The sequence below is a fragment of the Salinivibrio kushneri genome, from assembly GCF_027286325.1.
GTDB classification, from domain to species: Bacteria; Pseudomonadota; Gammaproteobacteria; order Enterobacterales; family Vibrionaceae; genus Salinivibrio; species Salinivibrio kushneri_A.
This window is the reverse complement of the sequence record NZ_CP114588.1, coordinates 1,555,618-2,478,363: the sequence shown is the minus strand read 5'-3', so window position 1 is coordinate 2,478,363 and position 922,746 is coordinate 1,555,618. Positions and strand designations below refer to the sequence as shown.

Below are 922,746 nucleotides of genomic sequence, written 5' to 3'. Positions count from 1 at the left end.
CATCGATCTCACGAGGGAACTTTTGGTTTTTCATCACCTCTAATAGTGTGTTAGTCACCTTGGCAAGGTGGCACTTTGCTTGCTTAGCTTTATACGCGGAGAGGGTTATATAATCTTCAGCTCTCCATGGTGGTAGCTCATATTTGCTGTGAAGTGAATGAATCGGGTTACCGTTTCGGTCTGTTAATCAGACTTTGTTGAGAAAAAGAAAGGGATCCTTATGCTTCGCATCTTTCGTCAATATCGACCAACCCAGATTGCGCGGTATGTGAAACGATTTTTTAAGGGCCGACTCTATATCGAAGGTGTAGGCGCGTTTGAGTTTGACGGTGGCCGTTTGCTGCCGCCGGGACACAGTGACAAACGAGCGTTATCGGTAATGACTGAGGTGAATAAAGAAATTAAAGCCATGGCCATTACTGCCTAAGCGTCGCCACACTGAAAAAAAAACACGTCTCTTAGGACGTGTTTTTTTATGCCTCACTATTCAGCGATGGTTGGTTGCGAAAGGCTTATTGTGGTGGGAAACACACACCTGTGCCCCCTAAGCCGCAATAACCTTGCGGATTTTTGTGCAGGTATTGCTGGTGGTCAGTTTCTGCGAAGTAGTACGCGCCAGCCGGTGCGATCTCAGTGGTGACTGCATCTGGCTTACCGGCCTCTCTCAATGCTGCTTGATAGGTCGCCAGGCTCGCCTCGACGCTGGCTTTGTCCGCCGGATCGCAATAGTAAATCGCGGAGCGGTACTGCGGACCGACATCATTGCCTTGACGCATGCCTTGGGTTGGATCGTGGTTTTCCCAGAATACCGCCAGTAGGGTGTCTAAGCTCACCACGGACGGGTCGAAAATCACATTGACGACTTCGGCATGGCCGGTTTGTCCTGTGCACACGTCTTGATAACGCGGGTGTTGGGTGACGCCGCCACTGTATCCGACCGATGTCATCACCACACCTGGCTGTTGCCACCACTTTCTCTCGGCACCCCAAAAACAGCCCATGCCAAAAATAACCTGTTTTTGACCTGCTGCCGGTGTGGCCGTGATAGGCTGATTATATACCGCGTGCGGTTCGGCTGGAATAATCGGGTCGGTGCGATCGGCTATCGCATTCTCGGGTTGGATAAAGGAAGATTGCATCGACATAGGCATCCTTTGACTGCTGTGGTGTAAAAGTACAAAGCGTACTGCTGTGTACGTAATGGGTTGGCATACAGGCATGGACTCCGCATCTTATTATCAACATGATGCTGGCATCCAGCCCCGCTCAACACGTAATATGGCAAGATATCATCAATTTAGCCGGGCGACACCCGGGTAATGGATCTCACTGCATGAATATACGGCTATTCCCCCTATTCGCGATCGCTGTCAGCTTTATGTCTAGCATTGCCCGTGCGGATGTCGACATTGATATTGAAGGGCTAGACGGCATTGCACAAGATAACGTCGAGACCTATCTCGCGGCGATTGCCCCAGAAGAGCGGGATGGCTCCTACCGGTTTATTGCTCGCGTCGAAAAAGACGTGCGCAAAGCGCTGCAAGCGGTGGGGTTTTATCAACCCATAATTACCACTCAGATGGACGGTGATGACACGCTTAACGTCAAGGTTGACCGCGGTGAGCCAGTGCGCTTGGCGCAAGTGGATGTAGTGTTCAGTGGCGAAGCCAATATGGATGATGATTTTCATGCTCTCATCGCGAAAGGGCCTCAGCCGGGTGCCAGGCTCAATCACAGTGATTACGAGACGCTAAAAAGCCAGATTCAAAGTTTGGCAGTGAAAAAAGGGTATTTTGATGGTCGTTTTACGCAAACGCGATTAGAGGTCGCCCCTGATCGTCAGCAGGCCTTTATTCGGCTTCACTTTGCCAGTGGTAAGCGCTATCACTTTGGTGCGATTCGCTACCAAGGTGCGCAAATTCAGTTGCAGCGCCTCGACACCTTACGTGATTTTTCCCCGGGCGAGCCGTATCGCGTGTCGGTGTTGGGCGAGTTTAACCAGGCTCTCGCGAATACCGGTTGGTTCTCCAGTGCCTTGGTGCAAGCGGACATGGAAGAAGCCGATGACAACGAAGTGCCGATCCAGGTGACGCTGACCCCCGAAGCACGCAACAAGTTTGAAACGGGGATTGGGTACTCCACCGACACTGGTCCGCGGTTCAAGTTTAACTGGCGAAAACCCTGGTATAACTCACGCGGCCACAGTATCACCACATCACTGGCCATTTCTGAGCCTGAACAGACGCTAACCTCGACCTACAAGGTCCCCTTGGAGGATGTTTCCCGCGAGTATTATCAAGTGCAGTTAGGGTTACAAAATACCGATCAACGCGATACCTCCAGCCTCGAGGTGTCCACCTCTGTCTCTCGCCATTGGCTGTATGATACCGGCTGGCAACGCAGTGTCTCGTTACGCTGGCTTTATGAGGACTACACCCAAGGGCAAGATGAAGATAGCGTCAGCGTGGTGCTGCCTGGGATCAATTTTACCCGCACCCGCGCTCGCGGTGGATTGATGCCGCATTGGGGAGACAAACAATCCATTACATTGGAAGCGGCCGATCCGGTTTGGCTGTCCGATATTAGTTTGGTGCGCTTGCAAGGGCGGAGTGCGTGGATTCGCAGTCTCAATAAAAACCATCGCGGCTTATTACGTGTTGATGGTGGTGCTCTGATTTCTGAAGAGTTTAGTGAAGCGCCGCCGTCGTTACGTTTTTTCGCCGGCGGCGATAACAGTATTCGCGGTTATGGCTATGAGACCGTTTCACCTGTTGATGACAGTGGTCAGTTAAGTGGCGCACGCTATATGTTAACCGGTACGTTAGAGTATCAATATCGCCTCGGCGGCAACTGGTGGTGGGCGTTATTTACCGATGGCGGTGATGCGTGGACCAGTCATTTATCGTGGAAGCGTGCGGCCGGTACCGGTATTCGCTGGTCATCGCCGGTAGGCCCTATTCGTCTTGATGTCGCACATGGCTTTGATAATGACGATGATGATTTTCGTGTACACCTTACCTTGGGGCCTGAGTTATGAGTCGCTGGTTGGTCAGGCTAACGTTTATTGCGTTAATTGGTATTTTTTCTTTGGTGGGGCTGGTGGCGGCCGCACTTTTTACCCCGGTGGGTTTGCAAGTGGGCCTGTGGGGCGCGCAGAAAGCTTTACCTGCGTTATCGGTTGATAATGCCGAAGGCAGCCTGCTGACCGGGTTTGTGCTGCAAGGGGTGCGCTATGATGATGCGCAGCTGCAACTGAATGCTAAACAGCTGAATCTTGTTATCCAAGGTAAGTGCTTACTGACGCCTGCGCTTTGTATTGACCAATTGGCCGCGGAGGGCGTCACGCTCGATATGAGTTTGCCCGCGAGTGAGGAGGATACACCGTCGGAAGACGCGTCCACGCCGGCTATCCAAGCGCCGTTGCCTATTCATGTCAATGCCTTTGCCTTTAACGAGGTGGCGATTCAGGTCGCTGGACAGTCGGTGAGTTGGCACCAACTGCAAGGGGGCGTGCATTTTGTTGGCGACACCTTAACCTTATCGCCGACCGATTGGCAGCAGTTGGTGGTGAGCCTGCCGAGCAACACTGAACCTCAAGAAAATACCGACCAAGCGGTCGGTAAACCGGATAGCGCGGAGGCAAGCCCGCCATGGCATTATCCAGGGCTGGAATTACCCACGGTGGCGCTGCCGCTGGCTATCGAGGTGGAGCAGCTCCATTTGCAAGATGCACGCATTGAGACGGGCACAGTGCAAACACTTTCATCGTTATCACTGGCGGGCAGCGTTCGAGGCAGTGCGGTAACCATTGATAGCTTCTCAGTGACGGCGCCCCAAGGCACGGCGAGCCTTGCGGGTGATATTACACTTGAGGGTGAGTACCCACTGACCTTACAAACCCAGCTGACCAACAACCTTGCCCCCCTACAAGACCAAGCTTTATCACTGTCGGCCTCGGGAAGCCTAGCCGCGCTTAAGCTAAATGCGAGCGCGCGCGGCCCGGTGACGGCGACGCTTGAGGGAGAGGCGAACCTGCTGGCGGCGAACTTACCTTTTGCGGTGCAATTGGATAGCGAGTCATTGGCGTGGCCGCTGACGGGGGACACGATCGCGGCATTACGCGACCTACAATTTCACGCCGATGGTGACTTGTCCGACTACCAGCTCGGTTTACAAACCGGTGTCGAGGGCCCTGAGGTGCCGACCACCCAACTGAATCTTGCCGGAAAAGGCAGTCTCTCGGCGCTGACCCTCTCGCAGTTGGAGGCCAGCACATTGGGTGGCAAGGTGGCCGGTCGTGCCAGCGTCGATTGGTCGAGTACGCCCTTTTGGCAAGCCGAGTTAGGGTTTGCCAACATTCAACCTCAGCAGCAATGGCCAGAGATAACGGGGGATTTAACCGGTGCAATCAGCCACCGTGGTCGCTTAACGGCCCAAGGCGGATGGGAGGTGTCTGTGCCCACGTTGGTGGTGCATGGCGAACTGCAAAAACTGCCGCTTGCGATTGCGGGTACCCTCAACGCACATGATCGTGATGGCGATGGTCAACCGAGCGTGTCGACACCAGGATTGACCCTGTCGCACGGCCCCAACCAAGTGACTGCGCAAGGGCAAGTGCGTGATGAGTGGCAAATGGGACTGTCGGTCGATATTGCCGATTTGTCGCAATCCTTGCCCATGCTCACTGGCGTGATCCGCGGTGATGCAAAACTGAGCGGACCGTTTGCGCAGCCAACGGCAAAACTGGCGCTTCATGCTAAGCAGTTGCGTTGGCAAGATGTGCGCATTAATCAGCTGACGGTAGACGGCAATCTTGCCGTGAAAGACCGCTTGGGTGGTGATTTGACGGTATCGGTATTGGGCGGGCGCTATCAAACCGCGCGCTTGGATAACCTCGATGTAACTGTGCGCGGTGATGAAGCGGCCCATCAGCTGGATTTGCGCTGGCAAGGGGCACCGGCTTCTGGCGCGTTACGTATTGAAGGCGCGCTAGCGAGAGAGACAGGCTGGAAAGGACGATTACTTGATACATCGGTGAACGTGGACGATCTTGGCGACATTGTGCAACAAAGTGTGGCACCGATTGCGCTCAGCTTCGCCGATATGCAAACCGAGATTGGCGAGCATTGTTGGCAGTGGCAAGCGACGTCTTTGTGCTTATCGCAACCGGCAACAGTCGGCGCGCAAGGGGACGTGGCTGCCAAGATTGAAGGCTTTGAAGCCGCTCAAATCGCTGCGTTCTTACCGCCGGAATGGCAGCTCAATACACGTGCCAATGCCGCGGTTCACGCACGCTGGCAGCCTGACGCCTCGCCGGATGTGCAAGCCTCGATTGATATCGCGGATGGCGATGTACGCGAGCAGGCCGATACGCCACTGGTGATTGGTTGGCAGCATGCCAATCTCAATGCGCGTTGGTATCAGGATAAATTGCAAGGCGCGCTGGCGCTGACCTTGTCCGAAGGGGGGACCCTCGCCTCGGCCTTTACCTTGAGCGATTTGTTGGCGCCAAGTCGCTCCTTGACGGGGGAGGTGACGATCAATGACGTTCAGCTGGCTAAACTCGAACCATTGCTGGGCAGCGACCAACAAGCGGATATCAATGGTGAAGTGAATGCTAACTTACGCGTAGAAGGTCCGCTGACGCTGCCTGATGTGTATGGCGGGCTGACGATTGATGCATTGCGAGTCAAAGGCTTGGCGTCACCTGTTGATGTGAATGATGGGCAGTTAGCGCTCACGTTGGATGGCAAGCAAGGCAAGGTAGAAGGCGAGTTGGTGACGCCGGATGGTGTGCTGGCACTAAACGGCGATGGGCAATGGCCTAGTATTGACGATTGGCGCTTTGGCTTAAATGTGGCGGGTGACACCTTGCGCGTCAATGTACCGCCGATGGTACGCCTCGACGTGGCACCTGACCTCACGGTATCGGCAACGCCGCATGATATGACTATTCGGGGCGACATTCGTGTGCCATGGGGGCGGATTGAAGTCGAAAATCTGCCCGAGTCTGCGATCACGGTGTCGGACGATACGGTACTGTTGAAAGAGAACTATGTGCCAGAGAACATTGAGCAAAGTGAGTCAGTGCCCTTTAACTTACAGACTGATGTGAAACTCGTACTGGGGGAAGATGTACAGTTAGCGGCGTTTGGACTGAAGTCTCGTTTGGCAGGCGAGCTTAATATTAAAAACAATCAGCAAGGCGCCTTGATTGTGGGGAATGTGAGCTTGCTTGATGGTACTTACCGCTCGTTTGGCCAAGACTTGCTGATTAAAAAGGGCGAGATATTATTTAATGGCCCCGCTGATCAGCCGTACTTGCAAGTGGAAGCGATTCGAAACCCTGAACGCATCGAAGGGGATGTAACAGCAGGGATCCGTTTAACCGGGCCCGCTGATGATCCGGTGGCGACTGTGTTTATGGATCCGGCTGGCTCGCAGGCCAATGCCCTGTCCTATTTGTTACGTGGCCGCGCGCTTGATGCCGGTGCTGGTGATGCCAATATGACCTCGATGCTGATTGGCTTGGGGTTAGCACAAAGTGGCAAGTTAGTAGGGGAGATTGGTCAGGCGTTTGGGGTCGAGGATCTGACACTCGATACCTCAGGCGCTGGCGATGAGCAAAAAGTAGAAGTATCGGGTTATATCCTGCCCGATCTAGAGGTGAAATACGGGGTAGGGATCTTTGATGCGATAGGGGTGTTTACGGTGCGCTACCGATTGATGCAAGACCTTTATCTCGAAGCGGTATCCGGGGTCGATCAAGCGGTGGATCTGCTCTATCAGTTTGAGATCAAATAAAGCCAAAAAAGCCCGCGTTCTCACGCGGGCTGTGTTTCATTGAAGCGGCTGATTACTGTTTTGCGCGCTCAAATGAAGACAGGATTTCGTCTTTCGCCGCTTGGGCATCTTCCCAACCGTCAACTTTCACCCACTTGCCGGCTTCTAGCTCTTTATAGCGCTCGAAGAAGTGCGTGATTTGGGCTTTCAGCAGCTCAGGCAGGTCGTTCACGTCTTTCACGTGATCGTACTCTTTGGTCAGCTTGCTGTGCGGTACGGCGATCACTTTGGCATCTTCACCTGACTCGTCGGTCATTTTCAGCACGCCAACAGGGCGGCAGCGGATCACCGAGCCAGGCACCAATGGGAATGGGGTTGGAACCAGCACGTCAACAGGGTCACCATCCAAAGACAAGGTGTGGTTCACATAACCATAGTTACATGGGTAGAACATAGGCGTTGCCATGAAACGGTCAACGAAAACGGCGCCGCTGTCTTTATCGACTTCATACTTGATAGGATCAGCGTTGGCTGGGATCTCAATCACCACATAAATATCTTCAGGCAGCTCTTTGCCCGCAGGGACCTGGTTCAGGCTCATGGGATGTCCTTTTGTTTAATGAAAAAGTGTGTGCCAATTATAACCGCCAAGCGTGAAAATAACAGAGGCGACCGTGTTGGCCGCCTCTTTATCATGGAAGACTGTCGCTAGGCGTCTATTTTTCGCTTATTCGTCGTCATGATCCGGATAAGCGTCGAGGTATTCTTCGACTTTATCGACCATATTGCTTGAGCCAACAAAGAAAGGCACGCGTTGATGAAGTTCATTCGGAGCAATGTCCATGATGCGCTGGGTGCCATCGGTTGCTTTGCCGCCGGCTTGCTCAATAATAAAGGCCATCGGGTTGCACTCATACAGCAAGCGCAGTTTGCCATTGGGGTAGGCGAGCGTGCTGGGGTAAAGGTAAATACCGCCTTTAAGCAGGTTGCGGTGAAAGTCAGCGACCAAAGAGCCAATATAACGCGACGTGTAAGGGCGTTTTTCGTTAGGGACGTTTTCTTGACAGTACTTGATGTATTTTTTGACGCCCTGCGGGAACTTAATATAGTTACCCTCGTTAATGGAATAAATGCTGCCTTCTTTGGGGATAGTCATGTTTTCGTGAGACAGGCAAAACAGGCCGAGGGACGGGTCATACGTGAAGCCATGCACACCATCACCCGTGGTGTAAACCAACATGGTCGATGAGCCGTAAATGATATAGCCGGCGGCGACTTGGCGGTGGCCAGGCTGGAGAAAATCTTCTTCGGTGGGTGGAGTCCCTACCGGTGATACGCGGTGATAGATAGAGAAAATAGTGCCAACAGACACATTAACATCAATGTTAGAGGAGCCATCAAGTGGGTCAATCAATACCACATATTTGGCATTACGGTTGAGCTGTTTATTAAAAATAACCGCGTCATCTTCTTCTTCACTGGCGACGCCACACACTTGGTCGCGCGCTTCCATCGCGGCTTTAAATTTTTCGTTGGCATAGACGTCGAGTTTTTGCTGCTCTTCACCTTGCGCGTTTTCCGTGCCAATCGCGCCAGCAATGTCGACCAAGCCGGCTTTGTTGATTTCACGGTTAACAATTTTGGCGGCCAGACGGATGGAGGCGAGAAGAGAAGATAAATCACCGCTGGCGTGCGGAAATGCGTGTTGCTTCTCAACAATGTACTCGCCGAGGGTCTTAATGTCGGGCATTCTCAATCCTTAATGATGATGAACTGTCTTTCTTGTGCAATCGGATACATGGGCAGTGAGCTGCCTCTTGAAATCGCCGCTATTCTAGCCTTCGTGACTTTTTAATCGTACTGAAGAAATGAATCAGGCCAGGGAAGTGTGATCGCGACATAAAAACCATGTCAGATGCGCGCAAGCGATAAGACCCAAGCGTTAATCCGAGGCATAATAACCGCCTGCGCCAAACGGCAGGGCAATCAACAATACAGTGAAGGCTATGCATATTCATATTTTAGGCATCTGCGGGACTTTTATGGGTGGCGCAGCCATGCTGGCAAAACAACTTGGGCACAGGGTGACGGGCTCTGACAGCCATGTTTACCCACCGATGAGCACGCTACTCGAATCTCAGGGCATTGATATTATCGAAGGTTATGATCCGGCTCAGCTTTCTCCCGCCCCAGATTTAGTGGTGATTGGCAATGCCATGAGCCGTGGCAACCCTTGTGTCGAGGCGGTCCTCAATCAAGGTTTGCCGTATACGTCAGGTCCACAATGGCTGCATGATTTTCTCCTGCAAGACCGCTGGGTACTCGCGGTCTCTGGCACCCATGGAAAGACCACCACCGCGAGTATGCTGGCGTGGATTTTAGAAGACTGTGGCTACGCACCCGGTTTTTTGATTGGCGGGGTGGCGAGTAACTTTAATGCGTCGGCGCGATTAGGCGATAGCCCGTTTTTCGTGGTGGAAGCCGATGAATATGACAGTGCGTTTTTCGATAAGCGCTCTAAGTTTATTCATTACCAACCGAAAACTTTGGTGATCAACAATCTTGAGTTCGATCATGCTGATATTTTTGATGATCTGGCGGCGATCCAGAAGCAATTCCACCATGTCGTACGTACCGTGCCGGGGATTGGGCAAATCATTGCGCCCTCGGACGATGCCAATGTCGCAGAGATGCTTGCCATGGGGTGCTGGAGTGAATGCGTCTATGCGGGGCCGGATGGTCAGTGGCAGAGCGTGAAAAAAGACCCGGCTGGCAGCCAATTTGACGTGTACTTTGCCGGTGAGCTCGTGGGGACAGTGAGCTGGGATTTGGTCGGTGATCACAACGTGCGTAATGCCTTGATGGCGATAGCAGCGGCGCGCCATGTGGGGGTGACACCTGATTTGGCCTGCCAGTCGCTCGAGAAATTTATCAATACCAAGCGTCGGCTTGAGTGGCGCGGCGAGCAAGCCGGTGTCACTGTGTATGACGATTTTGCCCACCACCCGACGGCGATTCGACTGACCCTTGAGGGCTTGCGCGCGAAAGTAGGCAGTGGCCGTATTCTGGCGGTGTTAGAGCCACGCTCCAATACCATGAAGCAAGGGGTGCACAAAGACACCTTGGCAGCATCATTAGCGCATGCTGACGCGGTGTTCTTATATCAACCGCAAGGGCTAGATTGGTCGCTAGAAGCGGTGGTGGACAGCTGCGCACAGCCTGCCCATATCCATGCCGATATTGATGATCTGGTGACTGCCCTGAGTGAGCAAGCCCAAGCAGGCGATACCGTGCTGGTGATGAGTAATGGCGGCTTTGGTGGCATTCACGACAAGCTGCTAACAGCATTGGCGAGTAAGGAGGCGGTTTATGGCGGATAAACGTATCACACTGGCGTGGACAGGCGCATCCGGTGCGCCCTACGGCCTACGTTTGCTCGAGTGCCTGCTTGCGCAAGAATATCAGGTCTTTTTACTGATCTCGTCGGCTGCACGTGTGGTGTTGGCGACCGAGCATGGTCTGAAGTTACCTGCTGGGCCTGACGCGGCGAAAAAGGTGTTAGTGGAACATTTACAGTGCCACACCGATAAGTTGGTGGTGTGTGGCAAAGAGGATTGGTTTTCACCGGTTGCTTCAGGGTCCGCGGCGCCGAAGCAAATGGTGGTGTGTCCCTGCTCGGCAGGCTCGCTATCGTCCATTGCGCATGGGTTGTCTGATAACCTTATTGAGCGCGCGGCGGATGTGGTGCTTAAAGAGCGCGGACAGTTGCTCTTGGTGGTGCGCGAGACACCGTTTTCGACCTTGCACTTAGAAAATATGCACAAGCTGTCGCAGATGGGGGTGACGATTATGCCCGCCGCGCCCGGTTTTTATCATCAGCCTCAGTCGATTGACGACCTCGTAGACTTTATGGTGGCGCGCATTTTGGACCACTTGGGGGCTGAACAAACCTTGGTGCCGCGTTGGGGATATGATCAACGTGAGCGGTGAACAATGCTCAGGCACGTATTGGCGTGCCTGAACCGTATGGCTAAGGTTTTAGCACCATCACATGGACACTCGCGCCCTCGAGCACTTTGGCGGCAACTGAGCCCAGCATCATTTTATTGACGCGTGAACGCTTATGGCTTGGCATCACAATCAGATCGCAGCCGATGCGCTCAGCCGTTTTAATGATCCCCTTGTAAGGCTTCCCTTCTTCAACCGATACCTGACAGGCCACGCCTTTGGGGACATATTTATCCGCAAATCCTTGTAAGTTGCGTTTCATATCGCGTTTCATTTTATTGGCGGCTTCTTCAGGGAAGTAAGAGGCGACCATCGAATTGTGAATGCCGGGAAGTACAGTGAGCAGGTGTATTTTGGCACCTGACTGGCTGGCGAGCCATACAGCGTGATCAACGGCCTTGTCTGCAAAGCTTTCGTCGTTCAAATCAACCGGAACCAAGATATGTTTATACATAGCGATATCCTTTGTACTTATAAAAGAAAGGGGCACGTGTTACACACGTCCCCCTGTTATTAGGCTTGGCGAATACGACGGCGCTGATTCCACCCCAACAATGCCAAGAGCAAGAGGGTAGGAACAAACACCCACTCTTTCCACGGGCGGACATTATCTATGGTCACTGTTTTGATTTGCCAATCAAAATCAATACCTGCTTTGTCAGCGTCACTACCAAATTGGATCATGTCTACCAACAACTTGTCATCTTCCTCGCGAAGCATTAAGCCCGTGTCGTTAATGCGGGCTTCACCGCTTTCAAGGCTATGATCCACAGGCAATACCACGTGTTTGGAGACTTGCTCACCAAAGAAGTTTTCCCCTTCCACTTCAAGCTGCAACGGTTTTCCTTCTGGTAGCTGCTCTGCCACACGGGTGATCTCTGTGCCTGGGAAGCTGGTGGTCGGTGGATACACTTCGTCCCACCAAAAACCTGGACGGAAAAGGGAGAAGGTAATCAATAACAATAAGGCGGTCTCCCACCATTTGTTTTTAGTCATCCACCAGCCCTGTGTCGCGGCAGAGAACGCCAGCATCGCGATGGTCGCCGACACAATGGTTAAAATCAGGTGGAAGGGGCCATCGAGATCGAGCAACAACAACTGGGTGTTGAAGATAAACATAAACGGCAAGATCGCAGTACGGATGTCGTAGGTAAAACCTTGTACACCTGTTCGTATCGGATCCGACTTAGCAATGGCCGCCGCCGCAAAGGCAGCCAAACCCACAGGGGGCGTGTCATCGGCAAGAATGCCGAAGTAGAACACGAACAAATGAACCGCGATCAGTGGAATAATCAGCCCTTGCTGTGCACCCAGGGTGACAATGACTGGCGCCATCAGGGTAGAGACCACGATATAGTTGGCGGTGGTCGGTAGCCCCATCCCCAACAATAAGCTGATCACCGCGGTAAACAGCAACATCAGGAAGATGTTGCCGCCGGAGATAAACTCGACGAAGTCTGTCATCACCAACCCGATGCCAGTGAGGGTGACCGTACCCACCACAATCCCCGCTGCTGCGGTGGCGACACCGATACCAATCATGTTGCGTGCACCGGTGACAAAGGCTTCCGCTAAATCCGTCACCCCGTCGCGAATTTCTTCTTTAAAGTTAGAGCGCTGGTTGAAGTAGGCAATGAGTGGACGCTGGGTGAGAATGATAAAAATCATAAACACAGTCGCCCAAAACGCAGAGAGCCCTGGCGAGAAGCGCTCAACCGTCAAACACCAAACCAATACGCCAATAGGCAACAAATAGTACAAGCCAGAACGTACGGTGGGGCCTGGCTCCGGCACTTCGGACAAATCGGCGGCGGCAGGGTCTTCTGCCGCTTCGGATTTGTACTGAGCGGAATAGCGCACCAACAGTACATAAGCGATTAGTGTCAGCAGGCCAATGATAACGGTTGCCATGGCACCGAACACATCTTTGGTCCAACCGATACCGTAATAGACCGCAGCGCTGAGGACCAGTAAGCCCACAAACACGGTCATACATGAGAACAGTTTTTGTAGCAAGGTGCTGGTGTGGCGGCGCGGTAGGCCCTGCATCCCAGCCTTACACGCTTCTAAGTGCACGATGTAAATTAGCGCAATGTAAGAGATCAGTGCTGGAAGTAGCGCGGCTTTAATTACTTCTACGTAGGAAATCCCCACGTATTCGACCATCAAGAATGCCGCGGCCCCCATAATCGGAGGGGTGAGCTGACCATTGGTTGAGGCGGCAACTTCCACCGCCCCTGCTTTATGACTTGGAAAGCCTACACGCTTCATCAACGGAATGGTGAAAGTCCCGGTGGTGACGACGTTAGCAATCGACGAGCCTGAGACAAGGCCGGATAAACCAGAGGCAACCACTGCCGCTTTGGCGGGGCCGCCACGCATATGACCGAGTAGTGAAAAAGCGACTTTAATAAAATAGCCACCGGCACCGGCGCGGTCGAGCAAGGCACCGAACAGAACAAACAGGAACACAAATGAGGTAGACACCCCCAGTGCCACCCCGAATACCCCTTCGGTCGTCAGCCACAAATGTGACATGGCTTTATTTAAACTCGCGCCTTTATGGGCGATGACGTCCGGCATGTAGGGGCCGGCAAAGGTATACAGTAAGAACACACCGGCTACCACCATGAGCGGTGGGCCAAGGGCTCGGCGTGTTGCCTCTAGCATCAGAACCATACCAATGGCGGCAACGGTGATATCAAACGAGGTATAAGCGCCGGCACGGTCTGCGAGCTGATTATAAAAAAGGAAGAGATAACCGGCGGCTAAACTGCCCGCTAGGGCAAATACCCAATCGAGTAATGGCACCCGATCACGTGGTGAGGTCTTTCGCGCGGGGTAGGCGGTGTAAGCCAAAAACATCGCGAATGCTAAATGGAGCGAGCGTGCTTCTGTGTTGTTGAGAACGCCAAAGTCGAGCGCAAAAGGTAGCGGCGACGCATACCAAAGCTGAAATAGGGACCAGCAAAGTGGTACCAGCCAAAGAATACGTCCTGATAGTCCATCCGGTGAGCGTGCGCCTGTATCTGCTTGCGCCACCATGTCTTGCACATCAGGAGACGATTGATGTGTCTTCGTCATGCAGTTTGTCCTTATTATCATATGCACCGCTGATGCGGCTACAGTGTCCCGAGAAATGCATACCCGGCTGCGTCACTATCCATGAGCGACTTGCCTGTCTGCAGCCCACTGCTACGTTCGCAGTATAATTGACGTTTAACGAAAGCGTGAACAGTGTGTGGCAGCTAAAAGCAGATAGTAACAGAGGGGTATCAAAAAATTAAAACGATGTTATCGCTTTTGTGTGAGCCTGAGTGGCTTAAAGGTGAGACAACGCAGGTAGGCAGCGGCGTCGCGCTGCCTGATAGGGTAATCAATAATGATATTCAAACAGATCGCACACGGCCTCAAATAAGGCTTCCGTGCTGGTACCGCGGGTGGGCGTGATAAAGATGGTGTCGTCTCCGGCTACGGCGCCCAGGATGCCTTCGGCCTTGCCCAGAGAGTCAAGTAGGCGAGCGATCAGTTGCGCCGCCCCTGGCCCTGTATGGATCACTACCACAGCCTCGTTATAGTCGATTTCCATCACCAACTCACGCAAGGCGCTGCCGGTAGTGGGAACGCCGAGTTCGATCGGTAAGCAGTAGACCATTTCCATTTTGGCGTTGCGTGTTCGCACCGCGCCGAATTTGGTCAACATGCGTGATACTTTCGACTGGTTGATGCCCTCAAATCCTTGAGCACGTAGGGCTTCGACAATCTCACCCTGAGAACTGAATTTTTCTTCTTTGAGGATCGCTTTAAACGCTCGAACCAATTGATCTTGTTTTTCTGAGTTACGCATGACGGCAGACTCGCAATGACAAACGAGTGGCTATTTTGCATATACATGCAGCAAGGGGCAATCACCGAGGGTGTAAAATGGCGACAATATCACTGTTGCGAAGAAGAGACGCAAAACCAAGTAAACGCGGCGCGCAAGGGAGAGCGAAAAAATGAGAGCTTAGGCTGATCATCACCGCCTGAGGCTTGAGTGGGGGTAGGGGCAGGCATATGATGAAGCAACAGTTCGCACCATTGATGGGCGATTTGTGCCCGAACAGAAGCCGGACCGGATCCGGACTATAAGAAATATCGAAAGGAGAACGACATGAAAGTTGCTGTGATTGGCGCCGCGGGAGGCATTGGCCAGGCTCTAGCCCTACTGCTAAAAAACAACTTACCAGCCGGTTCCGACTTGGCTTTGTACGATATTGCACCTGTCACCCCAGGGGTGGCGGTTGACTTGAGTCACATCCCTACGCCGGTCACCATTAAAGGCTATAGCGGCGAAGACCCAACGCCAGCGCTGGAAGGGGCTGACGTGGTACTGATCTCTGCGGGTGTGGCCCGTAAGCCGGGTATGGATCGCTCTGATTTGTTCAATGTGAACGCGGGCATTGTTAAATCATTGGCGGAAAAAATTGCTGATGTGTGTCCAAAAGCGTGTGTGGGTATCATTACAAACCCGGTCAATACCACGGTGGCGATTGCCGCTGACGTGCTGAAAGCAAAAGGCGTGTATGACAAAAACAAATTGTTTGGCGTCACGACATTGGATGTGATCCGCTCTGAAGCCTTTATCGGTGAGCTGAAAGGGATGGATCCACGTGAGGTGTCGATCCCTGTTATCGGAGGCCACTCAGGCGTGACGATTCTGCCGTTATTGTCGCAAGTAAAAGGCGTGACATTCAGCCAAGAAGAAGTGGAAGCCTTGACACCACGCATTCAAAACGCCGGCACCGAAGTGGTAGAAGCTAAAGCCGGTGGCGGTTCCGCAACCTTGTCAATGGGTCAGGCAGCATGTCGCTTTGGCCTATCGCTGGTGCGTGCCCTGCAAGGTGAATCAAACGTGGTGGAATGTGCTTACGTGGAAGGCGACGGTCAGCACGCCCGCTTCTTCGCTCAACCCGTGCGTCTGGGCAAAAACGGTGTGGAAGAAATCTTGAGCATCGGTGAGCTGAGCGCGTTTGAGCAACAAGCGATGGACAAGATGCTAGAAACGCTGCGTAAAGATATCAAAATGGGTGAAGAGTTCGCGGCCAAATAGTAGGTATTCGACTCTCGTGAGGAAAGCGGCGCAACAGCGCCGCTTTTTAGTTTGGCGGAAGTGCTTCTGCTTCGATTGATTTAGGTGTTGCGGTCAACCGCTAAAAGCGCCAATGCCACTAAGGCTTGTTTATAAGGGGTCTCTGGCAGTATATCGAGCGCACGGATAGCTTTTTCTGATTCTTGCTCGGCACGCGTTCGCGTATAAGCCAGTGAGCCGCAAGCGTCCATACAAGCTAGAATCGCCTCGAGTTTATCGCGGCCATTGCCTTTTTCAATGGCGGTACGAATCATTGCTGATTCTGCTTCTGAGCCGTGTTGCATCGCGTGCAGCAAAGGTAACGTCGGTTTGCCTTCTGCCAGATCATCACCCGTTTGCTTGCCCATTTCATCGTCAGCACTGGTGTAGTCAATCACGTCATCAATTAACTGGAACGCCGTCCCGAGGTAACGCCCATAGTCTTGGAGGGCTTTCTCCATGTCTGCGTCTGCTTCGTTGAGAATCGCGCCAATCTGGGTGGCAGATTCAAACAAGCGCGCGGTTTTGGAGTAGATAACCTGCATGTAACTGGTCTCAGTGGTGTCAGGGTCGTTACAGTTCATAAGCTGTAATACTTCCCCTTCGGCAATCACATTGGTGGCCTCACTCATTAAATCCAGAATGCGTAACGAGCGCAGGCTGGTCATCATTTGAAAAGAGCGGGTGTAAATGTAATCACCGACCAAGACACTAGCCGCATTACCAAACAAGGCATTGGCGGTTGCATTGCCACGGCGCAAGTCCGATTCATCGACCACGTCATCATGGAGCAAGGTAGCGGTGTGAATGAACTCAATAAACGCGGCGGCTGTGGTGTGTTTGTCACCGTCATAGCCGAGGGCACGAGCGGCTAATACTGCCAGCATCGGGCGCAGTCGCTTGCCACCGCTGTTAACGATGTAAAAGCCGAGCTGATTGATTAGCGCGACATCAGAGTTTAGCTGGGCGAGGATCTTTTGGTCGACCTGCGCCATGTCATCACTAATTAAGGCTTGGATTGATTTGAAATCCATGAATATATCCGGGCGTTGTCCTAGTTACTTGCCTGCCGAGCTCACGAAATAAATCACAACTTACTAGTAGCAAGAGGCGAAATATTGCACGTTAATACGTTCAGAATAGCGTGAAACCTTCGTCAGTATCGGCACCAGAGCGGGTATTTAGCTTCGCATAGTACACCAGATGACAGGCGACGAGATAGCGCTCGCACAGGGAAAATGTGCGGGAATTAATGCTGAGCACCTTTTCACCAATTTTCTTGCTTTCCCCTCTTGCCTCAAATCAATTTCTGCCGTAGAATTCGCGCCCTATTGATGAATTATATGCGCACCCCTTGTTGCTCAATAATGCAGCAGGCCGTGCGGAAATGCGGAGTAAAACATGTACGCAGTTTTCCAAAGTGGTGGTAAGCAACACCGAGTAAGCGAAGGCCAGACTATTCGCTTGGAAAAGCTAGACGTTGAAACTGGCGCAAGTGTAGAACTTGACAAAGTATTGCTAGTGGCAAACGGCGAAGACGTTAAAGTTGGCGCGCCTTTTGTTAGCGGTGCAAAAGTGACAGCAGAAGTTGTTACTCACGGTCGCGGCGATAAAGTGAATATCGTTAAGTTCCGTCGTCGTAAACATTCTCGCAAGCACATGGGCCACCGTCAGTGGTTCACTGAAGTCAAAATCACTGGCATCAGCGCTTAAGAGTAGGAGAGAGAAGAGATGGCACACAAAAAAGCTGGCGGTTCTACTAAAAACGGCCGCGATTCAGAAAGTAAACGCCTAGGTGTTAAACGCTTCGGTGGTGAGTCTGTACTAGCAGGTAACATCATCGTTCGTCAACGTGGTACTAAATTCCACGCAGGCAATAACGTAGGTTGCGGTAAAGACCACACTCTATTCGCTCTGTCTGATGGCAAAGTGAAATTTGAGACCAAAGGTCGTCATAACCGTAAATTCGTTACTATCGAAGCTGAATAAGCTTCAACGCCAAGCGAATTTCTGAAGCCCTGCCTTTTGGCGGGGCTTTTTATTGTGTCTGGTGATCACCGGTCAGTGAGCGTTTGATAGAGCAGCGCAGAAAGTCGGTCAAAGCAGAAAAATGATCCTAAGATCGATAAGATCGCCATTCACTAATCTGGGATATGGCTAGTTGCAATAAACGTACGTTTTAGCAATTGGTGCGGAGAAGTTAGCATGAAGTTTGTAGATGAAGCGATTATTCGCGTCGATGCCGGGGATGGAGGCAATGGTACCGTCAGCTTCCGGCGGGAAAAATATGTCCCTAAAGGGGGCCCAGATGGCGGTGATGGCGGTGATGGTGGTGATGTCTATCTGCTCGCCGATGAAAACCTTAATACCCTGATCGATTATCAGTTTGAGCGCTTTCACTCTGCAGCGCGTGGTGAAAACGGTCGCGGGGGTAACTGTACCGGTAAACGCGGTGAAGACTTGGTACTGAATGTGCCTGTTGGTACAAGGGCTGTTGATGAAGACACGGGCGAGGTGATTGCCGACTTAACCCAACATGGCATGAAAGTGATGGTGGCCAAAGGTGGGTTCCATGGCCTTGGCAATACGCGTTTCAAATCATCCGTTAACCGTGCCCCACGTCAAAAAACCATGGGAACCAAAGGCGAAGTTCGTCAGTTGCGTTTGGAGCTGTTGTTGTTGGCCGATGTGGGAATGTTAGGCTTGCCGAATGCGGGTAAATCCACCTTTATTCGTGCGGTGTCAGCGGCAAAACCGAAAGTGGCCGATTACCCCTTCACCACGTTAGTGCCTAGCCTTGGGGTGGTCCGTGTAGCGGCTGACAAGAGCTTTGTGGTGGCCGATATTCCTGGTCTAATTGAAGGTGCGGCTGATGGCGCGGGACTGGGTATTCGCTTCTTGAAACACCTGGAGCGCTGTCGTGTCTTGTTGCACATGATTGATTTGCTGCCCGTTGATGGTACCGATCCGGTTGATAACGCGTTCACCATTATTGATGAGCTGAACCAATACAGCGAAAAGCTGGCGGATAAACCGCGCTGGTTGGTATTTAACAAAGTGGATTTGATGCCAGAAGACGAGGCACAGGCGCAAATTGATCGTGTGTTGGAAGCACTGGCGTGGGATGACAAATACTACGCGATATCCGCGATTAACAAAGCGAATGTTCAACCGCTTATTTACGATCTGATGGCATCGATTGAGGCACTACCTGCGCCGAAACCTGAGATTGAGCCGGAAGATGAGACGGTGGCGTTCAAGTGGGATGATCACCACGAACAACAGCTCAATCAAAGCGATGACGACGATGATTGGGATGATTGGAACGAAGACGACTACGACGTCGAGATCATCTACAAGCCTTAATCCTAATAAGCCGTTACGCCTGTAGCGGCTTTTTTTATGCCCGTGTCCCGTCCTGAAATACGTTGACATAAAGAGGACTTCTTTATGACAACATCAAGTAACTCAAGCCGTAAGCGTACGCAACGTGATTACACCTTAGCCTTTAAATTAGGCGTTGTTGAGCGTGTTGAAAAAGGTGAAATGACCTACAAACAAGCGCAAGCCCGTTTTGGTATTCAGGGCCGCTCAACGGTGCTCGTCTGGCTCAGAAAACATGGTAGACTCGATTGGTCGAAACCATTTCAGCATCCCCTTATGCCACATTCAAAAGAAACCCCAGCCGAAACTATCAAGCGCCTTGAGCGTGAGTTAGCCGAAGAGAAACTGCGTAACCAAATCCTCAACGGTATGGTCGATATCATGGACAATGAGTACGGAGCCGGCCTCAGAAAAAAGTACTTATCCGGTACATCTGGCAAGCCAAAGCCAAAAGCAAAATCAAGTTAGCGTCGGCATGTCGTGCCGCAGGCGTTTCTCGACAAGGTGTCTACCAAGCCGTTGCTCGAATGGAAAGCCGAAGAGCTGAACTATCAATCATCAAAGACTGGGTCCAATACTGGCGTAAATATATGCCGAGGTTAGGGGCGCGTAAGCTCTACGCGTTGGTAAAGCCCAAGCTAGTTGAACATGGCATTAAACTAGGGCGAGACGGGTTTTTTAGCTATCTGAAAAGTGAAGGTTTACTGGTTAGACCCAAGAAAAGCTACACAAAAACAACGTGTAGTAAGCACTGGATGAAGAAACATCCTAACCTGCTAAAAGAAGACGGACTACATGATGCTGCGCATGTACTGGTTAGCGACATAACTTATGTTGAATCAGACCAAGGTGTGCATTACCTGTCACTGGTGACCGATGCCAGTTCACGCAAGATAGTGGGTTATCACGTGAGCGAAGATATGAAAGTAGACAATGTAGTGAAAGCGCTGAAAATGGCCGTCAAAGATAAGCGCTATATCGGCAATGCGGTACATCACTCAGACCGAGGTTCGCAATACTGCTCAGCCGTTTATCAGAATGCGTTACAGGAGAGTCAAATCCAGTCGTCGATGACGGATGGTTATGATTGCTACCAAAACGCGTTAGCGGAAAGAATCAATGGCATACTGAAGCAGGAGTTTTTACTGTACCGGTGTAAGACACTGGCAGAGCTGAAAGTACTGGTAAAAGAATCGATAGCGATATACAACGAAATGAGACCGCACCTGAGTTTAAGTATGACAACCCCCAATCAGGTGCATAATAGAAAAGGCCAGCTACTGGAGCTGGCCTAAAAACTGTCAACCTATTTTAGGACGAGACACCGATTTGGCGATAATCTGATCGCAACTTTATTTGCATCAAAGACCGTGACGAGTCGGTGGTGAATACTGCGAGCAGAGAAGCACAATTGAAGAGGGATTTTTAAGGTGGGAAAGCGGTTAACCGAGCCAGAGCAACGGGCCATATCGCGTTTAGTGATTGAAGTGGGGCAGCGACTGTTACAGCATGGCGCGGAAAGTAAGCTCGTCAGCGATGTAAGCATTCGCTTAGGGCGAGCGCTAGGACTCGATAGCGTTGAGCTGGCGTTATCGGCGAGCTCCTTAGTGGTCACCACGCTCAGCCAAGGGCATTGCATTACCACCGCCAGACGTTGTCCCGATCGCGGGATCAACATGAAAGTGGTGACCGATATCCAACGCACGGTCATTTTGGCCGAAAAAGGGATCCTCGATGCCTTAGCGGTGCGCAAGCGCTTAAGCCGTATCGAGCCCTTTCGTTACCCACCTTGGCTGGTGGTGGGGATGATAGGCTTGTCATGTGCAGCTTTCAGTCGATTAGCTGGCGGCGATGCGGTGGTGTTTGCACTCACGTTTATGGCGTCTGCTACCGGCATGCGAGTGCGCCAGTTGATTGCCCATCGTCACTTCAATCCGCTTCTCACCTTTGCCGTCACAGCGATGGTCACAACCTTGATGTCCAGTGTGGGCACCATTATGCATTGGGGGAATGAACCCTTCCTCATCATGGCGTCGTCGGTGTTGATGTTGGTACCTGGATACCCATTGATCAATGCGGTATCAGACATGGTTAAAGGCTTTGTTGATATGGGGATCGCTCGCTGGACGATGGCATCCTTGCTCACTTTGGCGACGGCACTGGGTATTGTCGGCGCAATGAATTTGGTGGGAGCATGGGGGTGGTTATGAGTTTATTGCTCGCCTTACTAGAAGACATGTTCTTTGCCATGATCCCCGCGGTGGGATTTGCATTAGTGTTCAATGTGCCGGTTAAAGCGCTTAAGTATTGTGCTTATGGTGGCGCGGTTGGCCATGGCTTACGCTTTTTATTGATGGAGTCTGGTGTCGCCATTGAGTGGGCCACGCTGGCAGGCGCGACGACGATTGGCTTTTTAGGTGTTTACTGGTCACAACGCTTTTTGGCGCATCCCAAGGTGTTTACGGTGGCAGCAATTATCCCGATGATCCCAGGCGTTTACGCGTTTAAAGCGATGATTGCGTTGGTAACCATCAACAATCAAGGTTATAGCCCGGTGCTTTGGGCGAGCCTGATTGAAAACCTGACCACCGCGGGCTTCATTCTCTCGGCACTGGCCATTGGCCTTGCGATGCCGGGGTTATTGTTTTATCGTCGCCGTCCAGTGATTTAAGGAAAAGGGCACCTGTAATGCGCGTCAGTTTAGTGGCTGCAATGGCACACGACCGAGTGATTGGCAAGAACAACCAAATGCCGTGGCATTTACCGGCGGATTTAGCGTGGTTTAAACGTACGACCTTAGGGCATCCTGTGGTGATGGGGCGTAAAACCTTTGAGTCAATTGGTCGCCCACTGCCCAAACGACCGAATATTGTGATCAGTCGCGATCCTGACTTTCAGCCAGAGGGTGTCACAGTGGTGAGCTCGCCAGAGCAAGCGCTTGAAACCGTGGCCGAGTATGAGGAGGTCATGGTGATTGGTGGCGGTACCATTTATCAGGCGTTTTTGCCCCGCGCTGACCGCTTGTATCTTACCTTTATTGATCTTGACGTCGACGGCGATACCCGCTTCCCGCAATGGGGGGAAGGGTGGAAGAAAACAGAGGTAGGCTCACACCCTGCGGATGACAAAAACGCCCACCCTGTTACCTTTACTGTTTGGGATCGCGCCTAGGTCACGCTTTTTCTGCCGGGAGGGTAAAGCAAGCTTTGTCTTCCCAACGCAGTAGCGTGAGGGTACCGCCCCAGACACACCCGGTATCTAACCCATAAAGCTTGGGCTGGATGGTGCCATTTAACGCCGCCCAATGGCCAAAAACTACCGCCTGATCAAGTGGTTGACGCTCAGGTACTTCAAACCAAGGTAATAAGCCGCTGTCAGCCGCTTGGCTGGGCGGCAGCTTGCATTGCATGTCCAGGCGACCATCTGGGAAACAAAAACGCATGCGGGTAAAGCTATTGATGATATAGCGATAACGGTCAAGGCCGCTCAGCGATGGATCCCACTGATCGGGGCTGTCTGCATACATGTTTTCCAGCAACCAGCGCTGCTCGTCACTGCGCAGTATCGCTTCTACCTCATTGGCACAGGCGATGGCGGTCTTTTTGTCCCACTGCGGGCTAATGCCTGCATGGGTCAGCAAAAAGCCACCGTCTGGCGCGGCGACATCCATCAGAAGCGGCTGCTGAGACAACCAGCCAAGCAACGCCTTTTTATCTGGCGCATCGAGAATAGATTGGGTGTTGTCTTTGGCTTTAACGGGCTTAATACCGTGAGCAACCGCCAGCAAGTGCAAGTCGTGGTTACCCAAGACGACGCGCGCTGCGTCCCCGAGTTGATAAAAGAAACGTAACACGCTGAGGGAATCGGGTCCGCGTGCGACCAAATCCCCAACCGAGTACAAGATGTCTTTATCTGGGGAAAAATCGACCTGAGTGAGAAGCGCACGTAATGTGCGCTCACAACCATGGATATCCCCGACAAGATAGGTCGCCATATGCCTCCCTGTTGGGATTAGTGGAGAATGTTTGGCAGCGCGAGACGAAACGGTGCAATATCGACCTTAAACGACTGATCGTCTTGATCTTGCATGGTATAAAAGCCTTGCATCACACCCACAGGCGTCTCAATGATGGTGCCACTGGTATAGGTATATTTTTCCCCGGCGGCAATCTTAGGTTGTTCGCCGACCACACCCTCGCCTTCGATTTCTAGCTCTTTGCCGTTGGCATCCGTGATTAACCATTTTCTTCGCATCAGCTGTGCGGGGGTGTCACCGCGGTTTTCAATGGTGACCGTGTATGAGAAGACAAAGCGTTCATTGTCAGGCTCAGATTGGTCTTCCACATATTGTGTCGCGACGTGAATCTCGAATTGCGATTGTTCAGTGGCTTGCAAATCAAGGCTCCTGTTTATGATGAGTGATTGGCATCCAACCAGTTGGCCAAGCTGGAGAACTGCGCCAAGGTCATGTGCTCAGGACGTAAGCTGGGGTCGATACCAAGCTCAGTCAATGTATCGACACTAACCAATGACTTAAAACAGTTACGTATGGTTTTACGGCGTTGATTAAAGCCTTCACGACACACACGCTCTAACCATGACAAATTAGTGACCGGATGTGGCAAGGTTTTGTGTGGCACTAAGCGCACAACCGCGGAGTCCACTTTCGGTGCGGGTTTAAAGGCACTCGGTGGCACTTCCAATACCGGGATCACTTGGCAGTAGTATTGTGCCATGACGGTAAGACGTCCGTACGCTTTGGTACCAGGGCCGGCTGCTAGACGATTCACTACTTCTTTTTGCAACATAAAGTGCATATCTTGCACCTGCTCGGCAAAAGAAAACAAATGGAACATTAGCGGCGTAGAGACGTTGTATGGCAGGTTGCCAAAAATCCGCAGTGGGCCTTGCTTGGCAAGCTCGGCAAAATCAAATGCCATTGCATCGGCTTCATGCACCGTGAGTTTACGGCCCATGAACGGGTGACTGCGCAAACGCGCGGCAAGGTCTCGGTCAAGCTCAACCACGCTTAAGTGATCGACTTGCTCGGTGACCGGCTCAGTGAGCGCGCCGAGGCCTGGACCAATCTCGACCAAGTTCTCGCCGGATTGGGGATTAATGGCTGACACAATACCGTCAATGACATAAGGGTCATTAAGGAAGTTTTGCCCGAAACGTTTTCTGGCACGGTGGCCTTGATGGACTTTATCGCTCATGCTTGCTATCTACTAATTCAATGGCGTGGGAGATGGCCGTCCGCAGGCTTCCTGTATCCGCCGTACCGGTACCCGCTAAATCCAGTGCGGTACCATGATCTACTGATGTTCTGACAAAAGGCAAGCCCAAGGTAATATTTACTGAGCGCCCAAATCCTTTGAATTTTAACACAGGTAGGCCCTGGTCGTGATACATCGCCAGTACAGCATCGGCATCTTGCAGATACTTTTCTTGGAAAAGCGTATCAGCGGGCAGGGGACCGACTAAATCCATCCCTTGTTGGCGTAGATCATCCAGCGCCGGCTCAATGGTGTCGATTTCTTCTGTTCCTAAACAGCCCCCTTCACCAGCATGCGGATTCAGGCCGCAGACATAAATACGAGGGTGTGCAATCGCAAACTTTTCGCGTAAGTCTTGATGCAAAATGCCGATCACATCGTGCAAGCGCTCACGGGTGATGGCCTTGGAGACATAGGCTAATGGAATGTGGGTGGTGACCAAGGCGACGCGTAACCCTTCAGTGGCTAGCATCATTACCACTTGATTGACATTGGCGTGCTGGGCAAAAAACTCAGTATGGCCGCTAAAAGATACCCCAGCACGGTTGATGATGCCTTTATGAACAGGGCCGGTGACAATCGCGGCAAACTCACCGCTCATGTTTCCTTCCGCGGCGCGGGTAAGGGTATCAAGTACATAGCGGCCGTTGGCTTCATCTAGTTGGCCTGGGGTCACTGGGGCGCCAATCGGCGTCTCTGCGACAATGAGCTCGCCCGCCTTGTGTGCTTGCGGTTTAGTGCTGGGATCGTAGTCGCGTAAGCTGATGGCCAGCCCTAACTGCTTGGCGCGCTCAGCCAGCATTTGCTTGTTCGCGACAGCGACAAGCTGATGAGGCCAGGCGTGAAGCGCCATGGCCAAGACAAGATCAGGCCCGATGCCCGCAGGCTCTCCGGGCGTAATCGCGATACGCTCAGCTGTCATCGGTGATCACCTCGACGTAAGCCCCTGCGCGTAGCTCTTGTAGCCAGGCCTGTGCTTCTTCGTTGAATTTTCTATTGAATAGCATGCGGTAAGCGCGATTTTTCACTGCCGCATCGGTTTTATCCACTTCACGGCGATCAGTGACTTCGACGATATGCCAGCCATGTACGGTTTTAAACGGTTCGCTGACTTGCCCTTCTGGCAGGGCATCGACTTTGGCTTTGAAGGCGGGTACATAGGCATCGGTGGTTGACCAACCTAGGTCGCCGCCATTGACCGCTGAGCCTGGATCGTCGCTGTACTGCTTGGCAAGATCAGCAAAACTTTGCTCACCACGTCGGATTTGATTCGTCAGTTGGTTGAGCTCTTGCTCGGCGCCTTTATCACTCAACACGATCGATGGCTTAATCAGGATGTGACGTGCTTTCACTTCGGTGACGGCGACAGTTTCTAGCCCTTGCACATCGTCAATTTTGAGAATGTGGAAGCCAACGCCGCTTCTAAACGGCCCAATGATCGCCCCTTTACCTTGGTTGGTGATTTGGTCGGCGAAAATGGTGGGCATTTCCTCTAGTCGCAACCAACCCCAATCGCCGCCATCAAGGGCTTTGGGGCCTTTGGAATACTCCATCGCCAGCTCGGCGATATTGCCGTCGTGACGCAGGGTATCGACTAAACGGTGTGCTTGCTGTTTCACGCTTTCACGCTCAGCTTTGCTGGCATCGTCGTCTAATTTGAGTTGAATATGTGAAAGCTTGTATTTCACTTTTTGCATTTTTTGCTCATTCAACTGGTTGGCCAGCGTCTCGACTTCTTGCGGTAAAATGCTAATACGGCGACGTACTTGTGCATTGCGTGCCTCAGAAATGGTGAGTTCACGACGCACTTGTTCACGGTATTGCGCCCACGCGACACCTTGCTCAGCCATTTTTTCTCGCAGGGCTTGCACACTGACTGATTGCTCCTTAGCAATGTTTTCAATTGCTTGTTGCAATTGGCTGTCGTCTATCTGGATCCCTAAGCGTTTGGCCTCTTGCAGCTGAAGCTCCTCGATAATCAGCCGCTCACGCATCTGCTCTTCAAGCACATCTTGTGGCGGTAGTTCTCGATCGCTGTTGGCGGCATTAAGGGTAACGGTACGACGCATCGCCGTCATATCACTTTGTAACACCACGCCGTCATTGACGACCGCAATCACGCGATCGAGTGCTTTCGGCGCCGCTTGCGTTAAGGGGGTCAGCAACACTAAAACGCCAGTGATGAGGGCGTGACTCCATTTGTTCATGCTTTTTCCACTTCTTTTCATAGGTTCAACAGTCCAGACCACAATATGGCGGGTTAGTTCTTCAGAGCAAAAGGATTACGATAACCCAACGCATTACCTGAGTCTGTGCTGAAGTTAAAGCCGCTGTCAGCCCCTAGCCCCAGGAGGCTAAACGAGAGGGTGACGTTGTTGTCGTATTCTGGGTCTGTACTAATATCAGAGCGCGAGAGTAAGTACTCGTTGTAGCTTAAGCCAACCACCCAACAGTCTGAGCGATAGGTCAGGCTAAACTGGTTTTCCAGCATCACATCTTGGGTCAGATCGCGCCAGTATTGGCCTTTAAAGCTCAGCCCTCCCCACAGCGGGAAGCCTGTGACCACACCGGCTTGGGATAGACCGTCATCGGTGAGTGCGCTGATATCGCGGTTAGGCAATGTAGACTCAATGTATTCTTGTGCCACATAGCGATAACTGGTTTGCGCGTAGAATTGTTGGTGGCGATACTCGGCAATGGCGTTACCAAACTGCATTTCACTGAGGTTACTGTCATATTGCATGGATGCCCGTAAAAACAGGTAGTCATCAATATTGGCTTCCCCTTCGAGCGCCCAAGACGAATAATCAAAGGTTTCTGCATCTTGGTTTGATGGTTGATCAAAGTAATAAATTTGCCCGAACGACAGGTTGAGTCGCTCTTTATAGCCGCCGTCGTAAAAACGGGTGGTCGCCCCGTAGGTCAGCTGGTTAGCTGGGTTAATGTAATCAATGCTGCTAAATTGATTGCTGCGGAATAACCCATAGTAGTCGGTTTGTAAGCGCGCGGTATCGTAGCCACCACCACTGAAGTTGACTGGGTTGTAAATATCCCCTTGCTCTACATCTTTAATGTACAAATATTGCACTTGTGGCTCGATGGTTTGGCTAAAGTGCCCCCCCATCGCCCAGAAGTTACGTTCTAGTACCAAGCCGGAATGCAAGCGCACGGTTGGGATTTTACGCTCCACCGATTTACTCAAGGTCGCCGTGGACTCGGCATCTGGCATGGCATTGTCAAAACGTTGATCGTAGTGGGTGTAGAGCATGCTGGCTTCCGCGGTGGCATTAAACCAAGGACGCGTGAAGGGCATGGTCAAGGTCGGAGCGAGGTGCGTGCGCGTCGCTTCGGGTTTATTGGGATCGTCGTTGGCAAACACACTAAACTGTGCAGGGACGCTTACATCTAACCATGGCAATACTTGCGGCGCATAGTAGTTAAAGTCCACTTGCGGCATCAAGCGATACACACTGGTGTTTTCGGTGAGTGGTTGGAAATCCCGCACGCGCACAGTGCTGTTCCAGTCTAAGCCTCGGTAGCTGATTTCACCGGTTTGCAGCAAGGTATTGTCTTCTCGTTTACCGACGTCCGAGTCAATGTTTTGGAAATAACTGATATCACTGACTTTGCTGTAATCGGCCTCATAGCGCCAATGGCCCTGTACACCGCTGTGTGTCCAGTTAAATCCCCAGCGTGCGTCAAGTTCTGGGTTACGCTGATCATCAGGTAGATATTCTGAGTAGAGCGAGCCTGAGCCGAGTGGGGTAAGATAACGAACATCGGTATTGAGCTGCACGCCCCGTTCCGACATGTATTTGGGCGTGATCGTGGCGTCAAGTTGCGGATGGATATTCCAATAAAATGGCGTTTCCATCTCGATACCATCACGGTCGCTCCAAGAGATCGAGGGGTATAAAAAGCCCGTTAGCCGGCCGTCTTCAACCGGCACACGCAGGTAAGGCAGGTAGAAAATCGGCACATTCATCACCTCAAACCGAGGGTGATAAAGGTCGGCAAATAGGCTGCTATCTTCTTTTTCGATCTTAGAGGCAGAAAACCGCCAGCTTTTATCTTCGTCCGGACAGGTGGTGTAGGTACCATCTTCCAGCTCATAAAAAGTGGTACCGTTTTTAAACACTCGCTTGGCTTCACCACGTCCAGGGGTACACAGCATCTTGTACTGCGCATTATTGAGTGTGGTGTCTTCATTTTCCAAGTTGGCTTGCAGATAGTCGGACGTGACCATCATCTGGCCGTCATTAAACACCACGTCCCCTTGTGCGGTGACGATCCGTTCTGGATCGCGCAAAGTCGCCGTATCCGCGGTCATTTTACGATGACCTTGTGTCACCTCAACATTGCCGTTGTAGATGGCTTTTTCATTGGTTTGCGCTTCAGCGCGGTCTGCCACCACGCGAATAGGTGCATTGTTCACATCTTGGGTTTGCTCACTCGCTGGAATACAGCGCGCCTCGCTATCAGGACAAGGTTCGCTGGATGATTCCGCATTCGCAAAAACAAGGGCTGGGCCATAAAGCGCCAGGCTGATCATGGTGGCTAAAAAGCTGCGTGCAGTCGGTGACATTGAAGAAGACATTCCTGTTTTATCTGATTGCGTGGTGTACACGAAGGCAACGCATCAGTATGCTTTGGCTGCAAAATGCGATTATCATAAATCAATTTACGCCCGGCATCACCTGTAAATGTTCAGGGTGTGAAACTAGCAATGAGACCATGGCATGCGACTAAATGGCAAGGTAATTGGTGCAATTCTCGGCACATTGTTGGGAGGCCCAATCGGTTTTCTTCTTGGCCTTTTCTTAGGTCATCAGTTTGATAAAGCGAAACAGCGCGCGCGTTTTGGCGGTTTTGGTGCCCAAGGCCCGCAAGCGCAACGTGTTTTTTTCCACGGTACTTTTGCCGTGATGGGACATATCGCCAAAGCCAAAGGGCAGGTGACGCAGCAGGAAATTCAATTGGCAAGCTTGCTCATGGATCGTATGCAGATTCATGGTGAAGCCAGACAATTGGCTCAGCAGGCGTTCCGGGAAGGCAAAGACAGCGACTTTCCGCTCGATGAAACCCTCAGTAGTATTCGCACCTTAAGTCAGGGACGCCGCGATCTGCTGAGCTTTTTTTTGGAAGTGCAAGTGCAAGCCGCTTTTGCTGATGGCGACTTACACCCGAAAGAGCGAGAATTGCTTTACATTATTGCCGAAGGGCTTGGTTTTTCTGCCCAGCAACTCGAGCAACGTCTGCGGATGCAAGAAGCCTCGTTTCGCTTTAGCCAAGGCTATCAAGGCGGCTGGCAGCATCAAACCGATGGCCCGGGGGCGCCACCACGACAAAGCGAGATTGATGACGCCTATGATGTGCTGGGGGTCGATGCCAATGCATCCTCTCAAGAGGTGAAAAAAGCGTATCGCAAGCTGATGAATGAGCACCATCCCGACAAATTGATGGCAAAAGGCTTACCGCCAGAAATGATGGAGCTTGCCAAAGAAAAGGCGCAAGAGATTCAAAAAGCCTACGACGTGGTGAAAAAAGCCCGCGATATGTAGCGGGCTTGTGCGCTAGTCAATCAGTGTGTGTTGCGGAGAGCCGCTCAAAAAGCCATCAATGTTATCCATCAGTTGCTTGGCGAGACGGTTGACCGCTTCATCTGCGCCCCATGCGACATGGGGCGTTACCAATAGATTAGGCAGTGATGCGGTGATCAGTGGGTGAGTATTCGGTGCTGGCTCCTCACTCAGCACATCGATCCCGGCACCACCAATTTGTCCGGTTTCCAGTGCTTGTAGCAGCGCTTTCTCGTTGACTAAGCCACCACGTCCGGTGTTGATCAATATGGCATGCTCCGGCATCAACGCCAGCGTGTCTTGGTCGATAAGGTGACGGGTGTCATCGGTGAGTGGGCAATGTAAGGAGAGCACATCGGCTTGGCGTAGCACGTGTTCAAAAGGCAGATAGCCAGGACGGCATGCTTGTGCGCCACGGTGCTCGGCAAAAACCACCTTCATTCCTACTGCGCGCGCAAGTTGTGCGACTGCCTCCCCCAATGTGCCTTTTCCAATGATCCCCAATGTACTGCCGGCCACACTGCCAATAGGGTGAGTGAAAAAACAGAACTGTCCTTGTTTTTGCCATTCACCGTTTTGTACGTCCTGATGGTATCCGAGCAGTTGTCGCTTAAGGGCAAAAGTCATGGCGATGACATGCTCAGGCACTGACTGCGTCGCGTAACCCTGTACGTTACACACTTGCACTCCACGCGCTTGGCACGCGGCTAAGTCGACATTGTTCACCCCAGTGGCGGCCACCGCAATCAGTTTGAGGTTAGGACAGGCGGCAAGCACCGTCTCATCGATCACCACCTTATTGGTGATAACGATATCGGCCTTTTGTAACCGTGCAACGACATCTTTGGGGGCGGTTTTACCGTACGCCTGCCAGTGATGTGGAGAGCGGGGCGAGGGCAGAGCAATATGTGACGGAATGGTATCACGGTCGAGAAAGACGATGTGAGCGGGGTCGTGCTGAGCCATGTTGATCTCCGTGTCTTAATCCATGGCTCTAGGGTGCGAGATATCGCGATATTGTGCAATGGTTTCAGCTAGCTGGCTTGTGAGTCCGTCGCTGTGGTCGTAAGTGGTGCGGCCAACTGATAGTCACTCGCCAAGCGGTTATCAGGCATCGTGGGGTAAAAATCACAGGGTGCCTGAAAATGCATGGTGTCTCCGGTCGCTGGGTGCAGCAGACTGAGCTCGGCGGCATGCAGGTGAAGCCGTGGTGCATAAGCGAGGGCGTCTGGACACGCATAAAACTCATCGCCGACAATGCTATGCCCCAAAGACTGCATGTGGACACGAAGTTGGTGAGAGCGCCCAGTCAGCGGGTACAACGCCATCAAACTGGTCTGGGAAAGGGCATGCAAGCAGCGATAGTGCGTTTGTGAGGGTTTACCATGCTCAAAACACACTTTTTGGCGAGGGCGGTTGGGCCAGTCGCAAATCAACGGCAAGTCGATAATGCCTTCATGGCTTTCTAGTTGGCCCCACACTTCCGCATAATACAACTTGGTGGGGATGCGGTCGCGAAACTGCGCTTTAAGGTTGCGCTCTGCTTCTTTGTGGGCGGCAAAGGCCATCACGCCTGAGGTGGACATGTCTAAGCGGTGAACCAACTCAGCGGAGGGAAGCTCAGCTTTTACGCGCGACCATGCGCTGTCGTAATGCTCGGGATTGCGACCAGGGTTGGCCAGTAAGCCACTCGGTTTATTGATCACCACCAGATCCGCATCTTGATAGAGGATGTCTAACCAAGGGTCTGTCGGTGGATGGTATTCAGTCATTGCCATAGGGTTTATCGGGGCCATCAGGCCCCGTCTCACGTTGGTTTATTGGTGGCTAACCACAACAAGGCGCAGCGCGTCGAGTTCAATTTGTGCGTGTTGAATATGGTGCGACAAGGTGCTGATCTGCTCGCGTAATGCGTCTAGCTCATCATCACGAATATTCGGATTGACCGTTTTCAGTGCCTCTAAACGCGCTAGGGCTTGTTGGAGCTCCGCTTCCATCTCTTGGTGGGCACGGGCTTGAATGTCTGCCAAGGCTTTTTCTGCCAGTGGCTCGCTTTTTTCAATCAGATTGTGGATCTGGCTTTGTACCGAGTTAACCATTTTACTGCCAAGGTGGCGGTTTACCGGACTTAGCTGGCGATGAAAGCTTTCAAACTCGACATTGTCGGACAGATCATTGCCGTTGGCATCAAGCAGTAATCGCACAGGTGTTTGCGGTAAAAAGCGGTGGATACCGCTCGATTTCGGAGCCTGGGCGTCAATGGTGTAGATAAGCTCGACAAACAGGGTGCCGACCGGCAGTGACTTGTTTTTAAGCAGTGATACCGCGGTGGTGCCGATGTTTTCGCTCAGCAGCAAATCAACGCCGCCTCGAACAATCGGATGCTCCCAAGACACAAACTGAACATCTTCGCGACTCAATGCGGTATCGCGGTCAAAGGTAATGGTGCAGCCATCGGAAGGCAGTCCTGGGTAGCTGGGTACCATCATGTGTTCAGACGGTTTGACCACTAAGGCATTCTCGCCTTTGTCATCTTGATTGACACCGATGGTATCAAACAGCCCCAAGGTAAAGGTGACCAAGTTAGTGTCGCCATCCTGCTCGGCAATGGTGCGTGCCAGTTGGTTAGCGGCTTCTCCACCATGGGAATGCATTTCGAGTAGCTTATCTCGGCCTTCTTCCATTTCTGCTTTTAAGCGCCGATTCATCTCCGCACTGTCACTGATCAGCGTCGACAGCGTATCATCCTGTTGGTTGGCCGCGAGCAACGCTAATAAGGTCTCGCCATATTGTTCAAACACCGCACGGCCAGTTGGGCAGGTATCTTCAAATGCATCGAGACCTTCGTGATACCAGCGCGCCAAAATCGTCTGAGCGGTGCCTTCAAGATACGGGACATGAATGGCGATATCTTGTGTCTGGCCAATACGGTCAAGACGGCCGATACGCTGCTCAAGTAAGTCGGGGTTCATCGGTAAATCGAACATCACTAGCTGATGGGCGAACTGGAAGTTGCGCCCCTCAGAGCCAATTTCCGAGCAGATCAAGACCTGCGCGCCCCCTTCTTCTTGGGCAAAGTAAGCAGCGGCTTTGTCACGTTCAACAATCGACATCCCTTCATGGAATACAGTCCCGCGAATGCCTTCGCGCTCACGCAGCGCTTGCTCCAGGGTCAGAGCGGTTTGTGCACGCGAGCAAATAATTAGCACCTTCTCGCTGCGGTGGGCTTTTAAGTAATCCAGTAGCCAATCAATACGTGGATCAAAGCCCCACCAGCTCGCGCTGTCCCCTTCAAACTGTTGATAGATATCTTCTGGGTATAGGTTTTGCACGGCCTTTTGTTCGCTTGAGCCGGTGCTGCCCATCATGCCAGCGACCCGCATGGCGGTTTGGTATTGGCTCGGCAGAGCGAGCGGGTGCATATGCAGGTGGCGGCTGGGGAAGCCGCTAATGGCTGCTCGGGTATTGCGGAACAATACGCGTCCAGTGCCGTGGCGGTCCATCAGATCATCAATCAGTTGTTGGCGTGCTTGAGCTTTTTCTTCTGCGTCGTCACTGTGCACTTGGGCTAAGCGCGCTGACAGGTCTTCATGTTGGAGTAGCTGACGTATCCCAGCTTGTGCCGCGTCGGTCAGTGGCGTATCGCTCAGCAACGCTTCCACCGCCTCAGCCACGGGCGCGTATTGTTGTGCTTCTTCAACAAAGGCATCGTAATCATAGAAGCGATCAGGGTCGAGCAGACGCAAGCGGGCAAAATGGCTTTGCTGGCCCAATTGCTCAGGTGTCGCGGTGAGCAGCAATACCCCAGGGGTGTGCTCAGCGATGCTCTCAATAATTTGATATTCGCGGCTTGGCGCATCCGGCGCCCACGTCAGGTGGTGGGCTTCGTCGACCACCAATAGATCCCAGTGGGTATCGCATACTTGTTCGACCCGGCGGCGGTTTTTGCGCAGAAACTCGAGTGAGCACAACACCAACTGTTGGGTATCAAACGGGTTGGGGGAATCGGCGAAAGCCTCCACACAGCGCTCTTCATCGAAAATCGAGAAATGCAGATTAAAGCGGCGCATCATCTCCACTAGCCACTGATGCTGCAAGGTTTCGGGCACCACAATCAGCACACGCTCCGCACGGCCAGCGAGCACTTGCTGGTGGATGATCATCCCTGCCTCAATGGTTTTCCCCAGCCCCACCTCATCGGCGAGCAGCACGCGCGGTGCATGGCGGCGACCGACTTCATGGGCAATGTAAAGCTGATGGGGGATCAAGCCGGCACGCATGCCGGTTAAACCGCGTAATGGGCTGCGCAGTTGCTGGTGCTGATTGGTCAGCGCGCGATAACGCAGGGCAAAACGGTCCATACGATCGAGCTGGCCAGCAAACAGTTTGTCTTGCGGCTTGTTAAAGCGAATTTGGTGGCTGAGTAAGATCTCACGCAGTGCGATCTCATCTTCCCCTGTGTCAGAACGCTTGCCGTAATAGGTCAAGACACCGTCGTTTTCCTCAACGCGTGAGACGGTCATGGTCCAGCCTTCGTGACTTTCTACCTCGTCGCCAGGGTTGAACATCACCCGAGTCACGGGCGCATCATGGCTAGCGTAGAGCCGTGTTTCATCACTAGCAGGAAACATTAGGGTCACGGTACGGCCATCAACGGACACCACGGTGCCGAGTCCAAGATCATGTTCCGTATCACTGATCCAACGTTGTCCAAGCGCAAATGACATAGGGGAAAACCTCTGAATTAACTCGATTGTCGAAAGACGCGACGCCATTCAATACAGCGTCGTTTAAATACTCTGCTATTCAGTGTGGCACTGAAAAAATTGGCCGCCAATAGTACTCGAACTTGTGAGGAGGGTCACGATGAAACTCAACGAATCTCATCAAAGGTCACGCTGACATACAAACGTCATCAATGGGCGGCAAAGATAAAAGCGTGAGCTGGCGCAGTAAAACAAGTTGGGCGCATCCCAACGGCCAGGTCTACGCTTATTTTAAGCGCTGTCACCGACAGTGAACTGCCGACACAGGAGGTGCCTATGGGCGACGCCGACCGGAAGCTGTTTGTATTAGATACCAACATTCTCCTCCACGAGCCTTTCTCGATTTACTCTTTCCAAGAACACGATGTCGTGATCCCCATGACTGTCCTCGAAGAACTTGACCGCATCAAAGACAGCAAACGCGATGTCTCACGCGATGCGCGTGTGGCGATCCGTGCTTTGGAAGATATTTTTAAAGAAGCCACTCCTGATGAAATTGGCGAGGGTATTGCCGTTGGCAAGGGCGATGCGACAGGGACGGTATCGATCCTCGCGGACTTTGAGATCAAAGAAACCGTCCATGCCTTTGCCGATAAAGCGGGTGATAACCGGATATTAAATGCGGTGTTGTACCTGCAAACCAAGCGCTCACCCCGCAAAGTGGTATTGGTGACCAAAGACATCAATATGCGCCTGCGCGCCAAAGGGGCGGGAGTGATGCATGTGGAGGATTATCGCACCGACCAGCTGATTGATGATGTGCGATTGTTGACCAAGGGTTTCCACCAATTTGCAGGTAGCTTTTGGGACAAAGTGGGGGAGTGCAATAGTCAAGCTTATGGCACAGAGACCCTACATACGTTGCCGTCAGAGCTTCTCGACACGCCGTTTGTTAATCAATACCTGTTGGATGAAAGCGATGATTTTGCCGCGCGAGTGCAGGCCATTGATGGCGATAAAGCGGTGATTAAAGATCTGAGCAGAGAGCGGCTGATGCATCGTACCGCGTGGGATGTGAAACCGAAAAATATCTACCAAGGCATGGCAATGGATGCGTTGCTGGATCCGAGTATTGACTTGGCGATCCTCACCGGTCCCGCGGGCTGTGGTAAAACCATTCTGGCGATGGCCGCTGCCCTGGAGCAGGTGGTGGAGAAAGGGATGTATGACAAAATCATTGTGACCCGCAACACTCCAGATATTGGCGAGTCGATCGGCTTTTTGCCAGGCACCGAAGAGGAGAAAATGTTGCCTTGGCTGGGGGCCGTCACCGACACGCTGGAAGCGTTGCACATGCATGATGAGTGCACCGATGGCTCGATGCGGTACATCATGGAGAAAGCCAACCTGCAGTTTAAATCGATTAACTTTATGCGTGGCCGCTCGATTCAAAACGCATTCGTGATTTTGGATGAGTGCCAAAACCTGACCGCCTCTCAGCTTAAAACCATTATCACCCGTTGTGGGGAAGGTACCAAGCTGGTGTGCTCGGGGAACTTAGCACAAATTGATTCATCGTATTTGACCCCAGTGACATCTGGGCTGACTTATATTGTTGAGCGGTTTAAAAACTTTGAAGGCAGTGCGTGTGTGTACCTCAATGGCGTGGTGCGCAGTCGCTTGGCGGAGTTTGCCGAAGAGAATTTGTAGTGGATATCAGGTGGCGGTCATCAGGCCGCCACCTTTATCCAGAACCTAAAACAACTCAACATCGTCTTCGGCGACAAAGGTTTTGATCACCCCAGATTGCAGAAGATCGTCGTAAAAGGCGACGTGATTACGGCCGTTTTGTTTAGCGTGATAAAGCGCCTGATCGGCATTGCCTAAGATGGTGCTGGTACTCAGTTGCCCACGCTCAATCCGCGTTGCCCCCATGGAAATCGTCACGGTCTGAGCGGCACCAAAATCACGAGCGTTGACATTAGCAATAAAGGTATTGGCTTTTTGCTCCGCCATGGCGCGGGTACATGGCTGAAACAGCACCACAAATTCATCGCCACCATACCGGAACAAAGTATCTTGTGAGGAAAAAGTCTGACGCATCAGCGAGGCCAGTAACAAGATGACTTCGTCACCAAAAACATGGCCAAAGTTATCATTGATTTGCTTAAAGTGATCAACATCGAAAATACACACCCAAGGTGAGAGCGAGCTGTCGGTGTCACTGTCTGGCGTCACCTCGCTTTGCGCTAAGCGATCACAAATAAGATCCAGCTTTTTAGAGAGGACTTTACGATTAAATAAGCTGGTGAAACTATCACGCTCGCTGGCCATGATAATCTGCTGATAGTTCTCGTAAATACGCGTTAGCCCGGCGACTAATGCGCGTTGGTCTTTGCTCAGGCTTTTAGCGCGACCGCATAAAATACCACTGACCCCATCTTCCTTCTCGTAATAAATGGGAACGGCAACCAATACATGATCATCCGTATGGTGGTGGGTGACCGCTTGTGTCGCCAGGCACTCATCAAGCAGGGCATCAATTTGATGAATGTTTTCTTGCTGAAACGCACTGTTGTCATTGGTGCCGAGGACAGTAAAGGCAGGCTGCATATCACCGCAGTAATCAAGCAGTACCACTTCGCTAACTGGGGTAAGCTCGGTAATTGAGGTCAGCAAGCTTTTGGTGATCGCGTCGACTTCCGTTTTAGCGGTGAAATCGACAATGGAGTCGAGGATTTGAATGCTGCTGGCGGCCACAAGGCGCCTCCTTGGAATCTTCCGTGTTTTCCTTAGTATAGAAGGCAATCAAAGTGGTGCCACCCATTACTCATCATCCATCTTGCCCATATAACCTTGCATTATCGTGGGTGGGGTCTTGAGCGCTTCGACAGGACAATGCAGACGGACTTGTCCGTTATCCAAATAAAGAAATTCAGAGGCAATGGCTTGAGCATCTTCGGGATGATGAGTCACCATTACCACCGTTGTGCCTTGCTCTTGAGCGGTACGTTTGACCAGTGCCAGCATGTCCTTTTTTAGCGCAGGGTCGAGCGCTGAAAAGGGCTCATCGAGCAGTAATAAAGGCTGGTTACGTGCGATGCTTCTACCCAGCGCGATGCGTTGGCGTTGGCCGCCCGACAGTTGACCAGGCAGCCGTGACAGATAGTCAGTTAAACCGACAGCGTGGGCTGCACGGTGAATGCTGTCACGTTGGGAGGCGGTAAGCTTCAGTGATGGCGATAAACCTATCGCCATATTGTCGAATACTGACAAATGGGTAAAGACATTGTGCTCTTGAAACAAGATAGACAGGGGCCGTTGATGCGCGGGGGTTGTTGTTACTGGCTTGCCATTAATAGCAATCTCGCCACTGTCTGGGGCAATCAATCCGGCAATCAAGGATAACAAGGTGCTCTTGCCCACTCCGCTGGGGCCGAGCACAGCAACAATCTCCCCCGGCGCTATTTTGGCATCAAAGGTCATCCAATCTTGCTGGTAACGATAGTGGACATTAGAAAGTGTCAGCATGCTTGTCTCCATTGGATAAGACGTGTAAGCAGGGCATAACACCCTAAACTTGTGAGCAGCAATAGCATCGCCGCGGCAGCGCCGGCTTCCATTTGGTAACTGCCCATTAAGCGGAATAAATACAAGGGCAGAGTTTGAAAGTTTTGGCTGCCAAACAGAGCTATCGCACTGAGATCACCCATCGATAACACAAAACTCACCGCGACACCGCGCGCAATAGGTGCACGCAAACAGTCCCACTCAATCAGACGTAGACGCGTGATGCCTCTTACGCCTAAGGTGGCGCACAGATTATGGTAAGACTGGGCAACTTGAAACGCGGGAGCACTTAATACTTTTATGAGATAAGGCAGCGCCATCAGGGCATTCACGGCCATTACCAGCCACAGCGCCAAGCTGAATACGTCGCTAAACTGGCGAAACAGCAAAAAAAGCCCGGTACTGAGGACAATGCTCGGCACCACCAAAATAATCGCCCCGAGGGTTTCTATGCCGTCCGCCTGTTTTTTGCGGCCGTGTAAGCGCCAGTGGCGGCTAGCGAGGATCACCGCGGCTGCGAGCACGAAGGCAAAGCTGGTTGCCCCAAAGGCAATGGCGAGCGAGTGCAATGTTGCCTGCCACAGTGCGCTATCGCCGAGCACAGCTAATGCGCTGGGGTTTAGCCCCCTTGCAATCACCACACCCAGTGGCGGTAACACCAGTAGCAAAACGAGGCCAATCCAAAGGCCATCCCAACACTTGGCCGCGCGGCTATCCAAAGACGCAGGCAGCGGCAGCACTTCGCTGGGCGTACTCGGCAGCGGGCGCGTTAACGTTTGCACGGTAAATGCGATGGCGCCACACAACAGCATTTGCCACAGCGCGAGGACAGCGCCCGTTTGCAAATCGAAATCAAAATGAATGGCTTGGTAAATGGCCAGCTCGATGGTGGTGGCTTTGGGCCCGCCACCCAGTGCCATGACAGTCGCGAAGCTGGTAAAGCACAACATAAACACCAGCCCGATGATGTGAGGCAAGCTTTGGCGTAAATACGGCCATTCTAGGTGCTTAAAGCGCTGCCAGCCTTTCAGCCCTAGCTGGGTAGCAAGACGACGCTGATCAGCGGGGATCCCTTCTAAAGCTTGCACCATGAGTTGGGCAGAAAAAGGCAGATTAAAAAACACATGAGCGAGCAAAATGCCACTTAAACCATAAATAGAAAACGGCATAGCCGCATCGAATTGCGCGAAGGCTTGCGCTATCCAGCCGCTGCGGCCATAGATGGCAACCAAGCCAAATACCCCCACCAACACCGGTAGCACCAAGGTCATGGCGAACAGCTTAAGTAGCCACGCTTTGGCTGGAAACTGTCGGCGAGACAGTGCATGGGCGACGGGTATCGCAAGCCCAACGCTGAGCACCACAGATAAGGTCGCCTGCTTAAAGCTAAAGTAGGTGACATGGCGCAGGTAGGTATCTTGCCACAACGCGGTAAGCGCTAGGTCGTGGCTGTGAGAGAACAGCGCCCAGAGTGCGCTGCCAATCAAAACCACGACTAAGCTGGCCGCAATACTGCCCGGCCAGGTTCGAGAGGGATTGAGCATGGAGGCTATTCAACCAGCGCGGTTTGCCAGTCACGCACCCATTGCTGGCGATTGCCCATCACTTCATCAGGCTGATACAGCAAGCTCTCTTGCGGTTTGTCCAAGGTGTAAAAGGCATCAGGCAGGTTGACATCGGTGACCGGATACATCCACTGAGTGGTTGGGATCACAGACTGTGCCGCATCACTGAGCATAAATTGTAAAAACGCGTCTGCACGTTCCGGTTGATCGGTATAGGCTGATTTAGCGGCCACTTCGATTTGCATGTAGTGGCCTTCTTCAAACATGGCGGCGGCAAAGCGATCGTCATCATCGGCAACCAGGTGATAGGCTGGCGAGGTGGTATAAGAGAGCACCATGTCGGCTTCTTTGTTCAGGAACATGTTGTACGCTTCGGTCCAGCCTTTGGTCACAGTGATGGTGTTGTCAGCCAGTTCGCGCCATGCTTGTTGATTATTATCGCCGTATACTTTTTGGATCCAAAGCATTAGCCCTTGGCCGACCGTTGATACGCGCGGATCTTGGTAAATCACACTGATGTCGTCACGCTCCTCAATCAAGGCTTTGAGGCTTTTAGGCGGATCGAGTAAACGCGTGGTGTCATACACAAAGGCAAAGTAGCCGTAATCGTAAGGGATAAAGTAGTTGTTATCCCAACCGCCAGGCACTTGCAGGCGCTCAGTATTGACCGCGTGCTCAGCGACAATGCCGCTACGCTCGGCTTCTTTCATTAAATTGGTATCCATACCCAGCACGATATCGGCTTTGGTGGTTTCCCCTTCAATGCGCAGGCGATTGAGCAAAGCGGCGCCATCGTCGAGAGACACGAATTCAAGTTGGCAATCGCATTGCTGTTCAAACTTCGCTTTAATTTTGGGTCCTGCCCCCCATTCGGCGATAAAGGAGTCATAGGTATACACAGTCAGTGGGTCCGCGGCACGGGCACCCAGTGATAGCAAGGATAAAGAAACCAGAGTGAGAACCGAGGTAAAAACTTTCACAGCACGCTCCTAAGTTGGGCGTGGGTGTTGAGGCAAGTTGATGGCAACATCAAGTCTCAATCCCTACGCCAGTGTTAGCTGGATCAGGTTCGATGGGTCTAGCGCATTGCGCAATCTCAGCCGTGAGGCTCCCCAATGAGTACGAGGCCATTGTACTGATTGGCTTAGGGTTAACCAAGCCTTTTAGTTGCCGAGTTGGTTAAGATCCCAGTTGTAGTCGTATTCCAATATTGCCTCTTGTGGCAATGGAATATCGCGATACTGGTTTATGTGAGCGATCACGCCTTGCTTATCGCCACCAAAGTCAGCTTCAAACCATTCATAAATTGAGGAGAGTTGCCATTTTTTTCCTTGCTGACTCACGCCTTTATCACTGTTAATGAAGGTATAGGCGGCTTGCTCGAGCTGTGCCTCAAGCGCGTTTGCTTGGAAGGCCTTGGGTTGCAGGTTTGGGCAACCTAAACTGGCACAGTTGACCGCATAGTGGGTACGCGGGTCTTGCCAGAGCGGGCGCAAAATACGGTGCTCAATATCATTCAAGGTAAGGGGCTCACCTGCCACCGTGACCACTTCATCATCCCAAGGGCCAAAGCTAAATAACCCACCGAGTTTGGTGATCGAACTGACCGGATAGGCCTCCAAAATCAGCGTCACGGTGACCGCATTGTAAAGGTTGACCCAATACGCGTATTGCTCGTCTTTGGTCAGCGTGCGAGGGTCGCGCGCGGTGAGCATGCGGATATAATGATCGAGAGCCTTCTTGTCAGCCTCGGTGACCGCCGCATAGTTAAATAAGGTGTGTTGCCCCTGAGGTTGCAAATACTTATCCAGTAATACTTGCCAGCTGTGATGAGTGAAGGTCGCCTGGCTGTCAGGGTTATGCGCATCCCACATCGCCCAATACTCTGCTTTGGGAGCCGCTTGGCTAAACAGCGGAAAAACCAAACAGAATAGAAGTATCAAACGTTTTTGCATTGCCCGTCCTTATTTTCAGCAAGCCTTCTTTTCAGACTAGACCAAGCGAATGCGTTGTTTGTTTCATGCTGAATGGAAAAAAGTGGGGTGTGACCAATAAGCGCGAAGAAGATCGCGCTTATCGGTGGCATGGGCGTAAAGGGGGTGACTTATGACAAAAAGTCCGGGATGCGTTGCTCAAAGCGTGAGATGTCAGCGTCGTGCTGAAGCGTGAGGCCAATGCTATCTAACCCCTCCAACAAGCAATGACGGCGAAAATCATCCATCTGGAAGCTAAAGCAGTGTTCACCGGCACGGATGGTTTGGGCGGGCAAGTCGAGGGTTACCGTCGCGCCTTCATTTTCGGCCACATACGCAAATAAAGCATCGATTTGGCCTTCTTCAAGGGTCACCGGCACCATTTGGTTATTGATGCAGTTGCCATAGAAAATATCGGCAAAACTGGGGGCGATAATCACTTTAAAGCCGTAATCATCCAGTGCCCAAGGAGCATGTTCGCGTGACGAGCCACAGCCAAAGTTTTCGCGGGTGAGTAACACGCTCGCCCCTTGGTAGCGCGCTTGATTGAGCACAAACTCAGGGTTCGGTTGCTTGCCCGCATCGTCTAAAAAGCGCCAATCGTGAAACAGGTGCTGACCAAAGCCAGTACGGGTGACTTTTTGCAAAAACTGTTTAGGGATGATCGCATCGGTATCGACGTTTGCCGCATCCAATGGGGCAACAATGCCGGTGTGAGTGTGTATGCCTGACATAAGGCCTCCTTATAATTGGTTAACGTCGACAAAGTGACCGGCGATAGCAGCGGCGGCGGCCATCGCAGGGCTGACCAAGTGGGTGCGGCCTTCACGGCCTTGGCGGCCTTCAAAGTTACGGTTGCTGGTGGACGCACAGCGCTCTTTGGGGCCTAAGCGATCGTTGTTCATCGCCAAACACATTGAGCAGCCGGGCAAGCGCCACTCAAAGCCCGCTTCGCGAAAAATCACATCCAGCCCTTCTTGCTCTGCTTGTGCGCGCACTTGCTCGGAGCCAGGTACCACCATGGCATGCACACCCTCTGCCACACGCCGCCCTTTAGCGACCGCGGCGGCTGCGCGCATGTCTTCAATCCGTGAGTTGGTGCAAGAGCCAATAAAGACCTTATCAATGCTGATTTGGTTAATGGCTTGCCCAGGTGTCAGTCCCATGTACTTTAAGGCTCGCTCAGCCGAGTGGCGCTCTATCGGGTCGGTCATGCTCTCTGGAGCAGGCACGCTATCATGCACACTGACCACTTGGCCGGGGTTGGTGCCCCATGTGACTTGATGATGGATTTGACTGCCATCGAGGGTGACCACGCGATCAAAGTGCGCATCGGCATCTGAGTGCAAGGTTTGCCAATACGCAACGGCTTGCTGCCATTGCTCGCCTTTAGGGGCAAATTTTTTGTCTTTTAGGTAGGCAAAGGTGGTGTCATCCGGCGCGATCAGGCCAGCTTTGGCACCTAATTCGATGGCCATGTTGCACACCGTCATTCGCCCTTCCATCGACAAGGCAGTGATGGCGTCCCCGCAAAACTCCACCACATGCCCGGTGCCGCCGGCATGACCGACCTTGCCAATAATCGCAAGGACAATATCTTTGGCAGTGATCCCGGGGGCCGTTTTGCCCGTGACTTCAATTTTCATCGTGCGGGCGCGGGATTGCTTGAGTGTTTGGGTGGCCAGTACGTGTTCGACTTCTGAGGTGCCAATACCAAAGGCGAGGGAGCCGAAGGCACCGTGGGTTGCGGTGTGCGAATCACCACAGACGATGGTGGTGCCGGGCAGGGTAATGCCAAGCTCGGGGCCCATTACATGCACAATGCCTTGGTAAGGGTGATTTAAGTCGTACAGGGTGACACCGAACTCTTCACAGTTTTTGGCTAAGGTTTCCATTTGGATACGCGCCATTTCCCCTGACGCGTTAATGTCTTTGGTTTCGGTGGAGACATTGTGATCCATGGTGGCGAAGGTTTTGCTCACTTGGCGTACCGGACGCCCTTTTTCACGCAGGCCATCAAAGGCTTGTGGTGAGGTCACTTCGTGCACCAAATGACGGTCGATATACAGCAGCGGCGCTTCACCTGGCTGCTCGGTGACCACATGGGCTTGATAGATTTTTTCATACAAGGTCTTGGCGCCTTGCTGGGTGTTTGCATTCGACATAGCTCGTATCCTTACGGGTAATTATTCTGCGCCTTGGCGGATATAGGCGGCGATACGATCGCCCATTTGTTCGGTACTCAATGCGGGGCTGTTACCCGCTAGATCGGCGGTCAACTCACCGGCCGCCAGCGCTTGGCTGACTGCATGCTCAATCGCGCAGGCTGCGTCTTCCTCGCCTAACGAGTAGCGCAACATGAGCGCGGCGGAGAGAATTTGTGCCACTGGGTTGGCGATATTTTTACCCGCGATATCGGGGGCAGAGCCGCCGGCGGGTTCATACAAACCAAATTTACTCGCGTTCAAGCTCGCGGATGGCAGCATGCCCATTGAGCCGGTGATCATGGCGCACTCATCGGAGATGATGTCGCCGAAAATATTCGAGCACAGCATCACATCAAATTGCGACGGGTCTTTAATCAGCTGCATGGTGGCGTTGTCGATATACATATGGCTTAAGCGGACATCCGGATAGTCCTTTGCCACCTCTTCTACCACCTCACGCCACAGCATCGAGCTTTGCAGCACATTGGCTTTATCGATTGAGCACACGTGTTTGTTGCGAAGCTGGGCCGATTGGAAGGCAATGCGGGCGATACGCTCAATTTCATAGCGATGATAGACTTCCGTATCAAACGCTTTTTCCTCGCGGCCTTCGCCTTCACGCCCTTTGGGCTCACCAAAGTAAATCCCACCGGTTAGCTCTCGCACCACTACGATATTAAAGCCTTGGTCGGCAATGTCGGCGCGCAGCGGGCAAAAGCCTTCGAGGCCGGTATGGATTTGAGCCGGGCGCAAGTTACAAAACAGACCAAAATGTTTGCGCAATGGCAGCAAGGCCCCGCGCTCCGGTTGCTCGGTTGGCGGTAAATGCTCCCACTTGGGGCCGCCGACTGAGCCAAATAAAATTGCATCCGCTTTTTCACAGCCAGCCAAGGTGTGTGCGGGCAGCGGTGAGCCATGGGCATCAATCGCGGCACCACCCACAGGATAATGCTGACGCTCCAAGGTGAGTGAGAATCGCTCACTCACCGCATCAAGCACTTTCTCGGCTTGAGTCATCACTTCGGGGCCGATACCGTCACCGGGCAAAATAGCAATCTGATGTGCGCTGGCCATGGTTATACTGTCTCCTGTTTTAAGTGGGATTGTTCCTTAATCTGGGCGATTTTGTCGGCGCGATAAATGGCATTGATCACGTGCAATAGCGCTTCACCTGAGGCCTCGATGATGTCGGTCGACACCCCGGTGCCGTGATATTTACGGCCTTTGTAGTTGGCAATGATGTCGGCTTGGCCGAGACCATCTTCCCCTTCCCCTTTGGCGGTTAGATCGAATTTATCCAGTTCAATGTCGTAGCCAGTAATGCGGTAGATGCACTGATAAAGGGCATCGACGGGGCCGTTACCAATCGCCGCTTCGCGTTTTTCTTCGTCGCCACATTGCAACTTGATGCTGGTGGTCGCCATTAGGCTGCCCGATTGCACGCCCAAATAGTTGAGCTTGTAGAAGTCGTCCTCTTCTTTGAGGTTGTTGAAGAACATCAAGGCTTCTAAATCGTAATCGAACACCTGGCCTTTGCGATCCGCCAGTTGCAAGAAAGATTGATACAAGGTGTCTAAATCGTAGTCTTGTTCGTCGTAGCCAAGGTTATCCATGTGGCTTTTCACCGCGGCACGGCCGGAACGGCTGGTCAAATTCAGCGCCTTTTTGCCCAAACCAATCGACTCTGGGGTCATGATCTCGTAGGTATTTTTGTTTTTCAGCATGCCGTCTTGGTGAATGCCGGAGGAGTGGCTAAAGGCATTGGCACCGACCACGGCTTTATTGGGTTGGATAGGCATGTTGCAAAGCTGACTAACCAGTTTGCTGGTGCGGGCAATTTCGGTGTGGTTCAATCCTGTCTCCACGCCTAACAAGTCAGCGCGCGTTTTCAAGATCATCGCAATCTCTTCCAGCGCGCAGTTACCGGCACGCTCACCGATGCCATTAATCGTGCCTTCCACTTGGCGGGCGCCAGCTTGCACCGCGGCAATAGAGTTGGCGACCGACATCCCCAAGTCATCATGACAATGGACAGAGATCACGGCTTTATCGATATTCGGCACGCGGTTAAACAAGGTCGCAATGATATTGCCGAATTCACTCGGCACTGTGTAACCCACCGTATCGGGAATATTGACGGTGGTCGCACCGGCATCAATCGCCGCTTCGACCATACGGCACAAGTTATCTATTGGGGTGCGCCCGGCATCTTCGCAGGAAAACTCCACATCGTCCGTGTATTGGCGCGCATGCTTGACGGCGCGTACTCCCATCTCGACCACGTCATCGTAGCTGCGGCGAAGCTTATCTTTTACATGAATGGTTGAGGTGGACAAAAAGGTGTGGATACGAAAGGCGTCAGCGGCTTTGAGGGATTCGGCGGCCACATCGATATCTTTGGGCACGGCGCGAGACAAGGCACAGACGCGAGCATGTTGCATGTGCTCAGCAATGGTGCGCACGGATTCAAAATCGCCCGGTGAGGAGACCGGAAAACCAGCTTCAATAATGTCTATTTTCAAGCGGTCCAAGGCTTGGGCGATCTGCAATTTCTCTTTGACGGTTAAACTTGCTGACAGCGCCTGCTCGCCGTCGCGTAAGGTGGTATCAAACAGAATGACTTGGCTGTTCTCGCTCATGGGTGACTCCCTGTTGTGTTTGCTTGGCCGCTTTGAAGGGCTCTTTAATTGGTGCTTGATGTTATTTTGGCGACGTTAGATACAAAAAAACCCGCGTCTGGCGCGGGTTTTTGAGATTTGGCATTCACTGTTTTCTGCCCAAAACCTACCCGCGCGACTGGGTCACGATAAGGAGGAGGATGAGGCGTAGGTGAAACAGTGTCATGCTGATGTCCGTCAGTAAATATTCTGTTACCAGAAATAACAGAGCGATGGGGAAAGCGTCAATCTGAAAAAAACAAAACCCGTTTTCTGCGCAATACAAAGGTAAAAAACTGGTTAATTAAACTGGTTTTAAAACTAAAAGTTAGATTTTTGTGCTGTGCTCTGGCGCGGCTTTGTCCAGTCTTCATTATTTTTATATGTCCCAACGTACCTGACCTCAAGCGGCGACGGGGCGAAGTAAATTCATCGAGATGACCCAATAACGTCACCGACCTGTCATACCCGCTGGCTAGAGTTTAACCATCAGCTCGCCGCATTGGGAGGCAGGATGAGAAGCTTTACCGCGATTCAACGCTTCGACCACACGGTATCGACACTGTGTTTATCTCACCGCTTTAGCGCTGACACAGCGAAAATAGCCCGTGCTGTTTCCCGTTCAGGTGACGGACCTCTCTATCTGGTGATTGGCTTCACGGCTTGGTGGCTTCATGAGGCGGTCGGGCTCTGGTTTTTGCTCACAGGACTGACGGCTTTTGCCATCGAACTCCCGATTTATTGGGTACTTAAACGTAGTTTTCGGCGCGCACGTCCTTCGCAGTTGCCGGCCTTTATCACGCCTTCCGATCTTTACAGTATGCCATCAGGCCACACCGCCGCCGCTTTTCTCATGGCCTCATTGCTGAGCACCTTCTTTCCTTCGTTAACCTTTTTGGTGTTCATCTGGGCCAGCCTAATCGGTATTTCGCGCGTGTTACTGGGCGTGCACTTTGTAAGCGATATCGTGGTTGGCGCTGGGTTAGGGCTGATGTGCGCGACGTTGGCACACAGTATCACTTTCGATCTATACGGAATAACAGGTATTTAATGAAGCTTTTATACGGTGTTCAGGGAACCGGTAACGGGCATATATCACGAGCCCGCGCCATGGCTCGTGCCTTGGCAGGGTACAATGTCGAGGTCGATTTTATTTTTTCTGGGCGGCCAGCCGAGCGTTATTTCGATATGGCGGCATTTGGTGACTATCGCACGTTTACCGGGATGAGCTTTGTCAGCCGTGATGGCAAAATTGATATGCTCGCCACCGCGCGACACAATCGTTTCACACAGCTACGACGTGATATTCGCCAGCTTGATGTATCAGGCTACGATAAGGTGATTTCTGATTTTGAGCCCATCAGTGCGTGGGCGGCGCGCCGGCAAGGCGTGCCATCGGTGGCCATCAGCCACCAAGCGGCGTTTTCTCATGCGGTGCCCAAACATGGGGAAACGCTGATCAATCGCATTATCATGCGTTATTTTGCGCCAACCGACTATGCCATTGGCTTGCATTGGTATCACTTTAATCAACCGATTTTACCCCCGATTATTGATGCGCCTGCAGCGGCTAACGCGGTGGCATCGCCCGATTCGGAGAGGGCAGTGCTGGTGTATCTCCCCTTTGAATCTTTATCTGCAGTCAGTGAGCTACTGTTGCGCTTTAGCCAACCTTTTATCTGCTTTCACCCCGAGGTTAATGCGCCTTACCAGCGTGAAAACCTCATGCTCATGCCCTTAGGCAAAGAAAGCTTTCACACGGCGCTGCATCAGTGCCAGGGCGTGATCGCCAATGGGGGATTTGAACTCCCATCGGAAGCGTTAAGTTTAGGGAAAAAGCTCCTTTTAAAACCATTGTCTGGTCAGTTTGAACAGTTGAGTAATGTCGCAACACTTTCTCAGCTTGGGCTAGCACACAGTATGGATAGCTTGAATGCGAGCGCGGTACGTGAATGGTTGCAGGCACCGGCCGTGGGCGCGATTGGGTACCCAGATGTTGCCCAAGCATTGGCGGAATGGCTGGTAAAAGGGGAGCTAAGCCAAACACGTAGCCTGTTTCACCATCTATGGGCTCAGGTTGACTATCCAGAAACCGTTGAGGAGTCGATTTTGGACTTTAATCGCTCATCAATGCGCATGAACCCGCACCCACTTAGGTTGCAGCGCTTGATTCGGTAGCGCGATATGCGGCGCACGCGTCGATTAGCCACTTTCACAAGGCTGAATCACGTTTTTACATTTTCGCTAGAGCATTCACTCAATTTCTCTTGAGTTTGATGGTGCGCTCGGTAAACTCGCTGTCATTATTGAGCGTACATGTGTTCGCCAAACGGCGAGCCAAGAGAGACTCCGTGAACACCCAAAACCATATCGTCACGCGCATCCGCGAGCAGATTGCCGGCCAGAATGAACGCGAAGCTATCCGCTTCCAACAAGACACGCAATGGATAAGCATTAGTTGGCGCCAGCTAGGCGAACGCATCGATCAGCTATCACGCTGCTTACTCAAAGCCGGCTGTCAGGTGCAGCAAACCGTCGCCATTTTTGCGCCGAACAGCGAAAAATGGGCAATGTTGGACTACGCCGCGTTGCAAATTCGCGCCGTGCCGGTGCCGATTTACGCAACTAGCACCGCCCAGCAAGCCGCACTCATTATCAATGATGCGGACGTGCAATGGATTTTTGCCGGTGACGAGCAACTAGAGAGCGCGGTTGCTGCCCTTGAACACTGTCCCAATGTCAAAGGGGTGGTTGCCCTCAACCAAGAAACGGCGGTTCCCGCGCATCCCAAGGTGTGGGATTGGGCTAGTTGGCTATTGCAAGATGATCGCAGCTATCAAGCCGAGTTAGATGCGCGCATTGATGCACGATGCATGGACGATTTGACCACTTTGATTTATACCTCCGGCACCACCGGCGATCCTAAAGGGGTGATGCTGGATTATGCCAACATCGCGGCGCAGTTGGAGGTGCACGATCAAGTATTGGCATTGAGAGCGGATGATGTGTCCTTGGCCTTTTTGCCGCTTTCTCATGTGTTTGAGCGCGCATGGAGTTATTACGTCCTTCATCGTGGGGCGGTCAATTGCTATCTCTCCAACCCGCTTCAGGTGCGTGATGCATTGGCCGAGGTCAAACCGACGGTAATGTGTGCGGTACCGCGTTTTTATGAAAAAATCCATGGCGCTATCCACGACAAACTCAGTCGGGCCACCGGCATTAAACCGCATTTGTTCCGTTGGGCGCTGCGCCAAGGCGAGCGTCATGCTGCTCAGTTACGCGCTGGCCAATCACCGTCGCGACGGCAACAATGGCAAGTAGCGTTGGCCGACAAGCTGGTACTGAGTAAGTTGCGTGCGCTATTGGGTGGCAAGATGCGCTTGATGCCATGCGGTGGGGCGCGTCTTGACCCTGACATTGGTGCGTTTTTCCATGCCATAGGCATTAACGTCAAGCTCGGCTATGGTATGACCGAAACTACCGCCACGGTTTCTTGTTGGGACGATACGCGCTTTGATCCTCACTCGATTGGTTACCCGATGCCAGGGGCGGAGGTGCGCATTGGGGCGGAGGATGAAATTCAAGTTCGCGGGCCAATGGTGATGCGGGGTTACTTTAATCAGCCTGATGCGACTGCCGCCACCTTTACCGAGGATGGTTTTTTGAAAACCGGTGATGCGGGGTATCTCGATGCCAAGGGCAACGTGTTTATTACCGACCGAATCAAAGAGTTGATGAAAACCTCTGGTGGTAAGTACATCGCGCCACAGCGGGTAGAAGGCGCTTTGGTGCGCGATCATTTTATTGATCAGATTGCGGTGGTGGCCGAGGCGCGTCATTTTGTATCGGCCTTGATTGTGCCTTGTTTCGATGCCTTAGAAGACTGGGCGCGGGCGGCCAATATCGAATATCAAAATCGCAAAGAGCTGCTAAAACACGCCGATGTGGTGGCCTTGTTTGAAAAGCGTTTGCAGAGTTTGCAACATGAATTGGCCAAATTTGAGCAAGTCAAACGCTTCACCTTGTTGCCACAGGGCTTTTGCATGCACAGTGGCGAGCTCACGCCGACCATGAAACTGCGCCGCAAAGTGATCCTTTCACGTTACCAACACCACATTGACACCATGTATCAGCCTTAGTCGTGGTGCGTTAAAGCGGGGGAAGATTTCTCATGGCTGAGAATCTTCCTTTGTTTCCGTTATTTTTATGCCTTTTCCTCCTTTTCCCTTCCCACGCCTGGATAGCAAATCTGGCAAAGTGGCGATTTTATAGTGGATATTTCCAATTTTCTGCCCCGTGATCAGCGTAAACCAGCAACATTCACTCAACATTTAGATTAAAAATGTAAATACTGGTTAGCTAATAGACAGTTTTGCAAATAAAACGTTACATTGATTGCAGCTTCATCCGAAGCAAGCCAAGTGACAATCTAACGCCGCCTTACCGCCAGTATTTGGTATAGATGCCCGCGTGGTGAGTGACCACCAGTACATCCAAGAGTAAGGGGCAAGATTAGGCTAAAAGTAAGTCCTAACTATGCGAACAGGGAGGCGTAGAGTGGAAATGTTATCCGGTGCCGAGATGATCGTGCGATCCATGATCGATCAAGGCGTAAAACATATTTTTGGCTATCCAGGCGGGTCGGTGCTGGATATTTACGACGCATTACACGAAAAAAGTGATATCGACCATGTGTTGGTGCGCCACGAACAAGCCGCCGTGCACATGGCTGATGGTTACGCACGTGCCACGGGTGAAGTGGGGGTGGTGCTAGTCACTTCAGGCCCAGGGGCAACCAATGCGATTACCGGTATTGCCACCGCGTACATGGACTCGATCCCCATGGTGGTTTTTTCTGGCCAAGTCATGAGCGGCCTGATTGGCAATGATGCCTTCCAAGAATGCGACATGGTGGGGATCTCCCGCCCAGTGGTCAAACACAGCTTTTTAGTCCAGCGTGCCGAAGATATTCCCAATATTGTAAAAAAAGCTTTTTATCTTGCTGCGACAGGACGTCCCGGTCCTGTGGTGGTGGACATCCCCAAAGACATGCTGAACCCGGCGCAAAAGCATCCTTATCAGTACCCAGACAGTGTGCGTATGCGCTCTTATAACCCGACGACTTCGGGACACAAAGGGCAGATCAAACGTGGCTTAAAAGCGCTACTGGCAGCGAAAAAGCCAGTGCTGTATGTCGGTGGCGGTGCCATCATGGCCGACTGCGGCGAGCAAATCCGCCAATTATCAGAAAGCCTAAACATTCCGGTAGTCAGCACCTTGATGGGGCTGGGCGCGTTTCCCGGCACCCATGAACACTCACTAGGGATGCTGGGCATGCACGGCACCTACGAAGCGAACATGGCGATGCACCAAGCCGATCTCATTTTTGGTATTGGTGTCCGTTTTGACGATCGCACCACCAACAACTTAGAAAAATACTGCCCCGATGCCACCATCATGCACATTGATGTGGATCCTTCCAGCATCTCTAAAACCGTGGCCGCAGATATTCCCATCGTCGGCTCGGCGGATGCGGTATTAAATAGCATGCTCAAATTGCTAGTGGAGCAAGGTGGCAATAACGACAGCGATGCGATCAGCACCTGGTGGCACAATATTCAGATTTGGCGTGAGCGCCAATGCTTGCAATATGTCGCCGATCCTGAGCGGATTAAACCCCAGCAAGTGATTGAAACCTTGTATCGCCTCACCCATGGCGAGGCGTATGTGACCTCAGATGTCGGCCAGCACCAAATGTTTGCCGCACTCTATTATCCGTTTGATAAACCACGTCGTTGGATTAACTCCGGCGGCTTGGGCACCATGGGCTTTGGGCTACCTGCCGCCATGGGAGTCAAGTTCGCGCTGCCGGACGCACAGGTGGTATGTGTCACCGGTGATGGCAGTATTCAAATGAATATTCAGGAGCTCTCCACCGCACTGCAATATGATATCCCGGTGGTGATCGTTAACCTCAACAACCGTTTCCTCGGGATGGTGAAACAATGGCAGGATATGATTTATCAAGGCCGCCATTCGCACTCGTATATGGACTCGGTGCCGGACTTTGCTGCGATCACGGAGGCCTATGGTCATGTGGGGATGCGCATCAATCATCCTTCCGAGCTAGAAGCGGGCTTAGAAAAGGCGCTGGCGATGAAAGATCGCTTAGTGTTTGTCGATATCAATGTTGATGAGACCGAGCACGTGTATCCGATGCAGGTACGCGGTGGGGCGATGAATGAAATGTGGTTGAGCAAAACGGAGAGAACCTAATGCGCAGTATTGTATCGGTTTTAATGGAAAACGAGCCCGGTGCCTTGTCGCGCGTGGTGGGCTTATTCTCTCAGCGTGGCTACAACATTGAATCACTGACGGTGTCACCCACCGATGATGCGACCTTGTCGCGCTTAAATATCACCACGTCAGTGGTCAGCGACGCTGACCGCGAGCAAATCGAAAAGCACCTGCACAAGCTGATTGATGTGCTGAAAGTGAGCAATGTGACCGAGAGTGATCACATTGAGCGTGAACTGGCGTTGGTGAAAGTGAAAGCCAGTGGCTTTGCCCGCGCGGAGGTAAAACGCACCGCTGATATTTTCCGAGGGCAGATAGTAGATGTCACGAACTCGCTCTACACCGTGCAGTTAACGGGCGACAGTGACAAGTTGGATGCCTTTATTCGCGCGGTGGGTGAAATTACCGAGATCATTGAAGTTGCACGCAGTGGCGTGGTGGGCATTGCACGCGGCGAGCGAGCGTTGCGTCAGTAGCCAAAGCAACTCTTTGTGTTAGCAAAAATGGCACGCCAAGGCGTGCCATTTTTTGTGGATTACGCAGGGTTAATCAAGTACACCAAGGCTTCATAGGGTGCCAATTGCATTTCTGGCATCAACGGCTTGGCTTCTGGGTAATTATGGCTCACCACGTCTGCGTTCGGGGCAGGCGCGATAGGTAGGGTCGCTGTGACCGATTCGCCATAAAAGTTACATACTACCACCAGTTGGCTGTCGCCATTATCGCGGCGATACGCGAGCAGCTGCGGGTGGTCAGGCAGCAAGTCCTGATAATCGCCTTCACGGATCACGGGTAAGGTTTTACGCAGGGAAATCAGCTTTTTGTAGTGATAGAACACCGAGTTTTTATCCGCCAGTGCGGTGTCGACATTGACGTCAACATAATTAGGCGCAGGCTTGAGCCACGGTGTGCCTTTGGTAAAACCGGCGTTTGCTGAACTGTCCCACTGCATAGGCGTGCGTGAATTATCGCGCGAGCGTGCCGCCAGAATGGCCAGCACTTCCCCTTCTGGCATGCCTTGGTCGCACAACAGACGGTGCATGTTGCGACTCTCAACGTCTTGATAGTCATCGATACGCTGATAGCCAGGGTTGGTCATGCCAATTTCTTCCCCTTGATACACGTAAGGCGTGCCTTGCTGCATATGAATCGCGGTGGCAAGCATTTTGGCGGAGACAACCCGATAGTGGCGGTCATCACCAAAGCGGCTGACTACACGCGGCTGGTCGTGGTTACACCAAAACAGTGCGCCCCAACCTTGATTATGCAGGCCGTGTTGCCAAGTGCGGAAAAGCTGTTTTAGGGCCAAGAAGTCAAACGGCGCCAGTCGCCACTTCTCGCCGCCCGGATAATCGACTTTTAAGTGGTGGAAGTTAAACACCATGGAGAGCTCTTTGCCATCCGGCGCGGAGTATTGCTGACAGTGCTCTAAGGTAGTCGAAGACATCTCGCCCACGGTGACGCTGCCGTAATGCTGAAAAATATCCCGGCTGATCTCTTGCAAGTATTCGTGGACGCGGGGGCCATCGGTATAAAAACGGCGACCATCGCCTTGATGATCGTTGGGAAAGGACTGATCTTTCGAGATCAAATTGATCACATCGAGTCGAAAGCCATCCACGCCTTTCTCGGCCCAAAAGGCCATTACGTCTTTGACGGCTGCCCGCACCTCAGGGTTTTCCCAGTTAAGATCGGCCTGTTCGGTGGCAAATAAGTGGAGGTAATACTGGCCGGTCGGTTCATGCCATTGCCAAGCGCTACCGCCAAATTTTGATTGCCAGTTGTTTGGGGCACCACCGTTAACCGGATCTTTCCAGATGTAGTAATCGCGATAGGGGCTGTCTTTGCTGGCAAGCGCCGATTGAAACCAAGGATGCTCGGTTGAGGTATGGTTAATCACAATATCCATGATGATACGGATATCACGTTTGTGCGCCTCGGCGAGCAGGGTGTCGAAGTCGTCCATGGTGCCTAGGCTAGGGTCAATCGCGTAATAGTCGGCAATGTCGTAGCCATTATCGACTTGTGGCGATACATAAATGGGGGTTAGCCATAACGCGTCGATGCCCAAGGCCGAAAAGTAGTCCAGCTTTTCGATAATGCCTGGCAGATCACCTGTCCCTGTTCGTGTGGTATCACGGAAGCTTTTTGGATAAATCTGATAAATGGTGGCCGTTTTCCACCAGGGATGTGCGTGCATAATGTCTCTCTTAACGCTAAAAAAAGCGGGGAGCACACTCCCCGCAGACAGAATGGGAATTAGACGACCGCCAATTTGCCTTTGCTGGCCTGGCGGCGATACATAAAGGCGGTGAGTGCGATTGGCACTAAGATGGCAATTAACATCGCGACCGCGTAAACACCCCAGAATTGTGGCTGAATAGATAAGATACCTGGTAGACCCCCGACACCAATGCCGTTGGCCATCACGCCGGAAAGACCACACACAATGGCGGCCAGCGCTGAGCCAACCATCGCGCACAGCATGGGGAATTTGTAACGTAGGTTAATCCCGTACATAGCCGGCTCTGTCACGCCAAGGTAGGCGGAAATCGCCGCGGGCACAGAGATTTCACGTTCGTTTTCTTTCTTGCTGACCCAAATAATGCCAACCACCGCCGAGGCTTGTGCAATGTTGGACAGAGCAATCAGCGGCCAAATAGGCGTACCGCCCATTTCCTGCATCAGCTGCAAGTCCACGGCGTTGGTGGTGTGGTGAACACCGGTAATCACCAAAGGTGCATAGAGGAAGCCAAATAGCGCTGCACCGATAAAGGCGAAATCACCGGTCATCGCTGTGCGAGCCAAGAAGGCGACGCCATTACCGATCTCGCGGCCAAAGGGGCCGATAAGGGTGTGTGCCAGTACCACTGAGGTGAGCAGCGCGACAAACGGCACCACCACAAGATAAAGGTAATCTGGAATAATGCGTTTTAACTGGGTTTCAATAAATGCCAACGCCATACCGGCGAACATCGCTGGGATCACCTGCGCTTGGTAGCCGACTTTTTCAATTGAGAACCAGCCAAAGTCCCACACTTCAGGCATTTCTTTACCGATAAGGTAAGCGTTCATCAACTGGGGCGATACCAGGGTAATACCGAGCACGATACCCAAAATGGGGGTGCCACCCATTTTTCTCACCGTCGCCCAACATACACCGACAGGCAGGAAGTGGAAGATGGCTTCGCCAAGCAGCCATAAAAAGCCGTGAGCGGTGGCCCAAAACTCACTGATTTCGGTCAGGGTTTTGCCATCGAACATGCGGATATCGCCGATCACATTACGGAAGCCGAGGATTAGACCACCGGTGATAATCGCGGGGAGAAGGGGAACAAAAATTTCCGCGAGGTGTGAGATGGCACGCTCAGTCAGGCTCATGTTTTGGCGCGCGGCTTGTTTGGCCTCATCTTTTGACTGGCCTTCCACCCCGGTTTGTTCTTCTAGTAGGGCATACACCTGGTCGACATTGGTGCCAATCACCACCTGAAATTGACCGGCGCTGGTAAAGCAGCCTTTGACCATGGGGAGCGCTTCAATCGCGGCCACGTCCGCTTTTTCCGGATCGTTTAGCACGAATCGTAAACGGGTGAGGCAGTGGCTAACGGTTGCAATGTTGTCTTTGCCGCCAATATGAGTGACCAATTGGTCAATGGCTTTTTTATCTATCTGGCTCATAAGCAATCCTGTATTGCTGTAGGGTATTCATTGGTAACGTTCCCACTGATTATGGATCGTACTAATCCAATTATCAGTGGAATCGTTCCCATTGTTTGAAAACCATCACACAGAAATTTGTAACTGCCTGATTTTTGGTGTTGGTTGCAGGTTAGGGTGTCACCAGGTGGCAAGGTTGTGTCCAGTGGCTAACCACGGGATCGTCGTCATCCAGCTGCTTAAGTAGCAAGTCGGCCGCATGTTGCCCTGCTTGATGGTAACCTAGCTCCACACTTACGGCGCGTGGAAACATAAAGCGTAGCATGTCGTGATTGCCTATGCCGCCAATGGCGATATCTTCTCGACCAAGTGTTTGTAGGCGTTTTGCGACCCCCAGAGCGAGGGTGTCGGAGGCGCAGACAATGGCATCAGTATGCGGGTTAATGAGGACATCGGTGGCGTCATAGGCGGCATGTAAGCTCATCTCACAGCGGTATAATTGTGGTGAAAGTTGGTGGGTTTGGCAGAAACGTTGATAAGCACCAGAACGGGCGAGGCCGGTGGTTTCATCGCGCTCATCAATCCCCAAGAAGGCAATATGACGGCATCCTTGATGATAAAAGTGGTCCATCACCTGTGCGACCGCGCCCTGGTTGTCGTAGCTGACACTAATATATTGATCACTATCGACGGCGAGCACGACACAGTTGGGGGCGAAGGGGGCTAGCGCGTTGAGATCACAGCCAGAAAAACCAAAAAAGATAATCCCATCCACATTACGGCGCTTTAACACATCCAGGTGGGCTTGTGCTTTTTGTTGTGAGAATTGGCTTTCCATGATGGCCGCGTCATAGCCTTTAGCATATAAGGTATTGAGCAGACCCGTCAGTGCGGTGTTCTCTGAGTTGGAACTGAGCTTGGCCACGATCACACCCACAACGCCACTGCGCTGGGCGCGCATCGCACGTGCGGACTTAGAGGGCATAAAGCCGTGCTGGTCAATCACCGCTTGTATCTTTTCGCGCGTACTATCTTTGACCCGTGGATCATCGTTTAACACACGCGATACGGTCGATTTCCCCACCCCGGCTAAGCGGGCGATATCCAAAATGGTCAATGCTTTTGTCATCTTGCTCTCTGCAGTCACACTAAATCAGCAGCTTAGTCGCCGCCTGTTCGTGTGGGATAATAACAGGCGTGATTGGCGCTTGCGATTTATTGATTAATTTGTAAACTATTGCCTGATTTTTGAACAGACTTCTCGCTTTAGACTGAAATATGATGAATCACCCTTTACTACAAACAATCAATAAGTGCTTAGTACGAGTGACCACCCTGACGTTGGCGGTAATGGCCGTCAAGTTTAGTGCCATCTATTTGGTACCCTTAGCGGTATTGATAAAAACCCACTTCAAAGAAATTGTCCACTGGTAAGGGCGTTGAGCCTTTGCGATATCAAGGTGTTTATCTCCTGCCAATAGCGTTGATAGCTCTGGCTATGGGCTTGCGGGCGTGCGGAGACAAGCCCGCGTAATACTGGTATTAAGCGCTGCCAACTGGATGCGAATTCAAAGCCGATATCGGGATGAGTGAGGTAGCGTAAATGCTGGGCGACAAGCGGCTGTATCGCGTCTGCGAGATACGGGTTGATCCCGGCAAAGAGCGTATAATGAAGCTGCTGATGCCAATGCGCCACGGCCGCGACGTCACGATAATCCTTGGCTGGCAGATGCTGTAGGCTGTGCAGTAAACCCAGCATGGCCAATGAGGTCGGCTCATCTAACCGAGGCGGCAGCCTATCCATGAAAGCGCCAACCATTGCTTGTATGCCTGTTGCGAGAGGTTGCCAGTCTGTCTGGCTTAAGGGCATTAACTGGTACCCAAGGTGGGGTTGGTAGCTGATGCGTCCCGCCATGGCGAGTAAATGTAAGCCATCACGCGCCGTTGCTGTGGTTAAATCAAGTTGCGCGCATAAGTTGGCGACGGTGAGTGAATAATTGCCGTGCGCATTGGTTGTCAGTATGAGTTGTCGGGTGAGTATTGCGCCCCAAATCTGCGCCATGGCTTCTTGTGCTTTGGTTGGTTTCATTGCGCTTCCTGCCGTGCCTCTTTCTATCATGCCACTGAATGGGCGATAAAAAAACGCCCCGAACGAGTCGGGGCGTGATGGTTTGTAAAAACCGCTTAGGTCTGCAGTAAACGTCTTATTACAGAACGTGCACAGAAGTGGTGTTGGTGGTACCAGAAGGCACAAGCGCGCCTGAAACCATGACCACGATATCGCCTTTGTTCGCTAAGCCTGACTCTAGCGCGATGGTTTTACCACGACGGTAGAACTCATCGGTGCTATCGATGCTTTCGATCATCACAGGTGTCACCCCTTTGGTCAGACACAGGTGAGCGGCTGTTTTCGGGTTAGTGGTGACCGCAACAATGTTCGCGGTTGGGAAGTACTTACGCACTGAGCGCGCAGACTTACCTGCTTCAGTCGCAACCACAATTAACGGGGCGCTGAGCTTTTGAGAGGTATCGACTGCGCCTTTACAGACTGCTTCGGTGATACGCAGGCGATCGCTATCGAGACGTGAGCCTAGGGCTGGAGACATTTGACGGTCTGTGCGCTCACAGATTTGTGCCATGATGCTTACCGCTTCTAGTGGGTATTTCCCTTTCGCCGATTCGCCAGACAGCATCACCGCATCGGTGCCGTCCATGATGGCGTTGGCCACGTCACCGGCTTCTGCGCGGGTTGGGCGTGGGTTTTTGATCATTGAGTCGAGCATTTGTGTCGCAGTGATAACCATCTTGCGTGCACGGTTACACTTTTCGATCATCATCTTCTGCGCGAAGATCACTTCTTCAACCGGGATCTCTACCCCTAGGTCACCACGAGCAACCATGATGCCGTCAGACGCTTCCAAGATAGCGTCAAAGTTATCGACACCTTCTTGGTTCTCAATTTTAGAGATGATCTTGATATCGCTACCGCCGTTTTGCGCCAATAGCTCGCGGATTTCTTCTACGTCTTCTTTCTTACGGATAAAAGAAGCAGCAACGAAGTCAACGCCTTGCTCACAACCAAATTTCAGATCTGATTTATCTTTTTCAGCCAGCGCTGGCAGGCTGACAGAAACGCCTGGCAGGTTAACACCTTTGTTTTCGCCAAGCTCACCGTTGTTGAGTACTTTACAAACCACCTCTTTTTCAGTCGTTTCTAGTACTTCCATCTCAAGCAGGCCATCATCAACCAGTACCGTATCACCCGCTTTTAAATCTTGCGGCAGACCGGCATAGGTCACGGCAACGCGTTCTTTATTGCCTACAACAGAGGTATCTGTGGTGAATGTAAAGGTTTGACCGGCTTCTAGTAGCACGTCGTCGCCACCTTCCAGTTTTACCGTACGGATCTCAGGACCTTTGGTATCCAGCAGGATAGCGGCTTGTTTGCCGGTTTGCTTCATCACATTACGCAAGTTGGCGATACGCGCGCCATGCTCTTGGTAATCACCGTGTGAGAAGTTAAGACGCATGACATTCATGCCAGCTTCAACAAGCTGAGTAAGCATCTCTTCAGATTCGGTTTTTGGGCCAATCGTACATACGATTTTGGTCTTTTTCATCGACACATTTCTCCGGTCAAAAATTGAAACATAAGCCTGATGCTTTCTCACAACACACCGAAAAGTGTAATTTTACCACGCACTTTTACTACTTAAGTGGCTGTGAAAGCGAATTTTTTGCATTTTGCAATGACGTTACCGCAGCCATGGTTGCTGTGGTGACGTCACTGTTTATCGATCGTGAGTATAGATTGTCTGCGGTGATCTGTGTTGATCACGGGCAATAAAGGCTTCATTGACAATAAAGCACTCAATAGTGCACTTGTCGCATGCATCTTCCCTTCCTTTGGGGCGCGTAAATTTACCACAGCTGATGATTTAAATCATTACAACCAGATGACAGCGCGCTGGCGAATCAAGATATTTTTATCATGATTACGCTTTCTGTTGATGTTGCCACCTTTACCATACGACGTATGCCTTTTTGCTGCTTTTATCAGCCATCAGTGGCCATTTGCATGCTTTCTGATGTGATCTAGCTTCCAATTTGAACTGGATCATGCTTTTTTATTAAGTCTTTTGCGTTCCCTTAGAATTTATCTACCATCAAGACTCTTTGAATGGACTGTCTAATAATGTTTGCGCGCACTTTTCGATTTTTGACAGGGATGCTGCTCCTAGCCTGCACGTATGTGAGTACGTTTGCATGGGCTGACGACGCCTATCTGTCAGAAGAAAAAGACATTTTAGTCGCCACTCACTCTTCGGTCTGGAAGCCTTACAGTTACTTGTCTGATAGTGGCCAACCCAAAGGCTTGTTGGTCGATTTCTGGCAAGCCTACGGCCAATATAATCATGAGCCGGTTCAATTTGTGTTACTCGATTGGGCGGACACGCTCGCTTATATGAAAGAAGGCGGTAACCGTGTTCATGCGGGGTTATTGAAGTCCACCGAACGCGAGGACTACCTCGATTTTGTTGCGCCTATTTTTAATATTGATGGGTCGTTATACATCCGCAATGAAGCGCGCGGAACGAAAACAGACACGCTTGTTGGCGGTAAGACAGTTGGTGTCGTCGCAGGCAGTTATGAGTCAAACTACCTAACTAAGCATTACCCGGACGTAGCACAACAGACTTACGCCAATAATGAGCGGTTATTTGATGCCGCTTTCAGTGGTGAGGTTGATGCGCTGGTGGCGGATAGCCAAGTTGCTAATTTTTATATGCTTACGTTTGATGATCCATTGACGTTTGTCGCAGAGCAAATCCTGTACACACGCCCGATTTATGCAGCGGTGCCCAAAGGCAATCAAGCCTTGCTCGCGCAAGTTCGCGAAGGAATGAATAACATACCGGCAGAAGAGCTGTTACGCATCAAGCAAAAATGGGTCAATACCGAGCGTGTAGAGGCTTACCCAGCTTGGCTTATTCCCAGTATTGTGTTGGCGGTGCTGTTAGGCGCGGTGACCTATATCTTTATTCTGAAGCGCATGGTGTATAAACGCACGGTCGCATTGCGCCGAGCCAACGCACGTTTGCGAGAGTTTGCCAATACTGACCCTTTGACGCAGCTGTTAAATCGCCGTGGGCTTGAAACCTATTTTACCCGCTTAAAGCCCAAGCTGAGCCGCCAACAGGAAATGGGGTTGATTTTAATTGACCTTGACCATTTCAAGCAGGTCAACGATACCTACGGGCATATGCAAGGCGATAAGGTGCTGGTACATCTGGCGAGTTACCTAAAGCGTTGTGTTAAAAAGGGGGCCGCGGCGCGTTTAGGCGGGGAAGAGTTTTGTATCTTATGTCCTACCCAAGATTTAGATGCCTTAATTGAAATTGCCAATCACATTCGTTGTGATATTGCGGAGACGGTGTTTGAATTTGGCGGTGCAGATATTCGTGTCACCGTGAGTATCGGCGCGATTGTTTCGAGCGATGTGGTGGATGATATGAAGCAGCTAGAGTTAGATGCGTTGATCCATGCCGCTGATCTTCTCATGTATCGCGCGAAAGACCGTGGCCGCAACCAAGTGATGCTTGCCTCTTCGCAATCCGTTAATACCCCCATCGCCGAAGTATAATACCGTTTACTGTTGGGTAAAGTGGGTCATGCTTTACTTTGGGGAGAGCGCCTACTTATTCTCTAGCCGCAATGGCTAATGATTGCGCGTCACCCGTCCTGAAGCATATTGCTGTGTCACGCATGTTTTTTTCTCTTTGATACCCCAGCCTCCTCTTTTCTGCTTTTTTCGTTTTCTTTCCTTGCAGCGTTTTCATCATTAAATATACTGTATGCATATACAGGTATTTTGATAATGAAAACACTCGACCAATTAGCCCAGCAACACGGCCTATGGCGCGCTAGTCAGCGGCCGTTAATGGCGGAATTACCCGATAAACAAGCGACCGGTTACAGCGCCTTTGATCAGCGTCTAGGGGGGCTCCCGTCTCCAGGTGTGACAGATATCATCAGTGACTATGGTGTCGGTGAGTTGCGGCTGGTGTTACCGGCGTTGTATCACGCTAGCGGTCAGCAGGTAGCGTGGATTCGTCCACCGGTTGGACTCAACGCAGCGATGCTACATCAGCAAGGCTATTTAACCGACAACACCTTGTTGGTGTCTCCCAAAAGCGATCAGGATGCGCTGTGGGCAGCCGAGCAAGCGGCGCGCAGTGGCGCGTGTCAGGCGGTCGTGTTATGGCCATCTTCGCTCACGGTGGGACAAGTGAAGCGCCTAAAACTGGCGGCCGAACATGGCCAATGTGCGGTGGTACTGTTGCGCCGCCAGCAGACGTATTCATTGACCTTGCCGGTCGATTTAAGTGTGGCGCTGGCCCCTTCTGCATGTGGCGTGACGGTCACGGTGCGCTATTGTCGCGGCCAATGGCCACCGGCCCCGTTTACCCTCGATTGGCGCACGCAATGGCCCGCGTTGGTGACCTGGCCGAGCAATGCAGAGAATTTGCTTGCCTTTCCTTCACGGCAACAGCGGGAGCAAGCGTGATGTCATTGTGGCTGTATCTGCATTGCCCAAACTTGCTGTTAGATAGCCTTTATGCGCCGTCATCGGTGCAAGCGGTGGGGCTGGTTAGCGAGCAAGAAGGCCGTTTAGTGCAGCTCTCTGTGGCGGCTAACACGCACGGTCTGAATACCGGTATGGGATTAGGGGCAGCGGCGCTTATTTGTCATCAGCTCGCGGTCTACCCTTATTGCGCGGTGAAAGAGCAGTCCGCGCTTGAGCAGCTCGCCACACAGCTTTATCCGCTGGTCGCGGAAATCAGCCTTAATCCCCCTAAAGGTTTATGGCTACACGTTTCACCGATGTTGGCGCTATATCAAGGGTTTACTCCGCTATGGCAGGCGGTGACTCAAACGCTGGTGGAAAGTGGTATCCGTTATCAGGCTGGGGTGGGCCAAACGCCGCGTGCCGCCGAGCTTATGGCGTATGGCCACGCGGGCAAGGTCAGTACCGACCCCGAGCATTTGCAGGCAGCGTTGCAGCAATTGCCGTTAGCTGCTGCCCCTTTACCGGAGACGGTGAAAACTCAGTTTACGCGTCTGGGCCTCTCTCGGTTAGGTGAGCTTATCGCCTTGCCCACCGCGTCGCTGACGCGACGTTTTCCGCGCACTGTGGTGGATTACCTTGCTGAGGTGCGTGGTGCTCAGCCGACGCCACTGCGTTATTTTCAGCCACCGCTGCAATTTTTTCAGCAGCGGGTCTTGTTGTTTGAGCTCAGTGAGCAAGCCCATTTATTGCCCATTATCGAGCATCTCGTCTCGGCACTGTGCCGTTTTCTTGAGCAGCGTAGTGCCTGTACGCCTGCGCTGACGTTGGGTTTTAGCTTACGTGATGGATGTGAAGAAACCCTGCCGGTAATGGCCGCGCATGGCGAGAAAGACGTCGAGCGCTGGATGGCGTTGGTGCGTTTACGGCTGGCGTCATGGCAAGTGAGCCAGCCGGTAACTGCGGTCAGTGTGACGGCTTCGCAAATCGATTGTCACCAGCCCGGACAAACCGATCTTTTTAGCGCCCAGCAAGGTGAGCAAAATCGTGATGAGTTGGTCGCGACACTGGCTGCCCGACTCGGGGAGGAGGCGGTTATGCGGTTAGCGTATGTAGATCATCACCGTCCCGAGACGGCCAGCCAACATGTCCCCCATCATCATAGTGCGACACCGACGGCCTCGGCACCCACGCGTCCACGCCCAAGTTTATTGCTGCCGCAACCCACACCACTGGTGGGTAAGGTCACCTTACGTGAAGGGCCGGAGCGAATTGTCACGGGCTGGTGGGAAGGTGCGCCTATCCAGCGCGATTACTTTATTGCCCAAAATGCCCAGCAACAATGGCTGTGGGTGTTTCGCACGCCAGAGCAAACTTGGTTTTTACACGGTTGGTTTAGTTAGACGGTGAAGCGATGAGTACGTATGCTGAGCTGGTATGTTGCAGTAACTTTTCCTTTCTTGAGGGCGCCTCACACCCGGAAGAGCTGGTGGCGCAAGCGGCAACATTGGGCTATCGAGCGCTCGCGATCACCGATGAATGCTCGGTCGCAGGCGTGGTGCGTGCGTATCAAGCTCAGCGTGATTATCCGCAGCTTTCGCTGATCATTGGCAGTCGCTTTCGCCTGCAGGCGTTAGATGTTGTTCTACTGTGTCCCACTCAAGCGGCTTACCAAGAGCTGTGTCGGATTATCACCAATGCGCGGCGACGCAGTCACAAAGGTGACTACCAGCTGAGCGAGTGGGATCTGATGTCGGTGCGTCATGGCATAGTGCTATGGCTACCCAGTGGCGCGGAGAGCGATCATCATTGGGCGACGTGGCTGCTGCGTTATCATGCTGAGCGCTTGTATCTGGCCGTGCGGCGCGATCTAGCGGATAACGACCATCCGTATTTGGCGCACTGTCGCATGCTGGCAAGCCAGTATGCGCTTCGTGTGACAGCGTGTGGTGATGTGCTGATGCATCACCCTGAGCGGCTGGCGTTACATCATACCTTAACGGCGATTCGGCATCGTCAGCCGGTGGCGACGTTGGGGCGGACATTATTGCCCAATGCAGAGCGCGCCTTACGCCCGTTGCCTAAATTACACGCTTTATTTCCCCCCGAGTGGCTGGCGGAAAGTGCCAAGATTGCCGCCCAGTGTCAGTTTTCCTTGGCGAGCCTGAAATACAGCTACCCCAAAGAAGTGGTGCCGACTGGCGAGTCTGCGATGGCGTATCTGCGTGAGGCGGTCAAGCAAGGCGCACAGCAGCGTTTCCCCAAGGGGGTGCCCAATGATGTGGGAGCCATCATTGAAAAAGAGCTCGCGCTTATCGAGGCGCTGGATTACCCGTATTACTTTTTGACCATTTACGATCTGGTGCGCTTTGCCCAGTCACGTGGGATCTTATACCAAGGGCGCGGCTCGGCGGCGAACTCGGTGGTGTGTTATTGCTTAGGGATCACCGCGGTGGATCCGTGCAAAGTCGATGTGCTGTTTGAGCGCTTTATTAGCAAAGAGCGCGACGAGCCGCCGGATATTGATGTGGACTTTGAGCACCAGCGCCGTGAAGAAGTGATCCAGTATTTGTATCAAAAATATGGTCGTGAGCGGACCGCCTTAGCGGCAACTGTGATCCGTTACCGGCTGAAAAGTGCATTGCGCGATGTGGGCAAAGCGTTGGCGATCCCCACTAGCCAGATTGATTTTTTTATTCAAAACCTCAATCGGCGCGATAAAACCCAGCCTTGGACGCAGCAACTTCAGCAGTTGGGCCTGGATCCTAAAAGCGCGAAAAGCCAACAATGGCTGTCGCTGACCCAGACATTGATCGGCTTTCCGCGCCACCTTTCTCAGCATGTGGGTGGCTTTGTGATTGCAGATGGGCCTTTGTATGAGTTGGTGCCGGTGGAAAATACGGCGATGGCAGAGCGGACGGTGATCCAGTGGGATAAAGACGATCTGGAAACACTGCATCTGATGAAAGTCGACGTACTGGCACTGGGTATGCTCACCGCGATTCGACGTACCTTTGATTTGATTGCCCAAACCGGTGGCCCTCGCTTGAGTTTGGCGGCGATCACCCAACAAGGCGACGATCCGGCGGTGTTTGCACGCATTCAGCACGCCGATACCGTCGGAGTGTTTCAAATTGAGTCGCGAGCACAAATGAGTATGCTGCCGCGGCTCAAACCGGCTTGTTATTATGATTTGGTAATCCAAATTGCCATTGTCCGCCCCGGTCCGATTCAAGGTGACATGGTGCATCCGTATCTAAAGCGCCGTGATGGGGAAGAAGTGGTGAGCTACCCGTCCAAAGCGGTTGAGCAAGTGCTGGCGCGTACTCTCGGGGTGCCCATTTTTCAAGAGCAGGTGATCAAACTGGCGATGGTGGCGGCCGGCTTTTCCGGAGGAGAAGCGGATCAGCTGCGCCGCGCGATGGCGGCCTGGAAGAAAAAGGGCGGACTGGCGCCGTTTCGCGACAAATTGATCGCAGGGATGACTGCGCGAGGCTATCGCGCCGACTTTGCCGAGCAGCTTTACCGGCAAATCTGTGGGTTTGGTGATTATGGCTTTCCGGAGAGCCACTCGGCTTCGTTTGCGGTTTTGGCCTATGTATCAGCGTGGCTAAAGCATTATTATCCCGCCGCGTTTTACACCGGCTTGCTTAATAGCCAGCCGATGGGGTTTTACTCACCGTCACAATTGATGCAAGACGCCACGCGCCATCAGGTGCCTGTGTTGCCGGTTTGCGTGGAACACTCGGGAGCGGATCATTGCTTAGAAAATGTCGGTGAACAGTGGGGCGTGCGGCTGGGGTTGCGGTTAGTCAAAGGATTAAGCATGGCGGCAATAGACCGATTGCTGGCCCATCGTCCAGAGACGGGATTTGCGTCTTTGTCGGCACTGCAAGGGATAAATCTTGACCGCGATGCCTATCAAGCCCTAGCCAGTAGTGGCGCATTGGCAGCGCTGGCTGGTAACCGCTTTCAGGCGCGCTGGGCGCTGATGGATCAGCAGCGGCAGTTGCCGTTACTCGCCGCCAGTGACGATGAGGTGGCGTTGCCTCATTCACCTTCCCAGTGGCAGAACGTGATTGAAGATTACGCGGCCTTGGGGCTGTCGCTCACTGACCATCCCATTCGTTTGATGGCGCAAGCCGGCACGCTGGGGCGTTTTACCCGTGGTGTTGAGTTATCACAGTGTGCGTCGCAAAGCTGGGTGGCGGTAGCGGGGGTGGTGACGGGCAAGCAATCCCCCGGTACGGCCAATGGTGTAACCTTTGTCACCTTGGAAGACGATACGGGCAATATCAATGTGGTGGTTTGGGCGGGGACGGCACGGGCGCAATCCCGTGCTTTTATGCAAGCCAAGGTGTTGAAAGTGCATGGCATTGTCGAGCGACAGGGCGAGGTGGTGCACGTGATTGCCGGTAAGTTGATTGACCTGACCCCGACGCTCACCACCTTGTCGGTGGCCGCGCGTGAATTCCGTTAACGCGACGCGCTAACCGCGTCGGGACAGGTGGGCGCCGGACACGCGGCTACCGCTTGAATACGCTGGCGATGTAGCTCATCACGAATCGCCGCCCCTTTAAAACCTGCGTCGACAATTGGCTTAACCTCTACCTGTTGCGCGCAAGCAAAGCGCTCGCGTAAGGCGTCGGCTTGTGGGTAGTGATAGTTCTCACGTCCCTTGCGGCCACGTACATCGGCCAAACACGCCAAGGCCAGTTGCTCGACCCGCTCGGGTTTGCGCCACGCGTCGATCTGATTAAACAGCGCTACCCAATGCTCAGGGCTGAGTTGATCGCACTTATGAATTTTAGAGTGGTGAGCACTGACCACCAAGGCCAAATCCCGATAAGCGTTGGGGATACGTAGTCGCTCGCACAGATCTTTAATCACGGGCAGCCCGCGATCGCCGTGGCCGCGATGGCCGGGCAAAATAGAGGCTGGGGTGAGGGCCTTACCGAGATCATGGACTTGTGCGGCAAAGCGGATGGCTTTGTCGTCGGTCAATGAGGCGGCATAACGGCTGACCATTTCCGTGTGGATGCCGGTGTCGATTTCAGGGTGCCAGTTGGCTGGATTCGGCACGCCGTACAGGGCGTCGATTTCAGGAAGCACTACCGCTAGGGCACCGCAATCGCGCAGCACAGCAAGAAACACATCGGGACAATCACTGCCAAGCGCTTTCTCCCACTCTCGCCAAACCCGCTCAGGGGTGAGGTGGGCGAGTTCGCCCTTGGCGACCATCGTTTTCATCAGCGCTAAGGTGTCGTCGGCAAGGGTAAAGCCGAGCGGCGCAAAACGGGCGGCAAACCGTGCCACCCTGAGTACCCGCAATGGGTCTTCGCTAAAGGCAGGCGAGACATGGCGCAAAATTCGGTTGTGTAAATCTTGCTGACCGCCATACGGGTCAATCAAGCTGCCATCTTCGTCTTGGGCAATGGCGTTGATGGTGAGATCGCGGCGCTGAAGGTCCGCTTCCAGTGAAATATCTGGCGAGAAGTCGCAAATAAACCCAGTGTAGCCCTGGCCTGATTTTCGCTCGGTGCGGGCGAGGGCATGCTCTTCGTGTGTAGTCGGGTGTAAAAAAACGGGGAAGTCTTGGCCGACTTGCTGGTAGCCGGCCGCTTGCATTTGTTTGACGGTGGCACCGACCACTACCCAATCTTTATCTGTGACCGGCAAGCCTAATAGCGCATCACGTACTGCTCCGCCGACAAGATAATGTTCCACACCAAACTCCTTAATGACACAGAGAAGACACAATCACGTTTGTGTCGCGAATGGGTTTAAGTATACATAGAGCCTAGCAGCACGCCCACCGTGTGCTTAAAAGGCCGCTATCAGGATCGCAATAAAAAAGGCTGCCAATGCAGCCTTTCATTCACGATTATGCCCAGCCGTCGCGGCGACGTTTTTTACGTGGGATAAGATGTGGCAGCACCAAGCCAAACAGTAAGCCACCGCCGGCCACCATACCGCCGTAGGTAAACCAGCGCATCAGCAGGTCGTCTTTTTGGGTATCAATCTTGGCGCGCAGTGCACGGATTTCGCTTTGCGCATCAATCAGTTTTTTATTGAGTTCGCTGCTGTGTGCTTCTAGCTTCTCGATCTGCGCGTTGCGCTGTTTAAGCGACTCAGCTAAGCCTTTTTGTTGTGCTTTGGCATCATCTTTTGCGCTGGCCAGTGCGGACTTCACCTTTTTCAGCTCTGATTCTAGCGCCGGCACGCGTTCTTTTAAGCCCGGTTGTGTGGTGACGTAGTCACTTTTTACCCAGCCTTTACGGCCACGGCTGTCAACCACTTGGGTATAGCCCTCATCACGATTACGTTTTAGCACAGTGACTTTATCACCCGCATCGACACTGCCGATAATGCGATATTGCGTGCCCGGGCCAGAGTGCATATAAGTGAACAAATCATCAGAAATATAGTTTTCTGCCATCGCTCGAGGCGCGGCAACGAGAACGAACAGCAATACGAGAGCAGAATACAGGTGTTTCACGTCTGGGGTCCTTTGCATAATTTCAGTGTGGGACACATCGGCTTTGCTGGGCATAGTGCCATAGGCGTAAAAGAAAGGGGAGCCATGCCCCCCTTTTTTTGACTGTGATTTGACATCACTGGCGCTTGTTACGCAAATAGCGAGGTCATCACTTGGTAAAAGATCACAGCCAACAAGGCCCCCGCCGGTAAGGTGATCAGCCACGAGGCAACAATATTACGCACCACACCCAAGTTGAGTGCCGCAATACCGCGGGCAAAGCCCACGCCTAAAACGCCGCCGACTAAGGTTTGTGTGGTTGAAATAGGGAGGCCAGTGCCTGAGGCGAGCACGACCGTACTTGCGGTTGCCAGTTGCGCAGCAAAGCCACGGCTAGGGGTAAGCTCAGTAATCCCGGAGCCTACAGTGGCCATGACTCTGTGTCCCATGGTGGCAAGGCCGAGTACAATCCCCGCGCCACCCATTGGTAAAATCCACCAGGCGATTTGTGCTTTTTCCGCCACAGCACCGAGGTTTTGTACCGTGGCCACAATGGCCGATAGCGGACCAATGGCATTGGCCACGTCATTCGAGCCGTGTGCGAAGGCCATCGCACAGGCGGTGACCACCATCAGTAGGCTAAATATCCGCTCAACCCCCTGAAACCCTTGATTTTCATCGCCGCGATATTTTTTAGAAATATAGAACACACCAAAAAACATTACCAAGGCAGAGAGCACGATGGAGGCGCTTACGGACTCTAGGGTTGTCAGGTGCAAGCCAACGTGTTTGAGGCCTTTTTTGATGGTGACCATCGCGATAATAAACGCGGTGAGAAACATATAAAGCGGCACGAAACGTTTGGCATTAAGGACAGGGCGGTCGGTATCAAAAATCAGTCGTTGTGCACTTAAGAATATAAAGTAAGCGAACAAGCCAGAGATAAAAGGGGTGATAATCCAACTGCCAACGATGCCTTGCACTGTTTGCCAATCGACTGCATCTGCGCCAACCGATAGGCAGGCAAAGCCAATAATCGCACCAATGATAGAGTGGGTGGTGGAGACGGGCCAACCCATGAATGAGGCAAGTAATAGCCAAGAGCCTGCCGCCAGTAGCGCGGACATCATGCCAAAGACTAACTCCAACGGTTGGTCAGCATAAAAACTGGTGTCAATCACGCCTTTGCGAATGGTATCTGTGACCTCGCCACCGGCTAAATACGCGCCGGCGAATTCAAAGATCATTGCTACAATAATGGCTTGTTTGACGGTGAGCGCTTTCGAGCCCACGGAGGTGCCCATCGCATTGGCGACGTCATTGGCACCAATACCAATCGCCATTAAAAAACCAAAAGCCGCGGCGACCATGATCAGTATGGTCCCGTGATTCATCAGGATTTCCATTGTAATACCTTGTTGTTACATCACTCGGTTAGGAACGGGAAAGCATGACCTCTAAGCGCGCACCCACACGTTGCGCCTGGTCAGCAATTTCACCGACCCACTCGAGGATTTTGTACAAGAACATGACGTCGACAGGGTTGTACTCCTGCTCAACGGCCATTAATGCTTGGCGAAGTTGGATTTGCATAGAATCGGTATCGTCTTCAATCACATCCAACTGATGAATCATTTCGGCGACTAAGGTGACTTCGCGCCCTTTAAAGCCAGTCTCAAGTAGCTCTTCAAGCTCGTTGATCACGCGGCGTGCTTGCGCGGCAGCATCTAAGCACCGCTGCACATAGGCGATAAAGGCATCATTCATTGAGGGGGGCATACGAAGCTGGCGGCCTATCACGCGGCCGGCAATATCTTTGGCTAAATTTGCCAGCTTGTCTTGCTGGGTGAGGAGCTCGAGCATGTCCGTGCGATCGACGGGCATAAAGAGACCTCGTGGTAACTTAAGCCGGATATTGCGCTTTAGGGTATCAGCATCTTTCTCAATATCTGAGATTTGCTGACGGAGTTGGTTTGCCTTATCCCAATCTTGTTGCTCGCAAGCATGAAAGAAGGGGATCAGTAACTCACAACAATCGTTTACACGATTTACGTGACGCTGCAGTGGTTTAATAGGGCTCTTTGCAAATAGCCCAACAATTGTATTGACTGGCATAGCCGTAATCTACCTGGTTGCCTCATGCCCAGCGGGCAAAAAAGAGAGGCGAAAAGTTCAACGATGGTATATCGGAGCGGCGATGGTAGCGCAGAACATAGGCTAAAGAAATAGCTTTTGTGATCTCTGCCTCAGTGCGCGTGATCAAGCCTGGTAGTGATAGCGCTTGCCGACAGGATCAATTGTTCATATCCTTGTCAGGCAATTGGCTATAGGTACCCGTATGGACACTGAGATAGAGCTCAAATTTTTTGTCTCTTCTGACTTTTCTCATCGTATTCGCGATAAAATTGTCAGTGTAAAACAGCTACAGCAAAGCCAGCGTGAGCTGGGAAACATCTACTTCGATACGCCAGATTTTACCCTACGTAAACACGATATCGGTTTGCGGGTACGTCGTTTTGATGGTGTGTACATTCAAACCCTCAAAACCGCGGGTCGGGTCGTGGCTGGGCTGCATCAGCGCCCAGAATACAACGCCGAGCTTAACGGACCTGAACCTGATCTTTCTTTGATCCCAGTCGACGCATGGCCCGATGACCTTGATGTTGATGCATTGAGTCAGGCTCTTCAGCCGTTGTTTTCCACCGATTTTGTCCGCCAGCAATGGCTGTTGGCGACCGATGATGGCAGTCAGATTGAATTGGCGAGCGATCAGGGCGAAGTGTCCACCGAAACCGGTGACAAGGATGTGATTTCTGAGGTTGAGCTGGAGCTGATTTCTGGTCAAACCGATGCCTTGTTCTCGCTGGCACGTAGTTTGGCGGATGATGGCGGTCTACGCCTCGGTAATTTGAGCAAGGCGGCGCGTGGCTACCGCTTGGCAACAGGCTATCAGGGCGATCCGGTTAAAGCCTTATCCATCGTTAAACTCGGCGCTAATGATAGCCAAGAAAAAGCCCTAATTCGGATCCTCGAGCACGCACTGAACCACTGGCATTATCACGAGCAGATTTACATTGAGCGCGAGTCACTCGAGGCGTTGCAAGAAATTCGCTATGCCGTTTTGTTGATCCGACAGGCGTTTGTGTTATTCGGCGGTGTAGTGCCGCGCAGAGCAAGCAGTTTACTCCGCCAAGAGCTGCAATGGTTCGAAGGTGAGCTGGCGTGGCTCGATGATGCGTGGGCCAATGCCCGCTTATGTGAAGACAAAGGGCAGTACCTGCGCAAATTAAACGCGCGTAAAACCTTGGTGAAAAACTTGAAGGCCGAACAAGCACGGTTACCTGAACGTGAGGACATTGTCGCGCTGCTGCATACATCGCGGTATTGCAACTTGCTGCTCGATTTGAGTCGCTGGATCCTCTCGAAAGGTTGGCAACCGTTTTTAGATGATAAAGCGGCAGATAAGCTTGCTCAACCGATTCAACATTTGGCCGATAAAGCACTGCCAGAGTCTTGGCACGAATTACTTGACGCATTTGATGAAACGAAGACACTGACACGGCACGATTACTTTGACCAATACCCTCGCTTGCAACGCAATTTGTTGCTAGGCACCTGCTTGGCCTCTTTGTATGACAAAAGTCAGCGTAAAGCCTTCCGCTTGCCTTGGCTCGATATGTTGCAAGGTATTGAAGAGCTGCGCTTGCTCGAACCGGTGCGTGAGCGAGTGGTTGAAATTGACGATGAAGAGGATAAAAAACAGGCAGAGAAATGGTTGGCACGTAAAGAAGAGTCACTGTTTCATGCGATGACGCAAAGCCGTCAAACGGGATTGCGTCTTACTCCTTATTGGCAAGAGTAAGCGAACGAGAGTCATAAAAAGCAACCAGGAGGTTGCTTTTTTTATGTGTGCCTTTATGCGGTTACGTTGCTTGAGTACCCAGTCGCACTGTTTGAGGCGATCCGGTAAAACCGCCTTTGGGATCAATATTTCTGGCACTTTTTTACGTTATAAACAGACAAGGTACGTGATGATAATTTGATTAACTTATCATTATGGGCATTGTTTATGGGCAAATTTCACAAATACGGTAAACAAGGATTCAGTGAGGGTGAGGTTTGCCGATATAACATCACTCAGTATTAATAATCGCCCGTTTTGCAGTCAGTTGGCTTAATAACGGACATGGAGCTTTCAGGATTATGGCTAAACACACCTTTTATGCGTGGGAGAAACCCGTTACCAATCTGCGCTTGATCCCAAAACTCGTGATTCTCATGGTCTTTAGTACCATTATTCTGGTCGGCAAGCAGATGTGGGACGCGAACACCTTTCGCCAGTCCGTGATTGACTTCACTTTGCATCAAACCCAAGAGCTTGCACAGTCTAGTGCGGCCATGACTGGCGCCCTCATCGATCAGCCTGATGGGGAACGCTTGATGCGAGAGGCGGTAGATACCATGAACGCCGAATTCAGCGAAGGGGCGTATTTATATTTGGTCAATGGCACCACTCGCCAGATCTGGTCCCACCCCTCAATGCGCCAGTTTGACGCGTTACGCGTGACGGATGACAGCACCGGAACCGATGTCGCTGACTTGTTTCTCAATCAGTCAAGCGCGTTTAGCTATACCGTTTATGACGGTGGCCGTCATGGCTATGCCGTGCCCGTAGGCGGCAGTAATTGGTGGCTCGTGGCATCACAACCGACGTCCGAGGCGCAGGCATATTATCAAGATTATATGATACAGGTAGCGTGGCAAACCGCGTTGATGATCGTCTCTTTCATGGTCATTTTGCTGGGCGGCTCCAATATTATGCTGCGCCAAATTAATTATCTCACCGATAGAATCCGGGCACTCGCCAACCGTGACTTAAGTGAGCCGATTGAGATGAATAGCCGAGATGAGTTCGGTGATTTAGCGCGTGAGCTGGAAAGGTCGCGTCAGCAATTGGTGGATGTGATTAACGCGCAGCGCCAAGCGTCGGATGATCTTTCTTCTCTGGCTGAGATTATGACGATCAGCATGTCGGAAACCAAAGAGTCATCGCAAGAGCAATTCTCTGAGATGGATCAGCTCGCCTCGGCGATGAGTGAGATGAGTGCGACCGTGCAAACCGTCGCTGAGCACACGCGAGAGGCGGCCAAAGCGACCGAAACCTCTAGCCAGCAGGCGAACAGCGGCCAAGAGCACGTGAGCAGTACCATCAAAACCATCAATGAGCTGTCCAATGACATCAGCGAGTCATCCCAGGTCGTGGGACAGGTCGATGCCCAGGTGGAGAAAATCGGTACTGTCGTGGTCACCATTCAAGGAATTTCAGAGCAAACCAATCTACTGGCACTCAATGCCGCGATAGAAGCGGCGCGAGCGGGCGACACGGGGCGCGGCTTTGCGGTGGTGGCTGATGAAGTACGCAAGCTGGCGCAACACACCCAAGAAGCCACGGTAGAAATTCAAGACATGATCACCCAGTTGCAGCAAAGTGCGCAAAAAGCGGTGGGCTTGATGGATCGCAGTGTTTCCGAGGCCAAGACAGGGGTCGAGTCAGTGAGCCAGGCTGGCGGAGAGCTTGAGCAAATCGTCACGCAAATCCAATCGCTTAATGACATGAACTTCCAAATCGCCTCATCGGCGGAGCAACAAGCGTCAGTGGCCGGTGAGATGAACCAAAACCTCACCAATGTTAAAGATTTGGTTCAGGCATCGGTGACGGTAGCGTCTGAGCTACATGAAACGGCAGAGATGGTTGAACAAAGTGCGCAATCACTCAAAGATAAAATTGAGGCCTTTAAGGTTTAACCACGTTTGAGGTTTTATCCCGTAATCAACAACGGCTCGCTGCATCAGTGAGCCGTTTTTGTTAGTGTCGATACAGGACGATATCAAAAGGACTGCCCATGGTACTCTCTGACTCTCTTGCCGCTTGCTTGCATCAGCACTGGACACGATTAAATGAATTTGCCCCTGACGCCGTGCCGCAGTGGCAAGGCACGGCGCGTGAGCAACTCGAGCAGGCCTTAGCGTGTAGCGAGTTTGTCGCCAAGGCATTAACCCAAACCCCTGGGCTTCTCGACTGGCTGTATCAGCATCGTCAGCAAGCCTCGCGTGAGCAAACATACCAAGCTGAGCTGAGTCAGATGTTGGAAGCGGTCACAGATGAGAGTGAGTTTCACCGTCAACTCCGTCGGCATCGCCAGCGTGAGCTCGTATGGATAGCGTGGCAAGAGATCCACAACCAATGGCCGGTTGAGCAAGGTTTACAGCACCTGTCAGCCCTTGCGGAAGCGCAAATCTTATCTGCCTATCAATGGCTCTATCAGCGCGGCTGTCACGACTGGGGCACGCCTATGAGCCCAGAGGGGGAGCCGCAGCCAATGCTCGTTTTGGGCATGGGTAAACTCGGGGGCGGTGAGCTCAACTTTTCCTCCGACATTGATTTAATTTTCACCTACCCGGAGTCTGGGGAGACGCAAGGGGCGAGAAAAAGCATCGCCAATGCGCAATTCTTTACCCGGCTAGGGCAGCGTCTGATCAAAGCGCTCGACCAACCCACGATGGACGGTTTTTGTTATCGGGTTGATATGCGCTTACGCCCCTTTGGGGATAGTGGCCCCTTAGTGATGAGCTTTTCCGCACTCGAAGATTACTACCAAGAGCAAGGGCGTGATTGGGAGCGCTATGCGATGGTGAAGGCGCGAGTCATGGGTAAAGAGCAGTATGATTGTTATCAAACGCTACGTCAGATGTTACGCCCGTTTGTCTTCCGTCGTTACATCGATTTTAGTGCCATTCAAGCGCTGCGGCGGATGAAACAGTTAATCCAACGAGAGGTACGTCGGCGTGGCTTAACCGACAATATTAAGCTTGGCGCGGGGGGAATTCGGGAGATTGAATTTATTGCTCAGTCGTTTCAGCTTATTCGCGGCGGCCGAGAGCCCAGTTTGCGCCAGCGTGGCTTGCTCGACACCTTAGATGCGATTGCGGAACTGGAATTATTGCCCACCGCTGAGGTAAGCCAATTAAAGGCCGCGTATTGCTATTTGCGTCGAGTTGAAAACCTCCTGCAAGCCATTGATGACAACCAAACGCAGACCCTGCCCGATAACGACCTTGATCGTGAGCGGCTTTGTCACGCCATGGGGGTCAATGACTGGGCGCGCTTACAGGCCGACATCACTCAGCATATGCAAGCGGTTAATCAGGTCTTTTCTGGCTTGATTGGCGAAGATGAGCAAGAAACAGACACGGATGTCGATACTGAGTATCACGATCTATGGGCGATGGCGCGAGATGTAGAAAACGCCCACTTGATCTTAGCAGGCTTAGATCTACCGGACACCAATATTGCTGAGCAGTTATTGGCGTTTAAACAAGAGCTCGCCAAACGCACTGTTGGGCCGCGTGGCCGAGAAGTACTTAATCGATTGATGCCGGTGATGTTAAGTAAGCTACTGACGTTACCGCAACCGCAGCAGGTGTTGCCACATATCACCCACCTGTTACTCAATATCTCGACTCGCACCACCTACTTAGAACTATTGGATGAGCACCCCGGCGCGATCGATCAGCTGTTACGACTTTGTACGGCCAGCCCGATGGTGGCAGAGAAGTTGGCGCGCTACCCTTTGCTACTGGATGAGCTGCTCGATTTAACCCATTTGTACCAACCTTTAGCGCCCGATGCCTATCGCAGCGAATTACGCGATTATCTTGCCCGTATTCCTGTTGAGGATATGGAGCAACAAATGGAAGCGGTCCGTCAGTTTAAGCAAGTACAGTTATTAAAAATTGCCGCGGCGGATATCGCCGGTGTGCTACCTGTGATGCGCGTCAGTGATCATTTGACTTACTTGGCCGAAGCGATTGTGGAGGCGGTGGTCAATCAGGCCTGGCACCAAATGGTGGAAAAATATGGCCAACCGACACACTTGGGCGAGCGCGAGGGGCGTGGCTTTGCGGTGATTGGTTACGGAAAATTAGGCGGATGGGAGCTAGGTTATAATTCCGACCTCGATGTGGTTTTTCTGCATGACTGCCCCGCGAATGTTGAGACTGACGGACGCAAAGTCATTGATGGCCGCCAATTCTATCTGCGTCTTGCCCAGCGTATCGTGCACCTTTTCTCTACGCGCACGCCCTCTGGGGTGCTCTATGACATTGACACACGCCTTCGCCCTTCCGGCACCTCCGGAATGCTGGTCAGTACACTGGACGCTTACGCGGATTACCAACAAAACGAAGCCTGGACATGGGAGCATCAGGCGCTGGTGCGTGCGCGCATGATATACGGTGACCCTCAGCTTGAGTCCGCGTTTACCGAGGTGCGTCATCATATTCTTGCTGCCCCACGAGAAAGGGAGACTTTGAGAGAGCAAGTCAGTGGCATGCGTGAAAAAATGCGTCAGCATAAAGCGACAGGACAAAAAGATACCTTCTCCATCAAACAAGACGCAGGTGGGATCACTGACATCGAGTTCTTGGCGCAATATTTAGTGCTCGGCAATAGTGCAACGCAACCTGCGCTGACCCGTTACAGCGACAACGCGCGCATTTTTGAGCAAGCCGGAGAGCTGGGAGTGATGCCACTGGCGCAGGCGGCAGGGTTAAAGTCGGCCTATACGCGGATGCGCAATGCACTCCACCGCAGCCACCTCGCGGGTGAGAGTGGTAAGGTGGAGGCTGATGCCTTTATCGATGAGCGCGACGTGGTGCAACAAGCCTGGCAACAGTGGTTTGATGGGCAAGTGAAATAGTGTGGCTTAGCACCAACATCAGGCCGCGATAGCGGCCTGGGTAGCGTTATACTTTTTTATATAAAGAAGGCTCACCCTCTGGGCGAGTTTTAAAACGGCGATGCAACCACATATATTGCTCAGGGGCGCGCAGGATCAAACGCTCAACCGCTTGGTTAGTGACCACCGCGGCGGCATGCGCTTCTTTAGGGAAATCCGTTATGGGTGGGTCAATTTTAACGCGGTATTGGCCTAGCCGCCGTTCTCTCACCACAGAAAAAGGTACCACGGTGGCGTGACCGGCATGAGTCAGCAAACTAGTGCCCGTGGTGGTGCAAGCTTGTTTGACCGCAAACAGCGGAGCAAAGGTTGAGCGGCGGCGACCATAGTCGTGATCGGGCGCATACCACATTCGATGGCCTTCTTTGAGGTAGTGGATCATCGATTTGACGTCTTTGCGATCAACCCCAATATTACGCTTCATGCGGCCACGGAATTGAAACCAGTCATACACAGGGTTGGTGTTGGGGCGGTATACACCCACGCCAGGCGTTTGTTCGCTTAAGCCGCGCGCGCCAATCTCTAAGTTCAGTGAGTGCACAGCAATCAACAGCACGCCTTTGCCTTGTTGTTCAAGCTCAAGCAGGGTGTCTAGTCCCTCAATGGTGACATGCTTGTTGATTCGCCATTTGGGCCAAAACCACGCCATACCAGTCTCGAACAAGGCAAGGCCGGCGTTGGCAAAATTTTCTTTCACCATCGCAGCGCGGTTAGCGGGCGTCATCTCTGGAAAGCACAGCGCTAGGTTACGATCGGCAATTTTAACGCGGCGTTTCATTAGTGTATGCATCAAGTGACCTAAACCGCGGCCTAAATAGAATTGGACGCGATAAGGCAGCCAGCTAGCCAGATACATTAACCCGACACCAAGCCAGGTATGAAGATAGCGAGGGTGAAGAAACCCAATGCGAAAAGTGGGGGCTGAAAAATCGCTCATAGCGTTAATGACTCATGAAAACCAAACCAGAAAGAGCCGTAAGGCCCGCGCTATTGTAGAGTAAATTCTTGGCGCTGTCCTGCGCGAGTATGCGCGGTGAGTGTTGAGATTGTGCGCAGCACACGCCTGTGAGCCCCCCATTTATCCTATGGCTATGCTACTATCGCTCGGTAACGACAGTATTCGGAGATCCAGATGAAACTCAGCCTTCCTGACTACAGCCAAGCCAATGTTCTGGTCGTCGGTGATGTGATGCTCGATCGCTACTGGTATGGGCCGACCGGACGTATTTCCCCGGAAGCGCCCGTGCCTGTAGTGAAAATCAATCAAACGGAAGAACGCCCAGGTGGCGCTGCGAACGTGGCGATGAATATCGCAGCCTTGGGTGGACATACTCAGCTGATTGGCCTGACGGGCAAGGATGAGCAGGCTGACGCGCTCACGCAAACCCTCGACTCGTTAAATGTTAGCTGTGATTTTGTGGCGTTAGATTCGCATCCCACCATTACCAAGCTTCGGGTAATGAGCCGTAACCAGCAGTTGATTCGTCTGGATTTTGAAGAGGGTTTTGCGGGGGTGGATGTGGCGCCCATGCTGGCCAAAGTCGAAGCGGCACTGCCTAAGGCGCAGGCGATGATCTTATCGGATTATGCCAAGGGCGCGCTGGCCGAGGTACAAACATTGATTCAGGCCGCCAAACAAGCGGGTGTGACCACCTTGGTTGACCCCAAAGGCACGGATTTTGAGCGTTACCGAGGCGCGAGCTTACTGACGCCGAACATGGCGGAGTTTGAAGCGGTGGCAGGCTCAGTGACGGACGATCAAAGCTTGGAAGAAAAAGGTTTAGCGCTGATCAAGCAATACGAGCTTGGTGCGCTGCTGGTCACCCGTAGTGAACATGGAATGACATTGCTACGCCCGGATGCCGCGCCGCTGAACTTGCCAACGCTTGCCAAAGAAGTGTACGACGTCACAGGGGCGGGAGATACGGTGATCTCGGTACTGGCGGCATCATTGGCCGCCGGCAAACCGATAGAGCAAGCCTGTGCGCTAGCCAATGCTGCTGCCGGCGTGGTGGTGGGCAAGTTGGGTACTTCAACCCTCTCCACTATCGAGCTGACCGAAGCGGTACACGGCTCGCACGAGTCTGGTTTTGGCGTTACCACCGAAGCGCAGCTGATTGATGCGGTGCACGTCGCCCAAGGGCGAGGAGAGAAAGTGGTGATGACCAATGGCTGCTTTGATATTTTGCACGCAGGCCATGTGGCGTACCTCAATGAGGCCGCCAAGCTAGGCGATCGCCTGATTGTTGCCGTTAACACCGACGCATCGGTACAGGCTTTGAAAGGGCCTGGCCGCCCTGTTAATCCAACTGATCGACGGATGGCGGTGCTAGCAGGACTGGGCGCAGTCGATTGGGTGGTTCCTTTTGGCGAAGAAACGCCTGCGCGCCTGATTGGCGAAGTCTTGCCCGACTTGCTCGTTAAAGGCGGTGATTATCAGGTCAACGAGATTGCTGGTGCCGAGGCGGTGCTTGCCAACGGGGGAGAGGTCAAAGTGCTTAATTTTGAAGATGGCTGCTCTACCACAGAAATCATTGAGTCGATTCGGCGTGGTCAATAGCGCCTTGCCCTTTCAAATAATGACAATAAAAAAGGTGCCCGTTGGCACCTTTTTGCATACTAGAGCCTCAAGCGTGAATCACTCTTGTTTCACCAGCCCTTGGTTAATATCGAGCAAGTCTTGCTCAGACAAGGTGCCCATGGCTTGGTGTAAACGTAAACGGCTTAGAATATAGTCGTAGCGCGCATTGGAGAGGTTGCGATTGGCATCGTAAAGGCGACGCGTAGCATCCAAAACATCGACAATGGTACGAGTACCCACTTCAAAACCTGCTTCAGTGGCTTCTAGCGCTGAGCGTGCAGAGACCACGGTTTGCTCATAAGCACGTAGTGCGCCAATCGAGGCATTGATGTCGTTATAGAAAGCGCGCACATCTTTCACTGTGCTGCGGTATTTGGCTTCCAGACTTTGTGATGCAGCCACATACTCATGCTGCGCCTTTTCCACATTGGCCGAGGTGCTGCCGCCGGTGAACAGTGGCAGGCTAAAGTCGAGGCTGGCAGAGCCTTCGTTGTAATCAACGGAGCCGGGCGTATGCTGATTGTCGGTATCGACCATGCCATATTTAGCGCTAAAGGTCAGTGTGGGCAGATGGCCGGTTTTGGCCAGCTTAATCTGCTCTTTGGCGGTATCACGGGCAATGCGATTGGCAAGCAACTCGAGGTTTTTCTCTTCGGCGACGTTGACCAGTGCTGCCGGCTGTTGCTGCGGGTTACTGGCACTAAAGCGCTCGGTGTCGAGTACGCGTAAGTCATGCGGGGCTTGGCCGGTGATCTCACGCAAGCCTTCATAGCTGTTGGTGAGCGCGTTTTCGGCCAAAATTTCATCGGCCAGCACGGCGTCGTATTGCGCTTGGGCGTCATGCACGTCAGTAATCGCTGAAAGGCCCACTTCAAAACGTTGCTTGGTTTGCTCAAGCTGACGGCCCACGGCCGCTTTTTCTGCCTGAATAAACTCAAGCTTGTCCATGGCACGCAACACGTCAAAATAGGCTTGTGCCACGCGTAGCATTAATCCTTGCTGCTGAGCGGCATAGGTCGCATCTAGCTGGCGCGCCTGCATTTCACTGATATCCAGGTTGACCCAGCTATCACGTTTGAAAAGCTGTTGGCTTAAGCTGATATCGGCACTGGTGATATCGTTATCGCTGTCATCTTTGGTGTCATTACGGGTAATGGCGTATCCCGCATTTAATGCAATCTGTGGCAGCAAGGTGCCGCGGGTCGCATCGACGGCAGAAAACGCTGCATCGCGCTTGGCCGCTGCTTGATTAAGAGTGGGATCGCTTTGCTTCGCTTGTTGATAAATTTGGGCGAGATCATCGGCAAGGGCTGCACTGCTTACGCTGCCGAGAGCCAAGCTTAACGCCAAAGGGAGCAATTTTTTCATAGATGGAATCCCTGAATCTGTGCGATTGGATAAATAGACGTCCACTAGCTTACCGCAATTATGCTTGCGTGAAACTGACAATTTGTTAGGACATTGAGTGTAAACTATCCAATTTGCAAATGGGACTGAAAAATAGTTGTAACTTTTATCAAAAAAGTTAAGTTTATGGTTTGCTAGAATGACGCGCGTTGCCGCTCGGCACAGGCCAGCTGGTCTAGGCGTGACTCAGTATTTCACTTCGTCAGCTCGTTTCATCGAGGATAAGGAGCCCGCATGTCAGACTATCCGCCCGGACAATTCGATCGCGACGATATTGTGATCGAGGATATTTCTCCGCTTTATCAAGGTTTCTTTTCCATTCAGCGCTATCAATTTCGTCATCGCTTGTTTGAAGGCGGCTGGAGTGGCGCCGTGGTGCGGGAGTTGTTTGAACGTGGCCACGCGGTGGCTGTTTTGCCCTATGATCCCGTACGTGATGAAGTGGTAATGCTTGAGCAAATCCGCGTGGGGGCGATGGCAGCCGGCGCGACACCATGGCAACTAGAAATTGTGGCTGGGATGATAGACAAAGGCCAATCTCCCGAGCAGGTAGCCCACCGTGAGGCGCGAGAAGAAGCTGGGCTATTACTGCATCAAATGGAGCGTGTTACCCGTTATTTATCCAGTTCTGGTGGCTGCTCTGAACAGTTGGATGTGTTTGTCGCGATTGTTGATGCCTCGGAAGCTGAAGGCGTGCACGGCCTCGACAGTGAAAATGAAGACATTTTGGTGCATCGATTATCTCGCCAACACGCCTATCAAAAGGTGGTTGATGGAGAGATAGAGAATGCAGCCTCAATCATTGCGTTGCAATGGTTGGAACTCAATGCCAGTCGGTTACGTCAAAGCTATAATGAACAAAACAGTCAATAGACAGTAGGTGTGTGTGAAAACAGAATATCGTGTCGACTTACCAGCGATGATGCGCTTGTATGAAACCAACTATGCCAAACTTGTCCGTTTGATGCCTAAGCGTGACGAGGTGGGACAGGTGTGTCGATACGATATCCAAGGTCAGGAATATGCCTTGGTCGTGCGTGAGTCAACCCGTTATACCACCTTACTGGATATTGCTCAGTTGAGCCAAGGTGAAGCGCCAGATTACTTACGTGCTAACCTGACAGTGCGCTTGTATCACGATGCACGGGTCGCGGAAGTGTGTACCACGCAGCAGATTTCACGCTTAAAACCACGTTATGATTACCCGAATCCGCGCATGCATCAGCGCGACGAAAAGCATCAGGTTAATGCATTTTTATCGGATTGGCTTGGCCACTGCCTACGCCGTGGCGTGGTGGCGTCTGATCCTATGTATAAATCATCGTTAAACTAAACCAGCAAAGGTATTTTCAACGTTGCAGTCTTGCCAGATAGATAACGCCGACGGCGATTGTATTCGTCTTTTGCAAATCACCGACACACACCTGTTCGCGAGTGAGCAGGGTAGCTTGCTGGGTATTAATACGCTTCGCAGCTACCATGCGGTGCTGGATGCCATCAGCGCCACCAATCCGACTTTCGACGCCATTATTGCGACGGGGGATCTGTCCCAAGATCACTCCGCTTTATCGTATCGCCGTTTTGTCGACGGTATCGCCCGGTGGTCACAGCCTTGCTTTTGGCTACCGGGTAATCATGATTATCAGCCAGAAATGAGCGCGGTATTACAGTCAAATACCCTTCGCTCTTGCTCGCAAGTCCTGTTGGGGGAGCATTGGCAAATGGTGCTGCTCGACAGTCAGGTGGCTGGTGTACCGCACGGCGAATTATCACAAGCGCAACTGAACCTTTTGGATACCCACTTAAGCGCGCATCCTGAGCGCCATGCGTTGGTGTTGCTGCACCACCATCCGTTGGATGCAGGAAGCACTTGGTTGGATCAGCATAAATTGGCTAACCGAGAGGCATTCTGGCAAGTGATGGCGCGTCATCCTCAAGCGAAAATTGTGGTGTGTGGGCATATTCATCAGGCCTTGGATGTGCGTTATCAAGGTGCGCGTGTGATGGCGGCGCCTTCCACCTGTATCCAGTTTATGCCGGACTCACACGACTTTGCGCTCGATAACCAAAATCCAGGTTGGCGCTGGCTTGATCTGTATGCCGACGGACGCGTAGAAACGCAAGTGGCGCGGGTAACCGGTCAGCACTTTCGGCCAGACTTCGACTCCAGCGGATATTAATCATGCCATCAGCGTTGCTTTATCTTCATGGCTTCAACAGCTCGCCGCAATCGTTAAAGGCGAGACAGGTACAAGACTATTGCGCCCAGCATCGTCCTGATATTGAGGTGTTGGTGCCACAACTGCCCAGTCACCCTGAGCCCACCGTGCAGTTACTGGATGAACTGATCATGCGCTTTAACGAAACCCATCATTTGGGTTTGGTGGGAAGTTCGTTAGGGGGGTTTTTGGCCACCTGGCTGAGTGAGCGGTATCAACTACCCGCTGTACTGGTTAACCCCGCGGTTCGCCCTTACGAACTCTTGCAAGACTATGTTGGGGAGCAGGTTAATCCTTACACCCAAGAACGCTACATCCTCGAGGCCACCGATATCAACGCCCTGCGTGAGATTGATGTGCCGGTCTTATCTCATCCTGAGCGATTTTGGTTATTGCAACAGGAAGGTGATGAAGTGCTGGACTATCGCCAAGCAGTGGAAAAATTCAGTGCCAGTCAACAAACTGTTGAGCCGGGAGGCGACCATAGCTTTGTGGGCTTTGAACGTTATTGTGGGGATATCCTCCAATTTCTTGGTCTCTAGCGCCATCACGCCAGAGGCATTGAAACAAAGACACACAGACGCAGGCTCGTGCTATCTTGGCCTTTACGCCACAGCAGACGGATAGCAGCTCACAGAAACTTGTGGCAATCTGGCGCCGCGCTTGACAAGCGGATCCCCCTTGCTGACCATGTCATCACATTTATTAAGCCAATCGATTATGACAGAACAAAACTATAACGCAGGATCGATAGAAGTCCTCAATGGGCTCGAGCCCGTGCGCCGACGCCCCGGTATGTACACAGATACCAGTCGCCCTAACCATCTTGGGCAGGAAGTCATCGATAACAGTGTCGATGAAGCGCTAGCCGGCCATGCCAGCAAGATTGATGTGATCCTCCATGCCGACCAATCACTGGAAGTAATTGATGATGGTCGTGGTATGCCGGTTGATATTCACCCCGAAGAGGGCGTCTCTGGGGTTGAGCTAATTTTATGTAAACTGCATGCCGGCGGTAAATTCTCCAACAAAAGCTACCAATTTAGCGGTGGTTTACACGGGGTAGGTATCTCCGTGGTGAATGCGCTGTCTCATCGGGTAGAGATTACCGTTAAGCGCGATGGTCAAGTGTATGATATTGCGTTTGAAAATGGCGACAAAGTACAAGATTTAACTGTGACGGGCACCTGTGGCCGTCGCAACCGTGGCACGCGTGTACACTTTTGGCCAGACAGCCAATTTTTTGATTCTGACAAGTTTTCGCTCTCTCGCCTTAAAACCATCTTAAAAGCCAAGGCAGTGCTGTGCCCGGGACTGACGGTCAATCTCACTGATAAAAATACCAATGAGACCACGTCTTGGTGTTATCAGGATGGGTTGAAAGACTACTTGGCTGACAGTGTCAAAGGCTATGAAGTGCTGCCGGAAACACCTTTTATCGGCGAATTCAGTGGCCAGACCGAAGCGGCGGATTGGGCCGTCATTTGGTTGCCAGAAGGGGGGGAGCTAACGACAGAAAGCTATGTCAACCTGATCCCAACAGCACAAGGTGGCACGCATGTGAATGGCTTGCGCCAAGGGATGCTGGAGGCGATGCGCGAGTTCTGTGAGTTCCGTAACCTTCTTCCTCGCGGGGTCAAGCTGACCGCCGATGATATTTGGGAGCGCTGTGCGTACGTGCTGTCGGTCAAGATTCAAGACCCACAGTTTGCGGGGCAAACCAAAGAACGCTTGTCCTCTCGTCAGTGTGCAGCGTTTGTGTCTGGGGTGGTGAAAGATGCCTTTAGTTTGTGGCTTAACGAGCGCCCACATCTTGCTGAGCGTTTGGCGGAAGTGTGTATTGCCAGTGCCCATCGCCGCATGCGTGCCGCGAAAAAGGTGGTGCGTAAGAAAGTGGCATCAGGCCCAGCGTTACCCGGAAAGCTCACAGATTGTGCGATGCAAGACTCGAGTCGCACCGAGCTCTTTTTGGTCGAGGGGGACTCGGCAGGTGGGTCAGCTAAACAGGCACGAGATCGTGAATTTCAAGCGGTAATGCCGCTTCGAGGCAAGATCCTCAATACGTGGGAAGTCTCTGCAGACCAAGTGCTGGCCTCCCAAGAAGTACACGATATCTCAGTGGCGTTGGGCATTGACCCTGATTCTGGGGATTTGGGCAACCTTCGCTACGATAAAATCTGCATCCTCGCCGATGCGGACTCCGATGGTCTACATATTGCGACCTTGTTGTGTGCGCTCTTCATGCAACACTTTAGAGCCTTGGTTCAGGCTGGGCATGTGTATGTGGCGATGCCGCCGCTTTACCGCATTGATTGTGGCAAAGAGGTTTTTTATGCCTTGGATGAAGATGAAAAAGCAGGGATCCTTGAGCGTTTGAGTAATAAACGCGGCAAAATCAATGTGCAACGCTTCAAAGGTTTGGGGGAAATGAACCCGTTACAGCTGCGTGAAACGACCATGGATCCTAATACCCGTCGCCTTGTTCAGCTCACCATTGATGATGATGAGCAGACGCAGCAATTGATGGATATGCTGCTGGGTAAAAAACGGGCAGAGGACCGCCGTCATTGGCTGCAGCAAAAAGGCGATATGGCCGAGCTTATCGATATCTAAATCACTATAACGGGATCTTATTCGCATGACAGAGGTGACTTATGATGGGGTAGAGCAGCTTGCTCTGCGCCAGTTCACTGAGGACGCATACCTCAATTACTCGATGTACGTCATCATGGATCGCGCACTGCCGTTTATCGGCGATGGCTTAAAGCCAGTGCAGCGCCGGATCATTTACGCGATGTCAGAGCTGGGGCTATCCGCCACGGCAAAATATAAAAAATCGGCGCGTACTGTTGGGGATGTACTGGGTAAGTACCACCCTCATGGGGACTCGGCATGTTACGAGGCCATGGTATTGATGGCTCAGCCGTTTTCCTATCGTTATCCGCTGGTGGATGGTCAGGGCAACTGGGGCGCGCCTGACGACCCTAAATCGTTTGCAGCGATGCGTTACACCGAATCACGCTTATCACGCTTCTCTGAAGTGTTGCTGCAAGAGTTGGGACTAGGGACCGTCGATTGGGGGCCAAATTTTGATGGCACCATGAAAGAGCCGAAAACCCTACCAGCACGCTTGCCTCATATTCTTCTCAATGGGATCACTGGTATTGCGGTGGGGATGGCAACGGATATTCCGCCACATAATGCGCGTGAGCTTGCCAATGCCTTGGCCGCAATGATCGACAAGCCGAGCCTAGACTTAGACGGTGTACTGGAGCATGTGCAGGGACCTGATTACCCCACCGAAGCGGAAGTGATCACGCCGAAGTCAGATTTGAAAAAGCTCTATGCGAGCGGCCGTGGCTCTATCAAAATGCGCGCGCTGTGGCATAAAGAAAGCAATGAAATTGTGATTACGGCGCTGCCTCACCAAGTGTCGGGCGCTAAGCTGCTAGAGCAAATCGCCAATCAAATGCGGGCGAAAAAGCTGCCGATGGTGGACGATCTACGTGATGAGTCGGATCATGAAAACCCTACCCGGATTGTGATTGTGCCGCGCTCTAATCGTGTCGATTGTGATCAACTGATGGATCACTTGTTTGCCTCGACCGATCTAGAGAAGAATTATCGCGTTAACCTCAATATGATTGGCCTTGATGGACGCCCGCAAGTTAAGGGGTTACATGGGATTTTATCTGAGTGGTTAACGTTCCGCCGCCAGACGGTGAGACGTCGCCTTGAACACCGGTTGGAAAAAGTCCTCGCTCGCCTGCATATTCTAGAGGGCTTACTCGCCGCGTACCTGAACATTGACGAGGTGATTGAAATCATCCGCAGTGAGGATGAACCTAAAGCAGAGCTGATTGCGCGCTTTGGTTTGAGCGAGAAACAGGCTGAAGCGATCCTTGAGATCAAACTACGCCAGTTAGCCAAGCTCGAAGAAATCAAGATCCGTGGTGAGCAAGATGAGTTGAGCAAAGAGCGCGATAAGCTAGAGAAATTGCTCGGCTCAGATCGGCGCTTGAACACCTTAATCAAAAAAGAAATCCTCGCGGATGCGGAAAAATACGGGGACGACCGCCGTTCACCGCTTGTTGAGCGAGCGGAGGCCAAAGCGTTAACCGAGCGTGACTTGGTACCCAGCGAACCCATCACTGTGGTGCTCTCAGACAAAGGGTGGATCCGCCATGCCAAAGGGCATGATGTGGATGCCACTGGCCTTAACTATAAAGCAGGCGACAAGTTCCTCGACGCAGCGCCGGGCAAAAGTAACCAACCCGCGGTTTTCCTGGGGTCTGATGGTCGCAGCTATGCAATAGAGTCGCACACCTTACCATCAGCGCGCAGCCAAGGTGAGCCGATTACCGGGCGAATTAACATCACTCCAGGCTCGTCGATTCGTCACGTGTTAATGGCTGATGAGGGGCAGCTCACCTTGGTGGCCTCGGACGCTGGTTATGGTTTTGTGTGCAAGCAAGCGGATATGTTATCCAAAAACCGCAGCGGTAAGGCCTTGCTGACGGTGCCTGATCAGGCGGAAGTGATGCCACCGCGCCAAGTGGGTAATTTGGAAAGCGATTTGATTGTCGCGATTTCCAATGAAGGCCGCATGTTGGTATTCCCGGTCCATGAGCTTCCGCAACTGAGTAAAGGGAAAGGGAATAAGATCATTAATATTCCTGGCGCACGCGCCAAGTCACGTGAAGAGGTGTTAAGCCAACTTTATGTGGTGCCGGCCAATGCTGGGGTGACCTTGCACGCTGGGAAGCGCAAACTGACCTTAAAACCGGAAGATCTCACTCATTATCGTGGTGAGCGAGGTCGACGAGGCAGTATGCTTCCGCGTGGCCTTCAGCGCGTCGATCAAATCGAAATCCTGCCCGAACACTAAGTCGCTGCCGCCCCTGAAACCAGGGGCGGAGTGGGTGCATTTTTGCGCTGAATCGGTATACTGACTCGCCTTTCACGCCTGCTCTTTGGAGAGAGAAATGATTTTTGTCGTGCGACTGCTGGCTTTATTGATTGTCGCTGTTTTGCTGTTTGTTTTTGGTGGTTTGTATTGCTTGTTAAGCCCTCGCAATCCTCGTAATTGCTACCATATCAGTAAGTGGTTTGGACGCCTCTCTGGTTTATTCGGGATTAGCCTTGAACTGCGCTTTGCGGAAGGGGCACCTCGTGAGCCTGGTGCTAGCGTGTGTATCGCTAACCACCAAAGTAATTGGGATATGGTGACCTTATCGAATGCGTTGATGCCTGGCGCGGTCACCGTGGGGAAAAAAAGCCTGCTATGGATCCCCATTTTTGGTCAGCTTTATTGGCTCACGGGCAATGTATTGATTGATCGTGCCAATCGCAGCAAAGCCATGGGAACCATTGCGCAGGTTACAGACAAAATCCGAGCCAAACAATTGAGCGTATGGTTATTTCCTGAAGGAACACGTTCACGCGGGCGCGGGTTGTTGCCCTTTAAAACCGGCGCATTTCATGCGGCGATCGGTGCGAACGTCCCCTTGATTCCAATTGTATGTAGCTCGACGCATCACCTAAAAGCGAACCGTTGGAACAACGGCCATGTGATCGTTGAGGTGATGGCGCCGATTTCCCCCGAGGGCTACGATAAAGATAATGTCCGTGACTTGGCTAAGCATTGCCATCAGGTAATGAAAAGCAAGCTCGAGCAGCTTGATGCAGAAGTCGCGGAACGCAACCAAGGCGTTCGCTAATTGAGGATAGGCTTATGACTTCAACCCAGCGCCATCATGTGGTTTTGGTCTCACCGAGCGGTGAACCTCAAGGGATCGCTGAAAAGTTGGAGGCTCATCAGCAAGGATGGCTGCACATGGCCTTCTCAGTCATGTTGTTTCGTTGTAATGAGCAGGGTGAGCGTGAGTACTTGCTACAGCGTCGCGCGTTCGATAAGTATCATAGTGGTGGATTGTGGACCAATACGTGCTGCTCGCATCCCAAACAAGACGAGCCGGTTGCGGCGGCGGCAAAACGGCGCCTGTATGAAGAGTTAGGAATAGCGCGCCCACTTGATTTTACTATGGGACCTTGGTTTGAATACCGTGCCGAGTTGGATAACGGGTTGATAGAGCATGAATTGGATCAAGTCATCGCCTGTGAAGTCAACCATGTCGACATGATCCCTAATCCAGATGAGGTAGCAGACTGCCGCTGGTGGTCTGAAGATGAAGTCAAGCAGGCGATGGTGGACGCCCCCGAGCGCTTCACCGCTTGGTTTGCTGACGTTTTATCACGTATCGATGTGATGGCGCGCTGTTGATAAGCGTGCGCTATGCCATCACGACATAAAAAAGCGGCGCCTGGAGGCGCCGCTTTTGCATTAGCTTTTCGCTGGAAATAGTTTTTCGCTGGAAATAGCTTTTCGTTGCCGTCGCTTACCAATTAGGCTTGGCGCACCGCAATCGCTTCAATTTCGATATCAACGTCTTTGGGCAAGCGTGCGACCTCAACGCATGAACGAGCAGGGTAGCTTTCCACACCGTGCTCATCAAAGAACGCACCATACACTTTGTTGACATCCGCAAAGTCTTCCATTTTTTTGACAAACACGGTGAGCTTAACAATATCATTCACTTTAAGCCCAGCAGCTTCTACCACCGCTTTGACGTTGTCGAGAGACTGACGTGTTTGTGCGGTGATTTCAGGAGAGATCTGGCCAGTCACTGGGTTGACGGGAATTTGGCCTGAGGTCAGCACCATGTTGCCAAGGTCAACGCCTTGCGAATACGGACCGATAGCTTCTGGCGCCTGCTCGGTTTGCAGTACTTGGGTCATTGTCTGTTCCTTTGTTATAAAAGCGACACCTATAGTCTGCAACGGTTAGCGTGTCACGTAAAGTCGTTTACTCAGGGGCGAGGCGGTCTCGGACCACTTGCTCGCAGGCGGCAAGTTCATTGAGCTGGCGTGGTGCGACCAGGACAGTGTCGTTCCCGCCTACTGTTCCTAAAATTAAAGGATGTCGGTGCAAGTCTAGTAAACGAGCGATCAACTGTGCGCCGCCTGGGTGGGTTTTCACGACTACCATGGCTTGGCTACAGGTGATGTCATCGATTTGTGAACCGACAGAAGACACTGCGTAGACAGGCTCCATGTCTCCGCTGAGTGCGTAGACTTTTTGCCCGTGCGCATTGGGTACTTTGGCGACCCCGAGCTTGGATAATAGGCGTGAAACGGTCGACTGACTGACATCAAGATAGCCGAGTTGAACCAATTGCTGGCGAACTGCATCTTGGGTGGTAAAGCTTTGTGTTTGCAGCAGGTGCCGACACGCAGAGAGGATATCGTCCTCCGGTGTAGCAGTTTGTACCGATAGAATTGCATCTTTAACCACGGGCAACCCCTTATAATAAACGGTATTTCACGTATATATCAGTGTATAAAGCTGATAATGCGTGATTCAATCGCATATGCTATCAGTTGCTTTTAAAGGAAACTTTGATGGGTGTCACTGGGTGGTGTCAATTTTGATAAACAGGGCGCCCTTCGGCGCCCAGGCTCAGGTGACGCTAATCGCCAAGGGTGGCGACCATGACCGCTTTGATGGTGTGGAGGCGGTTTTCTGCCTCATCAAACACAATCGAGCAGTCTGACTCAAACACATCTTCTGTGACTTCTAGGCCTTTTAAACCATACTTTTCTTCGATTTCTGCACCGACTGTCGTTTCGTTGTTGTGGAAGGCAGGGAGACAGTGCATGAATTTCACGTGCGGGTTACCTGTGGCTTTCACCACCTCCATGTTGACTTGATAGGGCTTCATTAGCGCAACGCGTTCATCCCACGCTTCTTTGGATTCCCCCATCGAGACCCAGACATCGGTGTACAAGAAGTCACAATCTTTCACACCTTCTTGTACGTCTTCAGTCAGGGTAATGCGTGCGCCGGTTTTTTCAGCGATAGCGCGGCATTGTGCGACGAGATCTTCTTCCGGCCAGAATGCTTTGGGAGCCACTAAGCGGATGTCCATCCCCATTTTAGCGGCACCCACCATCAGAGAGTTGCCCATGTTGTTGCGGGCATCACCGAGGTATGCAAAGCGCATTTCGTGCAACTGCTTGCCACGTCCGTGCTCGAGCATGGTCATTAAGTCAGCCAAAATTTGGGTGGGGTGGAATTCAGTGGTTAAGCCATTCCACACTGGCACGCCTGCGAACTCACCTAGCTCTTCGACGATATCCTGGCCAAAGCCACGGTATTCAATGCCATCATACATCCGACCCAATACGCGTGCGGTGTCTTTCATCGACTCTTTATGGCCAATTTGTGACCCTGTTGGGCCGATGTAGCTGACCTGGCCGCCCTGATCAAACACGGCCGTTTCGAACGCACAGCGAGTACGTGTTGAGGCCTTTTCGAAGATAAGGGCAATGTTTTTGCCTTTTAGGCGAGGCGTTTCGTAGCCATTGTATTTGGCTTTTTTCAGCTCAATCGCCATATCGATAAAGTGTTGGATCTCACGTGGAGTGAAGTCGAGCAGCTTCAGAAAATTACGGTTACGTAGGTTAAAAGCCATAGTGGGCAATCCTCTTCGTTATTGGTCTCAGGCTTGCGCAGGCGCAGGTTGGCCTTGAGAAATGTTGTTGTTATTCACTGATTGTGGACGGATACGTGTGCCGGCTTGGCCTGCCAAGATAGCAAGGCCATCTTCAAGGGCGCCAATACCAACAAGCTTTCCGCCTTGGCGAATAAACTCGCAGGAGGCATCGATTTTTGGCCCCATAGAGCCAGCATCGAAGGTATATTGGCTGAGATCATCGGGCGTTGTGTCGGCAAGTGCACGTTGGCTCGGCTGACCATAATCGAGGTAAACGGCATCGGCATCAGTCAAAATAAGCAGCGCATCGGCATTGATCTGACGGGCGAGAAAAGCCGCTGACATGTCTTTATCAATCACAGCTTCAATACCTTTCAGCTGGGTGCCTTCTTGAATCACAGGAATGCCGCCCCCTCCGGTACAAATCACTAGGTGTCCTTGGTCAATGAGGCTTGCAATCGCATCGTCTTCGACAATCCCAGTAGGCTGTGGGCTAGGCACCACTCGGCGGTAGTATTGGCCATCAGGTTTAATATCCCAGCCATACTTTTCGGCCAGCTGGTCGGCCTCTTGCTGGTCATACACCGGGCCTATTGGCTTGGTGGGGTTAGCAAATGCAGGATCGTGAGGATCGACTGTCATCTGGGTCAGCATACACGAGACGTGTTGCTCTGGTGCTAAGTTGTGTAGCTCCTGCATCAGCATATAGCCAATCATGCCTTGGGTTTCAGAGCCAAGCACATCCAAAGGATAAGGGGTGACGGATTTGTATTCGAGCCCTTGCAGGGCCAATAAGCCAACTTGGGGACCATTACCGTGGACAAGCACTACGTTATATTGCTCGCCGATAGCGGCAATGGTTTTGGCCGCTTTGGCGATATTGGCACGTTGAATGTCGGCTTCTAAGGGTTCGCCTCGACGGAGCAGGGCGTTGCCCCCGAGTGCCACGACGACAGTGGGTTTTTTCATAGTTTTACTCTCTACAGTCGGTGGGGGCTGAGCCAGATGCTCAGCCCATGCGAGGATTAAATACCATCACGATGAATTGGGCAGCTCATGCAGCGTGCGCCGCCGCGTCCGCGGCCCAGCTCATCACCCGGAATGGACAAAACAGTGATCCCGGCTTTGTCGTACTTCTCGTTGGTATAGGTGTTACGCTCGTAGCCGACGACCACACCTGGGCGCACGGTCAAGACGTTGTTGGCGTCATTCCACTGTTCACGTTCTGCTTCAAAGCTATCGCCGCCTGTGGTGATAAGGTTCAGTGGGCCGACGTCGAGGGCTTTTTCGATGGCGGTGAGGAAGTAGTCTTCTTCACGCACGTTTAAGTGGCCGCTGCGGTCGCCGGTCAGGCTCCAACATTTGATGTCTTTGCGAATCACTTCGGGGTACACCGAGAAGGTATCTTCCCGCATATGGGTCATCACGGTATCGAGGTGCATGCAGGAGCGATGCTTTGGCAGCTCCATGGCAATCACTTGCTTGGCTTGGCCGTGTTTGAACAGGCTGGACGCGAGGTTTTCCACCCCTTGTGGCGTGGTGCGTTCAGACATGCCAATCAATACAACACCTTTACCTAAAACAGTGACGTCACCGCCTTCAATCGTGGCATTGTCGTAGTCGATGTTTTGCGCACCGAAGTAGGTAATAAAGTCGCCGTTCGCGAAGCGAGGGTGCCATTTATAGATGGCACGCAAGTGGTTGGTTTCCCGTTTGCGCGCGGGTTTGGCCATTGGGTTTATTGACACACCACCATATAACCAGCACGAGGTATCGCGTGTGAATAAATGATTAGGCAAGGGGTCAATGATAAAGTCCGAGGGCGCATGCATCGCTTGCAACATCGAGGTCGTGGCAATAGGTAGCTCAGAGTAGGCTAGCCCACCTAAGAACATCGATGCGAGCTCCTGGTGTGGAAGATCATTGAGGTAGCAGCGAATATCGTTCGCAAACGAAGGGCCAAAGGTATAGTCCGAGATCTTAAGGTTCATTAACCAAGCTTTGGCTTCGGGGACATCCAGGGTTTCGGCGAGCAAGTTTTGCAGTAATAGCACCTCAACGCCCTGATCACGTAGGGTTTGAGCGAATTTGTCATGCTCTTCACCCGCACGTTCCACTGACAGAACATCGTCGAAAAGTAAGTCATGACAGTTTGAAGGGGTCAGGTGGGTTAAAGCACGCTCGGGGCGGTGCAACATCACGGTGCGTAATTGACCAATTTCAGAGCCGACATAGAAGTTGTTCATCTTTCTTTCTCCGTATATCTCTGCTTGGCTTTTTATCGGAAGGGAAATAAAAAGTGCAGGTTTATTATTGGGTACAGATTTATTCTAACGCGGTTAGCCGGTTGAACTTGAAGTTAGATCACATTGAAACCATTGCCTCCGTTTCGTGGTTTTTACCCTGTGTTAATGGTATTTATGGCAGCATTAAAAAATAGTTTTTAATACTTAGTCACTTTTATTGCGTGCTTAACGATATTATTTTTAAAGTGCTAGGTTTTAAGCGGGGGTTTTATTCTTTTTATGCCTGTTATTTTTTGTTTCTATTTTACCTTATGCGCATTAAATGAATGATTATCTTTAGTGGTTTTAATATTTAACAAATACCGTATGTTTTTTGTTTTTATTTGTGATGATGATCGGCATTAAATCGCTTTGTGTTAATAATGTAACATAGGTGTGAACTGACTGGGGGGGGAGGTACCGTTATTGCAGGGAACGTGATAGACATAAAAAAGCGCACTGCTATCAAGCAGTGCGCTCTACATTTCGTTGACTACGATATTATAACATTACACCCAGGCTCAGCATGACCATGATCATAACGGTAAGGATACCAAGCAACGGGGCGACCCATTTTATCCATTTGGCATAAGGCACGCGGGCAATGGCCAAACCACCCATTACGACGCCGGAGGTAGGTGTTACGAGATTAACGAGCCCCGAAGCCGATTGATAAGCCGTGACGACTAATTCACGCCCAACGTTCGCGAAGTCGGCCAATGGCGCCATAATTGGCATGGTGAGCACTGCCAAGCCAGATGAGGAAGGCACTAAGAATGAAAGCAGCACTTCCAGCCAATACATCACGTTAATAAAGACGAAAGAAGATAAACCGCTTACTAAGCTCTCGGCACTATTAAGGATGGTGTCGGTAATCATGCCTTTATCCATAATCACCACGATCCCGCGAGCAATACCGATAATCAGCGCCACACCGAGTAGGTCTCTTGCCCCATCTATAAAGCTGGTAGTGATTTCCTCTTCGCTCATGCGTGCAATCAGGCCAATGATGATGGCAGCCCCTAGGAAGACGGCGGAGATCTCAGCCATCCACCATCCCAATGAGGATACACCATAGATCATCACGGCAAAGGCACCGGCAAAGATAGTGAGTATCACTTTGCGTGTGGCTGTAAAATCGAGGCTTTGGTTGTCATCGTGCTCACCAAGAAAGTGTTTTTTATTGCTTTCATACTGGTCATAAACAATCGATTGACTCTGATCGGCGCGCACTTTCCGTGCATAACGCATCACATAAGTGACGCAGATAAACCAGCCAATTACGAGGATGGCAAGGCGAAGCAGAATGCCATCAGTAAAAGGGATCCCTGCTGCATTGGCGGCAATGACGGTCGCAAAGGGATTAATGGTTGAACCTAACGTACCTATCCCTGCCCCAAGCAGTACCGTTGCCGCTGCGACCACAGGGTCAAAACGCGCAGCCATCATCACAGGAACGAGCAGGGTATAAAAGGGTAAGGACTCTTCGGCCATCCCGTAAATCGTACCGCCCGCGGCAAAGAGGCCCATTAGGATAGGGATCATCCACTCTTCGCGTCCTTCTAGGCGCTGGGTGACTCGCTCAATCCCCGCATCAATGGCACCGGTTTTAGTGACCAGCCCTAAAAAGCCACCAATGATCAGAATGAACAGTGAGACATCAATGGCTGCGGCTTCATAAGTTTGGTGATTATAAAAACCGTCAATGGGGGCAAGCAGGACATCGACGATGCCTTGAGGGTTACTGTCAACCTGTTCGTAAGTTCCTGAGATAGGAACGTCTCGACCGAGTTCTTCATTATACTCTCGTTCATACTGGCCGGCGGGCACCACCCAGCTAAGGGCGGCGACGACGGCGATAAGAATGAATAGAATGGTATAGGCGGACGGGAACTTTAAGTTCGAGAACCAGCCTTTTTTTTCGGGAACACTGTGAGTACTCATACTTTCTCCTCATACCTCTTATTAGCATCTAAAGTGCGCTACACGTGTTGAGGTAATTCCGTTAATTTCACGTTATTTATTATTTTTATGCCGTGGTACATGGCTTTGCATTCATTGTAAAAGTGGTTCCCTTTTTACTTCTTAGTGATATCTCACAAAAGACGAGGTGGTTAATAGATAACCAAATAGACTTTTTTAATAAAAATGAATGCAGTGTTGTTATTTATGCGTAGTTATCACCTTCTCTTTTTTATTTGCTTGGGTTTTTATTGATTAAATTACGTTGAGTTCGCTTCTCTTACGGTGCTGAAGGGTGAGGTAATGATGAGTTTATGTGCAAGCTTTGACTATTTAGTCAATCAGTCACTTTACGTACGATGAATAAAAACGAGAAAATAGCAGATAGATGAATAGGCAGAAATCAACTCATTTATTGTCTTATATCAATTTATGACGGGGAGGCGGGCGGTAGGTGAGCAGGGCACGCAGCAGGTGCCCAGTCTAGAGAGGTAATTAGTCTTTTTTGTTCTTAACCGGCTTGGGGAGAACAATCATGTCACATTCGGCGAAGTGGTCTTGAAAGGCACGGTTATTGATATCAAAGATGACAACCAGATTGCCGAGACCAAAACAGGCAGTCGCCATACGGATCACCGCTTGGGTAGGGCGGATATTGCTGCCATCGGTGTTCTGTAATTTGAGTCGCCACGCGCGCATGCCCAGCGTCTGCCCGGCTTTACACCAAAAGTAGCCATAAAAACCACCGATGACACAGGCCAGATACGCGGTATAAAGTGGATTGACTACTGGGTGATGGGTTAAGAAGTCACTAATGTCTTGGTAAGGCGCAATCGACATGCCTAGCACCTGTGCCAGTGCGAGTACTGCCATCATTCCCCCTCCCGCGAGCATGAGCAAAGCTGCCACGACGAGGAGATCATAAAGCCAAGCGGCTAAACGCCGAAAAAAGCCTGCGGTTGGGCAAGCGATAGAAGAAGTTTGCATTTGATTGTTCACATCCCAGTCCTCAATTCGCAGCTAGCCTAGCATAGACTGGCTGACAGTGAGTAAGCTTCTACCTCGGTTTTGCGATGTCTTTTGGGGACAAATTCAGCATCAATGTGGCTGAATGACTTGAATTGGTTAAAAATAGTGCGAACGAACGGATTTTTATTTTTATTGCTTGCACTCCAAAGGCCGGTACGTATAATTGCCCCCACTTGCCGAGATGGCGGAATTGGTAGACGCAGCGGATTCAAAATCCGCCGCCTTAACGGGTGTGAGGGTTCAAGTCCCTCTCTCGGCACCAAATCCCAAGAAAGCCCCAGTCGAAAGACTGGGGCTTTTTTCGTTGTGAGTAAGGATTAGCGCTGATCAGGTCACACTCCGCTACATTCCACCCCGTTAATTGTTACTTGCCAAGGTATGATCGCCGTCTGGGCAATAACAGGGAGTAGCAGTGTGCAAATGCGTTATCGAGACATTGCCAGCTGGATAGAAACACAAATTCAGCAGCGTGTTTGGCAAGTCGGTGATCGGATCCCTTCGGTTAGGGAGATGAGTCGGCTTCAACACGTCAGCCCAATGACGGTAATGAGAGCTTATGAGCAATTAGAAGCCGATGGATGGGTTGAGGCGCGCCCGCGCTCTGGCTTTTTTGTGCGTCCTCATTATAACAAGCTCGCGGTTGACGCATTGGCGCGGCCACAAGCGCAATCTCAATGGCTTGACACCCATCAAGATGTGTTTGATGTGATCAGTGCTAGTCATAAAGGTGCGTATTATCCATTTGGCTCCGCTTTTCCTGATCCTCAGCTATTTCCTATGCAAGCCCTGGGTCGTGCGATGGCACGCGTGCTACGTCAGTCCTCTCATCCCGACCACTTTACAATTTTACCGCCGGGCGATAGTGGTTTACGTCGACTGATTGCGCAGCGTTACCTCCGTCAGGGAATTAAAGTCGGTATTGATGAAATCATTATCACTAATGGCGCGATAGAAGCGTTGAGCTTATCTTTAGCGGCAGTGACCGAGCCAGGCGATAAGGTAATTATTGAAGCCCCCGCCTTCTACGGGGTGCTGCAGACACTCGAACGTTTACAGCTTGAAGCGGTTCCCGTTACGGTTGATCCTGAAACAGGGGTTGATATCCAAGCACTGGAACATGCGCTTGCGTCTCACTCGATCAGTGCGTGTTGGTTGATGAGCAACTTCCACAATCCCACTGGGGCATCGATACCCGCCCAATGTAGGCCTGATGTGGTCAACTTATTGGCAACGTATCAAGTGCCGTTAATAGAAGATGACGTCTATGGGGAGCTTTTCTTCGCCGAAACCAGGCCGATGCCACTGAAAGCGTATGATACACAGGGCGGCGTACTGCACTGTGGCTCGTTTTCGAAACAGCTGGCACCAGGGTTCCGAGTTGGTTGGATAGCGGCAGGGTGTTATGCGATGCAAATAGAGAAGCGTCAGTCTGTCTCGAGTTTGGCTGTTGGCGCGCCCAACCAATTGGCGATTGCTGATTATTTAAAGCAAGGTGGTTATGATTCGCATCTGCGGCGATTACGCGAAACCTTGTTTGCCCGTCAAGCGTTGATTCGATCAGAACTTAAGGCACTACTACCGGCCTCTACACGGATTAGTCAGCCTAAAGGTGGTTACTTTTTATGGGTTGAGCTCGATAAGCGCATCGATACGCATATACTTTTTCAAGCTTTGAGGCCATATGGCGTGACTATCGCACCGGGTGCGCTGTTTGCCAGTGACGGACGTTTCAATCATTGTTTTCGACTTAATGTGTCTGTCGTGGGTAGGCAAAACACAGAGGCGCTAGATAATCGTCAAAGCTTGGAGGGGCTCAAACAGATTGCGACTTCGCTCTCAGCTTTATCTGTGCACTCAACTGTCACAACCGAATATTGAGCTATCTGTGCTAATCCCCACCCTCTCCCTCTCGATAAACTCAGTACGCACACAATATATAGGGGGAAAGGATGAAATCAGAACTCAGTATGATGGTCGTTGCTATAATTTGCGCGGCTTTATTGATCCTTGGCCATGTCATCATCATAGAAACACTCGCCTATTATACTTGGGCACAATGGACAGCTGGAGCGATCCCTTTTGTTCTCTTGCTGATGGCGTGGGGCTCAGTACGCTACTGCCGAGCGAAAGAGCGCGCGGAAGAAAAACGGCAATCACACTCGCACTAACGATTGAGAACACGAGGGGGCGTAAGGACCAGCCATCTTATGCGCTCTCCACCAAGAAAAGCGCCTTTTGTCTACTTTTGCTTGTTTTGTGAGCAAATAGGTAGCGAGGCGCATTTTTTTTATATTTTGGGGTTGCGGTAAAAACTGAGATCTCTATACTGCGCTTCCTGTTGACGGGGCAACGAGACGCAAGTCACGAAATGCCGACCACGAAGTCAACACGCTCTTTAACAATTTGACCTATGCAATCTGTGTGGGCACTCGTTGAGAATAGACAAAAAGATTTATTCGATGAACTGAGTGACCAATTCATGTTGGTACAGCTTTGAGCTGTTTTGATTTCACTTTTTTAAAAGTGGATGCCAACAGGAGCACAGTCAATTCGTTTGTCTCTTAGGAGATAAACAGTAATCAGTATTCATTGAGCAGTTTCTACGGAAACACCAAACTTAAATTGAAGAGTTTGATCATGGCTCAGATTGAACGCTGGCGGCAGGCCTAACACATGCAAGTCGAGCGGAAACGGCAGCATTGAAGCTTCGGTGGATTTGCTGGACGTCGAGCGGCGGACGGGTGAGTAACGGCTGGGAACCTGCCCTGACGAGGGGGATAACCGTTGGAAACGACGGCTAATACCGCATAATGTCTTAGTTCATTACGAGCTGGGACCAAAGGTGGCCTCTACATGTAAGCTATCGCGTTGGGATGGGCCCAGTTAGGATTAGCTAGTTGGTAAGGTAATGGCTTACCAAGGCAACGATCCTTAGCTGGTTTGAGAGGATGATCAGCCACACTGGGACTGAGACACGGCCCAGACTCCTACGGGAGGCAGCAGTGGGGAATATTGCACAATGGGGGAGACCCTGATGCAGCCATGCCGCGTGTGTGAAGAAGGCCTTCGGGTTGTAAAGCACTTTCAGCAGTGAGGAAGGTAATGTACTTAATACGTGCATTGCTTGACGTTAGCTGCAGAAGAAGCACCGGCTAACTCCGTGCCAGCAGCCGCGGTAATACGGAGGGTGCGAGCGTTAATCGGAATTACTGGGCGTAAAGCGCATGCAGGCGGTTTGTTAAGTCAGATGTGAAAGCCCGGGGCTCAACCTCGGAACCGCATTTGAAACTGGCAGGCTAGAGTCTTGTAGAGGGGGGTAGAATTTCAGGTGTAGCGGTGAAATGCGTAGAGATCTGAAGGAATACCAGTGGCGAAGGCGGCCCCCTGGACAAAGACTGACGCTCAGATGCGAAAGCGTGGGTAGCAAACAGGATTAGATACCCTGGTAGTCCACGCCGTAAACGCTGTCTACTTGGAGGTTGAGGTTTAAGACTTTGGCTTTCGGCGCTAACGCATTAAGTAGACCGCCTGGGGAGTACGGCCGCAAGGTTAAAACTCAAATGAATTGACGGGGGCCCGCACAAGCGGTGGAGCATGTGGTTTAATTCGATGCAACGCGAAGAACCTTACCTACTCTTGACATCCAGAGAACTTTCCAGAGATGGATTGGTGCCTTCGGGAGCTCTGAGACAGGTGCTGCATGGCTGTCGTCAGCTCGTGTTGTGAAATGTTGGGTTAAGTCCCGCAACGAGCGCAACCCTTATCCTTGTTTGCCAGCACATAATGGTGGGAACTCCAGGGAGACTGCCGGTGATAAACCGGAGGAAGGTGGGGACGACGTCAAGTCATCATGGCCCTTACGAGTAGGGCTACACACGTGCTACAATGGCAGATACAGAGGGCAGCGAAGCTGCGAAGTGGAGCGAATCCCTTAAAGTCTGTCGTAGTCCGGATTGGAGTCTGCAACTCGACTCCATGAAGTCGGAATCGCTAGTAATCGTGGATCAGAATGCCACGGTGAATACGTTCCCGGGCCTTGTACACACCGCCCGTCACACCATGGGAGTGGGCTGCACCAGAAGTAGATAGCTTAACCTTCGGGAGGGCGTTTACCACGGTGTGGTTCATGACTGGGGTGAAGTCGTAACAAGGTAGCCCTAGGGGAACCTGGGGCTGGATCACCTCCTTACTGACGCTATTTTTGCGAGTGTTCACACAGATTGTATAGGTTGAAGTATTAAAGAGGATATGTTCCCAAACATATCAGTGTGTCCCATTCGTCTAGAGGCCTAGGACACCGCCCTTTCACGGCGGTAACAGGGGTTCGACTCCCCTATGGGACGCCATTGGGTTGTTAGCTCAGTTGGTAGAGCAGTTGACTTTTAATCAATTGGTCACAGGTTCGAATCCTGTACAACCCACCATTTTCTCAGACGCGGGGCTATAGCTCAGCTGGGAGAGCGCTTGCATGGCATGCAAGAGGTCGGCGGTTCGATCCCGCCTAGCTCCACCAAGTCTGAAGGATGGGCGATTAGCTCAGTTGGGAGAGCACCTCCCTTACAAGGAGGGGGTCACTGGTTCGAGCCCGGTATCGCCCACCACGCTTTAAAGGTTTTTACTTAAGAATCTTTAGAACGTGGTTTATTTAGCAATAAACGACATGCTCTTTAACAATCTGGAAAGCTGACAAGTCATTCTTAAAGAATGACAGTAAAGTTCTCAATCAGTGACATGTAATGTCACTCACACAATCAAGTGTGCTTGGGCTTTGTCTTAGTGATAAGCAAAGTCTCTATTTTGAGTCCGGCAAAAACAAAACCTTAGTTGTTTTACATGCAAGACCTTTTGGGGTTGTATGGTTAAGTGACTAAGCGTAGACGGTGGATGCCTTGGCAGTCAGAGGCGATGAAGGACGTACTAACCTGCGAAAAGCGATGGTGAGCTGGTAAGAAGCATTTGAGCCATCGATGTCCGAATGGGGAAACCCACCTGCATAAGCAGGTATCTTAGCGTGAATACATAGCGCTAAGAGGCGAACTCGGGGAACTGAAACATCTAAGTACCCGAAGGAAAAGAAATCAATTGAGATTCCGGCAGTAGCGGCGAGCGAACCCGGAGCAGCCCTTAAGCGGCTTAGGCGTTAGGTGAACAGGTTGGAAAACCTGGCAATAAAGGGTGATAGCCCCGTAGCCGACGGCGCCTTAGTCGTGAAAACGAGTAGGACGGGACACGTGATATCTTGTCTGAACATGGGGGGACCATCCTCCAAGGCTAAATACTCCTGACTGACCGATAGTGAACCAGTACCGTGAGGGAAAGGCGAAAAGAACCCCTGTGAGGGGAGTGAAATAGAACCTGAAACCGTCTACGTACAAGCAGTGGGAGCCTCCTAGTGGGGTGACCGCGTACCTTTTGTATAATGGGTCAGCGACTTAATGTAAGTAGCAAGGTTAACCGCATAGGGGAGCCGTAGGGAAACCGAGTCTTAACTGGGCGTCGAGTTGCTTGCATTAGACCCGAAACCGAGTGATCTAGCCATGGGCAGGTTGAAGGTTGAGTAACATCAACTGGAGGACCGAACTCACTAACGTTGAAAAGTTAGGAGATGACCTGTGGCTAGGGGTGAAAGGCCAATCAAACTCGGAGATAGCTGGTTCTCCCCGAAAGCTATTTAGGTAGCGCCTCGGACGAATACTACTGGGGGTAGAGCACTGTTAAGGCTAGGGGGTCATCCCGACTTACCAACCCTTTGCAAACTCCGAATACCAGTAAGTACTATCCGGGAGACACACGGCGGGTGCTAACGTCCGTCGTGGAGAGGGAAACAACCCAGACCGCCAGCTAAGGTCCCAAAGTTATCGCTAAGTGGGAAACGATGTGGGAAGGCTCAGACAGCCAGGATGTTGGCTTAGAAGCAGCCATCATTTAAAGAAAGCGTAATAGCTCACTGGTCGAGTCGGCCTGCGCGGAAGATGTAACGGGGCTAAGCGATACACCGAAGCTGCGGCAATGTCCTTATGGATATTGGGTAGGGGAGCGTTGTGTAAGCTGTTGAAGGTGTGCTGAGAGGCATGCTGGAGGTATCACAAGTGCGAATGCTGACATGAGTAACGATAAAGGGGGTGAAAAACCTCCTCGCCGGAAGACCAAGGGTTCCTGTCCAACGTTAATCGGGGCAGGGTAAGTCGGCCCCTAAGGCGAGGCCGAAAGGCGTAGTCGATGGGAAACGGGTTAATATTCCCGTACTGCTGCTTACTGCGATGGGGGGACGGAGAAGGCTAGGTGGGCCTGGCGATGGTTGTCCAGGTTCAAGTGCGTAGGCTGATTTCTTAGGCAAATCCGGGAAATCAAGGCCGAGACACGATGTCGAGCCACCAAGGTGGTGAAGTCATTGATGCCATGCTTCCGGGAAAAGCCTCTAAGCTTCAGGTAAGTAGGAACCGTACTCCAAACCGACACAGGTGGTCGGGTAGAGAATACCAAGGCGCTTGAGAGAACTCGGGTGAAGGAACTAGGCAAAATGGTACCGTAACTTCGGGAGAAGGTACGCTGCCCGCGGTGAAGTCCCTTGCGGATGGAGCTATGGGCAGTCGCAGATACCAGGTGGCTGCAACTGTTTATTAAAAACACAGCACTGTGCAAAATCGAAAGATGACGTATACGGTGTGACGCCTGCCCGGTGCCGGAAGGTTAATTGATGTGGTTATCGCAAGAGAAGCCATTGATTGAAGCCCCGGTAAACGGCGGCCGTAACTATAACGGTCCTAAGGTAGCGAAATTCCTTGTCGGGTAAGTTCCGACCTGCACGAATGGCGTAATGATGGCCACGCTGTCTCCACCCGAGACTCAGTGAAATTGAAATCGCAGTGAAGATGCTGTGTACCCGCGGCTAGACGGAAAGACCCCGTGAACCTTTACTACAGCTTGGCACTGAACATTGAGCCTACATGTGTAGGATAGGTGGGAGGCTTTGAAGCGGCGACGCCAGTTGCTGTGGAGCCATCCTTGAAATACCACCCTTGTATGTTTGATGTTCTAACTTAGCCCCATTATCTGGGGTGAGGACAGTGCCTGGTGGGTAGTTTGACTGGGGCGGTCTCCTCCCAAAGCGTAACGGAGGAGCACGAAGGTGGGCTAATCACGGTCGGACATCGTGAGGTTAGTGCAATGGCATAAGCCCGCTTAACTGCGAGAGTGACGGCTCGAGCAGGTACGAAAGTAGGTCATAGTGATCCGGTGGTTCTGAATGGAAGGGCCATCGCTCAACGGATAAAAGGTACTCCGGGGATAACAGGCTGATACCGCCCAAGAGTTCATATCGACGGCGGTGTTTGGCACCTCGATGTCGGCTCATCACATCCTGGGGCTGAAGTCGGTCCCAAGGGTATGGCTGTTCGCCATTTAAAGTGGTACGCGAGCTGGGTTTAGAACGTCGTGAGACAGTTCGGTCCCTATCTGCCGTGGGCGTTGGATGATTGAGGGGAGCTGCTCCTAGTACGAGAGGACCGGAGTGGACGAACCGCTGGTGTTCGGGTTGTGTCGCCAGACGCATTGCCCGGTAGCTAAGTTCGGCACAGATAAGCGCTGAAAGCATCTAAGCGCGAAGCTGGCCCCGAGATGAGTCATCCCTAGAGCTTCGAGCTCTCTAAAGGGTTGTCGTAGACGACGACGTTGATAGGCAGGGTGTGTAAGCGCTGTGAGGCGTTGAGCTAACCTGTACTAATTGCCCGTGAGGCTTAACCATACAACACCCAAGAGGTTTTGGGTTGGACTTAAAATAAAGCCAGTTGATTGTGGCGAGAACGAACAGCTTTCTAGATTTAGGAACGAATTTATCAAATACATCCTTGTATTTGACCCTGACGGGCCGCACTGAAGTGCGTTAAATTTTGTTCCAGACAAAATTTTGCTTGGCGACCATAGCGCTTTGGACCCACCTGACTCCATGCCGAACTCAGTAGTGAAACGAAGCAGCGCCGATGGTAGTGTGGGGTCTCCCCATGTGAGAGTAGGACATCGCCAGGCTTTGATTATAAATTGCGCCTATTGCTTGCGATTTTTGATAGCTGCGATGCTCATGTATTGGCATACACTGCGCGTCTCGCTTCAAAACTCTCTGCGCATAGAACGCAATTTAATCATCAAAGCAGATAGATGTAAGACTTTGATGAGAAAATACAGAGCCCTGACCTGACGGTCAGGGCTTTTTTGTCTCTGTCGCGTGGTGATTGCTGGTTAAGTAGAAGAATGGGATTGAGGTTGCCAGTGTAAGCAGAAATCCCAGAAGCGGGTGAGTAGACCTGACTGGTATTTATCTTTGTGGCGCACAAGCCAATAGCGCCGGGATAATAGCAGAGGGAGTTCGAGGGCAACGACTCGACCGTCGGCAATGGCGTGCTGGGCGGAGAGCTTAGACAGGTACGCCAAGCCTAACCCGGCACTCGCGGCGTTTAAAATCGCTTCCGTGGTATTGAGCTCGAATGAAAGATGCCAGCGCTCGAAGCGAGGAGCAAGGCGTGAGAGAAAGTGCTCACGTGTGCCCGAGCCAGATTCGCGGATCAGCCAAGTTTGATTGTCGAGATCTCCAACACTTAACGGCGCTTGACTGACAAGTGGGTGATGAGGGTGACACACCACCGCCATCTGATCACTTAACCAAGGCGTTTGCAGTAAATCGGGATGTTGGATTTCCCCTTCTATTAAGCCGATATCCAGCTCGAAATGCTGCAGGCGAGCGATGATTTCTTGGCTGTTTGCAATCACTAATGTTTGCTGTTGATGCGCGGTTGCATGACGAAAATCGCTGATCAGTGCCGGCAAAAGCTGGTTACCCACCGTATCGCTTCCCCCTAATCGTAGGCAGCCAATCAACTGGCTGTCGTCTTTCAGTGCCGCGCTAATCTCATCGCTGCGGGTCAGCAATTCATCGGCTTTAGGGATCAGCGCAGCGCCTTGGTCATTAAGGTGGAGTCGGTTTCCGCGTCGATCAAACAAGGGGTAACCGAGCTGACTTTCTAACTCGGCAAGCGCCATGCTGACGGCGGGCTTACTGAGAAACAGTTTCTTTGCAGCGGCGGTGATCGTGCCCTCTTGCACGATGGTTAGAAACACCCGCAACTGAGGAAGTGAAAGCGCCATTAAGACCTAGCGATTAAGGGTTTGAGCCACTATAAGGCTGCTTGCCCTCAATGACAATGTTAACGACCGCTCTTGTCTTGGCTCACCCAGTTCTGAATATCTAACTGTGCTTGTTTTAATGACTGATAATGTGGTGACTGCTCACTCGTATGCGCGAGTACAAAGTCGAGAGTGCGCACTACATTCCGCCAACGTGGTGTTTTAGGAACGGTTTCAACGTGAAGGTACTTATCCAGGGTTCTTGTTTGGAAACTACCTTTGTCCTGATAAACACGCCATAAGCCACTTTCTTCTGCTAGCCCGACTTTATCCCCATCCCAGGCAGCTAGCGCCAAGTTCATCGCATCAACTAAGCGACGATGAATACTCTCCGGCTGTTGAGCTTGTGTCTCTTTGTGTCTAATTGTGCTTGATGGGGAAAAATACGTCGCTCTCAAGCTGTGTTTCAAGTGGGAGAGAGCGGTTGCAAGACGACCAATTTCATCGCTTCGCTGGCGATGGGTGACCGGATAGTCCAGTTCACCGGCGGCAAACTGCTCGGCGCACCAAGTCAGTTGTAAGATAGGCAGTGTCAGGCGGTGAGACAGCCAGTGTCCAACACAGACTAATAAAACAATAACGGCGATCACGAGTGTCGCGCTGATCGCATACAAGTGGCGCAGAGGCTGATAGGCACGTTTTTGAGGTGTACAAGTGATCAACGCCCAAGACGCCCCCGCCACATTGACGGGCCGATACGCCGTGAGTTGAGGCATGAGCGTATATTGGCTCGGCGACATAACCCCTTGTTGGCCATGGAAAGCGGCATCGATTGCGTGCTTTGATGGCAAGATCGAGGGCTTAGCTTGATTAGAGTGAGGCACCCAATTGTTGAGTAACGATTGCTGATTTTGATTAATCAGCCACAGGCCTGACTTTGGGGGCTGCCGTTGACGTAGTGTTGCAGACAAGTTATCGGTAGTGGTGCTAATAGCAAGGATGCTTTGCATATGGCCGCTTTTAAGTACGGGAACCACATACCAAGCTTGCATGGTGCGTGAGCCATGTGGCTCAAAGGCGGTGCGCACCCATTTAGGGCGTTGGTGGGCAGGCATATTTATCAATTGCTTTATCGCATTTTTCAATGATGGGTTGCCCTGTGTCATGGGGTGGGCTTTGACCGTGTACACGAGGTTTTGGTTTAAATCAAACATCGCGAGATTGTTGAACGCGTATCTTGCTAACCACGATTGAAATTGGTGATGAAAGCGGCGATATAAACGGTGGTACTTTTGTGCGGTCACGCCTGCATGTTGACTCGGAGACTGTTGAAGGATCGCTATGAGTCGACGCTGCGCTTGGCGTGTATTGTCACCGAGTTGCTGGAATGCATGAGGAAAACCATAAAATCGTCCACCGCTGCTGGCCGCGAGATCAGAGGCTGCAAGATTGGTAACTGCCCGGACTTGGTCATCAAAATATGATGTGATGGTGAGATAGTAACGATCGCGCTCGTTCTCAAGCTGTTGATGGGCTTGATTGATCAGCAGTTGTGACTGACTCCACGTAAAGTACGCTGTCAAAATCACCACAGGGATAATACTAAGACTAAAAAACCACCACATAAAGCGGCGTTGAAGACGTGTCGAGTAACCCATATTGATTTGCACGCTGTGAGTACCTCTCCCTGATCACGCGGGCTTGAATCGCAAACGGCTGCCAAAAAGGCAGCCGCGAGAGAGCAAACGCTAACACGTCCGATGAGCTAAAACTGTGACCTGCTGTCAGGTATCAAGTCTTAAAACTGTGTTAGGACGTTGATTGATGGTGTTGTCAGCAACTAGCGTGCTTTTTGCGCATGATAAACCGTGAATCGGCGTGTTTTCGCGAGGGTATCGCACTGACCGAACCCTTTTTCAATAATCGGTGGATAACGTAAGAAGCTGTTGGCGACGATCGCTAATTGGCCGTGACGGCGCAGATAGCGAGGGGCGTTTTTCAGTAACGATTCAGTGGCATGGTAATGTGTTTCCAAGCCTTCATGGAAAGGTGGATTGCTAATGATGGCATCAAACTGCTGTCCACTGACGGCACTTAACATGTCTGAGGCAAAAACAGAGCCGTTGAGCCCATTGGCCGCGAGTGTCGCTTGGGTTGATGCGACCGCTAGATAGCTCACATCAACACAGGTGACCGTACAGCTTGGGTTGGTAGCCAATATGACCGAGCCGATGACGCCCGCGCCACAGCCGACATCAATCACATCGCCGTGCATATTGGGTAGATGCTTCAGTAATAAGGCTGTGCCATCATCAAGACTTTTGTGGCTAAACACACCGGGTAGAGCACGAACAGTGAGTGATAGACTCCCTACTTCGAGTGGGTAGTCGTGAAACCAATCCGCCAGGCTAAATGACGTCGCCGGTGACGTGCACTGGCCATGATACAGGCTGCATCGGCGTGCCGAATCTTGTTTGATGACCTGGCCATACGGGGCAAAACGTTTTTCGATGCTTTTAACGCCACTGCGGTTTTCCCCCACCACGACCCAGTCGACGTTGGCACCGAGACGGTGCGTGAGCATTGCGAGAAGAAAATCAGCTTCTGCTTTTGACTTAGGCCAGTAGAAAAGTACTAAGTCAACAGCGCTATCATCCGTATATTCTGCGCCTGCATGTACATGGATGTCGGTATTTGCCATTCGAGTGGCATAGCCATGATGGGTTGTAAATACCGACACGCGTGCGGCATGAGACAGTAACTGCTGCGCAAAGTCATCTTCGAGTTCACCGGCCAATAGAATATGTTTATTGTCGAACAAGCTGAGGTGACGCTGAGCAATCTCGCTGGGTGCCGTGAGGGTCATGAGGGTTCTCTTTCCGGTTATAAGTACTTATCGGCCGCGTTGATGCAGGGGGTAGCGCGCCAAGACGAGGATTTTCCCACAAAGCGCGCACCAGGCCAATATCAAACCACCTACGCGTTATCTTGTCGGTCAAGAAAGCGTTCAAATTCGATCTCGTACATCCTAAAGAGTACTAAGGTAATCGAAAAGATAATCGGACCATAGATAAGCCCCATCAAGCCGAACAGATGAAGCCCACCTAACAGTGAGAAGAAGATAAGCAAGGTATTCATGCCCGAGTTACCTTGCATGAGAAAAGGGCGGAGTAAGTTATCGATGGAGCCGACCACCACAACACTCCATATCAGTAAGGCGATAGCCCACTGCCAATCTCCCGTGGCCACCAAATACAGCACGGTTGGCAGCCAGATGAGCGCAGTACCGACCACAGGGATAAATGAAGCAAAGGCCATCATGGTGCCCCAAAATAGCGCCGGCAGCCCGACGGCCCACATCGCCAAGCCACCTGCGGCCCCTTGCGCGAGTGCGGTAAGAAAGGAGCCCAGTACGGCAGACTTAGCCACCTTTTCCACCTCATCCAATAACTGATCTTCTTGGCTGCGTGATAGCGGGATCACGTGGCGGAGCGTATGGATAATGCTGTCGTGATCGCGGAGCAAGAAAAACAGAACAAACAACATCAGCATGAAGGTGATGAAAAAGTCGGTCACATCACCTAATACCTTGGAGCTAAACTCGAGCATTTGGCCACTGAATGAAGACATCCAAGCGGCTAGCTTTTTCACGGTTTCTTGTGGGTCAATTAAATCAAATGGCAGCCACTGGTTGAGAAAGTGTAGCGCCGACTGTATTTGCGGGTTGTTGAGTAATTGCTTCGCGCCACCGTTATTGAGCCATTCGTAACTGCGTGTAAAAAAGCTCACACCTTGCTCGATAATGGCCCCTGCCACCACGGTAAGGGGGATGATGATGATAAAGGTGATTAAGACACAGGATATGACCGACGCAGTATTCGGGCGTTGTCCAATGCGATCTTCAATACGTTTATGAACAGGGAAAAAAAGCAAAGAGACAATAAACGCGAGTACAATGGCGCCAATATAGGGCTCGATAAGTAAATAGCACGCATAGGCTGCGATAATCAGCGCGGCGATTAAAGTCCAATGTTTCGGCTCGACACGAAATGACGAAGTCACAGGGTATCCCTCTTAGGCTGGTTGAATGAATCGCGCTTGCTTTACTTGCCATCAAAAGACCAATCCGCCGCTGGGCAGGTAAAGGCGCCTAAACAATAGGCACCTTAACATACCGTTTGTTGCACTAGTCAGTTAAAAAAATGGCCAAAAGATCGTTGAGGAAGAGCTTACCTTTAGCGGTCACTTGCCAATGTGTCTCGGACTCAACGAGTAGACCTTGGTCATATGCTTGAGCTAGTGGCTGGCTAAGGTGGTCGAGAGGTAACCCCGTGCGGGCAACAAACTCGGCTTTCGGACAAGGTTCCAGTAGGCGAAACCGGTTCATGAAGAACTCAAACGCGAGATCAGTCTGTTTTACCCACTGGCTATCGGTGAGATAGGCCTTTTGTGGATCAAGGTAGCCGCGCGGATGCTTCACTTTAACTGTTCGAAGCAGGCGAGACTGATCGCCGTTCGGTAAAGTGAGCTTACCATGGGCGCCACAACCAATCCCCAAATAGTCGCCAAAGCGCCAATAGTTTAGGTTATGGGCGCATTGATGACCGGGTAAGCTGTATGCGGATGTCTCGTATTGCACGTAGCCGGCGTCTGTAAGCAGCTGATGGCCGCGATCAAAAATGTCCCACAAGGTATCGTCTTCTGGCAGGGTCGGTGGTTTGGAGTAAAACTGGGTGTTGGGCTCTATGGTCAACTGATACCAAGACAGATGCGGCGGCTTAAGCGCTATGGCTTTTTCCAAGTCACTCAGTGCCTCTTGCTCCGATTGCTCAGGCAAACCATGCATTAAATCGAGGTTAAAGCTGTTTAATCCTGCTTGATGAGCAAGGTGGGCCGCACGTTCTGCCTCGCCAGGACCATGAATACGCCCTAGGCGTTCGAGCTTATCAGCAGAAAAGCTCTGCACCCCGATAGAAATCCGGTTAACACCTGCTTGTCTGTAACCGATAAATTTATCGGCTTCCACGGTGCCAGGGTTGGCTTCCATGGTCACTTCCATGCTGTCACTGACGGAAAGGCGTGCTTTGATGCCATCCAATAGGCGTGCTATCTGAGAAGGCGACATCAAGCTTGGTGTACCACCTCCAATAAAGATCGAGTGCAGTGTGCGCGTGATGACTGAAGGGTAGGCGGCAAGATCGGTATCAAGATCGTCAAGCAGCGCATCGATATAATCCTCTTCTGGGATCGCGCCCTTTTGGGTATGCGAATTAAAATCGCAATAGGGGCATTTTTGTACACACCAAGGGATGTGCACATATAAACTCAATGGGATCATGGCTTATTGCGACGCTTTTAAGGCTTGGAACAGGGCGTTGAGTGCTTGTCCGCGGTGAGAGCGTTGCTTTTTCTCGGAAGCGGGCATTTCTGCTGCGGTACACTGCTGATCGGCAGGTAAAAAGACCGGATCGTAACCAAAGCCGTTTTCCCCTTGCGGTGCGTGAGCGATTTGCCCTTCCCACACCCCGTGACAGACCATCGGTGTTGGGTCATTAGCATGACGCATATAAACTAATACGCAATGGAAGCGAGCCTGGCGTCCATCATTGTCTGTATCATGCAGCGCTTCTAACAGTTTAGCGACATTATCCCTATCACTGGCCGTTTCACCCGCATAGCGCGCAGAATACACGCCCGGCGCACCGTTTAAGGCATCGACTTCTAAACCTGAATCATCGGCAATGGCGGGCAACCCGGTCACTTTCGCCGCATGACGTGCCTTAATGATGGCATTTTCGATAAAGGTGGTGCCTGTTTCATCGGCTTCTTCAACGGCAAAGTCACTTTGCGGCAGGACGTCGAAACCAAATTCGCCGAGTAGTCCCGCCATTTCTTTCACTTTGCCTGCGTTCCCCGTTGCCAACACAACTTTATTCATCACAGTTACCTATTGGGTTATGGCCCGACTATGGGGCATCGACGTAAAACGTATAATTATAGTCAAAGGACGCATTGCGGTTTCCTTCGGCGTTGAGGTCGATATGGAAGCGATACGTCTCTTCATCATCGGCTGCGAAGGTGGCGATGTAGTAGATCGCGTCACCTTCTCTTACCTCGGTAAAGTCCAGTTCACGACTGTTTCCGACCAAGTTTTTCACTTGCCCGGTGATCTCGGCGGCTACCGCCGGTTTTCCCAGTTGCATGGTATCGAGAACGGCAATGTTGACCAAGCCTCGATAGCCACTACGGGTAATGTCGTACTGCTGAGCGATTTCGGGGGTCAAGAAAGTGGTTGAGAGTGTGTTGTAATGCACTTCCAACTCACCGACCTCTTTAAACTGTCCCGCCCAAGCCGGTGTGATAAGCAAACTCAATACCATGCTGAGCGCTGCTATTATCTGACGCATAATCATTCCTTGTGATAAAGCGAAGTGAGGTTCGCTATCAATACGTACGGGTGCCTAAGTACGATCCGCCGTACATCGTTGGCACCCGTGAGGTTCCGTAAGCGGTGCGACCCGTGGCGATAAGTCGAGGGTGACTTAGCGCGTGGCGATTCGCTTACAGGGCATACCAAATCGGACCGATAAAATCGCCGATAAGCATATTGATAAATTGAAGCGCGATAAAGATCACCAGAATACTAAGATCGAGCCCACCGATGGGTGGAATAATACGGCGTACTGGCGCACACACCGGCTCAGTAAGTTGATGAAAAACATACTCGACAGGGTTGTTGCCTTGGCTGACCCAACTCAAAATGGCGCGCAGGATCAGCACCCAGAACAGTAACTTACCCGCAGCTTTCAGTAATGCGATCGCTGAGAAGAGGAACATGCCTGAGCTCATCGCAAAGGGGTTGCCGGCGACTAAATCCAATACCACAAACTTGGCCACCATGAGCAGGTAAGCAAACAGTACCGTTGCCAGATCCAAACCACCGAGTGCCGGGATCATTCGACGCAACGGGCCAACCACAGGCTGGGTCGCTTTGACGATAAATTGAGAGAAGGGGTTGTAAAAGTCTGCGCGCGCCCATTGTAGCCAAACGCGTAGCAGCACCACCATGATGTAAAGATCAAACGCGGTGTTGATCAGAAAGGTCATTGCATTCATATCGTTGCCTTAGTGATTAAAATTCTTGTTCCATTTGTTTGGCGCGGCTGACTGCCGCCTGCATGGCCTGTGCCACTATATCGCCAATGTGGTGCTGGTCGAAAACACGTAACGCTTCAGCGGTTGTGCCGCCTTTCGAGGTTACCTGCTCACGCAATTGGCCAATGGTTGTGTCTGTATTGCTTACAACCATTTCTGCCGCCCCTTTTGCGGCTTGCTGAACCAGCTGTCTGGCTTGCTCGTCGCTAAAGCCTTGGCGGATAGCTTCTTGCTGCATCGCTTCCATAAAGCGAAAGAAGTATGCCGGTGCGCTGCCTGCAGCAGCAATCACACCATTAATTTTTGCTTCCTCATCGACACAGCAGACCTCGCCGACGGCTTTCATCAATGCGGTGGCGTAGTGTTTATCCGCCTCCGTGACCTGGCTAGACGCATAGAGCCCGCTCATTCCTTGGCCGACAAGAGACGGTGTATTCGGCATCACACGGATGAGGTTGAGTGTGGTACCTGCCATCTCACACAGACGATGAGTACTGATGCCGGCTGCAATTGAGATCACCAGTTTTGATGACCAATCGACAGCCGATAAATCGCTTAAAACCTGCGCCATTAACTGTGGCTTGACCGCCAAGACAATGACGTCTGCCGCTTGGCAGGCATGCAAGTTATCACGGGTGGTTTGGATGCCATAATCCGTACTCAGCACATCGCCAGGGTGGGCGCTGGGTGATGAGGCCGTTATCGCAGAGGTGGGATAACCTGCACCCACAAGGCCAGCAATGATGGATCGCGCCATATTACCGGCGCCAATAAAGGTAAGGGAGCGATGTTCCATGAAAAGCGTTCCTGTTGTTCTCGTCATTATATTGGTGTTTATCACTACCGCTTCGTTAGCGGTTGTCTCGCGCGCCAAAAATCGCGGTGCCGACACGTACCATGGTGCTACCACACGCAATCGCCGCTTCCATGTCACCACTCATACCCATCGACAAGGTATCGATACTCTCTGTCCGCTCACGGAGGGCATGAAACGCATTGGATAAAGGTTCAAACGCGGCGCATTGGCGCTGATAGTCCGTCTCAGGCTGTGGAATAGACATCAATCCTCTGACATTCAGACCGGGTAGGGCTTGGATGTCTTCAATGAGGGCGATGGCGTTATCCACGGTTAATCCCGACTTTGATGCCTCGCCACTGGTGTTTACTTGTACCAAGACATTGAGCGGAGGTAAATGTGCCGGACGCTGATCGCTCAGGCGTTTAGCAATCTTCAACCGATCGACAGAATGCACCCAGTCAAAGTGCTCTGCAATTAACCGTGTTTTGTTGGACTGAATAGGGCCAATAAAGTGCCATTCAATGCGTGCCTCGGGGTGATGTTCGGCAAAATAATTGACCTTTTCCACCCCTTCTTGCACGTAGTTTTCCCCAAACGCCCGTTGTCCCGCGGTGATCGCATCTGCGATCGCCTCGATAGGCTTGGTTTTGCTGACTGCAATTAATTGCACTGAGTCCGCGAGTCGGCCGCATTTTTGGCTTGCGTGGTCTATCTGTTCCCTGACCTGTTGAATATTGTTCTTAATATGACACATACCTGATTCTGCAAGGAAAATGAATGGATATTAATGAGCTACTTGCGTTTAGTGTAAAGCATCGCGCGTCAGATCTACATCTTTCTGCGGGGGTGTCGCCTATGGTGCGGGTAGATGGCGATATGCGCAAGCTCAGTCTGCCGCCGCTTAGCCACCAAGCCGTGCGCGAATTGGTAATGGCGGTGATGAGCCCTGAACAGCAGCATATTTTTGACAATGCATGGGAAATCGACTTTTCCTTTGAGCTGGACTCGGTGGCACGCTTTCGTGTTAATGCCTTCCATCAGCAACATGGCTGTGCGGCGGTTTTTCGCGTGGTGCCCACCACTGTACCAAGGTTAGAGGATTTATCCGCGCCGCCACTTTTCAGTGAGCTGGCTTCGTTACACCAAGGGCTGGTGTTGGTGACTGGGCCGACAGGCTCGGGGAAATCGACCACACTAGCGGCCATGATTGCCCAGATTAATCACCACCAACAAAAGCATATTCTGACTATTGAAGATCCGATTGAGTTTATCCATCCGTCTCTGCAAAGCTTGGTGAACCAGCGAGAGGTCAAGCGTGATACTCAGTCTTTTCAGCAGGCATTGCGCTCAGCGCTGCGTGAAGACCCAGATGTGATATTGGTGGGTGAGTTACGTGATTTAGAAACCATCAGTTTGGCATTAACGGCGGCAGAAACCGGGCATTTGGTGTTTGCGACTTTACATACCGTCAGCGCCGCTAAAAGTGTTGACCGTATTATTGATGTTTTTCCCGGTAGTGATAAACCCTTGGTACGTTCAATGCTCTCTGCCTCATTGCGGGCGGTGATCTCTCAGCAGCTTGTCAAAAGCATCCAAGGTCAGCGTGTTGCCGCTTATGAAATTATGACGGTGACGTCAGCGATTTGTAACTTGATCCGAGAGGATAGAGTGGCGCAAATCACCTCCATGATGCAAACGGGTGCCGCGCATGGCATGCAGACCATGGCACAAGCGATGGCACAGCTAGAGAACCAAGGCGTGATTGCGCCGCAGGCGGCGATCTCGCCCACTCAATCTGTGTATTGACGCTCGAACCAGCTTTCGATAATCACCACCGCAGATTGGGCATCGACAGCGCCTTTACCCAGGGCCTTATATCCGCCACGGGAAAACAGATCCGCGCGCGCTTCACGCGTAGACAAGCGTTCATCGTGCAGCTCAACCGGGTAGCCGAAACGTCCGTGCAGGCGGTTGGCAAACTTCTTTGCCCTTGGTGTGATGGTCTCTAACGGTTGGCCGTGTAAGTCAAGCGGCAAGCCTACCACCAGATAATCGGGTTGCCAGTCTTTGAGTATGGCTTCAATGTCATCCCAATTTGGGATCCCGTCTCGGGCTTTTAAGGCACATAAAGGGCGAGCGGTGCCTGTTAGCGATTGGCCGATGGCAACGCCAATGCTTTTGACGCCGTAATCAAATCCAATAATGGTTTGTGCGTTCATGCATGTCCTACTTGTGAAGAAAGGTTTGCGGCCTCAATGCCGAGCTGATCGAGCGCTTTTTGCCAACGTTGGTGAACGGGAGTATCAAAAATGACCTTGGGATCGGCTTCCAGTGTTAGCCAGCTATTGTCGGCCAGTTCCTGCTCGAGCTGTCCCGGCTCCCAGCCAGCATAGCCCAGCGCGACCAGAAATTGCTCTGGCTGTTGCTCGGTGCCGAGAATCGAGAGAATATCTTTGGAGGTAGTGACCGATAGCTGATCGGATAGAGGAATGCTGGTGCCATATTCACAGGTTGCAGGATGCAGCACAAACCCTCTGTCCTCAGAGACGGGCCCACCAAACAACACAGGTTGAGACAAGCTCTCTGTGGTGCTTGAAAGGGGGAGCTGGCGCTCGACTTCAATTTGATCCAGCATTTTGCCGACAGACAAATTAATGGGGTGGTTAATCATCAGTCCCATTGCCCCATCATGGCTGTGCTCACAGACATAAATAACACCATGCTGAAAACGGCTATCAGCCATACTGGGCATCGCGATTAAAAAATGATTTTTCAGATCCATATCGCCGTCTCCTGTTGGTACGCGTACATTGAGTATGCGCGAAGATTGATGTTTTAGATAATGAAGGAGGCGCTTTGCCTCCTTTACTTAGGTGCAGCGTCTGGCGATCGCCTCCATCAAGATGTCACCAATTGAAATGTCATACGCGGCGTCAATCTCGCGAATACAGGTCGGACTGGTGACGTTGATTTCTGTTAGCTTGTCGCCAATCACGTCGAGCCCTACGAATATCAGCCCTTTCTCTTTTAATGTCGGTGCGATCGCGCGTGCGATGGCCCAATCCGTCTCTGATAAAGGACGCGCTTCACCACGGCCGCCAGCAGCCAAGTTACCGCGCGTTTCGCCTTCAGCGGGGATCCGCGCCAAGCAATAAGGCACGGGCTCTCCATCAACAACCAAAATTCGCTTATCGCCGTTGCTAATATCCGGCACAAAGGTTTGTGCCATGCAAAAACGTTGACCATGTTCAGTGAGGGTTTCGATGATTACCCCCAAGTTGGGGTCACCTTGTTTCACTCGGAAAATCGAGGCACCGCCCATGCCATCAAGCGGCTTTAAAATCACGTCACCATGTTGTGCTTGGAACGCCCGGATTTCATCAGCGCGGCGAGTGACCAAGGTGGTGGGAGTGTGCTCTGGGAACCAAGCCGTGTACAGCTTTTCATTGCAGTCGCGTAGGCTCTGTGGCTTATTCACAATCAACACACCGGCCTGCTCCGCGCGTTCGAGCATGTAAGTTGCGTAAATATACTCGGTATCAAACGGCGGATCTTTGCGCATCAAAATCGCATCAAATTCCCGCAGTGCGAGGGTTTGCGTTTGCTTGATTTGATACCACTGCTCTGGGTTATCCATCACGGTGACGCTATGAGTGCGGGCGTAAGGGTCACCTTGATGCATCGACATGTCATCCATCTGAATGTAATGCACGTCCCAACCGCGTTTTTGCGCTGCCAGCATCATGGCAAACGTGGAGTCTTTTTTTACACTGATGGCCTCGATGGGATCCATCACTACACCTATTTTCATCATGTTTCTCCTGTTTGCCAGTTAACCCAGATCGCCAAAACGGACCTGCAAGGCCGTGATGGCAGTCAGTGCCGCGGTTTCTGTTCGCAGCACGCGTGGGCCCAATAGGATCTCTTCAAAGTTGTGTTCGCGTGTCATCGCAATTTCGTCATCAGACAACCCGCCCTCCGGACCAATCAGTAAACGTAGCTTTTTCGGAGCGTCAGGAAGCGTGTTGATAGAGTAGGGAGCTCGTGGATGCAAGTTCAGCTTTAAGCCATCAAACGCCTGCTGACACCATGTATCGAGATTGATCACCGGATTAATGGTGGGCACCACATTACGGCCGCTTTGTTCGCAGGCGCCAATCGCGATTTTTTGCCATTGTTGGCGTTTTTTCTCGAGCCGCTCAGTATTGAGCTTGACACCACAGCGAGCCGACAAAAGCGGAGTGATGGTATTCACGCCTAACTCAACAGACTTTTGAATGGTAAATTCCATCTTTTCGCCGCGCGAAATCACTTGGCCCAGTTCAAAGTCAAGCGGAGACTCGACACTGTGTGATTCGCGAGCGGTAATGGTGGCAGACACCTGTTTTTTACTCACTTGTGTCAGTATGGCAGGAAACTGCGCACCACTGCCATCAAAGAGCAGAATGGGCTGCTCTGCCTGCATGCGTAAGACGCGACCGAGATGGTTGGCCGCTTCATCGCTTAAGATCACCGTGCCTTGAGCGGGTAGCGGTGCTGGGTGATAAATTCGAGGAATTCGCATTGTGCTCGTGTTCCATGTTCAAGTCGCCCTCAGTGTAACATGACCAAAGGGACGATAGGCTCTGTCACTACTATGGGGACGAGGGATGAAAAAACAAACTGCTCTGATGCTCAATCGATGCGTGCCAGTTGCTGTTGGCAGCGGTTGCAACGATAGGTGGCTTGGCCGCGCTGTATTTTATTGTGGCGACGAATGGATAAGGCGACAGGCCCGCAGTCACAGTGGTAAGCAAAGGTTTTGCCTTGTACGGCGCTGATATCAAGCTGGTGGGTGGTATTGGCAGGGGCGTTAAATACCTGAGCCATTAGGTGACGCCACTCTGCGCCATGAGGCTTCACTCGGCCATGCAGCGCGAAGGCGACTAAGTGACAGATCTCGTGAGGGATCACTTCGTCAAAAAAGATCTCTGGTGCTTGCTGTAAAAGGACAGGGTTAAACCGGACGCGCCATTGCGTGGGATGCGCAGTACCAGCGGATTTCCCCCGCAGTGTAAAGCCAACCACGGGGTAGGTCAGCTGAGTGCCTAATTGTTGGTTAGCCACATCAATACATTGATGCGCGCGTGTGAGCGCCGCCTGCTGTAATGCATAAGATGATTTTTCTAGGCTGCCGTAAGCACAAGACATAAGTGGTCGTCCTTGCTGCCATCAAAAAAGGGAAGCCGAGGCTTCCCTTAAAAGCACTGAGTTACCCAAGGTTACCCGAGCTTGGCAAAGTCGCGCAACAGCTCCGCTTTGTCGGTTTTCTCCCACGGGAAGATATCGCGTCCAAAGTGGCCATACGCTGCGGTCTGCTTATAGATAGGTTGTAATAAATCCAGCATCTCTTGCAGGCCATACGGACGTAAGTCGAAGTGCTCACGCACCGCTTTGATGATCACCTCTGGCGCGACTTTTTCAGTACCGAAGGTCTCAACCATGATGGAAGTCGGCTCGGCCACGCCAATCGCGTAAGACAGTTGAATTTCACAACGGTCGGCAAGGCCTGCGGCAACAATGTTTTTGGCTACATAGCGCGCGGCGTAAGCGGCTGAGCGATCAACTTTTGAGGGATCTTTCCCCGAGAACGCCCCGCCACCGTGACGGGCTGCACCGCCATAGGTGTCAACAATGATCTTACGGCCTGTCAAACCACAATCGCCCATCGGGCCGCCAATCACAAACCGGCCCGTTGGGTTGATGAAATACTTGGTATCCTTGGTCAGCCATTCTGCGGGCAACACAGGCTTGATGATTTCTTCCATCACCGCCTCGCGTAGATCGTCGGTTGAAATGCTGTCGCAATGCTGTGTTGAGAGCACGACGGCATCAATACCGGCAATTTTGCCGTTGTCGTAGGCGAAAGTGACTTGGCTTTTCGCATCTGGGCGTAACCAGTCTAAGGTGCCATCTTTGCGCACTTGCGCTTGGCGCTCCACCAATCGGTGTGAATAGGTGATAGGGGCCGGCATCAGCACATTGGTCTCATTGGTGGCAAAGCCAAACATGATCCCTTGGTCGCCAGCGCCCTGATCTTTCGGGTCGGCGCGATCAACCCCTTGGTTGATGTCTGGGGATTGTTTACCAATGGTATTCAATACCGCACAAGAGTTGGCATCAAAGCCCATATCAGAATGGACATAACCAATATCTTGGACGGTTTGACGAGTAAGCTCTTCAATGTCGACCCATGCCGAGGTCGTCACTTCCCCGCCTACCATTACCATGCCAGTTTTAACATAGGTTTCGCAGGCAACGCGTGCTTTGGGGTCTTGCTCAAGGATGGCATCCAAAACAGCATCAGAAATCTGATCTGCGATTTTATCAGGATGGCCTTCAGAGACGGACTCTGAGGTAAACAGGTGCTTAGCCATGTGACACTCTCATTGATTATCAGGGAAACTGACGATACGTACTCAGGCGTATCATCGATCATCTCAGATGTTTTAACTTCTAGACGTCTATTTTATTCGCAATTGTGATAAACGCAAGTCGGTTGATGCATATGGGTGTGTCTTAAGGTATAGCAAAACTGGCTGAGGCACGCTTACACCTCATGGCATGCTTGCTGTGGCTGCACTGAACACCATGGTGAGGGAACCGCTTCTTGCAGCCAGTGGACCAGAGATTCAACACGCAGAGGAAGGCGGCCAGTGCTGCAGTAAATACGCAACGGAATAGGTGCTGAGGCCCAGTTAGGCAAGCAGCGGGTAATTCTATCAGGATGATGGTGTTGATAGCCAGTGGCGCTCCAAGTTGGTAGCAATCCAACGCCTTGCCCATCAGCGATGGCATCTAACTGAATCGCTATCATGTCGCAATTAAAGCGGCTAGGCATGGCGCTTAAGTGGTAGGTATTGTCGTGATCATAGAGTGTTAATCCTTGACGGCGTAGGGCAAATACATCTAGCCAAGGGTGTTCATCGAGCATGCTAGGATGCGTAAATGGGCCATATTGGCTGATATAGTCTGGTGCAGCGTAAATGCCATATTGCCAATGGCCGAGTTGATATGAGCGGCAATTGACCGGCAGCATGATGTCTCCTGCCCAGATAATAAGATCGGCCGACTGAATGCGTTGTGCGCTGACTTCGCTCGTTAATGTAATGGATACTTTGGGGTGCTCAGCGAGAAAGCGACTGATCAATGGAGCCGCCCAGCCGCGCATCATGCCGGGATGGCAAATCACCTCTATCGATCCTTGAAGGTAATTATTTAAATTCTGTATTGCCTCTTCGCTTTTTTCCGCTAGCTCAAGTATTTGATGACAGTACTGCGCAAAAACAGTGCCCGCTTTTGTCAAGACCAGTCTATTGCCTTGTCTCTGTGTTAAAGGTTGTCCTAGGTCGGCTTCAAGCTGAGCTAAGCGACGACTCACCGTTGACTTAGGTTGTCCTAATGCCCTGGCGGCGGCCGTGAGGCTTTGATGATGGCATAAAGCCGCAAACGAACGGATCGAAGAAAAATCCTGCATAACTGTCCTTTTAACGCCAGTAAGACGTCACATCAGCTGTCCGGAAGGAGATAAACCATCTCGTTCTATAGATGGAACGAGATGTTCCTTTTATGGGGCTAGGCGTCTGCGCATCTATGTGAATAATTCTCAATGAACAAATGATAATTATTATCACAAAATGGAGTTGATTATGTCCAGTTGTCTTCGTCCCGTTGTTATCGGGATGGTATTAGCCGGTATACCTGTGAGTGCCATTCATGCGGCAGAAGCAGGCGATCAAAATACGGAAACCATGGTGATCACTGCCTCGGGGTTTGAACAAGCCACGGCAAAGGCGCCAGCGAGTATCAGCGTGATTAGTCGCGATCAGCTCGAAGATCGTTATTATCGTGACGTTACAGACGCACTAAAGCGTATTCCAGGCGTAGTGGTCACAGGGGGCGGTGATACCCAGGATATCAGTATTCGTGGAATGGGCTCCAAGTATACCCTGATGCTGGTGGACGGAAAGCGTATGACGAGCCGGGAGACACGTCCGAATAGCGATGGTCCTGGCATTGAACAAGGCTGGTTACCTCCCCTTCAAGCGATTGAACGTATCGAGGTGATTCGGGGGCCGATGTCGACTCTTTATGGCTCTGACGCCATCGGTGGGGTGATTAATATTATTACCCGTCGAGAACAACACGAATGGCATGGCAACGTGCAATTAAGCACCTTACTCCAAGAGAAACGTGCATCAGGTGATGAACAAAGCGCTAATTTTTACCTTTCTGGCGCCTTGAGCGATAAGCTTGGGATGACGGTATCGGGTCAAAGCGTTCAACGCCAAGAAGACGATATTCTCTCTGGTTACGAGGACAAATCTTTACGTAGTCTTTCTACCTCGTTGACCTATGACGCTAGCGATTATCAACAGTGGACCTTGGACTTAGGCGCGAGCTCGCAAGAGCGAAATGGCCACATAGGTAAAACCGTTCCCACGGATGATAGCCAGTGTCGACGCAAAAAATGTGAAAACAGCAACAATGAATATCGACGGCAATCAATCGCCCTTGGGCATGAAGGGCATTGGACGTGGGGCTGGTCAGATTCACATTTACAGTACGAGCAAAGCCGTAATAAAAGTCGTGAAATGACAATTAAGAACACCGAATTTAAAACCCGTCTGATACGTGATTTTGAAACACACACTTTGACGGTCGGTGGCTCAGTAAACAAGGCGAAGTTGGAGGACTTTACCTCGAATAAAGCGTCGAGCCAAACTGAGATTGACAATACACAAGCGGCTTTGTTTGTCGAAGATGAGTGGCGTGTGGTTGAGCCATTTAGCCTGACCCTCGGCTTGCGTGTCGATCATGATGAAAACTACGACTACCACGCCAGTCCACGGGTGTATGGCGTGTATCAACTTAATAGCAACTGGGTCGTGAAAGGCGGCGTGGCGACTGGCTTCCGTTCACCGCAACTGCGAGAAATTGCCCCAAATTGGGCGCAAGTGAGTCGCGGGGGGAATATCTATGGCAACCCGGATCTGGAGCCTGAAACCTCTGTAAACTCAGAAGTCAGTATCAACTACCAAGGCGATACGGGAGTCAGTGGATCGTTAACCGCATTCCATAATGACTTTGAAGATAAGATCACCCGAGTGACCTGTCCAACCTCGGTGTGCACGGATGGCTCCAACCAGTTTGGCGCAGATCCAACCTATCGGATTAACGTCGACGAAGCGGTCACTCAAGGGATTGAAGCGAGCCTATTCGTGCCAGTCACGGAGACGGTTGATGTGAGTGCCAGCTATACCTATACCGATTCAGAGCAAAAAACCGGTGATTATAAGGGGCAGCCGTTAACGCAAATACCCCAGCAGCTCGCATATGGTGAGGTTAATTGGCAAGCCACTGAGAGGCTGAGCCCTTGGGTGAGTGCGACCTACCGTGGCGAAGAAATGGATCCTGTGACAGGCCCATCATCTCGCAGCAATATAGAGCCAAGTTACACCTTGGTTGATGCCGGGATGAACTACCAGCTCAGCGATGCCATCGAGCTTCAAGGCGCGGTCTATAACCTATTGGATAAAACGCGTGAGTATGAAGACTACGGTTATATCAGTGATGAACGCCGCTATTGGTTAGGACTGAATATCAGCTTCTAACGCATGAGAAAAGGTGCGCTTTTACGCTATAGAATGGCGCAATCCTAACACTGCCACGCCCGTCTCGGACTCTACCGGACGGGCGTTTTTTTGCTGCATTTTATTCCTAGGTAGCGTGAGAAGAGTCACACAACACGTGCGTCTTTTACGTGCTTGAGATACACTGTGCATCATCGTTAAACGAGCACCGATGGACATGGCATTAAGAGTCGCAATTAATGGATTTGGTCGTATAGGGCGCAGTGTATTGCGAGCCCTGTATGAAAGTGGCAAGCACGATCGCATTCAAGTGGTCGCGATTAATGAGCTCGCAGAGCCCGAGGCGATGGCGCATCTGCTGCAGTATGACTCAAGCCATGGTCGATTCGGCTGGCCAGTGTCCTATAACCAAGAACACCTTTTTGTCGCCACCGACAGCATTCGCTTGCTTCATTTGCCGGAGCTGCAGCTTTTACCTTGGCGCGATCTGGATGTGGATATTGTGCTCGATTGCACGGGCAAGTTTGGTACACGCGAAGACGGTGAGGCCCATATTGCTGCGGGCGCTAAAAAAGTCCTTTTCTCTCACCCCGCCAGCCAAGACGTGGACAGAACCGTTATTTACGGGGTCAATCATGACGCATTGACCGCCGATGATCGTATTGTTTCTAATGGTTCTTGTACCACCAATTGTATCGTCCCGGTGATTAAAGCCTTGGATGAGCATTTTGGTATTGAGTCGGGGACAATTACGACCATTCACTCGTCGATGAATGATCAACAAGTCATCGACGCGTATCACTCCGATCTTCGTCGCACACGTACTGCCAGCCAGTCTATTATTCCTGTGGATACCAAACTGCATGTTGGAATTGGTAGGATTTTTCCGAAATTTTCTGACAAATTTGAAGCGATTTCTGTCCGCGTGCCGACGATAAACGTGACAGCAATGGATTTAAGTGTCACTGTACGTACTAAAGTGAAAGTTAATGACGTAAATCAAGCTCTGCAGACGGCATCTCGATGTACATTAGACGGTATACTGGATTATACCGAAGCACCCTTGGTATCGATCGACTTTAACCACGACTCACACAGCGCCATTGTCGATGGGTCGCAAACACGGGTCAGTGATCACCAGCTGATTAAAACGCTGGTTTGGTGCGATAACGAGTGGGGCTTTGCCAACCGAATGTTAGATACCACACTTGCGATGGCGTGATAGACGTAAGCGTGGGTGGGGTGTTGCCCTGATTAAGTCAGTTTCAATTTGCAACCTTATAGCGAGGACCATATGTCTGTAATTAAGATGACCGACTTAGATCTTGCCGGAAAGCGTGTGTTTATCCGTGCTGATCTGAACGTGCCAGTCAAAGACGGTAAAGTTACCTCTGATGCACGTATTTTGGCATCACTGCCTACGATTAAGCACTGCCTAGAAGCAGGCGCGAAAGTCATGGTGACGTCTCACCTAGGCCGCCCTGAGGAAGGTCAGCCTGAAGACCAGTACTCACTACAACCTGTTGTGAACTACCTGGATGACGCACTCGATTGTAAGGTCAGCCTCGCGAAAGACTACCTAGACGGTCTTGAGCTTAACGCCGGTGAACTGGTGGTGCTTGAGAACGTTCGCTTTAATAAAGGCGAGAAGAAGAACGACGAAGCGCTGTCTAAAAAGTATGCGGCACTGTGCGATATTTTTGTGATGGACGCATTTGGTACTGCGCACCGCGCGCAAGCATCAACCCATGGTGTGGGCACGCATGCGCCTGTGGCTTGTGCTGGTCCATTGCTGGCCAACGAGCTTGACGCGTTAGGCAAAGCGATGGATAACCCTGCACGTCCAATGGTCGCCATTGTGGGTGGGTCAAAAGTATCTACTAAACTGACAGTGCTGAAATCACTGTCAACCGTTGCTGACCAGCTGGTTGTAGGCGGTGGTATTGCTAACACCTTTATCGCAGCTGACGGCCACAATGTCGGCAAATCGCTGTATGAGGCAGACTTGGTCGATACGGCGAAATCCTTAATGGAAGAGTGCCACATTCCTGTCGCAACCGACGTAGCATGTGCGAAAGCGTTTGATGAAAACGCGGAAGCAGAGATCAAGCGCGTTGAAGATGTGCAAGACGACGACATGATTTTCGACCTCGGTCCTGAGTCTACCCAAGCGTTGGCGGACATTTTGAAAAATGCCAAAACCATTCTGTGGAATGGCCCTGTTGGCGTGTTTGAGTTTAAAAACTTTGAAGCGGGCACAGCAGGCATTTCAAAAGCGATCGCAGAGTCTGAAGGCTTCTCTGTTGCGGGTGGCGGCGATACCCTTGCAGCCATTGACAAGTTTGGCATCCAAGCTGACGTGTCTTACATCTCAACCGGCGGCGGTGCGTTCCTAGAGTTTGTTGAAGGCAAACCTCTACCTGCGGTAGAAATGCTGGAAGCACGCGCCAAAGACGCATAAATCAGATAATAAAACGGGAGTGACGTCTCCCGTTTTTGCTTTCGTTTGACTACAATAGGCCGAGTCGTAAACGATTGCACCAGATTGATAAAGGTGCACTGCATCTTTACTCAGTTCAGCAAAGACAACCCGAGTTAATAGGACAAGAGCCATGTCTAAAGTTTTTGATTTTGTAAAACCTGGCGTTATCTTTGGCGATGACGTTCAGAAAGTATTTGAAGTTGCCAAAGAGAACAAGTTTGCATTGCCTGCAGTCAACGTGGTTAACACTGACTCAATCAACGCAGTGATGGAAGCCGCGGCGAAAGTAAAAGCGCCAGTGGTTATCCAGTTCTCTAACGGTGGTGCGGGTTTCTTCCCGGGCAAAGGTCTGAAACTAGAAGGCCAAGAAGCGCAAATTAAAGGCGCTGTTGCCGGTGCGAAGTACGTTCATGCCATGGCTGAAGTCTACGGTGTGCCTGTGATCATGCACACTGACCACGCTGCGAAAAAACTGCTACCTTGGATTGATGGTCTGCTCGACGCTGGTGAAGCCTTCTTCAAAGAGCACGGCAAACCACTTTTCTCTTCTCACATGATTGACCTTTCTGAAGAGTCTCTAGAAGAGAACATGGAAATCTGTGCCGAGTACCTAGCGCGCATGGACAAAATGGGCATGACGCTAGAAATTGAACTGGGTATCACCGGTGGTGAAGAAGACGGCGTTGATAACAGCGATGTTGATACTGCTGACCTGTACACCAAGCCAGAAGAAGTGGCTTACGCGTACGAAAAACTGTCTGCTGTAAGCCCTCGATTTACCATTGCCGCTTCATTCGGTAACGTTCACGGTGTTTATAAGCCAGGTAACGTGGTACTTAAGCCAGAAATTCTACGTGAATCACAGGCTTACTGCTCAGAGAAATTTGGTCTGCCGACCAATGGTCTGAACTTCGTCTTCCATGGCGGCTCGGGTTCTTCAGAAGAGCAAATTCAAGAATCCATTGGTTACGGTGTGATTAAAATGAACATCGATACCGATACCCAGTGGGCGACATGGGATGGTATTCGTCAGTACTACCAAGACAACGAAGGTTACCTGCAAAGCCAAATCGGTAACCCGAAAGGTGACGACCAACCAAACAAAAAATTCTATGACCCACGCGTTTGGCTACGTAAAGGTCAAGAGTCTATGGTTGCGCGCTTGGAGCAAGCTTTCAAAGACCTCAACGCGATTGACGTCCTGTAAACGTCTCAACAGTGTTGAATTAAAGCCCGCCATTTGGCGGGTTTTTTTATATCTGCGTGATACCGACTCGTCTCATTGGGTAGAGATTTTGCGTGATTGAGATAGACAGCGACCAGTAAAAGGCTGTTAACATAGGGTTACCGTTTATCCCAACTTGAAGAGGGAAAAGTGAATGAGTGAGGAAAACACAGTGGTAGAGGGTGCTAAGTGGGCACAGACCTGGCTGATGGATAATCAAGATCTGTTGACGCAGTACGGAGTGAACATTATTTCCGCGCTATTGATCTTGGTGATTGGTAACCTTGTCGTTAAAGGTTTAGCTAACTCCATGGCGGGTGTCATGCGTAAGCGCAACATGGATAACGCGGTGGTGGAGTTTATCCATGGTTTGGTGCGTTACTTACTGTTTGTCATCGTTTTAATTGCAGCATTAAGCCGCGTGGGTGTGCAAACCGCGTCTGTGATTGCCATCTTAGGTGCCGCAGGTTTAGCCGTGGGTCTTGCTTTACAAGGCTCGTTGGCAAACTTTGCCGCTGGGGTCTTGATTGTGATGTTCCGTCCGTTCAAATCGGGCGATTACGTCGAATTGGCCGGAGTGGCTGGCTCTGTCGAGTCCATTCAAGTGTTCTCTACAGTGCTCACCACCCCTGACAACAAAATGGTGGTGGTGCCAAATGGCTCGGTGATTAGCAGCCCTATCACGAACTATTCCAAGCACGCGACACGCCGCATTGACTTGACGATTGGCGTGGCGTACAGCGCGGATTTGAAGAAGACCAAAGCGGTGCTAACCAATATCGTCACTCAACACCCCTTGATTCTGAAAGATCCTGAGCCCAATGTGGCGGTGATGACGTTAGCCGATTCATCGGTCAATTTTGTGGTGCGCCCTTGGGTGAAAACAGAAGACTACTGGAGTGTTTACTTTGAGCTGCTGCCAACCATCAAAGAAGCACTGGACGAAAATGGTATTGAAATTCCATTCCCGCAAATGAGTGTTCACTTCGAGCGCGGCGAGAGCCAAGCGTAACCTCACGGCAGGCGACCGTCATTATGGATGCGGCAGCGTGGCCGCATCCCTGTTTTTTAACCGGCCAGTAAACGTGCGTACAGGCCGAGGGCGAGCTTACCGGCCACGAATAGCATCATACTTGCCATGAGTAGGTCGAGCAGCCGTCGAATAGAGGGGGTGGATAGCCACGGTGACAAGCGTGCTGCCCCTGCCGATAAGCCGTAAAACCAAAGGCATGATCCCATTAATGCGCCGATGGTAAAGGCGACCCGCTCATCGAATGCGAACTGACCACCGATCGCGCCTAACACCACCACGGTATCCAGATAAACGTGCGGATTAAGCAAGGTCACCGCTAATGCGCCAATGATCACTGCACGGCGGCCTCGACTCATGGTGGGGGCTTCCATTGACGCCTCTTGGTTGTGCTGACGTGCGCTTTGGATAAACTGCCACGCGTAGACACTCAAAAAGCCGATCCCCGCGAGCGTGATGGTATTGAGCAGTATGGGGTAACTTGCTAATAAGGCCCCTCCGCCAAAAATCCCACTTGAGATCAAGATGATATCGCAGACAAAGCAAATCGATGCCGTGGTCATATGGTGCTCACGACTAATCCCTTGGTTGATCACATATGCGTTTTGCGCGCCAATCGGAATAATCATGGTCAGGCTCAAACCTAACCCCTGAAGTGCGACTAAAAAACTGCTCACCCTGTATTCCTTTTATCTCCGAGTATGGCTCTCACTTTAAGCAGGAATGCCTATTAAGTGAACTTAAATATATTTATGGTTAATTAGCTAAACTAATAAGGAGAGCGAGATGGATTATCGAGGCGTGGAAGCCTTAGATGCGGTGATTTCCTGGGGAAGTTTTGAACGTGCAGCCGCGGCATTGTTTATCACCCAGTCAGCGGTGTCACAACGCATCAAGCAGTTGGAGCGACAAATCGCCCAGCCTGTGATGGTACGCGAGCAACCGCCAAAACCCACAGCGATAGGCCAGCGCCTGTTAGGGCTTTATCGACGCGTGCAACTGCTGGAGCAAGAAACCTTGCCCGAGTTGGCGCCGAGTATTGATGGATCAGCCTTGTCAGTGTCGATTGCCACCAATGCAGATAGTTTAGCCACTTGGCTGCTTTTGGCACTTGCCCCGCTGACCACCCATCAAGCGATTGACTTTAATCTATTGGTAGAAGACGAGAGCCGTACACTCAATAAAATGCGCAGTGGTGAAGCGGTTGCGGCGATCAGTACCGATTCCACGCCGATGCATGGTTGTGACTGTCGCTATTTAGGTACCATGGACTACAGTTGTGTGGCCACGCCGTCATTTGCTCAGCGTTACTTTGCCGATGGGATTGATAGAGAAGCGTTAATGGCAGCGCCAGCGGTGATCTTTGATGCGCATGATGATATGCACGCGGACTTTTTGGCGGCCCACTATGCGATGCCTGCTGCGGGCTGGCGCCGGCATATTGTTCGCTCGTCGGAGGCGTTTGTCGCCATGGCGTTGCAGAGCATGGCCTATTGCCTGATCCCAAGGGTAATGGTTTCGGAGCAGTTAGCCGACGGGCGATTAGTGGACGTGATGCCGGGAAAAGTCGAATCACGCCATTTATACTGGCACTTTTGGGCAATGGAAAGTGGCGTATTGGCCGAGATCACCCATGCCTGTCAGCTCGCCGCGCAGGAAGCACTCGCCCAATATTGACACAACGTTGACGTTGGCTCGGGAGCGTTTTTCGTTTTTAGGCGTCTGACAGGTGTGACTTACTATTATCGGGTTCCAAAGGAGAGACTATGCACAAATTTAAAGCAATGCTTTGCCTAACTAGCGCCTTGGTGACAGCACCGGCGGCGATGGCCAATATTGATTTTCCGCATTTGGACATTACCGGTGTCGGTGAAGTGACGGCTGCACCTGATATGGCCACGATTGACGTGGGGGTGGTGACCGAGCGAAAAACCGCAAAAGCGGCAAAAGCGGCATCGGATAAAGCGGTGACTGCCTTTATCGACAGGCTGGCCGCACAAGGAGTGACGCGCGAACAGATTGAGAGCGCGCACATTCAACTATCACCGCGCTACCAACATAGCAAAGACAAAGCGCCTGAATTGGTAGGCTATCGCGCAGAGCGCCAAGTTACCGTGACCCTCAACCAGCTCGACAAGTTGAATGCCGTTTTAGATGGGGCGCTGGGCGAGGGGATTAACCGAATCCGGCAAGTACAGCTAACCAGCAGTGACCAGTCGGCATTGAAAGATAAAGCGCGTGAGGCGGCGGTCAATGATGCAAAAGAAAAAGCGGAATCGCTCGCGAAAAGTTTGGATATGCGTGTTGATGGTGTCTGGCAAATTCGCTATCGGTCCAGCAATCCGCGCCCTGTGATGATGAATGCCGAGATGCGCAGCGGCAGCGCCGATGTCGCCGCAAGCTACCAAGATGCAACCATGCAGGTGCGTGACCAGGTTGATATTATTTTCCGCCTTGATGACTAATAGCGTCGTCGGTCACCACGATCAAAAAAGGGCGCTGATGCGCCCTTTTTTACCATTGATTCGGTGTTTGAATCCTATGCCGTTGGGTTAATTGGTTTCCCATCCGCATCGGTGGTTTCACTTTCTTGCTTGCCATTACGGCGCGCCAGACGTTGTTCCCAGTAATCGGCATTCTTGATGCCAAGCTTAACGGGATCAAAGGTGTAGGTTTCTACCCCTCTGGCCTGTTGCTCTTCATAATCTTTCAGCGCCTTAAGGGCTGGCTTAGACATAAAGAAGATGATGATGATGCCAACAATGTTTAACCATGCCATCAAACCCACACCGGCATCACCAAACGCCCATGCCAAGTTCGCACTCCGCACACAGCCATAGAACACGGCGGACATCAGCACCACTTTCAGCGCAAACATCATACCTGGCACCTTGATAGTGCGACGCAGGTAAGCAATGTTGGTTTCGGCAATGTAGTAGTAGGCCAAAATGGTGGTAAAGGCGAAGAAGAAGAGTGCAAAGGCGATAAAGGGTTTACCTAAGCCAGGCATTGCCGCTTCAATTGCCAGCTGGGTAAACTCAGGGCTGTTTGCCGCGACCGAAGACGCCAAGTTTTGCACGATATAGGCTTCACCTGGACCATGGACGTTGTAAGCACCGGTGATGATGATCATAAACGCGGTTGCCGAGCAAACCAGCAAAGTATCGATGTAAACCGAGAAGGATTGAACCAGGCCTTGCTGAGCCGGGTGATCCACGTTGGCAGCCGCCGCCGCGTGTGGCCCTGTCCCTTGACCCGCTTCGTTGGAGTAAACACCACGTTTAACCCCCCAACCAATGGCTGCACCCGCACCTGCCATCGGTGTGAAGGCATCGCCGATGATCATAGAAACCACGGCTGGAATTTCACTAATGTTCAGTAGGATGATGACAAACGCAATAATGATGTACGCCAGCGCCATGAAAGGCACGACGATTTGCGTAAAGTGGGCAATACGTTTAACACCACCGAAAATGATGAAGCCGAGCACGATAGAGATAAAGGCACCGGTAATCACTTTCGAAACTTCGAGCGCGCCGAACATCGCGGTATCAACCATGGCACCAGAGCCAAACGCAGTTTCAACGGCATTACCGATGGCGTTAGATTGCACCCCAGGCAGCATGACACCACAGGCGAGTAAGGTCGCGAGAGCGAAGAGGATGGCATACCATTTTTGTCCCATCGCTTTTTCGATGTAGTAAGCGGGGCCACCACGGAACTCACCATTGTCTTCTTCTTTATAGATCTGGGCCAACGTTGACTCGGTATAGGCGGTTGCTGCGCCTAGAAAGGCAACGACCCACATCCAGAATACCGCGCCTGGGCCACCAAAGCCGATGGCGGCAGCGACGCCAGCGATATTACCTGTACCGACACGGCCAGAGAGTGATACCGCCAAGGCTTGGAACGAGGAAATCCCTTTGGTTGAGCTTTTCCCTGAAAAGAGGAGTCGCCACATTTCGGTGAAGTGACGGATTTGAACAAAGCGCGTCAGTATGGAGTAAAACAGTCCCGCACCCAAACAGGTGTAAATCAGAACCGGACTCCATATGATGCTATTTAAGAAATCGACAAACGATTGCATAGTGAGTTCCTTCTACTGTGTTTGCATCATGATTTTGTTGTTAGTGCGAATAGCATCTTAAACTGATTTGCTGCTCAATTGTTAATATTTTGTGTCATTACATTGCGCGATGTGTGAATCTGATCGTTTTGTGCTCAACAAAATGGGCGTCGATAGCGAAAAAAAGGAGGCCTTTTCGGGCCTCCTTGAGTAATGTCTTATATATCAACCAGTCAGTGAAGCTGATAGGTGTCTAGTTCTATTTGCGTTTTTTGGGCTTTTTGACTTTGCTCGAGTTTTTAACGCTTTGCTTCTTTTTTTTCTTCTTATGCTCTGCTTTTTTATGTTTTGGTTTCAAGCCATCAATGGTTCGCTCTTTAATCTCTTCATCCATGTAACGCATGATCCTATCCATCATCGGCTGGTCATGGGCTTCGACCAGTGAAATCGCAGAGCCTTTCTTACCGGCACGTGCTGTGCGGCCTATGCGATGTAAATACACATCGGCGGTTCGCGGAAGATCATAATTGATCACATGGGTGATATCTGGGACATCAATACCGCGTGCCGCGACATCCGTGGCCAGCAGTACCTTCACCTTTCCTTCACTAAACCGGTTAATCGCATTGTTACGTTTCGCTTGTTGCATTTCACCTTGGATCCAGGCGCAATCCAGTTGTTGTGACTGCATATAGTCACGAAGCTCCGCCAAGCGTTCACGTGTTTTAATAAATACAATCGCGCGTTCTGCCTGTTCGGTAACAATGGATTTAAGCAAGGCGCGTTTATGCTCCAAATCATCACAGCGGTGATACCACTGGGTGATTTTTTTACGCTCGCGGCGTGGAGGTGTCACATCCACCAATTCAGGGTTATCTAGCAGATTATCGGTAAAGCCTGCTACACCGCGGCCTTCTAGTGTGGCGGAGAACAACATGGTTTGACGACGGCGCTGGCACTCATCAGACAGTCGGTTGACCGCATTCGCAAACCCCATATCTAGCATCCGGTCTGCTTCATCTAAGATCAGGCATTCAACGGCGCGGCAATCGAACCGCTCGGCTTCAATGTACTCCATCAAACGGCCAGGCGTTGCCACCACAATATCCTGTGTTTTACCCAGTTGCTCCGCGTGCTCTTGGTATGAAATCCCGCCGGTAATGGTGAAGATTTTTAGGCTAGTGTTTTGCGCCAAGGCTCGAGCTTCATCAGCAACCTGAATGGCTAACTCACGCGTGGGGGTGAGAACCAGTACGCGACCTGGTCCTGGCTTTTGCCGTGGGAAGTCGAGTAGGTGCTGCAACATGGGCAGCAGAAAAGCAGCCGTTTTGCCGGTGCCTGTCGGGGCTGAAGCGAGAATATCGCGCCCATCCATACCGTGGGGGATAACCTCTGATTGGATCAGCGTAGGGCGCTGATAGCCCATATCGTCAAGTGCACTGAGCAGTTCAGGATCCAGCTCGAGTTCGGCAAAGCTTCGCACAGGTAATTCTCCAAGGATAGTTAAGCGCGGTATTATAGACGCAAATAGTGTAAATGGGCAGCGCGCCCAAGGCCAATGATAGCGAGACGCTGCTCGATTCGGCTTACGAGAGTTTAAGGTAAAATGCTCGCGTCAGATCGGCAAAAGCCTGCGTGTAGGTGCCATCTTGCTCGCGCATGGCGATCGTATCAGATCTGACTGCGCCCGTCGTCGGGCTAAGCGTGAATAATACGCGAGAGGGCGCTTTTTCTGGTGTGGCACTGACCAACACGTGGCGGTGTAAAAAAAGCCCGTATGCTTGTGCATTCTCAATGAATGCATTTGCTTCTTTGGTGGGCAAAATCAGATCCGCACACCCTGTGGGGGCGAGTAACCGCTTTAGACAGGCAATAAGCGCGGGGTGGCTTAAGGTGCTGGTATGTCTGGCAACGGCCCGTTGTTGGTTGCTTGAAGGCGCACCACTGGTGAAATAGGGAGGATTGCAGACAATATGTTGCCACTGTTCGCGACAGGCAAAATCGTTGATATCACCGTGGTGCAATTGGATTTGCGCGGCAAACCGTGACGCTCTCACATTTAACGTGGCGCAGTGAAAGGCGGACGGGTCGTACTCGACCGCGGTCAGCGACAAGGATGGAAAACGTTGTGCCAACATCAATGCCAATAAACCGGTTCCCGTTCCGATATCCAAGCTATTGCTCGCCGTCCCAGGCTGAGACCACGCGCCCAGTAGTACACCGTCCGTACTGACTTTCATGCCACAGTCACCGTGGTCGATAACAAATTGTTTAAAGCGAAATTGGCTCATTTGTCCTGCACTCTGGCGACTTAGCGGCATCAAGGGGTAGCATTTTTTGCTTTTGTGTAACCACAATGTTATCGATCTTGATCGTTAAAAAATGCCATGGATAACATGATAGCTAGTTTATTGAGCTGATTGTTATTGCTAAAGCAGAAGATCACAAGGTTTTTTGTCAATGCCTTTACTGTGGCTGTGAACTTCTTCATTATTCTGCGTTCTGCCCATCGTCTGAAACAAAATATTATAAATGAGCGTTTCAGCTGGGTGAAACATTATTCATTGCAAACACCATCTCAAGCTGTAGGTATACATCGTGACTAAGCGTTTAAAATTAGTAGATATTTTAGCGTTAGGTTTTATGACCTTTGCCTTTTTCTTAGGCGCTGGAAATATAATCTTTCCTCCACAAGCTGGCATGTTAGCCGGTGATCATTACACCGCCGCGATGATCGGATTTTTGATCACAGCGGTCGGTCTTCCTTTAATCGGTATTATTGCGGTTGCAGTCGCAGGCGGTGGCTGGAAAGGCCTCACCCGTGATTTGCCAACGGGTGTCGCGACACTGATGGCCGTGCTGATTTTTATCATTATTGGGCCTGCTTTTGCCGCACCTCGTGCCGGACTCGTTGCCTATGAAATTGGTTTTAAACCGTTTTTATCTGCACCAGGACAACTAGAACTAGGCGCTTTCTCTGTCGTTTTCTTTGCTGTCGCGATGTTTTTCTCTCTTTCTCAAGGCAAACTGATTGATACCATCGGTAAGTTCTTGACGCCTCTGCTCTTCGCGGCGCTCGCGATTTTGGCTATCGCAGTCATTATCAATCCTCAAGGCGAAGTGGTTGCCGCGCAGGGTAGCTATGTTGAGAACGCGCTGACAACCGGCTTTTTGGAAGGTTATAACACCATGGATACCTTTGCGGCCTTGATGTTCGGCATGTTAATTGTCGATGTGATCCGCAAAAAAGGTATCGAGGACAACAAAGCAACCTGCATGTACCTGATTTATGCCGGTATTATTGCTGCAGCTGGACTGGCGTTTGTGTACGTGTCGCTGTTCTACTTGGGCTCAACGGCCAGTGCAGTGGCGCAGGGGACGCAAAACGGTGGCGAAATCATGGCCGCTTACGTGGATGCACTGTTTGGGCCGGTGGGACAAATGATCCTCGCGGCGATCATTGGCCTTGCGTGTTTGACCACTGTGATTGGGTTGGTCAGCGCGTGTGCTGATTACTTTAGCTCGCTCACATCATGGACCTACCGTCGCTGGGTGGTGGTCGTGGCTACTGTCTGTGCGGTGGTGGCTAATGTGGGCCTAAAGCAGCTTATCGCCATTTCTATTCCGGTCTTGTTCGCATTATACCCAGTTGCGATTGCACTGATTGGCTTGACCTTCATTCGCCGTTGGTTGCCAAATCCAGCGCTAGGCTATCGCCTCGTGTTGGGCGTGGCATTGCTGTTTAGCTTGCTTGATGCGGCGAAAGTCATGGGCGCCGATATGAGTGCCTTTAACTTCCTGCCGCTGTTTGATGTCGGCATGGCATGGCTGCTGCCCACATTGGTGGCAATGGGGGTGGCAAAGTTTGTTGGCTCACGTGATGATGCCCTAGCAGAAGCCTAATGATATTAACCGCTACATGGTAGCCAAGAAAAACCGCGCTGGTTGAGCGCGGTTTTTTTATGTCTGTTTGTTAAACAGGCGGATCATCAGAGTAACGCTTGATATTCGACGAGCACTTGTTCGCACCAGTTTTGGATACGCTCGTCGCTGAGCTCGTATTCAGAGTCTTCATCGAGTGCAAGACCGACAAAGTGTTTGCCATCCTCAGTCACGGCCTTTGACGCGTCGAAACGGTAACCTTCGGTGGACCAATAACCAATAAACTGAGCGCCACAGCCTTGTAGCTGCTGGTGGAGCATACCCATGGCATCGAGGAACCACTCGGCATAGCCTTCCTGATCACCCAAACCAAAGAGGGCAATGACTTTGCCTTGTAACTGAAGGCTATCAATATCTTGCCAAACCGCTTCCCAATCTTCTTGTAACTCGCCAAAGTCCCAAGTCGAGATCCCAAGTAACAGCAGGTCATAATCTGCCATTTTGGCGAGCGGTGTTTCTTTGACATTGTGTAGATCGACCAAGTCATCACCGATAAAGTCACGGATTTTCTCCGCTGCCATTTCGGTGTAGCACGTGGTAGAACCATAAAAAAGACCGATTTTCATAGCGCGACTCGTTTGTGTGTAATGGGCGCAGTTTACCTGCTCAACGGTAATTTGATCCAGCAAGTGCAGGCGACATTTTGTATAATAGCCGCCGGCCATTACGCCGAGAATGGGCGTGCTTTTTCTGATGGATAACCAAGTGAGCTGAACGTGACGAACAACATTGAACTCATCGAACAGTTTTTGGATGCAATGTGGATGGAGCGCGGGCTCTCCGAAAACACCTTGACCTCCTATCGCACCGATTTACTCAAGCTGTGTCATTGGCTCGATAGCCGTGCATTGGTGGCCGTCAGCAAGCAAGATTTGCAAGACTACCAATATTGGTTGCATGAACAGGGCTACCAATCGAGCTCACGTAGCCGCATGGTGTCGGCGTTGCGTCGGCTTTTTCAATATGTATACCGACAGAAATTGCGCCCCGACGATCCCAGCGCCACGTTAATCAGTCCGAAACAGCCCAAGCGGCTGCCGAAAAATCTGACAGAAGAGCAAATCGATGCCTTATTAACCGCCCCCAATGCGGACGATCCGCTTGAGCTCAGAGACAAAGCCATGTTAGAGCTTTTGTATGCCACAGGTTTGCGTGTCACGGAGCTTATCGGACTGACCATGGAAAATGTAAGCTTGCGTCAAGGTGTGGTGCGAGTGTCTGGTAAAGGAGATAAGGAGCGCTTGGTACCCATGGGAGAGTCTGCGGTGGATTGGCTGGAGCACTATTTGGCGTATAGTCGCCCAGTATTGCTGGGAGAGACCAGTACCGATGTTTTTTTTCCAAGTAAACGTGCCCGTCAGATGACCCGTCAAACCTTTTGGCACCGCATCAAGTATTACGCGCAGTTGGCGGGGATCGAGACGGAGGATCTCTCTCCCCATGTTTTACGTCATGCGTTTGCGACCCACTTGCTCAATCATGGGGCCGATTTACGCGTGGTGCAGATGTTGCTTGGACACAGCGATTTGTCAACGACGCAAATATACACCCATGTGGCCACCGAGCGTTTGAAGCAGCTTCATCAAACACACCACCCACGCGGCTAACCGATAACTGGTGACAACTTCATGATAGAAATAAAAAGACGTATGCCGTCGGTGACGCCGGCATTTAGCGATGCCATTCCGCCATTATTGCAACGTTTATACGCTAACCGTGGCTTAAAGGAAGACAGCGAGCTCAACCGCAGCGTGGCTGGGCTGCATCAGTATCAAGCGTTAACCGGGATTGATGCTGCGGTTAACTTGCTCGCTGAGGCGTTAAAGGCGCACCAGTCTATTTTGATTGTGGGTGACTTTGATGCCGATGGCGCGACATCGTCAGCGCTATCCGTCAAAGCCTTACGCATGATGGGCGCGACTCGGGTCGATTATCTGGTACCCAACCGCTTTGACGATGGCTACGGGCTAAGCCCAGAGGTGGTCGACCAGGCCGCAGAGCGGGGAGCAGAGCTTATCATGACCGTGGACAACGGGGTGTCCTCATTGGCAGGGGTGGCGCACGCCAAAGCGCTCGGTATGCAGGTGCTGGTGACCGATCACCATCTACCGGGTGAGACACTGCCTGAGGCGGATGCCATGGTGAACCCTAATCTGGATGACTGTGGTTTTCCTTCGAAGGCGCTTGCCGGTGTCGGGGTCGCCTTTTATTTGATGCTGGCGCTGCGCGCGCATTTGCGTGACCAAGGGTGGTTGGAACAGCAAGGCATACCCGTGCCCAATTTGGCCGAGTTGCTCGATTTAGTCGCGTTGGGCACGGTCGCCGACGTGGTAGCCTTGGATAGTAACAACCGTATCCTGGTTCATCAGGGGTTGCAGCGGATCCGCGCTGGACGTTGCCGCCCGGGGATCCAGGCGCTTATCGAGGTGGCTAATCGCAATATGGCCACGCTCGTCGCCAGTGATTTTGGCTTTGCATTGGGGCCAAGGATCAATGCCGCGGGGCGTTTAGATGATATGGCGTTTGGGGTTGAGTTGTTGCTGTGCGACAACATTCATGCTGCCAGACGAATGGCCTCAGAGTTGGATGCGCTCAATCAAACTCGCAAAGACATAGAGCAAGGAATGAAGCAAGAAGCCGTGGCTTGGTGTGAGCGCTTGATTGCCGAGCAGTCTGAGCGAGAGTTGCCGGTAGGGCTGGCGCTGTTTCAGCGCGACTGGCATCAAGGCGTGATTGGGATCTTAGCCTCACGATTAAAAGATCAATTTCACCGCCCTGTGATTGCGTTTGCCGATGGTGGTGATGGGCTGATTAAAGGCTCAGCGCGTTCGATTCCTGGTTTGCATATGCGCGACACCCTCGATCGGATTGATACATTAAACCCTGGATTAATCAAAAAGTTTGGTGGCCACGCCATGGCAGCAGGGCTCACGATAGAGGAAACCCAGTTCGAGGCCTTCGCCAAGCAGTTTGATACGCAGGTGCGTGAGCAGGTCAGTGATGATGACTTAAAAGGTGTCTTGTTAAGTGATGGTCCCTTACAAAGTCACGAGCTGGGGTTGGAAACGGCAGAAACCATTCAAGCAGGCGGCCCTTGGGGGCAAGGATTTCCGGAGCCGCAGTTCGATGGCATTTTTAAGGTGCTGCAGCAAAAACTGGTGGGCGGCAAACACTTAAAATTGATGGTCGAGCCGGAAGGCGGCGGCACCATGATTGACGCCATTGCCTTTAACGTTGATTTGCGTCGCTGGCCCGATCCCAGCACCAAGACGCTACGACTCGTTTACCGCCTGGATATCAATGAGTTTCGCGGTAATCGCAGCGCCCAGTTGATCATTTCGCATCTTGAACCCGCTTAAATGTGCGGCTTTTTCCATCACGCCCTGTTTATTGGCGCGACAATTCGCTAAAATTCGGCGGTTAAATTTCCGCTAATAATGAAGATGCTTGACCATGTTTGAGATTAATCCAATCAAAAATCGCCTCGCCGATATCGCCGAACGTACCGATGTCCTCCGGGGGTATCTTTGACTATGATGCCAAGAAAGAGCGTCTAGAAGAAGTTAATGCTGAATTAGAACAACCGGACGTGTGGAACGAGCCACAACGTGCACAAGCGCTGGGTAAAGAGCGTGCTTCCCTTGAAGCGGTGGTGGAAACCATCGATCAATTGACCCAAGGCGGCGAAGACGTCAACGAATTGCTGATGTTGGCGGTCGAAGAAGATGATCAAGAAACCTTCGACGAAGTGGAGCCGGAGCTGGTGGAACTTGAAGCCAAGCTAACCAAGCTTGAATTCCGCCGCATGTTTTCTGGTGAGCACGATGCGTCTGATTGCTATATTGACCTGCAAGCGGGGTCCGGCGGTACCGAAGCGCAAGATTGGACCAATATGATGCTCCGCATGTACTTGCGCTGGGCGGACGCTAAAGGCTTCAAAGCTGAAGTCATTGAAGTGTCTGAGGGTGATGTGGCTGGATTAAAGTCTGCCACGGTTCGGATTACTGGCGAGTACGCTTACGGCTGGCTACGTACGGAAACGGGCGTGCACCGTCTGGTGCGCAAATCGCCATTTGATTCCGGAGGACGTCGCCATACGTCGTTCGCCTCAGCCTTTGTGTATCCGGAAGTCGATGACAACATTGATATTGATATCAACCCGTCAGATTTACGGATTGATGTCTATCGCGCCTCAGGCGCAGGTGGTCAGCACGTTAACACCACCGAGTCAGCGGTTCGGATCACCCACGTGCCGACCAACACCGTGGTGCAGTGCCAGAACGATCGCTCACAGCATAAAAACAAAGATCAGGCGATGAAGCAGCTGCGTGCGAAATTGTTTGAGCTTGAGCTACAAAAGCAAAACGCGGAAAAACAAGCCAACGAAGACGCCAAATCAGATATCGGCTGGGGCAGCCAGATCCGCTCCTACGTATTAGATGACTCGCGCATCAAAGACTTGCGTACCGGTATTGAAAACCGCAACACGCAGGCCGTTCTCGACGGCGACTTGGACAAATTTATTGAAGCCAGCCTCAAATCTGGCCTGTAATGACGAATTAATGTAAAGGGTTTTCTATGACTGACCAGTTACCAGATGAAAATAAGCTGATTGCCGAGCGTCGCGCCAAGCTCACTCACATTCGTGAAAACTGTAAGGCAAACGGCCATCCTAATGATTTCCGTCGTGAGCACTTAGCGGCTGACTTGCAAGCTGAATTTGGCGAGAAGGAAAAAACGGAACTCGAAACACTGGATCATAAAGTGACCATTGCGGGCCGTATCATGGCTAAACGTGGCCCATTTATGGTGGTACAAGATGTCTCGGGCCGTATTCAAGCCTACGCGTCAAAAGACGTGCAAAAGGCGCTGAAAGCCGAGTACCAGGGCTTAGATATTGGTGACATCATTGGTGTGCACGGTGCGCTACATAAATCTGGCAAAGGCGACCTGTACGTCAACATGGAGCGCTACCAACTGCTGACGAAAGCCTTGCGTCCGCTACCGGAAAAATTCCATGGCTTGGCTGACCAAGAGCTGCGCTATCGCCAGCGCTACGTGGATCTGATTGTCAACGAAGAATCGCGTCACGCCTTCCAGGTACGTTCGAATGTGGTCACCGCCATCCGTAATTACATGGTGGAAAAACACTTTATGGAAGTGGAAACGCCGATGATGCACGTCATCCCAGGCGGTGCGACCGCGCGTCCCTTTACCACCCACCATAATGCACTTGATATCGACATGTACTTACGTGTGGCGCCAGAGCTTTATCTTAAGCGCTTGGTCGTCGGCGGTTTTGAGCGTGTGTTTGAAGTGAACCGTAACTTCCGTAATGAAGGGCTTTCACCGCGTCATAATCCTGAATTCACCATGATGGAATTCTATATGGCGTATGCCGATTACAATGATCTGATGGATCTCACGGAAGACATGCTTTCTCGCGTGGCGCTGGAAGTGATGGGACAGTCTGTGCTGCCTTATGGTGAGCATGAAATTAACTTCGCAGGGCCTTATCCGCGAATGACCATGCTCGATGCTATCAAGCAATATAACCCTGATCATGCGGAGATCCAGGCGCTGACGTATGAGACGGTACAAGATCGTGATCACCTCGCCTCGATTGCAAAATCACTCAAGATCAGTGTTGAGTCATTCTGGACGACTGGGCAGTTGCTGGAAGAGATCTTTGGTGAGACGGCTGAACCGCAGTTAATTCAGCCTACCTTTATCACCGAATACCCGGCAGATATTTCACCGCTGGCACGTCGCAATGATGATAACCCGTTTGTGACCGACCGTTTTGAATTCTTCGTCGGTGGGCGTGAAGTGGCAAATGGCTTCTCGGAGCTTAACGACGCAGAAGACCAAGATGAGCGTTTCAAAGCCCAGGTAGACGCCAAAGATGCCGGTGATGATGAGGCTATGTACTACGATGCGGATTATATCAACGCACTCGAGCATGGTTTGCCACCGACGGCGGGACAAGGGATTGGTATTGACCGATTGGTGATGTTGTTCACCAACACGCATACGATTCGCGATGTGATTTTGTTCCCAGCGATGCGCCCACAGCAAGGTAGCTAATACTGGACAGACCACAGCACAAGCGGCTCATTGAGCCGCTTTTTTTTCGCCTTGCGTCATTGTCTTCTCACAAACCTGCAATATTTTATCTGGCTTTTTCAGATATTTGGCTACAATTATCCGTATTACAACCCATCGCGTGTCTCTTTATTGAGACAGATTAGGACGTGCCCTTCTTTATAATAGGGGCTTGATTCGCTGGCAAAAAAGACAGAATGGATGTAAGGCAGGTGTTATGGGATTCGATTCGGGGAATGACAAAACCTTGAGCTCACTCGTCGTTGTCGGCGGGACTTATGAGCCTTGGTTAGCGACCCTTGAGCAAGCTGGTTGGCATTGTCATCGCTGTTATGATTTGCGAGCAGCGCAGTCACTGCTACAAGATATCGGCCCTTGTATAGGTATTGTCGATTTAAGTCATGATGATTTCAGTCTTAACGGTGTGGCGTCACTTGTTAATCGTAACAAACAGGTGCGCTGGTTAGCCTTAGTGCGAGAAAACCAACTCAATAACGAAGCTATCTGCCAGTTTATTGTCAGCTTTTGTATTGATTACTTCACCTCGCCAGTCCCGAATTCGCAGTTGATGAGCACCATTGGCCACCAATTGGGTATGTTGCGCCTTGAGCGACAAGTATGGCCGCAACTCGGCGATCATAGCGATATGGGGTTGGAAGGCGCCAGTCCCGCGATGAAAAAGTTGCGGGACCAGGTCAGGCGTGTCGCGCCCACCGATGTATCTGTGTTGATAGCCGGCGAGAGTGGGACAGGCAAGGAGTTGGTGGCGCAAGCGGTTCATCATGCCTCAACCCGTGCGAAAGCGCGATTTGAATCGATTAAATGCTCAGCGCTTGCTGATGAACAAATGCAGCAGGCGTTATTGGGAGACGAGCATTCGCGTGGCAAAATTCGTCAATGCCACAAAGGCACCCTCTTTTTTGATGAGATTGGTGATCTGCCGCTGCATCTACAAGGGCACTTATTGCACTTATTGCAAGAGGGCACTTTGGACATCAGTCATGATAAATACGAACACGACCTGGATGTGCGGGTGATTGCCTCGACCCATATGGATTTGGAAAAACGCGTGGCTGAGGGGCTTTTTCGTGAAGATCTGTATTACCGGTTAAACGTGCTGCGCATTAATATGCCTTCATTAAAAGACCGTCAGCCTGATGTGCCTGATTTGGCAGAATACTTTTTGCTTAAGTTTGCACGTCAATACAACACGCAAGCGAGAACCTTTTCCGATGAGGCCAAGCGTGTGTTGAGCAGTTACTCGTGGCCGGGTAATGTGCGCGAGCTCATTAATCAGGTGAAACGTGCAGTATTGTTGGCCGATCATCTGGTGATTGAAGCGGAACACTTAGATCTTCCGCGCCAAGGCGATTACAAACAAAGTTTACGTAAAATCCGTGAAGAGTCTGAGCGAGACGCCCTGATCGCCGTCCTTGAAGAAAACAAGGGACAAGTATCGGCCGCGGCCAAAGAGCTCGGAGTGTCACGTGCGACCATGTATCGGCTATTGAACAAACACAACTTGATCCCCTCGCCACGTACCTTCCGTCAGTAAACCGTTATACTCGTGATATTAAGGGCTGAAAACTCAGCCCTGCTGGGATTGCGCATTTGGGATCGGAAACAGATAGTCGTACAGCCAGTTATAAACAAACGCATATACCAGATAAAATACCACGAGCCCGATATCCATACTGAGTGCTTGCCAAAAGCTCATCGACAGCCACCACATGATAAAGGGGATGGTTGCGACCAGCAGACCGGCTTCAAAGATCACCGCATGCAGCAGACGCAGCGGTAAGGTTTTGAGCACTGAGCCCCGCCAAGCCAACATCGCTTTATCAAAGCCAATGTTGTAGACATAATTCCAAAGGGTGGCGAGCACAGAAAAAATCGCGCCCATGATCCCAAGATGACCGATCCCCGCTCCAAGGATCCAGTTGAGCCCTAACACCACCAAGATCAAGCCCGTTAATTCAAAACCGATAGCATGGCGCCATCTATCTGCTTTTGTTCGCATCAGATATCCCGTCGAAGTAAGGTAACCCGGTCAGACTACACCTCATACTCAACAACGCAACCGAGACGTCTCGAGGAAACAGATCATTGTGGTGACTGGCGGTGAGCGATGAATTCAAAGCTGTACTGGTATAAGCGAAAGTAGTTCACTGTATATTCAAACGGTGTCCCGTCTATAAGCTCACTGACTGATTCGACCCGCAATATGGGCGAATTTTCACTGGTGTTGAGGAGCGCGGCGAGTGAGGTTGATGTGCTATCCGGCCAGACACACTGGCGACTTTTCGCGATCTGCATTCCCTTATGTCGCTCGATATAATCGTATTTTGATGTTTGCATCACTTCGATACTGAGATCGGTGAACATGGCCACCGGCAGGTAGGTGCACTCAAGGATTTCTGGCTCGCCATCAATCAAACGAAGACGTTGGACTTCATAAATCAACGTCCCTTCCTCCACGTTTAACTTGCTGGCAATGGTGTGGCTGCAAGGTGACGTTTCAAATGCGATCACTTTTGAGCTGGGCGTTTTGCCTTGCGCTGAGACTTCTTCGATAAATCCCATCAGTTGAAAAGCATTGTGTTGTGCTTTAGGGGCTTTTACATAACTGCCACTACCTCTGACGCGGTAGAGCAAATCGTTATCAACCAACACCTTCATCGCCTTACGTATGGTGACTCGGCTGACGTCATAGGTGGCCTGTAACGCGGCCTCAGTCGGCATCATCGCGCCTGGTGTCAAGGTGCCATCTTTAATCTGCTCAGTGAGTAAATCGGCTATTTGCATGTAGCGAGGTTTCAACATGTCGGCTCCTTTTGGCTGCATGTCCCATCATAACAAACTGTGATCGATAATACATTTAAAGTACATAAATAGACTTTCACTGTGCCTTCGATCAATAAACACCCTTTTGTGTATTCTTAAAGTGCTATATGTGTAATACATTTAAGATACATATTGAGAGGAGACACGATGATGAAACCACAAAAGCTTACTATCGTCGGAGGTGGAAGCACCTATACACTGGGGATGATCAATAGCTTGATTGCTGAAAAAGAAGCTTTTCCGCTCAGCAAGATCACCTTCTATGATATTGATGAACAAAGACAAGCCTCAAACGCCAAAGCGACGGAGATCTTGCTGCGCGAGGCTTATCCTGAGGTCGAAGAGTTCGTTTATACCACGGATAAAGAAACGGCATTCTCAGATGCCGATTTCTTCTTTATTCAGATCCGCACGGGTGGCCTTGCCATGCGGGAGCGTGATGAGCAGGTACCACTGTTTCACGGTTGTGTGGGGCAAGAAACGTGCGGCGCGGGCGGTATGGCGTATGGACTACGCTCGATAGGTGACATGATTACTCTCGTGAATGACATCCGTCACTTTGCCCCAGATGCCTGGATTTTAAACTATACCAACCCAGCAGCCATTGTGGCTGAAGCCTTACAGCGCGAATTTCCTCATGACAACCGCATTCTAAACATCTGCGATATGCCTGCCGCCATTATGGTGAGTTATGCCCAATTACTCGGTTGCGAGATCTGGGATTTGGTGCCGGAATACTTTGGACTGAACCACTTTGGGTGGTTTACCAAGGTACGAAACCGAGAAGGGGTCGACCTGACCGATGAGATTAAACGCATCATTTTGGAAGAGGGGATCAGTGCTGTTGATCCAGAAATTGCCGATGACCCTTCATGGCAGGCAACGTTCAAAAACATGCAAACCATGCTAAAAGACAATCCGCAGTACTTGCCCAATACATACCTGCAATACTACTTATATCCGGAAAAAATGGTGGAAAAGGAAGATATTGCCAACACGCGTGCGCGCCAAGTAATTAATGGGCGAGAAAAGCGGGTGTTTAGCTTGAATGATCGCATCATTGCTGCGGGCACCACCGCTAATGAGCACCTTCACGCTGACATCCATGGGCGCTATATGGTGCGTGTAGCAGCCTCCTTGGCCTATAACCGTGGCGAGACGTATCTGGTTATCGTACCGAATGATGGCGCGATCCCAAATATTCAGAATGATGCCATGGTGGAAGTTCCGGCAGCGTTAACCAATGACGGCCCGAAACGCTTTGCGGTTGGAACCATCCCTACGTTCCAAAAAGCGCTGATCGAAGGCCAACTCGGCTACGAAAAACTGGTCGTTGATGCATGGTTTAGCGGGGATCGACAAACACTGGTCAACGCGCTCACGCTCAATCGAACCGTCGTGGATGTGCCAAAAGCGCAACAAATCGTTGATGAGCTTTTACGCGTTAATGCGGACTATCTACCTCAATTTCATTAATAATACGATGCCCCAGACACTATCTGGGGCCAACATCTGGGAGCGATCATCATGAAAGATATGATCCAGCGCTTTGGCGCAGCAATGTTTGTCCCTGTACTCCTCTTTCCTGCAGCCGGTATGTTATTAGGCTTATCGGTGATGCTGCTTAACCAAGATCTCTTTCCTTGGGCAGTGGAAGGCAGTGCATGGGTAAAAGTGTCAACGATCCTTCTCCAAGCGTCGTTGGCGGTGTTTAAAAATATGGCCTTAGTGTTTGCAGTAGGGTTACCGATAGCACTGGCAAAATCTGCATCCGGGCGCGCAGTGCTTGCCACACTGGTGTCATACATCACCTTTAATTATGTGATTGGTGGCATTTTACAGTTTTGGGGGCCTGAGCTTGGGGTGAACTATGTGGAGGGTGAGCGTGGGCTTACTGATGTGGGCGGTATACTTACTTTGGATACTAACCTATTGGGCGCCATCGTAATTGCTAGCCTCTCCGTTTGGGTTCATAACCGTTTCTTCGACAAAAAACTGCCAAACTGGGCGGCAGTGTTTGGTGGCACACCCTTGGTGGTCATTGTGAGCTTCCCAATCATGGTACTCATGGCGATCATCACCTGTTTTACTTGGCCAAGTATTCAGCACGGCATTAATAATCTACAAACCTTTTTAGTCGGTGCGGGGTCATTCGGGGTGTGGATGTTCACCTTCCTTGAGCGGATTATGATCCCAACGGGCCTGCATCACTTTGTCTATGGCCCCGTATTCTATGGACCTGTAGCGGTGGATGGCGGCACAGTGGCCCATTGGATTCAAAATATTCAAAACTTTGCCAGCAATCCTGCGCCTTTAACCGAGCAATTCCCACAAGGTGGCTTAATGTTGACTGGGATGGGGAAAGTCTTTGGTTGTACGGGTATTGCCATGGCACTTTACGCAACCGCGAAGCCAGAAAACAAGAAAATGGTGCTCGGCTTGGTGCTTGGTGCGGCATTGACGGCCATTCTTACTGGGATCACCGAGCCGATTGAATTTACCTTCCTGTTTATCGCGCCGGCGTTGTTTGCACTCCACGCGGTACTGGCGGCCACCATGGCAACCATCGCCTATTGGTTTGGTGTCTCAGGTAACTTTCAAACTGGACTTATCGACTTTATTTTTCAAAATTGGCTACCGCTAGGCAGCTTGCATGGCACCACATATATTGCACAAGTGCTTATTGGTCTGAGTTTTACCGCCATCTACTTTGTAGTATTCCGCGCGTTGATTTTGAAGTTTGATATTCCCACCCCTGGTCGGGGTAGCGCTGAGGCGAAGCTCTATACCAAAGCCGACTATAAGGGCGCGCAACAGAGTGATTCATCAAGCGGTGTGATTGACGGCGGACAAGCGAGCGCATTTATTGAAGGGTTAGGTGGCAAAGATAACATAGCCCTGCTCACCAATTGCGCCACACGGTTACGTATCAAGGTACATGAGCCAGAAAAAGTAGCGGAAACGCAATATTTTCAAGAGCATGGTGCAGTAAACATGGTACGTAATGGTGATAGCTTTCAAATTATTGTTGGCTTAACCGTACCGCAGGTTCGCGAAGAAATGACGCAACTAACGAGAGCCTAGAGTGTGCTCCTCACTGGAAGCAATAAAGAGCGGTACTTAGTACCGCTCTTATGCATTGAGGCTAATATTAATCGTACTTAGGTACTATTGATTAAAGTGTTACTAGTGGTAATGTTCGTTGGTTACGAAAAGTCGTGTGAGTCTGAGTAAGTTGTTGCCCAATTTGAGGCGATACTCAGTTTGGCCATCGAATAATCACTGAGAGTGTGTAATGTCTGAAATTGAAGAAGAGCTGTTACTAGCCTTTAAGTTGAGTAGGGTTATTACTTACGATGTTTTAGATCGTTGCGCTTTCCCTTATAGGGATACTGTCAAAAAGAAATTATCTAATGAAAAGGAGAATATTAGAGAAAATGGACATGAGTATTGTTATTTAGGGAGAGAGCTCTCGGGTCTTGACTGGCAAACAATTCTATCGATCATCGATAATGATGATAGAGTCTTCAGGTTTGTAAGTGTGTTACCTAAAGAAGGAGTAAATCGATTATATGAAAACTTGCTGAAGCATGAGAGTAATGTGAATCATTACGTGAGTGTGATCTTACAGGTCATGATTGATCTTAATTTAAGTGAAACGCCACTGTTCTTAGTGAACAAGCTGATGCGGCAAGGGTTCAATCTAGAAAGGAGAGTGCTCGTCAAAGCGATTAAAATATATCTTGTGTTTGGGAAGTTTGAACAAGCTAAACTATGTTATAACGTTTTTTTTGGTAATGACAGCCCAGACTCCAGTAGCTATGGTGAAATAGTCTTGTATCATATCGTGCGTCGGCTAGAGCACGGTGAAACACTCAGTGTTGATTTGTTTTTTGAAAAGTATCAGCTTGGTAAAATTGACATTGATGACGAAGAAGCCGTTGACTTACTTACATCAACTGCTCAAGAACTATTTCTTCTGAGCCGATTTGATGATTGCCAACATCTGCTTAAAAACCTCCTTCCCTTATGCCAAAGGCGAAAGCGTTGGATTAGCCTGTATTATGGTTATTTCCTCAATATTCTTTGCGCGGCAATGAGTGATAGTCACGAGACCGCATTGGGCCGGTATGAATTATACACCCTACTACCTTACCGAACACATAAAATGGAGTACATGACAACGGTAGCTATTATCATTTCATCACTGTGGGCAGGGAAAGGTTTACACACCATAGATAAATATATAACTCGCTTTAAGCGTGATTATTTATCATCTGCTGATAACTGTTTCTATCAGATATACTCTTTGTACTGTAATATGCTAATCGAGGTATCAAGAGAGCGGTTCTCCTTTAAGAGCTTTGTTGCGTTTGAGAGAAAACTCATCTCGGTCTACGAGTATAACCAGGTATCAGAAGCTTGGAATACCCCCGATTTCTACTCGCTGTATGAGTTAGCTCGATGTCGAGACGAACGTGTCAGGCTACCGTGCATTGTAAAAGCGTCTTTTGTTGAGCATTTTTATCAAGAGCAAATTAGAAATTACTTGAGAAATAGACCTTGTGACTTCAAGCCGCCCATTCTTTTTGTCTGTTTGAAGCGAAGTATGCAAGCCATAGATTTACAAAAAGAGGGTACAAGCTGTCATGCTTTATCTAAAAAGGAGAGAGAAATCGTGGAGCTGCTTAAGCTGGGTTACTCTTACAAAGATCTTGCTAGTGCACTAAATATATCCATCAACACGGTTAAGTCCCATGCGAATAATATATATAAAAAACTTGGTGTTAAGGGGCGTTATGACTTGTTATGATTTTTTGTTAATAAATTGGCCTGGTTTTATTATTCTTTAAATTTCCTTTCATTTCGTACCAGAGTACCATTTATCCATATAGTGCCGAGCGGTAGTCTCTGAGTAAGTTCTATTTACTTGGTTTTTTTTATGATGAATGCTCCTGCTGTTTACTTGCTATTACTGCTGGCCTCGTGTGCTTCATTTTCTGCTTACTCTAACACACATAATGCAATATCAATTGAGTATAGACACTCTCTCTATGACAGTGGAGAAATAGTCGACGGACGTGCGAACGGCGCTCAGTTTACTTATTACTATCAACTGTTAGAGGGTACCTCAATCTATGCTGGGTGGAGCTATGACGCGATAGAGCATAAAAGCCATCTATCATTAGAGGGTATCGATAAAACAGGCTATTCCCTTGGTTTGACCTTAACGCGTGATTATGCCTGTATCCAAGCAGGGTTATACGGGGGACTCACCTATAAGCATTATGAGTTCGATGTCGATGAGAGTGATGAGCCAAAAGACTTTGGGCATGAGTGGGGGTATGAGCTTGGCGGTATCGTGACGCGACCCTTAAGCGAAAACATTCATGTTATGTCTCGTCTCGGCTATGAGTCCTCGCAAGATGATGTATATATAACAGACTCTAGACAGGAAGTTGATGATAACTATCTGTTTTCTCTTGGTGTCTTGTATAAATTTTAATGCCTAGATAGCAGTTTGATGGGAGAGGGGAATGAAGAAGTTAGGGTTTAGACAATCGCTCCTTATGGGAGTGTTGATATTGGTATCCTTATCATTGGGTGTGGTCAGTCTTTTGACATATCTTAATGTCTATGACGCATTTAAGCAGGATAAAGAGAAAACGGTTAGGGAATATGTAGAAGCGAATGCCGGAACCATTTCCTCCTACTTTGATGAAAAAGAAAGTGTCCTATCAAATCTATCCGAATACTACAAAAGCAACCCTTTACCAGATGATAAAATAGCGCTGGTCAAGCATATCGCGGCCTCGACGAACACGGATAGTGTGGTGTTCACTTCTAAAAATGGTCAGGCTTATTGGAATCAACAGGGTGCCGACTGGCCAGGACACATATATAAAGGCGATGCACGAAATAGAGAGTGGTATAAAGCCGCCGTATCGACAAATGGCGTTGCGACAACACGCGCTTACAAAGGCGCCGAAAAAGTGTGGATGTCGATGGCCACTCAAGTCGGAAACGATGTCCTCTCTTTTGATTTTGACTTGTCAAAAATGAATAAGACGGTTGAGTCTTTCCAAGAAATGGATGGGGCAGTCGCGGTGATTATGGATGGACACTCGACCATTCTCGCCTCATCAAGTCCAAATATTTCTAATGGTGAGAAAGCCGTATCATTGGCGGGCTTTTCCAATGTTGCGAGGGTTGTTATCAATAGTACTCAACCCAAGTATCAAGAGTATACCTATGGGGGAGTTGAAAAAGTATTTTTCTCGGTACCGCTAGAGATTGCTGATACAACGTGGTTTTTGGGCGTCGCTCTAGAGGACGAAAAAACATTTGCGCCGATTTATAAAACTCGCACCACCACAATACTCATGGTGTTCGCGGGCATCCTGGCAGCCATCGCTGCTTTCTATCTGTTGATCAATAAACTGTACCGCCCTATCACCTCTCTTCGTGTCTTGGCAGAGGATCTTTCCAGTGGTGAAGCCGATCTCACTAAACGTCTTAACCTTGAGCGCAATGATGACTTGGGTGACATTGGTCGAGGTATTGATGCATTTATTGATAAAGTCCATCGCGCCGTTGCTGATATCGTCGAGGTCTCCTTAGGGCTAGCCGATAATGTCGAGCGTTTGCAATCACTTACCGAAGAAAACGCTAAGAGTATGGGTCAGCACTCGGTTGAAACTGAGCAAGTTGCAACAGCCATTGAAGAAATGAACAGTACCGCCCATTCTGTCGCACAAAGCGCGGTCAAAGCGTCCCAGATCACTGTAGATGCAGCAGAGTTAGGTGCGCAATCAGAAGAAGTGGTGAGAAAAGCGCAGTCGCTCAACGAGCGCTTGCTAGAAGATATGGAAGCCTCTGTTGCCTTGGTAAGCGACATGAACGCCAGCAGTGACAACATTAATGACGCATTGAAAGTAATTGGAGAAATTGCAGAGCAAACCAATTTGTTGGCGCTTAATGCGGCAATAGAAGCGGCGCGTGCCGGTGAGCAGGGACGAGGCTTCGCGGTCGTCGCGGATGAAGTCAGGACGTTAGCGAGTCGGACAATGGACAGTACCAAGGAAATCGATAAGGTGCTTTCTGCGCTACTAGATAGCAGCGAACAAATGTCTGCAGCGATTAATCGTACAAAAGAAATGTGTGTTGATACGGCTTCCGGTCAAGAGCAGGTGGCTACAAGCTTGAGAACGATGGCGGAGTACGCAAAAGAGACCGACGATGCCAGTACGCAAATCTCAACAGCGGCTGAAGAGCAATCAGCGGTGTCTGCGGATATCAGCGAAAACATGAATAGGATTAAGACCATTGTAGCGTCAATTAGCAAAGGGAGTGATGTGGTCACAGAAGAAGCCGAGAAAATTGGTCGTCTGAACTCACGCCTGCATGAAACGGTTAAGCGGTTCAGAGTTTAAAACGAGGTCGGTGTTGATGGATGGCAACCGTTATATGTCAGACGCCATAAATGACACAAAAGAGCGGCTTTTTTTTGAACTTGTTGTGAATAGCTTAATAAGACTTTACTCCTACATTGACAGTGTAGACAAGTATGTTTCTTTACAGGAGCGGAAGCGTTTGTTGCTTGTTTACTATAAACGCATGTTAGATAACCCAAAATATAAGCCGATACGTCAAGATATGCGAGGCTTTATTCATGGGTGCCGAAGTAAAAGCTTTGATATGGAAGCGGCCTTGTTGAAGCTCTACTTTAGCTCTCATCCATGTGCATACTAGGCTATTGTTGCGGGTTATTTTTTCGAAAACTGGTAGCGAGATTATTACTCTAGCTATTTATAATGTTTTTTTAGGGGAGAAATATGCTGGAGGCTTATAGTGGTATTTCCAAGGAGGCCTATAAGCCTCAATGCATCGCTTGTTGTCGACAAGTTGGGCTAAAAGTGAAAAAGGCGAGTTATGAACAGTCTTTAAAAAATATGATTGGTTTTGATATGACCATTGATAAACGGTTATGTAGCGGAGAGCAACGGAATTTTGAGATCACAGACTCGCTCATAAACGCAATTAAAGAATGCGGTATCCATATAGCTTTACAGCCGATCGTTGAGGTAAAAAGCGGAGAAATATTTAGTTTTGAAGCCCTCGCCAGGTGGACGCATCCTATCATGGGGCCAATATCTCCTGATGAGTTTATCCCTATTGCTGAACATTTGGGTCATATCCATGCACTCGGTCTAGAGGTGCTCAGTCAAGCCTGCCAATTCCTCACTGATTACGATAAGTTGTTTGAGACTCGACCAATGATTAACATTAATATCTCAGTTCAACAACTCACTTATCCTAATGTCGTCGAAGATATTCTCAATATTGTCAAAATGTACCACTTATCCCCTGAACGCATCGTATTGGAGGTCACTGAGTCTTATCCATTGGACGGAGGGATGAAAGTTAACGCAGTGCTCGAAAAGCTTAATCAATTTGGATTTAAGCTTTCGATTGATGATTTTGGTGCAGGAATGAGTGCAATCACCAGTTTGTTCAACCTTCCTCTTTATCAAGTCAAACTAGACAAAAAGCTAGTGAGTGAATCCTCTGTCTCACAACCCTGTCTGGACTTTTTAACCTACCTATGTGGCTATGGAAGAAAAGAAGGGGTACAGATCGTGGCAGAAGGGGTAGAAGATGAGATGACAGTGAGTAAATTAAAAGAAATAACGATCCCCTATGTGCAAGGGTATTATATGTATCGACCACAACCCCCACATTGGTGGTTAACGGAAGAAAATGTGTAAATGTATTTTGTATTAGTAATCACAGTGTAGAAATTAGCCCCTAAGTACTATGTTTTTTGTCATGTGTTTATGACACTTTGTATAGATATAAGGTAATAGAGAAAGCACATGACTAGCCCACTCAACGTTTGTAAATATCATAGTGATGCTTTTAATGAAGTGGAACGCTTTTTTGATTCGTTGTTTAAAAAGAGGACGGTAGATGCTTGCTGGCACCCGAGCCGGTTTGAATATGCGCGATATTTGGTTAAACCATTGTTCGAGAAGAGAGGGATTACTGACTGGGAAGACCATGTGTCGTTGTGGCGAGATAGTGATGGCAAGCTAGTGGGCATCGCTCTGTCTGAGGCTGCCGATTTCAACAGCTTTTTCTTTGCAGCTTCAGAGCATCGATATGCTTCACTTAAGCAAATGCTGGGCTGGGCAATGGAGACGAATTATTGCCTAGAAGGTGGACGAAAAAGGATGACATGTTGGGCGGATCAAGATGATAACCTACTAATAACGTTACTTAAAGAGCATGGTTTCGATCAGGATATCGGGCAGGAGTATTTGCTTGTCTGTGACTTAAATCAACATACGCAGTCTTCGGCAACCAGTCATTATCTACTTAGCACTCTCGTCGATCCCTGCTTGTATGAAAGCCGGATGGAATGTGTCGCTTGGGCGTTTCAGGATCGCTCGCATTATGATTTATTGTCAAGTTATAAAACGACGGAAAACGCACCTAATTATCGTCAGGATTTAGATTTTTGTTTAGTCGATCCACTCTATCCAAACACAGTGATTGCCGCGTGTACTGGATGGCAAAATCATGCCGATAATAGTGTGTATCTGGAACCGTTTGCTGTCGCACCTCAATATCAAGGAAAAGGCATAGGAACGATTCTGCTGCGTTTTGTCATGACCTCGCTGAAGCATCAAGGCTTCAGGCATGTATATGTGGGAGCTTATGGCGATGGGCTCAAGTATTTCTATTGCCAAGCTGGTTTTTCGCATTATAGGACGTTAAATCATTACTCGTTCAACAAGCTTGATTAACTGTGGTTTCATATACGCCGACAGCGGCGGGACAAATGTCTACGAATTATCAAATTGAGAGATAATTAATCGCATAATCCCCCATGTCTTTATAGCTAGACAGAGCGTTGCGCTTTATTTGAACAACATTAATATAACTTATTGATATTAGTTATAAGTTATTGAATACTATTAACTCCATTCACGCAGATTCACATGCCTAGGAGGTAAATGCCATGACTTATTTTCCGATGAAAAAACTCGATGTCATTTTTGCCTCTGCGCGTCACTGTGCCAACCACTTGGCTCAGGATACCCGCTCACGCATCTGACTCTGCGTCCAACTGTAATTGGCCGCAGGTATAACGCGGCTAATTTGCAGTACCACCTCGCTTTATGCCTGTGGCCTCCTATAACCCAAAAGGAGAGCCATCATGACTCAACTATCTTTACTACCTTTAGCTCAAGCGCTGGTTCGTTTGGATTTGATTCGTCAACGTCGTGTGAGTACACACCGTTACCGCTACACAGATGTGGCGTTAAATCGTCACCTACAGCGTGATATTGGTATTGCACCTGACAAGCAAGATGCCTTGCCCGTTAGCACACAGTTTGCGGCAAAACGTTATCTTGTGACATGGCGACGACGATGGCGGTGGCTATAATGGGCCCCAGAAAGCGGCGTATCGGTTGATACGCCGCCCTATCATCGAATAAAACACTGCGCGGCAGCCAACTTGGCTGCCGTTTGCGATCTAAGGGCAGGGGTTGGGATAGCGGTTAGCAATCTCATCAATACCGGCAAGCACATCGTCACTCAGCGTCAGATCCAAGCTATCGAGATTCGTCTCCAGCTGTTTTAGCGTTGTGGCGCCAATGATGTTAGAGGCGACAAAGGGACGACTATTGACAAACGCGAGTGCCATCTGTGCCGGATCGAGGCCATGGCGTTGGGCAAGATCGACGTATTCTTGCGTGGCCTTTTGCCCTGATTCGGTAAAGTAGCGCGCGAAGCGTTGGTGCAGTGTACAACGGGCCCCTTTCGGGCGTGCGCCTTGCAAATATTTTCCGCTCAGCGCGCCAAACGCCAGCGGCGAGTACGCAAGCAACTCGACCCCTTCATGATGACTGATTTCCGACAGGCCTACTTCGAAGGTGCGGTTAAGTAAATTATAAGGGTTTTGGATGGAGACGATACGTGTGAGGCTATGCTTCTCTGCTAGATGCAAATAACGCATCACCCCCCAAGGGGTTTCGTTTGAGACACCGATATAGCGAATTTTTCCTGCTTGGACGAGTTCATTCAGTGCATCCAGTGTATCGAGGATGGTGACTCCAGAGTGTTCATCTTGATACGGATAATTAAGCTTACCAAAACAGTTATTATGCCGCTGTGGCCAGTGCACTTGATACAAGTCGATATAGTCGGTTTTTAGTCGTGTCAGGCTATCTTCAACGGCTTGATGGATATGGCGTCGGTTGAGTGACATATTGTCACGAATATAGGGCACATTGCGTGGCCCCGCCACTTTGGTCGCGAGGATAACACGATCGCGTTTCCCGGATTTTTCTAACCAGCTACCGATGTATTGCTCGGTTAACCCTTGCGTGGGTTCGCTGGGGGGAACGGGATACATTTCAGCAGTATCAATAAAATTAACGCCCCGTTCAAAGGCAAGATCGAGCTGTGCATGGGCGTCAGCTTCACTATTTTGCTCACCAAATGTCATGGTGCCTAAGCACACTTTACTCACGTCTAGCGAGGAATGGGGCAAACGGTGGTATTGCATCCTTTCTCCTTGTCTGCAATCGACCTATGGCAGTCCATAGTAGAGAATTTTAAAAATGATCGAAAGCGGTTTAGCGGTGGCTTGACAGCTGGTTAAATATTGACCATTACTAAATGGGTTGTCCGATCGTATTGGTCTGAGCGCGGTGTTATTGCTAGGCATGATGGACACGAGAAAGCGTAACCTAGAGGAAGGTAAGATGAACTACTCACAACTCAAAGCATGGATGCGCGCGGATCCTCGCTCATGCCCTCAGTGTTATATAATGGCCCATGCAGGCGGCGCAAAATACTCGGTCGAAGTTGAAGTGAAGCATGAACTAGAACCTTTACGCTCGGACCAAACCGGTGAGGTGATGCAGTTTGATCATGTCGGGCAAGTGGGAGAGAAACTTAAAGCGTTAGGGATTGAAGAGGGCGTATTACGCTTGATGGATCCTTACGATGAGTTTGCCACGGGCGGAGAGCCAGGCTGTCGAGAAGATATGCCAATTCGTTTTTGATGTTTTACCTAAACGCACAGGATGTGGTGATCATGCGTGTGGATTGACACTTACTTCGGATCCACAAAGTAACGACGCAAGATCTGGTGCGTGAACTGGGTGCGTAAATAGAAGCCGCGGGGCAAGGTACGGATCGGCTCACCATTGGGGCCGAAAGCATCGGTCAGCGCTTTGCCGTTGGCCGCTTTGGGGCGCAATTGGAGAGACTCACCTTGGCGGGCTGTAATCTCCGTTACGCGGCCTAGAGCCACCCAATCCATTAACTCCTCCCAATCGGCACGCAGTTGCGCTTCTTCTTCCTGGCTGGGGGACCATAATAGTGGTGTGCCGATTCGGCGCTGTGATACAGGTATATCGCGTTCGCCTTCAACAGGGATCCACAAGACTCGTGACAGCTTTTGCCTCACATGACTATTTTCCCAGCGCACCCCGGCTATCCCTGTTAGTGGCGCCACACACACAAAGGTGGTTTCCAGCGGCTTACCATCGCCAGTGACCGGAATCGTTTTTAGCTCAATGCCTAAGTGTGCGAAGTCCTGTTCGGGTTTGCTGCCCGCGTTAGCTCCCAAACTGGTCTCGAGCAACATGCCAATCCAACCTTTCTCCCGCGCAAGCGTCTCTGGACAGCGGATTGACTGGGCATCACTCACTTCGCCGAGTGTAAGACCTGCCAAGGCGAGCGCACGTTCCATCAATATTTGTTCTGATGCTGGGGCTGGTGTCACTGTATTGGATCCTGCAGAGTCGGTTACGGGTGCGCATTATCAAGAGCTGCCATTATCAAGAACTGCGATGTGGGCTGCAAGCGGATCCGGTAAGAGGGGAGCAACCTGTCTCGTCTGAGGTTATCCACAGCGGAGTAACTTTTTAAGTAGCGAATTCGAGTCATGATCAAATATACAGTAGCTTAGCAGCGATAAAAAGCGACTCACCACCTTAACTGACGTTTTTTTGCGCTATCGATGTGGATAATTTACTGACTGGTGGATCTTTGAGCGATCTGTGTTTATATGATGATCGCTCGATCTTGTGAAAGATCCTTCTGGTGTCATTTGTTTTTATCTACCTGATTATAATGAATTAGTTTGTTTTTTTTGTTCATTTTTTTTAGATGAGAAGATCCTTAAGTGCTCGACATCTGAACTTTTTCTAGGCTTCTTCACAAATCTATCCACAGAAAGCGTGAATAAATGTGCGCAAACTCTCATTGCTATGTTTATAACTTCCTGTTAGACCCTAAGTTATCCTCAGATGACGACGAGTGCGCAAAAACAAAGGTCAATCCACAATGTTTGTTTACCCCTTACCGCTTTTTGTGAAAAAATCAGGTTCAGTAGAGATTTATCATTGAGGTCGTCCAGTGATTGATGGCGATGGCTATCGTCCCAATGTGGGGATAGTAATTTGTAACGGCCACGGTCAAGTTCTCTGGGCTCGTCGATATGGTCAGCATTCGTGGCAGTTTCCACAAGGAGGCATCGATGAAGGGGAAAGCCCTGAACAAGCGATGTACCGGGAGCTGTATGAAGAGGTAGGCCTGACCAAGAAAGATGTACGCATCTTAGGGACCAGTCGACATTGGCTGCGCTATAAGTTACCCAAACGCTTGGTGCGCTGGGATTCCAAGCCCGTGTGCATTGGGCAAAAGCAGAAGTGGTTTCTGCTAAAACTTGAGTGTGAAGAATCACGTGTCAACGTCACACGTGGTGGTACACCTGAGTTTGATGGTTGGCGCTGGGTGAGTTATTGGTATCCAGTGCGACAAGTGGTGGCATTTAAGCGTGAGGTTTATCGGCGCGCGATGAAAGAATTTGCGCCACTTGCGATGCCGTTTAAAGAACGCAAACCTCGGCGTCGACACAAGCGAGGATAAGTGTAAGGAGAGAGTGGGTGCTCACGCAGTTAAGGAATATTGTGCAAAGTGTGGCCGCGTCTTCAGATCTTGATCAGGCGCTACACACTTTAGTGCAACAAACCTGCGTGGCCATGCGCACGGAGTGTTGCTCCGTGTATCTTGCCAATGCCGAAGACCAACGATTTGAACTCATGGCGACGCAAGGCTTGGATCCGTCCGCGCAAGTGTCGATGGCATTTGGTGAAGGCTTGGTCGGCGTGGTTGGCAAGCGCGCTGAACCGCTAAACCTTGCCTATGCGCGCAAACACCCCGCGTTTAAACCCTTCCCCTCCACTGGTGAGGATGCGTTTCAATCCTTTCTTGGCACCCCGATCATTTATCGCAAAAAGGTACTTGGGGTGCTGGTGGTGCAGCAACATCAACCTCGCCAATTTGATGAGAGTGAAGAGTCCTTTCTCGTGACCTTGGCTGCGCAGCTGGCGGTGGTGTTTGCCCATGCCCATGCGCAAGGTGGCTGGCAAGGGGCCTCATCTCCGGTCTTGTTGGAAGGGATGCCGGCCTCGCCAGGGATAGGGATAGCACAAGCCTGGTGTGATGACTCGCAACCGCGGCTTGAAGAGGTGGCGCCCGCTTCCCATTTGGATACCCAGCGAGAGCTCGACAGGCTGGATGCTGCGATTGATGATGCCAGTACCGAGTTTCGTCGCTTGCGTAAGCGTTTCGACAAGGAGCTACAAAAAGACGCGTTGGCGATTTTTGATCTCTTTGTGCACCTGCTAAACGATCCCATGTTGCGTGAGGACATGACGGTGCGGATCCAGCAGGGAGATGCGGCAACGTGGGCGGTGAGACAAACGGTAGAAGCCTTTTCCGCGCGTTTTGCCGCAATGGATGATCCTTACCTAAAAGCGCGTGCCGGCGATGTCAAAGAGCTAGGACAGCGGCTGCTTTACTTTTTAATCGCCCCGGCGGGCAGTCCTCCTCCTATTTCGACGCCTATCGTGCTGCTTGCTCGGGAGTTAACCGCGGGTATGCTGGCGTCAATCCCGCGCGCATTGCTCTCAGGGGTTGTCGCTGAAGAAGGGGCAGCGAACTCGCATGCGGCGATTCTGGCGCGTGCGTTAGGGATCCCGGCGGTAATGGGCGTCAGCTTTTCGCCTGCTAAGCTTCATCAAAAAACCGTGATCCTCGATGGCCATAAAGGGGTGCTCATGATCGAGCCTGCCGAGGCATTGATCAATGAGTATCAGCACCTGGTTCAAGAAGAAGCGAGCCTGCAATCTACCTTTGAGACCGCACTGGCGGCCCCGGGACAAACTCAGGATGGCACACGTGTTGAAGTGCATTTGAATGCTGGCCTGAGCGCCGATAGTCAGATTGCAATCAATCAGGGCGTTGATGGGGTTGGGTTGTTCCGCACGGAAGTCCCATTTTTGATGCAGCGCCGTTTTCCGTCTGAAGACGAGCAGGTCAAACAATACCGAGCCATTCTTGCCAGTTATCCCGATAAACCTGTGGTAATGCGCACCTTGGATATTGGTGGCGATAAACCATTGCCATATTTAAGTGTTGAAGAGGACAATCCATTTTTAGGCTGGCGGGGGATACGTTTTACCCTCGATCATCCAGATATCTTTTTAATTCAGGTACGTGCGATGTTACGTGCCAGTATAGGCCTCAATAATTTAAAGCTATTGTTACCCATGATCTCGGGACGTAACGAGCTACTGGAGGCAAAAGCGCTCATCAGCCGAGCTTATCAAGAGGTCAGCCAAGATGCCCACCAAGCAGGGCAAAGTATCAATATCCCTTTATTGGGGATCATGGTTGAAGTTCCCTCTATTCTCTATCAGCTCGACAGCATTGCGCGCGATGTAGATTTTCTCTCAGTCGGCACCAACGATCTCACTCAATATCTATTAGCCGTTGATCGCAACAATGCGCGCGTGGCTGATATTTTTGATGCGCTGCACCCCTCGGTATTACACGCATTAGCGTCGATTGCCGCGGTGGGGACGCGTCATCAGCTTCCGGTTAGTGTGTGTGGAGAGCTAGCCGGCGATCCGGTGGGGGCGTCTTTGCTGGTGGGGTTGGGGTATCACCAACTGAGTATGAATACCCGCAACGTGGCCAAAATTAAGTATTTGCTAAGCCGCTTACCCCATGAGCGCTTGGTCATGCAGGCCAATCAGATGTTGGCGCTGGATCACCCCAGCGAGATCCGCGCTGCCACTGAAGCTTTTCTGGCCGGGCAAGGATTAGAGGCGTTGGTCAAAATCGGACAGCTGCGATGATCACCAGCCTCACCGTGCTGCTGTTTGTGGTGTGTATGCTGCTAGGGGCCTGTGTAGGGACCTTATCTGGCCTGCTGGGTATTGGTGGGGGCTTAGTCGTGGTGCCCGCCCTTACCTTTTTGCTTCCCGTGTTCGGTATTGCCCCTACTGTGGTGATGCCTATTGCGCTCGCCACCTCACTTGCCACTATTGTACTGACGTCGAGTGCCTCTGCTTGGCGCCATTTTCGTCTGGGGAATGTTCACCTTGAGGCGGTCAAAGCGCTCGTCCCTGGCATGATGCTTGGCGGCATCTTGGGGGCTGGGCTTGCTGATCGCCTGCCACACGACTGGTTGCCTCGCCTGTTTGGCGTGATAGTGCTTGCCATGGCGCTTCAAATGTTGCTCAATCGGCGTCCCTATCGCGCGCGCCCTTTACCGCATTGGCTGAGACTGTCCTGTGCGGGCACGCTGATCGGTACGCTCTCCAGCTTAGCGGGGATTGGGGGAGGCTCTTTTACCGTCCCATACCTGCACTGGCGCGGAGTAAGTATGCACCAAGCCATTGGCAGTGCCTCGGCGGGGGGCGCGGTGTTAGCGCTGGGTGGCATGGTGAGTTTTGTGTGGTTGGGCTGGCGTCAAACGGAACCCTTGCCCGCGCTCAGTGTCGGATATTTGTATTTGCCTGCCTTGCTCGGCGTCGTGTCAACGTCGGTGTTGATGACACGGGTTGGTGCTCAACTGGCGGTGAGGCTACCCACTGCGCAAATAAAACGTATTTTTGCCGTCTTTCTTGTTATTGTCGGCGCCAGCATGTTGTTGAAATAAAGGATCCCATCCATGGCCGAAGGCTACATCACCTTTCCGTCAATCGACCCCATCTTATTTGAACTTGGTCCGGTAGCCGTGCGCTGGTACGGCTTAATGTATTTGCTTGGCTTTGTGTTCGCCTTGTGGCTCGCGAATCATCGTGCGGCCAAACCGAATAGCGGTTGGAGCAAAGAAGAGGTCAGTGATCTGCTTTTTGCCGGCTTCCTGGGCGTGGTTCTCGGGGGACGTATTGGCTATGTCTTGTTTTATCAGTTTGACGCCTTTGTTGCTGACCCGTTGTTTTTATTCAAAGTGTGGACAGGTGGCATGTCCTTCCACGGCGGCCTGTTGGGTGTGATTACTGCGATGGCGTGGTATGCGCGCAAGACCCAGCGCCATTTTTTTACCGTCGCCGACTTTATCGCTCCTTTGGTGCCGTTTGGCCTTGGGGCGGGGCGCTTAGGGAATTTTATTAATGGTGAGCTCTGGGGACGGGTTACCGATGTGCCTTGGGCGATGGTATTTCCAACGGGAGGCCCTTGGCCGCGTCACCCTTCACAGCTCTATGAGTTTGCGTTAGAGGGGGTGGTGCTATTTATCATCCTCAACCTCTACATCCAAAAGCCCCGACCTATGGGGGCCGTCTCGGGGCTTTTCTTGGCTGGCTACGGGACTTTCCGCTTTATTGTCGAGTATTTCCGTGAACCCGATGCTCACCTAGGCTTGTTCGCCGGCATTTTCAGTATGGGGCAGCTGTTATCATTACCGATGATCATTGCGGGGGCTGTGATGGTGGGATGGGCGTACCGTCGTCAACCCGCCAAGTGACCGAATAGCGTGAATCGGTTATAGTAAGTAATACACCAAGGCACCTCAGCGGTGCCTTTTGTTCGTTTGGCCAATGATAGGAAACACTATGAAGCAGTATCAGGCTTTGATGCAGGATATTCTCGATAATGGGACGGATAGAGGGGATCGCACTGGCGTGGGAACACGGTCTGTGTTTGGTCGGCAACTGCGGTTTGATCTCGCCGCTGGCTTTCCGCTACTGACCACCAAGAAACTCTACACGCGCGCCATTATCCATGAGCTTTTGTGGTTCCTTAACGGCGATACTAACGTGCAGTATTTGCAAGATAACAAGGTGCGTATCTGGGATGAGTGGGCAACCGAAAGCGGCGATCTTGGCCCCGTTTATGGCGCGCAGTGGCGCTCTTGGGCGTGTCCAGATGGCTCGACCGTGGATCAAATCGAGCAACTGATCGAGCAAATTAAAACGAAACCTAATTCACGTCGTCATATCATCACCGCCTGGAATCCTGCTGATTTGCCAGATGAGTCGATAAGCCCAACTGAGAACGCCGAACAAGGCAAGATGGCCTTAGCCCCTTGTCATTGCTTGTTCCAGTTCTACGTGGCTGATGGCAAGCTCTCATGCCAGCTTTATCAACGCAGTGCTGACTACTTCTTGGGCGTACCATTCAATATTGCCAGCTATGCATTGTTTACGCATATGGTTGCGCAGCAGTGTGGCTTAGAGGTGGGTGACTTTGTGCACACCTTTGGGGATGTACACCTTTATCATAACCACCTGACCGACGAGATTGTTTACGAGCAACTTAAACGTGAACCACGTGCGCTACCTCGATTGGTGATCAAGCGTAAACCTGCCTCTATTTTTGACTATTGTATTGATGACTTTGAGATTGAGGGATACGACCCACATCCGACTATCAAAGCACCGATCGCCATTTAATGGTGTCGTACCGGACTAACGCGGTATATCGCGATACTCTATCTAGTTCCAGTGCCGCAGAGCCAATAAAAAAACCACCGCTTAAGCGGTGGTTTTTTGAATCTAAGGCTTCGTCAGGCAATCACTGTGACAACAGCACAATGCTTCCTGGAACAATCACAAAGACGAGGCTGATGTAAGCCAGTACCGCTGCTTTTGATTTGGCCGCCAACTGGCCTAACCACTCGGCACCTTTGAGCGGTAACTCACGCAAGAACGGAATACCGAAGATAAGTGTCGTAGCCAAGATATTGAAGCTTAAGTGCACCAACGCAATTTGTAGGGCAAAGACCGCGAATTCACCAGTAACCGCTGTGGCAGCGAGTAGGGCCGTAATACAAGTACCAATGTTGGCGCCTAAGGTGAACGGATAGATGTCACGGACTTTCAGCACCCCTGAGCCGACTAGTGGCACCATTAAGCTGGTGGTTGTCGATGAAGACTGTACCAAAACAGTGACCACTGAGCCTGAGAAAATACCATGTAGTGGGCCACGACCAATCGCGTTTTTCAGCATGTCTTTGGCGCGACCAACCATCAGCTTTTTCATCACTTTGCCCATGATGGTAATCGCAATCACAATGGCAGCAATCCCCATGACAATCATGATAACACCACCAATGTTACCTGGCAGGGCGGCTTCAAGCGGTGATTGCACTGCGTTAACCACAGGTTTTGTCAGTGGCTTAACAAAGTTCAAACCTTTGATGCTCATGTCACTGGCTTGCGTCAGCGGCGAAACTAACCACTCGGAAATCTTATTCAGCAAACCGAACGCCATCTCTAATGGCAGGAAGATAGCAACGGCGAACAGGTTGAAGAAATCATGAACGGTGGCGCAGCTAAATGCGCGACTGAACTCCACCTTACAGCGGGCATGACCAAGGCTGACGATGGTGTTAGTCACCGAGGTGCCTACGTTTGCCCCCATTACCATTGGAATCGCGGCTTCAACGGGGAGGCCACCCGCGACTAAGCCAACTATAATAGAGGTGACTGTACTTGACGACTGGATCAATGCGGTAGCAACAATACCAATCATTAAGCCAGCTACGGGATGAGAAGCGAACGCGAAGAGCGTCTTAGCTTCGTCGCCGACGGCCCATTTAAAGCCGCTTCCTACCATGGCAACGGCCACCAGTAGGAGGTAAAGCATGACGGCAAGCTTGGTCCAACGGAACCAATTTGAGGAGCTCTGGGTTGCCTCTACCGCTGTAGCATGGGGAGTCATAAGATATCTCCGTGACAGTTCAGTGTCAGTTTAGTGTCAAAGCAAAAATCTGCCGCGATAGTAAGAAGGTAATATTTCAGAAATATGACACAAATACTGCAGTGGTTTGAAAATCCGATCTGGGCGAGGTTATCAGCGGAATTAGCGTCAGTTAGCTTGCTGATTTTAAGTGCTATTTGTGCCCGTTCGGTGCAGTAAAAAAATCCGTGTAAAAAATGTAACAGGGAGGTGCACGTTGACACTATGCTAGACACAGGGCGGTCAGCAAGGTTAAAAAAGATTAGACTGCGAATAAATCAATGGTAAGTTAGTTTTGATATCGGTTTTTCCGATGTTTACTATCAGAACAAACGATTTTTCTAAAAGTGGTCTGGCTGACTAGACTACGGAAATCCACTTTTTTTGTATGGAGTGCTTAAATGACTGATGTCATTCGTCAGTTTCTGAAAATGGAATCCGCAGGAGGTATTGTGCTGATTGTTGCGGCGGTATTGGCGATGTTCGTAGCGAACTCGGATCTACAGCCTTTATATGACAGCACCCTTCATACCTACATAGCCGGTTTATCAGTTGGTCACTGGATCAATGATGGCTTGATGGTGATTTTTTTCCTGCTGATTGGTTTGGAAGTGAAGCGTGAGTTGGTGCAAGGCGCCTTAAACTCAAAAGACAAAGCGACGTTCCCTGCAGTGGCTGCTGTTGGAGGCATGCTTGCACCTGCATTGGTTTATCTCGCGTTTAACTGGGGCGATCCACTCGCCGTATCGGGATGGGCTATTCCTGCAGCAACGGATATTGCGTTTGCTTTGGGGGTGCTAGCGCTATTGGGTAACCGCGTTCCATTGGCGTTGAAAGTGTTCTTGTTGGCACTTGCGATTATCGATGACCTTGGCGTGATAGTGATCATCGCACTGTTCTACAGCAGTGATTTGTCAGTGGTTGCGTTAGCCAGTGCGTTTGCTGCCACCTTAGTCTTGGTGGCGATGAATATGCGCAAAGTCACCAGTATCACTGCCTATGTGGTAGTCGGCTTGGTGCTGTGGTTCAGTGTTTTACAGTCAGGTGTTCACGCTACCCTTGCCGGTGTCGTGCTTGGCTTTGCCATCCCACTTAAGGGGAAAACGGATGATGATCCTTCACCGTTGAAAAAAATGGAGCACGCCCTTCACCCTTATGTGTCGTACTTGATACTGCCCATCTTTGCCTTTGCCAATGCTGGGGTGTCGTTAGATGGCGTATCGCTGGCTAACTTAACCGAAATGTTGCCGCTAGGTATTGCATTGGGTCTGCTGATTGGTAAGCCTTTGGGTATATTTAGCTTTAGCTGGGCAGCGGTGAAACTGGGCATTGCCAAATTACCAGCACGTGTGAATTTTACCCACATCTTCGCCGTGTCAGTGCTTTGTGGTATTGGCTTTACTATGTCTATTTTTATCTCGTCACTGGCATTCGTCGGTGTGAATGGCGAGTTCGTCACACTCTCTCGTCTAGGGATCTTGATAGGATCAACCCTAGCAGCGGTAATAGGCTACGTGGTTTTGCATTTTGCACTGCCGCCAGCCAGCGCGCTTGCTGATGAACAAGGAGACGAGTATGAAGAAGGCGACACTAGCATTGATTACTAGCCTGGTTGCCGTCTCTGGCTCTGCCATGGCGGCGAACCAAGAGATGTACTGCCACGGAGAAAAGGATAACAGCGACGTGTGCCAAGCCTACTTAGCGGGCGTGGCAGATGGAAAAGCAATGACGGCTTCATTAAACGGTAAAGACAAAGCCGAAAATGGGTCGAGCTTTTCAGAGCGTGCATTAGAGCATCGTGCCGGAGAGCGGGTGAGAAAGCCGCTTGATAAAGATGATGTGAAAGACTAAAACGCGTATGGAACTTGAAGGCGCCAGAGGGGCAGCGTAAGCTGCTCGTCTGGCGTTTTTTTATCAATCAGCATGGCGCATCTTAATTACAACCACCTCTACTATTTTTGGATGGTCTGCAAGCAAGGTTCGATCACCCAAGGGGCGGACAAACTTTGTTTAACACCACAAACAGTAACGGGGCAAATCCGAGCGTTGGAACAGCGCTTAAATGGCAAGCTCACCAAACGCAATGGCCGTTATGTTGAGCCCACGGAGCTGGGTCAGCTCGTTTTTCAGTATGCGGATCGGATGTTTGGCTTAAGTTATGAGATGCTGGATATCGTTAACTATAGCCAACAAGAAAACATCTTATTTGATGTTGGCGTGGCCGATGCTTTATCTAAGCGACTGATTAGCCAGATTTTACTTCACGCTATTCCGAACGATAATGCCATCCATTTACGCTGTTTTGAATCGACGCACGAGATGCTACTCGAACAGCTTTCTCAGCATAAGTTGGACATGATCCTGTCCGATTGTCCGGTCGATTCCACACAACAGGCAGGGCTTTTTAGCGTCAAGCTTGGTGAGAGCAGCATGAGTTTGTATTCCTCTAATCCCGCAGAGCCACCCGATGTCCCGCTACCGATCCGTTTGGCGACGCAAAAGGTACTGATGCCGAGCAAAGCAACGGCCATGGGACGCAAACTCAGCCAATGGTTTGATCAGCAGGGGATTGTCCCAAACATATTGGGTGAGTTTGATGACTCTGCACTAATGAAAGCTTTTGGCATTAGCCATCAGGCGTTATTTATTGCTCCCACCACTTATGCTGAAGAAGTGACCCGCTTGGGGCAGGCTGTACAAATTGTCGAGCTGAGCGCAGTTAAAGAAGAGTATTATGTAATATTCGCTGAACGGATGATCCAGCACCCAGCGGTCAAGCGGATTTGTGAGGCAGATTACAATCGCTTATTTGTTTAGTTACAGACAGACATAAAGATCGTGCTAGACTCACGGCAATGAGTATTAATCAATGATGGAAGTTGAATGGATTTAGCCCGTATGCAGCAGAATGGGCCGAAGGCGGTAAACTTGCTCAAGGCCATGGCCAACGAAAAGCGCCTGTTCATTCTGTGTTATTTATTGCAAGGAGAGTTGTCAGTAGGGCAGCTGGTGGAGCGCGTGCCTTTGAGTCAGTCCGCGTTGTCTCAACACCTTGCTTGGCTTCGTAAAGACGGCCTAGTCGTCACGCGTAAAGAAGCGCAAACCGTGTATTACTCGCTAAAAAGCCATGAAGTTGAGGCGGTTATCCAGTTATTACATGACCTGTATTGTAAGGAAACCGTGGATTGACCCCATCCTTAAGCAATAAAAAAACCGGCCGAGGCCGGTTTTTTTTATCGCTTTGCAAAGAGCAAAATTACAGCGCTTTAATTTGTGCTGCGAATGCTGCTTTGTAACGAGCTGCTTTGTTCTTGTGGATCAGGCCTTTGGTGGCTGAACGATCAAGAATAGGCTGAACTTGTGCAAAAGCAGCAGTTGCCGCTTCTTTGTCGCCTGCAGCGATAGCTGAAGCAGTTTTCTTCATATAAGTGCGCATCATAGAGCGACGGCTTGCGTTGTGCTGGCGACGCTTCTCAGACTGGATCGCACGCTTCTTAGCAGATTTGATATTCGCCAAGGGTCTAACTCCCAAATCTTTTTGTTCGGTGACATTTCAAGGCGGAGGACTATGCCTCTTTTTACCTCTATTGTCAATTCATTTGTGCAAAGATCCGCCGCTCCAACGATGTGTTGGCGCTGCGGGGTTATCACAGTTAATATGGCGGCTGATTCTATCAGCATTTCAGCCCCGACGTCACCTATATTTCCATTTCTTCTCTCTGTCTGCGGTTGTTCGGCGTGACGAAGAAAAAAGAAAGCGCGACAGTGACGCGTATTGGGCACGTGTTTTCAAGAGGTAACCGTGAGTAAGCGACTTTTACGCTCTGGGCTCATCGTGAGCACCATGACATTGGTGTCCCGAGTTTTAGGACTGGTGCGCGATGTGGTCATTGCGAACTTGATGGGGGCTGGGGCGGCCGCCGATGTGTTCTTTTTTGCCAATAAAATTCCGAACTTTCTGCGCCGTTTGTTCGCGGAAGGGGCTTTCTCACAAGCGTTTGTCCCTGTATTGACGGAATACCAAGCGCTAGATAAAGATGACGACACTCGCTCGCAATCGCGTGAGCTGGTGGCCAATGTGGTCGGAACCTTAGGAGGGCTGGTCACCCTTGTCACCTTGCTCGGGGTGATCGGCTCGCCAGTGTTAGCGGCGCTGTTTGGTACCGGGTGGTTTGTTGATTGGTTAGAAGGGCGACCTGATGGGGCTAAATTCGAGCTTGCCAGCTTGATGCTCAAAATTACGTTCCCTTATTTGTGGTTTATTACTTTTGTGGCGCTATCAGGGGCGATCCTAAATACCTTTAATAAGTTTGCGGTTTCAAGCTTCACCCCCGTTTTTTTGAATATCGCCATCATTGCAGCGGCGATTGGGCTTTCTCCACACCTTGCTCAACCAGAAATCGGCCTGGCGATTGGTGTGTTTGTTGGGGGCGCGGTGCAGCTTTTGTTTCAACTGCCTTTTTTATCGCAAGAGGGGATGTTGGTAAAACCTAAATGGGGATGGCGCCATCCTGGGGTTGTGAAAATACGCCAGCTTATGATCCCTGCATTGTTTGGCGTCTCAGTAAGCCAAATTAACCTATTATTCGATACCTTTATCGCCAGTTTCTTGATGACTGGCTCAATCAGTTGGCTGTACTACTCTGACCGCTTGCTTGAGTTTCCGCTCGGTTTGTTTGGTATTGCCATTGCCACCGTTATCTTGCCAGCGTTATCGAAAAAGCATGTTGATCAATCGCCTAAGCAATTTGCCGCCACGATGGATTGGGGCGTACGCATGGTGTTGTTGCTTGGGATCCCGGCGATGGCTGGGCTCATCGTGCTGGCAAAACCGATGCTGATGGTACTCTTTATGCGGGGCGAGTTTGGTGTGCCCGATGTTCAGGCGGCAAGTCTATCACTGATGGCGTATGCCTGTGGTCTGGTTAACTTTATGGTGATCAAGGTGCTTGCGCCTGGTTACTATGCCCGTCAAGACACCAAAACGCCTGTTAAATACGGGGTCATTGCCATGGTGAGTAACATGGTTTTTAACGCCATTTTTGCTTACTTATTTAGTTATGTCGGGCTTGCGATAGCTACCGCATTATCGGCAGTTATCAACGCAGGGCTCCTCTATCAAGGGCTACACCGTCAGGGTATTTACCGGTTATCACGTGCAACCATTGGCTTTATTGTTAAGCTGCTCTTGGCGGTAAGTGTGATGATCATTGGGTTGTACCTTGTGATGCCAGCGCTGTCTCAGTGGGTGTCGATGTCTTTGCTATCGCGCAGCGTCACGCTCGCAGGACTGATTGTAGGTGGTGGGGCACTGTATCTTGTCACGGCGTTGTTGACAGGAGTGAGATTGAGTGACATTCGCCACCATGGGTAATAGAAAACGCGGATTATCAATCCAGGGCTGATTGCCAGCGCCGACTAGTATATAATCCGCCAGTTTTAATAGTTCAAATAGTCAGCAGGCAATGGAATTAATTCGCGGTATCCACAACATCCGGACGCAACACCGAGGCTGTGTACTGACCATCGGTAATTTCGATGGTGTCCACTTGGGCCACCAAGCGGTTTTGCGTCAAGTGGTGGAAAAAGCGAGAGCGCTCGGGCTGCCTGCGACTGTGATGCTGTTTGAGCCACAACCGCTTGAGCTATTTTTGGGTGAACATGCCCCCGCTCGTCTATCGCGATTACGCGATAAATATACTCAGCTTGCTAAGCTGGGGGTCGATAGGCTGTTGTGCGTGAGTTTTACCCCGGCATTCGCTGCGATGAGCCCCGATGCCTTTGTTGACCGCTTGTTGGTCAATCAATTGGGTGTTAAGTTTCTGGTGGTGGGTGATGACTTTCGTTTTGGTCTCAAGCGAGCGGGCGACTTTTCCCGTTTAGTGCAAGCCGGACAAGAGCATGACTTTGCAGTTGTCAGCACCGAAAGTTTTTGTGTCAGTGATCGTCGCGTGAGTAGCACCGCGATTCGTGATGCGCTTTCCGCCGGTGAGATGAAAGCCGCGGCCGATATGCTGGGGCGCCCATACAGTATCTGTGGTCGAGTTGCCCATGGGCGCAAACTAGGACGAACCATTGGTTTTCCTACGGCGAATGTGTTGCTTAAGCGCCGGGTCTCGCCCGTTTCTGGCGTCTATGCGGTAACGGTGGCCATCAATGGGCAATCATTGCCTGGGGTGGCGAATGTAGGAAACCGCCCTACGGTCAACGGCACGCGCCAGCAACTCGAAGTGCACCTTTTTGATCACACGCTCGACTTATACGGCAAACAGCTTGAAGTGAGTTTGTTACATAAGTTGCGTGATGAAACCAAATTTGCGTCAGTTGACGCTTTGAAAATGCAAATTCAACGAGATGCATCAGCCGCGCGTGCGTGGCTGGCTGATGCCAATAATGTCTAGAGTGTAACCTCCATACGGAATCAATAATCAATGAGTGACTACAAAGATACCTTAAACCTGCCGGAAACCGCGTTTCCGATGCGAGGTAATCTTGCTAAGCGTGAGCCTGATATGCTCAAGCGTTGGTACGATGAAGATCTTTACGGTGCAATCCGTCAAGCGAAGAAAGGCAAAAAAACATTTATTTTGCACGACGGTCCTCCGTACGCGAACGGCAACATTCATATTGGTCACTCTGTTAATAAAATTCTCAAAGACATTATTATTAAATCGAAAACGCTGGCGGACTATGACGCACCGTACGTCCCTGGCTGGGACTGCCACGGTCTGCCTATCGAGTTGATGGTAGAGAAAAAAGTCGGCAAGCCAGGTCAGAAAATTTCTACCGCCGAGTTCCGTGAAAAGTGCCGCGAATATGCCGCCAAACAAGTGGAAGGCCAAAAAGCGGACTTTAAACGCCTTGGCGTGTTAGGTGAGTGGGATAAGCCTTACCTGACCATGGATTTTAATACCGAAGCCAATATTATCCGTGCATTGGGTAAAATTGCTGGTAATGGCCACCTACACAAAGGCTTCAAGCCTGTGCATTGGTGTACAGACTGTGGCTCGGCACTCGCTGAAGCCGAAGTTGAATACCAAGATAAGACATCACCGTCTATTGATGTGACTTTCCGAGCGGTTGATGAGCAAGCATTGGTCAACGTATTTACATTGGCGGGCGATCACCAAGGCGAAGGCCCAGTATCAGCGGTGATCTGGACCACGACCCCTTGGACTTTGCCTGCAAACCGAGCGGTTGCCGTTGCGGCGGACTTGGAATATGTATTGGTGCAGGTTGAAGGTGACCAGCCACAGCGCTTGATCCTTGCCGCAGAGCTGGCAAAAGATGTGATGGATCGCGCTGGCATTGAGCACTATCACAACCTTGGTTTCTGTAAAGGTGAAGCGCTAGAGCTTCAACGCGTGCAGCATCCTTTTTACGATTTTGATGTGCCAGTGATCCTGGGTGATCATGTCACCACCGAATCCGGTACGGGTGTGGTTCACACAGCGCCGGGCCATGGTCAAGAAGACTTTGTGGTGGGACAAAAATACGATCTCGAAGTGGCTAACCCAGTTGGCAGCAATGGTGTTTATCTGCCGGACACGCCACTGTTTGCCGGTCAACACGTGTTCAAAGCCAACGACAATGTGATTGAAGCGCTGAAAACACACGGAGCGTTGCTGCATCATCACGCTTATGAGCACAGCTACCCGCATTGCTGGCGCCACAAAACACCGATCATTTTCCGCGCGACGCCACAATGGTTTATTGCCATGGACAAAGCGGGTCTGCGTGACAAAGCGTTGCAAGAGATTAAGAACGTTGAGTGGATCCCGGACTGGGGACAAAGCCGCATTGAGTCGATGGTGGAAGGGCGTCCAGACTGGTGTATTTCTCGTCAGCGTACTTGGGGCGTACCCATCGCACTGTTCGTGCATAAAGAAACCTCCGAGCTACACCCGGATACGCTCAACCTGATTGAGCAGGTGGCTCAGCGTGTAGAAAAAGCCGGTATTCAAGCGTGGTGGGATCTCGATCTTAACGAACTGTTAGGCGATGACGCTGACCAGTACGAGAAAGTTTTGGACACCCTGGATGTGTGGTTTGATTCTGGTGCGACGCATTATGCCGTTGTGAATCAGCGTGATGAGTTTAACGGTCAAGAAGCCGATATGTACTTGGAAGGCTCGGATCAACACCGCGGCTGGTTCCAATCATCGCTGATGACGTCAGTGGCAATTAAAGGCCAAGCGCCTTACCGCCGCGTACTGACGCATGGCTTCACCGTTGATGGCAACGGTCGCAAAATGTCGAAGTCGCTGGGTAACACCATCATGCCGCAAGATGTGATGAACAAGCTTGGGGCTGACATTCTTCGCTTGTGGGTGGCATCAACTGATTACACTGGCGAAATTAGCGTGTCGGATGAAATTCTAAAACGCAGTGCCGATGCTTATCGTCGTATCCGCAATACCTCGCGTTTCTTGCTTGCTAACCTACACGGTTTTGATCCTAAAACTGACTTGGTTGCACCAGAAGACTTGGTGGCGGTTGATCGCTGGGCAGTGAGCCGCGCACTTGAGGCGCAACAAGAGATCACTGCTGCGTATGATGCGTGTAACTTCCACCAAGTGACGCAGCGTTTGATGCAGTTCTGCTCGATTGAAATGGGCTCGTTCTACCTCGATATCATCAAGGATCGCCAGTACACGGCCAAAGCAGGCAGCCATGCGCACCGCAGCTGTCAAACGGCGCTGTTCCACATCGTGGAAGCACTGGTACGCTGGATGGCACCGATTATGTCATTTACCGCCGATGAGATCTGGAATGAAATGCCGGGTGAGCGCAACCAGTTTGTCTTCACCGAAGTCTGGTACGACGGCTTATTTGACCTTGATCAGCAGGCTGTGCTCAACCAAGCGTTCTGGGCGAAACTGCTTAATGTGCGTGATGCGGTGAACAAGACCTTGGAGCAAGCACGTAACGAAAAAGTCATTGGCGGCTCGTTAGAAGCGGAAGTCACGCTCTATGCACCTGCTGATTTTGCCGAGAAGCTGCGCTTGATGGGTGATGAGCTTCGCTTTGTATTGCTGACCTCGAAAGCGACCGTGGTTGCCGGTGACGCGCCAGCGTCTGCCACGCAGACGGAGCTTGACGGTTTAGCCGTGGAAGTGGCGGCATCGAGTGCGGCTAAATGTGAGCGCTGTTGGCACCATGTTGCTGACGTCGGCACCATTGCAGGTCATGAAGAGATCTGTGGCCGCTGTGTGACCAATATTGCAGGAGAAGGCGAAAGCCGCCAATTTGCGTGATGCAGACTCTTTCCCTCTCGCAATCAGGTTGGCGCTGGCTTTGGCTGGCGCCGCTGGTCTTTGCACTTGATATCGGCAGTAAATGGCTAGTGATGCAAACCATGGAATATGGGTTTGCTCACCGCATCGAAGTATTGCCTTTCTTTAACCTAACGTATGTGCACAACCATGGCGCGGCGTTTAGTTTTTTAAGTGATGCGGGTGGCTGGCAACGCTGGCTGTTCAGTGTCATTGCGCTGGGTGTCAGCGGGCTATTGGCGTATTGGATGCGGCATACCCCGGCCAATAAACGCATGATCAATATCGCTTATGCCATGATCATTGGCGGGGCGCTAGGCAACCTGTTCGATCGCCTTGTTCATGGCTATGTGATTGACTTTCTTGATTTTTACCTCGGTAATTCGCACTGGCCAGCGTTTAACCTCGCCGACTCGGCGATTTGCGTGGGAGCGGCATTAATCATCTTGGATAGTTTTCGTCAAGGCCAGTCATCGACTAAACAAGGATGATGCGTATCTATCCCCATTACCGCGACGTTCTAAAAGGATGAATCATGACAGCAATCACAGCATCTAGTGAAGTCATTATGCACTTTACCATCAAACTAGAAGATGGTTCGGTCGCCGACACCACCCATAATGCCGGCAAACCGGCGAAGCTGGTCATGGGCGATGGCAGCTTGACGGAAAACTTTGAAACGTGCCTTCTTGGTTTAAAAGAAGGGGAGTCGAGCAGCTTCACCTTAGCGCCAGAGGACGCATTCGGCCAACCTAACCCGGATAACATCCATCACATGGATCGCCGCCACTTTGGCGGAGAAACGCCGGCAGAGGAAGGGGCGATCATCGCCTTTAGTGGGCCTCAAGGACAGGAGATCCCAGGGATCATTACCGCAGTCACTGGGGATTCTGTTACGGTTGATTTTAATCACCCACTGGCTGGGAAAACCGTCATTTTTGACGTTGAAATTATAAGTGTGCAATAAAGGCGGACACATGAAGATCTTACTTGCCAATCCCCGTGGCTTTTGCGCAGGGGTTGACCGTGCCATCAGTATTGTTGAGCGAGCGCTGGAAATCTACCAACCTCCCATTTATGTCCGTCATGAAGTGGTACACAACCGCTTTGTGGTGGAAGGCTTAAAACAGCGCGGGGCGATTTTTGTTGAGCAGATCAGCGAAGTCCCCGATGACAATATTGTGATTTTCTCCGCCCACGGCGTGTCTCAGGCCGTGCGCAATGAGGCCAAGTCGCGTCAGTTAACCGTGTTTGACGCTACGTGTCCGCTGGTAACTAAAGTGCATATGGAAGTGGCCCGCGCCAGCCGTAAGAACATGGAAGTGGTACTGATTGGTCACGCTGGTCACCCAGAAGTGGAAGGCACCATGGGACAATACGCCAGTGAAACCGGTGGGATGTATTTGGTCGAAACCCCAGAGGATGTGTATACCTTGGAGGTGAACGACCCCGATAACCTGCATTATGTCAGTCAAACCACCCTGTCGGTCGACGAAACGGCGGATGTGATTGATACTCTGCGTAAGGTGTTTCCTAACATCCAAGGACCACGCAAAGACGACATTTGTTATGCCACCCAGAACCGCCAAGACGCAGTGCGCGATTTAGCGCAAAGCTGTGATGTGATGGTGGTGGTTGGCTCAAAAAACAGCTCCAACTCAAACCGTCTGCGCGAGCTGTCCGAAAAACTGGGGACGCCAGGTTATTTAACTGACACGGCAGAAGATATTGATCCGGCCTGGTTTGAAGGCAAGCAGACGGTTGGGATCACGGCCGGCGCCTCGGCGCCAGAAGAGCTAGTGGATCAAATTATCGAGCGGATCAAGCAGCTGGGTGCGACACATGTTGATAACCTTGCTGGGCGTGAAGAAAACATGTTTTTTGAAGTACCTAAAGAGCTACAAATTCGTGAAGTCACCTAGAGTAATGGTCAATAAAGATAGGGGAGCGAACGCTTCCCTTTTTTTCGCCAATATACAAGTGTCAAGGAACGCGCTAGAGTGATTGGCTACCAAGAAGGAGCCAGTATACTGGCAGAGTGACAAAGGGGAAAATCATGGTACGTATTGCCATAGCCGGTGCGGCCGGACGCATGGGGCGCAACCTCATTCAAGCGGTTTCACAGTATCCAGACGCCGTGTTAGGAGCGGCGAGCGAAAGGCCTGAATCTAGCTTAGTTGGTACCGATGCAGGCGAGTTGGCAGGGATCGGCCGTTTGGGAGTGAATGTGGTGGACGATTTGCGTAAAGTCAGTGACGACTTTGATGTGGTGATTGATTTTACTGCTCCCGCTGCAACCTTGGCTAATTTAACGCTGTGCCAAGAAGCCGGTAAGCAACTGGTCATCGGCACCACAGGCTTTGATGAGGCGCAAAAACAAACCATTGAAAAGGCTGCAGTCTCAACAGCCATGGTGATGGCACCCAACTACAGTGTTGGTGTGAATCTTGTCTTCAAGTTACTTGAGCAGGCGGCGAAAGTGATGGGAGACGAGTGCGACATTGAAATTGTTGAAGCGCACCATCGCCATAAAGTGGACGCACCATCAGGTACTGCATTAGGTATGGGTGAAGCGATCGCCGGTGCGATGGGGAACCAGCTTAGTGATGTGGCGGTTTATGCCCGTGAGGGGATCACTGGCGAGCGGAGTAAAGACGAGATTGGCTTTGCGACCATTCGAGCTGGGGACATTGTCGGCGAACACACAGCGATGTTTGCCGATATTGGCGAGCGTGTAGAAATCACCCACAAGGCCTCTAACCGTAATACCTTTGCTAAAGGGGCGGTACGTGCCGCGGTATGGCTCAATCAGCATCAACGCGGTTTATACACGATGCAAGATGTCCTCAATCTTAAATAATTATTCATCGCGCTTCGGCGCGATGTTTTTTTATCCTCTCTTGTTTGCTTTTCCACATGTGCTTTTCATTCCCTTATTTCTTGTTCTTTACACGCCTCTCGTGAGCTTTAAGCGACAAAGTTGCTTTCATCAGTATTTAGTCATGCAAGGTAAACGTTTGCGAGATTGATTTTATTTTAAAGAGAGAAAAAACGAGCAATAAAAAAATCCTAATGCGTCACTTGGATGCTTTTTGCCCGCAAATCGTGGTTTAAGTTTGTTTTTATGGTGCTTTGATGGTGCTTTGTTAGTGAGTGACTAATAAAATAAAGAAAAATGTTGTGCTTCGATTGACAGGTAGCCGATGCATCCATAGAATGCGCGCAATTTGTCAAAATTCAGCTTGACGCGGGTTTTGATCTTAGATGGAATACGTGAATGCAACGTTAGTCGTAAAAAGTGCATTTCTATATAACTGGAGGTTGTCTTGAGCAAGTCTGCGCTCTTAGTCCTAGAAGATGGGACAGTGTTCCACGGTACCCCGATCGGCGCTGATGGCACCGCGGTGGGAGAAGTGGTTTTCAATACCTCGATGACGGGGTATCAAGAAATACTAACCGACCCCTCTTATTCCCGTCAGATCGTGACACTCACCTATCCCCACATTGGCAACACCGGCACCAACACCGAAGACGAAGAATCTAGCCAAGTCCACGCCCAAGGCCTCGTCATTCGTGATCTCCCCCTGTTAGCCAGCAACTTCCGCAATCAACAATCCCTTTCTGATTACCTCAAACATCACAACATTCTCGGCATTGCCGATATTGATACGCGCAAACTTACGCGATTATTGCGTGAAAAGGGTGCTCAGAATGGCTGTATTGTGGCTGGTGATAGTGTGGATGAGGCATTGGCTCTGGCGAAAGCGCAGGACTTTCCTGGCTTGAAGGGAATGGATCTCGCCAAAGAAGTGACCACCAAAGAAAGCTACAGCTGGACACAAGGCTCTTGGCAGCTTCATCAAGGCTTGCCTGACGCTACACCAGAGAGCGAGTTGCCCTATCACGTGGTGGCCTATGACTTTGGTGCTAAACGCAATATTTTGCGCATGTTAGTTGACCGTGGCTGTCGCTTGACCGTGGTGCCGGCGACGACACCGGCTGATGAGGTGTTGGCGATGAACCCGGATGGTGTTTTCTTATCTAATGGCCCCGGCGACCCAGCACCATGTGATTATGCCATTGAGGCAACACAAGCGTTTTTAGAAGAAGGCGTGCCTGTCTTTGGTATTTGCCTGGGTCATCAGATATTGGCACTGGCGAGCGGCGCGAAGACAGTAAAAATGAAGTTTGGCCACCATGGCGCTAACCATCCAGTGAAAGACATAGACCGTGGCGTGGTGATGATCACCAGCCAGAACCATGGCTTTGCCGCCGATAAAGACAGCCTGCCAGAAACGCTGCGCGCGACCCATGTGTCTTTATTTGATGGAAGTTTGCAAGGTATTCATCGCACCGACAAGCCCGCATTTAGCTTCCAAGGGCACCCCGAGGCAAGCCCAGGGCCGCATGATGCTGCCCCTCTTTTTGATCACTTTATCGATCTTATCAAACAACATCGCGCCTAATCGGAGTCGTTGAGCATGCCAAAACGCACAGACATAAAAAGCATTCTTATCTTGGGTGCAGGCCCTATCATCATTGGCCAAGCCTGCGAATTTGACTACTCAGGGGCGCAAGCGTGTAAAGCCCTGCGCGAAGAGGGTTATCGTGTCATTCTAGTGAACTCCAATCCAGCCACTATCATGACCGATCCAGAGATGGCCGATGCCACTTACATTGAACCTATTCAGTGGCAAGTGGTGAAACACATTATCGAGAAAGAGCGTCCGGATGCTGTGCTGCCGACCATGGGTGGCCAGACAGGTTTGAACTGCGCTCTGGATCTTGAGCGTCATGGCGTGTTAGCCGAGTTTGGCGTGGAAATGATTGGCGCCACGGCTGATGCGATTGATAAAGCCGAGGACCGTCATCGCTTTGATGAGGCGATGCAAAGCATCGGTTTGGATTGTCCGCGTGCGGGCATCGCCCACAGCATGGATGAAGCGCACAAGGTGCTCGACGAAGTGGGCTTTCCTTGTATTATCCGCCCCTCCTTTACCATGGGCGGCACTGGCGGGGGCATTGCCTACAACCAAGAAGAGTTTAAAGAGATTTGCGAGCGAGGGCTCGATTTATCTCCCACCAATGAGTTGCTCATCGATGAGTCACTCATTGGCTGGAAAGAGTACGAAATGGAAGTGGTGCGGGATAAAAATGATAACTGCATCATTGTCTGCTCGATTGAAAACTTCGACGCCATGGGGGTTCACACGGGTGACTCTATCACGGTCGCACCGGCACAGACCCTGACCGACAAAGAATACCAATTGATGCGTAATGCATCACTGGCGGTGCTGCGCGAAATTGGCGTTGAAACCGGCGGTTCGAACGTACAATTTGGTATTAACCCCAAAAATGGCCGTATGGTGATCATCGAGATGAACCCACGCGTGTCACGCTCTTCTGCGCTCGCGTCAAAAGCAACCGGCTTCCCGATTGCCAAAGTGGCGGCCAAACTGGCGGTGGGTTTTACCCTTGATGAGCTGATGAACGATATTACCGGTGGTGCCACGCCAGCGTCATTCGAGCCGACCATTGATTATGTCGTGACTAAAATCCCACGCTTTAACTTTGAAAAATTTGCCGGTGCCAACGACCGCTTAACCACCCAGATGAAGTCAGTGGGTGAGGTGATGGCGATTGGACGTAACCAGCAAGAATCATTGCAAAAAGCACTGCGCGGCCTAGAAGTCGGGGCGGCGGGCTTTGACGAAATGGTGAACCTGGATGACGATACGGCATTGACCAAAATCCGTCATGAACTCAAAGAGCCAGGCGCAGAGCGGATTTGGTACATTGCCGATGCTTTCCGCGCAGGGATGTCGGTTGATGGGGTGTTTAACCTGACCAATATCGATCGTTGGTTCTTGGTGCAAATCGAAGACATCGTCAAGCATGAGCAGCAAGTGCGTGAGCAGGGCTTCGCAGGGCTTAATAAAGCCGCATTGCGTCAGTTAAAGCGCAAAGGCTTTTCCGATGCGCGTTTGGCCGCCTTGTTGGGCGTATCAGAAATTGAAGTGCGCAAGCTGCGTGACAAATTTCAGATTCATCCTGTCTATAAGCGTGTCGATACCTGTGCTGCTGAGTTCTCGTCTGATACGGCCTATATGTATTCCACCTATGATGAAGAGTGTGAGTCACAGCCGACAGATAAGAAGAAAATCATGGTTATTGGCGGTGGCCCAAACCGAATTGGGCAAGGGATCGAGTTCGATTACTGCTGTGTCCACGCGTCATTGGCCCTGCGTGAGGACGGTTTCGAAACCATCATGGTTAACTGTAACCCAGAAACCGTTTCTACCGACTATGACACCTCAGACCGCCTCTATTTTGAGCCGATCACCTTGGAAGACGTACTCGCCATTGTGAACGTTGAAAAACCAGAAGGCGTGATTGTTCAGTACGGCGGACAAACACCACTTAAGCTGGCACGTGACTTAGAGGCCGCTGGCGTGCCGATTATCGGAACCAGCCCTGACGCGATTGACCGCGCCGAAGATCGTGAGCGCTTCCAAGATGCAGTGCAGCGCCTTGGCCTTAAGCAGCCTGCTAACGCGACAGTCACCGCACTGGAGCAAGCGGTGGAGAAAGCCAAAGAAATTGGTTATCCGTTGGTGGTGCGTCCGTCTTACGTACTGGGCGGACGGGCGATGGAAATTGTCTATGATGAAACCGACCTGCGCCGCTACTTCAACGAGGCGGTGAGTGTGTCGCATGAGTCGCCAGTCCTGCTGGACCACTTCTTGGATGATGCGACGGAAGTGGATATCGATGCGGTGTGCGATGGTGAAACGGCCGTGATTGGCGGCATTATGGAGCATATCGAGCAAGCTGGCGTGCACTCCGGTGACTCTGCCTGCTCGTTGCCCGCGTATACGTTAAGTGACGATATCCAAGATCGCATGCGTGAACAGGTGCGCAAGCTGGCGTTGGAGTTAGGCGTGAACGGGTTGGTCAACACCCAGTTTGCGGTGAAGGATGATGAAATCTACCTGATTGAGGTTAACCCTCGCGCCGCTCGAACGGTGCCATTTGTCTCTAAAGCGACGGGTGTCCCGCTGGCGAAAATCGCCGCGCGCGTCATGGCTGGCCGCTCCTTGGCTGAGCAAGGGTTTGTTAAAGAGGTGATTCCGCCTTATTACTCGGTGAAAGAGGTCGTGCTACCGTTCAACAAATTCCCAGGGGTTGACCCGCTGCTGGGCCCTGAAATGCGCTCGACCGGTGAGGTGATGGGCGTGGGCGACACCTTTGCCGAAGCCTTTGCAAAAGCAGACCTCGCTTGCGGTAAAGCCTACAGTGAGGGCGGACGGGCCTTGTTATCGGTGCGCAATAATGACAAACAGCGCGTGGTGGATTTGGCAGCGAAGTTACTCAAGCTTGGTTTTGAGCTAGACGCTACCCACGGCACCGCGGTGATCCTTGGCGAAGCGGGCATCAATCCGCGTCTGGTCAATAAGGTGCACGAAGGGCGGCCACACATTCTTGATCGCATCAAAAATGGTGAGTACAGCTATATTGTCAACACCACGGAAGGACGCCAAGCGATTGAAGATTCGAAAGTCTTGCGCCGTGGCGCGCTCGCAGCCAAGGTGAATTATACCACTACGCTGAACGCCGCCTTCGCCACGTGCATGGCGTTAACGGCCGCCGACATGAGCAAGGTCAACCCTGTGCAATCTTTGCATGCACGGGTGCTGACTACGTCGTAGTGCTGTGACTTTAATAGCGTGATAGCAACGTATGATTAGCCCGCCATTTAGGCGGGCTTTTTTTATTCAGTGAGACTGTGCCAGTGTAGGCCGTAACTGACCGCGGATCAGCGCCATATAAAACTCACGCTCAAACTGAGTAATCGGCGAGGGAACATTTTCCGGCTGCGCGTCTTCCTCAGGATGATAATGACTGACAAGTTGCACCACGATATGCTGTTTTCCTGAATCATCTTCCAGAATCCCAGCTAGATTAAAGCTGCCATACAGCGAGCCACTTTTGGCCTTTAATCGCCCTTTTATGGGAGCATGACGAATGCTCTGGCGATACTTGAGGGTCCCATCTATGCCGGCAGTAGGGAGCATTTGAGCCATGCCGAGTGCTGGGTGAGTGGTGATGTAATGCATCACTTCCGCCAGTTGGCGGGCGCTGAGACGATTATTACGAGACAGCCCTGACCCATCGACCAGTACGGCCTGTGATAGGTCAATCCCAGCCTCCTGCAATATCGCTTTCACCGCCGCGACGCCATTGCGATAAGAGCCAGGCTGCTGAAAGTAGCGGCGCCCTAAGGCTTTGAGAAGATTGTCGGCAATGAGGTTGTCAGAGTCGCGCAGCATCGTGGTTAGCAGGGAGGTAAGGGGCGCTGACTGGTGACGAGCCAACTCGCGTGACTGGCTGGGTGCTCGCGCCACTCGGATATCGCCTTTCACGCGCACATTTAGGCGCGCGAGCTCATCGGCCACAATGGCTTTGACGTAAGTCGAAGGGGTCTGTACGGCAAAGTTGAGTGGCAGCGGACGCTCCCGGTGCGGGAGGCAACCGGAAAAATAATACGTATTTTGCGGTGTCGCGGTGAGATCGAGACCGCAATGGCGGGTAGCTTGTTCGTCCTCGCTTACCGCTCGCGCTTGGTTCTCTACTGAAACGGGCTGGTGGTCAGGAACATGCACGCGTGTCAACGTGCTATCAGGCTGGCTATAAATCGCCCCTTGCACACAGTTGTGATTGAGGGTGATTGCCGTGGAAGGTGCACTGTAGCAGACCGCTAAAATGTCCCATGGCCAGCCTGGCGCACGGGTGCGACCCGCAAACGCATGACCATCCAGATAGAGGTTGTTAATGGTATCGAGGCCACGACGCGGTAATTGACTCAGCAGTTGACGAATATCTTTTCGAGTCAGTAAGGGGTCACCGTTAAAAATAAGGGCGATGTCATCACCGGTTTGCACCAATCGGGTGGAAAACCGGAAAGTGCTTGGTAAATAAAGTCGAGCGGCGAGTCCAGTGAGGAGTTTTTGTGTACTGGCCGGGGGCAGCAGCGCATCGGCTTGCTCACTGATCTGGGGCTGATTTTGCTGCGCATCACTCACCCATAGCGCGACTTGGCTGCCTTGAGGGAGTAACGGTGTCAGTTGTTCCAGTGTTAACGACGGCGCGGAGGCCGATGCAAACGGCACGAGGAAAATCGCCATGGGGGCGAGGCGGCGGAAAAGAGCGGACAGCATGGTAAAAGCCTTTTTGTTTGCGCATGCATGCCATCCTACCCTGTCTAGCCTTGAAGACAAGCCGTTCGGGGGTGACCAATGCATCAGTTGGGCTGGAGATGAAGCGGATAGTGGATGGGCGGCTTATGCTATCACCGGATCAGAGATGATTTTGCGCGAATTCTTGTTTACAATCTAAAAAAAGCGTTGAATTCCGCCGCGCCCAGATACTCTGTTTGGGCGTGGCTTTGTTTTGCCAAAATCCCTTTGCTGTGGATTGAAAGAGGTAATGTCATTTATGGATAAAGTGCCAATGACCGTACGCGGTGAGCAGCTGCTACGAGAAGAGCTGGACAAGTTGATCAAGCGTCGCCCTGAGATCTCCAACGCCATTGCAGAGGCGCGTGAACTCGGTGACTTAAAAGAAAACGCAGAATATCATGCGGCTCGTGAAGAGCAGGGCATTTGTGAGGCGCAAATCCGTGATATCGAATACAAGCTGTCGGTGGCACAGGTGATTGATGTCACTAAGATGCCGAATAATGGCAAAGTGATTTTTGGCGCGACGGTCACCTTGATTGATGTGAGCACTGACGAAGAAGTGACCTATCGAATCGTGGGTGATGACGAAGCCGACATCAAAGCGAATTTAATTTCGGTGAATTCTCCCATCGCGCGCGGTCTGATTGGTAAAGAAGAAGGCGAAGAAGTGAGCATCACCACCCCAGGTGGCGTCAAAGAGTTTGAAATTGATAGTGTCGATTACGTATAGGAAAGTGTTACTGAATGTAACTTTTCTCCGATGCTGACACAGTAAAAAGGCCGCAATGCGGCCTTTTTGTTATGCTACAGCACGTCGTTGATCACACACGTGATTATTTGCGTGGTAATTCAATTTTGCGCTCTTCGCTTTGGCGATAAATCACTAAGGTTTTACCGATTACCTGCACTTTTTCAGCGCCTGTTTCCCGAAGGATCGCGTCGACAATCAGGTTTTTGGTCTCACGGTCTTCCGAAGCGACTTTCACTTTAATCAGCTCGTGGTGATCAAGCGCAAGCTCAATTTCAGCGACCACGGCTTCAGTTAAACCGTTGGCGCCCATTAAGACGACAGGCTTAAGCGGGTGAGCCAGTCCTTTGAGATGCTGTTTTTGTTTGGTGCTGAGTTTCATGTTGGCTCGATTTCTATTTGCTAGGGGTTGAAAACATGCCATTCTAACGCCATCTCACCACAAACTGAAACAGTAGAAAGTGGGCGGATGGCAAGCACGTCGTCTGCTTGGTGAGAGCGAGTCTGTCTTTGAGAATAAGCTAACGCACGCAATTGTTTGAATTTTATATGAATGTAGTGCGATTGGTGGGCGTAGTAGGAACAACATGGCGAATAAAAAACACTCTGCCAGCTCAGGACGCTGGCTGAAAGAACACTTCGACGATAAATACGTTCATGAAGCGCAGAAAAAAGGGTATCGGTCTCGGGCCATTTTTAAGCTAGAAGAGATTCAGCAAAAAGATCGCATCTTAAAGCCGGGAATGACCGTGGTCGATCTGGGCGCTGCTCCTGGAGGTTGGTCGCAGTATGCAGCGACACAAGTCGGTGACGACGGGCAAGTGATTGCTTGCGATATCTTACCCATGGATCCCATGCCAGGTGTTAGCTTTCTTCAAGGGGATTTTCGCGAACAAGCGGTGCTCGACACCTTGCTCGAGCGCATTCAACCCAACCAAGTTGATGTGGTGATGTCTGACATGGCGCCAAATATGAGCGGCAATCAGGCGGCCGATCAACCCAAAGCGATGTATTTGGTCGAACTGGCATTAGAGATGTGCCGTGAAGTGCTGGGGCCGAAAGGCAGCTTCGTGGTAAAAGTTTTTCAGGGCGAAGGCTTTGATCAGTATTTGGCCGAGGTGCGTAAAATGTTTACAGCGGTCAAAATTCGAAAACCCGACTCATCCCGTGCAAGGTCGCGAGAAGTCTACATTGTGGCTACAGGTTATAAACTGTAGTACCCTTACATTTATCTATCTCAGTTATGCGAGGCTAACACCTTGAGTGACATGGCAAAAAACTTGATTCTGTGGCTGGTTATCGCCGTTGTCTTAATGTCTGTGTTCCAAAGCTTTGGACCAGGGGACAGCGCCGGTCGTCAAGTCGACTATACCTCTTTCGTACGCGAAATCGGCAACGATCAAATACAGGAAGTAAAATTTGACGATCGTGAGCTGAGTGTCACCCGACGTGACGGCTCACGCTATGTCACCTTTATGCCTGTGATGAATGATCCAAAGCTTTTGGATGATTTGCTTAACAAAAACGTGCGCGTGAAAGGGACGCCACCTGAAGAGCCAAGTATGTTGGCATCGATCTTCATTTCTTGGTTCCCAATGCTACTGCTTATCGGGGTGTGGATTTTCTTCATGCGCCAGATGCAAGGCGGTGGCGGCAAAGGCGCCATGTCGTTTGGTAAATCGAAAGCCAAAATGATGAGTGAGGAGCAGGTAAAAACTACTTTCACTGACGTAGCTGGCTGTGATGAAGCCAAAGAGGACGTGAAGGAGCTGGTGGATTACCTGCGTGATCCAAGCCGTTTCCAGAAGCTAGGGGGTAAAATCCCAACCGGCGTATTGATGGTCGGTCCTCCAGGTACAGGTAAAACCTTGCTGGCCAAAGCGATTGCCGGTGAAGCCAAAGTGCCATTCTTTACCATTTCCGGCTCTGATTTCGTGGAAATGTTCGTGGGTGTGGGTGCATCACGCGTCCGCGATATGTTCGAGCAAGCTAAAAAAGCCTCGCCGTGCATTATCTTTATTGATGAAATCGATGCTGTTGGTCGTCAACGTGGCGCTGGGCTTGGCGGAGGTCACGACGAGCGTGAGCAAACCTTGAACCAGATGTTGGTCGAAATGGATGGCTTTGAGGGCAACGAAGGCGTGATCGTCATTGCGGCGACTAACCGTCCAGACGTATTGGACCCTGCGCTATTGCGTCCTGGTCGCTTTGACCGTCAAGTGGTGGTGAGCTTGCCAGATGTGCGTGGCCGTGAGCATATTCTCAAAGTACACATGCGCAAAGTGCCGCTTGGTAATGATGTCGATGCGTCACTGATTGCGCGCGGTACACCAGGTTTCTCAGGGGCTGACTTGGCTAACCTTGTTAACGAAGCAGCATTGTTCTCTGCGCGTGGTAATAAACGTGTGGTGTCGATGGTCGAGTTTGAGCTTGCCAAAGACAAAATCATGATGGGCGCCGAGCGCCGTTCAATGGTGATGTCGGAAGAAACCAAAGAGTCAACCGCGTATCACGAAGCGGGTCACGCAATTGTTGGTCGCTTGGTGCCTGAGCATGATCCTGTGTACAAGGTCTCCATTATCCCGCGTGGACGTGCATTGGGTGTGACCATGTACTTGCCTGAGCAAGACAGGATCAGCATGTCGCGTCAGCACCTCGATTCGATGATTTCGAGCCTGTACGGTGGCCGCTTAGCGGAAGAGCTGATCTACGGCAAAGAGAAAGTCTCGACAGGGGCATCAAACGACATCGAGCGCGCGACCGATATTGCCCGCAAAATGGTGACGCAATGGGGCTTCTCAGAGAAACTCGGTCCACTGCTGTATGCGGAAGAAGAAGGCGAAGTCTTCCTTGGTCGCTCTGTGGCACAGACCAAGCACATCTCCGATGAGACTGCCCGACTCATTGACGCGGAAATCCGTGGCATCATTGACCGCAATTACGATCGCGCCAAGCAAATCTTGGAAGAAAACCTCGATATTATGCACGCGATGAAAGATGCGTTGATGAAGTACGAAACCATTGATGCGGCACAAATCGATGATTTAATGGCTCGCCGAGACGTGCGAGAGCCTGCAGGCTGGGAAGGTGGCGATGGTGGTTCATCTTCAGATGATACGCCGAGCAAACCGGATGCATCAAAAGCGAGCGAGTCTGACGAGCAATCTGACGACAAAAAACAAAAGCCGCTTGATTCAGAAAACCAATCTGAAGCATAAATGCCCATGAAAACAAACCCCGACACGTCGGGGTTTTTTTGATCGTGCTTGGAAAAACGCATGCAAATAACACACAATAACCTCACGCTTTCTCTGACCCGCCCTGTCATCATGGGGATCTTAAACGTCACGCCGGATTCCTTTTCCGATGGTGGCCAATTTCAGCACTGCGACAAAGCGGTCGAACGAGCGATGCAAATGCTCGCAGATGGCGCCACCATTCTCGATATTGGTGGCGAGTCGACGCGTCCAGGTGCGGCCGATGTCGATGAGCAAGACGAAATTAATCGTGTTGTTCCAGTCATTGAAGCGATTCGTGAGCAATCTGATTGTTGGATTTCAATTGATACCAGTAAAGCAGCCGTTATGCGTGCCGCAGTAAATGCGGGTGCCAACCTCATTAATGATGTGCGTGCATTACAAGAGCCTGGGGCGTTGGAAGCGGCAGCGGATCTGCAAGTGCCAGTGTGCATCATGCACATGCAAGGACAACCACGAACAATGCAATCAGCCCCTGACTACCAAGATGTCGTTGGAGAGGTGAAAGCGTTTTTAGCGGCACGTATCGATGCCTGCACTGACGCGGGGGTCCGTCGACAGAATATCATTCTGGATCCTGGCTTTGGGTTTGGTAAGACGTTAGCGCATAACTATCAGCTTCTTGCTGACCTCGATGCTTTTCATGACTTCGGATTACCTGTATTAGCAGGGATGTCACGTAAGTCAATGATTTATAAAATGTTAGATAAAACGCCGCAGGATATTCTGGGCGGTAGCGTTGCCTGTGCTACCTTAGCCGCGGCTAAAGGGGCACAGATTATTCGCGTCCACGATGTGAAAGAAACCGCTGATGCACTCAAAGTGGTTGCCATGACAGCGCGTGTAAAAAATGGATTAGGAGAAGAAAAATAATGACAGAGCGTAAGTATTTTGGCACCGATGGTGTGCGCGGCAAGGTGGGCGAATTCCCCATCACGCCTGAATTTATGCTGAAGCTTGGTTGGGCGGCTGGACGTGTGTTATCACAACAAGGCACACGTAAGGTACTGATTGGTAAAGATACGCGTATTTCTGGGTACATGTTAGAGTCAGCGCTTGAGTCGGGTCTGTCAGCGGCGGGACTGGAAGCGGCCTTTACTGGTCCCATGCCTACACCTGCGATTGCGTACTTAACCCAAACGTTCCGCGCGGAAGCCGGGATTGTCATTTCGGCGTCGCATAACCCGCATTACGATAACGGAATTAAATTCTTTTCCTCAGAAGGCACCAAACTGGCGGATGAGGTTGAATTAGCGATTGAAGCTGAGTTGGAAAAAACACTGACTTGTGTCGAGTCTGCTGAGTTAGGTAAAGCTAGCCGGATTAATGACGCGGCAGGGCGTTATATAGAGTTTTGTAAAGGTACCTTCCCGAGCGCCTTGAGCCTGAGTGGCTTAAAAATGGTGCTCGATTGTGCCCACGGTGCCACTTATCACATTGCACCTTCTGTGTTTCGTGAGCTGGGTGCGGAGGTGACCACCATTGGCTGTGCGCCCAACGGCACCAATATCAACGATGAGGTGGGAGCCACTGACGTTCGTGCGTTACAACAACAAGTCCTCGAGCAAAAAGCCGATTTAGGGGTAGCGTTTGATGGTGATGGCGACCGCGTCATCATGGTTGACCACCTTGGTAACAAAGTCGACGGTGACCAAATTGCGTATATTATTGCGCGAGAAAGCCTTCGTCGTGGTGAATTAAAGGGTGGCGTCGTGGGCACCTTGATGACCAACATGGGGATGGAGCTCGCACTTCAGTCTCTCGGCATTCCGTTTGCCCGCGCCAAAGTGGGCGACCGCTATGTGATGGAAATGCTGCAAGAGAAAGGGTGGCGGATCGGTGCAGAAAACTCGGGCCACGTGATCGTGCTAGATAAAGTCACGACTGGGGATGGCATTGTTGCCGCGTTACAAGTATTAGCCAGCATGGCAGCGACTGGCATGGATCTCAAAGCCTTGAGTGACGGGATGACCTTGTTGCCTCAGGTATTAGAGAACGTCCGTTTCAGTGGCTCAGTTGACCCGTTACAAAGCGAACCTGTGCTGGCAGCGAAAGCCAGTGTAGAGGAAAAGCTGAGCGAGCAAGGGCGTGTACTGTTACGTAAATCGGGCACGGAACCTTTAATCCGAGTGATGGTGGAAGGGCCTGAGGCCGATAATGTTCAGGCGTATGCGCTTGAAATCGCAGAAGCCGTGAAGGCGAATTGTTGATAAACCTCGAGCGGGTGGTTATAGATTGCGCAAACAGCGTCGAAATCAAGGTTTTTTGTAATTTTCTCTTGTTTCGTCACCGCGCTTTCGCTAGTATTCACCCGCTCCCAACGAAGGGGGCTGCGCTGGCTGAAAAGTAACACTGCCGGCTCAACAACCTGGAGCATAGGTGGAACCATGTACGAAATTCTACTTGTGATTTATCTGTTGGCCGCAATCGGTGTAATTGGCCTGGTTCTGGTTCAGCAAGGTAAAGGCGCAGATATGGGAGCCTCGTTCGGGGCTGGAGCATCAAATACAGTATTTGGCTCTGGCGGCTCTGGAAACTTTTTAACCCGAATGACAACCGGTTTTGCAATTGCATTCTTTGCGTTAAGTTTGGTGCTTGGTAACCTCACCGCGCACAAGCCTGAGGCAAAAGGCGGTTTTGAAGATTTAAGCGAGCCTGCTACACAACAGCAAGCGACGCAAAAAGAGGACGAAATCCCTGTTGATAACAGCGAGATCCCTCAGTAAAAATTGAGCCGAGGTGGTGGAATTGGTAGACACGCTATCTTGAGGGGGTAGTGCCTTTATAGGCGTGCGGGTTCAAGTCCCGCTCTCGGCACCAAGTTCACAAAGGTCATCAGCTTGCACCTTTGTTGCAAAAAGCGATATAATAATCGCAATCGGACGCGGGATGGAGCAGTTTGGTAGCTCGTCGGGCTCATAACCCGAAGGTCGGCGGTTCAAATCCGTCTCCCGCAACCAATTTTAGGTTGATGAAGCGCTATATCAGGTTGAATTTAATCAACACGACCTCCGGTCGGCGCCGTTACGCGGCGCGATAAAATCCGCTTCTCACAACCAATTTCAAGTTTGTTGTTAACATAACGGCTAAACTGAATAACGCGTTAGCGTTTCTTATTAAAGCCACGCTAACCGGGCTAGCCATGTGCTAGCCTTTTTGCCCTCGGGGGCAGCACAAAGCGGACCAATAAGCCTTTGTGCAGAGAGTTACTCTCTCGTTATTGCTGAGATGATTCCGACACCAGCGATAACGGCTACGTCATTGGCGTAGCATCAGGGTCCAGTTACATTAAACCCCGATCTTCGGGGTTTTTTGTTATCTGAAGAAGACCATTCGGATAGTAACTGGGCTTTTAAGCCCTTTTTTTATTTCTGGGGTTTGGAATGACAGGATTAGAGAAACAACTGACTGAACTTTTGGCCGCGCCGGTTGAGGCGTTGGACTACGAGTTGGTTGGGCTTGAATTTGTTCGAGCTGGCCAACATTCAACATTGCGTATTTTTATTGACCACGACAATGGTATCACGGTGGATGATTGTGCCGATGTGAGCCGTCAGGTAAGTGCAGTGTTGGATGTAGAAGACCCAATCACAGTGGCTTATAACCTTGAGGTATCATCACCTGGGGTTGACCGTCCACTGTTCACCGCTGATCATTATCAGCAATTCATCGGGCATGAAGTGAACATCGTGCTGAAAATGGCTATGCAAAACCGCCGTAAGTGGAAAGGAGAAATCCTTTCTGTCGATGGCGATACCATCACGGTTCGCGTTGACGGCCAAGATGAGGCGTTTGCCTTGAGTAATATCGCCAAAGCAAACCTGGTTCCTTCATTTTAAGAGTAAATGAGGCATTAGTAGATGAATAAAGAAATCTTGGCTGTTGTCGAAGCGGTCTCAAACGAAAAAGCCGTTCCGCGTGAGCGTATTTTTGAGGCACTAGAAACCGCACTGGCAACGGCAACCAAAAAGAAGTACGAAGCCGACATTGATGTACGTATCGCCATTGATCGCAAATCCGGTGAATTCGATACATTCCGTCGTTGGCTCGTGGTTGACGAAGTGACACAGCCTACGCGTGAAATCACGTTAGAAGCCGCACAGTACGAAGACGAGACCCTAGAGTTGGGTGGTTACGTTGAAGATCAGATTGAATCTGTTGCCTTTGACCGTATTACCACTCAAACGGCTAAGCAAGTGATCGTACAAAAAGTACGTGAAGCTGAGCGTGCACAAGTGGTTGAGCAGTTCATGGACAATGAAGGTGAACTGGTAACCGGTGTGGTTAAGAAGGTTAACCGCGATGTGATTATCGTTGATTTGGGTAACAACGCGGAAGCGGTTATCCAGCGCGAAGATCAGCTGCCTCGTGAAAACTTCCGTCCAGGCGACCGTGTACGTGGCTTGCTATATGCCGTTCGTCCAGAGGCACGCGGTTTCCAACTGTTTATGACCCGCTCAAAGCCGGAAATGCTGAGTGAGCTTTTCCGCATTGAAGTGCCAGAAATTGGCGAGGAAATGATCGAGCTAATGGGCGCGGCGCGTGACCCAGCGTCACGAGCGAAAATTGCGGTGAAAACGAACGACAAGCGTATTGACCCTGTCGGCGCCTGTGTGGGTATGCGTGGTGCACGTGTGCAAGCCGTATCGACCGAACTAGGTGGCGAGCGCATTGACATCGTTTTGTGGGACGACAACCCTGCACAATTTGTGATCAATGCCATGGCACCGGCCGACGTAGCCTCTATCATCGTCGATGAAGACACGCACTCCATGGATATCGCTGTCGCGGCGGATAACTTGGCGCAAGCCATTGGCCGTAACGGTCAAAACGTTCGTTTGGCGTCTCAACTGACCGGTTGGGAGCTGAACGTGATGACGGTAGAAGATCTACAGAAAAAACACCAAGAAGAAGCGCAAGCCTCCGTCGAGTTGTTTGTAAAATACCTCGATATTGACGAAGACTTTGCCGAAACCTTGGTAGAAGAAGGGTTTACCACCCTTGAAGAAGTGGCCTATGTGCCAACCAGCGAAATGCTCGAAATCGATGGCCTAGACGAAGACACCGTCGAAATTTTGCGCGCACGTGCCAAAGAAGCGTTGACCACCATTGCGTTGGCACAAGAAGAGTCGCTGGGAGACGTTGAACCTGCCGAAGATTTACTGGCTCTCGACGGTCTTTCTCGCGAAATGGCTTTCAAGCTGGCCGCGAAGGGCGTGAAGACGCTGGAAGATCTGGCTGATCAAGGCACTGATGATCTGTTAGATATCGACGGATTAGACGAAACCAGTGCGGGCGAGCTGATTATGGCCGCGCGTAATATCTGCTGGTTCAGCGACGAAGCGTAAAGACGGCAAAGGAGGAGCAGAATGTCAGAGGTTACAGTACATACGCTGGCGAAGGAAATTGATACGCCAGTCGATCGTCTGCTGAAGCAGTTTAAAGAAGCTGGTATGCAAAAGTCGGCTGACGATCAGGTAAGCCAAGATGAGAAACAAGCTTTGCTCGCGCATTTAAAGCGTGAGCACGGTGATAACGGCAATGCTCCGACGCGTCTGACGCTTCAGCGCAAGAAACGTAGCACACTGAGCGTGTCAGGGGCTGGCGGAAAGAACAAAGATGTCCAAGTTGAGGTGCGTAAGAAGCGTACCTATGTGAAGCGTAGCGAGCTTGAAGAGCAAAAGTCAGCGCAAGAAGCGGAAGAGCAAGCGAAACGCGAAGCCGAAGAAAAAGCGCGTCTAGAAGCCGAAGAGCAAGCGAAACGCGAAGCAGAAGAGAAAGCTAAGCGTGAGGCGGAAGAAAAAGCCAAACGTGAAGCAGAAGAGAAAGCCAAACGCGAAGCCGAAGAAAAAGCTAAGCGTGAAGCCAAGCCGCAAGCGCAACCGAAAACTGAGCAGTCTAAAGAAAACGCAGCGGATACTGCTGCAGCTCAAGCTGCTGATGCGCAAGCGAAGAAAGAAGCTGATGAACTTAAGCGTCGCCAGGAAGAGGAAGCCAAGCGTAAAGCTGAAGAAGAAAGTCAGCGGCAGTTAGAAGAGGCACGCAAAATGGCAGAAGCAAACCAAGAACGCTGGTCAGATCAAGACAAAGCACTCAATACCATGGAGGCGGCTGATCACCATACAGTCACTTCCGAGTACGCCCGTGAGGCAGAAGACGAGGCGGATCGTCGTGAAGAGAGTGCCGCCCCGCGTCGTAAGAAGAAGAAAAAAGCTAACGCAGCTGAGGATAAAACCACTCGCGGCCGTCGTGGCAAAGGTGGGAAAGGCAAAGGCCGTATGGCTAAGCCATCATCCATGCAGCATGGCTTTAAAAAGCCAGCGCAGAAAGTAAACCGTGAAGTTGAAATCGGCGAAACCATCACCGTGGCAGAGCTGGCCAACAAGATGGCTGTTAAAGGCGCCGAAGTCATCAAAACCATGATGAAAATGGGTGCGATGGCGACGATTAACCAAGTGATCGACCAAGAAACCGCGCAACTGGTCGCGGAAGAAATGGGTCACAAGGTTATCCTACGTAAAGAAAACGAGCTGGAAGAAGCAGTCCTCTCGGATCGTGATAGCGATGCGCCGGTAGCGCCACGTGCGCCGGTCGTGACTATCATGGGTCACGTTGACCACGGTAAAACCTCGCTGCTTGACTACATCCGTAAAGCGCACGTTGCGACGGGTGAAGCGGGCGGTATTACCCAGCACATCGGTGCGTATCACGTACAAACCGACAATGGCATGATCACCTTCTTAGATACCCCTGGACACGCAGCGTTCACCGCTATGCGTGCACGTGGTGCGGGAGCAACGGATATCGTTGTCTTGGTGGTTGCCGCTGATGATGGCGTGATGCCACAAACCAAAGAAGCTATCCAACACGCGAAAGCGGCAGGTGTGCCTTTGATTGTTGCCGTCAACAAGATGGATAAAGAAGGCGCTAACCCTGACAGCGTGAAAAACGAGCTAGCGCAGTATGACGTTATCCCTGAAGAGTGGGGTGGTGAAAACATCTTCGTGCATGTTTCGGCAAAACAAGGTCAGAACATTGACGGCCTGCTTGAGTCTATCTTGCTGCAATCAGAAGTGCTTGAACTGAAAGCGGTCGAGCAAGGCATGGCGCGCGGTGTAGTGGTTGAATCACGTCTTGATAAAGGCCGTGGTCCTGTCGCGACAGTACTGGTTCAAGAAGGTACCTTGAACAAAGGTGATATCGTTCTGTGTGGCTTGGAATATGGCCGTGTTCGTGCGATGCGTGATGAGAATGGCCAAGATGTAGAGCATGCTGGTCCGTCGATTCCGGTTGAGATCCTCGGTCTGTCTGGTGTGCCAGCTGCAGGTGACGAAGCCACGGTCGTGCGTGACGAGAAGAAAGCCCGTGAAGTGGCGCTGTATCGTCAAGGCAAGTTCCGTGACGTGAAACTGGCGCGTCAGCAAAAAGCGAAACTGGAGAACATGTTCTCGAACATGGCTGAAGGTGAAGTGGCTGAGCTGAATATCGTTCTCAAGGCGGACGTACAAGGCTCTGTCGAAGCGATTGCAGATTCACTGGTGAAACTGTCAACAGACGAAGTGAAGGTGAAGATTGTCGGCTCAGGTGTCGGTGGTATCACTGAAACTGACGCTGTCTTGGCTGCCGCATCCAATGCGATCATTTGTGGCTTTAACGTGCGTGCCGATGCCGCAGCACGCAAGACCATTGAAAATGAAAGCTTGGATCTGCGCTACTACTCTGTCATCTACACCATGATTGATGAAGTGAAACAAGCGATGAGCGGTATGCTTGCGCCTGAGTTCAAACAAGAAATCATTGGTTTGGCAGAAGTACGTGACGTCTTCAAATCACCAAAACTGGGCGCCATTGCCGGTTGTCAGGTCTCTGAAGGTGTGATTAAGCGTAACAACCCAATCCGTGTACTACGTGAAAACGTGGTTATCTACGAGGGTGAGCTAGAATCACTGCGTCGCTTCAAAGATGATGTCAACGAAGTGAAGAAAGGCTACGAATGTGGTATCGGCGTGAAGAACTACAATGACGTTCGCGTTGGTGACCAGATCGAAGTCTATGAAACGGTTGAAATTCAGCGCTCAATCGACTGATTAAGCGTATAAATCAACCAGGTTGTTTGGATACACCGTGGGGGGAGGCGCATGCGCTTACCCCCATTTTATTGAGAGAAAAGAAAATGGGTAAAGATTTTAGCCGCACAGATCGCGTCGCCCATCAGCTGCAAAAAGAAATTGCACTGATACTGCAGCGCGAAATCAAAGATCCGCGCATTGGCATGGTCACTGTCTCTGACGTTCAGATTTCACGTGATCTGGCGTACGCGAAGGTTTTCGTCACGTTTTTAACCGTTGACGAGCAAGCGCCGACAGAAAGCCTCAAAGCCCTCAATGAAGCGAGTGGTTATATCCGCTCTTTGGTCGGAAAGGCTATTCGTTTGCGTGTGACCCCAGAGCTGACTTTTGTTTTTGATGAGTCACTCACTGAGGGAATTCGTATTTCCAACTTGGTAAGCAAAGCGGTGCGCAGCGATGATGAGCGCCGTGGTGAAGATGACAAAGGTGAGGAGTAACAGATGGCGCGTCGTCAACGTCGTCGAGGTCGCCCCGTTGATGGGATTATCCTGCTTGATAAGCCCACGGGCATGACCTCTAATGATGCCTTACAAAAAGTAAAACGTATCTTTTTTGCCGAAAAAGCAGGCCACACAGGGGCGCTTGATCCGCTCGCAACCGGTATGTTGCCAATTTGCCTTGGCGAAGCGACCAAGTTTTCCCAGTTCTTGCTTGATTCCGACAAACGTTATCGCGTCGTGGCAAAGCTGGGTGAGCGTACTAACACTTCTGACGCCGATGGCGAAGTGGTAGAAACCCGTGATGTCAAAGTCAACTTGGGACTACTTGAGCGTTGCATCGCTAAATTTCGCGGTGAAACCCAACAAATCCCTTCTATGTTCTCGGCGCTGAAATACCAAGGAAAACCTTTGTATGAATACGCGCGCCAAGGCATCGAAGTGCCGCGCGAAGCGCGTACCATTAAGGTGTATCAGATTGAGCTGTTGCGCTTTGAAGGTGATGAGATTGAAATGGAAGTGCATTGCTCTAAAGGCACTTATATTCGCACTATCGTCGACGATCTGGGCGAAATGCTGGGCTGTGGCGCGCACGTAACAGCCTTGCGTCGTACCGGTGTATCGGCGTATCCAACACGCCATATGGTGACGCTTGAGCAACTGGAAAGCTTGCTCAATCAAGCGAGAGAGCAAGAGATCCAGCCTAAGCAGTTGCTCGATCCTTTGCTACTGCCCCTTGATACCGCGGTCCAAGACTTACGTGAAATTAACTTGTTGCCGGTGATGGCGAGCTATGCGCTGCAAGGGCAAGCGGTTCAAGTACCCAATGCACCTACAAGTGGTTTTGTTCGCCTCACCGCGGGCGATGAGCGCCACTTCATTGGTGTGGGAGAAATCGACGCCGATGGTTTAGTCGCCCCACGTCGCTTGGTGGCGAGCCGTCAGCCTGAAGCACGCTAAAAAGCCCGACGCTTCGGCGCGTGTTTTTACAGGAAAAAAGAGGCGTGGATAGATTGCTACCTTAGACGAAAGTCAGTAGAATACGCGCCTTCGGGCACCGGCTGAATCAGAGATTGGCTGGTGCATGATAATCACACACTCTTATTAGGAGAGCATTATGTCTCTGACTGCAGAAGCAAAAGCACAAATCGTTGCTGATTTTGGTAAAACTGAGAACGACACTGGTTCACCAGAAGTTCAAATCGCCCTTTTGACCGCATCAATCAACGATCTGCAATCGCACTTCGCTGAGCACAAAGGTGACCACCACAGCCGTCGTGGCCTGCTACGCATGGTTTCACGTCGTCGTAAGCTGCTTGATTACCTGAAAAAGAACAACGTTGACCGTTACTTGGACGTTATCAAGCGTCTAGGCATCCGTCGCTAAGATTCTGGAGAAAAGGGAGCTCAGGCTCCCTTTTCTTTTGCGATAAAAAAACGCGCCACAGGACAAGTCCGTGGCGCGTTTTTGTTTGACGGTATACCGATTACCCGCTTTGATAACGCAGTGTCACTGACGCAGTGTCACTGACGCAGTGTCACTGACGCAGTGTCACTGGCGAAGCGCTTTTGCCGCTGCGACCATATTTTCTAATGCTGGGATCACCTCGTCCCATTGGCGGGTTTTTAGGCCGCAATCGGGGTTCACCCACAACCTTTCTTCAGGAATACGGGCGGCGGCTTTGTTCATCAACCCAATAATTTGTGCTTGAGTAGGCGTATTGGGAGAATGAATATCGTAAACGCCTGGGCCAATATCATTGGGATAGTCAAAGTGATCAAACGCATCCAGTAGCTCCATGTCCGAGCGCGAGGTTTCTATGGTGATCACGTCGGCGTCCATATCAGCAATGGAAGCGATGATATCGTTAAACTCGGAATAACACATATGGGTGTGGATTTGCGTCTCGTCATTGACACCGTTGGCGGCAATTTTAAATGCGTTAATTGCCCAATCCAGATAGCTTTGCCACTCACTGCGACGCAGAGGTAAACCTTCACGTAGTGCGGCTTCATCAATTTGAATGATCTTGGTACCAGCTTTCTCGAGATCTTGTACCTCTTGTCGGATCGCCAGCGCCAGTTGGTTACAGGTTTGCGATCGTGGCTGATCATCGCGCACAAATGACCAATTAAGAATGGTGACCGGTCCGGTGAGCATGCCTTTTAGTGGCTTATCAGTCAGAGACTGAGCGTACTGGGTCCACTCGACGGTCATCGCTTTAGGGCGCTCAATATCACCAAATAAAATCGGTGGCTTCACACAGCGAGAGCCATACGATTGCACCCAACCGAATTGGCTAAATACATAGCCATCTAGTTGTTCGCCAAAGTACTCCACCATATCGTTACGCTCAGCTTCACCGTGAACCAAGACATCAAGCCCCAGTGTTTCTTGCTTTTCTACTGCGTGAGCGATCTCTTTGCGCATAATGTCCTGATAGGTCACCGCATCAATCTCGCCTTTTTTGTATTGCAAACGCGTTTGGCGAATGGTGCGCGTTTGTGGGAAAGAGCCTATGGTGGTGGTGGGGAAGCGCGGTAGTTTGAGCTGCTCGTGTTGCAAGCGAACACGCTCTGCAAACGGACGCTGCCGTGTCCCTAAGTGCGGAGTAATCGCTGCTAATGCGGCTTGCACCTTAGGGTTGTGTACACGTGGTGATTTCTGACGGCTTTCGATTACCTCACGGTTATTGTCCAGCGCTGGCTGGACGGTTTGACGGCCATGATTAAGGGCGCGAGCGAGTACATCTAGCTCCTCGAGTTTTTGATGGGCAAAGGCAAGCCAGTTTTTTACCTCTGGGTCGAGCTTTTGTTCGCTCGCCAAATCGACCGGCACATGGAGCAAAGAGCAAGAGGGCGCGAGCCAGAGGCGATCGCCCAGCGATTGATGAATCGGTTCGAGCCATTCCAACGTGGCATCAAGGTTAGTTTTCCATACATTACGACCATTAATCACACCAAGAGACAGGACGTGTTGTTCGCCAAGTGTTTCACGATATGAATCTACATCTCCTCGGCCACGAATAGCATCCAAATGCCAGCCGTCAACGGGCAACGATTGCGCCAATTGACGATTTTCAGCTTGTTCACCGAAGTAGCTCGCCAGCAATAATTTCACCTGGATTTGGCTTAGCGCCTGATACGCAGTGTGTAATGCCGTTTGCCACTCAGGCGTAAGCTCAGTCACCAAAATAGGCTCATCGATTTGGACCCACTCAACGCCTTTTTCTGCCAGTTTGCTCAGTAGCGCTTGATACACGGGCAAGAGCTTATCGAGCAGATCCAGTTTGTTAGAGGCATCTTTTTCTTTACCTAGCCACAGATACGTGACAGGACCGACCAAAACAGGCTTGGCCTGAACACCCGCTTTTTTGGTTTCTTCTATTTGCGTTAATAGATTTTCAGCGTGCAAGCTAAAGGTGGTTTTCGCGGTAAATTCTGGCACGATGTAGTGATAATTGGTGTCAAACCATTTGGTCATTTCACCAGCGTGGACACACTGGCATCCGGTATCATTTGCCGAGCGGCCACGGGCGACTCGGAAGTAGTTATCGAGGGTGTTATCTTGATGCTCAGCCACACGATCAGGGACATTGCCGACTAAAAAGCTGGTATCAAGCACATGGTCGTAAAAGGAAAAATCGCCGGCAGGCACCGTGTCGAGCTTACCTTGTTGTTGCCAATGGGTTCGGCGTAGTTCTGCCGCAACATGGGTTAAATCTTGCTGTGATGATTCGCCACGCCAGTAACGCTCGAGTGCAAATTTGAGTTCACGCTGTGCTCCGATACGTGGAAAGCCGAGATTATGAGTTTTAGCCATCTATACGTCCTCCTTTAAGTTGAGTTCAGCATAGGGCTTTCTCGTTATGAACTAAAATGGCATTATTTCATCAATCAATGAAATTTGGTCATGGAAAAGGCATGTTAGAACGTCACCACCTTCATATTTTGCGCGCAATAAAAGAGCAAGGATCGCTTACCGCAGCAGCAGAGACGCTTTATCTCACTCAGTCTGCGATTAGCCACGCGATGAAAAAATTAGAAAGCCAGATAGGAGTTAGCCTGTGGAAAAAGTCAGGCAGGCAATTACACTTCACACAGGCTGGTGAGTACTTGCTTACCCTTTCTGAACGCATGCTTCCTCAGTTTGAACATGCTGAACAACAACTCAAACAGTTTGCACAAGGTCAGCGCGGTACATTGCGCATCGGCATGGAGTGTCATCCCTGCTACCAGTGGTTGCTGAAAGTGGTTGAGCCTTTTTTGCACCAATGGCCAGATGTGGATGTCGACGTGAAACAAAAGTTTCAATTCGGTGGCCTAGGGGCATTATTTGGTCACGACATTGATGTGCTTGTCACACCGGATCCCTTGTTTAAACCAGGTATTGACTATGTCTCCGTGTTTGATTACGAACTGGTGCTTGTGACTCACCCACAAAGCCCGTTGGCATCGCAGTCTCATGTCGAGCCTCATCAGGTGACGCAAGAAGTACTTATTACCTACCCTGTTGACCAAGCACGTTTAGATGTGTTCACCCAGTTTCTAGCTCCGGCACATTGTGCGCCACGCAAACATAAAACCATTGAAACGACAGACATTATGCTACAAATGGTTGCGGCAGGACGAGGCATCGCGGCCTTACCGAAGTGGCTGGCAAAAGAGTACCAGCAACAACTTAACCTACATGTTTTGCGTATGGGAAAAAGCGGCATCAATAAAGCCATTCATTTAGGAATACGTGCTGGAGAGAGAGAAGATTATATCGAGGATTTTATTCGGCAAGCGAGTGTGACCAGTATCCATCGCAAGTTGTGATTCACTTGGCACAAGAAAATGGAATAACCTCTTCTTTGCAAATAACTTTCGTATTATCGCACTGCCATAGTTTCAGCCTCGCTGTTGTCTCATTTTTGAGCCGTATAAAGCGCACATTTCCTAGTAAAATCACTTTCGGATAAGTCTAATTAGACCGATAATGTATCAAGGTTCGCTTTTCCTGAAAGCAGATCACACTTTGTTTAGCTAAAGAGTCCGGCTATGAAATCAATCTCGCTATCTCGCAACGTAATCGTCGAAAGCATTCAAGGGAGTGCTGTTGTTCTCGTTAATGGCGCGCCCATGACGGTCTCGGAGGGAATGTCTTTCCCGGCAGGGACGGAGCTCGTATTGCCCGATAACAGTGATGCCGTTATTGCATTGAGCAATGGCGTATTGCTCACGCTAGAATCGCAAGGCGGCGAGCCCGGCGCCTTGATTGATAGCTTGCCGCAAGACGTGCAAGACGAAATAGCCGACATTCAACAACAAATCTTGGAAGGTGAAGGCGAGATCACCATTCAAGAAGACCAAGCGACCGCTGCAGGTGGTGAAGCAACGGGTAGTGGCTCATGGAGCTATGTTAACTTGGAGCGAGATGGAAGCGAGACCATTGCAAGCTCTGGCTTTGACTCAGACTCGATTGCTAACAATGCAGGTGCGATTGGCACAAACGAAGAAGATGGCTTTGGTCGCTTGGTGGATGTGACTGCCCCCAACGCCCCTGGGGTGACTATCCTCAACGATGCAAACAATGATGGTGTGATTAGCAGCCAAGAAATTGGCGACGGTATTCGTGTGTCTATCGACTTGACGGGCACCAACGCCAATCCAGGCGATGTGTTAACGGTGAATGGGCAGACTTTCACCGTGACGGAAGATAATATTACTGACGGATCTGTCATTGTAACCCTCCCTGATACCCCCGCAGACGGTGAAACGCTTACCGTAGAAGCCACCATTACCGATACCTCCGGCAACACCTCCGCGCCTGGGACTGATCAAGCAGACATTGATACCAGCGCGGATGCGGGCACGGTCAGCGTGAGCAACATCACCAGCGATGACGTGATCAATGCGCAAGAAGCGGGCGAGACCATTACGGTCAGCGGCAGCGCGAGCGGCGGCGACATCGCCGAAGGCGATACCGTTTCGATGACCATTAACGGCGAAGACTACACCACCACCGTGGATGGCGATGGTAACTGGAGCGTGGACGTGGCCGGCAGCGACCTGGCGGCGGACACCGAGTTCGAGGTGGTCGTGAGCTCGTCGGATGACGCGGGTAATACGGTAGAGAGCATTGGTTCATCAGAGCATACTGTTGACACCCAGGCTGGTAGCATCATCATTGCCGATATCACCGGGGACAACCAGATTAATGCAAATGAAGCTGATGATGTAACCATCAGTGGTAGCACCAATGGTATCGAGGATAACCAAATCGTGACCATTACCGTAGATGGCACTGAAGTGGGGACTGCGATAGTTACCGACGGTGAGTGGAGCTTGGAAGGTGTTGACCTAAGCGCAGCCGGTCTGGTTGATGGCAACATCACCGTGGTTGCATCCGTGACGGACAGCGCGGGCAACCCAGCGAGCGACACAGAAACCGCGACGTTGGATGCGGACAATGCGGATCTACCGACTATCGACTTGAATGCGGTAGGCGATGGCAACCTCAGCGCGAGCGAAGCGGATGCGGTGACGTTGGACGGTACAACTGACAACGTCGAAGCCGGTCAGACAGTGACCTTGACCGTGACCGACAGCGCGGACCCAGCCAACACCGCCGAGTTCGAGGCGACCGTTCAAGCGGACGGTACGTTCAGCACCACGGAAGACCTAAGCGCAGCCGGTCTGGTTGATGGCAACATCACCGTGGTTGCATCCGTGACGGACAGCGCGGGCAACCCAGCGAGCGACACAGAAACCGCGACGTTGGATGCGGACAATGCGGATCTACCGACTATCGACTTGAATGCGGTAGGCGATGGCAACCTCAGCGCGAGCGAAGCGGATGCGGTGACGTTGGACGGTACAACTGACAACGTCGAAGCCGGTCAGACAGTGACCTTGACCGTGACCGACAGCGCGGACCCAGCCAACACCGCCGAGTTCGAGGCGACCGTTCAAGCGGACGGTACGTTCAGCACCACGGAAGACCTAAGCGCAGCCGGTCTGGTTGATGGCAACATCACCGTGGTTGCATCCGTGACGGACAGCGCGGGCAACCCAGCGAGCGACACAGAAACCGCGACGTTGGATGCGGACAATGCGGATCTACCGACTATCGACTTGAATGCGGTAGGCGATGGCAACCTCAGCGCGAGCGAAGCGGATGCGGTGACGTTGGACGGTACAACTGACAACGTCGAAGCCGGTCAGACAGTGACCTTGACCGTGACCGACAGCGCGGACCCAGCCAACACCGCCGAGTTCGAGGCGACCGTTCAAGCGGACGGTACGTTCAGCACCACGGAAGACCTAAGCGCAGCCGGTCTGGTTGATGGCAACATCACCGTGGTTGCATCCGTGACGGACAGCGCGGGCAACCCAGCGAGCGACACAGAAACCGCGACGTTGGATGCGGACAATGCGGATCTACCGACTATCGACTTGAATGCGGTAGGCGATGGCAACCTCAGCGCGAGCGAAGCGGATGCGGTGACGTTGGACGGTACAACTGACAACGTCGAAGCCGGTCAGACAGTGACCTTGACCGTGACCGACAGCGCGGACCCAGCCAACACCGCCGAGTTCGAGGCGACCGTTCAAGCGGACGGTACGTTCAGCACCACGGAAGACCTAAGCGCAGCCGGTCTGGTTGATGGCAACATCACCGTGGTTGCATCCGTGACGGACAGCGCGGGCAACCCAGCGAGCGACACAGAAACCGCGACGTTGGATGCGGACAATGCGGATCTACCGACTATCGACTTGAATGCGGTAGGCGATGGCAACCTCAGCGCGAGCGAAGCGGATGCGGTGACGTTGGACGGTACAACTGACAACGTCGAAGCCGGTCAGACAGTGACCTTGACCGTGACCGACAGCGCGGACCCAGCCAACACCGCCGAGTTCGAGGCGACCGTTCAAGCGGACGGTACGTTCAGCACCACGGAAGACCTAAGCGCAGCCGGTCTGGTTGATGGCAACATCACCGTGGTTGCATCCGTGACGGACAGCGCGGGCAACCCAGCGAGCGACACAGAAACCGCGACGTTGGATGCGGACAATGCGGATCTACCGACTATCGACTTGAATGCGGTAGGCGATGGCAACCTCAGCGCGAGCGAAGCGGATGCGGTGACGTTGGACGGTACAACTGACAACGTCGAAGCCGGTCAGACAGTGACCTTGACCGTGACCGACAGCGCGGACCCAGCCAACACCGCCGAGTTCGAGGCGACCGTTCAAGCGGACGGTACGTTCAGCACCACGGAAGACCTAAGCGCAGCCGGTCTGGTTGATGGCAACATCACCGTGGTTGCATCCGTGACGGACAGCGCGGGCAACCCAGCGAGCGACACAGAAACCGCGACGTTGGATGCGGACAATGCGGATCTACCGACTATCGACTTGAATGCGGTAGGCGATGGCAACCTCAGCGCGAGCGAAGCGGATGCGGTGACGTTGGACGGTACAACTGACAACGTCGAAGCCGGTCAGACAGTGACCTTGACCGTGACCGACAGCGCGGACCCAGCCAACACCGCCGAGTTCGAGGCGACCGTTCAAGCGGACGGTACGTTCAGCACCACGGAAGACCTAAGCGCAGCCGGTCTGGTTGATGGCAACATCACCGTGGTTGCATCCGTGACGGACAGCGCGGGCAACCCAGCGAGCGACACAGAAACCGCGACGTTGGATGCGGACAATGCGGATCTACCGACTATCGACTTGAATGCGGTAGGCGATGGCAACCTCAGCGCGAGCGAAGCGGATGCGGTGACGTTGGACGGTACAACTGACAACGTCGAAGCCGGTCAGACAGTGACCTTGACCGTGACCGACAGCGCGGACCCAGCCAACACCGCCGAGTTCGAGGCGACCGTTCAAGCGGACGGTACGTTCAGCACCACGGAAGACCTAAGCGCAGCCGGTCTGGTTGATGGCAACATCACCGTGGTTGCATCCGTGACGGACAGCGCGGGCAACCCAGCGAGCGACACAGAAACCGCGACGTTGGATGCGGACAATGCGGATCTACCGACTATCGACTTGAATGCGGTAGGCGATGGCAACCTCAGCGCGAGCGAAGCGGATGCGGTGACGTTGGACGGTACAACTGACAACGTCGAAGCCGGTCAGACAGTGACCTTGACCGTGACCGACAGCGCGGACCCAGCCAACACCGCCGAGTTCGAGGCGACCGTTCAAGCGGACGGTACGTTCAGCACCACGGAAGACCTAAGCGCAGCCGGTCTGGTTGATGGCAACATCACCGTGGTTGCATCCGTGACGGACAGCGCGGGCAACCCAGCGAGCGACACAGAAACCGCGACGTTGGATGCGGACAATGCGGATCTACCGACTATCGACTTGAATGCGGTAGGCGATGGCAACCTCAGCGCGAGCGAAGCGGATGCGGTGACGTTGGACGGTACAACTGACAACGTCGAAGCCGGTCAGACAGTGACCTTGACCGTGACCGACAGCGCGGACCCAGCCAACACCGCCGAGTTCGAGGCGACCGTTCAAGCGGACGGTACGTTCAGCACCACGGAAGACCTAAGCGCAGCCGGTCTGGTTGATGGCAACATCACCGTGGTTGCATCCGTGACGGACAGCGCGGGCAACCCAGCGAGCGACACAGAAACCGCGACGTTGGATGCGGACAATGCGGATCTACCGACTATCGACTTGAATGCGGTAGGCGATGGCAACCTCAGCGCGAGCGAAGCGGATGCGGTGACGTTGGACGGTACAACTGACAACGTCGAAGCCGGTCAGACAGTGACCTTGACCGTGACCGACAGCGCGGACCCAGCCAACACCGCCGAGTTCGAGGCGACCGTTCAAGCGGACGGTACGTTCAGCACCACGGAAGACCTAAGCGCAGCCGGTCTGGTTGATGGCAACATCACCGTGGTTGCATCCGTGACGGACAGCGCGGGCAACCCAGCGAGCGACACAGAAACCGCGACGTTGGATGCGGACAATGCGGATCTACCGACTATCGACTTGAATGCGGTAGGCGATGGCAACCTCAGCGCGAGCGAAGCGGATGCGGTGACGTTGGACGGTACAACTGACAACGTCGAAGCCGGTCAGACAGTGACCTTGACCGTGACCGACAGCGCGGACCCAGCCAACACCGCCGAGTTCGAGGCGACCGTTCAAGCGGACGGTACGTTCAGCACCACGGAAGACCTAAGCGCAGCCGGTCTGGTTGATGGCAACATCACCGTGGTTGCATCCGTGACGGACAGCGCGGGCAACCCAGCGAGCGACACAGAAACCGCGACGTTGGATGCGGACAATGCGGATCTACCGACTATCGACTTGAATGCGGTAGGCGATGGCAACCTCAGCGCGAGCGAAGCGGATGCGGTGACGTTGGACGGTACAACTGACAACGTCGAAGCCGGTCAGACAGTGACCTTGACCGTGACCGACAGCGCGGACCCAGCCAACACCGCCGAGTTCGAGGCGACCGTTCAAGCGGACGGTACGTTCAGCACCACGGAAGACCTAAGCGCAGCCGGTCTGGTTGATGGCAACATCACCGTGGTTGCATCCGTGACGGACAGCGCGGGCAACCCAGCGAGCGACACAGAAACCGCGACGTTGGATGCGGACAATGCGGATCTACCGACTATCGACTTGAATGCGGTAGGCGATGGCAACCTCAGCGCGAGCGAAGCGGATGCGGTGACGTTGGACGGTACAACTGACAACGTCGAAGCCGGTCAGACAGTGACCTTGACCGTGACCGACAGCGCGGACCCAGCCAACACCGCCGAGTTCGAGGCGACCGTTCAAGCGGACGGTACGTTCAGCACCACGGAAGACCTAAGCGCAGCCGGTCTGGTTGATGGCAACATCACCGTGGTTGCATCCGTGACGGACAGCGCGGGCAACCCAGCGAGCGACACAGAAACCGCGACGTTGGATGCGGACAATGCGGATCTACCGACTATCGACTTGAATGCGGTAGGCGATGGCAACCTCAGCGCGAGCGAAGCGGATGCGGTGACGTTGGACGGTACAACTGACAACGTCGAAGCCGGTCAGACAGTGACCTTGACCGTGACCGACAGCGCGGACCCAGCCAACACCGCCGAGTTCGAGGCGACCGTTCAAGCGGACGGTACGTTCAGCACCACGGAAGACCTAAGCGCAGCCGGTCTGGTTGATGGCAACATCACCGTGGTTGCATCCGTGACGGACAGCGCGGGCAACCCAGCGAGCGACACAGAAACCGCGACGTTGGATGCGGACAATGCGGATCTACCGACTATCGACTTGAATGCGGTAGGCGATGGCAACCTCAGCGCGAGCGAAGCGGATGCGGTGACGTTGGACGGTACAACTGACAACGTCGAAGCCGGTCAGACAGTGACCTTGACCGTGACCGACAGCGCGGACCCAGCCAACACCGCCGAGTTCGAGGCGACCGTTCAAGCGGACGGTACGTTCAGCACCACGGAAGACCTAAGCGCAGCCGGTCTGGTTGATGGCAACATCACCGTGGTTGCATCCGTGACGGACAGCGCGGGCAACCCAGCGAGCGACACAGAAACCGCGACGTTGGATGCGGACAATGCGGATCTACCGACTATCGACTTGAATGCGGTAGGCGATGGCAACCTCAGCGCGAGCGAAGCGGATGCGGTGACGTTGGACGGTACAACTGACAACGTCGAAGCCGGTCAGACAGTGACCTTGACCGTGACCGACAGCGCGGACCCAGCCAACACCGCCGAGTTCGAGGCGACCGTTCAAGCGGACGGTACGTTCAGCACCACGGAAGACCTAAGCGCAGCCGGTCTGGTTGATGGCAACATCACCGTGGTTGCATCCGTGACGGACAGCGCGGGCAACCCAGCGAGCGACACAGAAACCGCGACGTTGGATGCGGACAATGCGGATCTACCGACTATCGACTTGAATGCGGTAGGCGATGGCAACCTCAGCGCGAGCGAAGCGGATGCGGTGACGTTGGACGGTACAACTGACAACGTCGAAGCCGGTCAGACAGTGACCTTGACCGTGACCGACAGCGCGGACCCAGCCAACACCGCCGAGTTCGAGGCGACCGTTCAAGCGGACGGTACGTTCAGCACCACGGAAGACCTAAGCGCAGCCGGTCTGGTTGATGGCAACATCACCGTGGTTGCATCCGTGACGGACAGCGCGGGCAACCCAGCGAGCGACACAGAAACCGCGACGTTGGATGCGGACAATGCGGATCTACCGACTATCGACTTGAATGCGGTAGGCGATGGCAACCTCAGCGCGAGCGAAGCGGATGCGGTGACGTTGGACGGTACAACTGACAACGTCGAAGCCGGTCAGACAGTGACCTTGACCGTGACCGACAGCGCGGACCCAGCCAACACCGCCGAGTTCGAGGCGACCGTTCAAGCGGACGGTACGTTCAGCACCACGGAAGACCTAAGCGCAGCCGGTCTGGTTGATGGCAACATCACCGTGGTTGCATCCGTGACGGACAGCGCGGGCAACCCAGCGAGCGACACAGAAACCGCGACGTTGGATGCGGACAATGCGGATCTACCGACTATCGACTTGAATGCGGTAGGCGATGGCAACCTCAGCGCGAGCGAAGCGGATGCGGTGACGTTGGACGGTACAACTGACAACGTCGAAGCCGGTCAGACAGTGACCTTGACCGTGACCGACAGCGCGGACCCAGCCAACACCGCCGAGTTCGAGGCGACCGTTCAAGCGGACGGTACGTTCAGCACCACGGAAGACCTAAGCGCAGCCGGTCTGGTTGATGGCAACATCACCGTGGTTGCATCCGTGACGGACAGCGCGGGCAACCCAGCGAGCGACACAGAAACCGCGACGTTGGATGCGGACAATGCGGATCTACCGACTATCGACTTGAATGCGGTAGGCGATGGCAACCTCAGCGCGAGCGAAGCGGATGCGGTGACGTTGGACGGTACAACTGACAACGTCGAAGCCGGTCAGACAGTGACCTTGACCGTGACCGACAGCGCGGACCCAGCCAACACCGCCGAGTTCGAGGCGACCGTTCAAGCGGACGGTACGTTCAGCACCACGGAAGACCTAAGCGCAGCCGGTCTGGTTGATGGCAACATCACCGTGGTTGCATCCGTGACGGACAGCGCGGGCAACCCAGCGAGCGACACAGAAACCGCGACGTTGGATGCGGACAATGCGGATCTACCGACTATCGACTTGAATGCGGTAGGCGATGGCAACCTCAGCGCGAGCGAAGCGGATGCGGTGACGTTGGACGGTACAACTGACAACGTCGAAGCCGGTCAGACAGTGACCTTGACCGTGACCGACAGCGCGGACCCAGCCAACACCGCCGAGTTCGAGGCGACCGTTCAAGCGGACGGTACGTTCAGCACCACGGAAGACCTAAGCGCAGCCGGTCTGGTTGATGGCAACATCACCGTGGTTGCATCCGTGACGGACAGCGCGGGCAACCCAGCGAGCGACACAGAAACCGCGACGTTGGATGCGGACAATGCGGATCTACCGACTATCGACTTGAATGCGGTAGGCGATGGCAACCTCAGCGCGAGCGAAGCGGATGCGGTGACGTTGGACGGTACAACTGACAACGTCGAAGCCGGTCAGACAGTGACCTTGACCGTGACCGACAGCGCGGACCCAGCCAACACCGCCGAGTTCGAGGCGACCGTTCAAGCGGACGGTACGTTCAGCACCACGGAAGACCTAAGCGCAGCCGGTCTGGTTGATGGCAACATCACCGTGGTTGCATCCGTGACGGACAGCGCGGGCAACCCAGCGAGCGACACAGAAACCGCGACGTTGGATGCGGACAATGCGGATCTACCGACTATCGACTTGAATGCGGTAGGCGATGGCAACCTCAGCGCGAGCGAAGCGGATGCGGTGACGTTGGACGGTACAACTGACAACGTCGAAGCCGGTCAGACAGTGACCTTGACCGTGACCGACAGCGCGGACCCAGCCAACACCGCCGAGTTCGAGGCGACCGTTCAAGCGGACGGTACGTTCAGCACCACGGAAGACCTAAGCGCAGCCGGTCTGGTTGATGGCAACATCACCGTGGTTGCATCCGTGACGGACAGCGCGGGCAACCCAGCGAGCGACACAGAAACCGCGACGTTGGATGCGGACAATGCGGATCTACCGACTATCGACTTGAATGCGGTAGGCGATGGCAACCTCAGCGCGAGCGAAGCGGATGCGGTGACGTTGGACGGTACAACTGACAACGTCGAAGCCGGTCAGACAGTGACCTTGACCGTGACCGACAGCGCGGACCCAGCCAACACCGCCGAGTTCGAGGCGACCGTTCAAGCGGACGGTACGTTCAGCACCACGGAAGACCTAAGCGCAGCCGGTCTGGTTGATGGCAACATCACCGTGGTTGCATCCGTGACGGACAGCGCGGGCAACCCAGCGAGCGACACAGAAACCGCGACGTTGGATGCGGACAATGCGGATCTACCGACTATCGACTTGAATGCGGTAGGCGATGGCAACCTCAGCGCGAGCGAAGCGGATGCGGTGACGTTGGACGGTACAACTGACAACGTCGAAGCCGGTCAGACAGTGACCTTGACCGTGACCGACAGCGCGGACCCAGCCAACACCGCCGAGTTCGAGGCGACCGTTCAAGCGGACGGTACGTTCAGCACCACGGAAGACCTAAGCGCAGCCGGTCTGGTTGATGGCAACATCACCGTGGTTGCATCCGTGACGGACAGCGCGGGCAACCCAGCGAGCGACACAGAAACCGCGACGTTGGATGCGGACAATGCGGATCTACCGACTATCGACTTGAATGCGGTAGGCGATGGCAACCTCAGCGCGAGCGAAGCGGATGCGGTGACGTTGGACGGTACAACTGACAACGTCGAAGCCGGTCAGACAGTGACCTTGACCGTGACCGACAGCGCGGACCCAGCCAACACCGCCGAGTTCGAGGCGACCGTTCAAGCGGACGGTACGTTCAGCACCACGGAAGACCTAAGCGCAGCCGGTCTGGTTGATGGCAACATCACCGTGGTTGCATCCGTGACGGACAGCGCGGGCAACCCAGCGAGCGACACAGAAACCGCGACGTTGGATGCGGACAATGCGGATCTACCGACTATCGACTTGAATGCGGTAGGCGATGGCAACCTCAGCGCGAGCGAAGCGGATGCGGTGACGTTGGACGGTACAACTGACAACGTCGAAGCCGGTCAGACAGTGACCTTGACCGTGACCGACAGCGCGGACCCAGCCAACACCGCCGAGTTCGAGGCGACCGTTCAAGCGGACGGTACGTTCAGCACCACGGAAGACCTAAGCGCAGCCGGTCTGGTTGATGGCAACATCACCGTGGTTGCATCCGTGACGGACAGCGCGGGCAACCCAGCGAGCGACACAGAAACCGCGACGTTGGATGCGGACAATGCGGATCTACCGACTATCGACTTGAATGCGGTAGGCGATGGCAACCTCAGCGCGAGCGAAGCGGATGCGGTGACGTTGGACGGTACAACTGACAACGTCGAAGCCGGTCAGACAGTGACCTTGACCGTGACCGACAGCGCGGACCCAGCCAACACCGCCGAGTTCGAGGCGACCGTTCAAGCGGACGGTACGTTCAGCACCACGGAAGACCTAAGCGCAGCCGGTCTGGTTGATGGCAACATCACCGTGGTTGCATCCGTGACGGACAGCGCGGGCAACCCAGCGAGCGACACAGAAACCGCGACGTTGGATGCGGACAATGCGGATCTACCGACTATCGACTTGAATGCGGTAGGCGATGGCAACCTCAGCGCGAGCGAAGCGGATGCGGTGACGTTGGACGGTACAACTGACAACGTCGAAGCCGGTCAGACAGTGACCTTGACCGTGACCGACAGCGCGGACCCAGCCAACACCGCCGAGTTCGAGGCGACCGTTCAAGCGGACGGTACGTTCAGCACCACGGAAGACCTAAGCGCAGCCGGTCTGGTTGATGGCAACATCACCGTGGTTGCATCCGTGACGGACAGCGCGGGCAACCCAGCGAGCGACACAGAAACCGCGACGTTGGATGCGGACAATGCGGATCTACCGACTATCGACTTGAATGCGGTAGGCGATGGCAACCTCAGCGCGAGCGAAGCGGATGCGGTGACGTTGGACGGTACAACTGACAACGTCGAAGCCGGTCAGACAGTGACCTTGACCGTGACCGACAGCGCGGACCCAGCCAACACCGCCGAGTTCGAGGCGACCGTTCAAGCGGACGGTACGTTCAGCACCACGGAAGACCTAAGCGCAGCCGGTCTGGTTGATGGCAACATCACCGTGGTTGCATCCGTGACGGACAGCGCGGGCAACCCAGCGAGCGACACAGAAACCGCGACGTTGGATGCGGACAATGCGGATCTACCGACTATCGACTTGAATGCGGTAGGCGATGGCAACCTCAGCGCGAGCGAAGCGGATGCGGTGACGTTGGACGGTACAACTGACAACGTCGAAGCCGGTCAGACAGTGACCTTGACCGTGACCGACAGCGCGGACCCAGCCAACACCGCCGAGTTCGAGGCGACCGTTCAAGCGGACGGTACGTTCAGCACCACGGAAGACCTAAGCGCAGCCGGTCTGGTTGATGGCAACATCACCGTGGTTGCATCCGTGACGGACAGCGCGGGCAACCCAGCGAGCGACACAGAAACCGCGACGTTGGATGCGGACAATGCGGATCTACCGACTATCGACTTGAATGCGGTAGGCGATGGCAACCTCAGCGCGAGCGAAGCGGATGCGGTGACGTTGGACGGTACAACTGACAACGTCGAAGCCGGTCAGACAGTGACCTTGACCGTGACCGACAGCGCGGACCCAGCCAACACCGCCGAGTTCGAGGCGACCGTTCAAGCGGACGGTACGTTCAGCACCACGGAAGACCTAAGCGCAGCCGGTCTGGTTGATGGCAACATCACCGTGGTTGCATCCGTGACGGACAGCGCGGGCAACCCAGCGAGCGACACAGAAACCGCGACGTTGGATGCGGACAATGCGGATCTACCGACTATCGACTTGAATGCGGTAGGCGATGGCAACCTCAGCGCGAGCGAAGCGGATGCGGTGACGTTGGACGGTACAACTGACAACGTCGAAGCCGGTCAGACAGTGACCTTGACCGTGACCGACAGCGCGGACCCAGCCAACACCGCCGAGTTCGAGGCGACCGTTCAAGCGGACGGTACGTTCAGCACCACGGAAGACCTAAGCGCAGCCGGTCTGGTTGATGGCAACATCACCGTGGTTGCATCCGTGACGGACAGCGCGGGCAACCCAGCGAGCGACACAGAAACCGCGACGTTGGATGCGGACAATGCGGATCTACCGACTATCGACTTGAATGCGGTAGGCGATGGCAACCTCAGCGCGAGCGAAGCGGATGCGGTGACGTTGGACGGTACAACTGACAACGTCGAAGCCGGTCAGACAGTGACCTTGACCGTGACCGACAGCGCGGACCCAGCCAACACCGCCGAGTTCGAGGCGACCGTTCAAGCGGACGGTACGTTCAGCACCACGGAAGACCTAAGCGCAGCCGGTCTGGTTGATGGCAACATCACCGTGGTTGCATCCGTGACGGACAGCGCGGGCAACCCAGCGAGCGACACAGAAACCGCGACGTTGGATGCGGACAATGCGGATCTACCGACTATCGACTTGAATGCGGTAGGCGATGGCAACCTCAGCGCGAGCGAAGCGGATGCGGTGACGTTGGACGGTACAACTGACAACGTCGAAGCCGGTCAGACAGTGACCTTGACCGTGACCGACAGCGCGGACCCAGCCAACACCGCCGAGTTCGAGGCGACCGTTCAAGCGGACGGTACGTTCAGCACCACGGAAGACCTAAGCGCAGCCGGTCTGGTTGATGGCAACATCACCGTGGTTGCATCCGTGACGGACAGCGCGGGCAACCCAGCGAGCGACACAGAAACCGCGACGTTGGATGCGGACAATGCGGATCTACCGACTATCGACTTGAATGCGGTAGGCGATGGCAACCTCAGCGCGAGCGAAGCGGATGCGGTGACGTTGGACGGTACAACTGACAACGTCGAAGCCGGTCAGACAGTGACCTTGACCGTGACCGACAGCGCGGACCCAGCCAACACCGCCGAGTTCGAGGCGACCGTTCAAGCGGACGGTACGTTCAGCACCACGGAAGACCTAAGCGCAGCCGGTCTGGTTGATGGCAACATCACCGTGGTTGCATCCGTGACGGACAGCGCGGGCAACCCAGCGAGCGACACAGAAACCGCGACGTTGGATGCGGACAATGCGGATCTACCGACTATCGACTTGAATGCGGTAGGCGATGGCAACCTCAGCGCGAGCGAAGCGGATGCGGTGACGTTGGACGGTACAACTGACAACGTCGAAGCCGGTCAGACAGTGACCTTGACCGTGACCGACAGCGCGGACCCAGCCAACACCGCCGAGTTCGAGGCGACCGTTCAAGCGGACGGTACGTTCAGCACCACGGAAGACCTAAGCGCAGCCGGTCTGGTTGATGGCAACATCACCGTGGTTGCATCCGTGACGGACAGCGCGGGCAACCCAGCGAGCGACACAGAAACCGCGACGTTGGATGCGGACAATGCGGATCTACCGACTATCGACTTGAATGCGGTAGGCGATGGCAACCTCAGCGCGAGCGAAGCGGATGCGGTGACGTTGGACGGTACAACTGACAACGTCGAAGCCGGTCAGACAGTGACCTTGACCGTGACCGACAGCGCGGACCCAGCCAACACCGCCGAGTTCGAGGCGACCGTTCAAGCGGACGGTACGTTCAGCACCACGGAAGACCTAAGCGCAGCCGGTCTGGTTGATGGCAACATCACCGTGGTTGCATCCGTGACGGACAGCGCGGGCAACCCAGCGAGCGACACAGAAACCGCGACGTTGGATGCGGACAATGCGGATCTACCGACTATCGACTTGAATGCGGTAGGCGATGGCAACCTCAGCGCGAGCGAAGCGGATGCGGTGACGTTGGACGGTACAACTGACAACGTCGAAGCCGGTCAGACAGTGACCTTGACCGTGACCGACAGCGCGGACCCAGCCAACACCGCCGAGTTCGAGGCGACCGTTCAAGCGGACGGTACGTTCAGCACCACGGAAGACCTAAGCGCAGCCGGTCTGGTTGATGGCAACATCACCGTGGTTGCATCCGTGACGGACAGCGCGGGCAACCCAGCGAGCGACACAGAAACCGCGACGTTGGATGCGGACAATGCGGATCTACCGACTATCGACTTGAATGCGGTAGGCGATGGCAACCTCAGCGCGAGCGAAGCGGATGCGGTGACGTTGGACGGTACAACTGACAACGTCGAAGCCGGTCAGACAGTGACCTTGACCGTGACCGACAGCGCGGACCCAGCCAACACCGCCGAGTTCGAGGCGACCGTTCAAGCGGACGGTACGTTCAGCACCACGGAAGACCTAAGCGCAGCCGGTCTGGTTGATGGCAACATCACCGTGGTTGCATCCGTGACGGACAGCGCGGGCAACCCAGCGAGCGACACAGAAACCGCGACGTTGGATGCGGACAATGCGGATCTACCGACTATCGACTTGAATGCGGTAGGCGATGGCAACCTCAGCGCGAGCGAAGCGGATGCGGTGACGTTGGACGGTACAACTGACAACGTCGAAGCCGGTCAGACAGTGACCTTGACCGTGACCGACAGCGCGGACCCAGCCAACACCGCCGAGTTCGAGGCGACCGTTCAAGCGGACGGTACGTTCAGCACCACGGAAGACCTAAGCGCAGCCGGTCTGGTTGATGGCAACATCACCGTGGTTGCATCCGTGACGGACAGCGCGGGCAACCCAGCGAGCGACACAGAAACCGCGACGTTGGATGCGGACAATGCGGATCTACCGACTATCGACTTGAATGCGGTAGGCGATGGCAACCTCAGCGCGAGCGAAGCGGATGCGGTGACGTTGGACGGTACAACTGACAACGTCGAAGCCGGTCAGACAGTGACCTTGACCGTGACCGACAGCGCGGACCCAGCCAACACCGCCGAGTTCGAGGCGACCGTTCAAGCGGACGGTACGTTCAGCACCACGGAAGACCTAAGCGCAGCCGGTCTGGTTGATGGCAACATCACCGTGGTTGCATCCGTGACGGACAGCGCGGGCAACCCAGCGAGCGACACAGAAACCGCGACGTTGGATGCGGACAATGCGGATCTACCGACTATCGACTTGAATGCGGTAGGCGATGGCAACCTCAGCGCGAGCGAAGCGGATGCGGTGACGTTGGACGGTACAACTGACAACGTCGAAGCCGGTCAGACAGTGACCTTGACCGTGACCGACAGCGCGGACCCAGCCAACACCGCCGAGTTCGAGGCGACCGTTCAAGCGGACGGTACGTTCAGCACCACGGAAGACCTAAGCGCAGCCGGTCTGGTTGATGGCAACATCACCGTGGTTGCATCCGTGACGGACAGCGCGGGCAACCCAGCGAGCGACACAGAAACCGCGACGTTGGATGCGGACAATGCGGATCTACCGACTATCGACTTGAATGCGGTAGGCGATGGCAACCTCAGCGCGAGCGAAGCGGATGCGGTGACGTTGGACGGTACAACTGACAACGTCGAAGCCGGTCAGACAGTGACCTTGACCGTGACCGACAGCGCGGACCCAGCCAACACCGCCGAGTTCGAGGCGACCGTTCAAGCGGACGGTACGTTCAGCACCACGGAAGACCTAAGCGCAGCCGGTCTGGTTGATGGCAACATCACCGTGGTTGCATCCGTGACGGACAGCGCGGGCAACCCAGCGAGCGACACAGAAACCGCGACGTTGGATGCGGACAATGCGGATCTACCGACTATCGACTTGAATGCGGTAGGCGATGGCAACCTCAGCGCGAGCGAAGCGGATGCGGTGACGTTGGACGGTACAACTGACAACGTCGAAGCCGGTCAGACAGTGACCTTGACCGTGACCGACAGCGCGGACCCAGCCAACACCGCCGAGTTCGAGGCGACCGTTCAAGCGGACGGTACGTTCAGCACCACGGAAGACCTAAGCGCAGCCGGTCTGGTTGATGGCAACATCACCGTGGTTGCATCCGTGACGGACAGCGCGGGCAACCCAGCGAGCGACACAGAAACCGCGACGTTGGATGCGGACAATGCGGATCTACCGACTATCGACTTGAATGCGGTAGGCGATGGCAACCTCAGCGCGAGCGAAGCGGATGCGGTGACGTTGGACGGTACAACTGACAACGTCGAAGCCGGTCAGACAGTGACCTTGACCGTGACCGACAGCGCGGACCCAGCCAACACCGCCGAGTTCGAGGCGACCGTTCAAGCGGACGGTACGTTCAGCACCACGGAAGACCTAAGCGCAGCCGGTCTGGTTGATGGCAACATCACCGTGGTTGCATCCGTGACGGACAGCGCGGGCAACCCAGCGAGCGACACAGAAACCGCGACGTTGGATGCGGACAATGCGGATCTACCGACTATCGACTTGAATGCGGTAGGCGATGGCAACCTCAGCGCGAGCGAAGCGGATGCGGTGACGTTGGACGGTACAACTGACAACGTCGAAGCCGGTCAGACAGTGACCTTGACCGTGACCGACAGCGCGGACCCAGCCAACACCGCCGAGTTCGAGGCGACCGTTCAAGCGGACGGTACGTTCAGCACCACGGAAGACCTAAGCGCAGCCGGTCTGGTTGATGGCAACATCACCGTGGTTGCATCCGTGACGGACAGCGCGGGCAACCCAGCGAGCGACACAGAAACCGCGACGTTGGATGCGGACAATGCGGATCTACCGACTATCGACTTGAATGCGGTAGGCGATGGCAACCTCAGCGCGAGCGAAGCGGATGCGGTGACGTTGGACGGTACAACTGACAACGTCGAAGCCGGTCAGACAGTGACCTTGACCGTGACCGACAGCGCGGACCCAGCCAACACCGCCGAGTTCGAGGCGACCGTTCAAGCGGACGGTACGTTCAGCACCACGGAAGACCTAAGCGCAGCCGGTCTGGTTGATGGCAACATCACCGTGGTTGCATCCGTGACGGACAGCGCGGGCAACCCAGCGAGCGACACAGAAACCGCGACGTTGGATGCGGACAATGCGGATCTACCGACTATCGACTTGAATGCGGTAGGCGATGGCAACCTCAGCGCGAGCGAAGCGGATGCGGTGACGTTGGACGGTACAACTGACAACGTCGAAGCCGGTCAGACAGTGACCTTGACCGTGACCGACAGCGCGGACCCAGCCAACACCGCCGAGTTCGAGGCGACCGTTCAAGCGGACGGTACGTTCAGCACCACGGAAGACCTAAGCGCAGCCGGTCTGGTTGATGGCAACATCACCGTGGTTGCATCCGTGACGGACAGCGCGGGCAACCCAGCGAGCGACACAGAAACCGCGACGTTGGATGCGGACAATGCGGATCTACCGACTATCGACTTGAATGCGGTAGGCGATGGCAACCTCAGCGCGAGCGAAGCGGATGCGGTGACGTTGGACGGTACAACTGACAACGTCGAAGCCGGTCAGACAGTGACCTTGACCGTGACCGACAGCGCGGACCCAGCCAACACCGCCGAGTTCGAGGCGACCGTTCAAGCGGACGGTACGTTCAGCACCACGGAAGACCTAAGCGCAGCCGGTCTGGTTGATGGCAACATCACCGTGGTTGCATCCGTGACGGACAGCGCGGGCAACCCAGCGAGCGACACAGAAACCGCGACGTTGGATGCGGACAATGCGGATCTACCGACTATCGACTTGAATGCGGTAGGCGATGGCAACCTCAGCGCGAGCGAAGCGGATGCGGTGACGTTGGACGGTACAACTGACAACGTCGAAGCCGGTCAGACAGTGACCTTGACCGTGACCGACAGCGCGGACCCAGCCAACACCGCCGAGTTCGAGGCGACCGTTCAAGCGGACGGTACGTTCAGCACCACGGAAGACCTAAGCGCAGCCGGTCTGGTTGATGGCAACATCACCGTGGTTGCATCCGTGACGGACAGCGCGGGCAACCCAGCGAGCGACACAGAAACCGCGACGTTGGATGCGGACAATGCGGATCTACCGACTATCGACTTGAATGCGGTAGGCGATGGCAACCTCAGCGCGAGCGAAGCGGATGCGGTGACGTTGGACGGTACAACTGACAACGTCGAAGCCGGTCAGACAGTGACCTTGACCGTGACCGACAGCGCGGACCCAGCCAACACCGCCGAGTTCGAGGCGACCGTTCAAGCGGACGGTACGTTCAGCACCACGGAAGACCTAAGCGCAGCCGGTCTGGTTGATGGCAACATCACCGTGGTTGCATCCGTGACGGACAGCGCGGGCAACCCAGCGAGCGACACAGAAACCGCGACGTTGGATGCGGACAATGCGGATCTACCGACTATCGACTTGAATGCGGTAGGCGATGGCAACCTCAGCGCGAGCGAAGCGGATGCGGTGACGTTGGACGGTACAACTGACAACGTCGAAGCCGGTCAGACAGTGACCTTGACCGTGACCGACAGCGCGGACCCAGCCAACACCGCCGAGTTCGAGGCGACCGTTCAAGCGGACGGTACGTTCAGCACCACGGAAGACCTAAGCGCAGCCGGTCTGGTTGATGGCAACATCACCGTGGTTGCATCCGTGACGGACAGCGCGGGCAACCCAGCGAGCGACACAGAAACCGCGACGTTGGATGCGGACAATGCGGATCTACCGACTATCGACTTGAATGCGGTAGGCGATGGCAACCTCAGCGCGAGCGAAGCGGATGCGGTGACGTTGGACGGTACAACTGACAACGTCGAAGCCGGTCAGACAGTGACCTTGACCGTGACCGACAGCGCGGACCCAGCCAACACCGCCGAGTTCGAGGCGACCGTTCAAGCGGACGGTACGTTCAGCACCACGGAAGACCTAAGCGCAGCCGGTCTGGTTGATGGCAACATCACCGTGGTTGCATCCGTGACGGACAGCGCGGGCAACCCAGCGAGCGACACAGAAACCGCGACGTTGGATGCGGACAATGCGGATCTACCGACTATCGACTTGAATGCGGTAGGCGATGGCAACCTCAGCGCGAGCGAAGCGGATGCGGTGACGTTGGACGGTACAACTGACAACGTCGAAGCCGGTCAGACAGTGACCTTGACCGTGACCGACAGCGCGGACCCAGCCAACACCGCCGAGTTCGAGGCGACCGTTCAAGCGGACGGTACGTTCAGCACCACGGAAGACCTAAGCGCAGCCGGTCTGGTTGATGGCAACATCACCGTGGTTGCATCCGTGACGGACAGCGCGGGCAACCCAGCGAGCGACACAGAAACCGCGACGTTGGATGCGGACAATGCGGATCTACCGACTATCGACTTGAATGCGGTAGGCGATGGCAACCTCAGCGCGAGCGAAGCGGATGCGGTGACGTTGGACGGTACAACTGACAACGTCGAAGCCGGTCAGACAGTGACCTTGACCGTGACCGACAGCGCGGACCCAGCCAACACCGCCGAGTTCGAGGCGACCGTTCAAGCGGACGGTACGTTCAGCACCACGGAAGACCTAAGCGCAGCCGGTCTGGTTGATGGCAACATCACCGTGGTTGCATCCGTGACGGACAGCGCGGGCAACCCAGCGAGCGACACAGAAACCGCGACGTTGGATGCGGACAATGCGGATCTACCGACTATCGACTTGAATGCGGTAGGCGATGGCAACCTCAGCGCGAGCGAAGCGGATGCGGTGACGTTGGACGGTACAACTGACAACGTCGAAGCCGGTCAGACAGTGACCTTGACCGTGACCGACAGCGCGGACCCAGCCAACACCGCCGAGTTCGAGGCGACCGTTCAAGCGGACGGTACGTTCAGCACCACGGAAGACCTAAGCGCAGCCGGTCTGGTTGATGGCAACATCACCGTGGTTGCATCCGTGACGGACAGCGCGGGCAACCCAGCGAGCGACACAGAAACCGCGACGTTGGATGCGGACAATGCGGATCTACCGACTATCGACTTGAATGCGGTAGGCGATGGCAACCTCAGCGCGAGCGAAGCGGATGCGGTGACGTTGGACGGTACAACTGACAACGTCGAAGCCGGTCAGACAGTGACCTTGACCGTGACCGACAGCGCGGACCCAGCCAACACCGCCGAGTTCGAGGCGACCGTTCAAGCGGACGGTACGTTCAGCACCACGGAAGACCTAAGCGCAGCCGGTCTGGTTGATGGCAACATCACCGTGGTTGCATCCGTGACGGACAGCGCGGGCAACCCAGCGAGCGACACAGAAACCGCGACGTTGGATGCGGACAATGCGGATCTACCGACTATCGACTTGAATGCGGTAGGCGATGGCAACCTCAGCGCGAGCGAAGCGGATGCGGTGACGTTGGACGGTACAACTGACAACGTCGAAGCCGGTCAGACAGTGACCTTGACCGTGACCGACAGCGCGGACCCAGCCAACACCGCCGAGTTCGAGGCGACCGTTCAAGCGGACGGTACGTTCAGCACCACGGAAGACCTAAGCGCAGCCGGTCTGGTTGATGGCAACATCACCGTGGTTGCATCCGTGACGGACAGCGCGGGCAACCCAGCGAGCGACACAGAAACCGCGACGTTGGATGCGGACAATGCGGATCTACCGACTATCGACTTGAATGCGGTAGGCGATGGCAACCTCAGCGCGAGCGAAGCGGATGCGGTGACGTTGGACGGTACAACTGACAACGTCGAAGCCGGTCAGACAGTGACCTTGACCGTGACCGACAGCGCGGACCCAGCCAACACCGCCGAGTTCGAGGCGACCGTTCAAGCGGACGGTACGTTCAGCACCACGGAAGACCTAAGCGCAGCCGGTCTGGTTGATGGCAACATCACCGTGGTTGCATCCGTGACGGACAGCGCGGGCAACCCAGCGAGCGACACAGAAACCGCGACGTTGGATGCGGACAATGCGGATCTACCGACTATCGACTTGAATGCGGTAGGCGATGGCAACCTCAGCGCGAGCGAAGCGGATGCGGTGACGTTGGACGGTACAACTGACAACGTCGAAGCCGGTCAGACAGTGACCTTGACCGTGACCGACAGCGCGGACCCAGCCAACACCGCCGAGTTCGAGGCGACCGTTCAAGCGGACGGTACGTTCAGCACCACGGAAGACCTAAGCGCAGCCGGTCTGGTTGATGGCAACATCACCGTGGTTGCATCCGTGACGGACAGCGCGGGCAACCCAGCGAGCGACACAGAAACCGCGACGTTGGATGCGGACAATGCGGATCTACCGACTATCGACTTGAATGCGGTAGGCGATGGCAACCTCAGCGCGAGCGAAGCGGATGCGGTGACGTTGGACGGTACAACTGACAACGTCGAAGCCGGTCAGACAGTGACCTTGACCGTGACCGACAGCGCGGACCCAGCCAACACCGCCGAGTTCGAGGCGACCGTTCAAGCGGACGGTACGTTCAGCACCACGGAAGACCTAAGCGCAGCCGGTCTGGTTGATGGCAACATCACCGTGGTTGCATCCGTGACGGACAGCGCGGGCAACCCAGCGAGCGACACAGAAACCGCGACGTTGGATGCGGACAATGCGGATCTACCGACTATCGACTTGAATGCGGTAGGCGATGGCAACCTCAGCGCGAGCGAAGCGGATGCGGTGACGTTGGACGGTACAACTGACAACGTCGAAGCCGGTCAGACAGTGACCTTGACCGTGACCGACAGCGCGGACCCAGCCAACACCGCCGAGTTCGAGGCGACCGTTCAAGCGGACGGTACGTTCAGCACCACGGAAGACCTAAGCGCAGCCGGTCTGGTTGATGGCAACATCACCGTGGTTGCATCCGTGACGGACAGCGCGGGCAACCCAGCGAGCGACACAGAAACCGCGACGTTGGATGCGGACAATGCGGATCTACCGACTATCGACTTGAATGCGGTAGGCGATGGCAACCTCAGCGCGAGCGAAGCGGATGCGGTGACGTTGGACGGTACAACTGACAACGTCGAAGCCGGTCAGACAGTGACCTTGACCGTGACCGACAGCGCGGACCCAGCCAACACCGCCGAGTTCGAGGCGACCGTTCAAGCGGACGGTACGTTCAGCACCACGGAAGACCTAAGCGCAGCCGGTCTGGTTGATGGCAACATCACCGTGGTTGCATCCGTGACGGACAGCGCGGGCAACCCAGCGAGCGACACAGAAACCGCGACGTTGGATGCGGACAATGCGGATCTACCGACTATCGACTTGAATGCGGTAGGCGATGGCAACCTCAGCGCGAGCGAAGCGGATGCGGTGACGTTGGACGGTACAACTGACAACGTCGAAGCCGGTCAGACAGTGACCTTGACCGTGACCGACAGCGCGGACCCAGCCAACACCGCCGAGTTCGAGGCGACCGTTCAAGCGGACGGTACGTTCAGCACCACGGAAGACCTAAGCGCAGCCGGTCTGGTTGATGGCAACATCACCGTGGTTGCATCCGTGACGGACAGCGCGGGCAACCCAGCGAGCGACACAGAAACCGCGACGTTGGATGCGGACAATGCGGATCTACCGACTATCGACTTGAATGCGGTAGGCGATGGCAACCTCAGCGCGAGCGAAGCGGATGCGGTGACGTTGGACGGTACAACTGACAACGTCGAAGCCGGTCAGACAGTGACCTTGACCGTGACCGACAGCGCGGACCCAGCCAACACCGCCGAGTTCGAGGCGACCGTTCAAGCGGACGGTACGTTCAGCACCACGGAAGACCTAAGCGCAGCCGGTCTGGTTGATGGCAACATCACCGTGGTTGCATCCGTGACGGACAGCGCGGGCAACCCAGCGAGCGACACAGAAACCGCGACGTTGGATGCGGACAATGCGGATCTACCGACTATCGACTTGAATGCGGTAGGCGATGGCAACCTCAGCGCGAGCGAAGCGGATGCGGTGACGTTGGACGGTACAACTGACAACGTCGAAGCCGGTCAGACAGTGACCTTGACCGTGACCGACAGCGCGGACCCAGCCAACACCGCCGAGTTCGAGGCGACCGTTCAAGCGGACGGTACGTTCAGCACCACGGAAGACCTAAGCGCAGCCGGTCTGGTTGATGGCAACATCACCGTGGTTGCATCCGTGACGGACAGCGCGGGCAACCCAGCGAGCGACACAGAAACCGCGACGTTGGATGCGGACAATGCGGATCTACCGACTATCGACTTGAATGCGGTAGGCGATGGCAACCTCAGCGCGAGCGAAGCGGATGCGGTGACGTTGGACGGTACAACTGACAACGTCGAAGCCGGTCAGACAGTGACCTTGACCGTGACCGACAGCGCGGACCCAGCCAACACCGCCGAGTTCGAGGCGACCGTTCAAGCGGACGGTACGTTCAGCACCACGGAAGACCTAAGCGCAGCCGGTCTGGTTGATGGCAACATCACCGTGGTTGCATCCGTGACGGACAGCGCGGGCAACCCAGCGAGCGACACAGAAACCGCGACGTTGGATGCGGACAATGCGGATCTACCGACTATCGACTTGAATGCGGTAGGCGATGGCAACCTCAGCGCGAGCGAAGCGGATGCGGTGACGTTGGACGGTACAACTGACAACGTCGAAGCCGGTCAGACAGTGACCTTGACCGTGACCGACAGCGCGGACCCAGCCAACACCGCCGAGTTCGAGGCGACCGTTCAAGCGGACGGTACGTTCAGCACCACGGAAGACCTAAGCGCAGCCGGTCTGGTTGATGGCAACATCACCGTGGTTGCATCCGTGACGGACAGCGCGGGCAACCCAGCGAGCGACACAGAAACCGCGACGTTGGATGCGGACAATGCGGATCTACCGACTATCGACTTGAATGCGGTAGGCGATGGCAACCTCAGCGCGAGCGAAGCGGATGCGGTGACGTTGGACGGTACAACTGACAACGTCGAAGCCGGTCAGACAGTGACCTTGACCGTGACCGACAGCGCGGACCCAGCCAACACCGCCGAGTTCGAGGCGACCGTTCAAGCGGACGGTACGTTCAGCACCACGGAAGACCTAAGCGCAGCCGGTCTGGTTGATGGCAACATCACCGTGGTTGCATCCGTGACGGACAGCGCGGGCAACCCAGCGAGCGACACAGAAACCGCGACGTTGGATGCGGACAATGCGGATCTACCGACTATCGACTTGAATGCGGTAGGCGATGGCAACCTCAGCGCGAGCGAAGCGGATGCGGTGACGTTGGACGGTACAACTGACAACGTCGAAGCCGGTCAGACAGTGACCTTGACCGTGACCGACAGCGCGGACCCAGCCAACACCGCCGAGTTCGAGGCGACCGTTCAAGCGGACGGTACGTTCAGCACCACGGAAGACCTAAGCGCAGCCGGTCTGGTTGATGGCAACATCACCGTGGTTGCATCCGTGACGGACAGCGCGGGCAACCCAGCGAGCGACACAGAAACCGCGACGTTGGATGCGGACAATGCGGATCTACCGACTATCGACTTGAATGCGGTAGGCGATGGCAACCTCAGCGCGAGCGAAGCGGATGCGGTGACGTTGGACGGTACAACTGACAACGTCGAAGCCGGTCAGACAGTGACCTTGACCGTGACCGACAGCGCGGACCCAGCCAACACCGCCGAGTTCGAGGCGACCGTTCAAGCGGACGGTACGTTCAGCACCACGGAAGACCTAAGCGCAGCCGGTCTGGTTGATGGCAACATCACCGTGGTTGCATCCGTGACGGACAGCGCGGGCAACCCAGCGAGCGACACAGAAACCGCGACGTTGGATGCGGACAATGCGGATCTACCGACTATCGACTTGAATGCGGTAGGCGATGGCAACCTCAGCGCGAGCGAAGCGGATGCGGTGACGTTGGACGGTACAACTGACAACGTCGAAGCCGGTCAGACAGTGACCTTGACCGTGACCGACAGCGCGGACCCAGCCAACACCGCCGAGTTCGAGGCGACCGTTCAAGCGGACGGTACGTTCAGCACCACGGAAGACCTAAGCGCAGCCGGTCTGGTTGATGGCAACATCACCGTGGTTGCATCCGTGACGGACAGCGCGGGCAACCCAGCGAGCGACACAGAAACCGCGACGTTGGATGCGGACAATGCGGATCTACCGACTATCGACTTGAATGCGGTAGGCGATGGCAACCTCAGCGCGAGCGAAGCGGATGCGGTGACGTTGGACGGTACAACTGACAACGTCGAAGCCGGTCAGACAGTGACCTTGACCGTGACCGACAGCGCGGACCCAGCCAACACCGCCGAGTTCGAGGCGACCGTTCAAGCGGACGGTACGTTCAGCACCACGGAAGACCTAAGCGCAGCCGGTCTGGTTGATGGCAACATCACCGTGGTTGCATCCGTGACGGACAGCGCGGGCAACCCAGCGAGCGACACAGAAACCGCGACGTTGGATGCGGACAATGCGGATCTACCGACTATCGACTTGAATGCGGTAGGCGATGGCAACCTCAGCGCGAGCGAAGCGGATGCGGTGACGTTGGACGGTACAACTGACAACGTCGAAGCCGGTCAGACAGTGACCTTGACCGTGACCGACAGCGCGGACCCAGCCAACACCGCCGAGTTCGAGGCGACCGTTCAAGCGGACGGTACGTTCAGCACCACGGAAGACCTAAGCGCAGCCGGTCTGGTTGATGGCAACATCACCGTGGTTGCATCCGTGACGGACAGCGCGGGCAACCCAGCGAGCGACACAGAAACCGCGACGTTGGATGCGGACAATGCGGATCTACCGACTATCGACTTGAATGCGGTAGGCGATGGCAACCTCAGCGCGAGCGAAGCGGATGCGGTGACGTTGGACGGTACAACTGACAACGTCGAAGCCGGTCAGACAGTGACCTTGACCGTGACCGACAGCGCGGACCCAGCCAACACCGCCGAGTTCGAGGCGACCGTTCAAGCGGACGGTACGTTCAGCACCACGGAAGACCTAAGCGCAGCCGGTCTGGTTGATGGCAACATCACCGTGGTTGCATCCGTGACGGACAGCGCGGGCAACCCAGCGAGCGACACAGAAACCGCGACGTTGGATGCGGACAATGCGGATCTACCGACTATCGACTTGAATGCGGTAGGCGATGGCAACCTCAGCGCGAGCGAAGCGGATGCGGTGACGTTGGACGGTACAACTGACAACGTCGAAGCCGGTCAGACAGTGACCTTGACCGTGACCGACAGCGCGGACCCAGCCAACACCGCCGAGTTCGAGGCGACCGTTCAAGCGGACGGTACGTTCAGCACCACGGAAGACCTAAGCGCAGCCGGTCTGGTTGATGGCAACATCACCGTGGTTGCATCCGTGACGGACAGCGCGGGCAACCCAGCGAGCGACACAGAAACCGCGACGTTGGATGCGGACAATGCGGATCTACCGACTATCGACTTGAATGCGGTAGGCGATGGCAACCTCAGCGCGAGCGAAGCGGATGCGGTGACGTTGGACGGTACAACTGACAACGTCGAAGCCGGTCAGACAGTGACCTTGACCGTGACCGACAGCGCGGACCCAGCCAACACCGCCGAGTTCGAGGCGACCGTTCAAGCGGACGGTACGTTCAGCACCACGGAAGACCTAAGCGCAGCCGGTCTGGTTGATGGCAACATCACCGTGGTTGCATCCGTGACGGACAGCGCGGGCAACCCAGCGAGCGACACAGAAACCGCGACGTTGGATGCGGACAATGCGGATCTACCGACTATCGACTTGAATGCGGTAGGCGATGGCAACCTCAGCGCGAGCGAAGCGGATGCGGTGACGTTGGACGGTACAACTGACAACGTCGAAGCCGGTCAGACAGTGACCTTGACCGTGACCGACAGCGCGGACCCAGCCAACACCGCCGAGTTCGAGGCGACCGTTCAAGCGGACGGTACGTTCAGCACCACGGAAGACCTAAGCGCAGCCGGTCTGGTTGATGGCAACATCACCGTGGTTGCATCCGTGACGGACAGCGCGGGCAACCCAGCGAGCGACACAGAAACCGCGACGTTGGATGCGGACAATGCGGATCTACCGACTATCGACTTGAATGCGGTAGGCGATGGCAACCTCAGCGCGAGCGAAGCGGATGCGGTGACGTTGGACGGTACAACTGACAACGTCGAAGCCGGTCAGACAGTGACCTTGACCGTGACCGACAGCGCGGACCCAGCCAACACCGCCGAGTTCGAGGCGACCGTTCAAGCGGACGGTACGTTCAGCACCACGGAAGACCTAAGCGCAGCCGGTCTGGTTGATGGCAACATCACCGTGGTTGCATCCGTGACGGACAGCGCGGGCAACCCAGCGAGCGACACAGAAACCGCGACGTTGGATGCGGACAATGCGGATCTACCGACTATCGACTTGAATGCGGTAGGCGATGGCAACCTCAGCGCGAGCGAAGCGGATGCGGTGACGTTGGACGGTACAACTGACAACGTCGAAGCCGGTCAGACAGTGACCTTGACCGTGACCGACAGCGCGGACCCAGCCAACACCGCCGAGTTCGAGGCGACCGTTCAAGCGGACGGTACGTTCAGCACCACGGAAGACCTAAGCGCAGCCGGTCTGGTTGATGGCAACATCACCGTGGTTGCATCCGTGACGGACAGCGCGGGCAACCCAGCGAGCGACACAGAAACCGCGACGTTGGATGCGGACAATGCGGATCTACCGACTATCGACTTGAATGCGGTAGGCGATGGCAACCTCAGCGCGAGCGAAGCGGATGCGGTGACGTTGGACGGTACAACTGACAACGTCGAAGCCGGTCAGACAGTGACCTTGACCGTGACCGACAGCGCGGACCCAGCCAACACCGCCGAGTTCGAGGCGACCGTTCAAGCGGACGGTACGTTCAGCACCACGGAAGACCTAAGCGCAGCCGGTCTGGTTGATGGCAACATCACCGTGGTTGCATCCGTGACGGACAGCGCGGGCAACCCAGCGAGCGACACAGAAACCGCGACGTTGGATGCGGACAATGCGGATCTACCGACTATCGACTTGAATGCGGTAGGCGATGGCAACCTCAGCGCGAGCGAAGCGGATGCGGTGACGTTGGACGGTACAACTGACAACGTCGAAGCCGGTCAGACAGTGACCTTGACCGTGACCGACAGCGCGGACCCAGCCAACACCGCCGAGTTCGAGGCGACCGTTCAAGCGGACGGTACGTTCAGCACCACGGAAGACCTAAGCGCAGCCGGTCTGGTTGATGGCAACATCACCGTGGTTGCATCCGTGACGGACAGCGCGGGCAACCCAGCGAGCGACACAGAAACCGCGACGTTGGATGCGGACAATGCGGATCTACCGACTATCGACTTGAATGCGGTAGGCGATGGCAACCTCAGCGCGAGCGAAGCGGATGCGGTGACGTTGGACGGTACAACTGACAACGTCGAAGCCGGTCAGACAGTGACCTTGACCGTGACCGACAGCGCGGACCCAGCCAACACCGCCGAGTTCGAGGCGACCGTTCAAGCGGACGGTACGTTCAGCACCACGGAAGACCTAAGCGCAGCCGGTCTGGTTGATGGCAACATCACCGTGGTTGCATCCGTGACGGACAGCGCGGGCAACCCAGCGAGCGACACAGAAACCGCGACGTTGGATGCGGACAATGCGGATCTACCGACTATCGACTTGAATGCGGTAGGCGATGGCAACCTCAGCGCGAGCGAAGCGGATGCGGTGACGTTGGACGGTACAACTGACAACGTCGAAGCCGGTCAGACAGTGACCTTGACCGTGACCGACAGCGCGGACCCAGCCAACACCGCCGAGTTCGAGGCGACCGTTCAAGCGGACGGTACGTTCAGCACCACGGAAGACCTAAGCGCAGCCGGTCTGGTTGATGGCAACATCACCGTGGTTGCATCCGTGACGGACAGCGCGGGCAACCCAGCGAGCGACACAGAAACCGCGACGTTGGATGCGGACAATGCGGATCTACCGACTATCGACTTGAATGCGGTAGGCGATGGCAACCTCAGCGCGAGCGAAGCGGATGCGGTGACGTTGGACGGTACAACTGACAACGTCGAAGCCGGTCAGACAGTGACCTTGACCGTGACCGACAGCGCGGACCCAGCCAACACCGCCGAGTTCGAGGCGACCGTTCAAGCGGACGGTACGTTCAGCACCACGGAAGACCTAAGCGCAGCCGGTCTGGTTGATGGCAACATCACCGTGGTTGCATCCGTGACGGACAGCGCGGGCAACCCAGCGAGCGACACAGAAACCGCGACGTTGGATGCGGACAATGCGGATCTACCGACTATCGACTTGAATGCGGTAGGCGATGGCAACCTCAGCGCGAGCGAAGCGGATGCGGTGACGTTGGACGGTACAACTGACAACGTCGAAGCCGGTCAGACAGTGACCTTGACCGTGACCGACAGCGCGGACCCAGCCAACACCGCCGAGTTCGAGGCGACCGTTCAAGCGGACGGTACGTTCAGCACCACGGAAGACCTAAGCGCAGCCGGTCTGGTTGATGGCAACATCACCGTGGTTGCATCCGTGACGGACAGCGCGGGCAACCCAGCGAGCGACACAGAAACCGCGACGTTGGATGCGGACAATGCGGATCTACCGACTATCGACTTGAATGCGGTAGGCGATGGCAACCTCAGCGCGAGCGAAGCGGATGCGGTGACGTTGGACGGTACAACTGACAACGTCGAAGCCGGTCAGACAGTGACCTTGACCGTGACCGACAGCGCGGACCCAGCCAACACCGCCGAGTTCGAGGCGACCGTTCAAGCGGACGGTACGTTCAGCACCACGGAAGACCTAAGCGCAGCCGGTCTGGTTGATGGCAACATCACCGTGGTTGCATCCGTGACGGACAGCGCGGGCAACCCAGCGAGCGACACAGAAACCGCGACGTTGGATGCGGACAATGCGGATCTACCGACTATCGACTTGAATGCGGTAGGCGATGGCAACCTCAGCGCGAGCGAAGCGGATGCGGTGACGTTGGACGGTACAACTGACAACGTCGAAGCCGGTCAGACAGTGACCTTGACCGTGACCGACAGCGCGGACCCAGCCAACACCGCCGAGTTCGAGGCGACCGTTCAAGCGGACGGTACGTTCAGCACCACGGAAGACCTAAGCGCAGCCGGTCTGGTTGATGGCAACATCACCGTGGTTGCATCCGTGACGGACAGCGCGGGCAACCCAGCGAGCGACACAGAAACCGCGACGTTGGATGCGGACAATGCGGATCTACCGACTATCGACTTGAATGCGGTAGGCGATGGCAACCTCAGCGCGAGCGAAGCGGATGCGGTGACGTTGGACGGTACAACTGACAACGTCGAAGCCGGTCAGACAGTGACCTTGACCGTGACCGACAGCGCGGACCCAGCCAACACCGCCGAGTTCGAGGCGACCGTTCAAGCGGACGGTACGTTCAGCACCACGGAAGACCTAAGCGCAGCCGGTCTGGTTGATGGCAACATCACCGTGGTTGCATCCGTGACGGACAGCGCGGGCAACCCAGCGAGCGACACAGAAACCGCGACGTTGGATGCGGACAATGCGGATCTACCGACTATCGACTTGAATGCGGTAGGCGATGGCAACCTCAGCGCGAGCGAAGCGGATGCGGTGACGTTGGACGGTACAACTGACAACGTCGAAGCCGGTCAGACAGTGACCTTGACCGTGACCGACAGCGCGGACCCAGCCAACACCGCCGAGTTCGAGGCGACCGTTCAAGCGGACGGTACGTTCAGCACCACGGAAGACCTAAGCGCAGCCGGTCTGGTTGATGGCAACATCACCGTGGTTGCATCCGTGACGGACAGCGCGGGCAACCCAGCGAGCGACACAGAAACCGCGACGTTGGATGCGGACAATGCGGATCTACCGACTATCGACTTGAATGCGGTAGGCGATGGCAACCTCAGCGCGAGCGAAGCGGATGCGGTGACGTTGGACGGTACAACTGACAACGTCGAAGCCGGTCAGACAGTGACCTTGACCGTGACCGACAGCGCGGACCCAGCCAACACCGCCGAGTTCGAGGCGACCGTTCAAGCGGACGGTACGTTCAGCACCACGGAAGACCTAAGCGCAGCCGGTCTGGTTGATGGCAACATCACCGTGGTTGCATCCGTGACGGACAGCGCGGGCAACCCAGCGAGCGACACAGAAACCGCGACGTTGGATGCGGACAATGCGGATCTACCGACTATCGACTTGAATGCGGTAGGCGATGGCAACCTCAGCGCGAGCGAAGCGGATGCGGTGACGTTGGACGGTACAACTGACAACGTCGAAGCCGGTCAGACAGTGACCTTGACCGTGACCGACAGCGCGGACCCAGCCAACACCGCCGAGTTCGAGGCGACCGTTCAAGCGGACGGTACGTTCAGCACCACGGAAGACCTAAGCGCAGCCGGTCTGGTTGATGGCAACATCACCGTGGTTGCATCCGTGACGGACAGCGCGGGCAACCCAGCGAGCGACACAGAAACCGCGACGTTGGATGCGGACAATGCGGATCTACCGACTATCGACTTGAATGCGGTAGGCGATGGCAACCTCAGCGCGAGCGAAGCGGATGCGGTGACGTTGGACGGTACAACTGACAACGTCGAAGCCGGTCAGACAGTGACCTTGACCGTGACCGACAGCGCGGACCCAGCCAACACCGCCGAGTTCGAGGCGACCGTTCAAGCGGACGGTACGTTCAGCACCACGGAAGACCTAAGCGCAGCCGGTCTGGTTGATGGCAACATCACCGTGGTTGCATCCGTGACGGACAGCGCGGGCAACCCAGCGAGCGACACAGAAACCGCGACGTTGGATGCGGACAATGCGGATCTACCGACTATCGACTTGAATGCGGTAGGCGATGGCAACCTCAGCGCGAGCGAAGCGGATGCGGTGACGTTGGACGGTACAACTGACAACGTCGAAGCCGGTCAGACAGTGACCTTGACCGTGACCGACAGCGCGGACCCAGCCAACACCGCCGAGTTCGAGGCGACCGTTCAAGCGGACGGTACGTTCAGCACCACGGAAGACCTAAGCGCAGCCGGTCTGGTTGATGGCAACATCACCGTGGTTGCATCCGTGACGGACAGCGCGGGCAACCCAGCGAGCGACACAGAAACCGCGACGTTGGATGCGGACAATGCGGATCTACCGACTATCGACTTGAATGCGGTAGGCGATGGCAACCTCAGCGCGAGCGAAGCGGATGCGGTGACGTTGGACGGTACAACTGACAACGTCGAAGCCGGTCAGACAGTGACCTTGACCGTGACCGACAGCGCGGACCCAGCCAACACCGCCGAGTTCGAGGCGACCGTTCAAGCGGACGGTACGTTCAGCACCACGGAAGACCTAAGCGCAGCCGGTCTGGTTGATGGCAACATCACCGTGGTTGCATCCGTGACGGACAGCGCGGGCAACCCAGCGAGCGACACAGAAACCGCGACGTTGGATGGTATTCTTCCCAATCCCCCAGTCATCACCAATATCACCGATGACTCAGCGGGTAGTGATTACAGTGACGTCACTATGCACGGAACGGGTGAGCCTGGTGAGACGATTTCGATTTATTTCGAAGGTGAGACTGGGACCCCACTCGCTCAGGCAACCGTGCAGGCAGACGGTTCGTGGGCTGTTGATCTAGAAAGTATTGCCAGTATTGGGATTAACGAAAATGTTCGTCTAGAGGCGGTACAAAGTGATGATGCAGGAAATCAAAGCGAACCGTCGGAGGCGGTGCATTACTGGCACGGCAACTGGGCCAATGCCAATACCGAAACAGGTGATGATTACGTACTGACCGGCGGAGACAATGATACGGTTAATATCATTACTGATGATGCTAACGATCAACTCGTCATTGACGGCGGCGCAGGGAATGACAAGGCGGTATTTAATGCGAGTGTCGACAACCTATCGTTCAGCAAAGATAGTAATGGTTACGTCATTGTTGAAAACAGTGACACCGGAGATCGTGTTGAGCTGCGTGATTTTGAATCGATCAATATAGATGGCGATGACAAGGATATCGATGAACTCTTCACGCCGACTGTCGATATTGTCGAAGATGCCGACGATGATGGCGTGATCAGCAGCGCCGAGCTCGATGGCCAGGTCGACGTTAACGTCGTGTTGCCAGCCGGTGCCGTGGTCGGTGACACCATCCGCGTCAGCGATGGCACCACCACCAACGAGATCGTGTTGGCCGAGGGCGACATCAACAACGGCAGCGTAGCGACCTCGTTCGATGCGCCAGCGGAAGGTGAAACCCTCACCGTGACCGCAGAGCTGGAAGATCAGTACGGCAATACATCAGAACCAGGCAGTGATAGCGCTGTGCTTGACACCCAGTATGGCGGTGAAGATGGCGAAGATCCTAGTGATATACGTTTACCTAATGTTGTCATCACGGACAGCACGGAGAACGATGGCGATGATGTGATCACCAATTCAGAGACGGCTGAAATAATAGTCGATTTTGGTGAAGGAGTTACGGCTGGAACGAGTACGATTGTCTTGCGAGATAGTTCAGGCAATGATCCAGATGTTGAACTGCAACTGGTCTGGGATAATAACGGTCCACGTATTAATGTCATCAGTGGAGAGCTTGACGCAAATGCGCTTACTCTTTCTGGACAGGATGGCCTGTTTACAATCAGTGGTATTGATGTCAGTAATTTACAAGATGGCGGCATTGACGCGTTTGCATCATTTATCGACCAAGATGGTAACGTCGCTACGAATGTAAACGGTAGTCAATGGTTTGATGACTCAGTTGTGAAAAGTTTCGCGCCTGTGATCACCATTGGTTCGGGTGTTAATGTGTCCGAAGAGGGGCTGGATGGTGGGAACGCCGATAGCGCTCCAACGGGCACAGATACGACCAATAGCCCATCGGTATCGGGCGAGTTCGCTGTGACGGGAGGCGTGGGTAATGTGACCGTCGCACTTGCCGGCGGTAGCGGTTTGACCTCTAATGGTGAAGCGGTAGCCTGGACATGGGATGCATCTACAAATCGCTTAATCGGGTATGCGAGCACCACAAACCCTGTTGTTTCCATTGCACTCAATGAGCCTACTCACGGAAACGAAGTATGGACTTATGACGTCGAGTTGCATGGATCGCTCGATCATTCAGACTCACAGACAGAAGATACACTCGCGCTTCCTATCAATGTTGTTGTGAGTGATGACAACCACACGGGCTTGAGTAAGCCGTTGAGTGTTACTGTTGAGGATGATAGCCCTGAAACGACAGCGGTAGAGGCTATTCCTGTCGAGTTGCAAGACATCCCTGATGTACTTACTGGCAAAGTCTCGTTTACAGGGCAAGGTTCGAGAGATAGTGTCACTTTTGATGATGTTACGGTGACCGCGCTTGGGTTTGCGAATGATTACAACACACAACTTGAATACGATAAGGTGAATTTATCGTCTGATGGTATCGGGGTTGATAGTGGTTATAGCCGTTATTGGGGCCGGTATGATCAAGATGAACACGGTCATCCGTTGTCCAATGAGATCGAATATCGCATCACGGACTCGGGCCAAGGTATGTCTGAGCAGCTCATTTTCTCATTAAATGGCAAAGTGGCTTACGGCGCGCAAATTGAGTTCTCAAAAATGTATGGTGGAGAGCTCGAGTCAGGCATTGTGCGCTTCTATCGTGATGGGCAGCTTATTGCTGAAAAGGCATTCACCTCCGATGAAGCCAGTGGTGACTATGCGAAGAACTTTGATATTCAGGAAGGTGGCTTTGATCAAATTACTATTGAGGCCACTGACAATGGAAACCGAAATGGCCCAGATAATAGTGACCTAACCGTCAAGTCGATAACTTTCACAGGCGCATCGGATCAACAAGCGATTGCTGTGGCTGATGGTACATTGCAATACCACGCTGGCGCCGATGGATTAGGCTCTCTCAAGATCACAGGCGTTGAGGATGGATTGCGCACCGCTGAAGGGTTAGCCATTACAACCCGTTTTGATGGTAATAATCGCCTCATTGCTACTGATGAACACGGTGCATTGGTCTTTGAAGTTCAGTTGACTCCAGCGACAGGAAAATGGGAGTTCTATCAATATCAAGTCGTTCAAACGCCAGAAGGTGATGCTGATATCGACTTTTCATACCAAGTCGTGGATGGTGATGGTGATTCAGCAACCGGTGAGTTTTCTGTTCAGCCAGCAAACGTGCCTGAGCCACAAAATCATTCGATAGAAACCGGTGATGGTGTCGATCAAATTGATATGTTGCAGAGTACAGACAGTGGCTGGTTGGCATTGAATGTCGGTTTAAGTGGGTCTGAAAAAGTCGTCATTAACGACGAAAGCTTTACTATTGACGGGCCTGAGACGCACCGGATGTCAGAGTTTGTCTCTGACTGGCGAGTGACGGATAATCATGTCATTGATGCCGGAGGTGGCGATGATAATGTCCGTGGTGGTGAAGGTGACGATGTTCTAATCGGTGGTCGAGGCAACGATATGCTGACCGGCTCTGATGGTGCGGATACTTTCTCTTGGTCGATGGCCGATGTGAACTCACAAAATGGTCATGAATATACCGATACGATCAGTGACTTCTCGGCAGAAGATACCTTAAACCTGAATGACTTGTTCAAAGGTGATTCTGTTAACGGCGAGTTCAGTCGTTTTAGTGTTACGGTCAGTGATGATAGCGACAATGACGGTACTGTCGATGTGACGTTGAAGTTCGATTATCACAACAGGGCAGATGCTGATCAGACCATTGAGCTGAGCAATGTCAAAATGGAAGGAGGAACGGTCGTGATCAACACGCTGATTGATGGCGAAAGAGGGGCATTAGCGATCGACAAGCATAGTGATGGTTCAATCTCAGTAACGTCAAATCATGATGCACTGGATGATATTCATATCGATACCGACTGGTAATCGCCATCAGGCAGCGGCTATGATGTCGCTGCCTGCTATTTTTCGGTCAAAAGAGAGACGTAAGTGACTGACCAATCAAGTAATAATCAATCCGTGCAATGGAAGATAGCCGCGGGTGAGCAGCCTACCGACGATCCCTTGCTGGATTGCTTGGTATTGCTTACCGAACACTATGGCACACCCTGCTCGGGCGATGCGTTAGTCGCGGGCTTGCCGATGACCAATGCGTTACTCACGCCGGATATGTTTCCGCAAGCAGCGGGTCGAGCGGGTCTTGCCGCCCGTTTGTCACGCCGTAATTTGGATAATTTAGGGCCACTGCTCTTACCCTGCGTGCTTTTGCTCGCTGATCAAAAAGCCTGTGTATTACGAGAGATCGATAATGAAGCGGGTACCGCGTTGATTCAGTTACCAGAAAATGGTGGCGAACAAACCATGCGGCTTGAGGCGCTCGAGTCAATGTACGTTGGCTACTGCTTTTTGATCAAACGGCAATACCGTGGCGATCAATCGGTCGACTTGCATCTTCACGACAACAAAATCCATTGGTTCTGGCAAACGGTCAAAGACGCAGCACCTATTTATCGTGATGCGTTACTGGCGTCCGTGCTGGTAAATTTATTCGCGCTGGTCTCGCCGTTGTTCGTGATGAACGTCTACGACAAAATCGTCCCTAATTTGGCGTTTGAGTCCTTGTGGGTGTTAGCCAGTGGCGCGACGCTTGCATATTGTTTTGACTTTTTAATGCGCAAGCTTCGTTCGTATATGATTGATATGGCGGGTAAGAAAGTCGATATTATCGTCTCCTCTCGCCTGTTCGCACGGCTGATGGGGACACCGCTGGTCAATCGAGGAAGCAGTGTCGGCGCAACCGCAAAGCAATTGGGTGAATTCGACTCAGTGCGCGATATGCTGACGTCAGCTACCATCACCACCTTGGTGGACCTCCCGTTTGCCGTCTTCTTTGTTGCCATTATCTATTTGGTGGCCGGGGATCTTGCGATCGTCCCTGTCGTGGCGGGTTTATTGATCTTAGGGTATACCGTCTCGGTGCAGCCTAAACTACGTGCGGCAATTGAAGAGAGTAACAAGTACGCGTCCGAGCGCCATGGCCATTTGATCGAAAGCCTCTCGGCATTAGAGGGCGTTAAAGCCAGTGGTGCGGAAGGGATTGTTCAGCGTAGTTGGCAACAAATGACCGCGCATACAGCTAATTGGAACTTTAAAGTCAAACAAATCACCAATAATGTCTCTTACATTGCCACCTTTATCACCCAAATGATGGCAATCGCGGTGGTGATCCTGGGGGTATACCGGGTGGCGGATGGTGACATTTCCATGGGCGGGATTATCGCTGCAGTGATGCTTTCCAGCCGGGCGGTGTCACCGATGGCACAAATGGCCAGCCTGCTCAATCGTTGGAACCAAACCAGCACGTCACTGCGGCAGCTAAATGCGATGATGGAACAAGAGGACGAATTTGCCGACAAAGGGCACTTGGTCAGTCGCAAGCGCTTAAAAGGCGAGCTCAGTGCGGATAATCTGGCTTTTAACTATCCAGAGACGGAAAAGCCAGCCCTTTATCCGCTTAACTTCCGCATTCAACCGGGAGAGGTGATTGCCATCTTGGGGAAGAATGGCTCAGGAAAAACGACCTTACTGAAACTGTTGGCGGGTCTTTTTCAACCCAACCAAGGCAGCTTGCGGTTTGATGGCGTTGATAGTCGCCAGATACACCCTTCAGACTTGCGTCGTAACGTGGGCTATTTGGCGCAGGATGTGACGCTGTTCCATGGCACTATTCGCGAAAATATCATGTTTGGGACTCGCCAAGTGACTGAACACCAACTAATGCGTGCGGTTCAGTTGTCAGGCGTGAGCTTGTTTACCGCGCAAGATCATGAAGGCTTAGACAAACAAGTCGGGGAGCGCGGTGAAAAACTATCTCGTGGTCAACGGCAAGCGGTTTCCTTGGCGCGAGCATTACTTAACGAACCCCCCATGCTCGTCATGGATGAGCCGACTGCCAGCCTAGATGCACACGCCGAAAACCAGTTTATTAAAGCGATGGAAGTCGCAGCTAAATCGCGCACTTTGGTCATGGTGACACACAATATGGCCCTACTTAATATGGCACAGCGTGTGATTGTGATGGATAAGGGTCGAATTGTTATGGATGGTCCGCGCGATAAGGTGTTGAGTAAGCTCAATAAGGGAAGTGTGTAATGGGCAAAATGGTTAAAAAAACGAGTCAACCCGCTGATCTCGATATGGTTGATGACGTTTATGGCGCCATGATGACAGACACGCCGCTCAAATACAGAGCTGTCGTTTGGGTGGCCCTGCTCCTTATCGTCAGTTTTATTGTTTGGGCCGCTTTTGCTGAGCTAGATCGTGTTACCCGAGGTAACGGCAAGGTTATTCCCCCATCTCATGTTCAGCTTATTCAGAGCCTAGATGGTGGCATCTTACAAGCCATGTATGTGGATGAAGGTCAACTGGTTGAAAAAGGGATGCCTTTAGCGCGTATTGATGATACGCGCTTTCGCTCTGACCTTGCTCAGCAAGAGCAAGAGGTCGATAGCCTGCGCGCGTCGGTGACGCGAATGTACCATGAGCTTGATAGTGTGACGCTACAACCGGCTAGTAAGCCGTGGCAACAACAAATCGACGTTACCATGCGTCCGATGACGTTTCCCAACGAATTAACCAGCAGAAAACCAAATTTGGTCGCGCGGCAAAAATCGGAATACCGCAGTCGGCTTGAGAGCCTCAGTAACCAATTAGAAATTCAGGCTCGTCAAATCGTACAAAAAAAACAAGAGCTGGAAGAGGTCGCCTCTAAGATAAAAACCTTGACCAACTCGATGTCAATTATGCAGCGTGAGATCAATATCACACGTCCTTTAGTGGAAAAGAAGATTGTCTCAGAAGTGGAACTTCTCAAACTGGAAAGACAGATCAATGATATGGACGGTGAGCTAACCAACTTAAAGCTTTCGCGGCCAAAGATAAAAGCCTCATTGGATGAAGCGATATTAAAACGTCGAGAAGCCGCTTTGCAATTTATCAGTGAAACACGGGCTAAGTTGAGTGAAACAGAGGCACGTTTGTCACGATTAACAGAAGCGAAAGTAGGCGCTCAAGACAAGGTGAATAAAGCGGTTATCACCTCTCCGGTTGATGGCACGGTGAAAACAATACACATCAATACCCTCGGTGGGGTCGTTGATCCGGGCGAAGATGTGATTGAAATTGTGCCAACAGAAGATCAGCTGCTCGTTGAAGTGAAAATTTTGCCAAAAGACATTGCCTTTCTTCATCCCGGTTTACCAGCGGTGGTGAAAGTAACAGCCTATGACTTTACCCGTTATGGGGGCCTGGACGGCACCGTCGAGCACATCAGTGCGGATACGACGCAGGATGAAGAAGGCAATAGCTTTTATTTAGTACGGATAAGAACGGAATCATCACACTTAACCAGGGAAGATGGTACGCCTATGCCGATTATACCCGGCATGTTGACGTCGGTGGATATTATAACCGGGAAGCGTACTGTGCTTGAGTACATACTCAATCCTATCTTACGAGCAAAAGAAAACGCATTACGTGAGCGCTGAGAAATATACTAGTAGGAGTAACAACGTGCTGAATTTCTCGCATGTGGTCAATAAAAAGCGTATCGCGACGCTTACCCTGGCAATGAGCTTAAGCTCGCCAGCCGTGATGTCGCAAACTTTAGAGCAAGCGGTGGCGAGCTCTTTAGAGTCTCATCCGCAAATTCGCCAAGCGTTTGCAAGATATAAAGCCAGTGAACAGGCTATCGAGCAGGCCGAAGCCGGCTATTATCCCACACTTGATGCGACGGCAGGCATTGGTTGGGAGCGAACTGACTCGCCGGCAACACGCCGTGATACGACCACCGACGATGAGGTTGACTTGACGCGTCGTGAGCTAGGAGTGTCGTTGCGTCAGGTGCTGTTTGATGGTTTTCGCACACAAAATGAGGTCTCTCGAACCGAGAATGAAGCCACTGCTGAACAATGGGCACTGGTCGCCACCGCCGAAGACAAAGCGCTGGAAGTAGCAAGAGTATACTTAGATGTGCTTGTGGCCGATGAGGTGGTGACACTGGCGGAGAAAAACTTGGATAACCACCAAGAGATTTACGATGCCATTAAAGAGAGCAACGAAGGTGGATTTGCCAAAGCCAGTGACTTATCTCAGGTAACAGGCCGACTAGCCCGTGCTAATGCTAACTTGATGTCTGCACGTAATAATTTAGCGGACGCGCGCAGTGCGTTCACCAAAATAGTGGGTGCGGCTCCGGAAGATCTTCATTTGCCAAGACCTGATGAGGCGATGCTGCCTTCATCTCTGGATACATTGATGGCCCGAGCCTTAGAAAAGCATCCAAGGTTGCGCTCTGCGCAAGCGGATATTGCAGCTGCCAATGCTGCCCGTGACGGCTCTCGGGCTGCCTACCTGCCAGAGTTTAATATCGAAGTTGACGCCAATTGGAACGATAATGTCAGCGGTGAAGATGGTGCGGGTCCCCCTGATGTGGGTGGGGAAAACAACAATATTCAGGCGATGGTGCGTATGCGTTACAACTTGTTCAACGGTGGTGCTGATCGAGCGCGTGAACGACAAACGGCCTACCAAACCATTGAAGCGCGTGAAATTAATGAAATGGCGCATCGTGATGTGATTGAGGGCGCAAAGCTGGCTTGGAATGCCCGTACCTACCTAGAAGAGCAACGCGATTTTATGCGTCAACATGTTGAAGCGGCGACGGATACCCGCAATGCTTACCGAGAAGAGTTTCGTCTGAATGCACGCACCTTGTTGGATGTGCTGGACTCGCAAAATGAGCTGTTTGAAACACGGCGCGAGTACCTGAGCAAAGAAGCGGATGAACGTTATGCGCAGTATCGTATATTGAACGCAACAGGGCAGCTTTTAGCCTCGCTACGGGTCGATATGCCTGCAAGTTGGGATATAAAGTCTTTGACGGGCCAGGAGCGTGAACAATGAAACAGCTAGGTATCGTTTTAATCACTGGACTATTGCTTGGCGGTTGTGCCCCTCAAAGTGTTCAACCCATGGAAGATTCCCTGACGCAAAGTCGTGATTTAACGGATAGCGATAAAGACGGTGTAATTACCGCTCGCGATCAATGCGGTGATAGCGTTGAACAAGCCAAGGTGAACAATGAGGGTTGCCCAAGTCAGCGTATCGAGAAAGAGTCGTTTGAACTCAACGTGCAGTTTGAGACTGCGTCTGCCCGAGTTCGCGAAGATCAGTACGCGGATATTCGCCGCCTTGCGGACTTTATGCGTCGCTATCCTCAAGCAACTGTGACGATAGAGGGTCACGCAAGCAAAGTGGGCAATGCGTCTTACAATATGCAGCTGTCTCAACGTCGAGCGGAAGCCATTGCCAATGTGCTAGTGAAAGAGTTTTATATTGATAGAAACCGCGTGGATGCGCAGGGATTTGGGGAAACCCAACCGCTGATTGATGACGAGAGTGACCGAGCGAATGAACAGAATCGCCGTGTGATAGCGTCTGTGTCAGGCGAACATGGGGTAATGGAGAAACGATGGACTATATACTCGTCAGAAGAGCAATAGTTCAGCGCGATAACCTAGACATGAAAAGAGGCGTGGAATGACGCTCCATCAACGTGTGCTCTCGTTTGTAATAACCGCTGCCGTGGTCATCCTTTTAGTGACCACGGCAGTGGTCTTTCATTTTGGCGTACAACAGATAGACCGAGAGCAGCAACAATACTCACGTTTATTAAGCCAGTCACTCGCAGAGGCATTACCTGTGGTGCTTGAACAGGGCGACACGCAAAGGCTAAATAAACTGGTTTCTCACTTTATTACCATGCCTCAGGTGGAGAGGATCGTTGTCAAGCCTATGCTCTCCGGAGATCGTCAAGTGTGGGAGTCAGACTCACCGGGTCTGGACGCACCGGGGTGGTTTACACAACTGACGGGACTCAAAACCCGTACCCGCTCTGTCTCGGTGACCAATGGTTGGACTCAGTTGGCACAATTGACCATCGCCATCGCGCCTCAGCGAAAAATTGAGGCCCTGTGGAGTCGGCTTTTACAGCTGGTCCTCGGGTTAACGGCAGTGAGTGTACTGATAAGCTTGGGAGCGTCGGTCATGTTCCTTAGCGTGACAGCACCGCTGGGGGAGCTACGAAAGCGGTTGAAAGCATTAGGTCATGGTGATTTCCACCCCGCGCGAGCCAAGACGCGAGTTAATGATTTGGTGGCCTTACAAAGTGCGTTTAACCTTGCAGGTCAGCAAGTGGCCAAAGTGCAGCAATCGCAGCAAGAAGAATTGGTACGCTTGCGCGATAAATTGATGGTTGACCCTGTCTCAAAGTTACCCAACCGAGGCTACTTCCAGCATCAGTTACAAAGTTACATAAAAGACGGTGTGGGTTGTACGCTCGTGCTGATCGAAGTCTCTTGGTTATCGCGACTGCGTGCACGTTATGGTTACCAATATCGTGATCAGTGCTGGCGTTTGTTGGGAGAAGCGTTAACACAAGGGGAACTCGCACAAAGCCATCAATTAGTGGCGCGTCTAAGTCATAACGAGGTCGCAATACTGCTGACGATTGATGAAGAGAGCTTAGTGCGTCGCTACTTGAGGCAACTGTTACGCGCGATAAACCAAGAGCTGGAGCATATTGCTTTGCCCGTTAACCAAGGGTTCCATCTTGGTTTAGCGCAAACCCGTACAGATGATACGGCCAGCTTGATGGCCAAAGCGGATAATGCTTTACAACAGGCAAAGCGCCAAGATGATGTATATTTCTGGCCTTCTGACGAGCAAGCTGACGGTCGTACTCGAGAGCAATGGCGGCAGATATTGCTTGATGCGCTGAATAAAAACCCACTCGCGCTTTATGCCCAGCCGGTTCGCCATCGCGATAATCAACATAATTGGCACCAAGAGGTGTATGCGCACCTTTGGGTAGATGAGAGTTGGTTGGCCGCGGGGCAATTGTTGAATCGTATTTCAATGTACGCGCTGGGTGAAGAGTTTGATAAGCATGTGCTGACCAGGGTCGATGAATACGTAAAGGCTAACTCAGTTACTGATAAGTTAGCCGTCAACTTGACGTTAGAAAGTGTTAAAAGCCAAGCCTTCCATGATTGGCTACAAAACTATCTGTTGAAAACCTACTTGGCCAATAAATTGACGTTTGAGGTGGCTGAAGCCGCGGTGCATCAAGACCCAGAGGCTTGCCAAGCGCTGTTTCAGCTCGTTCGTAAGCAAGGCTTTGAGGTCGGTGTGGATCATTTTGGGCGTGATATGGATAACGTTGATTATATTAAAAATGTCGATCCAGACTACGTGAAGCTCGATATTGGCTTTGGCCAGCCCTCGAGTGATGTTGACGATGTGTTCATTCGCATGCTGGTGAATATTGCCGCTTCTCGGGAAATTAAGGTGATTGCTACGGGAATCGAGCAGTCAGAGCAGCATCAGTATTTTCATCAGTTGGGCTGCCAAGGATATCAGGGATATATTCTTCCCCCCATTCGCCTTGATAGTGAGCACGAGCATCGCGACTAAGTCAGTCGCTTTTCCATTATCCACGCATCTTCACGGTGACCGTCGGCACAGCGGTAATACTCTTGCCGGCGGTGAACTACTTGGAAACCATGCTTGTGATAAAGTGCTTTGGCAGGCAGGTTACTCTCTCTTACTTCTAACCAAATACTGTCCGCCCCAGCATGACGCAGTGTCGTTATCATCCCGTTTAAAAGTATCCATCCCCATCCTTGCCCCTGATAATCAGGATCGATAGTGATATTCAACAGCTCGCCCTCTCCCGCGATACAGCGCGCATAAAAATAACCGATGATGCTTGAGGGCGTAGTGGGCAAGCGCAGCACGTAGTGATAGTCAAACCGGTGAGGCGAAACCGCCAGTTGTGGCGCTGACCATGGAAAGTGGTGGGCGCGCTGTTCGATAGCGGTGATCCTCTCAATATCGTCATGATCAAGCGGGGTAATCTGGTAATCACTCATACTGACAGATTTGACGCCAAAGATCGCGCTTAGCCATCGGGTTATCGTGCATCTGCGCTAAGGGCTGTGAGTACAAGCTTTTCACTCCATCGACAATCACCTCGACAGGACCAATATACCAACACCAGTTAAGGTGATGTTCGCCAAGGGCTGGCAACGCAGCGTGGGGAAGTTGAAGAGCCTGTTCAGCACCTAATTTCATGCTTTTTAGGATGTTGCCAAATAGCCACGCGTCTTGATCACTGAGTACGTGATCGCAGACCAGCAATAATTGGCAATGGTCGGGCAATTGGATCACCTCTTGTTCACGGCCGTATATTTCTGGGTGTCGCAACTGCCACACATCGAGATCCATGGCTTGTAAACGCTGGATATCTGTTAACATGGTTTGCTGACTCTCACGTTGAAGTCGCGGCAGCGAGTTGTTTATACCACCAAGTATCGTCCGGATCTAAGGGAGCAAATTCCGCCTGTTCGGCGGCGTCACTAGGCGCTATTTTTAACAGGCTATAGCCCAGCTCAAACAAGGTAGACTCAGCCTCGTCTAACAGCGGCATCACCAAGTCTGCATCTGGGCTGTGCCACAACGTAATTTCTTGGGTGTTATTGGCAGTTTGAGCATCGGTGACGGCAATGTGCCCCAATATCTCTCCCATATCATCGGTCGCAAGGAGAGAGAGCGAGATCTGACCCGTTTCGCGCAGCTGTTGGAGCTGGTCGGCTTGCATGGGGCGCATTAGCGTCTCTCGCCACCAACCGTCTAGACGAACTAGGTCGGCGGGCGCTTCTGTACGAATCATCATCACAGAGGTAGTGGTTATTAAATGGTGTAGCCAGAATAACGGATTCCCGATCCCGTGCAAGAGGTGACTGCCATTTGTGTTTGATGCTTACGCAGCCAAATGCATAAATAGTCAGCAAATTGTGCAATATGGCGACACAGTCTCCCTTGTTTACTGATTTTGAGTCCTTTATCTATTTTTACAGTAAAATATGCGGTATATAGTGAGAAAAGCTTGAACCCATGACGCGTGCCTCATAAAGTGCTACTGACAACAAAGTTAAAAGTGTCTAATATGTGAGACGCTTGTCTCGCCAATGAGATGGTCGAGAGTGATTCCCAGATGTGAGCTTTTCATGCCAATATCGTCGTTAAATGATTGGTTCTACTGCTTAACCGATAATAGTCCGTTTCTTTTTGCCATTCTCGACAGCAATGATTGCTACCTTTACGCCAACCAACGCTACCGCGAGCTGTCTGGCTTGGCCTTGCCGTCATTAAAGGGGTTATCTGATATCGATACCCTAGGCGAGGCTTTTTATCAGTCGGTCAAACCGCATTATGACAAAGCCAGACGTGGTGAATGCGCGGAAGGAGAGGTGTTTCTTACTGACAGCTACCATAGTGCTAGCTTTCACTTCAGTGTCGCACCATTGGCAAATATCGCAGATGAAAGCGGTAAGCCCTGTGTGATTTTTCATGCCGCGGATACATCTGAACGCCAAGTATTAGCCAGTGCGCTCGAAGAGGTGGAGGAAAAATACCACCGTCTTAGTCAACTTATCGATGACGGCTGCTGTGTGGTTGAAGATGGTTGTATATTATCAGCGAATCCTGCGGCGGCAGGGTTACTTGGCGTCGGTAGTATCGACGCGTTGATCGGTGAACCCTTATCAGACTATCTCGTGTCGCCAGAGAAGGAGGCGACCACCATTGACAGCCTATTGCATGCACCGCATGAGCAAGGTGTGTCGGTGGTGAGTGCAAAAAACAATGCGTCGCTGATGGTAAGCCAATCACCGATCCATCTTTTGGGCAAAAAAGCGCATATGTTACGCCTACAACCGACAATGATTGACTCGTCGGTTAAGCGCTTAAAACCCACCGACAAAGAGGATGCCAGCAAAGTCGGTGAGCAACAATCCGCTTATACGGATGCATTAACAGGTCTTTATAACCGCTACGGGTTTAGTCGAGAGCTGGATAGGCTGATAAAGGCTCAAACACCATTGGCTATGCTGTACCTTGATGTTGATAATTTTAAAAATATCAATGACTCTCTCGGACACCATGTTGGTGACCGTGTGCTTCAGGATATCGCTCAGCGCTTACGTGCCTTGCTCTCTGCGGATACCATTATTGGCCACTTAGGCGGTGACGAATTTGCGGTATTGCTTCCTAAGCCAGCAACGGAAGACGCGCCTGATCAGCTGGCTGAGAAAGTCGTCGGGGCGATTAGTCAGCCTTTCGAATTGCACTATTTTAGTAAGTATTTGGCGTGTTCAGTGGGGATGGTGCGTTATCCCGATGATGGTAAAGACGCGCGTCAGCTGCTGCAAAATGCGGATACCGCAATGTATGAGGCCAAAGAGCAAGGCCGAAACCGTGTGGTCGCCTATCATGACAGCATGAGTAAAGAGGCACGGATGCGGCTTTGGTTGGAGATCGAGCTGCAAAAAGCTTTACAAAATAATGGGCTGGAAGTGTGGTATCAACCTAAGGTCAGTGCCAGTGATTACCGTATCAACGGTGCTGAAGCCTTGGTGCGTTGGAAACATCCTATCGAAGGTTATATCAGTCCTGGACGTTTTATTCCGGTTGCAGAGCGCTGTGGCCTGATTGAAGCGCTCGGGCGTCATGTGATGCGCGAGGTTTTTCAAAACGTGCGTCGCTGGCGTCAACAAGGCATGCTGCCGGGGCGAGTGGCGATTAACTTATCGCCAGAGCAATTTAGCAGCCCCAAGCTGACCGAGCACATGGAAAAGCTGATTAAAGCCACGGGAGCGAAACCAGAGGATATTACTTTTGAATTGACGGAAAGCGCGGTGATGAAAAACGATGAGCATGCGCTGAATATGCTCAATGCGATTAAATCATTGGGCTTTGCGCTCTCGATTGATGACTTTGGCACCGGCTACTCATCCTTGTCATACCTTGCCCGTTTTCCGCTTGATGAGCTTAAAATTGACCGTGCGTTTATTCACGATATGGACGCCTTGAGTAAACAGGTGACACTGGTGGAAAGCATCATTCACCTCGGACGGGCAATGGAAATGACCGTGGTGGCAGAGGGAGTTGAAACCCGTCAGCAGGCGTCGGTACTCACTAACCTGCACTGTGACACCATTCAAGGTTATTATTTTCACTCGCCCATGCCCAAGCATGAATTTGAAAAGCTATTGCTGAAAAGTAAGCCTAACAGGCAACCACCACAGGCACTGGCGCCCAGTGCGCAGACAAGTTGACCGATGCCTATTGGTATCAACCATGATCAAAAATAGAGCAGCGAGCCTGCTCTATTTTTGTTTTGAGGCGCTATCGAATGAAAGACTATGGTCGACGGTAGGCGATCCGGTTGAGCTCAAGTAACGCATAGCGGTGCTCGACAAACTCATACACGTTGCCCGACATGGCAAGCTTATACAATGCCACGGCGCGATCGTTGTCCCCTTGGAATTGATAGCGTTTAGCAAGGTAAAAGTAAGCTTCGCATAAGCGTTCTGCGAGCAGTTCATTATCTTCACCTTGCGAGGCAAGTTGCTCAAGCAGTTCACGCTCGCTGAGCTCACCGAGGTACATATCGACAAGCTGCCAGCCCCAACCCGCGGCCTCCGCATTTGCTTTTCGGGTAGCCAGCGCTTGCTGTGCCTTGGTTTCCCCCTTCCAGTCGCGCTCCACCAAATAAAGCCAAATGAGACGATAAGGATCGTCGCGGTCTTCTTGGTAGTGATGGAGTAAGTCTTGATGGGCTAGGCGATAGCGACCGCCGTAGTACAAGGCGATCCCACGATTACGCGCGGCATAGCTGTGACTGTTATCCAGCTCTAACGTGGAGTCAAAGGCCTCGTAGGCAGCATCATAGTGACCATTTTGGGTAAAATAGACCCCAAGAATATTGAATACATCAGGTTGGTCGGGCTTTAGCGAGAGAGATTGGTTAAAATCCAGCCTTGCCAAATCGCGCATCCCCAGGCTGTCGTGCATCAGTCCACGCTCATAATGCAATTGAGCGCGTGCGTCGTCACTCAAATCATTGCGAGCAAGCAGTTGATCAATACGTGCCAAGTGCACTTCCTGCTGCAGGGTGGGCTGTAAAGGGACGGCCATAGGAGGAAAGGTCCACTGGCTGGTACAGCCTGTTAAAAATAACAGCGCCAGTATCGCCATAGGCTTGAAAAATATTGCCCGTGGCTGAATAAAAAAGGTCATGAAGGCGCATCTCCGTGTAAAAAAAAGGGGGCCTCAGCCCCCTTTATACCATGAATGACGATATGACTTTAAGCGTCAGTGCTTGGTGCTTCTTCTGCTGGCGCAGCATCAGCAGCGGGAGCTTTTTCAGCCGCTGCTTCTTTCATGCTCAGACGAATACGACCTTGACGGTCAACTTCCAGCACTTTCACGTCTACTTCTTGGCCGATTTCGAGGTAATCAGACACCTTCTCAACGCGCTGATCAGCGATTTGAGAAATGTGAACCAGACCATCTTTGCCGCCAATCACTGAGACGAAGGCACCGAAGTCAACGATACGCTGAACCTTACCGGTATAGATACGGCCCACTTCGACTTCTGCAGTGAGTGCTTCGATGCGTGAAATGGCATCTTTGGCAGCTTCACCGTCGGTGGCCGCAATTTTCACGGTACCGTTGTCGTCGATTTCAATGGTGGTGCCAGTTTCTTCGGTAAGCTGACGGATCACGGCGCCACCTTTACCAATGACATCGCGGATCTTGTCTGGGTTGATGCTCATGGTGTGGATACGAGGCGCGAACTCAGAGATATCGTCGCGTGCCGAGCCAATGGCTTGGTCCATCACATCCAGGATGTGTAAACGTGCGCCTTTGGCTTGGTTCAATGCAATTTGCATGATCTCTTTAGTGATCCCTTCGATTTTGATGTCCATCTGCAAAGCAGTGACACCGTCATCCGTACCGGCCACTTTAAAGTCCATATCACCGAGGTGATCTTCATCACCCAAGATGTCGGAAAGCACAACGAAATCGTTGTCTTCTTTCACCAGACCCATGGCGATACCGGCCACTGATTTTTTCACCGGTACACCGGCATCCATCAGTGCTAGAGAGGTACCACATACTGACGCCATTGAAGACGAGCCGTTTGACTCAGTGATCTCAGAGACCACACGCAGTGTGTATGGGAATTCATCTTGGCTTGGTAGAACCGCTGCAATACCGCGCTTCGCTAGGCGACCATGGCCGATTTCGCGGCGCTTTGGTGAGCCAACAAAACCGGTTTCACCCACGCAATAAGGAGGGAAGTTGTAGTGCAGCATGAAGCCTTCTTGGCGCTCACCCATGATAGAATCAATGGTTTGCGCGTCACGCTGAGTACCGAGTGTGGCGGTGACCAAAGCCTGTGTTTCACCACGGGTAAACAAGGCGCTGCCGTGAGTACGTGGTAATACGCCAGTACGCACGTCGAGGGCACGAACCATGTCTTTCTCACGGCCATCAATACGTGGTTCACCCGCAATGATGCGGCTACGTACGACTTTCTTTTCTAGGTCGCCAAGCATGCCTAGGATTTCACGCTCATCCAAGGTCTCGTCTTCGCCGAGTAGTGCAGACACCACTTCCTGCTTCACCTGACCAATTTGCTCGTAACGGGCCATTTTTTCAGTGATTTGGTATGCCTGAGCCAGTGGGCCTTGTGCCATTTCAGCCACACGGGTTTGTAGCGCAGCGTTAACTTCCGGCGCTTGCCAATCCCAAGTAGGCGTTCCCACTTCGGCGGCAAATTCTTTGATTGCGTTGATCGCGGTTTGCTGTTGCTCATGACCAAACATCACCGCTTGCAGCATTTGCTCTTCGCTTAGGCGATCCGCTTCTGATTCAACCATCAGCACGGCGCCTTCAGTACCCGCGACCACAAGGTCAAGCTTGCTGTCGTCTAGCTCAGCAGGGCTTGGGTTAAGCACGAGTTCATCATTGATGTAGCCGACACGTGCTGAGCCGATAGGGCCGTTGAATGGGATCCCTGAGATGGCCAGTGCGGCCGAGGTACCTAGCATGGCAACGATATCAGGGCTAACCGCTGGGTTAACAGATACCACGGTTGCGATAACCTGCACTTCGTTTTTGAACGAGTCCGGGAATAGCGGGCGGATAGGGCGGTCAATCAGACGTGCGGTCAGGGTTTCTGACTCAGAAGGGCGGCCTTCGCGCTTGAAAAAACCACCTGGGATTTTACCCGCGGCGTAGGTACGCTCTTGGTAGTTGACGGTCAATGGGAAGAAGCTTTGGCCTTCAGCCGCTTCTTTTTTACCGACCACAGAAACGAATACCGAGGTATCGTCCATGCTGACCATGACAGCACCATTGGCTTGACGTGCCATCACGCCAGTTTCCAATGTGACTGTATGATTGCCGTATTGGAATGTTTTTACGATTGGATTCACAGATTATTTCCTTGTTGCTAAGGGATAAACCCGTTGGTTTATCTCACTAAGTGTCGGCTTTCAGCTGCTCACCATCGCGACTAATGACACCACGCTGCGCGGGTGTTTGGCCTTCGTGGGCAGTATGCTGTCAATAGTCGCGACCTTATGGTCGACGTTGTTGACTGTGTTACAGCTGAAAGTGGCGCTAATTATACACGTGCTTGGCCGATAACGACACCACGAGGCAGTCGATTGGCAACATTTGTGATGTGCTTGGCAAGCAAAATTGACCCTAACGGATACAGATAACAGTGCCAAGTCAGATTTGTGAATTGAAGCTGACTACAAGATCAGCGAAAATACGCCACTTTTGTGAATGACCCTCTCAGCTGGCGCCTGATTGCCGCCTGAAGTCAATAAGAAGATAACCTTTATGTCAAATACACTGCTGCAACAGGAAGTTGATAAACGCCGCACCTTTGCGATTATCTCGCACCCAGATGCGGGTAAAACCACCATCACGGAAAAGGTGCTGTTATTCGGACGTGCCATTCAAACGGCAGGAACCGTGAAAGGGCGTGGCTCTAACCAACATGCCAAGTCTGATTGGATGGATATGGAAAAAGAGCGTGGTATCTCTGTGACCACTTCTGTGATGCAATTTCCTTACAATGACTGCTTGGTGAACCTGCTTGATACGCCAGGGCACGAGGATTTCTCAGAGGATACATACCGGACACTGACTGCCGTCGATTCGTGTTTAATGGTGATTGATGCGGCGAAAGGTGTCGAAGATCGTACTCGCAAGCTGATGGAAGTCACGCGCTTACGCGATACCCCGATTATCACCTTTATGAACAAACTTGACCGTGATATTCGCGATCCGATGGAGCTGCTCGATGAAGTAGAGAGTGAACTCAACATCGCCTGTGCACCGGTATCGTGGCCGATTGGTTGCGGGAAAGGTTTCCAAGGTGTCTATCACATTCATCGGGACGAAAGCATCCTCTATCAATCAGGGCAAGGCCATACCATCCAAGATGCGCGTATCATCAAAGGCTTGGACAACCCTGAGCTCGATGAGGCGATTGGTGCCGACATTGCGCAAGATTTGCGCGATGAGTTGGAGCTGGTGATGGGGGCGTCACATGAGTTTGACCATGAGCTGTTTTTAAGCGGTGAACTCACGCCCGTTTTCTTCGGGACCGCATTGGGTAACTTCGGCGTGGATCATATGCTGGATGGCTTGACTGAGTGGGCACCAAAGCCCATGGCGCGCCCAACCCATGACCGCGAGGTCAGTGCCGACGAGGAGAAATTCTCAGGGTTTGTATTTAAAATCCAAGCCAATATGGATCCACGTCACCGTGATCGGATCGCCTTTATGCGTATTGTCTCTGGTAAATACCAGCAAGGCATGAAGCTGCGCCATGTACGTTTAGGTAAACAAATCAATATTTCCGATGCGGTGACCTTTATGGCAGGGGATCGGTCACGGGCTGAAGATGCGTTTGCGGGTGACATTATTGGCCTACACAATCATGGCACCATTCAAATTGGCGATACCTTTACCCAAGGGGAAGATCTGAAATTCGCAGGGATCCCCAACTTTGCCCCAGAGCTGTTCCGCCGGATCCGTCTCAAAGATCCACTACGTCAAAAGCAGCTGCTTAAAGGTTTGATTCAGCTGTCTGAAGAAGGTGCGGTACAGGTGTTCCGTCCGCTACAATCGAACGACTTAATTGTCGGTGCGGTCGGTGTGCTCCAGTTCGATATGGTGGTGGCACGCTTGAAAGCCGAATACAACGTGGATGCGTTGTATGAGCCGATTAATGTGGCCACTGCGCGTTGGGTGGAGTGTAAGGATGAGAAGAAGCTGGACGAGTTTCAGCGTAAAAACCAGGCGAACTTAGCCTTGGATGGTGGTGATAACTTGACGTACATTGCGCCGACCATGGTTAATCTGAACCTCACGCAAGAGCGCTTCCCGGATATTGAGCTCAGAGCGACCCGCGAACACTAAGCGGCAGGGGTGAGGGCCGGATCGCCTAGTGTGATTAAAAACTCGTACCGGATAGAGGTGACACTCTCCTCGTTCGCGCCATGCTATACTGCCGTCTGTAACCAGACGGCTTTTTTAATGGCACAAGGTTTACAAAACAAGGATGCCAATAATGATGATCGCGCGTATTAAACGTTGGGTGGCACGGTACGATGCTTGGTGTCAGCAAATGGGACTTGGCGAGGATAACCGTCGTAGCTGTGTGCCTATCAAGCGTTCAGAAAAAACACCATCTACACCAACGTCTCAGCATGATTGATACCCATTGCCATTTTGATTTTTCTCCGTTTCGTGAGGCGCCAGAGTCATATTGGCGGGCGGCACGCGAAAGCGGTGTGACTCGGATGGTGATCCCCAGTGTTAGTGAGGATAACTGGTCGGCGGTGCTGTCGTTGACTGAACGCCTACACGGTGTGTATGCCGGATTGGGGTTACACCCGTGTTTTCTCGATGCTCACACTGACGACAGCCTGGGTAAACTTGAGCGGGCATTGGCCTTGCGTCCTGCGCGCTGTATCGCCGTCGGGGAAGCGGGGCTCGACTTTTTTGTCGCGAACCAAGATACCGCACAGCAGCGCCAGCACGCGCTATTGGAAGGGCAGCTTTGGCTCGCTCGCCACTATGATCTCCCCATTATTCTGCATAGCCGTAAAGCGCATAATCAATTATTACGCATGGTCAAAGCCTACCCAGGTGTACGAGGCGTATTGCATGCGTTCAGTGGTAGTGAACAGCAGGGTAAACAGTTTATTGATGCGGGCTTGATGCTCGGGGTTGGCGGCACCGTCACCTATCCGAGAGCCCAAAAGACCCGTCGCGCCATCGCGCAGTTACCGCTCTCCAATTTAGTGCTTGAAACCGATGCCCCCGACATGCCTTTAGCTGGATTTCAAGGAAAACCGAACACCCCCTCTCAGGTGTCAAGGGTCGCTGATGTGGTTGCAGAGTTAAAAAGCTGTGATAAAGATCATCTGGTGGCTGAAACATCAGACAACGCTGAAAGATTGTTTGGCTTTGATTGAGCGGGAACGGGCAAAAGACAAACGTTTGCGGTTGCATAAGCTCACAAAACTAGATCAAAGTCATACTTATTGATGCATTACAAAATAGTTTTACAGCGAACTGTGATTGGAATATTACTTTAATGTGACTGCGATGCGTATAATCTCTCCCGGAAACCAAATTCCACTTTGTCGAGACGCCAACTTTTTACTTTGAGGATGCCAATACTATGAGCCTGCTGATGAGCGTGATCGGGATGGTTGTACTGCTAGGGATAGCTGTTCTTCTTTCCGATAACCGCAAAGCCATTAACCTCCGTACCGTGGGTGGCGCATTTGCTATCCAACTCTTTTTCGGTGCTTTCGTACTGTATGTCGATGTCGGACGTGACATTCTGTACGGCGCATCACAATACGTTGCTAACGTCATCGCATACGGTGACGAAGGGATCAGCTTCATCTTTGGTGGACTGGTTTCTGACAAAATGTTTGAACTGTTCGGCGGTGGCGGTTTCGTCTTCGCCCTGAAAGTTCTCCCTGTTATTGTCTTTTTCTCATCACTGATCAGCGTGCTTTACTACCTGGGTATTATGCAGGTTGTGATCAACGTGCTCGGTGGTGGCCTACAAAAAGCACTGGGTACATCACGTGCCGAGTCTATGTCAGCAACCGCTAACATCTTCGTTGGACAAACTGAAGCGCCTTTGGTGATTCGCCCGTTCGTGCCTCGCATGACGCAATCAGAGCTGTTCGCGGTAATGTGTGGTGGCTTGGCCTCAGTCGCAGGTGGCGTACTGGCGGGTTATGCCTCTATGGGTGTACCGCTAGAGTACTTGATTGCGGCATCATTCATGGCCGCACCAGGTGGTCTACTGTTTGCGAAAATCATCAAACCTGAAACTGATGAGCCGGTCGAGCAAATGGCTGACGCGACTGCTGAGGGTGCAGAGAAACCAGCGAACGTGATTGACGCAGCTGCAGGCGGCGCATCATCAGGTATGCAACTGGCGCTTAACGTCGGTGCTATGCTACTTGCGTTCATTGGTTTGATTGCCCTGATCAACGGCATGTTAGGTGGTATCGGTGGCTGGTTCGGTTACCCAGACATTACGCTGGAGCTGATCTTGGGTTACCTGTTCGCCCCGTTTGCGTTCCTTATCGGTGTACCATGGGAAGAAGCGGTGGTCGCAGGCTCTTTCATCGGTCAGAAGATCGTGGTCAACGAATTTGTGGCTTACCTGAACTTCACTCAATACCTTGGTGACGGTGCGCAAGTTGTTGCAGCAACCGGCATGGAAATGACAGAGAAAACCAAAGCGATTATCTCGTTTGCTCTGTGTGGTTTCGCTAACTTGTCATCTGTGGCTATCTTGCTGGGTGGCTTGGGTGGCCTCGCGCCAAACCGTCGCCCAGAAATTGCGCGCTTCGGTGTGAAAGCGGTGATCGCCGGTACCTTGTCTAACTTGATGGCGGCGACCATTGCGGGTCTATTTGTGACCTTAACCCTGGCGGGCTAATCGTCTTATTGCGGTAGCACACAGTGTTAAGCAAAACGCCACACAGGCTGCCTGTGTGGCGTTTTTTATTGGGCTTACGTAGTGAATGTGCTTCACCCCCCGTCCTTGCTGAGGGGTGTATACTCATCAATAGAGGCTTGTTACAACATAAGGTAAAACCATGCAGGAAATTCTTCTCGCCCTCGTGGCCGGCTTTTTAGTGGGCGTATTGTTTAGCGCGATAAAACTCCCCATCCCCGCACCACCGGTTTTATCCGGTGTGATGGGTATTGTCGGAGTGTATTTAGGTGGCGTCGGCTATCAGTGGATTGTGGCGCGTTTTTTCAGTTAGAAAGATTGGTTCTACCGCGCAACAGTGTATTTTTCAACATAAACGGTAAAATCTAGTTTTGCTGAAACGGCGTTGGTAAAATAAGTGAACGCCGTCAAAGTTTGCTGGCGCCACAATCCTTATTTTCCTCTCATGGTTAGCAACAAGGTGTGGCTAGCCCCAATCGGAAACGTCCAACGGCGAACCCGCAAATACCCAGGTATTTGCACGCGGCAACAAGGATGGTTGGTTGAAGGCGGCGCGATGTCCAGCCTCAAACTTCATGGAGCCAAGTCCGCTGAGCAATGACCGGCGAACAAAGCTGGTTGTTAATACAGTGGCCAACCCTACTACCTGTTTGGCAAAAGAATGAGGACTGGAGATATCCAATGAACGAATTACAAACCGCGGCCCTACGCGCACTAAAACTGATGGATCTGACCACACTGAACGATGATGATACCGATGAAAAGGTGATCAGCCTGTGTCAGAACGCGAAAACCGCCGTTGGCAACACCGCAGCCGTTTGCATCTATCCGCGCTTTATCCCTATCGCCAAGAAAACATTGCGCGAGCAAGGCACCCCAGAGGTGCGTATCGCGACCGTGACCAACTTCCCTCACGGTAATGATGATATTGATATTGCGGTGGCAGAAACGAAAGCAGCCGTCGCTTACGGTGCCGATGAGGTTGATGTGGTTTTCCCATATCGCGCGCTGATTGCAGGTGACGAACAAGTAGGTGCTGAGCTGGTCAAACAATGTAAAGCCGCGTGTGGCAGCGATGTATTGCTTAAAGTGATCATTGAAACCGGTGAACTGAAAAGCGAGACACTGATCAAACGCGCCTCTGAGATGGCCATTGATGCAGGCGCAGACTTTATCAAAACCTCTACGGGGAAAGTGGCGGTCAATGCCACCCCAGAAGCAGCGGAGATCATGCTCAACGTGATTAACGATAAAGGCGTGGCTGAGACTGTTGGCTTTAAACCTGCTGGTGGCGTACGCACGGCGGAAGACGCGCAACAATACCTCGCGATGGCAGATCGCATTCTCGGCGAGCAATGGGCTGACAGCCGCCACTACCGCTTTGGTGCATCGAGCCTGTTGGCAAACCTGTTGCACACCTTAGGCGAAGGTGAAAAAGCAGCAGAAGGCGGTTATTAACCGTTGATTGTCACTCGGCACCACGGGCAAGCCGAGCCTTGCCCACTGGACGGTAAGGAGGATGCATGATCTTACCTCAAGAGATTATTCGTAAGAAACGCGACAACATCGCGTTGAGCAAAGAAGAAATTTACGCGTTTATTCAAGGTGTCGCCGATGAGTCGGTCTCTGAAGGGCAAATTGCTGCGTTTGCGATGGCGATTTACTTTAATGACATGACCATGGATGAGCGTGTGGCATTGACGTGTGCGATGCGCGATTCTGGCATGACCTTAGATTGGTCACACATGCAGTTTGATGGCCCTGTGGTCGATAAACATTCAACCGGTGGGGTCGGCGATGTGACGTCGTTGATGTTAGGTCCCATGGTTGCAGCCTGTGGTGGCTATGTGCCGATGATCTCAGGTCGCGGCTTGGGCCACACCGGGGGCACGCTGGACAAACTGGAGTCTATTCCTGGCTATAACATCATGCCAAGCAACCAAGTGTTTGGGGATGTGACCCGCGATGCCGGTGTAGCAATCATTGGGCAAACCGGCTCGTTAGCGCCTGCGGATAAACGTGTGTATGCCACCCGCGATGTCACTGCCACGGTGGATAACATCTCTTTGATTACTGCGTCGATTCTGTCGAAAAAACTGGCTGCAGGTCTAGATGCTTTGGTCATGGACGTCAAGGTTGGATCGGGGGCGTTCATGCCGACGTATGAAGATTCAGAGGCGTTGGCCAAATCGATTGTCGGTGTGGCCAACGGTGCCGGAACCAAAACCAGTGCCTTGCTAACGGACATGAACCAAGTGTTAGCATCGTCTGCCGGCAATGCCTTAGAAGTCAAAGAAGCCGTCGACTTTTTGACCGGTCGTTACCGTAATCCACGTTTGTACAATGTGACCATGGCGCTGTGCGCTGACATGTTGGTGGTCAGTGGACTGGCGGCCGATGTGAATCAAGCAAAACAAAAATTGGATCAGGCACTGGACAGCGGTCGCGCTGCCGAGTGTTTTGCCAAAATGATTGCAGGGCTTGGCGGGCCGGCTGACTTTGTTGAGTCGCCGGAGCAATACCTCGCCACTGCGTCAGTGATTAAGCCTGTCTATGCCGAGCAATCAGGTATTGCCAATGCCATGGATACACGGGCATTGGGCATGGCTATTATAGAAATAGGTGGCGGCCGTCGGGTTGCCAGCGATAAAATTGATTATGCCGTTGGGTTGAACGAAATGATTCGTCTGGGGCAACAAGTGGATGAGCACACCCCGCTCGCCATGCTCCACGCTCAGACTGAAGAGCAATGGCAACAAGCGGCGAATGCGGTGCGAGCCGCAGTGAAAGTCGCTGATGAGGCGCCGAGTGCAACGCCAGACGTATATCGTCGCATCAGCTTACAAGACGTCTAATGGAGGCGATCATGAAACGCGCAATTGTATTAGTTTTAGACTCATTTGGTATTGGCGCCACTGAAGATGCCGTCAAATTTGGTGACCAAGGTGCAAACACCTTGGGCCACATTGCACAAGCGTGTGCGAAAGGCGAAGCGGATAATGCGGATCGTCAAGGCCCATTATCTTTGCCTAACATGACCAAATTGGGCTTGGGTAAAGCGTGTGAAGAGTCGTCAGGTTACTTCCCAGAAGGCTTAGACTCACATGCAGAGATTATCGGTGCTTACGCCCACGCTAAAGAGCTGTCTTCGGGTAAAGACACACCGTCTGGTCACTGGGAAATTGCTGGTGTGCCTGTCTTATTTGAGTGGGGCTACTTCTCAGACTTAACCAACAGCTTCCCGAAAGCGCTGCTAGATCGCATTGTTGAGCGAGCGGGCGTACCTGGCTATCTCGGTAACTGCCATGCGTCGGGCACCCAAGTGCTAGACGACTTGGGCGAAGAGCATATGAAAACTGGGAAGCCGATTTTTTACACTTCAGCGGACTCAGTGTTCCAAATCGCGTGCCATGAGGAAACTTACGGGCTAGATAACCTGTATGAGCTGTGTCAGATCGTGCGCGAAGAGCTGGAAGACTATAACATTGGTCGCGTGATCGCCCGTCCTTTCATTGGGCCAGCGAAAGGCCAGTTTGAGCGTACCGGTAACCGCCGTGACTTGTCTGTCGAGCCTCCTTCTCCTACCGTGCTACAAAAGCTGGTGGAAGAAAAAGGCGGTGATGTGATCTCGATTGGTAAGATTGCAGACATTTACGCGCACTGTGGTATCACCAAGAAAATCAAGGCGACAGGCCTAGAAGCCTTGTTTGATGCAACCAAAGACGCGATCAAAGAAGCGGGCAACAACAGCTTGGTCTTCACTAACTTTGTTGACTTTGACTCGGCGTACGGCCACCGTCGTAATGTAGCTGGCTATGCGGCGGCGTTGGAATACTTTGATCGTCGCTTACCCGAAATCATGGAAATGCTAGAAGAAGACGATGTGTTGTTGCTAACAGCTGACCATGGTTGCGATCCAACCTGGCCTGGCACCGATCACACCCGTGAGCATATCCCTGCACTGGTCTATGGCAAAAAAGTGCCAGCGGGTTCACTCGGTCGTCGCGAAACGTTCGCGGATATTGGCCAGTCATTAGCGGAATACTTTGATTTGTCACCAATGGATTACGGGAAGTCGTTCCTGTAACACGTTGACTACACCCTCCCAGATAAAAAGAGATGGCGAATGGCCATCTCTTTTTTTATCTCGGTTTCTCGCTCTGGTCGCTGTGTCTTTGCCGTTTTACCAAGATAAACGTGCAGAACGACGAGTGAGCATTGTCATCAATAGCGCCCCCAGTAATAGTGCAAGGCCGATGAGGAGACGAAACTCGGTTATGTTCGATTGCAGCTGCTGTTTGGCTTCATTGATAACCGAATGGTGCTCTACCGTGAGGCGAAGAAACCCGACGATGTCGCCATCACGGCTTATCGGCGTCATTAGCTGCTGTCGTCCTTGGCTTTCGAGTCCTAGAGGGGTGGTTAATCCAACGGCGGTTTCCAGTGGCAAGGCATTCGTCGAGCGTACTACAGGACTGCCGTTGAGCTGGTAGAAACTGGCATCACGGATCAGTGGCTCGGTTGCCAGTTCATTGGCCATGGTTTGTAAAGGCTGATAATTCTTATCAACCAAGGCATCATAGGCTTGCACACCAACCTGGCGGGTCATTAGCTGGGCTAATTGATCGGTTTGCTGATACAGCGCTTGGTACTGGCGCTGGCTGAGTGTGGTGCTGTAAAGCATTAAGGCGGCAATAGCACTGATAGTGGTGAGCAGCATTCCCCACCAAGTCATCCGCCGTAGCGTTTTGCGCGAAATTGAAAACATACCTTCCTCAAGCCAGATAAACAGAGTCAATTAGCACTGGAGCTTACTACGGTTTTTATGGTATCACAGCCTCATTGTGATTGATTCATTGACCAAGCTTGCTTGGAAACCGAAAGGAAAATATTGACCATGGATAAGGCCACCCCCTTGGCAATTCACCGTTCACCGCAACTTTACCGCCGCTTCCCGACAATGACGACGTCTGCGTTCTCTCGCCGTCGGCAAGGGGGATGGATTGTGTTTGGTGAGGTCATCGATCCGCGTCAGCTCGACGATATCCGCTTTTTTACCGGTGATGACGTTGAGGTTGCCGATGGTTGGCGTGTCGGGCCGTATGAGGTGTTATTGATCCGCGGTGAACTGACGGCTGAACATCGCACCGTGATTGAGGCGCTCGAGCTTGACTGCGCTGACTTACAGGCCCTTCCTGATTTAAGCAGGCCTGGATTGGCGGTGTTTGACATGGATTCCACCGCGATAGAGATAGAGTGTATTGATGAGATTGCGGCACGCGCTGGGGTTGGAGACGCGGTGTCTGCGGTCACCGAGCGCGCCATGTTGGGCGAGCTTGATTTTGAAGCGAGTTTGCGCCAGCGCGTAGCGGCCTTGAAAGGGGCGGATGGGTCGATACTTGAGGCGGTGAAAGCCCAGTTGCCGTTGATGCCAGAAATGGCGCACCTCGTGGCCAGCTTAAAAGCCCACGGCTGGTATGTAGCGATTGCTTCGGGCGGTTTTACCTATTTCTCGGATCATCTCCAACAGCAATTAGACTTGGACTATGCGGAGTCGAACCAGCTTGGGCTCAACAATGGCCAGCTCACCGGCGAGGTGGAAGGAGCTGTTGTGGACGCGCAACGAAAAGCGGATGTGCTAACCATGCTGGCGCAAAAATACGACATTGCGCCAGAAAACACTTTAGCCGTCGGGGATGGCGCGAATGATTTGCTAATGATGGAGGCAGCGGGTCTCGGCATTGCATATCATGCGAAACCCAAGGTGAATGAGAAGGCGCAGGCGGCAGTCAAACACGCGTGGTTGGGCGGTGTGCTGTGTGTACTCTCTGCCAGTATTCGCGATCGGATTAGCTGGCAGCCGCGCTAAAGGAGGGCTGCCTACAATGCTGAGGGGCTATGTGACAAGCTACCATGGCTTGGCCCCTCTTAGCGCCCTAAACGCATCAGCACTTCGTCGGTGACATCAACCAGCTCACCGTAGGCACACAGTGCGACAAATTCATCTTCCAGTTGGCGCGCTTTATGGGTGTCGCGTTTAAGTAAGGTTGATAATTGGTTGGCATCGATATCTTGCTCGGCATGGGCCAGTGGTGTCATCCGGTTGCGTAGCACGGCAAACGCCCCACCTTTTTGCGCCAGCTGAATAAATTTTCGCCGCGCATCGTCAGATTCAAACTCACTATCGGCAAAAGTGTGCACGGCACGTACCTTGTCTTCTTGCATGTCTACCCAGACGAAGTACTCGCGCACCAGCTCTTTCAGAGGCTGGGAAGGGCGGGTAACTTCATGGGTGCGGGTGAGAATCTTGTCCCCGAAGACAGGATAGAATGATAGCTGACGGCCCCCACCAGCGCGTTCGAGAAAGCGGTGCAAGCGGCTGGGTGGTAGGTTGATACCCACCGCAGGCACCGAGAGTACACCGTTGTCACGCCGAATAAAGTAGGGCTGTACGGTTAAGCGCGTGAGCAGTAATTGGTGCATGGCCCAAACTAAGGGCGGATCGGGCAAACGTTCATCAAGCACTGTCAGTTTGTCGAGGTTATGTTCAATCAAGCGGCGAAGGTACTGGCGACGACGGGTGTTGGGCGCTTCAGTGGTGAGCTTGAGTTGAATATTGTCTCGTTTGGGGCTCACTCGAATCACCTGATACGGCATATCGACGAGAGGCGCACGAGGGTCAATACTGACTAATGCATCGAGTGAAACAGACACCAAGTCATCTTTCGCCCCTTGAAAAGGCTGTGCCAGTTTCAGGTTCAATCCACCCGAGGAGAAATCGACCAGTTTTCCCTTCAGGGCCCCTTGCTCTGGATGTACCAGTGATACCTCAGAGCGGTAGGCATAACGTGGTTCACGGCGTTGGGGCTGCCTGTCGGATGAGATTAACTGTGCCCCACAAACCGGATTACGTTGGTGTAAAAAGCGTCGCAAGGCTTGGCTGGATAACGACGGTTTGGGGTGGGTTAAATAACTCTTCTTGCTTTCGGCGTGGGTCACATCTTGCACCAACGCGACATGAGTCAGGGTTTTGAGCGTATTCAGCCAATCAGGCGACACGTCTTGTAGCCGTTCAATGTCACCCGCGTTAATGGCTGACATGGTCACCTTAAACACCCGCCATGAATGGCGCTTGGCACCTAGTTGCCAGAACAGGTGGCGCTCTTCTTCGCTCATTTCATTGGGCGAGGCGGAATAGAAAAAACGCTGCTTGTCTTTCTCTACAGAAAAGCAATATAACAATAGCTGGCTGGTTGACGCTCCTTCTACTTGAAGCAGTGACAAGCGCTGTGCATCGAAAATATGATTAATGACAGGTTGATTGCGGCTGTCGTGCCAGTAATCCCAAAGCTCCCGGTTTTGCCGCGTTTGTAATACGTACTCTAACTTGTCTTGTGCAAAGTAAAGCGGCAGGACGCTGGTATGGTGCAAGAAAGATTGCTCATAGCTTTGCAGCTTGAGAGTGAGTAACTTGTCTTCACCATCTTGCTTGCCACGAAAGTCGGGCGAGGCCATTTCTGTGTCTAGCGCCTGCTTAATCGCATCACTGCTGGTGTCAAGCCGTAAGCGTAACCAGGTGCTGCTGGTGGAGTCTTTGTTTTGATCGACGCCAATAATACGGTAACTCAGCCCTTGCTCAAGATCGGGGTCTTGATACTTTTGCGCTAATGCTGTGAACCGAACTAATACTTCAGAGCTAGGCGGGTAATCGAATGCTGCAGGGACACGCACTCGGCAGCCTGAGTTAGACAAGTCACTGGTGACCCCATGTACCTCATAGCCGGTATTCAGTGTTATTAATACTTGGGTAGCAAAATGGATGCGGCTTTCACTACGCGCTAAATAACGGCCAAAGGTGAGCTTCTCGGGTAACAATGCCTCTTGGGCCGTATCACTGACTGGGCCTTTTCCTTGTTGCTGAGTGTGTTTTTCTTGTTCGTGTTTGACGCGAAAGTTATTAGGGGTATTGTGCAAATCTTCCCACAACCCTTGCGTCATTTGCCCATTGTATAAAGGCAAGCGCTCGTAATAGTGGTTAATCGCCACATCATCCAACCAATGCTTTTTGCCGTTTAGCTCGTATTGATGACATTCACCATCGACTTTGCCACGGAGATCGATGGTACGGTTGCATGGCGTCATCAAACGTCTGATCTCCATTTTGATCAGAAGTTTGGCAGAGCTTGGCTCGTTGGCGGTGAGCTTATCGAGCAGCACCTCAAATTTGGGGGTTTGGGACATAGGAAGCAGTTGCTCAATCAGTCCCTGGTAATCATCCTGCTTCATGGCAAAGTCTGGTAAAGTGTTGTCCTTATATAATAACGGCACCGGTTCGAAAAAGTGTCGGAATAATTAATAAGATAGCAATCATTTTGTGAATTAGCTGACATCATACGTCTTGGAGAGCGAATGGCAAAAACAAAACGAGCCTACGTATGTAACGACTGTGGCGCGGATTTTCCCCGTTGGCAAGGGCAGTGCTCAGCCTGTGGCGCGTGGAACACCATTACAGAAGTGAGACTGGCAGCATCGCCCCAGGTCGTGCGCAATGAAAAGTATGCTGGGTATGCAGGCAGCGCAGAAGGACAAGTACAAACCCTACAGGATATCGATTTACAAGAGGTGCCACGCCTAAGTAGTGGTTTTAAAGAGCTGGATCGTGTGCTTGGCGGGGGGATCGTTCCTGGTGCCGCGATCTTGATTGGGGGCAACCCGGGCGCAGGGAAAAGCACCTTGCTCTTGCAAACCATGGTGGGGCTCGCACACCATCTGCCGACCTTGTACATCACAGGGGAAGAGTCATTACAGCAGGTGGCGATGCGCGCTGATCGGCTGGGGCTTGCCAAAGATCGCTTGAAGCTGTTGTCAGAAACGGGCGTGGAAACCATCTGCCAGGTGGCTAAAAAAGAGCAACCGAAAATCATGGTCATCGACTCGATACAAGTGATGCATGTCGCGGATGTGCAATCTGCGCCGGGGAGCGTGTCACAAGTGCGGGAGTCTGCCGCGGCCTTGACCCGTTATGCCAAGCAACACAATGTGGCGATTTTCATGGTGGGGCATGTGACGAAAGATGGCACGCTGGCCGGCCCCAAGGTGTTGGAGCACTGCATTGATTGTTCTATTTTGCTCGATGGCTCTAGCGATAGCCGTTTTCGCACACTACGCAGCCATAAAAACCGCTTTGGTGCGGTCAACGAACTTGGCGTGTTTGCGATGACTGGGCAGGGGTTAAAAGAGGTCAGTAACCCGTCCGCCATTTTCCTTTCACGTGGTGAGGAGCAAACCTCCGGTAGCTCGGTAATGGTGGTATGGGAAGGCACCCGACCTTTGCTGGTAGAGTTACAAGCCTTAGTCGACTATTCACAACTGGCCAATCCACGCCGGGTGGCGGTGGGGTTAGAGCAAAACCGTCTTGCTTTACTTCTGGCCGTTTTACACAAACACGGTGGGCTGCAAATGTCTGACCAAGATGTGTTTGTTAATGTGGTTGGTGGGGTCAAAGTTACAGAAACCAGTGCCGATCTTGCCCTGCTGTTAGCGCTGATTTCGAGCTTTAGGGATCGCCCGCTGCCAAGAGAGCTGGTGGTCTTTGGCGAAGTCGGCTTGGCGGGAGAAATTCGCCCTGTTCCAAGTGGGCAAGAACGCTTGATGGAAGCGGCGAAGCATGGCTTCAAAAAAGCCGTGGTCCCCAAGGCTAACTTACCGAAACAATCGATTGACGGCATGACGGTCTACGGCGTCAGTAAGCTGTCTGACGCCCTCGATGTACTAGAAGATTTATAGCCGATAGTGTTGGGGCGAAGCACATGAGCCCCAGTTTTATCGATATGGAGAGGTAGACGGGCAAACATGGCTTATACAGGAAAAGGTAAGTCATGCTACCGGATTTCCCCAAGCTTATTTACCCCGAGCTTATTTACATTGACGCCTTCGTCGGTGCCGATTTTATATCAGCTTCGCGCTGCTGTGCGGTACTCAGTGGCGGCTCAGCGTCTGGCATATTGGCGACTTGTACCTGAGTTTCGACCAAGTTTTCGACTACCGCCACTAAATGGCCCCAACTGACACGCTTCTCGTTTTCGAGCAAGGTATCGAACTGCTCTGCACTCCACTTAATAAACCGGCGCGGATTAAGCGCTCGCCCTAAAAAGCGGACTTCGTAGTGCAAATGAGGGCCGGTGGATAACCCCGTGTTACCTGACCAGGCAATTAGGTCACCTTTTTTCACGAACTGCCCACTGCGTACGTTGAACTTATCGAGGTGGGCGTAGAGGGTCATAAAGCCAAAGGCATGGTCTATTTTTACAAAGTTGCCATAGCCTTTGCGACGGCTGGGTCTGACATACTCCACCACGCCATCTGCTGGGGCGTACACGGGCGTACCAATGTCAGCAGTTAAGTCTAACCCCATGTGGAATTTTTCTTTGCCCGTCACCGGGTGTGTGCGTGAACCATACCCAGATGAGCGACGATAGCTTTGAATCGGTTTGCCATTAGGAATGAGTTGAAGCATGGTGTAACGCACAGCGGAGTTTATGGCTGCCACATCCAGTCGGTGGGTCAGTGAGGCATCTTTCGCCACCGACTGCAGCCCCAGCATATCTTCCACCGTCACCACGCGCTGAGTCAGTGCAGTCAGCTCGACATCTTTGTTCTCGATGGTTTGTGACAGCTCATCGCGCTTTTGTTGCAGCATGGCCACTTCGTTATTCAATACGGCACGCTCTTCACGTAAACGGTTAACGGCAGCTTCGGCTTCAGTGGAACGCTCGGAGAGCAAATAAAGGCTGGCGAAGGTCACGGTGAGAACGGCCAGCAATACCAACGCCAATGTTTGCACTACCTTTTTGCGGGTAGGGCAAAGCGTATAATGCTTCACACCGTTTGGGTGTGAGATGGCGATATGGATGTGATCTGTCATGACTGGTTACTGCTGGCCTGCGTTCGGTACCGCCCATGACGACACGGAGCTAAGACTCGGGCTCCTTCATAGGGTCGGTCAACTGCGCTAGCTCGCGATGAAGCAGTTCATCGTTGCCAACGTTAAGTTCAACGAGCCTTTTTAAATGACTGGCACTATCAATGTCAATGTGATCAATATAAAGATGGAGGTAATTCTCGCAGTTATTAACAAGAATGCAGTCCATGTCTAATTCTACGTCAGAGTCATGCAGGTAAAAGACCAACGAGAATGCGGTGTGTTGCGGGTCTGCTTGCCAATTGTCTGGACGAGACAAAAGCACCCCTTTCAAAGAAAGGTCGAGTACATGTGCGTGCCACGACTGTTCATTTTGCTTGAGTATCGCGGGGGCACGATACATCACGCGGGAAAATTTTCTACGCTCTGGCATGATCGCATCTCCTCATTCCTTTGCCTAAAGTGTAGGCGATGCATGGCAGGCGACCTAATAATCTGTGTAGGCGTATCGATTCTGAAACATTTTTTGATGTCTTGGCGTGATTAAGCGGATGGAATGCGGTTTGTGGGTGGGGGAGTAGGGCAGCCTTGGCTGCCCTCATTAGTGCGGTGTTACTTGGCAACGCGCTTGTATTTGATGCGGTGTGGCTCCGCCGCTTGTGCGCCCAGCGTTTTCTTCAACCAATCGGTGTATTCGGCAAAGTTACCTTCGAAGAAATTCACTTGGCCTTCATCACGGTAGTCAAGAATGTGGGTGGCGATACGGTCAAGGAACCAGCGGTCGTGCGAAATCACCATCGCACAGCCTGGGAACTCGAGCAGAGCTTCTTCCAAGGCTCGTAGGGTTTCAACGTCCAGATCGTTAGTTGGCTCATCGAGCAGCAGTACGTTACCGCCCGCTTTCAATAGCTTCGCCAGGTGGACGCGGTTGCGTTCACCGCCGGACAAATCGCCGATACGTTTTTGTTGATCGCTTCCTTTGAAGTTAAAGCGAGAGACATAAGCACGCGCAGGTAACTCAAAGTTATTGATGCGAATAATATCGGCACCTTCTGAGATCTCATCGTAAACGGTTTTGTTGTCGTCCATACTGTCACGGAACTGATCCACCGAGGCCAGTTGCACGGTGTCACCGACCTCTACTGTGCCCGCATCCGGTGTTTCGGTACCACTGAGCATTTTGAACAGTGTTGATTTACCCGCACCGTTAGGACCGACGATACCGACGATAGCGCCTTTCGGGACGCTAAAAGACAGATCGTCAATCAATACGCGATCACCAAATGACTTGGTTAGGTTGTTGACTTCAATGACTTTATCACCAAGGCGTGGGCCGGGTGGGATAAACAGCTCATTGGTCTCGTTACGGCGTTGGTAATCGGAGGTGTTAAGCTCTTCAAAGCGTGCCATACGCGCTTTTGATTTGGCTTGACGGCCTTTCGGGTTTTGACGTACCCATTCAAGCTCTTTCTCAATGGTTTTCTGGCGGGCTTTTTCTTGTGAGGCCTCTTGCTTTAAGCGGACGTCTTTTTGCTCAAGCCATGATGAATAGTTGCCTTCCCAAGGGATGCCTTCACCACGGTCAAGCTCAAGGATCCAGCCGGCAGCGTTATCGAGGAAGTAGCGATCGTGCGTAATCGCCACAACAGTGCCGGTATAGTCGACCAAGAAGCGCTCTAGCCATGCCACTGATTCGGCGTCCAAGTGGTTGGTTGGCTCATCGAGTAGCAGCATATCTGGCTTTTCAAGCAGTAAGCGGCAAATCGCCACACGGCGACGTTCGCCCCCAGAAAGGTTTTTGATTTGTGCGTCCCACTCGGGTAAACGCAGAGCATCGGCCGCACGCTCTAACGCATTATCCAGATTATGGCCATCTTTGGCTTGGATCAGTGCTTCAAGCTCACCTTGCTCTTGCGCCAAGGCATCGAAGTCGGCGTCAGGATCGGCATAGGCCGCATAGACCGCGTCGAGACGGGTCAATGCATCTTTGACATCCGAGACCGCCTCTTCAACGGTTTCACGCACGGTTTTGTCTTCATCCAGCGCAGGTTCTTGGGGGAGGTAGCCAATTTTAATGCCTGGTTGCACACGGGCTTCACCCTCAATTTCGGTATCGATACCGGCCATGATGCGCAATAGGCTCGATTTACCGGCCCCGTTGAGACCTAGCACCCCAATTTTGGCGCCTGGGAAGAAACACAAAGAAATATCTTTAAGAATTTGGCGCTTAGGTGGCACGATCTTGCTCACCCGCGACATGGTATATACGTACTCAGCCATTTCTGCTCACGCTAATCGTTGTGGAGTAAAAGACGCTATTCTAACGTTAACTTTGCCAAGTTTAACAGTGATTGTCATATTCGGTGGGTAATATAGCCCATGGGCGGCAAACCATTTGCCAAAGCGCGAGGGAATTTGCTGATGAGATTGTTGTCTATTCGTTGTCACACATTTTGGATGTGACACATTCGTCACGGTGTTAATTGATTAGGAGCGACCTTTAACATGGAACGATTCATCGCTTTGTCCGGGCCTTTGCGCAATGCCTCTCATGCGGCGCGCCGTGGTGTCCGTGCCTTCTCCCGTTCACTGCTACCAGGACTTATTTTAGGGGCCGCTTTTTCTCCTTCTCTCGCGTTGGCGTCGGCCAGTCCAGACAGTGGGCAAATGACGCCTGCGCAGCGTCAATATGAGGCTGCCATCGATGCGATTGAGCGTGGTGAATTGCGCCAATTTCGCCGCCTCAAAGCTAAGTTACGTGATTATCCACTTTATCCGTATTTAGATTATCGTGATTTTACTCGCAACCTTGCAGAAAAGTCGCATGCCTCGGTGACCAACTTTATTCAGCGTTACACCACCATGCCGTTTGCTAATAGTCTGCGTGCTGACTACCTCACGTTATTAGCGGATAGAAAAGATTGGGCAACATTGGTCGCTTTCCAGCCTGATGTGCCACGAGGGGAGCGCTATCAATGTCAGTATTATTACGCTCATAGTCAAGCAGGCAACCGTGCGTTGGCACGCAGTGGTGCCAAGTCGCTGTATTTATCCGGCCAATCGGTCGACAGTGCCTGTGACCCCTTGTTTGATTACCTCTCCGAGCAAAAGCAACTCACTGGTGACTTAATCTTGCAGCGGATGTTGCTGACCTTTGAAGGGCGCAATCGCAGTTTGATGCGTTACCTACAAGGTCAACTCCCCAATACCGACCAAGCGACGGGAAAGCAAATCATTGATCTTTATGATAACCCTGATCAAGTTGCTGACTTTTCTAAGCGCAGTAAAGTGACCCCCTTCAATCAAACGCTTACTCGCCTCGCGTTTGAGCGACTGGCGCGTAAAGACGAAGCCGAAGCCATTCGTCATTTTCGTCGCACTGTTGAGGGGCAGCACTACGATAAGGATCAACGACAAGCCATTGCCGATTATCTTATTGGCCAGCTGATGAATGATGATGAGCCTGCATTGGCTGCGTGGCGTGATCGTATGCTGAGACAAAGCGACGATGATGGCCTGCTCGAGCGACGATTCCGTTTGGCGCTGGTGGAGGGTGATTGGCACGTATTGAATCAATGGCTTTCACTGCTCAGTGATGAGGCGAAACAGTCATTAAAATGGCGATATTGGCAGGCGCGAATTCAATTAGAGCTTGGCGACAGTCACGCAGCGAACCAGGCGTTTGAAACCATGTTGGGTGAGCGTAATTTTTACAGTGTGGCTGCCGCTCAACATCTGGAAAAACCGATCCATATTCCTTCGCGTACCGCGGTGTTGAAAGAGGCGGGATTGATGCCTGTCAATGATGTGCTGGCGCGAGTCGATGAGCTGATTGCGCTTGATAAAATCTACGCGGCTAAGCGTGAGTGGTATTATGTGTTGCAGCGCGCCAGTGATGAGCAAATTGCGCTATTGGCCGCTTATGCCAATAAACAGCACTGGTATCATCTTGCGGTACAAGCCACCATCGCCGGCAAAATGTGGGACCACTTATCGTTGCGTTTTCCGTTGGCTCATCAGTGGTGGTTTGAGTTTTTCAGTCGCGAACGCGGGGTAGATAAAACCACATTGATGGCACTGTCGCGCCAAGAAAGTGCCTTTTTTACCCGAGCTGTGTCTCATGTGGGGGCGAGAGGATTGATGCAATTGATGCCGCGTACGGCACGTGAAACCTCGCGTCGCTTAGGGTTTGATTATCAAGGGCCGGCCAGTCTTAGCGATCCGGGTGTGAACATTCGTTTAGGCAGTGGTTATTTGAAAATGATGCTTGATCGCTTCGATAGCAACCGCGTTCTCGCTTTTGCGGCATACAATGCCGGACCACATCGAGTAAGCCGCTGGCTGGCCCGTTCGAAAGGGCACATGGATGCGATTGCCTTTATCGAGTCGATCCCGTTTTATGAAACGCGCCATTATGTGCAGAACGTGCTGATGTTCGATATTTACTATCGCCAACTGTTAGGTGAGCCCGTGCAGTTTTTAAGAGCACACGAGTTGGCACAGCGTTATTAATGTTACAATCGCGACCATCACGTAAAGAGCTAGAGGAATCCATGTCGCAATCGCCTGCATTTTCTGGTTGGCAAGATGTTATCGCGCTAGTGCGCCGTGCTGGACAAGATGATAATGATGATGCCTTGTTGACGGCCTTACTGACCCCCGACGAGCGAGACACCTTAGTGGCTCGGATTAATATTTTGCATGAGTTGTTAGAAGGGAGAATGAGTCAGCGCCAGTTGAGTCAATTATTGGGCGTGGGGATCGCGACCGTCACACGCGGCTCTAATGAGTTAAAGCGGATGGATGACGAGACCAAAAATTGGCTAGCTGATTTACTTAAACGTGAAGCTGAACAGTCCACTTCATCGACCCAATCAACAAAGCCTTAAATAGACCAACAACGGCGCCACAGGGCGCCGTTGTTTGATAATGAGACGCATGTACTTGTAATTCATGAGTGAGTTTGAATAATTGGGCATCCAACTAACACATGGAGAGTCAGATGAAAAAAACACTCGTTGTTGCTGGTATGTGCGCAGCACTTGCTGGTTGTGGTGGCGTAAATAACGCTTTACTTGAGAAAAATAAGTCAGTCGAGTATTACCGAATCTTCGATATCAAAACAGATTCTGATCGTTATACTGTCGCTGAAGCCGCAAGCGATGGGCTGGGTAAAAATGTCAATAGTGCAACTGAAGCAACCCCTATTCCTAATTTTTCAGAGCCGCCAGAGAAACCTGGACGTTTCACTCTAACCAATCCTTTTCAGGGGTCTCAACTTGCTGCTTTGGCAGGGGCTACAGGCTCTGTGGGTATGAAAGTTGCCACTTGCGATGGTGCTGTTTGGACCGCTAAAGCTGTTCGAGATATTTCAGGGCAGTCGAATCTGAATCTTACAGCTTGCTTGTGGCAATATCAGGATGGGTATCACTTAGACACATACGCCACATTCAATAAGAAAGAAGGTGGTTTGATGCAAATTAGCCGTGATATGGCAAGTGCTATGGTCGGAACGCCCGAAGAGTGGACAGAAAAAACAATTCTCGATATTGCTAAGCAAATAAAAGAAGAGACAGGTGCGAAAATAACCTATTTGGAAGGTTATCCTAAAATGGCAGATACGCCTTGGGTCGACAAGCTAGATTAATGTTCTGAAGCGGAGCCATAAGGCTCCGTTTTTTGGCGTTAACGATACAAGTGCGGGTGCATAAAAGGAATCAGCGCCATGATTAGCGCTTGATGGTAAACACTCGAGCGCGTTAATCGATGCCCGGTGAGCATGCCAATGGCGCCACCTTTTTGTTTTACATTTTCAGTGGCAAACATCCTGTCCATCACATCGCCAAGCTCTTCCCCTTGATGCAGGGCTTTTAACGCCTCTTGCGGCAGTGGCAGTGAGGCAGAGCGTGCTTCGCCTTGCGTTGTCCCATCATCTATCACCATCCAAGCAAAGGTATGTTGGCCGTCTAAGCCGGCTTCTACCCCGACATAAAAATCTCCTTTGTACTCCGCTTTGGCATGATGAACGCGGTTGCACGCGCCGGCATAGGTCTCTTTCTCGGTCATTGGTTGTGCGGGGACATCGCTCGGCACAGAGACGCCGGTAAAAGTGAAAAGGGTGTCGGGAAAAGCGTCACAAAACGCGGCTTCAACCGCGGCGATTTTAGCGGGGTTTTTGGACGTGACGATCACCTGCTTCATGCGCCCAGCTCTCCTTTTTGTGTTGATAGGCGTGTTGCAGTATACGCCACCGGAGGGGTAAACGCAGCATTCCAAAAATATTACTGGCATCAGTAGGTTGGCTGACTTCGCTTAAGCCAATTCGCATTTTACGGTGTCCTTTGCGTGGCTGTGGCACATAGGTATTAAACCAGCGATCCCAGCATGAAAGGTTGAATCCGTAATTGGCGTTGCATTCATGAAAACGGGTGGAGTGATGCACCCGGTGCATATCTGGTGTGACGATAAAGCGACGTAACCAAGCATCTACGCGCTTGGGGAGACAAACATTACTGTGATTAAACATCGCCATCCCGCTGAGTAGCGTTTCAAACACGATCACGGCGACAACAGGTGCGCCAAGTAGCGCGACTAACACGCACTTAATGGCCATCGACAGCCAGATTTCCACCGTGTGAAAGCGTGCGCCTGTGGTGACGTCAATATCCATATCAGCATGATGTACCAGGTGCAGCCGCCACAGCCATGGCACCTGGTGGAAGAGTTTGTGTTGGTACCAAATCGCCATATCCATCACAACTAATGTGACGAGAACCGCGACCCATTCAGGGAGCGAAAATTGATTAAAAACGCCAAAACCAGAGGCGGCGGCAAAACTGGCCGCACCCACTGCAGAAATCGGTGCGAGTACACGCAACGTGAGGGTATTAAATACCGTCAGTAAGATATTCCCTGACCAACGCTCTCGCCTCGTGCGAGTGAGCTGGCGCTTCGGCCACCGCCATTCGGCAAACAGCATCACCAACAGTACCAAGGCAAACAGGCTGAGCCTAAACCCTGCTTCGTGCGCTTCAATCCAATTCATAACCACTCCTCGTTTATAGCTAGTTTACGCGATAAGCCCTGCCAACGTTTAGTGCCAGTGGTGAAAATAGAAGGTTGGATCCTGAGTGTCAGGCAACTAGTCTGTTTACTAACAGTGATGTATTTCTCCGTGCTGACTGACCAAGCAATGCGAACGAGGAGGGAGTGTGTCACCGAGCCTGTATGATATATACCTTGCCCGCCAAGCGATAAAGCCAGTGGCGGCGCGCACACCGCTTGTTTATTCACCGGCGCTCTCTAAGCGTTACCAAGCACAAATTTGGTTGAAGCTAGAAACGAGCCAGCCGACAGGCGCGTTTAAATTACGCGGCGCCACCTACGCATTGAGTCGGTTGCCTCAGGCGCTGCGTGAGCGTGGTGTGATCACCTGCTCGACAGGCAACCATGGGCGTGCGCTTGCCTACGCCGCGAAGCAGCTAGGGATCCCGGCGACCGTGTGTCTCTCTTCGTTGGTGCCCGACAATAAAGTGGACGCTGTCAAAGCAATGGGGGCGCGAGTGTGGGTTGTGGGACGCTCGCAAGATGAGGCCGAGCAAGCCGCGCTCGAGGCTGTTTCGCGTGATGGTTTGTGCTATATCCCTCCCTTTGATCATCCCGATATTATTGCCGGACAAGGGACCATTGGGCTTGAGATCCTTGAAGATGCGCCAGATGTTGATGTGATTGTCGCCGGCTTATCGGGGGGCGGCTTGGTAGGAGGAATTGGTTTAGCGGCGCGTACCATCGCCCCACATATCGACCTGATTGGCGTCTCTATTCGTGATGGGGCTGCTATGCATGAAAGCATAATAGCGGGGAAGCCAGTCGCGGTGCCGGAGTCTGAATCGTTGGCTGATAGTCTTGGGGGTGGCATTGGCCTGACTAACCAATACACCTTTGCCCTAGTGCCCCAAGTGATGACGCAACATTATCAAGTGGATGAAGCGTATATCGCCCGTGCGATGATCGATATGTGGCAGTGCGAAAATAGGTGGGTAGAAGGTGCCGCCGTAGTGGGGTTAGCCGCTGCACGTCAACACCAGTTAGATTGGCAGGACAAGAAAGTGGTGATCGTGGTTAGTGGAAACAATGTGTCAACTGACACCCTGAGTGCGGTCATGGCATTAAGTGAGCAGGTTCGTCCTTAGCTCATGGTTAAATCTTGGTAAGTGCCAAAGGAGCCCGTATGCAGCTATATCATCGTCAGCAAATTGAATCTGTCGCGACGTTTAATCGGCACAGTCTCAGTGTGATTGAAAGTGCCTTCAGTGCGTTGGGACGTGGGGAGGTAACCATGCCACCAGTGTTAAGCATGGCCATTCACGAGCACAACGGTGAAGTCGATGTGAAAACCGCTCACATCAAAGGCGCTGAGCGGTTTGCGATTAAAGTCAGTCCCGGTTTTTTCGATAACCCGTCGATAGGTTTGCCGAGCCTTAATGGTTTGATGGTCGTGTTCTCGGCATCAACCGGTGTGGTGGAAGCCGTGCTGTTTGATGAAGGATACCTCACGGATGTGCGTACGGCTCTAGCCGGAGCGTTAAGTGCTAAGTACTGCGCGCGTAATAATGCTAAAACCGTCGCTGTGTTGGGGGCGGGCACGCAAGCAAGGTTGCAAGTGGCCGCGCTCAAACTGGTTAGAGAAATAGATACGGTTCATGTTTGGGCACGAGACAGTGCACAAGCAAAGCGGTATAAAGCGGACGTTGAGGCCGAACTGGGGGTGCGAGTGATCCCCCATCAGGATGTGGCGCAGGCTTGTCAACAGGCCGATATTATTGTCACCACGACGCCGGCTAAACAGCCGATTTTGCATTGGCAAGACATTCCCAAGGGCGCCCATGTTACGGCAATGGGCTCGGATAGCGCAGAGAAGCGCGAGCTTGACCCTCATATATTGCACAACGCTGATTGGGTGCTGGTGGATAGACGTGCTCAGTCAGAGGTGTTGGGTGAGCTAAAAGGACTGGCACTGTCACGATGTGTGGAAGAGTTAGGGAAAACGGTGGCGTCGGGGCGCCCCATTGCGCGAGGTGATGCGGCGATCACCGTGTGTGATTTGACTGGAACCGGGGTGCAGGATACGGCAATTGCCAATTATGTAGTCAGTGAATTGTGTAAGACGGAGGGGGGACCCAGTGATTGATGCTGTCGCATAAAACAAAAAGGTATATCTTATTACACAATAAGTGTTTTCCACTTCACATTCCTTGCATGCCTATGTAACAAAGCGGTTAATTTTTGCAGGTTTTGTTCAACTAATTAGATCTTATGCTTTGATAATTAGGCATAAGATCACGTTTCTTTTAATAGCTTGTTTCTATTGAAGTTATTTCTTTTTACTAATGATGGGTCTCTCATAATTGAGACATGTCTAGTTAGTGTAAAAAGGAATGATAAATGCACAAACACAGCTCTCTTGCGCTGATCATCGGCGCACTTTTTCATACCTCCGGGGTGTGGGCGATGGCTCAAGTGCCCGATCCTGTTGATCCTCCCACCGATCCAGAGCCACAAGCGTGTGTATCACTGGTTGGAGCTAACGGTATTGATGGTAGCCGCACCAGTGATGAGCGTTGCTTGCCCGGTGACGATCCCTTTACGGCCGAACAATGGCATTTGCTTAACCGTGGTCAAAATGCTTTTGCGCGTGAAGGAGGCCAACCGGGTAATGACCTCAACGTATGGTTAGCCCATCGTCAAGATGTGCTCGGACAAAACGTTAACGTCGCCGTTGTCGATGATGGCTTAGAAATTGCCCATCCCGATCTGGCCGCTAACGTCCGAGCCGGAAAGTCTTACGATTTCGTTAATCGTGATGATGACCCGACCCCGGAAGGCTGGAGCAGTCGTAATACCGCCCATGGTACCTCGGTCGCGGGGATCATCGCTGCGGTGCGGGACAACGGTATTGGTGGTATGGGGGTTGCGCCGCTTGCCAACCTGCAAGGCTATAACTATCTCGAATATCAAAGCCAGAATGCGTGGGAAATTAGCCATGGCCGCGAAGGTTACTCGGATGATGTACGCGTGTTTAACCAAAGCTATGGCGGCTCTGGTATCCGCAGTTATCCTTACAGTGATGATCCGATGAGCTATGATGGTCGTCAAAACGCCCAGTACAAAAAAATGAGCACGGAAGCCTTTGGCGGACTTGGCGCAGTTTTCATTAAATCGGCGGGGAACGGTTACAAGCGCACATCTTTTAATCGTCAGCGCTTCGGGCCTGTGGATGATAATCATGGTCTTCCATGGCAAAACAGCAACCAATCATCCAGTAATGCCAACTATTGGAACGTGACGGTGAGCGCGTTGAATGCGGATGGTGAACGCTCATCCTACTCGTCGGTCGGCAGCAGTGTATTCCTGACAGCACCGGGTGGCGAGTATGGCACCAATAAACCGGCACATATCACGACAGATTTGACTGGCTGTACCATGGGCTATAACCGCGATGATCGTATTCCCTACGACTCGCATGACCTTCATGGTGGTACGGACATCGACAATACCTGTGATTTCAACAGCGTGATGAACGGGACGTCTTCCGCCGCGCCAAATACCTCGGGGGCATTTGCGTTGATGATGTCAGCCTACCCGAACCTATCGCAGCGCGATATTCGCCACCTATTAGCAACAACCGCGACACGTGTGGATGCGGGTCGTTCAGCGGTACGCTTAACCTATCGCACCGCACAAGGAGGCGATCGCACGGTAACCGGCCTTGAAGGTTGGCAGCAAAATGCTGCAGGGCGCTGGTATAGCCCAACGTATGGTTTCGGCCTGATTGATGTTAATGCGGCACTCGAAGCAGCGAAGACATATCAGCCATTGCCTGCACAAGTGTTCACTGATTGGGCGTGGTCTTATCACAATCAACAGGGTGAAACTGGGTTAGCGATTGCCGATGCTGGGGCGGTGGCCACCACAGACAGTGTACAGGTGGCCGATAACCTCACTATCGAGGCGGTACAGGTGCGCACCTCGATTGAGCATAGCCGTATGTCGGATTTGCTGGTTGAACTCGAGTCCCCTTCTGGTACCCGTAGCGTGCTGATGTCGCCACGCAATAGCATGCTATCGAATACCCTAGATAGCACCTACCCTGAAGGCTTTACTGACCACCTGATGCTCAGCCATAAGTTCAATGGTGAAGCATCGCAAGGTCAATGGACACTCTACGTCACAGATACAGACGGCAAGACGCGTCAATACAGCCTCGGGGGTGAGGTGAAATCGATGGCGAATAACAGCGTCGATGGTAAATTGACGCAATGGTCACTGCGTGTCATTGGTCACCGCGGTTAATAGGAGACGAAGTATGAAAAAATTAATGATAGCCCTGGCAGTCATGGGTATCAGCCTTGGTGTCAGCGCAGGCACGGTGCAGCTAAATGGCAAAGAGTATGTGGTTGTCGAAACCGACAGCAATGCGCGTAATATGAGTGGCGAGCAAATGGGCGTCATGGTCGGCGATAAAGTCGCTGTATCGGCACAAAGCGCGCCATTAACGGTCACTGGCTCGATTTTGGTCAAAGCCAGTGAGGCGAACGCCAACCAGCTAGCACAGAAATATGGCCTTGACCTAGTCAGCTATCTCGATGGGGTGGCGTTGCTGGAAGCGACGCCCGGTACCAATGTAGCGGAGCTAGAAAAGGCGTTAAATCAAGAGTTGGACACGCCTGTCAATCTGGAGCTGAATCCGCAAAATCAGCGTCCCCAATAAACAAAAATAGTGCTTATCAACAAGCCCGTCTTTTTAGGCGGGCTTTTTATCATGGCCTTTCCTTATTTTGTAGAGAAAAGTGCGGCACAATTTACCCACCAACTATTTTGTTACTAGTTATTCCAGATTGTTCATAACTTTTACATGAGCCCCGCCTAACAGCTTGGTATGCTTTATCGCTTCTTAGCGCCAAAAAAATAGACAAATCATCATTATGCAGCTTTGACGCTGTGATTAGGGAAAAGACAATGTGGAAAACCCTTAGACATTCTTTGCCATTGCAAATTGCAGTGGCGGCCGCACTAGCTTGGCTGGTAGGCACGGTATTCGGCCCCATTGAGAACGCAGAGCAGACCACGTGGTATCCATTGCTTATGCTCGCCAAGGTCAGTTATATCGGTCTACTCAAAGCCGTGGTCGGTGTGATGGTATTGCTCTCGCTACTGGAAGGGATCAGTAATATTGGCAATGTGGTCCGCCTTAAGCGCTTAGGTGGTGCAACACTTTTGTTTTACGGTTTTACCACTACCATTGCGATCACCCTTGGTCTTGGGGCAGCGCTGATGATGCCCGAATGGCAACCGCTCACCAATGCACCGCCTGTGGATGAGAGCATTAGCTTTATCAATCAAGAGGCTGCGGGTGCTGGAGCCATTGCCACCAAACTTATTAATATGGCGTTGGTGAATCCGTTTGCCGCAGTGACTCAGGGGAACCTGTTGGCGATTGTGGTGTTCACCATTTTGTTTGGCATTTCGCTGATTGTCGCACTGCCAGAGTCGCACCCATTATTCGAGACCATTCGCGGGTTGAATAAAGGCATTAACACCATGGTGGCAGGGATTATTAAGCTGGCACCATTTGCGGTGTTCGCGATTGTTTTCCAGTTCTCCCATCAAGGGGATAACGATCTATTTGGCCAGCTATTTAGCTTTGCCGCCTTGGTGTTTGGACTGACGATGGTCCATGCGCTGATCGTGTTGCCGCTTATTGCACGTGTTGCTGGCGGCATTGGCTTTGTGAGCCTGTTTCGCGCAATCTCTGCACCGCTGGCGATGGCGTTTGCCACTTCATCCAGTGCTGCGACACTGCCCGTATCGATGCAGGCTGCCAAAGACGAGCTCAAGGTCACCCCGTCGACCGCGAGCATGGTCTTGCCGTTGGGCGCGGTGATGAATATGGATGGCACCGCATTATTTGAAGGCATTGCTGCGGTGTTCCTCGCACAGCTGTTCGGCATTGACCTGTCGACGACCGGCATTGTGATGATCTTCATTATGGCGATGGTTTCGTCGGTAGGCGCACCGGGCATGCCGTCGGGCTCGATGTCAGGTATGCAGTTGGTGTTGCTGGCTGCGGGTATTCCACTGGAAGCCATTGCTATTTTGCTGATCATTGAGCGCCCACTCGACACCTTCCGTACCGCGGTCAATGTGCAAGGCGATTTGATTGGTGCCACGGTGATTGATAAGTGGCAAAAGCGCTTTGGCTAATAGCCTCATCGCAAAAAACCGCTCCCGACCACGGAGCGGTTTTTTTAGCCCTCTTCAATCACATGAAAGGCGCGGTATTCGTCGAATGCGTATTGGTCCGTCATACCGCTGATATAGTCAATCAACAGGCGAGTACGAAAATAGAACTCACGCGCAGTGGCAGAAGGGATTTGCTTCTCCAGGGCCTGTTTTTGTACCGCATCGCGATAGGCTTTTTTATGTTTTTCAGGCAGCTTTTTAAATAGCCGCTGGGTGTATATCGACGCCTGTGGCTTGACCGGCTCGCCATTGACTAAAGCCGTAAAGACCTCACTGGGTAAGGTGAGGAGTGGACGATAGATGCTCATCAAACCATGGATGACGCGGTAGCCTTGTAGCTCGCGGCGTTCCACTTCTGGGTGACAAAAGGCATGCGCTTTGGCGACGTTTTTAAAGGTTTGTACAATTAAATGATTGACGCTGTTATCTTCAATTAGCGCGTGATTAAAGGTGCCATCGATGACAGCGGGTAAATGGTCGACAAAGCGTTGGGCGGCATGGCGAGGCAAGCGTTTATTGACCTCCACACGCAAGAAGACAAAAAACTGACTGTCACTGCCGTGGCTGCGCTTTTCCGCATTCTCTAACATGGTCGCCATGGTGTTGGCGTCATGCTCCTCACTGGCTTGAGTAAGCTGTACAAAGGTTGCCTTTAAGGCCGCTTTCAAATCCGCGAGAGTCAGTACGCCTTTTTCAACGGCGTCTTCTAAATCGGCAATGCCATAAGAAATATCATCGGCCGCTTCCATGATGTAACTGACTGGGGCACGACAGCCGGGCGAGATGGCGAGCGTTTTTTGCAAATCGCCAATATACGCTTGTTCACTGAGAAAATAGCCGACCTTCTTTTTAAGGTACGCGCGCGCGTCGTCATCTGCAGGTTTCGGCTCGCTACCACACCGAGTGTATTTAAGAATGCCGGAGACTTGCGAATAGGTGAGGTTCAGCTGTTGTAAGGTATGGATCAGCCGAATGCCTTGTGCGTTGCCTTCAAAATGACAGAGATCGCGCTGTACCGCCTCAGGCAGTTCGTCGTTAAAATGTTGGCGATAGATATAAGGGACGTGTTCACTGAGCCAATCACTGAGCGCTTGCTCGCCAAAGTGCCCGAACGGTGGGTTACCTATGTCGTGCATGAGGCAAGCCATCTCAACCAAGGTTTCCAAGCAGCGGTCGAGCGGGGGAGCGAGTTGCGAGGCAGACAGCTTGTCGGCAATCAGTTGACTGATATAGCGCCCGACTTGCTGGACCTCTAAAGAGTGGGTGAGACGGCTGCGCACCGCGGCATTGCGTTCAAGAGGGAAAACTTGGGTTTTTTGTTGCAAACGGCGCACGGCGGCAGAGTTAATGATCCGCCCACGATCGCTTTCAAATTGCTTCATCAAATCGCCGTTCGTTTGCGTTCTAAAAGGCCGATCTGGACGGATTTTTTGCTCAAAATTCGCAGTCATCATGACACTCAGCTTGTCCACTTTTTAAGATAGAGTGCGGCGGATTTCACTGACTGTCAATCCGACACCTAGCCTAGCATGACGGCAGCGACATAGATTAATGCATAGCGTATTATTTTCATTATAGGCACTATGTTATTGGGTGTGTTTATAATTAATTGACTGTTTTTTTTTTGGGGCGCGATAAAAACGTCGAGTCTAGAAGAAAATTTACAATTAGTAAGGGGTGAAAAGTCGATAGTTTGATTGACTTATCAAAGCAGTGTCATTAAAGGAAATAGCACTGCAGGCAAAAGGCAGTGAATTTGCCTGCAGTGTATCGATTTTACTTTATAGTGAAGCCTAAGTAGGCTTGGAACTCATTATTATCGAAGATATCTTTGTCATCTTTATTTCCTTTAGCATCTTTGAATTCCCAGTTAAATGCTTCATAGGAAACACCTGCATGCCAAGAGAAATGTTCATTTACCGCTTTTTTAAATTCTAATTCAGGTTGGATATGCGCATAGGCCAATGTTGTATCTGAGTCTGGCGTATGATAGGCCTCAACATAGTTCTCGATATTAAACATGAAGCCAGCAGGAAGTGGTAGCGAGTAAGTTAGATAGTTTTCGGTACCAATCTGATAGTCGTACTCTTCCTCCTCTGTGTCGTAGTAATCGAAGTTATACCAAGCGAGTTCGAGGTTCCAGTGTTCAGACAGATCGCCGGATAGGTAGAAGTTGGTTTCGACGCCACTTTTGTTTTTCAAGCTATCATCATTATCATTACCAAGCTGTGCCCATAATTCGATACCGAATGAAAAGTCTTTTCCACCCAGAGTGATATCTTTACTGAAGTAAGGCGCAATAATATATTGTTTAGTATCTGAAGAGTCGGACTCATCACTGGCTTTCCATGATGCATCGTAGCGGAATAAATAATACATGGTCGCATCAAAATCTCCGATGCTACCTGCACCTTGTGCTAAGCCAAATTGGGTATCCCAACCTTCTTTTCTCGCTTCACCTTCATTTTTAATGAAGTCTTTGTCCACATCAAAGAGAAAGCTGTAATCATCACTGAGTTTATAAGACCCTTTACCGATGGTGGCTTCGGTTTTAGTGAGGCCATTTTCATAATCATTGATTTTGACTTCACTGGTCAGTGAACCCAATTCACCGGCAAAGCCATTGGTGCTAGCAAGAGTGATTGCAGCGGCAATCGCTGTTTTTTGGATAGTATTACTCACTTTAAAGTATCCCTTCTTTAATAAAACATCTGAGTACTGTCGCGTTTTAATTATTCCTCGTGCACGCATTGCGTCATTGAACGTGGCGATACACGTATCGGCTTTTTATCCGATAAACAACACTTAGCGACAGTCTATTCCTTGACGTTCGCTTATGTATGAGCGATGTAAGAGTCATCCACTTGTGTCGAGTGAATGTGGATTTATGCTAGCAATGCGTCAGTAACATGACAACGGTGTTAATAATGAGTTAAGTGTCAATTAGTATTTTTGCTCTATTTTTTCTGTTGGAAATCGCACCAATCACCATTCAGTTTCTGTTCAGCTCGAATAAAAAACCATTAAATGAGTAAAAAAAAGTACTAATCCCTACATGAATAAAACTTTAGTAATCGATTACTCGATAAGCGCCTTTTTTCGTAGTGATAAGCATTGTTTGTGAATTTGTATTCATTTATAGCGGTAAGGAAGGTAGGGGTGTTTCTTTATAGTCAGGGGTTATATAAAAATGGAAAGCATAATTATCCAGGAGTGCTCAGGTCATAGTGGAAACAGGTTGCGGAGTAAGAGTGGTGATATTGTGTAGTCCTCACTTCACTCGGGTGAGGAGGGGAGCCAAGAATTTGCTGCCTATGGTATCCATGGCACCTGCCCCGTCGCTCGCACCGGTAACAAGTATCGTCCCGTCTGTCGGTTGGGTATGGGCGTTGAGTAAGGCTTGGACACATAGCATGGCGGTTAAGCCAGTGGTACCTACCATCATGACTTGCTTGAGAGTAACGACGTGCTACTTTCCCAGTTTGTATCACAGGTATGTAGACCACTGGCACACAATGAGCCCAATCCTCAAACTATAAAAATAAAAAAGCCGTTAAATCAATGATTTACCGGCTTTCCCAAACGTTTGGTGGGCTGGCGTAACTTGAATCAGGTCAATAACGTCATGTATTTATTGATTTTTTATGGTTTGACTTTGGTTCGGTGTACCATCGGGTGTATCTAAAGTACTGATTGTATCAAGAGTCCACAATGAGACACTCAATCAATGTATGTCTAGTCTGATAACAGATTACTGTCGAGGAGTGACCTCTACTTGTCTGCGCTGTTTAGTGGGTACAACTTCTTGTCGTTAACCCTCTCCAAGGGATCTCAGTATTGCAGCGTTCGCATGGATCGCTGTGGTATCAAACAGTGGCACATTAGTATGCTTTTGCTGAACAAGTAGAGCAATTTCCGTGCAGCCTAGGATCACAGCCTCCGCCCCTTCATGCTTCAGCTTATCAATTACCTTCAGGTAAGCATCACGAGATTGCTCAGTAATGATACCTTGACACAGCTCTTCGTAGATAATGTTGTGGATCGTGTTTTTATCTTCGCTACTTGGAACGACAACGCTTATCCCATATTTATCTGTAATTCGTTTTTTATAAAAATCTTGGTCCATCGTGAATCGTGTCCCGAGGAGACCAACTTTTCTGATGCCATGCAGGATGAGCGTTTCAGCTGTTGCATCAGCAATGTGCAGAATGGGAATACTGATGTGCGACTCAATCTGAGGTGCCACTTTATGCATGGTGTTGGTGCATATCAGGAGAAAGTCAGCACCGCCGGCTTCAATCGATACTGCCGCATCTGATAGTATCTGAGCGGTTTTATCCCACAGCCCCTTGTGTTGGAGCTCCTCTATTTCAGCGAAATTAACGCTATACATACAAATCTTGGCCGAGTTTAAGCCACCCAAGCGTTCTTTGATGCCATGATTTATCGCTGTATAGTAGCTTACAGTCGACTCCCAGCTCATCCCGCCAAGCAATCCTATCGTTTTCATTTGAGGTCCTCACGTTGTCTCTATGATGATCAAAACTACAAGCGCTAGGTGGTAAGAGATAGTACGTTTTTGACTATCTGAGAAAGTGCCTTGCGTATTGACTCGGGGTTACACCAATGGCTCGTTTAAAGTGCTTAGTAAAATGGCTTTGGTCGTGAAACCCGCAGAGGTTTGAGACTTCCGCCAGTTGGTATCCTTGTCGTATCAACTTCTCGGCATACCGGATACGTGCTTGTAGTTGATATGCATGTGGTGGAAGACCAAATTCCTTATTGAACGCACGCACTAGATAATAAGGATTAAGGGAAACCATTTGGGCAAGGTCACTCAGAGAGATGTTGGTACTAGGAGAGTCGTCTAGAAAGTGCTTTACCATGCTTACTTTCTTAGTTGCCTTTTTCTCAACAGGGAGTTCGACTTTCCTTTTACCATGACTTCTCATCAAGCGAGTGAGTAGCGCGTAGAGGAGCGACTCTCTTAACAACTTGTTTTCCGATCTCTCTAAGACGGAGAAGACGTACCGGAACTGTTTAGCTAGTGCTTCATCATGCACTACAGCATCAGGAAAGTAGGGCGTATAGGTGTCGGTTCCGACGAGCTCATGGCTTAACCGTTCAAAGTGCTCTGGTAAAGGATATAGTGCCTTGTAGGCCCAACCATCGTCGGTGTTGGCTTGGCCGTTATGAATATCATCCGCGTTGATTAAAATGATACTCCCAGCAGGTGCAAGGTTGTTACAGCCAGTTCTAAGAAACTTTTGGGTACCTCGTTCGATAACGCCAAAGGTGTAGCCCTCATGGCTGTGTCGAGAAAAACATTGTCTATGGTAACTCGCGTCCAGAATACCTATACCGCCAAGTTCCTGATGGTAAAGGTAGTTTGCTGATTCTTTACAAGCACCAAGCTTTTTCATTTCGCCGCCTAAACCTTCATGTGTAGATCATTATAAGCAAACCCTATACGTTCCCCTCGAGTCTGTATTGTACAAAATTGACTTAGACTCAAAGCGCTAAAAGTAAGACATTAAATTTAATAAGAAATTTAAAGTGGAAGAGTCATCTACTCACCTCGTTTAAGGTAATGCTTGTAAGACATAGTGCCAGGTAGTGATACCAGCTTTGTGTACTCAAAGACACGGCCGTCTTTTAGCAAACCGATAGATAGCACTTGAAGCAAGGGCGTTGATGGATCGATATCGAGGATCCTACACATTGACTCGCTCGGAAGGATGGCTTCGAAATCTTGGGACGCACCGTCGATATCAAGGCCTAGCTCCTCTTCGAGGTAGCGATATTTTGAGCCTTCTAAAGACATCACATTCATTCGAGGATAGAGTGATGCAGGCATGTAAGACTCTTCGTATACGGATGGCTTTCCATTTAGTAGCTTGAATCTTCGAATAAAATAGACTTTTTCTGTTTTCTCGACCTTTAGAAGCCGCACCAGCTCTTCGTCTGGATCAATGAGAGAGAACTCATCAATCTTGTATTCAAGCGTCGTGTTTGTACTTGAGAAGTACTCATTGGTGCTTTTCAGTGTCAGCAACGAGCCAACGACCGTCTTACCGATGATGGTGGTGCCAGCCCCTTGACGCTTTGCGACTAATCCTAGCTTAACCAACTCATCGATAGCATTACGTATAGTCACTCGGCTAACGCCATAATGTTCACTGAGTGCTTTTTCTGTGGGAAGGGTATCACCAACCTCGAGCTCGTCTGAATTGATGCGTGAGCGCAAATCTTGCATCACTTTTTTATACAGCATCTTTCACCTCTCTAATACACCTTTCAGATAATACAAAAAAAAGACAAGTTAAGCGACCCTCCGCCCTAAAACACTGGTTTGTCTATTTATCAAGCATAAAGATCAATTTTTCGTACGTTTTTTGCCCTGCTTTTGCCTTTTTTGTATTTATTTGTATCTTATCACGATCTGCATATTCTTTATTTGTATTGTTGTTGGGGCGGGTATAGGTTGTAGTTGTCAGAAGACAACGAAGCCTAAAAAAATTACCAAGGAAGCTGCTTATGTTAAGTGCAATACAACGATTAGGCGGAGCGATGTTTACCCCAGTACTGCTATTCCCGTTTGTTGGGATACTGATTGGGTTGAGTATTGTTCTGAAAAACCCAGTGTTTGTCGGCGATCTTGCAGATAAAGAGGGCCTTTATTACCAAGTACTAAAAATCATCGAAGAAGGAGGATGGACCATCTTCCGCAACATGGCTCTTCTTTTTGCTATCGGCTTACCGATAGGCCTTGCCAAAACAGCACATGCTCGAGCAGTGATGGTTGTGCTCGTGTCCTACCTCACGTTTAACTACTTCGTTAATGCAATGGGAGGCTTTTGGGGCGAGTTTTTTGGTGTGGATTTTTCACAGGCTATCGGCGGCACATCAGGACTCACAGAAGTGGCCGGGATCAAAACGCTCGATACTGGGATTTTTGGTGCCATCATAATCTCGTCTCTGATCACCTGGATCCACAATCGTACGTTTGAAAAAACGTTACCGGCCTATTTAGGTATTTTTCAGGGTGCATCTTTTGTCGCCATGTTGTCGTTCTTCGCGATGATCCCAGCAGCTTGGCTCACTCTTTATATTTGGCCTTCCATTCAACAGGGCATCCTCAGTCTACAAACATTCATGTTGGAGTCAGGGTCTTTTGGCGTATGGCTATATACCTTTCTCGAACGCATTTTAATCCCAACCGGCCTGCATCACTTCATCTATACCCCGTTTGTCTTCGGTAACATCGCGACCCCGAATGGCATCACGGCTGATTGGTTTATGAATCTCGAGAGTTTCACTCAATCGTCAACGGCGATAAAAGATCTCTTTCCTGCGGGCGGTTTTGCCTTACACGGTAACTCGAAAGTCTTTGGTTGTGTCGGGATTGCGATGGCCATGTATGCCACAGCTAAGACCGAGAATCGTAAAAAGGTCGCTGCGCTTCTCATTCCCGCGACGCTCACGGCGATGCTGGTGGGTATTACTGAACCACTCGAATTTACGTTCCTTTTCATTGCGCCTTGGCTGTTCGCTATTCATGCGCTCCTTGCTGGCACCATGGCGATGATGATGTATAGCTTCGGCGTCGTTGGAAACATGGGGGGAGGGTTAATCGAATTTGTCACAGGGAATTGGATACCGTTACTTGGCAATCACACCAGTATGGTCGTGACCCAAATTCTAATTGGTCTAGCATTCACGCTTATCTACTTTGTCACCTTTAAGTTCTTAATTGAAAAGTTTGATGTGCAAATTGCAGGTCGAGGCGATGCCGATCTCAAACTTCACACTAAAGATGACTTCAATAAAAAACACGGAATTACCGGCAAAGGTGGTCATGCAGTCAACCCACTGCAAGTACAAGCGGCTGAAACCTTGGATGGCCTAGGTGGAACAGAAAACATTGTTGAGTTGAGTAACTGTGCAACACGTTTACGTGTGACGGTTGCCGACCCAAGTAAGGTTGCATCTCGTGAGTTCTTTATGAATACCGGGGCGGTCAATGTGGTGACGAATGGCCAAGCTGTACAGGTCATTATTGGTCTAAACGTTCCCCAACTTCGGGAGGAATGCGAAAAAATCGTCGCTGTGCACCGAGGTGAAAAACAAGCAAAAAGGGAAGAGGATGCAGACATTGCGCCAAATCCAGCCATTTAAAAATATATCTATCAAATACTTATAAACAAGCTATTCATTGGCAAGTGATTTAAGCCAAATAAGAGAGGAAATGATGAAAAAAGAATTCTCAGTTGTTATCGCAGGCGGCGGCTCAACCTTCACCCCGGGTATTGTCATGATGCTACTGGAAAACCAAGATCGTTTTCCGATCCGTAAACTGAAATTCTACGACAACTTTGCATCTCGGCAGGAAACCGTGGCTGAAGCATGCAAGATCTTACTACAAGAGCGGGCGCCTCAAATCGAGTATTCTTATACCACCGATCCAGAAGAAGCCTTTACGGATGTTGATTTTTGCATGGCGCATATTCGCGCTGGTCTTTACGCCATGCGAGAGCAAGATGAAAAAATCCCGCTTCGTCATGGCTGTGTGGGCCAAGAAACGTGTGGCCCAGGTGGTATGGCTTACGGTTTACGCTCCATTCCTGCCGTGATTGAGCTTATCGACTACATGGAAAAGTATTCACCAAATGCATGGATGCTTAATTACTCCAACCCGGCAGCAATTGTTGCTGAGGCTTGTCGAGTGCTACGGCCTAATTCGAAAGTGCTTAATATCTGTGACATGCCGATTGGGATAGAGACCCGTATCGCTGAAATCTTGGGCTATGAAGACCGTAAACAGTTTGATGTGATGTACTACGGCCTGAACCACTTTGGATGGTGGAAAGAGTTTAAAGATGCCAAAACCGGCGAAGATCTCATGCCTCGGATTAAAGCGTATGTGAAAGAACATGGTTACTTGCCACCTAGCGCGATGAACGGTGCTCAGCATACCGACGAATCATGGAAAGATACGTTTATCAAAGTGCGTGATGTGTATGCGCTGGACCCAGAAACGATTCCAAACACATATCTTAAGTATTATCTGTATCCTGATTATGTTGTGGAGCACTCCGACAAGGTATACACGCGGGCTAATGAGGTGATGGATGGACGCGAGAAAGAAGTCTTCACCGAATGCTATCGCATTATCGCAGCAGGGACAGCAAAGGACACCACCATTGAGGTTGAGGAACACGCATCGTATATCGTTGACTTAGCGACCGCGATTGCCTTTAACACCAAGGAAAGAATGCTACTTATCGTCCCTAACAACGGGGCTATTAGTAACTTTGATCCAACAGCGATGGTTGAAATCCCTTGTATTGTCGACAATACAGGTGCAAAACCAATGCAAATCGGTGAAATCCCTGAATTCCAAAAAGGCATGATGAACCAACAGGTATCAGTTGAAAAGCTTGTTGTTCAAGCTCACGTTGAGGGCTCTTACCAGCGACTATGGCAAGCATTTACTTTGTCAGCCACAATTCCAAGCGCTTCAAAAGCCAAAGAAATTTTGGATGAAATGCTGGAGGTCAACAAAGAGTATTGGACAGAGTTGAATTAACCGGATCAGGGCTGTAGACAGTCTAGAGCTAAAAGGGAGCCCTAAAGAGGCTCCCTATTCTCACCGAGATATACCAGGTAATTGCAAGCAGCCAGTTTTGTGAGTTGTTGTTACTAACCAAGCAAACTAGCTATCAAAAAATCGACAGGAGATGAACAAACTGCCCAACAACAAACCCGATAGTGAATGCCAAGTAAGGGATGCGTGTTCGTTTTGCTCTGGAATTAACAGGAACCCATATTTTGGTGTTGACGGTTCGATGCTGTGCGCTTGGGCGGTAAAGTGTATAGTCTAGCGGTATCATTGTTACTGCTCCCGTGTTGATGCCGTCTCGAAAGATTATTGGCCAATCAACGAAAGCAAAGAATGATGGATGCAAAGTTAGGTGTTCATCCTTTTTGTTTTTGTCCGCGATCTGTGAGCCGATTTACCATGTCCCTTCAGAGGGTGCTAATCCTCCAACCACATTTTCACTAAGGACATAACCCCCATATTGCTTGTTTCAGTACCATAAAGGTTATCTGCACGACTGACAGAAAAATGATTACGCCATAATGGGCAGTAGTAGTAGTTTTGTATCAACCAGTCCTCGGCTCGATAGAGCTTGTATAGGAAGTCTTGACTATCATCGCTCTCTTGCATGAGCATATTGATGAACGTAAGTAGGCTTTGTTTAGACTTTTCGGGTAAGCAGAGAGTAAATATTTCCCCTGATAACAACCACTCATAATACTGGAAGGCCAAGTCATCGCTAAAAACATAGCAGTCGTACGATAAATCCGGGATAACATCCGTCTGTTCTTTATCGAGCAGTTGCCATGCTACTCCTTTGGCGGCGAGGGCATCGAGTAGGGGAGACACTTCCATTTCATGGCAGTCTTTGACTGCTATTTTAATCGGTCTGTGAGGTGCTGACATTTCTTGGTTAAATAGATGAAAGCCTTTTTTCTGGTGAGTTGGCATGATGCTGTTTGCCGCGTCCATGTTGTTTTCACCGATAAACTTACGACAGTGATGAACAATCCAAGCACGCTCCTTTAGGGATAGCCCCTTCGAATGGTGATGAAACTGCAGCACGGTACAACCACTATGGTCAATGTCTTCAACTTTTCCTAGCTGGTCCTCAAAGTACGGGTGTTCAGCTACATGCACCGTAGCGTCTGGCGTCGAGTCACTTGACCAAAACATAGCCCGCTCAATATGTCCACCTAAACCAAAATAGCGGCGATTTCGGATCAAACTCCACCTTTTCGTCTCAACTCTCTCTATTTGATAAGGGCCGCTACCTATGGGAGCAGAGGCATTGAAATCAAAAATAGCGGTGTGTGAGTCAGCTAATAAGTGGATGAATATTGGGTCGAATTGGCACATATGAAAGATAACCCATTGACCGCGGGTTTCAATGCTCTTCAAGTGACGAAATAGAAGTTGGTAGGGGTGAGGGGTATCACGTCGCATCTCCAGGTTAGTCTTTACAAGCTCGGCCGTCAGCGGCTCACCGTTGTGCATGGTGACATCGTTACGGAGGCGAACGACTACCTTGTTATCTTCATAATAAAACTGGTGTGCTACATGAGGAATGATTTTCTGTTGCTCGGGGTCAAACTTCACTAAGGTGTCAAACAAACTCTCGATGAGAATAATGGAGCGTGAGGATTGTGCGAGGTGCGGTCGCCACTCTGGCAGATTATACGGGACAAGATACATTAAGGTGTTCTGTTTTCTGAGCTCATTCTTTGCCGAGTCTGACCAATATGGAAGCCACTCTTGAAACAGGTTTTGTTGCTCAAACTGCGTTGCTAACTGAAAAGCGCGATTGATATTGCCTCGACGGGCGATGATCTCTAGTTGGGATAAGAGGGTTACTTTGAAGGTCTTCAACACGGTAAGCTGAGAGCGTCGCCCTCGTCCGCTTCCAGGTCGCCAGTTTATAACTCCTCTACTGTCCAGCGATGCCATTAGCTTGCTCACATTTCTCTCTGAGCAATGCAAAATATCCGCGAGAAAAGAGATATCGACATCATAGGCTTTATCATGGCCAAAATGTTGCTCAAGCTGTTTTAATCGCTGTAAGTGAGTGGAAGACAGAACTCTTTCGTTTACCATTTTTATCTCTTTTCCTCTGCCAAGCATGCCTTTGACATTGTTGCTGTATTCCAATGAGAGGTCTAGGAGTCGTCAACCTCATCTGTCCTAAGAGCCCTCGTATTAGCAAATGTAGATGTTGAGTATCAGAAAATCATTAAAGTTTAAGAATGCACTCCAGTGATATAAATGATCATGTTTTTTCGCTCACCCCTCCAATATGTCCAAAATCTCGTCCCAATCCATAGAGTTAATGAGCTTTTTTATGACGCCCTGGGGTGTGCTTCCCGTCTCCCCAGCCAATTTATCGATCTTGTGAAGAACTTCACTTTCTATCGGTAGTATTTTTTCTGTTTTTTTAATTCTATACTTTTTTGTGTTCCAGGCGCGCCTGAATTTAATTATAAAATCTTTTTTTTCTTTTTCAGGAATGAGGTCATAAAACGCTACAACTACTGACCTGATATCTTCATTGCTTGACGGTGTCCAAGTGTACCTTATTTCTTCTCTTTTTTTTATGTAATCATAAGCCCACATGAGCTGATTGCTGTGACAGTCATCTAACCACTTTATCATTTCATTTCTATTAGTGTTTTTTCTCCACTCATCTTTAAAATGGTTCGATAATTGTTCCTCCCCATTTTCTGAGTAGGGGGAATAAATGAAGCAGTTCTCTATTTGTCTCCTTTTTTCTTCTGTCGTGTCCCGTCCTGAAATACGTTGACATAAAGAGGACTTCTTTATGACAACATCAAGTAACTCAAGCCGTAAGCGTACGCAACGTGATTACACCTTAGCCTTTAAATTAGGCGTTGTTGAGCGTGTTGAAAAAGGTGAAATGACCTACAAACAAGCGCAAGCCCGTTTTGGTATTCAGGGCCGCTCAACGGTGCTCGTCTGGCTCAGAAAACATGGTAGACTCGATTGGTCGAAACCATTTCAGCATCCCCTTATGCCACATTCAAAAGAAACCCCAGCCGAAACTATCAAGCGCCTTGAGCGTGAGTTAGCCGAAGAGAAACTGCGTAACCAAATCCTCAACGGTATGGTCGATATCATGGACAATGAGTACGGAGCCGGCCTCAGAAAAAAGTACTTATCCGGTACATCTGGCAAGCCAAAGCCAAAAGCAAAATCAAGTTAGCGTCGGCATGTCGTGCCGCAGGCGTTTCTCGACAAGGTGTCTACCAAGCCGTTGCTCGAATGGAAAGCCGAAGAGCTGAACTATCAATCATCAAAGACTGGGTCCAATACTGGCGTAAATATATGCCGAGGTTAGGGGCGCGTAAGCTCTACGCGTTGGTAAAGCCCAAGCTAGTTGAACATGGCATTAAACTAGGGCGAGACGGGTTTTTTAGCTATCTGAAAAGTGAAGGTTTACTGGTTAGACCCAAGAAAAGCTACACAAAAACAACGTGTAGTAAGCACTGGATGAAGAAACATCCTAACCTGCTAAAAGAAGACGGACTACATGATGCTGCGCATGTACTGGTTAGCGACATAACTTATGTTGAATCAGACCAAGGTGTGCATTACCTGTCACTGGTGACCGATGCCAGTTCACGCAAGATAGTGGGTTATCACGTGAGCGAAGATATGAAAGTAGACAATGTAGTGAAAGCGCTGAAAATGGCCGTCAAAGATAAGCGCTATATCGGCAATGCGGTACATCACTCAGACCGAGGTTCGCAATACTGCTCAGCCGTTTATCAGAATGCGTTACAGGAGAGTCAAATCCAGTCGTCGATGACGGATGGTTATGATTGCTACCAAAACGCGTTAGCGGAAAGAATCAATGGCATACTGAAGCAGGAGTTTTTACTGTACCGGTGTAAGACACTGGCAGAGCTGAAAGTACTGGTAAAAGAATCGATAGCGATATACAACGAAATGAGACCGCACCTGAGTTTAAGTATGACAACCCCCAATCAGGTGCATAATAGAAAAGGCCAGCTACTGGAGCTGGCCTAAAAACTGTCAACCTATTTTAGGACGAGACATCGTGTTTGGGAGTGTTTCTTGCAGATAAAGATGGTTCAGTTCAAGGTCTTTAAAAATAACTTCCTTGGTTGGGTTGCCTTTTATGTTTTCCTTGTATATCAAATGTCCCAACTTTTTGTTCGTATTCTTTCTTATATAGCACCACAGCCAGTTTGTTTTTCTATCTTCATTGCAAAGGTCTTTGAAGTCATATTTTTTTAACTTTTCACGATATAGTTTTTCTTTTGTTCTTACTAAGAATCTTGAGGTTTCATTTTTGCTATATTGGCTTTTTTTATAAATAACATCAGATAGAACCCTGATTGTTTTGTTGGATATAGGCTGATCTTCAATATATCCATTTATATTATCTCTCTCTTCATTTGTTAGATCTAGAAGAGACTCGCTGAGTATTTCATTCCAAAAGAAAAACAAATCTCTTTTCGTCGTTACAGCTGTTAGAAGATGAATATTTATGACTTTTACTGACATTTTTATATCAACTGGCTTGTTATTTTTAACCTGTTTTATCACCTTTTTAAAGTGATAAACAGTTAGCTGTTCGCTCTTTTGTTTGTGTGTGATACTTGTCACAAATAATGCTTTTTTTTGCTGGTAAGTGTCAATAGTGTATATTCAATGCGATTGTAGTAATGATCGTTTTTGGTTCGATAACATAACTTCCACATACTCAGTTCGTCGATGGAGGAGGGAGAATCCAGGTTAGCTGGAAGGGGACATGGTCACAGGAGGAGGGGGAGTTGTCGGTATAGTAATATACATATTAGCTCTTCTCTTCATATACCCATTACCAGTAAAGAAGGTAAGGTAAAAAATAATCTAACTAGTGTTCCTTTGTAGAACTAATAGAGGAACATAAAATGAATCAACATACCTATGAGGGGTTTCCCATTCTCCTACCTGTTAATGAATGTAAGGGAAGGTGTTTAGATAAAATAAGAGAGGTGCTAGCTGATGGATGTCATGACTATAAAAACCTCACTATTGCTCGTCTTGACTTAAGGTTTCCAGCTATTGATGAGTCTGATGACTTTCTGATGCGTGATGAGGTGTTTTCGTTAAGACGGAGGAGAAAAGATACCGTTAAAGTTTTTATTCGAGCTATTGAATTAGAAATGGCAAAGCAAGAGTGTGAGAAGCGAGCGAAGGGTAAGCGGATGCATCGTTGTAAGGTGCGGTATGTATGGGCAAGAGAGCGCGATGGTTCACACAACGACCACTATCATTTCGCGTTGGTTTTAAATAAGGATAGGTTTTACCGTTGGGGAAAGTTTGAGAATGTTGAGTGCGGTGATGGTTTATATAATATCATTGCCCGTGCCTGGGCGAAGGCAATCGGCCTGTGTAACAATCAAGCGATGGGGTTAGTGCATATCCCTGATAATAGTATTTACTACCTTCACGGACGTCCTGAGAGCTCTGAACGCGCTGAGCAGGAGTATAAAGATATATTCTATCGATTAAGCTATTTGGCCAAAAAAAGAACCAAGCGTCGCAACGAGGGGTTTCGTTGCTTTGGTTCTAGCACCAAGTAAATCGTGCAAAATCGTTTTTTATTGATGATATATATTTAAAATCCCGTCGGCCGTACTGTCATGGTGCGGCCTTATTTCATATCTCTAAGGCAATAAAATCATTGTCGACATCCTCCTGTGTAATACCAATATAACGAAGCGTGATGCCTTCTGAGGTATGACGCAGCATTTTCATCACCCGACCAATATCTTTTGTGGCTTGATACAGCATATAACCGCGTGTTTTTCGCATTGAGTGCGTCCCTAACGAGAGGTTGAGCTCTTGCCCAACCTGTTGAAAGGCCAGAGTAACAGCACGCCGAGAGAGCGGTTTAGGCGGCAACTGCTTAATCTGCTGACAGCGGTGAGATTGAAACAGGTAGACGTGGTCAGGATGGTCTGCCCGTATCTTTTCAATGCGCGCCAGTGTTTTGGAGTTGAGCTGGATATCAGCAATCTTACCTGTCTTACGCTCTTTGATTCGCAACCGGTCACCGTGGATGTCGTCGAACCGAATGGCAAGCAGATCGGAGATACGTAACGCCAGGTTTAACCCGATATACCAGACGTCGGCCATTTGGCGATGATAACGAATACTCAATAGGTGGCCGATAAGCTGAACAGTCTCAGCATCTTTGATGGCTTGAACTTCTGACATGGCTTACTTCCTTTTTTCTTCACAGATGGAGGTTTTGAGAAGCACAGCACGACAGCGACAGCCGGACCCTTGTTGCGCCTGGGTTGGCTGCTTCCCGTTTTAACATAATGAGAAGCAGGGAAAGGTATCGCTGCCTGTGTGCATGTATGGCGTGTAAAAATGGCCTTTGAAGCCGCTACACGACTGGGATCCAGCCTCGCTCGGCGAAAGACACACAGTCTTCACCGACAACCACATGATCTAAAACGCGAACATCAATAAGGCCCAACGCTTTGATCAGCTTGTCAGTGATATGACGGTCTGCTTGTGACGGCTCGGCAATCCCGGATGGGTGGTTGTGGGCAAAGATAACGGCGGCTGCATTGTGACTCAGTGCCGCTTTTGCCACTTCGCGTGGATAGATAGACGCGGCATCAATGGTGCCAAAGAACAGGATATCGAACTGGATCAGCCGATGTTGGTTATCCAGCAGCATCAACGCAAACACTTCACGATCGTACGCGCCGAGTTTGAGCTTTAAGTACTCCATCACGTTTTTAGGGCTCGTGAAGGTGCCTTCGCGTTTGTACTTTTGTGCCAGTGCTTCTGCCGCGAGCTCTAAGAGCTGATTCAAATCAGATGGCTGATGGGCAGGGTAGTTGTCTGCAGGGGTGAACAGGGGAGTGTGTGACGTACGCATAGGGAGTCTCCTTTAAGTGATTGATGTGGCTATGCGTATCGATGACATATATCTGAAATCAGGTTGGTTAGGGGAGTGGATACAAGAGGGAGTGAAACCGGTAAATCTTTACGTGCGCGGAAATCTCATGAGTCCAATAACGGAGTAACATCATGAGATTAATTAAATTGAGCGAAGTAAAGCACATGACAGGCCTTGGCCGTTCAACCATCTACAACCTGATGAAAGACGGCACCTTCCCCAAAAGCGTTCCCCTGGGAGGCCGAGCGGTTGCGTGGGTAGAAAGTGAAGTCGAAGAGTGGGTGATGGCAAGGATAGCGGAGAGGGATAGTGAGGTGGACTTCTGACTAGGGCATTTTAGAGTCAAAGAGTAAACTGGGTACCTCACCTTGCGCTAAATATTGCCAGCTTTGACGCCCCTTGTGACGCCTAGTCTATAGAAGAAAAAGGGGTTTCAATGTATCATTATACTGTAATCACTTTTCACTATTGCGAATAACCTATGGCTAGCTCCAACCATATCAAAGCTTTGCTGCAATCACATATTGACAGAGATGACGACCGGTTTGTTTCTGTTGCGCTCCAGGTAGCTGCTCATGAAGCTAGGAATGGTCATGGCAAGCTTGCGCAAGAGCTGAAAGGACTAGTTGAAAAAGCGAAGAAGAGAAGCGCGAGCAATTTACCGGTTTCCATTGCAGCTGGTGTTAAAGATGCTTCTGGCTTACTGGTTACAACTCATCCTCAATTGCGCTTCTCAGACTTAATTGTATCTAGCGCCGTTAAAGGGCGATTAGAGCGGTTGGTCAAGGAACAAAAGCATCTAACAACGCTCAAGAACCACGGCCTCTCTCCCAGGAGAAAGCTCCTGCTGGCAGGGAAGCCTGGTACAGGGAAAACGTTTACTGCGTCAGTTTTAGCTGGAGAACTAGACTTTCCTCTTTTCGAGGTTCGTTTAGATGCTGTGATTACAAAATATCTCGGTGAGTCGTCTGCTAAGCTTCGGCAAATATTTGATACGATAAAAGAAGTTCGTGGTGTTTACTTTTTTGATGAGTTTGATGCCCTAGGATCGCATCGTGGTTCGAACAATGATGTTGGTGAAGCCAGACGTATTCTGAATAGCTTTTTGCAGATGATTGAGCAAGATGACTCCAATAGCGTCATAGTCTGCGCAACAAACCATATTGAAGCGCTAGATCATGCGTTATTTCGTCGTTTTGATGATGTGGTTCGATATGAATTGCCGTCGGAAGACGAAATAACAAAGCTGTTTCGTTCTCGTTTAGAGCCATACGTAGCGAAGAATTTTTCTTGGAAGCGGCTTACCACGATTGCTCAAGGGTTGAGCAATGCAGAGATAACTTTAGCTGCAAATGATGCAATCAAAGAAATGTTGATTCATGGTTACAGCTCAATTAGCACTAAAATGCTGATGCAGGCCATTGAGGATAGGAAAAGTATTAGCCAGCACTTTATGGAGTAAAAGGATTTTGAATGGCCAAAAAAAACGAATTTGATAAACCCCACTTCTTTTTCAGCTCCTCCGGCAGTCCTCATGAGTTTACGTCTCGCTCCCCAGGAGGCTCAAACAAGGTAGTGATTCCTGCTCAGGACAGGGCTTCTCACAGCGAAAAGCTACGCCAAGATATCCAAAATGTTGCTACTGACTTAACGGACCTTAAACGGAGCATTCCTGCATCGGAGCTCTCAATGGGCGTTGGTATTCAGGTTGAGTTTGAAAGCTTTCCAGACGTTGGCATGGCCGTTCAGAGTCTTGCTAATGATCCCCAAGGTATTGTGCTACACAATGTCAAAACAGTGGAGCAAGATGGACAGAATACGACTCTTGCGACGGCGTATGTGCCAGAGGGTAAGTTAAGCTTCTATCAAAAAAAGCTGAATGATTACGAAAAATACAAAAAAAATTCGAACGGTGTCGCGGCTGACCATCAAAAACTGATTGATTCAATAAAATCTATCAAGCGTGCTGCTTTCTCTGCTATCTGGGCTGACGATATCAGTCTTCTGCCCGAAGACAAAGAAGCGGATGTTTGGTGGGAAGTATGGTTAGCAACACCGAGGAAGAGTCACCAAACCCATAACCACTACCTTGAAATAGTCTCTGATTTTTCTCGATTAGCGGATCTTGCTGAGATTGAGGTCTCTGAAGTTCAGCTTCGTTTTCCTGAACACACTGTTGTTCAAGTAAAAGCTAGTCAAAGAAAGCTTGAAGAAAATGCAACACTCCTCTTCAGGGTATCAGAGATACGTTACCCGAAGGTCACGGCGGAATTTTTTGATTCGATGGAGCCTACAGAGCAGCGAATGTGGTCTGATGAGCTTCTCCACCGTTTAAACCATACCTATACAGCCGACTCTCCTTATATTTGCATAATCGACTCCGGCGTGAACGTACAGCATCCATTATTGTCTTGCTTTGCCGATTTGCCAGATCAGAGAACAATAACCGATGATGGTGATCCTACTGATGCGATAGGTCATGGCACAAGTATGGCTGGTTTAGCGATGTGGGGAGATCTCACTGATAGGTTAAGTTCGACAAATACTGAAACGATTACCCATCGGCTAGAGTCAGTGAAAACCATTAGATTTAATGGTGATAATGCTGGGAAGTCTCTAGGGAGAGTAACCGAAGATGCGGTATCAGAAATAGAGATCTATGAACCCGAACGTTCACGAATTTATTCCATGTCACTGTCATCAGGAAAAGGAACGGATAGAGGGCGGGCGTCATCGTGGTCGAGTGCAATGGATATGCTTGCGGTAGATTTTCTGGGCGAAGGGGCCCTTCCTAGGCTCTTCACTGTTTGTGCAGGGAATACGGCCCCTATCGGAAGTTTTGAGTATCCACAACATAATTATCTAAGCGATGTACATGACCCTGCTCAAGCTTGGAATGTGTTAACTGTCGGCGCATATACCGAGAAAGATATCATAACAGAACCAGGCGACTATCAACCATTGGCACCTAGAGGGGGGCTTTCTCCCTATTCAACTACATCTCTTGAATGGGAAAGGAAGAATTCGCCGATTAAGCCAGAGGTTGTGTTTGAGGGAGGTAATATTGGTCGAGACGATATCGGTTGTGCTGGTATGCCAGATTTAGAGCTACTCACAACCAATCATGACTTCTCTAGACGACATTTTCGATGTGCAAATGCAACCAGTGCTGCTACTGCATTAGCTGCAAGGTTTGCTGCTCAGATCCTATCGAAGTATCCAAAGCTTTGGCCTGAAACAGTAAGGGCTCTAACGGTACACTCCGCCGATTGGACGGATGAAATGTACTCACTGATTTCTGCGGAGCGAGGTAATGGCAACATTAGAAAAGCTGATATGGCCAAATTGGTACGCAAAGTTGGCTTTGGTGTACCCAATTTGGATAAAGCACTAAGCAGCGCAAGCAATTCGTTATATATGGTGGTTCAGGATGAACTGCAGCCATACATAAGACCAAAACCGGGAAAAGCTAAGACTAAAGATATGCATCTACATGACCTGCCATGGCCCGTTGATGAACTACAAAAAATTGGTGAAGCGGATGTAGAGCTCACGATTACTTTGTCATACTTTATCGAGCCAAATCCATCTAGTCGCAATGCATTAGACAAATACAGTTATGCCAGCCATCAGTTAAGATTCGACGTTAAGCACCAGGGTGAATCTGACCATCAGTTCATGCTAAGGATTAATGCTAAGGCCGAGGGTGAAAAACCGGAATCCTTAGCCGACGGAAATTGGTTACTAGGAAAGCAGCAACGTCATAGAGGATCAATTCACAAAGATGTTTGGCGAGGTAGTGCTGCAGATCTTGCTGCACGAGGAAAGATAGCCGTTTATCCTGCTAATGGCTGGTGGAAGACCCGACATGCTCATGAAAAGTACCATTCAAAAGCTCGCTACGCGTTAGTAGTGTCACTATCCGTTCCAGAGGTTGATGTGGATTTGTATAGCGAAGTGCGGACGAAGATTGATGCTGAAGTGATGACTAAAGCAGTCGCTGAAATTTGAGCCTCGATGATTCTTCACTTAGAAGATCCTTACCATAAGATCTTTTTTCTTAGATGTTAGTTATCAATAGCACGCCCGAGGGCGTGCTTTTTATGCCGAGTGTTGGGAGTAAATCATGAATGACAGTTTACCGATAATAGATAAAAAATCCTTTTAGGGCTGGGGGCAGTAAAAAGCTAATTCACAGTTTGAAGATCACACCGGGTTTTCAGAAGATGTACGTCTTTAGAGTTAGTGTTTCTGTCTAGTTTTTTTAACACATTTTGTTGCGTCTCCGGTGTCCAGAATATTTTTAAGTACTTTCTAGCCCTAGTTACAGCTGTATAGAAAATGCTATGAGAAACATCATCCTCGTTGGCATCTGTGATGACAATTTTCACGGACTCATACTCTAAGCCTTGTGCTTTGTGGATTGAAACAGCATAGGCTACTTGGAATGGCACTGTTGTGTTGTGTGAGTCGTCATCCTCATCGCTGCTACTATGAAGGTCAAAAACAGTAAACCTCACTATAGAATCAGCTATCCATTCTAGATCTTCAAGATGAAGTACATCAAATTCACTTACAGGGCGGTCTAACCATACATCAAATTGAATCCACCCCGGTTCTTTAACTATAGATTCTATTCGCCCTTTTAGGTTGTTGTAAATTACTGGTCGAAACCGATCTGTGTCAGAGAATAGAATAGGGTCCCCAACTTTAAAAGTTGCCTCGCGCCATGCAAATGCTTGGTTTGGGTTACTACTTTGCATAAAACGATTTATGTTATTTATACCGTAAAGGCCATCATAATTCAGACAAAGTATTATTTCATCTGAAGCACTCATCTCAAATAGTTCACTACTTAACAGGCTTGAATAGCCATTCTGAGCCATGCATTCAGCTATATCGTCCTCAATATTTCTCACTTTGTTCCAAAAGCCCAACAAAGATTCGCTACTTGTACGATAAGGAGTCTTCAGTTCAAATATTGAGTCGCTAGGGATAAAAGAATTTATTGCCCAAAACCAATTACCGAATTGAATTGATTCAATCTGGTAACTATCGCCGACAAGAACGAGTAACTCAAACGAGGTATTCTCAAATATTGTAAGTAAATCAGCGTTGCTAACCGTGCTACACTCATCAATTATAAGAATATCGTACGCAATGTCATCCTGACGATAAGTGTGACTTCTAATAGTTTTAAACGTAGATTTCTGTGCACTGACCTTTCGTTTCAGGTTGTCAATTGCCGGGTTTGTGTGCGCGAGAAATAGTTTTTCTTTGTCATTAAAGTAGTTAGCAATATGGTTGACCATAGTCGACTTACCTGTTCCAGCTGCACCATAAATTAAAGCTACACATGATCTACTAAACAACTGTACTAGAGCATCTTTTTTCAGTGGGTCGTCAATGTTTCGAGTTTTTTCTAACAACCAACGTTCTACGGCTTGAGTGTAACCTTGTACACCAGATGACGACTTATCTTGTAACTTCTTTACAATGTCAGCAGTGTCAGTTTCATATCCTCTTACGAACACATGCCCCTTGTCCATTATCAACTTTCGGTGGGTATGTTTGTAATAAAGCTTGTGGTTAAAGGTAGTAATTAAACTGCTGGTATCGCCATACTGCACTAGATCTGCTTTCGGAGTATAGAGAATGCCATGACGCTCTACGTTGTTTTTGACTTGCCTTACCATCAATTCATGTTCTCTATCAGTCGTATCTAGACTATCTACCAAATCCCAGTACCTCGGGTTATGGCCCGGTAAGGAAGTGCAAAAAGGCATTTGATCAAACGGTATACAACCATACTTAAGACTTAGCCCTGATAAGTGTTTACATGGGTTACGATCTAACTGAGACTTTAGTGTTTTATTGTACATTCTTAGCATTAAATAGCGAACTACGTTGTATCCTGCGGCTCGGGATCTCGCTATATTTCTTGCTATATCTATCATTGGAAATATTCTTAGAGATGTAGCACCTTGCGTACCAATTGCTTTAAGAGAGTTATACGATTGATCCGACATATCAATTAAGTCTAATAAGTTCACTGCCTCATTAGTAAGCATGTTCATGAGAAAACGATATTCAGGTGAGTTTGTGCGCACACCTAATGGTGCATTTGGTACATTGAGCAGTTTTGCTAAGTTATCAAACTCGCAAGGTCGAATAGAGACTTCCCACTGTCTTATGATTATGATCGGCATTGTATAGCCAATAACTGATATGCTGTCCTGCTGAAGTGTCAGCATTGCTGCATAGTTGTCGGAAATGTCTATTTGTGTGAATGCTATAACACGATCTGCTTTAGTAGCTTTATTCACTGCTCGGTAAAAAGTCACTTCATAGAATATTTTCCCGAAACAGAAAAACGGTCTTGTCTTATGTATATAGTATCTCTCAGGTGCTAGTAATAGATGACTGTAAGAGCTTGGATGTTGGTGAATTCTTTCTGCTATACGCTCATGGTACTCTCTAAGAGAGGGGTCAAGGTCAATAGGAAAGCTCTCTAGGTTCTCGAGAATAGAGACGCGATACTGCTCACTAAGGAGGATTTTACTTCTAAGTAGATACTCGTAATATTTTAGCATCAAACGTTCAGAAGTATCACCATCAAAGGTGTAATGAGAGGTGCTTTTTTGAGTAAGTTTATGGAATTTAGATAAAAAGTTTAGTCTTCCATTGCGCTTTACATATTCAAGTGCTGGACCAACTTTATTATAGTGAAAATCACTTTGCAGCGTTCCTGCGTGCGTGAACACTAAAATACCTTCGATGAGATTTCTGAGTTGCGAAAGAATGTTTTTTGATAACAAAGATCTGTGATCACTTAAAGATGTAATGTTAGAGCAAATCGCTTGATTAGCACTTAGTATCTGGTTTTCGATTGATGCCATTGTGTAGCAGTTCCTTTACAAGGTCAGTTATAGCTTCCGAAAGAAACCGACAGCGTTGTTGAAGATAAAATTAGTTCACTAAGATTCACCAAATTTGATAACAGTTACCAGTTTTCTCTTACTTGTATCCACTACTTTAACCAAAATCACACGCTTGTCGATTTAATCAGCATAACCGTATACTCAACGTAACACTGTGCTCAAAGTCGCACAAAATACTATAATGGAACAATGAGTAGTCAAAGCACTTTCAAGTCATTGATAAAATTGAAATAAAGGTAGATAAAGGGGCGCGCCATACATTCAGCCCAAAGTGAGTTGTGACATCACCATTTGAAGGTGCCTCACTGTATGAATTGGTTGTGTCTAGTTAGCAAATCTGGCAGATCGAATGTGAGAAACTACAACTTAAAATAGGGAATAGTGCCTAGATACTTTTGTTAAAGCTTCCTTACTTCCCTCTAAATAATCATATCTATAATAAATTACTTCTATGTCTTTGAGTTTAAGATTTAAATACCGCTCAGCTACTTTGGTCGGGTATGTCAGCAGAGGCCAACAGTGCGGCGTAGGTCATGGACCATGAAATACTCTATTCCCCCCATTTTATTGAGTGGCGGTATTGTACGTCCGAGCTCTTATCGCATTACATTGTTTGAAGGTGCTACACAATCGGATCAGTATTAAAGATAGCCGTTTTTTAGTAATAAGCTCAAGTGATAGCCTTTTTCTTCATATTTATCTAAAACCTGCGCGGTGTGCTTTGAGATTATATTGCTTGGCAGTTTTATTCAATACCACAACAAGTAGTTCGCTGAAGTTAATACGGTCAAATTAACATCAGATAATGAGTCAATATGCCGCTGAGTTTAGACTGGACGACAAAAGACATGATGTTGGTTTTAAGTGCTCTCATACCCCATGCCGTACCCAGAGCGATTTTTAGTTTATTAAAATGAGCGTAAAACCCTTATTCGACGCGCTCTAACCACACCCCGGCTTCGGTATGGTGGGTAGATTGCTTGGCCTCCCACGCAGGGAGAGCAGAGTATTCAGGTAGCGAGTTTTTATCGGCTTCTATGGTTAGATCACTTTCAGTTGCTTAGTCCCAGTCACTGATAGGCTGCCTTTAGCCGCTTGCTCGATGTGTCCACTCCACCAGCACATCATTGGGCGTCGGCGTTCAATGTAATCTGTCCGGTTATATGCACTCCGTACCTGGTTGTCATCAACGTGGGCAAGTGCGGACTCGATAAGGTCTGCATCAAAGCCCTGCTCGTTCAGTGTTGTACTTGCCAGGGAGCGTAGCCCATGACTCACGAGCCGGTCGGCAAACCCCATTCGTTTTAGTGCCATATTGGCCGTTTGGCTATTACAAGGCTTTTGCGGATCACGATCTGAAGGAAAAATAAAATCACGATGGCCACTTATCGGCTTGATCACTTCTAATATCGCCAGCATCTGCTCTGTGAGTGGGATGCGGTGTTCTCTTCTTTTTTTTGTCCTCTCCGCCGGGATAATCCATAGTTCGTTATCCCAGTCTATTTCATCCCACCGTGTAGCTGCCGCTTCTGCTGGCCGCGTCATGGTATGTAGTTGCCATTCGATTAGGCACCGGGTAACTCGTTTGATATTCGCGTAAGCAAGCTTCTGTATTAACTCTGGTAGTTCATCGGGCGTTAACGCTGCCATATGGTTCTTTTTGGGCTTTTTAAATGCAGCGCCAATGCCCGATAGCGGATTAGCGTGGATAAGGCCACAGTTAACCGCGTAGTTCATCATTTCGTTTAGTCGTTGGACCAAGCGCTTTAATGTCTCTAGGCTGCCCGATGCTTCAATGGGCTTTAAGGCATCTATCACCATAGGGGCAGTGATTTTGGAAAGGGGAGTAGCGCCAAGCTTTGGAAAAATGTGACGTTCCAGAGAGCGCCATATGTCGGTCGCGTATCCCTCAGTCACTTGCTCTTTTTTAAGCTCAAACCACTGGTAGGCGACTTTCTCTACCGTATGTTCGGTGAGCGCAATCTCTTGCCTTTGTTGCTCTTCACGGTGTTCCTTAGGATCGATGTTTTGAGCGAGGAGGGCTCTTGCATCCATGGTCGCTTTACGCGCTTGAGAGAGGGTAACAGTGGGATAGGCACCGAGGCTGAGGTTGGTGCGCTTTTTGGTGAATGGACGTAGGTAATTAAAAAGCCAAAGCTTAGAGCCGGTTGGTTTAACTCTTAGTCTGAGCCCGTCGCCATCATAGAGTAGGTACTCTTTATCTTCTGGCGTTGCTGCTTTTATCTTCTTATCCGTAAGCTTAGCTATGATTTTAGCCATAATGGGTACACCTCTCAGCCTCCATTTTTATCAGTGTACACCTCGGTGTACCTAAAAATCAAAGCGGTTGGTGGACCTCTATGGACCTTGATGAACGCTAAGTTATTGATTTTAAGTTATTCAAGGCAATAAAAAAGACGTCCGTGGACGTCTTTGAATATAAAATTGGTGGAGCTGGCGGGAGTTGAACCCGCGTCCAGAATCAGTCTAGCCAATGGCGCTACATGCTTAGTTTGTCTTTAATCTCGTCAGTGTGCTGCGGACAAACACGCCACACAAAGACATACCCAACTTAGTTTTAACGCTTCAGCTCTTGGGTCAAAGCATCCACGCGATCCTGTTTGGTTTTGACTATCCTGAATCCCCGTCCTACAGGCGGAGGCTAGGGAGGATAGGCACTCAACAGGTTATTAAGCTGCTAGTGCGTAGTTTTCGTCGTTTGCGACTATTTGTTTGCGGCTTTTTACGAGGCCAACCGCCCCTCGGCATGCTCCACGGGCCTTCTCAATCCTGTCGAATCCTGAATCAGCCCCAGAGTGTGAGCGGCAGAGTCTAACACATTGATCTACCGCGTCAACGATTAACGCGCTGCGTTTTTCATGATCCTGGACTTTTGTCGCTGCCAGTCTCTGTCTTTCGCCGTGTCGCGTTTGTCGTGTAATTTTTTACCTTTCGCTAAGCCTATTTTGAGTTTAGCAAAAGATTTTTTCCAGTATAAAGACAGCGCCACCACTGTGAAACCGTCTCGATTTACCTTACCGAGCAAGGTATCAAGCTCACGCCGTTTAAGCAATAGCTTACGGGTGCGCTGCGGATCGGCCACCACGTGTGTGGAGGCGACATTAAGCGGGGTAATGGTTGCCCCGAACAAAAAGGCTTCCCCGTCTTTTAGCAACACATAGCTTTCGCTGATATTGGCCTTTCCTGCTCGGAGTGCTTTGATCTCCCAGCCTTGCAGCTCTAGCCCCGCCTCAAAGTCATCTTCAATGAAGTACTCAAAGCGTGCCTTTTTATTCAGCGCGATAGTGTTACTACTTGCTTTGTTCTTTGCGTTTTTCTTAGCCATAGTGGCCGCATTATAAAGGTGATATATCGAAGAATGAAAGGATTATCGCACTCAGTGGCAGAAAGAGTCTGACTTTATCTGCGATGTGGGTTGCGAGCATTGGTCTAAATCAGTCTCGATGGTATTATTTCGCGGTTAACTTGCAAGGAGTCCCTATGCCGCAAATCATCCGCTCGGCTTTAGTGCCGTACAGTGCTGAGCAAATGTTTGCCTTGGTGAACGATGTTGAATCCTATCCTGCTTTCTTGCCTGGGTGTGTGAGCACCCGTCTTATTGAGCATACAGAGACCACCATGGTCGCGTCGTTAGATGTCGCGAAAGCAGGGATTAAGAAAACATTTACCACCAAAAATTATTTGGTGGATAACAGCCGTATTGATATGACACTGGTTGACGGGCCATTTAAACGCTTAAGTGGTGGCTGGAAATTCACGCCACTATCGAGTGACGCGTGCAAGATAGAGCTCGACCTAGAGTTTGAGTTTACTAACCGCTTGGTCGAAGCTGCCTTTGGCCGCATCTTCAGCGAGTTAACCAGCAGTATGGTGAAGGCGTTTACAGAGCGAGCGAAAGAGATTTATGAGTGAAGAGACATTGCTGCATGTTGAAGTGGTTTACCCGTTGCCTAATGAGCAGCGCATTTTCAACTGCGTGGTGAAGCCAGACTCGACGGTGGAAGATATTATTCGTCAATCAGGTGTCTTAAGCGCCTACCCGGAGATTGACCTTGAGACCAACAAGGTTGGGGTGTTTAGTCGGCCTGTGAAGCTAGATGCGCAAGTGCGCGATGGCGATCGTATTGAGATTTATCGACCGCTGCAAGCCGACCCGAAAGAGATCCGCCGCCGCCGCGCCGAGCGCGCGAAACAAGAGGGGAAAGCGGATCCTGTTACTGGTGGGCGTGTGGATACCCAGCGCAAACGCTCATAGCGGGTCAAAAAGAAAGGCGCCGTGCGGCGCCTTTACTAAAGGATGAATATGTAGCGGCATCAGAGTGCCGGATGCATCACCGCTACTGAACGGCTTCGAAAAATTGCTCGCCCGGCTCGAAATCACCATCCATGTTGACGAGTTGGTTATTGTCATCGAATGAGAGAACAAGATCTTTTTGTGTTGGTGCCTCATGGCCAGGTTGTTGCCATTGCACAAAATACCAAGTGTTAGGGTAACCTGATTCCACCAACATTGGGGGGCCGAGAAGGAATTTTACCTGCTCTTTGGTCATGCCAAATTTCAAGGCGTCGACGGCCTTTTCTTCAATGTAATTACCTTGGTTTATATCTACGCGATAAACCAGCTTTTCGGCATAAGAGCAGCCCATCATGGCAACTGCCATCAGAGAGGCAACGGCGGCTTTAGTCCAACCCATAGTTAATATCTTCACTGTCTTGTTTGATGGCAAATCATGTCTGTCGGTGACCGTGTAGTCTGCGACTGATGCGTCCCGAGTATAATGAAGCAGGGAATATATGTAAAAAACCTGCTGACGACTAGCGTTTCGACGATGATAACGTGAAAAAGTTCGACAGGTGTAAGGAAATAAGCGAGAAAAGTGGCCTCAGTGCACGTTTCTCGCTTTAGATTTCGTCATGAGGGAGAAGACTAGGCGGCGACAAGAAGGTCTTCAGCGTTGGCAAGGGTGCGCTCAGTGATCTCACTGCCACCCAGTAACCGCGCAAGCTCACTAATACGTGCCTTGTGATCGAGCGGATACATACGGGTCGTGGTGCTGCCTTTATCGGTATCTTTGGCAACAAACATCTGCTGATGCCCACAGCCTGCGACTTGTGGCAAGTGGGTCACACACATCACTTGCGTGGAGTCGCCAAGTTGACGTAAGAGTTTACCCACAATCGCGGCGGTTGGCCCACTGATCCCCACATCGACTTCATCGAAGATAAGGCTTGGTGTTTCAACCTTCTGGGCGGTGATCACTTGAATGGCCAGCGAGATCCGAGACAGCTCGCCGCCGGAAGCAACTTTAGACAGCGGCTGTAAAGGCTGACCGGGGTTCGTCGACACAAGAAATGCCACCGCATCTCCGCCTAGTGGACTGAGGTGGGTCTCCGCTTTATTCTCGACTTGGATCTCGAAGCTACCATGTTCCATGCTCAGCTGGTGCATGCTTTGCGTGATCAGTTTGTTCAACTCTTTGGCATAGCGACGACGGCTTTTGCTCAGCTTTTCAGCGGTGTCGAGGCAATCTGCAAATTGTTGATCCACTTGTGCTTGAAGCTGCTCAATGGCTTCATCGTTATGTGCCAGTTTCTCCAACTCTCTAATCAACTGCTGGTGGGTGTCATACAATGCTTCAGGTTGGACATGATGCTTGCGAGACAAACTCATGATGGTACTCATACGTTGATCTAGATACTGAAGGCGTTGAGGATCCATATCGAGCTGGTCAAGATAGCTACTTACTTCTTGGCTCGTCTCTTGGGTTTGGATCCGCGCCTCTTCGAGCATTTCAGCGAGTGGTGAAAAGTGACTGTCTAGTGCTGCCAGTTCACTTAAGCGCTGTTGGGCCGCCGTCAGTAAACTCAATGTGTTGGTCTCTTCGCCATCACTGAGTAAGTCCACCACCGCTTGACTGGTCATGGCGATATCGCCACTGTTTGACAAGCGCTTATGCTCTTCTTCAATGTGCTGGTATTCCTCTTCACCCAATGCGAGTTCATTGAGCTCACCCACTTGATATTCCAAAAGCTGTTGCTGAGCGTCAATGTCGTCTTTTTTCTTGATCAGTGCTTTCAGCTCATTTTTAGTGCGGCGCCAGCGCTGGTAGCGTGTTGCCATTTTATCCAGCAAGCTTTGGTGACCAGCGTATTGGTCTAATAACGTAATTTGGTGTTCAGGGCGTAACAGTTGTTGATGCGCGTGTTGGCCGTGGATATTTATCAATAGTTGCCCCAACGCTTTTTGCTGTGAGGCAGGTACGGGGTTACCGTTGATATAAGCGCGTGAGCGGCCTTCTTTGGTGATCACTCGCCTTAATATGCAATCATCACCGTCTTCCAGTTCGTTATCTTGCAGCCAGCGACGCGCGGCACTGTTTTGCTCGAGGGTGAAACTGGCAGAAATTTCTGCGCGTTTCTCCCCGGGGCGCACCATGTTGGCATCGGCACGATCACCAAGGCACAACCCTAGCGCGTCGATAGAAATAGATTTACCCGCCCCGGTTTCACCGGTGATCGCCGTCATGCCTTTACTAAACTCCAGCTCCAAGGATTTAACGATGGCAAAGTTTTGAATGGTTATATCGGCTAACATAGAGAGACACCTGTATCTATCAACAACTGTGTATAGATACAGTATATACTGTTTTTTCATCCAGTGAACACTGTGTGGCGAGAATTCTTGTTAATGGGATGAGCCGCACAAAAATTGCGCATTAAAAAAGCAGGAAAACCTGCTTTTTATTGGATACATGCAAGAGGCAAGAAACTGCTGACTTAAAACAACTTGGACGACCAACCCAGCTTTTTTCGTAACGTGTTGTAATAATTGTAATCTTGAGGGTGAATGAGTTTGAGGGTGGCGGGGCTTTTGTAAATATGCACCTCATCCCCCGGATTAACCGGCAGAGAGACTTGGCCATCACAGCTCACTTCGAGTGTCCCACGGTTGTCAGGAGAAACCAGTAATTTTATACGGCGGTTGCCATCGACAACCAATGGGCGGCTCGACAATGTATGTGGGAACATAGGCACAAGCGAAATCGCATCGAGGCTGGGAGATAAAATAGGGCCACCGCCGGATAGGCTATATGCGGTTGAGCCGGTGGGGGTTGAAATAATGATCCCGTCCGATCGCTGTGAGAAGGCAAACTGCTCGTTAATGTACACCTCAAACTCAATCATGTGTGCAACTTGTCCGGGATGAAGTACCGCTTCATTCAATGAGGCGTTATGGCTTTTTACCTGATCGTGGCGATGAATTTCGGTTTCGAGCAAAAAACGGTCTTCGTCCACGTAATCGCCATTTAATACCGCTTCTAGCGCATGTTCAAAGGCTTCGGGATCTAAGTCGGTGAGAAAGCCAAGGTTACCGCGGTTAACACCAATAACTTTAATGTCGCAGCGAGACAGTACACGCGCGGCGCCGAGCATATTGCCGTCCCCACCTATCACAATGGCCAAGTCGGCGTGTTGGCCTATGGTCACGAGATCCAAATAATGGGCATCTGGCAAGCCAAGATTGGCGCTCAAGCGTGTATCAATGCACACCTCATAACCGCGTTCAGTTAGCCAGTGATAAAGGCCGATGTGTGTGTTAACCGCTTCCGGGTTACGAGGTTTGCCAATCAGGGCAATGCGCTGGAATGGTGTCGACATAATCAGGATCTCATCGTTATTTGTGCCCAGTATAACGCGGTAAAAAAGCGATTGTCGTGATTTGCGTTATGCGGGCGGTTGAATCATAAAGATTCATCCCCATAATACTTTCGTCAATCAAGTTGAATAGTCCCAGTGGCGTGCTGGGCAATGCCATTTGTGTCGGAGTGATCATGAGCGAAGAACAGAAAGTGAAGCAAGAGCAGGAAGCGAAGAAAGATGCGCAAGCTGCTGAAGCCAAAGGTAAAGAGCAGGCCGCTGAGCAACAAGCAAGTGGTGGTGCAGACATTGAACATGAAGAAACCGCAGCCATGATTGCGCGCATCACCGAGCTAGAAGCAGCGCTTGAGGCAAGCGAAGCCAAGGTGCAAGAGCAGCAAGATAGTGTGCTACGTGCTCGCGCTGATGTTGACAACATGCGTCGTCGCACCGAGCAAGAAGTGGATAAAGCGCGCAAGTTTGCCCTAGAGAAATTTGCCGGTGAGCTTTTACCTGTGATTGATAACCTTGAGCGTGCGGTCGAAATGGCCGACAAGGAAGACGAATCAATCAAGCCAATGGTTGAAGGGGTTGAGCTGACGCTGAAAACCATGATGGACACCATTGATAAGTTTGGGTTGAAAGCGATCGACCCTCAAGGTCAACCGTTTGACCCAGAATTGCATCAGGCGATGACCATTCAAGAAAGCGCCGAGCATGAGCCAAACACCGTGATGATGGTGATGCAAAAAGGCTATGAACTAAACGGTCGAGTTGTGCGTCCAGCCATGGTCATGGTGTCTAAAGCGCCGCAAGGTAACGTAGACGAAAAAGCCTAATCAGGCTCGGGAGAAGGGCCTTACCAAACTCGATTCGGTGTTTTTTTTGCCTTCTCCCCTTGAAAAGCATTTGGCTGCCCTTATTTAAACGGCAGCACTAAATAAAAATTGCGGTGAGGGGTTGAACCTCTCACAGTTACCCCCACATAAGGGGTAACGCATTAAAGCCACAGAACGAATTTCGGAGAGCACCAGATGGGTAAAATCATTGGTATTGACTTGGGTACAACCAACTCATGTGTCGCCGTACTTGACGGTGAAAAAACGCGCGTCATTGAGAACGCAGAGGGTGATCGTACAACACCATCGGTTATCGCTTACACACAAGATGGTGAAACACTTGTCGGCCAGCCTGCGAAGCGTCAGGCAGTGACAAACCCAGAAAACACCCTGTTTGCTATCAAGCGTCTGATCGGCCGCCGCTTCGAAGATGAAGAAGTGCAGCGTGATATCAGCATCATGCCTTACAAAATTGTTAAGGCAGATAACGGTGACGCTTGGGTTGAGGCGAAAGGCCAAAAAATGGCTGCGCCACAGGTGTCTGCTGAAGTCCTGAAGAAAATGAAGAAAACCGCTGAAGATTTCCTCGGTGAGGAAGTCACCGGCGCGGTAATTACTGTCCCTGCTTACTTTAACGACTCACAGCGTCAAGCAACCAAAGATGCTGGTCGTATCGCAGGTCTAGAAGTTAAACGTATCATCAACGAGCCAACAGCAGCGGCACTGGCTTACGGCCTAGACAAAAAAGGCGGCGATCGCACAATCGCTGTGTATGACCTAGGTGGTGGTACCTTCGATATCTCTATCATCGAAATCGATGAAGTAGATGGCGAGCAAACGTTCGAAGTATTGGCCACAAACGGTGATACTCACCTTGGTGGTGAAGACTTCGATAACCGCTTGATCACCTACTTGGTTGACGAGTTCAAAAAAGAGCAAGGCATCGACCTACGTCAAGACCCGCTAGCGATGCAGCGTGTTAAAGAGGCAGCTGAGAAAGCGAAGATTGAACTGTCTTCTGCGCAGCAAACAGACGTGAACTTGCCTTATGTGACGGCGGACGCAACCGGTCCTAAGCACATGAACATCAAAGTGACTCGTGCCAAGCTTGAGTCTCTGGTTGAAGAGCTGGTTCAGCGCTCACTGGAACCAATGAAAGTAGCACTGGCCGATGCCGAGCTATCGGTTGACGAAATCACTGACGTTATCTTGGTTGGCGGTCAAACCCGTATGCCAATGGTACAGGCCAAAGTGGCAGAGTACTTCGGTAAGGATGCACGTAAAGACGTGAACCCAGACGAAGCTGTTGCCATGGGTGCTGCGGCACAAGGTGGCGTATTGTCTGGTGATGTAAAAGACGTACTGCTGCTTGACGTGACTCCGCTTTCACTGGGTATCGAAACCATGGGCGGTGTGATGACCAAGCTGATTGAGAAAAACACCACGATCCCAACCAAGGCGAACCAGGTGTTCTCAACAGCAGAAGACAACCAAAGCGCGGTAACGATCCACGTGATTCAGGGTGAGCGTAAGCAAGCCATGCACAACAAATCACTGGGTCAGTTCAACCTTGAAGGCATCCAGCCTGCGCCACGTGGTGTGCCACAAATTGAAGTAACCTTCGATTTGAACGCCGACGGTATCTTGAACGTGTCTGCCGCTGATAAGCAAACCGGTCAAGAGCAGAAGATCACTATCCAAGCGTCTGGCGGTCTGAGCGACGAAGACGTTGAGAAGATGGTGCAAGAAGCAGAAGCTAACAAAGAAGCGGACAAAAAGTTCGAAGAGCTAGTGACTGCGCGCAACCAAGCTGACCAACTGGTTCACGGCACGCGTAAGCAAATGGAAGAAGCAGGTGACAAACTGCCTGCAGAAGACAAAGAGAAGATCGAAACCGCCATTTCTGAGCTGGAAACCGCACGTAACGGTGAAGACAAAGAAGACATCGATGCGAAGGTTCAAGCACTGGTTGCCGCTTCATCAAAACTGATGGAAATCGCGCAGCAGCAAGCTCAAGATGAGCAGGCGCAGCAAGACGCCGGTGCTGATTCAGCAAAACAAGACGACGATGTTGTCGATGCTGAGTTCGAAGAAGTTAAAGACGACGACAAGAAATAAGCGAAAGCACTGTCGTTAATAAGCACGGGCGTAGGGGAGCAATCTCCTTCGCCCGTCGTTTTATCAAACAGTGAATTGAACGTCTTTGTTTTGTTGACGTAAACAGGTGCAGTCAGACCATGTCTAAAAGAGATTTGTATGAAGTGCTCGGCTTAAGCCGCGATGCAAGCGAGCGCGATATTAAAAAGGCCTATAAGCGGCTGGCGATGAAATATCACCCAGACCGCAACAAAGGCGAAGATGCGGCCGACCAGTTTAAAGAAATTAAGTTGGCCTATGAAGTGCTGACCGACCCGCAAAAACGCGCAGCCTATGACCAATACGGTCACGCAGCCTTTGAACAAGGTGGCATGGGAGGCGGCGGCTTCGGCGGCGGTGGCTTCGGTGGAGGCGCTGACTTTAGCGATATTTTTGGTGACGTATTCGGCGATATATTCGGCGGAGGTCGTCGTGGTGGTCAGCAACGCGCGCAACGTGGAGCCGATTTACGCTACAACATGGAGCTTACGCTTGAAGAGGCGGTCCGTGGCGTCAGCAAAGAGATCGAAGTGCCTACTTATGTCGGGTGTAAAACCTGTGATGGCAGTGGGGCGAAACCGGGTTCGAAAAAACAAACCTGTGGAACCTGTAACGGTATTGGCCAAGTGCAAATGCGCCAAGGTTTCTTTGCGGTTCAACAAGCGTGTCCAACCTGTCATGGCAGCGGGACCATTATCAAAGACCCTTGTAACAGTTGTCATGGCCAAGGTCGCGTAAAAGAAACCAAGCACCTAAATGTGAAAATTCCTGCAGGTGTCGATACTGGCGATCGCATTCGCTTATCTGGTGAGGGTGAAGCCGGTGAGAACGGTGCACCGGCGGGTGACTTGTATGTTCAGGTACACGTCCGTGAACACCATATCTTCACCCGTGATGGCAACAACCTCTACTGCGAAGTACCGGTCAGCTTCACCATGGCAGCGCTCGGTGGCGAGGTCGAAGTCCCTACCTTAGATGGCCGTGTTAGCCTTAAAGTCCCAGCGGAAACGCAAACGGGGCGCATGTTCCGCATGCGCGGTAAAGGGGTGCAGTCTGTTCGTGGTGGCGGTGTTGGCGATCTCATCTGCAAAATGGTGGTCGAGACCCCAGTTAACTTGAGTAGCCGACAAAAAGAGCTGCTTCAAGAACTGGAAGAGTCGTTTAGTGGCACTGAAGCGAAAAAGCACAAGCCAAAATCAGAAGGTTTCTTTGACGGAGTTAAGAAATTCTTTGATGACCTTACCGGTTAATGGATGCCACTTGTCTAAAAAACATTAAAATGATGAATAGCCAGCCTCGCGCTGGCTATTTTTTTGCCACAAGAACCTATTTCAAAGAGAAGCCGGGCGTTTTCTGCTGGGAGGGAAGCGAGCACGATGTTTCTGCTGATATGCTAGTAATTACCCCATTAGGATATAAAACCAACCTATTGCATGGGTCGTCATGCTGATGGCTATCTGCTTGAGGGTGCGCGATAATCCTATACCCTGTATCACTGCCTTCTATTGAAAACTGATAGTCAGATGATACTTGGCAATCTGAACAAACAAGCCCTTTTTCTAGCAGTGTAGAGTGAGAGATGCTTGGATAATATCCCTTGGTGATGACTTGCATTTCTACCCAAGCTTGGAGGTGCACTAACCGCTCAATTGCCGCTTTGCGTGCTTGTGTTTGCTGATACTGGTGAAAGTTGGGCACGACAACGGCTGTCAACGTGGCAATAATAGCGAGCGCGGTCAGGATCTCGATCAACGTCACTCCATGTTGAAAACGGCGGCTTTGACGCTGACGCATTCTTTTTAACCTCTCGAAGAGTTGATAATGAAAACCCTACTGAGCCTATGCGGGTGTTAGCCTGCAGGCAATGGCGACACCCAAACCTTGGGAGGCAGTATGCGTTTTCAAACTGTGCACGTAAGTCAGTGCTTTCGGCTCTGCCTCAAAAAGAGGAGTGGCATCACCCTTATAGAGTCCCTGCTGGTACTGAGTGTGTTAGCGGCTATATGCACCATCGCGATTCCTCATTTTTCGTCTGCTCAGCAAGCAACCATGATGGCGAGTCGTAGTGAATCGCTAACAAGCTTGTTTTATCTTGCTCAAGCTCGTGCGATGAAAGAAAACCGGGTCTATCATCTTCGCCTGCGTAAAACAGAAAACACCCAGTGTATCGTTGCGCAACCAAGTACTGGGAGCGGGCTCGTTAGCAATATAACTGATTGGCTCTCAGCCATATCTTGCCAACAGACGAAGTTGCCGATGGTGACGATCCCGAGTGACATTTCTCTGTTGTTTAAAGAAAAAAAGAGTTGGACGCCGTTACCGGAAGGTGAGCTATTCTCGATTGATTTTCGCACCCAGAGACCGAGCTTGAATCTGACTGTTGGTTTGGGCGGCGATCGCGGGCAAGCGCCTGACTACGTGGTCACTGTCCGTCAATATCTCGGTTTTGAATCCTGTCAGTGGAGTGGTATCGACAGTGCGTGTAGCTAAGTCCACAGGTTACTCATTAGTTGAGCTTTTAGTCGGCTTGTCGGTGAGTGTTTTGGTTTCAATCACAGCACTCTCTGTGATGACTTCGGCGACCACGATGCAAGCCCGAATAGATGCCAAGACGCGCTTATCGCTCGAAGTCAGCCGCTTATTAACGATGATGGAAACTGAGATACGCCGAGCCGGATTGTGCTACCAGTGTGGTGGCGCGTCGCCCTACCTCTTTGACAATGGTCATGATCTTCACCTTTTACTGATTGATGAAACCCCCTCGCAGCGTCAAGGGCAGTGCCTTCGCTTTGCTTATCAACAAGACAGCACCCATCCAACGAATACCGTGGGTAAAGATGACGCCAAAGGCTTTCGACTAGACACAGAAGACCATGCCATAGAGGTCTATGAAAATCACCGAGACACGGCGAACTGGTCGTGTGAGTCAGGTTATTGGCGAGATATTTCTTCTCGTGCATTGAAGATCTCGCATTTATCTTTTACCCGTAATGAGGTGCGCACGGAAAATGGGCGACGCATTACCTCACTGACTATCAAGGTTTCCGCCTCGCTAACACGCCAACCTGGCCTGCGTAAAGACGTGTCGCGAACATTGGTTTTAGCTAATACGGTGGCCTCATCATGAATTACGTCGCAAAATGCACGCGTGACCAAGGTATAGCGACCCTCGCGGTGGTCGCCAGCATCGCGCTGATTGCACTTCTTATTGTATTAGGTGTCGGTCGACGGACAGTCAATGATATCCAACAAACACAGGCAAAAATCACGACTGAACAATCCCTTTCCAGAGCGTGGGCGGCTCTAGATTGCGCGGTGGCTAAGATTGAACATGATGGAATTCACTTATCGAAAGGCGATGCAGCAGCGGGGATAGAGCAACTCTCATCTTGTCAACATATTGCAGGGAGTCAATTATGGTTGGAACCTTGGCAAGATAGTGAAGGCGCACTCTGGCACCTTTATGCCACTCATGCACAACAGCAAGTGGGGGTGACACTTGCGGGTGCTTCAGGGGGACGAGCAAGCTCGTTTGTCACCTCAGGATCTGCCGCGTTTTACGGTGGCAATATATGGCGACCGGCAAAGGGAAAAAAGCGAAAGGATGGCCTCTATGAGTGTCATTCAATTATAGCCGGGGGTGATGTCATGATTCGTCCGCGAATGCCGGATGAGAGTCCGCCAGAGAGTGAAGAGCCGGATAGCCCAAACGGATTTACCGTTAGCTTAGGTGGGGGCGATGAATGCGCCCCCGAATATAAAACGAAGGTTAGCGACTACACAGTCGCAGATAGTCGCGATGAAACTGGCGCGCGACTAAAAAAAGATGTGCAGACCAATGTTGAGAATATGGACTTATTCAAAGATTACTTTGGTGTCCCTCGCGCGCAGTGGAAAACAGTCAGAGATCAATTTGAGCGACAAGGCGGTATTGTTGTTAATACCCATCATGATCCGTCGTTATGTTATGAGACCTTATTGAATGCCATGAATGTTACTGAGCAAGCACACGCTAAAATCTGGATAGATGGGCCGTGCGATTTGAGCCGAGTATATTCAGATGACAGTGAAAACGCAGCGATAGAGACGCAGGCCAGGTTCAACAACCAAAAGCCAATTTTGCTGGTAGTGCAAGACGGAATCCTCGCACTTCGCGGAGCCCTATCTCAATTTAATGGCGTGGTGTTTCAGTTTAATCCGACGCTCTCTGCCGATGACTTTGCGCATCAATGGGGAATGGAAGCCACTCAGCAAGGAGAATTAAGTTGCGTTCATAGTAATATCAACCTTAACGAGCTATGTACGTTAATTGTGAAACACTCAGAAAATCCAACGCAAGCGAGGAGAACGCCCTTTTGGTTCCACGGTAGCTTTCAAACCCATGGGGGATTTATTGTCGATATACCGGGTGGACATATAGTGGTTAATGGTTCATTTAAGCCAAACTACAACGGTAATCATGTACGAGATAGCTTTGAAGGCCTAGGGCTGCTCAGGCCGCTTTACAATAGCTACCATGACATCAAACCGCCTCATGGAGAGGGGTAGTATGTTACAAGCGCGAGGCTTCTCATTCATCGAGATCTTACTGGCTCTTGTGCTGGTTTCTATTACTGGCGCTGGTGTGTCTCGGCTGGCAACGGATATTCAGACTCAGCAGCGTGATGCGCGTCTCGCTAAAGGGGCCATGTATTTAGCTAACGACCAACTCTCTCACTGGCGACTGATGAATACTGATACGCCATGTTCAACAAGTAACAGCGAGCCCATCAGGTTAGATAACCTCTCTGAGTGTTTAATTACCACCGAGGATTCGAACTATGAGCTGGTGGTTGCTAATGAGCAAAACATATTGATGGCCGATAGCGAGGTCTATGCCAAAACGCTAACACTTTCTGTACGCTGGCGAACCACACATGGGCAGCAACAAACGTTGGCTTTTTATTTTACTGGGGTGCGGCGACAAAACGGGCTTAATTAAAGCACTTTCCCACGGACGGTAAACGTGCAGTGGTGGCTTTTTGTTCGCTTGAAGCGTTTTTCTTAAAAACCCCTTGCGTCCCAAAATTACCTCTCTATAATGCGCTCTCGTTGGCACGGCAAGCCGCGCCAACAACGGAAAAACAGCCAAGCAAACAAAACGCTTGACTCGATGCCAAAGTGGCGTAAAATGCCACTCCCGCTCAAGATTGGGCGGCGCTCTTTAACAATTTGACCTATGCAATCTGTGTGGGCACTCGTTGAGAATAGACAAAAAGATTTATTCGATGAACTGAGTGACCAATTCATGTTGGTGCAGCCTTGAGCTGTTTTGATTTCACTTTTTTAAAAGTGGATGCCAACAAGAGAACAGTCAATTCGTTTGTCTCGTAAGAGACGAACAAAACAGTATTTATCGAGCCGTTTGTCTTTCCTTTATAGGAAAGCAAACACCAAAACTTAAATTGAAGAGTTTGATCATGGCTCAGATTGAACGCTGGCGGCAGGCCTAACACATGCAAGTCGAGCGGAAACGGCAGCATTGAAGCTTCGGTGGATTTGCTGGACGTCGAGCGGCGGACGGGTGAGTAACGGCTGGGAACCTGCCCTGACGAGGGGGATAACCGTTGGAAACGACGGCTAATACCGCATAATGTCTTCGGACCAAAGGTGGCCTCTACATGTAAGCTATCGCGTTGGGATGGGCCCAGTTAGGATTAGCTAGTTGGTAAGGTAATGGCTTACCAAGGCAACGATCCTTAGCTGGTTTGAGAGGATGATCAGCCACACTGGGACTGAGACACGGCCCAGACTCCTACGGGAGGCAGCAGTGGGGAATATTGCACAATGGGGGAGACCCTGATGCAGCCATGCCGCGTGTGTGAAGAAGGCCTTCGGGTTGTAAAGCACTTTCAGCAGTGAGGAAGGTGGTGTACTTAATACGTGCATTGCTTGACGTTAGCTGCAGAAGAAGCACCGGCTAACTCCGTGCCAGCAGCCGCGGTAATACGGAGGGTGCGAGCGTTAATCGGAATTACTGGGCGTAAAGCGCATGCAGGCGGTTTGTTAAGTCAGATGTGAAAGCCCGGGGCTCAACCTCGGAACCGCATTTGAAACTGGCAGGCTAGAGTCTTGTAGAGGGGGGTAGAATTTCAGGTGTAGCGGTGAAATGCGTAGAGATCTGAAGGAATACCAGTGGCGAAGGCGGCCCCCTGGACAAAGACTGACGCTCAGATGCGAAAGCGTGGGTAGCAAACAGGATTAGATACCCTGGTAGTCCACGCCGTAAACGCTGTCTACTTGGAGGTTGAGGTTTAAGACTTTGGCTTTCGGCGCTAACGCATTAAGTAGACCGCCTGGGGAGTACGGCCGCAAGGTTAAAACTCAAATGAATTGACGGGGGCCCGCACAAGCGGTGGAGCATGTGGTTTAATTCGATGCAACGCGAAGAACCTTACCTACTCTTGACATCCAGAGAACTTTCCAGAGATGGATTGGTGCCTTCGGGAGCTCTGAGACAGGTGCTGCATGGCTGTCGTCAGCTCGTGTTGTGAAATGTTGGGTTAAGTCCCGCAACGAGCGCAACCCTTATCCTTGTTTGCCAGCACATAATGGTGGGAACTCCAGGGAGACTGCCGGTGATAAACCGGAGGAAGGTGGGGACGACGTCAAGTCATCATGGCCCTTACGAGTAGGGCTACACACGTGCTACAATGGCAGATACAGAGGGCAGCGAAGCTGCGAAGTGGAGCGAATCCCTTAAAGTCTGTCGTAGTCCGGATTGGAGTCTGCAACTCGACTCCATGAAGTCGGAATCGCTAGTAATCGTGGATCAGAATGCCACGGTGAATACGTTCCCGGGCCTTGTACACACCGCCCGTCACACCATGGGAGTGGGCTGCACCAGAAGTAGATAGCTTAACCTTCGGGAGGGCGTTTACCACGGTGTGGTTCATGACTGGGGTGAAGTCGTAACAAGGTAGCCCTAGGGGAACCTGGGGCTGGATCACCTCCTTACTGACGCTATTTTTGCGAGTGTTCACACAGATTGTATAGGTTGAAAGTCAAAGAGATACGAATGCCTTAGTAAAAGGCTCGTACCTTAGATGGGTCTGTAGCTCAGGTGGTTAGAGCGCACCCCTGATAAGGGTGAGGTCGGTGGTTCAAGTCCACTCAGACCCACCACTTCTACTTATCCTGCGTCATCTTTGATAGCTGCGATGCTCATGTGCTAGCGCACACTGCGCGTCTCACTTCAAATCTGACTTGGTTAAGCGAAGTGGCTTCTTCGAAGAAGTCTGTCTAAGGAATTATGATGGGGCTATAGCTCAGCTGGGAGAGCGCCTGCCTTGCACGCAGGAGGTCAGCAGTTCGATCCTGCTTAGCTCCACCACTTTTTAAGCGCATTTATGATGATAAGTGTCTTTAAAAAGTGGTTTATCGTATTGATAGATTTACATGCTCTTTAACAATCTGGAAAGCTGACAAGTCATTCTTAAAGAATGACAGTAAAGTTCTCAATCAGTGACATGTAATGTCACTCACACAATCAAGTGTGCTTGGGCTTTGTCTTATTTGATAAGCAAAGTCTCTATTTTGAGTCCGGCAAAAACAAAACCTTAATTGGTTGATGATTCAACACTCAGTGGTTTTGCGACGCAGATTTCTTTTTTAGACAATCTCGCGCAAAAAAAAAACCTCTTGGGGTTGTATGGTTAAGTGATTAAGCGTAGACGGTGGATGCCTTGGCAGTCAGAGGCGATGAAGGACGTACTAACCTGCGAAAAGCGATGGTGAGCTGGTAAGAAGCATTTGAGCCATCGATGTCCGAATGGGGAAACCCACCTGCATAAGCAGGTATCTTAGCGTAAATACATAGCGCTAAGAGGCGAACTCGGGGAACTGAAACATCTAAGTACCCGAAGGAAAAGAAATCAATTGAGATTCCGGCAGTAGCGGCGAGCGAACCCGGAGCAGCCCTTAAGCGGCTTAGGCGTTAGGTGAACAGGTTGGAAAACCTGGCAATAAAGGGTGATAGCCCCGTAACCGACGGCGCCTTAGGCGTGAAAACGAGTAAGACGGGACACGTGATATCTTGTCTGAACATGGGGGGACCATCCTCCAAGGCTAAATACTCCTGACTGACCGATAGTGAACCAGTACCGTGAGGGAAAGGCGAAAAGAACCCCTGTGAGGGGAGTGAAATAGAACCTGAAACCGTCTACGTACAAGCAGTGGGAGCCTCCTTTGTGGGGTGACCGCGTACCTTTTGTATAATGGGTCAGCGACTTAATGTAAGTAGCAAGGTTAACCGCATAGGGGAGCCGTAGGGAAACCGAGTCTTAACTGGGCGACAGTTGCTTGCATTAGACCCGAAACCGAGTGATCTAGCCATGGGCAGGTTGAAGGTTGAGTAACATCAACTGGAGGACCGAACTCACTAACGTTGAAAAGTTAGGAGATGACCTGTGGCTAGGGGTGAAAGGCCAATCAAACTCGGAGATAGCTGGTTCTCCCCGAAAGCTATTTAGGTAGCGCCTCGGACGAATACTACTGGGGGTAGAGCACTGTTAAGGCTAGGGGGTCATCCCGACTTACCAACCCTTTGCAAACTCCGAATACCAGTAAGTACTATCCGGGAGACACACGGCGGGTGCTAACGTCCGTCGTGGAGAGGGAAACAACCCAGACCGCCAGCTAAGGTCCCAAAGTTATCGCTAAGTGGGAAACGATGTGGGAAGGCTCAGACAGCCAGGATGTTGGCTTAGAAGCAGCCATCATTTAAAGAAAGCGTAATAGCTCACTGGTCGAGTCGGCCTGCGCGGAAGATGTAACGGGGCTAAGCGATACACCGAAGCTGCGGCAATGTCCTTATGGATATTGGGTAGGGGAGCGTTGTGTAAGCTGTTGAAGGTGTGCTGAGAGGCATGCTGGAGGTATCACAAGTGCGAATGCTGACATGAGTAACGATAAAGGGGGTGAAAAACCTCCTCGCCGGAAGACCAAGGGTTCCTGTCCAACGTTAATCGGGGCAGGGTAAGTCGGCCCCTAAGGCGAGGCCGAAAGGCGTAGTCGATGGGAAACGGGTTAATATTCCCGTACTGCTACTTACTGCGATGGGGGGACGGAGAAGGCTAGGTGGGCCTGGCGATGGTAGTCCAGGTTCAAGTGCGTAGGCTGATTTCTTAGGCAAATCCGGGAAATCAAGGCCGAGACACGATGTCGAGCCACCAAGGTGGTGAAGTCATTGATGCCATGCTTCCGGGAAAAGCCTCTAAGCTTCAGGTAAGTAGCAACCGTACTCCAAACCGACACAGGTGGTCGGGTAGAGAATACCAAGGCGCTTGAGAGAACTCGGGTGAAGGAACTAGGCAAAATGGTACCGTAACTTCGGGAGAAGGTACGCTGCCCGCGGTGAAGTCCCTTGCGGATGGAGCTATGGGCAGTCGCAGATACCAGGTGGCTGCAACTGTTTATTAAAAACACAGCACTGTGCAAAATCGAAAGATGACGTATACGGTGTGACGCCTGCCCGGTGCCGGAAGGTTAATTGATGTGGTTATCGCAAGAGAAGCCATTGATTGAAGCCCCGGTAAACGGCGGCCGTAACTATAACGGTCCTAAGGTAGCGAAATTCCTTGTCGGGTAAGTTCCGACCTGCACGAATGGCGTAATGATGGCCACGCTGTCTCCACCCGAGACTCAGTGAAATTGAAATCGCAGTGAAGATGCTGTGTACCCGCGGCTAGACGGAAAGACCCCGTGAACCTTTACTACAGCTTGGCACTGAACATTGAGCCTACATGTGTAGGATAGGTGGGAGGCTTTGAAGCGGCGACGCCAGTTGCTGTGGAGCCATCCTTGAAATACCACCCTTGTATGTTTGATGTTCTAACTTAGCCCCGTTATCCGGGGTGAGGACAGTGCCTGGTGGGTAGTTTGACTGGGGCGGTCTCCTCCCAAAGCGTAACGGAGGAGCACGAAGGTGGGCTAATCACGGTCGGACATCGTGAGGTTAGTGCAATGGCATAAGCCCGCTTAACTGCGAGAGTGACGGCTCGAGCAGGTACGAAAGTAGGTCATAGTGATCCGGTGGTTCTGAATGGAAGGGCCATCGCTCAACGGATAAAAGGTACTCCGGGGATAACAGGCTGATACCGCCCAAGAGTTCATATCGACGGCGGTGTTTGGCACCTCGATGTCGGCTCATCACATCCTGGGGCTGAAGTCGGTCCCAAGGGTATGGCTGTTCGCCATTTAAAGTGGTACGCGAGCTGGGTTTAGAACGTCGTGAGACAGTTCGGTCCCTATCTGCCGTGGGCGTTGGATGATTGAGGGGAGCTGCTCCTAGTACGAGAGGACCGGAGTGGACGAACCGCTGGTGTTCGGGTTGTGTCGCCAGACGCATTGCCCGGTAGCTAAGTTCGGCACAGATAAGCGCTGAAAGCATCTAAGCGCGAAGCTGGCCCCGAGATGAGTCATCCCTAGAGCTTCGAGCTCTCTAAAGGGTTGTCGTAGACGACGACGTTGATAGGCAGGGTGTGTAAGCGCTGTGAGGCGTTGAGCTAACCTGTACTAATTGCCCGTGAGGCTTAACCATACAACACCCAAGAGGTTTTGGGTTGGACTTAAAATAAGCCAGTTGATTGTGGCGAGAACAAACAGCTTTCTAGATTTAGGAACGAATTTATCAAATACATCCTTGTATTTGACCCTGACGGGCCGCACTGAAGCGCGTTAAATTTTGTTCCAGACAAAATTTTGCTTGGCGACCATAGCGCTTTGGACCCACCTGACTCCATGCCGAACTCAGTAGTGAAACGAAGCAGCGCCGATGGTAGTGTGGGGTCTCCCCATGTGAGAGTAGGACATCGCCAGGCTTTGATTATAAATTGCGCCTATTGCTTGCGATTTTTGATAGCTGCGATGCTCATGTATTGGCATACACTGCGCGTATCGCTTCAAAACTCTCTGCGCATAGAACGCAATTTAATCATCAAAGCAGATAGATGTAAGACTTTGATGAGACAGAATTGGTGCGGAGTGGTAGTTCAGTTGGTTAGAATACCGGCCTGTCACGCCGGGGGTCGCGGGTTCGAGTCCCGTCCACTCCGCCACTACTTAAAAACCCTAGCTGAAAAGCTGGGGTTTTTTGCGTTTAAGTTCCCCTAAGCCTGACGTCTTGGCCGCGGCTAGATGGCCAGCCCTGCCTTACAGTGCGCGTTGAGTCCCGCAGGGTGGCCTGCCCATTGTCCGCAACCCCGGCCCTCCGCCACTACTTAAAAACCCTAGCTGAAAAGCTGGGGTTTTTTGCATTTAAAGCGCCCTTAATTCAAGAGCTTATTCATGTTTGAGAATTGCACGGCGTGGAGTGCTTCGCTCTCTTTCCTCACTATACGTTTTTACTAACGCATGCCTAGACATAGCTTTATGAATGCATAAACTGCCATATGTGTCAGTCTGGGAGTCTAAACGCAAGTTTTCACTCTGCACTCTCATGCCTGACCATTAAACGTTTAGTGTTAGGGTTATTGCTGGAGAATAAAAAGACATAAAAAAAGCGCCTTGCGGCGCTTTTAATGGCTTAGGCCATCCCTTGAATGATCACAAACTTTTCTAAGAGTTGATCCTCGGTCTCCACATTATCAGGGTCGGTGATAATGCACTTGGAGATCGGGCAGACCGACTGGCACGTTGGTTTGTCGTAATGGCCTTTACACTCGGTGCATAAATCTGGCTCGATCTCAAAGATCTCGGACCCCATCGAGATGGCCCCGTTGGGACACTCGGGCTCACACATATCGCAGTTTATGCATTTATCGGTGATGAGTAGTGCCATATCACTTACCCGATGGGTTACGTGTATCTTGTCCTGATTGCAGGTTACGCATCAGTAGCGCGTACTCCAGATCCATATCTTCTGGCACAGGAATAAACACGAAATGACCGCTGCCTTTGGCATCTGTGATGGTTTCTGACTTGCGGTTTTCCATCGCTTCTAATGTGAAATGCACATTGCCGCGTGGCGTCATCAGCTCAAGGCTGTCACCGAGCATGAATTTGTTTTTCACTTCTACTTCAGCCAGATCGCCACGGCGCTTGCCAGTGAATTCGCCGACAAATTGCTGCTGGTCAGAGACCGAATAACCATAGTCATAGTTCTGGTAGCTATCGTGGGTATGACGACGCAAAAAGCCTTCGGTGTAGCCTCGGTGTGCAAGGTTCTCGAGGGTGTTCATCAGGCTTTCATCGAACGGTTTACCGGCCACGGCATCATCAATCGCTTGGCGATACACCTGTGCGGTGCGTGCGCAGTAATAGAAAGACTTAGTGCGACCTTCGATTTTTAGCGAGTGCACGCCCATTTGGGTCAAGCGCTCAACGTGCTGAATGGCGCGTAAGTCTTTTGAGTTCATGATGTAGGTACCGTGCTCATCTTCATACGCGGCCATCAACTCACCCGGACGTCCGCCTTCTTCGAGCAATACCACATCATCAACCGGCTCGCCTTTACCCAGAGTTGGCGTCACCTCTTGAACTTGTACGACTTGACCTGCATCGTCTTCTTTGCCTTTATGGACTTTATAGTCCCAACGGCAGGCATTGGTGCAGGTACCTTGGTTTGGATCGCGCTTATTGATATAGCCTGACAGCAAACAACGACCAGAATACGCCATGCATAGCGCGCCATGAACAAACACCTCAAGCTCCATTTCAGGGCAGTGTTGGCGGATGTCTTCGATCTCTTCCAGCGATAGTTCACGCGATAAAATCACACGCTCAACTCCTTGCTGTTGCCAAAATTTGACGGTCGCCCAGTTAATCGCGTTGGCTTGCACGGAAAGATGAATAGCCATATCAGGGAAGTGCTCACGCACCATCATAATCAGCCCAGGGTCCGACATGATCAGCGCATCAGGGCCCATATCAATAATCGGTTTGAGATCGCGTATAAACGTTTTGAGCTTGGCGTTGTGCGGCTGAATGTTACAAACCACGTAGAACTTCTTACCCTGTGCATGGGCTTCATCGATGCCAATTTTCAGGTTTTCGTGGTTGAATTCGTTGTTGCGCACACGCAGGCTGTAGCGTGGCTGACCGGCATACACGGCGTCGGCCCCGTAGGCGAACGCGTAGCGCATATTCTTTAGGCTACCGGCGGGAGAGAGTAATTCTGGCGTAAACATAATTCCAAGCTTGAGTCTGAGTATAAGTCAGGCACCTTCGTTGTGAAGGTGAGTGTGGGCGCCATTTTACTGTGACATTGCCCACACTACCAGCCGAATTTACCTAATCTTTGTAGGGATTAGTTAGTCGGTTTTTAAACCACCTAAGGCCGTGAATAAGCCTTCTAATAACGTGTCGAGCTCACCGCACATCAGCGATAAATCGGCATCAAGGCGGGCGGCAACATCTTCTCGGTCGATGTCCGCGTTTTGATCGCGGATCTCTTCAGAAAACTTCAGTCGCTTCAGGCTCAAATCATCGCCTAATACAAAGTCAATTTGCTCTTGCCAGTCCATAGATAACTTGGTGACTTGTTTGTCTGCCTCCAGATGCGCCTGAATTTCGTCACTGGTAAGATCTTGCTGTTTGCATTTTATCACCCCACCTTCTTCCAGCAGCGCTTTAAGTTCTGCCTCATCACCGAGGTGGAAGCCTTGCGGCGCTTGGCCTTGCTTCACCCATTCGGTCATCGCGTGCTCTGCGGGGGTCTCGGTTTCTACAGGGACAACAGGTAAGCTGCCGATGGATTTTCGTAATAGCGCGAGCAACTCTTCGCCTTTTTTGATGCTGGCTGCATCCACTAATACCAGGCCTTTATCGGCCATGATCAAGGCACACATTTGGCTTTGGCGGGTAAAAGCACGCGGCAAGAGCTCCATGACTACATCGTCTTTTAGGCTATCTTTCTCGCGCTTTTTCAGGCGTTGCCCTTGGGCTTGCTCCATGGCGTCGACTTTCTCTTCCAGGGCGTCTTTGATCACCGAGGCGGGGAGCAGCTTTTCTTCTTTGCGAGCGCGGATCAGGATATTGTTGCCGCTGACATGCGTGAGCATATCACCGTGCTTACCCAGTGCATTGTCCCAACCAAATTTTTGCATGTCCTGGCTGCCACAAGGGGTAAAGTCGAACTCCTTGAGCTGGCTTTCCAATTGGGTTGGATCGAGAGGAATATCACGGGTAAGACGATAGACGAGTAAATTCTTAAACCAAATCATGGTGAGGCTTTATCCATCCTGTTGTGAGAAAGGCAACATGGTATTGCATTCACTCTCGAATGTCGCTGCAATTAGCGTAGAATTTAATCCTGCTCGCGACTTCAGCGAGACGAACTTGCCCAATTTCCTCAACGAATGGATTGCCTCAGTCGTGTTAAAAATCATTCATACCTCCGATTGGCACCTTGGTCATCAGCTGCATGGTTATGACCGCCAATATGAACATCAAGTCTTTCTCGATTGGCTCAAACAATGCCTCATCGATGAGCAAGCCGATGCCTTATTGGTGGCGGGAGATGTGTTTGACAGCGCCAATCCGCCCGCCAGCGCTTGGCGAATGCTGTATCGTTTTTTGGCTGATATTGCCAAAGCACTGCCACACTTAAATGTGGTGATCACCGGCGGGAACCATGACTCACCTAGCAAACTCGACGCCCCACACGAGCTACTGAAAGCCTTTGATTTACACTTAATTGGCGCCATCGCGAGAGATGGAGATGGCGATTTAGATACAGAACGTATGCGCGTGCCAATTACCGATAAGTCAGGCGAGGTCGCGGCTTGGGTATTGGCTGTGCCTTTTTTGCGAAGTGGTGATCTACGTACAGAAGGGCTCGATGAAAATGACGATCGGCTTATTGAGGGAGTGCGAGCTATTTATCAGCAAACCGAGACAGCTGGGCGAGAGAATGCGCGCGCTGATCAGGCCTTGATAGCAATGGGCCATGTGTATATGGCCAGTGGTGAGTTGTCAGAGATGTCAGAGCGACGCATTTTGGGAGGCAATCAGCATGCGCTGCCGGCGGATATTTTCAGTGAGGATATTGCTTATGTCGCGCTTGGGCATTTGCACTTAGCCCAGCAAGTGGCGAAACAAACCCGGATCCGTTACTGCGGCTCGCCTATTCCGCTATCGCTATCAGAGCGTCACTATCGGCACCAAGTACTCGCTGTGACGTTTGAAGACAATCAGCTACAAAGCGTGATCCCACATTATGTGCCGCGTGCCGTTGATTTATGGCGGGTTCCGGAACAGCCCTCACCGTTGGAGACGGTACTCGACGCACTGGCGGGACTAACGCTTGAGCCTTTACCGCTGTCGCAGCAGCCTTTGCTTGATGTCCCTGTTTTGCTAGATAAACCTCAGCCGATGCTCAGGGAAAAAATTCTAGCGGCCTTAGATGATAAGCCTGTGCGGCTTGCCAAAATCACACCGCATTATCGAGAGCAACCACAAACAAGTGGCTTTCGACAGCAACGTCTCTCGGAGGTCGAACCCTATCAGGTGCTTCGCCATGGTTGGCAGCAAAAGTATCAAGGTGAACCTGATACGGCGTTATCAGCAACGTTTTCTCAGTTATTGGAGCAACTGGAACAGGACGAGGATCAATAAACGATGAAAATCCTGGCATTACGTGGCGAAAATTTGGCCAGCATTCAACATCCGTTTGCATTGGACTTTTCACAAGGACCACTGGGTGACAGTGGCTTGTTTGCGATCACAGGCAAAACGGGCGCGGGAAAGTCGACGCTTTTGGATGCGATTTGCTTGGCGCTTTACGACAAGATCCCGCGCTTTCAGTCCAATAAAAAGCATGATGCGGATATTGGCTTGGGCGACCCGGCCACTCGGGTTAAAGCCAATGATGTGCGTAGTATCTTATCGCGTGGTAAAGGCGAGGGATACGCAGAGGTTGATTTTGTCGCCTATGACGGCAGCCGTTGGCGCGCACATTGGTCAGTACGCCGGGCGCGGGGCAAGGCGGATGGCCGCATACAAGCGAGTGAACATTGGCTGGAAAACCTCGCAACAGGTCAGCGTATCGCTGGGAAAAAGCAAGAAGTCCTTAGCGAAATAGAGCGTCTCGTTGGGCTTAGTTATGAACAGTTCCGCCGTGCGGTGATGCTGCCGCAAGGGGATTTTGCCGCGTTCTTAAAAGCGTCTGCTGATGATAGAGCCGCCTTGCTTGAACGGATGACAGGCACTGAGATATACAGCCGGCTGTCGCAAATGGCACACGAGCGGGCCCGCGATGAAAAGCACGCACTGGATCAATTGACCCAACAGTTGGGCGATATTCAATTACTCACGGATGACGAAGAACAGCAATTGCATCAAGAGCAGGCGCAATGCCAGCAGCATATTCACGCGTTGCAAACTCAGCTGAGAAAACTCAATGACTATCGCCAACAGCATACGCACTTTGCCCAAGCGCAGCAGGGTGTCGAGACGGCCCAGCAGGCACTCGATGAAGCGAGTGCAGCAAAAGAGGGCATTGCAGCGCGGCGAGAGGCGCTGGATGAAATAGAGCGAGTACAAGCGGCGCGTGACGACTGGCAAGCGGTGCAAACCAGTCAGTGGCAACGCCAAGCACTCACATTGGAACGTCATCAACTCGCACGCGAAGAGCGCGAGATTGCGCACGCGTATGAACAAGAAGCCGAACGCTGGCGCGCCGCCAACCGAGCACTGGCTGAGGCCGAGCAACATTGGGCGGATATTGAGCCGAAAGTGCGTGACGCGCAGCAAATCGATACGCAGTTATCTGGCATTGAGCGGCAAATGCACGAGCAAAACGTGGCGTTGAATGAGCAGCAGCAAAAGTATCGTCATGCTCATCAGTCACTCGTCCATGCGCGCGAACAAGCCGAGCAGCAGCAACGTCGCGAGGCGGCGTTAGAACAAGAAATCGCGCGATATGGTGACTTCTCGCATGTCGCAGAGCACTATCAGCCGGTGTTCGATAACCTACGCCAGTACCTCGATTGCCAAGACACCCTATCGGCGCTGCAAGAAGAGTATCAAGCACGTTATCGTCAGCAGCAACATTGGCAGCCGCAACGTGACAAGTTAGACAAAGACATTGCCCAAGTGGATGACAGTAGTGCGCAGCTGAAAGCCAAGCGACAAGCGCTGGAGCCCGAGGCGTTGCAGGCAAATCAAGACGCGGACCAGGCGCGCTACAGCAAACTGCACACGCAAAAGCAGCAGCAAGAAGCGGTGCTCAATGAGGGAAAAAACTGGCAGTATTGGCAAGAGCGCTGTCAGCATAACCAAGCGGAGCTGGAAAAACATCAAGCACTGTTTGCAGAAAGCCAAACCCATTTAGCCCATTTGAAAGACACGCTGACCCGTGAGCAGGCTCAGGTCGAAGAAGCACAAAATAGCCTCCAACAGGCGATGGCGGTGGTCGAGCTTGATGATCTTCGCCAAACCTTACACGAGGGAGATCCTTGTCCGCTCTGCGGGGCCACCGAACATCCTTATCTGCACCATGCTCCGGCGATTGAAGGCATGATCGCCCAGCAGCAGGCGCGTGTAGACGCCCTGCAAGCCTCGTATAACCAGCACAATGCCGAATACTATTATTGGCAGAAACAGCATCAGCAAAGCCAGCACGCTTGCGCGGAGTTAAAAGAACAAGGGGCTGTTTGGCAGGCTGAGCGACAGCAATGCGAACGAGAGGTAAATGCCGCGATCGCTGAACTGGATGACACTATCGATGTTACTCGCCCACTGGGTGATTGCTTGGGTGAGATTGAGTCGCAAGCTCAAAAAACTTATGCCGACTATACCGCGTGTTATCAAGCGATGACGGAGCGCCAACAACAGCTTGCGCACGTGCAACAAATGGATACGGCCATCGCGGAACTCCAGCATGCACGTGAGCAGCTAGTGGCACGACGTCATCAACTTGATCAGTCACTGACGGAGTGTGAGACACGACTCAAAGCGATTGATGAGCAATGGCAACAACAACACGCGCAACTCACGCGCGTCAGCCAATCGTTGGATCAGCAGTTAGGTGCTGGGCAATGGCTAGCGAGCCTACAACAGGTTGGTGCGGCGCATTATATCCGCCAGATGGAGCAAAAAATTCAGGCTTATCAGGCGCTGCAGGATGAAAAAGCGGCGCTTGCTGAGCACAAGCAACAAAGAGAGACCGAACTGGCCACGCTCTCGCAGCAGTGTCAGAGCTTGTCGGAAGATATTCAAGCACGGCAAGCGCAATTGGTCGTGTTGGCGCAAGAGCATCAACAACAAAGTGTCGCGCGCCAAGCACTGATCCCGCAATCAGATTTAGAGGCGTTAGAGCGAGAATACAAAGCCGCCATTGACGGACAACGGGCGCAACGCGACCACGCAGAGCAGGCGTATACACAGGCCAGTGAAAAGCGTGCGGGCGTACAGGCGCGTCAACAAACCCTCGACACTCAGCAGCGCGAGGCTGATCAGCGCTACCGAGCAAGTGTCAGGCGCTGGATCCAATGGCAACCAGAGCTTGGTGTTCATCAATATGATTTGATTAACGCGCTCTCTTACAGTGAGGCGTGGCGAGCCAATGAGCGGCAGGCTATCAGCGATGTTGAGGCGCGTTATCAAGAAGCCAAAACGCGCATTGATGAGCGTCAGCAACAACTTAGTCATTGTCAGCAAACCATGGCAGACACCAAAGCTTGGATAGTGGCACAGCAGCTCGCGGAGGATGAGGCATCACTTAGCGCGCAGCAAGCGAGCTGGCAACAAGCACTTGAAGAAAACGAGCAGCGGCTATTCACCCTCCGCCATCAATTGACGGAGTCGGAAAAAGCCAAACAGCAAGCCGGTTCCCTGACTGAAAAAATCGAGGCGCAGCGGCATCAAACCGAGCAATGGCTAAAACTGGCGGATCTGATAGGCTCCGCGAGCGGGGCGAAATTCCGTAATCTTGCGCAGTCGTTAACCTTGTCTCAGTTAGTGGACATCGCCAATGAGCACTTGGCGTCATTGTCACCACGTTATGCATTGCAAACGGTACCGGATAGCTTGCTGGCGCTACAAGTGGTTGACCATGATATGGGTGACGAAGTGCGCAGTGTTGAATCACTGTCTGGCGGAGAGAGCTTTTTAGTCTCGCTTTCGCTGGCGCTGGCACTGGCCTCTTTGGCGGCAGATACCCGCCAGCTTGGCTCATTGTTTATTGATGAGGGCTTCGGCACCTTAGACCCTGACAGCTTAGAAATGGCGCTCGCCTGTCTGGATACTCTGCAAGCCGATGGCCGACAAATAGGCGTGATCTCGCATGTGAATACGCTGGTTGAACGGATCGGTGCGCAAGTGCGCGTAGATAGCCAAGGTGGGGGCGCAAGCCGTGTATTAGTGACACAGCAAGGTGTTGGCTAGGTCACAGCCTGTTGACACAAGGGGAAAATAGCTCGCGCTGGGTCACAAAAATGTCATAATAAATCCACATAATGGCGCCAGTTCAATGATAACACTAGGTAATTATCATGGTTAGACGGATTCTCGTTGTTGAAGACGAAGCCCCCATTCGCGAGATGCTTTGTTTTGTACTCGAACAAAAAGGCTATCAAACGGTTGAGGCAGAAGACTACGACTCGGCACTGGCGCAAATTTGCGAGCCTTACCCAGAAATGATCCTGATGGATTGGATGTTACCTGGCGGATCGGGGCTCAATCTGATTAAGCACTTAAAGCGGGAAGAGTTAACCCGACAAATCCCGGTGGTAATGCTGACCGCACGGGGCGAAGAAGAAGACAAAGTGCGCGGCTTAGAGGTGGGCGCCGATGACTACATCACCAAACCTTTCTCGCCGAAAGAGCTGGTGGCGCGATTAAAAGCGGTGATGCGCCGCGTATCGCCCACAACCTTGGATGATGTCATTGAAGTACAAGGGTTGAAACTTGACCCTGTCTCGCATCGAGTAACCGCCAATGATGAGCCGCTAGACATGGGGCCGACCGAGTTCAAGCTGCTGCACTTTTTCATGACTCATCAAGAGCGGGTATATAGCCGCGAGCAGCTACTCAATAACGTGTGGGGCACCAATGTCTATGTGGAAGATAGAACGGTAGATGTGCATATTCGTCGCTTGCGCAAAGTGCTAGAAGCAGGTGGGCACGCTAAATTGGTACAAACCGTGCGCGGCGCTGGATACCGCTTTTCAACACGTAGTTAAATCCCGCCTACATCAGGTGTAGGCTGCATGGAGACGCAATGGTCGAACGACTGTCTTGGAAGAAGCTAGCCTGGGAGCTGGCTTTTTTTTATTTACCTTGGTTTATTATAGGTTGGCTATTTGGCGGCCTACCTTGGCTATTGCTTGGCGCCACCGTTGCCATGCTGTTTTGGCACCTGCATCAGCAGGTCAAACTGTCCGATTGGCTTTGGAAAGACAAAAGCCTGATGCCACCCTCTGGCACCGGCTCCTGGGAGCCTTTGTTTAATGGGATTTATCGCTTACAAAAGCGTAACCGTCGTCGCCGTAAGGAGCTGGCGAATCTGATTCGTCGCTTCCGCAACGGGGCAGAGTCTTTACCTGATGCGGTGGTGGTGTTTGAGCGCGACGGGGCCATTGTCTGGTGCAACAAATTGGCTCAAGAGCTGCTCGGCTTGCGTATGCCTGATGATAATGGCCAGCATATCAGTAATCTTATCCGTGCTCCCGAATTCGTTAGTTATATCGCGGATGCCAACTACGATGTGCCGCTCGAAATGCGTTCTCACCTTAATAGTGCCCGCACACTCGAATTCCGGACCATGCCTTATGCTGAAGGCGAATATTTGATGGTGGTGCGTGATATTACCCAGTTGAAGCAACTGGAAGGGATGCGCCGCAACTTTTTCGCCAATGTGTCGCATGAGCTACGCACGCCGATGACGGTATTACGTGGCTACTTAGAGATGACCGAAGATCCCGACATGGTCGTTGGCCCCATGTGGCCGAAAGCACATGGGGTCATGACTGAGCAGTTATCTCGGATGGAGTCACTGGTGGAGCAGCTTTTGACCCTGTCTAAAATTGAAGCGGCCGCCAAGCCTGAGCTTGATCACCACGTCGATGTGCCAGCCATGCTCGATGTGCTACAAAAAGAAGCTCAAGCCTTAAGCGGTGATAGTGAGCATGTACTCACGTTTGAAGTCGATGCCAGCCTTAAAGTCAAAGGCAATGACGACCAATTACGCAGTGCAATTTCCAACCTGGTTTATAATGCGGTAAAACACACGCCACCCAACGCAGGGATCACCGTGCGTTGGTATCGCTCTTGCAAAGGGCCTCGATTGGAGGTGCAAGATAGTGGTGAGGGGATCGCGCCACAGCATCTGGACAGGTTAACCGAGCGTTTTTATCGAGTGGATAAAGCCCGCTCCCGTGAAACGGGTGGCAGTGGCTTAGGATTGGCGATCGTAAAACATGCGTTAAGTCATCACGATGCGGAGCTAGATATTCAAAGTGAACTTGGGGTGGGGAGCACATTCTCCTTTACCTTACCGGAGCGGTTAGCATGTTAAAGCGGTTTGTTGCCACAGCCTGCCTGCTAGTGAGCGTGGCGGGCCTTAGTCATGCTGATACGCTCCCTGATTATCAACGTAGCAGTGGTATATCCGGTAACTTGAGCTCTGTGGGTTCAGACACCTTAGCCAATATGATGGCCGCTTGGACTGAAGGTTTTAAACGGCTACATCCTGGGGTGAATATACAGTTACAAACGCCAGGCTCGGCCTCTGCGGCTCCCGCGCTGGTGGAAGGGACAGCACAACTCGGCCCCATGAGTCGTCCGATGCGGGTCAGTGAAGAAAATGCCTTTCAAGCACGTTTTGGCTACCCTCCTACTGCGGTACCCGTTGCCGTGGATGCGATGGCCGTCTATGTCCACCAAGATAACCCTTTACGCACCATCAGCTTTCAACAGTTGGATGCGGTTTTTTCTCGCACACTCTGGTGTGGGGCGAGTAAACCGGTGGTAACGTGGGGGCAATTGGGCTTATCAGGCCGTTGGGCCCACCGAGATTTACAATTGTTTGGACGAAACTCGGTATCAGGTACCTATGGTTACTTTAAGCAAGCAGCGTTGTGCCGTGGGGACTTTCGTGCTGATGTGAATGAGCAGCCCGGCTCGGCGTCTGTTGTGCAGTCGGTGGCCTCTTCGCTAAATGCTATCGGGTATGCAGGGATTGGGCACCAAGCGTCAGGGGCACGCATGCTAGCGATTTCACATCAGGGAGAAGAGGCGATAACGCCCACCCCTTCAACGATTCGAAGGGGGGAGTACCCCCTTACTCGTTACTTATATTTATACATTAATAAAGCGCCAAATCAGCCACTGGCGCCACTTGAATCGGCATTTATGCGTTATATTTTGTCGGCACAAGGGCAGAAGGCGGTGAGTCAGCAAGGCTATATTCCCTTGCCAGCTCAATCGGTGCGCGCGCAAAGACAGGCATTACAACTGGATGCGTCGCTAAATTAGATTTTCAGGGGGGCAGTGTTGCGGAGGCGACAGCCTCCACCGAACGCTTACCGTGCTCTCAATCGCTAAAGGTCAGCCCCCAGTTTACTGACTGCCAGTATGCCTGCTCTGCTTCCAAGTCAGCCGCGAGCAAGCGGTTCTCTTGCAGCCAACCGGAAGGGAAGGTGAGTTGCCATGCCCCTTTCTTGTCGATATTGAGAACAATCTCTGGCAATGCCTCATCATTGCGCTGTGAGTGCAACACACAAGCTAAGCGTAGCGCGCAAATCAGCGTCTCGATAAGTTTAGGTTTAAACAAGGTAAACTTAGGCATCTCATTGAGCTTTAGCGCCTTACGATGGAAGCGCGCGAGGGTGGCAAGCACGGTTTGCTGCTCTTGGTTAAACCCAGGCAAATTGGTGTTGCGCAGAATATACGCAGAATGCTTGTGGTAGCCAGGATAACCAATGCTTAAACCCACTTCGTGCAGCAGCGCAGCCCAATTCAAAAGCCCTGCGAGCTCAGCCTTTTTGCTGCCCTTATCCGGTTCGGCTTGCGCATAAAAATACGCCGCTGTATGTTGCACGCGACGGGCGTGATTCAGGTCGATATTGTAGCGTGCTGCCATATCATCGGTCGTGCGACCACGAATATCGGTACGCTGAAAGCGGTCTTCCATTTCATAGAGCAACCCTTCACGTAACGCACCATCAGAGAAGCGCATCGATTCGATGGCAAGCGCATCAAAGATCCCAGAAAGAATCGCTACGCCTGCGGCGAAAACCGGTTGGCGGTCTGCCGACAAGCCGGGTAAGTCGATACTGTCGCTGTTTTTAAATTTCAGTAGCTTTTCGATCAGGTTATCTAGCCGTTTACGGGTGATAATCCCATCTTCATCGCCGAGGCCAATAATCACTTCACGGATCGCTTTGATGGTGCCTGACGCACCGAGCGCCACTTGCCAACTGGCTTGACGGTATTGAGAGGCTAAGCTTTCTAGCTTTTGTTGGGTGGCCAGCTGCGCGGCAGAAAATTGCTTAGGTGTGATGTTGCCTTTGGGGAAAAAACGCTCGTTATAACTGACACAGCCAACCCGTTTACTGTTAACCAGTGCGGGCTCAAAGTTATCCCCGATCACTAATTCTGTGCTGCCGCCTCCAATATCAATCACTAATTTTCGGCCAACGTTTTGCTGCGTGTGGGAGACGCCCATGTAAATAAGACGCGCCTCTTCCTCCCCAGAAATGATTTCAATGGGGTAGGGCAAAACCTGTCTTGCCTGCTTGATGAAGGTGTCCACATTGCGGGCTTGGCGCAAGGTGTGGGTCGCGGCGATACGGACATTCTCCATGTCTAAGCCGTTCAACCGCTCAGCAAACATGGCTAAGCACTCGACACCACGGCTGATTGCCTCATCACTGAGGCGATGTTGATCATCCAGCCCTGAGGCTAGTCGCACACGTTGTTTATGGCGACTCACTATCTGTAACCCATCGCCAACGACGCGCGCGACGACCATATGAAAACTGTTAGAGCCGAGATCAACCGCCGCGATTTCGCGAGGTTTATCCTTTGACTGGGGGTGTGTCATGTTGCAACTTTTCCGCGTTTTTGAGTTCTTGGCGCTCTGCGTGCTTAAGGTAATCATAGATCTCGGTTTGCGAGCGGATCTTCTTCTTGTTACCCCGTTTAACGTAGGCGTTGGACATGGCTTTATCGATGACGCGGGCTTTCGCGCGATCAGAAAATTGAATCTCTAAGATCTCCATGATGCGATCTTTCAGTCTAGGATCGCGTATCGGTGCCCCAACTTCAATTCGGTTGTCGATGTTGCGAGTCATCCAATCGGCAGACGAAATATACATATCACGTTCACCGCCATTTTCAAAGGCGAACACGCGTGGGTGTTCTAAGAAGCGGTCGACGATACTGATCGCTTTGATATTCTGACTGACCCCTTTGACACCGGGCACCAGCGAGCACATGCCGCGCACGATAATGCGGATCTTTACCCCCTCGTTGCTGGCCTTATAAAGCAAATTCACCAAGCCTTTATCGACTAAGTTATTGACCTTTAATGTGATGCCTGCTTTACGTTTGGCCTGCGCATGTTCAATTTCACGCTCAATCAATTTATACATACGTCGCCGCGAGTTACGTGGCGAGACAATTAAGTGATTGAACTTAACCGGTCGATAAGGATTTTCAATAAAGTCAAAGACTTTACGTATTTCTGATGTCAGCTGTTGATCGGCGGTAAATAAGGCAAAATCGGTGTAAATACGCGCTGTCTTTTCATGAAAGTTACCTGTGCCAATGTGACCGTAATCGCGTAGCACGCCGTCTTCACGGCGAGAGATCAAACACAGCTTTGAGTGGATTTTGAGGCCAGGCGTCCCGAATACCACTTTTACGCCAGCATCGGTGAGCACGCGTGACCACTCGATGTTTGCCTCTTCGTCAAAGCGCGCCTGAAGCTCAACGACCACGGTGACACGCTTACCATTATTGGCGGCATCGATCATTGAGTTAATAATGCGGGAGTTTTTCGCCACGCGGTACACATTGATTCGAATGCTGCGCACCTTAGGATCAAAGGAAGCCTGGCGCACCAGTTCAGTCATATGGCGGAACGTATGATAGGGATAATAAAGTAGAATATCGCGTTCGCGAATAGCATCGAAGGCATTGTTTTGTAGTTGAAAATCAGCCGATTCGAACGGGGGAAGCGGAGGGTTTTCTAAGTACTTGCGTCCAACGTTCGGAAAGCCGATAAAATCACGAAAGTTGTGATAGCGAGCACCGGGTAAGACACTGTCGTAGTCGGAGATTTTTAATACCTGAATCAACTTGCTGACCATTTCTGGTGGCATATCGCGTTGATAAACAAACCGAACCGGCAGGGCGGTTAAACGCTGATCCAAGCTTTCTGACATGTTCTCAAGCAGGCTGTGCTCCACTTCATTGGTCAGATCGTATTCCGCATCGCGGGTCATTTTCATCGCGTAAGCTTCGACGGTATCGTAGTCGAAAAAACCACTAAAAATTTGGTCTAAACACAATCGAATAATGTTATCGAGTAAAATGATAGTTTTGCGCTGCCGTTTTCCTTTTGGCTCAGGGACTTTAACAAAGCGTTCTAGTTCATCTGTTGGGATCTCTATCAGCGCGTACTTAGGCTCTTCCCCTTCTTTTTTCAGCTGTACGGCGAGGTAAGAGTAGGCGTCTTTCAAAAAGCTTAAAACATCGACATCCTTGTTAAGCATGATTGGCGTGATGTAAGGCAAAATATTGCTTCTAAAATAACGCTTTAGCCACTGCGCTTGATGATCAGAGAGTTGACGTTCATTGACTAAAAAAATGTGACGGCGTGCCATTTCCAGCAAGATATCATTGTAAAGATGATCAAAATCTTGATTCAGTTTGACGACTTTCGCTTGAATCTTGCTCAACAACTCTTTGGCATGACTTTCTACTCCTCGCTCTTCATCGATAATGATGCGCCGTTTCACGTCGGCAAACCGCACTTGATAAAATTCGTCAAGGTTGGATGAAAAAATGCCTAAAAACCGAACTCGCTCAATAATAGGCACGCTTTTGTCCGCGGCCTCTTGCAGGACACGTTCGTTAAAAGAAAGCCAGCTAAGTTCTTTGTCGACATGATAAGAGTCTAAAGTCATAACGGGTAAGAAAATCCTGTTCTACTGAATAAAATTGCTGTCAAAATCGACAATCAAGTCGTCTGACAGCGTTTCAAGGGCTTCATGCAATACGTTAATGTCCGCCGTCGGTGGGACCGTTAAATAAAAATCTGCGGTGAAAATTTGCCCGCCCGTATTGGCGGCGCTTTGTGTTTGCGTGTTGAGTTTGTTGATGGTGACGCCATGAGCGGCGAGCAGCTGGCTGAGCGCTTGCACAATGCCGCGCCTGTCGTTGCCTGTTACCGACAACGTATGGGTTATCGGAGACGGTGAGACGGGCGTTGCATCGGTGATCAGCAGCTGTAAACCATCGAGATCGCGTAACGCATGGACCAACGCATCAGCGTACGTGTCTGACACTGAAATGTGAATGATGCCGGCAAACTGCCCCGCTAGCTGACTGAGTCGGCTGGCTTGCCAGCTGCCGTGATGGTTGAAAACTGTGTGTGATATTTGATCAACCAGGCCAGCGCGATCTGGGCCCACTAATGTGATAACAAAGTGCTTCATGCGTGATCCTTACGGCGATTCTTTAGACAATTATTGAGGCCAGTCAAGGTGTTGTCTATGCTGCTGGAGGCTAAACTCACGAAAGTGTGCCCAATATCAACTTGAGCAAGCCTAAAGCCCGTTTGTTGCATATTTATTGCGTGGCGGCAGCGTGACTAGGCGTCGATGACCACTCACGATACACTGGATGACAGTGATGCGATGCTGTGTCTATGAAAGGCGGAGTAGCGCGCTTCGCTGTCACAAAATTGTCATTGTAATGACATACAATGCAGGGCTTGCTCAATAAAAAGAGGCACGAATGACCCACTCTTCACCATCATTAACGGACACCAGACCGGCGCGGCGGTTTAAAGATAAACTGACTCGCCAAACGGTACGTCTTGGTGGCGTGATGGTATTAGTGACCCTGCTGCTTCTTTTCTTCTATTTACTCACGGTGGTGGTACCGCTTTTTCACCAAGCGAGTGTCAGCTTGAGTGAGCGTTTTACCCTAGATACTACCGGGGTACCTCAATACATTGGTGCCGATACGCGTAATCAGCTGGTATATGGCTTGGATGATCGAGGTGTGTTAACGGTTGCCAAGCGCCCGCAACGGTCTGAGACTCCCACAACCAGCACGGTGCAACGTGCACAAACGGTATTACAGCAGCGGTTATCCAGCATGGATAAGCCTGCGATAAGCCGCGTCGCAGCATCCACGCCGTTTTTGGCGGTGGAAAAGACGCCTGGGTACGTTGCTGTTTGGCAATTACGCTTTCGCACACAATATCAAGCTGACGCTTCAGTGGTCCCCCAGTTATCTACGATGGCAGCGTTTGGTCGTGAGTTGGTAGTGGACGCCAAAGCGCAGCCGCTTAACCAGCTTACTGTTGCGGTGCCGGATAGTTTACATGGTCAAACCATCCCGCCAGTACTGGCAGCCGTCACTCAGGATAACCGTCTGGTGGTTTATCGTGGTACGCAAAAAACCACGGTGCCCCTTTCGCAAACTGTTGACCATATCGCGTTATCAGGAGACGGGCAGCGCTTGTTTGTGCATCAACAAAATCGTTTAGCGATTTGGCGCATAAACGGGAACGACTTAGCGTTGCGTGAAACGGTCAATCTCGACAATGTGGTCGCCAGTCCAGTCACAAAAATGTCGATGCTAGCCGGGGGACGCTCTTTGCTCCTTCAGCACCAAGATGGCACCGTCACACAATGGTTCGATGTGGTGAAAAATGGTGAGCCATCGTTAACAGAGGTGCGCGCGTTTTCACCGGGAGAGGGCGTGGCACGTCTCGCACCTGAGCGTCACCGTAAAAGTCTGGCGACGGTAGATGAAACGGGGCGACTTAGCCTAGTGCACGTCACCAGTGAGAAACAGCGGCATTTCGATGCTCAATTTACCGCGTTGCCTGACGCTTTGGCTTTTACGCCTCGTGCAAACGGGCTGATTGCTGTGGTTGATAATCAATGGCAATGGTTGACCGTCGACAACCCTCACCCAGAAGTGAGTATTCACTCGCTATGGCAGAAAGTGTGGTATGAAGGGTATCCATCTCCGCAGTATGTGTGGCAATCGACCTCTGCGGATGACAGCTTTGAAGCCAAGCTCAGTGTGGTGCCCGTGATTTTTGGTACCTTAAAGGTCGCCTTGGTTTCTCTAATTTTTGCGGTGCCGATGGCGATTGGTGCAGCCATATACACTGCTTACTTTATGTCATCCGGGCTCCGGCGTTGGGTGAAGCCGACGGTGGAAACGATTGAAGCGTTACCAACCGTGATTATCGGCTTTTTGGCCGGTTTGTGGCTAGCACCTTGGGTTGAGTCTCACATTGCTAGCGTCTTTTTATTACTCTTGCTCATCCCTATTATTTTACTTGGGCTAAGCGGCGTGTGGCGCATGATCCCAAGGTATGTTCGACGCCGCTTACCTGATAACGCACAAATTGTGGTCATCATTCCGGCCTTATTGATTGTCGGGGCATTAGCCACTTATCTTGGGCCATGGGTAGAGCAGGCCTGGTTAGGGGGCGATGCGCGCCAGTTTATTACGCATGAACTGGGTATCGGCTATGATCAGCGCAACGCGCTGGTGGTGGGAATTGCAATGGGGTTTGCGGTCGTTCCAACCATTTTCTCTATTGCCGAAGATGCGATTTTTTCTGTGCCTCCCCACCTTAAAAACGGCGCCCTGGCCTTAGGGGCGACACACTGGCAAACCTTGATTCGGGTGGTCTTGCTTACCGCAAGCCCAGGTATTTTTTCTGCCGTGATGATGGGCCTTGGGCGCGCGGTCGGTGAAACGATGATCGTACTCATGGCAACCGGCAACACCCCTATCATGGATTGGAATTTGCTCGAAGGGCTACGTACCTTATCGGCCAATATTGCGGTGGAAATGCCTGAGTCTGAAGTCGGTAGTTCCCATTATCGGGTGCTGTTTTTAACCGCATTTATTCTTTTTGTCTTCACGTTTGTCTTTAATACATTGGCAGAGCTGATCCGTCAGCGCTTGCGTGACAAATACAGCAACCTTTAACCGAGATGAGAATGCGCATGCGTCCATGGATAAAATCTGGCACTCCCTGGGTTTGGATGACGGCCGGAATGGTCAGCGTCAGTTTGATTGCGATTCTTGGGGTGCTGTTATTGCTCGGGTATCGAGGCTTAGGCTATTTCTGGCCCACACCGGTCACCAGCTTTGAAGTGAAGAGTGAGCAGGGCGTAGAAACCGTGGTCGGACAAATATACCGAACCGATCAGATTGATGCGACGCAGCTTGAAGATGCAGGTGTTGCATTGCCCGCCTATCGCCAGCCCAGCTACCAACGCTTGGTGGTAAAAACCGGTAACCGTGAGCAAGAAGGGATCGATTTTCGTCAATTGCTGGCGTTTCAGATAAAAAGCCAGCACACACCAGTTGAAATGGCGATGATCGAGCGAAATGAAAATGGCATGTTCTACGGCAAGCCTCAAGCATACGTCGACGCCGGCGGCCACCGACATGCATTAGTGCTGTCTGAACTTTATCAACGATTGGAAGATTTAGCGGCGCGTCGAGAGGTGATCAATGACATCGAGCAAGTACACCTGGCGAGCGTTAACTATCAACTGGAGCAATTGCGGCTAGAAGAGAAATCCCTCTCGCTAGAAAACGCCTTAGATGCCAGTGCGCAAAACCGAATTGATAAGCGTCGTTCACAACTGCTATCGCAATACCAGCAGTTAGAGAAAAAGCTCAAACAGCTGCGAGAAAAACAACAAACGGGCGCGCTTGTTGTTGAAGATAGCCACGGTGACGCCGTGGCGTTGCCTCTGCAAAATGTGATTAATGTTTGGTACCCCAACGCCATGAGTGCCGTTGATAAGCTTAAATTTTGGGGCTACCAGGTGGCGACCTTTTTATCCGAATCTCCGCGAGACAGTAATGCGGCGGGGGGCGTTTTCCCCGCGATTTTTGGCACCGTTTTCTTGGTGTTGCTGATGTCAGTGATTGTCACCCCGTTAGGGGTGCTTGCCGCAGTGTATCTTCACGAATACGCGCCGAAAACGGCATTCACACGTATTATTCGCATTGCTGTGGTTAACCTCGCCGGGGTACCGTCCATTGTGTACGGTGTGTTCGGGTTGGGCTTTTTTGTCTATTTTATCGGTGGCACCATTGACGATGTGTTTTATCAAGCGGCGCAGCCGGCACCGGTTTTTGGGACACCAGGTATTCTTTGGTCGGCGTTAACCTTGGCGATCCTCACACTGCCTGTGGTGATTGTATCCACAGAAGAGGGGCTGGCTCGGATCCCGACGAGTGTCCGTCATGGGGCCTTTGCCCTTGGGGCGACACAATCAGAAATGCTCTGGCGGGTAGTATTACCGATGGCCAGTCCTGCAATGATGACCGGGTTGATTTTAGCGGTTGCGCGCGCAGCCGGAGAAGTAGCGCCCTTAATGTTGGTGGGGGTGGTTAAGGTCGCCCCCTCTTTGCCAGTGGATGGTAACTTCCCGTTTTTGCACTTAGAGCGGAAGTTCATGCACCTGGGCTACCATATTTATGATGTGGGCTTTCAAAGCGCGCACATCGAAACGGCGCGTCCTTTGGTATACGCCACGTCGTTTTTGCTTGTGTCTGTGATCGTGGCGCTCAATTTGTCCGCGATTGGTATTCGTCATTACTTGCGTGAAAAGTATCGCGCATTGGAATTATAACGATAAGGATCCCGCTCGATGTTTTCGATAACGCCACCCATAGGCGTCACGCCTAGCTTAGACTTGGGGAATTTGCCTGACGAGCAAACTGCGTTAGCTATTCGGGATCTCAACCTGTACTACGGGTCGAGCCAAGCGCTGTTTGATATCAGCATGCGGATCCCGAAAGGGAAAGTCACCGCATTTATCGGGCCGTCTGGATGTGGTAAATCAACGCTACTGCGCTGTATTAACCGGATGAATGATTTAGTAGATGGCTGCCGTGTTCGAGGCGGGATCACCCTACACGGGCAGAATATCTATCACCGTGATGTGGATGTGCCAGCGTTACGTCGCCAAGTGGGGATGGTGTTTCAACGTCCAAACCCTTTCCCCAAGTCTGTGTATGAAAACGTGATCTTTGGATTACGCTTGCAGGGGATTAATGACCCCAGAACACTGGATGATGCGGTAGAACGCTCGCTACGTGGCGCAGCGTTGTGGGACGAGGTGAAGGATCGGTTAAATGACAATGCGTTTGGGTTATCAAGTGGGCAGCAGCAACGGTTAGTGATTGCACGGGCGATCGCTATTGAGCCTGAGGTGCTATTGCTTGATGAGCCATCGTCGGCGCTAGATCCAATATCCACGTTAACCATTGAAGAACTGATTAATGACTTAAAAAATCAGTATACGGTGGTGATTGTCACCCATAATATGCAGCAAGCGGCACGGGTCTCGGATCAAACGGCGTTTATTAATATGGGGCGTTTGGTGGAATACGCGGATACCGATACTCTGTTTACAACCCCACAAAACAAACAAACCGAAGATTACATAACCGGTCGCTACGGATAAGGAGCAGGCCTTGGATAACCACAATATTAGCCGTCATATTTCTGGTCAGTTTAACGCAGAGCTTGAAGCCATTCGCACGCACGTGCTGGCAATGGGCGGCTTGGTTGAGCGTCAGCTAACCGATGCGCTACGTGCCATGCACAATCAAGATGTGGAGCTCGCGCGCCATGTCATTCGTGAAGATCACAAAGTGAATGGCATGGAAGTGGCGATCGACGAGGCATGTACACGTATCATTGCTAAACGCCAGCCCACCGCGAGCGATCTGCGACTGGTGATGGCTATCATTAAAACCATCACTGATCTTGAACGTATTGGCGATGTTGCCGACAGTATCGCTAAAATGGCACTGGATAACTCAAGCTACTCTCAGCAGCCGTTTTTGGTATCACTCGAAGCCTTGGGTCAGCGCGCAGCTAAAATGCTGCATGATGTGTTAGATGCCTTTGCGCGCATGGATATTGATGCGGCCATGAGAGTCTATCGCAAAGACGACTCGTTGGATCGTGAATACGAGGGGATTTTGCGTCAGCTGATGACTTACATGATGGAAGATCCACGCTCGATTCCCAATGTGCTGAAAGTCATGTGGTCGGCCCGAGCCATTGAGCGAGTGGGTGATCGCTGTCAGAACATTTGTGAATACATCATCTACTTTGTCAAAGGTAAAGACGTTCGCCACATTCAAAAAGAGGAGCTGGAAAAGCTCCTCAAATAATGGTTACTTATCCTTTAACCAGTCACTGACGGCATCTGGGACAAAGCTTTGGTCATGCAGAGGCATGCGCACATAACCTTCCTTGTTGATTTCCGGGAGGGTGACCGCGGGGTAGTCTATCTCTTGGTAGGGAATTTGTGAGAGTAAATGGGCGATACAATTGAGTCGAGCGTGCTTTTTGTTATCGGCCTCCACCACCCACCAAGGGCTTTCTTTGGTGTCGGTATAGGCAAACATCCGGTCTTTGGCTTCACTGTATTGCACCCAGCGACTCCGAGACTCAAGATCCATTGGGCTGAACTTCCAACGCTTTATTGGGGTGTTAATCCGCTCCGCGAAGCGCTTTTCTTGCTCTTCGTCTGATACAGAGAACCAGTATTTAATCAAGATGATCCCTGAACGGATCAACATGCGCTCGAGCTCGGGGCAGGTGCGAAGAAACTCTTCATATTCTTCATCGCTGCAAAAGCCCATGACTCGCTCGACGCCGGCGCGGTTATACCAACTACGGTCAAACAAGACAATTTCACCACCGGCGGGCAGATGCTCAATATAACGCTGAAAATACCACTGCGTGCGTTCACGCTCTGTGGGCTTGTCTAGCGCGACGACTCGGCAAACTCGTGGGTTGAGTTTTTCGGTGATCCGTTTAATCACGCCGCCTTTACCGGCGGCATCGCGCCCTTCAAAAATGACCACCACTTTCAACTGCTCTTGCTTGACCCACTCTTGAAGCTTGACCAATTCAGTCTGCAGTTCGGTTAGCTTTTTCTCGTAATGTTTTTTGCTGATTTTTTGTGATTTTTTATCCGACAAGACAGCTCTCCTTTTACCACAGCGATGGGGTTACGGTAGAAAACTCACTTTTCGGATGCAATGGATTCAAGCAGCGAAAGTGTATATCACCTCAAAAGACTAGGGTGGGTCACACTGCTATGTTGTTTAGTCACGGCATTACACCGTGGTTTAAAACCGATTGGCAATGGCTTTGACGAGACGAACGCGTTCTGAGTCGGTAATCGGATAACGGGCGTCGTCCCCATCGCCCATTGATGCGTGTAAGTTTGATTGCATGGGGCTGACTTGCTCGGTGCGGGCAGACAAATGAATTTCACGTGCGCCGGTGTAAGCGAGCAGCTCTTGTGCGTTATCGGGTGACACGCCCGCGCCAGGCATAATAGTCAGCGATGAGTGGCGTGTGGCGTCCACCCATTGTTTGAGAGCCTCTTTTCCTTGTAAAGCATTCGTCGCTTGCCCTGAGGTGAGAATCCGTTCAATCGCTGGGCGGGCTAGTATCGCCTCGAGCGCCGCGTGAGGGTCTTGGCAATGATCGAATGCGCGGTGGAACGTCACGCCCATTCCGTGTGCTTGGGCAAGCATGGCATCAATAGCCGGCACGTCGAGCTGACCGTTTGGCGAGAGTGCGCCGATCACCACGCCTGCACACCCGGCTTGGCGGGCGTTGGCAATATCCTGCAGCATCACTTCAATTTCGTCACTGGAATAGACGAAGTCGCCTTCTCGCGGCCGGATAATCGCATAAATGGGGATGCGTGCTTTCTGAGCGGCTTGTTGCATATAGCCATCACTCGGGGTTAAGCCACCGAGGCGCAGTGCGCTACACAGTTCAATCCGATCTGCGCCAGCATGCTCGGCCAGCGATAATGAACGAATACTATCAATACACACTTCAACGAAGACAGACATATCACCCCTTTGACGAAACGTACCGTGTCAGCGTAACCAGGGGTATTGTGACAGGGTGAAGGGCAATTACCTAGTGTTAGATGAAAATAGCTTGAGGGGAGAGAGGCGTCGTGTAAGGCGAGGCGAGCAGATACAAAAAGGGCCCGGTTTGCCGGGCCTCATTATTATCTCACATTGTCCAGTGCTGGGCACCTGACCTAATTACAGGTCGTCAGTGTGCTCAGAAAGGTATGCGGCAACACCTTCAGGAGATTCTGCCATGCCGGCTTTACCTTCTTCCCACTGTGCAGGGCAAACTTCACCGTTTTTCTCGTGGAAGTTCAGTGCGTCAACCATGCGTAGCATTTCGTCGATGTTACGGCCTAGTGGTAGGTCGTTAACAACTTGGTGACGAACAACGCCTTCCTCGTCGATAAGGAAAGAGCCACGGAAAGCAACACCCGCTTCTGGGTGCTCAACGTCGTATGCTTTGCAGATTTCATGCTTAACGTCAGCAACCAGTGGGTATTTCACTGCGCCGATACCGCCGTCTGCGATAGCAGTCTTACGCCATGCGTTGTGTGAGAACTGAGAGTCGATAGACACACCGATAACCTCAACGCCTTTAGCTTGGAAGTCGCTCAGGCGCTTATCGAATGCGATCAGCTCTGATGGGCACACGAAAGTGAAGTCGAGTGGGTAGAAAAAGACAACAGCTTTTTTGCCTTTGGTGAACTCTTTCAGGTTGAAGTTATCAACGATTTCGCCATTACCTAGTACGGCAGCGGCAGTAAAATCTGGTGCTTGACGACCTACGAGTACCATATCTCAGCTCCTAATTTAAATGTTTTCCTGATAATCAGGTTCCTATATAAGCGAGACAAACTATAGCTAACTTGTTAGATTGAAAAAAGTGGAATTAATAGATTGTAATAATCGAAAAATACGATTGTTTAAAATATGACTGTATGAACAAATATCCGTCTTTAAAGCAGCTACACTATTTGGTTACCTTGTCTGAAACCCGCCATTTTGGCGAAGCGGCCAAACTGTGCTTTGTGAGTCAATCCACCTTGAGTGCTGGGATCCAAAACTTGGAGGAGTTGATCGGCGCTCAGTTGATTGAGCGTGATAACAAAACCCTGGTACTCACAAGCATGGGTGAAGAGGTCGTGCGTCGCAGCCGAGAAATCTTGGCTCGCAGCCAGGATCTGATGGAGCTAACCCAAGTTAAATCAGATCCCATGCACGGCAAAGTCCGGTTAGGGTGTATTCCTACTATTGCGCCTTTCTTATTGTGTGATGTGGTGCAGCAAGTCAACCGGCATTACCCCAACTTAGATTTGTTGTTGCGCGAGGACACCACGGCGAACTTACTCACCGCGTTAAAACACGGCGAAATGGATATCCTGATCCTCGCGCTGCCAATGGACATTGGCACCATGACTCGCCGCGTGGTGGGACGTGATCCGTTTAAAATGGTAATGAGCCAAAAGCAAGCCGCGCAGCTTGAATTACCCATCGATTATGACGCGCTGCCCGATGAATCTGTTTTCTTGCTTGAGCGAGAACACTGCCTCACTGACCATGCAGTTTCTGCCTGCCAAATGACGGCCTCACAGAAGATTAACCCTTTTATGGCAACCAGCTTACACACCTTGGTGCAAATGGTGGCCAACGGCAATGGTGTGACCTTTATACCGCAAATGGCGATTGATCATGGCCTGATTGACAACCTTGACGTGCACTTAGAAACGCCTCCTGGTGAAGCGGCCTATCGTGATATCGGAGTGGTTTGGCGGCCTTCATCGAGCCGGGTTAACACCTTTAATAAGCTTGCTGACCTAGTGGCAGGGCTACTTTCCCCAACAGCAAAGGACTGAATACGCAAAAATTAGTTACTTTCACTGCAATGTGGTAGCTATTTTAGTGTAATGCTCTGTTTGACTACGACGGATGGCGTTCTAGAGCCGTTGGATTATTATCACGAAAAAAAGCAGCATCTACAGGTGCTGCTTTTTTTATTGTTTTTAAGATGTTGATAATAAAGGTTTTTATTGTTTTTCCTGAGGTTTGAATTGAGTGTGTTTTGTAATTTATTTACGTAACTGGTTACAAAGTGATGACAAAAACATGATCCCAGTAGCAGTGTTATATCATTCTGACAATTGAGATAAAAAAGCATATTCGAGCTTATGCTCTAATTGTTTTATGTTTTTGTTTTTAAATGTTTTTGGTTGATTTGTTTAAGTGGTTGTCATTTTTCTTTGGTTGATTTTTACGCGAATGTGAGCCAACGTTAAGGCACAGCGCTGCACAGAAGCCCAAGACAGTGCAGCGGAAAGAGTGTTGTGATTGGATTACAAATGATAAGCCAGGGAGGCAATATGACAGAAGCGTGCTCAACCTTACGCGAGTCGTTGGTGATTAATGAGACCGTCACCGCAGAGCAGGCAGAAATCCTAACCGAGGATGCATTGTGCTTTGTAGCCAGCCTCGCTGAGCGCTTTGCTGAGCGCGTACCTGCACTGCTAGCGGCGCGTGAAGCGCGTCAGCAACGCATTGATGCGGGAGAGTTGCCCGATTTTCTTTCGGAAACCCAGTCGATTCGCCAAAGTGACTGGACTATCCGCGGTATTCCCGAGGATTTACAAGATCGGCGGCTAGAAATCACCGGGCCGGTAGAGCGGAAGATGGTGATCAACGCACTTAACGCCAACGTCAAAGTTTTCATGGCGGACTTTGAAGATTCCTTTGCACCGGCTTGGCCACAAGTGGTTGAAGGTCAGCGTAATTTGCGCGATGCCGTCAATGGCACTATCAGTTATCAGCACCCAGAAACAGGCAAGCGCTATCAACTGAATGATAATCCAGCACGTCTTATCTGCCGTGTACGCGGCCTACACCTGACCGAAAAACACGTAGTATGGCAAGGTAAGCCGATTCCTGGGGCGTTGTTCGACTTCGCGCTGTACTTTTTCCATAACTATCGGCGCTTGCTTGAAACCGGGTCAGGGCCTTATTTCTATCTTCCTAAGCTGCAGGCTTATCAAGAGGCGGCATGGTGGAGCGAGGTATTCTCATTTGCCGAGGACGAATTTGGCTTGAGCCGAGGCACCATCAAAGCGACGGTGCTGATTGAAACCTTGCCCGCGGTGTTCGAGATGGATGAGATCCTGTATCACCTCCGCGACCATATCGTCGCCCTTAACTGCGGCCGCTGGGACTATATTTTCAGTTATATCAAAACGCTGCGCAATCACCCCGATCGTGTCTTGCCAGACCGCCAAGTGGTGACCATGGATAAGCCTTTCCTTAACGCTTACTCACGCCTATTGGTCAAAACGTGCCACAAGCGTGGCGCGTTGGCGATGGGCGGCATGGCTGCCTTTATTCCCAGCAAAGACCCAGCTGAAAACCAGCAGGTGCTGGAGAAAATTGAAAAGGATAAAACCTTAGAAGCGAACAACGGCCATGATGGCACCTGGATTGCGCACCCAGGCCTGGCTGACACGGCTAAAGCGATTTTCGACCGCGCCCTTGGCGATAAGCCAAACCAGCTAGCGGTTACCCGCGAGCAAGATGCTGAGATTACCGCGGCTGACTTGCTAGCACCTTGCGAGGGTGAACGCACAGAGGCCGGTATGCGGCACAATATTCGTGTCGCGGTGCAGTACATTGAAGCGTGGATTTCGGGTAACGGCTGTGTACCTATCTATGGCCTGATGGAAGATGCGGCCACGGCTGAAATCTCACGTGCGTCAATTTGGCAATGGATTAAACATCAAAAACCGCTTAGCAATGGCAAAGTGGTGACCAAAGCGCTATTCACACAATACCTTAGCGAGGAAATGACGGTGCTGGAAAGCGAGCTGGGAGCAGAGCGCTTCGCACAAGGCCAATACCAGCAGGCCGCAACCTTGATGGCTGAGCTCACGACCAGTGATGAGCTCGTTAACTTCTTAACCTTGCCAGGTTATGAATACCTGCCGTAATGGGCATGGAAGCACAATAACAAACATGGAATGAAAGTAAGGGGCTGGTAAAGCCCTACTAACAAAGAGGAATGGAACATGACTTTGACTCGCCAACAACAAATCGCTGAACTGGAAAAGGATTGGGCCGAAAACCCGCGCTGGAAACAGGTTAAGCGCCCCTATACGGCTGAAGAAGTGGTTAACATGCGTGGCTCTTTTGTGCCTGAGAACACGATCGCCAAGCGCGGTGCCGCCAAGCTATGGGATTTGGTCAACGGCAGTGCGAAAAAAGGCTACGTCAATTGCTTGGGTGCACTCACTGGCGGTCAAGCGGTACAGCAAGCAAAAGCGGGTATCGAAGCGATTTACCTATCAGGCTGGCAAGTGGCGGCTGACAACAACACAGCCTCAAGTATGTATCCAGACCAATCCCTGTATCCGGTTGACTCTGTGCCCGCTGTCGTCAAGCGTATTAATAATGCGTTTCGCCGAGCGGACCAAATTCAGTGGTCTAAAGGAAGTTCACCGGAAGAGGGCACGGATTACTTTTTGCCGATTGTAGCGGATGCCGAAGCAGGCTTTGGTGGCGTGCTTAACGCCTACGAGCTGATGCGCAACATGATTGAGGCTGGCGCTGCAGGCGTGCATTTTGAAGACCAGCTCGCGTCAGTGAAAAAATGCGGCCACATGGGCGGGAAAGTGTTGGTGCCGACCCAAGAGGCGGTACAAAAGTTGGTAGCGGCACGCCTCGCTGCGGATGTGGCGGGCACAGATACTTTGGTGATTGCGCGTACTGATGCCAACGCGGCGGATCTATTAACCTCAGATTGCGACCCATACGACAAAGACTTTATCGTTGGCGAGCGCACAGCCGAAGGTTTCTATCGCGTGCGTCCAGGGATTGAGCAGGCCATTTCTCGTGGTTTGGCGTATGCGCCTTATGCCGACCTGATTTGGTGTGAAACCGCGAAGCCGGACTTGGAAGAAGCACGCCAGTTTGCTGAAGCCATTCATGCCCAATACCCAGACCAGCTTCTGGCGTATAACTGTTCACCGTCTTTCAACTGGGAGAAAAACCTGGATGCCGAGACCATCGCGCGCTTCCAGCAAGAGCTGTCAGACATGGGCTACAAATATCAGTTCATTACCTTAGCGGGTATTCATAACATGTGGTACAACATGTTCGACCTGGCCCACGCTTATGCGCAAGGTGAAGGCATGCGTCACTATGTTGAAAAGGTTCAGCGTCCAGAGTTCGCTGCCGCAGAGCGTGGCTACACCTTTGTCGCGCACCAGCAAGAAGTAGGCACTGGGTATTTTGACCAAATGACCAATATTATCCAAGGTGGCCAATCCTCGGTGACGGCATTAACGGGCTCGACAGAAGAAGACCAGTTCTGATAGCGAGATAAAGGTTATCTATCAACAAAAAGGGAGTGCTTGACTCCCTTTTTTATTTATTCGCCCTCTTCAACGGGCTCACTTTCTTCTTGGATCTCGAGCAGTGTCGAAGCGATGGCGACAAAATCACTGTCGGTGATGATCCCAACTAAACGCTGGTGTTTCACTACCGGCAAACAGCCTATTTTACGCTCCAACATGGTTAGCGCTGCCGCTCGTAAGGATGCGCCTGGGTCGACCGTGAATAATTGCTTATCAATAAAGTGTGACAGGGGGGTATGAATCTGGTGATCGCCATTGGTGGTTTTGCCCAGTGACGAGGCTTGCGCTGACAGCACATCTCTTTGGGTGACCAGTCCTAATAAACGCTCATCATCATCCACAATAGGTAGGTGACGGAAGCGTTCGGCGCGCATTAAACGGTGTGCATCGTCAAGTGTGTGGTTAGGGCTAAGCGTATGTGGATGCCGGGTCATCATATCATCAACAATAAACATGGCACCTCCTTGTCGTTAGAACACAGGGTTACTTTTACTGTAGTGCAGTTGTGCTGGGTTAGACGTGATATGCATCAAGATAACTACGCGCATCGGGGCAAATGTTGTGTCCAAGGGGACCTGTGCAAACAATGCCTGAATCAAGCATGCAGCTTGCTTGATCTTCACGGTGGGCTACCTATACTAGCGGCCTGCTTTTTATCTAGGCAAAGGTCATGCAATTATCCGATTTTCACTTTGAACTCCCCGATGAGTTAATTGCGCGCTATCCGCAACCGGATCGTAGCGCGAGCCGCTTGCTCTCGCTCGATGGCACCAGCGGTGACGTGGTACATCGTCAGTTTAAAGACATCCTCGAGCTGGTTGAGCCGGGTGATCTGATGGTGTTCAACAACACGCGCGTGATCCCGGCGCGTGTGTATGGGCGCAAAGCCTCGGGGGGTAAAATAGAGGTGCTGGTGGAGCGTGTGCTTGATGAGCAGCGCTTCCTCGCCCATGTGCGTGCCTCTAAAGCCCCCAAACCCGGTGCTGAGCTTTTTCTCGGTGATGAGGGACAAGTCGCGGCTCAGATGGTGGCGCGCCACGATGCACTATTTGAAATTAAGCTCAATCACGATCAAGGTGTGGTGGACACGCTCAATCAAATTGGTCATATGCCACTGCCGCCCTATATTGATCGCCCTGATGAAGAGAGCGATAAAGAGCGCTATCAAACGGTGTACGGTGAGAAGCCAGGGGCAGTCGCTGCGCCCACTGCAGGCCTACACTTTGATGATCAGGTGATGGCTGCCCTCAAACAAAAAGGCGTCAACATCGCCTTTGTTACCTTGCATGTCGGTGCGGGCACATTCCAGCCAGTGCGGGTGGATAATATCGAAGAGCATGTGATGCATGCCGAGTATGCCGAAGTGCCACAAGAGGTCGTTGATGCGGTGAACCATACCCGTGCGCAAGGCAAGCGGGTGATTGCGGTGGGGACCACCTCGGTGCGTTCACTGGAAAGTGCGGCACAGGCGGCCAAGCAAAAAGGTGAGCCACTGTCCCCGTTTTTTAATGACACCCAGATTTTTATCTATCCGGGGTATCAATGGCAGTTAGTGGATGCATTGGTGACCAATTTCCACCTGCCGGAATCAACCTTGATTATGTTGGTAAGTGCCTTTGCCGGTTACCAACACACCATGACGGCTTATCGTGCCGCGGTTGAAGAGCGCTATCGCTTTTTCAGCTATGGCGATGCCATGTTTATTACCCGTCAGCACAACTGACGACATGATGAGGACACAGGCTCTCATGCCTGTGTGCGCTATGCTTGCGACAGAGTCAATCTGTTAGCATAAGACACACGCCAGACTGTTTCTCTGGCACTGAGGAGGATTCGTGGAATACGAACTGAAAAAAACCGACGGACGCGCCCGCCGTGGCCGCTTAATTTTTGAACGCGGCACCGTGGAAACGCCCGCTTTTATGCCGGTGGGCACCTATGGCACCGTCAAAGGGATGACCCCTGAAGAAGTGAAAGGCACGGGAGCGGAGATCCTGTTAGGGAACACGTTCCACCTGTGGCTACGCCCAGGTCAGGAAATTATGCGACTGCACGGGGATTTGCATGACTTTATGCAGTGGCATGGCCCTATTTTGACCGATTCAGGCGGTTTCCAAGTGTTCAGTTTGGGCGATATCCGCAAAATCACCGAAGAAGGGGTGCACTTTCGCAATCCGGTTAACGGCGATCGCATCTTCATGGACGCAGAAAAATCGATGGAAATCCAATATGACCTGGGTTCAGACATCGTGATGATTTTTGATGAGTGTACGCCGTATCCTGCCACACACGAAGAAGCGAAAAAGTCGATGGAAATGTCATTGCGCTGGGCGAAGCGTAGCCGCAATCATTTCGACAAATTAGGTAACAAAAATGCCTTGTTTGGTATTGTACAAGGCGGTGTTTACGAAGACTTGCGTGATGTGTCAGTAGAAGGCCTTACCGAGATTGGTTTTGATGGTTACGCGGTTGGCGGCCTAGCGGTCGGGGAGCCAAAAGAGGATATGCACCGGATCTTGGAGCACACTTGCCCGCAGCTTCCAGAAGATAAGCCCCGCTATCTAATGGGCGTGGGTAAGCCTGAAGATTTGGTGGAAGGTGTGCGCCGTGGCGTAGATATGTTCGACTGTGTAATGCCTACCCGAAATGCCCGCAACGGCCACCTGTTTATTACTGGCGGTGTGATCAAGATCCGTAATGCGAAACATAAAAGTGATACCTCGCCTTTGGATCCTGAGTGTGACTGTTACACTTGCCGCCATTATAGCCGTGCTTACCTCTACCATTTAGACCGCTGTAATGAGATCCTAGGCGCGCGACTCAATACTATCCACAATTTGCGCTACTATCAGCGAGTGATGGAAGGTTTGCGTAACGCGATTGACGAAGGTAGATTAGATGCCTTTGTAGCGGATTTCTACGCGCGTCGTGGCAAGGAAGTGCCGCCGCTCGATTAATTTCGAATTCAACAACTAGAACGAGGACGTGATTGAATGTTTATCTCACAAGCTCACGCAGCCGCTGAAGCCGGACCACAAGGTGGCGGAATGCAGCTTTTTATCATGCTTGGTCTCTTTGCGGTGATTTTTTACTTTATGATCTACCGCCCGCAATCTAAGCGTGTCAAAGAGCACAAAAACCTGATGGCATCTATGAGCAAAGGGGACGAAGTGCTAACTGGGGGTGGTTTAGTGGGTAAGATCACTCAAATCGCTGAAGACAATGACTTTATTGTGATTGCCCTCAACGATAACAACGAAGTGACCATCAAAAAAGACTTCGTGACGGCAGTACTGCCTAAAGGTACTATCCAGTCTCTCTAATTCTCGCAACCATAAAGGATGCATGCTGTGCTAAACCGTTATCCTTTGTGGAAGTACATCATGGTGCTAGTAACCTTGGTTATTGGCATCGTGTATGCGCTTCCCAATTTATACGGTGAAGATCCAGCAGTACAAATTTCCGGGGCGCGTGGCGCCTCGGTAGATATGACTGCCTTGGACTCCATCAAACAGACCCTCGAATCGAACGACCTTTCCTACCAATCCATTGCGCTCGAAGACGGTACCGTCTTAGCCCGCTTTAAAGACACGGAAGCACAAATCAGTGCCCGTGATGCCTTGATGTCGCGTTTCGACAGTGATGACTATGTGGTCGCCTTAAACTTAGCGCCTGCAACGCCATCGTGGCTGGATGCGCTGGGTGCCACTCCGATGAAGCTTGGCCTAGACCTACGCGGTGGGGTGCACTTCCTGATGGAAGTGGACATGGATGCAGCATTAGAAAAGCTGATCACCCAGCAAGAAGACAGCTTCCGCACCGACTTACGTGAAGCGCGTATCCGTTATCGTGGCTTGCGTGTAGAAGATAATACCCGTGTGGTGGTGAACCTGCGTAATGCGGAAGATGCTAACAAAGCGCTAGATCTGCTCTCGAACAACTACCTCGACATGAATTTTTCTGTCGATGAAGACGAAGGTCGCCTGACAGCCGTTTACAAAGAAGAGCGGCTAAAAGAAATTCGTAATTACGCGGTTGCGCAAAATATTACCATTCTGCGCAACCGTGTGAATGAACTTGGTGTGGCCGAGCCTTTGGTTCAACGCCAAGGTGCAAGCCGTATTGTGGTTGAACTCCCTGGCGTGCAAGACACGGCACGTGCGAAAGAAATTCTCGGTGCCACCGCGACCTTGGAATTCCGCGAAGTGGATCAAGACGCCGACTTATCTGCCGCCATGGCTGGCCGTGTACCACCAGGCAGTGAGCTGATGCGTACCCGTGATGGCCGTCCCGCCGTGCTGAAAAAGCGGGTCATTTTGACGGGCTCACACATTACTGACGCCAGCTCGTCACGCGACGAATACAGCCGCCCTCAAGTCAATATCTCTCTCGACAGCGAGGGGGGAGACAAGATGGCTGACTTCAGTAAGCGCAATATTGGTGAGCTGATGGCGACGGTATTCGCAGAATACAAAGACAGCGGCGAGCGTGACGAAAACGGCAAAGTGATCTTGGAAAAACACGAAGAAGTGATTAACCAAGCCACGATACAGTCTGCTTTGGGACGCAATTTCCGCATCACAGGCATCGACTCTGCTGCTGAAGCACACAATTTGGCGCTACTGTTGCGAGCGGGTGCCTTGATTGCACCAATCTCGATTGTTGAAGAGCGCACTATTGGTCCATCAATGGGGCAGCAAAATATCAACATGGGTGTGCAAGCCTGTATCTGGGGCTTGGTGGCGGTGATGCTCTTCACCTTGGTTTACTATCGTCGCTTTGGTCTTTTTGCCAACTGCGCCTTGTTCGCCAATATCGTCCTGATCATCGGTATTATGTCTTTGATCCCTGGGGCAACCATGACGCTGCCTGGTATTGCCGGTATTGTCCTGACGGTGGGGATGGCGGTCGACGCCAACGTGCTTATTTTTGAGCGCATCCGCGAAGAAATCCACGAAGGCCGTAACCCTCAACACGCAATCGACCGTGGTTATTCTAATGCGTTTAGTACCATCGCTGATGCCAATATCACCACCTTGATCACTGCCATCATCTTGTTTGCAGTGGGAACGGGCGCGATAAAAGGCTTCGCGGTGACACTGTCGATCGGTATTTTGACCTCGATGTTTACAGCCATCATTGGTACGCGTGCACTGGTTAACCTGGTGTACGGTGGTAAGCGCGTCAAGAAACTGTCGATTTAAGGGAGTCCAAGCATGTTTCAAATATTTAAGCCGGACATGTCGATCAACTTTATGCGTTGGTCTAAATTGGCCTTCGTTTTGTCCATCGCCATGATTGCCGCGTCTGTCGTCACCCTATCTACCAAGTGGTTAAACTGGGGGCTCGACTTTACTGGCGGTACCTTGATTGAAGTGGGCTTTGAACAGCCTGCTGACTTACCGCAAATTCGTGAGTCGCTCGCCGCTGACGGCTTCGGTGATGCCGTGGTCCAAAACTTTGGCAGTGCCACGGATGTGATGGTGCGCCTGCGTCCGCGCGATGACATGGAAGGCGAGAACCTAGGTAATGAAGTGCTTAATGCCATCAAAGCAGGCACGGGTGATCAGGTAGAAATGCGCCGCATCGAGTTTGTTGGCCCGAATGTGGGTGACGAGCTGACCGAAGCGGGTGGGTTGGCGATCATCATCGCACTGGTTTGTATCCTGATCTACGTGTCGTTCCGTTTCGAGTGGCGTTTGGCCGCGGGCGCGGTGATGGCACTGGCGCATGATGTGATCATTACCTTGGGTATTTTCTCCTTGTTCCAAGTCGAAGTGGACTTGACCATTGTCGCTGCGTTGCTGACAGTGGTGGGGTACTCGTTGAACGATACCATTGTAGTATTCGACCGTATTCGTGAGAACTTCCGCAAGCTGCGTAAAGGTGAGTCAGATGAAATCATTAATGCCTCTGTCTCTCAGACGCTAAGCCGAACGACTATCACCTCGGGCACTACATTATTTGTGGTGATTGCGCTGTTCACCTTGGGTGGGTCGATGATCCACGGCTTTGCGATGGCCTTGCTGATTGGTATCACCGTCGGTACCTACTCTTCAATCTACGTAGCGTCTGCACTGGCATTGAAGTTGGGGATTGCGCGTGAGCACCTCTTGGTGCCAGAAGTGGAAAAAGAAGGACAAGAATTCGACGCTATGCCTTAATACGCTCGCCCTGCCTGCATGATGGTGGGGCGACGTTTTGATTATTGGGGGTAAGCACTTAGCATGGTGCGCATCTCAAAGAGGCAATTGGTGATTGAACGACACAAAAAAAGCGACGCTCATCGAGCGTCGCTTTTTTATTCCCTGAGGGGAGTATTATTTTTTCATCGACTCAGGCGCGTTTTCGCGTACTTTGGCCAGCATGCCTTTTACCACACGTGGCGCGCCGCTTACGACATTACCGCTACGCATGTAGTCGGTACCGCCGTTAAAGTCGGTACAAATCGCTCCAGCTTCGCGGGCAATCAATTCGCCTGCAGCGATATCCCAAGGCTTAAGGCCAAGTTCAAAAAAGCCATCAACACGGCCTGCGGCTACATAGCAAAGATCGAGTGCGGCCGAACCGGTGCGACGGAAGTCAGCACAATCGACAAACAACGCGCTCACAACTGCCATAAAGCCTTCAGCATGTTGCTTCGCTTTGAAAGGGAAGCCCGTTGCTAGGATGGTGCCGTCCAGCTCTTTTGCACTACCGGTACGAATACGTTTGTTGTTGAGTTGCGCGCCAGCACCACGTTGTGCGGTGAACAGCTCATTACGGATAGGATCGTAAACGCAGCCGATCTCAGTGCGGCCTTTAATGCGCACCGCGATAGACACGCTGAAATGCGGAAAGTCGTTAACGAAGTTGGTGGTGCCATCCAGTGGGTCGATGATCCATTGATAGTCGCTATCTTTCCCTTCAGCCACGCCTGACTCTTCGCCAACAATGGTGTGGTCCGGGTAGGACTTTTTGATGATGTCGATGATGATTTGTTCTGCCGCTTTATCGACGTTAGTGACAAAGTCATTACTGCCTTTTTGTGCGGTTTCGATGTTGTCTCTGTTTTCTGCAGATTTAGCGATAAAATCGCCAGCCTTCCGTGCAGCACGGACGGCGATGTTTAGCATCGGATGCATACGGTTTTCCCAACGGATGTTAAAGAACGAAAGCGGAGCGGAGTATAACAGAGCCAGAGCAAAAGGAAAGTGGGTATTTTTTGACCTAAGCGATATCACCGAGCTGGCGCGACACGCTTAGCTGAGAAGTATTATCGATTGCACTGTGATAAACTGCGCAGATCTGACAGACCCCTGCTCACCCCACCGAGGGTGCACAGCGTAAGAGACGAAAACAACATCATGCTAGATCAAATCCGCGTTGTATTGGTGGGGACCTCCCACTCCGGTAATATTGGCTCGGCAGCCAGAGCGATGAAAGTCATGGGGCTTAGCAATATGACCCTCGTAGCGCCTGACTGTGACGTGGATGGTCAAGCCATTGCGTTGGCAGCCGGTGCCAGTGATATTGCCAATAATGCGCGGGTGGTCGGGACCTTAGAAGAGGCAGTGGCAGACTGTGGCCTTGTCGTCGGTACCAGTGCGAGAAGCCGGACGCTCGAGTGGCCGATGCTAGATGCGCGCGAATGCGGTAAAAAGGCGGTTGAAGAGGCCAGTGCTCATCCGGTGGCGATTGTTTTTGGCCGCGAACGCACTGGCTTGACCAATGAAGAGCTGCAAACATGCCATTATCATGTCTCGATTCCGTCAAACCCTGACTACAGCTCGTTAAACCTCGCGATGGCGGTGCAAACCCTGTGCTATGAAATGCGCGTCGCTTGGTTAGACAGTCAAGCATACCAAGGGTCTAGCGTTGAAGAGACTTACCCTTTAAATGAGGAGCTCGCTCGGTTTTATCAGCACCTTGAAACCGTACTGACTAAAACGGGATTTATTCGCACCCAGCATCCTGGGATGGTGATGACCAAGTTGCGTCGGCTGTTTAACCGAGCGCGACTGGAGAGCCAAGAATTAAATATCTTGCGCGGCGTGCTGTCCTCTATCGAAAAAGTGACCAAACAAGCGGCATCGAGCGAGCAAAATACCGATAATCATCGCGCTCAGTGATCCTTTCAAGCGAACACGCGTAAACCTGGAGTGAAAGCCTGACAAAAATACTCAGGTAAATACTTGACCAAATTACTCGGGTATGTAACTATCTGAGCATCTATTCACCACAGGTAGCGTGTTATGAGATTGACTTCGAAAGGCCGTTATGCGGTTACCGCCATGCTCGATGTGGCGCTTCATGCCGAGCAGGGCCCAGTGCCACTGGCGGACATCTCTGAGCGTCAAGGCATTTCCTTGTCTTATCTTGAGCAACTTTTTTCACGGCTCCGTAAATCGGGGTTGGTGACAAGTGTACGTGGTCCCGGCGGCGGGTATCGTCTCGGTGTTGCGGCAAGTGACATTGCCGTAGGTGCCGTGATTGCTGCCGTTGACGAATCTGTCGACGCGACCAAGTGCCAAGGTAAAGCGGATTGCCAAGGCGGCACCCGTTGTTTAACACATACTCTGTGGCACGACTTAAGTGCCCGAATTAGCGGCTTTTTAAACGACATCACGCTCGGTGAGCTGATGCATGATAATGAAGTGAAGCAAGTAGCAGATCGTCAGGACGCTAAACTGGATGCCTCATTGGCGCCCAGAAATACATTTAGCTCGAAGGTCAAACAAGATAGCGCCACCATAGGCGTGAACGTTCGCTCCTGATGACCAATGTCGGTGTAATTGGAGAAAAACATGAAATTGCCCATTTATTTTGATTATTCAGCCACGTGTCCGGTGGATCCGCGCGTTGCTGAAAAAATGAGTCAGTACCTGACCATGGACGGGTTTTTTGGTAACCCGGCCTCTCGATCACACCGCTTTGGCTGGCAAGCAGAAGAAGCGGTTGATACAGCGCGTGAGAACATTGCCAATTACTGCAATGCCGACCCACGTGAGATCGTATTTACCTCTGGGGCGACTGAGTCAGACAACTTGGCTATCAAAGGTATTGCCAATTTCTACTCCAAGAAAGGCAAGCACATTATTACCTGCAAAACAGAGCATAAAGCCGTGCTTGACCCTTGCCGTCAATTGGAGCGTGAAGGCTTTGAGGTGACCTATCTTGAGCCGGAAGAAAACGGCTTGGTCGATCTGAAGAAACTCGAAGCAGCGATGCGTGACGACACGATTTTGGTGTCAATCATGCACGTGAACAACGAAATCGGTGTGATTCAAGACATTTCTGCCATCGGTGAGCTTTGCCGTGAGCGCAAAATTATGTTCCATGTTGACGCGGCTCAGTCAGTCGGGAAAGTGCCACTGGATGTCAAAGAGATGAAGATCGATTTGATCTCGTTCAGCGCACACAAAGCGTACGGCCCGAAAGGCATTGGTGCCTTGTACGTTCGCCGTAAGCCACGCGTCCGCATTGAAGCGCAAATGCATGGTGGTGGTCACGAGCGTGGCATGCGTTCAGGCACATTGCCAACCCACCAAATCGTGGGCATGGGCGAAGCGTTCCGTATCGCGAAAGAAGAGCGCGAAAAAGACTTTGAGCATGCACTGGCGCTGCGCAACCGCTTTTATGAAGGCGTGAAAGATTTAGAAGAAGTTTACGTCAATGGAGACTTGGAACAGCGTGTTCCACATAACCTAAACGTGAGCTTTGCATTTGTTGAAGGCGAGTCTTTGTTGATGGCATTGAAAGATCTGGCGGTATCGTCAGGGTCTGCGTGTACCTCAGCAAGCCTTGAACCTTCCTATGTGCTTCGAGCGCTTGGACGCGACGATGAGCTTGCACATAGCTCGCTGCGCTTCTCATTTGGTCGCTTTACGACTGAAGAGGAAGTGGATTATGCGATTGAGAAAGTGCGTGAAGCAGTCAACAAGCTGCGTGAAATGTCACCACTTTGGGACATGTACAAAGACGGTATCGATCTAAGTACCGTTGAATGGGCGCACCACTAACTCGAATAACGCGCCAGCTGGCAACAGTGAGCAATCATATTGAGGAAACGATTATGGCTTACAGCGATAAAGTAATTGACCACTACGAAAACCCACGTAACGTTGGCTCGTTTGAGAAAGGCGACCCATCGGTTGGTAACGGCATGGTTGGTGCCCCTGCGTGTGGCGACGTCATGAAGCTACAAATCAAGGTGAATGACGAAGGCATCATCGAAGACGCCAAGTTTAAAACATACGGCTGCGGCTCGGCGATTGCCTCGAGCTCGTTGGTCACCGAGTGGGTGAAAGGCCGCTCAATTGACGACGCTGCTGCGATCAAAAACTCTGAGATCGCTGAAGAACTAGAGCTACCACCGGTGAAGGTGCACTGTTCTATCTTGGCGGAAGACGCCATTAAAGCAGCGGTCAGTGATTACAAGAAAAAACACCAGCAGTAAAACGAAGGGGTTGTTGATATATGGCTATTACCATGACTCAGGCGGCAGCAGATCGCGTCAGAGCGTTTCTCAATAACCGTGGCAAAGGCATTGGCTTGCGCCTGGGCGTGAGAACGTCAGGGTGTTCAGGCATGGCCTATGTACTCGAATTTGCGGATGAGCTGCAAGAAGGCGATCAGGTTTTTGAGTACGATGATGTCAAGGTAATCGTCGATGGTAAGAGCTTGCTCTATCTCGAAGGGACAGAGCTGGATTTTGTCAAAGAAGGCCTGAATGAAGGTTTTCAATTCAACAACCCTAACGTGAGTAGTGAATGTGGTTGTGGCGAAAGCTTCAACGTGTAATCCGTGAGAGCACATGAATCATTTTGAACTTTTCGAGCTACCGTATCAGTTTGAGCTGGACGGTAGCTCGCTTTCTTCAACATTTCGGGAATTGCAGCGCCAGTACCATCCCGATAATGTTGCCAGCCAAGACGAGAAAACACGTCTGCAGGCGGTACAGAAAGCATCGCAAGTGAATGACGCGTTTCAGACGTTAAAAGATCCGGTTCGACGCGCTGAGTATATGCTGACGTTGCAAGGCATTGAGTTAAAAGACGAACAGCAAACCATGCAGGATCCTGAGTTCCTGATGCAGCAAATGACGTTGCGTGAGGAACTCGAGTCGATTACCGATAGCCAGGATGAAGCGGCGCTGTTTGATTTTGGTGAAAAAGCCCAGTCGCTCTACGACGCATTGATTCTAGAGGTTAAACAGGCATTGGCTGCCTCACAGTGGCAAGAGGCTGCCGTGATTGTGCGCAAACTCAAATTCGCAGAAAAGCTTCGCCATGAAGTGGAGCGTGTCGAAGATCAGCTGATGAGTTGATCGCCCTTTCGCCTGTCAACGCAGTAAAGTTTAAGGATTAGACATGGCACTGTTACAAATTTCAGAGCCCGGTCAAAGTGCCGCGCCGCATGAGCACAAGCACGCGGTCGGCATCGATTTGGGTACCACCAACACCTTGGTAGCCACGGTACGAAGCGGTACCGCTACCACCTTGAACGACGAGCAAGATCGGCCACTGATCCCTTCTGTGGTCCATTATGGTGATGATGCCATTTCCGTGGGCTATGACGCCCTCCCACACGTGCAAACGGATAGTGCCAATACCTTGGTGTCTGTCAAACGCATGATGGGACGTTCATTGGACGATGTGCAAGCGCGTTATCCGCAACTTCCTTATCAGTTTTCACAAACCGAAAATGGCTTGCCACAAGTGGAAACCCGCCGTGGCGCGATAAATCCAGTGCAAGGGTCGTCCGACATCTTACGCACCGTTCGCGAACGTGCGGAAACAAGTTTGGGCGACGCGCTTGAAGGTGTAGTGATCACCGTACCCGCCTACTTTGATGACGCACAGCGTGCGGGGACCAAAGATGCGGCGAAGCTGGCTGGCCTCAACGTGCTGCGTTTGCTTAACGAGCCTACCGCCGCAGCGATTGCGTATGGCCTTGATTCGGGCCAAGAAGGGGTCATCGCGGTCTATGACCTGGGTGGCGGCACCTTTGATATCTCGATTCTACGCCTGTCTCAGGGCGTGTTTGAGGTCATGGCGACCGGTGGCGATTCCGCATTGGGCGGCGATGATTTTGATCACCTTCTCGAGCAATGGATCTGTGAGCAAGCTGGGTTTGACACTCTCAGTGGCGATCAGCGCCGCACCGTGTTGCACGCCGCCACGCAGGCGAAAATTGCCCTTTCTTCTGCTGACAGCGCGTCCATCGATGTGCTCGGCTGGCAAGGCGAACTGAGCCGTGAAACATTCGATCAGCTGGTTGCCCCACTTATCAAGAAAACCTTGATGTCATGCCGCCGCGCATTAAAAGATGCCGGTGTCAGTGCCGATGAGGTGCTGGAAGTCGTGATGGTGGGCGGCTCTACCCGTGTTCCCGCCGTGCGTGAACAGGTTGGGACGTTTTTCGGTCGTGAACCACTGACCAGCATTGATCCAGATAAAGTGGTGGCTGTTGGTGCCGCGACGCAAGCCGATATTTTGGTGGGTAATAAGCCAGACTCTGACATGTTGTTGTTGGATGTGATCCCGCTTTCTCTTGGTATTGAAACCATGGGGGGATTGGTGGAGAAAATTATCCCACGTAATACCACCATTCCTGTGGCAAAAGCCCAAGAATTCACCACGTTTAAAGATGGCCAAACCGGCATGAAAGTGCACGTGGTACAAGGCGAGCGTGAAATGGTAGACGATTGCCGCTCATTAGCACGTTTTAGCCTCAAAGGCATCCCACCGATGACGGCGGGGGCAGCCCATGTTCGCGTGACTTATCAAGTAGATGCTGATGGCTTGTTGTCCGTGACGGCGATGGAAAAATCCACCGAAGTGGAAGCATCTATCCAAGTGAAGCCCTCTTATGGCTTGAGTGATGACGAGATTGCGACCATGATCAAGTCGTCATTTACCCACGCGGAAGAAGACAAAGATGCCCGCTACTTGGCAGAGCAGCGTGTGGAAGCCGATCGTGTGATCGAAGGCTTGCTAGTTGCTATGCAACAAGACGGGGATAACCTGCTCAACACTGATGAGCAGCAAGCTTTGGTGAAAGAAATAGAAGCCTTGATTGCCTTGCGCAACGGCAATGATGGCGCCGCCATTGAAGCCGGGATCAAAGCATTAGACAAAGCCAGCCAGACTTTTGCGGCACGCCGCATGGATCAATCGATTCGCAATGCGTTGGCCGGCCAATCCATTGATGAGGTGTAATCATGCCTAAGATTATTGTTCTGCCGCACCACGAGTTATGCCCAGAAGGTGCGGAATTGGAAGCGAAAGAAGGGGAAACCGTCCTCGACGTGGCGTTGAAAAATGGTATTGGTATTGAGCATGCTTGTGAAAAGTCGTGTGCGTGTACCACCTGCCATGTGGTGATCCGTGAAGGGTTCGACTCGTTAGACGAAAGTGATGAGCTAGAAGATGACATGCTCGACAAAGCATGGGGGCTTGAGCCAGAGTCTCGTCTCGGTTGCCAAGCAAAAATCACCGATGAAGATTTGGTGGTGGAGATCCCGCGCTATACCTTGAATCACGCAGCCGAAAATCATTAATCCAAGGCTGTAACGGACGGAGAAGCAAGATGAGCTTAAAATGGACAGACTCACTCGATATCGCAATCGAGCTTTGCGACGCTTACCCAGATGTCGATCCGACAACGGTTCGTTTTACCGATTTACATCAGTGGATCACCGAGTTGGATGATTTTGATGATGATCCAGAGCGTTCTAATGAACGGATCTTAGAGGCGATTATCATGTGTTGGATGGATGAACGAGACTGAGGGCTAGCTCTCGTGAGTGATTGATAATACTTGTGTTATCGTCACCGGCTCGGCACAGTACCTGTGGCCAATAAAACAAACATCTAAAGCGGGCCAGCGGCTCGCTTTTTTTCATTCTACTGGCAGGTCCAAGTGTTTACTGGGCTTGCTGAGTCAGACACGCTGTACAGTAAAAACAGCGGGACAGTACAAGGAGTGCAACATGTCAGATTCACTAAAGGTTATTCTGTCGCATCAACCGGCTGCATCGCAGTGGGGCGACAACGCGCTGGTCTCTTTCGACACCGACAAAGCGGTGATCCATGCACCTAAAGACGCCAATCAGCGAGACAAGGTGCAACAAGCGGCGCGCAAACTTGAAGGGCAAGGTGTTCCGGCACTGAGCCTGACCGGCGAGCATTGGGATCTTGAATTAGTGTGGGCGTTTTACCAAGGACTTCGCGGCCCCAAAAATAAGGTTGCCTTTACGCAGACCGTGTTGAACGATGGCGATACCCAAGAGTTCGAGCTTCGACAGACCGTGGGTGACTGGGTGCGCGATATCATCAACCAAACCGCAGAAGAAGTTGGCCCGCATCAGCTGGTGGCACGCGCGGGGGAGTTTGTGAAATCCATGGCACCCGACCAGGTCACTTATAAAATCATCTCGGGCACGGATTTATTAGAGAAAGGCTGGAACGGCATTTATACCGTCGGTCGTGGTTCAGCGCGCAAGCCAACCATGTTGCAACTCGACTATAACCCTACCGGTGATCCGGATGCGCCTGTGTATGCGTGTTTGGTGGGTAAAGGGATCACCTTTGATTCTGGCGGCTACAGCATTAAAGGCTCTGACTTTATGACCACCATGAAAGCGGACATGGGCGGCTCAGCAACAGCGACCGGAGCGCTCGCGATGGCGATTGCCAAAGGGTTGAATAAGCGCGTTAAATTGGTGCTTTGCTGTGCCGAGAACATGATCTCAAGCAGCGCTTACAAACTGGGCGACATCATTACTTACAAAAATGGCGTGACCGTTGAAGTACTCAATACGGATGCGGAAGGGCGCTTGGTGCTCGCTGATGGCCTAATGTATGCGAGTGAGCAAAAACCTGAACTGCTGATTGATTGCGCCACGCTCACCGGATCGGCAAAAGCGGCACTGGGTAATGATTACCACGCCCTGTTCAGTTTTGATGATGAGCTCGCACATTGCACGCTTGACGCGGCGCAAAAAGAAGGGGAGGGCATGTGGCCATTGCCATTAGCTGAGTTCCACCGTCAGCTGCTTCCTTCCTCGTTTGCTGATATTGCCAATGCGTCGATTGGGGCGTATATGCCGGGGGCGAGTACGGCAGCAGCGTTCCTTTCCTACTTTGTTGAAGGTTACCAAAAAGGCTGGATGCACATTGATTGCTCTGGCACCTACCGCAAAGCAGCCAATGATAAATGGGCCGTGGGCGCGACCGGTATGGGTGTGAAAACCCTGGCGCGCGTCTTACTTGAACAAGCCAAATAGCCCGTGATACGTCGAGTGAAGTGTTAACAATTTTTTGTGTGAGTTAACGCTTCACCCGATTGGTCATAGGGACAGACGAGGAAATTTGCTAGGGTAAGCGCGTTGTTGCCCCTAGCGGGCCAGATTCAGACAGTGAAAGGACAAGCGAATGACCATTGAACGCACTTTTTCTATCGTTAAACCTGATGCCGTAGAGCGTAATTTGATTGGCACGCTTTATCAGCGTATCGAAAGTGCTGGTTTGCGTATCGTCGCAGCGAAAATGCTCCATCTTAGCAAAGAGCAGGCAGAAGGATTTTATGCCGAGCACCAAGGGAAGCCTTTCTTTGAATCCTTGGTTGGGTTCATGACGTCAGGCCCTATCATGGTACAAGTACTGGAAGGCGAGAGCGCGATCAGCCGCTACCGTGAGTTGATGGGAAAAACCAATCCAGAAGAAGCGGCCTGTGGCACATTGCGCGCTGACTATGCGGAAAGCATGCAATACAACTCAGTGCATGGCTCTGATAGCCCTGCATCTGCAGAGCGCGAAATCGCGTACTTTTTTACCGCGGATGAAATTCATCCTCGCTGCTAAATCAAGCACCTGCTTTTTAACCTTCCAAAAGAGGCGTCAGCCTCTTTTTTTCTGCCTATCGATATCAGACGACCACATTGAATAACCCCGCTGTTAGAGAGTGGAAACTGTGATCTAAAGCCTGTACAATTTCGCGCCTTAAGCGCGTCCCGAGGAGATATCTTGGCTATGATCAAGGTAAGGCGTCGGCACGCGTGAGGCGATGATTGAGTCTTACCACCTAGCTAGTTCTTACGAGGCAACCCCCAATGACGACAGAGAAAGTTAATCTGCTTGATTTTGACAGGCAAGGATTGCGTGCCTACTTCGCTGATGAGCTCGGCGAAAAAGCCTTCCGCGCTGACCAAGTCATGAAGTGGATGTATCACTTTGGTTGCGACGACTTCGATGAAATGAACAACATCAACAAGAAGTTGCGTGAGAAACTCAAGCGGGTGGCAGAAATTAAAGCCCCAGAAGTCAGTGAAGCGCATTACTCCAAAGACGGCACCATCAAGTGGGCAATGCGTGTGGGCGGTCAAGACGTGGAAACCGTGTATATTCCCGAAGATGATCGGGCAACACTGTGTGTCTCCTCTCAAGTAGGTTGTGCGCTTGATTGCAAATTCTGCTCAACCGGAGCGCAAGGTTTTAACCGCAACTTGCGTGTGTCTGAGATCATCGGACAGGTGTGGCGTGCGTCAAAAGAGATTGGCATTGAGAAAGAGACGGGCCGTCGTCCGATCACCAACGTGGTGATGATGGGCATGGGAGAGCCACTGCTCAACATGAAAAATCTTCTCCCCTCTCTGAATTTGATGCTCGATGACAATGCGTATGGTTTATCTAAGCGCCGGGTCACCGTGTCGACATCTGGCGTGGTTTCTGGCTTGGAGCAAATGATTGGCAAAATCGATGTGGCCTTGGCGATCTCACTGCATGCGCCGAACGATGAGCTGCGTAGCCAAATTATGCCGATTAATGATCGTTGGGATATTGAGGCTTTTCTGGATGCGGTACACCGTTATATTGAAACCTCAAATGCCAACCGCGGCCGTGTGACGGTAGAATATATCTTGCTGGATCATGTTAACGACGACATGGAGCATGCGCGCCAACTCGCAGAGCTATTAAAAGACACCCCAGCGAAGATTAACCTGATCCCATTTAACCCGTATCCTGGATCACCGTTCAACAAACCGAGTAATTCTCGTATTGATAGGTTTATGAAAACCTTGATGGAATACGACTTTACGGTGACGGTACGTAAAACACGAGGCGACGACATTGACGCAGCGTGTGGCCAACTTGCCGGTGACATTGTCGACCGAACCAAGCGTGCCGAGAAGCGACTGGGCGCACAGGAGGTTATCCCTGTTCGACCCGTCTAAATGAGAGGGTGACAAGGGGATAGCATGACAAAAACGGTTTGGGTATTGGGCATGTTGATGGCGTTGGCTGGATGTTCATCGTCAGGTTCGCAGCATAACGAGCCCAAGTTTGATAAGATTCAAGCCGCAGAGGCGCGCATTGCACTGGGATTAGGCTATCTAAACAGTGATCGCTATCAACAAGCGCAGCAAAACTTGCAGCAAGCGCGCCAATATGCGCCTAACTACTATCGCACCTCGCTGTCGATGGCGTATTATCAACAACGTGTCGGTGAAAACGACAAAGCGGATCGCTTATATCAAAAAGCGTTAGCGCAAGCGTCTGAAAAAGGTGATGTATATAACAATTACGGTGTTTTCTTGTGCGAACAACAGCGATTTGCCGCGGCGAATGACGCATTTTTGCAAGCAGTCGTACAACCGTATTATCATCGTGTGTCAGACAGTTATGAAAACGCGGCGTTTTGTCAGCTAAAAGCTGGCCACGTAGAACGCGCAAAAGCCTTGTTTAGCAAAGCGGCTGATCACGACCCGCTTAATGTCCGTGCTGGTTTACAACTTGCCAAATTAGAGATAGATACTGGGCAAGTGGCAGAGGCCGTAGCACGTATCAAGCGGCTCCACCAACGCGTTGGTGTTCAACCTGCAGGACTGTTATTGCTAGTGAAAGCTTATCAGCAACAAGGCTACACGGAGCGAGCTGCCCATGACGCTCAGCGATTGGCGCAACGGTTTCCAGAATCCAAAGAATATCAATTGTACCTAGCGAATGAATACTGAACAGACGGAAGAACAAGCGCAATCTGATACCCAACCTGCGCCCGGGGAAGTATTAAAGCAAGCGCGAGAGAAAATGGGCTGGAGTGTTCGTGATGTTGCTGACCGACTTCGGTTACGAGTCAGTGTCATTGAGGACCTTGAACAAAACAACCCAGACATGGATCAATTGGCCACGTTTACACGTGGCTATTTGCGTTCCTATGCCAAGCTGATGCAAATCGACGCTGATCAGCTTTTGGGTAATAGCAATATGGAAGCGAGCAGTGCGGCCACCGTACAAAAAATGCAAAGCTTCTCGCGCAAAACGCGGCGGCAAAAGAGCGAAAGTCGACTGATGTGGTTGTCTTGGGTGATCATCGCTATTGCGGTTGGTATCACCGGCGTGTGGTACTGGCAAAATCAGCAGGCCATGACGTCTGTGCCAACACAGCTGGATAGCCAACAAGCGGATGAGCTCGTCACGACCCCGTCAGAGCAAGATAGCGCGATGGTTGCCACAGATGCACCGGCGATGGCCGAGCCCGCGGCGACAGACTCGACGGCCTCACAAGGGGCGGAGTTACAGGAAACGGACGCACAAGATACCGTTAACGAGCCCGTGTCTAGTCAAGAGAACCGCTCAGTATCGACAGAGTCAGAATCGGGGACTGCTGCCGAGCCGGTGCAAATGGACGAAACGACGACGCAAATCGATCCAGAGGCACAGCCAACCGCAGAGGATGAAGCCCCCGCGAGCACGGTCAATAACCGTCTAGTGATGACATTTAGTGGTGATTGCTGGATAGACGTGCGAGATGCCAATGGTGAACGATTGGCAACCGGGATAAAGTCTGAGGGTGAGCAAGTGACCCTAACCGGCGACACCCCTTATCAATTGGTATTGGGTGCCCCCAGTGTGGTGAAAATCACCTTTAATGGCGACAATATTGATCTTGATGGCTTCCCAACCGGCCAAGTGGCTCGGTTGCGCCTTCCGCAGTAATCAGAGAACGTCGATATGCACAACGAAACTCCCATCAAACGCCGTCCCTCAACGCGCATTAATGTCGGCAATGTGCCGATTGGTGATGGCGCGCCGATTGCCGTGCAATCTATGACCAACACACGAACCACGGATGTCGCCGCCACTGTCGCGCAAATTAAAGCGCTAGAAGGGGTGGGGGCAGATATTGTTCGGGTATCGGTTCCCACCATGGATGCAGCGGAAGCGTTTAAAGAGATTAAAGCGCAAACGTCGATCCCTTTGGTAGCAGACATCCATTTTGACTACCGTATTGCATTAAAAGTGGCGGAGTATGGTGTCGACTGTTTGCGTATCAACCCAGGTAATATTGGTAAAGAAGAGCGCATTCGGGCGGTGGTGGATGCCGCACGTGACAAAAACATTCCAATCCGTATTGGTGTGAATGGCGGCTCACTGGAGCGCGATCTGCAAGAAAAGTACGGGGAGCCAACTCCCGATGCCTTGGTCGAGTCGGCCATGCGTCATGTCGATATTCTTGACCGTCTTAACTTTGATCAGTTTAAAGTCAGCGTTAAAGCGTCAGATGTCTTCCTAGCGGTTGAGTCTTATCGCAAACTCGCGCAGCAAATCGATCAGCCCCTTCACCTTGGCATTACCGAGGCGGGTGGCGCGCGTGCTGGTGCGGTTAAGTCATCCGTGGGCTTGGGAATGCTATTGGCGGAAGGCATTGGTGATACCTTGCGTGTATCGCTCGCCGCTGATCCGGTCGAAGAAATCAAAGTCGGCTTCGATATTCTTAAGTCACTTCGCATTCGCTCGCGTGGCGTCAACTTCATTGCGTGTCCGAGCTGTTCGCGTCAAGAGTTTGATGTGATTGGCACGGTCAATGCGCTTGAGCAGCGCGTGGAAGACATACTGACCCCAATGGATGTCTCTGTGATTGGTTGTGTGGTCAATGGCCCTGGTGAAGCCGAGGCCTCGCATCTTGGCCTCGCGGGTGGTAACAAGCGCAGCGCTTACTATCTGGACGGTAAACGCCAGAAAGAGCGCTTTAATAACGACAACTTGGTGGATGAGTTGGAGGCAAAAATCCGCGCCAAAGCGGCGATGATGGATGAACGCAACCGCATCAAGGTGTCTCAAATCGATCAAGAGGGCTAAGCCGTTAGGCGGCCTTCTCCCCTTTTTACATCATTTCGGTAACGGAAGTTAACGTGGCTAAAACAATTCAAGCAATTCGAGGCATGAATGACTGCCTCCCGTCTCAATCTCCTTTATGGCAAAAGCTCGAATCTACGATTAAAAAGGTAGTGAGCGCTTACGGCTATAGCGAAGTTCGCATGCCTATTGTGGAAGCAACGCATTTGTTTAGCCGTGCGATTGGTGAAGTGACAGACGTTGTCGAAAAAGAAATGTATACCTTCGATGATCGCAACGGCGACAGCCTCACCTTGCGTCCTGAAGGGACCGCGGGTTGTGTCCGAGCAGGGATTGAAAATGGCCTGCTGTACAACCAAGAGCACCGCCTTTGGTACACCGGGCCAATGTTCCGTCATGAACGTCCGCAAAAAGGCCGTTATCGTCAGTTCCACCAATTTGGTGTAGAGGTGTTCGGTCTTAACGGCCCAGATGTAGATGCTGAGTTAATCATGATGACCGCACGTATGTGGCGGGAGCTAGGGATTGCAGAGCATGTACGATTGGAGCTCAACTCGATTGGCTCACCACAAGCGCGTGCGAATTATCGTCAAGCGCTGGTGGACTTTTTAATGCAGCACGAGTCTGTGCTGGATGAAGACAGTAAGCGTCGCATGCAGACTAACCCTCTCCGTGTGCTCGATACCAAAAACGCAGATATCCAAGCCATTTTAGTGGATGCGCCTCAGCTCGGCGACTACCTGGATGACGAATCAAAACAGCATTTTGCGCTGTTGTGTGAACTCTTGGACGCAGCAGGTATCGAATACCAAGTAAACCACCGTTTGGTGCGTGGACTCGATTACTACAACCGTACCGTGTTTGAATGGATCACTGACAGCCTAGGGGCGCAAGGCACGGTGTGCGGTGGTGGCCGTTATGACGGCTTGGTTGAGCAACTCGGTGGCAAGGCTACGCCTGCGGTCGGGTTTGCGATGGGGTTAGAGCGTCTCGTTCTGATGCTGGAAAACCTTAACCAAGATGATGTCCGCCCGGCAGTGGATGTGTATATGGTCACGGCGGGTGAAGGTGCCATGGTCGCAGGAATGAAACTGGCTGAGCGCTTACGTGAGCAGGTGCCAGGGCTGCGTGTGATGTCGCACTTCGGCGGTGGTAACTTTAAGAAGCAGTTTAAGCGCGCGGACAAAGTCGGCGCCTCTGTGGCGCTGGTGCTAGGCGAGGATGAAGTCGCCAATGGCACAGTAGCCTTAAAAGATTTGAAAGGCGGCGAGCAACAAACACTGAATCAGGATGAGATCGCCGCGTCACTAAAAGCATTGATTTAAGAGGACAGAACGTGGACGTCTACACCACAGAAGAGCAGCAGGTTGAAGCCATTAAAAAGTGGTGGCGAGACAATGGTAAAGCCGTTGTAATCGGCGCTGTTGTCGGTTTGGGAGCCCTTTACGGCTGGCGATATTTCCAGTCACAGCAACTGGCTAACCAAGCGCAAGCTTCTCAGCAATACGAGCAAGTACTCAGCAATATTGAGAGCGGTGATACCGTCTCATTGAGCGAGCTGGAGGGCCACGAAGGTTACCATGCCTTGGCGGCATTACAGCTGGCACAAAAGCATGTTGCGCAGGGCGAGTTGGACAGTGCCCGCGAGCAACTCAAAAAAGCCCAACAAGCCGTGAAAGATGACGCCCTTTATGGACTCGTCACCACGCGACTTGCTCGCGTTGAGGCAGAGCTGGAAAACTACTCAGCCGCGTTGAGTGAGCTCGGTACTGTCACGGCCGAGAGTTGGACCGCTAAAGTGGAAGAGATCCGCGGGGACGTCTTGCTTCGTCAGGGCGATAAGCAAGCCGCGCGAGACGCGTACGCGGCATCGTTAGCGGCGGCAGAAAGCCCAACCGTTAATATGAAGCTTGATAATCTTGGTCAATAAGGTCGTGGTATGAAAAAAGGATTATGGCGTATGGCCGCAATGGCCACGACCATGGCAATACTGGCAGGCTGTGCCGGTGAAGAAGATGTGGTGCAAATGGCGCCATTACCTTCTGTCACCAATGAGATTTCGTCAACCCAGCATTGGCGAGCACAAGTCGGCGACGGTGTAGGCCAGTATTATTCCGCGCTTCAGCCTACAGTGGCTTATGACAAAGTGTTTGCGGCTGATCGCCAAGGCTTAGTCGCCGCGTTTGACCTCAAAAGCGGTGAATCAGTCTGGCAACAGTCGGTACAAGCCGAGACGCCAGCGTTGCTTTCTGGCGGGTTGAGCGCCTCATACGGCAAGGTGTATGTAGGGGGCGAAACGGGTCAAGTGTACGCACTGGATGCGGAAACCGGCGAGCCGGTATGGCAACAGAACGTGAATGGCGAAGTACTGGCCAAACCTTTGGTGGAAGCTGGGTTGGTGATTGTTAACACTAGCCGTGGTGAGTTAGTGGCCTTGGATGCAGAAACGGGCGAGCCACAATGGAACAACACCAATGATGTGCCTAACTTGAGCCTGCGTGGTGAGAGTGCGCCGGTGACTATTTCCGGCGGCGTGTTCTGGGGCATGGCTAATGGACGCCTGGGCGCGGCCATGATCGAAACCGGCCGCTCAATTTGGCAGATCCCTATCTCGACACCAAAAGGCGCGACCGAGATCGACCGTCTAGTCGATGTCGACGCAACCCCGGTGATCGATGGCGACCGTTTGTATGCGGTGGGCTATAATGGCCAATTAGTCTCTATTGATTTACGCTCAGGGAAAGCGGCTTGGAAGCGCGATTTTTCCTCAGCCAACGATTTCCTTGTGGCAGGCAACAGCATCTACCTTATCGACGATGAAGATAACATCGTTGCGTTAGATGCACGTAATGGCCTAGAAAAGTGGCGAAATACCCAGCTAACATACCGTATCCTAACCGCCCCCGCGGCAAGTGGTGGATACTTGGTCGTGGGGGATAGTCAAGGCTACTTACATTGGCTGGACCCGCAAACGGGCGATTTTGTCGCGCAGCAATCACTGGAAGGTAACGGGGTTGCGGTAGCACCGGTGCAAACGGATGATGGCTATATCGTGATCACCCGTGATGGTCAACTGAGAAAGCTGAGTATCGAGTAAGCGAAGCCACCCAGTTCTATTTTTAGGCTCCTGGCTGCTAAGACAGTCGGGAGCCTTGTTTATTAATAAAGCGAATGAAAAGAAGAGGTCTACATGATTCCTGTTATAGCCCTAGTGGGGCGCCCGAATGTGGGAAAATCGACGCTCTTTAACCGTCTTACCCGCACACGCGATGCATTAGTAGCGGATTTTCCGGGACTGACCAGGGATCGAAAATACGGCAAGGCATTGCTCGATGATCACGAATTTATCGTGATTGACACCGGCGGCATTGACGGCACCGAAGAAGGTGTGGAAACCAAGATGGCGGAGCAATCGCTGGCGGCGATTGAAGAAGCCGATGTCGTACTGTTTATGGTAGATGGTCGTGCAGGCCTGACACCCGCGGACAAAGATATTGCGCAACATATTCGTACCCGTGAAAAAACCACTTTCTTGGTGGTGAATAAAGTGGATGGTATCGACCCAGACACCGCAACCGCTGATTTTTGGCAGTTAGGCATGGATAACATGTTCCAGATAGCTGCCGCGCATGGCCGAGGTGTTAGCGGCCTGATTAATCGTGCGTTGACGCCTTTGGTGGAGCAAGTATCAGCGGACGAAGACGGCGAGCAGGCAGGTTTGGTCGATTTGACTGATGAAACGGATACGCTCGACAGTGGCGAGGACGCGGTTAAAACCGAAGAGCAGGCTGAAAGCGAGTATGAGTACTTACAGTCGCTGCCGATTAAAATCGGTATTATCGGCCGCCCCAATGTGGGTAAATCGACCCTAACTAACCGTATGCTCGGTGAAGAGCGTGTGGTGGTTTATGACATGCCTGGTACTACCCGCGACTCGATTTACATTCCCATGGAGCGTGATGGTCGCGAATATGTGATGATTGATACCGCTGGGGTACGACGTCGTAAACGAGTGACCGACAAGGTGGAAAAGTTCTCGGTGATCCAAACCCTCAAGGCGATTGAAGATGCCAACGTAGTGTTATTGGTCATCGACGCGCGCGAGAATATCTCGGACCAAGACTTAAGCTTGCTTGGTTTTGCGCTTAACGCTGGGCGCTCGATTGTTTTGGCGGTCAATAAGTGGGATGGCCTGGACAGTGAAGTGAAAGAACGTGTGAAGTCAGAGCTTGATCGTCGCTTAGGGTTTGTCGACTTTGCCCGTGTGCATTTCATTTCTGCGTTGCACGGCACTGGAGTAGGTCACTTGTTTGAGTCGATTCAAGAGGCGTACCAGTCAGCGACAAAACGTGTTGGAACCGCGATGCTCACCCGCATTTTGAAAATGGCGCAAGATGACCACCAGCCTCCGATGATCCGTGGGCGTCGGGTGAAGCTTAAATATGCGCACGCAGGCGGCTACAACCCGCCGATTGTGGTAGTTCATGGTAACTTGGTCAAAGAGCTACCAGACTCTTATAAGCGTTATTTGATGAATTACTATCGGCGAACCTTGGATATTATGGGCACGCCGATAAAGATCCAATTCCAAAACAGCGAAAACCCTTATGAGGGGAAAAAAGAAAAGCTGACATTGTCTCAATCCCGTCAGCGTAAACGCTTAATGGATATGGTGAAAAACCGCAATAAGAAGTGATAAAAAACCCAGCAGCGATGCTGGGTTTTTTGATCGCGACATAATGGGTTCGATCTCTCGTGGGATCCGTAACCGGATAAGAGTGATCTAAATCACATTAATGAGCAGGATTATCGGTTGTCTTAGATCCTAGCGCATTGCGCTGCCGCTCAGGTTTTGAGCGGTGATAAAATCGACATGCCTTTCAACGCTACACTTTTCTATTATTCTGGATCCAAGCCTTAATAAAAGCTGATTTAGTTTTTTATCCTTTTAGAAATCCAAATACAGAACATGTAACTTATGCTTTCGGGAAGTGTATTGATAAATATTCTTTTCGGGGTAGGAAGCTGATCAAGGGGAATAAACCCCCAGATCGCTCGATCGCTTACTGATCGGTCAGAGGTATGTTGTACAGAGTTTAATCAGTAGGCTGACGTGAGTGATGTTGTTGCACCACGCTGGTGACATCGCCGTTGCTGAGCTGGGTGTGCAAGGTATCGCCCTCTCTTAGCTGGTTGATGTTAGTGACGATGTGCCCATCACTATCACGACTAATTGAGTAGCCACGAGAGAGGGTGGCAAGTGGGCTGACCGCATCTAAGGTGGCGACCAAGGTGGCAAGTCGCTGTTGCGCATGTGACAGGTGTGAGTCCATCGCGTGGGTGAGGCGTTGATGGTATTGCGCCAATTGAGCCTGATGCTGCTGAATACGGCGGTCAGGCGTCATACGCTGCAAGCGGCTATCCAGCGCAGTAAGTTGATTGCTATACCGTGAAACCTGTTTGGTGAGCGCCTGGTGCATACGCCTTTGTAACTCATCAATATGCTGACTTTGCTGTTGCAAACGCCGGCGAGGGTGCTGGTGCGACAAACGGTGTTCTTGGTGTGTCAGTGCGCGTTGCTGGCGATAAAGAAGGGTGCCGATCGCGTTTTTGAGCGCGTGCTCGCGCTGCTGGTATTGTTGTAAACGATAGCTGAGGTCACGGCTCACTAATTCCGCGGCGGCTGATGGCGTCGGCGCGCGCACGTCGGCAACAAAGTCGGCAATGGTGACATCGACCTCATGGCCCACGGCACTGACGATGGGGATCTGACTGGCGGCGATAGTACGGGCGACGATTTCTTCATTAAAGCACCATAAGTCCTCGAGTGAACCACCGCCACGACCAACAATCAGCACATCACACTCGTTGCGCGTATTCGCGCGCCCGATGGCTTGGGCAATAGAAACCGCAGCCTCTTGTCCTTGAACCAGCGTTGGATAGATAACTACTGGCAGGCTCGGATCGCGCCGTTTCAACACATTTAGAATATCGTGCAAGGCAGCGCCCGTTTTGGAGGTGATTATGCCAACGCGCTTGGGTTGGTCGGGCAAGGCCTGTTTGGCGCTTTGCGCAAATAATCCCTCGGCTGCCAACGCTTGTTTGCGTTGCTCAAACGCCTGTTGCAGTCGTCCATCGCCTTCGGGCTGCATGCTTTCTAAGATCAGTTGATAGTCGCCGCGAGGCTCGTACATAGACACGCGCGCACGTACCAGTACCTGATCACCGTTTTTAGGCTTAAACATCACGCGGCGATTGTTACCACGGAACATCGCACATTTGACCTGGCTTTGGTTATCTTTCAACGATAAATACCAGTGACCGGATGTCGCGGCGGTAAAATTAGAGATTTCCCCCGTGAGCCAGACGATACCGATGTTTTTCTCCAAGCAAAGACGCACTTCGGCATTTAAGCGAGAGACGGAAAGAATGTTTCGGTTGTTAGCGGTCACGATCTCGGTCCATTTCAATAAGCTTGTCAGCATACTACCTGCCGCATTCCGGTATGCCAAATAGACCTTGAGCAATCGGTTGCTAAAAAGTCCCGCGGATATCTGTTGATAAATCAACCGACTAAATCTGAGTAGCCCAACAAACGGACATTCTTAGTAAAAATCGATAGCCAAACGTTTGCGCTGCCCGTATAATGCTGCGGCAATATTTTGTTCCCCTTCACAAATTTTGGTGTGAGATATTGCAATGCTGAGAATCGCGAAAGAAGCGCTAACCTTTGACGATGTACTCCTCGTCCCTGCCCACTCAAATGTTCTTCCTAACCATGCCGATCTGCGTACAAAACTGACACGCTCGATCAGCTTAAACATTCCTGTTCTATCCGCCGCGATGGACACGGTGACCGAAGCCCGTTTGGCGATTGCCTTGGCGCAAGAAGGTGGTCTTGGCTTTATCCATAAGAACATGACCATTGAGCAACAAGCCGAACAAGTACGCCTGGTCAAAATCTATGAAGCAGGCATGGTCACCAATCCAGTGACTGTGACCCCAGAAATGACCATTGCTGACGTGAAGGCACTGACTGAGCGTAACGGCTTTGCGGGTTACCCTGTTGTCAATGCACAAAAAGAGCTGGTGGGGATCATCACAGGCCGTGACGTGCGTTTTGTGTCTGACTTAAGCAAGCGCGTCGAAGACGTGATGACACCAAAATCCCGCCTGGCAACCGTGCAAGAAGGCGCAGAGCGTGAGCAGGTACAGCAGCTCATGCAACAGCACCGTGTCGAAAAGATTTTGGTGGTCAACTCAAGCCATCATCTTACCGGTATGATCACCGCCAAAGATTTCCAAAAAGCAGAAAGCAAGCCTAATGCTTGTAAAGACGAGCAGGGTCGCTTGCGTGTCGGCGGCGCGGTTGGTGCCGGTGCGGGCAACGAAGAACGCATTGCCGCCTTGGTTGAAGCGGGTGTAGATGTATTGCTGATTGATTCATCACACGGCCACTCTGAAGGAGTTCTGCAACGTATTCGTGATGCACGTGCCGCGTACCCGAACCTGCAGATTGTGGGCGGCAACGTCGCCACCGCTGAAGGCGCACGCGCCCTGATTGAAGCCGGTGTCGATGCCGTCAAGGTTGGCATTGGCCCAGGCTCAATCTGTACCACGCGTATCGTCACTGGCGTCGGTGTCCCGCAGATCACGGCGATCAGTGATGCGGCCGCTGTGGCGCAAGAGTACGGCATTCCTGTGATTGCCGATGGCGGTATCCGCTTCTCAGGGGATTTGTGTAAAGCGATTGCTGCCGGTGCATCCTGTGTGATGGTGGGCTCAATGCTCGCCGGTACCGAAGAGTCACCGGGTGAAGTGGAGCTTTACCAAGGCCGTGCTTATAAATCTTATCGTGGTATGGGCTCGGTAGGGGCGATGTCGAAAGGCTCGTCTGACCGTTACTTCCAAAGCGATAACGCCGCAGACAAGCTGGTGCCTGAAGGCATTGAAGGGCGTGTTGATTACAAAGGCATGATGAAAGAGATCATTCATCAGCAAATGGGTGGTCTGCGCTCTAGCATGGGTCTCACCGGCTCTGCCACCATTGAAGAGATGCGCACCCAAGCACAGTTTGTTCGCGTGACAGGCGCGGGCATGAAAGAGTCACACGCGCATGATGTCACCATTACTAAAGAAGCGCCGAACTATCGCCTCGGCTAAAGACATCACCACCGCGATGCATTTGAGAGGGGAGCACAGCTCCCCTTTGTTCCACTTAATTGAGAAAGCCAGATAATGACCCAGAACATTCATGCTCAACGTATTTTGATCCTTGATTTTGGCTCCCAGTACACCCAATTGATTGCGCGCCGTGTCCGTGAAATCGGTGTGTATTGTGAACTTTGGAGCTGGGATGTCGACGAGCAAGACATTCGTGATTTTGCCCCTAACGGCATCATCTTATCCGGTGGCCCAGAGAGCGTGGCCGAGGAGAACTCTCCACGAGCGCCGCAGTATGTCTTTAACGCCGGCGTGCCAGTGTTGGGGGTTTGTTATGGCATGCAGACCATGGCTGAGCAGCTCGGTGGTAAGGTGGCCGGCTCTGAGCACCGTGAATTTGGCTACGCGCAAGTAAAACGCGTTGGACAAAGCGCGCTGTTTGATGGCATTGAAGATGCCATCGCCGATGACGGGCATGCGCTCCTTGATGTATGGATGAGCCATGGTGATAAAGTGGTCGCCATTCCAGAAGATTTTGTCAAAGTGGCCGAGACAGACACTTGCCCCTTCGCGGCCATGGCCAATGAAGATAAGCGTTTTTATGGCGTGCAATTCCACCCAGAAGTCACTCACACGCGCCAAGGCCAACGCATGTTGGAGCAGTTTGTGATGCAAATCTGCCAATGCGAGCGCTTGTGGACACCAGCCACCATTATTGACGATGCGATTGAGCGTATTCGTGAGCAGGTGGGGGATGATGAAGTGATCCTTGGCTTGTCTGGCGGCGTCGATTCTTCCGTGGTCGCCATGCTGGTTCACCGTGCAATTGGCGATAAGCTCACGTGTGTCTTCGTCGATAACGGCCTATTGCGTCTTAATGAAGGCGAGCAAGTACTGGAAATGTTCGGTGACCACTTTGGTTTGAACATCGTCCATGTCAACGCCGAAGACCGTTTCCTCTATGCCCTTAAAGGCGAAGCGGATCCGGAAGCCAAGCGTAAAATCATTGGCCGCGTGTTTGTCGAGGTATTCGATGAGCAAGCGAGCAAAATGAAAAATGCTAAGTGGCTGGCACAAGGTACTATCTACCCGGATGTAATTGAGTCAGCAGCCTCGAAAACCGGTAAAGCGCATGTGATCAAATCACACCACAACGTCGGTGGTTTGCCGGAAGAGATGGAAATGGGCTTAGTTGAGCCACTCAAAGAGTTGTTCAAAGACGAAGTGCGTAAAATTGGCCTTGAGCTAGGCTTACCGTACCACATGCTTTATCGCCACCCCTTCCCAGGGCCAGGCCTCGGCGTGCGCGTGCTGGGCGAGATTCAAAAAGAATATTGCGATCTGCTTCGTCGCGCCGATGCGATCTTTATCGAAGAGCTGCGCAACGCCGATCTCTACGAGAAAGTCTCGCAAGCCTTTGCGGTATTCCTACCGGTTCGTTCGGTAGGCGTGATGGGCGATGGCCGTAAATACGACTGGATCATTGCCCTGCGTGCTGTTGAGACCATCGACTTTATGACTGCACACTGGGCACACCTGCCATACGATTTCCTGGGTAAGGTATCAAACCGCATCATCAACGAAGTCGACGGCATCTCCCGCGTGGTTTACGACGTCTCCGGCAAACCGCCAGCGACGATTGAGTGGGAATGATTTCCAACCGAGGCGGTTTAGCCTGAACAAGCTTTAAATAGAAAAAGTCCGCGAAATGGCGGACTTTTTTATTGGTATTCGCGGATAACAGCGGTCCAGGTTCAGTTTCTACAGCTGCCCGAATTTGCCTGCTTGCAGATCGTTGAACGCTTGCAAAATCTCTTGCTTGGTATTCATCACAAAGGGGCCATGACCGACGATGGGATCGGTGATGGGCTCGCCACTGAGTAGCAAAATTACGCTATCTTGTGAGGCGTGCAATGCGACTTCACGGCCTTGGCGGCTAAGCAGTGCCATATCGGCGTCGCCAATTGGGTCGGCGCCGTTGATACTGACGTTGCCTTCCAGCACCACCACCGCGGTGGTCCAGTCTTGGGGAAGCGTAAGCTGCGTTTTCCCGTCAGCGTTTAGCCGTATATCCCAAACCTGCATCGGGCTGAAGGTTTTGGCCGGCCCCTGATGACCGTCAAACTCACCGGCAATGACCCGTAATGTGCCCGCCTTATCGGCGAGGGTAACCTCGGGGATATCGGCTTTTTGAATGCCTTGATAACTGGGGTCGGTCATTTTGTCTTGTTTGGGAAGATTAACCCACAGCTGCACCATTTGCAGCTCGCCGCCAGTGTGGCTGAACGCACTGGAATGAAATTCCTCATGCATAATGCCGCTGCCTGCAGTCATCCACTGCACATCCCCGGGGCCAATCACGCCGCCTTTACCAGTGGAGTCACGATGCTCCACTTCGCCTTGATACACAATGGTCACGGTTTCAAAGCCACGATGGGGGTGTTCACCCACCCCTCGCTTCACGCCATCGGCAGGAAAGTGCATTGGACCGGCATAGTCCAGCAGTAAAAAGGGGCTCATCTCCGCCGCTTGATGGTGATAGGAAAATAGCGAGCGGGCTGGGAAACCATTGCCTACCCAGTGTGCAGCAGGGGCTTTAGTAATACGCGAAATGGATTTCATGGTGCTCTCCTACCATTAATGTCCCTTCATTATATCGTCGCTGCTGCAGAGTGCTAAGGATCCACACTCCTATTCCACGCCAGTGGGGTTTTTGTTTCTAAATGTTTCAGTGCGCTCGGTAAGTATACGTTTTTTGTGCTGCCTTTCTAACTACAAAACAATTTAACATTTGGTTAACTGGCTTGCTTGTGGCTAACTATGCTGTTTTTTGCTTTACTGGTGAAAGTTTGTCATTTTAATGTCATTGAAACCTGCTTCAGCAGGCAAGCACAGACACAACATCGAAAAATGGAGTAAACAGTGAGCCAACACATAAGCGACTCAGCCGATGCTGGCCAGCCGCGCGGCATGGATCGGTTTTTGAACATGATAGAGCGGGCAGGGAACCGCATTCCGGATCCCGCGCTATTGTTTTTTTGGGGGCTGATCACCGTGTGGGTATTATCAGCCATTCTTTCTCAGGTCTCTTTTGATTCAGTCCACCCTTTGACCGGTGACGCTGTCCAAGTCAAAAATCTGCTCACCGGCGATGCGCTAGCCCACTTTTTAGCCAATATGGTTGACACCTTTACTGGATTTGCGCCGCTGGGGATTGTTTTGGTGGCGATGCTTGGTGTCGGTGTGGCCGATCAGTCCGGTTTTATTACCACCGGACTTAAGAAAATGCTGAGTGTGACGCCGAAGCAAGCGCTCACACCAATGCTGATTTTGGTGGCGATTGTATCCCACACTGCCGCAGATGCTGGCTATGTGCTGGTGATCCCACTCGGCGGGATTATCTTCCACGCGGCGGGTCGTCATCCTCTGGCCGGTATTGCTGCCGCCTTTGCTGGTGTATCCGGCGGCTTCTCCGCGAACTTTATTCCGTCAGGGATCGATCCATTACTGGCCGGTTTTACTGAATCTGCCGCGCATGTGTTGGACGATAGCTATCAGGTAAACCCGCTTGCGAACCTGTATTTCACTGGCTTGTCATCGATTTTGATTGTGGCGCTAGGCTGGTTTGTGACTGAGAAAATTGTCGAACCACGCCTAAATCGTATGCCGATTGATGAGGATGCTGAAGAGGCACCGGATTTGGGCTCTTTTACGGCGATTGAAGGTAAAGCCTTTAACCGTGCTGGGCTGGCGATGCTGCTAGGGATCGCTGCGCTGGTGGCGGCCTCATGGCCGGAAACGTCCCCGCTTCGCTCTCCTGCGGGTGAGCTGACTGCGTTTGATGCACCGATTATGCAATCAATCGTACCGCTGATTTTTGTGCTGTTTATCATTCCAGGCATTGTTTATGGTAAAACCGCGGGCACCTTTAAAACCAGTCAAGATGTGATTAAATCCATGTCTGACACCATGGCGACTATGGGCGCATACATGGTGATGGCATTCTTCTGTGCGCAATTCTTAGCCGCATTTACCCAATCCAACATTGGTACTCTATTGGCGCTCAACGGCGCGGAGCTGTTGCAATCGATGAAGCTTCCGGGTGAGTTGACCATCGTGGGGATGATCCTGCTGACGGCAATGGTGAACTTGTTGATTGGTTCAGCGTCGGCGAAATGGGGGCTGATTGGGCCGATTCTCGTGCCGATGTTAATGGTGGTGGGGATCTCCCCTGAATTGTCGCAAGCGGCTTACCGTGTAGGGGATTCCGTGTCGAACATTATCTCGCCATTAATGGTGTTCTTCCCACTAGTGGTGGTGTATTGCCAGCGCTACGTGAAAACCACGGGTATTGGCACCGTGGCCTCAATGATGATCCCTTACTCGCTTACCATGCTAGTAGGTTGGACCTTATTCCTGCTTGCTTACTGGGGGCTAGGATTGCCTCTGGGCATTCAAGCCAGTTACCAATACTTGGTGCAGTAATACGCTGTTGCGCGTTGAGTGTCTTAAGCCGGCCTTCGAGCCGGCTTATTTGTATCGTATACTGAGGGCGTATTAGGTTGTTAGTCACAGAGGTTGGGATGAAAGATCCACACGCGTCGGATAGCGAGCACGACGTTTATATGCGCCAAGCGATCCACCTAGCAGACAAGGCGGAACAAGAGGGTGAAGTGCCTGTCGGCGCCGTGGTGGTGTATCAAGGTGAAGTTGTGGGCACGGGGTGGAACCGAACCATTACCCAGCATGATGCCACCGCCCATGCCGAAGTCATGGCATTACGCCAAGCCGGCCAAGTGCTGGGCAATTATCGTTTATTGGACGCGGATCTTTATGTGACATTAGAGCCTTGCCCCATGTGTGCGGCGGCGATAGTGCATGGCCGTGTCAGAAAGGTTTATTTTGGCGCGCCCGATCCCAAAACGGGGGCTGCCGGCTCGGTAATGAACTTACTCAGCTATGACGGTGTGAATCACCATGTGAAAAGTGAGGGGGGAGTGCTAGAAGCGGAATGCCGTGCGCAACTGCAAGCCTTTTTCCGCCGTCGTCGCGCCGAAAAAAAGGCCGCTAAAAAAGCAGCCCGTCAATCTCAACCGTGTTTGCCTGACTCAGGCAAGGTGTCCTAAAACGCATCATCAAAGGCGGCAAATTCACGAATCGCGAAGGCACGTTGTCGCCAAAGCACCTTTTTATGCATATTTTGGCGCATACGCTTACGCCGATTAGCGGATGAAATATTGTTTTTGCGAAAGCTCTGTTTCACCAGCCGTTTTCTTGGAACCATGCTGTCCTCATTGCGGTTGCGTGTCTAATTGCGGTGTCGAGTTATCCTCTGACTGTGATGACGCCGGGTCAGGCGCTTGCTCGGTTGCATTCTCGGAGGCATCATCCGACGGCTCGTCAGGGGCGACGATCGTCTGCAGACCACCGAGATCTTCAACTTGTTGGCTGTCGAGAGATTCTATGTGTGCCTTCTCATAGCCTAGAATACTTTGGTAGTAGCGGCGAATATTCTCGACGTAGCTAAGCGCTTCGTAGCCACGTGCGTAACCATAGCGTGTTTGGGTGTAATACTGGCGCTTGGCTAACAATGGCAGACGCTGTTTTACATCGCTCCAAGAGTTAGGATCGGCCCCTTGAGCTTCTGTAAGTCGGCGTGCGTCCATCATATGGCCAAAACCAATGTTATAAGAGGCGAGGGCAAACCAAATGCGCTCGTGTGGATTGACACTGTCAGGCACACGATCAAGTACACGTTGCAGGTAGAGCGAGCCGCCTTTAATGCTTTGCTCTGGGTCGAGACGATTGCGCACGCCCACTGATTTGGCGGTCGGCAGGGTAAGCATCATCATACCGCGCACCCCAGTGGGCGAGATTGCCCGAGGGTTCCAATGCGATTCTTGATACGACAAGGCGGCGAGCAGGCGCCAGTCAAAATCGTTGGCGTGCTTTTTGAAGAGCGGCTCCCACTTGGGTAATTTGCTCTCTAGTGCCCGTAAAAAGGCGCGGGTATCGACGTAATCAAATTGATCAACGTGACCAAAATACTTCTCTTCTAAGATAGCCAATTCGCCAGTTTGGTTAAGCTCACCAAAAAAGTTAACCATTAAGGCATAGGCGCTGCTGTCGCCTTGTTTTTTCATAAACCAAGCTACAGGCTCGTCTTCACTGAGGGCCATGGCAACGGCAATATCTGGGTGGGTGCGTTGCATCAAGGCAATATCGACAGAGTCGGCAATGGTAAAGTCAATCTCACCGTCTGCAACTTGTTTAAGTAGCTCATCATCGTCGGCGTCCTGCACGACTTTCCAGCTGAGATCGGGGTGATCTTGTTTTAGCGCTTGCAAGGTGAGGTCGTGGCTAGAGTCTTCCACCACCGCCATAATGGCATTCTCTCGGTCAAAGTCATCGACATCGCGCGGGCGCCAATGTCCCTTTTTATACACCACTTGCTGGCTGACAAAGTAATAGGCAGGACCAGGGCGAAACTGGGCTAAACGTTGGTCGGTAATGGTAAGGCCTGCGGCAATCAGATCCACGTCGCCGCGTTCAAGAGCTGGAAAGAGGCCGGAAAGTGTATAAGTGGGCACCATCTCTAGCTTAACCCCAAGCTCATCGGCAAACCGAGAGGCGAGCTCGTAATCCAGCCCGGTGGGGCCGTCAGGACCAATATAGTATGAGAGCTCGTTGTTGAGTGTCCCGACTCTTAAAACGCCACGGTCTCGGATTTTTTCTAGAACGGTACGATCGTCGAAGGTCCAATCACAGCCTGTGACGGCGAGGCTAAGCACAAGCACCGTTAGGCCAATCATCCATGATCGCAAAGAAAAGTCACGCTGTGTCAAAGGCTGTCGCTCACTGTTGCATGCCAGCATCAAACGGCTAGCGATGATCGATAGACGCGTCATTCTACGTGAATAGACGTCAGACCGATAGAGGGAAAATTTTTTGCGCAAACGGTTGCGTCAGGTGTGTTGTCGGTGACAGTTTTCCCCTATAATGGCGGCCGCCTAGGCAAAACGCCAGTATTAAAGCGCGTGTGGCGTGGCGAAACCTCCGAGCACTTGGGAGGTCTGCCCTGGGAATCAGCGTTAACGATAACGGAGAGAGCAACCATTGCGGCAATGCCGGTGGTGATACCCAAGTTATGGTGCCAAGATGCGATAACTTGGGTATACCCCTTTCATTTACCGCTAACGAGAGACGTACGCACATGGATATTTTGCGTGGTTCCCCCGCACTGTCTGAGTTTCGTGTCAACAAATTACTGGCGAGCTGCCAAGCACACCAGTTACCTGTCACGGCACTGTATGCTGAGTTTATTCATTTCGCCGATTTGCATCAGCCTTTGGATGGCGCCAGTCGCGAGAAGCTCGAAAAGCTACTGACTTACGGACCAACCTTACCACCGCATGCCCCGGAGGGGACGCTGTTTCTTGTGACCCCACGTCCGGGCACCTTGTCTCCATGGTCCTCGAAGGCGACCGATATTGCCCATAACTGCGGCCTGGACGCGGTTAAACGCTTAGAGCGCGGGACGGCGTACTATATTCAGTTATCTGCCTCCCTGACGAGTGAGCAACACGCGACCTTAATCGGATTGTTGCACGACCGGATGATGGAAACGGTGTTCAGTGAGCTTGAGGCTGCCGCGGTGCTGTTCGAGCAAGCGGAACCTGCGCCGATGCATAGCGTAGACATTCTCTCAGGTGGCCGCGCCGCCTTAGTCGAGGCCAATCAAGCCTTAGGGTTGGCACTGGCAGAAGACGAAATTGACTATCTGGTCGAGAACTTCACCCAGCTGGGGCGTAATCCTAACGACATCGAACTGATGATGTTTGCGCAAGCCAACTCAGAGCATTGCCGACACAAAATTTTCAACGCCGACTGGACCATTGATGGTGAAAAGCAGCCTAAGTCGCTGTTTAAGATGATCAAAAACACCTATGAGCAAACCCCAGATAACGTGTTGTCGGCGTATAAAGACAACGCAGCCGTGATGACGGGCTCAAACGTTGGGCGCTTTTTCCCCAGCCCTGACAGCCACACTTATCAATATCACCATGAGCCGGCTCATATTTTGATGAAGGTGGAAACCCACAACCATCCTACTGCGATTTCACCTTGGCCAGGCGCGGCGACCGGCTCTGGCGGTGAGATTCGTGACGAGGGGGCGACCGGTGTCGGGGGCAAACCCAAAGCAGGATTGGTCGGTTTTTCCGTCTCTAACCTCAAAATTCCGGGCTTTATTCAGCCGTGGGAGCGCGATTATGGCAAGCCTGAGCGCATTGCCACTGCGCTCGATATTATGCTGGAAGGCCCGTTAGGTGGCGCGGCGTTTAACAACGAATTTGGCCGACCTAACTTGCTGGGCTATTTCCGTACCTATGAGCAATTGGTGACCTCGCATGCCGGTGAGGAAGTGCGTGGTTATCACAAACCCATCATGATCGCTGGTGGGATGGGGAACATCCGCGACGGCCATGTACAAAAAGATGAGATTGATGTGGGGGCCAAACTGATTGTATTAGGTGGCCCGGCGATGAACATCGGCCTTGGCGGCGGGGCGGCATCGTCCATGGCGTCAGGTCAGTCTGCGGAAGACTTAGACTTTGCCTCGGTACAGCGTGAGAATCCAGAAATGGAACGTCGCTGCCAAGAGGTGATTGATCGCTGCTGGCAACTTGGTGAGGACAATCCGATTGCCTTTATCCACGATGTGGGCGCAGGTGGCCTGTCCAATGCGATGCCAGAGTTGGTCGATGATGGCGGCCGCGGTGGACGCTTTAACTTGCGTGACATTCCTAATGATGAGCCGGGAATGAGTCCGCTCGCCATTTGGTGTAACGAGTCACAAGAGCGTTATGTCTTGGCGGTTAAACCGGAAAATATGGCGCTTTTTGAAGCCTTGTGCGAGCGTGAACGGGCGCCGTACGCGGTGATTGGTGAGGCCACCGATGCGCGTCATCTGTCGCTTGAAGATAGCCACTTCGACAATACCCCCATCGACATGCCGATGGATATCTTGCTGGGGAAAGCGCCCAAAATGCATCGGGATGTCACGCGTCAGCAAGTGACAGGTACCGCACTTAACACCCAAGGCATTGAGCTGCCGGAAGCCTGTGAGCGTGTTTTACGCTTGCCAGCGGTGGCGGAGAAAACCTTCTTGATCACCATCGGTGACCGTTCGGTGACTGGACTGGTTGCGCGTGACCAAATGGTCGGCCCTTGGCAGGTACCGGTCGCCAACTGCGCGGTAACGGCAGCCAGCTATGACAGCTATCACGGCGAGGCGATGGCGATGGGTGAGCGAACGCCTGCGGCCTTGCTCGACTTTGCTGCTTCTGCCCGTATGGCGGTCGGCGAAGCACTTACCAATATCGCCTGTGCCGATATTGGTAGCCTGACTAACATTAAACTGTCTGCGAACTGGATGTCCGCGGCAGGTCATCCGGGCGAAGACGCCGGCTTGTACGAAGCGGTTAAAGCCGTGGGCGAGGAGCTGTGTCCTGAGCTGTCACTGACCATTCCGGTGGGTAAAGACTCGATGTCGATGAAAACCCAGTGGCAGCAAGACGGTGAAAACAAAACCGTCACCGCGCCGATGTCGCTGATTATCACCGCCTTTGGCCGCGTGGAAGATGTGCGTCGTACCGTGACCCCACAACTGCGTACTGATAAAGGCGACAGCCACCTGATCGCGATTGATCTCGGTGAGGGGGCGCAGCGTCTGGGCGCGACCGCGTTGGCTCAGGTTTATCACCAGTTGGGCGATAAGCCTGCCGATGTCACCAGCAGCGCCCGCCTAAAAGGTTTTTTCAATGCGATGCAAACCTTGGTAGCAGAGCAAAAGTTACTGGCGTATCACGATCGAGCCGATGGCGGACTGTTCGTCACCTTGGCGGAAATGGCGTTTGCCGGTCACACCGGTATCGACGTAGATATCGCCCGTTTAGGCGACGATGCCTTGTCGGTGCTGTTTAACGAAGAACTGGGCGCGGTGATCCAAGTGGCAGCGCAAGATCTCGAGCGTGTTAATGCGGTGTTGGATGAACATCAATTAACCGCATGCAGTCACCTAATTGGCGGCCTAAGTGATAGCGATGAGATTATCTTGCGTCACGGTGAGGCGCCTATCTATCACGCCAGTCGCCAGCACCTGCGTCAGATTTGGGCTGAAACTACCTACCAAATGCAAGCGCGTCGCGATAATCCGGACTGCGCTCGTCAAGAGTTTGACGCCAAGCAGGCGGCCGATCCTGGGTTACACGCCAGCCTGAGTTTTGATGTGCACCAAGATATTGCTGCGCCATATATCGCTACCGGTCAACAACCGACGATGGCTATTTTGCGTGAGCAAGGCGTGAACTCGCATGTGGAAATGGCCGCCGCCTTCGATCGTGCTGGCTTTAACGCTGTGGACGTTCATATGAGTGACATTCTCTCAGGACGCGTCAGTTTGGACGGTTTCCAAGGGCTGGTGGCCTGTGGTGGTTTCTCTTACGGTGACGTGTTAGGCGCTGGTGAAGGTTGGGCGAAATCAATTCTGTTTAACAGCCGTGCACGCGATCAATTCAGTGACTTCTTTACGCGTGAAGACACCTTGGCACTTGGCGTGTGTAATGGCTGCCAGATGCTATCGAACCTGCATGAACTGATCCCAGGCGCCGCACACTGGCCACGATTTGTTCGTAACGAGTCGGAGCGCTTTGAAGCGCGCTTTAGCATGGTGGAAGTGCAATCAAGCCCCTCCGCCTTCTTTGCTGGGATGGCGGGATCACGGATGCCCATTGCGGTATCGCATGGTGAGGGACGCGTTGAGGTGCGTGATTCAGAACATCTGGCGGCTATTGAGGCGTCAGGCACGGTGGCGCTGCGTTACACCGATAATCACGGCCAGCCAACACAAGTGTATCCTGCCAACCCGAATGGCTCACCAGATGGCATTACCGCGCTGACCACTGAGTCGGGCCGCGTCACTATTATGATGCCGCACCCTGAGCGGGTATTCCGTACCGTCGCTAATTCTTGGCACCCCGATGATTGGGGCGAAGACAGTGCGTGGATGCGTATGTTCCGCAACGCACGAGTGACCCTAGGTTAACCGCGAAATAGGATATCAGCCGCCATCGTTTGGCGGCTTTTTCGTGTTATGCGTGAATCGATGGATGATTTTTTATCCTGCTGCGATACAATTTGAGCTAAACACTTGATCCATCAGGACCGGCCAGCGGCCAACGAGAGGGATAACGGAATGAAAAAAATTGAAGCCATCATCAAGCCATTTAAACTCGATGACGTACGCGAGGCGCTCGCAGACGTGGGTATTACGGGGATGACCGTCTCAGAGGTCAAAGGCTTTGGCCGTCAAAAAGGCCACACTGAACTGTATCGTGGCGCCGAATATATGGTCGACTTTCTGCCTAAGGTGAAGCTTGAAGTGATCGTCAGTAACGATGTAGCCGAGCAATGTGTGGATACCATTATTGATACCGCACAAACCGGTAAAATCGGTGATGGCAAAATCTTTGTCTTTGATGTTGAGCGCGTGGTGCGCATCCGTACCGGTGAAGAAGACGAAGAAGCGATTTGATACGCGCTATAAGCGAATACGAGCAGTAGCAAAAAGCCAAGCATCGTGCTTGGCTTTGTTGTTTTGCGCCGTGTTGTTAGATTGATTGGCGTTGAGAGGTCGCTCAAGCGCCGGGGTTAGCAGGATGCGCCTGATAGCGCCCGGGCTTATGATTCATCGCCAAGACTAAATTGAGCACAATCGCGCCAACCACCGACCACATCAAGAGATTGAGGTCGATGAGGAAGAAAGATAACGCCAGGATGGTGCAGTCGATGCCCATTTGCAGTTTTCCTGCCGAGATCCCAAACTTGTCCTGACAATAGAGCACCAAGACGTTAAAGCCGCCCAAGCTGGCATTGTGACGGAAGATCATCAACATGCCGACGCCCATCAGCAAGCCACCTATGACCGCGCAATAGGCGGGAGCCAGCCAGGTGATTTGAAAAAAGTAGGCAATATGATCGGCCATCACCGATACCGCACCACCGGCGAGTAGGCTACGCACAGCAAAGCGCGGGCTCATACGAAACCAAGCCATTAAATAAAACGGGCAATTACACAGAAAATACAAAGTACCGAACGATAGGTCTGTAAACTGGCTGACCAACAAGGCAAGACCTGTGGTTCCGCCGGTTAATAGTCCGGCTTGTTGCAAAAAAAACACCCCCTGGGCGACTAAAAACGCGCCTGAGGCGATAGCAATAATGTCTTCTTTAAAGCTGTGTTGATACTGACTCACACGGCTTCTCCCTACTTATTAGCGTGACAACAACAAAACGAGATAACAACAAAAAGGCCGCCAAAACCCAGCGGGCCGGCGGTAAAAAAGTTAATGGGATAATCGGGCGCGGATTTTATCGCCAATTGGCGTTAAGAGAAAGCCGGCTAGGTAAATAACTTGATTGCAGGATGTCAGCATTATGATACTTAGCTGTAAAACCTTTACACCTTGCGTGCTCGGTATCGTTCTTGTGCTGCGATTGCTGGGAAAGAAAAAAGTGTGGCACAGGCTACCTGACAGGATGGATTTTTTGTAGAATAGCAAACGCAGTCATGGCGGTAACGGAAACGTTTGCGTAAAGTGGCTGTAATCAACAACTTTCCTTGGCTTAATCGCTTTGATTTGTCATGTTAAGGCGACTAAGCCAAGGGGTGATCGAAGCCATCACACCAGCACTCGTTTTTGCTAGGGGCCTTGAAAGCGCCCTAGCATTCGGTTTTGGGGTTATTGCCCGCCAATGTTAAGTCAGGAGAGACAAATGCTAAAGCGTGACATGAATATCGCGGACTATGATCCAGCGCTGTTCGCCGCCATTGAAGAAGAAACGGCTCGTCAGGAAGAACACATTGAGCTGATCGCGTCAGAAAACTACACCAGCCCACGCGTGATGGAAGCGCAAGGCTCTCAACTGACCAACAAGTATGCGGAAGGCTACCCAGGTAAGCGTTATTACGGCGGCTGTGAGTACGTAGATAAAGCAGAATCGCTCGCCATTGAGCGTGCGTGTGAGCTGTTTGGTTGTGAGTATGCCAATGTGCAGCCTCACTCAGGCTCACAAGCGAACAGTGCGGTATATATGGCGCTGCTAAACCCGGGAGATACGGTTCTAGGTATGAGCTTGGCGCATGGTGGTCATTTAACTCATGGCTCGCCGGTCAACTTCTCTGGTAAGCATTACCATGTGATCCCGTATGGCATTGATGAAGCCGGTAAGATCGATTACGAGCAAATGGAGCAGCTGGCCCTAGAGCATAAGCCGAAAATGATCATCGGTGGCTTTTCTGCCTACTCACAAGTGGTCGATTGGAAGCGCATGCGTGAAATCGCTGATACAGTCGGTGCATGGTTGTTGGTGGATATGGCGCATGTCGCAGGTCTGATTGCTGCTGGCGTATATCCTGATCCATTGCCACACGCGCATGTAGTGACGACCACTACCCACAAAACCCTGGCGGGCCCTCGCGGTGGTTTGATCTTGTCGAATGCCGGTGAAGATATCTACAAAAAGCTCAACTCTGCGGTGTTCCCAGGTGGCCAAGGTGGCCCTTTGATGCACGTGATCGCGGGTAAAGCCGTCGCGTTTAAAGAAGCGATGGAGCCTGAGTTTAAGGCTTACCAAGCACGCGTGATTGATAATGCTCGCGCGATGGTCAAAGGCTTCCAAGCTCGCGGTTACAAGATAGTATCAGGCTCAACCGATAATCACCTGTTGCTGGTTGACCTTATTGATAAAGACATTACCGGGAAAGAAGCGGATGCAGCACTGGGCGCGGCCAACATCACTGTGAACAAAAACAGTGTGCCGAACGACCCACGCAGTCCGTTTGTTACCTCAGGCATTCGTGTGGGCACCCCTGCGATTACACGTCGTGGCTTTACCGAGCAAGACGCCGAGCAGCTTGCCCACTGGATGTGTGATGTCTTGGATAACATCAACAATGAGCAAGTGATTGCCGAGACCAAAGAAAAAGTCCAAGAGATTTGCCGTCGCCTGCCTGTGTATGCCTAATTATTGGCACGAAAATGAATAGGTTATAAGGCGCCTTCGGGCGTCTTTTTTGTTTTTATCGACATGATGTGCCCCACTGGCTTTGTTTAGCACACAAAACCACCATAAAGTCCTCTTCGATAGGCTTTTTCATCGCTACAAATCGGTTACACTAGCAAGACGATATTGAGGAGGCGACGCTCATGCACTGTCCATTCTGTGGTGCTACCGACACCAAAGTGATCGATTCTCGTCTTGTGGCTGATGGTCACCAAGTTCGCCGTCGCCGCCAGTGTTTGGCGTGCGCAGAGCGTTATACCACGTTCGAAACGGCGGAATTAGTGATGCCACGGGTGATTAAGACCAACGGCAACCGAGAACCGTTTGACGAAGAGAAATTACGTGGCGGCATTCAACGCGCGTTAGAAAAGCGCCCAGTGAGCGCGGATGACATTGAAAAAGCGATCAACAGTATAAAGTCACGTTTGCGTGCCACCGGAGAGCGCGAAATTGGTTCTGCCATGGTGGGAAACTTAGTCATGGAAGCGCTCAAGGAGCTCGATAAAGTGGCTTATATCCGCTTTGCCTCTGTGTACCATAGTTTTGAAGACATTCGTGAATTTGGCGAAGAAATCGCACGGTTGCAAAAATGAGTCAAAGCGAACGCGATAACACCATGATGACGCGCGCGCTAGCGCTTGCCGCTCAAGGGCGCTTTACCACGACCCCGAATCCCAATGTGGGCTGTGTGATTGCGCATGGCGACGACATTGTTGGTGAAGGATTTCATCTTGCTCCCGGCGGGCCACATGCCGAGGTACACGCTTTAAAGGCGGCGGGGAAACGCGCGCAAGGGGCAACGGCTTACGTCACCCTAGAACCTTGCTCTCATTACGGTCGCACACCGCCGTGTTGCGATGCCTTAATTGCCGCTAACGTCAGTCGCGTGGTGTGCGCCATGCAAGACCCCAACCCTAAAGTGGCTGGACGTGGTATTGCACGGTTAAAAGAAGCAGGCATTGAGGTGGTTGTGGGCGTGATGGCTGAACAGGCAAAAGCGCTGAACCCTGGTTTTATCAAACGCATGCAAACTACAATGCCGTATGTTCAGCTCAAATTGGCGGGAAGCCTTGATGGGCGCACGGCATTGGCGAATGGGCAAAGTAAATGGATTACCGGTGAGCCCGCGCGCGCCGATGTGCAAGCATTCCGCGCGCAAGCCGGCGCTATTTTATCAACCAGTGCCACGGTGCTTGCCGATGACCCTAGCCTGAATATTCGCAATGGCCAGCTTCCTGATGACATCCTCGATACCTATTCGCAGCCATCCTTGCGTCAGCCCACACGAGTGATTTTGGATAAAGACAATAAAACCTCTCCTGATGCGACGGTTTATCAGCTAGAGGGCGACGTGATCCGTGTTGTTGATGCGCCGAGTCATAAAGTGTGGCCGGACAACGTTCAAGAGTGGGTGATGCCAGGTGCATCATTGGCTACGGTTCTGCGCGCTCTGGCCGAGCATGATATTGATAAGGTGTGGGTGGAAGCGGGCGCGAGGCTGGCAAGCAAGCTGCTGAGTGAATCTTTGGTGGATGAGCTGATTGTCTACCAAGCGCCGGTATTATTGGGGGCTGATAGCCGTCCTTTGGTCGCATTGGGTGGATTAGAAACGATGGACGACGCGCCGCGTTTCCACTTTAACCAGGTAAAGACTGTCGGTGACGATGTCCGCTTACGGGCGAGCCTCTCTGAGCACGCTGTGATCACGCAAGAGTATTAAGAACGATGTTTACTGGAATTATTGAAGCGATAGGGCGCGTACAAACCCTGAGCCGTCGAGGACAAGACGTTATCTTGACGATCGACAGCGGTGAGCTTGATCTCTCGGACGTCAAACTGGGTGACAGTATCGCCACCAACGGAGTGTGTTTAACCGTGGTCGCATTGAGCGCAACCGGTTACAGCGCGGATGTCTCTTCCGAAACCTTGGCACGTTCGTCGCTGGGCGCCTTGTCAGTGGGAGATAGCGTCAACCTTGAAAAAGCCATGCTACCCACTACCCGCTTTGGCGGCCATATGGTCTCCGGCCATGTAGATGGTCTGGGGGAGGTGACGTCCGTTAGCCAAACGGGTCGCGCCTGGGAGTACTGGATTGCACTACCGGCTGAACTCGCCAAATATGTGGCATTGAAAGGCTCTATCACGGTGGATGGTATCAGTTTGACAGTGAACGAAGTGAATGGCGGCAATATCAAACTCACTATTGTGCCGCACACCGCCGAGCAAACCACTATTCAGCACTTTGCACCCGGGCGCAAGGTAAACATCGAAGTCGATGTCATCGCCCGTTACCTCGAGCGGTTGATGCTCGGTGAGAAGGCGGCTGAACCGACACAATCAGCGGGTATCAGTCTCGACACATTGGCCCGTTCCGGTTTTTTGAAATAAGGATCCCAAGATGGCAATTAGTAGCGCTCAAGAAATCATTGACGATATCCGCCAAGGTAAAATGGTAGTGTTGATGGATGACGAAGATCGCGAGAACGAAGGCGATTTGATCATCGCGGCAGAAGCCGTGACCCCAGAAGCGATTAACTTTATGGCCACGCATGGCCGAGGATTGATTTGTTTGACGCTGACCCAGCAGCGCTGCCAGCAACTTGGGTTACCTTTGATGGTGTCGGACAATAACGCGCAATTTTCCACTGCGTTTACCGTGTCGATTGAAGCGGCAGAGGGGGTAACCACTGGCATTTCGGCGGCTGACCGTGCGCGCACCGTGCAAGCCGCGGTTACCCGCGACGCCAAAGCGGCTGACTTGGTGCAGCCAGGACATGTCTTCCCCTTGATGGCGCAAGAAGGGGGGGTACTCACCCGTGCTGGCCACACCGAAGCGGGGTGTGACCTGGCCCGTTTAGGTGGCTATAGCCCAGCGTCTGTGATTGTTGAGATCTTGAATGAAGACGGCACGATGGCACGTCGTCCAGACTTGGAAGTGTTCTGTGACAAGCACGGCATCAAGCTGGGTACCATTGCCGATTTGATTGAGTATCGTAACCTCAACGAAACCACCATCGAGCGGGTCGCGTCGTGTAAATTGCCGACGGAATTTGGTGAGTTTGATTTAGTCACCTACCGTGACACCATTGACAACCAAATCCATTATGCGATGTGCAAAGGCGAGGTGAGCGCTGATCCCACCTTGGTCCGTGTCCATCTGCAAGACACCTTTACCGATGTGCTCCAATCTGATCGGACGGCTGAGCGCAGCTGGAGTCTGACCCGCGCGATGCAAAGGGTTAGCGATGAAGGCGGGGTGTTGGTGATTTTGGGGAAAGAAGAAACCAGCGACGCTATTATCAACAAAGTGAAAGCGTTTGAAGCGCAAGATAAAGGTGAGAAACCCGCCGGTGCAAAATGGCAGGGGACCTCTCGCCGAGTGGGGATTGGGTCGCAAATACTGGCGGATCTTGGTGTCAAGCAAATGCGCCTGCTGTCGTCCTCGACCAAGCGTTATCATGCTTTGTCAGGTTTTGGCTTAAACGTGGTGGAATACGTCACCGAATAATACCGATAACCGGGGCGCGCGATCAGCACCATCATCCACTGGCACGGAACATGGTGCCATCGGATAAAAATGTGGTAGAATCGCGCGGTTTCTCATTCCGGAAAGCAAGTCACAGGAAGGCTCATGAACGTAATCGAAGGGGCATTTGCCGCGCCCAACGCGCAGGTTGCTATTGTTATCTCTCGCTTTAATAGTTTTATCAACGAGAGTTTGCTGGATGGTGCGGTTGACGCACTGAAGCGCCAAGGCCAAGTCAACGACGATAATATCACCGTGGTGCGTTGCCCAGGTGCCTACGAGTTGCCTGTGGTGACCCAAAAGCTCGCCAAGAGCGGTCGCTATGACGCGATTGTGGCACTCGGATCGGTGATCCGTGGTGGCACACCGCATTTTGACTATGTCGCCGGAGAATGTAATAAAGGGTTAGCACAAGTTGCACTGGAGTTTGAAACCCCAGTCGCATTTGGTGTGCTGACGGTAGACACCATTGAGCAAGCGATCGAACGCGCAGGTACCAAGGCTGGTAACAAAGGGGCAGAGGCTGCACTGAGCGCGCTTGAAATGGTGAATGTTCTGTCCCAAATTGAATCCTAAATGGGGGTTAAAGTGAAACCAGCCGCACGACGTAATGCACGTCAGTTTGCATTGCAAGCCATCTATTCATGGCAACTGGCGCAAGGCAATGTCGCTGATATTGAAGCAGCATTTCTCGCCGCAGATAAATACGAAGAAGAAGACGAGCATCAGAAAACCGAGCCGCTTCTACGTGAACCAGAAACAGATGTTGCTTACTTCCGTAATCTGTTTAGCGGTGTTGCGCTTAGCCATCAAGAGCTTGATAGTAAAATGCGCCCATACTTGTCACGTCCTTTGCAGGACTTAGATGATATGGAGCATGCCTTACTGCGTCTTGCGATGTATGAGCTGATCAAATGCGACGATGTCCCCTACAAAGTGGTTATCAATGAGGCCGTTGAACTGGCCAAACGCTTTGGCGCAGAAGACAGCCATAAGTTTGTTAATGGCGTCTTGGATAAAGCGTACCCTCGGTTACGTTAATCCCTTCCCGACTAGGCCAGCATTGCTGGCCTTTTTATTGTTCTATCCAACAAAATAGTGTTTATGACACGCAACGAATTTGATTTGATTCGCGACTACTTCGCTCGTCAGCCGGTCAAGCGTCGTGATGTCGCTTTAGGTATTGGTGATGACTGTGCGTTGGTCGAGGTCCCTGAAGGCTGCCAATTAGTGGTGACCACAGATACGCTGGTGGAGGGCACCCATTTTCTTCCGACTGCGAGTGCCTCTGATGTGGCGCATAAAGCGTTAGCGTCTAACTTAAGCGATCTCGCTGCAATGGGGGCAATGCCAGCCTGGTGTTCTCTGGCGCTCACATTACCAGAGCCCGATGATGCTTGGGTGGCAGGTTTTTGCCAAGGCTTTACGGCCCTTGCCGAGCATTTTCAAGTCCAACTCATTGGCGGCGATACTACGCGTGGGCCCAAAAGCATCACCATTACCTTACATGGCCATGTTCCTAAAGGGCAGGCGCTGACTCGTGCGGGTGCCAAACCGGGAGACTGGATTTTTGTGACCGGCACACTGGGGGAGAGCCAAGCCGGGCTTGATTATATTCTCGGCAAGCCCGTGGTTGATAAGGCTCGCGCAACCACATTGATCAATCGTCATTATCGGGCTCAGCCACGAGTAACTGCTGGGCAGGCATTACGTGGTATCGCGTCAGCGGCGATTGATATTTCCGATGGTTTACATGCAGACTTAACCCATATCCTCAACGCCAGCGGTGTTGGTGCAAAAGTCGATGTGGCGCAACTACCTCTTTCTGAAGCCTTGTTGGCCGATCAAGCCAATGTAGAGCAGGCACAAAAACTTGCCCTGACCAGTGGTGAGGAGTACGAACTGTGTTTTACTGTCCCTGAGCTACACCGTGGCACATTAGACACAGCACTCAAGCACAGTGGTGTGAGTGTGCAATGCATCGGACAAATAACCGGCAGCCATCGCCTTGAACTTGTCTCAGACAATCAGCCTCTAGACTGGACGCTGTCCGGGTGGGATCACTTTAAGGAGCCAAGTCATGACGGATCCTAAACATCGTTTGTCTTTGAGCAATCCTTACCATTTGCTTGCGCTTGGCTTTGGCAGTGGTTTGTCACCGATTGTGCCAGGGACGGTCGGTACCTTATTTGCGGTGCCGTTTTATCTTGCGTTTATCAATTACGGCGGCACCCTTGGACTGTGGGTGGCAATTATTGTTGGTGGCCTTGCCGGCATTGCTATTTGTGGGCGGGCGTCGAAAGATATGCAAGTGCATGATCATGGCGCGATCGTTTGGGACGAATTCGTCGGGTTTTGGCTGACAATGGCGTTAGTGCCTACCACCGATTGGCAAACCGTTTTAGCGGGCTTTGTGTTATTCCGGCTTTTCGATATGGTTAAGCCATGGCCGATCAGCTGGTTGGATAAACATGTTCACGGTGGCTTGGGGATCATGCTGGATGATATTGTCGCTGGTGTGATGGCGATGGCCAGCCTCTGGCTGCTGGCAACCTATACACAGGCCTTAACCTGGTTATAGCCATATAGAACGATAATGGCGCTCCCACAGGGACTCGAACCCCGATCGATCGCTTAGGAGGCGACTGCTCTATCCTGTTGAGCTATGAGAGCGTGCCGACATTATACGTAAAAACAGGCGCGATTTAAGCGCCTGTTTTCATTTAATTTACCCCTTTGGTCACTATGTCGCCGATTTGTATGCTGCCGCTGAGGTTATTGGGCTGAACTACAGCTTCAGCGCTGCTTTCATAAACGCGTGCAACGGTCAGTGTGATCCCGCTTTTTCGACGTTGAGTACGTACGATGCCTAAATCATCGGTGAACGAGGCAATGTGCCAAAGGTTTAATTGATCGCCTTGTTTAACCCCATTGATACGTCCGACATTTATTTGTGCAATATTGTCTTTGAGTGCGACGATTTCTGGCTTACTGGCGCGGCAGGAAAGTGACGACTCTAAATCTAACAATATATTTCGACTCATTCGGCGTGCCATTTGCCCATAAGGAGATTGCCAAAAGCGCGCAGTTTGGGTATCGACTTGGCTATGGCGTTCAAACGGCCATTGGGCGACATCGCGATAGCGGCGCTGAAATATGACTTCACCACTCTCACTGTCCATTGCCTGAACATTGACGGCCAATTGGCGGTTATTTTGTGCCTCACCAAAGCCGCTGGCATCAGTTGTGGCAGACAGATCAGTAATGGCGCCTGTGATCACAAACTGCGCGTCTTTATCTTCAGCTAACATGGCCACCGTGCGTGGCGCATTGGGCGATACATCGACATTGGCGATACCACGTCCTACAAAGCTTTGTGCGTGTTGTTTAATCTCACGGTTGAGGAGTACGGAGAAGTCATCGCCAAATTGATAAATGCCCCCTAACGCGGCTTGTTGGGGCGAAACAATCGGAAAACGTGTTAGCACCATGCCTTTTTTATACTGGGTTTTGTGGCAAGCGTTTGCCGATGGGTAGATATCTAAGCGCAGATTGACAACATAATTGCCGCCTTGCGTGCCTTCTTCCAACACTTGTACTTCGCGCACCGCATTGCCGCTAAACTGGTAACCAGGTTTGACTTGTGAGTAAAAACGTTTGAGTTGCTGCAAGCTGCCCACATCGGCACCTGCGAAGCGCATGGCATCAAAGGTCGCTGCTTCAAGTGCCCGAACACGGGCGGCTTGCTGGCTTTCGAGTATCGGGGAGCTGGCCGATACTTCATACCACGCCGCGTGTGCCCAAGGAACGACACTCAGGCTGACAATGAGCGTTAACCGCGCCAAAAGGGTTTTCATAGTCAAGATCTCACTTAGTGGGTATGGAAATTGCTTTCAATCTATTAGTGCGTAGGGTTAAGACCTACCAAAAAGATGACGCAAAGACGCTGATGCAAGTTGTGTACCTAAATAGAGCCAGCAATCAAAGGTAAAGGTTTAATGAAATCAACCGATACCCTTAATGACACACTTGTCTCACATCGATGACTGAGCGCGGAGCATGATACGATGAAAAAGTGGATAGTGGCGATAGTAGCGCTATTGGTAACAGGCTGTGCTTACACGCCAATTTATAACGGCAAAGAGCCGTATTCGGGCAGTGAGTTTTTCCTTAAGCAGCGGCCACGTCACACCCTTGATTACTTTTTAAACAGCATGGCCGATGAACTGTTAGCCACCAATGCGTATTTGACAGCGCGAACACCCTTGGCGGTTACCTCGTTTGTTGATTTGCAAAAAATGGATGAGACCAATTGGTTAGGTAATACCGTGACCGAGGGGCTTATTTACCAAATGCAGCGCCGCGGCTTTACGGTGATTGACTTTAAATCAACCGGCGCCATTCGCGTGACGGAAGACGGCGATTTTACCATTAGTCGAGACTGGAAAGAGCTGAACCCTGAACAACAAATCGATTATGTATTGACGGGTACCATGTTGCGTCAAGGCGGTGGGGTATTAGTCAATGCACGAGTGATTGGTATGGAGTCTCGCGTGGTGGTTGCCTCGGCGCAAGGCTTCTTGCCGGCCGATCGTATTGGGCGTGATATTGATAGTTTATACAAGGTTCGCAAACGCGATGGCGTTATTATTCGAGACGATCAAAACCGCGTGAAGCGTGAGACAGTGGTGCTAAAACCTTAGTACAGGAAAGAGTAAGGTAGATAAATGTTTACGAAACACGGATTTGTCATCGCAATCTTGCTGATGGTGTCAGCCTGTCAGCCATTAACCAAGATGAAAGAAGAAAATATCATTTCAGCGGTGGGAATGGCATCGATCAGCGCGCAACAAGGCGCAACCCAAGAAGAAAAAGAAACCCGTGCCATGCGTGCCTCTAAAGTGGATGCGTATAAAGAATTGAGTGAACAAGTATATGGCTTGCGGGTTAGCAGCCGTGCACGCGTTGATGACCAAAGTTTAGGCCGCGATACTACCCAGGGCGCGGTGGATGGTATTATCCGCGGTGCAGAAGTGGTGGCCAGTTATAAAGTGGGCGACAGCTACGTCACTGAACTCGAGCTCGATCTTGATACCATGCAGAAAATGAAACGCTATGGCGAATCGCAGCCTGTACCGAATAACAATAATATTATTTTCTAGCCACGATAGCGTGTCTCTTTGGTTAAATGCGATGGATGACGCCAACATGTTGGCACGCGTGGATAGAGTATAAAAACGACCTATGTTTTTAGGTGGAGAGCGAGCGTTATGCTCGCTTTTTTTGTGCTTGGCACCAGAGTGGCGGGATAGCGAATCACGCTCTCGTAGGGAACAAACCAGAGTCGGCAAAAGACAGGTAGACGGTCGTGCAGCGATGAGACAAACAAGGAAAGCGAAGCGAATAGGTGGACGGTGTAGTGTGGCTGGCTGTGTGCTGGTCGTTGGGCGTGAGGAAGAAGGAGGACGTTACGCTTTAACGTTAGTCCCTAGGGTTTTTCTCCCCGATGCGTTGCCGTCTTGATTGTAGGTCAGCTCTGACTTACCTCCGCTTTCTTGGAAAAGATTGCGCAGGCGATGGATGCTCAAACTTGCGCGTTGTAGCGCAACACCATTGGTTTCATTTTGTTGTTTGCAGGCTGAGAGCGTGGATTGAATGGCACTAACGTGCTCACTTAACGTCTCATCATGATTAAGTAAGTCACGCTCAGGGTGGCGGCTGATTTGTGCGTCATTACGTTGGATTTCGTTGATCAGAGCCTGCTTTTGTTTTGCTATCGCTTCAATCTTTTCAGAAGAGCGGCTGGCAATGACACCGGCTTCTTGCTCGAGAACGCTTTGTAGCGCTTGGACTCGCTCGAGTTGCTGTTCAACCAAGGTTGTTAAAGGCGCAGTAGGGGTCATAACCACTCCAGTCAACTTAGCTGTCGTTGATATCGTTCTCGAAACGCATCATGTTTGCGGCGAGCTTATCAGGATCCACTTTATAAGAGCCGTTCGATATCGCTTGCTTGATCTGATCAACCTTGGCGCTATCAAAATAGGGCTCAGAGGCCATTTTCTGATTCATTTTATCGATCACTTGGCTTTGTTGGCTGAGCGAGACAGCATCATCTTGAGGTTTTACCCCTTGCTGCTCACGCACCGAGCCACTTTGTGTCTCTTGTGTCTTGGTTTGGTTACTCGTATTACGCGTCGTGGTCAGGGGTTGCTGATTACCACGTAATTGGTCAATACTCGCCATAACATCGCCTTACTGTCAGTCGCTTTTTGAGTCCGTTGCTCAGCGTATCGGCACACCTTGCTGTTACTTTAGCATTGTGGCGTAAAAAGTTAGAAATTCACCGTTACTTCGCCGACCGCTGAGATTGTAGCATCGACAATTCGGTTAGATTTACTGTTCTTCACTTTTATTTGCTCACCTAGAGCGCCATCACTTAATGCCGTGCCTTTTGCAACAATGTTCAGTCCGTTTCCTTGCGCAGTGATCAAAACGTCATCATTTCGACACACGGCGCAGACATCGTTACTGCTGATCGGTTCACCTATTCCCACGGTTCGTTTGACTTTAGAGCCAATTAAACGCGCGGGTTGCGTGTAAGTATGCCCGCGTTGAAACCGACTATTTACCATTTGAACGGCTAGATCATTCGAAGCAATAGTCATGCCACGATTGAGTGGTCGCTTTGCGACAACCGAGGGAGTCATTAACTCGATTTTAACCGGAATATACACTTGCCAGTTGTCTCGATCACAAGACACCATCACGGTGACCGAGGTATTAATCTGTTGACGGCCTGGTACTTTGGTATCGAGTGGCACGGGGCAATCGGTCAGACGCATGCGCGAATCAAGGTTCCCCGCCGCGATGTTGAGTTCGCCATTTTCAGGCAGAGAAATAATATCAGCGACATGCGCCTCCGCGGCTTCTTGCACCGCTTCAATTTGACTTACTGTGGCAGCAGCTATACTTAGGCTAAAGCTTGTAAGCCAAACGACGATAAATAAACGTAATATCTTGGACATAGTTCAATCCAGCAGTAGCGGACGTTAAGAAAAAAAATCCCTTCTTTTCTCGAGAGTCATGTGATTACCCACTATGATTACCATGCTACTCTACAAAAAAAATGGGGCAATATGGAGTTTATCTTATGACAGGTGGTGTTCTTGATTCGGTCAACCAGCGTACGCAGCTGGTAGGACAAAACCGGTTAGAGCTGTTGACTTTCCGCCTGATGAGAAAACAGCGCTTTGGCATTAATGTCTTTAAAGTCAAAGAAGTGTTGCAGTGCCCACGACTCACCGCAATGGCAAATTTGCATCCTTTGGTGAAAGGAGTGGCCCACATCCGCGGTCAAACCGTCTCTGTCATCGACATGAGCCTAGCAACTGGCGGGCCAGCTATTCCCGATCCAGAGAACCGCTTTGTGATCATTGCCGAGTTTAACCGTTCCATGCAGGGCTTTTTAGTCGGCTCGGTTGAGCGTATCGTCAATATGAACTGGGAAAAAATTCTTCCACCGCCACAAGGGACAGGGCGATCGCACTACCTCACTGCGGTCACCGAAATTGATAACGAGTTAGTAGAAGTACTCGACGTTGAGAAAATCCTCAATGAAATTGCGCCTGTGAATGAAGATGTGAGTGAGGAAGTTCTCTCGAAACGCCAAGAGCGGGAAGAAAGTGCGCCTAGTCAGGTGCTAGTGGCTGATGATTCCAGCGTCGCACGCCGTCAGGTGAAACGCGCGGTTGAAAGCGTTGGCTACGACGTTATCTTGGTTCAAGATGGCAAAGAAGCACTAGAAAAACTGAAAGAAATGGCCGCTGAGGGAAGCATCTACAGCCAACTTGCCTTGGTGATTTCCGATATCGAGATGCCTGAAATGGATGGGTATACCCTCACAACAGAGATTAGAAAAGATTCGAGTCTCAAGGATCTTCATGTAGTATTGCATTCATCATTGAGTGGGGTATTTAACGAGGCCATGGTTCAGCGTGTCGGGGCTAATTCGTTTATTGCGAAGTTCGACCCTGATGAATTGGGCTCTGCCGTACTCGAGGCGGTTAAGTCGTAACCCAACCAGAGCGATTGAGTTAATTAATGACAAATGTAGCAATCAGTGATCAAGAATATCGAGACTTTTGCAAACATCTCGAAGCCAAGTGTGGGATCGTACTGGGAGATAGCAAGCAGTATCTGGTACGTAGCCGCTTGAGCCCGCTGGTGAATAAGTTTGGCTTGGGGTCGCTGTCAGAATTGATAAAGTCGGTCATTACGGGGCGTAATCGCGAACTCGCGGTTGCGGCCATTGATGCGATGACCACTAACGAAACTCTGTGGTTTCGCGATACCTATCCGTATGAAGTGTTGGCGCATCGTTTGTTACCCGAGCTGGCGAAATCACGTAAGCCGATTAAGATTTGGTCCTCAGCAAGCTCCTCAGGGCAGGAGCCTTACTCCATTGCTATGACGGTGGCGGAAACACAGCAGCGCAAACCTGGCATGCTTGGAAGTGTGAGTATCACCGCGACCGATATATCGACATCCATGCTGGAGGCGTGTCGTCAGGGGATATACGACAATCTAGCTTTGGGGCGCGGGCTGTCACCGGAACGTCGACGTACCTTCTTCGAAGATGTGGGAGACGGCAAAATGCGGGTGAAAGAAAACATCAAGCGCATGGTGACGTTCCGCCCGCAAAACCTAATGGAAAGCTATAGCCTGTTAGGCAAGTTTGACATTATATTCTGTCGTAATGTGCTGATCTATTTTTCCCCTGATATGAAAGCCAAAGTATTGAATCAAATGGCGGGGGCACTAAATCCCGGCGGTTACTTGATCTTGGGCGCGTCGGAATCACTCACGGGGTTAACCGACAAGTTTGAGATGATCCGCTGTAACCCCGGCATTATTTATAAGCTCAAATAGCAAGCGGCAAAGCGGCACATTGTTTGCCGCTTTTTTACATTTCTCTGCCGCTCTCTCACTGTGTATCGATAGGCATTCCTATCTCTCACCCTACGCCCTACCTGGGTTCAAGACAAAAACAAGGCCTTGTTGAAAACTTGGCACCCTGTTTGCTTTATTACATGCAGTAAGAACTCGGAGGTTGTCCATGGCGATCACATTTGACAATGCACTTGGTGTGCACCAGCACACAGTTGGCGTTAGAGGCAAGCGGGCAGAAACCCTGTCTAGCAACATTGCGAATGCCAACACGCCAGGTTACAAGGCGCAAGACATCGACTTTCAACGCGCCTTAAAAGCGGCAACATCCGAGGCAAGTATTGGCCTAAGCCGCACCAATGAGCGGCACATTGCTGCCTCTAGCCAGGTGATGGGGGAAAAGAAATACCGTATCCCCACGCAGCCAGACACTGGCGATGGCAACACGGTTGATGCGCAATTAGAAAAGAATTTGTTCATGCAGAATGCACTGGAATACCAAGCCTCACTGGATTTTCTTGGCTCTAAGTTCAAGAACATGAAGAAGGCATTGAATGGGAAATAATCGATGAGTTTGTTTAATATTTTTAACGTGTCGGGATCGGCGATGAGCGCCGAGTCAGTACGATTGAACACCACATCAAGCAACCTGGCCAATGCCAATTCGGTGAGCAGTTCTGCGGAAGAAACTTATCGAGCTCGGCATCCGATTTTCTCTGCGGAGCTTAACCGCTTCAAACAGCAAGGGGAAAGTGTGCCAGTCAACATTGACGGTATTGTGGAAAGCCAAAAGCCATTACGGGCGGAATATAACCCTGATCATCCGATGTCGAATGAGGAAGGGTATATCTTCAAACCGAACGTAAATGTCATGGAAGAAATGGCGAACATGATTTCGGCATCGCGGGCCTACCAGACTAACGTGCAGGTTGCCGATGCCAGTAAACAAATGCTGATGCGTACGCTTCAGATGGGGCAGTAATGTAGGAGGCGAAGATGGCCGGAATCGACGGTACAGGTTCGAGTAACGGACTGTCCTACATTGACCAGCTAAAGGCGCAGCAAGAGAAAAAACTGCAAGAGAGCCAAGATAGTACAACAGGCAAGCAGGCCCTCAAGCAAGAAGACTTTCTTTCTCTGCTCACCAAACAGCTGTCACAACAGGATCCGTTTAAACCTGTCGATAATGACAAGATGATCTCGCAGATGGCGTCTTTTGCGACGGTAGAAGGCATCGGCAAAATGAACAATCAATTTGATACGTTCAACGAGTCGATTACTTCGAACCAAGCACTGCAAGCGTCATCCTTGGTCGGACGTGATGTCCTTGTGCCTGGATCGACAGGTGTGAAAGGAGAGACTGGCGGTGTGGCTGGTATGGTGAAGTTGCCGCGTGCGCTCGATAACGTCAGTGTCCGAGTTGAAAACGAACAAGGACAGCTATTAAGAACGTTCAGTATGGGTGCCAAACCGCCGGGTGATCACCGTGTGGAATGGGATGGGCTCGACGATAACGGCAATCCTATGCCGGAAGGGACCTATAAGCTCAAAGTTAGCGGCTTGGTTGATGGCCAAACTCAAGAGTTTGATGTGTCGACCTATGCCAATGTAAACAGTGTCTTGCTGGGGAATGGCGATGGCAACGTGATGCTAAATCTTGCCGGCTTCTCCTCACCGTTTAAGCTTGCTGAAGTGCTAGAGGTCGGTAATGCCGACGTCGGAAATGTGACGAAAGGCTAACCGATTTATTAGGAGTGAAAAGCAATGGGTTTTAATATTGCGTTAAGTGGCCTTGGTGCGGCCCAGAAAGACATGAACACCACCAGTAACAACATCTCGAATGCCAATACGTATGGCTTTAAGGAGTCACGTGCTGAGTTTGGTGATGTCTACTCAACCTCCATCTTCTCTAATTCGAAGACCACAAACGGGACCGGTGTACAAACGTCGACCGTGGCACAGCAGTTCCACGAAGGCTCGAGTATCTACACCAATAACCCGCTTGATTTGCGGATTAGCGGTAATGGTTTTTTCGGCGTCTCAAATGACAAGCTGCAAAACAACGATTACCACTTAACGCGCAACGGTGCCTTCCACCTTGATAAAAATAACGACATTATCAACTCTGAAGGCCAGTATCTGCTTGGTTATAATGTCGACCCGGATACTCAGCAGGTTTCGTCTTATGAGCCGCAGTCGCTCAATGTCCCGGATCAGTTTGGCCAGCCTCGTGCGTCACAAAATGTTGATATTGGCTTGAACTTGCCTGCCGGCGGGGAAGAGAAAGATCCCGCGCAGTTTAACTTTGAAGATCCAGAAACCTATAACAAACAAACCTCTGCTACGGTGTACGATTCACTGGGTCAGCCATACAAGTTGTCGACGTATTATGTAAAAGGCAATGATCCGGCGAACCCGAATAGTTGGTCGGTGTACTACACCATGACAGATCCTGAAGGCGAGAAGCCGGTAAATATCCAAGGGGGTAATTCAACCAATGCCGCCGGCCAGGTTGGCCACACCATCGACTTTAACTCTGATGGCTCAGTGAACAATATCAATGGTGGTAATCCGATCGTGACCGATGCCTTGGGGCCTGCAGGGGCTGGGTTGGAAATGAACGGCGCGAATGGCGATCAGCAGCTTACGCTCAACTTCGATAACCCGACTCAGTATGCGGCACCGTTTGAGATGCGTAAGTTTACCGATGATGGTGCAACCACAGGGTATCTCACCAAAGTCGACATCGATCCTAAAGGCACGATCATGGCGACATATAGTAACGGTGAAAATGTCGCGCTAGGACGAGTGGCGATGGTACGTGTTGCCAACCAGCAAGGCTTAGCCCAAGTGGGCAACACCCAATGGGATGTGACGCAAGACTCGGGTGATCCTATCTTTGGTGAAGCCATGCAAGGGGCCTTTGGTCAGGTAAAAAGTGGTACGATCGAACAGTCCAATATTGACATGACCCAAGAGTTGGTTGATTTGATCACCGCGCAGCGAAACTTCCAAGCGAACTCACGTGCCTTGGAAGTGAGCAACCAGATGCAACAAAATATCCTACAAATCCGTTAGTGATCCAAGCCTTGCCGCCGACGCTTAGGGCGGCAAGGCTTTTCCATTCCTCCCCCATTATTCTTCCTGTTTCAACGTTATAATTCCATATAACACGCTGATAATAAGAGATTAAAATTACTGGCACGCTCTTTGCTTTCTTCTAGATAGAACGATTGTGGAGGCAACCAATTATGGATCGCTCGTTATACCTAGCCATGAGTGGCGCAAAGCAAGATATGCAAGCTATGCAACTGCGCGCCAATAACCTGGCCAATGTCAGCACCACAGGCTTTCGAGCAGATTTGGAGCAATCTCGCTCCATGCAGGCCTATGGTGAAGGACTACCCAGCCGTGTGTTTAACATGACTGAGCGACCTGGATATAGCTTTGAGCAAGGCTCGACGATCACTACTGGCCGAAACTTGGACGTGGCGGTGCAAGGTGAAGGCTGGATGTCAGTGCTAGACAGCCAAGGGCAAGAAGGCTACACCCGTGCGGGCCATCTCAAAGTAGATCAAACCGGTTTACTCCAAAACAGTAATGGTAATCTCATTCTCGGAGAGAGTGGGGGCCCGATATTTATTCCACTCCCTGCAGCCAAAATTGAAGTGGGCAAAGACGGTGGGGTCTCTGTGCTCCCCCAAGGTGCGCCAGCTGATGCCATGGAAGTGGTGGATAGAATCAAACTGGTTCGCCCAGATAATCAAGATCTCTTTAAAGACAAAGACGGCGTGTTCAAGCCCAAAGAGCCCGGCACTGTGTTTCCGGCTGATGCCGGTGTGACGCTGCAAACGGGCGCGTTAGAAGGCAGTAACGTCAACGCTGTGGGTGAGATGACTGGGTTAATCGACTTGCAACGTCATTTTGAAATGCAAGTGAAGTTAATGAAAACCGCGGAAAAAATGGACGAGTCGTCTTCATCGTTATTACGGCTTGGCTAAGGTTTATTAAGAGGAAGTAATTATGCATCCAGCATTATGGGTCAGTAAAACCGGACTTGATGCGCAGCAGACCAATATCTCGACGATTTCGAATAACCTAGCCAACGCATCCACGGTCGGGTTTAAAAAATCACGCGCGGTGTTTGAAGATCTCTTCTACCAGAACATCAACCAGCCGGGTGGGCAATCCTCACAGAATACTGAGTTGCCAAGTGGATTGATGCTCGGTGCCGGTTCAAAAGTGGTGGCCACCCAGCGCGTGCACACCAATGGTAATGTGCAAACCACAGACAATGCCCTTGATATGATGATTGAAGGGGATGGCTTTTTCCAAGTATTGCTGCCTGATGGCAACATTGGCTATCAGCGTAACGGCCAATTTACCCTGAATGACGAAGGCACGATAGTGACATCAGGGGCGGGCTATACGCTCGAACCAGAAATTACTGTTCCTGAAGACGCGGTACAAATTACGGTCGGAACGGATGGTGAAGTGTCTGTGCGATTACGTGGTCAGCAAGAGAACCAAGTACTCGGCCAAATTACCACGGTTGATTTTATTAACCCAGGTGGGTTGGAGCCTATCGGCCAGAATATTTACCTACCTACTGGCGCGAGTGGTGATCCTCAAGAGGGAGTGCCTGGACTCGATGGCTTTGGTGAAGTTAAGCAATCGATGCTGGAAACCTCTAACGTCAATGTCACGGAAGAGCTGGTGAATATGATTGAGGCGCAGCGGGTCTACGAAATGAACTCCAAAGTGATCTCGTCGGTCGACCAGATGCTCAGCTACGTCAATCAGCAGCTGTAATAAGGGTTAAGGAGGCAATGATGACGGTGCAACGTGTATTAATCCCAGGCCTTTTCCTTGCCACCTTGTTGGGGCTAGGTGGCTGTTCATTGCCGGGGCAACAAGACACAGGCAGTGATCTTGACCAAGCGACCTCGACCACCGACGCGGTCGAAGGGGACACCACACCGGACAGCGAAGGCTTGATTGGCTTGTTGCGTCAACGTGAAGATCCCAAAGCGGATGACCCAGCGTGGTCGCCGATCCGGCCGCAACAAGCGCCCGAGCATTACGCCACAGCGACAGGCTCCTTATTCAACGTGAATGACCAGCGTGACCTGTACGATGGCTCAAAACCACGTGGTTTGGGAGACATTGTGACCGTGATGCTGGAAGAAAACACCCAAGCACAAAAAAGTGCCAGTTCTGACTTGGCCAAATCCAATGACCTTAGTATGGATCCCTTGTCGCTAGGTGGTGAGGAGATCACCATTGGTGAGCGAACACTGTCGTACGAGGTCAGTAACGACAACTCAGTAACCGGCTCCACCTCGGCGGATCAGAGCAACAGTCTCCAAGGCTCTATCTCTGTGCAGGTGGTGGATGTACTCGCAAATGGGAATTTGATGGTGCGCGGTGAAAAGTGGCTTACCTTAAATTCAGGGGATGAATACATTCGCCTCAGCGGTACCATTCGTCCAGCCGATATCGGCCCTGACAACACCATCGCTTCGACCCGTATTTCCAACGCCAGAATTCAGTATTCAGGGACGGGTGAGCGACAAGATACCCAAGAGCAAGGCTGGTTGGCACGATTCTTTAATGTCACCTTGTAGCCCTACAATGTGTCGGAGAGTTGACGTGAAAAAGTGGTTGTTATCGATAGTCTTGCTGATGGTGGCGATGCCAAGCCTTGCCGCGCGCATCAAAGATGTGGCGGAGGTCGCTGGGGTACGCAGTAACACCCTAACGGGCTATGGCTTGGTGGTGGGGTTACCTGGTACGGGAGAGAGCACGCCCTTTACCGATCAAAGCTTTAAATCGATGCTGGAAAACTTTGGCATCCAATTGCCGCCAGATATCAATCCTCAATCAGCCAACATTGCCGCCGTTGCCGTCACTGCTGACTTGCCCGCGTTTGCCAAACAAGGTCAAAAACTTGACGTTACTGTATCGTCGATTGGTTCGGCAGAGAGCTTACGTGGTGGCACCTTGCTACAAACTTTTCTCAAAGGCTTGGATGGTAACGTCTATGCGACTGCACAAGGGAACTTGATTGTGGGCGGGTTTAGTGCCACCGGTGCTGATGGCTCTCAGTTGGTGGGCAACACCCCAACCGTTGGACGGATCACCAATGGTGCGTCCGTTGAGCGGGAAGTCCCCAATCCTTTTGGTCGTGGTGATTACCTGACTTTCAACTTATTCCAATCCGACTTTACTACCGCTCAGCGTATGGCGGATGCGGTTAATCGCTTTCTTGGCCCGTCAACCGCATCAGCCATGGATGCGACCTCAGTGAGAGTTAGAGCACCACGCGATGTTAGCCAGCGCGTGGCTTTCTTATCAACGGTTGAGAATATTGAGTTTCAGCCGGGTGATGCGGCAGCGAAAATTATCGTTAATTCTCGCACTGGCACGATTGTGGTCGGGCAAAATGTTCGTCTTCGTCCTGCGGCGATCACCCATGGTGGGATGACGGTTTCCATTCAAGAAGACTTCAATGTTGATCAGCCTAACCCATTCGGTGGTGGTGAGGCTGTGGTTACGCCTGATACCGAAATCAATGTTGAGGAAGAAGCAGGGCGGATGTTCCACTTTAAACCTGGTGTGACACTCGACGACCTCGTACGTGCCGTTAATGGGGTTGGTGCTGCCCCCTCGGATCTCATGGCGATTCTACAAGCGCTTAAACAGGCCGGGGCCATCGATGGCCAATTGATAGTGATATAGGGCAACGCATGAAATCTCCTGTTGATAGTCAATTTGTACACGATATAAGCCAGCTCGATTCATTACGTCGCCAAGCCGTGAAAGGGGAAGAAGGGGATGAGCAAGCGGCGCTACGTTCAGCCGCCGAGCAGTTCGAGTCCTTATTTACCCAGATGCTGTTCAAGTCAATGCGTGATGCTAATGAAGCGTTTGAGTCTGACTTAATCGACGATCGTACCTCTAAATTTTATGAGCAGATGGCCGATGAACAAATGGCCAGTGAACTAAGCCGAGAGGGCTCACTGGGCCTCGCGGATATGATTGTTGAACAATTAGGGAAAGCGCAAGGCGATAGCCAGCCAGATATGAATGAAGCGGCTCGCGCGTCGGCGCAATCTTTACCATTGGATCAAAACCGTAGCCGAGAGGCAGCAGAAAAGGCAATTGCTGCACTCGATAGTCAGTCTATCGCGCCGCCGGCCGCCAATATCCCCACGCCCCAACGTTCAAAAAGTTTTGACTCTCCGGACTCTTTTGTGAACACGCTGGCGCCACATGCACGTCGCGCAGCCCGAGCGCTGGGTACGGATCCGGCGATTATTCTTGCTCAAGCAGCACTAGAGACGGGGTGGGGGAAAAAGGTTATCGCCAATGCCCGCGATAACAGTCATAACTTGTTTAATATAAAGGCGGATCAACGTTGGGGTGGCGATAAAGTCGCCACACAAACCCTCGAGGTGTATGACGGGATCCCGGTTAAAGAAACGGCAAGCTTTCGCTCGTACCCTTCCTATCAAGAGAGTTTTGACGATTTCGTCTCATTTTTGCGTGACAACCCGCGCTATGAGCAAGCATTATCGCAATCTGCCCAACCTGAACAGTTTATTCGTGAGCTGCATCAAGCCGGGTATGCCACTGATCCTGAGTACGCGGATAAAGTGATCCGCGTCCTCGATCAGGTCCGCGGCATGATGGACTAAGAGAGCGGCAGGCAAGGGCTTGCCGTTTTGCTTTTTGCTCTCTTTGTTGAGGCTTGAACGTCTACTAACGTCATAATAATAAACGACTTTTATTTTTTAAAGTCCCTTGGCTCAATTTTTGCTTGTCTTCTACTATCTCGTTTTAATTGTCGGGTTATTTGGAGGCACAATGGGCTTGGACCTGCTTTCCCTTGGGTCGCAAGGCGTACTGACTGCGCAGCGACAGCTGAATACAACAGGTCACAATATCTCTAACGTGAATACGGAGGGATATAGTCGTCAGTCGGTTGAGCAAAAAACCAATGATGTTCAGTTTTGGGGCGGCAATAACTACGGCACTGGTGTCCATGCCGCGGCAATACGCCGTAACTATGACAAGTTTGCGGTTAACGAATTAAATGTCTCGACGTCAAACCTCTCTCATGCTGCTGCCCGCAATGAACAGCTTGGGCGGCTTGACGATATGATGGCGCATTCGGCCAAAAAAATACCCGAGAATATGAACGAATTTTATGGGGCGGTCAAAGGACTGGCAGATAGCCCCAGCGACATGGGCGCTCGTAAAGTCGTGCTTGAGAAAGCGCGTATGGTCGCTTCTGGTATGAACGATGTTTATGGTGTGTTGCAGCAGCAATCGATTGATACGTCCTCGCAAATTGATGCCACCGTCAAACGAATGAATGACATTGGCCAAGAGTTGGTGGATGTGCATAAAGCCATACTAAAAACGCCCGCCGAAGCCAATGACTTGTTAGACCGACATGACAAGCTTATCCGAGAGCTCTCTGAATACACGCAGGTGAGTGTGAACGCGCGTGAGGATGGGTTATTCAACGTGATTATCGGCAGTGGCCATATGTTGGTGTCTGGCATGAACAGCAGTGAACTGACCACCTTGCCGGGTAAGCCTGACCATCAAGAGCGCCGTTTGGCGTTGGTGGAAGGGAAGACAGTGAAAGCGATTTCTAATCAAGACATCCGCGGGAAACTCGGGGCATTGTTTGAATATCGTGATGATACCTTAGGACAAGCGCGAGACGAATTAGGTCGGATGGCGATTGGTTTTTCCCAATCACTCAATGACTTACAGAGTCAAGGGTTCGATCTTAACGGCGAGGTTGGAAAGAACATTTTCACCGACTTTAACAGTGACCGTATTGCCAGCGCACGGGTGATCCAAAACGGTGATTCTACCGCTGATTTAAAAGTCTATATTGATGATCTTCAGCAGCTCAAGCGGGGGGATTATCAACTTAAATTTGATGGCACCCAATATACCCTGACATCACCGGATGGAAAGCAATCGACGGTGACACCAAGTGGTACCCCGCCTAGCTTTAATGTCGACGGCATGCGAGTGCAAGTGGATGCTGGCTTGGCGGCCAATGAACGCGTGTTGATTCGTCCCGCTCGCTCAGCAGCAGGACAAATGCGAGTGACCATGGAGGATCCGGCGGATATCGCGGCGCAAAGTTATGTCAGTGCAAGCTCGGTGAGCCATGGCGACGGTGATGTGCGAATTTTACAAGCTGGTGGACAAAAAGAATTTCAAGTTCGGGTCTCCCCTGATGGCAGCCAATTTGCGGTGACCGATCCTAAGGGGCAAGTTTTGGTCGCACCACAGGCCTACCCGCCGGGTGGACCGATTGATGTCAACGGCACCATCATTGAGATCAATGATAAAGCGGCGCCGGATGATGTGCTGGCTATCAGCCTTATCCCGGCTGATGGTGACAATAGTAATCTCATCCGTATGCAGGAGCTGCAAACGGAAAAGCTGATGGATAACGGTCGCTCGACGGTGCTCGATGTCTATGAGGGACTAAGTACCGATCTTGGGGTGCAAAAAGCCTCTTATGAGCGTCTGCAAGATGTGAGTATGGTTGAACACGATGCCGCAGAAAGTCGTGTGGCGGAAGTGTCTGGGGTGAACCTGGATGAAGAAGCGGCCAATATGATGAAGTTTCAGCGCGCGTACATGGCGGCGTCACGGATTATGACCGCCGCTAACGAAACATTTGACTCTCTGCTCAATGCAACGCGATAAGGTAGGACAGTATGATTAGTCGTATTGCCAGCTTTCACAATTACCAGTCGGTCTCCAACGACATTATGCGTCAGAATGTGAAGGTGCAGGATAACCAAGAGCAGATGGCGACGGGGAAACGTGTTATTACATCCGGTGATGATCCGGTGTCGTCTATCTACATTCAAAACTTTCGCCAGCAAGATGAGCAGATTGACCAATTTATCGACTCGATAACGTTGGCGCGAAACCGACAAACTCGCGAAGAAATCGCGATTGATGAGTCCGAACAGCTCATGGACGGAGCGAAACGCAAAGTGATGGCGATGATCAACGGCTCGTTATCAGTGGAAGACCGCACCGCGCATCGGCAAGACTTGCAAGGGATGTTTGATAACTTTATGGACTTGGTGAACACCAAGGATGAGTCAGGCAATTTCTTGTTTTCCGGTACCCAAACCAGTACGCAGCCTTTTTATCGTGATAGCCAAGGCAACGTGCGTTACGCGGGGGATAGTTACTTTCGTACTGCCCAAGTAGCCCCTGCGGTGGAAGTGCCGACGTCTGATCCAGGCGATAAACTGTTTATGGAAATTGATAATCCTTTTGGTGATTATCAGCCTGAATACGATCTCGAAGATGGGTCTCTATTGCTGATGGCGAAAGCGGAAAACACCAATGATGCGGATACCTCTAACTATTCGGTGTCTTTTGATGTTAATGCCAATGGGGACACCACCTACTCCTTGATGCAAGATGGCACTGAAGTCAGTGCTGGGCTGTATGATCCTCAAAACGGCGTTGAGTGGAACACGCTGAAAATGACCTTCGAGGGCGAGATGAAGCCAGGCGATACCATCAACCTAGAAAGGCAAGACAGCTTCAATGTTTTCGACTCGTTTAAAAATGGCGCCGCGCTGTCGTATGCCGATATTGATGATGCGTCTGCCACGGCGGAACTCCACCAGGTGACCGAACAGTTTGCGGCGGCGTTCAAGCATTTGAACAAAGCACGCTCAGAAGTGGGCACGCGACTGACCACCTTAGATCGGCAAGAAAGTATGCACAAAGACTTTAAGTTGGTGCTTAACCGCTCACTGGGCACCATGGAAGATCTGGACTATACCCAGGCGGCCATCGATATGAACGAGGACATGCTCGCGCTGCAAGCGTCCCAACAGGCCTTTGCCAAAACCAAAGATCTCTCGCTGTTTAATTATATCTAATCCAAAGCGTAAGCCTTTGGTTGTCACAAGGTGTCGAGGATAAGAGAAAAACGGGGTCGCATCAGCGGCCCCGTTTTGTGTTGCGATTGGGTGTTTCCCGCTCTAGGAGCAAAGATCGCTTACCATGCGGTGCGCCATGGCATTAAGCAGGGGTTGTTTATCTTTGAGCATGGGCGGGTAACTGAACGCGTACTCATGGTTCCCCGGCATCGCATCAGGGGTTTGCATATCACTGTGCTGGTGGCCGGCAAAAAACACATAACACGGTGTGCCAACAGCGACAGTCAGCCTATGTACCGCTGTCCCTGCGGTAAACACTCCAGACAGTTGTTTGATTGTGTGCGCTGTCCCCATAAAATCATTTTTAAGATCCAGTCCCGGCAAGGTGACGATCTCAACGCCCGTTTGCTTCTTGATTTTACTGAGCTCTTTATCACACTCGCCATATTGTAAATTAACAAACTGGGCGTTAGGGCAAAGCTGGCGCATGGTTTTTATCCAGCCAGCCAATTCGTCAGCCACTAAATAGTGAATATTACGGGTGGCGGCGGCGAGACCACTTCGCCAACACACACCAAACACGGGGCCCTGTTGATGCAGCTCAGCTAGCGGGGCGATCCAAGGCGCATCGGCGGCGACATCTGGGACAATATAGGTTTGTTGATAGAGGTGACGCCCAAAGTGTTGGTAGCACAGGCCCGCCAACGACCCACCGGCAATCCAACTATCAATATCGGCTAGGACATGTTCTGGCACAAAAATATCTTTTCCGTCAGTGCGAGAAATGGGCACAATTTCCGTGCTGGGGAAGGCTTGGCGTAACAGGGGCTCTAAGCGGGGATCACAGCCGACATACACTTTCCGAGCGCGTTCAACCACCATGGCAACATTGTGAAAATAAGCCAGTTCATCCCCAACCCCTTGCTCGGGCATGATAAGCACGGCATCGGTCTCTGGCCGAGACAAGTTCCAACGGGGTAAGTTGCCGTGATATTTGAGGCGGCGTCCGCATTCAATCCCAGCCTCATTGGCTTGATAAAATTTCTCCCAGGCCATTTGCGTACGATAGACAAACGCCAGATTAAATCGTAGTGCCTGATCGTCGGGCTGAGAGGCTAGCAGGGCCTCGAGGCGCTGCTGAGCTTGGTCAATATTGCCCATATACCAATCCAGTTCACCCAGTTGGGCATTTAACGTATTGGCTTGTGTGTCACTGACATAATTCAGTGCCTTAAGATGGACTTGGTAGCAATCGGTTAATTTATCTTGAGTAAATTGATGGTGCTGCTTGAGCAGTTCGAAGGTGGCACGGGCATAGGCATAATGTAATTCACCGCGCTCAGGTTCATCACGCAAACACTGTTTGGCCAATTTGCTTGCTTCTAGCCAGTTAGCTTCATTGAGATAAACCACCAGGAGTTGACGCAAAAATGCCGTGTCTTGTGTTTGCTTATAGGTCGTTAAACAGCGCTGGCGCGCGCTGGCATACTCCCCCAGTCCCGCTTCTGCGCGGATGAGTAGCAGTTGCCAAACTGGATGAGCCTGTGCTTTTTCACTGCCACGTAGTAGCAATTGTTGTGCTTTGCCGAACGCTTTCTGATCCAATGCTTGTTGCGCCAATGCCATCAGCGCCGGTGGGTAATCTGGCTCCAGCGTGAGTATGGTTTGGTAAAGCTGCTCGGCTTGGTCACTGTGCCCATCAGCGACCAAATCAGCTGCCACTGACAAGGTTTTGTTAATTTCATCGGCCAGCCCTTGGTTTTTTAGCTGGTGGAGCTCGTCACGCAAAGCGTGCGTTCGACGACTTTCTCCCTGTAGGCCGAGTTTGGCCGTTAACTGCTCACGCAGATTAAGGATGTCCTGATTGGTAGGAGCGGCGGCAAACAATGTCTCAACCAGCTCCATGGCCGCGTGATTATGCCCTTGTTGCGTCAATACCTGTGCCTTATCGAACAACAAAGACAGATCGTCAGGGGCATGTTCAAGCGCATGGTCAAGGTGAGCCATTGCTTGCGTGTACTGCCCTGCTTCCGCATCCAGCACGGCCAGTACTTGCCGCACTTGCACGGTATCGGGTGCGTGGCTCAGTATTTGCTCGAACACTTGCCGCGCGTCGGTTTTATTCCCTTCTTGGTAAAGACGAATCCCGAGCTGGAAGGCATCATCCAGCGTCATATTAGTGTGGCCGTCGTTGTCTTGCGTCATCGGTTACATCGTCCTGTTATCCGTGACAGCCTCGCGCATTACAGCAAGAGGCTGGCGAGCATCGATAAGCCAATAATTTAGCAAAAAATATGCCTTCCGTCCGGCTGTTGCTCGAAGTTGGCCGCTAACTTGCAGGCCACCGATCACATAGACGGCAAAAAGCTAGGCGAGGCATTGCCGCACCTTGCCGCTAAGCACAGAAAAGCGGCAGGGTTTTTCGAGTCAATCTTGGCTGATAGGACAATTTAATCACTTTAAATTATTGATTTTTAACTAATTATAAAAGTTGGCACACATATTGTATTTATTCGAGCAAGCGGCCAGTTTTTGAACGGGCTGATTTTGAAACTGATTAACAAGCTGTTCCCGCAGCACCGCCAAACACAGTGCAACACGTCGCGGGTAGGCTGTTTCGCAAAGCAAGCGAAAGTCAAAGGAGAGCAAAATGGGTGTAACAGTTAACACCAACGTGTCTGCGATGACTGCGCAGCGTTACCTGAATAAAGCGACCGATGAGTTGAATAATTCAATGGAACGTCTGTCGTCAGGTAGCCGGATCAACAGTGCTAAAGACGACGCGGCGGGTTTGCAGATCTCTAACCGTTTGGTTGCCCAAACACGAGGCCTTGATGTGGCAATGCGAAACGCCAATGATGGTATTTCTATTGCGCAGACTGCCGAAGGGGCAATGCAGGAATCGACCAACATTTTGCAGCGTATGCGGGATCTTTCCCTCCAGTCTGCAAACGGTGCCAATGGTAAATCTGAGCGTGTCGCTATCCAAGAAGAGGTAGAAGCACTCAAAGATGAGCTTAACCGGATCGCTGAAACCACTGCGTTTGGTGGCCGTCGATTACTTAATGGCTCGTTTGGGGAGGCCTCATTTCAAATTGGTGCGGATGCCGGTGAGGCGATCATCATGGGCCTATCGAGTATTCGCGCTGATGATTTCCGCATGGGGGGGGTCGAGTTCACCGGTACCCAGCCTAAATCGGCAGGATGGGAAGTGGATCCGGCGGCGGCAACGTTGCAGCTGCAGTTTACTACCAAAGATGGCCAAAACGTGAGTATGGCCATCGCAGCGAAAGCGGGTGATGATGTCGAAGAACTGGCCAGTTACATCAATGGTCAGTCTGGCGAAATGTTAACCGCATCGGTGGATGAAGAGGGTCAACTCCAAGTCTTTATCGAAGAGCACAAAGTTGAAGGTGCCGTTACTTTTGGGGGCGGACTGGCTACCTCATTGGGGATGGTGTCTGGCAATGGTGACTTGGTCACCGCCGCCGACCTTGATGTATCGGATGTCGGTGGCGCGCAAATGGCAGTGGGGGTGATTGACTCGGCCATGCGTTATATTGATAGCCAGCGTGCGGACTTGGGTGCGAAACAAAATCGACTCAGCCACACCATTAGCAACTTGTCGAATATTCAGGAAAACGTGGCTGCATCGAATAGCCGGATCCGTGATACCGACTTTGCCCGAGAAACCACGGCAATGACCAAAGGGCAAATCCTGCAGCAGGCCGGTACCTCGATGCTGGCGCAGGCGAAACAGATGCCGCAAGCGGCTCTGAACCTTCTGCAATAATTCTTCTTCATATCAGCACACTAAAAGCGGCAATCGGTTGCCGCTTTTTTTTGTGTCATTTTTTCTCAAAATCTTCCTAAAGATATTTCTCCTTTGGGCGTTAACCTTCATAGCGCCTTACGGCAGTGGTGTAAATGCACCGCCAAGCACCGACAAAAAAAGCTAAAGCTTTCTCAACGTGCGCCGCTAAATGGGTTGTGAACAATTTTGATACTGGTTTTCCCTGGTCAGCTGGGCGAAGCCGGACCTAGAACCAAAGGAGAATAGTTATGGCTATTACTGTTAACACTAACGTCCCTGCGATGACTGCTCAGCGTTATTTGAATAACTCAACCGATGCGCTGAACAACTCGATGGAGCGTTTGTCATCCGGTTCTCGCATTAACAGTGCTAAAGACGACGCGGCAGGCCTTCAGATTTCTAACCGTTTGATGGCTCAAAGCAGTGGTTTGGGCGTGGCTGTTCGAAATGCGAACGACGGCATCTCAATGGCGCAAACCGCTGAAGGTGCGATGGAAGAGTCAAGCAACATTTTGCAACGTATGCGTGACTTGTCACTGCAATCAGCTAACGGTGCCAACGGTGATGCAGAGCGTAGCGCAATCCAAGAAGAGGTTGTCGCGCTGAAAGACGAGCTGAACCGTATCGCAGAAACGACCTCGTTCGGTGGTGCTAAACTGCTTAACGGTACCTTCGGTACGCGCTCTTTCCAAGTGGGTGCAGACGCCGGTGAAGCTGTGATGATGGAGTTTAAAAACATCCGTGCAGACCACAGCGAAATGGGTGGGGCAAGCTTCACTGCCGCTAACGCCAAATCAGCAGGCTGGACAGCGACTGCGGGTGCCACCATGGCAATCAATATTACCAATGCTGACGGCACGTCCACGTCTATCAATGTGACGGCCAAAGGTGGTGATGATATTGAAGAAATCGCAACCTATATCAACGGTCAATCTCAAGACAAGCTGAGCGCGTCTGTGACTGAAGATGGTGAGCTGCAAATCGTAACCGGTGCTGGGTCAGATGCAACCTTCACGGGTGCTTTGGCAACATCGCTAGCGATGGGTACCAAAGTGGATGAAACCATTAAAGATGTTGATGTTTCGTCTATGGGTGGCGCGCAAAAAGCCGTGGGTATGATTGATAACGCGATGCAGTTTATCGACTCTCACCGTGCGGAATTGGGTGCGAAGCAAAATCGCTTGAGTCACACCATTGCCAACTTGGATAACGTTAATGAAAACGTCTCGGCCTCTAACAGCCGTATCCGTGATGTTGACTTTGCCAAAGAAACAACCAACTTGACCAAGTCACAAATCTTGCAGCAATCTGGTACCTCTATTTTGGCGCAAGCCAAGCAGGCACCACAAGCCGCACTGAGCTTGCTCGGTTAACCATTCACGAGCGGCGGCCTAATCGCCGCCGCTACGTTTTGGGAGGTGAATAGCGATGGACATTTCATCCGTTACAAATTCATCCCTGCCGCACTCAGCACACTCTGATGGCACAAAGGTTGCTAGAGATGTAAGAGTTGGAAAAGTACGCCCAGATCCGGTCAGCCAGCACCAGCAGGCAGAGCGTCGTGAGGCGAGAGAGTCAATGCAACAACGCCGTGTAGAGCAGTCACAGCGCATTGAGGAAAATCGTCAGCTACAACGCAAACAACTGGAGAAGTTGGTAGAGCGGCTCGATGAGTTTATGTCCGACTTTAACAAAGGGCTCGCATTCCGTTTGGATGAAGACACAGGACGCAGTGTGATCACCGTTTATGAAATGAACAGTGGTGACATTATCCGTCAGATTCCAGAGCAGGAAATGTTAGAGCTTGCTAAGCAATTGTCGCAACACGCGCGAGGGCTTGTCACAGAAAAGGTATAACGAGGTGAGAGAGTCGTTATGAGTGTTAAGGCAGCAGGCATGGGTGGTGGCATGGATATTAACTCCATGGTCACTAAAATCGTGGATGCTGAGCGTGCACCCAAACAAGAGCGTATTGTCAAACGCATGAATGATGTCGAAACCGACATCAGTGCGTTTGGCCGCTTAAAAGAATCTCTCGATAAACTCAAAACCCAAATGTATGACTTTCGTCGCAACGAAGGTTTTGCGGCGAGAACCACATCCGTTAGCAATCCAGACGCACTTGGCGCCAGCGCGACGCCAGATGCCATCCCCGGTCGTTATCAAATCGATGTTCAGCAATTAGCGGGTGCACATAAACTTGTGTCACCCGGTGTTGATGCTGACGCGTCTCTCGGGAGTGGCAAGCTCACCATTACCATGGGTAATCGCACCAGCGTGATCGATGTTCCCCAAGGCAAAGACAGCTTGGCAGACATCGTGCGTGCGATTAATAGCGACCCTAAAAACCCAGGTGTACAAGCGTCACTGATTCAAGATGATAGCGGCGCACGCATGGTGTTGAATGGCAACAAAACGGGGGCGGAGAATCAGGTGGAAGTCAATGTTGATGCGCAAGTGGGGAGTGCGCTTCATCAGTTAGGCTTCAAAGCGGGACAAGCCAATAATGGCATGGCACAAATGCAAGCCGCACAAGATGCCAAAATACTGATTGATGGTATCGCGTCAGTCTCCAGTGCCACGAACACCTTTGATAATGCGATCGAAGGCGTATCACTGGAAGTCACGCAAACCAGTGATAAACCGCTGGCACTCGCCGTTGAACATGATCGAGAGTCTGTGCGTTCGACCATTACGTCGTTCGTCGATAATTACAATGCGTTTTTCCGTGTCTCACAAGCGGTCAGTAAGTATGACCCTGAGACCCAGCAAGGTGGTCCTTTGGTGGGGGAAAGTGTCATTCGAACGGCAACCAGTCGATTGCGCAATCTTTTCTCGTCACCGATTGAGCAAGCCCCAGAGGGAATGAAAACCCTGAGTGAGCTGGGTGTCACTACCACTATGGACGGTCGTCTAGAAGTCGATAACAAGGTACTAGACCGGCAACTGCGTCAAAACTTTAACGCATTGGAAGGTTTTTTTGGTGGCAATGATGGTTTTGCGCGTCAGCTTGAACAAGTCGTCGGCGGCTTTACGGGCGCGGGCGGAGCGATCAGTAATCGTGAGAGCACGTTGTCAGAGCAAAAGCTTCGCCTTCGTGATGACCAACGAGAGTTAGACCGACGCATGGAAAATTTAGAGTCGCGAACCATGCAGCGCTTTTCTGCGATGGAAGAAGCGACATCGCAAATGCGTTCACAGTTACAAGCTATGCAAAACATTATGCCGGGTTAATGATGACCCAGGTATCCGAATGGCTCGACGCACTCGAAGCGATTGATGAAGCAATTGCCCAACAATTGAACATGAGTGACATTGATTCAGAAAAACTGGCTCAGCAATTGCATGACAGACAAGCGTTACTTGATCAGATTGCAGCGTCGCCACAAGCGCCGAATCAACAGCAATGGTCTCAGGCGTTATCAAGAACAGAAACGCTCATTGATGCACTCGAGGGGCAGAAAGCCGATGCTGCCAAGCGCTTGTTACAGCAGCGCAAGGGGAAGCAGTCTGTGCAGCTGTATAAGAAATTTCAATAAGTGAGGAAGACTATGAGAGGCTCACTACAGGCCTATAAGAAGGTCTCGGTTGACAGTCAATTAAGCGCTGCGTCGCCTCATAAGGTTATCCAAATGCTGATGGCCGGCGCGATCGAGCGCTTAATTCAAGGCAAAGCTGCCATGGCACAAGGCGACTTATCCGTCAAAGGTGAGCGGTTAGGTAAAGCGTTAGATATCATTATTAATCTACGTGCATGTCTATCAATGGATGATGGCGGCGATATTGCTGATAACTTAGACGCCATCTATGACTTTATGATTCGTCAGGTGAGTACCGCGAATTTGGAAAACAAACCGGAACCCATCGACGATGTGATTGAGCTGTTAAGAGAGATTAAATCCGCTTGGGACCAGATTCCTTCCGAATACCATAATATGACTCAAGCGACCAGTTAAACTGCCTATCAAACTACTGACATGGCACTGGAGTCACAGGTTTACTGTGTCTCCGGTTGCCTTATGCGCGTTCTCTATTACAATGTCTTGATTAAAATTGAGATTGTTGTTGCTTAAAAGCGACACAATTATAAAAAGTTATCAGGGCAGACGTATCTCACACATGCAAGATTTAGCAAAGATCCTCGTTATCGATGACGATGACCAGTTTCGTCACGATCTCGGCGTGATACTCGACTTTATCGGCGAGCGTTACGCGCTTCACTCGACCACAGATGTCAGTGATGCACTTTGGGAGCAAAACTGGGGCGCATGTTTTCTTGGCCACGTCCGCTCGACACCGTTACTTGAAAAAGTACTTGAGCAGCTTGCTACCTATCATCACGTTCCTGTGATTGCGATTCGACGCCACGATCGTGAACTTTCAGGGTTACCCAACTATGTCGGTGAACTCGGGTTACCTTTGAACTACCCGCAATTATTCGATGCACTCCATCACTGCCGCGAGTTTGCCGGTAAACAGGCTTTCAGTATTCCACAATTGTCTGGCGATAATACCGCCTTTCATAACATGGTGGGTAAAAGCGACGCCATCGAACAGGTCCGTCATCTCATAGAGCAGGTCGCTTCTACCGAAGCCAGTGTTTTGATCCTCGGTGAATCTGGTACCGGAAAAGAAGTCGTGGCGCGCCATGTACACCATGCCTCGTCACGCGCGTCTGGCCCCTTTGTGCCTGTTAATTGTGGTGCGATTCCAGGCGAGTTGTTGGAAAGTGAACTGTTCGGCCATGAGAAAGGCGCCTTCACGGGGGCGATATCAGCGCGTAAAGGGCGCTTCGAGCTAGCGGAAGGCGGAACGCTGTTTTTGGATGAAATTGGCGACATGCCGATGCCAATGCAAGTCAAATTGTTACGCGTGTTGCAAGAGCGTACGTTTGAGCGCGTGGGAGGAAACAAAAGCATTCGCGCCAATGTTCGTGTCGTTGCCGCGACCCACCGTACGCTAGAAACCATGATCAAAGACGGTGAGTTTCGGGAAGATTTGTATTACCGACTCAATGTCTTCCCGATCGAAATGCCGGCGCTACGCGAGCGAATCGATGATATCCCGCTATTAATCCATGAGCTAATGTCTAGGCTTGATGTGGAAGGGAATGGCCGGATCCATATTTCCCCTCGGGCGATTAATTCGTTGATGGAACATGAATGGCCAGGCAATGTTCGCGAGCTGGCGAACTTGATTGAGCGTTTGGTTATTTTGTACCCAGGACAAATGGTCGATGTGAATCATTTGCCAGCTAAATATCGTTACAGTGATATTCCTGAATTTCAGCCTGAGGCCTATTCGGTCGAAGATACTGAGATGGCTGAACGCGATGCCCTCACCGCGATGTTCCATGAGCCGGACGAGCCTGCTTTCGAAGAGGACATGCCTGGCTTTGCGGATAGCCCCGGCCTGACAAATTTGCCGCCTGAGGGCGTTAATTTGAAAGAAACCCTCGCCGAGGTCGAGATTGATTTGATTAAGCAGGCGCTAGAGGCGCAGTCTGGTGTGGTTGCTAGGGCGGCTGACATGCTGAGTATGCGGCGCACGACACTGGTAGAAAAGATGCGAAAGTACGGTTTGAACAAGGAAGAATTAATCTAGATCGACGAGGCGTCAAAAAGCGGAGTCAAAAAAATGACTTCGCTTTTTTGTCTCCAAATGGCTGATAATGTTAGCGATTTTTATGGCATAATCTCTGCTTAAGTGAGTAAAACCTTGATCGAAATGTGTGTTGCCTAAATGGAAACCCAATCTTCGCCACTGGGATCAGTGGATCAACAAGTCACTCGGTATAAGCAAGTTCTCGATGTGATGCCAGCAGGCGTTATTTTGCTTGATGCCAATGGCCGTGTCGCTGAAGCCAATCCAGAGGCGCATCGCCTCCTTGGGGAGCCGCTCACTCAGCAGCGCTGGTTTGATGTGATTCAACGCGCATTCTCACCACGAGATGATGATGGACACGAGGTCTCTCTCAAAGATGGCCGTCGGGTGAAGCTTGCCATTTCAGCGTCCGATTCAGGGCAACTTATCTTGATCACCGACATGACAGAAACCCGTTTATTGCAGTCGCGCGTTAGTGATCTGCAACGGTTATCGTCGTTGGGAAAAATGGTGGCGTCGCTGGCACACCAAGTACGTACTCCGCTTTCTAGCGCGATTTTATATGCGTCGAATCTAGGGGCGCCCAACCTTAATGATGCGACGCGGCAACGCTTTCAATTCAAACTGTTAGACCGGCTACATGACTTGGAAAAGCAAGTGAACGACATGTTGTTGTTTGCTAAGGGTGGCGACAACAAAGTGGTTAAAGTGTTTACCGTTGAACAGTTATTTAACGAGTTCGAGCCTATGGTGGATGCGGTTATTCAAGGTCACGATGTTGATTTTGCTATCAATAGTGATGATGAAAGTCTCTCGTTGCTCGGTAATCCTAATGCATTGGCCAGCGCGCTCAGTAACTTGGTCGTCAATGCCGTCCAAGTGGCAGGCAAGGGTTGCCAAGTGGTGGTGGATTCGCGCCAACAAGGCGATAATTTATTGTTGTCTGTTGCGGATAATGGCCCTGGGATTGCGCCTGAACTGCAAGCGAAAGTGTTGGAGCCTTTTTTTACCACACGACAGCAAGGTACAGGTCTAGGCCTCGCCGTTGTGCAAATGGTGTGTCATGCCCATGATGGCAAACTCACCTTACAATCCGAGCCTGAAAAAGGGGCCTGTTTTACATTGTGTTTGCCGATCGTCAAAGGGGCGGCGGCAGAGCAGGGTAAGAGCGTAGGAGAAACACAATGAGCCAAACCACAGTGCTAATCGTTGAAGATGATGAAGGCTTGCGCGAAGCGCTTGTCGATACCCTGGCATTGGCTGGATACCATTGGCGTGAAGCGGACAGTGCGGAACAAGCCTTGGTCACTTTAAAATCCGAGACGATTGATATCGTTGTCTCAGATGTGCAGATGGCGGGCATGGATGGCTTGGCGCTGTTGCGCTCAATCAAAACGCATATGCCGAATTTACCTGTTTTGCTGATGACGGCCTATGCCAACATTGAAGACGCGGTGGCGGCGATGAAAGAAGGCGCCATTGATTACATGGCCAAGCCGTTTGCCCCTGAGGTCTTGCTTAATATGGTTAGCCGGTATGCACCGGTGAAAAACGATGACTCGGATGCTATCGCAGAAGATCCAAAAAGTGTTGCTTTGCTAGCGCTCGCCGATAAAGTCGCCAGCACGGATGCCAACGTAATGATCCTTGGCCCATCTGGCTCAGGGAAAGAAGTGATGGCACGTTATATTCACGATCATTCGGGACGCTCAAGTGCGCCTTTTGTCGCGATTAATTGCGCTGCTATTCCGGAGAACATGCTGGAAGCAACCCTTTTTGGCTATGAGAAAGGGGCATTTACCGGGGCCGTGCAAGCGTGTCCGGGGAAATTTGAACAGGCCCAAGGCGGCACTATCTTATTGGATGAAATCAGTGAGATGGATTTGGGGCTGCAAGCCAAGTTGCTCCGTGTGTTGCAAGAGCGCGAGGTAGAGCGTTTGGGGGGCCGTAAAAGCATTCAGCTTGATTTACGGGTACTGGCGACCAGTAACCGTGATCTAAAAGACTATGTCGCCCAAGGCCACTTTCGCGAAGACTTGTATTACCGTTTGAATGTGTTTCCGATCACTTGGCCGGCGTTGCAAGAGCGTCCAGGGGACATTATTCCACTGGCGAACTATTTGTTGTCACGCCACTGCCAAAAGCAAGGGTTGCCTTGCCCGACGTTACACCCAGATGCAGAGCAAAAATTATTGAGTTACGCATGGCCGGGTAATGTACGGGAGCTGGACAACGTGATGCAACGTGCCTTGATACTGGCAACCCAATCTCATATTCAAGCGACAGACATTTTACTCGAAGGGCAAGACTGGCAAGATGCCTCAAGTTTACAAAGCAAGGTGATGGATAGCCAATCAACCGTTTCGACGGCAACGCCATCTTCCGTACCCAGTCATGATGCGATGGAAGCGCAGTCTAATGGTGCAGGGTTAGGCAATGAATTACGCGATCAGGAGTTTTCCATCATATTGGAGACCATTCGAGCCTGCGAGGGGCGGCGTAAAGATGTGGCAGAGCGCTTAGGGATCAGCCCCAGGACACTGCGTTATAAGCTCGCCAAAATGCGCGACGCAGGGATTGATATTCCCCAGTAATCACACAGAGTCGTCAGCCTTTGCGAAAGTGGTCTCAAAGTTGCACATAGTAAGATGACTGATGAAAATCTGACTGAATTGACAAAATATTGACACAGGAAGGATCGACGATGAAAGCGAATGCCTTGACGCAAGAGATGCAAGCCATGGCGGCAGCGGCAAAGAATGTCTCTCAGCCTGCAACCGGTCAACAAGTCAGCCAAGAATTTGGCGATATGCTTGCCAGTGCGATTAACCATGTGAATGGATTACAAAAAACCTCGGGTGAGCTTGCCACACGGTTCGATGAAGGTGACCGCAACGTAAGCTTATCGGATGTCATGATAGCTCGAAACAAGTCGAGTGTGGCGTTTGATGCCACCGTGCAAACGCGCAACAAGTTAGTTGAGGCGTATAAAGAACTCATGAATATGCCTGTTTAATGTAGGAATTAATCAGTGGCTGAAGAGAACCAAAACACCGATCTGGCGGTTTCAGATGGCGCAGCAGCACTGCCATCGACCGATGCGGCATTAGACGCAGAGCAAAGCACGCAAGATCCGGACGCATCAGAACAGTCAGCATCGTCAAACTCGATATTTGGCGATCTCGACATGGTGCGCCAGTTGATCTTGGTGTTAGCGGTTGCGATTTGTGTCGCACTGATCATGATGCTGTTTTTCTGGGTGCAGGAACCCGAAATGCGGCCACTGGGTACGTACGAAACAGAAGAACTGATCCCTGTTTTGGATCACCTTGACCAGAACAAAGTTGAATATCAATTAGATGGTAATACCATCCGCGTTCCCTCAAGTGATTATTCCTCGATTCGGCTCGATCTGACCCGTGTTGGTCTCAATACCAGCACGGCGGAAGGCGATGAGATCTTGCTCAACGATATGGGGTTTGGGGTTTCACAAAAGCTTGAACAAGAACGTCTTAAACTCAGCCGCGAACGTCAGCTTGCCGCCGCCATTGAAGAAGTGCGGCAAGTGCGAAAAGCACGTGTCTTGTTAGCGATGCCTAAACAGAGTGTCTTTGTGCGCCACAATCAAGAGGCGTCAGCCACTGTCTTTTTGACGTTGGGGGGCTCTAACACCCTTGGCCAAGAGGAAGTAGACTCCATCGTTGATATGGTCGCCTCAGCGGTCCCGTCGCTTAAACCCACGCGTGTCACAGTGACCGATCAGCATGGTCGCTTGCTAAACTCTGGCAGTGAAGATCCCGCTTCCGCCGCACGACGCAAAGAATATGAGCTGGAGCGCAAGCAAGAGCGCCAGTTGCGTGAGAAAATTGACTCGATATTGATTCCTGTATTAGGGCTGGGGAACTATACCTCGCAAGTCGACGTGTCACTGGATTTCAGTTCACTGGAAGAAACGCAGCGTCAGTTTAACCCGAATACGCCCGCCACCCGCAGCGAATATACCCGTGAAGACTACAATGGCTCGGACCGAGTCGCGGGGATCCCAGGGGCACTGAGCAACCAACCACCGGCCGATGCCTCCATTCCTGAAGACGTCAGGGATCTTAAAAATGGCGCAGGCGGTACCGGATCAGTGAGTCGTGAAGCCACCCGTAACTTTGAATTAGACACCACGATTCGTCATCGGCGCGCGCAATCAGGCGTGATCGACCGGCAAACGGTTTCTGTCGCGGTGAACTTTAAACAAAGCGTCGATCCTGAAACGGGCGATACGGTTAAGCAGCCTTTGTCAGATGACGAACTAGCCAAAATCCGCCGTCTCTTAATGGGCGGGGTGGGCTTTAGCGAACAACGTGGGGATGTGCTTGAAGTGATCGCCGTCCCGTTTGTTGAGCCAGAGCAAGCGGCAGAGCAAGATGTGCCGATTTGGGATCACCCCAACTTTAATGACTGGGTACGTTGGCTAGCGGCTGCCTTAGTGATCATTGTGATTATCGTGGTCTTGGTGCGTCCAGCGATGAAAAAGCTGCTGTATCCAAATACCGACGAAGATGGCAATACGGTAGGTCCCAATGGCGAAATCCTTGGCCCGGACGGCTTACCTATCACCCCAGATGGCGATGATGTTGGCTTGATAGGTTCTGAGCTTGACGGTTCCAGCAACTTTGCGATGTCAGCGTCAGATGTTGAGCTACCAAACCTCCATAAAGATGAAGACTTGTTAAAAGCGGTGCGGGCGCTGGTGGCCAATGAGCCAGACTTGGCCGCACAAGCGGTGAAAAATTGGGTAACCGAAGATGGCAAATGAAGTCGCAACCACAGGCGGTGATGAGCAAGCTGGCTCAAACTTCGATATAAGCTCGTTGAGTGGGATTGAAAAAGCCGCCATTTTGCTACTCAGTTTAAGTGAACAAGATGCTGCGAGTATCATCCGCCACCTTGAGCCGAAACAGGTTCAACGGGTGGGCGCGGCGATGACCTCAATGACGGATCTTAACTCGGATAAAGTGGCTGCCGTCCACCGTGCCTTTTTAGAGGAGATCCAGAAATACACCTCGATCGGTATGGGCAGTGAAGACTTTGTGCGCAACGCTTTGGTGGCTGCCTTGGGTGAAGACAAAGCGAATAACCTAGTCGATCAGATCTTGCTGGGCAGTGGCTCGAAAGGGCTGGATTCACTGAAATGGATGGATCCGCGCCAAGTGGCCAGCATTATTATCAACGAGCACCCGCAAATCCAAACCATCGTCTTATCCTATTTGGATCCCGAACACTCAGCGGAGATCCTCTCGCAATTTGTAGAGCGTGATCGTCTCGATTTAATGATGCGGATTGCCAACCTTGAAGAAGTGCAACCAGCTGCGCTCCATGAATTGAATGAGATCATGGAGAAGCAGTTTGCAGGCCAAGCAGGGGCACAAGCGGCCAAGATTGGTGGCTTGAAAGCAGCAGCGGAAATCATGAACTACATGGATAACAGCGTCGAAGGGGTGTTGATGGACTCGATTCGCGATCAAGACGAAGAGATGGCCTCACAAATCCAAGACTTGATGTTCGTATTTGATAACCTGATTGATGTGGACGATCGCGGCGTGCAAACCTTGCTACGTGACGTACCACAAGAAGTGCTGCAAAAAGCGCTTAAAGGCGCGGAAGATAACTTGCGCGAGAAAATCTATCGCAACATGTCAAAACGTGCAGCCGAGATGTTGCAAGATGATATCGAAGCCATGGGTCCAATCCGGGTTTCAGACGTGGAAGGGGCGCAGAAAGAAATCCTGTCTATTGCGCGCCGTCTCGCTGATGCCGGTGAAATTATGCTTACCGGAGGCGGCGGCGATGAGTTCGTCTAAGTCGTTTTTGTAAGGGGCAACGATGAGTTTAGAAAAACGCCGTGGCTATATCCGCGTTGATGAGGCCGATGCCGAAAGCATTGATAAGTGGGCATTGCCCCCTTACAACGAAGGCGAAAACCTGCCCAAAGACACCGCACTCAATTACGATCCCAGTTGGGAGCCGGAGGTTGAGGTAGAGCCGGAGGAAAACGAGCCTGCTCCCGAACCTTTAACCGCCGATGCCCTCGATGCCATTCGCCAGCAGGGTTATGACGAAGGGTATGAAGAAGGCAAGCAGCTGGGGCATGCCGAGGGGCTCGAGGCTGGTTTAGAACAAGGGCATGAGAAAGGCCATGAAGAAGGAAAAAAGGCGGGATTTGAGCAAGGCCTCGCCGATGGGCAAGCGCTGATTGAAGCGCGTTGCCAGCAGCTTGACAGCATACTCAATCAGTTAAGTCATCCGTTAGAAAAGCTGGATATGGATGTTGAGCAACAACTGTTGGTGATGGTCCAGACCTTGACCAAATCATTAACAGGTGTGGAGCTAGCCACGAATCCTCAGGTGATTCTACACACCTTACGTGCCGCCATTGCCGCTTTGCCAGTGGCCGATCACCCTGTCACTGCTGCTTTGCACCCAGATGACTATGCCATTGTCACCGACGCGTATGACGACGATATGCTTGCAGCCCGCGACTGGACCTTGCAATCAGAGCCCGCGCTCTCGCGTGGAGATGTCCATGTAAAAGCCAAAGATTCAGTCGTCGACTACCGCTATGCTGACCGCGTGGACGCGTTGTTACGAGAGTTTCAAGGGCAGAATCAACCCCGCCAAGCGGCGTCATCAGACGCTGAAACGGTAGAGCCTGTCGATAGCGGCGCCTATGCCAACGAACCGGCGGCCCCCGAGCACGAGCCGTCAAGTGATGAACCTGTTGAGCGAGAAGCCACACAAGCGCCGCAAGATGAAGCCGCGTCGACTGAGGATCCAGGACAATCATAATGAGCCAACTTGCTGAGCGGTTAAAACAATGTCAGCTTGATAATTTAGCCCCCAAGCCAGTGGCATCGGGGAAATTGGTGCGTATGGTTGGGCTGACACTTGAAGCTATAGGCTGTCGCGCACCCATTGGTTCTGTTTGCTCGGTTGAAACCCTTAACGGAACCATTGAAGCTGAAGTGGTGGGCTTTGCTGGTGAGCTTTTATATCTGATGCCCAACGAGCAAGTGTCAGGGGTGTTGCCAGGGGCAAGAGTGACGCCCTTGTCCGAACGTAGCCAGCTTTCCGTTGGTATGGAGCTCTTGGGGCGTGTTATCGATGGTATGGGGAATCCTCTGGATGGCAAGGGCGATATCTACACGGATAAGCAAGCAAGTTTAGAGGGCATGCCGATAAACCCCTTATCACGTCAACCGATTCGTGAGCCGCTCGATGTTGGCATCAAAGCGATCAATGGTCTATTGACGGTAGGAAAAGGGCAGCGCATTGGCTTGTTTGCCGGCTCTGGGGTAGGTAAATCAGTCACCTTGGGGATGATGACACGCGGTACCACTGCGCAAGTGGTGGTCGTAGGCTTGATTGGCGAGCGTGGCCGAGAAGTGAAAGAGTTTATCGACGATATCCTCGGAGAGGAAGGCCGCGCCCGAGCGGTAGTGGTTGCCGCGCCAGCCGATGCCTCACCGTTGGTGCGGTTGAAAGGCTGTCAAACGGCGTTGACTATTGCGGAGTATTTTCGCGATCTTGGTCTTGATGTTCTCTTATTGATGGACTCGTTAACGCGGTTTGCGCAGGCTCAGCGCGAAATTGCGTTGTCGGTAGGCGAGCCGCCCGCGACCAAAGGGTATCCACCTTCAGTATTTGCGCGCTTACCTTCGCTAGTAGAGCGCGCGGGGAACGGTGCCGTTGGACAGGGGTCTATCACGGCCTTTTTTACCGTACTGACGGAGGGGGATGATTTACAAGACCCTATTGCCGATGCGGCACGAGCGATACTCGATGGTCATATTGTGCTATCTCGCGAGTTGGCCGATAGCGGTCATTATCCAGCGATTGATGTCGAGCGTTCGGTCAGTCGAGTGATGCCCAACATTACCAGCGATGAGCAAATTCTGATGTCGAAAGCGGTGCGGCAAGTGTTGTCCGTGTGCCGTAAAAATCAAGATCTGGTCTCGATAGGCGCCTACAAACCGGGCAGTGATGCGGCGGTTGATCAGGCGTTTAGCTTGAAGCCTAAGCTCGACAATTATCTGCAGCAAGGGATCAAAGAAGTGGTTCCTTTTGATATGTGTGTCAATATGTTGCGTTCAACCTTACAGGGATAACCGATGGCCGATCACGCACTTCAGTTGCTGTTAGAGAAAGCCCAAGAGGATGAAAAGCAGGCCCAGCTCAGTGTGAGCGCGGCTCAGCAATCACTTGATGATTACTATCGCCAGTTGGAGCAAATTGAACAGTACCGGCTTGAGTATTGCCGTCAGATGTCTGAGCGTGGTCAGTCAGGGCTATCGGCCAGCGCCTTTGGTCATTTAAATAAATTCATTGTTCAGCTTGATGAAACCTTGGCAAAACAAAGAGATGCAGAGCATCAATTTAAAGATCATTTAGAGCAGTGCCGTCAGACATGGCAACAAACCCGCCAGCACCGGCAATCACTAGAATGGCTGATAGAAAAACGAGAACGTGAGGAAGCAGAGCGTGCTCGTTACCAAGAACAACGACAAATGGATGAAATGGCAGCGATTATCGCACGTCGACGTCCCTCGCCCTTCTCTTCATCATAAAATGGCGCGATAATTGCTTTCTCATTACCGACGCGCCAGCTGATGCCAAGCTGACGCATAGGTAACCATAGGTAATGATGAGAAACTTATGACGCAGTCAATGCTGACACTTTCCAATGTTTCGAGTAAAACCCAGTCTGCGCCTAAAGAGGGCGCGTCCAGTGAGGTGAAAGGAGAGCAAAGTGCCGGCTTTTTGTCCGCTTTGCATCAATCCCTCAATGGAAGTGAAGGACAAGAGGAGTCAATCAAGCTTACCTCTGATGGCAAAACCTTACTCGTTGATGGTCAGGCAATTGATGCGGAAGCCATGTTGGCTGACGGTGTGTTCAGCGAGGCTGAGATGGAAAAAATTGCCGATATGACGGCAATGGAAGAAAGCCAATCCTTATTAATGCGCTTGAACCAAGCCGCTGAAATGCTCACTGGCAAATCCTTGCCTGCCGGTGGTGACACCAAGGCATTATCTGCCGATGCATTACCGATAAGCGACGCTGACAACATCGAGCGAGTCGGTCGCCAGATTCAAGAGGGTGAAGTAGACAAACAAGCACTGCTTGCTGAACTCTCTAAAGCGTTGCCGGATGAGGTTTCCGCTGAGGAGGTATTGGCACAGTTGTCGCCCGAACAACTCGCAGCCTTAGTCGCCCAGGTTAAAGCAACGCAAGATCGTAGCGCAGGAGCATTAGAGCAAGGTGCTGGGCGCCAACTTGCGCTTGATAGTAGTGGTGAGGCGGCCAAAGGGGGACAATCCCAGTTGACGGATGGGTCGGCGATCAAGTGGGCGGCCATGAAGGCGCAGCAGGAGAGTCAACATGGGGCTGCTAAGATGGCGCCCGGCGAGCCAACCTTAGGCGATCCTTCAACAGCCAATAAAGAGCCTGCGCTCAAAGACTTGTTAGCCAAAGAAGGGGCGATGACTAAAACGAATGAACTGGCTGATAAGCTGCGACAGGCGACCGGCCAGCAACAAAACATGGCAAACCCTGACGTAAAGGGTGGCGCAGCAGGCAACCCGAATGCCGCTTCGCTGCTGGCGGGGCAAAACAGTCAGTCAGACGGTCTGAGTAAAGCGGCGTTAAAAGCGATGGCAGAACAGGCGGTTCAAACTGACGCAGCCTTGGCTGCAGGCAGCGCAGCAAGCGCGGCGGAAGGTGCCTCGCGAGGCGAAAACTTGGCCCAGCAGCTGGCAAGCAGTCTAGGCACACCAAGCGCGAACGCGGCGACAGCACGACAAGATATCCAGGTAGCTCAAAGTGCGCAGGCCCCGCTACCTTTGGGGCAAACGCCTAGCGAAGCTGGCGCGGCATTGACTGAGCGAATCAATGTGATGTTGTCCAAAAACCTGAAGCAGGTAGATATTCGTCTCGACCCGCCTGAGCTTGGGCGGATGCAAATTAAGCTGGGGGTCAATAATGACCAAGCGTCAGTGCACATAACGGTTGCCAACCAGCAAGCGCGTGATGCGGTCGAACAGGCGATGCCGAGACTGCGCGATATGTTGCAGCAACAGGGGCTACAGTTAACCCAAGGCTCTGTGCAGCAACAAGACAGTGGCGCGCAACAGATGGCTTCAGGCCAGCATGGCAATGGTGCCAGCCACGCAGATGGGGCGCCACTCGGTACGACAGGGCCGGATGATAGCGATGATACAATGCTAACCGGACAAACGCTGAGCGTCTCTCACAGTGACCGCGCTGTCGATTACTATGCTTAAATAACAAGGAGCAAGAACAGCCATGGCAGATGATAACGCAACCCCAGAACAAGGCGGGAGTAAGAAAAAGCTGATCATTATTATTGTCGCTGCCGTTGTGTTGCTCGCGGCGGCAGGCGGCGCGGCGTTCTTTTTCCTGTCCGGTGATGACGGCAGCCAAGAAGACATTGTCCTCGAAGAGCAAAGCAATGCGCTGCCGGCGATTTATGTCACCTTACCTAAACCGTTTGTCTTTAATGTCACTGGGGATGAGCAACAGCGACTGGTGCAAGTCAATACCCAGTTGTTAGTGCGTGGTGCTGAAATGGAAACCTTGGCCAAAGAAAACTTACCGCTGATTGAGCACGCGCTTCTTAACACGTTTGGTGCAGCAACAGTCGAGCAACTGCGCACGCCACAGGGGCAGCTCGAAATTCGCCGCCAATCGGCAGAAAATGTGCGCGCGGCTTTAATCAAAGTAACGGGCGAGCCGGTGGTTGAGCGGGTGCTCTTCACTGGATTTGTGATGCAATAGGTGATGATGTGACAGACTTACTCAGCCAAGACGAGATTGATGCGCTCTTACACGGTGTTGATGACGTCGAAGAGGAAGATAACGAGCCCGAAGCCGATAAAGAGGGTGCTGTCTCCTTTGATTTCTCGTCACAAGACCGAATTGTACGTGGGCGAATGCCGACGCTCGAGCTTATCAATGAGCGCTTTGCCCGTCATATGCGCATTAGCTTGTTTAACATGCTGCGGAAAACTGCCGAGGTATCAATCAACGGCGTGCAGATGATGAAATTTGGCGAGTATCAAAACACCTTATACGTGCCGACCAGTTTAAATATGGTGCGCTTCCGTCCACTAAAAGGCACCAGTTTGATTACCATGGAGGCACGGCTGGTTTTCATCTTGGTGGAAAACTTCTTTGGCGGCGACGGACGCTTTCATGCTCGGATTGAAGGGCGAGAGTTTACGCCAACCGAGCGACGCGTCATCCAAATGCTGTTGAAGCTGATGTTCGAGGATTATAAAGACGCGTGGGCGCCGGTGATGGAAGTCGCTTTTGAGTATTTAGACTCAGAAGTGAATCCGGCAATGGCCAACATTGTCAGCCCTTCAGAAGTGATTGTGGTGAGTTCATTCCATATTGAGCTGGATGGTGGTGGCGGTGACATTCATATGGTCATGCCTTATTCAATGCTGGAGCCGATCCGCGAACTGCTCGATGCTGGGGTGCAAAGTGACAAGATGGATACCGATGTGCGCTGGAGTAAAGCGCTGCGGGATGAGATCTTGGATGTGAATGTTGAATTGAGTGCCAAGCTATTGGATGTCACCTTATCGTTGCGCGATCTGATGGAGCTGCAAAAAGGCGATGTGATCCCGGTTGATATGCCGGACGCTTGTACCGTGTTCGTGGAGGACTTGCCGACCTATCGGGCGAAAATGGGGCAGTCTAGCGATAAACTGGCGCTAAAAATTGTGGAAAAACTTAAACGCCCTGAAATGGCGAAGTCTGATATTTCGTTGTTGCAGGACAAACCTGAGCTACTCGATGATCTCGAGGAAGACTTACCCATTGATGATAAACAAGGTAATGCTCAGTGATCAGAACCAGTAAACAAGGGTGAGACGTCATGGATCAAAATGATGTAGATGATGATTGGGCTGCAGCCCTGGCTGAGCAATCTGATGCCGAGGGCTCAGATGATGTACAAGCGGCACCACTAGAAGAGCTCACTGATGACAGTGAGCAAAAAATGGGGGCGGATGAGCAGCGTAAGCTGGATGCTATCTTGGATATTCCGGTCACCATTTCCATGGAAGTCGGACACACACAAATAAACATCCGTAACCTGCTTCAACTTAACCAAGGCTCGGTGGTCGAACTAGACAGATTAGCGGGTGAGTCGCTAGATGTGTTGGTTAACGGCACCTTGATTGCTCACGGTGAAGTGGTGGTCGTGAACGATAAGTTTGGTATCCGCCTCACGGATGTGATTAGCCAGACTGAGCGGATTAAAAAACTACGATAGGGATGACGGTGAACCGACGCGTTTGGGGTGTACTCATGGTGCCAATGCCTGCTTGGGCGGCGGCGCCTGAGGTCAGTATAGTGACAATGCTATTGTCGCTGGGGCTAGTGCTGGGGCTTATCTTTGCTCTGGCCTGGTTGCTGCGACGGTTAAAAGTGCCGGGGCTGGCGCAGCAAGGTGATGGAATCACGATCGTCAGCCAATTGGCTGTGGGTCAAAAGGAGCGCATTCTGGTGGTTGATATCCACGGTGAGCAATTGGTTGTCGGCGTGACGGCAACCAGCGTGAACTTGTTGAAAACACTTGATAACCCTCTTCCTACTGCGACGCCAGCGTCTGACAAGCATTCTCGCTTTGCCAATCAGCTTAGCCAATTGTTGAATCGAAAATGACCATACGAATGTTATTGGCCACTTGGGTCTGGGTAGCAGCCACCTTATTTACACCGTTTGCTGCTGGTGAACAAGAAGCGACGCCAGCACAAGAAAGCATCACCACCGAATCGATTAGCGAAAGCGGTGAGGCGGCACGTTTAGAAGTGGGCCGTAATACGGGAGGTGGGATCCCAGCGGTCACGATGCGTGTCAACCCGGATGGCAGTGAAGACTACTCGGTCACGTTGCAAATCTTAGCAATCATGACCGCTTTAGGGTTTTTACCTGCAGTTGTCATTCTGATGACGTCGTTCACTCGGATTGTGGTGGTGATGGCGATTTTGCGCCAAGCTATGGGGCTACAGCAAACACCCTCTAATCAGGTGATCATCGGTATCGCGATGTTTCTAACCTTGTTTATCATGTCGCCAGTCATTGACAGAATGAATACTGAGGCGATTCAGCCGTATATTAATGAGCAGGTTACCGCGCGAGAAGCGTTTGATCGCGTACAGGTGCCACTGCGTGAGTTTATGCTTAGGCAAACGCGAGTCAAAGATTTAGAGACCTTCGTCAATATGTCAGGCGCTCAGGTCGATGAGCCTGAGCAAGTGCCGATGACGGTACTGATCCCAGCGTTTGTCACATCAGAGCTGAAAACTGCGTTCCAAATTGGTTTTATGCTGTTCTTGCCATTTTTGGTGATTGATTTGGTCGTGGCATCCGTATTGATGGCGATGGGTATGATGATGCTATCGCCCATGATAGTGTCATTACCATTCAAGTTGATGCTATTTGTTCTGGTTGATGGGTGGAACCTTATCCTCTCCACCTTAGCCGCCAGTTTCGGCTAAAGGAGGCAGCGATGGCCCCAGAAGCATTTGTCGAGCTTTTCCAAGATGCGCTCTATTTGGTGTTACTCCTCGTCTCAGCGATTGTGGTGCCTGGCTTGTTGGTTGGCCTGATTGTCGCCATCTTTCAAGCGGCAACCTCGATTAACGAGCAAACGCTGAGCTTTTTACCGCGTTTGATCGCGACCTTTATTGCGCTGATGTTTTTTGGCCACTGGATGACGCGAATGCTGATGGAGTATTTCTATCGCTTGATTGACCATATCCCCACCATTCTGTATTGACGAGGCGTGCCATGGAATATCCTGCCTCGGTGATTTTATCTTGGATGGCTAACTACTTTTGGCCCTTTACCCGCATTTCGTCAATGATGATGGCGATGACCTTCTTTGGCGCCCGCTTTGTGCCAGTAAGGATCCGCCTCTACCTCTCGTTAGCGATTACCTTTGCGGTGATGCCCGCGCTACCGGCCGCCCCCGAGAATATCGAGCTAGTCTCATTTGCTGGGTTTACTGTATTGGCTCAGCAAATAGTGATTGGCGTGGCGATGGGGATGGTGACGCAGTTTATCACCCAAACCTTTGTGGTATTGGGACAAATTCTGGGTATGCAATCGAGTTTGGGCTTTGCGTCGATGGTCGACCCTGCCAATGGCCAGAATACACCCTTGCTGGGTCAATTTTACTTGTTTTTGGCTGTGATGTTGTTTCTTGCCACCGATGGCCATTTAAAAATGCTTAACCTGGTGGTGATGAGTTTTGACACCTTACCGATTGGCGAAATGATTGGCGCTGCCGATTACCGCAGTTTGGCACAGTGGTTTGGCATCATGTTTAAAGTTGCACTCAGTATTTCCCTGGCAGGCGTCATTGCCTTGTTGGTGGTTAACTTGTCTTTTGGTGTGATGACGCGGGCTGCGCCGCAGCTAAACATTTTCTCTCTTGGCTTCGCTTTTGCATTGTTAATGGGGTTGCTGATCAGCTGGTATCTGCTGTTCGGTATGTTGACGCATTACAACAATCATTGGGAAACAGGGTTGAACCAAGTTTGTTCGCTGATTCGACTTAACTGTGGATAGAAGCTGATGGCAGAGAGCGACGGTCAGGAAAGAACAGAAGACGCCACGCCCCGAAGGCAGGAGCAGGCGCGGGAAAAGGGCCAAGTACCGCGCTCAAGAGAACTGGCTTCCGTGGCAGTGTTAGTGGTCGGGGCGATCAGTTTGATGTGGTTCGGACAAGCGCTGGGCGAAGCCCTGATGGCATTGATGACGCGCCTATTCTCCTTGTCACGCGCCGAGATCTTTGACAGCTCAGAGCTGATGCTGGTGGTGGTCGGTGAGCTACTGCATTTGATTCTGCCACTTGGGCTGATCTTGATTGTGCTATTTATCTCCGGCCTAGTGGGGGCGGCCGGGCTCGGTGGTGTAAGTTTCTCTTGGGAAGCCGCACGGCCCAAGCTGTCGAAAATGAGTCCGCTTTCTGGGTTCAAGCGTATGTTTGGTACCCAAGGCTTAGTCGAGCTATTGAAGTCTATCCTCAAGGTGCTGCTGGTCGCGGGCGTGGCGGCATACCTGGTTTATGTTAACCTCGAAGAGTTCTTTGAGCTGACCATTGATACCTTCCCCAGTAACCTCTATCACGCGCTCGACATTTTACTGAATTTCGTATTGCTCGTGTGCTGCTCGCTGTTGGTTGTGGTGGTCATTGATGTGCCATTTCAGATTTGGCAACACAATGAGCAGCTTAAAATGACCAAGCAAGAAGTAAAAGACGAGCATAAAGAAACCGAAGGTAGCCCAGAAGTGAAAGGGCGAATTCGTATGTTGCAGCGAGAGATGGCGCAACGCCGGATGATGGCGGACGTCCCTCAAGCCGATGTGGTCGTGACTAACCCCGAACACTACTCCGTGGCGCTACGCTACAACAGTGACATCGACAGTGCGCCTGTCGTGATAGCCAAAGGTTCGGACTTTACCGCATTGAAAATACGAGAAATTGCCGCTGAATATGACATTGCCATCGTTCCTGCTCCTCCCTTGGCGCGGGCATTGTATTTTAGCACCGAGCTTGAGCAACAAATCCCAGATGGCCTGTTTACCGCCGTCGCGCAGGTCTTGGCGTATGTCTTCCAGCTTAAACAGTACAAAAAAGGACGAGGTCGACGGCCGACGCGCCCTGATGACGCTTATTTACCTATCCCCTCCGACTTACAACATGACTGAGTGTCGCTGAGCGCGGTCATGTCAGCGTAGTGCCAAAATGCTGACACTTTGTTGTCTTTTTTTGGCGTAAAACTTGCTTCCTCTGCATTCCCGTTTTGATTATACGCGGCATCTGGCCCGCGTTCACCAATCATGGACTTGAACGCTTAACATGTTAAAAGCCAACTGGCGATTGCCATTTTCTGACAAAGTGCCTTACCACCGATTGGGAGCGATGCCAGCTATCGGTGCGCCAGCACTGGTATTAGCGACCTTAGCGATGGTGGTTCTGCCAGTCCCGCCAATGCTTCTCGATTTAATGTTCTCGTTTAACATTGCATTGTCGCTGGTGGTACTGCTGGTCACCATTTATACACGTCGCCCACTCGAGTTTGCCGCGTTCCCCGCGGTGTTGTTGATTGCAACACTCATGCGGCTGGCACTCAATGTCGCCTCGACGCGGGTGGTTTTACTCTATGGCCACGAAGGGCCCGATGCAGCAGGCCAAGTGATCGGGGCCTTTGGCTCGGTGGTGATTGGCGGCAACTATGCCGTCGGCTTGGTGGTGTTTCTGATTTTGATGATCATTAACTTCATGGTCGTCACCAAAGGTGCGGGCCGGATTTCAGAGGTGACCGCGCGTTTTACCTTGGATGCATTGCCAGGTAAACAAATGGCGATTGATGCCGACTTAAACGCAGGGCTTATCGACCAGGAGCAAGCGCGATCACGGCGCCAAGAGGTCACGCAAGAAGCGGATTTCTATGGCTCAATGGACGGTGCGTCCAAGTTCGTTAAAGGCGATGCCATCGCCGGTATCTTGATCCTTTTCATCAACATTGTGGGTGGCTTGTCTATCGGGATGGGCCAACATGGCTTGGGCTTTTCCGACGCATTGGAGGTGTATACCTTACTGACCATCGGTGATGGTCTGGTTGCACAAATCCCTTCTTTATTGCTGTCGATAGGCGCCGCCATTATGGTGACGCGACAAAATACCGAAGAAGACATGGGGCAACAGGTGGTGTTCCAGCTGTTTGATAACCCGCGTGCGTTGATGATTGCCACCGGTATTTTGACGGTGATGGGGTTAGTACCAGGGATGCCTCATTTGCCTTTCTTATTGCTGGCCGTGATTTGTGGTGGCTTGGCATACTGGAAATACAAGCAATATCAAAAAGCACAGCAAGCGCCGGAGCAAACCGATTTACCCGAAGCCGCGCCCGCCAAGCCGAAAGAGTTATCGTGGGACGATGTGCAGCCGGTGGATGTTATCGGACTGGAGGTTGGATATCGCCTCATTGCCATGGTCGATCGTGATCAGGGGGGAGAGCTGCTCGACCGAGTCAAAGGCGTGCGTAAAAAGCTGTCGCAAGATTTTGGTTTTTTGATCCCACCGGTACATATTCGCGACAACCTTGAACTGCCACCCCATAACTATCGCATTACCTTAATGGGGGTCGCTGTCGGAGAAGCCGAAGTCCACCCTCAACATGAACTTGCGATCAACCCAGGTCAAGTGTTTGGCCCTATCGACGGAGAGCCAACCCAAGACCCTGCATTCGGCCTTGAGGCGGTTTGGATTGAGCCTAGCCAACGGGAGCATGCGCAAGCACTCGGTTACACCGTGGTTGACTCTGCCACTGTGTTGGCCACCCACCTTAGCCAGATGCTGACTAACAACGCCGAGCGTTTATTGGGTCACGAGGAAGCACAAAACCTGGTCGATATGCTAGGTAAGCAGGTACCGCGCTTGGTTGAAGGACTGATCCCGGATCAAATTCCCCTCAGTGTGTTAGTCAAAGTGCTGCAGAACTTACTCAGTGAAGCGATCCCTATCCGTGACATTCGTACCATCGTGCAAACCATGGCCGAGTATACCGGCAAGAGTCAAGATCCTGACATTTTAACCGCTGCGGTCAGGATTGCATTGCGCCGTCTGATCGTTCAAGAAATCAATGGCAGCGCCCCTGAACTACCAGTCATCACGCTTGTTCCTGAACTGGAACAGATGTTGCATAAAACTATGCAGGCATCGGGTGGCGAGTCGACAGGCATTGAGCCGGGTCTGGCTGAGCGGTTGCAGTCTTCGTTAGCTGAGGCGACGCAACAGCAAGAGTTGCAAGGAGAGCCGGCTGTATTACTAACGTCTGGCGTGCTACGAGCGACATTGGCGAAATTTGTCAAAAACACAATACCGACGCTACGCGTCTTGTCTTATCAAGAAGTGCCTGATGAAAAACAAATTCGTATCGTCAATGCGGTTGGCAACAATTAACATCGTTTATGAGTAGGGCAGTGCTTTGAAAATAAAACGTTTTTTTGCAAAGGATATGAGAGCAGCGTTAAGCCAAGTGAAAGAAGAACTCGGCGCTGATGCGGTGATCATGTCTAACAAAAAAGTGACAGGCGGCGTAGAAATTGTCGCGGCGGTTGATGCGGATACAGAGCCAATGCCTGATAAGCCCGCACCAAAAGCGCAGCAACAATCTGCTCAGGCTTATTCTCAGGCGCACCGCCAACTAGCGGATGATCAAGTGCAACTGCGTCAACGGCAACAGGCAGGTAGCCGTCAAAACGGTCATACTAAGCGCCCACCTCGCTTCTCCGCGATGCTGGATGAGTACCGTGAGCAATCTCAGCCCGCTGAACCAGAAACAGAAGCTGACTCGTTGAGCGCATTGCTACAACGTCAACAAAAGCAGTCAACACGGAGCCCATCGCCATCAGGGGCTGACGAGCGGCCCACTGCACTAGGACGCGGTTATGAGCCTCGTCGGCAACTTAAAAGTAGCAGTCGTTCTGGCTGGCAAACAGCCGCCAATAAGTCGAGCGGTTCGCAGTCATCTCCGCCGACGCCCAAGCCCAAGCTAGATCCGTCCCGATTTGAGGGACGTCAATCTCAGGCTTCTCATCAAGAAATTGATGCAATGCGTCAGGAAATGGCATCGATTAGAAGCCTATTAGAACACCAGTTGTCGGGGCTTATGTGGCAAGAGGTCGAGCGGCGAGAGCCGTTACGCGCCATGCTCATCAAACGCTTAGAGCGTATGGGACTGTCTTCCGAGCTGGCGGATCAATTGGCCTGTTATATCCCAGAAGAAACACCACCGAATGAGGCGTGGCAAGCGCTCCTTGACCTGGTTGCCGACCAAGTGATCACGGTTGATGAGAATATGCTAGAAACCGGCGGGGTGATAGCACTGCTTGGTCCGACTGGGGTGGGGAAAACTACTACGATTGCTAAGCTGGCGGCGCGAGCCGCAATGGAGTTTGGCCCGGAAGACATTGCCTTGGTGACCACAGATACATTCCGTATCGGTGCCCATGAACAGTTAGCCACTTATGGGCGTATTTTGGGTTGTCCAGTCAAAGTGGCTAAAGATGCCGATGAGCTTGCCGACATCCTTTATCAGTTGCGTCATAGACGCTTGATATTGCTAGATACTGCTGGGATGGGACAGCGTGATCTTCGCTTGTCGGAACAGCTCGATACCCTGATGCAAAATAGTGGCTCCCATATTCGTAGCCTGCTGGTATTACCGGCGACATCACAACGCCGCGTCTTACAAGAAACCATTGAACATTTTCGCCGCATCCCGTTATCGGGATGTGTTCTGACCAAACTCGATGAATCGCTAAGCCTCGGTGAACTGTTGTGTGTCACCATCGAAAATGCCCTGCCTGTGGCCTACTTAGCCGACGGGCAACGTGTGCCGGAAGATATCCGCCAAGCCACGGGACAGTTCCTGGTTGGAAAAGCCAGTGAAATGTTGGAATCAGGTGCGGATCAGCACAATCACTTCTGGAACAGTGATGTCCCAGAGTCGAATGGGGCGGACTTTTATGATTGAGACAAGCATGCAAGATCAAGCAAGCGGCCTGCGCCGTTTAACCAATCCGTCACGCACCAAGGTTATTACCGTAACCGGGGGAAAAGGTGGCGTAGGGAAAACCAATGTCACACTGGGAATGGCCGCGTCTATGGCTCGCCAAGGTAAAAAAGTCATGGTACTGGATGCCGACCTTGGCCTTGCCAATGTGGATGTATTACTTGGCCTAAGAGCGGGCAAGAATTTGTCTCATGTGCTTCAAGGCGTCTGTGATCTTAAAGATATTATTCTCGAAGGTCCGCACGGTATGAAAATCGTACCTGCATCGTCTGGTCTTCAAGGTATGACGGAGCTAACACCGGCGCAACATGCTGGTTTAATTCGCGCTTTTGGTACACTCGAAGAAGAGGTTGATGTACTCTTAGTGGATACTGCCGCGGGGATTTCAGACATGGTACTGAGTTTCTCGCGCGCCGCACAAGATGTCGTCATTGTGGTCTGTGATGAACCTACATCAATTACTGATGCGTATGCATTGATTAAAGTACTCAGCCGTGAACATGGTGTGACACGCTTTAAAGTTGTTGCAAATATGGTCAGAAGCTACCGTGAAGGACGAGACTTGTTCACAAAATTAACGCGAGTCACTGAAAGGTTTCTCAATGCTAATCTAGAATTAGTAGCATGTGTTCCCGTTGACGAAAGGGTGAGGCAAGCAGTGAGAAAACAAAAAGTTGTCATTGACGCATTTCCTCGCTCGCCCGCATCATTGGCAATGAATGCGCTGGCGAACAAAGCGCTGACCTGGCCGGTGCCGCGAAATCCGGGAGGCCATCTGGAGTTTTTTGTTGAGCGGTTGCTTATCAAAAATGATGACGCAGGAGAGTTAATTCGTGAATAGAGCGCTCACGTATAGCCGCACAGGGGCAGATCGCCAAGCGGTACTTGAGCGTTATTCGAGTTTGGTCAAGCGCATCGCGCATCACTTGATGGGGCGCTTGCCACCGAGTGTTCAAGTAGAAGATTTGATCCAAGCTGGTATGGTCGGCCTCCTTGAGGCACAGCAGAATTATGACCCCTCCAAAGGGGCGAGTTTTGAAACTTATGCTGGTATTCGAATTCGCGGTGCTATGCTGGATGATATGCGCCGCGGTGATTGGGTGCCACGATCTGTCCACAAGGCGAGTCGTTCAATCAGTGATGCTATCGCATCGCTAGAAAAAGCGTTAGGTCGGGATCCAACCGACGTAGAGGTTGCGGAAAAGCTTGATATGAGCTTAGAGCAGTACCATCAAGCGCTTAACGATGTAAACTGTGGGCGTTTGATCGGAATGGATGATCTGGGCGTCTCTGAAGATGCATTCACAACAGAGAGTCGCCGTAATGACAACACTCCCTTTCAGGGTGTTGCGGAAGACAGTTTCAAAGCCGCATTAGCGGCGGCGATCAAAAGTCTTCCTGAAAGAGAGGCGCTGGTGCTATCTCTTTATTATGATGAGGAATTAAACCTCAAAGAGATAGGAGCAGTGATAGGGGTCAGTGAATCCCGGGTCTGTCAGATTCAAAGTCAGGCTACGCAACGTTTGAGAGCTAAGCTATCCGCTTGGCATAGTGAGTAAGTAACTGTTTCGACAATAAAACGAGACCTCACCGGAGGCAACCTTGGATAAAAACATGAAAATTCTCGTTGTTGATGATTTTTCAACAATGCGCCGTATCGTAAAGAATCTTCTTCGTGACTTAGGTTTCAACAATACCGTTGAAGCGGATGACGGCTTAACCGCGCTGCCAATCCTCAAAAAAGGCGGTATTGATTTTGTCGTGACCGATTGGAATATGCCTGGTATGCAGGGGATAGATTTGCTTAAAGAAATCCGCAAGGACGGTGATCTTAAGCACCTGCCTGTATTGATGATCACCGCTGAGGCGAAGCGCGAGCAAATTGTAGAAGCCGCGCAAGCAGGGGTGAATGGTTACATTGTTAAACCTTTTACTGCCGCTACGTTGAAAGAGAAGCTCGATAAGATTTTCGAGCGCATGTAAACAGCCAGCGCACAGTAAGAAGGAACCGCCATGATCAATCTGGACCAAGCGAAACAATTGGTCGCGTATCTTGAAAACGGAGAGCAAGATAACGCTAATACGCTTCTTACCGAAATAGCGAAAGAAGCGCGTGACCCACTGTTTAATGAAGTGGGGAAGCTCACCCGCCAATTACATGACTCGATTACTGACTTTCGTTTGGATCCTAGAGTGAGTGATTTGGCTAACGTGGATATCCCTGACGCTCGCGACAGGCTCACGTATGTCATGCAGAAAACCGAATTGGCCGCCAACAAAACCATGGATTCGGTTGAACGAACCATGCCGATCGCAAGCGAGCTACAAGACAACTTGCAAGCCGTTCGTCCCAACTGGAACAGCCTGATGCGTGGTGAGATTGCTTTGGATGAGTTTAAGTCGTTGTGTCACAACATTGACGAACTCTTGACCCAAGTAGAAGGGGGCGCGACAGAATTGCACGCGCACCTGACTGAAATCCTCATGGCACAAGACTTCCAAGACTTAACCGGCCAAGTTATTCGGCGCGTGATTGAATTGGTGCAAGAAGTTGAGCAACAGCTGGTAGAAATACTCACCGCCTTTGGCATGGATAGCGCTGCGATTGACGCAGCATCGGCGAAAAAAGCAGATGATACCACCGATAAGTCAGCCCCTGAGGGTCCTGTGATTCACCCTGAAGAGCGCGATGACGTGGTTCACAGCCAAGATGATGTTGACGATTTATTATCGAGTTTGGGTTTTTAGAGGTGCGCTATGAGCTTTGAGATGGATGAAGAAATCCTTCAGGACTTTTTGATTGAAGCGGGAGAGATCCTCGAGCAGATGTCTGAGCAGCTGGTCGATTTGGAGCGTGCCCCTGATGATGCAGACTTACTAAACAGTATTTTCCGCGGCTTCCACACGGTAAAAGGTGGGGCGGGCTTTCTTGGCTTAAATGCGCTGGTTGATACCTGTCACGGTGCTGAAAACGTCTTTGACAACTTACGTAATCATGGACGTGAGGTGACATCAGATGTGATGGACACTATTTTGCAGGCGCTGGACACTGTGAATGATCAATTCGCCGCGGTACAAAACCGCGAAGAGCCAGTGCCAGCCGATGGCGCCTTGCTCGAAGCACTGCACCGCTATGCGAAACCGGCGAGTGAGGATGAGGCAGTGGCCGAAGAGCCCACACCTGAACCAGAGCCCGAGCCAGAACCCGAACCTGAGGCGTCTGAAAGTGACGCAGCGAGCCAGGATGACAGCGCGATCAGTGGTGATTCAGTGGATGAGATCACCCAAGATGAGTTCGACAAGCTGCTCGATCAGCTCCATGGTGAGGGAAAAGCTCCCACGGCATCTGATTCAGGATCGGAGAAGCCTGAGGTGGTGGAAAGCACCGAGGCCGACAGCGGCGATATCACCGACGACGAGTTCGAAAAACTGCTTGATGATTTGCACGGTGCAGGTAAAGGCCCTGCTGGAGGGGCAAGCGACGCAAGCAATGAAAGTCCATCAGCGCCATCGGATAAGCCCGCTTCGGCGTCATCCCAATCTGGTGATGATGAGCTGATTGATGACGACGAATTTGAAAAGCTCTTGGATGATTTGCACGGTAAAGGCAAAGGCCCCGCTGCCGAAGCGGAGAAAGCGAAAGCGGATGCCGATAAGGTGGGTGCGCAAGCCAAACCTCAGCCAAAGTCCGAGCCTGCGCCCGCCCAAAAAGCGAGCAAGCCTGAGCCCGCGAAAGAAAGCACACCGAAAAGTGCCGGCGCGGGTGCTAAAGCGCCTGCTGCGGCAGAAAAGGCACCTGAGAAGAAGCCGCCGGCCGCCCCTCAACAAGAACAAACGGTACGAGTTAATACCTCCACGCTTGACGGCATCATGAATATGGTCGGTGAGCTGGTGTTGGTGCGTAACCGCTTAGTGAGTCTGGGTCAAAGCAGCAACGATGAAAGCATGGCCAAGGCGGTTACCAACCTAGATGTGGTCACTGCCGACTTGCAAGGCGCGGTGATGAAAACGCGTATGCAGCCAATTAAAAAAGTATTTGGCCGCTTCCCCCGCGTTGTCCGTGACTTAGCACGTAGCTTGAAAAAAGAAATCGTCCTGGAAATGCAGGGCGAAGACACCGATCTGGATAAAAACCTGGTCGAGGCGCTGGCTGACCCTATGGTCCACTTGGTACGTAACTCGGTGGATCACGGTATTGAAATGCCTGATGAGCGTGAAAAAGCGGGTAAACCTCGCGTCGGTACCATCACCCTAAAAGCGTCACAAGAAGGGGATCATATTCTCCTGACTATTGCTGATGACGGTGGCGGTATGGATGCTGAAAAGCTGAAGAGCATCGCGGTTGACCGTGGTGTCCTTGATGCAGAAGCGGCGGCTCGCTTAAGTAATAGTGAAGCGTACAACCTGATTTTTGCACCTGGCTTTTCAACCAAAACCGAGATTTCCGATATTTCTGGTCGTGGTGTGGGGATGGATGTGGTGAAAACCGGCATCACCAAGCTAAATGGCTCGATTAATATCGACTCTGAGCTCGGCCGAGGGACGGTTCTGGAAATCAAGGTGCCCTTGACGCTGGCGATATTGCCAACTCTGATGGTCGGCGTCGGTGAGAATCCGTTTGCGTTCCCTCTGTCGAATGTCAGTGAAATTATCAGTTTAGATATGTCCAGAACCAATACGGTTGATGGGCAGCTAACCTTAATCGTACGCGATAAAGCGATCCCACTCTTCTTCTTGCAAGATTGGTTATGTAAAGGATCAACCGACATCGATAAAACCAAGGGGCATGTGGTGATCGTGCAAATCGCGCATCAACGCATCGCATTTGTGGTAGACACCTTGTTTGGTCAAGAGGAGGTGGTCATTAAGCCACTTGACGAACTACTTCAAGGGACGCCGGGAATGGCAGGGGCAACCATCACCAGTGATGGTCATATTGCTCTTATCTTGGATGTGCCCAACCTGTTGAAACATTACGCAGGTTAATTTGAGAAAAGGACGCCCATGGCAGTAAAAGTATTGGTGGTAGATGACTCCAGCTTCTTCCGTCGCCGCGTTAGTGAAATCATCAATGCCGACCCGAGAATGGAGGTCATTGATAGTGCAGTGAATGGCAAGGAAGCGGTGGAGAAAACCGCCCAACTCAAGCCAGATGTTGTCACTATGGATGTGGAGATGCCAGTACTTGATGGTATCTCAGCGGTGCGCCAGATAATGGCGCAAACGCCAACGCCGATTCTGATGTTCTCATCGCTGACGCATGACGGGGCGAAAGCAACCTTAGATGCGCTTGAGGCGGGCGCGCTCGATTTTCTTCCCAAAAAATTCGAGGATATTGCTCGAAACCGTGAAGAAGCGACCAGCTTGCTGCAACAGCGGGTGCTGGAAATTGCGCGCAAGCGACCCGTACTTCGCCGAGCTACACGTCCAGCCTCGCAGCCATCAACAGGGCAAACGGCATCGCCATCCGGTGGTGTGCGAACGCCTGCGCGTCCAGCGTCACGACCTGCAGTGGGCACGGCCGCGTCGTCCAAAGCCCCTGCACGATTCACAGCAACCGGTAAGCGCTACCAATTGATGGCGATTGGCACGTCAACAGGCGGCCCCGTTGCGCTGCAAAAAGTACTGACCAAACTACCCGCAAATTTTCCACTGCCGATCGTCTTGATTCAGCATATGCCTGCCACCTTCACATCGGCGTTTGCGCAGCGCCTGAATGGACTGAGTAAAATCACGGTCGTTGAAGCGAAAGATGGTGACACGCTTAAGCCTGGGCACGCCTACTTGGCGCCGGGGGGAATGCAGATGATGATTGATGGCAGGCCGGGCGCGGCTCGTCTAAAAATTCTCGACGGCGGGGAGAGGATGAATTACAAGCCTTGCGTGGATGTTACCTTCGGCTCCGCCGCTAAAATATATGGCGATAAGGTGTTGTCGATGGTGCTCACTGGTATGGGCGCAGATGGTCGAGAGGGCGCACGTATGCTAAAAAGCGCGGGATCAACTATTTGGGCGCAGGACGAGGAGAGCTGTGTCGTTTACGGCATGCCGCAAGCAGTGGCGAAAGCGGGGATATCGTCGGAAGACTTACCGCTGGAGAGGATCGCCGAACGCATCATGGTTGAGCTGAATTTAAAATAAGGAGTGGGGCTTGATAGTCTGGAGTATCGCCAACCAAAAGGGCGGTGTTGGTAAGACAACCACCACAGTGACATTGGCAGGATTGATCAGTGAGCGTAAGAAACGTGTCCTGCTAGTGGATACGGATCCACACGCTTCTCTCTCGACCTATTTGAATTTTGATTCAGAGCAGCTGCCTGCGAGCTTGTTTGATTTGTTTCAACTGCAAACCGTCAATAAAGAGACGGTCAATCCGCTGATTGTCAAAACACAGTTTGAGAATATGGACTTAATTCCTGCACACATGTCGCTGGCGACCTTAGACCGTGTGATGGGAAATCGTGGTGGCATGGGGTTGGTGCTTAAAAAAGCGCTGGATGCATTGGCTGACGATTACGACTATGTATTGATTGATTGCCCCCCTATTTTGGGCGTGATGATGGTCAATGCGTTAGCGGCCAGTCATCGTGTATTGATCCCCGTTCAGACCGAGTTTTTGGCGATGAAAGGGCTTGAGCGTATGATGCGCACGTTGCAGATCATGCAAAAGTCTCGTAGCTCTAACTTTAATCTCACTATCATTCCAACGATGTACGACAAGCGTACGCGGGCGTCGTTAGAGACTTTACAGGAATTAAAAATTCGCTACAGCGACCAAGTTTGGGCGTCAGCCGTGCCCATTGATACCAAATTTCGAGACGCGAGCTTAAAGCACATGCCGGCATCCTTCTATGCTAAAAATTGCCGTGGTGTCTTTGCCTACAAAACTTTATTAACCTATTTGGAGCGACTGGAACAGGATGAACAAGCATAATGCCCTCTCCAGTGGTCAAGCGCTCGATGATTACTTTGAAGCCCTGCTGGATGATTTAGGCGAAGTGGCACAACCAAGCGAGCAGCTTGGCGAGCCTGATCGAGATAAACCGCATGTGTCGTCTGCATCGTATATTGATGAGCAGGCACCACGGCTGCAGCCACAGCCAGTGATGGATGCGGTAACGCCTGAGCCGGTGGCGTATGCTGAACCTGAGCGTGATTTGGCAGAAGTAGAACGACTGCTCGCGCAACTGAAAGTAGATGAAGAGGCAGAGCTCGAAGCGAAAACCGCGACCCAATCCGAGGTAGACGTTGCCCAAGATAAAGCCGAGCCGGTTGCTGACCCTGTTGTTGAACAAACACAGGAGCAAACGCTTGAAACCTACACCATGGCCGATTGGGGCCTTGATGTTGAGGCGCAGGTTGAGGTAGACACGGCGGTCCCAGAGGTAGAAACTCTTACCGAGACCGAGACCGAGACCGAGACCGAGACCGAGACCGAGACCGAGACCGAGACCGAGACCGAGACCGAGACCGAGACCGAGACCGAGACCGAGACCGAGACCGAGACCGAGACCGAGGTAAATGTAGAGGCCGACGCCGTTGCCCCCGACGTTGATATCGGGGTGGCTGACGAGGTTGAGCAAGTCGCGGACACGCAGGAAACAGTGGAGGCTGACACCCAAGCGGGGGAAGATCTTCCTCCTACCCAATGGGAAAATGCTGAAACGGAAGCAGAGTTTCAGGTATTATTCTTTGAAAGTATGGGCGTGACCTATGCGGTACCTTTAGCCGAACTTGGCGGCATTCACCAATTAGGCGAGTGCAATCGCCTTATTGGCCGGCCAGATTGGTATCTAGGATTGCAGACAGAAAAGCAACAACAGCTTGATGTTGTCGATACTGCTCGCTGGGTGATGCCAGAAAAACTGGCAGATAATCAGCATAGGGACGACTATAATTATATTGTGATTCTGGGCGATAGTAAGTGGGGGTTGGCGTGTGATCAATTACTCGGCACCCAAGCGCTCAGTGGCAAAGCGATTCGCTGGCGAAAACAAGCGGGAAAACGGCCGTGGCTAGCGGGCATGGTAAAAGAAAAAATGTGTGCTCTGATCCATGTTCAAGCATTTATTGCTATGTTAAATCAGGGGATTGACGCCAAGGCGATGGCGTAATAACTAGTTACACAGCGCGTAAAGAGGAAAATCAATGTCTCAGGTAGCTGAAGTTCAAAAAGAAGGCGTCAATGACGAGGTGTTGCAGTGGGTTACTTTTCAGCTTGAAGAAGAGACCTACGGCATTAATGTGATGCAGGTGCGTGAAGTGCTGCGTTACACCGAAATCGCACCTGTACCGGGCGCCCCTGACTATGTATTAGGTATTATCAACTTGCGCGGCAATGTCGTCACCGTGATCGATACACGTTCACGTTTTGGCTTAGCCTCTACCGAAGTGACGGATAATACCCGAGTGATCGTTATCGAAGCCGAGACCCAAGTTATTGGTATTATGGTTGATAGCGTCGCGGAAGTGGTGTATCTGAAAACGTCAGAAATCGATACCACGCCAAGTGTCGGCACTGAAGAGAGCGCTAAGTTTATTCAAGGCGTGAGCAACCGTAATGGTGAACTTCTTATCTTGGTTGATCTCAACAAGTTGTTGACCGACGAAGAGTGGAATGAGATGGCAATGCTGTAATGAATGAGCTTGTGCTGACGTGGTCTCCGGTAGTTGTAACGGTGGTATTTGCCATCGTTGCATTGTGGTGTCTGCGTGCAGAGAGGCGCGCTAGGCAGCGGCTCGAGAATAAGCTTCAAGCGATGGAAACCGTACTAAAAAGTGCGCGTCAGCGTCATGATAGTCTTGCTAAACAATTCAATGAATTGCGAGCAGGCAGTATGGGGATGGGGCAAAAACTTGCAGACTTGTCGACGAATGTGGATGAGTTGCTAGAAAAGCACGTCGAGCTTGAGATGCAAGACTCGGAAAGTCGTCTCTATAGTCGAGCAAGTAAGATGGTTGACTTGGGTGCGGATGTTGACGAGTTAATGCAAGAATGTGATCTCCCCAAGGCAGAAGCCGAATTGCTACTTAATTTGCGTAAACGGCAAGCAGCCAATCAGCAGCGCTAACCGCTAAGCCTATCCTACACCAACGTATCGATAGGTGTGTGTCCCTGCCAACCTGGCGGGGTCTTTCCTTCCAATACCCAAGCGTAAGCAATCAACTCGGCAATGACTCGATAAAGTTCTGGTGGGATCTCATCATCTTTATCCAGTCGATCTAGCCAGGCGAGCAAATGGGCATCTTGATGAATGAGCGCACCTTGTTCACTTAAGGCCTCGATCAGTTCATTCGCGAGTCTATCCGTGGCTTTTGCTTTGACCTTGGGGGCATGGTAGCCGTCATATCCGAGAGCGACCGCTCGTTTTTTATCTTTCATCACTAAACCCTCATAGAAATGCCAGCGGCGAGCACGTCATCCTCTGACGCCGGCCCGGTTTCGTCGATGTCTTCATTTATGTCGATATCCAAGGCAATCGCTTGATGTATAAGCCGTTCATTGAGCCAATCAAGTGTTTGATGAATGCGTTGCTTAAGCTTAGCGGTCGGTGCGGTCAGTGTCAGCGCTCTTTCTTCCTTTGATAGTGATAAATCTGCACGGACAAACTGATGGCCGACAGGAAGGTAAAGCCGAACTTGCCACTGCACCTTATCCTCTGAGGGAGACGCCGGTTGTCCGGTTTGTTTACGTGCAGTGACACGAACAGGAGGACGTTGTGGGTCAGAAAAGGGTAAGACCCATTGCCACTCACCTGGGCGTGATGATTCTGCCACTCTTTGCTCTGCCATCAGTCTTAAGGCACCCGTAAGATTGTCGCCCTCTGATGGGGACGAGAGCCATTGTCTTAGGAGCGTGGCAAGCAACTTATCGGCAGGGCGTTGCGTGAGCCACTGGGCAATTGTGTCAGAACTGGGGCTCTGTTGATGGCCGAAAGCGGGGAGGGTCCAAGCGGTAAGTAGTGATTGCATTAACGTTTGGCTCGACGCGGGCTGTTGTCTCATGGTGGCAGTCAGTGCAGGCAACAAATGTAACTGGGCTAACACATCGGCCAACCCTGTGCTGGCCGAGGTATGTATAAGGGTAAACTGTGCTTGCGACAGTGCACGGCCATCGATTGATGGCAAGGACGGTGAGGCTAAACCCGCCGGTTTTATCACCAGTTGTTGTGGATTCGTTGGGGCAATCTTCATGGTTTCTCACAATTATTTACGCGAGTCACACTTTGCAACCCTGTGGTAACTAACAGTCATTTTGACCATTGTGGTACTATGCGTCCACTTTTGTAACACAAGCAGGATGCAACATTTGTCATGTTGGAAGTGAAACAGCTTTGCTGTGTTCGTGATGACCGAGTGTTGTTTGATGCGCTGACATTCTCTCTGTCTCCCGGTGATCTTGTTCAAATAGAAGGCCCAAATGGAGCAGGCAAAACCACGTTATTGCGAATTATCGCGGGTCTGGGACTTGCGGACAGTGGTGAGGTCTGTTGGCAGCAGCAGGCGATCACCCAACAACGCGACGCCTTTTATCGCGATCTTCTATTTTTAGGCCACACCACAGGGGTTAAGCGCGAGCTCACTGCCTTCGAAAACCTGGCCTACTACATGCAGATGCACGGTCGCACTGATCATGATGCGATCTGGCAAGCGCTCGCTAAAGTGGGATTAGCCGGGCGTGAAGATATTCCCGCCGGGCAGCTTTCAGCTGGACAAAACCGGCGTGTTGCGCTCGCGCGACTCTGGCTAAGCGACCGCCGATTGTGGATTCTCGATGAGCCGCTGACTGCGATTGATAAACAAGGGGTCAAAGTGCTTGAAGCTGTGTTTGAGCGGCATGTGCAACAAGGCGGAATGGTGCTATTTACTACTCACCAGGACATGTTTGTGGGTCATCCGCTATTGCGTCGGATTCGATTGGGGGCGCAATGATCAAAGCGATGTGGTTGATTATTCGCCGAGAGCTGAAAGTGGCGTTTCGCCAGCCGGCAGATAGCCTGAATCCGTTGTGGTTCTTTATCATTGTGATCACCTTGTTTCCCCTCGGTGTCGGGCCTGGGCCTCAGCTATTGCAGACCATCGCGCCGGGTATTATTTGGGTCGCGGCATTACTCTCTGCGCTGCTGTCCTTGGAGCGATTGTTTCGAGATGATTACCTGGACGGATCGCTTGAGCAAATGATGCTGATGCCCGTTCCCTTACCCTTACTCGTGATTGCTAAGGTGATCGCACACTGGTTACTGACTGGTTTGCCTTTATTATTAGTCAGCCCTGTGTTGGCATTGCTGCTGTCACTCGATGCTATCCAGTATCAAGCGGTGGTAATGACTCTGTTGTTGGGTACCCCAACATTGAGTTTTGTCGGTGCGATCGGGGTTGCTCTGACGGTAGGGCTACGTAAGGGAGGCGTTCTTCTGAGCTTGCTGATCCTCCCGCTTTATATCCCTGTACTGATTTTTGCTACCTCAGCCATTGATATGGCGGGGTTCGGTGCAGACATCAATGGACAGCTGGCGATCCTTGGCGCCATGTTGGTTGGGTCGGTTACTTTGGCCCCCTTTGCTATCGCCGCCGCCTTGCGTGTGAGCGTGAACTAATTATTAATCAGGAAGTAGAGCAATTGTCATGTGGAAGTGGCTTCACCCTTACGCAAAGCCGGAAGTGAGCTACCGGCTGTGTGGAAAACTCCTCCCTTGGTTTGCTGTGTTGGCAGGCTTGAGTTTGGTTACGGGCATGGTTTGGGGCTTAGCCTTCGCGCCGGCCGATTACCAACAAGGCGATAGTTTTCGCATTATCTATATTCATGTTCCCGCTGCCATTTGGTCGATGGGTGCGTATATGTCGATGGCGATCGCGGCGTTTGTTGGCCGTGTTTGGCAGCTAAAAATGGCCGATTGGGCCGTGGGAGCGATCGCGCCGGTCGGCGCGGTGTTTACCTTTATTGCCCTAGTGACCGGTGCGATTTGGGGGAAGCCCATGTGGGGCGCTTGGTGGGTATGGGATGCTCGCCTTACCTCAGAGTTGATCTTATTGTTCCTCTACATCGGTGTTATGGCCTTATATAACGCCTTTGACGATGCGCGCACTGCCTCGCAAGCCGCTGGGATTTTGGCGATGGTGGGCGTGATTAACCTGCCTATCATCCACTTTTCTGTAGAGTGGTGGAACACCTTGCATCAAGGCGCCACCATCACCAAATTTGCCCGCCCTTCAATCGACCCTGGCATGCTTTGGCCTCTACTGATGTGCTTACTCGGCTTTGCCTGCTTTTTTGTCACCCTGACCTTGATGGGACTACGAAATCAAATTCTCTTAAGAGAGTCACATCGGCCTTGGGTACGCGCTTTGGTGGAGGGGGAATAATGCATTTTGAGAGTTTTAATGCGTTTTTAGCGATGGGAGGCTATGCCGCCTATGTATGGAGCGCATTCGGTATCACCGCGGCGGCCATGTTGGCACTCATCGTTGGTTACCGGCGTACACATAAAAAACGCCTGCAAGCGGTCAAACAACAAATCGCACGTGAGCAGCGAATAAAAGATGCACAAGCACTGGAGAACACATTATGACGCCTCGACGCAAGAAACGGTTGTGGATCACTTTAGCGTTGCTAATTGGTGTCTCGACCACTATCGGCCTGGTTTTGTATGCCTTAAACCAAAATATGGATCTGTTCTACACTCCGACTGAAATCGTGCAAGGTAAGCCCGATGGAAGCAAGCCGGAAGTCGGCCAGCGCCTGCGCATTGGCGGCATGGTGGTGGAAGGCTCGGTGAAACGCGATCAAGAGTCTTTGCTTATTCAGTTTGATGTCGCCGATGTTGGCCCAGCGGTCACCGTGACCTATGAGGGCATTTTGCCGGACCTTTTTCGGGAGGGACAAGGTATTGTGGCTCAGGGGGTATTAGTTGACTCACGCACGGTAAAAGCAAGCGAGGTGTTGGCGAAGCACGATGAAGAATACATGCCGCCTGAGATAGCAGAGGCGATGGAAAAGAGCCATCAGCCGCTTGAATACACAGAAGAGCAAAAACAAGGTAGTCAGTTATGATTGTTGAGCTCGGGCATTACGCGTTGATCCTTGCATTGGGACTGGCGCTGTTACTCAGTTTTTATCCGCTTTATGGTGCCAATCAGGGCCATGAAGGGATGATGAAAATGGCGCGTCCTCTCTCTTTGGGGATGTTTGCTATGTTGCTGTTTTCTTTTATCGCCTTGAGTTGGGCGTTTTATACCAACGACTTTACTGTCGCGTATGTCGCCAGTAATTCCAACAGTGCACTGCCTTGGTACTACCGCTTAACCGCGGTTTGGGGCGCACATGAGGGGTCACTCCTCCTGTGGGTGCTTATTCAAGCACTTTGGACCGTCGCGGTGGCGGTATTCAGCCGCGGCATGCCGTTATCGTCAGTCGCGCGTGTGCTCGCCGTGATGGGAATGATATCGGTCGGTTTCTTATTGTTTATCATCCTGACTTCCAACCCGTTTGATCGTACCCTGCCTTACTTCCCTGTTGACGGCCGTGACTTGAACCCATTGTTACAAGATCCAGGGCTCATTGTTCATCCACCTATTCTGTATATGGGATATGTGGGTTTCTCGGTTGCGTTTGCTTTCGCCATTGGTTCATTGCTCGCGGGACGCTTAGATACCGCGTGGGCGCGTTGGTCGCGTCCTTGGACAACGGCGGCATGGCTTTTCTTAACCTTAGGCATTGCACTCGGATCTTGGTGGGCTTATTACGAGCTTGGCTGGGGCGGCTGGTGGTTTTGGGACCCGGTCGAAAACGCCTCATTTATGCCTTGGTTGGCAGGTACCGCATTGATGCACTCGTTAGCAGTGACAGAAAAGCGTGGCACCTTTAAAGCGTGGACCGTGTTACTTGCTATTTCTGCTTTTTCACTCAGTTTGTTAGGCACATTCTTGGTGCGCTCTGGGGTGTTGGTATCGGTGCACTCTTTTGCTTCTGATCCAGCGCGAGGCCTGTTTATTCTTGGCTTTCTTGTGGTGGTGATTGGTGGCTCACTGTTGCTCTATGCATTGCGTGCCTCCGAGATCAAAGGGCGTACCAAAGTGTCGCTCATTTCACGTGAGAACGCCTTGTTGGTTAACAATACCTTGTTGATGACCGCGCTTGTGATTGTGCTGATTGGTACCTTATTGCCGCTCGTGCATAAGCAGTTAGGCCTTGGCTCAGTATCGATTGGCGAGCCTTTCTTCAACTTTTTGTTTGCTTGGCTGATGCTGCCATTTGCCTTTTTCCTCGGGATTGGGCCATTGATTCGCTGGAAGCGTGACAAGCTGTCAACCTTAGCCAAACCGATGATTATCAGCGGTATTGCTGCTGTCATTTTAGGTGTTGGTGCCATCGCGACCTTAGCCGATAGCTTTAAGGCGATGGCGGCAATGGGCGTGACCATGGCGCTGTGGATCACTTTTCTACATGGCTATGAGCTTCATTTACGTGCCACCCACCGTCATCCATTTAGCGTGGGAATAAAAAAACTGGGACGCAGCCACTGGGCGATGGTGTTGGGCCATATCGGTTTAGCCATCACCATTATTGGGGTGGCAATGGTCGAGAACTATGACATTGAGCGCGACGTTAAAATGGCTCCAGGCAGCAGTGTTACTTTGCAAGGGTATACGTTTAACTTCACCGATTTGTCGGAAAAACAAGGCCCCAACTACCAAGGTTACGTGGCCTCATTTGATGTATACCGTGGTGACACCTTTATCAACCATTTGGATGCCGAAAAACGGTTCTATTCAGTGCAGCGCTCGATGATGACTGAGGCGACCATTGATCGTGGCTTAACGCGTGACCTATACATCGCCATGGGTGAAGAGTTGCCTGATGGCTCATGGGCAATGCGACTTTATTACAAACCCTTTGTGCGTTGGATTTGGTTTGGTGCCATTGTCATGGCGCTGGGTGGTGCCTTGGCGATCAGCGATAAGCGCTATCGGTTCCGTCGCACGCTGTCTTCTAAGCAGGAGGCAAAGGCATGAAGAAGCTATTCTGGTTTCTGCCGTTGTTGGCATTTGTCGCGTTGGCAGGTTTTTTTGTTGCCCAGCTCGATAAGAATGCTAAAGGCGACGATCCTACCAAGCTAGAGTCAGTATTAGTGGGCAAGCCCGTGCCCGCTTTTCACCTTGAGGATCTACAAACCCCGAGCAAGGAATACGATCAAGCCATTTTCACGGGCGAGCCCTTACTGCTTAATGTATGGGCCACCTGGTGTCCGACCTGTTATGCCGAGCACCAGTTTTTGAATAAATTGGCGGCGCAAGGCGTAAAGATCATTGGGCTTAATTACAAAGATGATCGGCAAAAAGCAATCAAATGGCTGAGCAACCTGGGTAACCCCTATCAAATCAGCTTATACGATGGTGATGGGATGCTAGGGCTGGATCTTGGTGTCTATGGTGCGCCGGAAACCTTTTTGATTGATGCCAACGGCGTGATTCAGTACCGACACGTGGGTGATGTGAATGCACGTAATTGGGAGGAGACCCTCAAGCCAAAATTTGATGCATTGAAGGGGGCTGACAAATGAAACGACTGATCCTGCTTGGCGCGTTGTGGCTGAGTGTAAGCTTGGCATTTGCCAACGCGATTGACGTGTATAAGTTCGACTCGGCGGAGCAAGAAGCTCGATTTCGTGCCCTGACCAGTGAGCTGCGTTGCCCTAAGTGTCAGAATAATAGTATTGCAGACTCCAACGCCGAATTGGCGCAAGACTTGCGTCAAAAAGTGCACCAAATGCTGCAGCAAGGGCGCACGGATGAAGAAATTCGCAGCTTTATGATTGCGCGTTACGGCAATTTTGTGACGTACAATCCGCCCGTCACCGCATCAACCCTGATTTTGTGGCTTGCGCCCGCGCTGGTACTGGTGTCCGGTATGGTGGTGATGATAATGCGCAGCCGACGTGCCAAGCAGACCGTCAATCACGCGTTGAGCGATGAGGAGGAGCAACGACTCAATGCGCTGTTGTCATCGACAGAAGGCACCGATGATTCACCCGTAAGCACCTCAGCCACAAACATGGATACATCAGCGGATCAACCGGCGTCATCTGAGCATGCGTCAACCCAGCAAAATAAGGAGCCAAAATGATTGAATTTTGGGGCGCGACCTTGGTGTTTTTTGTCCTTGGCGCGGTGATGTTTTTGTGGCCCCTTTGGCAAAAAAGTGAACACGATCATCAGGGTAGCCGTGATGCATTGAACAAAGCGTTTTACTATGACCGTGTTGAAGAAATTCAAGCAGAAAGCGCTGAAGGCTTAATCGATAATGAAAAGGATCTGACGCGCGACCTTCAACAGTCTCTGTTAGACGATATCCCAGAAAAAGAGAAAGCCAAACAAGCCCGTCACTTGCGACTGACACCGATGCAGTGGGTGCCAGGTTTAATCGTGCTAGCGGTGGTGAGCTTCGGTTTATATGGTATTGAGGGCAGTGCCAACCAAGTGGCGCAGTGGCAACAAACCGCCCAGCAGTTGCCGTCGTTATCTAAGCGCCTGCTTAACAATGAACAGCCGCTGACGCAACAAGAGATGCAAGACTTAACCTTGGCGTTGCGCACGCGCTTGCAACACGAGCCAAGCGATAGCACTGGGTGGCTGTTGCTTGGCCGTATTGGTCTTGCTAATCGAGACGGTGAAACGGCTAAGGGGGCAATGGAAAAAGCCTATGCCTTGGCACCTTCACAACCTGATATTCAAGTCGGGCTAGCGCAAGCCTTGTTGTTTGCAGGTGATGAAGCAGACAGTGCGCGGGCGCAGAATTTGTTGAAATCTGTGGTGAAAGACAACCCCTTTAATCTGCAGGCGATGTCTTTGCTCGCCTACCAAGCGTTCGAGCAAGAACGATATCAAGATGCGATCGCTACATGGAAGGCGATGAAAACCTTGATAGGCAGTGACGACCCGCGTAACCAGACGTTAGATCAGTCGATCGCACGAGCAAAGTTGGCTCTCAATAGCGCGGACGGTGCCAAAGTCGATATTACGGTGACACTGGGCAGCCAAGTGCAGTTACCTAACGAGGGGGTGGTGATCATTTCTGCTCACGCGTCGGCCGATTCATCGATGCCGATTGCAGCCAAGCGCCTGCCTTTATCTAAGTTTCCCTTGTCTGTGGACTTGGCAGACACTGACAGCCTGAATCCCAACCAAGCGTTATCCTCGCAAGATAAGGTGGTGATTAAGGCGCGAATTGACCGAGATGGTAACGTCGCAACGAAAGAAGGTGACTGGGTTGGACAAAGTGCGGTGGTAAGTCTAGGCAGCCACACAGAACTGGTTATCGACAAACAACAATAACCAAGCCAGAATAGTCATCATTGTTAGCAAGGCTGGGCATCCCCAGCCTTTCATTGTGTAGAGGAATGCCATTTGATGTGGAAACGTCTGTGTTTGATGGCGGCGGTACTCGGCCTATTAACCGGTTGTGTATCACGTCCGCCAGGTGCAGAGCCGCACCCTGAAGACCCGTTAGAGGGCTTTAACCGTGCGATGTGGACGGTCAACTACGATTATTTGGATCCCTATGTGGCACGCCCTGTCTCGATTGCGTATGTCGATTATGTACCGAGCCCCGTGCGCACTGGGATTTCTAACTTTTTGGGCAACCTTGAAGAGCCAGCCAGCTTTTTGAATAGTTTAATCATGCTGGAAGGCGAGAAAGCCGCGACCCATTTTAACCGCTTTTGGATAAATACCTTGTTTGGCTTGGGTGGCTTGATTGATATTGCGTCCGCCGCTGATATTCAAAAGTATGACCAGCGCGAATTCGGTGATGCGATCGGACACTATGATGTGGGTACGGGCGCGTATATTATGCTGCCCGGTTATGGCCCCACCTCGGTACGAGAAGGCGCGGGCGAAGTCGTTGATGGTTTGTATCCGCCGCTGGCGTTACTCACCCTGCCGCAGTCGGTTTTAAAATGGATGTTTGATGGGATGGAGTCGCGCGCTGCGTTAGTGTCTCAGGAGTCGCAATTAGATAACTCACCGGACCCTTACGCGTTTGCCCGTGAGGCTTACCTGCAAAACCGCCGCTATCGCGCCAAAGGCGATGAGGCATTGGAGCAACAACCTGCCTTGGATGATGAGTTTCTCGATGATTTTATCGATGATATTGATGCCGCACCGTAAATCAGCGTAAGCGAGTTAGGTAAAACACGATAAAAAAACACCACGGCTTAGGCCGTGGTGTTTTTGTTTGAAGACCTGAGCGTTTAGAAGCGGTAGCTGGCTTGTACGCCGACTAACCACACATTACCGGTGGTTTCGCCTTCAAAGTTACCACCAAACGCTGAGCCTGACTGGTCGGACTCAATACCATCACGCGGCTCTTTCACCGGGGCATCTTTGGCAAAGACATAGGTAAAGGCAGCATCCAGGGTGAGCTTAGGTGTTACGTCATAGCCGGCACCCACGCTTAACCAGGTACGGTCAGTCTCTGGGATGGTCAGGGTGCGGTTTTTATCGCTCACTGCCGAGGTATCGTAGGCAACGCCTGAGCGCAACGTCAGTTTCTGATCCCACTGATAAGTGGTGCCGATGGCAAAGCGATAGTTATCTTCCCAATTCTCTACTTTCACCATCTTTGGATCGCTAGAAAGGGAGGGGATGTCCGCCTCGAGTTTGTCAAAGCTGCTCCACTCGGTCCAGTTAATGCTGGTGTGTACCGCCCACTGCTCAGTCAGCTGATGCAACGAAGAGAACTCGGCGGTAGCGGGGAGGGTGAGATCCATACTGCCTGAATAGTGGTTGCTACTCAGATAATCTGCTCCAGCAAGTTGACCTTTTTGAATTGCTGCTAGGTTGTAAGTTAGACCTTCTGCATGCCCCTCAAGTGTCAGATCAACTTCGGAGCGATAGTTAACGCCGACCCGGTGCTTGTCATTGATGTCGTACACGGCACCCAATTGCCAACCCCAGGCACGATCATCGCCTTCCATATACTTCAGAGTGCTGTGCTCAGGAACAGGACTGCCGGCAAGTGGGCCTGCGTTTTTAGGTAGTTGAGCACCTTTACTACTTTTCGCCCCAATACTGCCTTCCCCCAACACATAGCGGATACCGGCGCCCAGGCGTAATTGCTCGGTGGCTTTCCAAGCGATATTAGGGTTGATTTCAAAGGTGGTCACTGCCGCTTCGTTACCAAACTGGGTACCGGTAAAATCGTCGCCTAAATCGGTTTCCATGCCAAAGTTGGTCGCGAGAGCGAGGCCAGCGGTAAAGCGATCGTCGATTTGATGGGAAAAATAGAAATTAGGGATCACGGCATCATGGGCAACATCATTGGTTGAGGTTTGACCGTGCTGAGAGTTTTCGCCATCAATATCAACGTTAGGGTTAACGTAGATGCCACCGGCTGATACTTGTGTATCGGCAAGGTAGCTTAGTAGCGCAGGGTTACGAAATTGCGCACTGGCGTTATCCGCCATTGCCGCTTCCCCTGCAAAGGCACGGCCCAGGCCGGTTGCTGAGGTTTCTGCGAGCTGGAAACCGGCACTGTGTGCGGTCGTAGAAAGAGAGCCGAGCGCGGTGGCGACGGCAAGATAAACGATCTTATTATTTTTCATCTGCTTACTTGTTCGCTGTATAAAGGGACGCCTAGAGTAAAAGCTCACGTGCGTAAATCAATTTATCGCTACTGAAAAGGGTAAAAACAAAATAATGAATCAACAAAACCCATATTATTAGTGTTTTTGTCTGTTGTGTTGGCGGGGATTTAATCGACGAAAGATGAACTCAGCGAACAGCTGTTACACATTGCTAGGCGAAAAGGGCATTGGTGAGAAAGGAAAAAATCACCGCATACGCCCTCTCTGCCTGTCGAGAGGGCGCACAATGCGTGGTTAGATCGCTCTGGGGGTGAGTTGTTGTTGCAGTTGCTCGGCAATGGGGGCAGCAGCGCTTTTTACCTCGCCGACCACAATCACGCTCGCCGATTGCACGGGTCGGCTGACGGCTTGCATTTTGCCGTCACTCTTCTGTGCGGGCGCCTGACTGGCTGATGGGACCACAAACACCGTATAGGCTTGCCCATCACTCTCCATCACCATGTGTAGGGCATGTTGCTCACCAAAACTACAATGGTTGATGTAAGTAATCTGGCCGGGGAGCGCATTAAAAGCTTTGCCAAACGGCTGCAGTTTGGCATTGACTTGCTCAATGGTCGCACCCTCGTTAATGCCTTCTATAAAGGCATGCTCGTGATAATAGTGTGCCAATGCTGTTTGATTAAGGTCGAGCGTCGCACTGCCCCAGTTAAACTGACCGAGTGCAATACCAAACACAAAAGCAATCGAGGCGGCAATGGCGAGATGCCAGCGAGGACGTTTGACTCGTTGCTCAGCATCGGTGGTTTGCGAAAACAAAATTTTATCGGCTAAGTCTTCCGGCACATCTACGCGAAGCGCCTGGTCAATTTTACTGTCCAACTCGGCGATATCATCCGCATAGCTTTGGTGACGTTCAGACTCTGCCTTGGCGGCTTGCAACTCAGGATCGGTATCATAAGGGTCTGCTAGTAGGCGGCGGCGAAATTCAAGATCGTCCATACTGTTGGCCTCCTGAGGTTGCGGCGGTATCCAGTGCTTCTTTAAGTTGAGCGCGAGCCCGAAAGAGGCGAGTCATCACTGTGTTTTTGTTCAAATCCAAGATTTGGGCAATTTCGTCGCCACTAAAACCAGCAAGCACCTGTAAGACCAAGGGCTCACGATATTCTGGTGACAAAGCGGCAATCTGCCGATGTAGCCAGCGTTGTTCCATAGACGCTTCTTCGCTGGGTCGCGTTTTGTCTTCCCATTCGCCATCGTCAATGTCCACATGGTCAAACTGCTTCCGTTCGAAGCGCCTCGCATTCTCTCGGCGCAAAATGGTGATTAGCCAGGCTTTGGCTGCCTTGTCATCTTGCAAGCTGTCTAACGAGCGCCAAGCACGTAAGCAAGTTTCTTGCACCAAGTCTTCCGCGATATGCGGATCTTTTGCTAACCAATAGGCATAGCGGTAGAGATCACGATGCCATGCGCGCACCAATGCCTCGTATCGTGCTTGTCGGGTCATGCCGGTTGAGCCTTTATCCATGGATTAGTCAGTCTATAAAGACCGCGTGATTTGTCATTTTATTTCATCTTAGGTGAAAAATCGGTACAAGTTTGATCTGTTTCAATATTAGGACGCCGTAAGTCGGTAAAGTGACACCTGTCGTTATCGGCCATGTGTCGACACTCGTGAGGTTGAGTGAACGGCGTTTCCTTTTTGAATGATATGACTTTCTGTTCGGATCTGGGTGCGGGAAAAGCACTGCACACTTCCCAGATTATCGTTTTGCTTTCCAATATGTTGGGGCCTGCGCTAGCGCATGGCCCTTTTTTTTATTGTGTTTTTTCTTCCTTATTTGCTGGCAACCAACCGTAGTGGTTACCCTAGGATGGATCTGTGCGCCTGTTGGCAATCTTACCAATCAATTAAAACGGATGTTTTAAGCTGGTAACATTTTGGTTACACTTGTGGTCAGACCTGTAGAACATCCTAAGGAGCAGTGATGACGTCTCAGCAACACCTTAAAACCAGCAATGGTGATCGCATTGCTATTGTGTCTGGGCTACGTACACCCTTTGCCCGCCAGTCGACCGCTTATACTGATGTGCCAGCGGTCGATCTCGGCAAAATGGTCGTGCAAGAGATGCTCAACCGAAGCAGTATTTCCCCGAAAGATATCGATCAAGTGGTGTTTGGGCAGGTGGTGCAAATGCCTGAAGCGCCGAACATTGCTCGCGAAATCGTGCTGGGCACTGGTATGGATATTCACACTGATGCCTACAGTGTCACCCGCGCCTGTGCGACCAGTTTTCAAGCGGTTGCGAATGTGGCAGAGAGCATGGTCGCCGGCAATATTCAGGTGGGGATTGCTGGTGGTGCGGACTCATCCTCTGTGCTGCCTATCGGCGTTAGCAAAAAACTGGCGCGGACATTATTAGATTTGAGCAAAGCGAAAACCATGAGTAAGCGGTTAAAGCTGCTCAGTAAGCTGTCAGTAAAAGATCTGGCACCGGTTCCGCCTGCGGTGGCTGAGTATTCAACAGGCCTGAGTATGGGGCAAACGGCAGAGCAAATGGCAAAGTCGCATCAGATCCCACGGGAAGAGCAAGATGCTCTTGCGCTTCGCTCGCATCAACTCGCCAGCAAAGCTTGGGATGAAGGCTTGCTGAGTGACGAAGTGATGACAGCCTATCCCGAACCTTACAAAACATGGATTGCACAAGATAATAACTTGCGTCCTGACTCCACGCTGGAAGACTACGCCAAACTACGGCCTGCGTTTGATCGCAAGCATGGCTCGGTCACGGCGGCGAATAGCACGCCGCTCACCGATGGTGCGGCAGCGGTATTGATGATGCCAGAAAGCCGTGCAAAAGCATTGGGTCTAGAAGTGCTCGGTTACATCCGTTCGTATGCATTTTCCGCCATCGGGGTGGAAAAAGACATGCTGATGGGCCCTTCTTATGCGACGCCCATTGCGCTTGATCGTGCGGGGATTTCTCTTGCGGATTTAACCTTGATTGATATGCACGAGGCGTTCGCCGCCCAGACCTTATCTAATGTCAAAATGTTTGCTTCTGACGCATTTGCCCGCGAGCATTTAAATCGTGACCGCGCGATTGGTGACATCGATATGGATAAATTCAACGTGTTAGGGGGCTCAATCGCCTACGGCCATCCATTTGCTGCGACAGGCGCGCGGATGATCACCCAAACCTTACGTGAATTAAAACGTCGTGGCGGCGGATTAGCATTGAACACAGCCTGTGCAGCAGGCGGCCTTGGCGCAGCAATGATCTTGGAGGCAGAATAATGACCACAGAAACCCATCAAGCCTTTCATTTAACGGTTGCTGATAACCAAATAGCCTGGCTGACCATTGATGTGCCAGGCGAGAGCATGAATACGCTGCAGGCAAGTTTTGTTGAGGGCGTTTCCGCAGTATTAGACCAACTTGAAAACGATAAAAGCGTGAAAGGGCTAGTGATTCATTCTGGTAAGCCCGATAACTTTGTTGCTGGCGCGGATGTGCGCATGCTTGAAGCCTGCGATAGCGCTGAACAAGCACGTGATATTGCCGCTCAGGGGCAGACTCTGTTTTCACGCATTGAAAAATTGCCATTTCACGTGGTGGCGGCGATCCATGGTCCTTGTTTAGGTGGTGGGCTTGAGCTCGCGCTGGCCTGTCATAGCCGTGTGGCCACAGATTGGGATAAAACGCGCCTTGGCCTGCCAGAAGTACAACTAGGTTTGTTGCCAGGGTCGGGCGGTACACAGCGACTACCCCGTCTTATCGGTGTGCCTGACGCACTTGATATGATGCTAACGGGCAAACAGTTACGCGCCAAAAAAGCCAAAAAACTCGGTGTGATTGATGATTGCGTGCCGGATACCGTTTTGCTCGATGTGGCTGAGCAGCTCGCGCAGAAATCGAAACCCAAACGTAGCCGCAGCTGGCAAAGCTGGATGCTAAGTGGCAATGCAGTTGGGCGTAATATCGTTTTTGATCAAGCGGGCAAAAAAGCGCGAGCAAAAACCCGTGGCAATTACCCCGCCGCTGATGCCATTTTATCTGTGGTGAAAAAGGGCCTCGATAAAGGCTTGAAAGCCGGATTTGAGGAAGAAGCACGCCAGTTTGGTGAGCTGGTGATGACCTCAGAGTCTAAAGCACTTCGTAGTATTTTCTTCGCGACCACGGCGATGAAAAAAGAAAACGGTGCCGATGCAGAGCCCAGCGATATCAGTCGTATTGGTGTACTTGGCGGTGGCTTGATGGGGGCCGGGATTGCGCATGTCTCGGTCGCTAAGGCCGGCTACCCCGTACGAGTAAAAGATGTGAGCGAAGATGGCATTTTGAATGCCCTGCGTTATAGCTACAAATTGCTAGACAAAAAACGCAAGCGCAAACAGCTTAGCAAGGCAGAGCTTCAAGCCACCATGATGCAGCTATCGGGTGATACACAGGCGACAACCCTATCGAACTCGGATGTGGTGATCGAAGCGGTATTTGAAGACTTATCGCTTAAGCACCGCATGGTGGAAGAGATGGAATCCATCACCGAGAAGAACGCTATTTTTGCTACTAACACCTCGTCATTACCTATCCACCAAATCGCTGAAGGCAGCCAGCGTCCAGAAAACATTGTTGGCTTGCACTACTTTAGCCCGGTAGAAAAAATGCCGCTGGTGGAGGTGATCCCCCATAAAAACACCAGTGATCAGACGATTTCTACTGTGGTTAAACTGGCACGCCAGCAAGGTAAAACGCCCATTGTGGTCGGTGATAGTGCGGGCTTTTACGTCAACCGGATCCTTGCTCCTTATATGAATGAGGCCGCGCGGGTGTTGTTGGCAGGAGAGAGCATTGAGCATATCGATACCGCGCTATTGGACTTTGGTTTCCCGGTCGGGCCAATTACCTTGCTTGATGAGGTAGGCATTGATATTGGCGCTAAGATAGCGCCTATCCTGACGCAAGAGCTGGGTGAGCGTTTTGAAGCGCCAGATGTCTTCGATGTGCTGCTGAATGATGATCGAAAAGGCCGTAAAACAGGCAAAGGTTTTTATCGCTACGATGCCAGCAAGAAAGGCAGCAAGGCCAAGCAGGTGGATAAGAAGGTCTATAGCTTGCTGAATATCACGCTAAACGCCAAGCTGTCTGGCCATGAAGTCGCGCAACGTTGTACGTTAATGATGCTCAATGAAGCGGCACGTTGCCTGGATGAGGGCGTGATTCGTTCCGCGCGAGACGGTGATATCGGGGCGATTTTTGGTATTGGCTTCCCGCCATTCTTGGGCGGACCTTTCCGCTATATGGACCATATTGGCATCGACCGTGTTGTCAACTTACTCAACGAGCATCAAAATCGTTATGGTGAGCGATTTGCTCCTTGTGAACGCTTAACCGTGATGGCCAAAGAAGGGCAGTTGTTTTACCCCGAAAGCTAACCGTTAGGTTAGCCAGTCAATGAGCGAAAGGGCAGCCAGTGGCTGCCCTTTCTATTGATTGGGTGATTAGTCCTCACTACGCTGACACAGGGCGCGGAAGGCAGCGATATCCGCAATCGGATAGGCACCGTCTAAGTGTGCATCTTGTTGATGTTCAGTCCCGCAACTGTGCATGACTAACCTATCTGCGGTTCTTGGTTTGAGGGTATTGACCACAAATCGCACCATGTCAGCACGAGTAAGCGTTGCCATCGCCTCTGCAACCTGCTCGCGACGTTGGTATTGATAATCTTTATTGCCAATACTGATCCAGTAGCGCTGGGCCCGGGAGCGGAGGTTATTGTCTGGCTCTCTCACTTGTGCCAATAAGCTTTGTTTACTGCTTTGCCAGCGTGCCTCCGTCATTTCCAACAGCACCATGAAAAAAGCATTGAGAAAGTCGTCAACCGCTGCCATTAACTGGTTAGGACCTGCCATGGGGGACTGCACATAAAAAATCAGTCCAGGGTGGCGGTTTAGCGGTAAGTTATTGGCACCAACCATATAGCCTAACTGCTGTTTGGTACGCAATTCGTTGAAAAAAGTCGCCGACATTAGGTGGTTGGCCAACGTATAGGTTGCCACAGCTTGAGGATCGGTCGAGGGGCTTTGGTAATAGACTAAAAGCGCTGATTCAGCATGCGCAAGGGGGCGCTCAAAACTGACGGTGCCGACGTCCTCAAGCAAGGTCAACGGACGTACAGATTCCTGATACGCTTGTCCTTTCACGCGTAAACTGTCTTTGACTGTTTCTGCCAAGGTCTTGGCATGATGGCGATGCCAATTACCGTATACAAACATATCGACATGCAAGGTGGCGAGCATAGCATCGACAAAGTGAGGTAAGTCACTCAGGGTCACCGTCTCTAATGCCGCTAAAAGGGCGTGGTACGGTGGGTTATTAGGCTGAAGTAGCCCTGTCATGCTGTTATACAGTTGGCTCAGTGGCTTGTTCTTCTCTGCGTTTTCCCAGCTGCGTTGAAGCTGCGCTTTTATCGTCTCGAAGCGCTCAGGATTGAAACTGCGCTGAGAGAAGGTTTTTAAAATGAGCTCGAGCAACAGGGGCTGCTTGTCATTGAAGCCACTGAGTGTCAGCGTGACCCCACCTTGGTGCGCGTATAAATTGTAATTTATTCCCGCAATTTCAGCTTGGTACGCTTGCTCATTCAGGGCTTCGAGTAACATTTCGACACTTAATCGAGTCATTACAATGTTTTTTACCGTCGCCACGGCATGTGGGCTATCGATGGCGATATAAATGTGGCCTTTAGGCACGCGAAAGTGTGGTTCTTGGCCATGCCAGAGGCGAAAACCAGGCAGCTCTTCAATTAAGCTTGGTCCCTCACTGGCGTCTTGCTCGATAGCCAGTGGGTGCAGGGCATCAGCAATGTAAGGGTTGGGGTCGGGCAGTGTCAGTGCTGGAGAAATGTAATCGGTTTTCCATTTGGCAATTTGTTGCGCAGAAAAACGTTTGACCGCATAAGGCGTGTGATACCAATCGGCGCATTGATCGTAACTTTGACCCTTGGCAACCAGCATCACGCGAAGATTATCGACGCTCATATGCTGTAGCATGGCTTGGATCTGGTGGCGATCAAACCCTGTCATCATGTAGTCGCCATAGAGAAGATCGGTTGGCGCATAATGCTGCATGTTCATTACCAAATGGCTAACGGTATCAATAGGGCGGTGTGGGTCTTGGTAATGAAATGCCAGCTCTTGGACTTGCCGTTTTTCTTGATACCGCCAAGGCTGTAATCCATCGCGCCGAATGAGGGCGATGGCTTGAAAAACATAGGTAATAATATCGTCGATATGGCTAAGCCCTAATGGCGTCAGCGAAAAGCCGAGGGTAAACTCTCGAAAATCTCGTCCGCTGATACCACCACCCGCGGACAAGGTGTTGATATAGCCCTTGTTTTTTAATAGTGACATTAAACTCCCTGGCCCCTCATAACCCAGTAGGTGGGCAATGTAAGACAAAGGCTTAGTGCGGTATTGCTCGGGGCTTTCAGGGACAGAAAACGCCAAGGTGAGTTTTCTTACCTCTTTTAAAGGCTCGATATTTACCCATTGATGTTGTTCATTTTGGGTCACCAATGGCGCTTCAATGGTTAGCTCTGGGTAGTTATGATTGGCAATGGCGGAAAAATACTGTTTCGCCAAACGTTCAAGCTCATCCAATGGCTGTGGCCCAGTCAATGCCAGTGTCATGAGGTTGGCGCTGTAGTTAGCTTGGTAAAAGGCGATGAGATCATCACGCACATTGGTGTCATCGCGGTCTGCGAGTGTTTCGACACTGCCCACGGAAAACTTGGCAAACGGATGGTTAGGATTGATGGTTTCTTTATGAACTTGATAGATACGTCGCACGTCGTCATTAAGCTTCATGCGATACTCGGCGTCGACCGATTGGCGTTCTTTATCCACGGCATCGGCATCGAAACGTGGTGAAATGAAAAATGCGCTGAAGCGATCTAAGCTTGCCGCGAACTGTCTGGGGCGAATATCGAAAAAGAAGGTCGTGTGTTCTGTGCCTGTCCACGCATTATTGTGGCCACCATGCTGACTAATAAAGCGCTGAAAGTCACCGATGATCGGGTACGGCTCAGTCCCCAAAAAAAGCATATGCTCAAGAAAGTGCGCCAGCCCTTGTCGCTCGTCTGGGTCGTGGAAGTGACCGACATTCACCGACAATGCCGCGGCACTGCGGTGCGCATGTGGATCATTCACCAATAAGACACGTAATGCATTAGGAAGCGTGATATAACGGTAGTGTTTATGGTCGTTAGGGCTAACGTGCACAAGCATCTCACTATCAGAGTTAATAAGTTAGTAGTAAGTATGACTACCAGTGACCAGAGTCGCAAACCACTTATTTGGTCTTTTGCGGTTCATCTTGATAGCATGCAGCCAATCTTGGCATATGAATGTGGGTATTAAGGCGATGAAATTAATCATAATGCGTCATGGCGAAGCGCAAGCATTTGCGGCCAGTGATAGCGACCGCGCGCTAACTGCCAATGGTGAACAACAAAGTAAACAGATGGCGACGTGGCTGAACCAGCAATTAGATGGGAAAATGATTGATAAAGTGTTGGTGAGTCCTTACTTACGCGCACAACAAACATGGCAAGTCTGTGCGCCTTTATTGCCCGACGTGGGAGAGGTGATCACTGAAGAAGAGATCACCCCTTTTGGGCAAAGCGACCGTGTCTATGATTATTTGAATGCGATGATTGAGGTAGAAAAGCCCAGTGTTGTTTTGGTGGTATCACACCTGCCGTTAGTCGGCTATCTCACCAATGAGTGGGTACAAGAAGGGCAGCCACCGATGTTTGCCACGTCAGCCATGGCCATGATTGACGTAGACGTCACCACCCAAAAGGCATCGCTTAGTGCGCATATGTCGCCACGACAGCTTTAATTAGCGAGTGAAAAAGGTGCTTGAGCTAAGTATTACTTTTAGCGCTCGGGCACTTCTATCAGCACCAGTAATGCGCCATCCCCACCAAATTCTCTTGGCGCTTGATGAAATGCCATTACGTTAGGGTGTTGTGCTAACCACAGGGGGATTTTGTCTTTAAGTACCCGTTTACCAATCCCGTGCATCACACTGGCGCAACGAATGCCGTCTTTCACACAGGCCGCGAGCATCGCCCCCAGCTCTCGCTTCGCTTCTGTTTGTGTCATCCCGTGTAAATCGAGATAGATATCGGGCACATACACACCACGACGAAGCCGCTTGACCTCGTATTTAGAGACATCCTGGCGGGCGTACTGCATTGGGCCTGATTCACTGAGCAGCGGCTCGAACTCATCGGAAAAGTAAAACGCATGATCGCTACTCTGTCGCTCAAACTGACGTTGTTTGCGCGTTTTGGTCGTCTGGCGTTGTGGTGGGTTTATGGTATCCTGCTCCAACTTTTTTGCGCCTTTGACGGCATCACGGAATAGCGCCAAGTCCTCTTCCGTCATCGATGGTTTTTTGCTCATAAAAACTGTCCCCGAGGTGATGACCTGAATTGTACATTCAGCCAGCTCAAAATGCTGCTTATTGTACTGACCTCGCGTCAAAGGGCGACCCCCAATTGCATGAAGCCGATGGAGGCCAATGTGGATACGATTTTTACTGAAGAGGTGGTCAGCGAGTTACATACGCTGCAAGACATGCTGCGCTGGACCGTCAGCCGTTTCAATGCGGCAGGCTTGTTTTATGGCCACGGCACCGACAACGCGTGGGATGAGGCGGTACAGTTGGTGTTACCGACACTCTACTTGCCGATTGATGTTCCCTCAGAAACGCGCTTTTCGCGTCTGACCACCAGTGAAAAGCATCGTATTGTTGAGCGTGTCATTGCACGTATCAATGATAAAACACCGGTTGCCTATCTGACCAACAAAGCGTATTTCTGTGGCTTAGAGTTTTTTGTTGACGAGCGCGTGCTCGTTCCTCGTTCACCGATTGGTGAGCTTATCCAGCAAGAATTCGCTGGTATCTTGCCGCATCCTCCTCGCCGGATTATGGATTTATGCACGGGCAGTGGTTGTATTGCCATCGCTTGTGCCTATGCGTTTCCAGAGGCAGAGATCGATGCGGTGGATATTTCCACCGATGCGCTGGATGTGGCTGAAATCAATATTCAGGATCATGGCTTGGAAGAGCAAGTGATCCCGATGCGATCGGATCTGCTAAAAGATGTCCCGCACGATAAATACGACTTAATTGTGAGCAATCCGCCGTACGTTGACGCGGAGGATATGGACGACTTACCGGATGAGTTTCGTCATGAACCTGAGCTGGGGCTTGCCGCAGGCACGGATGGTTTAAAGTTAGTGCGTCGTATGCTTGCTAATGCTCCCGATTACCTCACAGAAGAAGGTGTTTTAGTCTGTGAAGTTGGCAACTCTATCGTGCACATGCAAGAGCAATACGGTCATTTGCCTTTGCAGTGGATTGAGTTCGAAAACGGCGGTCATGGTGTGTTTATGATCAGCCGCCAAGATCTCGTTGCGTGTGCTGATGAATTTGCGCTTTATCGCGACTAGCGGTAAGACGTCTTTTCGACACAAAGCCAGCCTCGAGCTGGCTTTTTTATTCTCTATCACTGATAAGTGCATGCCTCATGCGCCTGGATTTTTTTTGCGTCTTTGGTTGCTTTATGGTTAATTGCTAACAAAGTACGCAAAAATACAACAATGCCCATCAGGCAAGTAGAGGAAGGCATGGCAGGCAACACGATAGGACAGATATTTCGCGTCACGACCTTTGGAGAAAGCCACGGCGTTGCGTTAGGGGCGATTATTGACGGCTGCCCACCAGGATTGGCGCTGACGGAAGCGGACATGCAGCATGATTTAGACCGGCGCCGTCCCGGCACGTCTAAATACACCACTCAGCGCCGTGAACCTGATGCGGTGAAAATCCTTTCTGGGGTGTTTGAAGGCCAAACCACGGGGACATCGATTGGCTTAATGATCGAAAACACCGATCAGCGCTCCAAAGATTACTCCAAAATCAAAGATGTGTTTCGCCCAGGTCACGCAGACTACACCTATCACCATAAATATGGCATCCGCGATTACCGCGGGGGCGGCCGCTCGTCAGCGCGTGAAACGGCGATGCGCGTGGCTGCAGGCGCGGTGGCTAAAAAATACCTGGCGCAAGTGCACGGCATTCAAGTGCGTGCTTACTTGGCGCAAATGGGAGAAGTGACTATCGATACGGTGGATTGGGAACAAGTTGAGCAAAATCCCTTTTTCTGCCCAGATGTGAATAAGATCGATGAACTAGACGCACTTATTCGTCAACTCAAAAAAGACGGAGATTCGATTGGCGCCAAACTGACCGTTGTCGCTGACAATCTGCCAGTGGGCCTTGGTGAGCCGGTATTTGACCGTTTAGACGCTGACATTGCTCATGCGTTGATGGGAATTAACGCGGTGAAAGGGGTCGAAATTGGAGATGGCTTTGATGTGGTGAATCAGCGTGGCAGTGAGCATCGTGATGAAATTCATCCTGACGGCTTTGCCTCAAACCATGCCGGTGGCATTCTTGGTGGGATCTCATCAGGCCAGCCACTAGTGGCACATTTAGCGCTCAAACCCACCTCCAGCATTACCGTGCCTGGCAAGAGTATTGATGTTCACGGTGAATCCGCGGATGTGGTGACACGTGGTCGTCATGACCCGTGTGTAGGGATCCGTGCAGTGCCAATTGCCGAAGCGATGGTGGCGATTGTGTTGATGGACCACTTGCTGCGTCATCGCGGCCAAATGGGCGAAAATCCCGGCACTTAACAGTGCGCGCCTCTCACGCGACAGACAAAAACCGCACTACGTTGTGCGGTTTTTTTATCAGTGTAGAGAGGAAGGGGCTTCAAAGCGGAAAACCGGTAACGACCAGCTAAAGCGAACAGCCGCCATTCGGAACCCAAACCCAATCACTAAACTGGCGACGGTCGCAATCAGTTCACCGACATCGAGTCGAATCAAACTAAAATAGAGCGCACCGGTTACAAAGGCGACCAAGGCATACAGCTCTTTATGCAATACCATGGGCGATTGGCGACATATTAGATCGCGTAGTAGTCCGCCAAAAACACCGGTGATCAGCGAAGACACCATACAAATTAAGGGCGGTAACCCCATATCCATTGCCACACGGCAACCGATAATACTAAAAGCGGCAAGGCCCAGTGCATCCAAGGTGATAAACAGTTTATAATTGCGGGCAACCCAACTGGCAATCCATGGCGTGATTAAGCCAGCTAGGCAGGTGATCACGAGAAAGTGCGGGTTAGCAACCCAAGTCAGAGGGTAGTGGCCAAAAAGAATATCGCGGACGGTTCCGCCGCCGATAGCGGTGGCACTGGCGACAAACATCACCCCAAACCAGTCCATGTGTTTTCGCCCGGCACAGAGCGCACCTGTCATGGCTTCCGCAGTAATGCCTATGACATAAAGCGTCAATAACAACATACAACCCGACACCTTACATTGGGATTAGAAATTGACGCGCATTGTAGTGGCCTTATTTGTCTTGCACAATCAAATTTGTAGTAAAAAATGAATTAAAAAGAATGTGTATATTGAAAGGCTTAGCCGAAGTGTGTGCGGCTTTTTATCGCTCAGTGTCTCTTTTTGTTTTTTATTGATATTTAATCTTATTAAAGTGCAGTATGACCCACGATTATCACGACTTGATCCGACTTTTTAACCAATCCTTTCTTGCCTCTTTCAATACTGAGCTGTTGCTTGGCGGGGATGAGCCGATTTATCTACCTGCGGATGCTTCCTGCCCTCATCACCGCGTGATCTTTGCGCGGGGCTTTTTTGCCTCTGCATTGCATGAAATTGCACACTGGACTATTGCCGGTGAGCAGCGCCGTCAATGGGAAGATTATGGTTATTGGTATCATCCAGACGGTCGTGACGCTGATACGCAAGCCGCCTTTGAGGCCGTAGAAGTGAAGCCACAAGCGATTGAGTGGATTCTCTCTGCAAGCTGTGGGTTTCGCTTTCAAGTAAGCTGCGACAACTTAAGTGGGGTGGAGCCCGATCGCCACGCGTTTACTGATAAAGTCCGCCAGCAAGTGATCGCCTATATCTCTGACACTGAAGGAAGCCCAGCTTTACCCGTGCGCGCCAAGCAGTTTTCTGATACCTTGCGAGACTTTTATGGTGTTGCACCGTTGACGCCAGATACCTTTACGTTGCCAAGCCAAGGTTAAAAAGATGAGAGTTCAAGACTACGAAGCACGCATTTTAGCGTTAATCGATGAGATGGTAGAAACCGCCTCAGACGATGAATTGTTTGCCAGTGGCTATTTACGTGGCCACGTTTCTTTAGCGGCAGCGGACTGTGAGTTGGAAGGCGTTGATGAGGTATCAGCATTGAAAGCGCGCGTCGATGCCAGTCTCAATGACAATGCCAGTGAGCTGTCACCCGGCGATCAACGTCTCGTCGGGGCGCTGTGGGATTTATTGCAACAGCAAGTGGAAAAAGACGTGTAACTCGCTGTTTTAAAATGGGGCACTAAGAGGTATTGCATACGATACCTCTTGGCAAAAGGAAAGCCATCGCCTTGACGATGGCTTTTTTGTTGACCTTGTTCGAGGGCTGCTACAGTGCTTTGCCTTTTAGCAGCTTACGGACCCACATCCGCCCTGGATGCAGCGTGTCCAGAACCAACTGAGGTAAAGGCAAAGGCTCGTCACACAGCTGCGCAGCTAGCACTTCTGCCGCCAATGGGGCGGAGGTGAGGCCGCGAGAGCCGAGCCCCAGTAAGCAAAATAACCCTGGATAAACGGGAACGGAATTCGCTCTTTCTTTGTCTTTTTGCAAGGTTTGGTAGGCGGAAACCAAGGCGTCGTAATCACACACGTTGCCCACAAAAGGTAAATGGTCGCGACTGGCGCAGCGTACGCCCACACGTCCTTCTTTTGCAACCGGCACGTCACGCGCCCAGCCGGTATCAATACAACCGGTGAGACGCTGTTGGTTTTCGGTTTGGTCGTTAGCTTGGAAAGTGAGGTCGGCATTATTTCGACTGTAACTGGCCCCCAAGCAATGCTCTCCTGCTTGATTGACCGGCGTTAAATAGCCTTCAAAACACAGTACCGTATTGAGCTTACTGAGGTCGGTATTGGTAGGTACATGGCTGACTTGACCGCGCACCGGATAGACCGGAATAGGCTGTGTTTGGCTGAAGCTACCTGCTTGATGACCATTAGCGATCACCACATTTTGGTGACAAACATGACCAATGCTGGTATCGAGTGTCCAACCATTGTTCGATTGCGTCAGCGCATTCACAGGGCAATCAAAATGGGCACGCAGCTGCCCGCTGGCTATCGCCGCATCAATCACGCCCGCGGTAAATTGTTGCGGGCTTATCCAACCGCCAAGCGGATAAAACACGCCGGCGTGCCCGGTTTCTAACCCGACTTTCTCGCTCACGCCATCGGCATCTAACGGCGTGACCAATACCTCAGGGAAGGCACCACCGGCCATCTTAGCTAGCTTAGCGGCACTTTTGTCGTCGTAACCCAGCTGTGTTACCCCACACCAGTCGTGCTCAAAAGCGGTGCCTTGGGCGTTTTGTTGTTGAATAAATTGCCGTGAAAACAAAAATGCGGGGGCAAAAAACTGACTTAAGTTATCATTATTGCCATTTAAAAGCGGATAAATGGCGCCTTGATGGTTACCTGATGCGCCAGTAGCAGGGCGCGGGTCTTGGCAATAAAGCGTGACTTGCTTGCCTCGTTGAAGCAATGCAGTGATCAAGGCGGCACTGGCAATGCCACCGCCAATAATGGCGATGTCGTCCGCTGTTGAGGCGGGTATGCGCGCATACCAAGGTGAGTAGCTGGCATGGTCTTGGCGAACAGACAGTGCGCCTGCCAACATTTCTCGTTTGTGGCCAAAACCTTTCACCTTTTTCATTTCAAAGCCTGCCTCGATAAGGCCACGGCGCACGAAGCCGGCGGCGGTGAAGGTGGCGCAAGTACACTGCTCGCGTGCAAGTCTTGCCATACCGTTAAACAAATTTTGATTCCACATTTCTGGGTTTTTGCTTGGGGCAAAACCGTCCAGGAACCATGCATCAACAATTCCTTTCGGGCCTGTCGGTACCTGTGGTAACCAATCTTTAATATCACCAAACCACAAATCGAGTGTAATCTGACCTTGAGCCAAGACGATTCGTTGACAACCGGCTAACGGAACAGGGTAGTCAGCGCGTAGCTGTTCAGCGTAGTTCGCCAGCTCTGGCCAAGCTTGATGTGCACGGGCAAGATCCTCTACTGTCAGGGGGTACTTCTCAAAACTGATAAAGTGAAGCTGGGTGACAGGCGCGTCGGGATGGGCTTGACGGAATTGCTCGAAAGCCGCCCAAGTGGCGAGAAAGTTGAGCCCAGTGCCAAAGCCGGTTTCCGCAACCACAAATCGGGGCGATGTGGCGCGTTGCCAACGAGCGGGAAGTTGATTTTGTTCGATGAACACGTAGCGGGTTTCGGCCAAGCCGTCGTGATTGGAAAAATAGACGTCATCGAACTGATCCGCAACGGGCGTGCCCGTGTCATTCCAGCTGATTTTTGCGTGGTCGATCGAGGGAGTGCTCACAAATGCCTCTTACACAGGAAAGGAAAAAGGAAATTGTACTGGCTCAAAGGAAAGCTGACCACTTATCAGCTTTAAAAACGCTATCATCCACTGCGAAATTAACGTCTAGGAAAGAATCATGAAACGAGCTGTCATTACAGGCATGGGGATTGTTTCCAGTATTGGTAACAACGTCAAAGAAGTGCTGGAGTCGCTCAAAGCGGGAAAATCTGGCATTAACTTTTCTCAGCAGTTTGCAGATATGAAGCTGCGTAGCAATGTTTGGGGTGATCTCAAACTCAACCCAGCCGACCATATTGATCGCAAAAGAATGCGCTTTATGGGTGACGCGGCTGGCTTTGCCTACTTGGCAATGGAGCAAGCAATTGAAGACTCGGGCCTAGCACCTGAGCAGGTTTCTAACCCACGAACTGGCTTAGTCGCCGGTTCAGGTGGCGCGTCATCGGTTAACCAAGTCACTGCGGTTGATACGTTACGCGAAAAAGGGGTGAAGCGTGTTGGGCCTTACATGGTGCCACGTACCATGTCATCCACGGTCTCTGCGTGCCTAGCTACCCCATTTCAAATCAAAGGGGTGAACTACACCATGAGCTCAGCGTGCGCGACCTCGGCACATTGTATTGGTCACGCCCTTGAGCTGATTCAGCTTGGCAAACAGGACGTGGTCTTTGCCGGTGGCGGTGAAGAGCTGGACTGGTCACTGACCATGATGTTTGACGCCATGGGCGCGCTGTCAACCAAATACAACGACGATCCGAAGAAGGCATCTCGCACCTATGACGCGGACCGAGACGGTTTCGTGATCTCTGGTGGCGGTGGCATGCTGGTCGTGGAAGAGCTTGAACATGCGCTAGCACGTGGTGCGACCATCTATGGTGAAATTGTCGGTTACGGTGCAACGTCTGACGGTTATGACATGGTTGCGCCGTCGGGTGAAGGCGCAGTGCGCTGCATGAACATGGCGATGCAAGATGTGGATGGTGAGGTTGATTACATCAACACGCACGGGACCTCAACCCCAGTAGGGGATGTGAAAGAGCTTGGGGCGATCCAGGAAGTGTTTGGCGGTAAGAGCCCAGCCATTTCAGCCACCAAGTCAATGACAGGTCACGCGCTCGGCGCAGCAGGGGTGCACGAAGCCATCTATTCAACCCTGATGCTTGAACAAGGCTTTGTCGCGCCGAGTATCAATGTTGATAACTTGGATCCCGCGGCTGAAGGGTTAGATATTGTGACGCAACCGCGAGAGCAAGCACTGACGCGTGTGATGTCAAACAGCTTTGGGTTCGGCGGGACCAACGCCACCTTGGTGATAGAAAAGTATCGCGGTTGATACCGCGCCTATTTCCAGGTTTGCAGAGAGACTCTGCCATCAGACACGGGCCATTATCGTTGAGAGCCGTTAATGGTCTTTCAGGTCCTGGATTTACCCGGCTTCGGCCGGGTTTTTTTATGCCTGAGGCTACCCGATAAGCGGGGTAACCCGCTCAGCTGAAGGGTGTTTTCTTACCGTGAGACAGATACAATAACCTTCTCGCATTTAGCATCCGATACGCGATGCACCAACTCATATAGGACGTTGAACGTGAAAATTGTCGTAGACGAAAACATGCCTTATGCCCAAACCTTGTTTAGTCAATTGGGTGAGGTGGTCGCATTACCCGGGCGTGCAATCCGTGCCGCGGACTTAATCGATGCTGATGCATTAATGGTGAGAAGCGTCACGCAAGTGAACCATGCGCTGATTGACGGTGCCACCCGTCTGCGTTTTGTCGGTTCAGCCACCGCGGGTGAAGATCATCTTGATTTTAACGCCTTACACGCACAAGGCATTTATGGCACAGCAGCGCCTGGCTGTAACAAGGTTGGGGTCGCGGAGTATGTGATCAGTGCTTTATTGGTATTGGCACAACAGCAGGGCTTTAAATTGACCGACCGCACAGTCGGTATTGTTGGCGTGGGTCATGTGGGGGACTACTTGGCCAAGCGACTTGCGGCACTTGGGATTAAAACCTTGCTTTGCGATCCGCCTCGTCAGGCTCGAGAAAACCTTGCTGACATGGTGGACATTGACACTCTGATCGCACAATCGGACGTGGTCACTTTCCATACGCCTTTGACCACGACCGGTGAGCATCCCACTTACCACCTCATGAATCACGCTCGGTTAGAGGCGCTTGCGTCAGGAAGCATTTTGATAAACGCTGCGCGTGGCCCGATTGTTGACAACCAGGCACTTAAAGCGCGGTTAGCGCGAGGCGACATTGATGCGGTGTTGGATGTTTATGAACATGAGCCTGAGGTCGACCTTGCGCTTATGGACCTGCTTACGTTTGCCACGCCTCATATTGCAGGCTATGGTCTGGAAGGAAAAGCCCGCGGCACCACCATGGTCTTTAACGCTCTGTGTGAACACCTTGACCTGCCTCATCGTGTGCATGCCAGTGAGCTGCTGCCTACGGCGCCGATCCCACACGTTGCCTTGGCACAGCCGTGGCAGCAAAGCGATCTGATGGCACTGACCCAATTGGTCTACGATATTCGCCGAGATGACAGTGATTTTCGTCGTGCGATGCATGCCGCAGGTGATGACAAACCAGCTCAGCGTACAGCCTTTGACCAATTGCGAAAAAATTACTGGGATCGACGCGAGTACAGTGCGATCACGGTAGCCGGACAGGCTGATTTCGGGTTACAGTCGCTGGCTAAGCTGGGCTTTAGTATTGAGGAGCATGCATGACACAAGCATTTGACGTTGCCATTTTGGGCGCAACCGGTGCGGTAGGGCGCACCATGATCGAGATTTTAGAAGAGCGCGATTTTCCCATTGGCACGCTACACCTCCTCGCGAGTGAGCGAAGTGCAGGTGAAACCATTAGCTTCAAAGGTGAGAGCCTGCGTGTGCAAAATGTCGACAAATTTGATTGGACACAGGTCCAGCTTGGCTTATTTTCGGCGGGCGCGCAGGCTTCTGCGCACTGGGCACCGATTGCAGCGGATGCCGGTGTTGTCGTTATCGACAACACGTCACAGTTCCGCTACGACTTTGATGTCCCCCTAGTGGTGCCTGAAGTGAACGCAGCCGCGATTGGTGACTTTCGTAATCGTAATATTATTGCTAACCCAAATTGCTCGACGATTCAGATGCTGGTGGCATTAAAACCCATTTATGATGCCGTGGGTATCGAACGTTTAAATGTGTCCACCTACCAATCGGTCTCAGGGTCAGGCAAAGCAGGCGTCGATGAGCTTGCCGGACAGACCGTTAAATTGCTTAACAGCCAAGATGCGGAGCCTGCGTTATACAGCAAGCAAATTGCTTTTAATTGCTTGCCCCACATTGATCAGTTTATGGAAAATGGCTACACCAAAGAAGAAATGAAAATGGTGTGGGAAACCCAGAAAATTCTTGCCGATGAGATGATTGGGGTTAACCCTACTTGTGTGAGAGTGCCCGTGTTTTACGGTCATGCTGAAGCCGTGCATCTTGAGTGCCGTCAACCGATTGACGCAACGGAAGCGGTGGCGATCTTGAGTCAGCATGAACACATCGAGGTCTTTGAAGGGGAAGATTACCCCACACAAGTAAAAGAAGGCACTGGCTCAGATAAGGTGCTCGTCGGACGTATTCGCAACGACATTAGTCACCCTAACGGTTTAAACCTCTGGGTTGTGGCGGATAACGTGCGTAAAGGTGCAGCAACTAACTCGGTGCAAATTGCTGAAGTGTTGGTTCGCGATTATCTTTAGTCGAAAAGCCTGTAGCGATGCTAAGAGCGTGATAGTTGACGCACCGCTACCTTAGACTGATTGATACCCCATCCGCCGATGGGGTATTTTTTTAGGCATTAAACTTGCAAAGCCGAGCGATACATTGAGTGTGGTGATGTATCATCGCGATAAAACTGAGGCAGAGCGCCCACAGTTTGATCGAACAACACACTTTTATATCACCAAACTACAGTTTTTAGCATGGCTTCCGATATAGTTAGATATTTAGTGAGGCCATTTCTGCCATAAGGGAGTGCGGGTGTGTCCAACGCACAGCAAAGTGAACAGTCTTCTTCTCAAACACGATTGAACCTAACCCCGCATCGCATTAAGCGGCACCTCGTTGCCGTTGCGGGGTTGGTGACGGTTGCGCTTGTCAGTGTTTCAACGGTGCCGGTCGAAGCGGCAATACGCATCTTGGGTCCGCAAGATGAAATGGTGGCGGAAACAACCACTTCGCCCCAGCCGACGTCAACGGTTGAATCAGCACAGCAGTATGGCCCAACAGGGGCCAACGAAACCTTATGGTCGATTGCGACACAAATGCGTCCCAACACGCAAGTGAGTGTGTATCAGACACTCGGTGCGATTTTTCGTCTAAATACTGACGCGTTCACCAATAACAATATTCATAGCTTGCAGCCGGGTAGCACCTTAGTGATGCCGACGCTGGCGCAAATTGAGCGAGAAAGCACTCAAGATGTGATCAATCGGCTTGAAATTGATGAAGCGCGTAAGCAAGCACAAAATGCGACGCCACTCAGCGAGCAGGTGGAACAACCGAGCCCACAACCACAGTCAGCACAAGCTGATAATAACCAAGCTGCGCAGACCCAATCAGCGTCAAATAGCCAAGACGCGTCTGATACTCAACCCAGTGGCGATAACCCGCAAGCGAGCTCCCCCGAACCACAAGTGGTACAAAATTTACAATCTCAGCTGCAAGCCTCTGACCAAGAGATGACTCGCCTGGTTGAGAGCAATCATGTGCTCAAGGTCCGTTTATCTGAAGTACAGCACGAGTTGAGCGCGTTAAAAGAACAGATAAGTGGTGATGCCGAGCTCAATAAAGAGATCCGAGCATTTTTAGACACCCAGCGCCAGCAACAAGTGGCGAAGGACACCCAACCACCATCAGCGGTTGAATCTTTACTTGATAGCCCATTGTTGCTGGCTATGTTGGCCATCATCCCTGGCGCCTTGATTGCAGGGGCGATTTTCTTCTTCCTCGCACGTCGCAGAAAGCAAGAGGAAGATGCGGAAGAGCCCGCGGCACTGGATCATGATGATATGGACGATATGCCAGTGGTCATGGTGCCAGATCCGGATGAAGACGATGTTGACGATGCGCAAGATGACGATGAGTTAGAAATCACCGACGATGGGCCAGCGGATGAGGATATTGCCTTTGGCGATGATACCGACCTAGACGATCTGGATCTTGATGACGAGCTCGATGACATGGCTGGCAATGAATCGAGTGTCGCGCCCACTAGCGATGACGCGATCGGTCTAGAAGACATGGAGCGCGCGCTGGACGAATTGGCAGATACCCCACCGGCTGATACAGAAAGCGCCGACGATGACACATCCTCCGACGAGGATAGCGAATCAGAAACGGACGACGCAGAGCAACCTGAAGAGGAAATGAGTGCTGATGAAGCACTTGCCGCAGAGTGGGCCAAAGCGCTCGAGGAAGGCAATGACAGTGATGTCGATGATATCGACGCCTTGTTGGCAGGTGAAGCCGGTGGAGACGCCGTTGAAGAAGAGTCATCAACCGCGGATGAGCCTGAGAGCGAAAATGCTGAGACGGAAGATCAAGCTTCAAAAGAGCGCGAAAGCAATGATGATCAAGCGCCAAATGACGCGCTATTTGACTCGGTGCTCGACGATGAACCTGAGCTGGATTTAAGCCAAGACATTGACTTATCTGATGATGATAACGATGACGACGCGGTTTCTCTCGATAACACGACAGAGTTGCTTGATGAGCTTGTCGGTGACGAAGAAGACGAGGATAGCTGGCTAAATGAAGGGGATGAGACCGAAGGCGAATTCGATGAAAGTAGCGATGCCTTACTGGATGAAGTCCTAGACAAAGATGATGACCCTCATTTAGAAGACTCGGACGCTTTACTAGAAGAAGTGTTGGGGGATGACGATGAACCAGACCCACTCGCTGATGAGGACGATCCGGCACTATGGGGAGAAGAAGATGACAGTGATCCGAACGAAGCGGAGCTCGAGCAACTTCTTTACGCGTCGGATGAGCAATCAGAAGACACACCTGACACTGAACAAGGATCACAGGCTCGAACCGAGCAAGACAACGAAGCGGAAGACGAACCGCAAGCAGAACTAAGCGAAGACGGTGCAGCGACGGACGAGCCAGCCGCGCCAGAGGCTAGCGAGGCAAATGAAGCATCAGAGGCTGACGATGACGCGGAAGACGAACCGCAAGCCGAGTTAAATGAAGACGACGCACTGGCGGACGAATCGGCTGAGCCAGAAGCTACCGGCGAGACAGATGAAGCGCCAGTCGCTGATGATGACACTGACGACGAGCCGCAAGCCGAGTTAAGCGAAGATGACGCACCGGCGGAGGAATCGGCTGAGCCAGAAGCTAGCGGCGAGGAAGATGAATCGTCAGCGGCTTACGATGACGCGGAAGACGAACCGCAAGCCGAGTTAAATGAAGACGACGCACTGGCGGACGAATCGGCTGAGCCAGAAGCTACCGACGAGACAGATGAAGCGCCAGTCGCTGATGATGACACTGACGACGAGCCGCAAGCAGAGTTAAGCGAGGACGACACACCGGCGGACGAACCGGCTGAGCCAGAAGCTAGCGGCGAGGCAGATGAAGAGTCAGCGGATGACGATGATGACGAACTGCAAGCCGAGTTAAGCGAAGATGACGCACCGGCGGAGGAATCGGCTGAGCCAGAAGCTAGCGGCGAGGAAGATGAATCGTCAGCGGCTGACGAGGACACTGACGGCGAGCCGCAAGCCGAGTTAAATGAAGACGACGCACCGGCGGAGGAATCGGCTGAACCAGAAGCTACCGACGAGGCGGCAGATGAAGCGCCAGTAGGTGACGATGACGCGGAAGACGAATCGCAAGCAGAACTAAGCGAAGACGATGCAGCGTCGGACGAGCCAGTCGAGCCAGAAGCGACTAGCGAGGTAGATGAAGAGTCAGCGGATGACGATGCTCCAACGGACGAATCGGATGAGCCAGAAGCTGCCGGCGAGACAGATGAAGCGCCAGTCGCTGATGATGACACTGACGACGAGCCGCAAGCAGAACTAAGCGAAGACGATGCGCCGACGGACGAACCGGCTGAGCCAGAAGCTACCGGCGAGGCAGATGAAGAGTCAGCGGATGACGGTGATAATCTCGATGACATTACCGAAGAAGACTTACTTGATTTAACCAGTTTACCTGAGTACGACGAGGAAGCGGCACTGGCAGACGCTGAACCGGTTGACGAGCAAGAGCAAGCGGATTTAGATAGCGTGCCAGAGCCAGAGCCAGAGCCAGAGCCAGAGCCAGAGCCAGAGCCAGAGCCAGAGCCAGAGCCAGAGCCAGAGCCAGAGCCAGAGCCAGAGCCAGAGCCAGAGCCAGAGCCAGAGCCAGAGCCAGAGCCAGAGCCAGAGCCAGAGCCAGAGCCAGAGCCAGAGCCAGAGCCAGAGCCAGAGCCAGAGCCAGAGCCAGAGCCAGAGCCAGAGCCAGAGCCAGAGCCAGAGCCAAACAATAAGCGTGACTATGAATTTGACTCCTTCTCGCTTGATGAACTTGGCGAGTTTGGCGAAGACGACGCACTAAGCGCTGCGCTTGAAGAGCAGCGCGAGCTAGAGTCTTACTTAGACGAGCAGCAAGAGGGTGACGCCACCGCGGAAGCGCCTGAACGTGATGAGCGAGATATCAGCGATCTCGACGATGACGATCATCAAGTGGGTGGCTTAAACATGGAGGCACTGCTCTCCGAGTCAGACGATGACACGCCACTGGATCTTTCCTCACTATCCGATGAAGAAGCGGCAGTGTGGCAGGCTGATAACGAACCTGAACCTGAAGCAGAGAGTGAAGACTGGAGTCAGCAACCCGCAATAGACCCTGCCTCACTGGACACCTTTGAACTCGAGGAAGCCTTAGATGAAGATCTACTGGGTGAGGGAGAAGCAGAAAGTGAGTTGATTGGTGAAGAGCAAGAAGAAGATGACTACATCAGTATTGAGGAGCTCATGCGAGATGATGGCTCTACGCCAGATATCGATCCTGATAAAGCGGAAATGAACCTGAATGTGGGTTTAGATGAGTTTCCTGATGTGTTAGAAGATATCAGTGCCATTGATGTTGACGGTGATACCGCGAGCACTGAAGCGTCGACGAACCTTGACCTTGCCAAAGCGTACTTGGAAATGAACGATGTCGATGGGGCGATTTCCTTGCTCGAAAAAGTGATGCAATCGGGCAACAAGGCCTTGCAGCAAGAAGCGCGTCAGTTGTTAGAACAGCTGAGGTAGTGACACAAACAGGTAGCGAAAGCTGCCTGTTTCTTTATGACGGCAGTGATGGCGAAGCACGCGCTTTTAACCTGCAACTCGAAGGCTTTATGGGTATAATGCGGCGCCTTATTGACGAGTAACGAGAAGGCAGGGCATGAGATTCGCGTTAGGCATTGAGTATGATGGCGCTCAGTTTTACGGTTGGCAGAAGCAACGAGAAGTCACGAGTGTGCAGGAACACCTAGAGCGTGCTTTATCGACGGTTGCCAATCATCCTGTCGCCGTACAGTGTGCGGGACGTACCGACTCTGGCGTGCATGGAACAGGACAAGTGGTCCATTTTGACACTGACAATCAGCGTCCTTTAAAAGCTTGGACGATGGGTGTCAATGCGAACTTGCCGGATCCGATAGCGGTGCGATGGGCGAAGCCCGTGACAGACGATTTTCATGCTCGCTTTAGTGCCACTGCGCGACGCTATCGTTATGTGATTTATAATCATCCCTTGCGCCCGGCGATCTTAGCCAAGGGAGTGAGTCACTATCATGCTGAACTTGATGAAACCTTAATGCACCGAGCAGGTCAGTATCTCCTTGGGGAGAATGACTTTTCATCATTCCGTGCCGCTCAGTGTCAATCGAACTCCCCTTGGCGGAACGTGATGTATTTATCGGTCAACCGTCAAGGACGCTTTATTGTGATTGATATTAAAGCCAATGCGTTTGTGCATCATATGGTGCGCAATATTGTTGGGAGCTTAATGACGGTCGGTCGTCAAGAGCAGCCTCCTGAGTGGATGGCTTGGCTGCTGGCACAAAAAGATCGGACCCAGGCTGCCGCGACGGCGAAAGCTGAAGGCTTGTATTTGGTTGAGGTGGACTATCCTGACACGTTTGGGTTGCCTCACTCACCCATTGGCCCCTTGTTTTTGCCGGATTAGGTGATTGTGTCGGCAAGTACGCTGTACTCAAACAGCACGGAGAGAGAATAGGTAGTACCAGTTTTTTATCCCAAGTCTGACAGACTTGTGATTTAATTCGGTCTAATTTGTTACGAATCCAAGATAGCTATCCGTTCACGATAGTTATTACTAAGTAAAGGTTGTCCATGAGCTGGCTAGAAAAAATATTAACCAAAAGTAATATTGGTTCATCACGCAAGGCGTCGATTCCAGAAGGTGTGTGGACCAAGTGTACGTCGTGTGATCAAGTTCTCTATCACGCGGATGTCGAGCGTAACTTGGAAGTATGTCCAAAGTGTGAACACCATATGCGCATGCCAGCACGGCGTCGGCTCGACGTGTTTTTGGATAAAGACGGGCGTGAAGAGATTGCTAGTGAGCTTGAACCCAAAGATGTGTTGAAATTTCGCGATTCGAAAAAGTATAAAGATCGCTTAGTGTCGGCGCAAAAAGCGAGTGGCGAGAAAGACGCCCTTGTGGTCATGAAAGGCAGCGTGTTTGATGTACCTGTGGTGGCTTGTGCCTTTGAGTTTAAATTTATGGGCGGCTCGATGGGAGCCGTTGTGGGTGCTCGCTTCGTTAAAGCGGTGGATGCGGCGATCGAAAATAACTGCGGTTTGGTGTGCTTTTCTGCCAGTGGTGGTGCGCGTATGCAAGAAGCGCTTATGTCACTGATGCAAATGGCAAAAACAAGTGCTGCATTGGAACGCCTTTCTCGCCACAACCTGCCGTTTATCTCGGTATTAACCGATCCGACTTATGGTGGGGTGACGGCAAGTTTTGCCATGTTAGGTGATATCAATGTGGCCGAGCCTAAAGCGATTATCGGTTTCGCAGGGCGCCGAGTGATTGAACAGACGGTGCGTGAGAACCTCCCGGAAGATTTCCAAACCAGTGAGTTCTTGCTTGAGCATGGCGCGATTGACATGATCGTCGATCGTCGAGAAATGCGTCAACGCTTGGCGGGGCTGCTTGCTAAATTGAATAACATTCACTCACCGCTTGTGGTCGATGTAGAGCAAGACAAGCCTGATCTTGACCCTGAAGCGGCACCACCTTCTCAAGACCAATAATTGACCGTGTCCCACGGCGCTATCCTTGGTATCATTTGCCCATCATGGAGTAACTGACCAAGTCAATGTCTGAACTACAACACCCAACAGCCACGTCCTCTTTAACGACGTGGCTGTCTTATCTAGAAAGCATCCATACCAGTGCCATCGATCTTGGCCTTGAACGCGTTGCGGCTGTGGCGGAAAACGCACAACTGACCAAGCCTGCGCCGACAGTGATTACCGTTGCGGGAACCAATGGTAAAGGCACAACCTGTGCGCTGCTGGAATCGATTTTGCAGCATGCGGGTTATCGCACCGGTGTTTATAGCTCCCCGCACCTCACTCACTATAATGAGCGAGTGCGCATTAATGGCAAACAGCTAGACGATGGTGCGCATAGTCAAGCGTTCGCGATGATTGAACAAGCACGTGGTGAGACCAGCTTGAGCTTTTTCGAGTTCGGCACCTTGGCCGCACTGCACCTGTTCAAGCAGCATGCACTGGATGTCGTTATTTTAGAAGTTGGCCTGGGTGGACGCCTCGATGCCACTAATGTGGTTGAGCATGATGTCTCGGTGATCACCAGCCTCGCGCTTGATCACTGTGATTGGCTAGGGGATGACATTAATCAAATCGGCTACGAAAAAGCAGGTATCTTCCGAGCTGATAAACCCGCTGTTTGCGGTCAGCCCTCTCCACCAGCGAGCGTAGCTGCACATGCTGACAGTATTGGCGCCGAGCTACACCAACTGGGCTATCAATATCAATATACAATCACTGATGATAGTTGGTGTTGGGCGGCAGGGGCGTTTGAGCTGACAGCGTTGCCCATCCCGGCAATACCGTTACAAAACGCTGCTACTGCCTTGATGGCTTTGGGCGTTGCCGATCTGGAAATTGCAGACACGCACATCTCTGACGGGCTAGTATCGGTGTCGGTACCGGGGCGAATGCAGGTTGTCGCCAAGGCGCCTTACACTGTGTTTGACGTTGCTCATAATCCGCACGCGGCCGCTTATTTGGCAGAGAAATTGGCTGAGTGTAAAGCTGAACGGGGCGGGCACGTGCATGCGGTGGTGGCCATGTTATCTGATAAAGACATGGCGGGTACCTTAGCCTGCCTTGACGGTATCGTTGACCACTGGTATCCGGCATCATTATCCGTGCCTCGAGGCGCACCCGCCGACAGCTTGCCTGTATCGGCATCACAACAGTTTGCGTCACCTAGCGAGGCCTATCAGCATGCGTTAAAACACGCTGAACCTGCGCGAGACTGTGTGGTCGTATTTGGGTCGTTTCATACCGTTGGACAGGTAATGAGCGAGCTTAACTAAAACGGAGTCATTGTGGCCAGTAAGTTACAAAAAAGAATCGTTGGTACCTTGGTGTTGGTGTCTATCGGGGTGATAGTGCTGCCAGATGTGCTTGATGGCAAAAAAGAACATTATCAAGAGAGCTATGAAAGTATCCCACTACGGGATGATTTTGATAGTGAGGTAAGCCAAGCACCGATTAAAGCACCACAAGTGGTTGAAGTAGACGCGCCAGACACCAAGGTTAAAGAGCGTCAGACAAACGAAACGGACAGTGAGCCTGCACCGAAACCAGCGTCTAGAGAAACAGCCTCTTCTTCAGCCAGTAATCAAGAGGGCGCGTGGATGATCCGGCTCGGCACCTTTCGCAACCAAGACAACGCACGACGTTTGGTCAAGCAATTACGCGAAAAAGGCTACCAAGCACACATCTTACCCAAAGACATCCAACCGGGTGATTTAGCCAAGGTGGTCGTGGGGCCTCACGTTTCGAAATCCGCGCTGGCGTCGCAACTGACTGATTTGCAATCTTTGACAGGATTGAAGGGTCAATTGCGTAAATTTGACCCACTTACCCAATAAGAAAACGTTTGCGTGAGCATTTTTTCTGTTAGAATGCGCACGTCTCGAGCAAGTGAATACGATGAATTGGATTGATTACCTCATTATTGGCGTCATTGGTTTTTCGGCGCTAGTTAGTGTGATTCGAGGCTTTGTTAAAGAAGCATTGTCATTGGTGATATGGTTTGGTGCGTTTTTTATCGCCAGTCAGTTTTATACGCAACTGGCGGTGTACCTGACCAATATTGAAGATGCCGTTATTCGTAATGGTAGCGCAATAGCCTTATTGTTCATTGCCACCTTAATTGTAGGGGCGGTGGTCAATTATGTGATTGCTCAGTTGGTAGAGAAAACCGGGTTGTCTGGTACCGATAGGGTGCTGGGTATGGTGTTTGGAAGTGTGCGTGGTGTACTCATTATCGCCGCGATGCTCTTTTTCCTTGATGCCTTTACGTCGGTGGCTCACACCCAAGCATGGGGGCGATCGCAACTTATTCCTAACTTTGCGGTAGTGATTGAATGGTTTTTCCACTATCTCGAGAACAGTTCCAGTTTCTTACCTGAGATCGCCGGATCTTAGGATGATATTCGCGTAACAAGGAATCGCTGACATGTGTGGTATTGTTGGAATCGTTGGTAACACCCCGGTCAATCAGTCCATTTATGATGCACTAACGGTGCTACAACACCGGGGACAGGATGCCGCCGGGATTGTCACTATTGACGACAATCGTTTCCGGCTTAGAAAAGCCAATGGCCTCGTAAAGGATGTGTTTCAACTTAAGCATATGCAGCGCTTACAAGGCCAAGTCGGCATTGGGCATGTGCGTTACCCAACCGCGGGAAGCTCGAGCGCGTCAGAAGCGCAGCCGTTCTATGTGAACTCGCCGTACGGCATTACGCTTGCCCACAATGGTAACCTCACCAACGCACAAGACTTACGTCAGTCGCTATTCGAAAAAGACCGTCGTCACCTTAATACCACCTCTGATTCTGAAATCCTTCTTAACGTCCTTGCCCACCAGTTATCTAACGCGACATCGCACCCATTAACGGTTGATGATATGTTTGCCGCGGTGGCGTCGGTGCATCGACAAGTGTCGGGGGCTTATGCGGTCGTGGCCATGGTCATTGGCCACGGTGTGATAGCGTTTCGTGATCCTAAGGGCATTCGGCCACTCTGTTTAGGTAAGCGCGATACGGAGGCTGGCACTGAATACATGGTGGCGTCGGAGACGGTGGCGTTGGATGCGGTCGGTTTTGATTTTGTCCGTGATGTCGCACCCGGTGAAGCTATCTATATCACGCTGGATGGGCAACTGCATACCAGTCAATGTGCGGATGCACCGAGTTTAAATCCCTGCATCTTTGAATTTGTCTATTTCTCTCGCCCAGACTCTTTTATTGACAAGGTCTCGGTTTACGGAGCCCGTATTCGCATGGGGCAGAAGCTGGGCGCTAAAATTCAACGTGAGTGGGATGACGTCGATATCGATGTGGTGATCCCCATTCCAGAGACCTCCTGTGACATCGCCTTGGAGATTGCCCAAGTGCTCGGAAAGCCTTATCGCCAAGGGTTCGTAAAAAACCGTTACGTCGGGCGGACCTTTATTATGCCCGGACAACAAATGCGTCGGAAATCGGTGCGCCGTAAACTCAATGCCATTCGTTCTGAATTTAAAGACAAGCGCGTTTTGTTGGTTGATGACTCGATCGTCCGCGGTACCACTTCGGAGCAAATTATCGAAATGGCGCGCGAGGCGGGGGCAAAAGAAGTGTATATGGCATCAGCCGCCCCCGAAGTGCGTTTTCCTAACGTCTATGGCATCGACATGCCCAGCGTCAACGAACTGATCGCTCATGGTCGTGAAGTCGACGAAATTGGTCAACTGATTGGTGCAGACGGTTTGGTCTACCAAGATCTTTCTGACTTGGTAGCGGCGGTTGGCGAAGCGAACCCGGCTATTGAGCGCTTTGAGACGTCTGTATTCAGCGGTGAATACGTCACTCAGGATGTCGATCAAGCGTATCTCGAGTATATACAAAGCTTGCGTAACGATGATGCGAAAACGGTACGCGAGCAGCAGCAAGAGCTGGCTAACTTAGAGATACATAACGAGGACTAATTGAAAACGCCGCGACAGATATCGCGGCGTTTTTTTAGTGTTAGCCTTTTGCATGTATGTCGATTAATGGGTAAAGACAGGTCCCATACCGACATTCCACAAGATGACAGAAGCAGCAAGTATCGCGACTAGCAACACTAATCCGCAAGTGACGACAGAACTCGCATAGATGAACCCTCGCTCTTCAGGGATTTCCATCAATATCGGAACCCCCGTGTAGAGGAGATAGACAGAGTAGGCGATACCAATCAAGCCGACGATCATCACAAACCACACCACCGGGTAGAGCGTGGCGAGTCCCACCATAAAAATAGGTGTCGCAGTATAGGCTGCCAGCTCAAGACATTGGGTGTAAGTCGGGGCGGAACCGAACGTACGACTCATCCACAATGTGAGGTAGGCCAACGCCGCTACACCACCCAACAAAGCAAGATACATGGCACTGGCGATGAACAGTGCGCTCTGCGGGGTCATGAAAATAGGATCCCCCGCGCCGATTTGCCAGCCAATGTGGACGCTTGCGTAGTAGGCACAAACAGGTGGGATTAACGCGAGTAATAATGCGTGACCGATGCTGTTTGAGGCGGCCTCATGGCGCTCGCCAATCGCTTTCCATTCCTTTTTGGGATGGGTATATAACCCCAATAAATGACTTAAAATCATAGTAACCCCGCTCGTTATTCCCTCAGTGAAGTCAGGTGCAACGGTCGGCGCACGACGCCTCAAGTAAAACTTGTTCTCTGCTAACGTGCGGAGACAGATGCCGTATACACTCTCCTTTAATAAGGAATAGTTGTTGGCGTCTCACTTGGCAAGTTTTCCCCCCGACAAAAAATCGCCTTTCTGCGCATTTCTAATTGGCTCGATATTTAGACAATACCGATATACATTATTGTGATAGACATCATGTATTAATTGTTATAAGTCTTACTTTTAATACAGGGTAGCGTACTCTTATAGTGTCATTGATTTTCAAGCCTTTTTTATGCTGCCGATAAATGGCTTTGATGGTTCACCTGCTTGAATGCTAAGAAAATTATTATTTTAAACAGCTGTTTATAGGGCGCTACTGAATTAAATCTCATTAGCGGTCACAGGTGTGTCTGAATTCAACTACGATTAGTGCAGTGAGAATGAAAACAGCCGCTGCTTTGCAGTCCTGGAGGAGAGCGTCGTGTTGCATAATAAAGAGATTTTAATCGTCGAAGATGATCCCGTCTTCAGTCGGATGATTGCATCTTTTCTCGAGAGAGAGGGAGCGGTAGTACGTGAAGTCGAAAATGGTTTAGAAGGGTTGCAAGCGCTGAGACAATCGATTCCTGACCTATTGATCAGTGATCTGTCGATGCCAGTGATGACGGGCTTAGAATTCGTTGAGGAGGTGAGCCTTGAGTATCCAATGCTACCTATGATCGTGATCTCTGGTACCGGAGGAATGGCTGACGTTGCTCAAGCGCTTCGCTTTGGGGTAAAGGACTTTCTGATCAAGCCGATCGAAGACATCAATGTGGTCAAAAAAGCCATCGAGGCGGTAGTGGATGATGCGAATGACGATGTACACGCCAGCGATGATTTCAGCCAGCAATGGTTCAAGGTGAGCGAAGATACAGATCGCGGTGCGTCAGAGACGGAACTCAAATGGCATCTTGATGCCTTACGCCACAACCCAGGTAGCGCACGTGAATTATTAATGGGGCTGATGCCAGAGCCCGACTCGCAACAAGGTGCTTGGCGTCTTTCCTATCACTCACTGCAATCGGCAGATGCCAACCCCATTGTGCTGGATTATGCGTGGTTGATGGGCGGGAAAATGGCATTTTATGTGGTCGACTCTGCCTCTGCAGAGGAAGACGGCACCGCGACCACCTTGATGATCCGAGCGTTTTTTAATGATTTCGTCCGCTCAGGTGATGTTAATGAGAGGGGGTTTCTCACCTTGGTAAAACGGATCGAGGATGCGATTCGAGCCTCCGCCTACACATCGCCGGTTCGTGCGATGTTCGGTGTCTTAAACACTGCCGACAATCAGCTTGATATTTTACCGGCGGGGATAAAAGCCACGGTCGATAGTTGTGGTTCGACAAGCCTTGTTCACAGTGAGCATTGGTTGGGGCGCGATGCGTTCTCGAGCCAGTTTCAAAGCGTCGATCTTCAATCAGGTGATGCGCGTGTGTCGTTGAATGAAGTTGGTTTGAACAGTTTCAGCGTCGATATTCAAAAAATCGCCTAATCACTCAGCGATACAATGTTGAATCGTTAACCCTATGCAAAGGTGAGTGGCCGAGATTAGCGCTCGCCTTTGTTGCTGTGCGGGCTTAACATCCGTATACTCTCGTCGCTCTGGACAGGCTGAGGCTGTCGATAGACATCAGGGACAGAACGACATGAAACATTGGTATCTACTTTATTGTAAGCGCGCGGAACAGCAACGCGCAGAACAAAATTTGAAGCGCCAAGGCGTTGATTGTTACTACCCGACAGTGACGGTGGAAAAGTTGCGTCGTGGCAAGTGTCAGCACGTTGAAGAGCCGCTCTTCCCCAACTATATTTTTGCCTGCTTTGATCCCGACCTCGTGCAATATACAAGTGTTCGCTCCACGCGTGGTGTGGTTGATTTCGTTCGCCAAGGCGCTTATCCGATCAAGGTCGACTTGGCGTTGATCCAACAGCTGATGATGATGGAAGACTGTGACGAACAACGCGACGCACTCTATCAAGGCTTCAAGCCTGGACAGTCGGTGATGATTGAACAGGGTCAGTTTGCCGGCACGGAAGCGATTTTCAAAGAAAAAGACGGCGAGAAGCGCTGCATTTTGCTGATAAATATACTTAGCAAGCAAACTGAACTTTGTGTCAATAACGCTGATATCAGCGCCTCGAATTAACACCATCTCCTAGTTAACGCTATCTCCCCGTTTGGCTGCTACACTCATCAAGGTATAGCTTGAAGTGAGGGAGGCAGTCATTGAAGTCGGTCCTTATCGTTGAAGACAGTCGGTCGTTTCGCATGCTGGCTGAACAGCAGGTAAAAAAAGCGGGTTTTACCCCTGTGACTTGTACCTGCCTCGCAGAAACAAGGGATGTGCTAGATCATCACACAGCCTATCTCTGTGCGATCCTCGACTATAATTTGCCCGATGCTCACCACGGCGAAGTCATCGATTTATGTTTATCCGCAGGGCTTAAAGTGGTCGTCCTCACCGCCTCGCAATCAGAGAAAACGCGTGATGAGATCCTATCGAAGCCCGTAATCGATTATATCCCGAAAGACAGTAGTCATTGTATTGATGCGGTTTGCCGACTTATTAAGCGTTTAGCTGACAATCAAGGACACCGTGTACTGGTGGTTGATGACTCAGCCTCGATACGTCAACGCATCTCTGCGTTGTTAGCGCGTCAGTATTTGACCGTACTGGAAGCTGAAAATGGTGAGCAGGCACTTGACGTGCTGGAAAAAACGCCAGATATCTCGCTGATTATCACTGATTATGAAATGCCCAAGATGAATGGTCTTCAGCTTGTTTACGCGCTTCGCAAGAAAGATACCAAGTGTTCACAGGCGATCATTGGCTTGTCTGGACATAATGATAATGCACTAACGGCACGCTTTCTCAAAGCAGGGGCCAACGATTACTTGCCCAAACCGTTTAATCAGGAAGAGTTCTTCTGCCGTGTTCATAGCTGTTTGGATGCGATTGATACCGAATGGCGGCTATTTCTCTTGGCCAATACAGATTTTCTCACGCAGCTTTGGAATCGACGCTATTTTTTTGAGCAGGGTGAGCTGCTGGCGAGTGAAGCGCGTAAGCATTTGGCGATTATTGATATTGATTACTTTAAACGTATCAATGACGACTTTGGTCATCATATCGGTGACGATGTATTGGTTGAGGTCGCGCAAATGCTGGCAGACGCCTTTCCGGAAGACACGGTCGCGCGGTTGGGAGGAGAAGAGTTTTGTGTGTTATCGCTCCGTGATTTGACGGTGTTTCAGCAATCGCTAGACACTTATCGCCAATCAGTCGCCGAACGCCCCGTACAGGTGTCAGATCAGACGCTGAAAGTCACGGTGAGCATTGGCGTGGACTCTCAAGCGGCCTCTCTCTCACGCCTTTTACACACTGCTGATCAAGCCTTGTATCAGGCAAAAGCGTCTGGCCGGAATCAAGTAGTGGTACATCAAGGGTAAATGTCTAAATTGTCTAAAAAGTGACACTAAATAACGAATAAAGTGTACGAGCGGCTATTTGTACTGCGTCAAATTTCTGCGAGATATGTTTCACTATTGAGAAATTTGCGCAATTTCTGTCTACGCGCACGTAATTGCCCTTACCCTGTATCGCTTCTTGCCCCGTTGCGTGCATTGTCACGCAAAATTAACGTGAAGACGTGGTGCGTTGCAGATGGAATATAAAGTGTTGGTTGTGGAAGATAGTCGACCTTTCAGGCGGTTACTTGAAGCCGAGATACGAAAGGCCGGTTACATCCCATGTATAGCAAACTCAATCGAACAAGCAGAAAAGATCCTCAACCAAGAGACTGATTTTCTGTGCGCTATCCTCGATTATTGCCTGCCCGATGGGCAGGACGGTGAAATCATTGATGTTTGTTTGTCGCTGGACATAAAAGTGATTGTACTCACGGCGATGATGGATGCTCGGACTCGAGAGCGTGTGCTAGCCAAAACTGTGATTGATTACATCCCCAAAGATAGCCCTTCGTGCGTATCGTCGATAGCGCCTCTACTCAACCGTTTGGAAAAGAACCATCAGCACCATGTGTTAGTCGTGGATGATTCGCTGACGGCACGCCGTTACGTGCGCAGCTTATTGGAACGGCAATACCTCAATGTTCTAGAGGCACAAAATGGCCAAGAAGCCTTGGCTATGGTGCGCCGCGATAAACGAATTTCTTTGGTGATTACCGATTACACCATGCCAGAAATGGACGGTGTGAGCGTGGTTAAGGCATTACGTAAGCTGAAAACAGACGGCCAATTGGCGATTATAGGCTTATCGGGTGAGGAAGATTCCAGCTTAACGGCGCGATTTTTGAAAGCGGGTGCGAACGACTTTTTAGCTAAACCGTTTAATCAGGAGGAGTTTTATTGTCGCTTGCACAGCACGCTAAATGCGCTTGATACCGAGCGTCGCCTATTTAATATGGCCAACACGGATTATTTAACTCAGGTATGGAATCGGCGTTACTTTTTTGAGCATCCGCATACACGCACACACAAGGGGCCGCGGAGTTTGGCACTGATCGACGTCGATCATTTTAAAAAGATCAATGATAAATATGGTCATCATATCGGTGATATTACGCTGATTGAACTAGCAAAAATGATGAAACGTTATTTCCCGGAAGGCATGGTTGCTCGCTTTGGTGGGGAGGAATTTTGTATCCTCTATGGCAATGACGAGGTGGGCTTTGTGCGCCGACTTGAGGCGATGCGAGAAGAGTTGGAAAAGACCGTTTGGTCACCCTATGATAAGGCATTTTCAATCACCATCAGTATAGGGATGGTTCATGCGGATGCCCGTATCGATGAACTTGTTCAGCGTGCAGATTGGTGTTTGTACCAAGCTAAGGCTGGGGGACGAAATCAGCTAATCCAAGATACCCAAACGGATTTAGTCTCGTGAAAAAGAGGGCCAGTTTGACCCTCTCTTATCCTAGTTAGCATCATGGTATTGCTCACAGGCCATGAGCGTGTTTTCAATCAAGGTTGCGACAGTCATCGGCCCAACACCGCCAGGCACAGGAGTAATGTGGCTAGCCTTTTCATAGGCGAGGTCGTATTCAATATCGCCGATAAGTTTGCCGTTTTCCATGCGGTTTATGCCTACATCAATCACAATGGCGCCGGGTTTAATCCATTCTCCGGGAATGAATTTGGGCTTGCCCACTGCGACAACGAGTACGTCAGCTTGGCGGACATGTCCCTCTAAGTCTTGGGTGAAACGGTGGCAAGTAGTGGTTGTACAGCCTGCTAACAAAAGCTCTAACGTCATCGGCCGGCCAACAATATTGGAGGCACCCACCACCACAGCATGTTTACCACGAAGCGGGATATTATAGCGGTCTAGGAGGGTAATGATCCCTTTTGGTGTGCAAGAGCGCAAGGTTGGCATGCGTTGGCACAAGCGACCAACATTGTAGGGATGAAACCCATCAACATCTTTATCTGGGCGGATACGCTCCAATACGGATGTGGCATCAATCCCTGCAGGCAAGGGCAGTTGAACGAGAATGCCATCAATGCTGTCATCGTCATTCAAGGTGTCAATGAGTGAGAGCAACTCTTGTTGAGAGCATGAAGCAGGGAGGTCGTAAGACCGTGACACAAACCCAACTTCATCGCAGACACGGCGTTTACTGCCAACATAAACCTGTGAGGCAGGATCGTCTCCGACCAGAATTACCGCCAATCCGGGGGCTCTACGTCCAGCTTGAGTGCGTGCGGAGACGCGAGCGGCAACCTCTCGGCGCACAGTTTGCGCGATCAGCTTTCCATCAATGAGTTGTGCGGCCATAACTATCCTTCGGCTAAAGCAATGTTGGCAATAGTGTGACAAAAAACGCACCTAAAAGCTATTACGCAAACGTTTGCTAATGCAGTTTAATGAGGGAGAGGGCAAAAAGAAGTACTCAGCCCTCCATGTTCGCACGATGCTTTGCTGGACTGAAACACCAATAGAACATATTAAGCGCTCTCGCCTCACCGCGTGGCATGAATACATAGCCAGTAAATGATGTGGTTTTGAGCAACCACGTCAAGATTTTAGGGAAAAGCGTTGACGACGCCTAACGTCGCTTTATAATCCACGCTGCGTAAAGACAGTGCGCCCTTAGCTCAGTTGGATAGAGCAACGGCCTTCTAAGCCGTGGGTCACAGGTTCGAATCCTGTAGGGCGCGCCATTTCGCTTCCTTTCCCGTTTTTCTCACCGAATTGCTCTGAAAATAACCAAACGCACATAAAACCGTAAAAACTGTGATCCTACGCGGTTGAATTGTGAGATATCACCCCAATTTTGATATTGAAACGCCATCGGTCGCCCCTTGTCTCGACTCAGTTGACGGGTGCCGCTATAATAGCGCGTCTTAATTTTCAGTCTCGGATGAGATAGCTCGATACGCCAGTTGCGTGTATCCGGATTCGCAGGGGCTATGACGGATTCATAGCTCAGATGATGCCACCAGTAAAACTGGTATACATCACTCAGTACCCCTGAGTAAATTTGAGGTTAAATTTATAATGCAAGTTACCGTTGAAACCACCGAAGGCCTTAAGCGCCAAATGACCATCACAGTGCCTGCTGCCAACATTGATGACGCAGTCACTAAAGAGCTACGCAATATCGCTAAGAATCGTCGTTTTGATGGTTTCCGTAAAGGTAAAGTTCCATTGAAGATGGTGTCACGCATGTACGGTGACACAGTACGCCAAGACGTGCTGGGCGAAGTGATGCAGCGTCACTTCATCGAAGCCATGATTCAAGAAAAAGTGAACCCAGCAGGGGCGCCAAGCTTTACACCGGTTGAAAACGAAGCAGGCCAAGATTTGGTCTTTAAAGCGGATTTTGAAGTGTACCCAGAAGTGGAGCTTCAAGGTTTAGACGCGATTAGCGTTGAGAAGCCAAAAGCCGAAGTGCAAGAAAGCGATGTGGACGAAATGCTGAATACTCTGCGTAAGCAACAAGCAAGCTGGGTAGAAGCAGACGGTGAAGCGAAAGAGAACAGCCGTGTCACCTTGGACTTTGTTGGCACCATCGACGGTGAAGAGTTTGAAGGCGGTAAAGCCGAAGGCTTCCAGCTAGAAATGGGCCAAGGTCGCATGATCCCAGGCTTTGAAGACGGCCTTGTGGGTAAAAAAGCGGGTGAAGAATTCACTATCGATGTGAACTTCCCAGAAGACTACCATGCTGAGAACCTGAAAGGTAAAGCAGCACAGTTCGCGATTAAACTGCATACGGTTGAAGAGCAAGAGCTACCAGAGCTAACAGAAGAGTTTGTTCAGCGCTTTGGCATTGCTGATGGCAGCGTAGAAGGCCTGAAAGCAGAAGTGCGTAAAAACATGGATCGCGAACTAAAACAAGCGATCAAAAACAAGGTAAAAGAGCAGGTACTGGATGGCTTGGTTGAGCAAAACCAAATCGACGTACCTTCAGCGCTGATTGAGCAAGAAATTGGCACCTTGCGCCAGCAAGCGGCACAACGCTTTGGTGGCAACATGGACAGCGCTTCTCAGCTACCACGTGAGCTATTTGAAGAGCAAGCCAAACGCCGTGTAAGTGTTGGTCTGCTGCTGGGCGAAGTGATCAAGTCTGAAGAGCTTGAAGCGGATGATGAGCGTGTTAAAGCACTGATCGAAGAGATGGCATCTGCGTATGAAGACCCATCAGAAGTTGTCGCTTACTATGAGAAAGACGAGAAGCTGATGGAAAACATGCGTAACGTTGCGCTTGAAGAGCAAGCCATCGATGCGCTGCTAGCAAAAGCCACTGTCACCGAAGCTGAAGTCGGCTTTAGTGACTTGATGAACGCTTCTCAGCAAGCTTAATCAAGGTTAAAAAACGTTTGTGTCGCATTGACACTGCGTAAATGGATTTGCTTACAATGGCCCTAATGACTTGTCATTTGGGCCATTTTTTCCATCTACTGAGTCGCTATACCGTTCGCCTAGCCGTTGAGAGTGCGAGACGTTTTAGCCACAAAAAACCTCGCTGGATCATTAAGCTGCGTTCATCGATTTAAGATTTTAGTGACCTGTTACAGCGTTTTGTGCTAAACCTTGGTTAAGGCAAGAGTTATAACGAATTCGATTAGGGATATTACGCTATGAGCCAACAACACAATAATGCCATGCCGCCAATTATGGACGCCCTTGTCCCTATGGTGGTGGAACAAACCTCGCGCGGCGAGCGCTCTTACGATATATACTCTCGCCTGCTAAAAGAACGCATCATCTTCCTCACTGGGCAAGTGGAAGATCAAATGGCAAATTTGATTGTGGCGCAGATGCTGTTCTTAGAGTCAGAGAATCCAGAAAAAGACATTTACCTGTACATCAACTCGCCAGGTGGTGTGGTGACAGCGGGGATGGCAATTTATGACACCATGCAGTTTATTAAGCCAGATGTCAGCACTCTGTGTACTGGCCAAGCGTGCTCAATGGGATCGTTCCTATTGGCAGGTGGGGCGAAAGGCAAACGTTATTGCCTACCGAATTCACGGGTCATGATTCACCAGCCGCTGGGGGGCTTCCAAGGCCAGGCGTCTGACATTGAAATTCATGCCCAAGAAATGATTAAAACCAAGCACCGCCTCAACACGCTGTTGGCTGAGCATACAGGCCAGCCGATGGAAGTGATTGAGCGTGACACCGACCGTGACAACTTCATGGCGGCGCAAGAAGCGGTGGACTATGGCTTGGTTGACGCCGTATTAAGTCAACGAGACTAAACCCAACATGCCTTAGGGCGTTGAAATCAAGCAAGCTGCGTGAACAAGTGCAAAGCTTGTCAGTGGTTGGGTCGGAAAAAGTGGCCGATTTGTTGTAAACTCAACATAAGGCAACGACGGGCAAATGCCCCAAAGAGGTTAGCGAATGACAGACAAGCGAAAAGACGGTGGAAGCGGAAAGCTGCTTTACTGCTCATTCTGTGGTAAGAGCCAACACGAAGTTCGTAAGTTAATTGCCGGGCCATCGGTCTACATTTGTGATGAGTGTGTTGACCTGTGTAATGACATTATCCGCGAAGAAATCAAAGAAGTGATGCCGAAGCGCGAGGGAGATACCTTGCCCGCGCCGAGTGAAATTCGTGCACACCTTGACGATTATGTCATTGGCCAAGAGCAAGCGAAAAAAGTGCTCTCGGTTGCAGTATACAACCACTACAAACGCTTGCGAAACGGTGATAAAAGCGCAGATGGCGTGGAGCTGGGCAAGAGTAACATCTTGCTGATCGGCCCTACGGGTAGTGGTAAAACATTGCTGGCCGAAACGCTTGCACGCTTTTTGGATGTGCCATTTACCATGGCAGACGCCACCACATTGACCGAAGCCGGTTATGTCGGTGAAGACGTAGAAAACATTATCCAAAAGCTGTTGCAAAAGTGCGATTATGATGTCGCCAAAGCGGAGCGTGGTATCGTTTATATCGATGAGATTGACAAGGTCTCTCGTAAATCCGACAACCCATCTATTACCCGAGACGTTTCTGGGGAAGGGGTGCAACAGGCACTGCTTAAATTGGTAGAAGGGACAGTTGCCTCGATTCCACCCCAAGGGGGGCGTAAGCATCCACAGCAAGAATTCTTGCAAGTGGACACATCGAAAATTCTGTTCATCTGCGGTGGTGCGTTTGCTGGGCTCGATAAAGTGGTTGAGCAGCGTGTCGACACAGGCTCTGGCATTGGCTTTGGTGCGCAGGTCAAAGGGGCGACAGATCGCTCAGCCGACGAGTTCTTTGGCAAAGTTGAGCCTGAAGATATGGTGAAGTACGGCTTGATCCCTGAATTTATCGGGCGTCTACCCGTCACAGCCGTGTTGAGAGAGCTTGATGAAGACGCCTTGGTGCAAATTCTACGTGAACCTAAGAACGCACTCACGAAGCAGTATGGTGCCTTGCTTGAGCTAGACGGTGTTGAGCTTGAGTTCCGAGACGACGCATTGCGGGCTATCGCCAAAAAAGCGATGGAACGGAAAACCGGTGCGCGTGGTCTACGCTCCATTGTCGAAGCTGTCTTGTTGGATACCATGTACGACTTACCGTCAATGAAAGACGTGAGTAAAGTGGTGATTGACGATTCAGTGATCCGAGGCGAATCTGCACCTCTACTGATGTATGAACACACTGATAATCAAGCAGCCGGTGGCGAGTAAGATCGTTACATAAGGTTATCAGCGAGATAGAAAAAGGGAGTGACAACTCCCTTTTTTATTTTCTGACGGTTGAGCCGTTGAAACCTGTCCAACAGACCCCATATACTCATAATCAGATTGAACGGAAGAGAGAAGCATATGAACTTGGAGCGTTCCGAGCGCATTGACATTCCGGTGCTGCCACTTCGGGATGTGGTGGTTTATCCTCACATGGTGATCCCGCTTTTCGTGGGAAGGGAAAAGTCGATACGCTGCCTTGAAGCGGCGATGGACAATGACAAACAGATTCTACTGGTTGCGCAAAAAGATGCGGCCACTGATGATCCAAGTATCTCAGATTTATACACCGTTGGTACGGTGGCAACCATCCTCCAGCTTCTTAAACTTCCAGACGGTACGGTTAAAGTCCTGGTTGAAGGGATGCAGCGTGCGCGCATCGATCAGTTTAGTGAAGATGATTTCTTTACCGCTCAAGCGGAGTATTTGACCACACCGAGCTTGGATGAGCGTGAACAGGAAGTGCTAGTTCGCACGGCGATCAGCCAGTTTGAAGGCTTTATCAAGCTAAACAAAAAGATCCCGCCAGAAGTGCTGACGTCGTTAAATGGGATTGAAGAGGCTGCGCGCCTTGCTGATACCATTGCCGCCCACATGCCGCTTAAGCTTGAAGACAAGCAAAATGTGTTGGAAATCGTCGATATTTCCGAGCGTCTCGAATACTTGATGACCATGATGGAGTCTGAGATTGACTTACTCCAGGTCGAGAAGCGCATTCGTGGACGCGTTAAAAAGCAAATGGAAAAAAGCCAGCGCGAGTATTATCTCAACGAGCAAATGAAAGCCATTCAGAAAGAGCTGGGTGAGCTGGATGATGCACCGGATGAGTTTGAAGCGCTGAAGCAAAAAATCGAAGAGTCAAAAATGCCGCAGGAAGCTCGGGAAAAAACCGAGCAAGAGCTGCAGAAGCTAAAAATGATGTCTCCGATGTCTGCTGAAGCAACCGTGGTTCGCAGCTATATCGATTGGATGATCAGCGTGCCGTGGGCGAAGCGCTCAAAGGTGAAGAAAAACTTAGCCCGGGCGGAAGAAGTATTGAACGCCGATCACTACGGGCTTGAGCGTGTCAAAGATCGCATCTTGGAATACCTCGCGGTACAGAACCGGATGAAAAAGCTCAAGGGCCCGATTCTTTGCTTAGTGGGGCCGCCAGGGGTGGGTAAAACCTCGCTAGGGCAGTCTATTGCGCGTGCCACCGGGCGTAAATATACCCGTATGGCATTAGGTGGCGTACGTGATGAAGCGGAAATCCGTGGTCATCGACGGACTTATATCGGCTCATTGCCCGGCAAGCTTATCCAGAAGATGTCTAAAGTGGGAGTGCGAAACCCGCTGTTCCTGCTCGATGAAATCGATAAGGTGTCGTCTGACATGCGTGGTGACCCTTCATCGGCGCTGCTTGAGGTGCTTGATCCTGAGCAAAATAATGCGTTTAACGACCACTATCTAGAGGTTGACTACGATCTCTCGGATGTGATGTTCGTGGCGACGTCAAACTCGATGAACATTCCGGGTCCATTGCTGGATCGGATGGAAGTGATCCGCCTTTCTGGTTATACCGAGGACGAGAAGCTCAACATTGCCAAGCAACATTTGATTGACAAGCAAGTGGCGCGCAATGGCTTAAAACCGCATGAGATCACGATTGAAGACTCGGCAATTATCGGCATTATTCGTTACTACACACGCGAAGCGGGCGTACGTAACCTTGAGCGCGAGATTTCTAAACTTTGCCGCAAGACGGTCAAAGAAATTCTGCTTAATAGCGATCTCAAGCAAGTGACGGTGACGGATGAGAACTTGCAAGATTACCTTGGTGTGCGCCGCTTTGATTATGGTAAAGCGGATGAGCAAAACCGTGTCGGTCAAGTGACAGGTTTGGCGTGGACCGAAGTGGGTGGTGACCTGCTCACCATCGAAACCGAGGCGATGCCAGGTAAAGGGAAACTGACACACACAGGCTCGCTGGGCGATGTGATGCAAGAGTCGGTGCAAGCGGCGATGACCGTGGTGCGCAGCCGTGCTGAAAAGCTGGGGATCAATAGCGACTTTTACGAGAAGCGTGATATTCATGTGCACGTGCCTGAGGGGGCGACCCCGAAAGACGGGCCGAGTGCAGGTATCGCCATGTGTACTGCCTTGGTCTCAAGCTTAACCGGTAACTCAGTGCGTTCTGATGTGGCAATGACCGGTGAGATCACCCTACGTGGTGAAGTCTTACCTATTGGCGGCTTAAAAGAAAAGCTATTGGCTGCGCGCCGTGGCGGTATCAAAACCGTTGTCATTCCAAAAGAGAACGAGCGCGACCTGGAGGACATTCCAGCTAACGTCAAAGAGGATTTATCGATTCACCCAGTGCGTTGGATTGATGAAGTTTTAACCATTGCGTTAGAGAATAATCCGCTCGGTATTGAGCTGGTTAACGCCGAAAAGAGTGACATGCAGCAAAATTAAGCAACGTAAAACGCTGACAGGCAGTAAAAGGCTTGTCAGCGTTTTTTTTGCTCGCTAACGTTGCTCTGACGCATTGCCTGCATGGGGCGGGCATGCGCGCTTTCAACGTCTTTCGTCGACAAAGCGTCTGTTATTGAATACCGCAACATTGATAGGTTTGCGGAGATGTAATCTAAGGGGATGAAAAAGTGAATAAGTCGGAACTGATTGATCATATTGCAGAAGGTGCGGATATTTCTAAGGCCTCAGCGGGCCGCGCATTGGATGCTTTCGTAGAAGCTGTCTCAGACACATTGAAGTCAGGCGACCAAGTCGCGTTAGTCGGCTTTGGTACCTTCTCAGTGCGCGAGCGCGCAGCACGCAAGGGGCGTAACCCGCAGACTGGCGCTGAAATCGATATCGCAGCGGCTAAAGTACCTGGCTTTAAAGCGGGTAAAGCGTTAAAAGACGCCGTTAACGAGTAATGATCACGTGACTCGCTGCCGAATTATTCGCGTTTGACGGGGCGTTGGAGCTGCAAAGCCACTAACAACCGCGTATAATTCGGCACACAAGAGCGTAAAGGCGCATCACACGATGCGCCTTTTTAGTTGAAAAACAACCAGCCCAAACCAGTTGGAGTACCGGCCAGTTATGATGGAACGTATACGCGAAGGCACCAATAGTCTTGCGGTGAAGATCATTTTAAGCCTTATCATCTTTTCCTTTGCTTTTGCCGGTGTCGGCAGCTATCTGGCAGGCGGTTCCAACCCGCCCGCTGCAACCGTCGGTGATAAAGAAATCAGCCGTGCAGAGCTCGATCGAGCTTATCAAAACGAACGTGCTCGTATGCAGCAACAAGCCGGAGAGCAGTTTAACCAACTGCTGGGCAACCCAGAGTATGTGAAGCGTTTTCGTCAAAACATCTTAGATCGAATGATCAATGACTTGCTGTTAGAGCAAGCGGCTGGCGAACTCGGCTTGCGTGTGAGTGATGCGCAAGTCAAAGCGGCTATTCGTGCGATACCACAATTCCGTCAAGGCGGGCAGTTTAATAACGACCGTTACCAGGCAGCACTGCGCCAAACAGGTATGAGTGCGGATGAGTTTGCTAACTACATGCGTACAGATTTAATGCGTCAGCAACTGGTTAATGGCCTGCAAAGCTCAGGGTTTGTGTTACCCAGCGAGTTGGAGAGCCTATATCGCCTAGAAGCGCAAAGCCGAGAAGTACGGACCATCACGCTCCCGGTTGAAAAATTTGCCGAACAAGTAACGCTCACTGATGACGAGATGGAAGCCTATTATCAGGACCATCGAGACGACTATATTCAGCCACGCATGGTGAAAGTCGCTTACGTAGAGCTAACAGGCGAAGGGCTGGCCAGTGACATTCAAATCTCTGATCAAGACATCGAAGCGTATTATCAAGAGAACCAATCCCAATATGGTTCGCAAGAGCGTCGCAAAGTCAGCCATATCTTGATCGAAGGGACCGGTGAAGAGGCCAAAGCCAAAGCGGAGCAAGTGCGAGAACGTCTGAACCAAGGCGAAGCATTTGCTGAGCTGGCGAAAGAGGTGTCTGATGATACCTTCAGTGCCGAGCAGGGTGGATCACTCGATTGGATTGAGCCTGATGTGATGGATCCGGCGTTCGAGAAAGCCGCGTATGGGCTGTCAGAGAAAGGTGATATTTCTGGGCTGGTTCAATCTGATTTTGGTTATCATATTATCCGTTTGGATGATATTGATCCGGCGGATGTCACCCCGCTTGCAGAAGTTAAAAACGATATTCGCACTGCTTTGCAACAAGCGCGTGCGGCGGATCGTTTCTACGCACAGTCGACCAAACTGGCGGAAGTCGCTTTTGAGGAAGCCAATGGCCTAGAGCCAGCCGCGGCCGCGATAAACGGTGACGTGAAATACACTGAATACTTTGCCTTGGACGCAGCAACGGGGTTAATGGCCCGTCCTCAAATTCAGCAAGCGCTTGACAGTTATGATGTACGCGAAAACGGCCTTAACTCAGAGCTGATTGAGTTATCTGGTGAGCATGCGATTGTTGTGCGCCTTGATGATGTGAAGCCGGAAAAGCAGCTTAGTTTTGCGGAAGTGAAAGACCAAGTTCGCGAAACCCTCGCCGCTGAGAAAGGCCAAGAGCAAGCAAAACAAACCGCTGGAGACTTGATTGCCCAGCTTGAGCAAACAGGTGAGTTGACAGGCAGTGATTACACTTTCAGTGCGCCAATGACACTCAACCGTGTGTCTCAGCAACAAGCAGTAGCCGAATTGGCGTTTTCTCTGCCACAGCCTGAATCAGAGGCATCGAGTTATGGCGTTACACAAAACCGCGAGGGTGATGTGGTCGTGGTGGCGCTAGATAAGGTCATCGAACCTGAGGTGCCGGACATTAGCCCGCAAAGCCAGATGGCGGCGCGTGTTCAGCGCGCGATGAGTAATATGTCATTGTCTGCTACCTTACAAGCATTGCGCGAAGAGGTGGATGTGACTTACGCGGAGTCAGATACCCAGTAAGGAAGTGGGCAGCAGGAGTTCGATCTCTCTCGCACCCTCTTTGCTTGAGTAAGAAAAGCGGCGCTAGGACTTTGTCCTGCGTCGTTTTTCTTTTATTACTCACATGCAAATAGGCGAGCGCAGATTTAGGGTAAGGCTGACATTTCTACAAGGAGTCAACCATGAAATACCTTTTATCCTGCCTGCTATTCACCATGGCGTTAATCACCGCCCCAGTAGCATGGAGCGCTGATGACAATACCTCGCAAGCGGCTGAGCAAGTTGAGCGTCTCTCGGTGAATATCAATACAGCGAGTGAGCAGCAGTTGTCAGAGCAATTGAGTGGTGTGGGTTCTGCAAAAGCGAAGGCCATTATTGAATACCGCCAGGCGCATGGTGAGTTTAGTTCGCCAGAGGCCTTGATAGAGGTGAAGGGGATTGGTGCGTCGACATTAGAGAAAAATCGTGATCGCATCAAAGTGTAACGGATGCCCGCGCAAAGCCGCTCAGTGTGCTTTGCGCGAATAATACTTGTGTCTGCTCGCCTGAATGCACACAATGAAAGCGACGTGTAGTAAGGTAGCAGGATGCGATGACTCAAAAACAAAGCCACTTTTTTGCCCACCTTGCGCGAATGAAGCTAATTTACCGTTGGCCGCTTATGCGCAATGTTTCTGCCGAAAACATCTCTGAACACAGCTTACAGGTTGCCTTTGTGGCGCACGCTTTAGCGTTAATCAATAACAAACGCTTCAATGGCAACTATCAACCGGAACGCATTGCGGTGTTAGCCATGTTTCATGATTGCAGTGAGGTGATCACGGGTGATTTGCCTACTCCAGTCAAGTACTTCAATCCATCCATTGCCGGGGAGTACAAAAAAATTGAGAAAATGGCCGAGAAGAAACTGATTGCCATGCTCCCCCCTGAGCTGCAAGAGGAATATATCGGACTGATTGACTCAGACCATATCGCACAGGATGACTATCAGTTGGTGAAGCAAGCCGACACCCTGTGTGCCTATTTGAAATGCCTGGAAGAAATCGCTGCGGGTAACCACGAGTTTGAGCAAGCCAAGAAACGATTGGACGCCTCGTTAGAAAAACGGCGCTCGCCAGCAACCGATTACTTTATGGCCACCTTTGTGAATAGTTTTACACTCTCGCTTGATGAGATCAGTGATGATGGATTTTGACCTGTCTGACGCCTGGCAAACTCGCCAGATGGCGAATGAGAAAAAAAAGCGTCGTCATGATAAGCGCACGGCCTACCAGCGCGATCGTGCCCGCATTCTACACTCCGCTGCCTTTCGACGCCTGCAGGCTAAAACCCAAGTATTGGGCGCTGAGCATAGCGATTTCTATAGAACCCGTTTAACCCACTCGCTGGAGGTATCGCAAATTGGTACCGGCATTGTCGCGCAGCTCAAAGAAAAACAGCCAGCGTTTCGTCCTTTGCTTCCTTCAACCGGGTTAATGGAAAGCTTGTGCTTGGCACATGATATTGGTCATCCTCCCTATGGGCATGGCGGTGAAATCGCACTGAATTACATGATGCGTAATGACGGTGGGTTTGAGGGTAATGCGCAAACCTTCCGGATTGTCACGATGCTTGAGCCTTACACGCAGCATCATGGGATGAATTTGGCCCGTCGTACCTTACTGGGGGTGATGAAGTATCCGGCATTAATCAGTACTGCACACAAGGGAAGCCAGCCAGCACCGGTTAACGATTTTCGTCATCTTAAAGCGCGAGATTGGCAGCCCGCCAAAGGGATCTATGATGATGATAAAGGTCGGCGAGATTGGGTTCTGAACCCATTAAGTGACGCAGATCGCGCGCTGTTCTTAGCGTTCCGAGAGAATACGCCAGCGGATCAACACCGGAAAACACGTTATAAATCCCTCGATTGTTCCATTATGGAGCTGGCTGATGATATCGCTTATGGCGTCCATGATCTGGAAGACGCTATCGTGATGGGCTTAGTCACCCGCGAGCAATGGCAAGAGGCGGTCGCCAGTCATTTAGCCGAGTGTGGTGATCCTTGGTTAGAAGCCAACATTGGCGAGCTTAGCGAGCAAATGTTTGGCCCCCCTTATGAGCGGAAAGATGCCATTGGTGCCTTGGTGAATACCTTGTTGACCTCGGTGGAAGTTGCACCCACCAATCAAGACGGTACGCACAGTTTTACATCACCGTTATTGGCGTGGAATGCCTATTTAACCGCGGTAATGGCCGGTGTATTAGAGGTGCTAAAGCGCTTTGTCAGTCAATTTGTGGTTAAGCAGCCGGAGTTACAGGTTGTTGAGTACAAAGGGCAGCAGTTGGTGATGGAGTTATTTGATGCGTTCGCCTCCGATCCTGAACGTCTGTTGCCAACCGACTACCGACGTGACTGGCTGACCGCGAGAGAGCGTGGTGAGTCAGGTATGCGGGTGATTGCTGATTATCTGTCGTCGATGACCGATAGCTTTGCGCAAAAGCTTCACAGCACCATGTTTACCGCTGCCAGTAATGGCCCGTTATACGCTATTCGCTAGCCATGGGCTGAGCGAAAAGGTTGATGGTTAAGCCCCCGTGTCCATGACAACAAGCACCTTGCGTGCTCAGTCGCAGCGTTTGCTTGCGTCGGGTAGAAAAGCGAGTTGGCGTGCAATCATGGTGTCGAAGCTATCGAGCAAAGGCTGATAGCGTTTGGCATTGCCCTCCAGCTGACTCAGCGCCATATAGCCGGCCTCGAGCGTGGAAAGCGCCCCGGGCTTTCGGCTTTTACGAATCTGATATTGGCTGGGCGTCTTCGCGTCAATACTGATACTCGGAAGTGCCTGTAAATTGGTAGATAGCTGATACATTTTGTAGGCTTTCTTCCAGGTCCCATCCAGTAAAATAATCCCTTGTTTAGCGCCTGCAGGTTGAGTGACGACCTCACCGAGTGGGGTGGCGTATTCTTCGGGGTAGAGCACGGCATACGTGATGTCCGGGTCCGCCAATAGCGCGTTCAACTGAGGGTGCTGGCTAAAATCTTCTCCGACTAAAGTGATGCTATGTTGTAGTGAAAGGCTCAGCAGGCAGGCACTGTTCTTAGGATGCGAGACTTCATCAGGGTGCTGAAGCAGGATCACCGGGTTGGGGTTGTCTATCTTGGTGATGGCATCGCAAATGCAAATGGCGTGGGCTTTATGGCAGAGAGAGCAGTATCGAGACATACGAATAGGCGCTATAAACGGAATACGGTGATCAATAACATAACGCAAGCCGTGTCGCACGTACTTGCGTTACCTAAAGGTTCGTGATTAGCCCTCTTGGCTATATCCGCTTAAGAAGCGCTCAAACCGACTGATAGCCATCTCTAGATCATCCACACGGGGCAGGGTGACAAGCCGGAAGTGATCAGGTTGGTGCCAATTAAAGCCAGTGCCATGGACCATAAGCACTTTCTCTTGCAACAGGAAATCGAGCATGAGCTTTTCATCGTTATGGATGTTGTAGCGCTTGGTGTCGATTTTCGGGAATAGATAGAGCGCCCCTTTCGGCTTTTTACAGCTGACACCGGGAATTTGGTTGATCAGCTCATAGGCTTTGTCGCGCTGCTCAAGCAATCGGCCACCGGGTAAGATAAGCTCATTGATGCTTTGGTATCCACCCAATGCGGTTTGAATGGCATGTTGCATGGGCACATTGGCGCAAAGCCGCATCGATGCCAACATTTCAAGGCCTTCAATGTACCCGCGTGCATGTTGTTTGGGGCCGGTGACCAGCATCCAGCCGGCGCGAAATCCGCAAACCCGGTAGGCTTTGGATAAACCGTTGAAGGTCAGACACAGTACATCTGGCGCCAAGGTGGCGATGGAGTAGTGTTGCGCGCCATCATAGAGAATTTTGTCGTAAATCTCGTCAGCGAAAATGATCAGTTTATGCTGGCGCGCGAGCTCTACCACTTGCAACAAAAAGTCGCGGCTGTAGACAGCACCGGTGGGATTGTTGGGATTAATCAACACCAGCCCTCGGGTGTTTGGGGTAATTTTACGTTTAATATCCTCTAAGTCTGGGTACCAGTCTGACTCTTCATCGCAAAGGTAATGGACAGGTTTGCCCCCTGACAAAGATGCTGCTGCGGTCCATAGCGGGTAGTCGGGTGAGGGCACCAGTAGCTCGTCACCATTATTAAGCAGCGCTTGCATGGCCATTACGATAAGCTCAGAGGCACCGTTGCCCAAATAGACGTCTTCAACGTCTAAATCCATTAAGCCGCGCTTTTGGTAGTGCTGCACCACGGCTTTACGGGCGGAATAGAGCCCTTTTGAATCGCAATACCCTTGCGAGGTCGGGAGATTGCGGATCACATCCACCAAGATTTCATCAGGGGCATCAAAGCCAAACGGAGCAGGGTTACCGATATTCAGTTTAAGAATGCGGTGACCTTCTTCTTCGAGGCGTTTGGCTTCTTTCATCACTGGGCCGCGAATGTCATAACAGACATCATCCAGCTTGGCGGACATTCCTATTGGTTGCATTAACGATCCTGTAAATAAAAAGGTAAAAATTGTTATTAGGCTTTTTTGGTAACTTACACTATTTGTTTGCCAATTCGAAAGACTTAGGCAGACAAAGTTTTATTGGCAAGGATTGAACAAAAAAATCTACCAAGTTTGACAGATAACTGATCTAGCGCATATTCGCAAAAGACGCTCACAGGTAGACTGACAAGCAAGAATAACGTGCTACATAAAAAGAGTACGCATTGACTTGCAAAGAGCACTGCCGCTCAAGCGGTTGGAGGATGTCGTGACTACCTTGATTCAAGCGGCTAATCATTTACAAAGCCAAGTTGCTATTGGTCAAGCACCCGCACAACTGACCATGGCGTTTACTTGGCCAGGTGATTTATCGCCCGTTGCTTGGTTGGATGCACAGCCTGTCTACCCGAAAACTTATTGGCAATCACGCGATGGCCGTGAAGAAGTATTGGCACTGGGCGCTGGCTGTCAGTTTTCTCAGCTGCAAACGGCCCAAGCCAGCCTGTTGCCTGACCAGCGCATTTGGGGCTGTGTGGCCTTTGATGATACCCCTGGAAGCGGGGATTTTTTCTTGCCGGTGGTGGAGCTAATTCGGCGTGAACAACAGTGGCAATTGAGCATCAACCTTACCGCAGAGTGCAACAGTCAGGCTTTACTTAATCAGATCATTTGGCAAGGCCGTCCTTTGGCGGCAGGGCAAGCGGTAGTCCAGGATGAAACGCACACGCCCAGCCATCATCAATGGTGCCAATCAGTGCGCTGTGCATTAACAAAAATGGCGCAGACACCGCTTAAAAAAGTTGTGTTGGCGCGCCAAACGCGGTTAACGCTTGATACACCGATGAGTGCAGGACAGCTGTTACACCACAGCCAACAGCACAATGTGGAGAGTTTCCACTTTCTTTTTGCGACCGGTCCTGATGACGCGTTTGTTGGATCAACGCCTGAGCGGCTATACCGTCGCCGTGATTGTCGTGTCACCACTGAAGCGTTGGCGGGTACTGTCCGGCGCGGGGCAAGCTTTAGTGAGGATCACCGCCTTGGCGAGTGGCTATTAAGTGACACGAAAAACGTGCACGAGAATCAGCTGGTGGTAGATGATATTTTCGCCGGACTTCGCCGTCATGCGTTAACCATTACGGTTGACCCTGAACCGCATTTGATTGTGCTTCGCCATCTTCAGCATTTACGTCGTCGTATCAGCGCGATTATAGGGCCTGGTGTTGATGATGCTGTGTTGCTCAGTGCCTTACAGCCCACCGCTGCAGTGGCCGGGTTGCCGCGTGAAAATGCGCGCGCTTTTTTAACCGAGCAAGGCATCACACGTGGCCGCTATAGCGGTGCGGTCGGTTATCTGTCTCAGCGTGAAAGCCAATTTTGTGTAGCGATACGCAGTGCCCAAGTGACAGAGAATACCGTGGATTTATATGCTGGCGCCGGGATTGTCCCAGGGTCAGATCCGGATGCTGAGTGGCAGGAGTTGGACAATAAGCTCACGACACTCCGTCAGTGTTTACCTGCTTGCACGGTGCCTGAAAAAGACGCTATCAGACTCGGAGCCTGCTAATGTCGCTTTCTCACACACACATCTGGGCAGAGGTTGTGATAGAAGAGCTATCGCGCCTAGGTGTCAGGCATATTTGTATTGCGCCCGGTTCACGTTCCACACCGTTGACGCTGGCCGCGGTGAAACAAAGTCAGCACCGCCAACGTCCGGTAACACTACACCGTCACTTTGATGAACGTGGGCTGGGTTACCTTGCCCTTGGCTTGGCCAAGAGTGTCCGTGAGCCTATCGCTGTGATCGTGACCTCTGGGACCGCGGTGGCAAACTTGCTGCCTGCTGTGGTGGAAAGTGGTTTAACGGGTGAACCGTTAGTGATTCTTTCTGCTGACCGCCCGTTTGAATTAATGGATTGTGGCGCGAATCAAGCGATTACCCAATCAGGCCTGTTTTCGTCCCATGTGACCGCGGAATTGGCGCTTCCGGCACCGACCGCTGAGCTCCCTTTGCCGGCGTTACTCACCAGAGTGGATCAGCTACTTGCTCGCCAAGCAGAGCAGGGCGGAAGCGTGCATATTAATTGTCCATTTCGAGAGCCCTTTTATGGCGAACGCGATATGGTCGAAGAGGAAAGAGTGCGAGCACCTATCGCGCGCTGGTGGCAAAGTGGTAAGCCTTATATCCACCATCATCATCATGGGCATCGTGTTTCTGTACCGGATTTACCGTCTTTTGGGCAGAAAGTTGATGGATATCCACGAACCGTGATTGTCCTAGGTGCGGTACCGGAGGGTGTAGCCGCTGCAGTAGAGAAAGTGGCACGGTCCCTTCATGCCATTATTCTGGCCGATCCCCAATCTGGCGTGGCAAGTAGCGCACCCGGTTACGATCTTTGGCTTAATCACCCGGATCTTTGCCAGCAGTTGAATCAAACCCAATGGGTGATTCAGCTAGGCGGGCGCTTGGTATCTAAGCGTCTTAGCCAATGGCTCTCGCAAACCACTGCCCAGTATTGGTTGTTGACCGAACACGCGCAGGCACTTGACCCTAACCATCTGTCTCTAGAGCAATTTGTTGTGCCGCCCCCTCATTGGTTGCCTTGGCTCCAGGAGTTGGCTGAGTCAGTGGCTAACACGTACTCGGCACCTGGAGAGGGTATTGATAGCGTCAAGACATGGCAGCAGACCTTGATACGAGACGCCAAGCATCAGATGCAGCAGGCTGCCACAACCTTGTCTCACACGGCATTATCGGAACATAGTGTGTTTCAACAGCTCCCCGCTTTGCTTCCCAAGCGCGCAGATATTTTTATCGGTAATAGCCTAGCGATCCGCTTAGCCGATATGTGGGCTGATCTTTCTGGCCATCGGGTGTTTGCTAATCGCGGTGCGTCTGGCATTGATGGTTTACTTGCCTGCGCCGCTGGAGTGCAACGAGGCCGCGCTCAACCTATGTTAGTGGTGCTGGGCGATACCAGTGCTCTTTACGATCTCAATAGTCTTGCATTATGGCGGGAGGCGTCTGCGCCGGCCGCCATCCTTATCCTGAATAACAATGGCGGTGGTATTTTTGATGCGCTGCCGGTTGATCAAACCCTTTGTGATACCTACTACCGGATGCCGCATGGTCTCGGGTTTGAACACATCGCGGCGCAGTTCTCTTTAGGTCACCATCAACCCGTTACCCTAGATGATCTCGTGGTAAGCGTGAATCAGGCACTCACCACGCCTGGCACCGATGTGATTGAAGTGGTTACCCCTTCCGGGGAAGCAGGACAGGTGCTCAGCGAGTGCCTGGCTGCCATGGCCGCAAGGGGGACGCATGCTTAGTTACCAGCAAGGCGGCGATCGGCATGGAAAGAAAGTGGTGTTTCTCCATGGCTTTTTAGGCAGCGGAGAAGATTGGCGCACGGTGACGGATAAAATGCGCCATTGTCACTGGCTGTGCATTGATCTGCCTGGTCATGGTGGCAGTGTGAACTATCAAGCCGTTAACTTTGCCACTACTGTGGCAGCAATACGGCAAACGTATCATCAGGTGTGGGGGCACCAAAGGGCGTGTTTAGTTGGATACTCGCTCGGCGCGCGCCTTGCCATGCATCTTGTCTGCACTCAACCTAGCATCTGGCGCGCGGTCTTCTTGGAGGCAGGTCACCCAGGTTTGATGGATTCCAACCAATGTAAGCAGCGGCTTGAGCACGATAGAAACTGGGCGGAACGTTTCGCTCATCAAGCCATGGATGTGGTATTAGCCGAATGGTATCGACAACCGGTGTTTCATTCACTAACCGATGCGCAGCGGGCCGAACTTGTCGCGGCGCGTCGTGATAATCATGGCCCTGCCGTGGCGAAAATGCTGATGGCGACCTCCTTGGGTCGCCAGGCCAATTTACGCGCGGGGTTGGGTGAAGCCTTTCGACAAGGCGTCACGATTGACTACCTTTGTGGAGAGCACGACAACAAATTTACCTCACTTGCACATTCACTATGGCAACACACTGGCATCCCCGCCACGCCGATAGAAGGAGCGGGGCACAACAGCCATGTTGAAAACCCAGATAGGTTTGTGCAGGTACTGACGCAAAGTCACGCGCTCGCCTGACTTTTTATCTTATGACGGGCCTTGTCCCAAGCAACCGAGAAAAGGGAGACACTATGGCTGTCACGCCGGGAATGACCGAACAAGAACTTTATGCTCCTATCGAGTGGGTGCCGACTGCGCTGACGTTCAGCGATATCCTTTACCATAAATCAGCCGACGGCATCGCTCGGATCACCATTAACCGCCCCCAGGTGCGCAATGCATTCCGACCACAAACAGTAAAAGAAATGATGCAAGCGTTGGCTGATGCGCGTTACGACAGCCGAGTGGGCGTGATTATCCTTACTGGGTTGGGAGAGAAGGCGTTTTGTTCCGGCGGCGATCAATCCGTGCGGGGCGACTACGGCGGCTATCAAGATGATGAAGGCACGCACCATTTAAATGTGTTGGACTTTCAGCGTCAGATCCGCACCTGCCCCAAACCCGTCATCGCCGCTGTTGCAGGCTATGCTGTCGGCGGTGGGCATGTGTTGCATATGATGTGCGATCTAACCATTGCCGCCGACAACGCTCAATTTGGCCAAACGGGTCCCAAGGTCGGCAGCTTTGACGGTGGTTGGGGGGCGTCTTATATGGCCCGAATCGTAGGGCAGAAAAAAGCGCGAGAGATCTGGTTCTTGTGTCGCTTCTACAATGCGCAAGAAGCGCTAGATATGGGATTGGTCAACACGGTGGTGCCGCTGGATGAACTCGAGCGTGAGACAGTGCGATGGTGCCGGGAAGTTCTCCAGCACAGCCCGATGGCACTGCGCTGCTTAAAAGCCGCTTTAAATGCAGACTGCGATGGCCAAGCAGGGCTACAAGAGCTTGCTGGTAATGCCACCATGATGTTTTACATGACCGACGAAGGGCAGGAAGGGCGCAATGCCTTTAATGAAAAACGGCGCCCTGAATTTGATCGTTTCCCACGTAATCCATAGAGGTCACTATGAGACAGGCACGGATCTATCACTACACCTTGCCAGTCAATACCGGTTTATTTGTCCGTGATCAGCCGTTAACCGAGCGAGAGGGCTTGGTGGTTGAATTGAGCGAGGGGGCACAACGTGGTTGGGGAGAAGTGGCACCACTACCCGGCTTTAGCCAAGAAACCTTTGCCGAGGCACGTCATGCGTTAATTGCCGCCACCGCGGTTTGGTGTGATCATCGTAATATTGCCATGCCACAACTGCCGCCTTCGGTCGCATGGGGCTTAAGCATTGCGCAAGCCGAGTTAGATAAACATTTGCCTACTCAGTCAGGGTTTCGTCATGTACCTGTGTGCACAGGGGATCCGGATGCGTTGTTAATGACGTTGGGACAACAACCGGCGGGTCAGCCCTATGAGGCAAAAATAAAAGTGGGGGACTATGAGGTCGCCCGCGATCGGTTAATGATCGCGACCTTGTTAGAGGCGTTACCGGATTTGAGGTTGCGCCTTGACGTGAATCGTCGTTGGCAGCCTGAGCAACTTGCCAGCTTTTGGAATGGTCTCCGTGCGGCGCACCAGGCGCGAATTCACTGGATTGAAGAGCCTTGCCCCGATCCTAACCAATCGCTCGTACAAGCGCAGGCATTAGGCTTTCCTTTGGCGTGGGACGAAAGCTTAACAGATAGCCGCGATAGTGCTTTGCTTGAACACGATTTGGCATCTACCTGGGTGATTAAGCCTAGCCTACTCGGCGATCTGGCCGCCATTGAGCAATGGGTGAGTCGGGCGCACGCGTTGGGTAAAACGGCGGTGATTAGCTCGGCATTAGAAACCAGTTTGGGCTTAACGCAATTGTCACGGTTGGCCAATTGGTTAACCCCGGGTGTCGTGCCAGGACTCGATACATTGGGGATTTACCAGCATCAACTCGATCGCACTTGGCCAGGGGCGTCGCAGCCATTGATCCCGCTCCACGACCAACCACTCGTGTGGATAAACACCTTGTGAGTGAATGCATGTTTGGGTTTGATACGTGGCCATGGCGGCACTGGGCGGCCGTGGCACCGAACGCGAAAGCTATTGATAGCGATATGCCGCTAACATGGCGTGAACTCAGTACGCTCGTGGATGGGCAGCAAGCTCGACTGGGTGAGGCGCCCATTGTAGTGCTCAACAGCGCCTTGTCGCAAAGGGAGCTGATTGTGGGGATGCTCGCGGCTTGGCAGGCGGGAAAAAAAACGCTGGTATTGAATCAAGCGTTAAGTGACGAGGTGCAAGCCACCGTGCTGAGTCAACTTGGCGTCTATCAATCTTTGCCTGACCGCTCGTGTGAGCCACGTGTCAATGTGCTGCCAACGATGAGCCATTGGCAACCCGATCAGCCTTTGACGTTAACCTTAACCTCGGGGTCAACGGGGAGTCCGAAGGTGATTGTTCACGCGGCTCATCAGCATCTCGCCAGTGCTGCCGGATTAACCCAAATGCTGCCGTTTTTGGGCTTGGCGGATAAGACGACATCTTTAGAAAATCGCATCGACAGTTGGCTTTTATCTTTACCACTGTTCCATATCTCGGGCTTAGCCATTGTATGGCGTTGGCTGTATAAAGGCGCTCAGCTGGCTATTTATCCATGCCGCGGGGAAAGGATGGCATCGGCGCTCACACATGTGAGCCACGCCTCTTTAGTGCCCACGCAGCTCTATCGCGTGTTACCCTCACTGAGAAAATGCCCAGATACATCCACCTTATCTCATGTGTTGCTTGGTGGCGCCGCGATTTCCAGTGCACTGACGGAGCAGGCAGAACTGCAAGGGATAAGCTGTTGGTGTGGGTATGGGATGACGGAAACGGCATCGACGGTCACCTTAAAGCGAGCCGATGGACAGGGTGACGTGGGCACTACCTTGCCTTATCGCGATCTGATAGTGGCGGATGACGGTGAGGTAATCCACCGAGGGGAGACGTTAGCCTTAGGGGTTTGGCAAGCGGGCGCATTGCAACCGCTTGATGCGGCCAAAGGACTGGCCTCGCGCGATTTAGCCAGCTGGTGTACAGACGTTCAGCCGCCGACGCTACGTATCATCGGGCGTAAGGATAATCAATTTATCTGCGGTGGGGAGAACGTTCAGCCCGAGGTGATTGAGGCACACTTGCAAAAGTGTGCCGAGATTCGTCAGGCGATGGTCGTTCCGGTTGATGATCGCGAATTCGGTGCGCGCCCGTTGGCGATTATCCAGAGTGGGTGCCATCTAAACGCTCAGCAGCTGGCTGACTATTGTCGGCACTTACCCGCTTATCAACGCCCAGTCGCATTTTTACCTTGGCCACCTTTGTCGCCCGAGGCGGGAATTAAACCGTCCCGAGCGCTATTAACCCAATGGGCGCAACGCCAAGCGATTGACTAAGGCCGGTCGGCGCGCAGGCGAATGACTTCATTGCGCATATGCTCTGAAGTCGCTTGCTCAGGCTCAACGGCTGGACCGGCGACGACGGTGACTTTAGACCAAAAACGCTTGGGCAGTTTTAACATGGCTTTCCCGCCATGACGGCTAAAATAGCTGCCCCAAAGGCCTTGTAACGCCATCGGCACCACAGGCACAGGTGAACGTTGCAAAATCATATCCATCCCGCGGCGGAATTGGTCGATTTCGCCGTCATAGCTGAGATGCCCTTCTGGGAAAATCAGTACCACTTCGCCATTATCAAGCGCCTTTTGAATCTCGTTCATGGCGGCCCGGATCGTGCGGCCTCGATGGCTAATGGGGATCACTTTTGAGGTACGGAAGAACCAATGTAGCACCGGTATTTTATACAAATCTTCAAACATCACAAAGCGGATAGGACGGTGACACGCGCCGGCTAACAAGAGCGCATCCATATAACTGACATGGTTACAAATCAGCAAGGCACCGCCTTTTTCAGGAATATGGTGTAAATCTTGGTGTTTTACCCGATACAGAGTGTGGGTGACCATCCAGGTAAAAAAGCGCAAGGCGAAAATCGGTACCAACTTGCTGACATAGATAGCCACCAATAAGTTGAGCACCGCCAGTACTAAGAAGAATTCCGCGATAGATAACTCCACCACGACCAAGAGTGTGATACCGAGTATCGCACTGACCACCATAAATAAGGCATTGAAGATATTGTTCGCGGCAATCACACGCGCACGCGCGGCTTTATCGGCGCGTTGTTGCATCAGACTGTACAGTGGCACGATGAAAATCCCACCACATACGCCAATCATCAATAGGTCGATAAACACCCAGGTCAGGGCTGGATCAGTGATAAAAGCAACCAGGTTGGTATGAAGTGTGGGGGCCGCCGGCGTGGCAAAAAACAAATGTAAGCCAAAACCGGTTAACCCTAAACTGCCCAAGGGGACAATGCCGGGCTCAATACGATGACCGGAAAGCTTATCGCAAAGCAATGCGCCCACAGCGATGCCGACAGAAAACAAGGTGAGCAGAAACGACACGCCAATTTCACCGCCACCGATCGAAGCGGTGAATTTGGGAAACTGGGTTAAATAGCTGGCCCCTAAAAACCAAAACCAGCTGATCCCGAGAATCGCTTGTAAGGTGACTTTGTCTTTACGCGCAAAGCGTAGGGTTTGCCGCATTAAAGCCACCGGCCGATAGCGTAAATTGAGCCCAGGGTTTCCTGCAGGCGCGGGGGGGATAGCATAGGCAGACATGACGCCAAGCAACGCAAAACTTAATACGGCTATCCCGGCGATCAGGCTTGAATCAGGGTGATGGGCTATAAAGCCGGCCAATAAGGTACCGAGCAGAATCGATAAGAAGGTGCCGGTTTCCACTAAGGCATTGCCTGAAACAAGCTCTTTGTCATTGAGCGTTTGTGGCAGTAATGCGTATTTCACCGGGCCAAAAAAAGCCGATTGGGTGCCCATCAAAAACAGTAAGCCGAGTAGCACATTCCAGGCGTGAAAATACAGTGCGAACGCGGCGCTTGACATAATAGCTACTTCTAACCATTTCACCCGCCGCATGATCAGCGCTTTGTCGTATTTGTCCGCAAGCTCGCCAGCAAAGGCAGAAAATAGGAAAAAAGGAAGAATAAACAGGCCAGCGGCGGCGTTGATAAACAGCGTGGCATCCATCGGCAGTTGATCGGCCGAGGCGAACGCAACCATGATCACCAACACATTCTTATAGACGTTATCGTTAAACGCGCCTAATGCCTGGGTAATGAAATAAGGCAAAAAACGTCGCTCGCGTAAAAGCTGAAACTGTTGGCTCATGTAGGCAGATCCATTTCGCGTTGCAGTAAGCGACTTATACTAGCAGCGAGCGAGGCGTGCGCAACCTTGAATGCGTTGCGCATCATTCAGTTAGTTGACAAAAAGGAGGACTAAGAAAACTTTTGCATGTTTTTAATCGACACTTGCTCATTGAGTGTCCAAAAATCATACAGTACACCAATTAAGAAAAAGCCACCGGTAAAGAGGTAAATAAAGCCAGTGATCCATTTACCCATGTACATACGGTGAATACCAAACACACCCAGAAAAGTCAGTAATAGCCAGGCAATAGTAAAATCTGTGGGGCCACTGCGAAAACGGAGATCGGCTTCTTTATCCATGGCGGGAATCAAGAACAAATCCACAATCCAGCCGACAAAGAACAGGCCTAAGGTGAAAAACCAGAGGGTACCAGTCACCGGTTTTCCATAGTAAAAACGGTGGGATCCGAGAAAACCAAAGATCCAGAGTAAGTAACCAACAAATTTACTGTGGGTATCATTCATGTCTTGGTCCTATTGCAGTGAAAAGAATACTAATGGCTTGGAGTGCAAGCGTGGCAAATGGTTCCTACTGACCCCAAAACAATGGTTTCTGGATGACGTTTGGTAACAATTATTCCCACTCTGCTAATTGACTTCACCACCAGAGACTCTAGCATGATAACGGTCTCAAACCACAGATGATGCGATGATGAAAAAACTACTCTCTGTTGCAGCCTTGATGGTTGTCTTTGTTGTAACAGCGCCTTATGCAGAAGCGAAACGCTTCGGCGGCGGCAAATCTTTTGGTAAAAGCTTTAAAACCGCGCCTGCGCCCAAAAATACCACCACTAATACCAATACCCTCAAACAGAACAGCCCGAAAACCAGCAAAAAAGGGCTCGCCGGTGGTTTACTCGGCGGTTTACTTGCCGGTGGTCTATTGGCCGCTTTCTTCGGTGGTGCGTTTGAGGGTATCCAATTTATGGATATCTTGATTTTAGGCCTGATCGCCTACTTTGCCATGAAGTTTCTCCGCGGGCTCACCCAAGCCAAAGCAGGGGCTCAGGCGCAAGGGCCGGCGTACGCGGGACAAAATAAAGGCTATTATCATGAGCAACCTCATGCATTCCGACAAAACGGCGCAGAAACAGGCGCGACGTCTGGTGGGTTTGGCGCTGCTAACAATGATGTGCCATTTAACTTCCCCCCGCAGTTCGATATGCAGAGTTTTTTGAGCGGTGCCCGTGAGCATTATCGGATTTTGCAAGGCGCATGGAACCATAACGAGCTGGATAAAATTCAAGAGTACGTGACGCCTGAACTGTATAACGACCTCGCCGCCGAGCGTGCACGACTGGATGGAGAGCAGCATACGGAAGTGATGTATGTCGATGCAGAAATTGTTCGTGCCGATTACGACAGCCGCACCGCCCAGCTGAGCCTGAAGTTCACCGGCCGTTATTGTGACCGTGTTGAAGGCGTGGAAGAGGACATTACCGATATTTGGCACCTAGAGCGTGACTTACGCCAGCCGAATGCGCCTTGGCTAATCGTGGGTATTCAAAGCTAATCCGTTGCTCTGAAAACAACCGGAGACTACCAAGCGCTGGCTAGGATTAGCCAGCGTTTTTTATGTTGCTGCTTCCAGATAAATAAGGTTATCGAGCGCTTGCTGATAGGTATTACCACACACGTCAGGGTCGGCGTCGAATGCAGCGCACACATCGGGGCGGGTGTCAGAGCCAAATAGCTTACATAGGTTGCGATCATCCAGCTGCACACAACGGGTGTCAGCGGGCTTACCGTTTGGCATTCCGGGGATCGGTGACGAAATGCTAGGCGCGATACAGCAAGCACCACACCCAAGGCGGCACGAAAATGGCGATGCAGTTGGCATACTCATAGCCTCCGTCAACGTGCAAAATCGAGCACTCTATCACTCACTTTTGCACTATCCAACCCACAAAAGGCCTGCTTGCACTTTAGGGCTATGATGGTTATAACAAGCGCGCAATGTCGTTGCCGTGAAAAGGCGGCAATAAAAAAGAGATTAAACATCATGAGCACGCCGTTTTGGCAACAAAAAACCTTAGCGCAAATGAGCGATGAGGAGTGGGAATCTTTATGTGACGGTTGTGGCCGTTGCTGCCTACACAAATTAATTGATGAAGAGACCGATGAGCTTTACTACACCAATGTCGCTTGTAGCTTGCTCGATGATAATACCTGCTCGTGCAAAGACTATCCCAACCGCTTCTCTTATGAAGAGTCATGTTTGAAGCTTACCCGCGATAAGATTGATGAGTTTTATTGGTTGCCAGAGACTTGTGCGTATCGCTTGTTGGCGGAGAATAAACCGCTGCCCGAGTGGCACCCTCTGATCACAGGATCAAAAGCGGAGATGCATAAAGCGGGGATCTCGGTAAAAGACAGCGTGGTGTACGAAATCGATGTGATTGATTGGGAAGATCATATCCAATTGACTCAGCAACCGCGATAACGCCAAAGCGTTGTCACCCCGTGGTCCAGACTAACCCATTGTTTAATTTCTGTTGTTGGGCATAATGATGGCCAACTCGACAGGAGGTGGAATGCAAAGGTACACGCGTCGTTCAAAAGCTGGCTGGGCCCTCGCGATTGCGCTTTGGGTACTGGCGGTGTGTGCCTTGCAAAATCAACTGAGTTGGCAATCAGGTGTGCAAGCCGCTTGCCAGGCGGTCAATATCGGTGACTCGGAGGGAGCAAAAAGCGCACTGGGTAAAAAATGTTCGCTTTCCGAGCAATTGATGCACCCTTCTGTGTTGGCGTTAGACTGGCTACCGTCACCGCTTTGGTGGCTGATTGTATTACTTGCAGTGATGGCGATGGTGAGCATATCGATTACCTTACCCACTCACGATCCACCAACCTATCGACGACGGCACCTTTGTTTTTGTGTGTTCCGAGAGTAAAGCGCTTGCTTTTCAAATGGCGTATTTATTCTAAACAAGGAACAGACTTATGAATCGACTTAAAAACTATTGGCACTTTGTTAAACACGGCGATGTTTGGCGAGGTTTTGCTTTACTGCCGCTTTTGTCTTTGTGCTTACTGCTACTTAGCCCTGCGGTACGAGCCAATGCCCCAGATACCGGTTGGCTCAGTAATCCAGACCATCCGCCCGTTGAGGCGCGCCTCGCATTAACTGGACAAGGTCATCCAGAGACTCAACACCTCGATGGGTTGCTCTCTATCCGGTTACAAGGCGATTGGAAAACGTATTGGCGCTCGCCAGGCGAGGGCGGGGTGGCGCCGGAACTTATCATCAACGACAGCCAAAACCTGGACGATATTACTTGGCATTGGCCGGCCCCTAGTCGCCATGAGCTACTTGGCCTGACCATGTTGGGCTACAAAGGGCAGGTGACTTTCCCGCTGACCTTTGAGGTTAATACGTGGCAACAGCCGGTGTCGCTAGATGCCACCTTGCGCTTGTCTTCGTGCACCAGTGTGTGCGTGATCACTGACTACCCCATCTCTCTCGACTTTACCCCCAACGCCCTCGAGGCCGATGGTGAGCGGATGTATCAGTTCAACCAAGCGATGAGCCAAGTGCCTAAGCCGCTACCCAGTGTACAGATTGAGTCCGCGGTGTGGGATACCAATCAGCAACAGCTCGCGGTCACCGTGATTGGAAACCAAGCGTGGCAGCAACCCGATATGCTGGTCGATGGTGATGCGGTTATCGATGATACCTTTGGTGTGCCGAGTATCCACCATGATGGCAATACCCTGACCGCAACGTTTGACGTGACCAATTGGATTGAAACGCCCAACCTTACGGATAAACCGATTCAAGTGACGGTCGTGGATAAGCAACTGCTAGCTGAGCACGCCACCACCGTGCAGGCGGGCAATGTGGTTTCGCAAGTGGGATTATCGATTTGGATGATTGGCGGTATTGCACTCTTGGGTGGCTTGATTCTTAACGTAATGCCCTGTGTGCTTCCCGTGCTTGGGCTCAAGCTCAACAGTATCGTGGCAAATCCAAGTGCCACACGTGGCGCTATTCGCGGCCAGTTTTTGGCCTCAGCGGTGGGGATCCTGGTGTCCTTTTGGGCGATTGCAGGCCTGTTAATGGCATTAAAGCTCACAGGGCAAGCCGTCGGTTGGGGGATCCAGTTTCAAAGCCCGATATTTATTGGGGTGATGACGCTGGTGATTTGGCTGTTCGCCTTGAGTTTGTTTGATGTGCTGCGCATTGATTTACCGCCCAGTTGGCAAACCTGGATGGCGACACGCGGCGGCCACACCACCAGCGGTCACTTTGTTCAAGGGGTGTTTGCGACCTTACTGGCCACGCCATGTTCAGCGCCTTTCCTGGGAACGGCAGTAGCCTATGCGCTGGGTGGGTCGTTGACCTCTTTGTGGTTGATCTTTACTGCTCTGGCGGTTGGCATGGCACTGCCGTGGCTGCTGGTCGCCGCTTTTCCTGGTCTGACGCGCGCATTGCCCAAACCAGGTCCGTGGATGAATCATGTCAAACGGCTATTTGCGTTATTGCTGGCCGGTACCACGGTGTGGTTATTCTGGTTGTGGATGCCATACCTTGGCGTTGCTGGCGCTATCGCAGTGGGCACGCTGCTGCTGGTTGCCAGTGTGTGGCTAACATATCGCACCCTTGGAAAACTGGCGGCGATTAAAGGCACGGCTGGGTTGCTAGTGGTCGTGGTGCTTGGGCTGATTGGTGCGTCATTGACCGCGCAGCGATGGGCAACGCCATTAAACTCGGAACCAAACTGGGTGAGCCTTGATGAGGCCGCGATCGATCAAGCGGTGGATCAGGGTAAATGGGTGTTTGTTGATGTGACGGCGGATTGGTGCATTACCTGCCATGCCAACAAAGTGGGTGTGATTTTACAATCCCCCGTGTATGACGCTATCACCGCACCGAATGTGGTGGCAATGCAAGGTGATTGGACGCGCCCGAGCGATACCGTGACGCAGTATTTGCAAAAGCACCAGCGTTATGGGGTACCGTTCAACATTGTTTATGGCCCCGGTGCGCCTGAAGGGATCGCCTTACCGGTTATTTTGACTGATAAAGCGGTGATGGCGGCGATTGAGCAGGCGAAAACACCATGACAGCCAAGCAAATGAAACGGTCGTGGCGTAAACGGGTCAAACGCGGTGCGCGTGATTTCTGCTGGCTCATCGTGTTTGTGCTGATATCTAGCACCGCGATGGATTGGTGGCGCAGCCGCGACATCGATACCAGTCAGATGCCGGTCGAGTCGGTGCGTTTGCTCGATGGTCGCCAACAGGACTTGGTTGCCATGTCGCAGCAAAAGCCAGTGCTTGTCTATGTATGGGCAAGTTGGTGCGGTGTATGCCGTTTTGTGACACCCTCGGTAGATTGGTTAAGCGGCCATGCGCAAGTCGTCTCGATCGCGTTACGCTCAGGCTCAGATAAACATATTGCTGGATACCTTGCGCATCATGACTATGAGTTTCCCGTGGTGAATGATCAACATGGAAACCTCTCTGATGCGTTTTCAGTGAAAGTGACGCCCACCGTGATGGTGGTCGAGCAAGGAAAAATCACTTCAATAACAACAGGCTTCACGACACCGCTTGGCCTATGGTTAAGGCTGGTGTTATGACTTTATATTTATCAAAAGGAAACCCAATGTCCTTATCTCGCTATATCGCCCCTTTTTGGGCTCTACTGCTTCTGGCTCTTCCTGTCAGTGCGAATACGTTGTCGGATACTGAGCAAGCGCAACTGGACGAAATTGTTAGCTTGTTGGAAGAGAACCCCAAACTGATTGCCAACCTCAACCAGAGTTTGCAAAAGTTTGTTGAACAACAAAAAACGTTAAAGGAAAACCTTGCTGCACGCCGTGATTGGTTTGAATCGGACACCCACAGTTGGATTGGTGCTGAGAACCCTGAAGTCACAGTGGTGAACTTTATGGACTACAACTGCCCATACTGTAAAAAGCTGGAAGAAGAGTTACAGAAATTGGTCGCCGCGCATGATGATGTCAAGGTGATCAATATTGCCGTACCACTCAAACAGCAGAGCATCGAATCACTCGGCACCAATTCAGCGGTGTATGCGATGAATGTGTGGCTGGAAAAACCTGAGGCCTTTGCGCAGGTTCATCAATTATTGATGAACAAACGCGGTATGCATGATGCCCGCTCATTAGAGAAAATTGCCAAGAAAACCGACACAGAGGCGTTGCTAGAAGGCAAAGAGGTGACCGGGAAAGCGGTTGCAGAAAACTATCGCGCCTTTGTTGAGCTGGGGCTCAGAGGCACTCCAGCGATGATCATTGGCGAGCAGGTCGCACCTGGCTATTTGCCGTACCCACAGCTAGAAGCCATGGTTGACGCGGCAAGAGCCGACGGCTAACGCCACCGGTGTCGCTAACGATATGAAAGCCAGTCATTTTTTTGACTGGCTTTTTTGTTAGCTGCGCTTTGGCGAAAAAGCTGGCAAAATAGCGCGCCTTAATCGCAAAGGTATGGCATGAGTCAAACACATCAATCACCACCACGTATCGTCTTGGGCCCGATGGAAGGGGTACTCGACCCGTTAATGCGCAAGTTGCTCACCGAGATTAATCACTACAGCCTCTGTGTCACCGAGTTTGTGCGCGTGGTCGACCAACGCTTGCCAGAAAAAGTCTTTCATCGCTTTTGTCCGGAGCTAGCGCAAGGGGGCTTCACCACCGCGGGCACGCCGGTCCGGGTGCAGCTTTTAGGACAAGACCCCCACGCGATGGCGGGTAACGCGGTGCGTGCCATCGAACTGGGCTCGCAAGGAATTGATATTAATTTTGGCTGCCCATCGAAAACCGTCAACGGTAACCGTGGTGGGGCTGCGCTGCTTAAAACCCCAGAGCATATGTTTGATGTGGTCAAAGCCGTGAGAGATGCGGTTGATCCGGCTTATACGGTCAGTGCCAAGATTCGCCTCGGATTTAACGATCTTGATGACTATATGTGTATTGCCCAAGCGGTGGCCGATGCGGGGGCAGATGAGCTGGTGGTACATGGGCGCACCAAGCGCGATGGTTACAAAGCGGGGACCATTCGTTGGGATTTAATTGCCGATATCAACCAACAAGTGGCTATTCCAGTGACGGCCAATGGCGATATTTGGCACCGTGACGATGCACTTCGCTGCCAAGCCATTACCGGTTGTGACACCCTAATGGTTTGCCGTGGGGCGTTAAACATGCCTAACCTCGGTCAGCATATCCGTGATGATGCCGCACCGATGCCTTGGCCTGCCGTACTAGCATTGTTAGTTCGCTATGCCGAGCAAGAGCGCCAAGGGGATAAGGCACAGTATTTCCCCAACCGCATCAAACAATGGTTTAAGTATTTGCGTCAGTATTACCCGCAAGCAGATGCGTGTTTCAAAGCGATTCGTGTATTGAATCGCGCTGATGAAATCGTTCGCGAGCTGGATAAAGCACGTCAACAAACAGAATTCATGACACAGGAAAGCTTATGTCAACACTAGTAACACTCTCTGAGCACTGGGAGGGGATGCCTGCCAGTTTTATTGAAGGTGCCCTCCTGGCCGCAAATATATGCCCGGCTCCTTTAGACCCTGATACCTGGCTGTCGGTGCTAGTGACTGCAGGAATCGAAGAGGACGGGGAGGTCGTTAGCCTCAATCAAGACGATAAGCAGACAGTACTGGCACATCTTGAGCAGCAATATCACGCCCTTATGCGTAATGATTATGTATTGCCGGATAGCTTAATGCTGTCGATGCGTGGCGAACTCGCGCAAGCTTTCGCCGAAGGTTTTTTAGCTGTCTGGCCTTATGTCGAGCCGCATTGGCACGAGGTAACGCTCAATGATGGCAGTCGTCGAATGCTTTCTGCCTTGGTGACCAGCATGTTGCTGCTGCACGATGAAGCTGGGACTTTAGCTCAAATGAAAGAGGTCGGCATTGATGTTGAGCCCGGGCAATACATTGAGCAACTGGATTTAATGATCCAAGAAGTGGCGAAAGCGGCGGATGAAGCACAACAAGGCACGCATGGTGCGCACCAGGTCAACCCATTTAAATCGATAGGCCGAAATGATCCTTGCCCATGTGGCAGTGGCGCAAAATTTAAAAAATGTTGTGGGCGTTAATTAGATGAAGCAGTCAAAACAATCCTCTTCCCTTCGTGTTGTCGCCGGTGTTGCGACCCAAGGCCATCAAGTATTGGTGGCACAACGCCAACCGGATACGCAGTTTATTAGTTGGTGGGAGTTCCCTGGGGGCAAAGTCGAGCAAGGCGAGAGCGACCAGCAAGCACTCGCGCGAGAATGGCGAGAAGAATTTGGGGTTGATATCCAAGTTGGCGCCCCGATTTTGGAAACCGAATTCGATTACGGCGACAAAGTGATCGTACTTTGCAGCTTTTGGTGTGACATTATTGATGGAACGTTAGCACTGAACCAGCATCAGGCTCTGTACTGGAGTGAGCCTCGTCGCCTCGATGCTGGAGTGTTCAGTGCCGCGGATCGCCCGTTGATTGAAACATTGCGTCATCACTTTGACACTGAGTCGGCCTGCACAGGCGCCGAGAAAGCCGACGCCATGATTCAAGCGTCGTTATGAAAAAATGCGGCGTGGGGGGCGGCCAATAAACTGGGCAATGACCACTAACACCCAGACAAACAACATGGCTGAAAAGATACCAACCAGCCATTGTGGCATTGACCATCCCAGCCACTGCCATACCACTTTGCTGCAATCACCGTAGGCTTCAAAGACGGATGGCACCCATTGGTTGAGCGGCGCCCAAGAAGGGAAGTTTACCGCCACATCACAGGTGGCACCGAACAGTTGGTTAGGGTCTGGGAATTGGTAGCTCACGTGCTCTAACGAGAGCTTTAGCGCCCACCCAGCTGTGATGCCATAGCCAAGCAAGCCGAGAGTACGCCAAAAAGGGTCGTTGGGCGCGATCAATCCAAGTAAAGCAGCGACGCCAATACCCAATAACGCGACGCGTTCATAAATACACATAACACAAGGTTCAAGTCCTTGATAGTGTTGAAAATAAAGTGCTGTGGCTTCTAGCCCGACAACACATAGAAGCAACAACAGCCAGGACGCTCGGCTGCGAGAAAACTGGTTTAAGGCGCGCCACATAACTCACTCCTGATAAAAAACAAGGCCCTATATTGAGAGCCTTGCTATTCAATCGTTTGTTGAGACTAAGGTCAATGGTAGAAGTGCGTTAGTGAGCGCTAGGTATGGCTTGCTGAGTCATATGTATGGCTTCGGAAATCCAACCTTGGTGCAGCATCCACTCGGTGGCAGGTACCAAGAAAAACTCAATGCCAATCACACCCAATACGCCCATCACAATGGTGTATGGCAACGCCATGTACACCATGCGACCGTATGAAAGACGCAGTAGTGGCGCCAGCGTTGAGGTCAGCAAGAATAAGAAAGCAGCTTGGCCGTTAGGCGTGGCCACAGAGGGCAAGTTAGTCCCTGTATTGATTGCTACAGCCAACATATCAAATTGCTCGCGGCCAATCACGCCATTGAGCAGGGCGGTTTTTACCTCGTTGATATACACGGTACCGACAAATACATTGTCTGACACCATAGAAAGCAGGCCATTGGCGATATAAAACATGGTCAGTTGCAGGTGGCCTTCCAGCGACAGCACCATATCGATGACAGGCGCAAACAAGTGTTGGTCAATGATCACTGCCACCACAGAGAAAAAGACCGCCAATAGCGCGGTGAACGGTAGCGCTTCCTCAAAGGCTTTGCCGATATGGTGCTCATCGACGACGCCCGTAAAAGCAGTGGCAAGAATGATAATGCTTAAACCAATAAGGCCCACAGCGGCTAAATGCAAGGCGAGAGCGGTGATCAGCCACACCGCAATCAGTGCTTGTACCACCAACTTGGCGATATCCTGAGGCGTACGTTTTGCCCGCTGTGCTTTATCATATTCCACCAAGATTTTTAATACATTGTGAGGCAGGTGTGCGCCATAACCGAACCAAGCAAACTTCTCGACCAGAGCACAGGTCAGTAAGCCTGCGAAGAAAACCGGCAGTGTGACGGGGGCCATTCGGAGAATAAATTCACCGAAATGCCAGCTGGCTTGGTCGGCAATGATCAAGTTTTGTGGTTCGCCAACCATGGTCATCACGCCCCCGAGGGCGGTGCCCACGCCAGCATGCATTAGTAGGCTGCGCAAAAACGCTCGATAGTTTTCCAAATCGTTGCGGCTCAGCTCGTCGCTTAAGCTTTCATCTGAAGTATGATCATGGTTAGCGCCGAACTCTTTTCCGGACGCCACGCGGTGGTAAATGGAGTAAAAGCCTACCGCGACACTGATCACCACCGCAATCACGGTTAAGGCATCCAAAAAGGCAGAGAGTGCCGCTGCCGCGCCACAAAAGGCCAATGACAAGGCGATTTTCGAGCGGATGCCCAATAGGATTTTGGTGAAAATAAACAGCAGTAGCTGTTTCATAAAATAGATCCCCGCCACCATAAAGACAAGGAGTAGCAGAACCTCAACGTTGGCAACTAATTCGTGTTTGACTTGCGCGGGACTGGTCATGCCAATGGCGACCGCCTCAATCGCCAGCAAACCTCCGGGTTGCAGCGGGTAGCATTTCAGAGCCATCGCGAGGGTGAAAATAAACTCAACCACCAGTAGCCAGCCAGCGATAAAAGGGTCGATCGCGAAAACAATTGGGTTAAGGATCAAAAAGCCAACAATGGCTAATTTGTACCAATCAGGTGCTTTGCCGAGAAAGTTCTTAAGAAACGCAGTTCTGAGTGTCATGGTCTTCGCCATAGTGAAAGTCTCATTGTTATCTATGCCTACCTAGCGCGCGGATGGGCGAGTAACGTGCACCGACACAAACGCACAATCAGCAAGTGAGTGCATGGGCACAGTAAGAGGGTGACAGATATCAGTGACGATGGGTTATCGGGACGCATGGTTTAATCACAATACGTAGATGGATAGCTTCGTCACGCATAAGTGTGCGCTAGTTTGCCTTAGACATATTTTGTTACATCTTGTGTGGATCAGTTTTGCGATTTATGCCCAGTTTTTCATTGATCTGGTACAAAAAGATAGCAGATGTCACGCGATATCCCGTGATCTCACTCAGCGGTTTCTGCTGGTGGCGTCTAGTGGTATGATGAGTTATTAATCAGAGTAAGAAGCAAATTGGAATTTATATTCAATGGTTATAAAGGCGGATAGCCCAGCAACATTTGCTGAAAAATATATAATTGAAAGTATTTGGAATAATCACTTTCCTAAAGGATCCATTTTACCTGCAGAGCGTGAGCTGTCTGAGCTGATTGGCGTCACTCGCACCACCTTACGTGAAGTGTTGCAGCGCTTGGCGCGCGATGGCTGGTTAACCATTCAACATGGTAAACCAACACGCGTGAATGATTATATGCGTACGTCAGGGCTGAGTATTCTTGATACCCTGGTCACCCTAGAGGGGCAAGATGTTCATGGTGTGCTTGAGGACCTACTCGCGGCGCGCACCGACATCAGTGGCGTGTATATGCGTTATGCGGCGAAAAACCGCCCTGACGATTGCTTGAACCTTATCGATCATGTGATTAAGCGCTGTGAGCAAGTGCTCGAATGCGAGAGCTTTGAGCAATTCTTGGAGCTTATTGATGAACAAAATGAAGTCTTAAAAGACGTTAAGAAGATTCAAGACAAATACGGCAAGCAAGATCCAGCCTTGTGCGAGCGCATTTGTATGGGACGCGCGTTTAATCACTTTGACTATCGTTTGTTCCAAGGAATGGCGCACTTTTCTGGCAACAAGGTGTATGTGTTAACCATTAATGGCATGCGTCAGATTTACTCGCGTGTGGGCGGATATTACTTTATGGACCGCCGCGCCTGTGAAAATGCATTAAGCTTTTACAATGACTTACGTGATATGATAGCCAATAATCAGCACCCAATGATTGGCGATCGAGTCAAACAATACGGACGTGAGTGCGGTGGCTTGTGGTTTAGTAACCGTGAAACGATTGCGGCACACATGGCAGAAGAGGAAGCCTAACACGGTCCAATGAGTGAAACCGAAACCATGTGTATCAAGAAAAGCCGCCATGCTGATGATCATGGCGGCTTTTTTATTAACGGCTCGTCAAGGTTAGTGACTGCCCATTAAGATATCAGGATCAAACTGTGGCCGCTTGGGACAGCTACTCAGTATTTTTCCTCGCCCTTCACTGGTTTCTTCTTCGAGGATCACTTCAAACCCCCACAGCCGATGGACGTGCTTGAGCACTTCTTCATAAGATTTGGCGAGCGGGATCCGATTATGAGGCACGTAGCGAAGCGTGAGTGAGCGGTTGCCACGTAAATCGACATCGAACACTTGAATATTCGGTTCGCGGTTACTGAGATTATACTGCGCGGAGAGATCTTCACGTAATTGGCGATAACCTTGTTCATTATGAATACTGGTCACTTCAATGTAGCTTTGCCGATCATCGTCATTGACGGCGAAAAACTTCATATCCCGCATCACTTTGGGCGATAGAAACTGGCTGATAAAGCTCTCATCTTTAAAGTTTGCCATGGCAAAATGCACGGTTTCTAACCAGTCTTTTCCCGCGATATCGGGGAACCAGTATTTATCTTCTTCTGTGGGGGTTTCACACATTCGGCGAATGTCCTGAAACATGGCAAACCCGAGCGCGTAAGGGTTAATGCCGGAATAGAACTGGCTGTTGTAAGGCGGTTGTGCCACCACATTGGTGTGGCTATGTAAAAACTCCATAATGAAGCTGTCAGTGACCAAGCCCTCGTCATACAGATGATTGAGTATGGTGTAGTGCCAAAATGTCGCCCAACCTTCGTTCATCACCTGAGTTTGCTTTTGCGGGTAAAAGTACTGGCTGACTTTACGCACTATCCGCACGATTTCTCGCTGCCATGGCTCAAGCAGTGGAGAGTGCTTTTCAAAAAAGTACAACAGATTCTCTTGTGGCTCGGCAGGGAAGCGGCGTTTTTCTTCTTCTTGCTCTTTTTGGCCACTTGGGATGGTACGCCAGAGTTCATTGACTTGCGTCTGCAGGTAGTCCTCTCGTGCCTTTTGACGCGCTTTTTCTTCAGCAAGAGAGATCTTTTGCGGCCGCTTATAGCGATCGACCCCATAGTTCATCAGCGCATGGCAGGAGTCGATCAGGTTTTCTACTTCTGCCAGGCCGTACTTTTCTTCACATTCACTGATGTAATTTTTTGCAAAAAGCAGGTAATCAATAATGGAGCCTGCGTCTGTCCAAGTTTGAAACAGGTAATTGCCTTTGAAAAAGGAATTGTGGCCATAACAGGCATGTGCCATCACCAGCGCTTGCATGGTGATGGTGTTTTCTTCCATCAAATAAGAAATACACGGATTGGAGTTAATCACTATCTCGTAAGCAAGCCCCATGTACCCGTGTTTGTAGTTGCGTTCGGTCTCGATAAACTTTTTACCAAACGACCAATGGTTGTAATTGATGGGCATCCCGACGCTTGAGTAAGCATCCATCATTTGCTCAGCGGCAATGATTTCGATTTGGTTTGGATAAGTATCCAGCTTGTAGTGTTCAGCGACACGTTTGATTTCCTTGTGATACTGCTCGAGCAGGTCAAAGGTCCAATCGGGTCCATCATGAAGTGGAGTGTTACGTTTACCTTTGGTGACAGCCATACCATGTCTCCCTGATAAAATACGTCGATGCCGGTATGGCGTCAGGCTTCGACCTGACGCTTAAACAATTCGCGGAACACGGGGAAAATTTCCTCCGCTGAGCGAATGTTTTGCATTGCAAAGTTGTCATGGCTTTGCGCCAACGCCTCATATTCACGCCACAGTGTTTGATGCGCGCGGCGGGTGATTTCGATATAGGCGTAATAACGGCTGACCGGCAACAGGGTGTTTTGCAGTAGTTCTCGGCAACCGGGTGAGTCATCGGCCCAATTGTCGCCATCCGAGGCTTGTGCCGCATAGACGTTCCATTCTGTCGGGTCATACCTATCTTTGATGATTTCATCCATAAGCCGCAGGGCGCTGGATACAATCGTGCCGCCCGTCTCCTGTGAGTAAAAAAACTCGTGCTCATCGACTTCTTTCGCCTGCGTGTGATGGCGAATAAAGACTACCTCCACGTTTTTATAAGTGCGTGTAAGGAAAAGATAAAGCAGGATATAAAACCGTTTGGCGATATCTTTAGTCGCTTGGTCCATCGAACCAGACACATCCATCAAGCAAAACATCACGGCTTGGCTACTTGGCTGTGGCCGCTTTTCGTAGTTTTTATACCGTAAGTCAAAGGTATCGATGAACGGAACCGCGGCGATTTTGCGCTTCAATACCGTGATTTCTTCTTCGAGTCGTTTCACTTCAAGTGGTTGTGCAGGCTCGGCCTCGCGCACGCGCTCAAGCGCTTCTTCAAGCTCTGCCAGTTCTCGGCGTTTGCCGGCTGACATCGCCGTGCGTCGTGCCAGTGAGTTTTGCAGTGAACGTACAATGGCAATATTCGAGGGCACCCCATTTGAGGTATATCCTGCGCGATGCGTTTTGTACTCCACCATTTTATTCATTTGGTTTTTCTTCAGGTTCGGAAGCTCAAGATCTTCGAACAAGAGATCCAAATACTCGTCTTTTGATATTTGAAAGACGAATTCATCTTGGCCTTCGCCATCAGGACTGGCTTGTCCTTCTCCGGCACCGCCGCCGCCTTCGCCACCGGGGGGACGAGCGATACGATCCCCTGGGCTGAATTGATCATTACCAGGGTGGACAGCATCACGCTGTCCCCCTTTACCTTGGTGGAAAGTCGGTTCACGAATGTCACGAGAAGGGATAGAAATATCCTCTCCACTTTCAACATCTGTGATCGAGCGGTTGTTGACGGCGTCAGCAATGGACTCTTTAATTTGCCGTTTGTGTCGGCGTAAAAAGCGCTGTCGATTGACAGTGCTTTTATTTTTGCCATTGAGACGACGATCAATAAAATGCGCCATATCTCTCTCCCGTCATCTGCGTCAGCCCAAGGGCTACGATGATTTACGCACGCGCAAATACCACTCTGCGAGCAAGCGAACTTGCTTGCGGGTATAGCCTTTTTCCATCATACGAGCGACAAAATCGTCGTGTTTCTTCTGCTCTTCGCTCGAGGTTTTGGTATTGAAGGAAATCACTGGAAGTAAATCTTCGGTATTGGAGAACATCTTCTTCTCAATGACGGTTTTCAGTTTCTCATAGCTGGTCCATGCTGGGTTTTTACCCTCATTGTTGGCGCGTGCGCGGAGGACAAAGTTGACGATTTCGTTACGGAAATCTTTCGGGTTACTGATGCCCGCCGGTTTCTCGATTTTTTCCAATTCAGCATTGAGTGCTGAGCGGTCAAACAACTGGCCAGTATCTGGATCGCGGAATTCTTGATCTTGGATCCAGAAGTCAGCATAGGTGACGTAACGGTCAAAAATGTTTTGCCCGTATTCGGAGTACGACTCGAGGTAAGCGGTTTGGATCTCTTTACCGATAAACTCGATGTATTTGGGAATCAAGTAGCCTTTAAGGTGCTCAAGATAGCGTTCAGCGACTTCTTGCGGGAACTGCTCTCGCTCAATCTGTTGCTCTAGCACGTAGAACAAATGCACAGGGTTGGCAGCAACTTCCGCATGGTCGAAGTTAAACACCCGTGACAAGATTTTGAACGCGAAACGGGTCGATAGCCCATCCATACCCTCATCAACACCAGCAAAATCACGGTACTCTTGGTAGGACTTCGCTTTAGGATCCGTATCTTTCAACGTCTCACCATCATACACGCGCATTTTTGAATAAATGCTCGAGTTTTCAGGATCTTTTAGCCGTGAAAGCACAGAGAAGCGCGCCAATATATCCAGTGTGCTGGGTGAGCAAGGCGCATGGCGTAGCTCACTGGAAGATAGCAGCTTATTGTAGATTCGAATTTCGTCTGACACGCGCAAGCAATAGGGCACTTTGACGATATAGACACGGTCGAGGAAGGCTTCGTTGTTTTTGTTGTTGCGGAACGATTGCCACTCGGACTCGTTTGAGTGTGCGAGAATGATGCCATCAAACGGCAGTGCTGACAGGCCTTCTGTGCCGTTATAGTTGCCTTCTTGGGTGGCGGTTAATAACGGGTGGAGCACCTTTATCGGCGCCTTGAACATTTCGACGAACTCCATCATCCCTTGGTTGGCGCGACACAGCGCACCAGAGTAGGAGTAGGCATCGGGGTCATCTTGTGAATAGTGTTCAAGCTGGCGGATGTCAACTTTACCCACCAGTGACGAGATGTCTTGGTTGTTCTCATCCCCGGGTTCAGTTTTGGCCACACCGACTTGGTTGAGAATGGACGGACGCAATTTAACCACTTTAAATTGGCTAATATCGCCACCAAACTCTTTTAAGCGTTTCGCGGCCCAAGGTGACATAATATGACGGATATAACGGTGTGGGATATCATACTCTTTCTCGAGCAGATGGCCGTCTTCCTCGGCATCAAATAAACAGAACGGATGGTCGTTGACCGGGCTGCGCTCACCGTTAGCCGTCAGAACATAGATAGGCATTTGTTGCATCAAGCTTTTTAGTTTCTCGGCTAAGGATGATTTACCCCCACCAACAGGCCCGAGCAAATAGAGAATTTGTTTGCGCTCTTCCAAGCCTTGCGCTGCGTGCTTGAGATACGAGACGATTTGCTCAATCGAGTCTTCCATGCCATAAAAGTCTTCGAAGGTTTTGTAGCGGGAAATCACTCGGTTGGAGAAGATACGACTGAGCCGCGGGTCAAGCGATGTATCAATTTTTTCTGGCTCGCCAATGGCCATCAGCAAACGCTCTGCTGCATTGGCATACGCGCCGCGATCCTCTCGGCACAGATCCAAGAATTCTTGAAGGCTCATTTCCTCGTCTTTCGCTTCTTCGTAACGCTGACGATAGTGATCGAAAATAGTCATGGTCCTGCCCCCTAAATCGTCTAATAACTCAAAAAGAAAAGGTGCAAAATTGGCTGAATGGTCCCTTTCCTTTTTATAAGGTTAGACCTGATTTGCCGATTTTGCGTGAAAGAATTGTTTGTTTTTTCGATAATTTTTGTTACCGGATCCGTATACTTGTTTTGTCAAGATATTGACAGCTGCGGTTCAAGCTAGTGAGGTATGCTAAAGGCGATAATTTCACCAGTTAGGGCGACTAGGCTGACGTTTGCCAGCCGTCAAACAAGAAGGGAATAGATGATGAATATAGCGAGAGGAACGGCTTGGGTCGCGTGCGCCCTGATGCTAACTGCCGGCAGTGCTTACGCTGAGACGCGTGTTTCTGCTGGCGTGATAGGCGCATTTTCGCCTCAGGTCTACAAAGACACGGATACCGACCCGCTTGTGGTCCCAACGGTGAACGTTGATACCGATCACTTTTATTTTCGCGGGCTGACGGCCGGTGCGAGGCTGGCCCCGAAAGATTCAACACACAATCTCGTTTTATCAGCGACCTATGATCCGCGCCGTTTTGACCCCGCCGATACCGATGATCCGCAACTAAGCCTGCTCGACAAACGTGACACGTCAATTGTGGCGGCATTAGCTTATCAGTACCACTCGCCGATAGGTCGTTTTCAGGTGCTGGCTGGGGAAGGCGTCACGCATGACAGAGACGGAGTGTATGGCGAGGCTAGTTGGAAATACGCGTTCAATCATCCTCGGTGGGGGGTGTCACCGGAAGTGGGCTACTCCTATAACAGCCATGAGCTCAATCAGCACTTGTACGGGATCAGCGAAGACGAAGCGGCACGGTCGGGGTTACCCGCTTATGAGCCAGGATCGGCTGGCCATTATTTTATAGGTGCGAGTGGTTATTTTATGCTGACCGAGCGTATTCAGCTACTGGGTGGCGTGCGCTACACCAATTTGGATGACGATATTGCCGATAGCCCAATGGTGGATCAATCCACCGCCGCCTCGGGCTACTTGGGGATTAACTATATTTTTATGTAGTTTTGTTACCCATTAAACAGGCCGCTTGGGTGTAAAGCGGCCTGGAATAGACGCTTAGCTTGACTGGCGCTCATCCATTAACTGGGTTGCTAACGTGTAGCTTTGGCCTGGCTGGACAACTTGTGTGGGCTGTTCAATGGCCGCTTCGACACAGACAAACTTAAGGTACCCGTTATCATCCATATCTGCCATCTGAATAGATGCTGCTTGGCCTGGGTTCCAGATGACGGTGCTGGTTGCACCTTGGTTATTGACCTTGAGACGACGATTTCCCACCGGATCGGTCACAGTGAGGGTGTTGTTAGCTCCCGTATAAATCCTATCAACCGGCTCCTCGAAGGTCACTTTTCCCGTCGCTGGCACGGCGTTGCCTGCCGCAAAGTTATCAAGGTACTGACAACCGAGTCCTTCCACGTTAGCTTGTTCGCTATCTTCTACCGCAAGGTAACTGTGCAAGGCACCACCCATGGTCCAAGGGTGGTGGTCTGTATTGGTCACGGTTAGGGCGATGTCGGCGTGATGAGTGAGCGTAAAGGTCACCGTCGCGTGAAAACAATGTGGCCATAGTGCTCGCGAGGCGTCTGAGTCGGATAATTGCAGTTGAATGGTGACGCCTTTAGCTGTTTCTTCAATGTTCGCTAACTGCCACATTTGACGACGAGCAAAGCCATGAGAAGGTTGCCCGGTGTGACCAAACCATGGCCAGCAAATGGGGACACCACCTCGTAAGGGGGTGTTGGCATCATAGATAGCGTTATCACTCATCCAAGTCAGTGACTTTTCACCCGCAGGAGCAAACGTGATGAGGTGTCCACCGAATAGGCTAATAGTGGCTGAACACGCAGGGTGAGTAACACGAAGAATCGGAACGGACTGGCGATAGCACAGATCGACAGATGCAGAAAGTTGACGCTCAACATGCAGAGTGGGAGAAGTCATAGCCTGATCCTCTTGGGTAAGTGTTCCTTAATCAGTTATCGAAGACAAGTTCACAGAAAGCGTGGTCCCGAGTCGTGGACCTGATAAACAAAAGGCGGCCAATGGCCGCCTTTACGTTGGATAGGGTTACATGCGCATTACTTAGCGATGTGTGCAACCAGATCCAATACTTTGTTTGAGTAGCCGATTTCGTTGTCGTACCAAGAAACCACTTTCACGAAGTTGTCAGTCAGTGCGATACCTGCTTTGGCATCAAATACTGATGTTTGTACTTCGCCGATGAAGTCTTGAGAAACCACGGCATCTTCGGTGTAACCTAGAACACCTTTCAGCTCACCTTCAGACGCTTCTTTCATCGCCGCACAGATCTGGTCGTAAGACGCTGCTTTATCAAGGTTTACAGTCAGGTCAACAACAGAAACGTTAGCAGTTGGCACGCGGAACGCCATACCAGTCAGTTTGCCGTCTAGTACAGGCAATACTTTACCAACGGCTTTCGCTGCGCCAGTTGAAGATGGGATGATGTTCTGAGAAGCACCACGGCCGCCGCGCCAGTCTTTTGCAGACGGACCATCAACGGTTTTTTGAGTCGCAGTGGTGGCGTGAACTGTGGTCATCAGGCCAGATACGATACCGAACTTGTCGTTCAGTACTTTCGCGACAGGTGCTAGGCAGTTAGTGGTGCAAGAAGCGTTAGAAACGATGTCTTGACCCGCGTAGTCGTTGTGGTTAACACCCATAACGAACATTGGCGTTGCGTCTTTAGATGGACCAGTTAGAACAACTTTCTTCGCACCCGCTTGGATGTGTTGACGCGCGGTTTCGTCAGTTAGGAAGATACCGGTTGCTTCAGCAACAACGTCAACACCCACTTCATCCCACTTAAGGTCTGCTGGGTTGCGCTCTGCAGTGACGCGTACGGTTTTACCGTTAACGATAAGGTTGCCACCTTCTACTTCAACTGTGCCGTTGAAGCGACCGTGGGTTGAATCGTACTTGAGCATGTAAGCCATGTACTCAACGTCGATAAGATCGTTGATTGCTACCACGTCGATGTCGTTACGCTCGACAGATGCACGGAATACGAAACGGCCGATACGGCCAAAACCGTTAATACCTACTTTGATAGTCATTATGTTGCTCCACAACTTAATTTCTAGTGAGATGAAACTGGTAGTAAAATTACAGAATAGGACCCCGCCATGCAAGGGTAATCGCAGCCAAAATTGTTTAAAGTCAAAAAAAAGTACGGATTTTTTTTACATCGCCTAAACATTTGACCCCTTGCGGCCATGTCTGTATGCGCTTTAACCGCGAGCGATTAACGCGTCGATTGCAGACACGGGGCGACCGCTGGTAATTGTTAGCGTAGAAGTAGAACCGCGATCGTGAAAGTTAAAGTGGTATGACAAGCGATAGACAGGAATGAAGGTGGCGTTATCCGTGCAGCACGCGGGTACAAGAGCCGCACGGAAGTGGTGATGTTACTTGTCTACGAGGATGCTTGAGTCTGGTTATCGATAGCTTGTAGCAAGGTTGCTTCGAATTCACCGTCCTCGATGGCGGCCGCGATCTCAAACGCAAGGCGTTGTAGTGACTCTTGCTGCTGTTCTGTCAATGGATAGAGTCGAGCAAGGCGATCGCCGCGCGCGATTGGAAGATTGTAACTTTCCCCCACTTTTGCCCATAAATAAGCATGTTCGAAGCGTTTCAATGCATGGTTAGTGGTTGCCAGCGATTTTATCGCCTCTGGGATCACCTCTTTGCGGACCGTGTCATTGTCACCGTCATACAGCTCTAACGCATGGAGTAGGATCTCCACCGTTTTCGTTTTGTTGCGCGACACATAATAGGTGGCAAGCCCCAGCTGCAATTGTGGCGTTTCGAGATGACGTGTTCCCTCTAACTTTAAAAACTGCGGTAACGCACTGTTATCGCCTTGAGACCAGCGATAGTAAATGACTGGCGGTTGGTAAGATTCTTTCAGCTCGTTCTCTAGTCGCTCAATCGCGTCGTAAGCGTGATATACCGCCTCGGTACGCTTGGTTTTGCGCTCTTTTAAGGTGGTGGGCTCTATTTCGGCAACCAGTTCCATACAGCGCAGGTAGACTTTGGTTTGTTTAAGCTCGGCAAGCTTATTCAAGTCACTGGGGTTTTGGTACACAGATAAGCGATCGAAAATCAAATCGGAGCGCTCAAATCGGCATTGCCCATCACCAGTGTTTAGTCCTGCACATAGCTCTGGATGGGTTTCGCAGACTTGATTCGTGGTGGGTTCACCTTCACAGCCGGCGAGTAGCAGTAAGCTCGCAATCAGACCCAATGGGTAAAAATAACGCGTGAGTAATCGTAAATCCATGGTTTATCGTATCCTGAGTCAGTTGCGATGAGTATACGTGATCTTTTAGTGTAGTTGATGGCCTAAAGCGTGATACAGCGCACTGAACCAAGCATGCCGTCCACCCACCAAGTTCAGGCATAATAGCCCAATGAGGATCGCCAAGAGGTAATAATGGATATTGAACAAGTCTTAAAGGCAATGACGCCTGAAGTGTATGATCGGTTGTGTTATGCCGTGGAGACGGGCAAATGGCCGGACGGCACGACGCTAAACCAAGCCCAGCGTGACCAAGCCTTGCAAGCGGTAATGTTGTATCAATCGCGTCACAACAGCCAGCCCCAACACATGACCGTCGCGAAAGGGGGCAATGTGACGTGGAAATCGAAAGCGGAGCTGAAACGTGAATTCGCCCGTCCAGAAGAAGGCAGGATTGAGGTGACGACTCAAGACAGCAACACTAAGCACTAGCGAGTAGCGATAACGACGATAGCCTCATCATCATTGAACCGGCAATCTGCATGTTAGCGTTTAGGTTGTCGCTAGGCTAATAGGGCTGGCGAAAAATGGCGTTAGTTGATGATTTTCTTCTTGTGCATAGGCATCGAATAAAGGGTGTTGGTCGAGGGCTGAGAGATAGTCACTCAGTGCCGCGAATCGGTCGTCCAGCACAAGTCCCGCCATTTTCGCACAACGAAACAGGCTCCACACGCTGATACTCGCCATCGTCACTGTCTGGGTAGGCATTGCCTTTACTTGCTCCCCTAAATATTGGCAGCATGCGGGCAATGTTTGCAGGGCTTGGTTCACCGCTTGATGATCGACCGTTTTATCTAAAATGTGCCCGCGTACTACCCGCTGATAAAACAACGTATCTGTGATTAACGGGTCAAGCTGATAACGACAAAACCATTCAATCCAGCGGATCTCAGCCCGATGGGTGGGATTACCTGGATAAAGCAGCGGATCAGGATAGGCATCATCTAGGTAGGCCGTAATCACTGTATCTTGGTAAATGGTCTGTGATGCCTCGGCGAGTGCGACCACAGTTTGCATCGGTGGGTGGTGAATGACGCGCTCATGCGCCTCAAAGGGCGAGGTAGGCGCGAGTTGATAGGTGAGATGCTTCAACCTTAATGCGAGTGCGATCTTCCTAGTGTGTGGCGACAATGAGTCACCATGCAATACCCTCATTTTGCGCTCCTTTGAGTGACAACCAATATAAAATGATTGGCTCTGTCTATACGGTAGCAAATAAAAACGCCGGCAACCTTGCCGGCGTCACACACTGAGAGATTCGCCTTGATAGCAACGCATCAGTAATAGCTGAGTTCACCTCGGAGATCTTTTTGTACCAAGGTGCGCAGGGTCTCAAACGGCAAGGACTGACTAAGCAGGAAGTGAAGCTTAGCCAATGCCGCTTCTGGCGTCATGTCGTAGCCGCTCAACACGCCAGCGTCAGCCAATGCGCAGCCCGTCGCATAACCGCCCATATTCACGCGTCCCGCCAAACATTGGGTCAAGTTAAGCACCAAAACACCACGGTCGGTGGCTTGTTTGAGTAAGTCCAGTAGTTCGGGCTGCTGGGGCGCATTGCCCACGCCAAAGGTTAACAAAATCATGGCATTAACTGGCTGCTTGAGCGCATTTTTCACCACGTCGGGAGAGATGCCGGGGTACATCATGATCACTGCAACCGGTTGATCATTGATGGTGTGTACTTTAAAAGGGCCGTCGGAAGGCTGGTTGAGCTTATCTGCTTTTACCTCGATATGAATGCCGGCTTCAAGCAGCGCGGGTAGGTTGGGAGAGGTAAAGGCGTTAAAACCATCGGCATGAGATTTGGTACTGCGATTGCCACGTAATAACTGGTTATTGAAGAACAAGGTGACTTCATTTACCGGGTAATTAGCCGCAATATGTAGTGCATTTAATAGGTTGGCTTGCCCGTCTGAGCGCAACTCTGCGATTGGAATTTGCGAGCCGGTTACGATCACTGGCTTTTCGAGGTTTTCAAGCATGAACGACAGCGCTGACGCGGTGTAAGCCATGGTGTCGGTACCATGTAAGATCACAAAGCCATCGTACTTGTGATAATTTTCGCCAATATCGTCCGCAATCCGTTGCCAATCCGTTGGCGTCATATCCGATGAATCAATGAGTGGTTCGTACTCATGAATAGTAAAAAGCGGCATTTCTGGACGATGGAATTCGGGCATCTTCTCCAACTGTTGTTGCAGAAAACCAGACACAGGGACATACCCATGATCGGACTTTTGCATACCGATCGTGCCACCTGTGTAAGCGATATAAATGTGTTTACGTTCCATCATGTCAAATCTACATTAAATGAGCGTGAGCACAGTATACATGTAACGGTTACATCGATAACACCGAGCGGCACACAGAATAGAAGAAAAACAGGAAAAAGCCCTGACTGTATGGTCAGGGCTAGTCGATTTTATTGATACTGACAGTTCAAGCAGAACAAGTAACGGCCTTGAGGGTCATTGAATTTTTCCAACAAGGTCAATGACTGCCACTGTGGGGAGGATGCCAGTTGTTGAGCTATCGATGGCATGTTCGCCTGGACCGTTTTACCCAGCACACTCGCACTTTGTCCGAGCACGTCGTTAATGAACTGCTCAAAGGGTGTGAGTGGCTGTTGCATCCAATCGAGCTGGTAGTCCTCAATGCCAGCGAGCTCGGCAGCGGTTGATACCGCATCGTCAAAGTCACCCAACTTATCCACTAAGCCGAGATTCAATGCGTCTTTTCCCGTCCAGACGCGGCCTTGCGCGACCTGGTCGGCTTGTTCCATCGACATGTTACGGTGGTTACTGACAACCGAGAGGAAGCGGTGGTAGCCGTGCTCGATGCCGAGTTGCATGATGTCTCCTACCTCGTCAGGGAGCGCGCGAGTCAGTCCCACACCGGCAAACGGCGTGGTGCCCACACCATCCGACTGGATACCCAAATCATCGAGCGTGTTCTCAAAGGTGGTGAACAGGCTAAAGATGCCAATAGAACCTGTGATCGTGGTGGGTTGGGCAATGATTCGATCGGCACTGGCTGATAGCCAATACCCACCGGAGGCGGCGACGCTCGACATGGAAACCACCACGGGCTTGCCCGCTTCACGCAATGCATCCACCTCATTACGAATCACTTCAGAGGCGAAAGCGCTGCCTCCAGGGCTATCAACACGTAGCACCACGGCTTTAACACTGCTGTCTAGGCGTGCATCACGAAGCAAGGCCGCAGTGGTATCACCACCCACGGTACCCGGGCGTTGTTGCCCATCCATGATGGGGCCGCTGGCGACAACGACGGCAATATTATTGTTGCCCGGCAAGCTAAAGCCATTTTGAATCTTCGGCAGATAATCGTAATAGCCTGTGTATTCAAAGCTGTCTTTGCCATCGCTCCCGAACTTGTCCGCGAGATAGCGACGGATTTGCTGGCGGGTCATTAATTTATCGACGATCCCTACGTCTTGAGACAACGCGGCGAAGTCACCCTCGAAGCGGCGTAATCGTGTGAGGAGTTGTTCAGCACTAGGAGAGAGCATATCCGCTTGGATACCGCGGTTCTCGGCAACATCATTCACATAAGCATCCCACAGCTGCGACAGCCAAGCTTGATTGGCCTCGCGGGCTGCAGCAGACATGTTGTTGCGCGTGTAAGGCTCGACAAACGATTTGTATGTCCCTACACGGAATACATGGGTAGAGACATCCAATTTATCGAGCAGGTCTTTCCAGTACAGGTTGTAGCTGCCGTAGCCTTGCAGCATCACCATACCGTCAGGAGACATCAGCACCTCATCAGCATAGCTGGCTAAATAGTACTGGCTTTGGCTGTACGTGCCCCCGATGGCGATCACGGGTTTGCCACTCGCTTTAAACGTATTGATGGCTTTGGCGATGTACCTTAGCTTGGTCAAGCTGGTAGACGGCATATCACCCAAACTTAATACAAGGCCGTTGATTTGCTCGTCGGAGGCGGCATGGCGCACGGTGTCGACGATATCAAACAGCACATTTTCTGTTTCAATCGGCTGACCTAGCGCGTTGCGTGACAAGGTATCAATTGGGCTAAGCCGCTGACGCTGCTCGACAATCGGGCCGTCAATATTGAGCAAAAGGGCACGTGGTTCGGGCTCAGATTGAGCGACCTTGACCGACTCAGCGTCCTTTGGTGTCAAGGGTGTATCCGACGTAAGCGCCAAGTAGATAGCAACAATCACGCCTATGAAAAGGACGTTCAACAAAAGCTGCCGCGCGAAACTTAGCGCGCGCCACAGCCATTTAAAAAGGGATGCAATAAAGCGGAACAGTTTTTTCATACTTGAGTCCATCGGTGCATGTCGCTGATATCCTAGCTGATCAGAGCCAAGAGCGATAGGTGCTAGCGATTGTCGATATACGCTAATACTGGGTGAAAGTCCTACCCAGATCATAAATCGAGATACCATGTTGCTAACTTGTAAACGAATGTTTGAAATCACGTGTCTGTCAGCGCTATAGTCTGGTCAGACCACAAACAATAAGTGAGCAAGCAATGGAACAGCACCCTTATCCCCACATGCTAGCCCCACTCGATCTTGGGTTTACCACCCTAAAAAATCGGGTTCTAATGGGCTCTATGCATACTGGGCTTGAAGAAGCAAACGATGGTTTTAAAAAGCTAGCGGCCTTCTACGCCGAGCGTGCGAAAGGCGATGTAGGGTTGATTGTCACAGGTGGCTTCTCGCCCAATTTTCGCGGTCGCTTGACCCCATTTAGCGCTCAATTTAGCTCCGGACGCGCGGCACGTGCACACCGAGCCATCACTGAAGCGGTCCATGCCAATGGCGGGAAAATTGCGCTTCAACTTTTACATGCGGGGCGCTACGCCTTTCACCCTTTCGCGCAAAGTGCCTCTGCTATTCGTGCGCCTATCAGTAAATTCACCCCGTTTGAAATGAGCGAGCGGGCGATTTGGCGCACCATTAAATCCTTTGGTCGCAGTGCCGCGCTCGCCCGAGAAGCGGGCTATGATGGCGTTGAGATCATGGGATCGGAAGGCTACCTCATTAACCAGTTTTTCTGCCATCGTGCTAACCGCCGGTATGACCAATGGGGCGGGGCGGTTGAAAATCGCATGCGCTTTGCCGTTGAAGTCATGCGCGCGGTTCGTCAGGCCGCTGGCGATGACTTTATTGTGATATTCCGCCTATCGATGCTGGACTTGGTTGAGCAAGGCAATACCTTCGAGGATGTGGTTGCTCTAGCGAAGGGCCTTGAACAAGCGGGCGTGACAATTATCAATACAGGCATTGGCTGGCATGAAGCGCGCGTGCCCACCATTGCCACCCAGGTACCGCGCGGTGCATTTAGCTGGGTGACCGAAAAACTAAAAGGTGAAGTGTCGGTGCCCCTGGTGACGTGTAACCGCATCAATACACCGGAGGTCGCCGAATCGATTTTGGCAAGCGGACAAGCGGACATGGTGTCGATGGCGCGACCATTTTTGGCTGATGCGGAGTTTGTTGCCAAAGCCAAGGCTGGGCAGCCAGATGACATCAATACGTGCATTGCCTGTAACCAAGCATGTCTTGACCACGTATTTAAAGGAAAGCGGGCAAGCTGCTTGGTGAATCCGAAAGCCTGTTATGAAACCGAACTGGTCGCCACACCAGTCCGGCAAGTGAAACAAGTCGCTGTCGTTGGTGGGGGAATGGCGGGAATTAGCTGTGCCACCGAAGCGGCCGAACGCGGCCACGATGTCACCTTATTCGAAAAGTCTGATCGCCTAGGCGGCCAATTTAATTTGGCGATGGCGATTCCAGGAAAAGAAGAGTTTAAAGAAACCATTCGCTATTACCTTCGAAGGCTAGATAAAGCGGGGGTGACGGTTAAACTCAACCAGGCTGTGGATGTCGACGCATTGCGCGAGTTCGATGATATTGTTGTCGCGACCGGGGTTAAACCGCGTCGCCCAGCCATTGAAGGCATCGACCATCCAAAAGTAATTGATTACCAAACGTTTATTCGCGAGAAGCCTGACCTTGGCAGCCATGTTGCCATCATTGGCGCGGGAGGTATTGGGGTGGACGTTGCCACTATGATCACCGAGCCCAAGGATCAAAGTTTGGATGATTGGCTAAAAGAGTGGGGCATCGATAAAACCATCTCCCATGAGGGTGGACTCTACCCAGGCCATGATACGCATAGCGATAAGCAGGTGTGGGTACTACAGCGCCGTGAGGGACGTGTTGGCAAAGGGCCGGGCAAAACCACCGGCTGGATCCATCGTAAAACCTTACAAAAACGTGGTGTGAATCTTGTTGGTGGCGTGACTTATCACAAGATTGATGATGAGGGACTGCACGTGAGTATCAAAGACGAGGCGCACCTGATTCCTGCTACTGAGATCATCTTGTGTGCTGGACAAGAGTCCGTTAATCAGCTCGCTGAGCAACTGGATGAGGCAAAGGTGTCTTACCATCTGATTGGCGGCGCAGAGCATGCGGGTGAACTGGACGCGAAACGCGCTATTCGCCAAGGCATTGAAACGGCGTTGGCGCTTTAAATCCATACGTTTTGCACGATTTTATCCGTTCACGGCTGTGTTAACCTGTGGTAAATGAATTATACATGGCCGTTTAACGGTAAAAAGGATAAATCATGGATGCACTGGATTTGCTCTTACAGCGCCGCTCTATACCGCGGCTCGCCGCGCCCGCCCCGAGTGGTGAGACGCTTGAAAACATCATTCAAGCGGGTTTACGCGCCCCTGACCACGGCGCGTTGACGCCGTGGCAATTTGTGGTCTGCGAAGGTGAGGGTCTCACTCGGCTTTCTACCATTCTTGCCGACGCGGCACAAACCAATGGCGCGGATGAGGCGGCGATTGAAAAAGCGCGTAATGCCCCGTTTCGAGCGCCCATGGTGGTCGCAGTGATTGCGCGTACGCGTCCGCACGATAAGGTCCCAACCATTGAGCAACATATCTCGGCGGGATGTGCGACGCAAGCAATGCAAATGGCCGCTGTCGCGCAGGGTTTTCAAGGGTTTTGGCGCACTGGCGCGTTTGCTTATCATCCTGCAGTGCGCGAAGCGCTGTCGGTAGAAGGTGACGATCAGATTGTAGGCTTTTTATACTTAGGGACGCCTGATTGCGCCCCCGCTAATGCCCCAAGGCGTGATACCAGTAAGTTTGTGACCTACCTGTAAACTAAGATAAATCGCGTTTATCTCGGAAAAACCTGTGCATATGTACAGGTTTTTTATTGCGCCCCGATCAGCCTTTGCATACCATGCGCCCAGAGACGGTAAAAAGGCTTTGTCATGGCACGATTATTCATAGCGGAAAAACCCAGCCTTGGTCGCGCAATTGCGGCAGGACTGCCTAAACCGCACAAAAACCAGAAAGGCTACATCGAGACAGCACAAGGTGACGTGGTGACCTGGTGTATCGGCCATTTGCTAGAGCAGGTTGAGCCGGACGCCTATGATAGTCGTTATAAAAAATGGGATCTTGCCGATCTGCCTATCGTGCCTGAGCAATGGCAACTTCGTCCCCGCAAAGCGGCATCCGGACAACTTGCTGTTGTCAAAAAACTGATCAAGCAGTTTGACCAACTGGTTCATGCGGGCGATCCCGATCGAGAAGGGCAATTGCTGGTTGATGAAGTGATTGACTACGCAAAGGTCAGTGCCAACAAAAAAGCTAACATTAAGCGCCTTTTAATCAGTGATTTAAACCTATCCGCTGTGAAAAAAGCCCTTGCGCAGCTGCAAGACAACAAAGCTTACATGCCCCTATCAGTGTCCGCGCTGGCGCGTTCGAGAGCTGATTGGCTGTATGGTATGAACCTGTCCCGTGCTTATACGTTATTGGGCAAACAGGCTGGCTACCAAGGGGTGTTGTCGGTCGGACGCGTGCAAACGCCAGTGTTAGGGCTGGTGGTGCGCCGTGATCAGGCAATAGACAGCTTTGTGCCACACCCGTTTTTTCAACTGGATGCGATCATTGCCCATCCAGAGGGTGAGATACGGGCTCGTTGGCAGCCCAGTGAAGCGTGTGCAAAGTGGCAAGATGAACAGGGTCGCGTGTTGTCTCGCCCCTTGGCAGAAAACGTCGCACAACGCATCACAGGACAAACAGCGACCGTCACTGAAGCGGAGCGTCAACAACGCAAACAGAGCGCACCGTTGCCGTACAACTTATCCGCACTGCAAATTGATGCCTCAAAGCGGTTTGGTTTTAGTGCACAAAAAGCACTGGATGTGTGCCAGCAGCTTTACGAACGCCACAAACTTATTACTTATCCTCGCTCAGACTGCCGCTATTTGCCCAAAGGCCATTTCGCCGAGGCGAATAAGATACTCGGTGCCATTAAGCAAGGTTGTGAGGCGCTTGGGCAAGCATGTGAGGGGGCTGATACCAAGCGTAAAGGGAAGGCATGGAACGACAGTAAAGTCGGGGCTCACCATGCAATTATTCCCACAGCGAAAGTCGCGCCGGCAAGCTTGTCAGCCGATGAAGCCAAGATTTATCAGCTCATCGCGCGCCAATACGTGATGCAGTTTTACCCGGCTGCTGAATACGCGGAAGGGAAGCTCATCTTTGATATCGCAGGCGGATGTTTTATTGCTAAAGGGAAGGTGCTGACACACGCCGGCTGGCGAGCTTTGTTACCGACAAATAACACCGCAGACAGCGACGCTGCCCCGTTGCCGCTAATGGAAGAAGGCGAGCAAGGACGGTGCGAGCGAGGCGAGATAAAAGATTGCATGACAGAGCCGCCTGCGGCGTTTACGGAATCTACCTTGTTGCAGGCAATGACCGGGATTGGTCGCTACGTGCAAAACAAAGCGTTGAAAGAGATATTGCGTGAGACCGACGGTTTAGGCACCGAAGCAACCCGTGCCGGTATCATTGAGTTATTGGTGAAACGTGGCTTATTAACGCGACAAGGGAAAACGTTGCACGCCAGCGCCAGTGGTAAAGGGCTCATCGCGGCGTTGCCAGACATTGCCACCTATCCGGATATGACCGCGGATTGGGAGCGACAGCTACAAGATATGGCGGATCGTCAGTGTGGATATCACCCCTTTATGAAAGGGTTAACGGCACAAGTGACAGGCCTAATTGAAACCGTGAAGACATCGCCACCGCCGGCCTCGTTAAGCGACTTGCCTGCCGCTCCTGCTAAATCGTTCGCACGTAAAGGGCGGCGCACGTCCGGCTACCGAAAGCGGACTGCGAAAGCAAAGCCGGCTGCTAATCCAAAGTCAACCGCGACACCAACGCGTACCACGAAAGCGAGACGCAAAGCCGCAAAATAATGTTGTTGGTGCGGTACGCCATATTACCACCAGTATGGCGACAGCTTGCATGTGAAGCATGTGGCGAGCAAACGTACAAGGTGACCTGTTAGAACGCATAAGCGGCAATACAGCCAACCAGTGTCATCACAAACAGGAAGCCTTTGAGCACCTTGGGGTTGGCTGAAATGGCAAAGCGAACGGCCACTCGAGCGCCCAACATGGTGCCAACGGCTAAAATCAGCCCTGGTACCCAACGCACAAGATCATCAGCGATAAACACGATTAAGGACAAGGTGGTGAAAGCGAGTGTACAAGCCAGTTTCAGAGCATTACCGCGGACTAGATCGTAGTTAAGCGTACCACACAGGGCTGCCAGTAATACAAACCCTACCCCGGCTTGCACGAAGCCACCATAAAACCCTGCGAGTAATAAGCCAAACCAGGCAGAGGGAGTTGAGGAGACTTTTTTGATAGGCGTGCCTTCGGGGGAACCAAACGTCGCCGGCTTGATAAGCATCACCAGCGTCATGGTTAGTAAAGTACCAAGCAATAAGGGTTTTACCCAGCTTGCTGGCAGCCACGCAGCCGCTAAAGCACCGCATAACCCGCCGACTAAGTTAGGGACTAAAACAGGGATAATATCTTGGGTATCCAGTTTATTGTGCTGGCGAAAGCCCGCCATGCCGGAAGCACACTGTAACCACACTGCCACGCGATTGGTGGCATTGGCGACATCAGCCGGCATGCCCATCACCATCAAGGCGGGTAAGGTTAAGTTAGAGCCGCCGCCTGCCAATGTATTAATTATCCCGGCGACAAGCCCCAAACTGACCAGTAGCAGGCCATACTCTATGGTGATTGCCATGTACGCTCCTTGTGTGCAATCGCTGCGTGTGATTTAGGCTACGCCTGATGAGGGGTGTAACCGCTTGATAGAAAAACCACTTTAAGCATACTGTTTATGCGCGATGTTGTGAAACCGAACAGTAATACTGGCGAATCTATTCACGCACTTTATAATCACGTGCTACATCTAAAGTCTGATTATTTTTCGCTCCGCTAGCCGCGCGAAATAAGGTTATATCACGTCATGCAGCAAGCTGTTCCCTCTGCGCTTGATAAAGTTGCGCGCCGCTCCGCGCGAGTGGGGTTTGTTTATAATGTGCTTATTTCCATTTTGGTCTTTGCTTTCTCTGTGGCCTCAGTGGAGTTTTGGCTGTACCAACAAGCGCATGATCAAGAAGTGAAAGAGGTGCAACGGGCGCTTCTGGCCTATCGCTCTCGTATTGAGCTGAAAGTGACACAGAATTTGGATTTAAGTCATGGACTTGCCACCTACATCAGTCTTAACCCTGACTTGGACCAAAAAGATTTTTCCCGATTTGCCGGCCAGCTTAGAGGTAAAACGCCCTATATTCTTAATTTTGGCGCGGCGCGAAACTGGGTGATCAGCCACGTTTACCCTAACACGTTAGAGTCCTCCTTATTGGGCACCCATTATCATGATATTCCCGAACAACTAGAGAGCGTTCGTGCGGCTTATGCCTCAAGACAGCCTGTTATATCCGGACCTGTTGAGCTCATACAAGGTGGGACAGCGTTGATTGCCAGGCAGTCGGTAGTCAACCAAAACACCGGTCTGCCTTGGGGGGTGTTATCTACGGTGTTAGATATCGATAGTTTGTTCTCCGCCAGTTTTAAGCAAGGAGAAAACTATCCTGTCCGCGCGGTATTACAGGAAAAACGCGAATCTGAGCAACTGTTTACCACGGTTTATGGTGACACGTCGGTACTGAGCCAGTCGCCTGAGACGGTCACGGTCAATTTGCCGTCGGGGGATTGGCGTTTACTGGGAGTGCCTCAGTCGGGGTGGAAAGGGTTACATCCTCACCCCACGGTGTGGGTTGTCGGTACGATTATTTTGCTTTTTTGGCTGGGAGGGCTTTATGGCCGTTACAACGCGGGGCGCAGCTTTGCCCAATCGATAGGGCGAGTGGTGGATGATAGCTACCGCTTCAGAAGCATTTTTAAACGTCACGACGCTGTGATGATGCTCCTCGATGCGAAAACGGGCGATATTCTTGATGCCAATGACAGTGCGCAGCAGTTTTATGGCTATGACCATGCCTCCCTGACGTCGATGCGGATCAGTGATATCAATACTCAAACCGATAATACCCTTAAAGAAAGCCTCTCGCAGGCGCAACAGCGTGCGAAAAACTGTTTTATCTTCTCGCATCGGCTTAAAAGTGGTGAGGTGCGGCAAGTGGAAGTCCATTCTTCACCGATTACCATTGGCCATGCCAAGCTGCTTTTTTCTGTGATTCATGATGTGTCAGAACGTCTTGAAGTAGAAAGAAAGCTAATGCTCAATGCAAAAATTTTCGAGCAGTCCAGTGAAGGGGTGCTGATTACCGATGCGGAAGGGAAAATTGTCGCAGTGAATGGCGGGTTCAGTGCCATTACTGGCTATCAAGAAAGCGAGGTCATTGGTGCCACGCCGGCCATTTTGAACTCTGGTCGCCATGACAAATCGTTCTTCACTGAAATGTGGCAGCAAATTGTCGACCACGGGCGGTGGAAAGGCGAAATATGGAATCGACGCAAAGATGGCGTAGTGTACCCCCAGCTACTCTCTATCAGCGTGGTGAAAGATGAGGCTGATAATGTGGTTAATTATATTGGGGTGTTCTCGGATATCACCAAGCTTAAAGATTCAGAGAAAAAACTGATTGATTTAGCCCATTATGATTCGTTAACCGGGCTGCCGAATCGTCTGTTGTTAACGTCCCGGGTTCGTCAAGCGATGAGCATGCAGTCGGTTCAGCGCAATCAGATAGCCTTGATGTTTCTGGACCTTGACCAGTTTAAGTTCGTCAATGACAGCCATGGCCACGCGGTGGGCGATGAGTTGTTGAAGTTGGTCAGTGAGCGCTTACATGGCTTGCTTGCTGAGGGTGACACTTTGGCGCGTTTGGGGGGCGACGAGTTTGTCATCCTGCGCTTGATTCATACTGATAACGCAGCTTGCATTCGCTTGTCGGAAGACGTGATCCACGCCATGAACCGCTTGTTTGTCCTCGACGGCGGCATTGATGCGCAAATTGGGGTAAGTATTGGTATTGCGCAATACCCAGACGATACGTCGAGTACCGAAGAGCTCCTCACATTCGCCGATTCGGCCATGTATCATGCCAAAAAGTCGGGCCGCAATACTTATGCGTTCTATGATGATGCATTAACCATTGATGCCAACCACAAGCTACGTTTAGCGGTGGAGTTGCGACAATGCGTGCAAAATGAAGAGCTAGCGCTCTTTTATCAGCCGCAAGTGGATCTGGTGACAGGGCAGATTGTGGGAGTCGAGGCATTACTGCGTTGGCATCATCCTGAACGTGGCTTGCTGTCTCCCATTCATTTTATCGAGGTCGCTGAAGAGCGCTCAATCATTCACGATATCACGCGATGGGTGGTGGAAACCGGCTGTCGGCAATTAAAAGCGTGGCATGATGCGGGGGCGCAGATCTCCATGGCCGTGAACATTTCGCCGCGCAACCTCGCGGATGTTACTTTTACCCAAGTGGTAGCAGAGGCATTAGAGCAAACTGGCGCAGATCCACGCTTTTTAGAGCTGGAGATCACGGAAAACACCTTGATCGAAAACCAAGCCAATGCGTTACGTGTTCTCGAACAGCTACGTGAAAAAGGGGTCGGGATAGCAATTGATGACTTTGGTACGGGCTATTCGTCGATGGCGTACCTAAAACGTTATCCGATCTCGAAACTAAAAATTGACCGTCACTTTATCAAAGATATTCAAAGCCAATCGCCCGATGAAGAAGAGGTTGCCATTGTTTCAGCAATGATTGCGATGGCAGATAGCTTGGGGATTGGCGTAGTGGCGGAAGGGATTGAAACACTACATCAACAAGCCATACTGCATGAGCTAGGCTGCACCTTTGGACAAGGTTATTTATATCGTCGTCCAGCTCCTGCTGCCGATATTGCCGAGCTTTTGGGGGTGGAAAGTGACTGAGGTTTCAGAATGCTGTTGCCAATCAAGCGAGCAATGGATGACGGATTAGGCTCATCCTTTGATGGTCATCGCTCACATTTTTAGGGCGCAGAAGCGGGAATGATGTCAACCGCTTGCGGGTTTTTTATCCTATAAGAAAATCGCAAGGAGTACGATCATGACCCCTGTATTTACTTGGCAGCGGCTCGCTATCGCGATAGCCACCTCTCTTTCAATGGCAGCCGCAGCCTCTCCGCATATCACGGTGACTACCTCAACCACACAAGCCGATAAGCCACTCAACGCAGACACACCTGCGGTCTTCGCATTGGGAAAAAACACTTACCAAGTCACGGTGGACGGTGTGGACGGTGAGTGCCAAGCGAATCCTCCCTCGAATGCCAAGTTTAATACGCCGATACCGCTGGGGTGCGGCACGGCCAGCTCCTTTGATCTCACCATTCGCTTTGCTGGAGACTATGGGTTTTATTATCAAGCGGATACGCGCACATTACGCGTAAAACGTGAGCCAAAAAAGGCGGCCTCCACGTTTAAACGGCCTTTGCCGGATGTGCAATGCCAGCAGTATCTAGGCGGGCCAGTTACTTTGCAACTTGGCGATAGCTTTGCTGAAGGTACCCAGCTAAAAGAAGCGCTTAGTGGCCAAGAGGTGAGTGTAAAAGATCAACGTGTCACACTGACGCCGGCACCCAACAGTGGTGGCTTGGTGTTGTTAGCCCCCGTTGATACGCCTTCTCCTGCGTTTAATTACCGGAATGCCAACATCTACTTTGTGATGGTGGACAGGTTTAACAATGGCGATCCGAGCAATGATCACAGTTATGGACGTCACCAAGATGATGCACAGAACATCGGTACCTTTCATGGAGGGGATCTACAAGGGGTGATAGATAAACTGGATTATATCCAGTCGCTCGGCACTGATGTGATCTGGTTATCCCCGATTGTCGAGCAAGTTCATGGCTTTGTCGGAGGCGGAAGCAAAGGCAGTTTTCCTTTTTATGCCTACCACGGTTATTGGTCTCGTGACTTTACCCAAGTAGACAAAAACTTTGGTGATGACGCCGTGCTCAAAACCCTAGTGGATGAAGCACACCAGCGCGGCCTAAAAGTGTTTCTTGACGCCGTGGTCAACCACCCAGGTTATGCCACGCTTGCGGACTTACAGCAAGACGGTATTAACGTCGTCAATGACGCTGACTTGCCGGAAAAATGGCAAGATTGGCAACCTGGCAAAGGACAAAGTTGGCATGACTTTCATCAGGCAATTGATTACAAGAATACCAACTGGCACCAGTGGTGGGGCAAAGACTGGGTGCGAGCTGGGTTACCTGGTTATGATCAGCCCGGCAGCAGTGATAAAACCCTGACACTGGCAGGGCTTCCGGATTTTAAAACGGAATCTAATCAGCCGGTGACGCCCCCGCAATGGCTACTAAATAATCCAGGCACCCGTGTTGAAGCGCGAGAAAACTATACCGTGAGTGACTACTTACTTGAATGGCAAACCCAATGGGTTGAGCGCTTTGGTATTGATGGCTTTCGGGTGGATACGGTAAAGCATGTCGATGGCGAGGTGTGGCGAGCATTGAAGTCGCAAGCCTCGGCGGCGTTAGAGACGTGGCGGCGTGAACATGACAAAACGGGAGAGCCGTTTTGGATGATGGGAGAGGTGTGGGGCCACCGTGCTTATCGCAGCCCTTATTTTGACCAAGGCTTTGATGCGCTGATTAATTTCGATTTGCAAAAGCAAATGGACAAGGGAGCGTATTGCCTCAGTGAAATGCAAGACACTTATCAAGCGTATGCCGACACCATGGCCAAAGAGGGGGATTTCATTCCGGTAAGCTATATGTCTTCCCATGATACCGAGCTTTTTTTCAGCCGCTTTAAAGACGCCAGCATGCAGCGGGGGGCTGCCAACGCACTGTTGCTGGCGCCCGGTGCGGTACAAGTGTTCTATGGTGATGAAGTCGGGCGTGACTTGGGCCCTTACGGAGACGATTTTCACCAAGGCACCCGTTCGGACATGATATGGCAGCACAACGATACGCAAGCGGACTTGCTAAAGCATTGGCGTAAAGTGGGTCAGTTTAGACAAGATCATCCCGCTATCGGTGCAGGCAAGCATCAAGCGATCCCCCAAGCGGGCGCCTATGTGTTTTCTCGTCAACTCGGCGAAGATACCGTGGTTGCGGCGTTTGTCGGGCGACAAGCCGATAAATAGCCTACACAATATACGCGAACGAAAAAGCCCACCGTTCGATGAACGGTGGGCTTAAATAGTGGTCGGTCTGACTGGATTTGAACCAGCGACCCCTGACACCCCATGACAGTGCGCTACCAGGCTGCGCTACAGACCGACTAAGCGCTATATTACGAATCGGCCTAGTGGGTGTCAATTGCCAAGGGGGATTGTTTTTCGGTTTTTCAACCGTTTGGCTATTAAAGCGTCAACATGCCGGGGCGAAGTGACGTTTTCCTTTGCCCCAAGCTAATCACGACGATGGCTCTTCGGGATAATAAAAGCGTTTCAGTTCATGCATCACCTGCATCAGCAGTGACAATTGCGGTTTCCCCTCTGGCAGTGGTGTATAGTGCTTATCAAACACCTTATAGTTGCCAAACTTATCCACCACGGTGGTTTTTTGCGGTTGTACCACCACGATATCTCGGCTATCGCCGGCGAGCACCCACTTTCGTGGACGGTTTTTAAGCTCGAACAAGTTAGTTCCACTGCTATACGTCTCCGCCGGAGAGCTGACCGATAGCATGGATTCCATCAATGTGGGTGCCACATCTAAGTGGCTACTGTAATGCGCAATTTGTTCCGCATCTTGGTTGGGCCAGTGCATAATCATGGGGACTTGCAGCTGATACCGGCTGTAGTTTGAGTTTGAGCCCCAGCTGTTGAGCCCGGTTTCGTTAAATTCCATCCCGTGATTGGCGGTGATCATCACCACGGTATTGTCCAACTGGCCCGACTGCTCTAGGTGCTCAAGCAAGCGGCCAAGTTGATCGTCAACATAATGTGCTGCGTTGTTATAACTGTTTTTCAATACCAAGCTTGTCTGGGTATCGACCCCTGCCATCGCGCTATCCAGCGCCGGCTGAAAAGGCTGTGGGTAGTCACCCCCTTGTTCGTATTCATTCACGGTTGCCAATTCCAGGTAACCAAACCATGGCTTATCGGTCTCGCGATTTCCCAGCCAGTTTTGCATTGTGCTTACTGCATTGGCATCGGCTTGCCAAGCGGGTTCATCCGATTGACTATCGCGTTCAAGCGCTTGGCTGAAAATACTTTGATAGTAAATGGGGTTGGCAAAATGATCGCCACTAAACAGCCCGAGTTGATAATCACGCTGTTTAAGTGTTTCTATCAGTACCGGACGCAGCCCCTCGGTACGGGCGCTTTGCGCATAACTGCCAGGCAAGCCGTAGAAAAAGCCAAACAGCCCCGCCATGTCATCATTGCTGCTGCTAAAGTGATTTTTAAACCACAGGTTTTGATTAGCAAACTGGTGGAGGTGAGGCATGGTGACGGGGTTTACCATGTCCGCACGCAGCCCCTCTACCATCACCATCAGTAAGTTTTTCTGATACTTGTTGGCATCCGGAGCGAACGCAAGTGGCTTGAGAGGGTAGCGAATCACTTCGCTGGTTTCCTGCCCACGTTGTTCACGCAAACGTTGGTACTCTTGCCTGTCGAGCAAGCCGTACTTTTCCATAAAGGTTTTCGCGGTCATCGGATAGGAGACCGGGAAGGTGGAGCGTTGTGCGGTGACCGGGCTATAAATGAAGGCGTCAGCCCAAATATGGATAAGATGGCTAGAGATAAAGCAAAGCGCGAAGACGGCAGCAACCGGGATACCAATACGCTTGCGCGTCAGTTTGCGCAGTTTGCGCCACACCCATTCGGCAATAATCAGCTCTAAGATAAAAATGGCGGGCACGGCAATAAACAAGTACTGCCAATGCGCATTCATATCGGTTTTTTCGCCACTTAACAGCAGCTCCCACACCAATGGGTTAAGGTGAAGGTGCAGGGTTTGGTAAGCGTAAATATCAAGCAGCAGCACCATCATCCCAACGGTGGCAACCAGTACGGCAAACAGCCGCATTAACCGCTGGGAGGGGATAAGAAAACTGGCCGGGAAAATAATCAGAATATACAGCGCAAACACCAGAAAGCCAAAGTGTCCAACCCAGTTGAACACCAAGTAGCTTTGCCCTAGTAGGGTTTCAGGCCATCCCGATTGGCTGATGTAGCGCGTTCCCAGCAACATAGCGGCAATGATGTTAAAAAAGCTAAACCAATGCCCCCAACTGATTAGCTGGGATACTTTGTCACGATACGATGTTCCGCTATCAACCATACAAATTAATTCTTCTCTTAGTAGCGACTGCTGCTTTATGCATTATTGCTTATCGATAGATGCCATTAATGCCTGGGCAAACTTGTCGGCAAATGCCTGGCGTTGGGCGGCAGGGATATTGTGATTAAGGATGTTGGTGGCGACATTCCCGATCACCATCAGCGATAAATCCGTTGAGGCATCGTGTTGCTCTAACACGTTGACAACATCGTTGATAATACGTTCCACTTGCTCGTCGTCATATTTTGAAGTTACAGGCATAAATTCGTCTTTTCTTCTTAAAACCAAAGCAGCGTATAATAACTCACACTTTAGTCTTACTGAAAATCTTTTCAATCATGACCCTCACGCTTTCTAACGTAATATTGCATCAAATCGTTAAGCAAGATGATGATTCGCTTAACGTTCACCTTCGAGACGGCCCGTTGCCGCTGACTGAGCAGACCGAAAACCTGATGGGAGACATTCACCGGGTTTATCATGCAAAAGCAGGCAAAGGGTTTGCTTTGTTTGACACCGAGAGTGACTTCCAGCAGTGGTTAAAAGCCTATCGTACTGGTGAGCTTGACTTTCAAGCGCTGTCGGAAAAGGCGGTGGAGCGCTTGCGTGCCGAACTCGCAAAGTATCCTTTTGCCGATAATGGCACCCTGGTGATGGCGCACTACCGGGCGCTAGCGACAGATTATCTGTTTATCGGTGTCCTCGAGTCCAAGCACAGTTTACGCGTCACCGACGAGTTGGAGGTGAATGCCACCGAGTATCTCGATGTCAGCAAGATGGATATCGCCGCGCGCATTGACTTATCGACTTGGGAGACGGATGCCGAGTCAAATCGCTATCTTTCCTTTATCAAAGGCCGCGTAGGACGCAAAGTCGCTGACTTTTTCCTCGACTTTCTACAAGCGGAAGTGGGGATGGACAGCAAGCAGCAAAACCAGGTGCTGATGCAAGCGGTAGAAGACTACTGCGACGATGCTCGCCTCGACAAGGAAGAAAAGAACAACTACCGCAAACAAGTTTTTGATTATTGTAATGATCAGCTTAAAGCGGGCGATGAGGTAGTGGTGAAGGAGCTTGCGGGCGAGTTGCCGGCCACGCCCGAAGGCACCGACTTTTATCAGTATGCTAACCAGCAAGGGTATGAGCTTGAAGAGCAATTCCCAGCTGATAGAACCACGATGAGAAAGCTCACCAAGTTTGTCGGGGCTGGTGGCGGTTTGTCGGTAAACTTTGATGCCATGTTATTGGGGGAGCGTGTTTTTTATGATCCAGAGACAGATACGCTCACTATAAAAGGCACACCGCCGAACTTGCGTGACCAGCTTCAGCGTCGTTTATCGAGCCGAGATGACGACTAGCGTCTAGACCATTGATCGTGGCTGGGTCAGTTTGAACTGTATGATAAAAAAGCGGGACACCATGACGTGTCCCGCTTTTATCTTTACGTTGCTTCGCGCAGTGTTCGTGACAATGCGTTATCTGTGTTCTTAAGCCCGTTCCGGCTCGGCATTGAGAGGAGTAGAGGCGTCAGTTTGCACGTTCTGTGCTGGCTCGACTTTGTCGACAAACCAACCCATGTAGCTGGTGACGATAGTCACAGCGATACAAACAAAGCTTAGCCACATAAATGGCGCATACGACAAGGTGGCGACCCCTAAGATGCTTGCCATGTAGATACCATTGTCACTCCAAGGCACCATTCCGGATGTCAAGGTACCGCCGAACTCGGCGTTACGGGACAAGTTCTTGCGCTGATAACCCAAGCGGTCGTAGTTTTTCGCGCAGATTTTTGGGGTTAAGATCAGTGATACATACATCGCTGAGCCAAAAATATTCCCCATAAAGGCCGTGCCGATCGTGGAGGTGGCCAAGCTACCCGCACTTTTAACGCGACGCTCAAAGAGATTAGCGATGGTATGCAGCACGCCCACTTTTTCCAGTAAGCCACCAAAACCGAGACCAAATACAATTACTGCCACAGACCCAAGCATGGACGACATACCGCCGCGATTGAGGATAGCATCAATAAAATCGACCCCTGATGCGACAGAGAAGGGGGCCCAGGCGGTGTTAATCGCCGCAACAGGGGCCATATCTTGCAACATCACTGCCCAAACGACCCCGAGTAATGAGCCAAAGCTAATCACCGGGAACGATGGAAGGCGCATGGCGAGCAGCGCGAGTACGATGAGCACAGGGATAAATGACATCGGGGTGATCACAAACTGATCTTGCATCGCTTGTTTCACCATTTCCACCTGGCTCATATCGACATTGCCAGCATAGTGCCAGCCGACCAGGGTAAACAAAATGCCGGTAATGATGTAGCTAATAAGCGCAATTGGCAGCATACCTTTAATATGCTCGACAATTTCCACGCCTGACATGGATGAAGCTAGGATCACCGAATCAGACAGCGGAGACATTTTGTCGCCGAAATAACAGCCAGATAGCACCGCACCTGCTGTCATTGGCGCTGGGATCCCAAGGCCTTGGCCAATACCCATCATTGCAATCCCCGCGGTACCCGCCGCGCCCCAAGAGGTTCCCGTCGCCAAAGCGGTTAACGAGCAAATCAACATGGTCGCTAAAAGGAAGATAGAAGGGTGGATAGCTTTCAGACCATAGTAAATGATAGTGGGGACAATGCCGCCGGCAATCCAGGTACCCACGAGTGCGCCAACTGAAAGGAGGATTAACACCGCCCCAAGACCGTTGGAAATGCCTTTGGTCGCTGCCGACTCGAGATCTTTGTATTGATGGCCTAATTTGAGTCCCAAACCCATGATCACAAACCAGCCAATAAACAATGCTAGTTGGATAGGTAAATCGAGCTTTGCGGTAAACGAGAACGCGAGCGCCAAAAATGCACCAAGCGCCAGAATAACCTGAACGATGGATGGTAATCGAATTTGATGTGTTGTCATAACTGAACCTTCTTCACGTCGCACTCGGTGACAACCGATAGGGCGAACGTATCAATATCATTATCGGAAGGTGGATCGTCTGTGATTGCGCGACTACTCCCTGCGCGATTTAGCGATGCAACTAGCAACAACCAAACTCACATCACTGTCCGTGTGTCAGTATCCTTTGTTCCATTTGTGAGGCGTCATACTCTAGCTAACAGAACAATGAGATGGGAAACATTTTTGTCGCTTATGTGAGTCAAACGCGAGCTGGGTTAATTGTCATTGTTGTTTATTGTTGTTGTGTTTTATTAAGGTTAATCACATGTTTTTCATTGATGAATTTTATGTGTGTAAGGGCGGTGTTTTTCGACGTATGTACGTTAAAGCACGTTAGGGCTCAGTGACGGAATGTTTAAAAAATGGTGGATAATTGAGCAGAAAAAGGGGCTAACCTGACGACTGTGAAAAGACGTGTTAGTATCAAAAACGTTTTTTCACTGACTGTCGAACAAAGAATGTGCTTTAAACGGCGGTCACACAACATGGAGTGTGAAAATTATGATGCGAGTAGGTTTAGTTGGCTGGCGTGGCATGGTGGGATCTGTGCTGATGCAGCGTATGGTAGAAGAAAAAGACTTCGACCATATCGAACCTGTATTTTTTAGTACCTCTCAGGTTGGTATCGACGCACCGAACTACGGTAAGGATGCAGGTACCCTCAAAGATGCTTATGACATTGAGATGCTAAAAACCCTCGATGCTATTATCACCTGCCAAGGCGGAGACTACACCAACGATGTTTACGCGAAGCTGCGTGAATCAGGTTGGAAAGGCTATTGGATTGATGCGGCGTCATCACTACGAATGGCAGATGATAGTATCATCACTTTGGATCCGATTAACTTCAAACAAATCCAAGCGGGTATTCATAAAGGCACGCGCACCTTTGTTGGTGGTAACTGCACTGTTAGTCTGATGCTAATGGGCCTGGGCGGCTTGTACCAGAACGGGTTGGTCGAGTGGATGACCGCCCAGACTTATCAAGCCGCGTCAGGCTCAGGCGCTAAGCATATGCGCGAGTTGATCAGCCAAATGGGCGTGATCAACGATGCCGTTAATACTGATTTGGCCAGCCCTGCCACTTCTATCTTGGACATTGACCGCAAAGTCGCGCAAACCATGCGCTCGAGCGACTTCCCAAGTGACAACTTTGGCGTGCCGCTTGCCGGCTCACTGATCCCTTGGATTGACGTGAAGCGTGACAATGGTCAAAGCAAAGAAGAGTGGAAAGCCTCGGTTGAAACCAACAAGATCTTAGGGCTAGACAACAATCCGATCCCTATCGACGGCACATGCGTCCGTGTGGGGGCGATGCGTTGTCATAGCCAGGCACTGACCATTAAGCTGAAAAAAGCGGTGCCAATGGATGAAATTGAAGACATGATTGCGTCACATAACGACTGGGTCAGTGTGGTTCCCAATGAGCGCGATGTCACCATGACGGATCTGAGTCCGGCCAAAGTAACAGGCACCATGTCTGTGCCGGTGGGTCGCTTACGTAAACTGGCAATGGGTGACGACTTCCTGAATGCCTTTACCGTGGGTGACCAGCTGTTGTGGGGCGCGGCAGAGCCTCTGCGTCGTACGTTGCGTATTATCTTGTCGGAAAAAGCGCAAGACTAATCACCGAGCGATAACCGTAGCAAGCCGTCAACAGAGTTGGCGGCTTTTTTGTGTCCGATTTTCTTTGTCGCTTAGTTCCAGTCTATTAAGCGCGCATAAAAAAGGAGGCGATAAACGCCTCCTAGCTTCGAGCTTGTTGTCGTCAGTTGACTTAGCCTGCGAAGTTTTTCGCGACGAAGTCCCAGTTAACCAGCTTCCAGAAGGCAGCCAGATAGTCTGGACGTACGTTACGATAATCGATGTAGTAAGCGTGCTCCCAAACGTCCACAGTCAGTAGTGGCGTTTCACCGTCGTGAGTCAGTGGGGTTTCGGCATTTGATGTGTTGACGATCGCCACTGAGCCATCTGCTTTTTTCACCAGCCAGGTCCAGCCAGAGCCAAAGTTGGTAACTGCTGCGTTGGTGAATTGAGTTTTAAACTCGTCGAAAGAGCCAAACGCTTTAGTGATTGCGTCCGCAACGTCACCGGTTGGCTCACCGCCACCGTTAGGGCTTAGGCAGTGCCAGTAGAAGGTGTGGTTCCACACTTGCGCGGCATTGTTGAATACACCGCCTGAAGAGGTTTTGATGATCTCTTCCAGTGACTTACCTTCAAAATCAGTCCCTTCAATCAGACCATTAAGCTTCACTACATAGGTGTTGTGGTGCTTGTCGTAGTGATAGTCCAAGGTTTCTTTTGAGATATGTGGTTCTAGTGCATCTTTTGCGAAAGGGAGTTCTGGTAGTTGGAATGACATTGCTTATATCTCCGTTTTTATCGTGAGAGTGCTTCCTGTAGTCCATCACCGGTGCTCATGTGTGTTGTTGGCCATGAATGCTCACGCGAACAACTCAGCACCTAAGCATCGGGTGTGGCTACTATTTTCGTTTTGCTGAGTGTAGTTTAGCAAGTTTTTACTTTATTAAAAGGATCGCAGTAAAATTTTTATGCCTAATCCCACAAAAGATTTAGGCATTTTTTTCCGGCTTGTTAACCAGTAGAATCAAGGCAAGATTCACAGACAGTGTTCGAGGAAGCAATGGAAACAACGGACAAAATCAAGCAGCAAATCGAAGAAAATGCGATTCTGCTTTACATGAAAGGGTCGCCAAAACTGCCAAGCTGTGGTTTTTCGTCACAAGCCTCTCAAGCGCTTATGTCGTGTGGCGAAAAATTTGCTTATGTGGATGTGTTACAAAACCCAGATATCCGCGCAGAGCTGCCTGTATACGCGCAGTGGCCAACCTTCCCACAACTTTGGATTGAAGGTGAATTGGTCGGTGGTTGTGACATCATTCTGGAAATGTTCCAAAAAGGTGAGCTACAGCCATTGGTCAAAGAAGCGGCCGAGCGCCGTGATGCGAGCGAAAACGAATAACGCTGTTACTGATGTGACAGACATTGAAAAGCCACGTCATGGACGTGGCTTTTTCGTCTTCATCAATGCGTTAAAACACACTTTATGGCTTTAGAACATCCGCTTAGAGCACCATGGCGGCAAGCCAACCAAAGACAATCAAGGGCAAGTTGTAATGAATAAAGGTGGGGACGACTGTATCCCAAATATGCTCGTGCTGACCGTCGGCATTCAGCCCCGATGTGGGGCCCAAGGTGGAGTCAGATGCTGGCGAGCCTGCATCACCTAGCGCTGCTGCGGTGCCAACCAACGCAATCGTTGCCATCGGTGAAAAACCGAATGCCAGTGAGAGTGGCACATAAATCGTAGCGATAATGGGAATGGTCGAGAATGACGAGCCAATCCCCATGGTGACCAGAAGTCCTACCACCAGCATTAAAAAGGCCGCCAGTGGCTTATTCTCACCAATTGAGCCAGATAGGGACGCGACCAAGGATTCCACGCCACCCGTGGCTTTCATGACGGCGGCAAAGCCCGCGGCGGTGATCATGATAAAGCCAATCATCGCCATCATGTGCACGCCTTTGGTAAACACATCCTGGGTGTCTTTCCAGCGGATCACGCCACCAAAGGTAAACACCATAAAACCAGCCAACGAGCCCACAATCATTGAGCCGGCCATTAGCTGTACGCTTAATGCGGCAACAATGGCAATCGCGGCGACCCACAAGTTGCGCGATTGAATGCCTTGGTTTTCCGGCTCAGCGCTTAAGACGTCTTTTTCACTGTATTGGCGTGGCTGACGGTAGCTGATAAAGGTGGCGATCAACAGGCCAACGACCATACCCGCAGCAGGCAACAGCATCGCGGTAGGAACCTGGCTCGCGACCACATCTAAGCCATTGTCATTGAGATTTTTGAGCAAAATGTTGTTCAAAAAGATGCCGCCAAAACCGACCGGTAACACCATATAGGGCATGATCAAGCCAAAAGTAAGCACACAAGCGACCAATCGACGGTCGAGCTTTAAGCGTTGGAACACATGCAATAGTGGAGGGATCACAATAGGGATAAAGGCAATGTGGACCGGAATCGCATTTTGCGACGAAATCGCTAACAGGCCTAAAAGGACTAAAACAACATATTTAAAGGTGGCGGTGTTGGCATCGGTTGGACGCGCGTTTAACTTGCGGATCACCGAGTGCGCAAGCACATCCGTGATCCCAGAACGGCTGATAGCGACGGCAAAGGTGCCGAGCATCGCATAGCTCAGGGCAATGGTGGCACCGCCACCCAGTCCGCCCTCAAAAGCACTAATGGTGTCGGAAATACTAAGACCACCGACCAAGCCGCCAAGGACGGCGCTGAACGTGAGCGCGACAACGACATTTACACGCATAAGCGCCAATGCCAGCATGACGCAGACTGAAATGACTACCGGGTTCATTAAACATTCCTGTTATGGGTGTTGTGGCTGCAGCTTCACTGCAGGGATATCTCTGGTTTTGTAATTAAGCTACCCAGTTTGCGCAAAAATTTGTCCGTGTCGAGGGGAAATCGGCTTTTTTGGTTACTTTCTTTCATGCTTGTCAGCCTTGCTAAAAGTCGCGACCAGTAAAGTAGACAAATAGGAGGTAAGCGTTCGCCGGTGTGTGGCAATACAAGGCGATCCTGATCAGTAGCGACCAAGTGCCGCTAAGCAGACCCTCCGCGCCAAGGACGGCGCGGCGGCGCCCCCAGGGATGGGTTCACGGCATGTCTGTGTGCGGGGCTTGGTCGCGTTGTGCCATGATAGCGCCGAGCCATCGCTTACCCCCGCAGTTGTCACTAGCATCAGCGACTCGATCAAAAAAACCGGCCTCAGTCGGCCGGTTCATTGGGTTATGGCTAAGTAGCAGGGCTTAGAACAAGTAGTTCAGCTGCAGACCATAGATGTACGCATCGCCACCGGCTGAGAAATCAGTATCAGACGAGGTCGTACTAGTTAGTGCTTCCGTACCATCAACTTGATCGCCGTCTAAGTAAGCGAAACCGAGGTCAACCGACAGATTATCATTCGCTGTATAGGTTGTTCCTAAGCTCCACCAGTGACGGTCTGAATCAGGAATGCTTAACGTGCGTTTTTCCGCAGGTACAGGGCTTTCATCGTATGCATAGCCCGCACGGAACGCCCAGTGCTCATCCATGGTATAAGTAGCACCCAGCGCATAACGCCAGCTGTTGTCCCAGTCTTCTTCTTTTTGGAAACATACATTGTTATTGGCAGAGCACCCTGAACCCGTTGCTTTCAGCTCTTTTAGGCTATCCCAACCAGTGTACATGGCACTATAATGAACAGCGATTTGTTGGTTTAACTGATGAAAGCCAGAGAACTCGATGATTTCAGGTAAATTAAGTTCCAACTCACCATCTACTTTAGTACCTGGGCCTCCTCCAGTTGGGCCACCTGCAAGCGCTGCCAAACCATCCGTAAACTTGCCATCAAGGGTGACATCGGTTTGAGACCGATAGGTCAAACCAAATCGATTATCTTCATTGACTTCCCAAAGGACGCCAAGATTCCAGCCGAATCCCCAACCATCCCCAGCAAGCTTAGCTGCTTGATCTGTTGGGCTTCCGCCAACGGTACCTGCTAATGCACCTTTTTGGCGTTTTAGTTCAGCATCGGCATAAATAGCACTGATACCGGCACCGATGCTCCACTGATCATTGAGCTTATAAGCAATATTAGGGTTAAAATTCATGGTCACCAGTTCGGTTGACCCCGCGATTGACCCCGCGTAGAAGTCCTTAGGGTAGTCGGTTGATAGACCAAAATTCGAGAAGGCAGAGAAGCCCACCGCTAATTTGTCATCAATCGGCTGGATAATATGAATGTTAGGCACATATTCAGTAGGGGCGATATCTTTTGCGTCCGTTTCCATCGTAGAGCTTGTTGCATCCACATCTGCATGCACATCTGGGTCAATGATGCTTAAGCCGCCCGAGAACGCGGTGGTGTTAAAACGAGTTAGGGCAGCGGCGTTGCGTGCACCCACTGCGGCATTATCTGCGATAGCGGCTTCACCGGCAAAAGCACGCCCCAAACCGGATACCGAGGTTTCTGATACTTGGAAGCCGGCACTGTGTGCTTGCACGGCTAACAAAGATAAACTGGTTGCCACTAGCGATTTCTTAAATAGTGATGACATAACGCGCCTCACTCCTTTGTTAATTAGCTTCTTGTTCTTTGGGGCCGCCGCTTCAGTGCCCATCTTACGTGGGCGAGAGAAGTGGTCGGATGTTCTACAGGTTCAATAGTGGCACCAATTTCACGTTTGTTAAAGGTTGGTTTCAAAACTGGTAACACGGTATTTCACCTGGTTAGGCTGACATTGTTTCTATCGGTTGTTTTAAGTAAAAACTCTATTTGAGTAATAACTATGTTCAGCCCCTATTTAACGTGATTTTTACATTTATATTTTGTCGCTCACTCCTCATGTGCCTGTTTAATAGTGGTTAGTCTGATGGCCAAATAAAGGCCAAAATAAGATCACGAAAATGTGACCGCAAACAAATTGTTAACAAGTATAAGCTGAACTTTTTGTGGTTTGTGAACACGTATGGCGTCAATCATGCAGAGCCGGTAGCAACGCAAAGGTTGCGTTGTTGCCGAACTGACTGTGCGTATGTGGTCTCTCTATTAGCGCGATTAGGTAGAGGGGGACTCTGTGCTCTCCGAGGAGGAAGGAAGCGGCCAACCGCCCAAACGTTTCCAACGGTTGACGATTTCACAGAATAGCTCAGCGGTGCGCTCGGTATCATACAGCGCACTATGTGCCTCTTTATTATCAAACGGGATTTGCGCTGTTTGGCAGGCTTTCGCCAATACCGTTTGTCCGAGTGCCAGTCCGCTTAGAGCGGCGGTATCAAAGGTGGCGAAAGGGTGGAACGGATTACGCTTTAATTGCGCACGCTCGGCGGCGGCCATCACAAAGCTATGGTCGAAGTTGGCGTTGTGAGCAACCATAATGGTGCGTTGGCATTCTGCTGCTTTTTGCTCTTTACGGATCAGCTTAAAGATTTCCCGCAAGGCTTCGCCCTCATCAACCGCGCCGCGTAGTGGGCTATAAGGGTCACGGATGCCGGTGAACTCTAGGGCGGCTGGCTCTAGGTTGGCACCTTCAAACGGGGTGACATGAAAGTGCAGTTTTTTGTCTGGCATTAGCCAGCCCTGCTCATCCATTTTTAGGGTCACGGCACATATTTCTAGTAGTGCATCGGTTTGGGCATTGAAGCCGGCTGTCTCAACGTCGACAACGACAGGGAAATAACCACGGAATCGGGCTTTGAGACTGTTTGGATCACTTGCTTGGCTCATGCTGATGTCACTTTACTAACAATAAGAAAAGCGTGATTATCGCAAATAGTGGCGTTAAGCTAAAGTCGGCGTGTAACGCGTCGATAACTTTATAATCATTTGTTTGTGTCTTAATCATGTTTCGGTCACTGTCCCAGCGGTGGCGTACGCAATCTTGCAAGCAGTTAACTGTGCGTGAAACAGAATCACGCGACGTACGGAGTCTGTAATGGCGTTTTGTCCTGTTGATTTAATAAAATGGCGCTTTACCCCAGTGGTGGTGTTGTCATGTGTTGGTCTGCTTTTGCCCAGCCAAGCGTCTGCCAACAAGCAATACGTGGCATCGTTGGGAGAGTCGAACTGGACAGTGACAATTGATACACCCATTGAGTGCCGACTAGAGCATGACGTGCCAGGGTATGGGCAGGCCTCGTTTACCTCGCGCGCGAGCAAAGATATGAACCTCGATTTCTCACTCGACATGCAGCGGCCAATGGGTGAGACCGCGCAGGTATCATTGCTTTCCATGCCCGCAGACTGGATGCCTGGTGAACCGGCACGCTATATGGATCAGCTCAAGTTTTTCAAGCAATTCGATGGGTATGTGGGCGGCCAAACTGCGTGGGCGATGCTGAGTGAGCTAGAAGCAGGTCGGTTCCCTACGTTTAGCTTTAAAGATTGGCAGCGTCAGCAGCGACAAGTGGATGTGGCGTTGTCGGCGGTGGCATTTGGCTCGCCATATAATGAATTCAGCCGGTGTCTGAATAAGTTATTGCCTTATGCGTTTGAGGACATTTCTTTTACGGTGTTGCGCTACCAAGAAAATAGCGATGAGCTGACCAAAGCCAGCCGCCAGCGACTTACACAGATAGCGGAATTTGTTCGTTATAGTGATGATATCGACCTTGTGTTAGTGGCGACATATTCAGATGCACGTGGCACACGGGAAGCCAATCAGCAAATGTCAGAGCGGCGGGCGAAAAAATTGCGCGACTACTTCACCTCGCTGGGGTTGCCTGAAGATAGAATTACCGTTGAGGCCTATGGCGAACGTCGCCCGATTGCCGACAACGATGACCCGATTGGACGCAGCAAAAATCGCCGTGTAGTGATTTCGTTGGGAAGAACCTTGTTGTAGGCGATAGCCGCAGACGTTATCGCAGAAAGCACATGCGGTGATAAAACCAAGACAGCACGAAAAAGCCCGGCATACGAACGATGCCGGGCTTTTCTTTGTGACCTGTCTTGCTGTATTAGCCGTTCAGACCCGCAGAGGCACTTTTGTTTTGGATAAGCTCCAATTTGTAGCCATCAGGGTCAGTCACGAAGGCGATTTCAGTGCTACCGCCTTTGACGGGGCCTGGCTCGCGGGTGATATTGCCGCCCGCTTGACGAATTTGATCGCAGGTCGCGTAAACATCATCCACACCGATCGCGATATGGCCAAAGGCGTTACCATGATCGTACTCGCTTTCGCCCCAGTTGTAGGTCAGCTCAATCACTGCACCTTCTGATTCATCGGTATAGCCGACAAACGCGAGGCTATATTTATACTGCTCGTTTTCATTGGTGCGTAACAAACGCATTCCCATTACTTCGGTGTAAAACTTGATAGCACGGTCTAGATCACCGACGCGGATCATGGTGTGTAGAATTCTGCCGTTTGACATGACGTTGCTCCTTTTTTGCTTGCCAGTGCTCGCCTTCGATGGCGTTAGCTATCTGGATAAACTTTTTCTTTGTACTCACATAAATCTTCAATGATGCAACTGCCACAGCGAGGTTTTCGTGCTAGGCAGGTGTAGCGTCCATGCAGAATTAGCCAGTGGTGCACATCGACCTTAAATTCCTTAGGCACCACCTTGATCAGTTTCTCTTCCACGTCATTGACGTTTTTACCCATCGCAAATTTGGTGCGATTAGACACGCGAAAAATATGGGTATCGACAGCGATGGTTGGCCAGCCAAACGCCGTGTTAAGCACGACATTAGCGGTTTTTCTTCCCACCCCAGGCAGAGCTTCCAACGCTTCTCTACTCTCTGGCACTTCACCATTGTGTTGCTCAATCAAGGCGCGGCAGGTTTTAATCACGTTCTCGGCTTTGGAATTAAACAGGCCGATGTTTTTGATATAAGACTTCACCCCATCAACACCTAGAGCCAATAATCCCTCTGGTGTGTTGGCCACCGGATAGAGTTTATCGGTGGCTTTATTGACACTGACATCAGTCGCTTGCGCAGACAGTAACACCGCGATTAGCAACTCGAAAGGGGTTGACCAGTTGAGTTCCGTTTGCGGATTTGGGTTGTTATCGCGCAGGCGCTCCAGAATGTGTCGTCGTTTTTCTTTATTCATTTAACTTATCCTGTGGATCATTGACTACCCGTCACACGCGCGCGCTCAATCACTGGCTTGTCGTCTTTTTCTGTTTTACTGGCAAGGTGCGTATCAATGATGTTCTTCAATGCGATCAGAAAGCCGACCGCGAGGAACGCGCCGGGTGGCAATATCGCTAGTAGAAACTTGGTGTCGAATTGAAAAATTTCAATCCGCAATGCCGCAGCCCAATCTCCGAGCAAGAGATCGGCGCCGTCAAACAAGGTGCCATTGCCGATGATTTCGCGAATAGCGCCGAGCACCACCAAGGCGACGGTCATGCCGGTGCCCATCCAAAAACCATCACTCACCGACAAGCCAACAGGGTTTTTGGAGGCAAAGGCTTCGGCACGGCCGATGATAATACAGTTGGTCACAATCAATGGGATAAAAATCCCCAGTGATTGATAAAGGCCGTAAGCATACGCATTCATGACTAGTTGAACACAGGTAACCAATGAAGCAATCACCATCACGAAAATAGGAATGCGCACCTCTTTGGGCACCCAGTCCCTAATCAGTGACACAATTAAATTAGAGCCGACCAGTACCGCCAAGGTCGCGATCCCTAGGCCAAGTGCATTGGTGACGGTAGCGGATACCGCCAACAGTGGGCACAAACCCAGTAGCTGCACAAACGCTGGGTTATTACTCCACAAGCCATTTTTCATTAGCTCTTTGTGGGCGCTATTCATGACGCTCCTCCGCAATTAACCGGTTGGTTGATCAGAGCTTCTTGGTGTTGACTCACAAACCAAGCCGCCTTTTTGACGGCGCCGACAACCGCGCGCGGGGTAATGGTGGCGCCAGTGAATTGATCAAATTGCCCGCCGTCTTTTTTGACCGCCCAACGTGTATCCTCCTCGCTGGTGACCGTTTTGCCGCTAAAGCTTCGGATCCAATCTGACACCCGCAAGCTTACTTTATCTCCCAGCCCTGGGGTTTCGTTATGCACGAGCACCCGCACACCCAGCACCTGATGGCTGGTGGCATCCATGCCAATCAATACCTTGATGGCACCATTGTAGCCATTAGGCGCGATGGCTTGAATGGCAACGGCGCTGACCTCACCGCTTAAGGTGGCAACATAAAAAGGCTGGGCGTCATCGGTGCCCAGTGCTTCCTTATTTTCGATAAGGCGGCAGCTTTGATGAAGCGCATTATCGTGCTTGCTTTCAGGGATCACCTGGTTGAGCGCTTTTGATAATTGGATTTGCTGCTGCTCTTTAATGGTATCTTCAGTTAGCGCGTGAGTGACCGCAACCAGTGCTGTCGACAAGAGGGCAGCAACAGCGAGAATGCCCCCATGTTTTTTTATGGTATCAATCATGACTGTGATTTCTTCTCCGCATGGCGGTTGGCGTGCCCATACGTTCTTGGCTTGGTGTAATAATCAATCAAAGGGACGCACAAGTTGGCAATGATCACCGCGAATGCAACGCCATCTGGGTAGCCGCCCCAAGTACGAATTAAATACACCAACACCCCAATCAGGCCCCCGAACCATAAGCGGCCACGGTCGGTGGTGGAGGCTGACACCGGGTCGGTGGCGATAAAAAACGCCCCGAGCATGGTCGCGCCAGACAACAAGTGAATCAGGGGCGAGGCGAGTTGATCAGGCGCGATCAAGTGGCCGAGCAGTGAACATGAGAGCAAGGCAGCGAGTACCGCGACCGGAATATGCCAATTGATAATGCCTCGTTGGATAAGCACCAAGCCACCGAGTAGGTAAAGGGTGTTCACCCACGCCCAACCTTTACCACCGAGTGCTGAGAAAATGGGCTGCTGCAAGGCTTCACTGACGGTTTGGCCGCCCGCGAGCGCGGTTTTAATGGTATCCAGAGGCGTTGCCATGGTGGCGCCATCCACAGTCATACGTAACTGGTTGACGCTAAAACCATCTAAGGTATAGCCGCCAAAAATCGCCGCGAGGGTATCGGTAATGGTCAAACTATGGGTGGCGAGGCTCTCCGGCGGCAACCAAGTGGTCATTTGCACCGGAAAAGCGATGAGGAGTACGACATAGCCAACCATGGCAGGGTTGAAGAGGTTCTGTCCCAACCCGCCATAGATATGCTTGGCAACAATAATAGAAAACGCGGTACCAATGACGATCACCCACCAAGGTGCCATCGGTGGGATCGCGACGGCTAATAAAAACGCGGTGAGGAGGGCGCTGTTGTCGCGAAGGTAAGCCATTACGGGGCGACGGCGCAATCGCATGACCAACGCTTCGGTTGACCATGCCGTGATAACCGCCAAGGCTAGTTGAACAAACACGCCCCAGCCAAAGAAATACCACTGTGCCGCCAAACCGGGCAGAGCACAAAGGAGCACTGTCAGCATGATATGGCTGGTAGAGCGTTTATTGTGGGCGTGTGGTGAACTTGCAATGAAAAACGCCACGTGGGTTATTCCTTATCTTCTTGTGTTTGTTTTGCCGCTTTACGCGCTTTGGCGCGTGCAACTGCTGCCGCGACGGCGGCTTTTTTGTCGTTAGCCTCGTCAGTTGCCGACGCGGTGTCCGCAGCGTTGTCGGGTGGCTTATTGGCAGCCGTCTCAGGTTGTGTCTTGGTGTCACCTTGCTGTGCTGCTTTACGTGCTTTGGCACGGGTAACCGCGGCTGCGACAGCGGCTTTTTTATCGTTAGTCTCGTCAGCTGCAGACGCGGTGTCCGCAGCATCGGATGACGTATCGGCAGCCGTATCGGGTTGTGCCTTGGCATCACCTTGCTGGGCGGCTTTACGCGCTTTGGCACGGGCGACCGCGGCAGCGACAGCGGCTTTTTTATTGCCAGCGTCATCCGTTTGTGCCTTAGCATCTTCTGAGGTGGATGATTGTTCGGCAGCTGGTGTCGGCTCTGAGTTGGTATCACTTTGCTGTGCGGCTTTACGTGCTTTGGCACGGGCAACCGCGGCTGCGACAGCGGCTTTTTTATCGCCAGCGTCATCCGTTTGTGCCTTAGCATCGTCTGAGGCGGATGATTGTTCGGCAGCCGGTGTCGACTCTGAGTTGGCATCACCTTGCTGGGCGGCCTTGCGTGCTTTGGCACGGGCAATCGCGGCAGCGACCGCATCTTTCTTGCCGTCTTGACTGTCGGTGTTGTCGGATGTTGCCTGTGAATCAGCGGTTGCTGAGGCTTTTTGCGCGTCTTTCGCCGCCTTACGTTCACGCGCTTGACGTTTACGCTCTTCGCGTAATTTCATCATTTCACTGTTATCTGGCTCATCACTGCCTGCTTGCGCCGCTTCGGCCTGTTTCGCTTTCGCTCGGGCGATCGCAGCCGCGACGGCAGGTTTGACATCGCTCGATGCCGCTTGTGCGGCTTTTTTCGCTTTCACCCGCTCCACTGCCGCGTTCAGTGCATCATCGGAGCCCGTGTTTTGTTGCGCGGCTTTTTTGCGACGCTCCGCGGCTTTGCGATGTTTTTCCTCTCGTTCCTGCTTTTCACGCTCCATGCGCGCTTTTTTGGCTTCAAAGCGCTGACGTGCGCGCTCGGCGGCTTCTTTTTCCGCTTCAATTTCACGAATTTCCGCTTTGGCCTGGCGATAGTATTGAACCAATGGGATCTCACTCGGACACACATAGGCACAGGCGCCGCATTCAATACAATCGAAGAGATCATAGTCTTGGCACTTGTCGTAATCCTGATCTTTGGCATACCACTGCAATTGCTGAGGTAAAAGGTGAGCGGGACAGACATCGGCACAGGCACTGCAACGAATGCATGCCATTTCTTGCTTGGCTGGGGAAATTTCTTTACGTGTGGGCACCAGCACACAGTTGGTCGTTTTGGTGACAGGCACTTGTGTGTGGGGAACGGTAAAGCCCATCATCGGGCCTCCGATGATCACCCGTGGCAGCTTTTTCTCTGCTTTATAGCCATGATGCGCCAACAATTCGCCAATTGGCGTACCGAGAAGTGCCCACCGGTTTTGCTGGGTTTTAAGCGTTTTCCCAGTCAAAGTGACCACACGCTTGATCAGCGGCTCGCCATCTAACACAGCACGTTTGATCGCATACGTGGTACCAATGTTTTGCATAAGCACGCCAATACTGGCGGGAAAGGCTTTGGCTGGGACTTCTTTACCGGTGATGATTTGAATCAGTTGTTTTTCACCGCCAGATGGGTACTTGGTAGGCACCACTTGGATGAGGATGTCCTCATCAACGGACTCCACCGCGGCTTTAAGCGCCGCGATAGCCTCTGGCTTATTATCTTCAATGCCAATCACGGATAGCTTAGGCTTCACGATGTGATTGAGGATTTGTATGCCTGCGACGATTTCGTCTGCGCAGTCTTGCATCAGACGGTCGTCGGCGGTGATATAAGGCTCACATTCCGCGGCGTTGATGATCAGTACTTCCGTACGCGCCAAGCCGCTTTGCAATTTTCTTGCGGTTGGAAAGCCTGCACCTCCCATCCCGGCGATACCCATGGAGCGAATGTGATCGATCAACTGCTCGGGTGGTTGAGTTCGGTATGCGGGTAAAGCTGTTTTTGGTCCCCACGTATCTTTACCGTCGGGCTGAATCACTACGCAACGGTCGGATAAGCCCGAAGGGTGTGCAATAGTTCTATCTTCAATTGCAACTACTACCCCAGAAGTGGGCGCGTGTACAGGCACACATTGTTGAATATCTGTTTCGGTAAGCGCCTGACCAGCGAGTACGTGATCACCTTGGCTAACGCGCAATTTCCCCTTGCTTCCGATATGTTGTTTTAACGGTATCACAAGTTCAGTAGGGACGATGTTTGGTAAAACTTCCCCCTGATTAGATTGGGTTTTGTGCTCAGGCGGATGAATCCCCCCATGAAAATCCCATATTTGACCATGTTTGATTTGTTCTATCAGGCTTTCCATCAGGCTCGTGCTCCCTGACGCTCGGTTACATCTACAACGGGAATTTGTTCAAGTTGCCATTTCCAAGTCTCAGGCGTGTCTTGAACGGGGATCATTTCAATACAGTCGGTCGGGCAGGGGGCGACACATAAATCACACCCGGTACAATCTTGTTCGATCACGGTATGCATGGCTTTGGTGCTACCCACAATCGCATCGACCGGACAGGCTTGGATGCATTTGGTACAGCCAATACAATCTTCCTCGTGGATGAAGGCGACTGTCTTAATGCTTTTTTCCTCATCATGAGCAAGTTCGGTGGCTTCTACGCCCATGAGATCTGCCAGATTTTCAATGGTTTGCTGGCCACCTGGCGGACATTTGTTAATCTCATCGCCATTGGCAATGGCTTCGGCATAGGGGCGACAGCCAGGGTAACCGCACTGGCCACATTGCGTTTGCGGCAGAATGGCATCAATTTGATCGACAATAGGATCCGCCTCCACTTTGAAGCGAATCGAGGCAAAACCTAGGATTGCACCGAATATGGCGGCAAGCGCGGCAAGCACGACCACCGCTATCACTATTCCACTCATGATAAAGTCACCAGTCCTGTAAAGCCCATAAAGGCGAGCGACATTAATCCAGCGGTAATCATTGCCACTGACGCGCCTTTGAAAGGCGCGGGTACGTCAGCGGCTGCAATGCGCTCGCGCATTGCAGCGAATAAAACCAGCACCAGCGAGAAACCACAGGCCGCCCCAAAACCGTAAATAATCGATTCGATAAAGCTGTGCTGTTGTTTCACATTGAGCAAGGCCACCCCAAGTACCGCACAGTTTGAGGTAATCAAAGGTAAGAATACGCCCAGTAGTCGGTGCAGTGTTGGACTGGTTTTATGCACCACCATTTCCGTGAACTGCACCACCACGGCAATCACCAAGATAAAGCTCAGTGTGCGGAGGTATCCGAGATCAAGTGGGATAAGAATATAGGTTTCAACCAGATACGAGCTCACTGATGCCAAGGTCAACACGAAGGTTGTGGCAAGCCCCATCCCAATTGCTGTTTCCAGTTTTTTTGATACGCCCATGAATGGACACAGGCCCAAAAACTCCACCAGTACGAAGTTATTGACCAATACCGTGCCCACCAGTAGCAACAAATACTCAGCCATGCTGTTTAATCATTTAATGTTTTTGTGATCTGCCTATTATCGACCTTTGAGGCGGCTATAACAACCGCCATCAAGCAGGGTTTTTGCTTGGTTCGCTGTAAGCTGTTAGTGACGCTTTACTCACGTACCTCATTCTAAGGGTAGTGGCAGCGTAGCGTGTGCGATCACGGTAAGAGTGTGTAATGAGGTAATGAAAAGCGTGGGACAGGTCAAGGAGAAGAGAGACATAAATTTGGCTCCCCCAACTGGACTCAACGGGGGCGCCCAGCCCAGTGACATATTCCGCATTGCAGAACGATTAGTCTGAAGAACTAAATTTGCCATCGGACATAAATTTGGCTCCCCCAACTGGACTCGAACCAGTGACATACGGATTAACAGTCCGCCGTTCTACCAACTGAACTATGGGGGAATTGTATTGCTATTGTGCTCTGTGGTGTCTCAAGATAGTGGCTCCCCCTGCGGGATTAGACGGGGACGCCTAGTCCTGCGACATATTCTGCGTAGCAGAACGGGTGCTCACTTTTGCGATGTCTATCTTATCTCAAGATAGTGGCTCCCCCTGCGGGATTCGAACCTGCGACATACGGATTAACAGTCCGCCGTTCTACCAACTGAACTAAGGGGGAATTGCCTTGAGAACGGGGCGAATGTTAGCGAGCACCTCGAAAGGTGTCAACTCATGAGAAGCAATAAAATCTGTCTTTTCAATCGACTGCTGAAAAGCTAGCCAGCGACGATGATAAAAACATCATAGTGGCGATTGATTGAGCATAGAGGCTAGTTTTGTCTTGACTTTTTACACAGCCGATTCTGAAAGGGCTCTCAGCGGTTACCCACAGATTCTGTGGATAACCATGTGTGTGGATCTTGATCAACTAACTATATGACTGATTTTATACAAGCTTGATGCAGCCATGGTAGGTAGGGAGATAGCTGTAAGGTGTTGATTTTTAGTGGGTGTGCTTTTTTTAACGCAATAAGTTTGAAAAAAAATCGATCGTGGATTATGCACAGGTCGCTATTTGTTCAACCCTTGAGTATCGGGGATAAAACAGTCATAAGGGAAAATGTTCAGTAGAAATGTGCGCGAAAACGCATGATTCAGAGGCTTTATCTTTATAGCACTATAGTTACTTAGCGCTTTGTCTTCGCTTAGAGAGGCTGGATGCATTGACTGCATGCCAAAAGAGGAACGATAGGTTACCTAGACACCCTCATGAGATCAAGCACTCAAGACGAAAAAGATCGCAATTGGTGGTTTGTCAGTAGTTAACCGCAATCGTTGACTCCGTAGGGCGAGTCAGGACAATAGATGTTTCGCTTTAGCGCCCCATGCTGGACATCGTGGTCAGCCCCAAACAGGATAGTTTCATGAGTAAAACATTTACGCTGCATTCTGCTTTTAAGCCATCAGGCGATCAGCCTGAGGCCATCCATCGTCTGTGTGAAGGGTTAGAGGCCGGCCTTGCCCATCAAACGTTGCTGGGGGTAACAGGGTCGGGGAAAACGTTCACAATGGCTAATGTCATTGCTGAGCTCGATCGCCCGACGATGATATTGGCACCTAATAAAACCTTGGCTGCTCAGCTCTATGGGGAAATGCGCGAGTTTTTTCCTGACAACGCGGTAGAGTATTTCGTTTCTTACTACGATTATTATCAACCAGAGGCGTATGTTCCGTCGACGGATACCTTCATAGAAAAAGATGCATCGATAAATGATCATGTCGAGCAGATGCGCTTGTCGGCGACCAAGGCGTTGATGGAACGCCGTGATGTGGTGATTGTGGCCTCTGTCTCTGCCATATATGGCTTGGGCGACCCCGATTCATATTTAAAAATGATGCTTCACATCCGTCGTGGTGACTTGCTCGACCAGCGTACCATTTTGCAACGTCTCGCTGAATTACAGTACACCCGCAATGATATGGCCTTTGAGCGCGGAACGTTTCGCGTTCGCGGTGAAGTCATCGATATCTTTCCGGCCGAATCGGACAAAGATGCCATACGGGTGGAGCTGTTTGACGACGAGGTGGAAACCATTAGCGTGTTTGATCCCTTAACGGGGCAGGTGAGTGTCAAAGACATGCCCCGTTGCACCATCTATCCTAAAACGCACTATGTCACCCCACGAGAGCGTATTCTCGAAGCGGTCGAGCAGATAAAAATGGAGCTATCGGCACGTAAAAAAACACTGCTGGAGCATAACAAACTGCTGGAAGAGCAGCGCATCACACAGCGAACGCAGTTTGATATTGAGATGATGAATGAGTTGGGCTATTGCTCGGGTATCGAAAACTACTCGCGTTATTTGAGTGGTCGAGCAGAAGGCGAACCACCACCAACCTTGTTTGACTATTTACCCGCTGATGGGTTGTTGATCATCGATGAGTCACACGTCACTGTGTCGCAAATTGGTGCCATGTACAAAGGCGATCGCTCGCGTAAAGAGACCTTGGTGGACTACGGGTTTCGGTTGCCTTCAGCGTTGGATAACCGGCCGCTAAAATTTGATGAGTTTGAAGCACTCGCGCCACAAACCGTGTATGTTTCTGCCACACCGGGTAATTATGAGGCTGAGAAATCAGGGTCGGATATCATTGATCAAGTGGTGCGTCCGACGGGTCTTATCGACCCGGAGATAGAAGTGCGTCCCGTTGCGACCCAAGTTGATGATTTACTCTCCGAAGTGCGCGCGCGTCGAGAGCGAGACGAACGCGTGCTGGTGACGACCTTGACCAAGCGCATGGCCGAAGACTTAACCGAATACATGCAAGAGCATGATGTGCGAGTGCGTTACCTTCACTCCGATATTGATACGGTGGAACGCATGGAAATTATTCGGGATCTCCGTCTTGGTGAGTTTGATGTCTTAGTCGGGATTAACTTACTTCGTGAAGGGTTAGATATGCCGGAGGTGTCTTTGGTTGCGATTTTGGATGCGGATAAAGAGGGCTTTTTGCGCTCTGAACGTTCATTGATTCAAACCATTGGCCGTGCAGCGCGTAACCTTCACGGTAAAGCGATTTTGTATGGCGATTCGATCACCAAGTCGATGAAACGCGCCATTGATGAAACGGAGCGACGCCGGGCGAAGCAAATTGCACATAATGAGGCGCATGGCATCACGCCACAGAAATTGAACAAGAAAGTGATGGACGTGATGGAGATAGGCACGGGTAAACGGGGTAAAACCGCAAAACCAGCAGCCAAGTCGTTGCGTGCCGTTGCTGAGCCTGATGCGGACTATGCGTTGAAGTCACCACAACAAATTGATGCTGAAATCAAAAAACTAGAAAGTCAGATGTTTGAGGCGGCCCAGAACCTTGAGTTTGAAACCGCGGCACAATTGCGCGATCAGTTACAAGCACTGCGTGAGCAATTTATTGTTAACAGTTAATGGGGTGAAAAATCACCGCTTTAAGGTAAAAAAAAAGCCAACCTAAATGACAGGTTGGCTACAGTGTTTCAGTGAGTGAAAACTCACAAACAACGTCAGTTGGCTAGGTGACCCCTGAGGGTCACTGGAATAGATGCATTTGGCGTGCCAAAAATAAAAGATAGTGATTACATCGACAAAACGTGTGGTTTTAACGGACCAGCCCAGCTACAATGGTTGCAAAATTGCATAATGCAACGCATTTCGCATACGCTCGTGCAACTGAGTGAGTTAACGCTACACGCCGCGATGCGATTCTTGGAGGATACATGCCAGCTCTATCACCCAGTAAACGAATATTGATGGTGGAAGACACTGCGTCGGTTGCGGCGTTATATAAATCCTACCTTAACCCCTTAGATGTGGATGTCACCATTGTAGGGACAGGGCAGGATGCGATGGCTTTTTTCGAGCAAGAAGGCGATCAGTTAGCACTGATGATCTTAGATTTACGCCTGCCGGATATGTCGGGCATCGATGTGCTTGCCAAAGTGCGAGCGGTCGCGCCCAACTTACCTGTGATTATCATGACTGCTCATGGCTCCATTGATGCCGCTGTTGATGCCATGCGCCATGGTGCTAATGACTTTTTAATCAAGCCTTGTGAAGCTGACCAGTTACGTGTCACGGTCAATAAGTCGCTCAAGCCCAAACCGAGTCATCCGGGGAAGGCGACCAAACAGGAAAGTGAATATCACGGGTTTATTGGTCGTAGTCTGCCGATGCAGGCGGTATACCGTGTGATCGAATCGGCTGCGCCCAGTAAAGCCACGGTATTTATTACAGGTGAAAGCGGAACCGGTAAAGAGGTGTGCGCAGAAGCTATTCATGCTGCTAGTACACGAAGTAACAAGCCGATTATTGCACTTAATTGCGCAGCGATTCCTAAAGACCTGATTGAAAGCGAGTTATTTGGCCATGTGAAAGGGGCCTTTACTGGCGCTGCGTCTGAGCGTGAAGGTGCAGCTGAGATGGCCAATGGCGGCACCCTGTTTTTGGATGAAATTTGCGAAATGGATATGGATTTGCAATCCAAACTGCTACGTTTCATTCAAACGGGGAGTTTTCAAAAGGTCGGCTCCTCGCAAGTTAAGTCGGTGGATGTCCGATTTGTCTGTGCTACCAATCGCGACCCTTGGCTCCAAGTACAACAAGGGAAATTTCGGGAAGATCTCTACTACCGATTGCATGTCATACCACTCGAGTTGCCCCCTTTAAGAGAGCGTGGAGACGATGTGATCGCCATTGCCAATGCCTTGCTCGCGCTATTTTCCGCGGAAGAAGGCAAAGATTTTTGTCGTTTTAGTGATGAAGTGACTACTCAGCTACTTCGCTACGACTGGCCCGGTAATGTTCGGCAGCTGCAAAATGTGATCCGTAACATTGTGGTGTTGCATAACGGTGAAGAAGTCAGCAAAGAGATGCTACCATCGCCAGTCGCTCGCGGTTCTGGTGCTGAAATTGCATCTACAGGAGATAACACGCGATCGGAAGCGGTGAACAGCGGGTCAGCCACTCTCGAGCCGGTCAAGCCATCATCACCAGTGGTGATGAAAGCCGATATAGAACCATTATGGAAAACGGAAAAACGTGCTATTGAAGTCGCGATCGACGTGTGTAATGGCAATATCCCGCAAGCAGCGGGGTTGCTTGAAGTTAGCCCTTCAACCTTGTATCGAAAACTACAAGCTTGGCAAAAATCTGCGGCGCATGAATGATAGGAATGGATGTATGGCCACCACAGTAAATACTGAAACATTACGTCGACTGAAATCAGAAGTAGGCGAGGATACGGTGACGGTTTTGCTCACTGTATTTAGCGACGAGCTATCCCAATACCATTCTCAATTGTCTGGTTCTCCGTCGATAGAGCAAGTTCGTGAGATCAGCCATGCGATAAAAAGCAGTGCAGCCAGTTTTGGTGCGGATGATCTGGCCGAGATGGCGCGTGAGTGTGAATCACGGGTGAAACAAGGCCAACAAGATTGGATGACACATCACCTTGATGAGCTGACCGAGATGTTACGAGGGACGGCTTCTACCTACCGAGAAATGGCCGTCGAGCAAAATTTCATCAACAGCTTGACGTAGTTTATCCCTGTCATGACGCCAATGATGATTTGAGGAGGCCAAACTGGCCTCTTTTTGTTGGTAACGTGTAGCGAGCTGCGATGCATGTTGCTCACCAATGACCATATCGATGGTTTGGCCACCCATCGCGCGCTCACACCAAGCAAGCATAGTGGCTAATGACATGTCACCCGCCGGCCCGATTTCCTTGCCAAGGTTTCTAATAAACGCCAGTTTGGCCTGCGTATGTTTTAACGCACGGCCGAGTTCGGGAACCAGTAGTGGCGGCATCACGCTGGTTAAAAAACTGCCAGGGCCGAGCAAAATCAAGTCAGCCTGCTCGATAGCCTCAATGGCCTCGCGGGTCGCGGGGACGGTTGGGGACAAAAAGAGACGTGTCGGGGGAGCGCTTAGCTCATCAATATGTGTTTCTCCCGACACTGTCTCACCCTCTGGCGTTAACGCGGCAAGCTCAGCAGGATGCTCAGACATCGGTAGCAAATTGGGACGGATATCTAACAGATCGCGAATAAGTTGGATAGCTTCAAGCGGACGGACTGAGAGGTTATCCAGTGCGGTAAGGATCAGGTTGCCCAAATTATGCCCGTTCAACTCACCTTTCCCTTTAAAGCGATATTCAAACAGCATGGAGCCGACCGAGGGCTCGGTGATTAATTGGTTGAGGCAGTTACGAATGTCGCCCCAAGCTATTCCACCTTGGCAGGCACGGATACGGCCAGTTGACCCACCGTTGTCGGTTGTGGTGACAATGCCTGTTACCTGCTCGCCATAGGCTCCCAATGCCGATAAGACGCGCCCCAGACCATGTCCGCCACCAATCGCTACGATACGTTGTGAATGCTGATCTGAAACGTTTTGGGTCATCGCTTAGTTTCCTGAGAAAAAATCAATGCCGCCTAGTTTACCTGATGCGTGAGCGACAAGGTATTTGTTGGAGCCGTAAAGTGTGAGCAAATCAGGGAAGTGGGATAAAAAGGTGAAGAAAAAAAGAGGTAACGCGTCGCGTTACCTCGCCCAATCAAGCAGATGAATAAACAGGGCAAATAGCAAGGCAGCAATAAAAACGGTTTAGTGTGGATCTTGCATCATACTCAACAGGTAATCCCGTGTGGCGACACAGGAGCTGTTTGCCATTAACTGTTGCTTTTCCCCAGTGGGGAGTGGCAACAGTTCTAACCAGCGCTGGCATAACCACGTCAAGTTAGAGAATTCGGTTTCTCTGTGCATTTGTTGTAATTCAGGGTAGCGCTCAAACATTGACTGTAAGCGTTCGACCAGAGGCTCACTTTGTTTGTCGACGTGACAATCAGGCCAGCGGGGTAATGCGTTTACCGTGGCAAACAAGATGTGGTTGTGCTGCTGGTTAAATGCTTGGATAGCAAAGCGTGCTGTTCCCCGTGCCGTTATCACCAAGCAGCCATCTTCTTGACTTCGGGTATAGTCCTCAATCTCAATAAAGGTGCCAATATCCACGTGAGAGCGCTGGGCTTGTGTTTCCGCCATACACACTCCGATAGGGAGTCCATGCTTTAACGCGAATACCAGTGTGTCTAACGAGTCGCCCGCTGGGATGCGAAGAGGCATCCGGCCGCCAGGCAAGATGTGGCGATCATTAAACAAAATTGGTGTGGATTGTCCCATGTGACACCCCCTGACAAGCAATGACGTTGGTCTAGTAATCTAGATATTGCAAAAGGGGTGCCTACTTTTTGAAACGCCAGTATACCAGCGGTTCGGCATCGTGATGTCGCGATTGCGTAGCGCTTGAGAGCGAGAACTCGCAATTTGCAACGCAAATCCGCTCGCGATAACGCATTGTGCAAACGCTCACTCACTCGCTTTGCGGTCGCCCGTGAGTAGGATTACGCCCTGACTCGTCGTCAGCGTCGCGGTATAAAGACAAAAAAAATAGCCTCCATTTGGAGGCTATTAAAGAGGTGTTTTTAACATCAACACCGCGTTAGCGGTTAACCTGTGGTTTTTTTCCTTTATTTGGGTTGTAACCATGGCGAACGCGTGCGCATAAAGGGCGCGAGGTTGAGCTTTGTGGTCTCATAGTCTTGCTTTTTACTCTCTTGTCGGAAGAAAAATCATGTTAATGATCGGGAACATCTCATCAACAACATAATGATGGGGGATATAGCGTCGAATAACAACATCGTTTGCTTAAAAAAGCGTCAATATTGGTATTTCGTCTAAACAGCCGCTTATTATCAGCAAATGTTATTAAACTAAGGCAAGATCGGGCCGATATCCGCTATGGCTCTGGGTTGAGAAGCCGAGATGTAGTGGGGGCGAAGATGTCCGGCGAGCCTTGTCGGCAATTTTTTGCTTTATTGGTGCTGAGGGTGTAGGTTGAAAATTGCACAAGCGGTTTGTACTGACGCAACAGCCACCCACCTTAGGCGATCGTTGTGTGAGAGACTGTGCCAATGACTGAAGGATTCAGGAGGACACAATGAAACACAAGCGCTATAGCAACAAGAAAATCAAAGAAATGCTCAATGAGGTCATGCCAGAGATGGAAAAGCACGCGAGGACAACCGTGCCCTGCACGATCAGGCGAATGATCGCTCACCTGATAGTGGCCCCGTTTTTAGTCCCGACGATGCTAAAAAATAGTGGTTTATAGGACAAAGCCAGCTCGCGAAGCTGGCTTTGTTGCGACATTATCACCGCTCAAGCCTACTGAAGCCGCCATTTCTGCCTTCTCCCTCCGTTCTACATTATCCGCGCTTGACCCTCGCTCCTATTCGGGATGAGCGCTGCCTCTGGCAGGCATCATTACCGCTTATTCAAGTCAGATTTTGTGACCGTGATAGCTGTCTGACATCACGTGCATGTGTTTCTGTTGAGTTTTTTCGACAAATAACGTTTAGTATCGGCTTTACAATTAAGTAACATTTGGCGCATATTAGCAGTCAAAGTCACTGAGATTGCAAAGGTACAAAGAGGCTTGTGTTTTTTTTAGACGACAAGCTAGTTAAGCATTAGTGCCGATGTCCCCAGATTCAGTATAAATAGCAATTTGTTCCGTTTTTTGTTTCTAGTGGTGAATAAAGCGCTAATGTGACCTCATCTTACCAGCTTGAAATTCCATTCTTGGGTTCTCAGGTAGTGAAAGATGAGTTTTTAATCTCATTCTGTGGCAAAATACTTCAGATTTATGGCAAAACACAGCGTTGCTTGATAATGTTTTGCCTCTAGTCGCGCAGCGAGGCGTAGCACAGCTTTTTAGATTGTGCAAAACGGATTATCCCGTCACGTAGCGTCGATTGTCATGGATGCAATAGCGATTGTTATGGAGTTACACGATGAAGCTAAACACGATCACCCGAACCCTCTTTATGGGCGCTGGCCTTTCTCTGGCTCTAGCAGGATGCAGCGAACCAGAGCAAAAACAGACCTCTCAATCTAACCCTGAAACCAAACAACAAGCCGAGTCCGCGACAGGCGAGCCGCAACTGGCGGCAGAGCAAGAGCTCGTGCGTGGTAACGGTGCCGAAGTGGCGTCGTTGGATCCGCATAAAACTCAAGGCGTGCCTGAGTCGCATGTTATTCGTGACCTACTAGAAGGCTTGGTCAACCAGGATGCAGACGGTAATGTCATTCCAGGCGTCGCTTTACGCTGGGAAAACGAAGACAACAAGGTGTTTACGTTTTACCTTCGAGAAGACGCCAAATGGTCGAACGGTGATCCTGTTACCGCGCAAGATTTTGAGTACAGCTTCAAGCGCGTGGCTGATCCAATGACGGCTTCACCTTACTCTTGGTACCTTGGCTACACCCACATGGAGAATGCCAAAGCCATTATTAAGGGTGACAAAGATAAAGACACATTGGGCGTTGAAGCGCTAGACGATCACACCCTTCAGGTGACGTTAGATACCGCGGTACCTTACCTCGTGAAGATGATGGGCCACACCACCATGAAGCCGGTACATAAAGAAACGGTGGAAAAACATGGTGACCAATGGACTAAACCTGAGAACTTCGTGGGTAATGGTGCGTATGTCGTGGATAACTGGGTGATTAATGAGCGCATTGAGTTAACCCGTAACGACCAGTATTGGGATAATGAAAACACCACACTCGATAAAGTGACCTATTTGCCGATTGAAAACCAAGTGGCGGAAATGAATCGCTACTTGGCCGGCGAAATTGACATGACGTATGAGATCCCGAACGAGCATTTCCGTCGCTTGAAAAACGAGCATCCAGAAGATTTATCTATCGTGGGTAACCTGTGTAGCTACTACTACATCTTTAATACCAAGCGTGAACCTTTTGATGATGTCCGTGTGCGTAAAGCCTTGTCTTACGCGATTGACCGTAACGTGATTACCGATGCGCTACTGGGCCAAGGGCAAAAGCCCGCGTACTTCTTGACGCCTGAAATTACCGCTGGGTTTGATCCTGAGCTGCCAGCGTACGCCAAGATGACACAAGAAGAGCGTGATGCAGAGGCCAAGCGTCTGCTCAAAGAAGCTGGGTTCGGTGAAGACAATCCGCTCGACTTCTCACTGCTTTATAACACCAGCGAAAACCACAAAAAGCTGGCCGTCGCAATCGGTCAAATGTGGAAAGACAAGCTGGGTGTTGATGTTGCACTTAATAACCAAGAGTGGAAAACCTACCTGAGCACCAAAGATGAAGGTAATTTTGATGTCGCGCGCGCCGGTTGGTGTGGTGACTACAATGAAGCGTCTACCTTCCTCAGCTTGATGCGCAGCTCTAACTCATCAGGTGGTGTGCATTATGATAGCCAAGCTTATGATGCGATCATGGAAAACGCCATGACCACCACAGACGATGACAAGCGCACACAACTGTACTTGGATGCGGAAGCCCAGATGGCAAAAGACATGCCGATCGCGCCGATTTACCAGTATGTAAAAGCGCGTCTGCTTAGTCCACAAGTCGGTGGCTTCCCTGCCAATAACGCCGAAGAGAAGATCTACTCAAAAGATCTTTATATCAAGGCCGAGTAACGCCTGATTCACAGCTGATAAGGGAGCCGCTCCATGCGGCTCCCTTGGCTGGTTGTCGCTATGTAGGTATCGCCTAGGTAGCGGACGCTGTGAGGCTCAAAACGAAACGGTACAGTTATGTTGAAATTTATCGCCAAGCGCCTTTTGGAAGCTATTCCAACGTTGTTGGTCTTAATTACTATCTCTTTTTTCTTGATGCGGTTTGCGCCAGGCAACCCCTTTTCAAGCGAACGTCCATTGCCCCCTGCCGTAATGGAAAACATCAATGCCAAATACGGTCTGGATAAGCCTGTATTTGAGCAATACACCACCTACTTGGGCAATATCCTACAAGGGGATTTTGGTCCATCGTTTAAATACATTGATTTTACGGTGAATGAGCTGATTGCTGACGCATTTCCTGTATCGGCACAAATCGGTGCGTTGGCGTTTATCTTCACGCTGATTTTTGGGGTCACGATTGGCACCATTGCTGCGCTCAAACAAAACACCTGGATTGACTACACCATCATGTCTACGGCGATGTTAGGGGTGGTGATGCCATCCTTTGTATTAGCCCCCGTGCTGATTTATATCTTCGCCATTAACCTTGGTTGGTTCCCCGCCGGTGGCTGGCAAGGCGGTGGTTGGCAATTCATGGTATTGCCAATGATCGGTATGTCCTTACTGTATGTGGCCACATTTGCGCGTGTGACCCGCGGCAGCATGATCGAAACCCTAAACAGTAACTTTATTCGCACCGCGCGTGCCAAAGGGCTCAGTTACCCTAAAATTATTGTTAAACATGCGCTCAAGCCTGCGATGCTACCGGTTGTGTCCTACATGGGACCCGCGTTTGTGGGCATTATTACGGGGTCGGTGGTGATCGAAACCATTTTCGGTTTGCCGGGTATCGGGAAGCTGTTTGTGAACGCCGCGTTTAACCGTGATTATTCATTAGTGCTTGGCTGTACCATTTTGATCGGTACGCTGACCATTCTTTTCAACGCGATCGTCGATATCCTGCTGGCGTATATCGATCCTAAGATTCGTTACTAGGGGTGACATGATGCTGACGAAAAAAGAAAACATTGACGCCCTCGAAAACTTTGCTGAAGAAGTCGATGTCAAGGGGCGTAGCCTTTGGCAGGATGCGGCGATTCGTTTTAAACGTAACCGTGCTGCAATGGCGAGCTTGGTGATTCTGGTATTGATTGGTTTGAGCGTGATCCTTGGGCCGTATATCAGTGCCTACGCGTATGACGCGACCGATTGGTATGCCATTCATGCGGCGCCTTCATTGGGCGTAGACGGACATTGGTTTGGTACCGATGCGTTAGGCCGAGATCTCTTTACTCGCACCATGATGGGCGGGCGTATATCGATCATGGTAGGCGTCATGGGTGCCTTTGTCGCCGTCTTGATTGGTACCTTATATGGTGCCACATCAGGCTTTATTGGCGGCCGCACCGATGCGGTGATGATGCGCTTGGTGGAAATCCTCCAATCGATTCCGTTCATGTTCTTTGTGATTGTACTGGTCACCTTCTTTGGCCGTAATATCGTGCTGATCTTCGTGGCCATTGGCTGTATTGCGTGGCTAGATATGGCACGTATTGTGCGCGGTCAAACACTGAGCTTACGGAGTAAAGAGTTTGTCGAAGCGGCGCACGTTTCAGGGGTGAGCACGCGCCATATCATTACTCGCCATATCGTGCCAAACGTACTCGGGATTGTTGCGGTTTACTCGACTTTATTGGTGCCGAACATGATCTTGTTTGAATCTTTCTTGAGTTTCTTGGGGTTAGGTGTGCAAGAGCCAATGACCAGTTGGGGTGCCTTACTACAAGAAGGCTCGCAAACGATGGAAATTGCGATTTGGCAGCTGCTGTTCCCTGCCGCCTTTATGGTGATGACATTGTTCTGTTTTAACTATGTCGGCGATGGGCTTCGTGATGCCTTGGATCCAAAAGACAGATAAGCGACGTTTTTTGCCATCGTAAAAAACGCAATAATATGAAAAGCGCAGGTTTATTTCCTGCGCTTTTTTGTTACTGTTAAATGCGTGTTTCAAGGATGAGAATCGATAGCAATGGTGGCTGTCGATAGAGTGACAAAGGAGCTGTCATGCGATCCCTCTCAATTCAATGGAAGGTCACCCTCGTGGCCAGTTTGTGCGTTGCTGTGACCGCGGTAACCTTATTAACCTTCTCGACTTACGTAAATAACCAGTTTCAGCAAACGGTCGGTCAAGCGAGCACTCAAACGCTGCGCAGTGCTGCTCAACGTCTTGCGACCAGTCAAGCCCACGTTCAAGCGACCCATGTTCAGCGTTCTTTAGATGAAGCGGTGTACCGCGCGCAAATGCTGGCGCAAAGTGTGGTGTACCTACAGTATAACGCTGAGCAAAACTTTACCGACAGTGGTGAACTTCGCGGTTCAATCAATGAGCTAGTGCGGCGCTCCGTGGAGAACTTTGATTCGGTCCAAGCTGCGTTCGTGGTGTTTAAGCCCAATGCGCTCGACCAAGAAGATGATTTTTATCAGCTCGATACAGAACGGGGTGCCAATGCCACAGGGCGTTTTGCCAGCCGCTGGCAAAAACGGGATGGCGAGCTGCAAGGCAGTGTGCTCAGTGAGAAGCAAATTAACAACGACAATAATAATGGCAGTGGGCAAGCAGCGAATCATTGGTACCAGTGCCCATTGAGCCAAGGTGCGGCATGTGTGTCTGCGCCCAAACAAGCGGGCAGCAGTCTTAGCGTCACCATTTCTTCACCGCTAATGCGCGACGGACAAGTGCTTGGGGTACTGGGCATTGATATTGGTCTTGGCGGATTACAGTCAGTGATCGCAGAGGCAGATAAAGCCCTATTTGACGGTGCCGGGAATGTCAGTGTACTGAGCCAAGGTGGCCGTTTAGTGGTGTCGGATAAATCGCAAGCAACGGGAGGGACGGTTAATGATTTACCGTCGGCGCCCGACAACATGGTTGGATGGCTAACCGAAGGTCAACCACAGACCGAGTGGCAAAAAGGTCAATTGATGACCTATGTGCCGATTGCTTTGCCTGGCACCACGTGGGGAGCCCTGATCACCTTGCCGGAAGATGTCTTACTCTCTGAGGCAAACCAATTAAGCCAACAAATCACCGCGCAGCGCAGTCAAGCCGCGTGGACAGAGCGTAGCTTAGGGGTTGTGGCAACCCTGCTTGCTTTGGTGATCGCCGGATTAGCGGCGCGTCAAATCGTAAAACCCTTGAAACTACTCGCTGAACGATTGGCAGAGATTGCCGACGGTGATGGCGATCTTACTCAACGCATCCAGCTTAAAAATCGCGATGAAATCGGGGTTCTGGCAGGGCGCTTTAACCGCTTCCTCGATAAGTTGCAGCCTATCATGGCGAATGTGATTAATAGCGTTGAAGAAGCAGAGCATACTGCAAAAGAAGCCGCGCGTGTGGCCGCGCAAACCCGAGATGGTAGCCGTGAGCAAGTATCAAGCTTGGATGCAGTGGCGACAGCCTCAGAAGAGATGACGCAAACCGCCTCACAGGTTGCCAGTCATACCGAGTCGGCGCTGACTGCCGCTACCGCGGTCAACACGGCCACAGAGAACGGTGAAAAAATCGTCACTGGTTCATCGCAAGCCATGACGCGCTTAGTCGAGACGCTTAATGGTGCCACCGAGGATGCACAAGCTCTGCAAAAGAGCAGTCAGGACATTACTGAGATCTTAACCGTGATTGATGCCATGTCTGAACAAACTAATCTGCTTGCGTTAAATGCGGCGATAGAAGCGGCGCGAGCCGGCGAGCAAGGGCGCGGGTTTGCGGTGGTCGCTGACGAGGTACGTGAACTGTCACAGCGCACGAATCAGTCAATCACCCAGATCCGTACCGTGATTGATTCGTTGCAAGCGGGCGCGCAATCAGTGGTAGCCGCGATTCATGATGGGAACCAGTTAGCGGATGATACCGCAGAAAAGGTACAAGAGACGGTGGCTAGCCTGGACCAAATCCGTACTGCGATGCACGATATGATGGGGCTTAACAGCGAAATTAGCGCGGCGGCGGAACAACAAAGTGCGGTATCAGGCGATGTGACGCAAAATGTGACCCATATTCGTGAGCGCAGTGATGAACTCTTGTCGCATGCCGAATCGGCGGCGAGTATTGCCAGCCAATTGGAAGCGCTGGCTGGCCGCCAGCGTGCGCTAACGGCCCAGTTTAAAGTCTAACTTTGGTGATCCGCGGTTATTCTGGCGCTTCCTCTAGGGGGTACCAGTAGCCGCGGTTTACCCACAGCGTCAGCATAGGCCAAAACAGGCTATTGTCAGCGGCATCGCCGAGGATGTCCCAATCAATAAAGCGCTGGTTACATAACGCTGGGGTAAGCGACTCACACCCTGCGGGTAAGTCAAAGCTCTCACCCAGCATAAAAATCATGTCTGGCTGATCGGCGTGATAGAACGCACGCAAACCACTGAGTTTTTCTAAGCAAAGTCCATCCTGCATCGCGGCTTTGAGACTGTCTGGTTGCCACTGAGGATCGGGGCTAAGCAAATCGAGCTCGTGTCGAGCCTGAGAGAGAAATTCGCCAATCCAGCGCTTTTTACGGGTCTCGTCGTGCATTAATGCCATCATCATTTCGTCCATCTGGGCGAGATGTTGTGGATCCAATGCCGCAGGCGCGTCTGGTTGGGCTGACATGGCAGGCCAATGGAAATGATTATCGCCAGCTTCGTCGACAATCACTTGGTCTGCATAACTGCTCAGTAGCTCGCGGGCTTTAGGTGAACGATAGCCAATTGAGTAGCTGAGCGAGGGCTCTAGGGTATCGCCTTCGTGTGGAAAGCCTGGTGGGATATAAAGAATATCGCCTGGCTCTAGCACCACATCGATAATGGCATCAAAGCCGGTGATCTGCTTGAGCCCGGTTTCTAAGTTGGCTTCTTGGTAATCACCTTTTGGCCCAACGCGCCAACGGCGGCGGCCTTGGCCTTGCACGATAAACACATCATACTGGTCAATGTGTGGCCCGACGCCGCCCTGAGGCTGGGAATAACACACCATGACATCGTCAAATAGCCACTGCGGTAGCGAGGTAAATGCATCAGCCAGTTCACGTACGCCTGGGTGCCAATGGTTAGCGGCTTGTACCACCAGTTGCGCATGTGTCTCTGGGAAGTCGTCGAAGTGCTCGAAAGGACCGTTCGCGACTTGCCACTTGCCATTGGCTTGGGTCACCAGGCGTGAGTCAATATCCTCTTCCATCGCGAGTCCTGCGACCTCTTCAGGCTCAATTGGATCGTCAAAATCGGCTAATCCCTGACGGAGAACGGTGGGGCTTTGATGCCAATGTGTGGCCATAAATTCGGCGAGCGAGAACTGAAATTGATACATAACGACTTAGTTTACGAAATTTGCGGCAGTATAACGTGACCAGCGGGGCGGTGCGAGCGGGATAAAAAACGGCCCCCAATATGGAGGCCGCGAGCATTGGAAGCGCTTTGCTTACAGTTTGTCCGTAAGCTTGACCGCATCACCAATATAATTGGCGGGTGTCATTTGCTTGAGGCGTGCTTTCTCGTGCTCAGGCAGATCAAGGCTATCAACAAAGGTACGCATCCCTTCGCCATCAACCCGTTTGCCACGTGTTAGCTCTTTGAGCTTCTCGTAGGGCTTTTCTATCCCATAACGGCGCATCACGGTTTGAATAGGCTCGGCAAGGACTTCCCAGTTCTGATCCAATTCCGCTTCGAGTGCGGCTTGGTTGACTTCCAGCTTGCTGATCCCTTTCAGAGTCGACGCATAAGCAATCATGGTGTAGCCCACACCCACACCGAGGTTACGTAATACGGTGGAATCAGTCAGGTCACGCTGCCAGCGAGAAATCGGCAACTTTTGCCCGAGATGAGAGAAAATGGCATTGGCTAGGCCGAGGTTACCTTCCGAGTTTTCAAAATCAATCGGGTTAACTTTGTGCGGCATGGTAGATGAGCCAATTTCACCGGCGATGGTTTTTTGCTTAAAGTGACCCAGTGCGATATAGCCCCAGATATCACGATCAAAGTCGATCAAAATGGTGTTAAAACGTGCGACCGCGTCAAATAGCTCGGCAATATAGTCATGCGGCTCGATTTGAGTGGTGTACGGATTCCAGTCGATACCTAATGAGGTTACAAACGCTTCACTGTAGGCATGCCAATCGATCTCTGGGTAAGCGGACAAGTGCGCGTTGTAGTTGCCCACTGCGCCGTTGATTTTACCCAGGATCTCACTGCTTTTAACCTGCTTGATCTGACGTGTCATGCGGTACGCCACGTTTGCCATTTCTTTACCCATGGTCGATGGAGACGCAGGCTGGCCGTGGGTGCGTGAAAGCATGGGGACGTCGCGGAACTGCTGAGACAGATCTTGAACAGCGTCCGCCAAACGTTGCATTTCTGGCAAGATAACCGTATCGCGTGCCTCTTTGAGCATCAATGCATGCGAGAGGTTATTAATGTCTTCTGAGGTGCAGGCAAAATGAATAAATTCACTGACCGCGTTGAGTTCAGCGTTGTCGGCAATCTTTTCTTTTAGAAAATACTCAACCGCTTTGACATCATGATTGGTGGTGCGCTCAATCTCTTTGATACGCGCGGCATCTTGCTCATCAAACTCAGCAGCAATGCGGTCGAGTTGGGCGTTGGCCTCATCGCTAAAAACGGGCACTTCAGCAATGCTGTCTGTGGCTGCTAGTTTTTGCAGCCAACGGATTTCCACGATGGTGCGGTATTTAAGCAATCCAAATTCACTAAAAATCGATCGCAACGCAATCGTTTTCGTACCGTATCGGCCATCGACCGGTGAAACAGCAGTCAGCGCTGACAGTTCCATTTTTTATCTCCTGAGTTCAATCTGATTAGCTTCGGGCTAGAATGAGTTTGGCCTGCTCAACCATTTGTTTGCGACCAAAGATAAGGTGCCGGCGCTTGCCGCCTACTTGACGCCATAGGACAGCACTGCGGATACCGGAAAGCAAGATGGCACGCACGCGATGTTGCACGCCAGTTTGCTGTAAATGTTGTGGGTCACCAGACACTTGAATGCGCGGTCCGAGTGGGCTGATAACATCGAGATAAATGCTGGCGAGATTGCTGATCATTTGCTCATCAAGCAAATCAAAATGGCTCACTTGACGCTCAATCGTTTCGATGCGATCGCCCAGTTGTGCCATGGCATCACGGCGGCTGGACAGTTTGCGCTCCAGCGCCAGCAAATTAATCAGGTAGCGCATAGTTTCGCTACCATTGCGGCTGTTATCGAGTTGGCTAATGAGGGTTTCTAGGCCAAGATGAAGGCCTGACTCACCGCCACCGGTGACATTCCCCACCTCTCCGCGAAACACATCCAGGGTAGAAGAGGGGTTGGTGATGATAATGCTGCTCAGGCTCGTATTTAATGCGTCTTGGTCACAATACCCGTTGCGAGATACGTCTTGCACCAATTTTGCTGCCTGACAAATGCTGGCAAAAGCCAGGGTGCGATCATAAATCGTCTCTGCCACTGATCACGGCTCCTTAAATACGTTGCTCGATAATGCCACCGCCTAGGCACACATCGCCATCGTAAAAGACAGCGGATTGCCCCGGCGTTACCGCAATTTGCGGCTCGTCGAAGATAACTTTCACTGTATCATCATCAACGGGCGTGATAGTACACGATATATCGTGTTGACGGTATCGGGTTTTTACCGTGCAACGGCGGGTCTCGGTCACAATCTCGCGATCGACCCAGTGTAATTGCGCTGCGATTAGCCCTTCCGAATAGAGCCGAGGATGATCATGGCCTTGACCGACGAGTAACACATTGCGCGCGACATCTTTATCGACCACATACCAAGGGGCTTCGCTGCCATTGCCGCCCTTGAGGCCACCAATCCCTAAGCCTTTGCGCTGACCCAAAGTGTGGTACATCAAACCTTGGTGTTCACCAATCACGTCGCCTTCAGTGGTTTCAATAGGGCCGGGCTGCGCAGGTAAATACTGCGACAAAAAGTCGGTGAACTTACGCTCGCCGATAAAGCAAATGCCGGTTGAATCTTTCTTCTTCGCCGTCACCAAACCTTGCTCTTCCGCAATTTGGCGTACCTGTGGTTTTTCTAAATCGCCCACAGGGAACAGGCTGCGTGCCACCTGATCATGGCTAAGCGTGTACAAGAAATAGCTTTGATCTTTATTGTTGTCCAAGCCGCGCAGCATTTGCGCTTTTTCGCCGTTTTCAGGGAAGGTGCGACGGACATAATGTCCCATGGCAATATAATCGGCATCCAGCACTTCGTCGGCAAACTCGAGAAACGCCTTAAATTTGATTTCTTTGTTGCAAAGAATATCAGGGTTGGGCGTGCGACCTGCTTTGTATTCGGTTAAAAAATGCTCGAAGACATTATCCCAGTACTCAGCGGCAAAGTTAATGGTGTGGAGCTCGATGCCAAGTTTGTCACACACATCTTGCGCATCGGCCAAGTCTTCTGCAGCAGAGCAATACTCCTCGTTGTCATCCTCTTCCCAGTTTTTCATAAACAGGCCTTCTACCTGATAACCCTGTTGTTTCAACAAGTAGGCAGAAACGGAGGAATCAACACCGCCGGACATTCCGACAATCACTTTTTTGCTGCTGTTATCTGACATGGTGATCACAAATGCTGCTATCAATAAACGGACGCTGAGTTTAACAGAATCAAATCGCCGGATACAGATGTGATAGGGCTCACATGTTAGCCGTTATCCAAAGTGAGTAGATGGGTGGCTAGATGAATACGTGGCCTGTGACCGATGCGGCATATGTTAATACTATTAATCGCAATGAGGGTTAATACTTGGGATTGGATACCGCGCAAAGACTTGTGAACACCTTAGGTTTATCGATCGATTCCCGCACGCAGACACGCCGTATACCCATCCCTGGGGGCTCCGCCGCGCCATCCTTGGCGCGGAGGGTCTGTGTGCGCAAATCGTTCGATGGTGTGTTCAGGAATTCCTAGTACTCATTGCGTTTCTTCGACGGTGCGCGCTTGGACGAGCGAGTGCGCCCACGCGGTGCTTTCCCTTTTGCGCCTTTGGGTTTAGGGGTGAACTGCTCAAAGCCTTTCGGGGGAGCGACCTCACGCCACTGGCCCGGTTGCAAATCATCCAGTTGCCACGAGCCCAGCTGAGCGCGAATCAAGCGGAGCGTCGGGTGGCCGATATGCGCGGTCATGCGGCGTACTTGCCGGTTTCGCCCTTCTTGTAGCACTACCTTTAGCCAGGTCGTGGGAATGTTAGCGCGATAGCGCACCGGAGGATGGCGTTCCCAGACGGTGGGCGGAGCCATTCTGGTGACATCGGCGGGCAGCGTGAGACCATCTTTCAGTTCGACACCGTCACAGAGCGCTTGAATCGCGTCATCGCTAGGCTCGCCTTCGACTTGTACCCAATAGGTTTTGGGCGACTTGGATGAAGGCTGGGTGAGTCTCGCTTGCAAGGCGCCGTTATTGGTGAGCACCAGTAACCCCTCGCTGTCCTTGTCGAGTCGACCGGCTGGGTACACGTCTTTCACCGATACAATGTCGGCCAATGTACTGTCGCCAGGTTCGCCACTAAACTGGGTCAACATGTTATAAGGTTTGTTAACAAGTATCACTTTGGTGGCGAGGGCGGCCGCTCGGGGGGCCTTCCCACCTTTGGCCGATGGAGCTTGGGTGTTTGAAACAGCCTTTGACGCTGGCTGGGGGCGGGCTTTATATGGCATGAGGGCTGTCAAATAGATTAAACGGCAAATGAGACTTCCGTATTATACACGTAATAATCTGTTTGGCGTGTTGTATGAATTCGAGTATCCTCGACTCGCATCTTACACAAAGATAACAAATGGACGCTAGGAGATTAAAATGGAAAGTAAAGTAGTTGTACCGGCGGAAGGTCAGAAGATCACACTCGACGGCACAAAACTGGTAGTCCCTAACCACCCTGTGATCCCTTACATTGAAGGGGATGGCATCGGGATGGATGTTAGCCCTGCAATGATCAAAGTTGTTGATGCAGCTGTTGCTAAAGCCTATAACGGTGATCGTAAGATTTCATGGATGGAAATCTACACCGGTGAGAAGTCTACCAAGGTATACGGTGATGATCAGTGGCTGCCAGCTGAAACCCTCGACTTTATCCGCGAATATAAAGTGGCGATCAAAGGCCCATTGACGACCCCAGTTGGCGGTGGTATTCGCTCATTGAACGTGGCGCTTCGTCAAGAGCTCGACCTCTATATCTGTGCGCGTCCGGTACGTTACTTCACTGGCGTTCCTAGCCCACTGAAAAAGCCAGAAGACACTGACATGGTGATCTTCCGCGAAAACTCAGAAGACATCTACGCGGGTGTTGAGTTTAAAGCAGGCACCGCCGAAGCGGATAAAGTGATTAAGTTCCTGCGTGAAGAAATGGGTGCCAACAAAATCCGTTTCCCTGAGCAGTGTGGTGTAGGCATTAAGCCAATCTCAGAAGAAGGCACCAAGCGCCTGGTTCGCGCCGCTATCGAGTACACCATCGATAACGATCGCGACTCACTGACTATCGTCCACAAAGGTAACATCATGAAGTTTACCGAAGGGGCGTTTAAAGACTGGGCGTATGAAGTAGCCAAAGAAGAATTTGGTGCCGAGTTGTTGGACGGCGGTCCTTGGATGACGATGAAGAATCCAAAAACTGGCAAACAGATCACCATCAAAGACTCCATCGCGGATGCGTTCTTGCAGCAAATCTTGCTGCGTCCAGCGGAATATGATGTGATTGCCACCATGAACTTGAACGGTGATTATGTTTCTGATGCGCTTGCCGCTCAGGTTGGTGGTATTGGTATCGCCCCAGGTGCCAACATTGGTGACGGTGTGGCGCTGTTTGAAGCTACCCACGGCACGGCGCCGAAATACGCCGGTCAAGACAAGGTGAACCCAGGTTCACTTATTCTGTCTGCAGAAATGATGCTGCGCCATATGGGCTGGTTTGAAGCGGCTGACTTGGTGATCAAGTCAATGGAAAAAACCATCGCTAACAAGACAGTTACCTATGACTTTGAACGTTTGATGGAAGGCGCGAGCCTGCGTAAGTGTTCTGAGTTTGCTGACGAGATGGTCAAGCAGATGTAATCACTGACTCTCAGTGAGAAACGAAACCCGGCGAGTGAGCCGGGTTTTTTGTTCATGGTCTCTGGGAATCCACGCAGACCATTAGTCTATATCTTCCCACGACAACGCGGTGCCTTTGGTTAACGCGCGTGTTGCGCGCTTTCCGAGTACGGCATCATAGTGTTTCGGTGCCAACCCAAAGCCAGGTCGAATACTGCGCACATTATCGGGCGTCAGTGGCTCACCGGGCGCAATATCCTCACAGACATACAAAGAGCGCCTAAATTGACGGTTGCTCGACTCGGCCTCTCGTATAGTTAGGGCGCTTTCTCCTAACGCTTGCCACGCCGCGTGGGTTTGCTCACAAAGCGCACTGAGTGCAGGTGGCGTAAGCGAGAAAGCGGATAATCCAGACAAGCTTCGAAAGAACCAGTACCGCCGGTGATCAGAATGGATTTACCGTTAAACATAGGACGCCTTGTCACTAACTGTCGGGAATACAGGCAGTTTAACTGATCTGAGCAGGATTTGGCGATCTGCTACGGCCATGACGCGCGATTAAGCGACATCAAGCGGTTTTATTTTTTCTACCTCGTGTTTAATTGATTGCGACGCCTCCCAAAGATCAACGGCCCTTTGCGCATTGAGCCAAAACTCAGGCGAGTTACCAAACAGACGAGCGAGACGAAGCGCCAGCTCCGGGCTCACGGCTTTACGCTCATCCAATACGGCAATCATCGATTGACGAGAGACGCCCAAAGCATCAGCCAATTGTTCTACACTCAAGCCGAATTCGGACAGAAAGTCTTCGCGCAAGATGGCTCCAGGATGCGTCGGTTGGCGTTGCATGCCAGCAGTGTTGAAAATCGTCATCACTGTTACCTCATTAGTGGTCGTCGCAATCGTGCCTACGTTCGTCTATCTAAATATAGCGATATCCACGGTATCTACCCCGAACTATTTTAGAATCGCCCTATATGATCACAGCCAGAGGAGATGTCAAACTGATCTTTTTGGTTAAAAAACGTTCTCGCCCTAGTTTAGACTTAAGTCTACGACGATTGATGAGTGTATCCGATCAGATGCTAGTTTATTAATTTAGTTTAATCGAATTAAAAAAATAAATAATCTAGAATTATTTACAAACCCAAACTTCTATCGATTACACGGATGGGAAAATAAAAAAATAAAAACCACCATAGAAGAAGATAAACATGATAAATGCCACCAATCCAGCAAAAAAATGCGATTTATTTTCATGATAACTAATCCAGCCACCAGCAAAAAATATTTCTTTTGTTACAAAAGCATATATTACATTTAGCAGCGACAACGCAAAAGCAATAAAAAATAATATTTCCATTATTCACCTTGGTTTATAAGAAGATAAATAAAAATTCGCCTTAAAGATTAAGTTGAATAACTGGTTAACTGCTTCTATCAATCCAGAAATAGACACTGAGAGAACAAAGCCCATAGTCTGGGGGCAAGCCAGTACCAATAGAATATCCACCTATTCCGAGACTTCCCCCAACTGCCAGTCCGCGCTGACTGTTGCCGGAGCTGGAGTTGAAGTCACTAAAAACATAACTACTAAAGTTAGTGGCAGGCCAAAGTAAATCATCATTTTCAGCGTTAGCAGAATAAGATGTTACAAAAGCTAATAATAGTAAGAGGGTTTTCCTTTTCCTCGTAGAATAGCCTTCCTTTATAGTTTTATTTCTATAGCTCCTGGTAACAAGTTGATTGTTTTGTATAAATTTATATTTCTCTATGTTTAGTACATTACATTAATCAACAATCTCGAACATTGACAAACCAAAATTTTTCGACTAAGAACACCTGAATATTGAATAAATAGACATGTGATTTACATAATGCTGCGAGCTAAAAATGTTATATAACATTTTCCTTAAATGTCAGCATTTAAGCCATGACTGGGCTAGATCGCGAGCGTTTTTTGACCCAAAAGATCGGTTTGACGAGGCGTTGTTGTTCAAATTAGTCACCTAAAGCGCTGATAAAAATAAGGTTATTCCCATCAGTCAACTTGGCAACTAACAGGCATATCGAGTTGATTGACTTTGTTCATCACTTTCATGTTGGCCAATGCTTCGCCAACTTGTGCATCGTAATTACGTAGTGTCAGCTGAGGGATGAGTAACTTTTCGTATCGAGTTATCCCTGTTTCCGACAGAGAGCGTTGGTGATAACCCGCTTCTTGTTTCCCGTCTTCCCAGTCACCGGGTTTCAAGGATTTGACAGCTGCATTGCGAGGCCGGCCGTCCTCCCAGTAGCCCGCATTGCTGCGCGGTGGAATGGTCGGTTTAATGCCTTTTCTTCTATGATCTACCTTGACGCTCTGATGGTCTGATCACTGCGGGAGTGACAAGTTTAATCATTTAGGAAACAGCGCCGTTTTAAGCGACCGAGTACAACTTAAAAAGCGCCGCATGTGGACGGCGCTTTGAAGGGGCCTTGTTTACGCTAACGTGCGTGGCGTGGCCGTTAGCCTTGATGGCGAGAGGCGAGGACTTCGGTCACTTGATGGAGGCTAAGCTCTTGGTCTTGCAGTAATACCAACAGGTGATAAAGCAAGTCGGCGCTTTCGTTTAATAGCTCGGCCTTATCGCCTGCCGTGGCAGCGAGGGCGACTTCGACGCCTTCTTCCCCCACTTTTTGCGCGATACGCTTGGTGCCTTTGGCAAATAAGCTTGCGGTGTAAGAGTCATCAGGCGCGGCGTCTTTGCGGCTGGCAAGTACTTGCTCTAGGCTCGATAAAAAGCCGGGGCCGGTGTGTGGTGGTTTATTGTCACTGTCAAAGCAGGTGGTCGTGCCGAGGTGACAGGTGGGCCCGTGAGGCGTCGCCGTGACCAATAAGGTGTCTTGATCGCAATCGAGTGCAATGTGCTCAAGGCTCAACACATGGCCGGAGCTTTCGCCTTTTACCCAAAGACGCGACTTGCTGCGCGACCAAAAGGTGACGCGACCGGTTTCGAGCGTCGCGTTCAGTGCATCGGCATTCATGTAGCCCAGCATCAACACTTGGCCGCTATCGCTGTGTTGGATAATCGCAGGCACCAAGCCGGCGTTTTTCTCCCAATCGATACGTTCTTCCCATGCTGCCGTCATACTCTTACCTCGATCCCTTGTTGTTTTAATGCTTGTTTTAATTCGCTTATCGCGAGGATTTGTTTGTGAAACACCGAAGCGGCCAGCGCGCCATCGACATTCGCTTGTAAAAAGGCGTCGGCGAAATGCGACATTTCACCGGCACCGCCGGAGGCAATCAGAGGCACCTGACAGCACTCTCTCACCATGTTGAGTTGGGTTAAGTCATAGCCTTGGCGCACGCCATCTCGGTTCATCATATTGAGTACGATTTCGCCCGCGCCTCGCTGTTGGACTTCCTCAACCCACGCAGCGGTTTGCCAAGGCGTAGCCTGAGTGCGGCTTTCATCGCCGGTAAATTGATAGACCTGATAGTGCCCGGTCGCTTCATCGAAGAAAGAATCAATCCCGACCACCACGCACTGCACGCCAAACTTATTGGCCAGCCGCGTGATCAAACTTGGGTCGGCCAAGGCGGGTGAATTAATCGATATCTTATCCGCGCCGAATTCCAAGATTTGCTGAGCATCGGCTTCGGATTTAATTCCACCGGCGACGCAAAAGGGGATATCAATGACTTCCGCGACGCGACTGACCCAGCTTTTATCGACCACCCGGCTGTCACTGGAGGCGGTGATGTCATAAAACACCAACTCGTCAGCACCTTCTTCGGCGTAGCGTTTGGCGAGCGGGACGATATCGCCGATGATTTCGTGATTGCGAAATTGCACGCCTTTGACCACTTGTCCGTCGCGGACGTCCAAACAAGGAATTATCCGTTTTGCCAGCATGCGATCGCCTCCTCTGCGCTAAAGTTGCCTTCCAGTAGGGCGCGGCCGACGATCACGCCTGCGACGCCAGTGTTGCGTAAGGCGCGAATGTCTTCGAGACTGCCAATGCCGCCTGATGATTGAAACGCAATGCTCGGATAGCGCTGACACAAGTCGCGATAGAGCGCCACATTGCTGCCTTGCAAGGTGCCATCGCGGGAGATATCAGTGCACAGCACATGCTTGAGCCCGACGGACAAATAATCATCGAGGAGCGCTTCAATGGTGACGCCGGAGTCTTGTTGCCAGCCCGACACCGCCACGCGTCGCGTCCCCTCGCTGTCGATGTGAATGTCGAGTGCCAATACAATGCGGTCAGGGCCGTAGGTTTGCATCCAGCCTTTAACCAAATCGGGGGATTTAACCGCGGTGGAGCCGATCACTACGCGCTGCGCACCGGTGTTTAGCAGCTCAATCACGTCCATTTCGGTGCGCACGCCACCGCCGATTTGGATATTGGCAGGCGTTGATTGCAAAATCTCGGTGATTAAATCGACCTGACGCGCAGTCGGATCTTTGGCACCGGTTAAATCCACGAGGTGCAGCCAATCCGCGCCCGCTTGATGGTAACGTGCAAACTGCTCACGCGGGTCAAAACTGTAGTCGGTTTTTTGCTGATAATCTCCTTGATAAAGGCGCACCACTTGGCCGTCTATCAAGTCGAGTGCTGGTATAATCATCCTTGCTTACATCTCCAAAAAATTCTGAATCAAACGCGCGCCTACTTTGCCCGAACGCTCGGGGTGAAACTGAACCCCGAAGTAGTTGCCTTGATTAATGGCCGCACTGAACGCATGGCCATAATGACATTGTGCCAAGGTGTAATCACCGACCGGCATCGCGTAACTGTGGACAAAGTAAAAGTGGCTGCCTGCGGGAATGCCATCGAATAAGGGATGGTCATTGGCGGTGGCGACTCGGTTCCAACCCATGTGAGGCAGAGGCTGCCCTGCGGTATCCATCAGTTTGGTGGGCGCGGGGATGTGGCCGAGGCACTCAACGGGGCTATCGCCTTCATCGGAGTGCGTCCCCAACATTTGCATACCAAGACATATTCCCAGCAGCGGTTGCTCGACTTGCTTAACCAAATCTACCAAGCCGCGCTCGGTGAGGTTTTTCATCGCCTCGCTGGCCGTGCCGACGCCGGGCAAAAAGAGTTTATCTGCCCCTAGCACCACGTCCGGATCGCGGCTTAGTGTCGCTTGATAGCCGAGACGCTCGACAGCAAAGCGCACTGAGGCCACATTGGCGCAGCCGGTATCGATAATGACAGTCTGTTTGCGCATTACAGCACTCCTTTACTGCTTGGCAGGGCGTCGCCTTCGACCTTGATGGCTTGACGCAAGGTGCGGCCAAAGGCTTTAAATAAGCTTTCCACCAAGTGGTGGGTGTTTTCGCCCGACACCGTCAGGTGCAGAGTACAGGCCAAGGTGTCGGTCAATGAGCGGAAGAAGTGTCCCACCATTTCGGTCGACATATCGCCCACTTGTGGCTGTGGGAAGCTGGCCTCAAATTTCAAATAGGGACGTCCGGACAAATCCAATGCACATTGCGCCAAGCATTCATCCATCGGCAGGCTAAACCCAAAGCGGCCAATACCGCGTTTATCTCCCAGCGCCCGTTTGAGTGCGTCGCCCAACGCGAGGGCGGTATCTTCAATGGTGTGGTGGTCGTCGATGTGCAAATCGCCTTTAACGCGAACGTTGAGCTGAAAGCCGCCGTGGGTGGCGATTTGATCCAACATGTGGTCAAAAAAGCCCAGTCCGGTTTCAATGCGACTACCGCCACTCTTATCCAGGTTAACATCCACCTGAATATCGGTTTCTTTGGTGGTGCGAGTGACACTGGCCAGTCGCGGCTGCTGGGTGAGACGCTCGACAATCTGTGGCCAGCCCATCACGTCACGTTGATATTTGATGCCTTGTAGCGCCATATTGTTCGCTAAGGTGATATCGGTGTCGCGATCGCCAATCACCGCCGATTGGGCGAAATCAATTCGGCCTTGCTGTAGATAGTCTTTCACCAAGCCTAGTTTGGGTTTGCGACAGCTACAGTCATCGCTATCAAAGTGCGGGCAAATCAGGACGTCTTCAAAATCGATCCCTTGTGAGCGAAACAGGGCCATCATCATGTTGTGTGGCGCATCAAAGTCCGCTTGCGGGAAGCTCTCGGTTCCCAGACCATCTTGATTGCTCACCATCACCAAGGTGTAACCCGCCGCTTGCAGGCTGAGTAGTGCAGGGATCACGTCCGGCTCAAAGGCCAATTTATCCAGACGATCCACTTGATAGTCTTCAGGCGGCTCCACAATTAAGGTGCCATCACGGTCAATAAATAAAATCTTGTCTTTCACAGTGGTTGTCCTTATTCACTGAGTTGCTGGCGGATAAAGGCCAGCACTTTTTCACATTCGTCACGGTTACCAATGCTGATGCGCAAGCTGTTGGCAACGGCGGTCTGACGCACAATCATGCCGGCACGCCCTAAACGTGCGAACACTGCGCCGGCGTCATCTAGCGTGATGAGCAGATAATTACCAAAGCCCGGATGCACCTCGACGCCGGGTAGCATACTGAGACCGGCTTGCAGGTAGGCACGGTTGGCGGTTAAGTCTAAAACTTGATATTTCATCCGCGCTAAACCGGCCTCGGAGAGCGCTTGTTCGGCAATGTCTGCCACGGGGACCGGCACCGGATATGGCGGGATCACCTTGAGCATCAAGCTAATAATCGCGGGACTGGCGAGGGTAAAGCCGCAACGCAGTCCCGCCAGAGCGAATGCTTTTGATAGGGTGCGCAAAATGGCCAGATTATCAAAGCGTGCGAGCAAGTCGGTGCAGGTCGCTTCTGGACTAAATTCGATATAGGCTTCATCCAGCACCACAATCGCGCGATCTTGAGTGCGGGTAAGTAGCGCTTCTATGCCGTCGCGGTTAATGAGATTGCCGGTCGGATTATTGGGACTACACACGAAGATAAGCTTGATGTTGGCATCTGTCTCCAAGGCGGTATCAATTCCTGCCATGTCTAGCTGCCAGTCCGCGGTGAGAGGCACTTGGGTGGTGGCGATCCCTTGGTTTTCTGCACTGACCGCATACATGCCATAGGTAGGCGGGCAAATCAGCACGCTATCTTGGTTTGGCTCGCAAAAGGCACGCAGCAACAAATCAATCCCTTCATCGGCGCCACGAGTGGTGATGACTTGGTTCGTTGCCACGCCAGCATAGTCTGCATAGGCACTAATCAATGATGCCGGCTGGCAGCTGGAGTAGCGATTGAGCCCTTGGCCGCTTACGGTGTAAGCATTGTCAAAGGGTGACTCGTTAGCATTGAGCCAGACATCCCCGCTACCGCCGATGCGGCGGGCTGACTGATAGGGGGTGAGCGCTTGTACTTGCTCACGAGCGAGTTTTTCTATGCTCATGCTAACGAGTCCTCTGAGGCTTGAGTTTGTTGTAGTTTAGTCAGACGAATTTCGACCGCTTGGCGGTGTGCATCCAAGCCTTCTGCTTCGGCAATGCGCATCACTGTCGGGCCCAGTGTTTGCAGACCCGTGTCGCTAAGCTCTTGCACTGTCATGCGCTTGGTAAAGTCGGCCAGCCCAAGGCTGCTGTAGGTGCGCGTATAACCATAAGTGGGGAGCACGTGATTGGTGCCAGAGGCGTAATCACCCACGGACTCGGGCGAGTATGCGCCCAAGAAAATCGAGCCAGCGTTATCCAACAGGGGCAATAAATCCCTTGGCTGTTGAGTTTGCACAATCAAGTGCTCTGGCCCATAACGGTTAGAAATCGACACGCACTGAGTGAGGGTGTCGGCAATAATGATCACACTGCTGCCCAGCGCTTGCTTGGCAATATCCGCACGACTGAGCGTGGTCAATTGCTGCTGCACCGCATCCGCCACTTTCTCTGCCATTTCTGGGGCGGGGGTCACCAGCACCACTTGCGAGTCGGGGCCGTGCTCCGCTTGGCTGAGTAAATCAGCGGCAACAAAGTCTGGATCTGCGCCAGCATCAGCAATCACTAACACTTCCGAGGGGCCAGCAGGCATATCCATGGCCGCACCATTAGCGGCGAGGCTCACTTGCCGTTTGGCTTCGGTGACATAGGCATTACCCGGGCCAAAAATTTTATCCACCTTGGTCACGCTTTGGGTGCCAAAGGCCATCGCCGCCACTGCTTGTGCGCCGCCAAGGGTATAAATTTCATCAATCTCGCACAGTTTGGCACAGTATAAAATCTCATCAGCCACCGGTGGTGGGGTACACAGCACCACTTTTCGGCAGCCAGCAATTTGTGCGGGCACGCCCAGCATCAATACGGTAGAGGGCAAGGGCGCGCTGCCGCCGGGAATATACAGCCCCACGCGGTTAATCGGGCGGGTAATGGATTCACACACCACCCCTGGCATGGTTTCGACTTTCAACGGCTGCGCTTTTTGCGCACGGTGAAAGGTGCTGATGTTATCGTAGGCTTGGCGTAGGGATAGCTTGATATCTTCTCCCAAGCGCGTTTCAGCATCGGCCAAGGTCGCTTTGTCGAGTTTGACGCTATCCAGTTCGACACCATCAAACTTTTGGGTCAATGTTTTTAAGCTGTCATCTCCCCGCTCACGGACATCGGCGATAATCTCCGCGACGCTTGCTTGGGTTTGGGCGCCGGTTGTGATTGCAGGGCGGCGCATTAAGCCTTCTTTTTGTGACTCTCCGAGTGATTTCCAGACCACAGTACGCATCGTGATTTACTCCATCATCTTTTCAATCGGCAGGACCAAAATTGAGCTCGCACCCAACTGCTTCAATTTTTCCATGGTTTCCCAGAACAGATTCTCGGTGCTCACAAGGTGCACAGCGACACGGCTCTTCTCATGTGCCAAGGGTAAAATGGTGGGATCTTCCGCGCCAGGAAGTAGCTCGACCACTTGCTCTAAGGTTTCGCTGGGCGCGTGGAGCATGATGTATTTGGATTCTTTGGCTTGGATGACCCCTTGCATGCGGGTGAGCAGGCGCTCAATCAATGCGGTTTTCTCTTCACTGAAGCTGCCTTCACGCTGGATCAATACCGCTTTGGAGCGAAAAATCACTTCGGCTTCTTTCAAGCCATTGGCTTCTAAGGTGGCACCGGTTGAAACGAGGTCACAAATCGCATCAGCGAGGCCTGCACGAGGCGCGACTTCGACTGAGCCATTGAGCATACAGGTGCTAAAGCTCACACCTTGTTTATCCATGTAGGCTTTAAGGATGTTGGGGTAGGTGGTGGCAATGCGCTGGTTAGCCAGATCTTGTGGGCCGTTATAGCTTTGGTCTTTATCGAGGGCGATGGAGAGACGACAGCCGCCGAAGTCGAGGCGGCGCAGTAGTTGATATTGGCTCGGCTCGCCCAGCTTGATGCGCTCAAGGCGTACTTCTTCTAGTTCGTTTTCGCCAATTACCCCTAAATCAACCACGCCGTCCATGATAAGGCCAGGGATATCATCGTCACGGACCAGCAGTAGATCGATGGGCATGTTTTCGGCGTGAACCACTAAACGTTCGCCGGTGTAATTGATTTTTACCCCGCAGCGTTTAAGCAGCTCTTGGCATTCTTTCGCCAGGCGGCCCTTTTTTTGGATGGCGATACGTAAGCGTTGTGTTTGCATGTGTGCTTCCTTGTCTAAAAATGAAAAGCTAAAAAAGAAAAAACCCTCGGAAGACGGTGCTCCCGAGGGTCTGAATCTGTTAGCTGGCTAATGACCGACGGAAGCGCTTTTTACTCGTCTTCCAGTCGAAACCATTCCTCCCGAAAGACTAGTCAGGATGATGGTGGTGATGCATTGTCATTAGCGCTGAAATCATTTGTGTCGTCCGTCGTTACGTTGAACTTTATTTAACTGCTTTTGACATTATCAAAATCAGCTTAGATTGCAACCAATGATCCGCTATTTTTTTCCACACGTTTTTATCTGTGGTGGCGATAGCCTAGCGGCTGGGCGATGAACTTATACGTAAATATCTAGCTCACCGTCTTGTTTTCTTTTGTTTTCCTCATGCTCTTTCTGAGCGTGATGTTGAGGATCATTAGGGTCATCTAAGCGGCGCTGCTTGCGCTCCTCAATATGAGCTTGTTTTCGAATCGCCCATACTTTGGTGGGTGGCGCATGCGGTGTGCGATAAACGGGACTGAGATTGCCGAGCCAATTCATGATTCATCCTCCTCTGGTCTTACTATCAGTATCGACCAAGGAAAATAATTCTTGATTGTTTTTTAACCAGCCCTTGATCAGAAAGTGAAAGAAACTAGCCGCAACACTTTTTAAATTTACGCCCGCTGCCACACGGGCAGGGGTCATTGCGCCCTGCTTTGACATGACCGGGGAAGACACCATCGATATATCGCCACTGACGCTGTCCATCGATTGTTTCTTTGACAAAACGAGAGCGCTCGTACAGGCACTGAGGCTCACCGTCGGCAATAAAGTGAGCTTTGAAGGTGACAAAGCCAAGTTCACCTTGCTGCAACACCTCGCGATCGAGCACCTCGAGTGACTGCCACTGATGTTCGGTCATGGTGGCAATGTCTTCACGAAACGAGCTGGCGCTACATTCACTGTGATAGGTCGCAACAATAAAATCCACCAAGCCTTTGGGGTGTGCACTAAAACGAGCGCGCATCAATTGCTCTGGATGAGACGCATTGGCGGGGTTTTGATGAATGGGTGCGCAGCAGTCTTGATAGGCTTTATTGCTGCAACAAGGGCATAAATCAGTCTGCATAAAGATCTCTTAACGATGAGCTGAACAGCTTATTAGTTGATGAAATCGCGGCTTTGTAAGTCACACCCTTGGGCACTACACATCAAGACAGAGCCGTGATCATACCAGTCGCCTAACACAATCCGTTGGTACGCGGTGCCGTGTTGGTGCCACTGATGAATATGAGGGCGGTGAGTATGGCCGTGAATCATGTTAACCACCCCCGCGTTATCCAACTGGCGCTGCACTTCTTGTGGCGTCACATCCATGATGGTGGATGACTTTTGCTGGTTGGCATTGGCACTGCCTGCGCGCATTTTGGCCGCAATCTTACGGCGCCATGTTAGCGGCAAGCACAAAAAGAGTCGCTGTAACCAGCGCTGGTGGACTTTGCGGCGAAACGCCTGGTAGTCAACATCCTCTAGGCACAAGGTATCCCCGTGCAAGATAAGGGTAGGGGTGCCATATAAATCAATGCACTCAAGCTCGTTTAACAGGGTTACGCCGGTTTCTTTGGCAAAGCGTTGACCAATTAAAAAATCGCGATTGCCATGAATAAAATACACCGGCACGCCGCGCTCCGTCACCGCAGAAAAGGCGGCTTTGATTTGTTGGTGGAATGGGCTTTTGTCGTCATCGCCAATCCACACCTCAAATAAATCTCCCAACACATAAAGGGCGTCGGCGTTTATCGCCTCTTCCTGCATAAAACGCTCAAAGCAGTCGGTAATATCTTGCCGTGTTGGGCTTAAATGGAGATCGGCTATAAAGAGGGTATGAGACATGCGTTGGCTTTATCAGTAATACAAACGGGCCGCTATTAAAAAGAAAGGGTAGCCTTGGCTACCCTTGCTCGATAGTGTCATCTTAGTCTTCAATAGTCACGCTATTGATCAACACTTCTTCGACCGGCACGTCTTGGTGAACATAACCCCAGTTACCGGTGGCAACGCCTTTGATCTTGTTGACCACATCCATGCCCTCAACCACTTCGGCAAACACACAGTAGCCCCAGCCATCTGGTGTCTTAGCTTTGTGATCCAGAAACAGGTTATCGTTCACATTGATAAAAAACTGTGAACTCGCTGAATGGGGTTCCATGGTGCGAGCCATCGACAAGCGGCCTGTCAGGTTGCTTAAACCGTTGTCCGCTTCGTTTTTAATCGGCGCACGGGTTGCTTTTTCTTCCATGCCAGAGGCCATGCCACCGCCTTGGACCATAAAGCCGTCAATCACGCGGTGGAACAGGGTTCCGTCGTAAAAGCCGTCACGGCAGTATTGTAAAAAGTTCTCGACCGTGGCCGGTGCTTCGTCTGCAAACATGCGAAGTTTGATGTCACCGAACGTGGTATGAAGAGTCACCATGATGTAATCCTGTCATTGGCTTGGCTAAAAAGGATCACAGATTTTAGCCGAAAGTATTCGCTGATCAAGCAAAGATCCCCTGGATGTGGAATTAATCATCATTCCTGTCCCCTTCACTGACCTCTAAGCGACGCCGAAGTGATTACGACGCAGGCTCTACATGCGCGAGCAACTTTTTAAGCAACACCGCGAGCTCGGCTTGCTCGTCGGCGGTGAGGCCAGCCAAGAGCTGGTGTAAGTTGTTGGTATGATCGGTCACTGCATCATCAATTAAATCCATGCCCGCCGCTGTCAGTGACACATAAACGCCACGGCGGTCGTTGGGATCCGGGCTCCGAGACACCAAGCCTTTCTGTTCGAGGCGATCAATTCGGTTGGTCATCGCGCCTGAGGTGAGCATCAGGGCATCGAGCAGCTGGTTGGGGGTTAATGTGTAAGGTGTGCCTGCACGACGCAGTGAGGCCAGCACATCGAACTCGCCAGGATTAAGGTTATATTGGCCAAATACCTGCTGCAGTTTGGGATTGATATTGCCCAAAACCCGCGCGAGACGGCCAGTGATTGCCATCGGGCTGGGATCGATATCCGGGCGCTCGTCGTGCCATTGACGCAAAATGAGGTCAACTTTGTCTTCTTGAGGAGCGGAAGGGGTTGCGTTATCAGTCATGATTCTGCCACATCGGTTAGTCTCAATAAGATCGGTCAGTGCCAATCAGTCTGAGGGCCAGTTTGCCCAATAAATACTTATCGATAAAGATTCTTTACAGGAAAATAAATCAAGTTTGTCGACAAGCTCAAGCAATAAGGGTGGTTTCAATAATAAGTTGTGAACCCAGTCTGGATGTGTTGCTGGGCATCGCGGGCGTGAGAGGCTTGCGTCAAGCCAGTAGAAAAGGTGTAATAGCCGCTTCACCTTACTCATTGTCACTATTGTAACGAGTCATCAAATAATTATGTCGACGCAAATCCCCCCGTTAAAGATCTACAACTCACTGACGCGAGATAAAGCTGTCTTTCAACCCATCACGCCGGGAAAAATTGGCATGTATGTGTGTGGGGTGACAATTTACGATCTCTGTCATATTGGTCACGGGCGTACCTTTGTTTCGTTTGACATGATTGCGCGCTACTTGCGCTACTTGGGCTTTGATTTAACCTTTGTTCGCAACATCACGGATATCGATGACAAGATCATCAAGCGTGCAGCGGAAAATGGCGAGAGCTGTGATGCATTGACCGAGCGTTTGATCGGTGAAATGTATCAAGATTTTGACGCCTTAAACATGGCGCGTCCGGACATCGAGCCACGCGCGACCGACTACATCGACGAAATCATCGCTCTGGTAGAAAAGTTGATTGAGCGTGGCTTCGCGTATGTCGCGGATAATGGCGATGTGATGTTTGAAGTGGCCAAATTTGACGATTACGGCAAGCTGTCAAAGCAAGATCTCGACCAGCTGCAAGCAGGCGCCCGCGTTGACGTTGAGACAGCTAAGCGCAGCCCCCTCGACTTTGTGGTGTGGAAAATGTCCAAACCTGGCGAGCCGACCTGGGAGTCGCCTTGGGGGCCAGGCCGCCCTGGCTGGCACATTGAGTGCTCGGCAATGAACTCTGCGATCTTGGGCGAACATTTTGATATTCATGGTGGTGGCTCTGATTTGCAGTTCCCGCACCACGAGAACGAAATTGCCCAATCTTGCTGCGCCCATGACACCCCATATGTTAACACCTGGATGCATAGCGGCATGGTGATGGTTGATCGTGAAAAGATGTCCAAATCCTTAGGGAACTTTTTCACCATCCGTGACGTGTTAGCACACTATGACGCAGAAACTGTGCGTTACTTCCTGCTTTCAGGTCATTATCGCAGCCAGTTGAACTACAGCGATGAGAACCTCAATCAAGCCCGTTCAGCACTTGAGCGTCTGTACACCTCGCTTCGCGGTTTAGATACTCAGGCCGTACCTGCTGGTGGCGATGAATACGTGGCACGCTTTGAAGCGGTGATGAACGATGACTTCAACACCCCAGAAGCCTATTCGGTGCTATTCGATATGGCCCGCGAGATTAACCGTTTACGTGGCGATGATTTGGCAGCGGCATCCGCACTGGGTGCGCAAATGCGCAAGTTAGCCTCGATTCTTGGTTTGCTCGAGCAAGATGCCGATAGCTTCTTGCAAGGCGATGTAGGGGCTGATAATGAAGTGGCTGAAATCGAGGCGCTCATTCAAAAACGGAACGATGCCCGCAAAGCCAAAGACTTTGCCACCGCTGATGCCGCGCGTGATGCGCTTACCGCGATGGGCATTGTGCTGGAAGACGGCCCGCAAGGCACCACTTGGCGCCGTAAATAAGCGACTGTTTATTTATCAATAAGCCACAAAAAACGGAGCCGACTAGCTCCGTTTTTTGTTATCGGTATCTCGTGCTTTCACGCAAAGCGACTGCCAAGCCACTCAGCGTGAAGCCGGTGTTACAGCCCAGGTGTGACCACGCGTTTATCGGCTTCCGGCAGCTCACTGCCGCAATGCTTACAAAATGAGGCGTCGGACTCATGGCCGCTTTTTGAGCAGTTAGGGCATTTTACTAAGTTGCGATGCAGCGACATCTGCTGACCGATTTCAGCAGTGATGATCCCAGTAGGTACGGCAATAATCGAATAGCCCATCAACATGGTGAAAGACGCGAGCGCCTTGCCAATATCGGTTTGCGGCACAATATCACCATAGCCGACCGTAGTGAGGGTGACGATCGCCCAATAGATTGCATAGGGAATACTGGTAAAACCATTCTCAGGCCCTTCAATCACGTACATAAGTGCGCCGAACACGGTGACCAGGATTGCCACAGAGAAAAAGAAAATCATCACCTTTCGCGACGATAGCATCATCGAGCGTAACAAGATGTTGGAGTCTTCCAAAAAACGCATTAACCTCAGGACACGAAAGATGCGTAAAACTCGCAACAGGCGCACCACCATCAGGTAAGTGGTGCCTGGGACAAAAATCGCGATATAGGTCGGTAGGATAGCCAGCAAATCTACCACACCATAAAAGCTACGCGCGTAAGCAGAGGGGCGCGGAGAGCAGTAAAGGCGCAGTACATACTCGATGGTAAAGATGCCGGTAAAGCCCCATTCAATCCAATAGAGCCATTGCGACCATTTAGCGTGAAAGCTAGCGATGGATTCCAGCATCAACACCACCATCGAGGCCAAGATCATCACAATCAGCACCAAATCAAACGCTTTCCCGTGCTTCGTCTCGGTGCCAAAGATGGTGGTGTATAGGTAATGTTGAAGACGGCTTTGTGACTTATTCATTCGCTTACCTTGCTAAATACTTTCCGTTGTTGAGCCGAAAAAAACCGGCACTGCAACTGCCTGCGTGCCGGTTTGTAATCTCTACGCGCTGAGGGATCTTACTGCGCGTTCAGTTAAGGCCAGGGAATAAAGCGCGCATGCCAGAGGCGATAAACTCAATCCCGAGGGAACCAAGGATCAGGCCCATTATCCGCGTAATAACGTTGATACCCGTTTGGCCTAAAAATTTCACCACTGCAGGGCCGACTTTAAATAATCCCCAAATCCCCGCGGAGAACAGCACTAGGGTGGTGATGAGTGTAATCGTACTCCATGTAGCGGGATATTGAGAGCCATACACAATGGTTGAGCTGATCGCACCTGGCCCCGCGAGCAGCGGCATCGCCAGCGGTACCACGCCCACTTGTTCGCGGCTAATGGTCTCGGATTGTTCCTGTTTGTTTTGCTTACCTTCCCCCAACTTACCGTTCATCATGGTAAAAGCGATACTGAGCAGCAACATGCCACCGGCCACCCTAAAAGAGTCGAGTGAGATACTGAATAAATCCAGCAACATCTGACCGGCAAGCAGGGAAACAATCAAGATCACCGCCACCGCGATGGCGGCGGTATATGCCGTACGGTTTCGTTCTTGCTTATCAAGATGTACGGTGAGGGTGACAAAAACGGGCATGATACCGATAGGGTTAACAGCGGCAAAAAGCCCGACAAAAAACTGCACAAAAATCATGGTGTCAAAAGCGGCCATGTTGACTCTCGTAATGCTGTGAGGAAGTCCAGTTTCTCTCGGGTTTAATCAATGGCGCCAGTATAGCGATATCAGTTTAAAAACCAACCACTCAGCCATGTATTTTCTGCATGCAATGGTTGCACGTTTTGAACCAACTGAAGATGGCCAATGCAAACAAGTTGTCGCCATGCAAGTTTCGCACGGCAAACTATACTGAGGGTCGGTGTCGTGGACATAAACAACCGTCTTCGGGCGTTTTGTTGAAATTTACATACAGTATCGACGTGTAGACGTGTCTTATTGTGTAAACCATATGTTACTATGATGAAAATTTTAGACACATATATTCTGTGCTACAAAAATATTAAACCCAGTAACTGTGGGGGTTAAGCGTAAAGTTTATTGCGGTTGATTTGATAACAACTGATCGAGATCAAGTTACTCACGCTGTGAAAACTTATACTCAGTTTTGAAAGTTATTTACTAAATGTCACGCACCGAATAGCGACACTAACCAAAGATAAACATGGCTTAGTAAGCAAAGACGCTGCGGCAAGCAATTACTAAATGATTTTCAAATATGAACCAGGAGACGACTATGCCTGTCACTAATATTGCTGAACTCAACGCGATGGTTGAGCGTGTCAAAAAGGCACAAAAAGAATTTGCGACCTATTCACAGGAGCAAGTAGATAAGATCTTCCGTGCCGCATCACTGGCTGCAAACAACGCGCGTATCCCACTGGCGAAACAAGCGGTTGAAGAGTCGGGCATGGGTATCCTCGAAGACAAGGTTATCAAAAACCACTTCGCCTCTGAGTTCATCTACAACAAATACAAAGACGACAAAACCTGCGGCATTCTGGAAGAGAATGACGAATTCGGCACCATGACTATCGCCGAACCTGTTGGCCTTATCTGCGGTATCGTGCCAACCACTAACCCAACGTCTACTGCGATTTTCAAATCACTGATCTCACTGAAAACGCGTAACGGTATTATCTTCTCGCCACACCCACGTGCGAAAAACTCTACCAATGATGCGGCGAAACTGGTTCTTGATGCCGCCGTGGCTGCGGGCGCACCAAAAGACATTATCGGCTGGATTGACCAACCCTCGGTTGAGCTTTCTAACGCACTGATGAAGCACGACGACATTAACCTGATTCTCGCAACTGGTGGCCCCGGCATGGTGAAAGCCGCTTATTCATCAGGTAAACCAGCCATTGGTGTTGGTGCAGGTAACGTCCCTGTGGTTATCGACGAAACCGCTGACATTAAACGTGCTGTTGCGTCTGTGCTGATGTCCAAAACCTTCGATAACGGTGTCGTGTGTGCGTCAGAGCAAGCGGTTATCGTGATGGACGAAGTCTACGACGAAGTCAAAGAGCGTTTTGCTTCTCACAAGGCTTACGTTCTGAGTAAAGCTGAAGCGGACAAAGTCCGTAAAGTTATCTTGATTAACGGTAACCTAAACGCGGATATCGTGGGTCAACCTGCCACTAAGATTGCCGACATGGCCGGTGTAAGCGTGCCATCAGACACTAAAATCTTGATTGGTGAAGGCCTAGAAATCAGCATTGAAGAAGAGTTTGCGCACGAAAAACTGTCTCCAACCTTGGGTATGTTCCGTGCCAAGAGCTTCGAGCACGCTGTCGATATGGCATGCAAAATGGTGGAAATGGGCGGTATCGGCCACACGTCTGGTTTATACACCAACCAAGACGTTAACCAAGACCGTATCAAGTACTTCGGTGACCGCCTGAAAACGGCTCGTATCCTAGTCAATATTCCAACCACGCACGGCGGTATCGGTGACTTGTATAACTTCAACGTTGCACCGTCACTGACATTGGGCTGTGGCTCATGGGGTGGTAACTCAATTTCTGAGAACGTTGGGCCTAAACACCTGATGAACAAGAAAACTGTTGCGAAGCGAGCTGAGAATATGCTGTGGCACAAACTACCAAAATCTATCTACTTCCGTCGCGGCAGCTTGCCAATCGCACTGAGTGACTTGGAAGACAAGAAACGCGCAATGATCGTGACTGACCGCTTCCTGTTTAACAACGGTTACTCAGAGCAAATTGAGTCAATGCTTAAAGCGCAAGGTATGGATGTGAACACCTTCTTCGAAGTAGAAGCGGATCCAACGTTAAGCGTCGTGCGCAAAGGCGCGGAAGCGATGAAGAGCTTCCAGCCAGACGTGATTATTGCCCTTGGTGGTGGTTCACCAATGGACGCAGCGAAAATCATGTGGGTGATGTATGAGCATCCGCAAACCGCCTTTGAAGAGCTTGCAATGCGCTTTATGGACATCCGTAAACGTATCTACAAGTTCCCGAAAATGGGTAAAAAGGCCGAATTGGTTTGTGTGACAACCACATCAGGTACCGGTTCAGAAGTAACGCCATTTGCGGTTGTCACCGACGACGAAACTGGGGCGAAATACCCACTGGCCGACTACGAGCTGACACCACAGATGGCGATTGTTGATGCCAACTTGGTGATGAACATGCCGAAGTCTCTGACAGCCTTTGGTGGTTACGATGCGATTACCCACGCATTGGAAGCTTATGTGTCTATTCTTTCTAACGAGTATTCAGAAGGACAAGCACTGCAAGCGCTGAAACTGCTGAAAGACTATCTGCCAGCGAGCTATGCACACGGTGCGAACGACCCAATTGCACGTGAGAAAGTGCACAATGGTGCCACCATTGCCGGTGTCGCGTTTGCTAACGCCTTCTTGGGTGTGTGTCACTCAATGGCGCACAAAATCGGTGCTGAGTTCCACTTGCCACACGGCTTGGCGAACGCATTGCTGATTTCCAACGTGGTACGTTTCAACGCTAACGATAACCCGACTAAGCAAACCGCTTTCTCGCAGTACGACCGCCCACAAGCACGTCGTCGCTATGCAGAAATTGCTGACCATCTTGGTCTGGCGCAAGATGGCGACCGTACGGCGCAGAAGATTGAGCGTTTGCTAGCATGGCTTGAAGAAATGAAGCTGAAATTGGATATCCCTGTCTCTATTCAGGCAGCCGGTGTACCAGAAGCGGACTTCATGGCGAAACTGGATGAGCTTGCGGAAGAAGCGTTTGACGACCAATGTACTGGCGCGAACCCACGCTACCCACTGATTAAAGAGCTGAAAGAAGTGCTGGTCGCGTCTTACTACGGTAAGCCTTACGTAGAGGGTGAAACCTTCGAAGGCACTACGGTAATCAAAAAGAAAGCCGACCAACCTGCAGCGGCGCCAACTAAAGCGGCGAAAGCTGAGAAGAAAGACGAAAAAGCAGACGCCTAATTTAACCTAGGTAACTGCTTAACGATAAAGACCCGCTCCGGCGGGTCTTTTTGTATTTGAGAGATCTGACCCGCTACCCACTCGCCTCTAGTAACCGGCCGTTGAAAGAATCGTTGGACACGATGTATTCGGCATTGCGAATAAATTCATCATCCATACCGCTACTCGCCTGGTGGCGATGGCGTGGAACGATACCGCCCACGCGGATCTTAAGCGCTGATAGCTCTTTGGCCCATCGTTGAGTTAAGCCACCAATCATGGCATTGGCAACGGTGTCAGGCGTGAGGTGGGTTCCAGCGACATTGATGATTACTCCAGGTGTGCCGCGTTGCTGCATGCATTCAGCCGCACGCTGAACCACCAGAAAATATTTTGAGGTGGTATCGCTGAGTGTTTTTGGGGTGTCCCATTGATTATTGCTGTCAAAAAGCTTAGGCAGAATATCGCCTTGCCAGTGATTGATCAGTACATCAATCCCACCAAAAAGCTGAGTAACTTGCGTGAACGCATCGCGAATTGAATCAGGCTCATTGTTGGCCAAGCAAATCGGTTGGACACTACCTGAGTAGGCGCGACATTGATCGGCACTTAAACGCAGTGCTGGCCACTCGGTATCGAGTAAAACCACGTTTGCGCCCAGTGAGCAAAAGTGTTCAGCCATGGCTCGTCCAGACGGTGAGCCCCCTGCGGTAATGACGACCACTGCGCTATCGATCTTCATGAGACTTTCCTCAACCTTATCAGCCTATTAAATCAGCCTGATGCGTTTATTTACCCAAGCAAACCACGTGAAAGTGACAGCTTACTCACACCTTATCCAAGCATGGGAGTGTAATACTGGACCATAAATACGAGGACTGCGAAAAAAAGACTCAAAACGTCCGGTGGAATGGCAAAAAGATTATCGGGAATCTATAGAGGATCACAGTTTGATAAAGGATCAATAAATGTCATCAAGATCGACTTGCGATCTGACGCATTATGCGCTCACACGCATTTTATCGAAGCAATGCGAGGTGGTGAGCTTTTCGTACAAAGTGGCCGGGTTGTAAGCAGGGCGCTTGGGCTCTGTATCCGCTAAATGACGGCGCTCGTGGCCTGATAAATTATGATAGACCGCCTCATCAAACCCATGTGTGCCTTGAGGAGGGTAGTGCATTGCCGCGGGGGCGAGCTGGAAGCGGAGGTTAGCACTTGCCAGTCCGCCGCGGTGAAAGGCATCGGCTTGTGCGCCGGCACGCAAATAGTCTTGCTCATTGCTCGCGGCCAAAGGTTGCGGCTCAGCCAGCTGGAACTGCTGGCGGAGCACCTGGTCATTGCTGACTGGCTTATCGACGGGAGTCAGCGGGGTTGACTCGTTGGCATCACCCGACAGTAAGGCCACCATCAGGGCAAAGTCGGAACGACGGCCTTGTACCACCGCATGGTTTAGGTTGTCCCCAAACTGAACGTCGCTAATTAGCTGCGCTTTGTCGATGGTATGAACTGTCACTGTGGTTACCCTAGTTATGACGTGGTCGATAATAGTGATAACTAGGGTATCGGCAGCGAGGGTAAAACTTTAACGTTTTTTATTTTATCCTACGCGTACCTATGCGGCCTTGTGCTCTACGGCACATTAGCCTGCTTGGGCGAGCCGAGGCTGCAAGGAGCGCGTGCTTTGGCCAGCAAAATGTTGCATTGAAAACGCCACCCGGTCTTCCGGTAGAGGTGGGTAGCGACAAGGCGGCAGTGATTCAATCAGATCAAGGCGAGGCAATAGGCCACAGCCGTTAGCGATTTGAATGGCGAGGCCTGGGCGGGCATTGAGCTCCAACACCATCGGACCTTTTTCTTTATCCAAAACCATATCGGTACCCATATAACCCAAGTCTGTCATCTCCCACGCGCTGGCGGCGAGGGTAAGCAGCTGCTGCCAGTGAGGCACTTTCAGGGTATAGAGATCTTGGTGAGTATCGGGGTGGTGGGTAATAGGGCGATTAAACTGCACCGCTTTCAATGCTTTACCTGTAGCAATGTCTAAGCCAACACCGACGGCACCTTGGTGTAAGTTAGCTTTGCCATCAGACGCCGATGTCGATAAGCGCATCATCGCCATCACGGGATAACCTTGAAAGACAATCACCCGAATGTCGGGCACGCCCTCGTAACTGAAGCCTTGAAAACTATCATCAAACGCAATCAAGTTTTCGACCACCGCCACATCGGCTTTACCTCCGAGCGAAAACAGGCCTGCCAAGGTATTGGTGATATGGCGCTCCACATCATTATGGCTGACCGCTTTCCCCGAAGCTTTGGTATAGACACCTTGGTGGTTTTTTGTCACGACTAAGATGCCTTTTCCGCCAGAGCCCTGTGCAGGCTTAATCACAAAACCAGGCCAGTTGGCGACCATAGCGTGGATGCGTTTGACATCTGCTTGGCTGTCAATCACGCCAATCAGCTCAGGCACCGTGGCACCGGCTTGTTGGGCGATGAGTTTGGTTTGTAGTTTGTCATCAACCAGCGGGTACAAACGCCGGTCATTGTAACGACCGATATAGCGTATGTTGCGTTGGTTCATGCCCATGATCCCCGCTTGGTTGAGCCGAAACGGGGAGGCTAATTTATCGAGAAGTGCGCGCATCATCCCCTCCCGACGTTGGTGCCAACCCGAGCGGTTTGTCACTTGGCTCTGCTAAGGGACGAAAGCGCTTGAGCTCCGACAAGCGATAGCCCGTGTAATTACCCAGAAGCAAGATTAGGGCGAGGATCACCAACTGCAGGCCAATAAAATTAAAGGTGAGATGGCGAATCAGATCATTGGTCATCGCTAAATACACCAACACCGCAGTCAGCAGTGAGCCACCGCCTTGAATGACCACTTCCTTTGCCCCTTCTTCTTCCCACAAAATCGACATTCGCTCGATGGTCCACGACAAAATGATCATCGGGAAGAAGGTAATGGTGAGTCCTTCCATTAAACCAATATGGAAGGCAATCACGCTAAAGACGGAAATAATCAGAATAACGGTGATAATCACTGCCGATATTCGTGCTACCAAGAGTAAATTGAGTCGGGATAAGTAGCTTCTGATCACCAGCCCCGTGCCAACAATCAGCACAAAACCAACAATACCGGTAATGAGCTGGGTCTGGACAAAGGCAACCGCAATGAGCACTGGCATAAAGGTGCCAGAGGTTTTGAGCCCCACAATCACTCGCAAGAACACCACGATGAGCGCACCAATCGGGATCAGCATGATGGTTTTGAACATCGCCTGCTCTTCGATGGGTAAGCTATGAATCGAGAAGTTGAGCAAATCGTCAGCGGAGACTTTGGCGGACGTTGCCTGTTGCGGACTGATATCTTGCGAGATAATAGAAAAGTGCACCTGACTATGCTCGCCACCGATCACTTCTAACAGGGGCCCACCATGTTGGTTCCAAAGCAAGATGTTATCGTGATGGCCATTTTGGCCGCTCACCAAGTCAAACAAGTGCCAGCGGCTGTCTTGCCATACTTGCAGCATGGGAGAAATGCTTTGCCGGCGCCGGCCATCCTCAAGCTCTAAACCGCCTACCACGCGCGCGTGAATATCTTCAAGGGCCAGGGTTTTGCGCAAGGCGTCGGGTTTATCCAGCGTATTGAGCAGCAGGGCCGCGTTTTGACTATCAGGGCTATTAAGCTGCTTGATCAACTCGCGGGTCAGGGTAATGTTATCGGCAGAGCGAGCACGAGCACGGTCAAGCAGCGCGAGTGCGGCATTTTTAGCCGCATTATCCATGACAGGGGTCGCCACCACCTGATCCTCTGGAGGGGTCATGGTGTAGCGCGCGCTGTCATCGACCAGCATCTGGTTTTTAAAATAAAGGGTTTGTTCACCACTGGCATGGCGTGCCGACCACTGTCCTTGGCGGCCATGCTCTGTATCGAGTAAAGAAAACCCGTAGCCTGCTGATGAGGTGCTTTCATCAATCAGTGTCAGACCGGGTTGGCTATCTGGTGCAGCCAAACTGACTTTGACCGGCCCGTTGGTGGCATCAAAATTGATTCTTGCCTCGATTTGCCACACTTGGCGCGTTTCATCCGCCAGCCATGGCACGCCATAGACAAAATGACGGTAGGCACTGAGTGCGATGCCAGCCACGACCAAAAAGCCAATCAAAAAATAAAAAGGAACCCGTGAAACCATATCGATTACCTATTTGTTGGGGGCGTCGTCATCGCCTGGTTCCGTTGGCGTGTCCGGCTGATATTGCGGGTGAATGTGCACTTGGCTGACATCAACCACCGCCAAGTCTTTAAAAAATTCGCGGCCGAGCAGCACTGGGTATTCCATGTTGGTGCGATCGGCTAGGGTGAATTCGGTTTTTTCATGGATGTTACCGACGCGGATCCAGGCTTCTACCACCGGGCGACGCTCGGTGCTATCGCTCGATGACTGACGGATGCGCACCCAGCGTTTCACCGGCATTTCCATGATCACTGGCTGATCATTGTTTTCGCTATGGTTGACGTTGAATTTGACCCAGGTGTCGCCATCACGCTCAAACTCTTGGATATCAACCGCATTGAGTGAAGAGGTTTCGGCACCGGTGTCAACACGGGATTGAAAGGTGTTTTCGACCGCATCAAACCAGACAAACTCGCGTCCACCGAGAATAACCTTGCCGTCGTTAACCGGGACTCTCACCACTTTTTCTTTCACCTTTACATCAGCGGTGTCGGTTGCCACGTTAGCGTACAGTTTGGCCTGCGTGCGTTGGATGACCGACAGCTGGCTCTCAAGTGCCGTGACTTTATCAGACAACTGGTTGAGTGCTGTGCCATGCTGAGTGAAGGTCTCGGTGAGCGCTTGCTGTTGTTGCTGGCTTTGGGCTGCCAGGTTATCAAATTTGTTGAGCGTTTCTTGATGTTGGTGCTGCGAGGTCAATGTGCAGCCGGACACCGTAAGTAAAAGCGCACTGATCAGTGAGCAACGAAATAGCATCTAAATCTCCACAGCATAAGAAGGATTGCGGCTAGCCATGTCACAGGCAGTAGCGCCCTGATGGCGACGGCGAGAGCAAATTCTAAAGGATGCGACAAAGATGGGTAGGGGGACTCTGTCAAATGTTAGTCAGAATTGACTAAATGCTGATTTAATCGACGGTAATAAAGCAAAGCCGTTAGCAAACAAGCACTCAAGCGGTGAAATAAAACGCAGCGCTCAATACAAGCATCGCGATTGCGAGCGTAACGTCAGGGCGGGGTGGGTGCCAGGTAAAGATACTTCAACCCCGCCGCCAATCGGAGGATGACTGGCGGTGGTGTTGTTTTCAGACCCAGCAAGTTAGTCTGGGTTACGAGCCACTAAGATAGCGCGTTTAGGGGCCGGATACCCTTCGATGGTTTGCGCGGGGTCATCTGGGTTGAGGTACTCAGGCAGCGAGTTATGGGTCATCCATTCGGTACTGCGCTGCTCATCCGTGGTGGTGACGCACTCGTCGACAATATGCACATCGACAAATCCTACTTTTTCTAGCCAAACTTTTAACGCACGCGCGGACGGGAAAAAGTAGACGTTGCGCATTTGTGCATAGCGACTGGTTGGCACCAACACCGCGTTTTCATCACCATCGATTACCAAGGTTTCCAGCACCAGCTCGCCATCTTTACGCAACTGATCTTTGAGTTGCATCAGATGATCGAGAGGAGAGCGGCGGTGATACAACACACCCATGCTGAACACGGTGTCGAATGCGCGCAGCGCTGGCAGTTTTTCAATCCCTAAAGGTAACAGGTGCGCACGCTGATCGTTGCCCATCAAGCGACGAATGGCATCGAATTGCATCAAAAAGAGCTCGGACGGGTCAATGCCCACTGTCAGTGCGGCTTCTTCGCCCAACATGCGCCACATGTGGTAGCCATTGCCGCAACCGACATCAAGCACATACCGCCCTTTTAGCGGCGAGATATGCGGGAGTACGCGATCCCACTTCCAATCTGAGCGCCATTCGGTATCAATATCAATGCCGTGTACCTGGTACGGGCCTTTACGCCAAGGGTGCAAGGTGCGCAATAAGTTTTCTAATTTTTTGCGCTCGCCATCAGGCAAGCTACCGTCATCACCAATACGCACCGCGTCTTTCAGTTCAACCGTCTCGGGCGCGGTGGTTGGGATCTTGTGCAGCACTTTTATCCACTTAGGCATATCGCCATGGGGCTGGTTTTGCCAGTCAGCTAATTGCGCTGGCAACACCTCGAGCCAATGACTCAGGCGGTTTTTAGCAATCAGCTGATAAAAATCGGAAAAATCAAACATCAGATTACTCGTACTGTCAGGTTGGTCTTACTTAATCGCCAGCATTGAACCAAAATTAAAACACTGGAACCACATAGCGACGCTGCTAAAGCCAATGGCATTAAGTCGCGCTTGGTGGGTGGCAATACTGTCTGGGCGCATCACATTCTCAAGTGCACTGCGCTTTTGGCTGATCTCAAGCTCGCTATAGCCATTGGCGCGCTTAAAGTCGTGGTGTAAGTCGATGAGTAACTCATTGGCGGTGTCATCTTCAAAGCGATACTTCTCGGATAAAATCAGGATCCCGCCAGGTTTTAAGCCTTGGTAAATGCGAGTGAGTAGGGCTTGGCGGTCATCAGGGCTTAAAAACTGTAGGGTAAAATTAAGCACTACCATCGACGCATTGGTTATCTCGACATCGCGAATGTCAGCCTCACGCACCTCAACATCGGCGGCGCCGCGATACGCATTAACATGTAGGCGGCAACGCTCAACCATGGCTTGTGAGTTATCCACCGCGATGATTTTGCAACTGTCATGAGGGATATGGCGGCGCATCGATAAAGTGGCTGCGCCTAATGAGCAGCCCAGATCGTAAATGTGACTGTCAGCGGTGGCAAAACGCTTGGCCAGCATGCCGATGGCCGAAATAATATTGCTGTAACCCGGCACGGAGCGCTGGATCATATCCGGGAACACTTCGGCGACATTCTCATCGAAGGTGAAATCGCCCATTTTTTCGATAGGCGCAGCGAAAATTTTATCCTGATTAGCCATGTAAGCCCCTACACATCAGCCAAGCTGGTAGGCTTTCGCGCGTGACGCGCGTAAACCCAGCCACAAAAGCGGCGTATTGTAGTGAATTTTTTTGCCCCTGTCTGCACGGTGACTGTGCCGCGTGGGGCGGATATTAAAACAATGCCCCTTGTTGGCTTTGCGCGGCGCGCGTGACGGAAGCCAGTGGCGTTGATAAATCAAGACGTTGGTATAACTGTGCGGCCAGTGCAGGGGCCTGATCGTTATCTGAGGTATGAATCATTAAATAGGGCGTTTTGCCCGCGGCTATCCATTTGGATAAGCGTGGGATCCACGGGTCAAAAAATGCGGTGTTCTCGGGCAAGTCTGGATGGCCGATAAAACGTATCATGGGGGCATCGCTGGTGGCGATGGCGTGCACGGGCACACGAGGCTTTTTCTTTTGCGCATCAATAATAGCAGGGGTATCGGGTTTAGCCGCAAATACTGGGCGGCTGTCCATGATCACGCGGTTGGCGTGATGATCGATCAACAGGCGGTTGAGCGCTTTCTCTGCCTCGCCTTTGGCAAAAAAGGCGGGGTGGCGCACCTCTACCCCAAGGGAAAACGCGCGGGGTAGTGATTCAAGAAATGCCGCTAAGCTTGCTAACCCCTCAGGGCCAAAACGCGCCGGTAGCTGAATCGTCCACTGACCAATATGGTTATGGAGCGGAGCCATCAGCTTGATAAAGTCAGCGGTTAAGTCCTGTGCATGACGCAGCTGGCATTGATGAGTAATGGTTTTAGGCAGCTTAAAGGTAAATTGAAAACTGTCTGGAATGGCGGCCGCCCAATTACTCACTGTTTGCGGCGACGGGGAGGCGTAAAAGGTCGTATTTCCTTCAACCGTGTTAAACACCTCGGCATAGCGGGCTAAACGCTCACCCGACTTTGTGCCTGGCGGGTAAAAATGATGCTGCCAACTAGGATGAGACCATTGTGTCAGCCCCAATCGTAAGGGCGGATTCAGGTCTTGGTGTAATAGGGATACCATGCCCGTAATGATGCCTTGCCAACCAATAGGTCACTAGCCTAAAAGGAATTGAACAAAAAAACTATCGGTTTTAAGCGCGATCGCTTTACCAAGAGCGGGGCTTTTCCTTTATAATGGCAGGCTTTGACAGTAACGGCACTCATGGGGGCGTACCGTCAGGTACGACAGACGCTGTTACCCGAATTCCCCTCAGTATTTGGCAGGCTTGTGCCCCAGGGGCAAGCGGAATCATCAGAACAGATCAGGAATAATCTATGCGCACCCAGTATTGTGGTCACCTGAATAAAGCCCACGTCGGGCAAGAAGTTAGTCTTTGTGGTTGGGTTAACCGCCGCCGTGATTTGGGCGGCTTGATTTTTATCGACATGCGCGACCGTGAGGGTCTGGTGCAAGTTGTGATTGACCCTGATATGGGTGATGTTTACGAGCAAGCAAACAAATTGCGTAACGAATTTTGCCTGACTATCCGTGGTGAAGTTCGTGCGCGTCCAGAGAGCCAGATCAACAGTGATATGGCCACAGGCGAAGTCGAAGTGGTGGCGAAAGGGTTGGAGATCATCAACCGCAGTGCACCGATGCCGATTGACTTTAACCAGTTTATTTCCGAAGAGCAGCGCCTGAAGTATCGCTACCTTGATTTGCGCCGCCCTGAAATGAGCGATCGGATTAAACTGCGTGCTAAAGCCACCAGCTTTGTCCGTCGTTTCCTCGATGACAATGACTTTTTAGACATCGAAACCCCAGTACTCACCAAGGCGACTCCAGAAGGCGCACGTGACTACTTGGTGCCAAGCCGTGTGCACAAAGGCAACTTTTATGCGCTGCCGCAATCACCACAGCTGTTTAAACAGTTGTTGATGATGTCTGGGTTTGATCGCTATTACCAAATCGTGAAGTGCTTCCGTGATGAAGACTTGCGTGCTGACCGTCAGCCAGAATTTACCCAGATTGATATCGAAACCTCATTCATGAGCGCCGACCAAGTGCGCGAGGTAACCGAGCAACTGATCCGTGAAATGTGGCAATCTCTGCTCAATGTGGACTTGGGCGCGTTCCCCACCATGAAGTATGAAGAAGCGATGCGCCGTTTTGGCTCCGACAAGCCAGATTTGCGTAACCCGCTCGAAATCGTCGATGTGGCTGATATCGTCAAAGATGTAGAGTTTAAAGTATTCTCTGGCCCGGCAAACGATGAGAAAGGCCGCGTGGCTGTGATTCGTGTACCAGGCGGTGCCAGCTTGTCGCGTAAGCAGATTGATGAATACACCCACTTTGTTGGCATCTACGGTGCCAAAGGCTTGGCGTGGATGAAAGTCAACGACCGTGACGCCGGTTTTGATGGTATTCAATCGCCGGTGGCCAAGTTCCTTAATGCCGAAGTGGTAGAAAGCATCTTGTCACGCACCGAGGCGCAAACCGGTGACATTATCCTATTCGGTGCAGACAAGAAATCAGTGGTCACCGAAGCGCTTGGCGCACTGCGTGTGAAATTAGGTCTGGATCTTGAGCTGACCGACACCCAAGCGTGGGCACCATTGTGGGTGGTTGATTTCCCAATGTTTGAGGAAGACGACGAAGGTAACTTGCATGCGATGCACCACCCGTTCACTGCGCCGACAGACGTGACACCTGAAGAGCTGGTGGCAAATCCTGCGGCGGCGAACTCTAACGCGTATGATATGGTGATTAATGGTTACGAAGTGGGCGGTGGCTCGGTGCGTATCCATAACCCAGAAATGCAAGCGGCGGTGTTTGAGACGCTGGGCATCGATGAGCAAGAGCAGCGTAAGAAATTTGGCTTCTTGTTGGATGCATTGAAATACGGTACTCCACCACACGCAGGTTTGGCGTTTGGTATGGATCGCTTGGTGATGTTGCTATCCGGCACCGAAAACATTCGCGACGTAATTGCCTTCCCGAAAACCACCGCTGCGGCCTGCTTGATGACTGACGCGCCAAGCCTTGCCAATGACGCGGCGCTTGAAGAGCTGGCGCTGAGCATTACCGCGGCGGCAGAGCAAAACGAACACAGCGAATAAATTCGCCTGATGACGGGCAAGCAGCCTTGCCCGTCTTATCCTTGCGACCGATAGCTGCCGTCACCAGGCGGTCGTATCAAGGCGCAAGGTCAATGTCTCAACGCGCCTCAGACTGAAAAGCCAAGGCGCGTTTTTTCTTATTACTCCTTTCACGTGAGGGGAGCGCAAAAAACGGAGAGTCGATATGGCAGGTCACAGTAAGTGGTCGAACATTAAACACCGTAAAGCCGCTCAAGACGCGAAGCGCGGTAAGATTTTCACCAAGCTTATCCGAGAAATTGTGGTGTCAACCAAAGAGGGTGGCCCCGAGGCGGAAACCAATCCACGCCTGCGTGCCGCGGTGGATAAAGCACTGTCAAATAACATGACACGCGACACCATCAACCGTGCGATTTCACGCGGTGCGGGCGGCGAAGGTGACGAGAACATGGAAACCGTCATCTATGAAGGTTATGGCCCTGCGGGCACGGCGGTGATGGTGGAGTGCATGACCGATAACCGCAACCGCACGGTGTCAGGTGTGCGCCATGCGTTTTCCAAATCCGGAGGTAATCTGGGTACCGATGGCTCAGTCAGCTTCTTATTCGATAAAAAAGGGGTGATCACCTACGCCTCTGGCCTTGAAGAAGATGCGGTGATGGAAGCGGCGCTCGAAGGCGGCGCGGACGATGTGGTTACCTATGACGACGGTTCAATGGATGTGTACACCACGCCTAATGACTTTGGCTATGTGAAAGATGCACTGGATAAAGCTGGGTTTGAGGCTGAACGTGCCGAAGTGACGCAGGTGCCATCCACCAAAGCGGAGTTAGATGCAGACACTGCACCCAAGCTGTTGCGTTTGATCGATATGCTAGAAGACCTTGACGATGTGCAAGAAGTCTACCATAACGGTGATATCTCGGACGAAGTGGCAGCGAGTTTAAGCTAAATGTCAGTGATACTGGGAATTGACCCAGGTTCGCGGATCACCGGTTATGGGGTGATCCGCCAACATGGTCGGCATCTTGAATATCTCGGTAGTGGCTGTATTCGTACCGAGACAGACGACTTACCCGGTCGACTGAAGCATATCTACGCAGGCGTGAGCGAGGTCATCACGCAATTTCAGCCAGATAACTTTGCTATCGAGCAAGTGTTTATGGCCCGCAACGCGGATTCAGCACTGAAACTGGGTCAAGCACGCGGCAGTGCTATTGTAGCGGCGGTAAACGCCGATTTACCGGTGTCTGAATATGCCGCCAGGCTTATCAAGCAAGCCGTAGTGGGAAAAGGCAGTGCGGATAAAAAGCAAGTCCAGCATATGGTCACCCATATGTTGAAACTTAGCTCCACCCCGCAAGCTGATGCCGCCGACGCCCTCGCGGTTGCCATTTGCCATGCCCACACCAACCGCACCCTCATCGCCATGGCCGGCAAAGCCAACGCCGCCCGCCGCGGCCGATATCGGTAGGTAAATTGACTGGATATAGATCCAGTTATTCTTTATCCTTGAAGGCAAAGTAACAAACAGAGATGCGATTGTGATAGGCCGATTACAGGGAACCCTGATAGAAAAGCAACCTCCTGAGATTCTCATTGATGTCAACGGCGTCGGTTACGAGGTCAGTATGCCGATGAACTGCTTGTATCAATTACCGGAAGTGGGCGAAACCGCCACCGTGTATACCCATTTTGTGGTGCGTGAAGATGCGCAGCTTCTCTATGGTTTTAGCGGTAAACGTGAGCGGGCGCTGTTTCGGGAAGTGATCAAGGCCAATGGTGTGGGGCCTAAACTGGGGTTAGCGATTTTATCGGGGATGACGGCTAACCACTTTGTCGACAGTGTCGAGCACAATGATGTCTCGACCCTGGTGAAAATCCCCGGCGTGGGCAAGAAGACCGCGGAACGTTTGGTGATTGAAATGCGTGACCGGCTTAAAAACTGGGAAGCGTTTGATCTCTTTACCCCGCACACGGATGCCGCGACGGCTGAAGGCGCAGCCCTACGCGCAGCGCCAACCACTGTTTCGTCTGCTGCTGATGAGGCGGTGAGCGCCTTAGTCGCACTGGGTTATAAAGCGGCGCAGGCGGAGAAAGTGGTTAAACAAATTGCAACTGATGACATGAGCAGCGAAGACGTCATTCGTCACGCGCTGCGCTCAATGGTGTAACCCATGATAGAAGCTGATCGTTTAATCTCGGCGCAAACCACCCCTGATCGAGAAGAAGAGGTGATTGACCGCGCGATTCGTCCCAAGTTATTGGAAGATTACCAGGGGCAAAATCACGTCCGTGATCAAATGGAAATCTTTATCCATGCCGCGCGCAAACGCCAAGAAGCGCTCGATCACTTGTTGATTTTTGGCCCACCGGGTTTGGGTAAAACCACCTTGGCCAATATTGTTGCCAATGAAATGGACGTCAATATTCGCACTACGTCGGGCCCCGTATTAGAAAAAGCCGGCGATCTGGCCGCCTTGCTCACCAACCTAGAGCCTCACGATGTGCTGTTTATAGATGAAATCCATCGCTTGAGCCCAGTGGTAGAAGAAGTCTTATACCCTGCGATGGAAGATTATCAACTGGATATCATGATTGGTGAAGGACCTGCCGCGCGATCAATCAAAATCGATTTACCGCCGTTTACCCTCGTGGGGGCGACCACGCGAGCTGGCTCGCTGACATCACCCTTGCGTGACCGCTTTGGTATTACTCAGCGTTTAGAGTATTACAGCGTGGGCGATTTAACCGGTATCGTGAAACGCAGCGCGCATTGCTTGGCGTTATCAACCGACGATGAAGGGGCGATGGAAGTGGCGCGTCGCTCTCGCGGTACGCCACGTATTGCCAACCGCTTACTCCGTCGTGTGCGTGATTATGCCGAGGTAAAAGGCACGGGGGATATCAGTGCTGACATAGCCCAACGTGCGCTCGATATGCTCGATGTCGACAGCCAAGGGTTTGACTACATGGATCGCAAGTTACTCAATGCCATTATTGAGAAGTTTGATGGCGGACCTGTGGGGCTCGATAATTTGGCGGCGGCGATTGGCGAAGAAAAAGACACCATTGAAGATGTGATTGAGCCCTATTTGATCCAACAAGGCTACCTACAACGCACACCACGTGGCCGGATTGCCAGCCAGCGTGCCTATCTGCACTTTGGCTTTGATTTCCCCAAAGTGTGACTGCGAGTCGTAGCGGAAAACCGTAGCAAACCTTAATCAAGATCAAGACGTTTTTTGTCAAAACAGCCCCATTGGCCGCCAACCAATGGGGTTTTTTGATCTAGATTAAGGTTATGTAGCACGTGAGCCCGTATCGTAACCCCTTCTTCTGGCTGTTGCTGACAACCAAGCGGTGAGATGTGGCTTCCGTTCATGGCTATATTTCACTCATATTCTTTGTGGTTAATCACAATTTTGCATTCTGGTTGGTTCGCTTTGCTGTTTTTGCAGCACGTTCAACAAACCGAGCAAAACACGATTAACACCCAATTGTTGCGTCTATAATATTAGTTATACCTTAATTAGATAAAATTTAACTATAGAATAACCTTGGCGTTTCAACTGTGTAACATGCAAGCAGTCAATTAAGAAGTGTGTAGCTTTCCCCGCGCCAGCCAGCTGTTTTGACTGCCGTGCAGGGTGAGAAAGTAAAACGAGCGATACGCCAGTATCGGCACCGAAAGCGGTGTAAAGGAGTGACCATGATTACCGATATCGTCGATTTATCGCGGCTGCAGTTTGCGCTGACCGCGATGTATCACTTCCTGTTTGTTCCCTTAACGTTAGGCATGGCATTTTTGCTGGCCATCATGGAATCGTTATACGTGATGACCGACAAGCAAATCTACAAAGACATGACCAAATTTTGGGGCAAACTGTTTGGGATTAACTTTGCGCTTGGGGTGGCCACTGGCCTCACCATGGAGTTCCAATTCGGAACCAACTGGGCCTACTATTCCCACTATGTAGGGGACATTTTTGGCGCCCCGCTTGCCATTGAAGGGCTGATGGCCTTCTTCCTTGAATCCACTTTTGTGGGCCTGTTCTTCTTTGGTTGGGATCGTCTTAGTAAGCGTCAACACTTGGTCACCACTTGGCTGGTGGCGTTAGGCTCTAATTTTTCTGCGCTATGGATTTTGGTCGCCAACGGCTGGATGCAAAACCCTGTGGGCTCAGAGTTTAACTTTGAAACCATGCGCATGGAGATGGTGAGCTTTGCCGATGTGGTCTTCAACCCCGTGGCGCAGGTGAAGTTTGTTCACACCGTTGCCGCTGGCTATACCACAGGGGCGATGTTCATCCTTGGTATCAGTGCTTACTACCTGCTCAAAGGCCGTGATATCGCCTTTGCCCGCCGTTCGTTTGCGATCGCGGCCTCGTTTGGTATGGCGGCCATTTTATCCGTGATTGTGCTGGGTGATGAGTCCGGTTACGAGCTGGGTGATGTACAAAAGGTCAAACTGGCAGCGATTGAGGCCGAGTGGCACACCGAAGAAGCGCCAGCGGCGTTTACCGTGGTGGGCTTGCCGAATCAAGAGACCATGCAGACCGATTATGCGATCAAAATCCCTTATGCGATGGGGATCATTGCCACGCGCTCACTGGATAAAGAAGTAACCGGCTTAACCGATTTGATTGCTGAGCACGAAACCCGCATCCGCAATGGTATGCAGGCATACGCATTATTGGAAAAACTGCGTGCCGGCGAGAAATCACCGGAAACCAAAGCTGCGTTCAATGAAGTGAAAAACGATCTTGGTTACGGCCTGCTTCTTAAGCCGTACACCGATAAGGTGGTGGATGCGACCGAAGGGCAAATTCAGCAAGCGGCGAAAGACTCTATTCCACAAGTAGCGCCTTTGTTCTGGAGCTTTAGGATCATGGTAGCGTGCGGCTTTGCGATGCTGTTCATTTTTGGCATGGCGTTCTGGCAAACCTGCCGTCAGCGTATCGATGAAAAGCCCTGGCTACTGAAGCTTGCGCTGATCGGTATCCCGCTGCCATGGATCGCGTGCGAAGCCGGTTGGTTTGTTGCCGAGTATGGCCGTCAGCCTTGGGCGGTGGGGGAAATCCTTCCTGTACACGTGGCCGCGTCGAACCTGGCCGCTGGCGATATTATTTTCTCGATGGTGGCGATTTGCTCGCTCTACACCGTTTTCCTCGTCGCTGAGCTTTATCTGATGTTCAAGTTTGCCCGCCTTGGGCCTAGCAGCCTTAAAACCGGCCGCTACCACTTTGAACAAAAAGGCAATCCAGAAGCGGATTTCAGCCGCCAGATTGAAGCATAAGGAGAGAGAGCATGTTTGATTATGAAATGTTACGCCTGATCTGGTGGGTGCTGATCGGTGTGTTACTGATTGGCTTTACCGTCACCGATGGCTTTGACATGGGGGTGGGTGCTTTGCTTACCCTTATCGGTAAAACTGACAGTGAACGTCGGGTGATGATTAATGCTGTTGCCCCTCACTGGGAAGGTAATCAGGTTTGGTTAGTGACCGCAGGCGGGGCGCTATTTGCCGCTTGGCCATTGGTGTATGCGGTCTCCTTTTCTGGGTTTTATATCGCGATGGTGATCACGCTCGCGGCGCTATTTTTCCGTCCCATGGGCTTTGACTATCGCTCAAAAATCGATGACCCACGCTGGCGCACTGCGTGGGATTGGGGTTTGGTGCTGGGGGGCTTTGTGCCACCGGTCATTTTCGGGGTTGCCTTTGGTAACCTCTTGCAAGGGGTGCCGTTCCAGCTTAGTGATCTTTTGATCCCAACCTACACCGGTGGCTTTTTTGCGCTGCTTAATCCTTTCGCCTTGGTGTGTGGGCTGGTGAGTCTATTTATGGTGGTATTGCAAGGCGCAACCTGGCTGCAACTGAAAACCACCGATGCGCTGCATGTACGCGCCCGTAATGTCGCGCAACTGTGCGCGCTATTGACCACAGTGCTATTCGTGGCGGCAGGCTTCTGGGTACAAAATATGGATGGCTTCGTGGTGGTCAGTGAGGCAGCGAACCAAGCCGCTTCTAACCCACTGGCGAAAGAGGTCGCAGTGCAAAGTGGCGCTTGGATGCGTAACTATCAAGCGATGCCAATCCTCTGGTTAGCACCGCTGGTCGGTGCGGTGATGCCACTGCTGGCACTGCTGGCATCGCGCCTTGAGCGTGGCGGCTGGGCTTTCTTGTTCTCGAGTTTAGCCGTGGCGGGGGTGATTTTGACCGCAGGTATCGCGATGTTCCCGTTTGTGATGCCATCAAGCACCTTCCCAGGCCACAGTTTGACCATGTGGGATGCCACTTCCAGCGAGCTGACCTTGTCGATTATGACTATCGTGGCTGCGGTGTTTGTGCCGATTATCTTGGCTTACACCCTGTGGTGTTACATTAAGATGTTTGGCCGCTTAGACGCGCAATATATTGAAGACAACACACACTCACTGTACTGATTGAGGAGCTTGCATATGTGGTATTTCACGTGGATTCTTGGTGTGCTACTGGCATGCGCCTTTGGCATTATCAACGCCTTATGGTTAGAGCACACCGAAGCGATGGATCACGATAATGAGTGAGCGCCAACCTGCTCCCTTAGGCCAGCATTTTTCTGGCCTTTGGCGTCTGCTCTCACTGGCCAGTGCCCTGTGCTGGGGTGGCCAAGTGATGTGGGCGCCAGACGCCTTTGCCCAGCGCATGGGCGGTGTCACGTTTCCGATGGGGGTGGGGCTGCTGTACGCCACCTGTGTGGGGGTGATTCATGCCGTCGGTTTTACCGCGCAAGGTAAATGGAGTCGATGGCTCACCTGGCCGCCATTCGGGTGGGGCGTTTCCCTTCTTTTGCTCGCCTTGATGTGGCTGCGCTAGTTGAGTGAGGCGCCCGCTAAAAAGCGCAAAGTGACAAACGAATGACAAAGGCACCCGAGTGGTGCTTTTTTCATCACTCGCGTGTCAGTAATTGCGTGTTTTTTGCTGCACATCACTTCTCGACCGCTTGATGGGCGACCAATGCGCCAGCCGCGCGGTCTCGGCATTTCTATACATCCACAACTTAGGTATAGTAATTGCCTATAGTAAACCGATCATGGGTAGAGACATGACAGAATCAACGCCGTTTCGCTGGCCCATTCGTGTGTATTATGAAGACACGGACGCTGGTGGGGTGGTTTATCACGCTAACTATCTCAACTACTTTGAGCGTGCTCGCACTGAACTGTTGCGTGAGATCGGTGTCAATCAACAAGCGCTCTTTGCCGATCACACGGCCTTTGTGGTGCGTCACATGGACATTGATTTTCATCGTGGCGCGCGGCTTGATGACGCGCTAGAGGTTGTCACCACAGTGTCAGCCATGGGGCGCGCCAGCATGACCTTTTGTCAAAGCTTGGTGAATTCTGACCAAAAAGCATTGTGTGCGGCGACGGTTAAGATAGCCTGTGTCGACCCAACAACCATGAAACCCAAATCGATTCCAACACAGATTAAATCGGAGATGATGACGTGACCGCTGAACTTTCCATTCTCGACCTGTTTTTGCAAGCAAGCTTGCTTGTCAAGGTAGTGATGCTGATATTACTGGGTATGTCAGTGGTGTCATGGGCAATGATCATCAAGCGCTCCAAGGTGATGAAGCAAGCCTTTAACAAAGCGGAACGGTTTGAAGACAGATTTTGGTCTGGGATCGATCTCTCTCAACTATTCCAAGAAGTGCAAGCGCGCAAAGACAATTTGACCGGCAGCGAGAAGATTTTTTACGCCGGCTTTAAAGAATTCGCGCGATTGCACCGTAGCAACGACAAAGTGCCTGAAGCGGTAATGGAAGGCACGTCGCGGGCGATGCGTGTGTCGCTATCAAAACAGGTGGAAGAGCTGGAAACCCACCTGCCATTCTTGGCTACCGTCGGGTCGATCAGCCCGTATATTGGCTTGTTTGGTACTGTGTGGGGGATCATGCATGCCTTTATCGCTCTAGGCGCGGTAAAACAGGCCACGCTGGCGATGGTGGCCCCCGGGATTGCTGAAGCCTTGGTGGCAACCGCGATGGGTCTGTTCGCGGCGATCCCAGCGGTGATGGCGTACAACCGCCTGACATCTAAAGTGGGTAAACTTGAGCACAACTACATGAACTTTATGGAAGAGTTCTCGAGCATTCTTCATCGTCAAGCGTTTGCGGCAACCCAGGAGTGATCCATGGCGTATCAACCTAAGCGGCGCAAGATGACGGCGGAAATCAATGTCGTCCCCTACATTGATGTGATGCTGGTACTGCTGATTATCTTTATGGTGACCGCCCCCTTCGTGACTCAGGGGGTGGATGTCGATCTGCCACAAACGGCACAAGCGAAAACAGCGGCAGAGCTGGCTGAAGAGGAAGATAGCGGCGCCTTTATTATTGTAGAAGTAGATAAAGACGGTCAGCTCGGGCTCAGTGTCAATAATGGTGATATGACGCGCGGTTTGAGCTTGGAAGAAATCCTAGTACGCGTTAAAGCTGAGCTGCAGCTAAATCCCAAATCACCCGTGTTAGTGGGCGGTGATGGCCGAGTGCCTTATTCAGAAATCATCCTGACGCTTGATGCATTAAACCAAGCCGGCGTGTCGTCGGTGGGCTTAATGACAGAGCCGTACGAGTCGTAGGTGAGGATGATGAACGAGCCAAGCGATAAACCAACCCATAAAAAATCAGGCAAAGATTCGCTGATGCCCGCACTGGCGATATCTGCCGTGTTGCATGTGGTATTAGTCATTGTGCTGTTGTGGGGCGCAGACTTTAGCTCTGACTCAACACCAACCCCTAAAGCGGGTCGCGCGATTGATGCCACTGTGATTGATCCGGCGGTCGTCAATGCACAAGCGAAGAAAATTCGCGAGCAGCGCGATCAGGCCAAACGCGAAGAAGCGGAGCGACTTAAACGGTTAGAGCAGCAAGCGAAACGCCTTGAGCAGCAGCGCGAACAAGAAGAGCAGCGCCTTCGCGAAGTAAAACGACAAAAGCTGGAAGCTGAGCGCCAGGCACGGGAAGAGCAAAAGCGAATTGCCGAGCAAAAGGCCAAAGCAGAAGAGCAAGCGCGTATTGCCAAGCAAAAAGCCGAGCAGGCCGAGCGCGAACGGCAGCGCAAGTTAGAAGAGAAGCGCAAAGCCGAATTAGCGGCGGAGAAAGCGGAAAAAGCACGGCAAGAAAAGCTCGCTGCGCAACGTAAAGCTGAGGAAGAAGCGAAAAAAGCCGAAGCCGAGCGACAGCGTAAGCTTGCCGAGCGTAAAAAAGCGGAAGAAGAGGCGCGTAAAGCCGAACAAGCTCGCCAAGAAGCGGAGCGCAAAGCGCAAGAGGCGGCACTGAACGATTTGTTCTCGGGCCTTGAGTCGGAAGCCAGCCAACGGCAAACCGCGCGCGGGCAATTTATTCAAGATGAAGTGGCGCGGTACGGCGCCATTTTTACACAGATGATCCAGCAACGGCTGATCGTAGACGATGGCCTAAGTGGCCAAGAGTGCGTGGTGAATATGCGCTTGTCACCGACCGGCCTGTTGCTTAATGTGGAAGAAAAGGCGGGCAACACGCGGCTGTGTCGCGCGACCAAGACCGCGGTGGCGTCTGTGTCTCAGTTTCCAATGCCGGAAGATGGCGATATTATTGCCAAACTACGTGATATCGAGTTGACCGTTAGACCTAACTAAACGACAGGATACCAAACATGATGGAAGTGAGCCCCTGCGGTGGCACAAGCAGTGTGACAAGCAAAAGTCAGGATCGTTTGCGAACATGGCGTATCGCCGCGATGGTGATGCTTTTTGCCTGTCTATCGATACTGACTCAACCGGCACATGCCGCGCTTAAATTGGTGATCACCGAAGGGGTGAATACCGCGCGCCCAATTGGTGTGATCCCGTTTCAATGGAAAGGGCAAGGCGAACTACCCGAGGATATTTCTGGGGTGGTCGGTTCTGATTTACGTCGCAGCGGTAAGTTTAACCCGCTGGCGGTCAGCGAGATGCCACAAACTCCGTATAGCGATACTGACGTAGATTACAACGCTTGGACCTCGCTGGGAGTGGATGCGGTGGTCACAGGTACGATTACCCCGACCTCGGACGGTCGCTATCAAATTGATTATCAGCTGATTGATATCGTTCGGGGCCAGCTCACCGGTGGGGACAGCAAAGGCCTAGGCGCCGATGGCGAGTTGGTGCAAACCGATGATCACTTGCTGGTCAACAACCGCGCTACGGTCAAAGAGAGCGACTTGCGCCGCTATGCGCACCGGATTTCCAATATTGTTTATGAGCAGCTCACCGGCGAAAAGGGCGCGTTCTTAACCCGTATCGCTTATGTGGTGATTGATAAAGAAAACGACTACCCCTATCAACTGCGATTGTCGGATTACGACGGCTATAACGAGCGTTTGATCTTGCGTTCCAAACAGCCTTTGATGTCACCGTCTTGGTCACCGGATGGTCGTAAACTTGCCTACGTCAGCTTTGAAAATGGTCAGGCAGAGATCTTTATCATGAACATCTACACCGGCCAACGTGAGAAAATTGCGTCATACCCTCGTCACAATGGGTCGCCACAGTTTTCGCCTGATGGCAATAAGTTAGCCTTGGTGCTCTCCAAAACGGGCAGCTTGCAGGTGTACACCTTCGATTTGAACAGCAAAAAATTGACGCAAATTACCCACGGCCGTGCCAATAGCACCGAGCCATTTTGGGATCCTGATGGTAACTCGCTGATCTATACCTCTGACCGGGGTGGCAAACCACAGATTTATCGCGTAAATTTAGACGACGGAACTAGCCGACGGATCACGTGGCAAGGCAATCAGAACATGGGTGGGCAACTGACACCCGATGGCCGTCATTTGATTATGGTAAATCAATCATCGTCTGGCTATAACATTGCAAAGCAAGACTTAAACAGCGGGGCGGTGCAAATCCTAACCAAAACCTTGTTGGATGAGTCGCCAAGCATTGCGCCAAATGGCAGCATGGTGATTTACAGCTCGGTATATGGACGTAAGAATGTGTTGTCACTCGTCTCCGTAGACGGCCGCTTTAAAGCGCGGTTACCGGCAACCAACGGGCGCGTGCGTGCACCAGCCTGGTCACCTTACCTGTAGTTTTTAATTTTAAACAACGTGCGCTAACTTTCTAGAAAAGGAAAATAGAATGCAAATCAATAAAGTACTGAAAGGTCTGGCGGTGGCACTGCCGATGTTTACTCTGGCTGCGTGTAGCTCACACGATAGCTCAACAGGCAGTGGTTCTGGCCAATCAACCAACCAAAACGGCACCACCGTTGTTTCTCCTGTTGACGGCCAAGGCTCAATGACAGAGCAACAAATTCGTAACCAAGAACTGCGTCAGTCGCAAACCGTTTACTTCAACTTTGACGACTCATCAGTACTGCCACAATACGAAGACATGTTGGATGCCCACGCCACTTACCTGCGTGCGAACCCAGCGATGGAAGTGGTCGTAGAAGGTCACGCTGACGAGCGCGGTACGCCTGAGTACAACATTGCCCTGGGCGAGCGTCGTGCCGAAGCGGTTTCTAAATATCTACAAGCGCTGGGCGTACCGGCGAGCCAGATCTCTATCGTGAGCTACGGCGAAGAAAAACCGTTGGTACTTGGCCAAAGCGAAGAAGCTTACGCCAAAAACCGTCGTGCGGTATTGGTATACTAATCCAGCCTTTTGGTAATGGATAAAGGATATGACAATGAACAGTAACTCTGTGCGAACCCTCGCGCTGGCGTTACTGGTGAGTGTGGCAGCCCCCGTGGCTGCCACACCTGCTCCGGTGACAGAAGTAGGGGCGGGCGGCACCGCCGTCGATCGTTTGGAGCGGATGCTCCAAGCACGTAACCAAATGCAGCTCGATATGCAGCGCCAGCTTGACCAAATGGCGCAAGAGCTGAGCAATTTACGCGGCAACGTTGAGCGCAACAGCTATGACATTCAACAAATGGTTGAGCGTCAACGCGACCTCTATCGAGAAATCGATACCCTGAGAACGGCGAAGCAATCAGCACCTGCAGAGCCAGAGAAAGCGCCAGAAGACAAGCCAGCGGTTAACTTCACCGCTGATCAAACTGAGAATGCAGCCTATGAAGCTGCCGTTAATCTAATCTTAAAAGAGAAAGATTACCAAGGCGCAACCAAAGCATTTAAAGCGTTTCTTTCAACATACCCAGAGTCGGTATACACCGCCAATGCCCACTATTGGCTCGGTCAGCTTTATTTCTCCAAACGTAAGTTTGAACAAGCCAGCCAAGAATTCACGGCAGTCAGTGAGTTTAAAGACTCTAACAAACGCCCCGATGCGTTGCTGAAGCTGGGCCTGATTGCACAAAAACAAGGTAATGGCGACCAAGCCAATCAATACTTCCAACAAGTGATTGATACCTACCCAGACTCAACCAGCGCCAAACAAGCCAAAAACGCGATGTAGGCAATAAGGTCCTAGGCTCCTAGGACCTAGCTTCTCTCTTCATATTGTTTCTCCCCCCACTCACGTTATACTACTCGGAATGGAAGTTCCGGACTGGAAGTAAGCATGAGTAATCCCATGAGCCAAGTGATTGAAACGTCGCAAAGGGTCTACCCCTTTCCGCCGAAACCTGTGGCATTGAGTGACGAAGAGAAAAAACAACACGTTGCACGCATCAAACAATTGTTAGAAGAAAAGGACGCGGTGCTTGTTGCTCACTATTACACGGATCCAGAGATCCAAGCCCTCGCGGAAGAAACCGGCGGATGTGTCGCCGACTCGTTAGAAATGGCTCGCTTTGGTAACCAACACTCAGCAAGCACCTTGATTGTGGCTGGCGTGCGCTTTATGGGGGAAACCGCCAAAATTCTCACCCCAGAAAAAATCGTGCTAATGCCGACACTTAATGCGGAGTGCTCGCTAGATTTAGGCTGCCCAGCGGACGAATTTACCGCTTTTTGTGATGCTAACCCTGATCACACCGTGGTGGTGTATGCCAACACCTCCGCCGCCGTTAAAGCGCGTGCCGATTGGGTGGTCACCTCAAGCATTGCGTTGGAGATTGTTGAACACCTTGATAGCCAAGATAAGCCGATTATCTGGGGACCCGACCGCCACCTTGGTGCTTATATCGAGAAAGAAACAGGCGCTGACATGCTGCTATGGCAAGGTGAGTGCGTGGTGCATGATGAGTTTTCAGCTCAAGCGCTGGAAAAAATGAAGCATCTGTATCCTGATGCCGCGATTCTCGTTCACCCAGAATCGCCAGCCAGTGTGGTAAAAATGGCCGATGCCGTCGGCTCAACCAGCCAGCTGATTAAAGCGGCACAAACGCTGCCGAACGAAAAGCTGATTGTCGCCACCGATAAAGGCATTTTTTATAAGATGCAGCAAATGGTGCCGGAAAAAGAACTTGTCGAAGCCCCAACCGCCGGCGCGGGTGCGACCTGTCGCAGCTGCGCCCACTGCCCATGGATGGCGATGAATGGCCTTAAAGCGATTGAAAACGCGCTTGAAAACGGCGGTGAAGAGCATGAAATCCACGTTGACGACAAGGTGCGCGAAAAAGCGTTAATCCCGCTCAACCGCATGCTCAACTTTGCCGCTGAAATGAAGGGGTAAAGCGGTTCCTAGGGCCTAGGCTTCTAGGTCCTAGGAACCCGTTTTTATGCTCCTTCCGCATCTTCCGCCAACGCCGCGCCGTGGAGGGTTAAACCACACAACATTGTGGGCATGGCGTTAAAGATTTCCTCAAACTGTGCCAGCTCTTCCGCGCCTTGTGCTTCCATGGTGGAAAGCGCGGTTTCTGGGTCGTAAAGCAAGCTAATAGACAGCACTACGCCACCGAGTAGGGCATTACCATCAGTGTTTTCCGGCATCAGCGTTTCCCAGTCATCACGGGTCAGGCTCCAGCCTTGCAACAATCCTTCGGCGAAATCGCGGGTCGCTTGGTTGACAATTTCAGCGTCATCCAGCAAACAGCCTTCTGGCCATTGCCAGGTTTTCTCCAACAACTGCTGACGCTGTTCATTCCAAATATCCACAATCAAATTGGCGTACTGCTCAAACTGCTCATGGTTCTCAAATGGCGCTTGTTCTTCACCCCCCCACATCACAGGAAGCCACTCGCTAGGGCTAATAACATGAGGCGCGGCCGCCATCGCGGTGACCACACCACGAGTTTGCATTTCGTTAAGTAGCTGCTCGCTATCGGCATGCTGGGTGAGAAAGTCTGATAACGTCATAACACTCTTATTTGTATTTTGAACAATGCCATGAGTTTAACAGCTTTCGCACTCGCGTGCTTCCATCGCTCGTACACTGTTGCTCAACACGTTGGCGACTGAATCGGGGGGTAACTCAGTTTTTCCAGACATAATGATGCTTTTGGTGATGGAATAGCCATTTAAACCTAAAGCCATCACCAACAGCTTGACCGCAAAGCAGCAACTCTCTATAGTACGCCCCGTTAACGCGACAGCGGGTAGGTCAAGTCCACCTAATAAATAGCTTGCGTAGCAGACAATATGGTGAGGTGTCCGAGTGGCTGAAGGAGCACGCCTGGAAAGCGTGTATACGGCAACGTATCGAGGGTTCGAATCCCTCTCTCACCGCCATCATTTAAAAAACCGCCCTCGTGGCGGTTTTTTGCTATGTGCAGCCGCTAGTCGTTCTCCAATCCCCGTGATACCCTTTCTTAGGTTTGAGCCAAGAGAATAAAACGATGAAAATTGCCGTTGCTGGAACAGGTTACGTCGGCCTGTCGAACGCCATGCTACTGGCGCAACATAACGAAGTGGTTGCACTCGACATTGTGGAAGAAAAAGTCAACTTGCTTAACAACCAGCAATCACCGATTGTCGATGCCGAAATAAAACAGTTTTTAGCAGAAAAGCCACTGAACTTTACTGCCACTTTAGATAAAGAGCAGGCCTACCAAGGCGCGGACTTTGTGGTGATTGCTACCCCCACCGATTATGATCCCGAAACTAACTACTTTAATACCAGTTCAGTCGAGGCGGTAATTAAAGATGTGATGGCGATTAACCCAGCGGCGGTGATGGTGATCAAATCGACTGTACCAGTGGGTTACACGGAAAAAATCAAGCAGCAAATGGGTTGTGAGAATATCCTCTTCTCCCCTGAATTTTTGCGTGAAGGCAAAGCGCTTTACGATAACTTGTATCCGTCACGAATCATTGTTGGTGAACAATCCGAGCGCGCGCGCCAATTTGCGACGTTGTTGCAACAAGGCGCAGTGAAATCGGGCATCTCGGTCTTGTTTACCCATTCCACCGAAGCGGAAGCGGTGAAGCTCTTCTCCAACACCTACTTGGCGATGCGCGTTGCTTATTTTAACGAGCTGGATAGCTACGCCGAATCCCACGGCTTGGATTCGCGCCAGATTATTGAGGGGGTAGGGTTAGATCCACGGATTGGCGACCACTACAATAATCCCTCGTTTGGCTACGGCGGCTATTGCTTACCGAAAGACACCCGTCAATTGTTGGCCAACTACCAAGACGTGCCTAACAACATTATTCAAGCCATTGTTGATGCCAACACCACCCGCAAAGACTTTATCGCTAATGCAATCATCAAGCGCGATCCCAAAGTGGTGGGCATCTACCGCTTGGTGATGAAAGCCGGCTCCGATAACTTCCGCGCCTCAGCCATCCAAGGGATTATGAAGCGAATTAAAGCCAAAGGCATTGAAGTGGTGGTGTACGAGCCCGTGCTTGACGAAGACACCTTCTTTAACTCAGACGTGATCAAAGACTTGGATACCTTCAAACAACGCGCCGATGTGATTGTCGCCAACCGTATGGTGGACGAGATCCGTGATGTAGAAAGCAAAGTCTACACCCGCGACTTGTTCGGCGCGGATTGAGAGAAAAGTTAGGGCCTAGGAACCTGGGTCCTAAGAACTTTCTCGCTTTTCGTCTTCTCCCTCGCAAAATCCTCTTGACACCATACAACGCAACCATCGATCTCGCGTAACCTCATCGCACATTCATAACTGATGGATGATGCCATGTTATTTATTACCAGCCGTATTCCCGAACAAGGCTCGCACAGTGAGGCTGGCCGCTGGCTCAGCTTTGATAACCAAAACACCGATATCTCGAAGTGGGTATATTTTTGCCAACGCGCCGGGCAGGGTGAATACCAAGAGATCACCGCTGCGCCGTTTATGGCCAAACTGAAAGCCTTGCCCGCGCATACCCAGATACTTTTTTGGCTCCATGGTTATAACAACCAAATGGAAAGTCATATTTTCCCGATGGCGCAGACCTTACAACATCAATGTGATCGCCTGTCACCCAACGCCATACTGGTAGTGCCGATTATCTGGCCGTGTGATGAAGATGGCCAGCTCGGCGTTATTGATGATTACTGGGATGACCAACTTGCTGCCACCGCGTCAGGCTTGGCGTTTAGTCGTTTACTGGCGATGTTTGATGAATGGCGTCGCGCCCCCGAGCAACAAACTAACCCCTGCAAACGGCGCATGAACCTACTCGCGCACTCCATGGGGAATCGCACGCTCATTAGCACCTTTCACCATTGGCACCAACACGCTGGGCTCGACACCATGCCACAATGGTTTCGACATATCTTTATGATGGCCGCTGATGTTGATAACCAAGCGCTAGAGTCGCACCAGCCAGGAAGAGCCGTCCTCGATGCCGCCAAACAAGTGCATATTTACTATGCCGCGGATGATTTAGCCATGGCTGCCTCAAAAGTGGTGAACGTACGCCACCGCACCGTCACCCGCCGCCTCGGCATGACCGGCCCTGAAAACCTTGATGCGCTTCCCGCCAACAAAGTGACGGTCACCGACTGCGACGCCTTTAATGACCACTTCGATCCCCACTGGGGTCATACCTATTTTCTCACCGACGACAACGGCCACCCAAGCCCGTTGATAGAGCAGATGATGAATAAGATGATAGGTACATAGAAACTAGGGCGACGATGATAACATTTGAACCAACAACCTGGACGTGGCCATGCCTAACACCTCAATAAACACTGAAACTCTCACCGTCACCCACCACGGTGGCTATCAAACCGTGACGGGCTCTTGTCACCAAGTGGATATAAAACCAAGCGGCTTACGCTTGCTGATTGATTGCGGGCAATACCAAGGCGATGAAGTGCGAGAGGCGAGGGTGAACCTCAATGGCAAACGCATTGACGCGCTGATCTTCACGCACGCTCATATCGACCATTGTGGCTTACTGCCATGGCTATTGGCGGCGGGCCTTAAAGGCCCCATTTATTGCACCGAAGCCACCGCCGCCTTGGTGCCACTGTTAATTGACGACACCTTAAAGCTGCAACTTAGTATGGATTATGGCCATCGTCAGCGGGTGCTTGAACGTATCCGCCAGCTGACGGTGACGCTGCCTTACCATACTTGGCACCGGCTAAAGCCCAAGCAAAAAGGGCAGCCAGCGACCTACTTGCGCTTGCAACCGGCCGGGCACATTTTGGGCTCGGCCTATGTCGAATTAAAACTGCCGAACCAACAACGAATAGTGTTCTCTGGCGATTTAGGGCCCAGTAATACGCCATTGTTGCCCGACCCAACCCCGCCAAATCGTGCCGATATCTTGTTTTTAGAGTCCACTTACGGCGATAAAACCCATGAGTCCGTCGCCACTCGCGCACAGCGGCTAGAGGCGATTATTCAACGCTCACTCAAAGACGGTGGCGCGATATTGATCCCCGCATTCAGTGTCGGTCGCACCCAAGAGCTGTTGTTTGATATTGAGCAGCTGATTCACCAAAAGCAGCTTGATGATACGCTCCCTATTATTCTCGACTCGCCCATGGCGCAAAAGGTGACGCGTCACTATCGCCAGTTTAAAAAGCTGTGGAGCAAAGAGGCCAAAACCAAGCTGAACCAACACCGTCATCCGTTAGCGTTTGAGCAATGCATTACCATTGATGAACATAGCCAGCACATGGCGATGGTGAATCGACTAAAACAAACCGGCGAGCCGGCCATCGTGGTCGCCGCGTCAGGCATGTGCCAAGGTGGGCGCATTATGAATTACCTTGCCGCCTTGCTTGAAGACACACGCACCGATGTGATTTTTGCTGGCTACCAAGCCCAGCACACCCTCGGCCGCGATATTCAGCAAGGCAACAAACAAGTGTGGATAGACAACACGCAAGTTACCGTCAACGCGCAAATCCACACAATTTCCGGTTACTCCGCCCACGCCGACCAAAATGATCTAGTGAGGTTTGTGCAAGGCATCCAACCGCCCCCCAAGCAGATCCACTTGATTCATGGCGAACCGGATAGCCAGCGGGAACTAGACGCGAAGCTGCTTTTTCCCATCCCCTAGGGCCTTTCGCCCAAAAAACCGCCGTACCGCTTGCGCAATGTCGACTTTTTGGCGCTCGGTCTTTTGCCTGCAAAAATTAGCAGGTAAACTCAAAGCCCGTTAAAATCTACACGGCTATGCGTCTCGCGCGGCCACATAAAATCTAGCTATGCGCACAGGGGGGAGCGACACCTCATGGCGGTAGCGTGGGTGAATGCGAGAAAGGTGCACGTATAGCATGCTACTCCCAAGATAGAGACATATCAGTGGCTGCTACCAAAAGTGATGCTTCAAAATCTTGAATAAACGCACAGCATAACTTTGAATTAACCGCTGAGAAATCAGTGTATAGAATAATTTTTGCTTTAGATGAAAGGAAGATAAATGTCGAAAAAAACAGTTATTACGTATGGGACATTTGATCTTTTTCACGTCGGTCATGTCAGATTGTTGAAGAGATTGAGCGAACTAGGAGATAAACTGATTGTCGGTATCTCTTCCGATTCATTTAATGAATTAAAAGGGAAGAAGTCTTTCTTTTCATATGAAGAAAGAGCCGAAATAGTAAAATCCTGTGAATATGTTGATGATGTTTTTCCTGAAAATAATTGGGAGCAAAAATCAAGCGATGTAAAAAAATACGACGCAGACATTTTTGCAATGGGTGATGACTGGATCGGAAAGTTTGACTTTCTTAAGGAACAATGTGAAGTGGTATATTTGTCGCGCACGGAAGATATATCAACCACAGAAATTAAGAAAATGTTAGCGTCGCTGAATAAGTCTGAACTCGAGAAAATGGAAAGCTCTTTGCACTCTGTGATAGAAATTGCTAAGACGATGTCAAATGACTAGAAAAATGAAATTTAAGAGAAACCTATGTTAAATAAAAAAACAGTCCTTATCACCGGCGGAACCGGCTCGTTCGGTAAGCAGTTCATCCAGACCATTCTTACGCGCTACCCCGACGTAAAAAAAATCATTATCTATTCGCGTGATGAGCTAAAGCAATTTGAGCTCAAACAGCTGTATCCGCAAAGCGAATATCCCCAGCTGCGCTTTTTCATCGGTGATGTGCGCGACAGGGAGCGCATGGTGCAAGCGTGCGAAGAGGTGGATGTGATCATCCACGCGGCCGCGATCAAGCAGGTTGATACGGCGGAGTACAACCCAACAGAATGTATTCGCACCAACATTGATGGCGCGGAGAACGTGATTAACGCAGCATTGAAATGTGGGGTGAACAATGTGGTTGCACTTTCTACCGATAAAGCCTGTGCACCGATAAACCTCTATGGAGCGACCAAGCTTGCATCAGATAAGCTGTTTACGGCGGCAAACAATATTAAAGGTTCACGTGACCTAAAGTTCAGTGTGGTGCGCTATGGCAACGTCATGGGCTCTCGTGGCTCAGTGATCCCGTTCTTTTTGAAAAAGCGCCATGAGGGGGTCCTGCCGATCACCCATGAAGACATGACCCGCTTTAATATCTCGCTACAAGATGGGGTGGACATGGTGATGTACGCACTGGAAAATCACCTGGGCGGTGAAATCTTTGTCCCTAAGATCCCAAGTTATAAAATTTTGGATGTGGCAAAAGCCGTCGCGCCTGATTGTGAGGTAAAAGTCATTGGTGTTCGCCCTGGCGAGAAGCTGCACGAAGAAATGATCACCGATACCGATTCACTCAATACCATTGATCTTGGTCATTACTATGCAATCTTACCGTCTGTGTCTCATACCCACACAGAGCAAGAGTACATGACGCACCATAAAGCGGAGAAAGTGCCGTTTGGGTTTAAATATAACTCGGGTACCAATGAGCAATGGGAAAGCGTTGACAGCTTACGGGAAAAGATAAAGCAATACATCGATCCTAATTTTACGGTGGCCACGAAACAATGATCCCCTACGGCAAGCAAGACATCACGCAAGATGACATCGATGCAGTGGTTGACGTGCTGCATTCGGATTTTCTCACCCAGGGGCCAAAGGTCCCTGCGTTCGAGCAAGCTATTGCCGAGTACACCGGCGCCAAGCACGCGCTTGCCGTCAATAGTGCTACGTCCGCCTTACATATTGCCTGTCTGGCGCTCGGGCTTGGTGAGGGCGATCGACTATGGACCACGCCGATTACGTTCGTCGCTTCAGCCAACTGTGGGCGTTATTGCGGCGCGGAGGTGGACTTTGTCGATATCGACCCGACTACCTACAACCTGTGCCCCAAACAACTTGAAGTAAAACTCAAGCATGCGGAAGCGACTGGCACACTACCGAAAGTGGTGGTTGCGGTGCACTTGTGTGGCCAGTCCTGTGACATGCAAGCGATAGGGCAATTAGCCGACGAGTATGGCTTTAAAGTGATAGAAGATGCCTCCCATGCTATCGGGGGCAAATATCAGAATAAGCCAATCGGTTGTGGGCAGTATTCAGATGTTACCGTGTTCAGCTTTCACCCGGTTAAGATTGTGACGACGGCAGAGGGTGGCGTTGCAGTAACCAATGACGACGCCTTGGCCACGTCGATGGCGCTGTATCGCAGTCATGGGGTGACACGCGATCCGTTGCTGATGGAAGGTGATAGCCACGGAAACTGGTATTATCAACAAGTCGCGCTTGGCTACAATTATCGGATGACAGAGCTGCAAGCTGCACTCGGGCTAAGCCAAATGCAGCGGGTAGATCAGTTTGTCAGTGCGCGTCACCGCCTTGCGGCTCGTTATAACGAAAAGTTGCAAGATTTACCCCTAGTATTGCCTTATCAATCAAACGATACCTATTCAGGCTTGCACCTTTATGTCGTTCGCCTTCAATTGGCGAAGCTGTCAAAGACCCACAAGCAGGTATTTGATGCGTTGCGGCAACAAGGCATCGGTGTGAACGTGCATTATATTCCTGTCCACACTCAACCGTATTACCAGCAGCTCGGCTTTGGTCCAGGCGACTACCCACATGCTGAACAATACTACCAAGACGCCATCTCGTTACCGATGTTTCATGCTATGACCGATGAGCAGCAAGACACGGTGATTGATGTCTTAGCAGCGATACTGACGGAGTAATATGAATATAGCGATTATTCCTGCGCGCGGCGGCAGTAAGCGGATACCACGTAAAAATATTAAGCCCTTTCATGGTAAGCCAATGATTGCTTATTCGATTGAAGCGGCGATCGCCTCGGGCTGCTTTGATAAGGTGATTGTGTCAACAGAGGATCAGGAAATTGCCGATGTTGCGAAGCAATACGGTGCCGAGGTGCCGTTTTTGCGCCCCGCAGACATTGCCGATGACTATGCCACCACGATGGATGTGATGGCCCATGCGATTCAGTGGTGCCAAGATGCAGGTTTTAATATTGAAGCCGTGTGCTGCTTATATGCGACTGCGCCGTTTGTTCAGGCTGACGATCTCAAGGCGGGCTATCAGTTGCTAGCCAATGAAAACGTCCAGTTTGCGTTTAGTGCCACGTCCTTCCCGTTTCCGATCCAGCGTGCAATTAAATTAGATGCAAACGGTGCTGTGTCTATGTTCTCGCCAGAGCAGGAGAAAATGAGATCACAAGATCTGGAAGAGGCGTATCACGACGCAGGCCAGTTCTATTGGGGCAAAGCCAGTGCGTTTTTCAATAAGTTGTCAATTTTCTCACCGCATTCTAAGGCTGTGCTTTTACCGCGTCATCGTGTCCAAGATATTGACACCTCCGAAGACTGGGACATTGCCGAGTCGCTATTTTCAGCCTTAAAACATACGAACAAGTAGCGTGGCAAGAATCATGAAAGTTGTATTTCGCGTTGATGCGTCGGTTTGGATTGGTAGTGGGCACGTGATGCGATGCTTGGTGCTTGCCGATGAGTTAGCGAACCATGGCCATGATATAACCTTCGCGTGTTTACCGTTAGAAAGCGATATGCGTGCGTTTATCGGTGAGCGGGGTTTTAACGTCATCACGTTGACGGCGCCCGAACAAGTCGTGAAACCGGCGCACGATGCTGACTACGCCGCATGGCTGCCAAAGCCCATCCCCGACGATGCGCACGATTTTATTCATCACGTGCATGCTGCAGATGTGGTTGTGACCGACCACTATGCGATTGAAAAACAGTGGCATGAAATCGTTCGCGCGAGGCTTAACTGTAAAATTGTCGCCATTGATGATCTTTTGCGAACTCACAGTGCGGATATAGTTATAGATCAAACGCTGGGTCGTGAGGCATCAGACTATCAGACAGCAGGCACTACCGTACTCGCAGGCAGTGATTATGCGTTACTGTCTCGCGCATTTCTCCAACAAAGGGAAAATGCGCTATCTCGAACCTTGACGCGTCATGTCCCCCGCGTACTTGTCTCAATGGGCGGTGTCGATGCCCCTAACGCCACGCTCAACGTGCTAGAGGCTCTATACCCTTACGTCAATGCAACGTTTACGGTCTTACTCTCGCCAAGAGCGCCGCATTATCATGAGGTAAAACAGTGGTGCTCAAATCATGACAATGTCAACCATGTAGATTTTGTGGCTGATATGGCCAGTCTAATGATGAGCCATGATATCGCTATCGGCGCACCAGGCACCACAAGCTGGGAGCGAGCATGCTTAGGGCTCCCCAATATCCTTGTTCCCTTGGCTGATAACCAAAAGATGGTTTGTGAGCAACTGGTTAAGCATCATGCTGCGATAAAAGTGATGCTCGATGAGATACCAACTCGCCTACTGCACGCGTACCAAACCACTTTGAATCGGTGGGAGGCGCTGAAGTCTGCTAACCTAGCATTGTGTGATGGGCGTGGTGTAAAAAGGGTGGTGTTTGAACTCGAACAACTGCGCTGTGATGACGTGAATGGCTATCGCCTTGAGCGTGCGTCCAGCCAACAAGATATTGAGTTAGTTTATCAGTGGCAATGTCATCCTAACACTAGAAAATATGCGCTTAATCCCAGTACGCCCACATGGGAGCAGCATTACGCATGGATGTCGGCAAAACTCCACGCTATCAACGATTACTTTTATATGATTGTTGAACGGTATAGCGGAAAAAAAATGGGCGCTATACGCCTAGACCGACTGCGCGCCGAGCATTATCTTGTGTCAATTTTTGTTGATCCAACCCGTTATGGGAAGGGAATTGGTGCGCAAGCGTTAGCAATTATTAACCTAATACATCCCGATGTCACCGTGCACGCCACCGTCTTAAAAGAAAATATCCCATCGCAACGGCTTTTCCAAAAAGCCAGTTATCAACAAGTCGACGAAGAAACTTACATTCGACACCCCATTCAGTGAGGCCATTGTGAACCCATTTATGACCATAGACGGCCGGAAAATCGGCCCAGATCATCCACCGTATATTATTGCAGAGCTGTCCGCGAACCATAATGGCGATATTAACCGCGCCTTTCAAATCATGGAAGAAGCGAAAAAAGCGGGGGCCGATGCGATAAAACTACAAACTTACACGCATGACACCATTACCCTGGACTGTGACAGTGACGATTTTCAAATTCATGGCGGTCTTTGGGATGGGCAAACTTTGTATGAACTTTACAAAGGCGCACACATGCCGTGGGACTGGCACAAACCACTGTTTGAGAAAGCCAAAGAGCTGGATATCACCATTTTTAGCTCTCCCTTTGATTTTACCGCCGTAGATTTACTGGAAGAGCTGGATGCGCCGGCCTATAAAATTGCGTCTTTTGAAGTGATTGATTTACCGCTTATTAAGCGGGTCGCGCAAACGGGCAAACCCATGATTATCTCTACAGGGATGGCGAATGAACAAGAGATTGCTGACGCAATTAAAACGGCGAAAGACAATGGGTGCCAAGAATTAGTAGTACTGCATTGTGTCAGTGGTTATCCCGCGCCGGCAGAGCAATATAATCTACGAACCATCGCGGACATGGCTGAGCGCTTTGATGTGCTTTCGGGCCTGTCTGACCATACCATTGACAATGCGACAGCAGTCACTTCTGTCGCATTAGGCGCTTGTTTAATCGAAAAGCATGTCACGTTAGATCGTAACGGCGGTGGTGCTGATGATAGCTTCTCGTTGGAGCCAGCGGAGCTTGCTGCTTTATGCCGAGACACGACAACGGCGTGGCAAGCCCTGGGTAACGTTAATTATGAACGGACTGAAGCTGAAAAAGGCAATGTGAAGTTCCGCCGTTCACTTTACGCTGTCAAAGATATCAAGGAAGGTGAACGGATTACTCCTGAAAATGTAAGGAGCGTTCGTCCTGGATTTGGTCTTATGCCTAAATATTATGACTCAGTGTTAGAAAGAACTGCTTCAAAGTATATATCCAAGGGCACTGCTATTTCTTGGGAACTATTAAAGGAATAATATGATTTCAAATGTCAAGAAAAAAGTATATAGTGTTCTACCTGTAAAATTAAAAATAAATGCTCTTAAGGTTAAGTTCAATAAAAAACACACAACAAATTTAGCTGAAAAAATATTAGATATAGAGTATATGGAAAATGCTTTGCTTTTTCTTGTTTCTGAAAAAAAAATAGACAGAGTAAAGTACTACTTAAAAGTGTATGGGAAAGAGTTGCTCTGTGATTATTTATGGCTGTTAGAAAAAGAGGCTGAAATAATGAGTTTAGATCTACATGATCAAGACAAAGTTTCGTCTCTCTATAAAGAAGTCAAAATTATTGGCGATTGTTCCAGCGATATAATATCAGATTTTTTATTATATTATCAATGTCAATTTATCAAGGTTAGCCTAAAGGGAAAAAATGAAAAAATCGCTTTATTTAGTGCTTCTACATTACTTGAAATAAACCTTGAAATTAGTTACGAAGGATTTTCAAATAAGTACCTTAACTTTCTTATTAAAAAATACCTAGAAAAGGAAAGTGCTAGAATAGATGTTGTTTTTGAAGCGCTAAAGTCTAACCATATATCACCTGACTCTGAAGTGTATGAATTTATTTATAATGAGGTGGTAAGTCATCCTGAGTGTGTCGCGATGGCGCCAAATAATATCAACTTCAAAATCATCTCATATCGTGCTCTTAAAGAAAAGAAATATAAATTGGCAGGTTTTATAACTGAGCGTTTACCGGACGACCTTGAGTCTGCACTAATCAAATGCAGACTTTATGTCGAAACTAACAATAAAGACCACTTGTATTTTTTTACAAGCAACAAGGTGTCAAGGTTCCACAAACAAAGAAAAAGAAAGCATTTTGTTGACTTAATTGATTACCGTGCTTCGGCTCTCTCTCACAAAGGTTTAGAGGCAAAAGCACTGTTACTATGGAAAAAGTATATTATTCGCTCTTTTTTTAATGAAAGACTTGTATTTTCCTATGTTAAGTTCTTAATTAAATTCGAATATTATAGAGAGGCTTTATTCTATTTAAGATTACTTTCGTTTATCAGTAAAAATAAACACCTAACACACAACTTGACTCTTAAAACACTAGTTCAAATAGGTGATATTGAGAAAGCTTATGAATTAGCCAAGAAATTACTGGAAAAAGATAAAAGTTCCTTACCCGCAACGCAGTATCTACTTACGAGTTGTTTGCTAACTTATCGACACCACGAAGCTTTGAGTGCATGTCAAACTCTTGTAAAAAATAACCCTACTGATAAGCAACTAATTGTTTGCTTTTTAAGACTTTCATTCAGAGTAAATGGCAATATAGAGCTAGTAAAAGAAAATCTAATTGATACTAATAGTTTAAGTCAACCAATCGAACAATTACTTAATGATTTCGAGAAGTGTGTAGTTAAGAGAGGTGCCCTTGTTTAAAAATGTAATGTTATGGGGCTTTTCTAGTATTTCTGAAACGATAATTAATGAAATGTCAGAGAAATACGGTTTTTTCCCTGTAGAATGGTTTGGTACCTCAAGGCGAAGCAGTGTTCACCTTAACGAGGTTGTTAAGTTTGGTTTACTTTCTGATGACTATAAATATAAGAGTAGTCTTATTTCTCCTAAGCAGTATGATTTTTTATACAAAAAAGCCATACATAAATTTATTGAACAATATTCTAGATACGAATTTCGCTTTACATACTTTTCACACAATTTAGACTCGTTTCATGCTTATGTTAATGCATTCAATATTTTTGTTAACTATTTTTCTAATAAATTACTTAGTGGACGGATAGATTTGGTAATGTTTACTAGCATGCCACATCAAGGTGCAGATTTAATACTTTATGAGTTGGCAAAATTATTAAATGTCGAAACAATAATACTTTACCAGTCTATTTTACCAAACAAGTTTTTTATTATTAAAGAGCAAGAAGATTTTGGGGAGTGGAGAACCTCAGAACTGATAGAAAGTAATTGGTCCCCCTATGTCATAGATAACAAGTTCGAAAAAGACCTTTTTTATATGTATGATAATATTGAAGTGAAACGATTAGGCTTTTTTGAACGGTTTACTGATTTATTAAGGCGTAATTTAACTAGAAAAAGATCAGTTTATTATCCAGCTTATAATGGTAATCTTCGTAGAGAGAAACATAGTAAGATAGATCATCCCACAGAAATGTATATACTATTCAAAATGATCTGGTACAAAATTAAGGGAGAGGATATTAGCTTATCTAGTTATTTTAATATATTGAAACGTATATCTCAGTTGAAATTGATCATACATCCCAATACGCCGCCCCTATCTAAGTATATTAGTTCGGAGAAGTTAAAATTTTTTGAACGTTCAATGCTAAATGAACATCCATGTTCAATGGACTCACCTTTTGTTTATTTTCCGTTGCATTTGCAACCTGAGTTGACTACTTCTTCATTAGGAGGAGAGTTGTATTGTGACCAATTACTTGCGATTGAGCAACTCTCCGACGTTTTACCAAAGAAGTGGAGAATACTAGTTAAAGAAAACCCAAAACAAGAGCACTATATGCGTGACGAAACATTCTATAAGAGGCTGAAAGGAATTAATAATGTTCATTTAGTGCCTATTGATACCAGTACTTATAAGTTGATGAGGGAATGTGAGTTGGTTGCTACTATTAGTGGTACTGCTGGGTGGGAAGCCATAACAGGCGGTAAGAATGTTATAACTTTTGGGTGGGCATGGTATAATAATTTACCTGGCGTGTTTAAATTTGAAGATATTGGTAATTTAGAAAAAGTATTGTCCTACCAAATAGATCATGGTGAACTTCAAGTGGAAGTTGGAAAGTTAGTTGCAAAAATGGGGACTGGTGTACTTGGTAGACCATACGAGAAAATTATAAAAGATGATACATTTGATTGGGAAGTTAATGCAACTCTCGTCGGAGATCAGTTGATAAATTATATGCGAAATTAAACTACGTGAAGGAATTAAATATGGATGTAAAAATATTAGAATGCACTCTCAGAGATGGAAGCTATGAAATAGACTTTCAGTTCTCAAAGAAAAACTCCGATGATATAGCTATTGCACTTGACGAAGCAGGGCTCGAACTTATCGAAGTCGGCCACGGAGTCGGATTGGGCGCGACAGAAAAAGGGATTGGCGTTGCGTTAGAATCTGATGAAACGTATATGAAGTCCGCTGCTAACTCTGTGAAAAATGGTAAATGGGGTATGTTTGCCATTCCAGGTATTGCTACGCTTGATCATTTAGAAATGGCAAAAACCTATGATATGGACTTTATTCGACTTGGCTCGACCATCGAAGATTTTCCTAAAAGTGAAGCATTTGTCGCCTCTGCTAAGTCAAAAGGTATGATGACTTGTGCTAACTTCATGAAATCATACGCGTCAAAGCCAGAAGATCTTGCATTAGCTTCTAAACACGCTTTTGAAATGGGGGTCGATGCCGTCTATGTAGTTGACTCTGCGGGTGGGATGTTACCAAATGAAGTTAAGCTTTATGTAGAAGCAATACTGGCTGAAAAGTCTGATGCAGTTATTGGTTTTCATGGTCACAATAACTTAGGCCTAGGTATCGGGAACGCATTAGCTGCACTTGAAGCAGGTGCAACGATAATTGATACTTCCCTACAGGGGTTTGGTCGCAGCGCAGGTAATACTACGACTGAACAAATGTTAGGTTGTTTAGCTCGAATGGGGCTAGAAGGCAATATCGATCCAATCAAAGTGATGGATATTGGCGAAGAGCTTATCAAACCTATGATTGAGAAACGTGGACTGACTTCAATAGATACTGTATCTGGGATGGCTCTGTTTCATTCTAGTTATATGCCGATAATTCATGATATGTCTACAAAATATCGAGTGGACCCACGTCAACTAATATCCGCTGTATGCTCAGAAGATATTATCAATGCAGACATTGAATTAGTTGAACGCCATGCTAAGTTAATCGCTGATGCTCATAGCAGCAAAGGAGCTTGGAAACCGAGTTATAAGAATTACTTTGTTAATGAACAAGCAGAACTATGATTGATATTGACAAAATATTGAAAGGCGACGCTCAAAGCGTCGCCATCGAGATTAATGAGCTAAAAGTCTCGTATGGCGAACTGAAGAGTAAAATTGCACTTATGGAAGCTTTCTTCGAAGAAAATGGATTAACACAAGGAAAGCGGATATGCTTAGCGGTTGATGATCCTCTTGAATACTATACGCATTTACTAGCATGTTTCGCTAAGGGCGTAGTGGTTTGTCCTTTGTCAGAAACATACTCTGATAACTACTCCGATAGGATACTGAGTATTTTTAGGCCAAGTGCAGTATTGAAAAATGGACAAAACCTAATACTGAAAAGTTGGGAAGAAGAAACCTTGTCACCAGAGTTAGGTTCAACGGCTTTGGTTACTTTTACTTCAGGCACTACAGGAATACCAAAAGGGGTATGCCATAGTCTTGACGGTTTAATTAGATGTTGTGAAGCGTTTAATGAGCATAATGATCTGAACGCAAAAACAAAAATGATGCACGTGATGCCACGTTTTTATATGGCGGGTATCTTGAACACGTTTTTATCCCCCCTTTTAGCGGGCGGTACTGTCGTGATCAGTGATACTTTTTCTGCTCAAAACGCTTCTGTTCTTTTTAAGAAGTACTGTTCTTCTAAGGCTAATTCGATTTGGCTGAGTCCTTCAATGTTATTATTGTCTTCAAAAATGACAAGAGATAAAGAAGCTATTGCGTGGCTTTCTAATAGTAACTCTAAAGTATTTGTAGGCACAGCTCCTTTACCAAGTAAAAGTAAAGAGATTTTCCAACAAAAATTTTCATGTGAAGTATTAGAGAGTTATGGGACCAGCGAGCTTCTTTTTATATCTTGTGCTAAAGCAGGGGAAGGACACACTGAGGGTGTGGGAAAGCCAATTGATGGAGTAAATATTTCTTTTACAGACGATGAAGAAGTTTTGGTTGATTCTCCATGGACTATGCTTGGATATATAAATGCAGATGGTACAGGAAGATATACAGGTGACATTGGGAAATTGGATGATGGACACTTAATTATTACTGGGCGAAAGAAAGACTTAGTGATCAAAGGTGGTCAAAATATTAGCCCAAGATATATCGAAGAGTCTGCGTTGTCTTCTGATACTATTGAAGAGGCTGCAGTAGTTGCTGAACCTCACTCGTTTTGGGGAGAGGTGCCTATTTTGTATATTTTACCTAATCAAAGCTATGCTGAGAAAGAGTTTAGAGATTTTCTAACATCTAGGTTGTCTAAGGAACAATATCCAGAAAAAATATATGTAGTGAAATCTTTCCCTAAAACTGCAACAGGAAAGATTGTTAAGAATGCGATAGTTCGTGAGTAAAGAAGAATGATAATTGGTTTTTCGCACTTTATTTGGAATGTTTCAAATACTGAAGAAGTCATTAGCCTACTTACCAAAAAAGGTTACTTGTTAGACTTTTCTGATGTGAATATTTTAAATCACCCCAGTAAAAATGATTTGTTAAGACACTATAACCATAGTCATGATATTCATATGTTCCGTCATCCTGATTTTTATGATATTGAGGTTATTGACCATTTTAGTGGATATGACAGAGTTCAGGATCGTATACGTCTTCACCAAGGTAATATGGTCGAGATAGTGGTTCCTAAAGGAAAGAAAAGCCTGGAATATCAGTTTTGGGAGGACCTTGGTTTAACAAGGACAGGTGATAGCGTTAGCCTAAAAAGACCAGTTCCTGCATGGCGAGTTGATATAGAGGTTACCGAGAGTTCTAGAACTCTAGCTGAGCAGTATCTAGACTTAAATGGTATAACATCTATTGCTTTTATAACGAAAAATATTGAAGAATGTAGTAATCGAGTTAGAGATAGTTTATCTTGGGCATCTGACGCTTTCAAGCTAGAAGTTAATGGTAAATCTCTATCAATCATCTTACTCAAATCACCCACCGGAATAATAGTAGAATTAATAGAGGTATAGAATGAAAATTACAGATTTATCTATGGTGTTAGAAGAGGGCATGCAAACCTTTGCTACCCATTGGCATCCATTTTTTGAATCAACCCAGCTGGGTAGGCATGGTATTGAAAACCGTGAAACCCGGAAAATTGTACTCGGTACTCACACAGGCACACACATAGATGCGCCCCGCCATTTTATTTCGGGAGGCGAAACCGTCGAAAACATTCCTCTTTCTCAATTAAACGGTCAGGCGAAGGTAGTCGATTTTTCATCACTACCTGATAAACATGAGATCACAGAAGATGAACTCAGAACTTGCTTAAACGACAAATGTCCAGATCGCTTGGTAGCTAGGTTTGATTGGGATCTTAAGCTTAATACCAATGAATATTATACTGACCATGCTTTTTTTTCAGAGGATGCATGCCAGTGGCTAGTTGACAATGGATGTAAGCTAATTGCATTGGATACCCCTCAACCAGATAACCCATTAAACGGCAGAGGAGCGGAAAAAGATGCTCCTAATCATAAGATTCTATTAGGTGCAGGCGTAGTGATTGTTGAATACTTAGTCGACATCAGAAGCTTACAATGTGATACGATCATGTTAATCGTTGCACCACTTAAGATTAAAGATGGAGATGGTGCTCCTGTTCGATGCTTTGCAATTGAGGAGTAAGATAATGAAAGTAAGAGACAAGCTTATCCTTTGGTTTCAAGAGCAGTCAGGCCAAAGCGTTTTTGACACACAACAAAATTATTTCGAACAAGAGTTGATTGATTCTTTTGATGTAATAATGCTAATAGAATATTGTGAGTCTGAGTTTTCAATTGTGTTCTCTGAAACTCAGTTTGAAGATCGTCGTTTTTCAACAATTGATGGTTTATCTGAAATAATCATAGAAATGAAAGGGTGACAGATTGAAAGCAACGTATACTAAGCAGGAACTGATTGAAGCGATTAAGTCTGTAGGAATTAAAAATGGTGACGTACTATTCTGCCATAGCAATGTTGGCTATCTAGGTATGCCTGAAGGAGCTAAAAATAAAGATGAAGCTCTACAGATTATATTAGATGCAATACTTTCTGTAATTGGTGATCAAGGAACTCTTGCAGTTCCTACATTTACGTATAGCTTTTCTTCAGGAGAAATATACAACCCAATTAGTTCACCTTCTAATTGTGGAATGTTTGCTGAATACGTGCGTTGCTTACAAAGTTCAATTAGAAGTAATGATCCCTCAATATCTGTCGCATGCATCGGCAGTTTAGCTTTAGACTTGACACAAGATTTGCCAGAAAACGCTTATGACGAATCTGCTTTTTTTGGCAGATTTTTTGATAAAAATGGCAAGATATTAAATATTAACTTCGATGCAGGATCAACATTTTTACATTTTGTTGAAAGAGAACTCTCTGTACCTTACCGCTTTGACAAAACGTTTGTGGGAAAAAAATATGCGGGTGACAACATAGTAGAAGCAAAATCAGTTATTTGGGTGAGAGATATGGATATTAAAGGGAGTGAGGCAAACTTTGAACGATTTAACTCAGTTGCTGTTTCCCAAGGATACTATAAAAAACAAAAGATAGGTCGAGGTACTATTGGATCTATTACATCGTCGGACGCATACTCCTTGTTGGAGAAGGAAATTAAGAAGAATGTTTGGTTCCTAACTAATAAGGTCTGAGTGACGATGGATCATGCAAATAATATGTACTCATTAGCTTGTGAGCTCTTCCCCATCAACCGTAGCTTAACGGGTGAGGGAGTTAGAAAAACATTAGATGTTATAAAACGCGAACTTCCTAACCTACATGTAGGTGAATTTAAGACAGGAGAGCAAGTCTTTGATTGGTCTGTCCCTAAAGAATGGTCAATAAAACAAGCTTATGTGCAAGATTTAGAGACTGGAGAAGTATTTATCGATTTCTCTGGACTAAATCTTCACGTCATGGGATATTCAGTACCTGTCGACCAGGTTATGACGATTGAACAATTGGATAGTAACCTTTACTCGCTACCAAACCAACCTGACGCAGTTCCATACGTAACATCTTATTACAAAGAACGTTGGGGTTTTTGTATTACTCATAACCAGAGAAAAGAACTTCTAAAAAATAGCAAGAGAAAAGTAAGGGTAAAGATTGAGTCAGAACTTTTTGATGGTGTTATGAATTATGGAGAGTTATTGATACAGGGGAGCAGTAAAGAAGAGGTTTTGTTATCTACCTATATATGTCATCCATCAATGGCTAATAATGAACTTTCAGGTCCCGTACTTGCGGTCGAGCTAGCTAAGTTGATTCAAAATATGAAAGACCTCAGGTATACGTATCGAATACTATTTCTTCCCGAGACTATAGGTTCAATTGCTTACCTTAGTAAAAACTTTAAGGTTATGAGAGATAGAACAAAAGCCGGTTTCGTGCTTACATGTGTAGGTGACAACAATTCCTACTCATTTATGCCAAGTAAGTATAATAATACATATGCAGATAGGGTAGCTGAGTACGTAATGAAAATTACGTCGACAAAATATACGAAATACTCATTTGTTGAAAGAGGAAGTGATGAAAGACAATACTCCAGCCCAGGAATTGAACTCCCTGTTGTCTCCATTATGCGTTCTAAATACGCCGAATATGATGAGTACCACACATCATTAGATAATTTATCTTATATTAGTCCTGATGGCCTTTATGGGTCTTATGATAAATATAAGAAATGTATCGAAATTTTAGAGACGGATTATCAATACCGCTGTAATGTAATGTGCGAGCCTCAACTCGGAAAGAGAAACTTGTATCCAACTGTAAGCACTAAAAATACAGTTAGCCAAGTTAAAGTGCTGCGTGATGTATTAATGTATTCTGATGGGAGTAATTCATTATTAGACATAGCAGATATAACTTCTCATAACTATTTTGATATACGTGACATCGCAAATAAATTAAGAGAAAATGAGTTAATATCGAGAGTTGACAATGATTGAACATTATAAAAGACACACCCCTCTTTTTTGGGGTTTTTTTCAACCAATGGAGAAAAAATACATTGATTTTATTTGTGAGGAGTTGAGGTTAAACGCAGTACATGTGTCTAAACGTGGGCAGCCAAATGTTTTTGAATTAGTAGCCCGAAGTGCTGAGTTTGAAAACAACCACATGTTACCTTTGGGTTGGGAAGAAGAATTCATTGAAAAGCACTTTCGAGAGTTCTTGTTTAATTATGACCGTTACTCGCTTTCTTTTGAAAAAAATGTCATCAGTGCGTTTGAAGGAGACTCTAATTATGATTATTTATGTGCAATAAACTACTACTTAAGCTATTTCTATAATTTAATTATCTCAAAAGGAATTACTCAAGTCGTTTTCAATAATCCGCCACATCAAGGAATTGATCTCATTATTTACTATTTGGCTAGTAAGCTTGGCCTAGATAAAAATATTCTATATCAAACGATTCTTCCAAATCGATTTTTTCATTACAAGAATATAGACGATTTTGGCCGTTATAGTAAATTTGTTACATTTAATCCTTCTGAGGGTTTCTCATTTGAGAAACGGTTTGAAAAAGAGTTGTTCTATATGGAAGGGAGAGTTGGTCATAATCACATGACCAGAATATTTAATAAGACATCACTATCACTGAGAAAGACAAAAAAAATCTTACGTAAGCTATCTTCAAAAGAGGATATGAAAAAGCTAATTGCTCATCGAAAGAAAAAATTTTATGGTGCAAAAGCCTTTACTAATGAATCAAAGTTTTATAGAAGTAAAGGGGAAAGTTTTGAATCGCTAAATATTAATTTAGAAGAGAAGTTCGTGTACTTTCCTCTGCATTATCAGCCGGAACTAACAACATCATGCCTTGGCGGACTATATACAGACCAACTGTTAGCCATTGAAAACTTAGCGCGTATTCTCCCTGAAGGCTGGTTTATATATGTAAAGGAGAACCCTAAACAAGGGCACTATATGCGTGGCAGAGCTTTTTACGAAAGGCTATCAAAAATAGAATCTGCGATACTAGTTAGCAAAAGTGTATCAACATATGAGTTACTGAAACAAAGTCAGGTTGTTGCTACGATATCTGGGACAGTTGGATGGGAGGCTTTGAGTGGAGGTAAGCCCATTATAACATTCGGTATGGCTTGGTATCGAGATTTCTCAGGAGTTCATTGTTTTTCACACAATCTGAATTTAAAAGATATTTCTAATCAAAATGTAGATCACACTAAATTGCAAAGCCAAGTTAATGAATTTTCTAAGTCCTGTAACCAAGGTATAGTGGCATCGGCATACAGAAAGTTGTATAAGAATTATGAAACTACTAAGAATAATGTTCTTTTACTAAATTTCTTTGATCAGTTAACAAAGTTATATGAAAACAATAATTAAAGTATTTAAGTATGTTGTAATGTCTATTCTAGATGTTATTTTTATCAAGAAAACACACAGAATTTGTATTTATACATCTACCGAAAAACATGATGCTAACTTAGTCTGCGTGGAACAGTACCTAAAGTATTTTCATAACGAATTTGAAGTGATAATGCTAACTGAAAAACCTTCGGGAAGCTTTCTAGAGAGACTTAAAAGCAAATATTATTTACTATCGAGTTATGTGCTTATTATCGATCATAAAATTCCGAAGTTCCTAAATGGGTATGGTAGGAAGATTTTTAATACTTGGCATGGCATTCCCTTAAAGACAATACGTTACCTGGATAGCGATAGATTCAATGAAAAGTTTCTTCAAAGAGAAGGTAGACTTCTTTCGGGGTTAGTATGTTCTTCCGAATTAGATCGAGCTGTTATGTCCGCATGCTTCCAGATTCATCCAAATAAGTGCATTTTAAGTGGCCTCCCTAGAAATGATATTTTGTTAGGAGGAGATGACCTTGTTTGGTTTAAAGATGAACAGGAGTTGCTACTTAGCAAAGAGATCCAAGGAAGAAGGGTAATCTCTTGGATGCCAACTTATCGTGGTACCTGGAATGAAGGGAATGTCATTTCACCTTTCGATAGTGAAAATGAATCGGAACTAGTTGAAACACTAAAAAAATATAATTGTGTTCTATTGGTTAGGTCTCACAAGTTTAGTGAGATTCAAGAACTTGATCTTTTGCGAGATGAGGGATTGATTATAAATGGCGATAAATATATAAATACGAATTTAGTACTTAAATACACGGATATTTTAATTACTGACTATTCTAGCGTGTGGTTAGACTTTTCATTGATATCTAAAAAAATAATATTGTTTACGTATGACAAAGATGAATATCAAAATGAAAGGGGAACTATATATCCCCTAGACTTAGTCTTTCAAGGTAAGATTTCAACTGATTTTAACAGTTTAAAAAAAGAAATTATCGCTCTCCTTCAGTTATCTAGCATCAGTGATTTCCAAGCCAGTCATATGTTTTTTAAATATATAGATGCAAATAATACAAAAAGGTTTGTCGACTATGTTCTTGACAAAATTAAATAGTAGAAAGGTTAATAGGGTTATACGACTTTTTTTCTGTCGGTCAGTATCTGTATCTAACAGTAAGGTTAAAGTCAAAAGATGCTTTGGTTTTAATCAGTTCATATTGTTTATCTATTTTTATAAAGATATTATTAAGGCAACTAGAAGTGATGACATATATAAGCTGTGTGTGCTAGTTTCCAAAACGAGAAACACATTGTCTGCTCTAAGATATTACAAGCTTTTTCTAAAAGTTTTATCGTTCATAAAAGATAAAGATCTAGCTTTAGAGTTGACGATACTAACCATTTTAGCTAATCCTCGGGTAGGAGATTATCTACGGTTTAATCACTGCGTTAATAGAAACGGCTTTTGCCTATATAGAATTTCAGGTGAAATAGAAAAAAGTCTATCATACAAAGATATAAATTTGTTTAGGTTGTATTGTTTAAAAAATTTTAATATCGACCTAGCAGTTTTGGATGTCGAAGATCTTATATATTTTTACTATCTGTCTGGTAATTACAAAAAAGTCATTGATTTAGCTTTAAGTATTAAGGATGTTAGTTCAATATCTAAAAAGTACTGTGACCTTGTTACTAAAAGTATGATTCTAGAAGAGCATGATTATTTACATGTTACTCAAAGCTTATGGTTTGAAAAGTCTAGTAGTAAATTGAAGACAGAGTTTTTTTTGTCTCGTTGTATGTTGAAAGAGGGTATGAAGGAAAAGACCAATCGTGACATGTCCGCCCTTCTTGATCGGCTGTATCCAACGAAGTTTAAGCAATCTTTGTCTGATGTAGATAAGTCGGAGAGACTTCATATTTTGAATTCCTGGGGGCCAGGCGATGATCTAAGGTTTTCTATAGTTATAGATGTAATGATATCCTTGGGGTATAAGTTAATTATATTCCATACCGAGCCTAGATTGGTTCCACTATTATCTTCGTTATATCCTGAAGTATCTGTTGAAGGTACATATAGAAGTAAAACTTTATCATATGATAATTTTTCCCATTTCGACAAAGTTTCTCCTCAAAAGCTTCATCATGTCTTAGATAATGATTTTTTTGAGAAAATTGGTGAAATATCGCAGTTCACACTAATTACAAACCTACTCCATGACGTCTTATTAAAACCTGTCACTTTTTCTGAAAAACGAAAGCTATCTGTTTTAAATAAGAGTTGTTCTAATACCATTAACGAATTTTTTTCTGGTTTCAAATCGAACCAACTTATTGTTGGTATCTCATGGCGGAGTATGAACGATCATGGCGTTCGGGGTAAAGACTACTTATCTATTACTGATGTCGTAGATATATTTGAAGGATTTGATAATATCGTTTTGATTAGTTTACAATATGACAACTGTGAAAAGGAAGTAAGATATTTTAATCAAGCCAGTAATGTAAGAATGTATATTCCTCCAATTGATCAAATGAACGACTTCTCCTCAGTGGTAACTTTGATGAACCAATTAAACCTTATAATTTGCACCGGGAACTCAGTGCTAGAGTTCGCCGGCTGTTCTGCCACTGAGACATTAGCGGTTTTATTAGATCCAGTGCAAACTTACCGGTTTGATAAAGGAAAAGATATTTGGTTTGATAATATATCTATTCTTGAAGACCCGAAGCATGCCACGTTAACTAGTACAAAAAAATTGATTAGGAATAGACTGAAAAGACTTATAGATAAAAATGAAAACTGTTAGGGTAATACTGAATAGACTACGACATGGTAAACTAGACTATCTTATTAGGCTTTCTTATCTTTTACTTTGTCAATGTATAGGGTTTTTTGTTAGCCATATTTTTCTCGTAAGACCAAAAAAGGCTATCTTCGAGAGTTTTAATGGTAAAAATATATGCGACTCTCCTCTTGCTTTATTAATTGAAATGGATAGGGTCTTATCAGGGTGGATGTTCGTATTAGTTACCAATAATAAAGAGGAGCAGGTTACAAATCTAACTGGAAATAATAAAATTATTTACGTAAGATTTAAGAGTCTCCAGTACTACATTTCTTATTTTACGTCTAAGTTTAATGTAGTAAACTGCCGACTACCTTATTTTATCTATAAAAAAAGTTCACAAATATTGATTCAGACATGGCATGGTGTCCCATTGAAAAAAATAGGGATGGATATTGACGTTGATAACCACCCTACTGCGTCGAAAGAGTCAATACGATTAGCTTATTTGTTAGAAGGGTGGCGTGCGGACTACTTTTTGTCCTCTTCTGATTACCTAACAGATAAGCTTTGCTCTGCATTTGGTATTGAGGAACATAAGGTGGTTTCATTTGGTTTACCTAGGAATGACGCTTTGGTTAACTCTAAAAGTCGCATTGATATTAGAAAGTTACTAAATATCCCTCCAGGTAAGAAGGTGCTTCTTTATGCTCCAACGTATAGGGATACTATCTACGAGCATGGTACATTTTCTGCGAGAAACCCGCTTGACTGCGATTTGTTTTGCTCTAGACTCTCAGAGGAGTATGTTTTTCTATTTCGAGGGCATTATTTTTCTGAGAAAAATGATGAGGCAAAGCATTTTATAGATGTATCTAATGTCAATGACGTGAACGAATTGCTACTGGTAACAGATATACTTGTTACTGATTATTCTAGTGTCATGTTTGATTATTCTATACTCAAAAGAAAGATGTATTTTTATCATTATGATTACGAAGAGTACGAGAATGAAACTCGAGGTATGTATTTTGATTTAAGAGAAGAGTGCTCAAGGATTCAATCCGAATCTATTGACGAGCTATTATATCTTATTAATAACGAGGTTGTTGATGAAAACTATTTATGTTGGAAGGAAAGGTTCATGTCTTTTAATAACTCCAAAACATCAGAACGCATTATTAGGCTAATGTTGTCTCATTGTGATTGAGTGGTATGGTTGCATGAGATTTAATTATTTAAAAAGTATAAAAATACTATCAAGTAGATTGTTGAAGGATTTTGACCTGATAAATGAAATGCACCAGTTAGTTTATAAATCTGCTGATATGCAGTCGATTAAGCTCGGAGCTATGAACTTCATGTCATCTTTCAGTAGTATGCTTGTCATGTTCTTGCCTATTAAAGTTTTTTTGCTGTTGTCAGGCGCTAGTCATCTTAAAATTCTTACCAAGTTCCAAGAAGATTATGGTAATGCTGCGTATTTTTCTTTTTTAATTTCTTTCACGTTATTGGTTTACCTGTTCAATATTTTTCTTCAGTTGTATATAAGTAGAACAGAAAAGCTCAACAAAAATAGTCTGGATTCTGATTGGTACCGTACTAAATATGGTAAATATGGTAAAGAGTTTGTAAAGTATGCGTTTAAAACCTACTCAGGTTTAATTGGCGATATAATGCTGGTCTGTATGTCGATAGTGCTTTTTGTTTTTATATCACCTATATTTTCCTTATTTTTTATATTGTCACAGATTACATATTTGATTATCGCAAAGTATTTTATCTTTACCGATAACAAATATGATTTTCTTGGTCGATTACATTTAGATGTTAATCAAGCAAATACACTGTTAAGTGGAACTTTTTTTTTGGTGATTTTTTCGTCGTTATTGGTGTCATATAACATCTCGTCAATGTCGGCAGGAGGGGCGATTTTGGTTTTACTATTGTCACGTATTGCTAACAACGCTATGAAATCTATTCTCAATAAAATATATGCAATTAAGAAAAAATTAAAAAGGTTATGAGATTAGCGTATGGATTGTATGTTGTTGTCCATATTTGTATTTAGACCGCGCTGTGAAGTCTTTCATAAACGAGTGGTTCGGTCATCTGCCTTTTTCTTAATATGCTTCTACGTCTCTCCTTAGGAACACAGAGTGAATAAGAATCGATATCTTTTTCTTAGAGCAGTACATTTTGTCTCTGGTTTAGTACCTTCTTTTTTATCTCTTTTCTTTCCAAGAGATAAAAAAACGATCATCTTTAATTCCCAGTTTAACACTACATTTGAACACAACTCTCGTGCGCTTTTTTTACATTTTTTAGCAAGTGAAAGTAATGGTATTGCTAAATTCGTTATTAATGATTCTGAAAAAAGAAGAGCGCTTCGTGAGAAATACGGTGACCACTTTATCACTAATGATCGCTTTAAAGATATAATTATGATAATGCGATCAGGCTTGTGGGTGTGCTCCTCTTTAGAGACACCATTAAGTGGATTTGGACTAAGTTTCAGACGAACCGTTATTCATTTAGGGCACGGGGCTCCAATAAAATCGGTAGGGTTGGGCGAGAAATATGTAAGCTTGGTAAAGTCTATTTACTACCGCTTAATTCGGACAAACTTTAGCTATTTAATGTCAAGTTCGGCAGCGTTTGATAGTGCGTGGGCAAAGTGTTTACACTTACCATCTTCTCATATTGTTCGGTGCCCACAGGCACGTTGTGATCAAGTTGTATCTCCTGACCGTCATTTAGTGAGTCTGATCCTTGATAAGAGCTCACATAATGTCCTATATGCGCCCACTTGGCGACCTTTTTCAGATACGCAGATATTTCCTTTCGATGATTTTAATCTGGACACACTTTGTGATGGCTTAGAAAAGAAAGGGGTGACCCTCTTCTTAAGACTTCATCCAAATTTTGAATTTGAGCTTGATGAAAAGTTACTAAAATGTGAGCGAATTAAACTGCTGTCTAGTCAAGATATTAGTGATATAAATCCAGTGTTAGGAGGGTTTGATCTTGTAATTACTGATTATTCAAGTATATATATAGACTTCTTGCTTACCGAAAAACCGGTGATGTTTTTACCCTACGATTATAACGAGTACGAAAGTACTATCGGTTTTTCAATCGATTACGAAAAGCTCACTCCTGGACCCAAACCTAACTCCTTAGTGGCGTTCTTATCTGAATTAGAAACTTTACTTACCGATTCCGATTACTATCTTAGTTGTCGAAAAAACGCGAATAAAGTACTTAATCCTATTATGCGTGATCATGCAAAACATACACTTAACGTAGTTAAGACGTTGGCTAAGCGTTAAACGAGCTTGCGAGTAATCGATATAAAGCGCTAGGCCGTAAGCATTCGCCTAGCGTTTGAATATGGTTTAACTTAAGTACGATGAATCATGGATGTCATGATTCTTCATAATGCATATGCTGAATATAATGCATATGTCCAATTGCGTTATGCAGGCTTTTTAGTGTTGGTTGGTTGCATATATCCAGTAGGCGCTTCGAGCAGTATACGTTTAATACATTCAACATCAAAATAATGACAACAGCTGTCTAATTCGCTGAGCAATATAGTCATATCATCCCATTGCAGCTTATCTTCACATGCGGTCATAATTTTTTCGTGGCCAGTACCCTCAACGTTATCGCCAATCAATAACTCTTCATAGAGCTTTTCGCCGGGTCTTAGTCCCGTGAATTTGATTTCTATATCCCCATCTACGTTATTGGTGCTCTTTTCTCGAAGGCCCATGAGTTTGATCATACGCTTGGCCAAATCGAGAATTTTGACCGGCTCGCCCATGTCGAGGACAAATACCTGACCATTGTGACCAATGGCACTGGCTTGGATCACAAGCTGTGCCGCCTCGGGGATCAACATAAAGTAACGGGTGATATCTGGATGTGTCACTGTTACTGGGCCGCCGGCACGAATTTGTGATTTAAATAGCGGTACCACAGAACCTGACGATCCTAGCACATTGCCGAAACGCACCATGGTGAACGTTGTTTGACTTTGTTTGTCCGCCAGGGCTTGTAAGACTAGCTCAGCCAGGCGTTTACTGGCGCCCATAATATTTGTGGGCCGTACCGCTTTATCGGTTGAAATAAGGGTAAAACTCTCGACCTGATTCGCAATTGCAGCGTTAGCACATGCGAGGGTACCAAATACGTTGTTACGTATGCCTTCTACAATATTATATTCAACTAAAGGCACATGTTTATAAGCCGCGGTATGGTACACCGTATTGATCTCGTGAGTAGCCATTAGCTTACTGAGCCTATGCTCCTTTTGCACCGATCCTAGTGCAGCGACAAGCTGTACATTAAGCGCTAAATTGATACGCATTTTTGACAGCGTCTGATGGGCGCGGTAAAGGTTATATTCGTTTAGTTCAAAAAGGATTAGCTTGGCAGGCTTTAGCTTTAGCGCTTGCTGGCATATTTCTAGACCAATTGAGCCACCGGCTCCCGTAACCAATACATTTTTATTGGTGATTTGTTTAGCTAACAGGGTAGGGTCGGGTTCAACCGGTGCGCGGCCTAATAAATCAGCAATGTCGAGATCTTTTATATCGGCAACACTATTTTTTCCGGCGGCAATGTCTTCCACGGAAGGGACGGACTGGATCTCAATTGGCCAATGGGCAAGTTTTTCAAGTAATCGTAGCCGCTCACCTTGGGTCACATTATTAATCGCAAGTAGAAGCTTTACGGGCTGATAGAGCGACCGCAGTCCATCAAATTCTGATGGATGATATACTCGAATACCGTACATGATCTGGCCTACTTTCGCGCTATCATCATCGAGGATTGCTGCAGGATGATACTCATTACCCTGGATCAGCGCGTAGGCTAAATCCCTGCCTGTTGCACCTGCACCATAAATAAAAACATTTGGCTTACTGCGTTTATAATATTGCTCATAAAGTATGCGGAACAAAATCCTTGGCCCACCGAGAGTGAGAATGGCAATACCGGCATAGATAAAAGGCACGCTGCGCGGGATAAAAGACTGAAAAAAGAAGCCGCTTAGCGCTAACGTAATCGCCGACAAGGTAACGGCAAGAAAAATATGACCAATGGCTGGTAAGGTCATGTACCTTAATACAGCCCGGTACATGCCGAGCCTGATAAAGCAAAACACAGTGGCGAGGTTCGTGGCGAAAAAAGAGGCGGCCTCTTCGATACCAAACTCAAACGTGGTGGTGCCGAGGCGAAACACAATTGCAAGATAAATAGAAAGCACCACCGCAACCATGTCATAAGATGCCGTAATTAGGCGTTTTTTGCCGCGGCTGGCATTGAGAAGTGGCTTAATAGGCGTGAACATTAGCGACCATTCGATTTAATTGATTTGATGAAAGGATGTTACTTGTCACCAATTTAGTTGACTTCACAGGCAATTACGAGAAATTGACGATTGATTTTACCCGAAGAGCCGACAACAATGGTACTAAATTTGCAATGTTGTATGTGAGACGTTTCACAGATGAGTTTGTTACTTACCGGAAGTTCGGGGTTTGTGGGTCAAGCGGTGGTTAGTTTAGCGACAGAACGTCGTCTCAACGTGCGAGAAGTGGTACGCACCAAAGCAGGCGCCCAGCGAGCAAATCAGCGTGAGACGCAAACGTCTCGATTTTGGGTGGATGCCATCAATGGCGCTACGGATTGGGAAGGGGCCTTCGAGGGAATCGATTGTGTGGTTCATTGCGCCGCGCGGGTGCATCACATGCATGAAACCGAGGCTGACGCACTGGCAGCGTACCGTTCCATTAACACCGAAGGGAGCCGGCACTTGGCACAGCAAGCCGCGGCTGCCGGAGTTAAACGGTTTGTGTTTATTAGCTCGATAAAAGTGAATGGCGAAGCGACCCCCCCTAACCAGCCGTTTTATGCCGATGATAAGCCCAACCCACAAGACCCATATGGCGTCAGCAAATATGAGGCCGAGCAGGTACTGTTTGATATTGCTCAGCAAACCGGATTAGAGGTGGTAGTGATCCGTCCGCCATTGGTATATGGGCCCGGCGTAAAAGCGAACTTTCTCACCATGATGAAATGGACAAAACGCCGTATACCCTTACCATTGGGAGCCATTTATAATCGACGAAGTATGGTCTATGTTGATAATCTTGCCGATCTGATCCTAACGTGTTGTATCCACCCTAATGCAGCCGGGCACGTATTCTTAGCCTCCGATAATGACGATGTCTCGACAACTCGGTTACTAAAAACCGTCGCGCAAGCAATGCGCCGACGTGCCTATTTACTGCCGATTCCCGCGTGGTTACTGACTCGCATGGCTCAATTAGTCAATAAACCGCAGTTGTCGCAGCGTTTATGTGGTGACTTGCAAGTGGATATTCATAAAACCATGGGCCAACTTAACTGGCAACCGCGTTATAGCGTAGAGCAAGGGATCGCAAAAACCGTGAGTGACTATCTTGCAAAGAAATCCCATCTTGCAAAAAAACCTTATCTCACAAAAAAACCTTAACCAAGCCAACATCCACCACACCTAAGACAAGGCATTGTTCGTGATACGTTTACTCGATTTTATTTTTGCATTCGCCGGCCTACTGCTACTGTGGCCTATCATTATCGTGATCGCTGTTTTTGGATACTTCGATACCGGGGCGCCTATTTTTAGGCAAACCCGCGTTGGGAGAAATCAGCAGCCGTTCACATTAGTTAAATTTCGTACCATGCCGATACACACGCAGTCTATGGCAACTCACTTGGTCAGTGCAAGCGATGTGACCCGTCTAGGGCGTTTTCTACGCAGAACGAAGCTGGATGAATTGCCGCAGCTTATCAATGTGCTGCGTGGCGAGATGAGCTTGGTTGGCCCGCGTCCATGTTTGTTTAATCAAACCGAGTTGATTGAAGCACGAGAGCAACGGGGGATTTTTGATGTCAGGCCGGGGATCACCGGCCTGGCTCAGATTAATGGTATTGATATGTCAGATCCTACCAAACTCGCCCAATGGGATCACGACATGCTCGCAACCTTGTCATTAAAGCAGTATTTTCTCTACATCATCGCAACGGTGCTGGGCAAAGGTGCGGGAGACCGTACCAGCTAAGTATTAGCGTTATTTCGTTCACTATTGGGTGAGATCACCATACTTGCAAAAATCACCACTCCGAGTGAAAAAAACAAGATCCCGGAGTGGTGATTGATGTAGTGTTGCGTCAACATACAACCCGCGATAAGTATCAGGTGACAACGTAGTAATACGACAGCGAATTGATTCTCTGGGCTACTGCTTCTTTTGCCTTTTCTCGTTACTATCCAGGGGGCTGAGAGCATTAAAATCAGCGTGCCAAAACCGATTAAGCCTTTTACTTGTAACTCTTCTAAATACTGATTATGCGCGCGGCTGGAGCCTACTATAACGGCGTCCGAATAACCTTGTTCAACCAATCTCTGTTTTGCCGCAATGATGTTCGTATAGCCTGCCCCTGTGATAGGGTTTTCGGCCGCTATCAAGAGCGCTGCTTTCCATAACTCGAGCCTAACTCCTGAAGAGCTACTGACACGCGGCGTTGGCAGCGTGACAGATTCTATATCCGCCTCTGTTGATTGACTTTTGTCTTGAGGTGACGATTCTTTTGGTTGACTAACAGGTTCCGGGCGCATTGGCGTTTCGGTCACTTGCTCGTATCTAGCCAAATCCGATAAGACCAAGCCTGCGCGGTTTAACGCAGGCACAAGGGCGGTGGCTATAATGAGAGCAATACTGGCTCCCATGGCTACATAATCGCGGCGCGAGAAAACCTTGCGATAATAAACTAGCGCCCACAAGGCGACAAAGGGCGTAATCACCCATGAGCCACGGCCGCCACTAAGTAGTATGGCGATAAAGCCTAGGGTGATGCCTAGAAAGGCGATGGCCTTTAAAGCCGGTAACCTTCGTTGACAACTATAGATATAGGCAAAGATGCTAAAAACGCTTAAGCTGGCCGCCATGCCTGCCACTTGGATCGGCATAAACCCGCCGGTTGAAAGCGCGCGAATATCGAGCATGTAATGCTGATACAGTGCGATGCTTCCCGCTACAGACGCCCCTATACCACAACCATAAAAAACGGCTTTCAGCGATGGGGGATACGTCAAGAGCAACGCAAAAATCAAAATGGCTAACAGCACACGGCTAGGCATATCCAGTTGCGTATAATGCCCGCCCGGCAGGGCAAAGGCGAGTGTGACCAAAAAGTAGAGCACCAATGAGCCACTAATCAGCATGGCGGGGCGTGTTTTTAGTGCCTGCCACGTATTCGGTAACATAAATAAAGCGGTGATCGCCAGCAAGATCCCCACATATTTGTAAGATTCTGGCGTGATAAGCAAGGTGGCGAAGTAGGCCAAACACAACAAGCTAGTGAGCTGTTGGCGAGAAGTGAGCAGCAAGGTCTTTTCCTCTATCTTATGTCTGGTTTTCATGACTAGTGTGGAGTAGAAATGCGGTTGCATTATACATATGTGGTTGTTGGTTGCACTTTTTGTGGTGGAATACGAACAGAGCTAAGCCAAGCACGATATGCTTTTTTGTCAGTCCTGGAGCCAGAGTCAGGTGGAGAGCGATGCTGGAATTAGTTATAGTAAAAGGATAAGAGACGACCCGAGAGACAGTCCTGATATGCCAAACAAAGCAGCTGCGCTTATTCCTGCCCGTGGGGGGTCCAAGGGGTTGGCAAGAAAAAACGTACTTCCCGTTAATGGTAAGCCACTGATTGCATGGACAATTGAGGCAGCGTTAAGTAGCTGGTATATCGATCAGGTGTTTGTCTCAACCGAAGATGAAGAAATTGCCCGGGTAAGCGAAGCATTCGGCGCACAAGTTATATCGCGACCCACTGAGCTTGCATCGGATGAGGCGAGCAGTATCGATGTGATTGCCCATGCGATCACATGGCTCGAGCAGCATGCGATAGATTGTGACGTCATGACGCTATTGCAGCCAACGTCACCGTTGAGAACAGCACAATGTATAGATAACGCGTTTACGCTTTACCGTGATAAAGATGCGGACTTTGTGATCAGCGTCTTTGAGCCGCGACACACACCGGTAAAAGCCTACATTGCTCAATATGATGGGTCGATCTCTGGGCTGTTCAGCGATGATGCCCCGTATCAACGGCGGCAAGACTTACCACGTGCTTTTCAACCAAACGGTGCTATCTATATTTTTTCGGTAGCAGGGTTTAAACGCAACAACCACTTTCCTAGGTCTAACACCTTCCCGTATGTGATGTCAGAGTATTTGTCTGCGGATATCGATACTCAGCAGGATTTAGATGTTGTAGAAAAAAGAATGGAGGAATTGAGAAATGACTCACCCTGTGTTTGAAATCTCAGGCAGAAAAATTGGCCTTGATTATGACCCGCTTGTCATTGCAGAGATTGGCATAAATCACGAAGGCTCTTTGGATGTTGCGTATCAAATGGTTGATGCGGCGATCGAAGGTGGTGCCGAAGTGATAAAACACCAAACGCATGTTGTCGAAGATGAAATGAGCGGGGAAGCTAAAAGTGTCGTTCCTGGCAATGCCGATGTGTCTATTTACGAGATAATGGAGCGATGTGCCCTCAGTGAGGAAGATGAAACAAAGCTAAAGGACTATGTCGAGTCCAAGGGCGCAATTTTTATCAGCACGCCTTTCTCTCGCGCCGCTGCGCTGCGCTTGGAAAGAATGAACGTTCCTGCATACAAAATAGGCTCAGGGGAATGTAATAACTATCCGTTGCTTGATCTAATCGCGGGGTTTGGCAAGCCAATCATCTTGAGCACTGGGATGAATGATATTGAATCAGTGGCTAAGGCAGTGGCAATTTTTAGAAAGCATCAAACGCCATTTTGCTTGCTTCATACCACCAACCTTTATCCCACCCCTGATCGTTTAATACGTATTGGTGCGATGGAGCAGTTACAAGCTGCGTTTCCTGATGCCGTTGTCGGTTTGTCTGATCATAGTATTGATAATCTCGCCTGCTTAGGGGCGGTCGCTGCTGGCGCGTCAGTACTTGAGCGCCACTTTACAGATAGTAAAGATCGGCAAGGGCCTGATATTATTTGCTCGATGGATATCGAGGAGTGTAAGGCACTTATTCACCAGTCTTGTCGCATGGCACAGATGCGAGGGGGGGAAAAGAAAGCGGCTGCTGAAGAACAAGTGACCATCGACTTTGCTTACGCCAGTGTTGTGACGATTGCCGAGATTAAAGAGGGCGAAGCACTCACTCGTGATAATATTTGGGTGAAACGCCCCGGCACGGGCGACTTTCTTGCCGAAGACTACGAGCGCTTGTTAGGGAAAAAAGCAGCGTGTGTGATTCCAGCGAATGTTCAAGTAAAGAAAAAATATATCAGCTAGTATGAAAAAAATCCTATTTTTGACAGGTACTCGCGCTGATTTCGGTAAGTTGAAAAGCTTGATCAGTAAAGTAGAGAGTCACCCTCACTTTGAGGCGTATGTGTTTATCACGGGCATGCATATGATGGCTAAATATGGCATGACAGCACGTGAAGTAGAAAAAGCGGGATTCACTAATCTTTACACATACATTAATCAAAACAGCTACGATTCGATGGATATAACCTTGGCGAAGACGATACAAGGGCTTTCCGACTACGTTGCCGAAACTTCACCTGACATGATTGTGGTGCACGGTGACCGTGTTGAGGCCATGGCTGGCGCGATTGTGGGAGCGCTTAATAACATTCTTGTCGCACATGTTGAGGGTGGTGAGGTGTCGGGCACTATTGACGAATTGATCCGTCACTCTGTTTCAAAAATGTCGCATATCCATTTTGTCTCTAACCAAACGGCGAAAAGTCGCCTCATTCAGTTGGGTGAGACAGAATCGAGTATATACACCATCGGCTCACCTGATCTTGATATTATGACTTCTCCTGACTTGCCTTCGCTATCTGCAGTAAAAGAGAGATACGAGATTGGGTTTGACGCTTATGCGGTGTTTATGTACCACCCAGTGACAACAGAGCTAGACAAGCTGAGAACACATATATCGAGTACTGTTGATGCGCTACTCGACAGTGATGAAAACTATGTCATCATTTTCCCCAATAATGATTCAGGATCAGAGATAATTATTGAAGAATTAGAACGATTGAAAGGTCATAGTCGTTTTAAAATCTACCCCAGCATCAGGTTTGAGCACTTCTTAACCCTGCTTAAAAACGCTGATTTTATGATAGGTAATTCTAGTGCAGGTGTGCGAGAAGTGCCTTTTTATGGGAAACCGAGTATCAACCTTGGAACAAGACAAGACAAGCGTGCAAATGCCTGCTCTATTTTTAATGTTGCTGAAGAAAAAAACTCGATTTTAAAAGCGATCGATAAGGCTAAGAAAGCACAATTCACACCGGTAAAAGAATTTGGTTTGGGTAACAGTGATAGGTTTTTTTTGCAGGCGCTCGAATCAGATGCGATATGGTGTATTAGCAAACAAAAAGTGTTTGTAGATCTATGCCGAGATACAAAATCGGTCTAGAAAGTATTGGATTAAATCTGTTATGAAAGATTTTTTAAATCGCCTTTGGCGCATCGCTTAGTTAGTTGAAAGCCCAGATGTTGACGTGTGTTTATGCAATAACCTGTGGTAAAGAGCTAAGCGCCATATCAACCAATATGGCGCTTTAAAAATAGTTATGATGAGTTGTTTATGAATTTATTCTTAGTGACATCACCCTTTCAATACCTTTGTGCTTTAGAGGCCAAAAAGCACTACAAAACTAAAAAAAATATATTATTTTTAGTTGACCAAAATAGCACACGTGGCATCGAGCAGCAGGGAAAAATTTTTAATCCGTGTGAGTGGGACCATGTCATCACAACAACAAGAAAAAATAGAACGATAAACATCCCCAAGGCGATAAAAAAGATAAAAAAAATCATTAAAGGCGATAAAATAGACACTTTTTTTTATGGGGAGTACAATGCATGGCGTACCAAATTAGTTGTTGAGAATTTTCGCATAAAAAAAGATGTTTACTTTGATGATGGGACGCTAACAGTTTGTGAGCTACCTGAGTTCATTGAAACTAAAATGACTTACTCTCGAAACCGCTTGTTTCAAGATATCCTATTAAGACTATACGGTTGCAAGCCCACGACGAGATCTTTACCGAGAGAGAACTTGGAGCTATTCACGATTTTCGATCTAAATAGCAACATAGTTAATATCGAAAAGAATACGTTTAGCCACTTAAAGGCACATTACAACCACATCGATCTTTTCTCTGAGCATGCGCCAATAGGCTTTATCGGACAAGGCGCTGTAGGGCACAAAGGTGGACAGTCGGTGTCTTCGTACATAGAGCGTGTATCACAATTTGCGAAAAGCACGAAGAACGGCATTGTATACTTTCCTCATCGCACCGAGTCGAACGACGTTGCAGAAGCAATTGCGACTATAGAAAATGTAACGTATCACAGAAGCACTTTACCTCTAGAGCTTGAGTTAATAGATAAAAAAATACAATTATCCTGTCTGTATGGCATGAACTCAACAGCGCAATATACCGCTAGCCTGTTTTATCCTAATATGCCGATTTATAATTTAATCCCCCCTGGTGAAAGCTTGAGCCCGCGTCAAGAGAGAATAAGGATTTTTTATAAAGAGTCGGGCATTGAGGAGGTGCTAAGTTGAGGTGTTTTCAAGCCTCTAGGGTTTTGCCTTGGTTCTTGCTCTAACCCAATACATTGTACGATAATCCCGATACGATTTGGGTGGGGCGGTGTTTTAGCACGACTGCAAAAAACAAAGGACAATCATGAAGATTTTGGTAACGGGCGGGGCTGGGTTTATTGGCTCTGCGGTGGTTCGATATATTATCGGGCATACGACAGACTCGGTCGTGAATGTTGATAAGCTGACCTATGCGGGGAATTTGGAATCCCTCGCTGGATGGGAAGATAACCCTAGGTATGCGTTTGAGCAGGTTGATATTGTTGATCGTGAGGCGCTTGACCGAATCTTTGCAACCCATCAACCGGATGCGGTGATGCATTTGGCGGCAGAGTCACATGTGGATCGCTCTATAGATGGGCCAGCGGCATTTGTTGAGACCAACATTGTGGGTACTTATACCTTGTTAGAAGCTGCTCGATGCTACTGGAATAGCCTGGACGTTGAGGGGCAAGCCGCATTCCGCTTTCATCATATCTCCACCGATGAAGTGTATGGTGATTTGCACGGCACCGATGATTTGTTCACTGAAGCCACTCCCTATGCGCCATCGAGCCCTTACTCTGCATCCAAAGCGTCGAGTGACCACTTAGTGCGCGCGTGGCAAAGAACATACGGCATGCCAACGATAGTGACGAACTGCTCTAACAATTATGGCCCTTATCATTTCCCGGAAAAACTGATCCCGCTCATGATTCTCAATGCCTTGGAAGGGAAACCTTTACCTGTATACGGCAATGGCTTACAGGTGCGTGATTGGCTATTTGTTGATGATCATGCTCGTGCGCTGTATCAGGTCGTGACGAAAGGCTCAGTGGGTGAAACCTATAACATTGGTGGCCATAACGAGAAGCAGAATATCGAGGTAGTGAAAACGATTTGTGCCATTATGGACGAGCTTGTACCCATGCATGAACGGGGCTATCCACGCAATACGCGACATGCTTCATTAATTACGTATGTTTCCGATCGCCCTGGCCACGATGTTCGTTATGCGATCGATGCTACCAAAATTGAACGCGATCTTGGTTGGACGCCACAGGAAACCTTTGAGTCCGGTATCCGCAAAACGGTGGAATGGTACTTGGCCAACCGTGAATGGTGGCAGCGCGTGCTTGATGGCTCTTACACGCGCGAGCGGCTAGGAACACACTAGCATTCACACTTTTTTAAATCTTTGCGCCTATGTTCCAGGGTTGTCTTGGGCCTAGGAATTAGCAGCTAGGACGTATTTTTATGAAAGGAATTATCCTTGCGGGTGGCTCGGGGTCGCGCTTGTATCCGCTCACACGCGGCGTCTCGAAACAGCTTTTGCCTATTTATGACAAGCCGATGGTGTTTTATCCACTATCCACCTTGATGTTGGCTGGCATTCGCGACATTTTGATTATTACGACGCCAGAAGACAATGCCGCGTTTAAGCGTCTTTTGGGGGATGGGTCTGACTTTGGTATTTGCTTAGAGTATGCGGTGCAGCCTAGTCCAGATGGCTTGGCGCAGGCGTTTATCATTGGTGAAGGCTTTATCGGCAATGATAGTGTCTGCTTAGTGCTGGGCGATAACATTTTTTACGGTCAGTCTTTTTCAAATACACTTAAACGCGCTGCAGCGCGAGAATCGGGTGCGACGATATTTGGTTATCAAGTCAAAGATCCCGAGCGTTTTGGTGTGGTTGAGATTGACGAGACAATGAAGGCCATATCGATTGAAGAAAAGCCGTCATCGCCAAAATCGCAATACGCGGTCACAGGGTTGTATTTTTATGATAACCGTGTGGTCGACATGGCGAAACGTGTGACACCTTCGGCCCGTGGTGAGTTAGAGATCACGGCGATTAATGAAATGTATTTAAATGATGGCGTGCTTAATGTCGAGTTACTGGGCCGCGGTTTTGCGTGGCTCGATACCGGTACCCATGAGAGTTTGCACGAGGCGTCGTCTTTTGTGCAAACCATTGAAAATGTTCAGGGGTTAAAAGTTGCCTGTTTAGAAGAGATCGCGTGGCGACAGGGCTGGCTAAGTAACGAGCAATTACTGGCGTTGGCCGAGCCGATGATGAAAAACGATTACGGCCAGTATTTGGCAAAATTGGTCAGTGAGTCAACAGCAAAAGGGCAGTCTGATGCGTGTTCTAATAACCGGTAGTCAAGGGCAAGTCGGTCACTGCTTGGTTGAGCAATTGATTGGCATGAAACAAGTCACTATGTTGGCTTGCGACAGGCATCAATTAGATATTACCGATCGTTCGGCAGTGTTAAGCAAGGTCAGTGAATTTAAGCCGACGGTGATTATAAATGCCGCGGCGTACACAGCCGTTGATAAAGCAGAAAGCGATCGTGACCGAGCCCATGCCGTCAACCAAAAAGGCGCACAATACTTAGCAGAAGCGGCGGAACAGCAAGGGGCGGCGCTGTTACATATTTCAACTGATTATGTCTTTGCAGGCGATAAAGAAGACGCTTATCACGAGCAAGACTGCCCCGGGCCACAAAGTGTTTATGGAGCGAGTAAACTGGCTGGTGAGCAGGCGATACAAGCCGCGTGTTCAAAGCACATTATTATTCGCACTGCATGGGTATTTGGTGAGCATGGTGGTAACTTTGTTAAAACCATGCTGCGATTGGCCTCGCAGCGCGACGCCTTAAGCATTGTTGATGATCAGGTAGGCGGTCCGACGTATGCGGGCGATATCGCTAAGGCGTTGGTTCATATCGCCCAGTGTATTGAAGCAGGAAATGATGTAGCCTATGGCGTCTACCACTTTGCTGGCGAGCCGCATGTGAGTTGGTGTGAATTTGCGTCGACGATTTTTACCCGTGCACACGAGCAAGGTGTGTTAGAAGTAACACCCAAGGTGACACCTATTTCAACGGCGGAGTACCCAACTCCCGCTAAACGCCCCGCGAATTCACGGTTAAAGACCAGCAAAATCATGGCCCATTTTTCGATTCCAGCGAGTGATTGGCAACACGCGCTTGGCAACCTTATTCGTGATCAGGATTAACCGAATGCAAGTAATTGAAACGACTATCCCCGATGTAAAAATCATTGAGCCGTCAGTTTTTGGTGACGAGCGGGGATTCTTTATGGAGACTTGGCACCAGCAACGATTCGATGAACAAGTCGCTGGTAAGCCCACATCATTTGTACAAGATAACCATTCTAAGTCGGCGAAGGGGATTTTGCGTGGGTTGCATTATCAAACCCAAAATACGCAAGGTAAGCTCGTACGGGTTGTGAGCGGTGAGGTGTTTGACGTGGCGGTTGACCTACGCCAAGGTTCCCCAACCTTCGGGCAGTGGGAAGGTGTTTACTTATCCGCTGAAAACAAACGCCAGCTGTGGATCCCGGAAGGCTTTGCGCATGGGTTTTATGTGACCAGCGAAGAAGCTGAATTTGTCTACAAATGTACTGATTTTTATAATCCAGCTAGTGAAGTGACCTTGAAATGGGACGATCCTGAGCTAGGTATTCACTGGCCCGTGACAGCCGATCCTCGCTTATCAGAGAAAGACAAGGTAGGAAAGAGCTTGGCGAAAATCGTTGCGCAAGGCTTATTGTATTCACCGACCTAACGTGATCCTGTGAGTGCCATCAGGGGCATAGATGGGTTATTGTGGTGCGAGTAGATTTAACTTGAGAAAACAATACACCCGATGGACGCGTTTATGATCCATCGGTGCCCCCAACGCCTGAGTCCGTTAAATAACTTGCCAAATCTGTGAGCAGGATACCGCTCCGCTGCATCCTGCAATTCGATGCCCTAGAGTCTTTCTAGTTTTTATGCCCATTTGGATTCATTGATTGCCAATGCCAGGTATCCTCTACCATGGTTTGCAAAGATCGTTGTGCTCGCCAACCCAGACTAGACTCCGGATAGACAGTTGAAGCCCAGCATTCGGTGGTGTCTGCCTGTATATTTAGCGAGCACTATGACTAGGGCTGAGAATTCAAAAGTGTCATGTCTGTCACATGATTGTTATGGACGATGTCTTGTTCTATCGGTAAGGATAAAGGTTGCAGTCCGCCATAGCGAGCAGCTTTGGTTTCAAGCCAAGCGTGAATATAGTTGATTGAAACAAAGATTGTCATCCGCTCTAATCCTAAGCGCTGACCATTATCCAAGGTCGTTTTTTCTGGATGTGCAAACCCAACTAAAATTCCCACCAATTCGCCATTGCCATTAAAGGCACCGCCACCGCTCATACCACCTCGAATAGGCGCATCAGTAATGCTGGATGGGCAGTTCTCGACCTCTTTAAAGCCCGCAATCATTAAATCCATATAATAGAGGCCACTAGCGTTCAGTACATCACCAGCACTTGACTTACCAAACACCTCGACGGTATCACCTTGATAAATCAGCCCCAGGTCGGGAAGTTGCAGCCCACGGTTGTCTGCTTTGATGAGTGCTACATCACAGCGGGGGTGAATAGCCACTACATCGCTGGCGGAAAACTCAGCAACATGCGCAGCTGTCAGGCTTAACGCAGGGGTTATGGGCACACTGGTGCCAAACTTGCCTCTCTGTAACAAAGAATTCGGCTCGATCATTTCAACGGGAGGATGCTCTTTCACGACGCGATGTCCACCATTCGACACCGTGCAACCCCCTAACTGAAACACGAGAATCACGATACCGAACGCCATACCTAAGTTTTTCCATAATACGGGGCGGGTAAGGGACATAGGCCCTCCTTTCACTTAACCACTGCTTAAAGGTCAAGCCCCGATGCGCATCTAACGGCTTGTTAACATTAATAATAGATAAAAAACTTAATAACGCCTCAAAAATAAGAAAAAACAAGAGTCTTGAACGTAAGTGACTAATAAAAAACAATTTATTATAAAGAAATAAATGTAACAGACATGATAGGAGAGTGAGGAGGTGCACAAAAAAATAGGCGGATCTGAGGCGGAACCAAACTTGAAGGATGAAAAAAGTATCGACTAGGGCATTGTCTAATTCCGAGAGCGGCTGTTAAGCCAGGATAAATGTTTGTTTAATAAATAAACATAAACGCGAGCAGGTGCGATAAAACGGCGAGTCATTCTTTTAACGTAGACGAAAATGTGTAGAATACGGCAGGCATTTTTTCCACTGTGCTAGGCATAATCCTGTTCGCACTGTGAGATAGAGAGCGAAAATAATCAAAAACCATACAAAATCTGTGATCAGCGTGCCGTGGGGAGCGAAACCTCCGGGCGGTAGCGTATCTATTCGTCAGAGAACAAATCTACTAACACTCTTGTAAAGCTAGGTAACCCAAGGAAAAAACGATGAAAATTGCTGTTGCGGGCACAGGCTATGTGGGCCTTTCAAACGCGATGCTATTGGCCCAACATTTCGATGTGGTCGCGCTCGATATTAATGAACAAAAAATAACGCAGCTCAACCAAAAGCAATCCCCTATTGTTGATACGGAAATCGAAGACTTTCTGGCCAACAAATCACTGCGATTTACTGCCACATTAGATAAACACCAAGCCTACCAAGACGCTGATTTTATTATCATCGCCACGCCTACTGACTACGATCCGGAAACCAACTACTTTAATACCCGCTCTGTTGAGGCGGTGATCCGTGATGTGATGGCAATTAACCCGCAAGCGACTATGGTGATTAAATCGACAGTGCCTGTGGGTTACACCAAACAAATTAAAGAAGAGATGGGAAGCGATAATATCCTCTTCTCGCCCGAGTTCTTGCGCGAAGGCAAAGCCCTTTACGATAATCTGCATCCCTCACGCATTATTGTGGGTGAGCAAAGTGAGCGCGCAAAAATCTTTGCTAGTCTCTTGCTCGAAGGCGCGTTGAAAAAAGACGTGCCAGTACTGTTTACCGACTCGACCGAAGCGGAAGCAGTTAAGCTGTTCTCTAATACCTATCTTGCCATGCGGGTTGCCTACTTTAACGAGCTTGATAGCTACGCCGAAACCCACGGTTTGAATACTCGCCAAATCATCGAAGGGGTAGGGCTAGACCCACGTATTGGCGACCATTACAACAACCCGTCGTTTGGTTATGGTGGTTACTGCCTGCCAAAAGATACCCGCCAACTCCTTGCCAACTACAACGACGTGCCGAACAACTTGATTCAGGCGATTGTCGATGCCAACACTACCCGCAAAGATTTTGTCGCCAACGCCATTTTGCGCCGTGAACCAAAAACGGTGGGTATCTACCGTTTGATCATGAAAGCGGGCTCAGACAACTTCCGTGCCTCATCCATTCAAGGGATTATGAAGCGCCTAAAGGCTAAAGGCGTTGAAGTGATTGTGTACGAGCCAGTATTAAAAGAAGACACCTTCTTTCACTCAGAAGTCACTAACGACCTTGAAGCGTTTAAACAATGCGCTGATGTGATTGTAGCCAATCGCATGGTTGATGAAATCCGCGATAGTGCCGAAAAAGTCTATACGCGTGATTTGTTTGGGACGGATTAATTAAGAGTGGGCCAGCTACTCTGGTCCTTTTTCTAATGCTAAGAAAAAACAAAAAAGAACTGATCTCGAACTTTATGAGTCTAGGGCTCATCGATGTTGTAGGGATGCTAATCCCTATCATCTCTATGCCAATTATATCCCGTGCCTTGGGTATTGAGCTCTATGGTCAGTACCTATTGTTTATGACGACGATCTCGTTTGGTCATACGATGATTGACTATGGCGTTCAGTATACGGGAGTTCGGGCCGCATCAAAACTAATTGGTAATAGGGAAAAACTAGCCAGCACCTATGCAGATTACCAAGGTCTACGACTTATACTCGCTGTGCTTTATTATATTGCGGCTAGCGTCTATGTCATCCATTCCTTTGAGTCCTTCCAGCTAGTGATACCACTCGGGTTATATATTCTTGGATATGTATTTACATCAACTTGGTTTTTCCAGGCTACAGGTCTTTCAAAGTTTTTATCATTTGCCGCTCTTTCCAATAAGTTAGTGCTGATATTAATCCTAATATTTTATGTCAAAGAAGAGTCTGACTTTTTGTTATTGACAATCTCGACAACTTTACCTGTTCTCATTACATCGCTCTTTTTGTTAAGTATAGTAAAGAAAAGGTTTAAGGCACAGCTATTCTCCTTTAGGAATGCAAAAAAACTTATAATACAAGGGAAGGATATTTTTATAGGAATCTTAGCGCCAAACCTATATAACGCTATACCCATAATGGTGCTAGGTAATATATCAGATAAGTTAGAGTTTGCTGAGTTTGCGATATCTCTTAAAGTATGCGGTGTAATATTCCTACTACAAAATGTTTTGTCAAAGTCTGTTTATCCTATTCTATCGAGACAGAAGGGTACTAACCTAAAAAGTACGCTTCTACTTAATCTAATTATAACGATCCCTAATGCTTTAATACTGTTCTTCTGGGGGAAAGGGATGATAAGCATGTTGCTTGGTATCGAGATGTTAAGTGGTTTTTATGTTAAAGTGATTTCAGCAAGCATGATTTTTGTTGCTTGCTCGCAAGCCTTTTCTGTTGGTTACTTTCTTCCCAATAACTTGGATGTGGAATATAGAAATATATCATTGAGGGCTTCTCTTATATCATTCCCGATCATGTCATTTTTGATATATCAATACTCAGTGACTGGTGGGGTCTTAGGTCTTCTAAATGCAAGGCTTATAATTCTCATCCATTATGTTTACTTTTATAGAAATGAAGTTAAAAAAGATGAAAAAAATTCTAAAAAGAAATGAACTATTAAGAAATATATCCGATTTGAAAAGGTTCTACACGATTAATGGATATATACCAAAAATCAAAGAGCCTAAGTCTTTCAATGAGAAAATATTAAATCGAAAGGCTTTTTCAAATCCAAGAGAATTTTCAATGTTTGCAGATAAAATCGCAGCAAAGAAACATGTGGAAGAAACTCTTGATAAAGAGGTGGTTATACCAACATTATTTGTTAGCGATAGCTTGAGTATAGAAGAGATAAATCATCTTATTGATGAGCATCAAAATATCGTTGTAAAAGCAAATCATAACTCCGGACCCGTATATATCGTTAGCTCTGAGACGAGCGAGATAAAGAAAAAAGAAATAGTGTCCGACATGAAGAGACAACTAAAGGACGACTATGGAAAGAAACAAAATGAAACTTGGTACAGCTTAATTGATAGAAAGATCATTATAGAGGAGCAACTAAGTCCAGAACAGGGTCAATCTGATTTAAGGGACTACAAATTTCATGTTTTCAAGCAAAAAGATGGTAGTCAAAAAGTTTTGTTACACATAGATTTCGAAAGGGGGAGAAATCATAATCGTTCATTTTATGATGAGGACATGAATTGGCTTCCTTTTTCTACATTCGTACCTACTGTAAACACTCAAATAGAAAAGCCAAAAAACTTTGATCTTATGCTTAAGAGTGCAAAAAAGCTAGCAGAACCGTTTTCATACGTCCGAATTGATTTTTATAATATAGATGGAGCTATATATTTCGGAGAGTTTACTTTTGCACCTGGTTCGGGGATATCAAACAAGTTCACTAATAAGGATTATGATTTTTGGATGGGTAGCCTTTGGCAATTAAATGATTTTGGTGAAGAGTTTTTAACTTAAAGACGTGTTTTTAACACAATATAAACGTAGCGATGAAAAGTTCATGATAAAAAACAAAAATGACTTAGTTGTTTATCTTAAGAGAGACAAAGAAGCCCTTGGCGCAAAAGGTTTGAAAAGTTATTTTTTTAATAATATATGGAGATTCCAAAGAGCTTTAAGAAAGCATGAGTATCATCACAATCGAAAAAGCTTGTTAAGATATTATTATAAATATAAACATAATAAACTTGGTGAGAAACTTGGTTTCACTATTCCAATAAACTGTTTTGGTAAAGGTTTATCCATTGCTCACTATGGCACCATATGTGTGAATGGAAAGGCAAGGATAGGGGATAATTGTCGCATTCACGTGTGTGTAAATATAGGTGCAAGCCGAGAGAATAGTAATAATGTCCCTAAAATAGGAGATAATTGCTATATAGGCCCTGGAGCAAAACTATATGGCGCCATAGAAATTGGTGATAATGTGAGTATAGGTGCTAACTCCGTAGTAAACAAAAGCTTTGATAGTAATGTAACTATCGTTGGGGTACCAGCGAGGGTTATAAAATAGAAGCACTTGAAACCTAATAGTATGTTTTATAGAAATAACAGTTCATGCAGGTTAGTGTTATAATTACAAGAGAGTTGCGCAATATTTATGATAGATTATATTTTTTTTTCCATAATATTAACATCGCTAGGTGTAATATATAAAAAGAACAGTTCAAACTCTGATGAAGTAAAATTAGTTTTAAATCTCTTTATTGTTTTTAGTGTTGTTTTTTTAGCTACATTGATGGGTTGGCGTGTTATCAGTCCTACACAAGGAGGTATTGATACATCTGTTTATAAATATATATATGAGTATCTTATTCACTCTAATTACTCTTCAGTCTTAGACCAACGTCTTGAAATTGGATACTCATCTTTTTCTTGGGCTGTAAAAAAAATAACTGATGATTTTGAGTTTTTTTTATTTTTAATATCTCTGCTAATGCTTACTTTGTATCTACACATATGCAAATATATAACGGCAGGAGTTTTTTCAGCGCTAGGCGCTTTTTATATTTCTTTGTTTGTTATTGATGGTTTCAATATAAGTAGAATGATATTAAGTGTTTTTATTTTATTTTTTATTATACCGTGTTTAAATAGACGAAAGTATCTGTATTCTGTCGGGATAACTTTGTTAGCAGCTTCAATACAGATGACTGCCCTTTGGGGGTTTGTTATTATTAGCTATTATTTTGTATTGTATGAGTTAACTGAGAGAAAAGAAACTAGGCTGATATTTTTCTTTTCAGGGCTTGCAATATCTTTTGTAATGGTTTCAGTGTTTAAAGCCTTATTGGTTAATATAGGGTACGGACACTATTTGAATGATACGAGTGAAACATCATACCTAAACTATATCTTTCTTACGGTATTGATTTTACTATCGCAGATTTTCGATCTCCAAAATAAGTTTACCGGTACTATATCAGAAACGGCATTGAAAGTATTGCCGACTATGTACTACGTCTTACCGCTGTATGCTGCGTTGCCAATTGCGTATAGATTTAATTTGTTCTATTTGTTGATTTTTGGCTTACTTATACCACTTTACTGTAATTACGGTTATAAGAGACTTATTCAGTTAGATGTATATGCAATATCGATTTTTTTGATTCCTCTACTTTACTTTGGAATGAAAGTGTCAAAATACTTCGAAGTAAATGTTAATTCAGCTTTGTCATGGGATTTAGCAACCGCGTGGTATCTTTTTTAAATGAAAATAAATTTTTTGATTAACTCGCTGCAAGGTGGTGGAACAGAAAAAGTTTGTTGCCAAATTGCGTCAGACTTAGCAGATAGAGGTCGTAAGGTTAATGTCTATGTGCTAGATGATAATGGGGCTTTCTATCATATTAGCAAGAATGTAAACGTCATCTATCTGGGGAAAGCTACAACCTCGCGGAGTTTTGGTAAAATATATAGATTGATTAAAAATATAAAAGATGAAGGTGGACGTCTTTTGGTTTTTAATCATGAGCTGGCTTTAGTGTCTCTTTTAGTGAAAAGACTGTTTCGACTTAATGTTCGAATTGTTAGTAGAATAAATAATACTTTCAGCGCAACTATTAAATACAAGAGTTTAAAGTATCGTATGGTTCTCTATCCTTTGATGAAAGTTTTCTATCGATATATCGATGGGTTTATTTTTCAGTCACAGGGTATAAAAGAAGATATGATAAATAATTATGGTGTCAAACAGAATTTCAAAGTAATCAATAATCCTGTACATAAAGTTGTTCTAACCGAGTATAAAAACTCTCCGAAGAACGACTACATACTATTTGTAGGTAGATTAGTTGAGCAAAAAAATGTTGATGATACAATAAAAGCTTTTAAAGAATTTAGTCGGCAGGTTTCTGGCTATAAACTAAAAATAGTTGGCGATGGGCCAGAAAAAGAACGACTAATGAATCTATGCAAACAGCTTGGAGTTGGTGACTCGGTAGAGTTTTTAGGATATCAGAGGGACACGCTACCATTGTTCTATAACGCAGCAGTCACCGTATTATCCTCTTATAATGAGGGGTTCCCAAATGTACTTCTTGAGTCTTTGGCTGTAGGTACGCCGATTGTTTCATACGATTGTCCTAGTGGACCAAGAGATATAATTGAAAAGGATAATGGCATACTAGTCGAGCATTTAAATATCCGAGACTTAGCTACCGGGATATCTCAAGCTACAAGTAAAGAGTGGGATTCGGAAAAACTAGCGAACACGTTGAATAAATACAGCATTGAACATATAACTAAAGAATATTATGACTTTATCAAGTAAAAAAGTACTTTTTTTAGAAAGCTATAGTGCAGCAGTTTACGGTGCACAAAAAAGTATGTTGAGCCTAGCTCATGGACTGCAGCATAAAATGAATATGGACGTTGTCATATCAACGAGTAGAGAGGGAAAGCTATCTAAAAGATGTAAGGAACTGGATCTAGAGTGTCATATATATCCAATTCCTAGTAAAGCAATGAGGTCAAGAAAAGACTTATCTATAATAGAAAAATTTTATCTTCCCATCCTTGTCTTTTTTGCATGGTTTAAGAATGTTTCTCTTTTGCAAAGTATGAGAGAGTCTGATTCGATATGTGTTAATGATATAAGAAGTTTCCTCTATTACCTGCCATTTCTATATATAAATAAGAAAAAAGTAATTTGGTATGTGAGGATTAATGATAGAATTAAATTTATAACTGGACTAGCCGCGCGTCTATCTTATAAAATATTACTTATATCTAGCGATTGTAAAGGTTCTTTTACGGAGCAAGAGCTTTCAAAGTACCGAGGTAAATTTGAAGTATTACACACCGGTTTCGAGTTTCATACGACACAGAATGAAATTTCAAAAACTCATTCAAATAATGATACAGTCTTCATTACTGTAGGGAGTATATGCAGACGTAAAAACACACTTGCTGTTATAGAAGCCTTCAATCGCATAGAGCTAAAAGATAAATTTCTTTATGTTTTAGGAAGCCCTACTTCTCAGGAGGATGAAAAATATCTTGAAGAAGTAGAGGCTTTTGTAGAGAAAGCATGTATCACATCTCAGGTTTGTTTTATATCATCGACACCGTTTGTTGACCAATATTTGGCATTCTCCGATTATTTTCTCTTTGCTAGTCATAAAGAGGGTTTACCTCGAGTGCTTATTGAAGCATTGTTGAATAACTGTTATGTTATCAGTTCGAGGGTAGATGGTGTTACTGATATAATAAAAAATGACAATTTAGGCTTGTATACAAATAGTAGAGCGATAGAGCCCAACTTTAAAAATGAATTTGATGAACTAATAAAGAAAGCATTAGTGCATGAAGAAAAGTCCGACTCTAGATGTTTTGTAAAAGAAAGTTTTTCATATAATGCTTTCTTGGATGGCTTTTATAGTTTTTTAAAATAAATATTATCGCTTTAAAAATGCTTACTCTTTTTTTTGTTTTTAGTCGACCTTTTTATGGTCGTGTTAGGTTTTATGAACCTTGAGGTGCTCAGGGTCTTATGAAAAAAAGTGGCTTTTATATTAGAGGTGGATGGTTTGGACATTCTACGAGATTTTCTACGCATTTTATTAGGGGCTGAATTATATTCCAAAGCTAGGTTCTTTTTAACGCATCACTATTTTTGTTGTCGCTCTTTTCCTAGAACATTTTCTGAAAAAATCATATCAAGAAAGTTTGACGATAACCCTAAAAAATACTCTCTATTTGTTGATAAGTATACTGTTAGGGAGTATGTCGAAAGAAAAATAGGAAAAGAGTATTTGATTCCAGTTGTTAAAGTAAAAGATTTTTTGAATTTGAATGACTTTGATAGCTTGCCCAATGAGTTTGTTATCAAAGCATCTAATGGTGGCGGTGGTAAAAATGTTCTCGTAGTTGAAGATAAGGAAAAATTGGATCTTGAAAGATTATGCTCTGATTTCAATCGATATCTAAAAGTTAAAATGGGAAAGATTGTTGATGAACATTTTTATGATATTGAAGAGCCTAAGATTATTATTGAAAATAGAATAAAAAACAATGATAGAACCCCTCTTCTAGACTATAAGTTTCATAGATTTCATAGTAAGGGTGAAACTAGATATTTGTTACAAATTAACTCCGAATACAATACAAAGAACTGTACTAAAACACTATATGACTTAAATGGGTGCAAGTCTGAGATTCAATTTTCTGGATATAGCCATGGCCCCAACACTATTGAAATTCCAAGAAATATTGGAGAAATGATTGAAATAGTTGACGGTTTAGCCGAGGGTTTTCCATATGTTAGGATTGACCTCTTTAATGTGGACGAAAAGATATATTTTGGAGAGATGACATTTTGTCCTGCCAGTGGGTGGGATAAAATAAATACCAAAGAGAATGATTTTTTACTTGGGAGTTGGTGGGGTGAGTAAAGTAAAAATAGACACTATTGTAATTACGTCTAACACCAGTTGGTACCTCTACAACTTTCGAAAAAACACCATTCAAGCATTGATTAAAAAAGGTTATCAAGTCTACGCAATTGCACCCAAAGATGAGTACTCAGTAAGGCTCGAAGCACTAGGTGCACAGTATGTACCGATTGATATCGATCAGGGAGGGACGAATCCGCTCAAGGATTTTAAGGCCTTTATTGGGTTCTTATCGATTTACAGAAATGTACGCCCCGACGTTGTATTGAACTTTACGCCAAAAAATAATATTTATAGCACAGTAGCTGCAAAGATTTTCGGTGGGAAGTCGGTAAATAACATTGCTGGTCTTGGGGCTATCTTTATCAATCAAGGTGTGTCAGCAACAATTGCAAAATGGCTATATAAATTTAGCCAACGCTTTGCGAATACAATTTTTTTCCAAAACGAAGATGACAAAGCGTTGTTTTTAGATAATCACCTAGCAAACCCATCGATCACTGATCGGTTGCCGGGATCAGGTGTGGATTTATCACGTTTTTCTGCTCGCCCCAGCGATGAAGACGGCAAGGTGCGGTTTTTAGTCGTAGCAAGAATGCTGTATGACAAGGGGATTGGTCATTATGTTGAAGCGGCCCGAAAGTTAAAAGCAGAATACGGTGATAGTGTAGAGTGCCGTTTGCTTGGATTTGTAGGGGTTAATAACCCAACAGCGGTAAGTAAAGAAGAGATGCAACAATGGGTCGACGAAGGTGTCGTTACTTATTTAGGTGTCTCCGACAACGTCGAGGATGAGATGGCAGAGGTTGATTGTGTGGTACTGCCTTCTTTTTACCGTGAGGGAGTTCCGAAATCCCTACTAGAAGCGGGCGCGATGGGTAAGCCGATTATCACAACGGATAATGTGGGCTGCCGCGAAACCGTTGACCATTCGGTCAATGGATATCTTTGTGAACCGAAAAGTACAGAAAGCCTCTATGCTGCGATGAAAGAAATGATTGAAGTAGGCCACTCGAAACGATTGATAATGGGACAGGCAAGTCGCGAAAAAATGCAAAGCACATTCGATGAAAAGATCATTATAAACAAATATATGGACGCAGTAGAAAGCGCACTAAAAGCCTAATAGCGTCAGTTAATTGGTTAGACACACATAAGGAATTGACCATGAAATATCTTGTCACTGGTGCGGCCGGATTTATCGGTAGCGCGACAGCAGAAAAGCTTTTGGCCGCTGGTCATCATGTTATTGGTGTAGATAGCTTGAATGACTACTACGATGTATCGTTAAAGCATGCGCGCCTAGCCCGTATTGAGCACCCGAATTTTACTTTTGAACAACTTGATATTGCCGACCGCGAGAAAATGGCAGCCTTGTTCGAGACGCATCAATTTGATCGAGTGATTCACTTGGCTGCGCAAGCAGGGGTGCGTTACTCGATTGAAAATCCACATGCGTATGCGGATGCCAACTTAGTGGGACATTTGAACGTGTTAGAAGGCTGTCGTCAAACGAAGGTCAAACATCTCATTTATGCCTCTTCGAGCTCAGTCTATGGTCTAAATGCAAAGGTACCATTTGAAACCTCAGACTCGGTAGACCACCCCGTCTCTTTGTATGCGGCCACGAAAAAGTCGAATGAGCTTATGTCCCATAGTTACTCGCACTTGTACGATATCCCGACGACAGGACTTCGCTTCTTTACAGTATACGGCGCATGGGGTCGACCAGATATGGCGCCGTTTATTTTTACCGATAAGATTTTAAAAGGTGAAACCATTGATATTAATAACAATGGTGATATGTGGCGCGACTTCACCCACGTAGACGATATTGTTGAGGGCGTGGTGCGTATTGCGGATGTTATTCCATCACGCAATAATGATTGGATCGTTGAAGCAGGCACGCCAGCTTCTAGCTCTGCGCCTTATTCCGTCTATAATATCGGACATGGCTCGCCGGTGAATTTAATGGAGTTTGTTCAATGTATTGAGCGTACTATAGGCATTGAGGCGAAAAAGAACTTCCGTGAAATGCAGCCTGGTGATGTTTATCAAACTTACGCGGATACACAAGACTTATTTAAAGCGACAGGGTATAAACCGCAAGTCTCGCTCGAGCAGGGGGTGACTGAATTGGTAGAGTGGTACAAGATGTTTTATCAATCAAATTGATTAGGTTGTTAAATTTTCCAATAAAAAAGCCCGCAAATGCGGGCTTTTTTATTGTCTGATCTTTGCGTTGTTCAGTGCCGATTAACCGTTGAGCGCGTGTTCTGGCTTATCTTGTTTTCGCAATGAGCGGACAAAGCGAGTAATGCGCCAAACATAACTGAGCAAAACGGCGTAGACAGCAAAACAAAATATAAAACTGACAAACATAATGCTTTCACTAATCCCAGTTAGCTCACCATAAATACCAAACCCTGCAAACAATGTAGCAACAGTACAAATTAGTAACAGTGTCTGAGTCGAACTCAGACCAAGGCGTTGGAAAATATGGTGTAGATGTTCACGGTCTGGCCTAAATGGGGAGTGGCCGCGACGTATACGACGGATCATAATCGCTGCCATATCCATAAGCGGAATCGCGATCAGCCACAAGCATGTGACAGGGCGAATAGAGGCCTGTTGACCGGTTTGGCTGGAGAGTAGCAAAAACCAGACGATGGTAAAGCCAATCACCATGCTACCAGCATCACCCATAAAGACTTTCCGCTTACGACCTAGTAATCCGAGGTTAAACAAAATATAGGGAGCCATAATGACAATCATCGCCGTCGATAAGTAGGCCAGGTCATAGTGATTAACTGTGGTCATCATAAAGGCGACACCGGCAAATGTCACGACGGATAGGCCGCCCAACAAGCCGTCAATACCATCTACCATATTAAACGCATTAATGGCACCAACTACGGCAAGAATAGTGATAATATATCCTGTAATTCCTAAATCTATATCACCTGTGTCTAATATATTGCCTATCGTGCTGAGCTCAATATTGCCGACCTCGATCATTGCAATTGATAGTAGTGCCTGAATTAGAAAGCGGATCTTGTAACTAATATCAAATCTATCATCAAGGGCACCAATGATGACTAGAACAAGAATGCTAACGCTATATAATTCAGTGTGTGGAATAAGATCTGCGTTATTCCAGAGAAAGAACAACAACGAAAGACAAATCGAAATGCCACCTACTAGTGGAACCGAGCCTGAATGCAGCTTACGTGCATTCGGTTTATCGACTAACCCTACAACCCTAGCAAACCTACGCATTAAAAACAGCACACACGTTGATAGCACCAAGAGCGCTACCAAGTCCGTTGCAGAAAAAAACACAGCGTTTCTCCTTTATAATTTATAGCGAGATGTTACATCACTCAGCGATATAAATAAAGCTGGGCAGGGTGTATAGTGTTCTTTTTGAGCGGAGGTTGATAGTAAAGTAGGCAGTCGATTGCAGCATGTTCGCTAATTAATATGAAAAGAGTGAAAATGTCTCATAAATAAAACACTAATGAGTAGTTTGATAATAAAAGGCCCACATATAAAGTGGGCCTTTTTATTATTGAATGGGGCGAGTACTCCAGGGGGATCGTGCATCTGTCATGCCATAGAGAGAGTATTTCTTGCCTAGCTTTTGTCCACCATCACGTTGCAGCGGTAACCAGGAAATGGTGGCACGGCTAGTGTTTGGTTTGACCGACAGCAAGTCAAAGGGAATCGAGATATAAAAGCCTTTGGTAAAGCTTCCTTCGCCAAATTCTTCTGCGGAGAGATCGGTTTTAGTGGCGAACACGCCAGCCGTGATGCCGCTATCGAACTGTTTGGAGGCATCAATGGTGACACCCACATCATCAGTAAGGTAGCGTCCAGCACTGATCTTCGCCATTGTTCCTTCGAAAAGGCCCAGCGGCTCGCGCCAATACAAGGTCGCATGGCCAGTCGTGGTGCCGGTTTGAACGCGATAATAGCGTTGGTCTTCGTCACTGTACTGACGCTCTTGGCTGAATAAGCCAAACACGGAGCTTGGATCACGCTGTTTCACGTAGTTAATGTCGACACCTAATGCGAAGTCACTATTATAAGGGCGGTACAGCACTTCACCGCCAACGCCAGCAAACATGTCTTCAAGGTACCCACCGTAGGTTTGGGTATACCAATTTGAGCCAAACTTATCAAAGTAAGTGAGCTGCAAGTTGGTCACGCGGTAGCGCTCATCAATATACTGGCGCGTGAGTGTGCGCACTCGCTTAAGATCAGTGCCGTCAGGTGGTACGGTGTAATTAAATTTGTCGTAGTTATCAAATAAGTTGGCATACACCTCACCGGAGGCGACGAGGTGATCATTCATGAACCATTCAGCGGTTCCTAGGACACCGATGGCATAGAGATAGAAATCTTCGGCACCACCAATCGATTGACGCAACTTGGGTGCGATCCCGGCGCGGAAATCGTCATCGTTATTGCCCATCAATGTTCCTCGTGGAGAGCGCGAGGCAATCGTACCCGTCGCATCGCTAATATCAGCACCGACGTAATCATTGTTGGCTATTTGGGTATAACGGTTGGCGTCGATGATAGTTTCAGTCATCAGTTGCCGGTTTTTGGTTTCAATCAGCTTGTAGCGCTTGGCCTCTATACCGGTATTGGCGATTAAGCGAGCTGCGCGTTCGTGCGCTTGGCTTCGATCACGGTATTTGTTTTGTTCACCGGTGACGGTAAGTTGGTCGCCATCATAATAAACGCGATTGTCGCTATACCCCGCATTTTGCGCAAGCTGTTGACTCAGCTGTTGCCATTCCGCTTTGGTTAAGCTGTCGGTGGATGCTTGTGGACGGTAGGCTGCGATAGGATCATCAAGCCAAAATGGATCCGCGTCACTAAAGTTGTTTACAAGCGTAAGACCAGCAGTAAACGTGTTGCCACGCTCATAGCTCAGATGCACATCCGCCCAAGGGGCAAGTTGGTAAACTAAACCGAGATTCCAGGGAGAATCTGCAGGTAGGGGCACACCTTGTCTCGATGTTGGGAAATCAGAGCGGTAGTCGTTTCCATCATACTCGAGCTTTAGCGACAAAGGGGAGAGCGGGGTTTGATATTCTACGCCGCCAAACAGTGCCACACAGCCTGTGAACATACGATCCAGATCGACATTGCCGCCATTACCTTTGTATCCGGTATTTCGGTCGCAATCGCTACCTAGCGTCTTATTTCCGCGCAAGTTAGCACGGTTACCTAAATAGCCCCAACCCACCCCAAGAGTGAAATCGAAGGGGCCGGCACGTTTAGAGCCCACTACGTATTCACCATCAAATAACCCTGTCCCGCCTAAATCACGTACGCCGACCGCGAGTTCAGGGAGCCAGTAGCTCTCATTGAGGAGTGTCAGTTTGGCGTCAATGCTCTTATCGGTGTAACTGTTATCATCACTAAAGTCAGGGTTTTGACTATATAGTACATCGTGTACTTGGGTATAACGAATCGTCGTTTCTAGCCAGGGGAATAGTTGCAGTGAGGCATGATAATGCAAGTAATCTTCGTTATAGGTTGAGCCCAAGCTAAACCCGCCTTCAGGCGCTGTACGTGCCGATGGCATTTGCATCAAGCCGACACCGCCAAAATCTGTTTGCGAATACACAAGACTTGGGTACGAAAAACTGTCTGCATGCGCGGAATACGCACAGAACAATGCGGCTGCAAGAGCAGAATGGGTAAATACAGCGGTTTTCATTCTGGAAGCCTGTTACTGAGATAGTCGAGAACAAGTTGATTGGCATCAATCGTGTCAGGATAGGACGGCAGTCCTTTTACCGGCAGGGGCAGGTAGACAACCGCACCTGGCGCAATATCTTGGTGTGATGCGTTCCAATACGCGATAGCATGTTTTTCAATCGCGCCATCAGGCTGTACGACCCAAGCGTAAGATTTGCCCAGTGTATTGGCCTTCGCTTGGTCAAGGTAATCAGCCGCCCCTTGCCTCACTTGCCATGAATATTGACCGGGAGCCGCGACGTTACCCAACACCCATACATGATCGGGACGCTGAGGAAACACGAGTCGCCACTCGCCATCTAAACGCGGGTTTTTGCTGATATCAATCCGGGTAAGATCTGGGTCTAGAGAGACTTTTGCTCGACGCTCGACAGTAAAGGTTTTAAGTGTATGAACCAGTCGGCGCCAGCGTTGTTGAGGCTTGCCCGTTTGTATGGTGATCTGGTTTTCAGCGGCTGCCATCGCTGTTAGTGCGAGGCGGCTGGGTAGGGTAATGTCATATAAGCCAGCCCCTGGCCAGTAAATATCTACGATATTTTTCTCTGTGAGCTTTAGCCCATCCATCACCGCGTCACTCAAGCGTGGCGGGGCGTCATAATCGATGGTCTCGCCCTCTATGGTCATTTGATGTTGTAGTGGAGCGGGCTGTGCGGTTGCCTGCGGTGACAAAATTAACCCGACGACCATGCTGCTTGAGATCAGTAGATTAAAAAGACGACGCATTATGGGGAGAGACGAGGTTTTAAAAAAGTCTAATGCCATTGACTGATTCGTCATATTATTGCGCCCCCTGATACGTTTTTAGGAAAGTTACGCTTACTGCGTCCATATTGGGAGCTGGGTATTGAACGGTTTTGAGTACCTTGCCAGAAGAGGGGTCGAGCCAGTATTGGTTGGTATAGCTTTTGTGAAGGCTACTGATGGACACGGTTTCTTCAGTATATACAGCGGAACGAGCCACACCGTTTATGGTCACTTTTGCGTTGCCTTTATTTTCAAAAACGCTAGTCGCAGAGTAGCCAAAGTGGTAACCAGGCATAAAATCGATGCGAAACTGCCAGGTTTTGGGGGTGCTTGGATTGAGAAGCCCAAGCGAAAGTGGATCGGGCGTGTCGCTGTCAAGTTTCGCTAAATTGGTGCCGGGTAGTTTTAGGGTCTTGATGACCCGCCCTGACGCAGTCTCAATGACTTCGTTATCGGCAGACATCCACTTTAACGATGTTTGATTGTGCGCGTAGGGCTCAGCATAAGCAAGTACTAAGAAGCCGCGAGGACCGTCACCAAGCCGAGCGTAAATACTGGCATAAGGGAGCGCTTGAATCTCTTCGTTGCTATAGCTGGCGTCAGGAAAACCTTTGTAAAGCAGACTATAAGTGTCAGCTAAGTTGCTCGCTTGCTGTGTGCAGCCACTGAGCATAAAAAAAAATATGATGGGAAATAGAGGCTTGAAGTATGTCATGTAGGCCGATACATCGAAATTTAAGCAAAAAACAGCCGCCCGAAAGCGGCTGTTTGATTATACATCACGCTTACTGAGAAACAGTCGTTGTGGTGCCAGTAGTGCCAGTGGTACCGCTGTCGCCAGCCGCTGCAACTACTGAGCCAACAGCGGCAACTGCCGCCGTACCGGCTGCGACTGCACCAATACCTAAACCGCCAAATGCAGCTGAACCTGCACCTGCAGCACCCGCTGCGCCTGCTCCTGCAGCGCCTGCGGCACCAGCACTTGTACCTGCTGCACCCGCGCTTGCTGACGTGGCTGCGCCACTTGCGCTTGCACTGCTGCTACCCGCTGCGGCTGAGCTTGACGCTTCACCGGCAGCCATGGCGCTTGCAGCGAACAGCATGGCAATAATGCCTGTTGCTACTTTTTTCATAAATCTCTCCATGGGTGATTTGCTTAAACAACGTCTACTAAAGCAGACAGGACACTAACCTAACGATTTAGCTGCTGCTTGTAAATGCAAAGTCTATGTCTTGTGGCGTATTCTGCCATAAATATCGCTAAGTTACAGCAATATTATATAGGACAGTGCCAATGGCGAGTGGCATCAAGTGGGGTTTATTTCATTCACTAATGTCTGTATTATCCGCAATCTGAAGTTTGCTGGGTGTGGGCTCGGTGCGCTCTATTGTCAAAAATTCTGGCTAAGATTTGCTCGGGTTTGAGTGTGGAGAATAGGGCTGAATCGCTTCCCGTCCGAGACTGGAATATAGATAAGCTTCTGAATTAAATACATTTCAGCGGAATAAACAACAAGAATTAGGATGACGTTGTGCTAAAACCTATTTGTTTTGTCGCTATGAGCTCGCTGGCTCTGGCAGGATGTACGATGCCGGGTTCTCATTTTGATCCGAGCGATAAAAATATCGTGGGTCAGCCCGCTGAGGATTTATCTACTCAGGTAAATATCCATCCGTTAACCCCCTCTTACATCAAGCAGTTGAATAACCGACGTGCGCGGGCGCTTGCACAGGTCAATCCTGAACTGGATTCACAGGTCCAGAACTACGAATATCGTATCGGGCCTGGGGATGTGTTGAATGTCACCATTTGGGATCACCCAGAGCTCACCATCCCTGCAGGCTCTTATCGTAGCTCTGCCGAGGCAGGGAATTGGGTTCACGCTGACGGAACCATTTTTTATCCGTACATCGGGCAAGTAAACGTTGCGGGAAAAACAGTACAGGAAGTGCGCGATGACATTGCTCAACGTCTCAAGACGTATATTGAGAAACCACAAGTTGATGTCAACGTAGCAGCATTTCGCTCGCAAAAATCTTACATTACTGGCGAAGTGAAAAAGCCAGGTTACCAGCCTATTACTAATATCCCAACGACGATTTTAGATGCGGTTAACCGCGCAGGTGGTATCACGGAGTTTGCTGATTGGCGCAACGTGACGCTCACCAAGCGTGGTGAAGAAGAAAGCGTGTCTTTGTATGCACTGATGCAAAAAGGCGACCTTACCGAAAACCGCTTGTTGAAAGATGGCGATATTCTGCATGTTCCGCGCAATGATGGTCAAAAAGTCTTTGTACTCGGTGAAGTGAACGATCCGAAAATGTTGAAGATTGATCGTATCGGTATGAGCTTAACTGAAGCGCTAACCTCCGTTGGAGGGATTGATGAGCTAGAAGCAGACGCAACGGGTATTTTTGTGATTCGCAGCACCGCACGTAATACGCCAAATAGTCCGCGCTATGAAAAGTCTGAACCTGTTGCCGACGTGTTCCAATTGAATGTGAAAGACGCGACAGCTTTGGCTGTTGGTACAGAGTTTGATTTGCAACCGTATGATGTGGTCTATGTGACAGCCGCTCCTATTGCGCGCTGGAACCGAGTTATACGCTCATTGTTGCCAACGATCTCTGGCTTTAATGAATTGACAGAAGGTGCGCTTCGTGTTGAAAACTGGCCACGATAAGCGAGTCCGTCATGTTTAATAAAATTCTTGTTGTGTGTGTGGGTAACATCTGTCGCTCTCCAACCGGGGAGCGGCTGTTGCGTGAAAACTTACCGACGAAAACCATTGATTCTGCGGGCGTGGGTGCCTTGGTTGGTAAGCCAGCCAACGAACAGGCATCTCGAATTGCCGCCAAGCATGGTGTAGACCTTGGGGGGCACGAAGCGCGACAACTCACCGCATCAATGTGTCACGAATATGATTTGATTTTGGTGATGGAATCCAAGCACAAAGAAGATGTGTGTCGTATTGCTCCCGAAGCACGCGGGAAGACCATGCTGTTTGGACACTACCTTGCGCAAAGTAAAGACATTCCAGATCCTTATCGTCAGAGTGATGAGGCGTTTGATTATGCGTACGACTTAATCGCCCAAGCTGCGCACAAATGGTGTGATGTACTTCGTTAACCGGGCCCTCTGCATTGATGCAGTGGTCATGACGGGAAAGTGAGTGCCTTAGAGGACCCAAGAGCATAAAATGAACCAAAATATAAAAAATACAGCATCATCAGACGATGAAATTGACCTTAGCAAACTGCTTGGCCATTTAATTGATGGCAAATGGATAATTATTGCCTGCACGTTTTTACTCGCGGTAGTAGGGGTAGCGTTCGCGATTCTTGCCACACCGGTTTATAAAGCGGATGCGCTTATACAAGTAGAGCAAAAAGAAGGCGGCATGTCCTCGCTACTCGGTGAGGGAGCGAGTGAACTTTTCGCGAGTGAGAGCTCCGCCAGTACCGAAATAGAGCTAATCCGTTCACGTATGGTGTTAGGGCAAACTGTCGATAAGTACAACCTTACCACGGTTGCCTCGCCAGACTACTTCCCGGTTGTGGGTAAAGGTTTAGCGCGATTGACAGGAAACCAACGCCATATTGCGATTAGTCGTTTCGATATTCCGCAAGATTATGAACGACAACCTTTTCGTTTAACCGTCGATGCACCTGAGCAGTACTCTCTGTATGACAGCGAGGATGATCTTGTGCTTGAAGGTAAGGTGGGCGAAGCCGCGATCAATGACGCATTTCATCTATTTGTGACCGAGCTGAAGGCTGATGAGGGTGATTCCTTCACCATCTCGAAAATAAGCCGCTTACGCGCGATTAAGGCCATCCAAAATGAACTTTCGGTGAGCGAGCGTGGTAAACAAACAGGTATTCTCTCACTTTCATATCAGGGTGAAGATAAAGTACTGATTGAGAACGTTCTCAGTGATATCGCAGAGAACTATTTTATGCAAAACGTCAAGCGTGACGCGGCTGAAGCCGAAAAGAGCCTTGAGTTCTTGAAAGGTCATTTGCCCGGCGTAAAAGCTGAATTGACCGCGGCGGAGAATAAACTCAATAAGTTTCGTCAAGAGAATGATTCGGTCGACTTATCGATGGAAGCGAAGGCCTCACTCGATACCATGTTATCGGTTGAAAAACAGCTCAACGAGTTAACCTTCAAAGAAAGTGAGTTGGCGCAGAAATTTACCAAAGAGCATCCTGCTTATTTGGCATTGCTCGATAAACGACAAACCTTACTTGGCGAGAAAAAGCGAGTAGAGCAGCAAACGCAAAAATTGCCGAAAACGCAGCGTGAGGTATTGCGTTTGAGACGTGATGTTGAGGTAAACCAAGCCATTTACGTTCAGCTTTTGAATAAGGTGCAAGAGCTTAACATCATGAAGGCGAGTACCGTTGGTAACGTACGTATTATTGACGATGCGCAAACCTTTGAGCTGCCGGTTAAACCGAAAAAGCCGCTCATTGCTGTGATTGCAACCTTGCTTGGTGGCATGATTGGTGTCGGTGTGGTGTTACTAAAAGCGGCATTCCATCGTGGTGTTGAAAATCCAGATGATGTTGAAGCCATTGGTTTACCTGTTTATGCCAGTGTACCACTGTCAGAAACGCAGCAGGATATTGAGAAAAAGCGCCAGAAAAAGGCGTTGAGTTCAGCCAGTGACAGCTTACTTGCCTCTGCGAATCCAGCCGATCTATCGGTTGAGGCATTACGTGGTTTACGTACTAGTTTGCATTTTGCGATGATGGAAGCGTCCAACAATGTCCTGATGTTCTCTGGCCCGAGCCCTGGTATCGGTAAGTCATTTGTTTCTGCCAATATGGCGGGAGTGTTGGCGAAAAGCGGGCAACGCGTGCTGGTCATCGATGCGGATATGCGTAAAGGTTTTTTGCATCAGCAGTTTAGCATGAACGCAGACAATGGACTGTCTGACTACCTAGCGGGTAAACGCGATACGGACGCTGTGGTGCAAAAGAATGTTCTGGAAAACTTGGATGTGATGACGCGTGGCCAAGTACCTCCCAATCCATCTGAATTATTGATGCACCCACGTTTTAATGAGCTGTTAGATTGGGCAAGCGCGCACTACGATATTGTAATTATCGATACACCACCGGTATTGGCGGTGACAGATGCCGCGATTGTCGGTGCGCACGCGGGAACGACCTTGCTGGTGGGGCGCTTTAGTGTGAATCCGATCAAAGAGATTGAAGTTACTAAACAGCGCTTTGAGCAAGCCGGTGTGAACGTAAAAGGTTTTGTCCTCAATGGGGTGGTGCGTAAGGCTGCCAGTACCTATGGTGGTAATTACGGTTACTATAATTACAGCTACCAGTAGGTGGCAATTTCTATTGAGCAGGCAATGTTTTACAGCATTGCCTGCTTTTTTTAGCCGTGAGTTTAAGAAATTTCGAATATAATAACGTCAGATAGCTAGGAGCGAACATGATCAAGCACTGCTTATTCCCAGCAGCAGGATATGGCACGCGATTTTTACCAGCCACCAAATCCATGCCCAAAGAAATGATGCCGATTGTTAATAAGCCTTTGATTGAATATGGCGTTGATGAAGCCATTCAAGCTGGTGTGAAACATATGGGCATTGTGACTGGCCGTGGCAAACATGCCTTGATGGATCATTTCGATAAAAACTACGAACTTGAGCATCAAATCAGTGGCACCAAAAAAGAAGCCTTACTGACGGATGTTCGTGCGCTGATCCAATCTGCCTCATACACCTACATTCGCCAAAATGAAATGAAAGGGTTAGGCCATGCGATTCTGACGGGTAAACAGCTGGTGGGAGATAACCCATTCGCCGTCGTGCTAGCGGACGATCTTTGCTTGAACCTTGGTGGCGACACAGTGCTTAAGCAAATGGTGGAGCTTTACAACCACTATCGCTGCTCGATTGTTGCGGTGCAACGTGTACCAAAAGAAGAAACACACAAATATGGTGTGATTAGCGGCAGCAAGCTAGAGTCCGGCTTATTTCGCGTAGACAGTATGGTTGAAAAACCCGCACCGGAAGATGCTCCGAGTAATATGGCAATCATAGGTCGCTATATTCTTACCCCAGATATTTTTGAGATCCTAGAAAACACGCAGCCAGGTAAAGGTGGCGAGATTCAAATTACTGATGCCTTGCTTGAACAAGCGAAACGCGGCTGTGTGCTTGCATATGAATTTGAGGGTGAGCGATTCGATTGTGGATCGGTTGAAGGCTACATTGAAGCCACAAACTACGCGTATCAGCATGTATATCTCGGCAAACCGACCGAAAGCGCTGAGCAAAAGCAAGAGGCGCCTGTCCCCGCGTAACGGAAGATTCTTCTTATTGACCGATTATGGCGCCTTAATGGCGCCTTTTTTACACTCCTTTTATGAGCATTTTAAGAGGACAGACACTTTTATTACGATCGAGGTTAATCTTTAGCCCTAATGTCTGATGGCGCCGTGCAACGGGCGCGCGGCCGATACTACGATAATTATTGGCACTGTTCTGGCGCTTATACCGAACTACGCTTGGTTTTAACATTGATGATTCTAGTTATCGGAGGTAGTTATCGGGACAGGCACTTTTGGTTAGGCGACTTAGGGGTGGTAAAGTTAACATACAGCAGAGTAGTTCCCGGTATTTTAAGGAGACAACCCATGGCTGAGCGTGACACAGAAAAGACCATTCCCGAGCGTGACCAGCGGCGGTTTGCGGTGTCGGCTAACCGAGGCAAAGCGAGTCATCGTATTCGCTATGTCGAGTCGGGCGGTGCCTCGGTGGATAATGAAGAATGCACGTTTTGCCAAGCGGTGCCGGGTTTGAGTGAGCCGATGGAGAAGGACGAGAACTGAGACGCTGCGCTTCTAGAAACGAGAGGTTAGGAAAAGCGTAAAGCTGTGCCTAGGGACTTTTTCTACACTTAAGCCCGAAGGGGCCATTGGCGTAGGTGACACAAGCCCCGGCACCGTGTCAAAAATCATGCGCCATGTTAACGGGCGCCTGTCACGTTCGGAGTCAAATTTAACATCGATGTCGGAGGCGCGCGGCTACATCGAGTTATAAGATTAACATTACCCCGGCGCTTGTCCGACCTACGCCTGGTTCGAGATCGCTTCGCTTCTAGTCTCTATCTAACCCAGGCCCTCCGTGTGATTCATCTCTCCCTTTACTAATGATTCCAATATCAATAGTCGATCCTTCTCACATCTGTGATGTTTACAGATGGTGAAATTTTTCTTTCATCTGCATTATTTGCCTATATCGAAACGTTTCGATGGCGTTTTTCCTTAGGGAAAACGCTGATCATAAGAAAACGTGCCAGCGCACAGTGAGCGCTGATTAAGTCCATCGTGAGTGAGAAGGTGATGAATGAATAAGCATGGTTTGCTCCATCCAGAGCTTGCACAAGTCGTAACCCAAATCGGACACACCGATGAATTGACGGTGTGTGATGCGGGGCTGCCGATCCCGAACTCGGTGTCGCGTATTGATTTGGCGCTGACCCAAGGGGTGCCGAGCTTTATGCAGACGGTCGAGGCGGTGTTAACTCACACCTGTATTGAGTCCGTGGTGATTGCGGAAGAGCTTGCAGCAGTTAGCCCGGCGCTGCACCAAGCCTTGCTTGCGCGACTAGAGCAAGAGAGTGCTGCGTGTCAGCAGCCGATCAGTGTGACCACGATCAGCCACGAGGCGTTTAAAGCTCGCACGGTGCAGAGCAAAGCGGTGGTGCGCACCGGAGAGTGCACGCCTTATGCCAATGTGATTTTTCAAGCCGGTGTCACCTTTTAGGTGGGCCTAAGCGAGTAACCACGATGACGCAACCTATCTTACAACTCCGCCAAGTCGTAAAAACCTTCCCCGGGGTGCGTGCCCTCGATGAGGCGAGCTTAAATGTCTATCCCGGAGAGGTAATGGCGCTACTCGGCGAGAATGGCGCGGGCAAGTCTACCTTGATGAAGGTCCTCACCGGGATTTATCACGCCGACAGTGGCGATGTGAACTATCAAGGTGAGCCGGTTTCGTTTAAAGGACCGCGTGATTCGCAGCAAGCGGGGATCAGTATTATTCACCAAGAGCTCAATTTGATCCCAGAGCTGACCATTGCAGAGAACATCTTCTTAGGCCGCGAGTTTACTAACCGGTTTGGCAAGATTGACTGGACCAAGATGGCTGAAGAAGCCGATAAGCTGTTGGCGCGTTTAAATGTGAAAGCACGTGGCACCACGCCACTTGGCAGCTTGAGTTTAGGTGAGCAGCAGATGGTGGAAATAGCCAAAGCGCTGTCGTTTGAGTCGCAGGTGATCATTATGGATGAGCCGACCGATGCTTTGACCGACACCGAAACCGCCTCGCTGTTTGCGGTGATCAACGAGCTGCGAGCACAAGGCTGCGGCATTGTTTATATCTCTCACCGACTAAAAGAAATTTTTGAGATTTGCGATCGGATCACCGTATTACGTGACGGCAAGTTTATTGGTGAGTGTCCCGTTAGTGATACCGATGAAGACGGCCTGATTGAAATGATGGTGGGCCGCAAACTCGCCGAACAATATCCACGAAGTGACGTCACCCCTGATGGAATAAGCCTTGAGGTGGAAAATGTCAGCGGCCACGGGGTGGAAGCGGTGAGTTTTCAGCTGCACCGTAGTGAAATTCTGGGTGTATCGGGCCTGATGGGCGCCGGGCGCACGGAGTTAATGAAAATTATCTATGGTGCCATGCCGCGTGATGCCGGCGTGATTCGGCTTGATGGCAAGGTGATTAACCCCGTGAGTCCGCAAGATGCGCTGGCCAACGGCATTGCTTACATCTCTGAAGACCGCAAAGGCGAGGGCTTGGTGCTGGGGTTATCGGTGAAAGACAACATGTCGCTCAGTGCACTCGATAAGCTCACCCACTGGGGCAAAATACAGCCGCGCGATGAAGTGATGGCAGTGGATGATTTTATCCGTCTTTTCAACATCAAAACCCCCACCCGCGAGCAAATCATTGGCAACTTATCGGGCGGGAATCAGCAGAAAGTGGCGATCGCTAAAGGGCTGATGACTAAACCGAAAGTGCTGATCTTGGATGAGCCGACTCGGGGGGTCGATGTCGGTGCCAAAAAAGAGATTTATCAGCTAATTAACCAATTTAAAGCCGAGGGCATGAGCATCATCTTGGTGTCGTCAGAAATGCCCGAAGTACTCGGCATGAGCGACCGCATCTTAGTGATGCACGAAGGCCGCGTATGCGGTGAGTTTGATGCCAAAGACGCTAACCAAGAAACCCTGCTTGCCTGTGCGGTAGGCAAAGATGCCAATGAGGATGCAGCATGAGCGAGAATGCAATGAATAAGTCCCAGCCGTCAGAAGATGGACGCAAGCCCCTGTTCAGCAAAGCGTGGTTGATTGAGCAAAAATCGCTCATTGCCTTGTTGGTGCTGATCGTGGTGATGTCATTTTTAAACAGCAACTTTTTCATGGTCGACAACCTGCTTAACATCCTACGTCAAACCTCGGTGAACGCCATTATTGCCGTGGGGATGACATTGGTGATTTTAACCGCGGGTATCGACCTGAGTGTTGGCTCGGTGTTGGCGCTGTGCGGCGCGTTTGCCGCGAGTTTGATTGCGGTTGAGGTGCCCGTGTTAGTGGCGGTACCTACCGCCTTGTTTGCAGGCGCGGCGATTGGCGCCATGACTGGCGTCGTGGTGGCCAAAGGCAAGGTGCAGGCATTTATCGCCACCTTGGTAGCCATGACCCTCTATCGCGGTGTCACCATGGTGTATACCGATGGTCGCCCCATCTCAACGGGCTTTACTGATACCGCCGATGCGTTTGCCTGGTTTGGTACCGGCTACCTGTTGGGCATTCCCGTCCCCGTGTGGCTGATGGCAATTGTGTTTATCGGTGCTTGGTATCTGCTTAATCACACCCGTTTTGGCCGTTATATTTACGCACTCGGTGGTAATGAATCGGCGGCGCGGTTGTCGGGCATTAATGTCGATCGAATCAAGGTGGGCGTGTATAGCCTATGTGGCATGCTCGCGGCGCTGGCAGGGATCATCGTTACCTCGCGCCTGTCCTCTGGACAACCGACTGCCGGTACTGGCTATGAGCTTGATGCGATTGCGGCTGTGGTGCTGGGCGGCACCAGCCTGATGGGCGGTAAAGGCAAGATCATGGGCACATTGATTGGGGCGCTGATTATCGGCTTTTTGAACAACGCCCTTAACCTGCTGGACGTATCGTCTTACTACCAAATGATTGCCAAAGCGGTGGTGATTCTGCTCGCCGTGCTGGTTGATACCAAAAACAAATAGCTGTTTGAGACAAAGCTTTTTAAAACAGAGCTTATTGGGACAGGCACCTTTATTTCTCTTTAAGTTGGCGGGACAGACACTTTTATTTCTGTTGAATTAGCAAGTAAAAACAACACCCTACAAACACAAAAGGACTGAACGCATGAAAAAACTGACTACCTTGATTACCACTGCGCTTTTGTCGTCCACGCTGAGCATTAGTGCGCAAGCGGAAGATAGAATGGCAATCGTGGTTTCAACCTTAAACAACCCATTTTTTGTCACCATGAAAGAGGGTGCGGAGCAGAAAGCGCAAGATCTTGGTTATGAGCTCTTGGTGCTTGATTCGCAAAACGACGCCAGTAAAGAGTTGTCGAATGTGGAGGATTTAACCATCCGTGGCGTTAAAGCCATTTTGATTAATCCGACTGACTCTGACGCGGTCTCGAACGCCATTCGTATTGCAAATCGCGCGGACATCCCGGTTATCACCCTAGACCGTGGCGCGAGCCGTGGGGAAGTGGTGAGTCATATTGCTTCTGATAACGCTCAAGGCAGTAAAATGGCGGCGGAATACATCATCGGTAAAGTCGGTGAGCGTGCCAAAGTGATCCAACTTGAGGGTATTGCCGGCACGTCAGCCGCACGCGAGCGTGGTGAAGGCTTTATGGACGCCATCGAGGGTACCGACGTTGAGCTACTCGCCAGTCAGCCTGCGGATTTTGACCGCACCAAAGGTCTGAACGTGATGGAAAACCTGCTTGCCGCACACCCAGATGTGGAAGCGGTATTCGCCCAGAACGATGAAATGGCGTTTGGCGCATTGCGCGCGGTGCAGGCATCAGGCAAAGATGTCACCATTGTCGGTTTTGATGGCACCAAAGATGGCATTGCGGCCGTTGAACGTGGTCATCTGGCTGCGACCATTGCCCAGCAACCGGGTATGATTGGCGATCTGGGTGTCGAAACCGCGGATAAAGTGCTGAAAGGCGAGTCGGTAGACATCTACATTCCTGTGCCGCTGAAAGTGATCAGCCAAGAAACGATCGCTGAATAAGCCGTCAGGGAAACGTATAGTGAGCACCATCGGGTTCGCACTGGGTGGTGCTTTTTTGATTTAGAAACGGTAAGGAATAGTAATGAGCCGATTGGTTGTTCTTGGCAGCGTCAATGCTGACCATGTTTTACGTGTCCCTCACTTTCCGCGTCCGGGCGAGACATTACACGGCCACGATTATGCCGTAATTGCCGGCGGCAAAGGGGCCAATCAAGCGGTCGCGGCGGTGCGTTGCGGTGCCGATGTCGCGTTTATCGCCAGCGTGGGTGATGACGCATATGGACAAATTATTCGTCAATCTTACGCGCAAGAAGGGATGGATATCAGTGCGGTGAAGGTGCAGGCGAATACACCGACTGGGATTGCGATGATCCAAGTCACTGAGCAGGGCGAGAACAGTATTGCGCTCTCGGCAGAAGCCAATGCGGCTTTGACAGCAGAGGCCATCACCGCCGATCTCGACAAAATAGCCGAGGCTGACTACTTGCTGATGCAGTTAGAAACGCCGATGTGTGGTATCGAAAAGGCGGCGTTTCATGCCAAAGCGGCAAAAACTCACGTGGTGCTTAATCCCGCCCCAGCCGCACCGCTGAGCGACGTGCTTCTTGCCTCAGTCGATATTATTACCCCGAATGAAACAGAAGCCCAAAGCCTGACCGGTATCGAGGTAACTGATACTGCCAGTGCGCAAGCGGCTTCGGACGTGCTCCATGAAAAAGGGGTAGGGACTGTATTGATTACCCTCGGCAAACAAGGCGTGTGGCTGAGTGAAAAAGGCGAACAAGCGGGCCAGCTTATTCCTGGGTTCCGTGTCGATGCCGTCGATACCACTGCCGCTGGCGATACCTTTAATGGGGCATTGGTGACAGGACTGATAGAGGGACAGACACTTTATCAGGCGATTCGCTTTGCGCATGCCGCGGCGGCATTATCCGTGACCCAGCGTGGCGCGCAAACCTCGATTCCTTCTCGTTCAGATGTTGAGGCATTTTTGGCCCACCAAGATGCTTAATCCTTATTTCACCTTAGTCAGCGGAGCGCGATAAATGGCGACCATGAAAGATATTGCCAAACGGGCGGGCGTGTCGACATCGACGGTCAGTCATGTCATTAACAACACTCGTTATGTGAGTGAGGCCATTGCTGAGAAGGTAAACCAAGCCGCGAAAGAGCTTAACTATTACGCCCCGTCGGCACTGGCACGCAGCCTAAAAGTGAATCGTACTAAAACCTTTGGCATGCTGGTAACCACTTCCACCAACCCGTTTTTTGGCGAGGTAGTAAAAGGCGTCGAGCGCAGCTGTTACCACAATGGCTACAGTTTGATTTTATGCAACACTGAAGGTGACGCTGAGCGTATGCGTGCTTCAATTGATACGCTGTTGCAAAAGCGGGTCGATGGCTTGATTTTGATGTGCTCGACGTTGGAAGGTGAGCGGATTGAAGGCTTTGATCGTTATCCGGATATTCCTGTGGTGGTGATGGATTGGGGGCCGATTGATTTTGCCTGCGATAAAATCCAAGACAATTCCTATCAAGGCGGCTATTTAGCGACCCAGCACTTGATTGACTGTGGTCACCGCCAGATTGGGTGTATCAGTGGTCCTTTGCTTAAACAACAAGCACAGCGTCGTTTTCAAGGCTTTAAAGATGCGCTGCGTGATGCTGGACTTACTGAAAACGCCGACTGGATGGTAGAAGCGGACTTTGAGTGTGAAGGCGGCTATCAAGGTATGCAAGCGATTGCCGCGAGCGGCTCCTTGCCGAGCGCGATTTTTGCAGGCAATGATATGATGGCGATGGGGGCGATCAACGCTGCCAATGCACTCGGCATTCGGGTACCCGAGGATCTTTCTATCATGGGATACGATGACATCCACCTGGCAAAATTTGTATCGCCCTCCCTGACCACTATTCACCAGCCCAAGTACCGTCTCGGTCAAGCAGCTGTCGAAACCCTACTCCACAAACTGGATGACCCTCAAAGTGACAGCCAAACTGTGCAGCTCGAGCCAACGTTAGTGGTGCGCGAGAGTGTGAAGCGGGTATAGCTATTGGGCGAGCTATCGGGGACAGGCACTTTAAGCTAACGAGAACTAACGGGACAGACACCTTTATAATTGCTTTAGTGAACACTCGGGGGGACAGTCACTTATATGATTGCCCTAGCGGCGCATGAGTGAAGCCGTTATGATGCTTGTCCTCAATGGTCAACCGGTAAATCGCCTCGTTATGTTTTCAATTGTCGACCAAAACCAACACTTTGTGGTGATCAACAAGCACCACGGCGTTAGCGTGCAAAAAGAAGCCGATCACGCGGCACTGCTGCCGGCGGTCGCGGCGCACATTGGGGTTGAGAAAGTCTACCTTGTGCATCGGTTAGACAAGATGACATCGGGCTTGCTGCTGCTGGCAACCTCTTCTCATGCGGCGTCTGTTCTCTCAGGGTTGTTTGCTTCGCGCGAGATAGAAAAGTTCTATTTGGCATTAAGTGCGAAAAAACCGCGTAAGAAGCAGGGACTGATCGTTGGGGATATGGCCAAAGGGCGGCGAGGTAGCTGGAAATTGTTAACCAGCAAAGATAACCCGGCGAGAACGCGTTTTACCTCTATTACTGGTGGTGAGGGGCGGCGACTTTTTCTCTGTCGGCCCTACACAGGCAAAACCCATCAAATTCGCGTGGCGATGAAAAGCATTGGCTCACCGCTCATCGGTGATGATTACTATGGCGGCGAGCCTGCCGATCGTGGCTACTTACACGCTTATGGGCTGCAATTTACATGTCGTTTTACCGACGTTCAGCCTGAAACACGCTATCGCTATGTGCTGCCCCCGAGCGAAGGCGAGTTGTGGCCAGCCTTACCGGTGGAGTGGGAGCAGCCTTGGCACTTAATTAGCTAGCACACCCGGGGGCATCGATAGCGTTTTTGAGGATTTGTCGGCCGCGGGTGTCGCGAACCAAAATGGTATAGCTTATACCACTGTCTAACATACTGCGGATATCGTTATCCTCGCAATATCGACGTTTTAAGCCGGAAAAGAGCTGCCCCGGTGCTTTTTTGGCATTCTTCTCCAGAAGTGTCAGCTCGATGATGGCATCTTGCGCACGAGCGCGAACCAGTGAGTAGCCTTCAATATCCATCGGCAGTAACTGTGCAATCATGTCGGCACGTTGGATTGCGGCTTCTGCGGCTTTATCATGCTGGGTGCTGCTACATGCACTCAGTATTAGCCCAAGGCCTGTCACCATCAATACTTTTACTAATCGCATTGGACAGGATCCTGAGGAAGCACTTTTTTGAAAGGTTTAACGGTCACGTCTGCATAGACGCCAGCGGCAACATAAGGGTCATTGTCGGCCCAGGCTTGGGCGGCTGATAATGACTCAAACCATGCAATAACGGTTGATCCTGTAAACCCAGCTTCGCCCGGCTCGTCGCTATCAACGGCAGGGTTTGGTCCTGCAATCATCAAGCGGTTTTCTTTTTCCAGTTGGTGTAAGCGCTCAAGGTGTGCGTCGCGCGCTTGCTTGCGTAGCGGTAGGCTGTTCTCTACGTCTTGCGAATAGATGAGATACCACATCGTCATTGTCCTTGATAGATGTTTATAGTCACTAGGATACAGAGTCCAGATTTCTGAGTACAGTGTATTAGTGAGTGTATTGGGGGGACAGGCACTTAAGCATCTAAAGTGTCTGTCCCCCCAACCCCCCCAACAAGCTAGAATCAAACCTGAATATCCCTTTACCTTCCTGTTACTGGAAGGCTTATTCTTCTGGGAAAACGGTCAGGAGATAATATGGGATGCTGCAATCAATCCCCGGAAGGTGGAGCAAAAGGGCTAAAGCCGCTCTTAAAAGCGGTGGGTGTGTTGTTTGTACTGATAATGTTGATGGCTTATTGGATTGGATGAGGCATTAGCGAGTTTATTTCGTGTTTACGCTATTGAGATGCACTCGACGACAAGCCCAACTCACTTTAGATCATGACGCCGGTCATGCGCTTTAGGCCAAGTGTTGGCAAGGCCGCTTGGATACTCGATAGTGAACCCACGACGTTTCCGTCTCCCAAATGAGAGCATGTACTTAACCAGGTTTCACGCGAGATGTTCAGTTGTGTGAGTAGATGTGGTCTCGGGAGTGAATTGGCGTTCTGACCCTGATCGCACGTCCATTCTACCAGAGCTAAATAATCCATAAGGCGAAAAGGGATACCGTCGGGCATCGACTTTCTCGGGTTCCCGGCGAAGGGGAATAAGCCGGCTGGCGTCGCTTTATTTTGCTTGAGTGATTCAACGCGCTTTTTAATCGATGTGTAATTGGCATGTTTAGGCTGCTTGGTGATACCTGCTCGCACTGGGTTCAAATCGACATAGGCCATGGCCGCAGCGAGTGCTTTTTCATCTAATAAGGCTTGGCTTTTAAAACGTCCCTCCCAAAAATGCCCTGAGCATTGATCCTCTCGGTTTGCTTGCATCGAAATATATTGATTAAGCAGCTTCATAAACCAGCTGACAGACATCAAACGTTCGCGCCAGCGCTCAATGATGCGAAAACACGCTTGTCGCTCTGAGTGAGAGAGCGATTCACCCTGATGAAAACGTTGGACAAGCGCAGGTGCTTGATGAAAGGCTAGCCAGCGTTCAATAACCTCGATGTTGGTCAAAGACTGAGCTGCGTTTGCGTTGATATGTAAAACAACGTGATAGTGATTGCTCATAATGGCATAAGCACAAATATCGATACAGAACGCTTTGGCTAGTGCGAGTAAACGCGTTTCTATCCATGCGCGACGATGCTCATAGCTTTTTTGCGACTGAGCATCATAGCCGCACAAATACGAACGGCGCACACAGCGTGAGACGCAATGATAATAGGGTGTGGCGGCCAAATTTATTTGCGATGCGCGAGCTTTGGTCATCGTCTCTCTCCCTTGGCTATGGATAGAGGTAAATCGTACTGTATAAATAAACAGCCATCATTGTTTATGAATTGGATTTTCGTAACAGTGCAAGAAATGGTGTAACTACGAGAGTTGTTACTTGCTAAATGTGTCTGTCCTAGGCGTGATTGTCCTGTTAGCGTCGAAGGTTGATACACCACGATTCATGGTCATAAAGTGCCTGTCCTTAGCAAGGAAGCCGATTAGGGATATGCGTAACGGTGTCTGTCCTCGCAGAAAATAAAAAGTGCCTGTCCCTATAAGAAGAAGCTAAGCAGGGGCGCCGCTGTGAAAGCGGAATTGGCTGTCGGGTGCTTGGATCAACTCGGCTTCGCGCTCGCCGATGGCTTGAATGCGGTCGCGAATGTTTTCGCCGGCGATGGTTTCTGCAAGCGTGAGGTAATCTTGATAATGGCGTGCTTCCGAGCGCAGTAGCGAGATGTAGAACTTTTGCAGTTCATCATCAAGATGTGGGGCGACTTTGGCAAAGCGCTCGCAGGAGCGTGCTTCAATGTAGGCGCCAATAATCAGTTTATCGACCAAGGTAGCCGGCTCGTGAGTGCGTGCCGCGAGCATTAATCCTTTGGCGTAGCGACCTGCTTCTAACGGTTGATAAGGAATGCCGCGTGCGTCCATGATTTCAATCACTTGCTCAAAGTGATGAAACTCTTCTTTGATTAACCGGACCATTTTATCAATCAGGGCTTGACCATGGGCAAACCCCGTTTTAGGGGTTAAAGGCGCGCTGAGACCGTTTTTGCGCGCGTGGAAGATCCCATCGCGAACGCCGCGATAGACAAAGTCTTCATAGGGTTTGGCCCATGCTAGCAGTTGCTCGCCACTCGCTGCGTCAACCGCATATTTACGGATCAACCACATCGCGGTTTGGCTGGCTTTTAATTCGCAGTTTGCGTGATCGCGCAAAAGAATCGATTGATTGTCAGGCTGAATGGCCGCGTCAATCCAACTGTCGGGGGTTTGACAGTGCAGAAAACCATGAATAGGGGTGAGTAGGGTATTAATTTCTTGGCGTAGCATGCCGGAAACACTCTCAGACTGACAACAATGGCTGGGCATTATAAACAGATGGGATGCGAGCGCAAAGAGCTGGCAGCGCAGGAGGCGCTGCCAGGTGGGCGAATTCGGCCTACTTGTTCGATGCCCAAGGGGAACGGTATTGAATACCGAACTTGTTTAAACGCGGTAACTGCGCTTTGAGTCTGGCCAGATAATCGAGCCAGTCACGGCGTTCACTGTGGCTCCAAGCCGCTTCTGCAATGGCGGTAAGCCTTGGAAATACCATATAATCGAGCCTGTCCTGATTGGTGATCAGTTCACTCCAGAGTGCACATTGTACGCCGAGCATATGCTCACGGGCGGGGTCGTCACTGGCAAGACTTGCCAGCGGCTCATATTGGTAGGCTTTCTCTAATGGCGTGACGCCCGCCCAGTCGAGGCCAGGCTCGGTGGCAGCATAATCTTGCACCATATCGAGATAGGTCGCCTGACCCGGGGTTAAAATCACATCAAACCCATGCTGCGCACAATGCAATGCGGCGTCTTCGCTTTGCCATGAATAGATGACGGTATTCTTGCTCACTTTATCGCCGTGCTGCACTTCTTCCCAGCCAACCATACGTTTGCCCAAGGCGTGTAGCTTTTGCTCCGCATAGGTCAGTATCTGTCCCTGTAGCGAAGCGGTTGTTTCTCCGTTCATGCGTCTGTCCCGATAAATTGGGCTATCGGTCCATACCCCGTCAGGGACTTCATCGGCACCAATATGGACCCATGAGGCAGGAAAAAGCTCGGCGACTTCACTTAATACCGTATCTAAAAATCGATACGTGCCCTCGAGGACTGGCGATAATACGTTATCGGTGTAGTGTTGTACGCTGCGGTAAGTAGAGCGGTCGTCGTCATCTTGTAGCCAATCAGGCAGTGCTTTGATGGCTGCGCGACAGTGACCGGGAATATCAATTTCTGGAATGACGGTAATACCGCGGGCTGCGGCGTATTCAATCACGTCACGTACGTCTTCTTGGCGATAATAACCTTCGTGACGTTCTGCAATATGACTGAATTGCGGAGCAAGGCGGGTATTGGGGCCGCGTTGACTCCCATAGCGCGTCAATTCAGGCAGGGCTTTAATCTCCAGTCGCCAGCCTTCATCGTCGGTTAAGTGCCAGTGAAAGGTATTGAACTTAAAATAGGCTAACTGGTTAATCAGTCGCTTTACCGTGTCCACCGAATGAAAATGGCGCGCGCAATCGAGCATCATCCCTCGGTAGGCAAAGCGTGGTGCATCGCTGATTTTGATTGCCGGTATTCCAAGCTGTGTTTCATGCTCTTGGCAAAGTTGTAACAGCGATGCGCAGCCGTGAATAAACCCGCGCTCAGCACAGGCTTGGATGACCACGCCTTGGTCGGTGACGGTGAGCTGATAGGCCTCATCACGGTGTGCGATATCTCGAAGCGCCGAGTCGGGTAAAAGCCGTAAGATAATGGCATGATCGCCAGTGACCGCATCTTGGTGGCGTGGGTCGAGTGCAATATCAGCTTGCGGATACATGCGAACCCATTCGTTGCTTAGCCACTGCGCGGCGGGAAGCGCCTGTGAATCCACCGCGATTAACGGTGTTGTAGGTGAAAGCGTAAAGTATCCTGGCTGGTGGCGCACCGATTTGGGCACCGGAATGATGGCGTGCTCGGCGGGGTGAACATCTGGAATCGTTGATCGTGTGGTATGAGTGTGTGCCAAGTTAATGGGAGTGAGCATCACTGAATATTGCTCGCCATTGGCATAGAGCAGTGCATCTTTAAAGCCCGCACAAAGGAACCGCAATGGCGGCGTGTGGGCATCAAACTCGATGTATAAGCTCTGATTGGCATCGAGAGTTTGATGCGCCGGTGTAATGACGCAATAGCTGCCAATTTGCTCAATACTGCCTTGTGACAGGGTATTGGGGTTGATGAAGCGATCAAACAGTACCGCAATGGACAGCGCTTCCAACGAACGGTCGGTGAGGTTATGCAAGGTTAACCCCATTCGGCTGCGCGGCGGGGTATCATTGGGATACTCGTTGATCACACTAAGATCGAGGCGGTAAGTCATCACGCGTTCTCCTTGTTCGAGTGGTCGTTGCCAATCAGTGTTTGCGCACTGATGGCGAGCATAAACCAGCTTGCATGTGGCAACCACTGCTCGCCCCATCGCCAGTTTTGCGCCATATCATCGCAATATGGCGCGGGGTTGAATGCAATCTGTGTTTCATCCTCCATTCCTGAGGTAATGCCATTGCAGATCCCCCCTTTGGCATTAAAAAAGCCCAAGTGCGGTAGGTAATCTGGGTTGTTGTGGCCATGTCCATCGAGCATACAGATATCAAATGGGTTTAAACCGAGGATCCAATTAAGCGCTCGTTGGCTAAAGGTCTGGAGGGCAGTATTCAGCGTATCGTCATGAATATGGCGTGTGGCATGACACGCAAAGGTTGCCAGTGACCCCAAGCGTGCATTCTCGCCTTGCCACCAATAGCCGGTTTCAGTGTGGTGAGGAATAAAATGACGCACCTGTTTGACGCCCTCGACGGGTTTAACGTACTGACGCGGATACGCGAATGGATTATCGGCGGTTTGTGTTAGGTTGAGCTCAAACTGGCAGGCGCGTTCCAGGGCTGTTTGTGCGATAGCTTGATGGCTGGGGTCGGTTTCCACATCGAGATAGCGAATTAATGCTAAGCCGGGCAGACCCGCATCGGCGGCATGGTAAAAGGGGCGGCTCCCATCAGCATTTGCTGACCAATAGTACTGGCAAGTTTCATCACTGCGTTGCCGTGCGACCAGCTTTGTCATCCAGCCTCGAGCCTCGCTCAAGAAGGGACAGTCACCGTTCGCACTAATGTGTCTGTCCCCAGAACCTAAAGGTGCCTGTCCCATTAAATAAGCGTGACTGTCCCCGGTAGATTGCTCCTCGGTAGATTGTCGAGTGGCGTGATGTAACTCGCATGCAGCGAGAAGGGCGCAGGTTTCGTCAATAATGTTGGGCTTGCCATCATCGAGGTAACGATGGTTATGCTCAACCAAATGCCAGTAGCCGCGAATGGCGGCGTCTAAATAGCGTGTTTGTTGGTCTGGCTCCGCGTAAAGCGGGGCTCGGCTTGCAGCGGCAAGGGCTGTAATCGCCATGCCGCCGCCTTGACGAAAACCGGCTTGGTAAGCCTCACTCATCACGCCATCTTGCGTCGCGTAAGCGCAAAGGGTGCGGCGCTCCGGGTCTTTCGACCATTGATCAAACACCGTCATATAAAAAAAGCCACTGGGGTGTTGCATACGGAGAAGAAAATCGGCGCCGTGTTTCGCTTCATCGGCTAATCGCGTACGCACAAACGCGGGCAGCGTGTCCGCGCTAAACTGGCTGGCAAGATCGGCCAGCCCCCAAGCCAACAGAGGGATCTGTTGCGGATTGAAGTAATTGGCATAGGAAAGGTGGCTCAGGTATTTGCTCACATCGCCAGAGGCATCGTACCAACCGCCGGACACATCCATGCGTTCATCAGAGCCAAATACCTTGGCGCGCTGATCCGCGTGTTCGTAAATACCGCTACATCGCTGCGATTTAAAGTAATGGAGCAGGTCGGAAAACGTGGTGTGAAACAGGCAATTATCGGTTATCTCAAACGGATGGGAATATACCGGTGTGTCTGTTAACAGCACGAGTTGATAGCGTCCGCGATGTGCAAAGGCAGAAAAATCGAGGGTATAAGCCGTGCCCAGCTGCCAGTTGTTTAACTGTGTTCCTTGGTGTAATTCAAACTGCGCGACCACGTTATCGAGTGATACTGTGTCTGTCCCGGTACTTTTTTTTGCATCTTTTGCGGCATCGTTAAAGTGTCTGTCCCCAGAAGGGGAGGTAGTTTTATCGGCAGTATTAAATGTGCCTGTCCCCTTAAGAGGAGGCAGAGAAATCAGTGCCACGGGCGTGCCGGTGAGGCGGTCGCTGTCACTGACGATCACCGCGTATTTATCACCGCGTAACGAGTAGCCAATGTGATTGGTCAGCACTTGCATGATGGTATCCTTATTGGTCGCTATTGCTCGTACAAATAGCAGCGCACATAGTGGTTGTCGGCGAGCTTGGTCACGCCGGGTAACTGCTCAGTGCATTTGGTCGTCGCATGCGGGCAGCGGCCAGCAAAAGGGCAGCCGACCGAATCCGGTGTCCATAGGGGGATCTCACCCTTGTTGCCCTTTAATTCTTCGTGAATCGATTTGCTGGGGTCGGGCACGGCCGAGACCAACAACTGGGTATAAGGGTGTTGGGGATGGTGAATAATCTCTTCGGTGTCTCCCCATTCGACCATATGGCCGACGTACATCACCGCCAAGTCTTCGGCAATGTAGCGCGCGGTGGCGATATCATGGGTGATGTAGAGCAGCGACATTTGCTTCTCCACTTTCATCTCTTCCATGAGGTTAAGTACACCGGCACGAATCGACACATCCAGCATCGAGGTCGGCTCGTCGGCGAGTACCACTTCCGCACCCACGGCGATGTTACGCGCTAGGTTTATCCTCTGACGTTGACCGCCCGACAACTGATGGGGGAATTTCTCCGCCGTTTCTTTGGCCGGAGTCAGGCCCACTTGCTCGAGCAGCTCAAACACCCGCTCTTTCAACTGAGCTTTATCGCGCTTGGCGACTTTTTTGTGGATCAATAACGGGCGCGCAATATGGTGAAATACATTATGCGTGGGGTTGAGCGAGCCAAAAGGGTCTTGCCAGACCATTTGCAGGCCTTCGCGATAGCGCATCAGCTCATCACGTTTTTTAATGGTGGTAATATCGCGGCCCCGATATTCAATGCAGCCGTCGGTCGGGGCGTACATTTTTGCGATCATTTTCGCGGTGGTTGATTTGCCCGAGCCCGACTCACCCACCACGGCAAGTCCACGGCCTTTGTACATTTTGAACGAGACATCATTGATCGCTCGCATCATGGGTTGTTTAAGGGCATGACTGTTAATGGGAAAATCTTTCACCACGTTTTTCCCTTCAACCAGCAGTTCTCCAAAACCTGTACTCATCACTGACTTCCTCACATTGGCGCGTTATTAGAGTTTTTGTTGGGCGATGGGCTCGCCGTATAGATGGCAGTTGGAATACCGACCCGGTTCGATTTGGCGCAGCACCGTCTGAGTGGTTCGACACCGCTCATGCACCTGAGCACAGCGCGCTTGAAAGCGGCAGCCGGTCGGGATTTCTAGCAAGTTGAGCGGGTTGCCTGGGATCCCAGTGAGCTGGCGCTTAGGTCCGGTGAGTGAGGGGAATGAGCTACCCAGCCCTTCGGTGTAAGGGTGGTAGGGGTTGTTGAGCACCTGTTTGGACGGCGCGACCTCAATCAGCTCACCGGAATACATGATCCCAATTCGATCGGAAAACTCGACCATAAGCGATAAATCATGGGTGATAAACAGAATCGAAAAGCCAAACTCTTCTTTTAACGCGTAGATTTTTTGTAAGATCTCGCGTTGCACCACCACATCTAATGCCGTGGTGGGCTCATCCATGATGATCATTTTCGGGTTGAGGGCCAGTGCAATGGCAATTACCAAGCGTTGACGCATCCCGCCCGAAAACTGATGCGGATAATCGGTCAGACGGCTGGGATGAATATCGACAATTTCTAGCAAGCCTTGAGCCCGCTTCACCGCTTGTTTGCGGGTCAGGTTGGTGTGGCGCATCAGTACATCGCAAAACTGTTCTTCGAGCGTCAGCACTGGGTTGAGGGCATTCATGGCGCTTTGAAACACCATCGACATCTCGCGCCAGCGAAAGTCGCGCATCCGAGCGTCGCTGTAATCGAGGATATTCTCGCCGTTAAAGATGACTTCGCCGCCGGTGATAAATGCAGGTGGCTTATGCAGACGCATCAGCGAAAAGGCAACGGTGGATTTACCGCATCCCGATTCGCCAGCCAGGCCGAATACTTCACCGGGGGCAATGTCAAAATTGACGTGATCGCAGGCTCGGACATCACCAGCATCAGTAATGTAGTCGACGCACAGGTCACGGATTGAGATAAGTGGGGTGCGACTCATGATTTATCTCCACTGATCAGCATGTGTTCGGCAACGGGATTCTCGTCGCGGGCTTTCTTTTCTTGTTGGCTGAGTTTTTTCCAGCGCTTCATCCCTTTTTGCGCACGTAATTGCGGGTTGGCAATTTCATCCACCGCGAAGTTGAGTAACGCAAGCCCCGTCACCAGTAAGGTCAGCGCAATACAAGGCGCGAGCAGCTCCCACCAAGCGCCAATCAGCATGGATGACGAGGTTTGTACGTTGTAGAGCATGATCCCCCAGCTGATGGTGTTGGGGTCGCCAAGGCCCAAGAAAGAGATAATCGACTCCATGGCAATGGCATACATCACCGAGCCAATAAAGCTAGCGCCAACAATGGGCACGAGATTAGGCAAGATCTCGACAAAGGTGATACGAAAGCGCGATTCACCCAGCACTTCGGCGGCTTTCACGAACTCTTTTTCGCGCAGGGCAAGGGTTTGTGAGCGAACCACCCGTGCTCCCCAAGCCCAGGAGGTACAGCCAATAATGATGGCGATCGTCAGCGGTCCGGCTTCGCCGATAAACGCGGCGAGCACGAACAGGAGTGGGTATTGCGGAATGACCAACATAATGTTCATTGCGGCGGTGAGCACATCGTCAACCCAACCGCCTAAATAGCCAGCGGTAATGCCAATTAAGGTGGCGAGCACACACACGGTGATACCGGCCCCAAAACCTACCGCTAACGAAACACGGGCGCCATGCACTAACTGCGACCAGACATCGCGGCCCATACGGGTAGTGCCAAGGACATGTTCAGCGTCTTTTGACATCAATAAGGTACGACGGTGATCGGCTAAGTGCGTGGCGACCCAGCCGTCTGGGTTGGCTTGTGCGGCCTTAACCACAAAGCTGGGGTATTCATGCGGATTGCCGGTGCGTTTGTCTGGCGCATGCTGGGTCAATAAGGGCGCAAAGATCGCCATCAAAATAAACAAGCCAACAATGATCGAACCGGCGCGGGCAATCTTATTGCGCACGATAAGCGTGAGGAGATCTTTCATATTATTTGCCTCCTTTGCGCAGGCGTGGGTCAAGGACCACGTACAGCATGTCAGCAATTAAGTTAAACGAGAGCATAAACAAGGTCATAATGAGTAGCTGGCCTTGTAGGACTTGATAGTCACGCGCGTTGATCGCATTCAAAAGCACCGAGCCAAGACCGGGGTAGTTAAAAATAATTTCCACAATCAGTTGGCCCCCGATGGCAATACCCAGCGACATCGATAGCGCGGTGACACTGGGCAAGAGCGCGTTGCGCGCCGCATAGTTAAACACCACGCGGTTTTCGCTTAACCCTTTGCCGCGAGCCATGGTGATGTAGTCTTCCGCAAGCAGGTTAATCATGTTGTTACGCATGTTGACCAAAAAGCCGCCTACTTGAATGATGGAGGCACAAAAAAGTGGGAGTACGGCGTGATAGGCCACATCTTTAATAAAGGTCCAACTGGTCCAGTCTGGGGTCACGCCTGGCGTGTAGGCATATCCGGTTGGAAACCACTTCAACCCAATGGCGAAAATAAACAGCGCCAGCATCGCGATAACCACTTGAGGCACTGCTTGGATAATTAGCATGCCTGGGGTGATCACAGCATCGTATTTCCCGCCGCGCTTCCAAGCGGCAAAAATGCCCAAAATCGAGCCCAGCGAGAAAGACAGCAGCACCGCACTGCCGGCGAGAAACAGCGACCAGCCAAAGGCTTTGCCGAGTAGCTCGTTAACCGACAACGGATAAAATTGGATGGAAGTGCCTAAATCCCAGCTCAGCACGTTTTTCATGTAGGTGAAATACTGCATATAGAGTGGGCCATCGACAAAGCCCAGCAGTTGTTTCATTGCCTCAATCCGCTCTGGAGTGACTTGCACCGAGGCATTGGCAAACATCATGGTGACCGGATCACCGGGCATGGCACGTGGAATAATAAAATTGAGTGTTGCTGCCACTAAAAGGGCAATCATGTAAAAAGTTAGCCGTCGGAAAAAATAACCCATAACCCACACCTTACACAGCGAAGTGGTGATGTTCTTGGTGTGAACATCGTGGAAAAGCGGGCGCGCAAGGCGCCCGATATTGGTTACTGGACGGGCTTAAGGTCCAGCACATGGAGAAGACGTTCAGGAATGCCGGCCCAGATAGAGGGGCGGCCTTTCGGATTGTCTTCGTTCCACCAACCGGTGAAGCGGGTTGTGTTGTATTGATACATTTGTGCGCCAGAAAGCACCGGGATTGTGACCTGATCCTTGGCGATAATCGCTTGGATTTGGTGGGCAATTTCCAATTGTTCAGCTTTATCGGCGGTTTTGTAGAAGCTGTCTAACAGCTTGTCGAGCTCGGCATTTTGGTAGTAATGCATTGCGAACCGCGGCATGCCGTCCCCTTCCTGTAAGTTGGAGTTATACGCGCTGTTCCAATAGGTATAAGGGTCCGCACCATGGAAGTAGTTGGTATAAGCAACGTCGTAGTCGGCTTCGAGCATCGCTTGGCGGTATACCGAGAAATCTGGCGTACGTGCTTTGGCTTTGATACCGGCTTCGGCAAGTTGCTCAACCGTCAGTTGAACGGTGTTGTTGAAATCGGTCCAGCCATTGGGGGATTGGATCTCGAGCTCAAACGATTTACCTGATGGGGTTTCCACAAAGCCATCGCCGTCTTGATCTTTAAAGCCGGCTTTCGCAAGCAGTGCTTTGGCGCCGTCTAGATCGTACGTATTGTATTGGCGATATTTCTCATGCACCGCTTCGTCGGACCAAGACTCAAACGCATAACCTAAGCCAGACGCGAAGTCGTTTACCGTACCACCGCCATAAAACGCGATATCGATGATGGTTTGACGGTCTAGCGCCATCGAAAATGCGCGACGGAAGTCGACATTGGTCAGCGCTTCACGCTTGGCAGGGTCTGGGTCATTAAAATTGACCATAAAGGCTTGGGTGCCGGCGGCAGGATACCAATAGTGATGGTTTGGATTGGCCGCGGCATAGGTGCGATCAATGTCAGGAATAAACGAGGAGGTCCAGTCCATTTCACCGTTGATCACTTTGCTTAAAAACTGGTCGTTATTGGCAATTTGCGGTACGCGCAGACAGTCAACATCGAGGTTGTCGTTGTCCCAATAATGCGGGTTACGACATTGAATATAGAGCTGAGAGGTGAAGGTATCGATAGTGGTGAAGGGACCCGATCCTACCGGATTTTCATTGGTGTAAGACGCAGGCTCTTCAACATTTTTCCAGACGTGCTCAGGTACCACAGGTACTTTAGCAATCTCGTAGGGTACATTGGAGTTGGCCTCAGTGAGTTCAAAGCGGACGGTGTAATCGTCTACCTTCTTCACATCATCAACCCATTGGTTAATGCCAGATTGATCCAGTTCAGGGTGGTTTTTGACCAAATCAAACGAATACACCACATCGTCGGCGGTATAGGCTTCACCGTCTGACCATTTCACTCCTTTGCGTAGGGTAAAGGTGACACTTTTCAGGTCATCAGCCATTTCATAGCCGCTCGCGAGACGAAAGACAGGTTGGTTGCCTTTCATTTCGTTAAATACCACTAATGGCTCATAGATAAAGTCAGTCGTGGTGTGCAGATACGTGGCGCCGAGGAAAGGGTTAAAGTTACGGACAAAAGTATTGAACTCTTTCGGGTGGATAGTGAGCTCACTGCGCTCGGCGGCACTGACGCCAGCACTTGCGCTAAGCGCACCGATAATTGCAGAGGCAAGTAGGGTCTTGCTGGCAATTCTAATGTTACTCGAAAACATAGCCATTCCTTACTGTTGCTTTCAGTTCACGTGATGGATAGTGATGAGCTCATTGCTAACAACCGTTACGAGCTCAAGCTTGCTGTGTCGCTGACCCTTACGTTGTGTTTATGGATGGGATGACCCAAGGGATACTTGTTGTACTAGGCCAGCAAACACCTTCACTAAGCCCAAGTTAAGCGAAGGCTGCAATGTGAATAATCGTTAAAACCGTAAAAAAGCGCGACGTTGACGTTATTTTTGTTAAAAAAAACAGCCATAAAGGTCGTTTCGCTTTGAGCACACATAGGGTTCAGCACCGAGCATAACTCTTAATGAAATTATAATTGTATAAAAATCAGAGCTTTATGATTGTTTTTCGTTTGGGTGATACATGTCACACGCTAAAGTGTGCTTATTTTTTATCAAGAAAAATCACTGTTTATTTTGTTGTGACAAGTCGCGCATTTCTGATTGATATCCGGCAATCATGGTGGGTTTCCCAAGATATGTTGTGATTGAAAAGAGGTTGGTTCGCAAAGATTATTAATGGGTGCTGTAAGCTCGCCAGTCAGGGGACAGACATGTTAAGTGTCAGTGAATGAGCGCCACAAAATCGCCAATAGGAAGTTACTGAGGGTTGTTTACTTATTTTGATGCACCGGCCCTGGTAGGGTTTTCTTAGTAGGAGGCTAAAAGTGTCGGAGGCTAAAAGTGTCTGTCCTCACAAGCGCTCTTACAAGAGACACTCACAAGAGACATACGAGGCACTGCAAGGCGTTGTGGCGCTCAGCAATATGGTGCCTGTCCCCATAAGGGGGCGATAAGGGGGGTGAGAAACTAGCGCGGTAACGAAGCAGTGCCTGTCCTGATAGGACAGGCACTGGGAGAGGGAGCGATTTGGCTGTGTTAGTCTTCTAGCAGTAGGTGGCGCAGTTGTTGGTAATAGGATTCCAGCTGAGTGCGGGTTGTACTGCGTTTATCACAATGATCGAGAATGAAGCGAATGGAGCTCAGCACTGTGCGCCATCGCGGGGTTTTTGGCAGGGTTTCGATGAGCAGATACTTATCCAGTGTGCGGGTTTGCAAGCTACTACGATCAAGGTAGACGCGCCAGAGACCACTTTGCTCGGCAAAATCGAATTTGCTTTTGCCTGTGGCTTCTTCCCAGTAATCTAAGCTGGCCACCATGGCATCAACAATTAGCTGTCTACGTGTGTTGGTTTTATCTTGCTGTTGGTGTTGCGCTTTTTCAGCAAGAGCTTCAAATTCTCCGCCCATTGCTTTAAGCGTTTCAAGTTGGCTCGAGTCTCCGCCTAATGCGTAGCCAGACAAGGCTTCGATGGCGCTTTCTAGGCTCTGTATACGAGACTGAGACACGGGCGCGTCTGTGTTGATGACATACAGGCTGTCAATGTCAGACTCTGCTGGAAAACGCAGCAGCATACCGTCAACGTCCTGTGGTTGTCCTTCAATATAAATGGTAAGTGGACCTTGATAGTGCTCCACCTGATTGGCTTGCTCGGGCGCTTTCACCAAGGCTTGACCGTGCATCCGTTTTACCTCGTCTTGTTCACGCCCAAACAAGGATGCTGCCGCTTGGTTAACAAAGCGAACCTGGCCATCTCTTCGCATACCTAACATGGCTTCAGGGGCGAGAGAGAGTTGTGAAATCAACCAAGACTGGGTTTCGAGTAGGCTGGCTTGCTGCCGCGCACTTTGTTCAAGCGCTTGCTCGAGGCGTTGGTTTTCTTGGCGGCGTTGTTCCGCTTGGCTAGCGGCAAGGTGTGTGGCTATCCGAGCAGCGAGCTCTCTTTTATCAAAGGGTTTACATAGGTAATCATTCGCACCGATTTCAAAGCCATAGATGCGATCATCAGGCTGATTTAAGGCGGTTAGCATGATAATCGGCAGTGCAGCATGGTCAAAGCGTACTCGAAGCTGCTCGCAGACTTCGAACCCACTCATACCGGGCATTAGCACGTCGAGCAAAATGAGATCCGGTTTCGTGGTGGCGATATGCTCAATGGCTGTACGTCCATCGCTTGCTGTGCTGACCTGATAGCCTTCAATATTGAGAAAGCTAGTGAGTACTTGTTGGTTGGTTGGTTCATCATCAACCACTAAAATATGTAACCCGTTGTTATTATCGCTTGGTTTAACCTCTTCTGACGAGGAACGGGCGAGCGCTTCTCGCGTGTCAGCTTGGTGAATGTGTTGGGTAGAAAAGGCGGTAAACTCGGTGCTCAACACCGGGGGCTCATCGACACTGGGAAGGGTGAAGCTAAAGGTGGTTCCCACTTGCGTCTGACTACTGACGTAAAGCTGGCCGCCCATCAACTCGACAAGCTGACGACTGATTGATAGACCAAGACCTGCGCCGTGTTGATAATGATAGTGGCTACTTACTGCTTGTGCGAGAGGCTCAAAAACGGTGCTTAACTGTTCCGCTGGGATCCCTTTACCCGTATCAACCACTTGGATGCGAACGCGATCGTCAAGGGTGTCGGCGCTAATAACAATCTTACCCGCATCGGTGAACTTAATCGCATTCCCCAGTAAGTTGTACATAACTTGTTCAAGGCGTTGGGGGTCCGCGTGTACCCAGATTGGTGTGTCGCTGAGCTGATTAATGATGTTTAGCGGCTTATCTTTTTTAAGGTGTTTGGCGAGTGACAGCACAAGCTGTGTGATGGCGTTGAGATTGACAGGGCCTTGTTCTAAGTCTAATTGCCCATAACGCATTTTATGGTAGTCCAAGAGATCATCGACCAGCTTGGCCAAGCGCTGGCCGCTGTTGACGATAATCGACAGTTGATACTGGTGGTCGCGACTAATCGGACCGTTCGCACCGTCAATCAGTGCTTCGGCAATCCCTATCATGCCGTGCAATGGGGTGCGAAGTTCGTGAGAGGTGGTTGCCAAGAATTCATCTTTCAGTTTGTTGGCCACATGTAGCTCTTCATTCTGAGCACGTATGGTGGTGATGTTAGCTTCTAAGGTTTGGTTCTGCTGGCGGATTAAGACCAGCTTTTCGCGGATGGCATGGCGCATACGGGCAAAGCTCACCGCCAAACGCCCGATTTCATCACGACGACGCGTGTGGTGGATTTGGGTATCAAGGTCACCCGCACTGACTTTTTCGGCCGCCCACGTAAGTTGAAGCAGTGGGCGAGTAATAAAGTTGGACATATAGTGCGAGGCAACCACCACTGCGAGAATAGCAAGTAACATGGCGACGATAAAAAGCTGTTGCAGTTGGTGGATGCGTGCATAGGCCACTTGTGTAGGCACTTCTGCCACGAGTCCCCATTTCAGGCCGTGCGTGCGAATAGGCGTGTAGGCGGCGAGCATGGTTTGGCCTGACTGGGCTTGATAGCGGGTAACACCCGTTTCTCCGGCTAATGCTTTTTCTATGGCAGGCGAGTTACTGACAAGCTCACTGTTGCTGGTTGAGTGCGCACGAGTCTTGCCGTCATCACCGACGAGGTGTGTTTCAATCGCATTGGTTTCTCTGGGTGCCATCAGCCTGGTAAGGGCATGGCTAGGAAGCCGGAAGAGCGCGTAGCTATGGAGATACCCTTGCTGAATAATGGGGGCGCCCAGCCATGCAACGCGGGTGTCGGTCTCTTCCGCGGAAAAATCAGAGATAATCACCTTAGGCGTCGGATCTAACTTCCCTTTTGTTTGTTGCGTTTGCTGTTGTAGGGTCGCGAACGTTTGCCCCAATCGTGCATCACGGTGAGGGCCTGAGAGTAAGTTTGTGCCATAGTTGCTCAGTTTTTTCACCGAATAAGTGACGTTGCCTTGCTTGTCGACCAAGAGTAGATCGTCAAAATCTGCGCGGGCGAGCAAAGCTTGATAAGCGCGGTGGTAGCGTTTGTGCAGCAGCCGATAACGCTCGGTGGCGGAATAGTTGGGATCGTCCTTGCGCACAGGTGTTTTCACCCTCTCACCGGACCCAAGGTAGTAGCGGCGTTGCGCGTAATCACGAGCCGCGTCGATGTTTGGTCGTAGTCGCTGAAATGCGTTGACCAAACCATAAAAATGGCCACCGCTGGCGTAGGCGAGCTCCGAAGCGACAAATCCGAGCACCTCCGCTTCTTTCGCATCAAAGTAATCATTGATTTGCTGTTGTTTACTGTCGCGCACCGATAAAAGGTGAGCTGTGCTTTGTTCTTGGAGATCTTGGCTATGGGCGTTAAGAAAAAACAAGGCGACTAAGATCAGAGGGAGGAGGCTCAATAGAAGAAAGGCCAGCATCAAGGTGTGATGGAGGCGTTTAAATGGATAAGCAGTAAACAAGGTTTTCATAAGCAACAGCGTCTTCCCTACAGCAACTTTCCAATGTCGTGGTCGTATTTTGGCCCCTGATGAGCCTGTGTCTCTGGCGAATAGAGCTGGGTGTGCGCGACGACACGACAATCATCTTATGCCATGACGTTACTGAGTTTTTTCGCTTTGACAAGGAAGTCGCTATGGAAGCGTGTGGATCGACGCACTTTTCCGTGTATCGCTGCAAGTTTGCGTATGTTTTATCCACGTTATTTCATTGAAGAAAGGTGAAAAAAAGGCCTCGACAGATGCCGAGGCCTTTAGCATTCCGAAAGCAAACGGAATTAGTACTGAGGTTTGGTTGCCGGTGCGTAGGCAGACGCACGTGCCTCAGCGCTACCCGCAGCTTTCGCTTCTGGGTTAGGCGCTTTAAAGGCGGCGATTGCCACAGGGCTGTGATCAACCGTTTCGCTCGGTGCCGGTGCTTTCATCATCGGTGATGTGGCTCGGCGGTATTGAATCGTTGCCGTTGGGGCATTGATTTCCGCTTCGCGTTCAATCACTTTTTCGGTCACTAAATCGACCTCTGAGTCCTGCGCAGGGGTTGTCACTGGTGCGTCTGGCGTGGCGACCTTCGGCGCAGCGTCGATAACCGGTGTTGCTTGGCTATGTGCCGGTTGTGGTGCTGGCTCAGAAGTACTTATCGATGCCATCGGTTGGGCCGACACTGAATCTGTCTCCTCCGACTTAGCTTGCATGATAATGACTTTACCCATGGCCATTTCTGGACGGGCAACACCACCGATAATAGCCTTACTGTTTTGGCGTTTGTCTTGGCGGCGGCGATCTTGCTTCACTTTCACGGGTTGCTCTGCCGACCATACCTTGCCCATCGCCATTTCGGGAGACGCCATGCCTGTCGTGAGTGGCATAGGGCTTTTCACCATTGGGCGACGGCGACGACGCTGTCCACTCGCGCGAAGGTGGCGCGGTGAGCGACGGTTACGACGCTTGTCCTGCTGACCTTCTTTCTTCGCGTTATCAGGCTGCTGTTTAGCCTGTTGTGCGACTTCAGCCCCGACTTGCTGCAAGTCTTTGCCTTGGTCAGGTGTTACCTCGGTGGCAACTTGGGTATCCGCATTATCTTTGTTGATACGCACGCTGCGATTCAGCTTACGACGTTGGCGGCGTTGTTTAACCTGTTCGGTTTTCTCCGCTTTTTGGTCGTGCTGTTTGTTGCCTTTATCCGCATTGTCAGACTGTGGCTTCGTTGCCTTGGCCTCATCTTGTTGCGCGGCAGGCTTTTTCGCTTTGTCGTTGCGGTTATCGTTACGGGGTTTTTTCCCTTTACGATTATTGTCGCGACGCTCTTCTTGCGGCTTGTTCTGGCGACGTTGTTTATTGTTACGTCCACGTTCGCCGTTGCCACCTTCACTTTGCTCATCGCGATTTTGTGGTTTGTTGTTGCCACGTGACTTATTGCGCTGGCTGTGTGTTGGCTTCTGGCTTTGCCCTGTTTGAGCTGGCTCAGGTTGGGCGGTAGGTTTTGACGACGCGGTTGTTGCATCATCAGCTGGCGCGGCAAACAAGCGCGAGAAGAACTGACCCACTTTGGTGAACAGGCCAGGCTGAGCCGACGCTGCTGGCTCATTGGCTGGTGCGGCCGTTTTAGTTGCACTTGGTGCCGGCGAGCTTGGCGCTGCAAACCCTTGTAAAACAGGTTCTTCACGCTTTTTCGCTGGACGTGCTTGTTGTGGCTCTTCGCGTGCTTCTACTTCTCTGAGCGCATCAATCTGGCTTGGCAGCTGATAAGACAGGTTCGCCATTTCTTCACCGCCGCGGACGCGAACCACATCAAAGTGTGGCGTCTGCATGTCGGCATTTGGTACCACGACCACTTTGACATTGTGGTATTTCTCAATGTGCTGGACCGAGCGGCGTTTTTCGTTAAGCAGGTAAGAGGCGACGGGGACAGGGACGATACCCAGTACTTGCGCCGTGTTCTCTTTCATTGCCTCTTCTTCCATCAAACGAAGAATGGACAATGCTAGCGATTCGTTATCACGAATTACACCGGTGCCTTTACAGCGCGGGCAAATGTGATGGCTTGCTTCTGCCAGTGATGGACTGAGGCGTTGGCGTGACATTTCCAGCAAACCAAAGCGCGAAATACGGCCGATTTGCACGCGTGCACGATCCATACGGACAGAGTCGCGTAGTTTGTTTTCCACTTCACGTTGGTGGCGCACGGGGGTCATATCGATGAAATCGATAACGACCAGTCCACCCAGATCACGCAAACGCAATTGGCGGGCAATTTCTTCTGCCGCTTCAACGTTTGTTTGGCGTGCTGTCTCTTCGATATCGCTTCCTTTAGTGGCACGAGCAGAGTTGATATCGATAGAGGTGAGGGCTTCGGTGGGGTCGATCACGATCGAACCACCAGACGGCAAGCGAACCTCGCGTTGGAACGCAGATTCAATTTGGCTCTCTATCTGGTAATGGCTAAATAGCGGCACTTCGCCTTCATAGAACTTGATGCGGCTGACAAAGTCAGGGCGAACCAGCTTGATGTGCTCTTGCGCGCGTTGAAAGACCTTCTCACTATCAATCAAGATCTCACCGATATCACGGCGTAAATAGTCGCGGATTGCGCGTGCAATCACGTTACTTTCTTGATGGATAAGGAAAGGGGCAGGGTTGGCGTCTGCGGCTTCTTTCACCGCTTGCCAGTGGTTTAGCAGGACTTTCAAGTCCCATTCAAGCTCTTCGGCAGATTTGCCCACACCTGCGGTACGTACAATCAAGCCCATACCTTGCGGCAGTTCGAGGCCAGACATGGCTTCTTTGAGCTGACTACGTTCTTCTCCCTCGATGCGACGAGAAATCCCGCCGGCACGTGGGTTGTTTGGCATTAATACCAAGTAGCTACCTGCTAACGATACAAACGTAGTCAGAGCAGCCCCTTTATTGCCGCGCTCTTCTTTGTCCACTTGGACAATCACTTCCTGGCCTTCTTTTACCACATCTTTGATGTTAGGGCGGCCTTGATAGGTGTAACCGGAAGGGAAGTATTCGCGGGCAATTTCTTTAAGAGGGAGAAAACCGTGTCGTTCTGCGCCGTAGTCAACAAATGCCGCTTCCAGGCTTGGTTCGATACGGGTAATGCGTCCTTTGTAGATATTCGCTTTTTTTGATTCATGGCCGGGACTCTCGATATCGAGATCGTACAGCCGTTGACCGTCGACCAATGCGACGCGCAACTCTTCCTTCTGAGTTGCGTTAATCAACATTCTTTTCATCTGATTTTTCTCATTTATTTATCGTTGTTATTAGCGGTTGATGACGAGAGCAGTCGTCAATGCTGCCTGACCCCAAGTCTGATATGGTGCAGCCTCCCGGCTGGAGAAAATCAGGGGTGCGCTCGGGCAAGTTTTAATCGGCCAGCTACAACGGTTTTTATGGCTCACCGGATTACGCAGTTGGCGTCCGCCGTTTTTACCGATGGCGGAGAGCTCTGACACTGACTAACGGTCTCGTGTCAACACACTAAACGGGTGCTTTTGGTTTACGTCTTACGCCAATTGCCGCGTAACGCCTTAAAAGCATTCGGAATTATGGTGCTTTTACGGATATAACCGTATACAGCTATCACTTGATTGACTCATCGCAGACCAGGCCTTTTTTCGAAAAGTGCATGTTCCACTGATGAAATCGCTGTCACAGGCGATAAGCTGTGTTTCAGATAAGCGTTTGCTTTTCTGATTAACGCCGCAACTATAGCAGGGAGACTAAAGTCCAGCAATCGGCTTTATTCGCTTATGTTGCGTTGGTAGTAAAACCGCGCCGATGTGGTGTTTTTTTGCACGACAATGCCTTGTGCCACTCGCGGTTGCGGGGACGAACACAACCCGCGGCTGTGTTAAGTGAGGGATGGCTTGCGGTAGCAGGTGCATGTCGCTGTGCTTAGCGGTAGAATGAAGGTTATGACAGAACAAAAAACTCAAGTGCGATTCATCGACATCGATGACGACATCGCCGGCCAACGCATCGACAATTTTCTGCGAAATCAGCTGAAAAATGTCCCCAAAAGTATGATTTATCGCGTGCTTCGTAAAGGAGAAGTGCGAGTTAATAAAAAACGCATAAAACCCGAGTATAAGCTGCAAGCTGGAGACGTGGTGAGAGTGCCTCCGATCCGGCTTCCCGAGCGCGATGAGAAAGCCGCCCCCAGTACCAAGTTAGACAAAGTGGCTGCGCTTGAGCATTGCATTCTTTATGAAGATGACCACCTACTTGTGCTCAATAAGCCTTCAGGTACCGCGGTGCACGGGGGGAGTGGGCTACAATTTGGCGCGATAGAGGCAATGCGCGCACTGCGTCCTAAAGCGCGCTTTTTGGAGCTGGTGCACCGGATTGATAGAGACACCTCGGGGATCTTATTGATTGCTAAAAAACGGTCTGCGTTGCGCCATCTGCAAGCGCAATTTCGCGAAAAATCGGTACGCAAAGACTATTATGCCTTGGTCATGGGTCACTGGTCCGCTAAGCAGCGTAAGGTGACAGCGCCTTTGTTGAAAAACGAGGTGAACAGCATTGTCCGTGTTAATCCCGAGGGAAAGCCGTCGGAAACCCGTTTTAAAGTGGTTGAGACGTTTGCGGAAGCCACTCTCGTGCAAGCGAGCCCAGTAACAGGTCGGACACACCAAATTCGAGTCCATGCGCAATATGTAGGGCATCCTTTGGCGTGGGATGACCGCTATGGCGATCCCCGTTTTGATGCTTACACCAAGGCTGTGGGGCTAGATCGATTATTTTTACATGCCGCCACGATTCGTTTTGTGCACCCAGGGAATGATGAAACCATGACGCTTAACGCGCCCATGGAGCCCAAACTTGAGCGGGTACTTGACGGGTTACGGGCAAAAAACGCATCACGCAGAGGCTAAATCCATGACTGTCGAATTATCGCTTACATCTGCTTGGCAAGCTGGCGAAAGTCCGGCCAGCCAACCGTCGCACTCAGTGCTTGCCCCATACTCATTGTTGATCTTTGACTGGGATGGCACTGTGATGGATTCGATTGGACGCATTGTCTCTAGCCTCGATGCGGCGGCTCGATTAACAGGGCAATTACCCATTTTACCTCCTGAGCGTTTGCAAACCATGATTGGCCTGAGCTTAGAAAAAGGTTATCAGCTGCTTTACCCTGATGCAGATCCAGCGTGGTATGACGATTGGATTCACCACTACCGCCAACAGTTTGTGCATGATAATCCAACGTCCTGTCAGCTTTTTCCTGGAGTGAAAAATACCCTTATGTCTCTAAAAGCGCAGGGGTTTGAATTGGCGGTGGCAACGGGGAAATCACGCGCTGGGCTGGATAGGGCGATGATGGAGACGGGGACCCAAGATTTGTTCGCCGCCACGCGTTGTGCGGATGAAACGGCTTCTAAGCCTGATCCGAAAATGCTTGATGAAGTGTTAGTGCAAACAGGCATCCCACGTGATAAGGCGCTGATGATTGGTGATACTGGACATGATATGCAACTGGCCATCAATGCGGGTATGGCAAGGCTCGCGGTCACTTGGGGCGTAGAAGCGTCTGCCAGCCTTTCGGCGTTTGAGCCCGTTGCCGTATTAAACAGCCTAAACGAGCTGGTGAGCTAATTTGCGGCTTAAGTGCTTGGTAAGGTTGCAACTATGTGTGCGCTGACCATGAGTTGGCGCATTAAATGACCGAGACCCCCTCCTTTTCTAACATTTCACGCAAGCGTATCAGTGGGAGGCCTACAAGGGTATTAGGATCACGTCCGTGCATGGCATTGAAAAGGGCAATACCCAAGCCTTCACATTTGAAGCTGCCGGCACAATCTAGCGGCAGTTCTTTGTCGATGTAGCGGACAATTTCCTGCTCGGTAAGCTCACGAAAGTCGACATGGAACGGCTCAACGTCAGATTGATGCTCCCCGGTGTCGCTGTTTATCAACGCGATTCCCGTATAAAACGTGACTTGCTTGCCGCTCGCGCGTTTTAGCTGCTCAATCGCGACCTCTCGCTCATGTGGTTTGCCTAACACCTCCTCGTCAATCACACACACTTGGTCTGAACCGATAATGAGAGCATTATCGAATAACGGCATCCCCGCCATGGCTTTTTCAAGTGCCAAGCGTTCAACCATGTCAGTGGCACGCTCGTTGTCATGTCGACTTTCATCAATTGCCGGTGCGAATGCAGTAAACGGGAGCGCAAACTTTTTAAAGATGGCTTGACGATACGGCGAGCTTGAAGCCAGCACAATTTTGGGAGGTTGCGTTGTGTGCATGATCGTTCCTTATATTGCGCGCAGTTGAAGATGACTAAACAATCTACGTGGTCGATGATTGTTTATTTTCAACTCCCAGTCTAACCTGAAAAAATAGCGGGCGCGACTTTGAGTCGGGCAAAACGGTGGGAGTGTGCCTGGCTGGCTTATTGACCGCGGTGAAAGGGTTGGTTTTCACGGTTGTCGGTCTGAGTCGGCGAGGTGCCAGAGGCATCCAGATACCCGATGGGTTGTGTGCTTTTGTTCCTATCACCCTTTCGCGCCTGACACAGGTAACATTTTCTTTGACTCCAGCGCATTTGGAGGCTAATATTCGCGCCCTATGCAGAAGGTAAAGCTACCGCTGACGGTTGATCCGTTCCGTTGTGCACAGAAGCAACTTGACTACGATGGTATTGTAGACAAGCAGCGTTTGTTGCGTCTCGGTGAGGCAACCCAAAGCATCGATAGTGATGCGGAAGTGATGCTTTCGTTCGACATTGACGCCCAAGGGCTCAAAACGGTCACTGGTCGTGCCACCGTTTCGGTCAGTCTTGAGTGTCAACGTTGTTGGGAACCATTTTCACATCGCTGTGAAACTGAATTCGTTTATAGCCCGGTTTTCAATGATGACCAGGTTGGCAATTTACCGGATGCTTATGAGCCGGCATTAGTCGACGAAAACGGTGAGATTGATCTGATTCAATTAGTCGAAGACGAGTTGATTGTGGCCTTGCCACAAGTCGCCATGCACGAAGACACCGACTGTAAAGTTAGTGCAGAGAACATGGTGTATGGGGAAATCCCACTTGCTGATGAGCGTCCAAATCCGTTTGCCGTACTAAAAAACTTAAAGCAAAGTAACGAGGAGTAGGGTCAATGGCCGTACAAAAGAACCGTAAAACCCGTTCTAAGCGTGGTATGCGTCGTTCACACGATGCACTGGGTACTCAAGCTGTATCTGTAGACAAAACTAGCGGTGAGACTCACCTGCGTCACAACATGACTGCAGACGGTTTCTACCGTGGCCGCAAGGTTATCAACAAGTAAGGTTGACCCTTGACTAGGTTAACCATTGCACTCGATGCGATGGGCGGGGATTTCGGTCCCCAAGTCACAGTGCCTGCCTCCGTGCAGGCATTGTCACGTTTTGCGGACCTAAAAGTGATCCTAGTGGGCGACGAGCACCACATTAAGGCGTCACTTAATCAGCTCAATGCCCAGCATCATTCCCGATTATCTATCGTCCATGCCCCGGACGTGATCCCTAATGATATGCGCCCGTCCACCGCGCTGCGCCGCAGTCATAATACGTCTATGCGTGTTGCATTGGAAAAGGTGGCCAGTGGTGAAGCGGATGCGTGTGTGAGTGCAGGGAACACGGGCGCGCTAATGGCGTTGTCCAAATATTTGCTTAAGCTGCTGCCCGGTATTGATCGTCCTGCCCTTGTCACCGCCTTGCCCGGCGCCCAATATCAACGCAAATGGTTGCTGGATTTAGGCGCCAATGTGGCCTGTGATGCGGATACCTTATTCCAATTTGCGGTGATGGGCGCGGTGTTAGCGGAAGCTGAGTTAGGCCATACCCCGCGCATCGGTCTATTAAATATTGGTGAAGAAGCGACAAAAGGGAACGATTTGGTGCGTCGCTGTGCTGATCTCTTGCAGCAAAGTGAGTCCGTGCGTTACACCGGCTACGTAGAGGGTGATCAAATCTACACAGGTGAGACCGATGTGATTGTCTGTGATGGCTTTGTCGGCAACGTGGCGTTAAAAACCAGCGAGGGAGTCGCACGCTTGATCATCGACAAGGTGAAAGCCCACCTCCACCCGCATCCTATTAAGCGTTGGATCGCGAAATGGCTATTTTCTGATCTATTAAATCAACTCCAACAGCTGAAACCCGACCAGTACAACGGCGCAAGTTTGCTAGGATTGCGCGGCATCGTTGTAAAAAGCCACGGACGCGCTGATATCGCCGCTTACGAAAACGCTATTTTTGAGGCGGTGCACGAGGTCGAACGGCAAATCCCAACTAAGATAAGTGACCGTTTAGAGGCAGTTCTTCTCGAGAGGCATTAGTAGTCTTCATGTATAGTAAGATTTTGGGCACAGGCAGCTATTTGCCTGAACAGGTTCGCACCAATGCTGACCTTGAACAGATGGTAGACACCAGTGATGAATGGATTGTGACCCGCACGGGGATCAAAGAACGTCGCATTGCTGCACCCACAGATACCGTTGCCTCGATGGCTTATCAGGCCGCCGTACAGGCGATAGATATGGCTGCCATCGATAAACATGACATCGACCTGATTATTGTCGCCACCACCAGTGGTGAGCGTGCTTTTCCCGCAGCTGCCTGTGATGTTCAAGCCATGCTGGGGATTAAAGGCTGCCCCGCTTTTGATATTGCGGCGGCGTGCTCTGGCTTTGTGTATGCACTCAGTGTCGCGGATCAATACGTTAAAAACGGCCTCGCCAAAAATGCGCTGGTGGTAGGCGCAGATCGCCTGTCACACACCTGTGATCCTGATGATCGCTCCACCATTATTTTGTTTGGTGATGGTGCAGGTGCAGTGGTGCTCTCTGCTGATGAAAATGATGGTATTTTGTCCACACACCTGAAAGCTGATGGCAAATTTGGCGAGCTATTGAAACTTAAGTATCCAGAGCGTGGTCAATCGTTAGAGGCCGATGAAGCGTGGCTTTATATGGCGGGGAATGAAGTCTTCAAAGTGGCGGTAACACAACTGGCCAATATTGTGACAGAAACGCTTCAGGCCAACCAAATTGAAAAGTCAGATATAGATTGGTTAGTACCACACCAAGCCAATTACCGAATTATTAAAGCGACCGCGAAGAAACTCGCGATGTCGATGGATCAAGTTGTATTGACGCTTGACCGCCATGGCAACACGTCTGCCGCATCGGTACCTACTGCCCTTGATGAGGCGGTACGTGATGGGCGAATCCAACGAGGCCAGACACTCTTGCTTGAGGCGTTTGGCGGCGGATTCGCATGGGGTTCAGCGTTGGTCAGATTTTAAATAAATAGGAAAACAGCTATGTCTTCAACAGCTAGTTCTTCAACAGCGACGTCTCCAACTGCAATCGTATTTCCTGGCCAAGGATCACAAGCTGTGGGTATGCTCGGGGAGCTCGCCGAACAGTATGGCGTTGTGCAGCAGACGTTTTCAGAAGCCTCAGAAGTGCTTGGCTATGACCTTTGGGCATTGGTCCAGCAAGGCCCTGAAGCGGACTTAAATGAAACCCATCGTACCCAACCTGCGTTACTAGCCGCGTCTGTTGCTATTTGGCGAGTATGGGAAGCCCAAGGTGGCGCTGCGCCAGCCATGCTTGCCGGCCACAGCTTGGGTGAATACTCGGCCTTGGTGTGTGCTGGCGTGTTGGATTTCAAAGCAGCGATCAAGCTGGTTGAATTGCGCGGCCGACTGATGCAAGAAGCGGTACCAGCGGGTATTGGCGCGATGTCGGCAATTATTGGCCTCGACAATGAAGCAATTGCCACCGCATGTGAGCAAGCGGCGCAAGGGCAGGTGGTCTCACCGGTTAACTTCAACTCGCCGGGTCAAGTCGTGATTGCGGGTAATAAAGAAGCGGTTGAGCGTGCTAACGCCTTGTGTAAAGACGCGGGCGCAAAACGTGCATTGCCGCTGCCGGTGTCAGTGCCTTCCCACTGTGCGCTGATGAAGCCTGCAGCAGAAAAACTGGCGCAAGCGCTGGAGTCGGTAACGTTTAATACACCCCGTATTCCTGTGGTCAACAATGCTGATGTGGCAACGCCGATAGAGCCGGCTCAAATTAAAGAAGCCCTGGTGCGTCAATTACATAGCCCGGTACGCTGGACCGAAACGGTCGAGCATATGGCGGCTGAAGGCGTGGAACAGCTTTTGGAGTTTGGCCCTGGTAAAGTACTGACAGGCTTGACCAAACGCATCAACAAGGCGTTGAGCAGCGCGGCGGTTAATGATAGCGCCAGCCTTGCCGCCGCGAAGGCGTGAACCGTATTACTAGACACTTTGTGACTGCCGGCGTATGTCGGCAGAATCAACTAAAAGGGTAACCGAATGAAACTAGACGGAAAAGTAGCGCTGGTAACAGGCGCAAGCCGTGGGATTGGCCGAGCAACGGCAGAGCTTTTGGCGGAGCGTGGTGCCACTGTGATTGGTACAGCGACTAGCGAAAAAGGCGCTGCCGCAATTAGCGATTACCTCGGTGAAAACGGTAAAGGCTTAGCACTCAATGTGACCTCGCCAGAGTCAGTCGCAGAGGTGCTTGATACGATCAAAAAAGAATTTGGTGACGTTGACATTCTGGTTAACAATGCCGGTATCACTCGTGATAACCTATTGATGCGGATGAAAGACGACGAGTGGCAGGACATTATGGACACCAACTTGACGTCAATCTTCCGTTTATCAAAGGCAGTATTGCGTGCGATGATGAAAAAACGCTGTGGCCGAATCATTAACATTGGTTCTGTGGTCGGTGTAATGGGTAATGCGGGACAGGCAAATTATGCGGCGGCAAAAGCAGGCGTGATTGGCTTTACCAAATCCATGGCACGAGAAGTGGCTGCGCGTGGCATCACAGTGAATACGGTCGCCCCTGGTTTTATCGAAACCGATATGACTAAGGCGCTGAATGATGAACAGCGCGCTGCGACCCTGGCACAAGTGCCAGCAGGGCGTTTGGGTGATCCAAAAGAGATTGCTGCAACGGTGGCGTTTTTAGCCTCTGACGATGCCGCTTACATGACGGGTGAGACCTTGCACGTCAATGGCGGTATGTACATGATTTGATCGAGACCGTTGCAATCTCGAATGACACACGTCAAACTCCGATTGATTTGTCCCCAAATCGTGGTTTGACCAGCCGTGGAGGTCTTGCAACTTCCACATTAATGAATAAACTACAGCACATATCGCATCTGCGAATCTTGTAAGGACTAGTATTAATATGAGCAACATCGAAGAACGCGTAAAGAAAATCATCGTTGAGCAACTAGGTGTCGACGAAGCAGAAGTGAAAAACGAAGCTTCATTCGTAGACGACTTGGGCGCGGACTCTCTGGATACCGTTGAGCTGGTAATGGCTCTTGAAGAGGAATTCGATACAGAGATTCCAGATGAAGAAGCAGAGAAGATTACCACTGTACAGGCAGCTATCGACTACGTTGTCGGCGCTTCAGCGTAATCTCAGAATCCTACCAGGCGGTCTCCTCGACCGCCTGTGTTCTTTTTAAGCTATTCTAATTTCCAAACTTATATTCTCCGGAGAATATCATCGTGTCTAAGCGTCGTGTTGTTGTGACTGGCATGGGTATGTTGTCACCCGTCGGTAACTCAGTTGAGTCTTCATGGAAAGCTCTGCTAGCCGGGCAAAGCGGTATCTCAGCGATTGAGCATTTTGATGCCACTAACTTTGCTACTCAATTTGCGGGCATGGTTAAGGACTTCAATTGTGAAGACTACATGTCGAAAAAAGATGCACGAAAAATGGACTTGTTCATCCAATATGGCATTGCTGCCAGTGTGCAAGCCATTAAAGACTCCGGGCTGCAAGTTGATGACAACAATGCACACCGTATTGGTGTCGCGATAGGTTCAGGCATTGGTGGTCTTGGTTTGATTGAACAAAATCATCGTGCGTATATGGAAAAGGGTCCACGTAAGATCAGCCCCTTCTTTGTTCCATCAACCATCGTTAATATGATTGCAGGGCACGTGTCGATTAACTACGGCATGCGTGGCCCAAACATCTCAATTTCAACCGCATGTACCACAGGCCTTCATAATATTGGTCATGCTGCCCGTATGATTGCATACGGTGACGCAGACGCCATGGTTGCCGGTGGCGCAGAGAAAGCCTCCACCGAGCTTGGTATTGGCGGTTTTGCCGCAGCCAAAGCGCTCTCAACGCGCAATGACGATCCAAAGGCAGCCTCTCGCCCATGGGACAAAGACCGTGATGGTTTTGTGCTGGGTGATGGCGCAGGCGTGATGGTGCTTGAAGAGTACGAGCATGCGAAAGCGCGTGGCGCAACCATATATTGTGAATTAGCCGGCTTTGGCATGAGTGGCGATGCTTATCATATGACGTCACCCAGTGAAGATGGCTCAGGCGCGGCATTGGCGATGGAAGCGGCGATTCGTGATGCGGGTATCAACCCTGCACAAATTGGCTACGTTAACGCTCACGGTACATCTACTCCAGCGGGTGATGTCGCGGAAAGCAAGGCAATTCGTCGTGCAATGGGAGACGCAGCCGATAGCATGTTGGTCTCTTCAACCAAATCGATGACCGGCCATTTGCTCGGTGCGGCAGGCTCTGCCGAGTCGATTATCACTGCCATGTCGTTGATTGACCAAGCCGTACCACCAACGATCAACCTTGATAATGTTGATGAGGGTTGCGATTTAGATTACGTACCGCACGAAGCGCGTGACGTAAAAATGGAGTACGCGTTGTGTAACTCCTTTGGTTTTGGTGGCACCAACGGCTCTTTGATCTTCAAAAAGCTGTAATGCGCATAGGCGTTTATACAGCCTAAAAAGAGTTTGCTATAGTAACGGCCCGACGATTCGGGCCGTTTTTTATTGTCGGTAAGACTGGTTGACTGTCGAGGTTGATAGATGTATTGGGTAAATGGACACCCTTGTCGCGAACTAGCGGTCGCTGACCGAGGGCTCCAATTTGGTGATGGTTGCTTTACTACTGGCCATGTGTATCAGGGGCTATTACTTGATCGTGATGCACATATACTGCGTTTACAAAGCACTTGTGAGCGACTCGCCATTCACGGGGTCGATTGGTCGGTACTCGCGACAATGCTTGATCAAGCGTGTCAGCATTCGCAGGATGAACAGGTGTTGAAGGTGATTATCACCCGAGGGCAGGGGGGCCGCGGTTACAGTCCCAAAGGCTGCTCGTCGCCAACTGTGATTGTTAGCCTACATCCGTATCCACATCATTATCATCACTGGCAACAGCATGGGGTGGCATTGGCGACGACGCACATACAACTGGGCGCATCACCTTTTGCGGGGCTTAAACATCTCAACCGGTTAGAACAGGTGCGTCTAAAGCTGGCACTGGAAGACGCGGAGGCCGATGATTTCGTGGTCGCGGACATGTTTGGCAACCTGGTTGAGACCTCGGCGTCCAATCTTTTCTGGTGCCAAGATCATGTCATTTATACACCTGATTTGGCATACGCCGGTGTGGCGGGACTGATGCGAGAAAAAGTGATGGCCGTGATTGAAGGTTTCACGGACTACCAATGTAAAACGGTCGCGGTCGATGAGACAGCGCTGTGGCGTGCCGATGAAGTGTTTATTTGCAATGCTTTGATGAAGGTGGTGCCAGTGACAGCCATCAATGAAACAAGTTATAAAACGCATACGCTGACAAGGCGATTACAACAGAGGTTAAACGCGTGCTAAAAAAGCGATTTTTGGGGCTGATGAGCGTATTGATGGCGATAGTTTTGGCCTCGGTCGCTGGGGTGCTTTGGCAAACGAAGGCGTTTATTTCCACGCCGTTATCCTTGCAGACGCCTCAGCTATTCACTGTACCTAGCGGTGCACATTACCATAAGGTCATTGCAAAATTTGAAGACAACGGTTGGATGGCATCAAGCATCTGGTCGAAGTTTGCGCCACGGGTTTATCCAGAGCTGACTCGGGTGCAAGCGGGCACCTTTCAGATTCAACCGGGACAAACGTTAGCGGAGGCATTCGCAACGCTGCGTTCAGGCCAGCAATATCAAGATGAGATCACCTTTGTTGAAGGGAGTACGTTTGCCCAGTGGCGCAAGCAAATCCAATCGGCCCCGCACCTTGAACAAACATTAACTGGGATGCGTGAGGCCGCCATTGCCGACGCGTTAGGGATCAGTCACGATAAACTAGAAGGATTACTGCTCCCTGAAACCTACGCCTATGATGTGGGTGATACTGATATAGCATTGTTACAACGCGCCAAGCGTGCAATGGAAGCGACCTTAGATCAGGCTTGGCAGCAACGCATTGATGACTTACCGATAGATACGCCTTATGAACTATTGATATTGGCCTCCATCATTGAAAAGGAGACCGCAGTAGCGAGTGAGCGGGAACAGGTCGCGTCGGTGTTCGTGAACCGGCTGCGACGTGGTATGCGTTTGCAAACCGATCCGACCGTGATTTATGGCATGGGTGATAAGTATGAGGGCAATATTCGTAAGCGTGACTTGCGCACACCGACCCCCTACAACACCTATGTGATTAATGGCTTGCCACCGACGCCGATCGCAATGCCAGGTAAAGCGTCAATCTTTGCCGCTGCGCAGCCAGCAAAGACGGATTACTACTATTTTGTCGCCACGGGTAAAGGCGGCCACCAATTTTCTACCACCTTGGCCGAACACAATCGAGCCGTGCGTGATTACTTAAAAGTGTTGAAGAATCAATGAAGAACCATTTCATCGTTGTAGAAGGCCTCGAAGGTGCGGGCAAAAGTACGGCCATCAATCAGATCAAACAGGTGTTGCTCGATGTCGGCATCAAAGATGTGATCACCACGCGAGAGCCCGGTGGTACGCCGCTTGCTGAACAGTTGCGCACGCTTGTCAAACAAGGTCACCCGGATGAACCGCTCACTGATAAAGCCGAGCTTCTCATGCTTTATGCCGCCCGAGTACAGCTTGTCGAAAATGTGATTAAACCCGCCCTGGCGAAGGGTCAATGGGTGGTGGGTGATCGTCATGATATGTCATCACAGGCATACCAGGGTGGGGGACGTGGTATGGACACGTCGCTGATGCAGAGCCTAAAAGAAACGGTATTGGGGGAGTTTGCTCCCTCACTAACATTGTATATGGACATCGATCCGGAAGTAGGCTTAGCGCGTGCGCGTGGCCGCGGTGATCTGGACCGGATTGAGAAAATGCAACTCGATTTTTTTGAGCGCACGCGAGCCCGCTATCTGGCATTGGCAAACGACGATCCCAGTGTGGTGGTGATTGATGCGGGCCAGTCGCTAGACAACGTGACTGCTCAGATTAAGACGGCACTAGAAAACTGGCTTAAGCAGCAGACAGGCGTATGAGTGACAAGATAGGATTGGCATACCCCGCGCCTTGCGTTTATCCCTGGTTTGAAGGGGTTTGGGGGCATTGGCAGCAGCTATTGGTGAGTGCAAGGTTCCCGCATGCGCTCTTGTTGGCCGCGCCCCCAGGCAGCGGCCGTCGCGCGTTGATCAGCCAGCTTGCTAAGGTGAGGCTGTGCAGCGATCAAGCCGATAGCGCTTGTGGTCATTGTCATCATTGTCAGCTTTTCGCGGCGGGTAACCATCCTGATATTCACTGGCTAGCCCCCGAGAAACCGGGCAAGCAGATTGGTATCGATGCAGTCCGCAAGGTGCAACGACAAGCGCTGGAAACGTCGCAATTGGGTGGGGCGCGCTTTATTGTCATAGAGTGTGTCGAGCGTTTAGGGGAAGCCGCGGCCAATGCATTGCTTAAATCGCTAGAAGAGCCACCTTCAGGGTGTTACTTCGTATTGCTGACAGACTCGCTGGATAGCCTACTCGCGACCATTGTCAGTCGCTGTAGTGTGTGGAAGGCACCGCAGGCGGAGGCTGAAACAGCCAAGGCATGGATCGAGCAAACATTGCAGCGTTCGGTGCCAGACCATGCGGTGGGTTTATATCGTGGCGCTCCCTTGGCCGCCAGCGACTTTGTGGCATCGGGCGGGTTAGATCATCACCATGCTGTGGTGGAGGGCTTTTCTACCTATGTGCGTGAGAGAACGGGCTTATTTGACACTATTGAGGTCTTAGTCTCACACTACCCTGCTTCATTGAACTGGCTCAGTTATTTTCTGCTTGATGTACTCAAATGGCGTCAAGGCGTGGAGCAGACCATTGTGCACCGGCATCATCACCAACGGGTTGCGGAAGTGGCCAATGCACTGACCACCCAGCAAGTTCATTCATTATTACGCGCGCTGCATCAATTACAGCGTCAGTTACAAACTCATACAGGGCTAAATACCGAACTGGTAGTTAGCCAGTGGCTATTATCGATTGGAGAATAACGTGTTAATAGACTCTCATTGCCATCTCGACAAACTGGATTACGACTCGCTGCACCAGAATGTTGCCGATGTTTTAGATAAAGCGCAGGCAAGGGGCGTCGACTATTTCCTTTCGGTGGGGGTAACGCTAGATAGTTTTCCGGCGATGCTAGAGATGATCCGACCTTACCCGCATGTTTTTGCCTCATGTGGCGTGCACCCTTTGGATATTGAAAATGGTTTCGATTATGACCGGCTGAAAGCCTTAGCCGCTGATGAGCGTGTCGTCGCGGTGGGAGAGACAGGGCTGGATTACCACTATCAGCCAGAACTTGCTGAGCAGCAGCAAGCGATCTTCCGTCAGCATGTCCGCCTCGCGGTTGAGCTCAACAAACCCTTGATTATCCATACTCGCGCAGCACGTGAAGACACGCTTGCGATTTTACGTGAGGAAGGCGCTGAGCGCGTCGGGGGTGTGCTACACTGCTTTACAGAAAGCTATGAGATGGCAGAGGCGGCGATTGAACTCGGTTTCTACATTTCAATTTCTGGGATAGTGACGTTCAACAAGGCCACAGAGCTGAAAGATGTGGTGCGTCGTATACCGCTTGAACGCCTGCTGGTTGAGACAGACTCGCCTTACTTGGCACCTGTTCCACATCGTGGCAAGCAAAACCAGCCAGCTTATGTGAAAGAAGTTGCTGAGTACGTCGCGATGTTAAAGGGTGAATCGGTGGAAACGGTCTGTGAGATCACCAGCCGTAACTTTTTTGCGCTTTTTTCTGGTGCAAACCCGCAATAATTCAAGTCGCCCGACAACCTTGTCGGGCGTTTTTCTTACTTAGAGCGTCGCGCTCTTCCCGCCGTAAGAAAACACTGCTTTTTGATTTCATTGGCGTTGATATGGCGTCACCCCGTCTGGTTAACTCGGCGTCATTTTTTGGTTATATTTGCAACAAAATAACGGATTGATATCGCTAACCTCTCAAACTTGATCTCGCGCAATTTTACATCTACCTTTCTGAAATTATTAATAATTATCCACCTAAAACGATCGCATTACGTGCTGTATTAATTCGTTACGTAAAATAACGTTAGGAGTGAAGGGGTTGCTATTTTTTTGTTCCTGTCGTTTCCCTATGGAATAGATTTTTTGTCATTTTAAATCATGATCTTATGCTAGTTTTTGCTGTTTTTGTCGCCAATTCTAATTGTGATCTATATTTACTTTTTAATCAGTAAAATCGTCACTGATAGGCAAGGTGATGATTCGCCCCTTATAGTTTGGGTGAGTTCAATAATCACAAATCGTTTGTGCTCTCGGCGCCTGTGGTATCGGTTGGCCTCTTGCGGGGGAATCGGAAGGTTAGTCCGGCGAGACACATTGTTAAACGTCCTTGTCAGGAGCAAGAACTATGTCAAAAAACCTCTTTGCTAACCTGCAAAAAGTCGGTAAAGCGCTGATGCTTCCAGTATCTGTGCTTCCGGTCGCAGGTATACTTTTGGGTGTTGGTGCTGCCAACTTTAGCTGGATGCCAGATATTGTTTCGCACATGATGGAACAAGCTGGTGGGTCTGTATTTGGTCAAATGGCCTTGCTGTTCGCCGTCGGTGTGGCCCTTGGCTTCACCAACAATGATGGTGTCTCGGGTCTGTCTGCCATTGTCGGTTACGGCATCATGGTGGCGACACTGGATGTCATGGCACCGGTAATGGGCGCTGATGTCATCAAAACAGGGGTACTTGGTGGTATTCTTGCTGGTGGTGTCGCTGCGTGGACGTTTAACCGCTTCTACACAATTCAACTGCCTGACTACCTTGGTTTCTTTGCCGGTAAACGGTCGGTGCCAATCATTACAGGTTTCATCTCTATCGCGCTTGGTGTGATCCTTTCTGTTATCTGGCCACCAATCGGCAGTGCTATCGCATCTTTCTCTCACTGGGCAGCGACACAAGATCCTGTGACCGCATTTGGTATCTACGGTGTGGTAGAGCGTGCACTTATTCCATTCGGTCTACACCACATCTGGAACGTGCCTTTCTTCTATGAAGCGGGTAGCTGTGTGAACAACGCAGGCGAGCAAGTAAACGGCATCATGACCTGTTTCTTGACCGCAAACGATGCAACGCGTGAAGCGGGTAACGGCTTTGGTCAGCTAGCAGGCGGCTACTTGTTCAAAATGTTTGGTCTCCCTGCGGCGGCATTTGCTATCGCACACTCTGCCAAGCCAGAAAACCGTGCCAAAATCATGGGTATCATGGCATCTGGTGCACTGACTTCATTCCTGACGGGTATCACTGAACCTATCGAGTTCTCGTTCCTGTTCATCGCGCCAGTGCTGTATGGTATCCACGCTATCATGGCGGGTGCGGCGTATGTTCTGACTAACGCACTGGGCGTTGTTCACGGCCATACCTTCTCGAACGGTTTCATCGACTTCATCGTGCAAATGCCACGTGCTGAGAACGTGACCACCCTTGTACTTCTGGGTCTTGGTTATGCGGTACTTTACTACATCGTGTTCCGAGTAGTTATTCGCGCCCTTGACTTGAAAACGCCTGGTCGTGAAGACGAAGCGGTCGCTGATGTATCAACCGCAACAGGCTCTGAGCTTGCCGGTGACTTGGTAGCGGCATTCGGTGGTAAAGACAACATCACTGGTCTTGATGCGTGTATCACTCGCTTACGTGTCTCAGTGGCTGACACTGAAACGGTTGATCAAGACAAGCTCAAGCAGCTAGGTGCAGCGGGTGTGGTTGTGGTATCCGGTGGCGTACAGGCTATCTTCGGTACCAAGTCAGACAACCTGCGTACTGAAATGGATAACTGGATGCGCAGCCAATAATTGCATGCGCTAAGTCAGTAAACGTAAAAAGGGGTAGCATCTTGCTACCCCTTTTTTTGTTCAACTAGCACCGAGCGAGAGAAAGAACAGCATCAAGACGGGCACCAACAAGCTAAGTATGAAACCACTGACAATCGCAATCGGTACACAGCGAATTCCGCCCGTGCTTTGAATAATCGGTAAGGTGAAATCCATCGCAGTGGCACCACCATAACCAATTGCGGTGAGCGGGTAGCGCCGAATGAGTATTGGAATAATCATAATCGCGACCAGTTCTCGCGCGAGTTCGAGAATAAATGATGCGCCGCCGTAGACCGGCCCCAGTCCGTCACCCATCAAGATCCCCGCCAACGAGTACCATCCGAACCCGGACGCCATCGCTAACCCGTGATGATAGGGAATATCTAGCCACCACGCTGCTAGCAAGCCACCGGGCAAGGAGGTAGCGACAACGAGGGCGGCAATCATTAGTCCACTTTTATTGAGAATGATTTGCTTCAGCGTCATGCCACTGTTGCGTAGCTGAATCCCAATCAAAAAGAGTAAAAGTAATAAAATACCTTCGCTGGCCGTATCGACCCAAGAAAGATCTTGATTGAGTAATAGCCCGACGGTTAAGCCAACGGCCACAGCGGCAATCAGCTTACCCGACTCTGACATCATGGCACTAAGGGTCAGCTTATGTTGGTGGCCATGGGTCTCGGTTGGGAAGAGTTTATCGAGAACAGGCAGGGCAAGCAGATTGGCCGCGCCAATACAAATAAAGAAAGTGGCAGCGAAATATAAAATGGTAGAAATATGTCGCCCGAGATTATCTAAGCCTGCAAGGCTTAAGCCCATCAACACTAAAATGACCATCACTAGCCGCATCGTCAGGGTATTGACCGCGTTGAGGTAGCGCGTCTGCTTAATGGGGATTAAATAGCCGATAATTAGCGGCGAAAAGATGAGTAGCATCCCTGAAAACATCTGATTTTGCTCGGTGTTAAGAAAGTAGAGCTTGAGGTTATCAACCGGTTAATAGGTGGGTCAATAAAATCAGACAAGGGTGGTTAAAGAGAAGACCACCCTAGTTTACGTCAGATACTGCTCGCGTCCATGACTTGGTTGAGCTGACGAGAGAATTCTTTTTCATCGAGGTTGGATAGCTCATATAAAGCTTCTGCGCCTGGTGCAGTGATTTCCACCTCATGTTCCTCTATCGCGTCATCTTGATTGCGAAACATTAACAAGTGATTCGCCATTCTCGCGATATCTAAATAGGTGATATCGGGACGCGGCTTGGTGTAAAGCTTGTTGTTGATAGCGACTTCGATAAAATCACGGTCAAACTGCCACTGTTTAAGCACAAGACGGCTACAGTCACCCGCCAGTGAGAAGAAGACGCGCTCTGCAATGTCAAATTTTAGATAGTGGCCCTGATTAATAAAGCGCTGAAACTCGCCAATCACGCTGTATAAACCAATATCCGCGAGCAAACCCACAATCAGTGCTTTTTCGGGCTCCACTGAAAGCGGCTCATCACAGTAGTTTCTGACTTTTTGCGTCACCAGTGCCATCGCAGCGGCAAGTTCACGGGATTTTTGCGCACTTTGTTTCAATAGCGCATTGCAGTCCTTAGAAAATGTGGCATCACTCTTGAGCTGGTAGACGGCGGCGGCCGTGATGATACCTAAAACGCGATCAACGCCAAGCCGAGAAACGGCGGTTTGAACATCTTTACATTGACCTGTGGCGCGGGGGGCAAACAAAGCGGAGTTTGCGGCTTTAAGCACGGCCCCACATAAGCTCGGATCTTCCAACAAGAGGTTCGCAATATCCCGCATGGTGGTATCCGATCGCTTGCTGGCGCGTTGTATTGACAGAACAGCATCCGGTAAAGGGGGTAGGGAGAGACGATTGACACGGATGGTTTCGACGGCACGCTTATAAAACTCGGTTTCTAGGGAGCGCAAGTACTTATCACGATCCGGCGAGACCCAAAAAAATGAAAGATGATCCATAAGTCCTGATAATATTTGTCAGCAGATTGCATAGTAATGCGGTGAAGAATAAAAGAGAACCGCCTTTCTCTGAATCAGTGAGCCTGCTGGCGTCTTTGACGATAATTTACACAGTCACTTATATGTCGCTTAGTCGTCGTCAATAAGTGGATACCGCAACAGTTTATCAATGAACTCGGCGACCAATAAGGCAGTCGGTTGGGACAGTAGCAGCTGTTTTTGCTTCACTTCGATGGGGAGCAACTCCAACCAGCGCAGGCACACCCAGCCAATTTCATCGTACTGTGTTAACTGGAAGTGTTCGTGGCGTGTCGGGTTGGAGCGATAATATTGTTGCAGCTTCTCACTCAGATAGAGGTAGTGCTCAGGCACCGCATGACGTTGCCATTTGGGTAATGGTGTGTAGCGCGCCATATTAACGTCACCTTCACCTGCGTCAATCGCATTCACTTTGACACTTTCAATCCCTTGTAACGTCAACGCGATTTCATGTGCCCCATGACGATTAAAGTCTGCAATCTCGCAAAGCGTAACGATAGGAGAGATCGCGTGTGAGCGCTGCTGACCTTCATCCTCATTTTTCATCGCAACCAAAAGACGAGGTGGTTCGCCTGCCTGTTGGAGCATTTGTAAGTAACATGACTCAGACAGCACATAGCTGTGCAATCCCCCAGGCAATAAATGACTTGCTTCTATTAACAGCGGGTGTCTCGACATGCCAGCTCCCTGACTATTAGCTTACCACTATCAATTTAGCGTACTCGTCGCGATGAGTTAAGCATAGATGCTTAGAAGACTTTATTTAACCACGAAAAAATGTTTGTAATAAATGTGACAAAAACCGCACTAAACGGAGGGACTATTTGGCGATAAGTGATCAGATGCATAGTATTCGGTTGCCATTTGATGCAACCTCTTCTCGTTAAAATAATCATGCACACTGACTAACTTATCAGTCATTTTTGTGGGCCAGTTTACGGCTCGATATGAACATCTATTCGCTGAAGGAGAGTTTTCGATGGCGAAGCAATTTGAAGCCCAATTAATGCGTTTTCTGGATAGTTATGGGAAGATGGAGCAACGCTCTATGTTTGGTGGTATTGGCTTTTTCTCTCAAGAGGCGATGTTTGCGTTGCTTACCGGAAAGCATGTTTATCTACGAGGTGGAGGCCTGCTCACCGACAAGTTAATCGCCAAAGGCTGCAATAAATTTGTTCATGTGAAGAAGAGCACCTCAGCGGTGGTTAACTATTATGATGTGACCGCACTTTATTTAGGCCATGATCCTGATTTGCCCTCGATGGTTGAACAGTCCTTACAGCGTGCGCTCAAAGATAAAGCGCAGAAAACATCGGCATCTAGTCTTCGGCTGCGGGATTTGCCCAATTTACGTTTAACCATTGAGAGAATGCTGAAAAAGTCGGGTGTGAAAGACGTGTCGACTTTTTACAGCATGGCACCGCAAGAAATGTTTCGTCGAGTGCAAATGACACATGGCAAAGATATCGATATCAATCTACTGTGGAAGTTCGCTGGCGCACAGCAGGGTCGCCATTGGGAGCTAATTGAAAAAGACGAACGTGAACGGCTGCTCGCTGACGTCTAGGTGAATCGATAAAGTGTGGGTCGGTGCCAGCCTGGATTAATCGGGCTGGCATTTTTGTCAATGCGACATGAGTCTCCACGCTAATCGGCCTTTTGAGGACTAACTTAGCGCCGAGAGAGTAGTGAAATGTCACGTTTGGATAAATAATCGTCGGTTAGACGCTAAAATGATAATTTTTGCGTGACAGGTGAAAAAACTTATGTAGAATTCAAACCACTTAGCCGAGAGGTGAAGCGCGAAGGCGCGTTGGCAGAGTGGCTATGCAGCGGATTGCAAATCCGTGGACCTCGGTTCGACTCCGGGACGCGCCTCCATGAACTCTGGCTAAAACAATACGGACGCGGGATGGAGCAGTTTGGTAGCTCGTCGGGCTCATAACCCGAAGGTCGGTGGTTCAAATCCGCCTCCCGCAACCAATTTTAGGTTGCTGAAAAAGCGCTTAACAATTGACGATAAGTCAATACGACCTTCGGTCGGTGCCGTTGCTCGGCGCGTTAAATCCGCCTCCCGCAATCGATTTCCAAGCGTTAATTAACGTTTGAATAAATAAGCGACATTAGCTCAGCTGGTAGAGCGCGACCTTGCCAAGGTCGAGGTCACGAGTTCGAACCTCGTATGTCGCTCCAAACATAAAACAGTGGCGTAAGCGGCTGAAAAAATTGCGTGCCCTGGTGGTGGAATTGGTAGACACAAGGGATTTAAAATCCCTCGGCGTTCGCGCTGTGCCGGTTCAAGTCCGGCCCGGGGCACCATCATTAAGAAAACGGCGGCCTTGAGGTCGCCGTTTTTGTATGTCTTTATATCGCGCGACCTGTGCGTTTTCTCTCACAATTTTAAATAAAACCAATGCGTCGTGACGTTGAATTCACGCCATTTTTTGACTAATATTTAATCAATGATGATAGTAAAGACCTCGCAAAGGCAGTTAATGCAGAAAAAAACAAAAAAAGTCACACCTGCAATGATAGAGCGTGCAGTGGCAAGCTCGACGGCGATCGAGACGCAAGCATCAACCGAAGAAGTGGAAGCGAGGCTGAAAACCAACAAACATAAATATCAAAACCTAACGCTCGCTGATTGAGATGGGTGATATCTGACGCGGTAATATGTCGTTAATGAGCCTTTCCATGTGTTGATAATCATGCCCAACTCCCGCTTGGATCGCGGCAACGTAAAAATCTTTGTTTTCCTCCCAAAGCCGATAATCTAGCAACCCCAACCCTGCCTGTTGGCACAGCACATCAATAAGTAAACGAGAGATGCGTCCATTCCCCTCCCGAAATGGGTGGATAAGAATCAACTCTACATGGCTATGTGCAAGATAACGAATGAACGCCTGACGAGACATTGAAGCCATGCCAGTGTGTCGGCTGAGAAATGCTTGCTCAAAATGATGCAAACAAGGGCCTATTTGTTTAGGAGAGGTAAAACGAAATCCTCCTTTGCTTAATTCTACGTTACGAACTTGACCGGCCCATGGGTAAACATTGCCCAGCCATTGTCTGTGCCAGCTGGCAAGGGTCGTAAACCTTAAGCGGCGGGGAAAGTGACCACCGGTGAATACACGTTCGTAGAGTTTCGAGAGCAAGATAGCCTCGATATCTTCCATTTCGGTTGGGTCAGTCACCCCAATATAATTTTTAAGCACTTGCTCACCAGAGCCGGGCTGGTACTGTGCCTCGCTTGATTGGGTTTGATAACGGCTCATGGCTTACACCCTCACATCGCTCTCTTTCTATCATAGAACAGTGTGTTCAAGGAGGTATAGTGAGATGCATCGGCGTTAAGGGGGGCGAGAGAAGACGCTGGATATTAAAAAGGCAGCCCAAAAGCTGCCTAGTAAAATCGCGATGGCTACAATGCTAGATGATGCTGAGGCATTGTATTTCATCTTTATGCGCTAAACGATACTGGATGGTTTGCTGGTCGTGGCACACACACTGACGCACCACATCGCCGCGGTTGACCCACGTTGCCATCATGGCGTCGATACCATCAGGGCTGATCCCGTATTGTTTGGCGAGGTCTGTACAACTAATGACACCCGCCTGACTGACACTGGCTTTGAGCTTTTGCAGGATCATAATAGGTTTCCTTAAACCAATGGGGATGTTTGCCGACATAGCGCATGAGTGCCACCACGACAATCAGTGAGGCACAAAGGCCAGTGATGTAGAGTGTGGCTGGTGTGGTGGCGACACTCAACTGACTGAATTGGTAGCATAACGTGGCACCGCTTACCGCGAGCAGCATTGACCAGCTCGCCACAAACAGGGCAAATCGGCGACCAAACTCGCGTGTGTAGGCGCCCAACGCGGCCACACATGGAGTGTATAGTAGGATAACAATGAGATAGGCCATCACGCTGGCGGTGCTAGTAAATTGGCGATGCAGATTATCAAACGTTGTCATACTGACGTCTTGCGCTTGTGCGGCGGCCTCGGTGTTTTCAATCTCACCGACGTTGATAGCCAGTGGGTCGGTATAATCAATGCCAAATAAGTTTTCAGGAATGCTCTGAATCGCTTCGATCAGCGCTTCGCCGAGTGTGGTCTCTTCTTCCGCTTCTTCGCTTGGCGCATAAAGGTTGTTCAAGGTGCCGACGACGGCCTCTTTGGCAAACAAACCCGTTACCAATCCGACCGTAGCAGGCCAGTTTTCTTCCTCTATGCCGATAGGGGAAAGCGCGGGGGTAACGACTTGTGCCGCTTTGGACAGTACCGATGACTCGCTGTCTTCGTGTCCGAACGTGCCATCGGTGCCCAGCGAGTTAAAGAAGGTCAGAATGGTTACCACGATAACAATGGTTTTACCCGCACCCAGGACAAACCGACGTAGTTTTTGCCAGGTATTACTCATCACATGGCGCACACGCGGCAGCTCGTAGTCAGGGAGTGTCATCAGCAGGCTTTCACTATGCCCGGGATAAAGGGTGTGACGCAGTATCAGACCGGTGATTATCGCAGCGATAATGCCAAGCAAGTAGAGGCCGAAAACAAGGTTTTGACCGTTTTGTGGGAAAAACGCCGCGGCAAAGAGGGCGTATACAGGCAGGCGAGCACCACAGGACATAAACGTTGCCATCGCGGCCGCGGTTTTGCGCTCATGAATCTGTTCTAATGTGCGCGTTGCCATCACGGCGGGAACGGTGCACCCAAAGCCGAGGATTAAGGGCACAAAGGCTTTGCCCGGTAACCCCATTTTTTGCATTAAACCGTCTAATAAAAAGGCGGCACGTGCCATGTAGCCTGTGCTTTCTAAAACCGTTAAAAACAGGTACAAGCCAGCAATAACAGGAACAAAGGTAGCAACGGTTTGAATGCCTCCTCCGAGGCCATCGGCGAGAATAGTGACAATCGCCGCCGGCAGTACGCCGTCAAGAAGCTGGTGAGTGCCATCTACCAGTATCGCGCCAGCGGCAATATCGAAAAAGTCGATAAAGGCGCCGCCAATGTTGATTGCAAACACAAACATCGCATAGAGGACGGCAAGCAAAATGGGCAGTGATAAGAAGGGGTTGAGAATGACTTTGTCTAGCTTCTCGGTATTATTGCGACTGAGATGACGAAGCTCGCGGCGAACCTGGTGAACCATGTCACGAATCGCACTGTAGCGTGTATCTGCAATGACGATGTCAGTGTCTAAGTCTGAAAGGGCTTGGTTTGCCATCGTAAACTGCTGCTGGTCAGCCTCGGTGCTACCATCAGGCAAACGTCCCCGTTCGAGGCATTCGAGCAGGTGCGCACGTTGATTCACTTGTGCAGTGGCTGAATGAAGAAAACGGGCGCCAAGCTGGCTTTGAATCCAGTTTTCTAGTGGCACACCGTAGTTCAGGTACATTGCCTCACAAACGGGTAAATGGGTGGTCAGGTGGGCGAGCTGGTGGCACAGGGTGTCCACGGTCGCCGGTTGACATGCGGTGACGGTCAATACGGGACAGCCTAGCATCGTTTGTAATTTGGCGGTGTCGAGTTGTTGACCATTACGGTCAAGCAAATCCATTTTATTGATCACCACCACCATAGGAACACCGCGTTCACGCAGTTGAAGGGTGAGGTAGAGACCGCGCTCTAGGCAATTGGCATCTAAGACATTAATAATAAAATCATTCTCACCGCTATCGATCGCATAAGTGGCAATTTGCTCATCAATACTGGCGTCAAAGCCTGCGTTTAGCGCATAAAGACCGGGTAAGTCTGTGATTTGACAGTCGTTATGCGCAAGAGAGAGCGTGCCGACTTTTTTGTCGACAGTCACACCAGCCCAATTACCGACTTTCTGTTGTGAGCCGGTGAGCGCATTAAATAAGGTGGTTTTCCCGCAGTTTGGATTGCCTGCGAGTACAATGCGGCGTGAGCTCATCAGATTACCTCCACGTCAATCAGTTTGGCGACGTCACGACGCACGATCAGTTGTTCGCTATCGAGGCGAATTTGAAGTGGATCACCCAGTGGGGCGCGTCTGACAAGCTCAACGCCTGTGCCTGGAATCACGCCCATGACCGCGAGGCGGTGGCGGATAGAGGCAGGCACATGATGGACACTGGTGATACGCGCGGATTGGCCGCGACCAAGCGTGGACAGTTTCATAGTGCGAGATCCAAATAAGAATAGTTTTCATTGCATATTACGCTTAAAAACGGCCCTGTTTTTTGCGTAGGATCAAGTTAAATCACGAGTGGAGAGTGTGAGTTGCATCGCAACAAAGCAACGGGTTGATATGGCGCATAATGAGTGAGTGCCGTGAAGCCATCGGAATAAAAACGCGGCCGATTGGCCGCATTCAATAATGGGTTAGGCTGATGAGCTTTGGTTACTGTTGGGACTTGTGTGCAGCTCGCTGGTGATTCAGTTTCTCGACCGCGATGGCTAACAGTCCAGACCCATTATCACTATCAGGGCCAAAGCCTGCGGCCTGTCCCGCTAATAAAGCAAGGGCGTCACTGACATGTGAAACGGCGTACACGTGAAACTCGCCTTTTTCTACTGCGAGTACCACATCTTTGCGGAGCATCAGGTTCTGTATATTAGCAACAGGAATGATTACTCCCTGGTTGCTGCTCGGGCCTTTTAGGGTGCAAACATCAAAAAAACCTTCGATTTTTTCATTCACACCACCAATGGGTTGCGCTTCACCAAACTGATTCATCGATCCAGTAATAGCGATGTCTTGTCGAAGTGGTACATCCGTGATCGCAGAAAATATAGCGCAGAACTCCGCCATGGAAGCACTATCTCCATCCACACCGCCGTATGATTGCTCAAAGGTAAGGTGGGTTTTGAGCGGGATGGTGTCCGTTTTTCCCAATAGGCTCGCCAGGTACGCCGATAAGATCATCACTCCTTTCGAGTGAATACGGCCGCCGAGTTTCACACTCCGCTCGATATCCAACACCTCGCCTTCTCCAAACGCCGTGGTCGCGGTGATTCGGTTGGGTAAGCCAAAGCTGTAATCCGATGTGCTTAGCACCGACAGGCCATTGATTTGACCAAGTGCCGTGCCGTGCGTGTTGATAAGTGTGACACCGTTTTCCACATTCTGCATCATGCTGTCACGCAATCGGCTGACGCGCATGTTGCGGCTGGCGAGGGCTTTTTCTACATGCAGGGCGCCAATACTGTTTGCGTTGGCGTGGTTGGCCCAATAATTAGATTCACGCAATAGGTTGGCAATATCAGCGGAGTGTAGCGATAAACGGTTTTGATCGTCAGCTTGGCGGGCACTGTGCTCAATAATTCGCGCAATGGCACTGCGACTGCAGTGCAGAAGATGACTGTCATGAATAATGCTTGAAATGAACTTGGCATATTGTTGCTCGGTGCTCTCTGTGCGCGGCATGTCATCTTCAAAATCCGCGGTGACCCGAAACAGCTCAATAAACTCCGCATCGTAGCGTTGGAGTAGCTGATAGGTTTGATAGTCGCCAAATAAAATGATTTTTACATCAAGAGGGATCGGCGCCGGATCGAGAGACACAGTCCCGCTTAAGGTCACTTCCCGCTCTAAAGCGCTAACACTTAACTGGCGGCTACTGAGGGCTCGCTTGATGCCATCCCACACATAGGGCTTCTCGAGGACTTTAATGGCATCCATCAGTAACACGCCGCCATTAGCGCGGTGAAGGCTGCCTGAACGAATCAAGGAAAAGTCGGTAAACACCGTGCCTTTAAACGTGGCATTCTCAACATAACCAAATAGATTATGGTAGCTGGGGCTATCCTCCACCACGATCGGCGCTTTCGTGTCATCTTGGCTGACCAATACGTTAATTTGGTAACGACGAGGGAGCTTCTTGTCTAGCGCGGCATAGGCCAGTGCGGCTTGTTCCTCGCTGTCTTCAAGAAAAATATCAAGATGCTCAAGCATGTCAGCTTGCATGGCGTCTAAAAAGGTTAAAATGTCAGGCAAGTCAGCAAAGTTTTTCTTAAGCGGCGCCATTTGAGTGGCAATGACTTCTTGGGCGATATCCTCATCCAAGGCTTTTTGTTTTTCCGCGTACTCAGACTCCCATTCGCCAAGTTGGCGAACAATACCGCGCAGTTCCGTCTCCAACTTATCGATGACTTTGCCAAAGGCCATCTGCTCGTCTTGCGAGAGGGCATCAAAGGTTTCTTCGGTATGAGGTTCCTCACCGTTTAGTGCCACAAATTGGTAATCACCTTGAGGGGTGATGGTCAAACTCACATTGTTTTTTTCTGCTGTTTCACTCAACCCCTGAAGCACGCTTTGTTGGCGCTCAGTGAGCTGGTTTTTCAGTGTTTCAGCACGCTGGTAATACATTTCGTTGTTAAATGCCATAGGCAGGGCATTCGCCAGTTTGCCCATCAGTTGCTCAATGTGTTTTTTGAGTTCACTGCCTTTACCGGCAGGTAACTTCAATACTTCTGGGGAGCGCGCTTCATGAAAATTAGCGACGTAACACCAGTCATAAACGGGTGACTCACTTTGCCAGTGCTGGTTGAGGTAGCGCATCATCATGGTGCGTTTGCCAAGTCCATTTTGACCAATGGCATAGATGTTATAGCCTTTCTCTTTGATGGACATGGCGAACTCAACCGCGTGACGTGCACGATCTTGGCCCACAATCTCGTCGAGCGGCGCAAGGTGTTTGGTTGAAGTGATGTCGCTGTGCTTTAAGCTGGACTCTCGGTATAAACAATCGCTTTTTAGCGGAGTGATAGCCATAGCGCTTCCCATATTGGCATTTTGTCGGTGATGACTTCAGTGTAGCGGCTGTAAGTGATTGTTTTAGTGACCTTGGTGGAGAAAGCAGCGATAGGGTCACAGTTTTGAGTTGTGTGGTGGTTTTATGTACAATCCGGGCCGCTAGGCCCGGTGCAATTGTGCGTTGGAACGGCTTAGTGAGATGCCTTAATCGCGGCAATCAGGGTATCGATATCTGCGCGGCAGATGTCTTTGTGTGTCACCAAACGGGCTGGACTACCGGACAGTGAGACGCGAACCTCTTTTTCCATCAGTCGCATTTGCAGGCGTGTTCGATTGATTGTTTCAGCCACATCGACATAAACAATGTTGGTTTGCACAGGATAGCCGCTGGTGGAAAAACCATTCAGTTTTTCCAGCTCACTGGCGAGGTAATGCGCGTTAGCGTGATCCTCCGCCAAGCGTTCAACGTTTTCTGTGAGTGCTTTATAACCGGCAACAGCCAATATGCCCGCTTGACGCATTCCGCCACCTAACATTTTACGAATACGTCGCGCTTTGCTAATCAGGGCTTTCGAGCCGAGTAGCAGTGAGCCGACAGGTGCGCCTAACCCTTTGGATAGACAAATCGTCATCGAGTCAAAGTGACAACTGATCGCCTTAATGTCGACCTCCAGTGCGATAGCCGCGTTGTAAACCCTAGCGCCATCAAGATGTAGCTGCAGTTGATGTTGGTCGCAAAATGTTCGTGCTTTGGCTAAATAGGACAAAGGTAACACTTTGCCTCCAATGGTATTTTCCAAGCTGAGCAACTTAGTACGGGCAAAATGAAAATCATCAGGCTTGATAGCCGCGGCGATTTTATCGAAAGATAAGGTCCCATCTGACTCATTCTCAATAGGCTGGGGTTGAATCGAGCCCAGTACAGCAGCACCGCCTGCTTCATATTTGTAATTGTGCGCTTGCTGACCACACAAATACTCATCACCGCGCTCGCAATGCGCCATTAGGGCCAATAAATTGGCTTGGGTACCCGAGGCGGTAAAGAGTGCGGCTTCAAAACCATGTCGTTCAGCCGCCCATGTTTCCAGCGCGTTAATGCTCGGGTCGTCGCCATACACATCATCGCCTACAGGGGCGTTAGCCATAGCATCTCGCATGGAAGCATCGGGCTGGGTCACGGTGTCAGAGCGAAAGTCAATCATGGGGTAACGTCCTTGTCGTCAGTTATTTAAGTGGGTGATGCGCGTTTACGTCTGAGCATAGCAAAAACTCATTCACTAAAAATAGCGATAAGTGTGGGTTACTGACTTGGATAATAAAAAAGGCCTCCTATGAGGCCTTGGTACCGTTTGTTATCACAGACGCGCGCGATTAGCTTTTCAACATCTGCCAGTACTTTTGATAGATTTTCACCGCTTCACCGACATCATTGGTGAATTCACCTTTGTTAACCGCTTCATCGGATGGGAAGATGGTGCTGTTCTCTTTTAGCTCGGCCTCTAGGTACTCAGCTGCGTTGGTATTCGGGGCTGGATAACCAAACTCTTCCACCAATTTCGCCTGATTCTCAGGACGATACATAAAATCGATAAACTGGTGTGCCAAGGTCTTGTGTTCTGCGTTTTTTGGGATGATAAAGTTATCCATCCATAAGATCGCCCCTTCTTGTGGGTAGACGAACTCAATGCCTTCGATTTCTTGTTGTGCCATGTATGCATTGCCGTTCCACTGTTGGCCAATGCTCACTTCACCGGTCACGAACGGTACATGCGGCGCATCAGAGTTATATACCACGACATTGTCACGTAACTCACGTAGGTATTCGTAGGCTTGCTTAATTTCCGCTTCATCAGTGCTGTTAATGCTGTGGCCTTGCGCTTTCAACGCCATGCCAAACACATCACGCACATCATTCAATAGCATGACTTGGCCGTTGAAGTCGTCGCGCCATAAGTCAGCCCACTTGGCCACTTTACTGCCATCGACATAATCACTGTTGTAACTAATGCCAGTAACACCAAACACATACGGCAGTGAATAGTCATTGTTTTTGTCAAAAGGCTGACCCAGTAGCCCTGGGCGCAATTGATTAAAATGGCTAATTTGGCTCTTATCAATTTTGGCGAGCATCTCTTCATTGACCATTCGCTCAATGAAATAGGTTGAGGCAAATGCCAGATCGTAGCCTTCGCTATTTAGGAGTTTGAGCTTGGCATACATGGCTTCATTACTCTCAAAGGTCGAGTAATTTACGTCGACTTGATACTCCTCTTCGAACGCTTCAATCACGTCCATTGGCATGTATTCTGCCCAGTTGTAGAGGTTGAGTACCTTATCTTCTGCATGAACGCCGCTTGCAAAGACGGCTGAAAGCACAAGTGTTGTGGCGGTGATTCCGTGAGAAATTTTTGTCATTGTCATGATCCTTCAATGGCTTGCTGGCCGAGTACACGTCGAGCGCATCATATTGTACTTGACCTTAGTGTCAACGAGTTTTTTTTACCAACCTTGATAGGGTGCAATACCTTGCTAACGTTAGCATAACCAGTGTCATTTCCCCCAAATGGTAGGGTAAAGTGACGAGAATAATGGCTTGCCAGAGAGGGAGGACAGTGCCAATATTTGCCGCCTCTGAGCGTGTGATGGCGCGAAACGAGACTGCTTTTTTATACCCTTTCTTTTTTGATACTAAGAGTAACCATTGAGAGCATGGTCAAAACTGTTCGACCTGATAATTACTTCAACGCGGCGACAAATTACTATGTCGCAACCCAAAACCAAACGCTGTCATTTCCTGAACTTGCAGGCACACAAGAGGCAGATGTTTGTATCATTGGTGCGGGTTTAACTGGCCTGAACGCCGCCATTGAATTGCGACAGCGTGGCTACAGTGTCACCGTTTTAGACGCACAAACAGTGGCGTGGGGAGGTTCCGGACGTAATGGCGGCCAATGCCTCGTGGGGTATTGCCTTGGGCTGAGAGAAGTTGACGAGACCTATGGGCAAGCTTGGGGCAAACAGTTGTGGGACTTGTCGGTGGAAGCGGTCGATATCGTTCGCGAACGGATCCAGCATCACCAGATTGACTGTGATTTTCAACCGGGCTATATCGAGCTTGCTTTAAATTCCGCGCAGCAAAAGGAGCTGCAAAGCTGGCATGCATTAAAGCAAGGGCGTTATCAGTACCCTGATGCCCAGTGGTGGGACAAAGCGCAAGTGGCGGAGGTTGCTAATACTGATCGATACCTCGGAGGGTTATATGACCCTAACAGTGCGCATATTCATACCCTGAACTACACGCTGGGACTTGCCCGCGCGGCTAAGCAAATGGGGGTGAGAATCTATGAGCACACACCTGCCACACGTTTGGTCAAAGGCCAGCCTCATGCGGTGATCACGCCTCAAGGTCGAGTGAATACGCCCCGAGTTTTGCTTGCCTGTAACGCCTATTTAGAGGGATTACACCGCCAAGCGCAAGCCAAGGTTCTGCCCGTTGCGTCATTTATTGCGGTTACCGAACCGCTCGGTGAGCGTATGCCAATTACCAATCGTATGGCGATGTCCGATCTTAACAACTGTTTAGACTATTTCCGTCCCACGGTCGATGGACGCTTATTGTTTGGTGGCGTCAACCATCCCTTTAATCACGAGTATAAGGATTCGGCGCAGCGGCTCCACCGTCGGATGACTAAGGTTTTCCCTCAACTGAGCCAGGTAAAGATGGACTATCACTGGGGCGGGATGTTTGCCGTGACCCGTAGTTATATGCCGCACATTGCGCATTTAGGCAATGATATTTATACCGCACATGGTTATACGGGGCATGGCGTTGGGTTAACCAATATTGCGGGACGGGTGGTTGCAGAGGCCATCGATGGCCAAGCCAGCCGTTTTGATGTATTTGCTCGTCTAAAGCATGGCTGGATACCCACGCCAAAAATGCTCCGTAGCCCAGCGCTGGCGCTCGCGATTTGGAAAGCAAAACTCGAGGATTTGCTCGGTTGATATTTTGAGAGGGAATGACGCTATCGATTAGTTGTGCTTATGGTCACGATAAATAACACATGTTGTCCTACCGGTTAAACACAGTAAGGTAACGTCTCCATTTTGAGGCGGAGACAAGTGTTTGATCAACCTGGCTATCATCGATGATATTGCGACGCATGGACTCAGTGTGTGTGACGGGTTTTTGTCAGCGCAAGAAGTGCATGACTTGCACGCATGCCTACCCGCCCAATGGGCGCAAGCCACTATTGGGCGCGAACAAAAACAGCATACTAATACGCAAATTCGCCGGGATAAAATTCACTGGTTAGAGCGCGGGCGCCAGCCTGCCGTGGATGCATTATTAGCAAAAATGGCCGTTCTTCAGCAGGCATTTAATCGTCATCTTTTTTTGGGGCTGTTTGAATATGAAGCGCATTTTGCCAAGTACAACCCTGGTGACTTTTATGCCAAACATTATGATGCTTTCGAAGGTCGCTCAAACCGTAAAGTGACCACCGTGTTGTACCTTAATGAAGGTTGGTCTGAACAAGACGGGGGCGAAATCGTCATTTACAACCCTGACGGTAGTCATCGGCAAACCCTATGGCCGAAAGCGGGACGATTGGTGACGTTTTTATCCGAAGCGTTCCCCCATGAGGTACTTCCGGCAAAAAGACAGCGTTTTAGTATTGCAGGGTGGTATCGACTGAATGGTATGAGCGGTCAGCGAGTTGATCCAATCCGCTAACGACAGCCATACTCATTGTCTAACAGTATTCAACGAGGCAGTGTTATATGGCTCGCTCTCCCGAGCAGCAAAGTTTCTTTTCTGATGTGGCGTTTGATAGCCAGCCGATCACTGACATGCCTGATGCTCAGGTGGATTGGTGGCCTGAGTGGTTATCAGCGGGGTGTTCAGACTCATTGTTCTCAACCTTACTCGCACAAACGCCCTGGCAACAATTGCCGATTTCGTTGTTTGGCCGCACCGTGATGCAGCCACGTTTATTGGCATGGTATGGTGATTATCCTTATACCTACAGTGGACTAACGCTTCAGCCGCTGGCTTGGACTCACCCTTTGCGCCAACTCAAAGGCTGGGTAGAGGCACAGTGTCAGACTTCCTTTAACACCGTCCTGTTAAATCGCTATCGCAGCGGCAGCGATTACATGGGGTGGCACCGAGATGATGAGCCCGAGCTGGGGCAGCAACCTACGATTGCTTCTGTCAGCTTGGGCGCGAGCCGTCGTTTTCTTTTTCGTCATCCTAAACGGCAAGAAAAGCGTGAGGTTTTATTGAATCACGGATCGTTACTGGTGATGAGAGGCACGACCCAAACACATTGGCAACATAGCCTACCCAAGACGAAAAAGCCGGTAGGTGAACGTATTAACCTCACGTTTCGCTTCCTCCATCCTTCAAATAACTAACGCATTTTGCAGGGTCTGAATGGTGCTAGCACTGCATCAGCATGTCAGTAAACAAAGATGAGCGACACTCGACCCCATCAGCGTTCAGAAGCGGCGACTTATACGGTCGCCGCTTTTTCGGGAGTTATTCAACAATTAAGCTGACGTCTTGGTAATCCCGATAGCCTCGAAGCAAGACTGAAAACTCGCCTGGTGATGCGCCATCAAACCGGCAGATTTCGTTATTTCCGCCTTGATAGGGGCGACAGTCCCAATTATCAGAACTGACCTGGCCACCTTGTTTGACATAAAGGTCCACATCGCCTGTACCGCCGTAGGTGCGGATGACGACATCACTGGTGGTCTCTAACGGGTAGCGATAGGTGCGCTCGCTGCCACGATCGCCTGAGATGTTGTTGATAGGCTGCCCAAGTGTGAGGCGATTACCTGGGTTAGGCTGCGAGTCTGCGTTAGCTAGCTCTACCGTATAAGCCAGGCCGAGTTTAGTGAATTTGGTTGCATGACGTCCTTCGCTATCACTGTTGGCGAGCGTGTCTCGAGGGGTGTGAATATTGGGGTTGTAGTCATTGAATTTTGCTTCAAATGGCATGGCTGCGGGATAGCCAGCTTGATGCCAAGACGCGTGGTCAGAGCACGCATATCCGCATGTATCGAAGCCATAGCTAAGTGTAGGCAAATAGGTATCAAGTAACTGAGTGAGATACTGGGTGAGCCCGCTATCGGTATAATCGGTAATAAAGACAATGTCTTCGGCTGAGCCTTGGTAGTTGGTCATATCAAGCTGCAATACGCCACGCACATCTTTGCCTTGTTGTTTAAACTGATTGGCGATGGCTTGCGAGCCGCGAAGTCCAACTTCTTCGGCGGCATAAGCGACAAAGGCGATACTGCGTTTGGGTTGAAAGTCATTCTGTGACAAAACACGGATGATCTCTGTCACTGCTGCAATCCCGGAGGCATCGTCATCGGCACCAGGCGCGATACTTTGCTCGTCTGTGCGTGCGCCAATGGTGGAATCGAGATGCCCACCAATCACAACCCACTCATCAGGGCTTTCTGTGCCTTCGATAGTCATCATCACCGACGATTGATTATAACCACTGTGGGACACTTGCGAGATCGTCACATTGTTTAACCCCTGAGCGAGTGATTGCCACCGTGTCTTTATCCAATCGGAGGCTTGTGCGCCCGATGTGGTGGTGTAGAAGCGGTTTGGAAAGTCGGTCAGGCGATCGATGGTATTCACGATTAAACTTGATTGAATTTGTTCTAGCCAAGGGGTCACGAGCGCCTGCTGCTTGATAGCTGGTGGCGTAAAGCTTGCGCGGGATACCGGCATGTTGCTGGCTGCCATGGCACTTTGTGCTGAGGTGTGCACGATGTAGCCACCACAGCGGTGGTGATTTTCATGCATCTCATGAGACAGCGCAGCCAGTTGAGATTCACTGACTTCACCTACCCATGCTTTGCCATTGCTTGCAACAGCGTGAGACAACATCGGGCTGGCACCGGCGTGATGTGCCGTTTGTCGTGCATCAGCGCCAATGGAGATCCAGACTTTATCGTCGTCTTGACCCGCGTGGGCAAAGCTGGTGGCCAGCACGAAAGCGAGCGTTGTCATTTTGTATTTCATGTTTCCTCCTTGATTTGAATAGCGTCGCGTTACTCCTTGCAACCCATTCACTGTAGAGGAAAAAGACATAGTGTTTAAAAATTAAGACAAACACATTGCGGACACAAAACTTGTCATAAAAATGTTAATAGGGGTGAGGTGAAGATAAAAAAGGGTGGGTGAAGAATAAAAAGGCAAACCATGCTGAAAAGATCCGCAAACTGGATGGTTTTTGATGTTTTCGTTTGCAAAACAGGCAGCTGACACTTTTTTTAAATAATAAGTGTTGACTCGATCACGTTAATCCGTAGAATGCCTCCCCGTACTCAAGAGGCAGCCAAGACAAGGCGCGTTGGCAGAGTGGCTATGCAGCGGATTGCAAATCCGTGGACCTCGGTTCGACTCCGGGACGCGCCTCCATGTTTCTCTTAGTACAGTAAAATTCGGACGCGGGATGGAGCAGTTTGGTAGCTCGTCGGGCTCATAACCCGAAGGTCGGTGGTTCAAATCCGCCTCCCGCAACCAATTTTACACAGCGTTATGCAACGCTTAATTGCATAAAGCGACATTAGCTCAGCTGGTAGAGCGCGACCTTGCCAAGGTCGAGGTCACGAGTTCGAACCTCGTATGTCGCTCCAAGTTTTGCCCACATCAAGCAGTATTGATGTTACGGACGCGGGATGGAGCAGTTTGGTAGCTCGTCGGGCTCATAACCCGAAGGTCGGTGGTTCAAATCCGCCTCCCGCAACCAATTTTACACAGCGTTATGCAACGCTTAATTGCATAAGGCGACATTAGCTCAGCTGGTAGAGCGCGACCTTGCCAAGGTCGAGGTCACGAGTTCGAACCTCGTATGTCGCTCCAAGTTTTGCCCACATCAAGCAGTATTGATGTTACGGACGCGGGATGGAGCAGTTTGGTAGCTCGTCGGGCTCATAACCCGAAGGTCGTCGGTTCAAATCCGGCTCCCGCAACCAATTTTACACAGCGTCATGCAACGCTTAATTGCATAAAGCGACATTAGCTCAGCTGGTAGAGCGCGACCTTGCCAAGGTCGAGGTCACGAGTTCGAACCTCGTATGTCGCTCCAATCTTCATGCTTTTCCCTCACCGCATTTATCCAATATGACGCGTTTCTTCAGGAACCGTGTAGCTCCTCGTGTCAGTTGTTGCGTCCAGAAGCATTGCTTCTAGCGTGACGGTTTCATCAATCTGAGAGAAGTGGGCAAGGCCGACTGAGTAAATAAACGGATAGCGCTCGATAGACAGTCGGCGGCAAAGCTTGAGATAGAAACGATCCAGTTGTGCTTCGACCGCATCGACATCCTGTTGGATCAATAATACCGCAAACTCACAACCTTCTAGACGCCCAATCCAGCCTAAGTCACCGAACACATCCGTTAGACATCCAGCAAACTCTTTCAGGACTTTATCGCCCGCATGCTTGCCATAGCGCTGGTTGACGCCTTGTAACTGGCGAACATCAAAGTGTAATAACGTATGTTGGTCTTCAATGACAACGTCGTCTGTTAGATAACTGTTTACTTCTCGGTAAAAGCCACGTCGATTGAATACCTCTGTGAGCGGATCAATGACATTTTGTTGCGTCATTATCAATTCATGCTCGACGATACGCGCGAGGTCTGACAGCGCGCGCTGACAGGCATCCGTAAGCTCGCGAGGATGATGATCGATGACACAAAGCGTTCCAAGCAGGTGTTCGCTATCCAGACTAAAGGGAAAGCCTGCATAAAAACGGATATAGGGAGGGCCGGTTACCAACGGGTTATCAGCAAAGCGACTGTCACTGTGCGTATCCTCAACAATTAATGGTTCTAACTGCTGAATAGCATGACCACAAATCGATTCGCTGCGGCTTGTTTGGTTGACGGCTAAACCACGCTTGGCTTTAAACCACTGCCTCTGTTCATCGACCAAGCTAATCGCGACAACGGGACAGTCACTGACGTATGCCGCGACTCTGACAATCCGCTCAAATCTGTCTTCGTGTCCAGTGTCCAATATACCTAGATCGTGTAATGCGTGTAGTCTTTGCTGCTCATTGTGAGTGGGGCGCGCCGGTTCCATGCCTTTTCCTCCTTGTCGCTACTCCTATTGTAGCTAACCACGCATAGACCAGGGGCAATAATTGAGAGTGGCGGTGAATATCGTGACAAACGCGAGTGCTTTGTGTAAAAAGTTATTAAAATTCATCTAGATAGTTTATTTCCGATTGTCGACGATTTTAACCGGGCGAAAGGGTGACAAACTCAGTTTGTAAAAAACTTGTTTCAATGATATTTTCCATCGCTTATTCAGTATTCACACTGTTGGAAGAGACGGTGACGCACCCGATTTGATCGCGTGCGTGACAGCGGCTCTATACTCTTAGTACTTGTTGTTTTTAGAAGGTTTGCTTATGGCGTTTTTAGCGAGCTGTGATACCCAATATCCGCTGACTCATCCGCATGCGGCGTCTGCTGTGGTGATGGTGCCCCCGCTTCATTTTAAGTTTAATGCACAAACGAGTGAGGATAATGGCTTTCAGCATGCACCATCACTGCCGGATGAAGAAGTGAAAACGCGCGCGATGGCAGAATTCAATAACATGGTGATGATCCTCCGTCGTCACGGGATCGATGTGGTGGTCATGGAGTACCCAGAATCTGATCCTGCGACGCCTGATGCGGTCTTTCCCAATAACTGGTTTAGTACGCTACCCAGTGGCGAACTCTACCTCTACCCCATGGCATGCCCAAACCGCCAGCTAGAGGTGAAACCCGAGCGCTTAATGGCTGCATTAGATCGTGCAGGCTATGCCGTCAATCACGTACACAAAGTGAAGTGTCATGACAAGGACGATGCGTTTCTTGAAAGTACGGGCGCGATGGTGATTGACCATCTCAACCAGCGTGTTTACGCGGCGCTTTCACACCGCTGTGACAGTATTCTGCTAACTGAGTGGGCAGCAAAGGTAGGCATGCGACAAGTCGTGAGTTTTAACACTGAAATGAGCGATGGCAATCCGGTTTATCATACCAATGTGATGATGGCGGTGGGCGAAGAATTTGCCGTTGTCTGCGATGAGGTGATAGAAGCTGGGCAGCGCGACCTGGTGTGTAACACACTGAGCCAAGATAAAACCTTGGTATCTATCAGTGAATCACAAATGAATCAGCTCTGTGGCAATATTTTACAATTGCGCAATCGCTACGGTGAATCATTAATCGTCATGTCACTGTCGGCCTACAGTGCATTTACTGAAGAGCAAAAACGCACGCTGCGCCAATTTGGAAAATTGGTGCCTATCGATGTCAATACCATTGAAACCGTGGGTGGGGGAAGTGTGCGTTGTATGATGGGAGAAGTGTTTCTGCCTCGTCACCAAGCCGCGATATCGGGTTAAAGGCCTTGGTTAAACGTCGGTTTGATAAGCAAAACGGCGACGAATGGTCGCCGTTTCACATTGCTATTCAGGCTATGAGTGTGCGCGGGTTTTGGCCTTAAGTGGCATCTTGTCAAATGATACCCCTTTCCACCCAGTGACCATGAAATTTCGGATATTTTTGTGGTCCGTACCAGAGGGGTTACTGAGTACGTCCTCGCGATAATACCCCCCAAAGCAAGCGAGCGTCTGCGCTTCCGTGAGCTCATGAAGCTGACAAAAAGCGAGTACTTTGCAAGAGCCTGTGTTTTGGCCTGCTTTATTGGCGAGATCGCCATTGGTAAAGCGAGTAGGGGCGTAGTCGTAATGTGCATCTATCACCGCCATTGTCTCGTCAAACATTACCATATCGGGTGTTTGCGTTACCTTGGCGAGAAAGCTGTCTAAGGTCATGTCGGTTCCTGAGTTAATAACATGCGAGCTCTCGTCGAGAGTATATGCACGTTGTACCAACTTGTTTAGCCAATGTGAAGCCAAGTAGAGTGGGTAATGGATAAATATCCATCACTTAAACCAAAATTTTTGTTGCAGTACTTTACATCAACCAAGCTCAACATTAGTATACCACCCTGTTCGGAGGGATGGCTGAGCGGTTGAAAGCACCGGTCTTGAAAACCGGCAAGGGTTAATAGCCCTTCCAGGGTTCGAATCCCTGTCCCTCCGCCACATTCAAAAGCCGCTGAGAAATCAGCGGCTTTTTTGATCGCGTACAGACAGATCCCATCAACCATTCAGCACCTTGTTCTGATCCTGCCTCTTCTGTTTGATACCGTAAGCTTGCTCTGGCGATTCTTGACGTCGATCGCCCCCTACAGTTGCCCCAATACTGGCGTGTGATGATGATTAATTACTTACCACTCGATGCCATCACACCAAACGACTTTATCCCCATACTCAATAAACCCAGCACTCGGCAGCATCTTATCGAACATGCCCCTTTGATGCACAGAGCATCAAAGCATGGGTGAGAGAGAAACGACACATTGATGCTCAAGACGGATGTTTGGTTAGGGCGGTGAGTGTTAACAACTGTCTCGTAGGATGGTGTGGTATTCAGCGTGCGGAAATGGGGGCTGAATTGGCGATCGTGTTGGATAACACGCACTGGGGACTTGGGCGGCACGTGTTTAAGTTTCTACTCTTGCGCGCTGAACAGCTTGGTCATCAGGTTATTTATCTTCATTTACTGCACACTCGTCGGGATTCTAGGTTTTTAACGCAACGTGCTCGACGAGTATTTAAAACAGACATGTTGGATGAATGCTTTACCACTTACGAGATCAAAGTAGGGGACTAGCGGCGTGTGACGCGAGCGTCTGATTGCTTGATGCAAACAGACTGTTAGTCTTGTAAGTCATTATATTTATTGGTTTATTTCATTTCACAATTTTGTTTGTTCGCTTTACTGTCCAGCGAAAAGGTTTGAGAGTGTCAGATGTAGCTGAGGTGACTATTCGCTGTTATCTGTAGTGTACGGGTCGCCGCGATTGTAGCTATGTCAATCGATTCAAATATTTACATGATTCAGTGGTGTCATGAATTGATCATGGCATCGTCATACGACGTTATAGTACTTGTCATGTTGGGGCTCTATCTTTTTGATTCTACTAGGCTGTTGGCCTAGTTACATATCAAGGAGGAAGTTATGAACGCCTGTCGCCGCTTCATGGTTCTGATAAGTGCGATATTGATGAGTTGCATGGTGAAGGCTACCCCTGATGTCACCTCTCGAGAATACAAGGTGATGCTGGATGCAAATCAATTTACCTACCAGAACGAAGCGTTCTCTATCGAGAGACTGTTGGCAATGGCAGAAACGCAAATCGAGTCGGCAATCTCGCGTGATGTTTCTGGTCATGCCTACTTAGCTAAGCAGCGCAGTGTGCGATTTTTTGATATCCAGGGCACCTGTCAGCTTCGTAAGTCGGGCTATTCTTTTCGCGAGCGTATAGACAATGGTCTCTCGAACGTTACTCTCAAGTTTCGCAGTTGGGATCGCTACATTGCGAGTTTTGAGGATGTGTTGTCTTCTACTTCTGGTGCCGAAACCAAGCTGGAATCTGATATAGGGTCTACCGCAACCGACCCTTTTAAAGTGGTATATAGCCACTCCACCAAAACCCCTAATTCACGAAAAATCAACAAAATAAGAGACATAAATCATCATTTTCCCGGCTTTGAGAACCACTATGGGCTGCCTGACGAGGAGGTGCTCTCGCTGGTGAGCAACCTAGTGATTCATGAGCATGTTTATCGAGGAATGGAAATTGACTTAGGTCAGCACGATGCCGAGATCAGTGTAACCCTCTGGTATCAAGAGGAGCCATTGGATTTTCAGTCACCGTTGGTGGCCGAGCTGTCATTCCGTTACAAGGATGGATCTGCTGGTTACACTCGGAAGGTTGTTAACAGAGCGATCAAGGCCTTCGATGTGCTCAAATCCTTGTCCCCATGGGTTTCCCCAGGTTCTCAGACTAAGACGGCTTTCGTATATGGTTTTGACCCTTCATTTTGCCAGTGAGGCATAGCTTAAGGGATAGGACGCGGTATTGTGATCTTTACGCGATAAAAGGAAATAGACAATGAAGTCGATAAATAAATATAAACTGTTCTTGGCGCCTCTTATGGCATCTTTCGTGCTCGCTGGTTGTAATTACAGCAAAAGTAATACAAGAGACGCCAGCGCAGCCGTGTTTGATAGCTATCCGGAGGAGGGGGTGTTTCTGCCTTACGACGTGTTGAGGAATGATCTCATTGACGCCAAGTCTCAGCAGGCTATTGAGATTCGTAATGGTGGCTTCGGCTCGGCAATGACAGCCCATCCTTCAGATGTTAACCGCTTTTATGCTCTCACTGATCGAGGCCCTAATGCTAAGTTCAAAGGCAACCACGGTAAAGGAAAAATATTCCCAACACCGGATTATACCCCACGCATTGGATTATTTGAGGTAAAGTCGAACGGTAAAATTGAGCAAGTCGATACGATTCTGCTTAAACGTCCCGATGGGTCCCTGATCACTGGGCTACCCAATACCTCTGACTTGGGTGGAACCGGTGAAACGCCGTACCATGCTGACGGCCGACCGATTCTCAAAAATGACAGTCAATCATATGATGAAGTTACCAATACGTTTTTGCTTGATGATTATGGTCTAGATGGAGAGGGGCTAGTGGCTCTATCGGACGGTACTTTCTGGGTCAGCGATGAGTATGGTCCACATATTGTCCATTTTGATGCTGAAGGCCGGGAGATTGGCCGTATAAATGCTTTTGCCAACGATGAGCGGGTTGACTTGACCTTGCCTGCTGAATTCGGTACCCGGCGAGCCAATAGAGGAATGGAGGGACTGGCTATTACGCCGGATGAGAAAACCCTAGTAGGAATTATGCAATCAACGTTGTATAACCCCGATAACGCTGTAAAGGACCTAGACATTACCCGTATCGTGACCGTTAATCTTGAATCCGGTAACATCGGGCAATACCTCTACCGTCAGGAGAAACCACAGAACTCGAACTCCGAAATTGTTGCGCTGAGCGATACACAATTTCTGGTGATCGAGCGTGATGGGAGCTTTCTCTACGGTGGTCCTAACGGTGAACAAGCTGCCACTCCAGATGCACAAAAGCATATCTATCGCATTGATCTTACCTCCGGAACCAACCTTGAAACTCTCACAGGTAGCGGTGATGTTAAGCAGGATACTGAGCTTGGCCTTACTTTATCAGGGAAAACACTTGAGGAGATTGTTCTCGAACAGGGTTGGGGTGCTTTATCTGAAGCTGGAATCACGCCTGTTAGTAAATCCCTAGTGATAGATATGGTTGCTAAAGTAGGCTATCCACACGATAAGATGGAAGGGCTATGGGTGATTGATGACCGTCACCTAGGCGTATTGAATGACGATGACTTTGCCACCTGGGCCACAAGCGGTAAATTGGAACAGAAGATGCTGGATACCAACACTGTGGATGGCAATCGATTATACCTCGTCGAGGTAGACCTTCTCACTCAGTGACACCCTTATGTATCTGTCGCCCGAGAGCCGGGCGACTTCCATCCGGCGAACCGAACTTAGTCTATAAGATAGATGTTATAATCCCCCCCCCTGAGCAGCGAAATTTTCGCTGCGATTTATTGTGGTAATGGGTAAGAAAAGCTCCATTGAGCTACTCTGATTTCGGCCGTACGAAATGAGTATTTCACTGGCAACTATTTCCCCCTTGTTCTTTACTTTGTTTTCTGCGGATTGCGAATACAAAGAGGAGCGTCCATGAAAACATTACTCTGTCTTTTAGGTTTTTTCTTTAGCTTTGGTGTGTTGGCCGATGCGCAACCCAGCGTTGTAAACGGGCAAGTAACGGACATCGCAGAAGACCACATGATGGTATCCACCAGTGATGGTCTTTATAAAGTTATGGCTGACCCTGACATGCTTGATGAGCTTGAACCTGGCATGAACGTTGAGGTCACTGGTGAGCATCACATGCAGGCCAGTGAGGTGCGTATAGATCATAAAAACCGCAAAAACCCATTGGGGTAATAACCTTGCCTGAAAAGTTGGGCGATGGCGTGCTAGAATTCACCTTGATACGCAAATATATGAATATTCGCGTTTTTGTTTGAGCATTATGAACACGGAACTGTCATGTCTGAATTTACACGTACGCCATTGCCTTTGCCGCCTGACTTTGATCGCGACAACGACCAGTTACTGCTTCACTCTTGTTGTGCCCCTTGTTCGGGCGAGGTGATGGAAGCCATTGAAGCGAGTGGGATCCGTTACAGCATCTTTTTTTATAATCCCAACATACATCCTGCTAAAGAATACGAAATTCGCAAGCAGGAGAATATTCGCTTTGCAGAAGACCATGACGTGCCGTTTATCGATATGGATTACGACACCGATAACTGGCACGCCAGAGCAAAGGGGATGGAGTTTGAACCCGAGCGCGGAATACGATGTACCATGTGCTTTGATATGCGATTCGAGCGTACAGCGCTATATGCCGCCGAACATGGTTTCCGGTTTATCAGTAGTTCACTGGGTATCTCGCGCTGGAAGAACATGCAGCAAATTAATGATTGTGGCCATCGCGCAGCGGCTCCCTATCCAGATGTCCAATACTGGGATTACAACTGGCGCAAGCAAGGCGGTAGCCAGCGCATGATAGAAATCAGCAAGCGCGAGCGTTTTTACCAGCAGGAATACTGCGGGTGTATTTATTCGCTACGGGATACAAATAAACACCGCCTAGCGCAAGGACGGGAGCGAATTAAGCTCGGCGTGCAATACTACGGCGACGATTAAAATTAAACTGCTGACAATAGTGAAAGGTTCCGTTTGGGCGCTTTTCACCATTGATGAAGAACACCCACCGCATTGCAATGTGTGCGCAAACTAACAGCTTGGTGATGCTTTTCCTTACAGGTTGGGCAGAACCTCCTAACATGTTAATAAATTGTATAGTGCGATAAAGGCCCCGTGACCGAACTGATTTCCCATCCCGAATGGCTACTGCTTGTGCTGGCTCCCGTGTTCTTCTTATGCATGTTGGGAGAGTACTGGGTGGCGCTGCGCCACGGAAAGCTGGGTGACAATGCCCGTTATTACGTGCCAGAAGTGCTTTGTAATTTTACCTTAGCGGGATTGCATCAAGCTGCAGATTTACTGACCGGGTTGCTGATTGCCAAGGTGTATTTGTGGTGGTTTGGCTGGCGGCTGTTTGAAATTGAGATGTCGGTAAGCCTGTTTTTATTACTGATGATCGCGCAGGATTTTTGTTATTACTGGTTTCACCGTGCTAGCCATCGTGTGCGCTGGATGTGGGCGGCGCATGTGGTGCACCATAGCTCAGAGCGGATGAACTTTAGTACCGCGTTTCGCCAAAGCTTAATGTACCCGCTGGCAGGGATGTGGCTGTTTTGGCTGCCGCTGGTGGTGATCGGATTTCCGCCGCAATGGGTGGTGTTTGTTGTACTGCTGAATTTAGGGTTACAGTTTTTTGTTCACACTCAATGGATAAAGACACTGGGGCCTGTGGAGTGGATTTTTAATACCCCGTCTCATCATCGCGTTCATCATGGCGTAAATCCTCAGTACATCGACAAAAACTACGCAGGCATTTTGATCATTTGGGACAAGTTATTTGGCACCTTCGAGCCGGAATCTGAGCCGGTGCGCTATGGGATCCCCAAGCCAGTGAACAGCTTTAACCCTCTGGTGGTGACCTTTGCAGAATGGCAACAAATGTGGCGAGACGCCACGCAGCCCGATCTGAGTTTCCGACAACGATGGCAGTGCTTGTTTGCACCGCCAGAACAAGCACAAAGTCACACGACACATGAGGATGCATCACGTAAGACGTAGTGGGTTGCTACCTTGCTGCAAGCAAAAACATTCTGAGGATATAGCTCATTATTACCAGATGCGAACAACACCACCTGCAGTATTCCTGTCTATATGGCGGTGAGTAAGCGTAACGTTTGAGCGATGAGCCGAGTTGAATGTTACCAGGCTAGGTGCTTTTGCACTCCTTTGTCACGGAGTTAGCGTCACGGCGTAGAATCCCGATTTGAATAATGATAGCAACAGCCGCTACCGCGGCGGCAGCGTAGACAAGCTGAGTCACCGAAAGGCCGTGGCCGAGCCACAAACCACCTAATAGGGTACCCACCGCACCTCCCAAGTAGTTTGAAGAACTATTCAGTGCAACCACCGCGGCGCTGTGCTCCGGTTGGAGGCTAATCAGCGTGTGTTGCTGTGGCGCAAGCGACGACCAACCAGCGGCGCCCCACAAGAAGAATGGCAAAAAGGCCATTATTGAGGTTAACGACAAACTGTTCGGAGTACTCAAGCTATTGGGAATGCTAAAGATAGCCACACATATTAGCGTCAGCACGCCGAGCAGGATTGCCTTTGGATGTTTTACCCAGTCGATGATATGTCCGATGGTGAAGCTTCCTATCATGCCACCTAGACCCCAAACCCATAGATAGGGCGTGAGGTTGGTTTGTTGTGTGATGCCCGTAATCACAGGTGCGAGATAAGAATAGAGCCCCAAGCTGGCGACAGCCGTCAAGAAGGTGACACTAATAGTCGCAGACACGGACCGACTGGCGAGTAACGCGACGCGTGCTTTTAGCGATGGTGGCGGGGCGACACAGATCTGAGGAACACCCAGCACCACGCCAATCAGCCCAATGATCGCGATACCGATCACGACGGCAAACACGCCTTGCCATCCAAGCCAAGTGGCGAGAGCGAGACCGGTGGGAACCCCGACAACGGTACCCGCACTCATGCCACCCAGCAACAGCCCTAATGCACGCCCCTTCTTTTCTGCAGGCACCAAAGAGGCGGCACTCGCCGCCGCTAAAGGCGAGAAAATGCCTGCCCCTATGCCGGCTAACGCGCGGCTTGCCAGTAACATGGTTAAGTGCGTACTGAAAATGGTGGCGAGATTTGCAACGATAAACACCAACATTGATAGTACGAGCGCTTTTTTAGTCGGAAAGCCGGCCAATAATGTCGCGAGTACTGGTGCGGAAAGGGCGTAGCACAACGTAAAGGCCGTCACCATCTGTGCGGTTTGTGCTTCTGTGATGTGAAAGCTGGTGGAAATTTCCGGAATAATGCCCGCCACGACATATGCATCCATCCCGAATGCAAACATAGCAACAGGTAAAAATAGAATATTTTTCATGGGTAGCCTAGCGTATGAGTCTTTAAAAAGTCGCGAGGTAAGTCGTCAATTGAAGCGCAGATGACGATGGGATAATAACCCTTGTAAAGCGTGCAACTGTATGATGTGTTAGGAATGTAACAAGATGTTACTCTAGGCGAAAGCAATAGTTAGTAAATACAGGTAGAAGCCCAGGCAAGTATTTTTTACAGGCTAAACAATAAACTATGTTGCAGAGCAGTACGAATTAGCCACCGTATTAATCGGTGGACGAGTTTGCAGCTAGAGGTGATTTTTATCTATCTCACTGTTTCGTTGCAGATCTAAAAGGGGTTGATTAGGGCCGATTGAAAGCTGATATACAAAATGCCTAAAGGGAAAATAGGCACCCACGGAGTGGATGCCTATTTGGATAAGGGTCGAGATAGTGTCTTTGTCTTATCTTAAATGGTCTGTACGAGTACGTTTAGCCAACTGTCGTCTATGATCGTTTGTTAGAATTTATAGTTAACGTCGAGATAAAACACACTTGGGTTCTTGAAGGAGATATCTTCCGCATACTTTTGTTTCGTTAAGCCGTATTTATGGCCGCCTTCCAAAGCGATACCGGAGTCAAAACGATATCCAAGTCCGAGATTGATGTCGCTCGCTAGGCCAGAGTCTCTGAGGTTGTAGGTGTCAGTCCCCTGAGCATCTTTGTCCTTAATTTCTAGCTTACTGCGTTGGTAGCCTAGAGTACCACCCGCAATGCCGTACAAATTGTCAGTAAATTCATGGATATAGTCTAAGCCCATACCGAATTGATAGTCAGTATTTTCTAAAGAAAGCTCTTCATCTGCAGCTTTGATCGTTGACTTGCTTGACGCACCGGTTTGATAGTATCCATAGGCGCGGACTGAGTCACTGATATACTTACCGCCATAAAGCTTTACTGTCCCTAAATCTTCGAGATCGCTTTTAAATTCACTGCTATCTAAGCCACTCACATCAGAGCTACCAGCTCCAAACTCCATCCCCATATAAGGTGAGGCATAAGCTGCTGGCGCGAGAATCAGTAAAGCTAAAGGTGCTAATTTTTTCATTGTAAAGAACCTATTATTTGTCGTAGGTGTTTTTTAAGAACGTATGACTTATAGTCATTGCTTTTGGGAACGTTCGCTTAAAGGGGGAACGTTTGAGTGGTACTTTACGGCTGATGAGCGCGGTAATGTATCTGCAGAGTGTCATGATTTGTCGTATAACTGTCGTGGTATCTACATCTGTAGAAGCACTGAGTTTTTAATGATTTATGCCAAAGCGTTTGGTTTGCTTATTTTTCTAGGTCAAGGTTAATGGAAGAGAAACTGCACTTAGTGGTTGTTGAAGATGACCCCAAAATGCGAGAAATGCTGACAGAGTATTTTGATGCACAAGACTATCGCGTAACAGCACTTGCTGAAGGTACAGGGGCGGCTGACTATATTATTTCCGCACAACCTGACTTGGTTTTACTCGATCTAATGCTACCCGGTGATGATGGGCTGACAATCTGCAGACAAATCCGTGATGGATTTAGAGGCAGAATTGTGATGCTAACGGCTAGTGATGATGATTTTGATCATGTGGCAGCACTAGAGGTTGGCGCGGACGATTTTATCAGTAAACCGATTAAACCTCGGGTGCTGATGGCGCGTGTAAGAGTGCAACTGCGCCAGCTTAGAGACGACACTGCGGTCTCCTCGTCCAAACCCAGTGTTCTTAATTATGGTGTGTTGGCACTCAATGAGGCGAGACGCTATTGTTCGCTAGACGATGAGCCCATCGCGTTGACAGACAGTGAATTTGCATTGCTTTGGCACCTGGCAAGTCAGCCTGACGAGGTGCATACAAGAGATACGTTAACGCGCGCATTACGTGGTATTGAGTATGACGGTATTGATCGAACGGTAGATAATAAAATTGTGACCTTGAGAAAAAAACTGGGTGATACGTCCTCCAATCCCAAAAAAATTATCACAGTGCGCGGAAAAGGTTACTTATTTGTGCCTGATGCATGGTAAATGCATAACAGAAATATGTATGAGTGGTGAGCAATGCGTCGGATATATTTAGAATTCTTCTTTGGGCTGATCGTCATTTTTATGGTGAGCTCATTGACCTACGAATACCTCGTGTATGAACTGACGGAAAACTATGAGGCGACCTTGGCGAAGCGACAGGCTGAAAGTGTCGTTGATATGTTAGCGTTGATTGAGTCACAGGCCGGAACACAAAAGGCTTTAGGCGCGCTAAAAGGCTATGCCGATAACGTCGAATATTCATTATCCGTACACCAGCTTGGCACGATTCCGTCCCATTTGAATGGGGTATTTTCCCACCAACTCGATCCTTCCGCGGTGTTTGACGATAAAAACGAAACCTTATGGTTCCGCCTCGCCGATAAGGAGCAAATCTACAGCTTACGAACCGCGGTGGATTCCGAGCTACACGGGGCAATTGAGTTTAATGAAGATCTGCTGTTCGTTTTTCTCTTTTTTGGTTTCGCCCTCTACAGTTTTTTCATGGTGCGGTTTCTCAGCCGCCGAGTACGGTCACTCGAGCAAGCGGCTCTCCAGTTTGCCAGCGGAAATTTAGAAGCGCGGGCGTCAACAAAGAGTCAGTATACCGTGGGTAGTTTAAACGCGACCTTTAATCATATGGCAGACAGAATTGCTAGTTTGGTCAGTAGTCGTCGAGCGCTAACCAATGCGGTTGCGCACGAATTGCGCTCGCCTTTATTTCGGATCCAGTGGCAAGCTGAATTGTTGAGTGAGAGCCAACTGGGCCCCAAGCAGCAACAGAGAATCGTCAGCATCGTTGAAGATACAGATGAAATGGTAGGATTGATTGACGAGCTACTTTATTTGGCACGTGTCGATCACCCCAATACACCTTTTAACTCGGAGACATTGAATACTGCGATGTGGCTACACGAGGAATGGCCGCGTTGGCAAACGCTGAGCACTCAGTCCGTGAGCTTGGATGCCCCGCAAAACTTGCCCAGTATTGAGGCGGATCCACACCTACTAAAACGGGTGCTCACCAACTTAATTGGTAATGCGGAGAAGTATGCGACCAGTCAAATAGCCGTGCGTGTGTATTGTGAGGACACGCAGCTGGTGATTGCGGTCCACGATGATGGTGAGGGCGTTGACCCATCACACTGGCCGTTTATCTTTGATGCCTTTTACAGTGCGGATCGTTCCCGCGATAAAAAGCGTTCCGGCTATGGTTTGGGGCTTGCGATCGTCAAACAAATTGTCACCCGCCACGGCGGCCATGTTGAGATTGACCATAGTGATCTAGGTGGCGCATGTTTTCGGGTCATCTTGCCCATGAAAACATGATGTCACGCTGCCAGTGCTAAGCTGAAAGGGCGGCATTCGTCGCCATCAGGTATTTCGCGTATAATACCGCCCACATCGACAACACTAGGGGCACTATGAAACATCGTACCTTCGTCTTTATCGGCATGGCTATTTTTGCTGTGACCATCACTATTTTGATCTCGTGTCAGCGCCCCCAGGCTCCCCTTGTTCCTGATTTCCAATCTTTTGCCGCTGGGGCAGAGCGCAAGCAGGCGTTTTTTGATTACTTCACCCCTGTGGTTAATGCCATTAATAGCCAAATACTGGCGGATCGCACCGCATTACTGGCATGGCATGCACGTAAGAGTGAGTTAAGTAGCCGAGAAATAAAGCGCGTCCAAGCACTTGCCGAACAGTATGAACTGGCAGACTTTGATGTCGGCCACGACGCGGATTGGATGGCACTGATCCAACGGGTGGATATCATTCCGCCGTCGTTAGTGTTAGCGCAGGCAGCCAATGAGAGTGCGTGGGGCACGTCGCGGTTTGCACGGGAAGGGAATAACTACTTCGGCCAGTGGTGTTTCAGTAAAGGCTGTGGACTGGTGCCCAAGCAACGTGCGGAAGGGAAAGTGCACGAAGTCGCAGCCTTTGATAACCCGCAAGCCTCGGTACAAAGCTACGTCAACAACTTGAATACCCATGCCGCCTACCAAGGGCTACGCGAGATCCGCGCCAACCTGCGTGAGCAGAATAAACCGCTGTCAGGTGCAGCACTTGCCAATGGGTTGGTACGCTATTCGGAGCGAGGCCAAGCCTATGTGGACGAGTTACAAGCGATGATCCGCCACAACCAACTTGATAGGCTCGACCAGCCATCCTCCTCATCCAATAACGACTAGGAAAGCCAATGATTACCCGTTTGCCTCGGTGGGTTGAAGCCGGGGCGTTTGTGTTAGCGCTGATCGCCGGTACCATCAATGCGATCGGTTTGTTGGGCTTTGAACATCAAGCCGTCTCCCACGTGTCAGGCACCGCGACGCAGTTTGGCTCGGGGTTGTTTGCAGGCCAATGGACACAAGTTATCCAATTGGGTGGCTTATTGTTGGCTTTTTTCCTCGGTGCCGCGATTTCCGGATGCTTATTGCATGGCAGCACGCTTAAATTGGGCCGCCATTATGACTCGGCACTGTTTGTTGAAGCTGGGCTGATTATGGTGGCGTTTTATTTTCTGTCTCGCGGGTTTGCCATTGGTCAATTGGCAGCCTCGGCAGCGTGCGGCTTGCAGAATGCGATGGCGACCACTTACAGCGGCGCGATTGTGCGCTCAACCCACTTAACCGGCATCTTTACCGATTTAGGATTGATGCTAGGGGGGAAGCTGCGCGGCAATCCAGTGGATAAGCGCAAACTGATGCTCTTTTTACTGATCACGTCTGGCTTTATCGTCGGCGGGGTAGTGGGCGCAGCGCTCTTTGCGCACTTCCATTTTGCTGCCCTGCTGTTTCCCGCAGGGTTATGTTTTGTGGTGGCTCTGTGTTATCGCGGGTATATGACACGCCAGCGTTTAGTGACCGGCACCAGCAGCAAGTAATTATACAACCCATTAACAATGCGCGTTTTCGCGCATTTTTTTATGTGTTTGTTGTGCATCGCATCCATTCTGATCGTTTCACTCACTCTTCACGGTGATTGTCGAGCCAGCTCCTTGTGGCGGTGGTTTCCCGTGTCACCATTCGCGCGCCTTTTGGCGGCTAAAAGTTTGTCTTAAATCAAACAAGTGTGAGTTTGCGTTTCGAATTCGCGCATTATGTGATGATCTCGCCGTCTTTGTGACACGGAAAATGCCACACTCCCGTTACGATACAGTAACAAGGAGGCCCCATGCCAAATAGCCAGTATATTGAAACGGATGTGGTCATCATCGGTGGGGGTGCAACCGGCACCGGCATCATGCGAGATTGCGCACTGCGTGGCATCTCATGCATTTTGCTCGAACGTGACGATATCGCGGCTGGGACATCGGGGCGCAACCATGGCTTGCTGCATTCCGGGGCTCGTTACGCAGTCACAGATACCGAATCGGCCCGTGAATGCATTCAAGAAAACACCATCCTTAAATCCGTTGCTCGCCACTGCGTGGAAGATACCAGCGGACTCTTTATCACCTTGCCGGAAGATGATTTAGCGTACCAAGACACCTTTATTGCCAGTTGCGATAAAGCCGGTATTCCGACCCGAAAACTGACACCACGTGAAGCATTAGCGTTCGAACCCAACGCGAATCCAGCGATGATTGGCGCGGTACAGGTGCCAGATGGCATTATCGATCCGTTTCGCTTGTGTGCCGCGAATGTGTTGGACGGCAAAGAGCATGGCGCCAAGGTGTTTAACCATACCCGAGTGATGGGACTAATTCGTCAAGGAGCGACGGTGCAAGGCGTCCAGTGTTTGCATACCCTCACCGGCGAGCGTTTTGCCATTATGGCCAAGCAAGTGATCAATGCCGCAGGAATTTGGGGGCAGACAATCTGCGAGTATGCCGATCTGAATATCAAAATGTTCCCCGCCAAGGGCTCATTGCTGATCCTCGACTATCGGATTAACAACCGAGTGATCAACCGCTGTCGTAAGCCAGCAGACGCTGACATCTTGGTGCCCGGTGACACCATTTCCTTAATCGGCACCACCTCTGAGCACATCGAGTACGATCAGATTGATAAGCTCGCGGTGACGCCACAAGAAGTGGATGTGCTGATGCGTGAAGGGGCTAAACTCGCTCCCATTATGGCCAATACACGCGTGTTGCGCGCCTACGCGGGCGTACGGCCGTTGGTTTCGGTAGATGATGATGGCAGTGGCCGTAATATCAGTCGTGGCATTGTGTTGCTCGACCACCAAGCACGCGATGGGCTGGAAGGCTTGATCACTATCACTGGTGGTAAGCTCATGACCTATCGTTTGATGGCCGAGCAAGCCACAGACTTGGTGGCTGAAAAGCTGGGTAACCGCAACCATTGCCAAACTGCGACCCGTCCGCTACCGGGCTCTGAGCCTTCTAAAGGGATCCGTAAAGCCAGTGCCAGCTTGGTGAAACCTGTCTATCAATCCGCCTATTACCGTCATGGTGAGCGCGTTAGCCATTTTTTAGATGAAAGTGACGATAGCCAAGCGGTAATTTGCGAATGCGAAATGGTGACCAAGGGTGAGGTGAACTATGCGATTCAATCGCTGGATGTGAAAAATCTCACCGATCTGCGTCGGCGCACCCGTCTGGGTATGGGGCCTTGTCAGGGCGAGCTGTGCAGCTATCGTGCCGCTAGCTTATTCAGTGAACTGGCTGGGATAGATGGCCAAGCCAGCGCAGGGCTGCTGGTGGGCTTTCTTGAAGAGCGCTGGAAAGGCGTGAAACCCATTTTTTGGGGTGATGCGCTACGCGAAGCCGAATTTAGCTATTGGATTTATCAAGGATTATTTGGCGCCGGTGAGGTGCCAACGCCGCCGAAGACACCACACAGTAGCGCTGAGATAAAGCGTGCTACATCGACGTCAGCGGCTGATCAGGAGGTATCACAATGATCCACTACGATATCGCAGTGATTGGTGGCGGCATTGCCGGGTTTACTGCCGCATTGCGGTCACTGGAAGCGGGCAAGAAAACCGTGATGATTAGCGCCGGACAAAGCGCGCTGCATTTTTCGTCAGGCTCGATTGATGTATTGGGCCATTTCCCCAATGGCGAGCCGGTCAGTCAGCCTTTTGAAGCGATTCCGAAACTGGTGCGCCAACATCCTGAGCATCCGTATGCCAAAGTCAGTGTAGATGAGATTACCCAGTCACTCGCTTGGTTCCAACATCAATTGAGCGCGCAAAAGGTGTGTCTGTATCACCAAGAAGATAATGCCAACCACGGCCGTATTACGCCTCTGGGCACTGTGCGACCTACGTGGCTATCGCAAGGGCATGTTTATCAGCATCGCGGCCCCCGTCGTTTCTCGGGTTTGTGTTTTGTCGCCATTGAAGGCTATCGCGATGCACAGCCGACCTTAGCGAAAGATACCATTACCGCCCAGCGTGATTTTGCATCCTGCCCAAGTCGCACCATTACTTTGTCGATTCCGGGTGCTGAGCGATTACGCCGTAACCGCAACGAGCTACGCTCGGTGGATCTTTCCCGTTTATTGGCTGAACCTGAGGCCTTTGACAGCCTGTGCGAGCAGTTAATTGCGCAATCCGGCCCAGATGAGCTGGTGATTTTACCCGCCATCATTGCCGATGTGGCAGGTGAGCGAGGTATGGATGCGCTGAAACAGCGCACCGATCGCTGTTTTCACGAAGTGCCGACCATGCCGCCCTCGCTGCTGGGGATCCGTATTGAGCGTGCGTTACAGCGGGCCTTTGCTAGCGCGGGTGGGATATTGCTGCGTGGCGATCAAGTGACCGGCGGTGAGTTTGACGACAACGGTCGCCTTACCGCCCTGCATACGCGTCAGCTCGAAGATATTCCGTTAACCGCAGAGGCGGTGATCCTGGCCACGGGCAGCTACTTTAGCCGCGGTCTCAATGCTGACCGCACCCAGGTGAGCGAACCGACGTTGGGGTTAGATATGGTGCAAAGCCCTGATCGGAGCGAGTGGCGCAACGACGACTTTTTCAGTCAGCAAAGCCACCCCTTTATGGCCTTTGGCATCAACACCGACAACCAACTACGTCCCACCGCACGCGGCAAGCGCTGCCAAAACCTGTTTGTGTGTGGTGCGGTACTCAGTGGTTACGATCCCGTCTATGAGGGCTGTGGCGGTGGCGTTGCGATCGCAACCGGCTACGCCGCCGCGCAACGTGCGCTCGCTGTGATGGCGAATGCTAAGGAGGCGTCCCATGCTAACTGAATGGCTGAAACAGCGTGACTATAGCGACCATGCGCCGCAACCCACCAGTTTTGACCAATGCATTAAATGCACGGTCTGTACTGTGTATTGTCCGGTATCAAAAGCGAATCCTGCGTATCCTGGTCCCAAAGAGTGCGGCCCAGATGGTGAGCGCCTGCGGATCAAAAACCCTGAGTATTACGATGATCTGCTCAAGTTATGCACCAACTGCAAACGCTGTGAAACCGCCTGTCCTTCCGGGGTGAAGATTGGCGATATTATCGCGGTGGCGCGTGGCAAACACGGCAAGAAAAACATCAATCCTAAGCTGATGCGTGATTACGTGCTGAGCCATACCGACTTGTTTGGCACGCTTGCTAATCCAGTCGCGCCACTGGTAAATGTGATGACCGATCTGAAACCGGTGAAAGCGGTGATGCATGCCACGATTGGGGTGGATAAACATAAATCTCTACCCAAGTATTCTTTTGGCACCTTTCGGCGCTGGATGAAAAGCCAAGCGGCGGCACAAGCGGATTATCCCAAACAAGTCAGTTACTTCCACGGTTGCTATGTGAATTTTAACAACCCGCAGCTTGGTAAAGACTTAGTGAAAGTGATGAATGCGATGGGGTATGGCGTGCAATTGCTCGAGAAACATAAGTGCTGTGGCGTGCCTCTAATTGCCAATGGCTTTTACGATAAAGCGCGCCGCAACGCGACCGCCAATACCGCGATGATTGCCGATGCGGTTGCCGAGCAACGCCCAGTGATCGCCACTTCATCATCGTGTGCGCTGACGTTAAAAGAAGAGTATCCCCATGTACTGGGAGTGGATAACGCTCATGTGGCAGGGCAAATCAGCTTTGTGACCCGCTTTTTACTCAAAGCGGCCATGAATGGCGAGATGCCCAAGCTCAACCCAATTAATAAGCGGGTGGTTTACCATACCCCTTGTCACTTGGAGCGCAGTGGTAATGCGATGTTTACCATTGAGCTGTTGCGTATGATCCCAGGGTTAGAGGTGATTGTGCTCGATAGCGAGTGTTGTGGCTTGGCCGGCACCTATGGGTTTAAAACCGAGAACTATCAAACCTCGATTGCCATTGGCAGTGGCTTATTTGCTCAGATTGAAGCCGCGCAGGCGGACTTTGCGATCACCGATTGTGAAACCTGTAAATGGCAAATTGAAGAAAACACGTCGCTGGAAGCGTTGCATCCGGTGAGTGTGCTGGCGATGGCGGTTGGAGAGCCAGCAGCGTCTTGAACGTCGCTGCAAAGAAAAAGCGCCACCCGATGCGGTGGCGCTTTTAGTCTGAGAGTGTGCTCTAGCTACTCGCTTTGGATGGTGTCGAGGCGGTGGATTTGCCCACCGACTCTGCCAGTAAAGACTTCATCACGCTGATGGTCATCAAGATCACTAACACGCTGATGGGCAGGGCAGTGACCATGTTTGCGGTTTGCAGGGCTCGTAACCCACCGGCAACCAACAATACCGCGGCGACGGCACCGATCATGGTGCCCCAGAATACCCGAAAGCGCTTGGGCGGGTTGTCATTGCCCATCGACAAAATCGTGGTCAGCACGAGGGTGCTTGAGTCTGACGAGGTAATAAACCAGCTAAATAGCAAGAAGATCATCATGGCGTTGAGAATCCAACCCCAGATCCCGCCACCAGTAATCCCGTCAGCGGTAGCAAACAGCGCCGCAGGTAAGTCCCAACCATTGACCAAATCAATAATCCCAGCGGTGCCAATCCCGGCATCGGCAACAAGCTCTTGATGCAACGCGTTACCGCCAAAAATCGCCAGCCAAGCAAAAATCATTAGGGTTGGCGCACACAGCACGCACACGACAAACTCGCGCAAGGTGCGGCCGCGAGAAATACGGGCGATAAACAGGCCAATAAAAGGCGCCCAGCCAATCCACCAACCCCAATAGAAAATGGTCCACGCGTTTTGCCACGCAGAGGGGCCTTGCGCCTCTGGGAACCACAGCCCCATCGGGATAAACTCGACCAAATAGTCGCTCAGTGAGGCACCAAAAATCTGCACTAACCAAGCCGTGGGACCGCCGAATAAAAAGTAGGCAATCACCAGTGCGGAGACGATGATGTTCCACTCAGAAATGATTCGGATCCCTTTGCCGACGCCTGAGAGAGACGACAAGATGGAAGCCACAGAAATCAATGCAATAAGAATAACTTGCGTCGTCACGCCCGGGTCGATGCTGAATAGGCGATTCAGCCCCACGGCAATCTGACTGACACCGAGCCCCAGCGAGGTGGCGACACCGAACACGCAGCCAAGCACCCCCAAGATATCGATAATATGGCCGATAGGGCCGTAAATACGATCGCCAATCAGAGGGTGCACCGTGGAACGTAGCGCGAGAGGCAGCTTTTTGCGAAACGAGAAATAGGCGAGCGCAAGGCCCACAATCACATACACCGCCCAGCCATGAAAGCCCCAATGGAAGTAGGTGACACGCAATGCATCGGCGGCGCGATCAAAGCCCATGGTGGTGGCACCGGCCATATCTGCATACGGGTTGTTGGGGTAGCCGAACGCACCACTTGTATCAAAGTAGAGCGTGGGTTCGGCTACCCCAAAAAACAGTATGCCAACGCCGACACCGGCGGAAAACAACATGGATAACCACGAGAAGGTGCTAAACTCGGGCCGGTCATCGTCATCACCTAAACGAATGTTTCCTAAACGGGTGACGGCAATCGTCAAGCTAGCGACAAGCAATAGCACCAGTACCAGCATGTAATACCAACCAAACGTCGATTCCACCCATCCACGAGCAGCGGCAAATACACGACCGGCTAAATCAGTATTAAATCCGGTAAAAAACACGAAGACACAAACCAGGAGAGTCGCGGCGATCATCATATTTTTATGAACACCTTTAAACAGGCCAGTCTGTGTGACGCAATCGGCAAACGGATGCTGCAATGTACTCGCATTGCTCGCATCCGACGTACTTCGTGTTGACATGAATCATTCCTCTTATAACAACAAAACGCGCAACAATTTACGCAACACGAACAACCTTTGCAAAAAAAAGAGTCATTAATCACATTATTTGGAGTGGAGGTGCGGAGAAAAGCAGCGAAATGGGTCGATAAGACGGCCAGTGGGGGATTGTCTTCGTACACTGAGAACGGATAAGAATTGGAATAGATTGTCTAGGAGTCAGGTGATGAAACCACAATCCGCTTCACGCGATACCATGCTGCAACTTGGGTACCTTGGCTTGCTTCCTTTTATTGGCGGCGTTCTCGTCACTTGGGCCGATCAGACCTTATTTGACCTCACTGGTGAGCAGCTTTTTTTAAGTTACAGCGCGGTGATTTTAAGCTTTTTGTCCGGCGTTTTATGGGGGAATGGTATCGATCATTTTTCTCATAAACTGAGCCGAAATGCGTTACTGCTGAGTAACTTGTTTGCACTACTGGCCTGGGGGGCGCTGATTCAAGGCGCGACGCAATACTTGATTGCTACCGGGTTGCTTGCCATCGGTTATTTAGCGGTATGGCTAGCGGAAAAATGGATCCGAAACAGCGAGAGTGGAGACACGTCCTCCGCCTATCAAACCATGCGTAGCCGCTTGACGGTGGCGGTTGTAGCTTGTCATGGATTGCTGCTTCTTGTGGTGTGAACAGAAAAAGGCCATAAACAAAAACCCTACCGAGAATGAACCTATTGCAGCAATAGGCCGTACCCGTTACTTCGTGCGTAAAAAAACAATTAACTTAATAACGGGATTAAGGGTAGTGGGGTAACCAATGACGATTATACAGTATTTACGCGTGGTGTTTCTTGCACTAGGCATTGCAGTAGCGGCGAGTGGGGCGTACTTGTTCAGCGAAATAAGCACCGTCAAGGCACAGTTTAATGATGTGGTAGAGCGTAATGTTCGACTGCTGAGCACTGTGTCTGACTTGCGTTACTACACCGTTACTTATCGCCGCTTCGCACTAGATTACGGTTTAACCGATGACAAACAAGAACATCGCGATATTCTGGTGAAAATTGAGCGCAACGACCAAGAGGTTGGCGAAGCGCTCGACCGAATGAAAGCACTCACGGTGACGGACAATAATACAGAGGCCGTAGCCACTATAGAAACGCGCCTTAACAATTACAGTGACATGCAAAACGATTACATTTCGCTTATCGATAATGGCCGACTGGGCGATGCGCGCCGCAAAATGTTGGGCCCCATGTTGGCACCGTTTGACCAGATAGTCGCAAACTTGGCGACGTTACAAGAGACGTTGGAAGACCAAGCCAATGCGATAAAGACGCGAGAATCGGAAAAAATCGAGCGATTAATTTATATCGGTATTGCCGTGATTGTCGCACTGATTGTGTTGATGGCGGGTGTGGCGTTATTGCTACAACAGCGCATACGTGGGCCACTGGCGCAGCTGGTTACCCAGATGCAACGGGTGGAAAGCGGTGATCTTACCCAACGTTTGGATCTCGACACGTTTAACCGCGACGAGTTGGGGCAAGCAGCTCATACCTTTGCGCAAATGCAAGAAAGCATTACAGCGTTGATTGGATCTTTAGTGAAAGGCACTCAGCGTTTACAAACAGTGAGTGATGAATTGTCGACCCAGGTGAGTCACACCGTGAACAGTGTTGAACAACAGCGGGGTGAACTATCACAGCTTGCCAGTGCGATGACACAAATGGAGTCTACGTTTGGAGAAGTGGCGAGCAATACGGTGAATGCCGCGGAGCACACTGATAAGACGCGTGAATACGCGGAGCAAGGCCGGCAGACCTTTGAACAATCTTATCAGCAAAGCGTGGCGGCAAAAGATCAAGTTAACGAAGCATCACAAGTGATTGAAGCGTTAACTGAAGACAGTGAGAATATTGGCAAAGTCTCGGAAGTGATTAGTACCATCGCCGAGCAAACTAACTTGCTTGCACTCAACGCGGCCATTGAAGCAGCTCGCGCGGGCGAAGCGGGTCGAGGCTTTGCAGTCGTGGCTGACGAAGTGCGTGGGTTGGCGACCAAAACCCAATCATCGACCGATGAAATTAATCAAATTATCGAGGGGCTTCAAACCAAAGCGCGTCAAGCCTACAAAGTGATGAGCGATAGCCAAACCCTGACACAAAAAGGGCTGGATGATGCTAAGCGTGCGGCAGAAGCGATTGATACCATTAATGATGCCACGCAGCAGGTATCAGAAATGACCGGTGCGATTGCTACCGCAACCGAAGAGCAAACCACAGCAGCGGCCGACCTGAACCAAAATGTGTCGGTGATTCACCGTGCAGCGGAGTCGCTTGCCGAGACCGCAGAGCAAACCCGTCAAGCCTATGAGCGCTTGGAAAAAGAAAACGCGAGTATCAAAGAGCAAGCGGAAGCCTTTAGGCTATAGCAGTACTCACCGACATCATCCACCAACAGAAAGTGCGCTAAATGGCGCACTTTTTTATTCCCGCAGCAAACGCATTAGCGAAACAAATATCTCAACGAAACAAATACAAAGATAAAAAATAATTGATGCTTTGATTGACCGCTCGGAGCACGGCAACCAAGCCGGCATCACTGTTCTCGGTCACGTCCCAAGGCACAAACTTTCCGTAACGGGGCAACGGTAATCCAGATTGCACAGCGGCGGGGTTAACGGCGACCAGGTAGTCAACATACTCTAATGTCAACCCAGATAGAGGAACGGGGGCGAGCCCCGAGGTAGAGATTTGAAACTGGATAAGTGCCTTCGACGCTTGTGCTGTCGGCATGGTGGCTGTGGTATAGGCGCAGTGAATATCAAAAAAACTGTCTGCTTTGTTTTTCATTACCGCGGCGGCCATCAAAGAGGCCCCGAGCTTACCATCGCATAAAAATAAAACCACTGGCTTACCCAGCGCGGTATCACCATGTACGGGTGTCTCGTCGGCACGCGCGCCTAACGAGACTTTGTCTTTGGCATCTATCATTGCCTTTACTCATCTAAAAAGTGGAAGACAGGACGTGCAATGGCGCATCTAGCCAACGCGCATCAGCCCTGGATGAGTTTATCCTAGCCCGCCATACACACAGCGCCAGCGTGGTAAAAACAACTTTTGAATCTGTTACCAATGCGTGGCGCTGTCATCAAACCTTCATGATTGCATAAAGGAACTGTCACTTTGTGCTCTTAATGTGTCTCCCCGTTAACCGAGTTCTTCGTTATGTGTAGATAAACTGATTTGCACAGCACTAACTTAAATAATCGACTTGGAGGTTGATGTGAAACTTAAAGCTCTCTTTGCAGCTACTACAGTATCAATGGCCGTGCTGGCCTCAGGTAGCGCAACGGCCGCAAACCGTGATTACATTAGCATCGTTGGCTCTTCTACCGTTTACCCTTTTGCTACTGTAGTTGCTGAGCGCTTCGGTCGCACGTCGCAATACTCAGTACCTAAAATCGAATCAACCGGTTCAGGCGGCGGTCTTAAGCTGTTCTGTGCAGGCGTCGGTGAAAACACCCCAGATATCACTAACGCATCACGTAAAATCAAAAGCTCGGAAATTGACCGTTGTAAATCAAACGGCGTGGACGACATCGTTGAAATCAAAATCGGTTATGACGGCATCGCGCTGGCGAACTCGAAAATGTCTCCACAATATGACTTGAGCTTGAAAGAGATCTACACCGCGCTTGCCAAAACTGTGCCAGACGGTAACGGCAACTTCATCGATAACCCAAATGACACGTGGAAAGACGTGAACCCATCACTGCCTAACACCAAAATTGAAGTGCTAGGTCCACCACCAACATCAGGTACGCGTGACGCCTTTGTTGAGCTAGCAATGGAAGCGGGCTGTGCCGAATACCCAGAAGTGGCAGCGCTTGAAGACAGCAACGAAGACAAGTTCAAAGCGATTTGTCACGGCATGCGTGAAGATGGTGCGTTCATCGAAGCGGGCGAGAACGATAACCTTATCGTGCAAAAGCTTGAAGCAAACCCAGATGCACTTGGCATCTTCGGTTACAGCTTCCTAGAGCAAAACGCCGACAAGGTACAAGGCTCAAAAATCGCGGGTGTTGAACCGACGTTTGACGCGATTGGTAGTGGCGAGTATCCCGTATCACGTTCACTGTACTTCTACGTGAAAAAAGCACACGAAGACGTGATTCCAGGTCTTAAAGACTACGTGAGCGCATTCACTGCTGAAGATGCCATCGGCAACATGGGTTACTTGGCTGACCGTGGCCTTATCCCACTCGACAACAGTGAATGGAAACAAGTACGCAGCGCCGCAGTTGACCTAAAACCAAACCTGTAAGCGCAGTGTGAACACGAAAGGGTGGCACACATGAGGTGCCACCTTTGTGCGTGTTCAGGAGGAACAATGACAACACCCATGCTGATGACCGTAATTGCTGTCATTGCAATTTCAGGCTTTTTTATTGCTCGATCACGCTCAATCAAGCTCGCCGATACGGCAGGCGGATTGAGTAAGCTTCATTCTCGTCCTAATTATTACGGCTCTTATGTTGCGATTCTCGCGGCTATTCCGGCACTGGTTCTCTTATTGTTGTGGCAAGCGGTAGAACCCAACTTGATCCACAGTTTGGTGATGGCACAGATATCTGATTCGTATGTGACGCAGTTCGGCAATGTCGACTTGCTATACAGTCAGATTGGAAACGTTGCTCGTGGCATCACCCAAACTGACGATGCTGTCTTGTTGGCAGCGGCTGACCATTATCAAATGCTGAACCAACTGGGAACGACATTGCGCTTCACCGCAATGACATCGCTCGCGTTAGCGGGGTTAGCTTTTGGCTGGCGCTCTCTGCGATTACGTCTTCGTGCTCGAAATCGAGTAGAAAATGTGATGCAGGCTTTTCTGCTGCTTTGTTCAACACTCGCCATTTTAACCACACTGGGCATTGTGCTCTCGGTGCTGTTTGAGGCGCTACGCTTTTTCCAAATGATCCCGGTCACTGAGTTTATCTTTGGTACTGAGTGGTCACCGCAAATTGCCTTGCGCGCCGATCAACAAGCGGCCAGCGGCTCGTTTGGTGCGATTCCGCTGTTTACCGGCACTTTGATGATCTCGTTTATCGCCATGTGTATCGCGGCGCCAGTCGGGTTGATGAGTGCGATCTATTTGGCCGAATATGCATCGCCGCGTGTGCGGGGTATCGTCAAACCGATTTTGGAAATCCTCGCGGGAATTCCAACCGTGGTTTATGGCTTCTTCGCAGCATTGGTCGCCGCACCGTTTATCCGTGATGTGGCACAGGCGATCGGCTTTAGCAGTGCGTCGTCAGAGAGTGCATTGGCTGCCGGTGCGGTGATGGGGATCATGATTATTCCTTTCGTTTCGTCATTGTCAGACGATGTGATCACCGCCGTACCGCAATCTTTGCGTGATGGCTCGTTCGGGCTGGGTGCCACGCCGTCAGAAACGGTTCGCAAGGTTGTTTTACCGGCTGCGTTACCCGGCATTGTGGGCGGCTTATTGCTGGCTGTCTCACGTGCAATCGGCGAAACCATGATTGTGGTGATGGCGGCGGGTCTGTCTGCGAATCTAACGGCTAATCCACTTGACTCAGTGACCACAGTAACGGTGCAAATTGTCACGCTACTCGTGGGTGACCAAGAATTTGATAGTCCAAAAACCTTGGCAGCGTTTGCTTTGGGTCTGACGTTATTTGTTGTGACGCTCGCACTTAACGTTATTGCGCTGAACATCGTGAAGAAATACCGGGAACAATATGACTGATAGAATCGAAAAACTGGCGCAAGAAAAGCGCGCAAGGGTAAAGGCCAGCTTAGCAAAGCGCCGCGGGAAAGAAGGACGTTTCCGTTTTTACGGTATCGGCTCTATTTTCCTTGCGTTTACCTTCTTGGTTTTATTGCTCGGCTCGATCGTCTCGCAAGGCTACACGGCTTTCTACACCACGGAAATTCGCTTGACCGTTGATTTAAGTGAAGAAAATCTAGGGATTGAAGGCAAGCCATTAAACGACGAAACCCTTAAATACCTGGGTTATCGCTCAGTGCTGGCAGATGCCATTTTTGATGCCATGCCGGAGGTGACGTCGCGCGGTGACAAACGTGAGCTGTTCCGTTTCCTGTCTAACGGCGCCGAGTACGACTTGCGCGACCGTGTGGCGGCCAATCCTGACCTGGTGGGCCAAGAGATCGAAATTTGGGCACTCGCGGGCGACAACGTCAACCAGTTTAATAAAGGCAATATTGATGGCAGCTTGCCGGAGTCTTATCGCCAGTTTAAAGACAAACACATTGGTTGGTTCAACCAGCTTAAAGAAGACGATCGTGTTCGCACCGTGTTTAACTCGCGCTTTTTCACCAATGGTGACAGCCGTGATGCTGAACTTGCGGGGATCTGGGGCGCGACCGTAGGCTCTTTCTACACGCTGCTGGTGACACTGGCATTAAGCTTCCCCATTGGGGTAGCGGCCGCGATTTACCTGGAAGAGTTCGCACCACGTAATCGCATCACTGAGATTATTGAAATCAACATCAATAATCTGGCTGCGGTACCGTCGATCGTGTTTGGTTTGCTGGGCTTAGCCGTGTTCCTCAACTTTGCCGATCTGCCGCGTTCTGCGCCGGTTGTTGGCGGCTTGGTACTGACACTGATGACATTGCCAACCATCATTATCTCGAGCCGTGCCTCTATCAAAGCGGTACCGCCATCGGTACGTGATGCTGCCTTGGGTGTGGGTGCATCGAAAATGCAAATGGTGATTCATCATGTGTTGCCATTAGCCATGCCTGGCATGCTGACCGGCACCATTATCGGCATGGCACAAGCGCTGGGTGAAACCGCGCCGCTACTGATGATTGGTATGGTGGCCTTTATCGTGGATATCCCCTCAGGGCCCCTTGATGCTGCCACTGCGTTACCCGTTCAAATCTATTTATGGGCAGAGAATCCTGAAAAGGGCTTTGTCGAAAACACCTCTGGCGCAATCATGGTATTGCTGGCATTCCTTGCTCTGATGAATGCCTGTGCCGTGATTCTGCGTAAGCGTCTTGAGCGACGCTGGTAAGTCGGGAGAAACAACCATGACGACGACAACAATGAACAACCTAGCCATGACCGAAGAAGTAGTAGAAACCACGCCGCAAAACACGGCGGCACCGACTGAGACGTGTGGTGTGCCTTTTGTAGAAAACCCGCGTATGACGGCCCGTAATGTTTTTGTGAATTACGAGAACGGCTCAAAATCAGCGATCACCGATGTCAGCCTGGATATTGGTGAAAAAGAAGTCTTGGCGATGATTGGCCCGTCAGGCTGTGGTAAATCCACCTTCTTGCGCTGCCTCAACCGCATGAATGATACCATTCCTGGCTGCCAAGTGTCGGGCGATATTATTTTGGATGGCGAAGATATCTATCATCGTGACACCGAAATTGTTGAGCTGCGCTCGCAAGTGGGCATGGTATTCCAGCGTCCTAACCCGTTCCCGAAATCGGTTTACGATAACGTGGCATATGGCCCACGTATTCACGGCCTGGTTGACGGCAAAGATGAGTTAGATGGCCTGGTCGAGCAATCACTGACGCGCGCAGGGCTTTGGAACGAAGTGAAAGACCGTCTGGATCAACCAGCAACAGGCCTATCAGGCGGCCAGCAGCAGCGTCTATGTATCGCACGTACTATTGCGGTCGCACCGGAAGTGATCTTGATGGATGAGCCTTGTTCGGCGCTTGACCCCATTGCCACCGGTATCATTGAAGAGCTGATTGCCGATCTGAAGAAAAACTTCAGCATCGTGATCGTCACGCACTCGATGCAGCAAGCGGCACGTGTGTCTGATCGCACCGCTTACTTCCACCTAGGCGACTTGGTTGAAGTAAACAGCACACAAAAAGTCTTTAATGACCCTGAGCACAAACTGACCTCTGATTACATTAACGGTCGTTTTGGTTAAGCCGAGATGGCGCTGACCCAGCGCCATTGGTTATAGAGCAGGGGTGTTTGCCGATTATTTCGGCGTTTAGCGATAAAAGTGCAAAAAGTCACTTTACATCAGCCACCTCTGCTCATACTATACGACCCGTTCCGGAGAGATGGCTGAGTGGTTGAAAGCACCGGTCTTGAAAACCGGCAAGGGTTAATAGCCCTTCTAGGGTTCAAATCCCTATCTCTCCGCCACATACTAAAAAACCGCTGATTATTCAGCGGTTTTTTTCGTTTATGCCCCACAAACATCCAAACCCTGACCTCACCAACATTTTAGGCGATTCTGTCTAAACAGCTATTCTGCACTTTGGTATTCTAACCCCTTATATTTCTGCCTCTTACATGGTCTTTTGGATGCCGCTAACCGAAGGGCGGTAGCGTGGGCGTTAAAGCAAATCCATTGGGCTTGTTGTGCCCGCAAATTGTTGCCCGATCACATGGGTATAGATCTGCGTGGTAGAGAGGTCGGTATGGCCCAATAAGGTTTGAATGGTGCGAATATCGTAACCAGCCAAAAGCATCTGTGTGGCAAAGCTATGGCGAAACGTATGACAGGTAACGTGCTTATGGGTGATGTCGACCTTTTGCACCGCACGATTTAAGGCTTTACGCAATCTTACCTAGCGGTTGGTTTAAAAACTGGTTGTAAAGAAAGGCTAGTGCATTGAGAGCTACCTTTTGTGTGTTCGGTGAAACTTGCTGCGCATTTGCCAAATAAGACAGAAACGTTTTTACATCCTCGTCACTGAGCTCTGTAGGGTGTTGCTTATGATGGAAAAAGATAAATCGACGAACCCAGTACAAGTAATTTTTCTCGGTTTTGATCGCATAGCCTCGTCGCCTAATCTCATGCTGAAGGCTTGCCATAAAAGGACTTTTGGTCATGATCTTTTCCCTCCACCCAAGACTGTATATTCATACAGTCTATCGGTAAGGAAAGCCAAATAGTGTGCACACTTTTTCGAGACACATTCACATTATCGCTGAAAGAGAAATTATTAGTGCAATATAATCAGAGGGTTACAAATTATCCTTTGAGGATAGTGTGAACGCCTTGTCCGGGATAGGCGGCATGCACACTTTCGCAGTCAAGGTGATTGCTTCAAGCGTTAAAAATGTGTTTAATCATAAGTAGTTAGATGAAAAAAGGCGCGTATAACGGTTTGGGAAAATCGAGCGCGCGCACTAATACAATGTTAGCAGTACAGGGGGCATATGAAGTACAAAAAAAATATGAAAGCTGTCGATGTTGGTATTGTTGATAATCAAGAATATAAGTTCACTTGGCGTCAACATTTTCTACCATACTCATCCATGAAACGCTTTTGCGACGAGAACGGAAAGCTTAATGTAATAAATAAGTTGAAAGTGCAGGTTAATTTCAGAAAGTTAGACCGTTATGAGTCTGGCGCCGTTGCAGCTAGAGCATGGACTCAAAAAACGGAGAAGCAAATTTTTAATAGTATCGAAACTTCATATTTTGAACTTTCAAAGAGTATATGCAGCGGTCAGGACTGTCTGACAAAAAAAGACCATCAAACACTGACAAATTATATTAGTCTTTGGGCGGCAAGGTTCAATTACAGAGTAAATGATCAGAAAAAACACCTCTTAAATGGTATCTCTGAACCACAGCTTACGCAGCATCAGGTACAAAACCTTGAGCAAAGAGGCCAGACAGTTAGTGGTGTTATTCAATCTTATGAATTGAATAGTTCTCTAGCTCAAACAGAGTATGATGCGAATAGACTTAAGCTCGGAAATGTGAAGTGGCGGATCTATCGTTTGGTTGCGCTTGATTGCATACTTCCAGATACAGTTAGTAACACACTCGCACTGCCAATAGCACCAAATATTGTAGCTTTGCCTGTTGGTTCTAGTCTTGATGTCATGTCTAAAGAATCCATATCATCGCTTAATCTACAACTTATAGATGGTAGTGAAGAGTACTACTATGCGAAAGATATCTCTCGACTAATATACTGCTAACAAGCAATTTAAGAGGGATTCACAACGCTTGGCATTTTTGCTTCTACTTCTAATTTTGTGTTTACGGTACAATGCTTTAAGTTGGGTGGTGGCGTTGTTCACCCCTTAATTGGGCGTTAGATTTACTAAAGAACAACAGAGTGATACTGTGAGCATGTGATACCTAGGAGTGCTTATGTCAATTATTTCTATTGGTTACAGTCGCAGAAGTATTCGGGAGTTTATAGAGGCATTAGTCGAGTACGATGTTAAGTACTTGATAGATGTTAGAACTAAACCATTTTCTAAATATCACCCTGAGTTTAACAAAGACCTCCTAGAAGCAACCTTGAAAAATGCCGGAATAAAATATGTTTTTATGGGTGATAGTGTTGGTGGTCTTCCAAGTGACTCACAGTGTTACACTGAAGGAAAAGTTGACTATCGAAAAACAGCAGATAGTAATGTTTTTAAACACGGATTAGAGCGGTTAATTAAAGCCAATGATTTAGATGTTAATGTTTCGATTATGTGTGCGGAAATGAAACCTGAACAGTGTCATCGTTCAAAGTTAATTGGAGAGGAACTCACAAAAAAAGGCATAAATATAAATCATTTAGATGAAGGAAATGTTATTCGAACGCAAAAAGAAATAATAGAGAGAATCACAAAAGGTCAATATTCCATGTTTGACGATGAATTTACATCAGTTAAAAAGTATAGGTGACCAATGAAAATATTCACGATCGGTGCTTATGGAAAAAGTGAAGATGAGTTTTTTAACTCGATAATAGAAAACGGAATCACTTATTTTTTTGATATTAGGCAACGTAGAGGCGTCAGAGGATCAAAATATAAGTTCGTAAATAGCAAGTACTTACAAAGCAAGCTGTCTGAACTTGGTGTACAGTATTTTCATATAAAAGACCTAGCTCCAACAACAGAAATAAGACAGATTCAAAAAAAACAAGATTCCGTAACTAATACAATAAAACGTGAACGGCAGTTACTAAGCAACGAGTTTTGTTCCACATATAACCAATTAATCTTAAACAACCATCAGTTCAAAAAAGAAATTACCGAAATTAACAACGGAGAGACAGTTGTGTTTTTCTGTGTTGAAGCAGAACCCTTGGCATGTCACCGGAGCTTGGTTACAGAAAAACTTAACAAATTAAACTCTTCACTGGAGGTTGTCCATTTATGAATAAAGTTGTTGTTACATCAAAAACTCGAATGTCGCATGGTTACTGCGTTGGTGGGTATGATTTGTCAAATGGAAAATATATTCGATTGTTAAAAATAAATGGCAGCAATCAAGGTTATGATACTCAGTTTGAAATTGGTGAACTTTGGAGACTGAGTTATACACCACGTCAAGATGTTATCCCACCGCATGTTGAAGATGTATTGGTAACTAAACAGCAATATATTAGAACTATCGATGATCTTTCGGACTATATTCAGCGTCGTATAACGCCATATAATGGGTATATTACCGGACTTTTTGATAACACATTAGGTTTTACGAACAACGGTGGATTATATGTAAATGGCTCTAAAGGCTTACCTACAAATAGTGTAGGTTTTTGGCTAATTCCAGAAGAGTTACAAATGGTCAAAGGTGCTGGCGATCGTATTCGATATAAAGTTAGAAATGCATTATATGAAATGCCTTACGTTGGGTTACAGCCGGCACTAAACTCAATTCCAGCTGGGACGTTAGTCCGAGTATCTCTGGCAAGATGGTGGACACCTGACCCTGATAGTTGCGAAGAAAGGTGTTACGTTCAGTTGTCTGGTTGGTACTAAAAATCTAACAAGGCGTTCCAATTGACAAAATATTTGTCACGAATTTTGGTTTTTAAAATACCCCGCCAAATATTTTGCAACTGAACTTCGCGTTAAACGGAATCGAGAATGAGTCAAACTCTTCAGAAATGTCATGTTTTTAATTTTAGTGAGTCATATTCCTACGCTGACAAAGTTAGGAAGGAAATTTTTGAAGATGATTTTCTGGCTAATCCTATTGAAGTAGCAAGTGATCTTGAACATCAAATATTAAAGCCTCGAAAATGGTCGTTGTTACATGACTATATTGACTATGTGGTTCGCGATGATTTGAAATTCTACTTTCTCGGTGGCGGATGGGATTACGAAGATGTTAATCCAGTATTTTCTATGCTTGATGCTCACAGTGTTAAATATCTAACCCTAGAACAATATATCGAAGAGCATTTTCGTGATGATGAAACAGGTGAAACAATAGTAGTCACTGAAGAATACGTGGAAAAATATAAGTACGAATATGCTATTTTTTATCTAAAAGACATTGTATTAGATAGCCTACCTTCTATGATTGTCCCTGAGGTTTTTACACTGCTATTTTCTGATCGTGAAGCAATGAAGGTTTTCAATCTAAAGGTAGCCGATATGCTTGGATCTAGAACGGCTAGGTGCACTTATTGGCCAAAATGGCTGGAGCGGGCGCTATTTTGTAGAGAGAAAGGCTTGTGTGCAATATGTAAGGCTGATCTGACGTCACTACATCATGTGAATGGAAAGCTTGCGATTGATCATATAGTCCCTATCGCCCTCAATGGTGTAAATGACCCAACCAATCTACAAATACTTTGCGAAGCTTGTAATGGCAAGAAGAGCGGTAAAGATGTTGTTACTTCAAATGCGTTGCCGGTATTTTGGTAGCCAATCATTTAACAAGCGCAATCACGCGGACCAGTTTTCCGCTGCGCTCCAAATTGTCCGGTGTTGCGGGCGTTAGGTTTTTGGAGTTACCCTTAAGGATATTTGATGCAATCAGTTGTAATTAAAAGTGAAGACGATGCTTGGAAGCTGCTAAGCGAAATTTTAGATTCGGATAAATATGATAATTATTTAGAATTTCAAAATTGGCCAAATATATCTATTAATATCAAAGGTGATAGATATTCTTCTACCCTCCCAGCTAGCTTATTAGAAAAGCTTTCATTTATTCAGAGAAATTTAAACAGTTTTTATGGTGAAACTGTTTATGATGGAGACGCTAGGTTCCTAAAAAAAGCAGATAAACATGAAATAGAGCTTGTTTATAGTATTGTAAAAGGAAGCACTGACATAAAAGCAGATGCTACTGGTTTATTGAATAAACTTGGTGAATCAATGGCAAAACCTAGTACGCAAAAAATTACAGCGATAACACTTTGTTTTATTTCATTAGCCATTTCAGGTGCTTTTGTCATTGGCAACCATATGGATAACATTAAAGAAATTGAAATTGAAAAACAGAAGACCCTCCAGAAAGCAATAGAAGCTTTACCGCAATTAAAAGATACTTCAGGTCAATTACATAGCACATTTAGAAAAATAATATCTGCAGCTTCTGATGCTGACTCAATAAAACTAGGTGATATTGAACTCGGTAAGAATGAAATTAATAGAATCGCAGAAAAAGATAAAAATAAATACGAAAAAGATATTGTTGAAAGCGAGTTTAAAGTTACCTCATTGAGAGGCTATGATCGCCATTACTCAGTAGGGGTCACTGACCTAAAGAACAACCGCAAATTTACTGCAAAATTATATAAACATTCCGATAGCGATGACGATTTGAGTTTATTGGCTAAATCGTTAACAAGCGAAGAATCTATAAGCCTAGTTGTAGGTGTTAAGGTTATTGATAATAATTATGCGAATGCAGAAATTTTTGAAATAAAAACCTAACAAGTAATTCAACAGGACTATGGACTTGATCCGTTTTACTGGACACGCATCGACGACCTGAGGAGGTCAGTATGCCAGCCTATAAAACGGGTAAAAAGACAGCGCAATATTCACTAGACTTCAAACTGAAAGCGGTTGAATGGAGCTATGAAACGCATCGAACAGTGAAGTCGGTTGCAGAGGCGATTGATATCCATCCATTCATGCTATCGAAATGGCGTAAAGCGTATCGAGATGGAGAGTTTGGTATGGTCAAGTCCCAAAAAAATAAAGTGAAGCCAGACAAGGTGAAGGATGAGTTATCGGCACTCAAGCGACGGATCACAGAGCTTGAAGAGGAGAACGATATCTTAAAAAAGTGGCAACGCTTTCAAGCAGAACAAAGGCGCAAGCCTACCGATTCGTAAAGCAATATAGTGATGTTTACTCAGTAAAAAAGCTGTGTAGGCATCTTTCTGTGTCTCGTAGTGGCTATTATGATTGGCTAAGCCGCGGACAGTCAGGACATGCGCGCGCAGATAGTGAGCTAGGCGCAGAGATAGCGTTCATCTACCGTAAAAGCGAAGGCAGATATGGGAGTCCTAAAATCCATGCGGCGTTGAAGGCAAAAGGTCTCGCAGTGAGTCGTAAGCGTGTGGCCCGCTTGATGCGAGAAGCAGGTTTAAAGGCGAGAGTGGACAGTGTTTACCGTCGTCGGCAAAAGAGTCGGACGTTCTTTAAAGGACTCGTCAATCGACGCTTAGAACAAGAAAAGGCGAGCAAAATCAATCAACAATGGACTGCGGATGTTACCTACATAAAAGTAGGAAACCGATGGGGCTACTTAGCAGTAGTGATTGATGTTTACTCAAAAAAGGTACTTAGCTGGGCGCTCAGCGACAGACTCGATTCAAACTTGACGATGTTCACTATCGTTAAAGCACTCGCTAGCCGAAAGCCTAAACGGGGGCTGCTATTTCATACCGACAGAGGGCGCGAGTATTGTGCGGATAGGGTGCGACATTTACTGGCGGAACACGGTATTGAGCAGAGCATGAATCGGCCAGGGAAATGCACGGATAATGCAGAAGTCGAGTCGTTCTTTAAATCGCTTAAGGGCGAGTTAATCAAAGATGCACCGATTGCTAACTTAAGGCACTTACGAGAGAAGCTCAGAAAATATATTCAGTACTTTTATAATCGAACACGGTTATACAGTAGCATTGGCTATATGTCGCCGATAGCGTTTGAAAAACAATGTACTTAACGAAAGACGTGTCCGTTAAAGTGGATCAACATCACTAAAAAAAGCTGGTTGTTTTCACTCCGTTCAACATTATAACCAGCTATTTTTAGCCCGTTAATTGGGCGTTATGTGTAAAAAGGAGGTACATAAAAATGTATACATGGACAAATCAACCTTATGAGTCGATGTGGAATCATTTAAGATTTCTTCAAGCTCCAAAAAATGTAGAGTCGCTATTAACCGGGAAAATGAGGTCAAATCGGGAACTCGTTCTTCCAGAAGGAGAATTGGCTGAGAGAAAGTCAAGACAAATAGCATATTCAATTAAGCAGGCTGATGAATATTTCCAATCCGCTCAGAATGTAAGCATTGTAACTAGTCCACTATTATATTTTTACGGTATGCTTTCTTTGGCTAAGGCGACCGTCGTGGCTAACGACCCCAATCTTTTATTAGGTGACATCAAATATCATGGGCTTTTTACTCGACCTATTACAAATGAACTAAAAGACTATGTTGAGGATCATCATCAGTGGAGTGTTGATAAGGAGTTTGCAGTTACAAATGATGGTGTTGTGAACGAACTTTTCAAGGTGGTTTGTGGCAGTTCATTACCTAAAAACTCAGTAATAAAACTGAAAGAGTTATTTAGAACTAATCCAGAAATAGGGGATGTTTATTCAAGGTTTTATTCTGAGCCACCAGGCTTTTTCCCTCTGTATGGTCATAATTTTACGCAAGAACCGTTTCATATTGAAATAAACCCGCAAACAACAGATAAAGAGTTATTTTTAAAATCGTTTGGTTTTATTCAAAGCGATTTTGAAGTTCTGGATGATATCCTTCATTCTCAAGCTTTAAGGGTTGTAAGTAAGCCATCGCTCCAAACTCTACCTAAATATATGCACATTTATTATGCGATACCCGGTGGGAGGTATTTGGTGTCAGGACTGGAGACCGAGAATGATGGTGAATCTCAACGTCTTTATGTTCCTCAAGAGCTGTGTGACTACATCGCAATGTTTATTCTTGGCGATATTGTTCGTTATAAGCAAGAGTTTTGGGGGCAAGTTATATCTGGAGAAAAGGATGGTTCAATTTCTCTAGTCAATCTTTTTGTGTCGATTGCCAAAAGTAGGTTCCCCAATTTTATCCTCAACCAGATCTTTAACGAAACATTTACCTATGGCTCAGTAGGCCGCATGATGTGAGTTTTGCACACCTAACACATATGAGCCCTTCTCCGGTCAATAGGCAATAGCATTTTTTTGGCTGCGCAGCAGCCAATGCTCTCGAACAGCAAAGTCGTCTACTTCGTTCTGTCATTTCCGCCATTAAGTCATTGCTTACGGCAAACACATATAGAAGGTCTCTTACTGCGGTCTCACCGCTGCCTGCCGATCATGTGACAGGGCCATTAGACATTATTCGGTTAACCCAAGCAGGCGCTATTCAAAAAGAAGGCTAAACGTTTGTTTTCCAGTTATCTTCAGGCTCAGTTTGGGTGTAAGCAACTTTGTTGTTCGCTTGTGTGCGCAACAATGGGGCGGCTAATCAAAGCAAAGGGGCTTGGACAACCATTGGCACAGCAGACCATTGGGGCTTAATGCCCAGTGAACTCAGTCAGCAGCGTGCTCCTTCTCAGCACCAGTTAGACGTTCAGCTCACCCCATTGTGCGACTTACTCGGGTAAGAACTTGTGTTCGTCAAACACGGTTTTGTTCCTCAACATGAAGTAAACGCAGCGTCCCAGCTTGTGGGCGAGTGCAGAGAGTGCTTTGGCTTTACTCATTCGCTTTTGTAATCTGTTTAGGTATTTCCTGGCTTTTTCATTGCCGCGAAGATAAAGCACCGCCGCTTCAGAGAACGCCCATTTAAGGTGTGCGTTACCGATTTTGTTGCCATTGGTCCCGTATTGTTTTCCCGCAGATTCGGCTTTGCATTTAATCAGTCGAGAATAAGACGCGAACTGTTGGACAGTTGGAAAACGTTGGATGTTGCCAATTTCATACAAGATAGTCAGTGCCAGAATGCGGCCAATGCCAGGGATAGTTTGTAGCAGTTGGTAATCTTGCGGGTTATGTTGTTTGGCATTTTGCTCGATGAAGTGTTCAACGCTTGCCAGCTCTTTGGTGTAGAAGGCAATCACGTTCAAATCGATATCGAGATTGCGGTTTATTGCTGGTTCGTTGAAGCGGTTGCGAACCTCTTCTCTGGCGCAGGGATAGCGCAGTTGGAGGTTAGGTGCAGGATGATTGTACTGACTAAAGGTGTTGGAGACATGGGCTTTCAAATCAGCGCCGTGACGCATGATTTTAGTTCGGCGGCGAAGCAAATCGCGAGTGGCCCTCATCGTTTTTGGATAGACATAAGCCAGCGGAAAGTTACCGCCCCTGAGAAGAGAAGCAATCTTATAGGAATCAATGCGGTCGTTTTTGGTTTTGCCGCCGTGAATGGCTTTCATGTACAAGGCATGGCCGAGCACAAAATCAAAGGCGTAATCAAGACAAAGGTCACTAACCCAATACCAGCAATGCATACACTCGACGCTGACAACAATGTGGTCTTGAAAGGGCGCAAGAATGTCTAAGAGTGCGTCAGGGTTGGCGTCAACTTTCTTATGAACCACGGTGTTACCCGCAGAATCAATGATACAGACGTAAAGAATGCGCGCATGCAGATCGATGCCGCAGTAATAATCGTGCTGTTGGTTATACAATCTCATTGAGTCTCTCCTTTCTGGATTTGTCGCCTTCCAGCTTAGCCTGCTGGTTAAGCTGGAGGAGAAGGCTCAATGAGTATCAAGCAATTTAAGAGGGATTCACAACGCTCGGCACTTTTGCTTCTACTTCAGTTTTAGTGTTTATGGTACAATATTTTAGGTTTGAGTGGAGGCGTTTTTCACCCCTTAATTGGGCGTTATAAACAAGAGGAGATTTTCGATGGGAAGTAAAATCCCTGAAGCTAGGCTAGGATCTGGCAATCGTGTAGCTGCAACTGATTATGAGAATAAGCCCTATGGGGCTCTATTTTGTGCATCTCCTAGTTGTAGTGCACAGTTATCATTTGTGAAAAGGCATGATCGAAAATACGCCACTAAAACTGTAGAAATAGCACCATGTTTTCGATTAAAAAGAAATGAAGAACATAGTGCAAAATGTAAGTATAACATTGGTGGTCAGCTCAACATCATAGCTAAATCATCTGACTCTGCTGTCTTTTCCGCAATTGAGAAATCAAAATATGAGTTTCGACTTCATATTCTTCTTAAAGCACTCTGGGAGTTGTCTAAACCTGAGATAGAAAACAAAGGAAAGGCTTGGGGTTCTTCGGGAGAGTCTGATAAGAAATACTCCAACAAAGGTAAACTAACCAACTATCTGAAAACATTGAAGCAAATACTTCAGTTGAGAGCACTATGTGAAGATAACAAAGAGCTGAAAAGTTTAGTAACGCTTAACTATAGGGGCAAGAAAGTTAGTTGGGAACGTTTCTACTTTGATCACGAGAACCTTCATAACTTTGTAAAGCACTATAAAGTTGGTGAATACACTATGCCTCTTGCCATTTCTGGGCATATTCATGAACTAAGAAAACCAATGAATGAGAAGTTCCCTTTTCACGTAGTAGAGCTAAATTCTCCATTTGTGGAACCTGATAAAAATGGAGTAATTAAGAAGCCAATTCCACAAATTATTTTAAAAAATAGTTCATTGCTTAAGTACATAGATCCATCAAAAGAATATATATTTTTCGGACGCTGGAAGCCTCGTGAAAGAAAACGTAGTGGTCGCAATGAGAACTCAAAGACGCAATGGGTATTTGAGAATATAGAGATGTATATAGATAACAAAGATCACTTCATCGAGTGCTAGTTTATAACAAACGAGTATGTCGTCAATCGCTAAAATTTAGCGAGATTTTTATCCCACATCACGTCGTCTCTGAGCATCGAATTTAAGATCACTACCATCTTACGCACACAGGCAATAATGGCGACTTTTTTCGACTTTCCGGTGGCAACCAATCAGGATGCGCCGCTTTGAATGTTTAATAACTTAACGTGTGAAAGAGATGTATGGGAATGTCGTTTCCGTGTTCGTCCACCGCGTGAAGAGAAAAGTGATGCTTGGCGAGAACAACGCTGAAAAAGAACTGAGTAGGCATGGTTACTTGCGGAGCTAAAGGCCGCACCTAAGTGTGGCAGATCTTCAAGAGGGGGATCCATGTCATTCGTTATGCAGTTAGTTTTACATTGTCATTCTTTAGAATTATATTAGGGTTCCCTAACTCGCTGAATATAAGAGTAAAGGAGTAGAAAATGTTTGATTTTGTTTGCGGCGTAGCTACAGGGGTCACAGGAAATTTAGCGACTAAACTTATCGAAGCGTTTTGGGGTAGCAATAAGCTGAATTCAGAACCACCAGAACCTAGCAATGATGAGCAACAATTCGATGACTCACTACATAGTGCTGAACAACATCCTAAGATCTTTGAGACGTTTCATATAAAAAATGGTTTTAAGGACATATTGAACTATGTCGAAAAACCAGTCGTTCATGCAATCGTTGAAGATTCACCAACCACCCACTATCACCTAATTACACTGGTTGTTGAGTGTCAAAATACCGGAGAATGGTTTGTTTCCCAAAAAGGGGAAATGGCTTTTGAAGGAGGAGGTGGCGGTATTCGAGTAGCACGCAATGTCATTGAATTGTGTGCTGAAAGAAGAGTAAAAGTGACACCTTGGGTTTTAAACGATGAAAAAGCTGAATTATTATCTTCAGGTCGCTTACTTTGGCATGATGTTAAACAGGAATTAATTCCATTATTGACATATGCTAAGAGTGAATATTTTATTAATCGTATAGCTAGACGTTATAGGGAATTAACTGCATAACACATATGAGCCCTTCTCCGGTCAATAGGCAATAGCATTTTTTTGGCTGCGCAGCAGCCAATGCTCTTGAACAACAAAGTCGTCTACTTCTTTCTGTTATTTCCGCCATTAAGTCATTGCTTACGGCAAACACCATTACTGCGGTCTCACCGCTGCCTGCCAATCATATGACAGGGCCATTAGACATTACTTCCCGTTCCCACGCAGGAGCGTGGGAACGAGTTATAGAGAATGACTTTTCCGTGGTCATCCACCGCGTGAAGATAAAAGTGGTACTTGGCGAGATCAACGCCGAAAAAGAATTGAGTAGACATGGTTACCTCGGGTATTAAAGTAAAGGCCGCACCTAAGTATGGCCGAGCATCAAGAGAAGGAATTATGTCATTCGTTAGTTTGTTACAAAGAATCGGTAAGGATTAAGGAAAAGATGAAAGTAGATATAAGACCAGCCAAGGAAGACGAACTGGAATCTCTCCATTCTTTGGTTATTTCAAATGATGAATGGACACAGTTTAATGGCCCTTACTTTCCTTACTCACATCCATCACTAGAACAGTTTGAGAAATCTTCATTCCAAAGATTATTAAATGGTTCAGACTTACAGGTAATCACTGTAGATAATGTACCTGTTGGGACAGTAAATTGTTACTGGGAGTGTGAAGAAACTCGCTGGCTTGAAGCTGGTATCATCATTTACGATTCTGCATATTGGGGGAAGGGTATAGCAGCACTAGCAACTCCTCTCTGGGTTTCGTACTTATTTAACACTAAAGAAATTGAGCGTGTTGGTATGACAACCTGGTCGGGTAATCCTCGCATGATGTCGCTAGCATTGAAATTAGGCTTCCAACAAGAAGCTAGATTGCGAAAAGTTCGTTACTACGAGGGCAAGTACTACGATTCAGTTAAATATGGGATACTGCGTTCAGAGTGGCTAGAACGCAACTGGCAATAAATTTAAGAGTAATTCTGGACTTGGTCCGTTTTACTGGACACGAAGAAAAGATCATAAAAAGTAGGGGGTTGTTCATTCTTATGTATTCCAAGGATGAATAACTCACAAGAGAACATAATGCATACAATAAATATCCAGTATTATAAACATCCTTATGCCGAATTTATCCTTGGTTCGTATCAAGGTAAGCTTTGCTTGTGTGACTTCCGATATCGCAAGATGAGAAGTGCTGTTGATGAGCGCATTAAACGGATTCTTAACGCTGATTTTGTAGAAAAGAGCGATGATGTTTTAGCGGCTACTCAAGCTCAACTCGAGGAATATTTTTTGGGTGAGCGAAAAACTTTCGATTTGCCTTTACTCTTGGCGGGTACCGATTTCCAACGGTCGGTATGGAATGCATTAAGCAACATTGAATACGGTGACAGGGTAACGTATCAAGAGTTGGCAGTATCGATTGGTAATGAAGCCGCAGTACGTGCGGTTGGCAATGCTAATGGGGCAAATGGGTTGGCGATTATCATTCCTTGCCACAGGGTTATCGGCACCCAAGGGGAGCTTATTGGCTATGGTGGCGGTCTGTCACTGAAAAAGCGCCTTTTAGAATTAGAGCAGAACTTATTCATTTAAGGATAGAGTAGGGGCGTATGAGAGCGGAGCTGAGAGCGAAAATCCTGGCGGTATGTGAACAAAAGATCAAAGCGAAAGGTGAGAATGTCGGTGTGTCATTTTATGCGTTCTTCAAAAACAAAAATGACGATCCAGAGCAGTTGATGGAAGCCGCAACCTGGTGGATACAGACCCATCAGTTAGATCATTTTGTTAAGGCAAGGATCATCAAAGAGATGGTCAAAAATAATTTATGACGACTGTAGAAATCATGGCCTATTTTTCCGACAAGGTGTAATTCAGGTTCACCAAGATGGCAGTGGGTAGCGGGGTACTGGCCTAGACAGCCGGACTGGCTTGGGCTCACGGATGTTAGAAATCCCGCCACGGTTGAGGTAGCATTGCCGACTTTTTCTGCGGTGAGAGGCATTTATGTATATCGGCTTTGACTATGGTACAGCCAATTGTTCGGTGGCGAAGATTGAAAACGGTCAGCCGACGCTGTTGCGTCTAGAAGGGGACAGCACGTTTATTCCTTCCTCCCTTGCCGCACCTACGCGCGAATCTGTGTCTGAGTATCTGTTTCGTCATCGGGGCATCAAGCCGCTAGATACGATTGGCGAGCAGATGTTGCGCCGCGCCATTCATGTAAACCAAGAGGAAAGCATTGAACTTGAGGCGGAGGACATGGCGTTTGGTCAAGCGGCGCTCGACCGCTATCTCGATGATCCGCGCGATATGTACTACGTGAAATCGCCTAAATCTTTCCTTGGCGCGTCAGGTTTACGTGATGCCCAGCTTCGGTTTTTTGAAGACCTCGTATGCGCAATGATGGATAACATCAAAACGCACGCCGAACACCAAACCCAACAGCGTATTGATGATGCGGTGATCGGTCGGCCGATCAACTTTCAAGGTCGTGGAGGCGAGACGGCAAACCGCCAAGCCGAAGCTATTTTGCTCAATGCGGCTAAGCGGGCGGGCTTTAAACAGATTGAATTTCAGTTTGAACCGGTCGCTGCCGGTCTGGACTATGAAGCGACGCTGAGCGAAGATCAAATCGTTCTGGTGGTCGATATCGGTGGGGGAACCACAGACTGTTCGTTGATTGAGATGGGGCCATCATGGCGCGGTAGTCGCGATCGTAGTGCAAGTTTGTTAGCGCACAAAGGCCAGCGTATTGGCGGCAATGACTTAGATATTGCGTTGGCATTCAAACAAATGATGTTCCCGTTTGGGATGGGCAGCAAGATGGAATCTGGTATTGAAATGCCGATTACGCAGTTTTCCAACCCTATCGCGATTAACAATGTACAAGCGCAAAACGATTTTTATACGTTTGAAAATTTGGCGGTGCTCAAAGGGCTGCACAAGCAAGCGCAAGAGCCACATAAACTGGCCCGTTTGCTGGAGGTGTATCACGAGTCACTGGGTTACAACATTGTCCGTCGTGCGGAAGAGGCAAAGATTGCGTTGTCGGATCAAGCCGCATACCGAGCGGGTATTCAACTATTCTCCGAGCGCGTGGACGTTGATATATCGCGCGATAACATGATTGATGCGATTGAGGCGCCCAAACGTAAGATGATCGCCTTAGTTCACGATGTGGTCGCTCAGGCCGGTGTAAAGCCTGACGTGATTTTTATGACAGGCGGCTCGGCGCGTTCGCCCTTCTTGCGGGAGGCTGTACAAGCAGAGCTGCCGAACATTCCTGTGGTGAGTGGCGACTACTTTGGCTCAGTCACCGCAGGCCTAGCACGCTGGGCGGAAGTTTGCTTTAAGTAAGCCCAACAGCCGTTGCGCTCCGCGCAGCCCTTTGTTGTTTTATTTGATGAAGCAGACATCGTCCCAGCGCGAGTGACGGATGAGCCAGCCCCTAAGCACGAGAACTTTCCTGTTTACACCAGCGGTGACGAAGGGCTGATTTGGGAGCTGTTTGATTGCATTAAATGGCTGAGCCGTGGGCAACGTGAATTAGCTAAAGCCTACCTAACAAGGCTTGCTGGGGCGCTGTAATCGAGAGGGGGGCGGCTATCAACCGCCGGTGGTGGTGCCACTTATGATATTTCGCTTTGTCGTTGTTCAACACGCTCAGCGTTTTGATGATTAGCCAGCCAGACTAAAAATTGCGCTTCCGGCATGGGCTTGGCGTAATAAAAGCCCTGGGCAATATTGACGCCCAGCTTTTTCAAATACCCGGCCTGTTCAACAGTCTCGATCCCTTCAGCAACCGTCTGCAGCTTAAAGGTTTTTGCTAGCCAGAGAATGCTCTCAGTGATGGCAACGTCGTTTTCACTGGTTAAGATGCTGTTGATGAATGAGCGATCGATCTTGAGCGTCGAGATCGGCAACGTGTGCAAGTAACTTAGCGAGGAATAACCTGTGCCAAAATCGTCAACCGCGATGCTGATCCCGCGCTTACGGAGGAGGCTGAGCTTCTCGAGGTTCTGTGACTTTGAATGAAAAAACACACCTTCTGTGATTTCTAGCTCTAAGTTAGGAGGGGGAATGTGATTTTTTTTCAGAATATCATCAATAAAGCTAACAAAATCATCCTCTTCTACATCGCATGCCGTGACGTTGACCGCCACGCGCTCAATAGAGAGCGCCTGCTCTTTCCAGCGTGCCATGGTTTCACACGCTTCCATGATCACCCACCGGTCGATTTGTGTAATGAGCCCGGTTTTCTCTGCTATCGGAATGAAATCCCCTGGTGAGACGAGGTTACCATTAGGCAACCGCCACCGAACTAACGCCTCAACACTTTTTACCTCTCCAGAGGCGAAATCTATTTGCGGTTGATACCAAAGTTCAAATTGCTCTTTGCCAATAGCTTGTCGCAACAGTGTTTCGGTTCGAATATAGCGTAGAGCATCCTTTTGGAGCCCTTTAGAATAGAAATTTGGGACACTTGTCTGTGTTGGATCAATGGCGTTAATGGCGGCATCCAAGACTTGGCGTGTATTGACCGCATCGTCTGGGTAGCTACTGACACCAATAGCCGTGTCTAAATGGATCAGATCATGCTCGATACGAACCGGTTCATTCATGGCATTAACCAGTTGTTGGCATACGAATAACGTATGCGTCAAGTTATTGTGGCTAGGGGTTGTCACTAGGCACCAAGTATCTGTGGTCAGGCGGAAGAGTTTATCGTGTTCGGTGAGGGTGTTAAGCGCTCGTTGAGAGCATATCACTGCGGATTGATCGAGACCTGAGTGCCCGAAAGACTTAAAAACCTGCTCTAGATTGATTGAAAAAACAATTACATAAACCGTTTTATTTAACACAGACGCTGCGAGAATGGTGTCGGTAACATGCTCAAGGCACCGCTGCTCGTTAGCTAGGCCGGTGACTCTGTCATGGGTGGCGAGATAATAGAGTTTATCGCGCTGATCGACGGCTAAAAAACGCGCCCTTAGTAGCATGACGACCCGCTCCATAAACTCGACCTTGTCAACGGGCATGGTAATGAACTCGTCAACCAGTGCTAAATAGGGACGAAGGTTGTGTTTGAGGTCACGTTTAGGAAGCATCAGCATCACAGGTAGCAGTGTGGGCTCGCACCGATCCTTCTTGTCCTGTAATGCGTGCTGGTACTGTTCGTATGATTGGGTATCGATAATAGCGAGGTCGAAATCGATATGACCTATATCACTGGGGCTTTCATAAAGCTGAAAGTCGCTGTTCAATTGGTCTCGCAGTAACGCTAAATTGTTAGGGTTATGGATAGCCAACAATATTTTGGCCCCCTGAATACGTTGGAACCCATCATCTGTGCGTTTTGCTTTCTTTTCGGGGCTTACCATTGTTGGGAATGTTCTCACCGTACCGGTCATCTTTACTCCTCACCCGTGAAACCAGCAACGAGCTGCATTAAGGCCTTTTTGGCGACAGGTTTTTGTATGATGCTGACCGCGCCATATTGAGTGGCTTGGCTGGAACTTGTCAGCATTTCCTGTGGAGAGAGAACAATAAACGCGGTGTTCATCTGCTGTAGCTTTTCGCATAAGCGCCATACATTGCTACCAAAGCCGCTGGTATCGACTAGGGCTAACTTTTTACCGCCAATCGCCGCTGCCGCCTCCATGTCGGCTTCGTTAATTAAAGGACGACAATGGTAACCGGCCTCTTCAAGAGAAGCGGCCAACACTTTTCGGTTGCCCGGTGATTTCACGCACAAAAAAACAGTTAATGACGCTGCGCTTTTATTGGTCACCTCACATACCTCTTGATCAAACAGCCACTGCCTGCACTTTATCGGGGCCGATCAGATACTGATGAGGTTTGCGGTCAAAATCACTCAAACGTTTCTTCATCACCGAGATCTGCGAGTGCGTGGTATCGTCCGCGTAATAAGACAGCGAGATAATAGTGTCCGATAAGTAGCTGATCCCTTTTTCAGAAATGCTGTCTTCGCCATAAAGTGCAAATGTCTCATTCACCAGAATCACCGAGACATTGATTCTCGATAAGCCTTTTGCGAGGGCATGTAAACGGTTTTGAATCGATTCCTCGCGCAATGTCATTTTGAATCCTGCCGTACTATCAAGCACCACCAAGCGAGTGTTATTTTGAACAACATCTTTGTACACCTTAGACGCAAACTCATCGGCTAAATATTGCAAAGGCTCGATTTGTTCGATGGTTAAACGTTCGGCCTCCGCCTGGTGTTGCAGGGCGATATTGAGTTGTCGTGCCCGGTGGAGATATGAGGAGATCTCCTCTTCGAACAGGTAAATATTGACATGACCCAAGCTATGGCTGAATTGCTCCGCAATGCAACTGCTCAAGGTGGATTTACCAATGCCTGAGGGGCCGGTGATCATGGTGACAGTTCCCATCTCTAGCCCACCGCCAAGCAGGTTATCGATAGACGCAATGCCCGTCGAAATGGGTTCAAACCGCCCTGGTACCAGCTCTTCATTGGGTGGAAGTGGCCGCGGGAACACTTCAACCCCGTGAGCGCCATTGCGCATCTGATGGCTGCCTTTTAAAAAGTCAGACCCGCGGAATTTCTCAACACAGATTTCTTGTCCCATCGGGGTTTGTTTTAGCGAGATAACGCCATCGGATAAGAACCTTAAATCATCATCGGGTGAGGAATCACTGTGTTCGGACGTGAACAACACGGTGGCGCCTCGCTCTGTTAAATAGTTGATGAACGACAGAACCTCTTTGCGGTATTGAAAAACATCCGCAGTAAGAAAGCGCAGGTGCGTAAAGGAGTCGACAAAAACACGCGTGGGTTTAAGTGCCTCAATGGTGTCGACGATGGCTTTAGTGACCGGCTCATGCTCAACATCGGTGGAGGCGAATATGTCGTACGACTCGTGCTCTTTAAAAAAGCTGTCGTCTGGGGCCAAGCTGAGAAAGGTAATGTTTGAGACATCAATGCCAATCGCTGTCGCGTTAGTTTTGAGCTGCTCCTCGGCCTCTTGAAAGCCAATAAATAGACTGTCGCCTTCTTGTGACGCCGCAGAAAGGAACTGTAAGCCTGTTGTCGTTTTACCTAAACCTGGTCCACCTCTCACCAATACCGCTGTTGAAGGGAGGAGGCCACCGTTAAGGATTTGATCTAGCCCGGGAATACCTGAGGAGACTCTCTCTTTCATGTCGCTTCCCCTATTATGATTATTTTTATTAGACCTAGCTCACCCAGAAAAACCCCCATAGAGACGTTTTTAGGCATTACCGTCTAGAAAAGATAGTAGAGGAAAACACAACTGTCATGGCGGGTGTAAGAAAAAGTCCCCTTTTACGTCTCAAAACGCCTAGAATGCAGTACGTTGTTCGTTCGCACTCGCGCTAAAAGGCGTTGCTCGTATTACACCGTTTGTGATGACGAAGCCTGTCTAGACTGCCTAATACTGTGTGTGCTTGTTGAAAGGAGAACTGCTTGGACCATTCTACATTTAATCAGTATTGCAGCGCGTTTACGGCCGCGACACATGTGGTGCAATGGGGTAACTCAGACGTCTGGAAAGTGGGCGGAAAAGTCTTCGCCATTGGCACCAGCAGTAAAAGCGGTCAACCAGCGTTTACCTTTAAAACCTCGCCAATAAATTATGCCTTTTTGTGCGATCTTGAGGGTTATGTACCGGCGCCGTATTTTGCTAACCGGGGTATGAAATGGATTCAACAAACTCACACGACCGGGGAGCTTGATGAAGACTTAAAGTACTATGTGGCGCAATCGTATCAGCTTGTTTGTCAGGGTTTGAGCAAAGCGAAACGAGCCGAGCTCGGTGTCGATGAGAACAGCCTTTGATAAAGGCGATGGACAAGCCATTCAGGGTTGGCAAACGCTCGCAATAATAGGAACCCGCCTACGTGAAAACTTCCGTATTTTGATTAGAAATCATGCACCAAGGTGGGGGTGTTGGCGCGAAATAGCTTGGTTAGGGCAGACTTATATCGCCAACCCAATGCCAGTAGCCGTTTCGCTAAGCTTTGATTTTGAATGGTGGCAACTTCAATGCCGCGGTAGTGATGCGGATGCGCTTGAATATAGTCGATAAACGCCGTCAGCACCCCTTGGCCGCGAACGCTGGTGGCAAATTGTAGCGAAACAATCGATAATCGCTGACTACCGATCGGACAGTGAACCAGACAATAGCCGAGTGGGTGCTTGATAGCGGTGGAGAGCTCTGGAAAAGCGCGCATCTGGTGACGTTGGGCCAATTGGTCATAGCCGAGGCATAGGTGGTCAAGCAATTGCCGAGCGTTATCATCCATCGGTGTGTCTCTGGAGAGGTCGAAACGTAGCCACCATATTAAAGGCTTTATTTTTTCGAAAAACAGAAAAGCGCAAGCCACGTATTTGCCTCTTTTGGGCACAATAATCGTGTAAAAACCGCGATTTCTACGCCAGATAACCAGCTAGTTTTTAAAACTGTGCGCGAGCTCATGCCGCACCATTGGTCGTTAGTGAATAACGAGTTTTTATAAATTTATCAATCATGTACATTATGTGCTGATTTTTTAACACGGACGTTTAACGATTACGACAATCAACAAGATTCTTTCTGCGGTGGCGATGTATAAAGGATTGCACCGCAATATTTACTACGTTGCACTGGCCCGCATGATCCTCGGGATGGGCAACTTTATTATTCCTTTCCTCGTGTTGTTGTTTACCGATAAGCTCGGCTACTCCGCGTCGCTGGCGGGTACATTGGCGATGAGTATTACTGGCTTGTACCTGCTGGGGAGTTTTATTGGTGGCAAGCTTTCTGACTGGATAGGCCATAAAAACACTATGGTGGCGGGGGAAGGTGTCGGCGCTATCTTGCTGCTGGTGTGCGGGTTTGCACCCGATGCCCCGGTGATGGTGCCGGCGTTATTATTCGCTGCGTACTTTTTTATTGGTGTGGCGTTGCCGGCCAGTAATGCATTGGTTGCCGATTTATCTCACGCAGGCAATCGCGATGCGGTGATGTCGCTTAGTTACCTTGCCTATAACTTGGGTTCAGCGATTGGCCCCATCTTAGCGGGCTATTTGTTTTGGCAGCACACTGAATGGATTTTCTTTGGTAACGGGCTTGCCGTCTTGGTGGGTATTCTTGTGGTGGCCTTTTTGGTCAACGTGACCGAGCAAGCCGTCCCCGAGTCTGAGTCTGGCCTTGAGCGCGCGGTAGAAGGCAGTGTCTGGTCGGTGCTTAAATCACGTCCTTATCTCATTGTGTTCACTTTGTTTTGTGGCATGCTTTGGTTTGCATTGAATCAAATGACAATGGCTAGCCCGCTTTATTTGAGTCATTTATTTGGCCAAGAAGGGCCCGTGCGTTTTGGTCAATTGATGACGTATGCGTGCGTGTTGGTGGTGATCATCACGCCGCTATTGCTTCGCGCGACATCTGGACATACTGAGACGATGGCGTTGGCCTATTCAGGACTCTTATTTGTGCTGGGTTATGGGCTTGTGATGTTGGCACCCACGATCCCCGTTCACTTTTTAGCGTGGTTTTTTCTTTCCGCTGGCGAGGTGTTGGTCCTCACCAAAGAAGGCGTATATCTTGCCAACAACTCACCGGCGAGTCATCGCGGTCGTATTCAAGGGGTATTGATCACGTTGCGTAGCTTATTGCTGATGCCAAGCTTTGTATTGATTGGTTATGTCATCGACACGTTCGGTTATTCGGTGACTTGGTCGCTTGTTATCGCTATGGCTATGTGTGCCAGCATCGGTATGCTTTTTTTATCGGTGCGAGAGAAAACACGCCTCGCAGCGACGTCCTCATAAGATTGATGGCTTTGTGACCAAGGCGGAGTCATCATCCATGCGGTTAAGGTAGGTTAAAAGGTATACCATCAATACACCTGTGTGGAGGTGAATATGGCCTACTTAACCTTAACCCCAGCATCCTTGGATGATGCGCATATCTGCTGCGCGTTCTCGGATAAAAAGTGCCAGGCCAGCTATCAGGCGAAAAAGCAGTGGCTAAAGCAGGAGTATCAGCACGGGTACCGTTTTCGCCGTTTAGATGAACGCGCCAAAGTCTTTATCGAATATGGCCCAGCAGAGACCGCTTGGCAGCCCATACAAGCGGATGGTTATCTGGCATTGGGTTGCTTTTGGGTCTCTGGGAAATACAAAGGGCATGGACACGGCAAGCAACTGTTAGCTGACGCCATTGAGGCGGCTAAACAGCAAAATAAGCAAGGCCTAGTCGCCGTGGTCGGTAAAAAGAAATACCACTTTATGAGCGATACAAAATGGTTAAAAGGCCAAGGCTTCAACGTGGCGGATGAGGCCCCTAATGGCTTTGTGCTGTTGTATTATCCGTTGAATGATGCAGCTGAAATACCGCAATTTAGAGAATCCGTTCATACCGCCAACGTATCAACTGAAGGGTGTGTGGTGTATTACTCCCATCGTTGTCCTTATGCGGAATACCATGTGCTGAACTCGCTACAACAAAGCTGTGCGCAGCGTGGTATCCCGCTTGAAGTGCATCATTTAGAGATATTGAGCCAAGCACAAGCATGTCCTTCACCGGCCACCATTTTCAGTTTGTATTATCAGGGGGAGTTTATTACCACCGATATCAGTGCCTGTATGGAGAGCCGCTTTGATAAGTTTATTCCTCATCATTAACCCAACACTTACATGGATGTAAGGACAAACGATGAATATTGGTATTTATGTGTATGAGCACGCAGAGGTGCTCGATTTTGCCGGGCCTTATGAAGTGTTTAGCACTGCAAAACGTTTAGGCGCGGACAGTTGGCAGGTTGGACTGATTGCTGAACAAGACTCACCTGTGCTCGCGCGCGGCGGTTTGAGTGTCGTGCCGGATTATCATCTCGCCAACCATCCCACACTAGATTTGCTGCTGGTTGTCGGCGGCGTTCACCATGAGCAAGTCACCAACCCGTCGGTGATCGATTGGGTGAAGCAACAAGATGCGATCACCCAATGTATGGCCTCTGTCTGTACGGGGGCGTTCATACTGGCAGAGGCCGGACTACTCGATGGTCGAAAGGTGATCACGCATTGGGAAGACATGGACGACCTCAGCCGCGCTTATCCGCCATTAAGCGTGGTATCAGAAAAGCGCTGGGTGAGAGATGGAAAATATCTTACCTCCGCGGGCATATCTGCGGGTATTGATATGAGTTTGCAGCTGGTGGCTGATCTGCACAGCGAGGACTTAGCCCAGCGCGTGGCCAAGCAAATGGATTACCACTGGCAGCGAAACGAGTAATATGCAGTCTGGATAAGGTACGTAGCGCGATATCAATCAATGTATGCGCTGATAAAATAGGAATTGAACATGTTCCCAGCAACATGGCGGTCTGAACGCCTATGTTTTAGTGCGTTTGAGTACAGTGATGCAAAGCGCGTTAAAGCACTGTTTGAGCAAAATCAGCATCTGCAATATCAAGATCCCACGTTTAAGCCTTGGTCGTTATCCACCTATCAATCATTGATTGCCGACAGTGCGGAGAAAAAGGCGCCTGATGTGGAAGACGCCTTTTATCTTCGTCGCATTCAAACCCATGACGGTAAAGATATCGGCTATCTGCAAATCTCGCTCAATGCGCCGGATACACAGAGTGTTTGGCTGCCCATGCTCACTATTTCTCCAAGATATCAAAAGCATGGCTATGGCAGCGAAGCGGTTGCGAGCGTGATTGAAACCGTGCAAGCTTATGGGGACTATCGACGCATGGGGGTGAATGTTTATGCCGAGAACATTCGCGCGTTTCGATTCTGGTATCAGCAAGGGTTTTGTCGTATTACCCATTTTGAACCCGAGCAAGACGAGGGGCGTGATTATCACTGTGTGGTGCTCTATCGAGACCTTATGTCGTGAACAGCGCATGTCTTTTCGGGAATCGGCAAGATTACGTCGCTTGAGCCATGTTATGGAAGGAATTAGGTAAACGAATGATGAAAAATAAATCAGTCAACCGAGTGCGATTTAAGCGAGCCGCGATGGGGGTCGCGTTTGCACTAGGCGTGATGAGCCTGGTGCCTGGGCAGGTGTACGCTGCTAACACCACACACGCTGAAGTACAGCGTGAATCAGGTCTGTATCTACAAGATTTTGATCGATCGGTTCGTCCGCAAGATGACTTGTTCCGTCACGTGAACGGCACGTGGTACGACCAAACCCAAATCCCCAGTGATATGTCCAGCTATGGTGCGTTCCGTATCCTAGCGGAAGAGAATGAAAAGCGTCTGAAAGGCATCATTGATGAGCTGGTGGCGCGTGATGATCTTAAGCCTGGCTCCAACGAGCAAAAGCTGCGTGATTTTTATCTTAGCTATATGGACCAAGATAAAATTGATGCCTTAGGAGTCACGCCAATCAAACCTGAGCTTGATCGTATTGCGGCGATTTCCTCGAAGCCTGCGTTGATTTATGCGATGGCCGATTTGCGACAAATTGGTGTTGGGATCCCGTTTAGTTTTTATGCGTGGGCCGATGCGAAAAACCCTGACTATAACGCTCTGTATCTGAGCCAAAGCGGGTTGGGCTTGCCGGATAGAGACTATTATTTCCGAGACACCGAGGACGCTGAGCGTATCCGCACCGCTTACAAACGCTATCTCGAAGACATGCTGCGCTTAGCGGGCTACGATCAGGTCAAACAACGCGCGGATAGAATTTATCAGCTGGAAAAAACACTGGCAGAGCACCATTGGATACGCGCTAAACGCCGTGACGCGCAAGCCACCTATAACAAAATGCCCATTGAGGCTCTCAACCAGTTGATGGGCGAGTTTGATTATGCTCGCTTTGCCAAACGCGCGGGTATCGATAAAGCCGGTGAGGTTGTGGTGCGCATGCCATCTTATTTTGAGGCGCTAGGGCAGGTGTTTGAGCAAACCAGCCTGCAAACGTGGCAAGATTATCTCACCATTCGTACCCTTAATGCCTTTGCACCGCGCCTTAACCATGAGCTGGTTGAACGTCAATTCGCGTTCTACTCCAAAACCCTTAATGGTATTCCTGAACAGCGTGACCGTTGGAAGCGGGGCGTACAAGCCACCGAAGGGGTGTTGGGTGAAGCGCTCGGCCAAGAATATGTCGCGCGCTACTTTCCACCGCAAGCCAAAGCGCGTATGGAAACCTTGATTGATAACTTGCGTGCCGCGTTTAAAGACTCGATTGAGTCCTTAGCCTGGATGAGTGATGAAACCAAAGCGAAAGCGTTGGATAAGCTGAGTAAATTCACGCCTAAAATTGGCTATCCAGAGAAATGGGAAGATTACAGCGCGCTGACTATCAACGCCGATGACTTGATTGGAAATAGCAAACGTGCCGCACGCTGGGGCTATCAAGATATGTTGTCGCGGATTGGTGCGCCGGTTGATCGCAAAGAGTGGGGCATGACCCCGCAAACGGTCAACGCTTATTACAGCCCAACCGCCAATGAGATTGTGTTCCCCGCCGGGATCTTACAACCACCGTTTTTTGATATGAATGCGGATGATGCCGTGAACTATGGCGGTATTGGCGCGGTGATTGGTCATGAAATGGGGCACGGTTTTGATGATCAGGGCTCGCGTTATGATGGTGATGGTAATCTATCAAACTGGTGGACGGATGAGGATCGGGCACGCTTTGATGCTCGCACCCAAAAACTGGCTGAGCAATTTAGCCAGTTTGAACCATTGCCGGACTTATTCATTGACGGCAAAGTGTCTTTGGGTGAGAACATTGGTGATTTAGTCGGCTTGACCACCGCCTTTCGCGCCTATCAAAAATCGTTGCAGGGTGAATCGTCTCCAGTGATGGACGGGTATACCGGCGAGCAACGATTCTTCCTCAGCTGGGGGCAGATTTGGAAAATGAAGATGCGTGAAGATGCCCTGCGTGAGCGCGTGTCGCTGGGTCCGCATGCGCCACCGCAATATCGCGTGCTTGGTGCGCCGCGCAATGTGCCTGCATTCTATGAAGCCTTTGATATTAAAGAAGGTGACGGTATGTATTTACCCGAAGATCAGCGGGTGAATATCTGGTAATCTCTGATGCCGCCGCAAGGGCGGCATTTTTTGCGATAGATGTTGGTACTGTCCGTCGCGCGAATCGATGCAAGGAGGCTCACGTGCTAAGCACGCCAAGGACGAGACTGGTTTTACTTCCTCCAGAAAAAGCCGACATGATGGCGCAGTTTTATCAGCGAAATCGTGTCCACCTTTCCCCATGGGAGCCCATACGCCCTGCCGCATTTTACCGCGAAGACTATTGGCATCGCGCGCTGCAAGAAGCGAAGGACTTGTTTCAACACCAGCAAGCCTTCAAGTTTGTGATTTTGCATCATGAACGGGACGATGTGATAGGGGTGTGCAATTTTACCAACGTGATCCACGGCGTCTTTCAAGCGTGCCTGTTAGGTTATGCCGCTGACAAACGTTATGAAGGGCAGGGTTATATGCACGAAGCCATCCAAGCAGGTATCCGTTTTGTGTTTGAGCAGGTTGGATTGCACCGCGTAATGGCCAATTATATGCCCGACAATACCCGCAGTGAGCGGCTACTTACCAAGCTGGGATTTGAGCGCGAAGGCTATGCGCGCCGTTACCTCAAAATCAATGGCCGCTGGCAAGATCATGTGCTCACCGCCAAACTCAATCCTTTGGTTGAATAAAGGGCAACGTGATACACGAACGTGAACTGGCTTCAAAAGTTTTGCTGACGAGTAATAACGTTTTGAACCGAAACCATTTTTCTCAGAGAATATTCAGGCTTTTTCTAAAAGATGACGGGCAACTGTCATCTGGACAGATATACCATCCAAGGTGAGGATAATAGATGAGTAAGTTTACCGAATATAAGGTTGTACACATTGTAGAGGGAGGCTGCGGCACCTTACTACTCGGCTCGAGCGGCTTGCCGTTGCAGCGCTTGGAGGCAGAGCTAAACCAGTACGCACAAGACGGTTGGCAGGTTGTCTTTCAAGTTATTGAAAAGAAACGTTATATGCTATTTTGGCAACGTGAAGCGGTGATTGTGACTTTGGGCCGGTAATGCTCAAGTATTTGTCGCTCTCTTTGATCCACCACTATCAAGCAAAAGGTGGATCAAAGAAACTGTTCAATATTGAGTGTAACTTTGAGCCTACGTGCTCGGAGTACACTCGCCAAGCCATCGAGAAGTACGGGGCCATTCGAGGCTGGCAACTTGGTTTGGCGCGTATTCGCCGCTGCAATAACCCCGATGCGCGAGAGAAAATTCACGACGAGGTGCCGTAATGCGTTTTACCCAACCTATAGAAGCGCTAGAAGCACAAGAGACCGAGCTCAAGCAGCAGGTAAATGGCTTAACCCAAAGCCAGAAAAAACGCTTTTTTGCCGAGCAATCAAGACAGCTTAAAGATCCCGATACTTATGCGGCGCTAAATTGGGGGTTCTTAGGGGGGATACATCATCTTTACTTGCGAAAGTATGGGTTGTTTGTCGTAGAATGTGTGCTGTTGGTTATCGCCATTATCGGCTTAGTACTGAATCAGCCTTATTTTGGTTTGATTTTGGCGGGTTTAGTGCTATTTGAATTACCACAGCTGTTTTTTGCCCAGAAGATTGCCAGGCAGTACAACTACCATGTATCACGCGAAATATTCGAACACATCCGCCGCGGTGGTTAATCCATGAAGCGCCGTCGGATCCGTAAACGTCACCAGCACCAGTTCTTTTTATGTCAGAAAACCTATCGGCGTGCCTTGATTGACTTGATTGAGGCTGATCCGGTAAGAATGCGTGCACTTCGCTGTGTTCAAGCTTTAAACCTCCCTCAGTGTTATATTGCTGCCGGATTTATCCGGAATCTGGTTTGGGATGCGTTGCACAAATATTCCCCGAGTGCGCTCAATGATATCGATGTTGTCTTCTACGATCCTGAAGATACCAGTGCAGAACGCGAACAATATTTAGAGCAGCTACTGCAAAAGACCATGCCAGAAATGACCTGGCAGGTGCGTAACCAGGCGCGAATGCACGAGAAACATCAAGATCCTCCTTACGCAAGTACATTGGATGCGATGCGCTTTTGGCCAGAGAAAGAAACCGCGATTGCTGTTCGCCTTGATATGAACCAACGTTGCGAAGTTATCGCTGCCTTTGGGGTTCAGTCTTTGTTTGAATTGAAGCTTAGCCATAACCCCGCACGTCCATGGCACGTGTTTCAGCAGCGCCTTGATGACAAGCAATGGCTTACACATTGGCCTAAACTCACGGTCACCACTCAGTGCTCTGTGGCTGCGAAGCCGATCCATCACGAGTAAGCGTCAATAGGGTGCGCATGGGCACAGACAAACCATGCCACCCAAGGCATACTCGTTGCTGTGTTGAACAGTATGGATAGCTAATCCGATGAAATACCGCATGGACGCGAGCCCGAGCGACGATGATATTACCGCCATTCGCCAACAGCTACAGCAAAGCAATGCCCCGTTTTTAGCTGGCCTTCCTGAAGGCTCTCTTGCCGGCTATGCCTACAATGATAACGATGAGCGTATCGGTGGCGTTGTGGCGAATACATGGGGACAATGGCTATTGATTAAATACCTTTGGGTCGATGATGCCTTTCGTCACCGTCATGTGGGGAGTCACTTGTTAAGTAACTTGGAAGAGTACGCCAAGGAGATGGGCTGTAAAATGGCGTTCGTTGATACGCTAAGCTTTCAAGCTAAACCCTTCTACGAAAAGCATGGTTATCAATGCCAGATGACATTGGATGATTACCCTTTGGAACATGCTTTGTACTTTATGACGAAAGCGCTCAACTAACGGATACAGTGACCCTTTACCCATCAGGACTGGGATAGTCGGGCACTATTGTGTCGCCACGCACACGACATGGCGCTTTCTCTCACTGCTGTGCGCAACTATCTGCTTTTACTGATTTTAAAGTGAGGGCGATTCCAAAATTATTCTCCGACCTAATCGATGTACACGTTTTTACGAGAGAGATCAATATACTGGCGTTAAGTGCGAATAGACTCGCGAGTTTTCACTGACAATAGAAAGACCTATGAAAACGTTACTCTCTCTTGCCACCTTGTCGTTAGGAATGCTCGTCGCCTCTACATCGTTAGCGGCCTCCGAGGTGAACGACGCGATAACTAAGCAGCGTGACGCGCTTGAGCGTGCCACACAAGGTAAAGGGTTTGGCCCGCAATCACCGCGTGATATTGATGCCATCCACGGCACCAACCCTCAGCGATTTAATTACGCACCGCCAGCGCAAGCGATGAACCTCTGTAATATCCACTTCCATAAAAACGCTGAGCATAAAGGCGGAGAGTTTACGCGTTTTGCAGGGGCTGGGGACGGTCACGGCTATCACAGCGGCTATCTTTATTCAGGCGCTTTATCGGACAGTGAACGCGCGTCTTACGACCAGCCTGTCTGTGCCAGTAAGCATCAAGGTGTCAACGTCGGAGATACGCTGGAGCTTCACTATGTGTATAGCTCAGCGTCTGTGGCGCCCGGGCCAACACTGGGCGCATGCTTGAGTGAGGCGACGCGTAACCCGCAGTTACGTGTTGAAGCGCAGGTATTGGTGGTGGTGAATGATCCTAACGCGCGTGATTTCTCTCAGCTTGCTAAAGTTGGTCAACGTAAAGGGCGTTACCAAGCGATCAATTTACCAGAAGACAGCGGTAACCCTGTCACTTACTTAGGGTCAACCACGGGCCCTGGCTATAACCAAAAAGGCTCTCCTTACCAAGTCACATGGCGTGTCCGTCCACATGTTAAAAAAGTTGATATTGCTAGTGTGCAGCGTTGGTGTCATGCCAATGTATTTGATGAGCGCCATGCTCATGGTGTAAGGAACCGAGTGACCAATCCTGCACTGCTGTCAGGCCGATAATCAGGAGGCGCCATGATACCCACCCCAAACTCGCCACATAGTTTGCGCCGTATGCGTCCGGCAGACACTGATGCGGTACTTGATATCTGGTTGAACGCATCATTAAAAGCGCATGACTTTATTGATGACGATTTTTGGTATCAGCAGCGCGAAGCCATGCGATCTGCCTATTTGCCGATGGCAGAAGTGTGGGTGATGGAGCGAGATGGAGCCATCGAGGGGTTCTACGCGATGCATGGTCAAACATTGGCAGCGATCTTTGTTGCGCCGAAGAAGCAGGGGCAAGGCGTGGGCAGCCAGTTGCTAAGTCATGCGCAGCAACAACAAAACTACATTGATTTGACGGTTTACCAAAAAAACCATGCCAGCCATGCATTTTATTTGCGTCATGGTTTCCAGGTCGATAGAGCACAGACTGATCCACACACCGGTGAACGAGAGTGGCGAATGGTTTACCAAAGATAAAAATTTCATTTCTACCAAAGAAATCCCGCTTTGGCATATGCTGAGCGGGATTTTTATTTTTTACTTTAAAATCAACCTATTGATAATTAGCGACTAACACTTGAATGGTACGACCAAATCCAAGGTATCCGTCTTAATTTGACTGTTAATGCAAAAATTTGCTAGTTTGGTACTACCAAAAGCGAAGAGGTAACCATGACAACATCCACCAGTAGCCTTTTTCATCCGGTTCAAATGGGCCGAGCGAGTGAAGATGTGGCATTACAAATCGAATCAGCGATTTTGTCTGAAGCACTTAAGCCCGGTGACAAATTGCCCAGTGAGCGAGAACTGCAGCAACAGTTTGGCACTGGCCGTGGTGTGGTGCGAGAGGCTATTCAGTCACTCAAACAAAAAGGCTTAATTGAGATCCGTAAAGGCCAAAAAGGTGGGGCGGTCGTGCGTCAGGTTGATGTGCATAACATCAGTGAATCACTGGCGCTGTTTCTAAAGCAAAGCCATGTTCAAGCGGACAAGGTCGCAGAGTTTCGTGAAACGGTCGATCAAAGCTTGGTGTTGCTCGCTATTAGTCGTGGTACTGCGTCGCAAAAACGACAGCTCAGTGAAAGCGTCACAGAGCTGGCGGCACTCGCCGCTGAAAAAGCACCGGATTTGGATCGCTTAGGAGAGCTCGATCGGGCACTAAACCTACTGATTGCTGCGATGTCCGGCAACCCGATTTTTGAATGGGTGATGCACGCTATCCAGCAAGGGTTTAGCTCGCACGATTATGCCCTTTATCAGGCGGCGGATTATCGTCGCCAAACGGTGGAAAACTGGCAACAGACAGTTAACCACATTATCGCTGCGGAGCCGTTTAAGGCGCAAGCGACGATTAGCCACCACTATCGGTTGCTACAACAATGCATTGATGAACAAACATCAAGCTAATTATAAAAACTTCAAAAAGGAAACCTCTACACAATCACACCTATTTCTGTGTTGCGACTGTTCCGGGCTGACGCCCTGCACACGGGAAGGAAAAATTTGGAGGTTTTATGGGACAGCAACAAAATTACGACTATATCATCATCGGCGCGGGCTCGGCAGGCTGTGTTCTGGCGAACCGTTTAAGTGCTAACCCAGATAACAACGTACTGCTACTCGAAGCAGGACGGCCAGACTACCGGCTGGATTTTCGGATCCACATGCCCGCGGCGTTAACCTATTTGCTCACGGACAGCACCTATAACTGGTTATACGAATCTGAACCTGAGCCGAATATGCATAACCGCCGTATCGCACAGCCGCGAGGGAAAGTGCTTGGGGGCAGCAGTAGCATCAACGGCATGATTTATATTCGCGGCAATGCGATGGATTATGAAAAGTGGGCCAATGAGCATGGATTAAAAGAGTGGGACTATGCCCACTGTCTACCGTACTTCCGTAAGTGTGAAACACGCTTGCAGGGGCAAAACGATTACCATGGCAATAATGGCCCCTTGGCTATTACCACAGCAAATTGTGATAACCCTTTATTCAGTGCCTTTTTTGATGCGACGCAGCAAGCGGGTTATCCGTTGACAGACGACGTAAACGGTTATCAGCAAGAAGGGTTTGGTATTTTCGACCAAAACATCTATCGAGGCCGTCGCCACAGTGCGGCGCGGGCGTATCTACACCCCGTGATGAACCGCAAAAATCTCACGGTGATCACCGGTGCGACAACAGACAAAGTGCTGTTCGAAAATAAAACCGCGATCGGGGTGGAATACCGCAAGTGGGGTCGGAAGAAAACCGCCTATGGTACGGAAATCATTAGCTGTGGTGGCGCGATTAACTCGCCCAAACTACTGCAACTATCTGGCGTGGGTGACGAAACCATGTTGAAAAACTTGGGGATCAAGCCTGTCCACCACCTGCCGGGTGTGGGGGAAAACTTGCAAGATCACTTGGAGCTTTACGTGCAATATGAATGTAAAGAGCCAGTCAGCATGTATCCCGCGCTTAAGTTCCATAATCAACCGAAAATCGGTTTTGATTGGCTGTTCCGCCGTAAAGGCGCTGCCGCCACCAACCATTTTGAAGCAGGGGGGTTTGTACGTGGTAATGATGAGGTGGCATATCCGAACTTGCAGTTCCACTTTTTGCCTCTGGCGATCCGCTATGATGGCTCGGCACCGAACAAAGGGCATGGTTTCCAGTTGCATGTGGGGCCAATGAATACTGATGTGCGTGGCCACGTGAAAATTCGCAGCACTAACCCAGATGAGAAGCCAGAGATCTTCTTCAACTATCTTTCTACGCCGCAAGAGCGTAAAGAGTGGGTGGAAGCGATTCGCGTATCGCGAGATATCATTGCGCAACCTGCGTTTGACCACCTTCGCGGTAAAGAGTTATCACCGGGCAGCGAGGCACAAACTGACCAAGAAATCCTCGACTTTGTGGCTCGTGAAGGTGAAAGCGCGTATCACCCAAGCTGTACCTGTAAAATGGGCTTGGCGAGTGATGATATGGCTGTGGTAGATGAATCACTCAAGGTACATGGTGTCAATAATTTACGCGTGGTGGATGCCTCCGTGTTCCCAGCGATCACCAATGGCAACTTGTACGCCCCGACTATTATGGTGGCAGAAAAAGCGGCGGACATCATGATGGGGCATACCCTTTCACCAGCGAAAGATGCGGAATACTACCGCTATCTGCCTGACCATACTCCGGCGCCGGAAAAAGACGCGGCGCTTGCCTAACCCTCCTAATATGCGTGAACCACAAGAGCCAGCCGAAGCTGGCTCTTGCTCATTATCTTTTCTTGGTTCAGAGCCATTATGGCTGAATTCGGTTATTCAGTAGAACTTTTAGCTTTTGGTGCCTCTGTGTCTGTCAAAAACTTAGGAAGGCTGAGCACCACGGTAACTCCCTGATTGATCTTGGAATCAAAATGAAGTTTACCCTGCAGTTTTTGGTGAACTAGATTGAAAACGAGATTAAGACCGAGCCCTGAGCCTCCCTTACTGCGTGAACTCGTATAGAAGGGCTCGAAAATACGCTGATGCAGTTCTGGGGCAACCCCAACACCATTATCGGTATAGCGAATTTCCACGATATCGCCTTTATCGGCGATACGAATGTGAATGTCTGGTTCGGGAATACCTTCAAAAGCATGGCGGACACTGTTCATCACCAAGTTGGAGACAACTTGGGTAAGTACACCGGGCAGACTGCTCATGACAAGCTGAGGGTCGCCTTCGACGACAGGCACGACGGGTAACTTCTTGGTTTCGGGGCGCAAACTTCCCGTTAATGCTTCGAGTGTTTGCACGGGATGGAACTGACTTCGGCTTTCAGACACTTGGTCGACCGCGGTTTGTTTAAAGTCACGAATTAATCGTGCGGCACGGTTGAGGTTGGTCTCTAACATATGCGTACCATCCGTGACCTGCTTCATCACAGCGGCATACTGCTCACTGGTCAACGTTTTTTGCTCGAATGCGTTGTTAAGTGTTGAAACCGCCTCTTTGATTACTGAATTGGCGGTCACCGCAATCCCTAGGGGCGTGTTCACCTCGTGAGCAACGCCTGCGACTAAGCTACCAAGTGCGGCGAGTTTTTCGGACTCCACCAGTTGAGCTTGCGCGGCTTTGAGGTTTTCCATACTTTGAGCGAGATCGTGAGTTCGCGCTTCAACGGTTGCTTCTAAACTCTGGTTCAGTTGCTCGAGCTCCAACTGGGTTGTCTTAAGCTCAGTGATATCAATCGCGGTGCCGCGAAAGCCAGTGAAGCCGTGTTCGGTGAAATGTGCTATCCCTTGGAATACAAAATAGTAGGTGTGTTTTCCTAGGGTGATTTTTTCTTCGCACATGGTGAAATCATCACATGTATCTAGGTTGTCTAAAAGTGATGCACAGTGGTGTAGCGCAGGTAATGACTTCACTTTTGGGCTGTTTTCAACCGGTATGGCAAGTGCCATTTGCATCGCTTCAGAACAAAACGTAAGTCGTTGTGTCGCATCGGTTTCCCAAAGCCAATCAGAGGCTGCGCGGGTAAAATCGGTAAGCCTTTCTTGTTCTAGGGCAATGTTTTGGTAAAGGTTGGTCATCCTTAGGGTGATTTTATTGGTTTCGTCGGCCAGCCAGTCGAGTTCATCGCTTTTTTCCATAATGAACTTGCGATGTTTCAACTGCAAAGGCTCGTGAATAGGCTCGATAGGATCAAAATGGGATAAGTGTTTGGCAATCGCAAACACACGTTGGCTGACGCTTTGATGGAAGACCCATAAAATCAGCGAGCAGACAATCAGGGTTTTTATCCCATTCAAAACCAGCGTAACGAGAAAGTGCTGTAATAAGAGGTCATAGATTTTTTGTGCGTCAGATTCGACGCGTAATGTGCCCAGATTAATGCGGCGATTGGTATCGGGGTGGAAATAATTAAGATCCGTCTGACTGACGACATTACTGCTGGAAAGCGGTTCACCTGCATCCAACACCACGCCATCAAACTCAATCGAGAGGTAGTCGATATAGGGAAGGTTGACGAGCCCATCTAGTCGATTTTGTGCACTCACCAGGTCAAAGACCCACAAAGACGATGCAATTAAGTCGGCGTGGACGTTTTGAATTTCTGCATGGCGATGGTCGACATGATCGAATGCTTCTTCATAGTCCCATGATAACTGTAGTAGTGTGGTTAATATGGTAAAAAAACCACTGAGTAAAACCATTAGCAGAATGACTCGGCGGCCAACAATACTAAAAAGTGGATGTTTGAGGCCCTGTTCAAACCTTTCTAGTTTTTCCATTGGATGTCTATCACCTTACTCTTTATTTTCACTGGCATAGCGGGCTATTTGATTAGATAAGCTTAATGGGATCACAAACATAAACTTGACACCTTTCCCGGGCGATGACTCGAATTGTAACTCGCCTCCTAGCTTTTGCTTGACGAGATTAAAGACCAAATTGAGGCCTAGCCCTGAGCCACCGCGCCCGCGTTTGCTGGTGTAGAACGGTTCAAAAATTCGGTGGTGAAGCGATTCCTCGATACCGCAGCCATTGTCTTGATAACAGAGGTAGAGGTGGTCTCCTTGCCTTTCAAATTCGATCGTGATTTTAGGATTATCGGTCTCGTCAAAGGCATGGTTGATGCTATTCATCACGAGGTTAGAGACGACTTGGGTGATAACGCCAGGTAAGCTGTACATTAAAATATTGGCCTCGCCGTTAACGTCGGGTGCCACCGGAATTTTTCGTGTTTCCGGGTGCAGGCTGGCGACGAGAGCATCGAGTGTCTGCTTGACATCAAACTCGGTCAGCGCTTCTGATACTTGGTCAACGGCAGTTTGTTTAAAATCACGAATAAGGTGGGTCGCACGCTTGAGGTTATGTTCCAGCATGACCACGCTGTCGTTCACTTGCTTAATCAATGAAGCAAACTGCGTGCTGGTTAACGTTTGTTCCTCAAAGGCCTGGTTGAGCGTGTGCGTGATGTCTTTAATCACCGATGAGGCGGTGACAGCAATCCCTAAGGGAGTGTTGACTTCATGCGCAACCCCTGCCACCAAGCTCCCGAGTGCCGCGAGCTTTTCCGACTCTACCAGTTGTTCTTGCGCTGCCTTTAAGTGCTCCATGTTCTCTTGGAGTTCACGGGTTCGCTCATCAACGGTTTCTTCTAGGTTATGGTTTAATGTTTCCAGTTCAAACTGGGCCGTTTTCAGCGCGGTGATATCGATGCCCGTGCCTCTGAAACCGCGAAAACCATCAATACCGTGATGGGCAAGCGCTTGAAAGACAAAATACCGGCTTTCGCCTTCAATGGGCACGATCTCCTCACACATCGAAAAGTTCTGTTGTCGGTGAAGATTGCCTATAAATTGATGGCAACCGACAGCAGAGAGCAACTGGTCAAGATGCGGATACTGGTTGGGATTAAGGTCAAACGCCAACCGCATCGGATCGGAGCAAAAGGTCAACTTAAGGTCAGCGTCGGTTTCCCACAACCAATCTGAAGAGACATGGGTAAAGTCAGACAAGCGTTCGCGCTCTAGCATAATATTGCGATAGAGCGTTGACATATTCTGGGTGATTTTATTGGTTTCAGCCGCTAGCCAGTCGAGCTCGTCTTCTTTTTCCATGATGTAGCGCTTATGGGGTAATGTCAGTTTTTCCTCGTTGGGATCAAGCGGATTGTACTGACGTAAGAATTGCGCCACTTTAAACACGCGTTGGCTAACGGTGTGGTGAAACACCAACAAAATGAGGTAGCACACGATGAGTGTTTTTATTGCGTTCAATAGCAATGAGATAAAAAAGCGTTGGACCAGATCATTATAGATAGCGTTTGTGTTGGACTCGACGTAGATAGTACCAATCCGTTGGGTTTTCCCCGTATCGGGATCGTCATAATGCAGTGGGTACTCATTGACCATTTTACTCACGTCTAGGGGAGAGCCTGCTTCAAATAAATAGTTTTCCGAGCGCACAGCTAAGTAGTCAACATGGGGAAGGTTGATCAGCCCGTCAATGCGCTCTTGAACACTGGTTAGGTCATAAATCCAAAGCGAGCTGGCGAGTAAGTCGGCATGAATGTGCTCAATTTCATAGTGTCGACTGTCCACGAGATCGAAAGCTTCATCGTAATCCCAATAGGTTTGTAGCAAGGTGGTGAGAACAGTGAAAAAGCCACTGAGCAAAATCATGATCAGCAAAATCCGCCTTCCTACCAAGCTAAAGAACGGGTTACGAATACTGTCATCAAATTTGTGGTTTCGGCTCATACGTTTTAAGCGCGTACGTCGGGACGGATAACTGTAAGTGTAGAAGAAAAAACGACCCTTACCGTGATGAGTGGCCACCAGACTCGCCTACACTTTATTAAAGGCGTGATTTTCTGAGGAGAGCGTCATGTATCCAAAAATTTATTGTTTGGCCATTTTACTTTTATTAATGAGCTTGCCAGCACGTGCACTGGATGTGTTGTTAATTCAAAGTTACCACGCGGGCTTTGAATGGGATCGCAACTATATCGCTGGGTTAGAGGCGACACTCGGAGACGAATACAATCTTTCTCGCTTTGAAATGGATACCAAGCGGCTACCGGAGCAAGTTTTTGATAGGCAAGCCGATAAAGCCTTCTCGTTTTATAGGTCTCAACGTCCCGACATCGTTGTTTTGGGGGATGATAATGCACTTAAGTACATGCTCCCGCGTTTATATAATGAGCCGATTTCAATCGTTTTTTTAGGGGTAAATGCAAACCCTCGCCGTCTACTAGCCGAGTATAGTGGTCAAGCAAAAGTCACCGGCGTACTCGAGTTACCCCTTTTTGTTCGCAATATGCGTGAAATTAGCATGCTAATGGGGAAAAGAAACATCAGAGTGAAAGTGATGTTTGATTCTGGCGTTACATCACAAATCGCGGCGGATTATATTATGCGCCAGTATGAACAAATTCGTTTGAGCCTTGGAATAGAAATTGACATCACTCACGCGTCCACTTTTGATGGTTGGCAGCGCGAAATTCAGTCAGCGTTTGAAGAAGAATTTGATGCGATTATCGTAGGTCTATATCAAACCTTAGTAGATAGAGCAGGTAATAATGTGGCGGCTAACCAGGTGTTGTCTTGGACTAACCAGCACGCGGCTTTACCCTTGTTTGGCTTTTGGGACTTTGCGGTGGGCAAAGGGAAAACGGCTGGCGGTGTGGTATTGTTTGGTTATGCACAAGGGCAGCATGCCGCACAATTGGTTGAGAAAATCGCCCAGGGCGAAGACGCGAGTACGATTCCAATTCAAATAGGGCGACAAGGGCGCGCGATTTATAGCACGTATGAGATGTCACGGTGGTCTCTCACACCGTCATCGCGCTGGCAAGCCATTGATTAGGCCAATACAAGGCTTTAGAGCGATAATCAAAGCGCCCCGTTAGGGGCGCTGTTATTTAGTCTGGATAGTCGGCACGGATAGCAATAAAGTCGTTCCAGTGTTCGAGAAGCAAATCGACCAGCTTGGGCTCAAAATGCTTGCCGCGTTGAGCAATGAGCTCGTTGCGAATGTCATCATCAGTCCACGCTTCCTTGTAGGAGCGCTTCGATCCCAAGGCATCGAACACATCAGCCAGTGCTGATATTCGGCCACTAATCGGGATGGCTTCGCCTTCGAGTTGATTGGGATAACCCGTTCCGTCCCATTTTTCATGGTGGGTTCCGGCAATTTCCTTCGCCTCTACAATTAGCCGCCGCTTAGAATGGCTCAGGATCTCTACGCCATACTCGACGTGTTTCTTCATCGTCTCCCATTCATCCGCATCGAGTTTCCCCGGCTTGTGTAAAATTGCGTCTGGGATAGCGACTTTACCGACGTCATGGAGGGGAGAGCCGTGTTTCAACAGCATGGTTTTGTGTTCGTCCAAACCATAAAGCTGCCCTAGCTTTTCACAGAATAAAGAGACGCGTTGCACATGCGCACCGGTTTCTTTACTTCGCGCTTCCACCGCATTGGCTAAGTTGTAAACCAGCTCTTTGGAAGTTTCACGTAAATCGACCATTAAGCTTAAGTTTTCAAACGTCAGCCCAATGTTCTGCATATAGATTTTCAGTAGGTGTTGATCGAGCTCTGAGAGGGCTTTGTCATGATTGACATAGAGCAGGAATTCTACGTCTTCCTCATCCCGGTGAAAAAGCACAAATCCGTCGTCAAATTGGATACTTTGCTGTGCTTCTAGCGCTTGCTTGCAACGGTTCGAAACATTGCTAGGGAGTTTATCAAAGGCGCACTCGGTGTAGCAGTTTACATATTCCCCCGTCGCAGCTAGCGTCAGTGCTCGGGTTTCTTCTGCGCCAGGGCGAGGTTGCACCACACAATAAAACGCGGAGTCGTGGATATAAAGAAGGGATGTTAGTTGCTCAAGCACCGCGGTGGCGTAGTGTTGAAGGTTGGTAGTATTTTGCACATTGGCCGATGCTTCAATGACGCGTCGTAACCCCTCTTTCTGATCTTCAATCATGCAGAGATCTCGGTAAGAGCGCAGCATTGAATATAATAGGGTTTTGAGTTTTTGTGTGGTGAGCTCGGTTTTCTCTTTGTAGTCGTCAATATCATATTCACGGATCACCCGATCTTCGGGTGCTTGTCCGGCTTGGCCTGTACGCAATACCAAGCGTATCAGGTGGTTATTCATTTCATCACGAATATGACGTACCAAATCTAAACCGGCGTGCTCGGTTTCCATTACCACATCAACGAGTGCCAACGCGATATCTGACTCCTTCTCCAACACGTCTCGTGCTTCCTGCCCAGAGAGGGCAGACAATATCTCTAAAGGGCGTCCTTGAAACGTAAACCCCGTTAGCGCGAGCCGTGTTACCTCATGCATCAGATCGTCGTCATCAATCAGCAGTATCCGCCATGGCGCAGCATCAGATGCTGAGTTGGTCTCATTAGACTTGGGAGATGCGCCGTCACGTTGATCTGCAAACAAGTCCATTCACTTCGCCCCTATTCGCGTTTATCTCAGTTAGTTAAAGCGTAGTTTAGGACTTTCAAAGTTGCGAGGAGGGAGCGAGTTATTGATAGTTAAGTTATCTCCCTGAGTTTGTGGTTTGTTACATTTCTCTGATCTGGCGCAGTATGTGAGGTCAGCTGGCTGCTAGCCTCGGAATAGACAAGCGATTGCCTAAAGGCTCACACCCAGGAGCGTTGCATGAAATTGGTTGTTTTATCACCTGTTGACAACAGTTTGAGTAATTCTCTTACACAATTGTTGTGATATACCTATCAGTTGTATGGCGCTTATTTTGCGGGTTGCAAATAACGCTGTTTTACTAAAAATCATTATTAAAACATTATGACAGACAAACAAGGCAGTTATGTTTAAAAAACTCTCCCTCAAACACAAGCTCGCGCTGTCGGCGAGTGTGGCCATCATTATTGGTGGTTTGCTCGTTGAAGCGTTATCGTTTCGCGCATCACTCTCTCGGTTGGACACCGAAGTCGCACAGCGGCTGGAAAGTGCCACTGCATCATACAATCAATATGTGTCTGATTGGGTCGCGTCAAAAGAGCGTGCAATGACCTCGCTGACCAGTGAGGCTGATGCAAACAACATGGTTACCCACCTTAAACAGGTGCGCGATGCCGGTGGCTTTGACAATGTCTTTCTTGCCTACCCAGATGGCAGTCAGGATAACGCGAATGGTGTTGTGCTACCGCCGGGCAATGACGATCCGCGCAAGTGGGGGTGGTATATCAACGCCAAAGCGGACCCATCGAGTGTGTTCATGGACAACCCGACGGTGGCCGCGGCAACCGGCGCCAATGTGGTGTCATTAGGTAAAGCGCTCCAGTTCAACGGCGATACCTTGGTGCTTGGGGCGGATGTTGAAATTGGCGACATCATCGAAGGCCTCGAGAAAGTGATCCTGCCTGGTGATAGCTTTATGTTTATCGCCAACAGCGAAGGCAATATTTTTACCCACGCCAATACCGACCTACTCAATGAGCCAATTAACCAGCTAGGCTTGTCTTTCAGCACGGTCAAGTCCGCCATGAATTCGGGTGAGAGTGTGATGGCCGACGTGGGCGGGGCAGAAAGTGTGGTGTATGCCAAACCCATCGAAGATACCGGATTAATCACTGTCACCGTGATTAACTATGATTCATTAGTCGCGCCACTGTTCGATGCAGTATGGGGACAAGTCGCAGTGACAATTGGTGTCGTCATTGCTTGTACTTTATTGTTTAACTTATTGGTAAACATCCTATTTAGGCCGCTGACCAATGTCTCTAATGCCCTTGAGCAAATTGCGCATGGTAGTGGCGATCTGACTCAGCGTATCGATGTTGAGAGTGAAGATGAAGTGGGGCAACTGGCGAAAAACTTCAACACCTTTGTGGGGAGTATGCATCAGTTGATTAGCCACATTCGCGAGCAAGCAGAGCAGCTGACATCACAATCGGACAGCAGTACGGAACGTGCGCGCCGCAACGTGGATGACATTAATCAGCAGCAGCAGGAAGTGACCATGGTGGCAACCGCTGTCACCGAGTTGGCCTCTGCGACACAAGAGATCGCCTCGCATGCTGAACATACCGCGAATACGGCACAAGAGTCGACCGCTAGTACCGATAACGGGCGTGCGGTGGTTGAAAATACCAAAACATCAATTACCCGGTTGTCGGATGAGCTGAAACAGGCCAGCACTATCGTCGCCGAGCTAGATAAGCACTCGCAGGAGATTTCGACAGTACTGTCGACGATTCAAGGGATTGCTGAGCAAACCAACTTGCTTGCACTCAACGCGGCTATTGAGGCAGCGCGTGCGGGTGAGCAAGGGCGAGGCTTTGCCGTGGTAGCTGATGAGGTACGTATTTTGTCGCAGCGTACCCATGCCTCGACAGAAGAAATTAAATCCACGATTGAGACGTTGCAAACCACGACGGCAAGCGCGGTATCGACGATGGAAAGTAGCTCAGCGTTAGCAGGCGATTCTGTGTCTGATGTGGATAAAGCCACGGCAGCACTGAGTGAAATTGATGCAGCAGTTAATCAAATCAGTGATATGGCCACTCAGATCGCGACAGCGGCAGAAGAGCAGACTCATGTGACAAGCGAAATCACACAAAACATCACATCCATCAAAGATGTCTCCGAGCACTTGGTGAGCAGTGCCAACGATACCTCGCAAGAGGCGGATAACCTGCGTAACCAAGCAACGCAACTGAGCAACAAGGTGTCGACGTACAAGCTTTAATGCACCGTTGACCAAGACGCGAAATGAATCAGCCGCTGCCCACGCATCATGCAAGGTAGCGGTTTTTTTTGAAAAAAATGTGAGAGACGTGGAACTTTTAGTGTTGTAGTCAGTCTCAAGACGTACTGAAGCAACGAATATAGGTTTTATGTTAACCCTACTGCGACATTTTCGTACCTCGTTTATCCTCTTCCTCATCGGCACAGGTTGCCTGCTCGCCTTTAACCTTTCCACGCCACATGTTGCTGCTAATGGCACTCTACATGAACCTTTCGCGTTCATCCCGCTAGCCTGGTTGTTTTTAGGATTGAGTGCGGTCACGTTTGTTGTCAACATGGTGAGAACCATGCTGGGCATTAAACGGCAACACCTTGATTGCTAATGCCATGACAGACTTTCCTATTCATTGTTAATACCAAGGTCCAGAGGAGGCAAGATGATACAGCGCAATGGCCCAGAACTGGATATTGATATTGGTAATAAGCACTTAGTGATTCAGCGTCGCTATGAAGCGTTAGGGGCGTTTAATGATTTGTTGATTGCGATTTGGTTTTTGATCGGTAGCTTCTTTTTTCTCAATGATGCGTTAATGGAAAGCGGGACTTGGCTGTTTATTGTGGGTAGCGCGCAATTGTTACTGAAGCCGAGTATCAAATTGATGGGCTTGATCCATGTCTCTCGCGTACAACAACGGGCACAGAAAACGGCATGACCGACTGATATGCAATAAATTAGCGAATTGCAACGCATTGCTACTGTTCTAAACGGTTATTTTCAAAGCAGCTTTACGGGTAACGTATCCTTGGGCTGCTTTTTATTGTGCAAATTGCAATTACGAAAAAAGCGTTGGGCTACGACTTTATTCATAAAATCGTGCTAGCTTAGCTTCTAACTTTCTAATGCATTGATCTAATGGGTGTAATTGGCTCCCTATCTAATCTTCTCTCCCGTGGTGAAAAATTGGCACTTATCTTGATATCTGTCTGCAATGCTGGGCGTGTCTCAGCTAAAATCACAGGAGGATAAGCAATGCCAAAGGTATCGATTCGTGCGGTGACAATTGGGAGTTATGTCATCATGGTGGGGTTTTCTGCCTCACTGATGATTCACTTGCCCTGGCTTAACGAGTACGTAGTGCTGGGGTTAAACGTATTGGTTGCAGGTTCGGCGGCGCTTTTTATTGACCGACGTTTTAAAGCTGGGCTTGCAAAAGTGAATCGCTTCGCTAAGTCGTTGGCACAAGGTAACTTAACAGCGGCGATTGATACGCGAGACGGTGATGAGTTTGCGGAGGTGGCCACCTCGCTTAACCATGCGGTTGAAAAGCTGCGCCGCACGGTACGCAATATTGAGAAAGCCGCCGATACCTTGGATAGCTTTACCGATGCCTCGGAAAAACGTGCCAAGAAAGGCGCTGCGATTAATGATGCACAGAGCGAGAAAATAGACAGTATTGCCACCGCCATCGAAGAAATGACCACCACAGTGGGGTCGCTTTCTGAAGATGTGCAAGCCATCTCTGACGAAGCAGGCAAAATTGATTCGAGCTCGCGTCAGTCGCAACAAGAGCTCACCGATATGATGAGTGAGCTCGATGAGCTGGTGTCGGCGATTAAAGTGTCAGCCGAGATGTTTGACAAAGTTGAGCACAGTGCGAGCCAAATTGAGCATTTTCTCTCGGTGATCACCGATGTGGCTGAGCAGACGAACTTGCTGGCGTTAAATGCCGCAATCGAAGCGGCGCGTGCGGGCGAGCAAGGACGAGGCTTTGCCGTGGTTGCCGATGAAGTGCGTCAACTGGCGAGCCGAACACAAGCGTCGGCGAGTGAGATCAATGATATGACTAAAGAATTGTTCCGTAGTCTTAAGCAATCATCTGAGTTGTCGGATCGCACCGAGAAGCTGGCGCAAAGTGCCTCATCTCAAGCCTCTGATACGTCCCAGTCGATTGAGGGGGTACTTGATAACTTTTCTACTATCAGTGATCGCATCAATTCCTTGGCCAGTGCAATTGAGCAGCAAAGAACAGTGTCGACCGATATCGCCGCAAACATTAACCGTTTGACCGAATCTGGTGCGGACGCAGCGGAAATATCGGAAGAAAACAAACAAGATATGATCAAAATTAGCGACTTGTCAGAGTCTTTAAACCAGGATCTTGATGAATTACAGCTGCGCAGTAAAAAGCCTGTCCTAGAGTCGGAAAAACAGCATGCGTCGTGATGAGAAAGGGTAATTGAGACAACAACCAAATGAACTAAAGAGGCAGGGTGATGACCCTGCCTCTTGCTATAGTGGCATCGCACTGACTGGCTTATCGTTGCTATTTATCCCAGGACCCAAAGTTGAAGGGTAACGAAAAAACCAATCGATAGCCCGACCACTAACAAGGTGGATAATCGGGTACAGGCTAGACCGATCGCGACTAAAGCACTGAGTAAATAAGGGTTGGTGGTAGAGATCGCCAGCTTATCTTCGGGAAAGAAGACAATCGGTACCCATAGCGCGGTAAGAACCGCCGGTGCAGAGTAGGTCAGGAGTCGTTGCAACCGCGGACCTATGCGCACAGGAATACTTTGTGCCAGCAGCAGATAGCGCACCGAGAAGGTGATCAGCGCCATAGCGACAATGATTAACCAGTAACTCATGTTGACGCCCTCCGTGTCGGTAGCGACTCAGCCATTAGCCCCGCGACCATTCCTACGCCGGTTGCAATGATTAACGCATTGGGGATGTGGTAATAAGTGAATAACAGCATACTGATACCGCTTGCCAAGGCACAGAGTAGCACGGGGCGGGTTTTTATACTGGGCACGGTCAGTGCGATAAAGGTGGCTGCGATGGCAAAATCGAGCCCGATGGCTTCCAAGGCTTTCAATTGAGAACCGGCTAGGATCCCCGCCAAGGTGGCAAGGTTCCAACCGACATAAAACGCGGCGCCCGTATACAGGGCATAGTGTTTAGAAAATCTTCCCTGTTTGGTGGTGTGTGCGGTTGAAAGCGCATACATTTCATCAGTTAATAAAAAACCGAGGCCGAGACGCCATTTAAGTGGCAAGGGAGTAATGTATTGACGAAAGTGTGCACCATAGAGAAGGTGCCGTGCGCTAATTACCAGTGTAGAACCGAGCACCGCTGGCAAGCCCGCTGCATTGCCCACCATCATGGTGCCCGACAATTGCACCGCTCCGGCAAAAACCAGTAATGACATGGCTTGTGTTTGTAGTGCACTGAATCCCATTTGCAGCCCTAATGAACCGCAGAGTATCCCCCAAGGTAGGACGGCGAGGCACAACGGACTGACATCGCCTAATGCGCGCCATACTGATGTCTCAGGCGCATGCACCTCTTGTGCAGCCTTATGCATAGTTCACCTTTTTGTTGTATTTGCTTGGTTGTAAATTGTTTTTATTGGTAAGGTGCTAAAAGGTCACGTAACGTACTGATTAACAAACTTACAAGATGTTTGTACCACATCACCGCCATGCCGCAAAGAGATGGGACTATCAATAGTTAGGATGAGCGCACTCAGACACAGAAAGGAAACATGATGAAAGCACCACATCGCCTGAAGGGATCTACATCGCCAAGTGTGCATTTTCTCTATGTTTGGTTAGTGTCAACGGCAATAGCCGGTGCCGCTGTGGTTGGTGCGTGGCAGGTGGGATGGGTCACATTGACGACGTTTGGGGATGGTGCATTTTACGTCGGGGGGCTCGTTTGGTCGGCAGCGGGGCTTGTGACGTATAGTCGTTACAAAAGCCGCTATTGGTATCGTGATTCAGTAACACGGCGGGCGCTCACGGCTCAACAACACGCGATGGTGATCGATTCATCGTCACCGCCCGATGACAAGCTCGGACTGTGGCTGTTTTTAAGTGGGCTTCCCGCCATGATACTCAGCGGTATATTGATGTTGGTGGCTTAACCCACCCAGTGATAATGGTGGTTCGGCTTTTTGGCGACCAATCCCTGTTGTTGTAGGTGGGTAAATAGGGTATCGACAGCCTCTTGGCTGAGCGCATACTCCGCCATCACGGCTTTCTTGCTACAACGTAGCGTTTTGGCGGCTAACGCGGCTTTGATATCGGCATAAGGCGCATCCGTATCCTCCTGATGAGATGCTGAGTCCGGCGTGGTCGATTCCGTGTTTATCTCATTGGCACGAGGAGACGCCTTGGTGTTCACAGGCGTAGGAGGCGTGGTATGTGGGTGACGATACCAATGGCGGAAACGCTGCTCTTCACCAATCACGCCGACAAAGAAAGCGGCGAACAAATCTAGCAATACAGAGAGAAAAATCACCAGCCAAGATTGGGCTTGATCGGCGCTGACGCCCAAGGTGTTAGCAAGGTTGCTAATCAATCCCAAGATGGATCCCTGTGCCACTGCGGGCAAACTATCGCGCTCGAACGCGAGCTGCTGTTGCTCTTTACGTAATTGGTTGTTTTCTTTTTGTAATCGCGCTACGCCAGTCGCAATTCTATCCAATTCGATATAACGCTCAGCGGCTTGATTATTCAATGTGATTTGTTGCTCGATAGCGTCGATTTGCCGATTAAAAGCGTCAATCTGCGCTTGGGCTTGGCGCTGCTCACTTTGCGCGGCATTGGTGGCACTATTGATACCGCCAATACTGCCTCCAATCGAGATTAAGGCCAAAATGAGATAAAAAGCCAAAGCTGACACGGCACCCACATAGTTGCCGTGCGCCCGACGCTCACCAAACTCGTACCAAGCGTAAAACTTACCCGCTTCAAAAATCACTGCCAGTGCCCCGAACAACCATTGCATTAGCGGGTTGTCGTCAAGGGATAAGAACAGCAGCAGGGAAAAAATGGTAGAAGCCACAATGGCGGCGCCGGTAAAGCTGTACACACTCAACATGGCGAATCGCCCTTTGGGAAAGCGTAACGCCATCTTGGTTGGCGCTGACATGACTGGATTCATATTGTTGTTATTGTCTGTGATATTGAGAGGGCGCAAAGCCTAGCGCATCTCAGCCTGTTTGTGTGTCAGTAAGCGGTGAAAACATGAATAAGCGATGGATTCATCGCCAATGTGGATTAAAAGGCATCACAAAATCGACGCAAGCAGGTCAGGTTTCATTTCTTCTTCAATGAGGGCGTGTCATAGTCGGTTTTCACCTCATGCGTTAAATAAGCCCTTGAAGCGCGTGGCGATATGTGACGCTTCAAGATGGAAGGACAGGGGGTAAGGGAGGCGTATGCTAGCGCGATCGTATGTGACGTTAATCAGGCACCAATGGCCGTTAATTGCCTTTGGCTTTCTATCGATCTTTTTTGGCAACATTGGTCAATCGTTTTTCATCAGTTGGTATGGCAGCAGTATTAAAGATGCGCTGTTGTTGAGCGATGCGACCTACGGCGGGATTTACGCTATTGCGACCATGACCAGTAGTGTGTTGGTGATTAGCTTTGGTGGTGTGGTCGATCGGGTGCGGGTCGACAAGTTATTGATCTTTTTTGCCACGTTACTGATGGTCGCGTGTGCGTTGATGTATTCGGTTGATAATGTGGTAGGGCTGCTGCTGGCTTTTTTCTTACTGCGTTTTTGTGGACAAGGTTTTTTGCCTCACATCGCGCAAGCCACTGTGATTAAGCGTGCGCAGCAGGATAAAGGTAAAGCCATTAGCTTGGTCGGCAGTGGTGTCGCCATTGGCGAGGTGGTTTTACCCTCAATCGTCATTGGCTTAATCGCGTTTTTAGGCTGGCGTGAAAGCTGGTTGTTCATTGGCGCCACCCTGTTAGTGGTGTTTTTACCATTAGTGTTATTGCTAGTCAGAAAAGCAGACCTTAAACGAACGCGTATTGAGGCAGATAATCAAAACCACGCCAGTGATGCGAGTCGGCGTCAAGTTATTCGCGACTGGCGGTTTTGGATGATCATACCGATAGCCTTGGTGACGCCGTTTTTGGTCACCGGCGTATTTATCCAACAGGACTTTATCTTAGAAGCGAAACGGTGGACGCCGGGCGTATTAGCGGGCAGTTTCGTATTTTACGGCGCCGTGCATTGGCTAAGCTCAGTGATATCAGGCAGCTTGATTGATAAATACCGTTCGCGAAATGTGCTTATCTTAATCCCCATTCCACTGTTGCTCGGGTTAATGGTGATTGCCAACGTCAATCACACCCTCGCCGCACCGCTTTTTATGTGCCTTTTCGGTTTAGCGATTGGCGCAACCAATCCTGTGATTAATACCTTATGGGCGGAAATGTACGGGGTCTCGCATATTGGTGCCATTCGTTCTTTGGTCACGGGCATGATGATTCTCTCCACCGCCTTAGCACCCTGGGTGTTCGGTTTGGTTATCGATATCGGCTGGACGCTTAACGAAATGATTTATGCACTCATTGGATTGATTCTTTCCTTTACCGTGCTGCTGGTGCCCGTGTATCCACGTATATAAGGCGCAGCGCTATGCCTAATGTGCGAAAGGCAACCTTGCCTGAAAGCAAAAATAAGCGAAAAAAGGGGTTGGCGAAAAGAATGAAATAAATCTGCGCTAAAAATATCACAATTACGAATTAACTGTCTGATTTATAATAATTAAGGCGTCTTTAGACAAAAAAAGGGGAGTTGACGCTTGGTCAATAAGTGACTAGGATCACGCGTTTTGATTTTCAGGTGAAATCAGGCCTGAAATGAGCGCGACACCTTTTTTAACCCAATTTTGTAGAGACGTTCATGATAGATAGAATTCAGCGTGATTGGTTCTCCAATGTACGTGGCGATATTCTTGCGGGTATCGTGGTGGCATTGGCCTTGATCCCAGAAGCGATTGCCTTCTCGATTATTGCCGGTGTGGATCCGAAAGTCGGGCTTTACGCCTCCTTCAGTATCGCCGTTATCATTGCTTTTGTGGGCGGCCGTCCGGGGATGATCTCGGCAGCCACCGGTGCGATGGCATTGCTGATGGTCACCTTGGTGAAAGAGCATGGCTTGCAATACTTACTTGCTGCTACCGTGCTAACCGGGATACTTCAAATTGCCGCCGGTTATTTAAAACTCGGTAACCTGATGCGTTTTGTTTCTCGCTCAGTGGTGACAGGGTTTGTGAACGCCTTGGCGATCCTGATCTTTATGGCGCAACTCCCTGAGCTGTTTGGCCCCGAGATCATGCGCGAGGGCGACATCCTCTGGCATGTCTATCCGATGACGTTAGCGGGTCTTGGCATTATCTATTTGTTCCCTTATATCCCGCGTATTGGTAAAGCCATTCCTTCTCCGTTGGTGTGTATTTTGGTCCTTACCGGCATCGCGATGACATACAACCTTGATCTACGTACTGTCGGTGATATGGGTGAGCTGCCGGATACCTTACCTGTATTCTTGTGGCCGGACGTGCCGCTAAACTGGGACACGCTGGCGATTATCTTCCCATACTCTGCGGGACTGGCTGTGGTCGGCCTGTTGGAATCGATGATGACCGCCACTATTGTCGATGACTTGACCGACACAGACAGTGAGAAAAACCGTGAGTGTAAAGGCCAAGGTGTGGCTAACATTGCCACTGGTTTTCTTGGTGGTATGGCCGGTTGTGCGATGATTGGTCAGTCCGTTATCAACGTGAAATCGGGTGGCCGCGGACGTCTATCTACCTTTATCGCCGGTATTTTGCTGCTAATCATGGTGGTGTTCCTCAGCGATTGGATTAGCCAAATTCCGATGGCGGCGTTGGTCGCGGTCATGATTATGGTTTCGATCGGTACTTTCTCTTGGGAGTCCATCATTAATCTGAAGTCGCACCCACTGTCGACCAATATCGTTATGCTGACGACCGTTGCCGTGGTTGTGTTCACCCATAACTTGGCGATTGGTGTGTTTGTCGGTGTGTTACTCGCGGCGCTATTTTTCGCCAACAAGATTGGTCGTTTTATGGTGGTCAAAAGCGACAATGCAGACAATGGCGACGAGCGCACGTATCGCGTTGTTGGCCAAGTCTTTTTTGCCTCGTCAGATCAATTTTTATCATCGTTTGACTTCAAAGAAGCGGTGGAGCGTGTCACCATCGACCTTTCTGCAGCGCACTTCTGGGATATTACGTCCGTGTCTGTACTCGACAAGGTAGTGATTAAATTCCGCCGTGAGGGTACCGAGGTGAATATCGTGGGAATGAATGATGCGACGGCGACCATCGTCGATAAGTTCGGCGTGCACGATAAGCCGGAAGAAGTAGAAAAAATGATGGGTGGCCACTAAGGAGACCGACCATGGAACAAATTACCGCGTGCGTAGATGGCCCGCATTATTCAAAGCAAGTCGCAGATTTGAGCGTTTGGGCTGCCAAGCGCTTGTCTGTCCCTTTGACACTTTTGCATGTGCTGGATAAGTCCTCACACCAAGCGGAGCCTGAACTATCAGGTAACTTGGGTGTGGGTAGCCGTGAACAACTGTTACAAGAGCTGGTGGAGCTGGATGAGCAGCGTGCCAAGCTAGAAATGAAACACGGCAAAGCTTTGCTGTCGGAATTGGAAGAAGACGCCAAAGCCAAAGGGCTGGAAGATGTGCGCAAATTGCAGCGTCATGGCAACTTGGTGGAGACCCTGCTCGATATCGAGCCACAAACGCGAGTGTTAGTCTTGGGTAAGTCCGGTGAGTTGCACCAAAACGATACCAAGGCAATCGGCTCGCAGCTGGAAAGCGTGGTGCGCTCAATTAAAGCGCATACCTTGGTCGCGAATGGTGAGTTTAGTGAGCCAGAGTCGTACCTGTTGGCCTTTGATGGCAGTGACATCAGCGAAAAGCTGGTGGAAAAAGCATTGAGCACACCGTTGTTGGCAGGGATGACTTGCCACTTGGTGATGGTAGAAGATTCGCAAGAAAAGTTAGCTGCATTCAAACGAGCCGCGGAGCGTTTGCAAGCTGCCGGTGTCGATGTGGTACAAGCCCAGCTAACCGGTGACGTTCACCGTGCGATTTTAGATTACCAAGCGGCTAATCAAGTCGGATTGATCGTGATGGGCGCCTATGGGCACTCAAAGCTGCGTCAGTTCTTTGTGGGGAGCAATACCACTAAGCTGCTGGTTGAATCGACTGTACCTATGCTATTGATTCGTTAGTTGTGTATGAGTGCACACATAAAGAAAAACCCGCAGTGATGCGGGTTTTTTTGATCTGACTGTCACCGCCTGTCGGCAACGCGCCATTGCTTGATGGCAATGCATTACCGAGTGGTGTTATCAGTATTTAAAACGCGTGGTAAACATAAATTGATCACCGTACCACTCGTTAACACGGTAGGCTGCCCCGAGTGAGAAGAGCTCAGTGGCATGGAATCGCCCATAGGCAGAGCCAAAGGTATCTTCTTCGTCATCAACGGTAAGTAGGCCGATTTCGCCGCCAACTTCCACCTGTGGACCCAACCATTGACGTATGCCCAAGTTAACTTCCAAGCCCACATCGCTGTCAAAGTTATCTTTGTTGACGCCACGCGCGAGTAGCTCACCGGTTAAATCTGCCCAGTTGTTGATTGGCGCATGAAAGCCAATCCCAGCAGCCGTGTCCCAATCGGAATCAAATTCGGTATCCGCTTCTACGCGTACGTGCGCATTGGGATGGATAGACATGCTAAATCCTGCACCATAGGTGAGCGGGCTAACACCGATGCGTCCTTCCAGATAGTCGTAACTAAAGTTACTCATGGTGGTGAGGTTGGCGTCTTCTTCATTGGCCACGGCGCTGAATGAAGCCAAAGCGACAATCGCGCTGGCTAAAAGAGATTTACGCATTATCAATTCCACTTGTTATTGGTGTTCAAATCATTCTATAAGACGATTGCGCGCAGAAACAAGCACATCCGCCCGTGAGTCAGGCTTTTTTACCGATTTTTGACCTATCGGCTTGTATATGCACTGACTTGGCAACTACTCTGCGCCTATATCCCATTTGTTGCGGTTGACGGCTTCTACAATCCTAGGGGTGTCCAGTACGCTGGTCCACGGCAATAAGTTGGTTTCATGCGCGATGACATAGCTGGTGAGCTGATCGGTGACGACACTGACCAAGGTCTCTTTTTGCCAAGGCTTGGCGAGGTAATAGTGTAAACTGGCGTGATTAACCGCAGAGACGGTATCTTCCAATCCTGCTTGGCCGGTCAGTAATACTTTGCGCGTCGATGCTGTCTCTGGCTGATTGGCTAACTCAATCAAAAACTCCACTCCGAGCTCGCCGGGCATAATATGATCACACAGAATCAAGGCCAGCTCGGTACCTTCTGTGGCCATTTCCGCAATCACTTCTCGCGCTTCTGCGACTGACTCTGCCGCTTCTACCTCGAAGTGATCGGTAAAGCCTTGCAAGTCATCGATCACGCTATCGAGCACATCACGCTCATCATCGACACATAGGACTAAATATTGGCTCATAGTTGAGGCTCCTTACTGGCAGAGGCGGGGAGTTCAATGGGTAACGTCACTGTCATTGTGGTACCGACAGCCGGTTGCGAGTGTACCTGAATATCACCCCCATGCTCATGGATAATGGTTTGACACATGGTCAGGCCAATACCTAAACCAAAATGGCCTTCGCGTTTGGTGGTGTAATTTAACGCAAACATTTTTTCTTGCTGCTCAGGGGTCATACCGATGCCGGTATCACTGACGGACACCTCGATCGTACCGGAGGCTTGGTCATTGAGTGTTTTTACTGTCACGGTCAGTGTGCCGGGGTCCGGCATTGCATCAAGGGCATTGGCAATCAAGTTAGTCCATACCTGCGCTAAGGCCGAGGGCTGAGCAATAATATCGGGCACCCAGTCGTAGCGCTTTTCCAATTGATGAGGCTTGAGCCGATACTCGAACAAGGTGAGGGTATCATCAATGTTTTCAATAATACGGGTACGCTGGCGCTGTTCACTGTCTTGACGGGCATAGGTACGTAAGCTTTTGACTAAATCTGCAATACGAGCCGCACACACATGATTAGAGCGTAATAACCGCCCACAGCGGGCGTATTGCTTCCAGGTAGTGAGTTCGTGATTAAAACCCTCACCCAGACGTTGTTGCCATTCTTTGATGTTTTCAGGCTGATACAGCCCAATGTTGACTAAATCGCGCGCGATACGTTTATCCCCGGTGACGTCGCTTAAGGTGCGGGTATACGTTCGAGCCGTGGCCGTTGATAAGGGGGCACTCTCGCGGTTTGTTTGCAAAAGCGCTAGGGCTTGCTCGCGGCTGGCTGAGGCCAATGGCGTTTTTGCCACTTCCTCTAAGGCTTCTGCGAGTGCATCACTGTTACGTAAAATCGCTGACACTGGGTTATTGAGTTCGTGAGCGACGCCCGCCACGAGTTGCCCCAGTAGTGCCATCTTTTCTTTTTCTAGTAATTGGCGGTTGGCCTCGTCCAGTGAGGCGAGCGTTTGCTGTAGCTGGATTTCGGTATCGATACTGCGCTTTAAGCGTTGGTTGAAGTGCAGCAACAGGTATTGAATAAACAAGGGCAACAGCTCTGAACGGCTGGTCATTATTTTACTGAATAAAGCATGATCGATTTTGATCACCTGCGTCCGAGTGAGAGTGCGACCCGTAGAGAAAGAAACGTCTCCCGTCACGAAAGACATACTGCCAATCAAGCTGCCGGAAGACAGGGTGGAGACATGATGCTCTTGCCCTTCGTCATCCGTTTTATACAGCCCAACGTCGCCGTCTGTGATAAACCACAAAAATGCATTGTCTTGATTTTCTTTGGTAAGCACATGGTTGGCACTGTAGGTGCGGCATGCGCGGCTTTCATCATTGCCTTCAAAAAACGCATATAACCCGGCAATCACGCGATCGGCGATTGCCGCTTTGTCGGTCTCACCCGGTGCTAACAATTGCGCTTGAAATTGGCTTATCTCGCGCTCAACTTGGGCATCTAATAAGGTACGGTGATCTAACACTTCAGCGTAGCGCAGTAAATCATGTTGGCAATAGCGCAATACGTAGGTAGTGAGTTCTTTTTCGGCGACACGCTGCATCTCCTCAGTTCGCCAGGGCTTGTGCATACAATAATTGAGTCGGCCTTCATTCACCGCCTGCAAAATAATATCGTATTGCGGTGCGTCACTGAGCAAGACCGTGCGCGCCCCTTGGCTTGCGGAGTGGTTGTCGACATTCACTAATAGATCGATACCACGGTTATCGCCCGGCTCGTTATGGCAAATAAGCAATGCTACCTGTTGCTCGTTGGCCTCAAAGTCGTCGAGCATGGCATAGGCGTCGTCTGGGGTCTCGGCGCTGCAAAGATCAAACACATCACGAAACGGCGCGAGGTCGTGAGACAACTGCTCTACCACGAAAGGGTCTTGGTCAATGCACAATATAACGTAGGGGTTCATACACTCTGTCGGTCTACCGCAAATATGCTTTGATTGTATGCATTTATCCGCGGCAATGATGCGAAATGGTCGACATTCATGAATAAATACACCGTATTCTGCATGTTCTGCATGGCGGTACGTTAATACGCGCCCTTGCCTCATTAGTGAGAAAGTTCTTTCTTATTATTCATTGTCTATTGACCTGTGCGATGGCTTCCATAACAGTTTGCCTTCACAGTATAACGCGTTATCTTCAGCGCCTAATTTTAGTTACACTATGATTTTTCGCATGCCTGAGGCAAAGAAAACATGTTTTTAGGAAAGTATGGTGCCATCGCAGGTGGCCTTGCGATTGTTGCGTGTTGGCCATTTGCAACTGGCCAAATCGCACAGTCGATGTATGAGCGAGAAGTCGATCAGCGCTCAACCCCAGAATTCACGCTTGAGCAGCAGACGTACGATCGCGGATATTTAAGCTCGCAGGCGGTCACGCAGGTCGTATTTAAGGGTGAGACCAAAGCGATACTTGCCCAGTCGGGTTTACCTGTTAGTTACGAAATCGCCTCAGAGATCTCTCACGGTGTATTTGGTGTGTCGTCAAACAACACGTTAGTGATGACCCCTGAGCTGCAAGCGATTACGCAAAAAGCGTGGCCCGGTAACCCAACCCCAATTCGTCTAAAGCTGGATACCTTGATGACAGGGGCGTCCGACTATCACCTTACCGTCGCGCCTTTTTCGCTATCAGAAGCGAGCAGCAACCTGACCGCGAGTGAGTTAAGCCTACAAGGTGAGATTGACCGTAAAGGACATGTGAACGCAGCCTTTTCTTTACCCGCACTGGCCTTTAATGACGATAGTGGTCAGCAACTCAAAGTGGATAGCGTGTCGGGGTCAGGAAGCGGCTATTTGCAAGATGGTCTGTGGATTGGTGAACAGTCTTTATCGCTCGAGCAAGCGTACTTCAGTGATGTGAGCGGTCAATCTTTAAAGCTGGACGACGTCAAGCTTGAGATAGGCAATAAGTTGGTTGCATCTGAATCAACGTCAACCCGTGAGCTAAACAATACCAACCAACTGACGGTGGGGACGATTGCGTTACCAAACAACACACAGTGGCGTAACTTAGTGGTGGCGCTCGATGCCAGTCATCTTGATTACAGTGCCATGTCCCAAATCGCGTTACTCTCGTCGCAGTGGCAAGAAGGTAGCGCGCCAGTGAGCATGGAGGCTTTTGATCAGGCTTTGGTGCAATTGTTGCAGGCGGGGTTATCGATTGATTTGTCGCCCGCGAGCTTAACTGTGCCAGAGGGGGATATCAGTGTCGACATGCACGTCGATGTGAAAGACAGTGAGCCAACTGGCGTGTTCAATCTCCAACAACTGGTTAATCAGGTAAGCGGTGATCTTGATGTCTCGGTACCCAATGGCGTGCTGACACAGTCACCGTGGCAAGCAAAAATACAAGATTTGACCAAAGCGGGCTTTGTCACACAAACAGATGAAAATACCGTGCTGACTGCCAAAATCGAGGGAAACCAAATCATCACCTCTGATGGCACTGCCATACCACTGGTGCAATTTGTGATGTTTATGCTGATGTAAATACCTCACGGGCACTGACTTGAGACGTCGGTGCCCTTAGTTACCCATAACAATAAAAGCGAACAATGATGCAGTCCTTGCCTGAACTTAAGGCCAAAAAATACAAAACGGTGAGAGAAGAGACCGTCATAGGGTTACGTGCTGTGGCATTTATGAAGCACGGCACTACGACTCAAGTACAAATCAAGACCCCAGTGGGACAAACCTACCGTTGTGAATGTACCTTTATCGGCTTTGATGGTGAAAAGCGCTTGTTCTTTTCGTTACCGACGGAAAATCTTAATCAGGTTAATCAGTTTTTTATTGAAGGCTATCGCCTGGCGGTCGATGCAGTTTCTGACGAGGGTGAGGGGGCCAAAGTGCGGTTTGCCTCTAAGATCTCAACCGTGCTCAAAACGCCAATCAACCTGGTAATGGTTGAGTTACCGCAACAAGCCAAGCTGATACAACAGCGCAAAGATAATCGTTATGAGTTAAACGTTAAAGGGGAAATCCCGCTCGATAATCGTCGTTTGCCTGTCAACCTTACCGATATATCTGCAGGCGGTTGTGGGTTTAGTTTTGATGCCATTGCCCCTGTGTTTGAAAAACACCACCAAATGGCGATTCAAATCCAAGCACCAAACAGTGACGAGTGTTTTATCTTAAGTGGGCAAATAGAGAACCGCCAACAAAAATGGGGCATGCAGCGCTATGGTGTGTCGTTTGACCGCAGCGGCCTCAAACATTGCGAGGCGTTGATTAAACGGCTGGTTTATGATGGCTCCTATTATATTTTTAACCCGCATGTAGAAGAAAAAGAGTGACAACGTCACGTTAAGGGTGCGACAGCAGTTGCGAGATTGAGAGGCGGTGATAGACATGTCCCAGTGAGTCTGAGACGGCCTGCATCATTCGTTCGACGTGACATACGCCACTTTCGCTGGGATATCATGCTGTTGAAAAAACTGAAGCCAGCGTGTTTGGTGGGGCTGCAGTGTATCGCCTGGCCCCTTTACTTCCACCCATTGGTATGACGTGCCTCGGCACATAAACAAGTCTGGGTGACCGCGGCGGTTGTGGCGGCGGTCGAACAAAATGCGTTGAAAACAGGCGCGAAGCTGTGCCTTTGTGAGCATGACTAACGCAGCCTCAAGTAACGGCCACTCTATCACTGACCAATTCACCCACTCGTTAGTGATGCCGTGCTTTTGCTGATAATGTCGTTCCACCCATTTACGTGCTTGTTCAACCTCAGCGAGGCGCTGATCAATCTGTGCCTGCCGTTTAGTGACAAAGTCGTCGCTATAGAGATCGCGTGGCCCACGTTGAAACGGGTTAAGAAAGGCGCCACGAACGGGCAAAAACAATATATCCCAAAAAAACAGCCCAAACAGTGCGTTAAGCAAGCTGTTTTCGCTGAACCATACCTCCCAGCCTTGCTGACGATAATAATCAGCGACCTCGTGTTCTACCCGCTGCTCAAGCGCTAACGTTAATGATTCGGTGGGTAATGGTGGCTGTGTGGCAAGCGTTGTGGGTGCCGACTGGCCGAGGGTACGAATCGGCTTTTGTTTTGCTAGGCGATACGCTACGTCACGCTCTTCTTCATCGTGTGGGGCTTGGAGCATGGTTGCGATGACCGTTGCAGCCGCTTTAATGCCACCTTGCTTTATCAAGATACGTGCGCGTCGTTCTTGGCTGGGTGGCTGAGTGGTGGTTTGATACAGCGACAATGCGGTCGATAAATCATCCTGACGCTCAAATTCGCGGGCAATACGATTAACCAAGCGCTGGCGTTTACGCTCTAGTGGTGCCCAGTCAAACGGGGCTGGCAAACAGGGCGCTAACGCCAGTACTTCTTCAGGTTGCTTGTTTTTGCGTGCTTGCCATGCGCGTTCGTTTAACGCGGATAGATAAAGCCAGTCATCTATCTGGCTCCGATGGTTAAAGAGGCGATCTGCCCGCCGAATGGGATAGGACTCAAATTGCTGGATACCCAGTTCGGCCACTACGAATTGGCTCAAATCCTGGCGAGAATTGCCAAAATACAGCAGGTTTAATACCGGTAAAATGTCTGGCTGGTGGCAGACTACCAACGCCTTAGGGCTGTCGAGTGTATTGCCATAGAGAGCCTCGATCGCCTGCTGCCACTGGCTTTTAGGCGCACTTTTGGCGAGCCCCGCATCAGGAAAAGCCGCCATAAGTTGTGCTTTGGTGAGTAATGTAAATACCACCTCTGATGGGGCAGTATGGGTTAGGCTAATAAACTGATGTTCAGCCAAGATGTCGAGCAGCGGCGGCGTTTCACCCAACTCATCGTAGTGCAATGAATCGGCCAAAAACCAGTCGTGACGGCGCATCAGTAAACGCACCAGCAAACATTGTGCTTTGAAGCTAAGCTGTTGAAAGGTCGTCAGCCAATGGCGTTCGTTGCGCATGAGCAGATCCCAGTCACGTTCGCAGACTAAATCCATCAAGTTTTGAAAGTTATGATGGTAATAATAGGGACTAAGAGGGTCTGGCTGCGTCATTCTTTTCCTTATCTTTCATCAGGACACGTGTATTCAGGGAGCCGCCGCATGAAACGGATTATCGCTGTACTATTGTCAGTCTTTAGCGGGTTAGTGTCGAGCGATGCCTTGGCTGAGAATGAAACTACGTTCTCCGCCGAGCAAGGGATCGCTGGGGTCGCATGCATTATTAGCGATCCAGCAGGACGGGTCTTGCTCGTGAAAGACACAGTGACCGGACGGTATGGTTTGCCCGGTGGGCGGGTTAACTTGGCCGAATCACCGAGTAGAGCACTAGCGCGTGAAGTGTTCGAAGAAACGGCTATTCGCGTCACGGTCGGAAATATTTATCATCAGGATGAGCGTGGTGTGTTGTTTGCCTGTCAAAGCCAGGCGCCATTGCCTGTTGTCTCCACCGCTGAGGGCGTGGGCCTTTTGCCCGCTTGGCGTGCGCCTCATTTTGCCTCTGAAATTGAGCAAGCACGGCTGGTACCGCGCGCGCATGCGCAAGATTATCGCTATCGGTTTAATGATCGTCGCGATCGCTTATGGTCACTAGCGGAGAAAACGCCGAGCAGCGATGTCAGTGCCTTGGCCGACTTTAGTGCCTTAGCGCCTGTGTTTTATGTCAGTCAATATGGATTGGTCTCAGGTCTACAAAACGCCGTGCACCAACTGGGTGAGACGGGGAAAACAACAGTAAGCGCCATATTCAAACTGGTTAATACGTTAGGAGAAACCGCCTTTTATATTGCACTGGTGCCGTTATTTCTCGTTTTTCGAGGCCATAAATCGGCACTGTCGCTACTTTTTTTGCTGATCAGTGCAGCGGCTGTTTCTACCACCCTAAAAAGTGGCTTTGCCATGCCAAGGCCGTTTTATTTGTGGCCTGACTTACAAATCGGCCAGGCAAGTGGCTTTACGGTACCTAGTGGTCATACTTTGCTCGCGGCGGCTGTCATGACCGCTTGGTATCTAAAACGCCGAGTTATACACCCGCCTGCTTTTAGTGCGCTGGTGATGGCACTGGTGGTGATAGTGCTTATGGGACTCAATCGCATGTACCTCGGTGTGCACTTTGCCAGTGATGTGGTGATCGGGGCGCTGGTAGGAAGCAGCGTTGCCTGGGCGACTGTCAAGCTGGATGCCGTGACAGTGGGCAATGACAGACCCATGCTGACCACTGGCAGAATCTGGTTCTTAGCGTGTCTCATCATGGCGCTGTTGGCACTTGCATTAAAGATCCCCAATTTGGTTTACCTGTCAGCGTTAGCGGCAGGTGTTTATACCGGCCAGGTTTGGCATAAGCTCTTTCCTAGTCATAAACCTGCCAGCCAGCTCAATGGCAAAGTGTTAACGCTGGTGTGGATCTTTTTCGGTATCGCCGCCATTGTGGGGGCAGCCTGGGGAGTGGCACAGCTGACAGGCTTAAGCTGGATTGTGCTTATTGTCGTTTCAATGGCGGCATGGAGTTTGGGTCCTTGGGTACTGATTGCCAGTCCAGAGCTTGCTAAATGGTCGGGAAAGCGGCTAGGTTGGCGCGAGTGGTGATAAGGATTTGCCGGGTGATCGCTTTGGCTGTGCCAAGAGTTAAGGTAAAGTGACAGTACAACAAAAATTGCACCAGGCATGGTGAACTGCGCACAGGAACAGCAATGATACCGGCAATACACCCAGAGGCGGGCTTGTCGTCCGCCGTCGTTGATTTTATTACCGCTTTGCAAGAAGCAGGTTTCCAAGGCGATATTGAATCGACCTATGCGAGCCGCCTTGCAGTAGCCACCGATAACAGTGTTTATCAAGCCCTACCGCAAGCCGTCCTCTTTCCCGCATCAGTTGATGATCTTCAGCTTATTGGTCAGACCGTCCAAGCCCCGACGTTTAGTGATATTAAGTTTTCCCCCCGTGGTGGAGGTACCGGCACCAACGGCCAGTCGTTGACTAAGCATGTGGTGGTGGACGTGTCTCGTCACATGAATCAGGTGCTGGAAGTGAACCCTGAGCAAGGGTGGGTGCGTGTTCAAGCCGGCGTTATCAAGGATCAACTCAATGATGTATTGCGCCCGTATGGGTACTTTTTCTCACCTGATTTATCGACCAGTAATCGCGCCACGATTGGTGGGATGATCAATACCGATGCCTCGGGTCAAGGCTCGCTACGCTACGGTAAGACCTCCGATCATGTGCTGGGTTTAAAAGCGGTGCTCGTTGATGGCAGTCTCTTGGATACCCAGCCGCTCAATGCTGATCAGCTTCAACAAGCGATGTCGCGCGATGACCTCAGTGGCCGTGCGCTGCAAACGGTGTCTTCCGTCTGTCGTGAGCATCGTGATTTGATTACCGATACCTTTCCGCCGCTGAATCGTTTTTTAACCGGCTATGACCTTAAACATGTTTATGATGACGCACTGACTGCATTCGACATTGGCCGCGTGCTATGTGGCGCTGAAGGCTCCCTGGCATTCATTGCCGAGGCTAAGCTCAACATTACGCCGATCCCGACTGTGCGTACCTTGGTAAATATTAAATACGACAGTTTTGACTCTGCATTGCGTAATGCGCCGATGATGGTTGAGGCGAACGCGCTGTCAGTTGAAACCATTGACGCCAAGGTGCTTGATCTCGCGAGAAACGACATCGTTTGGCATACGGTGAGTGATCTATTGCAAGCGGTGCCCGGCAAAACCATGCACGGCATTAATATGGTGGAGTTTGCGGGGAATGATGCTGGTGAGATTGAACAACAGATTTCGGCATTGTGTCAGCAACTGGACAGTCTGATTGCACAAAAGCAACAGGGCGTGATTGGCTATCAGATTTGTCGGGATCTCGCCTCAATCAACAAAATTTATGCGATGCGTAAAAAGGCGGTCGGACTGCTTGGCGCCACGAAAGGCAAAGCAAAACCCATCGCGTTTGCCGAAGATACCTGTGTGCCACCGGAAAACCTTGCTGATTTTATCGGAGAGTTCCGCGCATTGCTCGACAGCCACCACTTGCACTATGGCATGTTTGGTCATGTCGATGCGGGAGTCCTGCATGTGCGTCCAGCTCTGGATTTATGTGACCCTGACCAAGAACGGGTGATGAAAACCCTCTCTGACCAGGTGGTCGCCTTGGTCGCCAAGTATGGTGGCTTAATGTGGGGTGAGCATGGCAAAGGGTATCGTTCAGAATACGGCCCCGAGTTTTTTGGTGAGACCTTATTTGCCCAGCTTCGTCATATCAAAGCGGCATTTGATCCGCAAAACCGGATGAATCCAGGAAAAATCTGCACACCGATTAACAGCCAGGATTCACTGGTGAAGGTTGATGATACCAAGCGTGGCTTTTATGACCGTCAAATCCCTGTAGAAGTACGTGACAGCTTTAAAGGGGCAATGGAGTGCAATGGCAATGGGCTGTGCTTTAACTATGACACTGCCTCACCCATGTGCCCCTCAATGAAAGTCAGTTATGACCGACGTCATTCGCCAAAAGGCCGTGCTGGGATTGTGCGAGAGTGGTTGCGTTTACTGTCTGAGCAAGGTGTCGATCCGTTAGCCGTTGAGCAGGCATTGATGACCCAGTGGCCTTCAGTACGTGAAGTGATGGCCAAATTCGGGCGCTATTTTACCCGCCGCAGAGAAGCAGATGATTTTAGCCATGAGGTCATGGAAGCGATGAGCGGTTGCTTGGCGTGTAAGGCTTGTGCCAGTCAGTGCCCGATCAAAGTGGATGTGCCGAGTTTTCGGTCGCGCTTTATGCAGCTCTATTACAGCCGTTATCCGCGCCCAGTGAAAGATCACTTGGTGGCGAACATTGAAACCTTGCTACCACTGATGGCCAAAGTACCCAAACTGGTGAATGCGGCGACCCAGCCTCAATGGGCCCAAGGGCTCACTGCGAAGCTTATTGGCTACACAGACACACCGGCGTTGTCGGTGCCGACGCTGGCTCAGTCACTGGCGGGCGATCACGCACTTAAATTTGATTTAGCCTGGTTGCAGGCGTTATCTGCGCAAGAGCGAGAAAACTATGTGTTGATCGTACAAGACCCATTTACCAGCTTTTATGAAGCGCCTCTGATTCAAGACTTGATCAAATTGGCGCGGCAACTGGGTAAGGTGCCCATGCTGGTGCCGTTCAAACCTAATGGGAAAGCGCAGCACGTAAAAGGTTTTCTTCGCCGCTTCGCCCAGACGGCGCGTAACACCGCTGGCTTTTTGAATCAGTTGGCCGCGTTAAATATTCCCATGGTGGGTGTCGATCCGGCGCTGGTGCTATGTTACCGCGATGAATACCAAGAAGCGCTCGGTAAGCATCGGGGAGGTTTTAATGTGTTGCTGACCCACGAGTGGCTAGCCAGTGTGGTGCCTAATATGCCGGTCGTGACGAGCCGTGACGCGGACCCCTGGTATCTGTTCGGCCACTGCACCGAGAAAACACAGTTGCCTCATGCTGAGCAACAATGGGTTGCGTTGTTTGCGCATTTTGGGGCAGAGCTTAAACCGATTTCTGTGGGTTGCTGTGGCATGGCGGGCACTTATGGCCATGAAGCAGACAAGCGCGAAACGTCAGCCGCGATTTATGATTTAAGTTGGTCGCCACAGTTGGCAAACCTACCTAGCGAGAGAGTGCTCGCAACCGGTTACTCGTGCCGTAGCCAAGTGAAGCGGTTTAGTGAGACGCAGTTACAACATCCTTTGCAGATCTTGTTGCGGCTAGCGTGTACGCGCATTGATCGTGCGCGTGTCGATAACGTATCACTATAAAGCTTGCATCTGGGTGGCGTTGTCATACAGTAAAAGAAAGAGCTGAAAGCTAAGGTAAAACAAATGCTTAAAACGATTGTTATCATCTTGCTGGTTTTACTCGGGATTACGGCGGCCCAGTACTTGGACGAGGGGACGCAAAAGAAAATTGCGTGGGTGATCGGTGCCATCGCCGGTGTGCTGGCGCTGGCTGTGATTGGTGTAGAGCTTTTTCGTTAGTGCTAGCGTGTTTAATCACGCGTCATTAGCAGGATAGCGTGACGCCGTCGAGGCTAAAAACACGCAACGTTCGAGTGAAACGCTCGTAGTGAAACGCTCGTAGTGAAACGCCCGTAACGGGGTTCGCTGCGAGCGTTCTTTTTCTAAGCCTCTTAAAACGGTGCCTCTTACAACGGACGGTTATGTCCGTTTACCACGCTGCTTATTACCAGCGCCTTTGTGGTTATTGGGGCGGCGAATATCGGGCTGCTTGGGGTGCTTAGTGGCAAAGCGTTGAGTGCCATGACGGCCTGAGCGGCGCTGCCGGCCTGGTTTTTCGGGGGCATCTTCTCTCGGGATCAGGCATTTTGGTCCATTACCAATCAAATGCTGTTTACCCATACGTACCAAAGCTTCTCTGATCAGTGGCCAGTTGGCGGGATCGTGGTAACGCAGTAGCGCCTTGTGTAAGCGTCGCTGGCGCTCGCCTTTTGCCACTGTCAGTGCTTCGCGTTTTTTGTAACGTACTCGCTTTAGCGGATTGGTTTCCGAGTGATACATGGCGGTGGCATTACACATGGGTGATGGGTAAAAGTTTTGCACTTGGTCGCACTCAAACTCATTCTCTTTTAGCCAGCAGGCAAGCTGCACCATATCTTCATCCGTACAGCCAGGGTGCGCGGCAATGAAGTAGGGGATCAAATACTGCTTTTTGCCCGCTTCTTTACTGTACTTTTCGAACAGCGCCTTGAAGCGATCATACGCGCCCATGCCGGGCTTCATCATCAAATCCAGCGTGTTCTTCTCGGTATGCTCAGGGGCAATTTTCAAATATCCACCGACATGGTGAGTGACTAATTCTTTGACATATTCTGGCGACTCAATCGCCAGGTCATACCGCACGCCCGACGCAATCAACACTTTTTTAATGCCTTCCACCTGACGCGCTTTGCGGTAGAGATCAATGGTATGACGGTGATCGGTATTGAGCTTGTCGCAAATCTTTGGAAATACACACGAGGGGCGACGACAGTTCCGCTCCGCCTTAGGATCTGCGCAGCCAAGCCGATACATATTGGCCGTCGGGCCGCCCAAGTCTGAAATCGTGCCGGTAAATCCTGGCACTTTATCGCGGATATCATTGAGCTCTTCAATGATCGACGCTTGTGAGCGGTTTTGAATGATCCGTCCTTCGTGCTCGGTAATTGAACAAAATGAACAGCCGCCAAAACAGCCACGCATAATGTTCACTGAGGTTTTTATCATGTCGTAGGCGGGGATCTTGGCTTTGCCGTACTTTGGGTGAGGCACACGCGCATAGGGGAGGCCAAACACATAGTCCATTTCTTCGGTGGTGAGGGGCACCGGAGGGGGATTAATCCAAAGGAGTTGATCGCCATGTTGCTGCACCAAGGCGCGCGCAGAATAGGGGTTCGCTTCTAAGTGCATCACTCGGCTAGCATGCGCGTACAAAATGCGATCGTTCTTGAGTTTTTCGAACGAGGGCAGGCGAACAAAGGTGTTTTTGGCATCGTGTCGAGACGGACGGATAGTAATGGGCTTCGCTGCGTCTGGCTCTGCTTTTTTGTTCGTCTCGCACTGCGTGTCTGTGGCGTAGGGGTTGGGCATGGTCATGCTCTTTCCCGGTTTATCAATGCGGGTAGAATCAACCTCTGCCATACCTTCTGGTGGTGTTTTCATCATCACTGCGGTGCCGGCAATGCGGGTCATATTGGCGACTGTGTCACCGCGAGATAGACGATGTGCCACTTCAATCAAGGCACGCTCGGCGTTGCCAAAGAGCAATATGTCTGCTTTCGCGTCACATAACACAGAGCGACGGACTTTGTCTGACCAATAGTCGTAGTGCGCTAAACGGCGCAAGCTGGCTTCGATGCCGCCCAGCACAATCGGGGTCTGCTTATAGGCTTCTCGGCAGCGCTGAGAATAGACCAAAACAGCACGGTCGGGACGTTTCCCACCCTCATTATTAGGCGTGTAGGCATCGTCATGACGCAGTTTTCGGTCTGCGGTGTAGCGGTTGATCATCGAGTCCATGTTGCCGGCGGTCACACCAAAGAACAGGTTTGGTTCACCCAATGCCATAAAATCATCTTTATTGTGCCAGTTTGGCTGCGAGATGATGCCGACACGAAAGCCTTGTGCTTCCAATGTGCGACCGATCACCGCCATACCAAAGCTGGGGTGATCAACGTAGGCGTCGCCGGTAACAATGATAATGTCGCAGCTATCCCAACCCAGAATGTCCATCTCTTCTCGGCTGGTGGGTAAAAACGGCGCGGGGCCAAAACAAGCGGCCCAGTATGGGGTGTAATCGTAAATAGCAGTTGGTGTCACGGTATGGTCTCTTGGTCAACCCATTGCAATGAGGATATGCGCTCCATCGATGCGCACATCGTACGCCAGGGCGGGCGATAAATTAGCCAGCGATTTTAGCGATAAACCTACATCGAGTATAGGGGTAAATCTGAAGGATGCAGCTTAGCGGAGCGTTGACGACTTGGCTGATGGGTTGTGCTGTTGCACATAATCAATAAAGGCACGATCGGCGAGAGATAAGTAACCGTCTTTACGCCAGGCAATGGAAATATCGAGCTTGATCGGCTGTGTGAACGGTATCCCGACAATCCCGCTTTCATGTTCGGTGACCATATCGAGCAATGCGCTGATGGCAAAGCCATGGCGGACAATGTTCAAAATCATCGCCAGTAAATTGGTTTCTAGTGAAAGTTTGGGGGTGATGGCATGTTCATCGCAGACTTGATCCAAATAGTCACGATGAAAATAGCCCGGGCGGAACATGATTAACTCATGGGCGAAAAAGGTTTGATAGTCGAGGGTAGAGTGGGTGGCAAGCCCATGATCGGTCGCGACGACGGCAACCATCTGTGAGGAAATCAAATGCGTGGTTTCCAACGAATCGGGTACCTCTCTATCATTAATCACGGCGAGATCGAGCTCACCGTCGAGCAGCATTTGCCGCAGAGAGTGGGTGCCAGCCTCTACCACAGTGAGTTTTAGCGTGGGATAGCGACGGCGAAATCCCATCAACAACTCAGGAAAAAAATAAGATCCGAGCATACCCGGTACACCGATACGCACTTCGCCTTTTTGCAATCCCTTTAGCTCATCCATTGCTGTCGCAGCATCTTGCATTTGCTGTACCACGCGATAGGCATGCTGAAGCAATACCTGCCCTTCTTGTGTAAGCTGAATGCGCTTGTCATTGCGAATGAAAACAGGCATACCCAGTTGATTTTCAAGCTTTTTGATCGCAATGCTGAGCGCAGGTTGCGCGATGTGCAGGCGTTGGGCGGCGAGGGTAAAGCTTTTAGTTTCAGCGACAGCAATTACGTGGCGGAGTTGTTTGATGTCCATAATTATTAATAAAATATATCAATAGAATAAATTTAATATATTTTATTAATTATAAAGCGGTTGTTAGCATGATCACATCTTAGCCTGCCGGTGAGGTTTTCATGATAGAGCTTGGCTCACCACGTTATCGATTGACGGCGTTTGCACTTGCGTTCGGATCGTTTCTGATTTTCTGCAACCTTTATCTGTTTCAACCTATGTTGCCTGTGTTTGCGGCCGAGGACGGGATCAGTGAAACACGGGCGAACTGGCTACTTGCGGCCAGTACTTTAGGCCTTTCTTTTTCACTGGTGCCTTGGGCCGTACTGTCGGAGCGAATCGGTCGGCGCCCAGTGATGCTGGTTAGCCTTTGGATGCTTCCTGTGATTGGCCTTATTATCGCCAGCACCTCTTCTTTTTGGGTCATCGTTGGTTTACGTGCTTCGGTAGGTATTGCGCTGGGTGGGTTTGCCGCGGTGGCAGTGGCGTACATGGCGGAAGAATTCTCACCGGAGGCACTTGCGATTGCCGTGGGCAGCTATATCAGTGCTAACTCACTGGGCGGGATCTCGGGCCGCGTACTCGGTGGAATGATGACAGATTGGTGGGGATGGCATGGCGCGGTGATGGCGATGGCCGTGTTTTCCTTGCTGGGCGTCGCCATCGTGAGCAAACTTTTGCCGCGTCAGCGTTATTTTTCGCCTGGTAATACCTCCTTACTGACTCATTCTCGCGGGGTACTCACACATCTTCGCACTCCTAAATTGTGGTTGGCGATGCTGATTGGTGGGGTGAACTTTGCGTTATTTGTGAATTTGTTTTCGGTGATGGCGTTTCGTTTGGTGGCTGCACCTTACCAGTTACCGGTCAGTTTAGTGTCTTCAGTGTTTGTCTGTTACCTCGCCGGTACAGTGACATCGCGTTTGAGCGGGCGTTGGGTACTGCACTTTGGCGCGATAAAAGGCATGGCCTTTGGTACTTGTGTGGCTATGTTAGGCGTGGTTGTGACCTTGAGTAGTCAGGTCCTTTGGATGGTCGTGGGGCTATTGATTGTAAGTGGTGGCGCTTTCTTTACTCACTCTCTTGCCTATGGATGGGTCAGCCGCCACGCGGCGCATGGTAAAGCAACGGCAACGGCTTTGTATTTAGTGCATTATTATGTCGGTGGCAGCCTTGGTGGTTTTTATCTCATCGCGGCTTGGCAACACTATGCATGGCCAGGCGTGGTGATTGCGGCCTTTGTGCTCATCACGCTTCTATTGGGGCTGGTGCTTGGCCTTTCTCGTGTCATGCACCGATGTCGAAAAAGTCAGCGCCAAGCGCCTGTTGTGACGTCCTGACCTTTAAGTTGGCGTGGAGAAAAAGGCGTCGCCCAGAGCCCACTAAAGACGGCCTCTCGCGATGACTGCGTTTACTCCCGCCAGCCAATGATTGTCTCTTTGCGACCAAATGCGTCGCTAAAGCGATGTTTCGGTGGGCATGTCGATATTGTCACGACTGACAGAGTTTCTAGCATCAAACCCTGATTGGTGGCCGGGCTGATAGGCTCGCACGCAGTTTCTCCCCTCGGCTTTTGCTTGGTAGAGAGCACTGTCGGCACGCTCTATCAAAGATGAAAGCGTGTCGCCCGGTTGCAGCGTGGAGAGGCCTATCGACGCGGTGACTTTCAACGGGGTATGGCTTTCATCAATATAGACATCCATCTCTCGAATTTCACCCAGCAAACGCTCGGCGATTTGCGCCGTGATTTCGCCATTACATTTCGGTAGGAAGACAATAAACTCCTCGCCGCCAAATCGACCGAAAATATCAGCCTTTCTCAAACGCTCTTGTACGGTGCGGGTAAATGATTGCAATACCACATCGCCTGCGTAGTGCCCCCACTTGTCATTAATCCGCTTGAACTTATCCAAATCGAGTAGCAAGACGGAGAATGGTGAGTGCCTTTCTTCACTAACGGCCAGTGCGCGCATGGCCAGTTGTAATAGCATTCGACGATTATAAATGCCTGTTAACGGGTCGAGCGTGGCTTGCCGGTATAGGCGCAAAATCATGTGCAGTTGAGAAAGCTGTGACCACACCACCATGAATGCAATGACGGTTTGTAGCCAATACGAGGCGATATTGTCAGGACTGGTCATGGTGCCACTGAATGAATCCACCCATAAGTGGCAAATCAGGGTTATCGACATCAAGAGTATGCTTTCCCGCATCGTGAGCGGGAAGATGGTAAGCATTACAATCTGAATAATGGGCAGTAACGTGTAGCTGTAAGAGAATGCCGCGTTGTCAGTAGGAAAGCCTAGAGTGTGGCTGGCGGAAAAATAAAAGGCGTTGGTAGCGAACACCATGGCGACCAAGCCAAGTTTCGCTGATTTGAGGTTATTAGCGCGATTGACCGCATAACCAATGGTAATAAGCATACCCGCTAACAAAAGGCGTTGCAGCGAGAGCTGCGCAGCGGCCGTTTTGTCAGCGAGGAATAAAAAATCAGCGGGTGACCACGCAATGGTTAGGGCGGCCCACACGTAACACAACACGCACAAGCGACTGCGCAGATAGGTGCTGCGTGTATTATTAAAGCTGTTTGCGTGCTTTTTGGCACTCCACAGTTCAAGGAATGATATTTGCAGCTTGTAGACAATATGGCCTAAAGTTTCATTCATCATTGCACCCATTGTTGTTCCCGCCTGTGCAAAGGTTCCAGTTGCGTCCGCCGCTTTGGTATTATCATGCTGCGCGGTCATGTTATTTTTTTCTGTCATAAAGGTTGGTATAAGCGTACGAACATGCCAGTTTGTTGTTTGTTTTGACTGTGTTTCTTGCATTCAATGTGATCTAGCCAACTTTTTAATGCAATAGAACAAATAATTGACCATTTTTTATTGAGATACGTAAGGTGCTCTTAATTATGTATACGTTACTTGCTCCTGCGGTTGCCTCGGCAATTCTAGGGGCACAGCTGGTGCTCTCACTGGCGCTATTGAAAGGGGAAATATGCCCAGGCCAACGGGGCCGATTCCATCGCGCTTTCTGGGTGCCTGTTTTTGCGTGGTTGATCTTAGTTCCATTTACATTTATCGCCAGTTTACCCTTTTTGTTGTTAGGGATTTTTGCGTTTCGATCAAAAACAGGCAAAACACGCCACTCCGGTCCCATTCCTTTGCTTCATGTCGCAAATTTATTGGGTCTTGTTACATGGGTTGTCATACTTGCCACTCACGGTGGCGGAATGCTAATGATGGGAGCCCTGCAACTAGTGATTCTCGGAGCGGGCTTTGGCCACAGTTTGTTAGTTCGTGCGCGTTCGCGATTGCAAGCTTTTGATCGCTTGCTCCCCCTGGTTAGTGTACTGGCGTTTATGGGAATGATGCTGAGCGCCGCGGTGTTGTCTGTTGTCAGCCCACCGTCAACGGGTGATATCAACGCCATTATGGCGGGCGCAGGCTTGGGCTTGCTCGGGGTGGCGGCACAGATTTGGCACCTGCTTAAGCAAACTTCACCTGTTTTTTGGCGCGTGAGCGTGGGTTTTGGCTTTATGCTGTTGGCCAATATCAGTTTGACGAGGCTCGTGATTGCTTAATTGGGCAGTTTTCCGCCTCGGATCTATACTCATAGTGGGTAAACTCAGTGCAAGGAGAGGGTATGGATATCCACAACATCAGCCGATTAGATGGTGCTATCTTCTATGGCATTGTGAATGAAAGACTGCGCCTAGAGTGTGACAGTTTGGAAGCACTGATGGCGCATTTAGATCTCGACCACGACCAGTTGCAAAGTAAGTTTGATGATATTGGTTGTGAGTACGACCCGCTTACCAATCAATTAAGACTTAAGTAGCCACTAACCTGCGACTCACGCCACACACGGTGAGTCGCATTTCAAGTCTTTTTCATCCCAACAAGCCCCTACCCCGTTGTTTTGTTAAAAATTTGATCGTTTATTGTTCTGCCCACTACGCTTATAGAGGGAGAGAATAAGTGAACTCCCTGTTTGATCACGTGGAATGCACTTTCATAAGGACGACCCTGATGCCGCGACGAGCATGGAGCGTAATTGTATTAACCGCACTGATTGGCGTGGGGTTTGCAGCGTTAACCGCCCACTTGCTGTATCAAAAAGAGCAAGAGGCGATTCGCAAAGAGCTGCATAAAGACGTGAATAATGCCGCAATGGCGCTAGCACGAGAGGTTAATCTGGGCCTTGAGTTGCTCTATGCAGTCAAGAATCACTTTGACGCGGGGCATCGATTGGATGCACGCAATTTTCAACCGCTCACGTCCGGTGTACTCAAACGTCATCCAAGCTTTAAGTCGATAGAGTGGGTGGACATTGTGATGCATCATCAACGTCGCCATTACGTTCAAGGAATGGAAGAGAGAGGTGCCACGTCTTCACAGTTGAATATTGTCGAGTTGGATGAAAACAACCAACTGGTACCCGCGCAACGGCGTGACATGTACTTCCCGCTCAGGTTCACCTCTGGCGAAAACCGTGAAGCCTCTGTCATAGGTTACGATCTTGGTTCAACGCCAGTCACCCGTCAGGCATTAAAAACCAGTTTTAACACCGGCGTCCCTGTCGCCACCCCAGCGACTACCATCGAGCGCGCATACGGCAATGTGCGCGGCTTTTTGTTGATCATGCCGATTTTATTGGATCCAGAGCAGCTCGGAGGGGAAGACACGCGAGATTTACGCGGGTTTCTGGTGGCGGTGATTGATGTGAATACCTTGGTCAATTTGGCGATAGATACTGTCATTAATGATGGGATTAATTACACCTTGATTGATGCGACTGATCCGAACAACCGCCAAGTGCTTCACACGCAGCGAGTGGAGTTAGCGCAGATGAAAGACTCACTTGCGCAGCAGCCCGCCAAGCCTATTTTCTTTGCGGGTCGCGAGTGGGAGCTCGTCGGGTATCCAACCGTCAGCTACATGCAGGCAAGACAAAGCTGGGTGCCGCTGTGGACGTTTCTCATCGGTAGTGGCATATTTTTAGTCATCTGCTATCTGCTTTATCGCCTACAGTCTCGCGCCTACAGTGTTCAGGTACAAGTTGAACAAAAAACACACGCATTGAAAGAAGCTAATAGTCGACTTGAGTCGATGACCAAATGTGATGGGTTGACTGGATTACATAATCGTACTCAGTTTGAGCAGGAGCTTGAGCGTGAGATACAGCGTGCAATTCGTGATGAAGCGCCTCTGAGCCTGATGGTGGTGGAGATCCAACATCTTTCTAATTACAACAACCTGTATGGGCGCATTGCTGGTGATCAGTTGATCCGACAAATTGCACAAGTACTGGATGAAATGCTTAAACGCCCAGGTGATCTGGTGTGTCGGTTTACCGGTAGCCAGTTTGTTGCCATCTTGCCGCGAACAGAAGGCGCGGAGCGATTGGCTGATGAGTGCGTTAAAGCGGTGAGGCGATTAAGTTTGGCATTTGAAGGCGAGCCGGAAGATCGGGTGAGGGTGTTTGTTGGCGGGGTAACGGTCAGCGATCAAAAAGAAATGACTGCCTCGCGATTACATGCTTATGGTGAAATTGGCTTGACCCGTGCGAAAGCCGACAATGATACTGGGTGGCACTGGATGGAAATTAGCGCGCCAGTTCAGGACAACCAGAGCTTTGACCCCTAAAAAATCAGAGCGGTACAGATGTACCGCTCTGGTGTCTCTTAAACGCTGACGCGATGTTAGTACTCTTCACCTTTATTGAAGCGGGAATCAACCACAGGGCTTTTGAGTAGGGGATCTTCCTCAGTTTTTTTCGTATTAGCCGCGGTGAATAATAACGTATGTGCCTCGTTGCTGAGCATGAGGTGGTTATCACGTAATGTTGCATCACTCCATTGGCTTAGCACCTGACTCATGGTTTGTTCGAGTTCCATCGCACTGGACGAACACGCCATTTTGGTACTTGCCATTGGCGCGACTTTAAAGCGATTACTATTCAGTTCAGCGTTACCAAAATAACGGTTACAGCCACTAAAGCCGCTGACGCCCATATCCTTATTAATAGTCAGCGTTGGGGTTCCTTCCGCACTGATAGCTTGTTGATCGACCATGGTCAGTTGCCATTGCTGTGCAACGCCAGAGCTCGTCACGCCGCCTTTATCACCACCGGCATACTGACCGTTACTACAAGCGGTCACTCCGGCAGCGAGCATGACTGCCATCAACACGTGTTTTTTCATAATGACTCCTTAGTCACTAACAGTGGGTTTCAATTCAAGCGTAGCCAAGTTAGTAACAAGTATGCCAATAAAAATGTGAGTTTATGTCAAGCCAGTGTCTTTTTTGCTAGGCGATAAAAAAAGCCCCCGGTAGAGGGGGCAAGATATACCATCGCGTGTCTTATTATTATTGAAATCTCGTTTTATCGCTGGCCCACGACATCAGCATTTTTGTCTGTCTGAGAATGGCTAGCCACACGACCAAAATATTTAGGCAGGTTATCGCGCAAGATTATCAAACAAAAATGACAATTTAGTTTCACTGAGGTTATTGGATAAGAGAAAATACGAAAATAGGCGAGAGTTGATCCGCGATATGCAGTGATAGGTTTTTTTATCAAACCTGTTCATTTTCCTTGACAATTTTGCCATTGAAGCTGTCCACTAAGGCACCAAGCCGTAAAACCACAGCATTCGCGAGGTGTATTTTTTAGATATTAACGTTATGCTTCTATTTAGTGACAACACTGATCCGACACTGGCCACAGTGTGTAAGTAAAAGAACGGCTAGGGTAGACTCAAAAAGGAATCCATCATGGCATTGAGCGATGCTGCAAAAAAAGTTCAGGAAGCGTTGGTTGCTCGCGGTATTGAAACTCCAATGACCGCGACATCTGCGATGTCTTCTGAAGAACGAAAAGAAAAAATTGAGTTTCACATGCGTGAAATTCTGCAGTCGATCGATTTAGACCTCACCGATGATAGCTTGGCCGAGACACCGGCGCGAATTGCGAAGATGTATGTCGATGAGATTTTCTCAGGCTTGGATTACTCGCAGTTTCCCAAAGTCACCATGATTGAGAATAAGATGGGATGCGATGAAATGGTGCGCGTCAAAGACATCTCAGTGACCAGCACGTGTGAGCATCACCTTGTCACCATAGATGGCAGAGCGACTGTTGCGTACCTCCCTCATCATAAAGTACTTGGCCTGTCTAAAATCAACCGAATCGTACGCTTCTTCTCTCAGCGACCGCAAGTGCAAGAGCGATTGACCCGTCAGGTGCTGGTGGCGTTGCAAACACTGCTGGAAACCGAGGACGTGGCGGTGCGCATTGAAGCGACCCACTACTGTGTCAAATCTCGTGGTGTCATGGATGCCAACAGTGAAACAACCACTACCGCACTTGGTGGATTGTTCAAAAAGAATGCCGCAACACGTGCTGAGTTTTTACACGGTATTCAATAACGTCCAATGCACAGATGGCAGATGTTTAAAAAGCCCCTCTCTGAAAACAGATTGGGGCTTTTTTAGGACGGTTAGCGTGGAGGCGTTAGTCGGTTTACTCAAACTGCCTTGCAATATCGTGGAACTGACGCACTTTATCTCGAAGCTGACTGCTTGCCTCGGAAACGTCATTGACCTCGTTGAGGTTTTGCTGAGAAACCGATTCGATATCATGGATCTCTTTGCTAACGGCTGTAAAACTCTCTAATTGCGCTTGGGCAGAGTGGTGTGTTTCATTGGTGCGGCCGACCACATCTTCGATAGCATTTCTGACCGAGTGCAGGCTCGCAATACTGTGATCGGTCGTATCAACACACTCTTGCGTTTGTTCGTGACTTTCATGAATCTGAGTTTGCCAATGCGAAATGGTGTTGTGCATGTCTTGAATCGATGACTGGATTTGTTCAGTGGCTGTTTGCGTACGACTAGAGAGCGCCCGAACTTCATCAGCAACGACCGCAAAGCCTCGGCCCTGTTCGCCTGCGCGTGCCGCTTCAATCGCTGCATTCAGCGCTAGCAAATTGGTTTGCTCGGCAATCCCACTTATCTCACTCATTGACTCAGTAACACGTTCAGCGGTGGCAGAAAGCTGTTGCGTCGCGGTGAGCGAGTTTTCAGATTGTTGGGAGAGCGTTTTTAATTGCTCGCCGGTTTGCTGTAACAAGGCCTCGGTTTCTTTGCTTTGCTGCTGGACTGACTGCAGTAGTTCAACACTTTGCTGAGCGTTATCAGAAACCTTGTTTGCCGACTCAGAGGCATGATCAATGTTACTGGCAATCGAGGAAATCTGATGGCTTTGTTTATTGATCGCATCAGATACGCGTTTCGATAACGCGCTCAACTCATCCGAAAATTGATTCAGTGACAGTGAAGCATCGAGCATGCGGCCGAGAATAGTGCGAATGCGGGCATTGAGCATTTTCACCTTGTAATCAATCACAGAACTGAGCCCGGTTCCCGAGTAGATATAGCGACTGATACTGTCGTAATTGTCCTGTACACCACGCGCGAGAGTAGGCAAGGTGAAAAGCTCATCGCGAAAGAGAGTGCCGAGCACTAACGGCATCGCAATGGCGCCTGCAATATCCCAGCTCGATATGGCGTTATCGAAAATAAGCGACACAGGTGCGGCGACCAACCCCAACCCCATTAATGTGTACTTCAACGCTGCTGGAATATCGGCAACCGATAACGGCTTCATCGACTTGCCATTTTTCTCTGCCCGGCACAGGGCTTGATAGATTTGTGCGGCGCGATGTTTGACCGCAGGATCGGGTTTCACCCTGACGGACTGATAGCCAGTGACTTGGCCTTGGTTATAAATGGGGGTGACATAGGCGTCTACCCAATAGTAATCCCCGTTTTTGCAGCGGTTTTTGACGATGCCGCGCCAAGGTTGGTTGGCTTTTAAGGCTCGCCACATATCCGCAAATGCTGCTTTGGGCATATCGGCGTGACGAATAATATTGTGAGGAGCGCCCGTGAGTTCCTCTTCATCGTAGCCAGCGATGCGAATGAACTCCGGGTTACAATAGGTGATTACCCCGCGCTTATCAGTGGTCGAGACGAGGCGCTCATCGTCACCAAATACAACTTCATTATTGCTCATAGTCTTTATCTTTTTTGGTCACAGTTGATAAAAGCCTTGTTGGTTTTAGTGTAGTGGCTTCAGGCTTTGTATTAATAATTATGTTACTAAATTGTTTCTATTTTGACGCAGCCCATAAAAAAAGGGCCTTGCGGCCCTTTTGTTTCAGTTTTAAGACAGCGGTGCTTAGTCTAAAACCTTTGCGATGGCAGTGCAAAGTGGCACCATGTTGGTGTGCGTCATGCCTGCCACATTTAGACGGCCTGAGCCAACGATATACACGCCATGATCGGCTTTTAATGCATTGACTTGGTCTTTATTGAGCCCAGAGAACGAGAACATGCCGTTTTGCTGCTCGATAAAGCTAAAGTCACGCGATACACCCTGCGCTTTCAATGTTTTGACAAACTCGGTACGCATGGTTTTGATGCGATCGCGCATGTCTGCCAGCTCTTGTAGCCACTGCGCCTTGAGCGTCGCGTCGTTCAAGATAGTGGTGACTACCGCGGCGCCATGAGCGGGTGGGTTAGAGTAGATAACACGTGCGATGGTTTTAACCTGACTAAAGGCCTTGGTTGCTTCTTCCTGGTTACGGCCAACCAGAGTGAAGGCACCCACTCGTTCGTTATACAAGCCAAAGTTTTTAGAGAACGAACTTGCGATAAGCAGCTCGGGACACACCTTGGTGAAAATACGTAAACCTGCGGCATCTTCTTCGACACCAGTGGCAAAGCCTTGATAAGCAAAGTCGAACATCGGCAGCAGGCCTTTACGTTGACAGAGTTCAGCGAGGGTTTGCCACTCGTTTTCGGTAGGATCGATGCCTGTTGGGTTATGGCAGCAACCGTGGAGCAGAACGACATCACCCGCGTTCGCCTGCTCGAGATCAGCGACCATTGCCTCGAAATCTTTGTCATTTTTAGCCGCGTCATAATAGCTGTACTCGGCCAAAGGAAGGCCAGCGGCCGTAAACACGCCTTTGTGGTTGGCCCAGGTTGGGTTGCTTATCCATACCGTCACTTCGCCAAGGTGACGTTTAATAAACTCACCAGCCAAACGCAAGGCGCCGGTGCCACCTGGAGAATGTGCGGTTTGCGCGCGTTTGTCGTTGATAACGTCGGCTTGCTCTCCGAACAGCAACTGTTGCACCGCGAGGCCATATTCGGCTGTGCCGGGAATACTTAAATAGGATTTGGTGCTTTCTCTGTCGAGAAGTAGTGCTTCAGCTTTTTTGACGGAAGGGAGTACCGGCGTCTCACCGTGCTCGTTTTTGTAGACGCCCACCCCGAGATTGATTTTGTCTTCACGTGGGTCAGCTTTGTATTCTTCAGTCAGTCCTAGAATAGGATCAGCGGGAGCGGCAGAGATATTCTCAAACATTGGTGTCGTCCATGGTTATGATGAATGAAAGTCAAACTGGCTTTTTTATAACACTTGTCGAGAAGAATAGAAACCGGAGGACAAGCGGCCAGTCGTGCGTTCTGTATCGGTTTATGCTGTAAAAACGCGACTTACGCAGTAAAAAACACAAGAAAAAGGCTGCAATCAGCAGCCTTTTGATCAGTGAGTCTATTTAGAAGTTGGCGTTGCGTGGTGAGCGAGGGAACGGGATCACGTCGCGAATGTTGCTCATCCCTGTCACGTACGAGACGAGGCGCTCGAAACCTAAGCCAAAGCCTGAATGGGGGACTGTGCCATAGCGGCGAAGATCGCGATACCACCAGAAGTCTTCTTTCTCAAGGCCCATTTCTTCTAGGCGTTGGTCAAGCACATCAAGACGCTCTTCACGCTGAGAGCCACCGATAATCTCGCCAATGCCTGGTGCTAACACGTCCATTGCGGCAACGGTTTTGCCGTCATCGTTCATGCGCATGTAGAAGGCTTTAATGTCTTTCGGATAGTTCTTGACCACAACCGGCGCATTAAAGTGTTCTTCTGCTAGGTAGCGCTCGTGCTCAGAGGCTAAATCGATGCCCCATTCTACTGGGAACTCAAAAGTTTGGCCGCTATTTTGCAGGATGGTGACCGCGTCGGTGTAATCCACTTGGGCAAAGTCTGCATTAACAAATTTTTCCAGGCGTGTAAGTACGTCTTTGTTAATGCGCTGCTCAAAGAACTTCATGTCGTCTTGGCGCTCTTCAAGCACAGCTTTGAACACGTACTTGAGCATGGCTTCTGCGAGTGCCGCTGAATCATCCAGATCGGCAAACGCCACTTCCGGCTCGACCATCCAAAACTCCGCCAAGTGACGGCTGGTGTTTGAGTTTTCAGCACGGAAGGTTGGGCCGAAGGTGTACACTTTGCTCAGGGCACAGGCGTAGGTTTCTGCGTTCAACTGACCCGATACGGTCAAGAAGGCTTCTTTGCCAAAAAAGTCTTGATCAAAGTCGACGTCGCCTTGGTCGGTTTTTGGCACATTGGCCAAGTCCAAAGTAGAGACGCGGAACATCTCGCCAGCACCTTCACAGTCTGAGGCGGTGATCAACGGCGCAGACATCCAGTAGTAGCCTTGCTCATGGAAAAAGCGATGGATCGCTTGTGATAAGGTGTGGCGAACGCGCGCCACCGCACCAATCACGTTTGAGCGTGGGCGCAAATGGGCAACTTCACGCAAGTATTCGATAGAGTGACGTGTTTTCGCCATTGGGTAGGTGTCAGGGTCGTCTACCCAACCAACGACTTTCACAGCTGTGGCTTGCAGCTCATAGGCTTGGCCTTTTCCTGGCGACTCGACAACCTTACCCGTGACTTCGACCGAGCAGCCAGCGGTCAAGCGAAGAACGTCTTGCTGATAATTATCCAGCTCATTAGGGACCACGGCCTGAATAGGGTCAAAACAAGAGCCATCGTAAATGGCAAGGAAAGAAATACCGGCTTTGGAATCTCGGCGTGACCGGACCCATCCACGCACAGTCACTTCAGTGTCGACTGCCGCCTTGCCGCGCAGGACGTCTACTACAGGCGCGTATGTCATAATTCGCTTCTATCTCCGTTTAGGGTAATGCGGCCATTCAGTGACGACCGCATCATTGATTTTGCAAGTTAGGCTAGCAAGTTTACCTGTATCCTGTATAGCTTCAAGACTTAGGCGAGCCTGAGAGCTTAAATTGGCCAATTAATCCTTCTAACTGCTCAACCAGTTGCTCAAGATTAGCGCTAATCGCTTTGACTTCATTCGCGTTAGTGGCGGTGTCATTCGCATGGCTTTGGATTCGGCCAACTTGAGAGAGGAGGGCATCTGTCATTTGCGCTTGGTGCTCGCTTTGTTGGCTAATGTCGTCCGCGTTGTTATTGACGGTGGTGACTTGGTCAGCGATATTGCCCAGCGCCTCAGAGAGCGCCATGACGGTTTCCCCGCGCTGATTGGCGCTTTCACTGGTTGCTTCCACCGCTTGTGCCGATGCTTCACTGCCCGCACACAGGTTCTCAATAATAGTCTGGATTTCTCCGGTAGCATCATGACTGCGGCTAGCAAGGTTACGCACTTCTTCGGCGACGACCGCAAAACCTCGGCCTTGTTCGCCAGCACGTGCCGCTTCGATAGCGGCATTTAACGCGAGCAAGTTGGTTTGTTCGGCAATTTCACGAATCACGCCCAAAATGGTGGTCACTTGCTGGCTTTGCTGATTCACATCCAAAATTTGGCTGCGTACCTGGCTAATATCCTCGACTAATTTGCGAATATCATTGGCGGCAACATTGGCAAGATCACTGCCTTGATTGGCGCTGGTGGCGGCTGATTCACTCAGTTGCGCCGCCTCTTGGGTGCGGTTTTGAATATCATGCTGATGCTGTTGAACATTGTCGATCGCCGATGACATATCATTGGTTTCGTGACGTTGGCTATCGGCTAACTGATCAGTGTGACTGGACACACGAATCAGATTCATTGCCTCGGCTGATAGCGTCTCGGAGGTGCGCTGAACTTGTTGCAAGCTGGCAGAGAAGTTATCAAGCAGCTGGTCACAGCTATCGCAAAGCTCGCCAATTTCATCGCCTCGGGTATCGTTTAGACGCTCCGCGAGGTTTTTATCATGGCTGGTGCGTTTCATAAATGCGGAGACGCGCTTCAGAGGAGACACCACCCAACGGCGGATCACGGTTAATGAGATCAGAAAGCCAATCACGGCAATGCTCCCCATTATCCCGGCAGTAATGAGCATTTCTTTATCAATGGTGCCGTAAAGCGGCTCGAGATCGTATTCAAGACGAATCACCCCTAGCACCGTCCCTTCCTCAGCGACGTGGCACTGTAGACAGTTAGTACCGCGATAATCGCTACTGGCTTTCATCGGCAGGGCAACCACTAACCCCTTTTCGCCATTGCTATCGACGGTTTCAATGATGGTTTCGCCGTCTAATGCGCGCTGATCAATCGTATCTTGCGGTGACTGCTCAGGATTGCCGGGACCGAAAAAGCGAGTAATGGCTTCTGAACGGATCACCCGTGCTTCTTCAATGCCTTCATGAGAAAGCATTTTTTCGCGTAAGGTATTTCGTTGGCTAATAGTGCCCGTCAACATCAACATGTTAAGGCTATCAAAATAGTTAGAGGCTTTATCGAGCGTTTGCTGACTAACAATCGATGTCATCAGTGCCTTTTGCTGATGAGATTGGTATGCCAAAGACGTGACGAGCACCAGAGCGAAAACAAGAAAAAGAGCAAGAAGGATTTTGCTCGCAAGGGTCATGCGCATGAGTCAACCATTTGTTATTAAGTTATAGAGTTATCAATTATAGCGTGTAGCCACTATGTTAAACCTAGAGTGCGTAAGTAAGGGAGTCCCCATATAAAATGTGTGATTTCATCGACGTAAATCGTCCTGTTAGTGAGACACGAGTCTGCATTGTTGACTGAACGTCAGGGCGGAATGTTGCCAGCGCTTCGCCGGTGAGGAATGCGATTGAGTCATCCGGCTAATTTGAGTAGCATGCGGCCTCTTATTGTTGTTGGAAGAGATAAAATGACCACCGAGTTATTTAAAGAGTTTACCTTTGAAGCGGCACACCACCTTCCTAATGTCCCTGAGGGACACAAGTGTGGCCGCTTACATGGACACTCTTTTGTCGTGCGATTGTACGTAGAAGGTGAGGTGGATCCTCACACGGGTTGGGTAATTGATTTTGCGGAAATCAAAGCGGCGTTTAAGCCAATATATAATCGCCTTGATCATTATTATCTCAATGAGATTGAAGGGCTAGAGAATCCGACGAGCGAAGTGCTTGCACAGTGGATTTGGCAACAGGTTAAGCCAGAGTTACCGTTACTTAGCAAAGTGATGGTCAAAGAAACCTGCACGGCCGGCTGTACTTATTACGGTGACTGAGTCTCGTGGCGTTGCACGAGTCACGCGGCTCTGAGCGACGGCGACCTAGGCCGTTGCTCTCCATATAACAGCAGGGTGCCTGGGCCGAGCGCGACGCCTGGCCGCGCTTGTAAGCCGTAGAGCGAGTCTGTTGTACGGTATTGGTGATATGGGCTTTTACCATCTATGCTCAGGCAATCGCCAGATACTTATGCGTCTGTATCGATAGGCGCCAGCCTCGCTGAATGCAGGTATCAATGCACAGCTGGGTAGCACGCGCTTTTTGGCTCACGGGCTGTAACGCAATCGTCGCTGTTTCAGGGGCGGGACAGTCTGCCAATAGCGCATCGAGCTGGTCAATATCCTTCTCTGTTCCGACCGGGTGTTTCACTTCATTTGCCCGCGCCATTGCCTCTTTCAACACCGGCAGTTTCCCTCGCATATTGATCTTCGGAGACACAGTGACCCACGTATTGGTCGACGCTTCTACCGGATAGGTACCACTTGTTTCTATTTGGCATTGGCAGCCAGCGGCTTCTAGCGCATGGGTTAACGGCCTTAAGTCGTAAAGACAAGGTTCACCACCCGTGATCACAATATGGCGTGCGTGATAGCGGCTTAGAATGTCGGTGGCAATCGCATCGGCGCTGAGCCAGCACCAAGCGGGAGAATCTTCAGATTTATCAATGATGAAAATCTTGTCTTTCTGATCTTTGTCATCGGTTTCCCAAGTTTGTTTGGTATCGCACCAGGCGCAACCAACAGGGCAGCCTTGTAAACGGACAAACACAGAGGGAACCCCTGTAAACGTGCCTTCGCCCTGAATGGTTTCAAATATTTCGTTGACTCGGTACATGATGGTTGGTAGCGGTCGATATAAAGCGCCACATTATGCCAATGAATACGGTTGAGATCTTGTTTTTTCACGCATGATTAGCCTTTGAACAGCGTTACTGTTTAAGCGGGTTTTGTGAGTTTGTGCGCGATTTCATTGATCTAAAGTGACCCACATCACGGGCTCGTGGCTTACTGCTTCACAATTAGTTCGCGAAGTAAAAAAATTCACTGAGATAGGTGATATAAGGCATATCACCATGGCCAAGCAGTTATAGGACAAGGCATGATTATTGGGCAGCCGGGACACATCGATCATATCAAGCGTAAAAACGCGGGGACGATTTATAATTTAATCGACCGTTTTTCCCCGATTTCTCGGATCGAACTGTCGAAACGCAGTCAGCTAGCGCCAGCCAGTATTACTAAAATTGTCCGAGAGTTGATGGACGCGCACTTGGTTAAAGAAACACAGATACAGGGTACCAGCATGCGTGGTCGGCCTGCTGTCGGGTTGGTGCTAGATAATGAGGGCTGGCAGTTCTTATCCATGCGCCTTGGACGTGGTTACCTCACTATGGCACTGCACTCACTGAGTAGTGAAATCCTCATTCAAGAACGCCATGAAATCGACGTAATGGCGCAGGATGCTCTGCTTTCGACGGTGGTTGAATACGTAAAAGCTTTTTTCTCACGCCACCAAGAAACGGTCGATCGTGTTACCAGTATTGCCGTCTCGCTCCCTGGCTTGGTGAACAGCGCACAAGGCACAGTCATTCAGATGCCGCACTTTGAGGTTGACCATATGCCGCTGGGGCCCGTTTTGCACCGTGAAACGGGGCTGCCGGTATTTGTGGGCAACGACACGCGCTCTTGGGCGTTGGCAGAGAAGTTATTTGGCAACGCAAAAGAATCCGATAGCGCGGTACTGGTCGCTGTTCATAATGGCGTTGGTGCGGGCATTATGCTCGAGGGAAAGGTACTTCAGGGGCGCGTTGGTAATGTGGGTGAGCTGGGTCATATTCAGGTTAAGCCTTTTGGTAAACGCTGTTTTTGCGGCAACTATGGCTGCCTTGAAACGGTCGCCAGTCTGTCTGCTGTGTATGAGCAAGTACAGACTTTACTCAATGAAGGCCATCCGAGTCAGCTACATGGGCAACCATTAACCATTGACGGCATTTGCGATGCGGCGGTAGCAGGCGATGGGCTGGCGCATCAAGTGATCACTGAGCTAGGGCATCATTTAGGTACTGCCATCGCGATTGTAGTGAATTTGTTCAACCCAGAAAAAATACTCTTCGGCGGAGAGTTTAATCGCGCTAAGAGCGTGCTTTATCCAGCGATCATGGAGTGCTTAAAGACCCAAACCATCCCGCTGTATAGCAAGCACTTGGTGTTAGAAGAGAGCTATTTTTATACCCAAGCGACCATGCCTGGCGCAGCGATGGTCAAACAAGCCATGTATGATGGCAATTTGCTGATGAAGGTTTTGGAAGGGTAGTGTTTTGTCGTTTCAGCGTGCAACGTGCGGCAACGCTGGAAAACTAATGTGAATGGCGAGCTGGTCTGTAAGTTAGCGATGAAAAAAGCAGGTGATTCGCACCTGCTTTTTTGAATGTGTTTCTTTAAATAGTGACGTTAACTATTTTTTCTTTCTTCGGCCATGCAAGCTGCTGCGGTAAATACCACATCGGTTGAGCTGTTGAGGCCGGTTTCCGCGGAGTCTTGCAAGACGCCGATGGTAAAGCCAATCCCTACCACCTGCATGGCAATCTCTTGTGGGATGCCGAACAAGTTACAGGCCAGTGGAATCAACAGCAATGAGCCGCCGGCCACACCAGATGCACCACAAGCTGAAACCGCTGCCACAATACTCAGTAGTACCGCCGTGGCGATATCCACTTCAATACCCAATGTGTGAACTGCTGCCAACGTCAATACCGTGATAGTGATCGCCGCACCGCCCATATTGATGGTTGCGCCTAGTGGAATAGAAACCGAGTAGGTATCTTCATCCAAGTCAAGACGGCGACAAAGTTGCATATTCACCGGGATGTTAGCGGCTGAGCTACGGGTAAAGAAGGCAGTGATGCCGCTTTCACGTAGGCACTTTAAAACCAATGGGTATGGGTTTTGACCGGTTTTGAAGTACACAATCGCTGGGTTAACCACCAATGCGATGGTGAACATGCTGCCCAGTAGCACACCGAGAAGGTGCACATAGCCCGCGAGGGCATCAAAGCCACTTTTAGCCAGTGTGCTGGCGACCAAACCGAAGATACCCAAAGGGGCAAAACGGATCACAAAGCGTACGATCATCGACACGCCTTCTGACACGTCAGAAAACACGCGCTTGGTTTCATTTGATGCGTGGTGCAAGGCAATCCCTAAACCAATCGCCCACGCGAGAATGCCGATATAGTTACCGTTCATCAACGCGCTGACTGGATTATCCACAATATTGAAAAGCAAGGTGTTTAATACCTGGCCAATCCCTTCTGGTGGGGTGATGCTGGCATCTGTGGTGGCAAATTCCAGGGTCGTTGGGAATAAGAAACTCATGGTGACTGCTGTCAGTGAGGCAGCAAGCGTACCAACAAGGTAAAGACCAATAATCGGGCGCATATTGGCGCGCTGCCCTTGCTTTTGATTAGCAATGGAAGCCGCCACTAAAACGAAGACCAAAATGGGGGCAACGGCTTTCAACGCGCTAACAAAGAGTTGTCCGAACAGTCCTGCATTCGCTGCCCACTCAGGAGACAGGTATGCAAGGACACCACCGGCTAGAATACCGACAAGGATTTGAAGTACCAACGAGTTACCTCGGCTGACACTGGCGAGTTGTGTTTGACTCATGTGACTCTCACTTCACTGTGTTTATTATCAATGGCTGTTAATGAATCGTTAGAAGTGACGAATTAAACCAGTTTGATTCACCCGATGTAAAGGGAAAATTACTACTTTGCACTAGTTATGTAGGGCTGAGCCGGAGAGTTGTCATTAAGTAAAGGTTTACCAGGTGTAATTATTCTGTTATCGCCACGAGATTAATGGCGATAATGGCGGGGATAGCCGAGCAAATACACGCATTATTCTGTCTATTTAGCATAAAAAAAGGCGGCTTCGCAGCCGCCAGAAGGATAACAACTAGCACAGAAATTTTTAGTAAATCGCATGTCCCACGGTATTAAGTAATTTGCTCACACCCTTGGTGAAATAGAGTGGCGCATTCGCTACCGTGTAACATAGGCAGCCTTGCTTGGTGAATGGCGTGTGGTGATGACGGCTATCGAGCAAAATAAAGTCACCCGGCACGTACTCACCGCTTTCATCTTCAAAGGTGCCATCAAGTAATAGCGTTAATTCATACCCTTTATGGGTGTGCGCAGGTACCGACCCGCCTTCATCAATATGGAGGAAACTGGCACGTGTCGCCCCTTCATCAAGGTTTAACCGGGCACGTTGTACTTTGCCAAATGATGACCAGTTGGAATCACTAAAGCGCTGTAACGCGCGGGGCAGTGTATACGTTTTGTCACTCACACTGATTTGCGCTGCACGGACGGGTGCTTGCGCATTGACCTCGCTCTCATTGGCTGCTGCATCTTCGAAAATGGCAGCAAGCATTTCGTCTTCGGCAGCGTAATCCCAATCAGCTGTTGTCATCTCATCTTCGTTGAACGTTGAGTCTGCGAGCGACGCTTCTGCAGCGGCCACGTAAGCTTGGCATTCCTGGCAGAGTTCAACATGGGCTGACAACGCAATCGCCATCGAGGTGGGCAGTTTGCCGGCAGCAAATGCATCGAGTAAATCGGTCGATGGGTGATATTTGATCATTGTTTAACCTCCAGGTGATTGCGGAGCTTTTCCAGACCTAAACGCAATCGGGATTTTACGGTGCCTAGTGGCACGTTTAACTGTTCTGACAACTCTTGGTGGGTAAGCTGTTTCAGATAAACCCCCCTCACCACTTGCTGTTGGACTTCAGGTAACTCATCAATGAACGACAGCAGCTCTTGATCCATCATATATTGCGCACCCGCGTCAGATTCGTTGTCTTGCTGACCGGATTCGAGCACGGGCCAAATGTCATCACTGAAATTGTCTTCGCGGTTAGATTGCACCTTGCGCAGCATATCAAAGCTGATGTTGCGCATAATGGTGAATACCCACGTGGTCGCCGCCCCTTTATCCGAGTTATATAGATGCGCTTTGCGCCACACCACGAGCATGGTCTCTTGCACGAGTTCCATCGCTTGCCCGTCGGCGCGAAGGTGTTTGGCGCCATAAGAGCGAATCTTAGGACCAAAAAACCGGAACAGACGTTCAAAGGCAGCGCGGTCGCGATCCTCCGAGACTTTCAATAATAATTCTGACAACTCTTCCTTCGTCACGTCAGTCATGTTGGCACGCGTGTCCCGTCTGGAAATGGTGGTCTCAGTATACATGGTTTGTGGCGCAGTCATAGTTGAGTCCTATCTGTCAAAGCCGTCCATCTCGCTACCAATACGTAACGTTAACCAGTTGGATCACTCCACTTGCTCTTCAAGCAGTTGGCTAATGAATTCTTTGGCCTCGTCTGCCGACTCTTGAGCAATAAACCATTGTTTTTGCGCGTTAGAAAGCGGCAATATCTCCAGCCAACGTTGGCAACTCCAGGTTAAATCGTCAAAAGGTGGCGCTTCATATTGTTCTGCGTGCTCAGGATGGGCTGCAAATACATGTTTTAGCCCGGATGCGATGCGCTCTTTATCGTCGGCTTGGTCATCGTTCAAATACTCATCATGCGGCCAATCATTGAGAGCCCGTATGTCACCCACCCAAAGTTTGTCCGCTTCTTGGTCCGTCGACATAATTTCTACCCGCTGGCGACCGGCGATCGTGATCCCTAGCAAGCCGTCGGGCAGTGTTTCAAAATCGACGATGTCGACCAGCGTGCCGTATTTGTATAGGCGTTTCCCCTGCATCATTGCCAGGACAAACCCCTCCTGGTTTGCAGCGCACTCACGGACGAGGCGCAAATAACGGGGTTCAAAAATGCGCAGTTTTGCTCTGCCACCTGGTAGCAAAAACAGGGGCAAAGGAAACAGCTTGGTCATACTTATGCCTCCTTCTATCGATTCAACATGCTCTCCATTACGCGCAGTGTGGGTAATGCGATCAAGCCAGAGCGAGCATCAAGCTAATCGTATTGACATCAACACCCGTTATGGCATTCTGGAAGTCTAAATGGCTATTTAAAAAGGTAAGGGAATGAAGATAAAACAACTCAGCGCAAGTCTCGCGATACTTCTCGCGGCGGTATTCCTCACAGGGTGCGCGGAGGAGAATGAAACGATTAAAATTGGCGCAACGGTAGGTCCCCACGCGCAAGTGGTTGAGTCGGTGGCTAAGCAAGCTAAAGAAGAAGGAATCGATGTTGAAGTCGTGGAGTTCTCTGACTACATCTCGCCTAATGCAGGGCTAGCGGATGGCAGCTTGGATCTAAACAGCTATCAGCATCAGCCGTTTCTCGATAATTTCAACCAAAACCATGATAGCGAGTTGGTGTCGATTGGTCGCTCTATCTTAATGCGAATGGGGATTTATTCCGACAAAGTCGACAGTCTTGAGGGGTTAGCCAAGGGCGCACAAATTGCGATACCCAATGATCCGACCAATGCCGGTCGCGCGTTGTTATTGCTGGAAGACGCAGGTTTGATTACGTTGGCTGACAATGTTGGCTTTAAAGCCACGCTGCAGGATGTTCAATCTAATCCCAAACAGCTCGAATTTGTTGAAGTCGAGGCCGCACAACTGCCGCGCAGCTTACAAGATGTCGATGCGGCGGCGATCACTATGAACTATGTGATGTCATCAGGGCTTGATCCGAGCGAGCAGGGCATTTTCTTAGAATCCAAAGAGGCACCGCTCGCCGTTATGGTGGTGGCCGCACGCAAAGAAGATCAAGATAACCCGACGTATCAGCGACTACTTGCGTTATTCCAGTCCGACAAAACACGTCAATTTTTGCAAGACACCTTTAATGGCACGATAGAGCCAGCATTCTAAGTAACCGTCACCAATATAATCGGTCAGTGCAATGCTGGCCGATAGCCAAACGTCACTATTTGTTTACCACTCATACAGTTATTGCTGCTACCATAGTGGCTATTCGTTGGTCCACCATGTGCTAGGATCGCGACGTCTACCTCCTCACATCACTAAAACGCATAGGAAATTGGATGCAATCGGCTAGCCGCCCATTTAATTGGTCGCCCGTGTTGCTGGCATGCCTGACCGTCAGTATTGGGCAGTTCAGTATGGGCTTAGTATTTCCGTCTTTGCCCTGGATAGCTCGTGATTTCAATCTCAGTATGGACAACGTCCAGCTGCTGATCTCTGCCTATCTACTCGGCTTTGGGCCATCACAGTTTATCTACGGGCCGATCTCAGATGCACTTGGCCGTCGCCGCGTGTTATTGGCTGGGGTATTGCTCTCCTTGATTGGTTTAACCGTGATGGTGAGCTTTAGCGCCAGTTTCACTGGCCTGGTCATTGGCCGCTGCATCCAAGGAATGGGCACCGGCTGTTGTGCCGTGCTCTCACGTGCCTTTACTCGTGACTCTTATTCGGGGGATCAACTGCCGCAAGCGATGTCGTATTTGATTATGGTGGCGTCGTTGACCCCCATCGTCGCTCCTGTGATTGGTGGCTTTGTAAACCATAACCTAGGCTGGCTGGCGATCTTTATTTTGCTGATGGTGTACACCAGCTTGGTGTGGTGCGTGTTGTTTTTCCTGTTCAAAGAAAGCATGCTCGCTCGTTCGCCGTTGCCTAATGTGAAGGTGATCCTCGGTCGTTATGGCGCACTGCTAAAAACACCGTATTTTCTTTATTTCGCCAGTATTAGCTGGGTGAATTTTACCTTGGTGATTACCACGGTGTCGCTGATGCCATTTTTAATGCAAGAGCGCATCGGTATGACCTCGGATCAATATGCGCTGTGGGCGCTTATTCCAACATGTGGCTTATTATTGGGTAGCGCGTTGGTTTCGCGCATTCGGCCGCGTTTGGGCACCAAGCGCATGCTGCTGATGGCACCCGTGATGCAGCTCATCTCTGCGGTCTGGTTATGGTTCACTCCGATGGATCCGTTACTGCTGATGATAGGGCAGTTCTTTATGGTGTTTGGTAACGGGATTGCGCTGCCGTGCGCCCAGTCGCAGGTGATGCAACCTTACTCTAACCAAGCCGGCACCGTCGCTGCGCTCTCCGGTGGTGGACAGATGATTATTTCCGCGTTGATGAGTATGGCGCTATTGAGTTTGGGCGTTAGCGAAGCCTGGCACCTTGGTGTGGTGGTGGGCGTGTTTGCGTTGCTTTCTGTGCATAATATCTTTCGCGGGTTTGCCGCCCCGAAAGTTAACGTCGCCAGTACCCCGAGTGAGGCATCATGACAAATACACGGTTAGAAAAAGGCCTGTTTCCGCTGACAACACCACGCCTGAGCATGCGGCCAATGATCAAAGCGGACTGGCCGTTGTTCCACCGCCTACACACGGACAATGCCGTGATTGCGCAATGTTTTGATCCTATGCCACTGGGTGACATTGAAGCCCGATTTGAGCAACGGCTCACACCCTGGTCTCCTGACGCTAAGCACTGGCTGTGTTTGGTCATCGTAGAGACGGCGACACAAATGCCAATCGGCGTCACCGGCTTTTTGCTTGAGCAGGATGTCGCGGAAGTCGGCTATTTACTGTTGCCGCCTTATCACGGGCGTGGTTATGGGACTGAGTCTTTGCAGGCTGTCACCGATTTTGCTATCTACCGTGGTGGTGCGCGAATCATCAATGCGACAGTGACTGCTGGTAATCTTGCCTCTGCGCGCGTGCTAGAAAAGGTCGGGTTTCAACTCAGCCGTATTGACCCCGATGCCTTTGCAATTGGCGGTGTTTGTTACGACGACTGGATCTACACCTACACCGCAGTGTGATTTTAATGTTTCCCCAGACCACTGATTTTGTTTTTGTTCGTTGACCTCAAGTTATATTGAGGTTTTACCCTTGCTCTCGATGTTTAGCTTTCCAAGCTCAGTTTTCGATAGCACGGATAAAGGGAATGAATGATGACAACAATCGAACACGTAAATATGACTGTGGTAGACATGGATGCGGCGTTAGCGTTTTTGGCGGTGGCTGTCCCCGATTTTAAAATTCGCCAAGATGCACAATCGCCAAAAGGATATCGTTGGGTGCATGTGGGCAATGAGCACTGCTACTTTGCGCTGCAAGAGCCCAACCCAAGTTCAGAGCCCAGCATACAGCCTCGCAGTACCTATAAATCTCAAGGCGTGAACCATATTGGCCTGATCATTGATGACATCGATACCATCCGCGAACGTCTACTTGAAAAAGGTTATCAACCCAATGGTTCAATGGCGCACGAAACCCACCGCAAGCGGATGTATTTCTATGACAAAGCCGGTTTTGAGTGGGAATTGGTCGCTTACTCATCCGATAAACCGGAAGAAAGATACCTCTACGAGTAACGCACAAAGCCGCACTGCTCGCTTTCCCAGATAGAAAAAACACCGCCCCTTATTCAACGGGGCGGTGTGTGCGTCATCGACTCTCTACTCACCAAAAAACTGCTTAATTGCGGTGATCATCCCTTGGGTGAGTTGGTGGAGTTGGTCGTCGCGGATACAGTAGGGTGGCATCACATACACCAGTTTGCCGAAGGGGCGAACCCAAATGCCTTGGGCGGTCATTAAAGGCTGAATATCGGCCAGGTTCACCGGATCGGTCAGCTCTATCACGCCAATTGCGCCAAGCACACGCACGTCCGCCACACATTCCAATGCGCGAGCAGGTGCTAAGCCAGTTTTCAGCTGTTGCTCGATGTGCGCAACCGTCTGCGGCCAGTCACTTTCTAGCAAGGTATCAATGCTGGCGCAGGCCACGGCACAGGCGAGTGGATTGCCCATAAAGGTAGGACCATGCATAAAACAGCCTGCATCACCGCTGCAGACGGTATCGGCCACATGGCGGGTGGTGAGCGTGGCGGCCAAGGTCATGTAGCCGCCGGTCAGTGCTTTACCGACGCAGAGTATATCTGGGCTGATCCCCGCGTGGTCGCAGGCAAATAGTTTTCCAGTTCGGCCAAATCCGGTGGCAATTTCATCCACAATCAGCAGTACATCAAATTCATCGCACAGAGCGCGCACTTGACGCAGGTATTCAGGGTGATAAAAGCGCATACCGCCTGCGCCTTGCACAATCGGCTCTAAGATCACGGCGGCCAGTTGGCCATGATGGGCAGTCAGTGCTTCGCGCATGGGCTGTATGTCGTTAGGGTTCCAGTCACCGTCAAAGCGGCTTTGTGGGGAGGGCACAAAATGATGCTGGGGCAGAAATCCTTTGTAGAGTTTGTGCATCGAATTATCAGGATCCGTCACCGACATGGCGGCGAACGTGTCGCCATGATAGCCATGACGCAAGGTCAAAAACTGTGCGCGTGACTCGCCGCGTCCCTGCCAATATTGCATCGCCATTTTAAGCGCCACTTCTACTGATACAGAGCCTGAATCGGCCAAAAACACTTGCGTGAGCGGGGCGGGTGAATGCGCGACTAAGCGCTCACAAAGCGAGACTGCGGGCTGGTGGGTAAGACCGCCAAACATCACATGCGACATTTTATCGATTTGCTGATGCGCCGCGGCGTTCAAAGCAGGGTGGTTGTAGCCGTGAATGGCTGCCCACCATGACGACATGCCATCAATCAGAACAGTGCCATCTTCAAGGTGTAGCTCGGCGCCGCTTGCGTGTGAGATAGGTAAGCAAGGCAAAGGGTCGAGCGTTGAGGTGTAGGGATGCCAGATATGTTCACGGTCAAAATGGGTGCTTATGCTCATAAATAAATCAGATGTAAACCAGTATGATCTTGTTGTGTTGACAGGTTAACGTCTGTGGGTAGACTAGCCAAGCATTAAAACGACAACAACGGGGAAAACCGCGTGGAAATAAGACACAACTGGACCGCACAGGAAGTGCAAGCATTGTTCGATAAACCCTTCATGGATTTGCTGTTTGAAGCGCAGCAAGTGCATCGTGAATATCATCCTGCCAACCAAGTGCAAGTCAGCACGCTGTTATCGATCAAAACCGGCGCGTGTCCAGAAGATTGCAAATATTGCCCGCAAAGTGCGCGGTATCGCACCGATGTTGAGAAAGAGCGCTTAATGGAAGTGGAACGCGTGCTCGAAGCGGCGGAGAAAGCCAAAGCCTCAGGCGCGACGCGCTTTTGCATGGGGGCGGCGTGGAAAAACCCCAAGCAACGCGATATGCCATATTTGCTCGATATGATCCAAGGCGTCAAAGGATTAGGGTTGGAAACCTGCATGACACTGGGCATGTTGGATGCAGAGCAAGCCAAGACCTTGTCTGAGGCAGGTTTGGATTACTACAACCACAATCTCGATACCTCACCTGAGTTTTACGGCAACATTATTACCACGCGGACGTATCAAGAACGCCTTGATACCTTATCTAACGTGCGAGACGCGGGAATGAAGGTGTGTTCCGGCGGCATTATTGGCCTTGGTGAAAGTGCCCGCGATCGCGCTGGTTTGCTGGTCGAGCTGGCCAATATGCCGGCTCACCCAGAAAGCGTGCCGATTAACATGCTGGTCAAAGTAAAAGGCACACCGCTTGAGAACGTCGATGACGTTGACCCGTTCGATTTCGTCCGCATTATCGCGGTGGCGCGGATCATGATGCCCAAATCGGCAGTGCGACTGTCTGCCGGGCGCGAAGACATGAACGAGCAAATGCAAACCTTGTGCTTTATGGCTGGCGCCAACTCGATATTCTACGGCTGCAAGCTGTTGACCACACCAAACCCTGACGAAGATGCGGATATGCAGCTATTTAAAAAGCTGGGTATTAATCGCGAAGCGGTCAGCCAAAAGCCCGATCAAGTCACTGAGCACGACTTACTTGAGCAAGTGGCTGAGCGAGTGGCAGCGCGCCCGCAAGAGGGCGATTTGTTCTACGATGCCAGTGTCTAAATCCCCATGACTGATACAACATCAGCGCTGATCCGTCGTTACCAAGGCGAACTGGCCGCACGTCAGCAACAAGACCTATGGCGGCAAAGTGGTGACAATGCCGTCGCCGAGTCATGGCGCAACTTTGCGGGTAATGATTATTTAGGCCTCGCGCAAGACCCGCGGCTGGTCAAAAAGGCGCAGCAGCACCTCGAACGCTGGGGTGTGGGCGCGACGGCCTCGCCGGTGGTATCTGGTTTTACCGCCGCGCATCAATCCCTTTGTGATCAGCTGTGTGACTGGCTGGGTTACCCGCAAGCGATACTGTTTAACAGTGGTTTTGCTGCCAATCAGGCGTTACTGTTTACGCTGTTGGGTAAAGACGATGCCTTGTTTCAAGACAAACTCAACCATGCCTCCTTGATTGAGGCCGGCGTATTGAGCCCTGCCACGCAGCGGCGGTTTCGTCATAACGACATGGCACACCTTCGCCAATTGCTCGCGAAGCAAACCCAGCCTTCCGCATCGCTGATTGTCTCGGAAGGGGTATTTAGCATGGATGGTGATGTGTCGCCAACCGACAGCCTTGCCGCGATTGCCAACCAATCGGGGGCGCTTTGGGCACTGGATGATGCGCATGGGATTGGCGTGTTAGGGCAAGAAGGCGAGGGCAGTATCAGTCGTGGCGCGCGGCCAGATATTTTAATCGTGACGTTTGGAAAAGCTCTGGGCGTGGCGGGGGCGGCAGTGCTGGCTTCTCCCACCGTCATTGACTATTTGCGCCAGTTCGCTCGCCATTATGTGTACTCGACGGCCATGCCACCGGCGCAAGCGGCACTCATTGAGGATGCTATTCGATTGGCACGAACAGAGCACTGGCGGCGAGAAACACTCAGCGCCCATGCCGAACAGCTAGCGCAAGGCCTCCATGACTGGTTAGAGACGACGTCTGCTTGCGAACCGCACGCTATAAATACTCAATCCTTGCCGCAATTGCTCGCGACGCCTAGCCCCATCAAGCCGCTGATTATCGGCGATTTGGCAGCGTTACAGCATGTAAATCACGCCTTGATGAAGGCCCATATCCGAGTAGGAGCGATTCGGCCACCGACTGTACCTGCCAATACGGCACGATTAAGGATCAGCCTGTCTGCGCAGCATCAAAAAACAGATATTACCGCACTAATTGAGGCGCTTAAGCCGGTATTAGCGAGCGACAAAGCGTGTGGGGTGACAGCATGACCGTGGCCGATAAACAAGCGATTGCTCGAGCGTTTGGTCGAGCCGCGCGCCATTATGATGACAGTGCGACGCTGCAGCGCCGTGTCGGCCATCGGTTGATGGCATTGGCTGAGTCAGAGCAAAAAGCTATCCATCTCAGTACCGTCTTAGATGTCGGCTGTGGCACCGGCTATTTCACCCAGCAGTGGATGACTCACGCTAAAACAGTGATTGGACTCGATCTCAGCGCTCCTATGCTTGCAACGGCAAAAGCGCGCTGCGGTGATGCCATGCTAGGCGTACAAGCAGATGCGGAGCATTTGCCGCTGGCTGATAACAGTGTCGATCTGGCGTTTAGTTCGTTAGCGCTGCAATGGTGCGACGATTTGCATGTGCCATTGGCGGAGCTGCGTCGGGTCGTCAAACCCGGCGGGCAAATCCTTGTTTCGACTTTGCTCACCGGATCCTTGTGTGAACTCGACAGCGCGTGGCAACAAGCATGCGACACGTCACGGGTGAACCGCTTTATCTCCTTCTCAGAGTTACAACAGGCGACTCAACGCGCCGGGCTGATGCATGCGACCGTGTTGCAAGAAAGCGAACAGCTGACCTTTGCCAATGCCCATACGGTGATGAAAAGTTTAAAAGGGATTGGCGCTACCTACCGCCCCCAAGGTGCGGGGCAGCAAGGGCTGGCGACAAGAGCGCAGTTTAGCGCGGTAGAAAAGGCGTATCAGCGTTTTGCACTCGCCGCCAACACCTTACCGGCGACCTATCAAATTGGCTATATAGTGATTCACCATCATGCATGACAGTTACTTTATTACCGGCACCGACACCGAAGTGGGGAAAACCTATACCACGGCGGCGCTGTTGCACGCCTTTATCGCAAAGGGCCATCAAGCGGTGGGCTACAAGCCTGTCGCCGCTGGTGCCGACTTAGCGCCTGATCACCAACTAAATAGTGACGCTGTCACTTTACAGCATGCCAGTGCGACTGCATTGCCGTATGCCGCGATCAACCCAGTGTTGTTGGAAACGCCGTGCTCGCCCCACTGGGCGGCGGTGTTAGCCAACATGCCCATCGACACCCAGGTGCTGAGCGATGGGCTCGCGCATTTAAAACAGCAGGCCAGTCCGGTATTGGTAGAAGGGGCTGGAGGCTGGCAAGTGCCACTGAGTGAGACTGAAACGCTGGCCGATTGGGTGGTTGCCCATCAACTGCCAGTGATCATGGTGGTGGGAATAAAGCTTGGCTGTTTAAACCATGCTTTACTCACCGCAGAGGCCATACGTGCACGCGGGCTTACGTTAGCTGGATGGGTGGCAAACGCCGTTGATCCTAAGGCGCAGCACAGTGACGAAATGGTGCGCTATCTTGATGCGCATTTAGATGCGCCTTGTCTGGGGCACTTGCCGTTTGCTGCCGATGCCTCGCCAGCACAATGCGCAAGCCACTTAGATATTACGCCGTTGTGAATATATTGCGGGGATATAGCGATCAAAAAAGCCAGCGCTAAGCTGGCTTTTGTCTATTTAAGTCGGCAGTTGCGGGTAGACAATTACTTTTGGTCGTCTCGCACACCCATTAGGCTTTGCTGAACCTCGGCCATCTGGCGCGCCGCTGTCGCGTCATCCGACGCTAACCCAAGCTCTGAGCAGGCTTCGTCGAAGCTCATGCCGAGATGACAGGTTAAGATGTCGATAGCGACTCGGTAGTTTTCTTGCTCTGCCATGGTCTCACTCCATTGATAACGCGTTGCGTTGTTAAGGTTAGGTTGTCCACACCGGGTGGTTGTAAACGTAATGGTTGATATGACCGCCGATTGCCCATTACTTTATCGTCTTACGCAGTGCATCAGCGTCATAGTTTTAAACAGCTGCGCATAAATTAGCCTGAGTAAACCGCGATGACAACTCGACCAAAGTCTATATTGGTAGGTTTTTGTCTTTTTTATTGGGCTTTTCTGTCTTGATAGTTGTTAAGTGATTGAATAAATTGTTAAAAATCCAACATTGCGTGATATCACAATTTCTTTAGATCAGATCGAAATAACGTGCCACACTAACTGGTCGGTGCAGAGAGTTGGATGGTGCGGGCGCCATGAGTGACTGCTGGGATTTATTCGTAACAAATTGCATCAAAGGATTGTTTTTATCATTAATGCCCATACTATTTTTATCATTACAACAAATAAGCGCTAAACACTGGGTTTAAGCGACGGAGACACACCATGAAACGCTTAGGATTATTTCTCGCTACCAACCTCGCGGTTCTGATCGTATTCAGCATTGTGCTGAATATCATCTACGCGGTCACAGGCATGCAGCCGGGCAGCTTGTCTGGGTTGCTGGTATTGGCGGCCGTATTCGGTTTTGGCGGCTCGTTTATATCGTTGTTGATGTCAAAATCAATGGCATTGCGCTCGGTGGGGGCGCAAGTGATTGAGCACCCACGTAATGAAACCGAGCACTGGCTTATGAATACGGTCAGTCAGCAAGCTCAGCGTGCTGGCATTGGCATGCCAACCGTGGCGGTATACAGCTCGCCTGATATCAACGCCTTTGCCACCGGGGCAAAACGCAATGATTCTGTGGTGGCGGTATCAAGCGGTCTGTTGCAAAACATGACCCGTGATGAGGCCGAAGCCGTGCTGGCGCACGAAATCAGCCACATTGCGAATGGCGACATGGTCACCATGACCTTGATGCAAGGGGTGGTTAACACCTTCGTAATCTTTATTGCTCGTGTCATCGCCGGTGCGGTCAGTGGCATGAACAGCGACGAAGAAGGCGAAGGTGGCGGCAACTGGATGATGTACTTCTTGGTGTCGTCAGTGCTAGAAATCGTGTTTGGTATTCTGGCCAGCATTCTCACCATGTGGTTTAGCCGTCATCGCGAATTCCGCGCCGATGCAGGCTCAGCGCAGCTGGTGGGCAAACAGAAAATGATTGCCGCGCTAGAGCGTTTGAAAGTCAGCCACGAGCCGAAACTGGAAGGCTCAATGATGGCATTTGGTATCAACGGTAAGAAAACGCTGAGTGAGCTGTTTATGACTCACCCACCGCTAGAAAAACGTATCGATGCCTTGCGTCGTGGCGACTATCTCTAACCGGATAGCGTTTACGTCGAGTCATCGATTAAGCGGCCTGCGGGCCGCTTTTTGTTTGTGTGCGTCGCCACTTTATCCCCTCACTGGCGAGTACCGCCCCGAATACAATCAACGCCATCGCCACCACGGTAAGCGCACTGACGGTTTCTGAGAACACGGGGATCGCGATCAGCGCGGCCACCACAGGCGTGAATGCACCTATTGCGGCACTCATTTCTGCCCCTAAGCGGCGAATCGCAAATGCATAGCTGTAATTGGCAATGATCCCCACGCCTAAACCTTGCGCCAGTACATGGTAGCCAAGCTCGCCAAGAGGGGCTTGGAGCAGGTTAAAGGAGACAAGTCCGCTCATCGCGCCCACCGGTAGCAACAAGACGGCCGAAATCGCTAATACCGCGCCGGCTTCTGCCGCATTCAATCCTGTCACACGCACGCCAATGGTAAACCACGCCCAACTGATGCTGGCCGCCAGCAAAATCAAATGGCCTTGCGTCACACTCCACGGTGAGAAGAACAGCGAATGCCATAAAAACGCACCAATGCCGGTGACGATAAGCCCAATCCCTAATCGCCGTCCCACTGAGAGCGATTCACCATAAACGCCCCAAGCAATCGCAGAGACAAACAGTGGCAAGATCCCAGGAATTAACGAGGCACCATCGGCGACAGGGGCAAACTGCATCCCCGTGGCGGCGAGCAGATAAAACGGTAAACCTGCGCCAAAGGCAATCGCAAACAGATAACGTTTGGGCATGGAGATAATATGACGCACCCGATGACGGCTCAGCCAACCAAATAGGAGAGCGGCAGGCAAAAAGCGTAGTAGGGCAATATCGCCACTGGTTAACACCGACTGGCTGGCCTGACGCAATGAAATAAACAAGCTCGCCCAGATAGTCACGGTGACAAGCATGGCGGCGAGGCCTAATACACGTTGAGAGGAGGCAGGCATGGTTGATCACTTCCTTGTTAATGGATGCAACTAGTGTGGCAGCGTCAAAGGAGGGATTGGTGGCAAATTAAAGGGTGATTTGCCACCATGTTAGCGTTTATCATCTTTAATTGTATTATTGTTGTTAAAAATCACCAAGGAAGCGATTTGGACAGTAAAGACAAAGCCATACTGGCGCTGTTACAAGACGATGCGCGCCGCACTACCGCGGAAATCGCTGATGCGGTTGGGCTGTCGTTTTCACCGTGTGCAAGACGAATCAAAAAGCTGGAAGCCGATGGAGTGATAGCGTCCTACCAGGTCACGCTCGACCGCCAACGGATTGGGCTAAACATGACCTTTTTCGTCAATGTGAGTTTGAGCAATCACCGAGAAGAGGCGATTGTTACCTTCGAGCACGCACTGGTGGAAATGGATGAAGTCATCAACGGCCACGTGATTTCTGGTACCTATGACTATTTGCTGGAAGTGGTGACGCGCGATTTACCGCACTATGAAGCCTTTATGCGCCAGTTACAGACCCTAGCGATGGTTAAAGACATTAATACCAATGTGGCGATCCGCGCGGTAAAACAAGGCGCGGCGCTAAAAGTATAGCGCCGCGCCATTATTGTGAGATGGTTGTTAGCGACTAGCGACTAGCGACTAGCGACTAGCGACTAGCTAAGGTGCTGGCTCAACCAGTCACTAAAGGCATTTTGGGGCAGAGCACCGTTGAGTACGTCAACGCGCTCGCCGTTTTTAAATACCATTAGCGTCGGAATGCTGCGAATACGATATTGCGCTGCCAATGCTTGCTGCGCTTCGGTATCGATTTTAACAAAGCGTGCGCGGCCTTCTTCTTGCTCGGCCACTGCCGCAAAGGCAGGGGCGAAGCTTTGGCATGGACCACACCACGGGGCCCAAAAATCGACCACGACAGGCACATCGCTATTTAGCAGCGCGTTAAAGTTTTCGCTGGTGCCCTCAATCGGTTTACCGTCCAGCACATCAGACTGGCACTTGCCGCATTTGGGCGCGTCATTGACCCGCTCGTTCGGGATGCGGTTCATGGCTTGGCAGTGAGGGCAGCGTGAGGTCAAGGTTGTCATGGTGTTTCCTCGTTGAATTATTTGCCACTAATATAAGGGGATAAGTTGGCTCGCCCAAGTTGAAATTATCAATCACTCAAATAGAAAAAGCCGATGACAAGGCACCGGCTTTCATCACAGGTTATTGATGCATTTCGCGCTAGAGTGCGTCCACCACCTTGAGGATGGCACTGAGCATATCGCGACCGAAGGCTTGGCTACGCGCCGGTGACCAGCCAAAATCCGGATCCGGTTGGTCGTTATGATCTTTAAACGGCATTTCAACCGTGTACGACAAGCAGTTGAAACGCTCACCAATCCAGTTTGAGCCCACGGTTAGGTTGGCTTTACCGGGGGCGTCTTTGTCATAGCCGTGCTCGTCTTGGAACTCCGGCGTCACGGTGAGCAGGGCACGCTTAAATCTGTCCTCTAAATCCGCCATACGCGCGTCATAAGACGGGATCCCCTCGCAACCGGCAACAAAGTTATACGGAATCGCTTCATCACCGTGGATATCGAGGCACATTTTCACCCCAGTTTGTTCCATGCGCGCACGAACATGATACACCTCAGGGCTGCGCTCAAGCGTGGGGGATTGCCATTCGCGGTTCAAGTTGGCACCGACGGCATTGGTGCGCAGGTGGCCACGCACGCTGCCATCGGGGTTCATATTGGGCACTACGTAAAAGTCTGCCTTTTCCAACAGCGCACGGGCGGTGGTATCCGTGTCGTCAAGCAATCGGTCGAGCAGCCCCTCGATAAACCATTCCGCCATGGTTTCGCCAGGGTGTTGGCGCGCAATCAGCCAAATCGGTGTTTTTGCTTGCGAAGACTCACTGAGCTCTGAGCGGATTTTCAAAAGGCTAACATCACGCCCGTCCAAGGTTTGGCCGAGGGTTTCTAGCTGACACTGTGGGTAGGTTTGCGCTTGGTGAATTAAATCCAAATGGCGCTCATAGCTATATGGCGCAAAGTAGGCGAAATACATCGAGCCATGTTGCGGCGTCACCTTGATGGTGAGTGTATCGCCGTCAAATTCGGTGGGGACGCGGAACCAGGTATCGCGATCGTAAGAGGCGACGGCTTGATAATCTTTCCAGCCTTCTGGGTAGGCCGAGCCTGCCAGTTGCTGAATATGCAGTGTGTGAGCCTGATTGACTTGCGCCTCTAAGCGAAAGTGAAACCATTGGTAAAATTCAGATTGGTTGTCGTTATGAATGGCAAGCTGAATGTTGTTAATGTCGTCATCGTTAACAACGCGAATATTCCCGCTGTCGAACTGGCTAAAAATACGCATAGAGCATCCTTTATCGGTTTGAGAGGCCAGCTGTGTTTGCACCTTAAAAATCCGCCTTTTGTCGTAAAACCTTTCGCGACGTTCTTGCCACCAACTATCTACTCATTTAGGCAAGATGGCTTTACTGGCTTATTATTAACAGTATTGCGCCTTATCTTGTCGTACTGCGTCTTAGCTGGCAAGGTGCCCTTATCACGCTATGACTATCTTTTTCCTCAGTGATTATCTTTTCCTCAACAAACAAGGAGCCACTATGCATTTGCAGGATCCTGAGCTTTTAAAAACGCAGGCACTGATCAATGGCAAGTGGGTTGATGCCGATAGCCAACAAACCCGCGCAGTGACCAATCCTGCGACCGGAGAGCACTTGGCGACGGTACCTAATATGGGGGCGGAGGAAACCAGCCGCGCCATTGATGCCGCGGATGCTGCGCTACCCGAATGGCGAGATTTAACCGCCAAAGCGCGGGCTGACGTGCTTTACCGCTGGTACGAGTTAATGCTCGAGCATAAAGATGACTTAGCCGCGATCATGACGGCAGAGCAAGGCAAACCACTGAAAGAAGCCGCGGGCGAGATCCAATATGCCGCGTCATTTTTACAGTGGTTTTCAGAAGAAGCGAAGCGCGTGTATGGCGCAACCATTCCCGCGGAGCAAACGGATAAACGTATTTCAGTGATCAAGCAGCCGATTGGCGTGACCGCGGCGATTACCCCGTGGAACTTTCCGGCAGCAATGATCACCCGTAAAGCGGCCGCGGCACTGGCGGCGGGGTGTACCATGGTGGTGAAGCCGGCCAGTGATACGCCGTTATCGGCATTGGCTCTCGGTGAGCTCGCGTTACGAGCCGGTCTACCTGCTGGAGTGATCAGTGTGGTGACCGGGGCGTCGGGTCCAATTGGCGATACCTTATGTGCTGACAGACGCGTCCGTAAGCTCTCGTTTACCGGCTCCACTGAAATCGGCGCACAGTTGATGGAAAAATGTGCCCCAGGTATCAAGAAGCTCTCATTGGAGTTAGGCGGCAACGCGCCCTTTATTGTGTTTGATGATGCTGATATTGACGCCGCGGTTGAAGGTGCGGTGGCAGCCAAGTTTCGTAACGCAGGGCAAACCTGTGTCTGTGTGAACCGCATCTACGTACAAGCGGGTGTGTATGAAGCCTTTGCCGAGAAATTTACCCAAGCGGTAAGTCAATTGCAGGTGGGGAAAGGCACCGACGACGGTGTAGACATTGGCCCACTCATCAACAAAGGGGCAATGGACAAAGTGAATGCCCATCTGGATGATGCCAAGCAAAAAGGTGCGGCGATTGAGCTGGGTGGCGCGTGCCCTGAGCTGGGTGAAAACTACACCCAACCGGCGGTGATTAAATATGCGACCCCAGCGATGCGGATAGCCAAAGAAGAGACCTTTGGCCCCGTGGCACCGCTGTTTTCTTTTGAAGAAGAAGCGGACGCCATCGCCATGGCTAATGACACAGAATTTGGTTTAGCGTCTTACTTTTATGCCAAAGACATTAGCCGTGTGCACCGGGTGGCAGAAGCGCTGGAATATGGCATGGTAGGAATCAACACCGGCTTGATTTCGACCGCAGTCGCGCCTTTCGGCGGGGTGAAACAATCAGGCCTGGGTCGTGAAGGCTCTAAATGGGGACTGGATGAGTACCTAGAAATGAAGTACCTATGCTTGAGCTTGTCTTAACTTGGGTGTTTGCCCCGCGAAGTGTTAAAAATTGCTGACACGTAAAGCGGGTTTTACGCTGTTTATTGCAGTCAACTTGCCTCGAATGTCATCAAATTGGTGATAATTCAGTCAGGTTGACTGTTTTTTGGTGGCTTGATGTATGAATATTTGCATTTGCCCACATCCGCTCTGTTGTTGGCTTTTCATCCGTGGTAAAACTCAAGTAATATGCGTAAGAGAAGTCCAACCGTTGCCTTGTTGCAGCATGTTGGCGAACCAAACCAAGTGGAGATACAAGATTGATCAATGTGTTCCTTGTAGATGATCACGAGCTGGTTCGCACAGGGATTCGACGTCTTTTAGAAGACGTTCGTGGCATAAAAGTGGTAGGGGAAGCCGACAGCGGTGAAGCTGCACTCAAGTGGTGCCGGCAAAATCACGCCGATATTGTCCTAATGGACATGAATATGCCAGGCATCGGTGGGTTGGAAGCGACACGCAAGTTGCTTCGTTACTCGCCGGACGCCAAGATTATCGTGCTCACGATCCATACAGAAAACCCGTTTCCAACCAAGGTGATGCAAGCCGGCGCGGCGGGTTATTTGACCAAAGGAGCCGGTGCCGATGAAGTGGTGAACGCGATCCGCATGGTCAACAGCGGCCAGCGTTATATTTCACCGGACATAGCCCAGCAAATGGCACTCAGTCAGTTCTCTGCCTCTTCAGATAATCCTTTCAAAGAACTGTCAGAGCGTGAATTGCAGATCATGCTGATGATCACCAAAGGGCAAAAGGTTACCGACATTTCCGAGCAACTTAGCCTGAGCCCGAAAACGGTGAACAGTTACCGTTATCGCTTATTCAGCAAGTTGGGGATCAATGGCGATGTGGAATTGACCCACCTTGCTATCAGGCACGGCATGCTCGACACCGAAACCCTGTAACGCGAAGTAATCCAGGACGAGACCGCGCAGTGCCGAACACCTTCGATGCTAAAAGCTTTCTAAAAACCGTTCCTCACCAGCCCGGCGTTTATCGCATGATGAACGCCGCGGGTGAAATTATCTATGTGGGCAAGGCCAAAGACCTTAGCAAACGCCTAGCGAGCTACTTTCGGGTGCAGGTTTCCAGTGAGAAAACCAAAGCCTTGGTGCGTAACATCGCCGATGTAGAGGTGACGGTGACCCACACCGAAACCGAAGCATTGATCCTTGAGCACAACCTCATCAAGCAGCACCGCCCCAAATACAATGTATTGCTGCGAGACGACAAGTCTTACCCTTACATCTACCTCAGTGCTCACGAGCATCCACGGCTGGCGATCCACCGCGGCGCGAAAAAGAAAAAGGGCGAATATTTTGGTCCCTTTCCTGATGCCAATGCGGTACGCAAAAGCCTGCACCTGTTGCAGAAAATATTCCCGGTTCGCCAGTGTGAAGACTCGGTGTATGCCAACCGCAGTCGGCCTTGCTTAATGTATCAAATTGGTCGTTGCTCTGGCCCTTGTGTACCAGGACTGATTAGTGATGACGACTACGCCGAGCAAGTCAATTTCGCCCGTATGTTTTTGCAAGGCAAAGACCGCGAAGTGATCGACAGCTTGGTCGCCAAAATGGAAACCGCCAGCCAACAGCTGCAATTTGAAAAGGCGGCGGAGTATCGCGACCAAATCCAAGCGTTGCGCCGCGTACAAGAGCAGCAGTTTGTTTCGCAAGACAGCGATGACGACATCGACGTTATCGGCTTTGCACTAGAAAACGGGGTGGCGTGCATTCATGTGCTCTTCCTGCGCCAAGGCAAAGTGCTGGGCAGTCGTAGCCACTTTCCTAAGATGCCGGCAGAAACCGACCCTGGTGAAGTGGTTTCAAGCTTTGTCAGCCAGTTTTACCTGGCGCAAGCAGAAGGGCGCACCATTCCCAGCCATATTCTGATTTCTGACGATATCGGTGATGATCTGGGTTGGTTATCGAATACCTTGAGTGAAATTGCCGGTCGCAATGTGCGTCTGCAAAGCCGTCCGCGTGGGGCCAGAGCCCGCTTTTTGAAGCTGGCCAACACCAATGCGCGCACCGCTTTGACCAGCAAAATCAACCATCGGATGACCATCCAGAATCGCTACCAAGCGCTGCAAGAAACCTTAGGCTTAGAGCCGGTTAAGCGGATGGAGTGCTTTGATATCAGCCACACTATGGGCGAGAAAACGGTCGCCTCTTGCGTGGTGTTCAACCAAGACGGGCCGCTGAAAAAAGAGTATCGTCGTTACAACATCGAAGGGATCACCGGCGGTGATGATTATGCCGCAATGGCGCAGGTACTGACGCGCCGTTATAGCAAACAAGTCGAGCCAGAAAAAATCCCCGATATCATTGTAATCGATGGGGGTAAGGGCCAGCTCAGTCGTGCTTGGGAGGTGCTCGAGCCGTTGATTGCTGATTGGCCGGTTAACCCGCTCATTTTAGGTGTAGCTAAAGGCACCAGCCGTAAGCCGGGGCTCGAAACCTTGATTAAGGTCTCGGGCGAGGAGTTTTCGTTGCCTGCAGACTCGCCGGCATTGCACCTTATCCAACATATTCGTGATGAAAGCCACGATCATGCCATTGCCGGACACCGCGCGGCACGGGGCAAAGCGCGCAAGCAAAGTGTGCTTACCCAAATTGATGGCGTAGGACCTAAACGTCGCCAGGCCTTGCTGAAATACTTGGGCGGTATTCAAGAGCTGAAAAACGCCAGTGTCGAAGAAATCGCCAAGGTGCCCGGGATCAGTGCCACATTGGCAGAGAAAATTCATTCCTCATTGCAAGGTTAGTGGCAATGGGGCACCATAACCCAGTTAATCCTAAAATAAAAAGCTGAGCATGCGTCTAAATATACCTACCATTTTGACCTTTTTGCGCATTGCGCTTATTCCGGTCTTTGTTGTTGCCTACTATCTGCCTTATGCCTGGGCGCCATTTGCGGCGGCACTGATTTTTGTGATTGCTGGTGCCACCGATTGGTTAGATGGCTATTTAGCGCGTCGCTTAAAGCAATCGACCCGTTTTGGTGCCTTTTTAGATCCCGTCGCCGACAAGGTGATGGTGGCGATTGCCATGGTGCTGATTGTTGAGCACTACGCCTCTATTTGGATCACCATTCCCGCGGCAACTATGATTGCGCGTGAGGTGATTATTTCAGCCCTGCGAGAGTGGATGGCAGAAATCGGCAAACGTGCCAGCGTCGCGGTCTCTTGGGTGGGAAAATTTAAAACCGGCTCACAAATGTTCGCACTGACCATGCTGCTTTGGCATGGCGCGCCTTGGATTGAATGGTTAGGTTACATTGCGCTGTACGCTGCGGCAGGCCTGACCTATTGGTCGATGTATCAGTACATGATGGCAGCCAAAGACGACTTGCTTGCCGATCCGGAAGATGAATAAAGCGGGCGCTCAGCAAACGCCTTCACGTCCGTGACGTATCAATAAAAACGCAGCCACTCTTTGGGCTGCGTTTTTTGTTTGCTGCTGGTGGCAGAACGAGAGCAAGTGCCTGTTTAGCGTTGCGCTTAAGCGAACCGTCTGGCTTAGCACTTTAGGGTTAGCACTCTAGGATTAGCACGGCTCGCTTCGTACTTTAGGTTTAGCCCTTTCGCCTAGCGCTTAGGAATGGTCAACACAAACGCCGCCCCTTGCAACGGGGAGTCGCTGGCGTGGATGTTGCCATCATAACTGGCAATGATTTCATCGCACACCGCCAATCCAATGCCGGTTCCAGGGTTAAGCTGATCGGCACGTACCCCGCGCTGGAATATGCTTTCCCGGTATTGCTCAGGTACCCCGGGGCCATCGTCTTCAATCGCCAGTTGCCACACTTCGCCGTGATCGTCGAGCCGGATTTGCACGGTTTCAAGGCAAAACCGGTAGGCGTTTTCCAGCAAGTTACCGAGTAACTCCATCAAATCACTGCGGTGCACCGGCAACGAGGCATGTTCATCAAACGCTCGCACCACCTTCACGGGTTTATCGCGATAGGCTTTATCTAACATGCCGGTCAGGCTATCGATAGGCGCGCTGAGTGGGCTATCTTCGCGTTTCAGTCCACATTGCCCCACCAGTGCGCGTTTAAGCTGATATTGCACCATGTCATCCATCTGGCTGACCTGCTCTAAAATCCGCTTATTCAGGTGCTCGCGCGACAGGTGATTATCATCGAGTAGGGCGTTGGTGGCGGATAAACGCGTTTTAAGGCTGTGCGCTAAATCATCCATGGCGTGGCGATAACGGGCTTTTTGCTTTTCCCGCTGGGTGATCATCCGGTTAAGCGCCTGGGTGACATCTTGCAGCTCGTCAGGGTAATCGTTATCCAGTGTTTGCTGGCGTGATTCAGTAATTGCGATCAGCTCTCTGGCCAAGCGACGCAGCGGCGAGAAGCTCCAATGGCACGCGGCAACCACCAGTGCCGACGCCGAGACAAATAGCAAGCTGATGTAAAACCACGTCTCAGCTTCTAAATCGGCTAACTGTTGTTTTTGTTTGTCTACGTTGCGCAATACAAACAACCGGTTCTCGCTATCACCCGGTTGTTTTTCTGACGAAAGCCGCTGCGCCACCACGTTAAAGCCAGCAATGGAAAGATACTGCGGCTTTTTCGCTTCGTTAGGGATCAGCGTGCAGATATCGTCGATATTAAACGCTTGCACATCGCGCGAGGTCCACAGCGTGTGGTTATCAGGTGTACATAGCACCGACATATAATCGCTGCTGGATGGGTCAAGCGATTGGATCCAAGCGGTCAGCTGGTCAGCGCGGATCAGCCCGTCTTTACTGAGCTGCGCCATCACCATCGGAATTTGTGAGGCCAGATCGCGCGAGTAAGCCGCCATGGAGTTTTGCTGATACAGCTTATTAATCAAGGCCGCGAGCGCAATCGAGAAAAGGAGAATAATGCCAATCGAGGTAGCGAGCACGCGCGTGCGCAGTCGGGGGCGACATTGGCAAAGGGTAAATTGGCCTAGTTTCATGGTTTACTCAGCTTGGATCTCGAACAGGTAGCCTTGGCCGCGCACGGTCGAGATGGGGTTGTCGTGTCCGGTTTGGATCAGCTTTTTACGCAGACGACTGATCATCACCTCAATGGTGTTGGGGTCGCCATCTTGGTCATGATACAGCACATCGAGCAAGCGTTGTTTCGAGATCACTTCGCGACTGTGACGAATCAGGTACTCAAACAAATCATACTCAAAGGCGGTGAGTTCCAGTGCTTGCCCGTTGACGGTAACCGACTTCGCCAACAAATCTAACTCGATATCGCCAGCGGTGATAGTGGGCTTCACAAAACCAGCACTGCGACGCACCAATGCGTTTAGTCGTGCCACCAGTTCCGGCTTTTGAAACGGCTTTACCAGGTAGTCATCGGCACCGGCATCTAACCCCGTGACTTTATCTTGCCAATTGGCGCGCGCGGTGAGCACCAAAATCGGTAGGCGCAGCCCTTTGGCGCGAATATCACGAATTAGGCTAATGCCATCTTGATCGGGCAAACCGAGGTCAATAATGGCAATATCATTGGGGTATTGGTCAGCGTAATAAAGCCCTTCGCTGGCGGTGCTGGCACAGCGAACATGGTGGCCGAGTTCACTGAGTTCGGTGTTCAGGTGATGACTTAAAATCGAGTCATCTTCAATAATAAGAACCTGCATAAAAGCCCCTGTAAAACAAAAAAGCGCCCGAGGTGGACGCCTTTATTATAGGTTTAATAAACTGAATTTTGGCTGACTCAGCGACCGTCTCTCGCGTGACGTTACACCAAAATAATCATCAAGGTGCCGGCCAAGGTCAAAATAACGTTGGCAATCGCATAAGTGCCCGCGTAGCCCAAAGCTGGAATAGTGCTGCGGGCGTGCTCGTTGATCATATCCATCGCCGGCGCACAGGTTCTTGCCCCGATGATTGCGCCAAACAAGAGCGCGCGGTTCATCTTCAGCACATACGCGCCAATCAAATAGGCGACAATCACTGGGATAACACTGATCACAATGCTGGCCAGGATCACCGAAAAGCCCATGTCCGCGATGTAATCAAACAGCCGACTACCGGCACTCAGTCCAATGCCAGCCATAAAGGTCATCAGGCCGAGATCTTTCACCATATTTAGCGCCCCTTGGGGCACATAGCCGAAAGTGGGGTGGTTGGCACGTAAAAAGCCGAGGCTGATCCCCGCCAACAACAAGCCAGCGGCATTACCCAGGCCAAAGGTCACTTGGCCGAAGGTTAGGGTGATCATCCCCAAGCCCAGCCCCAAAATAAAGAAGCAGCAAAAAGCGAGCAAATCCGACATCTGGCTATGAATTGAGATAAAGCCGATGCGGTCGGCCAAGCCTTTTACGCGGCTTTTCTCACCACTGATTTGCAGCACATCGCCTTTGTTGAGGATAATCCCTTGGTCCATCGGCATCTCAACCTGAGCGCGCACCACTCGGTTTAAAAAGCAGCCGTATTCCGACAGGTTTAAATCCGACAGCTTTTTCTGCGCCACGCTGTCGTTTTTCACCACGATTTCTTCCTCGACAATGCGCAAGTCGAGCAGGTCGCGGTCAAACACTTCTTTACCGTTCCGAAAGCTCGGGTCCAGTCGCGCGTGGCTGTCGGGATAACCCACCAAGGCAATCTCGTCGCCTTGCTGCAAAATGGCATCCCCATCAGGGTTAGCCAAAATGCCGTTACGGCGAATGCGCTCGATATAACAGCCGGTTTGGCGATAAATACCCAGCTCACGCAGGTTGCGGCCATCAATCCAATCGATCAATTCAGGGCCGACCCGATAGGCGCGAATAATGGGTAAATAGACCTTACGCTGTGATTCACTCCCCAAGCCGCGCTCAATCGCAATCTGTTGGGCGGAGTGCTCAAGGTTATGGCGCTGCAACTTCGGCATCAATTTCGCCAGCACAATTAAGCTCACCAGACCAGTGAGGTAAGCCATGGCATAGCCGACACTGAGGTTATCAATCATCATCCCCAGCTGTTCGCCTTCCGCGCCGGTTAAGCCGGAGTTAAGCGCATCTTTCGCGCCCACCAATACCGGGGTGGCGGTGAGTGCGCCGGCCATCATGCCGGTGGCAATGCTGATATCCAGCCCCAACTGGTTTTGGAAGAACAGGGTTAAGCCAATGGCACTGAGTAACACCGCCAAGGCAAGCAATAGGTATGATTTTCCGTCACGGAAAAAGACGCCAAAAAAGTTCGGCCCCGCCTCAATTCCCACGCAGTAGATAAACAGCATAAAGCCGATGCTGAGGGTATCAGGCGAGAAGGTGAACCCCGCGTTGCCAAAAATGATCGCGGTGAACAACACACCGATGGATCCGCCGAGTTGCACACTACCAATTTTGATCTTTCCGACTGCGAGGCCGAGAGCGAGAACCACAAAAAGGAGTAAAATATCGTTTTGGAGCAGGAGGTTATTGACGTCTATATTCACAGCACAAATGTCCGACAGAGCGTGCAGGGGGTTAATGTGGTGAAAATTATACCAACCTTAATCACACTTTGTTGTACAAATTTAGTGAAATAATCATTAATTTTGCGTAAAAAAAGACCAGTTGCACGCTTTTTGGAAGCACCCACAAAAAATGGCAGCCCCGACTGGCTTTTTAGACCCAACCAACGCACCCGCAAGATCTCAGCCAAATCCTCGAAGCAATCTCACAGAATTAGCGCTAGCTAACATTTTGGACATGAGGGAATGAAAACGTTATCACGCCTCTGTTAGGCTAATCCTTACTAGAAAAAGGGAAATGGCCTATCGGGTGCCCAAAACCGGCGGGCGGTAGCGTGGGGGCTGGATAGATAGCCAGCTTATCGGTTAGAAAGCCGAATCGGATGCACGCTTTCGCGGAGAAGAGACAGATAGTAAAAGTGATAAATTCTATTAATAACAGTAAGTTAATAAAGGAAAGGCGCGTATAACGGTTTTGGGGAAGTGAGTGTGCGCGCTAATATAATGTTAGGCTTCACGAGGTAAATTCAGCATGCGTAATAAAGAGTATTTACTGTTGGTGCAGGAAGGGCATTTAACCCGCTCCGCGCTTATTGAGGGACTGAATTCAATTCGCAAGTCTAATGTTGATGATAATAGTCGTGGGCTTTTTTATTCAGGGCTTTTTCAGCTTGCTACTGGTTTCGAAAGACTAATGAAAATAGTATTTATCTTAGATTATAAGATAAATAATGATTTCAAGAATCCAAGCGATAAAGAGTTAAGAAAGTTCTCGCATAATATCAAAGAGTTATTTGATAAGTGTGCTAATTTGTCTTTGACATATGAATTAAAAGAGAAACTAAATTTAGATGAATTTCAATCCAAAATATTAAATGTGTTGTCTTCTTTTGGCACTTCATCCCGATACTATAATTTGACTGAATTGGCAGAAAATAATAATAAAGAAGACCCTATAGCTCAATGGCTCGATGTGATTGATGATCATGTTTGGATGCTAAGACGTGACGTTAGAGAAAATTTGCAGAATATTGCTCTTTCTCATGGGACCGTAGATTCTTGGTGTCAACATATTACTGGTGAACCTGTAACTACAATTGATTTTCACTATTATCTGCTTAGTACTGAAAAGGCTAATCCTTATATAATTTGGTCAATTATTGATATGTTACGCCCATTTTATGGTCTGTTGCGTGAACAAGTAAGAATGCTTAATAAGAAATGGAATAAGAATGAGAGTATTCCGTTTATATACGAATTTTTCGTGTTTTTTCTTACAAAAAGAAATATTGTTTTAAAAAGAAGACGCTGGAAAATTCAGTGAGTTTGTAAGCCTAACAAGCAAATCAATGGACGCTTAACGCTGGCAGCTTGTGGTTTTTAGTTTTAGAAGTGTTGTGGCATTGGTGAAAGCGCCACTGTTTGCGGCGTTATATTGTTTTTGGAGTTCAGCGTTTGGAAATTGATGAAATAATAGCTTTAACTCGTGAAATTATCTCGGATCATTCTTGTAATGTTGACAGTGATGAAGAGCTTTTTCCTATCGTATCTGTTGCTACAAGCGATGCGTATAACTCGGTTATCGACAGCTTTTACCTCTTAGAGGATACACAATTAGCTAAACATTCGTTTCTAGAGCGAAATCCATCATTGCCATTTGGTGATCTCTATTTGTACTTCTATGGTGTCCTCAATGCTGTTTATATGCAGCAGCAAGCGCTGTTAGTTTTGCTAAGAAAAATGGGTATGGAATTTGAACTAAGCGAAATTCAAGGTTGTAAGATCTTCGATATTAGAAACAGCTTTGCTGCCCATGGTGCAAATAGAGGTGGCAGAAAGATCAAGGAACATAGCTTTATTCTAGATCGTCATGCTCTTCGACAAGGCAAGTTAAAAGGATACTCTGCCAATCATGATAGCGGCTTTCTATCTCATGACACTGATGCTTCAACTTTGATTTCAGAGTGGGACAAAGTTTTTTCTAAGTATCTGGAACGTATCTTAGGCATAATAAAAAAGAACTACGAAACCAAAATATAACACATATGAGCCCTTCTCCAGTCAATAGGCAATAGCATTTTTTTTGGCTGCGCAGCAGCCAATGCTCTCGAACAACAAAGTCGTCTACTTCGTTCTGTCATTTCCGCCATTCATTGCTTACGGCAAACTCATATAGAAGGTCTCTTAATGCGGTCTTACGGCTACCTGCCAATCATATGACAGGGCTATTTTTCGTTCCCACGCTCCTGAGTGGGAATGCATATCTAGCTGTTGCTATTATTCAAACACAAACAGCAACATGACCAGTGTTATATTATTCTGCCTAGGGCGTTGAACTGGCTTGCTCGCTACAGGTATTGACGCTGTCCGCTAGTGTTAGAACAGCGATCAAGTGTAGTTCGGTGATCTTGTGGCCAACTCTGACTATGATTCAAATTCATATACATTCCCACGCAGGAGCGTGGGAACGAGTTAACAAGAAGGAGCATATGCACATACCCAAGAATATGGAAATGACTGGCGAGGGCGCAATTAAGGCGTTCATTTCCGATTATGGCTTTGGCGTTCTCGTTTCTAATGATTTGAATGCAACACACTTGCCCTTAATCTATCAAGCAGAAGAGGGGACATTAGGCTGTCTTTATGGGCATTTTGGAAAAGCGAATGCACATTGGAAAGTAGCAGAGAATCAGCGTGTTGTGGTTATCTTTAATGGGCCGCATTCATATATATCACCATCGTGGTATAAGGCAAAGCCCGCCGTGCCCACATGGAATTATGCGGCTGTGCATTGTTACGGTGTCTTAAAGCTTTTGAGTGACAAAGAAAACGAATGGGCAATGAAGCAGCTTGTGGCGAAGTATGAACCTAGTCTGCTTGATGCACCGGAAACGATGCCAAGCGATTATCAAGCGAAACTACGCCAGTCAGTCGTGGGCTTTAAAATTGTTGTTGACGACATTCATGCAAAGGAAAAGCTAGGTCAACATCGTAAAGCGGACGATCAAACGGGCGTGTTTGCCGCACTCAGTGACAGCACGCATCCAAATGATATCGCCTTGTCGGCGTATATGGAAAAACGCAATCTTGGGATCGGTAATAAGTAGCACCTGCCACTCGTGGTGTATTAGCAGCTAGCCGTCGAAGACTCAGGAAGATGAGTACGGCAGCTTCTCTAAAGTCTAAAACAAGAAAAACTACTGTAAACACAACATCGGTAATAAGGAGCAAGGATGACTGACGTTTTATCACTGGTTTCAATAGGGTTCGCATTTTTTGTTGTCGCGGTCTCCCCGGGGCCGGCGAATATCTCCAATGCAACTATCGCCATGAGTAAGGGACGAAAAGTCAGCCTTGTTTACGGCGCAGGGTTATCCATTGGGCTGCTGTTTTGGGGCATTGTCGCCGCCAGTGGCTTGGGTGTGGTGCTGCAAGGGTCGGTGTATTTACTCATGCTGCTAAAAATCGTGGGTGGCGTGTATCTTCTATGGCTGGCTTACCTTTCTTTTAAATCATCCTTTAACGCCGCCGCGACGGTATCCACAAACGATAACCAAGAAGTGGGATACCGAAAATGGTTTGTTCGTGGCGTGGTTTTAAATTCCTCTAATCCTAAAACTGTGGTGGCATGGATGGCGGCTTTGTCGGTTGGAATGGGGTCAAGCAGCGATGGGCTGTTTCTTGTCGCTGCGGTGCTGACTTGTATGCTGGTCGGCTTTTTGGTGAATGGGATGTACTCCCTGTTGTTTTCAATCAACGGCGTGATGAACGTCTACCAAAAAGTGGCGCATTGGGTCGAGCGGGTAGTGTCTGGGATCTTCGCACTGGCGGGGTTAGGGTTGCTGCGCTCCGCCTTTAGCCGCAATCCTGCGTGAGGCTTTACCTCAACCCAACTTGAGGGATTAATCTGGTGCCATTCACATAAGGAGTCGACGATGACATCAGCACCCATGATTGAAGAGTATTTACATCGTCTCGCGTTGAGTGAGGCTAAGGGCGTGGCACTGGTCACTGAGCTTGTTGAAAAACACCTGTCACAGTATGCGTTTTCTAGCCTCAATGCCATGGCGGGACAGCCGCTTTCTTTACAGACGGATGCCTTGCTTGAGCGGTTGGTAGTGAACCAACAAGGCGGCTATTGCTTTGAGCACAATAAAATTGCCTATCTTGCCCTGAAACATTTGGGGTTTGAAGTGCGCAGTGTGCTGGCGCGGGTGATGCTTAATGGTAAACCCACCAATCCCCGCACTCACCGTATGAATGTGCTTGAGCTCGATGGCGAGACTTATCTAGTGGACGTTGGTTTTGGCAATAAAACCCCGCGCGGGTTAGTCAATATTAACCAGCGCACCTGCACCATCGGACACGATACCTATCAAATCACGCGCAATAGTGATGTGGTGACCGTGGTATTACACGAGCCCGATCAACCACCATTAACGTTGTACGAGGTTGAGCTTTATGACGTAGTAGAAGCCGATTTTGAAGTGGCGCATTTCTATTCTCATCAACACCCCGAAGCCATTTTCGTCAATAACCTTGTGGTGTCGTTGATCACCGCTTCACACCGCTATTTGATTCGTAATCAGCAGTTTTTGGTGTGGGATACGGCGGGGCAGC

773 protein-coding genes, 29 tRNA genes, 6 rRNA genes, 1 other RNA gene, 8 pseudogenes, 1 riboswitch and 1 other annotated feature (1 of these 819 only partly in view) are annotated in these 922,746 nt (G+C 50.2%); of the genes and pseudogenes, 530 read left to right on the top strand and 287 right to left on the bottom strand.

Annotated features, from left to right (window positions below; all coding sequences use genetic code 11):
• Positions 1-220: 220 nt before the first annotated feature.
• A complete protein-coding gene (locus N8M53_RS11370; protein ID WP_025673598.1) occupies positions 221-427 on the top strand; it encodes a DUF1107 domain-containing protein in 207 nt (68 codons plus the stop codon).
• A gap of 85 nt (positions 428-512) precedes the next feature.
• Here the strand turns inward: N8M53_RS11370 and msrA are convergent, their stop codons facing one another.
• Positions 513-1,145 (bottom strand): peptide-methionine (S)-S-oxide reductase MsrA, encoded by a 633-nt coding sequence (msrA, locus tag N8M53_RS11365; protein WP_420066588.1) that lies wholly within the window; start codon positions 1,143-1,145, stop codon positions 513-515.
• A gap of 188 nt (positions 1,146-1,333) precedes the next feature.
• Between msrA and N8M53_RS11360 the strand changes: the two genes are divergently transcribed.
• Positions 1,334-3,037: an autotransporter assembly complex protein TamA gene (locus N8M53_RS11360; protein ID WP_269578862.1), complete on the top strand. Its 1,704-nt coding sequence runs from the start codon at positions 1,334-1,336 to the stop codon at positions 3,035-3,037.
• Positions 3,034-6,804, top strand: coding sequence for a translocation/assembly module TamB domain-containing protein (locus tag N8M53_RS11355; RefSeq protein WP_269578861.1), 3,771 nt, complete (start codon positions 3,034-3,036; stop codon positions 6,802-6,804). The genes N8M53_RS11360 and N8M53_RS11355 overlap by 4 nt, the downstream gene beginning before the upstream one ends.
• 52 nt (positions 6,805-6,856) lie before the next feature.
• On the opposite strand, the gene ppa is transcribed toward N8M53_RS11355, so the two are convergent.
• Positions 6,857-7,384, bottom strand: a complete 528-nt coding sequence (gene ppa / locus N8M53_RS11350; RefSeq protein WP_046074295.1) for an inorganic diphosphatase — start codon at positions 7,382-7,384, stop codon at positions 6,857-6,859.
• A 126-nt stretch (positions 7,385-7,510) separates the two neighbouring features.
• Positions 7,511-8,533, bottom strand: a complete 1,023-nt coding sequence (gene fbp, locus N8M53_RS11345) for a class 1 fructose-bisphosphatase (RefSeq protein ID WP_269578860.1) — start codon at positions 8,531-8,533, stop codon at positions 7,511-7,513.
• A 256-nt stretch (positions 8,534-8,789) separates the two neighbouring features.
• On the opposite strand from fbp, the gene mpl reads away from it, so the two are divergent.
• Both mpl and N8M53_RS11335 read left to right on the top strand, forming a co-directional pair.
• A complete protein-coding gene (gene mpl / locus N8M53_RS11340) occupies positions 8,790-10,163 on the top strand; it encodes a UDP-N-acetylmuramate:L-alanyl-gamma-D-glutamyl-meso-diaminopimelate ligase (RefSeq protein ID WP_269578859.1) in 1,374 nt (457 codons plus the stop codon).
• Complete coding sequence (locus tag N8M53_RS11335; RefSeq protein WP_269578858.1) at positions 10,153-10,773, top strand: flavin prenyltransferase UbiX; 621 nt, start codon at positions 10,153-10,155, stop codon at positions 10,771-10,773. The genes mpl and N8M53_RS11335 overlap by 11 nt, the downstream gene beginning before the upstream one ends.
• Before the next feature lie 40 nt (positions 10,774-10,813).
• Here the strand turns inward: N8M53_RS11335 and N8M53_RS11330 are convergent, their stop codons facing one another.
• The 3 genes from N8M53_RS11330 to argR all read right to left on the bottom strand — a co-directional run bounded on the left by N8M53_RS11330 (position 10,814) and on the right by argR (position 14,638).
• Positions 10,814-11,245, bottom strand: a complete 432-nt coding sequence (locus tag N8M53_RS11330) for a universal stress protein (protein WP_269578857.1) — start codon at positions 11,243-11,245, stop codon at positions 10,814-10,816.
• Between the two features lie 59 nt (positions 11,246-11,304).
• Positions 11,305-13,875 (bottom strand): TRAP transporter permease, encoded by a 2,571-nt coding sequence (locus N8M53_RS11325; protein ID WP_269578856.1) that lies wholly within the window; start codon positions 13,873-13,875, stop codon positions 11,305-11,307.
• Positions 13,876-14,167: 292 nt separating this feature from the next.
• Positions 14,168-14,638, bottom strand: a complete 471-nt coding sequence (gene argR / locus N8M53_RS11320; RefSeq protein WP_046074289.1) for a transcriptional regulator ArgR — start codon at positions 14,636-14,638, stop codon at positions 14,168-14,170.
• A 306-nt stretch (positions 14,639-14,944) separates the two neighbouring features.
• Between argR and mdh the strand changes: the two genes are divergently transcribed.
• Positions 14,945-15,883, top strand: coding sequence for a malate dehydrogenase (mdh, locus tag N8M53_RS11315; RefSeq protein WP_269578855.1), 939 nt, complete (start codon positions 14,945-14,947; stop codon positions 15,881-15,883).
• Between the two features lie 80 nt (positions 15,884-15,963).
• Here the strand turns inward: mdh and ispB are convergent, their stop codons facing one another.
• Positions 15,964-16,935, bottom strand: coding sequence for an octaprenyl diphosphate synthase (gene ispB / locus N8M53_RS11310; RefSeq protein ID WP_269578854.1), 972 nt, complete (start codon positions 16,933-16,935; stop codon positions 15,964-15,966).
• A 367-nt stretch (positions 16,936-17,302) separates the two neighbouring features.
• Between ispB and rplU the strand changes: the two genes are divergently transcribed.
• The 7 genes from rplU to folA all read left to right on the top strand — a co-directional run bounded on the left by rplU (position 17,303) and on the right by folA (position 22,456).
• Entirely contained in the window at positions 17,303-17,614 is a 312-nt protein-coding gene (rplU, locus tag N8M53_RS11305) for a 50S ribosomal protein L21 (RefSeq protein WP_046074286.1), read from the top strand.
• A gap of 18 nt (positions 17,615-17,632) precedes the next feature.
• Complete coding sequence (rpmA, locus tag N8M53_RS11300) at positions 17,633-17,890, top strand: 50S ribosomal protein L27 (RefSeq protein ID WP_046074285.1); 258 nt, start codon at positions 17,633-17,635, stop codon at positions 17,888-17,890.
• A gap of 216 nt (positions 17,891-18,106) precedes the next feature.
• Entirely contained in the window at positions 18,107-19,267 is a 1,161-nt protein-coding gene (cgtA, locus tag N8M53_RS11295) for an Obg family GTPase CgtA (protein ID WP_269578853.1), read from the top strand.
• A gap of 84 nt (positions 19,268-19,351) precedes the next feature.
• A protein-coding gene (locus N8M53_RS11290; protein ID WP_269578702.1) for an IS3 family transposase occupies positions 19,352-20,580 on the top strand; the annotation gives its coding sequence in 2 pieces (ribosomal slippage) (positions 19,352-19,703 and positions 19,703-20,580; 1,230 coding nt in all).
• Between the two features lie 135 nt (positions 20,581-20,715).
• The gene (locus N8M53_RS11285; RefSeq protein ID WP_269578852.1) at positions 20,716-21,495 is read left to right on the top strand and encodes a threonine/serine ThrE exporter family protein; all 780 of its coding nucleotides are present in this window, start codon (positions 20,716-20,718) and stop codon (positions 21,493-21,495) included.
• Complete coding sequence (locus N8M53_RS11280) at positions 21,492-21,956, top strand: threonine/serine exporter family protein (protein WP_269578851.1); 465 nt, start codon at positions 21,492-21,494, stop codon at positions 21,954-21,956. The genes N8M53_RS11285 and N8M53_RS11280 overlap by 4 nt, the downstream gene beginning before the upstream one ends.
• 17 nt (positions 21,957-21,973) lie before the next feature.
• Positions 21,974-22,456, top strand: coding sequence for a type 3 dihydrofolate reductase (gene folA, locus N8M53_RS11275; protein ID WP_269578850.1), 483 nt, complete (start codon positions 21,974-21,976; stop codon positions 22,454-22,456).
• Position 22,457: 1 nt separating this feature from the next.
• Here folA and apaH read toward each other — a convergent pair whose 3' ends face one another.
• From apaH to lptD, 6 genes are read right to left on the bottom strand one after another with little or no spacing between them, the layout of a single operon-like run.
• The gene (gene apaH / locus N8M53_RS11270) at positions 22,458-23,279 is read right to left on the bottom strand and encodes a bis(5'-nucleosyl)-tetraphosphatase (symmetrical) ApaH (protein ID WP_269578849.1); all 822 of its coding nucleotides are present in this window, start codon (positions 23,277-23,279) and stop codon (positions 22,458-22,460) included.
• A 17-nt stretch (positions 23,280-23,296) separates the two neighbouring features.
• On the bottom strand, positions 23,297-23,680 hold the full coding sequence (gene apaG, locus N8M53_RS11265; protein WP_269578848.1) for a Co2+/Mg2+ efflux protein ApaG: 384 nt from the start codon (positions 23,678-23,680) through the stop codon (positions 23,297-23,299).
• A gap of 14 nt (positions 23,681-23,694) precedes the next feature.
• A complete protein-coding gene (rsmA, locus tag N8M53_RS11260) occupies positions 23,695-24,501 on the bottom strand; it encodes a 16S rRNA (adenine(1518)-N(6)/adenine(1519)-N(6))-dimethyltransferase RsmA (RefSeq protein ID WP_269578847.1) in 807 nt (268 codons plus the stop codon).
• Positions 24,491-25,483, bottom strand: coding sequence for a 4-hydroxythreonine-4-phosphate dehydrogenase PdxA (pdxA, locus tag N8M53_RS11255; RefSeq protein ID WP_269578846.1), 993 nt, complete (start codon positions 25,481-25,483; stop codon positions 24,491-24,493). Before pdxA ends, rsmA begins: the two co-directional genes overlap by 11 nt.
• On the bottom strand, positions 25,473-26,768 hold the full coding sequence (surA, locus tag N8M53_RS11250) for a peptidylprolyl isomerase SurA (RefSeq protein WP_269578845.1): 1,296 nt from the start codon (positions 26,766-26,768) through the stop codon (positions 25,473-25,475). Before surA ends, pdxA begins: the two co-directional genes overlap by 11 nt.
• Positions 26,769-26,821: 53 nt before the next feature.
• Positions 26,822-29,146 carry an LPS assembly protein LptD gene (gene lptD, locus N8M53_RS11245; RefSeq protein WP_269578844.1) on the bottom strand — a complete coding sequence of 775 codons (2,325 nt, stop codon included), beginning with the start codon at positions 29,144-29,146 and terminating at the stop codon, positions 26,822-26,824.
• 154 nt (positions 29,147-29,300) lie between these two features.
• On the opposite strand from lptD, the gene djlA reads away from it, so the two are divergent.
• A complete protein-coding gene (gene djlA, locus N8M53_RS11240; protein ID WP_269578843.1) occupies positions 29,301-30,122 on the top strand; it encodes a co-chaperone DjlA in 822 nt (273 codons plus the stop codon).
• A 12-nt stretch (positions 30,123-30,134) separates the two neighbouring features.
• Here djlA and N8M53_RS11235 read toward each other — a convergent pair whose 3' ends face one another.
• The 3 genes from N8M53_RS11235 to rapA all read right to left on the bottom strand — a co-directional run bounded on the left by N8M53_RS11235 (position 30,135) and on the right by rapA (position 34,867).
• Positions 30,135-31,106 (bottom strand): D-2-hydroxyacid dehydrogenase, encoded by a 972-nt coding sequence (locus N8M53_RS11235; RefSeq protein ID WP_269578842.1) that lies wholly within the window; start codon positions 31,104-31,106, stop codon positions 30,135-30,137.
• 68 nt (positions 31,107-31,174) lie between these two features.
• Positions 31,175-31,918 carry a bifunctional tRNA pseudouridine(32) synthase/23S rRNA pseudouridine(746) synthase RluA gene (gene rluA, locus N8M53_RS11230; protein WP_269580037.1) on the bottom strand — a complete coding sequence of 248 codons (744 nt, stop codon included), beginning with the start codon at positions 31,916-31,918 and terminating at the stop codon, positions 31,175-31,177.
• A gap of 39 nt (positions 31,919-31,957) precedes the next feature.
• On the bottom strand, positions 31,958-34,867 hold the full coding sequence (rapA, locus tag N8M53_RS11225; RefSeq protein WP_269578841.1) for an RNA polymerase-associated protein RapA: 2,910 nt from the start codon (positions 34,865-34,867) through the stop codon (positions 31,958-31,960).
• A gap of 315 nt (positions 34,868-35,182) precedes the next feature.
• Between rapA and N8M53_RS11220 the strand changes: the two genes are divergently transcribed.
• The gene (locus N8M53_RS11220; RefSeq protein ID WP_269578840.1) at positions 35,183-36,556 is read left to right on the top strand and encodes a PhoH family protein; all 1,374 of its coding nucleotides are present in this window, start codon (positions 35,183-35,185) and stop codon (positions 36,554-36,556) included.
• Between the two features lie 45 nt (positions 36,557-36,601).
• Here N8M53_RS11220 and N8M53_RS11215 read toward each other — a convergent pair whose 3' ends face one another.
• The 9 genes from N8M53_RS11215 to leuA form a co-directional block, all read right to left on the bottom strand.
• Positions 36,602-37,606, bottom strand: a complete 1,005-nt coding sequence (locus tag N8M53_RS11215) for a GGDEF domain-containing protein (protein ID WP_269578839.1) — start codon at positions 37,604-37,606, stop codon at positions 36,602-36,604.
• A gap of 66 nt (positions 37,607-37,672) precedes the next feature.
• On the bottom strand, positions 37,673-38,377 hold the full coding sequence (gene thiQ / locus N8M53_RS11210) for a thiamine ABC transporter ATP-binding protein (protein ID WP_269578838.1): 705 nt from the start codon (positions 38,375-38,377) through the stop codon (positions 37,673-37,675).
• Positions 38,371-39,960, bottom strand: a complete 1,590-nt coding sequence (gene thiP, locus N8M53_RS11205) for a thiamine/thiamine pyrophosphate ABC transporter permease (RefSeq protein WP_269578837.1) — start codon at positions 39,958-39,960, stop codon at positions 38,371-38,373. Before thiP ends, thiQ begins: the two co-directional genes overlap by 7 nt.
• 5 nt (positions 39,961-39,965) lie before the next feature.
• Entirely contained in the window at positions 39,966-40,961 is a 996-nt protein-coding gene (thiB, locus tag N8M53_RS11200) for a thiamine ABC transporter substrate binding subunit (RefSeq protein WP_269578836.1), read from the bottom strand.
• Positions 40,962-41,004: 43 nt separating this feature from the next.
• A riboswitch (TPP riboswitch) is annotated at positions 41,005-41,106 on the bottom strand.
• A 38-nt stretch (positions 41,107-41,144) separates the two neighbouring features.
• Positions 41,145-41,936, bottom strand: a complete 792-nt coding sequence (locus N8M53_RS11195) for a DUF547 domain-containing protein (RefSeq protein WP_269578835.1) — start codon at positions 41,934-41,936, stop codon at positions 41,145-41,147.
• A gap of 149 nt (positions 41,937-42,085) precedes the next feature.
• Positions 42,086-42,688, bottom strand: coding sequence for a 3-isopropylmalate dehydratase small subunit (gene leuD / locus N8M53_RS11190; protein WP_269578834.1), 603 nt, complete (start codon positions 42,686-42,688; stop codon positions 42,086-42,088).
• Between the two features lie 9 nt (positions 42,689-42,697).
• Positions 42,698-44,119, bottom strand: coding sequence for a 3-isopropylmalate dehydratase large subunit (gene leuC, locus N8M53_RS11185; RefSeq protein ID WP_269578833.1), 1,422 nt, complete (start codon positions 44,117-44,119; stop codon positions 42,698-42,700).
• A gap of 21 nt (positions 44,120-44,140) precedes the next feature.
• On the bottom strand, positions 44,141-45,235 hold the full coding sequence (gene leuB / locus N8M53_RS11180) for a 3-isopropylmalate dehydrogenase (RefSeq protein ID WP_269578832.1): 1,095 nt from the start codon (positions 45,233-45,235) through the stop codon (positions 44,141-44,143).
• 2 nt (positions 45,236-45,237) lie between these two features.
• Positions 45,238-46,800, bottom strand: coding sequence for a 2-isopropylmalate synthase (gene leuA / locus N8M53_RS11175; RefSeq protein WP_269578831.1), 1,563 nt, complete (start codon positions 46,798-46,800; stop codon positions 45,238-45,240).
• Positions 46,801-47,332: 532 nt separating this feature from the next.
• Between leuA and N8M53_RS11170 the strand changes: the two genes are divergently transcribed.
• The 5 genes from N8M53_RS11170 (at position 47,333) to ilvN (ending at position 53,591) form a co-directional block, all read left to right on the top strand.
• Entirely contained in the window at positions 47,333-47,869 is a 537-nt protein-coding gene (locus N8M53_RS11170; RefSeq protein WP_269578830.1) for a phosphatase PAP2 family protein, read from the top strand.
• Positions 47,870-47,928: 59 nt separating this feature from the next.
• Positions 47,929-48,996: an MJ1255/VC2487 family glycosyltransferase gene (locus N8M53_RS11165; RefSeq protein WP_269578829.1), complete on the top strand. Its 1,068-nt coding sequence runs from the start codon at positions 47,929-47,931 to the stop codon at positions 48,994-48,996.
• Positions 48,997-49,169: 173 nt separating this feature from the next.
• A complete protein-coding gene (locus N8M53_RS11160; RefSeq protein WP_269578828.1) occupies positions 49,170-50,957 on the top strand; it encodes an AMP-dependent synthetase/ligase in 1,788 nt (595 codons plus the stop codon).
• A 418-nt stretch (positions 50,958-51,375) separates the two neighbouring features.
• Positions 51,376-53,094, top strand: a complete 1,719-nt coding sequence (locus N8M53_RS11155) for an acetolactate synthase 3 large subunit (RefSeq protein WP_269578827.1) — start codon at positions 51,376-51,378, stop codon at positions 53,092-53,094.
• Positions 53,094-53,591, top strand: coding sequence for an acetolactate synthase small subunit (gene ilvN / locus N8M53_RS11150; protein WP_021023377.1), 498 nt, complete (start codon positions 53,094-53,096; stop codon positions 53,589-53,591). The genes N8M53_RS11155 and ilvN overlap by 1 nt, the downstream gene beginning before the upstream one ends.
• A 59-nt stretch (positions 53,592-53,650) precedes the next feature.
• On the opposite strand, the gene treC is transcribed toward ilvN, so the two are convergent.
• The 5 genes from treC to pykF all read right to left on the bottom strand — a co-directional run bounded on the left by treC (position 53,651) and on the right by pykF (position 60,392).
• A complete protein-coding gene (treC, locus tag N8M53_RS11145; protein ID WP_269578826.1) occupies positions 53,651-55,315 on the bottom strand; it encodes an alpha,alpha-phosphotrehalase in 1,665 nt (554 codons plus the stop codon).
• A gap of 59 nt (positions 55,316-55,374) precedes the next feature.
• Positions 55,375-56,793: a PTS trehalose transporter subunit IIBC gene (treB, locus tag N8M53_RS11140; RefSeq protein WP_046074254.1), complete on the bottom strand. Its 1,419-nt coding sequence runs from the start codon at positions 56,791-56,793 to the stop codon at positions 55,375-55,377.
• Between the two features lie 151 nt (positions 56,794-56,944).
• Positions 56,945-57,901 carry a trehalose operon repressor TreR gene (treR, locus tag N8M53_RS11135; protein ID WP_269578825.1) on the bottom strand — a complete coding sequence of 319 codons (957 nt, stop codon included), beginning with the start codon at positions 57,899-57,901 and terminating at the stop codon, positions 56,945-56,947.
• 282 nt (positions 57,902-58,183) lie between these two features.
• Positions 58,184-58,861, bottom strand: coding sequence for a hypothetical protein (locus tag N8M53_RS11130; RefSeq protein ID WP_269578824.1), 678 nt, complete (start codon positions 58,859-58,861; stop codon positions 58,184-58,186).
• A gap of 118 nt (positions 58,862-58,979) precedes the next feature.
• Positions 58,980-60,392, bottom strand: a complete 1,413-nt coding sequence (pykF, locus tag N8M53_RS11125; RefSeq protein WP_269578823.1) for a pyruvate kinase PykF — start codon at positions 60,390-60,392, stop codon at positions 58,980-58,982.
• A 632-nt stretch (positions 60,393-61,024) separates the two neighbouring features.
• Between pykF and N8M53_RS11120 the strand changes: the two genes are divergently transcribed.
• The 4 genes from N8M53_RS11120 (at position 61,025) to N8M53_RS11105 (ending at position 67,820) form a co-directional block, all read left to right on the top strand.
• Complete coding sequence (locus tag N8M53_RS11120) at positions 61,025-62,416, top strand: sensor domain-containing diguanylate cyclase (RefSeq protein WP_269578822.1); 1,392 nt, start codon at positions 61,025-61,027, stop codon at positions 62,414-62,416.
• Between the two features lie 234 nt (positions 62,417-62,650).
• On the top strand, positions 62,651-63,340 hold the full coding sequence (imuA, locus tag N8M53_RS11115) for a translesion DNA synthesis-associated protein ImuA (RefSeq protein ID WP_167314837.1): 690 nt from the start codon (positions 62,651-62,653) through the stop codon (positions 63,338-63,340).
• A complete protein-coding gene (locus N8M53_RS11110; RefSeq protein WP_269578821.1) occupies positions 63,340-64,743 on the top strand; it encodes a Y-family DNA polymerase in 1,404 nt (467 codons plus the stop codon). The genes imuA and N8M53_RS11110 overlap by 1 nt, the downstream gene beginning before the upstream one ends.
• A gap of 11 nt (positions 64,744-64,754) precedes the next feature.
• On the top strand, positions 64,755-67,820 hold the full coding sequence (locus N8M53_RS11105; protein WP_269578820.1) for an error-prone DNA polymerase: 3,066 nt from the start codon (positions 64,755-64,757) through the stop codon (positions 67,818-67,820).
• On the opposite strand, the gene N8M53_RS11100 is transcribed toward N8M53_RS11105, so the two are convergent.
• From N8M53_RS11100 to N8M53_RS11085, 4 genes are all read right to left on the bottom strand, one after another.
• Positions 67,817-69,067: a multifunctional CCA addition/repair protein gene (locus N8M53_RS11100; RefSeq protein WP_269578819.1), complete on the bottom strand. Its 1,251-nt coding sequence runs from the start codon at positions 69,065-69,067 to the stop codon at positions 67,817-67,819. The two genes, N8M53_RS11105 and N8M53_RS11100, sit on opposite strands and share 4 nt — an antisense overlap.
• Before the next feature lie 157 nt (positions 69,068-69,224).
• The gene (locus N8M53_RS11095) at positions 69,225-69,857 is read right to left on the bottom strand and encodes a TIGR04211 family SH3 domain-containing protein (RefSeq protein WP_152796022.1); all 633 of its coding nucleotides are present in this window, start codon (positions 69,855-69,857) and stop codon (positions 69,225-69,227) included.
• Positions 69,858-69,967: 110 nt separating this feature from the next.
• Positions 69,968-71,224, bottom strand: a complete 1,257-nt coding sequence (locus N8M53_RS11090; RefSeq protein ID WP_269578818.1) for an inorganic phosphate transporter — start codon at positions 71,222-71,224, stop codon at positions 69,968-69,970.
• Between the two features lie 28 nt (positions 71,225-71,252).
• Complete coding sequence (locus tag N8M53_RS11085; protein ID WP_046074245.1) at positions 71,253-71,933, bottom strand: TIGR00153 family protein; 681 nt, start codon at positions 71,931-71,933, stop codon at positions 71,253-71,255.
• A 223-nt stretch (positions 71,934-72,156) separates the two neighbouring features.
• On the opposite strand from N8M53_RS11085, the gene N8M53_RS11080 reads away from it, so the two are divergent.
• The 3 genes from N8M53_RS11080 (at position 72,157) to glnE (ending at position 78,577) form a co-directional block, all read left to right on the top strand.
• The gene (locus N8M53_RS11080; protein WP_269578817.1) at positions 72,157-73,680 is read left to right on the top strand and encodes an inorganic triphosphatase; all 1,524 of its coding nucleotides are present in this window, start codon (positions 72,157-72,159) and stop codon (positions 73,678-73,680) included.
• A gap of 341 nt (positions 73,681-74,021) precedes the next feature.
• Positions 74,022-75,623, top strand: a complete 1,602-nt coding sequence (locus N8M53_RS11075; protein ID WP_269578816.1) for a methyl-accepting chemotaxis protein — start codon at positions 74,022-74,024, stop codon at positions 75,621-75,623.
• A 98-nt stretch (positions 75,624-75,721) separates the two neighbouring features.
• Complete coding sequence (gene glnE, locus N8M53_RS11070) at positions 75,722-78,577, top strand: bifunctional [glutamate--ammonia ligase]-adenylyl-L-tyrosine phosphorylase/[glutamate--ammonia-ligase] adenylyltransferase (protein ID WP_269578815.1); 2,856 nt, start codon at positions 75,722-75,724, stop codon at positions 78,575-78,577.
• A gap of 46 nt (positions 78,578-78,623) precedes the next feature.
• Here glnE and lpxL read toward each other — a convergent pair whose 3' ends face one another.
• Positions 78,624-79,553 (bottom strand): LpxL/LpxP family Kdo(2)-lipid IV(A) lauroyl/palmitoleoyl acyltransferase, encoded by a 930-nt coding sequence (lpxL, locus tag N8M53_RS11065; RefSeq protein WP_269578814.1) that lies wholly within the window; start codon positions 79,551-79,553, stop codon positions 78,624-78,626.
• Positions 79,554-79,748: 195 nt separating this feature from the next.
• Here lpxL and hldE point away from each other — a divergent pair, with 195 nt between their 5' ends.
• Positions 79,749-81,176: a bifunctional D-glycero-beta-D-manno-heptose-7-phosphate kinase/D-glycero-beta-D-manno-heptose 1-phosphate adenylyltransferase HldE gene (gene hldE, locus N8M53_RS11060; protein ID WP_269578813.1), complete on the top strand. Its 1,428-nt coding sequence runs from the start codon at positions 79,749-79,751 to the stop codon at positions 81,174-81,176.
• 78 nt (positions 81,177-81,254) lie between these two features.
• Here the strand turns inward: hldE and tolC are convergent, their stop codons facing one another.
• Positions 81,255-82,565, bottom strand: coding sequence for an outer membrane channel protein TolC (tolC, locus tag N8M53_RS11055; RefSeq protein ID WP_269578812.1), 1,311 nt, complete (start codon positions 82,563-82,565; stop codon positions 81,255-81,257).
• A 273-nt stretch (positions 82,566-82,838) separates the two neighbouring features.
• Here tolC and nudF point away from each other — a divergent pair, with 273 nt between their 5' ends.
• The 8 genes from nudF (at position 82,839) to idi (ending at position 91,106) form a co-directional block, all read left to right on the top strand.
• Positions 82,839-83,477 carry an ADP-ribose diphosphatase gene (nudF, locus tag N8M53_RS11050; RefSeq protein WP_269578811.1) on the top strand — a complete coding sequence of 213 codons (639 nt, stop codon included), beginning with the start codon at positions 82,839-82,841 and terminating at the stop codon, positions 83,475-83,477.
• 49 nt (positions 83,478-83,526) lie between these two features.
• Positions 83,527-83,937 carry a DUF1249 domain-containing protein gene (locus N8M53_RS11045; RefSeq protein ID WP_269580036.1) on the top strand — a complete coding sequence of 137 codons (411 nt, stop codon included), beginning with the start codon at positions 83,527-83,529 and terminating at the stop codon, positions 83,935-83,937.
• A 22-nt stretch (positions 83,938-83,959) separates the two neighbouring features.
• Positions 83,960-84,784, top strand: a complete 825-nt coding sequence (gene cpdA, locus N8M53_RS11040) for a 3',5'-cyclic-AMP phosphodiesterase (protein WP_269578810.1) — start codon at positions 83,960-83,962, stop codon at positions 84,782-84,784.
• On the top strand, positions 84,778-85,365 hold the full coding sequence (gene yqiA, locus N8M53_RS11035) for an esterase YqiA (RefSeq protein WP_269580035.1): 588 nt from the start codon (positions 84,778-84,780) through the stop codon (positions 85,363-85,365). Before cpdA ends, yqiA begins: the two co-directional genes overlap by 7 nt.
• 178 nt (positions 85,366-85,543) lie before the next feature.
• Entirely contained in the window at positions 85,544-87,436 is a 1,893-nt protein-coding gene (gene parE / locus N8M53_RS11030) for a DNA topoisomerase IV subunit B (protein WP_269578809.1), read from the top strand.
• Between the two features lie 25 nt (positions 87,437-87,461).
• Entirely contained in the window at positions 87,462-89,711 is a 2,250-nt protein-coding gene (parC, locus tag N8M53_RS11025; protein WP_269578808.1) for a DNA topoisomerase IV subunit A, read from the top strand.
• A 97-nt stretch (positions 89,712-89,808) separates the two neighbouring features.
• On the top strand, positions 89,809-90,543 hold the full coding sequence (locus N8M53_RS11020) for a 1-acylglycerol-3-phosphate O-acyltransferase (RefSeq protein WP_269578807.1): 735 nt from the start codon (positions 89,809-89,811) through the stop codon (positions 90,541-90,543).
• Between the two features lie 14 nt (positions 90,544-90,557).
• On the top strand, positions 90,558-91,106 hold the full coding sequence (gene idi, locus N8M53_RS11015; protein WP_077668518.1) for an isopentenyl-diphosphate Delta-isomerase: 549 nt from the start codon (positions 90,558-90,560) through the stop codon (positions 91,104-91,106).
• A 122-nt stretch (positions 91,107-91,228) separates the two neighbouring features.
• On the opposite strand, the gene N8M53_RS11010 is transcribed toward idi, so the two are convergent.
• The 7 genes from N8M53_RS11010 to N8M53_RS10980 all read right to left on the bottom strand — a co-directional run bounded on the left by N8M53_RS11010 (position 91,229) and on the right by N8M53_RS10980 (position 98,612).
• Positions 91,229-91,621, bottom strand: coding sequence for a RidA family protein (locus N8M53_RS11010; RefSeq protein ID WP_269578806.1), 393 nt, complete (start codon positions 91,619-91,621; stop codon positions 91,229-91,231).
• A gap of 67 nt (positions 91,622-91,688) precedes the next feature.
• A complete protein-coding gene (locus N8M53_RS11005; protein WP_269578805.1) occupies positions 91,689-92,177 on the bottom strand; it encodes an arginine repressor in 489 nt (162 codons plus the stop codon).
• 175 nt (positions 92,178-92,352) lie between these two features.
• Positions 92,353-93,357 (bottom strand): ornithine carbamoyltransferase, encoded by a 1,005-nt coding sequence (argF, locus tag N8M53_RS11000; protein WP_269578804.1) that lies wholly within the window; start codon positions 93,355-93,357, stop codon positions 92,353-92,355.
• Between the two features lie 27 nt (positions 93,358-93,384).
• Positions 93,385-94,347, bottom strand: coding sequence for a carbamate kinase (gene arcC / locus N8M53_RS10995; RefSeq protein WP_269578803.1), 963 nt, complete (start codon positions 94,345-94,347; stop codon positions 93,385-93,387).
• Between the two features lie 56 nt (positions 94,348-94,403).
• Positions 94,404-95,624: an arginine deiminase gene (gene arcA / locus N8M53_RS10990; protein ID WP_269578802.1), complete on the bottom strand. Its 1,221-nt coding sequence runs from the start codon at positions 95,622-95,624 to the stop codon at positions 94,404-94,406.
• 540 nt (positions 95,625-96,164) lie between these two features.
• Positions 96,165-97,607 (bottom strand): YfcC family protein, encoded by a 1,443-nt coding sequence (locus tag N8M53_RS10985; RefSeq protein WP_269578801.1) that lies wholly within the window; start codon positions 97,605-97,607, stop codon positions 96,165-96,167.
• Between the two features lie 513 nt (positions 97,608-98,120).
• A complete protein-coding gene (locus N8M53_RS10980; protein WP_269580034.1) occupies positions 98,121-98,612 on the bottom strand; it encodes an RDD family protein in 492 nt (163 codons plus the stop codon).
• 217 nt (positions 98,613-98,829) lie between these two features.
• Here N8M53_RS10980 and N8M53_RS10975 point away from each other — a divergent pair.
• The 10 genes from N8M53_RS10975 (at position 98,830) to rrf (N8M53_RS10930) (ending at position 106,679) form a co-directional block, all read left to right on the top strand.
• Positions 98,830-98,916: transfer RNA gene (locus tag N8M53_RS10975), tRNA-Leu, on the top strand.
• A gap of 158 nt (positions 98,917-99,074) precedes the next feature.
• Positions 99,075-100,532 carry a PLP-dependent aminotransferase family protein gene (locus N8M53_RS10970; protein WP_269580033.1) on the top strand — a complete coding sequence of 486 codons (1,458 nt, stop codon included), beginning with the start codon at positions 99,075-99,077 and terminating at the stop codon, positions 100,530-100,532.
• 71 nt (positions 100,533-100,603) lie between these two features.
• Positions 100,604-100,822, top strand: a complete 219-nt coding sequence (locus N8M53_RS10965; RefSeq protein ID WP_077772181.1) for a hypothetical protein — start codon at positions 100,604-100,606, stop codon at positions 100,820-100,822.
• 451 nt (positions 100,823-101,273) lie between these two features.
• Positions 101,274-102,843: ribosomal RNA gene (locus tag N8M53_RS10960) — 16S ribosomal RNA — on the top strand.
• Between the two features lie 81 nt (positions 102,844-102,924).
• Positions 102,925-103,000, top strand: a tRNA-Glu gene (locus tag N8M53_RS10955).
• 2 nt (positions 103,001-103,002) lie between these two features.
• Positions 103,003-103,078 (top strand) — tRNA-Lys (locus tag N8M53_RS10950).
• A 13-nt stretch (positions 103,079-103,091) separates the two neighbouring features.
• Positions 103,092-103,167: transfer RNA gene (locus N8M53_RS10945), tRNA-Ala, on the top strand.
• A gap of 12 nt (positions 103,168-103,179) precedes the next feature.
• Positions 103,180-103,255: transfer RNA gene (locus tag N8M53_RS10940), tRNA-Val, on the top strand.
• A 256-nt stretch (positions 103,256-103,511) separates the two neighbouring features.
• Positions 103,512-106,398, top strand: a 23S ribosomal RNA gene (locus N8M53_RS10935).
• A gap of 165 nt (positions 106,399-106,563) precedes the next feature.
• Positions 106,564-106,679: ribosomal RNA gene (gene rrf, locus N8M53_RS10930) — 5S ribosomal RNA — on the top strand.
• Together the 16S, 23S and 5S rRNA genes with 4 tRNA genes alongside form the textbook arrangement of a ribosomal RNA operon.
• Positions 106,680-106,889: 210 nt before the next feature.
• On the opposite strand, the gene N8M53_RS10925 is transcribed toward rrf (N8M53_RS10930), so the two are convergent.
• The 10 genes from N8M53_RS10925 to N8M53_RS10880 form a co-directional block, all read right to left on the bottom strand.
• Positions 106,890-107,792, bottom strand: coding sequence for a LysR substrate-binding domain-containing protein (locus tag N8M53_RS10925; RefSeq protein WP_269578800.1), 903 nt, complete (start codon positions 107,790-107,792; stop codon positions 106,890-106,892).
• A gap of 59 nt (positions 107,793-107,851) precedes the next feature.
• Positions 107,852-109,441, bottom strand: a complete 1,590-nt coding sequence (locus N8M53_RS10920) for a HAMP domain-containing protein (RefSeq protein ID WP_269578799.1) — start codon at positions 109,439-109,441, stop codon at positions 107,852-107,854.
• A 170-nt stretch (positions 109,442-109,611) separates the two neighbouring features.
• Positions 109,612-110,637: a 16S rRNA (guanine(1207)-N(2))-methyltransferase RsmC gene (gene rsmC / locus N8M53_RS10915; RefSeq protein WP_269578798.1), complete on the bottom strand. Its 1,026-nt coding sequence runs from the start codon at positions 110,635-110,637 to the stop codon at positions 109,612-109,614.
• Positions 110,638-110,747: 110 nt separating this feature from the next.
• Positions 110,748-111,833 (bottom strand): AI-2E family transporter, encoded by a 1,086-nt coding sequence (locus tag N8M53_RS10910; RefSeq protein ID WP_077773084.1) that lies wholly within the window; start codon positions 111,831-111,833, stop codon positions 110,748-110,750.
• 124 nt (positions 111,834-111,957) lie between these two features.
• Positions 111,958-113,109 carry a radical SAM family heme chaperone HemW gene (hemW, locus tag N8M53_RS10905; RefSeq protein WP_269578797.1) on the bottom strand — a complete coding sequence of 384 codons (1,152 nt, stop codon included), beginning with the start codon at positions 113,107-113,109 and terminating at the stop codon, positions 111,958-111,960.
• Positions 113,110-113,112: 3 nt separating this feature from the next.
• Positions 113,113-113,709, bottom strand: a complete 597-nt coding sequence (rdgB, locus tag N8M53_RS10900) for an RdgB/HAM1 family non-canonical purine NTP pyrophosphatase (RefSeq protein WP_269578796.1) — start codon at positions 113,707-113,709, stop codon at positions 113,113-113,115.
• Positions 113,710-113,737: 28 nt separating this feature from the next.
• Positions 113,738-114,178, bottom strand: a complete 441-nt coding sequence (locus N8M53_RS10895; RefSeq protein WP_077578285.1) for a DUF4426 domain-containing protein — start codon at positions 114,176-114,178, stop codon at positions 113,738-113,740.
• Between the two features lie 154 nt (positions 114,179-114,332).
• Positions 114,333-114,887 (bottom strand): YggT family protein, encoded by a 555-nt coding sequence (locus N8M53_RS10890; RefSeq protein ID WP_046075060.1) that lies wholly within the window; start codon positions 114,885-114,887, stop codon positions 114,333-114,335.
• A gap of 16 nt (positions 114,888-114,903) precedes the next feature.
• On the bottom strand, positions 114,904-115,722 hold the full coding sequence (gene proC / locus N8M53_RS10885) for a pyrroline-5-carboxylate reductase (protein ID WP_269578795.1): 819 nt from the start codon (positions 115,720-115,722) through the stop codon (positions 114,904-114,906).
• Between the two features lie 55 nt (positions 115,723-115,777).
• Positions 115,778-116,479 carry a YggS family pyridoxal phosphate-dependent enzyme gene (locus N8M53_RS10880; RefSeq protein WP_269578794.1) on the bottom strand — a complete coding sequence of 234 codons (702 nt, stop codon included), beginning with the start codon at positions 116,477-116,479 and terminating at the stop codon, positions 115,778-115,780.
• Positions 116,480-116,502: 23 nt separating this feature from the next.
• Here N8M53_RS10880 and N8M53_RS10875 point away from each other — a divergent pair, with 23 nt between their 5' ends.
• On the top strand, positions 116,503-117,531 hold the full coding sequence (locus tag N8M53_RS10875; RefSeq protein WP_269578793.1) for a type IV pilus twitching motility protein PilT: 1,029 nt from the start codon (positions 116,503-116,505) through the stop codon (positions 117,529-117,531).
• Here the strand turns inward: N8M53_RS10875 and ruvX are convergent.
• The 7 genes from ruvX to N8M53_RS10840 all read right to left on the bottom strand — a co-directional run bounded on the left by ruvX (position 117,516) and on the right by N8M53_RS10840 (position 123,241).
• Positions 117,516-117,944 (bottom strand): Holliday junction resolvase RuvX, encoded by a 429-nt coding sequence (gene ruvX, locus N8M53_RS10870; RefSeq protein WP_046075064.1) that lies wholly within the window; start codon positions 117,942-117,944, stop codon positions 117,516-117,518. The two genes, N8M53_RS10875 and ruvX, sit on opposite strands and share 16 nt — an antisense overlap.
• Positions 117,941-118,507 (bottom strand): YqgE/AlgH family protein, encoded by a 567-nt coding sequence (locus tag N8M53_RS10865; protein ID WP_269578792.1) that lies wholly within the window; start codon positions 118,505-118,507, stop codon positions 117,941-117,943. The genes ruvX and N8M53_RS10865 overlap by 4 nt, the downstream gene beginning before the upstream one ends.
• 87 nt (positions 118,508-118,594) lie before the next feature.
• Positions 118,595-119,539, bottom strand: coding sequence for a glutathione synthase (gene gshB / locus N8M53_RS10860; protein ID WP_269578791.1), 945 nt, complete (start codon positions 119,537-119,539; stop codon positions 118,595-118,597).
• Between the two features lie 18 nt (positions 119,540-119,557).
• Positions 119,558-120,289, bottom strand: a complete 732-nt coding sequence (gene rsmE / locus N8M53_RS10855; RefSeq protein WP_269578790.1) for a 16S rRNA (uracil(1498)-N(3))-methyltransferase — start codon at positions 120,287-120,289, stop codon at positions 119,558-119,560.
• Between the two features lie 110 nt (positions 120,290-120,399).
• On the bottom strand, positions 120,400-120,915 hold the full coding sequence (locus N8M53_RS10850; RefSeq protein WP_269578789.1) for a SprT family zinc-dependent metalloprotease: 516 nt from the start codon (positions 120,913-120,915) through the stop codon (positions 120,400-120,402).
• Between the two features lie 71 nt (positions 120,916-120,986).
• Entirely contained in the window at positions 120,987-122,141 is a 1,155-nt protein-coding gene (gene metK, locus N8M53_RS10845) for a methionine adenosyltransferase (protein WP_077606492.1), read from the bottom strand.
• A gap of 173 nt (positions 122,142-122,314) precedes the next feature.
• Complete coding sequence (locus N8M53_RS10840; RefSeq protein ID WP_269578788.1) at positions 122,315-123,241, bottom strand: LysR family transcriptional regulator; 927 nt, start codon at positions 123,239-123,241, stop codon at positions 122,315-122,317.
• A 172-nt stretch (positions 123,242-123,413) separates the two neighbouring features.
• Here N8M53_RS10840 and N8M53_RS10835 point away from each other — a divergent pair, with 172 nt between their 5' ends.
• The 5 genes from N8M53_RS10835 to mscS all read left to right on the top strand — a co-directional run bounded on the left by N8M53_RS10835 (position 123,414) and on the right by mscS (position 130,076).
• Complete coding sequence (locus N8M53_RS10835) at positions 123,414-125,378, top strand: ligand-gated channel protein (RefSeq protein ID WP_269578787.1); 1,965 nt, start codon at positions 123,414-123,416, stop codon at positions 125,376-125,378.
• A 196-nt stretch (positions 125,379-125,574) separates the two neighbouring features.
• Positions 125,575-126,579 carry an erythrose-4-phosphate dehydrogenase gene (gene epd / locus N8M53_RS10830; protein ID WP_077578346.1) on the top strand — a complete coding sequence of 335 codons (1,005 nt, stop codon included), beginning with the start codon at positions 125,575-125,577 and terminating at the stop codon, positions 126,577-126,579.
• A gap of 72 nt (positions 126,580-126,651) precedes the next feature.
• A complete protein-coding gene (locus tag N8M53_RS10825) occupies positions 126,652-127,818 on the top strand; it encodes a phosphoglycerate kinase (protein ID WP_046075071.1) in 1,167 nt (388 codons plus the stop codon).
• Between the two features lie 151 nt (positions 127,819-127,969).
• Positions 127,970-129,046 carry a class II fructose-bisphosphate aldolase gene (gene fbaA, locus N8M53_RS10820; protein ID WP_046075072.1) on the top strand — a complete coding sequence of 359 codons (1,077 nt, stop codon included), beginning with the start codon at positions 127,970-127,972 and terminating at the stop codon, positions 129,044-129,046.
• Positions 129,047-129,218: 172 nt separating this feature from the next.
• On the top strand, positions 129,219-130,076 hold the full coding sequence (mscS, locus tag N8M53_RS10815; protein ID WP_046075073.1) for a small-conductance mechanosensitive channel MscS: 858 nt from the start codon (positions 129,219-129,221) through the stop codon (positions 130,074-130,076).
• 56 nt (positions 130,077-130,132) lie between these two features.
• Here mscS and N8M53_RS10810 read toward each other — a convergent pair whose 3' ends face one another.
• The gene (locus N8M53_RS10810) at positions 130,133-130,723 is read right to left on the bottom strand and encodes a LysE/ArgO family amino acid transporter (RefSeq protein ID WP_269580032.1); all 591 of its coding nucleotides are present in this window, start codon (positions 130,721-130,723) and stop codon (positions 130,133-130,135) included.
• A gap of 157 nt (positions 130,724-130,880) precedes the next feature.
• Here N8M53_RS10810 and N8M53_RS10805 point away from each other — a divergent pair, with 157 nt between their 5' ends.
• Complete coding sequence (locus tag N8M53_RS10805) at positions 130,881-131,771, top strand: LysR family transcriptional regulator ArgP (RefSeq protein WP_269578786.1); 891 nt, start codon at positions 130,881-130,883, stop codon at positions 131,769-131,771.
• Positions 131,772-131,860: 89 nt separating this feature from the next.
• Complete coding sequence (locus N8M53_RS10800) at positions 131,861-132,559, top strand: oxidative stress defense protein (protein WP_269578785.1); 699 nt, start codon at positions 131,861-131,863, stop codon at positions 132,557-132,559.
• A 74-nt stretch (positions 132,560-132,633) separates the two neighbouring features.
• On the opposite strand, the gene N8M53_RS10795 is transcribed toward N8M53_RS10800, so the two are convergent.
• From N8M53_RS10795 to N8M53_RS10785, 3 genes are all read right to left on the bottom strand, one after another.
• Positions 132,634-134,181 carry an alanine/glycine:cation symporter family protein gene (locus N8M53_RS10795; protein WP_077459005.1) on the bottom strand — a complete coding sequence of 516 codons (1,548 nt, stop codon included), beginning with the start codon at positions 134,179-134,181 and terminating at the stop codon, positions 132,634-132,636.
• 238 nt (positions 134,182-134,419) lie between these two features.
• On the bottom strand, positions 134,420-135,586 hold the full coding sequence (gene srmB, locus N8M53_RS10790; protein ID WP_269580031.1) for an ATP-dependent RNA helicase SrmB: 1,167 nt from the start codon (positions 135,584-135,586) through the stop codon (positions 134,420-134,422).
• Positions 135,587-135,746: 160 nt separating this feature from the next.
• Positions 135,747-136,451, bottom strand: coding sequence for a tRNA1(Val) (adenine(37)-N6)-methyltransferase (locus N8M53_RS10785; protein ID WP_269578784.1), 705 nt, complete (start codon positions 136,449-136,451; stop codon positions 135,747-135,749).
• Between the two features lie 307 nt (positions 136,452-136,758).
• Here N8M53_RS10785 and brnQ point away from each other — a divergent pair, with 307 nt between their 5' ends.
• On the top strand, positions 136,759-138,063 hold the full coding sequence (gene brnQ, locus N8M53_RS10780; RefSeq protein ID WP_420066587.1) for a branched-chain amino acid transport system II carrier protein: 1,305 nt from the start codon (positions 136,759-136,761) through the stop codon (positions 138,061-138,063).
• 86 nt (positions 138,064-138,149) lie between these two features.
• Here the strand turns inward: brnQ and fldB are convergent, their stop codons facing one another.
• Positions 138,150-138,668, bottom strand: a complete 519-nt coding sequence (gene fldB, locus N8M53_RS10775) for a flavodoxin FldB (RefSeq protein WP_269578783.1) — start codon at positions 138,666-138,668, stop codon at positions 138,150-138,152.
• 192 nt (positions 138,669-138,860) lie between these two features.
• On the opposite strand from fldB, the gene xerD reads away from it, so the two are divergent.
• The 5 genes from xerD (at position 138,861) to N8M53_RS10750 (ending at position 145,762) form a co-directional block, all read left to right on the top strand.
• A complete protein-coding gene (gene xerD, locus N8M53_RS10770; RefSeq protein WP_269580029.1) occupies positions 138,861-139,709 on the top strand; it encodes a site-specific tyrosine recombinase XerD in 849 nt (282 codons plus the stop codon).
• A 21-nt stretch (positions 139,710-139,730) separates the two neighbouring features.
• Complete coding sequence (recJ, locus tag N8M53_RS10765) at positions 139,731-141,461, top strand: single-stranded-DNA-specific exonuclease RecJ (RefSeq protein WP_269578782.1); 1,731 nt, start codon at positions 139,731-139,733, stop codon at positions 141,459-141,461.
• 94 nt (positions 141,462-141,555) lie between these two features.
• Positions 141,556-142,654 (top strand): peptide chain release factor 2 gene (gene prfB, locus N8M53_RS10760; RefSeq protein ID WP_269578781.1). Its coding sequence is split into 2 segments (ribosomal slippage): positions 141,556-141,630 and positions 141,632-142,654, totalling 1,098 coding nucleotides; the frame shifts between segments, so codons are not numbered across the junction.
• Positions 142,655-142,680: 26 nt separating this feature from the next.
• Positions 142,681-144,189, top strand: coding sequence for a lysine--tRNA ligase (gene lysS, locus N8M53_RS10755; RefSeq protein ID WP_269578780.1), 1,509 nt, complete (start codon positions 142,681-142,683; stop codon positions 144,187-144,189).
• Positions 144,190-144,424: 235 nt separating this feature from the next.
• A complete protein-coding gene (locus N8M53_RS10750; protein WP_269578779.1) occupies positions 144,425-145,762 on the top strand; it encodes a sigma-54-dependent transcriptional regulator in 1,338 nt (445 codons plus the stop codon).
• A 33-nt stretch (positions 145,763-145,795) separates the two neighbouring features.
• On the opposite strand, the gene N8M53_RS10745 is transcribed toward N8M53_RS10750, so the two are convergent.
• Both N8M53_RS10745 and N8M53_RS10740 read right to left on the bottom strand, forming a co-directional pair.
• The gene (locus tag N8M53_RS10745) at positions 145,796-146,227 is read right to left on the bottom strand and encodes a PACE efflux transporter (protein WP_269578778.1); all 432 of its coding nucleotides are present in this window, start codon (positions 146,225-146,227) and stop codon (positions 145,796-145,798) included.
• Between the two features lie 83 nt (positions 146,228-146,310).
• Positions 146,311-147,030 (bottom strand): GntR family transcriptional regulator, encoded by a 720-nt coding sequence (locus tag N8M53_RS10740; protein ID WP_269578777.1) that lies wholly within the window; start codon positions 147,028-147,030, stop codon positions 146,311-146,313.
• 168 nt (positions 147,031-147,198) lie between these two features.
• On the opposite strand from N8M53_RS10740, the gene N8M53_RS10735 reads away from it, so the two are divergent.
• The 8 genes from N8M53_RS10735 (at position 147,199) to N8M53_RS10700 (ending at position 157,504) form a co-directional block, all read left to right on the top strand.
• Entirely contained in the window at positions 147,199-148,527 is a 1,329-nt protein-coding gene (locus N8M53_RS10735; protein WP_269578776.1) for a 6-phospho-alpha-glucosidase, read from the top strand.
• Positions 148,528-148,578: 51 nt separating this feature from the next.
• Positions 148,579-150,135 carry an alpha-glucoside-specific PTS transporter subunit IIBC gene (locus N8M53_RS10730; RefSeq protein WP_077639110.1) on the top strand — a complete coding sequence of 519 codons (1,557 nt, stop codon included), beginning with the start codon at positions 148,579-148,581 and terminating at the stop codon, positions 150,133-150,135.
• Between the two features lie 211 nt (positions 150,136-150,346).
• Positions 150,347-151,864 carry a LuxR C-terminal-related transcriptional regulator gene (locus N8M53_RS10725; protein WP_269578775.1) on the top strand — a complete coding sequence of 506 codons (1,518 nt, stop codon included), beginning with the start codon at positions 150,347-150,349 and terminating at the stop codon, positions 151,862-151,864.
• Between the two features lie 129 nt (positions 151,865-151,993).
• The gene (locus N8M53_RS10720) at positions 151,994-152,557 is read left to right on the top strand and encodes a hypothetical protein (protein WP_269578774.1); all 564 of its coding nucleotides are present in this window, start codon (positions 151,994-151,996) and stop codon (positions 152,555-152,557) included.
• A gap of 31 nt (positions 152,558-152,588) precedes the next feature.
• On the top strand, positions 152,589-154,484 hold the full coding sequence (locus N8M53_RS10715; RefSeq protein WP_269578773.1) for a methyl-accepting chemotaxis protein: 1,896 nt from the start codon (positions 152,589-152,591) through the stop codon (positions 154,482-154,484).
• Between the two features lie 402 nt (positions 154,485-154,886).
• Positions 154,887-155,819 (top strand): EAL domain-containing protein, encoded by a 933-nt coding sequence (locus tag N8M53_RS10710; protein ID WP_269578772.1) that lies wholly within the window; start codon positions 154,887-154,889, stop codon positions 155,817-155,819.
• A 108-nt stretch (positions 155,820-155,927) separates the two neighbouring features.
• Positions 155,928-156,860 (top strand): GNAT family N-acetyltransferase, encoded by a 933-nt coding sequence (locus N8M53_RS10705; protein ID WP_269578771.1) that lies wholly within the window; start codon positions 155,928-155,930, stop codon positions 156,858-156,860.
• 413 nt (positions 156,861-157,273) lie between these two features.
• Positions 157,274-157,504: a hypothetical protein gene (locus N8M53_RS10700; protein ID WP_269578770.1), complete on the top strand. Its 231-nt coding sequence runs from the start codon at positions 157,274-157,276 to the stop codon at positions 157,502-157,504.
• Positions 157,505-157,594: 90 nt separating this feature from the next.
• Here the strand turns inward: N8M53_RS10700 and N8M53_RS10695 are convergent, their stop codons facing one another.
• Entirely contained in the window at positions 157,595-158,629 is a 1,035-nt protein-coding gene (locus tag N8M53_RS10695; RefSeq protein WP_269578769.1) for an NADP(H)-dependent aldo-keto reductase, read from the bottom strand.
• A 199-nt stretch (positions 158,630-158,828) separates the two neighbouring features.
• On the opposite strand from N8M53_RS10695, the gene N8M53_RS10690 reads away from it, so the two are divergent.
• A complete protein-coding gene (locus tag N8M53_RS10690; RefSeq protein WP_269578768.1) occupies positions 158,829-159,131 on the top strand; it encodes a DUF6482 family protein in 303 nt (100 codons plus the stop codon).
• Positions 159,132-159,181: 50 nt separating this feature from the next.
• Here N8M53_RS10690 and mutH read toward each other — a convergent pair whose 3' ends face one another.
• Positions 159,182-159,856 carry a DNA mismatch repair endonuclease MutH gene (gene mutH / locus N8M53_RS10685; protein WP_269578767.1) on the bottom strand — a complete coding sequence of 225 codons (675 nt, stop codon included), beginning with the start codon at positions 159,854-159,856 and terminating at the stop codon, positions 159,182-159,184.
• A 635-nt stretch (positions 159,857-160,491) separates the two neighbouring features.
• On the opposite strand from mutH, the gene rppH reads away from it, so the two are divergent.
• From rppH to N8M53_RS10660, 5 genes are all read left to right on the top strand, one after another.
• Positions 160,492-161,004 carry an RNA pyrophosphohydrolase gene (gene rppH, locus N8M53_RS10680; protein ID WP_077772288.1) on the top strand — a complete coding sequence of 171 codons (513 nt, stop codon included), beginning with the start codon at positions 160,492-160,494 and terminating at the stop codon, positions 161,002-161,004.
• Between the two features lie 17 nt (positions 161,005-161,021).
• Positions 161,022-163,280: a phosphoenolpyruvate--protein phosphotransferase gene (ptsP, locus tag N8M53_RS10675; protein WP_269578766.1), complete on the top strand. Its 2,259-nt coding sequence runs from the start codon at positions 161,022-161,024 to the stop codon at positions 163,278-163,280.
• Complete coding sequence (locus N8M53_RS10670) at positions 163,280-164,086, top strand: sulfite exporter TauE/SafE family protein (RefSeq protein ID WP_420066611.1); 807 nt, start codon at positions 163,280-163,282, stop codon at positions 164,084-164,086. The genes ptsP and N8M53_RS10670 overlap by 1 nt, the downstream gene beginning before the upstream one ends.
• Positions 164,087-164,098: 12 nt before the next feature.
• Positions 164,099-164,896 carry a prolipoprotein diacylglyceryl transferase gene (gene lgt, locus N8M53_RS10665; RefSeq protein WP_269578764.1) on the top strand — a complete coding sequence of 266 codons (798 nt, stop codon included), beginning with the start codon at positions 164,099-164,101 and terminating at the stop codon, positions 164,894-164,896.
• Between the two features lie 73 nt (positions 164,897-164,969).
• Positions 164,970-165,824 (top strand): thymidylate synthase, encoded by an 855-nt coding sequence (locus tag N8M53_RS10660; RefSeq protein ID WP_420066586.1) that lies wholly within the window; start codon positions 164,970-164,972, stop codon positions 165,822-165,824.
• A 121-nt stretch (positions 165,825-165,945) separates the two neighbouring features.
• Here N8M53_RS10660 and N8M53_RS10655 read toward each other — a convergent pair whose 3' ends face one another.
• A complete protein-coding gene (locus N8M53_RS10655) occupies positions 165,946-167,094 on the bottom strand; it encodes a Na/Pi symporter (protein ID WP_269578762.1) in 1,149 nt (382 codons plus the stop codon).
• Between the two features lie 419 nt (positions 167,095-167,513).
• Between N8M53_RS10655 and nhaA the strand changes: the two genes are divergently transcribed.
• From nhaA to N8M53_RS10635, 4 genes are all read left to right on the top strand, one after another.
• On the top strand, positions 167,514-168,719 hold the full coding sequence (gene nhaA, locus N8M53_RS10650; protein WP_269578761.1) for a Na+/H+ antiporter NhaA: 1,206 nt from the start codon (positions 167,514-167,516) through the stop codon (positions 168,717-168,719).
• On the top strand, positions 168,688-168,963 hold the full coding sequence (locus N8M53_RS10645) for a hypothetical protein (protein ID WP_269578760.1): 276 nt from the start codon (positions 168,688-168,690) through the stop codon (positions 168,961-168,963). Before nhaA ends, N8M53_RS10645 begins: the two co-directional genes overlap by 32 nt.
• A 72-nt stretch (positions 168,964-169,035) precedes the next feature.
• Positions 169,036-169,929: a transcriptional activator NhaR gene (gene nhaR, locus N8M53_RS10640; protein WP_269578759.1), complete on the top strand. Its 894-nt coding sequence runs from the start codon at positions 169,036-169,038 to the stop codon at positions 169,927-169,929.
• 66 nt (positions 169,930-169,995) lie between these two features.
• Entirely contained in the window at positions 169,996-170,301 is a 306-nt protein-coding gene (locus N8M53_RS10635) for an ArsR/SmtB family transcription factor (RefSeq protein WP_269578758.1), read from the top strand.
• Between the two features lie 67 nt (positions 170,302-170,368).
• Here the strand turns inward: N8M53_RS10635 and rpsT are convergent, their stop codons facing one another.
• Entirely contained in the window at positions 170,369-170,629 is a 261-nt protein-coding gene (gene rpsT, locus N8M53_RS10630) for a 30S ribosomal protein S20 (protein ID WP_046075100.1), read from the bottom strand.
• Positions 170,630-170,914: 285 nt separating this feature from the next.
• Between rpsT and murJ the strand changes: the two genes are divergently transcribed.
• The 9 genes from murJ (at position 170,915) to carB (ending at position 184,096) form a co-directional block, all read left to right on the top strand.
• Positions 170,915-172,486 (top strand): murein biosynthesis integral membrane protein MurJ, encoded by a 1,572-nt coding sequence (murJ, locus tag N8M53_RS10625; protein ID WP_420066585.1) that lies wholly within the window; start codon positions 170,915-170,917, stop codon positions 172,484-172,486.
• Positions 172,487-172,577: 91 nt separating this feature from the next.
• Positions 172,578-173,513 carry a bifunctional riboflavin kinase/FAD synthetase gene (ribF, locus tag N8M53_RS10620; RefSeq protein ID WP_269578757.1) on the top strand — a complete coding sequence of 312 codons (936 nt, stop codon included), beginning with the start codon at positions 172,578-172,580 and terminating at the stop codon, positions 173,511-173,513.
• Between the two features lie 30 nt (positions 173,514-173,543).
• Complete coding sequence (gene ileS / locus N8M53_RS10615; RefSeq protein ID WP_269578756.1) at positions 173,544-176,369, top strand: isoleucine--tRNA ligase; 2,826 nt, start codon at positions 173,544-173,546, stop codon at positions 176,367-176,369.
• The gene (gene lspA / locus N8M53_RS10610) at positions 176,369-176,878 is read left to right on the top strand and encodes a signal peptidase II (protein ID WP_269578755.1); all 510 of its coding nucleotides are present in this window, start codon (positions 176,369-176,371) and stop codon (positions 176,876-176,878) included. The genes ileS and lspA overlap by 1 nt, the downstream gene beginning before the upstream one ends.
• Positions 176,879-176,922: 44 nt before the next feature.
• The gene (gene fkpB, locus N8M53_RS10605; protein WP_077605583.1) at positions 176,923-177,354 is read left to right on the top strand and encodes an FKBP-type peptidyl-prolyl cis-trans isomerase; all 432 of its coding nucleotides are present in this window, start codon (positions 176,923-176,925) and stop codon (positions 177,352-177,354) included.
• A 10-nt stretch (positions 177,355-177,364) separates the two neighbouring features.
• Entirely contained in the window at positions 177,365-178,309 is a 945-nt protein-coding gene (ispH, locus tag N8M53_RS10600; protein WP_269578754.1) for a 4-hydroxy-3-methylbut-2-enyl diphosphate reductase, read from the top strand.
• Positions 178,310-178,443: 134 nt separating this feature from the next.
• On the top strand, positions 178,444-179,247 hold the full coding sequence (gene dapB, locus N8M53_RS10595) for a 4-hydroxy-tetrahydrodipicolinate reductase (RefSeq protein ID WP_269578753.1): 804 nt from the start codon (positions 178,444-178,446) through the stop codon (positions 179,245-179,247).
• 466 nt (positions 179,248-179,713) lie between these two features.
• Positions 179,714-180,853 (top strand): glutamine-hydrolyzing carbamoyl-phosphate synthase small subunit, encoded by a 1,140-nt coding sequence (carA, locus tag N8M53_RS10590; protein WP_269578752.1) that lies wholly within the window; start codon positions 179,714-179,716, stop codon positions 180,851-180,853.
• A gap of 15 nt (positions 180,854-180,868) precedes the next feature.
• Positions 180,869-184,096: a carbamoyl-phosphate synthase large subunit gene (gene carB / locus N8M53_RS10585; RefSeq protein ID WP_269578751.1), complete on the top strand. Its 3,228-nt coding sequence runs from the start codon at positions 180,869-180,871 to the stop codon at positions 184,094-184,096.
• Positions 184,097-184,162: 66 nt separating this feature from the next.
• On the opposite strand, the gene dacB is transcribed toward carB, so the two are convergent.
• A complete protein-coding gene (gene dacB / locus N8M53_RS10580; RefSeq protein WP_269578750.1) occupies positions 184,163-185,605 on the bottom strand; it encodes a D-alanyl-D-alanine carboxypeptidase/D-alanyl-D-alanine-endopeptidase in 1,443 nt (480 codons plus the stop codon).
• Between the two features lie 277 nt (positions 185,606-185,882).
• Here dacB and greA point away from each other — a divergent pair, with 277 nt between their 5' ends.
• Positions 185,883-186,356, top strand: coding sequence for a transcription elongation factor GreA (gene greA, locus N8M53_RS10575; protein WP_046075110.1), 474 nt, complete (start codon positions 185,883-185,885; stop codon positions 186,354-186,356).
• Positions 186,357-186,459: 103 nt separating this feature from the next.
• Here the strand turns inward: greA and yhbY are convergent, their stop codons facing one another.
• Complete coding sequence (gene yhbY, locus N8M53_RS10570) at positions 186,460-186,756, bottom strand: ribosome assembly RNA-binding protein YhbY (protein ID WP_077773193.1); 297 nt, start codon at positions 186,754-186,756, stop codon at positions 186,460-186,462.
• A 205-nt stretch (positions 186,757-186,961) separates the two neighbouring features.
• Between yhbY and rlmE the strand changes: the two genes are divergently transcribed.
• From rlmE to rpsO, 13 genes are all read left to right on the top strand, one after another.
• Positions 186,962-187,591, top strand: coding sequence for a 23S rRNA (uridine(2552)-2'-O)-methyltransferase RlmE (gene rlmE, locus N8M53_RS10565; protein WP_077578311.1), 630 nt, complete (start codon positions 186,962-186,964; stop codon positions 187,589-187,591).
• 51 nt (positions 187,592-187,642) lie between these two features.
• Complete coding sequence (gene ftsH / locus N8M53_RS10560) at positions 187,643-189,592, top strand: ATP-dependent zinc metalloprotease FtsH (RefSeq protein WP_269578749.1); 1,950 nt, start codon at positions 187,643-187,645, stop codon at positions 189,590-189,592.
• Positions 189,593-189,652: 60 nt separating this feature from the next.
• Complete coding sequence (gene folP, locus N8M53_RS10555) at positions 189,653-190,504, top strand: dihydropteroate synthase (protein ID WP_269578748.1); 852 nt, start codon at positions 189,653-189,655, stop codon at positions 190,502-190,504.
• Positions 190,504-191,841, top strand: coding sequence for a phosphoglucosamine mutase (gene glmM, locus N8M53_RS10550; RefSeq protein WP_269578747.1), 1,338 nt, complete (start codon positions 190,504-190,506; stop codon positions 191,839-191,841). The genes folP and glmM overlap by 1 nt, the downstream gene beginning before the upstream one ends.
• Positions 191,842-192,018: 177 nt before the next feature.
• Positions 192,019-192,357 (top strand): preprotein translocase subunit SecG, encoded by a 339-nt coding sequence (secG, locus tag N8M53_RS10545; RefSeq protein WP_269578746.1) that lies wholly within the window; start codon positions 192,019-192,021, stop codon positions 192,355-192,357.
• Between the two features lie 7 nt (positions 192,358-192,364).
• A tRNA-Leu gene (locus N8M53_RS10540) sits at positions 192,365-192,451 on the top strand.
• A gap of 63 nt (positions 192,452-192,514) precedes the next feature.
• Positions 192,515-192,591, top strand: a tRNA-Met gene (locus N8M53_RS10535).
• A 423-nt stretch (positions 192,592-193,014) separates the two neighbouring features.
• Positions 193,015-193,470 (top strand): ribosome maturation factor RimP, encoded by a 456-nt coding sequence (gene rimP, locus N8M53_RS10530; RefSeq protein WP_077773197.1) that lies wholly within the window; start codon positions 193,015-193,017, stop codon positions 193,468-193,470.
• Between the two features lie 21 nt (positions 193,471-193,491).
• A complete protein-coding gene (gene nusA / locus N8M53_RS10525; RefSeq protein WP_077578313.1) occupies positions 193,492-194,979 on the top strand; it encodes a transcription termination factor NusA in 1,488 nt (495 codons plus the stop codon).
• A gap of 21 nt (positions 194,980-195,000) precedes the next feature.
• On the top strand, positions 195,001-197,718 hold the full coding sequence (gene infB / locus N8M53_RS10520; RefSeq protein ID WP_269578745.1) for a translation initiation factor IF-2: 2,718 nt from the start codon (positions 195,001-195,003) through the stop codon (positions 197,716-197,718).
• Between the two features lie 86 nt (positions 197,719-197,804).
• Positions 197,805-198,197: a 30S ribosome-binding factor RbfA gene (rbfA, locus tag N8M53_RS10515; RefSeq protein ID WP_046075120.1), complete on the top strand. Its 393-nt coding sequence runs from the start codon at positions 197,805-197,807 to the stop codon at positions 198,195-198,197.
• A gap of 3 nt (positions 198,198-198,200) precedes the next feature.
• The gene (gene truB, locus N8M53_RS10510) at positions 198,201-199,157 is read left to right on the top strand and encodes a tRNA pseudouridine(55) synthase TruB (protein WP_269578744.1); all 957 of its coding nucleotides are present in this window, start codon (positions 198,201-198,203) and stop codon (positions 199,155-199,157) included.
• A gap of 157 nt (positions 199,158-199,314) precedes the next feature.
• A complete protein-coding gene (rpsO, locus tag N8M53_RS10505; RefSeq protein WP_046075122.1) occupies positions 199,315-199,584 on the top strand; it encodes a 30S ribosomal protein S15 in 270 nt (89 codons plus the stop codon).
• Between the two features lie 165 nt (positions 199,585-199,749).
• On the opposite strand, the gene metE is transcribed toward rpsO, so the two are convergent.
• Positions 199,750-202,020, bottom strand: a complete 2,271-nt coding sequence (gene metE, locus N8M53_RS10500) for a 5-methyltetrahydropteroyltriglutamate--homocysteine S-methyltransferase (RefSeq protein WP_269578743.1) — start codon at positions 202,018-202,020, stop codon at positions 199,750-199,752.
• Between the two features lie 101 nt (positions 202,021-202,121).
• Here metE and N8M53_RS10495 point away from each other — a divergent pair, with 101 nt between their 5' ends.
• The 7 genes from N8M53_RS10495 to N8M53_RS10465 all read left to right on the top strand — a co-directional run bounded on the left by N8M53_RS10495 (position 202,122) and on the right by N8M53_RS10465 (position 246,854).
• Positions 202,122-203,018 carry a LysR family transcriptional regulator gene (locus tag N8M53_RS10495; RefSeq protein ID WP_269578742.1) on the top strand — a complete coding sequence of 299 codons (897 nt, stop codon included), beginning with the start codon at positions 202,122-202,124 and terminating at the stop codon, positions 203,016-203,018.
• Positions 203,019-203,240: 222 nt separating this feature from the next.
• Positions 203,241-239,246 (top strand): Ig-like domain-containing protein, encoded by a 36,006-nt coding sequence (locus N8M53_RS10490; protein ID WP_269578741.1) that lies wholly within the window; start codon positions 203,241-203,243, stop codon positions 239,244-239,246.
• A gap of 63 nt (positions 239,247-239,309) precedes the next feature.
• Positions 239,310-241,472, top strand: a complete 2,163-nt coding sequence (locus N8M53_RS10485; protein WP_269578740.1) for a type I secretion system permease/ATPase — start codon at positions 239,310-239,312, stop codon at positions 241,470-241,472.
• Positions 241,472-242,866 carry an HlyD family type I secretion periplasmic adaptor subunit gene (locus tag N8M53_RS10480; protein WP_269578739.1) on the top strand — a complete coding sequence of 465 codons (1,395 nt, stop codon included), beginning with the start codon at positions 241,472-241,474 and terminating at the stop codon, positions 242,864-242,866. The genes N8M53_RS10485 and N8M53_RS10480 overlap by 1 nt, the downstream gene beginning before the upstream one ends.
• Positions 242,867-242,891: 25 nt before the next feature.
• Positions 242,892-244,283, top strand: a complete 1,392-nt coding sequence (locus N8M53_RS10475; RefSeq protein ID WP_269578738.1) for a TolC family outer membrane protein — start codon at positions 242,892-242,894, stop codon at positions 244,281-244,283.
• Positions 244,280-244,882 (top strand): OmpA family protein, encoded by a 603-nt coding sequence (locus N8M53_RS10470; RefSeq protein WP_269578737.1) that lies wholly within the window; start codon positions 244,280-244,282, stop codon positions 244,880-244,882. The genes N8M53_RS10475 and N8M53_RS10470 overlap by 4 nt, the downstream gene beginning before the upstream one ends.
• A 37-nt stretch (positions 244,883-244,919) precedes the next feature.
• Entirely contained in the window at positions 244,920-246,854 is a 1,935-nt protein-coding gene (locus N8M53_RS10465; RefSeq protein ID WP_269578736.1) for an EAL domain-containing protein, read from the top strand.
• On the opposite strand, the gene rimI is transcribed toward N8M53_RS10465, so the two are convergent.
• The 3 genes from rimI to N8M53_RS10450 are packed head-to-tail and all read right to left on the bottom strand — an operon-like array spanning position 246,851 to position 248,115.
• Positions 246,851-247,312, bottom strand: coding sequence for a ribosomal protein S18-alanine N-acetyltransferase (gene rimI, locus N8M53_RS10460; protein ID WP_269578735.1), 462 nt, complete (start codon positions 247,310-247,312; stop codon positions 246,851-246,853). The two genes, N8M53_RS10465 and rimI, sit on opposite strands and share 4 nt — an antisense overlap.
• Positions 247,305-247,697, bottom strand: a complete 393-nt coding sequence (locus N8M53_RS10455) for a DNA polymerase III subunit psi (RefSeq protein WP_269578734.1) — start codon at positions 247,695-247,697, stop codon at positions 247,305-247,307. The genes rimI and N8M53_RS10455 overlap by 8 nt, the downstream gene beginning before the upstream one ends.
• A gap of 13 nt (positions 247,698-247,710) precedes the next feature.
• Positions 247,711-248,115 carry a GNAT family N-acetyltransferase gene (locus N8M53_RS10450; RefSeq protein ID WP_269578733.1) on the bottom strand — a complete coding sequence of 135 codons (405 nt, stop codon included), beginning with the start codon at positions 248,113-248,115 and terminating at the stop codon, positions 247,711-247,713.
• Positions 248,116-248,449: 334 nt separating this feature from the next.
• On the opposite strand from N8M53_RS10450, the gene N8M53_RS10445 reads away from it, so the two are divergent.
• Positions 248,450-250,558: a bifunctional diguanylate cyclase/phosphodiesterase gene (locus tag N8M53_RS10445; protein WP_269578732.1), complete on the top strand. Its 2,109-nt coding sequence runs from the start codon at positions 248,450-248,452 to the stop codon at positions 250,556-250,558.
• A gap of 85 nt (positions 250,559-250,643) precedes the next feature.
• Here the strand turns inward: N8M53_RS10445 and nlpI are convergent, their stop codons facing one another.
• Positions 250,644-251,522 (bottom strand): lipoprotein NlpI, encoded by an 879-nt coding sequence (gene nlpI, locus N8M53_RS10440; protein ID WP_269578731.1) that lies wholly within the window; start codon positions 251,520-251,522, stop codon positions 250,644-250,646.
• A 68-nt stretch (positions 251,523-251,590) separates the two neighbouring features.
• Positions 251,591-253,729, bottom strand: a complete 2,139-nt coding sequence (gene pnp / locus N8M53_RS10435; protein WP_269578730.1) for a polyribonucleotide nucleotidyltransferase — start codon at positions 253,727-253,729, stop codon at positions 251,591-251,593.
• 415 nt (positions 253,730-254,144) lie between these two features.
• On the opposite strand from pnp, the gene prfC reads away from it, so the two are divergent.
• The 8 genes from prfC (at position 254,145) to N8M53_RS10395 (ending at position 262,396) form a co-directional block, all read left to right on the top strand.
• On the top strand, positions 254,145-255,734 hold the full coding sequence (gene prfC / locus N8M53_RS10430; protein WP_269578729.1) for a peptide chain release factor 3: 1,590 nt from the start codon (positions 254,145-254,147) through the stop codon (positions 255,732-255,734).
• A 151-nt stretch (positions 255,735-255,885) separates the two neighbouring features.
• On the top strand, positions 255,886-256,032 hold the full coding sequence (locus N8M53_RS10425; RefSeq protein WP_158020658.1) for a hypothetical protein: 147 nt from the start codon (positions 255,886-255,888) through the stop codon (positions 256,030-256,032).
• Complete coding sequence (locus tag N8M53_RS10420) at positions 256,025-256,795, top strand: TatD family hydrolase (RefSeq protein WP_269578728.1); 771 nt, start codon at positions 256,025-256,027, stop codon at positions 256,793-256,795. Before N8M53_RS10425 ends, N8M53_RS10420 begins: the two co-directional genes overlap by 8 nt.
• A 209-nt stretch (positions 256,796-257,004) precedes the next feature.
• Positions 257,005-258,291, top strand: coding sequence for a NupC/NupG family nucleoside CNT transporter (locus N8M53_RS10415; protein ID WP_069362769.1), 1,287 nt, complete (start codon positions 257,005-257,007; stop codon positions 258,289-258,291).
• 160 nt (positions 258,292-258,451) lie between these two features.
• Entirely contained in the window at positions 258,452-258,622 is a 171-nt protein-coding gene (locus tag N8M53_RS10410) for a XapX domain-containing protein (RefSeq protein ID WP_069362770.1), read from the top strand.
• A gap of 368 nt (positions 258,623-258,990) precedes the next feature.
• Entirely contained in the window at positions 258,991-259,767 is a 777-nt protein-coding gene (gene deoC / locus N8M53_RS10405) for a deoxyribose-phosphate aldolase (protein ID WP_269578727.1), read from the top strand.
• A 65-nt stretch (positions 259,768-259,832) separates the two neighbouring features.
• On the top strand, positions 259,833-261,164 hold the full coding sequence (deoA, locus tag N8M53_RS10400; protein WP_269578726.1) for a thymidine phosphorylase: 1,332 nt from the start codon (positions 259,833-259,835) through the stop codon (positions 261,162-261,164).
• Between the two features lie 11 nt (positions 261,165-261,175).
• On the top strand, positions 261,176-262,396 hold the full coding sequence (locus N8M53_RS10395; RefSeq protein WP_269578725.1) for a phosphopentomutase: 1,221 nt from the start codon (positions 261,176-261,178) through the stop codon (positions 262,394-262,396).
• A gap of 96 nt (positions 262,397-262,492) precedes the next feature.
• Here the strand turns inward: N8M53_RS10395 and N8M53_RS10390 are convergent, their stop codons facing one another.
• Positions 262,493-263,077, bottom strand: coding sequence for an AhpA/YtjB family protein (locus tag N8M53_RS10390; RefSeq protein WP_269578724.1), 585 nt, complete (start codon positions 263,075-263,077; stop codon positions 262,493-262,495).
• Between the two features lie 129 nt (positions 263,078-263,206).
• Here N8M53_RS10390 and serB point away from each other — a divergent pair, with 129 nt between their 5' ends.
• Positions 263,207-264,178 (top strand): phosphoserine phosphatase, encoded by a 972-nt coding sequence (gene serB, locus N8M53_RS10385; RefSeq protein WP_269578723.1) that lies wholly within the window; start codon positions 263,207-263,209, stop codon positions 264,176-264,178.
• A 59-nt stretch (positions 264,179-264,237) separates the two neighbouring features.
• Here the strand turns inward: serB and N8M53_RS10380 are convergent, their stop codons facing one another.
• A complete protein-coding gene (locus N8M53_RS10380; protein ID WP_269578722.1) occupies positions 264,238-266,595 on the bottom strand; it encodes a PilZ domain-containing protein in 2,358 nt (785 codons plus the stop codon).
• 123 nt (positions 266,596-266,718) lie between these two features.
• On the opposite strand from N8M53_RS10380, the gene radA reads away from it, so the two are divergent.
• On the top strand, positions 266,719-268,095 hold the full coding sequence (gene radA / locus N8M53_RS10375; protein WP_269578721.1) for a DNA repair protein RadA: 1,377 nt from the start codon (positions 266,719-266,721) through the stop codon (positions 268,093-268,095).
• Between the two features lie 133 nt (positions 268,096-268,228).
• Here the strand turns inward: radA and N8M53_RS10370 are convergent, their stop codons facing one another.
• The 3 genes from N8M53_RS10370 to ettA form a co-directional block, all read right to left on the bottom strand.
• Positions 268,229-269,233, bottom strand: a complete 1,005-nt coding sequence (locus N8M53_RS10370) for a M23 family metallopeptidase (RefSeq protein ID WP_269578720.1) — start codon at positions 269,231-269,233, stop codon at positions 268,229-268,231.
• A 49-nt stretch (positions 269,234-269,282) separates the two neighbouring features.
• The gene (locus N8M53_RS10365; RefSeq protein WP_077773023.1) at positions 269,283-269,663 is read right to left on the bottom strand and encodes a PilZ domain-containing protein; all 381 of its coding nucleotides are present in this window, start codon (positions 269,661-269,663) and stop codon (positions 269,283-269,285) included.
• Between the two features lie 179 nt (positions 269,664-269,842).
• Positions 269,843-271,510 (bottom strand): energy-dependent translational throttle protein EttA, encoded by a 1,668-nt coding sequence (gene ettA / locus N8M53_RS10360; RefSeq protein WP_077458796.1) that lies wholly within the window; start codon positions 271,508-271,510, stop codon positions 269,843-269,845.
• A 225-nt stretch (positions 271,511-271,735) separates the two neighbouring features.
• On the opposite strand from ettA, the gene sltY reads away from it, so the two are divergent.
• The 3 genes from sltY (at position 271,736) to N8M53_RS10345 (ending at position 274,877) form a co-directional block, all read left to right on the top strand.
• On the top strand, positions 271,736-273,742 hold the full coding sequence (gene sltY / locus N8M53_RS10355; protein WP_269578719.1) for a murein transglycosylase: 2,007 nt from the start codon (positions 271,736-271,738) through the stop codon (positions 273,740-273,742).
• Positions 273,743-273,783: 41 nt separating this feature from the next.
• Positions 273,784-274,119, top strand: coding sequence for a trp operon repressor (trpR, locus tag N8M53_RS10350; RefSeq protein WP_269580027.1), 336 nt, complete (start codon positions 273,784-273,786; stop codon positions 274,117-274,119).
• 113 nt (positions 274,120-274,232) lie between these two features.
• Positions 274,233-274,877 carry a hypothetical protein gene (locus tag N8M53_RS10345; RefSeq protein WP_269578718.1) on the top strand — a complete coding sequence of 215 codons (645 nt, stop codon included), beginning with the start codon at positions 274,233-274,235 and terminating at the stop codon, positions 274,875-274,877.
• 38 nt (positions 274,878-274,915) lie between these two features.
• On the opposite strand, the gene yjjX is transcribed toward N8M53_RS10345, so the two are convergent.
• Positions 274,916-275,431, bottom strand: coding sequence for an inosine/xanthosine triphosphatase (gene yjjX / locus N8M53_RS10340; RefSeq protein WP_269578717.1), 516 nt, complete (start codon positions 275,429-275,431; stop codon positions 274,916-274,918).
• Positions 275,394-276,275, bottom strand: coding sequence for a sterol desaturase family protein (locus tag N8M53_RS10335; RefSeq protein WP_269578716.1), 882 nt, complete (start codon positions 276,273-276,275; stop codon positions 275,394-275,396). The genes yjjX and N8M53_RS10335 overlap by 38 nt, the downstream gene beginning before the upstream one ends.
• 166 nt (positions 276,276-276,441) lie before the next feature.
• Between N8M53_RS10335 and eutB the strand changes: the two genes are divergently transcribed.
• From eutB to N8M53_RS10310, 5 genes are all read left to right on the top strand, one after another.
• Complete coding sequence (eutB, locus tag N8M53_RS10330; protein WP_269578715.1) at positions 276,442-277,422, top strand: hydroxyectoine utilization dehydratase EutB; 981 nt, start codon at positions 276,442-276,444, stop codon at positions 277,420-277,422.
• A gap of 38 nt (positions 277,423-277,460) precedes the next feature.
• The gene (locus N8M53_RS10325) at positions 277,461-278,420 is read left to right on the top strand and encodes a cyclodeaminase (RefSeq protein ID WP_269578714.1); all 960 of its coding nucleotides are present in this window, start codon (positions 277,461-277,463) and stop codon (positions 278,418-278,420) included.
• 254 nt (positions 278,421-278,674) lie between these two features.
• On the top strand, positions 278,675-280,582 hold the full coding sequence (locus tag N8M53_RS10320; protein WP_269578713.1) for a S8 family serine peptidase: 1,908 nt from the start codon (positions 278,675-278,677) through the stop codon (positions 280,580-280,582).
• Positions 280,583-280,595: 13 nt separating this feature from the next.
• Complete coding sequence (locus N8M53_RS10315) at positions 280,596-281,000, top strand: hypothetical protein (protein ID WP_269578712.1); 405 nt, start codon at positions 280,596-280,598, stop codon at positions 280,998-281,000.
• 248 nt (positions 281,001-281,248) lie between these two features.
• A complete protein-coding gene (locus tag N8M53_RS10310) occupies positions 281,249-282,493 on the top strand; it encodes a dicarboxylate/amino acid:cation symporter (protein WP_269578711.1) in 1,245 nt (414 codons plus the stop codon).
• Positions 282,494-282,537: 44 nt separating this feature from the next.
• On the opposite strand, the gene dgt is transcribed toward N8M53_RS10310, so the two are convergent.
• The 6 genes from dgt to N8M53_RS10280 form a co-directional block, all read right to left on the bottom strand.
• Positions 282,538-283,986, bottom strand: a complete 1,449-nt coding sequence (gene dgt / locus N8M53_RS10305; RefSeq protein WP_269578710.1) for a dGTPase — start codon at positions 283,984-283,986, stop codon at positions 282,538-282,540.
• 322 nt (positions 283,987-284,308) lie between these two features.
• A complete protein-coding gene (locus tag N8M53_RS10300; RefSeq protein WP_269578709.1) occupies positions 284,309-285,214 on the bottom strand; it encodes a hypothetical protein in 906 nt (301 codons plus the stop codon).
• Between the two features lie 589 nt (positions 285,215-285,803).
• A complete protein-coding gene (locus N8M53_RS10295) occupies positions 285,804-285,977 on the bottom strand; it encodes a hypothetical protein (protein ID WP_420066584.1) in 174 nt (57 codons plus the stop codon).
• 366 nt (positions 285,978-286,343) lie between these two features.
• Positions 286,344-287,042, bottom strand: coding sequence for an aspartate/glutamate racemase family protein (locus N8M53_RS10290; protein WP_046075167.1), 699 nt, complete (start codon positions 287,040-287,042; stop codon positions 286,344-286,346).
• Between the two features lie 73 nt (positions 287,043-287,115).
• Positions 287,116-287,955: an AraC family transcriptional regulator gene (locus N8M53_RS10285; protein ID WP_269578708.1), complete on the bottom strand. Its 840-nt coding sequence runs from the start codon at positions 287,953-287,955 to the stop codon at positions 287,116-287,118.
• 146 nt (positions 287,956-288,101) lie between these two features.
• Positions 288,102-288,806: a GntR family transcriptional regulator gene (locus N8M53_RS10280; RefSeq protein ID WP_269578707.1), complete on the bottom strand. Its 705-nt coding sequence runs from the start codon at positions 288,804-288,806 to the stop codon at positions 288,102-288,104.
• Positions 288,807-289,069: 263 nt separating this feature from the next.
• On the opposite strand from N8M53_RS10280, the gene N8M53_RS10275 reads away from it, so the two are divergent.
• On the top strand, positions 289,070-290,710 hold the full coding sequence (locus N8M53_RS10275) for an alpha-glucoside-specific PTS transporter subunit IIBC (RefSeq protein ID WP_269578706.1): 1,641 nt from the start codon (positions 289,070-289,072) through the stop codon (positions 290,708-290,710).
• Between the two features lie 70 nt (positions 290,711-290,780).
• Positions 290,781-292,121 (top strand): 6-phospho-alpha-glucosidase, encoded by a 1,341-nt coding sequence (locus N8M53_RS10270; RefSeq protein WP_269578705.1) that lies wholly within the window; start codon positions 290,781-290,783, stop codon positions 292,119-292,121.
• Positions 292,122-292,571: 450 nt separating this feature from the next.
• On the opposite strand, the gene N8M53_RS10265 is transcribed toward N8M53_RS10270, so the two are convergent.
• Entirely contained in the window at positions 292,572-294,281 is a 1,710-nt protein-coding gene (locus tag N8M53_RS10265; RefSeq protein WP_269578704.1) for an SgrR family transcriptional regulator, read from the bottom strand.
• A gap of 132 nt (positions 294,282-294,413) precedes the next feature.
• The gene (locus N8M53_RS10260; protein WP_269578703.1) at positions 294,414-294,782 is read right to left on the bottom strand and encodes a hypothetical protein; all 369 of its coding nucleotides are present in this window, start codon (positions 294,780-294,782) and stop codon (positions 294,414-294,416) included.
• Between the two features lie 166 nt (positions 294,783-294,948).
• On the opposite strand from N8M53_RS10260, the gene N8M53_RS10255 reads away from it, so the two are divergent.
• A protein-coding gene (locus N8M53_RS10255; protein WP_269578702.1) for an IS3 family transposase occupies positions 294,949-296,177 on the top strand; the annotation gives its coding sequence in 2 pieces (ribosomal slippage) (positions 294,949-295,300 and positions 295,300-296,177; 1,230 coding nt in all).
• Between the two features lie 6 nt (positions 296,178-296,183).
• Here the strand turns inward: N8M53_RS10255 and N8M53_RS10250 are convergent.
• Positions 296,184-296,780 carry a hypothetical protein gene (locus N8M53_RS10250; RefSeq protein WP_269578701.1) on the bottom strand — a complete coding sequence of 199 codons (597 nt, stop codon included), beginning with the start codon at positions 296,778-296,780 and terminating at the stop codon, positions 296,184-296,186.
• A gap of 287 nt (positions 296,781-297,067) precedes the next feature.
• Between N8M53_RS10250 and N8M53_RS10245 the strand changes: the two genes are divergently transcribed.
• Positions 297,068-297,742, top strand: a complete 675-nt coding sequence (locus N8M53_RS10245) for an inovirus Gp2 family protein (RefSeq protein ID WP_269578700.1) — start codon at positions 297,068-297,070, stop codon at positions 297,740-297,742.
• Between the two features lie 76 nt (positions 297,743-297,818).
• On the opposite strand, the gene N8M53_RS10240 is transcribed toward N8M53_RS10245, so the two are convergent.
• Both N8M53_RS10240 and radC read right to left on the bottom strand, forming a co-directional pair.
• Positions 297,819-298,379: a tyrosine-type recombinase/integrase gene (locus N8M53_RS10240; RefSeq protein ID WP_269578699.1), complete on the bottom strand. Its 561-nt coding sequence runs from the start codon at positions 298,377-298,379 to the stop codon at positions 297,819-297,821.
• 175 nt (positions 298,380-298,554) lie between these two features.
• Positions 298,555-299,058, bottom strand: coding sequence for a RadC family protein (gene radC / locus N8M53_RS10235; RefSeq protein ID WP_269578698.1), 504 nt, complete (start codon positions 299,056-299,058; stop codon positions 298,555-298,557).
• Between the two features lie 152 nt (positions 299,059-299,210).
• On the opposite strand from radC, the gene N8M53_RS10230 reads away from it, so the two are divergent.
• From N8M53_RS10230 to N8M53_RS10220, 3 genes are all read left to right on the top strand, one after another.
• The gene (locus N8M53_RS10230; RefSeq protein ID WP_269578697.1) at positions 299,211-299,405 is read left to right on the top strand and encodes a helix-turn-helix transcriptional regulator; all 195 of its coding nucleotides are present in this window, start codon (positions 299,211-299,213) and stop codon (positions 299,403-299,405) included.
• 155 nt (positions 299,406-299,560) lie between these two features.
• Positions 299,561-300,541, top strand: a complete 981-nt coding sequence (locus tag N8M53_RS10225) for an AAA family ATPase (RefSeq protein ID WP_269578696.1) — start codon at positions 299,561-299,563, stop codon at positions 300,539-300,541.
• A gap of 11 nt (positions 300,542-300,552) precedes the next feature.
• Positions 300,553-303,090: a S8 family peptidase gene (locus N8M53_RS10220; protein WP_269578695.1), complete on the top strand. Its 2,538-nt coding sequence runs from the start codon at positions 300,553-300,555 to the stop codon at positions 303,088-303,090.
• A 176-nt stretch (positions 303,091-303,266) separates the two neighbouring features.
• On the opposite strand, the gene N8M53_RS10215 is transcribed toward N8M53_RS10220, so the two are convergent.
• The 4 genes from N8M53_RS10215 to smpB form a co-directional block, all read right to left on the bottom strand.
• Positions 303,267-305,978: an ATP-dependent DNA helicase gene (locus N8M53_RS10215; RefSeq protein ID WP_269578694.1), complete on the bottom strand. Its 2,712-nt coding sequence runs from the start codon at positions 305,976-305,978 to the stop codon at positions 303,267-303,269.
• 1,083 nt (positions 305,979-307,061) lie between these two features.
• Complete coding sequence (locus N8M53_RS10210) at positions 307,062-308,300, bottom strand: integrase domain-containing protein (protein ID WP_269578693.1); 1,239 nt, start codon at positions 308,298-308,300, stop codon at positions 307,062-307,064.
• 166 nt (positions 308,301-308,466) lie between these two features.
• Positions 308,467-308,833, bottom strand: a transfer-messenger RNA (tmRNA) gene (gene ssrA, locus N8M53_RS10205).
• 47 nt (positions 308,834-308,880) lie between these two features.
• Entirely contained in the window at positions 308,881-309,366 is a 486-nt protein-coding gene (smpB, locus tag N8M53_RS10200) for an SsrA-binding protein SmpB (protein WP_269578692.1), read from the bottom strand.
• 155 nt (positions 309,367-309,521) lie between these two features.
• Between smpB and N8M53_RS10195 the strand changes: the two genes are divergently transcribed.
• Together N8M53_RS10195 and N8M53_RS10190 are read left to right on the top strand one after the other, a co-directional pair.
• Positions 309,522-309,953, top strand: a complete 432-nt coding sequence (locus tag N8M53_RS10195) for an SRPBCC family protein (protein ID WP_077579578.1) — start codon at positions 309,522-309,524, stop codon at positions 309,951-309,953.
• Positions 309,946-310,296, top strand: a complete 351-nt coding sequence (locus N8M53_RS10190; RefSeq protein WP_077486536.1) for an RnfH family protein — start codon at positions 309,946-309,948, stop codon at positions 310,294-310,296. The genes N8M53_RS10195 and N8M53_RS10190 overlap by 8 nt, the downstream gene beginning before the upstream one ends.
• An 82-nt stretch (positions 310,297-310,378) precedes the next feature.
• Here N8M53_RS10190 and bamE read toward each other — a convergent pair whose 3' ends face one another.
• From bamE to nadK, 3 genes are all read right to left on the bottom strand, one after another.
• Positions 310,379-310,735, bottom strand: a complete 357-nt coding sequence (bamE, locus tag N8M53_RS10185; protein ID WP_077579579.1) for an outer membrane protein assembly factor BamE — start codon at positions 310,733-310,735, stop codon at positions 310,379-310,381.
• A gap of 233 nt (positions 310,736-310,968) precedes the next feature.
• Entirely contained in the window at positions 310,969-312,636 is a 1,668-nt protein-coding gene (gene recN / locus N8M53_RS10180) for a DNA repair protein RecN (protein WP_269578691.1), read from the bottom strand.
• Positions 312,637-312,818: 182 nt separating this feature from the next.
• On the bottom strand, positions 312,819-313,700 hold the full coding sequence (gene nadK, locus N8M53_RS10175; RefSeq protein ID WP_077579581.1) for an NAD(+) kinase: 882 nt from the start codon (positions 313,698-313,700) through the stop codon (positions 312,819-312,821).
• A 173-nt stretch (positions 313,701-313,873) separates the two neighbouring features.
• On the opposite strand from nadK, the gene grpE reads away from it, so the two are divergent.
• The 3 genes from grpE to dnaJ all read left to right on the top strand — a co-directional run bounded on the left by grpE (position 313,874) and on the right by dnaJ (position 317,904).
• Complete coding sequence (gene grpE / locus N8M53_RS10170; protein WP_077579582.1) at positions 313,874-314,518, top strand: nucleotide exchange factor GrpE; 645 nt, start codon at positions 313,874-313,876, stop codon at positions 314,516-314,518.
• A gap of 195 nt (positions 314,519-314,713) precedes the next feature.
• On the top strand, positions 314,714-316,636 hold the full coding sequence (gene dnaK / locus N8M53_RS10165) for a molecular chaperone DnaK (protein WP_077579583.1): 1,923 nt from the start codon (positions 314,714-314,716) through the stop codon (positions 316,634-316,636).
• 119 nt (positions 316,637-316,755) lie between these two features.
• Positions 316,756-317,904 carry a molecular chaperone DnaJ gene (dnaJ, locus tag N8M53_RS10160; RefSeq protein ID WP_077641660.1) on the top strand — a complete coding sequence of 383 codons (1,149 nt, stop codon included), beginning with the start codon at positions 316,756-316,758 and terminating at the stop codon, positions 317,902-317,904.
• Positions 317,905-317,980: 76 nt separating this feature from the next.
• Here dnaJ and N8M53_RS10155 read toward each other — a convergent pair whose 3' ends face one another.
• A complete protein-coding gene (locus N8M53_RS10155) occupies positions 317,981-318,448 on the bottom strand; it encodes a type IV pilin protein (protein ID WP_077579585.1) in 468 nt (155 codons plus the stop codon).
• Positions 318,449-318,643: 195 nt separating this feature from the next.
• Between N8M53_RS10155 and N8M53_RS10150 the strand changes: the two genes are divergently transcribed.
• The 10 genes from N8M53_RS10150 to N8M53_RS10105 all read left to right on the top strand — a co-directional run bounded on the left by N8M53_RS10150 (position 318,644) and on the right by N8M53_RS10105 (position 327,750).
• Positions 318,644-319,144 (top strand): pilus assembly FimT family protein, encoded by a 501-nt coding sequence (locus N8M53_RS10150; protein ID WP_269578690.1) that lies wholly within the window; start codon positions 318,644-318,646, stop codon positions 319,142-319,144.
• A 97-nt stretch (positions 319,145-319,241) separates the two neighbouring features.
• Entirely contained in the window at positions 319,242-319,781 is a 540-nt protein-coding gene (locus N8M53_RS10145) for a hypothetical protein (protein WP_131825360.1), read from the top strand.
• Entirely contained in the window at positions 319,778-321,202 is a 1,425-nt protein-coding gene (locus tag N8M53_RS10140) for a hypothetical protein (RefSeq protein WP_269578689.1), read from the top strand. The genes N8M53_RS10145 and N8M53_RS10140 overlap by 4 nt, the downstream gene beginning before the upstream one ends.
• 1 nt (position 321,203) lies before the next feature.
• The gene (locus N8M53_RS10135; protein WP_269578688.1) at positions 321,204-321,635 is read left to right on the top strand and encodes a type II secretion system protein; all 432 of its coding nucleotides are present in this window, start codon (positions 321,204-321,206) and stop codon (positions 321,633-321,635) included.
• A 460-nt stretch (positions 321,636-322,095) separates the two neighbouring features.
• Positions 322,096-323,650, top strand: a 16S ribosomal RNA gene (locus N8M53_RS10130).
• Between the two features lie 91 nt (positions 323,651-323,741).
• Positions 323,742-323,818 (top strand) — tRNA-Ile (locus N8M53_RS10125).
• Positions 323,819-323,950: 132 nt separating this feature from the next.
• Positions 323,951-324,026 (top strand) — tRNA-Ala (locus tag N8M53_RS10120).
• A gap of 320 nt (positions 324,027-324,346) precedes the next feature.
• Positions 324,347-327,233, top strand: a 23S ribosomal RNA gene (locus tag N8M53_RS10115).
• Between the two features lie 164 nt (positions 327,234-327,397).
• A 5S ribosomal RNA gene (gene rrf / locus N8M53_RS10110) occupies positions 327,398-327,513 on the top strand.
• Between the two features lie 160 nt (positions 327,514-327,673).
• Positions 327,674-327,750, top strand: a tRNA-Asp gene (locus N8M53_RS10105).
• A gap of 467 nt (positions 327,751-328,217) precedes the next feature.
• Here N8M53_RS10105 and N8M53_RS10100 read toward each other — a convergent pair.
• From N8M53_RS10100 to rdgC, 3 genes are all read right to left on the bottom strand, one after another.
• The gene (locus tag N8M53_RS10100; RefSeq protein ID WP_269578687.1) at positions 328,218-328,472 is read right to left on the bottom strand and encodes a YfhL family 4Fe-4S dicluster ferredoxin; all 255 of its coding nucleotides are present in this window, start codon (positions 328,470-328,472) and stop codon (positions 328,218-328,220) included.
• Position 328,473: 1 nt separating this feature from the next.
• Entirely contained in the window at positions 328,474-329,820 is a 1,347-nt protein-coding gene (yegQ, locus tag N8M53_RS10095) for a tRNA 5-hydroxyuridine modification protein YegQ (RefSeq protein WP_269578686.1), read from the bottom strand.
• A 123-nt stretch (positions 329,821-329,943) separates the two neighbouring features.
• Positions 329,944-330,852, bottom strand: coding sequence for a recombination-associated protein RdgC (gene rdgC / locus N8M53_RS10090; protein WP_198534764.1), 909 nt, complete (start codon positions 330,850-330,852; stop codon positions 329,944-329,946).
• 40 nt (positions 330,853-330,892) lie between these two features.
• On the opposite strand from rdgC, the gene N8M53_RS10085 reads away from it, so the two are divergent.
• From N8M53_RS10085 to N8M53_RS10065, 5 genes are all read left to right on the top strand, one after another.
• Positions 330,893-332,248, top strand: coding sequence for an exonuclease SbcCD subunit D C-terminal domain-containing protein (locus N8M53_RS10085; protein ID WP_269578685.1), 1,356 nt, complete (start codon positions 330,893-330,895; stop codon positions 332,246-332,248).
• Positions 332,249-332,251: 3 nt separating this feature from the next.
• The gene (locus tag N8M53_RS10080; protein ID WP_269578684.1) at positions 332,252-336,019 is read left to right on the top strand and encodes an AAA family ATPase; all 3,768 of its coding nucleotides are present in this window, start codon (positions 332,252-332,254) and stop codon (positions 336,017-336,019) included.
• A gap of 107 nt (positions 336,020-336,126) precedes the next feature.
• Entirely contained in the window at positions 336,127-336,816 is a 690-nt protein-coding gene (gene phoB / locus N8M53_RS10075; protein WP_069363277.1) for a phosphate regulon transcriptional regulator PhoB, read from the top strand.
• A gap of 38 nt (positions 336,817-336,854) precedes the next feature.
• Positions 336,855-338,150 (top strand): phosphate regulon sensor histidine kinase PhoR, encoded by a 1,296-nt coding sequence (phoR, locus tag N8M53_RS10070; RefSeq protein ID WP_269578683.1) that lies wholly within the window; start codon positions 336,855-336,857, stop codon positions 338,148-338,150.
• Positions 338,144-339,109, top strand: coding sequence for a PstS family phosphate ABC transporter substrate-binding protein (locus N8M53_RS10065; RefSeq protein ID WP_269578682.1), 966 nt, complete (start codon positions 338,144-338,146; stop codon positions 339,107-339,109). Before phoR ends, N8M53_RS10065 begins: the two co-directional genes overlap by 7 nt.
• A gap of 58 nt (positions 339,110-339,167) precedes the next feature.
• On the opposite strand, the gene ppx is transcribed toward N8M53_RS10065, so the two are convergent.
• Genes ppx through N8M53_RS10050 form a run of 3 tightly spaced genes read right to left on the bottom strand, consistent with a single transcriptional unit; the run spans position 339,168 to position 343,299 of the window.
• Positions 339,168-340,679 carry an exopolyphosphatase gene (ppx, locus tag N8M53_RS10060; RefSeq protein ID WP_269578681.1) on the bottom strand — a complete coding sequence of 504 codons (1,512 nt, stop codon included), beginning with the start codon at positions 340,677-340,679 and terminating at the stop codon, positions 339,168-339,170.
• Positions 340,654-342,768 carry a polyphosphate kinase 1 gene (gene ppk1 / locus N8M53_RS10055; protein ID WP_269578680.1) on the bottom strand — a complete coding sequence of 705 codons (2,115 nt, stop codon included), beginning with the start codon at positions 342,766-342,768 and terminating at the stop codon, positions 340,654-340,656. Before ppk1 ends, ppx begins: the two co-directional genes overlap by 26 nt.
• 21 nt (positions 342,769-342,789) lie before the next feature.
• Positions 342,790-343,299: a glycine cleavage system protein R gene (locus N8M53_RS10050; RefSeq protein ID WP_269578679.1), complete on the bottom strand. Its 510-nt coding sequence runs from the start codon at positions 343,297-343,299 to the stop codon at positions 342,790-342,792.
• A 301-nt stretch (positions 343,300-343,600) separates the two neighbouring features.
• Here N8M53_RS10050 and N8M53_RS10045 point away from each other — a divergent pair, with 301 nt between their 5' ends.
• From N8M53_RS10045 to phoU, 4 genes are read left to right on the top strand one after another with little or no spacing between them, the layout of a single operon-like run.
• Positions 343,601-345,829, top strand: coding sequence for an ABC transporter permease subunit (locus tag N8M53_RS10045; protein ID WP_269578678.1), 2,229 nt, complete (start codon positions 343,601-343,603; stop codon positions 345,827-345,829).
• 17 nt (positions 345,830-345,846) lie between these two features.
• Positions 345,847-347,493 carry a phosphate ABC transporter permease PstA gene (pstA, locus tag N8M53_RS10040; protein WP_269578677.1) on the top strand — a complete coding sequence of 549 codons (1,647 nt, stop codon included), beginning with the start codon at positions 345,847-345,849 and terminating at the stop codon, positions 347,491-347,493.
• Positions 347,494-347,511: 18 nt separating this feature from the next.
• On the top strand, positions 347,512-348,330 hold the full coding sequence (pstB, locus tag N8M53_RS10035) for a phosphate ABC transporter ATP-binding protein PstB (RefSeq protein ID WP_269578676.1): 819 nt from the start codon (positions 347,512-347,514) through the stop codon (positions 348,328-348,330).
• A 10-nt stretch (positions 348,331-348,340) separates the two neighbouring features.
• Positions 348,341-349,048 (top strand): phosphate signaling complex protein PhoU, encoded by a 708-nt coding sequence (gene phoU / locus N8M53_RS10030; RefSeq protein WP_269578675.1) that lies wholly within the window; start codon positions 348,341-348,343, stop codon positions 349,046-349,048.
• Between the two features lie 3 nt (positions 349,049-349,051).
• Here phoU and ppk2 read toward each other — a convergent pair whose 3' ends face one another.
• The 3 genes from ppk2 to N8M53_RS10015 all read right to left on the bottom strand — a co-directional run bounded on the left by ppk2 (position 349,052) and on the right by N8M53_RS10015 (position 351,559).
• Entirely contained in the window at positions 349,052-349,864 is an 813-nt protein-coding gene (gene ppk2, locus N8M53_RS10025) for a polyphosphate kinase 2 (RefSeq protein WP_269578674.1), read from the bottom strand.
• A 150-nt stretch (positions 349,865-350,014) separates the two neighbouring features.
• Positions 350,015-350,755 carry a copper homeostasis protein CutC gene (locus N8M53_RS10020; RefSeq protein ID WP_269578673.1) on the bottom strand — a complete coding sequence of 247 codons (741 nt, stop codon included), beginning with the start codon at positions 350,753-350,755 and terminating at the stop codon, positions 350,015-350,017.
• Positions 350,756-350,956: 201 nt separating this feature from the next.
• The gene (locus N8M53_RS10015) at positions 350,957-351,559 is read right to left on the bottom strand and encodes a peroxiredoxin C (RefSeq protein ID WP_077771573.1); all 603 of its coding nucleotides are present in this window, start codon (positions 351,557-351,559) and stop codon (positions 350,957-350,959) included.
• Between the two features lie 143 nt (positions 351,560-351,702).
• Here N8M53_RS10015 and N8M53_RS10010 point away from each other — a divergent pair, with 143 nt between their 5' ends.
• The 3 genes from N8M53_RS10010 to aceA all read left to right on the top strand — a co-directional run bounded on the left by N8M53_RS10010 (position 351,703) and on the right by aceA (position 356,112).
• A complete protein-coding gene (locus tag N8M53_RS10010) occupies positions 351,703-352,617 on the top strand; it encodes a hydrogen peroxide-inducible genes activator (RefSeq protein WP_269578672.1) in 915 nt (304 codons plus the stop codon).
• Between the two features lie 504 nt (positions 352,618-353,121).
• Positions 353,122-354,729: a malate synthase A gene (gene aceB / locus N8M53_RS10005; RefSeq protein ID WP_269578671.1), complete on the top strand. Its 1,608-nt coding sequence runs from the start codon at positions 353,122-353,124 to the stop codon at positions 354,727-354,729.
• Between the two features lie 78 nt (positions 354,730-354,807).
• A complete protein-coding gene (aceA, locus tag N8M53_RS10000) occupies positions 354,808-356,112 on the top strand; it encodes an isocitrate lyase (RefSeq protein WP_269578670.1) in 1,305 nt (434 codons plus the stop codon).
• A gap of 56 nt (positions 356,113-356,168) precedes the next feature.
• Here the strand turns inward: aceA and N8M53_RS09995 are convergent, their stop codons facing one another.
• The gene (locus N8M53_RS09995) at positions 356,169-356,609 is read right to left on the bottom strand and encodes a CBS domain-containing protein (protein WP_269578669.1); all 441 of its coding nucleotides are present in this window, start codon (positions 356,607-356,609) and stop codon (positions 356,169-356,171) included.
• 215 nt (positions 356,610-356,824) lie between these two features.
• On the opposite strand from N8M53_RS09995, the gene queA reads away from it, so the two are divergent.
• From queA to secF, 5 genes are all read left to right on the top strand, one after another.
• Entirely contained in the window at positions 356,825-357,877 is a 1,053-nt protein-coding gene (gene queA, locus N8M53_RS09990) for a tRNA preQ1(34) S-adenosylmethionine ribosyltransferase-isomerase QueA (protein ID WP_269578668.1), read from the top strand.
• 112 nt (positions 357,878-357,989) lie between these two features.
• Positions 357,990-359,111, top strand: coding sequence for a tRNA guanosine(34) transglycosylase Tgt (gene tgt, locus N8M53_RS09985; protein ID WP_077771567.1), 1,122 nt, complete (start codon positions 357,990-357,992; stop codon positions 359,109-359,111).
• A 36-nt stretch (positions 359,112-359,147) separates the two neighbouring features.
• Complete coding sequence (gene yajC, locus N8M53_RS09980) at positions 359,148-359,477, top strand: preprotein translocase subunit YajC (protein ID WP_021022912.1); 330 nt, start codon at positions 359,148-359,150, stop codon at positions 359,475-359,477.
• Positions 359,478-359,504: 27 nt separating this feature from the next.
• Entirely contained in the window at positions 359,505-361,358 is a 1,854-nt protein-coding gene (secD, locus tag N8M53_RS09975) for a protein translocase subunit SecD (RefSeq protein ID WP_269578667.1), read from the top strand.
• A gap of 12 nt (positions 361,359-361,370) precedes the next feature.
• Positions 361,371-362,318, top strand: coding sequence for a protein translocase subunit SecF (gene secF / locus N8M53_RS09970; RefSeq protein ID WP_077771565.1), 948 nt, complete (start codon positions 361,371-361,373; stop codon positions 362,316-362,318).
• Positions 362,319-362,474: 156 nt separating this feature from the next.
• Here the strand turns inward: secF and suhB are convergent, their stop codons facing one another.
• On the bottom strand, positions 362,475-363,278 hold the full coding sequence (suhB, locus tag N8M53_RS09965; protein ID WP_046075013.1) for an inositol-1-monophosphatase: 804 nt from the start codon (positions 363,276-363,278) through the stop codon (positions 362,475-362,477).
• A 222-nt stretch (positions 363,279-363,500) separates the two neighbouring features.
• On the opposite strand from suhB, the gene trmJ reads away from it, so the two are divergent.
• From trmJ to der, 19 genes are all read left to right on the top strand, one after another.
• Positions 363,501-364,265, top strand: a complete 765-nt coding sequence (trmJ, locus tag N8M53_RS09960) for a tRNA (cytosine(32)/uridine(32)-2'-O)-methyltransferase TrmJ (protein ID WP_269578666.1) — start codon at positions 363,501-363,503, stop codon at positions 364,263-364,265.
• 123 nt (positions 364,266-364,388) lie between these two features.
• Positions 364,389-364,910 (top strand): Fe-S cluster assembly transcriptional regulator IscR, encoded by a 522-nt coding sequence (gene iscR / locus N8M53_RS09955; RefSeq protein WP_269578665.1) that lies wholly within the window; start codon positions 364,389-364,391, stop codon positions 364,908-364,910.
• 30 nt (positions 364,911-364,940) lie between these two features.
• Positions 364,941-366,155, top strand: coding sequence for an IscS subfamily cysteine desulfurase (locus N8M53_RS09950; protein ID WP_077771563.1), 1,215 nt, complete (start codon positions 364,941-364,943; stop codon positions 366,153-366,155).
• A gap of 53 nt (positions 366,156-366,208) precedes the next feature.
• The gene (gene iscU, locus N8M53_RS09945; RefSeq protein WP_046075009.1) at positions 366,209-366,592 is read left to right on the top strand and encodes a Fe-S cluster assembly scaffold IscU; all 384 of its coding nucleotides are present in this window, start codon (positions 366,209-366,211) and stop codon (positions 366,590-366,592) included.
• Between the two features lie 20 nt (positions 366,593-366,612).
• Positions 366,613-366,936: an iron-sulfur cluster assembly protein IscA gene (gene iscA, locus N8M53_RS09940; protein ID WP_046075008.1), complete on the top strand. Its 324-nt coding sequence runs from the start codon at positions 366,613-366,615 to the stop codon at positions 366,934-366,936.
• Positions 366,937-366,949: 13 nt separating this feature from the next.
• Positions 366,950-367,462, top strand: a complete 513-nt coding sequence (gene hscB, locus N8M53_RS09935; protein ID WP_077665914.1) for a co-chaperone HscB — start codon at positions 366,950-366,952, stop codon at positions 367,460-367,462.
• 43 nt (positions 367,463-367,505) lie between these two features.
• Entirely contained in the window at positions 367,506-369,356 is a 1,851-nt protein-coding gene (hscA, locus tag N8M53_RS09930; RefSeq protein WP_269578664.1) for a Fe-S protein assembly chaperone HscA, read from the top strand.
• A 2-nt stretch (positions 369,357-369,358) separates the two neighbouring features.
• The gene (fdx, locus tag N8M53_RS09925; protein ID WP_046075005.1) at positions 369,359-369,697 is read left to right on the top strand and encodes an ISC system 2Fe-2S type ferredoxin; all 339 of its coding nucleotides are present in this window, start codon (positions 369,359-369,361) and stop codon (positions 369,695-369,697) included.
• A 29-nt stretch (positions 369,698-369,726) separates the two neighbouring features.
• The gene (gene iscX / locus N8M53_RS09920; RefSeq protein WP_046075004.1) at positions 369,727-369,927 is read left to right on the top strand and encodes a Fe-S cluster assembly protein IscX; all 201 of its coding nucleotides are present in this window, start codon (positions 369,727-369,729) and stop codon (positions 369,925-369,927) included.
• Positions 369,928-370,129: 202 nt separating this feature from the next.
• Positions 370,130-371,425, top strand: a complete 1,296-nt coding sequence (pepB, locus tag N8M53_RS09915; RefSeq protein ID WP_269578663.1) for an aminopeptidase PepB — start codon at positions 370,130-370,132, stop codon at positions 371,423-371,425.
• A gap of 148 nt (positions 371,426-371,573) precedes the next feature.
• A complete protein-coding gene (gene ndk, locus N8M53_RS09910) occupies positions 371,574-372,002 on the top strand; it encodes a nucleoside-diphosphate kinase (protein ID WP_077579555.1) in 429 nt (142 codons plus the stop codon).
• 248 nt (positions 372,003-372,250) lie between these two features.
• A complete protein-coding gene (locus tag N8M53_RS09905) occupies positions 372,251-373,372 on the top strand; it encodes a bifunctional tRNA (adenosine(37)-C2)-methyltransferase TrmG/ribosomal RNA large subunit methyltransferase RlmN (RefSeq protein ID WP_269578662.1) in 1,122 nt (373 codons plus the stop codon).
• Positions 373,373-373,396: 24 nt separating this feature from the next.
• On the top strand, positions 373,397-374,152 hold the full coding sequence (pilW, locus tag N8M53_RS09900) for a type IV pilus biogenesis/stability protein PilW (protein WP_269578661.1): 756 nt from the start codon (positions 373,397-373,399) through the stop codon (positions 374,150-374,152).
• The gene (gene rodZ, locus N8M53_RS09895; protein ID WP_269578660.1) at positions 374,142-375,134 is read left to right on the top strand and encodes a cytoskeleton protein RodZ; all 993 of its coding nucleotides are present in this window, start codon (positions 374,142-374,144) and stop codon (positions 375,132-375,134) included. The genes pilW and rodZ overlap by 11 nt, the downstream gene beginning before the upstream one ends.
• 15 nt (positions 375,135-375,149) lie before the next feature.
• On the top strand, positions 375,150-376,277 hold the full coding sequence (gene ispG, locus N8M53_RS09890) for a flavodoxin-dependent (E)-4-hydroxy-3-methylbut-2-enyl-diphosphate synthase (protein ID WP_077579552.1): 1,128 nt from the start codon (positions 375,150-375,152) through the stop codon (positions 376,275-376,277).
• A 53-nt stretch (positions 376,278-376,330) separates the two neighbouring features.
• Positions 376,331-377,599 carry a histidine--tRNA ligase gene (hisS, locus tag N8M53_RS09885; RefSeq protein ID WP_269578659.1) on the top strand — a complete coding sequence of 423 codons (1,269 nt, stop codon included), beginning with the start codon at positions 376,331-376,333 and terminating at the stop codon, positions 377,597-377,599.
• A gap of 11 nt (positions 377,600-377,610) precedes the next feature.
• Positions 377,611-378,204, top strand: a complete 594-nt coding sequence (locus N8M53_RS09880; protein ID WP_269578658.1) for a YfgM family protein — start codon at positions 377,611-377,613, stop codon at positions 378,202-378,204.
• Between the two features lie 9 nt (positions 378,205-378,213).
• Positions 378,214-379,371, top strand: a complete 1,158-nt coding sequence (gene bamB / locus N8M53_RS09875; protein ID WP_269578657.1) for an outer membrane protein assembly factor BamB — start codon at positions 378,214-378,216, stop codon at positions 379,369-379,371.
• Positions 379,372-379,464: 93 nt separating this feature from the next.
• Positions 379,465-380,970 (top strand): ribosome biogenesis GTPase Der, encoded by a 1,506-nt coding sequence (gene der / locus N8M53_RS09870; protein WP_269578656.1) that lies wholly within the window; start codon positions 379,465-379,467, stop codon positions 380,968-380,970.
• A gap of 400 nt (positions 380,971-381,370) precedes the next feature.
• Here der and xseA read toward each other — a convergent pair whose 3' ends face one another.
• On the bottom strand, positions 381,371-382,759 hold the full coding sequence (xseA, locus tag N8M53_RS09865) for an exodeoxyribonuclease VII large subunit (RefSeq protein ID WP_420066583.1): 1,389 nt from the start codon (positions 382,757-382,759) through the stop codon (positions 381,371-381,373).
• A 214-nt stretch (positions 382,760-382,973) separates the two neighbouring features.
• Here xseA and guaB point away from each other — a divergent pair, with 214 nt between their 5' ends.
• Together guaB and guaA are read left to right on the top strand one after the other, a co-directional pair.
• Positions 382,974-384,437, top strand: a complete 1,464-nt coding sequence (guaB, locus tag N8M53_RS09860; protein ID WP_269578655.1) for an IMP dehydrogenase — start codon at positions 382,974-382,976, stop codon at positions 384,435-384,437.
• A gap of 75 nt (positions 384,438-384,512) precedes the next feature.
• Entirely contained in the window at positions 384,513-386,090 is a 1,578-nt protein-coding gene (guaA, locus tag N8M53_RS09855; protein ID WP_269578654.1) for a glutamine-hydrolyzing GMP synthase, read from the top strand.
• A gap of 108 nt (positions 386,091-386,198) precedes the next feature.
• On the opposite strand, the gene N8M53_RS09850 is transcribed toward guaA, so the two are convergent.
• Complete coding sequence (locus tag N8M53_RS09850; protein ID WP_269578653.1) at positions 386,199-387,059, bottom strand: pirin family protein; 861 nt, start codon at positions 387,057-387,059, stop codon at positions 386,199-386,201.
• Between the two features lie 348 nt (positions 387,060-387,407).
• On the opposite strand from N8M53_RS09850, the gene N8M53_RS09845 reads away from it, so the two are divergent.
• On the top strand, positions 387,408-388,922 hold the full coding sequence (locus N8M53_RS09845; protein WP_269580025.1) for an AbgT family transporter: 1,515 nt from the start codon (positions 387,408-387,410) through the stop codon (positions 388,920-388,922).
• A 98-nt stretch (positions 388,923-389,020) separates the two neighbouring features.
• Positions 389,021-389,563, top strand: coding sequence for a tRNA adenosine(34) deaminase TadA (tadA, locus tag N8M53_RS09840; protein WP_269578652.1), 543 nt, complete (start codon positions 389,021-389,023; stop codon positions 389,561-389,563).
• Here the strand turns inward: tadA and N8M53_RS09835 are convergent.
• Complete coding sequence (locus N8M53_RS09835; RefSeq protein ID WP_167369481.1) at positions 389,560-389,721, bottom strand: hypothetical protein; 162 nt, start codon at positions 389,719-389,721, stop codon at positions 389,560-389,562. The two genes, tadA and N8M53_RS09835, sit on opposite strands and share 4 nt — an antisense overlap.
• A 7-nt stretch (positions 389,722-389,728) precedes the next feature.
• Positions 389,729-391,249 carry a membrane-bound lytic murein transglycosylase MltF gene (mltF, locus tag N8M53_RS09830; RefSeq protein WP_269580024.1) on the bottom strand — a complete coding sequence of 507 codons (1,521 nt, stop codon included), beginning with the start codon at positions 391,247-391,249 and terminating at the stop codon, positions 389,729-389,731.
• A gap of 401 nt (positions 391,250-391,650) precedes the next feature.
• Between mltF and purL the strand changes: the two genes are divergently transcribed.
• Positions 391,651-395,541, top strand: coding sequence for a phosphoribosylformylglycinamidine synthase (gene purL / locus N8M53_RS09825; RefSeq protein WP_269578651.1), 3,891 nt, complete (start codon positions 391,651-391,653; stop codon positions 395,539-395,541).
• A 150-nt stretch (positions 395,542-395,691) separates the two neighbouring features.
• On the top strand, positions 395,692-396,030 hold the full coding sequence (gene glnB / locus N8M53_RS09820) for a nitrogen regulatory protein P-II (protein WP_046074987.1): 339 nt from the start codon (positions 395,692-395,694) through the stop codon (positions 396,028-396,030).
• Positions 396,031-396,133: 103 nt separating this feature from the next.
• Here glnB and N8M53_RS09815 read toward each other — a convergent pair whose 3' ends face one another.
• Positions 396,134-396,751, bottom strand: coding sequence for a YitT family protein (locus tag N8M53_RS09815; protein ID WP_269578650.1), 618 nt, complete (start codon positions 396,749-396,751; stop codon positions 396,134-396,136).
• A gap of 520 nt (positions 396,752-397,271) precedes the next feature.
• Here N8M53_RS09815 and glyA point away from each other — a divergent pair.
• From glyA to pgpA, 9 genes are all read left to right on the top strand, one after another.
• The gene (glyA, locus tag N8M53_RS09810; RefSeq protein ID WP_269578649.1) at positions 397,272-398,522 is read left to right on the top strand and encodes a serine hydroxymethyltransferase; all 1,251 of its coding nucleotides are present in this window, start codon (positions 397,272-397,274) and stop codon (positions 398,520-398,522) included.
• Between the two features lie 182 nt (positions 398,523-398,704).
• Positions 398,705-399,154, top strand: coding sequence for a transcriptional regulator NrdR (nrdR, locus tag N8M53_RS09805; protein WP_046074984.1), 450 nt, complete (start codon positions 398,705-398,707; stop codon positions 399,152-399,154).
• A complete protein-coding gene (ribD, locus tag N8M53_RS09800) occupies positions 399,151-400,281 on the top strand; it encodes a bifunctional diaminohydroxyphosphoribosylaminopyrimidine deaminase/5-amino-6-(5-phosphoribosylamino)uracil reductase RibD (RefSeq protein ID WP_269578648.1) in 1,131 nt (376 codons plus the stop codon). Before nrdR ends, ribD begins: the two co-directional genes overlap by 4 nt.
• A 5-nt stretch (positions 400,282-400,286) precedes the next feature.
• Positions 400,287-400,949 carry a riboflavin synthase gene (locus N8M53_RS09795; protein WP_269578647.1) on the top strand — a complete coding sequence of 221 codons (663 nt, stop codon included), beginning with the start codon at positions 400,287-400,289 and terminating at the stop codon, positions 400,947-400,949.
• A gap of 10 nt (positions 400,950-400,959) precedes the next feature.
• Positions 400,960-402,069 carry a bifunctional 3,4-dihydroxy-2-butanone-4-phosphate synthase/GTP cyclohydrolase II gene (gene ribBA, locus N8M53_RS09790; RefSeq protein WP_269578646.1) on the top strand — a complete coding sequence of 370 codons (1,110 nt, stop codon included), beginning with the start codon at positions 400,960-400,962 and terminating at the stop codon, positions 402,067-402,069.
• Between the two features lie 123 nt (positions 402,070-402,192).
• Complete coding sequence (gene ribE, locus N8M53_RS09785; protein WP_046074980.1) at positions 402,193-402,663, top strand: 6,7-dimethyl-8-ribityllumazine synthase; 471 nt, start codon at positions 402,193-402,195, stop codon at positions 402,661-402,663.
• Positions 402,664-403,128 (top strand): transcription antitermination factor NusB, encoded by a 465-nt coding sequence (nusB, locus tag N8M53_RS09780; RefSeq protein ID WP_069363225.1) that lies wholly within the window; start codon positions 402,664-402,666, stop codon positions 403,126-403,128. It begins immediately after the preceding gene.
• Positions 403,129-403,191: 63 nt separating this feature from the next.
• Positions 403,192-404,181 carry a thiamine-phosphate kinase gene (gene thiL, locus N8M53_RS09775; RefSeq protein ID WP_269578645.1) on the top strand — a complete coding sequence of 330 codons (990 nt, stop codon included), beginning with the start codon at positions 403,192-403,194 and terminating at the stop codon, positions 404,179-404,181.
• Positions 404,168-404,668 carry a phosphatidylglycerophosphatase A gene (pgpA, locus tag N8M53_RS09770; RefSeq protein ID WP_269578644.1) on the top strand — a complete coding sequence of 167 codons (501 nt, stop codon included), beginning with the start codon at positions 404,168-404,170 and terminating at the stop codon, positions 404,666-404,668. The genes thiL and pgpA overlap by 14 nt, the downstream gene beginning before the upstream one ends.
• 16 nt (positions 404,669-404,684) lie before the next feature.
• On the opposite strand, the gene N8M53_RS09765 is transcribed toward pgpA, so the two are convergent.
• Positions 404,685-404,760, bottom strand: a tRNA-Arg gene (locus N8M53_RS09765).
• Positions 404,761-404,810: 50 nt separating this feature from the next.
• Complete coding sequence (locus N8M53_RS09760; protein ID WP_077673397.1) at positions 404,811-405,944, bottom strand: flagella assembly protein FlgT; 1,134 nt, start codon at positions 405,942-405,944, stop codon at positions 404,811-404,813.
• Positions 405,945-406,154: 210 nt separating this feature from the next.
• On the opposite strand from N8M53_RS09760, the gene N8M53_RS09755 reads away from it, so the two are divergent.
• Positions 406,155-406,790 carry a FlgO family outer membrane protein gene (locus tag N8M53_RS09755; RefSeq protein ID WP_046074975.1) on the top strand — a complete coding sequence of 212 codons (636 nt, stop codon included), beginning with the start codon at positions 406,155-406,157 and terminating at the stop codon, positions 406,788-406,790.
• Between the two features lie 24 nt (positions 406,791-406,814).
• Positions 406,815-407,249, top strand: a complete 435-nt coding sequence (locus tag N8M53_RS09750) for an LPP20 family lipoprotein (protein ID WP_269578643.1) — start codon at positions 406,815-406,817, stop codon at positions 407,247-407,249.
• Between the two features lie 306 nt (positions 407,250-407,555).
• Here N8M53_RS09750 and N8M53_RS09745 read toward each other — a convergent pair whose 3' ends face one another.
• The 3 genes from N8M53_RS09745 to flgA all read right to left on the bottom strand — a co-directional run bounded on the left by N8M53_RS09745 (position 407,556) and on the right by flgA (position 409,112).
• Entirely contained in the window at positions 407,556-407,990 is a 435-nt protein-coding gene (locus N8M53_RS09745) for a flagella synthesis protein FlgN (RefSeq protein WP_269578642.1), read from the bottom strand.
• A 16-nt stretch (positions 407,991-408,006) separates the two neighbouring features.
• A complete protein-coding gene (gene flgM, locus N8M53_RS09740) occupies positions 408,007-408,330 on the bottom strand; it encodes a flagellar biosynthesis anti-sigma factor FlgM (protein ID WP_269578641.1) in 324 nt (107 codons plus the stop codon).
• Between the two features lie 89 nt (positions 408,331-408,419).
• Positions 408,420-409,112: a flagellar basal body P-ring formation chaperone FlgA gene (gene flgA, locus N8M53_RS09735; RefSeq protein ID WP_269578640.1), complete on the bottom strand. Its 693-nt coding sequence runs from the start codon at positions 409,110-409,112 to the stop codon at positions 408,420-408,422.
• 125 nt (positions 409,113-409,237) lie between these two features.
• Between flgA and N8M53_RS09730 the strand changes: the two genes are divergently transcribed.
• The 13 genes from N8M53_RS09730 to flgL all read left to right on the top strand — a co-directional run bounded on the left by N8M53_RS09730 (position 409,238) and on the right by flgL (position 421,985).
• Positions 409,238-410,161, top strand: a complete 924-nt coding sequence (locus tag N8M53_RS09730; RefSeq protein ID WP_046074970.1) for a chemotaxis protein CheV — start codon at positions 409,238-409,240, stop codon at positions 410,159-410,161.
• 26 nt (positions 410,162-410,187) lie between these two features.
• Positions 410,188-411,015 carry a protein-glutamate O-methyltransferase gene (locus tag N8M53_RS09725; protein WP_269578639.1) on the top strand — a complete coding sequence of 276 codons (828 nt, stop codon included), beginning with the start codon at positions 410,188-410,190 and terminating at the stop codon, positions 411,013-411,015.
• Between the two features lie 187 nt (positions 411,016-411,202).
• A complete protein-coding gene (gene flgB, locus N8M53_RS09720) occupies positions 411,203-411,598 on the top strand; it encodes a flagellar basal body rod protein FlgB (protein ID WP_046074968.1) in 396 nt (131 codons plus the stop codon).
• Positions 411,599-411,601: 3 nt separating this feature from the next.
• Positions 411,602-412,015: a flagellar basal body rod protein FlgC gene (flgC, locus tag N8M53_RS09715; RefSeq protein WP_046074967.1), complete on the top strand. Its 414-nt coding sequence runs from the start codon at positions 411,602-411,604 to the stop codon at positions 412,013-412,015.
• A gap of 14 nt (positions 412,016-412,029) precedes the next feature.
• Positions 412,030-412,773 (top strand): flagellar hook assembly protein FlgD, encoded by a 744-nt coding sequence (flgD, locus tag N8M53_RS09710; protein WP_046074966.1) that lies wholly within the window; start codon positions 412,030-412,032, stop codon positions 412,771-412,773.
• A gap of 24 nt (positions 412,774-412,797) precedes the next feature.
• Positions 412,798-414,111: a flagellar hook protein FlgE gene (flgE, locus tag N8M53_RS09705; protein WP_046074965.1), complete on the top strand. Its 1,314-nt coding sequence runs from the start codon at positions 412,798-412,800 to the stop codon at positions 414,109-414,111.
• A 173-nt stretch (positions 414,112-414,284) separates the two neighbouring features.
• Entirely contained in the window at positions 414,285-415,034 is a 750-nt protein-coding gene (gene flgF, locus N8M53_RS09700; protein ID WP_077771533.1) for a flagellar basal-body rod protein FlgF, read from the top strand.
• 22 nt (positions 415,035-415,056) lie between these two features.
• Positions 415,057-415,845, top strand: a complete 789-nt coding sequence (flgG, locus tag N8M53_RS09695; protein WP_046074963.1) for a flagellar basal-body rod protein FlgG — start codon at positions 415,057-415,059, stop codon at positions 415,843-415,845.
• Between the two features lie 20 nt (positions 415,846-415,865).
• On the top strand, positions 415,866-416,660 hold the full coding sequence (locus N8M53_RS09690; RefSeq protein ID WP_269580023.1) for a flagellar basal body L-ring protein FlgH: 795 nt from the start codon (positions 415,866-415,868) through the stop codon (positions 416,658-416,660).
• A gap of 58 nt (positions 416,661-416,718) precedes the next feature.
• Positions 416,719-417,774 carry a flagellar basal body P-ring protein FlgI gene (locus tag N8M53_RS09685; RefSeq protein ID WP_420066610.1) on the top strand — a complete coding sequence of 352 codons (1,056 nt, stop codon included), beginning with the start codon at positions 416,719-416,721 and terminating at the stop codon, positions 417,772-417,774.
• Positions 417,775-417,782: 8 nt separating this feature from the next.
• Positions 417,783-418,733: a flagellar assembly peptidoglycan hydrolase FlgJ gene (flgJ, locus tag N8M53_RS09680; RefSeq protein WP_269578637.1), complete on the top strand. Its 951-nt coding sequence runs from the start codon at positions 417,783-417,785 to the stop codon at positions 418,731-418,733.
• A gap of 169 nt (positions 418,734-418,902) precedes the next feature.
• Positions 418,903-420,780: a flagellar hook-associated protein FlgK gene (flgK, locus tag N8M53_RS09675; RefSeq protein WP_269578636.1), complete on the top strand. Its 1,878-nt coding sequence runs from the start codon at positions 418,903-418,905 to the stop codon at positions 420,778-420,780.
• Positions 420,781-420,791: 11 nt separating this feature from the next.
• Positions 420,792-421,985, top strand: a complete 1,194-nt coding sequence (flgL, locus tag N8M53_RS09670; protein ID WP_269578635.1) for a flagellar hook-associated protein FlgL — start codon at positions 420,792-420,794, stop codon at positions 421,983-421,985.
• Positions 421,986-422,087: 102 nt separating this feature from the next.
• Here flgL and N8M53_RS09665 read toward each other — a convergent pair whose 3' ends face one another.
• Complete coding sequence (locus N8M53_RS09665; protein WP_269578634.1) at positions 422,088-424,190, bottom strand: tetratricopeptide repeat protein; 2,103 nt, start codon at positions 424,188-424,190, stop codon at positions 422,088-422,090.
• 445 nt (positions 424,191-424,635) lie between these two features.
• On the opposite strand from N8M53_RS09665, the gene N8M53_RS09660 reads away from it, so the two are divergent.
• The 36 genes from N8M53_RS09660 to N8M53_RS09485 all read left to right on the top strand — a co-directional run bounded on the left by N8M53_RS09660 (position 424,636) and on the right by N8M53_RS09485 (position 460,142).
• Complete coding sequence (locus N8M53_RS09660; RefSeq protein WP_046074957.1) at positions 424,636-425,778, top strand: flagellin; 1,143 nt, start codon at positions 424,636-424,638, stop codon at positions 425,776-425,778.
• A gap of 269 nt (positions 425,779-426,047) precedes the next feature.
• Positions 426,048-427,172 (top strand): flagellin, encoded by a 1,125-nt coding sequence (locus N8M53_RS09655; protein WP_269578633.1) that lies wholly within the window; start codon positions 426,048-426,050, stop codon positions 427,170-427,172.
• A gap of 55 nt (positions 427,173-427,227) precedes the next feature.
• Positions 427,228-427,656 carry a flagellar protein FlaG gene (locus N8M53_RS09650; RefSeq protein WP_077665896.1) on the top strand — a complete coding sequence of 143 codons (429 nt, stop codon included), beginning with the start codon at positions 427,228-427,230 and terminating at the stop codon, positions 427,654-427,656.
• Positions 427,657-427,674: 18 nt separating this feature from the next.
• Positions 427,675-429,033: a flagellar filament capping protein FliD gene (gene fliD / locus N8M53_RS09645; RefSeq protein WP_269578632.1), complete on the top strand. Its 1,359-nt coding sequence runs from the start codon at positions 427,675-427,677 to the stop codon at positions 429,031-429,033.
• A complete protein-coding gene (locus N8M53_RS09640; protein ID WP_269578631.1) occupies positions 429,033-429,338 on the top strand; it encodes a hypothetical protein in 306 nt (101 codons plus the stop codon). The genes fliD and N8M53_RS09640 overlap by 1 nt, the downstream gene beginning before the upstream one ends.
• 12 nt (positions 429,339-429,350) lie before the next feature.
• Complete coding sequence (fliS, locus tag N8M53_RS09635; protein WP_046074953.1) at positions 429,351-429,755, top strand: flagellar export chaperone FliS; 405 nt, start codon at positions 429,351-429,353, stop codon at positions 429,753-429,755.
• Between the two features lie 163 nt (positions 429,756-429,918).
• Positions 429,919-431,403 (top strand): sigma-54 dependent transcriptional regulator, encoded by a 1,485-nt coding sequence (locus N8M53_RS09630; protein WP_269578630.1) that lies wholly within the window; start codon positions 429,919-429,921, stop codon positions 431,401-431,403.
• A 138-nt stretch (positions 431,404-431,541) separates the two neighbouring features.
• The gene (locus tag N8M53_RS09625; RefSeq protein WP_269578629.1) at positions 431,542-432,591 is read left to right on the top strand and encodes a sensor histidine kinase; all 1,050 of its coding nucleotides are present in this window, start codon (positions 431,542-431,544) and stop codon (positions 432,589-432,591) included.
• A complete protein-coding gene (locus tag N8M53_RS09620) occupies positions 432,588-433,997 on the top strand; it encodes a sigma-54-dependent transcriptional regulator (protein ID WP_269578628.1) in 1,410 nt (469 codons plus the stop codon). Before N8M53_RS09625 ends, N8M53_RS09620 begins: the two co-directional genes overlap by 4 nt.
• A gap of 110 nt (positions 433,998-434,107) precedes the next feature.
• Positions 434,108-434,419: a flagellar hook-basal body complex protein FliE gene (fliE, locus tag N8M53_RS09615; protein WP_046074949.1), complete on the top strand. Its 312-nt coding sequence runs from the start codon at positions 434,108-434,110 to the stop codon at positions 434,417-434,419.
• A 15-nt stretch (positions 434,420-434,434) separates the two neighbouring features.
• Positions 434,435-436,210, top strand: coding sequence for a flagellar basal-body MS-ring/collar protein FliF (gene fliF / locus N8M53_RS09610; RefSeq protein WP_269578627.1), 1,776 nt, complete (start codon positions 434,435-434,437; stop codon positions 436,208-436,210).
• Entirely contained in the window at positions 436,200-437,255 is a 1,056-nt protein-coding gene (gene fliG / locus N8M53_RS09605) for a flagellar motor switch protein FliG (RefSeq protein WP_269578626.1), read from the top strand. The genes fliF and fliG overlap by 11 nt, the downstream gene beginning before the upstream one ends.
• A gap of 22 nt (positions 437,256-437,277) precedes the next feature.
• Positions 437,278-438,240, top strand: a complete 963-nt coding sequence (locus tag N8M53_RS09600; RefSeq protein ID WP_269578625.1) for a flagellar assembly protein FliH — start codon at positions 437,278-437,280, stop codon at positions 438,238-438,240.
• Entirely contained in the window at positions 438,240-439,559 is a 1,320-nt protein-coding gene (gene fliI, locus N8M53_RS09595) for a flagellar protein export ATPase FliI (RefSeq protein WP_269578624.1), read from the top strand. The genes N8M53_RS09600 and fliI overlap by 1 nt, the downstream gene beginning before the upstream one ends.
• A 3-nt stretch (positions 439,560-439,562) precedes the next feature.
• The gene (gene fliJ, locus N8M53_RS09590; RefSeq protein ID WP_269578623.1) at positions 439,563-440,018 is read left to right on the top strand and encodes a flagellar export protein FliJ; all 456 of its coding nucleotides are present in this window, start codon (positions 439,563-439,565) and stop codon (positions 440,016-440,018) included.
• Between the two features lie 88 nt (positions 440,019-440,106).
• The gene (locus tag N8M53_RS09585) at positions 440,107-441,732 is read left to right on the top strand and encodes a flagellar hook-length control protein FliK (RefSeq protein WP_269578622.1); all 1,626 of its coding nucleotides are present in this window, start codon (positions 440,107-440,109) and stop codon (positions 441,730-441,732) included.
• 22 nt (positions 441,733-441,754) lie between these two features.
• Positions 441,755-442,246, top strand: a complete 492-nt coding sequence (fliL, locus tag N8M53_RS09580; protein WP_269578621.1) for a flagellar basal body-associated protein FliL — start codon at positions 441,755-441,757, stop codon at positions 442,244-442,246.
• A gap of 8 nt (positions 442,247-442,254) precedes the next feature.
• Complete coding sequence (gene fliM, locus N8M53_RS09575; protein ID WP_269578620.1) at positions 442,255-443,325, top strand: flagellar motor switch protein FliM; 1,071 nt, start codon at positions 442,255-442,257, stop codon at positions 443,323-443,325.
• 29 nt (positions 443,326-443,354) lie between these two features.
• Positions 443,355-443,753, top strand: a complete 399-nt coding sequence (fliN, locus tag N8M53_RS09570) for a flagellar motor switch protein FliN (RefSeq protein ID WP_046074940.1) — start codon at positions 443,355-443,357, stop codon at positions 443,751-443,753.
• 8 nt (positions 443,754-443,761) lie between these two features.
• Positions 443,762-444,145 carry a flagellar biosynthetic protein FliO gene (gene fliO, locus N8M53_RS09565; RefSeq protein ID WP_269578619.1) on the top strand — a complete coding sequence of 128 codons (384 nt, stop codon included), beginning with the start codon at positions 443,762-443,764 and terminating at the stop codon, positions 444,143-444,145.
• Entirely contained in the window at positions 444,142-444,981 is an 840-nt protein-coding gene (gene fliP / locus N8M53_RS09560; protein ID WP_269578618.1) for a flagellar type III secretion system pore protein FliP, read from the top strand. The genes fliO and fliP overlap by 4 nt, the downstream gene beginning before the upstream one ends.
• 11 nt (positions 444,982-444,992) lie before the next feature.
• On the top strand, positions 444,993-445,262 hold the full coding sequence (gene fliQ, locus N8M53_RS09555; protein ID WP_269578617.1) for a flagellar biosynthesis protein FliQ: 270 nt from the start codon (positions 444,993-444,995) through the stop codon (positions 445,260-445,262).
• A gap of 11 nt (positions 445,263-445,273) precedes the next feature.
• Positions 445,274-446,056: a flagellar biosynthetic protein FliR gene (gene fliR, locus N8M53_RS09550; protein ID WP_269578616.1), complete on the top strand. Its 783-nt coding sequence runs from the start codon at positions 445,274-445,276 to the stop codon at positions 446,054-446,056.
• A 6-nt stretch (positions 446,057-446,062) separates the two neighbouring features.
• Positions 446,063-447,199, top strand: a complete 1,137-nt coding sequence (gene flhB / locus N8M53_RS09545) for a flagellar biosynthesis protein FlhB (protein WP_269578615.1) — start codon at positions 446,063-446,065, stop codon at positions 447,197-447,199.
• Between the two features lie 151 nt (positions 447,200-447,350).
• Positions 447,351-449,456 (top strand): flagellar biosynthesis protein FlhA, encoded by a 2,106-nt coding sequence (gene flhA, locus N8M53_RS09540; RefSeq protein WP_269578614.1) that lies wholly within the window; start codon positions 447,351-447,353, stop codon positions 449,454-449,456.
• A gap of 25 nt (positions 449,457-449,481) precedes the next feature.
• Positions 449,482-451,032 (top strand): flagellar biosynthesis protein FlhF, encoded by a 1,551-nt coding sequence (gene flhF, locus N8M53_RS09535; RefSeq protein ID WP_269578613.1) that lies wholly within the window; start codon positions 449,482-449,484, stop codon positions 451,030-451,032.
• Positions 451,025-451,912 (top strand): MinD/ParA family protein, encoded by an 888-nt coding sequence (locus N8M53_RS09530; protein ID WP_269578612.1) that lies wholly within the window; start codon positions 451,025-451,027, stop codon positions 451,910-451,912. The genes flhF and N8M53_RS09530 overlap by 8 nt, the downstream gene beginning before the upstream one ends.
• Positions 451,905-452,630 carry an RNA polymerase sigma factor FliA gene (locus N8M53_RS09525; protein ID WP_077578014.1) on the top strand — a complete coding sequence of 242 codons (726 nt, stop codon included), beginning with the start codon at positions 451,905-451,907 and terminating at the stop codon, positions 452,628-452,630. Before N8M53_RS09530 ends, N8M53_RS09525 begins: the two co-directional genes overlap by 8 nt.
• A gap of 55 nt (positions 452,631-452,685) precedes the next feature.
• Complete coding sequence (gene cheY, locus N8M53_RS09520; RefSeq protein ID WP_046074931.1) at positions 452,686-453,054, top strand: chemotaxis response regulator CheY; 369 nt, start codon at positions 452,686-452,688, stop codon at positions 453,052-453,054.
• Positions 453,055-453,084: 30 nt separating this feature from the next.
• Entirely contained in the window at positions 453,085-453,819 is a 735-nt protein-coding gene (locus tag N8M53_RS09515) for a protein phosphatase CheZ (protein WP_269578611.1), read from the top strand.
• A 9-nt stretch (positions 453,820-453,828) separates the two neighbouring features.
• The gene (locus N8M53_RS09510) at positions 453,829-456,057 is read left to right on the top strand and encodes a chemotaxis protein CheA (protein ID WP_269578610.1); all 2,229 of its coding nucleotides are present in this window, start codon (positions 453,829-453,831) and stop codon (positions 456,055-456,057) included.
• 18 nt (positions 456,058-456,075) lie between these two features.
• Positions 456,076-457,212: a protein-glutamate methylesterase/protein-glutamine glutaminase gene (locus N8M53_RS09505; RefSeq protein WP_269578609.1), complete on the top strand. Its 1,137-nt coding sequence runs from the start codon at positions 456,076-456,078 to the stop codon at positions 457,210-457,212.
• A 10-nt stretch (positions 457,213-457,222) separates the two neighbouring features.
• Positions 457,223-458,005, top strand: coding sequence for a ParA family protein (locus N8M53_RS09500; RefSeq protein ID WP_269578608.1), 783 nt, complete (start codon positions 457,223-457,225; stop codon positions 458,003-458,005).
• On the top strand, positions 457,992-459,185 hold the full coding sequence (locus tag N8M53_RS09495; protein WP_269578607.1) for a chemotaxis protein CheW: 1,194 nt from the start codon (positions 457,992-457,994) through the stop codon (positions 459,183-459,185). The genes N8M53_RS09500 and N8M53_RS09495 overlap by 14 nt, the downstream gene beginning before the upstream one ends.
• 34 nt (positions 459,186-459,219) lie before the next feature.
• Positions 459,220-459,708 carry a chemotaxis protein CheW gene (locus N8M53_RS09490; RefSeq protein ID WP_046074925.1) on the top strand — a complete coding sequence of 163 codons (489 nt, stop codon included), beginning with the start codon at positions 459,220-459,222 and terminating at the stop codon, positions 459,706-459,708.
• Entirely contained in the window at positions 459,708-460,142 is a 435-nt protein-coding gene (locus N8M53_RS09485) for a DUF2802 domain-containing protein (protein ID WP_269578606.1), read from the top strand. The genes N8M53_RS09490 and N8M53_RS09485 overlap by 1 nt, the downstream gene beginning before the upstream one ends.
• 14 nt (positions 460,143-460,156) lie before the next feature.
• On the opposite strand, the gene N8M53_RS09480 is transcribed toward N8M53_RS09485, so the two are convergent.
• Together N8M53_RS09480 and N8M53_RS09475 are read right to left on the bottom strand one after the other, a co-directional pair.
• Entirely contained in the window at positions 460,157-460,453 is a 297-nt protein-coding gene (locus tag N8M53_RS09480) for an EscU/YscU/HrcU family type III secretion system export apparatus switch protein (RefSeq protein WP_077771504.1), read from the bottom strand.
• A gap of 2 nt (positions 460,454-460,455) precedes the next feature.
• Positions 460,456-461,265 (bottom strand): hypothetical protein, encoded by an 810-nt coding sequence (locus tag N8M53_RS09475; RefSeq protein WP_269578605.1) that lies wholly within the window; start codon positions 461,263-461,265, stop codon positions 460,456-460,458.
• Between the two features lie 120 nt (positions 461,266-461,385).
• On the opposite strand from N8M53_RS09475, the gene ccmA reads away from it, so the two are divergent.
• From ccmA to N8M53_RS09425, 10 genes are all read left to right on the top strand, one after another.
• Positions 461,386-462,003: a cytochrome c biogenesis heme-transporting ATPase CcmA gene (gene ccmA / locus N8M53_RS09470; RefSeq protein WP_269578604.1), complete on the top strand. Its 618-nt coding sequence runs from the start codon at positions 461,386-461,388 to the stop codon at positions 462,001-462,003.
• Positions 462,000-462,668 (top strand): heme exporter protein CcmB, encoded by a 669-nt coding sequence (gene ccmB, locus N8M53_RS09465; RefSeq protein WP_269578603.1) that lies wholly within the window; start codon positions 462,000-462,002, stop codon positions 462,666-462,668. Before ccmA ends, ccmB begins: the two co-directional genes overlap by 4 nt.
• Before the next feature lie 28 nt (positions 462,669-462,696).
• Positions 462,697-463,434 carry a heme ABC transporter permease gene (locus tag N8M53_RS09460; protein ID WP_269578602.1) on the top strand — a complete coding sequence of 246 codons (738 nt, stop codon included), beginning with the start codon at positions 462,697-462,699 and terminating at the stop codon, positions 463,432-463,434.
• Positions 463,434-463,640, top strand: coding sequence for a heme exporter protein CcmD (gene ccmD / locus N8M53_RS09455; protein WP_269578601.1), 207 nt, complete (start codon positions 463,434-463,436; stop codon positions 463,638-463,640). The genes N8M53_RS09460 and ccmD overlap by 1 nt, the downstream gene beginning before the upstream one ends.
• Entirely contained in the window at positions 463,637-464,122 is a 486-nt protein-coding gene (gene ccmE / locus N8M53_RS09450; protein WP_269578600.1) for a cytochrome c maturation protein CcmE, read from the top strand. The genes ccmD and ccmE overlap by 4 nt, the downstream gene beginning before the upstream one ends.
• Positions 464,119-466,083 (top strand): heme lyase CcmF/NrfE family subunit, encoded by a 1,965-nt coding sequence (locus N8M53_RS09445; RefSeq protein ID WP_269578599.1) that lies wholly within the window; start codon positions 464,119-464,121, stop codon positions 466,081-466,083. Before ccmE ends, N8M53_RS09445 begins: the two co-directional genes overlap by 4 nt.
• Positions 466,080-466,631 (top strand): DsbE family thiol:disulfide interchange protein, encoded by a 552-nt coding sequence (locus tag N8M53_RS09440; RefSeq protein WP_269578598.1) that lies wholly within the window; start codon positions 466,080-466,082, stop codon positions 466,629-466,631. Before N8M53_RS09445 ends, N8M53_RS09440 begins: the two co-directional genes overlap by 4 nt.
• The gene (locus tag N8M53_RS09435; protein ID WP_269578597.1) at positions 466,628-467,194 is read left to right on the top strand and encodes a cytochrome c-type biogenesis protein; all 567 of its coding nucleotides are present in this window, start codon (positions 466,628-466,630) and stop codon (positions 467,192-467,194) included. Before N8M53_RS09440 ends, N8M53_RS09435 begins: the two co-directional genes overlap by 4 nt.
• Positions 467,191-468,402 carry a c-type cytochrome biogenesis protein CcmI gene (gene ccmI / locus N8M53_RS09430; RefSeq protein ID WP_269578596.1) on the top strand — a complete coding sequence of 404 codons (1,212 nt, stop codon included), beginning with the start codon at positions 467,191-467,193 and terminating at the stop codon, positions 468,400-468,402. The genes N8M53_RS09435 and ccmI overlap by 4 nt, the downstream gene beginning before the upstream one ends.
• A 75-nt stretch (positions 468,403-468,477) precedes the next feature.
• Positions 468,478-469,236 carry a VacJ family lipoprotein gene (locus tag N8M53_RS09425; protein ID WP_420066582.1) on the top strand — a complete coding sequence of 253 codons (759 nt, stop codon included), beginning with the start codon at positions 468,478-468,480 and terminating at the stop codon, positions 469,234-469,236.
• An 83-nt stretch (positions 469,237-469,319) separates the two neighbouring features.
• Here N8M53_RS09425 and N8M53_RS09420 read toward each other — a convergent pair whose 3' ends face one another.
• The 3 genes from N8M53_RS09420 to N8M53_RS09410 form a co-directional block, all read right to left on the bottom strand.
• Positions 469,320-470,672, bottom strand: a complete 1,353-nt coding sequence (locus tag N8M53_RS09420) for an outer membrane protein transport protein (protein WP_269578595.1) — start codon at positions 470,670-470,672, stop codon at positions 469,320-469,322.
• A 276-nt stretch (positions 470,673-470,948) separates the two neighbouring features.
• Entirely contained in the window at positions 470,949-471,653 is a 705-nt protein-coding gene (locus N8M53_RS09415) for a DUF3379 family protein (protein ID WP_269578594.1), read from the bottom strand.
• Complete coding sequence (locus tag N8M53_RS09410) at positions 471,640-472,179, bottom strand: sigma-70 family RNA polymerase sigma factor (protein ID WP_269578593.1); 540 nt, start codon at positions 472,177-472,179, stop codon at positions 471,640-471,642. The genes N8M53_RS09415 and N8M53_RS09410 overlap by 14 nt, the downstream gene beginning before the upstream one ends.
• Positions 472,180-472,639: 460 nt before the next feature.
• Between N8M53_RS09410 and fadI the strand changes: the two genes are divergently transcribed.
• Together fadI and fadJ are read left to right on the top strand one after the other, a co-directional pair.
• The gene (gene fadI / locus N8M53_RS09405) at positions 472,640-473,950 is read left to right on the top strand and encodes an acetyl-CoA C-acyltransferase FadI (protein WP_269578592.1); all 1,311 of its coding nucleotides are present in this window, start codon (positions 472,640-472,642) and stop codon (positions 473,948-473,950) included.
• The gene (fadJ, locus tag N8M53_RS09400; RefSeq protein ID WP_269578591.1) at positions 473,950-476,085 is read left to right on the top strand and encodes a fatty acid oxidation complex subunit alpha FadJ; all 2,136 of its coding nucleotides are present in this window, start codon (positions 473,950-473,952) and stop codon (positions 476,083-476,085) included. The genes fadI and fadJ overlap by 1 nt, the downstream gene beginning before the upstream one ends.
• 66 nt (positions 476,086-476,151) lie before the next feature.
• Here the strand turns inward: fadJ and N8M53_RS09395 are convergent, their stop codons facing one another.
• Entirely contained in the window at positions 476,152-478,929 is a 2,778-nt protein-coding gene (locus tag N8M53_RS09395) for an insulinase family protein (RefSeq protein ID WP_269578590.1), read from the bottom strand.
• A gap of 157 nt (positions 478,930-479,086) precedes the next feature.
• Here N8M53_RS09395 and sixA point away from each other — a divergent pair, with 157 nt between their 5' ends.
• Positions 479,087-479,551 carry a phosphohistidine phosphatase SixA gene (sixA, locus tag N8M53_RS09390; protein WP_420066609.1) on the top strand — a complete coding sequence of 155 codons (465 nt, stop codon included), beginning with the start codon at positions 479,087-479,089 and terminating at the stop codon, positions 479,549-479,551.
• 38 nt (positions 479,552-479,589) lie between these two features.
• Here sixA and smrB read toward each other — a convergent pair whose 3' ends face one another.
• Entirely contained in the window at positions 479,590-480,120 is a 531-nt protein-coding gene (gene smrB, locus N8M53_RS09385; RefSeq protein WP_269578588.1) for an endonuclease SmrB, read from the bottom strand.
• A gap of 120 nt (positions 480,121-480,240) precedes the next feature.
• Between smrB and prmB the strand changes: the two genes are divergently transcribed.
• Complete coding sequence (gene prmB / locus N8M53_RS09380) at positions 480,241-481,173, top strand: 50S ribosomal protein L3 N(5)-glutamine methyltransferase (protein ID WP_269578587.1); 933 nt, start codon at positions 480,241-480,243, stop codon at positions 481,171-481,173.
• 177 nt (positions 481,174-481,350) lie between these two features.
• The gene (aroC, locus tag N8M53_RS09375) at positions 481,351-482,424 is read left to right on the top strand and encodes a chorismate synthase (RefSeq protein ID WP_269578586.1); all 1,074 of its coding nucleotides are present in this window, start codon (positions 481,351-481,353) and stop codon (positions 482,422-482,424) included.
• Between the two features lie 57 nt (positions 482,425-482,481).
• Here aroC and N8M53_RS09370 read toward each other — a convergent pair whose 3' ends face one another.
• The gene (locus N8M53_RS09370; RefSeq protein ID WP_269578585.1) at positions 482,482-483,105 is read right to left on the bottom strand and encodes a trimeric intracellular cation channel family protein; all 624 of its coding nucleotides are present in this window, start codon (positions 483,103-483,105) and stop codon (positions 482,482-482,484) included.
• Positions 483,106-483,305: 200 nt separating this feature from the next.
• Here N8M53_RS09370 and N8M53_RS09365 point away from each other — a divergent pair, with 200 nt between their 5' ends.
• Both N8M53_RS09365 and N8M53_RS09360 read left to right on the top strand, forming a co-directional pair.
• Positions 483,306-483,857 (top strand): elongation factor P hydroxylase, encoded by a 552-nt coding sequence (locus tag N8M53_RS09365; protein ID WP_269578584.1) that lies wholly within the window; start codon positions 483,306-483,308, stop codon positions 483,855-483,857.
• A 4-nt stretch (positions 483,858-483,861) separates the two neighbouring features.
• Entirely contained in the window at positions 483,862-484,140 is a 279-nt protein-coding gene (locus tag N8M53_RS09360; RefSeq protein WP_269578583.1) for a YfcL family protein, read from the top strand.
• A gap of 109 nt (positions 484,141-484,249) precedes the next feature.
• Here the strand turns inward: N8M53_RS09360 and mnmC are convergent, their stop codons facing one another.
• On the bottom strand, positions 484,250-486,250 hold the full coding sequence (gene mnmC / locus N8M53_RS09355) for a bifunctional tRNA (5-methylaminomethyl-2-thiouridine)(34)-methyltransferase MnmD/FAD-dependent 5-carboxymethylaminomethyl-2-thiouridine(34) oxidoreductase MnmC (RefSeq protein WP_269578582.1): 2,001 nt from the start codon (positions 486,248-486,250) through the stop codon (positions 484,250-484,252).
• 118 nt (positions 486,251-486,368) lie between these two features.
• On the opposite strand from mnmC, the gene fabB reads away from it, so the two are divergent.
• The 10 genes from fabB (at position 486,369) to purF (ending at position 500,552) form a co-directional block, all read left to right on the top strand.
• Positions 486,369-487,583, top strand: a complete 1,215-nt coding sequence (gene fabB, locus N8M53_RS09350; RefSeq protein ID WP_269578581.1) for a beta-ketoacyl-ACP synthase I — start codon at positions 486,369-486,371, stop codon at positions 487,581-487,583.
• Positions 487,584-487,835: 252 nt separating this feature from the next.
• On the top strand, positions 487,836-488,990 hold the full coding sequence (locus N8M53_RS09345) for a 4-phosphoerythronate dehydrogenase (protein ID WP_269578580.1): 1,155 nt from the start codon (positions 487,836-487,838) through the stop codon (positions 488,988-488,990).
• Positions 488,987-490,000, top strand: a complete 1,014-nt coding sequence (locus tag N8M53_RS09340) for an aspartate-semialdehyde dehydrogenase (protein ID WP_269578579.1) — start codon at positions 488,987-488,989, stop codon at positions 489,998-490,000. Before N8M53_RS09345 ends, N8M53_RS09340 begins: the two co-directional genes overlap by 4 nt.
• Positions 490,001-490,282: 282 nt before the next feature.
• Complete coding sequence (locus tag N8M53_RS09335) at positions 490,283-494,554, top strand: FimV/HubP family polar landmark protein (RefSeq protein ID WP_269578578.1); 4,272 nt, start codon at positions 490,283-490,285, stop codon at positions 494,552-494,554.
• Between the two features lie 136 nt (positions 494,555-494,690).
• A complete protein-coding gene (gene truA, locus N8M53_RS09330; protein ID WP_269578577.1) occupies positions 494,691-495,476 on the top strand; it encodes a tRNA pseudouridine(38-40) synthase TruA in 786 nt (261 codons plus the stop codon).
• Between the two features lie 167 nt (positions 495,477-495,643).
• Positions 495,644-496,570 carry an acetyl-CoA carboxylase, carboxyltransferase subunit beta gene (gene accD / locus N8M53_RS09325; protein ID WP_269578576.1) on the top strand — a complete coding sequence of 309 codons (927 nt, stop codon included), beginning with the start codon at positions 495,644-495,646 and terminating at the stop codon, positions 496,568-496,570.
• Positions 496,571-496,635: 65 nt separating this feature from the next.
• Positions 496,636-497,886, top strand: coding sequence for a bifunctional tetrahydrofolate synthase/dihydrofolate synthase (folC, locus tag N8M53_RS09320; RefSeq protein WP_269578575.1), 1,251 nt, complete (start codon positions 496,636-496,638; stop codon positions 497,884-497,886).
• A gap of 12 nt (positions 497,887-497,898) precedes the next feature.
• Entirely contained in the window at positions 497,899-498,447 is a 549-nt protein-coding gene (locus tag N8M53_RS09315) for an SPOR domain-containing protein (RefSeq protein WP_269578574.1), read from the top strand.
• A gap of 61 nt (positions 498,448-498,508) precedes the next feature.
• Positions 498,509-499,006: a CvpA family protein gene (locus tag N8M53_RS09310; protein WP_046075246.1), complete on the top strand. Its 498-nt coding sequence runs from the start codon at positions 498,509-498,511 to the stop codon at positions 499,004-499,006.
• 31 nt (positions 499,007-499,037) lie between these two features.
• Positions 499,038-500,552: an amidophosphoribosyltransferase gene (purF, locus tag N8M53_RS09305; protein ID WP_269578573.1), complete on the top strand. Its 1,515-nt coding sequence runs from the start codon at positions 499,038-499,040 to the stop codon at positions 500,550-500,552.
• Between the two features lie 63 nt (positions 500,553-500,615).
• Here purF and N8M53_RS09300 read toward each other — a convergent pair whose 3' ends face one another.
• Complete coding sequence (locus tag N8M53_RS09300; RefSeq protein ID WP_046075248.1) at positions 500,616-501,215, bottom strand: Yip1 family protein; 600 nt, start codon at positions 501,213-501,215, stop codon at positions 500,616-500,618.
• 511 nt (positions 501,216-501,726) lie between these two features.
• Between N8M53_RS09300 and N8M53_RS09295 the strand changes: the two genes are divergently transcribed.
• From N8M53_RS09295 to N8M53_RS09280, 4 genes are all read left to right on the top strand, one after another.
• Entirely contained in the window at positions 501,727-502,782 is a 1,056-nt protein-coding gene (locus tag N8M53_RS09295) for a response regulator (RefSeq protein WP_269578572.1), read from the top strand.
• 154 nt (positions 502,783-502,936) lie between these two features.
• A complete protein-coding gene (rfaH, locus tag N8M53_RS09290) occupies positions 502,937-503,437 on the top strand; it encodes a transcription/translation regulatory transformer protein RfaH (protein ID WP_269578571.1) in 501 nt (166 codons plus the stop codon).
• 80 nt (positions 503,438-503,517) lie between these two features.
• Positions 503,518-504,741 carry a response regulator gene (locus N8M53_RS09285; RefSeq protein ID WP_269578570.1) on the top strand — a complete coding sequence of 408 codons (1,224 nt, stop codon included), beginning with the start codon at positions 503,518-503,520 and terminating at the stop codon, positions 504,739-504,741.
• A gap of 214 nt (positions 504,742-504,955) precedes the next feature.
• Positions 504,956-506,197, top strand: a complete 1,242-nt coding sequence (locus tag N8M53_RS09280) for a response regulator (RefSeq protein ID WP_269578569.1) — start codon at positions 504,956-504,958, stop codon at positions 506,195-506,197.
• 30 nt (positions 506,198-506,227) lie between these two features.
• On the opposite strand, the gene folD is transcribed toward N8M53_RS09280, so the two are convergent.
• Positions 506,228-507,088, bottom strand: a complete 861-nt coding sequence (gene folD / locus N8M53_RS09275) for a bifunctional methylenetetrahydrofolate dehydrogenase/methenyltetrahydrofolate cyclohydrolase FolD (RefSeq protein WP_269578568.1) — start codon at positions 507,086-507,088, stop codon at positions 506,228-506,230.
• A gap of 309 nt (positions 507,089-507,397) precedes the next feature.
• On the opposite strand from folD, the gene N8M53_RS09270 reads away from it, so the two are divergent.
• The 10 genes from N8M53_RS09270 (at position 507,398) to N8M53_RS09225 (ending at position 518,985) form a co-directional block, all read left to right on the top strand.
• A tRNA-Arg gene (locus N8M53_RS09270) sits at positions 507,398-507,474 on the top strand.
• A 337-nt stretch (positions 507,475-507,811) separates the two neighbouring features.
• Positions 507,812-509,116, top strand: a complete 1,305-nt coding sequence (gene tig, locus N8M53_RS09265; RefSeq protein ID WP_077771467.1) for a trigger factor — start codon at positions 507,812-507,814, stop codon at positions 509,114-509,116.
• Between the two features lie 278 nt (positions 509,117-509,394).
• Positions 509,395-510,018, top strand: coding sequence for an ATP-dependent Clp endopeptidase proteolytic subunit ClpP (clpP, locus tag N8M53_RS09260; protein WP_046075254.1), 624 nt, complete (start codon positions 509,395-509,397; stop codon positions 510,016-510,018).
• A gap of 145 nt (positions 510,019-510,163) precedes the next feature.
• Positions 510,164-511,441: an ATP-dependent protease ATP-binding subunit ClpX gene (gene clpX / locus N8M53_RS09255; protein WP_069362055.1), complete on the top strand. Its 1,278-nt coding sequence runs from the start codon at positions 510,164-510,166 to the stop codon at positions 511,439-511,441.
• Positions 511,442-511,579: 138 nt separating this feature from the next.
• Positions 511,580-513,952, top strand: a complete 2,373-nt coding sequence (gene lon, locus N8M53_RS09250) for an endopeptidase La (protein ID WP_269578567.1) — start codon at positions 511,580-511,582, stop codon at positions 513,950-513,952.
• Between the two features lie 188 nt (positions 513,953-514,140).
• Positions 514,141-514,416 carry a nucleoid-associated protein HU-beta gene (gene hupB, locus N8M53_RS09245; RefSeq protein ID WP_269578566.1) on the top strand — a complete coding sequence of 92 codons (276 nt, stop codon included), beginning with the start codon at positions 514,141-514,143 and terminating at the stop codon, positions 514,414-514,416.
• A gap of 169 nt (positions 514,417-514,585) precedes the next feature.
• Positions 514,586-516,466, top strand: a complete 1,881-nt coding sequence (gene ppiD, locus N8M53_RS09240; RefSeq protein WP_269578565.1) for a peptidylprolyl isomerase — start codon at positions 514,586-514,588, stop codon at positions 516,464-516,466.
• A 161-nt stretch (positions 516,467-516,627) separates the two neighbouring features.
• Positions 516,628-516,930, top strand: a complete 303-nt coding sequence (locus N8M53_RS09235) for a ComEA family DNA-binding protein (RefSeq protein WP_269578564.1) — start codon at positions 516,628-516,630, stop codon at positions 516,928-516,930.
• Positions 516,931-517,037: 107 nt separating this feature from the next.
• Positions 517,038-517,640, top strand: coding sequence for a 5'-deoxynucleotidase (gene yfbR, locus N8M53_RS09230; protein ID WP_269578563.1), 603 nt, complete (start codon positions 517,038-517,040; stop codon positions 517,638-517,640).
• Positions 517,627-518,985 (top strand): anti-phage deoxyguanosine triphosphatase, encoded by a 1,359-nt coding sequence (locus N8M53_RS09225; protein ID WP_269578562.1) that lies wholly within the window; start codon positions 517,627-517,629, stop codon positions 518,983-518,985. The genes yfbR and N8M53_RS09225 overlap by 14 nt, the downstream gene beginning before the upstream one ends.
• A 66-nt stretch (positions 518,986-519,051) precedes the next feature.
• Here the strand turns inward: N8M53_RS09225 and N8M53_RS09220 are convergent, their stop codons facing one another.
• A complete protein-coding gene (locus N8M53_RS09220; RefSeq protein ID WP_269578561.1) occupies positions 519,052-519,651 on the bottom strand; it encodes a tRNA-uridine aminocarboxypropyltransferase in 600 nt (199 codons plus the stop codon).
• Positions 519,652-519,738: 87 nt separating this feature from the next.
• A complete protein-coding gene (locus N8M53_RS09215) occupies positions 519,739-520,959 on the bottom strand; it encodes a pyridoxal phosphate-dependent aminotransferase (protein WP_269578560.1) in 1,221 nt (406 codons plus the stop codon).
• A 271-nt stretch (positions 520,960-521,230) separates the two neighbouring features.
• Between N8M53_RS09215 and N8M53_RS09210 the strand changes: the two genes are divergently transcribed.
• The 6 genes from N8M53_RS09210 to N8M53_RS09185 are packed head-to-tail and all read left to right on the top strand — an operon-like array spanning position 521,231 to position 528,382.
• Positions 521,231-522,529: an isochorismate synthase gene (locus tag N8M53_RS09210; protein ID WP_269578559.1), complete on the top strand. Its 1,299-nt coding sequence runs from the start codon at positions 521,231-521,233 to the stop codon at positions 522,527-522,529.
• Positions 522,529-524,295, top strand: a complete 1,767-nt coding sequence (gene menD, locus N8M53_RS09205) for a 2-succinyl-5-enolpyruvyl-6-hydroxy-3-cyclohexene-1-carboxylic-acid synthase (protein WP_269578558.1) — start codon at positions 522,529-522,531, stop codon at positions 524,293-524,295. Before N8M53_RS09210 ends, menD begins: the two co-directional genes overlap by 1 nt.
• Positions 524,288-525,067: a 2-succinyl-6-hydroxy-2,4-cyclohexadiene-1-carboxylate synthase gene (gene menH, locus N8M53_RS09200; RefSeq protein WP_269578557.1), complete on the top strand. Its 780-nt coding sequence runs from the start codon at positions 524,288-524,290 to the stop codon at positions 525,065-525,067. Before menD ends, menH begins: the two co-directional genes overlap by 8 nt.
• 53 nt (positions 525,068-525,120) lie before the next feature.
• The gene (menB, locus tag N8M53_RS09195; protein ID WP_077771456.1) at positions 525,121-525,987 is read left to right on the top strand and encodes a 1,4-dihydroxy-2-naphthoyl-CoA synthase; all 867 of its coding nucleotides are present in this window, start codon (positions 525,121-525,123) and stop codon (positions 525,985-525,987) included.
• A gap of 8 nt (positions 525,988-525,995) precedes the next feature.
• Positions 525,996-526,985 (top strand): o-succinylbenzoate synthase, encoded by a 990-nt coding sequence (gene menC / locus N8M53_RS09190; RefSeq protein WP_269578556.1) that lies wholly within the window; start codon positions 525,996-525,998, stop codon positions 526,983-526,985.
• Positions 526,986-526,993: 8 nt separating this feature from the next.
• On the top strand, positions 526,994-528,382 hold the full coding sequence (locus N8M53_RS09185; protein WP_269578555.1) for an AMP-binding protein: 1,389 nt from the start codon (positions 526,994-526,996) through the stop codon (positions 528,380-528,382).
• On the opposite strand, the gene N8M53_RS09180 is transcribed toward N8M53_RS09185, so the two are convergent.
• Both N8M53_RS09180 and N8M53_RS09175 read right to left on the bottom strand, forming a co-directional pair.
• Positions 528,379-530,241, bottom strand: a complete 1,863-nt coding sequence (locus N8M53_RS09180; RefSeq protein ID WP_269578554.1) for an MFS transporter — start codon at positions 530,239-530,241, stop codon at positions 528,379-528,381. The two genes, N8M53_RS09185 and N8M53_RS09180, sit on opposite strands and share 4 nt — an antisense overlap.
• Positions 530,242-530,351: 110 nt before the next feature.
• Positions 530,352-530,747, bottom strand: coding sequence for an NINE protein (locus N8M53_RS09175; RefSeq protein ID WP_069362040.1), 396 nt, complete (start codon positions 530,745-530,747; stop codon positions 530,352-530,354).
• Between the two features lie 187 nt (positions 530,748-530,934).
• Between N8M53_RS09175 and N8M53_RS09170 the strand changes: the two genes are divergently transcribed.
• Complete coding sequence (locus N8M53_RS09170) at positions 530,935-531,795, top strand: Tim44 domain-containing protein (protein WP_269580021.1); 861 nt, start codon at positions 530,935-530,937, stop codon at positions 531,793-531,795.
• Positions 531,796-531,855: 60 nt separating this feature from the next.
• Here N8M53_RS09170 and N8M53_RS09165 read toward each other — a convergent pair whose 3' ends face one another.
• Positions 531,856-532,122: a YkgJ family cysteine cluster protein gene (locus N8M53_RS09165; protein WP_269578553.1), complete on the bottom strand. Its 267-nt coding sequence runs from the start codon at positions 532,120-532,122 to the stop codon at positions 531,856-531,858.
• 162 nt (positions 532,123-532,284) lie between these two features.
• Here N8M53_RS09165 and N8M53_RS09160 point away from each other — a divergent pair, with 162 nt between their 5' ends.
• The 8 genes from N8M53_RS09160 to N8M53_RS09125 all read left to right on the top strand — a co-directional run bounded on the left by N8M53_RS09160 (position 532,285) and on the right by N8M53_RS09125 (position 538,842).
• A complete protein-coding gene (locus N8M53_RS09160; protein WP_269578552.1) occupies positions 532,285-532,725 on the top strand; it encodes a YcgN family cysteine cluster protein in 441 nt (146 codons plus the stop codon).
• Positions 532,726-532,816: 91 nt separating this feature from the next.
• Positions 532,817-533,176: a hypothetical protein gene (locus N8M53_RS09155; RefSeq protein WP_269578551.1), complete on the top strand. Its 360-nt coding sequence runs from the start codon at positions 532,817-532,819 to the stop codon at positions 533,174-533,176.
• A 49-nt stretch (positions 533,177-533,225) separates the two neighbouring features.
• Positions 533,226-535,349: a protein-disulfide reductase DsbD family protein gene (locus tag N8M53_RS09150; protein WP_269578550.1), complete on the top strand. Its 2,124-nt coding sequence runs from the start codon at positions 533,226-533,228 to the stop codon at positions 535,347-535,349.
• Positions 535,346-535,867, top strand: coding sequence for a protein disulfide oxidoreductase (locus tag N8M53_RS09145; RefSeq protein WP_269578549.1), 522 nt, complete (start codon positions 535,346-535,348; stop codon positions 535,865-535,867). The genes N8M53_RS09150 and N8M53_RS09145 overlap by 4 nt, the downstream gene beginning before the upstream one ends.
• A 26-nt stretch (positions 535,868-535,893) precedes the next feature.
• Positions 535,894-536,625, top strand: a complete 732-nt coding sequence (locus N8M53_RS09140; protein WP_269578548.1) for a DsbA family protein — start codon at positions 535,894-535,896, stop codon at positions 536,623-536,625.
• Between the two features lie 117 nt (positions 536,626-536,742).
• On the top strand, positions 536,743-537,744 hold the full coding sequence (gene dusC, locus N8M53_RS09135; RefSeq protein ID WP_269578547.1) for a tRNA dihydrouridine(16) synthase DusC: 1,002 nt from the start codon (positions 536,743-536,745) through the stop codon (positions 537,742-537,744).
• Complete coding sequence (locus N8M53_RS09130; RefSeq protein WP_269578546.1) at positions 537,732-538,370, top strand: YecA family protein; 639 nt, start codon at positions 537,732-537,734, stop codon at positions 538,368-538,370. The genes dusC and N8M53_RS09130 overlap by 13 nt, the downstream gene beginning before the upstream one ends.
• Positions 538,371-538,374: 4 nt before the next feature.
• Positions 538,375-538,842 carry a (deoxy)nucleoside triphosphate pyrophosphohydrolase gene (locus tag N8M53_RS09125; RefSeq protein WP_269578545.1) on the top strand — a complete coding sequence of 156 codons (468 nt, stop codon included), beginning with the start codon at positions 538,375-538,377 and terminating at the stop codon, positions 538,840-538,842.
• Here the strand turns inward: N8M53_RS09125 and dsbB are convergent.
• Positions 538,837-539,376 (bottom strand): disulfide bond formation protein DsbB, encoded by a 540-nt coding sequence (dsbB, locus tag N8M53_RS09120; protein ID WP_269578544.1) that lies wholly within the window; start codon positions 539,374-539,376, stop codon positions 538,837-538,839. The two genes, N8M53_RS09125 and dsbB, sit on opposite strands and share 6 nt — an antisense overlap.
• Before the next feature lie 88 nt (positions 539,377-539,464).
• Positions 539,465-541,045: a Na(+)/H(+) antiporter NhaB gene (gene nhaB / locus N8M53_RS09115; protein ID WP_269578543.1), complete on the bottom strand. Its 1,581-nt coding sequence runs from the start codon at positions 541,043-541,045 to the stop codon at positions 539,465-539,467.
• Positions 541,046-541,454: 409 nt separating this feature from the next.
• On the opposite strand from nhaB, the gene fadR reads away from it, so the two are divergent.
• A complete protein-coding gene (gene fadR, locus N8M53_RS09110; RefSeq protein ID WP_269578542.1) occupies positions 541,455-542,306 on the top strand; it encodes a fatty acid metabolism transcriptional regulator FadR in 852 nt (283 codons plus the stop codon).
• Between the two features lie 93 nt (positions 542,307-542,399).
• Here the strand turns inward: fadR and N8M53_RS09105 are convergent, their stop codons facing one another.
• From N8M53_RS09105 to N8M53_RS09095, 3 genes are read right to left on the bottom strand one after another with little or no spacing between them, the layout of a single operon-like run.
• The gene (locus N8M53_RS09105; RefSeq protein WP_269578541.1) at positions 542,400-543,947 is read right to left on the bottom strand and encodes a SpoVR family protein; all 1,548 of its coding nucleotides are present in this window, start codon (positions 543,945-543,947) and stop codon (positions 542,400-542,402) included.
• A 41-nt stretch (positions 543,948-543,988) separates the two neighbouring features.
• Positions 543,989-545,263 carry a YeaH/YhbH family protein gene (locus N8M53_RS09100; protein WP_269578540.1) on the bottom strand — a complete coding sequence of 425 codons (1,275 nt, stop codon included), beginning with the start codon at positions 545,261-545,263 and terminating at the stop codon, positions 543,989-543,991.
• Positions 545,264-545,296: 33 nt separating this feature from the next.
• Positions 545,297-547,231, bottom strand: coding sequence for a PrkA family serine protein kinase (locus N8M53_RS09095; RefSeq protein WP_269578539.1), 1,935 nt, complete (start codon positions 547,229-547,231; stop codon positions 545,297-545,299).
• Positions 547,232-547,507: 276 nt separating this feature from the next.
• Between N8M53_RS09095 and N8M53_RS09090 the strand changes: the two genes are divergently transcribed.
• Positions 547,508-548,266 (top strand): MipA/OmpV family protein, encoded by a 759-nt coding sequence (locus N8M53_RS09090; RefSeq protein WP_269578538.1) that lies wholly within the window; start codon positions 547,508-547,510, stop codon positions 548,264-548,266.
• A gap of 54 nt (positions 548,267-548,320) precedes the next feature.
• On the opposite strand, the gene N8M53_RS09085 is transcribed toward N8M53_RS09090, so the two are convergent.
• From N8M53_RS09085 to N8M53_RS09075, 3 genes are all read right to left on the bottom strand, one after another.
• Positions 548,321-549,205, bottom strand: coding sequence for a D-hexose-6-phosphate mutarotase (locus N8M53_RS09085; RefSeq protein WP_269578537.1), 885 nt, complete (start codon positions 549,203-549,205; stop codon positions 548,321-548,323).
• 137 nt (positions 549,206-549,342) lie between these two features.
• Positions 549,343-550,338, bottom strand: coding sequence for a type I glyceraldehyde-3-phosphate dehydrogenase (gene gap / locus N8M53_RS09080; RefSeq protein ID WP_046075288.1), 996 nt, complete (start codon positions 550,336-550,338; stop codon positions 549,343-549,345).
• A 359-nt stretch (positions 550,339-550,697) separates the two neighbouring features.
• Positions 550,698-551,564 (bottom strand): DUF2989 domain-containing protein, encoded by an 867-nt coding sequence (locus N8M53_RS09075; protein WP_269578536.1) that lies wholly within the window; start codon positions 551,562-551,564, stop codon positions 550,698-550,700.
• 153 nt (positions 551,565-551,717) lie between these two features.
• Between N8M53_RS09075 and N8M53_RS09070 the strand changes: the two genes are divergently transcribed.
• Positions 551,718-552,014 carry a YeaC family protein gene (locus N8M53_RS09070; protein ID WP_269578535.1) on the top strand — a complete coding sequence of 99 codons (297 nt, stop codon included), beginning with the start codon at positions 551,718-551,720 and terminating at the stop codon, positions 552,012-552,014.
• Between the two features lie 60 nt (positions 552,015-552,074).
• Here the strand turns inward: N8M53_RS09070 and N8M53_RS09065 are convergent, their stop codons facing one another.
• From N8M53_RS09065 to sppA, 3 genes are all read right to left on the bottom strand, one after another.
• Positions 552,075-552,737: a glutathione S-transferase family protein gene (locus tag N8M53_RS09065; RefSeq protein WP_269578534.1), complete on the bottom strand. Its 663-nt coding sequence runs from the start codon at positions 552,735-552,737 to the stop codon at positions 552,075-552,077.
• A 122-nt stretch (positions 552,738-552,859) separates the two neighbouring features.
• Complete coding sequence (gene ansA, locus N8M53_RS09060) at positions 552,860-553,873, bottom strand: asparaginase (protein WP_269580020.1); 1,014 nt, start codon at positions 553,871-553,873, stop codon at positions 552,860-552,862.
• A gap of 131 nt (positions 553,874-554,004) precedes the next feature.
• Positions 554,005-555,891 (bottom strand): signal peptide peptidase SppA, encoded by a 1,887-nt coding sequence (gene sppA, locus N8M53_RS09055; RefSeq protein WP_269578533.1) that lies wholly within the window; start codon positions 555,889-555,891, stop codon positions 554,005-554,007.
• A gap of 215 nt (positions 555,892-556,106) precedes the next feature.
• Between sppA and N8M53_RS09050 the strand changes: the two genes are divergently transcribed.
• The 3 genes from N8M53_RS09050 to N8M53_RS09040 all read left to right on the top strand — a co-directional run bounded on the left by N8M53_RS09050 (position 556,107) and on the right by N8M53_RS09040 (position 560,881).
• Positions 556,107-558,119, top strand: a complete 2,013-nt coding sequence (locus tag N8M53_RS09050) for an NADPH-dependent 2,4-dienoyl-CoA reductase (RefSeq protein WP_269578532.1) — start codon at positions 556,107-556,109, stop codon at positions 558,117-558,119.
• A gap of 95 nt (positions 558,120-558,214) precedes the next feature.
• Positions 558,215-558,763 carry an NAD(P)H nitroreductase gene (locus N8M53_RS09045; RefSeq protein WP_269578531.1) on the top strand — a complete coding sequence of 183 codons (549 nt, stop codon included), beginning with the start codon at positions 558,215-558,217 and terminating at the stop codon, positions 558,761-558,763.
• 114 nt (positions 558,764-558,877) lie between these two features.
• Positions 558,878-560,881 (top strand): DNA topoisomerase III, encoded by a 2,004-nt coding sequence (locus tag N8M53_RS09040; protein WP_269578530.1) that lies wholly within the window; start codon positions 558,878-558,880, stop codon positions 560,879-560,881.
• Positions 560,882-560,969: 88 nt separating this feature from the next.
• Here N8M53_RS09040 and N8M53_RS09035 read toward each other — a convergent pair whose 3' ends face one another.
• Entirely contained in the window at positions 560,970-561,728 is a 759-nt protein-coding gene (locus N8M53_RS09035) for a sulfite exporter TauE/SafE family protein (protein ID WP_269578529.1), read from the bottom strand.
• Positions 561,729-561,953: 225 nt separating this feature from the next.
• On the opposite strand from N8M53_RS09035, the gene N8M53_RS09030 reads away from it, so the two are divergent.
• Both N8M53_RS09030 and N8M53_RS09025 read left to right on the top strand, forming a co-directional pair.
• Positions 561,954-564,899 carry an EAL domain-containing protein gene (locus tag N8M53_RS09030; protein ID WP_269578528.1) on the top strand — a complete coding sequence of 982 codons (2,946 nt, stop codon included), beginning with the start codon at positions 561,954-561,956 and terminating at the stop codon, positions 564,897-564,899.
• A 157-nt stretch (positions 564,900-565,056) separates the two neighbouring features.
• On the top strand, positions 565,057-567,126 hold the full coding sequence (locus N8M53_RS09025) for an alpha-amylase (RefSeq protein ID WP_269578527.1): 2,070 nt from the start codon (positions 565,057-565,059) through the stop codon (positions 567,124-567,126).
• A 59-nt stretch (positions 567,127-567,185) separates the two neighbouring features.
• Here the strand turns inward: N8M53_RS09025 and N8M53_RS09020 are convergent.
• The 3 genes from N8M53_RS09020 to N8M53_RS09010 all read right to left on the bottom strand — a co-directional run bounded on the left by N8M53_RS09020 (position 567,186) and on the right by N8M53_RS09010 (position 569,536).
• Positions 567,186-567,262 (bottom strand) — tRNA-Pro (locus N8M53_RS09020).
• Positions 567,263-567,397: 135 nt separating this feature from the next.
• On the bottom strand, positions 567,398-569,275 hold the full coding sequence (locus N8M53_RS09015; protein WP_269578526.1) for a DUF3413 domain-containing protein: 1,878 nt from the start codon (positions 569,273-569,275) through the stop codon (positions 567,398-567,400).
• Between the two features lie 42 nt (positions 569,276-569,317).
• The gene (locus N8M53_RS09010; protein ID WP_069362013.1) at positions 569,318-569,536 is read right to left on the bottom strand and encodes a YejL family protein; all 219 of its coding nucleotides are present in this window, start codon (positions 569,534-569,536) and stop codon (positions 569,318-569,320) included.
• Positions 569,537-569,613: 77 nt separating this feature from the next.
• Here N8M53_RS09010 and yejK point away from each other — a divergent pair, with 77 nt between their 5' ends.
• Complete coding sequence (gene yejK / locus N8M53_RS09005; protein WP_069362012.1) at positions 569,614-570,633, top strand: nucleoid-associated protein YejK; 1,020 nt, start codon at positions 569,614-569,616, stop codon at positions 570,631-570,633.
• Positions 570,634-570,762: 129 nt separating this feature from the next.
• On the opposite strand, the gene nhaC is transcribed toward yejK, so the two are convergent.
• Positions 570,763-572,202, bottom strand: coding sequence for a Na+/H+ antiporter NhaC (gene nhaC / locus N8M53_RS09000; RefSeq protein ID WP_269578525.1), 1,440 nt, complete (start codon positions 572,200-572,202; stop codon positions 570,763-570,765).
• Positions 572,203-572,748: 546 nt separating this feature from the next.
• Here nhaC and asd point away from each other — a divergent pair.
• Positions 572,749-573,870, top strand: a complete 1,122-nt coding sequence (asd, locus tag N8M53_RS08995; RefSeq protein WP_101494465.1) for an aspartate-semialdehyde dehydrogenase — start codon at positions 572,749-572,751, stop codon at positions 573,868-573,870.
• Positions 573,871-574,021: 151 nt separating this feature from the next.
• Here asd and sodB read toward each other — a convergent pair whose 3' ends face one another.
• Positions 574,022-574,606, bottom strand: coding sequence for a superoxide dismutase [Fe] (gene sodB / locus N8M53_RS08990; protein WP_074212241.1), 585 nt, complete (start codon positions 574,604-574,606; stop codon positions 574,022-574,024).
• A 282-nt stretch (positions 574,607-574,888) separates the two neighbouring features.
• Between sodB and grxD the strand changes: the two genes are divergently transcribed.
• Complete coding sequence (grxD, locus tag N8M53_RS08985; RefSeq protein WP_077599178.1) at positions 574,889-575,227, top strand: Grx4 family monothiol glutaredoxin; 339 nt, start codon at positions 574,889-574,891, stop codon at positions 575,225-575,227.
• 103 nt (positions 575,228-575,330) lie between these two features.
• Here the strand turns inward: grxD and N8M53_RS08980 are convergent, their stop codons facing one another.
• From N8M53_RS08980 to rnt, 3 genes are all read right to left on the bottom strand, one after another.
• Positions 575,331-576,653, bottom strand: a complete 1,323-nt coding sequence (locus N8M53_RS08980; RefSeq protein ID WP_077667727.1) for a Na+/H+ antiporter family protein — start codon at positions 576,651-576,653, stop codon at positions 575,331-575,333.
• Positions 576,654-577,107: 454 nt separating this feature from the next.
• On the bottom strand, positions 577,108-578,397 hold the full coding sequence (locus tag N8M53_RS08975) for an outer membrane protein transport protein (protein ID WP_269578524.1): 1,290 nt from the start codon (positions 578,395-578,397) through the stop codon (positions 577,108-577,110).
• A gap of 500 nt (positions 578,398-578,897) precedes the next feature.
• Positions 578,898-579,566 carry a ribonuclease T gene (rnt, locus tag N8M53_RS08970; RefSeq protein ID WP_269578523.1) on the bottom strand — a complete coding sequence of 223 codons (669 nt, stop codon included), beginning with the start codon at positions 579,564-579,566 and terminating at the stop codon, positions 578,898-578,900.
• A gap of 208 nt (positions 579,567-579,774) precedes the next feature.
• On the opposite strand from rnt, the gene motY reads away from it, so the two are divergent.
• Entirely contained in the window at positions 579,775-580,683 is a 909-nt protein-coding gene (gene motY / locus N8M53_RS08965; RefSeq protein WP_269578522.1) for a flagellar protein MotY, read from the top strand.
• 115 nt (positions 580,684-580,798) lie between these two features.
• Here motY and gloA read toward each other — a convergent pair whose 3' ends face one another.
• From gloA to N8M53_RS08915, 10 genes are all read right to left on the bottom strand, one after another.
• Positions 580,799-581,215 carry a lactoylglutathione lyase gene (gene gloA / locus N8M53_RS08960; RefSeq protein ID WP_077667729.1) on the bottom strand — a complete coding sequence of 139 codons (417 nt, stop codon included), beginning with the start codon at positions 581,213-581,215 and terminating at the stop codon, positions 580,799-580,801.
• Positions 581,216-581,259: 44 nt separating this feature from the next.
• Positions 581,260-581,901, bottom strand: a complete 642-nt coding sequence (nth, locus tag N8M53_RS08955) for an endonuclease III (protein ID WP_077667730.1) — start codon at positions 581,899-581,901, stop codon at positions 581,260-581,262.
• Between the two features lie 17 nt (positions 581,902-581,918).
• Entirely contained in the window at positions 581,919-582,617 is a 699-nt protein-coding gene (locus N8M53_RS08950) for an electron transport complex subunit E (protein WP_077667731.1), read from the bottom strand.
• A complete protein-coding gene (gene rsxG, locus N8M53_RS08945) occupies positions 582,614-583,252 on the bottom strand; it encodes an electron transport complex subunit RsxG (protein ID WP_269578521.1) in 639 nt (212 codons plus the stop codon). The genes N8M53_RS08950 and rsxG overlap by 4 nt, the downstream gene beginning before the upstream one ends.
• Positions 583,249-584,328: an electron transport complex subunit RsxD gene (gene rsxD, locus N8M53_RS08940; protein WP_269578520.1), complete on the bottom strand. Its 1,080-nt coding sequence runs from the start codon at positions 584,326-584,328 to the stop codon at positions 583,249-583,251. The genes rsxG and rsxD overlap by 4 nt, the downstream gene beginning before the upstream one ends.
• A 5-nt stretch (positions 584,329-584,333) precedes the next feature.
• Entirely contained in the window at positions 584,334-586,787 is a 2,454-nt protein-coding gene (gene rsxC, locus N8M53_RS08935) for an electron transport complex subunit RsxC (protein ID WP_269578519.1), read from the bottom strand.
• Positions 586,787-587,362 (bottom strand): electron transport complex subunit RsxB, encoded by a 576-nt coding sequence (gene rsxB / locus N8M53_RS08930; RefSeq protein WP_077667735.1) that lies wholly within the window; start codon positions 587,360-587,362, stop codon positions 586,787-586,789. The genes rsxC and rsxB overlap by 1 nt, the downstream gene beginning before the upstream one ends.
• Positions 587,359-587,943 carry an electron transport complex subunit RsxA gene (gene rsxA / locus N8M53_RS08925; protein ID WP_046075315.1) on the bottom strand — a complete coding sequence of 195 codons (585 nt, stop codon included), beginning with the start codon at positions 587,941-587,943 and terminating at the stop codon, positions 587,359-587,361. Before rsxA ends, rsxB begins: the two co-directional genes overlap by 4 nt.
• A 336-nt stretch (positions 587,944-588,279) precedes the next feature.
• A tRNA-Asn gene (locus N8M53_RS08920) sits at positions 588,280-588,355 on the bottom strand.
• 141 nt (positions 588,356-588,496) lie between these two features.
• Positions 588,497-588,572 (bottom strand) — tRNA-Asn (locus N8M53_RS08915).
• A 745-nt stretch (positions 588,573-589,317) separates the two neighbouring features.
• Between N8M53_RS08915 and uvrB the strand changes: the two genes are divergently transcribed.
• The 3 genes from uvrB (at position 589,318) to N8M53_RS08900 (ending at position 593,475) form a co-directional block, all read left to right on the top strand.
• Entirely contained in the window at positions 589,318-591,345 is a 2,028-nt protein-coding gene (gene uvrB, locus N8M53_RS08910; RefSeq protein WP_269578518.1) for an excinuclease ABC subunit UvrB, read from the top strand.
• A 308-nt stretch (positions 591,346-591,653) separates the two neighbouring features.
• Entirely contained in the window at positions 591,654-593,102 is a 1,449-nt protein-coding gene (luxO, locus tag N8M53_RS08905; RefSeq protein WP_269578517.1) for a quorum-sensing sigma-54 dependent transcriptional regulator LuxO, read from the top strand.
• Between the two features lie 13 nt (positions 593,103-593,115).
• Positions 593,116-593,475: an Hpt domain-containing protein gene (locus tag N8M53_RS08900; RefSeq protein ID WP_269578516.1), complete on the top strand. Its 360-nt coding sequence runs from the start codon at positions 593,116-593,118 to the stop codon at positions 593,473-593,475.
• Here N8M53_RS08900 and yvcK read toward each other — a convergent pair.
• Both yvcK and N8M53_RS08890 read right to left on the bottom strand, forming a co-directional pair.
• Positions 593,407-594,339, bottom strand: coding sequence for a uridine diphosphate-N-acetylglucosamine-binding protein YvcK (yvcK, locus tag N8M53_RS08895; RefSeq protein WP_269578515.1), 933 nt, complete (start codon positions 594,337-594,339; stop codon positions 593,407-593,409). The genes N8M53_RS08900 and yvcK overlap by 69 nt on opposite strands.
• A 204-nt stretch (positions 594,340-594,543) precedes the next feature.
• The gene (locus N8M53_RS08890) at positions 594,544-595,116 is read right to left on the bottom strand and encodes an LON peptidase substrate-binding domain-containing protein (protein ID WP_269578514.1); all 573 of its coding nucleotides are present in this window, start codon (positions 595,114-595,116) and stop codon (positions 594,544-594,546) included.
• Between the two features lie 817 nt (positions 595,117-595,933).
• On the opposite strand from N8M53_RS08890, the gene N8M53_RS08885 reads away from it, so the two are divergent.
• The 5 genes from N8M53_RS08885 to N8M53_RS08865 all read left to right on the top strand — a co-directional run bounded on the left by N8M53_RS08885 (position 595,934) and on the right by N8M53_RS08865 (position 602,684).
• A complete protein-coding gene (locus N8M53_RS08885) occupies positions 595,934-596,107 on the top strand; it encodes a hypothetical protein (RefSeq protein WP_269578513.1) in 174 nt (57 codons plus the stop codon).
• A 682-nt stretch (positions 596,108-596,789) separates the two neighbouring features.
• Entirely contained in the window at positions 596,790-598,466 is a 1,677-nt protein-coding gene (locus tag N8M53_RS08880; protein WP_046075321.1) for an ABC transporter substrate-binding protein, read from the top strand.
• Between the two features lie 117 nt (positions 598,467-598,583).
• Positions 598,584-599,504 (top strand): oligopeptide ABC transporter permease OppB, encoded by a 921-nt coding sequence (oppB, locus tag N8M53_RS08875; RefSeq protein ID WP_046075322.1) that lies wholly within the window; start codon positions 598,584-598,586, stop codon positions 599,502-599,504.
• Positions 599,505-599,514: 10 nt separating this feature from the next.
• A complete protein-coding gene (gene oppC / locus N8M53_RS08870) occupies positions 599,515-600,426 on the top strand; it encodes an oligopeptide ABC transporter permease OppC (protein WP_046075323.1) in 912 nt (303 codons plus the stop codon).
• Between the two features lie 146 nt (positions 600,427-600,572).
• Entirely contained in the window at positions 600,573-602,684 is a 2,112-nt protein-coding gene (locus N8M53_RS08865; protein ID WP_269578512.1) for a methyl-accepting chemotaxis protein, read from the top strand.
• Between the two features lie 16 nt (positions 602,685-602,700).
• Here N8M53_RS08865 and N8M53_RS08860 read toward each other — a convergent pair whose 3' ends face one another.
• The 5 genes and pseudogenes from N8M53_RS08860 to N8M53_RS08840 all read right to left on the bottom strand — a co-directional run.
• The gene (locus N8M53_RS08860; RefSeq protein WP_269578511.1) at positions 602,701-603,849 is read right to left on the bottom strand and encodes a cupin domain-containing protein; all 1,149 of its coding nucleotides are present in this window, start codon (positions 603,847-603,849) and stop codon (positions 602,701-602,703) included.
• 111 nt (positions 603,850-603,960) lie between these two features.
• Positions 603,961-605,328, bottom strand: coding sequence for an adenylosuccinate lyase (gene purB, locus N8M53_RS08855; protein ID WP_269578510.1), 1,368 nt, complete (start codon positions 605,326-605,328; stop codon positions 603,961-603,963).
• A gap of 25 nt (positions 605,329-605,353) precedes the next feature.
• Positions 605,354-605,998, bottom strand: a complete 645-nt coding sequence (gene hflD / locus N8M53_RS08850; RefSeq protein ID WP_269578509.1) for a high frequency lysogenization protein HflD — start codon at positions 605,996-605,998, stop codon at positions 605,354-605,356.
• A gap of 13 nt (positions 605,999-606,011) precedes the next feature.
• The gene (gene mnmA, locus N8M53_RS08845) at positions 606,012-607,121 is read right to left on the bottom strand and encodes a tRNA 2-thiouridine(34) synthase MnmA (RefSeq protein WP_069361249.1); all 1,110 of its coding nucleotides are present in this window, start codon (positions 607,119-607,121) and stop codon (positions 606,012-606,014) included.
• A gap of 460 nt (positions 607,122-607,581) precedes the next feature.
• Positions 607,582-608,220: pseudogene (locus N8M53_RS08840) on the bottom strand (pseudouridine synthase); the annotation flags it as partial.
• A 139-nt stretch (positions 608,221-608,359) separates the two neighbouring features.
• On the opposite strand from N8M53_RS08840, the gene icd reads away from it, so the two are divergent.
• Positions 608,360-609,610: an NADP-dependent isocitrate dehydrogenase gene (icd, locus tag N8M53_RS08835; RefSeq protein ID WP_269578508.1), complete on the top strand. Its 1,251-nt coding sequence runs from the start codon at positions 608,360-608,362 to the stop codon at positions 609,608-609,610.
• 81 nt (positions 609,611-609,691) lie between these two features.
• Here icd and N8M53_RS08830 read toward each other — a convergent pair whose 3' ends face one another.
• From N8M53_RS08830 to N8M53_RS08750, 17 genes and pseudogenes are all read right to left on the bottom strand, one after another.
• Positions 609,692-610,006 (bottom strand): SAF domain-containing protein, encoded by a 315-nt coding sequence (locus N8M53_RS08830; RefSeq protein WP_269578507.1) that lies wholly within the window; start codon positions 610,004-610,006, stop codon positions 609,692-609,694.
• Between the two features lie 141 nt (positions 610,007-610,147).
• Complete coding sequence (locus tag N8M53_RS08825) at positions 610,148-610,462, bottom strand: HigA family addiction module antitoxin (protein WP_269580019.1); 315 nt, start codon at positions 610,460-610,462, stop codon at positions 610,148-610,150.
• Between the two features lie 289 nt (positions 610,463-610,751).
• Positions 610,752-610,952: a hypothetical protein gene (locus N8M53_RS08820; protein WP_269578506.1), complete on the bottom strand. Its 201-nt coding sequence runs from the start codon at positions 610,950-610,952 to the stop codon at positions 610,752-610,754.
• Between the two features lie 678 nt (positions 610,953-611,630).
• Positions 611,631-611,933 (bottom strand): annotated as a pseudogene (locus N8M53_RS08815) (IS5/IS1182 family transposase); the annotation flags it as partial.
• 164 nt (positions 611,934-612,097) lie between these two features.
• Positions 612,098-612,721 (bottom strand): bifunctional phosphoribosyl-AMP cyclohydrolase/phosphoribosyl-ATP diphosphatase HisIE, encoded by a 624-nt coding sequence (gene hisIE, locus N8M53_RS08810; RefSeq protein WP_269578505.1) that lies wholly within the window; start codon positions 612,719-612,721, stop codon positions 612,098-612,100.
• The gene (hisF, locus tag N8M53_RS08805; RefSeq protein WP_269578504.1) at positions 612,718-613,491 is read right to left on the bottom strand and encodes an imidazole glycerol phosphate synthase subunit HisF; all 774 of its coding nucleotides are present in this window, start codon (positions 613,489-613,491) and stop codon (positions 612,718-612,720) included. Before hisF ends, hisIE begins: the two co-directional genes overlap by 4 nt.
• Positions 613,473-614,210 carry a 1-(5-phosphoribosyl)-5-[(5-phosphoribosylamino)methylideneamino]imidazole-4-carboxamide isomerase gene (gene hisA, locus N8M53_RS08800; protein WP_269578503.1) on the bottom strand — a complete coding sequence of 246 codons (738 nt, stop codon included), beginning with the start codon at positions 614,208-614,210 and terminating at the stop codon, positions 613,473-613,475. Before hisA ends, hisF begins: the two co-directional genes overlap by 19 nt.
• Positions 614,211-614,216: 6 nt before the next feature.
• On the bottom strand, positions 614,217-614,816 hold the full coding sequence (gene hisH / locus N8M53_RS08795; RefSeq protein WP_269578502.1) for an imidazole glycerol phosphate synthase subunit HisH: 600 nt from the start codon (positions 614,814-614,816) through the stop codon (positions 614,217-614,219).
• Positions 614,816-615,883 carry a bifunctional histidinol-phosphatase/imidazoleglycerol-phosphate dehydratase HisB gene (gene hisB / locus N8M53_RS08790; protein ID WP_420066581.1) on the bottom strand — a complete coding sequence of 356 codons (1,068 nt, stop codon included), beginning with the start codon at positions 615,881-615,883 and terminating at the stop codon, positions 614,816-614,818. The genes hisH and hisB overlap by 1 nt, the downstream gene beginning before the upstream one ends.
• A gap of 11 nt (positions 615,884-615,894) precedes the next feature.
• On the bottom strand, positions 615,895-616,947 hold the full coding sequence (gene hisC / locus N8M53_RS08785) for a histidinol-phosphate transaminase (RefSeq protein WP_269580017.1): 1,053 nt from the start codon (positions 616,945-616,947) through the stop codon (positions 615,895-615,897).
• Positions 616,948-616,949: 2 nt separating this feature from the next.
• On the bottom strand, positions 616,950-618,266 hold the full coding sequence (gene hisD, locus N8M53_RS08780) for a histidinol dehydrogenase (protein WP_269578501.1): 1,317 nt from the start codon (positions 618,264-618,266) through the stop codon (positions 616,950-616,952).
• A gap of 6 nt (positions 618,267-618,272) precedes the next feature.
• The gene (gene hisG / locus N8M53_RS08775) at positions 618,273-619,169 is read right to left on the bottom strand and encodes an ATP phosphoribosyltransferase (RefSeq protein ID WP_069361215.1); all 897 of its coding nucleotides are present in this window, start codon (positions 619,167-619,169) and stop codon (positions 618,273-618,275) included.
• Positions 619,170-619,203: 34 nt separating this feature from the next.
• Positions 619,204-619,342 (bottom strand) — a sequence feature (His leader region).
• Between the two features lie 166 nt (positions 619,343-619,508).
• A complete protein-coding gene (locus N8M53_RS08770) occupies positions 619,509-619,712 on the bottom strand; it encodes a hypothetical protein (RefSeq protein WP_269578500.1) in 204 nt (67 codons plus the stop codon).
• Between the two features lie 94 nt (positions 619,713-619,806).
• Positions 619,807-620,283: a YchJ family metal-binding protein gene (locus N8M53_RS08765; protein ID WP_269578499.1), complete on the bottom strand. Its 477-nt coding sequence runs from the start codon at positions 620,281-620,283 to the stop codon at positions 619,807-619,809.
• A 32-nt stretch (positions 620,284-620,315) separates the two neighbouring features.
• Positions 620,316-621,047 carry a UDP-2,3-diacylglucosamine diphosphatase gene (gene lpxH / locus N8M53_RS08760; RefSeq protein ID WP_269578498.1) on the bottom strand — a complete coding sequence of 244 codons (732 nt, stop codon included), beginning with the start codon at positions 621,045-621,047 and terminating at the stop codon, positions 620,316-620,318.
• An 82-nt stretch (positions 621,048-621,129) separates the two neighbouring features.
• Complete coding sequence (locus tag N8M53_RS08755; protein WP_046075345.1) at positions 621,130-621,627, bottom strand: peptidylprolyl isomerase; 498 nt, start codon at positions 621,625-621,627, stop codon at positions 621,130-621,132.
• Between the two features lie 142 nt (positions 621,628-621,769).
• Positions 621,770-622,294: a MarR family winged helix-turn-helix transcriptional regulator gene (locus N8M53_RS08750; RefSeq protein WP_269578497.1), complete on the bottom strand. Its 525-nt coding sequence runs from the start codon at positions 622,292-622,294 to the stop codon at positions 621,770-621,772.
• A gap of 286 nt (positions 622,295-622,580) precedes the next feature.
• Between N8M53_RS08750 and cysS the strand changes: the two genes are divergently transcribed.
• A complete protein-coding gene (cysS, locus tag N8M53_RS08745) occupies positions 622,581-623,981 on the top strand; it encodes a cysteine--tRNA ligase (protein ID WP_269578496.1) in 1,401 nt (466 codons plus the stop codon).
• Positions 623,982-624,100: 119 nt separating this feature from the next.
• Here cysS and N8M53_RS08740 read toward each other — a convergent pair whose 3' ends face one another.
• Complete coding sequence (locus N8M53_RS08740; RefSeq protein WP_269578495.1) at positions 624,101-624,949, bottom strand: ion transporter; 849 nt, start codon at positions 624,947-624,949, stop codon at positions 624,101-624,103.
• A gap of 109 nt (positions 624,950-625,058) precedes the next feature.
• Positions 625,059-625,697, bottom strand: a complete 639-nt coding sequence (locus N8M53_RS08735; RefSeq protein ID WP_077599202.1) for a YchE family NAAT transporter — start codon at positions 625,695-625,697, stop codon at positions 625,059-625,061.
• 580 nt (positions 625,698-626,277) lie between these two features.
• Here N8M53_RS08735 and adhE point away from each other — a divergent pair.
• On the top strand, positions 626,278-628,989 hold the full coding sequence (gene adhE, locus N8M53_RS08730) for a bifunctional acetaldehyde-CoA/alcohol dehydrogenase (protein WP_269578494.1): 2,712 nt from the start codon (positions 626,278-626,280) through the stop codon (positions 628,987-628,989).
• A 73-nt stretch (positions 628,990-629,062) separates the two neighbouring features.
• On the opposite strand, the gene N8M53_RS08725 is transcribed toward adhE, so the two are convergent.
• The 8 genes and pseudogenes from N8M53_RS08725 to N8M53_RS08690 form a co-directional block, all read right to left on the bottom strand.
• The gene (locus N8M53_RS08725) at positions 629,063-629,710 is read right to left on the bottom strand and encodes an SDR family NAD(P)-dependent oxidoreductase (protein WP_269578493.1); all 648 of its coding nucleotides are present in this window, start codon (positions 629,708-629,710) and stop codon (positions 629,063-629,065) included.
• Between the two features lie 258 nt (positions 629,711-629,968).
• Positions 629,969-630,481, bottom strand: a complete 513-nt coding sequence (locus tag N8M53_RS08720; RefSeq protein ID WP_269578492.1) for a VC2046/SO_2500 family protein — start codon at positions 630,479-630,481, stop codon at positions 629,969-629,971.
• Between the two features lie 126 nt (positions 630,482-630,607).
• Positions 630,608-631,615 (bottom strand): alpha-L-glutamate ligase-like protein, encoded by a 1,008-nt coding sequence (locus N8M53_RS08715; RefSeq protein ID WP_269580016.1) that lies wholly within the window; start codon positions 631,613-631,615, stop codon positions 630,608-630,610.
• 46 nt (positions 631,616-631,661) lie between these two features.
• Positions 631,662-633,164: pseudogene (locus tag N8M53_RS08710) on the bottom strand (inactive transglutaminase family protein); the annotation flags it as partial.
• A 9-nt stretch (positions 633,165-633,173) separates the two neighbouring features.
• The gene (locus N8M53_RS08705; protein ID WP_077600659.1) at positions 633,174-633,962 is read right to left on the bottom strand and encodes an ATP-dependent zinc protease; all 789 of its coding nucleotides are present in this window, start codon (positions 633,960-633,962) and stop codon (positions 633,174-633,176) included.
• 342 nt (positions 633,963-634,304) lie between these two features.
• Complete coding sequence (gene cmoB, locus N8M53_RS08700; protein WP_269578491.1) at positions 634,305-635,276, bottom strand: tRNA 5-methoxyuridine(34)/uridine 5-oxyacetic acid(34) synthase CmoB; 972 nt, start codon at positions 635,274-635,276, stop codon at positions 634,305-634,307.
• Positions 635,277-635,303: 27 nt separating this feature from the next.
• On the bottom strand, positions 635,304-636,032 hold the full coding sequence (gene cmoA, locus N8M53_RS08695; RefSeq protein ID WP_269578490.1) for a carboxy-S-adenosyl-L-methionine synthase CmoA: 729 nt from the start codon (positions 636,030-636,032) through the stop codon (positions 635,304-635,306).
• Positions 636,033-636,165: 133 nt separating this feature from the next.
• Entirely contained in the window at positions 636,166-637,044 is an 879-nt protein-coding gene (locus N8M53_RS08690) for a DUF72 domain-containing protein (protein WP_269578489.1), read from the bottom strand.
• A 254-nt stretch (positions 637,045-637,298) separates the two neighbouring features.
• On the opposite strand from N8M53_RS08690, the gene aspS reads away from it, so the two are divergent.
• The 17 genes from aspS (at position 637,299) to nadA (ending at position 652,663) form a co-directional block, all read left to right on the top strand.
• Positions 637,299-639,083: an aspartate--tRNA ligase gene (gene aspS, locus N8M53_RS08685; RefSeq protein WP_269578488.1), complete on the top strand. Its 1,785-nt coding sequence runs from the start codon at positions 637,299-637,301 to the stop codon at positions 639,081-639,083.
• A gap of 184 nt (positions 639,084-639,267) precedes the next feature.
• Positions 639,268-640,014, top strand: a complete 747-nt coding sequence (locus tag N8M53_RS08680) for a YebC/PmpR family DNA-binding transcriptional regulator (protein WP_077600664.1) — start codon at positions 639,268-639,270, stop codon at positions 640,012-640,014.
• Positions 640,015-640,536: a crossover junction endodeoxyribonuclease RuvC gene (ruvC, locus tag N8M53_RS08675; RefSeq protein WP_269578487.1), complete on the top strand. Its 522-nt coding sequence runs from the start codon at positions 640,015-640,017 to the stop codon at positions 640,534-640,536.
• Between the two features lie 70 nt (positions 640,537-640,606).
• The gene (ruvA, locus tag N8M53_RS08670; protein WP_077600665.1) at positions 640,607-641,236 is read left to right on the top strand and encodes a Holliday junction branch migration protein RuvA; all 630 of its coding nucleotides are present in this window, start codon (positions 640,607-640,609) and stop codon (positions 641,234-641,236) included.
• Between the two features lie 3 nt (positions 641,237-641,239).
• Positions 641,240-642,253, top strand: a complete 1,014-nt coding sequence (gene ruvB / locus N8M53_RS08665) for a Holliday junction branch migration DNA helicase RuvB (protein WP_269578486.1) — start codon at positions 641,240-641,242, stop codon at positions 642,251-642,253.
• Positions 642,254-642,777: 524 nt separating this feature from the next.
• A complete protein-coding gene (cydA, locus tag N8M53_RS08660; protein ID WP_198535301.1) occupies positions 642,778-644,361 on the top strand; it encodes a cytochrome ubiquinol oxidase subunit I in 1,584 nt (527 codons plus the stop codon).
• Between the two features lie 11 nt (positions 644,362-644,372).
• Positions 644,373-645,509 (top strand): cytochrome d ubiquinol oxidase subunit II, encoded by a 1,137-nt coding sequence (cydB, locus tag N8M53_RS08655; protein WP_077668744.1) that lies wholly within the window; start codon positions 644,373-644,375, stop codon positions 645,507-645,509.
• A gap of 15 nt (positions 645,510-645,524) precedes the next feature.
• Entirely contained in the window at positions 645,525-645,632 is a 108-nt protein-coding gene (cydX, locus tag N8M53_RS08650) for a cytochrome bd-I oxidase subunit CydX (RefSeq protein WP_021024361.1), read from the top strand.
• On the top strand, positions 645,625-645,921 hold the full coding sequence (locus N8M53_RS08645; RefSeq protein ID WP_077600668.1) for a cyd operon YbgE family protein: 297 nt from the start codon (positions 645,625-645,627) through the stop codon (positions 645,919-645,921). Before cydX ends, N8M53_RS08645 begins: the two co-directional genes overlap by 8 nt.
• 229 nt (positions 645,922-646,150) lie before the next feature.
• Entirely contained in the window at positions 646,151-646,558 is a 408-nt protein-coding gene (gene ybgC / locus N8M53_RS08640; protein ID WP_269578485.1) for a tol-pal system-associated acyl-CoA thioesterase, read from the top strand.
• Positions 646,555-647,241 (top strand): protein TolQ, encoded by a 687-nt coding sequence (tolQ, locus tag N8M53_RS08635; protein ID WP_077668742.1) that lies wholly within the window; start codon positions 646,555-646,557, stop codon positions 647,239-647,241. The genes ybgC and tolQ overlap by 4 nt, the downstream gene beginning before the upstream one ends.
• A 3-nt stretch (positions 647,242-647,244) precedes the next feature.
• Positions 647,245-647,691, top strand: a complete 447-nt coding sequence (gene tolR / locus N8M53_RS08630) for a protein TolR (RefSeq protein ID WP_046075367.1) — start codon at positions 647,245-647,247, stop codon at positions 647,689-647,691.
• Between the two features lie 9 nt (positions 647,692-647,700).
• The gene (tolA, locus tag N8M53_RS08625) at positions 647,701-648,729 is read left to right on the top strand and encodes a cell envelope integrity protein TolA (protein WP_420066608.1); all 1,029 of its coding nucleotides are present in this window, start codon (positions 647,701-647,703) and stop codon (positions 648,727-648,729) included.
• 101 nt (positions 648,730-648,830) lie between these two features.
• On the top strand, positions 648,831-650,168 hold the full coding sequence (tolB, locus tag N8M53_RS08620) for a Tol-Pal system beta propeller repeat protein TolB (protein WP_269580014.1): 1,338 nt from the start codon (positions 648,831-648,833) through the stop codon (positions 650,166-650,168).
• Between the two features lie 49 nt (positions 650,169-650,217).
• The gene (gene pal / locus N8M53_RS08615) at positions 650,218-650,736 is read left to right on the top strand and encodes a peptidoglycan-associated lipoprotein Pal (protein ID WP_069361240.1); all 519 of its coding nucleotides are present in this window, start codon (positions 650,218-650,220) and stop codon (positions 650,734-650,736) included.
• 34 nt (positions 650,737-650,770) lie between these two features.
• Positions 650,771-651,502 carry a tol-pal system protein YbgF gene (gene ybgF, locus N8M53_RS08610; RefSeq protein ID WP_046075369.1) on the top strand — a complete coding sequence of 244 codons (732 nt, stop codon included), beginning with the start codon at positions 650,771-650,773 and terminating at the stop codon, positions 651,500-651,502.
• 117 nt (positions 651,503-651,619) lie between these two features.
• Positions 651,620-652,663: a quinolinate synthase NadA gene (gene nadA, locus N8M53_RS08605; protein WP_269580013.1), complete on the top strand. Its 1,044-nt coding sequence runs from the start codon at positions 651,620-651,622 to the stop codon at positions 652,661-652,663.
• A 44-nt stretch (positions 652,664-652,707) separates the two neighbouring features.
• On the opposite strand, the gene N8M53_RS08600 is transcribed toward nadA, so the two are convergent.
• Positions 652,708-653,286 carry a UPF0149 family protein gene (locus N8M53_RS08600; protein ID WP_269578484.1) on the bottom strand — a complete coding sequence of 193 codons (579 nt, stop codon included), beginning with the start codon at positions 653,284-653,286 and terminating at the stop codon, positions 652,708-652,710.
• Between the two features lie 284 nt (positions 653,287-653,570).
• Here N8M53_RS08600 and N8M53_RS08595 point away from each other — a divergent pair.
• From N8M53_RS08595 to N8M53_RS08475, 25 genes are all read left to right on the top strand, one after another.
• Positions 653,571-653,658, top strand: a tRNA-Ser gene (locus tag N8M53_RS08595).
• A 107-nt stretch (positions 653,659-653,765) separates the two neighbouring features.
• The gene (locus N8M53_RS08590; RefSeq protein ID WP_269578483.1) at positions 653,766-654,932 is read left to right on the top strand and encodes a nucleotide sugar dehydrogenase; all 1,167 of its coding nucleotides are present in this window, start codon (positions 653,766-653,768) and stop codon (positions 654,930-654,932) included.
• 144 nt (positions 654,933-655,076) lie between these two features.
• A complete protein-coding gene (locus N8M53_RS08585) occupies positions 655,077-656,009 on the top strand; it encodes an alpha/beta hydrolase (RefSeq protein WP_269578482.1) in 933 nt (310 codons plus the stop codon).
• A 49-nt stretch (positions 656,010-656,058) separates the two neighbouring features.
• Entirely contained in the window at positions 656,059-657,408 is a 1,350-nt protein-coding gene (locus tag N8M53_RS08580) for an MBL fold metallo-hydrolase RNA specificity domain-containing protein (RefSeq protein ID WP_269578481.1), read from the top strand.
• Positions 657,409-657,771: 363 nt separating this feature from the next.
• Complete coding sequence (gene tagD / locus N8M53_RS08575) at positions 657,772-658,242, top strand: glycerol-3-phosphate cytidylyltransferase (RefSeq protein WP_332301564.1); 471 nt, start codon at positions 657,772-657,774, stop codon at positions 658,240-658,242.
• A 24-nt stretch (positions 658,243-658,266) separates the two neighbouring features.
• The gene (pseB, locus tag N8M53_RS08570; RefSeq protein WP_269578480.1) at positions 658,267-659,292 is read left to right on the top strand and encodes a UDP-N-acetylglucosamine 4,6-dehydratase (inverting); all 1,026 of its coding nucleotides are present in this window, start codon (positions 658,267-658,269) and stop codon (positions 659,290-659,292) included.
• Positions 659,289-660,449 (top strand): UDP-4-amino-4,6-dideoxy-N-acetyl-beta-L-altrosamine transaminase, encoded by a 1,161-nt coding sequence (pseC, locus tag N8M53_RS08565; protein WP_269578479.1) that lies wholly within the window; start codon positions 659,289-659,291, stop codon positions 660,447-660,449. Before pseB ends, pseC begins: the two co-directional genes overlap by 4 nt.
• A gap of 1 nt (position 660,450) precedes the next feature.
• The gene (gene pseF, locus N8M53_RS08560; RefSeq protein WP_269578478.1) at positions 660,451-661,146 is read left to right on the top strand and encodes a pseudaminic acid cytidylyltransferase; all 696 of its coding nucleotides are present in this window, start codon (positions 660,451-660,453) and stop codon (positions 661,144-661,146) included.
• A 13-nt stretch (positions 661,147-661,159) separates the two neighbouring features.
• Positions 661,160-662,665 carry a UDP-2,4-diacetamido-2,4,6-trideoxy-beta-L-altropyranose hydrolase gene (gene pseG / locus N8M53_RS08555; protein ID WP_269578477.1) on the top strand — a complete coding sequence of 502 codons (1,506 nt, stop codon included), beginning with the start codon at positions 661,160-661,162 and terminating at the stop codon, positions 662,663-662,665.
• 19 nt (positions 662,666-662,684) lie between these two features.
• Entirely contained in the window at positions 662,685-663,725 is a 1,041-nt protein-coding gene (gene pseI, locus N8M53_RS08550; protein ID WP_420066607.1) for a pseudaminic acid synthase, read from the top strand.
• Between the two features lies 1 nt (position 663,726).
• Complete coding sequence (locus N8M53_RS08545; protein ID WP_269578475.1) at positions 663,727-665,151, top strand: hypothetical protein; 1,425 nt, start codon at positions 663,727-663,729, stop codon at positions 665,149-665,151.
• Complete coding sequence (locus tag N8M53_RS08540; protein WP_269578474.1) at positions 665,144-666,682, top strand: hypothetical protein; 1,539 nt, start codon at positions 665,144-665,146, stop codon at positions 666,680-666,682. Before N8M53_RS08545 ends, N8M53_RS08540 begins: the two co-directional genes overlap by 8 nt.
• Before the next feature lie 20 nt (positions 666,683-666,702).
• Complete coding sequence (locus tag N8M53_RS08535) at positions 666,703-667,764, top strand: 4-hydroxy-2-oxovalerate aldolase (RefSeq protein ID WP_269578473.1); 1,062 nt, start codon at positions 666,703-666,705, stop codon at positions 667,762-667,764.
• Positions 667,761-669,104 (top strand): class I adenylate-forming enzyme family protein, encoded by a 1,344-nt coding sequence (locus tag N8M53_RS08530; protein WP_269578472.1) that lies wholly within the window; start codon positions 667,761-667,763, stop codon positions 669,102-669,104. The genes N8M53_RS08535 and N8M53_RS08530 overlap by 4 nt, the downstream gene beginning before the upstream one ends.
• A 6-nt stretch (positions 669,105-669,110) precedes the next feature.
• Positions 669,111-669,728, top strand: coding sequence for a hypothetical protein (locus N8M53_RS08525; RefSeq protein ID WP_269578471.1), 618 nt, complete (start codon positions 669,111-669,113; stop codon positions 669,726-669,728).
• Between the two features lies 1 nt (position 669,729).
• Positions 669,730-670,389 carry a cyclase family protein gene (locus N8M53_RS08520; RefSeq protein WP_269578470.1) on the top strand — a complete coding sequence of 220 codons (660 nt, stop codon included), beginning with the start codon at positions 669,730-669,732 and terminating at the stop codon, positions 670,387-670,389.
• A gap of 4 nt (positions 670,390-670,393) precedes the next feature.
• Positions 670,394-670,627 (top strand): hypothetical protein, encoded by a 234-nt coding sequence (locus tag N8M53_RS08515; protein WP_269578469.1) that lies wholly within the window; start codon positions 670,394-670,396, stop codon positions 670,625-670,627.
• 4 nt (positions 670,628-670,631) lie between these two features.
• Entirely contained in the window at positions 670,632-671,402 is a 771-nt protein-coding gene (locus N8M53_RS08510) for an AAC(3) family N-acetyltransferase (RefSeq protein ID WP_269578468.1), read from the top strand.
• A 6-nt stretch (positions 671,403-671,408) separates the two neighbouring features.
• Complete coding sequence (locus N8M53_RS08505) at positions 671,409-672,707, top strand: DUF4910 domain-containing protein (protein ID WP_269578467.1); 1,299 nt, start codon at positions 671,409-671,411, stop codon at positions 672,705-672,707.
• Positions 672,700-674,115 carry a hypothetical protein gene (locus N8M53_RS08500; RefSeq protein WP_269578466.1) on the top strand — a complete coding sequence of 472 codons (1,416 nt, stop codon included), beginning with the start codon at positions 672,700-672,702 and terminating at the stop codon, positions 674,113-674,115. Before N8M53_RS08505 ends, N8M53_RS08500 begins: the two co-directional genes overlap by 8 nt.
• Before the next feature lie 19 nt (positions 674,116-674,134).
• On the top strand, positions 674,135-675,211 hold the full coding sequence (locus tag N8M53_RS08495; protein WP_269578465.1) for a CDP-glycerol glycerophosphotransferase family protein: 1,077 nt from the start codon (positions 674,135-674,137) through the stop codon (positions 675,209-675,211).
• 457 nt (positions 675,212-675,668) lie between these two features.
• Positions 675,669-676,907 carry a hypothetical protein gene (locus N8M53_RS08490; RefSeq protein ID WP_269578464.1) on the top strand — a complete coding sequence of 413 codons (1,239 nt, stop codon included), beginning with the start codon at positions 675,669-675,671 and terminating at the stop codon, positions 676,905-676,907.
• The gene (locus N8M53_RS08485; RefSeq protein ID WP_269578463.1) at positions 676,894-678,096 is read left to right on the top strand and encodes a CDP-glycerol glycerophosphotransferase family protein; all 1,203 of its coding nucleotides are present in this window, start codon (positions 676,894-676,896) and stop codon (positions 678,094-678,096) included. Before N8M53_RS08490 ends, N8M53_RS08485 begins: the two co-directional genes overlap by 14 nt.
• Positions 678,089-678,913 carry a hypothetical protein gene (locus N8M53_RS08480; RefSeq protein WP_269578462.1) on the top strand — a complete coding sequence of 275 codons (825 nt, stop codon included), beginning with the start codon at positions 678,089-678,091 and terminating at the stop codon, positions 678,911-678,913. Before N8M53_RS08485 ends, N8M53_RS08480 begins: the two co-directional genes overlap by 8 nt.
• A gap of 132 nt (positions 678,914-679,045) precedes the next feature.
• Complete coding sequence (locus tag N8M53_RS08475) at positions 679,046-680,218, top strand: CDP-glycerol glycerophosphotransferase family protein (protein WP_269578461.1); 1,173 nt, start codon at positions 679,046-679,048, stop codon at positions 680,216-680,218.
• Positions 680,219-680,364: 146 nt separating this feature from the next.
• Here N8M53_RS08475 and N8M53_RS08470 read toward each other — a convergent pair whose 3' ends face one another.
• On the bottom strand, positions 680,365-682,245 hold the full coding sequence (locus N8M53_RS08470; RefSeq protein ID WP_269578460.1) for a polysaccharide biosynthesis protein: 1,881 nt from the start codon (positions 682,243-682,245) through the stop codon (positions 680,365-680,367).
• A 159-nt stretch (positions 682,246-682,404) separates the two neighbouring features.
• Between N8M53_RS08470 and N8M53_RS08465 the strand changes: the two genes are divergently transcribed.
• Positions 682,405-683,412, top strand: coding sequence for a UDP-glucose 4-epimerase family protein (locus N8M53_RS08465; protein WP_269578459.1), 1,008 nt, complete (start codon positions 682,405-682,407; stop codon positions 683,410-683,412).
• A 40-nt stretch (positions 683,413-683,452) separates the two neighbouring features.
• Positions 683,453-684,001 carry a sugar transferase gene (locus N8M53_RS08460; RefSeq protein ID WP_269578458.1) on the top strand — a complete coding sequence of 183 codons (549 nt, stop codon included), beginning with the start codon at positions 683,453-683,455 and terminating at the stop codon, positions 683,999-684,001.
• On the opposite strand, the gene N8M53_RS08455 is transcribed toward N8M53_RS08460, so the two are convergent.
• Positions 683,998-685,362, bottom strand: coding sequence for an O-antigen ligase family protein (locus tag N8M53_RS08455; protein ID WP_269578457.1), 1,365 nt, complete (start codon positions 685,360-685,362; stop codon positions 683,998-684,000). The two genes, N8M53_RS08460 and N8M53_RS08455, sit on opposite strands and share 4 nt — an antisense overlap.
• A gap of 196 nt (positions 685,363-685,558) precedes the next feature.
• Between N8M53_RS08455 and N8M53_RS08450 the strand changes: the two genes are divergently transcribed.
• The 8 genes from N8M53_RS08450 (at position 685,559) to rfbC (ending at position 693,206) form a co-directional block, all read left to right on the top strand.
• Positions 685,559-686,269 (top strand): cytidylyltransferase domain-containing protein, encoded by a 711-nt coding sequence (locus N8M53_RS08450; RefSeq protein WP_269578456.1) that lies wholly within the window; start codon positions 685,559-685,561, stop codon positions 686,267-686,269.
• The gene (locus N8M53_RS08445; protein ID WP_269578455.1) at positions 686,250-687,293 is read left to right on the top strand and encodes an N-acetylneuraminate synthase family protein; all 1,044 of its coding nucleotides are present in this window, start codon (positions 686,250-686,252) and stop codon (positions 687,291-687,293) included. The genes N8M53_RS08450 and N8M53_RS08445 overlap by 20 nt, the downstream gene beginning before the upstream one ends.
• Before the next feature lies 1 nt (position 687,294).
• Positions 687,295-688,434, top strand: a complete 1,140-nt coding sequence (gene neuC / locus N8M53_RS08440; protein ID WP_269578454.1) for a UDP-N-acetylglucosamine 2-epimerase — start codon at positions 687,295-687,297, stop codon at positions 688,432-688,434.
• 171 nt (positions 688,435-688,605) lie between these two features.
• On the top strand, positions 688,606-689,592 hold the full coding sequence (locus tag N8M53_RS08435; protein WP_269578453.1) for a glycosyltransferase 52 family protein: 987 nt from the start codon (positions 688,606-688,608) through the stop codon (positions 689,590-689,592).
• 124 nt (positions 689,593-689,716) lie between these two features.
• A complete protein-coding gene (rfbB, locus tag N8M53_RS08430) occupies positions 689,717-690,787 on the top strand; it encodes a dTDP-glucose 4,6-dehydratase (RefSeq protein WP_269578452.1) in 1,071 nt (356 codons plus the stop codon).
• Between the two features lie 80 nt (positions 690,788-690,867).
• On the top strand, positions 690,868-691,776 hold the full coding sequence (rfbA, locus tag N8M53_RS08425; protein WP_269578451.1) for a glucose-1-phosphate thymidylyltransferase RfbA: 909 nt from the start codon (positions 690,868-690,870) through the stop codon (positions 691,774-691,776).
• Positions 691,751-692,635, top strand: a complete 885-nt coding sequence (gene rfbD / locus N8M53_RS08420) for a dTDP-4-dehydrorhamnose reductase (protein WP_269580012.1) — start codon at positions 691,751-691,753, stop codon at positions 692,633-692,635. The genes rfbA and rfbD overlap by 26 nt, the downstream gene beginning before the upstream one ends.
• A 4-nt stretch (positions 692,636-692,639) precedes the next feature.
• The gene (rfbC, locus tag N8M53_RS08415) at positions 692,640-693,206 is read left to right on the top strand and encodes a dTDP-4-dehydrorhamnose 3,5-epimerase (protein WP_269578450.1); all 567 of its coding nucleotides are present in this window, start codon (positions 692,640-692,642) and stop codon (positions 693,204-693,206) included.
• A gap of 54 nt (positions 693,207-693,260) precedes the next feature.
• Here the strand turns inward: rfbC and N8M53_RS08410 are convergent.
• Positions 693,261-693,385, bottom strand: a pseudogene (locus N8M53_RS08410) (IS3 family transposase); the annotation flags it as partial.
• A gap of 182 nt (positions 693,386-693,567) precedes the next feature.
• Positions 693,568-694,320: a S1 family peptidase gene (locus N8M53_RS08400; RefSeq protein ID WP_269578449.1), complete on the bottom strand. Its 753-nt coding sequence runs from the start codon at positions 694,318-694,320 to the stop codon at positions 693,568-693,570.
• Positions 694,321-694,911: 591 nt separating this feature from the next.
• Between N8M53_RS08400 and N8M53_RS08395 the strand changes: the two genes are divergently transcribed.
• The 10 genes from N8M53_RS08395 (at position 694,912) to N8M53_RS08350 (ending at position 705,323) form a co-directional block, all read left to right on the top strand.
• Positions 694,912-696,078, top strand: coding sequence for a nucleotide sugar dehydrogenase (locus N8M53_RS08395; RefSeq protein WP_269578448.1), 1,167 nt, complete (start codon positions 694,912-694,914; stop codon positions 696,076-696,078).
• Positions 696,079-696,152: 74 nt separating this feature from the next.
• Positions 696,153-697,343, top strand: a complete 1,191-nt coding sequence (locus tag N8M53_RS08390) for an oligosaccharide flippase family protein (protein ID WP_269578447.1) — start codon at positions 696,153-696,155, stop codon at positions 697,341-697,343.
• Complete coding sequence (locus N8M53_RS08385) at positions 697,318-698,211, top strand: ATP-grasp fold amidoligase family protein (RefSeq protein ID WP_269578446.1); 894 nt, start codon at positions 697,318-697,320, stop codon at positions 698,209-698,211. Before N8M53_RS08390 ends, N8M53_RS08385 begins: the two co-directional genes overlap by 26 nt.
• 43 nt (positions 698,212-698,254) lie before the next feature.
• Positions 698,255-698,767, top strand: a complete 513-nt coding sequence (locus tag N8M53_RS08380) for a serine O-acetyltransferase (RefSeq protein ID WP_269578445.1) — start codon at positions 698,255-698,257, stop codon at positions 698,765-698,767.
• Between the two features lie 87 nt (positions 698,768-698,854).
• Positions 698,855-699,964 (top strand): EpsG family protein, encoded by a 1,110-nt coding sequence (locus N8M53_RS08375; protein WP_269578444.1) that lies wholly within the window; start codon positions 698,855-698,857, stop codon positions 699,962-699,964.
• The gene (locus N8M53_RS08370; RefSeq protein WP_269578443.1) at positions 699,965-701,026 is read left to right on the top strand and encodes a glycosyltransferase; all 1,062 of its coding nucleotides are present in this window, start codon (positions 699,965-699,967) and stop codon (positions 701,024-701,026) included.
• Complete coding sequence (locus N8M53_RS08365; protein WP_269578442.1) at positions 701,010-702,149, top strand: glycosyltransferase; 1,140 nt, start codon at positions 701,010-701,012, stop codon at positions 702,147-702,149. Before N8M53_RS08370 ends, N8M53_RS08365 begins: the two co-directional genes overlap by 17 nt.
• A 108-nt stretch (positions 702,150-702,257) precedes the next feature.
• Positions 702,258-703,148 carry an ATP-grasp fold amidoligase family protein gene (locus N8M53_RS08360; protein ID WP_269578441.1) on the top strand — a complete coding sequence of 297 codons (891 nt, stop codon included), beginning with the start codon at positions 702,258-702,260 and terminating at the stop codon, positions 703,146-703,148.
• A complete protein-coding gene (locus N8M53_RS08355; protein WP_269578440.1) occupies positions 703,141-704,274 on the top strand; it encodes a glycosyltransferase family 4 protein in 1,134 nt (377 codons plus the stop codon). The genes N8M53_RS08360 and N8M53_RS08355 overlap by 8 nt, the downstream gene beginning before the upstream one ends.
• A gap of 41 nt (positions 704,275-704,315) precedes the next feature.
• Positions 704,316-705,323 (top strand): NAD-dependent epimerase, encoded by a 1,008-nt coding sequence (locus N8M53_RS08350; RefSeq protein ID WP_269578439.1) that lies wholly within the window; start codon positions 704,316-704,318, stop codon positions 705,321-705,323.
• 81 nt (positions 705,324-705,404) lie between these two features.
• Here the strand turns inward: N8M53_RS08350 and wecA are convergent, their stop codons facing one another.
• The 5 genes from wecA to N8M53_RS08325 all read right to left on the bottom strand — a co-directional run bounded on the left by wecA (position 705,405) and on the right by N8M53_RS08325 (position 710,803).
• Positions 705,405-706,490 carry a UDP-N-acetylglucosamine--undecaprenyl-phosphate N-acetylglucosaminephosphotransferase gene (wecA, locus tag N8M53_RS08345; RefSeq protein ID WP_269578438.1) on the bottom strand — a complete coding sequence of 362 codons (1,086 nt, stop codon included), beginning with the start codon at positions 706,488-706,490 and terminating at the stop codon, positions 705,405-705,407.
• 226 nt (positions 706,491-706,716) lie between these two features.
• Entirely contained in the window at positions 706,717-708,885 is a 2,169-nt protein-coding gene (locus tag N8M53_RS08340; RefSeq protein WP_269578437.1) for a YjbH domain-containing protein, read from the bottom strand.
• Positions 708,882-709,703 carry a capsule biosynthesis GfcC family protein gene (locus tag N8M53_RS08335; RefSeq protein WP_269578436.1) on the bottom strand — a complete coding sequence of 274 codons (822 nt, stop codon included), beginning with the start codon at positions 709,701-709,703 and terminating at the stop codon, positions 708,882-708,884. Before N8M53_RS08335 ends, N8M53_RS08340 begins: the two co-directional genes overlap by 4 nt.
• 1 nt (position 709,704) lies before the next feature.
• Positions 709,705-710,343 (bottom strand): YjbF family lipoprotein, encoded by a 639-nt coding sequence (locus N8M53_RS08330; protein WP_269578435.1) that lies wholly within the window; start codon positions 710,341-710,343, stop codon positions 709,705-709,707.
• Between the two features lie 112 nt (positions 710,344-710,455).
• On the bottom strand, positions 710,456-710,803 hold the full coding sequence (locus N8M53_RS08325) for a hypothetical protein (protein ID WP_046075403.1): 348 nt from the start codon (positions 710,801-710,803) through the stop codon (positions 710,456-710,458).
• Positions 710,804-711,202: 399 nt separating this feature from the next.
• Here N8M53_RS08325 and N8M53_RS08320 point away from each other — a divergent pair, with 399 nt between their 5' ends.
• The 12 genes from N8M53_RS08320 to N8M53_RS08265 all read left to right on the top strand — a co-directional run bounded on the left by N8M53_RS08320 (position 711,203) and on the right by N8M53_RS08265 (position 723,921).
• Positions 711,203-712,354: a polysaccharide export protein gene (locus N8M53_RS08320; protein ID WP_420066580.1), complete on the top strand. Its 1,152-nt coding sequence runs from the start codon at positions 711,203-711,205 to the stop codon at positions 712,352-712,354.
• Between the two features lie 11 nt (positions 712,355-712,365).
• On the top strand, positions 712,366-712,800 hold the full coding sequence (locus N8M53_RS08315; protein WP_269578434.1) for a low molecular weight phosphotyrosine protein phosphatase: 435 nt from the start codon (positions 712,366-712,368) through the stop codon (positions 712,798-712,800).
• Between the two features lie 70 nt (positions 712,801-712,870).
• Positions 712,871-715,021: a polysaccharide biosynthesis tyrosine autokinase gene (locus tag N8M53_RS08310; protein WP_269578433.1), complete on the top strand. Its 2,151-nt coding sequence runs from the start codon at positions 712,871-712,873 to the stop codon at positions 715,019-715,021.
• A 107-nt stretch (positions 715,022-715,128) separates the two neighbouring features.
• Positions 715,129-716,004, top strand: coding sequence for a UTP--glucose-1-phosphate uridylyltransferase GalU (galU, locus tag N8M53_RS08305; protein WP_269578432.1), 876 nt, complete (start codon positions 715,129-715,131; stop codon positions 716,002-716,004).
• A 333-nt stretch (positions 716,005-716,337) separates the two neighbouring features.
• On the top strand, positions 716,338-716,532 hold the full coding sequence (locus tag N8M53_RS08300) for a hypothetical protein (RefSeq protein ID WP_269578431.1): 195 nt from the start codon (positions 716,338-716,340) through the stop codon (positions 716,530-716,532).
• Positions 716,533-717,049: 517 nt separating this feature from the next.
• On the top strand, positions 717,050-717,469 hold the full coding sequence (gene rbsD, locus N8M53_RS08295) for a D-ribose pyranase (RefSeq protein WP_269578430.1): 420 nt from the start codon (positions 717,050-717,052) through the stop codon (positions 717,467-717,469).
• Positions 717,470-717,492: 23 nt separating this feature from the next.
• Positions 717,493-718,998, top strand: a complete 1,506-nt coding sequence (gene rbsA / locus N8M53_RS08290; protein ID WP_077667620.1) for a ribose ABC transporter ATP-binding protein RbsA — start codon at positions 717,493-717,495, stop codon at positions 718,996-718,998.
• Positions 718,995-719,984 (top strand): ribose ABC transporter permease, encoded by a 990-nt coding sequence (gene rbsC, locus N8M53_RS08285; RefSeq protein WP_269578429.1) that lies wholly within the window; start codon positions 718,995-718,997, stop codon positions 719,982-719,984. Before rbsA ends, rbsC begins: the two co-directional genes overlap by 4 nt.
• A gap of 142 nt (positions 719,985-720,126) precedes the next feature.
• On the top strand, positions 720,127-721,020 hold the full coding sequence (gene rbsB / locus N8M53_RS08280; RefSeq protein WP_269578428.1) for a ribose ABC transporter substrate-binding protein RbsB: 894 nt from the start codon (positions 720,127-720,129) through the stop codon (positions 721,018-721,020).
• 82 nt (positions 721,021-721,102) lie between these two features.
• Complete coding sequence (gene rbsK, locus N8M53_RS08275) at positions 721,103-722,032, top strand: ribokinase (protein ID WP_269578427.1); 930 nt, start codon at positions 721,103-721,105, stop codon at positions 722,030-722,032.
• Positions 722,033-722,066: 34 nt separating this feature from the next.
• Entirely contained in the window at positions 722,067-723,071 is a 1,005-nt protein-coding gene (locus tag N8M53_RS08270; RefSeq protein ID WP_046075418.1) for a substrate-binding domain-containing protein, read from the top strand.
• Positions 723,072-723,252: 181 nt separating this feature from the next.
• Positions 723,253-723,921, top strand: a complete 669-nt coding sequence (locus N8M53_RS08265) for a TIGR01621 family pseudouridine synthase (protein WP_269580010.1) — start codon at positions 723,253-723,255, stop codon at positions 723,919-723,921.
• Here the strand turns inward: N8M53_RS08265 and gspS2 are convergent.
• From gspS2 to rne, 13 genes are all read right to left on the bottom strand, one after another.
• The gene (gene gspS2, locus N8M53_RS08260) at positions 723,914-724,291 is read right to left on the bottom strand and encodes a type II secretion system pilot lipoprotein GspS-beta (RefSeq protein ID WP_269578426.1); all 378 of its coding nucleotides are present in this window, start codon (positions 724,289-724,291) and stop codon (positions 723,914-723,916) included. The genes N8M53_RS08265 and gspS2 overlap by 8 nt on opposite strands.
• Entirely contained in the window at positions 724,282-724,602 is a 321-nt protein-coding gene (locus N8M53_RS08255; RefSeq protein ID WP_269578425.1) for a YciI family protein, read from the bottom strand. The genes gspS2 and N8M53_RS08255 overlap by 10 nt, the downstream gene beginning before the upstream one ends.
• A gap of 395 nt (positions 724,603-724,997) precedes the next feature.
• The gene (locus N8M53_RS08250; RefSeq protein WP_269578424.1) at positions 724,998-725,939 is read right to left on the bottom strand and encodes a transposase; all 942 of its coding nucleotides are present in this window, start codon (positions 725,937-725,939) and stop codon (positions 724,998-725,000) included.
• Positions 725,940-726,230: 291 nt separating this feature from the next.
• Complete coding sequence (gene miaE / locus N8M53_RS08245; protein ID WP_269578423.1) at positions 726,231-726,998, bottom strand: tRNA isopentenyl-2-thiomethyl-A-37 hydroxylase MiaE; 768 nt, start codon at positions 726,996-726,998, stop codon at positions 726,231-726,233.
• Positions 726,999-727,107: 109 nt separating this feature from the next.
• Positions 727,108-729,072 carry a beta-N-acetylhexosaminidase gene (locus N8M53_RS08240; RefSeq protein ID WP_269580009.1) on the bottom strand — a complete coding sequence of 655 codons (1,965 nt, stop codon included), beginning with the start codon at positions 729,070-729,072 and terminating at the stop codon, positions 727,108-727,110.
• A complete protein-coding gene (locus tag N8M53_RS08235; protein ID WP_269578422.1) occupies positions 729,072-731,027 on the bottom strand; it encodes a glycoside hydrolase family 9 protein in 1,956 nt (651 codons plus the stop codon). The genes N8M53_RS08240 and N8M53_RS08235 overlap by 1 nt, the downstream gene beginning before the upstream one ends.
• Positions 731,028-731,047: 20 nt before the next feature.
• A complete protein-coding gene (locus tag N8M53_RS08230) occupies positions 731,048-732,043 on the bottom strand; it encodes an ABC transporter ATP-binding protein (RefSeq protein WP_269578421.1) in 996 nt (331 codons plus the stop codon).
• A 27-nt stretch (positions 732,044-732,070) separates the two neighbouring features.
• Positions 732,071-733,057 (bottom strand): ABC transporter ATP-binding protein, encoded by a 987-nt coding sequence (locus N8M53_RS08225; protein WP_269578420.1) that lies wholly within the window; start codon positions 733,055-733,057, stop codon positions 732,071-732,073.
• Positions 733,054-734,082, bottom strand: coding sequence for an ABC transporter permease (locus tag N8M53_RS08220; protein ID WP_269578419.1), 1,029 nt, complete (start codon positions 734,080-734,082; stop codon positions 733,054-733,056). The genes N8M53_RS08225 and N8M53_RS08220 overlap by 4 nt, the downstream gene beginning before the upstream one ends.
• A gap of 1 nt (position 734,083) precedes the next feature.
• A complete protein-coding gene (locus N8M53_RS08215; protein ID WP_046075428.1) occupies positions 734,084-735,070 on the bottom strand; it encodes an ABC transporter permease in 987 nt (328 codons plus the stop codon).
• 83 nt (positions 735,071-735,153) lie between these two features.
• Complete coding sequence (locus tag N8M53_RS08210) at positions 735,154-736,842, bottom strand: ABC transporter substrate-binding protein (protein ID WP_269578418.1); 1,689 nt, start codon at positions 736,840-736,842, stop codon at positions 735,154-735,156.
• 888 nt (positions 736,843-737,730) lie between these two features.
• Positions 737,731-741,135 (bottom strand): response regulator, encoded by a 3,405-nt coding sequence (locus N8M53_RS08205; RefSeq protein ID WP_269578417.1) that lies wholly within the window; start codon positions 741,133-741,135, stop codon positions 737,731-737,733.
• 305 nt (positions 741,136-741,440) lie between these two features.
• Entirely contained in the window at positions 741,441-744,389 is a 2,949-nt protein-coding gene (gene rne / locus N8M53_RS08200; protein WP_269580008.1) for a ribonuclease E, read from the bottom strand.
• A gap of 693 nt (positions 744,390-745,082) precedes the next feature.
• Here rne and rluC point away from each other — a divergent pair.
• Together rluC and N8M53_RS08190 are read left to right on the top strand one after the other, a co-directional pair.
• Positions 745,083-746,045 carry a 23S rRNA pseudouridine(955/2504/2580) synthase RluC gene (gene rluC / locus N8M53_RS08195; RefSeq protein ID WP_269578416.1) on the top strand — a complete coding sequence of 321 codons (963 nt, stop codon included), beginning with the start codon at positions 745,083-745,085 and terminating at the stop codon, positions 746,043-746,045.
• Positions 746,046-746,049: 4 nt separating this feature from the next.
• Positions 746,050-746,766 (top strand): HAD-IA family hydrolase, encoded by a 717-nt coding sequence (locus tag N8M53_RS08190; protein ID WP_269578415.1) that lies wholly within the window; start codon positions 746,050-746,052, stop codon positions 746,764-746,766.
• Positions 746,767-746,827: 61 nt separating this feature from the next.
• On the opposite strand, the gene N8M53_RS08185 is transcribed toward N8M53_RS08190, so the two are convergent.
• A complete protein-coding gene (locus tag N8M53_RS08185) occupies positions 746,828-747,421 on the bottom strand; it encodes a Maf family protein (RefSeq protein WP_077772128.1) in 594 nt (197 codons plus the stop codon).
• A gap of 322 nt (positions 747,422-747,743) precedes the next feature.
• On the opposite strand from N8M53_RS08185, the gene yceD reads away from it, so the two are divergent.
• From yceD to ptsG, 14 genes are all read left to right on the top strand, one after another.
• Complete coding sequence (yceD, locus tag N8M53_RS08180) at positions 747,744-748,274, top strand: 23S rRNA accumulation protein YceD (RefSeq protein ID WP_269578414.1); 531 nt, start codon at positions 747,744-747,746, stop codon at positions 748,272-748,274.
• Between the two features lie 5 nt (positions 748,275-748,279).
• On the top strand, positions 748,280-748,450 hold the full coding sequence (rpmF, locus tag N8M53_RS08175; protein WP_046075434.1) for a 50S ribosomal protein L32: 171 nt from the start codon (positions 748,280-748,282) through the stop codon (positions 748,448-748,450).
• Positions 748,451-748,459: 9 nt separating this feature from the next.
• Entirely contained in the window at positions 748,460-749,482 is a 1,023-nt protein-coding gene (gene plsX / locus N8M53_RS08170) for a phosphate acyltransferase PlsX (protein ID WP_269578413.1), read from the top strand.
• Positions 749,483-749,490: 8 nt separating this feature from the next.
• Positions 749,491-750,450 (top strand): beta-ketoacyl-ACP synthase III, encoded by a 960-nt coding sequence (locus tag N8M53_RS08165; protein ID WP_069362213.1) that lies wholly within the window; start codon positions 749,491-749,493, stop codon positions 750,448-750,450.
• Between the two features lie 18 nt (positions 750,451-750,468).
• The gene (gene fabD / locus N8M53_RS08160) at positions 750,469-751,425 is read left to right on the top strand and encodes an ACP S-malonyltransferase (RefSeq protein WP_269578412.1); all 957 of its coding nucleotides are present in this window, start codon (positions 750,469-750,471) and stop codon (positions 751,423-751,425) included.
• Positions 751,426-751,491: 66 nt separating this feature from the next.
• Positions 751,492-752,226 (top strand): 3-oxoacyl-ACP reductase FabG, encoded by a 735-nt coding sequence (fabG, locus tag N8M53_RS08155; RefSeq protein WP_077772124.1) that lies wholly within the window; start codon positions 751,492-751,494, stop codon positions 752,224-752,226.
• Between the two features lie 157 nt (positions 752,227-752,383).
• Positions 752,384-752,620 carry an acyl carrier protein gene (acpP, locus tag N8M53_RS08150; RefSeq protein WP_046075439.1) on the top strand — a complete coding sequence of 79 codons (237 nt, stop codon included), beginning with the start codon at positions 752,384-752,386 and terminating at the stop codon, positions 752,618-752,620.
• A 92-nt stretch (positions 752,621-752,712) separates the two neighbouring features.
• Positions 752,713-753,951 carry a beta-ketoacyl-ACP synthase II gene (fabF, locus tag N8M53_RS08145; RefSeq protein WP_269578411.1) on the top strand — a complete coding sequence of 413 codons (1,239 nt, stop codon included), beginning with the start codon at positions 752,713-752,715 and terminating at the stop codon, positions 753,949-753,951.
• Positions 753,952-754,059: 108 nt separating this feature from the next.
• Positions 754,060-754,869 carry an aminodeoxychorismate lyase gene (gene pabC / locus N8M53_RS08140; RefSeq protein ID WP_269578410.1) on the top strand — a complete coding sequence of 270 codons (810 nt, stop codon included), beginning with the start codon at positions 754,060-754,062 and terminating at the stop codon, positions 754,867-754,869.
• Entirely contained in the window at positions 754,863-755,879 is a 1,017-nt protein-coding gene (gene mltG, locus N8M53_RS08135; protein WP_269578409.1) for an endolytic transglycosylase MltG, read from the top strand. The genes pabC and mltG overlap by 7 nt, the downstream gene beginning before the upstream one ends.
• Positions 755,876-756,514 carry a dTMP kinase gene (gene tmk, locus N8M53_RS08130; protein ID WP_269578408.1) on the top strand — a complete coding sequence of 213 codons (639 nt, stop codon included), beginning with the start codon at positions 755,876-755,878 and terminating at the stop codon, positions 756,512-756,514. Before mltG ends, tmk begins: the two co-directional genes overlap by 4 nt.
• Positions 756,511-757,503: a DNA polymerase III subunit delta' gene (gene holB, locus N8M53_RS08125; RefSeq protein WP_269578407.1), complete on the top strand. Its 993-nt coding sequence runs from the start codon at positions 756,511-756,513 to the stop codon at positions 757,501-757,503. The genes tmk and holB overlap by 4 nt, the downstream gene beginning before the upstream one ends.
• 1 nt (position 757,504) lies before the next feature.
• Positions 757,505-758,284 (top strand): TatD family hydrolase, encoded by a 780-nt coding sequence (locus N8M53_RS08120; protein WP_269578406.1) that lies wholly within the window; start codon positions 757,505-757,507, stop codon positions 758,282-758,284.
• A gap of 613 nt (positions 758,285-758,897) precedes the next feature.
• A complete protein-coding gene (ptsG, locus tag N8M53_RS08115) occupies positions 758,898-760,328 on the top strand; it encodes a PTS glucose transporter subunit IIBC (RefSeq protein WP_269578405.1) in 1,431 nt (476 codons plus the stop codon).
• Positions 760,329-760,388: 60 nt separating this feature from the next.
• On the opposite strand, the gene N8M53_RS08110 is transcribed toward ptsG, so the two are convergent.
• The 3 genes from N8M53_RS08110 to N8M53_RS08100 form a co-directional block, all read right to left on the bottom strand.
• A complete protein-coding gene (locus tag N8M53_RS08110; RefSeq protein ID WP_269578404.1) occupies positions 760,389-761,297 on the bottom strand; it encodes a lysine exporter LysO family protein in 909 nt (302 codons plus the stop codon).
• Between the two features lie 110 nt (positions 761,298-761,407).
• Positions 761,408-762,331, bottom strand: a complete 924-nt coding sequence (locus N8M53_RS08105) for an HDOD domain-containing protein (protein WP_269578403.1) — start codon at positions 762,329-762,331, stop codon at positions 761,408-761,410.
• Between the two features lie 129 nt (positions 762,332-762,460).
• Positions 762,461-763,048: an LON peptidase substrate-binding domain-containing protein gene (locus tag N8M53_RS08100; protein ID WP_269578402.1), complete on the bottom strand. Its 588-nt coding sequence runs from the start codon at positions 763,046-763,048 to the stop codon at positions 762,461-762,463.
• Between the two features lie 301 nt (positions 763,049-763,349).
• Here N8M53_RS08100 and N8M53_RS08095 point away from each other — a divergent pair, with 301 nt between their 5' ends.
• From N8M53_RS08095 to N8M53_RS08070, 6 genes are all read left to right on the top strand, one after another.
• On the top strand, positions 763,350-763,937 hold the full coding sequence (locus N8M53_RS08095) for a TfoX/Sxy family DNA transformation protein (RefSeq protein ID WP_269578401.1): 588 nt from the start codon (positions 763,350-763,352) through the stop codon (positions 763,935-763,937).
• A 240-nt stretch (positions 763,938-764,177) separates the two neighbouring features.
• A tRNA-Cys gene (locus N8M53_RS08090) sits at positions 764,178-764,251 on the top strand.
• Positions 764,252-764,276: 25 nt separating this feature from the next.
• Positions 764,277-764,353 (top strand) — tRNA-Met (locus N8M53_RS08085).
• 134 nt (positions 764,354-764,487) lie between these two features.
• Positions 764,488-764,563, top strand: a tRNA-Gly gene (locus tag N8M53_RS08080).
• A 39-nt stretch (positions 764,564-764,602) separates the two neighbouring features.
• Positions 764,603-764,689, top strand: a tRNA-Leu gene (locus tag N8M53_RS08075).
• 176 nt (positions 764,690-764,865) lie between these two features.
• Positions 764,866-765,018 (top strand): hypothetical protein, encoded by a 153-nt coding sequence (locus tag N8M53_RS08070; RefSeq protein ID WP_269578400.1) that lies wholly within the window; start codon positions 764,866-764,868, stop codon positions 765,016-765,018.
• Here N8M53_RS08070 and N8M53_RS08065 read toward each other — a convergent pair.
• From N8M53_RS08065 to N8M53_RS08035, 7 genes are all read right to left on the bottom strand, one after another.
• On the bottom strand, positions 765,001-765,645 hold the full coding sequence (locus tag N8M53_RS08065; RefSeq protein WP_269578399.1) for a Fic/DOC family protein: 645 nt from the start codon (positions 765,643-765,645) through the stop codon (positions 765,001-765,003). The genes N8M53_RS08070 and N8M53_RS08065 overlap by 18 nt on opposite strands.
• A 154-nt stretch (positions 765,646-765,799) precedes the next feature.
• The gene (locus N8M53_RS08060) at positions 765,800-766,021 is read right to left on the bottom strand and encodes a FeoC-like transcriptional regulator (protein ID WP_269578398.1); all 222 of its coding nucleotides are present in this window, start codon (positions 766,019-766,021) and stop codon (positions 765,800-765,802) included.
• On the bottom strand, positions 765,972-768,299 hold the full coding sequence (gene feoB, locus N8M53_RS08055; RefSeq protein WP_269578397.1) for a ferrous iron transport protein B: 2,328 nt from the start codon (positions 768,297-768,299) through the stop codon (positions 765,972-765,974). The genes N8M53_RS08060 and feoB overlap by 50 nt, the downstream gene beginning before the upstream one ends.
• Positions 768,299-768,526, bottom strand: coding sequence for a FeoA family protein (locus N8M53_RS08050; protein ID WP_269578396.1), 228 nt, complete (start codon positions 768,524-768,526; stop codon positions 768,299-768,301). Before N8M53_RS08050 ends, feoB begins: the two co-directional genes overlap by 1 nt.
• Positions 768,527-768,749: 223 nt before the next feature.
• Complete coding sequence (locus N8M53_RS08045; RefSeq protein ID WP_269578395.1) at positions 768,750-771,122, bottom strand: Lon protease family protein; 2,373 nt, start codon at positions 771,120-771,122, stop codon at positions 768,750-768,752.
• 173 nt (positions 771,123-771,295) lie between these two features.
• On the bottom strand, positions 771,296-772,306 hold the full coding sequence (gene ltaE, locus N8M53_RS08040) for a low-specificity L-threonine aldolase (RefSeq protein ID WP_269578394.1): 1,011 nt from the start codon (positions 772,304-772,306) through the stop codon (positions 771,296-771,298).
• A gap of 169 nt (positions 772,307-772,475) precedes the next feature.
• The gene (locus N8M53_RS08035; protein WP_269578393.1) at positions 772,476-773,519 is read right to left on the bottom strand and encodes an ABC transporter substrate-binding protein; all 1,044 of its coding nucleotides are present in this window, start codon (positions 773,517-773,519) and stop codon (positions 772,476-772,478) included.
• A gap of 294 nt (positions 773,520-773,813) precedes the next feature.
• Between N8M53_RS08035 and N8M53_RS08030 the strand changes: the two genes are divergently transcribed.
• From N8M53_RS08030 to N8M53_RS08020, 3 genes are all read left to right on the top strand, one after another.
• The gene (locus tag N8M53_RS08030; RefSeq protein WP_269578392.1) at positions 773,814-775,109 is read left to right on the top strand and encodes an NAD(P)/FAD-dependent oxidoreductase; all 1,296 of its coding nucleotides are present in this window, start codon (positions 773,814-773,816) and stop codon (positions 775,107-775,109) included.
• Between the two features lie 121 nt (positions 775,110-775,230).
• The gene (locus tag N8M53_RS08025) at positions 775,231-775,839 is read left to right on the top strand and encodes a 2OG-Fe(II) oxygenase (RefSeq protein WP_420066579.1); all 609 of its coding nucleotides are present in this window, start codon (positions 775,231-775,233) and stop codon (positions 775,837-775,839) included.
• A gap of 47 nt (positions 775,840-775,886) precedes the next feature.
• The gene (locus N8M53_RS08020) at positions 775,887-776,522 is read left to right on the top strand and encodes an alpha-ketoglutarate-dependent dioxygenase AlkB family protein (RefSeq protein ID WP_420066578.1); all 636 of its coding nucleotides are present in this window, start codon (positions 775,887-775,889) and stop codon (positions 776,520-776,522) included.
• Between the two features lie 124 nt (positions 776,523-776,646).
• On the opposite strand, the gene N8M53_RS08015 is transcribed toward N8M53_RS08020, so the two are convergent.
• Positions 776,647-778,155, bottom strand: coding sequence for a M28 family metallopeptidase (locus N8M53_RS08015; protein ID WP_420066577.1), 1,509 nt, complete (start codon positions 778,153-778,155; stop codon positions 776,647-776,649).
• A 325-nt stretch (positions 778,156-778,480) separates the two neighbouring features.
• Here N8M53_RS08015 and N8M53_RS08010 point away from each other — a divergent pair.
• The 7 genes from N8M53_RS08010 (at position 778,481) to N8M53_RS07980 (ending at position 779,224) form a co-directional block, all read left to right on the top strand.
• Positions 778,481-778,554: transfer RNA gene (locus N8M53_RS08010), tRNA-Cys, on the top strand.
• A 28-nt stretch (positions 778,555-778,582) separates the two neighbouring features.
• Positions 778,583-778,659 (top strand) — tRNA-Met (locus tag N8M53_RS08005).
• 37 nt (positions 778,660-778,696) lie between these two features.
• A tRNA-Gly gene (locus N8M53_RS08000) sits at positions 778,697-778,772 on the top strand.
• Positions 778,773-778,808: 36 nt separating this feature from the next.
• Positions 778,809-778,885 (top strand) — tRNA-Met (locus N8M53_RS07995).
• A gap of 37 nt (positions 778,886-778,922) precedes the next feature.
• Positions 778,923-778,998: transfer RNA gene (locus N8M53_RS07990), tRNA-Gly, on the top strand.
• Positions 778,999-779,034: 36 nt separating this feature from the next.
• A tRNA-Met gene (locus N8M53_RS07985) sits at positions 779,035-779,111 on the top strand.
• Positions 779,112-779,148: 37 nt separating this feature from the next.
• Positions 779,149-779,224: transfer RNA gene (locus N8M53_RS07980), tRNA-Gly, on the top strand.
• A gap of 26 nt (positions 779,225-779,250) precedes the next feature.
• Here N8M53_RS07980 and N8M53_RS07975 read toward each other — a convergent pair.
• Positions 779,251-780,222 (bottom strand): sensor domain-containing diguanylate cyclase, encoded by a 972-nt coding sequence (locus tag N8M53_RS07975; protein ID WP_269578391.1) that lies wholly within the window; start codon positions 780,220-780,222, stop codon positions 779,251-779,253.
• 331 nt (positions 780,223-780,553) lie between these two features.
• Between N8M53_RS07975 and N8M53_RS07970 the strand changes: the two genes are divergently transcribed.
• Entirely contained in the window at positions 780,554-781,540 is a 987-nt protein-coding gene (locus tag N8M53_RS07970; protein WP_269578390.1) for an arginine deiminase-related protein, read from the top strand.
• 72 nt (positions 781,541-781,612) lie between these two features.
• Here the strand turns inward: N8M53_RS07970 and N8M53_RS07965 are convergent, their stop codons facing one another.
• Complete coding sequence (locus N8M53_RS07965) at positions 781,613-781,972, bottom strand: HopJ type III effector protein (RefSeq protein ID WP_046075234.1); 360 nt, start codon at positions 781,970-781,972, stop codon at positions 781,613-781,615.
• A gap of 182 nt (positions 781,973-782,154) precedes the next feature.
• On the opposite strand from N8M53_RS07965, the gene N8M53_RS07960 reads away from it, so the two are divergent.
• The 6 genes from N8M53_RS07960 to N8M53_RS07935 all read left to right on the top strand — a co-directional run bounded on the left by N8M53_RS07960 (position 782,155) and on the right by N8M53_RS07935 (position 787,950).
• Positions 782,155-782,245 (top strand) — tRNA-Ser (locus tag N8M53_RS07960).
• Positions 782,246-783,224: 979 nt separating this feature from the next.
• The gene (locus tag N8M53_RS07955) at positions 783,225-784,100 is read left to right on the top strand and encodes a hypothetical protein (RefSeq protein ID WP_269578389.1); all 876 of its coding nucleotides are present in this window, start codon (positions 783,225-783,227) and stop codon (positions 784,098-784,100) included.
• Between the two features lie 61 nt (positions 784,101-784,161).
• Positions 784,162-785,598, top strand: coding sequence for an esterase-like activity of phytase family protein (locus N8M53_RS07950; RefSeq protein WP_269578388.1), 1,437 nt, complete (start codon positions 784,162-784,164; stop codon positions 785,596-785,598).
• 255 nt (positions 785,599-785,853) lie between these two features.
• On the top strand, positions 785,854-786,123 hold the full coding sequence (locus tag N8M53_RS07945) for a hypothetical protein (RefSeq protein ID WP_269578387.1): 270 nt from the start codon (positions 785,854-785,856) through the stop codon (positions 786,121-786,123).
• 210 nt (positions 786,124-786,333) lie between these two features.
• Positions 786,334-786,891: an epoxyqueuosine reductase QueH gene (locus tag N8M53_RS07940; protein WP_332301572.1), complete on the top strand. Its 558-nt coding sequence runs from the start codon at positions 786,334-786,336 to the stop codon at positions 786,889-786,891.
• Between the two features lie 174 nt (positions 786,892-787,065).
• A complete protein-coding gene (locus N8M53_RS07935) occupies positions 787,066-787,950 on the top strand; it encodes a sterol desaturase family protein (RefSeq protein ID WP_269578385.1) in 885 nt (294 codons plus the stop codon).
• Between the two features lie 148 nt (positions 787,951-788,098).
• Here N8M53_RS07935 and N8M53_RS07930 read toward each other — a convergent pair whose 3' ends face one another.
• A complete protein-coding gene (locus N8M53_RS07930) occupies positions 788,099-789,286 on the bottom strand; it encodes an MFS transporter (RefSeq protein WP_269578384.1) in 1,188 nt (395 codons plus the stop codon).
• Positions 789,287-789,759: 473 nt separating this feature from the next.
• A complete protein-coding gene (locus N8M53_RS07925) occupies positions 789,760-790,347 on the bottom strand; it encodes an outer membrane beta-barrel protein (protein ID WP_269578383.1) in 588 nt (195 codons plus the stop codon).
• Positions 790,348-790,596: 249 nt separating this feature from the next.
• On the opposite strand from N8M53_RS07925, the gene N8M53_RS07920 reads away from it, so the two are divergent.
• The 7 genes from N8M53_RS07920 (at position 790,597) to glpC (ending at position 798,726) form a co-directional block, all read left to right on the top strand.
• Positions 790,597-791,304: a response regulator gene (locus N8M53_RS07920; protein WP_077607423.1), complete on the top strand. Its 708-nt coding sequence runs from the start codon at positions 790,597-790,599 to the stop codon at positions 791,302-791,304.
• Between the two features lie 33 nt (positions 791,305-791,337).
• Positions 791,338-792,630 (top strand): ATP-binding protein, encoded by a 1,293-nt coding sequence (locus N8M53_RS07915; RefSeq protein ID WP_269578382.1) that lies wholly within the window; start codon positions 791,338-791,340, stop codon positions 792,628-792,630.
• Between the two features lie 95 nt (positions 792,631-792,725).
• Complete coding sequence (locus N8M53_RS07910) at positions 792,726-793,493, top strand: glucosaminidase domain-containing protein (protein WP_269578381.1); 768 nt, start codon at positions 792,726-792,728, stop codon at positions 793,491-793,493.
• Between the two features lie 8 nt (positions 793,494-793,501).
• Positions 793,502-794,185, top strand: a complete 684-nt coding sequence (locus tag N8M53_RS07905; RefSeq protein ID WP_077607421.1) for a YoaK family protein — start codon at positions 793,502-793,504, stop codon at positions 794,183-794,185.
• 290 nt (positions 794,186-794,475) lie between these two features.
• Positions 794,476-796,170, top strand: coding sequence for an anaerobic glycerol-3-phosphate dehydrogenase subunit A (gene glpA / locus N8M53_RS07900; RefSeq protein ID WP_269578380.1), 1,695 nt, complete (start codon positions 794,476-794,478; stop codon positions 796,168-796,170).
• Positions 796,167-797,480 (top strand): glycerol-3-phosphate dehydrogenase subunit GlpB, encoded by a 1,314-nt coding sequence (gene glpB / locus N8M53_RS07895; RefSeq protein WP_269578379.1) that lies wholly within the window; start codon positions 796,167-796,169, stop codon positions 797,478-797,480. The genes glpA and glpB overlap by 4 nt, the downstream gene beginning before the upstream one ends.
• A complete protein-coding gene (gene glpC, locus N8M53_RS07890; protein ID WP_269578378.1) occupies positions 797,470-798,726 on the top strand; it encodes an anaerobic glycerol-3-phosphate dehydrogenase subunit GlpC in 1,257 nt (418 codons plus the stop codon). The genes glpB and glpC overlap by 11 nt, the downstream gene beginning before the upstream one ends.
• Before the next feature lie 61 nt (positions 798,727-798,787).
• On the opposite strand, the gene N8M53_RS07885 is transcribed toward glpC, so the two are convergent.
• Entirely contained in the window at positions 798,788-800,461 is a 1,674-nt protein-coding gene (locus tag N8M53_RS07885; RefSeq protein WP_077607417.1) for a BCCT family transporter, read from the bottom strand.
• Between the two features lie 205 nt (positions 800,462-800,666).
• On the opposite strand from N8M53_RS07885, the gene N8M53_RS07880 reads away from it, so the two are divergent.
• The gene (locus tag N8M53_RS07880; protein WP_269578377.1) at positions 800,667-801,125 is read left to right on the top strand and encodes a DUF3429 domain-containing protein; all 459 of its coding nucleotides are present in this window, start codon (positions 800,667-800,669) and stop codon (positions 801,123-801,125) included.
• A 127-nt stretch (positions 801,126-801,252) separates the two neighbouring features.
• A complete protein-coding gene (locus tag N8M53_RS07875; RefSeq protein ID WP_269578376.1) occupies positions 801,253-802,869 on the top strand; it encodes a methyl-accepting chemotaxis protein in 1,617 nt (538 codons plus the stop codon).
• A 91-nt stretch (positions 802,870-802,960) separates the two neighbouring features.
• Here N8M53_RS07875 and N8M53_RS07870 read toward each other — a convergent pair whose 3' ends face one another.
• On the bottom strand, positions 802,961-803,431 hold the full coding sequence (locus tag N8M53_RS07870; protein WP_269578375.1) for a hypothetical protein: 471 nt from the start codon (positions 803,429-803,431) through the stop codon (positions 802,961-802,963).
• Between the two features lie 292 nt (positions 803,432-803,723).
• On the opposite strand from N8M53_RS07870, the gene N8M53_RS07865 reads away from it, so the two are divergent.
• The 5 genes from N8M53_RS07865 to N8M53_RS07845 all read left to right on the top strand — a co-directional run bounded on the left by N8M53_RS07865 (position 803,724) and on the right by N8M53_RS07845 (position 808,620).
• Complete coding sequence (locus N8M53_RS07865) at positions 803,724-804,764, top strand: substrate-binding domain-containing protein (protein WP_077607414.1); 1,041 nt, start codon at positions 803,724-803,726, stop codon at positions 804,762-804,764.
• A 66-nt stretch (positions 804,765-804,830) separates the two neighbouring features.
• Complete coding sequence (gene pstC, locus N8M53_RS07860; RefSeq protein ID WP_077607413.1) at positions 804,831-806,213, top strand: phosphate ABC transporter permease subunit PstC; 1,383 nt, start codon at positions 804,831-804,833, stop codon at positions 806,211-806,213.
• On the top strand, positions 806,206-807,510 hold the full coding sequence (pstA, locus tag N8M53_RS07855) for a phosphate ABC transporter permease PstA (RefSeq protein WP_077607412.1): 1,305 nt from the start codon (positions 806,206-806,208) through the stop codon (positions 807,508-807,510). The genes pstC and pstA (N8M53_RS07855) overlap by 8 nt, the downstream gene beginning before the upstream one ends.
• Before the next feature lie 133 nt (positions 807,511-807,643).
• A complete protein-coding gene (gene pstB, locus N8M53_RS07850; protein ID WP_241828133.1) occupies positions 807,644-808,396 on the top strand; it encodes a phosphate ABC transporter ATP-binding protein PstB in 753 nt (250 codons plus the stop codon).
• Positions 808,397-808,529: 133 nt separating this feature from the next.
• Positions 808,530-808,620: transfer RNA gene (locus N8M53_RS07845), tRNA-Ser, on the top strand.
• A gap of 194 nt (positions 808,621-808,814) precedes the next feature.
• Here N8M53_RS07845 and N8M53_RS15775 read toward each other — a convergent pair.
• The gene (locus N8M53_RS15775) at positions 808,815-809,042 is read right to left on the bottom strand and encodes a tyrosine-type recombinase/integrase (protein ID WP_420066576.1); all 228 of its coding nucleotides are present in this window, start codon (positions 809,040-809,042) and stop codon (positions 808,815-808,817) included.
• Positions 809,035-809,313, bottom strand: coding sequence for a site-specific integrase (locus tag N8M53_RS15770; RefSeq protein ID WP_420066575.1), 279 nt, complete (start codon positions 809,311-809,313; stop codon positions 809,035-809,037). Before N8M53_RS15770 ends, N8M53_RS15775 begins: the two co-directional genes overlap by 8 nt.
• Positions 809,314-809,643: 330 nt before the next feature.
• Between N8M53_RS15770 and N8M53_RS07835 the strand changes: the two genes are divergently transcribed.
• The 9 genes from N8M53_RS07835 to N8M53_RS07795 all read left to right on the top strand — a co-directional run bounded on the left by N8M53_RS07835 (position 809,644) and on the right by N8M53_RS07795 (position 816,552).
• Entirely contained in the window at positions 809,644-810,417 is a 774-nt protein-coding gene (locus N8M53_RS07835) for a hypothetical protein (protein ID WP_269578374.1), read from the top strand.
• Positions 810,418-810,592: 175 nt separating this feature from the next.
• Positions 810,593-811,123: a DUF488 family protein gene (locus N8M53_RS07830; protein WP_269578373.1), complete on the top strand. Its 531-nt coding sequence runs from the start codon at positions 810,593-810,595 to the stop codon at positions 811,121-811,123.
• A 3-nt stretch (positions 811,124-811,126) separates the two neighbouring features.
• Positions 811,127-811,603, top strand: coding sequence for a DUF488 family protein (locus N8M53_RS07825; protein WP_269578372.1), 477 nt, complete (start codon positions 811,127-811,129; stop codon positions 811,601-811,603).
• Positions 811,600-812,208, top strand: coding sequence for a dual OB domain-containing protein (locus tag N8M53_RS07820; RefSeq protein WP_269578371.1), 609 nt, complete (start codon positions 811,600-811,602; stop codon positions 812,206-812,208). Before N8M53_RS07825 ends, N8M53_RS07820 begins: the two co-directional genes overlap by 4 nt.
• Positions 812,209-812,316: 108 nt before the next feature.
• Complete coding sequence (locus N8M53_RS07815; protein WP_269578370.1) at positions 812,317-813,102, top strand: HNH endonuclease; 786 nt, start codon at positions 812,317-812,319, stop codon at positions 813,100-813,102.
• A 105-nt stretch (positions 813,103-813,207) separates the two neighbouring features.
• Positions 813,208-814,116: a hypothetical protein gene (locus N8M53_RS07810; RefSeq protein ID WP_269578369.1), complete on the top strand. Its 909-nt coding sequence runs from the start codon at positions 813,208-813,210 to the stop codon at positions 814,114-814,116.
• Between the two features lie 71 nt (positions 814,117-814,187).
• Positions 814,188-814,523, top strand: coding sequence for a transposase (locus tag N8M53_RS07805; RefSeq protein ID WP_269578368.1), 336 nt, complete (start codon positions 814,188-814,190; stop codon positions 814,521-814,523).
• Entirely contained in the window at positions 814,475-815,362 is an 888-nt protein-coding gene (locus N8M53_RS07800; RefSeq protein WP_269578367.1) for an IS3 family transposase, read from the top strand. Before N8M53_RS07805 ends, N8M53_RS07800 begins: the two co-directional genes overlap by 49 nt.
• A 131-nt stretch (positions 815,363-815,493) precedes the next feature.
• Positions 815,494-816,552, top strand: a complete 1,059-nt coding sequence (locus N8M53_RS07795; protein WP_269578366.1) for a YaaC family protein — start codon at positions 815,494-815,496, stop codon at positions 816,550-816,552.
• Positions 816,553-817,022: 470 nt separating this feature from the next.
• Here N8M53_RS07795 and N8M53_RS07790 read toward each other — a convergent pair whose 3' ends face one another.
• Positions 817,023-818,066 carry an IS110 family transposase gene (locus N8M53_RS07790; protein ID WP_269578365.1) on the bottom strand — a complete coding sequence of 348 codons (1,044 nt, stop codon included), beginning with the start codon at positions 818,064-818,066 and terminating at the stop codon, positions 817,023-817,025.
• Between the two features lie 217 nt (positions 818,067-818,283).
• On the opposite strand from N8M53_RS07790, the gene N8M53_RS07785 reads away from it, so the two are divergent.
• Positions 818,284-819,216, top strand: coding sequence for a hypothetical protein (locus N8M53_RS07785; protein WP_269578364.1), 933 nt, complete (start codon positions 818,284-818,286; stop codon positions 819,214-819,216).
• A gap of 29 nt (positions 819,217-819,245) precedes the next feature.
• Here N8M53_RS07785 and N8M53_RS07780 read toward each other — a convergent pair.
• Positions 819,246-819,368, bottom strand: a pseudogene (locus N8M53_RS07780) (IS110 family transposase); the annotation flags it as partial.
• A 294-nt stretch (positions 819,369-819,662) separates the two neighbouring features.
• Between N8M53_RS07780 and N8M53_RS07775 the strand changes: the two are divergent.
• The 6 genes and pseudogenes from N8M53_RS07775 to N8M53_RS07750 all read left to right on the top strand — a co-directional run.
• Positions 819,663-820,241 carry a hypothetical protein gene (locus N8M53_RS07775; RefSeq protein ID WP_269578363.1) on the top strand — a complete coding sequence of 193 codons (579 nt, stop codon included), beginning with the start codon at positions 819,663-819,665 and terminating at the stop codon, positions 820,239-820,241.
• A 427-nt stretch (positions 820,242-820,668) separates the two neighbouring features.
• Positions 820,669-821,196, top strand: a complete 528-nt coding sequence (locus N8M53_RS07770) for a GNAT family N-acetyltransferase (RefSeq protein ID WP_269578362.1) — start codon at positions 820,669-820,671, stop codon at positions 821,194-821,196.
• Positions 821,197-821,313: 117 nt separating this feature from the next.
• Positions 821,314-821,826, top strand: a complete 513-nt coding sequence (locus N8M53_RS07765) for a methylated-DNA--[protein]-cysteine S-methyltransferase (protein ID WP_269578361.1) — start codon at positions 821,314-821,316, stop codon at positions 821,824-821,826.
• Positions 821,827-821,843: 17 nt separating this feature from the next.
• Positions 821,844-822,062 (top strand): DUF6500 family protein, encoded by a 219-nt coding sequence (locus tag N8M53_RS07760; RefSeq protein ID WP_269578360.1) that lies wholly within the window; start codon positions 821,844-821,846, stop codon positions 822,060-822,062.
• A 175-nt stretch (positions 822,063-822,237) separates the two neighbouring features.
• Complete coding sequence (gene yegD, locus N8M53_RS07755) at positions 822,238-823,590, top strand: molecular chaperone (RefSeq protein ID WP_269578359.1); 1,353 nt, start codon at positions 822,238-822,240, stop codon at positions 823,588-823,590.
• A 27-nt stretch (positions 823,591-823,617) separates the two neighbouring features.
• A pseudogene (locus tag N8M53_RS07750) lies at positions 823,618-823,821 on the top strand (hypothetical protein); the annotation flags it as partial.
• A gap of 41 nt (positions 823,822-823,862) precedes the next feature.
• Here the strand turns inward: N8M53_RS07750 and N8M53_RS07745 are convergent.
• From N8M53_RS07745 to N8M53_RS07735, 3 genes are read right to left on the bottom strand one after another with little or no spacing between them, the layout of a single operon-like run.
• Positions 823,863-825,644 carry a bifunctional diguanylate cyclase/phosphodiesterase gene (locus tag N8M53_RS07745; RefSeq protein WP_269578358.1) on the bottom strand — a complete coding sequence of 594 codons (1,782 nt, stop codon included), beginning with the start codon at positions 825,642-825,644 and terminating at the stop codon, positions 823,863-823,865.
• A 2-nt stretch (positions 825,645-825,646) separates the two neighbouring features.
• Positions 825,647-826,024: a response regulator gene (locus N8M53_RS07740; RefSeq protein WP_269578357.1), complete on the bottom strand. Its 378-nt coding sequence runs from the start codon at positions 826,022-826,024 to the stop codon at positions 825,647-825,649.
• Between the two features lie 16 nt (positions 826,025-826,040).
• The gene (locus N8M53_RS07735) at positions 826,041-827,420 is read right to left on the bottom strand and encodes an ATPase domain-containing protein (protein ID WP_269578356.1); all 1,380 of its coding nucleotides are present in this window, start codon (positions 827,418-827,420) and stop codon (positions 826,041-826,043) included.
• 284 nt (positions 827,421-827,704) lie between these two features.
• Between N8M53_RS07735 and N8M53_RS07730 the strand changes: the two genes are divergently transcribed.
• Complete coding sequence (locus N8M53_RS07730; RefSeq protein ID WP_269578355.1) at positions 827,705-828,076, top strand: MmcQ/YjbR family DNA-binding protein; 372 nt, start codon at positions 827,705-827,707, stop codon at positions 828,074-828,076.
• 83 nt (positions 828,077-828,159) lie between these two features.
• Here the strand turns inward: N8M53_RS07730 and N8M53_RS07725 are convergent, their stop codons facing one another.
• Positions 828,160-828,543 carry a hypothetical protein gene (locus N8M53_RS07725; protein ID WP_077678900.1) on the bottom strand — a complete coding sequence of 128 codons (384 nt, stop codon included), beginning with the start codon at positions 828,541-828,543 and terminating at the stop codon, positions 828,160-828,162.
• 111 nt (positions 828,544-828,654) lie between these two features.
• On the opposite strand from N8M53_RS07725, the pseudogene N8M53_RS07720 reads away from it, so the two are divergent.
• The 16 genes and pseudogenes from N8M53_RS07720 to betA all read left to right on the top strand — a co-directional run.
• Positions 828,655-828,756: pseudogene (locus N8M53_RS07720) on the top strand (cytidine deaminase); the annotation flags it as partial.
• 88 nt (positions 828,757-828,844) lie between these two features.
• Positions 828,845-830,050 (top strand): MFS transporter, encoded by a 1,206-nt coding sequence (locus N8M53_RS07715; RefSeq protein ID WP_269578354.1) that lies wholly within the window; start codon positions 828,845-828,847, stop codon positions 830,048-830,050.
• Between the two features lie 93 nt (positions 830,051-830,143).
• Positions 830,144-830,905 (top strand): N-acetyltransferase, encoded by a 762-nt coding sequence (locus N8M53_RS07710; RefSeq protein WP_269578353.1) that lies wholly within the window; start codon positions 830,144-830,146, stop codon positions 830,903-830,905.
• 31 nt (positions 830,906-830,936) lie between these two features.
• Positions 830,937-831,515 (top strand): DJ-1/PfpI family protein, encoded by a 579-nt coding sequence (locus N8M53_RS07705; protein WP_269578352.1) that lies wholly within the window; start codon positions 830,937-830,939, stop codon positions 831,513-831,515.
• Between the two features lie 69 nt (positions 831,516-831,584).
• The gene (locus N8M53_RS07700; RefSeq protein ID WP_077461261.1) at positions 831,585-832,127 is read left to right on the top strand and encodes a GNAT family N-acetyltransferase; all 543 of its coding nucleotides are present in this window, start codon (positions 831,585-831,587) and stop codon (positions 832,125-832,127) included.
• A gap of 74 nt (positions 832,128-832,201) precedes the next feature.
• Positions 832,202-834,286 (top strand): M13 family metallopeptidase, encoded by a 2,085-nt coding sequence (locus N8M53_RS07695; protein WP_269578351.1) that lies wholly within the window; start codon positions 832,202-832,204, stop codon positions 834,284-834,286.
• 83 nt (positions 834,287-834,369) lie between these two features.
• Positions 834,370-834,912 (top strand): ribosomal protein S5-alanine N-acetyltransferase, encoded by a 543-nt coding sequence (rimJ, locus tag N8M53_RS07690; protein WP_269578350.1) that lies wholly within the window; start codon positions 834,370-834,372, stop codon positions 834,910-834,912.
• Positions 834,913-835,076: 164 nt separating this feature from the next.
• Positions 835,077-835,292 carry a DUF4177 domain-containing protein gene (locus tag N8M53_RS07685; protein ID WP_021022754.1) on the top strand — a complete coding sequence of 72 codons (216 nt, stop codon included), beginning with the start codon at positions 835,077-835,079 and terminating at the stop codon, positions 835,290-835,292.
• A complete protein-coding gene (gene yidD / locus N8M53_RS07680; RefSeq protein ID WP_077607164.1) occupies positions 835,292-835,516 on the top strand; it encodes a membrane protein insertion efficiency factor YidD in 225 nt (74 codons plus the stop codon). The genes N8M53_RS07685 and yidD overlap by 1 nt, the downstream gene beginning before the upstream one ends.
• Positions 835,516-835,908: a hypothetical protein gene (locus tag N8M53_RS07675; RefSeq protein WP_077607163.1), complete on the top strand. Its 393-nt coding sequence runs from the start codon at positions 835,516-835,518 to the stop codon at positions 835,906-835,908. Before yidD ends, N8M53_RS07675 begins: the two co-directional genes overlap by 1 nt.
• A gap of 108 nt (positions 835,909-836,016) precedes the next feature.
• The gene (locus N8M53_RS07670) at positions 836,017-836,544 is read left to right on the top strand and encodes a nucleotidyltransferase family protein (RefSeq protein ID WP_269580004.1); all 528 of its coding nucleotides are present in this window, start codon (positions 836,017-836,019) and stop codon (positions 836,542-836,544) included.
• Between the two features lie 88 nt (positions 836,545-836,632).
• Entirely contained in the window at positions 836,633-837,049 is a 417-nt protein-coding gene (locus N8M53_RS07665; RefSeq protein WP_077607162.1) for a GNAT family N-acetyltransferase, read from the top strand.
• Positions 837,050-837,293: 244 nt separating this feature from the next.
• Positions 837,294-838,136: a delta-class carbonic anhydrase gene (locus N8M53_RS07660; protein ID WP_077607161.1), complete on the top strand. Its 843-nt coding sequence runs from the start codon at positions 837,294-837,296 to the stop codon at positions 838,134-838,136.
• Between the two features lie 12 nt (positions 838,137-838,148).
• Positions 838,149-838,601 (top strand): GNAT family N-acetyltransferase, encoded by a 453-nt coding sequence (locus N8M53_RS07655; RefSeq protein WP_269578349.1) that lies wholly within the window; start codon positions 838,149-838,151, stop codon positions 838,599-838,601.
• 195 nt (positions 838,602-838,796) lie between these two features.
• Positions 838,797-839,531, top strand: a complete 735-nt coding sequence (locus tag N8M53_RS07650; RefSeq protein WP_269578348.1) for a FadR/GntR family transcriptional regulator — start codon at positions 838,797-838,799, stop codon at positions 839,529-839,531.
• A gap of 107 nt (positions 839,532-839,638) precedes the next feature.
• Complete coding sequence (gene betA / locus N8M53_RS07645) at positions 839,639-841,330, top strand: choline dehydrogenase (protein ID WP_269578347.1); 1,692 nt, start codon at positions 839,639-839,641, stop codon at positions 841,328-841,330.
• Between the two features lie 92 nt (positions 841,331-841,422).
• On the opposite strand, the gene N8M53_RS07640 is transcribed toward betA, so the two are convergent.
• A complete protein-coding gene (locus N8M53_RS07640; RefSeq protein ID WP_269578346.1) occupies positions 841,423-843,381 on the bottom strand; it encodes an ATP-binding protein in 1,959 nt (652 codons plus the stop codon).
• A gap of 15 nt (positions 843,382-843,396) precedes the next feature.
• On the bottom strand, positions 843,397-845,355 hold the full coding sequence (locus N8M53_RS07635) for an ATP-binding protein (RefSeq protein WP_269578345.1): 1,959 nt from the start codon (positions 845,353-845,355) through the stop codon (positions 843,397-843,399).
• Positions 845,356-845,482: 127 nt separating this feature from the next.
• On the opposite strand from N8M53_RS07635, the gene N8M53_RS07630 reads away from it, so the two are divergent.
• Positions 845,483-846,463, top strand: a complete 981-nt coding sequence (locus N8M53_RS07630; protein ID WP_077607155.1) for an ABC transporter substrate-binding protein — start codon at positions 845,483-845,485, stop codon at positions 846,461-846,463.
• Between the two features lie 55 nt (positions 846,464-846,518).
• Here N8M53_RS07630 and N8M53_RS07625 read toward each other — a convergent pair whose 3' ends face one another.
• Entirely contained in the window at positions 846,519-848,063 is a 1,545-nt protein-coding gene (locus N8M53_RS07625) for a DUF3369 domain-containing protein (protein WP_077607154.1), read from the bottom strand.
• A 382-nt stretch (positions 848,064-848,445) separates the two neighbouring features.
• Here N8M53_RS07625 and N8M53_RS07620 point away from each other — a divergent pair, with 382 nt between their 5' ends.
• From N8M53_RS07620 to N8M53_RS07605, 4 genes are all read left to right on the top strand, one after another.
• Positions 848,446-850,329, top strand: a complete 1,884-nt coding sequence (locus N8M53_RS07620; RefSeq protein WP_077607153.1) for a methyl-accepting chemotaxis protein — start codon at positions 848,446-848,448, stop codon at positions 850,327-850,329.
• A gap of 148 nt (positions 850,330-850,477) precedes the next feature.
• Positions 850,478-850,711, top strand: coding sequence for a DUF3955 domain-containing protein (locus N8M53_RS07615; protein WP_077607152.1), 234 nt, complete (start codon positions 850,478-850,480; stop codon positions 850,709-850,711).
• A 54-nt stretch (positions 850,712-850,765) separates the two neighbouring features.
• A complete protein-coding gene (locus tag N8M53_RS07610) occupies positions 850,766-851,041 on the top strand; it encodes a YrhK family protein (protein ID WP_077607151.1) in 276 nt (91 codons plus the stop codon).
• 317 nt (positions 851,042-851,358) lie between these two features.
• Entirely contained in the window at positions 851,359-852,552 is a 1,194-nt protein-coding gene (locus N8M53_RS07605; protein ID WP_269578344.1) for a methyl-accepting chemotaxis protein, read from the top strand.
• A 104-nt stretch (positions 852,553-852,656) separates the two neighbouring features.
• Here N8M53_RS07605 and N8M53_RS07600 read toward each other — a convergent pair whose 3' ends face one another.
• Positions 852,657-852,977, bottom strand: a complete 321-nt coding sequence (locus N8M53_RS07600) for an AzlD domain-containing protein (RefSeq protein ID WP_269578343.1) — start codon at positions 852,975-852,977, stop codon at positions 852,657-852,659.
• Complete coding sequence (locus N8M53_RS07595; protein WP_269578342.1) at positions 852,974-853,696, bottom strand: AzlC family ABC transporter permease; 723 nt, start codon at positions 853,694-853,696, stop codon at positions 852,974-852,976. The genes N8M53_RS07600 and N8M53_RS07595 overlap by 4 nt, the downstream gene beginning before the upstream one ends.
• A 180-nt stretch (positions 853,697-853,876) precedes the next feature.
• On the opposite strand from N8M53_RS07595, the gene N8M53_RS07590 reads away from it, so the two are divergent.
• Positions 853,877-854,257: a hypothetical protein gene (locus N8M53_RS07590; RefSeq protein WP_269578341.1), complete on the top strand. Its 381-nt coding sequence runs from the start codon at positions 853,877-853,879 to the stop codon at positions 854,255-854,257.
• On the opposite strand, the gene N8M53_RS07585 is transcribed toward N8M53_RS07590, so the two are convergent.
• Positions 854,254-855,267 (bottom strand): Preprotein translocase subunit SecY, encoded by a 1,014-nt coding sequence (locus N8M53_RS07585; RefSeq protein WP_269578340.1) that lies wholly within the window; start codon positions 855,265-855,267, stop codon positions 854,254-854,256. The two genes, N8M53_RS07590 and N8M53_RS07585, sit on opposite strands and share 4 nt — an antisense overlap.
• A gap of 289 nt (positions 855,268-855,556) precedes the next feature.
• Between N8M53_RS07585 and N8M53_RS07580 the strand changes: the two genes are divergently transcribed.
• From N8M53_RS07580 to N8M53_RS07570, 3 genes are all read left to right on the top strand, one after another.
• The gene (locus N8M53_RS07580) at positions 855,557-856,762 is read left to right on the top strand and encodes an MFS transporter (RefSeq protein WP_269578339.1); all 1,206 of its coding nucleotides are present in this window, start codon (positions 855,557-855,559) and stop codon (positions 856,760-856,762) included.
• Between the two features lie 278 nt (positions 856,763-857,040).
• Positions 857,041-858,555 (top strand): SulP family inorganic anion transporter, encoded by a 1,515-nt coding sequence (locus N8M53_RS07575; protein ID WP_269578338.1) that lies wholly within the window; start codon positions 857,041-857,043, stop codon positions 858,553-858,555.
• An 11-nt stretch (positions 858,556-858,566) separates the two neighbouring features.
• Complete coding sequence (locus N8M53_RS07570; RefSeq protein WP_269578337.1) at positions 858,567-859,415, top strand: universal stress protein; 849 nt, start codon at positions 858,567-858,569, stop codon at positions 859,413-859,415.
• A 120-nt stretch (positions 859,416-859,535) separates the two neighbouring features.
• Here N8M53_RS07570 and N8M53_RS07565 read toward each other — a convergent pair whose 3' ends face one another.
• The 3 genes from N8M53_RS07565 to N8M53_RS07555 all read right to left on the bottom strand — a co-directional run bounded on the left by N8M53_RS07565 (position 859,536) and on the right by N8M53_RS07555 (position 862,672).
• Positions 859,536-860,084 carry a hypothetical protein gene (locus N8M53_RS07565; RefSeq protein WP_069362696.1) on the bottom strand — a complete coding sequence of 183 codons (549 nt, stop codon included), beginning with the start codon at positions 860,082-860,084 and terminating at the stop codon, positions 859,536-859,538.
• Between the two features lie 135 nt (positions 860,085-860,219).
• Complete coding sequence (locus N8M53_RS07560; protein ID WP_269578336.1) at positions 860,220-860,720, bottom strand: response regulator; 501 nt, start codon at positions 860,718-860,720, stop codon at positions 860,220-860,222.
• Positions 860,717-862,672: an ATP-binding protein gene (locus N8M53_RS07555; RefSeq protein WP_269578335.1), complete on the bottom strand. Its 1,956-nt coding sequence runs from the start codon at positions 862,670-862,672 to the stop codon at positions 860,717-860,719. The genes N8M53_RS07560 and N8M53_RS07555 overlap by 4 nt, the downstream gene beginning before the upstream one ends.
• A gap of 291 nt (positions 862,673-862,963) precedes the next feature.
• Here N8M53_RS07555 and N8M53_RS07550 point away from each other — a divergent pair, with 291 nt between their 5' ends.
• Complete coding sequence (locus tag N8M53_RS07550) at positions 862,964-864,259, top strand: DUF945 family protein (protein ID WP_269578334.1); 1,296 nt, start codon at positions 862,964-862,966, stop codon at positions 864,257-864,259.
• A 65-nt stretch (positions 864,260-864,324) separates the two neighbouring features.
• Positions 864,325-865,065, top strand: a complete 741-nt coding sequence (locus N8M53_RS07545) for a PilZ domain-containing protein (RefSeq protein WP_269578333.1) — start codon at positions 864,325-864,327, stop codon at positions 865,063-865,065.
• An 84-nt stretch (positions 865,066-865,149) separates the two neighbouring features.
• Here the strand turns inward: N8M53_RS07545 and N8M53_RS07540 are convergent, their stop codons facing one another.
• Positions 865,150-866,772 carry a VRR-NUC domain-containing protein gene (locus tag N8M53_RS07540; protein WP_269578332.1) on the bottom strand — a complete coding sequence of 541 codons (1,623 nt, stop codon included), beginning with the start codon at positions 866,770-866,772 and terminating at the stop codon, positions 865,150-865,152.
• Positions 866,773-866,820: 48 nt separating this feature from the next.
• Here N8M53_RS07540 and N8M53_RS07535 point away from each other — a divergent pair, with 48 nt between their 5' ends.
• From N8M53_RS07535 to N8M53_RS07525, 3 genes are all read left to right on the top strand, one after another.
• Positions 866,821-868,302, top strand: coding sequence for a phosphatase PAP2 family protein (locus tag N8M53_RS07535; RefSeq protein WP_269578331.1), 1,482 nt, complete (start codon positions 866,821-866,823; stop codon positions 868,300-868,302).
• A 104-nt stretch (positions 868,303-868,406) separates the two neighbouring features.
• The gene (locus tag N8M53_RS07530) at positions 868,407-871,505 is read left to right on the top strand and encodes an FAD-binding and (Fe-S)-binding domain-containing protein (RefSeq protein WP_269578330.1); all 3,099 of its coding nucleotides are present in this window, start codon (positions 868,407-868,409) and stop codon (positions 871,503-871,505) included.
• A 63-nt stretch (positions 871,506-871,568) separates the two neighbouring features.
• Positions 871,569-871,724: a hypothetical protein gene (locus N8M53_RS07525; RefSeq protein WP_269578329.1), complete on the top strand. Its 156-nt coding sequence runs from the start codon at positions 871,569-871,571 to the stop codon at positions 871,722-871,724.
• A gap of 189 nt (positions 871,725-871,913) precedes the next feature.
• Here the strand turns inward: N8M53_RS07525 and N8M53_RS07520 are convergent.
• Both N8M53_RS07520 and N8M53_RS07515 read right to left on the bottom strand, forming a co-directional pair.
• Positions 871,914-873,974 (bottom strand): annotated as a pseudogene (locus N8M53_RS07520) (YgiQ family radical SAM protein); the annotation flags it as partial.
• A 231-nt stretch (positions 873,975-874,205) separates the two neighbouring features.
• On the bottom strand, positions 874,206-875,102 hold the full coding sequence (locus tag N8M53_RS07515; protein WP_269578328.1) for a LysR family transcriptional regulator: 897 nt from the start codon (positions 875,100-875,102) through the stop codon (positions 874,206-874,208).
• Between the two features lie 101 nt (positions 875,103-875,203).
• Here N8M53_RS07515 and N8M53_RS07510 point away from each other — a divergent pair, with 101 nt between their 5' ends.
• On the top strand, positions 875,204-876,421 hold the full coding sequence (locus N8M53_RS07510) for an MFS transporter (protein WP_269578327.1): 1,218 nt from the start codon (positions 875,204-875,206) through the stop codon (positions 876,419-876,421).
• Between the two features lie 117 nt (positions 876,422-876,538).
• On the opposite strand, the gene N8M53_RS07505 is transcribed toward N8M53_RS07510, so the two are convergent.
• Entirely contained in the window at positions 876,539-877,846 is a 1,308-nt protein-coding gene (locus N8M53_RS07505; RefSeq protein ID WP_269578326.1) for a GGDEF domain-containing protein, read from the bottom strand.
• A gap of 146 nt (positions 877,847-877,992) precedes the next feature.
• On the opposite strand from N8M53_RS07505, the gene N8M53_RS07500 reads away from it, so the two are divergent.
• The 3 genes from N8M53_RS07500 to N8M53_RS07490 all read left to right on the top strand — a co-directional run bounded on the left by N8M53_RS07500 (position 877,993) and on the right by N8M53_RS07490 (position 880,729).
• Positions 877,993-878,664 carry a hypothetical protein gene (locus N8M53_RS07500; RefSeq protein ID WP_269578325.1) on the top strand — a complete coding sequence of 224 codons (672 nt, stop codon included), beginning with the start codon at positions 877,993-877,995 and terminating at the stop codon, positions 878,662-878,664.
• 62 nt (positions 878,665-878,726) lie between these two features.
• Entirely contained in the window at positions 878,727-878,921 is a 195-nt protein-coding gene (locus tag N8M53_RS07495; protein WP_269578324.1) for a DUF4250 domain-containing protein, read from the top strand.
• Between the two features lie 191 nt (positions 878,922-879,112).
• Complete coding sequence (locus N8M53_RS07490) at positions 879,113-880,729, top strand: CHASE domain-containing protein (RefSeq protein WP_269578323.1); 1,617 nt, start codon at positions 879,113-879,115, stop codon at positions 880,727-880,729.
• A 56-nt stretch (positions 880,730-880,785) separates the two neighbouring features.
• Here the strand turns inward: N8M53_RS07490 and N8M53_RS07485 are convergent, their stop codons facing one another.
• The gene (locus N8M53_RS07485; RefSeq protein WP_269578322.1) at positions 880,786-881,286 is read right to left on the bottom strand and encodes an META domain-containing protein; all 501 of its coding nucleotides are present in this window, start codon (positions 881,284-881,286) and stop codon (positions 880,786-880,788) included.
• 571 nt (positions 881,287-881,857) lie between these two features.
• Here N8M53_RS07485 and folE point away from each other — a divergent pair.
• Positions 881,858-882,514: a GTP cyclohydrolase I FolE gene (gene folE / locus N8M53_RS07480; protein WP_269580002.1), complete on the top strand. Its 657-nt coding sequence runs from the start codon at positions 881,858-881,860 to the stop codon at positions 882,512-882,514.
• 94 nt (positions 882,515-882,608) lie between these two features.
• On the opposite strand, the gene N8M53_RS07475 is transcribed toward folE, so the two are convergent.
• The 4 genes from N8M53_RS07475 to N8M53_RS07460 form a co-directional block, all read right to left on the bottom strand.
• On the bottom strand, positions 882,609-884,162 hold the full coding sequence (locus tag N8M53_RS07475) for a methyl-accepting chemotaxis protein (RefSeq protein WP_269578321.1): 1,554 nt from the start codon (positions 884,160-884,162) through the stop codon (positions 882,609-882,611).
• A 165-nt stretch (positions 884,163-884,327) separates the two neighbouring features.
• A complete protein-coding gene (locus tag N8M53_RS07470) occupies positions 884,328-885,521 on the bottom strand; it encodes an amino acid aminotransferase (protein WP_269578320.1) in 1,194 nt (397 codons plus the stop codon).
• A gap of 193 nt (positions 885,522-885,714) precedes the next feature.
• A complete protein-coding gene (gene asnS / locus N8M53_RS07465) occupies positions 885,715-887,115 on the bottom strand; it encodes an asparagine--tRNA ligase (protein WP_077599935.1) in 1,401 nt (466 codons plus the stop codon).
• Positions 887,116-887,218: 103 nt separating this feature from the next.
• On the bottom strand, positions 887,219-888,838 hold the full coding sequence (locus N8M53_RS07460) for a methyl-accepting chemotaxis protein (protein ID WP_269578319.1): 1,620 nt from the start codon (positions 888,836-888,838) through the stop codon (positions 887,219-887,221).
• A 267-nt stretch (positions 888,839-889,105) separates the two neighbouring features.
• Here N8M53_RS07460 and queD point away from each other — a divergent pair, with 267 nt between their 5' ends.
• The gene (gene queD, locus N8M53_RS07455; protein ID WP_269578318.1) at positions 889,106-889,468 is read left to right on the top strand and encodes a 6-carboxytetrahydropterin synthase QueD; all 363 of its coding nucleotides are present in this window, start codon (positions 889,106-889,108) and stop codon (positions 889,466-889,468) included.
• A 169-nt stretch (positions 889,469-889,637) separates the two neighbouring features.
• Here the strand turns inward: queD and queE are convergent, their stop codons facing one another.
• Positions 889,638-890,303 carry a 7-carboxy-7-deazaguanine synthase QueE gene (gene queE, locus N8M53_RS07450; protein WP_077599933.1) on the bottom strand — a complete coding sequence of 222 codons (666 nt, stop codon included), beginning with the start codon at positions 890,301-890,303 and terminating at the stop codon, positions 889,638-889,640.
• Positions 890,304-890,567: 264 nt separating this feature from the next.
• Between queE and mlc the strand changes: the two genes are divergently transcribed.
• Complete coding sequence (gene mlc, locus N8M53_RS07445) at positions 890,568-891,782, top strand: ROK family transcriptional regulator (protein WP_269578317.1); 1,215 nt, start codon at positions 890,568-890,570, stop codon at positions 891,780-891,782.
• Between the two features lie 137 nt (positions 891,783-891,919).
• Here mlc and sstT read toward each other — a convergent pair whose 3' ends face one another.
• The 4 genes from sstT to N8M53_RS07425 form a co-directional block, all read right to left on the bottom strand.
• The gene (gene sstT, locus N8M53_RS07440) at positions 891,920-893,137 is read right to left on the bottom strand and encodes a serine/threonine transporter SstT (protein WP_046073082.1); all 1,218 of its coding nucleotides are present in this window, start codon (positions 893,135-893,137) and stop codon (positions 891,920-891,922) included.
• 306 nt (positions 893,138-893,443) lie between these two features.
• The gene (locus N8M53_RS07435) at positions 893,444-894,118 is read right to left on the bottom strand and encodes a ChrR family anti-sigma-E factor (protein ID WP_269578316.1); all 675 of its coding nucleotides are present in this window, start codon (positions 894,116-894,118) and stop codon (positions 893,444-893,446) included.
• The gene (locus N8M53_RS07430; protein ID WP_269580001.1) at positions 894,115-894,684 is read right to left on the bottom strand and encodes a sigma-70 family RNA polymerase sigma factor; all 570 of its coding nucleotides are present in this window, start codon (positions 894,682-894,684) and stop codon (positions 894,115-894,117) included. The genes N8M53_RS07435 and N8M53_RS07430 overlap by 4 nt, the downstream gene beginning before the upstream one ends.
• Positions 894,685-894,810: 126 nt before the next feature.
• Positions 894,811-895,380 carry an LON peptidase substrate-binding domain-containing protein gene (locus tag N8M53_RS07425; protein ID WP_269578315.1) on the bottom strand — a complete coding sequence of 190 codons (570 nt, stop codon included), beginning with the start codon at positions 895,378-895,380 and terminating at the stop codon, positions 894,811-894,813.
• Between the two features lie 154 nt (positions 895,381-895,534).
• Here N8M53_RS07425 and N8M53_RS07420 point away from each other — a divergent pair, with 154 nt between their 5' ends.
• From N8M53_RS07420 to N8M53_RS07405, 4 genes are all read left to right on the top strand, one after another.
• Positions 895,535-896,332, top strand: coding sequence for a MetQ/NlpA family ABC transporter substrate-binding protein (locus tag N8M53_RS07420; protein WP_269578314.1), 798 nt, complete (start codon positions 895,535-895,537; stop codon positions 896,330-896,332).
• 173 nt (positions 896,333-896,505) lie between these two features.
• Complete coding sequence (locus N8M53_RS07415; RefSeq protein ID WP_269578313.1) at positions 896,506-897,720, top strand: multidrug effflux MFS transporter; 1,215 nt, start codon at positions 896,506-896,508, stop codon at positions 897,718-897,720.
• Positions 897,717-898,259, top strand: coding sequence for a GNAT family N-acetyltransferase (locus N8M53_RS07410; RefSeq protein ID WP_269578312.1), 543 nt, complete (start codon positions 897,717-897,719; stop codon positions 898,257-898,259). Before N8M53_RS07415 ends, N8M53_RS07410 begins: the two co-directional genes overlap by 4 nt.
• 129 nt (positions 898,260-898,388) lie before the next feature.
• Positions 898,389-898,814, top strand: a complete 426-nt coding sequence (locus tag N8M53_RS07405) for a VOC family protein (protein WP_254659643.1) — start codon at positions 898,389-898,391, stop codon at positions 898,812-898,814.
• Positions 898,815-898,898: 84 nt separating this feature from the next.
• Here the strand turns inward: N8M53_RS07405 and bioA are convergent, their stop codons facing one another.
• Complete coding sequence (gene bioA / locus N8M53_RS07400) at positions 898,899-900,179, bottom strand: adenosylmethionine--8-amino-7-oxononanoate transaminase (protein WP_269578311.1); 1,281 nt, start codon at positions 900,177-900,179, stop codon at positions 898,899-898,901.
• Positions 900,180-900,281: 102 nt separating this feature from the next.
• Here bioA and bioB point away from each other — a divergent pair, with 102 nt between their 5' ends.
• From bioB to bioD, 4 genes are read left to right on the top strand one after another with little or no spacing between them, the layout of a single operon-like run.
• Positions 900,282-901,334, top strand: a complete 1,053-nt coding sequence (gene bioB / locus N8M53_RS07395; protein ID WP_077639099.1) for a biotin synthase BioB — start codon at positions 900,282-900,284, stop codon at positions 901,332-901,334.
• A gap of 6 nt (positions 901,335-901,340) precedes the next feature.
• Positions 901,341-902,555, top strand: coding sequence for an 8-amino-7-oxononanoate synthase (locus N8M53_RS07390; protein WP_269578310.1), 1,215 nt, complete (start codon positions 901,341-901,343; stop codon positions 902,553-902,555).
• Entirely contained in the window at positions 902,552-903,346 is a 795-nt protein-coding gene (gene bioC / locus N8M53_RS07385; RefSeq protein WP_269578309.1) for a malonyl-ACP O-methyltransferase BioC, read from the top strand. Before N8M53_RS07390 ends, bioC begins: the two co-directional genes overlap by 4 nt.
• Entirely contained in the window at positions 903,339-904,013 is a 675-nt protein-coding gene (bioD, locus tag N8M53_RS07380) for a dethiobiotin synthase (RefSeq protein ID WP_269578308.1), read from the top strand. The genes bioC and bioD overlap by 8 nt, the downstream gene beginning before the upstream one ends.
• Positions 904,014-904,096: 83 nt before the next feature.
• Here the strand turns inward: bioD and N8M53_RS07375 are convergent, their stop codons facing one another.
• A complete protein-coding gene (locus tag N8M53_RS07375; protein WP_046073094.1) occupies positions 904,097-904,270 on the bottom strand; it encodes a hypothetical protein in 174 nt (57 codons plus the stop codon).
• Between the two features lie 498 nt (positions 904,271-904,768).
• Between N8M53_RS07375 and htpX the strand changes: the two genes are divergently transcribed.
• Positions 904,769-905,647 (top strand): protease HtpX, encoded by an 879-nt coding sequence (htpX, locus tag N8M53_RS07370; RefSeq protein WP_269578307.1) that lies wholly within the window; start codon positions 904,769-904,771, stop codon positions 905,645-905,647.
• Between the two features lie 28 nt (positions 905,648-905,675).
• On the opposite strand, the gene N8M53_RS07365 is transcribed toward htpX, so the two are convergent.
• Positions 905,676-906,599: a DMT family transporter gene (locus N8M53_RS07365; RefSeq protein ID WP_269578306.1), complete on the bottom strand. Its 924-nt coding sequence runs from the start codon at positions 906,597-906,599 to the stop codon at positions 905,676-905,678.
• 147 nt (positions 906,600-906,746) lie between these two features.
• On the opposite strand from N8M53_RS07365, the gene N8M53_RS07360 reads away from it, so the two are divergent.
• Entirely contained in the window at positions 906,747-907,196 is a 450-nt protein-coding gene (locus N8M53_RS07360) for an Lrp/AsnC family transcriptional regulator (RefSeq protein WP_074212533.1), read from the top strand.
• 62 nt (positions 907,197-907,258) lie between these two features.
• Here the strand turns inward: N8M53_RS07360 and trxC are convergent, their stop codons facing one another.
• Both trxC and N8M53_RS07350 read right to left on the bottom strand, forming a co-directional pair.
• Positions 907,259-907,690 carry a thioredoxin TrxC gene (gene trxC / locus N8M53_RS07355; protein WP_046073098.1) on the bottom strand — a complete coding sequence of 144 codons (432 nt, stop codon included), beginning with the start codon at positions 907,688-907,690 and terminating at the stop codon, positions 907,259-907,261.
• A gap of 139 nt (positions 907,691-907,829) precedes the next feature.
• Positions 907,830-908,966, bottom strand: coding sequence for a M14 family metallopeptidase (locus tag N8M53_RS07350; RefSeq protein ID WP_269578305.1), 1,137 nt, complete (start codon positions 908,964-908,966; stop codon positions 907,830-907,832).
• Positions 908,967-909,219: 253 nt separating this feature from the next.
• On the opposite strand from N8M53_RS07350, the gene N8M53_RS07345 reads away from it, so the two are divergent.
• The 4 genes from N8M53_RS07345 to pgsA all read left to right on the top strand — a co-directional run bounded on the left by N8M53_RS07345 (position 909,220) and on the right by pgsA (position 914,069).
• Positions 909,220-910,671, top strand: coding sequence for an NAD-dependent succinate-semialdehyde dehydrogenase (locus N8M53_RS07345; protein ID WP_269578304.1), 1,452 nt, complete (start codon positions 909,220-909,222; stop codon positions 910,669-910,671).
• 281 nt (positions 910,672-910,952) lie between these two features.
• Positions 910,953-911,597, top strand: coding sequence for a UvrY/SirA/GacA family response regulator transcription factor (gene uvrY / locus N8M53_RS07340; protein ID WP_046073101.1), 645 nt, complete (start codon positions 910,953-910,955; stop codon positions 911,595-911,597).
• Between the two features lie 95 nt (positions 911,598-911,692).
• Positions 911,693-913,459 (top strand): excinuclease ABC subunit UvrC, encoded by a 1,767-nt coding sequence (gene uvrC, locus N8M53_RS07335; protein WP_420066606.1) that lies wholly within the window; start codon positions 911,693-911,695, stop codon positions 913,457-913,459.
• Positions 913,460-913,508: 49 nt separating this feature from the next.
• On the top strand, positions 913,509-914,069 hold the full coding sequence (gene pgsA / locus N8M53_RS07330) for a CDP-diacylglycerol--glycerol-3-phosphate 3-phosphatidyltransferase (RefSeq protein WP_077668268.1): 561 nt from the start codon (positions 913,509-913,511) through the stop codon (positions 914,067-914,069).
• A 212-nt stretch (positions 914,070-914,281) separates the two neighbouring features.
• On the opposite strand, the gene N8M53_RS07325 is transcribed toward pgsA, so the two are convergent.
• The 3 genes from N8M53_RS07325 to N8M53_RS07315 form a co-directional block, all read right to left on the bottom strand.
• Positions 914,282-915,649, bottom strand: coding sequence for an ATP-binding protein (locus N8M53_RS07325; RefSeq protein ID WP_269578303.1), 1,368 nt, complete (start codon positions 915,647-915,649; stop codon positions 914,282-914,284).
• Between the two features lie 3 nt (positions 915,650-915,652).
• Positions 915,653-916,327: a response regulator gene (locus N8M53_RS07320; RefSeq protein WP_269578302.1), complete on the bottom strand. Its 675-nt coding sequence runs from the start codon at positions 916,325-916,327 to the stop codon at positions 915,653-915,655.
• Between the two features lie 101 nt (positions 916,328-916,428).
• Positions 916,429-918,108, bottom strand: a complete 1,680-nt coding sequence (locus N8M53_RS07315; RefSeq protein ID WP_269578301.1) for an aspartate:alanine antiporter — start codon at positions 918,106-918,108, stop codon at positions 916,429-916,431.
• Positions 918,109-918,658: 550 nt separating this feature from the next.
• On the opposite strand from N8M53_RS07315, the gene N8M53_RS07310 reads away from it, so the two are divergent.
• The 5 genes from N8M53_RS07310 to N8M53_RS07290 form a co-directional block, all read left to right on the top strand.
• A complete protein-coding gene (locus tag N8M53_RS07310; protein WP_269578300.1) occupies positions 918,659-919,450 on the top strand; it encodes a hypothetical protein in 792 nt (263 codons plus the stop codon).
• A 131-nt stretch (positions 919,451-919,581) separates the two neighbouring features.
• Entirely contained in the window at positions 919,582-920,166 is a 585-nt protein-coding gene (locus N8M53_RS07305; RefSeq protein WP_269578299.1) for a hypothetical protein, read from the top strand.
• Between the two features lie 467 nt (positions 920,167-920,633).
• Positions 920,634-921,233, top strand: coding sequence for an FMN-binding negative transcriptional regulator (locus N8M53_RS07300; protein WP_269578298.1), 600 nt, complete (start codon positions 920,634-920,636; stop codon positions 921,231-921,233).
• A gap of 126 nt (positions 921,234-921,359) precedes the next feature.
• Positions 921,360-922,001, top strand: coding sequence for a LysE family translocator (locus tag N8M53_RS07295; RefSeq protein ID WP_077577718.1), 642 nt, complete (start codon positions 921,360-921,362; stop codon positions 921,999-922,001).
• A 60-nt stretch (positions 922,002-922,061) separates the two neighbouring features.
• Positions 922,062-922,746, top strand: partial view of an arylamine N-acetyltransferase family protein gene (locus N8M53_RS07290; protein WP_269578297.1) — the 5' portion only. It continues 131 nt past the right edge of the window; 685 of the gene's 816 nt are visible here — the first part of the coding sequence; it begins with the start codon at positions 922,062-922,064; its stop codon lies beyond the right edge, outside the window.

Coding starts and splice junctions, on each gene's coding strand:
- ccmD (WP_269578601.1), top strand. CDS start 463,434: ATGCATTTTGAGAGTTTTAATGCGTTTTTAGCGATGGGAGGCTATGCC.
- N8M53_RS11335 (WP_269578858.1), top strand. CDS start 10,153: ATGGCGGATAAACGTATCACACTGGCGTGGACAGGCGCATCCGGTGCG.
- ppa (WP_046074295.1), bottom strand. CDS start 7,384: ATGAGCCTGAACCAGGTCCCTGCGGGCAAAGAGCTGCCTGAAGATATT.
- glpA (WP_269578380.1), top strand. CDS start 794,476: ATGCCAAATAGCCAGTATATTGAAACGGATGTGGTCATCATCGGTGGG.
- trxC (WP_046073098.1), bottom strand. CDS start 907,690: ATGACAACCTTGACCTCACGCTGCCCTCACTGCCAAGCCATGAACCGC.
- N8M53_RS10695 (WP_269578769.1), bottom strand. CDS start 158,629: ATGCAATACCACCGTTTGCCCCATTCCTCGCTAGACGTGAGTAAAGTG.
- asd (WP_101494465.1), top strand. CDS start 572,749: ATGCGAGTAGGTTTAGTTGGCTGGCGTGGCATGGTGGGATCTGTGCTG.
- ccmE (WP_269578600.1), top strand. CDS start 463,637: ATGACGCCTCGACGCAAGAAACGGTTGTGGATCACTTTAGCGTTGCTA.
- nhaR (WP_269578759.1), top strand. CDS start 169,036: ATGGCGCATCTTAATTACAACCACCTCTACTATTTTTGGATGGTCTGC.
- N8M53_RS10425 (WP_158020658.1), top strand. CDS start 255,886: ATGATGATCGCGCGTATTAAACGTTGGGTGGCACGGTACGATGCTTGG.
- thiQ (WP_269578838.1), bottom strand. CDS start 38,377: ATGCTGACACTTTCTAATGTCCACTATCGTTACCAGCAAGATTGGATG.
- N8M53_RS07760 (WP_269578360.1), top strand. CDS start 821,844: ATGAGAGCGGAGCTGAGAGCGAAAATCCTGGCGGTATGTGAACAAAAG.
- ybgC (WP_269578485.1), top strand. CDS start 646,151: ATGACAGAATCAACGCCGTTTCGCTGGCCCATTCGTGTGTATTATGAA.
- N8M53_RS07695 (WP_269578351.1), top strand. CDS start 832,202: ATGATGAAAAATAAATCAGTCAACCGAGTGCGATTTAAGCGAGCCGCG.
- N8M53_RS11330 (WP_269578857.1), bottom strand. CDS start 11,245: ATGTATAAACATATCTTGGTTCCGGTTGATTTGAACGACGAAAGCTTT.
- N8M53_RS08350 (WP_269578439.1), top strand. CDS start 704,316: ATGAAATATCTTGTCACTGGTGCGGCCGGATTTATCGGTAGCGCGACA.
- N8M53_RS07510 (WP_269578327.1), top strand. CDS start 875,204: ATGATAGAGCTTGGCTCACCACGTTATCGATTGACGGCGTTTGCACTT.
- dacB (WP_269578750.1), bottom strand. CDS start 185,605: ATGCTGTCCGCTCTTTTCCGCCGCCTCGCCCCCATGGCGATTTTCCTC.
- N8M53_RS07410 (WP_269578312.1), top strand. CDS start 897,717: ATGACAAATACACGGTTAGAAAAAGGCCTGTTTCCGCTGACAACACCA.
- N8M53_RS10395 (WP_269578725.1), top strand. CDS start 261,176: ATGAAACGCGCAATTGTATTAGTTTTAGACTCATTTGGTATTGGCGCC.
- aceA (WP_269578670.1), top strand. CDS start 354,808: ATGACTTTGACTCGCCAACAACAAATCGCTGAACTGGAAAAGGATTGG.
- rfbA (WP_269578451.1), top strand. CDS start 690,868: ATGAAAGGAATTATCCTTGCGGGTGGCTCGGGGTCGCGCTTGTATCCG.
- N8M53_RS08395 (WP_269578448.1), top strand. CDS start 694,912: ATGAAAATTGCTGTTGCGGGCACAGGCTATGTGGGCCTTTCAAACGCG.
- dgt (WP_269578710.1), bottom strand. CDS start 283,986: ATGATGACTGCGAATTTTGAGCAAAAAATCCGTCCAGATCGGCCTTTT.
- rbfA (WP_046075120.1), top strand. CDS start 197,805: ATGGGTAAAGATTTTAGCCGCACAGATCGCGTCGCCCATCAGCTGCAA.
- N8M53_RS10195 (WP_077579578.1), top strand. CDS start 309,522: ATGCCGCAAATCATCCGCTCGGCTTTAGTGCCGTACAGTGCTGAGCAA.
- hisIE (WP_269578505.1), bottom strand. CDS start 612,721: ATGACGGCAGCATGGGAAGAACGTATCGATTGGGAGAAAAACGCCGGC.
- bioD (WP_269578308.1), top strand. CDS start 903,339: ATGCATGACAGTTACTTTATTACCGGCACCGACACCGAAGTGGGGAAA.
- flgG (WP_046074963.1), top strand. CDS start 415,057: ATGCATCCAGCATTATGGGTCAGTAAAACCGGACTTGATGCGCAGCAG.
- N8M53_RS07930 (WP_269578384.1), bottom strand. CDS start 789,286: ATGAAAAATATTCTATTTTTACCTGTTGCTATGTTTGCATTCGGGATG.
- suhB (WP_046075013.1), bottom strand. CDS start 363,278: ATGCATCCGATGCTAAACATCGCCGTCCGTGCTGCACGGAAGGCTGGC.
- N8M53_RS09095 (WP_269578539.1), bottom strand. CDS start 547,231: ATGACTATTTTCGATCACTATCGTCAGCGTTACGAAGAAGCGAAAGAC.
- imuA (WP_167314837.1), top strand. CDS start 62,651: ATGAAAACACTCGACCAATTAGCCCAGCAACACGGCCTATGGCGCGCT.
- N8M53_RS09665 (WP_269578634.1), bottom strand. CDS start 424,190: ATGACGCAAGACAACGACGGCCACACTAATATGACGCTGGATGATGCC.
- fliG (WP_269578626.1), top strand. CDS start 436,200: ATGGCAAATGAAGTCGCAACCACAGGCGGTGATGAGCAAGCTGGCTCA.
- N8M53_RS08445 (WP_269578455.1), top strand. CDS start 686,250: ATGACTCACCCTGTGTTTGAAATCTCAGGCAGAAAAATTGGCCTTGAT.
- yajC (WP_021022912.1), top strand. CDS start 359,148: ATGTTTATCTCACAAGCTCACGCAGCCGCTGAAGCCGGACCACAAGGT.
- N8M53_RS09165 (WP_269578553.1), bottom strand. CDS start 532,122: ATGCCAACTGCATCGCCATTTTCGTGCCGCCTTGGGTGTGGTGCTTGC.
- lon (WP_269578567.1), top strand. CDS start 511,580: ATGAACTTGGAGCGTTCCGAGCGCATTGACATTCCGGTGCTGCCACTT.
- N8M53_RS10970 (WP_269580033.1), top strand. CDS start 99,075: ATGCGTTATCGAGACATTGCCAGCTGGATAGAAACACAAATTCAGCAG.
- N8M53_RS08060 (WP_269578398.1), bottom strand. CDS start 766,021: ATGATCCTGCAAAAGCTCAAAGCCAGTGTCAGTCAGGCGGGTGTCATT.
- msrA (WP_420066588.1), bottom strand. CDS start 1,145: ATGTCGATGCAATCTTCCTTTATCCAACCCGAGAATGCGATAGCCGAT.
- deoA (WP_269578726.1), top strand. CDS start 259,833: ATGATCTTACCTCAAGAGATTATTCGTAAGAAACGCGACAACATCGCG.
- N8M53_RS08095 (WP_269578401.1), top strand. CDS start 763,350: ATGGCGAAGCAATTTGAAGCCCAATTAATGCGTTTTCTGGATAGTTAT.
- N8M53_RS08045 (WP_269578395.1), bottom strand. CDS start 771,122: ATGGCTATCACTCCGCTAAAAAGCGATTGTTTATACCGAGAGTCCAGC.
- N8M53_RS09730 (WP_046074970.1), top strand. CDS start 409,238: ATGACAGGTGGTGTTCTTGATTCGGTCAACCAGCGTACGCAGCTGGTA.
- idi (WP_077668518.1), top strand. CDS start 90,558: ATGACTTCAACCCAGCGCCATCATGTGGTTTTGGTCTCACCGAGCGGT.
- N8M53_RS09125 (WP_269578545.1), top strand. CDS start 538,375: ATGAAGCAGTCAAAACAATCCTCTTCCCTTCGTGTTGTCGCCGGTGTT.
- radA (WP_269578721.1), top strand. CDS start 266,719: ATGGCAAAAACAAAACGAGCCTACGTATGTAACGACTGTGGCGCGGAT.
- N8M53_RS11235 (WP_269578842.1), bottom strand. CDS start 31,106: ATGGCTCAGCACGACCCCGCTCACATCGTCTTTCTCGACCGTGATACC.
- N8M53_RS09415 (WP_269578594.1), bottom strand. CDS start 471,653: ATGGACGATCTTGAATTTCGCCGCCGCCTACTAGCAGACCCTTATGAT.
- N8M53_RS09495 (WP_269578607.1), top strand. CDS start 457,992: ATGAACAAGCATAATGCCCTCTCCAGTGGTCAAGCGCTCGATGATTAC.
- N8M53_RS10495 (WP_269578742.1), top strand. CDS start 202,122: ATGTTAGAACGTCACCACCTTCATATTTTGCGCGCAATAAAAGAGCAA.
- N8M53_RS10700 (WP_269578770.1), top strand. CDS start 157,274: ATGACTCAACTATCTTTACTACCTTTAGCTCAAGCGCTGGTTCGTTTG.
- N8M53_RS10210 (WP_269578693.1), bottom strand. CDS start 308,300: ATGGCTAAAATCATAGCTAAGCTTACGGATAAGAAGATAAAAGCAGCA.
- N8M53_RS10480 (WP_269578739.1), top strand. CDS start 241,472: ATGGGCAAAATGGTTAAAAAAACGAGTCAACCCGCTGATCTCGATATG.
- pepB (WP_269578663.1), top strand. CDS start 370,130: ATGTCAGATTCACTAAAGGTTATTCTGTCGCATCAACCGGCTGCATCG.
- lptD (WP_269578844.1), bottom strand. CDS start 29,146: ATGTCACCGACTGCACGCAGCTTTTTAGCCACCATGATCAGCCTGGCG.
- dnaJ (WP_077641660.1), top strand. CDS start 316,756: ATGTCTAAAAGAGATTTGTATGAAGTGCTCGGCTTAAGCCGCGATGCA.
- N8M53_RS09130 (WP_269578546.1), top strand. CDS start 537,732: ATGTCAACACTAGTAACACTCTCTGAGCACTGGGAGGGGATGCCTGCC.
- menD (WP_269578558.1), top strand. CDS start 522,529: ATGTCGCTTTCTCACACACACATCTGGGCAGAGGTTGTGATAGAAGAG.
- greA (WP_046075110.1), top strand. CDS start 185,883: ATGGATAAAGTGCCAATGACCGTACGCGGTGAGCAGCTGCTACGAGAA.
- rimI (WP_269578735.1), bottom strand. CDS start 247,312: ATGAGTGATTACCAGATTACCCCGCTTGATCATGACGATATTGAGAGG.
- tmk (WP_269578408.1), top strand. CDS start 755,876: ATGAAGAACCATTTCATCGTTGTAGAAGGCCTCGAAGGTGCGGGCAAA.
- N8M53_RS09515 (WP_269578611.1), top strand. CDS start 453,085: ATGATCAATCTGGACCAAGCGAAACAATTGGTCGCGTATCTTGAAAAC.
- rsmC (WP_269578798.1), bottom strand. CDS start 110,637: ATGACCCTCACGGCACCCAGCGAGATTGCTCAGCGTCACCTCAGCTTG.
- cysS (WP_269578496.1), top strand. CDS start 622,581: ATGTCGACGCAAATCCCCCCGTTAAAGATCTACAACTCACTGACGCGA.
- N8M53_RS09015 (WP_269578526.1), bottom strand. CDS start 569,275: ATGGTTGATAGCGGAACATCGTATCGTGACAAAGTATCCCAGCTAATC.
- N8M53_RS07535 (WP_269578331.1), top strand. CDS start 866,821: ATGAAACGGATTATCGCTGTACTATTGTCAGTCTTTAGCGGGTTAGTG.
- leuA (WP_269578831.1), bottom strand. CDS start 46,800: ATGAGCGAGAACAGCCAAGTCATTCTGTTTGATACCACCTTACGCGAC.
- fbaA (WP_046075072.1), top strand. CDS start 127,970: ATGTCTAAAGTTTTTGATTTTGTAAAACCTGGCGTTATCTTTGGCGAT.
- accD (WP_269578576.1), top strand. CDS start 495,644: ATGAGCTGGCTAGAAAAAATATTAACCAAAAGTAATATTGGTTCATCA.
- N8M53_RS08890 (WP_269578514.1), bottom strand. CDS start 595,116: ATGGGACAATCCACACCAATTTTGTTTAATGATCGCCACATCTTGCCT.
- N8M53_RS10270 (WP_269578705.1), top strand. CDS start 290,781: ATGATGAAAAAAGAATTCTCAGTTGTTATCGCAGGCGGCGGCTCAACC.
- fliJ (WP_269578623.1), top strand. CDS start 439,563: ATGGCCGATCACGCACTTCAGTTGCTGTTAGAGAAAGCCCAAGAGGAT.
- N8M53_RS08860 (WP_269578511.1), bottom strand. CDS start 603,849: ATGTATCAATTTCAGTTCTCGCTCGCCGAATTTATGGCCACACATTGG.
- fliD (WP_269578632.1), top strand. CDS start 427,675: ATGAGTGTTAAGGCAGCAGGCATGGGTGGTGGCATGGATATTAACTCC.
- lpxH (WP_269578498.1), bottom strand. CDS start 621,047: ATGTCTCATACCCTCTTTATAGCCGATCTCCATTTAAGCCCAACACGG.
- N8M53_RS11165 (WP_269578829.1), top strand. CDS start 47,929: ATGGCTCGTGCCTTGGCAGGGTACAATGTCGAGGTCGATTTTATTTTT.
- N8M53_RS10660 (WP_420066586.1), top strand. CDS start 164,970: ATGATAGGAAACACTATGAAGCAGTATCAGGCTTTGATGCAGGATATT.
- N8M53_RS08950 (WP_077667731.1), bottom strand. CDS start 582,617: ATGAATAGCGCCCACAAAGAGCTAATGAAAAATGGCTTGTGGAGTAAT.
- ftsH (WP_269578749.1), top strand. CDS start 187,643: ATGGCAAAAAACTTGATTCTGTGGCTGGTTATCGCCGTTGTCTTAATG.
- N8M53_RS10735 (WP_269578776.1), top strand. CDS start 147,199: ATGATGAAACCACAAAAGCTTACTATCGTCGGAGGTGGAAGCACCTAT.
- flgL (WP_269578635.1), top strand. CDS start 420,792: ATGATTAGTCGTATTGCCAGCTTTCACAATTACCAGTCGGTCTCCAAC.
- fliP (WP_269578618.1), top strand. CDS start 444,142: ATGACCATACGAATGTTATTGGCCACTTGGGTCTGGGTAGCAGCCACC.
- glmM (WP_269578747.1), top strand. CDS start 190,504: ATGACAGAGCGTAAGTATTTTGGCACCGATGGTGTGCGCGGCAAGGTG.
- N8M53_RS07575 (WP_269578338.1), top strand. CDS start 857,041: ATGATAGATAGAATTCAGCGTGATTGGTTCTCCAATGTACGTGGCGAT.
- N8M53_RS09485 (WP_269578606.1), top strand. CDS start 459,708: ATGAATGAGCTTGTGCTGACGTGGTCTCCGGTAGTTGTAACGGTGGTA.
- N8M53_RS08725 (WP_269578493.1), bottom strand. CDS start 629,710: ATGAAGATCGATAGCGCAGTGGTCGTCATTACCGCAGGGGGCTCACCG.
- uvrB (WP_269578518.1), top strand. CDS start 589,318: ATGAGTAAAACATTTACGCTGCATTCTGCTTTTAAGCCATCAGGCGAT.
- N8M53_RS09585 (WP_269578622.1), top strand. CDS start 440,107: ATGACGCAGTCAATGCTGACACTTTCCAATGTTTCGAGTAAAACCCAG.
- N8M53_RS07620 (WP_077607153.1), top strand. CDS start 848,446: ATGTTTAAAAAACTCTCCCTCAAACACAAGCTCGCGCTGTCGGCGAGT.
- clpX (WP_069362055.1), top strand. CDS start 510,164: ATGACAGACAAGCGAAAAGACGGTGGAAGCGGAAAGCTGCTTTACTGC.
- pstA (WP_077607412.1), top strand. CDS start 806,206: ATGACTGATAGAATCGAAAAACTGGCGCAAGAAAAGCGCGCAAGGGTA.
- glyA (WP_269578649.1), top strand. CDS start 397,272: ATGCTAAAGCGTGACATGAATATCGCGGACTATGATCCAGCGCTGTTC.
- rsxC (WP_269578519.1), bottom strand. CDS start 586,787: ATGGAAAGCCTGATAGAACAAATCAAACATGGTCAAATATGGGATTTT.
- N8M53_RS11130 (WP_269578824.1), bottom strand. CDS start 58,861: ATGAAACCAACCAAAGCACAAGAAGCCATGGCGCAGATTTGGGGCGCA.
- N8M53_RS07610 (WP_077607151.1), top strand. CDS start 850,766: ATGATACAGCGCAATGGCCCAGAACTGGATATTGATATTGGTAATAAG.
- N8M53_RS09065 (WP_269578534.1), bottom strand. CDS start 552,737: ATGAGGGTATTGCATGGTGACTCATTGTCGCCACACACTAGGAAGATC.
- N8M53_RS10390 (WP_269578724.1), bottom strand. CDS start 263,077: ATGTTTTCAATTTCGCGCAAAACGCTACGGCGGATGACTTGGTGGGGA.
- N8M53_RS08470 (WP_269578460.1), bottom strand. CDS start 682,245: ATGTTCACGCCTATTAAGCCACTTCTCAATGCCAGCCGCGGCAAAAAA.
- mpl (WP_269578859.1), top strand. CDS start 8,790: ATGCATATTCATATTTTAGGCATCTGCGGGACTTTTATGGGTGGCGCA.
- N8M53_RS11370 (WP_025673598.1), top strand. CDS start 221: ATGCTTCGCATCTTTCGTCAATATCGACCAACCCAGATTGCGCGGTAT.
- N8M53_RS09075 (WP_269578536.1), bottom strand. CDS start 551,564: ATGGATTTACGATTACTCACGCGTTATTTTTACCCATTGGGTCTGATT.
- fliN (WP_046074940.1), top strand. CDS start 443,355: ATGGATCAAAATGATGTAGATGATGATTGGGCTGCAGCCCTGGCTGAG.
- N8M53_RS07825 (WP_269578372.1), top strand. CDS start 811,127: ATGAAAATATTCACGATCGGTGCTTATGGAAAAAGTGAAGATGAGTTT.
- leuD (WP_269578834.1), bottom strand. CDS start 42,688: ATGTCAGGCATACACACTCACACCGGCATTGTTGCCCCATTGGATGCG.
- N8M53_RS08335 (WP_269578436.1), bottom strand. CDS start 709,703: ATGACGAATCAGTCAATGGCATTAGACTTTTTTAAAACCTCGTCTCTC.
- N8M53_RS08755 (WP_046075345.1), bottom strand. CDS start 621,627: ATGGTGACTCTTCATACCACGTTCGGTGACATCAAACTTCGCATGTTT.
- rpsO (WP_046075122.1), top strand. CDS start 199,315: ATGTCTCTGACTGCAGAAGCAAAAGCACAAATCGTTGCTGATTTTGGT.
- tadA (WP_269578652.1), top strand. CDS start 389,021: ATGAAAGATCCACACGCGTCGGATAGCGAGCACGACGTTTATATGCGC.
- trmJ (WP_269578666.1), top strand. CDS start 363,501: ATGCTAGATCAAATCCGCGTTGTATTGGTGGGGACCTCCCACTCCGGT.
- N8M53_RS09600 (WP_269578625.1), top strand. CDS start 437,278: ATGAGTTTAGAAAAACGCCGTGGCTATATCCGCGTTGATGAGGCCGAT.
- secF (WP_077771565.1), top strand. CDS start 361,371: ATGTTTCAAATATTTAAGCCGGACATGTCGATCAACTTTATGCGTTGG.
- N8M53_RS07970 (WP_269578390.1), top strand. CDS start 780,554: ATGGCGTTTTTAGCGAGCTGTGATACCCAATATCCGCTGACTCATCCG.
- N8M53_RS10140 (WP_269578689.1), top strand. CDS start 319,778: ATGAATTACGTCGCAAAATGCACGCGTGACCAAGGTATAGCGACCCTC.
- N8M53_RS10980 (WP_269580034.1), bottom strand. CDS start 98,612: ATGCAAACTTCTTCTATCGCTTGCCCAACCGCAGGCTTTTTTCGGCGT.
- fadJ (WP_269578591.1), top strand. CDS start 473,950: ATGACCACAGAAACCCATCAAGCCTTTCATTTAACGGTTGCTGATAAC.
- ribBA (WP_269578646.1), top strand. CDS start 400,960: ATGGCAATTAGTAGCGCTCAAGAAATCATTGACGATATCCGCCAAGGT.
- N8M53_RS10655 (WP_269578762.1), bottom strand. CDS start 167,094: ATGACTCCCCATGCTACAGCGGTAGAGGCAACCCAGAGCTCCTCAAAT.
- N8M53_RS09475 (WP_269578605.1), bottom strand. CDS start 461,265: ATGAAGATTGCCCCAACGAATCCACAACAACTGGTGATAAAACCGGCG.
- sodB (WP_074212241.1), bottom strand. CDS start 574,606: ATGTCATTCCAACTACCAGAACTCCCTTTCGCAAAAGATGCACTAGAA.
- N8M53_RS10065 (WP_269578682.1), top strand. CDS start 338,144: ATGTTAAAGCGGTTTGTTGCCACAGCCTGCCTGCTAGTGAGCGTGGCG.
- N8M53_RS10635 (WP_269578758.1), top strand. CDS start 169,996: ATGGATTTAGCCCGTATGCAGCAGAATGGGCCGAAGGCGGTAAACTTG.
- N8M53_RS10155 (WP_077579585.1), bottom strand. CDS start 318,448: ATGCGTCAGCGTCAAAGCCGCCGTTTTCAACATGGAGTGACGTTGATC.
- rsxB (WP_077667735.1), bottom strand. CDS start 587,362: ATGAGTGGAATAGTGATAGCGGTGGTCGTGCTTGCCGCGCTTGCCGCC.
- rfaH (WP_269578571.1), top strand. CDS start 502,937: ATGAAACATTGGTATCTACTTTATTGTAAGCGCGCGGAACAGCAACGC.
- N8M53_RS10295 (WP_420066584.1), bottom strand. CDS start 285,977: ATGATGGTAGGTACCACTGGCTTAACCGCCATGCTATGTGTCCAAGCC.
- N8M53_RS07585 (WP_269578340.1), bottom strand. CDS start 855,267: ATGTCAGCGCCAACCAAGATGGCGTTACGCTTTCCCAAAGGGCGATTC.
- N8M53_RS08530 (WP_269578472.1), top strand. CDS start 667,761: ATGATTGATATTGACAAAATATTGAAAGGCGACGCTCAAAGCGTCGCC.
- N8M53_RS08765 (WP_269578499.1), bottom strand. CDS start 620,283: ATGCAGACTGATTTATGCCCTTGTTGCAGCAATAAAGCCTATCAAGAC.
- N8M53_RS09310 (WP_046075246.1), top strand. CDS start 498,509: ATGAATTGGATTGATTACCTCATTATTGGCGTCATTGGTTTTTCGGCG.
- N8M53_RS08050 (WP_269578396.1), bottom strand. CDS start 768,526: ATGAAACTGTCCACGCTTGGTCGCGGCCAATCCGCGCGTATCACCAGT.
- N8M53_RS09365 (WP_269578584.1), top strand. CDS start 483,306: ATGACCCACGATTATCACGACTTGATCCGACTTTTTAACCAATCCTTT.
- N8M53_RS07810 (WP_269578369.1), top strand. CDS start 813,208: ATGCAATCAGTTGTAATTAAAAGTGAAGACGATGCTTGGAAGCTGCTA.
- N8M53_RS09440 (WP_269578598.1), top strand. CDS start 466,080: ATGAAGAAGCTATTCTGGTTTCTGCCGTTGTTGGCATTTGTCGCGTTG.
- trpR (WP_269580027.1), top strand. CDS start 273,784: ATGTCGCAATCGCCTGCATTTTCTGGTTGGCAAGATGTTATCGCGCTA.
- hscA (WP_269578664.1), top strand. CDS start 367,506: ATGGCACTGTTACAAATTTCAGAGCCCGGTCAAAGTGCCGCGCCGCAT.
- N8M53_RS11095 (WP_152796022.1), bottom strand. CDS start 69,857: ATGCAAAGGACCCCAGACGTGAAACACCTGTATTCTGCTCTCGTATTG.
- fadI (WP_269578592.1), top strand. CDS start 472,640: ATGACGTCTCAGCAACACCTTAAAACCAGCAATGGTGATCGCATTGCT.
- ispG (WP_077579552.1), top strand. CDS start 375,150: ATGCACAACGAAACTCCCATCAAACGCCGTCCCTCAACGCGCATTAAT.
- ccmA (WP_269578604.1), top strand. CDS start 461,386: ATGTTGGAAGTGAAACAGCTTTGCTGTGTTCGTGATGACCGAGTGTTG.
- feoB (WP_269578397.1), bottom strand. CDS start 768,299: ATGAGCTCACGCCGCATTGTACTCGCAGGCAATCCAAACTGCGGGAAA.
- menB (WP_077771456.1), top strand. CDS start 525,121: ATGGCTGTCACGCCGGGAATGACCGAACAAGAACTTTATGCTCCTATC.
- N8M53_RS09640 (WP_269578631.1), top strand. CDS start 429,033: ATGATGACCCAGGTATCCGAATGGCTCGACGCACTCGAAGCGATTGAT.
- N8M53_RS07470 (WP_269578320.1), bottom strand. CDS start 885,521: ATGTTTGAGAATATCTCTGCCGCTCCCGCTGATCCTATTCTAGGACTG.
- N8M53_RS09795 (WP_269578647.1), top strand. CDS start 400,287: ATGTTTACTGGAATTATTGAAGCGATAGGGCGCGTACAAACCCTGAGC.
- N8M53_RS09760 (WP_077673397.1), bottom strand. CDS start 405,944: ATGAAAACCCTTTTGGCGCGGTTAACGCTCATTGTCAGCCTGAGTGTC.
- N8M53_RS08820 (WP_269578506.1), bottom strand. CDS start 610,952: ATGGAAATATTATTTTTTATTGCTTTTGCGTTGTCGCTGCTAAATGTA.
- N8M53_RS08105 (WP_269578403.1), bottom strand. CDS start 762,331: ATGGATCATCTTTCATTTTTTTGGGTCTCGCCGGATCGTGATAAGTAC.
- N8M53_RS09040 (WP_269578530.1), top strand. CDS start 558,878: ATGGCACGATTATTCATAGCGGAAAAACCCAGCCTTGGTCGCGCAATT.
- N8M53_RS09160 (WP_269578552.1), top strand. CDS start 532,285: ATGAGCACGCCGTTTTGGCAACAAAAAACCTTAGCGCAAATGAGCGAT.
- srmB (WP_269580031.1), bottom strand. CDS start 135,586: ATGGGCTATCAGCGCCCTACGCTGATCCAATCAGAGGTTATCCCCCAC.
- N8M53_RS08365 (WP_269578442.1), top strand. CDS start 701,010: ATGACTTTATCAAGTAAAAAAGTACTTTTTTTAGAAAGCTATAGTGCA.
- lgt (WP_269578764.1), top strand. CDS start 164,099: ATGGCCGAAGGCTACATCACCTTTCCGTCAATCGACCCCATCTTATTT.
- rpmA (WP_046074285.1), top strand. CDS start 17,633: ATGGCACACAAAAAAGCTGGCGGTTCTACTAAAAACGGCCGCGATTCA.
- hisF (WP_269578504.1), bottom strand. CDS start 613,491: ATGCTGGCAAAACGGATAATTCCTTGTTTGGACGTCCGCGACGGACAA.
- hisG (WP_069361215.1), bottom strand. CDS start 619,169: ATGCAAACACAACGCTTACGTATCGCCATCCAAAAAAAGGGCCGCCTG.
- N8M53_RS09460 (WP_269578602.1), top strand. CDS start 462,697: ATGTGGAAGTGGCTTCACCCTTACGCAAAGCCGGAAGTGAGCTACCGG.
- rplU (WP_046074286.1), top strand. CDS start 17,303: ATGTACGCAGTTTTCCAAAGTGGTGGTAAGCAACACCGAGTAAGCGAA.
- N8M53_RS10220 (WP_269578695.1), top strand. CDS start 300,553: ATGGCCAAAAAAAACGAATTTGATAAACCCCACTTCTTTTTCAGCTCC.
- N8M53_RS10275 (WP_269578706.1), top strand. CDS start 289,070: ATGTTAAGTGCAATACAACGATTAGGCGGAGCGATGTTTACCCCAGTA.
- N8M53_RS10450 (WP_269578733.1), bottom strand. CDS start 248,115: ATGATGATTCGTACAGAAGCGCCCGCCGACCTAGTTCGTCTAGACGGT.
- N8M53_RS09180 (WP_269578554.1), bottom strand. CDS start 530,241: ATGAGCCAACAGTTTCAGCTTTTACGCGAGCGACGTTTTTTGCCTTAT.
- gshB (WP_269578791.1), bottom strand. CDS start 119,539: ATGATGAAAATAGGTGTAGTGATGGATCCCATCGAGGCCATCAGTGTA.
- serB (WP_269578723.1), top strand. CDS start 263,207: ATGGATAAGGCCACCCCCTTGGCAATTCACCGTTCACCGCAACTTTAC.
- icd (WP_269578508.1), top strand. CDS start 608,360: ATGGAAAGTAAAGTAGTTGTACCGGCGGAAGGTCAGAAGATCACACTC.
- tolR (WP_046075367.1), top strand. CDS start 647,245: ATGGCGTATCAACCTAAGCGGCGCAAGATGACGGCGGAAATCAATGTC.
- smpB (WP_269578692.1), bottom strand. CDS start 309,366: ATGGCTAAGAAAAACGCAAAGAACAAAGCAAGTAGTAACACTATCGCG.
- N8M53_RS09905 (WP_269578662.1), top strand. CDS start 372,251: ATGACGACAGAGAAAGTTAATCTGCTTGATTTTGACAGGCAAGGATTG.
- N8M53_RS07685 (WP_021022754.1), top strand. CDS start 835,077: ATGAGTAAGTTTACCGAATATAAGGTTGTACACATTGTAGAGGGAGGC.
- N8M53_RS10420 (WP_269578728.1), top strand. CDS start 256,025: ATGATTGATACCCATTGCCATTTTGATTTTTCTCCGTTTCGTGAGGCG.
- fabG (WP_077772124.1), top strand. CDS start 751,492: ATGAAACTAGACGGAAAAGTAGCGCTGGTAACAGGCGCAAGCCGTGGG.
- fdx (WP_046075005.1), top strand. CDS start 369,359: ATGCCTAAGATTATTGTTCTGCCGCACCACGAGTTATGCCCAGAAGGT.
- N8M53_RS08585 (WP_269578482.1), top strand. CDS start 655,077: ATGTTATTTATTACCAGCCGTATTCCCGAACAAGGCTCGCACAGTGAG.
- N8M53_RS08825 (WP_269580019.1), bottom strand. CDS start 610,462: ATGACGATTTTCAACACTGCTGGCATGCAACGCCAACCGACGCATCCT.
- N8M53_RS10750 (WP_269578779.1), top strand. CDS start 144,425: ATGGGATTCGATTCGGGGAATGACAAAACCTTGAGCTCACTCGTCGTT.
- N8M53_RS08030 (WP_269578392.1), top strand. CDS start 773,814: ATGGTCAAAACTGTTCGACCTGATAATTACTTCAACGCGGCGACAAAT.
- N8M53_RS07390 (WP_269578310.1), top strand. CDS start 901,341: ATGACTGATACAACATCAGCGCTGATCCGTCGTTACCAAGGCGAACTG.
- nlpI (WP_269578731.1), bottom strand. CDS start 251,522: ATGACCTTTTTTATTCAGCCACGGGCAATATTTTTCAAGCCTATGGCG.
- N8M53_RS08645 (WP_077600668.1), top strand. CDS start 645,625: ATGAGTGAGCGCCAACCTGCTCCCTTAGGCCAGCATTTTTCTGGCCTT.
- N8M53_RS07505 (WP_269578326.1), bottom strand. CDS start 877,846: ATGACAGAAAAAAATAACATGACCGCGCAGCATGATAATACCAAAGCG.
- nhaA (WP_269578761.1), top strand. CDS start 167,514: ATGACTGATGTCATTCGTCAGTTTCTGAAAATGGAATCCGCAGGAGGT.
- N8M53_RS07430 (WP_269580001.1), bottom strand. CDS start 894,684: ATGACTGACGTGACGAAGGAAGAGTTGTCAGAATTATTATTGAAAGTC.
- flhA (WP_269578614.1), top strand. CDS start 447,351: ATGTTAAAAGCCAACTGGCGATTGCCATTTTCTGACAAAGTGCCTTAC.
- N8M53_RS07345 (WP_269578304.1), top strand. CDS start 909,220: ATGCATTTGCAGGATCCTGAGCTTTTAAAAACGCAGGCACTGATCAAT.
- queD (WP_269578318.1), top strand. CDS start 889,106: ATGACCACCGAGTTATTTAAAGAGTTTACCTTTGAAGCGGCACACCAC.
- pseC (WP_269578479.1), top strand. CDS start 659,289: ATGATCCCCTACGGCAAGCAAGACATCACGCAAGATGACATCGATGCA.
- pstA (WP_269578677.1), top strand. CDS start 345,847: ATGCGTCCATGGATAAAATCTGGCACTCCCTGGGTTTGGATGACGGCC.
- N8M53_RS11045 (WP_269580036.1), top strand. CDS start 83,527: ATGCGCTTGTATGAAACCAACTATGCCAAACTTGTCCGTTTGATGCCT.
- N8M53_RS07665 (WP_077607162.1), top strand. CDS start 836,633: ATGAAATACCGCATGGACGCGAGCCCGAGCGACGATGATATTACCGCC.
- N8M53_RS09030 (WP_269578528.1), top strand. CDS start 561,954: ATGCAGCAAGCTGTTCCCTCTGCGCTTGATAAAGTTGCGCGCCGCTCC.
- N8M53_RS09850 (WP_269578653.1), bottom strand. CDS start 387,059: ATGAAATCCATTTCGCGTATTACTAAAGCCCCTGCTGCACACTGGGTA.
- N8M53_RS08265 (WP_269580010.1), top strand. CDS start 723,253: ATGTTTTCAATTGTCGACCAAAACCAACACTTTGTGGTGATCAACAAG.
- N8M53_RS07405 (WP_254659643.1), top strand. CDS start 898,389: ATGATGACAACAATCGAACACGTAAATATGACTGTGGTAGACATGGAT.
- N8M53_RS08110 (WP_269578404.1), bottom strand. CDS start 761,297: ATGTTTTCAGGGATGCTACTCATCTTTTCGCCGCTAATTATCGGCTAT.
- bamE (WP_077579579.1), bottom strand. CDS start 310,735: ATGGGTTGGACTAAAGCCGCCGTTGCCTCTCTGATGGCAGTTGCCATG.
- N8M53_RS07515 (WP_269578328.1), bottom strand. CDS start 875,102: ATGGACATCAAACAACTCCGCCACGTAATTGCTGTCGCTGAAACTAAA.
- N8M53_RS10365 (WP_077773023.1), bottom strand. CDS start 269,663: ATGCCAGAGCGTAGAAAATTTTCCCGCGTGATGTATCGTGCCCCCGCG.
- ilvN (WP_021023377.1), top strand. CDS start 53,094: ATGCGCAGTATTGTATCGGTTTTAATGGAAAACGAGCCCGGTGCCTTG.
- N8M53_RS07300 (WP_269578298.1), top strand. CDS start 920,634: ATGGAAATGACTGGCGAGGGCGCAATTAAGGCGTTCATTTCCGATTAT.
- pdxA (WP_269578846.1), bottom strand. CDS start 25,483: ATGACAGCTGAGCGTATCGCGATTACGCCCGGAGAGCCTGCGGGCATC.
- N8M53_RS07705 (WP_269578352.1), top strand. CDS start 830,937: ATGAATATTGGTATTTATGTGTATGAGCACGCAGAGGTGCTCGATTTT.
- cmoA (WP_269578490.1), bottom strand. CDS start 636,032: ATGGCTAATCAGGATAAAATTTTCGCTGCGCCTATCGAAAAAATGGGC.
- N8M53_RS10225 (WP_269578696.1), top strand. CDS start 299,561: ATGGCTAGCTCCAACCATATCAAAGCTTTGCTGCAATCACATATTGAC.
- purB (WP_269578510.1), bottom strand. CDS start 605,328: ATGGAACTGTCAGCGCTGACTGCTGTTTCACCGGTCGATGGCCGATAC.
- N8M53_RS11020 (WP_269578807.1), top strand. CDS start 89,809: ATGATTTTTGTCGTGCGACTGCTGGCTTTATTGATTGTCGCTGTTTTG.
- N8M53_RS08455 (WP_269578457.1), bottom strand. CDS start 685,362: ATGAAAACCAGACATAAGATAGAGGAAAAGACCTTGCTGCTCACTTCT.
- N8M53_RS08330 (WP_269578435.1), bottom strand. CDS start 710,343: ATGCTCAGTGGCTGCACACAGCAAGCGAGCAACTTAGCTGACACTTAT.
- folP (WP_269578748.1), top strand. CDS start 189,653: ATGCAAATAACACACAATAACCTCACGCTTTCTCTGACCCGCCCTGTC.
- purL (WP_269578651.1), top strand. CDS start 391,651: ATGGATATTTTGCGTGGTTCCCCCGCACTGTCTGAGTTTCGTGTCAAC.
- N8M53_RS07640 (WP_269578346.1), bottom strand. CDS start 843,381: ATGGAAAAACTAGAAAGGTTTGAACAGGGCCTCAAACATCCACTTTTT.
- surA (WP_269578845.1), bottom strand. CDS start 26,768: ATGAACAAATGGAGTCACGCCCTCATCACTGGCGTTTTAGTGTTGCTG.
- nth (WP_077667730.1), bottom strand. CDS start 581,901: ATGAATAAAGAAAAACGACGACACATTCTGGAGCGCCTGCGCGATAAC.
- adhE (WP_269578494.1), top strand. CDS start 626,278: ATGCCTGTCACTAATATTGCTGAACTCAACGCGATGGTTGAGCGTGTC.
- N8M53_RS10465 (WP_269578736.1), top strand. CDS start 244,920: ATGACGCTCCATCAACGTGTGCTCTCGTTTGTAATAACCGCTGCCGTG.
- N8M53_RS08300 (WP_269578431.1), top strand. CDS start 716,338: ATGGCTGAGCGTGACACAGAAAAGACCATTCCCGAGCGTGACCAGCGG.
- bamB (WP_269578657.1), top strand. CDS start 378,214: ATGAAAAAAGGATTATGGCGTATGGCCGCAATGGCCACGACCATGGCA.
- N8M53_RS07350 (WP_269578305.1), bottom strand. CDS start 908,966: ATGCGTATTTTTAGCCAGTTCGACAGCGGGAATATTCGCGTTGTTAAC.
- N8M53_RS07940 (WP_332301572.1), top strand. CDS start 786,334: ATGGAAGCCATTGAAGCGAGTGGGATCCGTTACAGCATCTTTTTTTAT.
- N8M53_RS10865 (WP_269578792.1), bottom strand. CDS start 118,507: ATGGATCTGAAAAATCATTTTTTAATCGCGATGCCCAGTATGGCTGAT.
- N8M53_RS11360 (WP_269578862.1), top strand. CDS start 1,334: ATGAATATACGGCTATTCCCCCTATTCGCGATCGCTGTCAGCTTTATG.
- N8M53_RS07565 (WP_069362696.1), bottom strand. CDS start 860,084: ATGCGTAAATCTCTTTTAGCCAGCGCGATTGTCGCTTTGGCTTCATTC.
- iscU (WP_046075009.1), top strand. CDS start 366,209: ATGGCTTACAGCGATAAAGTAATTGACCACTACGAAAACCCACGTAAC.
- N8M53_RS09685 (WP_420066610.1), top strand. CDS start 416,719: ATGGTGGCGATGCCAAGCCTTGCCGCGCGCATCAAAGATGTGGCGGAG.
- cmoB (WP_269578491.1), bottom strand. CDS start 635,276: ATGTTTGATTTTTCCGATTTTTATCAGCTGATTGCTAAAAACCGCCTG.
- N8M53_RS10740 (WP_269578777.1), bottom strand. CDS start 147,030: ATGTTGAAACCTCGCTACATGCAAATAGCCGATTTACTCACTGAGCAG.
- N8M53_RS08250 (WP_269578424.1), bottom strand. CDS start 725,939: ATGACCAAAGCTCGCGCATCGCAAATAAATTTGGCCGCCACACCCTAT.
- N8M53_RS11325 (WP_269578856.1), bottom strand. CDS start 13,875: ATGACGAAGACACATCAATCGTCTCCTGATGTGCAAGACATGGTGGCG.
- yegQ (WP_269578686.1), bottom strand. CDS start 329,820: ATGTTTACGCCAGAATTACTCTCTCCCGCCGGTAGCCTAAAGAATATG.
- iscR (WP_269578665.1), top strand. CDS start 364,389: ATGAGATTGACTTCGAAAGGCCGTTATGCGGTTACCGCCATGCTCGAT.
- N8M53_RS10925 (WP_269578800.1), bottom strand. CDS start 107,792: ATGGCGCTTTCACTTCCTCAGTTGCGGGTGTTTCTAACCATCGTGCAA.
- hldE (WP_269578813.1), top strand. CDS start 79,749: ATGAAACTCAGCCTTCCTGACTACAGCCAAGCCAATGTTCTGGTCGTC.
- N8M53_RS10875 (WP_269578793.1), top strand. CDS start 116,503: ATGGATATTAATGAGCTACTTGCGTTTAGTGTAAAGCATCGCGCGTCA.
- N8M53_RS09370 (WP_269578585.1), bottom strand. CDS start 483,105: ATGTTGTTATTGACGCTTTATGTCATAGGCATTACTGCGGAAGCCATG.
- N8M53_RS08315 (WP_269578434.1), top strand. CDS start 712,366: ATGTTTAATAAAATTCTTGTTGTGTGTGTGGGTAACATCTGTCGCTCT.
- menC (WP_269578556.1), top strand. CDS start 525,996: ATGAGACAGGCACGGATCTATCACTACACCTTGCCAGTCAATACCGGT.
- N8M53_RS09530 (WP_269578612.1), top strand. CDS start 451,025: ATGATTGAGACAAGCATGCAAGATCAAGCAAGCGGCCTGCGCCGTTTA.
- N8M53_RS10020 (WP_269578673.1), bottom strand. CDS start 350,755: ATGTCTGTCTTCGTTGAAGTGTGTATTGATAGTATTCGTTCATTATCG.
- N8M53_RS09435 (WP_269578597.1), top strand. CDS start 466,628: ATGAAACGACTGATCCTGCTTGGCGCGTTGTGGCTGAGTGTAAGCTTG.
- N8M53_RS07725 (WP_077678900.1), bottom strand. CDS start 828,543: ATGGATGATAACGCTCGGCAATTGCTTGACCACCTATGCCTCGGCTAT.
- N8M53_RS08465 (WP_269578459.1), top strand. CDS start 682,405: ATGAGTTTGTTACTTACCGGAAGTTCGGGGTTTGTGGGTCAAGCGGTG.
- nusA (WP_077578313.1), top strand. CDS start 193,492: ATGAATAAAGAAATCTTGGCTGTTGTCGAAGCGGTCTCAAACGAAAAA.
- N8M53_RS08485 (WP_269578463.1), top strand. CDS start 676,894: ATGAAAACTGTTAGGGTAATACTGAATAGACTACGACATGGTAAACTA.
- N8M53_RS10315 (WP_269578712.1), top strand. CDS start 280,596: ATGAAAAAATTAATGATAGCCCTGGCAGTCATGGGTATCAGCCTTGGT.
- N8M53_RS07485 (WP_269578322.1), bottom strand. CDS start 881,286: ATGAAAAAACACGTGTTGATGGCAGTCATGCTCGCTGCCGGAGTGACC.
- yvcK (WP_269578515.1), bottom strand. CDS start 594,339: ATGACCCAAAACGTTTCAGATCAGCATTCACAACGTATCGTAGCGATT.
- flgD (WP_046074966.1), top strand. CDS start 412,030: ATGGCCGGAATCGACGGTACAGGTTCGAGTAACGGACTGTCCTACATT.
- N8M53_RS08975 (WP_269578524.1), bottom strand. CDS start 578,397: ATGTCATCACTATTTAAGAAATCGCTAGTGGCAACCAGTTTATCTTTG.
- N8M53_RS07955 (WP_269578389.1), top strand. CDS start 783,225: ATGAACGCCTGTCGCCGCTTCATGGTTCTGATAAGTGCGATATTGATG.
- N8M53_RS09445 (WP_269578599.1), top strand. CDS start 464,119: ATGATTGTTGAGCTCGGGCATTACGCGTTGATCCTTGCATTGGGACTG.
- N8M53_RS07530 (WP_269578330.1), top strand. CDS start 868,407: ATGATACCGGCAATACACCCAGAGGCGGGCTTGTCGTCCGCCGTCGTT.
- N8M53_RS10725 (WP_269578775.1), top strand. CDS start 150,347: ATGTCTGAAATTGAAGAAGAGCTGTTACTAGCCTTTAAGTTGAGTAGG.
- N8M53_RS09280 (WP_269578569.1), top strand. CDS start 504,956: ATGGAATATAAAGTGTTGGTTGTGGAAGATAGTCGACCTTTCAGGCGG.
- N8M53_RS08230 (WP_269578421.1), bottom strand. CDS start 732,043: ATGAGTACAGGTTTTGGAGAACTGCTGGTTGAAGGGAAAAACGTGGTG.
- aceB (WP_269578671.1), top strand. CDS start 353,122: ATGACAGAAGCGTGCTCAACCTTACGCGAGTCGTTGGTGATTAATGAG.
- N8M53_RS09010 (WP_069362013.1), bottom strand. CDS start 569,536: ATGCCTGTAACTTCAAAATATGACGACGAGCAAGTGGAACGTATTATC.
- ribD (WP_269578648.1), top strand. CDS start 399,151: ATGAGTCAAAGCGAACGCGATAACACCATGATGACGCGCGCGCTAGCG.
- N8M53_RS10240 (WP_269578699.1), bottom strand. CDS start 298,379: ATGTCAGAAGTTCAAGCCATCAAAGATGCTGAGACTGTTCAGCTTATC.
- N8M53_RS09630 (WP_269578630.1), top strand. CDS start 429,919: ATGCAAGATTTAGCAAAGATCCTCGTTATCGATGACGATGACCAGTTT.
- N8M53_RS09510 (WP_269578610.1), top strand. CDS start 453,829: ATGAGCTTTGAGATGGATGAAGAAATCCTTCAGGACTTTTTGATTGAA.
- N8M53_RS10745 (WP_269578778.1), bottom strand. CDS start 146,227: ATGCGAACAAAAGCAGATAGATGGCGCCATGCTATCGGTTTTGAATTA.
- recJ (WP_269578782.1), top strand. CDS start 139,731: ATGATAGAAATAAAAAGACGTATGCCGTCGGTGACGCCGGCATTTAGC.
- pstB (WP_241828133.1), top strand. CDS start 807,644: ATGACGGCCCGTAATGTTTTTGTGAATTACGAGAACGGCTCAAAATCA.
- N8M53_RS10880 (WP_269578794.1), bottom strand. CDS start 116,479: ATGTGTCATATTAAGAACAATATTCAACAGGTCAGGGAACAGATAGAC.
- smrB (WP_269578588.1), bottom strand. CDS start 480,120: ATGAGCAAAAAACCATCGATGACGGAAGAGGACTTGGCGCTATTCCGT.
- N8M53_RS08020 (WP_420066578.1), top strand. CDS start 775,887: ATGGCTCGCTCTCCCGAGCAGCAAAGTTTCTTTTCTGATGTGGCGTTT.
- N8M53_RS09755 (WP_046074975.1), top strand. CDS start 406,155: ATGAAAAAGTGGATAGTGGCGATAGTAGCGCTATTGGTAACAGGCTGT.
- flgJ (WP_269578637.1), top strand. CDS start 417,783: ATGAAATCTCCTGTTGATAGTCAATTTGTACACGATATAAGCCAGCTC.
- N8M53_RS10890 (WP_046075060.1), bottom strand. CDS start 114,887: ATGAATGCAATGACCTTTCTGATCAACACCGCGTTTGATCTTTACATC.
- N8M53_RS11085 (WP_046074245.1), bottom strand. CDS start 71,933: ATGCCAGTCAATACAATTGTTGGGCTATTTGCAAAGAGCCCTATTAAA.
- N8M53_RS09410 (WP_269578593.1), bottom strand. CDS start 472,179: ATGGATAAAGGCTCAACCGGCATGACCCGACAAGCACGATACGAGGCA.
- N8M53_RS08400 (WP_269578449.1), bottom strand. CDS start 694,320: ATGTCCCTTACCCGCCCCGTATTATGGAAAAACTTAGGTATGGCGTTC.
- grxD (WP_077599178.1), top strand. CDS start 574,889: ATGGAAACAACGGACAAAATCAAGCAGCAAATCGAAGAAAATGCGATT.
- N8M53_RS10410 (WP_069362770.1), top strand. CDS start 258,452: ATGCAGGAAATTCTTCTCGCCCTCGTGGCCGGCTTTTTAGTGGGCGTA.
- N8M53_RS07550 (WP_269578334.1), top strand. CDS start 862,964: ATGTTTTTAGGAAAGTATGGTGCCATCGCAGGTGGCCTTGCGATTGTT.
- treC (WP_269578826.1), bottom strand. CDS start 55,315: ATGCACGCACATCCCTGGTGGAAAACGGCCACCATTTATCAGATTTAT.
- hemW (WP_269578797.1), bottom strand. CDS start 113,109: ATGATCCCATTGAGTTTATATGTGCACATCCCTTGGTGTGTACAAAAA.
- N8M53_RS09725 (WP_269578639.1), top strand. CDS start 410,188: ATGACAAATGTAGCAATCAGTGATCAAGAATATCGAGACTTTTGCAAA.
- N8M53_RS09225 (WP_269578562.1), top strand. CDS start 517,627: ATGATGGATTTTGACCTGTCTGACGCCTGGCAAACTCGCCAGATGGCG.
- N8M53_RS07745 (WP_269578358.1), bottom strand. CDS start 825,644: ATGACCGGTACGGTGAGAACATTCCCAACAATGGTAAGCCCCGAAAAG.
- N8M53_RS10455 (WP_269578734.1), bottom strand. CDS start 247,697: ATGTTAACAGATATCCAGCGTTTACAAGCCATGGATCTCGATGTGTGG.
- N8M53_RS08980 (WP_077667727.1), bottom strand. CDS start 576,653: ATGAACCCGGTAGTCATTTCAGTCTGCGTCATGCTGGCATTGGCGCTT.
- rbsB (WP_269578428.1), top strand. CDS start 720,127: ATGAAAAAACTGACTACCTTGATTACCACTGCGCTTTTGTCGTCCACG.
- proC (WP_269578795.1), bottom strand. CDS start 115,722: ATGGAACATCGCTCCCTTACCTTTATTGGCGCCGGTAATATGGCGCGA.
- N8M53_RS07540 (WP_269578332.1), bottom strand. CDS start 866,772: ATGACGCAGCCAGACCCTCTTAGTCCCTATTATTACCATCATAACTTT.
- flhB (WP_269578615.1), top strand. CDS start 446,063: ATGGCAGAGAGCGACGGTCAGGAAAGAACAGAAGACGCCACGCCCCGA.
- hscB (WP_077665914.1), top strand. CDS start 366,950: ATGAATCATTTTGAACTTTTCGAGCTACCGTATCAGTTTGAGCTGGAC.
- queE (WP_077599933.1), bottom strand. CDS start 890,303: ATGTACCGAGTCAACGAAATATTTGAAACCATTCAGGGCGAAGGCACG.
- fadR (WP_269578542.1), top strand. CDS start 541,455: ATGGTTATAAAGGCGGATAGCCCAGCAACATTTGCTGAAAAATATATA.
- rluC (WP_269578416.1), top strand. CDS start 745,083: ATGACAGAACAAAAAACTCAAGTGCGATTCATCGACATCGATGACGAC.
- N8M53_RS07675 (WP_077607163.1), top strand. CDS start 835,516: ATGCGTTTTACCCAACCTATAGAAGCGCTAGAAGCACAAGAGACCGAG.
- metE (WP_269578743.1), bottom strand. CDS start 202,020: ATGGCTAAAACTCATAATCTCGGCTTTCCACGTATCGGAGCACAGCGT.
- arcC (WP_269578803.1), bottom strand. CDS start 94,347: ATGAAAAAACCCACTGTCGTCGTGGCACTCGGGGGCAACGCCCTGCTC.
- N8M53_RS07765 (WP_269578361.1), top strand. CDS start 821,314: ATGCATACAATAAATATCCAGTATTATAAACATCCTTATGCCGAATTT.
- N8M53_RS07790 (WP_269578365.1), bottom strand. CDS start 818,066: ATGAGATTGTATAACCAACAGCACGATTATTACTGCGGCATCGATCTG.
- ccmI (WP_269578596.1), top strand. CDS start 467,191: ATGATTGAATTTTGGGGCGCGACCTTGGTGTTTTTTGTCCTTGGCGCG.
- htpX (WP_269578307.1), top strand. CDS start 904,769: ATGAAACGCTTAGGATTATTTCTCGCTACCAACCTCGCGGTTCTGATC.
- N8M53_RS08215 (WP_046075428.1), bottom strand. CDS start 735,070: ATGGGTTATTTTTTCCGACGGCTAACTTTTTACATGATTGCCCTTTTA.
- fldB (WP_269578783.1), bottom strand. CDS start 138,668: ATGAAAATCGGTCTTTTTTATGGTTCTACCACGTGCTACACCGAAATG.
- N8M53_RS10050 (WP_269578679.1), bottom strand. CDS start 343,299: ATGAAGCACTTTGTTATCACATTAGTGGGCCCAGATCGCGCTGGCCTG.
- N8M53_RS07590 (WP_269578341.1), top strand. CDS start 853,877: ATGATGAAAGCACCACATCGCCTGAAGGGATCTACATCGCCAAGTGTG.
- N8M53_RS09300 (WP_046075248.1), bottom strand. CDS start 501,215: ATGATTTTAAGTCATTTATTGGGGTTATATACCCATCCCAAAAAGGAA.
- N8M53_RS10285 (WP_269578708.1), bottom strand. CDS start 287,955: ATGAAAAAGCTTGGTGCTTGTAAAGAATCAGCAAACTACCTTTACCAT.
- N8M53_RS10290 (WP_046075167.1), bottom strand. CDS start 287,042: ATGAAAACGATAGGATTGCTTGGCGGGATGAGCTGGGAGTCGACTGTA.
- N8M53_RS07700 (WP_077461261.1), top strand. CDS start 831,585: ATGTTCCCAGCAACATGGCGGTCTGAACGCCTATGTTTTAGTGCGTTT.
- nusB (WP_069363225.1), top strand. CDS start 402,664: ATGGGGGTTAAAGTGAAACCAGCCGCACGACGTAATGCACGTCAGTTT.
- N8M53_RS10010 (WP_269578672.1), top strand. CDS start 351,703: ATGAACAAATATCCGTCTTTAAAGCAGCTACACTATTTGGTTACCTTG.
- N8M53_RS07525 (WP_269578329.1), top strand. CDS start 871,569: ATGCTTAAAACGATTGTTATCATCTTGCTGGTTTTACTCGGGATTACG.
- guaB (WP_269578655.1), top strand. CDS start 382,974: ATGCTGAGAATCGCGAAAGAAGCGCTAACCTTTGACGATGTACTCCTC.
- recN (WP_269578691.1), bottom strand. CDS start 312,636: ATGTTAGCCGATATAACCATTCAAAACTTTGCCATCGTTAAATCCTTG.
- ribE (WP_046074980.1), top strand. CDS start 402,193: ATGAACGTAATCGAAGGGGCATTTGCCGCGCCCAACGCGCAGGTTGCT.
- flgK (WP_269578636.1), top strand. CDS start 418,903: ATGGGCTTGGACCTGCTTTCCCTTGGGTCGCAAGGCGTACTGACTGCG.
- acpP (WP_046075439.1), top strand. CDS start 752,384: ATGAGCAACATCGAAGAACGCGTAAAGAAAATCATCGTTGAGCAACTA.
- N8M53_RS07500 (WP_269578325.1), top strand. CDS start 877,993: ATGTATACGTTACTTGCTCCTGCGGTTGCCTCGGCAATTCTAGGGGCA.
- flgC (WP_046074967.1), top strand. CDS start 411,602: ATGAGTTTGTTTAATATTTTTAACGTGTCGGGATCGGCGATGAGCGCC.
- N8M53_RS08240 (WP_269580009.1), bottom strand. CDS start 729,072: ATGACTTACCGCCTCGATCTTAGTGTGATCAACGAGTATCCCAATGAT.
- N8M53_RS09235 (WP_269578564.1), top strand. CDS start 516,628: ATGAAATACCTTTTATCCTGCCTGCTATTCACCATGGCGTTAATCACC.
- N8M53_RS09145 (WP_269578549.1), top strand. CDS start 535,346: ATGACAGCCAAGCAAATGAAACGGTCGTGGCGTAAACGGGTCAAACGC.
- ppk1 (WP_269578680.1), bottom strand. CDS start 342,768: ATGACTTTAGACTCTTATCATGTCGACAAAGAACTTAGCTGGCTTTCT.
- ruvB (WP_269578486.1), top strand. CDS start 641,240: ATGATAGAAGCTGATCGTTTAATCTCGGCGCAAACCACCCCTGATCGA.
- thiL (WP_269578645.1), top strand. CDS start 403,192: ATGACACGCAACGAATTTGATTTGATTCGCGACTACTTCGCTCGTCAG.
- asnS (WP_077599935.1), bottom strand. CDS start 887,115: ATGACATACGCGCCTGTAGTAGACGTCCTGCGCGGCAAGGCGGCAGTC.
- N8M53_RS11010 (WP_269578806.1), bottom strand. CDS start 91,621: ATGACCCAAGTACTGCAAACCGAGCAGGCGCCAGAAGCTATCGGTCCG.
- rlmE (WP_077578311.1), top strand. CDS start 186,962: ATGGCGAATAAAAAACACTCTGCCAGCTCAGGACGCTGGCTGAAAGAA.
- mscS (WP_046075073.1), top strand. CDS start 129,219: ATGAGTGAGGAAAACACAGTGGTAGAGGGTGCTAAGTGGGCACAGACC.
- clpP (WP_046075254.1), top strand. CDS start 509,395: ATGAGCCAACAACACAATAATGCCATGCCGCCAATTATGGACGCCCTT.
- prfC (WP_269578729.1), top strand. CDS start 254,145: ATGTCAAATACACTGCTGCAACAGGAAGTTGATAAACGCCGCACCTTT.
- N8M53_RS07910 (WP_269578381.1), top strand. CDS start 792,726: ATGAAACATCGTACCTTCGTCTTTATCGGCATGGCTATTTTTGCTGTG.
- N8M53_RS07670 (WP_269580004.1), top strand. CDS start 836,017: ATGCGTGCACTTCGCTGTGTTCAAGCTTTAAACCTCCCTCAGTGTTAT.
- N8M53_RS09170 (WP_269580021.1), top strand. CDS start 530,935: ATGAAAAAACTACTCTCTGTTGCAGCCTTGATGGTTGTCTTTGTTGTA.
- rapA (WP_269578841.1), bottom strand. CDS start 34,867: ATGTCATTTGCGCTTGGACAACGTTGGATCAGTGATACGGAACATGAT.
- N8M53_RS09220 (WP_269578561.1), bottom strand. CDS start 519,651: ATGTCTCGATACTGCTCTCTCTGCCATAAAGCCCACGCCATTTGCATT.
- N8M53_RS07365 (WP_269578306.1), bottom strand. CDS start 906,599: ATGCCTGCCTCCTCTCAACGTGTATTAGGCCTCGCCGCCATGCTTGTC.
- N8M53_RS10260 (WP_269578703.1), bottom strand. CDS start 294,782: ATGATAAAGTGGTTAGATGACTGTCACAGCAATCAGCTCATGTGGGCT.
- yjjX (WP_269578717.1), bottom strand. CDS start 275,431: ATGAAGCAGGTGATCGTCACGTCCAAAAACCCCGCTAAAATCGCCGCG.
- pstC (WP_077607413.1), top strand. CDS start 804,831: ATGACAACACCCATGCTGATGACCGTAATTGCTGTCATTGCAATTTCA.
- neuC (WP_269578454.1), top strand. CDS start 687,295: ATGAAAAAAATCCTATTTTTGACAGGTACTCGCGCTGATTTCGGTAAG.
- yhbY (WP_077773193.1), bottom strand. CDS start 186,756: ATGAAACTCAGCACCAAACAAAAACAGCATCTCAAAGGACTGGCTCAC.
- N8M53_RS08505 (WP_269578467.1), top strand. CDS start 671,409: ATGGATCATGCAAATAATATGTACTCATTAGCTTGTGAGCTCTTCCCC.
- N8M53_RS09050 (WP_269578532.1), top strand. CDS start 556,107: ATGGAACAGCACCCTTATCCCCACATGCTAGCCCCACTCGATCTTGGG.
- flgE (WP_046074965.1), top strand. CDS start 412,798: ATGGGTTTTAATATTGCGTTAAGTGGCCTTGGTGCGGCCCAGAAAGAC.
- N8M53_RS08590 (WP_269578483.1), top strand. CDS start 653,766: ATGAAAATTGCCGTTGCTGGAACAGGTTACGTCGGCCTGTCGAACGCC.
- N8M53_RS08500 (WP_269578466.1), top strand. CDS start 672,700: ATGATTGAACATTATAAAAGACACACCCCTCTTTTTTGGGGTTTTTTT.
- rfbC (WP_269578450.1), top strand. CDS start 692,640: ATGCAAGTAATTGAAACGACTATCCCCGATGTAAAAATCATTGAGCCG.
- rfbB (WP_269578452.1), top strand. CDS start 689,717: ATGAAGATTTTGGTAACGGGCGGGGCTGGGTTTATTGGCTCTGCGGTG.
- N8M53_RS08370 (WP_269578443.1), top strand. CDS start 699,965: ATGAAAATAAATTTTTTGATTAACTCGCTGCAAGGTGGTGGAACAGAA.
- iscA (WP_046075008.1), top strand. CDS start 366,613: ATGGCTATTACCATGACTCAGGCGGCAGCAGATCGCGTCAGAGCGTTT.
- truB (WP_269578744.1), top strand. CDS start 198,201: ATGGCGCGTCGTCAACGTCGTCGAGGTCGCCCCGTTGATGGGATTATC.
- N8M53_RS10720 (WP_269578774.1), top strand. CDS start 151,994: ATGATGAATGCTCCTGCTGTTTACTTGCTATTACTGCTGGCCTCGTGT.
- N8M53_RS08740 (WP_269578495.1), bottom strand. CDS start 624,949: ATGAATAAGTCACAAAGCCGTCTTCAACATTACCTATACACCACCATC.
- hisD (WP_269578501.1), bottom strand. CDS start 618,266: ATGCGTACTGTGGTCTGGAAATCACTCGGAGAGTCACAAAAAGAAGGC.
- betA (WP_269578347.1), top strand. CDS start 839,639: ATGGGACAGCAACAAAATTACGACTATATCATCATCGGCGCGGGCTCG.
- N8M53_RS07555 (WP_269578335.1), bottom strand. CDS start 862,672: ATGAACCCCTACGTTATATTGTGCATTGACCAAGACCCTTTCGTGGTA.
- mnmA (WP_069361249.1), bottom strand. CDS start 607,121: ATGTCAGATAACAGCAGCAAAAAAGTGATTGTCGGAATGTCCGGCGGT.
- N8M53_RS09845 (WP_269580025.1), top strand. CDS start 387,408: ATGGATCGGTTTTTGAACATGATAGAGCGGGCAGGGAACCGCATTCCG.
- N8M53_RS07325 (WP_269578303.1), bottom strand. CDS start 915,649: ATGAAACTAGGCCAATTTACCCTTTGCCAATGTCGCCCCCGACTGCGC.
- N8M53_RS10835 (WP_269578787.1), top strand. CDS start 123,414: ATGTCCAGTTGTCTTCGTCCCGTTGTTATCGGGATGGTATTAGCCGGT.
- N8M53_RS08065 (WP_269578399.1), bottom strand. CDS start 765,645: ATGAGCCGTTATCAAACCCAATCAAGCGAGGCACAGTACCAGCCCGGC.
- cgtA (WP_269578853.1), top strand. CDS start 18,107: ATGAAGTTTGTAGATGAAGCGATTATTCGCGTCGATGCCGGGGATGGA.
- N8M53_RS09625 (WP_269578629.1), top strand. CDS start 431,542: ATGGAAACCCAATCTTCGCCACTGGGATCAGTGGATCAACAAGTCACT.
- ptsG (WP_269578405.1), top strand. CDS start 758,898: ATGTCAAAAAACCTCTTTGCTAACCTGCAAAAAGTCGGTAAAGCGCTG.
- N8M53_RS09655 (WP_269578633.1), top strand. CDS start 426,048: ATGGCTATTACTGTTAACACTAACGTCCCTGCGATGACTGCTCAGCGT.
- N8M53_RS09045 (WP_269578531.1), top strand. CDS start 558,215: ATGGATGCACTGGATTTGCTCTTACAGCGCCGCTCTATACCGCGGCTC.
- gloA (WP_077667729.1), bottom strand. CDS start 581,215: ATGTCAAACGGCAGAATTCTACACACCATGATCCGCGTCGGTGATCTA.
- N8M53_RS09950 (WP_077771563.1), top strand. CDS start 364,941: ATGAAATTGCCCATTTATTTTGATTATTCAGCCACGTGTCCGGTGGAT.
- N8M53_RS10895 (WP_077578285.1), bottom strand. CDS start 114,178: ATGCGTCAGATAATAGCAGCGCTCAGCATGGTATTGAGTTTGCTTATC.
- pseF (WP_269578478.1), top strand. CDS start 660,451: ATGAATATAGCGATTATTCCTGCGCGCGGCGGCAGTAAGCGGATACCA.
- oppC (WP_046075323.1), top strand. CDS start 599,515: ATGCTGACGAAAAAAGAAAACATTGACGCCCTCGAAAACTTTGCTGAA.
- N8M53_RS10715 (WP_269578773.1), top strand. CDS start 152,589: ATGAAGAAGTTAGGGTTTAGACAATCGCTCCTTATGGGAGTGTTGATA.
- N8M53_RS09175 (WP_069362040.1), bottom strand. CDS start 530,747: ATGAATGATACCCACAGTAAATTTGTTGGTTACTTACTCTGGATCTTT.
- N8M53_RS07600 (WP_269578343.1), bottom strand. CDS start 852,977: ATGAGTTACTGGTTAATCATTGTCGCTATGGCGCTGATCACCTTCTCG.
- N8M53_RS08545 (WP_269578475.1), top strand. CDS start 663,727: ATGATTTCAAATGTCAAGAAAAAAGTATATAGTGTTCTACCTGTAAAA.
- N8M53_RS08515 (WP_269578469.1), top strand. CDS start 670,394: ATGAAAGTAAGAGACAAGCTTATCCTTTGGTTTCAAGAGCAGTCAGGC.
- N8M53_RS07460 (WP_269578319.1), bottom strand. CDS start 888,838: ATGCGCATGACCCTTGCGAGCAAAATCCTTCTTGCTCTTTTTCTTGTT.
- N8M53_RS10785 (WP_269578784.1), bottom strand. CDS start 136,451: ATGAGCCAATTTCGCTTTAAACAATTTGTTATCGACCACGGTGACTGT.
- N8M53_RS09070 (WP_269578535.1), top strand. CDS start 551,718: ATGGATATTGAACAAGTCTTAAAGGCAATGACGCCTGAAGTGTATGAT.
- gap (WP_046075288.1), bottom strand. CDS start 550,338: ATGACTATCAAAGTAGGTATTAACGGTTTTGGCCGTATCGGCCGTTTC.
- N8M53_RS10280 (WP_269578707.1), bottom strand. CDS start 288,806: ATGCTGTATAAAAAAGTGATGCAAGATTTGCGCTCACGCATCAATTCA.
- N8M53_RS08385 (WP_269578446.1), top strand. CDS start 697,318: ATGAAAAAAATTCTAAAAAGAAATGAACTATTAAGAAATATATCCGAT.
- ettA (WP_077458796.1), bottom strand. CDS start 271,510: ATGGCTGAGTACGTATATACCATGTCGCGGGTGAGCAAGATCGTGCCA.
- N8M53_RS08225 (WP_269578420.1), bottom strand. CDS start 733,057: ATGAGTCGCACCCCACTTATCTCAATCCGTGACCTGTGCGTCGACTAC.
- oppB (WP_046075322.1), top strand. CDS start 598,584: ATGTTGAAATTTATCGCCAAGCGCCTTTTGGAAGCTATTCCAACGTTG.
- N8M53_RS07625 (WP_077607154.1), bottom strand. CDS start 848,063: ATGGACTTGTTTGCAGATCAACGTGACGGCGCATCTCCCAAGTCTAAT.
- ltaE (WP_269578394.1), bottom strand. CDS start 772,306: ATGATTGACTTTCGCTCTGACACCGTGACCCAGCCCGATGCTTCCATG.
- djlA (WP_269578843.1), top strand. CDS start 29,301: ATGCGACTAAATGGCAAGGTAATTGGTGCAATTCTCGGCACATTGTTG.
- infB (WP_269578745.1), top strand. CDS start 195,001: ATGTCAGAGGTTACAGTACATACGCTGGCGAAGGAAATTGATACGCCA.
- N8M53_RS07495 (WP_269578324.1), top strand. CDS start 878,727: ATGGATATCCACAACATCAGCCGATTAGATGGTGCTATCTTCTATGGC.
- folD (WP_269578568.1), bottom strand. CDS start 507,088: ATGGCCGCACAACTCATTGATGGAAAGCTGATCGCGCAAACTGTGCGC.
- N8M53_RS10245 (WP_269578700.1), top strand. CDS start 297,068: ATGAATCAACATACCTATGAGGGGTTTCCCATTCTCCTACCTGTTAAT.
- fliE (WP_046074949.1), top strand. CDS start 434,108: ATGAAAGCGAATGCCTTGACGCAAGAGATGCAAGCCATGGCGGCAGCG.
- queA (WP_269578668.1), top strand. CDS start 356,825: ATGCAATTATCCGATTTTCACTTTGAACTCCCCGATGAGTTAATTGCG.
- pseG (WP_269578477.1), top strand. CDS start 661,160: ATGAAAGTTGTATTTCGCGTTGATGCGTCGGTTTGGATTGGTAGTGGG.
- dsbB (WP_269578544.1), bottom strand. CDS start 539,376: ATGTGGCGCGCCTTAAACCAGTTTTCTCGCAGCCGAGCGTCCTGGCTG.
- N8M53_RS07820 (WP_269578371.1), top strand. CDS start 811,600: ATGAATAAAGTTGTTGTTACATCAAAAACTCGAATGTCGCATGGTTAC.
- tagD (WP_332301564.1), top strand. CDS start 657,772: ATGTCGAAAAAAACAGTTATTACGTATGGGACATTTGATCTTTTTCAC.
- N8M53_RS10710 (WP_269578772.1), top strand. CDS start 154,887: ATGCTGGAGGCTTATAGTGGTATTTCCAAGGAGGCCTATAAGCCTCAA.
- lspA (WP_269578755.1), top strand. CDS start 176,369: ATGCAGACTCTTTCCCTCTCGCAATCAGGTTGGCGCTGGCTTTGGCTG.
- N8M53_RS07920 (WP_077607423.1), top strand. CDS start 790,597: ATGGAAGAGAAACTGCACTTAGTGGTTGTTGAAGATGACCCCAAAATG.
- mdh (WP_269578855.1), top strand. CDS start 14,945: ATGAAAGTTGCTGTGATTGGCGCCGCGGGAGGCATTGGCCAGGCTCTA.
- yfbR (WP_269578563.1), top strand. CDS start 517,038: ATGACTCAAAAACAAAGCCACTTTTTTGCCCACCTTGCGCGAATGAAG.
- der (WP_269578656.1), top strand. CDS start 379,465: ATGATTCCTGTTATAGCCCTAGTGGGGCGCCCGAATGTGGGAAAATCG.
- N8M53_RS07735 (WP_269578356.1), bottom strand. CDS start 827,420: ATGAAAGAGAGAGTCTCCTCAGGTATTCCCGGGCTAGATCAAATCCTT.
- N8M53_RS09420 (WP_269578595.1), bottom strand. CDS start 470,672: ATGAAAAATAATAAGATCGTTTATCTTGCCGTCGCCACCGCGCTCGGC.
- rsmE (WP_269578790.1), bottom strand. CDS start 120,289: ATGCGAATTCCTCGAATTTATCACCCAGCACCGCTACCCGCTCAAGGC.
- rbsD (WP_269578430.1), top strand. CDS start 717,050: ATGAATAAGCATGGTTTGCTCCATCCAGAGCTTGCACAAGTCGTAACC.
- N8M53_RS09215 (WP_269578560.1), bottom strand. CDS start 520,959: ATGCAACCAATAGGAATGTCCGCCAAGCTGGATGATGTCTGTTATGAC.
- N8M53_RS10335 (WP_269578716.1), bottom strand. CDS start 276,275: ATGAATTGGATTGAAGCGCACGAAGCAGGGTTTAGGCTCAGCCTGTTT.
- N8M53_RS08435 (WP_269578453.1), top strand. CDS start 688,606: ATGAATTTATTCTTAGTGACATCACCCTTTCAATACCTTTGTGCTTTA.
- N8M53_RS09650 (WP_077665896.1), top strand. CDS start 427,228: ATGGACATTTCATCCGTTACAAATTCATCCCTGCCGCACTCAGCACAC.
- pseI (WP_420066607.1), top strand. CDS start 662,685: ATGACCATAGACGGCCGGAAAATCGGCCCAGATCATCCACCGTATATT.
- iscX (WP_046075004.1), top strand. CDS start 369,727: ATGAGCTTAAAATGGACAGACTCACTCGATATCGCAATCGAGCTTTGC.
- N8M53_RS07905 (WP_077607421.1), top strand. CDS start 793,502: ATGATTACCCGTTTGCCTCGGTGGGTTGAAGCCGGGGCGTTTGTGTTA.
- cydX (WP_021024361.1), top strand. CDS start 645,525: ATGTGGTATTTCACGTGGATTCTTGGTGTGCTACTGGCATGCGCCTTT.
- N8M53_RS07805 (WP_269578368.1), top strand. CDS start 814,188: ATGCCAGCCTATAAAACGGGTAAAAAGACAGCGCAATATTCACTAGAC.
- luxO (WP_269578517.1), top strand. CDS start 591,654: ATGCCAGCTCTATCACCCAGTAAACGAATATTGATGGTGGAAGACACT.
- N8M53_RS08380 (WP_269578445.1), top strand. CDS start 698,255: ATGATAAAAAACAAAAATGACTTAGTTGTTTATCTTAAGAGAGACAAA.
- ribF (WP_269578757.1), top strand. CDS start 172,578: ATGGAATTAATTCGCGGTATCCACAACATCCGGACGCAACACCGAGGC.
- N8M53_RS09155 (WP_269578551.1), top strand. CDS start 532,817: ATGCAAAGGTACACGCGTCGTTCAAAAGCTGGCTGGGCCCTCGCGATT.
- N8M53_RS07295 (WP_077577718.1), top strand. CDS start 921,360: ATGACTGACGTTTTATCACTGGTTTCAATAGGGTTCGCATTTTTTGTT.
- N8M53_RS08750 (WP_269578497.1), bottom strand. CDS start 622,294: ATGACTGATAACGCAACCCCTTCCGCTCCTCAAGAAGACAAAGTTGAC.
- N8M53_RS08100 (WP_269578402.1), bottom strand. CDS start 763,048: ATGTCGAGACACCCGCTGTTAATAGAAGCAAGTCATTTATTGCCTGGG.
- N8M53_RS10100 (WP_269578687.1), bottom strand. CDS start 328,472: ATGGCACTACTCATCACCGATAAATGCATAAACTGCGATATGTGTGAG.
- N8M53_RS09995 (WP_269578669.1), bottom strand. CDS start 356,609: ATGTTTATTGTTGATGATATGATGACCCGGCATCCACATACGCTTAGC.
- N8M53_RS07875 (WP_269578376.1), top strand. CDS start 801,253: ATGACGATTATACAGTATTTACGCGTGGTGTTTCTTGCACTAGGCATT.
- N8M53_RS09835 (WP_167369481.1), bottom strand. CDS start 389,721: ATGGTTCCAAGAAAACGGCTGGTGAAACAGAGCTTTCGCAAAAACAAT.
- lpxL (WP_269578814.1), bottom strand. CDS start 79,553: ATGAGCGATTTTTCAGCCCCCACTTTTCGCATTGGGTTTCTTCACCCT.
- N8M53_RS07945 (WP_269578387.1), top strand. CDS start 785,854: ATGAAAACATTACTCTGTCTTTTAGGTTTTTTCTTTAGCTTTGGTGTG.
- N8M53_RS08535 (WP_269578473.1), top strand. CDS start 666,703: ATGGATGTAAAAATATTAGAATGCACTCTCAGAGATGGAAGCTATGAA.
- ppiD (WP_269578565.1), top strand. CDS start 514,586: ATGATGGAACGTATACGCGAAGGCACCAATAGTCTTGCGGTGAAGATC.
- fliR (WP_269578616.1), top strand. CDS start 445,274: ATGGAATATCCTGCCTCGGTGATTTTATCTTGGATGGCTAACTACTTT.
- bioA (WP_269578311.1), bottom strand. CDS start 900,179: ATGAGCATAAGCACCCATTTTGACCGTGAACATATCTGGCATCCCTAC.
- N8M53_RS07655 (WP_269578349.1), top strand. CDS start 838,149: ATGATACCCACCCCAAACTCGCCACATAGTTTGCGCCGTATGCGTCCG.
- folC (WP_269578575.1), top strand. CDS start 496,636: ATGTCTGAACTACAACACCCAACAGCCACGTCCTCTTTAACGACGTGG.
- N8M53_RS09660 (WP_046074957.1), top strand. CDS start 424,636: ATGGGTGTAACAGTTAACACCAACGTGTCTGCGATGACTGCGCAGCGT.
- N8M53_RS08205 (WP_269578417.1), bottom strand. CDS start 741,135: ATGAAAACCTTGTTTACTGCTTATCCATTTAAACGCCTCCATCACACC.
- N8M53_RS07560 (WP_269578336.1), bottom strand. CDS start 860,720: ATGAGCCAATATTTAGTCCTATGTGTCGATGATGAGCGTGATGTGCTC.
- N8M53_RS10310 (WP_269578711.1), top strand. CDS start 281,249: ATGTGGAAAACCCTTAGACATTCTTTGCCATTGCAAATTGCAGTGGCG.
- N8M53_RS10085 (WP_269578685.1), top strand. CDS start 330,893: ATGGTATTGCATTCACTCTCGAATGTCGCTGCAATTAGCGTAGAATTT.
- N8M53_RS08340 (WP_269578437.1), bottom strand. CDS start 708,885: ATGAAAACCGCTGTATTTACCCATTCTGCTCTTGCAGCCGCATTGTTC.
- yidD (WP_077607164.1), top strand. CDS start 835,292: ATGCTCAAGTATTTGTCGCTCTCTTTGATCCACCACTATCAAGCAAAA.
- N8M53_RS07815 (WP_269578370.1), top strand. CDS start 812,317: ATGAGTCAAACTCTTCAGAAATGTCATGTTTTTAATTTTAGTGAGTCA.
- nadK (WP_077579581.1), bottom strand. CDS start 313,700: ATGTCGACACCATTCCAGCGCATTGCCCTGATTGGCAAACCTCGTAAC.
- N8M53_RS11090 (WP_269578818.1), bottom strand. CDS start 71,224: ATGGAAATCCTGATGAATCACGGGACCATACTGATCATGGTCGCCGCG.
- ruvC (WP_269578487.1), top strand. CDS start 640,015: ATGTCAGTGATACTGGGAATTGACCCAGGTTCGCGGATCACCGGTTAT.
- N8M53_RS08600 (WP_269578484.1), bottom strand. CDS start 653,286: ATGACGTTATCAGACTTTCTCACCCAGCATGCCGATAGCGAGCAGCTA.
- N8M53_RS08070 (WP_269578400.1), top strand. CDS start 764,866: ATGCAGAAAAAAACAAAAAAAGTCACACCTGCAATGATAGAGCGTGCA.
- N8M53_RS07375 (WP_046073094.1), bottom strand. CDS start 904,270: ATGGCAGAGCAAGAAAACTACCGAGTCGCTATCGACATCTTAACCTGT.
- N8M53_RS10795 (WP_077459005.1), bottom strand. CDS start 134,181: ATGCAATCGTTTGTCGATTTCTTAAATAGCATCATATGGAGTCCGGTT.
- fliS (WP_046074953.1), top strand. CDS start 429,351: ATGAGAGGCTCACTACAGGCCTATAAGAAGGTCTCGGTTGACAGTCAA.
- N8M53_RS09490 (WP_046074925.1), top strand. CDS start 459,220: ATGTCTCAGGTAGCTGAAGTTCAAAAAGAAGGCGTCAATGACGAGGTG.
- N8M53_RS07775 (WP_269578363.1), top strand. CDS start 819,663: ATGTTTGATTTTGTTTGCGGCGTAGCTACAGGGGTCACAGGAAATTTA.
- glpB (WP_269578379.1), top strand. CDS start 796,167: ATGATCCACTACGATATCGCAGTGATTGGTGGCGGCATTGCCGGGTTT.
- N8M53_RS08325 (WP_046075403.1), bottom strand. CDS start 710,803: ATGAAAAAAGTAGCAACAGGCATTATTGCCATGCTGTTCGCTGCAAGC.
- pgpA (WP_269578644.1), top strand. CDS start 404,168: ATGACGGATCCTAAACATCGTTTGTCTTTGAGCAATCCTTACCATTTG.
- pseB (WP_269578480.1), top strand. CDS start 658,267: ATGTTAAATAAAAAAACAGTCCTTATCACCGGCGGAACCGGCTCGTTC.
- leuB (WP_269578832.1), bottom strand. CDS start 45,235: ATGGCCAGCGCACATCAGATTGCTATTTTGCCCGGTGACGGTATCGGC.
- N8M53_RS07710 (WP_269578353.1), top strand. CDS start 830,144: ATGGCCTACTTAACCTTAACCCCAGCATCCTTGGATGATGCGCATATC.
- N8M53_RS07545 (WP_269578333.1), top strand. CDS start 864,325: ATGATGCAGTCCTTGCCTGAACTTAAGGCCAAAAAATACAAAACGGTG.
- ndk (WP_077579555.1), top strand. CDS start 371,574: ATGACCATTGAACGCACTTTTTCTATCGTTAAACCTGATGCCGTAGAG.
- sixA (WP_420066609.1), top strand. CDS start 479,087: ATGCGTCATGGCGAAGCGCAAGCATTTGCGGCCAGTGATAGCGACCGC.
- pstB (WP_269578676.1), top strand. CDS start 347,512: ATGTTTTCGATAACGCCACCCATAGGCGTCACGCCTAGCTTAGACTTG.
- N8M53_RS10730 (WP_077639110.1), top strand. CDS start 148,579: ATGAAAGATATGATCCAGCGCTTTGGCGCAGCAATGTTTGTCCCTGTA.
- mltF (WP_269580024.1), bottom strand. CDS start 391,249: ATGATTGGCCTAACGGTGCTTGTGCTTAGCCTCGCCGTCACAGGCTGT.
- pilW (WP_269578661.1), top strand. CDS start 373,397: ATGACAAAAACGGTTTGGGTATTGGGCATGTTGATGGCGTTGGCTGGA.
- N8M53_RS07830 (WP_269578373.1), top strand. CDS start 810,593: ATGTCAATTATTTCTATTGGTTACAGTCGCAGAAGTATTCGGGAGTTT.
- N8M53_RS11075 (WP_269578816.1), top strand. CDS start 74,022: ATGGCTAAACACACCTTTTATGCGTGGGAGAAACCCGTTACCAATCTG.
- N8M53_RS09340 (WP_269578579.1), top strand. CDS start 488,987: ATGACACAAGCATTTGACGTTGCCATTTTGGGCGCAACCGGTGCGGTA.
- rimP (WP_077773197.1), top strand. CDS start 193,015: ATGACAGGATTAGAGAAACAACTGACTGAACTTTTGGCCGCGCCGGTT.
- N8M53_RS10380 (WP_269578722.1), bottom strand. CDS start 266,595: ATGAAGCAGGATGATTACCAGGGACTGATTGAGCAACTGCTTCCTATG.
- pabC (WP_269578410.1), top strand. CDS start 754,060: ATGTATTGGGTAAATGGACACCCTTGTCGCGAACTAGCGGTCGCTGAC.
- fabD (WP_269578412.1), top strand. CDS start 750,469: ATGTCTTCAACAGCTAGTTCTTCAACAGCGACGTCTCCAACTGCAATC.
- nrdR (WP_046074984.1), top strand. CDS start 398,705: ATGCACTGTCCATTCTGTGGTGCTACCGACACCAAAGTGATCGATTCT.
- N8M53_RS10840 (WP_269578788.1), bottom strand. CDS start 123,241: ATGCAGGATTTTTCTTCGATCCGTTCGTTTGCGGCTTTATGCCATCAT.
- folA (WP_269578850.1), top strand. CDS start 21,974: ATGCGCGTCAGTTTAGTGGCTGCAATGGCACACGACCGAGTGATTGGC.
- N8M53_RS07425 (WP_269578315.1), bottom strand. CDS start 895,380: ATGACCAAGCTGTTTCCTTTGCCCCTGTTTTTGCTACCAGGTGGCAGA.
- N8M53_RS09360 (WP_269578583.1), top strand. CDS start 483,862: ATGAGAGTTCAAGACTACGAAGCACGCATTTTAGCGTTAATCGATGAG.
- N8M53_RS10690 (WP_269578768.1), top strand. CDS start 158,829: ATGAACTACTCACAACTCAAAGCATGGATGCGCGCGGATCCTCGCTCA.
- rbsK (WP_269578427.1), top strand. CDS start 721,103: ATGAGCCGATTGGTTGTTCTTGGCAGCGTCAATGCTGACCATGTTTTA.
- N8M53_RS08235 (WP_269578422.1), bottom strand. CDS start 731,027: ATGCAAGTGCTGACCAATCACATTGGCTACTCGTTACGCGGTGATAAA.
- N8M53_RS09480 (WP_077771504.1), bottom strand. CDS start 460,453: ATGAAAGATAAAAAACGAGCGGTCGCTCTCGGATATGACGGCTACCAT.
- N8M53_RS10445 (WP_269578732.1), top strand. CDS start 248,450: ATGCCAATATCGTCGTTAAATGATTGGTTCTACTGCTTAACCGATAAT.
- N8M53_RS08735 (WP_077599202.1), bottom strand. CDS start 625,697: ATGGCCGCTTTTGACACCATGATTTTTGTGCAGTTTTTTGTCGGGCTT.
- ileS (WP_269578756.1), top strand. CDS start 173,544: ATGAGTGACTACAAAGATACCTTAAACCTGCCGGAAACCGCGTTTCCG.
- phoR (WP_269578683.1), top strand. CDS start 336,855: ATGGTCGAACGACTGTCTTGGAAGAAGCTAGCCTGGGAGCTGGCTTTT.
- N8M53_RS08885 (WP_269578513.1), top strand. CDS start 595,934: ATGAAACACAAGCGCTATAGCAACAAGAAAATCAAAGAAATGCTCAAT.
- flgA (WP_269578640.1), bottom strand. CDS start 409,112: ATGTCCAAGATATTACGTTTATTTATCGTCGTTTGGCTTACAAGCTTT.
- N8M53_RS07580 (WP_269578339.1), top strand. CDS start 855,557: ATGCTAGCGCGATCGTATGTGACGTTAATCAGGCACCAATGGCCGTTA.
- rnt (WP_269578523.1), bottom strand. CDS start 579,566: ATGAGCCAAGCAAGTGATCCAAACAGTCTCAAAGCCCGATTCCGTGGT.
- N8M53_RS10230 (WP_269578697.1), top strand. CDS start 299,211: ATGAGATTAATTAAATTGAGCGAAGTAAAGCACATGACAGGCCTTGGC.
- nadA (WP_269580013.1), top strand. CDS start 651,620: ATGAGCCAAGTGATTGAAACGTCGCAAAGGGTCTACCCCTTTCCGCCG.
- cheY (WP_046074931.1), top strand. CDS start 452,686: ATGAAAATTCTCGTTGTTGATGATTTTTCAACAATGCGCCGTATCGTA.
- glnE (WP_269578815.1), top strand. CDS start 75,722: ATGGTACTCTCTGACTCTCTTGCCGCTTGCTTGCATCAGCACTGGACA.
- N8M53_RS07880 (WP_269578377.1), top strand. CDS start 800,667: ATGAAACCACAATCCGCTTCACGCGATACCATGCTGCAACTTGGGTAC.
- N8M53_RS09140 (WP_269578548.1), top strand. CDS start 535,894: ATGTCCTTATCTCGCTATATCGCCCCTTTTTGGGCTCTACTGCTTCTG.
- treR (WP_269578825.1), bottom strand. CDS start 57,901: ATGACAAAAGCATTGACCATTTTGGATATCGCCCGCTTAGCCGGGGTG.
- N8M53_RS11195 (WP_269578835.1), bottom strand. CDS start 41,936: ATGCAAAAACGTTTGATACTTCTATTCTGTTTGGTTTTTCCGCTGTTT.
- carB (WP_269578751.1), top strand. CDS start 180,869: ATGCCAAAACGCACAGACATAAAAAGCATTCTTATCTTGGGTGCAGGC.
- N8M53_RS10190 (WP_077486536.1), top strand. CDS start 309,946: ATGAGTGAAGAGACATTGCTGCATGTTGAAGTGGTTTACCCGTTGCCT.
- N8M53_RS10645 (WP_269578760.1), top strand. CDS start 168,688: ATGAAGAAGGCGACACTAGCATTGATTACTAGCCTGGTTGCCGTCTCT.
- fliQ (WP_269578617.1), top strand. CDS start 444,993: ATGGCCCCAGAAGCATTTGTCGAGCTTTTCCAAGATGCGCTCTATTTG.
- N8M53_RS08310 (WP_269578433.1), top strand. CDS start 712,871: ATGAACCAAAATATAAAAAATACAGCATCATCAGACGATGAAATTGAC.
- N8M53_RS08190 (WP_269578415.1), top strand. CDS start 746,050: ATGACTGTCGAATTATCGCTTACATCTGCTTGGCAAGCTGGCGAAAGT.
- cydB (WP_077668744.1), top strand. CDS start 644,373: ATGTTTGATTATGAAATGTTACGCCTGATCTGGTGGGTGCTGATCGGT.
- N8M53_RS07490 (WP_269578323.1), top strand. CDS start 879,113: ATGCCGCGACGAGCATGGAGCGTAATTGTATTAACCGCACTGATTGGC.
- aspS (WP_269578488.1), top strand. CDS start 637,299: ATGCGCACCCAGTATTGTGGTCACCTGAATAAAGCCCACGTCGGGCAA.
- N8M53_RS10145 (WP_131825360.1), top strand. CDS start 319,242: ATGCAAGCCCGAATAGATGCCAAGACGCGCTTATCGCTCGAAGTCAGC.
- fabB (WP_269578581.1), top strand. CDS start 486,369: ATGAAACGAGCTGTCATTACAGGCATGGGGATTGTTTCCAGTATTGGT.
- truA (WP_269578577.1), top strand. CDS start 494,691: ATGAGATTCGCGTTAGGCATTGAGTATGATGGCGCTCAGTTTTACGGT.
- N8M53_RS08220 (WP_269578419.1), bottom strand. CDS start 734,082: ATGAAAGATCTCCTCACGCTTATCGTGCGCAATAAGATTGCCCGCGCC.
- N8M53_RS09750 (WP_269578643.1), top strand. CDS start 406,815: ATGTTTACGAAACACGGATTTGTCATCGCAATCTTGCTGATGGTGTCA.
- N8M53_RS10345 (WP_269578718.1), top strand. CDS start 274,233: ATGAAAAAAACACTCGTTGTTGCTGGTATGTGCGCAGCACTTGCTGGT.
- guaA (WP_269578654.1), top strand. CDS start 384,513: ATGACCCAGAACATTCATGCTCAACGTATTTTGATCCTTGATTTTGGC.
- pgsA (WP_077668268.1), top strand. CDS start 913,509: ATGCGTCTAAATATACCTACCATTTTGACCTTTTTGCGCATTGCGCTT.
- N8M53_RS07660 (WP_077607161.1), top strand. CDS start 837,294: ATGAAAACGTTACTCTCTCTTGCCACCTTGTCGTTAGGAATGCTCGTC.
- flgM (WP_269578641.1), bottom strand. CDS start 408,330: ATGGCGAGTATTGACCAATTACGTGGTAATCAGCAACCCCTGACCACG.
- flgF (WP_077771533.1), top strand. CDS start 414,285: ATGGATCGCTCGTTATACCTAGCCATGAGTGGCGCAAAGCAAGATATG.
- hisA (WP_269578503.1), bottom strand. CDS start 614,210: ATGATTATACCAGCACTCGACTTGATAGACGGCCAAGTGGTGCGCCTT.
- N8M53_RS09425 (WP_420066582.1), top strand. CDS start 468,478: ATGTGGAAACGTCTGTGTTTGATGGCGGCGGTACTCGGCCTATTAACC.
- N8M53_RS09745 (WP_269578642.1), bottom strand. CDS start 407,990: ATGACCCCTACTGCGCCTTTAACAACCTTGGTTGAACAGCAACTCGAG.
- N8M53_RS11220 (WP_269578840.1), top strand. CDS start 35,183: ATGGGCGACGCCGACCGGAAGCTGTTTGTATTAGATACCAACATTCTC.
- gspS2 (WP_269578426.1), bottom strand. CDS start 724,291: ATGCGATTAGTAAAAGTATTGATGGTGACAGGCCTTGGGCTAATACTG.
- nhaC (WP_269578525.1), bottom strand. CDS start 572,202: ATGACAACACATCAAATTCGATTACCATCCATCGTTCAGGTTATTCTG.
- N8M53_RS10705 (WP_269578771.1), top strand. CDS start 155,928: ATGACTAGCCCACTCAACGTTTGTAAATATCATAGTGATGCTTTTAAT.
- N8M53_RS07785 (WP_269578364.1), top strand. CDS start 818,284: ATGGGAAGTAAAATCCCTGAAGCTAGGCTAGGATCTGGCAATCGTGTA.
- N8M53_RS10135 (WP_269578688.1), top strand. CDS start 321,204: ATGTTACAAGCGCGAGGCTTCTCATTCATCGAGATCTTACTGGCTCTT.
- N8M53_RS09690 (WP_269580023.1), top strand. CDS start 415,866: ATGACGGTGCAACGTGTATTAATCCCAGGCCTTTTCCTTGCCACCTTG.
- galU (WP_269578432.1), top strand. CDS start 715,129: ATGATCAAGCACTGCTTATTCCCAGCAGCAGGATATGGCACGCGATTT.
- N8M53_RS07885 (WP_077607417.1), bottom strand. CDS start 800,461: ATGTCAACACGAAGTACGTCGGATGCGAGCAATGCGAGTACATTGCAG.
- N8M53_RS08715 (WP_269580016.1), bottom strand. CDS start 631,615: ATGCGCGCACTTCTCGATAAATTAGCCTCCCCGTTTCGGCTCAACCAA.
- nudF (WP_269578811.1), top strand. CDS start 82,839: ATGTCAGACTATCCGCCCGGACAATTCGATCGCGACGATATTGTGATC.
- argF (WP_269578804.1), bottom strand. CDS start 93,357: ATGGCTTTTAACCTACGTAACCGTAATTTTCTGAAGCTGCTCGACTTC.
- rsxG (WP_269578521.1), bottom strand. CDS start 583,252: ATGATTGATACCATAAAAAAACATGGGGGCATTCTCGCTGTTGCTGCC.
- N8M53_RS10490 (WP_269578741.1), top strand. CDS start 203,241: ATGAAATCAATCTCGCTATCTCGCAACGTAATCGTCGAAAGCATTCAA.
- glnB (WP_046074987.1), top strand. CDS start 395,692: ATGAAAAAAATTGAAGCCATCATCAAGCCATTTAAACTCGATGACGTA.
- N8M53_RS10080 (WP_269578684.1), top strand. CDS start 332,252: ATGAAAATCCTGGCATTACGTGGCGAAAATTTGGCCAGCATTCAACAT.
- arcA (WP_269578802.1), bottom strand. CDS start 95,624: ATGAACAACTTCTATGTCGGCTCTGAAATTGGTCAATTACGCACCGTG.
- N8M53_RS09025 (WP_269578527.1), top strand. CDS start 565,057: ATGACCCCTGTATTTACTTGGCAGCGGCTCGCTATCGCGATAGCCACC.
- N8M53_RS08390 (WP_269578447.1), top strand. CDS start 696,153: ATGAGTCTAGGGCTCATCGATGTTGTAGGGATGCTAATCCCTATCATC.
- N8M53_RS08880 (WP_046075321.1), top strand. CDS start 596,790: ATGAAGCTAAACACGATCACCCGAACCCTCTTTATGGGCGCTGGCCTT.
- dapB (WP_269578753.1), top strand. CDS start 178,444: ATGGTACGTATTGCCATAGCCGGTGCGGCCGGACGCATGGGGCGCAAC.
- N8M53_RS11355 (WP_269578861.1), top strand. CDS start 3,034: ATGAGTCGCTGGTTGGTCAGGCTAACGTTTATTGCGTTAATTGGTATT.
- secG (WP_269578746.1), top strand. CDS start 192,019: ATGTACGAAATTCTACTTGTGATTTATCTGTTGGCCGCAATCGGTGTA.
- N8M53_RS11110 (WP_269578821.1), top strand. CDS start 63,340: ATGTCATTGTGGCTGTATCTGCATTGCCCAAACTTGCTGTTAGATAGC.
- N8M53_RS11170 (WP_269578830.1), top strand. CDS start 47,333: ATGAGAAGCTTTACCGCGATTCAACGCTTCGACCACACGGTATCGACA.
- N8M53_RS10045 (WP_269578678.1), top strand. CDS start 343,601: ATGACCCACTCTTCACCATCATTAACGGACACCAGACCGGCGCGGCGG.
- N8M53_RS09085 (WP_269578537.1), bottom strand. CDS start 549,205: ATGACTTCTCCCACTCTGCATGTTGAGCGTCAACTTTCTGCATCTGTC.
- N8M53_RS10985 (WP_269578801.1), bottom strand. CDS start 97,607: ATGAGTACTCACAGTGTTCCCGAAAAAAAAGGCTGGTTCTCGAACTTA.
- N8M53_RS10015 (WP_077771573.1), bottom strand. CDS start 351,559: ATGGTACTCGTAGGTCGTCAAGCACCAGATTTTACTGCCGCTGCCGTA.
- N8M53_RS10850 (WP_269578789.1), bottom strand. CDS start 120,915: ATGTCTTGTGCTTACGGCAGCCTAGAAAAATCATCTTATGCATTACAG.
- ispB (WP_269578854.1), bottom strand. CDS start 16,935: ATGGATTTCAAATCAATCCAAGCCTTAATTAGTGATGACATGGCGCAG.
- leuC (WP_269578833.1), bottom strand. CDS start 44,119: ATGTCGAATGCAAACACCCAGCAAGGCGCCAAGACCTTGTATGAAAAA.
- N8M53_RS10320 (WP_269578713.1), top strand. CDS start 278,675: ATGCACAAACACAGCTCTCTTGCGCTGATCATCGGCGCACTTTTTCAT.
- N8M53_RS10470 (WP_269578737.1), top strand. CDS start 244,280: ATGAAACAGCTAGGTATCGTTTTAATCACTGGACTATTGCTTGGCGGT.
- purF (WP_269578573.1), top strand. CDS start 499,038: ATGTGTGGTATTGTTGGAATCGTTGGTAACACCCCGGTCAATCAGTCC.
- N8M53_RS10825 (WP_046075071.1), top strand. CDS start 126,652: ATGTCTGTAATTAAGATGACCGACTTAGATCTTGCCGGAAAGCGTGTG.
- N8M53_RS08185 (WP_077772128.1), bottom strand. CDS start 747,421: ATGCACACAACGCAACCTCCCAAAATTGTGCTGGCTTCAAGCTCGCCG.
- sltY (WP_269578719.1), top strand. CDS start 271,736: ATGGAACGATTCATCGCTTTGTCCGGGCCTTTGCGCAATGCCTCTCAT.
- N8M53_RS10370 (WP_269578720.1), bottom strand. CDS start 269,233: ATGACAGATCACATCCATATCGCCATCTCACACCCAAACGGTGTGAAG.
- N8M53_RS08165 (WP_069362213.1), top strand. CDS start 749,491: ATGTATAGTAAGATTTTGGGCACAGGCAGCTATTTGCCTGAACAGGTT.
- fkpB (WP_077605583.1), top strand. CDS start 176,923: ATGACAGCAATCACAGCATCTAGTGAAGTCATTATGCACTTTACCATC.
- motY (WP_269578522.1), top strand. CDS start 579,775: ATGGCGTTTTGTCCTGTTGATTTAATAAAATGGCGCTTTACCCCAGTG.
- N8M53_RS09090 (WP_269578538.1), top strand. CDS start 547,508: ATGATGAATATAGCGAGAGGAACGGCTTGGGTCGCGTGCGCCCTGATG.
- ybgF (WP_046075369.1), top strand. CDS start 650,771: ATGAACAGTAACTCTGTGCGAACCCTCGCGCTGGCGTTACTGGTGAGT.
- N8M53_RS07570 (WP_269578337.1), top strand. CDS start 858,567: ATGGAACAAATTACCGCGTGCGTAGATGGCCCGCATTATTCAAAGCAA.
- parE (WP_269578809.1), top strand. CDS start 85,544: ATGACAGAACAAAACTATAACGCAGGATCGATAGAAGTCCTCAATGGG.
- N8M53_RS08375 (WP_269578444.1), top strand. CDS start 698,855: ATGATAGATTATATTTTTTTTTCCATAATATTAACATCGCTAGGTGTA.
- N8M53_RS15770 (WP_420066575.1), bottom strand. CDS start 809,313: ATGACCAAAAGTCCTTTTATGGCAAGCCTTCAGCATGAGATTAGGCGA.
- N8M53_RS08450 (WP_269578456.1), top strand. CDS start 685,559: ATGCCAAACAAAGCAGCTGCGCTTATTCCTGCCCGTGGGGGGTCCAAG.
- hisH (WP_269578502.1), bottom strand. CDS start 614,816: ATGCGCAAACAGACTGTCATTATCGATACCGGCTGCGCCAATGTGGCC.
- yejK (WP_069362012.1), top strand. CDS start 569,614: ATGACCCTCACGCTTTCTAACGTAATATTGCATCAAATCGTTAAGCAA.
- N8M53_RS11280 (WP_269578851.1), top strand. CDS start 21,492: ATGAGTTTATTGCTCGCCTTACTAGAAGACATGTTCTTTGCCATGATC.
- apaH (WP_269578849.1), bottom strand. CDS start 23,279: ATGGCGACCTATCTTGTCGGGGATATCCATGGTTGTGAGCGCACATTA.
- N8M53_RS08015 (WP_420066577.1), bottom strand. CDS start 778,155: ATGAAATACAAAATGACAACGCTCGCTTTCGTGCTGGCCACCAGCTTT.
- N8M53_RS09150 (WP_269578550.1), top strand. CDS start 533,226: ATGAATCGACTTAAAAACTATTGGCACTTTGTTAAACACGGCGATGTT.
- N8M53_RS07870 (WP_269578375.1), bottom strand. CDS start 803,431: ATGATAGATGCCAAAGACAAAGTCTCGTTAGGCGCGCGTGCCGACGAG.
- fbp (WP_269578860.1), bottom strand. CDS start 8,533: ATGCCCGACATTAAGACCCTCGGCGAGTACATTGTTGAGAAGCAACAC.
- N8M53_RS08255 (WP_269578425.1), bottom strand. CDS start 724,602: ATGTGGTATCTCATCTATTCGCAAGACGTAGAGAACAGCCTACCGCTA.
- N8M53_RS07770 (WP_269578362.1), top strand. CDS start 820,669: ATGAAAGTAGATATAAGACCAGCCAAGGAAGACGAACTGGAATCTCTC.
- thiP (WP_269578837.1), bottom strand. CDS start 39,960: ATGCTCAATCCCTCTCGAACCTGGCCGGGCAGTATTGCGGCCAGCTTA.
- yceD (WP_269578414.1), top strand. CDS start 747,744: ATGCAGAAGGTAAAGCTACCGCTGACGGTTGATCCGTTCCGTTGTGCA.
- miaE (WP_269578423.1), bottom strand. CDS start 726,998: ATGCTACGCCAAGAAATTAATACCCTACTCACCCCTATTCATGGTTTT.
- nhaB (WP_269578543.1), bottom strand. CDS start 541,045: ATGACACTCAGAACTGCGTTTCTTAAGAACTTTCTCGGCAAAGCACCT.
- tolB (WP_269580014.1), top strand. CDS start 648,831: ATGGTGATGCTTTTTGCCTGTCTATCGATACTGACTCAACCGGCACAT.
- ansA (WP_269580020.1), bottom strand. CDS start 553,873: ATGGAACGTAAACACATTTATATCGCTTACACAGGTGGCACGATCGGT.
- phoB (WP_069363277.1), top strand. CDS start 336,127: ATGGTTAGACGGATTCTCGTTGTTGAAGACGAAGCCCCCATTCGCGAG.
- dusC (WP_269578547.1), top strand. CDS start 536,743: ATGAGTCAAACACATCAATCACCACCACGTATCGTCTTGGGCCCGATG.
- N8M53_RS10810 (WP_269580032.1), bottom strand. CDS start 130,723: ATGATTATTCCGATTGGCGCGCAAAACGCATATGTGATCAACCAAGGG.
- treB (WP_046074254.1), bottom strand. CDS start 56,793: ATGAGCCAGATAGATAAAAAAGCCATTGACCAATTGGTCACTCATATT.
- N8M53_RS09035 (WP_269578529.1), bottom strand. CDS start 561,728: ATGGCAATCACCATAGAGTATGGCCTGCTACTGGTCAGTTTGGGGCTT.
- N8M53_RS08680 (WP_077600664.1), top strand. CDS start 639,268: ATGGCAGGTCACAGTAAGTGGTCGAACATTAAACACCGTAAAGCCGCT.
- radC (WP_269578698.1), bottom strand. CDS start 299,058: ATGCGTACGTCACACACTCCCCTGTTCACCCCTGCAGACAACTACCCT.
- N8M53_RS07605 (WP_269578344.1), top strand. CDS start 851,359: ATGCCAAAGGTATCGATTCGTGCGGTGACAATTGGGAGTTATGTCATC.
- yegD (WP_269578359.1), top strand. CDS start 822,238: ATGTATATCGGCTTTGACTATGGTACAGCCAATTGTTCGGTGGCGAAG.
- N8M53_RS08690 (WP_269578489.1), bottom strand. CDS start 637,044: ATGGTATCCCTATTACACCAAGACCTGAATCCGCCCTTACGATTGGGG.
- tolA (WP_420066608.1), top strand. CDS start 647,701: ATGAACGAGCCAAGCGATAAACCAACCCATAAAAAATCAGGCAAAGAT.
- tolC (WP_269578812.1), bottom strand. CDS start 82,565: ATGAAAAAATTGCTCCCTTTGGCGTTAAGCTTGGCTCTCGGCAGCGTA.
- deoC (WP_269578727.1), top strand. CDS start 258,991: ATGAACGAATTACAAACCGCGGCCCTACGCGCACTAAAACTGATGGAT.
- flgB (WP_046074968.1), top strand. CDS start 411,203: ATGGCGATCACATTTGACAATGCACTTGGTGTGCACCAGCACACAGTT.
- fliL (WP_269578621.1), top strand. CDS start 441,755: ATGGCAGATGATAACGCAACCCCAGAACAAGGCGGGAGTAAGAAAAAG.
- dnaK (WP_077579583.1), top strand. CDS start 314,714: ATGGGTAAAATCATTGGTATTGACTTGGGTACAACCAACTCATGTGTC.
- N8M53_RS07950 (WP_269578388.1), top strand. CDS start 784,162: ATGAAGTCGATAAATAAATATAAACTGTTCTTGGCGCCTCTTATGGCA.
- N8M53_RS07795 (WP_269578366.1), top strand. CDS start 815,494: ATGTATACATGGACAAATCAACCTTATGAGTCGATGTGGAATCATTTA.
- N8M53_RS07635 (WP_269578345.1), bottom strand. CDS start 845,355: ATGAGCCGAAACCACAAATTTGATGACAGTATTCGTAACCCGTTCTTT.
- pykF (WP_269578823.1), bottom strand. CDS start 60,392: ATGAAAAAGACCAAAATCGTATGTACGATTGGCCCAAAAACCGAATCT.
- sstT (WP_046073082.1), bottom strand. CDS start 893,137: ATGAGTCAAACACAACTCGCCAGTGTCAGCCGAGGTAACTCGTTGGTA.
- N8M53_RS07715 (WP_269578354.1), top strand. CDS start 828,845: ATGTATAAAGGATTGCACCGCAATATTTACTACGTTGCACTGGCCCGC.
- rbsC (WP_269578429.1), top strand. CDS start 718,995: ATGAGCGAGAATGCAATGAATAAGTCCCAGCCGTCAGAAGATGGACGC.
- mlc (WP_269578317.1), top strand. CDS start 890,568: ATGATTATTGGGCAGCCGGGACACATCGATCATATCAAGCGTAAAAAC.
- lysS (WP_269578780.1), top strand. CDS start 142,681: ATGACTGACCAGTTACCAGATGAAAATAAGCTGATTGCCGAGCGTCGC.
- N8M53_RS10215 (WP_269578694.1), bottom strand. CDS start 305,978: ATGGCATCAATCGAAAACCAGATACTAAGTGCTAATCAAGCGATTTGC.
- N8M53_RS10800 (WP_269578785.1), top strand. CDS start 131,861: ATGCACAAATTTAAAGCAATGCTTTGCCTAACTAGCGCCTTGGTGACA.
- pal (WP_069361240.1), top strand. CDS start 650,218: ATGCAAATCAATAAAGTACTGAAAGGTCTGGCGGTGGCACTGCCGATG.
- uvrC (WP_420066606.1), top strand. CDS start 911,693: ATGATGAACGCCGCGGGTGAAATTATCTATGTGGGCAAGGCCAAAGAC.
- N8M53_RS08525 (WP_269578471.1), top strand. CDS start 669,111: ATGATAATTGGTTTTTCGCACTTTATTTGGAATGTTTCAAATACTGAA.
- N8M53_RS10805 (WP_269578786.1), top strand. CDS start 130,881: ATGGATTATCGAGGCGTGGAAGCCTTAGATGCGGTGATTTCCTGGGGA.
- rsxA (WP_046075315.1), bottom strand. CDS start 587,943: ATGGCTGAGTATTTGTTGCTACTGGTGGGCACGGTATTGGTCAATAAC.
- N8M53_RS07595 (WP_269578342.1), bottom strand. CDS start 853,696: ATGCATAAGGCTGCACAAGAGGTGCATGCGCCTGAGACATCAGTATGG.
- rpmF (WP_046075434.1), top strand. CDS start 748,280: ATGGCCGTACAAAAGAACCGTAAAACCCGTTCTAAGCGTGGTATGCGT.
- rodZ (WP_269578660.1), top strand. CDS start 374,142: ATGAATACTGAACAGACGGAAGAACAAGCGCAATCTGATACCCAACCT.
- rluA (WP_269580037.1), bottom strand. CDS start 31,918: ATGGCAATGACTGAATACCATCCACCGACAGACCCTTGGTTAGACATC.
- N8M53_RS10325 (WP_269578714.1), top strand. CDS start 277,461: ATGCAGCTATATCATCGTCAGCAAATTGAATCTGTCGCGACGTTTAAT.
- N8M53_RS08210 (WP_269578418.1), bottom strand. CDS start 736,842: ATGTTTTCGAGTAACATTAGAATTGCCAGCAAGACCCTACTTGCCTCT.
- N8M53_RS07975 (WP_269578391.1), bottom strand. CDS start 780,222: ATGGAACCGGCGCGCCCCACTCACAATGAGCAGCAAAGACTACACGCA.
- aroC (WP_269578586.1), top strand. CDS start 481,351: ATGGCAGGCAACACGATAGGACAGATATTTCGCGTCACGACCTTTGGA.
- rdgB (WP_269578796.1), bottom strand. CDS start 113,709: ATGAATAAAGTTGTGTTGGCAACGGGGAACGCAGGCAAAGTGAAAGAA.
- rne (WP_269580008.1), bottom strand. CDS start 744,389: ATGTTGATTAACGCAACTCAGAAGGAAGAGTTGCGCGTCGCATTGGTC.
- N8M53_RS08580 (WP_269578481.1), top strand. CDS start 656,059: ATGCCTAACACCTCAATAAACACTGAAACTCTCACCGTCACCCACCAC.
- N8M53_RS10415 (WP_069362769.1), top strand. CDS start 257,005: ATGAGCCTGCTGATGAGCGTGATCGGGATGGTTGTACTGCTAGGGATA.
- N8M53_RS07320 (WP_269578302.1), bottom strand. CDS start 916,327: ATGCAGGTTCTTATTATTGAAGATGACTCGATTTTAAGTCATCACCTG.
- N8M53_RS08770 (WP_269578500.1), bottom strand. CDS start 619,712: ATGAATTGGCTCGGCAATCTCAGTCCCGTTTATCGCACACCGCATGCG.
- N8M53_RS07475 (WP_269578321.1), bottom strand. CDS start 884,162: ATGAGCAATAATGAAGTTGTATTTGGTGACGATGAGCGCCTCGTCTCG.
- N8M53_RS07650 (WP_269578348.1), top strand. CDS start 838,797: ATGACAACATCCACCAGTAGCCTTTTTCATCCGGTTCAAATGGGCCGA.
- parC (WP_269578808.1), top strand. CDS start 87,462: ATGACAGAGGTGACTTATGATGGGGTAGAGCAGCTTGCTCTGCGCCAG.
- holB (WP_269578407.1), top strand. CDS start 756,511: ATGAGTGACAAGATAGGATTGGCATACCCCGCGCCTTGCGTTTATCCC.
- N8M53_RS09620 (WP_269578628.1), top strand. CDS start 432,588: ATGAGCCAAACCACAGTGCTAATCGTTGAAGATGATGAAGGCTTGCGC.
- N8M53_RS07835 (WP_269578374.1), top strand. CDS start 809,644: ATGAAGTACAAAAAAAATATGAAAGCTGTCGATGTTGGTATTGTTGAT.
- ruvX (WP_046075064.1), bottom strand. CDS start 117,944: ATGAACGCACAAACCATTATTGGATTTGATTACGGCGTCAAAAGCATT.
- tig (WP_077771467.1), top strand. CDS start 507,812: ATGCAAGTTACCGTTGAAACCACCGAAGGCCTTAAGCGCCAAATGACC.
- rsmA (WP_269578847.1), bottom strand. CDS start 24,501: ATGAGCGATAAAGTCCATCAAGGCCACCGTGCCAGAAAACGTTTCGGG.
- ispH (WP_269578754.1), top strand. CDS start 177,365: ATGAAGATCTTACTTGCCAATCCCCGTGGCTTTTGCGCAGGGGTTGAC.
- N8M53_RS09505 (WP_269578609.1), top strand. CDS start 456,076: ATGGCAGTAAAAGTATTGGTGGTAGATGACTCCAGCTTCTTCCGTCGC.
- N8M53_RS07420 (WP_269578314.1), top strand. CDS start 895,535: ATGAAGATAAAACAACTCAGCGCAAGTCTCGCGATACTTCTCGCGGCG.
- N8M53_RS09105 (WP_269578541.1), bottom strand. CDS start 543,947: ATGGCTGTCACCAAAGGTAAACGTAACACTCCACTTCATGATGGACCC.
- N8M53_RS11080 (WP_269578817.1), top strand. CDS start 72,157: ATGGACACTGAGATAGAGCTCAAATTTTTTGTCTCTTCTGACTTTTCT.
- N8M53_RS07925 (WP_269578383.1), bottom strand. CDS start 790,347: ATGAAAAAATTAGCACCTTTAGCTTTACTGATTCTCGCGCCAGCAGCT.
- N8M53_RS07630 (WP_077607155.1), top strand. CDS start 845,483: ATGTATCCAAAAATTTATTGTTTGGCCATTTTACTTTTATTAATGAGC.
- N8M53_RS10965 (WP_077772181.1), top strand. CDS start 100,604: ATGAAATCAGAACTCAGTATGATGGTCGTTGCTATAATTTGCGCGGCT.
- rbsA (WP_077667620.1), top strand. CDS start 717,493: ATGACGCAACCTATCTTACAACTCCGCCAAGTCGTAAAAACCTTCCCC.
- N8M53_RS08270 (WP_046075418.1), top strand. CDS start 722,067: ATGGCGACCATGAAAGATATTGCCAAACGGGCGGGCGTGTCGACATCG.
- epd (WP_077578346.1), top strand. CDS start 125,575: ATGGCATTAAGAGTCGCAATTAATGGATTTGGTCGTATAGGGCGCAGT.
- metK (WP_077606492.1), bottom strand. CDS start 122,141: ATGGCTAAGCACCTGTTTACCTCAGAGTCCGTCTCTGAAGGCCATCCT.
- grpE (WP_077579582.1), top strand. CDS start 313,874: ATGAGCGAAGAACAGAAAGTGAAGCAAGAGCAGGAAGCGAAGAAAGAT.
- N8M53_RS08900 (WP_269578516.1), top strand. CDS start 593,116: ATGGCCACCACAGTAAATACTGAAACATTACGTCGACTGAAATCAGAA.
- N8M53_RS07615 (WP_077607152.1), top strand. CDS start 850,478: ATGTTAACCCTACTGCGACATTTTCGTACCTCGTTTATCCTCTTCCTC.
- N8M53_RS08705 (WP_077600659.1), bottom strand. CDS start 633,962: ATGCTATTTCGTTGCTCACTGATCAGTGCGCTTTTACTTACGGTGTCC.
- argR (WP_046074289.1), bottom strand. CDS start 14,638: ATGCGTAACTCAGAAAAACAAGATCAATTGGTTCGAGCGTTTAAAGCG.
- N8M53_RS07965 (WP_046075234.1), bottom strand. CDS start 781,972: ATGACCTTAGACAGCTTTCTCGCCAAGGTAACGCAAACACCCGATATG.
- sppA (WP_269578533.1), bottom strand. CDS start 555,891: ATGAAAAAACTGTTCCGCTTTATTGCATCCCTTTTTAAATGGCTGTGG.
- menH (WP_269578557.1), top strand. CDS start 524,288: ATGCTTAGTTACCAGCAAGGCGGCGATCGGCATGGAAAGAAAGTGGTG.
- N8M53_RS08035 (WP_269578393.1), bottom strand. CDS start 773,519: ATGACAAAAATTTCTCACGGAATCACCGCCACAACACTTGTGCTTTCA.
- N8M53_RS08865 (WP_269578512.1), top strand. CDS start 600,573: ATGCGATCCCTCTCAATTCAATGGAAGGTCACCCTCGTGGCCAGTTTG.
- xerD (WP_269580029.1), top strand. CDS start 138,861: ATGTGGATGGAGCGCGGGCTCTCCGAAAACACCTTGACCTCCTATCGC.
- N8M53_RS09185 (WP_269578555.1), top strand. CDS start 526,994: ATGTTTGGGTTTGATACGTGGCCATGGCGGCACTGGGCGGCCGTGGCA.
- N8M53_RS07435 (WP_269578316.1), bottom strand. CDS start 894,118: ATGATCAAATATCACCCATCGACCGATTTACTCGATGCATTTGCTGCC.
- N8M53_RS07415 (WP_269578313.1), top strand. CDS start 896,506: ATGCAATCGGCTAGCCGCCCATTTAATTGGTCGCCCGTGTTGCTGGCA.
- N8M53_RS11105 (WP_269578820.1), top strand. CDS start 64,755: ATGAGTACGTATGCTGAGCTGGTATGTTGCAGTAACTTTTCCTTTCTT.
- fliI (WP_269578624.1), top strand. CDS start 438,240: ATGAGCCAACTTGCTGAGCGGTTAAAACAATGTCAGCTTGATAATTTA.
- bioC (WP_269578309.1), top strand. CDS start 902,552: ATGACCGTGGCCGATAAACAAGCGATTGCTCGAGCGTTTGGTCGAGCC.
- N8M53_RS07310 (WP_269578300.1), top strand. CDS start 918,659: ATGCGTAATAAAGAGTATTTACTGTTGGTGCAGGAAGGGCATTTAACC.
- ccmB (WP_269578603.1), top strand. CDS start 462,000: ATGATCAAAGCGATGTGGTTGATTATTCGCCGAGAGCTGAAAGTGGCG.
- glpC (WP_269578378.1), top strand. CDS start 797,470: ATGCTAACTGAATGGCTGAAACAGCGTGACTATAGCGACCATGCGCCG.
- N8M53_RS09100 (WP_269578540.1), bottom strand. CDS start 545,263: ATGGCGCATTTTATTGATCGTCGTCTCAATGGCAAAAATAAAAGCACT.
- N8M53_RS08495 (WP_269578465.1), top strand. CDS start 674,135: ATGTCTATTCTAGATGTTATTTTTATCAAGAAAACACACAGAATTTGT.
- N8M53_RS07915 (WP_269578382.1), top strand. CDS start 791,338: ATGCGTCGGATATATTTAGAATTCTTCTTTGGGCTGATCGTCATTTTT.
- xseA (WP_420066583.1), bottom strand. CDS start 382,759: ATGCTGACAAGCTTATTGAAATGGACCGAGATCGTGACCGCTAACAAC.
- ppx (WP_269578681.1), bottom strand. CDS start 340,679: ATGACACACCCCCAGTCAAAGGATAAACCTCGCGAAATCGCGGCGGTT.
- N8M53_RS08520 (WP_269578470.1), top strand. CDS start 669,730: ATGAAAATTACAGATTTATCTATGGTGTTAGAAGAGGGCATGCAAACC.